871 protein-coding genes, 15 tRNA genes, 3 rRNA genes, 1 other RNA gene, 18 pseudogenes and 1 riboswitch (2 of these 909 cut by a window edge) are annotated in these 905,091 nt (G+C 59.4%); of the genes and pseudogenes, 597 read left to right on the plus strand and 311 right to left on the minus strand.

Translation table 11 applies throughout. The features are described 5' to 3' along the window. The 5 genes from xerD to CS390_RS25620 all read left to right on the plus strand — a co-directional run. Nucleotides 1-132: the 3' portion of a site-specific tyrosine recombinase XerD gene (gene xerD, locus CS390_RS05410; protein ID WP_065759960.1), read on the plus strand. It extends 765 nt beyond the left edge of the window; the window shows 132 of its 897 coding nt (coding positions 766-897); its start codon lies beyond the left edge, outside the window; it ends in the stop codon at nt 130-132. A 136-nt stretch (nt 133-268) separates the two neighbouring features. Further along, nucleotides 269-1,000, plus strand: a complete 732-nt coding sequence (locus tag CS390_RS05415; RefSeq protein WP_065759959.1) for a thioredoxin fold domain-containing protein — start codon at nt 269-271, stop codon at nt 998-1,000. A gap of 79 nt (nt 1,001-1,079) precedes the next feature. Next, nucleotides 1,080-2,384, plus strand: coding sequence for a homoserine dehydrogenase (locus tag CS390_RS05420; protein ID WP_065759958.1), 1,305 nt, complete (start codon nt 1,080-1,082; stop codon nt 2,382-2,384). Nucleotides 2,385-2,411: 27 nt separating this feature from the next. Then, a complete protein-coding gene (thrC, locus tag CS390_RS05425; protein ID WP_065759957.1) occupies nt 2,412-3,821 on the plus strand; it encodes a threonine synthase in 1,410 nt (469 codons plus the stop codon). Nucleotides 3,822-4,004: 183 nt separating this feature from the next. Continuing rightward, entirely contained in the window at nt 4,005-4,466 is a 462-nt protein-coding gene (locus CS390_RS25620; RefSeq protein WP_157767119.1) for a response regulator, read from the plus strand. Here CS390_RS25620 and CS390_RS05435 read toward each other — a convergent pair. Next, nucleotides 4,430-5,308, minus strand: a complete 879-nt coding sequence (locus tag CS390_RS05435; RefSeq protein WP_099773677.1) for a TIGR02285 family protein — start codon at nt 5,306-5,308, stop codon at nt 4,430-4,432. The genes CS390_RS25620 and CS390_RS05435 overlap by 37 nt on opposite strands. Before the next feature lie 20 nt (nt 5,309-5,328). After that, on the minus strand, nt 5,329-6,528 hold the full coding sequence (locus CS390_RS05440; protein WP_099773678.1) for a CaiB/BaiF CoA-transferase family protein: 1,200 nt from the start codon (nt 6,526-6,528) through the stop codon (nt 5,329-5,331). 143 nt (nt 6,529-6,671) lie between these two features. Between CS390_RS05440 and CS390_RS05445 the strand changes: the two genes are divergently transcribed. The 3 genes from CS390_RS05445 (at nt 6,672) to CS390_RS05455 (ending at nt 10,202) form a co-directional block, all read left to right on the plus strand. Next, nucleotides 6,672-7,214 carry a YaeQ family protein gene (locus tag CS390_RS05445; protein WP_065759953.1) on the plus strand — a complete coding sequence of 181 codons (543 nt, stop codon included), beginning with the start codon at nt 6,672-6,674 and terminating at the stop codon, nt 7,212-7,214. Between the two features lie 46 nt (nt 7,215-7,260). Continuing rightward, entirely contained in the window at nt 7,261-8,970 is a 1,710-nt protein-coding gene (recJ, locus tag CS390_RS05450; RefSeq protein ID WP_099773679.1) for a single-stranded-DNA-specific exonuclease RecJ, read from the plus strand. Between the two features lie 125 nt (nt 8,971-9,095). Beyond that, nucleotides 9,096-10,202: an NADH:flavin oxidoreductase/NADH oxidase gene (locus tag CS390_RS05455; protein ID WP_065759951.1), complete on the plus strand. Its 1,107-nt coding sequence runs from the start codon at nt 9,096-9,098 to the stop codon at nt 10,200-10,202. A gap of 83 nt (nt 10,203-10,285) precedes the next feature. On the opposite strand, the gene CS390_RS05460 is transcribed toward CS390_RS05455, so the two are convergent. From CS390_RS05460 to CS390_RS05490, 7 genes are all read right to left on the minus strand, one after another. Further along, nucleotides 10,286-11,710 (minus strand): gamma-aminobutyraldehyde dehydrogenase, encoded by a 1,425-nt coding sequence (locus tag CS390_RS05460; protein WP_065759950.1) that lies wholly within the window; start codon nt 11,708-11,710, stop codon nt 10,286-10,288. A gap of 18 nt (nt 11,711-11,728) precedes the next feature. Continuing rightward, a complete protein-coding gene (locus tag CS390_RS05465) occupies nt 11,729-12,535 on the minus strand; it encodes an ABC transporter permease (protein WP_065759949.1) in 807 nt (268 codons plus the stop codon). Beyond that, nucleotides 12,525-13,475: an ABC transporter permease gene (locus tag CS390_RS05470; RefSeq protein WP_099773680.1), complete on the minus strand. Its 951-nt coding sequence runs from the start codon at nt 13,473-13,475 to the stop codon at nt 12,525-12,527. Before CS390_RS05470 ends, CS390_RS05465 begins: the two co-directional genes overlap by 11 nt. 1 nt (nt 13,476) lies before the next feature. Next, nucleotides 13,477-14,517, minus strand: coding sequence for an ABC transporter ATP-binding protein (locus CS390_RS05475; RefSeq protein WP_065759947.1), 1,041 nt, complete (start codon nt 14,515-14,517; stop codon nt 13,477-13,479). Nucleotides 14,518-14,659: 142 nt separating this feature from the next. Continuing rightward, nucleotides 14,660-15,811 carry a putative ABC transporter substrate-binding protein YdcS gene (ydcS, locus tag CS390_RS05480; protein WP_065759946.1) on the minus strand — a complete coding sequence of 384 codons (1,152 nt, stop codon included), beginning with the start codon at nt 15,809-15,811 and terminating at the stop codon, nt 14,660-14,662. Nucleotides 15,812-15,900: 89 nt separating this feature from the next. Then, nucleotides 15,901-17,358: a gamma-aminobutyraldehyde dehydrogenase gene (locus tag CS390_RS05485; RefSeq protein ID WP_099773681.1), complete on the minus strand. Its 1,458-nt coding sequence runs from the start codon at nt 17,356-17,358 to the stop codon at nt 15,901-15,903. A 133-nt stretch (nt 17,359-17,491) separates the two neighbouring features. After that, nucleotides 17,492-18,403 carry a LysR family transcriptional regulator gene (locus tag CS390_RS05490; protein WP_065759944.1) on the minus strand — a complete coding sequence of 304 codons (912 nt, stop codon included), beginning with the start codon at nt 18,401-18,403 and terminating at the stop codon, nt 17,492-17,494. 168 nt (nt 18,404-18,571) lie between these two features. On the opposite strand from CS390_RS05490, the gene CS390_RS05495 reads away from it, so the two are divergent. The 15 genes from CS390_RS05495 (at nt 18,572) to CS390_RS05565 (ending at nt 34,539) form a co-directional block, all read left to right on the plus strand. After that, nucleotides 18,572-19,255, plus strand: a complete 684-nt coding sequence (locus tag CS390_RS05495) for a tellurite resistance TerB family protein (protein ID WP_065759943.1) — start codon at nt 18,572-18,574, stop codon at nt 19,253-19,255. 137 nt (nt 19,256-19,392) lie between these two features. Then, a complete protein-coding gene (locus CS390_RS05500; protein WP_099773682.1) occupies nt 19,393-21,015 on the plus strand; it encodes a methyl-accepting chemotaxis protein in 1,623 nt (540 codons plus the stop codon). Between the two features lie 7 nt (nt 21,016-21,022). Next, the gene (locus tag CS390_RS05505; RefSeq protein ID WP_065759941.1) at nt 21,023-21,553 is read left to right on the plus strand and encodes a chemotaxis protein CheW; all 531 of its coding nucleotides are present in this window, start codon (nt 21,023-21,025) and stop codon (nt 21,551-21,553) included. Continuing rightward, nucleotides 21,550-22,818: a protein-glutamate O-methyltransferase CheR gene (locus CS390_RS05510; RefSeq protein ID WP_065759940.1), complete on the plus strand. Its 1,269-nt coding sequence runs from the start codon at nt 21,550-21,552 to the stop codon at nt 22,816-22,818. The genes CS390_RS05505 and CS390_RS05510 overlap by 4 nt, the downstream gene beginning before the upstream one ends. After that, nucleotides 22,815-23,483, plus strand: coding sequence for a chemotaxis protein CheW (locus tag CS390_RS05515; RefSeq protein ID WP_065759939.1), 669 nt, complete (start codon nt 22,815-22,817; stop codon nt 23,481-23,483). Before CS390_RS05510 ends, CS390_RS05515 begins: the two co-directional genes overlap by 4 nt. Further along, on the plus strand, nt 23,480-25,801 hold the full coding sequence (locus CS390_RS05520) for a hybrid sensor histidine kinase/response regulator (RefSeq protein WP_099773683.1): 2,322 nt from the start codon (nt 23,480-23,482) through the stop codon (nt 25,799-25,801). The genes CS390_RS05515 and CS390_RS05520 overlap by 4 nt, the downstream gene beginning before the upstream one ends. Beyond that, a complete protein-coding gene (locus tag CS390_RS05525; protein WP_099773684.1) occupies nt 25,798-26,808 on the plus strand; it encodes a chemotaxis response regulator protein-glutamate methylesterase in 1,011 nt (336 codons plus the stop codon). Before CS390_RS05520 ends, CS390_RS05525 begins: the two co-directional genes overlap by 4 nt. Nucleotides 26,809-26,859: 51 nt before the next feature. After that, nucleotides 26,860-27,864, plus strand: coding sequence for a PleD family two-component system response regulator (locus CS390_RS05530; RefSeq protein WP_099773685.1), 1,005 nt, complete (start codon nt 26,860-26,862; stop codon nt 27,862-27,864). A gap of 102 nt (nt 27,865-27,966) precedes the next feature. Then, a protein-coding gene (gene prfB, locus CS390_RS05535) for a peptide chain release factor 2 (RefSeq protein WP_099773686.1) occupies nt 27,967-29,062 on the plus strand; the annotation gives its coding sequence in 2 pieces (ribosomal slippage) (nt 27,967-28,038 and nt 28,040-29,062; 1,095 coding nt in all). Nucleotides 29,063-29,136: 74 nt separating this feature from the next. Beyond that, entirely contained in the window at nt 29,137-30,639 is a 1,503-nt protein-coding gene (gene lysS, locus CS390_RS05540) for a lysine--tRNA ligase (protein ID WP_065761728.1), read from the plus strand. 102 nt (nt 30,640-30,741) lie between these two features. Next, a complete protein-coding gene (locus CS390_RS05545; protein WP_065761727.1) occupies nt 30,742-31,446 on the plus strand; it encodes a TetR/AcrR family transcriptional regulator in 705 nt (234 codons plus the stop codon). Nucleotides 31,447-31,473: 27 nt separating this feature from the next. After that, nucleotides 31,474-32,019 carry a hypothetical protein gene (locus CS390_RS05550; RefSeq protein ID WP_065761726.1) on the plus strand — a complete coding sequence of 182 codons (546 nt, stop codon included), beginning with the start codon at nt 31,474-31,476 and terminating at the stop codon, nt 32,017-32,019. Nucleotides 32,020-32,043: 24 nt separating this feature from the next. After that, on the plus strand, nt 32,044-33,321 hold the full coding sequence (locus CS390_RS05555) for a flavohemoglobin expression-modulating QEGLA motif protein (RefSeq protein ID WP_065761725.1): 1,278 nt from the start codon (nt 32,044-32,046) through the stop codon (nt 33,319-33,321). Beyond that, nucleotides 33,293-34,210 (plus strand): alpha/beta hydrolase, encoded by a 918-nt coding sequence (locus tag CS390_RS05560; protein WP_099773687.1) that lies wholly within the window; start codon nt 33,293-33,295, stop codon nt 34,208-34,210. The genes CS390_RS05555 and CS390_RS05560 overlap by 29 nt, the downstream gene beginning before the upstream one ends. Before the next feature lie 2 nt (nt 34,211-34,212). Next, nucleotides 34,213-34,539, plus strand: coding sequence for a hypothetical protein (locus CS390_RS05565; RefSeq protein ID WP_065761723.1), 327 nt, complete (start codon nt 34,213-34,215; stop codon nt 34,537-34,539). A 52-nt stretch (nt 34,540-34,591) separates the two neighbouring features. On the opposite strand, the gene CS390_RS05570 is transcribed toward CS390_RS05565, so the two are convergent. Beyond that, nucleotides 34,592-34,936, minus strand: a complete 345-nt coding sequence (locus CS390_RS05570; protein WP_099773688.1) for a pilin assembly protein — start codon at nt 34,934-34,936, stop codon at nt 34,592-34,594. Between the two features lie 132 nt (nt 34,937-35,068). On the opposite strand from CS390_RS05570, the gene ppc reads away from it, so the two are divergent. From ppc to CS390_RS05595, 5 genes are all read left to right on the plus strand, one after another. After that, entirely contained in the window at nt 35,069-37,696 is a 2,628-nt protein-coding gene (ppc, locus tag CS390_RS05575) for a phosphoenolpyruvate carboxylase (RefSeq protein WP_099773689.1), read from the plus strand. A gap of 209 nt (nt 37,697-37,905) precedes the next feature. Continuing rightward, a complete protein-coding gene (gene adk, locus CS390_RS05580; protein ID WP_099773690.1) occupies nt 37,906-38,553 on the plus strand; it encodes an adenylate kinase in 648 nt (215 codons plus the stop codon). An 88-nt stretch (nt 38,554-38,641) separates the two neighbouring features. Next, the gene (gene tsaB, locus CS390_RS05585; protein ID WP_099773691.1) at nt 38,642-39,316 is read left to right on the plus strand and encodes a tRNA (adenosine(37)-N6)-threonylcarbamoyltransferase complex dimerization subunit type 1 TsaB; all 675 of its coding nucleotides are present in this window, start codon (nt 38,642-38,644) and stop codon (nt 39,314-39,316) included. Between the two features lie 129 nt (nt 39,317-39,445). Next, nucleotides 39,446-39,739, plus strand: a complete 294-nt coding sequence (locus tag CS390_RS05590; RefSeq protein WP_099773692.1) for a hypothetical protein — start codon at nt 39,446-39,448, stop codon at nt 39,737-39,739. Between the two features lie 3 nt (nt 39,740-39,742). Further along, the gene (locus tag CS390_RS05595) at nt 39,743-40,612 is read left to right on the plus strand and encodes a DUF72 domain-containing protein (protein ID WP_099773693.1); all 870 of its coding nucleotides are present in this window, start codon (nt 39,743-39,745) and stop codon (nt 40,610-40,612) included. Nucleotides 40,613-40,634: 22 nt separating this feature from the next. Here the strand turns inward: CS390_RS05595 and CS390_RS05600 are convergent, their stop codons facing one another. After that, a complete protein-coding gene (locus CS390_RS05600; RefSeq protein ID WP_099773694.1) occupies nt 40,635-41,255 on the minus strand; it encodes an energy transducer TonB in 621 nt (206 codons plus the stop codon). Nucleotides 41,256-41,350: 95 nt separating this feature from the next. Here CS390_RS05600 and CS390_RS05605 point away from each other — a divergent pair, with 95 nt between their 5' ends. Then, complete coding sequence (locus CS390_RS05605) at nt 41,351-42,133, plus strand: class I SAM-dependent methyltransferase (protein WP_099773695.1); 783 nt, start codon at nt 41,351-41,353, stop codon at nt 42,131-42,133. Here the strand turns inward: CS390_RS05605 and CS390_RS05610 are convergent, their stop codons facing one another. Next, nucleotides 42,134-42,769, minus strand: coding sequence for a TetR/AcrR family transcriptional regulator (locus CS390_RS05610; RefSeq protein ID WP_099773696.1), 636 nt, complete (start codon nt 42,767-42,769; stop codon nt 42,134-42,136). A gap of 203 nt (nt 42,770-42,972) precedes the next feature. Between CS390_RS05610 and CS390_RS05615 the strand changes: the two genes are divergently transcribed. Both CS390_RS05615 and CS390_RS05620 read left to right on the plus strand, forming a co-directional pair. Further along, nucleotides 42,973-44,073: an efflux RND transporter periplasmic adaptor subunit gene (locus CS390_RS05615; RefSeq protein WP_099773697.1), complete on the plus strand. Its 1,101-nt coding sequence runs from the start codon at nt 42,973-42,975 to the stop codon at nt 44,071-44,073. Nucleotides 44,074-44,079: 6 nt separating this feature from the next. After that, the gene (locus tag CS390_RS05620) at nt 44,080-47,145 is read left to right on the plus strand and encodes an efflux RND transporter permease subunit (protein WP_099773698.1); all 3,066 of its coding nucleotides are present in this window, start codon (nt 44,080-44,082) and stop codon (nt 47,143-47,145) included. Between the two features lie 109 nt (nt 47,146-47,254). Here CS390_RS05620 and CS390_RS05625 read toward each other — a convergent pair whose 3' ends face one another. The 3 genes from CS390_RS05625 to plsB all read right to left on the minus strand — a co-directional run bounded on the left by CS390_RS05625 (nt 47,255) and on the right by plsB (nt 50,944). Then, the gene (locus tag CS390_RS05625) at nt 47,255-47,944 is read right to left on the minus strand and encodes a DUF4197 domain-containing protein (RefSeq protein ID WP_099773699.1); all 690 of its coding nucleotides are present in this window, start codon (nt 47,942-47,944) and stop codon (nt 47,255-47,257) included. A gap of 33 nt (nt 47,945-47,977) precedes the next feature. Then, nucleotides 47,978-48,376, minus strand: a complete 399-nt coding sequence (locus CS390_RS05630; RefSeq protein WP_099773700.1) for a YbaY family lipoprotein — start codon at nt 48,374-48,376, stop codon at nt 47,978-47,980. An 81-nt stretch (nt 48,377-48,457) separates the two neighbouring features. Then, nucleotides 48,458-50,944, minus strand: coding sequence for a glycerol-3-phosphate 1-O-acyltransferase PlsB (plsB, locus tag CS390_RS05635; RefSeq protein WP_099773701.1), 2,487 nt, complete (start codon nt 50,942-50,944; stop codon nt 48,458-48,460). 211 nt (nt 50,945-51,155) lie between these two features. On the opposite strand from plsB, the gene CS390_RS05640 reads away from it, so the two are divergent. Then, entirely contained in the window at nt 51,156-51,365 is a 210-nt protein-coding gene (locus CS390_RS05640; RefSeq protein WP_099773702.1) for a cold-shock protein, read from the plus strand. A gap of 59 nt (nt 51,366-51,424) precedes the next feature. Here CS390_RS05640 and CS390_RS05645 read toward each other — a convergent pair whose 3' ends face one another. The 4 genes from CS390_RS05645 to CS390_RS05660 form a co-directional block, all read right to left on the minus strand. After that, on the minus strand, nt 51,425-51,802 hold the full coding sequence (locus CS390_RS05645) for a hypothetical protein (RefSeq protein WP_099773703.1): 378 nt from the start codon (nt 51,800-51,802) through the stop codon (nt 51,425-51,427). A 22-nt stretch (nt 51,803-51,824) separates the two neighbouring features. Then, complete coding sequence (locus CS390_RS05650) at nt 51,825-52,637, minus strand: putative RNA methyltransferase (protein ID WP_099773704.1); 813 nt, start codon at nt 52,635-52,637, stop codon at nt 51,825-51,827. Continuing rightward, entirely contained in the window at nt 52,637-53,788 is a 1,152-nt protein-coding gene (gene dapE / locus CS390_RS05655) for a succinyl-diaminopimelate desuccinylase (RefSeq protein ID WP_099773705.1), read from the minus strand. Before dapE ends, CS390_RS05650 begins: the two co-directional genes overlap by 1 nt. 96 nt (nt 53,789-53,884) lie before the next feature. After that, complete coding sequence (locus CS390_RS05660; protein WP_099773706.1) at nt 53,885-56,476, minus strand: glycosyltransferase; 2,592 nt, start codon at nt 56,474-56,476, stop codon at nt 53,885-53,887. 282 nt (nt 56,477-56,758) lie between these two features. On the opposite strand from CS390_RS05660, the gene tcdA reads away from it, so the two are divergent. Next, nucleotides 56,759-57,583, plus strand: a complete 825-nt coding sequence (tcdA, locus tag CS390_RS05665) for a tRNA cyclic N6-threonylcarbamoyladenosine(37) synthase TcdA (RefSeq protein WP_099773707.1) — start codon at nt 56,759-56,761, stop codon at nt 57,581-57,583. Here the strand turns inward: tcdA and CS390_RS05670 are convergent. The 4 genes from CS390_RS05670 to CS390_RS05685 are packed head-to-tail and all read right to left on the minus strand — an operon-like array spanning nt 57,562 to nt 60,646. Continuing rightward, entirely contained in the window at nt 57,562-57,972 is a 411-nt protein-coding gene (locus tag CS390_RS05670; protein ID WP_099773708.1) for a SufE family protein, read from the minus strand. The genes tcdA and CS390_RS05670 overlap by 22 nt on opposite strands. Then, entirely contained in the window at nt 57,969-59,174 is a 1,206-nt protein-coding gene (locus CS390_RS05675; RefSeq protein ID WP_099776552.1) for an aminotransferase class V-fold PLP-dependent enzyme, read from the minus strand. Before CS390_RS05675 ends, CS390_RS05670 begins: the two co-directional genes overlap by 4 nt. 54 nt (nt 59,175-59,228) lie before the next feature. Continuing rightward, nucleotides 59,229-60,263 carry a 2,3,4,5-tetrahydropyridine-2,6-dicarboxylate N-succinyltransferase gene (gene dapD / locus CS390_RS05680; RefSeq protein WP_099773709.1) on the minus strand — a complete coding sequence of 345 codons (1,035 nt, stop codon included), beginning with the start codon at nt 60,261-60,263 and terminating at the stop codon, nt 59,229-59,231. 41 nt (nt 60,264-60,304) lie between these two features. Continuing rightward, a complete protein-coding gene (locus CS390_RS05685) occupies nt 60,305-60,646 on the minus strand; it encodes an ArsC family reductase (RefSeq protein WP_256587616.1) in 342 nt (113 codons plus the stop codon). Nucleotides 60,647-60,900: 254 nt separating this feature from the next. Between CS390_RS05685 and CS390_RS05690 the strand changes: the two genes are divergently transcribed. Then, entirely contained in the window at nt 60,901-62,559 is a 1,659-nt protein-coding gene (locus CS390_RS05690) for a Na+/H+ antiporter (protein WP_099776554.1), read from the plus strand. 98 nt (nt 62,560-62,657) lie between these two features. Here CS390_RS05690 and dapC read toward each other — a convergent pair whose 3' ends face one another. From dapC to map (CS390_RS05705), 3 genes are read right to left on the minus strand one after another with little or no spacing between them, the layout of a single operon-like run. Then, on the minus strand, nt 62,658-63,851 hold the full coding sequence (gene dapC / locus CS390_RS05695) for a succinyldiaminopimelate transaminase (RefSeq protein WP_099773711.1): 1,194 nt from the start codon (nt 63,849-63,851) through the stop codon (nt 62,658-62,660). A gap of 22 nt (nt 63,852-63,873) precedes the next feature. Beyond that, complete coding sequence (locus CS390_RS05700) at nt 63,874-66,573, minus strand: [protein-PII] uridylyltransferase (protein ID WP_099773712.1); 2,700 nt, start codon at nt 66,571-66,573, stop codon at nt 63,874-63,876. A gap of 28 nt (nt 66,574-66,601) precedes the next feature. Further along, nucleotides 66,602-67,384 (minus strand): type I methionyl aminopeptidase, encoded by a 783-nt coding sequence (gene map, locus CS390_RS05705; RefSeq protein ID WP_099773713.1) that lies wholly within the window; start codon nt 67,382-67,384, stop codon nt 66,602-66,604. Nucleotides 67,385-67,725: 341 nt separating this feature from the next. Between map (CS390_RS05705) and rpsB the strand changes: the two genes are divergently transcribed. The 23 genes from rpsB (at nt 67,726) to ispD (ending at nt 93,721) form a co-directional block, all read left to right on the plus strand. Further along, nucleotides 67,726-68,466, plus strand: a complete 741-nt coding sequence (rpsB, locus tag CS390_RS05710; protein WP_099773714.1) for a 30S ribosomal protein S2 — start codon at nt 67,726-67,728, stop codon at nt 68,464-68,466. A gap of 195 nt (nt 68,467-68,661) precedes the next feature. After that, on the plus strand, nt 68,662-69,525 hold the full coding sequence (gene tsf / locus CS390_RS05715) for a translation elongation factor Ts (RefSeq protein WP_099773715.1): 864 nt from the start codon (nt 68,662-68,664) through the stop codon (nt 69,523-69,525). Nucleotides 69,526-69,706: 181 nt separating this feature from the next. Next, nucleotides 69,707-70,450 carry a UMP kinase gene (pyrH, locus tag CS390_RS05720; RefSeq protein WP_099773716.1) on the plus strand — a complete coding sequence of 248 codons (744 nt, stop codon included), beginning with the start codon at nt 69,707-69,709 and terminating at the stop codon, nt 70,448-70,450. Beyond that, the gene (frr, locus tag CS390_RS05725) at nt 70,447-71,004 is read left to right on the plus strand and encodes a ribosome recycling factor (RefSeq protein ID WP_099773717.1); all 558 of its coding nucleotides are present in this window, start codon (nt 70,447-70,449) and stop codon (nt 71,002-71,004) included. The genes pyrH and frr overlap by 4 nt, the downstream gene beginning before the upstream one ends. A 15-nt stretch (nt 71,005-71,019) precedes the next feature. Next, nucleotides 71,020-71,775, plus strand: coding sequence for a polyprenyl diphosphate synthase (gene uppS, locus CS390_RS05730; protein WP_099773718.1), 756 nt, complete (start codon nt 71,020-71,022; stop codon nt 71,773-71,775). Next, nucleotides 71,775-72,590, plus strand: a complete 816-nt coding sequence (locus CS390_RS05735; RefSeq protein ID WP_099773719.1) for a phosphatidate cytidylyltransferase — start codon at nt 71,775-71,777, stop codon at nt 72,588-72,590. The genes uppS and CS390_RS05735 overlap by 1 nt, the downstream gene beginning before the upstream one ends. Continuing rightward, nucleotides 72,587-73,777, plus strand: coding sequence for a 1-deoxy-D-xylulose-5-phosphate reductoisomerase (gene ispC / locus CS390_RS05740; RefSeq protein WP_099773720.1), 1,191 nt, complete (start codon nt 72,587-72,589; stop codon nt 73,775-73,777). The genes CS390_RS05735 and ispC overlap by 4 nt, the downstream gene beginning before the upstream one ends. 57 nt (nt 73,778-73,834) lie before the next feature. Then, nucleotides 73,835-75,187 carry a sigma E protease regulator RseP gene (gene rseP, locus CS390_RS05745; RefSeq protein ID WP_099773721.1) on the plus strand — a complete coding sequence of 451 codons (1,353 nt, stop codon included), beginning with the start codon at nt 73,835-73,837 and terminating at the stop codon, nt 75,185-75,187. Nucleotides 75,188-75,261: 74 nt separating this feature from the next. After that, entirely contained in the window at nt 75,262-77,610 is a 2,349-nt protein-coding gene (gene bamA / locus CS390_RS05750) for an outer membrane protein assembly factor BamA (protein WP_099773722.1), read from the plus strand. Nucleotides 77,611-77,654: 44 nt separating this feature from the next. Next, nucleotides 77,655-78,158 carry an OmpH family outer membrane protein gene (locus CS390_RS05755; protein ID WP_099773723.1) on the plus strand — a complete coding sequence of 168 codons (504 nt, stop codon included), beginning with the start codon at nt 77,655-77,657 and terminating at the stop codon, nt 78,156-78,158. 1 nt (nt 78,159) lies between these two features. Then, nucleotides 78,160-79,215 carry a UDP-3-O-(3-hydroxymyristoyl)glucosamine N-acyltransferase gene (gene lpxD / locus CS390_RS05760; RefSeq protein WP_099773724.1) on the plus strand — a complete coding sequence of 352 codons (1,056 nt, stop codon included), beginning with the start codon at nt 78,160-78,162 and terminating at the stop codon, nt 79,213-79,215. Nucleotides 79,216-79,326: 111 nt separating this feature from the next. After that, the gene (fabZ, locus tag CS390_RS05765; protein WP_099773725.1) at nt 79,327-79,767 is read left to right on the plus strand and encodes a 3-hydroxyacyl-ACP dehydratase FabZ; all 441 of its coding nucleotides are present in this window, start codon (nt 79,327-79,329) and stop codon (nt 79,765-79,767) included. Continuing rightward, the gene (gene lpxA / locus CS390_RS05770; RefSeq protein WP_099773726.1) at nt 79,764-80,540 is read left to right on the plus strand and encodes an acyl-ACP--UDP-N-acetylglucosamine O-acyltransferase; all 777 of its coding nucleotides are present in this window, start codon (nt 79,764-79,766) and stop codon (nt 80,538-80,540) included. The genes fabZ and lpxA overlap by 4 nt, the downstream gene beginning before the upstream one ends. A 2-nt stretch (nt 80,541-80,542) precedes the next feature. After that, nucleotides 80,543-81,670 (plus strand): lipid-A-disaccharide synthase, encoded by a 1,128-nt coding sequence (lpxB, locus tag CS390_RS05775; protein WP_099773727.1) that lies wholly within the window; start codon nt 80,543-80,545, stop codon nt 81,668-81,670. After that, on the plus strand, nt 81,671-82,300 hold the full coding sequence (rnhB, locus tag CS390_RS05780) for a ribonuclease HII (RefSeq protein ID WP_099773728.1): 630 nt from the start codon (nt 81,671-81,673) through the stop codon (nt 82,298-82,300). It begins immediately after the preceding gene. A 104-nt stretch (nt 82,301-82,404) separates the two neighbouring features. Further along, entirely contained in the window at nt 82,405-85,926 is a 3,522-nt protein-coding gene (gene dnaE, locus CS390_RS05785) for a DNA polymerase III subunit alpha (protein ID WP_099773729.1), read from the plus strand. Nucleotides 85,927-86,024: 98 nt separating this feature from the next. Then, the gene (gene accA / locus CS390_RS05790) at nt 86,025-86,972 is read left to right on the plus strand and encodes an acetyl-CoA carboxylase carboxyl transferase subunit alpha (protein ID WP_099773730.1); all 948 of its coding nucleotides are present in this window, start codon (nt 86,025-86,027) and stop codon (nt 86,970-86,972) included. A gap of 100 nt (nt 86,973-87,072) precedes the next feature. Continuing rightward, nucleotides 87,073-88,380: a tRNA lysidine(34) synthetase TilS gene (gene tilS / locus CS390_RS05795; protein ID WP_099773731.1), complete on the plus strand. Its 1,308-nt coding sequence runs from the start codon at nt 87,073-87,075 to the stop codon at nt 88,378-88,380. Between the two features lie 271 nt (nt 88,381-88,651). Continuing rightward, nucleotides 88,652-90,280, plus strand: coding sequence for a CTP synthase (locus CS390_RS05800; RefSeq protein ID WP_099773732.1), 1,629 nt, complete (start codon nt 88,652-88,654; stop codon nt 90,278-90,280). A 3-nt stretch (nt 90,281-90,283) separates the two neighbouring features. Continuing rightward, nucleotides 90,284-91,129 carry a 3-deoxy-8-phosphooctulonate synthase gene (gene kdsA / locus CS390_RS05805; protein WP_099773733.1) on the plus strand — a complete coding sequence of 282 codons (846 nt, stop codon included), beginning with the start codon at nt 90,284-90,286 and terminating at the stop codon, nt 91,127-91,129. Between the two features lie 159 nt (nt 91,130-91,288). Beyond that, complete coding sequence (eno, locus tag CS390_RS05810; RefSeq protein ID WP_099773734.1) at nt 91,289-92,578, plus strand: phosphopyruvate hydratase; 1,290 nt, start codon at nt 91,289-91,291, stop codon at nt 92,576-92,578. A 160-nt stretch (nt 92,579-92,738) separates the two neighbouring features. After that, complete coding sequence (gene ftsB / locus CS390_RS05815; RefSeq protein ID WP_099773735.1) at nt 92,739-93,017, plus strand: cell division protein FtsB; 279 nt, start codon at nt 92,739-92,741, stop codon at nt 93,015-93,017. Then, entirely contained in the window at nt 93,014-93,721 is a 708-nt protein-coding gene (gene ispD, locus CS390_RS05820; protein ID WP_099773736.1) for a 2-C-methyl-D-erythritol 4-phosphate cytidylyltransferase, read from the plus strand. Before ftsB ends, ispD begins: the two co-directional genes overlap by 4 nt. A gap of 26 nt (nt 93,722-93,747) precedes the next feature. On the opposite strand, the gene CS390_RS05825 is transcribed toward ispD, so the two are convergent. Beyond that, complete coding sequence (locus CS390_RS05825; RefSeq protein WP_099773737.1) at nt 93,748-94,647, minus strand: LysR substrate-binding domain-containing protein; 900 nt, start codon at nt 94,645-94,647, stop codon at nt 93,748-93,750. Between the two features lie 108 nt (nt 94,648-94,755). On the opposite strand from CS390_RS05825, the gene CS390_RS05830 reads away from it, so the two are divergent. The 8 genes from CS390_RS05830 (at nt 94,756) to rpoS (ending at nt 101,886) form a co-directional block, all read left to right on the plus strand. Further along, entirely contained in the window at nt 94,756-95,868 is a 1,113-nt protein-coding gene (locus CS390_RS05830; protein ID WP_099773738.1) for an S-(hydroxymethyl)glutathione dehydrogenase/class III alcohol dehydrogenase, read from the plus strand. A gap of 8 nt (nt 95,869-95,876) precedes the next feature. Continuing rightward, nucleotides 95,877-96,719, plus strand: coding sequence for an S-formylglutathione hydrolase (gene fghA / locus CS390_RS05835; RefSeq protein WP_099773739.1), 843 nt, complete (start codon nt 95,877-95,879; stop codon nt 96,717-96,719). A gap of 76 nt (nt 96,720-96,795) precedes the next feature. Beyond that, nucleotides 96,796-97,269: a 2-C-methyl-D-erythritol 2,4-cyclodiphosphate synthase gene (gene ispF / locus CS390_RS05840; RefSeq protein WP_099773740.1), complete on the plus strand. Its 474-nt coding sequence runs from the start codon at nt 96,796-96,798 to the stop codon at nt 97,267-97,269. Beyond that, entirely contained in the window at nt 97,266-98,324 is a 1,059-nt protein-coding gene (truD, locus tag CS390_RS05845; RefSeq protein WP_099773741.1) for a tRNA pseudouridine(13) synthase TruD, read from the plus strand. The genes ispF and truD overlap by 4 nt, the downstream gene beginning before the upstream one ends. After that, the gene (gene surE / locus CS390_RS05850) at nt 98,312-99,061 is read left to right on the plus strand and encodes a 5'/3'-nucleotidase SurE (RefSeq protein WP_099773742.1); all 750 of its coding nucleotides are present in this window, start codon (nt 98,312-98,314) and stop codon (nt 99,059-99,061) included. The genes truD and surE overlap by 13 nt, the downstream gene beginning before the upstream one ends. Before the next feature lie 35 nt (nt 99,062-99,096). Then, complete coding sequence (locus tag CS390_RS05855) at nt 99,097-99,735, plus strand: protein-L-isoaspartate(D-aspartate) O-methyltransferase (RefSeq protein WP_177442435.1); 639 nt, start codon at nt 99,097-99,099, stop codon at nt 99,733-99,735. Between the two features lie 178 nt (nt 99,736-99,913). Then, nucleotides 99,914-100,771 (plus strand): peptidoglycan DD-metalloendopeptidase family protein, encoded by an 858-nt coding sequence (locus CS390_RS05860; RefSeq protein ID WP_099773744.1) that lies wholly within the window; start codon nt 99,914-99,916, stop codon nt 100,769-100,771. 107 nt (nt 100,772-100,878) lie between these two features. Continuing rightward, nucleotides 100,879-101,886 (plus strand): RNA polymerase sigma factor RpoS, encoded by a 1,008-nt coding sequence (gene rpoS / locus CS390_RS05865; protein ID WP_099773745.1) that lies wholly within the window; start codon nt 100,879-100,881, stop codon nt 101,884-101,886. A gap of 513 nt (nt 101,887-102,399) precedes the next feature. On the opposite strand, the gene fdxA is transcribed toward rpoS, so the two are convergent. Continuing rightward, nucleotides 102,400-102,723, minus strand: a complete 324-nt coding sequence (fdxA, locus tag CS390_RS05870) for a ferredoxin FdxA (protein WP_065760817.1) — start codon at nt 102,721-102,723, stop codon at nt 102,400-102,402. A gap of 139 nt (nt 102,724-102,862) precedes the next feature. Continuing rightward, nucleotides 102,863-105,433: a DNA mismatch repair protein MutS gene (mutS, locus tag CS390_RS05875; protein ID WP_177442436.1), complete on the minus strand. Its 2,571-nt coding sequence runs from the start codon at nt 105,431-105,433 to the stop codon at nt 102,863-102,865. Nucleotides 105,434-105,860: 427 nt separating this feature from the next. Here mutS and CS390_RS05880 point away from each other — a divergent pair, with 427 nt between their 5' ends. From CS390_RS05880 to CS390_RS05890, 3 genes are read left to right on the plus strand one after another with little or no spacing between them, the layout of a single operon-like run. After that, nucleotides 105,861-106,565: a TIGR04255 family protein gene (locus tag CS390_RS05880; protein ID WP_099773747.1), complete on the plus strand. Its 705-nt coding sequence runs from the start codon at nt 105,861-105,863 to the stop codon at nt 106,563-106,565. 58 nt (nt 106,566-106,623) lie between these two features. Next, a complete protein-coding gene (locus tag CS390_RS05885; RefSeq protein WP_157767120.1) occupies nt 106,624-106,908 on the plus strand; it encodes a hypothetical protein in 285 nt (94 codons plus the stop codon). Nucleotides 106,909-106,918: 10 nt separating this feature from the next. Further along, nucleotides 106,919-107,506 carry a hypothetical protein gene (locus CS390_RS05890; RefSeq protein ID WP_099773749.1) on the plus strand — a complete coding sequence of 196 codons (588 nt, stop codon included), beginning with the start codon at nt 106,919-106,921 and terminating at the stop codon, nt 107,504-107,506. On the opposite strand, the gene CS390_RS05895 is transcribed toward CS390_RS05890, so the two are convergent. The 11 genes from CS390_RS05895 to CS390_RS05945 form a co-directional block, all read right to left on the minus strand. After that, nucleotides 107,454-108,743: a site-specific integrase gene (locus tag CS390_RS05895; RefSeq protein WP_099773750.1), complete on the minus strand. Its 1,290-nt coding sequence runs from the start codon at nt 108,741-108,743 to the stop codon at nt 107,454-107,456. The genes CS390_RS05890 and CS390_RS05895 overlap by 53 nt on opposite strands. After that, nucleotides 108,710-108,907 carry an excisionase gene (locus tag CS390_RS05900; RefSeq protein WP_099773751.1) on the minus strand — a complete coding sequence of 66 codons (198 nt, stop codon included), beginning with the start codon at nt 108,905-108,907 and terminating at the stop codon, nt 108,710-108,712. Before CS390_RS05900 ends, CS390_RS05895 begins: the two co-directional genes overlap by 34 nt. A gap of 198 nt (nt 108,908-109,105) precedes the next feature. Next, nucleotides 109,106-109,642 (minus strand): hypothetical protein, encoded by a 537-nt coding sequence (locus tag CS390_RS05905; RefSeq protein ID WP_099773752.1) that lies wholly within the window; start codon nt 109,640-109,642, stop codon nt 109,106-109,108. Continuing rightward, complete coding sequence (locus CS390_RS24905; RefSeq protein ID WP_157767121.1) at nt 109,639-109,827, minus strand: hypothetical protein; 189 nt, start codon at nt 109,825-109,827, stop codon at nt 109,639-109,641. The genes CS390_RS05905 and CS390_RS24905 overlap by 4 nt, the downstream gene beginning before the upstream one ends. A gap of 192 nt (nt 109,828-110,019) precedes the next feature. Further along, nucleotides 110,020-110,316 carry a hypothetical protein gene (locus CS390_RS05910; RefSeq protein ID WP_256587572.1) on the minus strand — a complete coding sequence of 99 codons (297 nt, stop codon included), beginning with the start codon at nt 110,314-110,316 and terminating at the stop codon, nt 110,020-110,022. Beyond that, nucleotides 110,313-111,998, minus strand: a complete 1,686-nt coding sequence (locus CS390_RS05915) for a DNA cytosine methyltransferase (RefSeq protein WP_099773753.1) — start codon at nt 111,996-111,998, stop codon at nt 110,313-110,315. The genes CS390_RS05910 and CS390_RS05915 overlap by 4 nt, the downstream gene beginning before the upstream one ends. Continuing rightward, the gene (locus CS390_RS05920) at nt 111,995-112,492 is read right to left on the minus strand and encodes a hypothetical protein (protein ID WP_099773754.1); all 498 of its coding nucleotides are present in this window, start codon (nt 112,490-112,492) and stop codon (nt 111,995-111,997) included. The genes CS390_RS05915 and CS390_RS05920 overlap by 4 nt, the downstream gene beginning before the upstream one ends. Before the next feature lie 96 nt (nt 112,493-112,588). After that, nucleotides 112,589-112,828 carry a pyocin activator PrtN family protein gene (locus tag CS390_RS05925; RefSeq protein WP_099773755.1) on the minus strand — a complete coding sequence of 80 codons (240 nt, stop codon included), beginning with the start codon at nt 112,826-112,828 and terminating at the stop codon, nt 112,589-112,591. Beyond that, entirely contained in the window at nt 112,825-113,334 is a 510-nt protein-coding gene (locus CS390_RS05930) for a hypothetical protein (RefSeq protein WP_099773756.1), read from the minus strand. Before CS390_RS05930 ends, CS390_RS05925 begins: the two co-directional genes overlap by 4 nt. 247 nt (nt 113,335-113,581) lie before the next feature. Then, nucleotides 113,582-114,421 (minus strand): HIRAN domain-containing protein, encoded by an 840-nt coding sequence (locus CS390_RS05940; RefSeq protein ID WP_099773758.1) that lies wholly within the window; start codon nt 114,419-114,421, stop codon nt 113,582-113,584. Between the two features lie 14 nt (nt 114,422-114,435). After that, nucleotides 114,436-115,116, minus strand: a complete 681-nt coding sequence (locus tag CS390_RS05945; protein ID WP_099773759.1) for a LexA family transcriptional regulator — start codon at nt 115,114-115,116, stop codon at nt 114,436-114,438. A 104-nt stretch (nt 115,117-115,220) separates the two neighbouring features. Here CS390_RS05945 and CS390_RS05950 point away from each other — a divergent pair, with 104 nt between their 5' ends. The 38 genes and pseudogenes from CS390_RS05950 to recX all read left to right on the plus strand — a co-directional run bounded on the left by CS390_RS05950 (nt 115,221) and on the right by recX (nt 144,810). Continuing rightward, a complete protein-coding gene (locus CS390_RS05950) occupies nt 115,221-115,442 on the plus strand; it encodes a helix-turn-helix transcriptional regulator (RefSeq protein ID WP_099773760.1) in 222 nt (73 codons plus the stop codon). Nucleotides 115,443-115,671: 229 nt separating this feature from the next. After that, nucleotides 115,672-116,160: a phage regulatory CII family protein gene (locus CS390_RS05955; RefSeq protein ID WP_099773761.1), complete on the plus strand. Its 489-nt coding sequence runs from the start codon at nt 115,672-115,674 to the stop codon at nt 116,158-116,160. Beyond that, nucleotides 116,153-116,356, plus strand: a complete 204-nt coding sequence (locus CS390_RS05960) for a TraR/DksA C4-type zinc finger protein (protein WP_099773762.1) — start codon at nt 116,153-116,155, stop codon at nt 116,354-116,356. The genes CS390_RS05955 and CS390_RS05960 overlap by 8 nt, the downstream gene beginning before the upstream one ends. Beyond that, the gene (locus CS390_RS05965) at nt 116,353-119,124 is read left to right on the plus strand and encodes a DUF5906 domain-containing protein (protein WP_099773763.1); all 2,772 of its coding nucleotides are present in this window, start codon (nt 116,353-116,355) and stop codon (nt 119,122-119,124) included. Before CS390_RS05960 ends, CS390_RS05965 begins: the two co-directional genes overlap by 4 nt. Further along, nucleotides 119,121-119,456, plus strand: coding sequence for a hypothetical protein (locus CS390_RS25245; protein ID WP_256587573.1), 336 nt, complete (start codon nt 119,121-119,123; stop codon nt 119,454-119,456). Before CS390_RS05965 ends, CS390_RS25245 begins: the two co-directional genes overlap by 4 nt. Continuing rightward, the gene (locus CS390_RS05970; protein WP_256587574.1) at nt 119,453-119,929 is read left to right on the plus strand and encodes a hypothetical protein; all 477 of its coding nucleotides are present in this window, start codon (nt 119,453-119,455) and stop codon (nt 119,927-119,929) included. Before CS390_RS25245 ends, CS390_RS05970 begins: the two co-directional genes overlap by 4 nt. A gap of 189 nt (nt 119,930-120,118) precedes the next feature. Next, complete coding sequence (locus CS390_RS05975) at nt 120,119-120,451, plus strand: phage holin family protein (protein WP_099773764.1); 333 nt, start codon at nt 120,119-120,121, stop codon at nt 120,449-120,451. Then, nucleotides 120,448-120,816 carry an HNH endonuclease gene (locus CS390_RS05980; protein WP_099773765.1) on the plus strand — a complete coding sequence of 123 codons (369 nt, stop codon included), beginning with the start codon at nt 120,448-120,450 and terminating at the stop codon, nt 120,814-120,816. The genes CS390_RS05975 and CS390_RS05980 overlap by 4 nt, the downstream gene beginning before the upstream one ends. 164 nt (nt 120,817-120,980) lie before the next feature. Then, nucleotides 120,981-121,514 carry a phage terminase small subunit P27 family gene (locus CS390_RS05985; RefSeq protein WP_099773766.1) on the plus strand — a complete coding sequence of 178 codons (534 nt, stop codon included), beginning with the start codon at nt 120,981-120,983 and terminating at the stop codon, nt 121,512-121,514. After that, nucleotides 121,477-123,309: a terminase large subunit gene (locus CS390_RS05990; protein WP_099773767.1), complete on the plus strand. Its 1,833-nt coding sequence runs from the start codon at nt 121,477-121,479 to the stop codon at nt 123,307-123,309. The genes CS390_RS05985 and CS390_RS05990 overlap by 38 nt, the downstream gene beginning before the upstream one ends. Further along, entirely contained in the window at nt 123,306-123,482 is a 177-nt protein-coding gene (locus CS390_RS25060; protein ID WP_177442391.1) for a hypothetical protein, read from the plus strand. Before CS390_RS05990 ends, CS390_RS25060 begins: the two co-directional genes overlap by 4 nt. Nucleotides 123,483-123,484: 2 nt before the next feature. Beyond that, nucleotides 123,485-124,753, plus strand: coding sequence for a phage portal protein (locus CS390_RS05995; protein WP_099773768.1), 1,269 nt, complete (start codon nt 123,485-123,487; stop codon nt 124,751-124,753). Then, a complete protein-coding gene (locus CS390_RS06000) occupies nt 124,750-125,697 on the plus strand; it encodes a S49 family peptidase (RefSeq protein WP_218195294.1) in 948 nt (315 codons plus the stop codon). The genes CS390_RS05995 and CS390_RS06000 overlap by 4 nt, the downstream gene beginning before the upstream one ends. 67 nt (nt 125,698-125,764) lie before the next feature. Beyond that, nucleotides 125,765-127,087, plus strand: coding sequence for a phage major capsid protein (locus tag CS390_RS06005; RefSeq protein WP_099773769.1), 1,323 nt, complete (start codon nt 125,765-125,767; stop codon nt 127,085-127,087). Nucleotides 127,088-127,134: 47 nt separating this feature from the next. Then, on the plus strand, nt 127,135-127,404 hold the full coding sequence (locus CS390_RS06010) for a hypothetical protein (RefSeq protein ID WP_099773770.1): 270 nt from the start codon (nt 127,135-127,137) through the stop codon (nt 127,402-127,404). 2 nt (nt 127,405-127,406) lie between these two features. After that, nucleotides 127,407-127,958 carry a hypothetical protein gene (locus CS390_RS06015; protein WP_099773771.1) on the plus strand — a complete coding sequence of 184 codons (552 nt, stop codon included), beginning with the start codon at nt 127,407-127,409 and terminating at the stop codon, nt 127,956-127,958. A gap of 2 nt (nt 127,959-127,960) precedes the next feature. After that, nucleotides 127,961-128,344: a head-tail adaptor protein gene (locus CS390_RS06020; RefSeq protein ID WP_099773772.1), complete on the plus strand. Its 384-nt coding sequence runs from the start codon at nt 127,961-127,963 to the stop codon at nt 128,342-128,344. Continuing rightward, the gene (locus CS390_RS06025) at nt 128,322-128,846 is read left to right on the plus strand and encodes a hypothetical protein (RefSeq protein ID WP_099773773.1); all 525 of its coding nucleotides are present in this window, start codon (nt 128,322-128,324) and stop codon (nt 128,844-128,846) included. The genes CS390_RS06020 and CS390_RS06025 overlap by 23 nt, the downstream gene beginning before the upstream one ends. 72 nt (nt 128,847-128,918) lie before the next feature. Beyond that, the gene (locus tag CS390_RS06030) at nt 128,919-129,503 is read left to right on the plus strand and encodes a hypothetical protein (protein ID WP_256587575.1); all 585 of its coding nucleotides are present in this window, start codon (nt 128,919-128,921) and stop codon (nt 129,501-129,503) included. After that, nucleotides 129,500-129,673, plus strand: a complete 174-nt coding sequence (locus CS390_RS06035; RefSeq protein WP_099773775.1) for a DUF2635 domain-containing protein — start codon at nt 129,500-129,502, stop codon at nt 129,671-129,673. Before CS390_RS06030 ends, CS390_RS06035 begins: the two co-directional genes overlap by 4 nt. Further along, nucleotides 129,670-131,169, plus strand: coding sequence for a phage tail sheath subtilisin-like domain-containing protein (locus CS390_RS06040; protein ID WP_099773776.1), 1,500 nt, complete (start codon nt 129,670-129,672; stop codon nt 131,167-131,169). Before CS390_RS06035 ends, CS390_RS06040 begins: the two co-directional genes overlap by 4 nt. Nucleotides 131,170-131,226: 57 nt before the next feature. Further along, nucleotides 131,227-131,574, plus strand: a complete 348-nt coding sequence (locus CS390_RS06045) for a phage tail tube protein (protein ID WP_099773777.1) — start codon at nt 131,227-131,229, stop codon at nt 131,572-131,574. Further along, a complete protein-coding gene (locus CS390_RS06050; protein ID WP_099773778.1) occupies nt 131,574-131,888 on the plus strand; it encodes a phage tail assembly protein in 315 nt (104 codons plus the stop codon). Before CS390_RS06045 ends, CS390_RS06050 begins: the two co-directional genes overlap by 1 nt. 129 nt (nt 131,889-132,017) lie before the next feature. Then, the gene (locus CS390_RS06055) at nt 132,018-134,159 is read left to right on the plus strand and encodes a phage tail tape measure protein (RefSeq protein WP_218195295.1); all 2,142 of its coding nucleotides are present in this window, start codon (nt 132,018-132,020) and stop codon (nt 134,157-134,159) included. Then, nucleotides 134,156-135,526, plus strand: coding sequence for a DNA circularization protein (locus CS390_RS06060; RefSeq protein ID WP_099773779.1), 1,371 nt, complete (start codon nt 134,156-134,158; stop codon nt 135,524-135,526). The genes CS390_RS06055 and CS390_RS06060 overlap by 4 nt, the downstream gene beginning before the upstream one ends. A gap of 3 nt (nt 135,527-135,529) precedes the next feature. Next, nucleotides 135,530-136,642: a phage baseplate assembly protein gene (locus CS390_RS06065; RefSeq protein ID WP_099773780.1), complete on the plus strand. Its 1,113-nt coding sequence runs from the start codon at nt 135,530-135,532 to the stop codon at nt 136,640-136,642. After that, entirely contained in the window at nt 136,639-137,130 is a 492-nt protein-coding gene (locus CS390_RS06070; RefSeq protein ID WP_099773781.1) for a phage baseplate assembly protein V, read from the plus strand. The genes CS390_RS06065 and CS390_RS06070 overlap by 4 nt, the downstream gene beginning before the upstream one ends. Before the next feature lie 7 nt (nt 137,131-137,137). Then, nucleotides 137,138-137,533, plus strand: coding sequence for a phage GP46 family protein (locus CS390_RS06075; protein WP_371917257.1), 396 nt, complete (start codon nt 137,138-137,140; stop codon nt 137,531-137,533). Next, on the plus strand, nt 137,523-138,560 hold the full coding sequence (locus CS390_RS06080) for a baseplate J/gp47 family protein (protein ID WP_099773783.1): 1,038 nt from the start codon (nt 137,523-137,525) through the stop codon (nt 138,558-138,560). Before CS390_RS06075 ends, CS390_RS06080 begins: the two co-directional genes overlap by 11 nt. Beyond that, the gene (locus tag CS390_RS06085) at nt 138,551-139,153 is read left to right on the plus strand and encodes a YmfQ family protein (protein ID WP_099773784.1); all 603 of its coding nucleotides are present in this window, start codon (nt 138,551-138,553) and stop codon (nt 139,151-139,153) included. Before CS390_RS06080 ends, CS390_RS06085 begins: the two co-directional genes overlap by 10 nt. Then, a pseudogene (locus CS390_RS25625) lies at nt 139,154-139,822 on the plus strand (phage tail protein); the annotation flags it as partial. A gap of 658 nt (nt 139,823-140,480) precedes the next feature. After that, nucleotides 140,481-140,915: a phage tail assembly chaperone gene (locus tag CS390_RS06095; RefSeq protein WP_099773786.1), complete on the plus strand. Its 435-nt coding sequence runs from the start codon at nt 140,481-140,483 to the stop codon at nt 140,913-140,915. A 55-nt stretch (nt 140,916-140,970) separates the two neighbouring features. Further along, entirely contained in the window at nt 140,971-141,522 is a 552-nt protein-coding gene (locus CS390_RS06100; RefSeq protein ID WP_099773787.1) for a glycoside hydrolase family 19 protein, read from the plus strand. Continuing rightward, the gene (locus CS390_RS06105; RefSeq protein WP_099773788.1) at nt 141,519-142,040 is read left to right on the plus strand and encodes a lysis system i-spanin subunit Rz; all 522 of its coding nucleotides are present in this window, start codon (nt 141,519-141,521) and stop codon (nt 142,038-142,040) included. The genes CS390_RS06100 and CS390_RS06105 overlap by 4 nt, the downstream gene beginning before the upstream one ends. A gap of 42 nt (nt 142,041-142,082) precedes the next feature. Further along, nucleotides 142,083-142,166: pseudogene (locus tag CS390_RS06110) on the plus strand (DNA adenine methylase); the annotation flags it as partial. A 505-nt stretch (nt 142,167-142,671) separates the two neighbouring features. Beyond that, nucleotides 142,672-143,154: a CinA family protein gene (locus CS390_RS06115; protein WP_065760815.1), complete on the plus strand. Its 483-nt coding sequence runs from the start codon at nt 142,672-142,674 to the stop codon at nt 143,152-143,154. 103 nt (nt 143,155-143,257) lie between these two features. Beyond that, nucleotides 143,258-144,334: a recombinase RecA gene (recA, locus tag CS390_RS06120; protein WP_099773789.1), complete on the plus strand. Its 1,077-nt coding sequence runs from the start codon at nt 143,258-143,260 to the stop codon at nt 144,332-144,334. Between the two features lie 8 nt (nt 144,335-144,342). After that, nucleotides 144,343-144,810, plus strand: a complete 468-nt coding sequence (gene recX, locus CS390_RS06125) for a recombination regulator RecX (protein ID WP_065760813.1) — start codon at nt 144,343-144,345, stop codon at nt 144,808-144,810. A 32-nt stretch (nt 144,811-144,842) separates the two neighbouring features. Here recX and CS390_RS06130 read toward each other — a convergent pair whose 3' ends face one another. After that, the gene (locus CS390_RS06130; protein ID WP_099773790.1) at nt 144,843-145,961 is read right to left on the minus strand and encodes a TIGR00730 family Rossman fold protein; all 1,119 of its coding nucleotides are present in this window, start codon (nt 145,959-145,961) and stop codon (nt 144,843-144,845) included. 421 nt (nt 145,962-146,382) lie between these two features. Here CS390_RS06130 and CS390_RS06135 point away from each other — a divergent pair, with 421 nt between their 5' ends. Then, nucleotides 146,383-146,577, plus strand: coding sequence for a hypothetical protein (locus tag CS390_RS06135; RefSeq protein ID WP_065760811.1), 195 nt, complete (start codon nt 146,383-146,385; stop codon nt 146,575-146,577). Between the two features lie 5 nt (nt 146,578-146,582). On the opposite strand, the gene CS390_RS06140 is transcribed toward CS390_RS06135, so the two are convergent. After that, the gene (locus CS390_RS06140) at nt 146,583-147,002 is read right to left on the minus strand and encodes a quorum-sensing-regulated virulence factor family protein (RefSeq protein ID WP_065760810.1); all 420 of its coding nucleotides are present in this window, start codon (nt 147,000-147,002) and stop codon (nt 146,583-146,585) included. Nucleotides 147,003-147,206: 204 nt separating this feature from the next. Between CS390_RS06140 and CS390_RS06145 the strand changes: the two genes are divergently transcribed. The 3 genes from CS390_RS06145 to CS390_RS06155 all read left to right on the plus strand — a co-directional run bounded on the left by CS390_RS06145 (nt 147,207) and on the right by CS390_RS06155 (nt 149,250). Next, nucleotides 147,207-147,917 (plus strand): tRNA-uridine aminocarboxypropyltransferase, encoded by a 711-nt coding sequence (locus CS390_RS06145; protein WP_099773791.1) that lies wholly within the window; start codon nt 147,207-147,209, stop codon nt 147,915-147,917. 245 nt (nt 147,918-148,162) lie between these two features. Beyond that, on the plus strand, nt 148,163-148,813 hold the full coding sequence (gene erdR, locus CS390_RS06150) for a response regulator transcription factor ErdR (RefSeq protein WP_065760808.1): 651 nt from the start codon (nt 148,163-148,165) through the stop codon (nt 148,811-148,813). A 74-nt stretch (nt 148,814-148,887) separates the two neighbouring features. After that, nucleotides 148,888-149,250 (plus strand): diacylglycerol kinase, encoded by a 363-nt coding sequence (locus tag CS390_RS06155; RefSeq protein WP_065760807.1) that lies wholly within the window; start codon nt 148,888-148,890, stop codon nt 149,248-149,250. On the opposite strand, the gene CS390_RS06160 is transcribed toward CS390_RS06155, so the two are convergent. Continuing rightward, nucleotides 149,247-150,173 carry a LysR family transcriptional regulator gene (locus CS390_RS06160; protein ID WP_065760806.1) on the minus strand — a complete coding sequence of 309 codons (927 nt, stop codon included), beginning with the start codon at nt 150,171-150,173 and terminating at the stop codon, nt 149,247-149,249. The two genes, CS390_RS06155 and CS390_RS06160, sit on opposite strands and share 4 nt — an antisense overlap. Before the next feature lie 120 nt (nt 150,174-150,293). Here CS390_RS06160 and fpr point away from each other — a divergent pair, with 120 nt between their 5' ends. Next, on the plus strand, nt 150,294-151,073 hold the full coding sequence (gene fpr, locus CS390_RS06165) for a ferredoxin-NADP reductase (protein WP_065760805.1): 780 nt from the start codon (nt 150,294-150,296) through the stop codon (nt 151,071-151,073). Nucleotides 151,074-151,144: 71 nt separating this feature from the next. Here fpr and tsaA read toward each other — a convergent pair whose 3' ends face one another. From tsaA to rimO, 5 genes are all read right to left on the minus strand, one after another. Next, entirely contained in the window at nt 151,145-151,840 is a 696-nt protein-coding gene (tsaA, locus tag CS390_RS06170; protein WP_099773792.1) for a tRNA (N6-threonylcarbamoyladenosine(37)-N6)-methyltransferase TrmO, read from the minus strand. Nucleotides 151,841-151,847: 7 nt separating this feature from the next. Continuing rightward, nucleotides 151,848-152,309: a DUF1456 family protein gene (locus CS390_RS06175; RefSeq protein WP_065760803.1), complete on the minus strand. Its 462-nt coding sequence runs from the start codon at nt 152,307-152,309 to the stop codon at nt 151,848-151,850. Between the two features lie 49 nt (nt 152,310-152,358). Continuing rightward, entirely contained in the window at nt 152,359-153,069 is a 711-nt protein-coding gene (locus tag CS390_RS06180) for an rRNA pseudouridine synthase (protein WP_099776560.1), read from the minus strand. 118 nt (nt 153,070-153,187) lie between these two features. Continuing rightward, on the minus strand, nt 153,188-153,658 hold the full coding sequence (locus CS390_RS06185) for a GNAT family N-acetyltransferase (RefSeq protein WP_065760802.1): 471 nt from the start codon (nt 153,656-153,658) through the stop codon (nt 153,188-153,190). 86 nt (nt 153,659-153,744) lie between these two features. Then, nucleotides 153,745-155,082: a 30S ribosomal protein S12 methylthiotransferase RimO gene (gene rimO, locus CS390_RS06190; protein ID WP_065760801.1), complete on the minus strand. Its 1,338-nt coding sequence runs from the start codon at nt 155,080-155,082 to the stop codon at nt 153,745-153,747. Nucleotides 155,083-155,348: 266 nt separating this feature from the next. Here rimO and CS390_RS06200 point away from each other — a divergent pair, with 266 nt between their 5' ends. Further along, a complete protein-coding gene (locus CS390_RS06200; protein WP_065760799.1) occupies nt 155,349-157,247 on the plus strand; it encodes a potassium transporter Kup in 1,899 nt (632 codons plus the stop codon). 46 nt (nt 157,248-157,293) lie between these two features. On the opposite strand, the gene CS390_RS06205 is transcribed toward CS390_RS06200, so the two are convergent. From CS390_RS06205 to CS390_RS06220, 4 genes are all read right to left on the minus strand, one after another. Then, the gene (locus tag CS390_RS06205) at nt 157,294-158,589 is read right to left on the minus strand and encodes a virulence factor family protein (RefSeq protein ID WP_099773794.1); all 1,296 of its coding nucleotides are present in this window, start codon (nt 158,587-158,589) and stop codon (nt 157,294-157,296) included. Continuing rightward, nucleotides 158,589-161,231: a bifunctional lysylphosphatidylglycerol flippase/synthetase MprF gene (gene mprF, locus CS390_RS06210; protein WP_099773795.1), complete on the minus strand. Its 2,643-nt coding sequence runs from the start codon at nt 161,229-161,231 to the stop codon at nt 158,589-158,591. The genes CS390_RS06205 and mprF overlap by 1 nt, the downstream gene beginning before the upstream one ends. 224 nt (nt 161,232-161,455) lie before the next feature. After that, a tRNA-Met gene (locus CS390_RS06215) sits at nt 161,456-161,532 on the minus strand. A 130-nt stretch (nt 161,533-161,662) separates the two neighbouring features. Continuing rightward, nucleotides 161,663-161,739: transfer RNA gene (locus CS390_RS06220), tRNA-Met, on the minus strand. Between the two features lie 208 nt (nt 161,740-161,947). On the opposite strand from CS390_RS06220, the gene dinB reads away from it, so the two are divergent. After that, nucleotides 161,948-163,012, plus strand: coding sequence for a DNA polymerase IV (dinB, locus tag CS390_RS06225; protein ID WP_065760796.1), 1,065 nt, complete (start codon nt 161,948-161,950; stop codon nt 163,010-163,012). Between the two features lie 45 nt (nt 163,013-163,057). On the opposite strand, the gene CS390_RS06230 is transcribed toward dinB, so the two are convergent. From CS390_RS06230 to CS390_RS06240, 3 genes are all read right to left on the minus strand, one after another. Continuing rightward, the gene (locus CS390_RS06230; protein ID WP_099773796.1) at nt 163,058-164,011 is read right to left on the minus strand and encodes a hypothetical protein; all 954 of its coding nucleotides are present in this window, start codon (nt 164,009-164,011) and stop codon (nt 163,058-163,060) included. Nucleotides 164,012-164,031: 20 nt separating this feature from the next. Continuing rightward, complete coding sequence (locus CS390_RS06235; protein WP_099773797.1) at nt 164,032-165,747, minus strand: proline--tRNA ligase; 1,716 nt, start codon at nt 165,745-165,747, stop codon at nt 164,032-164,034. Nucleotides 165,748-165,912: 165 nt separating this feature from the next. Next, nucleotides 165,913-167,178 carry an OprD family porin gene (locus tag CS390_RS06240; protein ID WP_099773798.1) on the minus strand — a complete coding sequence of 422 codons (1,266 nt, stop codon included), beginning with the start codon at nt 167,176-167,178 and terminating at the stop codon, nt 165,913-165,915. Between the two features lie 797 nt (nt 167,179-167,975). Between CS390_RS06240 and CS390_RS06245 the strand changes: the two genes are divergently transcribed. Both CS390_RS06245 and CS390_RS06250 read left to right on the plus strand, forming a co-directional pair. Continuing rightward, a complete protein-coding gene (locus CS390_RS06245; RefSeq protein WP_065761592.1) occupies nt 167,976-168,401 on the plus strand; it encodes an HIT domain-containing protein in 426 nt (141 codons plus the stop codon). A 3-nt stretch (nt 168,402-168,404) separates the two neighbouring features. Continuing rightward, nucleotides 168,405-168,611, plus strand: coding sequence for a SlyX family protein (locus CS390_RS06250; RefSeq protein ID WP_065761591.1), 207 nt, complete (start codon nt 168,405-168,407; stop codon nt 168,609-168,611). Nucleotides 168,612-168,679: 68 nt separating this feature from the next. Here the strand turns inward: CS390_RS06250 and CS390_RS25500 are convergent, their stop codons facing one another. Beyond that, nucleotides 168,680-169,261, minus strand: a complete 582-nt coding sequence (locus CS390_RS25500) for a cold-shock protein (protein WP_099773799.1) — start codon at nt 169,259-169,261, stop codon at nt 168,680-168,682. A 327-nt stretch (nt 169,262-169,588) separates the two neighbouring features. Here CS390_RS25500 and CS390_RS06260 point away from each other — a divergent pair, with 327 nt between their 5' ends. The 26 genes from CS390_RS06260 to CS390_RS06385 all read left to right on the plus strand — a co-directional run bounded on the left by CS390_RS06260 (nt 169,589) and on the right by CS390_RS06385 (nt 192,858). Further along, a complete protein-coding gene (locus tag CS390_RS06260; protein ID WP_065761589.1) occupies nt 169,589-170,059 on the plus strand; it encodes a Dps family protein in 471 nt (156 codons plus the stop codon). Between the two features lie 263 nt (nt 170,060-170,322). Next, a complete protein-coding gene (locus tag CS390_RS06265) occupies nt 170,323-170,652 on the plus strand; it encodes a ribbon-helix-helix domain-containing protein (protein ID WP_065761588.1) in 330 nt (109 codons plus the stop codon). A 111-nt stretch (nt 170,653-170,763) separates the two neighbouring features. Further along, nucleotides 170,764-170,985 carry an FmdB family zinc ribbon protein gene (locus CS390_RS06270; RefSeq protein WP_065761587.1) on the plus strand — a complete coding sequence of 74 codons (222 nt, stop codon included), beginning with the start codon at nt 170,764-170,766 and terminating at the stop codon, nt 170,983-170,985. 94 nt (nt 170,986-171,079) lie between these two features. Continuing rightward, nucleotides 171,080-172,855 (plus strand): aspartate--tRNA ligase, encoded by a 1,776-nt coding sequence (gene aspS, locus CS390_RS06275; RefSeq protein WP_099776564.1) that lies wholly within the window; start codon nt 171,080-171,082, stop codon nt 172,853-172,855. A 103-nt stretch (nt 172,856-172,958) separates the two neighbouring features. After that, nucleotides 172,959-173,705, plus strand: a complete 747-nt coding sequence (locus tag CS390_RS06280; RefSeq protein ID WP_065761586.1) for a YebC/PmpR family DNA-binding transcriptional regulator — start codon at nt 172,959-172,961, stop codon at nt 173,703-173,705. Between the two features lie 116 nt (nt 173,706-173,821). Further along, nucleotides 173,822-174,346 carry a crossover junction endodeoxyribonuclease RuvC gene (gene ruvC, locus CS390_RS06285; protein ID WP_065761585.1) on the plus strand — a complete coding sequence of 175 codons (525 nt, stop codon included), beginning with the start codon at nt 173,822-173,824 and terminating at the stop codon, nt 174,344-174,346. A 106-nt stretch (nt 174,347-174,452) separates the two neighbouring features. Beyond that, nucleotides 174,453-175,061, plus strand: coding sequence for a Holliday junction branch migration protein RuvA (ruvA, locus tag CS390_RS06290; RefSeq protein WP_099773800.1), 609 nt, complete (start codon nt 174,453-174,455; stop codon nt 175,059-175,061). Continuing rightward, nucleotides 175,062-176,117 carry a Holliday junction branch migration DNA helicase RuvB gene (ruvB, locus tag CS390_RS06295; RefSeq protein WP_099773801.1) on the plus strand — a complete coding sequence of 352 codons (1,056 nt, stop codon included), beginning with the start codon at nt 175,062-175,064 and terminating at the stop codon, nt 176,115-176,117. It abuts the gene before it with no gap. Nucleotides 176,118-176,242: 125 nt separating this feature from the next. Continuing rightward, on the plus strand, nt 176,243-176,698 hold the full coding sequence (gene ybgC, locus CS390_RS06300; RefSeq protein ID WP_065761582.1) for a tol-pal system-associated acyl-CoA thioesterase: 456 nt from the start codon (nt 176,243-176,245) through the stop codon (nt 176,696-176,698). Nucleotides 176,699-176,700: 2 nt separating this feature from the next. Next, entirely contained in the window at nt 176,701-177,396 is a 696-nt protein-coding gene (tolQ, locus tag CS390_RS06305) for a protein TolQ (protein WP_065761581.1), read from the plus strand. Nucleotides 177,397-177,410: 14 nt separating this feature from the next. Further along, nucleotides 177,411-177,863: a protein TolR gene (tolR, locus tag CS390_RS06310; RefSeq protein WP_065761580.1), complete on the plus strand. Its 453-nt coding sequence runs from the start codon at nt 177,411-177,413 to the stop codon at nt 177,861-177,863. Continuing rightward, on the plus strand, nt 177,863-178,948 hold the full coding sequence (gene tolA / locus CS390_RS06315) for a cell envelope integrity protein TolA (protein ID WP_099773802.1): 1,086 nt from the start codon (nt 177,863-177,865) through the stop codon (nt 178,946-178,948). Before tolR ends, tolA begins: the two co-directional genes overlap by 1 nt. A gap of 47 nt (nt 178,949-178,995) precedes the next feature. Next, nucleotides 178,996-180,246, plus strand: coding sequence for a Tol-Pal system beta propeller repeat protein TolB (gene tolB / locus CS390_RS06320; protein ID WP_256587617.1), 1,251 nt, complete (start codon nt 178,996-178,998; stop codon nt 180,244-180,246). A gap of 52 nt (nt 180,247-180,298) precedes the next feature. Continuing rightward, a complete protein-coding gene (gene pal, locus CS390_RS06325) occupies nt 180,299-180,796 on the plus strand; it encodes a peptidoglycan-associated lipoprotein Pal (RefSeq protein WP_042121796.1) in 498 nt (165 codons plus the stop codon). Nucleotides 180,797-180,802: 6 nt separating this feature from the next. Next, nucleotides 180,803-181,618, plus strand: coding sequence for a tol-pal system protein YbgF (ybgF, locus tag CS390_RS06330; RefSeq protein ID WP_099773804.1), 816 nt, complete (start codon nt 180,803-180,805; stop codon nt 181,616-181,618). A gap of 158 nt (nt 181,619-181,776) precedes the next feature. Beyond that, on the plus strand, nt 181,777-182,424 hold the full coding sequence (queE, locus tag CS390_RS06335) for a 7-carboxy-7-deazaguanine synthase QueE (protein ID WP_065759640.1): 648 nt from the start codon (nt 181,777-181,779) through the stop codon (nt 182,422-182,424). Between the two features lie 15 nt (nt 182,425-182,439). Then, a complete protein-coding gene (gene queC, locus CS390_RS06340; protein WP_099773805.1) occupies nt 182,440-183,114 on the plus strand; it encodes a 7-cyano-7-deazaguanine synthase QueC in 675 nt (224 codons plus the stop codon). A 59-nt stretch (nt 183,115-183,173) separates the two neighbouring features. After that, nucleotides 183,174-183,249: transfer RNA gene (locus CS390_RS06345), tRNA-Lys, on the plus strand. 805 nt (nt 183,250-184,054) lie between these two features. Beyond that, entirely contained in the window at nt 184,055-185,203 is a 1,149-nt protein-coding gene (arnB, locus tag CS390_RS06350; RefSeq protein ID WP_099773806.1) for a UDP-4-amino-4-deoxy-L-arabinose aminotransferase, read from the plus strand. Further along, nucleotides 185,200-186,219: an undecaprenyl-phosphate 4-deoxy-4-formamido-L-arabinose transferase gene (gene arnC / locus CS390_RS06355; RefSeq protein ID WP_099773807.1), complete on the plus strand. Its 1,020-nt coding sequence runs from the start codon at nt 185,200-185,202 to the stop codon at nt 186,217-186,219. Before arnB ends, arnC begins: the two co-directional genes overlap by 4 nt. Continuing rightward, nucleotides 186,216-188,207: a bifunctional UDP-4-amino-4-deoxy-L-arabinose formyltransferase/UDP-glucuronic acid oxidase ArnA gene (arnA, locus tag CS390_RS06360; protein WP_099773808.1), complete on the plus strand. Its 1,992-nt coding sequence runs from the start codon at nt 186,216-186,218 to the stop codon at nt 188,205-188,207. The genes arnC and arnA overlap by 4 nt, the downstream gene beginning before the upstream one ends. Further along, nucleotides 188,207-189,091: a 4-deoxy-4-formamido-L-arabinose-phosphoundecaprenol deformylase gene (arnD, locus tag CS390_RS06365; protein WP_099773809.1), complete on the plus strand. Its 885-nt coding sequence runs from the start codon at nt 188,207-188,209 to the stop codon at nt 189,089-189,091. The genes arnA and arnD overlap by 1 nt, the downstream gene beginning before the upstream one ends. Then, on the plus strand, nt 189,088-190,737 hold the full coding sequence (gene arnT, locus CS390_RS06370) for a lipid IV(A) 4-amino-4-deoxy-L-arabinosyltransferase (protein ID WP_099773810.1): 1,650 nt from the start codon (nt 189,088-189,090) through the stop codon (nt 190,735-190,737). Before arnD ends, arnT begins: the two co-directional genes overlap by 4 nt. Then, nucleotides 190,734-191,078, plus strand: a complete 345-nt coding sequence (gene arnE, locus CS390_RS06375) for a 4-amino-4-deoxy-L-arabinose-phosphoundecaprenol flippase subunit ArnE (protein WP_065759633.1) — start codon at nt 190,734-190,736, stop codon at nt 191,076-191,078. Before arnT ends, arnE begins: the two co-directional genes overlap by 4 nt. Continuing rightward, nucleotides 191,075-191,482, plus strand: a complete 408-nt coding sequence (gene arnF, locus CS390_RS06380; protein WP_065759632.1) for a 4-amino-4-deoxy-L-arabinose-phosphoundecaprenol flippase subunit ArnF — start codon at nt 191,075-191,077, stop codon at nt 191,480-191,482. The genes arnE and arnF overlap by 4 nt, the downstream gene beginning before the upstream one ends. After that, nucleotides 191,479-192,858, plus strand: a complete 1,380-nt coding sequence (locus CS390_RS06385) for a UDP-glucose/GDP-mannose dehydrogenase family protein (protein ID WP_065759631.1) — start codon at nt 191,479-191,481, stop codon at nt 192,856-192,858. The genes arnF and CS390_RS06385 overlap by 4 nt, the downstream gene beginning before the upstream one ends. A gap of 47 nt (nt 192,859-192,905) precedes the next feature. On the opposite strand, the gene CS390_RS06390 is transcribed toward CS390_RS06385, so the two are convergent. The 4 genes from CS390_RS06390 to CS390_RS06405 are packed head-to-tail and all read right to left on the minus strand — an operon-like array spanning nt 192,906 to nt 197,615. Further along, nucleotides 192,906-194,201, minus strand: a complete 1,296-nt coding sequence (locus CS390_RS06390; protein ID WP_099773811.1) for an efflux RND transporter periplasmic adaptor subunit — start codon at nt 194,199-194,201, stop codon at nt 192,906-192,908. Beyond that, nucleotides 194,185-195,684 carry a TolC family protein gene (locus tag CS390_RS06395; protein ID WP_099773812.1) on the minus strand — a complete coding sequence of 500 codons (1,500 nt, stop codon included), beginning with the start codon at nt 195,682-195,684 and terminating at the stop codon, nt 194,185-194,187. Before CS390_RS06395 ends, CS390_RS06390 begins: the two co-directional genes overlap by 17 nt. Further along, nucleotides 195,677-196,885, minus strand: coding sequence for an ABC transporter permease (locus tag CS390_RS06400; protein ID WP_099773813.1), 1,209 nt, complete (start codon nt 196,883-196,885; stop codon nt 195,677-195,679). The genes CS390_RS06395 and CS390_RS06400 overlap by 8 nt, the downstream gene beginning before the upstream one ends. Next, entirely contained in the window at nt 196,878-197,615 is a 738-nt protein-coding gene (locus CS390_RS06405; protein ID WP_099776565.1) for an ABC transporter ATP-binding protein, read from the minus strand. Before CS390_RS06405 ends, CS390_RS06400 begins: the two co-directional genes overlap by 8 nt. A gap of 397 nt (nt 197,616-198,012) precedes the next feature. Between CS390_RS06405 and CS390_RS06410 the strand changes: the two genes are divergently transcribed. The 5 genes from CS390_RS06410 (at nt 198,013) to nadA (ending at nt 203,311) form a co-directional block, all read left to right on the plus strand. Beyond that, the gene (locus tag CS390_RS06410; RefSeq protein ID WP_256587576.1) at nt 198,013-198,897 is read left to right on the plus strand and encodes a hypothetical protein; all 885 of its coding nucleotides are present in this window, start codon (nt 198,013-198,015) and stop codon (nt 198,895-198,897) included. A gap of 133 nt (nt 198,898-199,030) precedes the next feature. Then, nucleotides 199,031-199,480: a hypothetical protein gene (locus tag CS390_RS06415; protein WP_099773814.1), complete on the plus strand. Its 450-nt coding sequence runs from the start codon at nt 199,031-199,033 to the stop codon at nt 199,478-199,480. Between the two features lie 75 nt (nt 199,481-199,555). Then, complete coding sequence (locus tag CS390_RS06420; RefSeq protein WP_099773815.1) at nt 199,556-200,353, plus strand: hypothetical protein; 798 nt, start codon at nt 199,556-199,558, stop codon at nt 200,351-200,353. 152 nt (nt 200,354-200,505) lie between these two features. Continuing rightward, nucleotides 200,506-202,005, plus strand: a complete 1,500-nt coding sequence (locus CS390_RS06425; RefSeq protein WP_065759623.1) for a YdgA family protein — start codon at nt 200,506-200,508, stop codon at nt 202,003-202,005. A gap of 247 nt (nt 202,006-202,252) precedes the next feature. Next, nucleotides 202,253-203,311, plus strand: coding sequence for a quinolinate synthase NadA (gene nadA, locus CS390_RS06430; RefSeq protein ID WP_065759622.1), 1,059 nt, complete (start codon nt 202,253-202,255; stop codon nt 203,309-203,311). A 64-nt stretch (nt 203,312-203,375) separates the two neighbouring features. On the opposite strand, the gene CS390_RS06435 is transcribed toward nadA, so the two are convergent. Next, nucleotides 203,376-204,809, minus strand: coding sequence for a M48 family metalloprotease (locus tag CS390_RS06435; RefSeq protein WP_065759621.1), 1,434 nt, complete (start codon nt 204,807-204,809; stop codon nt 203,376-203,378). Between the two features lie 125 nt (nt 204,810-204,934). Here CS390_RS06435 and CS390_RS06440 point away from each other — a divergent pair, with 125 nt between their 5' ends. Together CS390_RS06440 and CS390_RS06445 are read left to right on the plus strand one after the other, a co-directional pair. Further along, nucleotides 204,935-205,174 (plus strand): sulfurtransferase TusA family protein, encoded by a 240-nt coding sequence (locus tag CS390_RS06440; protein WP_065759620.1) that lies wholly within the window; start codon nt 204,935-204,937, stop codon nt 205,172-205,174. 27 nt (nt 205,175-205,201) lie between these two features. Continuing rightward, a complete protein-coding gene (locus tag CS390_RS06445) occupies nt 205,202-206,272 on the plus strand; it encodes an AI-2E family transporter (RefSeq protein ID WP_065759619.1) in 1,071 nt (356 codons plus the stop codon). 67 nt (nt 206,273-206,339) lie between these two features. Here the strand turns inward: CS390_RS06445 and CS390_RS06450 are convergent, their stop codons facing one another. Continuing rightward, complete coding sequence (locus CS390_RS06450) at nt 206,340-206,813, minus strand: peroxiredoxin (protein ID WP_099773816.1); 474 nt, start codon at nt 206,811-206,813, stop codon at nt 206,340-206,342. Nucleotides 206,814-206,823: 10 nt separating this feature from the next. Beyond that, nucleotides 206,824-207,384: a glycine cleavage system protein R gene (locus CS390_RS06455; protein WP_065759617.1), complete on the minus strand. Its 561-nt coding sequence runs from the start codon at nt 207,382-207,384 to the stop codon at nt 206,824-206,826. 261 nt (nt 207,385-207,645) lie between these two features. Here CS390_RS06455 and dapA point away from each other — a divergent pair, with 261 nt between their 5' ends. The 5 genes from dapA to CS390_RS06480 all read left to right on the plus strand — a co-directional run bounded on the left by dapA (nt 207,646) and on the right by CS390_RS06480 (nt 211,339). Continuing rightward, nucleotides 207,646-208,524 (plus strand): 4-hydroxy-tetrahydrodipicolinate synthase, encoded by an 879-nt coding sequence (gene dapA, locus CS390_RS06460; RefSeq protein WP_065759616.1) that lies wholly within the window; start codon nt 207,646-207,648, stop codon nt 208,522-208,524. Between the two features lie 17 nt (nt 208,525-208,541). Beyond that, nucleotides 208,542-209,657, plus strand: coding sequence for an outer membrane protein assembly factor BamC (gene bamC / locus CS390_RS06465; protein ID WP_099773817.1), 1,116 nt, complete (start codon nt 208,542-208,544; stop codon nt 209,655-209,657). After that, nucleotides 209,658-210,425 (plus strand): MBL fold metallo-hydrolase, encoded by a 768-nt coding sequence (locus tag CS390_RS06470; protein ID WP_099773818.1) that lies wholly within the window; start codon nt 209,658-209,660, stop codon nt 210,423-210,425. 20 nt (nt 210,426-210,445) lie between these two features. After that, nucleotides 210,446-211,156, plus strand: a complete 711-nt coding sequence (gene purC / locus CS390_RS06475) for a phosphoribosylaminoimidazolesuccinocarboxamide synthase (protein WP_009399599.1) — start codon at nt 210,446-210,448, stop codon at nt 211,154-211,156. A 93-nt stretch (nt 211,157-211,249) separates the two neighbouring features. Then, a tRNA-Ser gene (locus CS390_RS06480) sits at nt 211,250-211,339 on the plus strand. Nucleotides 211,340-211,444: 105 nt separating this feature from the next. Here CS390_RS06480 and CS390_RS06485 read toward each other — a convergent pair. After that, nucleotides 211,445-212,671 carry a DUF3422 domain-containing protein gene (locus tag CS390_RS06485; protein WP_099773819.1) on the minus strand — a complete coding sequence of 409 codons (1,227 nt, stop codon included), beginning with the start codon at nt 212,669-212,671 and terminating at the stop codon, nt 211,445-211,447. A 283-nt stretch (nt 212,672-212,954) separates the two neighbouring features. After that, nucleotides 212,955-213,854: a LysR substrate-binding domain-containing protein gene (locus CS390_RS06490; RefSeq protein ID WP_065759248.1), complete on the minus strand. Its 900-nt coding sequence runs from the start codon at nt 213,852-213,854 to the stop codon at nt 212,955-212,957. 151 nt (nt 213,855-214,005) lie between these two features. On the opposite strand from CS390_RS06490, the gene CS390_RS06495 reads away from it, so the two are divergent. After that, nucleotides 214,006-217,023: an FAD-binding and (Fe-S)-binding domain-containing protein gene (locus CS390_RS06495; protein ID WP_099773820.1), complete on the plus strand. Its 3,018-nt coding sequence runs from the start codon at nt 214,006-214,008 to the stop codon at nt 217,021-217,023. Between the two features lie 178 nt (nt 217,024-217,201). Here CS390_RS06495 and CS390_RS06500 read toward each other — a convergent pair whose 3' ends face one another. Further along, on the minus strand, nt 217,202-217,441 hold the full coding sequence (locus tag CS390_RS06500; RefSeq protein ID WP_065759250.1) for a YdcH family protein: 240 nt from the start codon (nt 217,439-217,441) through the stop codon (nt 217,202-217,204). Between the two features lie 288 nt (nt 217,442-217,729). Here CS390_RS06500 and CS390_RS06505 point away from each other — a divergent pair, with 288 nt between their 5' ends. The 4 genes from CS390_RS06505 (at nt 217,730) to CS390_RS06520 (ending at nt 221,869) form a co-directional block, all read left to right on the plus strand. Then, a complete protein-coding gene (locus tag CS390_RS06505; RefSeq protein WP_099773821.1) occupies nt 217,730-219,361 on the plus strand; it encodes a phosphoethanolamine transferase in 1,632 nt (543 codons plus the stop codon). A gap of 69 nt (nt 219,362-219,430) precedes the next feature. Beyond that, complete coding sequence (rnd, locus tag CS390_RS06510; RefSeq protein ID WP_099773822.1) at nt 219,431-220,564, plus strand: ribonuclease D; 1,134 nt, start codon at nt 219,431-219,433, stop codon at nt 220,562-220,564. Then, a complete protein-coding gene (locus CS390_RS06515; RefSeq protein WP_065759253.1) occupies nt 220,561-220,854 on the plus strand; it encodes a YcgL domain-containing protein in 294 nt (97 codons plus the stop codon). Before rnd ends, CS390_RS06515 begins: the two co-directional genes overlap by 4 nt. 82 nt (nt 220,855-220,936) lie before the next feature. Then, nucleotides 220,937-221,869, plus strand: coding sequence for a D-2-hydroxyacid dehydrogenase (locus CS390_RS06520; RefSeq protein ID WP_099773823.1), 933 nt, complete (start codon nt 220,937-220,939; stop codon nt 221,867-221,869). Between the two features lie 60 nt (nt 221,870-221,929). Here the strand turns inward: CS390_RS06520 and CS390_RS06525 are convergent, their stop codons facing one another. Next, a complete protein-coding gene (locus tag CS390_RS06525) occupies nt 221,930-222,523 on the minus strand; it encodes a nitroreductase family protein (RefSeq protein WP_099773824.1) in 594 nt (197 codons plus the stop codon). A gap of 152 nt (nt 222,524-222,675) precedes the next feature. On the opposite strand from CS390_RS06525, the gene CS390_RS06530 reads away from it, so the two are divergent. Beyond that, on the plus strand, nt 222,676-223,125 hold the full coding sequence (locus CS390_RS06530; RefSeq protein ID WP_065759256.1) for a YcgN family cysteine cluster protein: 450 nt from the start codon (nt 222,676-222,678) through the stop codon (nt 223,123-223,125). A 50-nt stretch (nt 223,126-223,175) separates the two neighbouring features. Continuing rightward, on the plus strand, nt 223,176-224,393 hold the full coding sequence (locus CS390_RS06535; RefSeq protein WP_099773825.1) for a hypothetical protein: 1,218 nt from the start codon (nt 223,176-223,178) through the stop codon (nt 224,391-224,393). A gap of 3 nt (nt 224,394-224,396) precedes the next feature. On the opposite strand, the gene CS390_RS06540 is transcribed toward CS390_RS06535, so the two are convergent. Both CS390_RS06540 and CS390_RS06545 read right to left on the minus strand, forming a co-directional pair. Beyond that, the gene (locus CS390_RS06540; RefSeq protein ID WP_065759258.1) at nt 224,397-224,867 is read right to left on the minus strand and encodes an RNA methyltransferase; all 471 of its coding nucleotides are present in this window, start codon (nt 224,865-224,867) and stop codon (nt 224,397-224,399) included. A 60-nt stretch (nt 224,868-224,927) separates the two neighbouring features. Beyond that, nucleotides 224,928-225,299 carry a YajD family HNH nuclease gene (locus tag CS390_RS06545; protein ID WP_065759259.1) on the minus strand — a complete coding sequence of 124 codons (372 nt, stop codon included), beginning with the start codon at nt 225,297-225,299 and terminating at the stop codon, nt 224,928-224,930. 128 nt (nt 225,300-225,427) lie between these two features. Here CS390_RS06545 and CS390_RS06550 point away from each other — a divergent pair, with 128 nt between their 5' ends. Then, a complete protein-coding gene (locus tag CS390_RS06550; RefSeq protein WP_065759260.1) occupies nt 225,428-225,706 on the plus strand; it encodes a hypothetical protein in 279 nt (92 codons plus the stop codon). A gap of 48 nt (nt 225,707-225,754) precedes the next feature. Here CS390_RS06550 and CS390_RS06555 read toward each other — a convergent pair whose 3' ends face one another. Further along, a complete protein-coding gene (locus CS390_RS06555) occupies nt 225,755-227,806 on the minus strand; it encodes a S9 family peptidase (protein WP_099773826.1) in 2,052 nt (683 codons plus the stop codon). Nucleotides 227,807-227,915: 109 nt separating this feature from the next. Here CS390_RS06555 and CS390_RS06560 point away from each other — a divergent pair, with 109 nt between their 5' ends. From CS390_RS06560 to CS390_RS06570, 3 genes are read left to right on the plus strand one after another with little or no spacing between them, the layout of a single operon-like run. Next, nucleotides 227,916-228,401: an MFS transporter gene (locus tag CS390_RS06560; RefSeq protein WP_099773827.1), complete on the plus strand. Its 486-nt coding sequence runs from the start codon at nt 227,916-227,918 to the stop codon at nt 228,399-228,401. 27 nt (nt 228,402-228,428) lie between these two features. Then, on the plus strand, nt 228,429-229,205 hold the full coding sequence (locus tag CS390_RS06565) for a class II glutamine amidotransferase (protein ID WP_065759263.1): 777 nt from the start codon (nt 228,429-228,431) through the stop codon (nt 229,203-229,205). An 8-nt stretch (nt 229,206-229,213) separates the two neighbouring features. Then, on the plus strand, nt 229,214-229,735 hold the full coding sequence (locus CS390_RS06570; RefSeq protein WP_065759264.1) for a DUF2937 family protein: 522 nt from the start codon (nt 229,214-229,216) through the stop codon (nt 229,733-229,735). Here CS390_RS06570 and CS390_RS06575 read toward each other — a convergent pair. Next, entirely contained in the window at nt 229,732-230,643 is a 912-nt protein-coding gene (locus CS390_RS06575) for a LysR family transcriptional regulator (protein WP_065759265.1), read from the minus strand. The genes CS390_RS06570 and CS390_RS06575 overlap by 4 nt on opposite strands. A gap of 153 nt (nt 230,644-230,796) precedes the next feature. Here CS390_RS06575 and CS390_RS06580 point away from each other — a divergent pair, with 153 nt between their 5' ends. From CS390_RS06580 to CS390_RS06595, 4 genes are read left to right on the plus strand one after another with little or no spacing between them, the layout of a single operon-like run. Further along, complete coding sequence (locus CS390_RS06580; RefSeq protein WP_099773828.1) at nt 230,797-232,083, plus strand: MFS transporter; 1,287 nt, start codon at nt 230,797-230,799, stop codon at nt 232,081-232,083. Nucleotides 232,084-232,100: 17 nt separating this feature from the next. After that, the gene (locus tag CS390_RS06585) at nt 232,101-232,874 is read left to right on the plus strand and encodes a 5-oxoprolinase subunit PxpA (protein ID WP_099773829.1); all 774 of its coding nucleotides are present in this window, start codon (nt 232,101-232,103) and stop codon (nt 232,872-232,874) included. Further along, nucleotides 232,871-233,575: a 5-oxoprolinase subunit PxpB gene (gene pxpB, locus CS390_RS06590; protein WP_099773830.1), complete on the plus strand. Its 705-nt coding sequence runs from the start codon at nt 232,871-232,873 to the stop codon at nt 233,573-233,575. The genes CS390_RS06585 and pxpB overlap by 4 nt, the downstream gene beginning before the upstream one ends. Then, nucleotides 233,572-234,489, plus strand: coding sequence for a biotin-dependent carboxyltransferase family protein (locus CS390_RS06595; protein ID WP_099773831.1), 918 nt, complete (start codon nt 233,572-233,574; stop codon nt 234,487-234,489). The genes pxpB and CS390_RS06595 overlap by 4 nt, the downstream gene beginning before the upstream one ends. A 37-nt stretch (nt 234,490-234,526) precedes the next feature. Here CS390_RS06595 and CS390_RS06600 read toward each other — a convergent pair whose 3' ends face one another. Beyond that, nucleotides 234,527-235,705 carry a VWA domain-containing protein gene (locus CS390_RS06600; protein WP_099773832.1) on the minus strand — a complete coding sequence of 393 codons (1,179 nt, stop codon included), beginning with the start codon at nt 235,703-235,705 and terminating at the stop codon, nt 234,527-234,529. Nucleotides 235,706-235,735: 30 nt separating this feature from the next. Beyond that, the gene (locus tag CS390_RS06605) at nt 235,736-236,581 is read right to left on the minus strand and encodes a MoxR family ATPase (RefSeq protein WP_065761662.1); all 846 of its coding nucleotides are present in this window, start codon (nt 236,579-236,581) and stop codon (nt 235,736-235,738) included. 242 nt (nt 236,582-236,823) lie between these two features. Here CS390_RS06605 and cysK point away from each other — a divergent pair, with 242 nt between their 5' ends. The 3 genes from cysK (at nt 236,824) to CS390_RS06620 (ending at nt 240,167) form a co-directional block, all read left to right on the plus strand. After that, entirely contained in the window at nt 236,824-237,798 is a 975-nt protein-coding gene (gene cysK / locus CS390_RS06610; protein ID WP_099773833.1) for a cysteine synthase A, read from the plus strand. A 173-nt stretch (nt 237,799-237,971) separates the two neighbouring features. Then, the gene (locus CS390_RS06615; protein ID WP_099773834.1) at nt 237,972-238,907 is read left to right on the plus strand and encodes an aspartyl/asparaginyl beta-hydroxylase domain-containing protein; all 936 of its coding nucleotides are present in this window, start codon (nt 237,972-237,974) and stop codon (nt 238,905-238,907) included. Nucleotides 238,908-239,270: 363 nt separating this feature from the next. Beyond that, complete coding sequence (locus CS390_RS06620) at nt 239,271-240,167, plus strand: DMT family transporter (protein WP_099773835.1); 897 nt, start codon at nt 239,271-239,273, stop codon at nt 240,165-240,167. Between the two features lie 81 nt (nt 240,168-240,248). On the opposite strand, the gene CS390_RS06625 is transcribed toward CS390_RS06620, so the two are convergent. Next, nucleotides 240,249-241,136 carry a DMT family transporter gene (locus tag CS390_RS06625; protein WP_099773836.1) on the minus strand — a complete coding sequence of 296 codons (888 nt, stop codon included), beginning with the start codon at nt 241,134-241,136 and terminating at the stop codon, nt 240,249-240,251. A gap of 283 nt (nt 241,137-241,419) precedes the next feature. Here CS390_RS06625 and aceK point away from each other — a divergent pair, with 283 nt between their 5' ends. Continuing rightward, nucleotides 241,420-243,141 (plus strand): bifunctional isocitrate dehydrogenase kinase/phosphatase, encoded by a 1,722-nt coding sequence (gene aceK, locus CS390_RS06630; protein WP_065761667.1) that lies wholly within the window; start codon nt 241,420-241,422, stop codon nt 243,139-243,141. 1 nt (nt 243,142) lies between these two features. Here the strand turns inward: aceK and CS390_RS06635 are convergent, their stop codons facing one another. Next, nucleotides 243,143-244,018 carry a DUF6279 family lipoprotein gene (locus CS390_RS06635; protein ID WP_099773837.1) on the minus strand — a complete coding sequence of 292 codons (876 nt, stop codon included), beginning with the start codon at nt 244,016-244,018 and terminating at the stop codon, nt 243,143-243,145. A gap of 156 nt (nt 244,019-244,174) precedes the next feature. On the opposite strand from CS390_RS06635, the gene CS390_RS06640 reads away from it, so the two are divergent. After that, nucleotides 244,175-245,011, plus strand: a complete 837-nt coding sequence (locus CS390_RS06640; RefSeq protein WP_099773838.1) for a S1 RNA-binding domain-containing protein — start codon at nt 244,175-244,177, stop codon at nt 245,009-245,011. Here the strand turns inward: CS390_RS06640 and CS390_RS06645 are convergent, their stop codons facing one another. Further along, the gene (locus CS390_RS06645; RefSeq protein ID WP_065761669.1) at nt 245,012-245,392 is read right to left on the minus strand and encodes a hypothetical protein; all 381 of its coding nucleotides are present in this window, start codon (nt 245,390-245,392) and stop codon (nt 245,012-245,014) included. 480 nt (nt 245,393-245,872) lie between these two features. Between CS390_RS06645 and CS390_RS06650 the strand changes: the two genes are divergently transcribed. From CS390_RS06650 to def, 8 genes and pseudogenes are all read left to right on the plus strand, one after another. Continuing rightward, nucleotides 245,873-246,391 carry an Hcp family type VI secretion system effector gene (locus CS390_RS06650; protein ID WP_099773839.1) on the plus strand — a complete coding sequence of 173 codons (519 nt, stop codon included), beginning with the start codon at nt 245,873-245,875 and terminating at the stop codon, nt 246,389-246,391. 91 nt (nt 246,392-246,482) lie between these two features. After that, nucleotides 246,483-247,247 (plus strand): annotated as a pseudogene (tssI, locus tag CS390_RS06655) (type VI secretion system tip protein TssI/VgrG); the annotation flags it as partial. A 107-nt stretch (nt 247,248-247,354) separates the two neighbouring features. Then, the gene (gene istA, locus CS390_RS06660) at nt 247,355-248,854 is read left to right on the plus strand and encodes an IS21-like element ISPst3 family transposase (protein WP_157767171.1); all 1,500 of its coding nucleotides are present in this window, start codon (nt 247,355-247,357) and stop codon (nt 248,852-248,854) included. Next, nucleotides 248,847-249,650 (plus strand): IS21-like element ISPst3 family helper ATPase IstB, encoded by an 804-nt coding sequence (gene istB / locus CS390_RS06665; protein ID WP_099773209.1) that lies wholly within the window; start codon nt 248,847-248,849, stop codon nt 249,648-249,650. The genes istA (CS390_RS06660) and istB (CS390_RS06665) overlap by 8 nt, the downstream gene beginning before the upstream one ends. 140 nt (nt 249,651-249,790) lie before the next feature. After that, nucleotides 249,791-250,570, plus strand: a pseudogene (gene tssI, locus CS390_RS06670) (type VI secretion system tip protein TssI/VgrG); the annotation flags it as partial. Nucleotides 250,571-251,036: 466 nt separating this feature from the next. Further along, a complete protein-coding gene (locus CS390_RS06675; RefSeq protein WP_145991800.1) occupies nt 251,037-251,522 on the plus strand; it encodes a hypothetical protein in 486 nt (161 codons plus the stop codon). 292 nt (nt 251,523-251,814) lie between these two features. Beyond that, the gene (locus tag CS390_RS06680) at nt 251,815-252,771 is read left to right on the plus strand and encodes a YihY/virulence factor BrkB family protein (RefSeq protein ID WP_065761767.1); all 957 of its coding nucleotides are present in this window, start codon (nt 251,815-251,817) and stop codon (nt 252,769-252,771) included. Between the two features lie 12 nt (nt 252,772-252,783). After that, nucleotides 252,784-253,320: a peptide deformylase gene (gene def / locus CS390_RS06685; RefSeq protein WP_099773844.1), complete on the plus strand. Its 537-nt coding sequence runs from the start codon at nt 252,784-252,786 to the stop codon at nt 253,318-253,320. Here def and CS390_RS06690 read toward each other — a convergent pair. Further along, nucleotides 253,308-253,724, minus strand: coding sequence for a GNAT family N-acetyltransferase (locus CS390_RS06690; RefSeq protein ID WP_065761765.1), 417 nt, complete (start codon nt 253,722-253,724; stop codon nt 253,308-253,310). The genes def and CS390_RS06690 overlap by 13 nt on opposite strands. A 283-nt stretch (nt 253,725-254,007) precedes the next feature. On the opposite strand from CS390_RS06690, the gene CS390_RS06695 reads away from it, so the two are divergent. Then, on the plus strand, nt 254,008-254,265 hold the full coding sequence (locus tag CS390_RS06695; RefSeq protein WP_065761764.1) for a DUF2790 domain-containing protein: 258 nt from the start codon (nt 254,008-254,010) through the stop codon (nt 254,263-254,265). 75 nt (nt 254,266-254,340) lie between these two features. Here the strand turns inward: CS390_RS06695 and CS390_RS06700 are convergent, their stop codons facing one another. Further along, the gene (locus CS390_RS06700) at nt 254,341-255,705 is read right to left on the minus strand and encodes a PLP-dependent aminotransferase family protein (protein ID WP_099773845.1); all 1,365 of its coding nucleotides are present in this window, start codon (nt 255,703-255,705) and stop codon (nt 254,341-254,343) included. A gap of 89 nt (nt 255,706-255,794) precedes the next feature. Between CS390_RS06700 and CS390_RS06705 the strand changes: the two genes are divergently transcribed. Continuing rightward, nucleotides 255,795-256,748: a threonine dehydratase gene (locus CS390_RS06705; RefSeq protein ID WP_065761762.1), complete on the plus strand. Its 954-nt coding sequence runs from the start codon at nt 255,795-255,797 to the stop codon at nt 256,746-256,748. Between the two features lie 105 nt (nt 256,749-256,853). Beyond that, nucleotides 256,854-257,507 (plus strand): LysE family translocator, encoded by a 654-nt coding sequence (locus tag CS390_RS06710; RefSeq protein WP_065761761.1) that lies wholly within the window; start codon nt 256,854-256,856, stop codon nt 257,505-257,507. Here the strand turns inward: CS390_RS06710 and CS390_RS06715 are convergent. Next, complete coding sequence (locus CS390_RS06715) at nt 257,465-258,286, minus strand: AraC family transcriptional regulator (protein WP_065761760.1); 822 nt, start codon at nt 258,284-258,286, stop codon at nt 257,465-257,467. The genes CS390_RS06710 and CS390_RS06715 overlap by 43 nt on opposite strands. 111 nt (nt 258,287-258,397) lie before the next feature. Between CS390_RS06715 and CS390_RS06720 the strand changes: the two genes are divergently transcribed. Together CS390_RS06720 and CS390_RS25255 are read left to right on the plus strand one after the other, a co-directional pair. Beyond that, complete coding sequence (locus tag CS390_RS06720; RefSeq protein WP_065761759.1) at nt 258,398-258,886, plus strand: GyrI-like domain-containing protein; 489 nt, start codon at nt 258,398-258,400, stop codon at nt 258,884-258,886. A gap of 133 nt (nt 258,887-259,019) precedes the next feature. Then, nucleotides 259,020-259,246, plus strand: a pseudogene (locus CS390_RS25255) (SRPBCC domain-containing protein); the annotation flags it as partial. A gap of 55 nt (nt 259,247-259,301) precedes the next feature. On the opposite strand, the gene CS390_RS06730 reads toward CS390_RS25255, so the two are convergent. Together CS390_RS06730 and CS390_RS06735 are read right to left on the minus strand one after the other, a co-directional pair. After that, complete coding sequence (locus tag CS390_RS06730; RefSeq protein ID WP_099773846.1) at nt 259,302-259,772, minus strand: MaoC family dehydratase; 471 nt, start codon at nt 259,770-259,772, stop codon at nt 259,302-259,304. Between the two features lie 36 nt (nt 259,773-259,808). Then, the gene (locus CS390_RS06735) at nt 259,809-260,753 is read right to left on the minus strand and encodes an alpha/beta hydrolase (RefSeq protein WP_099773847.1); all 945 of its coding nucleotides are present in this window, start codon (nt 260,751-260,753) and stop codon (nt 259,809-259,811) included. 222 nt (nt 260,754-260,975) lie between these two features. Here CS390_RS06735 and fadD2 point away from each other — a divergent pair. Together fadD2 and fadD1 are read left to right on the plus strand one after the other, a co-directional pair. Further along, a pseudogene (gene fadD2, locus CS390_RS06740) lies at nt 260,976-262,665 on the plus strand (long-chain-fatty-acid--CoA ligase FadD2). Nucleotides 262,666-262,953: 288 nt separating this feature from the next. Next, the gene (fadD1, locus tag CS390_RS06745; protein WP_065760698.1) at nt 262,954-264,651 is read left to right on the plus strand and encodes a long-chain-fatty-acid--CoA ligase FadD1; all 1,698 of its coding nucleotides are present in this window, start codon (nt 262,954-262,956) and stop codon (nt 264,649-264,651) included. A gap of 47 nt (nt 264,652-264,698) precedes the next feature. Here fadD1 and CS390_RS06750 read toward each other — a convergent pair whose 3' ends face one another. Next, entirely contained in the window at nt 264,699-266,006 is a 1,308-nt protein-coding gene (locus CS390_RS06750; protein WP_065760697.1) for an FAD-binding oxidoreductase, read from the minus strand. A 29-nt stretch (nt 266,007-266,035) separates the two neighbouring features. Next, entirely contained in the window at nt 266,036-267,400 is a 1,365-nt protein-coding gene (locus CS390_RS06755) for a glutamine synthetase family protein (RefSeq protein WP_065760696.1), read from the minus strand. A 436-nt stretch (nt 267,401-267,836) separates the two neighbouring features. Between CS390_RS06755 and hrpA the strand changes: the two genes are divergently transcribed. From hrpA to CS390_RS06775, 4 genes are all read left to right on the plus strand, one after another. Further along, complete coding sequence (hrpA, locus tag CS390_RS06760) at nt 267,837-271,748, plus strand: ATP-dependent RNA helicase HrpA (protein WP_065760695.1); 3,912 nt, start codon at nt 267,837-267,839, stop codon at nt 271,746-271,748. A gap of 203 nt (nt 271,749-271,951) precedes the next feature. Then, on the plus strand, nt 271,952-273,073 hold the full coding sequence (locus CS390_RS06765; protein WP_065760694.1) for a beta-ketoacyl-ACP synthase III: 1,122 nt from the start codon (nt 271,952-271,954) through the stop codon (nt 273,071-273,073). Between the two features lie 156 nt (nt 273,074-273,229). Beyond that, the gene (locus CS390_RS06770; RefSeq protein ID WP_065760693.1) at nt 273,230-273,841 is read left to right on the plus strand and encodes an RNA polymerase sigma factor; all 612 of its coding nucleotides are present in this window, start codon (nt 273,230-273,232) and stop codon (nt 273,839-273,841) included. Continuing rightward, nucleotides 273,835-274,074 (plus strand): anti-sigma factor, encoded by a 240-nt coding sequence (locus CS390_RS06775; RefSeq protein ID WP_065760692.1) that lies wholly within the window; start codon nt 273,835-273,837, stop codon nt 274,072-274,074. The genes CS390_RS06770 and CS390_RS06775 overlap by 7 nt, the downstream gene beginning before the upstream one ends. Before the next feature lie 118 nt (nt 274,075-274,192). On the opposite strand, the gene CS390_RS06780 is transcribed toward CS390_RS06775, so the two are convergent. Beyond that, nucleotides 274,193-275,440: a putative porin gene (locus CS390_RS06780; protein WP_065760691.1), complete on the minus strand. Its 1,248-nt coding sequence runs from the start codon at nt 275,438-275,440 to the stop codon at nt 274,193-274,195. A 241-nt stretch (nt 275,441-275,681) separates the two neighbouring features. On the opposite strand from CS390_RS06780, the gene CS390_RS06785 reads away from it, so the two are divergent. Continuing rightward, entirely contained in the window at nt 275,682-276,806 is a 1,125-nt protein-coding gene (locus tag CS390_RS06785; protein WP_099773848.1) for a GNAT family N-acetyltransferase, read from the plus strand. 12 nt (nt 276,807-276,818) lie between these two features. Here the strand turns inward: CS390_RS06785 and CS390_RS06790 are convergent, their stop codons facing one another. From CS390_RS06790 to CS390_RS06805, 4 genes are all read right to left on the minus strand, one after another. Next, entirely contained in the window at nt 276,819-278,651 is a 1,833-nt protein-coding gene (locus CS390_RS06790) for an ABC transporter ATP-binding protein (RefSeq protein WP_065760689.1), read from the minus strand. A gap of 64 nt (nt 278,652-278,715) precedes the next feature. Further along, nucleotides 278,716-279,276 carry a peptidylprolyl isomerase gene (locus CS390_RS06795; protein WP_099773849.1) on the minus strand — a complete coding sequence of 187 codons (561 nt, stop codon included), beginning with the start codon at nt 279,274-279,276 and terminating at the stop codon, nt 278,716-278,718. Continuing rightward, a complete protein-coding gene (locus tag CS390_RS06800; RefSeq protein WP_099773850.1) occupies nt 279,270-280,085 on the minus strand; it encodes an alpha/beta fold hydrolase in 816 nt (271 codons plus the stop codon). Before CS390_RS06800 ends, CS390_RS06795 begins: the two co-directional genes overlap by 7 nt. A gap of 14 nt (nt 280,086-280,099) precedes the next feature. Then, nucleotides 280,100-281,023 (minus strand): LysR family transcriptional regulator, encoded by a 924-nt coding sequence (locus tag CS390_RS06805; RefSeq protein ID WP_065760686.1) that lies wholly within the window; start codon nt 281,021-281,023, stop codon nt 280,100-280,102. 49 nt (nt 281,024-281,072) lie between these two features. On the opposite strand from CS390_RS06805, the gene CS390_RS06810 reads away from it, so the two are divergent. The 3 genes from CS390_RS06810 to CS390_RS06820 all read left to right on the plus strand — a co-directional run bounded on the left by CS390_RS06810 (nt 281,073) and on the right by CS390_RS06820 (nt 283,220). After that, nucleotides 281,073-281,387 carry a 3-phosphoglycerate kinase gene (locus CS390_RS06810; RefSeq protein ID WP_065760685.1) on the plus strand — a complete coding sequence of 105 codons (315 nt, stop codon included), beginning with the start codon at nt 281,073-281,075 and terminating at the stop codon, nt 281,385-281,387. 150 nt (nt 281,388-281,537) lie between these two features. Next, nucleotides 281,538-282,137 (plus strand): FMN-dependent NADH-azoreductase, encoded by a 600-nt coding sequence (locus tag CS390_RS06815; protein ID WP_099773851.1) that lies wholly within the window; start codon nt 281,538-281,540, stop codon nt 282,135-282,137. Between the two features lie 204 nt (nt 282,138-282,341). Next, on the plus strand, nt 282,342-283,220 hold the full coding sequence (locus CS390_RS06820; RefSeq protein ID WP_099773852.1) for a carboxylate/amino acid/amine transporter: 879 nt from the start codon (nt 282,342-282,344) through the stop codon (nt 283,218-283,220). On the opposite strand, the gene CS390_RS06825 is transcribed toward CS390_RS06820, so the two are convergent. Beyond that, entirely contained in the window at nt 283,161-284,462 is a 1,302-nt protein-coding gene (locus CS390_RS06825) for a mechanosensitive ion channel family protein (RefSeq protein ID WP_065760682.1), read from the minus strand. The genes CS390_RS06820 and CS390_RS06825 overlap by 60 nt on opposite strands. A gap of 139 nt (nt 284,463-284,601) precedes the next feature. Here CS390_RS06825 and CS390_RS06830 point away from each other — a divergent pair, with 139 nt between their 5' ends. Further along, entirely contained in the window at nt 284,602-285,927 is a 1,326-nt protein-coding gene (locus tag CS390_RS06830; protein ID WP_065760681.1) for a DEAD/DEAH box helicase, read from the plus strand. 208 nt (nt 285,928-286,135) lie between these two features. Beyond that, on the plus strand, nt 286,136-287,065 hold the full coding sequence (locus tag CS390_RS06835) for a DMT family transporter (RefSeq protein ID WP_099773853.1): 930 nt from the start codon (nt 286,136-286,138) through the stop codon (nt 287,063-287,065). On the opposite strand, the gene CS390_RS06840 is transcribed toward CS390_RS06835, so the two are convergent. Next, nucleotides 287,013-288,188: an MFS transporter gene (locus CS390_RS06840; protein ID WP_099773854.1), complete on the minus strand. Its 1,176-nt coding sequence runs from the start codon at nt 288,186-288,188 to the stop codon at nt 287,013-287,015. The genes CS390_RS06835 and CS390_RS06840 overlap by 53 nt on opposite strands. Nucleotides 288,189-288,292: 104 nt before the next feature. Here CS390_RS06840 and CS390_RS06845 point away from each other — a divergent pair, with 104 nt between their 5' ends. Both CS390_RS06845 and CS390_RS25260 read left to right on the plus strand, forming a co-directional pair. Continuing rightward, entirely contained in the window at nt 288,293-289,186 is an 894-nt protein-coding gene (locus CS390_RS06845; protein WP_099773855.1) for a LysR family transcriptional regulator, read from the plus strand. 124 nt (nt 289,187-289,310) lie between these two features. Then, complete coding sequence (locus CS390_RS25260) at nt 289,311-289,436, plus strand: PA1414 family protein (protein WP_256587577.1); 126 nt, start codon at nt 289,311-289,313, stop codon at nt 289,434-289,436. A 71-nt stretch (nt 289,437-289,507) separates the two neighbouring features. Here CS390_RS25260 and CS390_RS06850 read toward each other — a convergent pair whose 3' ends face one another. Continuing rightward, nucleotides 289,508-290,887: a sodium:solute symporter gene (locus CS390_RS06850; RefSeq protein ID WP_099773856.1), complete on the minus strand. Its 1,380-nt coding sequence runs from the start codon at nt 290,885-290,887 to the stop codon at nt 289,508-289,510. Between the two features lie 144 nt (nt 290,888-291,031). After that, a complete protein-coding gene (speB, locus tag CS390_RS06855) occupies nt 291,032-291,982 on the minus strand; it encodes an agmatinase (RefSeq protein WP_065760883.1) in 951 nt (316 codons plus the stop codon). Between the two features lie 221 nt (nt 291,983-292,203). On the opposite strand from speB, the gene CS390_RS06860 reads away from it, so the two are divergent. From CS390_RS06860 to CS390_RS06870, 4 genes and pseudogenes are all read left to right on the plus strand, one after another. Next, nucleotides 292,204-293,097: a LysR family transcriptional regulator gene (locus tag CS390_RS06860; protein ID WP_065760884.1), complete on the plus strand. Its 894-nt coding sequence runs from the start codon at nt 292,204-292,206 to the stop codon at nt 293,095-293,097. A 142-nt stretch (nt 293,098-293,239) separates the two neighbouring features. Beyond that, nucleotides 293,240-293,545: pseudogene (locus CS390_RS25630) on the plus strand (PAS domain-containing protein); the annotation flags it as partial. 279 nt (nt 293,546-293,824) lie between these two features. Then, nucleotides 293,825-294,799 (plus strand): annotated as a pseudogene (locus tag CS390_RS25635) (methyl-accepting chemotaxis protein); the annotation flags it as partial. A 74-nt stretch (nt 294,800-294,873) separates the two neighbouring features. After that, entirely contained in the window at nt 294,874-295,473 is a 600-nt protein-coding gene (locus CS390_RS06870) for a tRNA-uridine aminocarboxypropyltransferase (protein WP_099773858.1), read from the plus strand. A 44-nt stretch (nt 295,474-295,517) separates the two neighbouring features. Here the strand turns inward: CS390_RS06870 and CS390_RS06875 are convergent, their stop codons facing one another. Both CS390_RS06875 and CS390_RS06880 read right to left on the minus strand, forming a co-directional pair. Then, nucleotides 295,518-295,880 (minus strand): YbaN family protein, encoded by a 363-nt coding sequence (locus tag CS390_RS06875; protein ID WP_099773859.1) that lies wholly within the window; start codon nt 295,878-295,880, stop codon nt 295,518-295,520. 10 nt (nt 295,881-295,890) lie between these two features. Continuing rightward, entirely contained in the window at nt 295,891-296,478 is a 588-nt protein-coding gene (locus CS390_RS06880) for a YecA family protein (protein WP_065760888.1), read from the minus strand. A gap of 246 nt (nt 296,479-296,724) precedes the next feature. Between CS390_RS06880 and recQ the strand changes: the two genes are divergently transcribed. From recQ to CS390_RS06895, 3 genes are all read left to right on the plus strand, one after another. Then, nucleotides 296,725-298,857, plus strand: a complete 2,133-nt coding sequence (recQ, locus tag CS390_RS06885) for a DNA helicase RecQ (RefSeq protein WP_099773860.1) — start codon at nt 296,725-296,727, stop codon at nt 298,855-298,857. A gap of 120 nt (nt 298,858-298,977) precedes the next feature. Continuing rightward, a complete protein-coding gene (locus CS390_RS06890) occupies nt 298,978-299,412 on the plus strand; it encodes a MarR family transcriptional regulator (protein ID WP_099773861.1) in 435 nt (144 codons plus the stop codon). Between the two features lie 25 nt (nt 299,413-299,437). Further along, nucleotides 299,438-299,722, plus strand: a complete 285-nt coding sequence (locus CS390_RS06895; RefSeq protein WP_099773862.1) for a SelT/SelW/SelH family protein — start codon at nt 299,438-299,440, stop codon at nt 299,720-299,722. On the opposite strand, the gene CS390_RS06900 is transcribed toward CS390_RS06895, so the two are convergent. From CS390_RS06900 to CS390_RS06910, 3 genes are all read right to left on the minus strand, one after another. Then, nucleotides 299,723-300,610 (minus strand): DMT family transporter, encoded by an 888-nt coding sequence (locus CS390_RS06900; RefSeq protein WP_099773863.1) that lies wholly within the window; start codon nt 300,608-300,610, stop codon nt 299,723-299,725. A gap of 79 nt (nt 300,611-300,689) precedes the next feature. Further along, complete coding sequence (locus CS390_RS06905; protein WP_099773864.1) at nt 300,690-301,454, minus strand: AraC family transcriptional regulator; 765 nt, start codon at nt 301,452-301,454, stop codon at nt 300,690-300,692. Between the two features lie 93 nt (nt 301,455-301,547). After that, nucleotides 301,548-301,859, minus strand: a complete 312-nt coding sequence (locus tag CS390_RS06910) for a DUF962 domain-containing protein (RefSeq protein WP_065760893.1) — start codon at nt 301,857-301,859, stop codon at nt 301,548-301,550. 160 nt (nt 301,860-302,019) lie between these two features. On the opposite strand from CS390_RS06910, the gene CS390_RS06915 reads away from it, so the two are divergent. After that, complete coding sequence (locus CS390_RS06915) at nt 302,020-303,042, plus strand: AraC family transcriptional regulator (protein WP_099773865.1); 1,023 nt, start codon at nt 302,020-302,022, stop codon at nt 303,040-303,042. A 4-nt stretch (nt 303,043-303,046) separates the two neighbouring features. Here CS390_RS06915 and CS390_RS06920 read toward each other — a convergent pair whose 3' ends face one another. Continuing rightward, nucleotides 303,047-304,501 (minus strand): TrkH family potassium uptake protein, encoded by a 1,455-nt coding sequence (locus tag CS390_RS06920; RefSeq protein ID WP_099773866.1) that lies wholly within the window; start codon nt 304,499-304,501, stop codon nt 303,047-303,049. Between the two features lie 100 nt (nt 304,502-304,601). Here CS390_RS06920 and CS390_RS06925 point away from each other — a divergent pair, with 100 nt between their 5' ends. Further along, nucleotides 304,602-305,165 carry a nitroreductase family protein gene (locus CS390_RS06925; RefSeq protein ID WP_099773867.1) on the plus strand — a complete coding sequence of 188 codons (564 nt, stop codon included), beginning with the start codon at nt 304,602-304,604 and terminating at the stop codon, nt 305,163-305,165. A 31-nt stretch (nt 305,166-305,196) separates the two neighbouring features. On the opposite strand, the gene CS390_RS06930 is transcribed toward CS390_RS06925, so the two are convergent. From CS390_RS06930 to CS390_RS06955, 6 genes are all read right to left on the minus strand, one after another. Beyond that, complete coding sequence (locus CS390_RS06930) at nt 305,197-306,528, minus strand: HAMP domain-containing sensor histidine kinase (RefSeq protein ID WP_099773868.1); 1,332 nt, start codon at nt 306,526-306,528, stop codon at nt 305,197-305,199. Nucleotides 306,529-306,591: 63 nt separating this feature from the next. Next, on the minus strand, nt 306,592-307,005 hold the full coding sequence (locus CS390_RS06935) for a Spy/CpxP family protein refolding chaperone (RefSeq protein ID WP_065760898.1): 414 nt from the start codon (nt 307,003-307,005) through the stop codon (nt 306,592-306,594). A gap of 121 nt (nt 307,006-307,126) precedes the next feature. Beyond that, the gene (locus tag CS390_RS06940) at nt 307,127-307,804 is read right to left on the minus strand and encodes a response regulator transcription factor (protein WP_065760899.1); all 678 of its coding nucleotides are present in this window, start codon (nt 307,802-307,804) and stop codon (nt 307,127-307,129) included. Nucleotides 307,805-307,811: 7 nt separating this feature from the next. Next, nucleotides 307,812-308,213 (minus strand): translation initiation factor 2, encoded by a 402-nt coding sequence (locus CS390_RS06945; RefSeq protein WP_065760900.1) that lies wholly within the window; start codon nt 308,211-308,213, stop codon nt 307,812-307,814. A 123-nt stretch (nt 308,214-308,336) separates the two neighbouring features. After that, nucleotides 308,337-308,636, minus strand: a complete 300-nt coding sequence (locus CS390_RS06950; protein WP_099773869.1) for a YciI family protein — start codon at nt 308,634-308,636, stop codon at nt 308,337-308,339. A 1-nt stretch (nt 308,637) separates the two neighbouring features. Next, nucleotides 308,638-309,234, minus strand: coding sequence for a septation protein A (locus tag CS390_RS06955; protein WP_099773870.1), 597 nt, complete (start codon nt 309,232-309,234; stop codon nt 308,638-308,640). A 66-nt stretch (nt 309,235-309,300) separates the two neighbouring features. Here CS390_RS06955 and CS390_RS06960 point away from each other — a divergent pair, with 66 nt between their 5' ends. The 7 genes from CS390_RS06960 (at nt 309,301) to arfB (ending at nt 316,304) form a co-directional block, all read left to right on the plus strand. After that, the gene (locus CS390_RS06960; RefSeq protein WP_099773871.1) at nt 309,301-310,164 is read left to right on the plus strand and encodes a PHP domain-containing protein; all 864 of its coding nucleotides are present in this window, start codon (nt 309,301-309,303) and stop codon (nt 310,162-310,164) included. A 13-nt stretch (nt 310,165-310,177) separates the two neighbouring features. Beyond that, nucleotides 310,178-310,807: an L-threonylcarbamoyladenylate synthase gene (locus CS390_RS06965; RefSeq protein WP_099773872.1), complete on the plus strand. Its 630-nt coding sequence runs from the start codon at nt 310,178-310,180 to the stop codon at nt 310,805-310,807. Nucleotides 310,808-310,902: 95 nt separating this feature from the next. Beyond that, entirely contained in the window at nt 310,903-311,634 is a 732-nt protein-coding gene (locus CS390_RS06970; RefSeq protein WP_176717454.1) for a ScpA family protein, read from the plus strand. 24 nt (nt 311,635-311,658) lie between these two features. After that, nucleotides 311,659-312,426 (plus strand): SMC-Scp complex subunit ScpB, encoded by a 768-nt coding sequence (gene scpB, locus CS390_RS06975; protein WP_065760906.1) that lies wholly within the window; start codon nt 311,659-311,661, stop codon nt 312,424-312,426. A gap of 146 nt (nt 312,427-312,572) precedes the next feature. After that, a complete protein-coding gene (gene rluB / locus CS390_RS06980) occupies nt 312,573-313,622 on the plus strand; it encodes a 23S rRNA pseudouridine(2605) synthase RluB (protein ID WP_065760907.1) in 1,050 nt (349 codons plus the stop codon). Between the two features lie 755 nt (nt 313,623-314,377). Next, complete coding sequence (locus CS390_RS06985) at nt 314,378-315,799, plus strand: amino acid permease (RefSeq protein ID WP_099773873.1); 1,422 nt, start codon at nt 314,378-314,380, stop codon at nt 315,797-315,799. Nucleotides 315,800-315,890: 91 nt separating this feature from the next. Beyond that, nucleotides 315,891-316,304, plus strand: coding sequence for an alternative ribosome rescue aminoacyl-tRNA hydrolase ArfB (gene arfB, locus CS390_RS06990; protein WP_065760730.1), 414 nt, complete (start codon nt 315,891-315,893; stop codon nt 316,302-316,304). Nucleotides 316,305-316,374: 70 nt separating this feature from the next. Here arfB and CS390_RS25265 read toward each other — a convergent pair whose 3' ends face one another. The 4 genes from CS390_RS25265 to phhA form a co-directional block, all read right to left on the minus strand. Next, the gene (locus CS390_RS25265; protein ID WP_256587578.1) at nt 316,375-316,506 is read right to left on the minus strand and encodes a hypothetical protein; all 132 of its coding nucleotides are present in this window, start codon (nt 316,504-316,506) and stop codon (nt 316,375-316,377) included. Between the two features lie 218 nt (nt 316,507-316,724). Then, nucleotides 316,725-317,918, minus strand: a complete 1,194-nt coding sequence (locus CS390_RS06995) for an amino acid aminotransferase (RefSeq protein ID WP_099773874.1) — start codon at nt 317,916-317,918, stop codon at nt 316,725-316,727. Beyond that, a complete protein-coding gene (locus tag CS390_RS07000) occupies nt 317,918-318,274 on the minus strand; it encodes a 4a-hydroxytetrahydrobiopterin dehydratase (RefSeq protein WP_065760732.1) in 357 nt (118 codons plus the stop codon). Before CS390_RS07000 ends, CS390_RS06995 begins: the two co-directional genes overlap by 1 nt. 43 nt (nt 318,275-318,317) lie before the next feature. Next, nucleotides 318,318-319,106 carry a phenylalanine 4-monooxygenase gene (gene phhA, locus CS390_RS07005; protein ID WP_099773875.1) on the minus strand — a complete coding sequence of 263 codons (789 nt, stop codon included), beginning with the start codon at nt 319,104-319,106 and terminating at the stop codon, nt 318,318-318,320. A gap of 270 nt (nt 319,107-319,376) precedes the next feature. Here phhA and CS390_RS07010 point away from each other — a divergent pair, with 270 nt between their 5' ends. After that, nucleotides 319,377-320,948: a sigma-54-dependent transcriptional regulator gene (locus tag CS390_RS07010; protein WP_065760734.1), complete on the plus strand. Its 1,572-nt coding sequence runs from the start codon at nt 319,377-319,379 to the stop codon at nt 320,946-320,948. Between the two features lie 89 nt (nt 320,949-321,037). Here the strand turns inward: CS390_RS07010 and CS390_RS07015 are convergent, their stop codons facing one another. After that, nucleotides 321,038-321,298 (minus strand): DUF2790 domain-containing protein, encoded by a 261-nt coding sequence (locus CS390_RS07015; protein ID WP_065760735.1) that lies wholly within the window; start codon nt 321,296-321,298, stop codon nt 321,038-321,040. Between the two features lie 418 nt (nt 321,299-321,716). Here CS390_RS07015 and acs point away from each other — a divergent pair, with 418 nt between their 5' ends. The 13 genes from acs (at nt 321,717) to astE (ending at nt 336,386) form a co-directional block, all read left to right on the plus strand. After that, complete coding sequence (acs, locus tag CS390_RS07020) at nt 321,717-323,672, plus strand: acetate--CoA ligase (RefSeq protein ID WP_099773876.1); 1,956 nt, start codon at nt 321,717-321,719, stop codon at nt 323,670-323,672. 505 nt (nt 323,673-324,177) lie between these two features. Beyond that, complete coding sequence (locus tag CS390_RS07025) at nt 324,178-324,966, plus strand: ABC transporter substrate-binding protein (RefSeq protein WP_065760737.1); 789 nt, start codon at nt 324,178-324,180, stop codon at nt 324,964-324,966. Nucleotides 324,967-325,056: 90 nt separating this feature from the next. After that, nucleotides 325,057-325,746: an ABC transporter permease gene (locus tag CS390_RS07030; RefSeq protein WP_065760738.1), complete on the plus strand. Its 690-nt coding sequence runs from the start codon at nt 325,057-325,059 to the stop codon at nt 325,744-325,746. Beyond that, nucleotides 325,743-326,441, plus strand: coding sequence for an ABC transporter permease (locus CS390_RS07035; protein ID WP_065760739.1), 699 nt, complete (start codon nt 325,743-325,745; stop codon nt 326,439-326,441). Before CS390_RS07030 ends, CS390_RS07035 begins: the two co-directional genes overlap by 4 nt. Nucleotides 326,442-326,507: 66 nt before the next feature. Continuing rightward, the gene (locus CS390_RS07040; protein WP_099773877.1) at nt 326,508-327,272 is read left to right on the plus strand and encodes an ABC transporter ATP-binding protein; all 765 of its coding nucleotides are present in this window, start codon (nt 326,508-326,510) and stop codon (nt 327,270-327,272) included. 107 nt (nt 327,273-327,379) lie between these two features. After that, nucleotides 327,380-328,360 carry a transcriptional regulator ArgR gene (argR, locus tag CS390_RS07045; protein ID WP_099773878.1) on the plus strand — a complete coding sequence of 327 codons (981 nt, stop codon included), beginning with the start codon at nt 327,380-327,382 and terminating at the stop codon, nt 328,358-328,360. A 395-nt stretch (nt 328,361-328,755) separates the two neighbouring features. Next, the gene (locus CS390_RS07050) at nt 328,756-329,976 is read left to right on the plus strand and encodes an aspartate aminotransferase family protein (protein ID WP_099773879.1); all 1,221 of its coding nucleotides are present in this window, start codon (nt 328,756-328,758) and stop codon (nt 329,974-329,976) included. A gap of 125 nt (nt 329,977-330,101) precedes the next feature. Further along, nucleotides 330,102-331,121, plus strand: a complete 1,020-nt coding sequence (aruF, locus tag CS390_RS07055) for an arginine/ornithine succinyltransferase subunit alpha (protein WP_065760743.1) — start codon at nt 330,102-330,104, stop codon at nt 331,119-331,121. A gap of 74 nt (nt 331,122-331,195) precedes the next feature. Continuing rightward, complete coding sequence (gene astA / locus CS390_RS07060; protein WP_065760744.1) at nt 331,196-332,221, plus strand: arginine N-succinyltransferase; 1,026 nt, start codon at nt 331,196-331,198, stop codon at nt 332,219-332,221. Next, nucleotides 332,222-333,685, plus strand: coding sequence for a succinylglutamate-semialdehyde dehydrogenase (gene astD / locus CS390_RS07065; RefSeq protein ID WP_099773880.1), 1,464 nt, complete (start codon nt 332,222-332,224; stop codon nt 333,683-333,685). A gap of 24 nt (nt 333,686-333,709) precedes the next feature. Next, nucleotides 333,710-335,059 carry an N-succinylarginine dihydrolase gene (gene astB, locus CS390_RS07070; protein ID WP_099773881.1) on the plus strand — a complete coding sequence of 450 codons (1,350 nt, stop codon included), beginning with the start codon at nt 333,710-333,712 and terminating at the stop codon, nt 335,057-335,059. A gap of 14 nt (nt 335,060-335,073) precedes the next feature. After that, nucleotides 335,074-335,364 carry a topoisomerase II gene (locus CS390_RS07075; protein ID WP_065760747.1) on the plus strand — a complete coding sequence of 97 codons (291 nt, stop codon included), beginning with the start codon at nt 335,074-335,076 and terminating at the stop codon, nt 335,362-335,364. 11 nt (nt 335,365-335,375) lie between these two features. Beyond that, nucleotides 335,376-336,386, plus strand: a complete 1,011-nt coding sequence (astE, locus tag CS390_RS07080; RefSeq protein WP_065760748.1) for a succinylglutamate desuccinylase — start codon at nt 335,376-335,378, stop codon at nt 336,384-336,386. A gap of 84 nt (nt 336,387-336,470) precedes the next feature. On the opposite strand, the gene CS390_RS07085 is transcribed toward astE, so the two are convergent. Next, nucleotides 336,471-336,977 carry a 6,7-dimethyl-8-ribityllumazine synthase gene (locus CS390_RS07085; protein WP_065760749.1) on the minus strand — a complete coding sequence of 169 codons (507 nt, stop codon included), beginning with the start codon at nt 336,975-336,977 and terminating at the stop codon, nt 336,471-336,473. A 94-nt stretch (nt 336,978-337,071) separates the two neighbouring features. Beyond that, a riboswitch (FMN riboswitch) is annotated at nt 337,072-337,222 on the minus strand. A 360-nt stretch (nt 337,223-337,582) separates the two neighbouring features. Between CS390_RS07085 and alaS the strand changes: the two genes are divergently transcribed. The 8 genes from alaS to mgtE all read left to right on the plus strand — a co-directional run bounded on the left by alaS (nt 337,583) and on the right by mgtE (nt 344,381). Next, nucleotides 337,583-340,207, plus strand: a complete 2,625-nt coding sequence (alaS, locus tag CS390_RS07090) for an alanine--tRNA ligase (protein WP_099773882.1) — start codon at nt 337,583-337,585, stop codon at nt 340,205-340,207. Nucleotides 340,208-340,290: 83 nt separating this feature from the next. Beyond that, complete coding sequence (locus CS390_RS07095; RefSeq protein WP_065760751.1) at nt 340,291-341,526, plus strand: aspartate kinase; 1,236 nt, start codon at nt 340,291-340,293, stop codon at nt 341,524-341,526. Between the two features lie 186 nt (nt 341,527-341,712). Next, nucleotides 341,713-341,901 (plus strand): carbon storage regulator CsrA, encoded by a 189-nt coding sequence (gene csrA, locus CS390_RS07100; RefSeq protein ID WP_009399024.1) that lies wholly within the window; start codon nt 341,713-341,715, stop codon nt 341,899-341,901. Nucleotides 341,902-341,973: 72 nt separating this feature from the next. Beyond that, nucleotides 341,974-342,064 (plus strand) — tRNA-Ser (locus CS390_RS07105). A 109-nt stretch (nt 342,065-342,173) separates the two neighbouring features. Next, nucleotides 342,174-342,250 (plus strand) — tRNA-Arg (locus CS390_RS07110). A gap of 76 nt (nt 342,251-342,326) precedes the next feature. Beyond that, nucleotides 342,327-342,403: transfer RNA gene (locus CS390_RS07115), tRNA-Arg, on the plus strand. Nucleotides 342,404-342,480: 77 nt separating this feature from the next. Next, a tRNA-Arg gene (locus tag CS390_RS07120) sits at nt 342,481-342,557 on the plus strand. Nucleotides 342,558-342,938: 381 nt separating this feature from the next. Continuing rightward, the gene (gene mgtE, locus CS390_RS07125; RefSeq protein WP_099773883.1) at nt 342,939-344,381 is read left to right on the plus strand and encodes a magnesium transporter; all 1,443 of its coding nucleotides are present in this window, start codon (nt 342,939-342,941) and stop codon (nt 344,379-344,381) included. A 62-nt stretch (nt 344,382-344,443) separates the two neighbouring features. Here mgtE and CS390_RS07130 read toward each other — a convergent pair whose 3' ends face one another. Next, a complete protein-coding gene (locus CS390_RS07130; RefSeq protein ID WP_009681471.1) occupies nt 344,444-344,770 on the minus strand; it encodes an Arc family DNA-binding protein in 327 nt (108 codons plus the stop codon). A 345-nt stretch (nt 344,771-345,115) separates the two neighbouring features. On the opposite strand from CS390_RS07130, the gene phnN reads away from it, so the two are divergent. From phnN to CS390_RS07165, 6 genes are all read left to right on the plus strand, one after another. Then, nucleotides 345,116-345,727 carry a phosphonate metabolism protein/1,5-bisphosphokinase (PRPP-forming) PhnN gene (gene phnN / locus CS390_RS07135; protein WP_099773884.1) on the plus strand — a complete coding sequence of 204 codons (612 nt, stop codon included), beginning with the start codon at nt 345,116-345,118 and terminating at the stop codon, nt 345,725-345,727. Between the two features lie 106 nt (nt 345,728-345,833). Beyond that, nucleotides 345,834-345,910, plus strand: a tRNA-Arg gene (locus tag CS390_RS07140). A 415-nt stretch (nt 345,911-346,325) separates the two neighbouring features. Then, nucleotides 346,326-347,862 (plus strand): 16S ribosomal RNA (locus CS390_RS07150). Between the two features lie 329 nt (nt 347,863-348,191). Continuing rightward, a 23S ribosomal RNA gene (locus CS390_RS07155) occupies nt 348,192-351,081 on the plus strand. A gap of 137 nt (nt 351,082-351,218) precedes the next feature. Next, nucleotides 351,219-351,334, plus strand: a 5S ribosomal RNA gene (gene rrf, locus CS390_RS07160). Together the 16S, 23S and 5S rRNA genes with 1 tRNA gene alongside form the textbook arrangement of a ribosomal RNA operon. Before the next feature lie 164 nt (nt 351,335-351,498). After that, entirely contained in the window at nt 351,499-353,709 is a 2,211-nt protein-coding gene (locus CS390_RS07165) for an LTA synthase family protein (protein ID WP_099773885.1), read from the plus strand. Between the two features lie 88 nt (nt 353,710-353,797). On the opposite strand, the gene CS390_RS07170 is transcribed toward CS390_RS07165, so the two are convergent. Continuing rightward, nucleotides 353,798-354,865: a hypothetical protein gene (locus CS390_RS07170; RefSeq protein WP_256587579.1), complete on the minus strand. Its 1,068-nt coding sequence runs from the start codon at nt 354,863-354,865 to the stop codon at nt 353,798-353,800. Continuing rightward, nucleotides 354,865-356,280, minus strand: coding sequence for a DUF2252 domain-containing protein (locus CS390_RS07175; protein WP_099773886.1), 1,416 nt, complete (start codon nt 356,278-356,280; stop codon nt 354,865-354,867). The genes CS390_RS07170 and CS390_RS07175 overlap by 1 nt, the downstream gene beginning before the upstream one ends. A 305-nt stretch (nt 356,281-356,585) precedes the next feature. Between CS390_RS07175 and CS390_RS07180 the strand changes: the two genes are divergently transcribed. Beyond that, nucleotides 356,586-357,008, plus strand: a complete 423-nt coding sequence (locus CS390_RS07180; RefSeq protein WP_099773887.1) for a potassium channel family protein — start codon at nt 356,586-356,588, stop codon at nt 357,006-357,008. A 68-nt stretch (nt 357,009-357,076) separates the two neighbouring features. Next, nucleotides 357,077-358,087: a sensor domain-containing diguanylate cyclase gene (locus CS390_RS07185; protein WP_099773888.1), complete on the plus strand. Its 1,011-nt coding sequence runs from the start codon at nt 357,077-357,079 to the stop codon at nt 358,085-358,087. 70 nt (nt 358,088-358,157) lie between these two features. Here CS390_RS07185 and lpdA (CS390_RS07190) read toward each other — a convergent pair whose 3' ends face one another. From lpdA (CS390_RS07190) to CS390_RS07205, 4 genes are read right to left on the minus strand one after another with little or no spacing between them, the layout of a single operon-like run. Beyond that, nucleotides 358,158-359,549, minus strand: a complete 1,392-nt coding sequence (gene lpdA, locus CS390_RS07190) for a dihydrolipoyl dehydrogenase (protein ID WP_099773889.1) — start codon at nt 359,547-359,549, stop codon at nt 358,158-358,160. A gap of 2 nt (nt 359,550-359,551) precedes the next feature. Next, nucleotides 359,552-360,835 (minus strand): dihydrolipoamide acetyltransferase family protein, encoded by a 1,284-nt coding sequence (locus tag CS390_RS07195; RefSeq protein ID WP_099773890.1) that lies wholly within the window; start codon nt 360,833-360,835, stop codon nt 359,552-359,554. Further along, the gene (locus CS390_RS07200) at nt 360,836-361,894 is read right to left on the minus strand and encodes an alpha-ketoacid dehydrogenase subunit beta (RefSeq protein ID WP_065759703.1); all 1,059 of its coding nucleotides are present in this window, start codon (nt 361,892-361,894) and stop codon (nt 360,836-360,838) included. A 1-nt stretch (nt 361,895) separates the two neighbouring features. Then, the gene (locus tag CS390_RS07205) at nt 361,896-363,128 is read right to left on the minus strand and encodes a 3-methyl-2-oxobutanoate dehydrogenase (2-methylpropanoyl-transferring) subunit alpha (RefSeq protein ID WP_099773891.1); all 1,233 of its coding nucleotides are present in this window, start codon (nt 363,126-363,128) and stop codon (nt 361,896-361,898) included. Nucleotides 363,129-363,327: 199 nt separating this feature from the next. On the opposite strand from CS390_RS07205, the gene bkdR reads away from it, so the two are divergent. The 3 genes from bkdR (at nt 363,328) to CS390_RS07220 (ending at nt 366,829) form a co-directional block, all read left to right on the plus strand. After that, complete coding sequence (bkdR, locus tag CS390_RS07210; RefSeq protein WP_065759705.1) at nt 363,328-363,813, plus strand: Bkd operon transcriptional regulator BkdR; 486 nt, start codon at nt 363,328-363,330, stop codon at nt 363,811-363,813. A 267-nt stretch (nt 363,814-364,080) separates the two neighbouring features. Next, nucleotides 364,081-365,322, plus strand: a complete 1,242-nt coding sequence (locus CS390_RS07215; RefSeq protein WP_177442438.1) for a glutamine synthetase family protein — start codon at nt 364,081-364,083, stop codon at nt 365,320-365,322. Between the two features lie 175 nt (nt 365,323-365,497). Beyond that, nucleotides 365,498-366,829: an MFS transporter gene (locus CS390_RS07220; protein ID WP_065759707.1), complete on the plus strand. Its 1,332-nt coding sequence runs from the start codon at nt 365,498-365,500 to the stop codon at nt 366,827-366,829. A gap of 89 nt (nt 366,830-366,918) precedes the next feature. On the opposite strand, the gene CS390_RS07225 is transcribed toward CS390_RS07220, so the two are convergent. The 4 genes from CS390_RS07225 to flgA all read right to left on the minus strand — a co-directional run bounded on the left by CS390_RS07225 (nt 366,919) and on the right by flgA (nt 369,491). Further along, nucleotides 366,919-367,611, minus strand: a complete 693-nt coding sequence (locus CS390_RS07225) for a flagellar brake protein (protein WP_099776569.1) — start codon at nt 367,609-367,611, stop codon at nt 366,919-366,921. 131 nt (nt 367,612-367,742) lie between these two features. Then, a complete protein-coding gene (locus CS390_RS07230) occupies nt 367,743-368,210 on the minus strand; it encodes a flagella synthesis protein FlgN (protein WP_099773893.1) in 468 nt (155 codons plus the stop codon). Nucleotides 368,211-368,256: 46 nt separating this feature from the next. Next, nucleotides 368,257-368,571 (minus strand): flagellar biosynthesis anti-sigma factor FlgM, encoded by a 315-nt coding sequence (flgM, locus tag CS390_RS07235; RefSeq protein WP_065759710.1) that lies wholly within the window; start codon nt 368,569-368,571, stop codon nt 368,257-368,259. A 167-nt stretch (nt 368,572-368,738) separates the two neighbouring features. Then, a complete protein-coding gene (gene flgA / locus CS390_RS07240) occupies nt 368,739-369,491 on the minus strand; it encodes a flagellar basal body P-ring formation chaperone FlgA (RefSeq protein ID WP_099773894.1) in 753 nt (250 codons plus the stop codon). A 68-nt stretch (nt 369,492-369,559) separates the two neighbouring features. Here flgA and CS390_RS07245 point away from each other — a divergent pair, with 68 nt between their 5' ends. Further along, the gene (locus CS390_RS07245) at nt 369,560-370,489 is read left to right on the plus strand and encodes a chemotaxis protein CheV (RefSeq protein ID WP_065759712.1); all 930 of its coding nucleotides are present in this window, start codon (nt 369,560-369,562) and stop codon (nt 370,487-370,489) included. A 50-nt stretch (nt 370,490-370,539) separates the two neighbouring features. Further along, on the plus strand, nt 370,540-371,367 hold the full coding sequence (cheR, locus tag CS390_RS07250; protein ID WP_065759713.1) for a protein-glutamate O-methyltransferase CheR: 828 nt from the start codon (nt 370,540-370,542) through the stop codon (nt 371,365-371,367). Here the strand turns inward: cheR and CS390_RS24910 are convergent. Then, nucleotides 371,352-371,603, minus strand: a complete 252-nt coding sequence (locus CS390_RS24910; RefSeq protein ID WP_157767122.1) for a hypothetical protein — start codon at nt 371,601-371,603, stop codon at nt 371,352-371,354. The two genes, cheR and CS390_RS24910, sit on opposite strands and share 16 nt — an antisense overlap. Before the next feature lie 59 nt (nt 371,604-371,662). Here CS390_RS24910 and flgB point away from each other — a divergent pair, with 59 nt between their 5' ends. The 22 genes from flgB to CS390_RS07360 all read left to right on the plus strand — a co-directional run bounded on the left by flgB (nt 371,663) and on the right by CS390_RS07360 (nt 397,700). After that, nucleotides 371,663-372,070, plus strand: a complete 408-nt coding sequence (gene flgB, locus CS390_RS07255) for a flagellar basal body rod protein FlgB (RefSeq protein ID WP_065759714.1) — start codon at nt 371,663-371,665, stop codon at nt 372,068-372,070. 3 nt (nt 372,071-372,073) lie between these two features. Further along, nucleotides 372,074-372,517 (plus strand): flagellar basal body rod protein FlgC, encoded by a 444-nt coding sequence (flgC, locus tag CS390_RS07260; protein ID WP_065759715.1) that lies wholly within the window; start codon nt 372,074-372,076, stop codon nt 372,515-372,517. 15 nt (nt 372,518-372,532) lie between these two features. Next, nucleotides 372,533-373,267 carry a flagellar hook assembly protein FlgD gene (gene flgD / locus CS390_RS07265; protein ID WP_099773895.1) on the plus strand — a complete coding sequence of 245 codons (735 nt, stop codon included), beginning with the start codon at nt 372,533-372,535 and terminating at the stop codon, nt 373,265-373,267. A gap of 30 nt (nt 373,268-373,297) precedes the next feature. Next, the gene (gene flgE, locus CS390_RS07270; protein ID WP_099773896.1) at nt 373,298-374,611 is read left to right on the plus strand and encodes a flagellar hook protein FlgE; all 1,314 of its coding nucleotides are present in this window, start codon (nt 373,298-373,300) and stop codon (nt 374,609-374,611) included. A 76-nt stretch (nt 374,612-374,687) separates the two neighbouring features. Further along, nucleotides 374,688-374,885 carry a hypothetical protein gene (locus CS390_RS07275; protein ID WP_099773897.1) on the plus strand — a complete coding sequence of 66 codons (198 nt, stop codon included), beginning with the start codon at nt 374,688-374,690 and terminating at the stop codon, nt 374,883-374,885. Between the two features lie 239 nt (nt 374,886-375,124). After that, nucleotides 375,125-375,865: a flagellar basal body rod protein FlgF gene (locus tag CS390_RS07280; protein WP_099773898.1), complete on the plus strand. Its 741-nt coding sequence runs from the start codon at nt 375,125-375,127 to the stop codon at nt 375,863-375,865. Nucleotides 375,866-375,910: 45 nt separating this feature from the next. Next, nucleotides 375,911-376,696 carry a flagellar basal-body rod protein FlgG gene (gene flgG / locus CS390_RS07285; protein WP_065759720.1) on the plus strand — a complete coding sequence of 262 codons (786 nt, stop codon included), beginning with the start codon at nt 375,911-375,913 and terminating at the stop codon, nt 376,694-376,696. Nucleotides 376,697-376,750: 54 nt separating this feature from the next. Next, nucleotides 376,751-377,446 (plus strand): flagellar basal body L-ring protein FlgH, encoded by a 696-nt coding sequence (gene flgH / locus CS390_RS07290; protein ID WP_065759721.1) that lies wholly within the window; start codon nt 376,751-376,753, stop codon nt 377,444-377,446. Between the two features lie 12 nt (nt 377,447-377,458). Next, nucleotides 377,459-378,568: a flagellar basal body P-ring protein FlgI gene (locus tag CS390_RS07295; RefSeq protein ID WP_065759722.1), complete on the plus strand. Its 1,110-nt coding sequence runs from the start codon at nt 377,459-377,461 to the stop codon at nt 378,566-378,568. A 10-nt stretch (nt 378,569-378,578) separates the two neighbouring features. Next, nucleotides 378,579-379,784: a flagellar assembly peptidoglycan hydrolase FlgJ gene (gene flgJ / locus CS390_RS07300; protein ID WP_099773899.1), complete on the plus strand. Its 1,206-nt coding sequence runs from the start codon at nt 378,579-378,581 to the stop codon at nt 379,782-379,784. 10 nt (nt 379,785-379,794) lie between these two features. Then, on the plus strand, nt 379,795-381,840 hold the full coding sequence (gene flgK, locus CS390_RS07305) for a flagellar hook-associated protein FlgK (protein WP_099773900.1): 2,046 nt from the start codon (nt 379,795-379,797) through the stop codon (nt 381,838-381,840). A 13-nt stretch (nt 381,841-381,853) separates the two neighbouring features. Beyond that, on the plus strand, nt 381,854-383,422 hold the full coding sequence (locus CS390_RS07310) for a flagellar hook-associated protein 3 (RefSeq protein ID WP_099773901.1): 1,569 nt from the start codon (nt 381,854-381,856) through the stop codon (nt 383,420-383,422). A gap of 77 nt (nt 383,423-383,499) precedes the next feature. Beyond that, the gene (locus tag CS390_RS07315) at nt 383,500-387,060 is read left to right on the plus strand and encodes a glycosyltransferase (protein ID WP_099776570.1); all 3,561 of its coding nucleotides are present in this window, start codon (nt 383,500-383,502) and stop codon (nt 387,058-387,060) included. Nucleotides 387,061-387,184: 124 nt separating this feature from the next. After that, entirely contained in the window at nt 387,185-387,958 is a 774-nt protein-coding gene (rfbF, locus tag CS390_RS07320) for a glucose-1-phosphate cytidylyltransferase (protein ID WP_099773902.1), read from the plus strand. Beyond that, nucleotides 387,940-389,022 carry a CDP-glucose 4,6-dehydratase gene (gene rfbG, locus CS390_RS07325; RefSeq protein ID WP_099773903.1) on the plus strand — a complete coding sequence of 361 codons (1,083 nt, stop codon included), beginning with the start codon at nt 387,940-387,942 and terminating at the stop codon, nt 389,020-389,022. Before rfbF ends, rfbG begins: the two co-directional genes overlap by 19 nt. Continuing rightward, complete coding sequence (locus CS390_RS07330; protein WP_099773904.1) at nt 389,019-389,579, plus strand: dTDP-4-dehydrorhamnose 3,5-epimerase family protein; 561 nt, start codon at nt 389,019-389,021, stop codon at nt 389,577-389,579. Before rfbG ends, CS390_RS07330 begins: the two co-directional genes overlap by 4 nt. Next, nucleotides 389,576-390,802: a class I SAM-dependent methyltransferase gene (locus CS390_RS07335; RefSeq protein WP_099773905.1), complete on the plus strand. Its 1,227-nt coding sequence runs from the start codon at nt 389,576-389,578 to the stop codon at nt 390,800-390,802. Before CS390_RS07330 ends, CS390_RS07335 begins: the two co-directional genes overlap by 4 nt. Nucleotides 390,803-390,807: 5 nt before the next feature. Next, the gene (locus tag CS390_RS07340; RefSeq protein WP_099776572.1) at nt 390,808-391,665 is read left to right on the plus strand and encodes an NAD(P)-dependent oxidoreductase; all 858 of its coding nucleotides are present in this window, start codon (nt 390,808-390,810) and stop codon (nt 391,663-391,665) included. Then, on the plus strand, nt 391,655-392,722 hold the full coding sequence (locus CS390_RS07345; RefSeq protein WP_099773906.1) for a class I SAM-dependent methyltransferase: 1,068 nt from the start codon (nt 391,655-391,657) through the stop codon (nt 392,720-392,722). The genes CS390_RS07340 and CS390_RS07345 overlap by 11 nt, the downstream gene beginning before the upstream one ends. A gap of 18 nt (nt 392,723-392,740) precedes the next feature. Further along, nucleotides 392,741-393,478 carry a cephalosporin hydroxylase family protein gene (locus CS390_RS07350; RefSeq protein ID WP_099773907.1) on the plus strand — a complete coding sequence of 246 codons (738 nt, stop codon included), beginning with the start codon at nt 392,741-392,743 and terminating at the stop codon, nt 393,476-393,478. 49 nt (nt 393,479-393,527) lie between these two features. After that, a complete protein-coding gene (locus CS390_RS07355) occupies nt 393,528-396,458 on the plus strand; it encodes a TIGR00180 family glycosyltransferase (protein WP_099773908.1) in 2,931 nt (976 codons plus the stop codon). 312 nt (nt 396,459-396,770) lie between these two features. Further along, nucleotides 396,771-397,700, plus strand: coding sequence for a ketoacyl-ACP synthase III (locus tag CS390_RS07360; RefSeq protein WP_099773909.1), 930 nt, complete (start codon nt 396,771-396,773; stop codon nt 397,698-397,700). Between the two features lie 229 nt (nt 397,701-397,929). Here the strand turns inward: CS390_RS07360 and CS390_RS07365 are convergent, their stop codons facing one another. Then, entirely contained in the window at nt 397,930-398,652 is a 723-nt protein-coding gene (locus CS390_RS07365) for a TylF/MycF/NovP-related O-methyltransferase (protein ID WP_099773910.1), read from the minus strand. Next, entirely contained in the window at nt 398,652-399,515 is an 864-nt protein-coding gene (locus tag CS390_RS07370; protein ID WP_099773911.1) for a hypothetical protein, read from the minus strand. The genes CS390_RS07365 and CS390_RS07370 overlap by 1 nt, the downstream gene beginning before the upstream one ends. Nucleotides 399,516-400,042: 527 nt before the next feature. Here CS390_RS07370 and CS390_RS07375 point away from each other — a divergent pair. The 40 genes from CS390_RS07375 to CS390_RS07570 all read left to right on the plus strand — a co-directional run bounded on the left by CS390_RS07375 (nt 400,043) and on the right by CS390_RS07570 (nt 437,828). Further along, on the plus strand, nt 400,043-400,885 hold the full coding sequence (locus CS390_RS07375; RefSeq protein WP_099773912.1) for a flagellin domain-containing protein: 843 nt from the start codon (nt 400,043-400,045) through the stop codon (nt 400,883-400,885). Nucleotides 400,886-400,957: 72 nt separating this feature from the next. Continuing rightward, complete coding sequence (locus CS390_RS07380) at nt 400,958-401,305, plus strand: flagellar protein FlaG (RefSeq protein ID WP_099773913.1); 348 nt, start codon at nt 400,958-400,960, stop codon at nt 401,303-401,305. Nucleotides 401,306-401,375: 70 nt separating this feature from the next. Beyond that, nucleotides 401,376-402,788, plus strand: a complete 1,413-nt coding sequence (fliD, locus tag CS390_RS07385) for a flagellar filament capping protein FliD (RefSeq protein WP_099773914.1) — start codon at nt 401,376-401,378, stop codon at nt 402,786-402,788. A gap of 129 nt (nt 402,789-402,917) precedes the next feature. Then, on the plus strand, nt 402,918-403,298 hold the full coding sequence (gene fliS, locus CS390_RS07390) for a flagellar export chaperone FliS (RefSeq protein WP_099773915.1): 381 nt from the start codon (nt 402,918-402,920) through the stop codon (nt 403,296-403,298). A gap of 24 nt (nt 403,299-403,322) precedes the next feature. Further along, nucleotides 403,323-403,619 carry a flagellar protein FliT gene (locus tag CS390_RS07395; RefSeq protein ID WP_099773916.1) on the plus strand — a complete coding sequence of 99 codons (297 nt, stop codon included), beginning with the start codon at nt 403,323-403,325 and terminating at the stop codon, nt 403,617-403,619. A gap of 173 nt (nt 403,620-403,792) precedes the next feature. Next, entirely contained in the window at nt 403,793-405,268 is a 1,476-nt protein-coding gene (locus CS390_RS07400; protein ID WP_099773917.1) for a sigma-54 dependent transcriptional regulator, read from the plus strand. A gap of 204 nt (nt 405,269-405,472) precedes the next feature. Next, the gene (locus tag CS390_RS07405) at nt 405,473-406,681 is read left to right on the plus strand and encodes a PAS domain-containing sensor histidine kinase (RefSeq protein WP_099773918.1); all 1,209 of its coding nucleotides are present in this window, start codon (nt 405,473-405,475) and stop codon (nt 406,679-406,681) included. Further along, nucleotides 406,678-408,069, plus strand: coding sequence for a sigma-54 dependent transcriptional regulator (locus tag CS390_RS07410; protein ID WP_099773919.1), 1,392 nt, complete (start codon nt 406,678-406,680; stop codon nt 408,067-408,069). The genes CS390_RS07405 and CS390_RS07410 overlap by 4 nt, the downstream gene beginning before the upstream one ends. A gap of 120 nt (nt 408,070-408,189) precedes the next feature. Next, the gene (gene fliE / locus CS390_RS07415; RefSeq protein WP_065759985.1) at nt 408,190-408,519 is read left to right on the plus strand and encodes a flagellar hook-basal body complex protein FliE; all 330 of its coding nucleotides are present in this window, start codon (nt 408,190-408,192) and stop codon (nt 408,517-408,519) included. Between the two features lie 15 nt (nt 408,520-408,534). Next, nucleotides 408,535-410,313, plus strand: coding sequence for a flagellar basal-body MS-ring/collar protein FliF (gene fliF, locus CS390_RS07420; protein ID WP_099773920.1), 1,779 nt, complete (start codon nt 408,535-408,537; stop codon nt 410,311-410,313). Then, nucleotides 410,306-411,325, plus strand: coding sequence for a flagellar motor switch protein FliG (fliG, locus tag CS390_RS07425; protein WP_065759987.1), 1,020 nt, complete (start codon nt 410,306-410,308; stop codon nt 411,323-411,325). Before fliF ends, fliG begins: the two co-directional genes overlap by 8 nt. A 135-nt stretch (nt 411,326-411,460) precedes the next feature. Continuing rightward, nucleotides 411,461-412,222 (plus strand): flagellar assembly protein FliH, encoded by a 762-nt coding sequence (fliH, locus tag CS390_RS07430; RefSeq protein ID WP_099773921.1) that lies wholly within the window; start codon nt 411,461-411,463, stop codon nt 412,220-412,222. Then, complete coding sequence (fliI, locus tag CS390_RS07435; RefSeq protein ID WP_099773922.1) at nt 412,212-413,570, plus strand: flagellar protein export ATPase FliI; 1,359 nt, start codon at nt 412,212-412,214, stop codon at nt 413,568-413,570. Before fliH ends, fliI begins: the two co-directional genes overlap by 11 nt. A gap of 6 nt (nt 413,571-413,576) precedes the next feature. After that, nucleotides 413,577-414,029: a flagellar export protein FliJ gene (fliJ, locus tag CS390_RS07440; protein ID WP_099773923.1), complete on the plus strand. Its 453-nt coding sequence runs from the start codon at nt 413,577-413,579 to the stop codon at nt 414,027-414,029. 88 nt (nt 414,030-414,117) lie between these two features. Further along, the gene (locus CS390_RS07445) at nt 414,118-414,420 is read left to right on the plus strand and encodes an STAS domain-containing protein (RefSeq protein ID WP_099773924.1); all 303 of its coding nucleotides are present in this window, start codon (nt 414,118-414,120) and stop codon (nt 414,418-414,420) included. Between the two features lie 8 nt (nt 414,421-414,428). Next, nucleotides 414,429-416,132 (plus strand): fused response regulator/phosphatase, encoded by a 1,704-nt coding sequence (locus CS390_RS07450; RefSeq protein WP_099773925.1) that lies wholly within the window; start codon nt 414,429-414,431, stop codon nt 416,130-416,132. A gap of 25 nt (nt 416,133-416,157) precedes the next feature. Beyond that, nucleotides 416,158-416,505, plus strand: a complete 348-nt coding sequence (locus tag CS390_RS07455) for an Hpt domain-containing protein (protein WP_099773926.1) — start codon at nt 416,158-416,160, stop codon at nt 416,503-416,505. Nucleotides 416,506-416,602: 97 nt separating this feature from the next. Next, nucleotides 416,603-417,970 (plus strand): flagellar hook-length control protein FliK, encoded by a 1,368-nt coding sequence (locus CS390_RS07460; protein WP_099773927.1) that lies wholly within the window; start codon nt 416,603-416,605, stop codon nt 417,968-417,970. Between the two features lie 164 nt (nt 417,971-418,134). Then, nucleotides 418,135-418,632, plus strand: coding sequence for a flagellar basal body-associated protein FliL (fliL, locus tag CS390_RS07465; RefSeq protein WP_065759995.1), 498 nt, complete (start codon nt 418,135-418,137; stop codon nt 418,630-418,632). Nucleotides 418,633-418,641: 9 nt separating this feature from the next. Further along, entirely contained in the window at nt 418,642-419,610 is a 969-nt protein-coding gene (gene fliM / locus CS390_RS07470) for a flagellar motor switch protein FliM (RefSeq protein WP_065759996.1), read from the plus strand. A 48-nt stretch (nt 419,611-419,658) separates the two neighbouring features. Beyond that, nucleotides 419,659-420,123 (plus strand): flagellar motor switch protein FliN, encoded by a 465-nt coding sequence (fliN, locus tag CS390_RS07475; protein ID WP_099773928.1) that lies wholly within the window; start codon nt 419,659-419,661, stop codon nt 420,121-420,123. Then, a complete protein-coding gene (fliO, locus tag CS390_RS07480) occupies nt 420,124-420,573 on the plus strand; it encodes a flagellar biosynthetic protein FliO (RefSeq protein ID WP_099773929.1) in 450 nt (149 codons plus the stop codon). Continuing rightward, complete coding sequence (fliP, locus tag CS390_RS07485; RefSeq protein WP_099773930.1) at nt 420,573-421,328, plus strand: flagellar type III secretion system pore protein FliP; 756 nt, start codon at nt 420,573-420,575, stop codon at nt 421,326-421,328. The genes fliO and fliP overlap by 1 nt, the downstream gene beginning before the upstream one ends. Before the next feature lie 11 nt (nt 421,329-421,339). Next, on the plus strand, nt 421,340-421,609 hold the full coding sequence (gene fliQ / locus CS390_RS07490) for a flagellar biosynthesis protein FliQ (RefSeq protein ID WP_065760000.1): 270 nt from the start codon (nt 421,340-421,342) through the stop codon (nt 421,607-421,609). 7 nt (nt 421,610-421,616) lie between these two features. After that, on the plus strand, nt 421,617-422,393 hold the full coding sequence (gene fliR / locus CS390_RS07495) for a flagellar biosynthetic protein FliR (RefSeq protein ID WP_065760001.1): 777 nt from the start codon (nt 421,617-421,619) through the stop codon (nt 422,391-422,393). Nucleotides 422,394-422,395: 2 nt separating this feature from the next. After that, entirely contained in the window at nt 422,396-423,532 is a 1,137-nt protein-coding gene (gene flhB / locus CS390_RS07500; RefSeq protein ID WP_099773931.1) for a flagellar biosynthesis protein FlhB, read from the plus strand. 180 nt (nt 423,533-423,712) lie between these two features. After that, on the plus strand, nt 423,713-425,842 hold the full coding sequence (gene flhA / locus CS390_RS07505; protein ID WP_099773932.1) for a flagellar biosynthesis protein FlhA: 2,130 nt from the start codon (nt 423,713-423,715) through the stop codon (nt 425,840-425,842). Between the two features lie 11 nt (nt 425,843-425,853). Next, nucleotides 425,854-427,164 (plus strand): flagellar biosynthesis protein FlhF, encoded by a 1,311-nt coding sequence (gene flhF / locus CS390_RS07510; RefSeq protein ID WP_065760004.1) that lies wholly within the window; start codon nt 425,854-425,856, stop codon nt 427,162-427,164. 120 nt (nt 427,165-427,284) lie between these two features. After that, nucleotides 427,285-428,118 (plus strand): flagellar synthesis regulator FleN, encoded by an 834-nt coding sequence (gene fleN / locus CS390_RS07515; RefSeq protein WP_065760005.1) that lies wholly within the window; start codon nt 427,285-427,287, stop codon nt 428,116-428,118. Next, entirely contained in the window at nt 428,115-428,855 is a 741-nt protein-coding gene (gene fliA / locus CS390_RS07520; protein ID WP_065760006.1) for an RNA polymerase sigma factor FliA, read from the plus strand. The genes fleN and fliA overlap by 4 nt, the downstream gene beginning before the upstream one ends. A gap of 106 nt (nt 428,856-428,961) precedes the next feature. Further along, nucleotides 428,962-429,336 carry a chemotaxis response regulator CheY gene (locus CS390_RS07525; RefSeq protein WP_176717425.1) on the plus strand — a complete coding sequence of 125 codons (375 nt, stop codon included), beginning with the start codon at nt 428,962-428,964 and terminating at the stop codon, nt 429,334-429,336. Nucleotides 429,337-429,356: 20 nt separating this feature from the next. Further along, nucleotides 429,357-430,145 (plus strand): protein phosphatase CheZ, encoded by a 789-nt coding sequence (locus CS390_RS07530; protein ID WP_065760008.1) that lies wholly within the window; start codon nt 429,357-429,359, stop codon nt 430,143-430,145. Nucleotides 430,146-430,157: 12 nt separating this feature from the next. Beyond that, a complete protein-coding gene (locus CS390_RS07535) occupies nt 430,158-432,392 on the plus strand; it encodes a chemotaxis protein CheA (RefSeq protein WP_099773933.1) in 2,235 nt (744 codons plus the stop codon). Nucleotides 432,393-432,437: 45 nt separating this feature from the next. Further along, nucleotides 432,438-433,553, plus strand: coding sequence for a chemotaxis response regulator protein-glutamate methylesterase (locus tag CS390_RS07540; RefSeq protein ID WP_065760010.1), 1,116 nt, complete (start codon nt 432,438-432,440; stop codon nt 433,551-433,553). Next, nucleotides 433,553-434,293, plus strand: a complete 741-nt coding sequence (locus CS390_RS07545) for a flagellar motor protein (RefSeq protein ID WP_065760011.1) — start codon at nt 433,553-433,555, stop codon at nt 434,291-434,293. Before CS390_RS07540 ends, CS390_RS07545 begins: the two co-directional genes overlap by 1 nt. Before the next feature lie 3 nt (nt 434,294-434,296). Beyond that, nucleotides 434,297-435,184 (plus strand): flagellar motor protein MotD, encoded by an 888-nt coding sequence (gene motD, locus CS390_RS07550; protein WP_065760012.1) that lies wholly within the window; start codon nt 434,297-434,299, stop codon nt 435,182-435,184. Between the two features lie 45 nt (nt 435,185-435,229). Further along, a complete protein-coding gene (locus CS390_RS07555) occupies nt 435,230-436,018 on the plus strand; it encodes a ParA family protein (protein WP_065760013.1) in 789 nt (262 codons plus the stop codon). Then, nucleotides 436,018-436,887, plus strand: coding sequence for a CheW domain-containing protein (locus tag CS390_RS07560; protein ID WP_099773934.1), 870 nt, complete (start codon nt 436,018-436,020; stop codon nt 436,885-436,887). The genes CS390_RS07555 and CS390_RS07560 overlap by 1 nt, the downstream gene beginning before the upstream one ends. Nucleotides 436,888-436,954: 67 nt before the next feature. Continuing rightward, nucleotides 436,955-437,434, plus strand: a complete 480-nt coding sequence (locus CS390_RS07565) for a chemotaxis protein CheW (protein WP_065760015.1) — start codon at nt 436,955-436,957, stop codon at nt 437,432-437,434. 1 nt (nt 437,435) lies between these two features. After that, complete coding sequence (locus CS390_RS07570; protein WP_065760016.1) at nt 437,436-437,828, plus strand: DUF2802 domain-containing protein; 393 nt, start codon at nt 437,436-437,438, stop codon at nt 437,826-437,828. A 222-nt stretch (nt 437,829-438,050) separates the two neighbouring features. Here the strand turns inward: CS390_RS07570 and CS390_RS07575 are convergent, their stop codons facing one another. Then, on the minus strand, nt 438,051-438,386 hold the full coding sequence (locus CS390_RS07575) for an EscU/YscU/HrcU family type III secretion system export apparatus switch protein (RefSeq protein WP_099773935.1): 336 nt from the start codon (nt 438,384-438,386) through the stop codon (nt 438,051-438,053). Continuing rightward, nucleotides 438,383-439,954 (minus strand): flagellar hook-length control protein FliK, encoded by a 1,572-nt coding sequence (locus CS390_RS07580; protein WP_099773936.1) that lies wholly within the window; start codon nt 439,952-439,954, stop codon nt 438,383-438,385. Before CS390_RS07580 ends, CS390_RS07575 begins: the two co-directional genes overlap by 4 nt. Nucleotides 439,955-440,148: 194 nt before the next feature. Between CS390_RS07580 and ccmA the strand changes: the two genes are divergently transcribed. The 11 genes from ccmA to CS390_RS07635 are packed head-to-tail and all read left to right on the plus strand — an operon-like array spanning nt 440,149 to nt 448,507. Beyond that, the gene (gene ccmA, locus CS390_RS07585) at nt 440,149-440,781 is read left to right on the plus strand and encodes a cytochrome c biogenesis heme-transporting ATPase CcmA (RefSeq protein WP_099773937.1); all 633 of its coding nucleotides are present in this window, start codon (nt 440,149-440,151) and stop codon (nt 440,779-440,781) included. Beyond that, nucleotides 440,778-441,446, plus strand: coding sequence for a heme exporter protein CcmB (ccmB, locus tag CS390_RS07590; RefSeq protein ID WP_065759853.1), 669 nt, complete (start codon nt 440,778-440,780; stop codon nt 441,444-441,446). Before ccmA ends, ccmB begins: the two co-directional genes overlap by 4 nt. A gap of 45 nt (nt 441,447-441,491) precedes the next feature. Further along, the gene (locus CS390_RS07595; RefSeq protein ID WP_065759849.1) at nt 441,492-442,268 is read left to right on the plus strand and encodes a heme ABC transporter permease; all 777 of its coding nucleotides are present in this window, start codon (nt 441,492-441,494) and stop codon (nt 442,266-442,268) included. After that, nucleotides 442,265-442,441: a heme exporter protein CcmD gene (gene ccmD, locus CS390_RS07600; RefSeq protein ID WP_065759848.1), complete on the plus strand. Its 177-nt coding sequence runs from the start codon at nt 442,265-442,267 to the stop codon at nt 442,439-442,441. The genes CS390_RS07595 and ccmD overlap by 4 nt, the downstream gene beginning before the upstream one ends. Then, entirely contained in the window at nt 442,438-442,902 is a 465-nt protein-coding gene (gene ccmE / locus CS390_RS07605; protein WP_065759847.1) for a cytochrome c maturation protein CcmE, read from the plus strand. Before ccmD ends, ccmE begins: the two co-directional genes overlap by 4 nt. Beyond that, nucleotides 442,899-444,887: a heme lyase CcmF/NrfE family subunit gene (locus tag CS390_RS07610; RefSeq protein ID WP_099773938.1), complete on the plus strand. Its 1,989-nt coding sequence runs from the start codon at nt 442,899-442,901 to the stop codon at nt 444,885-444,887. The genes ccmE and CS390_RS07610 overlap by 4 nt, the downstream gene beginning before the upstream one ends. After that, nucleotides 444,884-445,420 (plus strand): DsbE family thiol:disulfide interchange protein, encoded by a 537-nt coding sequence (locus tag CS390_RS07615; RefSeq protein WP_065759845.1) that lies wholly within the window; start codon nt 444,884-444,886, stop codon nt 445,418-445,420. The genes CS390_RS07610 and CS390_RS07615 overlap by 4 nt, the downstream gene beginning before the upstream one ends. Then, nucleotides 445,417-445,893 carry a cytochrome c-type biogenesis protein gene (locus CS390_RS07620; RefSeq protein ID WP_065759844.1) on the plus strand — a complete coding sequence of 159 codons (477 nt, stop codon included), beginning with the start codon at nt 445,417-445,419 and terminating at the stop codon, nt 445,891-445,893. The genes CS390_RS07615 and CS390_RS07620 overlap by 4 nt, the downstream gene beginning before the upstream one ends. Further along, complete coding sequence (gene ccmI, locus CS390_RS07625; RefSeq protein ID WP_099773939.1) at nt 445,886-447,094, plus strand: c-type cytochrome biogenesis protein CcmI; 1,209 nt, start codon at nt 445,886-445,888, stop codon at nt 447,092-447,094. Before CS390_RS07620 ends, ccmI begins: the two co-directional genes overlap by 8 nt. A gap of 12 nt (nt 447,095-447,106) precedes the next feature. Beyond that, complete coding sequence (locus CS390_RS07630; RefSeq protein WP_065759842.1) at nt 447,107-447,520, plus strand: hypothetical protein; 414 nt, start codon at nt 447,107-447,109, stop codon at nt 447,518-447,520. A gap of 48 nt (nt 447,521-447,568) precedes the next feature. Beyond that, nucleotides 447,569-448,507 carry a 2-hydroxyacid dehydrogenase gene (locus CS390_RS07635; RefSeq protein WP_099773940.1) on the plus strand — a complete coding sequence of 313 codons (939 nt, stop codon included), beginning with the start codon at nt 447,569-447,571 and terminating at the stop codon, nt 448,505-448,507. Between the two features lie 30 nt (nt 448,508-448,537). On the opposite strand, the gene CS390_RS07640 is transcribed toward CS390_RS07635, so the two are convergent. Next, the gene (locus CS390_RS07640; protein WP_099773941.1) at nt 448,538-449,431 is read right to left on the minus strand and encodes a LysR substrate-binding domain-containing protein; all 894 of its coding nucleotides are present in this window, start codon (nt 449,429-449,431) and stop codon (nt 448,538-448,540) included. A gap of 158 nt (nt 449,432-449,589) precedes the next feature. Between CS390_RS07640 and CS390_RS07645 the strand changes: the two genes are divergently transcribed. From CS390_RS07645 to CS390_RS07690, 10 genes are all read left to right on the plus strand, one after another. Beyond that, entirely contained in the window at nt 449,590-450,522 is a 933-nt protein-coding gene (locus CS390_RS07645) for a DMT family transporter (protein ID WP_065759839.1), read from the plus strand. A 428-nt stretch (nt 450,523-450,950) separates the two neighbouring features. Beyond that, the gene (locus CS390_RS07650) at nt 450,951-451,292 is read left to right on the plus strand and encodes an FKBP-type peptidyl-prolyl cis-trans isomerase (protein WP_065759838.1); all 342 of its coding nucleotides are present in this window, start codon (nt 450,951-450,953) and stop codon (nt 451,290-451,292) included. Between the two features lie 232 nt (nt 451,293-451,524). Continuing rightward, nucleotides 451,525-453,618 carry a bifunctional diguanylate cyclase/phosphodiesterase gene (locus CS390_RS07655; protein WP_099773942.1) on the plus strand — a complete coding sequence of 698 codons (2,094 nt, stop codon included), beginning with the start codon at nt 451,525-451,527 and terminating at the stop codon, nt 453,616-453,618. Nucleotides 453,619-453,637: 19 nt separating this feature from the next. Next, nucleotides 453,638-454,048, plus strand: coding sequence for a hypothetical protein (locus tag CS390_RS07660; RefSeq protein WP_099773943.1), 411 nt, complete (start codon nt 453,638-453,640; stop codon nt 454,046-454,048). A gap of 206 nt (nt 454,049-454,254) precedes the next feature. Continuing rightward, on the plus strand, nt 454,255-454,881 hold the full coding sequence (locus CS390_RS07665) for a CDP-alcohol phosphatidyltransferase family protein (RefSeq protein ID WP_099773944.1): 627 nt from the start codon (nt 454,255-454,257) through the stop codon (nt 454,879-454,881). An 8-nt stretch (nt 454,882-454,889) separates the two neighbouring features. Next, a complete protein-coding gene (locus tag CS390_RS07670) occupies nt 454,890-456,644 on the plus strand; it encodes a bifunctional alpha/beta hydrolase/class I SAM-dependent methyltransferase (protein WP_099773945.1) in 1,755 nt (584 codons plus the stop codon). Further along, a complete protein-coding gene (locus CS390_RS07675) occupies nt 456,644-457,969 on the plus strand; it encodes a phosphatase PAP2/dual specificity phosphatase family protein (protein ID WP_177442392.1) in 1,326 nt (441 codons plus the stop codon). Before CS390_RS07670 ends, CS390_RS07675 begins: the two co-directional genes overlap by 1 nt. Next, a complete protein-coding gene (locus tag CS390_RS07680; RefSeq protein ID WP_099773946.1) occupies nt 457,959-458,414 on the plus strand; it encodes a hypothetical protein in 456 nt (151 codons plus the stop codon). The genes CS390_RS07675 and CS390_RS07680 overlap by 11 nt, the downstream gene beginning before the upstream one ends. A gap of 10 nt (nt 458,415-458,424) precedes the next feature. Next, the gene (locus CS390_RS07685) at nt 458,425-459,048 is read left to right on the plus strand and encodes a lysophospholipid acyltransferase family protein (RefSeq protein ID WP_099773947.1); all 624 of its coding nucleotides are present in this window, start codon (nt 458,425-458,427) and stop codon (nt 459,046-459,048) included. 1 nt (nt 459,049) lies between these two features. Then, nucleotides 459,050-459,979, plus strand: a complete 930-nt coding sequence (locus CS390_RS07690) for a phosphatidate cytidylyltransferase (protein WP_065759830.1) — start codon at nt 459,050-459,052, stop codon at nt 459,977-459,979. Between the two features lie 16 nt (nt 459,980-459,995). Here the strand turns inward: CS390_RS07690 and CS390_RS07695 are convergent, their stop codons facing one another. Next, nucleotides 459,996-460,433, minus strand: a complete 438-nt coding sequence (locus CS390_RS07695) for an Lrp/AsnC family transcriptional regulator (RefSeq protein WP_065759829.1) — start codon at nt 460,431-460,433, stop codon at nt 459,996-459,998. A 131-nt stretch (nt 460,434-460,564) separates the two neighbouring features. On the opposite strand from CS390_RS07695, the gene CS390_RS07700 reads away from it, so the two are divergent. Together CS390_RS07700 and CS390_RS07705 are read left to right on the plus strand one after the other, a co-directional pair. Then, nucleotides 460,565-461,473, plus strand: a complete 909-nt coding sequence (locus CS390_RS07700) for a DMT family transporter (RefSeq protein WP_099773948.1) — start codon at nt 460,565-460,567, stop codon at nt 461,471-461,473. 31 nt (nt 461,474-461,504) lie between these two features. Next, entirely contained in the window at nt 461,505-462,434 is a 930-nt protein-coding gene (locus CS390_RS07705) for a class I SAM-dependent methyltransferase (protein ID WP_099773949.1), read from the plus strand. On the opposite strand, the gene CS390_RS07710 is transcribed toward CS390_RS07705, so the two are convergent. The 9 genes from CS390_RS07710 to gcl all read right to left on the minus strand — a co-directional run bounded on the left by CS390_RS07710 (nt 462,431) and on the right by gcl (nt 473,324). Continuing rightward, nucleotides 462,431-462,757 carry a DUF3077 domain-containing protein gene (locus tag CS390_RS07710; protein ID WP_065759826.1) on the minus strand — a complete coding sequence of 109 codons (327 nt, stop codon included), beginning with the start codon at nt 462,755-462,757 and terminating at the stop codon, nt 462,431-462,433. The two genes, CS390_RS07705 and CS390_RS07710, sit on opposite strands and share 4 nt — an antisense overlap. A gap of 1,201 nt (nt 462,758-463,958) precedes the next feature. Continuing rightward, nucleotides 463,959-464,957, minus strand: a complete 999-nt coding sequence (locus CS390_RS07715) for a sulfate ABC transporter substrate-binding protein (protein WP_065759825.1) — start codon at nt 464,955-464,957, stop codon at nt 463,959-463,961. Between the two features lie 92 nt (nt 464,958-465,049). Continuing rightward, nucleotides 465,050-465,874, minus strand: coding sequence for an ion transporter (locus tag CS390_RS07720; protein ID WP_099773950.1), 825 nt, complete (start codon nt 465,872-465,874; stop codon nt 465,050-465,052). A gap of 45 nt (nt 465,875-465,919) precedes the next feature. Then, a complete protein-coding gene (locus CS390_RS07725; RefSeq protein ID WP_099773951.1) occupies nt 465,920-466,807 on the minus strand; it encodes an urea transporter in 888 nt (295 codons plus the stop codon). 111 nt (nt 466,808-466,918) lie between these two features. Continuing rightward, entirely contained in the window at nt 466,919-468,334 is a 1,416-nt protein-coding gene (gene pyk / locus CS390_RS07730; RefSeq protein ID WP_065759822.1) for a pyruvate kinase, read from the minus strand. Continuing rightward, nucleotides 468,324-469,604, minus strand: a complete 1,281-nt coding sequence (locus CS390_RS07735) for a glycerate kinase (protein ID WP_099773952.1) — start codon at nt 469,602-469,604, stop codon at nt 468,324-468,326. Before CS390_RS07735 ends, pyk begins: the two co-directional genes overlap by 11 nt. A 143-nt stretch (nt 469,605-469,747) precedes the next feature. Then, nucleotides 469,748-470,641 (minus strand): 2-hydroxy-3-oxopropionate reductase, encoded by an 894-nt coding sequence (locus CS390_RS07740; protein ID WP_099773953.1) that lies wholly within the window; start codon nt 470,639-470,641, stop codon nt 469,748-469,750. 66 nt (nt 470,642-470,707) lie between these two features. Further along, nucleotides 470,708-471,490 (minus strand): hydroxypyruvate isomerase, encoded by a 783-nt coding sequence (hyi, locus tag CS390_RS07745; protein WP_099773954.1) that lies wholly within the window; start codon nt 471,488-471,490, stop codon nt 470,708-470,710. Between the two features lie 58 nt (nt 471,491-471,548). Continuing rightward, nucleotides 471,549-473,324 (minus strand): glyoxylate carboligase, encoded by a 1,776-nt coding sequence (gene gcl / locus CS390_RS07750; RefSeq protein ID WP_065759818.1) that lies wholly within the window; start codon nt 473,322-473,324, stop codon nt 471,549-471,551. Nucleotides 473,325-473,581: 257 nt separating this feature from the next. Between gcl and CS390_RS07755 the strand changes: the two genes are divergently transcribed. Then, a complete protein-coding gene (locus tag CS390_RS07755; protein WP_065759817.1) occupies nt 473,582-474,022 on the plus strand; it encodes a heme-binding protein in 441 nt (146 codons plus the stop codon). A 57-nt stretch (nt 474,023-474,079) separates the two neighbouring features. On the opposite strand, the gene CS390_RS07760 is transcribed toward CS390_RS07755, so the two are convergent. Beyond that, nucleotides 474,080-474,700: a TetR/AcrR family transcriptional regulator gene (locus CS390_RS07760; protein ID WP_065759816.1), complete on the minus strand. Its 621-nt coding sequence runs from the start codon at nt 474,698-474,700 to the stop codon at nt 474,080-474,082. 154 nt (nt 474,701-474,854) lie between these two features. Between CS390_RS07760 and CS390_RS07765 the strand changes: the two genes are divergently transcribed. Then, on the plus strand, nt 474,855-475,763 hold the full coding sequence (locus CS390_RS07765; RefSeq protein WP_099773955.1) for a DUF808 domain-containing protein: 909 nt from the start codon (nt 474,855-474,857) through the stop codon (nt 475,761-475,763). 37 nt (nt 475,764-475,800) lie between these two features. Here the strand turns inward: CS390_RS07765 and CS390_RS07770 are convergent, their stop codons facing one another. The 9 genes from CS390_RS07770 to puuE form a co-directional block, all read right to left on the minus strand. After that, on the minus strand, nt 475,801-477,747 hold the full coding sequence (locus CS390_RS07770; protein ID WP_099773956.1) for an LTA synthase family protein: 1,947 nt from the start codon (nt 477,745-477,747) through the stop codon (nt 475,801-475,803). A gap of 289 nt (nt 477,748-478,036) precedes the next feature. Continuing rightward, nucleotides 478,037-478,822, minus strand: coding sequence for an outer membrane protein OmpK (locus CS390_RS07775; RefSeq protein ID WP_099773957.1), 786 nt, complete (start codon nt 478,820-478,822; stop codon nt 478,037-478,039). A 506-nt stretch (nt 478,823-479,328) separates the two neighbouring features. Next, nucleotides 479,329-480,114 carry an outer membrane protein OmpK gene (locus tag CS390_RS07780; RefSeq protein ID WP_099773958.1) on the minus strand — a complete coding sequence of 262 codons (786 nt, stop codon included), beginning with the start codon at nt 480,112-480,114 and terminating at the stop codon, nt 479,329-479,331. A 127-nt stretch (nt 480,115-480,241) separates the two neighbouring features. Then, on the minus strand, nt 480,242-481,597 hold the full coding sequence (locus tag CS390_RS07785) for a nucleobase:cation symporter-2 family protein (protein ID WP_099773959.1): 1,356 nt from the start codon (nt 481,595-481,597) through the stop codon (nt 480,242-480,244). An 88-nt stretch (nt 481,598-481,685) separates the two neighbouring features. Then, the gene (locus CS390_RS07790) at nt 481,686-482,996 is read right to left on the minus strand and encodes a urate hydroxylase PuuD (protein ID WP_099773960.1); all 1,311 of its coding nucleotides are present in this window, start codon (nt 482,994-482,996) and stop codon (nt 481,686-481,688) included. 47 nt (nt 482,997-483,043) lie between these two features. Further along, entirely contained in the window at nt 483,044-483,547 is a 504-nt protein-coding gene (locus CS390_RS07795; protein ID WP_099773961.1) for an ureidoglycolate lyase, read from the minus strand. Nucleotides 483,548-483,643: 96 nt separating this feature from the next. Next, nucleotides 483,644-484,639 (minus strand): allantoicase, encoded by a 996-nt coding sequence (gene alc, locus CS390_RS07800; RefSeq protein ID WP_065760394.1) that lies wholly within the window; start codon nt 484,637-484,639, stop codon nt 483,644-483,646. Nucleotides 484,640-484,729: 90 nt separating this feature from the next. Continuing rightward, nucleotides 484,730-485,245 (minus strand): 2-oxo-4-hydroxy-4-carboxy-5-ureidoimidazoline decarboxylase, encoded by a 516-nt coding sequence (gene uraD / locus CS390_RS07805; RefSeq protein WP_065760393.1) that lies wholly within the window; start codon nt 485,243-485,245, stop codon nt 484,730-484,732. Next, nucleotides 485,245-486,171: an allantoinase PuuE gene (puuE, locus tag CS390_RS07810; RefSeq protein ID WP_099773962.1), complete on the minus strand. Its 927-nt coding sequence runs from the start codon at nt 486,169-486,171 to the stop codon at nt 485,245-485,247. Before puuE ends, uraD begins: the two co-directional genes overlap by 1 nt. Nucleotides 486,172-486,557: 386 nt before the next feature. Here puuE and uraH point away from each other — a divergent pair, with 386 nt between their 5' ends. Beyond that, complete coding sequence (gene uraH, locus CS390_RS07815; RefSeq protein ID WP_065760391.1) at nt 486,558-486,911, plus strand: hydroxyisourate hydrolase; 354 nt, start codon at nt 486,558-486,560, stop codon at nt 486,909-486,911. Between the two features lie 172 nt (nt 486,912-487,083). Continuing rightward, the gene (locus CS390_RS07820) at nt 487,084-492,309 is read left to right on the plus strand and encodes a hypothetical protein (protein WP_099773963.1); all 5,226 of its coding nucleotides are present in this window, start codon (nt 487,084-487,086) and stop codon (nt 492,307-492,309) included. A 45-nt stretch (nt 492,310-492,354) separates the two neighbouring features. Here CS390_RS07820 and CS390_RS07825 read toward each other — a convergent pair whose 3' ends face one another. Continuing rightward, nucleotides 492,355-492,981: a LysE family translocator gene (locus CS390_RS07825; protein WP_099773964.1), complete on the minus strand. Its 627-nt coding sequence runs from the start codon at nt 492,979-492,981 to the stop codon at nt 492,355-492,357. 65 nt (nt 492,982-493,046) lie between these two features. Then, complete coding sequence (locus CS390_RS07830; RefSeq protein WP_065760388.1) at nt 493,047-494,396, minus strand: NCS2 family permease; 1,350 nt, start codon at nt 494,394-494,396, stop codon at nt 493,047-493,049. Between the two features lie 357 nt (nt 494,397-494,753). On the opposite strand from CS390_RS07830, the gene CS390_RS07835 reads away from it, so the two are divergent. Together CS390_RS07835 and CS390_RS24915 are read left to right on the plus strand one after the other, a co-directional pair. Then, nucleotides 494,754-495,521 carry a GntR family transcriptional regulator gene (locus tag CS390_RS07835; protein WP_065760387.1) on the plus strand — a complete coding sequence of 256 codons (768 nt, stop codon included), beginning with the start codon at nt 494,754-494,756 and terminating at the stop codon, nt 495,519-495,521. An 11-nt stretch (nt 495,522-495,532) separates the two neighbouring features. Next, a pseudogene (locus CS390_RS24915) lies at nt 495,533-495,631 on the plus strand (aquaporin); the annotation flags it as partial. 4 nt (nt 495,632-495,635) lie between these two features. Here the strand turns inward: CS390_RS24915 and guaD are convergent. The 4 genes from guaD to xdhA are packed head-to-tail and all read right to left on the minus strand — an operon-like array spanning nt 495,636 to nt 501,689. After that, complete coding sequence (gene guaD, locus CS390_RS07840) at nt 495,636-496,940, minus strand: guanine deaminase (RefSeq protein ID WP_065760386.1); 1,305 nt, start codon at nt 496,938-496,940, stop codon at nt 495,636-495,638. Nucleotides 496,941-496,950: 10 nt separating this feature from the next. Continuing rightward, a complete protein-coding gene (gene xdhC / locus CS390_RS07845) occupies nt 496,951-497,796 on the minus strand; it encodes a xanthine dehydrogenase accessory protein XdhC (RefSeq protein ID WP_099773965.1) in 846 nt (281 codons plus the stop codon). Between the two features lie 49 nt (nt 497,797-497,845). After that, on the minus strand, nt 497,846-500,242 hold the full coding sequence (gene xdhB, locus CS390_RS07850; RefSeq protein WP_099773966.1) for a xanthine dehydrogenase molybdopterin binding subunit: 2,397 nt from the start codon (nt 500,240-500,242) through the stop codon (nt 497,846-497,848). After that, complete coding sequence (gene xdhA / locus CS390_RS07855; RefSeq protein WP_065760383.1) at nt 500,235-501,689, minus strand: xanthine dehydrogenase small subunit; 1,455 nt, start codon at nt 501,687-501,689, stop codon at nt 500,235-500,237. Before xdhA ends, xdhB begins: the two co-directional genes overlap by 8 nt. A 239-nt stretch (nt 501,690-501,928) precedes the next feature. Here xdhA and CS390_RS07860 point away from each other — a divergent pair, with 239 nt between their 5' ends. The 15 genes from CS390_RS07860 to recR all read left to right on the plus strand — a co-directional run bounded on the left by CS390_RS07860 (nt 501,929) and on the right by recR (nt 521,724). Continuing rightward, nucleotides 501,929-502,588, plus strand: a complete 660-nt coding sequence (locus CS390_RS07860; protein WP_065760382.1) for a GntR family transcriptional regulator — start codon at nt 501,929-501,931, stop codon at nt 502,586-502,588. Between the two features lie 2 nt (nt 502,589-502,590). Next, a complete protein-coding gene (gene smc / locus CS390_RS07865) occupies nt 502,591-506,079 on the plus strand; it encodes a chromosome segregation protein SMC (RefSeq protein ID WP_099773967.1) in 3,489 nt (1,162 codons plus the stop codon). 204 nt (nt 506,080-506,283) lie between these two features. After that, a complete protein-coding gene (gene zipA / locus CS390_RS07870; RefSeq protein WP_065760380.1) occupies nt 506,284-507,162 on the plus strand; it encodes a cell division protein ZipA in 879 nt (292 codons plus the stop codon). 240 nt (nt 507,163-507,402) lie between these two features. After that, nucleotides 507,403-509,769 carry an NAD-dependent DNA ligase LigA gene (gene ligA / locus CS390_RS07875; RefSeq protein ID WP_099773968.1) on the plus strand — a complete coding sequence of 789 codons (2,367 nt, stop codon included), beginning with the start codon at nt 507,403-507,405 and terminating at the stop codon, nt 509,767-509,769. Nucleotides 509,770-509,880: 111 nt separating this feature from the next. Continuing rightward, nucleotides 509,881-509,977: signal recognition particle sRNA small type (gene ffs, locus CS390_RS07880), an RNA gene on the plus strand. A 197-nt stretch (nt 509,978-510,174) separates the two neighbouring features. Next, a complete protein-coding gene (gene dnaX / locus CS390_RS07885; RefSeq protein WP_099773969.1) occupies nt 510,175-512,244 on the plus strand; it encodes a DNA polymerase III subunit gamma/tau in 2,070 nt (689 codons plus the stop codon). A 70-nt stretch (nt 512,245-512,314) separates the two neighbouring features. Continuing rightward, the gene (locus CS390_RS07890) at nt 512,315-512,641 is read left to right on the plus strand and encodes a YbaB/EbfC family nucleoid-associated protein (protein ID WP_065760970.1); all 327 of its coding nucleotides are present in this window, start codon (nt 512,315-512,317) and stop codon (nt 512,639-512,641) included. 291 nt (nt 512,642-512,932) lie between these two features. Then, complete coding sequence (locus CS390_RS07895; RefSeq protein WP_065760957.1) at nt 512,933-513,400, plus strand: CS1 type fimbrial major subunit; 468 nt, start codon at nt 512,933-512,935, stop codon at nt 513,398-513,400. A 931-nt stretch (nt 513,401-514,331) separates the two neighbouring features. Further along, on the plus strand, nt 514,332-514,796 hold the full coding sequence (locus CS390_RS07900; RefSeq protein ID WP_099773970.1) for a CS1 type fimbrial major subunit: 465 nt from the start codon (nt 514,332-514,334) through the stop codon (nt 514,794-514,796). A 169-nt stretch (nt 514,797-514,965) separates the two neighbouring features. Further along, a complete protein-coding gene (locus tag CS390_RS07905) occupies nt 514,966-517,503 on the plus strand; it encodes a CS1-pili formation C-terminal domain-containing protein (protein WP_099773971.1) in 2,538 nt (845 codons plus the stop codon). A 31-nt stretch (nt 517,504-517,534) separates the two neighbouring features. Next, a complete protein-coding gene (locus CS390_RS24920; RefSeq protein ID WP_145991823.1) occupies nt 517,535-518,749 on the plus strand; it encodes a hypothetical protein in 1,215 nt (404 codons plus the stop codon). A gap of 39 nt (nt 518,750-518,788) precedes the next feature. Next, nucleotides 518,789-519,529 carry a molecular chaperone gene (locus tag CS390_RS07915; protein WP_256587581.1) on the plus strand — a complete coding sequence of 247 codons (741 nt, stop codon included), beginning with the start codon at nt 518,789-518,791 and terminating at the stop codon, nt 519,527-519,529. Between the two features lie 100 nt (nt 519,530-519,629). Continuing rightward, nucleotides 519,630-520,088 carry a CS1 type fimbrial major subunit gene (locus CS390_RS07920; protein WP_099773973.1) on the plus strand — a complete coding sequence of 153 codons (459 nt, stop codon included), beginning with the start codon at nt 519,630-519,632 and terminating at the stop codon, nt 520,086-520,088. Between the two features lie 206 nt (nt 520,089-520,294). Next, the gene (locus CS390_RS07925; protein WP_065760961.1) at nt 520,295-521,023 is read left to right on the plus strand and encodes a pilus assembly protein; all 729 of its coding nucleotides are present in this window, start codon (nt 520,295-520,297) and stop codon (nt 521,021-521,023) included. Nucleotides 521,024-521,121: 98 nt separating this feature from the next. Further along, nucleotides 521,122-521,724, plus strand: a complete 603-nt coding sequence (gene recR, locus CS390_RS07930; RefSeq protein WP_065760962.1) for a recombination mediator RecR — start codon at nt 521,122-521,124, stop codon at nt 521,722-521,724. Between the two features lie 3,120 nt (nt 521,725-524,844). Here recR and CS390_RS07935 read toward each other — a convergent pair. The 17 genes from CS390_RS07935 to ccoN (CS390_RS08015) all read right to left on the minus strand — a co-directional run bounded on the left by CS390_RS07935 (nt 524,845) and on the right by ccoN (CS390_RS08015) (nt 540,870). After that, a complete protein-coding gene (locus CS390_RS07935) occupies nt 524,845-525,300 on the minus strand; it encodes a transposase (RefSeq protein WP_099773974.1) in 456 nt (151 codons plus the stop codon). 57 nt (nt 525,301-525,357) lie between these two features. Further along, on the minus strand, nt 525,358-525,906 hold the full coding sequence (locus tag CS390_RS07940) for an adenine phosphoribosyltransferase (protein ID WP_099773975.1): 549 nt from the start codon (nt 525,904-525,906) through the stop codon (nt 525,358-525,360). A 56-nt stretch (nt 525,907-525,962) separates the two neighbouring features. Beyond that, entirely contained in the window at nt 525,963-526,697 is a 735-nt protein-coding gene (gene fnrA / locus CS390_RS07945; protein WP_065761555.1) for a Crp/Fnr family transcriptional regulator FnrA, read from the minus strand. Nucleotides 526,698-526,807: 110 nt separating this feature from the next. After that, nucleotides 526,808-528,190: an oxygen-independent coproporphyrinogen III oxidase gene (gene hemN, locus CS390_RS07950; protein ID WP_065761556.1), complete on the minus strand. Its 1,383-nt coding sequence runs from the start codon at nt 528,188-528,190 to the stop codon at nt 526,808-526,810. Between the two features lie 82 nt (nt 528,191-528,272). Next, nucleotides 528,273-528,956 (minus strand): sulfite exporter TauE/SafE family protein, encoded by a 684-nt coding sequence (locus tag CS390_RS07955; protein WP_065761557.1) that lies wholly within the window; start codon nt 528,954-528,956, stop codon nt 528,273-528,275. Beyond that, nucleotides 528,949-529,176: a cbb3-type cytochrome oxidase assembly protein CcoS gene (ccoS, locus tag CS390_RS07960; protein WP_099773976.1), complete on the minus strand. Its 228-nt coding sequence runs from the start codon at nt 529,174-529,176 to the stop codon at nt 528,949-528,951. Before ccoS ends, CS390_RS07955 begins: the two co-directional genes overlap by 8 nt. 13 nt (nt 529,177-529,189) lie before the next feature. Then, nucleotides 529,190-531,640: a heavy metal translocating P-type ATPase gene (locus CS390_RS07965; RefSeq protein WP_099773977.1), complete on the minus strand. Its 2,451-nt coding sequence runs from the start codon at nt 531,638-531,640 to the stop codon at nt 529,190-529,192. Between the two features lie 78 nt (nt 531,641-531,718). Continuing rightward, nucleotides 531,719-532,258, minus strand: coding sequence for a FixH family protein (locus CS390_RS07970; protein ID WP_099773978.1), 540 nt, complete (start codon nt 532,256-532,258; stop codon nt 531,719-531,721). 12 nt (nt 532,259-532,270) lie between these two features. Continuing rightward, complete coding sequence (ccoG, locus tag CS390_RS07975; RefSeq protein ID WP_099773979.1) at nt 532,271-533,686, minus strand: cytochrome c oxidase accessory protein CcoG; 1,416 nt, start codon at nt 533,684-533,686, stop codon at nt 532,271-532,273. Between the two features lie 274 nt (nt 533,687-533,960). After that, nucleotides 533,961-534,941, minus strand: coding sequence for a cytochrome-c oxidase, cbb3-type subunit III (gene ccoP, locus CS390_RS07980; protein ID WP_065761562.1), 981 nt, complete (start codon nt 534,939-534,941; stop codon nt 533,961-533,963). Then, on the minus strand, nt 534,938-535,135 hold the full coding sequence (locus CS390_RS07985; protein ID WP_065761563.1) for a CcoQ/FixQ family Cbb3-type cytochrome c oxidase assembly chaperone: 198 nt from the start codon (nt 535,133-535,135) through the stop codon (nt 534,938-534,940). Before CS390_RS07985 ends, ccoP (CS390_RS07980) begins: the two co-directional genes overlap by 4 nt. A gap of 5 nt (nt 535,136-535,140) precedes the next feature. Next, nucleotides 535,141-535,749 carry a cytochrome-c oxidase, cbb3-type subunit II gene (ccoO, locus tag CS390_RS07990; RefSeq protein WP_065761564.1) on the minus strand — a complete coding sequence of 203 codons (609 nt, stop codon included), beginning with the start codon at nt 535,747-535,749 and terminating at the stop codon, nt 535,141-535,143. Further along, a complete protein-coding gene (gene ccoN, locus CS390_RS07995) occupies nt 535,749-537,188 on the minus strand; it encodes a cytochrome-c oxidase, cbb3-type subunit I (protein WP_099773980.1) in 1,440 nt (479 codons plus the stop codon). The genes ccoO (CS390_RS07990) and ccoN (CS390_RS07995) overlap by 1 nt, the downstream gene beginning before the upstream one ends. Before the next feature lie 497 nt (nt 537,189-537,685). After that, nucleotides 537,686-538,621: a cytochrome-c oxidase, cbb3-type subunit III gene (gene ccoP, locus CS390_RS08000; protein WP_065761967.1), complete on the minus strand. Its 936-nt coding sequence runs from the start codon at nt 538,619-538,621 to the stop codon at nt 537,686-537,688. Then, nucleotides 538,618-538,815 (minus strand): cbb3-type cytochrome c oxidase subunit 3, encoded by a 198-nt coding sequence (locus CS390_RS08005; protein WP_065761968.1) that lies wholly within the window; start codon nt 538,813-538,815, stop codon nt 538,618-538,620. Before CS390_RS08005 ends, ccoP (CS390_RS08000) begins: the two co-directional genes overlap by 4 nt. Nucleotides 538,816-538,820: 5 nt before the next feature. After that, the gene (gene ccoO, locus CS390_RS08010; protein WP_065761969.1) at nt 538,821-539,429 is read right to left on the minus strand and encodes a cytochrome-c oxidase, cbb3-type subunit II; all 609 of its coding nucleotides are present in this window, start codon (nt 539,427-539,429) and stop codon (nt 538,821-538,823) included. 10 nt (nt 539,430-539,439) lie between these two features. After that, entirely contained in the window at nt 539,440-540,870 is a 1,431-nt protein-coding gene (ccoN, locus tag CS390_RS08015) for a cytochrome-c oxidase, cbb3-type subunit I (RefSeq protein WP_099773981.1), read from the minus strand. 49 nt (nt 540,871-540,919) lie between these two features. Here ccoN (CS390_RS08015) and CS390_RS08020 point away from each other — a divergent pair, with 49 nt between their 5' ends. Continuing rightward, nucleotides 540,920-541,651 carry an alpha/beta family hydrolase gene (locus CS390_RS08020; RefSeq protein WP_099773982.1) on the plus strand — a complete coding sequence of 244 codons (732 nt, stop codon included), beginning with the start codon at nt 540,920-540,922 and terminating at the stop codon, nt 541,649-541,651. Here CS390_RS08020 and CS390_RS08025 read toward each other — a convergent pair. Together CS390_RS08025 and CS390_RS08030 are read right to left on the minus strand one after the other, a co-directional pair. Next, nucleotides 541,648-541,932 (minus strand): pyrimidine/purine nucleoside phosphorylase, encoded by a 285-nt coding sequence (locus tag CS390_RS08025; protein WP_065761227.1) that lies wholly within the window; start codon nt 541,930-541,932, stop codon nt 541,648-541,650. The two genes, CS390_RS08020 and CS390_RS08025, sit on opposite strands and share 4 nt — an antisense overlap. A gap of 70 nt (nt 541,933-542,002) precedes the next feature. Continuing rightward, nucleotides 542,003-542,554: an exonuclease domain-containing protein gene (locus CS390_RS08030; protein ID WP_099776577.1), complete on the minus strand. Its 552-nt coding sequence runs from the start codon at nt 542,552-542,554 to the stop codon at nt 542,003-542,005. A 224-nt stretch (nt 542,555-542,778) separates the two neighbouring features. On the opposite strand from CS390_RS08030, the gene CS390_RS08035 reads away from it, so the two are divergent. Continuing rightward, the gene (locus tag CS390_RS08035) at nt 542,779-543,525 is read left to right on the plus strand and encodes an ABC transporter substrate-binding protein (protein WP_065761240.1); all 747 of its coding nucleotides are present in this window, start codon (nt 542,779-542,781) and stop codon (nt 543,523-543,525) included. Between the two features lie 41 nt (nt 543,526-543,566). On the opposite strand, the gene CS390_RS08040 is transcribed toward CS390_RS08035, so the two are convergent. Further along, nucleotides 543,567-545,522, minus strand: coding sequence for a methyl-accepting chemotaxis protein (locus CS390_RS08040; protein ID WP_099773983.1), 1,956 nt, complete (start codon nt 545,520-545,522; stop codon nt 543,567-543,569). Here CS390_RS08040 and CS390_RS24925 point away from each other — a divergent pair. The 10 genes and pseudogenes from CS390_RS24925 (at nt 545,506) to CS390_RS08090 (ending at nt 556,484) form a co-directional block, all read left to right on the plus strand. Beyond that, nucleotides 545,506-545,952, plus strand: a complete 447-nt coding sequence (locus CS390_RS24925; RefSeq protein ID WP_157767123.1) for a hypothetical protein — start codon at nt 545,506-545,508, stop codon at nt 545,950-545,952. The two genes, CS390_RS08040 and CS390_RS24925, sit on opposite strands and share 17 nt — an antisense overlap. Continuing rightward, on the plus strand, nt 545,952-547,079 hold the full coding sequence (locus CS390_RS08050) for an extracellular solute-binding protein (protein ID WP_099773984.1): 1,128 nt from the start codon (nt 545,952-545,954) through the stop codon (nt 547,077-547,079). The genes CS390_RS24925 and CS390_RS08050 overlap by 1 nt, the downstream gene beginning before the upstream one ends. Nucleotides 547,080-547,102: 23 nt before the next feature. Beyond that, a complete protein-coding gene (locus CS390_RS08055) occupies nt 547,103-548,020 on the plus strand; it encodes an ABC transporter permease (protein WP_099773985.1) in 918 nt (305 codons plus the stop codon). After that, nucleotides 548,017-548,814, plus strand: a complete 798-nt coding sequence (locus CS390_RS08060; protein WP_099773986.1) for an ABC transporter permease — start codon at nt 548,017-548,019, stop codon at nt 548,812-548,814. Before CS390_RS08055 ends, CS390_RS08060 begins: the two co-directional genes overlap by 4 nt. A gap of 40 nt (nt 548,815-548,854) precedes the next feature. Further along, a complete protein-coding gene (locus CS390_RS08065; protein ID WP_099773987.1) occupies nt 548,855-549,943 on the plus strand; it encodes an ABC transporter ATP-binding protein in 1,089 nt (362 codons plus the stop codon). A gap of 147 nt (nt 549,944-550,090) precedes the next feature. Further along, nucleotides 550,091-550,873: a creatininase gene (locus CS390_RS08070; RefSeq protein WP_065761234.1), complete on the plus strand. Its 783-nt coding sequence runs from the start codon at nt 550,091-550,093 to the stop codon at nt 550,871-550,873. Nucleotides 550,874-550,950: 77 nt separating this feature from the next. Continuing rightward, nucleotides 550,951-552,345 carry a GABA permease gene (gene gabP, locus CS390_RS08075; protein ID WP_065761235.1) on the plus strand — a complete coding sequence of 465 codons (1,395 nt, stop codon included), beginning with the start codon at nt 550,951-550,953 and terminating at the stop codon, nt 552,343-552,345. 265 nt (nt 552,346-552,610) lie between these two features. Continuing rightward, nucleotides 552,611-553,582: pseudogene (locus CS390_RS08080) on the plus strand (GlxA family transcriptional regulator); the annotation flags it as partial. A gap of 238 nt (nt 553,583-553,820) precedes the next feature. Beyond that, the gene (locus tag CS390_RS08085) at nt 553,821-555,032 is read left to right on the plus strand and encodes a M24 family metallopeptidase (protein ID WP_065761236.1); all 1,212 of its coding nucleotides are present in this window, start codon (nt 553,821-553,823) and stop codon (nt 555,030-555,032) included. A gap of 114 nt (nt 555,033-555,146) precedes the next feature. Further along, nucleotides 555,147-556,484, plus strand: coding sequence for an MFS transporter (locus CS390_RS08090; RefSeq protein ID WP_065761237.1), 1,338 nt, complete (start codon nt 555,147-555,149; stop codon nt 556,482-556,484). A 675-nt stretch (nt 556,485-557,159) separates the two neighbouring features. Here the strand turns inward: CS390_RS08090 and CS390_RS08095 are convergent. Beyond that, nucleotides 557,160-558,173 carry a GlxA family transcriptional regulator gene (locus CS390_RS08095; protein ID WP_099773988.1) on the minus strand — a complete coding sequence of 338 codons (1,014 nt, stop codon included), beginning with the start codon at nt 558,171-558,173 and terminating at the stop codon, nt 557,160-557,162. Nucleotides 558,174-558,431: 258 nt separating this feature from the next. Between CS390_RS08095 and glyA the strand changes: the two genes are divergently transcribed. From glyA to pssA, 6 genes are all read left to right on the plus strand, one after another. Beyond that, nucleotides 558,432-559,685, plus strand: coding sequence for a serine hydroxymethyltransferase (gene glyA, locus CS390_RS08100; RefSeq protein WP_099773989.1), 1,254 nt, complete (start codon nt 558,432-558,434; stop codon nt 559,683-559,685). 21 nt (nt 559,686-559,706) lie between these two features. Further along, nucleotides 559,707-560,957, plus strand: coding sequence for a sarcosine oxidase subunit beta family protein (locus tag CS390_RS08105; RefSeq protein ID WP_099773990.1), 1,251 nt, complete (start codon nt 559,707-559,709; stop codon nt 560,955-560,957). 15 nt (nt 560,958-560,972) lie between these two features. Next, nucleotides 560,973-561,302 carry a sarcosine oxidase subunit delta gene (locus CS390_RS08110; protein WP_099773991.1) on the plus strand — a complete coding sequence of 110 codons (330 nt, stop codon included), beginning with the start codon at nt 560,973-560,975 and terminating at the stop codon, nt 561,300-561,302. Then, complete coding sequence (locus CS390_RS08115) at nt 561,299-564,316, plus strand: sarcosine oxidase subunit alpha (protein WP_099773992.1); 3,018 nt, start codon at nt 561,299-561,301, stop codon at nt 564,314-564,316. The genes CS390_RS08110 and CS390_RS08115 overlap by 4 nt, the downstream gene beginning before the upstream one ends. A gap of 83 nt (nt 564,317-564,399) precedes the next feature. After that, a complete protein-coding gene (locus CS390_RS08120; RefSeq protein WP_099773993.1) occupies nt 564,400-565,032 on the plus strand; it encodes a sarcosine oxidase subunit gamma in 633 nt (210 codons plus the stop codon). Between the two features lie 107 nt (nt 565,033-565,139). Next, nucleotides 565,140-566,483 carry a CDP-diacylglycerol--serine O-phosphatidyltransferase gene (gene pssA, locus CS390_RS08125; RefSeq protein ID WP_099773994.1) on the plus strand — a complete coding sequence of 448 codons (1,344 nt, stop codon included), beginning with the start codon at nt 565,140-565,142 and terminating at the stop codon, nt 566,481-566,483. An 80-nt stretch (nt 566,484-566,563) separates the two neighbouring features. Here the strand turns inward: pssA and CS390_RS08130 are convergent, their stop codons facing one another. From CS390_RS08130 to dsbD, 4 genes are all read right to left on the minus strand, one after another. Beyond that, nucleotides 566,564-567,112, minus strand: a complete 549-nt coding sequence (locus CS390_RS08130) for a murein L,D-transpeptidase family protein (RefSeq protein WP_177442393.1) — start codon at nt 567,110-567,112, stop codon at nt 566,564-566,566. Nucleotides 567,113-567,277: 165 nt separating this feature from the next. After that, entirely contained in the window at nt 567,278-568,042 is a 765-nt protein-coding gene (dsbG, locus tag CS390_RS08135) for a thiol:disulfide interchange protein DsbG (protein ID WP_371918258.1), read from the minus strand. Nucleotides 568,043-568,044: 2 nt separating this feature from the next. Beyond that, on the minus strand, nt 568,045-568,887 hold the full coding sequence (locus tag CS390_RS08140; protein ID WP_099773996.1) for a TlpA disulfide reductase family protein: 843 nt from the start codon (nt 568,885-568,887) through the stop codon (nt 568,045-568,047). Next, on the minus strand, nt 568,887-570,599 hold the full coding sequence (dsbD, locus tag CS390_RS08145; RefSeq protein WP_099776581.1) for a protein-disulfide reductase DsbD: 1,713 nt from the start codon (nt 570,597-570,599) through the stop codon (nt 568,887-568,889). The genes CS390_RS08140 and dsbD overlap by 1 nt, the downstream gene beginning before the upstream one ends. 189 nt (nt 570,600-570,788) lie before the next feature. On the opposite strand from dsbD, the gene CS390_RS08150 reads away from it, so the two are divergent. From CS390_RS08150 to CS390_RS08210, 13 genes are all read left to right on the plus strand, one after another. Next, nucleotides 570,789-571,472, plus strand: a complete 684-nt coding sequence (locus CS390_RS08150) for a response regulator (RefSeq protein WP_099773997.1) — start codon at nt 570,789-570,791, stop codon at nt 571,470-571,472. Beyond that, on the plus strand, nt 571,469-572,791 hold the full coding sequence (locus CS390_RS08155) for an ATP-binding protein (RefSeq protein WP_099773998.1): 1,323 nt from the start codon (nt 571,469-571,471) through the stop codon (nt 572,789-572,791). Before CS390_RS08150 ends, CS390_RS08155 begins: the two co-directional genes overlap by 4 nt. Before the next feature lie 22 nt (nt 572,792-572,813). Continuing rightward, nucleotides 572,814-573,875, plus strand: coding sequence for an RNA methyltransferase (locus tag CS390_RS08160; protein ID WP_099773999.1), 1,062 nt, complete (start codon nt 572,814-572,816; stop codon nt 573,873-573,875). Between the two features lie 330 nt (nt 573,876-574,205). Next, nucleotides 574,206-574,433: a hypothetical protein gene (locus CS390_RS08165; RefSeq protein ID WP_065761686.1), complete on the plus strand. Its 228-nt coding sequence runs from the start codon at nt 574,206-574,208 to the stop codon at nt 574,431-574,433. Nucleotides 574,434-574,726: 293 nt separating this feature from the next. After that, nucleotides 574,727-576,763 (plus strand): type VI secretion system tip protein VgrG, encoded by a 2,037-nt coding sequence (locus tag CS390_RS08170; RefSeq protein WP_099774000.1) that lies wholly within the window; start codon nt 574,727-574,729, stop codon nt 576,761-576,763. After that, on the plus strand, nt 576,760-577,611 hold the full coding sequence (locus tag CS390_RS08175; RefSeq protein ID WP_157767124.1) for a DUF4123 domain-containing protein: 852 nt from the start codon (nt 576,760-576,762) through the stop codon (nt 577,609-577,611). The genes CS390_RS08170 and CS390_RS08175 overlap by 4 nt, the downstream gene beginning before the upstream one ends. Beyond that, nucleotides 577,608-580,937: a toxin VasX gene (locus CS390_RS08180; RefSeq protein WP_099774002.1), complete on the plus strand. Its 3,330-nt coding sequence runs from the start codon at nt 577,608-577,610 to the stop codon at nt 580,935-580,937. Before CS390_RS08175 ends, CS390_RS08180 begins: the two co-directional genes overlap by 4 nt. Then, the gene (locus CS390_RS08185) at nt 580,934-581,875 is read left to right on the plus strand and encodes a DUF6708 domain-containing protein (RefSeq protein ID WP_099776583.1); all 942 of its coding nucleotides are present in this window, start codon (nt 580,934-580,936) and stop codon (nt 581,873-581,875) included. Before CS390_RS08180 ends, CS390_RS08185 begins: the two co-directional genes overlap by 4 nt. Continuing rightward, the gene (locus CS390_RS08190) at nt 581,868-582,851 is read left to right on the plus strand and encodes a DUF6708 domain-containing protein (protein WP_099774003.1); all 984 of its coding nucleotides are present in this window, start codon (nt 581,868-581,870) and stop codon (nt 582,849-582,851) included. Before CS390_RS08185 ends, CS390_RS08190 begins: the two co-directional genes overlap by 8 nt. Next, nucleotides 582,844-583,773, plus strand: coding sequence for a hypothetical protein (locus tag CS390_RS08195; protein WP_099774004.1), 930 nt, complete (start codon nt 582,844-582,846; stop codon nt 583,771-583,773). The genes CS390_RS08190 and CS390_RS08195 overlap by 8 nt, the downstream gene beginning before the upstream one ends. A 519-nt stretch (nt 583,774-584,292) precedes the next feature. After that, nucleotides 584,293-585,159 (plus strand): hypothetical protein, encoded by an 867-nt coding sequence (locus CS390_RS08200; protein ID WP_145991816.1) that lies wholly within the window; start codon nt 584,293-584,295, stop codon nt 585,157-585,159. Between the two features lie 260 nt (nt 585,160-585,419). Further along, on the plus strand, nt 585,420-585,905 hold the full coding sequence (locus CS390_RS08205) for a histidine kinase (protein WP_099776585.1): 486 nt from the start codon (nt 585,420-585,422) through the stop codon (nt 585,903-585,905). A 77-nt stretch (nt 585,906-585,982) separates the two neighbouring features. Beyond that, nucleotides 585,983-587,293 (plus strand): MFS transporter, encoded by a 1,311-nt coding sequence (locus CS390_RS08210; protein ID WP_099774006.1) that lies wholly within the window; start codon nt 585,983-585,985, stop codon nt 587,291-587,293. Between the two features lie 65 nt (nt 587,294-587,358). Here the strand turns inward: CS390_RS08210 and CS390_RS08215 are convergent, their stop codons facing one another. Next, nucleotides 587,359-589,023: an electron transfer flavoprotein-ubiquinone oxidoreductase gene (locus CS390_RS08215; protein WP_065761841.1), complete on the minus strand. Its 1,665-nt coding sequence runs from the start codon at nt 589,021-589,023 to the stop codon at nt 587,359-587,361. 554 nt (nt 589,024-589,577) lie between these two features. On the opposite strand from CS390_RS08215, the gene CS390_RS08220 reads away from it, so the two are divergent. From CS390_RS08220 to CS390_RS08260, 9 genes are all read left to right on the plus strand, one after another. Further along, nucleotides 589,578-590,327 carry an electron transfer flavoprotein subunit beta/FixA family protein gene (locus CS390_RS08220; protein ID WP_099774007.1) on the plus strand — a complete coding sequence of 250 codons (750 nt, stop codon included), beginning with the start codon at nt 589,578-589,580 and terminating at the stop codon, nt 590,325-590,327. Beyond that, nucleotides 590,328-591,257, plus strand: a complete 930-nt coding sequence (locus tag CS390_RS08225) for an electron transfer flavoprotein subunit alpha/FixB family protein (protein WP_099774008.1) — start codon at nt 590,328-590,330, stop codon at nt 591,255-591,257. Between the two features lie 134 nt (nt 591,258-591,391). Continuing rightward, on the plus strand, nt 591,392-592,198 hold the full coding sequence (locus tag CS390_RS08230) for an ABC transporter substrate-binding protein (RefSeq protein ID WP_099776587.1): 807 nt from the start codon (nt 591,392-591,394) through the stop codon (nt 592,196-592,198). 9 nt (nt 592,199-592,207) lie between these two features. Beyond that, nucleotides 592,208-592,561 carry a DUF4398 domain-containing protein gene (locus CS390_RS08235; protein WP_099774009.1) on the plus strand — a complete coding sequence of 118 codons (354 nt, stop codon included), beginning with the start codon at nt 592,208-592,210 and terminating at the stop codon, nt 592,559-592,561. After that, entirely contained in the window at nt 592,558-593,367 is an 810-nt protein-coding gene (locus CS390_RS08240) for an OmpA family protein (RefSeq protein ID WP_065761904.1), read from the plus strand. Before CS390_RS08235 ends, CS390_RS08240 begins: the two co-directional genes overlap by 4 nt. Nucleotides 593,368-593,585: 218 nt before the next feature. After that, nucleotides 593,586-595,031: a PLP-dependent aminotransferase family protein gene (locus tag CS390_RS08245; RefSeq protein ID WP_065761905.1), complete on the plus strand. Its 1,446-nt coding sequence runs from the start codon at nt 593,586-593,588 to the stop codon at nt 595,029-595,031. A 66-nt stretch (nt 595,032-595,097) separates the two neighbouring features. Next, the gene (locus CS390_RS08250; protein WP_065761906.1) at nt 595,098-595,586 is read left to right on the plus strand and encodes a hypothetical protein; all 489 of its coding nucleotides are present in this window, start codon (nt 595,098-595,100) and stop codon (nt 595,584-595,586) included. Nucleotides 595,587-595,713: 127 nt separating this feature from the next. Further along, a complete protein-coding gene (locus CS390_RS08255; protein WP_065761907.1) occupies nt 595,714-595,968 on the plus strand; it encodes a YkgJ family cysteine cluster protein in 255 nt (84 codons plus the stop codon). Nucleotides 595,969-596,001: 33 nt separating this feature from the next. Next, entirely contained in the window at nt 596,002-596,607 is a 606-nt protein-coding gene (locus CS390_RS08260; RefSeq protein WP_099774010.1) for an START domain-containing protein, read from the plus strand. 66 nt (nt 596,608-596,673) lie between these two features. Here CS390_RS08260 and gltA read toward each other — a convergent pair whose 3' ends face one another. After that, nucleotides 596,674-597,963, minus strand: coding sequence for a citrate synthase (gene gltA / locus CS390_RS08265; RefSeq protein ID WP_065759455.1), 1,290 nt, complete (start codon nt 597,961-597,963; stop codon nt 596,674-596,676). Between the two features lie 350 nt (nt 597,964-598,313). Between gltA and sdhC the strand changes: the two genes are divergently transcribed. From sdhC to CS390_RS08320, 11 genes are all read left to right on the plus strand, one after another. Beyond that, entirely contained in the window at nt 598,314-598,700 is a 387-nt protein-coding gene (gene sdhC, locus CS390_RS08270) for a succinate dehydrogenase, cytochrome b556 subunit (protein WP_176717419.1), read from the plus strand. Further along, nucleotides 598,694-599,062 carry a succinate dehydrogenase, hydrophobic membrane anchor protein gene (gene sdhD / locus CS390_RS08275; protein WP_065759454.1) on the plus strand — a complete coding sequence of 123 codons (369 nt, stop codon included), beginning with the start codon at nt 598,694-598,696 and terminating at the stop codon, nt 599,060-599,062. The genes sdhC and sdhD overlap by 7 nt, the downstream gene beginning before the upstream one ends. Before the next feature lie 3 nt (nt 599,063-599,065). Further along, the gene (gene sdhA / locus CS390_RS08280; protein WP_099774011.1) at nt 599,066-600,838 is read left to right on the plus strand and encodes a succinate dehydrogenase flavoprotein subunit; all 1,773 of its coding nucleotides are present in this window, start codon (nt 599,066-599,068) and stop codon (nt 600,836-600,838) included. An 11-nt stretch (nt 600,839-600,849) separates the two neighbouring features. Further along, nucleotides 600,850-601,554 carry a succinate dehydrogenase iron-sulfur subunit gene (locus tag CS390_RS08285; RefSeq protein WP_065759452.1) on the plus strand — a complete coding sequence of 235 codons (705 nt, stop codon included), beginning with the start codon at nt 600,850-600,852 and terminating at the stop codon, nt 601,552-601,554. Between the two features lie 245 nt (nt 601,555-601,799). After that, complete coding sequence (locus CS390_RS08290; RefSeq protein ID WP_099774012.1) at nt 601,800-604,631, plus strand: 2-oxoglutarate dehydrogenase E1 component; 2,832 nt, start codon at nt 601,800-601,802, stop codon at nt 604,629-604,631. 42 nt (nt 604,632-604,673) lie between these two features. Next, nucleotides 604,674-605,894 carry a 2-oxoglutarate dehydrogenase complex dihydrolipoyllysine-residue succinyltransferase gene (gene odhB / locus CS390_RS08295; RefSeq protein ID WP_065759450.1) on the plus strand — a complete coding sequence of 407 codons (1,221 nt, stop codon included), beginning with the start codon at nt 604,674-604,676 and terminating at the stop codon, nt 605,892-605,894. 93 nt (nt 605,895-605,987) lie between these two features. Continuing rightward, nucleotides 605,988-607,424, plus strand: a complete 1,437-nt coding sequence (gene lpdA, locus CS390_RS08300; protein ID WP_065759449.1) for a dihydrolipoyl dehydrogenase — start codon at nt 605,988-605,990, stop codon at nt 607,422-607,424. Between the two features lie 176 nt (nt 607,425-607,600). After that, on the plus strand, nt 607,601-608,767 hold the full coding sequence (gene sucC / locus CS390_RS08305; protein WP_065759448.1) for an ADP-forming succinate--CoA ligase subunit beta: 1,167 nt from the start codon (nt 607,601-607,603) through the stop codon (nt 608,765-608,767). Then, nucleotides 608,767-609,648 carry a succinate--CoA ligase subunit alpha gene (gene sucD / locus CS390_RS08310; RefSeq protein ID WP_065759447.1) on the plus strand — a complete coding sequence of 294 codons (882 nt, stop codon included), beginning with the start codon at nt 608,767-608,769 and terminating at the stop codon, nt 609,646-609,648. Before sucC ends, sucD begins: the two co-directional genes overlap by 1 nt. Nucleotides 609,649-609,963: 315 nt before the next feature. Next, entirely contained in the window at nt 609,964-611,277 is a 1,314-nt protein-coding gene (gene brnQ / locus CS390_RS08315) for a branched-chain amino acid transport system II carrier protein (protein WP_099774013.1), read from the plus strand. A gap of 195 nt (nt 611,278-611,472) precedes the next feature. Beyond that, nucleotides 611,473-612,213 (plus strand): DUF599 domain-containing protein, encoded by a 741-nt coding sequence (locus CS390_RS08320; RefSeq protein WP_099774014.1) that lies wholly within the window; start codon nt 611,473-611,475, stop codon nt 612,211-612,213. A 126-nt stretch (nt 612,214-612,339) separates the two neighbouring features. Here the strand turns inward: CS390_RS08320 and CS390_RS08325 are convergent, their stop codons facing one another. Then, entirely contained in the window at nt 612,340-612,612 is a 273-nt protein-coding gene (locus CS390_RS08325) for a hypothetical protein (protein WP_099774015.1), read from the minus strand. A gap of 156 nt (nt 612,613-612,768) precedes the next feature. Here CS390_RS08325 and CS390_RS08330 point away from each other — a divergent pair, with 156 nt between their 5' ends. The 4 genes from CS390_RS08330 (at nt 612,769) to CS390_RS08345 (ending at nt 616,512) form a co-directional block, all read left to right on the plus strand. Beyond that, complete coding sequence (locus CS390_RS08330) at nt 612,769-613,245, plus strand: PaaI family thioesterase (protein ID WP_099774016.1); 477 nt, start codon at nt 612,769-612,771, stop codon at nt 613,243-613,245. After that, nucleotides 613,242-613,703, plus strand: coding sequence for a PaaI family thioesterase (locus CS390_RS08335; RefSeq protein ID WP_065759442.1), 462 nt, complete (start codon nt 613,242-613,244; stop codon nt 613,701-613,703). Before CS390_RS08330 ends, CS390_RS08335 begins: the two co-directional genes overlap by 4 nt. Nucleotides 613,704-613,812: 109 nt before the next feature. Then, on the plus strand, nt 613,813-615,717 hold the full coding sequence (gene htpG / locus CS390_RS08340) for a molecular chaperone HtpG (RefSeq protein WP_099774017.1): 1,905 nt from the start codon (nt 613,813-613,815) through the stop codon (nt 615,715-615,717). 69 nt (nt 615,718-615,786) lie between these two features. Beyond that, nucleotides 615,787-616,512: a dienelactone hydrolase family protein gene (locus CS390_RS08345; RefSeq protein WP_099774018.1), complete on the plus strand. Its 726-nt coding sequence runs from the start codon at nt 615,787-615,789 to the stop codon at nt 616,510-616,512. Between the two features lie 45 nt (nt 616,513-616,557). On the opposite strand, the gene CS390_RS08350 is transcribed toward CS390_RS08345, so the two are convergent. The 5 genes from CS390_RS08350 to CS390_RS08370 form a co-directional block, all read right to left on the minus strand. Then, complete coding sequence (locus CS390_RS08350; RefSeq protein WP_099774019.1) at nt 616,558-617,418, minus strand: pirin family protein; 861 nt, start codon at nt 617,416-617,418, stop codon at nt 616,558-616,560. A 154-nt stretch (nt 617,419-617,572) separates the two neighbouring features. Beyond that, a complete protein-coding gene (gene fabB, locus CS390_RS08355) occupies nt 617,573-618,793 on the minus strand; it encodes a beta-ketoacyl-ACP synthase I (RefSeq protein ID WP_065759438.1) in 1,221 nt (406 codons plus the stop codon). 11 nt (nt 618,794-618,804) lie between these two features. Continuing rightward, a complete protein-coding gene (fabA, locus tag CS390_RS08360) occupies nt 618,805-619,320 on the minus strand; it encodes a 3-hydroxyacyl-[acyl-carrier-protein] dehydratase FabA (RefSeq protein ID WP_065759437.1) in 516 nt (171 codons plus the stop codon). A 202-nt stretch (nt 619,321-619,522) separates the two neighbouring features. Next, nucleotides 619,523-621,454 (minus strand): response regulator, encoded by a 1,932-nt coding sequence (locus tag CS390_RS08365; protein ID WP_099774020.1) that lies wholly within the window; start codon nt 621,452-621,454, stop codon nt 619,523-619,525. Further along, the gene (locus tag CS390_RS08370) at nt 621,451-622,341 is read right to left on the minus strand and encodes an ABC transporter substrate-binding protein (RefSeq protein WP_099774021.1); all 891 of its coding nucleotides are present in this window, start codon (nt 622,339-622,341) and stop codon (nt 621,451-621,453) included. The genes CS390_RS08365 and CS390_RS08370 overlap by 4 nt, the downstream gene beginning before the upstream one ends. Nucleotides 622,342-622,649: 308 nt before the next feature. Between CS390_RS08370 and CS390_RS08375 the strand changes: the two genes are divergently transcribed. The 14 genes from CS390_RS08375 (at nt 622,650) to CS390_RS08440 (ending at nt 636,650) form a co-directional block, all read left to right on the plus strand. Then, a complete protein-coding gene (locus CS390_RS08375) occupies nt 622,650-623,675 on the plus strand; it encodes an NAD(P)H-dependent glycerol-3-phosphate dehydrogenase (protein ID WP_099774022.1) in 1,026 nt (341 codons plus the stop codon). Between the two features lie 16 nt (nt 623,676-623,691). Continuing rightward, a complete protein-coding gene (locus tag CS390_RS08380; RefSeq protein ID WP_065759433.1) occupies nt 623,692-624,039 on the plus strand; it encodes a DUF4389 domain-containing protein in 348 nt (115 codons plus the stop codon). Further along, complete coding sequence (gene sixA, locus CS390_RS08385; protein WP_099774023.1) at nt 624,036-624,491, plus strand: phosphohistidine phosphatase SixA; 456 nt, start codon at nt 624,036-624,038, stop codon at nt 624,489-624,491. The genes CS390_RS08380 and sixA overlap by 4 nt, the downstream gene beginning before the upstream one ends. 35 nt (nt 624,492-624,526) lie before the next feature. Beyond that, nucleotides 624,527-624,970 carry a hotdog fold thioesterase gene (locus CS390_RS08390; RefSeq protein WP_099774024.1) on the plus strand — a complete coding sequence of 148 codons (444 nt, stop codon included), beginning with the start codon at nt 624,527-624,529 and terminating at the stop codon, nt 624,968-624,970. 139 nt (nt 624,971-625,109) lie between these two features. Continuing rightward, nucleotides 625,110-625,904 carry an alpha/beta fold hydrolase gene (locus tag CS390_RS08395; protein WP_099774025.1) on the plus strand — a complete coding sequence of 265 codons (795 nt, stop codon included), beginning with the start codon at nt 625,110-625,112 and terminating at the stop codon, nt 625,902-625,904. Continuing rightward, nucleotides 625,901-626,755: an alpha/beta hydrolase gene (locus CS390_RS08400; RefSeq protein WP_099774026.1), complete on the plus strand. Its 855-nt coding sequence runs from the start codon at nt 625,901-625,903 to the stop codon at nt 626,753-626,755. The genes CS390_RS08395 and CS390_RS08400 overlap by 4 nt, the downstream gene beginning before the upstream one ends. 115 nt (nt 626,756-626,870) lie before the next feature. Further along, entirely contained in the window at nt 626,871-627,659 is a 789-nt protein-coding gene (locus CS390_RS08405; RefSeq protein WP_099776589.1) for a DUF4892 domain-containing protein, read from the plus strand. A gap of 12 nt (nt 627,660-627,671) precedes the next feature. After that, nucleotides 627,672-628,721, plus strand: a complete 1,050-nt coding sequence (locus CS390_RS08410) for an AI-2E family transporter (protein ID WP_099774027.1) — start codon at nt 627,672-627,674, stop codon at nt 628,719-628,721. A 130-nt stretch (nt 628,722-628,851) separates the two neighbouring features. Next, the gene (kdpF, locus tag CS390_RS08415) at nt 628,852-628,941 is read left to right on the plus strand and encodes a K(+)-transporting ATPase subunit F (RefSeq protein ID WP_065759426.1); all 90 of its coding nucleotides are present in this window, start codon (nt 628,852-628,854) and stop codon (nt 628,939-628,941) included. Between the two features lie 8 nt (nt 628,942-628,949). Next, nucleotides 628,950-630,644, plus strand: a complete 1,695-nt coding sequence (gene kdpA, locus CS390_RS08420) for a potassium-transporting ATPase subunit KdpA (protein ID WP_099774028.1) — start codon at nt 628,950-628,952, stop codon at nt 630,642-630,644. 10 nt (nt 630,645-630,654) lie between these two features. After that, the gene (gene kdpB, locus CS390_RS08425) at nt 630,655-632,709 is read left to right on the plus strand and encodes a potassium-transporting ATPase subunit KdpB (protein ID WP_099774029.1); all 2,055 of its coding nucleotides are present in this window, start codon (nt 630,655-630,657) and stop codon (nt 632,707-632,709) included. Nucleotides 632,710-632,724: 15 nt separating this feature from the next. Further along, the gene (gene kdpC, locus CS390_RS08430; protein ID WP_099774030.1) at nt 632,725-633,285 is read left to right on the plus strand and encodes a potassium-transporting ATPase subunit KdpC; all 561 of its coding nucleotides are present in this window, start codon (nt 632,725-632,727) and stop codon (nt 633,283-633,285) included. 15 nt (nt 633,286-633,300) lie between these two features. Further along, nucleotides 633,301-635,955 (plus strand): sensor histidine kinase KdpD, encoded by a 2,655-nt coding sequence (locus tag CS390_RS08435; RefSeq protein WP_099774031.1) that lies wholly within the window; start codon nt 633,301-633,303, stop codon nt 635,953-635,955. After that, a complete protein-coding gene (locus CS390_RS08440; RefSeq protein WP_065759421.1) occupies nt 635,952-636,650 on the plus strand; it encodes a response regulator in 699 nt (232 codons plus the stop codon). The genes CS390_RS08435 and CS390_RS08440 overlap by 4 nt, the downstream gene beginning before the upstream one ends. A gap of 30 nt (nt 636,651-636,680) precedes the next feature. Here the strand turns inward: CS390_RS08440 and CS390_RS08445 are convergent, their stop codons facing one another. Then, entirely contained in the window at nt 636,681-637,718 is a 1,038-nt protein-coding gene (locus CS390_RS08445; protein WP_065759420.1) for a patatin-like phospholipase family protein, read from the minus strand. A 162-nt stretch (nt 637,719-637,880) separates the two neighbouring features. Between CS390_RS08445 and CS390_RS08450 the strand changes: the two genes are divergently transcribed. Both CS390_RS08450 and CS390_RS08455 read left to right on the plus strand, forming a co-directional pair. After that, entirely contained in the window at nt 637,881-638,159 is a 279-nt protein-coding gene (locus tag CS390_RS08450; protein ID WP_099774032.1) for a hypothetical protein, read from the plus strand. 18 nt (nt 638,160-638,177) lie between these two features. Beyond that, the gene (locus CS390_RS08455) at nt 638,178-638,945 is read left to right on the plus strand and encodes a CHAD domain-containing protein (RefSeq protein WP_099774033.1); all 768 of its coding nucleotides are present in this window, start codon (nt 638,178-638,180) and stop codon (nt 638,943-638,945) included. A 29-nt stretch (nt 638,946-638,974) separates the two neighbouring features. On the opposite strand, the pseudogene CS390_RS08460 reads toward CS390_RS08455, so the two are convergent. The 3 genes and pseudogenes from CS390_RS08460 to CS390_RS08470 all read right to left on the minus strand — a co-directional run. After that, a pseudogene (locus CS390_RS08460) lies at nt 638,975-639,202 on the minus strand (terminase); the annotation flags it as partial. Nucleotides 639,203-639,285: 83 nt separating this feature from the next. Next, nucleotides 639,286-640,764 carry a methyl-accepting chemotaxis protein gene (locus tag CS390_RS08465; RefSeq protein WP_065759416.1) on the minus strand — a complete coding sequence of 493 codons (1,479 nt, stop codon included), beginning with the start codon at nt 640,762-640,764 and terminating at the stop codon, nt 639,286-639,288. Nucleotides 640,765-640,850: 86 nt separating this feature from the next. Next, entirely contained in the window at nt 640,851-641,657 is an 807-nt protein-coding gene (locus CS390_RS08470; protein WP_099774034.1) for a TatD family hydrolase, read from the minus strand. Nucleotides 641,658-642,027: 370 nt separating this feature from the next. Here CS390_RS08470 and CS390_RS08475 point away from each other — a divergent pair, with 370 nt between their 5' ends. Further along, nucleotides 642,028-642,336 (plus strand): hypothetical protein, encoded by a 309-nt coding sequence (locus CS390_RS08475; protein WP_099774035.1) that lies wholly within the window; start codon nt 642,028-642,030, stop codon nt 642,334-642,336. Between the two features lie 44 nt (nt 642,337-642,380). Here CS390_RS08475 and greB read toward each other — a convergent pair whose 3' ends face one another. From greB to CS390_RS08490, 3 genes are all read right to left on the minus strand, one after another. Continuing rightward, complete coding sequence (gene greB, locus CS390_RS08480; RefSeq protein ID WP_065759413.1) at nt 642,381-642,878, minus strand: transcription elongation factor GreB; 498 nt, start codon at nt 642,876-642,878, stop codon at nt 642,381-642,383. A 69-nt stretch (nt 642,879-642,947) separates the two neighbouring features. Further along, the gene (locus CS390_RS08485) at nt 642,948-645,455 is read right to left on the minus strand and encodes an ABC transporter permease (protein WP_099774036.1); all 2,508 of its coding nucleotides are present in this window, start codon (nt 645,453-645,455) and stop codon (nt 642,948-642,950) included. Continuing rightward, nucleotides 645,455-646,138, minus strand: a complete 684-nt coding sequence (locus CS390_RS08490; RefSeq protein ID WP_099774037.1) for an ABC transporter ATP-binding protein — start codon at nt 646,136-646,138, stop codon at nt 645,455-645,457. The genes CS390_RS08485 and CS390_RS08490 overlap by 1 nt, the downstream gene beginning before the upstream one ends. A 10-nt stretch (nt 646,139-646,148) precedes the next feature. Here CS390_RS08490 and CS390_RS08495 point away from each other — a divergent pair, with 10 nt between their 5' ends. The 4 genes from CS390_RS08495 to CS390_RS08515 all read left to right on the plus strand — a co-directional run bounded on the left by CS390_RS08495 (nt 646,149) and on the right by CS390_RS08515 (nt 650,766). Then, the gene (locus CS390_RS08495) at nt 646,149-646,754 is read left to right on the plus strand and encodes an arylesterase (RefSeq protein WP_099774038.1); all 606 of its coding nucleotides are present in this window, start codon (nt 646,149-646,151) and stop codon (nt 646,752-646,754) included. Between the two features lie 56 nt (nt 646,755-646,810). Then, complete coding sequence (locus CS390_RS08500; protein WP_065759409.1) at nt 646,811-647,092, plus strand: hypothetical protein; 282 nt, start codon at nt 646,811-646,813, stop codon at nt 647,090-647,092. Between the two features lie 115 nt (nt 647,093-647,207). Then, nucleotides 647,208-648,179: a L,D-transpeptidase family protein gene (locus CS390_RS08505; protein WP_099774039.1), complete on the plus strand. Its 972-nt coding sequence runs from the start codon at nt 647,208-647,210 to the stop codon at nt 648,177-648,179. Between the two features lie 439 nt (nt 648,180-648,618). Further along, nucleotides 648,619-650,766, plus strand: a complete 2,148-nt coding sequence (locus CS390_RS08515; protein WP_099774041.1) for a hypothetical protein — start codon at nt 648,619-648,621, stop codon at nt 650,764-650,766. Between the two features lie 143 nt (nt 650,767-650,909). Here CS390_RS08515 and oprI read toward each other — a convergent pair whose 3' ends face one another. Continuing rightward, nucleotides 650,910-651,161 (minus strand): outer membrane lipoprotei OprI, encoded by a 252-nt coding sequence (oprI, locus tag CS390_RS08520; RefSeq protein ID WP_037058464.1) that lies wholly within the window; start codon nt 651,159-651,161, stop codon nt 650,910-650,912. Between the two features lie 511 nt (nt 651,162-651,672). Between oprI and CS390_RS08525 the strand changes: the two genes are divergently transcribed. Then, nucleotides 651,673-651,954 carry a GNAT family N-acetyltransferase gene (locus tag CS390_RS08525; protein WP_065762041.1) on the plus strand — a complete coding sequence of 94 codons (282 nt, stop codon included), beginning with the start codon at nt 651,673-651,675 and terminating at the stop codon, nt 651,952-651,954. 69 nt (nt 651,955-652,023) lie between these two features. Here CS390_RS08525 and CS390_RS08530 read toward each other — a convergent pair whose 3' ends face one another. Together CS390_RS08530 and CS390_RS08535 are read right to left on the minus strand one after the other, a co-directional pair. Beyond that, nucleotides 652,024-653,100, minus strand: coding sequence for a 3-deoxy-7-phosphoheptulonate synthase (locus CS390_RS08530; protein WP_099774042.1), 1,077 nt, complete (start codon nt 653,098-653,100; stop codon nt 652,024-652,026). Nucleotides 653,101-653,270: 170 nt separating this feature from the next. Beyond that, the gene (locus tag CS390_RS08535) at nt 653,271-653,726 is read right to left on the minus strand and encodes a PilZ domain-containing protein (RefSeq protein ID WP_099774043.1); all 456 of its coding nucleotides are present in this window, start codon (nt 653,724-653,726) and stop codon (nt 653,271-653,273) included. Nucleotides 653,727-653,838: 112 nt separating this feature from the next. Between CS390_RS08535 and CS390_RS08540 the strand changes: the two genes are divergently transcribed. The 4 genes from CS390_RS08540 (at nt 653,839) to cysB (ending at nt 657,405) form a co-directional block, all read left to right on the plus strand. Beyond that, nucleotides 653,839-654,789: a putative 2-dehydropantoate 2-reductase gene (locus CS390_RS08540; RefSeq protein WP_099776591.1), complete on the plus strand. Its 951-nt coding sequence runs from the start codon at nt 653,839-653,841 to the stop codon at nt 654,787-654,789. A 19-nt stretch (nt 654,790-654,808) separates the two neighbouring features. After that, entirely contained in the window at nt 654,809-655,717 is a 909-nt protein-coding gene (locus CS390_RS08545) for a 5'-nucleotidase (RefSeq protein WP_099774044.1), read from the plus strand. A 92-nt stretch (nt 655,718-655,809) separates the two neighbouring features. Further along, on the plus strand, nt 655,810-656,307 hold the full coding sequence (locus tag CS390_RS08550; RefSeq protein ID WP_065759497.1) for a universal stress protein: 498 nt from the start codon (nt 655,810-655,812) through the stop codon (nt 656,305-656,307). Nucleotides 656,308-656,430: 123 nt separating this feature from the next. Next, the gene (gene cysB, locus CS390_RS08555; RefSeq protein ID WP_065759496.1) at nt 656,431-657,405 is read left to right on the plus strand and encodes an HTH-type transcriptional regulator CysB; all 975 of its coding nucleotides are present in this window, start codon (nt 656,431-656,433) and stop codon (nt 657,403-657,405) included. Between the two features lie 650 nt (nt 657,406-658,055). On the opposite strand, the gene CS390_RS08560 is transcribed toward cysB, so the two are convergent. The 5 genes from CS390_RS08560 to CS390_RS08580 form a co-directional block, all read right to left on the minus strand. Then, entirely contained in the window at nt 658,056-658,790 is a 735-nt protein-coding gene (locus tag CS390_RS08560) for a phosphoadenylyl-sulfate reductase (RefSeq protein WP_099774045.1), read from the minus strand. A 126-nt stretch (nt 658,791-658,916) separates the two neighbouring features. Next, entirely contained in the window at nt 658,917-660,263 is a 1,347-nt protein-coding gene (pabB, locus tag CS390_RS08565) for an aminodeoxychorismate synthase component I (RefSeq protein WP_099774046.1), read from the minus strand. A 131-nt stretch (nt 660,264-660,394) separates the two neighbouring features. Next, nucleotides 660,395-661,375, minus strand: a complete 981-nt coding sequence (locus CS390_RS08570) for an alpha-L-glutamate ligase-like protein (RefSeq protein WP_065759493.1) — start codon at nt 661,373-661,375, stop codon at nt 660,395-660,397. Then, a complete protein-coding gene (locus CS390_RS08575; RefSeq protein WP_099774047.1) occupies nt 661,375-662,904 on the minus strand; it encodes an inactive transglutaminase family protein in 1,530 nt (509 codons plus the stop codon). Before CS390_RS08575 ends, CS390_RS08570 begins: the two co-directional genes overlap by 1 nt. A gap of 5 nt (nt 662,905-662,909) precedes the next feature. Further along, entirely contained in the window at nt 662,910-663,446 is a 537-nt protein-coding gene (locus tag CS390_RS08580) for an ATP-dependent zinc protease (RefSeq protein WP_099776593.1), read from the minus strand. A gap of 287 nt (nt 663,447-663,733) precedes the next feature. Between CS390_RS08580 and CS390_RS08585 the strand changes: the two genes are divergently transcribed. The 5 genes from CS390_RS08585 (at nt 663,734) to prpF (ending at nt 670,532) form a co-directional block, all read left to right on the plus strand. Next, nucleotides 663,734-664,444, plus strand: a complete 711-nt coding sequence (locus CS390_RS08585) for a GntR family transcriptional regulator (RefSeq protein WP_065759490.1) — start codon at nt 663,734-663,736, stop codon at nt 664,442-664,444. Beyond that, nucleotides 664,441-665,331: a methylisocitrate lyase gene (gene prpB, locus CS390_RS08590; protein WP_065759489.1), complete on the plus strand. Its 891-nt coding sequence runs from the start codon at nt 664,441-664,443 to the stop codon at nt 665,329-665,331. Before CS390_RS08585 ends, prpB begins: the two co-directional genes overlap by 4 nt. A 64-nt stretch (nt 665,332-665,395) precedes the next feature. Continuing rightward, nucleotides 665,396-666,523: a 2-methylcitrate synthase gene (prpC, locus tag CS390_RS08595; RefSeq protein WP_065759488.1), complete on the plus strand. Its 1,128-nt coding sequence runs from the start codon at nt 665,396-665,398 to the stop codon at nt 666,521-666,523. 109 nt (nt 666,524-666,632) lie between these two features. Continuing rightward, nucleotides 666,633-669,224 (plus strand): Fe/S-dependent 2-methylisocitrate dehydratase AcnD, encoded by a 2,592-nt coding sequence (gene acnD, locus CS390_RS08600; RefSeq protein ID WP_065759487.1) that lies wholly within the window; start codon nt 666,633-666,635, stop codon nt 669,222-669,224. A gap of 117 nt (nt 669,225-669,341) precedes the next feature. Beyond that, nucleotides 669,342-670,532 carry a 2-methylaconitate cis-trans isomerase PrpF gene (gene prpF / locus CS390_RS08605; RefSeq protein ID WP_099774048.1) on the plus strand — a complete coding sequence of 397 codons (1,191 nt, stop codon included), beginning with the start codon at nt 669,342-669,344 and terminating at the stop codon, nt 670,530-670,532. A gap of 122 nt (nt 670,533-670,654) precedes the next feature. Here the strand turns inward: prpF and CS390_RS08610 are convergent, their stop codons facing one another. After that, nucleotides 670,655-671,164 (minus strand): hypothetical protein, encoded by a 510-nt coding sequence (locus CS390_RS08610; protein WP_099774049.1) that lies wholly within the window; start codon nt 671,162-671,164, stop codon nt 670,655-670,657. Between the two features lie 291 nt (nt 671,165-671,455). After that, complete coding sequence (acnB, locus tag CS390_RS08615) at nt 671,456-674,056, minus strand: bifunctional aconitate hydratase 2/2-methylisocitrate dehydratase (RefSeq protein WP_065759484.1); 2,601 nt, start codon at nt 674,054-674,056, stop codon at nt 671,456-671,458. A gap of 404 nt (nt 674,057-674,460) precedes the next feature. On the opposite strand from acnB, the gene CS390_RS08620 reads away from it, so the two are divergent. Next, on the plus strand, nt 674,461-674,928 hold the full coding sequence (locus CS390_RS08620) for a DUF1289 domain-containing protein (protein WP_065759483.1): 468 nt from the start codon (nt 674,461-674,463) through the stop codon (nt 674,926-674,928). A 40-nt stretch (nt 674,929-674,968) separates the two neighbouring features. Here CS390_RS08620 and CS390_RS08625 read toward each other — a convergent pair whose 3' ends face one another. Further along, entirely contained in the window at nt 674,969-675,832 is an 864-nt protein-coding gene (locus tag CS390_RS08625) for a universal stress protein (RefSeq protein WP_065759482.1), read from the minus strand. 153 nt (nt 675,833-675,985) lie between these two features. Here CS390_RS08625 and CS390_RS08630 point away from each other — a divergent pair, with 153 nt between their 5' ends. Continuing rightward, nucleotides 675,986-676,597 (plus strand): tRNA-(ms[2]io[6]A)-hydroxylase, encoded by a 612-nt coding sequence (locus CS390_RS08630; protein ID WP_065759504.1) that lies wholly within the window; start codon nt 675,986-675,988, stop codon nt 676,595-676,597. 95 nt (nt 676,598-676,692) lie between these two features. On the opposite strand, the gene CS390_RS08635 is transcribed toward CS390_RS08630, so the two are convergent. Next, nucleotides 676,693-677,415, minus strand: coding sequence for a UDP-2,3-diacylglucosamine diphosphatase (locus tag CS390_RS08635; protein WP_099774050.1), 723 nt, complete (start codon nt 677,413-677,415; stop codon nt 676,693-676,695). Further along, nucleotides 677,412-677,915, minus strand: coding sequence for a peptidylprolyl isomerase (locus CS390_RS08640; RefSeq protein ID WP_065759480.1), 504 nt, complete (start codon nt 677,913-677,915; stop codon nt 677,412-677,414). The genes CS390_RS08635 and CS390_RS08640 overlap by 4 nt, the downstream gene beginning before the upstream one ends. Before the next feature lie 235 nt (nt 677,916-678,150). On the opposite strand from CS390_RS08640, the gene CS390_RS08645 reads away from it, so the two are divergent. Both CS390_RS08645 and cysS read left to right on the plus strand, forming a co-directional pair. Beyond that, nucleotides 678,151-679,854, plus strand: a complete 1,704-nt coding sequence (locus CS390_RS08645; RefSeq protein WP_065759479.1) for a glutamine--tRNA ligase/YqeY domain fusion protein — start codon at nt 678,151-678,153, stop codon at nt 679,852-679,854. A 9-nt stretch (nt 679,855-679,863) separates the two neighbouring features. After that, the gene (gene cysS / locus CS390_RS08650) at nt 679,864-681,246 is read left to right on the plus strand and encodes a cysteine--tRNA ligase (RefSeq protein WP_065759478.1); all 1,383 of its coding nucleotides are present in this window, start codon (nt 679,864-679,866) and stop codon (nt 681,244-681,246) included. 206 nt (nt 681,247-681,452) lie between these two features. Here cysS and CS390_RS08655 read toward each other — a convergent pair whose 3' ends face one another. The 4 genes from CS390_RS08655 to arsA all read right to left on the minus strand — a co-directional run bounded on the left by CS390_RS08655 (nt 681,453) and on the right by arsA (nt 686,650). Continuing rightward, nucleotides 681,453-682,829 (minus strand): HAMP domain-containing sensor histidine kinase, encoded by a 1,377-nt coding sequence (locus tag CS390_RS08655; protein WP_099774051.1) that lies wholly within the window; start codon nt 682,827-682,829, stop codon nt 681,453-681,455. Beyond that, a complete protein-coding gene (locus CS390_RS08660) occupies nt 682,807-683,487 on the minus strand; it encodes a response regulator transcription factor (RefSeq protein WP_065759476.1) in 681 nt (226 codons plus the stop codon). The genes CS390_RS08655 and CS390_RS08660 overlap by 23 nt, the downstream gene beginning before the upstream one ends. Before the next feature lie 147 nt (nt 683,488-683,634). Next, nucleotides 683,635-684,654, minus strand: coding sequence for a branched-chain amino acid aminotransferase (locus CS390_RS08665; protein WP_065759475.1), 1,020 nt, complete (start codon nt 684,652-684,654; stop codon nt 683,635-683,637). A gap of 229 nt (nt 684,655-684,883) precedes the next feature. After that, on the minus strand, nt 684,884-686,650 hold the full coding sequence (gene arsA, locus CS390_RS08670; RefSeq protein WP_099774052.1) for an arsenical pump-driving ATPase: 1,767 nt from the start codon (nt 686,648-686,650) through the stop codon (nt 684,884-684,886). Nucleotides 686,651-686,958: 308 nt separating this feature from the next. Between arsA and CS390_RS08675 the strand changes: the two genes are divergently transcribed. From CS390_RS08675 to CS390_RS08690, 4 genes are read left to right on the plus strand one after another with little or no spacing between them, the layout of a single operon-like run. Further along, a complete protein-coding gene (locus CS390_RS08675; protein WP_099774053.1) occupies nt 686,959-687,528 on the plus strand; it encodes a chalcone isomerase family protein in 570 nt (189 codons plus the stop codon). 17 nt (nt 687,529-687,545) lie between these two features. Further along, entirely contained in the window at nt 687,546-688,079 is a 534-nt protein-coding gene (locus CS390_RS08680; protein WP_065759502.1) for a DUF3833 domain-containing protein, read from the plus strand. Continuing rightward, on the plus strand, nt 688,076-688,762 hold the full coding sequence (locus CS390_RS08685) for an SDR family NAD(P)-dependent oxidoreductase (protein ID WP_065759473.1): 687 nt from the start codon (nt 688,076-688,078) through the stop codon (nt 688,760-688,762). Before CS390_RS08680 ends, CS390_RS08685 begins: the two co-directional genes overlap by 4 nt. 49 nt (nt 688,763-688,811) lie before the next feature. Continuing rightward, a complete protein-coding gene (locus CS390_RS08690; protein ID WP_065759472.1) occupies nt 688,812-689,117 on the plus strand; it encodes a DUF6482 family protein in 306 nt (101 codons plus the stop codon). Between the two features lie 46 nt (nt 689,118-689,163). On the opposite strand, the gene CS390_RS08695 is transcribed toward CS390_RS08690, so the two are convergent. The 12 genes from CS390_RS08695 to CS390_RS08750 form a co-directional block, all read right to left on the minus strand. After that, nucleotides 689,164-689,658, minus strand: a complete 495-nt coding sequence (locus CS390_RS08695) for a DUF2878 domain-containing protein (protein WP_065759471.1) — start codon at nt 689,656-689,658, stop codon at nt 689,164-689,166. Nucleotides 689,659-689,660: 2 nt separating this feature from the next. Further along, nucleotides 689,661-690,929: a cyclopropane-fatty-acyl-phospholipid synthase family protein gene (locus CS390_RS08700; RefSeq protein ID WP_099774054.1), complete on the minus strand. Its 1,269-nt coding sequence runs from the start codon at nt 690,927-690,929 to the stop codon at nt 689,661-689,663. After that, complete coding sequence (locus tag CS390_RS08705) at nt 690,916-691,716, minus strand: DUF1365 domain-containing protein (protein ID WP_065759469.1); 801 nt, start codon at nt 691,714-691,716, stop codon at nt 690,916-690,918. Before CS390_RS08705 ends, CS390_RS08700 begins: the two co-directional genes overlap by 14 nt. After that, on the minus strand, nt 691,713-692,960 hold the full coding sequence (locus CS390_RS08710; RefSeq protein WP_099774055.1) for an NAD(P)/FAD-dependent oxidoreductase: 1,248 nt from the start codon (nt 692,958-692,960) through the stop codon (nt 691,713-691,715). Before CS390_RS08710 ends, CS390_RS08705 begins: the two co-directional genes overlap by 4 nt. A 4-nt stretch (nt 692,961-692,964) precedes the next feature. Continuing rightward, nucleotides 692,965-693,720 carry an SDR family oxidoreductase gene (locus CS390_RS08715; protein WP_099774056.1) on the minus strand — a complete coding sequence of 252 codons (756 nt, stop codon included), beginning with the start codon at nt 693,718-693,720 and terminating at the stop codon, nt 692,965-692,967. Further along, a complete protein-coding gene (locus CS390_RS08720; protein ID WP_065759466.1) occupies nt 693,717-694,139 on the minus strand; it encodes a nuclear transport factor 2 family protein in 423 nt (140 codons plus the stop codon). The genes CS390_RS08715 and CS390_RS08720 overlap by 4 nt, the downstream gene beginning before the upstream one ends. A gap of 109 nt (nt 694,140-694,248) precedes the next feature. Then, nucleotides 694,249-694,464 (minus strand): TIGR02450 family Trp-rich protein, encoded by a 216-nt coding sequence (locus CS390_RS08725; protein ID WP_065759465.1) that lies wholly within the window; start codon nt 694,462-694,464, stop codon nt 694,249-694,251. A gap of 94 nt (nt 694,465-694,558) precedes the next feature. Next, nucleotides 694,559-695,956: an MBL fold metallo-hydrolase RNA specificity domain-containing protein gene (locus CS390_RS08730; protein ID WP_177442394.1), complete on the minus strand. Its 1,398-nt coding sequence runs from the start codon at nt 695,954-695,956 to the stop codon at nt 694,559-694,561. 115 nt (nt 695,957-696,071) lie between these two features. Beyond that, complete coding sequence (locus CS390_RS08735) at nt 696,072-696,857, minus strand: helix-turn-helix domain-containing protein (RefSeq protein WP_083199787.1); 786 nt, start codon at nt 696,855-696,857, stop codon at nt 696,072-696,074. Nucleotides 696,858-696,930: 73 nt separating this feature from the next. Continuing rightward, complete coding sequence (locus tag CS390_RS08740) at nt 696,931-697,173, minus strand: hypothetical protein (RefSeq protein ID WP_065759463.1); 243 nt, start codon at nt 697,171-697,173, stop codon at nt 696,931-696,933. Between the two features lie 30 nt (nt 697,174-697,203). After that, nucleotides 697,204-697,566 carry an Hsp20/alpha crystallin family protein gene (locus CS390_RS08745; protein WP_065759462.1) on the minus strand — a complete coding sequence of 121 codons (363 nt, stop codon included), beginning with the start codon at nt 697,564-697,566 and terminating at the stop codon, nt 697,204-697,206. A gap of 84 nt (nt 697,567-697,650) precedes the next feature. Next, nucleotides 697,651-698,724 (minus strand): NAD(P)-dependent alcohol dehydrogenase, encoded by a 1,074-nt coding sequence (locus tag CS390_RS08750; protein WP_099774057.1) that lies wholly within the window; start codon nt 698,722-698,724, stop codon nt 697,651-697,653. Nucleotides 698,725-698,999: 275 nt separating this feature from the next. On the opposite strand from CS390_RS08750, the gene CS390_RS08755 reads away from it, so the two are divergent. After that, the gene (locus tag CS390_RS08755) at nt 699,000-699,926 is read left to right on the plus strand and encodes a universal stress protein (RefSeq protein ID WP_065759460.1); all 927 of its coding nucleotides are present in this window, start codon (nt 699,000-699,002) and stop codon (nt 699,924-699,926) included. 50 nt (nt 699,927-699,976) lie between these two features. On the opposite strand, the gene CS390_RS08760 is transcribed toward CS390_RS08755, so the two are convergent. Further along, complete coding sequence (locus CS390_RS08760; protein ID WP_099774058.1) at nt 699,977-700,549, minus strand: GNAT family N-acetyltransferase; 573 nt, start codon at nt 700,547-700,549, stop codon at nt 699,977-699,979. A gap of 88 nt (nt 700,550-700,637) precedes the next feature. Further along, nucleotides 700,638-701,249 carry a hypothetical protein gene (locus CS390_RS08765; protein WP_157767125.1) on the minus strand — a complete coding sequence of 204 codons (612 nt, stop codon included), beginning with the start codon at nt 701,247-701,249 and terminating at the stop codon, nt 700,638-700,640. A gap of 284 nt (nt 701,250-701,533) precedes the next feature. Here CS390_RS08765 and CS390_RS08770 point away from each other — a divergent pair, with 284 nt between their 5' ends. The 9 genes from CS390_RS08770 (at nt 701,534) to CS390_RS08810 (ending at nt 709,378) form a co-directional block, all read left to right on the plus strand. Next, a complete protein-coding gene (locus CS390_RS08770) occupies nt 701,534-702,367 on the plus strand; it encodes an urease accessory protein UreD (protein WP_099774059.1) in 834 nt (277 codons plus the stop codon). Nucleotides 702,368-702,378: 11 nt separating this feature from the next. Beyond that, nucleotides 702,379-702,681, plus strand: a complete 303-nt coding sequence (locus CS390_RS08775; RefSeq protein WP_099774060.1) for an urease subunit gamma — start codon at nt 702,379-702,381, stop codon at nt 702,679-702,681. A gap of 21 nt (nt 702,682-702,702) precedes the next feature. Further along, nucleotides 702,703-703,020, plus strand: a complete 318-nt coding sequence (locus CS390_RS08780) for an urease subunit beta (RefSeq protein WP_065761780.1) — start codon at nt 702,703-702,705, stop codon at nt 703,018-703,020. Beyond that, nucleotides 703,017-704,720, plus strand: a complete 1,704-nt coding sequence (ureC, locus tag CS390_RS08785; RefSeq protein WP_099774061.1) for an urease subunit alpha — start codon at nt 703,017-703,019, stop codon at nt 704,718-704,720. The genes CS390_RS08780 and ureC overlap by 4 nt, the downstream gene beginning before the upstream one ends. 10 nt (nt 704,721-704,730) lie before the next feature. Then, nucleotides 704,731-705,228 (plus strand): urease accessory protein UreE, encoded by a 498-nt coding sequence (ureE, locus tag CS390_RS08790; protein ID WP_099774062.1) that lies wholly within the window; start codon nt 704,731-704,733, stop codon nt 705,226-705,228. Nucleotides 705,229-705,249: 21 nt separating this feature from the next. After that, nucleotides 705,250-705,795, plus strand: coding sequence for a HupE/UreJ family protein (locus CS390_RS08795; protein WP_099774063.1), 546 nt, complete (start codon nt 705,250-705,252; stop codon nt 705,793-705,795). Next, nucleotides 705,795-706,469 (plus strand): urease accessory protein UreF, encoded by a 675-nt coding sequence (locus CS390_RS08800; protein ID WP_099774064.1) that lies wholly within the window; start codon nt 705,795-705,797, stop codon nt 706,467-706,469. The genes CS390_RS08795 and CS390_RS08800 overlap by 1 nt, the downstream gene beginning before the upstream one ends. 10 nt (nt 706,470-706,479) lie before the next feature. Continuing rightward, on the plus strand, nt 706,480-707,106 hold the full coding sequence (gene ureG / locus CS390_RS08805) for an urease accessory protein UreG (protein WP_065761775.1): 627 nt from the start codon (nt 706,480-706,482) through the stop codon (nt 707,104-707,106). Between the two features lie 217 nt (nt 707,107-707,323). Next, a complete protein-coding gene (locus CS390_RS08810) occupies nt 707,324-709,378 on the plus strand; it encodes a TonB-dependent siderophore receptor (RefSeq protein ID WP_177442440.1) in 2,055 nt (684 codons plus the stop codon). 1,671 nt (nt 709,379-711,049) lie between these two features. Here CS390_RS08810 and eutC read toward each other — a convergent pair. Genes eutC through eat form a run of 3 tightly spaced genes read right to left on the minus strand, consistent with a single transcriptional unit; the run spans nt 711,050 to nt 714,620 of the window. Next, nucleotides 711,050-711,850, minus strand: coding sequence for an ethanolamine ammonia-lyase subunit EutC (gene eutC / locus CS390_RS08815; RefSeq protein WP_065759551.1), 801 nt, complete (start codon nt 711,848-711,850; stop codon nt 711,050-711,052). Between the two features lie 8 nt (nt 711,851-711,858). Continuing rightward, nucleotides 711,859-713,250 carry an ethanolamine ammonia-lyase subunit EutB gene (locus CS390_RS08820; RefSeq protein WP_099774066.1) on the minus strand — a complete coding sequence of 464 codons (1,392 nt, stop codon included), beginning with the start codon at nt 713,248-713,250 and terminating at the stop codon, nt 711,859-711,861. Nucleotides 713,251-713,261: 11 nt separating this feature from the next. Then, nucleotides 713,262-714,620: an ethanolamine permease gene (gene eat, locus CS390_RS08825; RefSeq protein WP_065759549.1), complete on the minus strand. Its 1,359-nt coding sequence runs from the start codon at nt 714,618-714,620 to the stop codon at nt 713,262-713,264. A 369-nt stretch (nt 714,621-714,989) separates the two neighbouring features. Here eat and CS390_RS08830 point away from each other — a divergent pair, with 369 nt between their 5' ends. Next, on the plus strand, nt 714,990-716,039 hold the full coding sequence (locus CS390_RS08830) for an AraC family transcriptional regulator (RefSeq protein ID WP_065759548.1): 1,050 nt from the start codon (nt 714,990-714,992) through the stop codon (nt 716,037-716,039). A gap of 26 nt (nt 716,040-716,065) precedes the next feature. Here the strand turns inward: CS390_RS08830 and CS390_RS08835 are convergent, their stop codons facing one another. Then, nucleotides 716,066-716,950 carry a LysR family transcriptional regulator gene (locus CS390_RS08835; RefSeq protein ID WP_099774067.1) on the minus strand — a complete coding sequence of 295 codons (885 nt, stop codon included), beginning with the start codon at nt 716,948-716,950 and terminating at the stop codon, nt 716,066-716,068. Nucleotides 716,951-717,064: 114 nt separating this feature from the next. Here CS390_RS08835 and argC point away from each other — a divergent pair, with 114 nt between their 5' ends. After that, entirely contained in the window at nt 717,065-718,018 is a 954-nt protein-coding gene (gene argC, locus CS390_RS08840; protein ID WP_099774068.1) for an N-acetyl-gamma-glutamyl-phosphate reductase, read from the plus strand. Nucleotides 718,019-718,064: 46 nt separating this feature from the next. Here the strand turns inward: argC and katG are convergent, their stop codons facing one another. Further along, entirely contained in the window at nt 718,065-720,263 is a 2,199-nt protein-coding gene (gene katG, locus CS390_RS08845) for a catalase/peroxidase HPI (RefSeq protein WP_099774069.1), read from the minus strand. 434 nt (nt 720,264-720,697) lie between these two features. Here katG and CS390_RS08850 point away from each other — a divergent pair, with 434 nt between their 5' ends. From CS390_RS08850 to CS390_RS08870, 5 genes are all read left to right on the plus strand, one after another. Then, nucleotides 720,698-722,164 carry a sodium:solute symporter family protein gene (locus CS390_RS08850; RefSeq protein ID WP_099774070.1) on the plus strand — a complete coding sequence of 489 codons (1,467 nt, stop codon included), beginning with the start codon at nt 720,698-720,700 and terminating at the stop codon, nt 722,162-722,164. A 403-nt stretch (nt 722,165-722,567) separates the two neighbouring features. Then, nucleotides 722,568-724,136 carry a methyl-accepting chemotaxis protein gene (locus CS390_RS08855; RefSeq protein WP_099774071.1) on the plus strand — a complete coding sequence of 523 codons (1,569 nt, stop codon included), beginning with the start codon at nt 722,568-722,570 and terminating at the stop codon, nt 724,134-724,136. A 386-nt stretch (nt 724,137-724,522) separates the two neighbouring features. Further along, the gene (locus tag CS390_RS08860; RefSeq protein ID WP_065759542.1) at nt 724,523-725,761 is read left to right on the plus strand and encodes a type II and III secretion system protein family protein; all 1,239 of its coding nucleotides are present in this window, start codon (nt 724,523-724,525) and stop codon (nt 725,759-725,761) included. A 110-nt stretch (nt 725,762-725,871) separates the two neighbouring features. Further along, complete coding sequence (locus CS390_RS08865; RefSeq protein ID WP_065759541.1) at nt 725,872-726,579, plus strand: lipopolysaccharide assembly protein LapB; 708 nt, start codon at nt 725,872-725,874, stop codon at nt 726,577-726,579. Nucleotides 726,580-726,614: 35 nt separating this feature from the next. After that, a complete protein-coding gene (locus CS390_RS08870; RefSeq protein ID WP_099774072.1) occupies nt 726,615-726,881 on the plus strand; it encodes a DUF3613 domain-containing protein in 267 nt (88 codons plus the stop codon). 248 nt (nt 726,882-727,129) lie between these two features. Here CS390_RS08870 and CS390_RS08875 read toward each other — a convergent pair whose 3' ends face one another. Genes CS390_RS08875 through CS390_RS08925 form a run of 11 tightly spaced genes read right to left on the minus strand, consistent with a single transcriptional unit; the run spans nt 727,130 to nt 737,044 of the window. Then, complete coding sequence (locus tag CS390_RS08875; RefSeq protein WP_065759539.1) at nt 727,130-728,098, minus strand: type II secretion system F family protein; 969 nt, start codon at nt 728,096-728,098, stop codon at nt 727,130-727,132. Between the two features lie 27 nt (nt 728,099-728,125). Beyond that, on the minus strand, nt 728,126-729,112 hold the full coding sequence (locus CS390_RS08880) for a type II secretion system F family protein (protein ID WP_065759538.1): 987 nt from the start codon (nt 729,110-729,112) through the stop codon (nt 728,126-728,128). Beyond that, nucleotides 729,109-730,548 (minus strand): CpaF family protein, encoded by a 1,440-nt coding sequence (locus CS390_RS08885; RefSeq protein WP_099774073.1) that lies wholly within the window; start codon nt 730,546-730,548, stop codon nt 729,109-729,111. Before CS390_RS08885 ends, CS390_RS08880 begins: the two co-directional genes overlap by 4 nt. Before the next feature lie 3 nt (nt 730,549-730,551). Next, nucleotides 730,552-731,769 carry an AAA family ATPase gene (locus CS390_RS08890; RefSeq protein ID WP_099774074.1) on the minus strand — a complete coding sequence of 406 codons (1,218 nt, stop codon included), beginning with the start codon at nt 731,767-731,769 and terminating at the stop codon, nt 730,552-730,554. Further along, nucleotides 731,763-732,266, minus strand: a complete 504-nt coding sequence (locus CS390_RS08895; protein WP_065759553.1) for a TadE/TadG family type IV pilus assembly protein — start codon at nt 732,264-732,266, stop codon at nt 731,763-731,765. The genes CS390_RS08890 and CS390_RS08895 overlap by 7 nt, the downstream gene beginning before the upstream one ends. Then, entirely contained in the window at nt 732,266-732,736 is a 471-nt protein-coding gene (locus CS390_RS08900) for a TadE/TadG family type IV pilus assembly protein (RefSeq protein ID WP_099774075.1), read from the minus strand. Before CS390_RS08900 ends, CS390_RS08895 begins: the two co-directional genes overlap by 1 nt. 8 nt (nt 732,737-732,744) lie before the next feature. After that, nucleotides 732,745-734,085, minus strand: coding sequence for a TadE/TadG family type IV pilus assembly protein (locus CS390_RS08905; RefSeq protein WP_177442395.1), 1,341 nt, complete (start codon nt 734,083-734,085; stop codon nt 732,745-732,747). A gap of 37 nt (nt 734,086-734,122) precedes the next feature. Continuing rightward, nucleotides 734,123-734,932: a Flp pilus assembly protein CpaB gene (cpaB, locus tag CS390_RS08910; protein ID WP_099774076.1), complete on the minus strand. Its 810-nt coding sequence runs from the start codon at nt 734,930-734,932 to the stop codon at nt 734,123-734,125. Between the two features lie 12 nt (nt 734,933-734,944). Next, nucleotides 734,945-736,270 carry an AAA family ATPase gene (locus CS390_RS08915; protein ID WP_099774077.1) on the minus strand — a complete coding sequence of 442 codons (1,326 nt, stop codon included), beginning with the start codon at nt 736,268-736,270 and terminating at the stop codon, nt 734,945-734,947. Nucleotides 736,271-736,284: 14 nt separating this feature from the next. After that, nucleotides 736,285-736,803, minus strand: coding sequence for a prepilin peptidase (locus CS390_RS08920; protein WP_065759531.1), 519 nt, complete (start codon nt 736,801-736,803; stop codon nt 736,285-736,287). A 49-nt stretch (nt 736,804-736,852) separates the two neighbouring features. Further along, entirely contained in the window at nt 736,853-737,044 is a 192-nt protein-coding gene (locus CS390_RS08925) for a Flp family type IVb pilin (RefSeq protein ID WP_099774078.1), read from the minus strand. Between the two features lie 937 nt (nt 737,045-737,981). On the opposite strand from CS390_RS08925, the gene CS390_RS08930 reads away from it, so the two are divergent. Next, a complete protein-coding gene (locus CS390_RS08930) occupies nt 737,982-738,878 on the plus strand; it encodes a response regulator transcription factor (RefSeq protein ID WP_099774079.1) in 897 nt (298 codons plus the stop codon). Between the two features lie 68 nt (nt 738,879-738,946). Here the strand turns inward: CS390_RS08930 and ppnN are convergent, their stop codons facing one another. Then, nucleotides 738,947-740,320: a nucleotide 5'-monophosphate nucleosidase PpnN gene (gene ppnN / locus CS390_RS08935; protein WP_099774080.1), complete on the minus strand. Its 1,374-nt coding sequence runs from the start codon at nt 740,318-740,320 to the stop codon at nt 738,947-738,949. Between the two features lie 468 nt (nt 740,321-740,788). Between ppnN and CS390_RS08940 the strand changes: the two genes are divergently transcribed. After that, nucleotides 740,789-741,055 (plus strand): ParD-like family protein, encoded by a 267-nt coding sequence (locus CS390_RS08940; protein WP_065759527.1) that lies wholly within the window; start codon nt 740,789-740,791, stop codon nt 741,053-741,055. After that, the gene (map, locus tag CS390_RS08945; RefSeq protein WP_099774081.1) at nt 741,052-741,828 is read left to right on the plus strand and encodes a type I methionyl aminopeptidase; all 777 of its coding nucleotides are present in this window, start codon (nt 741,052-741,054) and stop codon (nt 741,826-741,828) included. Before CS390_RS08940 ends, map (CS390_RS08945) begins: the two co-directional genes overlap by 4 nt. A 35-nt stretch (nt 741,829-741,863) precedes the next feature. Here the strand turns inward: map (CS390_RS08945) and ftrA are convergent, their stop codons facing one another. Beyond that, nucleotides 741,864-742,847, minus strand: coding sequence for a transcriptional regulator FtrA (gene ftrA / locus CS390_RS08950; protein ID WP_099774082.1), 984 nt, complete (start codon nt 742,845-742,847; stop codon nt 741,864-741,866). Nucleotides 742,848-743,062: 215 nt separating this feature from the next. Between ftrA and CS390_RS08955 the strand changes: the two genes are divergently transcribed. Next, entirely contained in the window at nt 743,063-744,052 is a 990-nt protein-coding gene (locus CS390_RS08955; RefSeq protein WP_099774083.1) for an aspartate-semialdehyde dehydrogenase, read from the plus strand. Here CS390_RS08955 and CS390_RS08960 read toward each other — a convergent pair. Both CS390_RS08960 and CS390_RS08965 read right to left on the minus strand, forming a co-directional pair. Then, nucleotides 744,052-744,231, minus strand: a pseudogene (locus CS390_RS08960) (lysylphosphatidylglycerol synthase domain-containing protein); the annotation flags it as partial. The gene CS390_RS08955 and the pseudogene CS390_RS08960 overlap by 1 nt on opposite strands. Continuing rightward, entirely contained in the window at nt 744,213-744,512 is a 300-nt protein-coding gene (locus tag CS390_RS08965) for a hypothetical protein (RefSeq protein ID WP_099774085.1), read from the minus strand. The pseudogene CS390_RS08960 and the gene CS390_RS08965, both read right to left, overlap by 19 nt. Before the next feature lie 113 nt (nt 744,513-744,625). On the opposite strand from CS390_RS08965, the gene CS390_RS08970 reads away from it, so the two are divergent. Together CS390_RS08970 and CS390_RS08975 are read left to right on the plus strand one after the other, a co-directional pair. After that, a complete protein-coding gene (locus CS390_RS08970) occupies nt 744,626-745,027 on the plus strand; it encodes a hypothetical protein (protein WP_065759522.1) in 402 nt (133 codons plus the stop codon). 113 nt (nt 745,028-745,140) lie between these two features. Continuing rightward, the gene (locus CS390_RS08975) at nt 745,141-746,934 is read left to right on the plus strand and encodes a diguanylate cyclase (RefSeq protein ID WP_099774086.1); all 1,794 of its coding nucleotides are present in this window, start codon (nt 745,141-745,143) and stop codon (nt 746,932-746,934) included. Between the two features lie 35 nt (nt 746,935-746,969). On the opposite strand, the gene CS390_RS08980 is transcribed toward CS390_RS08975, so the two are convergent. Both CS390_RS08980 and CS390_RS08985 read right to left on the minus strand, forming a co-directional pair. Further along, complete coding sequence (locus CS390_RS08980; protein WP_099774087.1) at nt 746,970-747,740, minus strand: phytanoyl-CoA dioxygenase family protein; 771 nt, start codon at nt 747,738-747,740, stop codon at nt 746,970-746,972. Between the two features lie 134 nt (nt 747,741-747,874). Continuing rightward, nucleotides 747,875-748,765 (minus strand): helix-turn-helix domain-containing protein, encoded by an 891-nt coding sequence (locus CS390_RS08985; protein WP_099774088.1) that lies wholly within the window; start codon nt 748,763-748,765, stop codon nt 747,875-747,877. A gap of 299 nt (nt 748,766-749,064) precedes the next feature. On the opposite strand from CS390_RS08985, the gene CS390_RS08990 reads away from it, so the two are divergent. From CS390_RS08990 to CS390_RS09035, 10 genes are all read left to right on the plus strand, one after another. Next, on the plus strand, nt 749,065-749,898 hold the full coding sequence (locus CS390_RS08990) for an SDR family NAD(P)-dependent oxidoreductase (protein WP_099774089.1): 834 nt from the start codon (nt 749,065-749,067) through the stop codon (nt 749,896-749,898). Between the two features lie 80 nt (nt 749,899-749,978). After that, a complete protein-coding gene (locus CS390_RS08995) occupies nt 749,979-751,727 on the plus strand; it encodes an FAD-dependent oxidoreductase (protein ID WP_099774090.1) in 1,749 nt (582 codons plus the stop codon). Next, nucleotides 751,727-752,059, plus strand: a complete 333-nt coding sequence (locus tag CS390_RS09000; protein ID WP_099774091.1) for an NIPSNAP family protein — start codon at nt 751,727-751,729, stop codon at nt 752,057-752,059. The genes CS390_RS08995 and CS390_RS09000 overlap by 1 nt, the downstream gene beginning before the upstream one ends. 96 nt (nt 752,060-752,155) lie before the next feature. Next, nucleotides 752,156-753,514: an aromatic acid/H+ symport family MFS transporter gene (locus CS390_RS09005; protein WP_099776599.1), complete on the plus strand. Its 1,359-nt coding sequence runs from the start codon at nt 752,156-752,158 to the stop codon at nt 753,512-753,514. Nucleotides 753,515-753,621: 107 nt separating this feature from the next. Then, on the plus strand, nt 753,622-753,861 hold the full coding sequence (locus CS390_RS09010) for a Pathogenicity locus (RefSeq protein WP_065759514.1): 240 nt from the start codon (nt 753,622-753,624) through the stop codon (nt 753,859-753,861). Nucleotides 753,862-753,947: 86 nt separating this feature from the next. Next, nucleotides 753,948-754,499: a hydrolase gene (locus CS390_RS09015; protein ID WP_099774092.1), complete on the plus strand. Its 552-nt coding sequence runs from the start codon at nt 753,948-753,950 to the stop codon at nt 754,497-754,499. Nucleotides 754,500-754,562: 63 nt separating this feature from the next. Continuing rightward, nucleotides 754,563-755,057 carry a DUF1543 domain-containing protein gene (locus CS390_RS09020; protein WP_099774093.1) on the plus strand — a complete coding sequence of 165 codons (495 nt, stop codon included), beginning with the start codon at nt 754,563-754,565 and terminating at the stop codon, nt 755,055-755,057. 83 nt (nt 755,058-755,140) lie between these two features. Beyond that, nucleotides 755,141-755,815 (plus strand): hypothetical protein, encoded by a 675-nt coding sequence (locus CS390_RS09025; protein ID WP_099774094.1) that lies wholly within the window; start codon nt 755,141-755,143, stop codon nt 755,813-755,815. Between the two features lie 29 nt (nt 755,816-755,844). Next, entirely contained in the window at nt 755,845-756,927 is a 1,083-nt protein-coding gene (locus CS390_RS09030; protein WP_099774095.1) for a DUF1615 domain-containing protein, read from the plus strand. Between the two features lie 105 nt (nt 756,928-757,032). Beyond that, the gene (locus CS390_RS09035; protein ID WP_099774096.1) at nt 757,033-757,479 is read left to right on the plus strand and encodes a hypothetical protein; all 447 of its coding nucleotides are present in this window, start codon (nt 757,033-757,035) and stop codon (nt 757,477-757,479) included. A gap of 51 nt (nt 757,480-757,530) precedes the next feature. On the opposite strand, the gene pbpG is transcribed toward CS390_RS09035, so the two are convergent. Next, nucleotides 757,531-758,454: a D-alanyl-D-alanine endopeptidase gene (pbpG, locus tag CS390_RS09040; protein WP_099774097.1), complete on the minus strand. Its 924-nt coding sequence runs from the start codon at nt 758,452-758,454 to the stop codon at nt 757,531-757,533. Between the two features lie 329 nt (nt 758,455-758,783). Between pbpG and CS390_RS09045 the strand changes: the two genes are divergently transcribed. Continuing rightward, on the plus strand, nt 758,784-759,629 hold the full coding sequence (locus tag CS390_RS09045; RefSeq protein WP_371918244.1) for a shikimate 5-dehydrogenase: 846 nt from the start codon (nt 758,784-758,786) through the stop codon (nt 759,627-759,629). A 52-nt stretch (nt 759,630-759,681) separates the two neighbouring features. Here CS390_RS09045 and CS390_RS09050 read toward each other — a convergent pair whose 3' ends face one another. Together CS390_RS09050 and sstT are read right to left on the minus strand one after the other, a co-directional pair. Then, nucleotides 759,682-760,326, minus strand: coding sequence for a YceH family protein (locus CS390_RS09050; RefSeq protein ID WP_099774098.1), 645 nt, complete (start codon nt 760,324-760,326; stop codon nt 759,682-759,684). A 95-nt stretch (nt 760,327-760,421) separates the two neighbouring features. Further along, complete coding sequence (gene sstT, locus CS390_RS09055; RefSeq protein ID WP_099774099.1) at nt 760,422-761,639, minus strand: serine/threonine transporter SstT; 1,218 nt, start codon at nt 761,637-761,639, stop codon at nt 760,422-760,424. A 213-nt stretch (nt 761,640-761,852) separates the two neighbouring features. Here sstT and CS390_RS09060 point away from each other — a divergent pair, with 213 nt between their 5' ends. Beyond that, on the plus strand, nt 761,853-763,007 hold the full coding sequence (locus tag CS390_RS09060) for an MFS transporter (protein WP_065761919.1): 1,155 nt from the start codon (nt 761,853-761,855) through the stop codon (nt 763,005-763,007). On the opposite strand, the gene nhaR is transcribed toward CS390_RS09060, so the two are convergent. Beyond that, nucleotides 762,943-763,893: a transcriptional activator NhaR gene (gene nhaR / locus CS390_RS09065; RefSeq protein WP_099774100.1), complete on the minus strand. Its 951-nt coding sequence runs from the start codon at nt 763,891-763,893 to the stop codon at nt 762,943-762,945. The genes CS390_RS09060 and nhaR overlap by 65 nt on opposite strands. 132 nt (nt 763,894-764,025) lie before the next feature. Between nhaR and CS390_RS09070 the strand changes: the two genes are divergently transcribed. Together CS390_RS09070 and CS390_RS09075 are read left to right on the plus strand one after the other, a co-directional pair. Continuing rightward, nucleotides 764,026-764,268, plus strand: a complete 243-nt coding sequence (locus CS390_RS09070; protein ID WP_065761917.1) for a hypothetical protein — start codon at nt 764,026-764,028, stop codon at nt 764,266-764,268. A gap of 31 nt (nt 764,269-764,299) precedes the next feature. Next, nucleotides 764,300-765,049: a TerC family protein gene (locus CS390_RS09075; protein WP_099774101.1), complete on the plus strand. Its 750-nt coding sequence runs from the start codon at nt 764,300-764,302 to the stop codon at nt 765,047-765,049. 71 nt (nt 765,050-765,120) lie between these two features. Here CS390_RS09075 and CS390_RS25070 read toward each other — a convergent pair whose 3' ends face one another. Then, the gene (locus tag CS390_RS25070) at nt 765,121-765,294 is read right to left on the minus strand and encodes a hypothetical protein (protein WP_176717495.1); all 174 of its coding nucleotides are present in this window, start codon (nt 765,292-765,294) and stop codon (nt 765,121-765,123) included. Between the two features lie 209 nt (nt 765,295-765,503). On the opposite strand from CS390_RS25070, the gene CS390_RS09080 reads away from it, so the two are divergent. Then, a complete protein-coding gene (locus tag CS390_RS09080) occupies nt 765,504-766,175 on the plus strand; it encodes a hypothetical protein (RefSeq protein ID WP_065761994.1) in 672 nt (223 codons plus the stop codon). 18 nt (nt 766,176-766,193) lie between these two features. On the opposite strand, the gene CS390_RS09085 is transcribed toward CS390_RS09080, so the two are convergent. After that, on the minus strand, nt 766,194-767,477 hold the full coding sequence (locus CS390_RS09085; RefSeq protein ID WP_065761993.1) for an FAD-binding oxidoreductase: 1,284 nt from the start codon (nt 767,475-767,477) through the stop codon (nt 766,194-766,196). A gap of 187 nt (nt 767,478-767,664) precedes the next feature. Here CS390_RS09085 and CS390_RS09090 point away from each other — a divergent pair. Then, nucleotides 767,665-767,741, plus strand: a tRNA-Val gene (locus CS390_RS09090). A 166-nt stretch (nt 767,742-767,907) separates the two neighbouring features. After that, nucleotides 767,908-767,984, plus strand: a tRNA-Val gene (locus CS390_RS09095). Nucleotides 767,985-768,088: 104 nt separating this feature from the next. Here the strand turns inward: CS390_RS09095 and CS390_RS09100 are convergent. Continuing rightward, nucleotides 768,089-768,553, minus strand: a complete 465-nt coding sequence (locus CS390_RS09100) for an isochorismatase family protein (RefSeq protein ID WP_099774102.1) — start codon at nt 768,551-768,553, stop codon at nt 768,089-768,091. Between the two features lie 91 nt (nt 768,554-768,644). Here CS390_RS09100 and CS390_RS09105 point away from each other — a divergent pair, with 91 nt between their 5' ends. Next, nucleotides 768,645-769,214 (plus strand): SPOR domain-containing protein, encoded by a 570-nt coding sequence (locus CS390_RS09105; protein WP_099774103.1) that lies wholly within the window; start codon nt 768,645-768,647, stop codon nt 769,212-769,214. 63 nt (nt 769,215-769,277) lie between these two features. Here the strand turns inward: CS390_RS09105 and CS390_RS09110 are convergent, their stop codons facing one another. From CS390_RS09110 to CS390_RS09120, 3 genes are all read right to left on the minus strand, one after another. Beyond that, on the minus strand, nt 769,278-769,967 hold the full coding sequence (locus CS390_RS09110; protein ID WP_065762036.1) for an endonuclease: 690 nt from the start codon (nt 769,965-769,967) through the stop codon (nt 769,278-769,280). 6 nt (nt 769,968-769,973) lie between these two features. Next, complete coding sequence (locus tag CS390_RS09115; RefSeq protein WP_065762037.1) at nt 769,974-770,222, minus strand: DUF1654 domain-containing protein; 249 nt, start codon at nt 770,220-770,222, stop codon at nt 769,974-769,976. A 178-nt stretch (nt 770,223-770,400) separates the two neighbouring features. Further along, nucleotides 770,401-771,489 (minus strand): asparaginase, encoded by a 1,089-nt coding sequence (locus CS390_RS09120; RefSeq protein WP_099774104.1) that lies wholly within the window; start codon nt 771,487-771,489, stop codon nt 770,401-770,403. Nucleotides 771,490-771,815: 326 nt separating this feature from the next. Here CS390_RS09120 and CS390_RS09125 point away from each other — a divergent pair, with 326 nt between their 5' ends. The 5 genes from CS390_RS09125 to rbsK are packed head-to-tail and all read left to right on the plus strand — an operon-like array spanning nt 771,816 to nt 777,259. Then, on the plus strand, nt 771,816-772,775 hold the full coding sequence (locus CS390_RS09125; RefSeq protein WP_099774105.1) for a sugar ABC transporter substrate-binding protein: 960 nt from the start codon (nt 771,816-771,818) through the stop codon (nt 772,773-772,775). A gap of 25 nt (nt 772,776-772,800) precedes the next feature. Then, nucleotides 772,801-774,318: a sugar ABC transporter ATP-binding protein gene (locus tag CS390_RS09130; protein WP_099774106.1), complete on the plus strand. Its 1,518-nt coding sequence runs from the start codon at nt 772,801-772,803 to the stop codon at nt 774,316-774,318. Then, nucleotides 774,315-775,310, plus strand: coding sequence for an ABC transporter permease (locus CS390_RS09135; protein WP_099774107.1), 996 nt, complete (start codon nt 774,315-774,317; stop codon nt 775,308-775,310). The genes CS390_RS09130 and CS390_RS09135 overlap by 4 nt, the downstream gene beginning before the upstream one ends. A 2-nt stretch (nt 775,311-775,312) precedes the next feature. Then, entirely contained in the window at nt 775,313-776,329 is a 1,017-nt protein-coding gene (locus tag CS390_RS09140) for a LacI family DNA-binding transcriptional regulator (protein ID WP_099774108.1), read from the plus strand. Nucleotides 776,330-776,347: 18 nt separating this feature from the next. After that, nucleotides 776,348-777,259, plus strand: coding sequence for a ribokinase (gene rbsK, locus CS390_RS09145; RefSeq protein WP_099774109.1), 912 nt, complete (start codon nt 776,348-776,350; stop codon nt 777,257-777,259). A 9-nt stretch (nt 777,260-777,268) separates the two neighbouring features. Here the strand turns inward: rbsK and CS390_RS09150 are convergent, their stop codons facing one another. Continuing rightward, entirely contained in the window at nt 777,269-777,472 is a 204-nt protein-coding gene (locus CS390_RS09150; RefSeq protein WP_099774110.1) for a hypothetical protein, read from the minus strand. A 187-nt stretch (nt 777,473-777,659) separates the two neighbouring features. Between CS390_RS09150 and CS390_RS09155 the strand changes: the two genes are divergently transcribed. Beyond that, complete coding sequence (locus CS390_RS09155) at nt 777,660-777,962, plus strand: hypothetical protein (RefSeq protein WP_099774111.1); 303 nt, start codon at nt 777,660-777,662, stop codon at nt 777,960-777,962. Between the two features lie 128 nt (nt 777,963-778,090). Then, on the plus strand, nt 778,091-778,411 hold the full coding sequence (locus CS390_RS09160; RefSeq protein ID WP_065760831.1) for an I78 family peptidase inhibitor: 321 nt from the start codon (nt 778,091-778,093) through the stop codon (nt 778,409-778,411). 62 nt (nt 778,412-778,473) lie between these two features. Here CS390_RS09160 and CS390_RS09165 read toward each other — a convergent pair whose 3' ends face one another. Further along, complete coding sequence (locus CS390_RS09165; protein ID WP_003179963.1) at nt 778,474-778,686, minus strand: cold-shock protein; 213 nt, start codon at nt 778,684-778,686, stop codon at nt 778,474-778,476. Nucleotides 778,687-778,845: 159 nt separating this feature from the next. Beyond that, the gene (locus tag CS390_RS09170) at nt 778,846-779,154 is read right to left on the minus strand and encodes a hypothetical protein (RefSeq protein ID WP_099774112.1); all 309 of its coding nucleotides are present in this window, start codon (nt 779,152-779,154) and stop codon (nt 778,846-778,848) included. Between the two features lie 333 nt (nt 779,155-779,487). On the opposite strand from CS390_RS09170, the gene thrS reads away from it, so the two are divergent. The 9 genes from thrS to CS390_RS09215 all read left to right on the plus strand — a co-directional run bounded on the left by thrS (nt 779,488) and on the right by CS390_RS09215 (nt 786,957). Next, nucleotides 779,488-781,410, plus strand: a complete 1,923-nt coding sequence (gene thrS, locus CS390_RS09175) for a threonine--tRNA ligase (protein WP_065760829.1) — start codon at nt 779,488-779,490, stop codon at nt 781,408-781,410. Beyond that, a complete protein-coding gene (gene infC / locus CS390_RS09180; RefSeq protein ID WP_176717451.1) occupies nt 781,410-781,961 on the plus strand; it encodes a translation initiation factor IF-3 in 552 nt (183 codons plus the stop codon). The genes thrS and infC overlap by 1 nt, the downstream gene beginning before the upstream one ends. A gap of 60 nt (nt 781,962-782,021) precedes the next feature. Further along, the gene (gene rpmI / locus CS390_RS09185) at nt 782,022-782,216 is read left to right on the plus strand and encodes a 50S ribosomal protein L35 (RefSeq protein WP_009394045.1); all 195 of its coding nucleotides are present in this window, start codon (nt 782,022-782,024) and stop codon (nt 782,214-782,216) included. A 28-nt stretch (nt 782,217-782,244) separates the two neighbouring features. Continuing rightward, complete coding sequence (gene rplT / locus CS390_RS09190; RefSeq protein ID WP_009394046.1) at nt 782,245-782,601, plus strand: 50S ribosomal protein L20; 357 nt, start codon at nt 782,245-782,247, stop codon at nt 782,599-782,601. A 107-nt stretch (nt 782,602-782,708) separates the two neighbouring features. Then, nucleotides 782,709-783,725: a phenylalanine--tRNA ligase subunit alpha gene (gene pheS / locus CS390_RS09195; RefSeq protein WP_065760827.1), complete on the plus strand. Its 1,017-nt coding sequence runs from the start codon at nt 782,709-782,711 to the stop codon at nt 783,723-783,725. 36 nt (nt 783,726-783,761) lie between these two features. Then, nucleotides 783,762-786,137: a phenylalanine--tRNA ligase subunit beta gene (pheT, locus tag CS390_RS09200; RefSeq protein ID WP_099774113.1), complete on the plus strand. Its 2,376-nt coding sequence runs from the start codon at nt 783,762-783,764 to the stop codon at nt 786,135-786,137. 3 nt (nt 786,138-786,140) lie between these two features. Then, complete coding sequence (gene ihfA, locus CS390_RS09205; protein WP_002553164.1) at nt 786,141-786,443, plus strand: integration host factor subunit alpha; 303 nt, start codon at nt 786,141-786,143, stop codon at nt 786,441-786,443. Then, nucleotides 786,424-786,780, plus strand: a complete 357-nt coding sequence (locus CS390_RS09210) for a MerR family transcriptional regulator (RefSeq protein ID WP_010222411.1) — start codon at nt 786,424-786,426, stop codon at nt 786,778-786,780. Before ihfA ends, CS390_RS09210 begins: the two co-directional genes overlap by 20 nt. A gap of 100 nt (nt 786,781-786,880) precedes the next feature. Beyond that, nucleotides 786,881-786,957 (plus strand) — tRNA-Pro (locus tag CS390_RS09215). A 69-nt stretch (nt 786,958-787,026) separates the two neighbouring features. Here the strand turns inward: CS390_RS09215 and CS390_RS09220 are convergent. The 10 genes from CS390_RS09220 to CS390_RS09260 form a co-directional block, all read right to left on the minus strand. Continuing rightward, nucleotides 787,027-788,190, minus strand: a complete 1,164-nt coding sequence (locus CS390_RS09220) for a tyrosine-type recombinase/integrase (RefSeq protein ID WP_256587620.1) — start codon at nt 788,188-788,190, stop codon at nt 787,027-787,029. Continuing rightward, complete coding sequence (locus CS390_RS25270) at nt 788,076-788,477, minus strand: hypothetical protein (RefSeq protein ID WP_256587586.1); 402 nt, start codon at nt 788,475-788,477, stop codon at nt 788,076-788,078. The genes CS390_RS09220 and CS390_RS25270 overlap by 115 nt, the downstream gene beginning before the upstream one ends. A 39-nt stretch (nt 788,478-788,516) precedes the next feature. Then, nucleotides 788,517-789,251 (minus strand): metallophosphoesterase, encoded by a 735-nt coding sequence (locus tag CS390_RS09225; protein ID WP_099774115.1) that lies wholly within the window; start codon nt 789,249-789,251, stop codon nt 788,517-788,519. 34 nt (nt 789,252-789,285) lie between these two features. Next, nucleotides 789,286-789,615 (minus strand): hypothetical protein, encoded by a 330-nt coding sequence (locus CS390_RS09230; RefSeq protein WP_099774116.1) that lies wholly within the window; start codon nt 789,613-789,615, stop codon nt 789,286-789,288. Between the two features lie 53 nt (nt 789,616-789,668). Then, the gene (locus tag CS390_RS09235) at nt 789,669-790,148 is read right to left on the minus strand and encodes a class I SAM-dependent methyltransferase (protein ID WP_099774117.1); all 480 of its coding nucleotides are present in this window, start codon (nt 790,146-790,148) and stop codon (nt 789,669-789,671) included. Next, entirely contained in the window at nt 790,145-790,579 is a 435-nt protein-coding gene (locus CS390_RS09240; RefSeq protein WP_099774118.1) for a phage protein NinX family protein, read from the minus strand. Before CS390_RS09240 ends, CS390_RS09235 begins: the two co-directional genes overlap by 4 nt. Beyond that, nucleotides 790,576-790,935, minus strand: a complete 360-nt coding sequence (locus CS390_RS09245; protein ID WP_099774119.1) for a hypothetical protein — start codon at nt 790,933-790,935, stop codon at nt 790,576-790,578. The genes CS390_RS09240 and CS390_RS09245 overlap by 4 nt, the downstream gene beginning before the upstream one ends. Nucleotides 790,936-790,967: 32 nt before the next feature. Next, nucleotides 790,968-791,216 carry a hypothetical protein gene (locus CS390_RS09250; RefSeq protein ID WP_099774120.1) on the minus strand — a complete coding sequence of 83 codons (249 nt, stop codon included), beginning with the start codon at nt 791,214-791,216 and terminating at the stop codon, nt 790,968-790,970. Next, nucleotides 791,213-791,956: a hypothetical protein gene (locus CS390_RS25640; protein WP_371918245.1), complete on the minus strand. Its 744-nt coding sequence runs from the start codon at nt 791,954-791,956 to the stop codon at nt 791,213-791,215. Before CS390_RS25640 ends, CS390_RS09250 begins: the two co-directional genes overlap by 4 nt. Before the next feature lie 83 nt (nt 791,957-792,039). After that, entirely contained in the window at nt 792,040-792,561 is a 522-nt protein-coding gene (locus CS390_RS09260) for a hypothetical protein (RefSeq protein WP_099774121.1), read from the minus strand. A 49-nt stretch (nt 792,562-792,610) separates the two neighbouring features. Here CS390_RS09260 and CS390_RS09265 point away from each other — a divergent pair, with 49 nt between their 5' ends. Continuing rightward, nucleotides 792,611-793,171, plus strand: a complete 561-nt coding sequence (locus CS390_RS09265) for a hypothetical protein (RefSeq protein WP_157767126.1) — start codon at nt 792,611-792,613, stop codon at nt 793,169-793,171. Here CS390_RS09265 and CS390_RS09270 read toward each other — a convergent pair. After that, nucleotides 793,164-793,922 carry a hypothetical protein gene (locus CS390_RS09270; RefSeq protein ID WP_099774123.1) on the minus strand — a complete coding sequence of 253 codons (759 nt, stop codon included), beginning with the start codon at nt 793,920-793,922 and terminating at the stop codon, nt 793,164-793,166. The genes CS390_RS09265 and CS390_RS09270 overlap by 8 nt on opposite strands. Nucleotides 793,923-793,974: 52 nt before the next feature. Here CS390_RS09270 and CS390_RS09275 point away from each other — a divergent pair, with 52 nt between their 5' ends. After that, nucleotides 793,975-794,640 carry a hypothetical protein gene (locus CS390_RS09275; protein ID WP_099774124.1) on the plus strand — a complete coding sequence of 222 codons (666 nt, stop codon included), beginning with the start codon at nt 793,975-793,977 and terminating at the stop codon, nt 794,638-794,640. A 91-nt stretch (nt 794,641-794,731) separates the two neighbouring features. Continuing rightward, nucleotides 794,732-795,175, plus strand: coding sequence for a hypothetical protein (locus CS390_RS09280; protein ID WP_099774125.1), 444 nt, complete (start codon nt 794,732-794,734; stop codon nt 795,173-795,175). A gap of 17 nt (nt 795,176-795,192) precedes the next feature. Here the strand turns inward: CS390_RS09280 and CS390_RS09285 are convergent, their stop codons facing one another. Continuing rightward, a complete protein-coding gene (locus CS390_RS09285; protein ID WP_099774126.1) occupies nt 795,193-795,744 on the minus strand; it encodes a hypothetical protein in 552 nt (183 codons plus the stop codon). A gap of 111 nt (nt 795,745-795,855) precedes the next feature. Between CS390_RS09285 and CS390_RS09290 the strand changes: the two genes are divergently transcribed. Next, nucleotides 795,856-796,113: a hypothetical protein gene (locus tag CS390_RS09290; RefSeq protein WP_099774127.1), complete on the plus strand. Its 258-nt coding sequence runs from the start codon at nt 795,856-795,858 to the stop codon at nt 796,111-796,113. Here CS390_RS09290 and CS390_RS09295 read toward each other — a convergent pair. The 14 genes and pseudogenes from CS390_RS09295 to CS390_RS09365 form a co-directional block, all read right to left on the minus strand. Continuing rightward, nucleotides 796,103-796,624, minus strand: a complete 522-nt coding sequence (locus CS390_RS09295) for a hypothetical protein (protein ID WP_099774128.1) — start codon at nt 796,622-796,624, stop codon at nt 796,103-796,105. The genes CS390_RS09290 and CS390_RS09295 overlap by 11 nt on opposite strands. Nucleotides 796,625-796,868: 244 nt before the next feature. Further along, nucleotides 796,869-797,417 (minus strand): hypothetical protein, encoded by a 549-nt coding sequence (locus tag CS390_RS09305; RefSeq protein ID WP_099774130.1) that lies wholly within the window; start codon nt 797,415-797,417, stop codon nt 796,869-796,871. Continuing rightward, nucleotides 797,414-799,084 (minus strand): YqaJ viral recombinase family protein, encoded by a 1,671-nt coding sequence (locus tag CS390_RS09310; protein WP_099774131.1) that lies wholly within the window; start codon nt 799,082-799,084, stop codon nt 797,414-797,416. Before CS390_RS09310 ends, CS390_RS09305 begins: the two co-directional genes overlap by 4 nt. Then, entirely contained in the window at nt 799,081-799,968 is an 888-nt protein-coding gene (gene recT, locus CS390_RS09315; protein WP_099774132.1) for a recombinase RecT, read from the minus strand. Before recT ends, CS390_RS09310 begins: the two co-directional genes overlap by 4 nt. A 161-nt stretch (nt 799,969-800,129) precedes the next feature. After that, complete coding sequence (locus tag CS390_RS09320) at nt 800,130-800,576, minus strand: hypothetical protein (protein WP_099774133.1); 447 nt, start codon at nt 800,574-800,576, stop codon at nt 800,130-800,132. Further along, nucleotides 800,573-800,827: a hypothetical protein gene (locus CS390_RS09325; protein WP_099774134.1), complete on the minus strand. Its 255-nt coding sequence runs from the start codon at nt 800,825-800,827 to the stop codon at nt 800,573-800,575. Before CS390_RS09325 ends, CS390_RS09320 begins: the two co-directional genes overlap by 4 nt. A 23-nt stretch (nt 800,828-800,850) precedes the next feature. Continuing rightward, nucleotides 800,851-801,072: a DUF551 domain-containing protein gene (locus CS390_RS09330; RefSeq protein ID WP_099774135.1), complete on the minus strand. Its 222-nt coding sequence runs from the start codon at nt 801,070-801,072 to the stop codon at nt 800,851-800,853. Continuing rightward, nucleotides 801,069-801,320, minus strand: a complete 252-nt coding sequence (locus tag CS390_RS09335) for a hypothetical protein (protein ID WP_256587588.1) — start codon at nt 801,318-801,320, stop codon at nt 801,069-801,071. Before CS390_RS09335 ends, CS390_RS09330 begins: the two co-directional genes overlap by 4 nt. A gap of 106 nt (nt 801,321-801,426) precedes the next feature. Next, a pseudogene (locus CS390_RS09340) lies at nt 801,427-801,503 on the minus strand. Between the two features lie 188 nt (nt 801,504-801,691). Continuing rightward, nucleotides 801,692-801,964, minus strand: coding sequence for a hypothetical protein (locus tag CS390_RS09345; RefSeq protein WP_099774137.1), 273 nt, complete (start codon nt 801,962-801,964; stop codon nt 801,692-801,694). Nucleotides 801,965-802,021: 57 nt separating this feature from the next. Beyond that, nucleotides 802,022-802,540, minus strand: coding sequence for a hypothetical protein (locus CS390_RS09350; protein WP_099774138.1), 519 nt, complete (start codon nt 802,538-802,540; stop codon nt 802,022-802,024). Nucleotides 802,541-802,604: 64 nt separating this feature from the next. Further along, nucleotides 802,605-802,820: a hypothetical protein gene (locus CS390_RS09355; protein WP_099774139.1), complete on the minus strand. Its 216-nt coding sequence runs from the start codon at nt 802,818-802,820 to the stop codon at nt 802,605-802,607. Then, nucleotides 802,817-803,023 (minus strand): hypothetical protein, encoded by a 207-nt coding sequence (locus CS390_RS09360; RefSeq protein ID WP_099774140.1) that lies wholly within the window; start codon nt 803,021-803,023, stop codon nt 802,817-802,819. Before CS390_RS09360 ends, CS390_RS09355 begins: the two co-directional genes overlap by 4 nt. A gap of 106 nt (nt 803,024-803,129) precedes the next feature. Then, nucleotides 803,130-803,603 (minus strand): HNH endonuclease, encoded by a 474-nt coding sequence (locus CS390_RS09365; protein WP_177442396.1) that lies wholly within the window; start codon nt 803,601-803,603, stop codon nt 803,130-803,132. A gap of 556 nt (nt 803,604-804,159) precedes the next feature. Between CS390_RS09365 and CS390_RS09370 the strand changes: the two genes are divergently transcribed. Continuing rightward, nucleotides 804,160-804,477: a DUF1654 domain-containing protein gene (locus CS390_RS09370; protein WP_099774142.1), complete on the plus strand. Its 318-nt coding sequence runs from the start codon at nt 804,160-804,162 to the stop codon at nt 804,475-804,477. Between the two features lie 52 nt (nt 804,478-804,529). Here CS390_RS09370 and CS390_RS09375 read toward each other — a convergent pair whose 3' ends face one another. Next, complete coding sequence (locus tag CS390_RS09375) at nt 804,530-805,036, minus strand: hypothetical protein (RefSeq protein ID WP_099774143.1); 507 nt, start codon at nt 805,034-805,036, stop codon at nt 804,530-804,532. A gap of 166 nt (nt 805,037-805,202) precedes the next feature. Here CS390_RS09375 and CS390_RS09380 point away from each other — a divergent pair, with 166 nt between their 5' ends. Next, nucleotides 805,203-805,700, plus strand: a complete 498-nt coding sequence (locus tag CS390_RS09380; protein WP_218195296.1) for a hypothetical protein — start codon at nt 805,203-805,205, stop codon at nt 805,698-805,700. Nucleotides 805,701-806,063: 363 nt separating this feature from the next. On the opposite strand, the gene CS390_RS09390 is transcribed toward CS390_RS09380, so the two are convergent. The 3 genes from CS390_RS09390 to CS390_RS09400 all read right to left on the minus strand — a co-directional run bounded on the left by CS390_RS09390 (nt 806,064) and on the right by CS390_RS09400 (nt 807,683). Further along, complete coding sequence (locus tag CS390_RS09390; protein WP_099774144.1) at nt 806,064-806,318, minus strand: hypothetical protein; 255 nt, start codon at nt 806,316-806,318, stop codon at nt 806,064-806,066. Nucleotides 806,319-806,337: 19 nt separating this feature from the next. Further along, nucleotides 806,338-806,775, minus strand: coding sequence for an outer membrane protein assembly factor BamE (gene bamE / locus CS390_RS25275; RefSeq protein WP_099774145.1), 438 nt, complete (start codon nt 806,773-806,775; stop codon nt 806,338-806,340). Nucleotides 806,776-806,855: 80 nt separating this feature from the next. Further along, on the minus strand, nt 806,856-807,683 hold the full coding sequence (locus tag CS390_RS09400; RefSeq protein ID WP_099776605.1) for a S24 family peptidase: 828 nt from the start codon (nt 807,681-807,683) through the stop codon (nt 806,856-806,858). A gap of 113 nt (nt 807,684-807,796) precedes the next feature. On the opposite strand from CS390_RS09400, the gene CS390_RS09405 reads away from it, so the two are divergent. The 57 genes from CS390_RS09405 (at nt 807,797) to istB (CS390_RS09690) (ending at nt 848,879) form a co-directional block, all read left to right on the plus strand. After that, nucleotides 807,797-808,033, plus strand: coding sequence for a hypothetical protein (locus CS390_RS09405; RefSeq protein WP_099774146.1), 237 nt, complete (start codon nt 807,797-807,799; stop codon nt 808,031-808,033). 28 nt (nt 808,034-808,061) lie between these two features. Then, entirely contained in the window at nt 808,062-808,256 is a 195-nt protein-coding gene (locus CS390_RS09410; protein WP_028941800.1) for a hypothetical protein, read from the plus strand. 20 nt (nt 808,257-808,276) lie between these two features. Continuing rightward, nucleotides 808,277-808,513 (plus strand): hypothetical protein, encoded by a 237-nt coding sequence (locus CS390_RS09415; protein ID WP_099774147.1) that lies wholly within the window; start codon nt 808,277-808,279, stop codon nt 808,511-808,513. Nucleotides 808,514-808,677: 164 nt separating this feature from the next. Further along, the gene (locus tag CS390_RS09420) at nt 808,678-809,400 is read left to right on the plus strand and encodes a Rha family transcriptional regulator (RefSeq protein WP_099776607.1); all 723 of its coding nucleotides are present in this window, start codon (nt 808,678-808,680) and stop codon (nt 809,398-809,400) included. A gap of 1 nt (nt 809,401) precedes the next feature. Next, a complete protein-coding gene (locus CS390_RS09425; RefSeq protein ID WP_099774148.1) occupies nt 809,402-810,382 on the plus strand; it encodes a phage replication protein in 981 nt (326 codons plus the stop codon). Next, nucleotides 810,369-811,175, plus strand: coding sequence for a hypothetical protein (locus tag CS390_RS09430; RefSeq protein ID WP_099774149.1), 807 nt, complete (start codon nt 810,369-810,371; stop codon nt 811,173-811,175). The genes CS390_RS09425 and CS390_RS09430 overlap by 14 nt, the downstream gene beginning before the upstream one ends. Continuing rightward, entirely contained in the window at nt 811,175-811,354 is a 180-nt protein-coding gene (locus tag CS390_RS09435) for a hypothetical protein (RefSeq protein ID WP_099774150.1), read from the plus strand. The genes CS390_RS09430 and CS390_RS09435 overlap by 1 nt, the downstream gene beginning before the upstream one ends. Continuing rightward, nucleotides 811,354-811,659, plus strand: coding sequence for a hypothetical protein (locus CS390_RS09440; RefSeq protein ID WP_099774151.1), 306 nt, complete (start codon nt 811,354-811,356; stop codon nt 811,657-811,659). Before CS390_RS09435 ends, CS390_RS09440 begins: the two co-directional genes overlap by 1 nt. Then, a complete protein-coding gene (locus tag CS390_RS09445) occupies nt 811,656-812,234 on the plus strand; it encodes an ead/Ea22-like family protein (RefSeq protein WP_099774152.1) in 579 nt (192 codons plus the stop codon). The genes CS390_RS09440 and CS390_RS09445 overlap by 4 nt, the downstream gene beginning before the upstream one ends. Continuing rightward, entirely contained in the window at nt 812,227-812,730 is a 504-nt protein-coding gene (locus tag CS390_RS09450; protein WP_256587589.1) for a recombination protein NinB, read from the plus strand. Before CS390_RS09445 ends, CS390_RS09450 begins: the two co-directional genes overlap by 8 nt. Next, entirely contained in the window at nt 812,727-813,293 is a 567-nt protein-coding gene (locus CS390_RS09455; RefSeq protein ID WP_099774153.1) for an NUMOD4 motif-containing HNH endonuclease, read from the plus strand. The genes CS390_RS09450 and CS390_RS09455 overlap by 4 nt, the downstream gene beginning before the upstream one ends. Then, entirely contained in the window at nt 813,290-813,871 is a 582-nt protein-coding gene (locus tag CS390_RS09460; RefSeq protein ID WP_099774154.1) for a recombination protein NinG, read from the plus strand. The genes CS390_RS09455 and CS390_RS09460 overlap by 4 nt, the downstream gene beginning before the upstream one ends. Beyond that, nucleotides 813,862-814,452 (plus strand): hypothetical protein, encoded by a 591-nt coding sequence (locus tag CS390_RS09465; RefSeq protein ID WP_099774155.1) that lies wholly within the window; start codon nt 813,862-813,864, stop codon nt 814,450-814,452. The genes CS390_RS09460 and CS390_RS09465 overlap by 10 nt, the downstream gene beginning before the upstream one ends. A gap of 403 nt (nt 814,453-814,855) precedes the next feature. Continuing rightward, nucleotides 814,856-814,930: transfer RNA gene (locus CS390_RS09475), tRNA-Asn, on the plus strand. Between the two features lie 3 nt (nt 814,931-814,933). Beyond that, nucleotides 814,934-815,009: transfer RNA gene (locus CS390_RS24930), tRNA-Ile, on the plus strand. Nucleotides 815,010-815,208: 199 nt separating this feature from the next. Further along, nucleotides 815,209-815,284, plus strand: a tRNA-Thr gene (locus tag CS390_RS09480). 79 nt (nt 815,285-815,363) lie between these two features. Beyond that, nucleotides 815,364-815,687 carry a hypothetical protein gene (locus CS390_RS09485; protein ID WP_012273046.1) on the plus strand — a complete coding sequence of 108 codons (324 nt, stop codon included), beginning with the start codon at nt 815,364-815,366 and terminating at the stop codon, nt 815,685-815,687. Between the two features lies 1 nt (nt 815,688). Then, a complete protein-coding gene (locus CS390_RS09490) occupies nt 815,689-815,952 on the plus strand; it encodes a hypothetical protein (protein ID WP_031688028.1) in 264 nt (87 codons plus the stop codon). Between the two features lie 57 nt (nt 815,953-816,009). Further along, the gene (locus tag CS390_RS09495) at nt 816,010-816,240 is read left to right on the plus strand and encodes a hypothetical protein (RefSeq protein WP_015269843.1); all 231 of its coding nucleotides are present in this window, start codon (nt 816,010-816,012) and stop codon (nt 816,238-816,240) included. 46 nt (nt 816,241-816,286) lie between these two features. Continuing rightward, complete coding sequence (locus tag CS390_RS09500) at nt 816,287-816,538, plus strand: hypothetical protein (RefSeq protein ID WP_031688030.1); 252 nt, start codon at nt 816,287-816,289, stop codon at nt 816,536-816,538. 3 nt (nt 816,539-816,541) lie between these two features. Next, the gene (locus CS390_RS09505; RefSeq protein WP_078452196.1) at nt 816,542-816,754 is read left to right on the plus strand and encodes a hypothetical protein; all 213 of its coding nucleotides are present in this window, start codon (nt 816,542-816,544) and stop codon (nt 816,752-816,754) included. Next, nucleotides 816,751-817,203, plus strand: a complete 453-nt coding sequence (locus tag CS390_RS09510; RefSeq protein WP_099774156.1) for a proteasome subunit beta — start codon at nt 816,751-816,753, stop codon at nt 817,201-817,203. Before CS390_RS09505 ends, CS390_RS09510 begins: the two co-directional genes overlap by 4 nt. Continuing rightward, on the plus strand, nt 817,178-817,801 hold the full coding sequence (locus CS390_RS09515; RefSeq protein ID WP_099774157.1) for a putative metallopeptidase: 624 nt from the start codon (nt 817,178-817,180) through the stop codon (nt 817,799-817,801). The genes CS390_RS09510 and CS390_RS09515 overlap by 26 nt, the downstream gene beginning before the upstream one ends. A 31-nt stretch (nt 817,802-817,832) precedes the next feature. Beyond that, the gene (locus CS390_RS09520) at nt 817,833-818,309 is read left to right on the plus strand and encodes a DUF2280 domain-containing protein (protein WP_099774158.1); all 477 of its coding nucleotides are present in this window, start codon (nt 817,833-817,835) and stop codon (nt 818,307-818,309) included. Then, nucleotides 818,281-819,579 (plus strand): terminase large subunit domain-containing protein, encoded by a 1,299-nt coding sequence (locus CS390_RS09525; protein WP_099774159.1) that lies wholly within the window; start codon nt 818,281-818,283, stop codon nt 819,577-819,579. Before CS390_RS09520 ends, CS390_RS09525 begins: the two co-directional genes overlap by 29 nt. Nucleotides 819,580-819,581: 2 nt before the next feature. Continuing rightward, a complete protein-coding gene (locus CS390_RS09530) occupies nt 819,582-820,961 on the plus strand; it encodes a DUF4055 domain-containing protein (RefSeq protein WP_177442397.1) in 1,380 nt (459 codons plus the stop codon). Continuing rightward, the gene (locus tag CS390_RS09535; RefSeq protein ID WP_099774161.1) at nt 820,961-822,037 is read left to right on the plus strand and encodes a hypothetical protein; all 1,077 of its coding nucleotides are present in this window, start codon (nt 820,961-820,963) and stop codon (nt 822,035-822,037) included. The genes CS390_RS09530 and CS390_RS09535 overlap by 1 nt, the downstream gene beginning before the upstream one ends. 83 nt (nt 822,038-822,120) lie before the next feature. Then, nucleotides 822,121-822,831, plus strand: a complete 711-nt coding sequence (locus CS390_RS09540) for a GIY-YIG nuclease family protein (protein ID WP_099774162.1) — start codon at nt 822,121-822,123, stop codon at nt 822,829-822,831. Nucleotides 822,832-823,069: 238 nt separating this feature from the next. After that, on the plus strand, nt 823,070-823,816 hold the full coding sequence (locus tag CS390_RS09545) for a DUF6651 domain-containing protein (protein WP_099774163.1): 747 nt from the start codon (nt 823,070-823,072) through the stop codon (nt 823,814-823,816). A gap of 9 nt (nt 823,817-823,825) precedes the next feature. After that, the gene (locus CS390_RS09550) at nt 823,826-824,794 is read left to right on the plus strand and encodes a major capsid protein (RefSeq protein ID WP_099774164.1); all 969 of its coding nucleotides are present in this window, start codon (nt 823,826-823,828) and stop codon (nt 824,792-824,794) included. 42 nt (nt 824,795-824,836) lie between these two features. Beyond that, entirely contained in the window at nt 824,837-825,133 is a 297-nt protein-coding gene (locus tag CS390_RS09555) for a hypothetical protein (protein ID WP_099774165.1), read from the plus strand. Further along, a complete protein-coding gene (locus CS390_RS09560; protein ID WP_099774166.1) occupies nt 825,133-825,504 on the plus strand; it encodes a hypothetical protein in 372 nt (123 codons plus the stop codon). The genes CS390_RS09555 and CS390_RS09560 overlap by 1 nt, the downstream gene beginning before the upstream one ends. Before the next feature lies 1 nt (nt 825,505). Next, nucleotides 825,506-825,889, plus strand: a complete 384-nt coding sequence (locus CS390_RS09565; RefSeq protein WP_099774167.1) for a glutamate 5-kinase — start codon at nt 825,506-825,508, stop codon at nt 825,887-825,889. Nucleotides 825,890-825,891: 2 nt separating this feature from the next. Beyond that, complete coding sequence (locus tag CS390_RS09570) at nt 825,892-826,281, plus strand: hypothetical protein (protein ID WP_099774168.1); 390 nt, start codon at nt 825,892-825,894, stop codon at nt 826,279-826,281. After that, nucleotides 826,278-826,682 carry a phage tail terminator-like protein gene (locus CS390_RS09575; RefSeq protein WP_099774169.1) on the plus strand — a complete coding sequence of 135 codons (405 nt, stop codon included), beginning with the start codon at nt 826,278-826,280 and terminating at the stop codon, nt 826,680-826,682. The genes CS390_RS09570 and CS390_RS09575 overlap by 4 nt, the downstream gene beginning before the upstream one ends. 61 nt (nt 826,683-826,743) lie before the next feature. After that, nucleotides 826,744-827,913 carry a phage tail tube protein gene (locus tag CS390_RS09580; protein ID WP_099774170.1) on the plus strand — a complete coding sequence of 390 codons (1,170 nt, stop codon included), beginning with the start codon at nt 826,744-826,746 and terminating at the stop codon, nt 827,911-827,913. Nucleotides 827,914-827,970: 57 nt separating this feature from the next. Next, complete coding sequence (locus tag CS390_RS09585) at nt 827,971-828,414, plus strand: hypothetical protein (protein WP_099774171.1); 444 nt, start codon at nt 827,971-827,973, stop codon at nt 828,412-828,414. 80 nt (nt 828,415-828,494) lie between these two features. Continuing rightward, the gene (locus CS390_RS09590) at nt 828,495-828,761 is read left to right on the plus strand and encodes a hypothetical protein (protein WP_256587591.1); all 267 of its coding nucleotides are present in this window, start codon (nt 828,495-828,497) and stop codon (nt 828,759-828,761) included. A 39-nt stretch (nt 828,762-828,800) separates the two neighbouring features. Then, entirely contained in the window at nt 828,801-831,698 is a 2,898-nt protein-coding gene (locus tag CS390_RS09595; protein WP_099774172.1) for a phage tail length tape measure family protein, read from the plus strand. A gap of 8 nt (nt 831,699-831,706) precedes the next feature. Continuing rightward, complete coding sequence (locus CS390_RS09600; RefSeq protein WP_099774173.1) at nt 831,707-832,054, plus strand: phage tail protein; 348 nt, start codon at nt 831,707-831,709, stop codon at nt 832,052-832,054. Continuing rightward, nucleotides 832,051-832,758: a phage minor tail protein L gene (locus tag CS390_RS09605; RefSeq protein WP_099774174.1), complete on the plus strand. Its 708-nt coding sequence runs from the start codon at nt 832,051-832,053 to the stop codon at nt 832,756-832,758. The genes CS390_RS09600 and CS390_RS09605 overlap by 4 nt, the downstream gene beginning before the upstream one ends. Then, complete coding sequence (locus CS390_RS09610) at nt 832,758-833,477, plus strand: NlpC/P60 family protein (protein WP_099774175.1); 720 nt, start codon at nt 832,758-832,760, stop codon at nt 833,475-833,477. Before CS390_RS09605 ends, CS390_RS09610 begins: the two co-directional genes overlap by 1 nt. Beyond that, nucleotides 833,474-834,028: a tail assembly protein gene (locus CS390_RS09615; RefSeq protein ID WP_099774176.1), complete on the plus strand. Its 555-nt coding sequence runs from the start codon at nt 833,474-833,476 to the stop codon at nt 834,026-834,028. Before CS390_RS09610 ends, CS390_RS09615 begins: the two co-directional genes overlap by 4 nt. Continuing rightward, complete coding sequence (locus CS390_RS09620; RefSeq protein ID WP_099774177.1) at nt 834,028-837,246, plus strand: host specificity protein J; 3,219 nt, start codon at nt 834,028-834,030, stop codon at nt 837,244-837,246. The genes CS390_RS09615 and CS390_RS09620 overlap by 1 nt, the downstream gene beginning before the upstream one ends. 16 nt (nt 837,247-837,262) lie before the next feature. Further along, complete coding sequence (locus CS390_RS09625) at nt 837,263-838,108, plus strand: hypothetical protein (RefSeq protein WP_099774178.1); 846 nt, start codon at nt 837,263-837,265, stop codon at nt 838,106-838,108. A 1-nt stretch (nt 838,109) separates the two neighbouring features. Beyond that, nucleotides 838,110-838,544 carry a phage tail assembly chaperone gene (locus CS390_RS09630; protein WP_099774179.1) on the plus strand — a complete coding sequence of 145 codons (435 nt, stop codon included), beginning with the start codon at nt 838,110-838,112 and terminating at the stop codon, nt 838,542-838,544. 40 nt (nt 838,545-838,584) lie between these two features. After that, nucleotides 838,585-839,079 carry a glycoside hydrolase family 104 protein gene (locus CS390_RS09635; protein WP_099774180.1) on the plus strand — a complete coding sequence of 165 codons (495 nt, stop codon included), beginning with the start codon at nt 838,585-838,587 and terminating at the stop codon, nt 839,077-839,079. 86 nt (nt 839,080-839,165) lie between these two features. After that, nucleotides 839,166-839,627, plus strand: coding sequence for a lysis system i-spanin subunit Rz (locus CS390_RS09640; protein WP_256587621.1), 462 nt, complete (start codon nt 839,166-839,168; stop codon nt 839,625-839,627). Nucleotides 839,628-839,888: 261 nt separating this feature from the next. Next, on the plus strand, nt 839,889-840,125 hold the full coding sequence (locus tag CS390_RS09650) for a hypothetical protein (protein WP_099774183.1): 237 nt from the start codon (nt 839,889-839,891) through the stop codon (nt 840,123-840,125). Nucleotides 840,126-840,142: 17 nt separating this feature from the next. Next, complete coding sequence (locus tag CS390_RS09655; protein WP_099774184.1) at nt 840,143-840,346, plus strand: hypothetical protein; 204 nt, start codon at nt 840,143-840,145, stop codon at nt 840,344-840,346. Between the two features lie 677 nt (nt 840,347-841,023). After that, the gene (locus CS390_RS09660; RefSeq protein WP_099774185.1) at nt 841,024-843,906 is read left to right on the plus strand and encodes an SNF2-related protein; all 2,883 of its coding nucleotides are present in this window, start codon (nt 841,024-841,026) and stop codon (nt 843,904-843,906) included. Between the two features lie 63 nt (nt 843,907-843,969). Next, nucleotides 843,970-844,086, plus strand: a complete 117-nt coding sequence (locus CS390_RS09665; RefSeq protein ID WP_256587622.1) for a DUF4276 family protein — start codon at nt 843,970-843,972, stop codon at nt 844,084-844,086. A 263-nt stretch (nt 844,087-844,349) separates the two neighbouring features. Continuing rightward, nucleotides 844,350-844,667: a transposase gene (locus CS390_RS09670; protein WP_079761861.1), complete on the plus strand. Its 318-nt coding sequence runs from the start codon at nt 844,350-844,352 to the stop codon at nt 844,665-844,667. A gap of 5 nt (nt 844,668-844,672) precedes the next feature. Beyond that, a complete protein-coding gene (gene tnpB, locus CS390_RS25280; protein WP_145991801.1) occupies nt 844,673-844,999 on the plus strand; it encodes an IS66 family insertion sequence element accessory protein TnpB in 327 nt (108 codons plus the stop codon). A gap of 61 nt (nt 845,000-845,060) precedes the next feature. After that, a complete protein-coding gene (locus CS390_RS09680; RefSeq protein WP_099773211.1) occupies nt 845,061-846,596 on the plus strand; it encodes an IS66 family transposase in 1,536 nt (511 codons plus the stop codon). After that, nucleotides 846,596-848,086 carry an IS21 family transposase gene (gene istA, locus CS390_RS09685; RefSeq protein WP_099774186.1) on the plus strand — a complete coding sequence of 497 codons (1,491 nt, stop codon included), beginning with the start codon at nt 846,596-846,598 and terminating at the stop codon, nt 848,084-848,086. The genes CS390_RS09680 and istA (CS390_RS09685) overlap by 1 nt, the downstream gene beginning before the upstream one ends. After that, nucleotides 848,079-848,879, plus strand: a complete 801-nt coding sequence (gene istB, locus CS390_RS09690) for an IS21-like element helper ATPase IstB (RefSeq protein WP_099774187.1) — start codon at nt 848,079-848,081, stop codon at nt 848,877-848,879. Before istA (CS390_RS09685) ends, istB (CS390_RS09690) begins: the two co-directional genes overlap by 8 nt. 154 nt (nt 848,880-849,033) lie before the next feature. On the opposite strand, the pseudogene CS390_RS09695 reads toward istB (CS390_RS09690), so the two are convergent. From CS390_RS09695 to CS390_RS09730, 8 genes and pseudogenes are all read right to left on the minus strand, one after another. Beyond that, nucleotides 849,034-849,465: pseudogene (locus tag CS390_RS09695) on the minus strand (IS5 family transposase); the annotation flags it as partial. 108 nt (nt 849,466-849,573) lie between these two features. Beyond that, nucleotides 849,574-849,843 carry a hypothetical protein gene (locus tag CS390_RS09700; protein ID WP_099774188.1) on the minus strand — a complete coding sequence of 90 codons (270 nt, stop codon included), beginning with the start codon at nt 849,841-849,843 and terminating at the stop codon, nt 849,574-849,576. 249 nt (nt 849,844-850,092) lie between these two features. Next, nucleotides 850,093-851,784, minus strand: coding sequence for a bifunctional diguanylate cyclase/phosphodiesterase (locus tag CS390_RS09705; RefSeq protein ID WP_099774189.1), 1,692 nt, complete (start codon nt 851,782-851,784; stop codon nt 850,093-850,095). A 36-nt stretch (nt 851,785-851,820) separates the two neighbouring features. After that, a complete protein-coding gene (locus tag CS390_RS09710; RefSeq protein ID WP_371918259.1) occupies nt 851,821-852,939 on the minus strand; it encodes a methyl-accepting chemotaxis protein in 1,119 nt (372 codons plus the stop codon). Nucleotides 852,940-853,107: 168 nt separating this feature from the next. Beyond that, nucleotides 853,108-853,275, minus strand: a pseudogene (locus tag CS390_RS25645) (PAS domain-containing protein); the annotation flags it as partial. Between the two features lie 509 nt (nt 853,276-853,784). Then, on the minus strand, nt 853,785-854,588 hold the full coding sequence (locus CS390_RS09720; protein WP_041167218.1) for a sulfite exporter TauE/SafE family protein: 804 nt from the start codon (nt 854,586-854,588) through the stop codon (nt 853,785-853,787). Between the two features lie 27 nt (nt 854,589-854,615). Next, nucleotides 854,616-856,286 carry a bifunctional protein tyrosine phosphatase family protein/NAD(P)/FAD-dependent oxidoreductase gene (locus CS390_RS09725; protein WP_070087347.1) on the minus strand — a complete coding sequence of 557 codons (1,671 nt, stop codon included), beginning with the start codon at nt 856,284-856,286 and terminating at the stop codon, nt 854,616-854,618. 51 nt (nt 856,287-856,337) lie between these two features. Further along, entirely contained in the window at nt 856,338-857,216 is an 879-nt protein-coding gene (locus CS390_RS09730; protein WP_014753621.1) for an MBL fold metallo-hydrolase, read from the minus strand. Nucleotides 857,217-857,451: 235 nt separating this feature from the next. Here CS390_RS09730 and CS390_RS09735 point away from each other — a divergent pair, with 235 nt between their 5' ends. The 9 genes and pseudogenes from CS390_RS09735 to CS390_RS09780 all read left to right on the plus strand — a co-directional run. Further along, nucleotides 857,452-858,777: a sigma-54-dependent Fis family transcriptional regulator gene (locus CS390_RS09735; RefSeq protein ID WP_070087346.1), complete on the plus strand. Its 1,326-nt coding sequence runs from the start codon at nt 857,452-857,454 to the stop codon at nt 858,775-858,777. A 67-nt stretch (nt 858,778-858,844) separates the two neighbouring features. Beyond that, nucleotides 858,845-859,135 carry a cytochrome oxidase putative small subunit CydP gene (cydP, locus tag CS390_RS09740; RefSeq protein WP_070087345.1) on the plus strand — a complete coding sequence of 97 codons (291 nt, stop codon included), beginning with the start codon at nt 858,845-858,847 and terminating at the stop codon, nt 859,133-859,135. Next, on the plus strand, nt 859,132-860,703 hold the full coding sequence (locus tag CS390_RS09745; protein ID WP_014753617.1) for a cytochrome ubiquinol oxidase subunit I: 1,572 nt from the start codon (nt 859,132-859,134) through the stop codon (nt 860,701-860,703). Before cydP ends, CS390_RS09745 begins: the two co-directional genes overlap by 4 nt. Then, on the plus strand, nt 860,696-861,832 hold the full coding sequence (cydB, locus tag CS390_RS09750) for a cytochrome d ubiquinol oxidase subunit II (protein ID WP_070087344.1): 1,137 nt from the start codon (nt 860,696-860,698) through the stop codon (nt 861,830-861,832). Before CS390_RS09745 ends, cydB begins: the two co-directional genes overlap by 8 nt. Nucleotides 861,833-861,854: 22 nt before the next feature. Further along, complete coding sequence (cydX, locus tag CS390_RS09755) at nt 861,855-861,977, plus strand: cytochrome bd-I oxidase subunit CydX (RefSeq protein WP_014753615.1); 123 nt, start codon at nt 861,855-861,857, stop codon at nt 861,975-861,977. After that, nucleotides 861,974-862,261 carry a cyd operon YbgE family protein gene (locus CS390_RS09760; RefSeq protein ID WP_070087343.1) on the plus strand — a complete coding sequence of 96 codons (288 nt, stop codon included), beginning with the start codon at nt 861,974-861,976 and terminating at the stop codon, nt 862,259-862,261. Before cydX ends, CS390_RS09760 begins: the two co-directional genes overlap by 4 nt. Nucleotides 862,262-862,399: 138 nt before the next feature. Then, nucleotides 862,400-862,903 (plus strand): annotated as a pseudogene (locus CS390_RS09765) (IS5 family transposase); the annotation flags it as partial. Between the two features lie 521 nt (nt 862,904-863,424). Then, a pseudogene (gene ltrA / locus CS390_RS09775) lies at nt 863,425-864,692 on the plus strand (group II intron reverse transcriptase/maturase). Between the two features lie 59 nt (nt 864,693-864,751). Continuing rightward, a pseudogene (locus CS390_RS09780) lies at nt 864,752-865,222 on the plus strand (IS5 family transposase); the annotation flags it as partial. Between the two features lie 339 nt (nt 865,223-865,561). Here the strand turns inward: CS390_RS09780 and CS390_RS09785 are convergent. Next, nucleotides 865,562-866,509 carry an inovirus-type Gp2 protein gene (locus CS390_RS09785; protein ID WP_099774192.1) on the minus strand — a complete coding sequence of 316 codons (948 nt, stop codon included), beginning with the start codon at nt 866,507-866,509 and terminating at the stop codon, nt 865,562-865,564. 482 nt (nt 866,510-866,991) lie between these two features. On the opposite strand from CS390_RS09785, the gene tnpB (CS390_RS09790) reads away from it, so the two are divergent. Continuing rightward, a complete protein-coding gene (gene tnpB, locus CS390_RS09790; protein WP_070087263.1) occupies nt 866,992-867,300 on the plus strand; it encodes an IS66 family insertion sequence element accessory protein TnpB in 309 nt (102 codons plus the stop codon). 182 nt (nt 867,301-867,482) lie between these two features. Here the strand turns inward: tnpB (CS390_RS09790) and CS390_RS09795 are convergent, their stop codons facing one another. The 6 genes from CS390_RS09795 to CS390_RS09820 form a co-directional block, all read right to left on the minus strand. Next, on the minus strand, nt 867,483-869,042 hold the full coding sequence (locus tag CS390_RS09795) for a GGDEF domain-containing protein (protein WP_070087264.1): 1,560 nt from the start codon (nt 869,040-869,042) through the stop codon (nt 867,483-867,485). 310 nt (nt 869,043-869,352) lie between these two features. Beyond that, nucleotides 869,353-869,850 carry a DNA repair protein RadC gene (gene radC / locus CS390_RS09800; protein WP_099774193.1) on the minus strand — a complete coding sequence of 166 codons (498 nt, stop codon included), beginning with the start codon at nt 869,848-869,850 and terminating at the stop codon, nt 869,353-869,355. 49 nt (nt 869,851-869,899) lie between these two features. Next, a complete protein-coding gene (locus CS390_RS09805; RefSeq protein WP_099774194.1) occupies nt 869,900-870,814 on the minus strand; it encodes a hydrolase or metal-binding protein in 915 nt (304 codons plus the stop codon). 77 nt (nt 870,815-870,891) lie between these two features. Then, on the minus strand, nt 870,892-871,896 hold the full coding sequence (locus tag CS390_RS09810) for a YqaJ viral recombinase family protein (protein WP_099774195.1): 1,005 nt from the start codon (nt 871,894-871,896) through the stop codon (nt 870,892-870,894). A 76-nt stretch (nt 871,897-871,972) separates the two neighbouring features. After that, entirely contained in the window at nt 871,973-872,941 is a 969-nt protein-coding gene (locus CS390_RS09815; RefSeq protein ID WP_099774196.1) for a DUF932 domain-containing protein, read from the minus strand. 129 nt (nt 872,942-873,070) lie between these two features. Continuing rightward, the gene (locus CS390_RS09820) at nt 873,071-873,547 is read right to left on the minus strand and encodes a hypothetical protein (RefSeq protein WP_327192079.1); all 477 of its coding nucleotides are present in this window, start codon (nt 873,545-873,547) and stop codon (nt 873,071-873,073) included. 467 nt (nt 873,548-874,014) lie between these two features. Here CS390_RS09820 and CS390_RS09825 point away from each other — a divergent pair, with 467 nt between their 5' ends. The 3 genes from CS390_RS09825 to CS390_RS09835 all read left to right on the plus strand — a co-directional run bounded on the left by CS390_RS09825 (nt 874,015) and on the right by CS390_RS09835 (nt 876,279). After that, the gene (locus tag CS390_RS09825; protein WP_099774197.1) at nt 874,015-874,224 is read left to right on the plus strand and encodes a DNA-binding transcriptional regulator; all 210 of its coding nucleotides are present in this window, start codon (nt 874,015-874,017) and stop codon (nt 874,222-874,224) included. Nucleotides 874,225-874,540: 316 nt separating this feature from the next. Then, nucleotides 874,541-874,780, plus strand: a complete 240-nt coding sequence (locus CS390_RS09830) for an AlpA family transcriptional regulator (protein WP_004574260.1) — start codon at nt 874,541-874,543, stop codon at nt 874,778-874,780. A gap of 20 nt (nt 874,781-874,800) precedes the next feature. Beyond that, complete coding sequence (locus tag CS390_RS09835; protein WP_099774198.1) at nt 874,801-876,279, plus strand: YfjI family protein; 1,479 nt, start codon at nt 874,801-874,803, stop codon at nt 876,277-876,279. Nucleotides 876,280-876,471: 192 nt separating this feature from the next. Here CS390_RS09835 and CS390_RS09840 read toward each other — a convergent pair whose 3' ends face one another. The 3 genes from CS390_RS09840 to CS390_RS24935 all read right to left on the minus strand — a co-directional run bounded on the left by CS390_RS09840 (nt 876,472) and on the right by CS390_RS24935 (nt 879,568). Continuing rightward, on the minus strand, nt 876,472-877,491 hold the full coding sequence (locus CS390_RS09840; RefSeq protein WP_157767128.1) for a hypothetical protein: 1,020 nt from the start codon (nt 877,489-877,491) through the stop codon (nt 876,472-876,474). Between the two features lie 85 nt (nt 877,492-877,576). Continuing rightward, the gene (locus CS390_RS09845; RefSeq protein ID WP_099774200.1) at nt 877,577-878,989 is read right to left on the minus strand and encodes a site-specific integrase; all 1,413 of its coding nucleotides are present in this window, start codon (nt 878,987-878,989) and stop codon (nt 877,577-877,579) included. Nucleotides 878,990-879,424: 435 nt separating this feature from the next. Then, a complete protein-coding gene (locus CS390_RS24935; RefSeq protein WP_157767129.1) occupies nt 879,425-879,568 on the minus strand; it encodes a hypothetical protein in 144 nt (47 codons plus the stop codon). Between the two features lie 156 nt (nt 879,569-879,724). Between CS390_RS24935 and CS390_RS09850 the strand changes: the two genes are divergently transcribed. Then, nucleotides 879,725-880,303 carry a hypothetical protein gene (locus CS390_RS09850; RefSeq protein ID WP_099774201.1) on the plus strand — a complete coding sequence of 193 codons (579 nt, stop codon included), beginning with the start codon at nt 879,725-879,727 and terminating at the stop codon, nt 880,301-880,303. A gap of 66 nt (nt 880,304-880,369) precedes the next feature. Here the strand turns inward: CS390_RS09850 and CS390_RS09855 are convergent, their stop codons facing one another. Beyond that, nucleotides 880,370-881,632, minus strand: coding sequence for a sensor domain-containing diguanylate cyclase (locus tag CS390_RS09855; RefSeq protein ID WP_099774202.1), 1,263 nt, complete (start codon nt 881,630-881,632; stop codon nt 880,370-880,372). A gap of 373 nt (nt 881,633-882,005) precedes the next feature. Between CS390_RS09855 and CS390_RS09865 the strand changes: the two genes are divergently transcribed. Then, nucleotides 882,006-882,962: a sensor domain-containing diguanylate cyclase gene (locus CS390_RS09865; RefSeq protein ID WP_099774203.1), complete on the plus strand. Its 957-nt coding sequence runs from the start codon at nt 882,006-882,008 to the stop codon at nt 882,960-882,962. A 48-nt stretch (nt 882,963-883,010) separates the two neighbouring features. Here the strand turns inward: CS390_RS09865 and CS390_RS09870 are convergent, their stop codons facing one another. Both CS390_RS09870 and CS390_RS09875 read right to left on the minus strand, forming a co-directional pair. Continuing rightward, complete coding sequence (locus CS390_RS09870; protein ID WP_099774204.1) at nt 883,011-883,451, minus strand: GNAT family N-acetyltransferase; 441 nt, start codon at nt 883,449-883,451, stop codon at nt 883,011-883,013. Nucleotides 883,452-883,509: 58 nt separating this feature from the next. Then, nucleotides 883,510-884,961: a PLP-dependent aminotransferase family protein gene (locus CS390_RS09875; protein WP_099774205.1), complete on the minus strand. Its 1,452-nt coding sequence runs from the start codon at nt 884,959-884,961 to the stop codon at nt 883,510-883,512. A 460-nt stretch (nt 884,962-885,421) separates the two neighbouring features. Between CS390_RS09875 and CS390_RS09880 the strand changes: the two genes are divergently transcribed. The 11 genes from CS390_RS09880 to CS390_RS09930 all read left to right on the plus strand — a co-directional run bounded on the left by CS390_RS09880 (nt 885,422) and on the right by CS390_RS09930 (nt 904,346). After that, nucleotides 885,422-886,843, plus strand: coding sequence for an amino acid permease (locus tag CS390_RS09880; RefSeq protein ID WP_065760820.1), 1,422 nt, complete (start codon nt 885,422-885,424; stop codon nt 886,841-886,843). 704 nt (nt 886,844-887,547) lie between these two features. Then, complete coding sequence (locus tag CS390_RS09885) at nt 887,548-889,092, plus strand: BcsE family c-di-GMP-binding protein (protein ID WP_099774206.1); 1,545 nt, start codon at nt 887,548-887,550, stop codon at nt 889,090-889,092. Further along, nucleotides 889,089-889,289, plus strand: coding sequence for a cellulose biosynthesis protein BcsF (gene bcsF / locus CS390_RS09890; RefSeq protein ID WP_099774207.1), 201 nt, complete (start codon nt 889,089-889,091; stop codon nt 889,287-889,289). The genes CS390_RS09885 and bcsF overlap by 4 nt, the downstream gene beginning before the upstream one ends. Next, nucleotides 889,276-890,904, plus strand: coding sequence for a cellulose biosynthesis protein BcsG (gene bcsG / locus CS390_RS09895; RefSeq protein WP_099774208.1), 1,629 nt, complete (start codon nt 889,276-889,278; stop codon nt 890,902-890,904). The genes bcsF and bcsG overlap by 14 nt, the downstream gene beginning before the upstream one ends. Beyond that, nucleotides 890,874-891,113, plus strand: coding sequence for a cellulose biosynthesis protein BcsR (bcsR, locus tag CS390_RS09900; RefSeq protein WP_099774209.1), 240 nt, complete (start codon nt 890,874-890,876; stop codon nt 891,111-891,113). The genes bcsG and bcsR overlap by 31 nt, the downstream gene beginning before the upstream one ends. Continuing rightward, complete coding sequence (bcsQ, locus tag CS390_RS09905) at nt 891,110-891,832, plus strand: cellulose biosynthesis protein BcsQ (protein WP_065760020.1); 723 nt, start codon at nt 891,110-891,112, stop codon at nt 891,830-891,832. The genes bcsR and bcsQ overlap by 4 nt, the downstream gene beginning before the upstream one ends. Then, on the plus strand, nt 891,829-894,423 hold the full coding sequence (bcsA, locus tag CS390_RS09910; RefSeq protein ID WP_099774210.1) for a UDP-forming cellulose synthase catalytic subunit: 2,595 nt from the start codon (nt 891,829-891,831) through the stop codon (nt 894,421-894,423). Before bcsQ ends, bcsA begins: the two co-directional genes overlap by 4 nt. After that, entirely contained in the window at nt 894,420-896,720 is a 2,301-nt protein-coding gene (gene bcsB / locus CS390_RS09915) for a cellulose biosynthesis cyclic di-GMP-binding regulatory protein BcsB (protein WP_099774211.1), read from the plus strand. Before bcsA ends, bcsB begins: the two co-directional genes overlap by 4 nt. Before the next feature lie 14 nt (nt 896,721-896,734). Continuing rightward, entirely contained in the window at nt 896,735-897,835 is a 1,101-nt protein-coding gene (bcsZ, locus tag CS390_RS09920) for a cellulose synthase complex periplasmic endoglucanase BcsZ (RefSeq protein ID WP_099774212.1), read from the plus strand. Continuing rightward, on the plus strand, nt 897,823-901,260 hold the full coding sequence (bcsC, locus tag CS390_RS09925) for a cellulose synthase complex outer membrane protein BcsC (RefSeq protein WP_099774213.1): 3,438 nt from the start codon (nt 897,823-897,825) through the stop codon (nt 901,258-901,260). The genes bcsZ and bcsC overlap by 13 nt, the downstream gene beginning before the upstream one ends. A gap of 287 nt (nt 901,261-901,547) precedes the next feature. Beyond that, complete coding sequence (locus tag CS390_RS09930; protein WP_099774214.1) at nt 901,548-904,346, plus strand: ATP-binding protein; 2,799 nt, start codon at nt 901,548-901,550, stop codon at nt 904,344-904,346. Nucleotides 904,347-904,433: 87 nt separating this feature from the next. Here CS390_RS09930 and ftsH read toward each other — a convergent pair whose 3' ends face one another. Then, nucleotides 904,434-905,091, minus strand: the 3' portion of a protein-coding gene (ftsH, locus tag CS390_RS09935) for an ATP-dependent zinc metalloprotease FtsH (protein ID WP_099774215.1). 1,169 nt of this gene lie beyond the right edge of the window; 658 of the gene's 1,827 nt are visible here — the last part of the coding sequence; its start codon lies beyond the right edge, outside the window — the gene reads right to left on this strand; it ends in the stop codon at nt 904,434-904,436.

Raw genomic sequence — 905,091 nt, forward strand, 5'->3', positions numbered from 1 at the left:
AATCACGGTGCAGACCTGCGCGTAGTGCAGATGCTGTTGGGGCATAGCGACCTGTCGACCACGCAAATCTATACCCACGTGGCCAGGGCACGCTTGCAGGAACTGCATGCACAGCATCACCCGCGTGGGTGAGGGCATATGTCGTACACAGTCGGAGTGGCGCGGCTTCTGTGGTAGGCTTGGACGGTTTAGCTTTTCAGGCGATGGTCCCGCGTGTTTCCAGCACGGTCTGGCTGTCCAGAGCCCTTGTCCGCCTTCAGGAGTTCCCATGCGCGTGACCCAGATTTTTGCCGCCGCCGCACTGGCGTTGGTCAGTACCTTTGCCGCGGCTGCCGATGAGGCCGAGCAGACCATTCGCAAGACCCTGCAGTCGCTTGAGCTGGATGTGCCAGTGGAGAGCGTTGCGGCCAGCCCGCTCAATGGCCTGTATGAGGTCAAGCTCAAGGGCGGCCGTGTGCTCTATGCCAGTGCCGATGGCCAGTTTGTCATGCAGGGCTACCTGTTTCAGATCCAGGATGGCAAGCCGGTCAACCTGACCGAGAAAGCCGAGCGCCAGGCAATCGCCAAGACCATCAACGGCATTCCAGCCGGGGAAATGGTGGTTTATCCTGCGGTTGGCCAAGCCAAGTCGCACATTACCGTTTTTACCGACACCACCTGCCCGTACTGCCACAAGCTGCACGCTGAAGTGCCTGAGCTGAACAAGCGTGGCATTGAAGTGCGTTATGTTGCCTTCCCGCGTCAGGGCCTTGGCTCACCGGGCGATGAGCAGTTGCAGGCGGTCTGGTGTTCCAGCGACCGCAAGGGCGCACTGGACAAGATGATCGACGGCAAGGAAATCAAGGCGGCCAAGTGTGCCAACCCGGTCAGCAAGCAGTTCCAGCTGGGTCAGTCGATCGGCGTCAACGGTACACCAGCCATCGTGCTGGAGAACGGTCAGGTGATTCCAGGTTACCAACCAGCTGCGCAAGTAGCCAAGCTGGCGTTGGCCGACAAGTAATTCAATCGCGAGCCGCGACCTGAGGTCGTGGCTGTTTTCACGACCGGCCTCATGCCGGTCGTTTAATGGGGAGTTCACAGTGAAACCGGTCAAAGTAGGCATCTGTGGGTTGGGGACCGTCGGTGGCGGTACCTTCAATGTACTTCAGCGTAACGCCGAGGAGATTGCCCGCCGCGCCGGGCGTGGAATCGAAGTGGCACAAATTGCCATGCGTTCGCAAAACCCGAATTGCCAGATTACCGGTACCCCCATTACCGCTGACGTGTTCGAGGTCGCGAGCAACCCTGAGATTGATATCGTCATCGAGTTGATCGGCGGTTACACCATCGCCCGCGACCTGGTGCTCAAGGCCATTGAGAATGGCAAGCACGTGGTCACCGCGAACAAGGCGCTGATCGCAGTGCATGGCAACGAAATTTTCGCCAAGGCCCGCGAGAAGGGCGTTATCGTCGCCTTCGAAGCTGCCGTTGCAGGCGGCATTCCGGTGATCAAGGCGATTCGCGAAGGCCTCTCGGCCAACCGCATCAACTGGGTTGCCGGGATCATCAACGGCACCGGTAACTTCATCCTCACCGAAATGCGCGAGAAAGGCCGTGCATTCCCTGATGTGCTGGCCGAAGCCCAGGCATTGGGCTACGCCGAAGCCGATCCGACCTTCGACGTCGAAGGTATCGACGCGGCGCACAAGCTGACCATTCTGGCGTCCATCGCCTTTGGTATTCCGCTGCAGTTCGACAAGGCCTATACCGAAGGCATCACCAAGTTGACCACGGCTGACGTCAACTACGCCGAGGCACTGGGCTATCGCATCAAGCACCTGGGCGTGGCCCGCAGCACTGCCAATGGTATCGAGCTGCGCGTCCATCCGACCCTGATTCCGTCGGACCGCCTGATCGCCAATGTCAACGGCGTGATGAACGCTGTGATGGTCAATGGCGATGCGTCGGGTTCGACCTTGTTCTACGGCGCGGGTGCCGGCATGGAGCCGACCGCCTCCTCGGTTATTGCCGACCTGGTGGACGTGGTTCGTGCCATGACCTCGGACCCGGAAAACCGTGTGCCGCACCTGGCGTTCCAGCCAGACTCGCTGTCTGCTCACCCGATTCTGCCAATCGAAGCCTGCGAAAGTGCTTACTACTTGCGTATTCAGGCCAAGGATCATCCGGGCGTGCTGGCCCAGGTGGCGAGCATCCTTTCGGAGCGCGGTATCAATATCGAATCGATCATGCAGAAGGAAGTCGAGGAACACGACGGCCTGGTACCGATGATCCTGCTGACTCACCGAGTGCTCGAGCAGCGTATGAACGACGCCATCACCGCGCTGGAAGCCCTGCAGGATGTCGTGGGCAACGTGGTGCGTATTCGCGTCGAACAACTGAACTGAGCAGTCTTTGCGTTAGAGGAATAGGTCATGCGTTACATCAGTACCCGCGGCCAGGCACCGGCCCTGAATTTTGAAGACGTGTTGCTGGCAGGTCTCGCCAGCGATGGCGGCCTGTACGTGCCTGAGAACCTGCCACGCTTCACCCAGGAAGAGATCGCTTCCTGGGCTGGTCTGCCGTACCACGAACTGGCATTCCGAGTGATGCGCCCGTTCGTCACCGGCAGCATTGCCGATGCCGATTTCAAGAAGATTCTCGAAGAAACCTACGGTGAGTTCGCCCACGCAGCCGTTGCTCCACTGCGTCAGCTGAACAGCAACGAGTGGGTGCTTGAACTGTTCCACGGCCCGACCCTGGCATTCAAGGATTTCGCCCTGCAACTGCTGGGTCGCCTGCTTGACCATGTTCTGGTCAAGCGCGGCGAGCGCGTGGTGATTATTGGCGCTACCAGCGGCGACACCGGCTCGGCCGCTATCGAAGGTTGCCGCCGTTGCGACAACGTCGATATCTTCATCCTGCACCCGCACCAGCGTGTTTCCGAGGTTCAGCGCCGCCAGATGACAACCATCTTCGGTGAGAACATCCACAACATCGCCATCGAAGGCAACTTCGATGACTGCCAGGAAATGGTCAAGGCCAGCTTCGCTGACCAGGGCTTCCTCAAGGGCACGCGCCTGGTGGCCGTGAACTCGATCAACTGGGCGCGGATCATGGCCCAGATCGTCTACTACTTCCACGCTGCCCTGCAGTTGGGTGGCCCGGCGCGTTCGGTTGCCTTCTCGGTGCCAACCGGTAACTTCGGTGACATCTTCGCCGGCTACCTGGCACGTAACATGGGCCTGCCGATCAGCCAACTGATCGTCGCGACCAACCGCAACGACATCCTGCACCGCTTCATGAGCGGTAATCAGTACGTCAAGGAAACCCTGCACGCGACCCTGTCACCGTCGATGGACATCATGGTCTCGTCGAACTTCGAGCGTCTGCTGTTCGACCTGCATGGGCGTAACGGTGCGGCCATCGCTGAGTTGATGGACAACTTCAAGCAGGGCGGCGGTTTCAGCGTCGAGCAGGATCGCTGGACCGAAGCACGCAAGCTGTTCGACTCGTTGGCGGTCGACGACGCGCAAACCTGCGAGACCATCGCTGACGTCTTTGCCCAGACCGGTGAAGTGCTCGACCCGCACACCGCTATCGGCGTCAAAGCCGCTCGTGAGTGCCGTCGTAGCCTGGACACTCCGATGGTGGTGCTGGGCACAGCGCACCCGGTCAAGTTCCCGGAAGCGGTAGAGAAGGCGGGTGTTGGCAAGGCACTTGAGCTGCCCGCTCACCTGGCCGATCTGTTCAGCCGTGAAGAGAAATGCACGGTGTTGGCGAATGACCTGAAGGCTGTACAAGCTTTCGTCAGCCAGCATGGCAATCGCGGCAAGCCGCTGTAATCGGCTGATCCGAGAAGAGAAAAACCCGTCATTTGACGGGTTTTTTTTCGCTCGCGTTTATGGTGAGTTGATTGTGGACTTATCCCGGCAGTGTTTCGGAATTGTCCTATGGGATGTCTGTGAGGGGTTTTCTAGAGTGTACCCGCGTGTTCGACCGATCACGCCTGCAACAGGAAAACCGCCATGCAAACCCTTAATGTACTGGTGCTTCAAGAGCAGCCCTTTCAGCTGATGGCATTGCATCAAATGCTCAACGCCAATGGGGTGTTCAACGTGCTCACCGCTGATACCCTGGCATCAGCCATGGACGTACTGACGCGTTGCAAGCAGGTCGACCTGTTGATCTGCGATGACGCCATGTCTGAGCAGGCGAGTGAGGCATTGCTGGCGTACCTGCTCGATCACTCAGGCGTCAGGGCGCTGCTCGTTGTCGGTGAGGTAGATCCCACGTCACCCAACAGCCTCTGCAGCAGGGCGCGCGCGCAAGGGGTATGGGTGTTGGGTGGCCTGCCATGGCCTGTTACGGTGCCGGCGCTGGACCAGCAGTTGCGTCGCTACCGTGAAGGGTATTCATGTGGCAGCGCACGGCCCCAGTCGCTCATGTCGACTCAAGGCGTCTGCGCCGCAGCGTCTGCTGCCCGCTGATCGAAAAAGTGCCGGGCGTCATTCAGGTAGCTGTCGCGCAGCTCCGGATCCAGCCAGCGGGCATAGGCTGTTGGCATCAGGTCCTGACGCAGTGACTGCAGCAACTGATCAATGTGCTTGATGGCTTCGTTACCTTGCGGGGTATCTGAACAGCCGACGTGGGTGAACTGATAGCGTGGGAGGCCTTTGAGCGGGTATACCGTCAGGTGGTCCGCGTTCAGTTGCTGCTCTTTGCTCAGATAGCGGATTTCCGGCAGATAGCCCAGTAACAGGTGCAGGCGCCCTAGATGCTGCATCTGCAGCAGGTTGGTCACGGCATCGTTGCCATAGTGTCGGCTCAGGGTCTCCTGAGGCGCGGCTTTCAACATGTCATCGATGACCGGGCCGTAGCTGCGTTCGGCGACGATGCCGAGTTTGAGCAAGCGACTGGCAAGCAGCGCTTCCAGGTCGACCTTGCCATCCTTGAGAAACGGCGTGATCAGCGAGGCGTCCTGTTTGCGCACGACCAAGCCGTTACTCAATGCGCCGAGGTTCGGGATTGAATACGTCACATAGCGGTCGCGTTCAGGTGTCCAGATCAACGTCGGATCGCAGGTGAAGGTCGGCGCTTGCAGCATTTGTAGGGCACGTGCGCGGTTCACCCTGACGATACTGTGATCGTATTCGGGCATATTGGCGATCAGCTCTTTGAGTAACAGGTCGACCACACCCTGGCCTTTCTGCGGGCCTTCAAAGATTGTCAGTGGCGGAAGGTCGCGCAGCAGCCAAGTCAGCGTTTCCTTGGCCGAGGCGGAAGTCGGCAGGGCAATGCCGAGCAATATGCCCAGCACAGCGCCGAGCATGCTCCGTTTGCGCGCCCTGTTCAGACCGCGCCCTGCTCGCGCAGGCGGGCGACCGCCTGTGGGTCATAGCCCAGGTCCTTCAGCAGGGCATCGGTATGGGCGCCCAGCTCGGGCCCCACCCAATCGCTTGAGCCGGGCGTTTCGGACAGTTTGGGCACGATGCCAGGCATCTTGAAGGGCTTGCCATCGGGCAGCTTGGCCTGGAGGAACATCTCGCGAGCGAGGAATTGAGGGTCGCTTAACATGTCTTCGGCAGAGTAGATGCGGCTGGCAGGCACTTGTGCGTCGTTCAGCGTCTGCATCAGGGCGTCCAGTGGCAGGCTCTGGGCCCAGCGGTCGATCACCCCATAGAGTTCGTCGCGGCGCAGGTCGCGGCCATCGTTGCTGGCCAGTGCCGGATCGTCGGCCAGGTCGTCGCGCCCAATCGCGTGCATGAAGCGCTTGAAGATCGCATCGCCATTGGCGCCGATCTGCACGTGCTTGCCGTCGGCACTGGTATGGATCGATGACGGTGTGATGCCGGGCATGATGTTGCCGGTGCGTTCACGAATGAAACCGAACACGTCGAACTCCGGGACCATGCTTTCCATCATGGCAAAGATGGCTTCATACAGCGCAACGTCGACCACTTGGCCCTGGCCGCCATTGACTTCGCGATGACGCAGGGCCATCAGTGCGCCAATCACACCCCACAAGGCGGCGATGGAGTCGCCGATGGAGATGCCGGTGCGTACAGGCGGGCGGTCCTCGAAACCGGTGATGTAGCGCAGCCCGCCCATGGACTCGCCGACGGCACCGAAGCCGGGTTGGTCTTTCATCGGGCCGGTCTGACCGAAGCCGGAAAGCCGCACCATGACCAGTTTCGGGTTTAGTGCATGCAGGGTGTCCCAGCCCAGCCCGAGCTTTTCCAGTACGCCGGGGCGGAAGTTCTCGATCAGGATGTCTGCGTCGCTGAGCAACTGCTTGAGGATGCCCAGGCCTTCGGGGTGTTTCAGGTTCAGTGTCAGCGACTTCTTGTTGCGTGCCTGCACGAACCACCACAGCGAGGTTCCTTCATACAGCTTGCGCCATTTGCGTAACGGGTCGCCGCCATCCGGGGACTCGACCTTGATCACCTCGGCGCCGAACTCGGCGCAGATACGCGAGGCAAAGGGGCCGGCGATCAGGGTGCCAAGTTCGATGACTTTCAAGCCGGCGAGTGGTTTGCTGGGCGTAGACATTAGGCATCCGTTGCAACTGGGCAGAGCACTGTTTTTATCACAGCTGTGCGACGACAGATACTGCTCTGGCGCAGGTTTGTAAGGGACTGGGTGTCGAGATCGGTTAGACTGGGCGACTTTCTTTTTTCGCAAGAAGCCCGTTCATGGCCCAGCCGTCCACTACCTACAAGTTTGAACTGAATCTTACTGACCTCGATCGCGGTGTGTATGAAAGCGTCAAGCAGACCATCGCCCGCCATCCTTCGGAAACCGAAGAGCGCATGGCCGTACGCCTGCTGGCTTATGCCTTCTGGTACAACGAGCAGTTGGCGTTCGGCCGAGGTTTGTCGGACGTCGACGAGCCGGCACTCTGGGAAAAGAGCCTGGATGATCGCGTCCTGCACTGGATTGAAGTCGGCCAGCCAGATGCCGATCGCCTGACCTGGTGCTCGCGACGCACAGAGCGCACCAGCCTGTTGGCCTATGGCAGCTTGCGTGTCTGGCAAACCAAGGTCGTCGATGCGGTCAAGGGGCTGAAGAACGTCAACATCGCAGCGGTGCCCCAGGACGTGCTGGAGACGCTGGCCACGGACATGCCTCGTGCAATCAAGTGGGACGTGATGATCAGTGAAGGGACCATTTTCGTCACCGATGATCGCGGTCAGCATGAAGTTCAGTTGGAGTGGCTGCTCGGCGAGCGCGTCTGAGCCCACCCTTCGTTTTCCCGAATGCCAGAGAAGCCCTTTTAGCCCCATGCGTATCGAACCGCGGCCCTTGCCGACCACGTTGCCTTTCCTTGGCGATCTGCCACCCCTGTTGACCCGTTTGTACGCTGCGCGTGGCGTGCAGTCCGAGGCCGAGCTGGATAAAAGCCTGGCGCGCCTGCTGCCGTACCAGCAGATGAAGGGCATTGATGCGGCGGTCGACCTGCTGGTCGAAGCCCTGGAGCAGCGCCAGCGTATTCTGATTGTCGGTGACTTCGATGCCGACGGCGCGACCGCCAGCACGGTGGGCATGCTCGGTTTGCGTTTGCTGGGGGCGGCCCACGTCGATTACCTGGTGCCCAACCGTTTCGAGTTCGGTTACGGCCTGACCCCGGAAATCGTTGCAGTAGCCCTGGAGCGTCAGCCTCAGTTGCTGATTACCGTGGACAACGGCATCTCCAGTGTCGAGGGCGTGGCGGCAGCCAAGGCCGCCGGGCTCAAGGTATTGGTGACCGATCACCATTTGCCCGGCAACGAACTGCCGGCAGCGGATGCCATCGTCAACCCGAACCAGCCGGGCTGCACCTTCCCGAGCAAGGCATTGGCCGGGGTAGGGGTGATCTTCTATGTGCTGATGGCGCTGCGGGCGCGGCTGCGCAGCCTCGGGCATTACGCCAACCGGCCGCAGCCGAACATCGGCGAACTGCTTGATCTGGTGGCCCTGGGCAGCGTCGCCGACGTTGTGCCACTGGATGCGAACAACCGCATTCTGGTGCATCAGGGCCTGGAGCGCATCCGCGCCGGGCGGGCCCGGCCTGGGCTCAAGGCCATTCTGGAAGTGGCCCGACGCGACCATCGGCGTATTACCTCGACTGACCTTGGGTTCATTCTTGGGCCACGGCTCAATGCGGCCGGGCGTCTGGATGACATGAGCCTGGGCATTGAATGCCTGCTCAGCGAGGATGCGGGCCAGGCGCAGGAAATGGCGACCCAACTTGACGAGTTGAACCAGGACCGCAAATCCATCGAGCAGGGCATGCAGCGTGAGGCGCTGGCCCAGCTCAAGGACTTGCCACTGGAGTCGATGCCGTTCGGCCTGTGCTTGTTCGAGCCCGACTGGCACCAAGGCGTCATCGGTATTCTCGCCTCGCGACTGAAGGAGCGTTACCACCGCCCGACCATCGCCTTTGCCGATGCCGGGGAGGGGATGCTCAAGGGCTCGGCCCGCTCGGTGCCGGGGTTCCATATCCGCGATGCACTGGACGCGGTAGCTGCTCGCCATCCTCAGTTGATCAGCAAGTTCGGTGGCCACGCGATGGCGGCCGGTCTGTCATTACCGGCAGAACACTTTCCGGCGTTCGCTCAGGCCTTTGATGAGGAAGTGCGTCGGCAATTGCGTGAAGAAGACCTGACCGGTCGGTTGTTGTCCGACGGCAGCCTTTCGGCTGAGGAGTTTCACCTGGAACTGGCGCGGGCGTTGCGTCATGCCGGTCCATGGGGGCAACACTTCCCTGAACCGCTGTTTCACGGGGTGTTTCAACTGGTCGAGGAGCGGGTGGTGGGTGAGCGCCACCTGAAAGTGGTGCTCAAGAGTGAGTGTGGCTCGGTCAAGCTCGACGGTATTGCCTTTGGCATTGATCGGGATATCTGGCCCAACCCTACCGTGCGTTGGGTGGAACTGGCCTACAAACTCGACCTCAACGAGTTCCGAGGGCAGGAAACCGTGCAATTGATGATCGTCCATATGGAGCCGCGCTGATTGCAGGGAGCAAAGTGGTCTAGGCTCTAAAAAGGGTTGATCGGGTCGAAGAGCCTGCGGGGAAGATTCTGTGGTCGGCCGATCAATGCCTCTGGAGCCTTACCACTTAATTTGAGAGGTGCCCCATGAGCTTGCTGCTTGAGCCCTACACCCTGCGCCAACTGACCCTGCCCAACCGAATCGCCGTATCACCCATGTGCCAGTATTCGGCCGCGGATGGGCTGGCCAATGACTGGCATCTTGTACATCTGGGGAGCCGCGCGGTCGGTGGTGCCGGGTTGGTCTTTACTGAAGCGACTGCGATCACCGCCGAAGGCCGGATCACCGCTCAGGACCTTGGCCTGTGGAACGATGCACAAATCGCCCCATTGCAACGTATTACCCGGTTCATAACTGCCCAAGGCGCGGTACCCGGCATTCAGTTGGCGCATGCCGGGCGTAAGGCCAGCACCCATCGGCCCTGGCTTGGCAAGCGTGGCAGCGTCAAACCCGAAGACGGTGGCTGGGTACCGGTGGGGCCGTCGAAAATTGCCTTCGACCCTGAGCACACCGCCCCCAGTGAATTGAGCGTGGCGCAGATTCACGAGGTGATTCAGGCCTTCGTCAGTGCGGCCAAGCGTGCATTGACGGCCGGCTTCAAAGTGGTCGAGGTGCATGCCGCCCATGGTTATCTACTGCACCAGTTCCTGTCGCCCTTGAGTAATCAGCGCCGTGATGAGTACGGCAGCAGCTTTGAAAACCGAATTCGTTTGACGCTGCAGGTCACCGAAGCTGTCCGTGAGGTCTGGCCCCGTGATCTGCCCGTATTCGTACGGGTGTCGGCCACTGATTGGGTCGAGGATGGCTGGAACCCGGATGAAACCGTCGAATTGGCCAGACGCCTGAAAGCACTGGGGGTCGATTTGATCGATGTGTCCTCCGGCGGGACCTCCGTACATGCCGAAATCCCGATCGGGCCAGGCTACCAGACCCGATTTGCCGAGCGGGTACGCAAGGAGTCGGAAATCGCTACCGGCACAGTGGGCATGATCACCGAGCCGGCCCAGGCCGAACATATCCTGCGCACTGGTCAGGCCGACATTATCCTGCTGGCCCGAGAGCTGCTGCGCGATCCTTATTGGCCGCTGCATGCCGATGATGACCTGGGCGGCAACAAGGCGGTCTGGCCTGCTCAATACCAGCGAGCCACCAGCCGCGAGCAGCCGATTCACGAGTCGGATTTGCGTGATTGAAGGCGAGCCTTCATCGTCGACGCTCTGGAAAGCATCGCAGGCAAGCCCGCTGCTGCCATTTGGGCTTGCCTGCGCTTGGGCGGTCAGTGCTTGAACATTACATGGCGGATGCAGGTGTAGTCCTCTAGCCCGTACATCGACATGTCCTTGCCGTACCCGGACAGCTTTTGCCCGCCGTGCGGCATTTCACTGACTAGCATGAAGTGGGTGTTCACCCAAGTGCAGCCGTACTGAAGGCGTGCCGAGATACGGTGTGCACGGCCCACGTCGGCGGTCCAGATTGAGGAGGCCAAGCCGTAGTCGGAGTCGTTGGCCCAGGCCACTACTTGTGTTTCATCCTCGAAACGGGTCACGGAAACCACTGGGCCAAACACTTCACGGCGGACGATTTCATCGTCCTGCTGGGCGTCGGCCAGTACGGTTGGCTCGAAGAAGAAACCATGGCCCGGCACTGATTTGCCGCCCGTGATCAGACGGATATGTGGCTGGGCAATCGCGCGCTCGACGAAGCCGGCAACGCGCTCACGGTGCTGGGCGGTGATCAATGGGCCGAGTTCGGTACTGGGGTCGCCTTGCTTGCCGTACTTGATGGTGGACACCGCCTTGCCGAGTTTCTCGACAAAACGTTCATAGATACCGCTCTGGGCGTAGATGCGGCAGGCGGCAGTGCAGTCCTGGCCTGCGTTGTAGAAGCCGAACGTGCGGATGCCTTCGACGGCGGCATCGATGTCAGCGTCGTCAAAGATGATGACCGGTGCCTTGCCGCCCAGCTCCATGTGCATGCGTTTCACGCTGTCGGACGTGCTGGAAATGATGTTGGCGCCGGTGGCGATGGAGCCGGTCAGCGAGACCATGCGCACTTTCGGGTGAGTCACCAGCGGCGTGCCGACACTCGGGCCACAACCAAACAGGATGTTGAGGACCCCCGCCGGAAAGATCGGTGCGGCCAGTTCGGCCAGGCGCAGGGCCGTCAGAGGGGTCTGTTCCGAGGGCTTGAGCACCACGGTATTGCCGGCGGCCAGCGCGGGGGCAATCTTCCAGGCGACCATCATCAGTGGGTAGTTCCACGGAGCGATGGAGGCAACAACACCGATCGGGTCGCGACGGATCATCGACGTATGCCCCGGCAAATACTCGCCCGCCGCCGAGCCGCTCAGGCAACGGCTGGCACCGGCGAAGAAGCGGAATACATCAGCAATGGCCGGGATCTCGTCATTCAGGGCCGCGTGGTACGGTTTGCCGCAGTTGTCCGACTCCAGTTTTGCCAGCTCGCCACCATGCGCTTCGATGGCATCGGCCAGTTGCAGCAACAGGTGTGAGCGGTCTTTCGGCGTCGTCTGCGACCAGCTTTCAAAGGCCAGGTCTGCCGCGCGGACGGCGCTGTCGACTTGCGCTTCGCTGGCTTCATTGATTTCTACCAGCACGCTGCCCTGTGCCGGGTTGATCACTGGGTAGGCGCTACCTTCGCCGGCAACCAGTTGGCCGTTGATCAGCAGTTTGGTTTGCATGTTCGAGTCCTCCAGGAGTTATTTGCCGCTGCCGGCAACGCTTTCGCCGCCGCGGGTCAGGTAGTAGGCGCCAAGGATCGGCAGCATGGTCACCATCATCACCAGCATTGCAACGACGTTGGTGACAGGTACATCGCGTGGCCGGCTGAGCTGATTGAGCAGCCAGATCGGCAGGGTGCGCTCATGGCCGGCGGTAAAGGTGGTGACGATGATTTCATCGAACGACAGGGCAAAGGCCAGCATCCCGCCCGCCAACAGGGCTGAACCCAGGTTGGGCAGAACGATGAAGCGGAAAGTCTGCCAGCCATCGGCACCCAGGTCCATGGACGCCTCGATCAGGCTTTGCGAGGTTCGGCGCAGGCGAGCGATGACGTTGTTGTAGACGATCACCACGCAGAAGGTGGCGTGGCCAACCACGATGGTGAAAATACCCGGTTCGATGCCCAGGCGCTTGAACGCGGAGAGCAGGGCGATACCGGTGATGATGCCAGGCAGGGCAATCGGCAGGATCAGCATCAGCGAGATGCTTTCCTTGCCAAAGAAACTGCGCCGGTACAGGGCCGCCGAGGCCAGGGTTCCCAGTACCAGGGCAATCAGGGTGGCCATGCAGGCGACTTGCAACGAGAGCTTGATCGACTCCAGCACGTCAGGGCGCGAGAACGCCACGCTGATCCACTTCAGGGTGAAGCCCTGAGGCGGAAAACTGAAGGCGGCGTCTTCAGTGTTGAAGGCGTAGAGGAAGATGATCAGGATCGGGAAGTGCAGGAACACTAGCCCGCCCCAGGCAGCCAGGCGCAGGCCCAGGGACGCTTTTTCAGAGTGCATCGAAGGCCCCCAGTCGTTTGACGATGGACAAGTAGATGGCAATCAGCACGATCGGCACCAGGGTAAAGGCTGCGGCCATCGGCATGTTGCCGATAGCGCCTTGCTGGGCATACACCATGCTGCCGATGAAGTAGCCGGGCGGGCCGACCAGCTGCGGCACGATGAAATCGCCCAGGGTCAGCGAGAAGGTGAAGATCGAACCGGCGGCAATGCCCGGTATCGATAGCGGCAGGATGACCTGCATGAAGGTTTGCCGGGGTTTGGCGCCCAAGTCCGCCGAGGCTTGCAGCAATGAGGGCGGCAGGCGTTCCAGCGATGCCTGGATCGGCAGGATCATGAACGGCAGCCAGATGTAGACGAACACCAGAAAACGGCCCAGGTGCGAGGTCGACAGGGTGCTGCCGCCAACGCCGGGAATACCGAGGATGACATGCAGTACTGGCTCCAGATTCAGTTGCTGAATGAACCACTGGGCAACCCCGCCCTTGGCCAGCAGCAGGGTCCAGGCATAGGCCTTGACGATGTAGCTGGCCCACATGGGCATCATCACGGCAATGTAGAAAAAGGCCTTGGTCTTGCCGCTGGTATAGCGCGCCATGTAGTAGGCGATCGGGAATGCCACCACTGCACTGGCCAGGGAGACCGCGACGGCCAAGCCCAAGGTGCGCAGGATGATGTCGAAGTTTGACGGGTTGAACAGGGCGGTGAAGTTCGCCAGGGTCAGCTCGGGGGTGACCGCCATGGTGAAGTCGTCGAAGGTGTAGAACCCTTGCCAGAGCAACGTCAGCAGTGAACCCAGGTAAATCGCCCCGAACCAGATCAGTGGCGGCACCAGCAGCAAGGCCAGGTACAGGTTCGGCCGTCGGTAGAGCAGGTTGGAGAAGCGTCGCAGCGCAGACTCGTGCTGTGCGGGTGCCTGTTTATCCAGGGTCAGGCTCATCTTACTGTCCCTCGTGCAACGCGGTTTCCTGCAGGGCAGTCATGGCCTCGCGGGCCCAACGCGCGGTCAGGCGTTGGCCAGGCTGAAATACCGGCGACTGGGGTTGCCACTGGTTATTGGCCTGGCTCACTGCCAGGGTCTGGCCGCTGTCCAGCGTCAGTTCGTAGCGTGTGGCGCTGCCCTGATACTGAATGTCATGGAGCAGCCCGCTGACCTGTACCTCATGGCTGGCCAAGGGGCCTTCGCCGAAGCGGATATGTTCCGGGCGAATGGAGAACGGCAGGTTGCTGCCATTGAGCTGTTGGGCCAGCTCGCCGCGGACCACGTTGGAGGTGCCGACGAACTCGGCGACGAACGTGGTGGCCGGCTGCATGTAAAGATTGCGTGGGGTATCGACCTGTTCGATGCGCCCTCGGTTGAATACGGCTACGCGATCAGACATCGACAGCGCTTCGGTCTGATCGTGGGTGACGAAGATGAAGGTAATGCCCAACTGACGCTGGAGCTTCTTCAGCTCACTCTGCATCTGCTCGCGCAGCTTCAGGTCGAGGGCGCCCAAGGGTTCGTCTAGCAACAGTACGCGCGGCCGGTTGACCAGGGCGCGGGCCAGGGCCACGCGCTGGCGTTGACCGCCGGACAGTTGTGCCGGCTTGCGCGCGCCGTAGCCCCCCAGCGCGACCATGGCCAAGGCTTCTTCTGCGCTGGCGTGGCGTTCGTTTTTTGAGACGCCTTTGACCTTCAGGCCGTAGGCGACGTTATCGAGAACGTTCATGTGCGGGAACAGGGCATAGTCCTGAAACACCGTGTTGACGTCACGCTGATAGGGCGGCAGGCCGGCAGCCTCCACGCCGTGTATGCGAATCGAGCCGGCACTGGGTTGTTCGAAACCGGCGATCAGTCGCAAGCAGGTCGTCTTGCCTGAGCCGGACGGGCCCAGCATGGAGAAGAACTCGCCGTCCTGAATATCAATGGAAACCCGGTCTACGGCCTTCACTTCGCCGAACAGGCGGGAAACGTGGGTGAACTGGACTGCAAGCGTCATGGTGCGGTGCTCCGGATAGGCGTAAGGGCGCGCAGCGCGCCCAACGCCTGGACTGCTGAAATCGATGTAAGGTGTCTCTCAAGGCATTGACCTTGCCGGTGCAGGGTTGTCACTGCTTCGGCAAGGTCGGCACCTGAAGCTGTCAGCGACCGCCCATGATCGCGATGTAGTCTTGAGTCCAGCGGCTGTAAGGCACGAACTTGCCACCTTCGGCCTGTGGGGTCTTCCAGAAGGCGATCTTGTCGAACTGGTCGAAGCCGTTGGTTGCACAGCCTTCTGCGCCCAGCAGTTCACTGGCCTTGCAGGCCGCAGGGACGGCGGGCAGCGAGCCGAACCAGGCCGCTACATCGCCCTGGACCTTCGGTTGCAATGACCAGTCCATCCACTTGTACGCGCAGTTGGGGTGCTTGGCTTCGGCATGCAGCATGGTGGTGTCCGCCCAGCCAGTGGCGCCTTCCTTGGGAATGGTCGAGGACACAGGCTGTTGCTCGGCTTTCAGGCCGTTGACCATGTAGCCCCATGAGCTGGAGGCAACCACGCCTTCGTTTTTCACGTCGCTCATCTGGACGGTTGCGTCATGCCAATAGCGGTGAATCAGCGGTTGCTGCTGACGCAGCAGGTCAAGCACGGCCTTGTACTGGGTTTCGGTGAGTTCATAGGGGTTCTGAATGCCCAGTTCCGGTTTGGCCGATTTCAGGTAGAGCGCCGCGTCGGCAATGTAGATAGGGCCGTCGTAGGCCTGGACCCGGCCCTTGTTGGGTTTGCCGTCTGGCAGGTTCTGCGGTTCGAACACCACGCTCCAGCTGGTCGGGGCCTGCTTGAACACATTGGTGTTGTACATCAGCACGTTCGGGCCCCATTGGTACGGGGTACCATAGACTTGCTTGTTGACCACATACCATGCGCCATCTTTCAGGCGCGGATCGAGGTTCTTCCAGTTGGGGATCAGTGCGGTATTGATCGGCTGTACGCGTTTGCCAACGATCAGGCGCAGGGAGGCATCGCCCGAGGCGGTGACCAGATCGTAACCGCCTTTGGCCATCAGGCTGACCATCTCGTCGGAGGTCGCGGCGGTTTTCACGCTGACCTTGCACCCGGTCTCTTTCTCGAAACCGGTTACCCAGTCGTAGTTCTTGTCACTTTCGCCGCGTTCGATGTAGCCGGGCCAGGCGACGATATCCAGTTGGCCTTCACCCGCGCCAACAGCCTTGAGTGGTTCGGCCGCTTGCAGACTGGCACTGGCCAGCAGCGCGGTAGCCAGGGAGCTGAGCACTGCAGTCTTGTTCACGAACATGGTTATCCCTCTTCTTTAAATTATGGTCGGGGCAGTAGTGAAGGCGTTATCTGATCTACTTCTTATTAGCGTAGTGCGGTTCTGCGGGTCTAACCCCATGGTTCGCCTTGGCGGGCCATGATGTGCCGGACCACGCTGTAGTCCTGCAGTGAGTCGCTGGACAGGTCCTTGCCATACCCGGAGCGCTTGAGCCCGCCGTGAGGCATTTCGCTGACCAGCATGAAATGGCTGTTGATCCAGGTGCAGCCATACTGCAGTCGAGCCGCGACCTGCAGGGCTTTATCCAGGTTCTGCGTCCATACCGATGAGGCCAGGCCGTATTCGGAGTCGTTGGCCCAGTCCACGGCCTGGGACAGTTCGTCGAAGCGGGTGACGGTTACCACCGGGCCGAATACCTCACGCTGGACAATTTCGTCGGTCTGTTTGCAGCCAGCCAGCAGGGTCGGCTGGTAAAAGAAACCTGGCCCGGAATGCACCGCAGCCCCAGTGATGCGTTCAATGTGGGGCTGGCTCAGGGCGCGCTCGACGAAGCTTGCGACCCGGTCCCGCTGGCGGATACTGATCAGTGGGCCGATCTCGTTGTCGGCATCGTGCTTGCCGGCAAAGCGTACGCTGGAAACGGCGCTGCCGAGCTCGCTGACCAGCCGATCATGGATGCCGGCTTGGGCATAGATGCGACAGGCCGCGGTGCAGTCCTGGCCGGCGTTGTAGTAACCGTAGGTGCGTACAGCCTCGACGACGGCCTTGAGGTCGGCATCGTTGCAGACGATCACCGGTGCCTTGCCGCCCAGTTCCAGGTGTGTGCGCTTCAGGGTTTTGGCCGCGCTCTGGAGGATTTTCTGGCCGGTGACGATATCGCCGGTCAACGACACCATGCGTACCGCCGGGTGGCTGACCAAGTGGCTGCCAACCCCCTCGCCACCGCCACAGACAATATTCAGTACCCCGCGTGGCAGGCGTTCGGCCAGCGCCGGGGCCAGTGCCAGGATCGACAGTGGTGTGTGCTCGGAAGGTTTGAACACCACGGTGTTGCCGGCGGCCAGCGCAGGCGCGATCTTCCAGGCGGCCATCATGATCGGGTAGTTCCATGGCGCAATCGAGGCGACCACACCGAGTGGATCACGGCGCACCATGCTGGTGTAGCCGGGCAGGTACTCACCGGCCAGTTGACCGGTCTGGCAGCGCACGGCCCCGGCGAAGAACCGGAACACGTCGATGGCGGCTGTCAGGTCGTCCTGGCGTGCCAAATGCAGGGGTTTTCCGCAGTTCATGGCGTCAAGGCGTGCCAGCAGGTCTGCCTGCGCTTCGATGGCATCGGCAATCGAGAGCAGGGCGCTGGAGCGTTGCTGTGGTGTTGTGCGGGCCCAGCCAGCAAATGCCCGTTGAGCCGCCTGAATGGCCTGTTCGACCTGCTCGGTGCTGGCGTCGGCAACCTGGGTCAGCACCTCGCCGGTCGCAGGATTGAGGATCGCTTCGGCCCGACCGTGACCGGCCACCTGTTCGCCGTCAATCAGCAGATGGGTCAGCAGTGGGGGCGTGCCAGCCATAGTGCGAGTTCTCTCTTGTTCTGTCGGTGCCAAGTGCTTCGTCGGGAAGCCTGGGGCCTTGCGTGCTCGTCACAGAGAGACTAGTGGCCATGAGCTAGGTCTACAAATTCTAAATACTGAAGGCTGCGTTCGATTAAATAGATGGCTTGCGCCCGGAGGGTTGTTCGCGGGCCACGGTGAGAAAGGGGTCGACCAAGGCCGGCCTTGCCGTGCCTCGGCGCCAGGCCAGCCCGACGTCGAGGGTCTGGTTGAGGTCGGCCAGGGGGCGGGCCTCGATAATGTCGCCCTCCAGCGACCAGGGGCGGTAGGTCATGTCCGGTTGTATCGAAACCCCCAGGCCGGCCGCGACCAGGCTGCGCACCGCTTCGGTGGAGGCGGTGCGAAGGCTGATGTTGGCCTGCAGGCCGGCACCCGCCCAGATGCGCTGGGCATTACGCTCCATTTCATCGACGTTGAGCTGGATCAGCGGTTCGCGGGCAACGTCGGCCAGGCTGATGCTGTCGTGTTCGAGCAGGGGGTGACGCGCGGGCAGCCAGAGCCTGTGGGGTGAGTGGGTAAGGACTTCAGTCTGCAGGGCCAGGCGGTCTTCAAGGTTGGACAGGATCAGTACCCCGACATCAATTTCACCGTTGACCAACAGGTGCTCGATGTAGGGGCGTTCATCCTCGGTCACGCGGATATCGACATTCGGGTAGGCCCGCTGGAAGCGCGTCAGCAGGTCGGCCAGGTAGTAACCGGCGACCAGGCTGGTTACGCCAATGGTCAGTTGCCCGGCAACCTGATCGGTACTCTGCTGCAGGCTGCGCTTGGCATTGTCGACCGTGGCGAGGATCAGGTGGGCCTGACGCAGGAACTGATGGCCCTGATGGGTCAGGGTCATTCCCTTGGCGTGCCGGCTGAACAGGCTGACGCCGATGTCTTGCTCCAATTGCTGGATCGCCAGGGTCAGGGTTGATTGGGAAATGAACGCGGTTTGAGCGGCGGCGGAAATGGACCCGGTTTCAGCGACGGCGATGAAATGGCGGATCTGGCGCAAGGTCATCATGGCGTTGGCTTTTATGAGTTTTTATGGGATTGGTGAGTCTATATCGTTTTTATCAATAGGCGTGTTTTGCGTCGGGTGCAACATCCAGAAGCAAATACACCGGTATGCAAGAAAGCTGATCGGCTTAATCTGGACGGCAGTTTTTCGTCCCTCTCCTGGAGGTTGTGAATGGATACCCGTGGCTTGCTCGACCAACTACTCAAATCCGGCAAGGACCTGTTGCAGAATCAGGCTGGCAATGTGACTGCCGCAAAGGCTACCAAGAGCGGCGGGCTTGGCAGCTTGCTCTCGGGCGCCGGAGGCGGCGCGCTGGCTGCCGGAGCCATGGGTTTGTTGCTGGGTAACAAGAAGGCGCGCAAGTATGGTGGCAAGGCGTTGACCTATGGCGGTTTGGCCGCCCTGGGTGTGCTGGCCTACAAGGCGTATGGCAACTGGCAGGCCAGTCAGGCCTCGGCACCGAAGGGCGAGCCGCAGACCCTTGATCGCCTGCCTCCTGCGCAGGTCGAACAGCACAGCCAGGCGATCCTCAAGGCGCTGGTGGCGGCAGCCAAGGCCGATGGGCATGTCGATGAGCGCGAACGTGCACTGATCGAGGGTGAGTTCGTCAAACTGACGCCGGATCAGGCATTACGCCACTGGTTGCATGCCGAGCTGAACAAACCCCTGGATCCGGCGGATGTTGCCCGTGCAGCCAGTACGCCGGAAATGGCCGCTGAAATGTACATTGCCAGTGTCATGCTGGTGGATGAAGAGCATTTCATGGAGCGCGCCTACCTTGATGAGCTGGCCAGGCAACTGGGGCTCGACCCGGCATTGAAGCAGGCGCTGGAGGCACAGGTTCGCGAGGCCTGAGGTCAAAAAGTATGGGCTGATTGCCATTATTTATGGCTTTCGGCCAGTTCCATGCGCTATGTCAGCCGCAAAAGCGACGAGTGGCGGGCTATAATCCGCCCATTTTTCCGCTCGCGTAGAACACTTGAGGGCTGACTGTGAATAACTGGACACTGCGCCAACGGATCCTGGCGAGCTTCGCCGTGATCATCGCCATCATGTCGTTGATGGTGGTTGCTGCCTACTCACGCCTGGTGACGATCGAGTCCGGTGAGGAGGATGTGCGTGCCAACAGCATCCCGGGTGTCTACTACAGTTCGATGATTCGTGGCGCCTGGGTCGATAGCTATGTGACCACCCAACAGTTGGTTGGGTTGAGTGACAACCGTGAAATCACCAGTGCTGACATGGCGCTCTACAAAAGCTTCGACGAGCGCGTGAAGCAACACATGGCCAGCTACCAGGCAACCATCGAGGACGCAGAAGAAAAAACCAACTTCGAGGAGTTCGCGCGTCTTGAACAAGCGTACTTGGCTACCCTCGACAAAGTGCTTGAGGCCTATCGCAGCAAAAACTACCCAGAGGCACGGCGTCTGTTGGAGCAGGAGCTGACGCCTGCCTGGATAAATGGCCGTAAAAACCTGACTGCAGTGATCGAGCGTAGCCGTCATCTGGCCGAAGATGCGACCTCGTCGATCGTCAGCGCCGTGTCTACCGCCAAGGTCAGCATGATCATTTCGTTGTTGATGGCGATTGTGGCTGCCACTGTCTGCGGTCTGGTGCTGATGCGTGCGATCAGTACGCCGATGCAACTGATTGTTCGCGCTTTGGATGGGCTGCGCAGTGGTGACCTCAGTGTGCGCCTGGACCTCCACCGCAAGGATGAGTTCGGTGCGGTGGAAACCGGTTTCAACGACATGATGGTCGAGTTGACCAATCTGGTATCCCAGGCCCAGCGTTCTTCGGTGCAGGTGACCACCTCGGTCACTGAAATTGCCGCCACCTCCAAGCAGCAGCAGGCAACCGCTACGGAAACCGCAGCGACCACCACTGAAATTGGTGCTACCTCACGGGAAATTGCCGCCACCTCGCGCGACCTGGTGCGCACCATGACCGAGGTGACCAGCGCCGCCGATCAGGCCTCCATCCCGGCTGGTTCCGGGCAGCAGGGCCTGGCACGCATGGAAGAGACCATGCTTCAGGTCATGGGGGCTGCGGACCTGGTGAACAACAAGTTGTCGATCCTCAATGAGAAGGCCGGCAATATCAATCAGGTGGTCGTGACCATCGTCAAGGTGGCCGACCAGACCAACCTGCTGTCGCTCAATGCGGCGATTGAGGCCGAGAAGGCGGGCGAGTATGGTCGCGGCTTCTCGGTGGTGGCTACGGAAGTGCGCCGTCTGGCCGATCAGACCGCCGTGGCGACTTACGATATCGAGCAGATGGTGCGGGAGATTCAGTCGGCGGTTTCGGCAGGGGTCATGGGCATGGACAAGTTCTCCGAGGAAGTCCGCCGCGGCATGTTTGAGGTGCAGCAGGTCGGCGAGCAGCTCTCTCAGATCATTCAGCAGGTTCAAGCCCTTGCACCGCGTGTATTGATGGTCAATGAAGGCATGCAGGCCCAGGCCACAGGCGCCGAGCAGATCAATCATGCATTGGTTCAGTTGGGTGATGCCAGCAGCCAGACAGTGGAGTCGCTGCGTCAGGCCAGTTTTGCCATCGACGAGCTTAGCCAGGTCGCGAGCGGCCTGCGTGGCGGCGTTTCACGGTTCAAAGTCTGACACGCCGATGAACGACCTCCCGGCACACGGCAGCGCGGATGCGGCCAACAAGGGCAGACTCTTCCTGTTGTTTCGCATTGGTGATCAGCGTTTTGCCCTCGACACCCATGAAGTGGTTGAGGTGTTGCCACGTTTGCCACTCAAGCCTATTGCCCAGGCGCCACATTGGGTGGCCGGGGTGCTGGCCCACCGGGGCGCTCTGGTGCCGGTGATTGATGTTGGCGCGTTGAGCTTTGGCCAACCGGCACCTGTGCGTACCAGCACCCGACTGGTACTGGTGCATTACCGTGTCGATCCCGAACGGCCAGATTTGTTGCTGGGGCTGATTCTGGAGCAGGCCAGCAACACCTTGCGCTGTGATCCTGATGAATTTCGCCCCTACGGCCTGGATAACAGCCAGGCGCCTTACCTGGGGCCGGTGCGCGAAGATGCGCAAGGCCTGCTGCAGTGGATTGGGGTTCAGGCGCTGTTGAGCGATGAGGTGCGCCAGTTGCTGTTTCCGGCCTTAGCCGAAGCGGGCCAGGAGCAGCAGGCATGAGCAGCCAGCAACGCTTCTTTCGCTTTCTTCAGGAACGTATTGGCCTGGATGTCGCCTCGGTGGGTGAAGCAATGGTCGAGCGCGCCTTGCATCAGCGCTGCGCTGCGGTTTCGGCACGTGATCTGGACGACTATTGGCTGCAAATGCAGCAGTCGAGCCAAGAGCAGCAGGCGCTGATCGAGGCGGTCATTGTCCCTGAAACCTGGTTCTTTCGTTACCCGGAGTCGTTCGCGGCGTTGGCCAGCCTGGCCCTCAAGCGACTGGCCGTGATCGCGGGTAGCAGGCCATTGCGTATTCTCAGCCTGCCGTGTTCGACCGGCGAAGAGCCCTACTCGATAGCCATGGCCTTGCTGGATGCTGGCGTCCCAGCGCAAGCGTTTCGTGTGGATGGTATCGACATCAGTGGCGGCTCTATAGCCCGTGCGAAACAGGCTGTGTATGGCCGAAACTCGTTTCGTGGCCAGCAGCAGCATTTTCGCCAGACGCATTTCAGTGAGTGTGCCGAGGGGCATCGACTGGATGAACGCGTGCGGCAACAGGTCAACTTGCAGGTTGGTAATGTACTGGACCCGATGCTGCGCACGCGTGAAGGGACGTACGATTTCGTCTTCTGTCGCAATTTGCTGATCTATTTTGACGTGCCCACTCAGCAACGGGTCTTTGAAGTGCTGAAGAGCCTGACCCACGAAGAAGGGGTCTTGTTCATTGGCCCGGCCGAGGGCAGCCTGCTGGCGCGCCTGGGTATGCGTCCCTTGGGTATTCCCCAATCATTTGCCTATGTCCGTCAGGCGCCGGTGGAACTGCCGGCGGAGCTGCCGGTCAGCAAGCCTGTGCCGGTATTGAAACCGGCACCAGTGGTTGTACCCCGCCCGGTGCTGGAACCTGCGCGACGGCCATTTACCGCGCCTCAGCTCAAGCCGCAACCACAGCCACAGGCCAGCACTGAGACCGCTGTGCAATTGCTGGCACAGATTGCCCAGTTGGCCAATAGCGGCAGCAGTGCGCAAGCACGTGCCGTGTGCGAGCGTTACTTGCGCGAGCATGAGCCTTGCGCCCAGGTGTTCTATTGGCTGGGGCTGCTTGCCGATACTGCCGGTGACAGTGCTGACGCTGTGCGGTACTACCGCAAGGCCCTGTATCTGGAGCCGCAGCACCCTGAGGCGCTGGTTCATCTGGCCGCCTTGTTGGCCTCTCAGGGTGACCTGGTCGGTGCGCGTCGATTGCAGGAGCGAGCGGGACGCTTGGAACGGGAGTCTGAACGATGAACGAGCACAAAGCATGGAGTGTGATTGCCAGCGACCAGCCGAGTATCGACGACTGCTGGAATCGCATCGGTGTTCACGGCGACAAGCAGTGCGCGTTGTTGGTCGAGCATGTTCATTGTCGTAACTGCGCTGTTTATGCGGCTGCGGCAACCCTTTTGCTTGACCGTTATGCCCTGTCTCAGGATGCGCATCAGCAAGCGGAGAGTGTCCAGAACATTGGCCCTACACGGTCCTTGCTGTTGTTTCGATTAGGCGATGAGTGGCTGGCCTTGGCATCGCGCTGCCTGGTGGAAGTCGCGCCGCTGCAATCGGTGCACTCCTTGCCGCATCAGCGTTCCCGGGTACTGCAGGGGGTTGCCAATGTGCGGGGGGCGCTGGTGCCATGCCTGTCGTTGGGGTACCTGCTTGGGCTTGAGGAGGGCGCGTCAACCTCGACGGTGTCGCGTGTGGTACCACGGATGTTGATTCTGGCCGCCGAAGGTGGCTCTGTCGTGGCGCCAGTTGACGAAGTAGAGGGCATTCATGCCCTTGAGCTGTTCCGGCTGACTCAGGACAGCCCGCCCGAAGAGCGCTTTACCGAGGCTGTTTTGCAATGGCGTGGGCGCACGGTGCGGGTGCTGGATGAAAAACAATTGCTGTCTGCCGTGAGCCGGAGCCTGTCATGACCCCAGAGCAAATGCGTGATGCGTCGTTGCTCGAACTGTTCAGCCTTGAGGCCGAAGCGCAGACCCAGGTGCTGAGCGCCGGGTTGTTGGCCTTGGAGCGCAATCCGCGGCAGGCGGATCAACTGGAAGCCTGTATGCGTGCGGCGCACTCGCTCAAGGGCGCAGCGCGCATTGTCGGGGTTGACGCCGGGGTCAGCGTTGCCCACGTCATGGAAGATTGCCTGGTTGGTGCGCAGGAGGGGCGGTTGTTTCTGCGCCCGGAACATATCGACGCCCTGCTGCAGGGCACGGACCTGTTGATGCGCATCGCCACCCCTGGCGATGTTTCGATTGATGCGGCGGTCCAGGCGTTTCTGGTGCAGATGGCGGTGCTGCTGGATCCGGCGGCGACTGCTGCGGTCGTTCCCGAACCGCCCATCCCCAGCGCCCCAGTTGTCAGTCCGCCGGCACTCCTGTCCAGCGCGCCCGAGCACCTGTCGATGCCCGAGCCTGCGCCATTGGCGCCGCCAGACGAGCCCGTTGTTGCCGTGCCGGTAAGCGGGCGCCGTGGCAAGCGCAGCAGTGAGGGCTCGGAGCGCGTGTTGCGGGTGACCGCCGAGCGTTTGAACAGCCTGCTGGACCTCTCGAGCAAGTCGTTGGTCGAGACGCAGCGGCTCAAGCCTTACCTGGCCACCTTGCAGCGGCTCAAGCGCATGCAGAACCAGAGTATTCGAGCCCTTGATGGCCTGAAGCATCAATTGGAAGCAAGCGGTCAGAGCGCTGAAGTGCAGGAAGCGCTGGCGTTGGCACAGCGCCTATTGGGTGAAACGCAACAGATCCTTCTGCAACAGGCCGCGGACCTTGACGAGTTTGGCTGGCAGGCCAGCCAGCGCGCGCAACTGCTTTACGATACCGCGCTGGCCTGCCGGATGCGTCCCTTCGCCGATGTACTGACGGGACAGAGCCGCATGGTGCGCGACCTCGGTCGCTCGCTGAACAAGCAGGTGCGGCTGGAAATCGAAGGCGAAAAAACGCAGGTCGACCGCGATGTGCTTGAGCGGCTCGAAGCGCCTTTGACGCACCTGTTGCGCAACGCCGTTGATCACGGCATCGAAACGCCTGAGCAGCGCTTATTGGCGGGTAAGCCTCTGGAGGGTCGAATTCGTCTTCGCGCCTCGCATCAGGCGGGATTGTTGGTGTTGGAACTGCGCGATGACGGTGCCGGGGTTGATCTGGAGCACTTACGTCACGCCATTGTCGAGCGCCAGTTGTCCCCTGCGGAAACCGTGGCGCAGATGAGTGAGTCCGAACTGCTCACCTTCCTGTTCCTGCCCGGTTTCAGTTTGCGCGATACCGTGACTGAAGTCTCCGGCCGTGGTGTTGGGCTTGACGCTGTGCAGCACATGGTCCGCCAACTGCGTGGGTCAATCGAGTTGACCCAGGTCAGCGGTCAGGGCAGCTGTTTCCACCTTGAAGTTCCACTGACCTTGTCAGTGGTGCGCAGCCTGGTCGTTGAGGTGGGGGGAGAGGCCTATGCCTTCCCGCTGGCCCATATTGAACGCACGCTGGAGTTGCCGGCTGAGGCGGTCGTGCAGATCGACGGGCGTCAGCACTTCTGGCATGAAGGCCGGCATATCGGTCTGGTCGCGGCTAGCCAGCTATTGAACAGGCCGGCTAGCGCCTCTGATGGGCAAGGCATCAAGGTGGTGGTGATCCGTGAGCGCGAGACACTCTATGGGGTTGCGGTCGAGCGCCTGATCGGTGAGCGGGTACTGGTGGTGATGCCGCTCGACGCCCGTTTGGGCAAGGTCCAGGATATTTCTGCCGGTGCGTTGCTGGATGACGGTTCGGTGGTCCTGATCATTGATGTGGAGGACTTGCTGCGCTCGGTTGAAAAGCTGCTCAGTACCGGTAGCCTGGAGCGCATTGAGCGTGGTCGGGGCGTTGCCAGCAACAGCGTACGCAAGCGCATTCTGGTGGTCGATGACTCGCTGACCGTGCGTGAGCTGCAGCGCAAGCTGCTGAGCAATTGCGGTTATGACGTCGCGGTAGCGGTTGATGGGATGGATGGCTGGAATGCCCTGCGCAGCGAAGACTTTGATTTGCTCATCACCGATATCGACATGCCGCGCATGGACGGTATCGAACTGGTTACCCTGCTGCGTCGTGACAATCGATTGCAGTCGCTGCCGGTGATGGTGGTCTCCTATAAGGACCGTGAAGAGGATCGCCGACGTGGACTTGATGCCGGTGCCGACTACTATTTGGCAAAGGCCAGTTTTCACGATGATGCCTTGATCGATGCCGTGGTGGAACTGATCGGGGGAGCACAGGGATGAGAGTCGCCATTGTCAACGATATGCCCTTGGCGGTTGAGGCCTTGCGCCGAGCCTTGGCGTTTGAGCCCGCGCATCAGGTGGTCTGGGTCGCGAGCAACGGTGCCGAGGCGGTGCAGCGTTGCACCGAGTTGCTCCCGGACCTGATCCTGATGGACCTGATCATGCCGGTGATGGATGGTGTTGAGGCTACCCGGCGGATCATGGCCGAAACACCCTGCGCCATCGTCATCGTCACGGTCGACCGTAAACAGAATGTGCACCGGGTCTTTGAGGCCATGGGACATGGCGCCCTGGATGTGGTCGATACGCCCGCCTTGGGCGGCGGTGAGCCCAGAGAGGCGGCGGCCCCGCTGTTGCGCAAGATCCTCAACATCAGCTGGCTGATCGGCCAGCGCAATGCCGCGCTGCAGCCGTTGAACACACACTTGCGGGATGCGGCGCAGCGTCAGAGGCTGGTTGCCATTGGCTCTTCGGCGGGTGGTCCGGCCGCACTCGAAGTGTTACTCAAGGGCCTGCCGCGCAACTTTTCCGCCGCGATCGTTCTGGTTCAGCACGTCGATCAGGTGTTTGCCGCCGGCATGGCCGACTGGCTGGCGAGTGCTTCAGGCTTGAACGTACGCCTGGCCATTGAAGGCGAGCCGCCGCAGCCCGGCCAGGTGTTGCTGGCGGGAACCAATCACCACATTCGGTTGTTGAGTAATGGCACCCTTGGTTATACCGCTGAACCGGTGAACGAAATCTATCGTCCCTCGATCGATGTGTTTTTCGAGAGCGTGGCACGGTTCTGGCGTGGTGATGCGGTCGGTGTGTTGCTTACCGGTATGGGCCGTGATGGTGCCCAGGGGTTGAAGTTGATGCGCCAGCAGGGGTTTCTGACGATCGCCCAGGATCAGCAAAGTAGCGCCGTTTACGGTATGCCCAAGGCTGCTGCGGCCATTGATGCAGCGGTGGAGGTTCGTTCGCTGGAACGCATTGCCCCCCGACTGCTGGAAATTTTTTCAAAATGACAATATCTATTGAAGCGGGCCGTTTGGCCGGCAGAGGCCAGGTGACAGCGCATGAATGATTTACCGATCAGTGGCTTTCCGAGCACCAATGAGAATTCAGCGATGGTTCTGCTGGTAGATGATCAGGCCATGATCGGTGAAGCGGTGCGACGCGGCCTGGCCCTGGAAGAGAACATCGATTTTCATTTCTGTGCCGACCCTCATCAGGCAGTGGCCCAGGCTATCCGTATCAAGCCGACCGTGATCCTCCAGGATTTGATCATGCCCGGTCTTGATGGCCTGACGCTGGTACGCGAATACCGCAGCAATCCGGCCACCCAGGACATTCCAATCATCGTCCTTTCCACCAAGGAAGACCCTCTGGTCAAGAGCGCCGCGTTTGCTGCCGGTGCCAACGATTACCTGGTCAAGTTGCCGGACAACATCGAGTTGGTGGCGCGAATTCGTTACCACTCGCGCTCGTACCTGACCCTGCTGCAGCGTGACGAGGCCTACCGGGCCTTGCGGGTCAGCCAGCAACAGTTGCTCGACACCAACCTGGTGCTGCAGCGGTTGATGCACTCCGATGGCTTGACCGGGTTGTCCAATCGCCGCCACTTCGACGAGTACCTTGAGCTGGAATGGCGCCGTTCAATCCGCGAGCAGACACAGTTGTCGCTGCTGATGATTGATGTGGACTACTTCAAGGCGTTCAACGATACCTTTGGTCACCTGGCCGGCGATGAGGCCTTGCGCAAGGTCGCCGAGGCCATTCGCAGTTCCTGCAGCCGGCCCAGCGACTTGCCAGCGCGCTATGGCGGTGAGGAGTTCGCGCTGGTGCTGCCCAACACCTCTCCGGGCGGCGCCCGCCTGGTAGCCGAGAAATTGCGCCAGACCGTGGAAGCGCTGCAGATTGCGCACACCCTGCCAGAGGCCGGCTCAAGCCTGACGGTCAGTATTGGCCTGGCGACGCACATCCCAGCGGTTGGTAGCCATTGCCGGCAGCTGATTTCGGCGGCGGACAAAGGCTTGTACCTGGCCAAGAATGGCGGGCGCAACCAGGTCGGGGTGGCCTGAGGCGAGTTTTCTTGCGGCAGGCCGTCGGGCGGGCTGCCGCAGGCATTTGAGTGCGTTATACTCTCCGGCTTTTGACAGATTACGCACGAGAGCTGCCCGCCCATGGAAATCAACCCGATCCTGAACACCATCAAGGACCTGACCGAGCGCTCCGAGACTATTCGGGGGTATCTTTGACTACGATCAAAAGCATGAGCGCCTGATCGAAGTCAACCGCGAGCTTGAAGACCCGAACGTCTGGAACAAGCCCGAATACGCCCAGGAACTGGGCCGTGAGCGCGCCATGCTGGCGCAGATCGTCGAGACCCTGGACGAAATGTCCGGTGGCCTGGCCGATTGCCGTGACCTGCTGGACATGGCCGTTGAAGAAGACGACGAAGCCGCTGTCGAGGACGTCGTCAGTGAACTCGACCGCCTGCGCGTCGCGCTCGAGAAGCTCGAGTTCCGTCGCATGTTCAGCGGCGAGATGGACATGAACAACGCCTACCTGGACATCCAGGCCGGTTCCGGCGGTACCGAGGCTCAGGATTGGGCCAACATTCTGCTGCGCATGTACTTGCGCTGGGCCGACAAGCGCGGCTTCGATACCACGATCATGGAGCTGTCCGAAGGCGAAGTGGCCGGTATCAAGGGCGCCACCCTGCATATCAAGGGTGAGTATGCCTTCGGCTGGTTGCGCACCGAGATCGGTGTTCACCGCCTGGTGCGCAAGAGCCCGTTCGACTCCGGCAACCGCCGTCATACCTCGTTCTCGGCGGTGTTCGTCTCGCCCGAGATCGACGACAAGGTCGAAATCGATATCAACCCGTCCGACCTGCGAATCGATACCTATCGTTCGTCCGGTGCCGGTGGTCAGCACGTTAACACCACCGACTCGGCGGTGCGGATTACCCACGTCCCGACCAACACCGTGGTCAGCTGCCAGAACGAACGCTCCCAGCACGCCAACAAGGACACCGCCATGAAAATGCTGCGGGCCAAGTTGTACGAGCAGGAAATGCAGAAGCGTAACGCCGCCTCCCAGGCCCTTGAAGACAGCAAGTCCGATATTGGCTGGGGGCATCAGATCCGTTCCTACGTGCTTGATGCATCGCGGATCAAGGACCTGCGTACCGGCATCGAACGCAGCGACTGCGACAAGGTGCTCGACGGCGATCTCGACGAATACCTGGAGGCCAGTCTCAAGCAGGGGCTATAACCCCTCCGAGACCTGCCACAAGTCCCTCGCCCGACGGGCGAGGGCAACGAACCCGTGATGGAAAATGTGAAGACATGAGCGACCTACAACTCGATCCGCAAGACCTGCAACAGGAAGAAAACAACCTGATCGCCCTGCGCAAGGAAAAACTTGCCGCTGTGCGCGAACAGGGTCAGGCCTTCCCCAACGACTTCCGCCGTGACAGCTACTGCAACGACCTGCAGAAACAGTATGTCGACAAGACCAAGGAAGAGCTGGAAGCTGCAGCGATCCCGGTCAAGGTTGCCGGCCGTATCATGCTCAACCGTGGTTCGTTCATGGTGATTCAGGACATGACCGGTCGTATCCAGGTCTACGTCAACCGCAAGACCTTGCCGGAAGAAACCCTGGCTGCGGTCAAGACCTGGGACCTGGGCGACATCATCGCCGCTGAAGGCACCCTGGCGCGTTCAGGCAAGGGCGACCTGTACGTGGAAATGACCAACGTGCGCCTGCTGACCAAGTCGCTGCGCCCGCTGCCAGACAAGCACCACGGCCTGACCGATACCGAAACCCGCTACCGTCAGCGCTACGTTGACCTGATCGTCAACGAAGACACCCGCCAGACGTTCCGCGTTCGCTCGCAGGTCATCAGCCACATCCGCAGTTTCCTGGCCAAGCGCGACTTCCTCGAAGTCGAAACGCCGATGCTGCAGACCATCCCTGGCGGTGCCGCGGCCAAGCCGTTTGAAACCCACCACAACGCGCTGGACCTGCCAATGTTCCTGCGTATTGCCCCGGAGCTGTACCTCAAGCGCCTGGTGGTCGGTGGTTTCGAGCGTGTGTTCGAGATCAACCGCAACTTCCGTAACGAAGGTGTGTCGACTCGTCACAACCCTGAGTTCACCATGCTGGAGTTCTACCAGGCGTACGCCGATTACGAAGACAACATGGACCTCACCGAAGAACTGTTCCGCGAACTGGCGCAACTGGTTCTGGGCAGCACTGACGTGCCGTATCAGGGCAAGGTGTTCCATTTCGGCGAGCCGTTCCAGCGTATCTCTGTGTTCGATTCGATCCTCAAGTACAACCCGGAAATCACCGCTGCCGACTTGCAGGACATCGACAAGGCGCGCGCCCTGGCCAAGAAGGCCGGTGCCGACGTCAAAGGTTTCGAGGGCCTGGGCAAGCTGCAGACCATGATTTTCGAAGAACTGGTCGAGCATAAACTCGAGCAGCCGACCTTCATCACCGAATACCCGTTCGAAGTGTCACCATTGGCACGTCGCAACAACAAGAACCCGAACGTCACCGACCGTTTCGAGCTGTTCATCGGTGGCCGTGAAATCGCCAACGCCTACTCCGAGCTCAACGATGCCGAAGACCAGGCCGAACGCTTCATGGCGCAGGTGGCCGACAAGGATGCCGGTGACGACGAAGCCATGCACTACGATGCCGACTTCGTACGTGCCCTGGAGTACGGCATGCCGCCTACCGCCGGTGAAGGCATTGGTATCGACCGCCTGGTCATGCTGCTGACTGACTCGCCGTCGATCCGTGACGTGATCCTGTTCCCGCACATGCGCCCACAGGCCTGAGCGTACTGAACAAGCCGCCTTCCGGGGCGGCTTTTTCTTGCCCGCAATAAGTTGATCGAATCGACAGTAATTCATAGAGGTAGACCTGTAGTGACTCCTGCAATGGCTCAACAAGGTGCTGCTGGCGTGGCCACAGCGGTGGCGGAAAGTGTTCAGTACCAGGGGCGCAAGGCGAGCCGTCGTGGCAGTGAGCAGCGTCGTCAGGAGATTCTCGACGCGGCGATGCGCATCGTTGTCCGTGATGGCGTGCGGGGTGTGCGGCATCGTGCAGTAGCCGCCGAGGCCGGGGTACCCTTGTCGGCCACCACCTACTACTTCAAGGATATCGAAGACCTGCTGATCGACAGTTTTGCCCAGTACGTGGAGCGCAGCGCTGCGTACATGGCCAAGCTCTGGGAGCACACCGAAGTGGTGTTGCGTCAGTTGTTGTCTCAGGGCGACGGCAGTCCACAATCCCGAGCGCGCCTGGCCGACGAAGTGGCGAAGATGATGAGCGAGTATGTGCAACGCCAACTGCATAACCGCCGTAACTTCCTGATGGCCGAGCAGGCCTTTCGCCAGGAGGCGCTGCTGTGTCCGAAATTGGCCGAGCTGGTCAAGTCGCACGAGCAGATTTTGCTACGCGGCGCGGGCCAGATGCTTCAGGTCGTGGGGTCGCGTGAACCTCAGCAGGATGCCTTGGTGTTGACGGCGATAATCGAGCAGATGGAATATCAGGGCCTGCTCGATGCTGAACGACCGCACGCCGAAGCACAGATGCTCGCTATTCTTACGCGATACCTGCATCTGGTATTGGCTGCGGTCTAAGGCACGATCCATTTCAAGGAGAACCTGATGAAAGCCTGGCGTGTGCTGTTGGCCTTGTCGTTTTTACTGCTTGGCGGTTGTCTGGTTACCTTCAATGAACCCATTCCGGCGAATCAGCCGGCGCCCAAGGCGTTGCTCGGTAACTGGAGCAGCAAGGATGCCTGGGGCGAACCCTTGAAACTGCTGATCAGTCGCACGGGGGGCAATGCTTACAAGGCAGTGGCCACGGCCAAGGGCAAGCCACGCCAGGAATACACCTTCACGGTCTCGCGTCACGGTAATCGCTGGTATTTCTCGGCTGGTGTGCCGAAAAAGCTCGGCGGAAACTTCCTGATTGCTGGTTTTGACGTGATCGGTAGCAACGAGTTAGTGCTCTACAACCTTGATGTTGAACGGATCAACCAGGCGTTGGAGCAGAAGGCACTCAGTGGTCAACGTTACGAAGTGCCGGAAGATAATGGTGAGGGTGTCTTGATCGACAGCCCTGCACAACAGGTTTTCGCCTATCTGGATGACCCTGCCAACTCCGATCTGTTCATCGAAGTCGCGCGGTTCCAGCGCGCAGGCAAATAACCGATTCGAAGCAAGGAGTGTGGTGTGGACGAGTACCAGCAGACGATACGCGGCCTGTCTGATCGCATTGTTCAGGCACAGACGCCGATCCGCGTGCTCGATGCGGTGAAGTGGGACGATAGCATCCGCCAGGGGTTCCTCAAGGCCAAGGGTAAAGAGTTGCCGAAGGTGGACCGTGAGTACTATCAAGGTCGACCACTGTCCTTTGACTCCAGTGCGGTGAAGCTTGAGTTTCAGAACATCGAGCGTGACATTACGCGCCAGCTTGGCCAGTTCAACCCGGTCGGGCAGATCATGCGACGCATGTGCAAGGAGTACCGCATGGTGGTGCGCATGCTCGAAGCGCGCGGCACCGAGGATTTCGGGCTGATCTCCCAGGAGCTCTATGGCGCCGCATCCGATGCCTTTCATGCCGGTGACCCGACCCTGTCCGATCTGGGCCTGATGCTCTCCGACTACCTGAACAACATCGATTGCCTGGGTGACCTGAAGGACGAGCCGAAGAACCTTACCGCCAAGCAGGCCGTGGAAATACTCCAGCATCGCTTGAACAAGGTGTTCGGTGAGGCGGAAGAGACCATCCGTGTATTCGAGTCGGACGGTATCGTCGCCGACGCGGCGGCCGGTGCCGACTACATCAAGATCCGCGCTGACGCGATGTTCAACAACCGCGATGTCCGCGCGCTGGAGGTCCATGAGGGGCTGGTGCATGTCGGCACCACCCTCAACGGCCTGAACCAGCCAATCTGTACCTTCCTGTCCAAAGGCCCGCCTTCTTCCACGGTCACCCAGGAGGGGCTGGCGATCCTCATGGAGGTGATTGCTTTCGCCTCGTACCCCAGCCGGCTGCGCAAGCTGACCAACCGCACCCGTGCCATTCACATGGTCGAGGAGGGGGCCGATTTCCTCCAGGTGTTCGAGTTCTTTCGCGCTCAAGGGTTTGGCATGCAGGAGAGCTATGGCAATGCCAGCCGCGTGTTTCGTGGCTCGGTGCCCAATGGGTTGCCATTTACCAAGGACTTGTCATACCTCAAGGGCTTTATCATGGTTTACAACTATATTCAGTTGGCCGTGCGTAAAGGCAAGCTTGAGCAGATTCCTTTGCTGTTTTGCGGCAAGACGACGCTGGAAGATATGCGGACTCTTCGCCAATTGGTCGACGAAGGCCTGGTGGAGCCGCCCAAGTACCTGCCCGAGCAGTTCCGCGACTTGAACGCGCTGTCGGCCTGGATGTGCTTCTCCAACTTCCTCAATCACTTGAGCCTGGACCGTATTGAAGCCGACTACTCGAACATTCTCTGACGTCCTTGGCAGGCCGCTGTGCCTGCTTCTTGTGCTGTTGAGTCTGGCCGGCTGCAGTGCCTTGCTGTTTTACCCCGAGCCGGGCGAGCCCTTCACACCGAAGCGGGCCAAGCTTGAGTACCGTGACCTCACCCTGATCGCTGCAGACGGTACGCGCCTGCATGGTTGGTGGTTGCCGGCCAAGGAGGGTGTAGCGGTCAAGGGGACGGTGCTTCACCTGCATGGCAATGGTGGCAACCTGGCGTTGCACCTGGGCGGCAGTTGGTGGCTACCGGAGCATGGCTATCAGGTGTTGATGATCGACTACCGGGGCTATGGCTTGTCGGAAGGCACGCCGAGTTTGCCTGAAGTCTATGACGACATTGCCGCGGCGATGGACTGGCTGCAGCAGGCGCCTGAAGCGCAGGGCAAGCCGCTGGTGTTGCTGGGGCAAAGCCTGGGTGGCGCCCTGGCCATCCATTACCTGGCGCAACACCCTGAGCAATCACATCGGTTCAAGGCCATGGTCTTCGACGGAGTGCCGGCCAGTTACCGGGATGTCGGGCGTAGTGCCTTGAGTTCGACCTGGTTGACCTGGCCTTTGCAGGTTCCGCTGTCATGGCTGGTGCCGGATGGCGACAGCGCGGTGCGCTCGGTCGGGCAATTGTCCGGGGTTCCGAAGTTGATCTACCACAGCATCGACGACACCACCGTACCCATGGTCAATGGTATCCGTCTGTATCAGGCGGCCCCACCACCGCGCGTGCTGCAGTTGACCCGTGGTGGTCATGTGCAGACCTTCAACGACCCGATTTGGCGTAAGGTAATGCTGCGCTTTCTGGAAGACCCTGAACATTTCAATGGACTGCGACGTTTGGCCGAAGTCCCCAATTACCCTGACGAGAAGTAGTAATGAGTGAAGAACGCAACGCCATCCCGCTGATCATCACCGGTGTCTGCAGCATCATTGGCACTGTCGGTGCGCTTTGGTATTACGGCTACCTGCATTTTGCCAAGCCGGAGGATGCGCTGCTGCTGTCCGACTTCACCATGCTCAAGACTGTTCCCGGTGAAGACTACAAGGTTTCGCTCAGCCCGGCGCCACAGGTGGCGCAATGCATCGATGGCGTGTTGGTGCTGTTCGACACCCAGCAGAAGGGCCTGACCGGCGTACTGGTCGACAACAAGAAGCAGGCGGTGCGCTGCATGGGGCAGGAGACGCCGCAGCAGGTACAGTAATACCGTCAATTGGCGGCGTCCCTATCGCTGGCAAGCCCGGCACCTACCGGTTTCAGTCGTTGGACGCCTCTTTTTCCGCGCTTAAGGTCTGCAGGTAGTGTCGGGACAACGCTAGAAACCGGGGTGTTGGCCCGATGTCTTCATACAACGGATTGCCTTCTTCATCGGTTTCGATGACCTGTTGACCGCGGACATAAGGGAAGCTTGCCTCCAGCTCTTCGAGCGCGGCGCCGAGCAGTTCGCCGAGCAGTTCCTCGGGTTGACGCTTGGGGTACATCTCGGCCAGCGCCGCCAGACGCGCCGCGGCTTCGACATCCAGGTGCAACACATAACCGGTAGGGCTCATGCGCCCCGTGGCGGTCTGTTCCCAGTTCTGGGCAAGTTCGCGGATTTTCATGGTGACCTCGTTGAAGACGGATGGCCTTCTTTCAGCGTAGCTACTGGTCGCACTTTGGTCTGCCTTGAAGCACAGGCGGTACTGCGGCACTCTGATGTCATCGCTGTTTGCCCGCGTTGGAGATGAAGGCTGATGACTGGTATTGATGTGCGCTTGCGTGAAGACGTCCATCTGTTGGGCGAATTGTTGGGGGACACCGTACGCGAACAGTACGGCGAAGCTTTCCTGCAGAAAATCGAGGACATTCGTCGCAGCGCCAAGGCGGACCGCAGTGGCAGTGCCGAGCAACTGAGCTCCAGCCTCGACGGCTTGTCCGAGGACGAGTTGCTGCCGGTGGCCCGAGCGTTCAACCAGTTTCTCAACCTGGCCAACATCGCCGAACAGTACCAGTTGATCCGCCGCCGCGACGCGGATCAGCCCGAGCCGTTCGAGGCCAGGGTGCTTCCCGAATTGCTCGATCGCCTGAAAAAGGCGGGTCATAGCCCTGACGCATTGGCCCGCCAGCTCGGCAAACTGAGCATCGAACTGGTGCTTACTGCGCACCCGACCGAAGTCGCCCGCCGTACCTTGATTCACAAGTACGATGCCATCGCCGCGCAGTTGGCGGCTCAAGACCACCGCGACCTGACACCTGCCGAGCGTGCGCAGGTCCGCGAGCGCCTGCAGCGGTTGATTGCCGAGGCTTGGCATACCGAAGAAATCCGCCGTACTCGACCCACCCCGGTCGATGAAGCCAAATGGGGCTTTGCGGTCATTGAGAACTCGCTCTGGCAGGCTATCCCCAACCACCTGCGCAAGGCGGACAAGGCCTTGTTCGCGGCCACGGGTCTGCACCTGCCGCTAGAGGCTGCGCCGATTCGATTTGCCTCGTGGATGGGCGGTGACCGTGACGGTAACCCCAATGTCACCGCCACGGTCACACGCGAAGTGCTGTTGCTGGCCCGCTGGATGGCGGCAGACCTGTTCCTGCGAGACGTCGATTTTCTGGCCGCCGAGTTGTCCATGCAGCAGGCCAGCCCGGCGCTGCGGGCCAGGGTGGGCGAGCATGCCGAACCCTACCGGGCGTTGCTCAAGCAACTGCGCGAGCGCCTGCGGGCAACCCGAAGCTGGGCGCAGTCGTCACTGGCTGTTACGCAACCGGCATCCGCCGAGGTCTTGCACGACAATCACGACCTGATTGAGCCGTTGCGGCTCTGCTATGAGTCGTTGCATGAGTGCGGCATGGGCGTTATCGCTGATGGCCCGCTGCTCGACACCTTGCGTCGGGCGGTGACCTTTGGCCTGTTCCTGGTGCGCCTGGATGTGCGTCAGGACGCAGCACGGCACGCTTCGGCGTTGAGTGAGATCACCGATTATCTGGGGCTGGGGCGCTATGAGGATTGGGATGAAGAGGCGCGTATCGCCTTCCTGCAGACCGAACTGAACAACCGTCGTCCGTTGTTGCCACGGCATTTCCGGCCTCAGGCCGAGACGGCTGAAGTGCTTGCGACCTGCAGTGAAATCGCTGCCGCCCCGGCGGCATCGCTGGGGTCTTATGTGATCTCCATGGCCGGCGCGGCTTCAGACGTGCTGGCGGTACAGTTGCTGCTCAAGGAGGCGGGCGTTGCCCGTCCGATGCGGGTTGTGCCGTTGTTCGAAACACTGGCCGACCTGGACAATGCCGGGCCGGTCATGCAGCGTCTGCTGGGCCTGCCGGGCTATCGTGCGGGGTTGCACGGCCCTCAGGAAGTGATGATCGGCTACTCCGATTCGGCCAAGGATGCCGGTACCACGGCAGCGGCCTGGGCCCAGTACCGCGCCCAGGAAACCCTGGTGGAGATCTGTCGAGGGCAGAACGTCGAATTGCTGCTGTTCCACGGTCGTGGCGGTACTGTGGGCCGTGGCGGTGGCCCGGCCCATGCGGCGATCCTGTCGCAGCCACCGGGCTCGGTGGCCGGCAGGTTCCGCACCACCGAGCAGGGCGAAATGATCCGTTTCAAATTCGGCCTGCCGGACATCGCGGAGCAGAACCTCAACCTGTACCTGGCTGCGGTGCTCGAGGCGACCCTGTTGCCACCGCCACCCCCACAACCGGCCTGGCGCGGCTTGATGGACCAACTCGCGGCGGATGGTCTGAAGGCTTACCGCAGTGTGGTGCGTGACAACCCGGAGTTCGTTGAGTATTTCCGTCAGGCCACGCCGGAGCAGGAACTGGGCCGCTTGCCGTTGGGCAGTCGGCCGGCTAAACGCCGTGCTGGCGGTATTGAAAGCCTGCGGGCGATTCCGTGGATCTTCGGTTGGACCCAGACGCGGCTCATGCTGCCGGCCTGGTTGGGCTGGGAGGCGGCGTTGAGCAATGCACTGGCGCGCGGGCAAGGTGGGCTGCTGGCAGAAATGCGTGAGCAATGGCCGTTCTTCCGTACCCGTATCGACATGCTCGAAATGGTCCTGGCCAAGGCCGATGTTGAAATTGCGCGTTCCTATGATGAGCGTCTGGTGCAATCGCAACTGCGACCTTTGGGTGCACAACTGCGCGACCTATTGTCGCAGGCGTGCCAGGTTGTACTGGGGCTGACCGGGCAGCCGGTGCTACTTGCACACAGCCCCGATACCCTGGAGTTCATTCGTTTGCGCAATACCTATCTGGACCCGTTGCATCTGCTCCAGGCGGATCTCCTGGCCCGCTCGCGCACCCGTGATGCCGCTCTGGACAGCCCTTTGGAGCAGGCATTGCTGGTGACGGTGGCAGGTATCGCGGCAGGCTTGCGGAACACGGGTTGAGGCGTGCTTGCGCCGGGTTGCGCCCGGCGCAACCAGAGCATGACAGGGCCTTCGGCAGCAGGTTATTCCGACTTTGGGGCGCTTGTGTGGCCGAAAGCTGCTGTGTATCTTGAGCAGCCTTTTGACCGAATTGTGGTCATGACCTAATTCCGGGATTTTGCCCTAGCGGCGAATCCTTTGATTTGCTTATAAAAATTGAGGAGCACAAGATGCGTGTAATTCTGCTGGGAGCTCCCGGGGCCGGTAAAGGTACTCAGGCAAAGTTCATCACCGAAAAGTTTGGTATTCCACAGATCTCCACCGGTGACATGCTGCGTGCCGCCGTCAAGGCGGGTACTCCGCTGGGCCTCGAGGCCAAGGCGATCATGGATGCTGGCAAGCTGGTTTCCGACGAGTTGATCATCAACCTGGTCAAGGACCGTATCGCTCAGCCTGACTGCGCGAAGGGCTTCCTGTTCGACGGTTTCCCTCGCACCATTCCCCAGGCCGAAGCCCTGGTAACTGCCGGTGTTGAGCTGGATGCCGTTGTCGAGATCGCTGTGGCTGACGAAGAAATCGTCAAGCGTATTGCCGGCCGCCGTGTTCACGAGGCCTCGGGTCGTGTCTACCACGTGATCTACAACCCGCCAAAGGTTGAAGGCAAGGACGATGAGACCGGCGATTCGCTGGTTCAGCGTAAAGACGACACTGAAGAAACCGTACGTCACCGCCTGGCTGTCTACCACGACCAGACCAAACCGCTGGTGGACTTCTACCAGAAGCTGGCTGCCGCCAATGGCAAGCCGAAGTACAGCCACATTGAAGGCGTTGGCTCTGTTGAGGCCATCACTGCCAAGGTGCTGGAAGCGCTGAGCTGATTTATCGCTCCAGCCCTTGAACAACGGCCCGCTTGCGGGCCGTTGTTGTTTATAATGCCGCTCTTTTTTCTTTCGCCTGGAATCACCGATGACCACTTTGCTGGCCCTGGATACCGCCACTGAAGCCTGCTCCGTTGCCCTGCTGCATGACGGCAAGGTGTTGAGCCACTACGAGGTGATTCCGCGCCTGCATGCGCAGAAGCTGCTGCCAATGATCCAGACCCTGCTCGCCGAGGCTGGTATCGCGTTGTCGGCGCTTGATGCCATTGCCTTCGGTCGCGGCCCAGGCGCTTTCACCGGTGTCCGTATCGCTATTGGTGTGGTTCAGGGCCTGGCCTTCGCGCTGGAGCGTCCGGTGCTGCCGGTATCGAATCTGGCCGTGCTGGCGCAGCGGGCAATGCGTGAACAGGGTGTGCAGCAGGTCGCTGCTGCCATCGACGCCCGTATGGATGAAGTGTACTGGGGCTGCTACCAGTCGACGGCAGGTGAAATGCGCCTGCTGGGTGAAGAGGCTGTGCTGCCACCGGAGCAGGTAGCCTTGCCAGCAGGTGCTACCGGGGACTGGTTTGGTGCGGGTACGGGCTGGGGCTATGCCGAGCGCCTTGCGGTCAAGGTCAGTGCCCAGGACGCCAGCCTGCTGCCTCATGCCCAGGATCTGCTCAGCCTGGCAACGTTTGCCTGGCAGCGTGGCGAGGCAATCGCAGCTGATCTGGCGCAGCCGGTCTACCTGCGCGACAAGGTGGCCACGCCTAAGGCGCGCTGAGCGCCGCCGGTCAGTTAGCGCCAGCAACCCCGAATCTTTTGCCTGATCTGTGGTCCAGTTATCAGTCAGGCATTTGCGAAGGCTCTCGGGTGCCGCTAAATTGCCATCATTGCTCCTGAGTATTCCGCCATGCGTATCGACGGTTTTTCCTCGCAGTCTTATCCGGTCAAACGCTCCGCGCGTAAGGCGCCGCTGCGTGAAGAAGAGCTGGACGACGATATTCCGGGTGAATTTGAAACCCAGGCGCAGCCATCGGCGGCTGCAGGCGCCAGCCGTAGTGCGGGGCTTCCCGTGCGTCAGCAAGACATGATCTTTCCTCGGGCCAGCAACAAGCGCACTGCCAAGGCCCTGAGCAGCTACCTGACCACCGCTGGCTTTGTGGATTGGGAGATGGAAGTGCTCGGGCTGGACCTGTACATTTGACGGATGATTCCCTCATCCCTTCCTTATTTTCTGGGTTGCCCGTCCTGGAGTGAAAGCGCCTGGCGCGAGTACCTGTACCCCGCTGACGCGAAAACCACCGACTTCCTTGGGCTTTACTGCCAGGTGTTCAATGCCGTAGAAGGCAACACCACGTTCTATGCCCGCCCGGCTAGTGCCACGGTTCAGCGCTGGGCGCAGATCATGCCTGAGCACTTTCGTTTTACCGCCAAGTTTCCTGGCGACATCAGTCATGGCGGCGACCTGCGCGAGCAATTGAGTGCTGCCCAGGGCTTCATCGAGTTGCTGCGGCCTTTGGGGCAGCGGGTAGCCCCTTACTGGCTGCAATTGCCGGCCAGTTTCGGGCCTTCGCGGCTTGCGGAGTTGGTCGGGTTTCTGGACGAAGTCGGTGTGCCTGTCGCAGTAGAGGTTCGCCATGCGGACTTCTTTGCCAGGGGGGAGGAGGAGCGCCTGCTCAATCGCCTGCTAATGGAGCGGGGCGTGGAGCGTATTTGTCTGGACCCGCGTGCGTTGTTCAGTTGCACATCCCGCGAGGCCTCGGTGCTGCATGCCCAGGCCAAGAAGCCCAAGGTACCTCCACGGCCTGCCGCATTCACAGCGTGCCCGCAGGTGCGTTTTATCGGCCACCCCGAACTTGCTGCCAATGGGCCATTTTTGCGGCCTTGGCTGGATAAGGTAGCGGCCTGGATCGAAGAGGGGCGCACCCCCTACGTTTTCCTGCACACCGCCGACAATCGCCTGGCCGCTGCGCTGGCTCAGCGTTTTCATCAGGGCTTGATGGAGCGGCTGCCGGGTCTGGTGCCATTGCCGGAGTTGGAAAGGGCGCCACTCGCCGAGCAACTGGGCCTGCTCTAGTCGGTTAGTGGACGGCTTGCCGTCACGCGGCGAGGCGTACGTTGTTCAGGACGACCGGGCGAGCCCAGCGCAGGTCGAAGTCGAGGTGCTTCTGTTGTTCGATCAGCGTGTGCTCATCGAATGGTTCTGCAGCCTTGTCCAGCAGGTCCATCTCGAACTCGGCTATTGGCAGGTGCAGTGGGCGTGGTTGAGGGGCCGGGCCTGGCTCAGGTGTGGGCTGGCCGGCGCTGAGTACGATTGGCCGAACCCAGCTGTTGCTGATGTCCAGTTGGCGTTGTTGCTCGATCAACTCGGCGGCGCTGAAGGGCGGAGCCGGTTTTTCCAGCAGTTCCGGCTCGAACTCGGCGATCGGCAGAAACAGGGGCTCAGGTGGGATGATCTCGCTGTCCTGAACATCGCAGTCGCGCTGGCTATTGATCTGTGCCAGGGTCTGGCTGCCGCCTACGGGTTCGCCTGTGGTGGCATCTACCGGGGCGCTCGTCAGCGTTGTCGCGTCAGTGCCTTCAGCCTGTTGCTCCGCCAAGGCCTGGGCAAAGAAGTCTTGCCACAGGTGGCTTACGCCACCCAATGCCTGGGTGTTGTGGCGGCTGTAATCGCCAACGGGCGACAGGTAGCCTGAATTGAGCTGAAGAATGTCTGACATGGCAGTCGGAGGCTGTCCGGGTCTGGCAAAATACTGAGTACTTCCGTTATCGGCCACGGCCGCCGATCATTTAATTTTTTTTGGATGCACGAACTATGGTTGAGCAACTGGCGGACAGCCGTCTGCGGGTCGAGGCGTTGTCGCCCGAGTATCAGGGGCATGCCGAGCAATGGGCACAACGCCTGGGCTTGCCGCTGGATGACGACGCTGCTGGCTTCGCCGTTCAGGTTGGGAGTGAAGGGCTGCAGATCCAGCAGTTGGGCCCGCAGGCGCCCGGCCCTGTGCGGGTCGACTTCGTGGAAGGGCAAGCCGCTCACCGACGGCTGTTCGGCGGCGGAAGCGGGCAGATGATCGCCAAGGCCGTGGGCATCGCCCAAGGCGTGCGCCCGCGTGTACTGGATGCCACGGCGGGCTTGGGCAAGGATGCCTTTGTCTTGGCCAGCCTGGGTTGCGAGATGCAACTGATCGAGCGTCAGCCGCTGGTCGCCGCGTTGCTTGAGGACGGCTTGGCGCGAGGCCGGGGTGATGCCGAGGTCGGTCCAATCGTGGCACGTATGCACCTGCAGACCGGCAACGCGATTGACCTGATGCGCCATTGGCAGGGGGAGGCGCCGCAAGTGATCTACCTCGACCCGATGTTCCCGCACCGGGACAAGAGCGCACTGGTCAAGAAGGAAATGCGCGTGTTCCGCCCGTTGGTGGGTGACGATCTCGATGCCCCGGCGCTGCTTGAGGCCGCCTTGGCGCTGGCCACTCACCGGGTCGTGGTCAAGCGCCCGCGCAAGGCGCCGATCATCGAAGGCGCCAAGCCAAGCCATAGCCTGGAAGGCAAGTCGAGCCGCTACGACATCTATCCGAAAAAAGCCCTCAAGGCCTGATCAGGGCGCGAAGGCGCGCATGAACAGGCTGACCACATCCTGTACGTGCGCCTCGGCGCCCTCGGCATCCAGCGGTTCGCCGCAGCCGAGCAGCAAGCGGAAGTTGGGGGCGCCCTTGAGCAGGCAGAAAAAGTGCTCTGCAGCATTGCCCGGATGCTCGATCCGCAGCAGGCCGAGTTCGTCAGCCTTCTGCAGCAGTGCCTCCATTTCCCCTAGCAAGCGCATCGGGCCTGCCTCGAAGAAAATCTGGCAGAGCTTGGGATCCTGGCTGCCCAGCGCCATGATCAAGCGGTGCAGCTTGACCGACTCTTCGCCGTTGATCAGCCCCTGGAAGCCACGGCCAATGTTCAACAGCACCTGTTGCAGTGAGGCGCCGTCGGGCAGTTCGAAAATCAACTCGGGCAGTTGTGCCTTGCAGGTTGCCACCACTGCCGTGCAGAACAGTGTCTCTTTGTCGGTGAAGTGGCTGTAGACCGTCAGTTTCGAAACACCTGCCGCTGTCGCGACTGCATCCATGCTGGTGCTGGCATAGCCATGGGTCAGGAACAGTCGCTTGGCCGCTTCAAGAATGGCCTGGCGCTTGGCCAGGTCTTTCGGCCGGCCTGGACCGTTGGGTGCGGGGGTTTCGTTGAGCATGGTGTCCTTAGGCAGCGGTTAAAGGGCGTTCATGGTACATCGCGTGCTCCTTGTGCGAGCGGGAAATTCGACTGGCCGGTCAAGCGCGCTCAAAAAATTGTCGGACAAAAAAACGGGACTTTCGCTTCCCAGCGCTATGGGCTCTGATTAATATACCGATCAGTTCAAATATTAAAAGCGCCACTCGCGAAAGGGTTTTCCATATGTTGCGCCATTTCCTGCCCCTTGCTTTGCCCGTCAGTTTTGCCGTGTTACTGAGCGCGTGTGGCCAGGAAGGCCCGCAACAGGTAACCATTCGGCCGGCCATGGTGGTTCAGCCACAACCGGCCAGTGCGGCGGTCGCCAGTTATCCGGGGGAAGTGCGCGCGCGGTTTGAGCCAGAGTTGGCATTTCGCATTGCTGGCAAGGTCAGCCGGCGCTTGGTGGAGGAGGGGCAGCGGGTCAAGGCCAATCAGCCACTGGCCGAGCTTGACCCGCAGGACGTGCGCTTGCAGTTGGAGGCCGCGCGGGCCCAGGTTGCGGCCGCTGAGGCCAACCTGAGCCTGGTGCAGGCTGAGCGCGATCGCTACCAGAAGTTGCTGGAGCGGCAGATGGTCAGTCGCTCCCAGTATGACAACGCCGAGAACCTCTACCGTGCAGGCCAGGCTCGGCTCAAGCAGGTACGTGCCGAGTTCGATGTGGCGGGCAACCAGGCCGGCTATGCGGTGCTACGCGCGCCGCAGGATGGGGTGATCGCCAAACGCCAGGTCGAGGTCGGGCAGGTGGTGGCGGCAGGGCAGACGGTGTTCACCCTCGCGGCCGATGGCGAGCGTGAGGTGTTGATCAGCCTGCCAGAGCAGAATTTCTCCCGCTTCAAGGTGGGCCTGCCGGTGTCGGTGGAACTCTGGTCGCAGCCTCAAGAGCGGTTCGATGGGATCATCCGTGAGCTGTCGCCTGCTGCTGATCCACGCTCGCGTACGTTCGCCGCCCGTATTGCGTTCAATGTCGGCAAGGTTCACGCGGAACTCGGGCAAAGTGCGCGGGTGTTCATTCAGCACGTCGAGCAGGTACCGCTGGCGGTGCCGCTTTCGGCGTTGACTGCCGAGAATGGCAAGACCTACGTCTGGCGCGTGGACGCCAACAATACGCTCAAGCGAACGCCGGTACGTGTCGGTGCCTATGGCGAGACCAGCGTACCGGTGCTTGAGGGCTTGAGCCCCTCTGACTGGGTGGTTGCTGCGGGTGTGCATGTATTGCACGACGGCCAGCAGGTACGCCCGGTGGACCGTTCCAACCGTGTGGTCAATCTGGCGACTAAGGAGTAGTCCCCGATGGGTTTCAACCTTTCTGCCTGGGCGTTGCGTAATCGCCAGATCGTCCTGTTCCTGATGTTGTTGGTCGCCATGGTCGGTGCATTGTCGTACACAAAACTGGGCCAGAGTGAAGACCCGCCATTTACCTTCAAGGCCATGGTGGTTCGTACCCTTTGGCCTGGCGCGAGTGCCGAGGAAGTGTCGCGCCAGGTGACCGAACGTATTGAAAAAACGCTGATGGAAACCGGCGAGTACGAACGGATCGTGTCGTTCTCCCGCCCCGGCGAATCGCAAGTCACCTTCATGGCCCGGGACTCCATGCACTCGGACGAGATCCCTGAGTTGTGGTACCAGTTGCGCAAGAAAGTCGCGGACATCCGCCACACCTTGCCACCGGGCATTCAGGGGCCGTTTTTCAATGATGAATTCGGTACCACGTTCGGCAACATCTACGCCCTGACAGGCAAAGGCTTCGATTATGCCGTGCTCAAGGACTACGCCGACCGTGTGCAGATCCAGCTGCAACGGGTCAAGGATGTGGGCAAGGTCGAGCTGCTGGGGTTGCAGGACGAGAAGATCTGGATCGAACTGTCGAACGTCAAGCTGGCCACCCTTGGCTTGCCATTGGCGGCGGTGCAGCAAGCACTGGAAGAACAGAATACGGTCAGCACGGCGGGCTTCTTTGAAACGCCCACCGAGCGTTTGCAGTTGCGCGTCAGTGGTCAGTTCGAGACGGTTGAGCAGATCGAGCAGTTCCCCATTCGTGTCGATAACCGCACCTTCCGCATCGCCGATGTCGCCGACGTGCGTCGTGGTTTCAACGACCCGCCCGCGCCACGTATGCGTTTCATGGGTGAGGACGCCATCGGTCTGGCAGTGTCGATGAAGCCCGGTGGTGACATTCTGGTGTTGGGCAAGGCACTGGAAGCCGAGTTTTCGCGGATTACCCGCAACCTGCCTGCCGGCATGGAGCTGCGCAAGGTGTCTGACCAACCTGCGGCGGTGAAGACCGGTGTCGGTGAGTTCGTCAACGTACTGGTCGAAGCCTTGGCAGTGGTGTTGCTGGTGAGTTTCTTTTCCCTGGGCCTGCGCACCGGGCTGGTGGTCGCGTTGGCGATTCCTGTGGTATTGGCAATGACCTTTGCCACCATGTACTACCTGGGCATCGGTCTGCACAAGATCTCCCTGGGGGCGCTGGTGCTGGCGCTGGGGTTACTGGTGGACGATGCGATCATTGCGGTAGAGATGATGGCGATCAAGATGGAGCAGGGCTTTGACCGCTTCAAGGCCGCCAGCTTTGCCTGGACCAGTACGGCATTTCCGATGCTCACCGGCACGCTGATCACTGCGGCAGGCTTCCTGCCGATCGCAACAGCGCAGTCGGGTACTGGCGAGTACACCCGCTCGATCTTTCAGGTGGTGACGATTGCGTTGCTGGCGTCCTGGATAGTCGCGGTGGTGTTTGTGCCGTTCCTGGGCGAACGGCTGTTACCGGACCTGGCCAAGTTGCATGCGGCTAAACACGGTACGAACGGCAATGCACCTGACCCCTATGGCACGCCGTTCTATCAACGGGTTCGGCGAGTGGTGGCATGGTGTGTGCAGCGGCGTAAGACGGTCATTGTGCTCACCATCGGCATGTTCATCGCGAGCATCCTGTTGTTCCGTTTCGTCCCTCAGCAATTTTTCCCGGCTTCCGGGCGTCTGGAGTTGATGGTTGACCTGAAACTGGCTGAAGGCGCCTCGCTGAGCAATACCGCTGAGCAGGTCGAGCGGCTGGAGGCGATGCTCAAGGCGCGTCCTGATATTGAAAATTATGTGGCGTATGTCGGCACTGGTTCGCCACGCTTCTACCTGCCTCTGGATCAGCAACTGCCCGCAGCGAGTTTTGCCCAGTTCGTGGTGTTGGCCAAGACCATCGAAGACCGTGAGGCGCTGCGTAGCTGGTTGATCGAAAACCTGAACGAACAGTTCCCGCAACTGCGCTCGCGTGTCACTCGGCTGGAAAACGGGCCGCCGGTGGGCTATCCGGTGCAGTTCCGGGTCACGGGGGAGCACATTGAGGTCGTGCGAGCGTTGGCGCGCAAGGTTGCGGCCAAGGTCCACGAGAACCCCCATGTGGCTAACGTGCACCTGGACTGGGAGGAGCCAAGCAAGGTGGTTCACCTGATCATCGATCAGGACCGAGCACGTGCACTCGGCGTGAGCACGGCCAACCTCGCCCAATTCCTGCAAAGCACCCTGAGCGGTTCAGGGGTTAGCCAGTACCGGGAAGACAATGAGCTGATCGAGATACTGTTGCGTGGCACGCTACAGGAACGGCGTGAGCTTGCGAACCTGCCTAGCCTCGCGGTACCGACTGATAGCGGCCGCAGCGTTGCACTGTCGCAGATCGCGACCTTGGAATACGGTTTTGAGGAAGGGGTGATCTGGCACCGCAACCGCTTGCCGACGGTCACCGTGCGCGCCGATATTTACGGCAAGGAGCAGCCGGTGACCCTGGTTCAACAGATCCTGCCAACACTTGAGAGCGTGCGTGCGCAACTGCCGGATGGCTACTTGCTGGAAGTGGGCGGTACGGTCGAGGATTCCGCGCGAGGGCAAAACTCGGTGAAAGCCGGTTTCCCGTTGTTCATCGTGGTGGTGCTGACCTTGCTGATGCTGCAGTTACGCAGCTTCTCGCGCACGGTGATGGTGTTCCTGACGGCCCCGTTGGGCGTAATCGGCGTGACCTTGTTCCTGCTGGTGTTCCGACAGCCGTTCGGCTTCGTCGCGATGCTTGGCACCATTGCGTTGTCAGGGATGATCATGCGCAACTCGGTGATCCTTGTGGACCAGATCGAGCAGGACATCGCTGCAGGGCTTGACCGTTGGCAGGCAATCATCGAAGCCACGGTACGGCGTTTCCGGCCGATTGTGTTGACGGCGTTGGCGGCGGTGCTGGCCATGATTCCACTGTCGCGCAGCGTGTTTTTCGGGCCGATGGCGGTAGCGATCATGGGCGGCCTGATCGTCGCGACGGTGTTGACCCTGTTGTTCCTGCCGGCGCTGTATGCGGCCTGGTTCAGGGTCAAGAAACCCTAGAGACCGGCATCGCGGGCAAGCCCCCACAGTGTGCAGTTTTTGTGGGAGTGAACCTTACCCGCGATGCTATCTGTAGGGTGTCATGCCATATGTGGCGATCCCTGCCGTGTCAGAGCGCGCCAAACACCTTCTTCGCCAGGCTGGTGGCAGCACCGGCCGGGTTTTCACGAATGCTGGCTTCCTGCTTGCCGATCATCTCGAACAGGCCATTGAGCGCTTGCTCGGTCACGTAGTTCTCGACGTTGGCATTTTTCGAGTCCAGTACACCCAGGCTCGCAGCCTGGCCGGCGAAGCTGTTGTACTGCTGCGCCAGGCCAACCTGGTCGGTAGCCTGCTTGACGATTGGCAGGAACTTGGCGCGGATCTGTTCACGGCTGGTCTTGTTCAGGTACTGCGTCGCCGAGTCGTTGCCGCCGCTGAGAATGCTCTTGGCATCGGCCACGGTCATTTTCTTCACGGCATCCACCAGCAGTGCCTGAGCTTGCGGTACGGCCGCCTCGGCGGCTTTGTTCATGCTGGCTTCCAGTTGGTCAACCTCGGCGCCCATGCCGAACTTCCTCATCGTTTTGGCGGCCTTGCCAAGGTTGCCAGGCAGCTCGATGCGTACATCCGGGTTGTTGCTGAAACCACCTGGGGTACCCAGTTGCTTGACGGCAATCTGGGCACCTTGGGTCAAGGCATCCTTGAGGCCACCGCTGGCATCCTGTTGCGAGAGATCGCTCAACGACAGGGCCATGGCGCTGGCCGAGAGCAGCAGGCCTGCACACAGGCTGGTAAAGGTGAGAACGGGGCGAAACATGGCAGCATCCTTTTCTGGGAACGAAGGGGGAAATCAGCGAATCGCGTCGACCTTGATGCGCACGGGTTGCGGGTCGTGGCCATCAAGTTGCACGGCATGCTGTTCGGTGTTGATGAACATCAGTTTACCGTCCAGCTCGATACGTGCGCTGACGGCATAGCGGTGGCCGGGTTTGACCTGGCTCGGGTCGTAGGTGAGGTGGAACGGCAGCGGAACCTGACCGTTTACCGGGCCGCTCTGCCTGGCCAGCGTGACAGCTGGCGCGTCAGCCAGGGAGACATCTTGCAGGCTGACACTCAGGGTGGCGCTTGGAGGCAGGGCGATACGCTGAAGGTAGAACACTTCGCCGTCCAGGCTGGCCGTGGGGGTTGGGGGCGTACTGCTGCAGGCTGCCAGCAGGCTTCCGATCAGGGCCAGGGTCAATTTTTTCATCAGGATCTCCTTATCGAAGGCGCCGTGACGTCGGCGCCCACGTTGTTTCGTGGTCGTGCTCCGGGCAAGACCACGTAGGGTTCATGTCGTCGTTTCGGGGTTATCGTCATTGCGATGCAGGGCCACCTGACGGATTGACAGGCGCACCTCCGCCGAGAGCACACGCTTGGCCGCCCCCTCTGCCAACTCACTGAGTTTTTCGTGGTATCCCAGTTTGCCAGCGATATCGGGGCGCAGAACTCCCTGTTCGATCAGGGTTTGAATGAAGTGGCGGAACAGGCTTTTATCGAAGAACTCCGGGGCATTGAGCCCGTGCAGGATCGACAGCCGCTGGGCCATGACCACGCAGAGGTCTTCCAGTGCTTCGGCGCTGAGGCTGTGTTGGCCGCTATTGAGCAGCAGGGCGGTGGCCATGTAGAAGCGCTGCAGGGTCTGGGTAATGGCCCGGGCCAGCAGGGTCAGCAGCACGAATTGGCGCGAACTCGGGGCAGGGCGCAGGTAGACGCCATTTTCAAGGCGCAGCAGGCCTTGGTCGACAAACGCCTGCAGCCATTGGTCAACCACCGCGTCCAGTTCGTCCAACGACCAGCGGATAAACAACTCGGATTGCAGGTACGGGTACAGTGCCCGTACGTATTGCAGGATCAAGTCGCGGCTCATCCGCGAGCTGCTCTGGAAGAAGCTCGCCAGCAGGGCGGGCAGGGCAACAATGTGCAGGACGTTGTTGCGGTAGTAGGTCATCAGGATGGCGTTCTGCTCATCCAGATAGAGGATCTTGCCCAGCGCATCACGCTGTTCAGCAAGCATGTCCATATCCCTGACGTGGGCGATCAGCGCCAGGCCGTCACCCTCTGGCAGCGTCGTGTGCGGTGAGTAGGGCACTTGCCGCAGTAGTGTAAGGTACAGGTCCAGCACGCGTGCCAGGGCACGTTCGTCGAGGGCCAGCTTGCTGGTCGACAGCAGGGCCAGGGCCACCAGGTTGACCGGGTTGATTGCCGCCGCTTCGTTCAGGTGCCGGGCGACTGTCTCGCCCAGGCGTGAGGTGGTCTGGTTGAGCCAGGCCGGGCGGAACTGTGGTCCATGCTCCTGCTCGCGCCAGCCGGGCTGCTGCGCGTCGAGGAAGCTGGCCAGGCGAATGGGGGCGCCGAAGTTGACCGACACTTGGCCAAAGCGCTGTTTGAGGGCACCGAAGACCTTGAAGATATCGAAAATCGACTCTTTCTTCTTGCTCGCACCGCGCAGTTCACCGAGGTAGGTACGCCCCTCCAGGACGCGTTCGTAGCCGATGTACACCGGTACGAAGACAATAGGTGTGCGTGAGGAGCGCAGGAAGCTGCGCAGGGTAATTGCCAGCATCCCGGTTTTGGGTTGCAACATGCGCCCGGTTCGCGAGCGTCCGCCTTCGACGAAGTACTCCACGGGGAAGCCTTTGCTGAAGAGGGTGTGCAGGTATTCGTTGAACACGGCGGTGTACAGCGGGTTGCCCTTGAACGTACGGCGCATGAAGAATGCACCGCCTCGGCGTAGCAGGCTGCCAATGACGGGCATGTTCAGGTTGATGCCGGCGGCAACATGCGGCGGGGTCAGGCCATTGCGGAACAGCAGGTACGACAGCAGCAGGTAGTCGATGTGGCTGCGATGGCAGGGGACGTAGATCACCTCATGTCCTGGTGCGATACCTTGCACCTGCTCGATGTGGTTGACCTTGATGCCATCGTAGATCTTGTTCCAGAACCAACTGAGCACAACCTCAAGGAAGCGAATGGCGGTGTAGGTGTAGTCCGAGGCGATTTCGTTGCCATAGCGCAGTGCCTGGGCTTCGGCCTTGGCCAGCGGGATGTTCTCGCGTTCGGCTTCCTCGGCGATGGCCTGACGTACCAACGGGTCGTGGATCAGGCCCTTGACCAGGTTGCGCCGGTGAGAAATGTCCGGGCCGATGACGGCTGTCTTGAGGTTGCGAAAATGAACCCGTAGCAGGCGTTGGGCCATGCGTACCGTGCGCGCCTGCCCTTTTTCGTGTTGCACCAGTTCGCGCAGATGGATCGGTGCGGAGAACTGCACGCGGGTCTTGCGCCCCAGGATCAGAATGCTCAGCAGCTTGCGCAGGCGCCCGGTCACGGCCCAGCTGTCGGCGAACAGCAATTTCCACGGGCTCGATTCACTGGCCGGTGACTGGCCCCAGAACACACTGACCGGGATGATCTGTGCATCGTTTTCATCATGCAGGCTGACCGCGTTGACCAACCGAGCCAGCGTTGGTGGTGCGCCGCGTTTGTCATGTCGGCCGAGCCAGTCCGGGTCTGGGGTCAAATAGAAGAAAGCGGCCGGTTCTTCGAGGTTACCGAGTGAAACGGGTAACACGGGGCGTGGCAGCCCGGCTTTGGTGCATTCACTGTCCAGCACGGCCAGGTCGGCCAGCGACGGTGATTGCAGGGCATAGAACACCGGGCGACTGCGGTCCAGGTTCAGGGTGAAAGACGACTGGTTGATTGTCTCGGAGCGAACCCATAGGTACAGCAGGCGGCGCAGAGCACCAAAAATCAGGCGGTGCAAAGGTGAACGGGTCATACAGGCTCTGCTCTGGATATTGAATTCAAGCAGGTTAGTGTGCCGTATCTGCGCAAGTTCAGCAAAAAGCACTCAGGTCATAAAAATTCTTTGAAGGCTGCCTTATACTCGGTCCGCAGCTTGCAGGTTTTTTGTTGCAAGCTGCGTCGGTAGAGGGTGGTGACCCCTGCCTGCAAGGCGATTCCAAAATAAAAAAACCGGAGTAGTAAAGATGTCGTCTCGTGAGACTGGGAACGTGAAGTGGTTCAATGACGCCAAAGGTTATGGCTTCATTCAGCGTGAAGGCGGTGCCGATGTATTTGTTCATTACCGTGCGATTCGTGGCGAGGGGCATCGCACCCTGAGCGAGGGGCAGCGAGTGGAGTACGCATTGGTAGAGGGCCAGAAAGGCCTTCAGGCTGAAGACGTGGTTGGTCTCTAAGCCTTGAACGAAAAGGCCCGTCGCCGGACGACCGGGACGGGCCTTTTCGAGAGTGCAGGTTACTGCGTGCGCCAGGTGATTTCCTCTTCACCGTCGGCACTGATGCGAATCCAGCGATCGGCGTCTTCCTCGCCTTCTTCTTCTACCCAACTGCCCGGTGCGCAGCGTACCTCGACGTTCAGCACGGCAAATGCTGCACGCGCGCAGGCAATGTCGTCTTCCCACGGGGTCTGGTCGCTTTCCAGGTAAAGGCTGTTCCATTTGCCAACGGCTTTCGGCAGCCAGGTCACAGGCACGTTTCCAGCCTTGCATTTCCAGGTCTGGCCTTTCTGCACCCACTCAGTGCATGGCCCGAGGGCTTCGCTTAGCCAGGCAGCAATGGCTTTGTGGTCGACGTCCGCATCCTTGAGGTAAATCTCGATATCGGGTTGACGCATGGGGCAATCCTCCAGGTTCGGCTCAGCCTTGCCGTACAAAATAGTCGTAACGCATGGACACCGTCACCTCAAAGGGCTCGGCCTGGTCGATGACCGCGGTGCGTTTTTCTGCGCTGGCACGCCAGCCATGAGGGGTCATGGCCAGCAGGTCGGCACGGGCCTTTGGGGTGTCCAGGGTCAGGCGAAAGGTCAGGGTTTCGCTGTGATCGTGAACCATGCCCTCGGGGACCAGCGCCAGGTGCTTATCGTCGCTGTAGTCGCGTACTTCATCGTACAGACGCTGGCGCAGCTCCATCAGGTGCTCACGGGTCGGGCCGATACGCATCAGGCCACCCCCCGGCACCAGCAGGCGTTTCGCCTCTTGCCAGTCCAGCGGGCTGAAGACGCTGGCCAGAAAGCCGCAACTGGCATCGGCCAGCGGTATCCGGGCCATGCTCGCGACCAGCCAGGTGACTGCGGGGCTACGCCGGCAGGCACGCTTGACCGCTTCCCGGGAGATGTCCAGGGCATAGCCTTCTGCCGCAGGCAGGGCTTCGGCGATCTGCGCGGTGTAGTAGCCTTCGCCACAGCCGATGTCCAGCCAGCGTTGAGGCGCACGCTCAACGGCCAGTTCGGCCAGGCGGCGTGCAACCGGGGCGTAGTGGCCTGCGCTGAGAAAGTCACGACGCGCCTCGACCATGGCCTGGTTGTCGCCCGGGTCACGGCTGTTCTTGTGCTGAACTGGCAGCAGGTTCAGGTAGCCCTGGCGAGCACGGTCGAAACGATGGCCTGCGGGGCAGGCCACGCCATTATCGACGCTGGCCAGTGGCGCACTGCAAAGAGGGCAGATGAGCATCAGGCAAGCAGCCGGGTCAGGGTCTGGTAGTAGATCTCGGTCAGCACATCGAGATCGCTGGCCAGGATACGCTCGTTGACCTGGTGAATAGTGGCATTGACCGGGCCCAGTTCGACGACCTGAGTACCGAGGGTCGCGATGAAGCGGCCATCGGAGGTACCGCCGCTGGTCGACGGCTGGGTCTCGCGGCCAGTCACGGCCTTGATGCTCGCCGATACGGCATCGAGCAATTCACCTGGTTCGGTCAGGAACGGCAGGCCTGACAGCGCCCATTCCACATCCCAGTCCAACTGGTGCTTGTCGAGGATGGCCGCGACGCGCTGCTGCAGGCCTTCGACGGTCGACTCGGTGGAGAAGCGGAAGTTGAACAGGGCGGTCAGTTCGCCAGGTACGACGTTGGTGGCGCCGGTGCCGGAGTTGAGGTTGGAGATCTGGAAGCTGGTCGGCGGGAAGAAGGCGTTGCCTTCGTCCCAGTGCTCGGCGGCCAGTTCGGCCAATGCCGGGGCAGCCAGGTGGATCGGGTTCTTTGCCAGGTGCGGGTAGGCCACATGGCCTTGTTTGCCGCGTACGGTCAGCTTCGCACCGAGGGAGCCACGTCGACCGTTCTTGACCACATCACCCACCAGGGTGGTGCTCGACGGTTCGCCGACGATGCACCAGTCCAGGCGCTCCTGACGGGCGGCCAGGCGTTCGATCACCGCCTTGGTGCCATGGTGGGCCGGGCCTTCTTCGTCGCTGGTGATCAGGAACGCAACCTTGCCGCGATGGTTGGGGTAGTCGGCCACGAAACGCTCGGTGGCCACGACCATGGCGGCCAGGCTGCCCTTCATGTCGGCTGCGCCGCGGCCGCAGAGCATGCCGTTTTCGTCGATCAGCGCTTCAAACGGATCGTTCTGCCAGGCCTGTACCGGGCCGGTAGGCACTACGTCGGTATGACCGGCAAAGCACAATACCGGGCCGTCCTGAGTGCCGTGGGTGGCCCAGAAGTTGTCGACGTCTTCGATACGCATTGGCTCCAGCATGAAGCCGGCATCGCCCAGGCGCTGCATCATCTGTTTCTGGCAGTCGGCGTCGAGCGGGGTCACCGAGGGCCGACGGATCAGGTCGCAGGCCAGTTCAAGGGTAGGCGAGAGGTCGGCTGGGGCCGTCATGAAAGACTCCGGAAGCAAGGCAAGGCACAAAATTAGGGGCGTTATCTTATAGCAAAAACGGCGGCCCAAGGCCGCCGTTTAGAGGTTGTGCAGATTTTATCCGGCGGTGGCCGGCTGTACCTCATTCGACGGTTTCGGCAGCGACGACAGCATCGCCATGATCAGTGCGGCCAGGTAGGGCAGCGACTGCACCAACAGCATGGCCACCCAGAAACGCATGTCGGCGCTCGGCATGCCTTGAACCAGGTAGATACCGGCCGCGGCACCCCAGAGCAGGAGCATGATGAACAGCTCTTCGCGCGCCTCGGAAATTGCCACCAGCAGACCATGGCTGTCGGCGTTTTTCGGGGTGCGGAAGAACGGAATGCTGCTGGTGAAGAAGCCGTACAGCACCGCCTTGGCAATGGTGTGCGACAGGGCCAGGCCAGCCAGCGCCGCAGCGAAGGCATCCTTGAGGTTCACCCCGACCGCGCGGCGATAGAGGAACACGATCTTGCCGACCTTGAACACGAACAATGCCAGTGGCGGGATGGCGAAAATCATCAGCGGCGGGTCGACTCGCTGCGGCACGATGATCATCGCTGCCGACCAGAGCAGTGCCCCGACGGTGAAGAAAATGTTCATGCCATCGGCGATCCATGGCAGCCAGCCGGCCAGGAAGTGGTAGCGCTGGCCTCGTGTCAGCTCGGTGTCCTTGCCGCGCAACAGGCTTGCAGCGTGCCGCTTGATGATCTGAATCGCGCCATAGGCCCAACGGAAGCGCTGCTTCTTGAAGTCGATGAAGGTGTCGGGCATCAGGCCCTTGCCGTAGCTGTTGTGGGCATAAGCCGCCGAATAGCCTTTTTCGAACACGCGCAGGCCCAGCTCGGCATCCTCACAGATACACCAGTCGGCCCAGCCCAGTTCTTCGAGCACCGAGCGGCGGGTCATGGTCATGGTGCCATGCTGGATGATCGCGTCACGGTCGTTGCGGGTTACCATGCCGATATGGAAGAAGCCCTTGTACTCCGAGTAGCAGAGCTTCTTGAAGGTACTTTCATACTGGTCGCGGTAGTCCTGTGGCGATTGCACCACGGCGATTTTCGGGTCGGCGAAATGCGGCACCATGTGTTTGAGCCAGTTGCGGTCGACGCAGTAGTCCGAGTCGATCACTGCGATCACTTCGGCGTCCTTGGCCGTATGCGGGATGAGGTAGTTCAATGCCCCGCCCTTGAAACCGGCCAGTGGTGCGACGTGGAAGAACTTGAAGCGCTCGCCGAGCAGTTCGCAGTGGGCCTTGATCGGCTCCCAGACCGCCGGGTCCTTGGTGTTGTTGTCGATGATCAGGACTTCGTAGTCCGGATAATCCAGTGCGGCCAGCGCGTCGAGGGTCTGTTTGACCATTTCCGGCGGCTCGTTGTAGCAGGGCACATGGACCGAAACCTTGGGGCGGTAGGCGCTGTCGGCCTGTACCGGAAGGAACTCGCGACGCCGCTTGTGTATCCACACCGCTTCGGCCAGTTCATGAGCCTCGGTGAGCAGCACGATGAAGACGCCGAGTGCCCCGAGGGCAAGCAGGAAGCCCACCGTCAGGCTGAACCAGGTGCTGTACTGTTGGCTGTAGTCGTAGCCGATCCAGACCAGTACCGAACCGCACAGGAAGGCGATGAAGGTCAGGAAGGTACGGCCGCGCTGACGCAGGGCCGAGCCGTCGATCAGCAGCAGGGCCAGCGAGAGCATCGCCAGGACCACGGAACTGATGGCCAGCAAGCGCCATTGTGGGATCGCGACCACAGGGCCTTCAAAGTTGAACTTCTGTTGGCGAGCCGCGTTGAATACGCCCCAGTACGCGCCGACCGAACCTTCGTCACTGGCTTTCCAGGGTTGGTCGTAGGCTTCGATGACGAAGTAGTTGTAACCCTGGCGGTTCAGTTTGTTGACCAGTGTGCGCAGGTAGATAGCCTGATCGGCCTGGGTTGCTTCAGCACCACCACGCATACGGCCATTGCTCGGCCAGCCGACTTCCGAGAGCAGCAGTGGCTTTTTCGGGAACAGGCGCTTGAGGTCGCGGGCACGGTCGAGAACGAATTGGCCGGCGTCCTTCATCGGGATGAATTCCCAGTACGGCAGGATGTGCGCCGCCACCAGATCGACGTGCTTGGCCAGTTCGGGGTGTTCTTTCCAGATGTGCCATTGTTCAGAGGTTGTGACCGGTACCTTGACGGCGGCGCGCACCCGATCCAGGTATTGCATCAGCGCTTCGGGGGTGATCTCCTTGCGGAACAGGGCTTCGTTACCGACCATGACCCTCACTACGCTGCGTGAGCTGTTGGCCAGTTCGATGGCACGCTGGATTTCCCGTTCGTTACGCTCCTGATCAGGGCTGATCCATACCCCCAGCGTTACTCGCAGGCCAAACTCCTCGGCCAGTGCCGGAATCTGGTCCTGGGTGCCGTCCACGGTATAGATACGGATACTGTCGGTCAGTTTGCTCAACTGCTCCAGGTCCTGGCGCATCTCGTCAGTTGTTGGGTATTGCCCTTTCTGCGGGCTTTGCCCCAGGCGGAAAGGCGAGTAGGAGAAGCCGGAAATCTGCTCCGGCCAGTTGGGTGTGGAAACCGGGCGGTTGATCAGCGCCCAGAACCCGGTGAACAGCGCGGCGATTGCCACGACGATGACCAGGTTAAGACCAAATTTACGCGATGACATAGGTAGTTCGGGTTCCAAAGGGTGGAACGGGCAAGCGCCGTACAGCGCAAATCCTGATCGTTACCTGCCGTGCAATACAGGCAGGTATCAACTTGGATTTTCATTAGCAGCTTTAGTTCTGACGCCCGTGCAATTGTCGTCCAGGACTTGGGGTTACGCTGGACATTAAAGCAGCATTGCAACCGGTATGACCAATCGGCTGTCTTGGCTGTCGGTCAGGCACGGTATGGCATCGAACGCAGAGCAGCCTATAATGCGCGCCGGTTTTTTCGGGGTAGGGCCATGAGTACAGAAGATCCACGCTTTGCCGGTGTTGCCCGGTTGTACGGGCTGGAGGGGCTGCAGCGCCTGCGTGACGCCCATGTGGCGATCATCGGCATCGGTGGCGTCGGTTCATGGGTGGCAGAAGCCATTGCCCGCAGTGGGGTAGGTGAAATCTCGCTGTTCGACCTGGATGATGTGTGTGTCAGTAATACCAACCGTCAGTTGCATGCGCTGCAAGGCAATGTCGGCAAACCGAAGGTGGACGCCACAGCCGAACGCTTGAGGGCGATCAACCCGGCATGCACGGTACATGCGGTGGCGGACTTCGTGACCAAGGATACCCTCGCCCAGTACATCACCGAAGACCTGGATTTCGTCATCGACTGCATTGACGCCGTGCAGGCCAAGGCGGCACTGATTGCCTGGTGCAAACGTCGGAAGATCTCGATCATCACTACCGGTGGCGCGGGTGGGCAGATCGACCCTACCCAGGTTCAGGTCACCGACCTGAACCGTACCTATAACGACCCATTGGCTTCGCGTGTGCGTTCGACTCTGCGCCGCGATTATGGGTTCTCGCGTAATGTCAGCCGCAACTACAGCGTGCCGTGCGTGTTCTCCACCGAGCAGTTGCGCTACCCGAAGCCGGACGGCGGCGTTTGCCTGCAGAAAAGTTTTGTCGGTGATGGGGTCAAGCTGGACTGCTCCGGTGGCTTCGGCGCGGTCATGATGGTCACCGCGACCTTCGGCATGGTCGCGGCGAGCAAGGCACTGGACAAACTGGTGGCGGGTACCCGGCGCCCATCCGAGCGCAAGCCGGCTCAGGCGCCAGAGGCGAGCTGAGCCATACGTTGCAGCACGGCATTGAGGCCGTTGCTGCGCGAGGGCGATAGTTGTCGCCCCAGGCCCAACTGGTTGAACCAGCCGGGCAGATCCAGCTGTTGCAAGGCGCTGCTGGACAGGCCTTCGACCCGAATCAGCAGCAGGGCGAGCAAGCCACGGATCATCCGGGCATCGCTGCTGGCGCGAAAGTGCCAGTGCCCGGCGCGCTGTTCGGCTACCAGCCACACCTGGCTTTCACAGCCATGCACGCGGTTGGCGTCGCACTGTTCGTCACTGCTCAAGGCTGGAAGGCGCTCGCCCCATTGCATCAGCAAGCGGGCACGCTGCTCCCAGCCAGCGGCCTGTTCAAAGCTATCAAGTGCCTCTTGGGCAGCGATTGGCAGGGTCATCGCAGCAGCTCCAGGGACTGGTCCAGTGCTTCAAAGAAGCGTTGCAGGTCATCCGAATCGCTATACAGGGCCAGTGACACCCGTACCGCACCTGCAAGGCCGAGGCTTTTCAGCAGTGGCATGGCGCAGTGGTGGCCGGCACGTACGGCGACGCCCTGCTCGGTCAACAGGTGGGCCAGATCGGCGCTGTGTACACCGTGGATGACGAAGCTGGCCACTGCCACGTCGGGCGTACCGAGCACCCGCACACCTTCACGGTCGTTCAGGCCGCGCAGCAGCAGGCGGTGCAGGGTGGCCTCGTGTTCGTCAACGGCGGATGGGTCCAGGCTGGCCAGGTAATCAAGGCTGGCCCCCAGGCCGATGACGCCGGCTATCGGCGGTGTACCCGCTTCAAAACCCAACGGGGCGGGGCGGAATGTGGCCTCTTGATAGTCGGCCAACTGCACCATCTCGCCGCCGAACTGCCAGTGCTGCAGCAGGTTCAGTGCCTGGTGCCGACCGTAAAGCACGCCGACACCGTCCGGGCCATAGAGCTTGTGGCTGGAAAAGACATAGAAGTCACAGCCCAGTTGCTGGACATCATGCCGCCCATGGACCACGCCCTGGGCGCCATCGACCACACTCAGTGCTCCTTGAGCCCGGGCATGGGCCAGCAAGGGCGCGAGGGGTTGCCAGGTACCCAGTACATTCGACAGTTGACTGAGTGCGACAAGGCGTGTGCGCGGGCCAATCAACTGCAGCGCAGCCTCGACATCGATGAAGCCCTCAGGGGTGATGGGCAATATCACCAGCGTGAGGCCGCGTCGCCGGGCCAACTGCTGCCAGGGCAGCAGGTTGGCATGGTGTTCCAGGGCGCTGACCGCGATCTCATCGCCGGGATGAAAGCGCGCTTCCAGGCCGTAGGCCAGCAGGTTCAGTGCCGAAGTGGCGCCGTGGGTGAAGATGATCTCGTCGGTGCTGGCGGCATTCAGCCAGCCGGCAACCTTTTCCCGGGTGCGTTCAAAGGCTTGTGTCGCCAGCGCGCCGGGCAGGTGTTGGGCACGGTGAACATTGGCAGCACCGTGACTGTAATAGTGGCTCAGGGCATCGAGCAGGGCTTGAGGCTTCTGAGTGGTCGCAGCATTGTCCAGATAGGTCTGGTGCTGTCGTTGCAGGGCAGCGATGGCCGGAAAGTCAGCGCGCCATGGAGAAGGCAGGAACATGATGGTCGGGCTCTGGGCATCGGGCTTGGCAAGCGCCAAGCCCGATCGTACCACTTAGTTGTGAGCGTGCAGCGCTTCGTTCAGCTCGATAGCCGACTTGTGGGTCTTGCACTCCACTGCGCCGCTGACCGAGTTGCGACGGAACAGCAGGTCTGGCTGGCCAGCCAGATCGCGTGCCTTGACCACTTTGACCAGTTGGTTCTGCTCGTCAAGCAGGGCCACCTTGGTGCCAGCAGTGATGTACAGGCCTGCTTCAACGGTATTGCGGTCGCCCAGCGGAATACCGATACCGGCGTTGGCGCCGATCAGGCAGCCTTCACCGACCTTGATCACGATATTGCCGCCACCCGACAGGGTGCCCATGGTCGAGCAGCCGCCGCCCAGGTCCGAGCCCTTGCCGACGAATACGCCTGCCGAAACACGGCCTTCGATCATTCCCGGGCCTTCGGTGCCAGCGTTAAAGTTGACGAAGCCTTCGTGCATGATGGTGGTGCCTTCGCCGATGTAAGCACCCAGGCGTACCCGTGCGCTGTCGGCGATACGTACACCGCTCGGCACGACGTAGTCGGTCATTTTCGGGAACTTGTCTACCGAGAAGACTTCCAGCAGCTCGCCCTTCAGGCGTGCTTCCAGTTGCAGCTCGGCCAGCTCGGCCAGGTCGATGGCGCCCTGGCTGGTCCAGGCCACGTTCGGCAGCAGCGGGAAAATGCCGGCCAGGCTCACGCCATGCGGTTTGACCAAGCGGTGCGAGAGCAGGTGCAGCTTCAGGTACGCTTCTGGGGTGGAGGTCAGGGCACCGTCTTCGGCCAGCAGGGTAGCGACCAGCGGCTTGCTGCTTTCTGCCAGGCGAGTCAGCAGGGCGGCCTGTGCGGCGTCGACGTTTTTCAGCGCTTCGGCCAGTTGTGCGGCCTGGGTGGTGTTGAAGGCAATGGCCTGGTTGCCACCTTCGTAACCGAGGATCGGGGCAATGGCCGCGATCAGTTCGGCAGCCGGGTTGACCAGCGGTTGTGCGTAGAAGACTTCCAGCCAGGCGCCTTGGCGGTTCTGGGTGCCAACACCAAAGGCCAGGCTGAACAGGGTAGTGGACATGCGGTTACCTCTTGGGAAATTGAATGAAAGCGTGGCGCCGGTCAGGACAGGGCGGCCGCGTAAAGGTCGGGCTTGAAGCCGACCAGGGTTCGTTCACCCAGGTCGAGTACCGGGCGTTTGATCATTGAGGGCTGGGCGAGCATCAACGCGACGGCCTTGGCCTGATCAAGGTCGGCCTTCTGCGCGTCGTCGAGCTTGCGGAACGTCGTGCCTGCACGGTTGAGGACAACCTGCCAGCCATGCTCGTCACACCAGCGTTCGAGGCTTTCGCGGTCGATACCCTGGCTCTTGTAATCGTGAAAGTCGTAGGCAATGGCATTTTCTTCGAGCCAGGTACGGGCTTTCTTCATGGTGTCGCAGGCCTTGATTCCGTAAAGGCGCAGTGGCGTGTCGCTCGTAGTCAAGTCATGCCCCTCCTGGGAAAAAATGATGACGGATTATGCCACGACCTACACCGGGGAGTGGCCTTGGTCATGGTTCTTTGTAGCATTGTGTTACAGGTTGCGGCAGTGCTTGCGACTTTTGTGCAGCGGTGTGCGCGCAGCCTAAGCGGCTAATATGTCGCTTCAATGGCGTTTTCCGGCGCAGGATGCCTATCGCTATTGAACGCTTTGAAATCGAACAGGAATTACGCCGCATGCAGTCAGCCTATACCGTCTTAATTCTGCTGATGCTGGTCAGCGTTTCCAAGTTGGTCGGAAGGCTTGTTCCGCTGCCTTTGCCGTTGGTACAGATTGCCGCTGGAGCCTTGCTGGCCTGGCCAACCCTGGGGCTTCACGTTGCCCTCGACCCTGAGCTGTTCCTCTTTTTGTTCCTTCCGCCGCTATTGTTTTCCGATGGTTGGCGCATGCCCAAGCGTGAGTTGTGGCGCCTGCGAGGGCCAATCCTGACCCTGGCGGTCGGGCTGGTGCTGTTTACCGTCGTCGGTGCGGGCTACTTCATCCATTGGATTCTGCCAAGTATTCCGCTGCCGGTGGCCTTTGCCCTGGCGGCCGTGCTGTCGCCGACTGATGCCGTGGCCGTTTCGGCCATTACCCAGGACCGTTTGCCGACACCCTTGATGCGCATGCTTCAGGGCGAAGCCCTGATGAACGATGCCTCGGGCCTGGTGACGTTCAAGTTTGCCCTGGCAGCAGCCATTACCGGGGTGTTTTCCCTGGCCGAAGCAAGCCTGACCTTTGTTTTGGTTGCGGTAGGCGGGCTGGCTATCGGCGTAGCGTTGAGCTGGCTGGTCGGACGTTTGCGGGCCTGGATGATTGCACGAGGGTGGGATGATCCGGCCACCCACGTCGTATTTATGTTGTTACTGCCGTTTGCCGCCTACGTATTGGCCGAGCGTCTTGAGGCTTCGGGCATCCTGTCTGCCGTAGCGGCCGGCATGATGCAGAGCTGGCTTGATCTGTTGCCGCGTCAGACCAGTACTCGCCTGCTCAATCGCAGTGTCTGGTCGCTGCTGGAGTTCGCCTTCAATGGTCTGATCTTCTTACTGTTGGGCCTGCAGTTGCCGGATATCGTCAAGGCGGTGACCAGTCACGAGGCGTCACTGTGGCCAACCCTGCTGTGGCGTTGCCTGGATGTACTGGCGATTTTCCTGGTGTTGATCGCACTGCGTTTTGTATGGGTGCAGAGCATCTGGCGCCTGATCGGTGCGATTCGACGCTGGCGGGGTAAGGACGACCTGGTTCTGGTGCCCACCGCACGTTCCTGCTGGCTGTTGACCCTGGGCGGTGTGCGTGGTGCGGTGACCCTGGCGGGTGTCATGTCGGTGCCGCTGTTGATTAGCGCAGGTAAAGCGTTCCCGGAGCGAGACCTGCTGATCTTCATCGCCGCCGGGGTGATTTTGCTTTCGTTGATCTCGGCCTGCATTACCTTGCCAGTGCTGCTGCGCGGTGTGACCAAAAGCCCGGACGATACCTTGCGCCAAGAGGCCAAGGAGGCCTGGCGCCGCACGGCCGAAGCGGCCATTCATGCGCTGGAGGCCGAGGAGGTGGTGGAATCAAGCCTGCCTCAGGATGCTGCGCAGGATGCCAATCACGCGGCGTTGGCGATAGAACTCAAGGGGCGGTTGATGGCGGAGTATCGGCACCAACTCGATGCCTTCAATGACAGCGCCGAAGCACAGGCGTTGGCCGAGCAGATGGACCATTTGGAGCGGCGTCTGCGCTTGCGCGCCCTGCGTGCGCAGCGGCTGGAGCTTTACAACTTGCGTCGCAATCATGAAATTGGCGATGACGTACTGCGCCAGGTATTGGGCGAACTGGACATGAGTGAGGCCAACCTGGGGCCGGTCAAGTAGCCGGCTCAGGTGAAAAGCAGCGCCGACGGTCGCTCACGTGTGCCGACTCCCGTTTACTGTCTACGGGAGCCGGCTTGCCACAGTACTGGAGCCGCTGCTTAACCCTCGATGAACGCACGAATCCGCTGTGCGGCTTCAACGCACTCGGCCAGTGGTGCGACCAGTGCCAGGCGCACGCGGCTGGCGCCAGGGTTGACGCCATTGACCTCGCGAGACAGGTAAGAGCCCGGTACCACGGTCACGTGCTGCTGTTCGAACAGGTCGCGGCAGAAGGTGGCGTCATCCATCGGCACTTTCGGCCACAGGTAGAAGCCGCCGTCCGGTTTCTTCACATCCAGCACCGGGCCGAGGATTTCCAGCACAGCGTCGAATTTTTCGCGGTACAGGTCGCGGTTGGCGCGTACATGCGCTTCATCGTTCCACGCAGCAATGCTGGCCAGTTGGGTTTGTACCGGCATGGCGCAGCCGTGGTAGGTGCGATAGAGCAGGAAGCCCTTGAGTACATCGGCATCACCGGCGACGAAGCCTGAACGCAGGCCCGGCAGGTTGGAGCGTTTGGACAGGCTGTGGAACACCACGCAACGCTTGAAGTCGCTGCGACCCAGTTCGGCGCACGCACTCAGCAGGCCCGGTGGTGGGCTTTGCTCGTCGAAGTACAGTTCGCTGTAGCATTCGTCGGCGGCGATGATGAAATCGTACTGGTCAGCCAGGGCAATCAGTTTTTTCAGGGTATCGAGCGGAATCAGTGCGCCGGTCGGGTTGCCCGGGGAGCAGAGGAAGAGAATCTGGCAGCGTTGCCAGATTTCGGCTGGCACGGCGTCGAAGTCCGGGTTGAAGCCGTTCTGATCCAGGCATGGCAGGTAGTGTGGCTGTGCACCTGCCAGCAGGGCCGCACCTTCGTAGATCTGGTAGAAAGGGTTGGGGCTGACCACCAAGGCATCGTCGCTACGGTTGACGACGGCCTGGGTGAAGGAGAACAGCGCTTCACGGGTGCCGTTGACCGGCAGTACGTGGCGGGCCGGGTCGATCCAGCCGGCTGGCACGTTGAAACGGCGCTCGCACCAGTGCGCAATCGCCTCGCGCAGTGCCGGCAGGCCCAGGGTGGTGGGGTAAACAGCCATCTGATCCAGATTGTCGGCCAGTGCCTTGGCGACGAACGCCGGTGAGGTGTGCTTCGGCTCACCGATCGACAGGGCGATGGCGCGTTTGTCCGCGGCCGGTTGTACAGCGCCGAGCAGGGCGCGCAGTTTTTCAAACGGGTAAGGTTGAAGCTTTTGCAAGGCGTTGTTCATCGGCGCTGAATCTCGTCAAACGTTAAATGGTCAAGCGGGACATTTCGACACCGGCCTGGTCGGCCTGCAGCTGCTGCACGATCGCATCCTGCAGGCGGCTGCACAGCTGCGGGTCGGAGAGTGGCTGGTTGTTGGCATCGGTAATGAAGAACACATCTTCCACGCGTTCGCCCAAGGTGGCGATCTTGGCGTTCTGCAGCGACAGGTCGAACTGCAGGAAGATGAGGCCGATCCGCGCCAGCAGGCCAGGGCGGTCGGGGGCGTTCAGCTCAAGCACGGTGACCGGGCGCTGGGCATCGTTGTGGATGGTCACCTGCGGGGCAAAGTTGAAATGCTTGAGTTGGCGCGGTACTCGGCGCTGGATGATGGTCGGGTAGTCATCCGGGTTGCGCAGTGCTTCAGTCAGGCCGTCGCGGATTTGCTTGACCCGTTTTGGATTGTCGCCAATCGCACCGCCGTCGTTGTCGAGCACGATGTAGGTGTCGAGGGTGAATTGACTGCTGGAGGTGATGATCCGGGCGTCATGGATGTTCAGGTTGAGCTGGTCCATGGCCGCCACGGTCACGGCGAAGAAGTCATGCTGGTCGGGGGCATAGATGAAGATCTGGGTGCCGCCCTCGAACTCGCGTTGCGTGGTTTCCTTGATCAGCACCAGTGGCCCGCCATCCGCGGGTTGCTGCAGGATCGCATCGCTGTGCCAGGCCACATCGGCCGCGGTGTGGCGCAGGAAATAGTCGTCACCCAGTTGTGACCAGAGTTGCTCGACGTCATCCGGGTCTGTGCCCTCTCGCACCAGGATGTCCAATGCGGCGCTCTGGGTCTGGCGGATCTGTTCCTCGCGGTCCAGCGGGTTTTCAAGGCCACGACGCAGGGCACGCTTGGTCTCTGTGTAGAGTTGGCGTAGCAGGCTGGCTCGCCAGGAGTTCCACAGGCTCGGGTTGGTGGCATTGATGTCGGCCACGGTCAGTACATAGAGGTAGTCAAGGTGAACCTCGTCGCCGACCAACTGGGCGAAGTCGTAGATCACCTGCGGGTCAGAGAGGTCTTTTCGCTGGGCTGTGGTGGACATCACCAGGTGGTTCTGCACCAGCCAGACGATCAAGCGACTGTCCCAGACGGGCAACTGATGACGCTTGCAGAAGCTTGCGGCATCAATGGCGCCGATCTCGGAGTGGTCGCCTTTACGGCCTTTGCCGATATCGTGGTACAGCCCGGCCAGGTAGATCAGTTCAGGCTTGGGCAGGCGGCCCATGAGCTTGCTGGCCAGTGGGAATTTTTCCGATACAGGCGTGTACTGCAATTTTCGCAGGTGCTTGATCAGGTTCAGCGTGTGCGCATCGACCGTATAGATGTGGAACAGGTCGTGCTGCATCTGCCCAATGATCAGGCCGAACTCCGGCAGGTAGCGACCGAGGATGCCGTAACGGTTCATGCGGCGCAGGTTACGGTGAATACCGATCTCGCACTTGAACAGCTCGATGAACAGGCTGGTGTTGCGGATGTCGTGGCGAAATTCGCTGTCGATCAGGTGGCGATGCTGGCGCAGCAAGCGGATGGTGTCGGCGCGTACGCCCTTGATCTCCGGGTGCTGGGCCATCAGCACGAAGATTTCCAGCATGGCGAATGGTGTGCGCTTGAACACATTCGGGCGCACCGCTTCGATGTAGCCGTCGTGCAACTGGAAGCGCGGATTCAGCGGCTGAGTGCTGCTGCAGCTGTCATCGGCGAGGATCACTTCCTCGAAGTGCTGGATGATCAGATCGCTCAGCTCGGCGATGCTCATGACCACCCGGTAATACTGCTGCATGAACTGTTCGATGGCGCGCTTGGGGTTCTCGTCGGTGAAACCCAGCAGCGCGGCAATGCTGCGCTGGTGATCGAACAGCAGGCGGTCTTCGGCGCGCCCTGCAAGCATGTGCAAGGCATAGCGGACCTTCCACAGGAACTCCTGGGAAGAGGCCAGCAGCTCGTTTTCGCTTTCCAGCAGGAAGCCTTCATCTGCCAGGGCGTGCAGGTTGAGCGTGCCGTACTGGCGGCGCGCAACCCAAAGTACGGTCTGGATGTCGCGCAGGCCGCCAGGGGAGCCTTTGACATTGGGCTCCAGGTTGTACTCGGTGTCGTTGTACTTGTGGTGCCGAGCTTTCTGCTCGGCGCGCTTGGCCAGGAAGAATTCCCGGCTTGGCCACATGTGCGCCGTGCTGGTGACTTCGAGCATGCGCTGACGCAGGCGCTCGGGGCCGGCAATGGTGCGGCTTTCCATCAGGTTGGTAATCACCGTCAGGTCGGCGCGGGCCTGTTCGGCGCACTCGTCGACCGAGCGAACGCTCTGGCCGACTTCAAGTCCGATATCCCACAGCAGGGTCAGGAAGCGCTCAATCGAGTCGCGGAACACTTCATGGTCGGCGCTGTCGAGCAAAATCAGCAGGTCGATGTCCGAGTAGGGGTGCAGTTCGCCGCGACCATAGCCGCCGACCGCAACCAGGGCGATATCGGCCTCGTCACTCCACTCGAAGTGGTTCCAGGCCTGCTGCAGGATATTGTCGACGAACCAGGCGCGGTCTTCGATCAGTCGGCGGATCTCGCGGCCATCGCGAAAGCGCTGATCCAGCACCTCTCGAGCCTGGCGGATGGCCTTCTTGAAGGCGGCGATGGGGCTTGCCTTGAGAGCCAGTTCCGCCTGGAACTGGCCACGGTCGAACAGCTCGGGATCCACCTGGGGCATCGAATCAAGTTCCTACAGTAGGGCGGGTTCAGGCCGAAGTGCGGGGGATGGTGTCGTCTTTGCGCAGGGTGAAGATCTCATACCCGGTGGCCGTTACGACCAGGGTGTGTTCCCACTGCGCAGAGAGCTTGCGGTCCTTGGTGATGGCTGTCCAGCCGTCGCCCAGTACCTTGGTGTCGGCACGCCCCTGGTTGATCATCGGTTCAATGGTGAAGGTCATGCCTTCCTGAAGTTCCATGCCGGTGCCGGCACGTCCATAGTGCAGGATCTGTGGTTCTTCATGGAATACCTTGCCGATACCGTGGCCGCAGAATTCGCGAACCACCGAGAAACCGTTCTTCTCGGCATGCTTCTGGATCACTTCACCGATATCACCGAGGCGGCAGCCAGGCTTGACCAGCTCGATGGCCTTGTACATGCATTCCTGAGTGACCTTGGACAGCCGTTCGGCCCAGACCGGCACGGTGCCGACGTGGAACATGCGGCTGGTGTCGCCATGGTAGCCGTCCTTGATGACGGTGACGTCGATGTTCAGGGTGTCGCCATCTTTCAGCGGCTTCTCATTCGGTATGCCGTGGCAGACAACGTGGTTGATCGACGTGCAGATCGACTTCGGATAACCCTTGTAGTTGAGCGGTGCAGGGATGGCCTGCTGGACATTGACGATGTAGTCGTGGCAGATGCGGTCCAGCTCTTCAGTGGTCACGCCGGGTTTGACGTGCTCTTCGATCATCTCCAGAACGTCGGCGGCCAGGCGGCCGGCGATGCGCATCTTTTCGATGTCTTCGGCGGTTTTGATGGTGACGGTCATTGCAGGCTCTCTACAGCGCGGTGTCGCGCGAATAAACGGATAAAGGCAGGATTCTAACAGAGCGACGTAGCCAGCAGGCGCCAGCAGCGTGTTTGCTGCCACTATTAGGGCGCATAATGGCGTGATTGCGCAGGCGGTGCAAAAGTCGCCCGGTTGCGTTGGTATTTCGGGTTTCGCTGCGCGCGCTTCTGTGGTATAAAATGCGCCGCTTTCCGGGGATAGCCCCGAAAGCACTAACCCACACACGTGTCGACACGATGGCCTGGGTGCCTTCGATCTTAGGATCGCTGGTTGGTCATTGGGATGCGTGGAGGCCCAACCCGACTTATCAAGGAACTATCATGTCCCAAGTCAACATGCGCGATATGCTGAAGGCCGGTGTGCACTTCGGTCACCAAACCCGTTACTGGAACCCGAAAATGGGCAAGTACATTTTCGGCGCGCGCAACAAGATTCACATCATCAACCTTGAAAAAACCCTGCCAATGTTCAACGAAGCACTGACTTTCGTTGAGCGCCTGGCTCAGGGCAAAAACAAGATTCTGTTCGTCGGCACCAAGCGTTCCGCTGGCAAGATCGTTGCTGAACAAGCAGCTCGTTGCGGCTCGCCGTACGTCGATCACCGCTGGTTGGGCGGCATGCTGACCAACTACAAGACCATCCGTGCTTCCATCAAGCGCCTGCGCGAGCTGGAAACTCAGGCTGAAGACGGCACTTTCACCAAGCTGACCAAGAAAGAAGCCCTGATGCGCTCCCGTGATCTGGAAAAACTGGATCGCAGCCTGGGCGGTATCAAGGACATGGGCGGCCTGCCTGATGCACTGTTCGTCATCGACGTTGATCACGAGCGCATCGCGATCACCGAAGCCAACAAGCTGGGCATCCCTGTTATCGGCGTTGTCGATACCAACAGCAGCCCAGAAGGTGTTGACTACATCATCCCAGGTAACGACGACGCCATCCGCGCCATCGAACTGTACATGGCTTCCATGGCAGACGCCGTTATCCGTGGCCGCAACAACGTCGCTGGCGGTACCGAAGAGTACGTCCAAGACGCTCCAGCTGCTTCGGTAGAGGGCTGAGTCGGTAACGCTTTGCGTTGACTCAGTGCGCAAAAAGGGGGCTAGGCCCCCTTTTTGCCACCTTGAAATCCGCTTGTCAGCATTGTCGTTGCATCATCTTTGTCTGTGTGTGCAGTTGGCAGTGGATTTCCACAGAATTGAACGCCCGTTCCGATCGGGTGGAATGGTTGAAAACCTATCCAAGAGGATTTTGAAATGGCAGCAATTACTGCAGCGCTGGTAAAAGAACTGCGCGAGCGTACTGGCGAAGGCATGATGGACTGCAAGAAAGCCTTGGAAAAGGCTGGCGGCGACATCGAAAAAGCCATTGATGACATGCGTGCTTCGGGCGCCATCAAGGCTGCCAAGAAGGCTGGCAACGTTGCCGCCGAAGGCGCCATCGCCATCAAGGCTGACGACAAGTCCGCCGTCCTGCTGGAAGTGAACTCGCAGACCGACTTCCTGGCTCTGCAAGATGACTTCAAAAACTTCGTTGCCGAAAGCGTTGAACAGGCTTTCGCTGAAAAGCTGACCGATGCCGCTCCGCTGATCGCTTCGCGTGAAGCTGCTCGTGAAGCCCTGGTTGCCAAGTGCGGCGAAAACGTCAACATCCGTCGCCTGGTGCGCGTTGAGGGTGACGTTGTCGGTACCTACCTGCACGGTAACAAGATCGGTGTTGCTGTTGTCCTGAAGGGCGGCGACGTCCAGCTGGCCAAAGAAATCGCCATGCACGTTGCTGCCAGCAACCCTGAGTTCCTGCTGCCATCGCAGGTTTCTCCTGAGGCCATCGAGCGTGAGAAGAACGTCTTCATGACCCTCAACGAAGACAAGATGAAGGGCAAGCCAGCTGAAATCGTCGAGAAGATGATTGCTGGTCGTATCACCAAGTTCCTGGCTGAAGCCAGCCTGGTCGAGCAAGCCTTCGTGATGAACCCAGAAGTCACCGTTGGTGCTCTGGCCAAGAAAGCTGGCGCTGAAATCGTTTCCTTCACCTACTTCAAGGTCGGCGAAGGCATCGAGAAGCCAGTTGACAACTTCGCTGAAGAAGTTGCCGCTCAGCTGGCTGCTGCCAAGCAATAAGACGGATTCATCTGTCTGCCCCAAAGAGGCTGCCCGCTCACGCGCGCAGCCTCTTTGTCAAAGCGGGGGTGGTTTACGAGACCTGTTCCCGCAGGCGCTGTAGCAGCGCCACGCTAGAGTTAGAGCCGGCTGAAAACAGCCCGCCAAGAATTTTATACAAACGCCGCAGGAGAGATTCGCAATGGCTCAGCAGGTGAGTGGTCGTCAACCTCGCTATAAACGCATTTTGCTCAAACTTAGCGGCGAGGCCCTGATGGGCTCGGAAGAGTTCGGCATCGACCCGAAAGTCCTGGATCGCATGGCCCTTGAAGTCGGTCAGCTGGTTGGCATCGGTGTTCAGGTTGGCCTGGTCATTGGTGGCGGTAACCTGTTCCGCGGCGCCGCCCTGAGTGCTGCGGGCATGGATCGCGTTACTGGCGACCACATGGGGATGCTGGCTACCGTGATGAACGCCCTGGCCATGCGTGATGCGCTTGAGCGCTCGAACATCCCGGCAATCGTCATGTCGGCTATCTCCATGGTCGGTGTGACTGATCACTACGACCGCCGCAAAGGTGTGCGTCATCTCAATTCCGGCGATGTGGTGATCTTTGCCGCCGGTACCGGTAACCCGTTCTTTACCACCGATTCGGCCGCGTGCCTGCGCGCCATCGAAATCGATGCCGATGTGGTATTGAAGGCGACCAAGGTCGATGGCGTGTACACTGCCGATCCATTCAAGGATCCGCATGCTGAGAAGTTTGACCGTCTGACGTACGATGAAGTGTTGGATCGCAAACTCGGCGTGATGGACCTCACCGCAATCTGCCTGTGCCGTGATCACAAGATGCCATTGCGGGTATTTAACATGAACAAGCCTGGCGCTCTGCTGAATATCGTAGTGGGCGGCGCTGAAGGAACTCTGATCGAGGAAGGCGAAGAATGATCAACGAAATCAAGAAAGACGCTGAAAGCCGCATGGGCAAGTCCCTGGAATCGCTGGCTCGCAACCTGGCCTCCATTCGTACTGGCCGTGCGCACCCAAGCATTCTCGATAGCGTCAAGGTGCCGGCCTATGGCAGCGACATGCCATTGAATCAGGTCGCCGGTATCAGCGTGGAAGATGCGCGTACCCTGAAAATCGTTGCGCACGACAAGACGCTGATCGCTGCCATTGAAAAGGCGATCATGACCTCTGATCTGGGCCTGAACCCAAGCAGTGCCGGCACCACCATCCGTGTGCCAATGCCTGCCCTGACGGAAGAAACCCGTAAGGGTTACACCAAGCAGGCGCGTGGCGTTGCCGAAGATGCCAAGGTCGCCGTGCGTAACGTGCGTCGTGATGCCCTGGCAGACCTGAAGAAGCTGTCCAAGGACAAAGAGATCAGCGAAGACGAAGAACGTCGTGCGGCCGATGAGTTGCAGAAGCTGACCGACAAGTTCGTCGCGGAAGTCGACAAGGCGCTGGAAGCCAAGGAAAAGGATCTGATGGCTGTTTGAGGCCGGGACTTTTTCATGGAAAAGAGCAAGCAGGGTGTGTCCCCGTCGGTGCCGCGCCATGTCGCGATCATCATGGACGGAAACAATCGCTGGGCGAAGAAACGTCTGCTGCCCGGCGTTGCCGGGCACAAGGCTGGTGTTGATGCCGTCCGTGCGGTGATCGAGGTGTGCGCCGAAGCCAAGGTCGAGGTACTGACCCTGTTCGCGTTCTCCAGTGAGAACTGGCAGCGGCCGGCTGATGAGGTCGGTGCGTTGATGGAGCTGTTCTTCTCGGCCTTGCGCCGCGAAGCCAAGCGCCTGAACGAGAACAACATCAGCCTTCGGATCATTGGCGATCGGTCGCGCTTTCATCCGGAGCTGCAGGCTGCCATGCGTGAGGCTGAAGCGCTGACTGCGGGCAGTGGTCGCTTTATCCTGCAAATCGCTGCCAACTACGGTGGCCAGTGGGATATCGCCCAGGCTGCCCAGCGCTTGGCGCGGGAAGTTCAGGCGGGGCATTTGCGCCCGGAAGACATCACGCCGGAGCTGCTGCAACCCTGCCTGGCTACCGGTGATCTGCCGTTGCCTGATCTGTGTATTCGCACAGGGGGGGAGCACCGTATCAGCAACTTCCTGCTTTGGCAGTTGGCCTATTCCGAGTTGTATTTCTCCGACCTGTTCTGGCCGGACTTCAAACACGAAGCCATGCGCAAGGCGCTGGCCGATTTTGCTTCGCGTCAGCGCCGCTTTGGTAGAACCAGCGAGCAGGTCGAAGCAGGAGCCCGTGCTTAATGCTTAAACAACGCATCATCACTGCGCTGATCCTGTTGCCGATCGCTCTGGGTGGTTTCTTTCTGCTCGAAGGTGGCGATTTCGCCTTGTTCATTGGTGGAGTTGTGACCCTGGGCGCTTGGGAATGGGCGCGTTTGTCGGGGCTGGTCGCCCAGGCATTGCGTATCGCTTACGCCGCCGTGGTAGCCGGTTTGCTGATGCTGCTGCACCTGATGCCGGATCTGGCCCCTTGGGTGCTCGGTGCGTCGGTGTTGTGGTGGGGGGTGGCAACCTGGCTGGTCTTGACCTATCCCGCGAGTAGCGAGTTGTGGGCCAGTGCCGCCTGCAAGCTGCTGATCGGTTTATTGATCCTTCTGCCGGCATGGCAGGGGCTTATCCTGCTCAAGCATTGGCCGCTCGGTAACGGGTTGATCATGTCGGTCATGGTGCTGGTGTGGGCTGCCGATATTGGGGCCTATTTCTCCGGTAAGGCCTTTGGCAAGCGTAAGCTGGCACCGCAGGTCAGCCCAGGCAAGAGCTGGGAAGGCGTTTATGGTGGTGTAGCGCTGAGCCTGGCGATTACCGTGGCGGTCGGCGTGAATCGTGGCTGGTCGGCCACTGAGTTGCTGTTGGGGGTGCTTGGCGCGGCATTGGTTGTTGCTGTTTCGGTCGTGGGTGACCTGACCGAGAGCATGTTCAAGCGCCGTGCAGGCATCAAGGACAGCAGCAATCTGCTGCCAGGTCATGGCGGTGTGCTGGATCGTATCGACAGCCTGACGGCTGCCATTCCGCTATTTGCTGTGCTGCTTTGGGCAGCTAACTGGGGCGCGATGTGAGCGGTCTGCAACGTATTACCGTGCTTGGGGCCACTGGCTCCATCGGCCTCAGCACGCTTGATGTAATTGCTCGTCATCCCGAGCGATACCAGGTGTTCGCATTGACCGGTTACTCGCGCTTGAGCGAGTTGCTCGCACTTTGCATTCGCCATGCCCCGTCCTATGCCGTGGTGCCAAGCGTCGAAGCCGCGCAGCAGTTGCGTGCTGACCTGCGCGCAGCCGGCTCGGCTACCGAAGTGCTGGTTGGCGAAGCGGGTTTGTGCCAGGTTGCGGCTGCCTCTGAAGTGGATACCGTCATGGCGGCCATTGTCGGTGCGGCGGGTTTGCGTCCTACCCTGGCAGCTGTCGAAGCTGGCAAGAAAGTGTTGTTGGCCAACAAGGAGGCGCTGGTCATGTCCGGCGCACTCTTCATGCAGGCTGTGCGTCAGAGTGGCGCAGTGTTGTTGCCGATCGACAGCGAGCATAATGCGATATTCCAGTGCCTGCCGGGCGATTTCTCCCGCGGCTTGCCTCAGGTTGGCGTACGGCGAATCCTGTTGACTGCGTCAGGTGGCCCGTTCCGGCAAACCCCGCAAAGCGAACTGGCTGACGTGACGCCAGAGCAGGCGTGTGCGCATCCGAACTGGTCGATGGGGCGGAAAATCTCTGTCGACTCGGCAAGCATGATGAACAAGGGGCTGGAATTGATCGAGGCCTGTTGGCTGTTCGATGCCCGGCCGGCCCAGATTGAGGTGGTCGTTCACCCACAAAGCGTAATCCACTCTCTGGTCGATTATGTGGATGGCTCTGTGCTGGCGCAGTTGGGCAATCCCGATATGCGTACACCGATTGCCAATGCGCTGGCCTGGCCTGAGCGGATTGACTCAGGGGTTGCACCACTGGATCTGTTTGCGATTGCCCGGTTGGATTTTCAGGCGCCGGATGAGCAGCGTTTCCCTTGCCTGCGCCTGTCGCGTCAGGCTGCTGACGCTGGGGGTAGTGCCCCGGCGCTGCTCAACGCAGCCAATGAGGTGGCGGTGGCTGCATTTCTTGAGCGGCGCATCCGCTTCCCGGAGATCGCGAGTATGATCGAAGATGTACTCGATCATGAGTCGGTGGTAGCGGTCGATACGCTTGAAGCCGTGTTTGCGGCTGATCACCAGGCGCGCCTTTTGGCCGGTCAGTGGTTGAGCCGTCACGGACGCTGATGCGCCGCGCTTCATGGCGCAGCGTCAGCGTCCGATGAACGTCATTCGGAGAGAGACATGAGTGCGCTCTATATGATTATCGGCACCCTGGTTGCATTGGGTGTGCTGGTCACCTTTCACGAGTTCGGTCACTTCTGGGTGGCGCGCCGCTGCGGCGTCAAGGTTTTGCGTTTTTCAGTGGGTTTCGGTCTGCCACTGTTTCGCTGGCATGATCGGCATGGCACTGAGTTTGTGGTCGCGGCGATCCCGTTGGGTGGCTACGTCAAGATGCTCGATGAGCGAGAGGGTGAGGTGTCGCCCGATCAGCTGGATCAGTCGTTCAATCGAAAGTCGGTGCGCCAGCGCATCGCTATCGTCGCAGCCGGCCCAATTGCCAACTTTTTGCTCGCCATTCTGTTTTTCTGGGTGCTGGCCATGTTGGGCAGCCAGCAGGTGCGCCCGGTCATTGGTGCAGTCGAGGCCGATAGTATTGCTGCGGCTGCCGGTCTGGGCGCCGGTCAGGAAGTCATTGCCGTAGACGGCGAGTCGATCAACGGTTGGGCTGCGGTTAATCTTCAGTTGATCCGTCGCCTTGGCGAGACCGGTTCGCTGCAGGTGACGGTCAGGGAGGAGGGGAGCAGTGCTGAGAGCACCCACGTGCTCAAGCTCGATAAGTGGCTAAAGGGTGCTGATGAGCCGGACCCGATCAATTCCCTGGGGATTCGTCCGTGGCGTCCTGCGTTGCCGCCAGTGTTGGCCGAGCTCGACCCTAAAGGCCCCGCTCAGGCTGCTGGCCTGAAACCCGGTGATCGTCTGCTGGCACTCGATGGTCAGGCGGTGAATGAGTGGCAGCAGGTGGTCGACAAGGTGCGCAGTCGTGCCGGCGGTCGCGTAACGCTGAGCGTTGAGCGCGATGGTGCCACGCTGGAGTTGCCGGTGAACCTGGCCACGCGTGGCGAAGGCAAGGCTGCCAGTGGTTATCTTGGTGCTGGGGTGAAGGCAGTCGAATGGCCGCCAAGCATGCTGCGCGAGGTGCGTTACGGGCCGCTTGCAGCGGTTGGCGAAGGGCTCTCTCGCACGTGGAACATGAGTGTTCTGACCCTGGATTCGCTCAAGAAAATGCTGTTCGGCGAGCTCTCGGTAAAAAACTTGAGCGGACCGATAACCATTGCTAAAGTGGCGGGCGCTTCGGCCCAGTCCGGTGTAGGTGATTTCCTTAATTTCCTCGCCTATCTGAGCATTAGCCTGGGGGTTCTGAATTTGCTGCCTATTCCAGTGTTGGATGGGGGGCATTTGCTGTTTTACCTGATCGAGTGGGCGCGTGGTCGCCCGCTCTCTGATCGGGTGCAAGGTTGGGGAATCCAGATCGGTATCAGTTTGGTAGTCGGGGTGATGTTGCTCGCCCTGATCAACGATTTGGGTCGTCTGTAACGCTTCGCTCAATTGCGAACCCGCCGTCTTTCGCGGAGGGTCGTTTATTGCCAGTTGGAATAAGAAAGGACTTCATGAAACGTCTGCTGCTAACTGCGGTTCTCGCCGTACTGATGATCGCTGAAGTTCACGCCGAGTCCTTCACCATCTCCGATATCCGTGTCAATGGCCTGCAGCGGGTTTCCGCTGGCAGCGTGTTTGGCGCATTGCCGTTGAACGTCGGTGACGACGCCGATGACCGCCGCCTGGTGGAGTCCACCCGTGCGTTGTTCAAAACCGGCTTCTTTCAGGACATCCAACTGGGGCGTGAAGGCAACGTTTTGATCATCAACGTGGTCGAGCGTCCTTCGGTTTCGAGTATCGAGATCGATGGTAACAAGGCCATCAGTACCGAGGACCTGCTCAAGGGCTTGAAACAGTCCGGGCTGTCCGAAGGTGAAATCTTCCAGCGCGCAACCCTCGAAGGTGTGCGTAACGAGTTGCAGCGTCAGTATGTTGCCCAGGGTCGTTATTCGGCTGAGGTTGACACTGAGGTTGTACCGCAGCCGCGTAACCGCGTAGCACTGAAGATCAAGATCAACGAAGGCACCGTTGCGGCGATTCAGCACATCAACGTGGTTGGTAATACCGTCTTCTCCGATGAAGAGCTGGCCAGCCTGTTCGAGCTCAAGACCACCAACTGGCTGTCGTTCTTCAAGAACGATGACAAGTACGCTCGCGAAAAGCTCTCGGGTGACCTGGAGCGTCTGCGCTCCTACTACCTGGACCGCGGCTATATCAACATGGATATCGCCTCCACCCAGGTATCCATCACCCCAGACAAGAAACATGTCTATATCACGGTGAACGTCAACGAAGGCGAGAAGTACACCGTGCGTGACGTCAAGCTGTCCGGTGACCTGAAGGTGCCGGAAGACCAGGTCAAGGCACTGCTGCTGGTGCAACCAGGGCAGGTGTTCTCGCGCAAGGTGATGACCACCACCTCCGAGCTGATCACCCGTCGTCTGGGTAACGAAGGCTACACCTTCGCCAACGTTAACGGCGTACCCCAGCCGCACGATGATGGCAAGACTGTCGACATCACCTTTGTAGTCGACCCGGGCAAGCGTGCTTACGTCAACCGCATCAACTTCCGTGGTAATACCAAGTCCGAGGATGAGGTACTGCGTCGTGAAATGCGTCAGATGGAAGGCGGTTGGGCATCGACCTACCTGATTGATCAATCCAAGACGCGTCTGGAGCGTTTGGGCTTTTTCAAGGAAGTGAACGTTGAAACCCCGGCAGTTCCGGGTACCGATGACCAGGTAGACGTCAACTACAGTGTAGAAGAGCAGGCTTCCGGTTCGATTACCGCCAGCGTTGGTTTCGCTCAGAGTGCCGGCCTGATCCTTGGCGGTTCGATCAGCCAGAACAACTTCCTCGGCACCGGTAACAAGGTTTCCATTGGCCTGACCCGTAGTGAGTACCAGAGTCGTTACAACTTCAGCTTTGTAGACCCTTACTGGACTGCCGATGGCGTCAGCCTGGGCTACAACGCGTTCTATCGCACCACTGACTACCAGGATCTGGATGTCGACGTTGCCAGCTATGCCGTGGACAGTCTCGGCGCCGGTGTCAGCGTTGGCTACCCGATCAGTGAAACTTCGCGTTTGACCTTCGGCCTGACTGCGCAGCAGGATGAGATCAAGACTGGTCGTTACACCGTTGACGAGATCTTCGATTTCGTCAAACAGGAGGGCGACAAGTACCTGAACTTCAAGGCATCCGCAGGTTGGTCCGAATCGACCCTGAACAAGGGCGTGCTGGCTACCCGTGGCCACTCACAAAGCCTGGTGCTCGAGGCGACCACGCCAGGTAGCGACCTGTCGTTCTTCAAGCTGGACTACCGTGGCCAGATGTTCAAGCCGATCACCAACGACTACACACTGCGGCTGCATACCGAGCTCGGCTACGGAGACGGTTTCGGTTCTACCGAGGGCCTGCCGTTCTACGAGAACTACTATGCAGGTGGCTTCAACTCGGTTCGTGGCTTCAAGGACAGCAGTCTTGGCCCGCGCAGTACGCCAAGTACCGGCAAGAACCCAGGCACGATTGCTGACCCGGATCAGGATCCCTTGCCGTTCGGTGGTAACGTCCTTGTACAGGGTGGTGTCGAGTTGCTGTTCCCTCTACCGTTCGTCAAGGATCAGCGCTCCCTGCGCACCTCGGTTTTCTGGGATGTGGGTAACGTGTTCGACACGCAATGCGGTTCTCAACCGGACTGTGAAAAGGTTGGCCTTTCCGGGCTGGCCAGTTCCGTTGGTTTGGGCGTGACCTGGATCACGGCGCTTGGCCCGCTGAGCTTCAGTCTGGCGATGCCGGTCAAAGAGCCGGACAGCGCCGATACCCAGGTGTTCCAATTCTCTCTGGGCCAGACCTTCTAAGGGTCTGATCCTTGTAACGACAACGGATTCTGTAGGAGTGCATCGTGCGTAAGTTGACTCAACTGGCTGTTCTGGCCGCAGCCCTGGTTGCGACCCCGGCGTTCGCCGAAATGAAAATCGCCGTGCTGAACTATCAGATGGCATTGCTGGAGTCGGATGCGGCGAAGAAGTACGCCGTTGATGCCGAGAAGAAATTCGGCCCTCAGTTGACCAAGCTGAAAAATCTGGAGAGCAGCGCCAAGGGCATCCAGGACCGCCTGGTCAAGGGTGGCGACAAGATGCCTCAGGGTGAGCGTGAGCGCCTGGAGCTTGAGTTCAAGCAGAAAGCACGTGACTTCCAGTTCCAGTCCAAGGAGTTGAACGAAGCCAAGGCTGTCGCTGATCGTGACATGCTCAAACAACTGAAACCTAAGCTGGATGGTGCTGTTGAGGAAGTCATCAAGAAAGGTGCTTTCGACCTGGTGCTTGAGCGCGGCGCGGTAATCGATGTCAAACCTCAATACGACATCACCCGCCAAGTCATCGAGCGCATGAACCAGTCCCGCTGATATGGCATTCAGTATGAAGCTGGGGCAACTGGCAGAGTTTCTCGGGGCGACGCTCAGTGGCCCCGCTGAGCTTGAAATCGTCGGTCTGGCAACCTTGCAGGATGCCGGTCCGGGGCAGTTGAGCTTCCTGGCCAACCCTCAGTACCGCAAGTACCTGGGTGAGAGCAATGCCGCCGCGGTGTTGCTCAAGGCAAGCGATGCTGAAGGTTTTGCCGGTCATGCGCTGATCGTGCCCGACCCTTATCTTGCGTATGCGCGCATTTCCCACCTGTTTGATCCCAAACCAAAGGCTGTGGCGGGAGTTCATCCCAGCGCCGTGGTGGCTGCGGACGCTCAGGTGGATGCTAGCGCCAGTATTGGAGCCTTCGTTGTTATCGAAAGCGGTGCGCAGATCGGCCCGGGTGTGACCGTTGGCGCGCAGTGTTATATCGGTGCACGTTGCGTGATTGGCGAGGGTGGTTGGCTCGCGCCCAAGGTGACCCTGTATCATGACGTGCGCATTGGCAAGCGTGTCGTGATTCAGTCGGGTGCCGTGTTGGGTGGCGAAGGTTTCGGCTTTGCCAACGAGAAGGGTGTCTGGCAGAAAATCGCGCAGATTGGCGGTGTGACGATCGGCGATGATGTCGAGATTGGTGTCAACACCGCTATTGATCGTGGTGCCTTGGCCGATACCTGTATTGGCAATGGCGTCAAACTCGACAACCAGATCCAGATTGCGCACAACGTTCAGATCGGCGATCACACGGCCATGGCGGCTTGTGTCGGCATTTCCGGCAGTACCAAGATCGGCAAGCATTGCACTATCGCAGGCGGTGTCGGCATGGTCGGTCATATCGATGTCTGCGATGGTGTGTTCGTTTCCGGCATGACGATGGTCACCCGCTCAATCACTGAGCCGGGCGCCTACTCCTCCGGTACGGCCATGCAGCCGTTGGCAGAGTGGCGCAAGAGCGCGGCGCGAATTCGCCAGTTGGATGAGATGGCAAAACGCCTCGTCCAGGTGGAAAAGCGCGTCGACACCGTGACCTCGGACGGCAAAGCTTCATCAGAAGGCTGATACCATTTCCTGATCAGGCGTGCTCAGCTGCTGGATAGCCGCCTTGATTTGCAAAAGGAGCGTTAAACCAAGGTTTACGCTCCCTATCTTTACTACAGGCTTCCCCCCGAAATGATGGACATCAACGAGATTCGCGAATACCTGCCTCACCGTTACCCGTTCCTGTTGGTGGACCGGGTAGTGGACTTGGACGTAGAGGCTCAGCGCATTCGTGCCTACAAGAATGTCAGCATCAACGAGCCTTTCTTCAATGGTCACTTCCCGGCGCACCCGATCATGCCGGGCGTATTGATCATCGAGGCCATGGCCCAGGCAGCCGGTATCCTCGGCTTCAAGATGCTCGACGTCAAACCTGCGGACGGCACCCTGTATTACTTCGTGGGCTCCGACAAGCTGCGCTTCCGTCAGCCGGTTCTGCCGGGCGATCAGCTGATTCTTGAAGCCAAGTTCATCAGTTGCAAGCGCCAGATCTGGAAGTTCGATTGCCAGGCTTCGGTGGACGGCAAGCCTGTCTGCTCGGCTGAGATCATCTGCGCGGAACGTAAACTATGAGTTTGATTGACCCTCGGGCAATCATCGACCCTTCGGCCAAGCTGGCCGAAGGCGTTGAGGTCGGCCCCTGGTCGATTATCGGCGCAAATGTCGAGATCGGGGAGGGGACCGTTGTCGGTCCGCATGTGATTATCAAAGGGCCAACCCGTATTGGTCGGCATAATCGCATCTATCAGTTTTCCTCTGTTGGCGAAGACACCCCTGATCTGAAATACAAGGGCGAACCTACCCGTCTGGTCATTGGCGATCACAATGTGATTCGCGAGGGTGTGACGATCCATCGTGGTACCGTACAAGACCGTTCGGAGACCACCCTGGGTGATCACAACCTGATCATGGCCTATGCTCACATCGGTCACGACAGCGTAATTGGCAACCATTGCATTCTGGTTAACAACACTGCATTGGCCGGCCATGTGCATGTCGATGATTGGGCGATACTCTCCGGCTTCACGCTGGTTCACCAGTTCTGCCATATCGGTGCTCACAGCTTCTCCGGTATGGGTACGGCAATTGGCAAGGATGTACCGGCTTTTGTGACGGTGTTCGGCAACCCTGCTGAAGCACGCAGCATGAACTTCGAGGGCATGCGCCGTCGTGGTTTCAGTGACGACGCCATCCATGCGCTACGCCGCGCTTACAAGGTGGTCTATCGCCAAGGACTGACGGTCGAGCAGGCCATCGTCGAGCTCACCGAGTCGGCCAGTCAATTCCCTGAAGTCGACCTGTTCCTCACGTCGATCAAGAACTCCACTCGCGGCATCACCCGCTGACCATGGCGCAGCTTTGTGTAGCGCTGGTGGCAGGTGAGGCCAGTGGCGATATTCTGGGTGCGGGCCTGATGCGCGCATTGAAGACCCGTCACCCGGATATCCGCTTCATCGGCGTAGGCGGCCCATTGATGCAGGCCGAGGGCCTGGATTCGTACTTCCCGATGGAACGCTTGGCTGTCATGGGCCTGGTTGAGGTGCTTGGGCGCCTGCGCGAACTGCTCAAGCGGCGCAAGGCGCTGATCCAGACACTGATCGCCGAAAAGCCCGATGTGTTCATCGGTATCGATGCCCCGGACTTTACGCTCAATATCGAACTGAAGCTGCGCCAGGTCGGAATCAAGACGGTGCATTACGTCAGCCCGTCCGTTTGGGCCTGGCGTCAGAAGCGTGTGTTGAAGATTCGCGAAGGTTGCGACCTTATGCTCACCCTGTTGCCCTTCGAGGCTAGGTTCTACGAAGAGCATGGCGTGCCGGTGCGTTTCGTCGGTCATCCGTTGGCCGATACTATCGATCTTGAGTGCGACCGCAGTGCTGCTCGCGCTCAGTTGGGGTTGCCGGATGGGCCGCTGGTGGCCTTGATGCCGGGTAGCCGTGGTGGTGAGGTAGGCCGTCTGGGCGCGTTGTTCCTGGATGCCGCGCAACGTCTGAGGGAGCGTGTCCCGGATGTGCGCTTCGTCTCCCCTTGCGCCAACGCGCTGCGTCGTGAACAGCTCGAGCAAATGCTGGTTGGTCGTGATCTGCCGGTAACCCTGCTCGACGGTCAGTCGCATCAGGCCTTGGCGGCCTGTGATGCCGTGTTGATTGCTTCCGGTACTGCCACCCTTGAAGCGCTACTGTTCAAGCGGCCAATGGTGGTTGCCTATCGCCTGGCGCCGTTGACCTACTGGATTCTCAAGCGTCTGGTGAAAAGCCCGTACGTCTCGCTGCCTAACTTGCTGGCCCAGCGCCTGTTGGTGCCGGAGCTGTTGCAGGATGCAGCGACGCCCGAGGCGCTGGCAGAGACGTTGCTGCCGTTGCTTGCCGATGGCCGTGGACAGACCGACAGCTTTGATCAGATTCACCGTACGCTGCGCCGTGACGCCTCCAATCAGGCGGCTGAAGCGGTGCTGGCCTTGCTGGAAAAACGATAAATGCAAATGGGACTGGACTTCAATCTGGTCGAGGACCTTGTCGCCGGTGTTGACGAGGTCGGTCGTGGGCCTCTGTGTGGCGCGGTGGTCACCGCTGCGGTGATCCTGGACCCGAAGCGGCCGATTCTTGGCCTGAATGACTCGAAAAAGCTCACCGAAGCTCGTCGTGAAAAGCTCTTCGACGAAATCTGTGAAAAGGCGCTCAGCTTTTGCATTGCCCGGGCCGAGGTCGAAGAGATTGATCAACTGAACATCCTGCATGCCACCATGTTGGCCATGCAGCGTGCGGTAGAGGGGTTGCATATCACCCCGAAACTGGCGTTGATCGACGGTAACCGCTGCCCCAAGCTCGATGTACCGGCGGCGCCGGTGGTCAAGGGTGATAGCCAGGTGCCTGCAATTGCGGCGGCCTCGATCCTGGCCAAGGTCACGCGCGACCGCGAGATGGCAGCCTTCGAGAAAGTCTACCCCGGCTACGGCATTGGCGGGCATAAGGGCTACCCGACACCTGTGCATCTTGAAGCACTAGCCCGGCTGGGCCCGACCCCCATTCATCGGCGCTCATTCGCGCCGGTGCGTGCCGCCTTCGAGGCCCGCGAGATACAGGCTGGCGGTTTCCCGGATATCTGACCGCTTGACCATTCATTTTTGGCCAGTGTTCTGCACTGGCTGATGTTTCGCTCAAGGCCCGGTACAATCCGGGCCTTGTTGTTTTGCGCTGCTATAGGATCATCATGTCGGCTTCCTTCGTTCATCTTCGCCTGCACACCGAATACTCGCTGGTCGATGGCCTGGTGCGCATCAAGCCGCTGGTCAAGGCGTTGGCCGGGATGAACATGCCGGCAGTCGCGGTCACTGACCAGAGCAACATGTGTTCGCTGGTCAAGTTCTACAAGGCAGCCATGGGCGCGGGCGTCAAGCCGATCTGTGGCGCCGACCTGTGGCTGGCAAGCGCGGACCCGGATGCGCCTCTGGCACGCATCTGCTTTCTGGCGATGGATGCCCAGGGTTATCGCAACCTCACCGAGTTGATTTCCCGCGGTTGGATGGACGGGCAGCGCAATGGTCTGGTTATCATCGAGCGTGACTGGATTGCCCAGGCCAGCGAAGGTCTGATTGCCCTCTCTGCGGCCCGCGAGGGCGATATCGGCATGGCATTGCTCGCGGGTAATCCCGACGAGGCAGAACGCCTGCTGCGTGACTGGATGGCAATGTTCCCGGAGCGCTTTTATGTGGAAGTGCAACGCACTAACCGCACGGGCGACGAAGAGTACCTGCACGCTGCGGTGGCCCTGGCTGACAAGCTCGGCGCGCCTCTGGTGGCGACCAACGATGTACGGTTCATCAAACAGTCGGACTTCGATGCGCATGAAACGCGCGTCTGCATCGGCGAAGGTCGGGCGCTGGATGACCCGCGCCGCTCGCGTAACTACAGTGATCAGCAATACCTGAAAAGCCCGGCGGAAATGGCCGAGCTGTTCAGTGATCTGCCTGAGGCGCTGGAGAACACGGTTGAAATTGCCAAGCGCTGCAATATCCAGGTGCAGTTGGGGAAATACTTCCTGCCGGACTTCCCGACGCCTAATGGCATGTCCATCGACGACTACCTGCGTCTTGTATCACATGAGGGCCTGGAGGAACGTCTGGCGGTGTTGTGGCCCAAAGAGACCACGCCCGACTATGAGGCGAAGCGCCAGACCTACCTGGACCGGCTGAAGTTCGAACTCGACATCATCATCCAGATGGGGTTCCCGGGTTACTTCCTGATCGTTATGGACTTCATCAAGTGGGCCAAGAACAACGGCGTGCCGGTAGGCCCTGGTCGTGGGTCGGGTGCGGGCTCACTGGTGGCTTACGTTCTGAAGATCACCGACCTCGATCCGCTGGCTTACGACTTGCTGTTTGAGCGGTTCCTCAACCCTGAACGGATCTCCATGCCCGACTTCGACGTCGACTTCTGCATGGACGGTCGTGACCGGGTGATTGACTATGTGGCTGAAGCCTATGGGCGCAATGCGGTAAGTCAGATCATTACCTTTGGCACCATGGCGGCAAAGGCGGTAGTGCGAGACGTGGCACGGGTGCAGGGCAAGTCTTACGGGCTTGCCGACCGGTTGTCGAAGATGATCCCGTTCGAAGTCGGCATGACCCTGGAAAAGGCCTACGAGCAGGAGGAGATGCTGCGCGACTTCCTCAAGAGCGATGAGGAAGCCCAGGAGATCTGGGACATGGCCCTGAAGCTTGAAGGGGTTACGCGCGGCACGGGCAAGCACGCCGGTGGTGTGGTGATCGCCCCGACCAAGCTGACCGACTTCTCGCCGATTGCCTGTGACGAAGAGGGCGGCGGCCTGGTAACCCAGTTCGACAAGGACGATGTCGAGGCGGCGGGCCTGGTGAAGTTCGACTTCCTCGGCTTGCGTACCCTGACCATCATCAAATGGGCGATGGAGACGATCAACCGTGAGCAGGCCAAGAACGGCCTGGACGATCTGAACATCGATTTCATCCCGCTTGACGACAGAAAGACCTTCGAACTGCTGCAAAAAGCCGAAACGACGGCAGTGTTCCAGCTTGAATCGCGGGGTATGAAAGAGCTGATCAAAAAGCTCAAGCCCGACTGCCTGGAAGACCTCATTGCACTGGTTGCGCTGTTCCGTCCCGGCCCGCTGCAGTCGGGCATGGTGGACGACTTCATCAACCGTAAGCACGGCCGCGCCGAGCTGGCCTATCCGCACCCGGACTACCAGTACGAAGGCCTGAAGCCGGTACTGGCGCCTACCTACGGCATCATCCTGTATCAGGAACAGGTGATGCAGATCGCTCAGGTCATGGCGGGTTACACCTTGGGTGGCGCGGACATGCTCCGTCGGGCCATGGGCAAGAAAAAGCCCGAGGAGATGGCCAAGCAGCGCGGCGGTTTCATCGAAGGGTGTGCGAACAACAATATTGATGCCGAGCTTGCCGGTAACATCTTTGACCTGGTAGAGAAGTTCGCCGGTTACGGCTTCAACAAGTCTCACTCGGCGGCCTATGGCCTGGTGTCGTACCAGACCGCCTGGCTCAAGACCCACTACCCGGCACCGTTCATGGCGGCGGTGCTCTCGGCGGATATGCACAACACCGACAAGGTGGTCACGCTGATCGAGGAAGTGCGCAGCATGAAGCTGCGTCTGGACGCTCCGGACGTTAACACCTCGGACTTCAAGTTCACGGTCAACGACGACGGTCGGATTGTCTATGGCCTGGGCGCGATCAAGGGTGTTGGTGAAGGGCCGGTAGAAGCCATTGTCGAGGCTCGCGCCGACGGTCCGTTCAAGGATCTGTTCGATTTCTGCGAGCGCGTGGACCTCAAGCGCATCAACAAGCGCACCCTCGATGCACTGGTTCGTAGCGGTGCGCTGGATCGCCTGGGGCCTTATTTTCACGACGAGCTCAAAGCCTACCAGGCCAACATCGACCGCAACCGTGCGGTACTGCTGGCGGCCATGGAGGAGGCAATCAAGTCGGCGGAGCAGACTGCGCGCACCCATGACAGCGGTCACGCCGATCTGTTTGGGGGGCTGTTCGTCGAGGAAGATGCCGACGTTTATGCCAATCACCGCAAGGCCCGGGAACTCACCCTCAAGGAGCGCTTGCGGGGCGAGAAAGATACCCTCGGCCTCTACCTGACCGGGCACCCGATCGATGAGTATGAAGGTGAGATTCGTCGTTTCGCGCGCCAGCGGATCATTGATCTGAAGCCAGCACGTGACACCCAGACCGTCGCGGGCATGATCATCGCCCTGCGGGTGATGAAGAACAAGAAAGGCGACAAGATGGGCTTTGTGACCCTTGACGACCGTTCCGGACGGATCGAGGCGTCCTTGTTCGCCGATGCATTCCATTCTGCTCAGGCATTGTTACAGACCGACGCAATGGTCGTGGTTGAAGGGGAGGTCAGTAACGATGACTTCTCTGGTGGCTTGCGCCTGCGGGTCAAACGCGTCATGAGCATGGAAGATGCGCGTACCAACCTGGCCGAAAGCCTGCGCCTGAAGGTGCGTAGTGATGCGCTCAAAGGTGATCGGTTGACCTGGTTGGGTGAGCTGTTCAAGCGTCATCGTGGCGCCTGCCCGATCACATTGGAGTACACCGGAACCGATGCCAAGGCCTTGCTGCAGTTCGGCGAGGGCTGGCGTATCGATCCGGCCGATGGCTTGATCCAGGCACTGCGTGACCAGTTCGGACGTGAGAACGTCTTTTTGCAATATCGATGAATTTTTAATCTCGACCTGAATGCGCCCGATCCCTTAAGGTAGGGCGCCAAACGGATCAACCGGCCGGCCGCCTGGCCGTCGACCCAAGACGGAAGCCTATGAACCCGAATTTTCTGGATTTCGAACAGCCGATTGCTGACCTGCAAGCCAAGATCGAAGAGCTGCGCCTGGTTGGTAACGACAACTCGCTGAACATTGGCGAAGAAATTTCGCGCCTGCAGGACAAGAGCAGCGCCCTGACTGCCAGCATCTTCAACAATCTGACCAGTTGGCAGATTGCACGAATGGCTCGTCATCCGCGCCGTCCTTACACCCTGGACTACATCGAGCACATCTTCACCGAGTTCGACGAACTGCACGGTGACCGTCACTTCTCCGACGATGCCGCCATTGTTGGTGGTGTCGCCCGCCTGGACGGTCGGCCAGTCATGGTCATCGGTCATCAGAAAGGCCGCGAAGTGCGCGAGAAAGTTCGCCGCAACTTCGGTATGCCGCGCCCTGAAGGCTACCGCAAGGCGTGCCGCCTGATGGAAATGGCCGAGCGGTTCAAGATGCCGATCCTCACCTTCATCGACACGCCAGGTGCTTACCCGGGTATCGACGCTGAAGAGCGCAACCAAAGCGAAGCCATTGCCTGGAACCTGCGCGTCATGGCACGTCTTAAAACCCCGATCATCGCCACCGTTATCGGTGAAGGTGGTTCCGGTGGTGCGCTGGCCATTGGTGTCTGCGACCAACTGAACATGCTGCAATACTCCACCTATTCGGTGATCTCGCCAGAAGGCTGCGCGTCGATTCTCTGGAAAACCTCCGAGAAGGCCGCTGATGCTGCCGAGGCCATGGGCATTACCGCCGAGCGCCTGAAAGGCCTGGGTATTGTCGACAAGGTCATTGCCGAGCCACTGGGTGGTGCTCACCGTGATCCAGCGGCGGCGGCGGCTTCGATCCGTGGCGAGTTGCTTGAGCAACTGGACATGCTGAAGAAGTTCGATAACGACGCGCTGCTCAAGCGTCGTTACGATCGTCTGATGAGCTACGGGCTCTGATCTGAAGGCATCGGTGCCCCGCTTGCAGGTATGCCAGGCTTCTTTCAGGGGCTGGCATGCCGGTGAACGCGTGCAGAACGCTCGCTGACGAGGTGCCCCGATGACTGATCTCCCTACCAGGCTGCTTGCCAGCCTGGCACCCTGGCGCAACGCACCGTCCTGGTGTGTTGCGCTATCCGGTGGGCTGGACTCCAGTGTCCTGCTTCATCTGCTGGCGCTGTTGTCCCGCCAGCATGCCTTGCCCCCTCTACGTGCCATCCACATCCATCACGGCCTTCAGGCCGCTGCTGACGCGTGGCCGCAGCTTTGCCAGCAACGCTGCGACGCGCTTGGTATTGAGCTTCAGGTCATTCATGTCACGGTAGCGCCGGGTGCGAGCCTGGAGCAGGGCGCAAGGGATGCACGCTACCGGGCGTTTGCTGAAGCATTGCGCCCTGCTGAGGTGTTGTTGACGGCTCAACACCGTGAGGATCAGGCTGAAACCGTACTGTTTCGGTTGCTGCGTGGCGCTGGTGTGCGAGGGTTGGCGGCGATGCCGGTGCAGCGCCCATTGGGTGCGGGGCGCTTGGTGCGTCCACTTTTGGCGGTTGGGCGCGAAGAACTGGAGCGTTATGCGGCGCAGCAGGGGCTGGAGTGGATCGACGATCCCTCCAACACCGATTGTCGCTTCTCACGTAATTACTTGCGCCATGACGTGTTTCCGGTGTTGACCCGGCGCTGGCCTCAGGCGGCGCAGAGCCTTGCACGCAGCGCTGCTCACCTCGAGGAAGCCCGCGTATTGCTTGAGGAACTGGCGCAGCAGGATCTGCTACAGGCCCGAACGGCTAGTGGTTTTGAATGGCTGGCATTGCCTTCGTTGGATTTGCCGACACTCCGGGCGCTTTCCCCGGCGCGCCAGCGCAACGCGTTGCAGTCCTGGCTGGCTGAGTACACTCGTTTACCCGACAGCCGGCACTGGGCTGGGTGGGAGAGCGTGCGGGATGCGGCCGACGGCAGTCGTGCCCTTTGGCGTCTCACCGATGGTGAGTTGCACCGTTGCGGCGATCGGATCTGGTGGTTGGCAGGTGACTGGCTTAAACCGCAGCCACCGACTCAGCCCTGGCGTGATCCTGGTCGACCACTGGCGTTGATCGATAACGGCTGTGTCCGTATAAGTGGTGGAGTGCCGCAGGGCTTAGTGCAGATTCGCTATCGTCAGGGCGGTGAAATGCTTCAGGTGCCAGGCCGAGGCCAGCGCGATCTCAAGCGTTTGCTCAACGAGCAGCATTTGCCGCTGTTCGTGCGCGCTCGGCTACCCTTACTGTTCGAGGGTGAGCGTCTGTTGGCAGTAGCGAACCTGCCTTCGCTGGCGCAGGACCAGTGGCAATTGCACTGGTCAGCACCGACGAACGCGCAAGGTTTGAGATGAAGGGCAGTTTCGGGTAGACTACGCTCCCTTCTTGATACAGCTTCTGTGACTTCATCGAAATCACGGGAGTTGCCGATTACCAAGCAGTTTTTTGCTGGGCGATTCTAAAAATGTTTAGCGAGCTCCTTACCGGGTTTTTTACCCCCGGTCTGTCCAGACGCGGCAGTTTTTTAAGATGCACTGTGATTGACGCAGGTGATCGGGGGCTTCGGCCTTCCTTCGCTTTCCCCGGCGGCGCAGACCGCTTTAACGCAGACTTCTAGGGTTTTTCATGACGCGCTACATATTCGTCACGGGCGGTGTTGTTTCTTCATTGGGGAAAGGCATTGCCTCGGCTTCATTGGCGGCCATCCTGGAGGCGCGGGGGCTCAAGGTCACCATGCTCAAGCTGGACCCGTACATCAACGTCGACCCGGGCACCATGAGCCCGTTCCAGCACGGTGAGGTGTTCGTCACCCACGACGGCGCCGAGACCGACCTGGACCTGGGCCACTATGAGCGGTTCATCCGCACGACCATGACCCAGAACAACAACTTCACCACCGGGCGTGTCTACGAGCACGTGCTGCGCAAGGAGCGCCGTGGTGATTATCTGGGCGCGACCATCCAGGTCATTCCGCACATCACCGACGAGATCAAGCGTCGCATCATCAAGGGCGCCGGCGATGCCGACGTGGCCCTGGTGGAAATCGGCGGTACTGTGGGTGACATTGAGTCGCAACCGTTCCTCGAAGCGATCCGTCAGCTGCGTGTTGAAGTAGGCTCCAAGCGCGCCATGCTGATGCACCTGACGCTGGTTCCGTACATTGCCACTGCCGGTGAGACCAAAACCAAGCCGACTCAGCATTCGGTCAAGGAGCTGCGCTCCATTGGTCTGCAGCCAGACGTACTGATTTGCCGCTCCGACCACCCGGTCGATGTGTCTTCTCGTCGCAAGATTGCCCTGTTCACCAACGTTGAAGAGCGTGCGGTGATCTCCCTGGAAGACGTCGACACCATCTACAAGATCCCGGCCGTACTGCACGCCCAGGGTCTGGATGATTTCGTCGTCGAGCGTTTCGGCCTGCAATGCAACGGTGCCGACCTGTCCGAGTGGGAAAAGGTTGTCGACGCCAAGCTCAACCCAGAGCATGAAGTCACCATCGCCATGGTCGGTAAGTACATGGAGCTGCTGGACGCGTACAAGTCGCTGATCGAAGCGATGAGCCACGCCGGCATCCAGAACCGCACCAAGGTCAACCTGCGCTACATCGACTCCGAAGACATCGAGAACCAGGGCACAGGCCTGCTCGAAGGTGCTGACGCCATCCTGGTACCCGGTGGTTTCGGTCTGCGCGGTGTCGAAGGCAAGATCACTGCCGTTCAGTACGCCCGTGAGAACAAGGTGCCTTACCTGGGCATCTGCCTGGGCATGCAGGTTGCCGTGATCGAATTCGCGCGTAACGTCATGGGCTGGAAAGACGCCAACTCCACCGAGTTCGATCGCAACAGCGGTCACCCGGTTGTCGGTTTGATCACCGAGTGGGCTGACGCTACCGGCGCCGTCGAAACCCGTACCGAAACTTCCGACCTGGGCGGCACCATGCGCCTTGGCGCTCAAGAGTGCCAGTTGGAGGGCGGTTCCAAGGTTCATGACTGCTATGGCAAGGACGTCATTGTCGAGCGTCATCGCCACCGCTATGAAGTGAACAACAACCTGTTGCCGCAGTTGATCGAAGCTGGCCTGAAAGTGTCCGGTCGTTCCGGCGACGGCGCACTGGTTGAAGTTGTCGAGGCCAAGGATCATCCATGGTTCGTCGCTTGCCAGTTCCACCCGGAGTTCACCTCCACGCCACGTGATGGCCACCCACTGTTCAGTGGTTTCGTGAAGGCGGCACTGGCACAACGGAACAAAGGCTGATCCATGACCCAGAAGATCATTCGCGTCGGTAACATCGAGATCGCCAACGACAAGCCAATGGTGCTGTTCGGCGGTATGAACGTGCTGGAAAGTCGTGACCTGGCACTCAAGGTCTGCGAAGAGTACGTGCGGGTGACCGAGAAGCTCGGTATCCCTTACGTGTTCAAGGCCAGCTTCGACAAGGCCAACCGTTCTTCGATCAATTCGTATCGTGGGCCGGGCCTGGAAGAGGGCATGCGGATTTTCGAGGACGTGAAGAAAGCGTTCGGCGTGCCCGTTATCACTGACGTGCATGAGCCGGACCAGGCTGCCACGGTGGCCAAGGTCTGCGACATCATCCAGTTGCCGGCCTTTCTGTCGCGTCAGACCGATCTGGTCGTGGCCATGGCCAAGACCGGCGCTGTGATCAATATCAAGAAAGCCCAGTTCCTCGCACCGCAGGAGATGAAGCACATCCTGACCAAGTGCGAGGAGGCCGGTAACGATCAGTTGATCCTCTGCGAGCGTGGTTCCAGCTTCGGCTATAACAACCTGGTGGTGGACATGCTGGGCTTCGGTATCATGAAGCAGTTTGAATACCCGGTGTTCTTCGACGTCACCCACGCCCTGCAAATGCCGGGCGGCCGCGCCGATTCGGCCGGTGGTCGTCGTGCTCAGGTCACCGACCTCGCCAAGGCTGGCATCAGCCAAGGCCTGGCAGGTCTGTTCCTGGAGGCCCATCCGGATCCGGACAACGCCAAGTGCGATGGTCCATGCGCCCTGCGCCTGGACAAACTGGAGCCATTCCTGGCCCAGCTTAAGCAACTGGATGATCTGGTTAAGAGTTTTCCGACGGTAGAAACCGCGTAATCCTCATTTCTCCGGTAAAGTACCGCACGCTCAACCCCTGACCAACCGGTCAGGGTTCTCTCCCCGCCAGGCTTGCCTTGCCTGTTTTTCCTTGTCTGGCGGCGGGCAAAGATTTTTCTCAGCTGCGTTGTTTTCGTCAATTTTGGAGTGCTTACAACAATGGCAAAGATCGTCGACATCAAAGGTCGTGAAGTTCTCGATTCGCGTGGTAACCCCACCGTCGAAGCGGACGTACTGCTCGACAACGGCATCATCGGCAGTGCCTGTGCGCCGTCCGGTGCTTCCACTGGCTCGCGTGAAGCGCTCGAGCTGCGTGATGGCGACAAGAGCCGTTACATGGGCAAGGGCGTGCTGAAAGCCGTTGCCAACATCAATGGCCCGATCCGCGACCTGCTGCTGGGCAAAGACCCAAGCGACCAGAAAGCCCTCGACCACGCGATGATCGAGCTGGACGGTACCGAGAACAAGGCCAAGCTGGGCGCGAACGCCATCCTGGCTGTCTCCCTGGCTGCCGCCAAGGCCGCTGCTCAGGACCAGGATCTGCCGCTGTACGCGCACATCGCCAACCTGAACGGTACCCCAGGCCAGTACTCCATGCCTGTGCCAATGATGAACATCATCAACGGTGGCGAGCACGCGGATAACAACGTCGACATCCAGGAGTTCATGGTTCAGCCGGTTGGCGCCAAGACCTTCTCCGACGCACTGCGCATGGGCACCGAGATCTTCCACCACCTCAAAGCCGTGCTGAAGGCCCGTGGCCTGAACACTGCGGTAGGTGACGAAGGCGGTTTCGCACCAAACCTGGCGTCCAACGAAGATGCACTGTCGGCTATCGCCGAAGCTGTGGCCAATGCAGGCTACAAACTGGGCACCGACGTGACCCTGGCACTGGACTGCGCTTCCAGCGAATTCTTCGAAGACGGCAAGTACAACCTGTCGGGTGAAGGCAAGTCGTTCGACGCCAACGGTTTCGCCGACTACCTGAAAGGCCTGACCGAGCGCTTCCCGATCATCTCCATCGAAGACGGCATGGACGAGTCCGACTGGGCTGGCTGGAAAGCCCTGACCGACAAGATTGGTGAGAAGGTACAACTGGTCGGTGACGATCTGTTCGTTACCAACACCAAGATCCTGAAGGAAGGCATCGACAAGAAGATCGCCAACTCCATCCTGATCAAGTTCAACCAGATCGGCACGCTGACCGAGACCCTGGAAGCCATCCAGATGGCCAAGGCTGCAGGCTACACCGCCGTGATTTCGCACCGCTCCGGTGAAACTGAAGACTCGACCATTGCCGACCTGGCTGTGGGTACTGCTGCGGGTCAGATCAAGACCGGTTCGCTGTGCCGTTCCGATCGCGTCTCCAAGTACAACCAACTGCTGCGTATCGAAGAGCAACTGGGCGCCAAAGCGGTATACCGCGGCCGTGCCGAGTTTCGTGGCTAAGCAAGAAATGGTAAAAAGACAGCAGTGTGCCGCCGATCGGTCATACTGATCGACAGCAACATGCTTGTTGCAGGCAATTGCCCACAAAGCCTGGCTTCGGCCAGGCTTCGTGCCATCAGCAACCTGCATTAAGCAGCGGTCTTTTCCACTGGATACCTCGATGCGCAGTCCCTATTGGTTGTTCCTCGTTCTGCTCTTGTTGCTTGCCGGCCTGCAGTATCGTCTGTGGGTGGGTAATGGCAGCCTGGCGCAGGTCACTGAGCTCAAGCAGCAGATCGCTGATCAGCACGCCGAGAATGAACGGTTGCTGGAGCGTAATCGCGTGCTCGATGCTGAAGTGCTGGAGTTGAAAAAAGGTATGGAGACCGTCGAAGAACGGGCGCGCCACGAACTGGGTATGGTCAAAGAGGGCGAAACCCTCTACCAGTTACCGCAATGAGCCAGTCCCTGCCTGCCTTCTGGGCAGTGATACCTGCTGCGGGCGTTGGTGCCCGAATGGCAGCCGATCGCCCCAAGCAGTACTTGCAGTTGGGCGGCCGGACAATCCTCGAGCATAGCCTTGACTGTTTTCTAGACCACCCCTGCCTCAAGGGCGTGGTTGTCAGCCTCGCCGCTGACGATCCTTATTGGCCAGGTCTTCGCTGCGCCGTTGATGCTCGTATCCAGCGTGCAGCCGGTGGTCGTGAGCGGGCCGACTCGGTGCTCAATGCGTTGCTGTTGTTGCATGCTCAGGGGGCTGACGACGCCGACTGGGTGCTGGTGCATGACGCTGCGCGACCGAACCTGGCACGTACCGACCTGGATCGGCTACTGGCCGAACTTGCCGATGATCCTGTGGGTGGATTGCTGGCCGTACCTGCGCGAGACACGCTTAAGCGTGCAGATGCTCAGGGCCGGGTGGCCGCAACCATCGACCGCAGTACGGTCTGGCAGGCCTATACACCGCAGATGTTTCGCCTGGGTGCCCTGCACCGTGCGCTGGCCGACAGCCTGGTGGCGGACGTGGCGATCACTGATGAAGCCTCTGCTATCGAATGGTCGGGGCAGGCACCGCGACTGATCGAAGGACGTAGTGACAATATCAAGGTCACTCGCCCAGAAGACCTTGAGTGGCTGCGTCAGCGCTGGGCGCTGCGCGGCTGACTGCCAACCGCCAACCAGGCTGGCTTCTACGGGGTGCGGTACTCCGGCAGATTTGCCAATCCTTCTCGTAAGTAATCCACCAATTGACGCACCTTGGGCGACAGATGCCGTTGCTGTGGATACAGCGCCCACACGGCGGTGTTGGGGGGTTGGTGCGCTTCAAGCAGCGAAACCAGCGCACCGCTGCGCAGGTGCTCTTGCACGTAGTAGTCCGGTAGTTGGCACAAGCCTACGCCTTGCAGTGCTGCATCGAGCACCGCCTGGCCGCTGTTGCAGCGCCAGTTGCCCTGTACGCGCTGTGCGATTTCACGCCCATCCTGCTGCAAAGGCCAGCTGTCCGTACTGCCGATCAAGCAGTTGTGTCGCGCCAGTTCCGAAAGGCTGTGCGGGCGACCATAGCGCTCCAGATACGCGGGCGAGGCGCAGAGGTACATGCGCCGGGGCGCCAGGCGGCTGGCCACCAGTCGCGAGTCCTGCAGGCGCCCCAGTCGAATGGCCATGTCCATGCCTTCATGCAGCAGGTCCAGTGTACGGTTGGTCAGTTCGATATCCACCCGCAATTGCGGGTAAAGGGCCATGAAGCGGGTCACCAGCGGCACAATGAAACGCTCGCCATAGGCCACTGCGCAGGTCATGCGCAGCAGCCCCTTGGGTTCGCTGCCAAGGTCGCCCATGGCTCGCAGCGCTTCGTCCCGGCCATCTTGCAAACGCTGGCAATGTTGCAGGAACGTCTGTCCTGCCTCCGTCAGGCTGACCCTTCGGGTGCTGCGATATAGCAGGCGGGTCTGCAGGCGTTCTTCGAGGCGGGCAATTTGGCGGCTGATATGGGAAGACGAAACCCCAAGGCGCTCTGCTGCTGCGGTGAACTGCCCTGATTCGGCGACGGCGACGAACTCATCGAAGCCTTCCCAGTGACTGCTTGCCATCGATTATCCCTGCTCAGCATTAATGTTTTGCGTTTGCCTGGATTATTCATCAAATGTTGATGAATTACACTTCAAGGCTGGAAACCGAACCTTTGCTGGAGAAGATTCATGATCAAGTCCCGTGCCGCCGTTGCCTTCGAGGCCAAGAAACCACTGGAGATCGTTGAGGTCGATGTGGCCATGCCCAAGGCGGGCGAAGTGCTGCTACGCGTAGTGGCGAGTGGTGTCTGCCACACGGATGCCTACACCCTGTCCGGCGCCGATCCGGAAGGTATCTTCCCCTCGATTCTTGGCCATGAAGGCGGTGCTATCGTCGAAGCCATCGGTGAGGGTGTCACCTCGGTCGCTGTAGGTGACCACGTGATCCCGCTGTACACCCCGGAGTGTGGCAAGTGCAAATTCTGCCTCTCTGGCAAGACCAACCTGTGCCAGGCCATTCGTGCCACTCAGGGCAAGGGCCTGATGCCTGACGGCACCACGCGCTTCTCCTACAAGGGCCAGCAACTGTTCCACTACATGGGCACCTCGACGTTCTCCGAGTACACCGTACTGCCGGAAATCTCCGTGGCCAAAATCCAGAAGGAAGCACCGCTGGAAAAAGTCTGCCTGCTGGGCTGCGGTGTCACTACTGGTATTGGTGCAGTGCTCAACACTGCCAAGGTCAAGCCAGGCGACACCGTCGCGGTTTTCGGCCTCGGTGGCATCGGCCTGTCGGCGATCATTGGTGCAGTCAAGGCCAAGGCTTCGCGCATCATTGCAGTGGACATCAACCCGGCCAAGTTCGAGATCGCCCGTCAGTTGGGCGCGACCGATTGCGTCAACCCGAAAGACTATGACCGCCCGATTCAGGAGGTCATCGTTGACCTGACAGATGGTGGTGTGGACTTCTCCTTCGAGTGTGTTGGCAACGTGCAACTGATGCGTGCAGCGCTGGAGTGTTGCCACAAGGGTTGGGGCGAATCCGTGATCATCGGTGTGGCCGGTGCAGGTCAGGAAATCTCGACGCGTCCGTTCCAACTGGTCACCGGTCGCGTGTGGCGCGGCTCAGCCTTCGGTGGTGTGCGTGGCCGTAGCGAACTGCCAAGCTATGTCGAGATGGCTGAAAAGGGCGAAATCCCGCTCGATACCTTCATCACCCATACCATGGGGCTTGAAGACATCAACAAGGCTTTCGACCTGATGCATGAAGGCAAGAGCATTCGCAGCGTCATCCATTTCTGAGGTCAGCCATGAGCCTGGAAAACCTATCCTGCCAAAAGAGCTTTGGTGGCTGGCACAAGCGTTATCGGCACCGCTCTGAGGTGCTGGGGTGTGACATGGTCTTTGCGGTCTACCTGCCGCCACAAGCGGAGCAGGGCGGCAAGCTGCCAGTGTTGTACTGGCTGAGCGGCTTGACCTGCACGGACGAGAATTTCATGCAGAAAGCCGGTGCGCACAAGCTGGCTGCGGAACTAGGGCTGATTATCGTTGCCCCAGACACCAGCCCGCGAGGGCCGAAGGTACCGGGTGATCCGGACGGCGCCTGGGACTTCGGTCTTGGCGCGGGCTTCTACCTCAACGCCACCGAGCAGCCGTGGGCGGAGCACTACCGCATGCACGACTATGTGGTCGAGGAGCTGCCCGCACTGGTCGAAGCGCATTTTCCCGCCTCCGACAAGCGCGGTGTCAGCGGTCACTCCATGGGCGGGCACGGGGCATTGGTTTGCGCCTTGCGCAATCCGGGTCGTTATCGCTCGGTCTCGGCGTTTGCCCCGATCAGCAACCCGATGGATTGCCCTTGGGGGCAGAAGGCGTTTTCCCGTTACCTGGGAGAGGAGCGCGCGCGTTGGCGTGAGTGGGATGCCAGCGTCCTGATTGCCGAGGCGAGCGAGCGGCTGCCATTGCTGGTCGATCAGGGTGATCGTGACGATTTCCTGGTCACTCAGCTCAAGCCGGAAGTCTTGGCCCAGGCTGCGCGTGCTGCGGATCATCCCCTGACGTTGCGCCTGCAGCCGGGGTATGACCACAGCTACTACTTCATCGCCAGCTTCATCGATGACCATCTGCGTCATCATGCCGCTGCGTTGCGCTAGGGGCTGCGGACAAATCAAGCCCAAGCCCGGGTAAAGCAGGTAGAATCACGTCCTGACTCAATCAGGGCGTTTTTCTATGCGTATTGGCCACGGCTACGATGTACATCGCTTCGCACAGGGCGATTTTATTACCTTGGGCGGTGTGCGCATTGCCCACTCTTCCGGGCTGTTGGCTCACTCCGACGGCGACGTGCTGCTGCATGCCCTGAGCGACGCCTTGCTTGGTGCGGCAGCATTGGGCGATATCGGCCGGCACTTTCCCGATACGGACCCGCAGTTCAAGGGCGCAGACAGCCGCGTGCTGTTGCGTCATGTGCTGGCCAAGGTCCAGGCCAAGGGGTGGAAAGTCGGGAATGTCGACGCAACCATCGTTGCCCAGGCTCCGAAAATGGCGCCCCATATCGAAACCATGCGCGCCCTGATTGCTGAAGACCTGCAGGTCGATATCGACCAGGTCAACGTCAAGGCCACCACCACCGAGAAGCTCGGTTTCACCGGGCGTGAAGAAGGCATTGCCGTTCACGCTGTTGCCTTGTTGCTGTCAGCATGACCGAACTTGAATTGCTTGGCCCGTGCGCATCGGGTCCATCCTTGGGGCATGCCGTGCTCAAGGCGACCGCGGAAGATTTTCAGGTCGACGAAGTACTCGATATCCCGCTCTCCGGTGACGGCGAGCACCTGTGGCTGTGGGTCGAGAAACGCGACCTCAACACCGAGGAAGCTGCCCGCCGTCTGGCTCGTGCAGCCGGCGTGCCGGTGCGTAACATCAGTTATGCCGGCCTCAAGGATCGTCAGGCCCTGACGCGCCAATGGTTCAGTCTGCACCTGCCGGGCAAGGCCGATCCGGACCTGTCTGGCGCAGAAAACGAAACCCTGCGAATCCTCAAGCGTGCCCGGCATAAGCGCAAACTGCAGCGCGGTGCGCACTCTGCCAACGGCTTCACCTTGCGCCTGACTCAACTGTCTGCAGACCCCGCTGCTCTCCAGGCTCGCCTGGAGCAGTTGCGCAGTGAGGGTGTTCCCAACTACTTCGGCACGCAGCGCTTCGGTCATAACGGCGGGAACATTGTTGATGCCCGTGACTGGGCGGCCCGCCAGGCCTTGCCGGAGCAACGCAATGTGCGGTCGCGGCTGCTTTCGGCTGCGCGCAGCTACCTGTTCAACCGGGTGCTGGCGGCCCGCGTTGCCAATGGCACCTGGAACCAGGCGCAGGTCGGTGACTTGCTGGCCTTCACCGACAGCCGCAGTTTTTTCCCGGCAGGGGAGGCTGAGTGCCAAGATCCTCGTCTTTCGATACTTGACCTGCATCCAACCGGTCCACTGTGGGGTGAGGGGCACTCTGCCACAGGTGGTGCTGTTGCTGAGTTGGAGCAGCGCATCGGCGAAGAAGAGGCGGCGTTGTGCCAATGGTTGAGCGAGGCCGGCATGAGTCACGAGCGACGCATTCTGCGGCTGCCCATTGGCGGTCTGACGTGGCATTATCCCGAGCCTGATATCCTGCAACTGGAATTCGTCCTTCCGGCCGGATGCTTCGCCACCGTTGTGGTGCGTGAACTCATCGACCTGGCGCCGGCAGGGCAGACGGACAGCCCATGCGTATTCTGATTTCAAACGATGATGGGGTTACTGCCCCCGGACTTGCCGCACTGCACGCTGCGTTGGCGGATTATGCCGAGTGTGTGGTGATTGCCCCGGATCAAGACAAAAGCGGCGCGAGCAGCTCGCTGACCCTTGACCGGCCGCTGCACCCGCAGACCCTGGCCAACGGTTACATCAGCCTCAATGGCACACCCACCGACTGCGTGCACCTGGGCCTTAATGGTCTGTTGCCGTATACCCCCGACATGGTGGTTTCGGGCATCAACCTGGGCGCCAACCTGGGCGATGATGTGTTGTATTCGGGTACGGTCGCTGCCGCACTGGAAGGGCGCTTCCTCGGTGGAACCTCGTTTGCGTTTTCGCTGTTGTCGCGTCTTCCCGACAATCTGCCAGCGGCTGCCTATATTGCCCGCAGGCTGGTCGAGGCGCAGAGCCGCCTGACATTGCCCCCACGCACAGTGCTTAACGTCAATATTCCGAACCTCCCGCTGGAGCACATCCGTGGTATCCAGCTGACGCGTCTCGGTCACCGTGCGCGTGCAGCTGCGCCGACCAAGGTGGTTAACCCGCGCGGTAAGGAAGGCTATTGGATCGCGGTGGCTGGCGATGCTGAGGACGGCGGCCCGGGCACCGATTTTCACGCGGTGATGCAGGGCTATGTATCGATTACCCCGCTGCAGCTCGATCGCACCTTCAATGAGGCGTTTGAACAACTCGATGGTTGGTTGGAGGGTGTGCTCTGATGCGTGAGGACGATCTGGTGCGCCGCGGTATTGGCATGACCTCTCAGCGGACCCGTGAGCGACTGATCCAGCGGTTGTGTGAAGAGGGGATCTCCAATCCGCAGGTGTTGGAGGTCATTCGCCGCACGCCACGCCATCTGTTCGTCGACGAAGCGCTGGCGCACCGCGCCTACGAGGATACAGCGCTGCCGATTGGTAACAACCAGACCATCTCCCAGCCCTTTATTGTGGCGCACATGAGTGAGTTGTTGCTCGAAGCGGGTCCGTTGGACAAAGTGCTGGAGATTGGCACGGGTTCTGGTTACCAGACCGCGATTCTGTCGCAGTTGGTTGAGCGAGTGTTTTCGGTTGAACGCATCAAGGTGCTGCAAGACCGGGCCAAGGAGCGTTTGCTCGAACTCAATCTGCGTAACGTGGTGTTCCGTTGGGGCGATGGCTGTGAAGGTTGGCCAGCCCTGGCCCCTTACAATGGGATCATCGTCACTGCGGTTGCTCCCGAGGTTCCGCAAGCCTTGCTTGATCAGCTTGCGCCCGGTGGGCGCATGGTCATTCCGGTGGGCGCTACAGGAGAGTTGCAGCAGTTGATGTTGATCGTTCGTGAGGAGAACGGTTTCTCCCAGCGTGCGATGGGGGCGGTGCGTTTTGTGCCATTGCTCAACGGCCCGGTGGCTTGAGCCAGGCTTTTTTCTGCGTGAGCGAATTCTGCTGCAGGCTGCAGGTCTATTTGCCAGGCCTGAGCAAACATCCTGAGTAAATTTGTGCTGCGTGAGCCCGCCGCAATAGGCGCACGCTCAGTTATAATTGCAACATTATTTCATTTTCCTTATCGGTCACCATTAGAGGGAGCGGCGGGTGAGTCACACAGTCATTCGGCAGCGTATGGGTCTATCGAGCTTCAGGCTTCTGGTGATTGCACTTGCCTTTGGTACGCTGGTTACGGGTTGTTCCAGCACTTCTTCGAGCAGCGTTGGCGTGGTGGACCGCAATAATGCGGCGCCCAAGCGTCCTGCCGTGACCACAGGGCAGTACGTCGTACGTCCAGGTGATACCCTGTTCTCCATCGCTTTCCGATACGGTTGGGACTACAAGGCGTTGGCTGCGCGCAACAATATTGCGCCGCCCTATACCATTCGTCCTGGGCAGGCTATTCGTTTCGATGGCCGTTCCGGTGGTGCGTCGGGTACTCCCTCCCAGACCGTGGTCAGCAGCTCCTCGTCGTCAAGTAAAACTACGGTTACCCGGCGCCCGGTGGGTACCCCAGCGCCTTCCACAAGCACCTCGTCGAGTGCCGCCAGCAGCGCGCCTGCGCCCGTTCAGGTGCCGGCATCGGAGCGTGCAGTGGGGGGCTGGGCGTGGCCTGCGAGTGGTGTGTTAATTGGTAAATTTGCTTCAAACGGTAGTTTGAATAAAGGCATTGATATCGCCGGTGATTTGGGACAGCCTGTTTTTGCTGCGTCTGATGGTTCAGTGGTGTACGCCGGAAGTGGCTTGCGGGGCTACGGCGAGTTGGTAATTATCAAGCACAGCGACACCTACGTCAGTGCTTACGGTCATAACCGTAGGCTGTTGGTTCGGGAGGGGCAGCAGGTCAAGGCAGGGCAGACAATTGCCGAGATGGGGTCCACGGGTACTGACCGGGTGAAGCTTCATTTTGAGATTCGCCGTCAGGGGAAACCCGTAGATCCGTTGCAATTCCTGCCGCGTCGTTGACCGCTTGTGCCTTGCCTGTTCCTTCGCGTAGTGGGGACAGGCTCCAGCGCTACCAAGGATCAGGTGACGCTCGAGTCTGAGTTCGAACTCAGCAAAGGACTATAACAATGGCTCTCAGTAAAGAAGTGCCGGAGTTTGACATCGACGATGAGGTTCTCCTGATGGAGACCGGTATCGTTTTGGAAACGGATGTGGTGTCAGACGAACCTGCTGTATCTTCGGTTCGGACCAAAGCCAAACACGGCTCGTCACTCAAACAGCACAAGTACATCGACTACACCCGAGCACTTGATGCTACTCAGCTTTACCTGAATGAAATCGGATTCTCACCCCTGCTTTCGCCTGAGGAAGAAGTTCATTTTGCGCGGCTGTCGCAAAGTGGTGATCCTGCTGGGCGTAAGCGCATGATCGAGAGCAACTTGCGTCTGGTGGTAAAAATTGCCCGGCGCTATGTGAATCGGGGGCTTTCGCTGCTTGACCTCATCGAGGAAGGCAACCTGGGGTTGATCCGTGCTGTCGAGAAGTTCGATCCTGAACGTGGTTTCCGTTTCTCTACCTATGCCACCTGGTGGATCCGGCAGACCATCGAACGGGCGATCATGAACCAGACCCGTACCATCCGCTTGCCGATCCATGTGGTCAAGGAGCTGAACGTTTACCTGCGTGCTGCTCGGGAACTGACCCAGAAGCTCGATCACGAACCGTCGCCGGAAGAGATTGCCAGCTTGCTGGAGAAGCCTGTTGGTGAGGTCAAGCGCATGCTGGGCCTTAACGAGCGCGTGTCTTCAGTCGATGTTTCGCTGGGGCCTGATTCTGACAAGACCCTGCTTGATACCCTCACTGACGATCGACCGACTGACCCCTGCGAGTTGCTTCAGGACGATGATCTGTCCCAGAGCATCGACCAGTGGCTCAGTGAGTTGACTGACAAGCAACGTGAGGTGGTGATTCGCCGTTTTGGCTTGCGCGGCCACGAGAGCAGTACCCTTGAGGATGTTGGCCTGGAGATCGGTCTGACCCGGGAGCGGGTTCGCCAGATCCAGGTTGAGGGGCTAAAGCGCCTGCGCGAGATTCTGGAGAAGAACGGTCTGTCCAGCGAGTCGCTGTTCCAGTAACGCCGATGCAGTGAAAAACACCCCGACTGGTTCGGGGTGTTTTTGTTTGTGTTGAGCTAGCGCCGGGTCGCCCGGGGCTGAAACATGTTGGTATGAGCCAAAGACTACTCGTGTGTTGTTACTGTGCATGCTGTTGTAAGTGATCACTTACAGCGTGCGTAAGCCAAAGCTGTAGGCGCGAGTAAATCGTTGCCGCTTTCACAGTCGGTATTTGTTTATCTGTTTGATAAATAAGGATTTTTATTTTTGCTTGGGTAACCCTCAGGTCTTTTTTTGAGAGGTTTTGCCAGTTGCTCCAGGCGCTCCAGCGATTACTATCTGCCCTGTGTCCACGGATTTGGACACAGGCCTTCAAGGATGAGGGTCAAGGACATCGCAGGATGCGATTCATCAGGATGATGAAAGGGAATAAAGGGACTACGGAAAAAATGTGGGCGGGTCAAACCGCCCCTTTTTTTTGTCCGCAAAAAAGAAAAGGCCCCTGTAGGGGCCTTTTGCGTAGAACGAGAGCGTTTAGCGCTCCAGATCCTTGATCTTGCCTTTGACACCGTCGAATTCCTCGGCATCGGGCAGTGCATCTTTCTTCTCGGTGATGTTTGGCCAGATCTCAGCCAGCTCAACGTTCAGCTGGATGAACTCCTGCATATCCTCAGGCACTTCGTCCTCAGAGAAAATGGCTTGTGCCGGGCATTCAGGCTCGCACAGCGCACAGTCGATGCACTCATCCGGGTGAATGACCAGGAAGTTCGGGCCTTCGTAGAAGCAGTCCACCGGACAGACTTCTACGCAGTCGGTGTACTTGCACTTGATGCAGTTGTCGGTGACGACGAAGGTCATTTCTAATTTTCTCCTCAGGCGACGGCAGCACAGCCCTTCCAGACAGGGCCGCGGGGTTTGGTAGATGGCTGCAGACCAGGCTAGTAATCTGCAGTGTCGCCAAACCGCGCGGGATTCTATCAGCTTGTGGGACGGTGCGTTAGATCAGAGTCTTTAGTGTATAGAGCATTTCGAGCGCCTGACGAGGTGTCAGGTTATCAATATCGGTTTTGCTGATTTCCTCCAGCACCGGGTGCGGCAGGCTGGCGAACAGATCGCTCTGGTGCGGCACCGCTGGCGCGCCTCTGTCGGCTACAGGCGCTGCGTCATGCGGCAGGCTCGCGGTTTCCAGGCGGCTCAGGTGTTCGCGGGCACGCTGAATAACCGGGCCAGGTACGCCGGCCAGTTGGGCAACCGCGAGGCCGTAGCTCTGGCTGGCCGGGCCAGGCAGTACATGGTGCAGGAACACGATACGTTCGTTGTGTTCGGTGGCATTGAGGTGCACGTTGGCTACCAGCGGTTCGCTCTCGGGTAGTACGGTCAACTCGAAGTAGTGCGTGGCGAACAGCGTATAGGCGCGCAGTTGCGCCAAGCGCTCGGCTGCGGCCCAGGCCAGCGACAGGCCGTCAAAGGTACTGGTGCCGCGCCCCACTTCATCCATCAGCACCAGGCTGCGTTCGGTAGCGTTATGCAGGATGTTGGCGGTTTCGCTCATCTCGACCATGAAGGTCGAGCGGCCGCCGGCCAGGTCATCGCTGGAGCCGATCCGGGTGAAGATGCGGTCAACCAGCGACAGCTCGCAACTGGCCGCCGGTACGAAGCTGCCGATGTGTGCCATGAGCACGATCAATGCGGTCTGGCGCATGTAGGTGGATTTACCGCCCATGTTCGGACCGGTTATCACCAGCATGCGGGTGTTGTCATCGAGTGCCAGGTCGTTGGCCACGAACGGGGTGGTCAGTACCTGCTCGACCACCGGGTGGCGCCCCTGGCTGATCCGCATGCACGGCTCGTCGACGAACGTTGGGCAGTTCAGATCGAGGTTCAGCGCGCGCTCTGCCAGGTTGCTCAGGACGTCCAGCTCTGCCAGTGCCGCGGCAGTGTCCTGCAAGGGCGGCAGATGGCTGATCAGGTTTTCCAGCAGCGCTTCATAGAGCATTTTCTCCCGCGCCAATGCGCGGCTTTTAGCCGACAGCGCCTTGTCTTCGAAGGTTTTCAGCTCAGGCGTGATAAAGCGCTCGGCACCTTTGAGGGTCTGGCGACGGATGTAGTCGGCAGGTGCCTGTTCAGCCTGCTTGCTGGGCAGTTCGATAAAGTAGCCGTGGACACGGTTGTAGCCGACCTTGAGGTTGGCCAGGCCGGTACGAGCTTTCTCGCGAGCCTCCAGGTCAATCAGGAACTGGCCGGCGTTTTCGCTCATCGACAGCAGCTCGTCCAGCTCGCTGTCATAGCCCGTCTTGAGGACGCCGCCGTCGCGGATCACCGCAGGCGGATTGTCGATGATCGCTTTTTGCAGCAGGTCAGCCAGTTCCGGGTAGGTGCCGGCGATAGCCGCCAGGCGTGCCAGGTGCGGTGCCTCCAGCTCGGCCATTGCGTTTTGCAGCTCAGGCAATGCACCCAGTGCATCGCGCAGGCGAGCCAGGTCGCGAGGGCGGGCATTACGCAGGCCAATCCGGGCCAGGATCCGTTCGATGTCGCCAATTTCCTTCAGCTGTGGCTGCAGCTTTTCAAAGCGGTAGCCATCGAGGAGGCAGCGAATGGAGCTCTGGCGTGCCAGCAGCACCTTCAGGTCGCGCAGGGGGCGGTTCAGCCAACGGGTCAGCAAACGGCTGCCCATGGCGGTCTGGCAGCGGTCGATGACCGATTGCAGGGTATTGTCGCGACCGCCTGCGAGGTTGACGTCCAGCTCAAGGTTGCGGCGGCTGGCACCGTCGAGTACGACAGTATCGTCAAGCCGTTCGTGTTTGAGGCTGCGAAGATGGGGCAGGGCGGTACGCTGGGTTTCCTTGGCGTAGCCCAGCAGGCAACCGGCAGCACCGATGGCCAGGGTCAGCTTCTCGCAGCCAAAACCTTTAAGGTCTTGGGTTGCGAACTGCTGGCACAGGCTCTTGCGGGCTGAGTCACGGTCGAAGTCCCAGGGTGCCCGGCGTCTGGCGCCACGACGCTTCTCGGCTGGCAAGCCTTGTGGCCAATCATCCGGGATCAGCAGTTCCACCGGGTTGATTCGCTCCAGCTCGGCCAGCAGGTTCTCCCAGCCCTTGAGCTCCTGAACGGTGAAGTTGCCGCTGGTGATGTCCAGTACTGCAAGGCCAAAGAGGCGTTCATCGCCCAGTACGGCAGCGATCAGGTTGTCACGGCGTTCATCAAGCAACGCCTCATCGCTGACCGTGCCTGGGGTGATAATACGTACGACCTGGCGCTCGACCGGCCCTTTGCTGGTTGCCGGATCGCCGATCTGCTCGCAGATCACCACCGACTCTCCCAGTTTCACCAGCTTGGCCAGGTAGCCTTCAGCTGCATGGAAGGGGATACCGCACATGGGGATCGACTGGCCCGCGGACTGCCCACGGGCAGTCAGGGTAATGTCCAGGAGTTTTGCGGCTTTCTTCGCATCTTCGTAGAAGATTTCGTAGAAATCGCCCATGCGGTAGAACATCAGCTGATCTGGGTGCTGGTTCTTCAGCTTCCAGTATTGCTGCATCATCGGAGTGTGTGCGGAAAAATCGGAAATTGCTTTATTCATCAAGGCGTTAGAACGATCTTAGAAAAGGCTTGGGGCATTTCTGGGGCATTTAGAGCGTTTACTTGCTTAGCGAAGCCGTGAGGGGCGCCGAAGCCAGACCAATTGTTTGCAAGGGTATCACGGCATATGGGGTTCCGGGCGCCCCGCGCATACAAAGTAGAACTTGAGCTACCACGCGTGCAATTAAGGACGCAAATCCGCATGGATTTCGCACACGGCATCCCCTACACTCCGCGCAAGGTGTAATGGTATTTTACGTTAACGATAATTATTTGCATTTTTGCATACAGGCCGCATGTGAGTCGAATCGGCTGGGCGGCTGTCAATATCGTCGAGAACGGTGAGGTTAGGAGTGGGTCAGGTGGCAGGATCTGGGACAGGTAAAATTCTTCCGTCGAAGCTGGGTAGGGAGCCAATGATCGAAGCTGTCTTCGAGATGCGCTTCGAAAGCTCCGCCCCAGTGGCTGCGATGCTGCCTGGCATTTTATACAGCAAGCTGAGCGGCTCCCTGTCCATGGAGCAGTTGCCTCCGCATTCGATGCCCAAAGAGATACGGGACGCGGATCCTAACTTTCAGCATCTGCCGCTGACGAAGTGCAGCTGGGGAAATTACTGGATCCTTATTGGTGACCGTATTTTCGCCGTGGCATCTAAGCTTCCCTATGCTGGATGGGCGGATTTTCTTCAGAAGATCGAGGAGGCCTTTGGCGTCGCTCTCGAAACGGGGTTGATCACGACCGTAAATCGCTGCTCTATCAAGTACGTTGATATCCTTGATTCCATCCCTATCCCGGCGTCCGAGTGCTTCAATATGAACCTCGCTGTCGGCAGTATTGATGGCAAGGACAATTTTCATATTAAGGTCAGTGCAGTTCAGGATGGCGTAATCCAGACGGTTCAGCTCATCTCCAGTGCTATGACGCAGCTTTTCGATGGCCGCCCGCTGCAAGGTCCGTTAATCGACGTAGATTCGGTCATGGATATACCTGCAGAAGACTCAGGTGCGTTTGCAAGTAGGTTGGTTGAGCGAGCTACTGCTCTGCATGATGCAAACAAAAAGACAGTTTTTGACGCTATCTCTGAATTGGCCTTGAAGCATTTGGAGCCAAGCTATGAGTAACTATAGGGTTGTAACTGCTCCGGCTACTGTTGGTCTCGTAGCGGCGGGTGTCATTCTGATGAGCACCTCCTTCGTAGACTTGAATGGTCAGGATGAATCCATGGATAGGATGCGGCAGATATCTACCTCCAATCTTTCAAACGTATCTGTATACGCTGAAAGCATCAATAGTCCGACCCTTGGGCTTGGATTGACCTATCAGATCGCTGCTATTTCAGCGGACCAGGTATTGCAGAACGCATCTATCGGCTTTGCCACTTCTATCGCAAGCGGCCTTGAAACATTGGGCTCCGAATACCTCGAAGTGATCGAAGATAATTTTTGGGACTTGGTTCTTAGGTAGTAATCGGTAGATGGATATTGCAGGGTTTGACTATAAGGACTTTCTTCCCTATTACCTGACCGACGACCAAAAGCGTGGTCTGGCGAGCGCTATGAAAGACTTTTCAGGGCGCTCAAACATTTTTACTCAGGAGTTTCAGGCAGAGGTTTTCCAGGGGGATTGCTGGGAAGGAATACCTCACATTACCTTGTCAGGACGTAAGGAAAATATCCAGGCGATTATTTTGTCAAATACCTGTGATATTGATAAAACTAATGTTAGGCATACACCAGTTCATGTTACCTATGCGCCTCTTATTGGTCTGGCTGCCTATGAGAAGTTGCTTCTTGCCGCACTTCCAGAAAAGGATGTTAAAGGCAAGATTGCTGCGATCAAGGCTCAGCACATGACTAATTTAATTTATCTTCCGGCTTCGGTAGAGGGGACTTTGGAAAGCGTGGCCATGTTGGATATGGTGTCGTCTATTCCGTATAAGGCTTTTGAAGCCCAAGCCGAAAAGCGCAAAGTTAGGTCGCTGAATCAGCTTGGCTTCTACCTGTTGTCCTTTAAGCTTTCAATTCATTTCTGCCGGATGCATGAGGCGGTCTATCGCGGTTGAAAGTCCTCGATAGTTCTAACCAGATCCTCTTTAGTTCATCGGGCGACTCATCATCCATCCATTTCGCATAGACTTCAACTAGCATGGTGAAGTCTTTGTGGCCCATTTGTTTTGCAATAAATGCCAGGTTGCCACGAGCTGTTAGACACCAGCACGCATAGGTGTGTCGCGTTTGGTATGGCCGGCGCGGTCGGATTCCGGCTCGTCGCTGGATCGCGGCCCACTTAGTGTTCCATGCCGTCGACACAAACCAGTGGTTGATGAGTTTCTTCCTAGCCTGGGTTGTTGGTGATAGTAGAGGTGTGACCAGCTCGTCTCGGCTCTCATGCCGGTTGTGGTAGACCTTGATCTGCTGTTTCGGGTGATCAGCCACCAGCCCCAACAGAGTGCGGCATGCTTCCAACGCCGGGGGCATCAGCAAGATTGAGCGTGGTTTACCGGTCTTGGGTACTTTGAAGGTTTTGTCGGCGGTGATTGCGCGGGAGATGTGGATCTGCCCGGTGGCAAGGTCGACATCTTCTGCTGCTAGTGCGCACATTTCTCCGGGTCGAATCCCGGTGTAAACGGCTAGGGTGACTGCTGCAACATCCTGTGGGTGTAGGCACCCCTTACTGATCAGCTGTTCAAACTCATCCTGTGTCAGCGGATCTGGATCTTTGTCGCTCATTGCGAAACGAGTACAGGCAGCGGCTAGGCCTGCTTTGCAGTAGCGGTTGCTCTCGCACCAGGCGAGGAACCCGGCGAAAGTTGCGAGGTAGTGGTTGCTCGTTGACGGTGCGCGGTCAGCGATCAGCTTTGTTCGCAGCAGTTGGATGTCCTCAGGTAGCAGTACTCCGGCGAGGCGGTCTGCGCCGATCAGGTCCACGCAGATGTCCAGTGCATAGCCGTACTTTTCTTCTGTCATGGGTGTGATATCCACAGCTTTCAGCGGCTTGTATCGCGCCATGAGTGCGGATAGGCGTTCATCCTTGGCAGTGCTGTAGTTGTTGGCGTGCTTGGAGTTTGGGAAGTGTCGGCCATAGTCGAACGTCCCTATTTTGATTTCATGAAGAATCGCCGCCCTGAGTAGGGCGGCATGCTTGATGTTGGCTTTGGTGATAGGGAGTCCTAAGGACTCCCGGCAACGAATGCGGCGCCACATAAACACGACGCGTAAATTGCCGCCGTGTATCTCGATGCCCTTGTGCTTTGCCAGCTCTATCTCTAAGCCGCTTCCTGCGGTGCGCTCTCGGCCCACTTGTCGTACTCCGTCATGTTGATTGCAATGCGTCCATCGGGGGCTTTTCGCCAGATCCGGCCCTGTGCCCAGGTGCCGTCCTTGACCTTGTGCCTGATGGCATCCTCGCTGTACCCGGTGAGTTCGGCTGCTCGTTTGATCATTACCCAGCGCGGAAGGCTCATGCGCGTCTCCCCAATGCTTGTTTCGCGGCCGCGTTGGCCATGTAGGATTTCCATTCAGCGCTTTTTCGGTGTTGGCGGATCTTGCTGCACTTGGCGTGCTGACGGGTGGACCTGCCCTTGCCGCACACATCACAGATCGCAGGCAGATCAAGGCTGTGCGTGGCCATGCGTGGTCTGGGTGCCGTTGTATTCATGGTGCTATTCGTCATAGCTCACTGCCTCGCTGCCATTGTCCAGAGCGGCCAGGGCGGCGTCGTCAAACAACTGATGCATTGGGTTTGTGCCCTGCTCGTCCTCGCGCTGCAGCTCGTGGATGATTTCCTGTATCAGCAGCGGCCCGTTGTTGATGCTGATCGGCGAGCCGGCTTCGTTGGCTGGCCACTGCGAGGAGCATGTGACGGCGTGCAGCAGGCACTCGGTGGTGATGCGGATCACCAGTTGGTCGCCCTCGACCGCCACTACCGGCAGGATGTTGTTGTCGGGCGTACCGCCCTCTGCTTCGTCCAGGTTGTGTCCGGTCGCAACTGCGGCGCAGGACATGCCGACGGGCATGATGCTGATCTCGGGCTTGCAGCCCTCGGCGTTTACCTGGCGGTGGCGCTCGATTTCTGCGATCAACTCCAAAGTCACCGCTGGCGGCATCGCCGTGCCGTAGTCGTTGAGTGCTACGTAGTCGTACCAATCGCGTTTCGCCGCTGTGGCGAGCGCCTTCAGCTTTAGGATATCGACGCTCATGCCTTGGTCTCCCGCTTGATGATGAAGCCCGCCGCCTGGCGGATCTTGGAGCATTTGTCGTGGCCGCCCTTGCGAGTCCGTGCTTTGCCGCACACGTCGCAGATGATGGACATGGCTGGTCGGATCAGCGGCTGCATTCCCTTTACTGTTCGGACTGCCGGTTGATAGGTCGTCGTGGTGTTCACAGCGAATACCTCTCATGAGGGCGGCGGGCAGCGGGACTCAACACAAGAGTCGGTGCGTCACTGAGGCTGTTAACAGTCGGTAACGTGCCGGTGGTGTGATGGCTAGTTGCTATGTGCTGATGAATGGCAATGAGAGCGGCGGCTAGCGCAACAGCCAAAAGCAGGCTGATCGCTTGCCAGATGCGTGCTGATTTAGGCATCACGGCGGCCCTCAGTGATCTGCATGAGGACGAGGGCACGCGCATATACAAACAGTTGCTCCGCAGATACGGGCTCTATGCGTTGCTCACCGTTCTGCACGGCTTCCAGGCGAGTGCGGTAAAGCCCGGTCGGGCCGAGCCAAGCGGCTGCGTTGTGCTCGGCGTCGGACACTGGGCAGTCGTGGGCTTCGGGTCGGTCGCCTTGGGCACTGCGGTCGCACTTCCTGCAGTGATGCAGGCCGCCGTCGTAACCCTCGGACGTGTACCAGCGGTGCCGATATGTGCTCATGCTGCCTCCTGCTGGTACAGATCGATCAGGTCTTTCGCGTTGGCGGCGATCAGGTCCTCTGCTTCGTCGGGGCAGACGCTGTTGCCGATCAATCGGATCTGGTCGGTGTTCTTGATGGGGAGCCACTCCAGCTGGCCGGTTTCAGGGTTCTCGAACAGGCCGCGATCAAGGATGTAGTCGGGGCTGAAGCCCTGGGCGAGCTTAAGTTCGGGTGCCTTGAGCATGCGCAGGGTGAAGTCGACCAGGGCGTGTTCCCCCAGCAGCACCACGTCGACCGGCTCGGGGAAGTGTTCCGGTAGGTACTTGTGCAGGAAGCGAGCAGACTTGCGGGCTTTTTCCAGCAGCTCGGGCGGTAGGATCGCGGCGTGCACCTGGACGGTGGTGACCAGTGCCATGCGTTCCTTGGTCGGCAGGGTGTGCATCGGTTCGCCCATGCCCTGCCACTGTCCGCCAGTGCCGTAGTACTTCACCAAGTATGCAGTGGCCAGCCGCTGATTGGTGCCGCGTCCGAGAATGGTGCTCAGTGGCATCTCTGCTGCTCGCCCGTCACCCTTGTAGAACCCGCCGTTGGCTTGCTCAACGTGGCTCGATGCGACAGCGTGGTTCGTGCCGCCGCCGATTGAGCCCTTTCGTAGGGTGATCATTGAGGCGGTCATCAGGGCAAAGTGGCCGCCTTTGATCTGCGCTACCTGCGTGCGCAGCGGCTCGTCAGCGCTGAATGTCCGTTGCGTGCTCGCGTTTGCGAACTCGGTAAGGCTCGCGGCCGCCAACTGCTGCTCGTTGAGCTGGAGCACGAAGGGATGCTCTGCCATCACAGTGTGGCGCCAGAAGCCCTTTGCCACACGTCGGCAAGTGTTGTCGACCAGGGGGCGCTTTCTGGCGAAGAGGCTCTTTCCGAGGTCGGAGAAGTCGATGCACTCGGCTGCGGTTCGCCATGGCAGCTGACCAGGTTGTGGCTTCTCGTGACGCTTCGGTTTCGTCCAGACGATTGGGCGGCCGTCCGTGCGGCCTATGAGGAACAGGCGCTTACGGATAGTTGGCGACCCGGCGTTCGAGGCGCGGCGCTCGCGCCACTGCACGTCACAACCTAGGCCGCGCACCAAGGCGTCCATTGGCACCCATTGACCGATACACTCCATGATCTCGCCCATGTCCGGGTGATCTGCTGCCAGGCCAGTGGTGAGGCATGCAACGAATGCCTTGAAGGTGCGGCCCATCTCGGATTTGATCGGTTTGCCGTGTTCGTCCAGTGGTCCCCATGCCTGGAACTCTTCGACATTCTCCATCAAGAATAGGCGTGGGCGTGTCGCGTAGACCCAGCGCACCACGACCCAGGGCAGCGACCGCACGCTCTTGCTGCGTGGGGCGCCGCCTTTCGCCTTGCTGAAATGGCGGCAGTCTGGCGAGGCCCATAGGATGCCCACGGGCTGCCCGCCGGTCGCCTCCAGTGGGTCGACCTCGTAGATGTCGCTGATGTAGTGGCGGGTGTTGCGGTGGTTTGCCCGGTGGACCGCGATAGCGACGGGGTTGTGGTTGATGGCCACGTCGGGATCGCGGTAGACGCGGGCTCCGCCGCTGCTGGCACCGCCGGCGCCAGCGAACAAGTCGACGTATAGTTCGTGCTGGAAGGGCAGAATGTGCTGTTGCGCACCTTGGGTGTTGATCTGAAGGGCGGCAGTCATGCGGCTTCCCCCGCTGTAGCGGCCGTTGCAGGGGTGGCGCGCAATTGGGCGTGGACGCGCATGGCGAGCGCTAGGATGTCCTGACGCTGCTGAGTCGCCCGTTTACGCCACGGCTCGGTGCCCGGGGCGACTTTCCACGTTTTCTCGGCCAGTGCCAGCGTCTCGGCTGCATCGGTCAAGAGGTTGTAATCGGCCCTGGTCACGGCCAGCCCGGTGTAAGACATGATCCGGGCTTCCAGCTCGGCGATCACATCGCGGCGGGCGTTCATGGCCTGGGTGAAATTCTTCTTCGCGTCCTCAAGCTCGGTGACTTTGTCGGCCAAGGTCTTTTCTAGCGTTTTGATGTGGTGGTTATTCACTGCTTGCCCTGAGGCCTTTCCAGCTGTCAGGCCATTCTCGAAAGCGCGGCGTCGGGCGACGCTGAACAGGAACGGCAGGATAGCCAGCGTGAAGAGCCACAGGGTGGCCAGTGCGAGGATGTAATGCTGTTGCATGTGCTGTGCTCCAAAGGTTGCCCGCCGCCGGCGTGGGTACCGTGGTGAGAGGTTGGCGGCGGGTTGTTGTTGCCCCTGTTGGCCGGGGTCGCCTTGTTACGCTGCGTTTTCGGCTTGCTCGTCCAGATAGGCAGCAAGGTCGTGCAGGTAGACCACGGGCTTTGCCCGGTTGGAACCGTGCAGCTTGGTCAGCTTGAGTCCAATGCGGCCTTTCCTGATTTCTTTTCGCAAATGCTCGTCTGTGCGAATGTGTGGAAAGTAGTGCTCTCGGACTGCGGTGAGAGTTGGGCAAGGGGTCGCCCATTGCCGACGAAGTTGTGCAAGCGTTTCGCTCATAGATGCTCCCCGTGCCCCTCTGGGTGGGGCCGCAGCTTCAGGCGAACCAGTTCGGCCAGCGATTCTTTGGTTTTCCCTTGTGCTGCTGCGCAGATTTGTCCCTCTACGTCAGTGACCACTGCGCCAAGTGGAAACTCGGTTGATGTGGTAGGTGTGACGTAGGCAACCTGGCCCTCATGAATCACCTGCGCCACGCTGTCGAATGCTTCCATCAAGGCAATGGCTTGATCGGTTGGCCGTGCGGACTCAATGCGTCCGTTGGCGACGTCTTGAATGAAGTCCCGCAGGTGCAGGTGGTTGGCCCGGTCGCGGCGTTTGAGGGTCAGCGATCCGGTTAGGTCGCCGAGAGCGATTTTGATATGGGTTGACTCGTCGCAGAGCTCAACGTCGATATCCGCGTTGATGGACGTTTCGGGACGGTAGAGCGGGCAGGTTGCGCTGCCGCCTACTTGGAGGATGTGATGCAGCAGTTCTTGTTTGGCGAACGGAACGGAGTACTGGCTCATGCTACGGCGCCTCCGAACGGGTTCGACAAGGCGCTAGCAGGTACGGCCTGTGCGTGGCCTTTCGGATTGGTGATGACCAGCAGTCCGGTACGGCGTTGGATTGCGTCAACCGCGGAACGGCTGCTGCAGATCGATGGATGCAAATAGATTTTGCAGTGTGTGTGCTGTGCGTGTGGCATGTCTCGTTCTCTGTGGTGAGAGGAAGGCGAGACAAATAAAACGCATTGTTGTTTTTATGTCAACACGTTTAGTTGTTTGCGATGATGACCATCAAAACGAAAAGTGTGATTACTATGCCTGCAACGATGCGCCAGCCTGGCTTTCCGGGCTGCCCTGCAGGTGTTTTGGCCGCTTCAGTTGGAAGGATTTGTAATTTGGCGCGTGGGTCGTATAGGCGTGCAACGACAACGGGCACAGGCCCTGAGCTGTACTCGAGAACTTTCTTTACGCTCGCGGTTTGTGATGCGCCTTGATCTAGTATTGGTGCAAGGTCTCTTGCGTAATCTTCGGGGACGTGGCCAATGCATTCCCCACTTTCTGTCATAACAGCAATTGCAAAGCGGCTGTGGCGGTTATCTCTTTCCCGCTTGAGCGTTACGATGGACCCAGCTCTAATCTCGATATCAATGATTTCGTCTCGGCCATTATGCCGGGTACCGGCTACCATGAAGTCGGCAGTGGCAAGCGGGCGATTTAGCTTCTTGAGTTCGCGAGCTTCTTGTTTGGAGCTTTCCTCAGCTTCACGCCTCAATTGCTGAGCTTGAATCTCAGCTTGTCTGCGAACCGATACCGCAAGCTTACGCTCTGATAGCGGTAGCACAGCCTCGATAGACTTAGCGATTTCTTGCCGTTCGTCTTCGGTGACGATTTGGTCTTCAAGCGCACGGGATAGAACTTCTGACAGGAATTGAGCTGCTGGAAGGTCCGTGTGGCTATTTTGTGCAAGCCATTTATGGATCGCTTGAATCTCTTCGTTGGCGATCCTGCCGTCTGCCGTAATTGACTGACAGATGTTCAGCAGCTCAAGGCCGGCCTCTGTCTCAAGTTGTTTCTTTGTGAGGGAGGTTCTTCGTTTTGGGGCTTCCATGCTTTGCTCCGCTTCTAGAGGGCGCCGCCATGCCAGACTATCCTGCCTATGATCTGCAGGTTATCGATGTCTGTTTCGCTAATCGGCTGATCGGGGAAGTTGCGTTTGTCGTCGTTGTCGCTACGGATAATCCAGCCACCTGTAACGCCCTGAATTAGGCGCTTGATGATCAGCTCACCGCCGTGGCGGCGTATAAGGTAGATGCGCCCGTCGCGTGGCTCAATTTGACTTTGATCCAGCAGCACTACATCGCCATCACTGATCGTCGGCTCCATGCTGTGGCCTTGGGCATATATGACGTGCAGATTTTTCTCTCTAAGCGCCATTCTGCTCAGCCAGGCGCGCTTGAAGACAAGCCCCCCTTTGACTTCGACATGATCGTTGAGTCGGCCATTGCCGGCAGCGCCGAGGGCACTGTATTGGGGAATCAGCGCGTAATCTTCTTTGGAGGGACTGCTGGCGTCGCATTCCAGAGAGTTTTGACGGTCTTCGCTGCCCTCAATCAGTTCCATCAGTGAGACGCCCAGCGCATTAGCAAGCATTCGCAGGTCAGTGATATTCGGTTCGCGAAGATCTCTTTCGTAATTGCCTATGCGTGCTTGTCCCTTCTCCCAGCCGCACTTATCAGCCAGGGCGCCTTGGGATAGTTGATTCTGTCGCCGTAAGCGGGCGATGCGCTGTCCGAGAGATTCCATTCTCAAAAATTATCACGCTCCGTTTACATCAGCTCAAACTAAACGTGTTGTGAAAACAACGAAACGTTGTTATTTTGTTGGTGCTTGGTCATTTGGAGTTTCTCATGAACCGCATATCGCAGCTTCGCGCCGAGGGGGGAGTCTCACAGGTTGCCCTGGCTGAAGCGCTCGGCTGGTCGCAGGGGCGTCTCAGTAACTATGAATCAGGCCGACGAGTTCCTGGGCTGGCGGATAGCAGGGCTATCGTGACAGCGCTCAACTCGTTGGGAGTGATATGCAGCTTGGATGATGTATTCCCGCCTGATGGAGGCGCAGCTGCAGCATAAGGAATGCCGGGCTGGGGAGCTCTCACCACAAGAATTACCCCCAGCCCAGCGATGACGGCGCATAGCGCCGCCACAACCCGCCATCTGGATCCTCTCACCACAAGATACGTCCAGATGGCTCGAACGACGAACAGTGCCGCACAGCACGTTTAGCAAGGCCATCGGTCGTGGTCGTAGGATAGGTCTTGCCTGCTCCTATGGCTACACCGTAAACGGGGGTTTTACGGTTATGAGTCGCACAGATCTGCTGCCGGGCGCTGGTCCGGTCCTTTCTTTACGCCAAGCGCTTTATCGCGCCGGGCGTGACTATTCGGGCGGTATCACTCGCCTTGCCTTTGAAATGGTGCTCGACAACGACGCCTTGCAGAAGAAGCTGAAGCTTGATGAAGAGCGTCGCTGGCTAACTCCAGACGAGTTGGAGGAGGTCATTCGGCTGACGGCTGATCCGCGTTTGTTGGATGCCCTGGTACGTCCTGCGGGCGCGGTTTGGTACAAGCCGACGCCGGTGCCTGCAACCCATGAGGCGCTAAAGGCTGTAGGCAAGCTGTTGAATGAGGCGAGCGAGTTCGTCACCAAAATGCACGACGGTGTAGCCGACAAGAAGTGGGAGCAGCATGAAGTTCTCGATCTTGAAAAGCACGGTATGGACGTTATCCGTGAGGTGCTGGGCATCATGGCCGGCGCCCGGCAAGCGATGGAGGACCGCAACGATGGCTGATCAGATCGATATGGCCAACGAGCAGGCCGAGTATCACCTGCAGGTTGCCCTACAGCGTCGTGCGCATCAGGTATTCAAGCCTAGCGCCGAGTTTTGCGTTGATTGCGATGACGCCATTCCGCTACAACGGCAACAAGCGGTTGTGGGTTGCCAGACCTGCATTAGTTGCCAAGATCTGCGGGAGCGGCGCGGATGATTGAGCGCAACGGAGTGCCGATTGCCGCATGGGCGCGGCGTTACATTGAGACGTTTGGCCTCGCCTTGGTGCCGATTGAGCCAGGAGAGAAGGGGCCGAAGGGCTTGGGCTGGAATAAGCCCGGCGGTTACTTCATTGAGGCTGATGCCGCTGACGACTTCTGGCAGAAAAACCCATCGCATAACCTCGGCGTGGTTCTTGGCCCGAGTCGGATCTGTTCATTGGACGTCGACGATCTTGAATGGACCCGGTTCGTGCTGCGCGAGAAGCTTGGCATGGATCTGGACGCGTTATCCGAAGCTCATCCTACTGTGGTGGGCAATCCAGCGCGCTGCCGTATTCTATTTCGTGTGCCTGATGGCGTAGAGCTGAGCCGACATTCATTGGTCTGGCCCAACCAGAACGACCCCGACGGTTCGATCTTCAAGGCGTTGATGGGGCAGGCCAATGCCGCGAAAGAGGCGGGCGACCTTGATCGGGAAGGCGCTATGCGGATGGCTGCTGAGCCGTTTAAGAAAATTACGGTGTTGGAGCTGCGTGGGGGGCTTGTGCAAGACGTTTTGCCGCCGTCCATTCACCCCGATACCGGCATGCCGTATACCTGGCGCAACCCGCCCAAAGTTGATGGTCTACCGGATCTGCCGCCTGAGCTACTGGCAATCTGGCAGGGATGGGATGAGTTCAAGCGCGGTGCGGAGGCGATTTGCCCGTGGCAGCCCAAGTCGGCACCATTGGCGAAGCCTGTCCAAATAGCGCCTCGTCGGCCTGCGACTCAAAACTCTCGAGATTTGCCCGAGGTGATCCCAGAGTTCAATCGCTGTCATGACCTCGCCACACTGATTGAGGCGCACGGATACAAGCGGATCGGCAACAAGTGGCTGTGCCCCCAGAGCAGTAGTGGTCTGCCAGGGGTGACAATCACAGATGACAAGCTCTATTCCCATCACAGTTCCGACCCGCTGAACAACGGACATCAGAATGATGCGTTCGATGTGTTCTGCATTCTGGAGCATGGTGGGGATGTCCGGGCTGCCACGAGAGAGGCAGCCCGCATGCTCAGGATCGATGCGAAGTCTCGCCCTCCGTCGCCGCCACCGCTGGGCGAGCTTCCCCGCGCCCCCTCAATGGAGGGCGAGTCGCGACAACTAGAGCCAGCTGCGCCAGATGAGCAAACCGTGGATCTTCCCCATACCCCATCGGAAGGTAGCGCGCCTAGTGAGGTCAGCTCCTCCGACACCGGGGGTGCGGGGGGCGGCGAAGGCATCGATATCGGTGGCGTTTTCCGGCGTTTCGCCCTAATCGAAGGCACCACGCACGTGTGGGATCTCGATAAGGCCAAGACCATGAAAAAGTCTGGGTTTGAAGCATTGGTCGGCAAAGCTTTGGCGAAAGAATGGATGGAGCTCGCCGACAAGAAGCTGACCTCGGCGGAGCAAGTGCAGGAGATCGAGCAGGCCCGGCGCATGTCGTCCAAGAAAGGCGGTGCCCTACAGTTGTCGCCCATCGAGCGCTACGTCTATATCGACGGCACCAAGGACGTATGGGACCGAGAGAAGAAGCGGCGCATTGCTGAGGGCGCCGTCAAGATGGCCCTTGGTGATGCCTACGCACTTTGGCTCAATAGCCCCAGCAGGCGAGTGGTAGATGTTGATCACATCGTGTTCGACCCGACCATGACCAAGGATCCGAGTCTGTACATCAATACGTTTGAAGGCTTGCCTCTTGAACCGGTGCGTGATGATGCTGCCTGCGAGAACCTGCGCTGGTTGATTTCCTTCCTGTGCAACCATGATGAAAAAGCGCTGGACTGGCTGACCAAGTGGCTGGCTTACCCCTTGCAGCACTTGGGCGCCAAGATGGATACCGCTGTACTGATGCACTCGATCATGGAGGGCTCGGGCAAGAGCCTGTTGTTCGCCGATGTGTTCGGTGCTCTTTACGGGCAGTACGCGGCCACGGTGGGGCAGACTCAGTTGGAGGGTAGTTTCAATGCTTGGCAGAGCCGCAAGCTTTGGGCCGTATTTGAAGAGGTTGTAAGCCGCGATCAGCGCTACAACCAAGTCGGCAAGATCAAGCACATGATCACCGGGAAGACGGTTCGGATGGAGTCGAAGTTCATCAACGGGTGGGAGGAATCCAACCACATGAACGCCGTGTTCCTGAGCAACGAGATCCTGCCCTGGCCGATCAGCGACAGTGACCGCCGGATGCTGGTGATGTGGCCCACGGAGACGCTACCCGTCGAGCGGCAGAAAGCAATCGGGTACGAACTGGCGAATGGCGGCGTGGCAGCGCTTTATGGGTGGTTGTTGGGTATCGATATCGGGGACTTCGACCAGCGCACTCGACCGCCCAAGACAGAGGCGCGGGAGCGTCTCGTTGCACTGAGTCGGGCCGCGTGGCAGACCTTCTTGCACCTCTGGCGCTGTGGCGACCTTGGGTCTGGCTTATGGGGTTGTTGCCAGTCTTCGGACTTGTACGCGCTGTTTCTGGAATGGTGCCACCGTAATAAGGAGCACGCTATGAGCCAGACGAAGTTCTCTTTGTTCATCAGCTCGGTAGTGGAGAAGACCCGCCCGATACCCTGGACAGACGGGAACACGCGGCGGTTTGCGGCGTTTTTCTTCCCCGATGATCCCGAGGCTTCCCTGCCCCCATCATTGAAAGCGGCCGAACTGGGCGAGGCGGTCGTTAAGTGGCGCGCCAAGGCAAGACTGGCTGGGTGGAATGTCGACGGCTGGGACCATGTTAAGGGGCTGGCAGCATGATCATGACTGCGTGTGTGGCGGGTGTGTTGGGTTTGTGTTGGGTGGATTTTCTATGGTCAACACAGGCCAAGTCCGCATTTTATGCGGGTTGCCGGGGTGGTGTTGTGGGTGTGTTGGGTTTGTCGTCGCGCACGCGCATGCGCGTTCTTTTTGAGCGCAATAAACAGGTGAAAAAGAATCCCCATGCGATCCAAGAAAAACCCAACAAACCCAACACAGTAAACACACTGGCTCTAAAGATATTGAATTTATTGGGTTTTATGTGTGTTGGGTTTGTGTTGGGTATCGCTGTTTTGTGTTGGGTGCGTGATTTTCGGGGGATTCAGGGATGATTGATGACATCGAGAGCCTTATGCGGCATTGGGGTGAGCAGCAAGCCCGGTTCGGCCATGAGGCCAGCTTGGGCAGCCAGATGGGCACCATCATGGAGTGGAAGGGCAGTGCGCCTCGTGGCACGCCTGGTACCCGGCTTCCCGCCGGGGCAGGTGCAGGGATGGATTACGCTGCTGCTGAGGTTGATGCGGCCATTGCGGAGCTGGAGCGCCGCAATGATCGGGGCCAAGCGCTGGCGAAGCTGGCCCGGTTCAGATACCACTACGGTGTGCCGGTGCGCGAGCAGATGCGTGAGGTTGGCCTGGCTGAAGGGGCTGATCGTACTTACCGCAATTGGGTGCAGGCGCTGCATCTGCAGGTAATGACAATCCTGATGGCGCGCATGGGCGCCGTTCATGGCTATACCGTTCGTCGGGGCAAAGTGTGTCAAAGCGGTGCCAAAGTGGTGTCAAAGTCGGGTCGAAGCGGATAACCGAAAACTGCCTCTTTTCGGTTTTTCCGGTCGGGGGTAAAACGTTGCCACGATATGCAAATTGCGCTTAGGCGCTCCCCAAAGCACTGTGCTGTGCAAGCCCGCTCCGAGTCGTCGGCGCATTGAGAACCCTGCCATCTGGCGGGGTTTTCTTTTTCCGGCGCCGTGCATTCGACCTATGAGGCTCTCATGACCAATGAGCAACAAGCGTTAATCGAAATGCCGCTGTGGCTGGTAATCGTTCTGTCCTTGGTGGGCGGCGTGTCCGGCGAGATGTGGAGGGCGGATAAGGCAGGCGCTCGTGGTTGGGGGTTGGCGCGGCGCATTGTGCTGCGTTCAGGTGCCTGCATCGTGTGCGGGTTGTCGACCAACATGCTGCTTTACTCCATGGGCGTTTCGGTCTGGGCGTCGGCTGCGTTCGGTTGCCTCACCGCGATGGCGGGTGCAGACGTTGCGATTGGCTTGTACGAGCGGTGGGCGGCAAAGCGCCTGGGTGTCTGTGATGTGCCCGACCAGCAATGAGTAAGCTCAATGACCGTCGCGGCAGCAGTGCATCCCGTGGTTATGGCCACCGCTGGCGGCAATCTCGGGATGCGTTCCTGGCGCTGAGTCCGTTCTGCTCGATGTGCTCTACCGGTCACCGCCCTGTTGCGGCGTCGGTGGTTGACCACAAGATCCCGCCCCGTCTGAAAGACGCCAAGGAATCGGGCGACCCTGAGCGGATCAAGGCTGCGTGGAAGTTGTTCTGGGATCAGGGCAACTGGCAGGCGCTGTGCAAGCTCTGCCATGACTCGGCCAAGCAACGGCTTGAACGAAGTGGGCGTGTAGCGGGCTGCACGGCAACAGGCATTCCGCTCGACCCGAATCACCACTGGCACCGGCGCTGATCGCTGCGCGCAGGCCAGTGGGCGCCCCGGCCCAGCCGGGCAGGCTGGCAGGGGTAGGGGGGGTAAAAGACATTTTCCCCCTTTGTTCCTTGACCGCATGCCCCCCTCTGCGTGCAAAACCGGGAAAAATGAGGGAGGGGGGGTATCAGAATTGGAGGTTTCCCATGGCTGGAAACGGTAACTCCGGGCGGCCTAGTCTGCCCGCGTCGGTGCATCTGCTCAGCGGCAACCGCAGTAAGCGTTCGCCGGCTGATCTGTTGAACGAAATCAAAGATCCGGCAGTGCCGGCTGCTGTGCCGCCTATGCCTGATTTCCTTGACGGTGACGCAGCAGCCGAGTGGACCCGGATCACTGAGGCGCTGCTGGCACTGGGTTGGGTGTCGCGTCTCGACCAGATGGCGCTCGCCACATACTGCCAGGCTTATGGCGACTGGTTGCGCTTCCAGCGCTTGATCGCTGAGCGCAACGCTCAGTCGGTAGATGGCCTGGGCGGCGAAGTTCAGACCTTCAAGACCGGCGCGCAGCAGACCCACGTACTGCGGCAGTTGGCCAACGACGCCGAGAAGCGTGCCAACGCCGCCGGCGCTCAGTTCGGGTTGTCTCCTTTGGCGCGCCGGAATATGAGAGCCGCACCGGCGGCACAAGGAGATTTGTTCCCCAATGAAGGACGAGACGCTGCCGCAAAGTATTTCAACTGACTGCCGGGTAAAGCGCTTCGCTGACTGTGTGCTGGCTGGCTCGATCATCGCTGGCCCAGACGTTCGCAACGCTGCACGGCGTCATTTGCTGGATCTGGAAAAAGGACATGAGCGCGGGCTGATCTGGAATGCTGAAGCGGCGCTGCGCGCCATCGGCTTTTTTGAGGACGTGCTGTGTCTGAACGGCGGTGACTTCGAGGGTCTGCCATTCCGCCTTGCCCCTTGGCAGGCATTCATTATCGGTAGCCTGTTCGGCTGGTACACCGATGATGGCTATCGTCGGTTTCGCCAGGCGTATATCGAGACAGCCAAGGGCTCGGGCAAGTCGCCCCTGGTCGGTGGGATCGGGCTGTATGGGCTGGTCGCTGACGGTGAGCAACGGGCTGAGATCTACGCTGCCGCAACGAAAAAAGACCAGGCGCAGATCCTGTTCCGCGATGCGGTCAGCATGGTGAACATGGCGCCACACCTCTCGGCGCGCCTGGTGCAATCGGGTCGCGATGAGAAGGTCTGGAACCTGTTCTATCCCGGCACCCATAGTTTTTTCCGCCCGATCAGCTCCGACGAAGGCCAGTCCGGCCCTCGGCCTCACATCGCGCTGATCGATGAACTGCATGAGCACAAGACGGCCAGCGCGGTGAACATGATGCGGGCCGGTACCAAGTTCCGGCGCCGCGCCTTGATTGTGATGATTACTAACAGCGGCTCCGACAAGGGCTCGGTGTGCGGTCAGTATCACGACCTGGGCGTGCGAATCTGCGAGGGCAAAGAGGACAACGATGCGTTCTTTGCTTTCATCTGTTCGCTGGATAAGGGTGATGACCCGTTCAAGGACGAGTCATGCTGGCCGAAGGTGAACCCCTCGCTGGACTTCATTCTGGAGGGCCAGACCGACGGCATCCCAGGCCGCAAATACTTGCGGGAGCAGGTGGCCGAAGCGAAGGGACTCCCAGCGAAAGAGGCCGTTGTCAGGCGTTTGAACTTCTGCGAGTGGACCCAGGCTACATCGCCTTGGCTGTCCTGGGAGATCTGGCGCGGTGCTGCTGAACGGGTGCCGATGCGCGTCTTGCGCAACCGACCATGCGTTGGTGGGCTGGACCTTTCCAGTACCACGGACCTGACCGCATTCGTGCTGATGTTCAGCCCGATGCCGCACGATCCGCACTGGCGCTCGCTGTCGTACTTCTGGATCCCCGACGACGATCTTTCTGGCCGGGAGAAGCGCGACCGCGTGCCGTATCTGCAATGGATCAAGGAGCGCCATCTGGAGACCACACCAGGGAGGGCTATCAGCAAGCTGCATGTGCTGCGGCGCCTGCAAACTATCTGCGATTACTTCGACGTGCGGCGGATCGCTTACGACCGGTGGCGGATCGAGGACTTGCTGTCATTGATGAACGACAACGGTATCACGTTGCCCGAGCTCAAGCCGTTCGGCCAAGGCTTCAAGGATATGGGGCCGGCCGTCGATGAGTTCGAGCGGCGCCTGTTGGGTCGCAAAGCAGAGCCGTCGGCGGTGATTGAGCTGGACCTGGAGGACTATGAGGTTGTGTCTGAAGTCGACTCATCCACTGAGGTAGTCGAGACCCTCCTGCACGATGACAACCCGGTGATGACTTGGAACGCGGGCAACGCGGTGATCGTGTTCGATCCGGCCAACAACCGGAAGGTCGACAAATCCAAAGCCACAGGCCGCATCGACGGCATCGTTGCTGCCGTGATGGCGGTTGGCATCAGCAGTGATATTTCCGAAGCATCAGGCACGTCGGTTTACGACGAAGGGGTAGGTATATGAGGTTGCAAATTTTGTCTTGGCTGGCGGGCCTGCTGGGGTTTGCACTGCTGGTTGGGGGCATCTGGATGCTGTACCAGCCAGCTGCATTTATCGTCGCCGGAGTCGGGCTGTTGGCCTGGGCAAGGCTGGCTGATCAGGCAGCGGCGCGCCAGGTGGCTGGGGGAGGGGGCTGAGCATGTTCTTTTCAGGCTTGCGCGCCTCGGGCGCGGGCACACTGACAAACCCGGAAAGCAGTTTCTGGCGTGGCTTGATCGGTCGAGGTCGAAGCTCTGCAGGTGTGACGGTAACCCCGGATACTGCGCTGGCCCTGCCGATCCTGCAGAACTGCTTGACCTTGCTGGCTGAGACGGTGGCCCAGTTACCGCTGGAGCTTTACCAGCGTAAGGAGAAAGGGCAGCGGGAATCGGCTATCAACCATCCTCTGTACGACGTGCTGCGCTATCAGCCGAACCCTTTCCAGACTCCGTGCGAGTATCTGGAGCGGCATCAGGGGGCGGCCAGCCTACGGGGCAACGCCTACAGCTTCATCGACCGGCGTGAGGACGGCAACGTCACCGCGCTGTGGTCGCTCAAGAACGATCAGGTGCAGGTGCTCAAGGGCGCTGACCTGTTGCCGTATTACCGGATCGGCAGTGGCGAGGCGCTGCCGATGCGTATGGTTCACCACGTCCGTTGGTTCGGAACCAATCCCTACATCGGCATGTCGCCCATCGAGTTGCACGCTGACGCGATTGGCTTGGCCCAGGCTGTTCGCCAATACACGGGCAAGAGTTTCGCCAACGGCGTGGCGGTGTCCGGCGTGATCGAGCGGCCCCGCGAGGCTCCCGCGATCAAGGATCAGGGAATCATCGACAAGATCGTTGACCAGTGGGGCCAGAAGTTCGGTGGCATGGACAATGCCAAGAAGGTCGCCCTGCTGCAGGAAGGGATGACCTTCAAGCCAGTGTCGATGACCAACGTCGACGCCGAGATCGTCGGCATCATGAAGCTGACCGGGCTGGACATTGCGCGGATCTACAAGATCCCGCTGCCCATGGTGAACGACCTGGATAAGTCCAATTACAACACCCTTGAGCAACTGATGATTCAGTTCGTGGTGTTCGCCCTGTTGCCGTGGGTGAAGCGTCATGAACAGGCAATGATGCGCGATTTCCTACTGCCGAAGGATCGGCGGGATTACTTCATCGAGTTCAACTTGTCCGGCCTGCTGCGCGGCGACCAGAAAAGCCGCTATGAGGCCTACGCCATTGGTCGACAGTGGGGCTGGTTGAGTGTCAACGACATTCGGCGCCTGGAGAACATGCCACCGGTGCAAGGCGGCGAGATCTACCTGCAGCCCCTAAACATGGTCGACGCTGGTAAACAGCCCGACCTGAGCAACCCCACCGTGCGTGCCCAGTTGGAAATGCAGCATGCCGAGATCGGGAGGATTCTTGCCCAATGAGTAAATCTTACCTGCGGGCGTCCAGCCTGCTATTCAATCAACCCCTGTTGGTTACGCCCGATATGCTCGACCTGGGTGTGCGCTGGGCCAACCAGACCATGAGCCTGAACATCGTCAATCTCGGTACCGGCGCAGCGCAGCTGTGGAAGGATGACGATCCCATCGACCGTGTGGCATTCGCAGACGAACAACGGCGTAATGCCATTGCCCAGAGTGGCATTGAGGTCATCCCGGTCAGCGGTGTGTTGGTCAGCCGTGGAAGTCACCTCAATGCCTGCGAGACGATGACCAGCTATGAAACGCTGCGCTCCCAGCTGCAGCGTGCTGTGGGTGATCCGATGGTCGAGCACATCGTGCTGGATATCGACAGCCCCGGTGGCTCGGCCGTAGGTGCCTTCGAACTGGCCGACGATATTCGGGCGATGACCGCGCAAAAGCCGATCACCGGCCTGGTCAACTTCATGGCCTACAGCGGCGGCTACCTGATCGGATCGGCCTGCAGTGAGCTGGTGGTCAGTCGCACCAGTGGGGTCGGCTCCATTGGTGTTATTGCCAGCCACATGGACCGCTCGAAGATGGAAGAGGGGATGGGCGTCAAGGTGACCACAGTGTTTGCTGGGGCGCACAAGAACGACCTGTCGCCGCATGAGCCTATCACGCAGCAGTCACTGGCCTTTCTCGACGAGCTGGTGCAGGAGAGCTACCAGATGTTTGTGAATGCTGTCGCCGAGTATCGCGGCTTGCCGGTCGCCAAGGTGATCGCCACCGAGGCCGCGCTGTATCGCGGTCAGAATGCAATCAATGCAGGGTTGGCTGACCGCATGCAGAACCCTCAGCACACCGTTGATGAATTGTCGCGTGCTGTTGCGCAGAACCGCGCAACGCGCCAATCAAGCCGCATCAGCGTGCGTGCAGCAGCGTTGGCGATGCAATCGCTCGCTTGACCCTATCAACCGTAACAACTGAATCCAGACCCGCTTAGTGCGGGTTTTTTTATGCCCAGGAGGCAGCATGTCCCTTGTACTTCAAATGCGTAACGAACGCGCCGGTCTGGTTGCCCAGGTGCAGGCGCTGGCCCAGATCGAGGCGGGTGGTGGGAGCTTGAGCGCCGAGCAGTTGCAGCAGTTCACCAGCCTGGAATCGCAGATCAACGATCTGACCGCCAAGATCAGTCGTGCAGAGTCGGCTGAGCGGATGGCGGCTGCGAGCGCGGTGCCGGTCAGCGAGTCGGCCCAAGGCGCTACCAGCCCACCTCAAGGCAGCATTTCCGGCCCGTTCAGCGAAAAGGCCAAGCCCGGCACTGGTATGGCGCAGATGGCGCGCCTGCTGGCTGCTGCGCAGGGCAACCAGCAGACTGCTGCTCAGATGGCCAAAGACGGCGGTTTCCCTGCTGATGTTCACATGGCTCTGAGCGCCGTTACTCCAGGAGCTGGCGGAGTTCTGGTGCCGCAGAACTTCGCGACGGACATCATTGAGTCGCTTCGGCCTGTGTCCATTGTTCGCAAGATGGGGGTGACCAGCTTGCCGCTGAACAACGGCAACCTGACCCAACCACGTATCACCGGCAACACTGTGGTGACTTACATCGGTAGCGATACCGATATCCCGATCACCGGCATGACGTTCGCTGACACCAAGCTGTCGGCGAAGAAAGCAGCGGCCATCGTGCCGATCTCCAACGATCTGCTGGCCATGAGCGGGGTTAACCCTCGCGTCGATGGGCTGGTGCTGAACGATCTGACTGTCAGCATGGGGCTGTCGGAGGATCTGCACTTCATCCGTGCTGACGGTTCCGGTTCGTTGCCCAAGGGTATGCGTCATTGGGCGCTGCCGTTCAACATCCTGCCTGCGCCCGTGGTGGATGGCTTGACCCTGGAGAAGATCGATCTGTTCCTGGGCGGGATGATGCTGCGCCTGGAAACGGCGAACGTGATGATGAAGTCGTGCGGCTGGTTGATGGCGCCGCGTGTGTTGCGTTGGTTGCAGTCGTTGCGAGACGGCAACGGCAACAAGGCCTACCCGGAGATCGATGCTGGCATGCTCAAGGGCTACCCAGTCGGCCTGAGCAACCAGATCCCAGTGAACCTGGGTGCTGACGGCAACGAAACCGAGATCTACTTCGTCAACTTCGCTGACTGCATGATCGGTGAAGACATGGACCTGACCCTCAGCTTCAGCAACGAGGCTTCCTACAAGGACGCCCAAGGCGAACTGGTCAGCGCCTTCCAGCGTGACCAGACCTTGCTTCGTGTGATCGCGAAGCACGACTTCGGCCCGCGCCATGTCGAGAGCATCGTGGTCGCGGTCGCTGTGAAGTGGGGCGCTGGCATGTAATCCCTGGCCCCGGATGAGCCGGGGCCGCTCAACTGGATGGAGTGTTTATGGCAAAGGCAATTGTTATGTTCACCGGCGCCTGGCGTGGCTACGGCAAGGGCGAGGTAGCGGGTTTCGAGGAAGATGTAGCGCAGTCGCTGATCGATGGCGGCCGTGCTGAGTTGTACGAAGGCAAGAAAGCTGGCAAGTCCGGTAGCGGTAAGGGCAAGCCGGCCCCGGCTGCGAAAGTGCCAGCGCAGTCCGGCCCATCGACGGAGCCACCACCGAATGAAGATCCGGACACAACTGATCCGGAAGACGACGAAGACAAGCCCTGATCATGGCGCGCCGCATTGCCTACACGGGGGCGCCCGTGCTGACGTTGGAGCAGGTCGCGTATCAGTGTCAGGCTGAACCGGAAGATCTTCAGCCCGAGCTGATCAACCTGATCATCATCCCCGGAGTGACGAGCCAAGGCGAATCGAAGACGGGAGCGGCAATCCGTGAAGCGATCTACGAGGAGGACTGGCCGGCGGCGTATCCGTCGGGGCATTCGCTGGATGTTGGCCAGGTGGTTGCCGTCGAGTCCGTGGTAGTGCTGGGAGACGCCGGGCAGGTAAGTCCGTTTACCGGCGAGGTGGAACTTAGCCAAGGAGGGAGGGAGAGCTACCTGCACTTTCCAAGAGGCCGACCCGATGGCCGACTGCGAATCCGTTACCGGGCTGGTGTGGACTTGGAGGCCTACCCCGGTGTGTTGAGTTGGTTGCTGATGGCGGCGGAAACGGTATTCACCCACCGGGGGCTTTTGGTCGTCGGGCAATCCCTGGCTGAAGTCCCGTCGAGCTTCGTTGACCACCTGTTGTCGGATATCACCGTGCCGCCGAGGTTCTAGCCATGGCGATCAGAGAGCCTTCCTCGGGCGAGCTTCGCGCTCGCATGGCTGTTCGAGTTCGTGTCGACAAACCAGCAGGTGCCGGCCTGGCGCCTGAGTTCACCCACGTTTGCAACCGCTGGGTAAAGGTTGAGCCGCTGGGAACGGCGACCTATGCCAATGCTCAACAAACCGGCAACAAGATCACTCACCGCCTTTGCTGCCGCCACATTCCGGGCTTGGACTCGGCGCATGAACTCGTTTGGCATGATCGGGTGTTTCGCGTCCGCCGGCCAACCGATCTGGCAGGGCGCATGGTGTGGTCGGTGATCGAAGTTGAGGAGCTGGGGCCAGATGGTCCGCCTACCAGCGAAGGGGGAAGCGATGAGCAATTCGGTTTCCGTTGACGGCTACCTGCATATCGAAGGCTTTGAAAAGTTCGACTTTGAAGCCTTCAACAAGCGCAAGGTTCGGGCAGGCATGCGTAAGGTTGGTGCCTTGGTTACTGGCCGTGCGCAGATGAACCTGGCGCTTGGCGGTGGGCAGGCAGGCTACCCGGAGAATCGAACCGGCGCGACGGTCGACTCGATCAGCTACAAGGTGTCGCGCTCTGGCTTTCTGGTCCGTATTGCGCCGACCAAGACCGAAAGCATGGAAGAGTTCTATCCCGCGTATCTGCACTATGGGGTGCGGCTTGGGGCCAGGCCTCGGGCGTTAGCCCCGGGCAAGGGGCGTGGAAAGAGTAATCGCCGTGCCAGTGGCCAGCGGCAGGCGTTGGTGGCTGCCCGGCAGGGAAACGGGTGGCGTATCACGCCGCGAGACAACTACATGACCGATGCCTTGGCGGACACCAAGGCGGACGTCCAGCGCATCCTGCGGCAGACCTTTGCCGATGCGCTGTTGAACTGACGCCACAGGCGCCGCTCAGGCCCCGTAATGGGGCTTTTTTGTGCCCGCGAGGAAAGCATGCGAATCACCCCAGTGATCGAGCAACTGAAACAGCGCTGCCCGTCTTTTGAAAACCGGGTGGCGGGTGGTCTGGATTGGGACCCGGTAAAGGGCAGTGCGCTGATGAAGCTGCCTGCAGCGTATGTGATCCCCACCGGCGACGGGGCCGATGAGCCGGATCAGCAGAACGTCATTGTTCAGCAGGTCAGGGACGCCATTGATGTGTGCGTCGTGCTGAAGAACTACGACGAGCGCGGGCAGCAGGTTGCCGACCAGTTGCATTTGGTTCGGGCCAGTCTCTGGCGCGCTCTGGTTGGGTTTGAGCCTGATAAGGATTACGGGCAGCTGCTGTATGACGGCGGTTCTTTGCTGCTAATCGACCGTGATCGGGTGGTTTACCGGTTCCGGTTCTTCGCTGACTTCCAGCTGGGCAACTTAACCATTGGGTCTGGTACCAGCCCGGAAACATGGCAGGAATGCACGCTGCTGGGCCTGCCTGCGCTGGAGGGGGTCGACACGTCGTTCGACTTTATCGACCCCGTGGTCGACCGGAATGTCGCCCCCGAGGGGCCTGACGGGCGTATCGAAATCAAAACCCGAGAGGACTTATCTCAATGACTCAGATTTACCTGAAGCCGGTAGCGGGGCGTGACAACCCGATGCCGGAGAAGGGCGGCGAACTGCTGCCCGAAGAGGGCGCCTATGTGCCCCGCAACGCGTACTGGGTGCGCCGCCTGAATGTGGGTGACGTGGTAGAAACCAAGCCCAAGAAAGAGGTCAAGGTATGAGCGTCGGTTTCAGCAGTATTTCGTCTGATATTCGTGTCCCGCTGTTCTACGCCGAGGTTGATAACTCGATGGCGAACAGCGGCGCCGGTGCCGGACTTCGCCGCCTGATCATTGGCCAGGTCAACGACAACGCCGATGCCGCCGAAATCGGTAGCCTGGTGCTGGTGTCGCGGACCTCTGAAGCCATTGCCATCGGCGGCGCCGGCTCGATGCTGGCCGCAATGCACCAAAAGCACCGCGCTATCGACATTGCCGGTGAGGTCTGGTGCCTGCCGTTGAAGGTCGATACCGGCGTGGCAGCGACCTGCAGCGTTACCGTAACGGGCAGCGTGACAGCGGCGGGCTTGATCAACCTCTACGTAGCTGGCCAACGTGTACGCTCTGCCGTGGTTGCCTCGGCGTCGGCTGAGGCGGTGGCCACCGGCTTGGCGACCAGCATCAACGCGGCTACTGACCTGCCTGTTACTGCTCAGGCTGCAGGCGCTGTCGTGACGCTGACGGCAAAGTTCAAGGGTGACCTCGGCAACGACATTCAAGTCGAGCTGAATCGCCTGGGCCGCGTCAATGGCGAGGTAACGCCGGCAGGCCTGGTGCTGGCAGTCACTGCCATGACTGGCGGTGTCGGTTCGCCTGACATGGCCATGGCGCTGGCAGCGCTGGGCGATGAAGAGTTTGAGTTCATCACCCAGCCCTGGACCGACAGCGCTACGCTCGATGACTGGAAAGACGTCATGGATGACAGCGCCGGTCGCTGGTCGTGGGCCAAGCAGCTCTATGGCCATGTGTACAGCGCCAAGCGCGGCACGCTCGGCCAACTGGTGGCGGCGGGACGCTTGCGCAATGACCCGCACATGACGATTCACGGCTTTGAACCTGGCGTGCCCCAGCCCGTCTGGGAGGTCGCGGCGCAGTGGGGGGCACGCACGGCGGTGTTCATCAGCGCGGATCCGGCTCGGCCCACGCAGACCGGTGTGTTGGGGGCTATTGCTCCCGCTGCTGCGAGCGACCGTTTCATGCTGTCCGAGGCGGATTCCCTGCTGAAAAGCGGCATTGCTACGGCATCGAGCAGTGGCGGCGAGTACCGCATTCAGCGCGCCGTGACGACCTACCAGCGTAACGCCTTCGGCCAGCCGGATGACTCCTATCTGGACAGCGAAACGCTGCACCAGTCGGCGCACGTTATCCGCTACCTGCGCAGTCGGATTACCAGCAAGTACGGGCGCTGCAAGCTGGCCAACGATGGCACCAACTTCGGCGCTGGCCAGGCAATCGTCACGCCGCTGGTGATCCGTGGCGAACTGATCGCGGCGTATCGTGAGCTGGAGCGCGCCGGGATCGTTGAGAACACCGAGCTGTTCAAGGCGCAGCTGATTGTCGAGCGCGACGCGAGCAACCCGAACCGCCTGAACGTGTTGTTCCCGCCGGATCTGGTCAATCAGTTGCGCGTGTTTGCGCTGCTCTATCAGTTCCGCCTGCAGTACGAAGACGCGGCGTAACCCTTCCACATCCACCCCGGCCCGCCTTGTGCGGGCTTTTTTATGGGAGATCCCTTTATGGGTCAGAAAGTCGCGGGCACCTGTTACATCAAGGTCGACGGCGAGCAGTTGACGATTACCGGCGGCGTTGAGGTGCCGTTGTCCAAGTTCAAGCGCGAGACGATTACCACGGGGGTGTTCAAGGAAGAAGACCTGACGCCCTATGTGTCGGTCGATGCGGTCAAAACCCCGGGTTTCCCTCAGGCGAAGCTGGAAAACGGCACCAACATGACGGTCACCGCCGAGTTCAAGGACGGCAGTTGTTACGTGCTGTCCGGTGCGTATGTGGTGGACGAAATGAAAATGTCTGCCGATGACGCAAAGGTTGCGATCAAGTTCGATGGTATTTCTGGAGACTGGCAATAATGAGCACTACTACCCATAAGTTGGCCGTACCGATTCAGGCTCACGGTGATCAACTGACCGAACTGACCCTGCGTCGCCCAACCCCTCAGGAAATTCGCAACATCAAAGTGTTTCCCTACGTCTTGGGCGAAGACAATCGACCAGTTGCCGAAACTGAAGCTGCATCGAAGTACATTGCTGTGTGTGCCGGCATTCCCCCCAGCTCGGTTAACCAACTGGACATTTTCGACCTGAACACACTGGTGTGGATGGTCATTGGTTTTTTCCTGAAGCCGGCGACGAAAGCCCCCGATTCCGAAGCCCCGAGCAACTGACCGAGTTGGTCTATGACCTCGCCTGGTTCTGGAAAGTGAACCCGAACGAGGTCATGAACTGGCCGTTAGACCAGTTGTTTGAGAGTGAAGAAAACGCGTGGCGAATCCAGGCGATGTTAGGGGGCGGCAATGGCGGATAAGTTCCAGCTAAAGGCGCTCATCACTGGCGTCGACAAGTTGTCGCCGGTGTTGAGTGGGGTGCGCAAGAACGCAGCCGTTCTGCGCAAGCAGTTGAATAGCTCAGGCCTCGGCAAAATCACCTTCATGGATGCGATTCAAGGGGGTGCCATTGCGACCCCTTTTGTCATGGGGGTTCAGGCTGCCATCGGCTTTGAAAGCGCGATGGCCGACGTCAAGAAGGTCGTCAACTTTGAGACGCCGGCCCAGTTCAAGGAAATGAGTGAGGACGTGCTGAGCATGTCCGAGCGGTTGCCGATGGCTGCCGAAGGCATCGCGCAGATTGTCGCGGCGGGTGGTCAGTCGGGTATCGCCCGGGAAGACCTGAAGCAGTTTGCTGAAGACGCGGTGAAAATGGGTGTCGCCTTCGACCAGACGGCTGACGAATCCGGCAAGATGATGGCAACGTGGCGCACGGCGTTCCGCTTGACCCAAGATGGCGTGGTAGAGCTGGCAGACCAGATCAACTACCTGGGGAACTCTGGGCCAGTCAATACCAAGCAGCTGTCCTCGATCGTGACCGAAGTGGGGGCGCTGGGTGAGGTAGCGGGCTTTTCCTCGGCGCAGATCGCAGCGATTGGCGCCACGATGGTCGGCGTGAAGCAGGATGTTGCGGCTACGGGCATCAAGAATTTCATGCTGGCCATGACAAAGGGGACGGCTGCGACCAAGTCACAAGCCGAGGCCTTCAAGTCGTTGCGCCTGGACTCCAAGAAAGTCGCGGAGGGCATGCAGAAGGATTCGCAGGGCACCATGCTAGACCTGCTCAAGCGGATTTCCGAAGTGGACGCGGCCAAGCGTCCGGCGCTGCTGACCAACCTGTTCGGCAGTGAGTCAGTGGCGGCAATTACCCCGCTCTTGACCAACTTGCAGCTGTTGAAAAGCAATCTGGCCAGTGTTGGGGATTCGACGAAATACGCCGGTTCCATGCAGGGAGAGTACACGTCTCGGGCGGCTACGACGGCAAACGCTCTGCAGCAGTTGAAGAACCGCGTGACCCGGCTGGGCATTACGGTCGGTTCTGTACTACTGCCGCCGCTTAACGACTTCATGGCGACGGTCGGGCCGATCATCACCGGCGTGACCCAGTTGGCCGGCGCGCACCCGTGGCTGATCAAGAGCATCATCGGCGCAGCGGTCGGCTTCACCGTGTTGCGCTTGGCCACGGCGGGGGCTACTGCAGCACTCGTGCTGATGGATGGCGTGGCAAAAATGAGCGTTATCGGCCTAGTTGTGCGTGGTGTTGCGATTGCAGCGGGTGTGCTGATTGCGAACTGGTCGACTGTGGCGCCTTTTTTTTCGGCGCTATGGGAGCTTATCAAGGCATATACAGTGCCCGCCTGGGATGTCTTCAAGGCGTTCGCTTCCTGGACGCCGCTAGGCATGATCATCGAAAACTGGGAGCCGGTATCCAAGTTCTTCAAAGATCTGTGGGATACGGTCAGTAAGTACATCGAACCCATTATGAAATTCATGGGGATGGATGACGGCGGCGAGGGCATCACGGCCAAAGTTCAGCGCGCCGCTTATGCCAAAAACCAACTAAACGGCGAGGTCTTGGGGCAGGGGGATGGCGCCTTGTTGGTGGCCAACGCAGGCGCCCAGGCCGCCGCTAATCAACAGGCCATGGCCGCTCGGTTCAGCATTCCATCTACTGGTGATTTGCTAAAAGCGCCAGTGCCTGGAAGCCTGAATGAGCCGATTGCTCAAGCCCCTGAGTTGATGCCAGAGGCCACGAGGGTGGCCAGCCTGATGCGTAACCCTGCCAATCAGCCGTTGCCCGGCATGGCGCCATTGGCGTTGGTTAGTGTGGTACCGGGTACTCAGGTTGCTCAGGCTTCGGGTACTGGTCGACCAAGTCTAAGCGCGGGTGGCTCGGCCTTGCCTGCAGGAAGCCTGCCGCAAAGCCGTGGCTCGTTGGTTCAGGCTGCTGCTGCGACAGCCGCGGCTCGCACCGAACTGGAGGGGTCAATGGTGGTGCGCTTTGAAAATGCACCGCCGGGCATGCGTGTTGATCCTGCGAAGACCAATCAACCTGGGCTGTCGGTAAGCCCGTCAGTCGGTTATCGCTCATTGGGTAGGGAGGCAGGATGACGACGTGGCGCGATCAACTGCACCCGGCTTCGTTTCGCGGCGTGGCGTTTCTGGTCGACAGTGACGCTACGCCAGTCGGGCGGCGGGTGCAGGTCCACGAATACCCCCAGCGGGACAAGCCGCTGGTGGAGGACATGGGCAGCAAGACCCGCGAAATCAAACTGACGGCCTTTATCGGCGGTGACGATTGCCTGGATCGGCGGGACGATCTGCTCAATGCCCTGGATAAACCCGGGGCGGGCGAGCTGGTACATCCGTGGTTCGGGCGCTTGCTGGTCACCGCCGGGGATGGCTGCCAAGTTTCGCATGAGCGCCGCGAGGGCGGCATCGTGCGGTTTGAGCTGGTGTTTATCGAAGCCGGGGAAAAGGGCTACCCGGTCGGGGTGCCCAAGGCTTCGCGGCAGGTAGAGGCGTCCAGCGAGAGCTTTCTGGAGTCCGCGCTGGCCCGCTACAAAGCCGCGATGGCGGTGGTCAACCGGGCGCGCATGGCGGTAACGGCGCTGCAGAACAGTATCGCCGGGATTCAGATGGCGATTCAGCGGGAGTTTAGCCAGGTGCTTGGCCTTGTCAGTTCGGCTGAGGCGCTGGCTGACATGCTGATCAATGCCCCGGGTAATTTCTCGGCCATGATCCGGGCGCAGTTTTCCAGCGTGGGCGGCAGCACTCGGTCGTCGGGTTACAGCTGGTCGCCGTCGTCCAGCAGCTCTGCCACGGTGGCGGCTGACCCAGAGTTTGCCAATACCGTGGCGCGCCTGGCGAGCACCGAAGAGGTCTTTTCGGGGTTCGTGGACTCGGGTCGTGGCATCACGTCACAGCTTGAACTGGCCCGGCAGTTGATGGCCGAACAGCAGTTCGATGACCTGATGACCAACCCACCGGGCGGGCTGGCGACAGCCGCTGCCGTCAAGGCGGCACGGGAGTTGATGCGTGATGCCTTGATCGTCAAGGCCGTACGGGCAGCCGCGCTGATGCCGGTGGTGTCAGCGCCTGCCGAGCTGCCCGGTGTTCCAGCCTTGGCGCAGCAGGTGGCGTCACCCCTGGAGCGGCCAGAAGTCCCGGCAGCAGATGACGTGATTAGCCTGCGTGATGGGCTTAGCGCGGCGCTGTGGGAGGCCGGGCTGTCGGCATCGCATGAACACTTTGAGGTGATCGAGGCGGTGCGCAAGCACGTTAAAGGGCACCTCTCCGAGGTGGCCCGTTCGGGCGTTCGCCTGGTTGAGATTGAGCCGAAGGAAAGCCTGCCCGCATTGGTGCTGGCCTATCAGTGCTTTGGCGACGCATCCCGCGCCGCTGAAATCGTTACGCGTAACAAAGTGCCGCACCCGGGGTTCTTGCCTGTCGGGGTGCTGCACATCGCCCAGGAGTAACCCATGAACCCGTTAAACGCTGTCACGCTGCGCGTGAACGGCCTGGATTATCGCGGCTGGAAGAAAGCCAGCATCAGTGCCGGCATCGAGCGACAGACCCGAGATTTTTCGCTGGATGTGACGTGGCGCTGGCCGGATCAGGCTGAGGAAATTCCGGTAAGGCAGGGCGACTTCTGCGAGGTGTTGATTGGTGATGACCTGGTGCTGACTGGGTGGGTCTTCGCTACTCCGGTGAACTACGACAGCAAGACGGTGAACCGGGCGATTAGCGGGCGTTCGCTGACGGCCGATCTGGTCGACTGCTCGGCGATCAATCAGCCCGGGCAGTGGCGTGGCCAGAGTGTGCAGCAGATCGTTCAGAGCCTGGCCGAGCCCTACGGGGTCAAGGTGCTGAGCCAGGTGGCCGAGACTACCAAATTGGCTGAGCACAGCATTGAGCCCGGGGAGACGGTGTTTGAGTCGATAGACCGGCTGCTAACGCTGTCCCGGCTGCTGTCCACCGACGATTCACGGGGGCGTCTGGTGATCGTCAACCCGGGCAGCGCGGGGCGGGCGGTTGACCGGCTGGAACTGGGCCAGAACATCCTGACCGGCTCGGCGTCGCTCGACTTTTCCGGGGTGTTCTCCGACTACAAGGTTGTTGGCCAGCGTTCGGGCACGGATGACGAACACGGCGCCAAGGCCTCCGAGGTGCAGGCTGAAGTCACGGACCCGCGTGCGGCGCGTAAGCGGGTACTGATGATTCACGAAAGCGGCCAGATGACCCCCGGCCTTGCCGAGGCGCGGGCGAACTGGGAACGCGGCAGCCGCATGGGTAAGGCGCTGACCCTGCAGTACAAGGTTCAGGGTTGGCGGCAGTCGAATGGGGCGCTGTGGCTGCACAACATGATTGTGCGGGTTGTCGACCCTTGGGTCGGTATCGACCGCGACATGCTCATCAGTGAAATCCAGTACAGCCTGGATGAGAGCGGCACCGTGGCCAACATCACGGTGGCCCCGCCGGACAGCTTCGACCCTGAACCGAAAGACCCGCACAACAGCCGCAAGCTCAAGAAAGGCGGCAAGGCGGACAACTTTGAATACCTGATCCCAGCAGATTGGAAGCCCGAGCAATGAGCGGACTAAAACAGATTTTGGCCCGGGGTGTGGTCACGATGGTCAAGGCGACGAGCAAGTTGCAAAGCCTGCAGATGCGCCTGTTGGCCGGTGAAGTGAAAGACGGCCTGGAGCACTTTGAGCCCTATGGCTTCACCTCAAACGCGCACCCGGGCGCCGAGGGGATCGCACTCTTTGTGGGGGGCGACCGTTCGCATGGCGTGGTGGTGTGTGTCGCTGATCGACAGTTTCGCCTGCAGGGGCTGAAAAGTGGCGAGGTGGCGTTGTACACCGACGAGGGCGACTACCTGCACTTCAAGCGCGGGCGGGTGATCGAGGTCGAGACGCTGACGCTTAAGGTCAAGGCTGACGACGCCGTGGAGTTTGACACGCCTGTGATTCGCACCACGGGCCGTATCGAGTCAGCGGGCGATCAGGTTGCCGGTGGTGTGAGCCAGATGCAGCACGTTCATGAAGGCTCGGACAAAAAGCCAGTGGCAGGAGGGTGATATGCCGCTGATTGAAAGCGACGACACCGACCGGGCTTGGCGTCGGGCGACAGAGATCAGTCTTTTGACCTGGCGCCGTGCAAGCCCTGATGACCCGCTCGATGACGCCCAGCGCTTTGGCTGGTGGGGCGACAGTTTCCCCACGCAGGCCAACGACCGTATCGGCTCTCGCCTGTGGCTGTTGCGCCGGCGGACGCTGACGGCGGACACCGAGCGGGATGCTCAAGCCTTCGCCCGCGAGGCCTTGGCCTGGATGCTGGAAGACGGGCGCGTTACGGCCGTGGGCGTAACGACGACACGCGGTGTTGACCGGCTGGCAATGCGGGTGGTGTTGACCTTGCGCGATGGCCGAACCATCGACGTTCCATTTGAGAATTTATGGGTGGTGATCAATGCCGTTTGAAACCCCAAGTTTGCCCGCGCTGATCAGCCGGGCGCAGTCTGACCTGGGCGGCTCGGCCCTGCTGCGATCCGACGCCGAGGTGCTGGCTCGGGTGCAGGCGGCGGCTTCCTTCGGGCGCTACGGGCATCAGGAATACATCGCCGCGCAGATCCTGCCGGATACAGCGGATGAAGACACCTTGCGGCGAATGGCCCGGGTGCGGCTCAAGCATGACCGCTTGGAGGCGGTGGTTTCCAGTGGTGCCGCGACCTTTACCGGTGCTGCCTCGGCGCTGCTCGATGCAGGCGTGCTGCTGCAGCGTGATGACGGTGTGCGCTTTCGCGTGACGGCCAGCGTTGTCTTGGCCGGTCAGAGCGGCACGGTCAAGCTGGAAGCCTTGGAGGCCGGCCAGTTGGGTAATACCCCAGCCGGTACGCTCCTGCGCTTAATCTCCCCGGTGCTGGGCATCAATGACACGGTGACCGTTGATGCACCTGGCCTGCAGGGCGGTACCGAACAAGAGAGCATTGAGGCGCTGCGCGCCCGGGTGATTCGCTCCTATCAGGTGATCCCTCACGGCGGCAACCAAGATGACTATGTGACCTGGGCGTTGGAAGTCCCGGGCGTTACCCGTGCCTGGCTTGTGCGGCACTGGATGGGGCCGGGCACGGTGGGTTTGTTCTTCGTCCGTGACGGCGATCTAGACCCCATCCCCAGCGCAGCAGCCTGCGAAGAGGTGCGGGCGTACATCGAGAAACAGCGCCCGGTCACCGCCGAGTTGTATGTACTGCCGCCGCTGGAAAAGCCGGTTCAGTACGAACTGAAGATTATCCCCGACAGCGGCGCAGTACGCCGGGCAGTGGAGGCTGCCCTGGTCGATCTGCACAACCGCGAGTCGGACCTTGGCGCCGGCCTGCTTTGGACGCACATCGGCGAGGCCATCAGTGGTGCGCTAGGTGAGCGTGATCATCAGCTGATCAGCCCGGCTGCCGACGTGGTAGCGGCGCGCAACGAGATGCTGACCTATGGGGGTGTGCTGTGGCGATAAGGACCGCCTCCGACTACTACGCGCAGTTACGGGCGCTGCTGCCGCCCGGTCCCGCGTGGGACAAAGAGCTGAACCCCGAAGTGGACCAACTGCTGCAGGCTGCCGCCCAAGAGCTGGCCCGGGAGGATCTGCGCGCCGCCGACTTGCTGGAGGAAAGCTTTCCCGAAACCGTTCGTGAGCTGGTCCCCGACTGGGAGCGGGTCATGCGGTTGCCCGACCCTTGCCTGGGGGATTCGCCCAAGTTTGAGGATCGCCAGTTGGCGGTGCGCCGTCGTCTGGTCGGGGTTGGCGGTCAGTCACCGGCGTACTTCGTTGAGCTAGCCATCAGTCATGGCTACCCCGAGGCCCGCGTAATTGAGCACCGAGCCCCGCGCTTCGGGCGCTCACGCTTCGGTGCGGCGCACTTCGGTACGTGGGTCGCGCAGTTCATGTGGACGCTTGAAACCGGGCCTCGGCGCCGCCTTGGTCGCCGTTTCGGCGTGAGCTACTTCGGTGAGCAATTCGGCGGCAACCCAAGCGGCGCCCTGGAGTGTGTGCTGCGCCGTAGCGCGCCGGCGCATACGGTTGAATTTATTAAGTATGGTGAGGACTGAATGGATTACCCAAAGAGCGTGCCTAATGTCGGCCTGGTGGATGGCCAGTTTGCCGACGAGAATCCCACAACCGGTCAGGCCGGTTCCCTGATCCCGTCTGCCTGGGGTAACGCGGTCACCCAGGAGCTGCTGAATGTGATCAAGGCGGCAGGCTTTGCACCTGCCGAGGGGCAGACCAACCAGTTGCTCAAGGCCATTCAGGGGTTGGTGTCTCAGGGCATTAAAAACTCTGTCCGGGTTGCAACCACGGGCGCCATTGCACTGAGTGGCGTCCAGACAATCGACGCCATTGTGCTGGTCGCCGGTGACCGGGTGCTGGTGAAGAATCAGGCCAGCGGCGCACAGAACGGCATTTATGTCGTGGCTGCTGGGGCATGGGTGCGTGCGCTCGATGCTGACGAGAGCGTCGAGGTGAAGCCCGGCATGCTGGTCGGTGTGGATGCAGGCACGGTCAACGGCGGCTCTGTCTGGCGCCTGTCCAACGCTACGCCGCCAACGCTGGGTACCACTGCACTGACCTTTGAACAGGTCTTCGGCAAGACCGGCGTGGTTGCGGGTAGTTATAAAAGTGTCACGGTGGGTGCCGATGGCCGGGTTACGGGGGGCACGAACCCCACTACCTTGGCCGGATTTGGCATCACCGACGCTTTTACCAGGGCTGAAAGTAATGCGGCTATGCAGGCGGCTATTGATGCGTTGGTGGGTTCTGCTCCGTCGTCATTGGACGTCCTCAGCGAGCTGGCAGCTGCTTTGGGCAATGACCCTAACTTTGCGACCACGATGCTCAATCTGCTTGCGGGTAAAGCTAACAAGGCGACGACCTTGGCGGGTTATGGCATTACGGATGGCCTCAAGTCTGACTTCGCCACTCAGGTTGAGGCTGAGACTGGCACTAATGAAACCAAGCCAGTTAATGCCCTAAGGGTCTTCCAGGCCATCACCAAGCGAATCGCCAGCCTGTTACAGGTCAATGACGGCGCGGATGACACCACGATTGTCACGCCTAAAAAACTGAAAACAGGTGTTGCTTACTCGCTTGGTACTTCCGGGTACATCGGTCTGCCGTCCTGGCTTGGCGGATTCATGGTGCAGTGGGGTCGAGTGAGTGGGGCAGCTGGGGCGGTCGTTCAAGCGTTTCCCACGTCGTTCTCCAGCAACTGCTACGGGGTGGTGGGTGTCCCTATCTTGGGAAGCCTTAACCGTGTGGAAAGCCTAAACGTCAGTGCGTTGGCCGCTATGAACTTTACCTGCAGCCGTTCTTACTCTGCCGGTGGTACCGCAGCAGGTTCCAGTACCGAACACTTTTTCTTCGCGTGGGGGGTATGACATGAAGTATGCCGTTTTTGATCCTGTTACTTCGGTTTTGATTGGCCGGTTCGACAGCCGGCGTTGTGATGTGCCCGAGGACGCCATTGAAATCAGCGAAGAGACGTTCCTGCGCTCGATCAATGAGCGTGATGGTCAGTGGATTAAAAGTAGCGATGGGGAAGTTATTAAAGTCCCGTTCCCGGCGCGCACAGCTGAGCAACTGGCTGATGATGAGCGCGCTTGGCGAAATGGTGAAATAAATGCCACGCAGTGGCTTTCCGCTCGGCACCGCGACCAGCAGGAAATAGGGGCCGGTACCTCGCTGACGGCTGAGCAGTTCCAAGGGCTGCTGGTTTACATGCAGGCGCTCCGCGACTGGCCCCAGTCGGAGCAGTTCCCTGTGATCGAGTACCGACCCGTGGCGCCGCCCTGGATCGCCGAACAACACCAATAGAGCCCCGCACTGTCGGGGCTTTTTCTTACCTACCGTTTACTCAGGGATACACTCGATGGCTATCACCGAGCAGCAGCTGCTGCAGATTCTTCCAAGCGCCGGCCAGAAAGCCGGCGTTTTTGTTCCCGCCCTCAATGCCGCTATGGGCAAGTATGGGATTGTCACCCGACTGCGTACTGCCGCGTTCATCGCCCAGATCGGCCATGAGTCCGGCCAGCTTCGCTACGTCCGGGAGTTAGGCGGTGACGCTTATCTGGCCAAGTACGATACGGGCACTTTGGCTCAGCGTCTGGGTAATACGCCAGAGCCAGATGGTGACGGTCAGAAGTACCGGGGCAGGGGGCTGATTCAGATCACAGGCCGGGACAACTATGAAGCCTGCAGCGAGGCACTGTTTTGCGACAGTCGTTTGCTCAACACGCCTGAGCTGCTTGAGCACCCGGTCTATGCATGTCTGTCTGCTGGGTGGTTCTGGCATCGAGCAGGGCTCAATACGCTGGCTGACAAAGGGGCTTTTGTACTGATCACCAAACGCATCAATGGCGGTATCAATGGTCTGGCAGACCGTGAAGTGCTGTATGAGCGTGCTCTGAAGGTGTTGCCATGAAAGGCATGGATTTTCGTCTGGCCTTCTTGGGGTTGCTGCTAGGGCTCGCCCTAGGCGGTCGGGTGGTGTGGTTGTGGCAGGCTAACAGCTACGGCCAGCAACTGGCCGTGCAGGTCGAAGCATTCCAGAGAGCGAGTGAGCAGGCTGCCGTAGCCGTGATTGATTGGCAGGAAGAAGAGCAAGGGCGGCGCCGCGAACTGGAAGACCGCCTGCAGGCCAGTGATGAGGCCCACTACAAGGAATTGACCGATGAACAGAATGACCAGGCTCGCCTGCGTGACCGTCTTGCTACTGCTGAATTGCGGCTGTCAGTCCTACTCGCCGGCCCCACCACCGTCCCGAGTGGTAGCAGTGGGGTGCGAGAAGCCTCCGGCTCCAGCAGCGTGGTTCATGGAGGCACGCGAGCCCAACTTGACCCAGCGCATGCTCAACGAATTGTCGGCATCACCAGTGACGGCGACGAAGGATTGATCGCGTTGAAGGCCTGTCAGGCCTACGTGCGCAGCATCGCGCAATGAAATGAAAGGAGCGAGCCGAGTGGATGCGTCAACATCAACACGAACCAGCGGCAGGGCAGGGCCGATGTTACCGGTGAGCTGGTAATCATGAACTGGGTGCCTGCAGCTTTGGGTGGCCTATTTTGATGCGGTGCTGTTGCGTTTGGTGGGGCAAAAATGGGGCAATCTGTACGCCAACCTATGCCATTTAATGCTGATTAGACGTTCTCAAGACTTGTAAAGAAAAGCCCGGAAGCCCTTTGTTAATGGGGCTTCCGGGCTTTTTTCGTCAATACCTGAGCACAATCGGAGTGTGTGCGGAAAGATCAGACATTCAAGGCCTTACAGCGAGCAGTCTTTTGGACAATTGCGAATCGTCTAATACTACAGGGATTTTTTCTGCATTGCTGGCGCTTGGGTAATGTCAATTGCATGCTGGGTCAGTGACTTGGACGCTCTTTATGCTCATGCATTTTAAGTTCGTTCGGCTGCATTCATTGCTTAGCGCAGTCGGCCGTGGATGTCTTTGAAACTGCTGCGCGCTGCGACACTCGATACCGCAAGGGCGGAGCAGTAGTCGCGCGACCTGCCGCGAGCGTTTCTGCCAAACGATGCTTGGTGTAGGGTAGTGCAGACTTTCAAGGAGCTTGCCATGGACCCGATTACCGTTCTTGCTGCCCGGCTGGGCGAGCATCTGCGTCGCTTCAAAGCTCATGTGACCACCGCCGAGTCCTGCACGGGGGGCGGCATTGCCGAGGCGATTACCCGAATTCCTGGCAGCTCTGCCTGGTTCGAGGCCGGTTATGTGACCTATTCCAATGCACAGAAGACCCGCCAACTCGGGGTTCCTGCGGCGTTGTTCGGCCAGGTTGGTGCAGTCAGTCAGGAGGTTGTCGAGGCCATGGTGCGAGGTGCGCAGGCCGCCAGCGGGGCACGTTTTGCCGTGGCAGTCAGTGGTGTGGCCGGCCCGGAGGGTGGTTCTGCTGCCAAGCCGGTGGGCACTGTATGGCTGGCGTGGGCCGACGGCGAGCAGGTGACGGCCGAGCGCAGGCACTTCGAGGGTGACCGCGAGGCGGTTCGCCGACAAGCGGTAATCGCCGCGCTAGACGGCTTGTTACAGCTTGGGGCGGAGTAAATCGCTATTCGGGGGTAGGCGGAAACAAAACCCTGTGAAATAATACTGGCTACTTATACAGGTGTTCTGGCCGTCAGGGCCTATCGATTACGTGAGGACTTCAATGGACGACAACAAGAAGCGTGCCTTGGCTGCGGCCCTGGGTCAAATCGAACGTCAATTCGGTAAAGGCGCGGTCATGCGCATGGGTGACCATGAGCGCCAGGCGATCCCGGCCATCTCCACTGGCTCGCTGGGGCTGGACATTGCCCTGGGTATTGGCGGTCTGCCAAAAGGCCGTATTGTCGAGATCTACGGTCCTGAGTCGTCCGGTAAAACCACGCTGACCCTTTCGGTGATCGCTCAGGCCCAGAAAATGGGTGCTACTTGCGCTTTCGTCGACGCCGAACACGCACTCGACCCGGAATACGCTGGCAAGCTGGGCGTCAATGTCGACGACCTGCTGGTTTCGCAGCCTGACACGGGTGAGCAGGCACTGGAAATCACCGACATGCTGGTGCGTTCCAATGCAGTTGACGTGATCATCGTCGACTCCGTTGCCGCATTGGTGCCAAAGGCCGAAATCGAAGGTGAAATGGGCGACATGCACGTGGGCCTCCAGGCTCGCCTCATGTCCCAGGCACTGCGTAAGATTACCGGCAACATCAAGAACGCCAACTGCCTGGTGATCTTCATCAACCAGATCCGCATGAAGATCGGTGTGATGTTCGGTAGCCCGGAAACCACCACCGGTGGTAACGCGCTGAAATTCTACGCCTCGGTTCGTCTGGACATCCGCCGTACCGGCGCGGTCAAGGAAGGCGACGAAGTGGTCGGTAGCGAAACCCGCGTCAAGATCGTCAAGAACAAGGTGGCCCCGCCATTCCGCCAGGCCGAGTTCCAGATCCTCTATGGTAAGGGCATCTACCTCAACGGCGAGATCATTGACCTGGGTGTGCAGCACGGTCTGCTGGAAAAATCGGGCGCCTGGTACAGCTATCAGGGCAGCAAGATTGGTCAAGGCAAGGCCAACTCGGCCAAGTTCCTGCAGGATAACCCGGAGATCGCTGCCACCCTTGAGAAGCAGATCCGCGACAAGCTCCTGAACCCGGGTGCGGTAGAGGCTGCTGGCAAGGCTGCGGTCGCCGATGCCGCTCCTGAAGACGATCTGGTCGACGCTGACGCTGACGCTGACTTCTGATCCCGCCCATGTCCGTCGTACTCGATACCCCCGTCGCCGTAAGGCGGACAGCCATGGACCTGCTCGCGCGCCGCGAGCATGGTCGTGTCGAGCTGACGCGCAAGTTGCGTCAGCGCGGCGCATCTCCCGAGATGATCGAACAGGAACTTGACCGTTTGACGGACGAGGGGCTGCTCAGTGAGGCTCGCTACCTGGAAAGCTTCATCAGTTACCGCTCTCGCTCCGGCTATGGCCCTGCTCGCATACGAGAGGAGTTGAGCCAGCGCGGTTTGCAGCGCTCGGATATCGAGCAGGCCCTGCGTGAGTCAGGGGTAGACTGGCAGGCGCAATTGCTCGATGTCTGGCAGCGCAAGTTCGCAGGGCAATTGCCTAGCGATCCTCGCGGTCGCGCCCAGCAAACCCGCTTTCTGGTTTACCGGGGCTTCCCCATGGACTTGGTCGGCCGCTTGCTGAGCGGCCGAGGTCTGGATGACTAACGTTCCGGGTACTCAGCCTCGATCACATAGCTTCACGTGACCTTCAGCGCTTCCCGTGCATGCTGTGTGGTGTGCATGGGTTGGGGTTTGGCCCAGTTTTCCGGATGGTTGATGAAGTCCACCAGTTCGCGCAGGCGACCGTAATCGCGTCCATTGAAGGCGAAAGCCAACCGATGCAGGTGGCTGAATTGCGGGTCGTCAAGCTCCACGCAGCTGTGGGCGTGTTGATGGAAATGACCATGCTGGCGTAGATCTGCAAACACTTCTGCAATATCGAGCATCGCTGCGTCGCTGAGGCGATGATGCATGCGAATGATGAACTGGGTCTTCATCCAGCGACTGGAGTGGTAGTTACTGTAGAACTGGTTGATCTCTTCGACCGCTTCCTCTGTGCTGTGCACCAGGCGCAGCAACTTCATGTCGCTTGGCAGGATGTAGCGGTTTTCCTCCAGCTGATGGGTAATGAATTTCAGGGCGTCCTGCCAGAATGAGCCGCCAGGGGCATCCAGCAGTACCACGGGTACCAACGGGCTTTTGCCCGTCTGGATAAGGGTCAGGACCTCCAGTGCTTCATCCAGCGTGCCAAAGCCACCAGGGCATAGCACCAGCGCATCGGCCTCTTTCACGAAGAAGAGTTTGCGGATGAAGAAGAAGTGGAACGGCAGCAGCTTGTCTGTGCCTTCGACTGTTGCGTTGGCGTGTTGCTCGAATGGCAGGGTGATATTGAAACCCAGGCTATGTTCCACGCCAGCGCCTTCATGGGCGGCAGCCATGATGCCACCACCAGCACCTGTGATGACCATCATGTCCGAGCGCGCCAGGGTGGCGCCCAGTTCTTTTGCCAGGCCATACATGGGGTGTTCGATCGGGGTTCGGGCCGAGCCGAAGACCGTTACCTTGCGCTGGCCTTTGTACTGTTCCAGCACGCGGAAGGCATGATCCAGTTCGCGCAGGGCCTGGAGGGTGATCTTCGCATTCCAGCGGTTGCTGTCGTCATGCGCCATCCGCAGGACGGTCAGCATCATGTCCCGGTAGAGCGACAAGTTGGGGCTGTTGGGGGCGACCAGCTTCAGTTGTTCGTCGACGTTGTCGAGGTTGATTCCGTTGTTCTTGAAGTAGTTCGCAAGAAGCTCATTCGGTTTGTTAGGCATTCAACTTCTCCTTTTGCAGCAAAACTGCTGGCCAGAACGCGTATTTCGATCTGGCTGCAACACTCATGTGTTGCTGGCTGCTTCAGTCCGATTTGCGAGGTCGGCATCTCGATAGGCTCTCTGGGCCTACTGGCAGCACTGATTATCGGTATGGCTATTGTTGCCGCCAGAGGCAGTAGTGTACCGGGTGTGGATACGCCTCTTTGTTGTGCCCGAAATAAAAGTGGTGGTTGGTTATTAATCTAGACCCTGTCGGGTGTTCATGCTGTCGTGATGACCTGTTCTTCATAGCATAACGATCATGGATTCATGTCGTTTCAGGTGCAGATGTCGACCGCTCATCTGATCGGATCCAATTAGCAGAGCAATCTGATTAACTTCAAGGACGATCACAGTGTTTGAGTGCAGGGAGGCATAACCTATGCGTCGGTTGATTCTGGATGTGGATACACAGTTATATGCGTCGCTGCAAATTGCAGCGCAGGCCGGTGACCTGAGCCTTGAGGAGGAGTGCCTGCGACGTCTCGAAGGGGGAGAGTGTCGTTCGCGTTACATCCAGGCACTCGTGTCCGAGTTGCGTGCCGATGAAGAGCAGCGGCGCGCCAGTGAGGGGTAACCAGATTATTTCTTTTTCTGGCTCAGGCCGCAGTCGGAGGCGTTGAAGCGCTGTACGGCTATTGGGCGATTGGTTTTGTACTCGGTAAATTCGTAGCGTAGAACCGCGCCGCGCGCCAGTAGCTGACGGTAGCCCGTGTTACGACAGACGCTGGCGCCCAATTGTCCACGAACCATATCCGGGTTCGCTCGCATTTGCTGCGCATGGCTTTCTCGTACGCTCAAATGGTTGATCAGTTCCTTGCCATCAACGGTGTAACCTTGGTCGAGAATGTCCTCGTTGATCGCCCGAGGTGTGCCAACACTGCTTTCCTTGGCAACCTTGTCCAGCATTTTGCCAAGCTCATAGTCCTGCAGCGAAGCAGCATTTGCCGCCAGAGGCAGAGCCAGCAACAGGCCGAGGGTTGGGGCGATAAAGCGCAGCATGAATTTCTCCTGGTTCGGTAACTGGCGGTTGGACCTGCGCTCTTGCGTTGCGTTCCACCATCGGCAGGCCTGTTTGCGCCAGCGCGCATCGATAGGCTGGCGATTATAGGGGAGCACAGAGCCCGGCTCCATGGCAAAAACACTCGGTGGCTGACGGCCTCTGGTAAACTGCGTCAATTGTCTCCTGCCTTCGTTGTGCCATCCATGACCCATGCTGTCTCCCGTCTGCGAGCCGATCGCCTGGCCCGCAGCGTCAAACCTTTTGTTGCACGTGGTTCGCGTGCGCCTCGTTGCCCAGGCTGTCGAGTCATTGACAGCCATTGCCTGTGTGCGTGGAAGCCACGGGTTGCCGCCGAGTCGGCCATGTGCCTGTTGATGCATGATACCGAGCCACTGAAACCGACCAATACGGGATGGCTGATTGCCGACATCATTGCCGACACGACGGCTTTTGGCTGGCAGCGCACCTCAGTGGATGAGCAGTTGCTGGCACTGCTGGAACAGCCTCACTGGCAGCCTTACATTGTGTTCCCGGGGGAGTTTGTCGAGCCGCAACGGGTGGTGACCGAGGTTGTTCGTGAACCTGGCAAGCGGCCGCTATTCATCTTGCTGGATGCGACCTGGACCGAGGCGCGAAAAATGTTTCGCAAGAGCCCGTACCTGGACCGCTTCCCTGTACTGAGCCTGCAACCTGAGCAACTGTCACGCTATCGTCTGCGTCGGTCCAAGCGCGATGATCATTTTTGTACCGCCGAAGTGGCTGCCATGTGTCTGGAGTTGGCCGCCGATCAGCGAGCTGCCGAGGCGCTTGATGCCTATCTGGATGTCTTCAGTGCGCACTACCTGGGCGCCAAGTTCCACCGTCCTGTCGATGAACAGGATGAAGTGCATCAACGGCTGCAGCCCTTCCTATAGTACAAGGGCGTCCACAGTGTGTTCGGTTCATAATGAGCACGCAGGCAGCGCCGCAAGGTGCCGAACTTGACCACCCGGTCTGAGCTCGGCATCCTTGGCGCCGATTCAGTTGTGACGAAGCTTGAAACACTTTTATCGCCTCGTTACGCCATTTTGGCATGTGGTACTGCCTCCCAAGCCTTGAGTTGCTCCCCGCCAGGCGTCCGGTCTTTAGCGCGCCTGCATAGAACAGGATCATTAGATCGATGGCCACGTACGAAATCCTGATTGCCGATGACCACCCACTTTTTCGCAGTGCGATGCGCCAGGCCGTGACGTTGGGCCTTGGCCCGGACGTGCGGCTGGTGGAAGTGGCGAGCATCGCCGAACTGGAAACCCGATTGACTGAAAAGGCCGACTGGGATCTGGTGTTGCTGGACCTCAATATGCCAGGCGCCTACGGATTCTCCGGTTTGGTCCTGCTACGCGGGCAGTACCCGCAGATTCCTGTGGTGATGGTTTCCGCTCAGGAAGAGGCATCGGTGGTAGTGAAGTCTCGTGAATTCGGTGCTAGCGGCTTTATTCCGAAGTCGAGCCCGCTGGAGACGATTCAGGACGCCGTGCGCAAGGTTCTGGATGGTGATGTCTGGTGGCCGCCTCAGGCGTTCGAGAAAGTTGATGTTTCAGCTGAAGCCAAGGCTGCCAGTGAAGGGCTTGCCAGTTTGACACCACAGCAATTCCGGGTGCTGACCATGGTCTGCGAAGGTTTGCTGAACAAGCAGATCGCCTATGAATTGAGTGTTTCCGAGGCGACCATCAAAGCGCACGTCACGGCGATTTTCCGCAAGTTGGGTGTGCGTACTCGTACTCAGGCGGCCTTGCTGCTGCAACAACTTGAGTCTGTTTCGGGTAGCTAAAGCCGTCTGCCTTCACGCTTTTTTGACCCGAGCTGAACTAGCCTTCAGCGTTTTTAAGGATGAAGTGGTTTTTTATGTCGCCATTCAAGGGCCAAACCGGCCTCAAGCGTATTTTCAATGCTGCTGGTTACTCGTTCGATGGCTTGCGTGCTGCCTTCACCGGCGAAGCAGCCTTTCGCCAGTTGGTATTGCTCAATGTCGTGTTGATCCCGTTGGCGTTCTGGCTTCAGGTCAGCCGTGCCGAGCGGGCGATTCTGATCGCTGTCTGCCTGCTCGGCCTGATCGTCGAGTTGCTGAACTCGGCAGTGGAAGCAGCAATCGACCGTATCTCGCTTGAGCGCCACCCACTGTCGAAGAACGCCAAGGACATGGGCAGTGCTGCACAGTTGGTAGCCTTGAGCATGGTCGGCCTGGTCTGGGCGGTAATCCTGCTTTAAGGAATGCGGGGTAGCACGATTTCGTCGCTGCGCTGCACCCCGGCCGTGAAGGTTCTGCATAGCTCCAGGAATTCGCGCATCGCCGAGGTCTGGTACTTCTGTTTATGCCAGATGAAGTAGAACTGTCGGGCGAGGTCAAGCTCGGGGGTTTCCAAGGCTACCAGGCTGCCTCGGCGAAAGGCGTCTCGCAGGGCCAGGCGGGAAATGCAGCCGATGCCCAGCCCTGATTCCACTGCACGTTTGATTGCTTCGGTGTGTTCCAGTTCAAGGCGGATATTAAGTGCCGAGCGGTGGTGGCGCATCGCTTGATCGAAGGTCAGGCGAGTGCCTGAGCCTTGCTCGCGCAGAATCCATGCCTCCCGTGTCAGCTCGTCAAGGCTGGCCTGGCCGCGCTGCGCCAAGGGGTGCTGGGGGGCGCAGAACACTACCAGTTCGTCCTCGACCCAAGGCTGAACTTCCAGGTCCGGGTGGTTGCAGTCGCCTTCGATTAGACCCAGGTCAATTTCGTAGTGCGCTACCTGATGCACGATATGCGCCGTGTTCTGCACGTGCAGTTTGACCTGGCTTTCAGGGTGAACCTGCATGAAGCTGCCGATCAGCAGCGTAGCGAGGTAGTTTCCGATCGTCAGCGTAGCGCCGACAGCCAAGGAGCCAAACCCGGACTTACCATTGAGCAGGTCCTCAATTTCCTTGGCCTGGTCGAGCAGTGCGACGGCCTGAGGCAGCAGTTGCTGACCCAGTGCGTTGAGGCTGAGGCGCTTGCCGGCACGGTCGAAGAGCTGGCAACTGGATTGACGTTCAAGCTCTGTGATTGATGTGCTGGCGGCGGATTGCGACAACGCCAGTATGCCAGCGGCGCGTGAGACGCTCTGGTACTGGGCTACGGCGACGAAGACTTGAAGCTGACGAAGCGTAAATCGCATATCTATATAACCGATAAGACATATCTTGATAATTCATTTAACAGATATTGTCGCTGCCACTAAACTATTGCGCAATCGCGCTCACGGTTAGCGCCGCGTTTTTCTTCAGGAGCCCTATACATGAGCAACATGAACCACGAACGTGTTCTCAGTGTCCATCACTGGAACGACACCCTGTTCAGCTTCAAGTGCACCCGTGATCCGGGCCTGCGCTTCGAGAACGGTCAGTTCGTGATGATCGGCCTGCAACAACCTAATGGCCGTCCGCTCATGCGCGCCTATTCTATTGCCAGCCCAAACTGGGAAGAGCATCTGGAGTTCTTCAGCATCAAGGTGCCGGACGGCCCGCTGACCTCGCAGTTGCAGCACCTCAAGGAAGGCGATGAGATCATCATCAGCAAGAAGCCTACCGGCACGCTGGTCCTTGACGACCTGAAGCCGGGCAAGCACTTGTACCTGCTGAGCACGGGTACCGGCCTGGCGCCGTTCATGAGCGTCATCCAGGACCCGGAAACCTACGAGCGCTTCGAGAAAGTCATTCTGGTTCATGGCGTGCGCTATGTGAACGAAGTCGCCTACCGCGAGTTCATCACCGAGCACCTGCCACAGAATGAGTTCTTCGGCGAGGCGCTGCGTGACAAGCTGATCTACTACCCAACCGTAACCCGTGAGCCATTCGAGAACCAGGGGCGTCTGACTGACCTGATGCGCAGCGGCAAGCTGTTCAGCGACATTGGTCTGCCGCCGATCAACCCGGAAGATGACCGCGCGATGATCTGCGGTAGCCCGAGCATGCTGGATGAAACCAGTGAAGTGCTCGACAGCTTCGGTCTGAAGGTCTCGCCGCGTATGCGCGAGCCGGGCGACTATCTGATCGAGCGGGCATTCGTCGAGAAGTAATCTCGCGGTTTGAACGAAAAAAAGCAGGCTTAGGCCTGCTTTTTTCGTTTTTACACCTTGCTGGTTCGGGACTATGGCTCGCGCACGACTTCCAGCACCCGGATCATGTCCGGGTGGGGATAGTGCCAGCGCACCTGCACATCCCAGAACTTTACGCCGTAGATTCGCTCGGCGGGGGGAACCTGGTACGCCGGGCGCGGGTCTTGCGTCAGGCATTGCTCGATCAGCTCTGCCAGCGGCTCGCTGAGACGCAAGGCGTGCTCTTGTGCCTGATGCAATGCCTGGTCGCTCCACTCCACCTGGATCGGTGCGGGCGGGGCGCTGGCCATCGTATTCACCGCATCGCCAATGCTGTCGGCATAGGGAACGTACGGCTTGATATCCAGCACGGGGGTGCCGTCCAGCAGGTCGATACCGGAGAGGAACAACCGACCCGGTTCAACCTTCTCCAGCCTGACAACGGACTGACCTATGCCGTTAGGGCGGTGGGTGGCGCGCGTTGCGAACACCCCCATGGACTTGTTGCCTCCCAGGCGTGGCGGACGCACCTTCAGCCGAGGTTTGTCCTCCAATGCCTGATGGAACAGGAACAGCAGCCAGATGTGGCTGACCTGCTCAAGACCGGCGACTGCATCGCCCTGATCGAACGGCGGTAGCAGTTCGAGCACCCCGCGCGCGGCTGGCGCCAGTTGGGGTTGACGCGGGATGGCAAACTTTTCCTTGAAACAGGAGTGCAGGATGCCGACGGGGGCGACACTGTGGTTCATCGGCGCCTCAACCACGTACCCGCAGGGTCAGGCCCTTGAGGAAGTTGCGCAGCAACTGGTCGCCACAGGGGCGGTAGTTACTGTGCCCGACCTTGCGGAACAGTGCGCTGAGCTCTGGCTTGGAAACCGGGAAGTCGACGGCCTTGAGAATCGCGTGCAGGTCTTCTTCCTTGAGCTCAAAGGCGACACGCAATTTCTTCATGACAATGTTATTGGTCACCGGAAGCTCGATCGGCAGGGCCGGGCGGCTCTCGTCCTTGCCGCGCTTGAAGTACACCAGACCGTCAAGGCAATGCGCCAGGACTTCATCCGGGCAGCGGACGAAGCCTTCTTCATCCTCTTTTTTCAGGTAGGTGGCGATGTCGGCCTTGCTGACGTCCAACCCACCCAGCTTGATGAGTTCAATCAGCTTGGCGTCGTTGATTTCCAGCAGGTAGCGCAGGCTGCGCAGTACATCGTTGTGAATCATGAGAACAATCCTGATCGGGGGCGCCACCCGAGTGGTAGCGCCTGTGGTGCTAGAACTTTTCCTGAGCCGCCAGATAGCGCCATTGGCCCAGAGGCAACTTGCCCATGGCTACGCCGCCGAGGCGAAGCCTGCGCATGCTGACAACGCTCAGGCCGACACTTTTGCACAACTGCACGATGACGCCGGGTGCCGGGTTTTTCAGTGCGATGCGCAGGCGCGTTTCGTTCTGCCAGCTGGCCTTGACCGGCGGCAGTGTATTGCCTTGCCAGATCACCCCGCGGTTCAGTCGTTCAAGGCCGTGGGCGATGATCTCGCCACTTACTTCGACGACATACTCCTGCTCAAGCTTGGCAATGTCCTGGGTGAGCTTGCGCAATACCCGCCAGTCCTGGCTGAACACCTGCAACCCGCTGGCACCTTCCTGGAGCAGGGCGGCACTCGTCAGGCGGCTGAAATGGCCCTTGAGTGGGCGCTTACCGTAACGGTGCAGTTCGGACAGGCTGAGCGCATTGATACTGGCCAACGCGCTGTCGAGGGTGTCTTCGGGTTGTTGATTGAGCAACAGGGTGACCGGTTCCAGTGCTTCGGCCTTGGCGCCGGGCAACAGTTCGACCTGCTCGCTGCTGACCTTGTGCTGTGGTTCGTCGACGATCTGGCCGTCCACTGTGACCCAGCCACCCTCAATGAACAGCTCTGCCTCGCGCCGGGAGCAGCCGACAACTTCGATAAGGCGTTTGGAAAGACGAATGGGTTCAGACATGACGACAGCCGTGGCACAGGGAAAGGCCACCATTGTACCCGGCTGGTCCCGGTTAATCCCGGCAACATTCGTCGATAGCGCGGTTTTGCCCTATTTCGGAGTAGTACTACGTTGGCTGTCAGCCTGAAGTTAAAGACAGTGTATGAACAAGCCTTAAGTGGAGTAGGGGGTAAGGTTGTCCCATGCCGTCGGTTTCTGATCGGCCGATGATTTCAAAGCCTTGTTTGAGATAGAAGCCTAGCGCCTGTGGGTTTTGTTCATTGACATCCAGTTGCTCTGCATTCAGGTGCTCGATGGCGTAGCGCAATAGTTGTTTGCCTACGCCCTGGCCGCGGTAGTCCGGATCAACGAAGAGCATTTCCACGCGTCCGGCGGCAACCCCGGCAAAACCGCTGATACGCTGCTGGCGGTCTTTGCAGCAGATCAGTATGACGGCGTCGAGATACTGTTTGCGCATCTGCTCGCGCAGCAGGCAGATATAGTCGTTCGGCAGAAAGTCGTGGGTGGCGCGCACCGAGGCTTCCCAGACGCGGATCAGTTCTGGGTAGTCGTTGAAGCTGGGGGTTTGAACCCGATGAAGCTGGGGCATTTCAAGGGTCTCCTCTGTGGGATGAGGAAACCATAGCCGTAAAAAAGCCCCGCCATCGCTGGCAGGGCTTTTTCAGACGCGGTTGATCAGAGGGTTTCGGCCCACAGATCGTATTCGTCGGCTTCGGTTACGCGGCACTGCACCTTGTCACCTGGCTTGAGGTCGCGGTCGCTTTCGACATAGACCACACCATCGATCTCTGGCGCATCGAAGAAACTGCGGCCAATGGCGCCTTGCTCGTCGACTTCATCGATGAGCACTTCGATTTCCTTGCCAACTCGCAATTGCAGGCGTGCGGCACTGATTTGCTGTTGATGGGCCATGAAGCGGTCCCAGCGATCCTGCTTGACGTCGTCTGGTACGACTTCAAGGCCCAGGTCATTGGCCGGTGCGCCTTCGACGGGCGAGTACTGGAAGCAGCCGACACGGTCAAGCTGGGCCTCGCTGAGCCAGTCGAGCAGGTACTGGAAGTCTTCCTCGGTTTCACCCGGGAAGCCAACGATGAAGGTCGAGCGGATAATCAGCTCTGGGCACTGCTCGCGCCATTTCTTGATGCGTGCCAGGGTCTTGTCTTCGAAGGCCGGCCGCTTCATCGATTTGAGCACTTTCGGGCTGGCGTGCTGGAACGGAATGTCCAGGTACGGCAGGATTTTGCCCTCGGCCATCAGTGGGATCACGTCGTCGACGTTTGGATACGGGTAGACGTAGTGCAAGCGCACCCAGACCCCAAGGCTACTCAGTGCTTCGCACAGTTCGAGCATGCGGGTCTTGACCGGGCGACCGTTCCAGAAATCGGTTTTGTACTTGACGTCGACGCCGTAGGCGCTGGTGTCCTGAGAGATCACCAGCAGCTCCTTGACGCCGGCCTTGACCAGGCGCTCTGCCTCGCTCAGCACTTCGCCCACCGGGCGGCTGACCAGCTTGCCACGCATCGACGGGATGATGCAGAAGCTGCAGCTGTGGTTGCAGCCTTCGGAAATCTTCAGGTAGGCGTAGTGGCGGGGCGTCAGTTTGATGCCTTGTGGTGGCACCAGGTCGATCAACGGGTTGTGGTCCTGCTTGGGCGGAATCACTTCGTGGACGGCGTTGACCACTTGTTCATATTGTTGCGGACCGGTCACGGCCAGTACGCTTGGGTGTACGTCGCGAATGGCGCCTTCTTCGACACCCATGCAGCCGGTGACGATCACCTTGCCGTTTTCGGCAATGGCTTCACCGATCACTTCCAGCGACTCGGCCTTGGCCGAATCGATGAAACCACAGGTGTTGACCACTACCACATCGGCATCCTGATAGGTGGGCACGACTTCGTAGCCTTCCATGCGCAGTTGGGTCAGGATGCGCTCGGAATCAACCAGGGCCTTGGGGCAACCCAGGGAAACAAAGCCAACCTTGGGCGTGGTGGGCGTAGGGGTGGTGGACATGACTAACCTCGGTGTTGAAGAGGTTGCCAGGCCGAATGGCACGACAACCTTGGCGGGCGTTTGGGCGCCTCTGATCAAAAAGTGCGCAATTCTAGCGAGCGTAATCCTACTTGACCAGCAGAAATACGACGAACGCTGCGCTATGCTTCGCGGCGTTGTGCCAGCGTTGATGTCAGTTGCTGCGGGTCACCGTTCGCGGATTGCATAAATGCTAGCATCTGGCGCGAATTTCTCAGGCTTCAGGGGCTTGGTTGCGGGAGTGGTTGATGGTTCAGGCAAGCAGTCATGCCGATACCGGGCAGTCGGCGGCAAAACCGCTAAGCCTGCTGGTGGCAGCGGTCGGGGTGGTTTACGGTGATATCGGGACCAGCCCTTTGTACACCCTCAAGGAAGTCTTTTCCGGCGGCTATGGGGTACCGGTCAACCATGATGGAGTACTGGGTATTCTGTCATTGATCTTCTGGTCGCTGATTTGGGTTGTGTCCATCAAGTACGTGCTGTTCATCCTGAGGGCTGATAACCAGGGTGAAGGCGGGATCATGGCGCTGACGGCGCTGGCCCGACGAGCAGCGTCTCCGTATCCGAAACTGCGCACGTTACTGGTGGTATTCGGTTTGTTCGGTGCGGCGCTGTTCTACGGCGACAGCATGATCACCCCAGCAATCTCGGTACTGTCGGCTGTCGAGGGGATGGAGTTGGCCTTCGAGGGCATTGGCCATTGGGTCATTCCGGTGGCGCTGGTCATTCTGGTGGGGCTTTTCCTTATCCAGCGTCATGGCACGGCTCGAATCGGCATTTTGTTCGGTCCGGTGATGGTTGCCTGGTTTCTGGTACTGGCTTCGCTTGGCGTGCATGGCATTGTTCAGCGGCCTGAAGTGCTTCAGGCGCTCAATCCCCTGTGGGCGGTACGCTTCTTCATTGTGCATCCCGGTATGGGCGTAGCGATTCTTGGGGCGGTGGTGTTGGCGTTGACGGGTGCTGAAGCACTGTATGCCGACATGGGGCATTTTGGTCGCAAGCCCATTGCACGGGCCTGGTTTGCCCTGGTGTTGCCAGCGCTGGTGCTCAATTACTTTGGTCAGGGTGCCTTGATCCTGGAGACGCCGGATGCCGCACGCAATCCGTTCTACCTGTTGGCACCGGACTGGGCGCTGATACCTCTGGTCGGTTTGGCGACGCTGGCGACGGTCATTGCCTCCCAGGCGGTGATTTCCGGGGCCTTTTCCCTGACTCGCCAGGCGATCCAGCTTGGCTATGTGCCGCGTATGCACATCCAGCACACCTCCAGTGACGAGCAAGGGCAAATCTATATCGGCGCCGTGAACTGGTCGCTGATGGTCGGGGTGATTTTGCTGGTGCTCGGTTTCGAGTCCTCGGGTGCGCTGGCCTCCGCTTACGGTGTAGCCGTGACCGGGACCATGCTGATCACGACCTTGCTGGTTTCTGCTGTCATGTTGCTGTTGTGGAAGTGGCCACCGGTTCTGGCTGTACCGGTATTGGTAGGCTTTCTCTTGGTCGACGGGCTGTTCTTTGCCGCCAACGTGCCGAAAATTTTCCAGGGTGGCGCGTTTCCGGTCTTGGCGGGTGTTGTCCTGTTCATGTTGATGACCACGTGGAAGCGCGGTAAACAGATTCTGGTTGAACGGTTGGATGAAGGAAGCCTGCCGCTGCCGATCTTTATCAGCAGTATCCGCGTGCAGCCGCCCCATCGGGTTGAAGGTACTGCAGTGTTCCTCACTGCACGGGCGGATGCCGTGCCCCATGCGCTGCTGCACAATATGTTGCACAACCAGGTGTTGCATAAACAGGTCGTGCTGCTGACTGTAGTCAACGAGGATGCGCCGCGCGTGCCTGCCCAGCAGCGCTTTGAGGTCGAGGCCTACGGTGAGGGCTTCTACCGGGTCATTCTGCACTTCGGCTTCATGGACGAGCCAGATGTGCCTGCAGCACTGAAGTTGTGTCATCTCGAGGAACTGGACTTCAGCCCAATGCGCACCACCTACTTCCTCAGCCGGGAGACCGTGATCGCTTCGCGTCTTGTGGGGATGGCGCGGTGGCGTGCGACGGTGTTCGCGTTCCTGCTGAAGAATGCCAACAGTAACTTGCGCTTCTTCAACCTGCCGCTTAACCGCGTGATTGAACTGGGAACCCAGGTCGAAATGTAACGGGCAAAAAAACGGGCTCCGCTGGGAGCCCGTTTGCACAGTCGACTTACTGTTGTTCGGCGACGTTGGTTTTACCTTGACGGTTTTCGATGCCGTCGATCAGGCGTTTAGCCAGGGCCGGGTAGTTCTCGTCGAAGTGATGGCCGCCCGGCAGCTTGAGCCGCTCGCCGACGGCCGTACTTTCGGTACAGCCACTTTCGTCGGTTTCCTCCATGCCATAGACACAAAGCACCTTGGCAGCGGGCAGTTTGGCCATTTCCGGGCCGGTTGGCGCCTCTTTGCCAGCATTGCCCAGCCAGCCTTCGACTTCGATTTCAAAGCTGCCACTGCGGGCAAAGGCCAGCAAAATCACTGCGTCAATGCGCTTTTGATCTTCGCTGGGTAAGCGGTTGTAGATTGCCGGCAGCACGTCGGCGCCGAAGGAGTAGCCCGTGAGTACGAAGCGCTTGGTGCCCCATTTCTGGCGATAGTGTTGCATCAACTCGGACAGGTCGACGGCGCTTTGCTCTGGAGTTTTGTGCTGCCAGTAGTAACGCAGGGTATCGATACCTACCACCGGGTACCCCAGTTTGGCCATTTCACCCGCGACGTCCCGGTCCAGGTCGCGCCAGCCGCCGTCACCGGAGAGGAACAGCGTTACGGTGTCAGCCGTCTGCCCGGCAGGTACTTCAACAACCGGGATGCTCATGGCGTTGCCGTCCTGACCAATCAGTGCCTGGGTCAGTTGAGCCTTGAGTACTTGAGGCAAGTGGACGTCGTAGTCGCTGATGCTGGTTTCTGCATTTTGCTGATCACGGACGAAGGCCGCACTGGCGTCATCCGGATTGTCGTTCCAGGCCACGCTCCAGTGGCCGTGCGCGGCTGACTTCGGCAGAGGGGCAGGGCAGCCTGCCTGCTCAAGGGTGAAATCGACCGAAATCGCCTGAGCCTTGTCGTTTGTCTGTTCGGACAGCCAGCGCCATGCCTGTGCGGCGCCAGGGCCGATGCCCGCAACCAGAGTGGCGTCGCCCTGAAGTTGCTTGAGCGCCTCCTGCACAACCTGCTGCTGTTTAGCGCAGTCGGTGACCGGCAGGATCACTTGAACGAGTTGGGCGCTGCCACTCTGGCTCAAGTCGAGCAGTTGTTTATCACTCAGGGTTTGATCCTGAGGGACGGCTACGAGCACGCGGGCCTTGGCTTGGGTGCCAGGCGTTGTACGGGTCACGGGGCTACCGTCTTGCAGTGACAGGTGTTCCAGTTGTGCCTGTGGTGCTGGTCGTGTCCAGAGCCAGAAGCCCAAGGCGACGGCAATCAGGGCTGCCACCAAGGTTGTCAGTGCGTACAGCCAATAGCGTCGAATCATTAGCGTTTCACCAATCCAGTCAGGCCGCCGGCGATCAGGGCGGCAGTGTCGGCCAGCGCTACCAGCGGATCAAGTCCTGCGGGTACGGCCATGTAACGGGGTTCCCAGTCGGGCTGGAACTTGTCTTTGAAGCGGCGCAGGCCCTGAAAGTTGTAGAGTTGTTCGCCGCGCTGAAAAACCAATGAGCCCAATCGTTGAGTCAGTGGTGCGCCACGCCGTGGTTGTAGCCCGGACAAGGGCACCATGCCCAGGCTGAAACGAGCGTAGTCATGTTTTTTATAGTGTTGGATCAGACCGATCATCATGAATTCCATGGTCAGCTTCGGTGCTTCTGGGTGCGCGCGCATCAGGTCAAGGCTGGCCAGTTCATGGCTGTGGGTTTCCAGCAGGTTGGCGAACGCCACCGGACGGCCTTCGAACCGGATCAAGGCAATGCGAAAGTGCTGCAGGTAATCGGCGCTGAAGCGGCCCAGTGAGAAGCCTTTCTCACGTACGTTCTTACCGGTCAGCCACGCATCGGATATGACCTTCAGTTCTTCCAGCGGTGCTTCTCCTGGTTCATGAATTTCCAGGGTCAGCCCGTCCCGACCGCCGCGGTTCCAGGTGTAGCGCAGATCCTTCATTTCCTTGCCCTTGGCTTCAAGGTCGAAGCGCTTGAGGTCGACGCGTGCTTCTTCGCCCAGCTTGAGTGCGGTCAGGCCGATGTCCATATAGAACGGCAGGTTCTCCGCGCGTACCTGATAGAACACCGGGCGGGCGTGGTGAACATCGCAGAGGTCGCGGAACTGCCAGATCATCTCGGCACGTTGTTGAGCAGGGCCGATGGGGTCATACAAGGCGACCAGGCTGCGACCGCGACGTGCGTACATCAGGAAGGCATTGTCATCGGGGTGAAACAGCAGGGCCTTGTCGCCGGTCAGGGCCAGGCCACCGTCGGGCTGGTCCGAGGCGAGCAGGATGTGCTTGGCGCGCTGCAGTTCGTCGTCGTTTGGCAGGTGAATGACAGGCTTGGCGGTGCGCAGTAGCCACGTGAGTGCAACGATCACCAGCAGTACTGCGCTGCCCAGCGTCGAGCGCAGGCCGCGCGGTGCGTCAGCATCCAGGGTGAATTGCCACCACAGTTGATGGCTGTAAGGAACGTCCTGATAGGCGAATAGCAGAAGCCAGATCGAGGCACCCAGTACGCAGGCGCTGGCGACGACGTAGACAGGTGAAAACGGTAACTCCAGAAGGCGGCTGGGGCGATAGAACGAGCGACGAAACAGCGCCAGCAGGCATGCGGTGAGGATCAGAATGCTGGCCTCTTCCCAGTCGAAACCCTTGAGCAAGGACAGCAAAGCGCCCACCAGCAGCAGGATGGTGGTTAGCATCCAGGCTGCCGAAAGGCGCCGACGCAACCCTTGGGCCAGCAGTAGGCAGAGTACGCCAACCAAACTGGCGCCGAAGTGAGATGCGTCGATTAACCGATGGGGTACCAGGAAGCCCATGTGTTCCAGGCGGGTGTCAATCTCAGGGGTAGCACCCGAAAACAGCAGGACCACACCGGAAAGGAACACCAGAACCGCCAGTACTGGCGCGGCAAGGCCGGAGGCCGCCCGCATGGCTTGACGGGCAAAAAGAAAGCGTCTCGCCTCGGTGGCCAGCAGCGCTACGCAAGCCAGCAGCAGAGGAAGCACTACATAGATCAGTCGGTAAATCAGCAGTGCGGCAGCCAGTGGGGCAGCACCCAATTGGTTGGCGAAGGCTGCCAGCAGAATGGCCTCAAATACACCAACGCCGCCGGGAACATGACTCAATACACCAGCAGCCAGTGCGATGAGGTAAACCAGCAGGAAGGCCCCAAAGGGCGGTGCTTCTGGCAGGAGCAGATAAAGCACTGTGGCTGCAGCGGCGACATCCAGTGCAGTAATGACCAGTTGCAGTGCGGTCAGTCGAACGCCTGGCAGGCGCAAGGTGCGTCGACCAATCTGAACCAGCAGGTTATCGGCAATGGGTTGTTCGGGCAGGCGTCGACGGTAAAGGCCAAACGCAAGGAGCGCGCTTAGCGCGAGAACCAGTACCGCAAGGCTCGCCAGCAGGCTCGCTGGCAGGCGCAGCGCCGTAGACGCAGCGTGCAGGTCGCTAAGGGTCGCGAGCGCCGCCAGTGGCGGTAGCGCGCAACCCAGGGAGAGGCTGGCGAACAGGGTCATGCGCGCCACCTCGGAAGCCCCCAGGCCATGCCGCGCATAGAGGCGATAGCGCACGGAGCCACCAGACAGCAGGGACAGGCCAATGGCGTTGCCAATGGCAAAAGCAGTAAAGCCACCCAGTACCAGGGTTTGGGGGGCAAGCTTCACATTGGCATAGCGGCTGGCCGACCACTCATAACCGAGCAGGATGATAAAACCGATCAGGGTAGCCAGCAGTGCACCACCAAGTGATGGCAATGGAACACTCAGCAGTGAGTCGTGCAGCGCATAGATATCCAGCTCGTTGAGCATGTGCCGGCAAGCCACCAGCGCAATGCCGAACAGCAACAAGGTTACAGTCAGGCCAATGGGCTGGCGGTACTTGCTGACGCGCTCAAGCCAGCGCAAGCGCTGCGGCGCAATTGGCTGTGCTGCCGTTACGGAAGTCTCGATGTCAGTGGTGTGAGTGCGCATCAATCACCTATCGGATTGTGCGCGACAGGATGGAAGTACCCAGTCAAGTTACCAATCCCTGTGGAAAAGATTTACAGAATATTACCCTGTCATGATGCTTATGCGATGCACCGGGTTGGTTAAAGAAGTTTCATGCTGCCCTGGAGTAGGGCGGAGAGGGGGGGGGCGTATGACGAGCGCAAAAAAAAAGGCCACTTTTTTCAAAGTGGCCTTTTTCAGACGTTTGGTTGCGGGAGCCGGATTTGAACCGACGACCTTCGGGTTATGAGCCCGACGAGCTACCAGGCTGCTCCATCCCGCGTCTGTGGGGCGCATTCTACAGCGTTGGCTATTGCTGTCAATGCTTAATTATTGAATTTCAATGGAAAACCCTGTGGGCTTTTTTCGGCGCAAAGAAAAAGGCCACTCTTTCGAGTGGCCTTTTCTTAATCTGGTTGCGGGAGCCGGATTTGAACCGACGACCTTCGGGTTATGAGCCCGACGAGCTACCAGGCTGCTCCATCCCGCGCCTGTGGAACGAGATTCTACAGTTTTGCGCGATGCTGTCAATAGCGATGTGGAAAAAAACCTTTTCGTTCAAATATTTAGCCAGCCTGTAATGCCCTGCGAGGCAGGCGGGCCATGGCTTGTGCCGGGTTTTGCATCCTGTCGGGTGCACGGCTCGGCAACAGGGTGAGATACTGCGAGCACTCTTTTTACGGGTTGCTTGGCCAATCATGCCTCAACGCAAGATCATCCATATCGACTGCGATTGCTTTTATGCCGCCATCGAAATGCGCGATGACCCCCGCTTGGCGGGTCGGCCTATGGCGGTCGGCGGCGCTGCCGAGCGGCGAGGGGTCATTGCGACCTGTAACTATGAGGCCCGGGCCTTCGGTGTGCGCTCTGCCATGTCATCACGGCATGCGCTAAAGCTGTGTCCAGACTTGTTGATCGTCAAGCCGCGCATGGATGCTTATAAAGAAGCATCGCGTGAGATACAAAACATCTTCCGCGACTACACCGATCTCATCGAGCCCCTGTCTCTGGATGAGGCTTACCTGGATGTGTCAGACAGCCCGCACTTTTCCGGTAGCGCCACGCGCATTGCCGAAGATATCCGTCGGCGGGTTTCCCAGCGTTTGCACATCACGGTCTCGGCGGGAGTGGCGCCCAACAAGTTTTTGGCCAAGATCGCCAGTGACTGGCGCAAACCCAACGGCTTGTTTGTGATTACGCCTGCGCAGGTTGAGGAATTTGTCGCGGTGTTGCCGGTGAGCAAGCTGCATGGTGTCGGCAAGGTAACGGCGGACAAGCTCGGTCGGCTGGGCGTTGTCAATTGCCTGGAGTTGCGCGATTGGAGTCGCTTGGCGCTGGTGCGCGAGTTTGGCAGTTTTGGCGAGCGACTTTTCAATTTGGCGCGGGGCATTGATGAGCGCGCCGTGCAGAATGATTGTCGGCGTCAGTCGGTCAGTGTTGAGAACACCTATGATGCCGACTTGCCCGATCTGGCAAGTTGTCTGGATAAATTACCCGCATTGCTGGATGCACTGGCAGGTCGCATGGCGCGTATCGATAGCAGTTATCGGCCAGGTAAACCGTTCGTCAAGGTCAAGTTCCATGACTTCACCCAGACCACGCTGGAGCAGGCGGGGGCAAGCCGCGACTTGGAGAGCTATCAGCATCTGATGAGCCAGGCATTTGCCCGTGGCGGCAAGCCTGTGAGGCTACTTGGGATTGGGGTGCGCTTGCAGGATTTGCGCGGGGCCCATGAGCAACTAGAGCTGTTTTCGCTCGATTGAGGTGGGGCACGTCAGGCACGTACCCACTACTCATCGGTCAGGTAATCAGTGAGCGCCAGGATCGGCAACCAGACGGCCGGCTTCTGTGGTCAGTGACTTGAGGAACTCCTGCTGCAGTTCTGGATCATTGCGGGTCAGCTCGATCAGGCTCTGCTCCAGTTCGCTCGCCTCTTCTTCCATGCCCAGTTCTGAAAGACGCTTGACGCGATGAACCCATTGGCTGACTTCATCGTCTTCCAGGTCGTCGAAAATCAGGTCGTGGGCTTCTACCAATTTGCCACGCAGCGTACTGCTGAGCAGCAGGCTGGCATCGGCACGGACGTTGTTTTCCTCATCGGTTACTTGCAGATGCAAGGTGCCGACATGGCTGAGGTTTTGGTCGGTGAAGGGGTCGTCAAGCAGGTTCAGGCGCAGAATACCGTTACGGTCGGTAGTCAGCTCATGTGTCAGCTTGCCTGCCTTGATCTCCACGGGGCGTTCGCTCCAGGGCAGGCTGGTTTTTTCCTGGCGCTTGTCCTTCTGAACCTCATCGATAGCGGCCAGGTTCTGCTGGGCGCGACCGTTGGATTGTGTGTTCATGAATGGGTTCAGGCCAGCGAAGCCATAGCTGAGCCAGTCGTGAGTAACGCTGTCTGGCAGATTGCCCAGTGTGAAGACGTTGACGATGTTAGCGCCTGCACCGGCTACCACCGCGACCGCACCCAGCGGGATCTCATAGATTTCCCGCCAGGGCTGATAGGGGGTGTAGCGATCGTAACGACGCGTCACTTCAAACTCGGTGACTTCGAAGTTTTTCTGCTCTTGAATGCGCACGCGGCGTTGTGGCAGCTCAAGCACCTTGGGCTCCCCGACATCGATCTGCAGGCTATGCTCGAGCAATTTGCGCTCGATGCGCTCCTCGTGCTCGCTGCGCTGGGACATCTGATTGGCGCAGCCGCTGAGGAGCAGGGCACCGCACAGTGCGGTGCCCCCCAAGGTAAAGGTACTTCGCTTGAACATGATTACTCTTGCGTTGGCTGTCAGCGACGGATGCGAGCTTGCAGGAACGACAGGGCATCGGCCAGCGCCAGAGGCTGAGCGTCGCGTTCGGTGCGGTGCTTGTACTCCAGGTTGCCTTCGGCCAGGCCGCGATCACTGATTACGATCCGGTGTGGGATGCCGATGAGTTCCATGTCGGCGAACTTGATGCCAGGGCTGGTCTTCTTGTCACGATCGTCCAGCAGAACCTCGAAGCCGGCAGCGGTCAGGTCGGCATACAGTTTGTCGGTCGCTTCACGAACCTGCTCAGTCTCATAGCGCAGCGGTACCAGTGCGATCTGGAACGGTGCCAGGGTATCGCTCCAGATAATGCCGTTTTCGTCATAGTTCTGCTCGATTGCAGCCGCAACGACACGGGATACGCCAATACCGTAGCAGCCCATTGTCAGGGTTACAGGCTTGCCGTTCTCGCCCAGTACCTGGCACTTCAGGGCTTCGCTGTACTTGGTGCCGAGCTGGAAGATATGCCCGACCTCGATGCCGCGCTTGATGACCAGAGTGCCTTTGCCGTCAGGGCTTGGGTCGCCTTCCACGACGTTGCGCAGGTCAGCGATCTGCGGAACCGGCAGATCGCGCTCCCAGTTCACGCCGAAGTAGTGCTTGTCGTCGATGTTGGCGCCGATGGCAAAATCGCTCATCAGGGCTACGGAGCGGTCGATAATGCACTCCAGTGGCAGGTTCAGCGGGCCCAGGGAGCCGGCGCCAGCACCAATGGCGTCGCGCAGTTCGGCGTCGCTGGCCATGACCAGCGGGTCAGCGACCTGCTCAAGTTTGGCGGCCTTGATTTCGTTCAGTTCGTGGTCGCCACGTACAACCAGGGCAACCAGCTTGCCTTCTTCGGCGCCATGAACGATCAGGGTCTTGATGGTGCGCTCAATCGGCAGGCCGTGGCCTTCGACCAGTTGGGCGATGGTCTTGGTATCTGGCGTATCGACCAGGCGCAGTTCCTCGGTAGGGGCAGGGCGAGCCGTTTCCCGTGGAGTCGCTTCGGCTTTTTCGATGTTCGCTGCGTAGTCGGAGCTGTCGCTGAAGATCACATCGTCTTCACCTGACTCGGCCAGTACGTGGAACTCGTGGGAGTAGGAGCCGCCGATGGAGCCGGTATCGGCTTCTACCGGACGGAAGTTCAGGCCCAGGCGAGTAAAGATATTGCAGTAGGCCTGGTGCATGCGGTCGTAGGTCTGCTGCAGGGAAGCCTGGTCGGTATGGAAGGAGTAGGCATCCTTCATGATGAACTCGCGGCCACGCATCAGGCCGAAGCGTGGGCGGATCTCATCACGGAATTTGGTCTGGATCTGGTACAGGTTAAGTGGCAGCTGTTTATAGCTGTTCAGCTCGTTGCGGGCCAGATCGGTGATGACTTCTTCGTGGGTTGGGCCGACGCAGAACTCACGGTTGTGTCGATCCTTCAGGCGAAGTAGCTCTGGGCCGTACTGCTCCCAGCGGCCAGACTCCTGCCACAATTCGGCAGGCTGGATGCTTGGCATCAGCACTTCCAGGGCTCCGGCAGCGTTCATTTCCTCGCGCACCACGGCTTCGACCTTGCGCATTACCCGCAGGCCCATCGGCAGCCAGGTATAAAGGCCGGATGCCAGCTTGCGGATCATGCCTGCACGCAGCATCAGTTGGTGGCTGATGACGACTGCATCGGAAGGGGTTTCTTTCTGGGTGGCGAGCAAATATTGACTGGTGCGCATGGTAGGCCGTTGTCGGTTGCTTAACTGAAATGACCCGCATTGTACGGGCGGGATTCGGTGACGTACAGGATGGTGGCGGCTGAAACTGCTGCTATCTGTTTGCAACAAAAGAAAAAGCCCGGCAATGCCGGGCTTTTTCGTACTGATTACCGGTAGCCGAAGGGCTTACAGGATGCTCAGCGGGTACTCGACGATCACACGTACTTCGTCGATGGATGGCGAACCGTAGTAAACGCCGTCTGCGGAGCGGTAGGTCGCCTGGCGAACACGGAAGCTCAGGTCTTTTGCTGGGCCTTCCTGCAGGACGTACTTCGCTTCGATGTTACGCTCCCACTCTTTGCCGTTGTTAGTACCTTCTACGTTAGCATCGGTACCACGGATATAGCGGGTCATGAAGCTCAGGCCTGGAACGCCGTAGGTGGCCATGTTCAGGTCGTAGCGAGCTTGCCAGGATTTTTCGTCTTCAGCGTTGAAGTCGGAGCGTTGTACCGAGTTGGCCAGGAAAATGGTACCGCCACCATCAACGCCATAAGCGTAGTCACCGTCACCGGTTACACGCTGATGGGCAAGGGTGAATGTATGAGCGCCAATGTTGTATGCAGCCGAAAGGCTGAACGCACGGTTGTCAAGTTTTTGACCGTCATACGCAGTGACGTTGTTAGCGCCTTCGCCTTTGGTGTCATAGATGTTGAAGTCGAATACCAAGCCTTGCGCGTCGCTGATTGGCAGGCTCCAGTTCACGTTGGCGTAGTACTTGCGCCAGTAATCTTCTACTTTCGAGTAGTACAGGCTGGTGCTCAGGGTGTCGGTGATTGCGTAGGTGCCACCGAGAACATCAGCTTGTTTCAGGTGCAGGCTGTCACGGTCGGTTTGATCTTGGGCGTTGATGCCAGTGAAGTGACCGGCGTGCAGGGTCAGGCCTTTGATTTCGTTGCTGGTGATCAGGGCGCCCTCTGCAACTTCAGGCAGCAAACGGCTGTCGTCGGTAGCGAGAACCGGCAGCGCGGTGAATTGGTCGCCGACTTTCAGAACGGTGTCAGAGATGCGGAGTTTGACTGCGCCACCACCCTCGGAGTAGTCGTCTTGCGAGCGACCATCAGAGCCCGTCGGGAACAAGCCGGTGCCTGCACGGCCTTTGCCGCTGTCCAGTTTCAGACCCAGCAAGCCAATGGCGTCTACACCAAAACCAACGGTGCCTTGGGTGAAGCCCGATTCAAAGGTACCGATGAAGCCTTGGCCCCACTCTTCGCGGCGGCTCTGGCCGCTGTCGTTATTGCGGAAGTCACGGCTGAAATACAGGTTGCGAAGTTTGACGTTCAGCGCGCTGTCTTCAACAAAACCCTTGGATTCATCCTGGGAAGATGCCATTGCCAGTTGTGAGGTGCCCGCGGCTACGGCCAGGGCGATAATGCTCCACTTCATCACGCGCATCGTGACTTGCTCCTTTGGTTTTTAGGAAGAGTTGCTGCCAGCCCAACTGGTTTTTTTATGCGGGCGGCTCTTTCTTTTTTTGCGTCGGCGGAATGTATATCACGCTGACGCATGTTGGCGATACTTGCGAAATGAACCTTTCGGTAACTTTACGGTCATGTCGCAAACAGTGTTGTCCCTGTCGCAAATCACGTCCCGGTTTTACGGGGCGTAGAACTCCAGCGCTGTTTTGGGCGGCTTAAGGATAGGTAAAAATAATCTAACCCTCGGCGCCAGCAACTCCCTGGTTACCCATGCAGCTGTTGTTATCTGTCGCACTCACCGTGTTCAGGCTGGTGCTGTGTCGACTATGGTCAGCAATGAATGCAACAAGCGTGCACAAAGCAGTGTCGGTCTCACAAATTTTTCACCTTTTTTTACGAAAACGCCTGCAAATGCCGAAAACGCGGGGGGCTAAGATCGCTTGGTTTGATCGGTTCTGTACTAATGACATAAGGCTTTTTTCGGGTTTTCACGTGGGCGTTACTGTCGGTGCAACGGGTGTTGGGTAGATTTTGGATACTCGCTGCATTCGGCTGGAGCGGGTGGCGTCATTTTGGTGCGAAAAGTAGCGCTTCTGTTACCGTTAGATTGTTAGCTACGTAACTAAGGGGCTTTTGTTTCAATAAATTGGCGCTGCTGGTGCGTGTGGCCTTGATCGGTCGTGCTCTGTCGGATGAACAGCGGTATTCTGCGTGTAGTGGTCTGCTTGGTGTCAATGCAAGTGAGACGGGTTATCGACTGTCGGGAGATGTGCCGTGTTTGTTCTGGATCCGCGCCTTGAACAGGATACGTATGTGCTGGGTGATTTTCCGCTCTGCCGTCTGTTACTGAGTAAGGATGCGAACTACCCTTGGTTTATTCTGGTGCCTCGCCGTGCTGAAGTCAGTGAGTTGTTTCAGCTTGATGGGGGTGATCAGCAGCAGCTCTGGAAGGAAACGACTGAGCTGGCTGAAACCCTCAAAGACAGCTTTGCCGCAGACAAGATGAATGTGGCAACGCTGGGGAATGTGGTCAGTCAGTTACACATGCACGTCATTGTTCGGCGTCGGAGTGATCTGGCCTGGCCTTCGCCGGTGTGGGGGCATTCGCCTGCCAGTGAGTACACGGCAGAGCAGCTTGCCGAAATTCGCCAGCGCCTGAAGATGGCGCTGGATAATGATTTTCAAGTCGTGGAGGGTTGAGCCATGTCCCTTGAGTTAAGAATCATGGAACTGGAGAGCCGCCTGGCATTTCAGGACGACACCGTTCAGGCATTGAATGATGTGCTGGTCGAGCAGCAACGTGTGGTTGAGCGCCTGCAGTTGCAAATGTCGGCGTTGCTCAAGCGCTATGAGGAGATGGTAGGTCAGTACCAGAGCGCTGAAGAGGAAGCGCCGCCTCCGCATTATTGAGAGTACCGTTCAGCGGGTACAAAAAAACCGCGATCAGCCAGGCTGTCGCGGTTTTTTATTGTGTGCAATCAGCGGCGTGGTGCGGCAATCACGTCCTCTGCCTGGAGGCCCTTGTCGCGGTTCATGACCGAGAACTCAACACGCTGGCCTTCGACCAGTACTCGGTGGCCTTCCCCGCGAATGGCGCGAAAGTGAACGAAGATGTCATCGCCAGAGTCGCGGGAAATGAAGCCGAAGCCTTTGGAGGTGTTGAACCACTTCACGGTGCCTGTATCACGATTGCTCATGTCGTAGTTGGGGGCTTGATTGTGAAGGGGGCGGGTTTTTACCAGGTTTGCGATCAGGTGGGTAATGACCGCAAGCACTGCGCAGATCAGGGCGGGCAGGCTTCCCATGTCCTGGCGGGCAAGCAGGGTGATGGTTTGCAGAACCACTGCCAGTACCAGCAGTGCGCTTGCCAGTTGTTGCAGGTGCTGACGAGGACGCGGCAGTGTTGCCACTGGAGCCAGGGTCAGGTTGAGCAGGCCGAAGAGTGCCAGGTAGACGGCGTCCGGTTGCTGCAGGAAAGGTGCCGCATCGGCTCTCAGGCTGGGTATTAAGGACAGCAGCAAAGCGGCTGCGCCCGTCAGGATGTGGACGATCTTGAACATGGTGGTTGGCTCACATTGTATAAGGAGGATCACAGGAAGAGCTGGCTCCATGGCGCGCAGGTGCACATTAGGGCGCAAAAACATGGAGGAGCAGCCTATGCGTCATGGCCTGGATGATTGGTAATGACAACACGCTACCTATTTAACAGCAAAGCTTGGGGGTTCTCAAATCGGCGGTCGGCGGCGGCTCATATGGCATGAGGTTTGGCTGATTCTGCCGCTGCAATCTGTCGCAGGGCTGCCGGGAAGGCTGCAGGGGTAGGCGAGTCTTGGTAGAGTGGCAAACATACCTGCTTGATGAGCAGGCACCATAGGAAGGGGAATGACATGGCAATTGATATCGGTATCAGTGAAGAAGACCGCAAATCTATCGTGGAAGGTTTGTCCCGTCTGTTGTCGGATACGTATGTCTTGTATCTGAAAACGCATAACTTTCATTGGAATGTCAGTGGTCCAATGTTTCGTACGCTACACCTGATGTTTGAAGAGCAGTATAACGAATTGGCCTTGGCCGTGGACTTAATTGCCGAGCGTATTCGTGCGTTGGGCTTTCCTGCGCCGGGAACTTATTCCACCTATGCGCGCCTTTCTTCCATCAAGGAAGAGGAAGGCGTGCCGTCGGCTGAAGAAATGATTCGTCAGCTGGTGGAGGGCCAGGAGGCGGTCGTGCGGACCGCGCGCGGCCTCTTTCCGCTGCTCGACAAGGTCAGTGATGAGCCGACCGCCGACCTGCTGACTCAGCGTATGCAGGTGCATGAAAAGACCGCCTGGATGTTGCGCGTGTTGTTGGATAAGTAATGTTTGGGTGTTAATCAGGCAATATTTCCTTGTCTGATTAAAAAGCCTGGCCCTTTAGGGGTCAGGCTTTTTTATTTATAACGCTGTTGTCGGCGCGCAGGGAAGTGTTTCGTCGGTAGAATTTTTATCTCGTGTCTGGCGGATTGCTCCTACGGCAATAGCGTTTTGTTCTTCTAGAATGAAAATTATGTTGGGCGCTTTATAAGAGGGCGTGCGGCGTTAGTCGCTTATTTGTTCTCTTATTTATAAAGCGTGGTACTGATATGTCTCGAATGTTGAGTCGCGATGCTCGAGGAGCACTTGGCTTTCACGGCGTGACCGTTGATCCGTTCGAAGCGGATTTCAATATGAGCCTGGCACAACCGCTGTCGCGCTCGGTGCGCTTGAATGGCTTTGCGACCTGCCTGCGACTGGAGGAGGTCTACTGGAAGATTCTTGAGCGTATTGCGGTTGCCAATGGTTGCACGGTCAATTGCGTGCTCTCTTATGTGGACCGGGAGGTGCACCTGCGCCATGGTGGCGTGAAAAATTTCAGCGGTCTGGTGCGGGTCATTTGCGTGGTCTACCTGCTTGGCAGGGCTGCCGAGGCCTAGAATCATTCGCCCAGTGGGATGCTGGCGGGCTGCACAGCCTTCCTTAACCATATATAATCGCGCTTTTTACTGCGAGGCGTAGGCCCGCAGCGTAGTTAGCGAGACGTCCTCATGCCCCTGTACGACTATCAATGTGCTTCCTGCAATCATCAGATGGAAGTGCTTCAGAAGATCAGCGCTGCCCCACTGACCGACTGTCCGGCCTGTCAGGCGCCAGCGCTGAAAAAGCTGCTGTCCGTGCCAGGCTTTCGCCTGAGCGGTACCGGTTGGTACGAAACCGATTTCAAGACCGGCGCGAAAAAGAATCTTGCAGGCGGCGACAAGGCTGACTGAGTTGAACTGCACCGGCAGGGTCTTGCACTATTAGCCCCTTGTGGCGCCAAGACCTCCACTGAATTTTCGAATGACGAGAAGCGAAACCACCATCATGATGCGCAGCCATTATTGCGGCCAACTGAACGAGAGCCTGGAAGGTCAGGAAATTACCCTTTGCGGCTGGGTCCATCGTCGCCGCGACCACGGCGGGGTGATTTTCCTCGATATCCGTGATCGCGAAGGCATGGCCCAGGTCGTGTTCGACCCGGATCGCGCAGACAGCTTTGCTGCCGCCGATCGCGTGCGCAGCGAGTACGTGGTGCAGATTACCGGCAAGGTACGTCCGCGCCCGGCCGGAGCGGTCAACCCAAACATGGCCTCCGGTGCCATCGAAGTACTGGGTTACGAACTGACCGTGCTGAACGAAGCGGAAACCCCGCCGTTCCCGCTCAACGAGTATTCCGATGTTGGTGAAGAGACGCGCCTGCGTTATCGCTTTATCGACCTACGTCGTCCGGAAATGGCCGACAAGCTGCGTCTGCGTTCGCGCATCACGTCCAGCATCCGCCGTTTCCTTGATGAAAACGGTTTCCTTGACGTCGAAACGCCAATCCTGACCCGTGCCACCCCTGAGGGTGCGCGCGATTACCTGGTGCCAAGCCGTACGCATGCAGGCAGCTTCTTTGCCCTGCCGCAATCGCCACAACTGTTCAAGCAACTGCTGATGGTGGCGGGTTTCGACCGCTACTACCAGATCGCCAAGTGCTTCCGTGACGAAGACCTGCGTGCCGACCGTCAGCCGGAATTCACCCAGATCGACATCGAGACCAGCTTCCTCGATGAGTCCGAGATCATGGGCCTGACCGAGAGCATGATCCGCAAGCTGTTCAAGGAAGTGCTGGACCTGGAATTCGGTGAGTTCCCGCACATGACCTTCGAAGAGGCCATGCGTCGTTACGGTTCGGACAAGCCAGACCTGCGTATTCCCCTGGAGCTGGTCGATGTCGCCGACCAACTCAAGGAAGTCGATTTCAAGGTATTCAGTGGCCCGGCCAACGATCCGAAGAGCCGCGTTGCCGCGCTGCGTGTCCCGGGTGGCGCGAGCATGCCGCGTAGCCGCATCGACGAGTACACCAAGTTCGTCGGTATCTACGGCGCCAAGGGCCTGGCCTACATCAAGGTCAACGAGCGCGCCAAGGGTGTCGAGGGCCTGCAGTCGCCGATCGTCAAGAACATCCCGGAAGCCAACCTGAACGTGATCCTCGATCGCGTCGGTGCGGTCGATGGCGATATCGTCTTCTTCGGTGCGGACAAGGCCAAGGTGGTCAGTGAAGCGCTGGGTGCCCTGCGTATCCGCGTCGGTAACGATTTCAACCTGCACACCTGCGAGTGGGCTCCTATGTGGGTTGTCGATTTCCCGATGTTCGAGGAAAACGAAGACGGTAGCTTCAGCGCGCTGCACCACCCGTTCACCGCGCCTAAATGCACCCCTGAGGAGCTTGAGGCGAACCCGGCGACTGCGCTGTCGCGTGCCTACGACATGGTCCTGAACGGTACCGAGCTGGGCGGTGGTTCGATTCGTATCCACCGCAAGGAAATGCAACAGGCGGTCTTCCGTCTGCTGGGTATCGAGGCGGCGGAACAGGAAGAGAAGTTTGGCTTCCTGCTTGATGCACTGAAGTTCGGTGCACCGCCACACGGCGGCCTGGCCTTCGGCCTGGACCGTCTGGTGATGCTGATGACCGGCGCCCAGTCGATTCGTGAAGTGATCGCCTTCCCGAAAACGCAGAGTGCGGCCTGCGTCATGACCCAGGCGCCTGGCCTGGTCGATGCCAAGGCCCTGCGTGAACTGCACATCCGACTGCGCGAACAGCAGAAGGCTGAGTAAGGCGAAAACAGGGCGCATCTTCGGATGCGCCCTTGCGTTTCGGTAGTAACAAAGCTGCTGGGCATGCCCGGTAAGTGTTTCAAGCAGAATTCGGAGTTGCGTTATGGCAGGTCATTCCAAGTGGGCGAACATCAAGCACCGCAAAGAGCGCCAGGATGCCAAGAGAGGCAAGATTTTCACCAAGTGGATTCGTGAGCTGACGGTTGCTGCCAAACAAGGCGGTGGCGATCCGGGGTCCAACCCGCGTTTGCGTCTGGCACTGGACAAGGCGCTCGGTGCCAACATGAGCCGTGACATCATCGACCGCGCCATTGCGCGGGGTGCCGGTGCCACTGAGGCCGACAACGTTGAAGAGCTCAGTTACGAAGGCTACGGTCCGGGTGGCGTGGCGATCATGGTCGAGGCCATGACCGATAACCGTAACCGTACGGCTGCAGCAGTGCGTCATGCCTTCAGCAAGTGTGGCGGCAACTTGGGCACTGATGGTTCTGTGGCGTACCTGTTTGAGCGCAAAGGGCAGATATCCTTCGCTGCCGGTGTCGATGAAGACGCGCTGATGGAGGCGGCCATGGAGGCCGACGCCGATGATGTGGTCGACAACGGCGATGGTTCCTTCGATGTCTTTACCTCCTTCGCCAGCTTCTATGCTGTGCGCAGTGCGCTTGAAGCGGCGGGCTTCAAGGCCGCAGATGCGGAAATCGTGATGCAGCCGACTACCAGTGCCGAGCTGGATCTGGATGGCGCGCAGAAGGTGTTGAAGCTGATTGATATGCTGGAAGACCTGGATGACGTGCAGAACGTCTATTCCAATGCGGAAATTCCTGACGAGATCATGGAACAGCTCGCCTGAGTCTTTTGTTACGAGCTTTGTTCGAAGCCGGACCGCAGCCATTGCCTTGCACTGGCTGCGGTCCGGCTTCTGTCTTTTGACCGGCGCATCAAGGCGTCATTGTGCATGCGGGCGTTATGACTCTGATTCTTGGTATCGACCCAGGTTCGCGGATTACCGGCTACGGTGTGGTGAGACATACCGGGCGTGGCTGTGAGTATGTCGCCTCGGGTTGCATTCGCACTGGCAATGGAGAGCTGCATGAGCGCTTGCACATCGTTTATCGCGGCGTTCGCGAGATTATCCAGGCGCATGGGCCGGTAACGATGGGTATTGAGCGCGTATTCATGGCACGCAATGCCGACTCGGCGCTAAAGCTTGGCCAGGCGCGTGGCGCGGCCATTGTCGCCGCCGCCGAGGAGGGGCTGGAGATTGCCGAGTACACGGCGACTCAGGTCAAGCAGGCGGTTGCCGGTACGGGCGGGGCGAACAAGGAACAGGTGCAGATGATGGTCATGCACCTGCTCAAACTGACCCAAAAGCCACAGATCGATGCCTCCGACGCCTTGGCAATTGCACTGTGCCATGCGCACACCCGATCCAGTCTGGTGCCGCATGGGTTGGGTAGCGCCCGCAGCCGCAGCGGGCGTCTGAGGCTCTGAACGCCACATGGGTTCAGGTAGATTTTGCCGGTGCGTTGTCCCGTGCTGCTGTCTGTGCTGTTAAGGTGAGCGGCGTGTTGCTGTCACCCTTGGAAAGGATCGAAACGTGATTGGACGTTTGCGCGGGACGTTGGCTGAAAAGCAGCCTCCGCACTTGATTATTGACGTCAACGGCCTTGGCTATGAGCTGGAAGTGCCGATGACGACCTTGTATCGCCTGCCCAAGGTGGGTGAGGCGGTGACCTTGCACACCCATCTGGTGGTGCGAGAGGACGCTCATCTGCTCTATGGGTTCCATGAGAAGCGTGAGCGCGAGTTGTTTCGCGAACTTATCCGGCTCAATGGTGTGGGGCCCAAGTTGGCGCTGGCACTGATGTCAGGGCTGGACGTCGATGAACTGGTACGCTGTGTTCAGGCGCAGGATGCTTCAGCGCTGGTCAAGGTTCCGGGGGTTGGCAAGAAGACGGCCGAGCGATTGCTGGTTGAGCTCAAGGATCGCTTCAAGGCCTGGGAGACCGCGCCGAGCCTGTTCGCCTTGGTGCCCAATGGCCCGCTGCCGGTTGCGCCAGTCTCCAGCGCCGAGTCGGATGCTGTCAGTGCGCTGATTTCCTTGGGTTACAAGCCGCAGGAGGCCAGTCGGGCGGTGGCCGCTGTGGACGCCAAGGGACTGAGCAGTGAAGAACTGATCCGCCGCAGCCTGAAGGGAATGATCTAAGTGATCGAAGCAGACCGTTTGATTGCAGCCACCGGGCGTGATCGAGAAGAAGTTCAGGATCGGGCTATCCGTCCATTGCGCCTGGCCGAGTACATCGGTCAGCCGGTTGTGCGCGAGCAAATGAGCCTGTTCATTCAAGCTGCTCGTGGGCGCAATGAGTCGTTGGACCATACCCTGATATTCGGCCCGCCAGGGCTGGGTAAAACCACATTGGCCAATATCATTGCCCAGGAAATGGGGGTTTCGATCAAAAGCACCTCGGGCCCGATTCTGGAGCGCCCCGGCGACCTCGCGGCGCTGCTGACCAACCTTGAGCCGCATGATGTGCTGTTTATCGATGAGATTCATCGGTTGTCGCCGATCGTGGAGGAGGTGTTGTATCCGGCAATGGAAGACTTCCAGCTGGATATCATGATCGGTGAGGGGCCGGCTGCTCGCTCGATCAAGCTCGATCTGCCGCCGTTTACGTTGGTTGGCGCTACCACGCGTGCGGGGATGTTGACCAACCCGTTGCGTGATCGTTTCGGTATTGTGCAGCGCCTGGAGTTTTACAGCACGGAGGACCTGGCGACGATCGTCAGCCGCTCCGGTGGCATTCTGGGTTTGCCAATCGAGGACGAAGGCGCATTCGAAATCGCTCGGCGCGCGCGTGGTACCCCGCGGATTGCCAACAGGCTGTTGCGTCGGGTGCGTGACTATGCCGAAGTACGTGGCAAGGGGCATATCACCAAGCCTGTCGCGGATATGGCCTTGAACCTGCTGGATGTCGACGAACGTGGCTTTGATCATCAAGACCGTCGTCTACTGCTGACCATGATCGAAAAGTTTGATGGTGGGCCAGTCGGTGTCGACAGCCTTGCCGCGGCGATCAGTGAAGAGCGGCATACTATCGAAGATGTCCTGGAGCCATATCTGATTCAGCAGGGCTATATCATGCGGACGCCGCGTGGGCGGGTGGTGACCCGGCATGCTTACTTGCACTTTGGCCTCAACATTCCGGCTCGTGCGGGTGAGGCGGGTCGTGACGACGGTTTCGCCGTTCCGGCTGACGAGTGACAGATTTATCTCGCGTTTTCGTGGTCCTATTGCCAGGCATGGAAGGGTTGAGCTGGCAATACGACATATTCGATGAAAAACAGTTGCCGGCGCGGATTGGCAAGTTCAGGAGTAAGCACTAGAGTATGCGCGCGCAAAATGGGGTTGAGCCATTCGCACATCGCTGTCGCGTCTATTACGAGGACACCGATGCGGGTGGCGTAGTGTATTACGTCAACTATCTGAAGTTCATGGAGCGCGCCCGCACTGAGCGGTTGCGTGACCTGGGGTTTGCCCAGTCGGAGTTGGCGACACAGAACATGTTGTTTGTCGTGCATTCCAGCGAGGCGCGTTATCACGCGCCAGCGCGTCTGGACGATGAATTGCGGGTGACGGCGCAGGTGCTCGAGCTGAATCGAGCCAGCTTGCGCTTCGTGCAGCAAGTCTGGCGCGAAAACGATAATACGCTGCTCTGCGAAGGGCAGTTTCTGGTGGCCTGTGTGCGCGCCGATACGTTCAAACCCAGGGCCATTCCCTCCGAGCTGCGAGCGGCATTTGTCGAAGCGGGCGGCCCGGGTACACATTCAAATGCAGGAGATTAAGCGTGGAAGCTAACGTCGTCGACCATACCTCCATGTGGAGCCTGGTCAGCAATGCCAGCATCGTTGTACAGCTGGTCATGCTGGCTTTGGTGGCCGCATCGGTAACCTCATGGATCATGATTTTTCAACGCAGCACCATGCTGCGTGCCGGTCGCCGTGCGCTGGAAAACTTCGAGGAGCGCTTCTGGTCAGGTATCGACCTGTCCAAGCTGTACCGCCAGGCTGGTAGCAACCCGGATCCGGACTCCGGCGTAGAGCAGGTTTTCCGTGCCGGCTTCAAGGAATTCTCGCGTCTGCGTCAGCAGCCGGGTGTCGATCCTGATGCGGTCATGGAAGGTGTGGGTCGTGCCATGCGCGTCGCCATCTCCCGTGAAGAGGAAAAGCTCGAGCAAAGCCTGCCGTTCCTTGCAACCGTGGGTTCCACCAGCCCTTACGTCGGCCTGTTTGGTACGGTCTGGGGGATCATGAACTCCTTCCGCGGTCTGGCTTCCGCTCAGCAAGCCACACTGGCAACCGTTGCGCCAGGTATCGCCGAAGCACTGATCGCAACCGCGATCGGCCTGTTTGCTGCGATCCCGGCGGTTATCGCCTACAACCGTTTCGCTGCGCGCAGCGAAGTGTTGATCGGTCGTTACTACACATTTGCCGACGAGTTCCAGGCCATCCTGCACCGTAAAGTGCATACCAGCGAAGAGTGATCAGGTAAAAACCAATGGCCCGAGTTCGTCATAAACGCAAGCCGGTCGCCGAGATGAACGTGGTGCCATACATCGACGTGATGTTGGTACTGCTGGTCATCTTCATGGTCACCGCACCGATGCTCAACCAGGGCGTGAAGGTCGATCTGCCCAAGGTTTCCAGTGAAGCCTTGCCGCAGGACAACAATGTCCAGGTCCTGACCATATCGATCAAGGCTGACAAGACCTATTACTGGAACCTTGGCAGTGAAGTCGACACCGACAAGCAGATGGACAAGGCAATGACCTTGCCGCAAATGACCGACGCGGTGACCAAGATCATCGCTGCCGGACGTGACCAGGGGAAACAGACCCAGGTCTTCATCCGTGGCGACAAGTCCGTCGATTACGGCGCGGTCATGGGCGCCATGGGCGGGTTGCAGAAAGCGGGTGTCGGTAACGTTGGCCTGATTACCGAGGCGCCCTGATGCAACAGCGAGAGCCATCCGCCTCGGAAAGCTATTTCTGGCCCAGTGTATGGGCCATCGCGCTGCACGTTCTGGTGTTCGGCATGCTGTTTGTCAGTTTTGCCATGACCCCGGAGCTGCCGCCGGCCAAGCCTATCGTCCAGGCAACCCTGTACCAGCTCAAGTCCAAGAGTCAGGCGACCACCCAGACCAATCAGAAGATTGCCGGGGAAGCGAAGAAAACCGCTTCGCGCCAGACCGAAGTCGAGCAGATGGAGCAGAAAAAGGTCGAGCAGCAAAAGCAGGAAGCGGTGAAGGCTGCGGAACAAAAGAAAGAAGAAGCTGCTCAGAAGGCTGAAGCGGCCCGTGAAGCGGCTGAGGCGAAGAAAGCCGAGGAAGCTGCGAAGGCGGCCGAGTCAAAGAAAGCCGATGAGGCCAAGAAGGCCGCCGAGGCGAAGAAAGCCGAAGAAAAGCAGTTGGCTGATGTCGCCAAGAAAAAAGCCGAAGAAGAAGCCAAGAAAAAGGCTGAAGAAGAGGCGAAGAAACAGGCGGCTGAAGAAGCCAAGAAAAAAGCGGCTGAGGACGCCAAGAAAAAGGCAGCCGAAGACGCCAAGAAAGCCGCTGCCGCCGAAGAGGCGAAGAAAAAGGCAGTTGAAGAGGCCAAAAAGAAAGCCGCAGCTGATGCGGCCAAGAAGAAAGCAGTGGAAGCAGCTCGCAAGGCGGCAGAAGACAAGAAGGCTCAGGCGTTGGCCGAGCTGTTGTCCGATACCACCGAGCGGCAGCAGGCGCTGGCCGATGAGCAGGGTGACCAGGTAGCCGGTAGCTTCGATGACCTGATCCGTGCCCGTGCGGCCGAGGGATGGGCGCGTCCGCCTTCTGCTCGCAAGAACATGACGGTGGTCCTGCAGATCGGCATGTTGCCGGACGGTACCATTACCTCTGTGAGTGTTTCTCGTTCCAGTGGTGATGCACCTTTCGACAACTCGGCTGTGGCGGCGGTCAAGAACATTGGTCGCTTAACCGAAATGCAGGGCTTGAAACCGAGCGAATTCAATCCCTATCGTTCATTCAAGATGACATTCACACCTGAGGATCTAGCCTTGTGATTAACCTTCTTAGAGGACTGCTGGTCGTTCTCTGCTGTGCGGCGGGAATGGCCGTTGCAGAGGAAAAGAACATCATGGTCACCAGTGGCAGCGACCGTGCCACGCCAATCGCCGTCGTACCGTTCGGTCTGCAGGGCGGCAATGTGCTGCCCGAGGACATGGCCGACATCATTGGCAACGACCTGCGCAACTCCGGCTACTACTCGCCGATTCCACGTCAGAACATGATCAGCCTGCCGACCCAGGCCGGTGAAGTGATCTACCGTGACTGGAAAGCGCTGGGTGCCCAGTACATCATGGTCGGCAGCATCGTGCCGTCCGGTGGTCGTCTGCAGGTACAGTACGCGCTGTTCAACGTCGCCACCGAGCAGCAAGTGCTGACCGGCAGCGTTTCGGGCAGCGTCGACCAGTTGCGTGACATGTCGCACTACATCGCCGATCAGTCGTTCGAGAAACTCACCGGTATCAAGGGTGCCTTCTCGACGCGCATGCTCTACGTGACGGCCGAACGCTTCTCGACCAACAACACCCGCTACACCCTGCAGCGTTCGGACTATGACGGTGCCCGCGCGGTGACCCTGTTGCAATCGCGTGAGCCGATTCTGTCGCCGCGTTTCGCGCCAGATGGCAAGCGCATTGCTTATGTGTCGTTCGAACAGAAGCGTCCGCGCATCTTCGTTCAGCACATCGACACTGGTCGTCGTGAGCAGATCACCAACTTCGAAGGCCTCAACGGTGCGCCAGCCTGGTCGCCCGATGGCTCTCGCCTGGCCTTCGTGCTGTCCCGTGACGGCAACCCGGAGATCTATGTGATGAACCTGGGTTCGCGTCAGATGACCCGCGTGACCAACAGCCCGGCCATCGATACCGAACCTTTCTTCGGTAAAGACGGTTCGACCCTGTACTTCACCTCCGATCGTGGCGGCAAGCCACAGATCTATAAAACCACTATCGGCAGCGGTGGCGCCGAGCGTGTGACATTCATCGGTAACTACAACGCCAACCCTAAGTTGTCGGCTGATGAAAAGACATTGGTGATGATTCATCGTCAAGATGGTTTCACCAATTTCAAGGTGGCGGCTCAGGATTTGCAGCGCGGTAGCGTAAAAATCCTCTCAGAGACCAGTCTTGATGAGTCTCCTACTGTTGCGCCTAACGGCACCATGCTAATCTACGCCACCCGCCAGCAGGGCCGGGGAGTCTTGATGCTCGTGTCGCTAAATGGCCGCGTGAGGCTCCCGCTTCCTACCGCTCAAGGCGAAGTTAGAGAACCGTCCTGGTCCCCTTACCTGAACTGACGCGGCGCTTTACGTTGTACTTAACACATTGGGGTTCATTAGGAGTTTCACGATGGAAATGTTGAAGTTTGGTAAGTTTGCTGCGCTGGCTCTGGCCATGGCCGTAGCTGTAGGTTGCTCCTCGAAAGGCGGCGACAACGCTGGCGAAGGCGCTGTCGATCCAAACGCTGGCTACGGTGCCAACACTGGTGCTGTTGACGGCAGCCTGAGCGAAGAAGCTGCTCTGCGCGCAATCACCACCTTCTACTTCGAATACGACAGCTCGGACCTGAAGCCAGAAGCCATGCGCGCTCTGGATGTTCACGCCAAAGACCTGAAAGGCAACGGCGCTCGCGTCGTTCTGGAAGGCAACACCGACGAGCGTGGTACTCGCGAATACAACATGGCTCTGGGCGAGCGTCGTGCGAAAGCCGTTCAGCGCTACCTGGTACTGCAAGGCGTTTCCCCAGCCCAACTGGAACTGGTTTCCTACGGCGAAGAGCGTCCAGTTGCTACCGGCAACGACGAGCAGTCCTGGGCTCAAAACCGTCGCGTCGAACTGCGTAAGTAATTCGATATGCGTACGTGCCGTCGTGCTGTAACCGTCCTGGCTCTCTCCCTGCCTTTGCTGGCCTGGGGTGAGGTTCCTGTTGTTGATGACAACGCTGGCTATAACAGCGCAAGCAGTTATCCGCCCGCGGGTTATGGTACGAACGGCGCCTATGCCGGGGGAGGGGTTTCGGCCCCTGCCTCGGCACAGGGTCAGCTCTTCATGCAACTGCAGCAGATGCAGGAGCAGATAGAGCGTCAGCAGAACAGTATCGAGATTCTGCAAAACGAAGTAGCGCGTCTGAAACAGGAAGGCCTGGAGCGTTACCAGGACCTGGATCGACGCATTGGAAGCGGTGCTGCACCTGCCGCGACTCCTGAGAATTCTGCTGCCGGTGGCGCCAGTGCCGCCGTCGACAATAGCGCAGCGCCGGCTTCTCAGCCTGCTGCCAGCTCCGAGCCGGGTGATCCCGCCAAAGAGAAGCTGTACTACGACGCTGCCTTCGACCTTATCAAGGCCAAGGACTTCGACAAGGCCAGCCAGGCATTCAATGCCTTCCTGCGCAAATACCCGAATAGTCAGTATGCCGGCAATGCCCAGTACTGGTTGGGTGAAGTCAACCTTGCCAAGGGCGACCTGCAAGGTGCAGGTCAGGCCTTTGCAAAGGTCAGCCAGCTGTATCCGAAGCACAACAAGGTGCCGGATTCACTGTATAAACTGGCCGACGTAGAGCGTCGACTGGGGCATACCGATCGCGTCAAGGGCATTCTGCAGCAAGTGGTCAATCAATACCCTGGTACCTCGGCCGCACAACTGGCCCAGCGTGACCTGCAGAAGCTCTAAGTCAACGGCTTAAAAGAAAACCCGCGCTTGTCGCGGGTTTTTTCGTTAGAATTTGCGCCCTTTATTTGAATACGCTGCTGCGAACTACGCGATGACGGGTTCGTAGCGGTGCCTGACGGAGGCGGACAGCCTGTTTAGCTGTTACGCCCGTGGCGACTATGCAAGACACACTACGTATTACCGAAGTTTTTTACTCGTTGCAGGGTGAAACGCGTACCGCTGGCCTGCCCACGGTGTTTGTTCGTCTCACTGGCTGCCCTTTGCGCTGCCAATACTGTGACAGTGCCTATGCTTTCAGTGGCGGCACGTTGCGTACCCTGGACTCCATTCTCGAGCAGGTTGCCGGCTTTCGTCCGCGCTATGTCTGCGTTACTGGCGGTGAGCCTTTAGCGCAACCGAATGCCATCCCGTTGCTACAAAAACTCTGCGATGCCGGCTACGAGGTCTCCCTGGAGACCAGTGGTGCACTGGACATTTCAGCCGTCGACCCGCGTGTTAGTCGCGTCCTTGACCTGAAAACCCCCGGCTCCATGGAAGTGGCGCGCAACCGCTACGAGAACATCGAACTGTTGACGGCCAACGATCAGGTCAAGTTCGTGATCTGTTCGCGCGAAGACTACGACTGGGCCGTTTCCAAGCTCATTCAGTACGGTCTTGATCAGCGGGCGGGGGAGGTGCTGTTTTCGCCAAGCCATCATCAGGTGCGGGCAACTGATCTGGCCGACTGGATCGTGGCTGACAATCTGCCGGTACGTCTCCAGTTGCAGCTGCACAAACTGCTCTGGAATGACGAGCCCGGACGCTGACAGGGGAGTAATGCAATGACTGAGAAACGTGCGGTAATTCTATTGTCCGGCGGCCTTGATTCTGCCACGGTGGTCGCGATGGCCAAGGCAGAAGGCTACAGCTGTTACACCATGAGTTTCGACTACGGTCAGCGCCATCGCGCCGAGCTTGATGCGGCGGCACGGGTTGCCCGTGATCTGGGAGTGGTCGAGCACAAGGTGATCGGCCTGAACCTCAACGGTATTGGGGGCTCGGCCCTGACCGACAGCAGCATCGACGTACCTGAGGCGCCGAGTGAAGGTATCCCGGTGACCTATGTGCCGGCGCGCAATACCGTATTCTTGTCGCTTGCACTGGGCTGGGCCGAGGTGCTGGAGGCGCGGGATATCTTCATTGGCGTCAACGCGGTGGATTACTCTGGCTACCCGGATTGCCGGCCCGAGTTTATTGAGGCGTTCGAGCGCATAGCCAACCTGGCGACCAAGGCCGGTGTTGAAGGTCAGGGCTTTAGAATTCAAGCGCCGCTGCAGAACTTGAGCAAGGCGCAGATCGTCCAGGCCGGTATTGCCCGGGGTGTCGACTACAGCCTTACCGTTTCTTGCTATCAAGCCGATGAGCAGGGGCGTGCCTGTGGAAAATGTGACAGCTGCCGCCTGCGCGCCGAAGGCTTCAAGGCTGCCGGTGTAGCAGACCCAACGCATTATTTTTGATTTTTTTACATGAGGTGTTGATTTCTCGTTAGAAATCAGTATTATACGCCTCATCCAACGGGTCGTTAGCTCAGTTGGTAGAGCAGTTGGCTTTTAACCAATTGGTCGTAGGTTCGAATCCTACACGACCCACCACATACAGTCTGATATGTTAAATCCAATTATTGGTTTAACTGGTCAGGCACGAAAAGCCCGCTTCCTTAAAAGGAGCGGGCTTTTTCGTTTCAGGATCTCAGTAGCCTTTTGCATATGCAGGAGCGATCTGCCTGCCAGAGCGCCACGGTTTCTCGTCGCGTATTTACCTTCCCCCTCCGATGTTGATGTTATCGCTGGCGCCCAGCTCGCCTTGAGGCGTTCATCTGGCAACGTTCTTCTGCACATGACGTGCGTTGAGAGGCATCGGGAGTGCACGGTGGCCTGAGCAAGTTCACCCAGGAAAAATCCCTTTCAGTTTTGCCTAGGTCGTCCGGTGTAACTCACCAGGCCTATGAGATTTTTTAAGATTTGTTTAATCAAAGTGGCTCTGCAGATCAGTCTTCAATTGAAGTTTGATTGAATGCGGCGCGATTAAACAAGGCCGTGTGCGTGAAGGACTTTCAGCGTACATGCAGGATCTATTTGAGCGTTCCTGTGCCGCAGTTCCAACATGAATACTTGCTTTGAGCTGGAACCCTGACGTTTCCAACACTGGCTTTTCATCTCTCTTTCATATTTTCGTGCTTACGCTTCACTCGGCTTGCATTGAGTCGCTGAACTATTCCCACCCGTCGGTCCCGTCTACTAACGTCAATGAATGAGTTTTTCTATTGCCGCTGGCTAAGCGGTTGATAGGGTTTTCATTTCTTGAACTACGCTGTCATGGATGATGCATCGCTGGTGCAGTTGTCGTGTTGATTCGAGGGGGGTGACAGCTGCTGTTGTTTACTGACCCGAGGTACACATGAATCAGGCTTTTCTCCCGTTCTCGCGTCCCAGCATTGGCGACGAAGAGGTTGCTGCTGTAGAGCAAGTACTGCGCTCTGGCTGGATTACTACCGGACCGAAAAACCAGGAGTTGGAGCAGCAGTTCGCCGCCTATGTGGGTTGCAAGCATGCCGTAGCGCTGTCTTCGGCTACCGGCGGTATGCACATCACGCTACTGGCACTGGGTATTGGCCCGGGTGATGAAGTGATCACACCCTCCCAGACGTGGGTTTCCACCGCCAACATGATCTGCCTGCTAGGGGCCACGCCGGTATTCGTTGATGTCGACCGCGACACCCTGATGACCGACGCTGTGGCGATTGAAGCCGCCATCACCCCGCGCACCAAAGCAATCATCCCGGTACATTATGCCGGCGCCGCGTTTGACCTTGATCCGCTGTATGCCCTGGCCGACAAGCACGGCATTGCCGTTATCGAAGACGCCGCCCACTCCGCTGGCACCCGTTATCGGGGGCGAGCCATCGGAGCCCAGGGCACGGCGATCTTCTCGTTCCACGCGATCAAGAACATGACCTGTGCTGAAGGTGCGATGTTCGTCACCGACGACCAGAAACTGGCGGACCGGGTACGCATGCTCAAGTTCCATGGCTTGGGTGTCGACGCCTACGACCGCCTGACTGGTGGCCGCAAGCCTCAGGCCCAAGTGATCGAGCCTGGTTTCAAGTACAACCTGGCCGACATCAATGCCGCCATTGCCCTGGTGCAACTGCAGCGCCTGGACGCAATCAATGCCAAACGCACTGAATTGGCCCAGGCCTACCTGCAACGCCTGGAAGGCCTGCCGGTGCAGCCGCTGAGCATGCCGACCTACCCGCAACAGCACGCCTGGCACCTGTTTATCCTGCGTATCGATCCCGAGCGCTGCGGCATGGACCGCGAGGCATTCATGAAAGCCGTGCAGGAGCAGAACATCGGCACGGGCATTCATTTTATTGCCACGCACCTGCATACCTATTACCGCCAACGCTTCCCGGGCGTCCACTTGCCAAATACCGAGTGGAACTCGGCGCGCCTGTGTTCGATACCGCTGTTCCCTGACATGACCCCCGATGACGTCGAGCGCGTTGTCGGTGCCATTGCAACTAGCCTGGCCCTAGTCCATTGAAGCCCTATCCAATTAATTGCGTGTCGGTCGTCATACCGGTCTACAACGAAGAAGAAAGCCTGCCTGAATTACTGCGTCGTACCGAAGCGGCCTGCAAGCAGCTCAAGCAGGCGTATGAAATCGTCTTGGTGGACGACGGGAGTCGTGACAGTTCGGCCGAGCAACTTGAAGACGCGGCACAGCGCGAGGGCAGCCAAATCGTTGCGGTCATCCTTAACCGCAACTATGGCCAGCACGCGGCGATCATGGCCGGCTTCGAGCAATGCAGGGGCGACCTGGTGATTACGCTCGATGCCGATCTGCAGAACCCGCCGGAAGAAATTCCGCGGCTGGTAGAACAGGCTGAACTGGGCTACGACGTGGTCGCCACCGTGCGCAACAATCGCCAGGACTCCGCCCTGCGTCGCTACCCGTCGAAGCTGATCAACCTGGCCGTGAAGCGTTCCACCGGCGTGGCGATGAGCGACTACGGCTGCATGTTGCGGGCGTATCGCCGCACGGTGGTCGACGCGATGCTGGCTTGCCGCGAGCGCAGTACCTTCATCCCGATTCTGGCCAATAGCTTCGCACGCCATACCACCGAGATCCTGGTACAGCACGCCGAGCGCGAGCACGGTGACTCGAAATACAGCCCGATGCGCCTGATCAACCTGATGTTTGACTTGATCACCTGCATGACCACTACCCCGTTGCGCCTGCTGAGCATCATCGGCTTTGGCATGGCGGTACTGGGCATGTTGTTCGCCGTGCTGCTGATCATCCTGCGTCTGGCCTTTGGTGCGCAGTGGGCCGGCGGCGGGACCTTTGTGTTGTTTGCGGTGCTGTTCGTGTTCACCGGTGGCCAGTTCATCGGTATGGGCCTGCTAGGCGAGTACCTGGGGCGTATGTACGGCGACGTCAGGGCCCGTCCACGGTTTTTCATCGAAAAAGTCTTACGTAACCAACCCGCATCGCCTGCTCCTGTCGCAACTGTCGATGGACTGACTCCCACTCCTACTGACCAGGTTTCGTCATGAGTTCAAATGCCGTTGTCTTCGCTTATCACGATATTGGCTGTGCAGGCATCGAAGCACTGCTTGATGCGGGTATTGAGATTGCTGCCGTGTTTACTCATGCCGACGATCCGAAGGAAAACATCTTCTACGGCTCGGTCGCTCAACTCTGCGCCCGTAAAGGCATTGCGGTGCATGCACCGGAAGACGTCAATCACCCGTTGTGGATCGAGCGTATCGCCAAGCTTAACTCCGACTATCTGTTCTCGTTCTACTACCGCAACCTGCTGGCTGAACCGCTGCTGGCCGTGGCCCGTAAAGGTGCGTTCAACCTGCACGGTTCGCTGCTGCCGACTTACCGGGGGCGTGCTCCGGCCAACTGGGTGCTGGTCAACGGTGAGAAAGAAACCGGTGTGACCCTGCATCGCATGGTCAAGCGTGCCGATGCCGGTGCCATCGTCGCCCAGCAACGCGTGGCCATCGAGCGTTCCGATACTGCGCTTACCCTGCACGGCAAGCTGCGCGAGGCCGCTTCCAGTCTGCTGCGCGACACACTACCGCAACTTATCCAGGGCAAGATCAACGAGACCGCCCAGGACGAGTCCAAGGCCACCGTCTTTGGTCGTCGCACTGCCGCCGATGGCAAGCTGCTTTGGGACAAACCGGCGGAAACGCTGTTCAACCTGGTTCGCGCCGTGACCCAGCCCTACCCAGGAGCCTTCTGTGCAGTGGGGGAGCACAAGCTGATCGTCTGGAGCGCAGAGGTAGTCAAGGGCAATGAGGGCCAGGCCCCTGGCCGCGTGATCAGTATCGATCCGTTGCGCATTGCCTGTGGCGAAGACTCGCTGGTGATCACCTCGGGCCAGCGCAACGATAACGGTCTGTTTCTCAGCGGCGCGCAACTGGCTGCCGAACTGGGCCTGGTCGACGGCTCGGTACTGCGTGGTGCCGAATCGGGCCGCGCACCACGTCGTACCCGTGTGCTGATCCTGGGGGTCAACGGCTTCATCGGCAATCACCTGTCCGAACGCCTGCTGCGCGACGGCAAGTACGACGTCTATGGCCTGGACATCGGCTCCGACGCCATTGAGCGTCTGCGCAGCCACCCGAACTTCCACTACGTCGAAGGCGATATCAGCATCCACTCCGAGTGGATCGAGTACCACATCAAGAAATGCGATGTGGTCTTGCCACTGGTGGCCATTGCCACGCCAATCGAATACACCCGTAACCCGCTTCGCGTGTTCGAGTTGGACTTCGAAGAGAACCTGAAACTGGTTCGCTACTGCGTCAAGTACAACAAACGTGTGATCTTCCCGTCGACCTCCGAAGTCTATGGTATGTGCCAGGATCGGAACTTCGACGAAGACACCTCCAATCTGGTCGTCGGCCCGATCAACAAGCAACGCTGGATCTACTCGATTTCCAAGCAACTGCTGGACCGCGTGATCTGGGCCTACGGCGCCAAGGGCCTGAATTTCACCCTGTTCCGTCCGTTCAACTGGATCGGGCCGCGTCTGGACCGCCTGGGCTCGGCACGTATCGGCAGTTCGCGAGCCATTACCCAACTGATTCTCAACCTGGTGGAAGGCACGCCGATCCGCCTGTTTGATGGGGGGGAACAGAAGCGCTGCTTCACCGACATCGCCGACGGTGTCGAAGCCTTGGCACGCATCGTCGACAACGAAAACGACGTCTGCAACGGCCAGATCATCAACATCGGCAACCCGGACAACGAAGCCAGCATCCGTCAGTTGGGCGAAGAACTGCTGCGTCAGTTCGAAGCTCATCCGTTGCGCGCCAACTTCCCTCCGTTCGCCGGTTTCCGCGATGTAGAGAGCAAGGCCTTCTATGGTGCCGGCTACCAGGACGTGGAGCACCGCAAGCCAAGCATCCAGAACGCCAAGCGCCTGCTGAACTGGGAACCAACCGTTGAAATGAGCGAGACGATCGGCAACACGCTGGACTTCTTCCTGCGCGAAGCCATGCTCGAAATTGCGGATAAGCGCTGATGCAGGCAGCTCTTCGAATCGATGTAGACACGTATCGAGGCACCCGTGAGGGGGTGCCTCGGCTGTTGGATATACTCGATGAAGCACAGGTCAAAGCGACGTTTTTCTTCAGCGTTGGCCCAGACAACATGGGGCGACATGTGTGGCGCCTGATCCGCCCTCAATTTCTCTGGAAAATGCTCCGTTCCAACGCTCCAGGCTTGTACGGGTGGGACATTTTGCTGGCCGGTACCGCTTGGCCGGGCAAGCCGATTGGCCGTGACCTGGGGCACTTGATGCGTCAGGCCGCAGCGGCTGGCCATGAAGTCGGCTTGCACGCGTGGGATCACTATGGCTGGCAGGCCAATGCCGGACGCTGGAGCGATGCCCAATTGACCGAGCAGATTCGCCGCGGCGTAGACACCCTCAGCGATATTCTCGGCCAGCCCGTCAACTGTTCGGCGTCTGCTGGATGGCGGGCGTACGAGCGCGTCATTGAGGTCAAGGAGCGCTTCGGCTTTCGTTACAACAGCGACTGCCGTGGGCAAAGCCTGTTTCGGCCACGGCTGACAGATGGCAAACCCGGCACGCCGCAAATTCCGGTCGACTTGCCAACCTACGATGAGGTGGTAGGGCTGGTCGTCTCTGCCGAGGCTTTCAACGCCTTCATTCTTGGTCGGTTCAGCCCCTCGGCGCTGAACGTCTACACCATCCATGCTGAAGTCGAAGGTATTCTGATGGCCGACCATTTCCGTCAACTGCTGATTGCTGCACGCTCGCATGAGATCCGGTTCCAGCCCCTGGGTAACCTGCTGCCCGTCGACCCGAGCAGCCTGTCTCAGGGCCGTGTGCTGCGCGGAACCCTTGAGGGGCGTGAAGGCTGGCTGGGGGTGCAAGGGGCATGAGCAAACGTTGGGCCCTGCCCCTATTGTTGATTGCATTCGTCTTGGCCTACCTGGTGCCGCTGGGCACCCATGGCCTATGGATCCCGGATGAAACCCGTTACGCCCAGATCAGTCAGGAAATGCTCCTGAGCGGTAACTGGGTGTCGCCGCATTTCTTGGGGCTGCGCTATTTCGAGAAGCCGATTGCCGGCTACTGGATGATCGCCATCGGCCAGGTGGTGTTCGGTGACAACTTGTTCGGTGTGCGCATTGCCTCAGCCCTCACCACAGGCCTGAGCGTTGTCCTGACTTACATCATTGCCCGCCGATTGTGGAACGACCCGCGCAAGAGCGTTGCCAGTGCTCTGCTCTACATGAGCTTTGTGGTGGTGGCGGGGCAAGGTGGCTATGCCAACCTCGATCCGCAATTCACCTTCTGGGTCAACCTGAGCCTGGTGGCCCTGTGGTTTGCCCTCGACACGGCATCCCGTGGTTCACGCTTGATTGGCTGGGCCGTGCTAGGGCTGGCCTGCGGCATGGGCTTCATGACGAAGGGGTTTCTTGCCTGGTTGCTGCCGGTGCTGATCGCGCTGCCCTACATGATCTGGCAGAAGCGCTGGCGCGAGCTGTTGGTCTACGGGCCGATAGCCATCGCTGTAGCGATTGTTGTCAGTTTGCCGTGGGCGCTGGCAGTGCATGGTCAAGAGCCGGACTATTGGCGGTTCTTCTTCTGGAATGAGCACATTCGTCGTTTCTCTGCCGATGACGCCCAGCACGCCTCGCCGTGGTGGTTCTATCTACCGTTGCTGGTGGCCTTCAGCTTGCCATGGGTGGCGTTCCTGCCAGCCTCGCTCCAGCAGGCCTGGAGCACCCGGCGTCAGGCAGGCACCGGTTTCCTGTTGCTATGGTTGGTCCTGCCGTTGGCTTTCTTCAGCCTGAGCAAGGGCAAGCTGCCGACCTATATCTTGCCGTGCCTGTTGCCACTGGCACTGTTGATGGCCAACACGCTGGTGGACCGTCTGAAACAGGGGCAAAGCCGCCTGTTCAAGGTCAATGGCGTGCTGAATCTGGCCATCGGCCTGCTGACGTTGTTGGCGATTGTCTACCTGCAACTGAAAAAGCCGGTGTACGTCGATGAGATGAACAACCTGGTCCTGGTGTTCATTGTGATTCTGGCCTGGGTCCTGGCCAACCTGATGCAAATCGTCCGACCTTTGAGCACCTGGGCTGCGCCGGCCATTGGCAGCCTTTTGCTGGTGGCTATCTTGCCGGCCGCGTTACCGCACTCAGTGGTCTACAGTAAGACGCCAGACCAGTTCGTCCTGGAACACCTCGAAGAGTTGAGCCAGACCAAGCATCTGTTGAGCAACGATCTGGGGGCGGCTTCGGCCCTGGCTTGGCGTCTACAACGCCCGGACGTTGCGTTGTACAACACCATCGGCGAAGTGAAGTATGGCCTGCAGTACCCGGATGCTGCCACACGTCGGGTCGACGTCGACCAAGTACAACAGTGGATGAGCGAGGCTCGCAAGATCGGCCCGGTGGGTGTGGTGATGCGGGTCAAGGGTGAGGACGAAGTGCGTGAAGCCGAATTGCTGCCTAAAGAGGGCAAGCGTTACGAGCGCGGCAGCATCATCATTTTGATAATCCCGCAGAGTGCGCCATGACCTGGGCCTTGCTGTTGGGGGCATGCCTGCTGACCTGCATGGGCCAGATCGCCCAGAAATATGCGGTGGAAAGCTGGCGCGGCGTCGAGTCGGGCCTGGGCGCGAAACTGCTCTCGCCCTGGTTATGGCTGGCGCTGGCCTGCCTGGGTGCTGGCTTGCTGGTGTGGCTGCTGGTGTTGCAGCGTCTGGAAGTCGGTATCGCTTATCCGATGCTCAGTCTCAACTTTGTACTGATTACCTTGGCCGCCCGTTTCGTGTTTCACGAGACTATCGATCGTCGTCATGGGATCGGTATGGTACTGGTGATTGCCGGCGTCGTGTTGCTGGGGCAGCACGCATGAGTCAGGGGCGTGGAATCGCTTTTGCCATGGGCAGCGTGTTGCTGGTCAGTGGCGCCCAGTTGGGCATGCGTTGGGGCATGAGTCACCTGCCGCAACCGGATCAATGGTTGATGGCGTTGGGCAATGGTGCGGTGGATGGGCTGGCACTGGGCGTGGTCATGTTGTCGATCTTCGCCTACGCGCTGTCGATGCTGTGCTGGCTGGCGGCCCTGCGGGACTTGCCTTTGGCCCGAGCCTATTCGCTGTTGAGCATCAGCTACGCGCTGGTGTACCTGCTGGCAGCCAGCTTGCCGTTGTTCAACGAACAGTTCAGTTTGTTCAAAACCCTGGGTGTGGCATTCGTCATGCTGGGGGTCATTACCATTAACTCGTCACGTGTAACTCGTCCTCGAGACTCCGTATGAAAATCAGCGTAATTGGTAGTGGTTATGTAGGCCTGGTTCAAGCAACTGTCCTGGCTGAAGTGGGTCACGATGTTGTGTGCATGGACGTCGATAAGCACAAGATCAAGATGCTGCAAAAGGGCCATGTCACGATCTTCGAGCCCGGTCTTGAGAGCATGGTGCGGGACAACCTGGACAGCGGTCGCCTGCAGTTCACCAGTGATCAGAAAATGGCTATCCAGCATGGTCAGGTGCTGTTCATTGCTGTCGGGACGCCGTCGGATGAAGACGGTTCGGCTGACCTCAAGTACGTATTGTCGGTGGGCGATGCAGTGGCCCGCTACCGGGTCGAGCCATTGATCCTGGTGGAGAAGTCCACCGTGCCGGTTGGCACCGGCGACACCTTGCGCGCCCACATCGAAGAGGCCTTGGGCAAGGCCGGACGCGGCCTTGAGTTCGACATTGTTTCCAACCCCGAATTCCTCAAGGAGGGCTCGGCCGTCAGCGACTGCCGTCGTCCAGACCGCATTGTGATCGGTTGCGACCGTGAAGAAGTGCGCGAGGTCATGCGTGAACTTTATGCGCCATTCAACCGCAACCACGACCGCACCATTTTCATGGACCTGCGCAGCGCCGAACTGACCAAGTACGCCGCCAACTGCATGCTGGCCACCAAGATCAGTTTCATCAACCAGATCGCCGAGCTGGCCGAACATCTGGGCGCCGACATTGAAGCCGTGCGTATGGGCATTGGTGCCGATCCGCGCATTGGTTACCACTTCATCTACCCAGGCTGTGGCTATGGCGGTTCGTGCTTCCCCAAGGACATGCGCGCGCTGATCCACAGTGCCCAGTTGGCCAACTGCTCCAGTGACCTGTTGCAAGCGGTCGAGGCCATCAACCAGCGGCAGAAGCACAAGCTGTTCGAGCGTATCAATGCGTTCTACAAGGGCGACCTGCGCGGCAAGACCTTTGCCCTGTGGGGGCTGGCCTTCAAACCTAACACCGATGACATGCGCTATGCACCAAGCCGGGTGCTGATGGAAGCCCTGTGGGCGGCCGGTGCACAGGTGCGGGCCTTCGACCCTGAAGCCATGCAGGAAACCCAGCGCCTGTATCCGGACCAGCCTAACCTGTCGCTGATGGGGACCCCGGAGTCAGCCCTGGCCGGTGCCGACGCCCTGATCGTGTGCACCGAATGGCAACAGTTCAAGGCTCCTGACTTCAATGCCATCAAATCGCGTCTGAAGGCACCGGTGATTTTTGACGGTCGCAACCTCTACGACATTGAGCGCATGGCACGTGCAGGCTTCACCTACTTCCCGATGGGCCGTGGTGAGTCGCACAATTTGCCGGTTCCTCAGCAGCAGGTTCCGGCTCCAACCACTGTCGCCTAGGAGGCTGGGTATACCCCTCTTCACCGGCAAGGGCCCGTCAGCTAGCGTTACGGAGGGACGCTGTTCCGGCTTATTGGCATTTCGATGTAGCCCGGTGTGAGGCCAAAGACTTCGACACCTTGAGGAACAGCGCGTCCGGTTGTGACAAAGACCTTCTGCGGTATCTGTTCACGATGCGGTTGGTGGCGTACGAACGTCCGCCCTTCATGATCACGTCTAAGTGCGGCCACCGGTATCGCGATCGCGTTTTCAGCGTGATAGGTGACGATTGCCAGGCGCGCACTCATTCCCAGGCGCACGCGTTGCTGTTGGGCTTGAGTCAGTGGGTCGAGGGTCGCGACCACCCCGTAGCTGGCGCCGGCTCCATACGTTTCTGACGGTAGGCGCTGTGCACTGATGGCTGAGATCTTGCCTGTCAGCGTCATGCCGAGAAAGCCATCACCGGTGATCCGCACACGCATGCCTTCGCTCAACTGGTGCAGGTCGGCTTCTTCAACTCGGGTCACGGCGTTGATTTGTTCGAGGCTGACCAACTCGAACAAGGGCATACCCTGAGTGGCGCGGATGCCTTGCTGGATAGCGGTGGTGGTGTTTTCGTCCTGTTTGCGTGGGCGCAGGATGATCCCCGCGAACGGTGCGCGTAGCTCGCGTTGAGCATGCAGCGCAACCAGTGCCTGGTAGCGTGATTGGGCGTTGGCACACTCCATTTCGGCGATCTGTCGATGTTCGCCTTTGCCCTTTTCGAGTGTGGCGCTCAGTTCGGCCTGTGAAGCGGCCAGGTCGAGTGTTTGCATGCGGGCTTGTTGCTCAAGGGCTTCGACTTCCATTCGGGCCACGATGCCGCGATCGAACAGGCGCCGGGTGTCGGTGAGCTTGTTGCGCGTATCGCTCAGGCTCAGTTGGGCGTTGGTCACGGATCGACGGGCGCGGGCCACATCGGCGCTTTGCGGCCAGTTCTGCATTTCTTCCAGGGCGCGCTGAGCGTTGAGTTGCACGGCCAGTGCCTCGCGTAACTGAATCTCCAGTTGCGAGCTGTCGAGCGTCAGCAGGAGCTGGCCTAGCTCGACGCGCTGGCCTTCGGTAACGGAAACGCTGTGTACTAACCCTTCAAAGGGCGCAGCAAGGGTCAACCGTGTCGCGGCTTCCAAACGCCCGATGAGGCCCAACTGGTTTTCTAGTATTTGCGGTTTTACTTGCAGCCAGTCGCTTCCAGGCGGTGAGCCTGGTGGCCTTGCGTGGTACACGAGTGTGATTGCCAGCAACATCAGGCTCAGTGCGCCCGCCAGCCAGTATCGCGCCTGACGTGTGCGTGGAAACAAGTAGCGCTTAGTCGTTGAGGTCAATGTCCCAGCTCTCCAGCGTTGTGCCCAGTGTCTGGTCCAGTTGGGCTTGTGTGTTGAGATAGGCAATCAGTGCATTGAGGCGTGTGCTTTCCGCTGTTCGCAAATCGGCTTCAAAACTCAGTACCTGAAAGTTGCTGGAGCGACCGGCTTGCAGTTTCTCGCGTTCGATATCGAGTTTTCGGCGTGACAGCTCGCGCGCACGTTGTGCGATTTCATACTGGCGCCAGCGGGTGCCGAGGTTGCGCACAGCATCGCCGACATCGCGTTCGAGCAACTGGCGCGTTTCGCTTAGGCGAATGTCCTGGGTTTCGACGTTGACTCGGGCGCGCACTTCAGCTTGGCGTCGGCTCAGGTCGCCAATGGGGATCTCGACCTGTAGGCCGGCATAACCCTCCCAGGTGTGGTCGGATGCGTAGCCGCGTTCACCCGGGTAGCGGCTACGGGCCTGGGTGGCAGCACCAATGAGCGATAGGTCCCATAGTCGTTCATTGCGGGCCACCGTGAGGTTGACAGCGGCTTGCTCGATTGCGATCAACTGGGTGAGGTAGGTGGGTTGCTGGTTTTGTGCAACCGCTAGAGCCTCGGCCAGCCCGAAGTCTGTGCGTGTCACGTCAAGGCGTTCAATGGCCTGTACCGGTGTTTGCAGATCGAGCGCCAGCAGGTGCAGTAACTCGAGCCGGCTAGCGTCGAGTTGGTTGGAGGCTTCTTCGACAGCGAGTTCCTGTGTCGCCACGTCCGCTTCGGTCTGCACGAGTTCGAACTCGGCCATGCGCCCAGAGGCGATCATGACCTTGTTGGCATCCAGTAGCTGGCGTGAGCGCGCCAGTGCTTCGCGGGTGATGCGCAACTGTTCTTGTGCACGCAGCAGTTCGCGGTAAGCAGTGATGATCTGGGTGACGGTGCTTGAGACGGTTGCTTTCAGGTTGAGGCGATTGACCTGCTCGGCAAGTTCGGCCAAGCGTATGGGCGCGGTTGCCACCTCGCGCCCTGCGCCGCGGAGCAGGGGCTGGATGACGCTGAACGTTGCGCCATCGTTGTGTGTGCGACCAGCGTGGTTCGCCTGGGTAAGGTGATGACGCCATGACAGGCTGAACTGTGTTCCATATTCGCCAAGCAGCGTGGTTGAAGGGGCGACTTCGTTTTGCCGGTAGTGGTCATCCTGGTTGCGCGTAGCCAGGTGGCGGCTGCTTAGCACCAGTTTTGGCGTGAAGCGGTCTTTTTCCACACGTAGGTCGAATTTCTGCACGATGCGTTCGAAGTACGCACTACGGATCGCGTGATTGTTACGCAGACCTAGCAGTACCGCTTCGTTCAAGGCCAGCGCTATCGTTTGTTCATTCGCGGAAAGGCTCTTGTCGGGGTGGCTGGCTTGCGTGGGTGACAAACGTTCGGCGCACGCGTTTGTCGTAAACAGCAGCAGGTGGACCACACCAGCCAACAGGTAACGGGTCGCAGTGCTGGGACGTGCGCACGTGTCAGTCATCACGCAGCGCCGTCACGGGTTGCAGGGCGGCCGCACGCTGTGCCGGATGGAGGCCGAAGACCAGTGTACTCAGTAGCGAGCTGGCGATGCCCAGTGGCAGCGAGGTCATTGATAGTGAAAATGACCACCCCGATAGCGTCACAAACATCCAGGCAGCGGCCACGCCGAACAAGGCGCCAGCCAACGCGCCGACCACGGCCAATGCCATGGCCTCCAGCAGGAAGAGGCTGGCGATATCGCGTGGTCGGGCACCGATTGCCATGCGTATGCCGATTTCTTGCCGCCGTTCGGACACGTTCATGACCATCACGTTCATGATGCCCACACCACCGACCAGCAGTGAAATACCAGCCAGCCCGAGGAGCAGGTAGGAAAAGGTTCGGGCCTGTCGTTCCAGCCCATCCAGCAACTGCTGGGGAATTTGCACCTGTACGGTGTGGCCTGGCGCCTTGGGGGCCAGGTAATCACGCAGCGCGTTGGCATCTTCAGCCAGGCGCTCACTCTGCAGCCCCTTGGCGATGATGCTGTTGATCTCGGGGGTGGGTGTTATCCGTCTCATCCCCTCGATAGGCAGGAGGATCGCCTCGTCCACGGGAATGGGTATGAGTGGGTTGTGCCCATGCTCGGCCAGGATGCCGATGATCTCAAACAGGTAGCCCTCAATCGCCACGGGATCCTGATTGTTCAGCGTGCTTACGTTCAGCGCTCTGGCTGCTTGTGCACCCAGCACCGCGTAGGTGCTCTGCTGATCGTAAGGGGAGAGGAATCTACCGTGACTGAGCTGCAGGCCCAATACACCTTCCAGTTCGTGGGAGGTGCCGATGACACTCAAGGGATAGGCTTGGCCGCCGATGTGGACGGTCGTCGAATAGAGTATGGCCGGCGCGATTTCACGAAGACCTGGGACGGCGTGTTTCACAAGCTGGGTGTCCAGTGCCGCAGGTGCGGGGCGCGTTACCGTGTCGGGCGTGGCGGTGAAGCTGCCTACCATTACATCGCTACCCAGGCCCTTGAATGTGCGGATGGCTTCGTGGGCCGCGTTGTGGCCTATGTTCAGCAGTGCGACCACCGAGGCGCAACCTGCGGCGATCCCTAGCAGGGCCAGCAGTGCGCGGCGCCCAAGCAGGCGCAGGCTGCTCAGGGGTTCGCTCAGTGTTTGGCGCAAGGATGGCCCGTAGCTGTTTGGCCGTGCGTCAGGCATGTGCTGGGTTCGGATACTGTTCAAGCAGATGCCCGTCTTTGACCAGCAGGCAGCGCTGCAGTGTCTGGGCCAGTGATTCGTCGTGGGTGACGATCACGAGGGTGACGCCCTGTTCTCGATTCAAGGCCTGTAACAGCGCTAGCACTTCCCCAGCGGTGGCGCTGTCGAGGTTGCCGGTGGGTTCGTCGGCCAGAATCAGGTCGGGGCGGCCGACCAGGGCCCGAGCAATGGCTATGCGCTGGCGTTGTCCGCCGGACAGCTCTGCCGGGCGATGATGGGCGCGATTGGCCAGCCCGACACGCGTGACTTCCTGTAAGGCGAGGCGCTGTGCCTCTGCGTGCCCGTACCCTCGATAGCGCAGGGGCAGTGCCACGTTTTCCAGTGCGCTAAGGCGAGGGAGCAGGTTGAAGCTCTGGAATACGAACCCGATGCGCTGGTTGCGTGTTTGGGCACGTATGTGCGCCTTGGCGCGGGTCATGTCGTGCCCGTCAAGTAACAGGCGACCGGATGTGGGCTGGTCAAGCAGGCCAATGATATTGAGCAGCGTGCTTTTCCCTGAACCGGAAGCGCCGACGATTGCGCAGCTTTGTCCTCGCATGATGGACAGCGACACGTTGTGAAGTGTTGGCCGAAGCCCGGCCGCTGTTGAGTAGGTGTGGCCGATACTTTCCAGCTGTAGAAGGTTTTCGCCTGGCAAGGCGGTTGTGTGGTTGTTTCCGTTGTTTGGCACGGCCTGCTCCAAAGTATTTATCTAGTTTTCTATGGTTTTTGTGAGTCAGGCAATAAACAAGGTGTTGATGAGTGGTGGGTCGAGTTATTCAAAAGGTTAGCGAAGGTTTAATTGATGATGTGTGCTGTCTTGGTTTTGCTGGGTGTTAGGTGTTTATTTTATGCCTGGTTGTTTGTATGAATATTCTGATGTTCGAGAATTTTCTTTGGGTATGAAAAGGTATTGTTCGTGAAAAGGGTTGACGTTATTTGTTGTGCCGACTAAGAATTGCAGCCGGTTACAGCGATAGCAGCAGTTGTGGCAACGTTCTTTACGGTTGTAAATAGCGTGATGAGGTCAGGCTGCAATGTGGTCGGCTTATTTCAAGGGCGCATTGCAAGTGTGATAAGCCGAAGGCATGTCTGTGTCGCTGGAACGCTTCGCGTTAAATAAATACGCAGGGAGGGCCGCCATGGTTGGCGTTACAGGCTATACATCTTTTTCCGGTACCAGTGCGCTGACCCGGGCCAGCCCAAGCTTGCCCGTTAGCACCGACGACACAGCGTGCTCCGCTGCAGTCATCCCGCCAGCGAGTGATGCAAGTACGGTGTCTACGCTGGCTCGGCAGCTCAGCGAGGCGGCTGCTCGCGCCGAGGCGCGCGATGCTGGGCTTGATTACAAGGCGTTGGGTGAGGCGGCAAAAGTGCTGTTGAATCAAATATCGGGTGATAGCTATACACTCAACAAGGCTCGGCACGACGCGGAGCTGCCGAACAGTGATGACCCAGAACTGCTGGAGCGGGCCAGGCAGGCAACCGATTTCGTCAACAGTCGTTACCCAGGCTCCAACATCGTCGGCAAGAATCCTTTTGCGGGCATGTCACGAGATCAACTGGCTTTGATTGCCTATGACGATAGCGGTGCTTTCACGGTCAATGAGCGGCGCGCAGCCTTTTACGAGGCGCATGAGCAGGAGGAAGCTTGGCGTCGGATGGTGCTGGCAAAAGGTGACGCTGAATACAACAGTACCGGCAAGCTCACCAGCTTTTTCACCGAGGTGCTTGAGCATTATGAAAGTCTGCCGGCTATCGAGCAGGCACAGTACCCTGGCAATTATGTGAGCCAGTTGCAGGGATGGATTGACAGCGGTTTCAACTACATCACTCACCAGTCTGAGGGCAACGCTACGACCTTGGTCGGGTTACTCGAAGAGTGGATGGCTTCAGCGTCGTCCCAACAAAATGATGCAACGGATTACCTGCCCGCTAGAACAGGTGATGGGGCTGCGAACAAACGCAGTTGAGTGAACGGCGCAATCAGGCGCAGTCAGTTAGGTTTATCGAGAAATCATCAGTTCGGCATTGCTTTTTGAGGGTGTCCAAGAGGTGTTGCTGTAATTTAATAATGCCTGTTCAATCACATGGAAGACATAAAGCATGAATGTACATAAGGTGGTGCTTGCGCTGTTTTCGGCCGTTACTTTGTTTGCTGCAGGTGCGGCGCATGCTGGGCCTAGGGTCATGGTGACCTTCAAAAATAACGCGACTGCCAATGCCTCATACACTATCGAGACCGCAAATGAAGCCAGTACCAATGTAAATGCATCACCAAGACCGATAGCTATAGTGCCTGCCGGAGGGACTAGCAGCTATGCGGTTCAAAGCAATGTCTCTCCTGATACAAATTTCGCTGCTGTCCGCTACAAGGTTGGCGGCAAAACCTGTGCATTTACCACGACGTATGTGAATACATACAACTCAAGCGGTATCAAGGTGCCGTCCTGGAACAAGACGTCTACCCCCAGTGGCGGTGCTACGTGTACCGCGACTATCACATCGACCAATTACACGAGTCACGAGTGGTCGGTAGAGTTTGCAATGAAGTAATTATCCCTATGGCCGGTGCTGTATTAGCCGGCCTTTTTTTTGCAATACCTATTCGTCAGTCAAAGGAGGGCCGCTATGGTCGGCGTTACAGGGTATACATCCTTTTCCGGTACCAGTGTGCTGACCCGGGCCAGCCCAAGCGTGCCCGTTAGCCCAGACGACACAGCGTGCTCCGCTGCGGTCATCCCGGCAGCGAGTGAGGCAAGTACGGTGTCTACTCTGGCGCGGCAGCTCAGCGAGGCGGCTGCGCGTGCCGAGGCACGGGATGCCGGGCTTGATCGCAAGGCGCTGGGTGACGTCGCGAAAGCACGGTTGAATGAAATTTTGGGTGACAGTTATTTCTTTAACAAGGCGAAGCATGATGCCGAGCTGCCAAACAGTGATGACCCGGAGCTGTTGGCACGGGCCAAAGACGCGACGGACTTCGTCAATGGCCGTATATATGGCTCCCGTTCCGGGACCAATCCTTTTGCGGGCATGTCACGAGATCAATTGGCCTTGATTGCCTATGACGATAGTGGTGCTTTCACGGTCAATGAGCGGCTTGCCGCATTTTACGAGGCTCATGAGCAGGAGGAAGCTTGGCGCCGGATGGTGCTGGCAAAGTCGGATATTGAATACAACAGCACCGGCAAGCTCACGGGCTTTTTCATGGAAGTGCTTGAGCATTATGAGGGGCTACCTGCCATTGAGCAGGCGCAGTACCCCGATACCTATGTGAGCCAATTACAGGGATGGATTGACAGCGGTTTCAACTACATTACTCATCAGGCCGAGGGCAATGGCATGAACCTGAGCGGGTTGCTCGAGAAGTGGCTTGTGGAAAGCCCGGATGGCCGCAAGGGCGTGTTGAACAGTATCGACCCCGCATAGTGTGAAGCGCCTCATGATCCTGGTGAAGTACTGGGGGAAAGGGCGGGCAAAGTGATATTCTTCGCGCCTTCGGTCAACCCGTGTCGTCGCGGCATGCCGGTTTGGCTGAACAGTCATACTTCCCCCATTATGGATATCGTTCGGGTCAGTTCATGAAGAAATCAGTAGGCGTACTTTCCGGTCTTGCGGTACTCGCGGCCTTGACGAGTGCAGGTACCTGGTACACCGGCAAGCAGTTGCCTGACGCCTTGAAGGCCTCTATTGCGCAAAGTAACGAGCAGGCCCAGAAGGCATTGCTTGGCACGGGCGCCAGTGCCAGCGTCGAGTTGGTTTCGCTGGAGCAGCACTTCTACACCAGTACCGCCCATTACCGTGTGAAGGTTGCAAACCTGGATGCCGGTGACGAGTCGGTGAGCCTCGAGTTGAACTTCGTTGATCGCATCGAGCACGGCCCGCTGCCATGGTCGCGCTTGAAGGCGTTCAAGCTGATGCCGGTCATGGCAACCAGCAACTATGCGCTGGAGAAGACTGAAGGTACGGCCAAGTGGTTTGCCGCGGCCAAGGAAGTTGCGCCGCTGCAGGGTCAGGTCAGCCTGGGTTATGACCGTTCGGTACAGGGCAGCATGAAACTGTTGCCGCTGGACGTTACCGGTGACGACGGCTCGGTGGTGAAATTCTCCGGCTTCAACCTGGATGTCGACAGCAGTGCCGATGCCGAGAAGGTCAAGGTCAATGGCACCATGGGCAGCCTCGCCATGTCGCTGGTGTCGCCTGACACTGCGCCGGTCAAGATCGACCTCAATGGCATGAATATTACGGGTGACCTGACCAAGACCACCTATGGCTTCTATGTGGGGCAGGTTGACTTCGGGTTGGCCAGCAGCCAGTTCGTGTTCGGTGATCAGCAGTCGACGTTGCTGCTCAAGGCGCTTGAGCAGCGCAACGATTACCGCGCTGAGGGCGACAAAATGTCGGGCCGCCTGACCTACAAGGTCGGCGACATCAGCTACGAGGGCAAGTCGGTCGGCAGTGCGCAGATGGTCATGAGCGTGAAGAGCCTGGACATTCCGGCGCTCCAGTCGTTGATGAGCTGGTATGAAAGCCATCTGCCCGAGATTCAGCAGGCCGCCGCCGAAGGGCGGTCCATGCCGCAGTTGGCGATGAGCCCTGAAGAAGAGGCGAAGGTACGCGAGGATATCCTGAAGATGCTCGCGGCCAAGCCGCAGGTCGCGCTGGAAGATTTGTCCTTCAAGACCGCCAACGGTGAAAGCCGTTTCAGCCTGGCGGTTGAGCTGAACAAGCCGACCTCGTTGGAACTGCCACCGGATCAGTTGGGTCGCCAATTGATCTCCCAGCTCAAGAGCAACCTGACGCTGTCCAAGCCGATGATCGTTGATCTGGCGGTTCTGCAGGCTGCCTTCCAGGGTGAAACCGACACCCAGGCGATTGCCCAGCAGGCGTCCATGACCAGTGAAATGGTCGGGCAGATGGCGCTGCAGACGCAGTTGGCCAAGCTGCAGGGCAGTGATGTCGTTGCCAACTTGAACTATGTCGATGGCCAGGTGGAGTTCAATGGGCAGAAAATGACCCTTGAAGAGTTCGCCGGGCTGGTCATGGCCAACCTCGGTGCCATGGGTCAAATCGGCGGTTGATGTGATGCAAGGGGCGGGCAGCCGAGGCTATGGCTGCCTGCCCTTGGCCGTTTCAGGCCAAAAAAGCCTTTAGAATTCATCTGATTATCTGTAGCCTTCGGCCTCCTATGAAGCCGAGGCCGCAGAGGCTTTACGGTCCAGCCGCAATTGCCGTTCGGGCACTTGCCGACGGAACCTGTAGCCGATTTGCCGGGGCTCGGTGATACACTCGACTTACGCGTATCAGCGCCTGCAGGTCTTGCCGAACATGACGCATATCTCCGAACGCCTTCTGGTTCAAGCTCACTTGGATGCCAAGCAACCCAAGCCACTGACACCGGAAGAAGAAGCCCATTACCGTGCCGCCATCGCTGCTGAGCTCAAGGCGCAGGATGCGGTCCTGGTGGCGCACTATTACTGTGACCCGGTTATTCAGGCACTTGCCGAGGAGACGGGCGGCTGCGTGTCTGACTCGCTGGAAATGGCTCGCTTTGGCAACAAGCACCCGGCCAAGACGGTCGTAGTTGCCGGTGTTCGCTTCATGGGCGAAACCGCCAAGATCCTCAACCCTGAGAAGCGTGTGCTGATGCCAACGCTTGAAGCGACCTGCTCGCTCGACCTGGGTTGCCCGGTGGACGAGTTCTCGGCGTTCTGCGACAAGCACCCTGAGCGTACCGTAGTGGTTTATGCCAATACGTCGGCAGCAGTCAAGGCGCGGGCCGACTGGGTGGTAACCTCCAGTTGTGCGCTGGAAATCGTTGAAAGCCTCATGGATAACGGCGAGACCATTATCTGGGGGCCGGACCAGCATCTGGGGCGTTATATCCAGAAACAGACCGGCGCCGACATGCTGCTCTGGGACGGCGCGTGCATTGTTCACGAAGAGTTCAAGTCGCGACAATTGGCGGACATGAAAGCGCTGTACCCCGATGCGGCGATTCTGGTTCACCCTGAATCCCCTGAGGCAGTGATCGAGCTGGCCGATGCGGTGGGTTCCACCAGCCAGTTGATTGCCGCTGCGCAAAGCATGCCGAACAAAACCTTTATCGTCGCCACCGATCGCGGCATTTTCTACAAGATGCAGCAGCTGTGCCCGGACAAAGTCTTCGTCGAAGCGCCTACCGCAGGTAACGGTGCCGCATGCCGCAGTTGCGCCCATTGCCCATGGATGGCCATGAACACGCTGGAGCGCACCCTGCAGTGCCTGCGTGAGGGCAGTAACGAGATTTTTGTGGACGCTGCGTTGATTCCGCAGGCCATTCGCCCGCTCAAACGCATGCTGGATTTCACTCATGCCGCGCGGATGAAATTGTCCGGTAACGCCTGATTCACGCCGAATCCTGCGACGGCAGGGCAGCCCCATGTGCTTTGGGGCTGCTGCCGTACGTGGGTTAGCGCATCATTTCCTTGACCATGCGTTGCTGCTCAAGCATTTCCCGTTGCCGTGCATCGAGGCGCGACGCCAACTGGAAGTTGTTGCCGGCACGGCGCTTGGCGTAATCAAGCTGCTGAATTGCCTGGTCGTAGTCGCCGACCAGGGCAAAGTACTCTGCGCGAGCCTGGTGCAGGCCTATCGTGTTGCCTGACAGGCCGCGTGCCTCGGCCACTTCATACCAGACATCCGGATCGTCTGGACGGTTCTTCAGCAAACCGTCCAGCGCCTTTTCCGCTTCGGCGGGGCGATTCAGTTTCAGCAATACATCGGCCCGGGCCTGCTGCAGTGGGTAGCTGCCGGGGTAGAGGGTGAGCATCTTCGTCACCCGTTGTTCGGCGTCGGCCAGTCGATTATTGGTAATGTCCAGGTCGATTTGCGCCAGGTTGTAGGTGATGTCGTTCGGTGCCTTGGCCAGCAAAGGCTTGAGGTTTTCGCGGGCTTCGTTCAGTTGGCCGCCCTTGGTCTGGGCGATGGCCAGGCCATAGCGTGCGGCATCGAGTGTGGGGTTTTCCTCGAGCATGGCGCGGAAGCGTTTGGCCGCAAGGCCGGGGGTGCCCTCGTAGGTCAATTGCACCCGAGAACGCATCAACTGATAACGCAGGCTGTCTTCGGTGCCGCCGGCAGGTGCCTGTTCGGCACGGTTGCGGGTGTCGGCAATACGCGACTCGGTCACCGGGTGAGTCAGCAGGAATTCTGGCGGCTTGGCGTCGAAACGGTACTGGCGCATCAAACGCTCGAACATGCTGGGCATGTTCCGTGGGTCGTAGCCAGCCTTTTCCAGGTTGATGATGCCGATACGGTCGGCTTCCTGCTCGTTCTGTCGGGAGAAGCGCCGTTGTTCCTGGATCGCGGCAGCCTGGGAGCCGGCGATGGCGGCAATACCGGCATCCCCGGCACCGGAAGCCGCAACCACTATCCCCGCCAGCAGTGCCGCCATCATCGGCAGTTGCATGCGTTGCTGGGCTTCAACCCCACGGGCAAAGTGGCGCTGCGACAAGTGCGCCAGTTCGTGGGCGAGTACCGAGGCATATTCGCCTTCGTTCTGGGCGTTGAGGAACAGCCCTCCGTTGACCCCGACAATGCCGCCGGGCGCAGCAAAGGCGTTCAGCTCTTTGCTGTCGATCAGGATGAACTCCAGGCGCCGGTCCTGCAGTTGGCTGGTTTCGGCAAGCCGGTAGACACTGGTCTCGACATAATCCTTGAGCTGGGGGTCGGACAGTTGGCCGACATTGCCCCGCAATAGGCTGAGCCAGGCACGGCCCAGTTGGTGCTCCTGTTGCGGCGAGACAATGGCCGAGCTGGCGTCGCCGAGTGACGGAAGGTCGTCGGCATGGCTCGGTAGCGCCAACAGGCAGGCCAGCGTCAGCAAGGTAGGGCGCAAAAAATTCATGCACGAAGCTCTGGTCGACAAAGACCTTACTGTAGCCCGCTCGCACGTCTGCGACCAGAGGCGGTATTCTACCGGGCTTGCTTTGTATCAATGCCCTTGACCGGGCGCCTGCCAGGAGAGAACCGATGACCGATAGCCTGCCCTGTGACGCCGAGCTCGATGCCAGTGGCCTGAATTGCCCGCTGCCTCTGCTCAAGGCCAAGCTGGAGCTCAATCGGCTTGCCAGTGGCGCGGTGCTCAAGGTGATCGCCACCGACGCGGGTTCGCAACGTGATTTTCGCACTTTTGCTCAATTGGCAGGTCACACGCTGCTACTCGAAAAGGCCGAGGCCGGGGTTTTCAGCTACTGGCTGAAGAAAGCCTGAGTCTTCCCCCGTATTTAAGGATTGTTGATGTTCAAAGTGCTTCGCGACTGGATGCAGCGCTATTTCTCCGATGAGGAGGCAGTGGTGCTGGCGGTGCTGCTGTTCCTGGCGTTTGCCGCGATATTGACCCTTGGCGGGATGCTCGCGCCCGTGTTGGCAGGCATGGTCCTGGCGTTTCTCATGCAAGGCCTGGTCAATGCCCTGGAGCGTTTCAAGGTTCCTAGCAAGATTGCCGTGGCACTGGTGTTCACACTGTTCATGGGGGCGCTGGCGGTGTTCCTGTTGGTGCTGGTGCCGTTGCTGTGGCATCAGTTGATCACCCTGTTCAACGAACTGCCTGGCATGCTTGGCAAATGGCAGTCGCTGTTGTTGCTGCTGCCGGAGCGTTATCCGCACCTGGTCTCGGACGAACAGGTCTTGCAGGCCATTGAAGTGATGCGTGGCGAGATCGGCAAGTTCGGCCAGTGGGCGCTGACCTTCTCGTTGTCCAGCCTGCCACTGTTGGTCAACGTCATGATCTACCTGGTGCTGGTACCGATCCTGGTGTTCTTTTTCCTCAAGGACCGTGAACTGATCGCACGTTGGGTCAGTGGATACCTTCCGCGTGAGCGGGCCTTGATGACTCGTGTGGCCGAGGACATGAACCGGCAGATCGCCAACTACATTCGCGGTAAAGGTATCGAGATCCTGATTTGCGGGGTCGCGACCTACATCGCCTTTGTCGCCCTCGGGCTGAACTACGCGGCGCTGCTGGCACTGCTGGTCGGTCTGTCGGTGGTAGTGCCCTATGTCGGGGCGGTGGTGGTGACCGTGCCGGTGACATTGATCGCCTTGTTCCAGTGGGGCTGGGGAGACCAGTTCATTTACCTGATGGCGGTGTACGCGATCATTCAGGCACTGGACGGCAACGTGTTGGTGCCGTTGTTGTTCTCCGAAGCCGTCAGCCTGCACCCGGTCGCAATCATCTGCGCCGTGCTGTTGTTCGGCGGGCTGTGGGGGTTCTGGGGGATCTTCTTTGCGATTCCGTTGGCGACCCTGTTCAAGGCGGTACTGGATGCCTGGCCTCGCCGGGAACCGCCTGTGGCGCCATTGTTGTAACGCCAGGTGGGGTTGATAACCGGCAAGGCCAGCTCCAGCAGGAGCCGGCCTTGCCGACGATAGCGCTTCAGGCCTTGTTCAGCGCCTGCGCTTGGGCCAGCACGGCTTCAACGTGGCCCGGTACTTTCACGCCACGCCACTCCTGGCGCAGTACACCTTCCTTGTCGATCAGGAAGGTGCTGCGGTCTACGCCCAGGTATTCCTTGCCATAGAGCTTCTTCAGCTTGATCACGTCGAACAACTGGCACAACGCCTCGTCTTTGTCGCTGATCAGCTCAAACGGGAACGCCTGCTTGCACTTGAAGTTCTCGTGCGATTTGAGGCTGTCGCGGGAAACGCCGAACACCTCGGTGTCGGCTGCCTGGAAGGCCGCATAGTGATCCCGAAAACCCTGGCCTTCGGTGGTGCAGCCCGGGGTGCTGTCCTTGGGGTAGAAGTACAGCACGACCTGACGGCCTTTCAGGGCTTCCAGGTTGATCTGCTTGCCGCTGGTGGCCTCGGCCTGGAAAGCGGGTACCGATTGATCGAGTTCAACAGCCATGGTGCATTCCTTACATGGGGTTTTGTGGGCGCCAGGGTTCGATCAGCGCATCCAGGTTGAGTGCGTCGGCGAAGTCCAGGAACTGGTCGCGCAGCCAGCTGATCTGTGTGCCCGCAGGCAGCGTCACGGTGAACGTGGCGTTGAGCATGGTGCCGCCGGTTTGCGGTGCCTGATAGGTATCGCAGGTCAGGTTCTCCAGCTCTACCCGGTGGTCGAGGAAGAACTGGCACAGCTCATTGATGATATCGGGCCGATAGGCGGCGCTGATGTAGGCGACGTACGGCAAGGACAGTGGGCGAACCTCCAGGCCTGCGCTGCGCACGACATTGACCGTGAAACTGTGCTTCTTGGCCAGGCTTGGGAGTGCAGCCTCGAGCCGCGCCAGTGCGTCCCAGCTGCCCGATACCTGGAGCACCAGTGCGCTGCATTCCCCGTGGCGTGTCAGGCGCGAGGTTACGACAGAGCAACGGTTGTCGTTGCTGGTGCGGCACAGGATGTTGGTCAGCTCCATGGGATTGGGGCCCAGGGCGCTGATGACAAGGAATTGTTCGCGAACGGTGGGGGTGGACATGCAGCATTCCTAAAGCGATGAGCGGTCGGTACGTGACGTGGCAAGAGGCTGTGCTTTATACCGTTCCGCCGCTCAGAATCGAGGGTCAGGGCGCAGCCGAGGTGCATCATCAGCAAGCCAGGGGGCTGCTGCGTACCGATCAAAGAGGGAAGGGTAGCGAAAACTGCTGCCGAGGGGAATGCTCCGGCCACCTGCTTCGCTTGTGCAAGCCCGATGGCGCCAGTACCATTACCGCTCTCTTTTTCCGGCAGGAGCAGTTTCATGATTGCGGGCAGTATGGTGGCATTGGTCACACCCATGGATGCACAAGGGCGTCTTGACTGGGACAGCCTCAGCAAACTCGTGGACTTTCACCTGAAAAACGGTACTCATGCCATCGTTGCCGTCGGTACGACCGGCGAGTCTGCGACCCTTGATGTCGAAGAACACATCAAAGTCATCGAGGCTGTAGTCAAACAGGTCAACGGGCGTATCCCGGTGATCGCTGGCACCGGCGCCAACTCCACGCGTGAAGCGGTCGAGCTGACCCGCAACGCCAAGAACGCCGGGGCTGATGCCTGCCTGCTGGTGGTGCCGTACTACAACAAGCCTACCCAGGAAGGCTTGTACCAGCACTTCAAGCATATCGCTGAAGCCGTAGACATCCCGCAGATTCTCTACAACGTGCCCGGCCGTACTTCCTGCGACATGCAGGCAGAGACCGTCATTCGTCTGTCGACCGTACCGAACATCATCGGTATCAAGGAAGCCACAGGCGACCTGAAGCGCGCCAAGGCCATCCTGGATGGCGTCAGCAAGGACTTCATCGTCCTGTCCGGCGACGATCCAACCGCCGTTGAGCTGATCCTGATGGGCGGCAAGGGCAATATCTCGGTAACCGCCAACGTTGCGCCACGCGAAATGGCCGACCTGTGTGAAGCCGCCCTCAAGGGCGATGCCGAAACGGCCCGTGCCATCAACGAAAAACTGATGCCGCTGCACAGGGACCTGTTCATCGAAGCCAACCCGATCCCGGTGAAGTGGGCGTTGGTGGAAATGGGCCTGATGCACAAAGGCATTCGCCTGCCGCTGACCTGGCTGAGCGAACCTTGTCATGAAACGCTGCGGCAGGCCATGCGCCAGTCCGGCGTACTGGTTTAACTGAGGAAGTACACCGCATGAAGCGATTGGCTGGTCTTTCCGCCCTTGCCTTGATTATCTCCAGCACCAGCGGGTGCGGCTGGCTGTGGGGTGAAGACGGTTACTTCCGTGACCGTGGCAGCGACTATCTGGAGGCTACCCAGAAGCCGCCGATGCAACTGCCACCGGATGTCAGTAGTGCCAAGCGTCTCGACCCGCTGCTGCCGATCCCGCGTAACGTCGCGGACAGCAGTACCAAGGGCGAGTTCGACGTGCCGCGTCCGCTGCCGTTGTCGGCGGCGGGTGAAGCCAGCGACTTCAGCCTGCAGAAGAGTGGTAACTCGCGTTGGGTACTGGCCCAGCGTGCACCGGCTGAAGTCTGGCCAGTGGCTCGTCAGTTCTTTGAAGACAACGGTTTCCGTATTGCCGAAGAGCGTCCGCAAACCGGTGAGTTCACGACCACCTGGCAGCGTTCCGACGAGCTGTCGGCCGCCATGGCAAAACGCTTGGCAAGCACCGCCACCAGCGGTGACAGTGAAATGCGTGCGCGTGTACGCATCGAGCCAGGTGTACAGCGGGGCACCAGTGAAGTCTATGTGGTGACTGCTGAGCGTCCGGCCGGCAGCACCGCCGAGGTTGATTTCCAGGCGCGTTCCGTCAATACCGCCGCTGATGCCCTGCTGGTCGATGAAATGCTCGCCAGCATGACCCGTAGCGCCGAGAAGGGCGGTTCCGTCTCGCTGCTTGCTGCTCGTGATTTCGATGCCCCTAGCCGTGTCAGCCTGAGCGAAGACGGCAGCGGCAACCCGGTATTGAACCTGGGCGCCGACCTTGATCGTGCCTGGTCCAGTGTGGGTCGCGCCTTGGAACACGGTGAGTGGCGTGTCGAGGACATCAACCGCAGCCTGGGCCTTTACTACATCAACCTGGCCGAGAAAGCCGAGAAGCACGACCAGGAGCCTGGTTTCTTCGGCAAGCTGTTGGGTAGCGAGCCGAGCAAGGAAGAGCGTGAAGCCCGTGCCGAGCGTTATCAGGTTCGCCTGAGCAAGGTGGGTGACAGCGTCCAGGTTACGGTCGAGAAAAACATCAACACCGTCGCGCCAGCTGATGTCGCTCGTCGTGTGTTGAGTGTCATTCAGGACAACCTGGGTTAAGTGCGCTTCGCCGTACTAGGAAGCGGTAGCCAGGGCAATGGTACGCTGATCGCCAGTGACGACACCTGTGTGCTGGTCGATTGTGGCTTTTCCCTGCGGGAAACCGAGCGGCGCCTGGCGCTGCTCGGCGTAGCGCCAGATCAATTGAATGCCATCGTCGTTACCCATGAACATGCCGACCATGTTCATGGCGTTGGTTTGCTGGCGCGGCGCTACAATCTACCGGTCTACCTCAGCCGTGGGACGCTGCGCGGGATGCGCAAGCCCGTCGAGGTCGCAGGCTTCCTGGTCGGTGACGAGCGGTTGCAGGTGGGAAGCTTGAGTATTACCGCTGTTGCTGTGGCGCACGATGCGCTGGAGCCACTGCAGTATGTGTTCAGTGACGGTCATCGGCGATTGGGTGTGCTGACCGACCTGGGTTCGTATGATGATCGGCTGTTGACTCACTATCAGGATCTGGACGCCTTGTTGATCGAGGCCAATCACTGCCGTGATCTGCTGGCCAGAGGGCATTACCCCTATTTCCTCAAGCAGCGGGTGGGTGGTGATCTAGGACATTTGAACAACCATCAGGCCGCGCGCCTGGTGGCCGAGTTGGGTTGGCACAAGCTGCAGCATCTGGTGCTGGCCCACCTCAGTAGCAAGAACAACCAGCCACAGCTGGCCCGGCAGTGTTTTGTCGACGCCTTGGGGTGTGACCCGGGCTGGCTACAGGTGGCCAATCAGGATTCAGGGCTCGACTGGCGCGAAATCGCCCGGCCCATCTAACTTAGCAAGCGGAGCCCATCATGGAAAAACGTGAAGAACTCTACCGCGGCAAAGCCAAGTCGGTTTACAAGACCGATGACGCTGACCGCTTGATCCTGCTGTTTCGCAACGACACTTCGGCGTTCGACGGCAAGCGTATCGAACAGCTCGACCGCAAAGGTATGGTGAACAACAAGTTCAATGCCTTCATCATGCAGAAACTCGAAGAAGCGGGTATCCCGACTCAGTTCGACAAACTGCTGGGTGACAACGAGTGCCTGGTCAAAAAACTCGACATGATTCCGGTCGAGTGCGTCGTGCGTAACTATGCTGCTGGCAGCCTGGTCAAGCGCCTGGGTGTTGAGGAAGGCATCAAGCTGGAGCCTTCGACCTTCGAACTGTTCCTGAAGAACGACGAAAAGGGTGATCCGTTCATCAACGAATCCCACGTTGTTGCGTTTGGTTGGGGCACTGCCGAGCAACTGGCGAAAATGAAAGCGCTGTCGCTGAAGGTCAATGAAGTACTGACCAAGCTGTTCGACGACGCTGGCCTGCTGCTGGTGGACTTCAAGCTGGAGTTCGGCGTATTCCACGGCGAAATCGTGCTGGGTGACGAGTTCAGTCCGGACGGCTGCCGCCTGTGGGACAAGGAAACCCGCAAGAAGATGGACAAGGACCGCTTCCGTCAGGGCCTCGGTGACGTCATCGAAGCGTACGAAGAAGTGGCCAAGCGCCTGGGCGTGCCGCTGTAAGCTGGCGTTTTAACGCAAGCGCCTGATACCACGCGAATTTTTTTCGCAAGGCGCTTTGCCTTTTGGCAAACTGCTGGTATCATGCGCGCCACTGGAGAGATGCCGGAGTGGCCGAACGGGACGGATTCGAAATCCGTTGTACTGGCAACAGTACCTAGGGTTCAAATCCCTATCTCTCCGCCATACATGAAGTACACGAAACCCCTGAAAGCGTTAACGCTTTCAGGGGTTTTGTGCTTTTGGGTGTCGGTTTTTCAGGCCACTGCGGTGCAACGGCCCTCCGCGGGTTCAATGCTCGCTCTTCGCTCTTTTTATCCGGATCAGGATGAGCAGGAGAATGCTGATGGCCAGTGGGCTCATGGTCAGCATGGCTTCTTTTGGGGACATCTCCAGCCCCAGGGTGTGTGCGCCCGAGTAGAGCAGCTTGAGCAGACTCAGCAGGTAGTAGGTGATGGCGATGATCGACAGGCCTTCTACCGCGCGTTGGATCTTTATTTGAGTATCCGCGCGATTGCTCAGGCTCTTGAGGATTTCCGCGTTCTGCTCTTCCATTTCGACTTGTACGCGCGCCTGCAGCAGGTCGCCGAGGTTGGCGACGCTTTTGGCCAGTTGATCCAGGCGTTGTTCGGTGACGGCGCAGTATCTGACGGTGGGCTTGAATCGTCTTTCGATGAAGATACCGAGCCGCTGGCAGTCTCCGACATGGCTTTCCCGTAGTTCGCTCAAGCGCTCAAATACCAGTTGGGCATAGGCTTGTGTGGCGCTGAAGCGGTGCCGGGTTTTCGCGGTACTGCTGACCACTTGTGCCGACAGGTTGGCGATGTCGGCCAGCAGCGCCTTGGCATCGCCAGTCTCGGCGCCGGCGTTGCGCTCTGAGAGGTTGACCAGCGTTCTGTCGAAGGTATTGAGTTGAGTGCTCAGGTTTTTCGCGGTGGTGAGTGAAAGCGAGGCCATCATGCGGTAGGTCTCGATTTCCAGCAGGCGTCGGATCATGCGCCCTTGACGGTACGCATTCAGGCGTTTGTTCACGAACAGAAAGCGATTGGTGCCATCTTCGCTCAAGCGGAAGTCGCTCCACACCACCGCATCGCCGCCACCTATGCAAGAGCCGCAGGGGTCTTTGAAGCCGAAGCTGGAAAGGTCACCGTTAAAGGACGTATCGGCGCGTACCACAATTTGTACGGCGTTGATCATGTGCTGCAAGTAAGGCGCAACCCGGTCCATGAGGGCCTTTGGCGGCGGGCTCCAGCCAGGCTCGGGGTCGGACGAGGTGACCACCACTGTCAGGGTCAGAAACTCGGCGTGCCGCTCCCATTTCAATGCGTGACCTTCTAGCTGGGTGATGCCCTGAACAGTATCGGGATCGATGGGGTCGCGGCAGAAGCTGCTCAGGAGGGTGTCGCACGGCACCTCGTGGGTGAGGAATGCCAGGTGGTAGACGTTCGCGGGCTCGTCGAAATACAGGGACGGACGGGCGTGCAACTCATTGTGCAGGGGCTTTCTTTGCGGGTGCATGTCGTTCAAGCCATCTTGGAATTGTTCTTGGCGCTTTCGATGATGCCAATGACGAAGGTGGTCGGTGTTTGTGTCAGGTTCTGCTCACGCACCTGCACTTCGCGCCCTTGGCGTCATCGCTCGTTAGCAATGATCGGGCTGAGGATGGATGCGTAGCTGCTTTCAGCGCATCAATCTGCTGCTGTTCTTGGGACAGGTTGATGTACGCCCGAGTCACCCGTTGCAGGCGATGAGTTTCCAAAACTGAAGCTGACAACGGCCAGGGTGGCGGGTTGCCCGCGATCTATTGAAGCTGCATGTCGGCGTTATCCAGCAGCCAGTCCCTGAACGCCTGTAGCGCGGGCAGGGCCTTGTTGCGCGGCGGGTACACCAGGTAATAGCTGCGCGAGCTGGCGTAGGGCAGTGCCGGGCTGCTCAGCTCGCCACGGGCCAGTTCGTCGGTAATCAGGATCCTGGGTACCAGGCCGATACCGATGTCGGCGCGCACGGCCTGGATAAGGTGCGAGGTCAGTTCGAAGCTCGGCCCCAGGCGCATGGCCTGATGCGTCAGGCCATGGTGGATGAACCACTCGCCCCAGGCGTTGAGGTTGTTTGCAACGCTGAGCAGCACCTGTTTGCTGATGTCTTCGGGTGTCCAGCAGGGCCGTGTGGCGGCCAGGGTTGGCGAAAGGATCACCATCAGTTCTTCGGCATGCAAACGGTGGCAGATCAGCCCCGGCAGGTCGCTGGCCGCCACTACGATGGCAGCGTCGATGCCGCTGGTCGCAAAGTCGATGGGTTCGATCCGCGAATTGATATGCACCAGTACCTCGGGGTGGCTGCGGTAGAACTCATGCAGGCGCGGAAGCAGCCATTTGGAGCCAAAGGTTGGCAGGGTCGCCAGGCGCAGGCTGCCGCCGCCGGCTTGATGGGCAATCGCGTGCAGAGTGGCGCTGCGCACACGGCCCAGTGCTTCGCTGATTTCTCGCTGGTACAGGCGCCCGACATCGGTGAGCTGGACGGCGCGGCCTTCACGACGGAACAGTGTCACCCCCAATTGGCGTTCCAGGATCTGGACCTGGCGGCTGACGGCGCTCTGGGTCAGCGACAGTTCTGCGGCTGCGCGGGTGTAGCTCTCGTGGCGGGCAGCGGCCTCAAAGGCCAGCAGCAGGGACATGGATGGGGTGAGGTTGCGGTAATTCATTCGTAAAAGTCATCGAAGGCTGCGTGAGTATCCGTTTGTGTCTGGCTTGAAGCTCCGGGATCATGGTCATCATCCCCTACCTGATGGTGTGCCAGCCATACCGTTTTAGCAGGTATTCATGATTAAACCGATATAAAAGAGGCCATCCCCAATGATCGCCCGATTGACTGGTGTCACGCCGGCCACCCTGTATGCCGATTTCCTTGATGCGTTGCGCGCTGCCGGCTTCCGTGGCCAGATCAGTGCCGACTACGCCACCCGTACGGTACTGGCAACCGACAACTCGATCTATCAGCGTTTACCTCAGGCGGCGGTATTCCCGCAGGATGCCGAGGACGTGGCGCGTGTCGCCGCGTTGATGGCCGAGCCGCGCTTTCGGCAGGTCAAGCTGACGCCACGTGGCGGCGGCACCGGCACCAACGGCCAGTCGTTGACCGATGGCATCGTTGTCGACTTGTCGCGGCACATGAACAACATTCTCGAAATCAATGTCGAGCAACGCTGGGTGCGGGTTCAGGCGGGGGTGGTCAAGGACCAGCTCAACGCCGCCCTCAAGCCCCATGGGCTGTTTTTTGCGCCAGAGCTGTCCACCTCCAACCGTGCGACCGTGGGCGGCATGATCAATACGGATGCCAGCGGGCAGGGCAGTTGCACCTACGGCAAGACTCGCGATCACGTACTTGAACTGCATAGCGTGCTGTTGGGTGGCGAGCTATTGCACACCAGGCCCATCGATGATGAGGCGTTGGACCAGGCCTGCGCACAGGCCGGGCGCAGCGGTGAGGTTTACCGTATGGCCCGACAGATCCATGAAACCCAGGCTGAATTGATCGAGTCGACCTTCCCCAAGCTCAACCGTTGCCTGACAGGCTACGACCTGGCACACCTGCGCGACGAGCAGGGACGCTTCAACCTCAATAGCGTGCTCTGCGGCGCCGAAGGTTCCTTGGGCTACGTGGTAGAGGCCAAGTTGAACGTGTTGCCGATTCCCAAGTATTCGGTGCTGGTCAACGTGCGTTACAGCAGCTTCATGGACGCCTTGCGCGATGCAAACGCGTTGCTGAGCCACAAGCCGTTGTCCATCGAGACGGTTGACTCGAAGGTGTTGCTGTTGGCCATGAAGGATATTGTCTGGCACAGCGTTGCCGAGTACTTTCCTGCCGACCCAGAGCGCCCGACACTGGGGATCAACCTGGTGGAGTTCAGTGGTGATGAACCGGGCGAAGTGAACGCCAGGGTGCAGGCGTTCGTCAAACACCTGCAGGCTGACACCAGTATCGAGCGTTTGGGCCATACCCTGGCCGAAGGTGCCGAGGCGGTGACCCGTGTCTATACCATGCGCAAGCGCTCGGTGGGTTTGCTTGGCAACGTTGAAGGCGAAGTGCGCCCGCAGCCGTTTGTCGAAGACACCGCCGTGCCGCCTGAGCAGTTGGCCGATTACATCGCCGAGTTCCGCGCCTTGCTGGACAGCTATGGCCTTGCCTATGGCATGTTCGGGCATGTCGATGCTGGCGTGCTGCACGTTCGACCGGCGCTGGACATGAAAGACCCTGCCCAGGCGGCACTGGTCAAGCCGATTTCCGATGCCGTGGCGGCGCTGACCCAGCGTTATGGTGGCCTGCTCTGGGGTGAGCACGGCAAGGGCTTGCGTTCGGAGTACGTACCGAGCTTTTTTGGCGAGCTGTACCCGGCGCTTCAGGCGCTCAAGGGCGCATTTGACCCGTACAACCAACTCAACCCCGGCAAGATCTGTACGCCGGACAGCAGCGAGAGCCTGCTCAAGGTTGATGAGGTGACACTGCGCGGTGACCTAGACCGGCAGATTGACGAGCGGGTCTGGCAGAGCTTCGACAGCGCCATGCATTGCAACGGCAATGGCGCCTGTTACAACTTTGACCCCAACGACGCCATGTGCCCGTCCTGGAAAGCTACCCGCGAGCGTCAGCACTCACCTAAAGGCCGCGCTTCGCTGATTCGTGAGTGGTTGCGCCTGCAGGGGGCGGCCAACATCGATGTGCTTGCGGCAGCGAAAAAGAAAACTTCCTGGCTCAAGACGTTGCCCGCCCGGCTGCGCAACAACCGGGCGCGCCAGCGGGGTGAGGCGGACTTCTCTCATGAGGTCTACGACGCCATGGCTGGCTGCCTGGCGTGCAAGTCCTGCGCGGGGCAGTGCCCGATCAAGGTCAATGTGCCGGAGTTTCGCTCGCGCTTCCTCGAGCTCTACCATGGTCGCTATCAGCGGCCACTGCGCGATTACCTGATTGGTTCGCTGGAGTTCACGATCCCGTACATGGCCTATGCGCCAGGGCTGTACAACTGGGTGATGGGTTCGCAGTGGGTCAGCCGACTGCTGGAGCGTCATGTCGGCATGCTCGACAGCCCGCTGATCAGTCGCTACAACCTGCAGGCGACGCTGACCCGTTGCAATGTCCGACCGGCCAGCGTTCCGGCCCTGCGCGAACTGACGCCGGCGCAGCGCGAGCGCAGTATCGTGCTGGTGCAGGATGCCTTCACCCGCTACTTTGAAACACCGTTGCTGGCGTCTTTCATTGAGTTGGCTCATCGGTTGGGCTATCGGGTATTCCTGGCGCCCTACAGTGCCAATGGCAAGCCATTGCACGTTCAGGGTTTTCTCGGCGCGTTCGCCAAGGCGGCGATTCGCAATGCCAGCCAACTCAAGGTTCTGGCCGATTGCGGTGTACCTTTGATCGGCCTGGACCCGGCCATGACGCTGGTCTACCGGCAGGAATATCAGAAGGTCCCGGGCTTGAGTGAGTGCCCGAAGGTTGCGCTGCCACAGGAATGGTTGATTGACGCGCTACCTGAGCGGGCGGTTTCCAACCCGGAGACCTTCCGCTTGCTGGCTCACTGCACTGAGAAGACCAACGTTCCGGCCAGTACCCGGCAGTGGGAGCAGGTGTTTGCTCGTCTGGGGCTGAAACTGGTCACCGAGGCGACCGGCTGCTGCGGCATGTCGGGTACATACGGCCACGAAGCGCGTAACCAGGAAACCTCGCGGACGATCTTTGAGCAGTCCTGGGCCGGTAAACTGGACAAGCAGGGTGAGGCGTTGGCAACAGGCTACTCATGCCGCAGCCAGGTCAAACGCATGGCCGACCGCACGTTACGGCATCCTCTGGAGGTGGTGTTGCAGCACCTCTGTCGTTAAGAGCGAGTAGAGAGCCCCTCTTGTTGCTCCACCCTGCATCAGGAGGGGCTGCAGAAGAATGTCTATTGAGGTCGCCAGCATGGCGACCTCAATCGTATCGAGAGCGACTCACCTCAAGCCGCTCCATCAGAGAGCGGGTGTCAGTCGACGTTGAACAATGGCTTTCCCTCCTGCGTACTCAGTTGGGTTTGCCTTTTTGCACGTGAGCAACAATGTCATCCTTGAGTTTCAGTCGCTCCTTGCGAAGCTGGGTGACCCGGTCATCCGAGGCGCCATTGCCCTCTGCCACGACGACTTCGGCATCCTTGGCATTGTACCTTTCGTGCAGTCGGTCGAGTTGTGGGTCGGTTTTCCTGAGGGCATCGAACGCTTCCTTGGTCAGATTAAGGTCTGCGAGCAAATCGTGCTTAACCGGCATGTCTCCACCTCTGCGGGCTACTGAGTAAGGGCTTGAGTTATGAGGATAGCCGTCTTTGCCAGGTTCTGTGGCAGGGCTGGTCTGTAGCCGTATTTCTCAATCCTGATGCGCTGCAATGCCTTGTCCTGGCAGGAAGTGCAGCGTGTATGAGGCTGGCTGGCAAAAAGGCATCAAACCCTTTGTTGCCATCTTTTTCACGAAAGTTTTATGAGGCGGCGCCTAGAGTTTCGGCAGTTTTAAAGCCGTGCCAACGCGCACTCTCTCGAATTACTTTTCAAGCGAAGTCTCATGTTCAAGGTAAAGCCGCTGCGTCCAGAATGGGTCACACTGATCGCTAGTTTGTATCTGCTGTTCGGATTCAACTTCACGCTTTGGCAGCATCTGTTCACGATTATTCAGGGAGACGGGCAAGGCATGCTGCTGCGCATGGCCTTCGCATTGATGCTGCTGTGCGCCTTCAATCTGATCCTGACGTTTCTGGCCTTCAAAGCTGTGCTGAAGCCTGTACTGATTGTGCTATTCATGATCAGTGCCAGCGTTGCTTACTTCATGAATCAGTATGGCGTGCTGATCGATGTGGGCATGTTGCGCAACGCTGTTGAGACCAATGCGACAGAAGTACGTGACCTGCTGTCTCTGAAGTGGCTTGCATACGTCTTGCTGTTGGGCGGTGTGCCGTCATTCCTGCTGATCAAGACCCCGATTCAGTACCGTGCCTGGCACCGTGAGTTGCTCAGCAAGCTGGTCGTCAGCGTGGGCTGTGTTGCGGCGCTCGGTGGTGTTGCGTTGCTCAATTATCAGGGCCTTTCTTCGCTGTTTCGCAATCACCATGAACTGCGCCTGATGATTGTGCCCAGCAACTATGTAGGGGCGTCTGTCGGTTTGTTGAGGGAGCGCGCAGGTTCTGCGGTCAAGTCATTCCACAAGTATGGTGAAGATGCGCATTTGGCATCATCCTGGCAGCAGCATCCACGCAAGTCGTTGACCGTGCTGGTTGTTGGCGAAAGCGCTCGTGCGGAAGATTTTGGCCTGCTGGGTTATGGGCGTGACACCACCCCGCAGTTGAGCCATGAGGCCGGCCTGATTGCATTCAACAATGTAACCTCGTGTGGTACCGAGACTGCGGTGTCGGTGCCTTGTATGTTCTCGGGAATGACCCGCAAGGATTACTCGGCCAGTGAGGCCAAGAGCCGTGAAGGGCTGCTGGATGTGCTTCAGCGTGCCGGGCTTGCCGTGCGCTGGCGTGACAACCAGTCAGGGTGTAAAGGTGCCTGTGATCGGGTGATGTTCGAGGATGTCAGCAACCTGAAGGACCCGGCGTTGTGCGCCGACAGCGAGTGCCATGACGATATCCTGCTCAAGGGGCTGGAAGCTTCCCTCGACAATCTGCAACAGGACACCGTACTGGTGCTGCACCAGATGGGCAGCCACGGGCCTGAATACTACAAGCGTTATCCCAAGGCCTATGAGCGATTTACGCCGGTGTGCCAGAGCAACGCACTGAACACCTGTAGCCGTGAAAGCATCACCAATGCCTATGACAACACCTTGGTCTATACCGACCATGTCCTGGCATCGCTGATCGATATCCTGCGCAGCAAGTCAGACAAAGTGGATACCGCAATGATTTACCTGTCCGATCATGGTGAATCGCTGGGTGAATACAACCTGTTCCTGCATGGCACCCCCTATATGCTGGCACCGGAGCAACAGAAGCATGTGCCGATGCTGGCGTGGTTCTCCGAGGGTTATCAGCACAGTTTCGCTGTCGACACGGCCTGCCTTGCCAAGAGCAGCAGCCAGCCGCTTAGCCAGGACAACCTGTTCCATTCGATGCTCGGTTTGCTGCAGGTCCAAAGTGGCGTGTACAAGCCGGATCTTGATCTGTTTGCCGGTTGCCGCCAGGTGACGAGCCGCTGACGGTCGTACCGTTTCCCGACGGTGGCCCGCGTTGTATATACTGCGGGCCATTGTTTGTGGGAGAGCCTTGTGGCCATCGATATTCACTGGATTTGCGACGACCGCAGCCTGGCCGAGCACTGCCTGCAGTGGCAGCAACTGCCCTTCGTGGCGCTCGATACCGAGTTTATGCGGGTTGATACCTTTTATCCCAAAGCCGGTTTGATCCAGGTTGGTGATGGGGCACGGGCTTTCTTGATCGATCCCCTACAGATTGGTGACTGGCAGCCGCTCGCGCGCCTGCTCGAGGATCAGCAGGTGACCAAGGTGCTGCATGCCTGCAGCGAAGACCTTGAAGTGTTGATGCGCTTGACTGGTAGCTTGCCTGCGCCTTTGTTCGACACGCAGTTGGCCGCGGGTTACCTCAACCTGGGGTTTTCCATGGGCTACTCGCGGCTGGTTCAGGAAGTGTTAGGCATTGACCTGCCCAAGGGTGAAACCCGCTCCGACTGGTTGCAGCGTCCATTGTCGGAAACCCAGGTCAGCTATGCTGCCGAAGATGCCGTGCACCTCGCTGAGCTTTACGAGCGCCTGCGTCCGCGGTTGTCGGATGACAAGTACGCCTGGGTACTGGACGACGGTGCGGAGCTGGTTGCGCAGATGCGCCGCGAAACCGACCCGTACGAGTTGTACCGCGAAGCCAAGCTGGCCTGGAAGCTGTCTCGCCAGCAACTGGCGGTCATGCGTGAGCTGTGTGCCTGGCGTGAGCGAGAGGCGCGCGCGCGTGATCTGCCACGCAACCGGATTCTGCGTGAGCCATCCTTGTGGCCGCTTGCCCGGACCCAGCCTGACAACCTCTCGGCGTTGGCGAAAATCGAGGATATGCATCCCCGGACCATTCGCCAGGATGGTGAGTTCCTGCTCGCTCTGATCAAACAGGCCGCGAGTGTTGCGCCCGCCGAATGGCCACCGGCCTTGCCCGAGCCGTTGCCAATCGAGGCCTCGGGGGTGCTCAAGCAACTGCGTGCCATCGGTCAGGCTGAAGCCGAGCGCCTGGGCATTGCCCCAGAGCTGATGCTGCGCAAGAAAACCCTGGAAGCCCTGCTCAAGAGCGGTTTTCCCAATGGCCCTTATCAACTGCCCGACTCCCTGCGCGGCTGGCGCCGCGAGCGGATGGGCCAGGCGCTGCTTGACTGCCTCGCCGGTGCCGGAGAACAACGATGAAACGAATCTGTTCGATCTACAAAAGCCCACGCAAGAACGAAATGTACCTCTACGTACTCAAGGCTGATGGCCTGGAGCGCGTGCCTGAAGGCTTGCTGCCGTTTTTTGGAACCCCTTTGCATGCCTTCGACCTGGTGCTGACACCCGAGCGCAAGCTGGCCCGTGAGGACATCGCCAAGGTGTTGGAAAACCTCGATCAGCAGGGCTATCACCTGCAGATGCCGCCCGCAGAAGATGAGTACATCGAGCACTTGCCCGAAGAGTTGCTGCGTCGCAACGACCCCGTCTGATTACTGCCCTGAACATCCCCTGAATGCGGCCCATGCCATCGTGCATGGCCGCATTCAGCGCTTCTGCAAGGTTGTATAAAATATGCGTGTTCTGATCGCCGAACAGGATCATGCCCTTTACGCTCGTCTGTTGCGTGAGAGGGCTCCGGACCTGGAGGTTCTGACCAGTGGTGACTCCGCCGAGCTGGCGCGTCAGGCTGCAGACTGCCCCGTGTGGCTAGGGCAACCTGATCTGTTGGCGAGCCTGTTGCGCCAAGGGCACCAGCCTCAATGGCTGCAGTCGACCTGGGCGGGTATTACGCCACTGCTCGCCAATGAACTGCCTCGCCATTACCGCCTGACGCGGGCAGTAGGGATTTTTGGCCAGGTCATGGCTGAGTATGTGCTGACCTACATGCTGGTCCATGAACGTGAGGTGCTGGCCCGGCTGGTCAGCCAGGTAGAACGTAAATGGGATGGTCGCCCCGGACGTACGCTGGAAGGTCGGCGCGTATTGATTGTCGGCACCGGTGACATTGGTCAGCGGGTTGCGGAGTTTCTGTTGCCCTTTGGCGTCAAGCTGTATGGCGTTGCCAGCCAGGCGCGTGAGCAGGCACCGTTCATCGAGGTGGCGGGGTTGAACGACCTCGGCCGGCTGGTTGGTGAGGCTGACTATGTGATCAACCTGTTGCCAGATACGCCGGCTACCCATGATCTCTACAACGCAGCATTGTTTGCCCGGTTCAATCCGGATGCATTGTTCATCAATGCCGGGCGTGGTGTGGCGGTGGTGGATGCCGATCTGGTCAAGGCGTTGGAGAAGGGGCATTTGGCGGGCGCGGTCATCGACGTTTGTCGCCAGGAGCCTCTGCCGCAGCGCCATCCGTTCTGGACAGCCTTGGGGTTGTTGCTGACGGGTCACAGTTCGGCACCGACCTCGCCAGAGGCGATGGTGCAGTTGTTCGTTGAGAACCTGAAGGCTTACCGAGCCGGTGAGGCGCTGCGCGGCGAAGTGGATTTCAATCGCGGCTACTGACGGATCGCGTCCTGCAGGTGTTGGGCAGCAAGGTTGCCCAACACCTGGCAAGCGCCGTGTTTACAGGCTGAAGTCGCCTTCGGCGGCCAACTCGCTCAGCGGGCGGCGTGGGCTGGGGACTTCGCGGGCTTGCAGGCCTTCAGCAAGGCTGGCCTTGTCGCCCAGCTTGCCGATGGCCACGGCGGCATGCAGGTCATAGCCTTCAGGGATCTTGAGCTCTTTGCGGGTCAGGGCCTGGTCGAAACCGGCCATGCCATGGGTGTACCAGCCGCTCAAGCTGGCTTGCAGGGCCAGGTGGCCCCAGGCCGAGCCGGTGTCGAAGGTATGCCACAGTGCCGGGGTTTCTTCGCTGGCGCCAGGGGCGGTGAAGGTGGTCTTGGAGGCAATAATCACCAAGGCCGACGCGTGTTGTGCCCAACTGCGGTTGAATTCGTTGAGCAGGCCCAGGTAGCGCTCCCAGTTTGGCGTGTCACGGCGCGCGTAAAGGAACCGCCAGGGTTGTGAGTTGTAGGCCGACGGCGCCCAGCGGGCTGCTTCCAGGAAGCTCAGCAGGGTTTCTTCGCTGATCGGCTCGGCAGTGAAGGCACGTGGCGACCAGCGCTGGATGAACTGATCGTTGATGGCATAGTCGGCAACACGGGGATTGGCGCTCATGTAGGCGTTCCTGACGGGATTGAGAAATGGCAAGTAGGCTCAAGCTACTGTGCCGAGTCAGCGCTGACAAGCGGTCTGGCAATGAGTGATGACACGACCTAGACTGGCGCCGCCGCGCCGCTGCACATGAATTGAAACAGGAATCTGACACGATGGCTGTTAACGCCGCCCCCTTCTGGATGCGCAAAACCCTCGAGCAACTTGACCGCCAGGAGTGGGAGTCGCTATGCGATGGGTGTGGTCTGTGTTGCCTGCAAAAGCTCGAAGATGAAGACGACAACAGCGTCTACTACACGCGTATTGCGTGCAAACTGCTGGACCTGAAGAGCTGCCAGTGCCGCGACTACCCGAATCGCTTTGAGCAGGTGCCTGACTGCATCCAACTCACGCCGGGAACGGCCGATCAGTTCAAATGGCTACCGCCAACCTGTGCGTATCGCCTGGTCAGCGAGGGGCAGGACTTGCCGCAGTGGCACTACCTGGTGTGTGGTGATCGCGAACAGGTGCATAAACAGCGTATTTCCCAGTCTGGCCGAATGCTCAGCGAGACGACGGTGGCTGAGGATGATTGGGAAGACTATCTGATCTTTCGCGCCAGTTGAGGCGTACAAGCGCGCTGGGGCGCGGCATGGTGTCGTTGCAAGGAGTCGTTATGCGTGTGCGTTACCTGTGGGTGCTGGCCCTGCTGCTGTCGAGTGCGCCCGCCTGGGCCAAGAAAGTCGATCTGGATTATCACGTCCAATTATTGCCGCAGACGGGTCTGGCGCTGGTCAGCCTGACCCTGGCCGATGGGGCCGTAGTGCGCAGCCTGGATTTCGATCTGGGTACCCTGGGCAACTACAGCGAATTCAAGGGTGAAGGCCAGTGGCAACTCAAGGATAACGGTCGGCGTGGCCTGTGGCAGCCGGCGGCGGGCCAGTCCAGCCTGACCTACAAGGTGCAGTTGGATCACCGGCTCAAGGGCGGCATGTACGACAGTCGAATCACCCCGAACTGGGCGCTGTTTCGTGGCGATGACCTGGTACCGCCCGCACGTCTGGATCAACAGGACGGTACCGAATTGGTGGCCCGTCTGACCTTTGAGCTGCCTAGCGGCTGGAAGAGTGTCGAAACTGCGTGGCCACGCATCGGCAAGAATCGCTTCCGCATCGACCAGGTCTCCAGGTTGTTTGACCGTCCGACGGGGTGGATGTTGGCGGGCGACATCGGTAGCCGTCGCAGCCGACTCGGAGATACCGAGGTCACGGTAGCCGCCCCGAAAGGGCAGGGTATGCGCCGTCTTGATACCCTGACGCTGCTGACGTTCGTATGGCCGCAGTTGCAAGCCGTGTTTCCGCGCAATCCGCCCAAACTGCTGATCGTCGGAGGCCATGATCAACTCTGGCGCGGTACGCGCGCGGCAAACAACTCGATCTACTCACACAGCAGCCGGCCGTTGGTGAGCGAGAACGGCAGCAGCCCCTTGTTGCGTGAGCTGGTGCGGGCCTTCGCCGGGGTCAACGACATCCAGCACAGTGACTGGATAGGTGAGGGGCTGGCCGAGTACTACAGTATTGAATTGCTGCGCCGCTCCGGTGGGCTGGCCGATGACCGTTATCAAGTGCTGCAGGACAGCCTGACCAAGGCCTCAGCCAAGGTCACCAGCCTGCGCGGTGCCCAGGTCGATGGGCCGACCATTGCACGCGCCGTGCTGCTGTTACAGGCACTGGACCGGGAAATCCGTTTGCAGACCCACAACCAGCGTTCATTGGATGACGTGAGCCGGGCCATGATGCGCCTGAACAGCGTCAGCACCCAGGAGTTCGTTCAGCTCAGCGAGAGTGTGCTGGGTGGTTCGTCGAAGGTGCTGCAAACCAAATTGCTGGACTAGTCGTTACTTGAATTTCGGCCCGGACCGGGTGTTGTTGCCTTTGGCCATGCGGTCGTAGAGCACCACGTTCACAGTGGCTGCCAGGTTCATGCAGCCCTCGGTCGGTATGTAGATGGTTTCTTCGCACCAGTCGCGCACGCTCTGGTCGAGGGAGCCGTCTTCAGGGCCGAAAATGTAGATGGCCCGGTCCGGGTGGGTGTAGGTCGGCAGCGGGCGGGCGCCCTCGACCAACTCCACCGCAACGGGCGTGCAGCCCAAGGGAATGATTTTCTGCAGATCGTCGATGCCGATCAGTGGGATGTCGTAATGTACGCGCTTGGTATCGGTGACGAAGTCGCGGGCGCGTTCATAGCGTTTTCCCGTGTAAAACACCGAGTTGACGCCATAGCAGCCTGCCGCACGCATGACCGAGCCTACGTTTTCTGCAGATTTGGGGTTGAACAGTCCTATGCAGCTGTACCGTTTGTTCGCCACGTGCCGGGGCCCTTGAGAAAAAACACGATTATACGGGCTTGCCGGCACAGGCGGGGACGATCAGTCTTTTTTCAGCAGGCTCGCCAGCCCGGCGAACGGGTTATGGGTTGCCTTGGCGATCGTCGGGCTGCTGGTCGACCCTTCGCTGAAGTACTGCTGGTCGGTATAGCGTGCGTGTTCGTTGTCGTGGCAGAACAGGCACAGCAGCTCCCAGTTCGAGCCGTCCTGGGGGTTGTTATCGTGGTTGTGGTCGCGGTGATGCACGGTCAGCTCGCTCAGGCGCTTGCCGGAGAACTCACGGGCACAGCGTCCACAGACATGCGGGTACATCTTCAGGGCCTTGTCGCGATAGCCCATTTCACGGTCGCGTTTGGCATCGGCGAGGATGCGGTCCAGACGTGCGGTGGCGGAGGAGGGTGTTGCCGAGCTCATGGAGGTACCTTTTTATCGGGCTTGTTACGGTTATGCCCTTGAGTTTAGCTGTTTGCCAAGGGAATCGGGCAGGCGCATTTGCTGTCTTAGGCGTAGCCTTTAGACAAACGGCCCGAAGGAGCACTGGTATGCGCTATCTGATTGCAGCAGTAATGGTCCTGACTACCCTGGGGGCTGCTTCAGCCCAGGACCTGCAACCACGGCCTATCGCGCCCGTTCCGGGAGCGCCGGGAACGCCAACGCCGACCCCATACCCGCAGGTGGCACCACCAAGTATCCCCAAGGCTGGCGATAGCCGCAGCGGTTCGCCGTTGTTGCCACCGATGCCGCTGCCGAACCCGCCGAAAGATCAGCCACTACCGGGGCTGACCCCCGCGCCAGACGTCGACAAGCCGACCAAGGACTAGGTCGATGGGCGGCTTTGCTCAGGCGTGGTGCGGCAGTCAAAAACGGCGTTACGCCAGGCCCAGCACCTTGAAGACAAAACCGTACTCCAGCGCTACATCGCGCAGCCCCTGGTAGCGACCGCTCATACCGCCATGGCCTGCGCCCAGGTCGGTCTTGAGCAGCAGCAGGTTGTCGTCGGTCTTGGTTGCCCGCAGCTTCGCCACCCATTTGGCGGCTTCCCAATACTGCACGCGGCTGTCGTTGTAGCCTGCAATCACCAGCAGTGCGGGGTACGCCTGAGCCTTGACGTTCTCATACGGTGCGTAGGCCTTGATCCGCTCATGGACGGCTGGCTCTTCAGGGTTGCCCCACTCGTCGTACTCGGTAACGGTCAATGGCAGATCCGGGTCGAGCATGGTGTTGAGTACGTCGACGAAAGGCACCTCGGCGATGGCAGCCTTGAACAGTTCCGGGCGCTGGTTGAGTACCGCCCCGATCAGCAGGCCGCCAGCACTGCCACCACTGATGACCAACTGCTCGGCATGGGTGACGTTGCTGGCAATCAAGTGCTCGGCACAGGCGATGAAATCGCTGAACGTATTGCCTTTGTGCTCCTGCTTGCCTGCACGGTACCAGGCTTCGCCCAACTCGCCGCCGCCACGTACATGGGCGATGGCAAAGGCCACGCCGCGTTCAAGCAGGCTCAGGCGAGCGTGAGAGAACCAGGGGTCGAGGCTTTCGCCGTAGGCGCCGTAACCATACAGGTACAGCGGAACGGGCTTGCCGACGTCCTGGCGACGTTGAACCAGGCTGATCGGCACGCGTGTACCGTCGGCGGCGGTAGCCCACAGGCGCTGGCTGACATAGTCGTCAGCATCGAACGGGCCCAGTACGGGGGTCTGCTTGAGGACCTGTTGCGCACCGTTTGCCAGCTCCAGCTGCCTGACCTGTGCCGGGCGATTGAGTGCCTCGTAGCGCAGGCGGACTCGTGTGCTGGTGAACTCCAGGCTGTCCTGCACGTAGAGGCTGTAGGCGGCATCGGGCAGTTCGACGCGGTAGGCAGCACGACCTTGAGGCTGCACTTCGATGATCGGCAGGCCGCCTTCACGCAGGCTCAGGGTCAGGGCGCTGGCATTAAGGCTGAAACCTTCGAGCATCACCTGCTCGCGATGGGGTACCAGCACCTGCCACTGGTCGCGTGTCGGGATGCTGTCGGCCACTGCGTGGAACAGCGCAAAATTGATGCCGTGCTGGTTGCTGCGGATAAACCAATGCCATTCACCGTCAAGTTGGCCGTGGTCAGGGTAGTACTCATGGTCTTCGACGCGTGGCGCCAGGCACGTGAAGTTCGCTTGCGGGTGATCGGCATCCAGCACCCAGGCTTCGCTGGTGGTCTTGCTGTTGAGCAGCAGGACCAGTTGACGTTCGGAGCTTGAACGGTAGCAGTTCAGAAAGAAACGTCCGTCAGCCTCCTCGAACACCGTTTCGGCCTGAGTGCTGCCCAGGCGATGACGCAGCAGCTTGTAGGGGCGGTGGGTGTCGTCCAGTTCGGCAAAGAACAGTGTCTGGCTGTCGTTGGCCCAGGTCATGCTGCCGTCGCAGTCGTCGAACGGCAGTGCCTGGACGGCGCCGTTGCTCAGTTCTTTGACGTACAGGGTGTAAACCTCATCGCCGCTGGTATCCAGGCTGTAGGCCAGGCGCTGGTGGTCGGGGCTGACATTGAACGCGCCCAGCGACAGGAAGCCGCCATTGGCCAGGCTGTTGGGATCGAGCAGCAGTTCTTCGCGGCTTTCGTCTACGGTCGGCGAGTCGTCAGCCGGGCGTGGGCAGCGGTAGTGGCGAGGGTACTCGTCGCCGGCGGTGGTGCGGGTGTAGTAAAGGTACGGTCCCCATGGCGAGGCCAGCGACAGATCGGTTTCCTTGATCCGGCCCTTGATCTCCTGGAACAGCTGTTCGCGCAGCTCGGCCTGGTCAGCGAGCTGCGCCTGTTGATAGGCATTCTCGGCTTCCAGGTAGGCCATGACCTCAGGCGTGTCACGTTCCTGCAGCCAGGCATAAGGGTCGCTGCCGGCAGCTTTGTGGGCCACGGGGGCGTTGGAAACGGGGGAAACGGTGGGCATTGGAAGTTCTCTTGGCAGATCGGCGGCGAGGCCGTCTCAGACAGGGGGCGCCGGCACGCGGAAAAATCGTTATCATAAGCGTCTATTTGCCTAGCTTGCCACGGACGTCATGACCGAGAACGATTATCTGCTCGCCTGGGGCCTTTATGCCTTCGCAGCCTTGGGCTGCCTGTTGGTTTGGTTTCGCCTGACTCGCTGGATGTGGCGCTGGCTGCGCGAGCCACTGCGGGTGGCCGTCGCGGTGTTGCTGTTCACCCCGACCATTGTCGATCCTGGCCGTGACCTGTTCGCACCGGCCATTGCCATCAGTGCCCTGGACCTGGCCTTCAAGGTGGGTAGTAATGTGCTGCGCGCCGCGTCTGACCTGGCCATGTACGGCATGTTTGCCTTTGTCGCCTATCTGCTGTTCGTACTGGTGCGCTGGCCGCTGGAGCGCAACGCCCGTGCTCGCCGTGAAGCTGCCGAAGCGGCTGCCCAGCAGCGTGCCAACGCGCTTGAAGAGCAGGACCAACCGTTCACCAGCTCCGACCCTGGCCGCTACCGCAACGACCCACCTGCCAGCAGTGGTTCGCTACGGGTTGAACCACGCCTCTAACGCCTGCCTCAGAAGCGAGAACCGAGCATGTGTGAATTGTTGGGCATGAGCGCCAATGTGCCGACTGATATCGTTTTCAGCTTCACTGGGCTGATGCAGCGCGGTGGCCGCACTGGTCCTCACCGCGATGGCTGGGGTATCGGTTTTTACGAGGGCCGCGGCCTGCGCCTGTTTCAGGACCCTGCGGCAAGTTGTGAGTCGGAAGTGGCCAACCTCGTACAGCGCTACCCGATCAAGAGTGAAGTGGTCATCGGGCATATTCGCCAGGCCAACGTCGGCAAGGTTTGCCTGTCCAATACCCACCCGTTCGTTCGTGAGCTGTGGGGGCGCAACTGGTGCTTTGCCCACAACGGCCAGTTGGCGGGCTTCCAGGCCTTGAGGACCTTCTACCGTCCGGTGGGTGATACCGACAGCGAGGCGGCGTTTTGCGACCTGCTTAACCGCGTGCGCGAGGCGTTCCCGGAGCCGGTCGATGTCGAGCAACTGCTGCCGGTGCTGGTTGCTGCGTGCGATGAGTATCGCAGCAAGGGCGTGTTCAATGGCTTGCTCAGCGATGGTGACTGGCTGTTCTGCTATTGCTCGACCAAACTGGTGCATATCACCCGGCGCGCGCCTTTCGGCCCGGCTCGATTGAAAGATGTCGACATGATCGTCGACTTTCAGGCTGAAACAACACCCAATGACGTTGTCACGGTCATCGCCACCGAAGCGCTGACCGAGAACGAAACCTGGCACCGTTATGAGCCCGGGCAGTGGGGGCTTTGGCGGCGCGGGGAATGTATCGCTCAAGGCCGGACGGAATAAGGATCATCATGCTCAGGAGCTACTTGCGGCTGTTGTTGTTCACCTGCGGTTTGCTGTTGGGTGTGCAGGTGCCCGGTTTGATCAATGACTACAGCCAGAGGGTGCAGGCCCATCTGTTGGAGTCGCGTGAAGGGCTAAAGGGCTTTGAGCAGACGGCTCAACGTTTCTTCAACGGTGATCTGCAGGCCTTGGTGCGGCATTACCGGGCCAGTGACGACCCGGTGTTCCGCAGTGATGCAGACAGTATCGATAGCCTGCTCGGCCGCAACCGCCTGCTTGAGGGCGAATGGCAGATCCTGCAGGGGCCGTGGCTGGCCCGTACCTGGCATGTGCTGGTGGCTGCCGATGCTCAGTTACGCGACGAAACACTGAAGGGCTACAGCTATCAGGTCTTGCTGGTTCCCGAGGCGATTGCCTGGGGCCTGGGGTGCGCATTGTTACCGGCATTGCTGCTGGAGAGCTTACTGTTGTTGATCGGCTGGGTATTGCTGGGCGGGCGGCGCAAGCCGGTGCAGCCGAGCTGGCGTTAAACCAGCACGATGTGCTGCGCTCCGGCATGGCTGGCATAACGCTCGAGCACGTTACGGCACAGGGCGACGACCTCGTCCGTCCATTGCACCCCGGTTTGCCAGGCTACCACCAGTTCAAGGCTTGGCGGTTGTCGCTCAAGGTGCAGTTGGCTGAGTTCGCCCCGTGCCAGTTCTTCGCTGACCAGTGCCGGCGGTAAGGCGCCGATGCCGAACCCGTCGCGCAGCAGGCGTGTGATGGCGGCCACGGAGTTCACGCAGTTCAGCCGAGGCGTACTGACGCCTTCCGCCTGCAACAGGCTCAAGACTTCCTGGTGGGGGCGCGAGTTCTTTGAGAAGGTGACGATGCGCTCACGGGCCAAGTCAGCCAGTGAGGTGTACGCCCGGTTGTAGATCGATTGACTGGCGACGATCCAGCCCATGGGATACCGCGCCAGGTCGAGGCTGCGGATTGAGGCTTCGCGGAGCAGGTCGGTCTGCAGGATGACATCGAGGAAGCCCTTCTGCAGTTGTTCACGCAGGTTGAGTGCCGTATCGGCGACCAGCTCGATTTCGACCTGCGGGTAATGCTCCATCAACTCCGACACCAGGGTACTCATCCAGGTGTGAATGACCGTGTCCATCACCCCCAGGCGTATGCGTCCGACCTTGGCTCGGTCGCTGTCCAGCGATTGCCTCAGGGCCTTGGCGGTGCCCAGCATCTGTTCGGCATATTCCAGCACCTTACTGCCTTCGGGCGTCAGGCTGACGCCGCGTGAGTCACGTAGCAGCAGCCGCACCCCGAGGTCTGCTTCCAGTGCAGCAATACGGCTGGAGATCGAGGCCTGCGTGGTGAAGAGTTTTTCGGCCGTCAGGCGAAAGCTCTTCAGGCGGGCCACCCAGACGAAGGTTTCGAGGAATTTGAGATTCATTGCAGGCTCGCTCAAGCAGGGCAATCAAATTTTTCTTATGCCAGACCGCAGCTTTTTCTCGTTGGACGGGCACCTGCCTGACGTCAAAAAATGTTCGCCAGGCTGCGACACAGAGCGTCGCCTTAAAAACAATACCAACAAGCTGAGGCAAGCATGAACCCATCTGGCGTGCAGCAACAGGTCAAATGCAGTGATGTGGCCGGGCCATTTGCCTGGTACCGCAACATCAACAAGCAAGAGCGTCGAACATTCTGGAGCTGCAAGATCGGCTATGGCCTTGATGGCATGGATACCCAGATGCTCAGCTTCGTGATCCCGACATTGATCGCGCTGTGGGGGATCACCACTGCCGAGGCGGGCCTGATTCATACCTCTACCCTGATCGCGTCAGCGTTGGGCGGCTGGATTGCCGGGATTCTTTCTGACCGTATTGGCCGGGTCCGTACCTTGCAGTTGACGGTGCTCTGGTTTGCGTTCTTCACCTTTCTATGTGGCTTTGCCCAGAACTACGAGCAATTGCTGATCGCTCGGACCTTGATGGGCTTCGGCTTCGGCGGCGAGTGGACTGCTGGGGCGGTGCTGATCGGTGAGGTCATCCGTGCCCAGGATCGGGGCAAGGCCGTAGGCATGGTGCAATCCGGTTGGGCCATTGGTTGGGGGCTGACAGCAATCCTCTACGCTGTGCTGTTCTCGTTGCTGCCAGCCGAAGATGCCTGGCGCGCATTGTTCCTGCTGGGGCTGGTTCCAGCGGTGTTTGTGATTTTCGTTCGTCGCCTGGTCAAGGACCCTGAGGTCTACCGTGCAGCCAAGGCGGTTGAATCAGCAGAAGCACCGTCGCACTTCTACGAAATTTTTGCTCCGGGCATGCGCTCGATTACCTTGCGGGCATCGCTGCTGACCACCGGTGCGCTGGGCGGTTATTACGCCATCACGTCGTGGTTGCCAACGTTCCTCAAGAACGAACGCGGCCTGAGCGTGCTGGGAACGGGTGGCTACCTGGCCATGGTGATTTTTGGCTCTTACGTCGGCTATGTGATCAGCGCGTACCTCACTGATCTGTTGGGGCGTAAAAAGAACTTCATTCTCTTTGCCGTCGGCTCGTTCGTGATCGTGCTGTTGTACACCCAGATTCCGGTCAGTGATGGTGTGATGCTCTGGCTGGGTTTTCCACTGGGTTTCTTCGCTTCAGGTATCTTCAGCGGTATGGGAGCGTTTTTGACCGAACTCTTTCCGACGCGCATTCGTGGTTCGGGGCAGGGGTTCTGTTACAACATCGGTCGGGCGCTGGCGGCATTCTTTCCGTTGCTGATCGGCCTGCTTAGCCAGAAAGTCCCGTTGAGCTTTGGAATTGGTGGTTTTGCCGCCGTGTCGTATGGCGTAGTGATCCTGGCAGCATTGAGCTTGCCAGAAACGCGCGGCAAAGAACTTGAAGCGCGTTAAGGTAGGGGGCAGAAGAGATGGACGAAGGAGCAACGCGTGTGAGCCGCCTGTTACTCAATTGCGACATGGGTGAGAGCTTTGGTAGCTGGACCATGGGCCTGGATGCCGAGGTCATGCCCTTTATCGACTGCGCCAACATCGCCTGTGGCTTTCATGCCGGCGACCCAGGAATCATGCGCAAGACTGTGGCCTTGGCCGTTGCCCATGGCGTGACCATTGGCGCCCACCCGGCGTATCCAGACCTGGTGGGGTTTGGTCGCCGTTCCATGGCCTGTAGCGCCGAGGAAGTTCGCGACCTGCTGCTCTACCAGATGGGCGCGCTGGAGGGGATTTGCCGCGCGCAAGGCACCCGGGTGGCCTACATCAAGCCCCATGGGGCGCTCTATAACGACATGATGGCCGATCCGCGAACGTTGCGCGCGGTGCTGGAAGCCGTCGTTGCCTACGATCAGCAATTGCCCTTGATGCTGATGGCCACTGCCGATGATGGCGAGGCAGTGGCGTTGGGCCGCGAGTATGGTGTGACGTTGTGGTTCGAGGCATTTGCGGATCGGGCTTACGACCCAAACGGTCGGCTGGTGTCGCGGCGGTTGCCGGGGGCTGTGCATCATGACCCCGCGCGGATTGTCGAGCAGGCGCTGCGCCTGGCGCGCGGCGAGGCGCTAACGGCCAGTGATGGCAGCCCGGTGCTGCTCAAGGCCCAGACGCTTTGCGTGCATGGCGATAACGACAGCTCGGTGGCGGCTGTACGGCAGATCCGTCAGGCCCTCGATGCGCTGGTGACGTCATGAAGCTGCGGATCGAAGTGGTCGCTGTCGACAGCCTGATGGTGCGGTTGTTCGATGTCATTGATGAAGCCAACATGCCCTGGATGCTGGCGGCACGTCAGCGGTTGCAGGCCGCCTTTGGCGGGCGTCTTGTGGACCTAGTGCCGTCCTACACCACGTTGATGGTGCAGTTCGACCTGCTGCAGATGTCCCCCACTGAGGCGCGCAGCTGCATTGAACAGGCGCTGGCGCATGTGCAGCCTGACCCTGGCAGTGCTGGTCGGCGTCATGAAATACCGGTGTGGTATGACCCCAGTGTCGGTCCGGAACTGACAGTGCTGGCTCAGCGCATTGGCAAGTCGCCGGCTGAGGTGATTCGATTGCACAGTGAGCGCGAGTATCAGGTGTTCGCGCTGGGCTTTGCGCCGGGTTTTGCCTTTATGGGGTTGGTTGATGAGTGCCTGGCGAGCCCGCGTCTGGCAACCCCGCGCAAGCGCGTGGCAGCCGGCAGCGTGGGGATCGCCGAGCGCCAGACCGCGGCCTACCCGGCCGTATCGCCAGGGGGCTGGAACCTGATCGGGCGTACGCCAAGCGCGCTGTTTGACCGTGATCGCGAGGGCTACAGCCTGTTGCAGCCTGGTGATCGGGTGCGTTTTGTGTCCGTCGATCATGCGACGTTCATGCGCCTGGGTGGTGACGATACGCCATTGGAGGTGCAGGCATGAGCCGACTGCTGATTGAGGCCAGCACGCCATTGTGTCTCTTGCAGGATGCCGGGCGTTTTGGTGTGCGCCATTTGGGTGTTACTCAGGGCGGAGCGCTGGATTGGGTCTCGATGCGCTGGGCCAACTGGCTATTGGGTAATGCCTTTGATGCCCCGGTGGTTGAAATTACCTTGGGTGGGTTCAGCCTGATTGCAGAACAGGACGCTTGCCTGGCGCTGGCGGGTGCCGACCTGGATGCGCGGCTCGACGGGCAAGCGCTGGCGCCATGGCGCAGCTTCACCATGAGAAAAGGCCAACGCTTACGCTTCAACCAGCCGTTGTCGGGGGCGCGGGCTTACCTGGCAGCGCCAGCAGGCTTTGTCGCGCCGTTGGTGTTGGGAAGCTGTGCTTGCGTGGTACGTGAAGGTTTGGGTGGCCTGGACGGTTTTGGGGCTTCCTTGGCCGAGGGCGAGTACCTGACCTACACGGGCGTGGCGTCAGGCCTGCGGGAAGTCCCTGTTCAGCAGCGCCCCGACCTGCGCAGCAATGCGCCGCTGGATATGGTGCTGGGCGCACAGATTGGCGACTTCAGTGGCCAGAGCTTGTTCGATGCGTTCAACTCAGCGTGGGCACTTGATCGTCGCGCCGATCGGATGGGTATTCGCTTGCTTGGCCCAGCCTTGCAGTACCAGGGAGAACCGATGATTTCCGAGGGCATTCCCTTGGGCGCGGTGCAGGTACCACCGGACGGTCAGCCCATTGTGCTGCTCAACGATCGGCAGACCATTGGCGGCTACCCGCGCCTTGGCGCACTGACGCCGTTGGCGTTGGCACGACTGGCACAGTGCCTGCCTGAAAACGTCGTCACCTTCAGGCCGGTGCTGCAGGTACAGGCATACGAGCAGCAGCTGGCGTTTCTGCGTCAGTTTGAGTGAACGCCCATCGCCAGGTGTGGTTCCGGGCGTTGTTCTCTTACTTGGACAGAGACCGCATCCCTTCCTCGAGCCCACGCAGGGTCAGTGGAAACATACGGTCTTCGATCAACTCGCGGACAATGTTGGTCGAGGCCGTATACCCCCAGGTGTTCTTGGGGTATGGGTTGATCCAGATGAGCTTCTTGTACTTCTCCATGAAGCGTTGCATCCAGACGTAGCCCGCCTCTTCGTTCCAGTGCTCGACGCTGCCACCGGGCTGGGTGATCTCGTAGGGCGCCATGGCCGCATCACCAACGAACACCACTTTGTAGTCGGCACCGTACTTGTGCAGCAGGTCCATGGTGGACGTGCGCTCGGAGGTACGACGCAGGTTGTTCTTCCACACCGATTCGTAGATGAAATTGTGGAAGTAGTAGTACTCAAGGTGCTTGAACTCGGTCTTGCAGGCCGAGAACAGTTCCTCGCAGATTTTCACATGGGCGTCCATGGAGCCGCCGATATCGAACAGCAACAGCAGTTTTACGCTGTTGCGTCGTTCTGGGCGCATCTGGATATTCAGCAAGCCGGCATCACGGGCGGTATGGTCGATGGTGCCGTCGATGTCCAGTTCGTCGGCCGCCCCCTGGCGGGCGAACTTGCGCAGCCGGCGCAGGGCCAGCTTGATATTGCGCGTGCCCAGTTCAACCTGGTCGTCGAGGTTACGGTATTCGCGCTGATCCCAGACCTTGACTGCTTTGCCCTGACGTTTGCCTGCATCGCCGATGCGGATGCCTTCGGGGTTGAAACCGCCGGAGCCGAAGGGGCTGGTACCGCCCGTGCCAATCCATTTGTTGCCGCCGGCGTGGCGTTCCTTCTGTTCTTCCAGGCGCTTCTTGAACTCCTCGATCAGCTTGTCCAGCCCGCCAAGGGACTGGATCTGTGCGCGTTCTTCGTCGCTGAGCGAGCGCTCGAATTCCTTGCGCAGCCAGTCTTCTGGAATCAGCGCCTCCAGGTGTTGATCGAGGTTTTCCAGGCCTTTGAAGTAGGCCGAGAAGGCGCGGTCGAACTTGTCGAAGTGGCGTTCATCCTTGACCAGAATCGCCCGTGACAGGAAGTAGAACTCGTCCATGTCGGCAAAGGTCACGCCCTGCTTGAGTGCGTTGAGCAAATCAAGCAGCTCGCGTACCGACACCGGTACCTTTGCCGCGCGCATTTCATTGAACAGGTTGAGCAGCATGGCAGTCGCCCCTGATTGGTCTGTGGCAGATCAGCGATTGCCGCGACGGCTCATGAACGCCAGGCGCTCCAGCAGTTGTACGTCCTGCTCGTTCTTGACCAGGGCGCCAGCCAGCGGCGGAATGGCCTTGGTTGGATCGCGCTCGCGCAGCACGGCTTCACCGATGTTGTCGGCCATCAGCAGCTTGAGCCAGTCGACCAGTTCAGAGGTAGAGGGTTTTTTCTTCAGGCCCGGTACCTTGCGCACGTCGAAAAATACATCGAGTGCTTCGCTGACCAGGTCCTTCTTGATGTTGGGGTAGTGCACATCGACGATCTGCTGCAGGGTGTCGCGGTCAGGGAAGGCGATGTAGTGGAAGAAGCAGCGACGCAGGAAGGCATCAGGCAGCTCCTTTTCGTTGTTCGAGGTAATGATGATGATCGGACGCTGCTTGGCCTTGATCGTCTCGTCGGTCTCGTAAACGTAGAACTCCATCTTGTCGAGTTCCTGCAACAGGTCGTTGGGGAACTCGATGTCAGCCTTGTCGATTTCGTCGATCAGTAGAATGACGCGCTCTTCGGACTCGAACGCCTCCCAGAGCTTGCCCTTCTTCAGGTAGTTGCGCACGTCGTGCACCTTGTCCACACCCAGTTGCGAGTCGCGCAGGCGGCTGACCGCATCATACTCATACAGCCCCTGATGGGCCTTGGTGGTGGACTTGATGTGCCAGGTGATCAGTTTGGCGCCAAAGGATTGGGCCAGTTGTTCGGCGAGCATGGTCTTGCCGGTGCCGGGCTCACCCTTTACCAGCAACGGGCGTTCCAGGGTAATCGCCGCGTTGACCGCCAGTTTCAGGTCGTCTGTGGCGACATAAGCGCTGGTGCCTTCGAACTTCATGTAGCGATCCTCTAACGTAGCCCCAAGGGTACGTGGCCCCTGGTGGAAAAATGGTTATCCCCGACTATAACGCGCTGCCCGCTTGGCTGGGAACGCAGACGGAGCATTCAGTCTCTGAATGCTCCGTCACCTGGTGACCGGTGTAAGAGGATTTGTCTTGCACAGGGCGTGCGTGGGGCTGGACGCACTTCAGGGGCAGGCTTACCCTTGAAGTTTTCGCACGGTGCCAAAAGGACCCCGCCATGAGCCGCATTTTTGCTGACAACGCGCATTCCATCGGTAATACACCGCTGGTGCAGATCAACCGTATCGCCCCGCGCGGAGTGACCGTTCTGGCCAAGATCGAAGGGCGTAACCCTGGCTATTCGGTCAAATGCCGAATTGGCGCAAACATGATTTGGGATGCTGAAGGCAGCGGAAAGCTCAAGCCTGGCATGACCATCGTAGAGCCGACCTCGGGTAACACCGGTATTGGCCTGGCGTTTGTCGCGGCGGCCCGTGGCTACAAGTTGGTGCTGACCATGCCGGCGTCGATGAGTATCGAGCGTCGCAAGGTGCTCAAGGCATTGGGTGCTGAGCTGGTGTTGACCGAACCTGCCAAGGGGATGAAAGGCGCCATTGAGAAGGCCAACGAAATTGTTGCCAGCGACCCTGCCCAGTACTTCATGCCACAGCAGTTCGATAACCCGGCAAACCCGGCGATTCATGAAAAAACCACAGGGCCCGAAATCTGGAACGATACCGATGGTGCGGTGGATGTGCTGGTAGCGGGTGTTGGTACGGGCGGCACGATCACCGGCATTTCGCGTTACATCAAGAAGACCAAGGGCAAGGCGATTCTGTCGGTGGCGGTGGAACCCATGGTATCGCCGGTCATCACCCAGGCACTGGCCGGTGAAGAGATCAAGCCCAGCCCGCACAAAATCCAGGGTATTGGCGCAGGCTTCGTGCCGAAGAACCTTGACCTGTCGATGGTCGACCAGGTCGAGTTGGTCAGCGATGAAGAGTCCAAGGCCATGGCCCGGCGTTTGATGCAGGAGGAGGGCATCCTCTGTGGCATTTCCTGTGGTGCCGCGATGGCGGCGGCGATACGCCTGGCCGAAAAACCGGAAATGCAGGGCAAGACTATCGTGGTCATCCTGCCCGACTCCGGTGAACGTTACCTGTCGAGCATGTTGTTCAGTGACCTGTTCACCGACCAGGAAAACCAGCAGTAATACCGCTGCCTGTGCCGGTTTGCCTGATCCGCGGCAATATTCGCTGCCGCGCTTTGTTGCACAATCCTTAACAGTGATTGTCCGGCTCTGGTTGTTTTTACCAGAGCCGGATCGGTTTATCATGGCCGATTAATCGGCAGCGATGGCCTGATCGAAATTCCAAGGAGTGTTGCATGACCTTTTCCTTTGTCGCCAAGGCGGGTGTACTGCTGCTGTTTTTCGGCAGCACGCTCTATGTACATTTGCGCGGCAAGGCGCGTTTGCCGCTGTTGCGCCAGTTCGTCAACCATTCGGCATTGTTCGCCCCTTACAACGCCTTGATGTACCTGTTTTCCGGGGTGCCGTCCAAGCCCTACCTGGACCGCAACCGGTTCCCGGAGCTGGATGTGCTCAAGGACAACTGGGAAGTGATCCGCGAGGAGGCCATGCACCTCTTCGACGAGGGGTACATTCGTGCTGCCGAGAAAGACAACGACGCCGGTTTCGGCTCGTTCTTCAAGAAGGGCTGGAAGCGTTTCTACCTGAAGTGGTACGACAAGCCGCTGCCGTCGGCCAACGCACTGTGCCCGAAGACCGTTGAACTGGTCAGCAGCATCCCCAACGTCAAGGGCGCCATGTTTGCCCTGCTGCCTGGTGGTAGCCACCTGAACCCGCACCGTGACCCCTTTGCCGGTTCCCTGCGTTATCACCTGGGCCTGTCGACGCCCAACTCGGACGACTGCCGGATCTACGTCGATGGTCAGGCCTATGCCTGGCGCGACGGTGAAGATGTGATGTTCGATGAGACCTACGTGCATTGGGTGAAAAACGAAACCGACACGACGCGCGTGATCCTGTTCTGTGATATCGAACGGCCGCTCAGCAGCCCGCTGATGACACGCATCAACCGCAGTGTCAGTGCGTTCCTTGGCCGTGCGACGGCACCGCAGAACACCGATGACGAGCGTGTTGGCGGTATCAACCAGGCGTATGCCTGGAGCAAGCGTTTCAGTAACGTCATCAGTAGCAAGGTCAAGCAGTTCAAGCGGGCCAACCCAAAAGCCTATCGGATCATGCGCCCGGTGCTGGCCGTGCTTGTTGCCTACCTGTTGTACCGCTGGTTGTTCTGACCCCTTGCGCTGTTACCGGGTGCTGACTATAGTCAGGCCCGGTAGGCCATGTGCCTTTCGTTATTCCCTCTATTGAAGAACTGATCATGCCCGCATTCTGTCCAGTCACTGCATACGCTGCCGCGCCCGACGCGGTAGTTGTCGTGCGTGGCGCGCAGCAGCCGGCCATGATCAGCCATTACCCACCACCTGTCAGTGGCGTTCCAGGGTGTGTCGTAGCACCCCCAGGCGTGGTTGTCGTAGTGGGCTGAGCAGCTGGTGCTGCGACATCCCCCGATTACGCCTGAACACTACTGAAAGCGGTTGACTGTCCTTTTGCGGCAGCACCGTTCGGCTTACTTGCCCGAATACAGGTGGCATTTCATGTCTGTTATTTCGAAAGAATCCGTGGCCGCGGCGGCCACGACCAGCCTGTTCGTCCTGCTCTGGAGCAGTGGCGCAATTGTTTCCAAGTGGGGGCTGGCCCACGCAAGTCCCTTTGCCTTTCTGCTGATCCGTTTTGTCATCGCCCTGGCAGCGTTACTGCTGCTTGGCCCCTTGTTGAAATTGCGTTGGCCGCAAGGCCGGCGCGCGTGGCTGCAGGCGATTTCAACAGGGTGCGTGCTGCTTGGTGCTTATCAGATTTTCTACCTGTTGGCCCTGGATGGTCACGTCACCCCCGGGGTAATGGCCACCGTGATGGGGGTGCAGCCGATTCTCACCATCGTGCTGATGGAGCGTCAGCGCTCCTGGAACCGGCTGTTCGGCTTGTGCCTGGGCCTGGCCGGGCTGGTAATGGTGGTTTATCAGGGCATAGGCTTGGGAGGCGTATCGTTTGCCGGCATGTGTTTCGCGTTGCTAGCGCTGGTGAGCATGACCCTGGGCACGATCATGCAAAAACGTATTACCACTAATCCATTGGGTACCTTGCCGTTGCAGTACCTGGCGGGGTTGCTGCTGTGTGGGGTATTCGCGCCCTTTCAGCCGCTGCATATCGATCCGGGCAGTGACGTGCTGCTGTCGGTGCTATGGATGGGATTAGTGGTTTCGGTGTTCGCCACCTTGCTGCTCTACCGGTTGATTGCCGGGGGCAATCTGGTGAATGTCACCAGTTTGTTCTACCTGGTACCGGCGGTGACCGCCATCATGGACTACCTGATCTTTGGCAACCGACTGGCATTGCTGAGTGTACTGGGCATGGGGCTGATCGTTATCGGCTTGCTGTTCGTCTTCCGCAAGCCGGCCTACGCGCCTCAGTCAGGCAGGGTTGAAGAGGCCTAGCGGTAACTGAGCCTGGCACGGCGTACAGGCAGCCAGCCGTACGCCGCGCCTGGTAATGCGCTCAACGACGGGTACAGGTCTTTACCTGATCACGCTGGGCTTGAGCACCAGCCACAAGGCCAGCGCAATCAATGCTCCACCGTACAGGTGGGCAGCAGACAACGGTTCGTCCAGTAACCAGGCTCCCCAGAGTACGCCAAACGCGGGAATCATGAAGGTCACGGTTGACGACTTGACCGGGCCGATCTCGCTGAGCAGGCGGAAGTACAGGATGTAGGCAAAGGCGGTGCAGACCAGCCCCAGGCCCAGCAGCGATAACCAGACCTCCCAACCACCCCAACTGGCCGGTGGCTGGGTCATGACGCTGTAGCCGAACAGGGGCAACAGCAGCAGAGTGGCGCCGAGCATGCTGCCCAGCGCTGAAAGGCGGCTGTCCAACCCGCCCTGGTGGTCGAGCCAGCGTCGGGCAAGAAAACCCGCGAAGCCATAGCAGGTGGTTGCCGCCAGGCAGGACAGGGCGCCTTGCAGCAGGTTCAGGTCGAAGGCTACCGGCCCGGCGCCACTGAGAATGCCGACGCCGAGCAGGCCGAGAAAAATGCCGGCGAGTTTGCTCAGGGTCATGGGTTCGCGAAAGAACAGCGCACCGATCAATACGCCCATCAAGGGCGTGGTGGCATTGAAAATGGCCGAGTAGCCGGCTGGCAGCACTTGCGCCGCGACGGAGTACAGGGTTGCCGGAATGCCTGAGTTCACCATGCCCAGCACAAGGCACGCCTTGAGTTTGCCGTGAAAATTCCACTCCACTCGCAGCAGTGCAAGGATCATCAGCAGCCCAGCACAGGCAATCGAAACACGGAAGAACGCCGTGGGCACAGTGCCCAGTACCGGCGCAATAATGCGCATGAACAGAAAGCTGGCCCCCCACACGGCAGCGAGGGTCAGCAGGCGGGTCAGGGCGATAGGGCTCACGAGGGTCTCCGGTCCTTGGTGCGGGCCGCGAGTTTACGGTAAATGCTTGATCGCCTCGCTCTGTTTCTTGCGCTGGTTTCCTGAGTAAGGATCATGCCGTTCGCGCGGGCCGGTTGCAGTAGCGTTGTCCGTCCTCCAGTAATTCCAGGGATGGGCAGTACACCGGCGCGCTGAATTAGGTCTGTTTGCTACCTTTTGGCCGAAGTATCGGTGCGAGGAGTCTTTTCGTCCTGTGGGAGACTGACCTAAGCTCAGGCTTTATCCACGACACCGAGGTCCCTGTATGCCCCAGCCATGGCCGGCCGCTGATATTGCCCGGATGATCCTCGAAGGTTTCGACGACTACCGTGAGCATTTCCGCTGTATTACCGACGGTGCCCGTAGTCGCTTTGAGCAGGCCCAGTGGCAGCAAACGCAGAGCGCCTCGGCGGCACGGATCAACCTTTACGAAGACAAGGTCAGCGAGGTCAGCCAGCGCCTGCACCAGGCGTTTACCGATGAGGTGCTGCTGGATGTCGCCTATTGGCCATTGGTCAAGAGTGCCTATATCGACCTGATTGATCCACGACTGGACGATGAGCTCTCCGAAACCTGGTACAACTCGATTTTCTGCAGTCTGTTCAGCCATGACCTGATCAGCGACGGCTGCATGTTCATTCACACCACCCGGCCTTCGCTGCGTAGTCACGAGCGAGCCGCGCAAACGCGCATTTACCGTCCTGACGGGCGCTTGGCGGATATGCTCGCGCAGATCTTTGCAGATTATTCGTTTGATGTGCCCTATGCCGATTTGCAGGGCGATCTGGCGCGACTTGAAGTGCAACTTCGAGAAAGCCTGCCGGACTGGGTGTGCAAGGACCCCCAACTGCAGGTCGAGTTGTTTTCCTCGGTGCTCTACCGCAACAAGGGTGCCTATCTGGTCGGGCGGATTTTTACCCAGGACGAGCAATGGCCTTTGGTAATCCCGCTACTGCACCGCGAAGGGCACGGTATCGAGATCGATGCACTGATTACCGACGAGGCGGACGTCTCTATCATCTTCTCGTTTACCCGTTCCTATTTCATGGTGGATGTACCGGTACCCGCCGAGTTCGTTGGCTTTCTCAAGCGTATTCTTCCGGGCAAGCACATCGCTGAGTTGTACACCTCGATTGGCTTTTACAAGCATGGCAAGTCGGAGTTCTACCGGGCACTGATCAACCATCTGGCCAGCACCGATGACCGCTTTATCATGGCGCCCGGGGTGCGTGGCATGGTCATGAGCGTGTTTACCCTGCCGGGCTTCAATACAGTGTTCAAAATCATCAAGGACCGTTTTTCACCCTCCAAGAGTGTCGATCGGGCCACGGTGATCGAAAAGTACCGCCTGGTGAAGAGTGTCGATCGCGTCGGGCGCATGGCCGACACCCAGGAATTTGCCGACTTTCGTTTTCCGCTGAGCAAGTTCGACCCTGAGTGCCTGGCCGAACTGCTGGAGGTGGCACCGTCTACCGTCGAGGTGCATGGTGATACCGTACTGATTCGCCACTGCTGGACTGAGCGACGCATGACCCCGCTCAACCTCTACCTGGAAAATGCCAACGATGCCCAGGTGCGTGACGCGCTGGAGGATTACGGCTTGGCCATCAAGCAGTTGGCGGCGGCGAACATTTTTCCAGGTGACATGTTGCTGAAAAACTTTGGCGTGACGCGCCATGGTCGGGTGGTGTTCTACGACTACGATGAAATCTGCTTTCTGACCGAGGTCAATTTCCGCTACATCCCGCCGCCGCGCTTCCCGGAGGATGAGATGGCCTCGGAGCCCTGGTATTCCATCGGCCCGCTGGATGTATTCCCTGAAGAGTTTCCGCCGTTCCTGTTTGCCGACAGCGCCCAGCGTCGCCTGTTCAGCCAACTGCATGGCGAACTCTATGATGCCGATTACTGGAAAGGCCTGCAGGAAGCGATCCGTGCGGGCAAGGTGATCGACGTCTTCCCGTACCGGCGCAAATGCCGCGAAGCGTGAGTCAGACGCCCGCCTTCAGGCATTTGAGCTGGCTGAAATCCTGGTGCACCTGTGCCAGCTTTTTCTCCAGGTGTTGCCGCTGATAGGGGCTGCTTTGAGCCATCAGGTCGACCAACAGGCTGCGGGTAGCGGCTTCGTTCTGTTGGTAGGCCTGGCGGTACGCAGGGGTCCAGAGACGTTCCCGGTCGATCAGCAAACGCTCCAGGCGCTCTGGAAAGTCTGCAGACTGCCGTTGCTCCACGGCGGCACTGAACTGCGCCTGCCATTCTGCCCGGTTGGTGATCCAGACATTACCCTGAGCGCCCAGTGAGTGTGCCCACTGGGTGATCCGCAACTGCTGTTGCGCGCTGAGCTCACCCAGCCAGGGTGTCAGACGCTTTTCCATGCGTCGGGTACGCTGGGCGATCTGTTTATCGAAGGGTGTATTGGCGTAAATTTCCTGCTTTTCGCGGGTATCTTCGGTAAACGCCTGACGCATGGCGCGTACCTGATCATCATCCAGGGCGCGTAACAGTTCTACCGCCGAAGGCGTGATCTGCCTGGCTACGTTGTCGATCGCGTGCTTGATTTCGTTGGTGCGCGCCTGCAATTGCGCCTCGGACACCTGATTGCTGGCCACCATCGACTTCACCCGATCGAGCCATTCAAGGTAACCCGGCAGTTGGGTGCGGCAGTGCCAGCTCAAATGTGTCGTGAGGCGCTGTTTAAGCCAGGTTTTCTGTTCGCGGTTCATGTCCAGGTAGTCGTTCAGCGACCAGGGCACGAGGATGTCGAGGTTGCGGTAGGCCAGATCAATCCGGTTGCAGGCTATCAGTGCGGCACTACAGAGAACCGCTAGCAGGAGAGGGCGCAGGTACTTGGACAGGCGGCTGTACATGAGCGGATCCTTGCATGGGCATGCCCTTTCTTTATAGAACAGGCAGGCTCTCTTGCCGACCCCACAGGTACGAACGGTTGAAAGAGACCTTCAGTGACCGGGCGGTGCCTTCGGTTCAGGTGTAGAATACCGGCCTCGCAACGAGGATTTTCGGACATGGCTTTAGTTGGGCGTTACAACAGTTTGCAAGTGGTAAAACATACGGACTTCGGTCTGTACCTGGACGGTGGAGCAGACGGCGAGATCCTCTTGCCCAACCGCTACATCCCCAAGGACACGCCCACTGAAGTTGAAGATTGGCTCAACGTCTTCGTCTACCTGGACAGTGAAGACAAGCTGATCGCCACCACCGAGAAGCCCAAGGTGCAGGTTGGCGAGTTTGCCAGCCTGAAGGTGGTCGAGATCAACAGCATTGGCATTTTCCTCGACTGGGACCTGCCCAAGGACCTGTTGATGCCGTACTCCGAGGAAAAGCATCCACTGCGTGCGGGCGACTACTGCGTGGTGCATGTCTACCTGGACAAACGCACCCGCCGCATTACGGCGACTTCACGTCTGGACCGTTACCTGGACAAGGTGCCGGCCAACTACAAGGTGGGGCAGCAGGTCGATCTGCTGGTCGCCGGCGAGACGCCCATGGGCTTCAAAGCGATCATCGACAACAAGCACTGGGGCCTTATCCACAAGAACGAAGTGTTCAAGTTCCTGCGTTCCGGCAAGCAGGAGAAGGGCTATATCAAGGAACTGCGCAGCGACGGCAAGATCGCCCTCAGCCTGCAGCCAATTGGCCAGCAGGCCGTTAACAGCCTGCACGACCTGATCCTCGACAAGCTCAAGGCGGCCAACGGCGTGTTGCCGGTCAGCGACAAGAGCGACCCGCAACTGATCAGCGACCTGTTCGGGGTCAGCAAGGGCAACTTCAAGAAGGCCATTGGCGCCTTGTACAAGGACGGCCTGATCGTGATCCACGCCGACCGTATCGAACGGGTCTGATCAGCTCTGCAGGAACCGGGCGAAACTGACATTGTTGCCGCCCGGACGCTGATCCTGCAGCCACGCATCGCGGTCGGCGCTCAGCGCCAGGCTGATGGTGGTACGGCGCTTGTGCGCATTACGCACCTCCATTTCCTCCAGGCGTGTGCGCAGGAAGCTGGTCGGCACCTTCAAGTGCTGCAACTGGTCGTTCTCCGGAGTGTGCAACAGCAGGTTGATCCAGTCACCCAGGCCGGTGTGCAGGCGCTTCACCGGTACATCAAACCACCAGATATTGCGCTTGTGATCGAGCGCGGCGAACAGGCAGTTGTCGGCGCTCAGCACCGGTGTGCCCAATTGCTGGTTGCGGCGGGCAATAGCGGTGGCTTTGTCGATTTTCATTGCGGGTTCCTACGGGTGACGCTTTGGCACGGTGTCAAAGATGCCGGGCATTTTACGCGTTCTGTGCGTGGCTGGGGTTAATTCCTGAGCCCTGATTGCTGCACTCTGGATGCCCATCGAACGATGATTTTCTCGGGCAAAAAACAGCCTGTTAATCACATTTTTTTGCATGATGGCTTTAGGCTATTGTGCGCAAGAAGTTGCGCACTGAAATGTGGATAACCCTGTGTATAGATTTGCGTAGGCCATATATTTCGGTGTGTACAGACGAGTGCGCAAGAAGTTGCGCAGCACTGCGCAACTTCTTGCGCACTTTTTCCTGATTATTTGTGCAAAAAACGACCAGTTCTGTTTGGTTTGTTTTTAAGCTTATGATTTTAAAGCATTTTAAAAAGTTGGCACGATCCTTGGCATTAGTCATTTCGTCGTGGGGCGTATTTCGCCCACGGTTTTAATGACTTTTTAGCAAGGAAAATACCAATGGCTACTCCTGCATACATGTCCGTCGAGGGCACCAAACAAGGCCTGATCACTGCCGATGCCTTCACCGCGGATTCCGTGGGCAATACCTATCAGGAAGGTCATGAAGACCAAGTCATGGTCCAAGGCTTCCAGCACGAAGTGATCATTCCCCGTGACCCGCAGTCTGGCCAGCCAACAGGCCAGCGTGTGCACAAGCCCATGGTCATCACCAAGGTATTCGATAAGGCTTCGCCGCTGCTACTGGCGGCGCTGACGTCGGGTGAGCTTCTGACCGAAGTCATAATCCAGTGGTACCGCACCTCGGCGGCCGGCACTCAGGAGCATTACTACACCACCACCCTGAAAGATGCGGTCATCGTCGACATCAGAGACTACATGCACAACTGCCAGGACCCAAGCAACGCGCATTTCACGCATCTGCAAGACGTGCATTTCACCTACCGCAAGATCATCTGGACGCATGAGGTCTCGGGTACCTCCGGCTCTGATGACTGGCGCGCGCCGGTTGCCGGCTAAGGCTGATTGATCTTACTGCGCAGCGGTCGGCCTTCGTGTCGCCCGCTGCGCACTGCCTGGCGCTGCCGATACCCTGACGGAGGAACATTGGATGTTCGCACCGGCCAATCAACCGCATTTCCGCCTGACCATAGAAGGTCTGGAACATGACCTTCAGGTGCTGTCCTTCAACGGGCAGGAGGCGATCAGCCGGCCGTTTCACTTCGAGCTCGAACTGGTCAGTGAACGACCCTCGCTCGATCTGGAGGGCCTGTTGCACAAGCTTGCTTTTTTGCAGTTTTCGCCCAATGGGCATGGCATACATGGGCAGATCTACCGCGTTGCCGTGGGCGATGCCGGTAAGCGCCTGACGCGCTATCGGATCACGCTGCGACCGCGTCTGTCCTATTTGGCGCACCGCAGTAACCAACGCATTTTTCAGCACCTGACGGTGCCGCAAATCATTGCTCGTGTGCTTGAAGAGCACGGCATCTTCAGCAACACCTATCGGTTTCACCTGAGTGGGGTCTATCCCGAGCGCGAGTACTGCGTTCAATACGCCGAGTCTGACCTGCATTTCATCCAGCGTCTGAGTGAAGAGGTCGGTTTGCACTATCACTTTCAGCACAGCGTCGAAGCGCACACGCTGGTGTTCGGTGATGATCAGACGGTGTTTCCGGTTCTTGCTCCTGTGCGTTATCAGCCTGACTCGGGCATGGTCGCTGAAGTACCCGTGATCAAGCACTTTGGCCTGCGGGTAGAGACGCGTACCAGCCGCGTCACTCGGCGTGACTACGACTTCAAGACACCGCGCCTCGAACGGGAGGGCAAGGCCGAAAGCGAGGCCAGGCCAGACCTTGAGGACTACGTGTTGCCGCTGACCGAAAACTGACCCAGTAGAGGCTGTTCTGCCGACTGAAAACTGACCCAGGTGTTCAACTGCTTCTGCTCAATTTTTGAGCAGGAGAACACAGGGTGATCAGTATGGAAATGATGGGCAAAATTCGGCGGATGTATTTCCGCGACAAGCTGTCGCTGCATGAGATAGCCAAGCGCACCGGGCTGGCGCGCAACACGATTCGCAAGTGGGTCAGAGCACCTGAGGCCAAGCAGCCGGTGTACCAACGCCGCGCGATCTTTAACAAACTCAGCCCTTTTCACGTCACGCTAGAGCAGGCGCTAAAAGCCGATTCGCTGCGCCCCAAGCAACAGCGGCGCAGTGCCAAGGCGCTGTTGGCGCAAATCAAAGCCGATGGTTATGACGGTGGCTACAGCCAGCTCACCGCGTTTATCCGTGCCTGGCGAGGGGGACAGGGCAAGGCGTCGCAGGCCTTTGTGCCGCTGACCTTTGCTCTTGGCGAGGCGTTTCAGTTTGACTGGAGCGAGGAAGGCTTGCTGGTCGGCGGCATTTACCGGCGTATGCAGGTGGCACATCTGAAGCTGTGTGCCAGCCGTGCGTTCTGGCTTGTGGCGTATCCGAGCCAGGGCCATGAGATGTTATTTGACGCCCATACACGCTCGTTCGGCGCCTTGGGCGGCGTGCCGCGCCGGGGCATCTACGACAACATGAAGACCGCCGTCGACAAGGTCAATAAGGGCAAAGGCCGGGCGGTGAATGCACGCTTTGCGGTGATGTGCGCGCATTACCTGTTCGATCCGGACTTCTGCAACGTCGCCGCTGGTTGGGAAAAGGGCATCGTTGAAAAGAACGTGCAAGACAGCCGCAGGCGTATCTGGCTAGACGCCCAGGACTGCCAGTTTCACTCCTTCGAGGAACTCAATGCCTGGCTGGGCCAGCGCTGCCGCGCGCTTTGGAACGAGCTGACGCACCCTCAATACAGCGGTCTGAGTGTGGCCGAAGTGCTGGAGTTGGAGCGCGCTGAACTGATGCCTGTGCCAGCGCCATTCGACGGTTACGTCGAGCGGCCTGCGCGGGTCTCCAGCACCTGCCTGGTCAGCGTCGGGCGCAACCGCTACTCGGTGCCGTGTGAGTACGCGGGTAAGTGGGTCAGCAGCCGTTTGTATCCGACGCGAATCGAGGTGGTGGCTGACGACGCGCTGATCGCCAGCCATGTCCGCTTGCTGGATCGCGACCAGGTCAGCTATGACTGGCAGCACTACCTCCCGCTGATCGAACGCAAGCCCGGTGCGCTGCGCAACGGCGCGCCCTTTGCTGATCTGCCGGCGCCGCTGCGTCAGCTTAAGCACGGTCTGGGGCGTCATGCCGGCGGTGACCGGATCATGGCGCAAGTTCTGGCTGCCGTACCGGTCGCCGGGCTCGATGCCGTGCTGGTAGCCGTTGAGCTGGTACTGGAGAGTGGCAGCCTGAGCGCCGAACACATCCTCAATGTCGTGGCACGGCTGACAGCATCCGAACCACCACCCAGCGTCGAAACCCACTTGTCGCTCAAGGAAGCCCCCGTCGCTAACACGGCGCGCTACGACCGCCTGCGTGGCCAGGTCGAGGAGGTCGGTCATGCGTGATTTGATGGCGGAACTCAAGGAGCTGCGCCTGCACGGCATGGCCACGGCCTGGGCGGAGTTAACTGCACAGGGTGAGTCGAACACAGCCTCGTCCAAGTGGCTGCTCGAACACCTGCTGGAACAAGAGCACACAGATCGCGCCATGCGCTCGGTGAGCCACCAGATGAACATGGCCAAGCTGCCGATGCACCGCGATCTGGCCAGCTTCGATTTCAACGCCTCTAGCGCCGACGCACGCCTGATCAGCGAGCTGGCCAGCCTGGCCTTTACCGACACCGCGCAGAACGTGGTGCTGATCGGTGGGCCAGGCACCGGTAAAACCCACCTAGCCACCGCGCTGGCCGTGTCCGGCATCACCCGGCATGGCAAGCGCGTGCGCTTCTACTCCACGGTCGATCTGGTCAATCTGCTGGAGCGCGAAAAACACGACGGCAAAGCCGGGCGGATCGCCCAGGCACTGCTGCGCATGGATCTGGTCATCCTCGACGAACTGGGTTATCTGCCGTTCAGCCAGGCTGGCGGTGCGTTGCTGTTTCACCTGCTGTCCAAGCTGTACGAACACACCAGCGTGGTGATCACCACCAACCTGAGCTTCGCCGAATGGTCGAGCGTGTTCGGCGACGCCAAGATGACCACCGCCCTGCTGGATCGGCTGACCCACCACTGCCACATCGTCGAAACCGGTAACGAGTCCTATCGCCTGCAACACAGTAGCTTGGCGGCCCAGGCCAAGATCAAATCACGGGAGCGAAAGCGTAAGGACGGCCAGGAACCGGAGGACGATGAGTCGTTCTGATTTCATGGTGACGACGGCCTGCTGCATGGCTGCATGTGGCAGGTCTTCAACAGCTGAACTGGGACAGCGAGGGAGTGGGTTCAAAAGCAGCTGCGCTGGTAGACTTATCCACAGTTGCTGGTAACAAAATCAGCAATCCGCCCTGGGTCAAATTTCAATCGGCAGGGTGGGTCAATTTTCCATCAGCGCCAACAGACTACGGCTACCCTGGACATTTCAATCAGGACAAGCAGGGTGCTCTGCTGGCCAAGCGAGCGTTGGAGCGCCATCGCAGCGATTACCAGCAAGCACACGGCGACAGTGATCAGCCCTTGTTGGTCAGCGGGCACTTCCTGCGCCTGGCCGAGCATGGCAACCCTGCCTGGAACGACCTGTGGCTGTTGACCGAAATCACCCATGAAGGCCGACAGCCTCAGGTGCTTGAAGAAGCCATCGTCAGTGATTTCGAGGCTGACCTCGACGGTTTTCATCAGGGCTACCGTAATCACTTCGTCGCCACGCCTTGGGATACCCCATTCCGTCCACCGCTTGAGCACCCCAAACCGAGGTTGTTCGGCACGCAGAGCGCAGTTGTCACCGGTCCCGAAGGCGAAGAGATCTATTGCGATGCCTATGGGCGGGTGAAGGTGCAGTTTTTCTGGGACCGTGAAGGCCAGGCCGACGAGCGCACCAGCTGCTGGATGCGTGTGGCCTCCAACTGGGCCAGTCAGGGTTTCGGGGCTATCTCGTTGCCGCGTATTGGCATGGAAGTATTGATCAGCTTCCAGGAGGGGGATCCTGACAGGCCGTTAGTCACCGGTTGCCTGTTTCATGGCGTTCATCTTCCGCCTTACCGGCTACCTGACTTCAAGACCGTCGCGACGGTCAAGAGCAAGGAGCACAAGGGTAGCCGCAGCAACGAGCTGCGCATTGACGACACCAATCAACGCACAGACGCCCGTGGCTACATGTTCCGTGTGGCCTTGCGCGACTCTTTACGTGAGGCCGAGCGCCAAAATACGCTGTTCACGGACATGCTGCCTGAAGAGCAGAAGCTGGAGAAACACAGTCTCTACGGGCTGAATCTTCAGGTGCCAGAGGGGATGGCGAAATGAAGGTTTTAGACGGGTTGTCTAGTGTGAAGTCTCTGCTGAGCCACTGGGTCAGGCCACGAGAACTGCCGCCTCAGCTGACGTGGAAATATGCACATGAGTCTGAACTGCTGGGCTGGAGGATAAAAGCGCGAAACTATAATACCGTTATTGCTAATGGGTTGTTTGTTTTCTGGCTGGTGGTTGCTGTTTGGTTTGGGTTTTCTGTGCACTCAAATTTTGAAAGGTACGATGAGCCTACGCGCTCATTGTGCGCTCTTTTGTTTTTTCTGTATTGATGGTAGCTGTGTTGAGCATGACCCATCAGCGCATGAACTTCGCCTACCGTTTTACAGCATCTGGTGCTGAATTTTGTGAGTGGAAAAATTTTCCAGAGTGGGCACTGAAATTCTTGACGTGTCTCGCGATTATTTCGGCGATTCTCTTTGCCTGTATGGCAAGCCTCTATCGCGACGCTAGCTTTCTAATCTATGCCGTGATCGCGCCCGCGAAGATGATGCTTTTGCGCGCGTCAATGAACTCAAAAAATTATCGTGGGGTACACACGATATTTCATCTGAGAACCTTTGAGTGGTCTGAGTTTACAGAGGTTGTTATTGATAAAAAGCAGGGGTTAGTGGGTTTGGAGTTTGCTTGGTATGACAATTATATGAAGGAGAATGCCCTTAGTGTCGCACCGTTGTTTGCCAAATGCTGCGAGCTTGATCATCTACTGGCCTTTTTCGAGGCGCGACTTCCACATCTTCCGCGTGTCGCCCGTCCCATAGACCGGGCTGCTTGAAGAGGGGCAAGCTGGCCGCTTCCAAGGCTTTAGGCGATTGCCAAGGATGCAGGCACCAGTGTACTCACTGGCATCTGCGCTGAAGCCATCGCAGGCAAGCCTGCGTCCCACAGAGAGCGCACGGCAAGAAAAATGGAACGTTGAGGGCGCAGTGTGGGTCAATGGGGCGATTGATCTCTTTGCAGTTGCGTTGTGCTGCCTGCCCGTTGCTCATTTAAACTAACGTGAGTTGATCACTGTTACCGCGCACATGGAACCTGCCGATGACTGTCGAGCAGTGACAGGAGACACCATGATATTTCCCGACTTGCGCGGCTTGCCGCTTCACCGTGTGCTGGTGAGAACGGTCCGCGAGTTTCTCAATGATGAGATGTCCACCTATGCGTCGGCACTGGCTTACCAGATGCTGTTTTCGCTGTTCCCCTTCCTGCTGTTCCTGATTGCATTGATCGGGTTCCTGCACCTGCCGGACTTTTTCTCCTGGTTGCGCTTGCAGTCTGAGCTGGTGCTGCCGCCGCAGGCACTGGAGCAGGTCAACCCGGTGATTGACCAGTTGCAGCAGTCCAAGGGTGGGTTGCTCTCGATTGGTATTGTTGTTGCGTTGTGGACGGCATCGGCGGGCGTACGGTTGATGATGAGTGCGATGAACGCGGCCTATGATGTGGTCGAGCAACGGCCTATCTGGAAGCGTTTTCCGCTGTCGATCATCTACACCGTGGGCATTGCCGGTATGTTGCTGGCTGCCGCTGCCTTCATGGTGCTCGGGCCGCAGGTGATGGCCTGGGTCGCGTCGCAGGTGGGGATGGAGGACTTCATCGTTACGCTCTGGATGGTGCTGCGCTGGCCGGCCATTGTCATTTTGTTGATGGTGGCGGTGGCATTGATCTATTACGTGATGCCAGATGTGAAGCAGAGATTCCGTCTGATCACACCGGGTTCGGTGTTGGCGGTAGTGGTATGGATCATTGCGTCTCTGGGCTTTGGTTATTACGTCAAGACCTTTGCCGATTACAACGCCATGTACGGCAGTATCGGTGCGATCATTGTGCTGTTGCTGTACTTCTATATCTCGGCGGCGGTGTTGCTGTTGGGCGCAGAGATGAACGCGGTGATCGACCATATGTGCGAGGAGATCAGCACCCTCGGCAAAAAGGCGTTTACCGATGACGATCATAGCCATGATAAAAAGCATGTTTCCGGACTTGGTCGCGATCATTCGCTCCAGCCTGAATCCGATCCCGAACGTTGAGTCGAATGCCCCATGATTCGTGAAATCCTGAAAATGGGCGATGAGCGCCTGTTGCGCATCGCACCACCGGTGCCAGCCTATCTGTATGGCAGCCTCGAGTTGGAGCAGTTGATTGCTGACATGTTCGAGACCATGCGCCATGTTGGCGGGGTCGGGCTGGCTGCACCTCAAATCGGTGTTGACCTGCAGTTGGTCATCTTTGGTTTCGAGCGCAGCGAGCGTTACCCGGATGCCGAGGCCGTGCCGCAGACCATCCTGCTCAACCCGGTGATCACACCGTTAGGCACTGAAGTCGAGGACGGTTGGGAAGGGTGCCTGTCGGTGCCGGGCCTGCGTGGTGTAGTACCGCGCTATACCCGTATTCGTTATGAAGGCGTTGACCCTCAGGGCATGCCGATTCAGCGAGTGGCTGAAGGCTTCCATGCCCGCGTGGTGCAGCATGAATGCGACCACCTGATCGGTCGGCTGTACCCTTCGCGCATTCACGACTTCGCCAAGTTCGGTTACACCGAAGTGTTGTTTCCAGGCTTGGTCGATCAGGACGATTGAGGCCGAACCATCGCCAGCAGGGCTTTGCTGCGTTGATAGCGCACCAGGCGGTCCGCCAGTGGGGCGGGCAACGTGTGGGCTGATGCAAAGCCCAGCCGAGCGTAGAACGCCTGCAGATCAGGATGACAGAACAACCAGACGCTGCCTTCCTCTTGGCGCGTTGCTGTTTCTATCAGGCCCCGGGCAATGCCCTGCGCACGCCATTCTGTGCCCACCAGTAATCCGGTCAACCAACTGCCACCGGGCACCGCCGTAAGGTTCAGCGCGGCGATGAGCTGTGGTGCGCGTGCAACCCAGTGTTGCCCGCCGGGAGCCGCACGCATCGATGAACCCTGGCTTTTGTAGAATTTATTCAGCAGTGGCTGCTCAAGGGCAGGCAGCAGGCAGTAGTGGATCTGAGGCACGATGGGTTTCCACGCAAGGCTCTATCTCGCGGTTTTACACCAGGGGGTGTCGGCCCGTCGAGCCCTGTGCAAGGTGGTTATTGTTACGGAATCGGTAATAGTGAATGTACGGCTTCGGGATTTAACGACGGAAGTTGCGCTGTAAACTAAGCACATCCCAAACAGAATAGTTAATTGGGGTCGGTACTTCGTGTTACATCAACCTGTGATGTAACAACTTCTCCCCGCCCATCCGGCGCATGAAGTGAATTTGTTTGTTTGATTGCTTTGCAGGCCAACTAACATGAAAAAATTACTTGCATTCGCCTTGATCGGTTTTTCTACATTTGCGCTGGCAGATGAAGTTGAAACGGCAGCCGCTCAACCTGTTGCCGAGCAGTATGATTACTCGCAAAACCTCGATATTGCCAAGGTAATCAGCCTGTCGACCCTGCCAAATGTGTGTGAAGTCGTGCCAGCAACCATGACTTATGAAGACCATCAGGGCCAGCGTCATACCATTGAATACCGCGCCATGGGTGACGGTTGCAGCAACGGTTAATAGGCATTGCCAGATGTTCTCAAGCCCCCGCAGCAGCGGGGGTTTTATTGTTAAGGGTATAAATAACTGCGTTGGTTATGTTGTGCAGGGTTCTTTAATCGGTTTTTGATTGAGCACATGTGCAATACGTTCCAGTGCCTGTTTGAGTACTGCCCGGTCGGTGGCCGCCGAAAGGCTCACCCGAATCGCGGGCAGATCCCCTTGTTTGACGGCAAAGACTTCTGCCGGCACCACATCCACGCCCTCGGCCCGACAGGCCGCCGCCATCACGGCACCAGGTCGCTGCCCGGTGAGCCAGAGATGGGGGGAGGGGGTGCTGTCATCCTGCAGTGCCGCGCCGAGGACCTTGCGCGCCAGGCGCCAACGCTGTGCGATTTCCTCGCGCTGCCAGGCCAGGCGCCGCTCGGCTGTACCGTCGGATAGCCAGCGGTTGGCAATCTGCACGCTGAGCGGCGATACAGGCCAATGGGTCGCCTGGGTATGTGGATCGATCCGTTGCAGCAGCTCAGTGTCGGCCGCAATCCAGCCCAGGCGCAGCCCAGCGCCGACGGTTTTCGACAGGCTGGTCACCAATACACCCTGTCGACCCAGCAAAGGGAAAAGCGGCGGGCTGTCGGTGAGTGCACCGTAGACATCATCTTCAATCAGCAACAATCCATGCTGCCTGACCACGGCGGCGATCTCGCGTTGCCGCTGCGGTGATGGACAACTGCCGGTCGGGTTATGCAGGGTGGGTGTCAGCACCACTACGCGGGCACCGGTGGCGCGGGCCATGCGTTCCAGGTCATCGGGGCGGATGCCGTGCTGATCCAGCGCAACGCCGTGCAAGGGCAGGCGCAACTGACGGCAGGCGGCCTTGATGCCGGGGGCGGTGAGGGCTTCGACCAGTACCGGGTCGCCCGCCTGACACAGCGACAACAGCAGACTGAACAGGCCTTGTTGGGCCCCCGCGCAGAGCAGCACCTGTTGCGGCGAAAGGCTCAGGCCACGGTTACGCAGCCAGGTGGCGCCAAGTGCGCGCCCCAGTAGAAGCTCATCGGCGGTCAGGTAGTGTTCCAGGCGCTGGGTCTGGTTGTTGTCTATCAACGTCTGTAGTGCGCGCTCGACGTCGTCGTTGTGTTGATTGACGGCCGGTACGTTGGTCGACAGGTCGATGCGGGCCGCTTTGCCCTGTTTCAGGCAGAACAGCGTGGCCTCCTTGCTTCCCGCCAGCACGTAGGTGCCCCGGCCAACTTCGCCACTGACCAGATGGCGGGCGGCGGCCTCGCGGTACGCCTGTTGGGTGGTGCTGGGGTTGAGGCCCAGTGCCCAGGCCAGGCGCCGTTGTGGCGGCAGACGATCACCTACCTTGAGTTCACCACACTCGATAGCCTCGGCAATGGCCTCGACCAAGGCCAGGTAGCGTGGCTGGGGGGGGTTGGGCAGGAGCGGTATCCACATGTATTGTCGGCCATGCAATATAAGGTTTTACCCATACAATGCGTGATGACTAAGATCGGGTCAAACCCTGACCCGAGAAGGTGATTGCCATGTTTGATTTACCTGCGCTGCGCGATGCTGTTCGTTTGATCCGCCCCAGCATTCCTGCCACGCCTCAGTATGCCTGGCCGCGTCTGGCCGAGCGCTTGGGTTGTGAGGTGTGGGTCAAGCATGAAAACCATGCCCCTACCGGTGCATTCAAGGTTCGGGGCGGCCTGCTTTATGTTCAGGCGCTGTTGGCGACTTCACCCGGTGTTCGGGGGCTGGTCACCGCCACGCGCGGTAACCATGGGCAGAGCCTGGCGCTGGCGGCACGTAATGCCGGGTTGCCGATCATTATTGTCGTCCCCGTGGGCAACTCGCGGGAAAAGAACGCAGCAATGCGGGCCCTGGGCGCCCAGTTGATCGAGTTCGGCCAGGATTTCGATCAGGCGCGCAGTGAGGCGGCCCGGTTGGCACGGGAACTGGGCTATGAGCTGGTACCGGCGTTTCATCCGGAACTGATCCGCGGCGTCGCCACCTATGCGTTGGAGCTGTTCGAGGGCGTTGACCAGCTGGATTGTATCTACGTGCCCATCGGTATGGGGTCGGGGATTTGTGGCCTGATTCGCACCCGTGATCTGCTGGGCTTGCGCACCGAGATCGTCGGTGTGGTGTCAACGCAGGCCGATGCCTTTGCTCAAAGCCTTGAGCAGGGTTGTATCGTCACCACCGAGAGCGCCGATACCTTTGCCGATGGCATGGCTTGCCGTATGCCGCAGCCTGAAGCGTTTGAAATTGTGCGTGCGGGGGCTGCACGGATTGTGCGGGTCAGCGACGAGGAAATCGCCGAGGCGATGCGGGTTTTTCATGAGGACACGCACAATACTGCGGAAGGCGCTGGAGCTGCAGGCCTTGCGGCGTTGGTGCAGGAGCGTGAGCGGCAGCAGGGGCGCAAGGTTGCCGTGATTCTCAGTGGGGCGAATGTCGACCGTGAACGCTATGCCCAGGTGCTGGCGGGTTGAGTTGCCGTCTCTGAAGCGCTTGTGACCAGGCAATTTTTTCCAATACGCAGCGGATGCAACAGGGTTTAATGAGCGCCTGTTTGCAATACCTGTAATGGACGGTTCATGCCTTTTTCCAATGGATTTCTTCTGAGTTTGTCACTGTGTCTGGATATCGGTGTGGCCAACATCGCCATGATCACTCTGGCCATGCGTCGCGGTTTTTTTCAGGGCTTCTGGCTGGGTTTGGGAACCTGTATCGGCGATCTGCTTTATGCCGTGGCCGCGCTGGCGGGAATGACGGTACTGTTGCAGTACACGGCAGTACGTTGGGTGTTGTGGGTGGGGGGATCGCTGCTGCTGGTGTGGTTCGCTGTAAGGATGCTGGTCACTGCCTTACGGGGGGATGCGCACTTGAACACCAGTGATGAGGTGGTCGTGGAGTCACCGTGGCGTGAGTTCATGCGCGGTGTTTTCCTGGCCATGTCCTCACCTAGCGCGATTCTCTGGTTCGCTGCGGTAGGCGGTGTACTCATCTCGCGCTCTGGCGGCGGCAGCCTGCTGGAGGCTGGCGTGTTCCTGGCCGGCTTCTTCGCTGCCGGGGTGCTCTGGAGCCTCTCGTTGTGCCTGGTCGCCAGCCACGGCGGGCGTTTGCTTGGCGACCGTTTACTGACCTGGTCGTACCTGGCGTCGGCAGGGATCTTCTGCTATTTCGCGGTGTACGTGATCGTTTCCGGTTACCGCGAGTTTATCCTGGCGGTGCCCGCAACCGCCCTGTGAGCCATCCAGTAAGTGTGGGGTGTCAGGCCTTGCGTCCGGCGAAAGGCGTTGATGAAGTGGCTTTGATCATAGAAACCCAAGGTTGCCGCCACCTCTTGTGGATGCAGGCCGCCGCGTAGATGCCGACGTGCCTCGCTCAGGCGCAGTTGCATGTGATACTGCAGTGGTGCCAGCCCGGTGGCCTTTTTGAAGCAGCGTACAAAATGGTACTTGCTCAAGCGAGCTATGCGGGCCAGTTCATTCAGCTCCAGGCGTCGCCACAGGTGTTCACGCATGAACTGTACGGTGTGCAGGACTGCACTGCGTTGTTCGCCGGGTGTGCTCGAAGGCTGTTCAAGCAATTGGTTTAGCAGGTTGATCAGCGCCTCTTCGTCCTCCTCTGGTGATTGCGCACGTACGCGCGCGAAGTCGACGATGGCCTGGAACAGCCCAGGGTGTTGCAGTACCCCTTGGTCGAAGCTCGGGCAGCCGTTGGGGTGATCAAGGTTGTTCTCGGCAATGACGCGCGCCAGGGCTTGGGGCGACAGGTGCAGGCTGATGTACTCGACCCCGCTTGGGCCGAACGCCGAACCCTGGACGGCCAGCGGGTTGTACACCGTCACTTGGCCGGGATTGACGTCCAGGCTACGACCATCTAGCCAGATGTGCTCATCGCCTTGAAGGTTGGCGCTCAGCACATACTCATCGTGGGTATGTCGTGGAAAACTGGCCGCCTGGGCCTTGACCCAAGAGGCCTCGACCAGGCCGCAGGCATGCAGGTGTTCGGTGATCAGGGCCATGGCTGGTTTCCCGGAACGGACAATGCGGCTACGCTAGCCCAGAGGCATGGCCCGGTGCAATGAGGGCAGTGGCCATGACGTGCAATGCTCAACCTGTATGGAGGCACAGCTATGTCGACCCTGAAGGACGCCGGGTTTGCACCGGCGCGTTATGAAAATGGCCGTGCGTTCACCATTGCCGGGCTTGGCGAGCGTTACACCCAGCAGACCCTGCAGGGCATTCCGGTACTCTGGCAACGCTTTGCCCACCATATCGGCAAGGTGCCGGGGCAGGTCGGTCACGACACCTATGGCCTATGCTGCAATCCTGATGGTCAGGGTGGTTTCGAGTACATCGCCGGGGTCGAAGTGACGAGTACCGAGGCGCTGGCGCAGACGTTCCGCTGGTACGCCTTGGCGCCACAGCACTATGCCGTATTTGAGCACCGGGGGGCGATATCCGCTATTGGCCAGACGTTCGAGCGGATCTGGAAGGAGTGGTTGCCAGGTTCGGGTGAGCAGGCCGCCGATGCGCCGGAGTTCGAGCGTTACAGTGCTGATTACGATCCGGGCAGCGATAACAATGTGGTTGAAATCTGGCTGCCACTGAAAGCCCGGTAGTCGAAGCGTTCTGGGAGGCATTTTCGCTGCATGGGCTGCGTGTACATCAGCCTGTTCAGTGCGTGAGTTTCAACCTTGGTCGCTGAGGAGAACAACACGATGAGCCCTCTAACGCCTGATCCGGGCAGAGTGGCTTTGGCTTACCGATGCCTTCGGGCCGGGGTGGGTGCCATCGACCAAGGCCTTCATGACGACCGTGGTGAAGTTCGAGGAATTCCACGGCAAGACGCTCTATACCGCCCGTGCCTGGCACTGGAATGCTGCAGATTGCCAGGCCCATGATGACATGGGTTTTCATCGCGGCTGGGGGAAAGTGTCGAGCGCTTGGTGGCGCTTGTTACCGATCAGATGCCGGATTGACACCAACTGCCTGGACGGCGCTTTTGCGTGCGCCGTCCAGGCCAGTAGTCTGGGCTTAGCCGATGGTGATCGGTGGTGGGCTCACCAGGTCTACGGTCTGCTGTTTGCGTGGCGCGAGGATTTCGGCTACGCCGTCTACCACCAGTTCATCGTTCTGGTTGAACACGCGGGTGGCGATGCGCACCTTGAACTTCGGCAGCTTCTCGAGAATTTCCAGGCGAACGGTCAAGGTATCGCCGAATTTCACGGGCTTCTGGAAGGTCATTTGCTGACCCAGGTAGATCGTGCCCGGGCCAGGCAGCTCGCAGGCGACGGCGGCGCTGATCAGTGCGCCACTGAACATGCCGTGGGCGATACGCTCTTTGAACATGCTCTTGGCGGCGAACTCTGCATCCAGATGCACCGGGTTGTGGTCGCCGGACATGGCGGCGAACAGCTGGATATCACGTTCTTCGACGGTCTTGCTGAAGCTGGCGGTCTGGCCGACTTCGAGGGCTTCGTAAGGCGTGTTGGTGACCTGGGTCATTGAGGTGGAGTCCTTCAGGTTCGACGAGGCAGGGGGTTATTCACAGCGAGGGGGGCGGCCAAGGGCCAGGGCCCGCTCGAGCCAGTCAATAACTGTAGCCGTAACTTCGTCGCGGTTGGTTTCGTTGAACAGCTCATGCCGGGCTTGCGGATACAGTTGCAGCTGCACGTGCTGGTTGCCGGCCAGACGCAATGCACCAGCCAGATCCTTGAGACGCTTGCCGGCACTGACCGGATCACATTCGCCGCCAATGATCAGGATTGGCAGGTTCGGATCGATCTGTGCGAGGTTGTTCGGCTGGCTGATCTGCTCCAGCCCCATGAGCAGATCGATCCACAGGCGATTGCTGCAGCGAAAGCCGCACAAGGGGTCGGAGAGGTACTTGTCGACCTCTACAGGGTCGCGGCTAAGCCAGTCGAACGCCGTGCGGTTAGGTCTGAAGGCTTTGTTGAAGGTACCGAATGACAGCCACTCGATCAGTGCGCTGCGGCCCACGGGCCCCTGGCGCCAGGCTTCGAACCGAGCGATCAGGCAGGCCGCTCGGTACAGCGCCGGTGGCTGGAAGTTGGAACCGCTGAGAATCGCCCCTTGCAGGCTCGCACTGTGGTGCAGCAGATAGGCTTGGGCAATGTAGCTGCCCATGCTGTGGCCGAGCAGAAACACCGGTGTACCGGGGTATTGTTGGCCAATGTATTGATTGAGCAGCCCCAGGTCATTGACCACCTTGCTCCAGCCCTCATGTTGTGAGAACAGGCCTCGCGTACCCAGCTCCGCCGTTCGACCGTGACCGCGTTGGTCATGGGCGTAAAGGGCGTAGCCAGCGGCACTCAGCGCTTCGCCCAGTCGCTGGTAGCGGCCTGCATGCTCGGCCATGCCATGGGCCAGCAGTACTACGGCCTTGACCGGGCCGGTTGGCAGCCACTGATAGACATAGAGGCTGCAATGATCGCTGGCCGGCAGCCAGAAGGCGTCATGGTGCATGGCGGCTCCTTTTGCGCATATCGCGTGATCTGCTCAGTGTATATCCCAGTCAGGAGGGGGACTGGCCACTGGCAACAGGATTCACATCCTTAGTTACAGAGCTTGTCAGATATGCCGTCTTTGGCGTGTTTGCCGTCCGAGGCATACCTGCTAACGTCGGCAAAGCACCGTTGTCTGGAGACGAGACGGTCCGGAACGGCTCAGGTATGAGGACAAGAATAAATGCAAGCTGATTTCTGGAATGATAAACGCCCTGCGGGGGTTCCCTCGCAGATTGACCTGAGCGCCTACAGGTCGGTCATTGAAGTGTTCGACCGCTCATGCAAGCGATTTGCCGACCGCCCGGCATTCAGCAACCTTGGGGTGACGTTGACCTACGCCGAGCTTGATCGTCACTCGGCAGCCTTTGCTGCCTACTTGCAACAGCATACCGACCTGGTCCCCGGTGATCGCATCGCGGTGCAGATGCCCAACGTACTGCAGTATCCCATTGCAGTATTTGGTGCCCTGCGTGCGGGGCTGATCGTGGTCAATACCAATCCGCTGTATACCGCCCGCGAAATGCGTCATCAGTTCAAGGACTCGGGTGCCCGTGCCTTGGTCTACCTGAACATGTTCGGCAAATTGGTTCAGGAGGTTCTGCCCGATACAGCGATCGAATACTTGATCGAAGCGAAGATGGGCGACCTCTTGCCAACGGTCAAAGGCTGGCTGGTCAACACGGTCGTCGCCACGGTCAAGAAAAATGGTTCCAAACTACCACTTGCCACAAGCGGTGCCCTTCAAGCGCGCGTTGAAGCTGGGGCAGGGGCATACCTTGAGGCCTGTGTCGTTGGGCCTGGACGACGTCGCGGTGCTGCAATACACCGGTGGTACCACGGGCCTGGCCAAGGGCGCGATGCTGACCCATGGCAACCTGGTGGCGAACATGCTGCAGGTGCTGGCGTGTTTTTCCCAGCTTGGCCCGGACGGCCAGAAGATGATCAAGGATGGCCAGGAAGTGATGATCGCGCCGTTGCCGCTCTATCACATCTATGCGTTTACCGCGAATTGCATGTGCATGATGGTGACGGGCAACCACAACGTATTGATCACCAATCCGCGAGATATTGGCGGTTTTATCAACGAGCTGAAGAAGTGGCGTTTCACCGGTCTGCTGGGGCTTAACACGTTGTTCGTTGCACTGATGGAGCACCCGGCCTTCAAGACGCTCGATTTTTCTGCATTGAAGGTCACCAACTCGGGCGGTACGGCCCTGGTCAAGGCCACGGCGGAGCGCTGGGAGAGCCTGACGGGCTGCCGTATCGTCGAAGGCTACGGCTTGACCGAAACCTCTCCGGTGGCCAGCACCAACCCGTATGGTCAGCAGGCCCGCCTGGGGACGGTGGGCATTCCGGTGCCGGGTACGGCCTTCAAGGTTATCGACGACGAAGGGCATGAAATGCCCTTGGGTGAGCGTGGCGAGCTGTGTATCAAGGGGCCGCAGGTCATGAAAGGCTATTGGCAGCGTCCAGAGGCTACTGCCGAGACGCTGGATGCCGAAGGGTGGTTGAAGACGGGTGATATCGCGGTCATTGATCCGGATGGCTTCACCCGGATTGTCGATCGCAAGAAAGACATGATCATTGTCTCGGGATTCAATGTGTACCCGAATGAAATCGAAGATGTGGTCATGGCGCACCCGAAGGTGGCCAACTGCGCAGCCATTGGTGTGCCGGACGAGCGCTCTGGCGAAGCGGTGAAGCTGTTCGTGGTGCCACGTGAACAGGGCATCAGCCTGGAAGAGCTCAAGGCCTACTGCAAGGCCAACTTCACCGGTTATAAAGTGCCCAAGCACATCGTGCTGCGCGAATCGTTGCCCATGACGGCGGTGGGCAAGATCCTGCGCCGCGAGCTGCGTGACATCGCGTGACGTGATGCGCATCGTCGGCAATGCAGCCTCTTGCAGGAGATGCGCTGCCGGCGATGTGACGGGAACAAAACCGCACTCGTAGACTAATTACTCTAAAAGTGACTATTGATAGTCTATAAGTCATTTTTGTGACTGTTTAGGCTGCTTTAGCCCTAGGCGGGCCTTGGCAAAGCTGCTACTCTCGGCGCGCTTCTGAGCATTCGGTTTGCAATAAACCGGAACTTAATATCAATAATAATCGCATCGACTGCGGTGAAGAATTCGCTGGTGCTGGAGGAGTGGGCTTCCATGATCGAGAACTTTTGGAAGGATAAGTACCCAACCGGGATTGCCGCGCAGATCAATCCGGATGAGTACCCGAATATCCAGGCGGTATTGAAGCAGTCCTGCCAACGTTTCGCTGATAAACCGGCCTTTAGCAACCTGGGCAAAACCTTGACCTACGGAGAGTTGTACGAACTTTCCGGGGCATTTGCCGCCTGGTTGCAACAGCACACTGACTTGCAGCCCGGCGATCGTATCGCGGTGCAGTTGCCAAACGTATTGCAGTACCCCGTTGCAGTGTTCGGTGCCATGCGGGCCGGCCTGATCGTGGTCAATACCAACCCGTTGTATACCGCACGGGAAATGGAACATCAGTTCAATGATTCCGGCGCCAAGGCGCTGGTCTGTTTGGCCAACATGGCACACCTGGCGGAAAAGGTTGTGCCCAAGACCCAAGTCAAACACGTCATTGTCACCGAAGTTGCCGATCTGTTGCCACCGCTCAAGCGTTTGTTGATCAACAGCGTCATCAAGTACGTGAAAAAGATGGTGCCGGCGTATCACCTGCCCAAGGCGGTCAAGTTCAATGATGTCTTGAACAAGGGCCGTGGTCAGCCGATCAAGGAAGCCAATCCGGCCAGTTCCGATGTGGCGGTATTGCAGTACACCGGCGGCACCACCGGGGTGGCCAAAGGGGCAATGCTCACCCACCGCAACCTGGTGGCCAACATGCTGCAGTGCAGGGCGCTGATGGGCTCCAACCTCAATGAAGGCTGCGAAATCCTGATTACGCCGCTGCCGCTTTATCACATCTATGCCTTCACCTTCCATTGCATGGCGATGATGCTGATTGGCAGCCACAACATCCTGATCAGCAACCCGCGTGACTTGCCGGCCATGGTCAAGGAACTGTCGAAGTGGAAGTTCAGCGGCTTTGTCGGCTTGAACACCCTGTTCGTGGCCCTGTGCAACAACGCCGATTTCCGCAAGCTGGACTTCTCGGCGCTGAAGATCACCCTGTCGGGAGGCATGGCGTTGCAGATGTCGGTTGCCGAGCGCTGGAGAGACGTCACAGGCTGTGCCATTTGTGAAGGCTACGGCATGACCGAAACCAGCCCGGTAGCCGCCGTCAACCCGGCCGAACGCAACCATATCGGCACCATTGGCATTCCGGTGCCCTCGACACTCTGCAAGGTGATCGATGATGACGGGCGTGAACTGGCACTGGGCGAAGTGGGTGAGTTGTGCATCAAAGGCCCGCAAGTGATGAAGGGCTACTGGCAGCGCGAGGATGCGACGGCCGAGATCCTTGATGCCGATGGCTGGCTCAAGACCGGCGACATTGCCGTGATTCAGGCAGACGGTTACATGCGCATCGTCGACCGCAAGAAGGACATGATTCTGGTGTCTGGCTTCAACGTCTATCCGAACGAACTTGAGGATGTGCTGGCTGCGCTGCCGGGTGTATTGCAGTGCGCGGCAATCGGCGTGCCGGATGAGAAATCTGGTGAAGTGATCAAGCTCTTCATCGTTGCCCGCCCCGGCGTCACGCTGACCAAGGAGCAGGTGATGGAGCACATGCGCGCCAACGTCACAGGTTACAAGGTGCCGCGCTTCATTGAGTTTCGTGATGCACTGCCGACCACCAACGTTGGCAAGATACTGCGCCGCGAACTGCGCGATGAAGAACTGAAGAAACTGGGTCTGAAGAAGATTGCCTGAGGCACTTGCGCCGGCTCCATGGGAGCCGGCCTTGGCCCGCAATGGGTTTAGCGCAGTTTCTCAAGCATCTGGTAATACCACATGCCGGCCGCCAACAACGGATTGCCCAGCACATCGCCCATTGGCACCTTGATGTGCTTGCACCCGGCAAAGGTATCGAATTTTTCCAGCGTCCCGGTCATGGCCTCAGCCATGATCTCGCCCATGATATGGCTGGTGGCGATGCCATGGCCGGAGTAGCCCTGGCAGTACCAGACGTGCTCCGACAGCTTGCCCAATTGCGGGATGCGGTTGACCACGATACCCATGGCACAACTCCATTGAAACTCGATCGGTATGCCCTTGAGTGCCGGAAAAGTGCGCTCGATGCATGGGCGCAGTTCACCGGCAATATCCCGTGAATCACGTCCGGAGTAGTTGGCGCCACCGCCGAACAGCAGGCGACCATCGGCGGTCATGCGGTAGTAGTCGAGTACGAAGCGACAGTCGTAGACCGCCAGGTCCTGTGGGTTGATCTGGTGCGCCAGCTCGCCCAGCGGGGCGGTCGTGACGATGCCGCCCATGGCGGGAAAGATCTTGCCTTTGAGCTGGCGTTTTTCCAGTTTGTGGTACACGTCGCCTGCCAGCAGCACCTGACGTGCGTCGATCCGGCCATGGGCAGTGACCACGGCCGGGCGAGGGCCATGGATGATGTCCAGCACTTCGGAGTTCTCGAAGATCAGCGCGCCCAGTTGCTGGGCAGCACGGGCTTCACCCAGGCACAGGTTGAGTGGGTGCACATGCAGGTTGCGGCGGTTTTTCAGTGCCCCGATGTACAAGGGGCTGTCCAGGTGTTCGCGTACACCCTGGCGGTCCAACAACTCGACCTGATCGCCCATGCCGCGGGTTAGCGCTTCATCATAGGACGCCTGAAGCTCGTCCAGATGCGACGCTTTCATCGCCGCATGCAGGTGGCCTCGCTTGAGGTCACAGGCAATGTTGTAGCGCGCTACCCGCTGTTCGATGATCTGGTGACCGCGCCAGCGCAGGTGCCAGATGAAATCGTCGACCTCATCGCCGAGGCGCGCACGCATCTGCTTGCGCATCGCTTCATCGCCCGACAGGCTGCCGGTGACCTGGCCGCCATTGCGCCCGCTGGCCCCCCAGCCGATCCGATGGGTTTCGACGATGGCGACTTTCAGGCCGCGTTCGGCCAGCTCCACGGCGCTGGCGACACCGGTGAAGCCGCCCCCGATGATCACCACGTCGACGCTCACGTTGCCGTTCAGGCGTGGGTACTCGGTGAAGTCATTGAGGCTGGCGCTGTAATAGGAGGCGCTACGCGGGGCGGGGCCGTGGTTAAGTGCTGCGTTCATGGGGTAATCCTTACTAAAAGAGTGAGCGGTCAGGCTTGGGTCAGGTACCAGCGCCAGTCCTGTTCGCCGACTTCGGCCATGAACTGTCGGTATTCGGCGCGTTTGACCGCCATGTAGACACCGAGGAACGCCCCGCCGAAGGCTTCGTGCGCCCAAGACGAACCTTGCAGGGCATTGAGTGACGTCAGCCAGTCGGTTGGCAGCAGTGTCTTGGCCTGGGCATAGCCGTTACCTTCAACCGGTGCGCCCGGGTCGAGTTGCTGGCGAATGCCGTGATGCAGGCCGGCCAGAATGGCAGCTGCAGCCAGATAAGGGTTGGCGTCGGCGCCGCAAATGCGGTGCTCGATATGCCGGGTGTGGGCTGGGCCGCCTGGCACACGCAGGCTCACCGTGCGATTGTCCACGCCCCAGGTCGGCGCCAGCGGTGCATAGCTGTTGGCCTGGAAGCGCCGGTAGGAGTTGGCGTTGGGGCAGAACATCAGCAGCGAGTCGAGCAGCACATCGAGCATGCCGGCGACCGATTGGCGCAGCAGGGGTGTGCCCGCCTTGTCTTCGCTGGCATAGAGGTTGTTGCCCGCGCGGTCGGCGAGGCTGACGTGCATGTGCATGCCGGTACCGGCCAGGTGATCGAACGGTTTGGCCATGAAGCAGGCTTGCATGCCGTGCTTGTGCGCGACGCCTTTGACCAGGCGCTTGTAACGCACCGCCTGGTCCATGGCTTCGAGCGCATCGCCGTGCTCCAGGGTGATTTCCACCTGCCCAGGGGCGTACTCGGAAATCGCCGTGCGTGCGGGAATACCCTGGGCCTTGCACGCCGCATACAGGTCCGCCAGGAAGGGTTCGATCTGTTCGAGTTCACGCAGACCGTAGACCTGGGTGCCTCGCGGTCGTCCGCCATCGGCGTCACGCGCCGGTTGTGGGCGGCCCGCCGCGTCGCGTTGCTGGTCGAGCAGGTAGAACTCCAGCTCACAGGCCATGACCGGGTAGTAGCCGTCGGCTTTGAGCGCGTCGATCACGTTGATCAGCACGTGCCGAGGGTCGGCGATGGCGGCCGGTTGCCCTTCAGTCGGGTGCATGCTGACCTGTACTGCGGCAGTAGGGATCTGTCGCCATGGCAGGCGCACCAGGCTGCCTTCAAGCGGGTAGGCGCGGCAGTCGATATCGCCGACGTCCCAGACCAGCCCGGAGTTTTCGACGTCTTCGCCGTTAAGGGTCAGGCCCAGAATAGTGCTGGGCAGCGGGCGACCGCTCTCATAAACCGCCAGCAGTTCCTCGCGGTGCAGCAGCTTGCCGCGCGGCACGCCGTTGGCGTCGAGGATGAACAGCTCGATCATTTCGATATCGGGGTTGGCGGCCAGGAATGCCTGGGCCTGCTCGGGGTGAGCAAAGTGCATGAGTGTCTCGCTTGCGCCCATAGGCGCACAGTGCCGACTGCAGGGCAGGTCAGCCAGTGATTGACGATGTAGGGAGTCAGATCAATGCGAGGGTGTCTGGTGGGCGAGCATGGCGGCAATGCCACAAGGCCCAGAAGGCGAGAATGATGTGAAACAGCGGATTTTCACCGGAACGCGCCCTGACCTTCGAGCACGAAGGCGGCGATACAGGGCAGGACGAGCGCACGGGTGAAGTCATGCACCGATACTCCCATGGTCGATAAGGTTCATTAAATCAGTGTTTATATACCTTCAGGTATGTATCGACTAAACAAAGCCGTGAGACCCTGTATCCGTGCCGAGCGGGGGTAAATCTGCGACAATCGCAGCCCTTACCTATGCCGATCATATGCCGATCATGCGACAGCAGGCTCACCTGCATGACTAAAAAGACTCCATGACTGACCAGAATCCCGCTATCGATCAACTGTTGAGAAACCTTGATCACGCCATGATCGCCGAGCGTCATCGACTGCGTCGGCAATTGCACGAACTGCGCAAGCACCCTGATGAAGCCAAACTCGCCCAGTGGGTCGAGAAGGTGCAGGCGTCCTTTGCCCGGGTGACGGCTCGCAAGCAAAGCGTGCCGTTGATTCGCTACGACGACAGCCTGCCGATTGCCGCCAAGCGCGATGAGATCAAGAAGGTCCTGGCCGAGCATCAGGTACTGATCATTGCCGGTGAGACGGGGTCGGGCAAGACCACCCAATTGCCGAAGATCTGCCTGGAGCTGGGCCGCGGCCAGCATGGCCTGATCGCCCACACCCAGCCACGGCGGATTGCCGCCCGCAGTGTTGCGACGCGGGTTGCCGAAGAGCTGGGTACGCCACTGGGAGCGCTGGTGGGCTATCAGGTGCGCTTCGAAGACCAGAGCGATGCCAACACCCTGGTCAAGCTGATGACGGACGGTATCCTGCTGGCCGAAACCCAGCACGACCGTTTTCTCGAACGCTATGACACGATCATTGTCGACGAAGCGCACGAGCGCAGCCTGAACATCGACTTCCTGCTCGGTTACCTCAAGACCCTGCTGCCTCGGCGCCCGGACCTGAAGCTGATCATCACTTCGGCGACCATCGACCTGGAGCGCTTCTCCAAGCACTTCAATGATGCGCCGATCATCGAAGTCTCGGGCCGTACCTACCCGGTGGAGACCTGGTATCGACCGCTGACCAGCGAGCAGGATGAAGAGGGCAATCGGGTTGAAGATGACCTGACCGTGGATCAGGCGATTCTCGCCACCCTCGACGAGATCGCCGCCCATGAGCGCAGCGAAGGCAAGCACCCGGGTGATGTGCTGGTGTTCCTGCCCGGTGAGCGGGAAATCCGCGATGCGGCTGAAATGCTGCGCAAGGCCCAGCTCAAGCACACCGAGATCCTGCCGTTGTACGCCAGGCTTTCACCGGCCGAACAGCAGCGAATCTTCCAGTCCCACCCCGGGCGGCGCGTGGTGCTGGCAACCAACGTTGCTGAAACTTCGCTGACGGTGCCGGGCATTCGCTACGTGATCGACAGTGGTACGGCGCGGATCAGCCGTTACAGTTACCGGGCCAAGGTGCAGCGGCTGCCGATCGAGGCCGTATCCCAGGCCAGCGCCAACCAGCGTAAAGGTCGCTGCGGTCGGGTCGAGCCAGGTATTTGCGTGCGTCTGTACAGTGAAGAGGATTTCAACGCCCGCCCTGCGTTTACCGATCCTGAGATCCTGCGCACCAACCTTGCCGCGGTGATCCTGCAGATGCTGCATTTGCGCCTGGGCGCGATTGACGCATTCCCGTTCATCGAGCCGCCTGATGGCAAGGCCATCAGCGACGGCTTCAACCTGCTGCAAGAGCTCTCTGCGGTGAACCGCGAGAACCAGCTGACGCCGCTTGGCCGGCAACTGGCGCGGCTCCCAGTCGACCCGCGGCTGGGCCGCATGCTGCTTGAAGGCGCGAAGCAGGGGAGCCTGCAGGAAGTGCTGATTGTTGCCAGTGCACTGTCTGTGCAGGACCCGCGCGAGCGTCCTCCGGAGCGTCAGCAGGCTGCCGATCAGGCTCATGCCCAGTGGAAGGATGTCGACTCCGATTTCGCGGCCCTGGTCAATCTCTGGCGCGGTTTCGAGGAGCAGCGCCAGGCGCTGACCGCCAGCCCATTGCGCAACTGGTGCCGGAAGAACTTCCTCAATTACCTGCGCTTGCGTGAGTGGCGCGATGCGCACCGGCAGTTGGGGCTGATTTGCCGTGACCTGCAGTTGAGCATCAACAAGGAGCCCGCCGACTACCCGAAACTGCACAAGGCGGTGCTCTCCGGGCTACTCAGTCAGATCGGGCAGAAAACCGAAGACGGCGACTACCTCGGCGCTCGCCAGCGGCGCTTCTGGGTACACCCGTCTTCGGGCCTGGGCAAGAAGCGCCCGCAATGGCTGATGACTGCCGAACTGGTCGAAACCACCAAGCTCTATGCGCGGATGGTCGCCAAGATCGAACCAGACTGGATCGAACCGCTGGCCGGGCACCTGGTCAAGAAGAACCACTTCGAACCGCACTGGGAAAAGAAGCGCGGCCAGGTGGTGGCCTATGAGCAGATCACCCTGTATGGGTTGATTATCGTCGGTCGACGCCCGGTGCATTTCGGCCCGATCGACCCTCTGATGTCACGCGAACTGTTCATCCGTGAAGCGCTGGTGGGCGGTGAGATACAGTCACGGGCCAAGTGCCTGACGGCCAACACGCGCTTGCTTGAGCAACTCGACGAGCTGGAAGCCAAGGCACGTCGACGCGACATTCTTGCCGATGAAGAAACCCTTTACGCCTTCTATGAGGCGCGGCTGCCCGCGGAGATTCATCAGACCGCAACGTTCGACAGCTGGTACCGGGTCAACAGCCAGAAAGACCCGCAGTTGTTGATCATGCGCGAGGAAGATGTGCTGGCCCGTGAGGCCAGTGAAGTGACCGCTGCCCAGTACCCCGATACCCTGCGCTTGGGTGACCTGAGCCTGGCATTGAGTTATCACTTCGAGCCTAATCACCCGCGTGATGGTGTCACCCTGCGCGTACCGGCGCCGCTGTTGCCGAACCTGCCGGGCGAGCGCCTGGAGTGGCTGGTGCCCGGGTTGCTGGAAGCCAAGTGCATTGCGCTGGTGCGCAACCTGCCCAAGGCAACCCGCAAGAACTTCGTGCCCGTACCGGACTTCGTCAAGGCTGCCTTGCAGCGGATGAGTTTTGGTGTCGGCTCGTTGCCCCACGCATTGGGCGCGGAGCTGTTGCGCATGACCGGTGCGCGGGTCAGCGATGAGGCCTGGAGTGAAGCTGCCGAGCAAGTGGACAGCCACTTGAAAATGAACCTGGAGGTGGTTGATGCCCAGGGCAAGTTCCTGGGCGAAGGCCGCGACCTGGCAGAGCTGACCTCGCGTTTCGTCGCTGCAAGCCAGGCGGCACTGGCCGTACCGCAAACGGCACAGAGCCAGCAGCCGGTGGAGGCCAAGGGCTTTGCCAAGGTTGCGCAAAGTGCCCAGCAGAAGATCGCCGGCCTGTCCTTGACGGTGTACCCGGCGTTGGTGGAAGAGGGCGGGACGGTCAAGGAGGGGCGGTTCTCGACAGCCGCCGAAGCCGAATACCAGCACCGTCGCGGTTTGCAGCGGCTGTTGCTGCAACAGTTGGCCGAGCCGGCCAAGTACCTGCGCGGCAAGTTGCCGGGGCTGACCGAGCTGGGGCTGCTGTACCGCGAATTGGGACGGATTGAGGCGCTGGTCGAGGACATTCTGCTGGCCAGTCTCGACAGCTGCATCCTTGAGGGTGAGGCCAGCCTGCCGCGTGACGGTGCTGCACTGGCGTCACTGGCCGAGCGCAAGCGTGGCCAGTGGGCCGAGCATGCCGAACGTCTGGCGCGTCTGACGCTGGACATCCTCAAGCTCTGGCATGGCTTGCAGAAGCGCTTCAAGGGCAAGATTGATCTGGCCCAGGCTGTGGCGTTGAACGACATCAAGCAGCAAACGGCCAATCTGGTGTACCCGGGGTTTGTTCGGGAAACACCGTCGCTCTGGCTCAAGGAACTGCCGCGCTACCTCAAGGCGATTGAACTGCGCCTGGAAAAACTGCCCGCGCAGGTACAGAAGGATCGTGTCTGGAGCGGTGAGCTCAGCAACCTCTGGGCACAGTTCAAGGCCCGCGCCGACAAGCATGCCCAGGAAGGCAAGCGTGACGAGCAGTTGGTCTTGTACCGCTGGTGGATCGAAGAGTACCGGGTTTCACTGTTTGCCCAACAACTGGGCACCAAGGTGCCGATTTCCGATAAGCGATTGAGCAAGCAGTGGGGGCAAGTGGAAGCCTAACGGCTTGGAAATGTGGCACACTTCGTCGACGTACGCCGCTGATGTGACCGGCCCTCGGTGACATCAGCGGCGCCAGATTGCATGACCACGCAGTGCTCCCGCCAACCGGGGGTATTGCGTGCATTAATTGGTACCTTCGTGCCAGGAATACTGACTAACAGGCCGTTGCCCTGCCGGCACCGGCCCCGAACAGAGGAACGACCGTGCATAACGTCGTGATCAGCGGCACCGGCCTGTACACCCCGGCCAACAGCATTTCCAACGAGGAACTGGTGGCGGCGTTCAACGCCTACGTCAGCCAGTTCAATGCCGATAATGCTCAGGCCATCGAGCGTGGCGAGGTTCAGGCCCTGGCTGAATCCAGCGCTGCGTTCATTGAGAAGGCGTCGGGTATCAAGAGCCGCTTTGTCATGGACAAGGATGGCATCCTCGATCCTCAGCGCATGGCGCCGCGTTTGCCTGAGCGCAGCAACGATGAACCGTCGATTCTCTGCCAGATGGCCGTAGCCGCCGCTGAACAGGCGCTTGCACGTGCAGGTCGCACAGCGGCCGATGTCGATGCGGTGATCGTCGCCTGTTCCAACCTGCAGCGACCTTATCCGGCCATTGCCATCGAAGTGCAGCAAGCCTTGGGCATCAACGGTTTTGGCTTCGACATGAACGTGGCCTGTTCGTCGGCCACCTTTGGTATCCAGACGGCCTGCAACAGCGTTCAGGTCGGCCAGGCCCGTGCCGTGCTGGTGATCAGCCCTGAGGTGTGTACCGGCCATTTGAACTTCCGTGACCGTGATAGCCATTTCATTTTTGGCGATGCGGCCACGGCAGTGTTGGTTGAGCGTGCCGATCTCGCCACCTCGGCCCATCAGTTCGATATCGTCAGCACTAAACTGCTGACGCAGTTCTCCAACAACATCCGCAACAACTTTGGTTTCCTCAACCGTGCGGCGGAAGAGGGCATCGGCGCGCCGGACAAACTGTTCGTGCAAGAGGGGCGCAAGGTTTTCCGTGAGGTGTGCCCGATGGTCGCCGAACTGATCGGCCAGCATTTGGCAGAAAACGACATCAATGTCAGCGACATCAAGCGTTTCTGGTTGCACCAGGCCAACCTGAGCATGAACCACTTGATCGTCAAGAAACTGCTGGGCCGTGATGCCACTGTCGATGAAGCACCGGTGATCCTGGATCGCTATGCCAATACCAGCTCGGCAGGCTCGGTGATTGCCTTGCATACGCACCAGGATGATTTGCCCAAGGGCGCACTGGGTGTGCTCAGTTCCTTTGGCGCGGGCTACTCTATTGGCTGTGTGATTCTGCGCAAACGCTAAGCGCCTCGGGGTGTATCTGGGGGCTGTCTTGGTTGATAAGGCAGCCCGTCCTGCAACCCGAACGCATGCCTTGGGTGCGTCAGGTTGTGTTGTGCGTTGTTGCTGTAACAAATTCCCGCTATCGAAGTCCATACCCGACTTCCAGGGAAAACCACCATGATCGGCACGAATGAAACCGAGTTTCTGGAGCGCTTGCTTGCCGGAGAGCAGCAAGCGTTCAAAGAACTGGTCGACACCTATCAAAGCGCCATGCGAGCGGTCGCCTACGCCATTGTGGGTAACCGCCAGGCCGACGAGGCCGTGCAGGATGCCTGGCTGGCAGTTGTCCGCAGCCTGCCCGGATTTCAGCGCCGCTCCAGCCTCAAGACCTGGTTACTGACCATCACCGCCAACGCGGCAAAAAATCGCTACAGGCAAAATCGTCGTGAGGTGCTGCTCGACGACCTGCCGTCGCCGCATGGCAGCATTGGCGATGATCGCTTCGCGGCTGATGGGCATTGGCGCGTTGCGCCGTTCGCCTGGCATGAAGACACCCCCGAGGCGCTGCTCAGCGAGGATGAGTTGCGCCAGTGCCTGGAGCACACACTGTTGAGCCTGCCGCAGTTGCAAAGCAGCGTGCTGATACTGCGCGAGCGCCAAGGCCTGGCATTGGAAGAGATCTGTAATTTGCTCGAGATATCCCTCTCCAATGTGCGTGTGCTGTTGCACCGGGCACGGCTCAAGGTATTCGCGACCCTGGAGCATTTCGAGGAGACAGGACAATGTTGACCTGCAAGGAAATGGTGGCGCGTAGCAGCGACTACCTGGATGGTGAGCTCACGTTGGGGGAGCGTTTGCTGGTACGTCAGCACCTGCTGTTTTGCCGTAACTGCAGGCGTTTCATCAAACAGATGCGCCTGGCGCAGGCAACGGTACGTGCACTGCCAGAGGCCCCGATGGCGGATGCCGATGTGCTGGCCAGGAAACTGGCGGCGCAGCGCAGGGCTCAAGATAAACCCTGAGTGGTGTGAATCGACTTTGCCAGCCTGAGCTTGTCAGCAGTTCGGCGCTGAAATGAAAAAGGCGGAAAATGCTGGATGGGGTCAGCATTTTCCGCCTTTGAAACTCAGTGCAAGGCGATTAGAACTTGGCTTCCAGGTCTACTTGCAGAGTGTCTACGTCAGCATCGCTGTTCGGCAGTTGGGACAGGTCGGTCTTGGCCATCAGGTAGGTTGTGCCCACCGAGAAGTTCTTGTCGATCTCATAGCCGACCTTGAACTTGTGGCCGCGCGAACCGGTGAAGCCGGCACCGAAGTCGGAGTCGGTGAACAAGCTGACCACAGCGTTACGCTGTATATCACGGTAGTTGTAGTCGAGGCTCCATGCGCCCAGTTTGGTTTTCACACCAGCCAGCCAGGCCTTGTCTTCGCCGTCGGTGCTTTCGGTGTTCTTGACGAACTGACCGTAGGTCGACAGTGGGATGGCGAAGCCTGTGAAGTCGATTTGGCCGAAACCTTCCACGAGGTTGAACTCGTTGGTGGTGTTGCCAAAGGACTGCAGTACGCTGGACGCCTTGTCGTTGTCATAGCCATAGATGCTGCCGCCCACGGTAACCTTGACGGTATCCGCAGCAGCAAAGCGTGTACCCAACTGGCCGTGGTACAACTGTGCGTCGTGCTTGAACTGCACGCCATCACCGTCGACGTTGTCCTTGAGCGTGTAATGACCGGCGCTGCCGAACAGCTCAGCGCCACCCAAATTGGTTTTGTAGGTAACGGCCAGGCCTTCTGGATTGATGTCGCTATCCCAGATGATGTCCCCCATGCTCACCCATGGCTGGTTCATCTTGCCGCCGATCAGGTGCAGGTTCGGAACAGCGGTCGGGTGCCAGTCGAGGTAGGCCTGGTCGACCCACAGCGATTTTTTCTCGAAATATTTGTCCAGGCTCTGGTTGGTGGAGCGGGCATCGGCGCTGCTGCCGGTAGCCACGCGCACGCCGGCGTCGACTTGCGGATTGATCTCACTGTAGAAGCCGACGCGGGCACGGACACGCTCGCGGTCCTGGTTGCCGCTGCTTGCGTTGGGGTTGTCGACGTTGACGTCTTCGTAACGCAGGCGCACATCGCCCTTGATCTGGGTCTTGGCGGCCCATGCCACTTTTTGTTCAAAGGAACTCATGCGTTCGGACTGAGCCTTCTGGGCGGCTTTTTCCTTGGTCTCGGTGGCCAGGTCCGATTGCAGTTCGTTGTACTGCGCTTGGTTGATCGAGCCGTTAGCCTTGAGCATTTCGAGCAGCTTGGCGTCGACTGCAGCACTGGCCGGAGCACTCAGAGCCAGCATCATGCCTGTGCAAAGGCTCGCTCCGGTTAGTGTAGAAACAAGACGCATAAGGTTCTCCCTATTTGAAAAAAATGGGGAGGCAGCTGCCCACCCCGTATTGGCATGTCCTCGGAAAGCGCCTGGCTAGACAGCGTCTTGGGTTCCGAAAAACAGGCGCAAGTATTGCGAGCGCCAATTACAGAATGATGTCTCTTTGATTTCGCTCATGTGACGTGATGGCCTGGAGCTGGATGTGCAGGCGTGCAGTTTTCTGGAACACTAGGGTTTCATTTGCCCTGAGTCGTTTGTCATGACCTTCCAGATCATTGCCAGCCTGCGAGACATTGCATCGGATGCATGGGATGCGCTGGTACCCGAAGGTCAGCCCTTTCTGAGGCATGCGTTCCTGAGTGCGCTGGAAGACAGCGGCAGCGTGGGGCCTGGTACGGGCTGGTCCAGCGAACACCTGGTGTTGATGCAGAATGGGCAATGCCGTGCGGCGTTGCCGGCCTACCGCAAGTGGCACTCCTTTGGGGAGTACGTTTTCGATCACGGTTGGGCGGATGCCTGTCAGCGCGCCGGTATTGATTACTACCCCAAGCTGTTGGCCGCGGTACCGTTCAGCCCGGTGGCCGGGACGCGCTTGTTGGCTGCCTCTGAAGCTGATGGCCTGACGTTGCTGCAGGCCATTCCCGGCTACCTGTCCAGTGAAGTGCTGTCAGGTGCGCATGTGAACTTCACCGATACGGCTCTGGATAGGCACATGGGCACGCTACCCGGCTGGCTCGAGCGCCTGGGCTGCCAGTTTCACTGGCATAACCGTGGCTACCGTGACTTCCAGGATTTCCTCGATACGCTGAGTTCACGCAAGCGCAAGCAGATGCGCAAGGAGCGGGAGCAGGTCGCCGGGCAGGGCATCGATTTTCACTGGTTTGGTGGCGAACAGCTGAGCGAGGCGCAGTGGGATTTTATCTATGCCTGCTATGCCAATACCTACCTTGTACGCCGACGTTCGCCGTATTTGACCCGCGAGTTTTTCAGCCTGCTGGCCGAGCGCATGCCTTCGGCGATCCGTGTGGTCATGGCGCGCCAGTCCGGGCGCGATGTGGCAATGGCCTTTAGCCTGGTCGGTGGCGATAGCCTCTACGGTCGCTACTGGGGATGCCTGGCTGAGTTTGATCGATTGCACTTCGAAACCTGTTTCTACCAGGGCATGGACTTCGCTATTGCCCAGGGGCTGCAACGGTTTGATGCGGGGGCGCAGGGCGAACACAAACTGATTCGCGGGTTTGAGCCGGTGCTTACCCGCTCCTGGCATTACTTGCTGCACCCAGGGTTGCGGGCAGCGGTCAGTGAGTTTCTTGAGCAGGAGCGTTCAGGCGTACGTGCTTATGCCGAGGAGGCCAAAACGGCCTTGCCGTATCGTCAAGTGTAAGCGGGTCGCGTTTTAATCGATCCCGACAAAGCCACCGGTCTGGTGCTGCCATAACCGTGCATACAGGCCTTGGTGCGCAAGCAGCTCGGCATGGCTGCCCATTTCGGCGATACGACCTTTTTCCAGCACCACCAGGCGATCCATCCGGGCAATGGTCGACAGGCGATGGGCAATGGCGATGACGGTCTTGCCCCGCATCAGGGTTTCCAGGCTGTCCTGAATGGCGGCTTCGACCTCCGAGTCCAGCGCAGATGTTGCTTCATCCATGATCAGGATCGGCGCGTTTTTCAGCAGTACGCGGGCAATGGCGATGCGCTGACGCTGGCCACCGGACAGTTTTACGCCGCGCTCGCCGACGTGCGCATCGAAGCCGGTGCGGCCCTGGGCATCGGAAAGCTGCGGGATAAATTCATCAGCCCGGGCGCGGCGTACCGCCTCCCATAGCTCGTCGTCGGTAGCGTCCGGCTTGCCATACAGCAGGTTGTCGCGGATTGAGCGGTGCAGCAATGAGGTGTCCTGGGTAATCATGCCGATCTGTGCGCGCAGGCTCTCCTGGGTGATCGTGGCAATGTCCTGACCATCGATCAGGATGCGTCCGCCTTCCAGGTCATAGAGCCGCAGCAGCAGGTTCACCAAGGTCGACTTGCCTGCCCCGGACGGGCCGATCAGGCCGATTTTCTCGCCCGGACGGATCTCCAGATTCAGGTCTTCGATGATTCGGCTGCCCTTGCCATAGTGGAAATCGACATGCTCGAAACGCACCGCGCCGTGGCTCACGTTCAATGCCGGTGCGTTAGGCTGGTCGGTGACGCTCACCGGCTGGGCGATGGTTTGCAGGCCATCCTGCACCATGCCGATGTTTTCGAAGATGCCATTGACCACCCACATGATCCAGCCCGACATGTTGACGATACGGATCACCAGGCCAGTGGCCAGGGCAATGGCCCCGACACTGATCAGCGATTGCGTCCATAACCACAAGGCCAGCGCCGTGGTGGTGACAATCAGCAGGCCGTTCAGGCTGGTGATGACCACATCCATGCTGGTAATGACACGGCTGGCCAGTTGGGTTTTCTCGGTCTGCTCGCGAATGGCTTCCCGGGCATATTGCTGTTCAAAGTCGGTGTGGGCAAAGAGCTTCAAGGTTGCGATGTTGGTGTAGCCGTCGACAATCCTGCCCATGAGCTTGGAGCGGGCATCGGAGGAAATCACGGCTCGGGCCTTTACCCGCGGCACGAAGTAGAAGAGCGCACCGACGTAGCAGGTAATCCAGGTAATCAACGGCAGCATCAAGCGCCAATCCGCCTCGGCGAACAGCACCAGGGAGCTGAGGGCATAGATCAGTACATGCCACAACGCATCGACGGCTTGCACGGCGGAATCGCGCAGCGAATTGCCGGTTTGCATGATGCGTTGGGCAATGCGTCCGGCGAAATCGTTCTGGAAGAAATTCAGGCTCTGCTTGAGCACGTAGGCGTGGTTTTGCCAGCGGATCATGCTGGTCATGCCGGGGCTGATGGTCTGGTGCACCAGCAGGTCGTGCAGGCCGACGAAGATCGGCCGCAAAATCAAGGCTACCACCAGCATCCAGATCAGCTCGCTGGCGTGTTCACTGAAGAAGTTTACATTGGGTGTGCCCTGAGCCAGATCGATGATCCGGCTCAGGTAGCTGAACAGTGCCACTTCGATCAGCGCACCGATCAGCCCCACCACCAACAGTACGGCGAAACTCGGCCAGACCTGACGCAGGTAGTAGAGGTAAAACGGCAGGACCTTGCCAGGCGGTGCCGCCGTCGGCGCATCACGGAAGATATCGATCAACTGCTCGAAACGGCGGTACAGCATGAAAGGGGCAACTCCTGTTGTTTCGGCCCGGCTGAGCGCAGGTCACGTCCTTGTGAACCCGATTTCAGTCGAGGCGTTTAGCCTTGATGATCATCACCGGATCTGCCGGGACATCGCCCATGCCTGCTTTGGTGGTGGTTTTCACATTGGCGATCTGGTCGACCACATCCATGCCCTTGACCACTTTGCCGAACACCGCATAGCCGAAATCACGGCCGCCATGGTCAAGGAAGTTGTTGTCCTTGTGGTTGATGAAGAACTGGCTGGTGGCCGAGTTCACCGCCGCCGTACGGGCCATGGCCAGGGTGCCACGCGTGTTACGCAGGCCGTTGTCCGCTTCGTTCTTGATCGGCTCCTTGGTCTCTTTCAGCCCCATGTCCTTGGTGAAGCCACCGCCTTGAACCATGAAGCCCGGGATCACCCGGTGGAAAATGGTGTTGTTGTAGAAACCGCTGTCGACATAACCCAGAAAGTTCTGGGTGCTGATCGGCGCCTTTTCTGCGTCCAGTTCAACTTCGATATCGCCGAAGCTGGTAGTCAGCAGCACGTGGGGTTGTTTGTCGGCAGCCATCAGGCTGGTGGCGAACACGGTAGCGCAGGCGGCCAGGAGGATTTTTTTCAGCATGGACTCAATGATCCTTGAGCGGTAGTTGAAGCAGCAGCGAGAAACTGCAGCAGGGTCTGGTTGAACAGATGTGGTTGATCCAGTGGTGTAGCGTGCCGTGAATCGGCGATGACCGCCAGTCGTGCCTGAGGGATCAGCTCAACGTAGCGTTCTTTCAATGCGACCGGGGTGTAGTCCTGGTCGGCACTGATCACCAGCGTAGGACAGCGTATTTGCCCCAGGCGTTCCTGCACGCCCCAGCCGACGATGGCGTCAAAGCTGCTCAGGTAGGCGCGCTTGTCGTTGCGTGCCCAGCGCAGCGCCATCGTGCGCCGCAGGTGGGCGTGTTCCGGCTTTGGAAACAGTTTGGCCGCAAGGCCTTTACCGACGGCCTCCGTGCTGAGCAGGCGGGCCAGGCTCCAACGCTTGAACCACCATAGCCAGTCTGCTCGACTGCGCACTTTGACCTCGGGTGCACTGTTGACGATGCACAGGCTGCGCAGCCATTGCGGGTGATCGACAGCGAACTGGAAGCCGATCATGCCGCCCATCGACAACCCGACCAGGTGCACCGGGCCGGGTTGCAGGTGTTCGAGCAATGCCAGCAGGTCGGCACTGAACCCGGCGATGCTGTAGCGTTCACGCGGTTTGTCCGAGCGACCATGGCCGCGGATGTCCATCAGGATAACCCGGTAGTGACGGGCCAGTTCAGGCACTTGAAACTCCCAGTCTTCGCAGCTGGAACCCAAGCCGTGCAACAACACCAAGGGTTCGCCCTGGCCATAGACCTCGTAGTGCAGTGAGCAACCTTCATGTTCGAAGTAGGCCATGGGCGTGATTCCTGTCAGGCTTGGGCGGGGGCGGCGAAGGGCACGTCCAGCGGTGCGGTGTCGAAGTTGCGCAACAGCTCGATGAGGATCTGTGTGGCTGGGCCCAGTGGTTTGTCCTTGTTCGAGTAAAGGTAGAACAGCGGGTGGCGACTGCCACCCTGGTCCAGAGGTAACGGCTTGAGCAGGCCTTCGCGCAATTCGCGTTCGATCAGGTGTCGCGGTAGCCAGGCAAAGCCCAGGCCACTGCAGACGAAGCTTGAAGCGGTGGCCAGGCTGCCGACGGTCCAGCGTTGTTCTGCGCCCAGCCAGCCGACATCGCGCGGTTGCGAGCGCCCCGAATCGCGAATCACCACTTGCAGTTGGCTTTCCAGGTCCTGGAAGCTTAGCGCGCGCTGCAGGCGATGCAGAGCATGCTCGGGATGGGCTACGGCAATGAACTCTACGGCGCTCAATTCGGTGCCCAGGTAACCGGGGATGTTGAAGCCGCTGATGGCAAGGTCGGCGATACCTTCGTGCAGGACTTCCTCGACCCCGGACAACACCTCTTCACGCAGCCGTACCCGGCAGCCGCGGCTCTGCGGCATGAAGGCGCTCAATGCCCGAACCAGGCGTGCGTTGGGGTAGGCGGCATCCACTACCAGCCGTACCTCGGCTTCCCAGCCCTGTTCCATATGGTGGGCGAGGTCTTCCAGTTGACTGGCCTGTTTGACCAGTTGTCGCGAGCGTCTCAGCAGCACGCCGCCGGCTTCGGTCAGCACCGCCTTGCGCCCATCGATTCTCAGGAGTGGTACGCCCAACTGTTCCTGCATGCGCGCCACGGTGTAACTGACAGAAGATTGTGAGCGGTGCAGGGCATCGGCGGCCTGGGCGAAGCCGCCGTGGTCGACGACGGCCTGCAGGGTTCGCCACTGATCCAGGGTAACGCGCGGCGCTTTCATCAAGGGCTCCTGTTGTCCTAAGCTGGCGCACTGTCATGGAGAGCGCCGAATGAAAAAATGTTGTGCTGCATTGCTGGCCCTGCTGCCGCTCACGGCCCTGGCCTATCCCATCGATGTGGAAAAGGAGCTGGAGGGCGTCAAGCTTGACTACACCACCTACGACACGGACTACGACATGGGCGCGATCACCCTGAACAACTACGGTGAGGTGGCGGCCCAGTGCAAGGTGACCTTCCGCAATGGCCCGGAAGCCCCCCGTGTACGCCGTGTGCAGGTACCTGCCAAGCAAAGCGTGGACGTCAACGCCAAGTTCAACCGCAAGATCATCAAGTTGCGCATAGCCCTTAGCTGCAAGCCTCAGTAGAACCAGATGCTTTACCTGTCAGGGTAGAGCATTGGTCAAATAAAACAAATTATTCGATGGGTTGCACCAGATTTTTGCGCTTTTTAATCGATAAGATGCTGTTTAATCTTGCCTCCATCGACTTAGCGACCTTGCCGATTGGAGGCAACCATGTCCCGTGTACTGATCATCGAAAGCAGCGCCCGCCAAAACGATTCGATCTCGCGTCAATTGACCCGCGACTTCATCGCGCAGTGGCAGTCAGCCCATCCGACTGACGCGATCACCGTACGTGACCTGGCTGCCAACCCGGTGCCGCATCTGGACGAAACCCTGCTCGGTGGCTGGATGAAGCCTCAAGAGCAGCGCAGTGCCGAAGAACTGAAGGCACTGCAACGCTCAAACGAATTGACCGATGAACTGCTGGCCGCCGATGTGCTGGTAATGGCTGCGCCGATGTACAACTTCACTATCCCGAGCACGCTGAAGGCCTGGCTGGACCATGTACTGCGTGCAGGGATTACCTTCAAGTACACCGAAACCGGCCCGCAGGGGTTGCTGACAGGCAAGCGTGCCTATGTGCTGACCGCTCGCGGTGGTATCCATGCCGGCGGCGCCAGCGACCACCAGGAACCCTACCTGCGTCAGGTGATGGCCTTCATCGGTATCCACGATGTGACCTTCATCCACGCCGAGGGCTTGAACATGGGCGGTGATTTCCACGACAAGGGCCTGAATCAGGCCAAGGCAAAACTGGCTGCGGTGGCCTGAGCTTCAATCGACTTTCCCGCCTGACACCTGTTGCTCCTTTGGGTGTACCTGCCCGATCAATGCCCTGTGCTTGATCGGGTTTTTTGTGGGCGGCTCGTTCAGGCTCGCGACTATCCCTGGCGACAAGGCCCCACGCGTGCCTGAGCGTATTGATCGCCTGGCGGCGAACCGCTAAGGTCGCGGGCTGCACTGCACGGGGTAAACATGGGCTATCTATTAATTGTCGCGCTGATCCAGGCGTTTTCCTTCAGCTTGATCGGCGAGTACCTCGCCGGGCATGTCGACAGCTATTTCGCCGTATTGGCGCGGGTGTTACTGGCGTTGCTGGTGTTTTTGCCGTTGACCCGCTGGCGTCAGGTCGAGCCGCGCTTCATGGGCGCAATGCTCGGCATCGGCGCGCTGCAGTTCGGCATTACCTACGTGTGCCTTTACCTGAGCTTTCGGGTGCTGACGGTACCGGAAGTGTTGCTGTTCACCATCCTCACCCCCTTGCATGTGACGCTGATCGAGGATGCCCTGAACCGGCGTTTCAACCCGTGGGCGCTGCTGGCGGCATTGGTGGCAGTTGGCGGTGCGGCGGTGATTCGTTTTGACCGGATCAACCCGGACTTCTTCATGGGCTTCCTGCTGCTGCAAGTGGCCAACTTTACCTATGCCGCCGGGCAAGTCCTGTACAAGCACCTTGTGGCGCGTTACCCCAGCGATTTGCCGCACTACCGGCGCTTCGGCTATTTCTATCTCGGCGCCTTGATCGTGGTGTTGCCAGCGTTCTTGCTGTTCGGCAACGCGCAGCACCTGCCGAGCACCGAGGTGCAATGGCTGGTGCTGCTGTTTCTCGGGGTGTGCCCGACTGCGCTGGGCCTGTACTGGTGGAACAAGGGCGCCTGCCTGGTTTCCGGCGGTACCCTGGCGGTGATGAACAACCTGCATGTACCCGTGGGGCTCTTGCTCAACCTGTTGATCTGGAACCAGCATGAGCCACTGGGGCGATTGTTCCTTGGTGGTGCGGTGATACTTGCCTCGCTATGGCTTAGCCGCATCGGCGTTCAACGACCGTTGCTCGCCAGCCAGGGACGAGGGTAACAACCCGGCCCGCAGGTCGTTGCCGCTTGGCTGCTGGTACAGGCTCAGGCCAAACTCCGGCAGTACCGCCAGCAGGTAGTCGAAGATATCGCCCTGGATACGCTCGTAGTCGGCCCACGCCGTGGTACGGGTGAAACAATAGATTTCCAGTGGCACGCCCTGCGCAGTGGTCTGCATCTGCCGGACCATGCAGGTCATGTTTGGCTGAATGTCCGGGTGGCTCTTCAGGTAAGCCAGGGCAAATGCACGAAAGGTACCGATGTTGGTCAGGCGCCTGCGGTTGGCCGACAGTTCGGCAACCGGGCCTTGTGCCTCATTCCAGCTGTGCAGTTCATGACGCTTGTGTGCGATGTAGTCGGAGAGTAGGCGAATATCGGCCAGGCGCTGTTCTTCATGGGGCTGCAGGAAGCGCACGCCCCCGGCGTCGATGAACAGGCTGCGTTTGATCCGCCGCCCCCCGGCCTGCTGCATGCCGCGCCAGTTCTTGAAGGATTCGGACATCAAGCGCCAGGTCGGGATCGAGACAATGGTCTTGTCGAAGTTCTGAACTTTTACCGTGTGCAGTGTGATATCGACCACGTCGCCATCGGCGCCCACTTGCGGCATTTCGATCCAGTCACCGACCCGCAACATGTCGTTGCTGGTGAGCTGGACGCTGGCGACGAACGACAGCAGGGTGTCCTTGTAGACCAACAGGATCACCGCCGACATCGCACCCAGGCCGGACAGCAGCAACAGCGGTGAGCGGTCGATCAGGGTGGCGACGATAATGATCGCGCCGAATACGAACAGCACCATCTTGGCCAACTGTATGTAGCCTTTGATCGAGCGGGTACGGGCGTGTTCGGTGCGCGCGTAGATAGCCAGCAGGGCGTCGAGCAGGGCACTGACGGCCAGGGTAACAAACAGGATGGTGAAGGCCAGCGCCAGGTTGCCGAGGAAATGCTGGGTGGTGGCGCTCAGTTCCGGCACCAGCTTGAGGCCGAACTGCACCAGCAGTGACGGGGTGGTTTGGGCCAGGCGTTGGAATACCTTGTTTCGCAGCAGGTCGTTGAGCCAGTGCAAGGCCGGTTGGCGGCCCAGCAGCTTGACCGCGTGCAGGATCAGAAAGCGCGCCACCCGGCCGAGGGCCAGTGCAAGGGCCAGCAGCACGCTCAGGCCAAGGCCGGCATGCAACAGCGGGTGTTGATCCAGCGTGCCCCAGAGGTCCAGGGCGTTTTGCCACAATGTGGAGATATCCATACCGTTTGAAAGGTTCTGTAAATGAAAGACGGGCCATTAGAGCCCGTATTTCTCGTTCAGTGCCAAAAGAAATTCGGCTCCAGCCGTGGAAAACGTTACCCTATGCAACTGAATTTCTGCACTTGCCCGAGGTACACCCGTGTTTTCCCAATTCGCCCTGCACGAACGCCTGCTTAAAGCTGTGGCCGAGCTGAACTTTGTCGAGCCGACGCCGGTGCAGGCAGCGGCCATTCCCCTGGCGCTGCAAGGGCGTGACCTGCGGGTGACGGCACAAACCGGCAGCGGCAAGACAGCAGCCTTTGTTCTGCCTGTGCTCAACCGCCTGGTCGATCTGAAACAGAAGCGTGTCGAGATCCGTGCCCTGATCCTGTTGCCAACCCGTGAGCTGGCCCAGCAAACCCTCAAGGAAATCGAGCGTTTCGCTCAGTTCACCTTCATCAAGGCCGGCATGATCACCGGTGGTGAGGACTTCAAGGAGCAGGCCGCCATGCTGCGCAAGGTGCCTGATATTCTGGTTGGCACCCCAGGGCGCATGCTCGAACAGCTCAATGCCGGCAACCTGAAGCTGGAGCACGTGCAGGTTGTTGTGCTTGATGAAGCCGACCGCATGCTCGACATGGGCTTTTCCGAAGACGTCGAGCGGCTGTGCAACGAGTGCCCTAACCGTGAACAGACCCTGCTGTTCTCCGCCACCACCGGCGGCGCGGGCCTGCGTGAAATGATCGGCAAAGTGCTGAAGACCCCTGAACACTTGATGCTCAACAACGTCAGCCAGCTCAGCGAAGGTACTCGCCAGCAGATCATTACGGCCGACCACAACCAGCACAAGGAAGAGATCGTTCAGTGGCTGCTGGCCAACGAGACCTACCAGAAGGCCATCATCTTCACCAACACCCGGGTCATGGCTGACCGTATCTACGGGCACCTGGTCGCCAAGGACTTCAAAGCCTTCGTGCTGCACGGCGACAAGGACCAGAAAGACCGCAAACTGGCCATCGAACGCCTCAAGCAGGGCGGGGCCAAGGTGCTGGTTGCCACTGACGTCGCGGCCCGTGGCCTGGACGTTGATGGCCTGGACCTGGTGATCAACTTCGACATGCCGCGCAGTGGTGACGAGTACGTTCACCGCATCGGCCGTACCGGTCGTGCCGGCAATGAAGGCCTGGCCATCTCGCTGATCTGCCATGGCGACTGGAACCTGATGTCCAGCATCGAGCGCTACCTGAAGCAGAGCTTCGAGCGCCGGGTCATCAAGGAGGTCAAGGGCACCTACAGCGGTCCGAAGAAGGTCAAGGCATCGGGCAAGGCGGTAGGGGTCAAGAAGAAAAAGACTGACAAGAAAGGTGACAAGAAAGCCGTCGCCAAGAAAAAGCCTGCCAACCGGCCAAAAGCCAGCGCACCGCTGGTAAGCCAGGATGGCCTGGCCCCCCTGAAGCGTCGCAAGCCAGCCCCAGCTGCCGAGTAATTCGGCACCTTGTCACCGGCAAGGCCTGCTTCTGAAAACACATTGTGTTGAAGCAGGGCTTGCCCGTGATCCTCTCATAGGCAAGCCCCTGCACCGTTCAAATGTGGAGCGGTAGCTGGTAATGCACCTCACTACCCGTTGATAATCGGCACTGAATTCATTGTTGCCGAGAGTTTCCCATGCTGTTTTTGCTGACGGGGTGCCTGTCATGAGCACCACCCGCCGCGCGACCGACGCGTTTGCCCTGCAAATCATGCTGGGGTTGTGCCTGATCTGGGGCATGCAGCAGGTCATGATCAAATGGGCAGCGGCCGACATCGTGCCGGTGATGCAGGCCGCCGGTCGCTCGGGTATTGCGGCGGTGCTGGTCGGGTTGCTGATCTGCTGGCGTGGTGGCTGGGAGCATGTCAGCAGTACCTGGCGCGGCGGTCTGTTGGCCGGTGCACTGTTTGGCCTGGAATTTCTGTTCATTGCCGAAGGCCTGCAACTGACTTCGGCAGCTCATATGTCGGTGTTTCTCTATACCGCGCCGGTGTTTACCGCGCTGGGCTTGCATTGGCTGCTGCCCAGCGAACGGCTGCGGCCATTGCAATGGTTGGGTATTGCGCTGGCTTTTGGCGGTATTGCGGTGGCATTTGCCGGTGGTGTATCGCTGGAGCATCTGGACGGGCGCATGCTGCTCGGGGATGCCTTTGGTGTGCTGGCCGGCATGGCGTGGGGCGCAACGACCGTCGTGGTGCGCGGTTCGCGGTTGTCCAAGGCCCCGGCGACACTGACGCTGTTCTACCAGTTGTTGGTGGGGTTTGTCGGGCTGCTGATGATCGCCGCGGTCAGTGGCCAGATCGGCCAGGTTACATTTACCCCGATATCGGTTGGCAGCCTGTTGTTCCAAGGCCTGGTGGTGTCGTTCTTCAGTTACTTGACCTGGTTCTGGTTGTTGCGCCGTTACCTGGCATCGAACCTGGCAGTGTTTTCCTTCATCACCCCGTTGTTCGGGGTGACGTTTGGGGTACTGCTGCTTGGCGAGCCGCTCAGTCTGAACTTCATTCTTGGGGCCGTCTGCGTGCTGCTCGGGGTCACGATGGTCAGCGCAGAGCAGTGGGTACGTCGACGTTTGCGCAGCCTGCTCGGCCAGTAACGGGGGCCAGCAACAGGGTGCCCGCCAGCAACAGGCCGGCGCCTGCGACTATCAACGCGGGCTCAAGGCTGGCGGCAAACTGGGTGCTCAGGGCGGCCAGCAAAGGGCCGCTCAGTTGACCAAGGGCAAAACAGGCGGTCAGCAGGCCCGCGTTGCGTTGTGTGGCGTGTGGTGCCAGTTCCCGAGAGCGCTGCATCACCAACTGCATACAGGCCAGGAACGGCGTACCGCAGAGCACCACGCCCAGCGCCAGGCCGGGGCCGTTCCCCAGCAGGCAAGCAAATACCCCGGCGGCCTGCAGCCATAGCGTTACCATCAACCAGCGTGACGTGCTGCCTTGTCCGGGGCGACGCCGACTGACCATCACCACACCCAGCGTTGCCGCCAGGCCAAAGCCGGGCCAGAACAGGTCGGCCAGCCACTGGCCGTGGAAGTGTGTATTGGCCATTTGCGACATGAAGGTCGCCGGAATGATGTAGCCGGTGCCGTACAGCGCATAGATAACGCTCAGGCGGGCAATTCCCGGTGTGCTGCCGCCCAGGCTGATCGCTGCGTTTGTAGCGGTTGCGGGTTGCGGCAGCAGCGGCAGAATGGCCAGTAGCATCAGCAGGGCGGTTGCGGCATAGATCAACCACAGCGGTGCAGAACCGAGCCCCTGTAGGTTGGAATACAGGGCGAGCAAACCGGTCAGGCAGATGCCCATGCCTGGGCCTGCAAAGACCAAGGCGCCCAACTGCGGGCGGTTGCTTTGCGCGGCCAACTGCTGGCTTAAGCTGGTGATCATCACCAGCACCCAGGCACTGGCCACACCGGTACCAAAGCGCAGCAGCATATGCGCCCAGAACCCGTTCGCCCAGAACGACGCCAGGGTCAGCAGTACACACAGCCACAGTCCGGCCAGCAAGCGCAGCCGGACCTGCCCGGGCCGGCGCGCAAACATGCCGTCCAGCGCGCCCACGAAGTAACCCAGGTAGTTGGCTGCCGCCACCACCCCGGCAGCACTGAGGCCCAACTGACCTTCGCTGATCAGGTGTGGCAGTTGTGGGGTCAGGGCAAAACGGCCAATGCCCATCGCCATCATCAAGGCGACGAAGCTGGCGAGCAGGCGCAGAGTCGGGGACATGACGGGTCTCCAATGCAAGGTTCGATGACCGTCAGGCTAGTGCGCATTGACTTTCAATAAAATTGAATAATTATGATGAACCTGTTCTTTTTTAGAGAATGACCATGGAGCTTAGTCAGCTGAGAATCTTTCAGGCGGTTGCCGAGACGGGTTCGGTTACCCGGGCTGCCGAGCAGTTGCATCGGGTGCCGTCCAACCTGTCGACGCGCCTGCGCCAACTTGAGGAGCAATTGGGCGTAGAGCTGTTTCGTCGCGAACGACAGCGTCTGCAGTTGTCACCGGCAGGAAAGGTGTTGCTGGATTACGCCGGACGCCTGCTGGCCTTGCACGATGAGGCCTTTGCCGCAGTGCAGGGCGGCCAACCGGCAGGGAATTTTGTGCTCGGCACCATGTACAGCACGGCTGCCATCCATTTACCTGCCTTGCTGGCGCGTTATCATCGGGCCTACCCAGCGGTCAATTTGCAGGTGCAGGCGGCGCCCAGTGGTGAACTGCTTGAGGGTTTGCTCAGTGGGCGCCTGGATGCTGCATTGGTCGATGGTCCGTTGAGCCTGGCGGGCCTGGATGGTGTGCCGCTTTGCGATGAAACCCTGGTGTTGATCACCGAGGCCGATCATCCCCCGGTGCGCAGTGCCCGCGACGTGGCAGGGCGTGCGGTATTCACCTTTCGTCAGGGCTGTTCGTACCGGATGCGTCTTGAAGCCTGGTATGCCCATGACCATGCGGCCATGGGCCGGGTGATGGAAATTGAGTCCTACCCCAGTATGTTGGCTTGCGTTATTGGCGGCGCCGGTGTCGCACTGATGTCGCAATCCATGCTGGAGAGCCTGCCGGGGCGTGAAAGCGTGGCGGTTCACCGTTTGCAGTCACCGTTCGACGAGGCCACCACCTGGTTGATGTGGCGCAAGGGCATGCTGGGGGCGAACCTCAGTGCCTGGGTGGCGTTGCAGCAGGAAGACCGGCTTGAGCCCGCGCAATGTCGTATGGTCAGCGCTTGATCGAGGTCAAGCCGTGTTTTCTTTGTCAGATTCAGCGGTGCGCGGTGAAGGACATCGGGCTATGATCTCTATGAAGCGCCGCAGGACTTCTTTGCCGCGCCAGATAGCCCGTAAGGGGGATGTCATGAAAAATGCGCTGTATAACTGGCTACATGACCTGGCTGTTGCGCTTGGCCTGATCCCGCCACCGCTGCAACCGGTTCCGATTCCCAGTGATGAGGAGCAACGCAAACGCCAGCCGCGCAAGTAAACTGGCGCAGTATCGGCCTGAAAACCGTCGCATCATGGCGAATGCGACGGTATGTTCAGGTTAGGTTCAGCTCAGGCCAATTCTGCTGCTTTTACGGGTTGGCGTGACATCAGGCTGACTGCGATGAAGCTGATCAGGCCAATTGCCAGGCTGTAGTAGATCGGCGTGTTGGCTTCCAGGCCATCCTTGAACATGAATACCAGTGCGGTACCAAAACCCAGCACCATGCTGGTGATTGCGCCTGCAGTGGTCGCGCGCTTCCAGTAGATCGCGCCGATCAGCGGAATCAGCATGCCACCGACCAGCAGGTTGTAAGCCAGGGTCAGCGCGCTGATCACGTCGTTCACCACCAGTGCAATGCCCAGCACAACGATACCGGTCAGGCAGGTAAACAGACGGTTCACTCCCAGGCTCGACTGCTTGCCGCCGCGCAGCCGTGGCAGCAGGTCTTCGGTCAGCGTGGTGGAGGCTGCCAGCAGGCCAGCACTGGCGGTGGACATCATGGCAGCCAGGGCAGCAGCCATCAGCAGCCCGCGGATACCATCGGGCAGGGTGCCCTTGATCACTGCGGCGAAGGCGTTGTTGGGGTTGCTCAGGTCAGGCATCAGTACATGTGCTGCCATACCGATCAGGGCGCAGGCCAGACCATAGATCACACAGTAGACACCCGCGGTCGTACCGGCATATTGAGCCACCTTTTCGTCGCGCGCGGTGAACACCCGTTGCCAGATGTCCTGACCGATCAGGATGCCGAAGAAGTAGATCAGGAAGTAGGTGATGATGGTGTCCCAGCCGATGGTGGTGAGGCTGAAACTGGCTTCTGGCAGTTTGTTCACCAACTCATCCCAGCCCCCGACCTTGTACAGGCACACCGGTAGCAGGATGAACATCAGGCCGACGGTCTTGATCACGAACTGGACGATGTCTGTCAGGGTCAGTGACCACATGCCGCCGATGGTTGAGTAGGTCACGACCACGCCACCGCCGAGCACAATGGCCAGCCAGAACGGCAGGTCGAGCAGCACTTCCAGAACGGTGCCGATGGCCAGTACAGAGGTCACCCCGATCATCAGTGCATAAGCCAGCATGATTGCGGCACTGGCTTGACGGGCCATGGGGTTGTAACGGCGCTCAAGTACCTGGGTCACGGTGAAAATACGCAGGCGCAACAGCGGTTTGGCCAGGAACAGGTTCAGGGCGATGATGCCCATGCCCAAGGCGGCGCAAAGCCAGAAACCCGAGATGCCATGGACATAGCCAAGGCGTACGGAGCCAACGGTAGAAGCACCGCCCAATACGGTTGTGGCCATGGTGCCCATGTACAGGGTCGGGCCGAGGTTGCGGCCAGCGACAAGGTAGTCTTCGTGGGTCTTGGCTCGGCGCATTCCATACCAGCCGAGCGTGAGCATGCCGGCGGCGTAAATCAGTACAACGAAAATATCCAGGGCCATGGGGTGTCTCCGATTGTCTTTATTATGGCGAGATCGACCTCGCGGGCGGCCATGGCCGCCCGGGGCATTCTTCAGTACAGCGGGCCGGTCAGCGGCCGCGCTGTCATGGCTTCCTGCCGTGGCGGTTGTCCTGGAGGTGTTGCTTTAGCGGCGTGCCACGCCCGGCAATACGCACAGCATTTCGTAGAGCAGGTTGGCGCCGAGCAACGAGGTGTTGCCGGTCGTGTCATAAGGCGGGGACACTTCCACCAGGTCGCAACCGATCAGGTCCAGGCCCTGGCAGCCACGAATGATCTCCATGGCCTGTATGGTGGTCAGGCCACCGATTTCTGGCGTGCCGGTACCAGGCGCCCAGGCCGGGTCTATGCCGTCGATGTCAAAGCTAAGGTAGACCGGGCCGCCACCGACTTTTTCACGCACCTCAGCCATCAGCGGCTCTAGCGACTTGTGCCAGCACTCCTCGGCTTGAACCACCCTGAAGCCCTGCTTTCGGCTCCAGTTGAAGTCTTCTGCGGTGTAGCCTTGGGCGCGCAAACCAATCTGTACCACCCGGTCGCAGTCCAGCAGGCCTTCTTCGACTGCACGGCGGAAGGTGGTGCCGTGGGCGATTTTCTCGCCGAACATGTGGTCATTGACGTCGGCGTGGGCATCGATATGCACCAGCCCGACCTTGCCGTGTTTTTTATGGAGGGCACGCAGGATCGGCAGGGTGACGGTGTGGTCGCCGCCCATGGTCAGTGGAATCACATCGTGTGCCAAGATCTGATCGTAGGCCTCTTCAATGATCCGCACCGCGTCGAGCAGATTGAACGTGTTGATTGCCACATCGCCGATGTCAGCCACTGACAGCGAGTCGAAGGGGGCGGCACCGGTTGCCATGTTGTAAGGGCGGATCATCACCGACTCAGCACGTATCTCCCGTGGGCCGAAGCGAGTCCCCGAGCGTAGCGAGGTGCCGATGTCCAACGGAATACCGACAAACGCGGCATCCAGGCCGGCTGCGCTTTGCAGGTGGGGGAGACGGAGCATGGTGGCGATACCGCCGAAGCGCGGCATTTCGTTGCCGCCCAGCGGTTGATGAAGAATCTTGTCCACGGTCTGGCCTCATCGATTCGATAGTTTTAGTGGTTGAAACCTGTCGGGCTGAAGCGGGAAAGCAACTGAAATACCGCGCACAGGCCGGGTTGTGGCGGAGTCTGCAAAACGTAGTGGTTGAAAAGAATCGCTACAGCTAAATACTTACTTCAGATTTTTATGAACTATGCGCCCGGTGCTGGTTAGACTTTGCAGACCATCCCCCCACGGATTAATCGAACATGGCCAACGCATTGCCTGACCTGAAACTGCTGCGCATCTTCGTCAGCGTCGTGCGTCATCAAGGGTTCGCCAATGCCCAGCAAGAGTTGAACCTGTCGACCTCGGCCATCAGCACCTACATGAGCCAGTTGGAATCTGCGTTAGGGATCGTGCTGTGCCATCGGGGGCGTGGTGGCTTCAGCCTGACCAGCAAGGGTGAACTGTTCCATCAGGAAACGTTGCGCTTGCTGGCGGAAATGGAAGGTTTCGAGCAGTACGCTGCAGCGCTCAAAGGCGAGTTGCGTGGCACGCTTAACCTGGGCGTGATCGATTCCACGGTAGGTGACCGGGCGTTGCCGCTGGCCGAGGCCATTGGTGCATACAGTCAGGAGCACCCGGCGGTGCATTTGCACTTGTCGGTGTCCAGCCCTTACGAGTTGCAGTTGGGCGTGCAGGACAACCGCCTGGACCTGGCGATTGGCGCGTTTTCCACACGCATGAGTGGCTTGCTGTATCAGCCGCTGTACCGCGAGCAACACTGGCTGTACTGCAGCAATCGCCATCCGCTCTACCTGCAACGGCGTATTCCCGAGCAAGTGATTACCCAGCAGCGCATGGTCGGGCGTGGTTACTGGAGCCAGGCGGAACTTGCCCGGCATGGTTTCAAGCACAGCGCGGCAACGGTGGAGAGCATGGAGGCACAGCTGATCCTGGTGTTGTCCGGTGCCTACATTGGTTATTTGCCCGAGCACTATGCACAGGCCTGGGTGGATAAGGGCGATTTGCGGGTACTGTCCCCGGCGACTTTCGGCTACCAAGCGCCATTTTCCATGATCATCCGCCGCGGGCGCAGCCGCGAACCGTTGATCCAGACCTTTCGTGATTTGCTCAAGGCACAGCTCATGCCAGCCTGAACGGTATGTCTGGAAAATATTTTTCGAAAATCGGGAAATTTCTGGGTTTTTTCGCCATCACGCCCGTAAAGGCTCTGCTAAACCTTCCTTTGCTTGATGATTTTCTATCATTTTCCTCCAAGCAGGGAACGCCCAGATGCGCATGAATTTGCCCGTAACTGAGCATGAAAGAACCTTTCCCAATGAACAGCGGCTAATCTCCACCACCGACCTGAACAGCCGCATTACCTACTGCAACGATGCCTTTATCTCGATCAGTGGTTTTACCAATGAGGAACTGGTAGGTCAGACGCACAACCTGGTACGTCATCCGGACATGCCGCCTGCGGTGTTTGCTCATATGTGGGAGACCATCAAACAGGGAAAGCCCTGGATGGGCGTGGTCAAGAACAGGGCCAAGAACGGCGATTTTTACTGGGTAAGTGCCTACGTTACGGCGATTTATGAAAATGGCCGGATCAGCGGTTATGAGTCAGTACGTTCAGTGCCGAGCCGTGAGCAGATTCGCCGGGCTTCTGCATTGTATGCGCGCTTGCGCCAAGGGCGTTCGGCGCTACCGGTCGCTGCACGGCTGGGCACCCAGTTGGCTCATGGCTGGCCATTGCTGGTTGCAGGAGGCGTGTCGGCAGCAGGGTACCTGTGGTTGCCGCAATACGCGGCGCTGGGTGTGTTGGCGGCGAGCCTGCTTGCGGCCTGGTACCTGACCGAATCGCGACAGAACCGCGCCATCAAGCGCACTTTGGCTGAGCACCCCAAAGCCTTCACCAGCCCGCTGGTTGCACTGACCTACAGTGACAATGCGGGGTTGCTGGGGCAGTTGGAGCTGGCCATTATCAGTGAGGAGGCCCGGCTGCAGACCGCACTGACCCGGTTGGTTGACGCGGGCGTCGGGGTCAAGGCGCGGGCGGCGCAATCTTCCGATTTGTCGGGCTCCCAGGCGCAGATGCTCGATCGTCAACGCAATGAGACCGACCAGTCCGCCACGGCCATCGCGCAAATGGCCGCGACGATTCAGGAGGTGACCCACAATGTGCAGAACACGGCCATTGCCGCTTCCGATGCTGACAAGCTGACTCAGCAGGGCAGTGATCTGGCTCAGCAGAGTTTGCAAGCGATGAGCAGTATGAGCGAAGCGGTCAACAACATTGGCGTGGCAGTGCATGCCTTGGCTGACCAGACCCAGTCGATTGGCAGCGTCGTGGATGTGATCACCTCGATTGCCGAGCAGACCAACCTGCTGGCGCTGAACGCGGCCATTGAGGCCGCCAGGGCGGGGGAGCAGGGGCGGGGCTTTGCGGTCGTGGCCGATGAGGTTCGCTCGCTGGCCCAGCGTACCCGTACGTCCACCGAGGAAATCCACCAGATCATTGCCTCGCTGCGTTCCGGTGCCGAGCGCGCCGTGAGCACCGCGACCAAGGGCGAGCAGATTTCCCGTGACAGTGTGCAGCGCGTTGAGGCCGTGCAATCAGCATTGGTCGGTATTAGCCAGGCCGTGAGCCGCATTACGGGCATGAGCCAACAAATGGCCACGGCTTCCGAGCAACAAAGCCATGTGGCCGAGGACATCAATCAGCAGATTACCCGTATCGCCCAGCTCTGCGACCACAGCGCCGATCAGGCCAAGCAGGGAGCAGAGATCAGTCAGGACCTCGAACACATGGCTGATTACCTGTACAGCCTGGCAGAACGCTTCAACCGCTAGCCCCGGCTACCCACAGGGATGTGGGTAAGCTTTTCGAGCCTGTTGTGGCACACTTGTGCACTCAGGAGAAATCGATGTCCAGAATCAACTGCGAGCGCTGCCTGCGACCGCAAAACCACTGCCTTTGCCCCTTGATCCCCAGCCTTGAGAGCCGTACACGCGTCGTGCTTTTGCAGCACCCGAGTGAAGTCCGCCATGCTCTGAACACTGCTCGCCTGGCTGGCTTGGGCCTGCGCAATGCCGAGTTGCGGGTGGGCGAGGTGTTTGATGATCTGCCCGATCTGATCGCGACCCCCGGTTACCGGGTTGCCGTGCTGTTCCCTGGCGATGAAGCGCAAGCGCTTGGCCCCTACAGTAACGACCAGGACTCGCGTCCCTGGTTGCTGGTAGTGCCTGACGGAACCTGGCGCAAGGCACGCAAGTTGTTGCACCTGAACCCGTTGCTGGCGGGCCTGCCGAGGGTCAGCCTGGCAACCGTTCAGCCGTCGCGTTACCGGTTGCGCAAGGCGCCGGAACCAGGCGCGTTATCGACGCTGGAGGCGGTGGTGCAGGCATTGAACGTGCTCGAGGCGCCGGACGTGTTTGACGGGTTGCTAAAGCCATTCGACGCACTGATCGAAGGGCAGATTTCGGCAATGGGCAGTGAGACCTACGCGCGTAACCATGTGCGCTGAGTGCCTGTGCACAGTGCTGCAGCTCCCGCCAATGGCATAGGCTGTCAACGTTTAACCAGGGTTTTCTGACGCAGGATGTAGACGCTGACCAACACCGCACTGGTCAGCATGAAACCACGTGCCCATGGGAAGGGTACGAAGTAGCAGGACAGGCTGATACTTGCCCACATCAGGCCGATGGCATAGACCTTGCCTTTGAGGGGGATGCCTTCGCCGTTGAGGTAGTCACGAATCCACGGGCCCAGTTGGGCGTGGTTGATCAGCCAGTCGTGAAAACGGGGCGAGCTGCGCGCAAAGCAGGCTGCTGCCAGCAGCAGAAACGGGGTGGTCGGCAGTACCGGCAGGAAGATGCCGATCACCCCCAGCGCAACGCTGAGCCAGCCGATGGCCAGCAGCAGGTAACGCATCGGTAAAAACTCAGTGGTGGCGGGGTTTGAGCAGCGCTGGCTTCTCGTCTGGCGCATGGCAGAGCAGATACAGCGCAGTCAGCGCCTCAGGGATCTGCACGATCATGTCGTCCATCAGGTTGGCATCGCTGGCGATGTCGGCAAATTCAGGCTGTTCGTCGAACAGGCCGGAGCCGACCATGATCGGCAGCAGCATTTCGCTGACTTCTTCTTCCGCGGTCTCGAACCAGGCTTCTTCACGCAGGAATACGCCTTCCATGAAACCGATGCACCAGCCGCGCAGCTCGGAGTCGTCCGGCTCGTCGCCAAGGTCCAGGTCGCATGGCAGCTCGAACTCCTCGTCGCTGGCCAGTTGGCGCGCGATGTGTTCCTTGAGCTTGATCAGCGTCGTTTCGATCTCTGTGCGCTGGGCGTCGTCCTTGTAATGCGGCTCTTCGGAGAACAGGGCGTCGATCCATTCACGCTCGGGCACGGCTTCGGCGCAGATCGACAGCGCGGTCAGGTAGCCGTGAGCGGCAACGTAGTCCAGCGCTTCCTCATGCAACTCGTCGGCGTCGAGGAAGGCTTGCAGGCGGTTCAATTGCTCAGCGAAGGACATTACAGGGCTACCTTGGGAATAAACGATAATGAATTCTAGCACCTTGCGGTGCAAACGATGCAAAGGAAGACGCTCTATCGTAGAGGCACCTGCGCGGGCAGGCGCTCGGGTATAATGCCCGGCTTTTGTGTCGGGAGCCCTGCGTGGCGGTCCCGGGGTAAAAGCCGCTTACGCATTTTCGGATGAGGCGGATCGGTTTTTCATCCAGCCTGTGGCGAGGATGGTTCTGCGATTTTTGGAGTTTCTATGCTCGAACAGGCTCAGCGCGTCCTCAAGGATATCTTCGGCTACGACAGTTTCCGTGGTCGCCAGGGTGCGATCATCGAATGTGTGGCCAAGGGCGGGGACGCCTTGGTGCTGATGCCTACCGGTGGTGGCAAGTCGCTCTGCTATCAGGTGCCGGGGTTGTTGCGCAATGGTCTGGCGGTGATTGTCTCGCCCCTGATTGCCCTGATGGAAGACCAGGTTGCAACCCTCGATGAGTTGGGGGTGGCAGCTGCCTCGCTGAACTCGACCCTGAGTGCCGAGCAGCAGCGCGAGCTGGCCGGGAAGATCCGGCGCGGCGAAATCAAGATGCTCTACCTGGCGCCTGAGCGTCTGGTTCAGCCGCGTATGCTGGATTTCCTGCGCGGCCTGGAGATTGCGCTGTTCGCGATTGACGAGGCGCACTGCGTTTCGCAATGGGGCCACGATTTCCGTCCGGAGTACCTGCAGTTGGGGCAGTTGGCCGAACTGTTTCCGCACGTGCCGCGTATTGCCCTGACGGCCACGGCCGACATGCGTACCCGCGAGGAAATCGTTACCCGTCTGCATTTGCAGAACGCCGAGCGCTTTCTGTCGAGTTTCGATCGGCCGAACATTTTCTATCGCATAGTGCCCAAGGAGCAGCCACGCAAGCAGTTGATGGCGTTCCTTGGCGAGCGCCGTGGCAACGCCGGTATTGTCTACTGCCTGTCGCGAAAGAAAGTCGACGATGTTGCAGCCTTCCTCTGTGATCAAGGCTTCCCGGCCTTGCCCTACCATGCCGGTCTTCCCGCTGAAACCCGTGCCAGCAACCAGCGGCGCTTCCTCAACGAGGAGGGCCTGATCATGGTCGCGACCATTGCGTTCGGCATGGGTATCGACAAGCCCAACGTGCGTTTTGTCGCTCACCTCGACTTGCCCAAGTCACTGGAGGCCTACTATCAGGAAACCGGTCGTGCCGGCCGTGACGGGCTGCCCGCCGATGCCTGGATGGCCTACGGCCTGCAGGACATGGTGATGCTCAAGCAGATGCTGCAAAACTCCGAGGGTGATGAGCGCCACAAGCGCATCGAGCAGCACAAGCTCGACGCCATGCTGGCCTTGTGCGAGGAAACCCGCTGTCGGCGTCAGATATTGCTGAACTACTTCGACGAAGAACTTCAGCAGCCGTGTGGTCATTGTGACAACTGCGTTGACAGCGTACAGACCTGGGACGCGACCGAACCGGCACGCCAGGCCCTTTCGGCCATCTACCGTACGGGGCAGCGCTATGGTGTTGGCCATTTGATCGACGTATTGCTCGGTCGTGATAACGAAAAAGTGCGTAGTTTTGGCCATCAACAGTTGTCGGTGTTTGGCGTCGGCAAGGCGCGCCAGGAAGGGGAGTGGCGCTCGCTGTTCCGTCAACTGGTTGCCCGAGGCCTGGCTGATATTGACCTTGAAGGGTATGGTGGCCTGCGCCTCTCCGACAGTTGCCGCCCGTTACTGCGTGGCGAGGTCAACCTGGAGCTGCGTCGAGATCTCAAACCGCAGACCAGCAAAGGCACTGGCAGCTCCGGCAGCCCGGCGAGCCAGTTGGTGCGTGGTGAAGAGCGCGAGCAATGGGAGGCCCTGCGTGCGCTGCGGCGCAAGTTGGCCGAGGAGCATGGCGTGCCGCCTTACGTGATCTTCCCCGACTCGACGTTGCTCGAAATGCTGCGCAGCCAACCGAGCAGCCTGAGCGAAATGGCCCGGGTCAGTGGTGTCGGTGCGCGTAAGCTGGAGCGCTACGGTCAGGCCTTCCTTGAGGTGCTTGGTGGCGAGGCTGAAACGCCCAAGGTTGTGGTCGATCTGCGTCACGAGTTGGTGACCCTGGCCCGTGCCGGCATGACACCGATCCAGATCGCCGGCCAACTGCAATGCAGCGAAAAAAACGTCTACAGCCTGCTGGCCGAAGCCATCGGTCGTCAGGAGTTGTCATTGGAGCAGGCGCTGGATTTGCCGGAAGACCTGTTGCTTGAGCTTCAGGACGCGTTCCTTGATGGCGAGGGTGAGTTGCCGCCAGTCTCGGCGATTGCCGGGCAGTTCGGGGCACGAGTACCAGAAGGGGTGTTGTACTGCGTTCGGGCTGCCCTGGCCGCAGAATTTGAGATGTAAAACACCGCTAATGTCATCATTTATAACGATTGTTGGACAAAATGCCTGGTGTCAGAGCCTTGCCTAAGGGGCTCGACCATGGTTAGCTGACTAATAATTGTTTTTGATGATGAGTGTGTTATGCCGTTGACCGATCACCACCGCTTTGGGATGCAGCTGGCGCAGATGTCCCGTGGCTGGCGCGCCGAACTGGATCGCCGCCTGGCCGGATTGAACCTTTCACAAGCGCGTTGGCTGGTGCTGTTGCACCTGGCCCGTTTCGAAGATGCGCCAACTCAACGCGAGCTTGCGCAGAGTGTTGGCGTCGAGGGGCCGACCCTGGCCCGTTTGCTTGATAGCCTGGAGGCCCAGGGCCTGGTGCGTCGTCAGGCCGTCCTGGAAGATCGCCGGGCGAAGAAAATTCTGCTTTGCCCTCCAGCCAAGCCTCTGATCGAACAGATCGAAACCATCGCCAATGCCTTGCGTGCCGAGCTGTTCACGGGTGTCGATGAGGAGGAGTTGAACATCTGCATGCGTGTGCATGCGCGCATTCTGGCAAACCTGGAGAAGTCCTAGTCACCGGTCAGGAGACAGTACCCGCATGACCCTGCACAAGCCTGAGATCGTCATCACCTATTGCACTCAGTGCCAGTGGCTGCTTCGGGCTGCCTGGCTGGCTCAGGAGCTGCTCAGTACCTTCAGCGATGACCTGTCGCGGGTGGCGCTTGAGCCGGCCACGGGAGGCGCCTTTCGCATCACCTGCGACGGTGTGCAGATCTGGGAGCGCAAGGCCGATGGCGGTTTCCCTGAGGCCAAAGTGCTCAAGCAGCGTGTACGCGACCAGATCGATCCGCAGCGCGACCTGGGTCACAACGACCGGCCTTGATCAGGCGCTCTCGGCGGCCTTGAGCTTCTTGCCTTCGCGGCCTGTGGCCATGCGACTGGATACGACAATAGCGAGAATGATCAGCACACCGCCCATGAGCATGCGCGGTGTGGGCGTCTCTGCGAAAATCATCCAGGCCATGGCAATGCCGTAGACCGGCTCCATGGCAAAGACCACCGCCGCAGTGCGAGCCTTGATGACCGCGAGGCTGGCGACGAACAGGCTGTGGGCAACGCCTGTGCAGAACACCCCGAGCAGGCCAATCCACAGCCAGTCCAGTGCAGGTACCGCGCTGATCTCCGGCGCCGCCATGGGCAGCAGGCACAGGGCGACCACGGCGTTTTGGCAGAGGGCAGCCTGGACTGCCGGGACGCGTCCGGAATTGGCGCGGTTGATCAGCGACAGCAATGAAAACAGCAGCCCGGAAAGTAACGCCCACAGCAGGCCGCCGGTGGCTTCGCTGGCGAGGTTGAAGTCGGGGGTGACCAGAATCAGGCCAAGGCTGACCAGCGCTACCAAAAGTACCTCGTTGCCACGGATGCGTTCGCGAAACAGCAGGCCTTCAAGGATGATGGTAAAGGCCGGAAAGCTGGCAAAGCCCAAGGTGGCGATCGCGACGCCCGCGACCTTTACGGCAATGAAGAAGCTGACCCAGTGTCCCGCCAGCAGTACTCCGCCGAGCGTGAGGCGTTGCCAGTCCTGATTCCGCAAGCGGATCCAGCCTTGCCCGGCGAGGGCTGCGAACGCAGCCAGTGCCGCTACCGCGAACACCGCTCGACCAAAGACGATGATCGACGGTGCGGCGCTGGCAAGCTTGCCAAACACGCCAGTCAGGCCGAAAAACAGCGCGCCAATATGCAAGGCGCCCAGGGCGGTGCGGTGATTCATGGAGGTCCTTGTTGTTTGAGTGAGGCAGCCTGCTCAGTGTAAAAGTCGGTTGTGCTGCCTGTCTGTCGCGATCCTCGCGTCAGTTGTCGCCGGGCTCTCGGCGCAATGCGCCAGGCGTGCAACCAAATACCTTGAGTACGGCGGCAGCGAATGCGCTTTGCGAACTGTAACCAACGCGACAGGCAATCTCACCGATAGGCAGCGTTGTGCTTCTCAGTAGATGGCGAGCCTTTATCAGGCGGCGCTGGCGAATATAGTCCATCGGGGTCATGGCGCACTCGGCCATGAATCGTGCGTGCAGTCGCGCACTGGACAACCCGGCGAGCCTTGCCAAGTCGGCTACCTGAAGCGGGTAGGCAGCATACTGCTCAATGTGGGCATCGAAGGCTGCGTAGGGCAGCAGGCGCTCAGGCACATGCGTTGTTGCGGCGTCACTGAGACTGGCCAATAGCAAGACAGCACCCTGCTGGGCAATCACCGGGTCGTTCACCGGGCTTGCTGCCAGCCAGTCGACCAGTTGCTGCTGGCGGTTGTTCAGGTTGATTGCGCCGGGGTGATCCAGCAGGCGTTGGCTAGCTTCGGCGTGCTCGCCAAGGCGTTTCCCCAGCCATTGACCCACCGGTACATCCAGTACAAGGCAGTGACTGCCCTGGGGGCTGCCACAGGTGTGATGTGCGCCAGAGGGCACCACCATTAACCCCTGACGCTCGATTTGCCCTGCGTGTCCCTCGACTTCGAAGTCCAGGCGGCCGCGCAGACCGAACACCAGTTGTGGGTGCTCATGGCTGTGGGCAATCAGGTCATGACTGTAGTGACGCAGCGTAAATATCGAGCCGGCGCTCATCGATGCTTCCTCGAAGTGCAGCAGCGCAGTTTACATCTCTTGGTGGCTGGCACGCTTTTCAGCAGCACAATCGAGTTTGCCGGGAACACCGGGCTAGAAAGTGATCTTGCCACGCAGCATGTCGCGGTACATCGCGAAATCGCCAATCAAGCTGTAGAGCGGGTGGCTGAACGTGGCTGGACGGTTTTTTTCAAAAAAGAAATGCCCGACCCAGGCGAATCCGTAGCCTGCAACAGGTAGCGTCAGCAGCAGCGCCCAGTTGCCAGTGGCCACCGTGTAGGCTGCCAGCGCGATGACCAGGCTGGTGCCGACAAAGTGCAGGCGGCGACAGACAGTGTTGCTATGCTCCCCCAGATAGTAGGGGTAGAACTCGGCAAAACTGCTGAAATGCTGAGGGCTGTTCACGATAACGCTTCCTTGGTTTATCGGATATGGCCACGGTACACGACGTGGAGCCTGAATTGAGTCTAGAGTCATTAGCTACATCAGCCAGTGACAATAGGCGCCGTTTTAGTATCCTTCTGGTTCACCGCATCGCGGTATGTGAACTTAAAAGAAGCCAGCCATGAGCGTAAGAACCACTTCAGCAAGCTGGGCAACGGGAATCGTCAAGGCACTTGAGTTGGAAGGGCTCGATTGTCGTGCCATGTTTGCCCAGCTTGGTCTGGATTTTGCGGCGTTGGATGACCCCGACGCGCGCTTTCCACAGGACTCCATGACCCGCCTTTGGCAGTTGGCAGTGGAGCTGTCCGGCAATCAGGCGATTGGCCTGAACCTGGCCCGTGTGGTGCGCCCGGCTTCCTTTCACGTCGTCGGCTATGCGTTGATGTCCAGTCGAACCCTGGCGGAGGGGTTCGAGCGTCTGGTGCGTTATCAACGAATCATTGCTGAAAGCTCCGATCTGGCGTTTCGCCTGGAGCCTGAGGGTTATGCATTGGTGCTGACGGTGCATGGCGATCACCTGCCGCCGACCCGGCATAGCGCCGAAGCCTCGTTGGCGTGTGCGTTGTCGCTGTCCAGTTGGCTCAGCGGTCGTCCTATCCAGTTACGGCGGGTGTTGATCCATGGGCCCGAGCCTGTCGATCAGGAGCCCTATCGCCAGGCCTTCCAGGCCCCGCTGGTGTTTGGTGCCGAGCACAATGCGTTGATTTTCGAGCGCAAAGACATGGAAGCGCCATTGCCCACCGCCAACGAGGCCATGGCTGCCTTGCATGATCGTTTCGCGGGTGAGTACCTGGCGCGGTTTTCCGAGAGCCGCGTAACGCATCGGGCCCGTCAGGTGCTATGCCGGATGTTGCCTCAGGGCGAGCCGAAACGGGAGATGGTTGCCCAGGCGCTTCACCTGTCCCAGCGCACCTTGCAGCGACGATTGCAGGAAGAAGGCACCAGCTTCCAGGCCTTGCTCGATGACACCCGCCGTGAGTTGGCTGAGCAGTACCTCGCCCAGCCGGGCATGACGTTGCTAGAGGCGGCCTATCTGCTGGGGTTTGCTGACCCGAGCAACTTTTTTCGGGCTTTCCGCCGCTGGTTTGATGAGACGCCCGGAGAGTACCGGGCCCGCCTGAGTGGGTGTGTGCCGAGCGCTTAGCGGGTCAATGACGCCAGAACGCTGGCATGCACAGCACCAGCACCGTGATGATTTCCAGACGGCCGAGCAGCATGCCGCCCGCCAGAATCCATTTCGCCGCATCCGGCAGGCTGGAGAAGTTGCCGGAAGGGCCGATGGTCTCGCCCAGTCCCGGCCCAACGCCTGAAACGGTGGCTGCTGCACCGGTCAGAGCGGTCATCCACTCTACGCCCAGCAACGACAAGGCCAAGGCAATGACACAGATCGTGGTGGCGAAGAAGAACGAAAAGGTCAGAATCGAGCGCACGATCTCTTCGTCGAGACGATGCCCGTTGTACTTCTGTTTTATCACCGCGCGGGGGTGGATCAGTTGATTCAGGTTGGCCTTGAGCAGGGTATAGGCGACCTGAAAGCGGAAGATCTTGATCCCGCCAGCGGTCGAACCTGAGCAGCCGCCGATAAAACCGAGGTAGAAAAACAGCATCAGCGAGAAGTTGCCCCAGAGGCTGTAGTCGCCCAAGGCAAAACCGGTGGTGGTCACCACGGATGTCACGTTCAGCGCTACGTGGCGCAGGGCGTCGAGCCAGTGGAGGCTGGTCGTGGCCCAGTACCAGATGCCGAGCACTGCCCAGGTGACCAGCAACAAGCCGAGCAACCCGCGAACCTGATGATCTCTGAACAGTGCTTTGCGGTTGCCGCGCAGCGTTGCGACATACAGGGTGAAGGGCAGGCTGCCGAGGATCATCACCACCACGGCAACCCAATGCACGGCGGGTATGTCCCACTTGGCAAGAGACTGGTCGGAGGTGGAGAAACCTCCGGTGGAAATGGCCGACATGGCGTGGTTGATGGCGTCGAACGGGTTCATGCCGGCGAGCCAGAACGCCAGGGCGCCAAGGGTGGTGAAACCGACGTAAACCATGACAATCGACTTGGCGACCATGTGTGAGCGCGGCATGACCTTTTCCGAGCGGTCCGACGACTCGGTCTGGAACAGGCGCATACCACCGATACGCAGCAACGGGAGAATCGCCACAGCCATTGCGATGAAGCCGATACCGCCAAGCCAGTGCAGCAGCGAGCGCCAGATCAAAATGCCTGGCGACATGGTGTCCAGGCCGCTGAGTACGGTGGCACCGGTGGCAGTGATGCCTGACATGCTTTCGAAAAAAGCGTCGGTGTAGCTGATGTGCTGGGTCAGCAGGAAGGGCAATGCAGCAAAGATACACACCACCAGCCAACTGCTGACGGTAAGCAGGTACATGTCCCGTGGGCGCAGTTGCACGTGCTCCGGACGTCCGGGAACGACCAGTGCCAGGCCGGCCAGAAAGGTGATCAGGCTGGCCCAGAGGAATGAGGTCAGGTCGCCGGTGCGCTCGAAAAGCACCAGGGTGGCCATGGGCACGACCATGCTGATTGCCAGGGTAATCAGGAAGATGCCGATAATGAAACCAATGATCCTTAAGGTCGGCAACGCCATGTGATCTGCTCTGACTCGATGCGGAAAGGCGCCATTCTACCTATGGACCTTTTTATGTAAACGCTAGAATAGCCTCACATTTAATTACAGGGGGTAGCCGATGGAGGCTCTCGACGCATTGCTCAACCGTGTTTCCGTTCCACGCCTGGTGGAGCCGGCACCGAATGCTGCACAGCGTGAGGCGCTGTTTCAGGCAGCCTTGCGTGCCCCCGATCACGGTCAACTGCGGCCATGGCGATTTCTCACCGTCGAAGGCGCAGCTCGCGAACAACTGGGGCAGCTGTTGGTCGAGGCGACCGAGCTCAAGGGTGATGCGACCCAGGCGACGCTGGACAAAGCCCGTGCCATGCCCTTGCGGGCGCCACTGTTGATCGTGGTCATTGCCCGTTTGCAGGACCACTTCAAGGTGCCCAAGTCGGAGCAACGCCTGGCCGCAGGATGCGCGGCGCACGGTATTCTGTTGGCGGCTTATGCCCAGGGGATTGGCGCGGTGTGGCGTACCGGTGATCTGTCCTACAGTGCCCATGTGGCCAAGGGGCTGGGTTTGGCCGAAGGCGAGGAGGTTATTGGCTTCCTGTACCTGGGCACGCCTCAGAACGAACCCCGTACAGCGCCGATACTGGCCACCGAGGACTTTGTCAGCGCCTGGTCGATGCAGGGCTAAGTCGTTCTGTGCTGCCAGTAACCCGATGAGGTTACTGTGCAGCACCTTGCGACGGTAACGTCAGGGTTGCTACAAAGCCGCCTTGCGGATGATTGCCCAGTGTGAGGCTGCCGCCATGACGTTCCACTGCTCGCCGTGCAATGGCCAGCCCCAGGCCATGACCTGCAGCGCTTTGCCCAGGGGCTCGGAAGAATGGTTTACCCAGTTGCTCGAGATGTTCGCCGGCTACACCAGGGCCATGGTCACGCACGCTGATAACTATCCGTTCACTGTCACCAGTGGCCTTGAGCTCAATGGGCTGTCCTGGTGGGTTGAAGCGTTGGGCATTGCGCAACAGATTGTCCAGCGCACGCTCCAGCAGTGTCGGCCAGCCTTGAAGTGCCAGCCCGGGCTCACTGTCCAGGTGTATGTCCTGCTCTGGCGCATTGAGCAGAGCATCCTTCTGTATGTTCAGCAGCAGCGCCGAGAGGTCAATCGGCTCGGCTTTGGCCTGTTCGGCATCGACACGGGCCAATGCCAGGATTTCACTGATCAGGGCTTCCAGGCGGTCACATTCACGGGTCAGTCGCGGCCATAGCGCTTCGCGTTGTTCCGGCCCGGCGCGCTCTGCAAGGGCCAGAGCGATGCGCAGGCGTGCCAGTGGCGAGCGCAGTTCGTGCGACACATCACGCAGTAGTTGGCGCTGGCTGCCTATCAGGCTTTGCAGACGTGCGCCCATACGGTTGAAGTCGTTGGCCAGTACGCCAAACTCGTCACGTCGGCTGGCCAGTCGAGCCAGGCTGTTCTGTTGGTAGGTGGTTTGCCCCAGGTCATGTACTGCGCCGCGCAGCCTGCCCAGTGGGCGAGTGATCGACAGGGTCACCAGCAGGCTGAACAGGGTCAGCACGACCAGTGCAATGCCCAATGCGCTCAATGGCCAGAGCAGGCTTTCGCGGTGCCAGGCGTCGAGCTCAGGGTGGGGGATTCGGTAGATCAGCAGGTAGGTGTCGCCCGTGTCGGGGCTGGTGTACTCCTCTGTGAGGCGACGCCAGGGGAGTTGCCGTTCATCATTGTGGCGGCGAGCCTCAAAGGCGGCGGCGCGGCGCGGGAAGGTCCCGGGGACGACAGCATCTCCACCGTCGTTCAGCACCTGGACGTCGATGTGATATTGCCGTTTTCGCTGTTCCAGCAGGTCCTGAGCGACTTCCGGGCCGTCCCGCTCATAGCGTTCGGTCCAGTTTTTGGCCAGTGTGTTCAGCCCAGGATGACGACTGAGAATCCAGGCGTCCTGGTTCAGCATGTGGCCCAACAGGATCGACAGGCCGGCAACCAGCGTGATGGCTAGCCAAAAACTGGCAAGGATGCGCCAGAACAATGAACGCAAAGGAGGCACCTCTAACGGAAAATGCCCGGTGTGCGGTGGCAGACCGGGCAGTTGTGGCACAGCTTACTGGGCCTTGGTGGCTTTTTCAGCTTTCCAGGCTTTGAACTCGTTCCACTCGGCGCGGCGCTCAGCCTCTTTCTTCTTCATTTCGTCGAACTGCTTTTGCTGGTCGGGTTTGAGCAGTGCACGAATGTCAGCCTGGGTTTTGTCTTCCTTGGCCTTCAACTCGTCTTTCATGGCTTTTTGATCGGCTGCCGGGAGTTTCTCCAGGTAGCGCTGGGTGATTTCGTGACGCTCTTTCATTTGTTCGCCCATCAGCTTGCGGACCTGTTGGCGTTGCTCGTGGGTTAGGTCCAGTTGGGCAAAGGGCGCGCCGCCGCGGTGGTGTTCGCCTTGGTGCGGGCCGCCCTCGGGCATGGCCATGGCGACCGTTGGCAGGGTCGCAGCGAGCATCAGGGCGATCAGGGTCTTGCGCATGGTGAGTCTCCTTGTCTGAAGCCGGTAGTGGCCGGATGTGCTCAGTGTAGGGAGATCAAGGTCAGCGGCGGTCAGGCAAGCGTAAAGCTTGGGTAAAGAGTCGTTGGCTTCGGCCTGACAATTAGAGGCTGTAGTAATAGCCACGGCTACGCAGCGCGACAATTCGCGGGCGGCCATCCGGGTGTGGGCCCAGTTTTTTGCGCAGGTTGCTGACGTGCATGTCCAGGCTGCGGTCGTAGAGCGTAAGTTTTCGTCCGAGGGCGATCTGTGCAAGCTCCTGTTTTTCAAGCGGCTCGCCGGGCTGACGCAGCAGGGCTTCGAGAATGCGGCTTTCGGAGAGGGTCAGGGTTTGCTCATGTTCGTCGATGCTGATGACACCGCGGGCCGGGCTGAAGCTCAGGTCACCGATTTCCAGTTGGCTGGGTGGCGCTGCCGGGTGGCTGCGCCGCAGCACCGCGCGCAGGCGCGCAGTCAGTTCTCGAGGGTCACAGGGTTTGGCGAGGTAGTCGTCGGCGCCCAGTTCCAGGCCGAGAATGCGGTCGAGTGGCTCGCCGCGAGCTGACAGCATCACCACAGGCAGCTCGGCATGCTCGCTGCGCAGTTGCTTGAGCACTTCAAGGCCACTGCCGTCGGGCAGCATCACGTCCAGCACCACTGCGGCTGGCGCGTACTCGGCCAAGGCCTTGCGCGCACTCTGGCCATCGTGGCAGGCACGCACCTGAAAACCTTCCTGGGTCAGCCAGCTGCTCAGCAGCTCGCAGAGTTCCTCGTCATCGTCGATCAGTAACAGCTCGCTCATGTCTCACTCAATTCAACCATTGCCGGCGCCGTCTGTAGCTGCCGCTGGCAAAGATACCGCAGAGTGCTGCCAAGAGGGCAACTCCACCGCCAATCACGAACCATTGCTGTTGATCGGTCAACAGTTTTATCGGGCTGTTGGTTTGCAGCGCCTTGACCTGAGCCTTCAAGCGCTGGTTTTCCTGGCGAAGTTCACTCAGCTGAGTGCTTTCGCGTGTGTTATCGAGTGTTTGCAGTTGTTGGGTCAGCGCCTGGCGCTGTGCTTCGCTTTCCTTCAAACGCTGTTGCAGCTCGGTGATCTGGCTGCCGGCACTGAGTGACAGCGGGGTGCTGGCAACGGCCTCTTCGGCCTGAGCAAGCGGGCTCAACAGCAACAGGGACAGCAGCAGGGACAACGGACCTTGACGCATCGGAACTCCTGATTCCACTTGAGTGTTCCAGAGGTTGTCGGCCGTTTAACGAGAATGATGAGCGATTGGCGCTAGAAAGGCATGCTGGCAGGCGGTGCGCTGTTGTGCGCACCGCCTCTGGCATTACGGCAGGACTTGCTTGAACGGCTTGACGATAACCTTGTCATAAACCCCGGCGGCAACGTACGGGTCGGCGTCAGCCCAGGCTTGAGCGGCGCTCAGCGACTCGAACTCAGCGACGATCAGGCTGCCGCTGAAACCCGCTGCACCAGGATCGTTGCTGTCGATGGCCGGGTGCGGGCCTGCCAGTACGATGCGGCCTTCAGCCTTGAGTTGCTGCAGGCGCTCCAGGTGGTCAGGGCGCGCAGCCAGGCGGATTTCCAGCGAGTTGGCAACGTCACTGGCGATGATGGCGTAGAGCATGTCAGTCCTCGGTTTTCGATGTGGTGGTGTCACTGTCGTGCAGGTGGCGGGACAGGTACACGCCCTGGCCGACCAGGAAGAGTACGGTCATGCCCAGGCTGCCAAACACCTTGAAGTCGACCCAGAAGCTCTGGAACGTGAATGCGACGAAGAGGTTGGCGGCGCCACAGAACAGGAAGAAGAAGATCCAGGCGACGTTCAGGCGGTTCCAGATCGGGGCCGGCAGCGTCAGGGCGTGCCCCATGATACGTTTGATCAGCACGCGATCGCCGACGAAGTGGCTACCGGCAAAGGCCAGCGCAAACAGCCAGTTCACCACCGGCGCTTTCCATTTCAGGAAGGTCTCGCTATGGAAGGCCAGTGTCAGGCCGCCAAATACCAGGCAGGCGACCAGGGTCAGCCATTGGCCTTTTTCCAGCTTGCGCTGGCGGATGAGCAACGCGCCATAGACCACCAGTGAGCTGATGATCAGCATCGCTGTAGCACTATAGATACCGCCCAGCTCGAAGGCGTGGCCGGCAATTTCGACGGCACGGGGTTCAAGTTTGTAGACGATGAAGAACAGGATCAGCGGGATGAAATCGATGAATTGTTTCACAGTGGCAGCCAGAAGCAGGATGTGACGGCATAATAACAAACATCAATGACAGCGAAAGCGCCACCTATGAATGTTGATCTGCACTGCCACAGTACGGCCTCCGATGGCGCCTTGTCGCCCACGGCTCTGGTCGCCCGGGCTCATGAACACGGCGTGCGGACATTGGCCCTGACCGACCACGACACCCTTGAAGGGCAAATTGAAGCGCGTACCGCCACGCGTGCGCTGGGCATGCAGTGGGTCAGTGGCGTAGAGCTGTCCTGTACCTGGGGCGGTGCCACCATTCATGTGCTGGGCTATGGGTTTCCACTCGATGCCGCACCGCTGAATGCCGCAGTTGAAGCGTTGCATCAGGGGCGCTGGTTGCGTGCCGAGGAAATCGACCGACGGTTGGCGGCGAAAGGCATGACCGGGGCGCTTGACGGTGCCCGGGACATTCAGAAAGAGCTCGGCGACAGCGGCAATGCCCCGGCCCGACCGCATTTTGCCGAATTTCTGGTGCGTGCCGGTTACGTCAAGGATCGTGGAGAGGCGTTTCGCAAATGGCTCGGGGCTGGCAAGCTGGGCGACGTCAAGCAGCACTGGCCGAGCCTGGAGGACACCGTTGAAACCTTGCGTCAGTCGGACGCCTGGGTGAGTTTGGCGCACCCGCTGCACTATGAATTTACGCGCAGCAAGCGCCGTCGGCTGATTGCCGACTATATTCAAGCAGGCGGGCAAGCGCTGGAAGTGGTGAATGGGATGATGCCAGCTGAACAGGTCGGCACTATGTCCATCCTGGCCCGTGAATTCGGTCTGCTGGCCAGTGCCGGCAGTGATTTCCATGGTCCGGGCGCCTGGTCGGAGATCGGTGTCTACCGGCCATTGCCCGAGGATCTGCCGCCTCTATGGCGCCGATTCAAGCATGAGCAGCCTAACGACGCGGTCTGAACAGGTAGAAAATGTGAGTCAATTTTTCCAGATTCATCCGGAGAATCCGCAGCCGCGCCTGATCAAGCAGGCCGTGGAGATTATCCGAAAGGGGGGGGTGGTGATCTACCCCACCGATTCGGCCTATGCAATGGGTTGCCAGATCGGCGACAAAAATGCCATTGAACGGGTTCGGCATTTGCGCAAGCTGGACAAAAACCACAACTTCACACTGCTGTGTTGTGACATGTCGCAGTTGGGGCTGTATGCCAAGATCGATACCGGTACCTTTCGCTTGCTCAAGGCCCATGTGCCGGGGCCATACACCTTTATCCTCAATGCTACCCGTGAAGTGCCACGGTTATTGATGCATGAAAAGCGCCGTACCATCGGCCTCAGGGTGCCGGATCATCCGATCATGCTGGCGCTGCTTGAAGAGTTGGGTGAGCCCTTGATGAGCGTGAGTCTGATCTTGCCGGGTGATGACGAACCCATGACTGACCCATATGAAATGCGCCAGCGCCTGGAGCACCATGTCGACCTGATCATCGACGGTGGTTTTGGCGGCCTCAAGGCGTCCACAGTCATCAATCTGGCTGAGGGCGAGCCGGAAGTGGTGCGCGTGGGCTGCGGCGACCCTGCCCCTTTTCTGGTCGAAGCGTGAGCCAGGCCGTCATCACCGAGTCGCTGGTCGATCCACAGGCAGGGGCGCAGCAAGAGTTGCCGCTGGTGCTGGTCTATGGCCAGGCCCTGACCGAAATGCCGGTGGACCTGTACATCCCGCCGGACGCGCTTGAGGTCTTTCTTGAAGCCTTTGAAGGGCCTCTGGACCTGTTGCTCTATCTGATTCGCAAGCAGAACATCGACATTCTCGACATCCCTGTGGCCGAAATTACACGCCAGTACATGGGGTACGTCGAGTTGATGAAGAGCGTGCGCCTGGAGTTGGCTGCCGAGTACCTGGTCATGGCGGCGATGCTGGCCGAGATCAAGTCGCGCATGCTGCTACCGCGCTCGGCGGAGATCGAGGCCGAGGAAGACGACCCGCGCGCCGAGTTGATTCGCCGCTTGCAGGAGTACGAACGCTTCAAGGCCGCCGCCGAAGGTATTGACGCGCTCAGTCGCGTGGGGCGTGATGTGATCGTGCCCAGGCTTGAGGCGCCTCAAGCCAAGGTGCGCAAGTTGCTGCCTGATGTCAGCCTTGAAGAGCTGCTGGTCTCCATGGCCGAGGTCCTGCGCCGTGGCGATCTGTTCGAGAGCCACCAGGTCAGTCGCGAGGCGCTGTCCACTCGGGAACGCATGAGCGAGGTGCTTGAACGTCTCAAGGGCGGCGGTTTCGTGCCATTTGTCGAGCTGTTTACGGCAGAAGAAGGCAAGCTGGGCGTTGTAGTGACCTTTATGGCGATCCTTGAGCTGGTCAAGGAATCCTTGATCGAACTGGTGCAAAATGAGCCCTTTGCCGCGATCCATGTCCGGGCGCGTGCCGAGTAACCCCTACAAGCAACGAGCATGGCAATGAACCTGAACGACCCGCGGGACCTGGCGCCCCTGCTTGAGGCCTTTCTGTTGGCGTCGGGCAAGCCGCAATCGCTGGAGCGGCTCTTTGAGCTGTTCGAGGAAGCCGAGCGCCCGGAGCCTGCGGTCTTCAAAAAGGCTTTGGAAGTGCTGCGCAAGTCCTGCAATGGCCGTGCGTTCGAACTCAAGGAGGTGGCCTCCGGCTACCGTCTGCAGATTCGCGAAGACTATGCCCCCTGGGTTGGGCGGCTTTGGGAAGAGCGTCCGCAGCGCTATTCACGTGCGCTGCTGGAGACCATGGCCCTGATCGCCTATCGCCAGCCCATCACTCGTGGCGAGATCGAAGACGTGCGCGGTGTGGCGGTCAACAGCAACATCACCAAGACCTTGTTGGAGCGCGAGTGGATTCGTGTCGTTGGCTACCGGGAAGTGCCGGGTAGGCCCGCAATGTTCGCTACCACCAAGGCCTTTCTCGATCATTTCAACCTCAAGAGCCTCGACCAGCTTCCGCCACTGGCCGAACTGAGGGAAATGGAACCCGAGCCGCTGCTTGATCCGGACGATGCTCCCGTACCTGCTCATCTGCAGGCGCTGGCGGATGCCAGTGCCGAGCCCGAAGCCGAGCGCGAGGAAACCAGTTTTCACAGCCTGCTGGTTGAGCTCGACTCGATGGAGGAGGGGCTCAAGACCGACTTCGAGGACCTGCTCGATGAACCCTCGCCGCCAGCTGAAGAAGCGGAATCTGTCGAAGATTTGCCTCGCGACTGAGCTCACCTTCGAGCGGAAAATGCCCGTTGGCCGGCGATTTTCAATGCGTCTGTGATGCGCCGCGTCTGCGTTCGGCGTATCATTCTCGCCCGTTTGGGCATCAGTGTGCCCACACCATGATTTTCAGTACACCGGGAGGTGCCCAGATGAGTGAACAAGACCTGCAAGAACCCCAACCCCGTCCAGCCGGCGAGAAACTGCAAAAAGTGCTCGCACGTATTGGCGTGGGCTCGCGTCGTGATGTGGAAGCCTGGATCGGTGAAGGTCGCATCAAGGTCAATGGCGTTGCAGCCACCCTTGGCCAGCGCGTCGACCTGCACGACGCCATCTCGGTCGATGGCCGCCTGATCAAGCGAGAAGAGGCGTCCGAAACCGTGCGCCGCGTGATCATGTACAACAAGCCTGATGGTGAGATCTGCACCCGTGACGACCCGGAAGGCCGTCCGACCGTGTTTGACCGCCTGCCTCGCCCGAAGGAAGGCCGCTGGATCAACATCGGTCGTCTCGACATCAACACCACGGGTCTGTTGATGTTCACCACTGACGGTGAACTGGCCAACCGCCTGATGCACCCGTCCTACGAAATGGACCGCGAGTATGCGGTGCGTGTGCGTGGTGAGGTCGACGAAGACATGCTGACCCGTTTGAAAAACGGCGTCATGCTTGAAGACGGCCCGGCTCGTTTCACCGACATCCAGGAAGCGCCTGGCGGTGAAGGCTTCAACCATTGGTACCACTGCGTGGTGATGGAAGGGCGCAACCGTGAGGTTCGTCGCCTGTGGGAATCCCAGGGGCTGGTGGTCAGCCGTCTGAAGCGCGTGCGTTTCGGCCCGGTGTTCCTCAACTCCGATCTGCCGATGGGCCGCTGGCGCGAAATGAGCCAGGGCGAAGTGGATATCCTGGCTGCCGAAGTGGGCCTGACCCCAGTCGCCATGCCGGCCATGAAAGCCAAGGTCAAGGACAAGCTTGAGCGGATGCAGCGTAAATCGTCCAAGCCAGTTGGCCGTGGTGAACGTGTGCGTACACTGCGTCCAGCCAAAGACGGTGCGACCGAGCGTCCAGCACGTCAGCCACGCGAGGAGGCGCCACGCAAGGGGCGTTCTACTGTCGCTGAGCGTCCCAGCGAGATGAACAAGCGCAAGCCTGCGCCGAAGCGTCCAGGCAGCAGCCGTGGCAAGCCGCCACGCGCTGAGTAAGCGTTACCACAGCCACCTTCGGGTTGGCTCAGGCTGCTGACAAACCCCCGCTTTTTAGCGGGGGTTTGTTTTTTAAGGCAAAGGCCTCGCGCACAGGCTTACACCTCGCTGACTCTGTCGCTGTAGGAGCGGGTCTTGCCCGCGATACAGCCCCCGCGCACTGGCTGACACCCCGCTGACCCTATCGCAGGCAAGCCTGCCCTCCACAGTGCGGAAAGTTTTTGAACCGTCTTGTAAGAAAATATTTACAAGAATGCCGTTTTTTCCCCGTCAAATCGGCCATCGCCTGCAGCTGTAACAAAACCTTGCCGAAAATCCCCTCTCGTTGCGCTTTCCGTTAGCGTCAATGGCTTGCTCGCGTCTGCCGGGCGCGGTGATATGTGCGCCATTGCCGTGTGCAAAGCCGGGCCGAAGAGCCTGGGCTGCTAATAAGAACAATCGGAGGCGCCATGCACGCCAGACACACTTCCAGGCTTCACCTCTCCCACAGGACCGGTGCGTTTTGTCAGCAGACATTAACGCAACGTGTTGACCCCTGCCCGACTGCAGGGGTATACAATGCGCCGCGTTTTAACTGTGACCCCAATGCGTACCGCGCAATCTTGCTGACACCAGGCTAATTCGTCCGGGCTGCCGCCCGTATGACCGACCCCGTCCAAGAACCCTCAAGGTCTACCACCTTGTTAATTCCGCTGCGCCACGAGTGCGGTGGGTCCGATTCCGTCACAGATAAAAACAAACAGGTGACTCCGTTCATGAGTGGACAAAACTCGCATTCAGGTGAGCTCAAGCGCGGCCTGAAAAATCGCCACATCCAGTTGATCGCCCTGGGCGGTGCAATTGGCACCGGGCTGTTTCTCGGCTCGGCAGGCGTGCTGAAGTCGGCGGGCCCGTCGATGATTCTTGGTTACGCGATCTGTGGCTTCATCGCGTTCATGATCATGCGTCAACTCGGCGAGATGATCGTCGAGGAACCGGTTGCCGGTTCGTTCAGCCATTTCGCCCACAAATACTGGGGTGGTTTCGCCGGTTTCCTCTCTGGCTGGAACTGCTGGGTACTGTACATCCTGGTGGGCATGTCGGAGCTGACGGCAGTCGGCAAGTATGTCCACTACTGGTGGCCGGAGATCCCGACCTGGGTTTCGGCAGCCGTTTTCTTCGTGATGATCAACGCGATCAACCTGGCCAACGTCAAAGTCTTTGGTGAGGCTGAATTCTGGTTCGCGATCATCAAGGTGCTGGCGATCGTCGGCATGATCGCCCTGGGCAGCTACATGCTGGTCAGTGGTAGTGGTGGTCCGCAAGCTTCGGTCAGCAACCTGTGGGATCACGGTGGTTTCTTCCCGAATGGTGTCAGTGGCCTGGTCATGGCGCTGGCGATCATCATGTTCTCCTTTGGCGGCCTGGAAATGCTCGGTTTCACTGCGGCCGAAGCCGACAAGCCGAAAACCGTGATTCCCAAGGCGATCAACCAGGTCATCTACCGTATCCTGATTTTCTACATCGGCGCCTTGGTCGTACTGTTGTCGCTGACTCCATGGGATAGCTTGTTGACCAGTCTGAACAGCTCTGGTGACGCGTACAGTGGCAGCCCATTCGTGCAGGTGTTCTCCCTGCTCGGTAGCAACACCGCCGCGCATATTCTCAACTTCGTGGTACTGACGGCGGCACTGTCGGTCTACAACAGCGGCACCTACTGCAATGCCCGTATGCTCTACGGTATGGCTGAGCAGGGCGATGCTCCTGCAGGCCTGGCGAAAATCGACAAGCGTGGTGTGCCGGTGCGCTCGATTCTGGCCTCGGCCGGTGTGACCTTGGTTGCTGTTCTGCTCAACTATTTCATCCCGCAGCATGCGCTGGAGTTGCTGATGTCGCTGGTGGTTGCAGCCCTGGTGATCAACTGGGCGATGATCAGCTACTCGCACCTCAAGTTCCGCCAGCACATGGACCGTACCGGTCAGACTTCGCTGTTCAAGGCGCTGTGGTACCCCTATGGCAACTATATCTGCCTGGCTTTCGTGCTCTTCATCCTTGGCATCATGCTGCTGATCCCGGGCATCCAGGTATCGGTTTACGCCATCCCTGTGTGGGTGGTGGTAATGTGGGGTTGCTACGTGCTAAAGAACAAGCGTAGCGCCCAGGCATCCGTTGCCGCTGTGAGCGCCACAGCCAAGTAACACGCTGCGACGCTGTTCGAAAGCCCGGCCTTGTGCCGGGCTTTTGGTTTTTATGGGGTATGCTGAAGGCTGTTCTCTTCAAGCCAGACCCATGCTGATCATATCCAATGCTGTGCATATTCCTGACGACGAAATCGAACTGAGCGCGATCCGTGCCCAAGGTGCTGGTGGGCAAAACGTCAACAAAGTGTCCAGTGCCGTGCACCTGCGTTTCGATACGCAGGCCTCGTCATTGCCGACGTTCTACAAGGAGCGTTTGCTGGCGCTGCGTGATCACCGTATCACCCGCGAGGGCGTGATCATCATCAAGGCTCAGCAGTACCGTACGCAGGAGCAGAACCGCGCCGACGCCTTGGAGCGCCTGCTCGAGTTGATCAAGGCAGCGGTCAAGGTTGAGAAGGTGCGCAGGCCGACGCGCCCAACGCTGGGCTCCAAGACCCGCAGGCTGGAGAGCAAGAGCAAGCGTGGAACGGTAAAGGCTGGGCGGGGCAAGGTGGATTACTGAGGGGGCTTGGTGGTGTGAAAACCGCGGGCTGGGTTGCCCCGATACTGGTTTTCACACCCTCTGTGCGCGGTTATTCCTGGTCGGCGCTCGGGAGTTCTTCGCCGTTGGTGTCAGCAGCATTGGCTGATTCGGCGCTATGAAGAGCAGGTTCCTGCTCGGCGGGGTTCAGGCTTGGGAAGGGAAGATTCGGGATTTCATGCATCTCGTCGTTCCTCGCAAGTGTGAGTGGAAAGGCTGCGCAATACACGCATGGCTTTGCAAAAAGCCTCGGCAGGATACAGGAGTCTGCGTGACAGTATGAGTTTTACTGCCAATCGGCAGCTCATACTTTGGGCGTGGTCGGCGTGGCTGGTGGGTGCTAGTGCGTGGGGGTGTTTCGTCAGCGAGGCCGTTCCCTTGCGGAGAACGGCCTGCTTGGGGTTAGCGACAGACGTCGGCAATGGCTGCTGCCAGTGCGTCCAGTCGTGCAGCATCTGCGCCGGCGATGTTCGCCCGGCCTGTGCTGACCAGATAGACGCTGTGTCGCTCACGCAGTTGCGTGACCTGTTCCGCAGACAAGCCCGTGTAGGAGAACATGCCCCGTTGCTGAGCAATGTGGGCAAAACGCTCCCCCAGGCCGTGTGGTGCCAGTGCCTCGACCAGGCCTGTGCGCAGTTGGGCGATGCGCTGGCGCATGGCGTCCACTTCTTCTACCCACAGGTGTTTCAATCCCGGATCGCCAAGAATCTGCGCAACCACGGCGGCGCCATGGTCGGGTGGCGTTGACCAGAGGTTGCGGGCCAGCAGGGCCAATTGGCTGCGTACATCCAACAGCTTCTGGGCGTCGCCACTGCAGACCAGCAGGGCACCCGTGCGCTCCCGGTACAGGCCGAAGTTCTTCGAGCAGGAGCTGGTGATCAGTAGCTCAGGCAGTTCAGCAGCGAACCGCCGTACCATCCAGGCGTCTTCCTCAAGCCCATCGCCAAAGCCTTGGTAGGCGAAGTCGATCAGTGGCAGTAGTTCTCGACGGCGAACGACCTCCAGCACGGCCAGCCAGTCCTGTTGTGACAGGTCAAAACCGGTCGGATTGTGGCAGCAGGCGTGCAGCAGTACCACGTCGCCCTTGGGGGCAGACTCCAGTGCCGCCAACATGGCCGGGACGTTCAGGCGGTTGTCTGCGCCCACATAGGGGTAGTGATGAACCGCAAGGCCGGCACTGGCAAAGAGGGTCTCATGGATGGGCCAGGTCGGATCGCTCAGCCAGATGCCGCGGCCCGGCAGGCAGTGCTTGATGAACTCCGCAGACAAGCGCAAAGCACCTGTGCCTCCTGGTGTCTGGGTGGCACCGACGCGTTGCGCTGGTAGCAGCGGCGACTCGTCCCCCAGCACCAGTTCACAGATCAGGCGACCGAAAGCAGCGTCGCCATGACCTCCGACGTAGCTCTTGCTGGCCTGGTTGTCGAGCAGGCGTTGCTCGGCAACTTTCACCGCAACAGGGACCGGTGTCAGCCCCTGAGCATCCTTGAACACGCCGACGCCAAGGTCGAACTTGTTCGGGTTGCTGTCTTTGGCATAGGCCTCCATCAGCCCCAGGATTGGGTCGCCCGGTACGCGCGCGATGGCGTCGAAGTGCATTACTTGCGACCTTCGGCGGTCTGGGCGACTTCGTCGGTGCGGGCGGCCATGATGAAATCGTTGCGGTGCAAGCCTTTGATCGAGTGGCTCCACCAGGTCACGGTGACTTTGCCCCACTCGGTCAGCAGGCCTGGGTGATGACCTTCGGCTTCGGAGATTGCCCCGACCGCATTGGTGAAGGCCAGTGCGTGGGCGAAGTTCTTGAACAGGAAAACTTTTTCCAGCTGCATGATGCCGTCGCGAACTTCGATGTTCCAATCCGGAATCTGTTTGATCAGTACCGGCAATTCTTCGTCGCTGACCTGTGGGGCATCGGCACGGCAGGCTTCGCAGTGGGCTTGGTTCAAGGCGTTCATAGGTATTTCCGCAAGTGGTTTGTTATGGGTATGAATGGGCAGCTCAGGCGGCTACCTTCGGTGGAAATTTCGGTGCGTGAAGGCCTAGCTGCATAGCAGTCTGGACCATGCCCATGATGTCTTCGTGGGCGAGGTCGAACAGGCGCTTCAGGTCCGGCAGCACAAAATACAGGGGCTGCAGGATGTCGATACGGTAGGGCGTGCGCATGGCTTCGAGCGGGTCGAAGGCCTGGTGCTCAGGCTCGCTGGACAGGCTGTAGACCGTTTCCTTCGGTGAGGAAAGGATGCCGCCGCCATAGATCTTGCGGCCTTGCGGCGTTTCCACCAGGCCAAATTCAATGGTCATCCAGTACAGGCGAGCCAGGTAGACGCGCTGTTCCTTGGTGGCGTTCAAGCCGAGTTTGCCGTAGGTGTGGGTGAATTCGGCGAACCAGGGGTTGGTCAGCAGCGGGCAGTGGCCGAAAATCTCATGGAAAATGTCCGGTTCTTGCAGGTAGTCGAGTTCTTCACGGGTACGAATGAAGGTGGCGACCGGGAAGCGCTTGCTGGCGAGCAGTTCAAAGAAGGTCTGGAAGGGGATCAGCGCAGGCACGCGGGCAACCTGCCAACCCGTGGTTTCGCCCAGTACCTTGTTGATCTCGCCCAGTTGCGGGATGCGGTCATGAGGCAGGCCCAACTGATCAATGCCATCCAGGTACTCTTGGCACGCACGGCCTTCGATGACCTTCAGTTGGCGGGTAATCAGGGTATTCCACACCGCATGTTCTTCCTGCGGGTAGTCAATGAACCCCTGCGCATCGGGCTCGCGAGCCACGTATTGCGTCTGTTTCATGCTGCTCTCCTGCTGAGGGCCTTTATTGTTATGGGTCAAGCCATGGCCCTAGAGATAGCCTTTCGCGGATGCGTTTGCACCTGGGGCAGGGCGGAGCATCTACTCGAAAGGACGGGTTTTCTGTAACGATAACTTTACGATTCTCCACTGCTTCGGTAATCAAAGGCTCGTATGCCATTGAGGTTGGGTTGATTTGTCACGTATTCTTTACAGTAATTCTAGCGCTTGTGTGAATAGTTGCCGAGCGAAGCCTTACTTGTAGGACATTTCATGCGTATCAAAGTGCATTGCCAAAACCGCATTGGCATCCTGCGTGACATCCTCAACCTGCTGGTGGATTACGGTATCAACGTTGCTCGTGGCGAGGTGGGTGGGGAGCATGGCAATGCGATCTACCTGCATTGTCCGAACCTGATCAATCTGCAGTTCCAGGCCCTGCGGCCAAAATTCGAGTCGATTGCCGGTGTGTTCGGTGTGAAGCGCGTCGGGCTCATGCCCAGTGAGCGTCGTCACATGGAGCTCAATGCGCTGCTTGGTGCCCTGGATTTCCCGGTGTTGTCCATCGACATGGGGGGCTCGATCGTTGCCGCCAACCGTGCCGCGGCGCAATTGCTGGGGGTGCGGGTCGATGAGGTGCCGGGTATTCCCTTGTCCCGCTATGCCGAGGATTTCGACTTGCCGGAGTTGGTGCGGGCGAACAAGTCACGCATCAATGGCTTGCGGGTCAAGGTCAAAGGCGATGTCTTTTTGGCAGACATCGCGCCCTTGCAGTCTGAGCATGATGACAGTGAAGCGCTGGCGGGCGCGGTACTGACTTTGCACCGTGCCGATCGCATTGGTGAGCGGATCTACAATGTGCGCAAACAGGAGTTGCGAGGCTTCGACAGCATTTTCCAAAGTTCGAAAGTCATGGCTGCCGTGGTGCGTGAGGCGCGCAGGATGGCACCTCTGGATGCGCCCTTGCTGATCGAGGGTGAGACCGGTACAGGCAAAGAGCTACTGGCTCGCGCTTGTCATTTGGCCAGTCCGCGCGGGCAGGCGCCGCTTATGGCGCTTAACTGTGCCGGGCTGCCTGAGTCGATGGCTGAGACCGAGTTGTTCGGCTATGGCCCGGGCGCCTTTGAGGGCGCTCGCGCCGAGGGCAAATTGGGGCTGCTGGAGCTGACGGCGGGAGGGACGCTGTTTCTCGATGGTGTTGGCGAGATGAGCCCGCGCTTGCAGGTCAAATTGCTGCGCTTCCTGCAGGATGGCTGTTTCCGTCGGGTGGGCAGTGATGAGGAGGTGTATCTGGATGTGCGGGTCATCTGCGCTACTCAGGTTGACCTGTCCGAGTTGTGCGCACGCGGTGAGTTTCGCCAGGATCTCTATCACCGCCTGAATGTGCTCTCGCTGCATATTCCGCCACTGCGCGAATGCCTCGATGGATTGCCGCCACTGGTCGAGCATTTTCTGGATCAGGCCAGTCGGCAGATTGGTTGTGCGTTACCGAAGTTGGCGCCTGCGGCGATGGAGCGTCTGAGTCAGTACCAATGGCCTGGTAATGTTCGTCAATTGGAGAATGTTTTATTTCAGGCGGTTTCACTGTGTGATGGAGGCATTGTGAAACCTGAACATATTCGCTTGCCGGACTACGGTGCGCGTCAACCCTTGGGTGAGTTTTCCCTGGAGGGCGATCTTGCGCAAATAGTGGGGCGTTTTGAAAAAGCGGTATTGGAGCGCTTGTTGGATGAGTATCCAAGCAGTCGCGCTTTGGGAAAGCGGCTGGGTGTTTCACATACCACGATTGCCAACAAGTTGCGTGAGCACGCGGTTGGAAAGTCAGGGGCGGGTGGCGCTGAGTAAAGTGTGCCAGCAGTTGCTTGCGTTTCAGGAGGGGCGCAGCGCGCCTCGTTCTTCGGGAAGCGAGGCGCTGCGGTCAGTGGCTCCGGCGATCAGCCGTTGGAGCAACCGTTACCCATTACTCGGTATTCGAGAATGTGTTTTTGGCCCTGCGAGTCTTCATAGGTCATGCGTGCTGGGACGACTTCACACACATTTGGAATTTCGCTCATGGAAATAACTTTGGCGATGTCCAAGTGTTGCGAGTAACTGTACTGTTCAACCGGAATTTGCTCGGCCGCATTATTTGCAACTTCATCAGCCATGGCGGATGCGCAAACAGTGCCGAGTGCCAATACCAGTAAAGCTTTCATGTTCATTTTACCTGTCTAGGTCTTAAGGGGCACGTAGCCCTTGTGGAGCTACGTGTGCAACAACAGAGTTAATGCTCAAAATTAATGCGTGATTAACGGGCCTTCGTGGGGGCTGTAACAAGTTGTTAATCGCGTTGCCGTTGCTGGCGAGGTGAATTTTAGGGCGGGGTCGTGGTGGTAAACAGATGCACTTTTGATAAACACTATTGACGGAAACTGTAACAATCGACTGGTAATCTTGGTCGTCGCCTGCAAATCTAAGTGGTGCATCTCTCTGTAAGGCTTGATTTAGAGCCATTTCTGTCAAATATTGACTGAAAAGACTGCTTTGTTACTACCAATGTCGAATGGTCTGTGCGGCTCTGGTACAGTTACATCGGGGTCATACAAAAACAACTATTACACCGAGGTAAAAAAGATGAGTGCGGCTTCCCTGTATCCCGTTCGTCCCGAGGTTGCAGCCACCACGTTGACCGACGAGGCAACCTACAAGGCCATGTACCAACAGTCGGTGATCAACCCGGACGGCTTCTGGCGCGAGCAGGCTCAACGCATCGACTGGATCAGGCCCTTCACCAAGGTCAAGCAGACCTCTTTCGACGATCACCATGTCGATATCAAATGGTTCGCCGACGGCACTCTGAACGTTTCCTACAATTGCCTGGACCGCCACCTGGCGGAGCGCGGAGACCAGGTCGCCATTATCTGGGAGGGTGATGACCCTTCTGAAAGCCGCAACATCACCTACCGCGAGCTGCATGAGCAGGTCTGCAAGTTTGCCAACGCCCTGCGCGGTCAGGATGTTCACCGTGGTGATGTCGTCACTATCTATATGCCCATGATTCCCGAGGCTGTGGTTGCCATGCTGGCATGTGCCCGCATCGGTGCCATTCATTCGGTCGTATTCGGTGGTTTCTCGCCCGAGGCGTTGGCCGGTCGTATCATTGACTGTAAATCCAAGATCGTAATCACGGCGGATGAGGGGTTGCGTGGTGGGCGTCGTACGCCGCTGAAGGGCAATGTCGACCTGGCACTGACCAATCCCGAAACCAGCAGCGTGCAGAAAATCATCGTCTGCAAGCGCACCGGGGGAGAGATCGCTTGGCACCAGCATCGTGACATCTGGTACGAAGACCTGATGAAGGTTGCCTCCAGCCATTGCGCGCCGAAGGAAATGGGTGCGGAAGAGTCGCTGTTCATCCTCTATACCTCGGGCTCCACCGGTAAGCCAAAGGGTGTCATGCATACTACGGGTGGTTATCTGGTGTATGCCGCGCTGACCCATGAGCGGGTCTTTGACTACCGCCCGGGCGAGGTCTACTGGTGCACTGCCGACGTCGGCTGGATCACCGGCCACAGCTACATCGTTTATGGCCCGCTGGCCAATGGTGCGACCACCTTGCTGTTTGAAGGTGTGCCGAACTATCCGGACATCACGCGTGTATCGAAGATTATCGACAAGCACAAAGTGAATATTCTTTACACGGCGCCGACGGCTATTCGCGCGATGATGGCTGAGGGGCAGGCCGCAGTTGCTGGCGCCGACGGCTCCAGCTTGCGTCTTCTGGGTTCTGTGGGTGAGCCGATCAACCCCGAAGCCTGGAACTGGTACTACCAGACCGTCGGTAAAGAGCGCTGCCCAATCGTCGATACGTGGTGGCAGACCGAGACCGGTGGCGTGCTGATCAGCCCGCTGCCGGGTGCTACCGCGCTCAAGCCCGGTTCGGCAACGCGTCCGTTCTTCGGTGTGGTGCCTGCGTTGGTGGACAACCTTGGCAACCTGATCGATGGTCCTGCCGAGGGTAACCTGGTGATTCTCGATTCCTGGCCAGGCCAGGCGCGTTCGCTGTTTGGTGATCACGATCGCTTCGTCGACACCTACTTCAAGACGTTCCGGGGTATGTACTTCACGGGTGATGGCGCCCGTCGCGACGAGGATGGCTACTACTGGATCACCGGGCGTGTGGATGACGTGCTCAACGTTTCCGGCCACCGTATGGGGACTGCCGAAATCGAAAGCGCCATGGTTGCCCATCCTAAAGTCGCTGAAGCGGCTGTTGTGGGCGTACCGCACGACATCAAGGGTCAGGGCATTTATGTCTATGTCACCCTTAATGGAGGGGTGGAGCCGACCGATGCGTTGCGTCAGGAACTGAAAAACTGGGTGCGCAAAGAGATTGGTCCGATCGCTTCGCCGGACGTTATCCAGTGGGCGCCGGGTTTGCCGAAGACGCGGTCGGGCAAGATCATGCGGCGCATCCTGCGCAAGATCGCGACGGCTGAGTACGATGGCCTGGGTGATATCTCGACCCTTGCCGATCCAGGCGTCGTGCAACATCTGATCGATACCCACAAGGCCATGACCGCCGCCTGACGGTTACGGTGTTGCACAAGCCCCGCCCGGCACACGTCAGGCGGGGCTTTCTAGTCTTTGTGGGTAATAAGCTGTTACTTCGACATTCATCGGTAACCAATTCTGTCACCGGTCCTGCGCAGAAGCGGGGCAAAGAGAAACGTGAGTGCCTGTTTTTGGGGTTTTTCTTTCGGGTGAAACAGTATGTCGTCACGCTGCGCTTGCCGGATTAGAAGGCTTTGCCAATAATGGGCCCGGTTATTGCTTGGTTGATAGGTTATTTGTCTTTCGCTTTTGCATACTATGTGAAGGCTGTCAATATCTCGGGCTGGTGCTTCTGGTGCTTCTGTAACTAGTTGTCGCATTGAAGAAATATCGGCTTCGGGGCTGTCGCTAAAATGCCAATCACTTGCTCGTGTTGCTTCGACTGTCCGTCGAGCACCGCGCGGCTTCTGCGTTGTACCCATTCGCATATTGGGCAGTCGTTCCCCTGCCTCATATTGCCCTGTACCGATGGAGTTCTCAGATGAAGAAACTCGCACTGCTTGGCGCACTGGCGCTGTCTGTGTTTTCCCTGGCATCGCTGGCTGATGAGAAGCCGTTGAAAATTGGTATCGAGGCCGCCTACCCACCCTTCGCCTCGAAAGCGCCGGACGGCAAAATCGTTGGCTTTGACTACGACATCGGCAACGCCTTGTGCGAAGAGATGAAGGTCAAGTGTGTATGGGTCGAACAGGAGTTCGATGGTCTGATCCCAGCGTTGAAAGTGCGCAAGATCGACGCGATTCTTTCGTCCATGTCGATTACTGAAGATCGCAAGAAGTCGGTTGATTTCAGCGACAAGTACTACTTGACGCCAGCGCGCCTGGTGATGAAGTCGGGTGCTCAGGTCAGTGAAAGCCTGGATGAGTTGAAGGGCAAGAAGATTGGCGTTCAGCGTGGTTCGATTCACGACCGCTTTGCCAAGGAAGTCTTTGCACCGAAAGGCGCAGAAATTGTCCCTTACGGTACCCAGAACGAAATCTACCTGGACGTCGCTGCCGGTCGTCTCGATGGCACCGTGGCCGATGCTACGCTGTTGGAGGACGGTTTCCTGAAGACTGATGCAGGCAAGGGCTTCAGCTTTGTCGGCCCGGCCTTCACGGATGTGAAGTACTTTGGTGACGGCGTTGGTATTGCCGTACGCAAAGGCGACAAGGCTAATCTGGATCGCATCAATGCGGCCATCGCGGCTATTCGTGCCAATGGCACGTACAAGCAGATCCAGGACAAGTACTTCAACTTCGACATCTACGGTCCTGAGACCGCGAAGTAAATCGTCGAAGTTTCACCTGTGTAATGGTGCAAGCAGCAGAGGCTCTGAGGTTTGCACCATTTTTTCATCCCTAAGGTCGAGGACCTCATCATGTTGAAAGGCTACGGGGCAGTCATACTCGACGGAGCATGGCTGACGCTACAGCTTGCCCTGTCGTCAATGGCCCTGGCCATTGTACTCGGCCTGATTGGCGTGGCATTGCGGCTATCGCCGGTACGCTGGTTGGCGTGGTTGGGTGATCTGTATGCCACGGTGATTCGCGGTATCCCCGATCTGGTGCTGATCCTGCTGATTTTTTACGGTGGCCAGGACCTGCTCAATCGGATCGCGCCACTGCTGGGTTACGACGATTACATTGACCTGAATCCCCTGATCGCGGGTGTCGGTACCTTGGGCTTCATTTTTGGTGCCTACCTCTCGGAAACGTTTCGCGGTGCGTTCATGGCGATTCCCAAGGGGCAGGCTGAGGCCGGCATGGCCTATGGCATGAGCAGTGTGCAGATTTTCTTCCGGGTGATGGTGCCGCAGATGATTCGGCTGGCCATTCCGGGCTTCACCAACAACTGGTTGGTACTGACCAAGGCTACGGCGTTGATTTCCGTAGTCGGTTTGCAGGACATGATGTTCAAGGCCAAGCAGGCGGCCGACGCCACCCGTGAACCCTTCACCTTCTTCCTGGCGGTGGCAGCGCTGTACCTGGTGATTACCAGTGTCTCGCTGTTGGCGCTGCGTCATCTGGAAAAACGCTACTCGGTTGGCGTAAAGGCGGCTGAACTATGATCTTCGACTACAACGTCATTTGGGATGCTTTGCCACTGTACATGAGTGGTTTGCTGACCACGCTCAAGTTGCTTGCCTTGTCGCTGTTTTTTGGTCTGCTGGTATCTATCCCATTGGGTTTGATGCGGGTCTCGAAGCAGCCTGTGGTCAACCTGCTGGCCTGGCTGTACACCTATGTGATTCGTGGCACGCCGATGCTGGTGCAGCTGTTCCTGATTTACTACGGCTTGGCCCAGTTTGAGGCGGTGCGTGAAAGCTTCCTCTGGCCGTGGCTGTCCAGTGCAACCTTCTGTGCGTGCCTGGCCTTCGCCATCAACACCAGTGCCTACACTGCGGAGATCATTGCAGGCAGCTTGAAGGCTACCCCTCATGGGGAGATCGAGGCGGCCAAGGCTGTCGGTATGTCGCGGGTCAAGATGTACCGGCGGATCCTCCTGCCGTCGGCACTGCGTCGTGCACTGCCGCAATACAGCAACGAGGTGATCATGATGCTGCAGACCACCAGTCTGGCATCCATTGTCACGTTGATTGATATCACCGGCGCCGCCCGGACCGTCAATGCCCAGTTTTACCTGCCGTTCGAAGCCTATATCACCGCCGGCGTGTTCTATCTGTGCATGACCTTCATCCTGGTCCGCCTGTTCAAGATGGCCGAGCGCCGCTGGCTTGGCTACCTGGCGCCGCGCAAGGGCTGAGGCCTGCGGCATTTTTTTCGCCCCGGGCATTTGCTCATGACAGACCGTTTTTTGAGAACCGACAGCATGTACAAACTCGAAGTCCAAGATCTGCATAAACGTTACGGCAGTCACGAAGTGCTCAAGGGCGTATCGCTTGCTGCCAAGGCAGGCGATGTAATCAGTATCATTGGTTCCAGTGGCTCGGGCAAAAGTACGTTCCTGCGCTGCATCAACCTGCTGGAGCAGCCGCACGCCGGTAAAATCCTGCTGAACAATGAAGAGCTCAAGCTGGTGCCGAACAAGGAGGGTGCGCTCAAGGCCGCCGATCCCAAGCAGCTGCAGCGCATGCGTTCTCGCCTGTCGATGGTGTTTCAGCACTTCAACCTGTGGTCGCACATGACCGCGCTGGAGAACATCATCGAGGCGCCCGTCCATGTATTGGGCATGTCCAAGAAGGATGCGCTGGAGAAGGCAGAGCATTACCTGGCCAAGGTGGGTGTTGCGCATCGCAAGGACGCCTATCCTGGGCATATGTCCGGTGGCGAGCAGCAGCGCGTGGCCATTGCCCGTGCGCTGGCGATGGAGCCAGAAGTGATGCTGTTCGACGAGCCTACCTCGGCGCTTGACCCGGAGCTGGTGGGTGATGTGTTGAAGGTGATGCAGTCGTTGGCTCAGGAAGGCCGGACCATGGTCGTGGTGACGCATGAAATGGGCTTTGCCCGTGAGGTGTCGAATCAGTTGGTGTTCCTGCACAAGGGCTTGGTGGAAGAATGTGGCAACCCGCGTGAAGTGCTGGTCAAACCGCAATCCGAGCGTTTGCAGCAGTTCTTGGCAGGTAGCCTGAAATAATCTGCCATTGAGGCTCAGCAGGGCTGCCGCTTTGCACCAAAACAGGTCATGCTGCGTGTCGGTTGCAGTTTGACCTTTGTCTCATCCACGGTTTCGGATCGTCCTTTATGACCACCCAGCGCATTGCTTTTCTCATTTGGCCCAGCACCAAGGCCCTGACCCTGGCGCTGGCCGAGGAGGTCTTGCAGGTTGCCCAGAAAGTGCATCCTGAGGTGGTTTATGAGTTGCGTTTCCTGCAGGCGGAGGCGCCTGTCGAAGGCGCTTGGCGTTTGCCGGGCGAGCCTTGGGCGGGGCGTCTGGAAGGCTGTCACAAGCTCTTTCTGCTGGCGGATGAGCCGCCTCAGGCTATCAACTCGGCGCTGGGCAGCGCGCTCAAGCAACTGGTGCGCGCAGGTTGTGTGATTGGTGGCTTGTCTGCCGGTATCTACCCGTTGGCCATGCTGGGCTTGCTCGATGGTTACCGCGCAGCTGTCCATTGGCGCTGGCAGGATGATTTCAACGAGCGCTTCCCCAAGGCCATTGCGACCAGTCACCTGTTCGACTGGGACCGTGACCGCCTGACGGCCTGCGGCGGCATGTCTGTCGTGGATCTGCTGCTGGCGGTGCTTGCGCGTGATCACGGTGCGGAGTTGGCCGGCGCAGTCTCCGAAGAGCTGGTGGTTGAGCGTATCCGTGAGGGCGGTGAGCGCCAGCGTATCCCGCTTCAGAATCGTTTGGGCTCAAGCCATCCCAAGCTGACCCAGGCGGTGCTGTTGATGGAGGCCAACATTGAAGAGCCGCTGACCACTGACGAAATTGCGCAGCATGTATGCGTATCTCGTCGGCAGCTAGAGCGTATCTTCAAGCAATACCTGAACCGTGTTCCTAGCCAGTACTACCTGGAGTTGCGGCTGAACAAGGCGCGGCAGATGCTCATGCAGACCAGCAAATCGATCATTCAGATTGGTCTGTCGTGCGGCTTCTCCTCTGGGCCGCACTTTTCCAGCGCCTATCGCAATTTTTTCGGTGCAACGCCGCGTGAAGATCGCAACCAGCGCCGCAGCAGCAGCCCCTTCGAACTCTCTTCTGTGCCCGCCGAACGCGGTTGATTCCCCAGTGTTGCCTCGGCAGTAAGCCACTCCCCTTATAGCGATCTCTCGGTAAATGTGCGGCGACAGCATCGGTTCGGTTGTCGTCGGGTCGAGTGCGCGTAATGTCTGGGCCGTTGGCGTGGGGCCGCTCCCGTGAAACAGGTTGTCGTGCTGATGCGCACGCCCGGAAATTTCTCCATCTGCCCTTGAAGCGGAATCTCCCCGTCGACAGCTCGCACCGTTTAAACTGCGCCTTTGCGACCCTATTTGTCGCATTGCCGAAAGCCTTGTTAAAACAGGGTTTGGCGCTATAAGAAGTTGTCGCTTGGCGGCAAGGACAGGCGCCAATCTCTCCTTACAATCCCCCCATCGCTCGCCAGTTTCAGGCAGGCGTTCCTCTTCAGGAGACTCCGATGTCCGTTGAGCAAGCTCCGGTGCAACGCGCCGATTTCGACCAGGTAATGGTTCCCAACTACGCACCGGCGGGTTTCATTCCCGTGCGCGGCGCGGGCTCCCGAGTCTGGGACCAGGCGGGCCGCGAGCTGATCGACTTCGCGGGTGGTATTGCCGTGAACGTCCTGGGGCATGCCCACCCCGCACTGGTTGCTGCGTTGACCGAGCAAGCACAAAAGCTGTGGCACGTTTCCAACGTCTTTACCAACGAGCCGGCGCTGCGCCTGGCGCGCAAGCTGGTCGATGCTACCTTTGCTGACCGTGCGTTCTTCTGCAACTCTGGCGCTGAAGCCAACGAAGCAGCCTTCAAGCTGGCGCGCCGCGTTGCTCATGATCGTTTCGGCCCTGAAAAGAACGAAATCATCGCGACCGTCAACAGCTTCCATGGCCGTACCCTGTTTACCGTGAGTGTGGGTGGCCAACCGAAGTATTCCGATGGTTTCGGGCCGAAGATCACGGGTATCAGCCATGTGCCGTACAACGATCTGGAAGCACTGAAAGCGCAAATTTCCGACAAGACCTGCGCTGTCGTCATCGAGCCCGTGCAGGGCGAGGGCGGTGTGTTGCCGGCCGACAAGGCGTACCTGCAAGGTGCCCGTGAGCTGTGCGACAAGTACAACGCACTGCTGGTATTCGATGAAGTGCAGACCGGTATGGGTCGCTCCGGCGAGCTGTTTGCCTATATGCACTACGGCGTCACCCCGGACATCCTTTCCAGCGCCAAGAGCCTGGGCGGTGGTTTCCCGATCGGTGCCATGCTGACCACCGAAGAACTGGCCAAGCACCTGGCCGTCGGCACCCATGGCACTACCTACGGCGGTAACCCGCTGGCCTGTGCGGTCGGTAATGCCGTCATCGATATCATCAACACCCCTGAAGTGCTGGGCGGCGTGAAAGCCAAGTCTGATCGCTTCAAGGTGCGCCTGGAGAAGATCGGCCAGCAGTACGGCATCTTCAGTGAAGTCCGTGGGCTGGGCCTGCTGCTCGGTTGCGTGTTGTCCGATGCCTGGAAAGGCAAGGCCAAGGACGTGTTCAACGCGGCCGAAAAAGAAGACCTGATGATTCTGCAAGCTGGTCCCGATGTGGTGCGCTTCGCGCCAAGCCTGGTGATCGAGGATGCCGATATCGATGCTGGCCTCGACCGCTTTGAGCGGGCTGTTGCCAAGCTGACCCAGGGCTGATTGCTCTCTGTTCGCTGGCCCTTGCGGGCCAGCGAAACTGATTTCCGCGGCCTGTGCACCTCGCACGCGCTGCTTTTTTCGTGCCGACGGCTGTCGGCCTGTTTTCCCCGAAAAGGAGTGGCACCATGCTGGTGATGCGCCCCGCGCAAATGGCTGATCTAGGCGAAGTACAGCGTCTGGCTGCCGACAGTCCCATTGGTGTCACGTCCCTGCCGGACGATGCCGCACGTTTGAGCGACAAGATTGCCGCCTCTGAGACCTCCTTTGCTGCTGAAGTCAGCTTCAATGGCGAAGAGAGCTACTTTTTTGTGCTGGAGGACACCGCCACCGGCAAGTTGGCCGGTTGTTCGGCAATTGTGGCATCGGCGGGCTATTCAGAGCCGTTCTACAGCTTTCGTAACGAGACCTTTGTCCACGCCTCGCGTGAACTGAAGATCCACAACAAGATTCACGTGCTATCGCAGTGTCATGACCTGACCGGCAACAGCCTGCTGACCAGCTTTTATGTGCTGCCGGAGTTGGTGGGAACGGGATGGTCCGAGCTTAACTCTCGCGGACGTCTGTTGTTCATGGCTTCTCACCCTGAGCGTTTTGCTGATTCGGTGGTTACCGAGATCGTCGGCTACAGCGATGAACAGGGCGACTCCCCGTTCTGGGATGCCATTGGACGTAACTTCTTTGACCTCAATTATGCCGAGGCCGAGCGCCTGTGCGGCTTGAAGAGCCGGACGTTCCTGGCCGAGCTGATGCCGCATTACCCGATCTATGTGCCGCTGTTGCCGGATGCCGCGCAAGAGGCCATGGGCCAGGTTCACCCGCGTGCGCAAATCACCTTCGACATCCTGATGCGCGAAGGTTTTGAAACGGATCACTACATCGACATTTTCGACGGTGGCCCAACCTTGCATGCGCGGGTTTCGGGTATCCGTTCGATTGCCCAAAGCCGCGTGGTGCCTGTGCGTATCGAGGAGCAGGTGGCCAAGGGTGGGCGCCCGTATCTGGTTTCCAACGGCCAGTTGCAGGACTACCGCGCCGTATTGCTGGAGCTGGACTGGGTGCCTGGCAAGCCAGTCAGCCTGACGTTTGAAGCGGCCGATGCCCTGGGTGTTGGCGAGGGCGCCAGCGTGCGCCTGGTTGCGGTTTGATGCCTGCGGTTTGATAACCGAGTATCCAGGTCGAGTTTTGCGGCGGGCCATAGGCCGCCGCCCGAGGAGATAGCATGATCGTTCGTCCCGTACGCAGCAGCGATTTACCTGCGCTGATTGAACTTGCGCGCAGCACCGGTACCACTGGCCTGACGACCTTGCCGGCCAATGAAGAGCGATTGTCACACCGGGTAGGTTGGGCTGAAAAAACCTTCCGTGGTGAAGCCGAGCGGGGCGACGCGGACTACCTGTTCGTGTTGGAGAACGATGCGGGCGAGGTGGTCGGCATTTCGGCTGTCGCCGGCGCAGTTGGCTTGCGCGAACCTTGGTACAACTACCGGGTCGGTCTGACCGTCAGTGCTTCCCAGGAGCTGAACATCTATCGGGAGATTCCGACGTTGTTCCTGGCCAACGACCTGACCGGCAACTCTGAACTGTGCTCGCTGTTTTTGCGCAGCGACTACCGTACCGGTCTGAATGGTCGTCTGCTGTCCAAGGCGCGCATGTTGTTCATCGCCGAGTTCCCAGAGCTGTTCGGTAACAAGATCATTGCCGAAATGCGTGGGATGTCCGATGCCAATGGCCGCTCGCCATTCTGGGAGAGCCTGGGTCGACATTTCTTCAAAATGGAGTTCAGTCAGGCGGATTACCTGACCGGTGTAGGCAACAAGGCTTTCATCGCCGAGCTGATGCCCAAGTTTCCGCTCTACACCTGCTTCCTTTCGGAGGCAGCGCGCAACGTCATTGGTCGTGTGCACACCGACACCGAGCCGGCGCTGGCCATGCTCAAGAGCGAAGGTTTCAGCTACCAGGGCTATGTCGACATCTTTGACGCGGGCCCGGCCATTGAATGTGAAACCCGCAAGATTCGTGCTGTGCATGACAGCCAGGCGCTGGTGCTGGCAATCGGCACGCCGGGTGACGACGCCACCCCATACATTATCCACAACCGCAAGCGTGAAGACTGCCGCATTGCCGCAGCGCCTGCTCGTCTGGCTGCCGGCACCCTGGTGGTCGATCCACAAACCGCGAAGCGCTTGCGCTTGAACGCTGGCGATCAGGTCCGCGCCGTACCCTTGTCCGCCCGGGAGGCCCAATAAATGACTACCCATTACATTGCTGGCGCGTGGTTGGCAGGTCAGGGCGAGGCCCTGGAGTCGCATAATCCGGTCACCCAGCACGTGATCTGGAAGGGGCAGGGCGCTACCGCCGAGCAAGTGGGCGAGGCCGTCAAGGCGGCGCGCCAGGCGTTTCCCGACTGGGCCCGGCAATCGCTGGACGCCCGTATTGCGGTACTTGAGGCCTTTGCTGCGCGCTTGAAGGCCAATGCCGACGAATTGGCTCGCTGCATCGGCGAGGAAACCGGCAAACCGCTTTGGGAGGCGGCTACCGAAGTGACCAGTATGGTCAACAAGGTTGCCATCTCGGTGCAGAGCTACCGTGAGCGCACGGGCGAAAAAAGTGGCCCGCTGGCCGATGCCACCGCCGTACTGCGACACAAGCCCCATGGCGTGGTGGCGGTATTTGGCCCCTACAACTTCCCGGGCCACCTGCCGAATGGACACATCGTGCCAGCGCTGTTGGCAGGCAATACCGTGGTGTTCAAGCCCAGCGAGCTAACCCCGAAAGTGGCCGAGCTGACCGTCAAGTGCTGGGTCGAAGCCGGCTTGCCTGTGGGTGTGTTGAACCTGGTTCAAGGTGCTCGGGAAACCGGTGTCGCACTGGCGGCCAATCCGGGTATCGATGGTTTGTTCTTCACCGGCTCCAGTCGAACCGGCAATCTTCTGCATCAACAGTTTGCCGGTCGCCCGGACAAGATTCTTGCTCTGGAGATGGGCGGGAACAACCCGCTGGTGGTCGATCAGGTACAAGACCTGGACGCCGCGGTTTACACCATTATCCAGTCTGCGTTCATCTCTGCTGGCCAGCGCTGCACGTGTGCCCGGCGCTTGCTGGTGCCGCAAGGTGCGTGGGGTGATGCGTTGCTGAAACGCCTGGTGGCGGTTTGCAAAACCATTTCGGTGGGGGCTTTCGACCAGCAACCAGCACCGTTCATGGGTTCGGTGATTTCCCTGGGCGCGGCCAAGGCGCTGCTTGATGCACAAGCTCAACTGCTGGCTAACGGCGCGGTGTCGCTGCTGGAAATGATTCAGCCACAGCCCAATGCGGCCTTATTGACGCCAGGAATCGTCGATGTGACGTCGGTAGCCAATCGTCCTGACGAGGAGTTCTTTGGTCCGCTACTGCAAGTGATTCGCTATGCCGATTTCGATGCAGCCATCGCCGAAGCCAACAATACCCAGTATGGGTTGGCTGCCGGCTTGCTGTCGGACTCCGAGACGCGCTACCAGCAATTCTGGCTGGAAAGCCGTGCGGGTATCGTGAACTGGAACAAGCAACTGACCGGCGCCGCCAGCAGCGCACCGTTTGGTGGAGTGGGTGCCAGCGGCAACCACCGTGCCAGTGCCTATTACGCGGCCGACTATTGTGCTTACCCGGTGGCTTCGCTGGAGACCGCCAGCCTGAGCCTGCCTGCAACCCTGACGCCCGGCGTCTCCCTATAACAACAGGTCCATGGAGTCTTGCCGATGAAATCCTTTGAAGTGAATTTTGATGGTCTGGTAGGCCCGACGCACAACTATGGCGGTCTGTCTTACGGCAACGTCGCGTCGCAGAGCAACAGCCAGCAGGCCTCCAACCCCCGCGAAGCGGCCCGTCAGGGTTTGGCGAAGATGAAAGCCCTGATGGAAATGGGCTTTACGCAGGGTGTATTGGCACCGCAGGAGCGCCCGGATGTGGCAGCGCTGCGTCAGTTGGGCTTTGTTGGAACCGATGCCCAGGTGATCGCGCGGGCGGCCAAAGAAGCCATGCCGTTGCTGGTGGCATCCTGCTCCGCTTCGAGCATGTGGGTCGCCAACGCCGCAACCGTGAGCCCAAGTGCCGACACCGCCGATGGTCGTGTGCATTTCACCGCAGCGAACCTCAACTGCAAGTATCACCGCAGTATTGAGCACCCCACTACCAGTCGGGTGTTAAGCGCCATGTTTGCGGATCAGCGGCACTTCGCGCATCACGCTGCGTTGCCGGCTGTCAGCCAGTTCGGCGATGAAGGCGCAGCTAACCACACTCGTTTTTGCCGTAGCTACGGTGAGCCTGGTGTCGAGTTCTTCGTGTTCGGTCGCAGTGCCTTTGATACCCGCTACCCCGCACCGCAGAAGTACCCGGCACGTCAAACCCTGGAGGCCTCGCAAGCGGTCGCTCGTCTGCATGGCCTGAGTGAAGAGGGTGTGGTCTACGCTCAGCAGAATCCCGCTGTAATCGATCAGGGTGTGTTCCACAACGACGTGATCGCGGTGGGTAATGGTGAGGTGTTGTTCTATCACGAGGATGCCTTTCTGGGCACCGATGCGATGCTCGCCGAACTGCAAGCTAAACTGGCTAAACGAGGCGGCAACTTCAAAAGTATCTGTGTGCCGCGTGCTCAGGTGTCTGTAGAGGATGCAGTGCGCTCGTACTTGTTCAACAGTCAGTTGTTGTCGCGTGCCGATGGCTCGATGCTGCTGATCGTGCCTGAAGAGTGCCGCAACAACGAGCGCGTCTGGGCGTACCTGTCGGCGCTGACCAGCCAGGGAGGCCCGGTGACAGAGGTCAAGGTATTCGACCTCAAGCAGAGTATGCAGAACGGAGGTGGCCCGGCCTGCCTGCGGTTGCGTGTCGCGCTCAATGAAACGGAACTGGCGGCGGTCAATCCAGGCGTTATCATGACGGCGCCGCTGTATGAAACGCTGACCCAGTGGGTTGACAAGCATTACCGCGATCGCCTGAGCGAAAGCGATCTGGCCGACCCGCAGTTGCTGGTGGAGTGCCGTACGGCGCTGGATGAGCTGACCCAGATTCTGAAGCTGGGCTCGGTCTATCCATTCCAACTTGAACCTTGAGAGAGAATTCGACTATGTCCGACGCCCTGCAGCTGATCCTCGAAGACGATGACGGCACTCAGCTGGAAACCTCCTGCACCCGCTTTGCGGTGGTCTGGCAAGGCAAGGAGGTATGGATTCAGCAGGATGGCCGCGGTCAGTTGCTGATCGGCGTCGACGTCGAAGAAGACGACGCCGAGTACGCCAACCTGCTGCTGCGCCCGCTGGCCACCAACCTGGTCAGCCTGCAGCTGGAAATGGAACCGGCCGATGCCGGTGAAGACGACGATCACGTCCACGGCCCAGACTGCGGACACCATCACTAAGGACACGGCCCATGCTCGCCCTCGGCAAACTGCTTGACCTGACCCTGGCCGGTCGTGAACCGGCGGAGAAGACTCAGACGACTGTCGAGGGCGTGCGTATGCGCTGGCTCGGCGAAGGTGCACTGGAAGTGTGTCCTCCCAAGGCTCGCGACAATGGCATGGACCTGCTGCTTTCAGCGGGTATCCACGGCAATGAAACAGCCCCCATCGAGTTGCTCGATGAGTTGCTGCATGGCATTGCCCGCGGTGATATCAAGCCGCGCGTACGGATGCTGTTTCTGTTTGGTAACCCCGAAGCCATTCGTCGCGGCGAGCGTTATATCGAGCAGGACGTCAATCGCCTGTTCAATGGGCGCCATGAGTTATCCAGTGGTACAGAAGCCCTGCGTGCCGGCGAGCTCGAGCGCTTGGCTGCGACATTCTTTAGCGTGCCGGGACGTATGCGTTTGCATTACGACCTGCATACCGCGATCCGAGGTTCGAAGATCGAGCAGTTTGCGCTGTATCCCTTCAAGGAGGGCCGCCAGCACTCGCGTCGTGAGCTGGCGCGCTTGCGTGCTGCGGGTATGGAGGCGGTATTGTTGCAAAGCAAGGCCTCCGTTACGTTCACGGCCTATACCTACGAGCAACTGGATGCTGAGGCATTTACGTTGGAGCTGGGCAAGGCGCGACCGTTTGGTCAGAACCAGCAGGTGAACCTGCAGCTGTTGGAAAAGCGTCTTAAGCAAATTATCGAAGGTGACGAGCCGAGCGCAGAAGGTGAGCTGCTCGATGGCTTGCAGTTGTTCAGCGTTGCTCGCGAAATCATCAAGCACAGCGACAACTTCCACCTGCACCTGCCTGCCGATATCGAAAACTTCTCCGAACTCTCCAAGGGCTACCTGCTGGCCGAGGATCTGGCCGAGACGCGCTGGATTGTGGAGGAAGAGGGGGCTCGTATCATTTTCCCGAATCCCAAGGTCAAGAATGGCCTGCGTGCCGGCATTCTGGTTGTGCCAACCACGCCGGATCAACTGGGCTGAGCGAGCGTCGCCAGTATCGGGTTCGTGCTGTTGCCGGTGGCGTCGGCCCCGCAGAAGGGGCCGGCGTTCGGGTTGGCGTGTGGATTATACGGCGCGTTTTTGCGGTACTTCGTTGCGGCGAAGCGCGCGCAGCTTCTGCAGGGTGTCGGCACAGGTCTTCGCGGCCTCGGCACCCTTCACCAGGAAGTGCTCGAAGTAGAAGGTCTGGTGTTCGTCGCCCGCGTGGAAGTGGTGCGGCGTCAGTACCACCGAGAACACCGGTACTTCGGTTTCCAGTTGAACCTGCATCAAGCCGCTGATCACCGACTGTGCCACGAATTCATGCCGGTACAGGCCACCATCGACCACCAGGCCCGCGGCCACAATGCCGGCATAGCGGCCTGTGCGTGCCAGCAGCTTGGCGTGCAGCGGGATTTCAAATGCGCCGCCGACTTCGAAGAAATCGATGTCGCCAGGTTGATAGCCGTGATTGCCCATCTCTTCGACAAAGGCCTTGCGTGCCTGGTCGACAATATCCTTGTGCCAGCAGGCCTGAATGAACGCGATACGTTCCTGAGGATGGCTCTTGCTATCGATTGCAGTGGGTTGCATTGAAATGGACTCCTGTTTGTATGAGAAACAGGGCATCTGGATCGAAAGGGATAGTCGGCATGCAGGTAGGCAGCCGTAGGCACGCAGGTACCTATCCCGTTCTCTCTTTATCCGGACTATGACCGTCGGCCCCGGAATCACACCGGGTCTGCTGACCTTGCAGTGGTGCTGCAAGCGCTCGCGGGCTATGCGCATTCTGCGCAATTACCGCCGGTGGGGAATTGCGCCCCGCCCTGAGAACGTCGCCGTCAGCGGCTGACGGCAGGGGATTATTAGCACAGTTTTCCGGGAAACGTATAGCCTGCTAATGATATTGACGTCTATGAAAGACATTTCATCCGAGAACCCTTGCCAATTGGCGGGGCGATCCTCCGTAATGCCTTGTCAGTAGGGGAAATCAGGCTTTAGCATCCCGGGCATGCTTGGCGGAGGTAATTTTGCCGCTTTTGTTAGTCATTGCCGTTACAGGTTGTCCAATTGACGGCTTCTATCGCATAAACACACTGTACCCAGGCCTCAGGCCCGATATAATGCGGCCCTTTGCCGTCGTTTCGTCAATTTGACGCAAGCATTTGCCTCTGGCCGCCGTTTCCGTGGAAGAACCTATGAAAAGCGCAGAAATCCGTGAAGCCTTCCTTCGCTTCTTCGAAGAGCAGGGACATACCCGTGTCGCGTCCAGCTCTTTGATTCCGGGCAACGACCCGACCCTGCTGTTTACCAACGCCGGGATGAACCAGTTCAAGGACTGTTTCCTGGGCCAGGAAAAACGTGCCTATACCCGAGCTGTGAGTAGCCAGAAGTGCGTACGCGCCGGCGGCAAGCACAACGACCTGGAAAACGTCGGCTATACCGCACGCCACCACACGTTCTTTGAAATGCTGGGTAACTTCAGCTTTGGTGACTATTTCAAGCGCGATGCAATCACCTTTGCCTGGAACTTCCTGACCTCGGAAAAATGGTTGAACCTGCCCAAGGAAAAACTGTGGGTAACGGTCTACGCCAGCGACGACGAAGCGTATGACATCTGGACCAAAGAGGTCGGTGTTCCGGCTGAGCGCATGGTTCGCATCGGTGACAACAAGGGAGCGCCATACGCGTCCGACAACTTCTGGACCATGGGCGATACCGGCCCGTGTGGTCCTTGCACCGAGATCTTCTACGATCACGGCCCGGAGATCTGGGGCGGCCCACCTGGCTCGCCGGAAGAAGATGGTGACCGTTACATCGAGATCTGGAACAACGTGTTCATGCAGTTCAACCGTACTGCTGACGGCGTCCTGCACCCGCTGCCTGCGCCGTCTGTCGATACCGGTATGGGCCTGGAGCGGATCAGTGCGGTCATGCAGCACGTTCACTCCAACTACGAGATCGACCTGTTCCAGAGCCTGCTTGCCGCATCGGCCAAGGCGATCGGTTGCAGCAACGACGCCCAGCCTTCACTCAAGGTTGTGGCCGACCATATTCGCTCCTGCGGGTTCCTGATCGCCGACGGTGTGTTGCCGTCCAACGAAGGTCGTGGCTATGTATTGCGGCGTATCATTCGTCGCGCCTGCCGTCACGGCAACAAGCTGGGCGCCAAGGGCAGTTTCTTCTACCAGATCGTGGCTGCGCTGGTGGCCGAGATGGGCGAGGCCTTCCCTGAGCTGAAGGCGCAGCAGGCGCATATCGAGCGCGTCCTCAAGGCGGAAGAAGAGCAGTTCGCCAAGACGCTCGAGCAGGGCTTGAAAATTCTCGAGCAGGACCTGGCTGAACTCAAAGGCAGCGTGGTACCTGGCGACGTGGTATTCAAACTCTACGACACCTACGGGTTCCCGATGGACCTGACGGGCGACATCGCTCGTGAGCGTAACCTGACCCTGGATGAGGCTGGCTTCGAGCGTGAGATGGATGCTCAGCGTGAGCGTGCGCGTTCTGCAAGCGCCTTTGGTCTGGACTACAACAGCCTGGTCAAGGTTGATGTAGCCACTGAGTTTACCGGTTACACCACTACCGAAGGCAATGCCACTGTCGTAGCCCTCTATAAAGATGGCCAGGCGGTTGAGCAGTTGGCTGAGGGCGAGCAGGGCGTTGTGATTCTGGATACAACCCCGTTCTATGCCGAGTCCGGTGGCCAGGTGGGTGACACCGGTTACCTGCTGGCCGGCGGTGCACGGTTTGATGTGCGTGATACCACCAAGACCGGTGGTGCGTTCCTGCATCATGGTCAGGTTGCCAGCGGCAGCCTGAAGGTTGGGGAGCAGGTTCAGGCTCAGGTCGATGCCGATGTGCAGCATGCTACCTCGTTGAACCACTCCGCCACGCACTTGCTGCATGCAGCGCTGCGTCAGGTGCTCGGTGATCACGTACAACAGAAAGGCTCGCTGGTTGATAGCCAGCGCCTGCGTTTCGACTTCAGCCACTTCGAGGCGCTCAAACCTGAGCAGCTCAAGGCGTTGGAAGACATCGTCAACCGCGAAGTGCGCAACAACTCCGAGGTGCAAACCGAAGAGACCGATATCGACACCGCCAAGAAGAAGGGCGCCATGGCGCTGTTCGGCGAGAAGTATGGCGACAGCGTGCGGGTGCTGAGCATGGGCGGCGATTTCTCCGTCGAACTGTGCGGCGGTATCCACGCCAAGCGTACCGGCGATATCGGCCTGCTCAAGATCATTAGCGAAGGTGGCGTAGCCTCCGGTGTGCGTCGTATCGAGGCGGTCACCGGTGCTGCTGCGCTGGCGTACCTGAACGCCGCCGAAGAGCAGCTCAAGGAAGCCGCGCAACTGGTCAAGGGCAGTCGTGACAACCTGATCGACAAGCTCTCGGCTGTGCTTGAGCGAAACCGTCAGTTGGAAAAGCAACTGGAGCAGTTGCAGGCCAAGGCCGCCAGTGCTGCGGGCGACGACCTGTCGAGCGCGGCCGTCGACGTCAAGGGCGTCAAGGTGCTGGCTGCGCGCCTTGACGGCCAGGATGGCAAGGCGCTGCTGGCGCTGGTCGATCAGTTGAAGAACAAACTCGGCCGCGCAGTGATCCTGCTCGGCAGTGTGTATGAGGACAAGGTCGTACTGGTAGCGGGTGTGACCAAGGACCTGACTGGCCAACTCAAAGCCGGTGATTTGATGAAGCAAGCCGCTGCGGCGGTGGGCGGCAAAGGGGGTGGGCGTCCGGACATGGCGCAAGGCGGCGGTGTCGACGCTGCTGCGCTGGACGGCGCACTGGCCCTGACCGTGCCATTCGTAGAGCAGGGCGTCTAAGACGCGAAGCTGCCCGTCGTCTAGTGGCGGGCTGTTGATTGATTGTTTATTGGGTGCCCTTCACGGGCTGAGGCGGCTTTGAAATGGCGTTGATCGTACAGAAATTTGGCGGTACCTCGGTCGGCACAGTCGAGCGAATCGAGCAGGTTGCCGAGAAGGTCAAGAAATTCCGCGAAGCCGGCGATGATCTGGTGGTTGTACTGTCGGCGATGAGCGGCGAAACCAATCGCCTGATCGATCTGGCCAAGCAGATCAGCGATCAGCCGGTTCCACGTGAACTGGATGTGATCGTCTCCACGGGTGAGCAGGTGACCATTGCCTTGCTGGCCATGGCACTGATGAAGCGCGGCATTCCTGCCGTGTCTTACACCGGTAACCAGGTGCGGATCCTCACTGACAGCGCGCATAACAAGGCGCGCATCCTGCAAATCGATGATCAGAAGATTCGTGCCGACCTCAAGGCTGGCCGTGTCGTTGTGGTTGCTGGTTTCCAGGGTGTCGATGAGCACGGCAACATCACCACCCTCGGGCGTGGTGGTTCCGATACCACTGGCGTGGCCCTGGCGGCTGCACTGAAGGCTGATGAGTGCCAGATCTACACCGACGTCGATGGTGTCTACACCACTGACCCGCGTGTGGTGTCCCAGGCTCAGCGGCTGGACAAGATCACCTTCGAAGAGATGCTGGAAATGGCCAGTCTCGGTTCCAAGGTGCTGCAGATCCGTGCCGTCGAGTTCGCCGGCAAGTACAACGTCCCGCTGCGCGTGCTGCACAGCTTTCAGGAGGGTCCGGGTACCCTCATTACTATTGATGAAGAGGAATCCATGGAACAGCCGATCATTTCCGGCATCGCCTTCAATCGCGATGAAGCCAAGCTGACCATTCGCGGCGTACCTGATACCCCAGGCGTTGCTTTCAAGATCCTCGGTCCTATCAGTGCGGCGAACATTGAAGTCGACATGATCGTGCAGAACGTCTCGCACGATAACACCACCGACTTTACCTTTACCGTGCACCGTAATGACTATGCCAAGGCGCAGCAGGTGCTGGAAAACACGGCCCGTGAAATCGGCGCCCGTGAGGTAGTCGGTGATACCAAGATCGCCAAGGTGTCCATCGTCGGTGTCGGTATGCGTTCGCACGCCGGTGTTGCGAGCCGCATGTTCGAAGCGCTGGCAAAGGAGAGCATCAACATTCAGATGATCTCCACTTCCGAGATCAAGGTCTCTGTAGTTATTGAAGAGAAGTACCTGGAACTGGCTGTGCGTGCACTGCACACGGCCTTCGAGCTGGACGCGCCCGCCCGCCAGGGTGAGTAAGGCTCCTGCCTAAAAAGGGCGCGGCATGGCCGCGCCCTTCGTTTTTTTGACTGGCGTGAGAAACCTGTCCTTTTACTTGCGCTGGTCAATACTGAGGCGTAGGTCGGCAGCCCGTCCCGGTTGTAGGCTGAAGCCCTCTTTTTTGCAGACTGTTATCCCTGAACTGAAATGCGTGAGGAGAAAGGTATGTTGATTCTGACTCGTCGGTGCGCCGAGAGCCTGATCATTGGCGATGGCGAAATCACCGTGACCGTGCTCGGCGTCAAAGGAAATCAAGTGCGAATCGGTGTGAATGCCCCCAAGGAAGTGGCCGTTCACCGTGAGGAAATCTACCTTCGGATCAAGAAAGAGAAGGACGAAGAACCAACCCTTTAATTTTTCTCAGTTTTTTTTCAAAAAAGAGTTTGCAAACGGGGAAGGGTCTGGTTATTATACGCCCCGTGTTGCGGAGAGGTGGCCGAGTGGCCGAAGGCGCTCCCCTGCTAAGGGAGTATACCTCACAAGGGTATCGGGGGTTCGAATCCCCCCTTCTCCGCCATTATTCAAGTAGGGCGCTGTAATCTGGATGAATCGCTAAGTCGTTGAATTTAAACGAAAAAGTGGTTGTCAAAATGATTCTGCGAACTATAATGCGCTGCAAGAATACTGCACTCATAGCTCAGCTGGATAGAGTACTCGGCTACGAACCGAGCGGTCGGAGGTTCGAATCCTCCTGAGTGCACCATGTTCCGAAGTCGCTTTAATTTTTTGAAGTGGTTTCAGAATAAGCCAGTGGTAATCTGGTCTAAAAATACCAACCTGCACTCATAGCTCAGCTGGATAGAGTACTCGGCTACGAACCGAGCGGTCGGAGGTTCGAATCCTCCTGAGTGCACCATATTCAGAAATCGACTTCGGTCAATGAAGCGGTTTCGGTCTAAAGCCAGTGGTGATCTGGTCTAAAAATACCAACCCGCACTCATAGCTCAGCTGGATAGAGTACTCGGCTACGAACCGAGCGGTCGGAGGTTCGAATCCTCCTGAGTGCACCATATATCAGAAAGCCCGCATTTTATGCGGGCTTTTTGTTTTCCGCGAAATTAATTTTCTCGTAAAGCGCAATGGCTAGATTGTCAGTTAGTGCGCCATCTTCTTGTGCTGATATCTCAGGCGATGTGCTTTTCTCTGTGGCAGTGCCGTCGTATTAGTGTATCTGGATGCGGTCGAGCTTTATGTTGCAAGCGACTGTTCTAGTCAAGATTTTAAGCGCTTCGATTGTTCAAGCAGTGTATGATTGCGCCCGTCAGCCCCGCCGGGGCTTGTGGAATACCACCATGGACTTACCCAGTAGTTACTCAATAGCTGATTTTGCCAATCACGATCTGACTGATTGATCCTCCCGGCGTGCTCCCTGCTGGGAGTGGAGTTCGCCTATGACTGAAATCGAAGTAAAAAAGACCCAAGATAGCCTGCAGGATCGCCTGGCCCAGGTGGTTGAGCTGTTGCAGCGCCAGCGTGTTGTTGAAGACCTCACGCATCGCCAGGAAGGTCATCATCATGACCTGGTTGAAAACCTGGTTCATCGACAGAATCTGGTCGAGCTGCAGCGCAAGCTCGACGATCTGCACTCTGCCGACGTCGCCTATATTCTCGAAGCGTTACCGCTCGATGACCGATTGACCGTTTGGCAGTTGGTCAAGGCTGAACGTGACGGCGACATCCTGCTCGAAGTGTCTGACTCGGTTCGAGAAACCCTGATCGCCGACATGGACGATCATGAGCTCCTGGCTGCGGCCAAGGAGATGGATGCTGACGAACTGGCAGACCTTGCCCCAGAGTTGCCGCGCGACGTCGTTCACGAGCTCATGGAGAGCCTGGATGCTCAGCAGCGTGAGCGTGTGCGTTCTGCCCTGAGCTATGACGAGGACCAGGTCGGTGCGCTGATGGACTTCGAGATGGTGACCATTCGTGAGGATGTCAGCCTTGAAGTGGTGTTGCGTTACCTGCGTCGTCTGAAAGAGTTGCCGGGGCATACCGACAAGCTTTTCGTGGTCGATTATGACGGCATCCTCAAAGGCGTCTTGCCGATCAAGCGTCTGTTGGTCAATGACCCGGAGAAAAAGGTTTCCGAGGTAATGGCGAGCGATCCGGTGGCCTTCCACCCTGAGGAAGACGCTTACGATGCGGCGCTGGCATTTGAACGCTATGACTTGATCTCTGGCCCGGTCGTTGACAAAAACGACCGCCTGATTGGTCGTCTGACCATTGATGAAATGGTTGACCTCATTCGGGAGGAAAGCGAAAGCGAAGTCCTGAGCATGGCGGGTCTGCGCGAAGAGGAAGATATCTTTGCTTCGGTTTGGCGCTCGCTGCGTAACCGTTGGGCCTGGTTGGCCATCAACCTGATTACTGCATTCGTGGCCTCTCGTGTGATTGGCCTGTTTGAGGGGTCGATCGAAAAACTGGTGGCGTTGGCCGCCTTGATGCCGATCGTGGCGGGTATTGGTGGTAACTCTGGTAACCAGACAATCACCATGATTGTTCGCGCCATGGCGCTCGATCAGGTGAGTCCGGGGAATACGTCGCGGCTAATGCGCAAGGAACTGGCGGTTGCCCTGATCAACGGCCTTATCTGGGGTGGTGTGATAGGTATCGTGGCGTTCCTGCTTTACCACAGCTGGTCTCTGGGTGTGGTGATGACTGCTGCAATGACCCTTAACCTGTTGCTTGCTGCGCTGATGGGTGTGCTGATTCCGATGACTCTGGTGCGTATGGGGCGTGATCCGGCAATGGGCTCCAGCGTGATGATCACGGCTGTAACTGATAGCGGTGGCTTCTTCATCTTTCTGGGGCTTGCCACGATCTTTCTGCTGTAAGTGTGCTTGGCTCAGGTACAAAAAAGCCCGCAATGATGCGGGCTTTTTTGTGTGTGCGTGATTCAGGAGGCATCAGCTGCCATTTCTGCATCATGGGCGATCAGCGCGACCAGTGCATTCTGTTGGCGGTGGGAGAGCTGGCGAAAGCGTTGCAGCAGTTCGCGTTCGTGCAGGGACAGCTCAGGACTGTCCAGGCGCATGCTTAGCTCATCGCCCAGAGCTCCTTCCTGGATCAGACTTTGCTCCAGGCGAGCGATGATTTCAGAGTTCATGCTGCGATGGTGGTTGCGCGCAACCTCAGCAATGCGCTCACGCATTCCGTCGGGCAGGCGGACGACGAATTTGTCTGCGGTGCGGCTTGAGTAGATAGCCTGTTTCATTGGGCGCATATAATTGACCGGTTTTAGTTCAGGGGAAGCGGTTCTTGAAATTGGCCGCACGGTGACGTTACGACCACTGTTGGGGCCAAATGTTCAACCTGAATTGCGAATGAGGCGCTTATGATGCCTCACAATCGCCGGTTCCTTGGCGTCAATTCTGTGACAAATAATGAGCTGGATAAAGGCTATTTGCCAGTACCAATTATCAGAAATGCGTACTGGTTTTGAAAGTTTTCATTTTTTCGCTTATCCGTTTGAGTGGTAGCTTTCTCCTCGCGCCGGCAAATGGCAAGAATGGCGCGGTAGAAAACTCTAAAATTTGCGTGGTTTCCTTAACTTAAGAGCATAGTGGCTATGCAGCATGACGCAAGTGACGATTGCTTGACAGTCCAGACGATCCAGGCCGGTCGATTGATCTACCTCATGGGGCCTTCCGGGGCTGGCAAGGACAGCCTGATCGAAGCGGCTCGTCCCGTTCTTCACAGGCAGGGCGTAATCATCGCGCGGCGTGTGATTACCCGGGCGGCGGAGGCCAAGGGGGAGGATGCTCATGGGGTTACCTGGCAGCAGTTTGAGTTGCTCTGTGATCAGAAGGCGTTTGCGCTGCATTGGCAGGCTAATGGCTTGTCCTACGGTATTCCGGCGCAGATCGATGCCTGGCTGGAAGAGGGGCGGCATGTGCTGGTCAATGGTTCCCGGGCCCACTTGGTTGAGGCCCGCAGGCGCTACCCGAGCTTGTTGCCAATCTTGCTGACCGTTGATGCCAGAGTGCTGCGTGCGCGTTTGCTTGGGCGCGCGCGCGAAAGTCTTGATGACATCGAGCGTCGTCTGGAGCGTGCCCGTGCCTTGGCTTGTGTCGAGGATCGCTCGGTGCGTGTTCTGGATAACTCCGGTGAGTTGCTTGATACCGTTTCGCGCTTGTTGATACTGCTGGGCGAGGAGGGGGTGTTGGCTGCGAAGGCGTAAATAAAGCCTACAGCTAAAAACCCCTACGGATGACATGACAAATGTCGGTGTGCTGGGTAACATGCTCGCCGACTTGCGCTGCGCAGCATTCGCTGCCGGTTTCTGCGTCTCAGTAGCTCAATTGGATAGAGCATCCCCCTCCTAAGGGGAAGGTTGGCAGTTCGAACCTGCCCTGGGACACCATATGCCTCAACGTAGCCTGGAATGATCACGACCGTCTCTGGCAGGTGCCCTGCAGGGAGGCTGTATGGAGAGGCATGTTTCGGTCGGTTTGTTGATGTGAGCTGCTGCTTATATATGGCTAGGGTGAGCAGGGCTTGTTAAGCATTTGAAGCCTAAAGAGAAAATCTGAAAAAACTCGAAATAATTGCTTGACGGGTGCTTCGAAAAGCGTAGAATGCGCGCCATCGGTTGAGACGAAAAGCTCTTAACCAACCGCTCTTTAACAATCGAATCAAGCAATTCGTGTGGGTGCTTGTGAAATCAGACTGATAGTCAAAAAGATTATCAGCATCACAGGTGACTACACGAGAAATCGAAATAGTCATTTGAGATTGCTGAGCCAAGTTTAGGGTTTTCTCAAAACCCAAGCAGTATTGAACTGAAGAGTTTGATCATGGCTCAGATTGAACGCTGGCGGCAGGCCTAACACATGCAAGTCGAGCGGATGACGGGAGCTTGCTCCTTGATTCAGCGGCGGACGGGTGAGTAATACCTAGGAATCTGCCTGATAGTGGGGGACAACGTTTCGAAAGGAACGCTAATACCGCATATGTCCTACGGGAGAAAGCAGGGGACCTTCGGGCCTTGCGCTATCAGATGAGCCTAGGTCGGATTAGCTAGTTGGTGAGGTAATGGCTCACCAAGGCGACGATCCGTAACTGGTCTGAGAGGATGATCAGTCACACTGGAACTGAGACACGGTCCAGACTCCTACGGGAGGCAGCAGTGGGGAATATTGGACAATGGGCGAAAGCCTGATCCAGCCATGCCGCGTGTGTGAAGAAGGTCTTCGGATTGTAAAGCACTTTAAGTTGGGAGGAAGGGCAGTAAGCTAATACCTTGCTGTTTTGACGTTACCGACAGAATAAGCACCGGCTAACTCTGTGCCAGCAGCCGCGGTAATACAGAGGGTGCAAGCGTTAATCGGAATTACTGGGCGTAAAGCGCGCGTAGGTGGTTCGTTAAGTTGGATGTGAAATCCCCGGGCTCAACCTGGGAACTGCATCCAAAACTGGCGAGCTAGAGTAGGGCAGAGGGTGGTGGAATTTCCTGTGTAGCGGTGAAATGCGTAGATATAGGAAGGAACACCAGTGGCGAAGGCGACCACCTGGGCTCATACTGACACTGAGGTGCGAAAGCGTGGGGAGCAAACAGGATTAGATACCCTGGTAGTCCACGCCGTAAACGATGTCAACTAGCCGTTGGAATCCTTGAGATTTTAGTGGCGCAGCTAACGCATTAAGTTGACCGCCTGGGGAGTACGGCCGCAAGGTTAAAACTCAAATGAATTGACGGGGGCCCGCACAAGCGGTGGAGCATGTGGTTTAATTCGAAGCAACGCGAAGAACCTTACCAGGCCTTGACATCCAATGAACTTTCCAGAGATGGATTGGTGCCTTCGGGAACATTGAGACAGGTGCTGCATGGCTGTCGTCAGCTCGTGTCGTGAGATGTTGGGTTAAGTCCCGTAACGAGCGCAACCCTTGTCCTTAGTTACCAGCACGTTATGGTGGGCACTCTAAGGAGACTGCCGGTGACAAACCGGAGGAAGGTGGGGATGACGTCAAGTCATCATGGCCCTTACGGCCTGGGCTACACACGTGCTACAATGGTCGGTACAGAGGGTTGCCAAGCCGCGAGGTGGAGCTAATCTCACAAAACCGATCGTAGTCCGGATCGCAGTCTGCAACTCGACTGCGTGAAGTCGGAATCGCTAGTAATCGCGAATCAGAATGTCGCGGTGAATACGTTCCCGGGCCTTGTACACACCGCCCGTCACACCATGGGAGTGGGTTGCACCAGAAGTAGCTAGTCTAACCTTCGGGGGGACGGTTACCACGGTGTGATTCATGACTGGGGTGAAGTCGTAACAAGGTAGCCGTAGGGGAACCTGCGGCTGGATCACCTCCTTAATCGACGACATCAGCTGCTTTATAAGCTCCCACACGAATTGCTTGATTCATTGAAGAAGACGAGAAGGCCGGTTTCCTGATTAGGAAACGCGGTTACCTAGTCTGTCAAAGCTTAGAAATGAATATTCGCGTCGAATATTGATTTCTGAACTTTTTCAGAATCGTTCTTTAAAAATTTGGGTATGTGATAGAAATAGACTGAATAGCACTTTCACTGGTGTTTATTCAGGCTAAGGTAAAATTTGTGAGTGTCTCTTAAGTCTTAAGAGTATTGCGAATTTTCGGCGAATGTCGTCTTCACAGTATAACCAGATTGCTTGGGGTTATATGGTCAAGTGAAGAAGCGCATACGGTGGATGCCTTGGCAGTCAGAGGCGATGAAAGACGTGGTAGCCTGCGATAAGCTTCGGGGAGTCGGCAAACAGACTTTGATCCGGAGATCTCTGAATGGGGGAACCCACCTAGGATAACCTAGGTATCTTGTACTGAATACATAGGTGCAAGAGGCGAACCAGGGGAACTGAAACATCTAAGTACCCTGAGGAAAAGAAATCAACCGAGATTCCCTTAGTAGTGGCGAGCGAACGGGGACTAGCCCTTAAGTTGATTTGAGATTAGCGGAACGCTCTGGAAAGTGCGGCCATAGTGGGTGATAGCCCTGTACGCGAAAATCTCTTATCAATGAAATCGAGTAGGACGGAGCACGAGAAACTTTGTCTGAATATGGGGGGACCATCCTCCAAGGCTAAATACTACTGACTGACCGATAGTGAACTAGTACCGTGAGGGAAAGGCGAAAAGAACCCCGGAGAGGGGAGTGAAATAGATCCTGAAACCGTATGCGTACAAGCAGTGGGAGCCTACTTGTTAGGTGACTGCGTACCTTTTGTATAATGGGTCAGCGACTTATATTCAGTGGCGAGCTTAACCGAATAGGGGAGGCGTAGCGAAAGCGAGTCTTAATAGGGCGTTTAGTCGCTGGGTATAGACCCGAAACCGGGCGATCTATCCATGGGCAGGTTGAAGGTTAGGTAACACTGACTGGAGGACCGAACCGACTACCGTTGAAAAGTTAGCGGATGACCTGTGGATCGGAGTGAAAGGCTAATCAAGCTCGGAGATAGCTGGTTCTCCTCGAAAGCTATTTAGGTAGCGCCTCATGTATCACTGTAGGGGGTAGAGCACTGTTTCGGCTAGGGGGTCATCCCGACTTACCAAACCGATGCAAACTCCGAATACCTACAAGTGCCGAGCATGGGAGACACACGGCGGGTGCTAACGTCCGTCGTGAAAAGGGAAACAACCCAGACCGTCAGCTAAGGTCCCAAAGTCATGGTTAAGTGGGAAACGATGTGGGAAGGCTTAGACAGCTAGGAGGTTGGCTTAGAAGCAGCCACCCTTTAAAGAAAGCGTAATAGCTCACTAGTCGAGTCGGCCTGCGCGGAAGATGTAACGGGGCTCAAACCATGCACCGAAGCTACGGGTGTCACTTAGGTGACGCGGTAGAGGAGCGTTCTGTAAGCCTGTGAAGGTGAGTTGAGAAGCTTGCTGGAGGTATCAGAAGTGCGAATGCTGACATGAGTAACGACAATGGGAGTGAAAAACTCCCACGCCGAAAGACCAAGGTTTCCTGCGCAACGTTAATCGACGCAGGGTTAGTCGGTCCCTAAGGCGAGGCTGAAAAGCGTAGTCGATGGAAAACAGGTTAATATTCCTGTACTTCTGGTTATTGCGATGGAGGGACGGAGAAGGCTAGGCCAGCTTGGCGTTGGTTGTCCAAGTTTAAGGTGGTAGGCTGAGATCTTAGGTAAATCCGGGATCTTAAGGCCGAGAGCTGATGACGAGTGCTCTTTAGAGCGCGAAGTGGTTGATGCCATGCTTCCAAGAAAAGCTTCTAAGCTTCAGATAACCAGGAACCGTACCCCAAACCGACACAGGTGGTTGGGTAGAGAATACCAAGGCGCTTGAGAGAACTCGGGTGAAGGAACTAGGCAAAATGGCACCGTAACTTCGGGAGAAGGTGCGCCGGTGAGGGTGAAGGACTTGCTCCGTAAGCCCATGCCGGTCGAAGATACCAGGCCGCTGCGACTGTTTATTAAAAACACAGCACTCTGCAAACACGAAAGTGGACGTATAGGGTGTGACGCCTGCCCGGTGCCGGAAGGTTAATTGATGGGGTTAGCTAACGCGAAGCTCTTGATCGAAGCCCCGGTAAACGGCGGCCGTAACTATAACGGTCCTAAGGTAGCGAAATTCCTTGTCGGGTAAGTTCCGACCTGCACGAATGGCGTAACGATGGCGGCGCTGTCTCCACCCGAGACTCAGTGAAATTGAAATCGCTGTGAAGATGCAGTGTATCCGCGGCTAGACGGAAAGACCCCGTGAACCTTTACTATAGCTTTGCACTGGACTTTGAATTTGCTTGTGTAGGATAGGTGGGAGGCTTTGAAGCGTGGACGCCAGTTCGCGTGGAGCCATCCTTGAAATACCACCCTGGCAACTTTGAGGTTCTAACTCAGGTCCGTCATCCGGATCGAGGACAGTGTATGGTGGGTAGTTTGACTGGGGCGGTCTCCTCCTAAAGAGTAACGGAGGAGTACGAAGGTGCGCTCAGACCGGTCGGAAATCGGTCGTAGAGTATAAAGGCAAAAGCGCGCTTGACTGCGAGACAGACACGTCGAGCAGGTACGAAAGTAGGTCTTAGTGATCCGGTGGTTCTGTATGGAAGGGCCATCGCTCAACGGATAAAAGGTACTCCGGGGATAACAGGCTGATACCGCCCAAGAGTTCATATCGACGGCGGTGTTTGGCACCTCGATGTCGGCTCATCACATCCTGGGGCTGAAGCCGGTCCCAAGGGTATGGCTGTTCGCCATTTAAAGTGGTACGCGAGCTGGGTTTAGAACGTCGTGAGACAGTTCGGTCCCTATCTGCCGTGGACGTTTGAGATTTGAGAGGGGCTGCTCCTAGTACGAGAGGACCGGAGTGGACGAACCTCTGGTGTTCCGGTTGTCACGCCAGTGGCATTGCCGGGTAGCTATGTTCGGAAGAGATAACCGCTGAAAGCATCTAAGCGGGAAACTTGCCTCAAGATGAGATCTCACTGGAGCCTTGAGCTCCCTGAAGGGCCGTCGAAGACTACGACGTTGATAGGTTGGGTGTGTAAGTGCTGTGAGGCATTGAGCTAACCAATACTAATTGCCCGTGAGGCTTGACCATATAACACCCAAGCAATTTGCGTCGAAACGACCAGATTGCGGTGTTGTGAAGACGAAACGAACCGAAAGTTTGCGACTCACAACTATCACATACCCGATTTGCTGGAGCGTCGAAAGACGGTCTGGTACACAGAATTTCTTGACGACCATAGAGCATTGGAACCACCTGATCCCATCCCGAACTCAGCAGTGAAACGATGCATCGCCGATGGTAGTGTGGGGTTTCCCCATGTGAGAGTAGGTCATCGTCAAGATTAAATTCCGAAACCCCTATCTGCACATGCAGGTAGGGGTTTTGTCTTTCTGGCCTGGAAACGTCGCCAGTGATGCCGCCTCCTGTAGTTGCTCCCCCTTTCTTGCCTTTCGCTTGGTACCATTCAGCACATGTTTATGACGCTTTGATGGCTGGAAGGTTTTTGTGAATGTTATACGTCGCTGGCTACAGCACCCGCATGCTCGTCTAACTGCTCTGGTCGGACTGGTGCTGCTCATTCCGTTGTGCCTGCGTGCAGCGTTAGGTTGGTCTGATGTATTTGGATACCTGTCCGACATGGCCATCGGCAGTCTACTCATTGTGTTACTGCATCAACGGCCGTGGTGGTTGGCGCTTCCGGTGTTGCTGGTGTGGAGCCTGTTGACACTGGCTGCTGCCGAGCTGGTCAGTGCAGTGGGGCGGCTGCCGAACATTACAGACGTGCACTACCTGGTCGATCCTCAGTTCCTGGAGAATTCTACTGGAGGCGGTTTCGCTCAACCCTGGCTTGCTGCCGCGTTGTTGATCGGCCTTACGGTATGGCTCATCACCCAATGGACAGCCCCTTCGGCGTTGTCCCCTCGTTGGTCTGGCAAAGCCTGGGCTGCACCAATATTGTTATTGATTGCCCATTGGGGGGGGCAGCACCTGCATGCCTCCGATGCAGACCAATGGCATCAGTTCAATCTGCCGCATCAGCTTTTGGCTGCCAGTGTTGGCGATCTTCAGACGCGAGCGCAAGAGTGGTGGGAGGGCGACGTTACCGAGGTTGCTCCCCAGATGGCAGGGCTTACGCAGCTGGATCTGAATGGCGAAAGGTTGCTGCCAGCCGCGGGGCGCGCACGCAACGTGCTGATTATCGCGCTGGAAGGTATTCCTGGCGCCTATGTTGGGGTCAATCGTCAGGCGTTGCACAGCCGCTATCAAGAAAACCTGATGCCTAATTTGACGCGCTGGTCAGAGCGCGGCATGAATACGCCGGACTATGTGCTGCACAGCCACCAGACGATTCGGGGGCTGTACGCCATGCTGTGCGGTGATTACGACAAGCTCGACAATGGTACGCCGAAGGGAGTCGAGATGCTGACCCAGAGCGAGCGTAACCAGGCGTGCCTGCCTGCTCAGCTACGTAAGCACGGGTTTGCCACGCACTACCTGCAAGGTGCAGGTCTGCGTTTCATGGCTAAAGACAAGATCATGCCGCACATCGGCTTCGAGACTACGCTGGGCCTCGATTGGTTTACCAATGCCTCGTATCTGCATTTTCCGTGGGGCAAGGATGACAAGGCGTTTTTCGAGGGGGCAATGGATTACGTTGGGCAGTTACAGAAACAGCCGAAGCCCTGGATGCTCACCCTGCTGACCGTTGGAACACACCAACCGTACTCCGCGCCGGAGGACTACCTGCAGCGTTATGACACGCCCAAGCAGGCCGCCGTGGGTTATCTGGATGATGCGCTTGGGCAATTCCTTGCGGGCCTTGAGCGCCAGGGTATCTTGAAAGACACACTGGTGGTTATCACCTCGGACGAATCCCACGGTATCGATGGGGTTCGGCTGGCTTCATCCTGGGGGTTCAACCTGATGCTGGCTCCTGAACAGGAGCAGTTGCCCAAGGTGAAGACCGGCGTTTATGGGCATGTCGACCTGAGTGCCTCGATACTCGACTATTTTGCGTTGCCTGTACCGCAGGCCCTGAGTGGTCGCTCGCTGTTTCGAAACTATGAAACGGGTCGCGAGATCATGTCATTCACCAATGGCAAGCTTCGTTATCACGATGGCCAGGGGACGTTGACCGAGTGCGATTTTCAACAACGCTGCCGATACTACGCCAGTCCAGGCTTCATTGAGGACCGGGTGACCTTGCTTGGACAGTATGGCGGTAAGCGCGCTCGACAGATTGCGGCACGGGCTGCTGCCCTGGATCAGACGCTGCTGCGCACACCATTGAACCAGCACTATCAATTTGGCAGTGCCGCCATCATCCCACTCAAAGCGCAGATCGACGATGACTGGGCAGATAACCTGATCGGTGCCCAGTATCTGGAAATGCCCAAGGGGTCACATACGCGTGTGCGCCTGACTGTGCGCTCTGCGGACCCACAGCACAACGCCTACATCCTGCTCAAGGCCAAGCAGTTGGAGCAGGATGTGCCTCTGGCGCTGCCTGCAGAAATGCTTGTTACACCGGATCAACCGCTGGAGATGGATTTCAGTTTCTATAACCCGGAACCGCGCAAGGCATTTTCCTTCCATCTTCTGGGTTATGGGCAGGGGGCTGTTGAGGTGAGCGACTTCAGTGTTGTCACTGAGTCAACGGCGCAGCAGGAGGGGCTGGATGAGGTTTCGGAGGAGAGCATTGCTCAATCCAGCTAGACCTTGCCACCTACAGACAGCAGGTTTGCTTACCTTGTATCGCAACCCTATCAGTTAGCCGGCACGGTTATGACTGGCGCCTGTGGTGCTACTCCTGTCTCGGCCAACGAGAACAGGACGAGGATAAACAGGAACTCTGATTTGGAACGCATGTCTCGGTCGTCGATCCAGAACCAATAGCCGCGATAGGGTACGGCGGCATAGGCATCTGCGGGGCGGGTCGCACTTGAATGGATACTACCAGTGGCTGGTCCCACAGGCTATTCGGGTCTGGCTCGGGAGGCGCCGGGTTCGCCCGGCCCTCCTGCAAATGAATCGGCGGTACTTCGGCTGTTGCGGCGAGCTCCACGAATATTTCCGACATGGAGCGGGTGAGCAACGCTACCTCGGTGTCGTTGCGTTGCACCATGCCGAAGGTCAGTGCCAGCTCAGTCGCATCGGGACGCAAATTCAGGATTTCCCGTACGGCACGACTGTCGTTGCTGACTGCTTCGGGGACGCCACGGTTGACAATGATCAGCGTATTTTCTTTGTCGCCAGGCTGGTTGATTCGCATCCCCAAGGCTTCTGAACGTTGTATTCGCCTGAGGGTTTCAAGCATCTGATAAAAGCGTGGATCTGCTGCGCGTGCGCGGACGGTGGAGGCCGACCGGTTGTATACACCGTTGACCGCTCGTGTGGTCAGTTGCAATACCCGATCAATGGGGTAGCCCGCCTGGATCAGAGAAAATACTGCGGCAGGGGAAAGGGGTTGCAACAGGTAGCGGGAGAACTTCTCCCCTGAGATGGGTGTGTAGCTGATGGTTGGGCGATCGGTATAACGGCCATAGGCACCGATTGCCTGGCTGTTTCCGTCATTGGGCCATCCGGAAAACCAATTGGCTCCCAGGCTGACCTGGCTCTCCATGGCGCTGGAACTGATCACGGATGACACATCCAGATAGACCGGAGCATCGCCATAGCGCAGCTTGACGATGTTGAGCAGCGTCTGCTCCTTCCAGGTCGTGGCCAGTGCACCGCCATAGTCGGTTCGATCACGTTGCACCGAGGCCGGCCCCAGGGTGGTGCACCCCGCGATGTAGAACGCTGCGGCGAGCAGCGTAGCGATACGGGTGGGGCTCAGTAAGCACTTGATCTTCGGTACAGAGGGGGGCATTACTCCTCCTCGATCAGCGCTTTGATCCGCCCGGATCTTTCTGCCGCCACCAGCGCGGCATGGTCTTTGGCGTTTTGATTGGCATAGGCCATGGCAAATTTGCCGATGGCTTTGTCGAATTCATCCGATTTGCCCAGATAGCCGCTGATCATTGCGGCATCACCCGATTTGGCATGTGATCGAGCCAGTGTCATACCGCACATCTCTGCGTACATCTTCAGCTGTGCTGCCGTCGCGCGTTCAATAGGTGCCGACATTTTCATGTCCCGCAACTGCCGAACAAAAAAGTGGCGACCATTTTTGCCTTGAGTCCACCCCAGAAAAATATCGCTGGAAGACTGCATCAAGCGCTGCCCGGTAACCACGCGCTGACCGTTGTTTGCGTAGGTGCTCTTGCCCGCATAAGGTTCAAGGACGGAAGGGCTCGCTTCCTTGAACTGCAGGAGCAGTGGGTGGTTCTCCGCAGAAAAGAACAGGCTGACAAAACAGTAGGTACCGACACTGCCGATACCAACGGCCTTGACCGCAATATCTTCCATGCGGTAGCGATCGAAAAGCACCCGGCGTTCATGGGGTAGAGAAATCCTGTAATCCTCCAGTGCTATTTTGACGTTCTGCTCAAAGTCCTTTTCATACACGTGAAACAGTATGGGCGGTTGATCGATCAGGCGTCGCCGCCCGCCGACCTCGCCGCTGATGGTCGGATAGAGGTAGTCACCGACACGGGTCTTGGCTTTTGCAATCAACTCTTCCCGATTCCTTCTGGTTTTTGAGTTGGGTGACATCTCAAGAATCGTTTGGGCATCGAGACGGTCATACCAGACTTCCAGCGGGCTCATTTTTGAACATCCACGCAGGCGCTCGCGGTAAGCACGAACACATTCGACTGCGCAGGCTTCAGCTTCCTTGGCGCTGAACTGGTTATCGCGTGCCGCTACCGCAAAGCTGATCGCCAGACGTTTGACATCCCACTCCCATGGCGCAGGAAGTGTTTCGTCGAAGTCGTTGATGTCGAAAATCAGGTTGCGCTCGGGGGTCGCAAATAGTCCGAAGTTCAATAGATGACAATCGCCGCAAGCCTGGACGTGGATGCCGGTACTCGGGGTCATGGCCAGGTCATGGGCCATCAGGCCGTCCGAACCTCGTAGGAAAGTAAACGCGCTGCGTAGCATGCGCCCATAGCGAATGGGTACCAGGCTGGCAAGTCGGTAGCGGTTGGAGGCTTCGAGAATGTCGATCGGGTTGCGGTGCTTGCGTGGTGGCTTCCATACCGCATGGCTGGACAGCGGTACTTTCTCACGCAGGCTTTCGCCCTGGTGAAGGCGTTCTTTACGTGAGCGGAAGCTGGGCTCCAATACATGGGTTGCCGATTTTTTCGCTGCGCGTTTGGTCGATGATTTCTTGTTGGAAGGCATTTTTACTCCTGTGCGCAACACTCTTGAACTCACCTGTCAGCCTGGCTTGTTACCCCTGAATCAACCTTCCAGTATGGTAAATGCGGCATCGCGAGGAGCCGTTTGGGGGGCCTCACTCAAGCGTAGCAGCTTGGATCGGGTGCGTAGGATGCGCATCGGGGCGTGTGCACTGCACCTGTTTTCCATGTTGCCCTGCTGTCACCGTGTTCGTGCAGAACCTGTTTGAAAAGCTAAAATCACGGTGCCATGCGGTTGTATGGATCAGTTGCAAGGGGCAGCAGGTTTGCCATTCTTGGGGCATCACTATGTTGCACAACATGCTGACAGGCTTACCGGTAATGCTGTTGTGCCTGATTCTGCAGGCGCTGTTTGTTGTGCTCACGCTACGTCTTTACCTGCGCCTGCGGCCGCAGAGTGGCAAAATCGGCCCTGTGACCAGCATCATGTTGTTGTCGCTGGTGATGTCGCTGATGCTGTTTGGCAACTTCATCCAGATGGCCCTGTGGGCCGTGCTGTATCTGCTGCTAGGCGAGTTCACCGACTTTTCTACAGCGGTTTATTTCTCTGGCGTAACCTTTTCCACGGTCGGTTATGGCGATGTGGTGTTGTCAGAACATTGGCGCCTGCTCAGCCCGCTGGAGGCTGGTAACGGCATTCTGATGTTCGGTGTCTCGACGGCAATGATGACCGCCACACTGGCAGACATTATCAAGCGCCATAACCGTTGATCCCGTACCAGCGTCGGTACTGTGCTTTAGTCTATTCAGTTCAGTGGAACAAGCGGTAAACAGGGGGAATGGCGGTGAGTCATGAATCCACACACACGAAGGTAGTGCCTGGCGAATTTGCTGAAGAGCAACTGAACACGCTGCTGGATCTGATCAGCGATGGTATCTGGGACTGGAATGCCAACACAGGTCATGTCTACCGCAACCCGGGTTGGTACCGGATGCTTGGCCATGCCAGCCATTCGCTGGACAACACGGTGTTCACCTGGGAACGTCTCATTCACCCGGAGGACTATCCACGGGTGATGGCGCATTTTGAGGCCTACCTGAACCAGCAGGTCGATGAGTACCGCATTGAGTACCGTTGTCGTCGTCGGGATGGCAGTTACCTGTGGGTCGAAGACCGCGGCCGTGTGATCGCACGTAACGCTGACGGTTCGGTTGCGCGGATGCTTGGCGCCCATCGCGATATCGACGATCGCAAGCGCCTGGTGCAGCAACTCGAGCAGAAGAATCACTCACTGGAAGCCCTGGTTGCTGCGCGAACCCGCGAGTTGTCCTGGGTCAATGAGCAACTGCAGCGCCAGCTCGAAGATAATCGCGTTCTGGCCGAGCGCGACGCGCTGACGCTGGTTGCCAACCGTTATCGCCTGGAAAAGGTGCTGCGCCAAGAGTGTGAGCGCTCTCGACGGTTTCGCCAGCCGCTTTCATTGGTCGTCATCGATCTGGATGATTTCAAGCTGATCAATGACCGATATGGTCATGTCCGAGGCGACCGGGTACTCCTTCAGGTGGTCGAGTGCATCAAGACCTGTTTGCGCTCACAGGACCTGCTCGCGCGTTGGGGCGGCGATGAGTTCATGATTGTCATGCCCCACAGCACGCAAGCGCTTGCCCGTGAGCGGGCTGGGTGCATCCTGCAGCAATTGAGTCTGCTTCCCGCTGTGGGGGAGTATCGATTGACTGCCAGTTTCGGTGTGGCTGAATGGGCGAATGAAGAACTGCCAGAGCAATTGGTCAACCGCGCCGATCAAGCGTTGTACAGTGCCAAAGCTGCAGGTAAGAACCGGGTCGGTTGAGCTCGTCGGTATCTGGAACGCAAAACGCCCACCTTGCGGTGGGCGCTAACGCGTGTGGCGCAGTGCTGGGTTACAAATGCAGAGCGTGCCCCAATGCGCGCAATGCTGCTTCCTGTACGGCTTCACCCAAGGTCGGGTGCGCGTGAATGGTGCCAGCGACATCTTCAAGGCAGGCGCCCATCTCCAGTGACTGCGCGAAGGCTGTGGACAGCTCCGAAACGCCCACGCCCACCGCTTGCCAGCCAAGAATCAGGTGGTTGTCGCGGCGCGCAACCACGCGTACGAAGCCACTTTTCGATTCCAGGGTCATCGCGCGACCGTTGGCCGCGAAGGGGAATTGCGCAACGATGCAGTCCAGACCTTCCTGCTGCACGTTCTCCGGCGTTTTGCCGACCACTACCAGCTCCGGATCGGTAAAACACACGGCGGCAATGGCTACCGGCTCGAAGCGGCGTTGCTTGCCTGCAATCAGTTCGGCAACCATTTCACCTTGTGCCATTGCGCGGTGCGCGAGCATCGGCTCACCGCTCAGGTCGCCGATCGCCCAGACATTGCGCATGCTGGTTTGGCAATGTGCATCGATGGTAATGGCGCTGCCGTTCATTTTCAGGTCGAGGGACTCCAGATTGAAGCCCTGCGTCCGTGGACGGCGACCAACAGCCACCAGTACCTGATCGGTAGCCAATGACAGTGGCTCACCGGCCGGGTCGCGCACATTCAGGCTCTGCGTGGCAGCATCAAAGCCTTCGACGCTGTGCTTGAGGTACAGGGTAATACCGAGTTTTTTCAGCGACTCGGCTACCGGTTGTGTGAGCTCGCTGTCGTAGGTTGGCAGGATCCGCTCACGGGCTTCGATCACGCTGACCTCGACGCCCAGTTTGCGGTAAGCAATACCCAGCTCAAGGCCAATGTAGCCGGCCCCGACGACAGTCAGGCGCTTGGGCAGATGAGTGGGCGCCAAGGCTTCGGTGGACGAAACAATCGGGCCGCCCAACGGCAGCATGGGCAGTTCGACGCTGCTGGAACCGGTGGCGAGCAGCAGGTGCTCGCACTGGACGCGCAGGTTCTGGCCATCAACCTCGACCGTTTTGCCGTCAAGGATGCGCGCCCAGCCGTGGATCACCTTCACGCCGTGCTTTTTCAGCAGGGCCGCGACCCCGCTGGTCAGGCGATCGACGATACCGTCTTTCCAGGCAACGCTTTGCGTAATGTCCAGAGTCGGCGGTGCGACATGGATACCCAGTGCTGAGTGCTGGCTGTGGGCGTGGGTCTGGTGGAACTGCTCGGCGACATGGATCAGCGCCTTGGACGGAATGCAGCCGATGTTCAGGCAGGTTCCGCCCAGTGCCTGACCTTCGATCAGTACGGTCGGGATGCCCAGCTGGCCGGCACGAATCGCCGCCACATAGCCGCCGGGGCCGCCACCAATGATCAGCAGGGTGGTGTTCAGGGTCTGTTGCATGATCACTCCACAAACAGGCTGGCGGGTTGTTCGAGCAGGCCTCGAATGGCCTGAATGAAGAGCGCTGCGTCCATGCCATCGACCACCCGGTGATCGAACGAGCTGGAGAGGTTCATCATTTTGCGCACAACAATTTGGCCTTTGACGACCATGGGGCGTTCGACAATGCGGTTGACACCGACAATGGCCACCTCTGGGGTGTTGACCACTGGTGTGCTGACAATCCCGCCTAATGCGCCGAGGCTGGTCAGGGTGATGGTTGAGCCGGAAAGCTCCTCACGGCTGGCCTTGTTGGTGCGCGCAGCGGTAGCCAGCCGAACGATTTCGCTGGCATTGGTCCACAGGCTGCCGGCTTCTGCGTGGCGTAACACCGGCACCATCAGGCCGTTGTCGCCCTGGGTCGCGATGCCAACATGCACGGCGCCGTGGCGGGTAATGACCTGTGCCTCATCGTCGTAGTGCGCATTGATTTGCGGGAAATCACGCAAGGCCACGACCATGGCGCGGACCAGGAACGGCAACAGAGTCAGTTTGCCGCGGCTGTGGCCCCATTTTTCATTGAGATGGACGCGCAGTTCTTCCAGCGCTGTGACGTCGATTTCCTCGACGTAGCTGAAGTGTGCTACCCGACGCTTGGCATCCTGCATGCGCTGGGCGATCTTGCGGCGCAGGCCGATCACCGGAATTTGTTCGGCATCGGTGCGCTTGGCGTAGCCGCCAGGTACGGAGGTGGACGTTGTGGTCGGCTGCGCCAAAAACGCATCCAGGTCTTCATGCAGGATACGTCCGGCAGGGCCACTGCCCTGCACGTAGCGCAGCTCGATACCGGCATCCAGCGCGCGTTTGCGTACGGCGGGTGATGCGAGTGGCCGCTCGTTGGCCTCACGCGCAACAAACGGCGCCGGTTCGTACGATGCCGCTGTAGCAGTCGGGGCTTTGGGAGCTGTAGCTGCTGCTTCAGGGGCAGGGGCTGGCACAGCCGGGGCCACGGTTGCCTGGGGCGCCGCAGCAGGTGCCGAAGTGGCTTCTTGCAGGTTGCCGGCACCCTCGACTTCGATGCGTATCAGCTCGCTGCCCACGGCCATGACTTCACCGGGCTGACCGCCAAGGGCCAGCACCTTGCCGCTGACAGGAGAGGGAATCTCCACTGTCGCCTTGTCGGTCATGACGTCAGCGACGACCTGATCTTCGGTGATGGTGTCGCCGACTTTGACGAACCACTCCACCAGCTCAACTTGTGCGATGCCTTCGCCGATGTCCGGCATCTTGATGACGTGCGTGCCCATTCAGACCTCCATGACCCGTTTCAATGCCGCGCCCACTCGTGATGGGCCGGGGAAGTACGCCCACTCCTGTGCGTGCGGGTAGGGGGTGTCCCAACCGGTGACGCGTTCGATCGGCGCTTCAAGGTAATGGAAGCAATGCTCCTGGATCAGGGCGACCAGCTCGGCGCCAAAACCACAGGTGCGGGTGGCTTCATGCACGACTACGCAGCGACCGGTCTTCTTCACGGAGTTGACGATAGTTTCCAGGTCCAGCGGCCATAGGCTGCGTAGGTCGATGACCTCGGCGTCGATCCCCACTTCTTCGGCGGCCACCTGGGACACATACACCGTGGTGCCATAGGTCAGTACGGTAACGGCTTTGCCTGGGCGGGTGATGGCGGCCTTGTCCAGCGGCACGGTGTAGTAACCGTCCGGCACGGCGCTGGCCGGGTGTTTTGACCACGGGGTTACCGGACGGTCGTGATGGCCGTCGAACGGGCCGTTGTACAGACGCTTGGGCTCGAGGAAAATCACCGGGTCATCGTTCTCGATCGAGGCGATCAACAGGCCCTTGGCGTCGTAAGGGTTGGATGGCATGACGGTGCGCAGGCCACACACCTGAGTGAACATCGCCTCAGGGCTCTGACTGTGGGTCTGGCCGCCATAGATACCGCCACCACAGGGCATGCGCAGGGTCAGTGGGGCGATGAACTCGCCGGCTGACCGGTAGCGCAGGCGGGCCATTTCCGACACGATCTGGTCGGAGGCGGGGTAGAAGTAGTCGGCGAACTGAATCTCCACGACCGGGCGCAGGCCATAGGCACCCATGCCCACGGCGGTACCGACGATGCCGCTCTCGGAGATCGGCGCATCAAAAACGCGGGATTTGCCGTACTTGTTCTGCAGGCCTTCGGTACAGCGGAACACGCCGCCGAAGTAGCCGACGTCCTGGCCGTAGATCACCACGTTGTCATCGCGCTCTAGCATGATGTCCATGGCCGAGCGCAGGGCCTGGATCATGGTCATTGTGGTCGTCGCCATGGCCGTTTCCAACTGGATATTGTTGTTGTGATCGTTCATGTCAGATCCCCAGTTCCTGGCGTTGCCGACGCAGGTGCTCAGGCATTTCCTTATAGACGTCCTCGAAGATGGACGCCGGGCTTGGCATCTGGCCGCCCGCAAGGGTGCCATACTGCTCAGCCTCTTTCTGCGCGGCGATGATCTCGGCTTCCAGTTCGGCGCTGACTTCCTGATGCTCTTTCTCGGACCATTGGCCGATGGCAATCAGGTGTTGTTTCAGGCGCATGATCGGGTCGCCCAGCGGGAAGTGGCTCCAGTCGTCGGCCGGGCGGTACTTGGAGGGATCGTCCGACGTCGAGTGCGGGCCGGCACGGTAGGTCACCCATTCGATCAGGCTCGGTCCCATGCCGCGCCGCGCACGTTCTGCGGCCCATTGCGAGGCCGCGTAGACAGCAATGAAGTCGTTACCGTCGACCCGCAGTGAGGCAATCCCGCAACCCACGCCGCGGCCGGCGAAAGTGGTGGATTCGCCCCCGGCGATGGCCTGGAAGGTCGAGATAGCCCACTGATTGTTCACCACGTTGAGGATCACGGGTGTACGGTAGACGTGGGCAAACGTCAAGGCCGTGTGGAAATCCGACTCGGCGGTAGCCCCGTCGCCGATCCAGGCGGATGCGATTTTGGTGTCGCCCTTGATGGCCGACGCCATGGCCCAGCCTACGGCCTGCACGAACTGGGTCGCGAGGTTGCCGCTGATGCTGAAGAAGCCGGCGTCACGCACCGAGTACATGATCGGCAGTTGACGGCCCTTGAGCGGGTCGCGCTCGTTGGACAGCAGCTGGCAGATCATGTCTACCAGCGATACATCACGCGCCATCAGGATGCTTTGTTGACGGTAGGTCGGAAAGCACATGTCGGTGCGGTTCAAGGCCAGGGCCTGAGCGCTGCCGATGGCTTCCTCGCCAAGGCTCTGCATATAAAAGGACATTTTCTTCTGGCGTTGGGCAACCACCATGCGGTTGTCGAACAACCGCGTCTTGAGCATGGTCCGCATGCCTTGGCGCAAGACCTGCGGCTCAATGCCTTCGGCCCATGGGCCGAGCGCGTTACCTTGGTCGTCGAGCACGCGGATCAGGCTATACGCCAGGTCTGCAGTGTCAGCGGCTTCAACATCGATAGGGGGTTTGCGAACCTTTCCGGCGTCGTTCAGGCGCAGGTAGGAAAAGTCGGTCTGGCAGCCTGGCCGGCCTGTAGGCTCGGGCACATGCAAACGCAGGGGGGCGTACTCGTTCATGCTTTTTTACGCTCGCTCTGTCTTGTGTTTTTGTGAGCTTTGAAGCGGTCGCTACTGACGTTGGCTTGTGACCAGGCAGTCAGTCTTGTCCTACATCATATTCCCGAGCCTGAAGAATATTTTTCTGATGTTCATTGCCTTTACGATAGCTTGCGGATAAATATTCTTTATAAAGATAAAAAACAGGTGAGTTTTTCTCATGCGTAAACTGGATCGCACCGATATCGGCATTCTCAACAGCCTCCAGGAAAATGCTCGTATCACCAACGCCGAGCTTGCCCGCTCGGTGAATCTCTCCCCGACACCCTGCTTCAACCGGGTCAAGGCGATGGAAGAGTTGGGGGTGATTCGCCAGCAGGTGACCTTGCTGGCGCCCGAGGTGTTGGGGCTGGATGTCAATGTGTTCATCCACGTCAGCCTGGAGAAGCAGGTGGAGCAGGCGCTGCATCGCTTTGAAGAGGAGATCGCCGAGCGCCCGGAGGTCATGGAGTGCTACTTGATGACTGGCGATCCTGACTATCTATTGCGGGTGTTGTTGCCCAGCATCCAGGCGCTGGAGCGCTTTCTCGATTACCTGACGCGCCTGCCGGGTGTGGCCAACATTCGCTCCAGCTTTGCCCTCAAGCAGGTGCGCTACAAGACCGCCTTGCCATTGCCTGCCAACGGCCTGACCCTGCGCGGGTAGGTGTAGCGTAATAATTGACACTACGTCGATTTGATCAAAGGCAATACCGCTTTTTATAGCTATTGCTTAAGGCAGCTGCGCTTAAGTGCTTGATATTTTGAACGGCTGGTGCTTATTTTGTACACGTCGCCGTTCGCGGCTTGCTAAAACAATAAGGATCAAGTCATGACGAGCAATGGCCAACGTTCACTCGCCGAGCGATTGACGGGCATTGATGAAATCGAATGCGTCACTCCGGACCTGAACGGTGTGCCTCGCGGGAAGGTAATGACCGCCGAAGGTTTCCTTGAGGGGCGGCGCTTGCAGATGGCTCGCGGGGTGTTGTTGCAGTGCATCATGGGGGGATACCCACCAACCCGTTTCTACGGCAGCGATGATGGTGACCTGGCACTTGTTCCTGATCCTCAGCAGATTCATCGCTTGCCGTGGAGCGATACACCGCGTGCCTTGGCCATTTGTGATGCGGATGACTTGAGCGGCGAAGGCTGCAGATTGTCTACCCGGGCACAACTCAAGGCGGTGATTGCACGTTATGCGGCGCATGGCTTGAAACCCGTGGTTGCGACCGAGCTTGAGTTTTTCGTCTTTGCACCGAGCAGCGACCCGACTCAACCCTTCCAGCCGCCTGTTGGCCTGGATGGTCGACGCGAAGATGGCGCTTCAGCCTTCAGCATCAGCTCCAACAATGGTTTGCGTCCGTTCTTCAATGAGGTCTATCGCTGCATGGAAGCCCTTGGGCTACCGCGCGATACCTTCATGCATGAAATGGGTGTCAGTCAGTTCGAGATCAACCTGTTGCACGGTGACCCGCTGCTGTTAGCCGACCAGACCTTCCTCTTCAAGCACCTGCTCAAGGAAATCGCACTCAAACATGGCCTGACGGTCGTTTGCATGGCCAAGCCACTGGCCAAAACCCCAGGCAGTTCCATGCATATCCACCAAAGCCTGGTGGACATCGACAGTGGGCGTAACGTGTTCAGTGACGCCGAGGGTCAAGCGACAGACACCTTCTATCATTTCATTGGCGGCTTGCAGGCATGCATGGCCGACTTTACGGCGCTGTTCGCGCCTAATGTGAACTCCTACCAACGCCTATGCCATCCGTACGCCTCACCGAACAATGCGTGTTGGTCCGAAGACAACCGTGCTGCTGGCTTGCGTATTCCGGCGAGCGGTCCGGCTGCTCGGCGGGTCGAGAACCGTTTGCCGGGGGCAGATACCAACCCTTACCTGGCACTGGCGGCCAGCCTGGCGGCGGGCCTGCACGGTATCGAGCAACGGTTGGCGCCCGCCCCGGCGATTCAGGGTGAATTTGAGGTGCCGGACAACCTGTCGTTGCCGTGTACCTTGCATGCGGCGCTGGAGCGCCTGAAGCGCAGTGCGCTGGCTCGCGAGCTGTTTGGCAAGGAGTTCATCGAGGGCTATATCGCCTCCAAGACCCTGGAGCTGACCAGCTTCTTCGATGAAATTACCCCGTGGGAGCGCCGAGTGCTGGCAGCCCAGGCGTAAATGGCGCCTTTTAAGGCGCTTGGGGAATAGCAGGTGGCGAAACAATGTTTGACGATTTGTCGGCGGTGTTTCCCACCTGTTTTTGTGTCTACTGTTGTTGCTGCGCCGTCGGTGCTTTTTCACTTATGCTTTCAGCCAGTTTTTCCACCTGCTAAAGGAGCCAACCGGGACGCCGATGCGACAGATCTGGAAGTCTTTCCGCGCGCTGTATTTTGCCGCTCTGATGATGTTGATTGGTTCGGGCCTGTTAAGTACCTACCTGGCCCTGCGCCTGGCGGCCGATCAGGTTGACAGCCTGTGGGTCGGTGCCTTGATGGCGGCGAACTATTTCGGTCTTGCCCTGGGCGGCAAGATCGGTCACCGGCTGATTGCCCGCGTCGGGCATATTCGGGCCTACGCCACGTGCGCCGGTATTGTGGGGGCGGCGGTGCTGGGCCATGGCCTGGTCAGTTGGCTGCCAGCCTGGCTCCTTCTGCGGGTCATCGTCGGTTTGGGCATGATGTGCCAGTACATGGTCATCGAAAGCTGGCTCAATGAGCAGGCCGATGCCAAGCAGCGGGGCGCCGTATTCAGCGGTTACATGATCGCGTCGTACCTGGGGCTGGTGCTGGGGCAACTGATTCTGGTCGCTCATCCGCAGTTGGGGCTGGAGCTCCTGATGCTGGTGGCGATGTGCTTTGCTCTGTGCCTGGTGCCGGTGGCACTGACCCGTCGTATTCACCCGGCGCCGCTGCGTCCGGCGCCGCTGGACCCGCGCTTTTTCATCAAGCGCGTACCGCAGTCGCTCAGTACTGTGCTGGGGTCAGGCCTGATCGTTGGCTCGTTCTACGGTTTGGCGCCTTTGTATGCGGCCAAGCAGGGCTTGAGTACCGAGCAGGTTGGTATCTTCATGGGGTGCTGTATTTTTGCCGGGTTGCTCGTGCAATGGCCGCTGGGCTGGTTGTCCGATCGTTATGACCGCGCCGTGCTGATTCGTGGTGTGGCAATCGGTTTGGCGGTAGCAGCGTTGCCGTTGGCGATTTGGCCGAGTGTGCCGATGGTGGTGCTGTTTGCTGCCGGTTTCCTGGTGTCGCTGCTGCAGTTTTGCCTGTACCCACTGGCAGTGGCATTCTCCAATGACCATGTCGAGAGTGAGCGGCGTGTTTCATTGACCGCGATGCTGTTGGTGACCTATGGCGTCGGCGCCAGTATCGGTCCGCTGGTCGCGGGCGTGCTGATGCAGCAGTTGGGCGATCAGATGCTCTACGCCTTCTTTACATTCTTCTCGCTAGTACTGGTTTGGCGGATTCGGCCTCAGGCCGTCACCAACTTGCATCAGGTCGATGACGCGCCATTGCTGCACGTAGCGATGCCTGCAGCCAGCTCACCCTTGGCCGCGGCACTTGACCCGCGGGTGACTGAGCAGGACGTCCAGGATCAAATGCAGGCGCCTGTAGCGGCAGAAGACACCGAAGCTGAAGAGCAGCAGGCGGAGGAGGGAAGAGGGGAGCCGGCAAAGCCTGTGTAGGTGCCAGTGTTGCGCGATCCGGGTGTCGAGTATTGAGCTCGCACCCGGTCAATGCCGTTGCCGGTAGCACCGGCTCTTGCAACTGCTACTCAGTAGTCGTCTTTATCGAAACGACGTGCTTCACGCTGCAACTGGTAAACAAAGCTCTCTACCTTGCGTTGCATTTGCCCATTCAGGTTGTGGAAGCGTACGCCTGCAAATGTGGTGTTGAAGCGTTCTTCAAAGTGCAGGTGACGCAGTTCAACCGCCGTTGTGGTGGTGCCAAACAATTGGCTGGCGCTGAACTTTTCGTACACTTGGCCGAGTTGCAGGCGCTCTTCGACATTGCCTTCGAAGCGCAGTTTGCAGCCCGTCGCCGAGATGTCCAAAAGCTTGCCCTTGAGAGCACCTTCACCCTTGAGCTTGTCACCGCTCAGCAATACATCCACCAACTGCGATAGCTTCAGCGCCGCGCGGAAGGCATTGCGACGCTGGTGGTAGGTGACTTCCAACGGCAGGGCGCCGTGATAGCTACGGTGGCCATCAGTTTCCTGGATAGTCAGCGGCGTGCTGGATTCCCAGGCAATACGTACACCGTCATGAAAACCTTCGACACGAAACGGCTCGCCATTTTGCAAAAAGCGTTCGCCGTCACGCGGGATCATTTCGTCCAGCGCCAGTTTATTGGTCTCCCGGTCGACTTCTACCACGTAGCTCTGGAAGCGCTGGCTACGCTCATGAAAAGTAATGATCAGCGGATCATGGCTCTCTTGCAGCTGCCGCAGGTTGGCGGCGATTTCCATTGGGGTGGTCAACACCTTGGGTGGCTGCGGAGCATCTACTTCATTCAACACGGTTGATCAATCTCCAGACTAAAACACACACGCAAGCGCAGGCATTCTGCCAGCATGCTTCGCACCTTGGTATAGGTTAATCACACTTGGCTGAGTGTGCGAGGTTTTGCGAGGGGCGAGGTGGATCCGCGGCTGTCATACAGTGACGGTGACTCGCCACCATTGAGAATTCTAATCTGGTTGGCCGTGGTCGCTTGCTGAATCTGGATGGAGCGACCATTGATCTCGTTGGCAGCCTGGCACTGGGCCATGATCTTTGCCAACTCTTCGAGTTTTTCCAACATCTGCTTGCCGAGCGGCGACTGACTGGCAAGGGTCTCGAAACCGCTGCGGTCAGGGCTCAGGCCAAGGTTGGCGAGGGCCTGGCTGCGCCGACGCCCCTGCTGATCAAGTAGCACCACCAGCGATTGCTTGCGGGCCAGGATGTTCTCCAGCAGCGACATATCGCGGCCGTGCAAGGCTATCAGCTCGGTTTGCAGTAACTCGAGCAGTTCTTGCGCTGGAGCAATATCATCTTCGATCAGTTGCAGCAGAGTAATGTCGTGCATGGCTGGCTCTTGGTATTCAGCGTCCTGAAGTCAGCGCGCCAGAGGGCTAGCGCTGTGCTTCGAAATTAAGCAGTTTGCTGGCGATACGGTTGCTGTCGATCTTATAGCTGCCGTCGGCAATCGCCTGCTTCAACTCGGCCACTCGGCCGCTGTTGACAACGGGTTGCTCGCGCAGCTTTTCGCTGATCTTCTGCAACTGCTGTGCCTCTTGGCTCAGGTGTACGGTTTCCCCGCTCTGGGTGCTGGCGGCAGGAGCAGTGCTGGCAGATGCAGCGCTTGAACTGTTTTCCTGGCTGCTGCCGGTGCGCGCACCGCCCGTCACGGACGGGGAATTATTCAAACGACTGAAGTCGATGACCATGATTGAAAAACCTCTGGGTATTGGACGCTTGCCTTGTTTTCGGCCAACCCGAAAAAAACTTTAGGCGCAAATGCACTGCGGCATGCGCGGCAAGTCCTTGGCCCTGACAGAGGACAGTTTAGGAAAAGCGCTGTTTGATCGCCAGCGTTGATCTTGCCTCGGCTTCCTTACATGGCGACTTCCACCTGCCCGGGCCCGGTTACCCGGGCTTTTACCACGCGTTTGGAGTTCAGGTTGCGTACCCTGATCTGCTCACTGAGGCTGCCCTTGCTCAGGGCTTCACCTGGCATGCGTACACTGAGCGTGCCGCTACGTGCGGTAATCACGACATTGTCACCTTTACGTACGACTTCGGCCTGTTCAAGGTGTGCGGGGGTGAGCACCTGGTCGATGACCGCTGGTCGGATAACCTTTTGCCCCACGGCCTGGTCCAGTGAGCTGAGAAAGCCTTGGCTCAGCAAGCCTACATCGCGTTCGCGCAGGGCCACGTCCTCTTCTGAAACGATGCCTTCGCGCTTGAGCGGGCGGGTGGCGGTGACCACGTTGCGAAACAGGCGTACCTGGGCGGGCACGAACACCGTCCACGGTGAGCTGCCGTCACAGCGCACGCGCACGGTCACACGTCCCAGGGGTTGAGCCGGGCTTTCCAGTGTGGCGTTCAGCTGCTGGTCGCATACGGGCATGCGCAGTCTAGGGTCCAGGTTGTTGACCTGGATCTCGTAGCGGCCTTCGGTCTGGCTGGTTGCCAGATAATCTTCCACAGAGAATTCAAGAAAGCCTTGGGTGACACCGATAAGCTGTTCAGGCAAGGTAAAGTTGTCAGCCAGAGGTCGAACGCCAGGGGCCAGTAGGCACAGCACAGCAAGGATGCGGGGCAGGCGGTGGGGCAGGCGTCGGAAAAATGTCGTTTTCGTGTTCATACAGTTAAAAAAAGCAAGGCGCGTGCCGACTAGGTACGAAGCCCCAAGCTTTGGTGAAGGAGTCTGGTATGGCTGGTGTAATGGATTCGGTGAACCAGCGTACTCAACTGGTGGGGCAGAATCGCCTCGAGCTGCTGTTGTTTCGTCTTAATGGCGAGCAGTTGTATGGGATCAACGTGTTCAAGGTGCGGGAAGTGTTGCAATGCCCGAACCTGACCCTGTTGCCCAAATCCAGCCCGGTAGTACGTGGTGTTGCGAATATTCGTGGGGCAACCATCCCGATTCTTGATTTGGCGATGGCGACCGGCTTGCCCGGTCAGAATGACGACATGAGCAACCGTTTCGTGATCATCACGGAGTACAACACCAAGACCCAAGGGTTCCTGGTGCATTCGGTCGAGCGCATCGTCAACATGAACTGGGAAGAGATTCATCCGCCACCCAAGGGGACCGGTCGTGATCACTACCTGACGGCCGTCACTCGGGTCGACAACAAGCTGGTGGAGATCATCGACGTAGAGAAGATCCTGGCTGAGGTCGCGCCGACGTCCGAGGCGATTTCCGAAGGTGTTGTCGATGCCGATGTGCAGGACAAGGCGGTCATGCTGCGGGTGCTGACGGTGGATGACTCTTCGGTGGCTCGAAAGCAGGTCAGTCGTTGCCTGCAGACGGTCGGTGTCGAAGTGGTGGCGCTTAATGATGGTCGTCAGGCGCTCGACTACCTGCGCAAGCTGGTGGACGAAGGCAAGCGTCCGGAAGAAGAGTTCCTGATGATGATTTCCGATATCGAGATGCCGGAAATGGATGGCTATACGCTGACGGCGGAGATTCGTAGCGACCCGCGCATGCAAAAATTGCACATCATCCTGCATACTTCACTTTCTGGCGTATTCAACCAGGCCATGGTGAAGAAAGTGGGCGCCGACGATTTTCTTGCCAAGTTCAGGCCGGATGACCTGGCTCAGCGGGTTGTCGACCGGATCAAGGCTACGCATTAACGGCCAGGGGCTTTCCCTGGCAGTACACACGATTATAAGAGGCGGCATCATTGTCTACGGGTAATTTGGATTTCGAACAATTCCGGGTCTTCCTGGAAAAAGCCTGTGGCATCCTGCTCGGCGAAAATAAGCAGTACCTGGTTTCCAGCCGTCTCAACAAGCTGATGGAGCAGCAAGGTATCAAGAGCCTGGGGGAGCTGGTGCAGCGCATTCAGACTCAACCGCGCAGCGGTTTGCGCGAGCAGGTGGTGGATGCGATGACCACCAACGAGACCCTCTGGTTTCGTGATACCTATCCATTCGAGGTGTTGAAAAACAAAGTACTGCCTGAGCAGATCAAGGCAAACCCTGGTCAGCGTCTGCGTATCTGGTCGGCAGCCTGTTCGTCCGGGCAGGAGCCTTACTCGATTTCAATGGCGATCGACGAGTTCGAGCGTAGCAATATTGGCCAATTGAAAATGGGCGCGCAGATCGTTGCGACCGACTTGTCGGGCTCCATGCTGGCCAACTGCAAGACCGGTGAGTACGACAGCCTGGCTATCGCGCGCGGTCTTTCCCAAGAGCGTCTGCAGCGTTACTTCGACCCGAAAGGGGCGGGGCGTTGGGCGATCAAGGCGCCGATTCGTAGCCGTGTCGAGTTCCGTGCGTTCAACCTGCTGGACAGTTATGCAAGCCTGGGCAAGTTCGATATCGTGTTTTGCCGTAACGTGCTGATCTACTTCTCGGCGCAGGTCAAAAAAGACATCCTGATGCGTATTCATGGCACGCTCAAGCCGGGCGGCTACCTGTTCCTGGGGGCTTCCGAGGCGCTCAACGGTCTGCCGGATCACTACCAGATGGTTCAGTGCAGCCCGGGTATCATTTACCAGGCCAAGTAAGCACCAGGCCAGTCAAGCAACACGCCCAGCCAGCGGCGACAAAAAACAGGCAAGTTCGGTATCACCTGCGGTGCAGGGGTTCCGGCCTTGCCTGTTTTCGTTTTTGCCGCGTGCGTTCTCCCGCCGCATTGCCGCTTTGCTGGCGCCAAGCGGAAATCCTTTGCCGCTTTTCTGGCATTGCCGCTGCCGGCAATAGGCTGATGTGCCCGGTTTTGTTGGGTTTTGTTTTTTGGCATGAGACTTGCTGTAGCTCAGACAACGAACAATCCGGTCAACCTTTGAAGGTTTCCCCGACATGAGCATCAGTTTCGATAAAGCGCTCGGCATTCACGAAAAGGCATTGGGCTTTCGCGCTCAGCGTGCCGAAGTGCTGGCCAACAACATCACCAACGCCGATACCCCAAACTACAAGGCGCGTGATCTGGACTTCTCCGAGGTGTTGGCGGCGCAGGCCGACAAGGCTAAAAACGGCACCTTTTCGTTGGAGCGGACCAACAGTCGCCATATCGATGCTGAAGGTTTGAGCATGGGTGAAGAGGCGCTGAAGTACCGCACCCCAATGCAGCCGTCGGTTGACCAGAACACCGTTGATGCGCAACTGGAACAATCCAGTTACGCCGAGAACGCGGTGGGTTTCCAGGCCAGCTTCACGCTGCTCAACAGTAAATTCAAGGGGCTGGTATCGGCCCTGCGCGGAGAGTAATCCATGTCCCTTGCCAGTGTATTCAATATCGCCGGTAGCGGCATGAGTGCCCAGACCACTCGGCTCAACACCGTCGCCAGTAACATTGCCAACGCCGAGACCGTCTCGTCGAGCATCGACCAGACCTATCGCGCACGCCATCCGGTGTTTGCCACCACGTTCCAGCAGGCGCAGAGCGGTGTCGGGCAGTCGCTGTTCCAGGATCAGGATGCTGCAGGTCAGGGCGTGCAGGTGTTGGGTGTGGTTGAAGACCAGAGCAATCTGGAGGCGCGCTACGAGCCGAATCATCCTGCGGCAAACAAGGACGGCTACGTCTACTACCCGAACGTCAATGTGGTCGAGGAAATGGCTGACATGATTTCCGCCAGCCGTTCGTTCCAGACCAACGCTGAGCTGATGAACACTGCCAAAACCATGATGCAGAAGGTCCTGACCCTGGGTCAGTGATAAAGGACTAAATCAATGGCCAGCATTAACGATACGACCACCGGCGTGAATCTGAACGACGTTCTGAAAGCCTCCGGTACCAGCTCGACGAGCACCAGCAGCAGTAGCGGTATTACTGCGGCTACCAGCAGCAAGACTGGCTCTGGCCAGGCGCTCGGCAAGGATGCGTTCCTGCAGTTGCTGGTGACGCAGATGCAGCACCAGAATCCGCTTGAGCCGCAGGGCAACAGCGAGTTTGTTGCGCAGTTGGCGCAGTTCTCCAGCCTTGAGGGTATTACCTCGCTGAACGAGTCGGTGACGGCGATCTCCGGCACCTTCAAATCGTCTCAGGCGTTGCAGGCCTCTTCGCTGGTGGGGCGCTCGGTTATCGTCCAGACCGACAAGTCGGTGGTCGATACCACCAAGAGCTTCACTGGTAGCGTCAGTGTCCCGCAGTCGGTCAGCAACCTGTCGATCAAGATCACCGACAAAGACGGCAAGACCATCAAGACCATCGAGTTGGGCGAGCAGTCGGCGGGCAAGGCCGACTTCGTCTGGGATGGCAAGAATGATGCGGGTGACGTGGTTGATCCGGGTACCTACACCTTTGCTGCCAGCAGCAAGATCGACGGTACCGCTACCGCCCTTACGACTTACCTGCCGGCCACGGTCAGCAGTGTCACCTTGAGCCAGACTGGCGGCGAGATGATGCTCAACCTGGCAGGCCTGGGCACCATTGCGCTGTCCAAAGTCCAAACTATCGGTATATAGAGCCGGCGTACACGGCACAAGGAGTGAAAGATGTCATTCAATATCGGCCTTAGCGGTCTCTATGCAGCCAACAAACAACTGGACGTAACGGGCAACAACATCGCCAACGTTGCGACCACTGGCTTCAAATCCTCGCGCGCAGAGTTTTCTGACGTGTACTCGGCAAGCAAGCTGGGCGTGGGTAGCAAGACCGTGGGTAATGGTGTGCGCCTGGCGGCGGTATCTCAGCAGTTCGGTCAAGGCGACATCAACAATACCGGCAACGTGCTGGACATGGGTATTCAGGGGCAGGGCTTCTTCGTACTGAGCGATAACGGCTCGCTGAGCTACACCCGTGCCGGCGCCTTCCAGACCAACAAGGACAACTATGTCGTAACGTCCGATGGCATTCGTTTGCAGGGTTATGCCGCTGATGCCAATGGCAAGATTGTCAATGGTGTACTGACTGACCTGAAAATCGACACTTCGGCCCTGGCGCCCAAGTCCACTAGCCTGATTGATCAGGGTATCAACCTGAACTCCTCGGCGGACGACATTACGGCTACGTTCGATCCGGCTGATACCAGCACCTACACCAAGACCTTTGCCACCAAGATCTACGACAGCCAGGGTAATGAGCATGTCATGGATCAGTACTACGTGAAGACGGGGCAGAACTCGTGGTCTGCATACACCTTGATCGATGGGCGTAACCCGCAAGATCCGACCTCTACAGATCCGCTCTCGGGCACTATCACGTTCAATCCTGATGGCAGTGTCAAGGCCATGACGGGTAGTGAAAGTTACCCGACGCCAGACACCAGCTTTGAAGTGACCAACAACGTCTTTGTTCTCAAGGGCTGGGTGCCGGCTGCCAAGGACGCCTCGGGTGCCTGGGTGTCGAACGGTTCCGAGGGGAATGCGACGGGTATTCGCCTCGACATGACCTCGACCACTTCGTACAACACCGAGACAACCCGTCTGTCGCAATCTCAGGATGGTTATGCAACCGGTATCCTGTCCAGCCTGAGCATCGACTCGACGGGTGTCATGTTCGCCAGCTTCAGCAACCAGCAGTCCCGTGCAATTGGTCAGGTGGCAATCGCCAGTTTCGCCAACGAGCAGGGTCTGGAGCAGATGGGTGGCACGCGTTGGAAAGAAACCTTCTCGTCGGGTATCCCGGGTATTGATGCGCCGAAGACCGGTACCCTGGGGGCCATCACCTCCAACGCGCTGGAGGCCTCCAACGTCAACCTGACCCAGGAGTTGGTCGAGTTGATCAAGGCGCAGAGTAACTACCAGGCCAACGCCAAGACCATCTCGACTCAAAGCACCATCATGCAGACCATCATTCAAATGACCTGATGGGCGCATGAGGCAGTGATGCAAAGCCAGGCCCCTTTCTCATGGAAGGGGTTTGTCGTTTTTGAGGTGCTGAACGATGTTGAAACGATGGGTGGGGGTGGGCGTTTTGCTGGGGGGGCTGCTGCTTGCAGCGCAGTCCTGGGCCGGTATGGCGGCCTGGTACTGGTGGGAAAGCCAGGCTACTGGCCGACTGGTGTGCGCGCAGGTCTCGCCCGGTGAGGGCTGGCGGCTGTTTTCCGGGCCCTACAACAACGGTGCCTGTCGCGATAACTGATCCGGGACGCTGCCTGGATTCTCCTGTTGCCGTCAGGCAATGAGGCGAGGTTTTGCCGCTGCCGGCAGAATGCCGCCGAGAATTTGTCTTCTGTTTTCTTTCTGCTGGCCATGAGGTGGGGAAAGGCCCCGTAAATGCAGCACTTTTGATAGTCTGCGGGGACTTGGTTCGATAATTGCTTCTAGCAGCGCAGAGCAGCGGTGAACGGCAAATGTTCGCCAGCGCAGCGGAGGATGACTGTGGACAAGATGCTTTACGTGGCCATGACCGGCGCCAGCCAGAACGCGCTGGCGCAGAAGGCCCATGCCAACAACCTGGCCAACATTTCCACCAGCGGTTTTCAGCGTGACCTGGAGCAGGCGCGTTCGATGCCGGTGTTCGGCGACAGCTTTCCGGCGCGAGCCTATGCCATGAGCGAGCGTCCGGCGACGGATTTCACGCCGGGTGCCTTGCAGGAAACCGGGCGTGACCTGGATGTTGCCGTCGGCGGCAACGGCTGGATTGCGGTGCAGGCGCCGGATGGCAGCGAAGCCTACGTGCGCACCGCCAGCATGAACATCGATGCGCTGGGCGTACTGCGGGCCGGTAATGGCATGCCGATCATGGGCAATGGCGGGCCGATTGCCGTGCCGCCCGAGCAAAAGGTCGAGATCGGCCAGGACGGTACCGTCAGTATCCGCGCCATGGGCGAGGGGCCGCGAGTCATGGCTGAGGTCGACCGGATCAAGCTGGTCAACCCTGACCTGAAGAACATGACCAAGGGCCTGGACGGCATGATCCACACCAAGAGTGGTCAGCCCGCCGATGCCGATGGCTCGGTTCAACTGGTGTCGGGTTTCCTTGAGGCCAGTAACGTCAATGCGGTCGAGGAAATGACCTCGGTGTTGGCACTGTCCCGTCAATTCGAACTGCACGTCAAAATGATGACCACGGCCAAGGAAGGCGATGAAGCCATGGCGCGTGTTTTGCAAATCGGCTAATTACACAGGCGTAGCGCCGTAAAACAGGCGCTTCAGGAGAACAGCATGCTTCCGGCTCTTTGGGTCAGTAAAACAGGTCTGGCCGCTCAGGACATGAACCTGACGACCATTTCCAACAACCTGGCCAACGTTTCGACCACAGGCTTCAAGCGCGACCGCGCCGAGTTCCAGGACCTGCTCTATCAAACCCGTCGCCAAGCGGGCGCTCAGTCCACTCAGGACAGCGAACTGCCGTCGGGTCTGCAACTGGGTACGGGTGTGCGTATTGTCGGCACCCAGAAGAACTTCAATGCCGGTAGCCTGCAGACCACCGAGCAGCCGCTGGACATGGCGGTCAATGGCCGTGGTTTCTTCCAGATCCTGCAGCCTGATGGCACTGTTTCCTATACCCGTGACGGTACGTTCCACCTGAACTCCGATGGTCAGATCGTCACCGCCAATGGCTTCGCCCTTGAGCCGGCGATTGTCGTGCCGCCTGATGCGCAGACCTTCACCGTCGGCATTGACGGTACCGTCTCCATCACCACCGCAGGCAACCCGGCTGCACAGGTGATCGGCAACATCCAGACCGCCGACTTCATCAACCCGGCCGGCTTGCAGGCCGTGGGTAACAACCTGTTCCTGGAAACCGCTGCCAGTGGCGCGCCACAGGTGGGTACCCCAGGTCTGAACGGCTTCGGTACCACGCTGCAGAACACCCTGGAAAACTCCAACGTCAGCACCGTGGAAGAGCTGGTGAACATGATCACCACACAGCGTGCTTATGAAATGAACTCCAAGGTCATTTCCACTGCCGACCAGATGCTGTCGTTCGTTACCCAGAACCTGTAAGTGATGTTCACTGGGGCGCTGGTACAGTGCCTGTTACACCGTGAGGTTAGAGTCATGAGTCGTTTGTTTTCCGTACTTGCCCTGGGTGGGGTAGTGTTGTTGGCCGGTTGCGTCGCGCCGACGCCCAAGCCCAACGACCCGTACTACGCGCCGGTATTGCCGCGCACACCATTGCCAGCAGCGGCTAACAACGGCTCGATCTACCAGGCCGGTTTCGAGCAGAACCTGTATAGCGACCGCAAGGCGTTCCGGGTCGGTGACATCATCACCATCACCCTGAATGAGAAAACCCAGGCGAGCAAGAACGCCAACTCGCAGATCGCCAAGAACAGCAAGGCCGACATCGGCCTGACATCCCTGTTCGGGACTGTGCCCAATACCAATAATCCATTGGGTTCTGGCGACCTGTCCCTTGAGGCGGGCTACAGTGGTGACCGCACCACCAAGGGTGACAGCAAGGCCGGGCAGGGCAACAGCTTGACCGGCTCCATTACCGTGACCGTGGCTGATGTACTGCCTAACGGCATCATCGCTGTGCGCGGCGAAAAATGGATGACGCTGAACACCGGTGACGAGTTGGTGCGTATTGCCGGCATGGTCCGTGCCGACGATATCGCGACTGACAACACGGTGCCTTCGACTCGCGTCGCCGACGCCCGCATCACCTACTCGGGTACCGGTTCGTTTGCCGATGCGAGTCAGCCAGGGTGGCTCGACCGCTTCTTTATCAGCCCGCTTTGGCCTTTCTAGGTTCGGATAACCATGCTCAAGTTCAGTCGGCTGATTGCCGCGACGATCCTGCTGTCCACGGCGTTTGCTGTTCAGGCCGAACGCCTGAAGGACATCGCCAGTATTTCCGGGGTGCGGACCAACCAGTTGATTGGTTATGGCCTGGTGGTGGGGCTCAATGGTACGGGTGACCAGACCACCCAGACACCGTTCACCCTGCAGACCTTCAACAACATGCTGTCGCAGTTCGGCATCAAGGTGCCTGCCGGGTCGGGTAACGTCCAGTTGAAGAACGTGGCTGCGGTGTCGATTCACGCCGACCTGCCACCGTTCGCCAAGCCGGGCCAGTCGGTGGACGTTACCGTTTCCTCGATTGGTAACTCGAAAAGCCTGCGTGGCGGTAGCCTGTTGATGACCCCGCTCAAGGGTATTGACGGTAACGTCTATGCCATTGCCCAGGGCAATCTTGTGGTCGGTGGTTTTGATGCCGAAGGCCGTGATGGTTCCAAAATTACCGTCAACGTTCCGTCGGCAGGTCGTATTCCTGGCGGGGCTACGGTTGAACGTGCAGTACCGAGCGGTTTCAACCAGGGCAACAGCCTGACCCTTAACCTCAATCGTCCGGACTTCACCACCGCCAAGCGCATTGTCGACAAGGTCAACGAGTTGCTGGGGCCGGGTGTGGCACAAGCGCTGGACGGCGGCTCTGTGCGGGTGACCGCGCCAATGGACCCTAGCCAGCGGGTCGATTACCTGTCGATTCTGGAAAACCTGGAGATTGATCCAGGCCAGGCGGTGGCCAAGGTCATCATCAACTCGCGTACGGGTACGATCGTCATCGGTCAGAACGTCAAGGTATCGCCCGCGGCGGTTACCCACGGTAGCCTGACGGTCACCATTACCGAAGACCCGGTGGTCAGCCAGCCAGGGCCATTTTCCAATGGCCAGACAGCGGTCGTGCCGCGTTCGCGTGTGAACGCCGACCAGGAAGCCAAGCCGATGTTCAAGTTCGGCCCGGGCACCACGCTGGATGAGATTGTACGTGCGGTCAATCAGGTGGGCGCAGCCCCAAGTGACCTGATGGCGATTCTTGAAGCCCTGAAACAGGCCGGCGCGTTGCAGGCCGACCTGATTGTGATCTAAGGCGCTGGCTATGGATATGCCCAAGGGTGGAGTTTCCGCAGGCGCCGATACCGGGGCCTACACTGACCTCAATCGACTTAACTCGTTGAAGGTCGGCGACCGTGACAGTGACGCCAACCTGCGCAAGGTGGCCCAGGAATTCGAGTCGCTGTTTCTCAACGAGATGCTCAAGTCCATGCGGTCGGCCAACGACGTGCTGGCCAAGGACAACCCGCTCAACACTGAGACCACCAAGCAGTACCAGCAGATGTACGACCAGCAACTGTCGGTCAGCTTGTCTCGGGAGGGCGGTGGTATCGGTCTGCAGGATGTGCTGATGCGTCAGCTGTCGAAAACGAAATCCACGGCTGCGGCGCACGCAGGCAGCAGCCCGTTCCCGCATGTGGAAGGGCAGCAACGCGCACTGTGGGCCGCACGCGTGGCGGAACCTGTGCGCTCAGAGCAAACGGCTTCGCGTAACGACATGGCGTTGCTCAATCAGCGCCGGTTGAATCTGCCCAGCAAACTCACTGATCGCCTGCTGGCCGGGATCGTGCCGTCGGCGGGTGCAGCACCGGCTGCGACGCCGGGCAACACGCTGGCCAATCGCTCGGGTGCCGTTGGTGATGCGGTGATCAAGGGTGACTGGGAGCCGGCACAATCCTTCGGTGCGCCAGGCAGCATGCGTATTTATGGTCGGGCCATGGCGCAGCCACCTCTGGCACCGGCCAAGCGTGCCTTCGGTTCGTCCGATGAATTTGTCGCGACCATGCTGCCAATGGCCGAGCAAGCTGCAGCGCGTATTGGTATCGACCCGCGTTACCTGGTGGCGCAGGCGGCGCTGGAAACCGGTTGGGGCAAGTCGATCATGCGCCAGCCGGATGGCAGCAGCAGTCACAACCTGTTTGGCATCAAGGCGACGGGTAATTGGCAGGGTGGTCAGGCGCGAGCGATCACCAGCGAGTTTCGCAATGGGCAGATGGTCAAGGAGACCGCTGCGTTCCGTTCCTATGACTCGTTCCAGGACAGCTTCCATGACCTGGTGAGCCTGTTGCAAAACAATTCGCGCTATCAAGAAGCGATCAAGTCTGCCGATAAACCAGAACAGTTTGTGCGAGAGCTGCAGAAGGCCGGTTATGCAACCGATCCTGATTACGCCAGCAAGATCTCGCAGATCGCGAAACAAATGAAGTCGTACGAAAGCTTTGCTGCGATTGACACTTCCACGAAATTATAAGGTTTGAACTATGGCGAGCTTGATCAACATCGGCGTATCGGGGCTTGGAGCCTCGCAGTCGGGCCTGTTTACCACGGGTAACAACATTGCCAACGCCGACGTTGCCGGCTACTCACGCCAGCAGAACGTACAAAGCGCCAAGAGTTCAATCCAGAGCGGTAATGTGTTCATCGGCACTGGCACGACGCTGTCCGATGTTCGTCGGGTGTACAACGCGTTCCTTGAAAACCAGCTGAGAACCACCACTTCGCTGAACAGCGACGCATCCGCGTACCTGAATCAGGTTTCACCGATCGACAACCTGTTGTCCGATGCTGATACCGGTATCACCGGAGCGTTGAAGAGCTTCTTCACGGCGCTGCAGAGTGCATCGGCCAAACCGACCGAAGACGCCTCGCGGCAGTTGCTGTTGACCAGTGCCCAGTCGCTGAGCAAGCGCTTCAATACCATTTCCGCGCAGCTCAACGAGCAGAACAGCAACATCAACGGCAACCTGGCGTCGATGGCTGACCAAGTCAACAAGCTGTCAGCCACCATTGCCCAGTACAACGATCAGATCTCTCGTGTTTCGGCCGTGCAAGGCAGCCCCAACGACCTGCTCGACCAGCGTAACGAAGCCGTGCGCCAGCTCAACGAGTTGGTCGGTGCTCAGGTGGTCGAGCGTGAGGGTAACTTCGACGTTTACCTGGCCAATGGTCAGCCGCTGGTGCTGGGCAAGACCATCAATACCCTGGAAACCGTGCCGAGCAAGACCGACCCTACCCGGATGAGCCTTCAGCTCAACCGTGGCAGTACCAGCATGGACATCACCTCCAGCATTACCGGCGGTGAAATGGGTGGCCTGCTGCGCTACCGCAGCGAGGTGCTGGATCCGTCGATGAACGAACTGGGGCGTATCGCCCTGGTGGTTGCCGACAGCATCAACCAGCAGCTGGCCCAAGGCATCGACAAGAACGGTGAGTTCGGCGCAGCATTGTTTGGCGATATCAACAGTGCAGCCTTGATCAGCCAGCGCAGCATTGCCCAGGCCGGCAACAGCGCAGGCTCTGGCAATCTGGATGTGACCATCAGCGACACCGGCAAGCTGAGCACGTCCGATTACCAGGTGACCTTCAGCAGTGCGACCCAATATACGGTCAAAAAGCTGCCAGACGGCGATGCCCAAGGGCCTTACGACATCACGGCAACCCCCCTGCAGGAGATTGATGGCTTCAAGCTTGCCCTCAATGGCGGGGCGCCCAGCGCCGGTGACAGCTTCAAGATCACCCCGACCCGCAACGCAGCAGCCAAGCTCGACACGGTGTTGACCGATCCCAAGCGTATTGCCCTTGCGGCGCCCTTGTCGGCGGTCAGCGGCTCCGGCAATCAGGGTACCGGTGTTATCACCCAGCCCGAACTGACCTCGAAGCTGGATATCTATGATTCGACCCAGCGCATTGATCTGCAGAACGGCCTGAAGTATTCCACGCCGGTGAAGTTGGTTTTTGGCGACGAAACAACCAACCCGCAATCCTACAAGCTGTTCGATGCCAAAGGCACCGAATTGTCCTCCGGGACCATTATTCCGGGCGAGAGCAACACGCTGCAATTAAGCGTGCCGATGGTCGATGCCAGTGGCAACCCGATCATGGATGGCGTTACTCAGAAAACCTTCAATTTCGAAATGACTGTCGCCGGGTCACCGAAAGAGGGCGATAACTACACCGTGTCGCTGACCGGTGCAGGCTCTGCCGACAACCGCAATGGCCAGGCGGTGATTGACCTGCAAACCAAGGCCACGGTTGAAGTCGGGGCTAACGGTAAGGGCATCAGCCTGACCGATGCCTACGGCAAGCTGGTTGAAAACGTGGGTGGCAAGACCGCGCAAGCGCAAATGGACAGCAATGCGACGAATGCCCTGCAGACCTCGGCCAAGGCAGGCCGTGATTCGCTTTCTGGTGTCCAGCTCGATGAAGAGGCCAGCAACCTGATCAAGTATCAGCAGTACTACACGGCCTCGTCGCAAATCATCAAGGCTGCCCAGGAAATCTTTACCACGCTGATCAACAGCCTTTAAGGAGTCGTAGACCGTGCGTATTTCTACTTCCCAGTATTACGAAAGCAGCACTTCAACCTATCAGCGCAACTTCGCCAATGCGGTGAAGTCGGGTGAGCAGGCCAGTGACAACTTGCGTATACGTACCGCAGCGGATGACCCGGTCGGCGCAGCGCGGCTGTTGCAGCTGGAGCAGCAAAGCAACCTGTTGGGCCAGTACGGCGATAATACGACCAACGTGCGTAACTCGCTGGGCGCCTCTGAGGGTGTTCTCAATGGCATCAGCGCCATTTTGCAGCGGGTCAATGAGCTGGCTATCAGCTCGGGTAACGCCAGTTTCACCGATGCGGATCGCAAGGCCAATGCCCAGGAGTTGGGGCAGCTTGAAGACCAGCTCTATTCGCTGATGAACAGCCGTGATGAGAACGGTAAATACCTGTTCTCCGGCTCGCGTGGTGATACCCAGCCGTATGTGCGCAACTCGGATGGCACCTACACCTATCAAGGTGACCAGGGCACCTTGAACTTGCAGGTGGGCGACATGCTGTCGATGGCGACCAATGAAAGTGGTTATGCCGTGTTCGAACAGGCGCTCAATACCAGCCGTAGCGAGACGAACCTGATTTCGCCTGCTGTTGATGATGGCCGGGTTCAGTTGTCCGATGGTCAGGTGTCCGGCAGCACCACCTATAATGACCGCTTCCGCAGCGGTGAGCCGTATACCATCACGTTCCTCAGCAGCACGCAGTTCAAGATCACCGACGCGTCCAACAACGACGTCACGTTGGAGGCCACTCAAGGCGGTACATTCGACCCGGCCTCCAGCAACAAGATGATCAGCTTCCGTGGTGTTGATATGCGTCTGGCTATCAACTTCCAGCCGGGCGACAGCGCCAACCCTGATGCGGCGATTGCGGGACACACTTTCACGTTGGCAGCCAAGCCCGATTCTATTTCGGGCTCACGCAGCCCAGGCAACAGCTCTGCGGCGCAAGTCACCAATGCCTCCATCACCGATGCAACGGCTTACAACAGTGCCTTTCCGGGTGGCGGCGCCATTCTGAAGTTCACCAGCGCCACCGACTTTGAGCTGTATGCTCAGCCGCTCACCGCTAACAGCAAGCCGGTGTCGACCGGTACGCTCAGCGGTACCACCGCCACGGCAGCAGGGGTGACCTTTGACCTGGCCGGTGCGCCCGCAACAGGTGATCAGTTCTCCATTCAAGTCGATACTCATCAGACCCAGAACGTCCTTGATACTATTGGTCAGTTGCGTAAGGCATTGGCTCTGCCAGTGGATCAAGACCCATTGGTCAAGCAGCAGTTCCAGGCGGCGCTGGATTCGGCTATTGGCAACATTGCCAGCGGCTCAAACCAGATTGCCTCAGCGATCAGTGATATTGGTGCGCGTGGTGCGGCATTGGATGTTCAGGCTGAAACCAATGAAAGCCTGAAGATTGCCAACACCAAGACGCAAAGCTCGATACGTGATGCAGACCCGGCTGAAGTGCTGATTCGCCTGAACTTGCAGCAGACCATGCTGCAGGCCTCTCAGCTCGCGTTCAGCAAAATTTCGTCGTTGAGCCTGTTCAATCAGCTTTAATGCCCTTCCTAGCGTTAACGGTTCGTGCGTCTACCCAGATAGCCTAGGCACACGAACCTTCTTCAAGGTTCTCCATGGTGCACGAACAGTATCTCGTTAGTATTGTTATTCCCGCGTTCAATCCTCGCTTTTTCGCCATGGCCTTGCAGAGTGCCTTGGGGCAGACACAGGAATATTTGGAAGTACTGGTCTGCGATGATAGCGAGGGGGATGAAATCGAGGCGATTGTGCGGTCTGCGCAAGGGCGCGTGCCTGTACGTTATGTGCGCAACCCGAAGCGGCTCGGCTTTGTGGCTAACCTGATTCAAGCTGTGGAGCTAGCCTCAGGCGAATTGGTCAAGGTGTTGTGTGATGATGATCGCCTGCTCCCGCTGTGTGTCGAGCGGCAAGCGAAAGTACTGCAGGACCATGCTGATGTCAGCCTAGTGCTGGCTCAGCGAATGTTTGCAGATGCTGACAACTATGTTTTGCCGATGCGCCTTGCAAATACGCGTTTCGCCAGCATCGACAGCCTGTTCAAGGGTGATGATATCCTTTCAGTGCTCGATGGGCGTCCGATCAACTTCTTGGGGAATTTCTCCTCAGCGCTGATGCGTCGCGAACAGGCGCTACAGTTGCTACGGGCGTTGACACGGGAAGAGCCAGGTTTTGTTGCCCTGCTGGATCAGGCATTGTTCATTTGTCTGATGCGGCGTGGCAACCTGGTGATGCTCAGTGATGTGTCTGCAATCGAGCGTTTGCACCCAGGGCGCTTGAGTAAACAGGTTTCGGTGGCCCAAGCTTTTAAGGAAGAGTGGAATTGGCTGCAGCAGATGGTGGCTCAGCGAGCAGGGGAGGCGGCTCCGGCTAGTGGCTGGGTGCGTTATGTTCCACTGGACCAAGCTCAGCAGGTACCCCGACACTGGCGAGAGCTGAGCCTAGTGCAGTTGTTGAGCAACTGGCAGACCTGCATGCTTGGGCGAATTGGCAGTGGCTGTGAAAGTTACGGTGAACTATTTCAGCAGTGGCTGGGAGAGCGTCGACTCAGTGCTGTGCAGCGGCGCTTGTTGCCGCAAACGCTTGCAGCCTGGCCGCGCCAGCCACGTATCGTGCCGTTGGTGCTGGATCTTGAGGGAGATGCCGAGGGATTAAGCCAGACGCTGTACAGTATCGAATCACAGCTCTATCCAGCTCAGCAGTGCGTAGTGTTATCCACCGGAAACAGGGCTACTTCTCTTTCAGTTAGGCAGGTAGCCCTTGAGGTGGATTGGCCGGCTCAGGTCAATCGTTTGTTGGATACGTTGCCCGAGGCCGATTGGATCTATCTGTTACGCGCCGGGGATCGGCTCAGTGAGTCGGCATTGCTGGTGCTCTCCGAACGTATAGCGGTGCTGCCCGGCCTCGCTTGTGTTTACAGCGACGAGGCTGCGTCGGTCGATAGTGAGCCTAGTGAGCCTGTATTCAAGCCAGATTTCAATATTGACCTGATGCGCAGCTACCCCTACGTTGGGCGTGCTTTAGCCTTTGATCGCAATGCGGTAAAGGAACTCGGTGGGTTTGATGGGGCATTTGGTGAGCTTGCTCCCCATGACTTGATCTGGCGGTTGGTCGAGTTGCGCGGCCCGCAGGTAATCGAGCACATTGCCGAGATTCAGTTGGAGTCTGCATTCCGTTTCGCACAATGGTTGTCTCTTGATACAGTAATCGAGCAGAGCGAGCGGATTCTGCGGGCGCACTTGAACCGTTTGGGTCTAGCTCATCATGTTCATCATGACGAGCTGCCTGTGCTTAATCGGGTTGAGTATATCCATGATGCCCAGCCATTGGTTTCGATTATTGTGGTTTGCGGTGAAGACCTTGAAGCGTTACAGCGCTGCGTGCTAAGTGTTTTTGAGCATACTACCTATTCTCAATATGAGCTGCTGATTGTTGCCGGTGCCGATGTCGATCCAGTGATGGCTGGTTGGGTTGAGGCGATGTCGGGTTTGGAGGGCGCAACGCTGCGTGTATTGCAGGTGCCAGCTGTTTGCGATACGGCCGAACTGATCAACGCTGCTGCTGACCAGGCTCGGGGTGACTACCTATTGATGTTGTCAGCAGCCCTGCAGGTGTTTGAAACACAGTGGTTGCATGAGTTGCTGATACACGCCCAGCGACCGGAAGTAGCGGTGGTCGGAGGTAAGGTCCTAGATGAGCTTGGCAAGATTGTTCATGCAGGCATGGTGTTGGGGGTAGGCAGTGCTGCTGGTCCGGTCTGTGCTGGGGAGGACGGCGAGGGGCGTGGCTACTTGCAACGTTTGCAGGTGGTGCAGAACTGGAGTGTTGTGTCAGGGGAATGCCTGATGGTGCGCAAGACGGTGTTCGAGAGTCTTGGGGGGCTTAATGCGCCGCAGTTTGGCTGGGGGCTTAGTGAGCTTGACCTGTGCCTGAGGGCAAAGGAAAGCGGTTATCTGGTGGTATGGACGCCTTACTCACGCTTGCGCACTGCTTTGCGTCGATCGGTGTCGGCGATCTCGGAGCAATACCATGAGCAAGAGCAGTCTTTTTGCGAGCGCTGGTTGCCTATTGTCGTCCGTGATCCGGCCTACAACCCCAACTTGGGCTTGATAACAGCCAACTTTAGTCTGGAGCCTAGCCAGCATGGTAGTTGGAATCCATTGTGCGCTAGGGCGCTGCCTTCGGTGCTAGCATTGCCGATCAATGCCTCGGCAGTAGGCCACTATCGAGTCACGCAGCCTTTTCGTGAGCTAGAAGCTAAAGGGCTGGTGGTGGGGCGTATCGCCTATGAGGCGCCTAGCATCGTGCAACTGGCACGGATGGCCCCGGATGTCATCATCGTCCAACTGCGCCATAACGACGAGTCGGTGCGTGACATTGAGCGCATGGCAAGATTTTCCAATGCTCGACGCATTTTCGAAATTGACGACTATGTGCTGAGTGCACCTAAGAAAAATACCCATGCACGCAACAAACCTGCCGATATCGAGCATCATCTGCGTAGGGGGATTGGCCTGTGCGACCGTGTTGTGGTGACCACGCAGGCGTTGGCTGATGCCTTGTCTGATATGCACCGGGATATTCGTGTTGTGCCAAATATGCTGGCTCCGCATCTCTGGCTGGGCTTACAAAGTCGTCGGGGAACTTCCAGCAAGCCGCGTGTGGGATGGGGAGGGGGCACTAGTCACAGTGGTGACCTAGAAATCATCGTTGATGTGGTGCGCGAGTTGGCGGATGAAGTGGAGTGGGTATTTTTTGGCATGTGCCCCGATGAACTCAGGCCTTACGTCCACGAGTTTCATCCTGTAATTGGCCTGCAGGCCTATCCTGCCAAGCTGGCCAGCCTGAACCTCGACTTAGCGCTAGCTCCTTTGGAGTTTCATGTTTTCAATGACTGCAAGAGCAATCTGCGTCTACTGGAGTACGGTGCTTGCGGCTATCCGGTGATCTGTACCGACACTGAGGCCTACCGCGGCTACCTGCCATGTACACGGATCCGCAGCAATACTACCAGGGAGTGGCTTGAGGCTATTCGCATGCACCTTAATGATCCAGTTGCGAGCTACCGCATGGGTGATGAGCTTCGCGAGGTAGTGCTGCGCGACTATGTGCTGCGTGATAGTAATTTGCAGCAATGGGTCTGGGGTTGGTTAGCAGACTAAGCCAGAGTGGCTGCCTTGGCGGGGTTCTCAGTGTACTTGGCGCAGTTCCTGCAGGAGTAGGGGTAATCGTCATAAATCCTTTACCCCAGCTCCATGTGGGCGCGGAAAGAACACAAGGAAACCGATGAAGGCAGTCATTTTGGCGGGTGGTCTCGGCACGCGGATCAGCGAAGAGTCGCACCTCAAACCCAAACCGATGATCGAGATCGGTGGCAAGCCAATTCTTTGGCACATCATGAAGCAGTACTCTGCGCACGGTATTCACGATTTTGTGATTTGCCTGGGCTACAAGGGTTATGCGATCAAGGATTTTTTCGCCAACTACTTTCTGCACACCTCTGATGTCACCTTCGACATGCGCAACAACCGCATGGACGTTCATCAGAACTACAGCGAGCCGTGGCGCGTGACGCTGGTGGATACCGGCGAGGAGACAATGACAGGTGGCCGTTTGCGTCGTGCCGGGCGTTACCTTGAGGGCGAAAAAGCCTTCTGCTTTACCTACGGCGATGGTGTTTCTGACCTGAACATCGGTGCGCTGGTCGATTTCCACCTATCCCATGGCAAGTCGGCAACCGTGACGGCCGTGCAGCCGCCTGGTCGTTATGGCGCTTTGCAGTGCGATGGTAATCAAGTGTTGGGTTTTACCGAGAAGCCGCGGGGCGATGGTGGTTGGATCAATGGCGGCTTTTTTGTCTTGTCGCCAACGGTGCTATCGTACATCGCCAGTGACTCGACGTCCTGGGAGGCCGAACCACTGACCCGTCTGGCCAATGAAGGTCAGTTGCAGGCGTTTCAGCATGATGGCTTCTGGCACCCGATGGACACCCTGCGTGACAAGAATCATCTGGAGCACCTCTGGCAGAGCGGGGAGGCCCCATGGAAACAATGGGACTGAGTTCGGCATTCTGGAGCGGCAAGCGCGTTCTGGTGACCGGTCACACCGGATTCAAGGGCAGTTGGTTGGCGCTGTGGTTGCAGAGCATGGGCGCGCGGGTCACCGGGTTTGCACTGGACCCCGCCACTGAGCCGAGCCTGTTCGTGCAGGCGCGTGTGGCTGAGGGGATCGACGACCGCCGTGGCGATATTCGAGACCTGGGTGTGCTGCTAGACCTTGTCGCCGATGTACAGCCCGAAATTGTCTTGCATCTGGCTGCGCAACCCTTGGTGCGTGAAAGTTATCGCGACCCGCTGGGAACCTATTCAAGCAACGTGATGGGTACCCTGAATCTGCTTGAGGCAATTCGTCAGGTGGGCGGGGTTCGCGCTTGTGTGCTGGTGACCACCGACAAGGTGTACGCCAATCAAGAATGGGTGTGGCCGTACCGAGAGAATGAAGCCCTCGGTGGGCATGACCCCTACAGCAGCAGCAAAGCCTGCTGCGAGATTCTGGCGCAGTCTTATGCAGCGTCGTTTTTCCCTGTCGAGCAGTACGCTGAACATGGGCTGGCCCTGGCGACGGCGCGGGCCGGTAATGTATTGGGCGGTGGAGATTTTTCGCCGGAGCGCTTGATTCCCGATGTGCTCAAGGCGTGGTCCGGCGGTGAGCCGGTGACCTTGCGGTATCCTCAGGCCGTACGGCCCTGGCAGCATGTCCTTGAGCCGCTGGCGGGTTACCTGCAACTGGCCGCGGCGTTGTACGAGAAAGGCCCCGATTATGCAGGCGCGTGGAACTTCGGTCCAGGCGAGGCGGACATGTGCAGCGTCGGCGAGGTGGTTGCTACACTTGCCAGTCAGTGGCCACACGCACCGGGTGTTCAGGTCGAGAAGAGTGACTTGCACGAGGCGGGGTTGTTGCGCTTGGACAGCAGTCGCGCGCGCAAGCTATTGAACTGGCAGCCACGCTGGTCGCTGCAAGAGTGCCTTGAGCAGACGTTGGGTTGGCATCTGGCCATGCGCCGTGGCACGGACATGCGTGGGGTCACCTTGACTCAACTCAGCCTGTATCAGGAGTCGCTGTGAGTCAGTACGCTCTTCATCCACTGCCTCTGGGTGGCCTGTTCCGTGTCGAGCACCGGCGCCATGAGGACGAGCGTGGTGCGTTTGCGCGGCTGTTTTGCGAAGGCAGCTTGCAGGCCTTCGGGCAGCCGTTTCACATTCGTCAGATCAACCACTCATGTACCGTCGGGCGCGGTAGCGTACGGGGTCTGCATTATCAAAACGCCGAGCAGCCTGAAGCCAAGTACATCACCTGTTTGCGCGGTGAGGTCTGGGATGTGGTGGTGGACTTGCGCCCAGCGTCGCCGACGTTTCTGCAATGGCATGCCGAGCACCTGTGCGCAGGTGATGGTCGCAGCCTGTTGATCCCGGCCGGATTTGCACATGGTTTCCAGGTGTTGAGTGAGGGGGCCGAGTTGCTTTACCTGCACAGTGCGGACTATGCCCCACAGCATGAGGGCGGCTTGTCGGTACACGACCCGCGGTTATCCATTGCCTGGCCGTTGCCTGTCAAAAACCTGTCTACCCGAGATGCTGGTCATCTCTGGCTTGATGATCGTTTTGCTGGAGTGTCTGTATGAAGTGCCGAGGTTGCGGCAGCGCCCTGAGTCTGCCCTTGATCGATCTGGGCACCGCGCCGCCCTCCAATGCGTACCTGCGTGCCGAGCAATTGGCTCAGGCTGAACAGTGGGTGCCGCTCAAGGTTGGGGTCTGCGAGCAGTGCTGGCTGGTCCAGACGGAGGACTACACACGTGCCGAGCAGTTGTTCGATGCTGAGTATGCCTATTTCAGCTCCTACTCCAGTACCTGGTTGGCACACGCCGAGACCTACGTTGCGCAGATGGTCGAGCGTTTCGGGCTGTGTGCTTCCAGTCGGGTGGTGGAAATTGCCGCCAATGATGGGTACCTGCTGCAGTATGTGGATCATCGTGGCATTCCGTGTCTCGGGGTAGAGCCTACACACAGTACGGCGCAGGCGGCTCGGGCCAAGGGGCTGGAGATCCGTGAAGTATTCTTCGGCCGTGAGACGGCATTGCAACTGGTTGCCGAGGGCTGGTCGGCAGACCTGATGGCGGCTAACAACGTCCTGGCCCATGTGCCCGATATCAACGACTTCCTGAGTGGGTTCACGGCCCTGCTCAAGTCCGCCGGTGTGGCGACCTTCGAGTTTCCACACCTGCTGTCGCTCATGGCTGAGCATCAATTCGACACCCTGTACCACGAGCATTACTCCTACTTGTCGCTTACCGCGGTAGCGACCTTGTGCCAGCGTAATGGGCTGGACATCTTTGATGTCAGTGAGCTTGCTACCCATGGCGGCTCTTTGCGGGTGTTTGTCCAGCGTGTCGATGGCCAGCGTCGCGAGCGACAGGCGGCGGTGCAGCGCCTGCTGGACCTCGAAGCATCCGTGGGGGTGTGTACTCCAGACTTTTACGCGACCCTCGCGCCCGCTGCGCAGCGTATCAAGCATCAACTATTGCGTTTTCTGCTTCAGGCCAAGGCCGAGGGCAAGCGTGTGGTGGGCTACGGCGCTGCCGCGAAGGGTAATACCTTGCTCAATTATGCCGGCGTGAAACCGGACCTCTTGGCGTGGGTGGCTGATGCCAATCCGCATAAACAGGGCAAGCTCCTCCCGGGTAGCCGGATCCCGGTCGTTGCGCCTGAGCAGTTACGGCATGAGCAACCGGACTATGTGCTGGTATTGCCTTGGAATCTCCTGGCTGAGGTCAGCGAGCAACAGGCTCATGTGCGTGAATGGGGCGCTCGTTTCGTGATTGCAGTACCGGAGTTGAAGGTCCTGTGAGTGCGCTGAATGTATTGGTAACCGGCGCTACCGGTTTTGTCGGGCGCCACCTGGTGGCTGCGTTGTTGGCGCGCGGGCATCGTGTACGGGCATTGGCGCGTGATGCCAGCAAAGCTGCCGACATGCCGTGGATCGACGATGTCGAATTCATTGCGGCCGATATCCATGGCCCGCACGCTACTGTTGCGACCTGGGTCGAAGGTATTGATGTCCTGCTTCACCTGGCCTGGCCCGGCTTGCCAAATTATCGAGCGCTGTTCCACTTCGAGCATAACCTGATGGCGGACTATGCCTTCATCAAGCAAGCCGTTGTAGCGGGTGTGCCGCAGGTGCTGGTGACTGGCACCTGTTTTGAATATGGCATGCAGAGCGGGCCGCTTGATGAGCGGTGTGAGCCTCGGCCGGCCAACCCCTATGGTGTGGCCAAAAATACGCTGCGGGTCTTTCTCGAGGCGCTGCAGGGTGAGCATCCCTTTACCCTGCAGTGGGCGCGTCTGTTCTATCTCCATGGTTCCGGGCAGAACCCAAACAGTTTGCTGGCGGCACTGGACCGCGCCATTGATGCTGGCGATCCGAGTTTTCCAATGTCGGGCGGCGAGCAGTTGCGGGACTACCTGGCCATTGAAGTCGCAGCCCGGCACCTCGCTCAGCTCATGGAGTACAGGCAGTTTTCTGGTGTTATCAACTGTTGTAGTGGCAAGCCTGTGTCGGTTCGGGCCTTGGTCGAGCAGCGAGTTCGCGAGCGTCATTCGGATATTACGTTGAACTTGGGGCATTACCCCTATTCGAGTCATGAGCCAATGGCATTCTGGGGTTCGACTGAGCGTTTACGAGACCTGACAGGAGAGCGGGATGACACATGAGCTGTACCGGGCGCAAGGCTTGCCCGTTTTGCAGAACCGTACTTTTGCGACTGCCGAAGAGGCGCGCGCCAGTGGATGCGCGGACATCGTGCTGGTACAGGATGCGCAGAGCGGTCTGGTCTTCAATCAGGCGTTTGATGCCGAGAAGCTTGTCTACGACGCGAACTACCAGAACGAGCAGGCGCATTCGACGCAGTTTCAGCGGCACTTGAGGGATGTCGAACAGATTCTTGCTCGTCACTTCAGTGGGCAGCGCTTGATTGAAGTCGGTTGCGGGAAAGGTTACTTCCTGGAGATGCTGCGTGAGCGGGGCTACACCATCACTGGCGTTGACCCTTCCTATGAAGGTGATAATCCTGATGTGATCAAGGCACCTTTCACGCGTCAGTTGGGATTGTCCGCCGAGGGTATTGTCTTGCGCCATGTTCTGGAGCACATGGCTGATCCGCAGGCATTCCTGAGTGAAATTGCCGCCGCCAACCAGGGTGGAAAAATCTACATCGAAGTACCGTGCTTTGACTGGATTGTCGAGCACCATGCATGGTTCGACGTGTTCTACGAGCACGTCAATTACTTCCGGCTTGACGATCTGCGACGGCTCTTTGGCACGGTTCACGAAGCCGGCCATCTGTTTGGCGGGCAGTACCTTTATGTCGTTGCCGACCTTGCCAGTTTGCGCGCGCCGCGTACGGGCTCATCCCTGCTGCAAATGCCGACGGGCTTCACCGCAAGCCTCGACCGGGCGGTACAGATCATCAAAGACGCTCCCGATCAGCGCGCAGCGATCTGGGGCGCGTCGTCCAAGGGGGTTATCTATTCACTGTTCCTGCAGCGCGCTGGCGTTGCCTTGGACCATGTGGTCGACATCAATCCGGCCAAGCAGGGGCGTTACCTGCCGCTCAGTGGTTTGCGCGTGTCATCGCCGCAAGAGGCGCTGGATAGCCTGCCGGACGGCGCAAACCTGTTTGTAATGAACTCGAACTACCTCGAAGAAATCAAGCGCATGACCGATGAGCGCTATGTCTACCACGCCGTAGACAGCGCCTCGTTTCAATGACAATCAGTGAGACCTCACATGACCAACAATAACGTACATCAGGCTTTTGAAGCTGAGTGCAAGGCAGAGATTGAAGCTCAGGGCCAGAACGAAACGCTAAAAGGCCTGGCGCGTGACTTTTTTAATGAATCGGCCCGGCATAAGTACAGTTATCACTTCTCGTGGATGGGGCGTCCCATCATTCAATTGCCTCAGGACATGATGGCAATGCAGGAGCTGATCTGGAACATCAAGCCGGACCTGGTGATCGAGTGTGGTATTGCCCATGGCGGCTCGATTATCTACTACGCCTCGCTGCTGGAGCTGCAAGGGCACGGTGAGGTGCTCGGTATCGACAGGGATATTCGCCCACACAACCGCCAGGCTATCGAAAGCCATCCGATGTTCAAGCGTATCCGCATGATCGAAGGGTCCAGCGTTGATTTGGCAGTCGTCGAACAGGTTCGTGCGTTGGCGGTGGGCAAGAAGGTTATCTTGGTACTCGATTCCAACCATACCCATAAGCATGTGCTTGAGGAGCTGCGGCTGTATGCACCACTGGTTTCGCTGGGCAGCTACTGCGTAGTGATGGACACGGTGGTTGAAGACATGCCGGCCGATGCTTTTCCTGATCGTCCCTGGGGGCCAGGTGACAACCCGAAGACTGCGGTCTGGGCCTATCTGGAGGAGAACGGCGACTTTGAAATCGATCGGCAAATGAACGACAAGCTGTTGATTAGTGTGGCGCCGGACGGCTATCTGCGTCGGGTTCGTTGAATTCTCTGGTCTAAAGCGCACAGGCCCCAGTGGCTGGCAGGAAAGTGATATGCACGTTGAACACATTGCACAAGAAGGCGCGGCGCTGAAAGAGCGTTTCACGCTGGTCATTATCAGTCACGAGCGGTCGGCTTTCTTGCGTCGTACGCTGCAGTACTACCAAGGCTTTGGCGGTAAAGTGCTGGTACTGGACTCTTCGCGCGAGGCGGCAGACGCGCTTGCCCGGGATTATCCTGAAGTGGATTATCGCCACCTGCCAGCGTTCAGCTACAAGGGCCTTCAGGACAAGCTGGTCTATGGCGTGGCACAGGTCAACACGCCTTACATGGCCTTTGCTGCCGACGACGATTTCCTCCTGCACGATGCGTTGGCTGAATCCGTAGCCTTCCTTGAGGCAAATCCCGAGTATGGGTTATGCCACGGTTACGGCATGATGTACCTTGCGCGTGGCACCGAGGTGAACTTCTATCGCCGAGATAAGCGGGTTTGCGAAGACTATAGCTCCGACGATGCTGAGGAGCGGGTCATTCAGTTCCTGGAGCAGTTCCTACCACCATTCTATGCAGTAACCCGTACTGACCTATTGCAACAATGGTACATGCTGCTGCCGCCAGGTACTGGCTTTGAATGGCAGGAGATTGGTCACAGTTTCTACTTGTTGGCGTGTTCCAAGGCTCGGATTCTTCCGATTCCTTACGTCGTGCGTGAGGTCAACTATGAGCGATCTGAGCACCAGTCTAACGTGCTTACTGTGCTCGCGCTTCAGGATCCGAAATCGGTCGCGGGGCGTGATGAATTCGCCGAGTTTCTCGCGTCGATTCCTACCGGTTTGAGCGGGAAGGGGACTGCCCAGGCCAAGCAGATTGCGCTCAAGAGCTTCGCAGCCATGGCTGAAGGCCTGCTGGGTGGTCGCTCGCTTGAGGGCTGCATGATCGTGCGCTCCAGCTGGAGTAAACCTGATCCTGAGCCTGTACGGTTTTTTGGAGAGCGACAGTTCGTCGAGATGCCTTTCTACAACAAGCCAATGTTTGATCTGCTGGCCGAGTTCGAGTTTCTCATTCATGCGATGCCGGCAGGGCGCCTTCAGCTCAAGGAGCTTGAGCCTATCTTGCTGCGTCAGTGGGAACTTATGCAGGTGCATGCCAACGACGACGACCGCACGATCCGCGGCCGCCTGTGGGAAGCACTGGGCTTGAGCCCATTCAACCGCACCGTTGTGCAGCGTTTGCTGCAGTCGTTTTTGGCGACTGGTGAGGAGGCGGACGCAGCACCATTGCAGGCATGGCTTGAGCGCCTGGACGGTGTACCGATTTACGACAGCCAGGCGTTGCTCGACAGCCTTCCTTCAGGGCGACTGCTCAACTGGTTGGAAGCGCGCAATCCAACGCCAGCCCAAGTCAGCCAGGCTCGTCAGCGTCTGGCTCATCATGCCGGTGGTCCGACCTTTGGCATTCTGCTGTTGGACCTGGAAGCCGACATGTTCAAGCTGCAGGCGACCTTCGACAGCTTGATGGCGGGCCATTGCAAGGCTTTCAAGGTTGTGGTAATGACCACGGGCGATTTGCCTGCCAACACGACACCGGATCAGACCGTACACTTTGTCAAGGTCACGGCTGGGGATCATATCAACAAACTCAACCGGGCGATCAACACGCTTGGCACCGATTGGGTGATCCTTGCCGAGGCTGGCGACCGTTTCACCGCTGGCGGCCTGCTGCGCGCCAGTCTGGAGTTGCTGGAGGCCGACGGCTGCCGTGCAGTGGCAATGGACGAGGTCATGCGTCAGGCCGACGGAACCTTGGTGGAGGTGTTGCGCCCTGGCGCCAGTCTCGACATGCTGCAGAGTGTGCCGGGGCTTATGGCGCGGCATTGGCTGGTGCGCCGCGAGTTGCTACTTGAGGCGGGCGGTTATGGCGCCGAGTTCGCTCAGGCGCTGGAATTCGACCTGTTGCTCCGTCTGATTGGGCAGGACGGCTTGGCCGGGCTGGCGCACCTGGCAGAGCCGCTGCTGATCAGCCAGGCGCGAGATGTTGACGCCAGTGAGCACGAGCGTGCAAGCCTGGCGCGCCAACTGGCGCAGCGTGGTTATGCCGCGCAGGTCAGTTCTGCGAAACCTGGCACTTACCAGATCGACTACCGTCATGAAACACGGCCGCTGGTATCGATCGTCCTTCACTGCCAGGACAATATGGAGCAATTGCAGACCTGTCTGGTCAGTGTGCTGCAGCGTACCCGTTACCGTAGTCACGAGATTGTCATCGCCGACAACAACAGCCAGTCGCCAGAGTTGCTGGCGTGGTTGGCGAGCCTGAGTGCGGGTGGTGATCGTATTCGCGTGGTGCGCAGCGAGCGCACCATCAGCCCGTCGGCAATGACCAATCTGGCCTGTCAGCAAGCTGCTGGCGAGTACCTGGTGTTGCTGGCCAGCGATGGTGAGGTGGTCAATGCCAATTGGCTGGAAAGCCTGCTTAACCAGGCGCAGCGCCCAGAGGTTGGTATCGTGGGTGGCAAGTTGCTCGACGCTGCCGGCACGGTCACTCAGGCTGGCCTGGTGCTGGGCTTTGGGCCTGGGGTTGCGCCGGCTCTGGCAGGTGAAGGCAAGGAGGCGCCAGGCTACATGCGACGCCTACAGGTCGAACATAACGTTTCGGCTGTATCCGCTGCGTGCCTGATGATCCGCAAGGAACTTTATCTGACGCTGGAAGGCCTGGATGAAGCTGCGTTCATGGCGCATTACGCCGATGTCGATCTGTGCCTCAAGTCCGCTCAGGCGGGTTACCTGACGGTATGGACGCCACAGGTGCAAGTGATTCATCACGGCACGGTCATGCATGAGGAAGCGGCTCTGCAGGCGTTGCGTGAGAAGTGGCCGGGTTATCTGGAAAACGATCCGGCCTATAACGCGAGCCATGCGCGCACGGGCAAAACCTTTGGCCTGGGTGCTCCAACGGCTGTGGAGTGGGAGGTGCTGGTCGGTTAACCGCCCAGTACGCCACTGATCAAAAGCCACGAACGCCTGGGTGCGTTCGTGGCTTTTTTTGTTGTAATCCATTGGTCTGGGTGTTGTTGGCTTGTCAGCAATTCGGCAAATTAAGCGTGACCTGCGAGTCATATCGCGCATCTTCACTGTATATTGTCAGGACCGGGAATCGCCCTGCCATCCGGTATGTGCCTGCCAGGCATGCCTGGCAGCCTGCTTCGCCGCGTTTTTTGGTGGCAAACATCCCTGATTGTCGGTGCCTCTCCACTGTGCGAGCGGCGGGTATTCAGTTGTTAATTAATGGGAAGCCATATGATTGGCATTAAAAGCATCGCCAGTTACGTGCCGGCCGCTGGCGTGGACAACTACGCTCAAGGCGCAAAATTCGAAAAAGATGAAGCTTTCATCCTGGGCAAGATCGGTTCCGCTTTCCTGCCACGCAAAGACGTCGCTCAGGAAACCTCGGACCTCTGTGTAGAAGCTGCCAATGCCTTGTTTGCGGCCAACCCGCAGCTTTCGCGTGAATCCATCGATGCATTGATTGTCGTCACTCAGAATGGTGACGAAGAAGGCTTGCCGCATACCGCTGCCATCGTTCAGGACAAACTGGGCCTGCCGACTCATGTGGCTGCGTTTGATATCTCGCTGGGCTGCTCGGGCTACGTCTATGGTATCTACGCGCTCAAGGGCTTCATGGAAGCCACAGGCCTGAAGAACGGCCTGCTGATCACGGCTGACCCTTATTCGAAGATCGTCGATCCGGAAGACCGCAATACCACCATGCTGTTTGGTGATGCGGCCACTGCTACCTGGATGGGCGAAGATGCACCGTGGCAGTTGGGTAAAGCCAAGTTCGGTACCGACGGTTCTGGTGCGGCACACCTGAAGGTCACTGATGGTGTGTTTTTCATGAACGGGCGTCAGGTGTTCAACTTTGCCTTGCTCAAGGTCCCGGCCCACCTGCATGAGTTGCTGGGTGAAAGCGGCCTGCAGCCTGCAGATATCGATGCGTTCTGTATTCATCAGGGCAGCGCGGCCATCGTCGATGCGGTTGCGCGACGTTTCGAGGACGACCCGGGGAAGTTCATCAAAGACATGGTCGAGACGGGTAATACCGTGTCGTCGAGCATTCCGCTGTTGCTGGAAAAGCACGTGCTTGAGTCGGGTTTCAAACGTGTTGCATTGAGTGGTTTTGGTGTTGGTCTGTCCTGGGGGTCGGCGATCCTCCAGCGTGCGGACTAGGCATCTGCCGGTGAGGTAAGTACTTTCTGCTGAAAATGAAAACGCCCGATGCACTGCATCGGGCGTTTTCATTGTCAACTGCGGCTAGTTGCGCAGCGCCCCGTCTCGGAGGTTTTGCGATCCTGCTGCTTGGCAGCGGTAAGTATTGCCCGTGTGCACGTTTGTTGGGCGGAAGGGGCGGGTCTGCAGTCCATTGCCTGAAGAGCAGCACGTCCAATTGAATTATGCGTTAGACGTGGAAGTAACCTACGCAAGAATCGAACGGTAGGCGCTTGAGTTCGATTTTGTTAAGGTCGAAGACTTCGCGTAGTGCTTTGGTTTCGCCCGGGAAGTTGCGATAGGCGACTTCGTCCAGCACCACTATCGCGCCTTTTGGCATGTAAGGCAGGAAGGTTTCCAATGCGACCTTGGTCGACTCATACAGGTCTGTGTCCAGGATCAGCATTGCTACGACCAGATCCGGGCGGGTCTTTACCCACTCTGGCGCGGTCTTGCAGATATCGCCCTTGACCAGTTCGCAGCGCGGTATGCGGTTGACCGGACGCAGCAGGTCGTTAGCATTGATCATGTCCTGAATCAGTGACTGGTCGGTGTCAGAGAACATGGTCTCGTTGACGTCGGCCGGGTCTTCGTCCTTGTTGATACTCTGGAAGCCCTCGAACGTGTCGAAGCCAATGATCGAGCGGTTTATCGCATAAGGCTCCAGAATCATCGACAGGTGCATGTAGAGCATCAACGAGTTGCCCTTGTACACGCCGCACTCGATGATCGCGCCTGGAATTTCTGCGACCTTCTTGAATAGCTCCATGCGCGACAACGCGGCGGTCACGCCGATGCGGTTGGCGAACACGAAGGGGGCGTCGGCCACGTACTCTGCGTTTACGCGCTTGAGGATGCCTGAGCGGGTTTCGTTATATTGTGCCTCGGCAGGCGTAATGCGACGCTTGGTCATTATTGGATTCCTTGGAAGTTCGAGAAGTCGTGGGCGTGAAAATAGTCTTTGAAGCCGGCACCGACATCTGGGCACGCGCTGTCTACGTTGATCGCGCCGCGTTTGTGTTTCAGGTCGTCGATGTGCATCAAGCGGAAATCCACGCTGAAGCGGGTGTTGTCGGTGTGGTTGGGAACAGTGCCATGCAGGTGTGAGCCGGAAAAAATCAGCATTTCACCGGTGTTGGCGGCGATGCGTACTTCCGAAGCGCTATTGATCTCTTCCTGAGGAACGGGGTGTACCCGCCGCTCTTCGGTGAGGTTGTCCTTGGCGAGATAGCGCTGGGTGTTGATCCACTCAGACAGGCTCCAGTCGGCCGAGGTGTTGTTCAACGGCACCTCGAAGTACGCCGGGTTGATCATCATGGTCTGCTCGGGTTCGATGGTGTAGACCGGCATCCAGGTGTTGATCTGGCAGTCGACGCTGCCGTACCAGGTGTCTCGGTGTGGCTTGTAGGCGTAGCTGACGCCAGCGTGCAGGTAATTGTAGTTGGGCACAACGCGAACGCGCGGTACATCGAAAATGTAGTCCTTAGGGTCAACGCCGATTTCCAGGGTGAACGCGCGGATAAGCTCCTTGGCGCGCTGGCTGTTGGTGAATTGGCCCTTCAGGCGGGTCACCCGCGCAACGAACGCTTCGACTGGCATCATGCGGTGCAGTGCCTGGTGATTGGTCTCGCCGTCAAACGCGCTGGTAATGCTCTCTTGGGCAAAGGCGCACAGCTCTTTGGCCGAAGCGAGTTGGGTATTGAGGAAAATGTCACCTGCGTAAATGGATTCTTTGAAGTCAGCTTTCTTCTGAAGCTGATTGATGTACAGATTCACGGTTCCCCCTCCTGCGTTCATTGAGTCTCATATAGGTCGGCATGAGGCTAACAAACTGAAGTCCAATTGTACTGAATCAGTTTTGCTCAAAGGCGGCCGTTCTCGATGTGAGTTGGGCATAGTGATTGCTGACGCCCCCCCGCTTTTTAGCAAGGGTTTGTATATCCGGTCATTCTCTTCCGGGGCTCAGGTTTACTGATGCTGGGCTTGGCAGAAAAGGAATCAACGCTAGGGGCGTGAACTGAAAGGGCTTCCTGTTGTTGGCTTGCTAGCGATGCAGGTGCCGCATGCATGCGAGCGCTTCATGGGGGCGTTGTGTGGCGTGAGGGTGGAGGGTGGAGGGTGGCGCTCTTTTTATGGCGTCAAACCCTTGATTTTATTGGGCTGGCACGATGCCAGTAAAAATTTTCAAAAAATCCCTAAAGCAACGTGCCTTGACGACGATAACTATTACGAAGGTTCTCTAGGCCAAACCCGGCGGTTGCCAAGGCCGGAAGCCGCAGTATCCCACAAACGAGGAATTCGTCATGGCATTAACCGTAAACACCAACGTCACTTCGCTGGGCGTTCAGAAGAACCTGAACCGTGCTTCCGACGCGCTGAGCACCTCGATGACTCGTCTGTCTTCCGGCCTGAAAATCAATAGCGCCAAAGACGACGCTGCTGGCCTGCAGATCGCTACCCGTATGACCTCGCAGATTCGCGGTCAGACCATGGCTATCAAAAACGCCAACGATGGTATCTCCATCGCCCAGACTGCTGAAGGCGCGATGCAAGAGCAGACCAATATTCTGCAGCGTATGCGTGAACTGGCTGTTCAGTCGCGTAACTCCTCTAACAGCACTCAAGATCGCGCTGCGCTGAACAAAGAGTTCGGGCAGATGTCTGATGAGCTGACTCGTATTGCTAACAGCACGCAACTCAACGGCAAGAACTTGCTGAATACTACGGCGACAATGACCTTTCAGGTTGGTTCCAATACCGGTACTGAAAACCAGATTTCCATCACCCTGGCTGATCTGACTGCCGCCACTCTGTCTGTTGGTACTGGCGCAATTGCAATTTCCGGTGCTGACTCCGATATCGCTGCTAACTTCAGTGCTGCTGTCGACAAGATTGATGCTGCTTTGCAAACAATCAACACCACTCGTGCTGACTTGGGTGCTGCGCAAAACCGTCTGACTAGCACCATCAACAACCTGCAAAACATCAACGAAAACGCCGAAGCTGCTCGTGGTCGTGTACAGGACACAGACTTCGCTGCCGAAACTGCCCAGCTGACTAAGCAGCAAACTCTGCAACAAGCGTCGACTTCGATCCTGGCTCAAGCCAACCAGCTGCCATCTGCCGTACTGAAGCTGCTTCAGTAATCGCCTGATGGTTATCGGCGGGGGAGTGCGTTTTTGGCGCTCCCCCGCCTTTTGCATTAAGAGGTGACAGACATGGATATGAGCGTGAAGCTGAACCAGTCTTACCCGGCGGTGCGACCCACCGAGCAGGTCGCCGAAAAAGCCACGGCAAAACAGAGTGAGCCGTCGCGGGATACAGCCGACAAGGGTGTGCCCGATACCGATAAGGTGAAGAGCGCTGTCAAGGAAATCGAAAAATTCCTGGCCTCAAACCGACGAAATCTCGAGTTCTCCACGGACGAAGAATCCGGCAAGATTGTGGTCAAAGTCATCGCTAGCGAGACAGGTGAACTGGTTCGCCAGATTCCCTCGGAAGAAGTCTTGAAGATTGCTAATAGCCTCAGCGATGTAAATAGCCTGCTGTTCAACGCGAAGGCCTGAACTGGCAGACTTACCATGTGTTCGCTAGTCTCGCTGGGCTAGGGAAGCGCGAAACCTAGAGGGATTAAGAATGGCAAGTCCAATTACCTCCACTGCAGGCATCGGCTCGGGGCTGAATATCAGTTCGATCGTCGAGGCGCTGGTCAACTCCGACACGGCCGCCAAGCAGGCCCAGATTACCCGGCAGACGACCAACAACAAGGCCTATATCTCCGGTGTAGGTGCGCTCAAGAGTGCGCTGGCAGCTTATCAGGCTTCCATGAAGAAGCTGAATGACAGCACAGCGCCTGCATTCAATGCCTATGCTGCCACGTCTGCCAATGAGAGTGTTCTCAAGGCTACGGCAAGCAACACTGCAGTTCCCGGTACCTATGAAGTCAATGTCTCCCAATTGGCGACGGGCTCCAAGGTGGCCAGCAGGTTGTATACGACGGCCGAAGGTGGTGCTGCGACCCCGATTCCGAAGGGCGACCTGACCATTGAGCAGAACGGCAAGACCTATACGGTAAGCATCGGTGATGGCGCCACGCTGCAGAGCGTGCGTGACTCGATCAACGACGCCCTTGCAGTGAACGGCATCAGTGCGAACATCATCAATGAGGCGGGTGGTTCGCGCCTAGTGTTGGGCTCGACGACTACCGGTGCTGGTTCAGATATCAAGGTGACGGGGGGGGCTACTGGCATTAGTATCGATGGTACCAAGCCCATGGCTACCAATGGTTCCGGTTACATTAGTGCGCTTGCTCAGGACGCGAAACTGACCATTGACGGTCTGGCTGTCACGAGCAAATCCAATACCGTCGAGAATGCTATCAGTGGTATTACGCTTGATCTCGTTGCAGTGAGCTCGGGCGCGGCTACCACTAAGGTAACAGTCGGTGCCAACAATGACGGGCTGAAAGCTTCGGTGCAGCAGTTCGTCGATGCTTACAATACGATGGTCAAGGCGGTCAATGCGCTGACGGCGACCAGTACAGATGCCGATGGCAATACGGTGCTCGGTTCGCTCACCGGTGACCCTACCACTCGTTCACTATTGGCGGATATTCGTAGTGAGTTGGCGACCATTGGTTCAGGTGATCGCCTCACATCGCTAAGTCAGTTGGGTATTAATACGCAAAAAGACGGTACGCTTGAGTTCAATGGCACCAAATTCACCGCTGCCATGAATGACAAGAAGCTGGGCAGTGAGGTGCAGGAGCTGTTCACGGGTACCAATGGTGTCTTTGAGCGGATGAACAAAGCGATTGATCCCTACATCAAGACTGATGGTGTTCTGACTTCGCGTACCAATAATCTGAATGCGCTGCAGAAGCGGCTTGATCAGCAGCAAGAAGACCTTGATCGTCGTGTCGAACTGCTCACAGCTTCGCTGACCAAGAAGTACATCGCCATGGATACCGTGGTGGGCAAGCTCAAGGCGCAAGCCAACAGCATCACCTCGATCTTTGATGCGATCACTGCGCAGCAGAAAAACTCCTGATCGATTGGCGGTGCCAAAAGCCCGGCGTCACCCTTGGGGTGTGCCGGGCTTTTTGCGTTGTGGCTAAAGTTTTTTGACACGCTGTCGATATAGCCGGTATACGAACCCTTTTGTGTGACGAGGTAGAACATGAACCCTATGTTGGCCCTTCGGCAGTACCAGAAAGTTAACGGCCAGGCGCAAACCTCCGAGGCTAGCCCGCACCGTTTGGTACAAATGTTGATGCAGGGCGGCCTGGACCGTATTGCTCAGGCCAAGGGCGCCATGGCGCGCAATGATATTGCCCAGAAAGGCATCCTGATCGGCAAGGTCATCGGTATTATCGGTGGCTTGCGCGAAGGCTTGGATCTGGAAAATCATGCCGATTCACTGGCGGACCTGGACAGCCTGTATGCTTACATGAGCAAGCGTCTGGTCGAGGCCAATGTGCAGAACGATCCGGAAATTCTCAACGAGGTCGCTCGTTTGCTGATTACCGTCAAGGAAGGCTGGGACGCAATTGGCGAATAATTCGCTTGCGCCGAGGAGGTTGTGATGAGCGCCGTGCTCGAGCGTATTGAACAAACCCGCGATGCATTGCTGGGTGCATTGGCCAACCGTGATTGGGATGCGATTAGTGATCTGGATGTGAATTGCCGTCTTTGCGTCGATGATGTGCTGGGCGAGCCAGAGCTGGATGAAGCTGTGCTGCGCATCAAACTTGAGGAGTTGCTCGGTGTCTACCGGCAATTAATTGAGGTTGCAAGTGGTGAGCGTCAAACAATAGTCGATGAACTGGCACAGATCCGACAAGCCAAAAACGCGGCAAAGGTATACCATCTCTTCACTTGACGCTGGCCGATTCGAGAAAGAAGTGCGCCATAAATTTGACTGTGTGCGGCTTTTTGACTTAACTAGTGGCTGTTTTCTAAATGTTGACGTCCAAGCACTGACAGTTCAGTCGGAATGATGTCGAGCAAGCCCTGTACGTGGGGCGCTGAGTTGACTAGGGAAGTTGCTATTGCATGTGGCGTGAAACCAAAATTCTCCTGATCGATGACGACAGTGTTCGCCGCCGCGATTTGGCGGTGGTCCTGAATTTTCTCGGCGAAGACAATCTGTCCTGCTCAAGCCAGGACTGGCAGCAGGTCGTCGAGTCGTTGTCATCCAGTCGTGAAGTACTTTGCGTCCTGATTGGTGCTGTGAATGCTCCGGCAAGTCTTTCGGGCTTGCTTAAGACAGTGGCGGCCTGGGATGAGTTCCTTCCCGTGTTGCTATTGGGCGAAATTTCTTCGGCCGACCTGCCCGAAGAGTTGCGCCGCCGCGTGCTGTCCAGTCTTGAAATGCCGCCCAGCTACAGCAAATTGCTGGACTCGTTGCACCGTGCCCAGGTGTATCGCGAGATGTACGATGCCGCCCGTGAGCGTGGCCGACAGCGTGAACCGAACCTGTTTCGCAGCCTGGTCGGCACCAGCCGTGCAATCCAGCATGTGCGGCAAATGATGCAGCAGGTGGCCGATACCGACGCCAGTGTGTTGATCCTGGGCGAGTCGGGCACCGGTAAGGAAGTGGTGGCACGCAACCTTCATTACCATTCCAAGCGTCGCGAAGCGCCGTTTGTGCCGGTCAACTGCGGGGCGATCCCGGCAGAGCTGCTGGAAAGCGAATTGTTCGGCCATGAGAAGGGCGCCTTTACCGGTGCAATCACCAGCCGTGCCGGGCGTTTCGAATTGGCCAATGGCGGCACCCTGTTCCTTGATGAAATTGGCGACATGCCGCTGCCGATGCAGGTCAAGTTGCTGCGGGTGTTGCAGGAGCGAACCTTCGAGCGCGTGGGTAGCAACAAGACCCAGAGCATCGACGTGCGAATCATTGCGGCTACTCACAAGAACCTCGAGAGCATGATCGAGGTGGGCTCTTTCCGCGAAGACCTGTACTACCGGCTTAACGTTTTCCCGATCGAGATGGCTCCCCTGCGAGAGCGTGTCGAAGACATCCCGTTGTTGATGAACGAGTTGATCTCGCGCATGGAGCACGAAAAGCGTGGCTCTATCCGCTTCAACTCGGCGGCGATCATGTCGCTGTGCCGCCACGGTTGGCCGGGCAACGTCCGCGAGCTGGCCAACCTGGTCGAACGCATGGCGATCATGCACCCTTATGGGGTGATCGGGGTTTCCGAACTGCCCAAGAAGTTCCGTTATGTCGATGATGAAGACGAGCATCTGGTTGACAGTTTGCGCTCCGATCTTGAGGAGCGCGTGGCAATCAATGGGCACACGCCGAGCTTCTCCCATCACGCCATGCTGCCGCCTGAGGGGTTGGACCTCAAGGATTACCTCGGCAGCCTCGAGCAGGGCTTGATTCAGCAGGCGCTGGACGATGCCAGTGGTGTAGTGGCACGTGCTGCGGAGCGTTTGCGTATTCGGCGTACCACCCTGGTCGAAAAAATGCGCAAGTACGGCCTGAGTCGACGTGAGGGTGACGAGCAGGCAGAAGATTGACGCCTGGCGGGTGGCGACACGGGCAGAACACCTGCTGTCGCCACCAATGCCCCCATTTTTTGCAGGGCTGTAGAGCCCGTCACCCTTGGCTCCTGCCGCTCCTTCAAGGGTTCGTGGTCTTGTCTTGAAAGTTATCCGGCACGGCTATTGCTATACCGCTGGCAACATACCGTTTTATGACGGTCAGCCACGCGAGAGTGCACGATGCCCCACGCCGCTACCATCTCCAGTCTCCCTGAGGTGAAGGGAGCGAACACCTCTGAGCAGGACAGTCGTAATGGTCTTGAGCAGGCCTTTGCCCTGTTCGACCAGATGTCTACGCAGCTCAGTCAATCCTACAACCTGCTTGAGGCGCGCGTCACCGAGCTCAAGGGTGAGTTGGCGGTGGTCAGTGCCCAGCGAATGGCAGAGCTGGCCGAGAAAGAGCGTTTGGCCAACCGCCTGCAGAATCTCCTGGATTTGCTGCCGGGTGGCGTCATTGTAATCGATGGGGCGGGGCGGGTGCGTGAAGCCAACCCGGCCGCACGTGAACTGCTGGGCGAGCCGTTGGATGGTGAGCTATGGCGTCACGTGATCGCTCGCAGCTTTGCGCCGCGTGAAGATGACGGTCATGAAGTGTCGTTGCGTGATGGTCGACGTCTGTCGATTGCTACCCGCTCGCTGGATGCCGAGCCGGGTCAGTTGGTGCTGCTCAACGACCTGACTGAAACCCGTCACCTTCAGGATCAGCTTGCACGTCATCAGCGTCTGTCGTCGCTGGGGCGCATGGTCGCTTCGCTCGCTCATCAGATTCGTACCCCGTTGTCGGCGGCCCTGCTGTACGCCAGTCACTTGGCGGATCAGACCCTGCCTGCGCACACTCAGCAGCGCTTCGCCAGTACGCTGAAGGAGCGTTTGCACGAGCTGGAGCATCAGGTGCGCGACATGTTGGTGTTCGCGCGGGGCGAGCTGCCGTTAACTGATCGCCTGACACCCAAGGCACTGTTTCAGGTCTTGCAGCAGGCGGCGCAGCCCCAGGTTCAGGGGCATCTCGTGCGCTGGCAGTGCGACAGCCATCTGGGCGATCTGTTGTGCAACCGCGATACGTTGGTGGGGGCGTTGCTCAACCTGATTGAAAACGCTGTGCAGGCCAGTGCGGGCCAGGCCCGTTTGAAAATTCACCTGTACCGCCGAGAGCAGCTTTTGCATGTGTGCGTGAGTGATGCTGGGTCTGGTATCGATGCGGGGTTGCTCGCGCGCTTGGGTGAGCCGTTTCTGACCACCAAGGCGACCGGCACCGGTTTGGGCTTGGCGGTAGTCAAGGCGGTGGCGCGTGCGCACCAGGGTGAGTTGCAGTTGCGCTCGCGTCCCGGGCGAGGCACCTGTGCCCGTGTCAGCTTGCCGTTGATCGGTGCGCAGGAGGGTATGGCGTGACGGCAATCAAGGTGTTGCTGGTCGAGGATGATCGGGTGCTGCGCCAAGCGCTTGGCGATACCCTGATGCTCGGTGGTTTCGACTATCTGGCGGTGGGCTCGGCAGAGGAAGCGCTGGCGGTGGTTGCTGAACAGGCCTTCAGCCTGGTGGTCAGTGATGTGAACATGCCGGGCATGGATGGTCATCAGTTGCTGGAGCTGTTGCGGGCGCGCCATCCGCAGTTGCCCGTACTGTTGATGACCGCCCATGCCGCCGTTGAACGTGCGGTGCAGGCCATGCGCCAAGGGGCTGTCGATTACCTGGTCAAGCCATTCGAACCTCGCGCCTTGCTGGATCTGGTAGGGCGCCATGCCGTGGGCGCGTTCGACAAGGCAGAGGGCGATGGGCCGGTGGCGCGTGAGCCTGCCAGTGCGCAACTGCTGGAGTTGGCGGCGAAGGTTGCGCGCAGTGATTCTACGGTGCTGATTTCTGGTGAATCCGGTACCGGCAAAGAGGTGTTGGCGCGCTACATTCATCAGCAGTCGCCGCGGGCCAGTCAGCCGTTTGTGGCGATCAACTGTGCGGCGATTCCCGACAACATGCTTGAAGCAACCTTGTTCGGGCATGAGAAGGGATCATTTACCGGGGCCATTGCTGCTCAGGCGGGGAAGTTCGAGCAGGCGAATGGCGGTACCTTGCTGCTCGATGAGATTTCCGAGATGCCGCTTGGCCTGCAGGCCAAGCTTTTGCGTGTGCTGCAGGAGCGCGAGGTGGAGCGGGTTGGCGGGCGTAAGCCGATTGCGCTGGATATTCGCGTAGTTGCAACCACCAACCGTGATTTGGCCGGTGAAGTGGCGGCTGGACGGTTCCGCGAAGACCTCTACTATCGCTTGTCGGTGTTTCCCCTGGCCTGGCGCCCCTTACGTGAGCGCAGTGCCGATATTCTGCCGCTGGCCGAGCGCTTGCTGGCGCGCCACGTCAATAAAATGAAACACGCTCCGGTGGTGTTGTCGCCCCGTGCGCAAGCGTGCCTGCAAGCGTATCCGTGGCCTGGCAACGTGCGGGAGCTGGACAATGCTATTCAGCGTGCGCTGATTCTGCAGCAGGGTGGCGTGATTGAGGCTGAGGATTTTTGCCTGGCCGGCGCTTTGCCCACACTGACGCCAACTGCAGTCGAGCCACAGTCGAGTGCGCCGTCGCTGAGCGCGCCCGAAGCCACTGGGTTGGGTGATGACTTGCGTCGGCATGAGTTCCAGATGATCATCGACACCCTTCGCGCCGAGCGCGGTCGCCGCAAAGAGGCCGCCGAGCGATTGGGCATCAGCCCGCGAACCCTGCGTTACAAGCTTGCGCAAATGCGTGATGCGGGGATGGATGTCGAAGCCAGCCTGTACGCCTCGGGCGGGTAACGCCGCGTTTATTTAGAGTTTTTATTCGGCTCGCACACGTAGCTGGCACTCTTGTTGCTGAGTCCAGCGTATCCGCTGCGTGAGTGTCAAAAAAATGCGGGCCGTCGGAGAGAGAAGTCCATGAGCCAAGGTGTTGAATTTAATCGATTGATGTTGGACATGCGCGCCATGCAAATGGACGCGATGTCCATGCCCAAGGCTGCGGCGCCAGCGTCTGAGCTTGGCTCCAGCAATTTTGCCGACATGCTCGGCCAGGCGATCAACAAGGTCAGCGACACCCAGAACGCGTCTACGCAACTGGCCAACGCGTTTGAAGTCGGCAAGAGCGGCGTCGACCTCACCGACGTCATGATCGCTTCGCAGAAAGCCAGTGTTTCCTTTCAAGCCTTGACCCAGGTGCGCAACAAGCTGGTGCAGGCCTATCAAGACATCATGCAGATGCCGGTTTAAGGGCGAGATTGAGTCATGGCCGAAGCAGTCGTCGATAACGTGCCAGCCAACAGCAGGCCACCAGCACCCAAGCCACCCCTGTTCGGCTTGTCGTTTCTGGAAAATATTTCGCAGATGCCGGTATTGCGTCAGGTCGGCTTGCTGGTCGGCCTTGCCGCGAGCGTTGCGATTGGCTTTGCCGTGGTGCTCTGGTCGCAACAGCCCGACTACCGTCCGCTGTATGGCAGCCTCACCGGCATGGACACCAAGCAGGTCATGGAAACACTGGCCGCTGCTGACATTCCGTACAACGTCGAGCCCAATTCGGGCGCATTGCTGGTCAAGGCCGAAGACATTTCCCGTGCCCGGATGAAACTGGCCGCTGCGGGTGTAGCGCCGAGCGATGGCAATGTCGGTTTCGAAATCCTCGACAAGGAACAGGGGCTGGGGACCAGCCAGTTCATGGAAGCGACCCGCTACCGTCGCGGCCTGGAAGGTGAGTTGGCACGGACCATTTCCAGCCTGAGCAACGTCAAGGGTGCGCGGGTCCATCTGGCCATCCCGAAAAGCTCGGTGTTCGTGCGCGATGAGCGCAAGCCCAGTGCCTCGATTCTGGTTGATTTGTACCCAGGGCGTGGCCTGGAGCCTGGCCAGGTGATGGCCATTATCAACCTGGTAGCAACCAGCGTACCGGAGCTGGAAAAGTCTCAGGTCACCGTGGTTGACCAGAAGGGCAACCTGCTCTCCGATCAGGTGCAGAACTCTGAACTGACCATGGCCGGCAAGCAGTTCGATTACAGCCGCCGCATGGAAAGCATGCTGACCCAGCGCGTACACAACATCCTGAACCCAGTACTGGGCAATGACCGCTACAAGGCTGAAGTGTCCACCGACGTCGACTTCAGTGCTGTCGAGTCGACCTCTGAGCAGTTCAACCCGGACCAGCCTGCCCTTCGCAGCGAGCAGTCGGTCAACGAACAGCGCTCGAGCAGCATGGGCCCGCAAGGTGTGCCTGGGGCGCTGAGCAACCAGCCGCCCGGCCCAGCTTCTGCGCCACAGCAGACCGGCCAGGCACAGGCCGCCGCTGGCATGATTCAGCCAGGGCAGCCGCTGCTTGACGCCAACGGTCAACAGGTCATGGACCCGGCAACCGGCCAGCCGATGCTCGCACCGTACCCGGCAGACAAGCGTCAGCAGTCGACCAAGAACTTTGAGCTGGACCGCTCCATCAGCCATACCCGTCAGCAGCAGGGGCGTCTGACGCGCCTGTCGGTAGCGGTGGTGGTCGATGATCAGGTCAAGCTCGATCCTGCGACCGGCGAAGCCACGCGTACGCCTTGGGGCGCCGAAGATTTGGCGCGCTTTACCCGACTGGTCCAGGATGCGGTGGGCTTTGATGCCAGTCGTGGTGACAGCGTCAGTGTGATCAACGTGCCGTTCGCTGCCGACCGTGGTGAAGAAGTCGTCGATATTTCGTTTTACTCACAGCCCTGGTTCTGGGACATCGTCAAGCAAGTGCTCGGCGTGCTCTTTATCCTGGTGCTGGTATTTGGTGTGTTGCGCCCTGTGCTCAACAACATCACCGGTAATGGCAAGCAAGCTGCTGGCGATAGTGACATGGAACTGGGCGGTATGATCGGTCTGGATGGCGAGTTGGCCAATGACCGGGTAACCCTTGGCGGTCCGCAAAGCATTCTCTTGCCGAGCCCGAGCGAGGGCTATGATGCTCAGCTCAATGCAATCAAGAGCCTGGTGGCCGAAGACCCGGGTCGCGTGGCCCAGGTCGTGAAAGAGTGGATCAACGCCGATGAGTGATAACAGAGCGGTTACCGCCAAACTGACCCGTGTCGACAAGGCCGCTATTCTGCTGTTGTCGTTGGGTGAGACTGACGCAGCACAAGTGTTGCGACACATGGGCCCCAAAGAGGTCCAGCGGGTCGGTGTGGCCATGGCGCAAATGGGCAACGTGCATCGCGAGCAAGTCGAGCAGGTGATGAGCGAGTTCGTCGAGATCGTCGGCGACCAGACCAGCCTCGGCGTCGGCTCCGACGGCTACATCCGCAAGATGCTCACCCAGGCGTTGGGCGAAGACAAGGCCAACGGCCTGATCGACCGCATTCTGCTGGGCGGCAACACCAGTGGCCTGGACAGCCTGAAGTGGATGGAGCCGCGTGCTGTAGCCGATGTGATCCGTTACGAGCACCCGCAGATTCAAGCCATTGTCGTGGCCTACCTCGATCCGGATCAGGCTGGCGAGGTGCTGAGCAACTTCGACCACAAGGTGCGCCTGGACATCATCTTGCGGGTATCGTCACTGAATACGGTTCAGCCAGCGGCGCTCAAGGAACTGAACCAGATCCTCGAGAAGCAGTTCTCGGGCAACTCCAATGCTGCCCGGACAACGCTGGGTGGTATCAAGCGTGCTGCGGACATCATGAACTTCCTCGACAGCTCCGTCGAAGGCCAGCTCATGGACGCGATCCGCGATGTGGATGGCGACCTGTCCGAGCAGATCGAAGACCTCATGTTCGTCTTCAACAACCTTGCCGACGTCGACGACCGTGGCATCCAGGCGCTGTTGCGCGAAGTGTCCTCCGACGTGCTGGTTGTTTCGCTCAAAGGTGCTGATGAGCGGGTCAAGGACAAGGTCTTCAAGAACATGTCCAAACGTGCCTCGGAGCTGCTGCGTGACGACCTTGAGGCCAAGGGGCCGGTTCGCGTCAGCGATGTCGAAGCGGCACAGAAGGAAATCCTCACCATTGCCCGACGCATGGCCGAAGCCGGAGAGATCGTGCTTGGCGGCAAAGGCGCCGAGGAAATGATCTAACGACCCGCACGCCGGTGTCGGCCTTTTTCGGGCCGGCGCCAGCGGTGGGATCAATGCGATGCCGGTAGGTGCGCGGTGTCTGCATCGCTGGCACGCCAGTGCCGATACGGTGCTTTATTTTGAGCGCGTGGAATCATGTCGACCAACGAGCATTTAACTGAACTGATTCGCGCTGGCGACCTGGAAGCATTCGATCGCTGGGCTTTACCTTCGTTCGACCCGGAGCCAGAACCCGAGCCCGAGCCGGAACCCGAGATCGTCGAAGACGAGATCGAGGAAGTGCCGCTGGAGGAGGTCCAGCCGCTGACCCTGGAGGAGTTGGAGAGTATCCGTCAGGAGGCTTACAACGAGGGGTTCGCTACCGGTGAGCGTGAAGGTTTTCACAGTACCCAGCTCAAGGTTCGGCAAGAAGCCGAAGTGGCCCTGGCCGCGAAGCTGGCCAGTCTTGAACAACTGATGAGCAACTTGCTTGAGCCGATTGCCGAGCAGGACGTCCAGATCGAAAAGTCCCTGGTGCACCTGGTTGCGCACATCACTCGGCAGGTCGTTGGTCGCGAACTGCGCACCGACTCCAGTCAAATTACCCATGTATTGCGCGAAGTCCTGAAGCTGCTGCCGATGGGGGCGGAGAACATTCGTATTCACGTCAATCCGCAGGATTTCGAATTGGCCAAGGCGCTGCGCGAGCGCCACGAAGAAAATTGGCGCCTGCTTGAAGATGAAGCGCTGCTGCCGGGTGGTTGCCGCATCGAGACCGCCCAGAGCCGCATTGACGCGACCATGGAAACCCGTATCGAGAAGGCCTTGGCACAACTGTTCGATCAGTTGCACGATCAGAGCCTGCACCCGGCAGCGCCAGACCTGACCATCGAGTTGGACACCCCCGATGCGCCTTGACCGTACCAGCTTCGGCAAGCGCCTTGGCACCTATGCCGAGGCAATTGCCTTGCCGTCACAGCCGGTTGTCGAAGGGCGCTTGTTGCGCATGGTTGGCCTTACGCTGGAGGCCGAGGGCCTGCGTGCTGCCGTCGGCAGCCGGTGTGTGGTCATCAATGACGACAGCTATCACCCGGTGCAGGTTGAGGCCGAGGTCATGGGCTTTTCCGGCGGCAAGGTGTTTCTGATGCCGGTCGGCAGCGTGGCGGGTATTGCGCCAGGCGCGCGGGTAGTGCCGCTGGCTGAGAGCAGTCGCCTGCCGATGGGTATGAGCATGCTCGGGCGGGTGCTTGATGGTGCCGGTCGTGCGCTGGACGGCAAGGGCGGCATGCGGGCTGAGGATTGGGTGCCGATGGACGGCCCGACGATCAACCCGCTCAACCGCGACCCGATCAGCCAGCCTCTGGATGTCGGCATCCGCAGTATCAATGGCCTGCTCACGGTGGGTCGTGGCCAGCGTCTCGGGCTGTTCGCCGGTACCGGCGTGGGCAAGAGTGTGCTGCTGGGCATGATGACCCGCTTTACCGAAGCCGACATCATCGTTGTGGGGCTGATTGGTGAGCGGGGGCGTGAGGTCAAGGAGTTCATTGAGCACATCCTGGGTACTGAGGGGCTGAAGCGCTCTGTCGTCGTGGCCTCGCCTGCCGATGATGCACCGCTGATGCGCTTGCGGGCTGCCATGTACTGTACGCGTATCGCCGAGTATTTCCGCGACAAGGGCAAGAATGTCCTGTTGCTGATGGATTCGCTGACACGTTTTGCCCAGGCGCAGCGGGAAATTGCCCTGGCCATTGGCGAGCCTCCGGCGACCAAGGGTTATCCGCCCTCGGTGTTTGCCAAACTGCCTAAGTTGGTGGAGCGCGCCGGTAATGGCGAGGCTGGTGGTGGCTCGATTACTGCGTTCTATACCGTGTTGTCCGAAGGTGACGATCAGCAAGACCCGATTGCGGATTCGGCGCGGGGTGTACTCGACGGCCACATCGTGCTGTCGCGGCGGCTGGCTGAAGAAGGGCATTACCCGGCCATTGATATCGAGGCCTCCATCAGTCGTGTGATGCCGCAGGTGGTCAGTCCTGAGCACATGGGGCAGGCCCAGCAGTTCAAGCAGTTATGGTCACGCCTTTCGCAAAGCCGCGACCTGATCAGTGTCGGCGCCTACGTTGCCGGGGGCGACCGCGAGACCGACCTGGCGATTTCGCTGCAACCGAAGTTGGTGCACTTCCTGCGCCAGGGGTTGAACGACAACGTCAGCCTCGCTGCGAGCGGCGAACAGTTGGCCAGTGTGTTCGCGCCTGTCGCGCCGGGCTGATAGATCATGGCCCAGCCCAGTCGAGCGGCGCGTCTTGCGCCCGTGGTGGAAATGGCCGAGAACAATGAGCGGCAAGCGGCTCAGCGACTCGGTCAGTTTCAGCAGCAGGTGAACATGGCACAGGCCAAGCTGGCCGAACTCGATCGTTTTCGCGAAGAGTATCAGCAGCAGTGGCTGCAGCGCGGCGGGCAGGGGGTCACGGGTAACTGGTTGATGGGTTACCAGCGTTTTCTTAGTCAGCTGGACACGGCCATGGCCCAGCAGCATCAGAGCCTCACCTGGCACAAAAGCAACCTGAACAACGCCCGCGCTACCTGGCAGCAGGCCTATGCGCGGGTTGAAGGGTTGCGCAAGCTGGTGCAGCGCTACATAGACGAAGCGCGGATGGTTGAGGACAAACGCGAGCAGAAATTGCTCGACGAATTGTCCCAGCGCCTGCCTCGACATGATCGTTACTGATCTTTGACCGCGGTTCGGGTTGCCGTTGTGGGGGGAGGCTGCTACACCTTCTTGTGTCTGCAATTGCCATCATCGAAGGAATCGCAAAATGGCTGTGGAATCCGAGCTCTCCCAGGACGGGAAATTGACCATTCGCGTTAAAGGTCGGTTTGACTTCGGCAGGCATAGGGAATTTCGAGAGGCATACGAGCACCTAAACTCCGCTCCGCGCACTGTCGTGGTCGACCTCAAGGAGGCGACCTATCTCGACAGTTCTGCGCTGGGGATGTTGTTGCTGCTGCGCGACCATGTGGGTGGGGACGAATCCCGGGTCAGCATGGTCAATACCAGTTCGGATGTGCGCAAGATCCTGGCGATTTCCAACTTTGACAAGCTGTTCGACATCAGTTGAGCGTTAGTATGCCAAGCCAGGATATCTTGACGGTGCTGATCGCCGAAGACAGTGCGACTGATCGGTTGCTGCTGGCCACTATTGTTCGCAAGCAAGGGCATCAGGTATTGATGGCCGAAGACGGCGAGCAGGCGGTGGCTGTGTTTGCTGCGCAGCGACCGCACCTGGTACTGCTCGACGCGTTGATGCCGGTCATGGATGGTTTTGAGGCGGCGCGCAGGATCAAGCTTCTGGCCGGCGAAACCTTGGTACCTATCATTTTCCTGACCTCGCTAAGTGAAGAACAGGCGCTGGTGCGTTGCCTGGAGGCGGGTGGGGATGACTTTCTGGCCAAGCCGTATAGCCAGGTGATTCTGGCGGCCAAGATCAAAGCCATGGAGCGCACGCGTCGTTTGCAGGAAACGGTGCTTGAGCAGCGAGACCAGCTTGCCCATCATCACCGTCACTTGCTCAATGAGCAGCGGGTAGCGAAGGCCGTATTCGATAAGGTGGCGCATGCCGGCTGCCTTGGCTCGCCGAACATCCGTTTCCTGCAATCCCCTTATGCGCTGTTCAATGGCGACTTGATGCTGGCTGCCTTTACGCCGTCTGGGGATATGCATGTGCTGCTGGGCGATTTCACGGGCCATGGCTTGCCTGCCGCCGTAGGCGCCATGCCCTTGGCGGAAGTGTTCTACGGCATGACGGCCAAGGGGTACGGCCTGGCGGAAACCTTGCGTGAGATGAATGCCAAGCTCAAGCGCATCTTGCCGGTGGACATGTTCTGCTGTGCCGTGCTGCTCAATATGAGTTTTCAGCGGCGTACGGTGGAGGTCTGGAACGGCGGGATGCCTGATGCCTACCTGCTGCGGGTCGGTGGCGGTGAGCCGTTGCCGCTGGTGTCGCATTTTCTGCCGCTGGGTGTTCTTCCGCCTGAGCAGTTCGATGAGCATACGCAGGTACTGCCCATGACGGTGGGTGATCGCCTGTTTCTACTCAGTGATGGGGTTGTTGATACCCGTGATGACAATGAGCAGTTGTTCGGTGTCGAGCGCTTGCGTGAGGTGCTCATTGCCAATCGGGTGCCGGAGCAGTTGTTTGACGATATTCAGATGGCGTTGGCACGTTTTGGTGGGCATCCACGTGATGACGTCAGCATGATGGACCTGTGCATGGTCGAGCATCACGCGCTGTCGCTGCCGCCGCTGGCGTACACCGACAGCGGGCAGTCCAGCCCGTTGGACTGGTCGCTCAATCTCGAATTTCGTGCCGAAAGCCTCAAGCGCTTCAACCCGCTGCCTTTCCTGTTGCACCTGCTGCAGGAAATTCACGGTTTGCGCGCCCAGAGTAGCGAACTGCACAGTGTGCTCAGCGAGTTGTACTCCAATGCGCTGGAGCACGGCGTGCTGGCGCTTGATTCAAGGCTCAAGCGAGATGCCTGTGGGTTTACCGAGTACTACCGCGAGCGAAACAGACGTCTACAGGCCTTGCAGGAAGGCTGCATCCGGCTGCGTCTGCAGGTGGAGCCGGCCGCCTCGGGCGGGCGGCTGACCATCGAGGTCGAAGACAGCGGTGCGGGCTTCGATGTCGAGCGCGTCCTTGGCTGTTCGCAGGGCGGGCATGGGTTTTATGGCCGGGGCCTGAGCTTGATACGTGGTTTGAGCCAGCAAGCGCAATGGTTTGATGGCGGGCGTCGTGCGTGCGTAGTGTTCGCTTGGGTGTCTGAGGCATAATCAAGCTTGATCAAGGAGTGAGCAAGTGTCTGACAATCATATTGATCGCAAGGTACTGAGCGATTTGCAGGAAGTCATGGAAGATGGCTACTTGTACTTGCTCGAGACTTTTCTCTCGGACTCCGAGACGCGCCTCAGCCAGCTCCATGAGGCCAAGAACGCCGAGGAGTTGGGGATGGCTGCCCATAGCTTCAAAGGCAGTACCAGCAATATGGGGGCAGTGGCGCTGGCCGAGCTGTGCCGGCAGCTTGAAGAACGGGTCAAGCAACGTCCGCTCTACGGCATCGAGGACCTCATCAATCGTATTGATCGTGAGTATGCCGCGGTTCGTCAGCTGTATTGCGCGGAGCGTCAACGGGTTCAGATAGGGTGATGTGTGTGGCTGGCGTGGAGTGTTGCTGCGTCCTGGCGTGACTTTTGCAGCGTCTTTTCCATTCCTGTATCAGACACGCTGCCGCGGAGACTCTTTCATGCCTGTCGCCACAAACCCATTGCTGCAATCGGGCTCCGTCGCCAATTCATCGCGCGCATCAGGTGCGTCATCGGACAAGTCGCAGCAGGCGCTTGGCGACAAGGCTTCAGGCTTCTCCCAAGTGCTTTCGCAATCCAAGGACAAGGTCGCGGGCGGGCCTTCCTTTGACAAGCCGTTCGCGCCAGCCAACACCGCCAGCAGTGGCAATTCCAAGGTGGACGGGCAGCAGAAAGTTGCCGGTAGCGGCAAAAGCTTGCCTGCCGATAACGCGAGTAAAAAAGAGCTTCAGGGCCAGGATGACGCACAGGTTGCCGACACGGCGCCGGCGCAAGATGCTGTAGCTACAGAGGATTCAGCCGATCAGGCCGACCCGCAGTTGCTTGATCCGAGCCTGGTTGCCGGCCAGGTCACCGATGCCCAGCCAGGGGCGCAATTGATTCAGGCTCAGGCCGAGGCGGTGGCGCCTGTGGTGCAGGCTGCGCAGCTTCAGGCGCAGGTGCAGGCGCCCGCCAGCGATAGCGCTCCACAAGAGCCGCCTTTCGATCCGGATGTCGATCCGCTTGCCGATTTGCCAACGCTGCGCCTTGCGCTGGAGCAGAGTGCTCAGGCCCAGGGAACCACATCGGTGAATGCCGCGCCAACGGGCAAGTCTGCTCAGCCACAGCCAGAAGCGACGCCGGGGCAGTCTGCCGTCAATACACTGGCGGCCATCGTCGACAAGCCGGGTGCTGAGGCGGAGCAGGGCGAGCCGGGCGAGAAAGCCTTTGGCGCGCTGATGGATGATGGCCTGAAAGATCTCAAGGGGGCTGCCAGTGACACGCGTGTCGATAACTTTGCCGAGCGCTTGAGTGCCTTGACCCAGGCGGTAACCGCCAAGACCGCCAATGCCGTGCCGGTTCCGGCCGCGCCCCTTAATCAGCCGCTGGCGATGAACCAGAGCGGCTGGACTGAAGGGTTGGTCAACCGCGTCATGTACCTGTCCAGCCAGAATCTGAAGTCGGCCGATATTCAGCTTCAGCCTGCTGAACTGGGGCGCCTCGATATTCGCGTCAACCTGGCGGCGGACCAGCCAGCCCAGATCACCTTCGTCAGTGGTCATGTGGTGGTTCGTGATGCGCTGGAAGGGCAGGTTCATCGTCTGCGTGAGTTGTTTGCCCAGCAAGGCCTGGCGCAACCGGATGTCAACGTTTCCGATCAGTCGCGCGGCCAGCAGCAGGGTGCTCAAGAAGGCCCGCGCCTGAGCGGCGTTGCCGGGCGACGCGGTGAGGCGGGTGATGCCGCAGAGCAGGCGGAGGCTGATGCTGGCGTCAAGGCTGTCGAGCGCCAGGTAGTGATCGGTTCCAGTGCAGTAGATTATTACGCTTGATGTGAGCCGCGGCGCCTCGCGTAAAGCCCCTGCAGGCGCCGGCCCTCCAAGGGCGATCTTGCCAGCGCGCCATGGATTCCATCGCCTGTTCCGGGAAACTGGCATAACACTTGCTGAACCCTCGCCATCTGAGTGAAATCTCGTGTGAGTGACGGATTATTGGCATGGCGAAGAACGACGCAGTGAAAGACCCCGCCTCGAAAGGCAAACTCAAACTGATCCTGTTGTTGGTGCTGGCATTGCTCCTGGCGATTGGTCTGTCCGTGGGGGCAACCTGGTTCTTCCTGCACAAGGCCGACAGCAAGCCTGAGGCAAGCCCTGCGCAGGCGACCAACGTCAAGCCGGCAGCGATCTACGAACCCCTGTCTCCTGCATTCGTAGTCAACTTCAACCAGAACGGTCGTCAGCGTTTCATGCAGGTGAGCATCACCATGCAGGGCCGTGACCAGGCTGCGCTGGATGCACTGAAAGTGCACATGCCGGTGATCCGCAACAACCTGGTCATGCTGTTCTCGGGCCAGGGCTTCGATACCCTGGCAACCCCGGTCGGTCAGGAAATGTTGCGCCAGAAGGCCACTGCCAGTGTTCAGGAAGTGGCGCAGAAGGAAGTTGGCAAACTGGTTGTTGACCAGTTGCTGTTCACCAATTTCGTATTGCAGTAGGAGCCCAAGATGGCCGTGCAGGACCTGCTGTCCCAGGATGAAATCGATGCCCTGTTACACGGTGTCGACGATGGTCTGGTGCAAACCGAAAGCGCCGCTGAGCCCGGTAGCGTCAAAAGTTATGACCTGACCAGCCAGGATCGGATCGTCCGCGGACGCATGCCGACCCTGGAAATGATCAACGAGCGTTTCGCCCGTTATACCCGTATCAGCATGTTCAACCTGTTGCGTCGCTCTGCCGACGTGGCGGTAGGCGGGGTTCAGGTGATGAAGTTCGGTGAGTACGTGCATTCGTTGTACGTGCCGACCAGCTTGAACCTGGTGAAGATCAAGCCGTTGCGCGGCACGTCACTGTTCATTCTTGATGCCAAGCTGGTATTCAAGCTGGTGGACAATTTCTTTGGTGGTGACGGCCGTCACGCCAAGATCGAAGGCCGTGAATTCACCCCGACCGAGCTGCGCGTGGTGCGCATGGTGCTGGACCAGGCCTTCGTCGACCTCAAGGAAGCCTGGCAGGCGATCATGCCGGTCAACTTCGAGTACATCAACTCGGAGGTCAACCCGGCCATGGCCAACATTGTCGGTCCGAGTGAGGCGGTGGTGGTCTCGACCTTCCACATTGAACTCGATGGCGGCGGTGGCGACCTGCATGTGACCATGCCGTACTCGATGATCGAGCCGGTGCGCGAGATGCTGGATGCCGGCTTCCAGTCTGACCTGGATGACCAGGATGAGCGTTGGGTCAAGGCCTTGCGCGAAGACGTACTGGACGTCAGCGTGCCGTTGAGCGCGACGGTAGCCCGGCGTCAGTTGCGCCTGCGCGACATCCTGCACATGCAGCCCGGTGACGTGATCCCTATCGAATTACCCGAAGAGCTGATTCTGCGGGCTAACGGCGTGCCGTCGTTCAAGGCCAAGCTGGGCTCGCACAAGGGCACCCTGGCCCTGCAGATAACCGATCCGATCGAGCGTCGCTAAGCGGCGCTGCTGGTTTACCCCCCGAATTGATTGCCCGTCGAGGACAAAATGGCTGACGAAAACGATATCACCTCCATGGAAGATCAGGCGCTGGCCGATGAGTGGGCCGCTGCCTTGAGTGAAACTGGCGAGGGCGGTCAGGCCGACATCGATGCCCTGATGTCCGGCGGTAGCTCCACGCCTGCTTCGGGCCGCCTGCCGATGGAGGAGTTTCCTTCCTCGCCACGCAGCAATGAACAGGTCAGCCTTGAAGGCCCGAACCTGGATGTGATCCTGGATATTCCGGTGAGCATTTCCATGGAAGTCGGCAGTACTGAAATCAACATCCGTAACCTGCTGCAACTCAACCAGGGTTCGGTGATCGAGCTTGATCGCCTGGCCGGAGAGCCGCTGGATGTGCTGGTTAACGGTACGCTGATTGCGCACGGTGAAGTGGTTGTGGTCAACGAGAAGTTCGGTATTCGTCTGACTGACGTGATCAGCCCGAGCGAACGTATCAAGAAGCTGCGCTAAGTGAAAAACACTCTGCTCAAGGGCCTGGCTGCGGCCGGCCTGTTCTGCGTCGACGTGGCCCTCGCGGCGCAGCCGGCGGTGACGGCGTCCGCGCCGGCTGCGCCGGGAAGTGTCGGTGGGCAGTTGGCGCAGTTGGTGCTGGGCTTGCTGTTGGTGGTGGGGTTGATCTTCTTTCTGGCCTGGCTGCTGCGCAGGGTGCAGCAGGCTGCGCCGCGAGGCGATCAGGTCATTGAGATCATCGGTACGCGGGCCTTGGGGCCGCGCGACCGCCTGCTGCTGGTCAAGGTAGGCAATGAGCAGATTTTGCTGGGGCACTCGCCTGGCACGATCGAAGCGTTGCATGTGTTGCGTGAGCCGGTCGAAGTGCCGTCGGGTGCGCGACAGGCTACACCGGAATTCGCTCAGCGCCTGATGGAGTTGCTGGGCAAGGATCAGAAGGACAAGACGTAATGGGCGCATTGCGCATGATGTTGACGCTGCTGCTGCTGATGCTGGCGGCGCCGTTGGCCTTGGCTGCCGATCCGCTGTCGATCCCGGCCATTACCTTGTCCAATGGGGCGAATGGGCAGCAGGAATACTCCGTCAGCCTGCAGATCCTGTTGATCATGACGGCGCTGAGTTTCATCCCGGCGTTCGTCATCCTGATGACCAGTTTCACCCGGATCATCATCGTCTTCTCGATTTTGCGCCAGGCCCTGGGCTTGCAGCAGACTCCGTCGAACCAGATCCTCACCGGCATGGCGCTGTTCCTGACCATGTTCATCATGGCCCCGGTGTTCGACCGGGTGAATCGCGATGCGCTACAGCCTTACCTGAACGAGACGCTTACCGCGCAAGATGCGATTGCCAAGGCCGAAGTGCCGCTGAAGGATTTCATGCTGGCGCAAACCCGGCAGAGCGACCTTGATCTGTTTATGCGGCTGTCCAAGCGTACCGACATCGCAACGCCCGACCAGGCGCCGTTGACGATCTTGGTGCCCGCCTTTGTGACATCTGAACTGAAGACGGCGTTTCAAATCGGCTTCATGATCTTTATTCCGTTTCTGATCATCGACCTGGTGGTCGCCAGCGTACTGATGGCCATGGGTATGATGATGCTCTCGCCGTTGATCATCTCGTTGCCGTTCAAGATCATGCTCTTCGTGCTGGTGGACGGCTGGGCGCTTATCATTGGTACCCTGGCCGGCAGTTTCGGCGGCGTCTAGGAGAATCGCGCATGACCCCGGAAGTCGCTGTCGACCTGTTTCGCGATGCGCTGTGGCTGACCACGATGATGGTGGCGGTGCTGGTAGTGCCGAGCCTGCTGGTCGGCCTGGTGGTCGCGATGTTTCAGGCGGCCACCCAGATCAACGAGCAGACCCTGAGCTTCTTGCCGCGGCTGTTGGTGATGTTGGTGACCCTGATCGTGGTAGGGCCGTGGTTGGTTCGCACGTTCATGGAGTACATCCTGTCGCTGTACGGCAGTATTCCGCAGCTGATCGGTTGAGTACGGCATGCTCGAGTTGACCGATGCGCAGATCAGCACGTGGGTGGCGTCGTTCATCCTGCCGCTGTTTCGTGTCGCTGCCGTACTGATGACCATGCCGATATTCGGTACCACCTTGTTGCCAGCCCGCATCCGGCTGTATTTCGCGGTGGCTATTACGGTGGTCATCGTGCCTGGCTTGCCGCCTCTGCCTGAGGTCAATCCCTTGAGCCTCAGTGGGCTGCTGCTGATTGCCGAGCAGGTGATCATCGGTGCCTTGTTCGGTATGGCGCTGCAGCTGTTCTTCCAGGCCTTTGTGATTGCCGGGCAGATTGTTGCGATTCAGATGGGGATGGCGTTTGCCTCGATGGTCGATCCGGCCAACGGCGTCAATGTCGCGGTGGTCAGTCAGTTCCTGACGATGCTGGTGACCCTGTTGTTTCTGTCGATGAATGGCCATCTGGTGGTTTTCGAGGTGCTCACCGAGAGTTTCACCACCTTGCCGATTGGCAGCGGTCTGCTGGTCAATCATTTCTGGGACATGGCCGGGCGCCTGGGCTGGGTATTGGGCGCAGCACTGCTGCTGGTACTGCCGGCGATTACCGCACTGCTGGTGGTCAACATTGCCTTTGGCGTGATGACCCGCGCCGCGCCGCAGTTGAACATTTTTTCCATCGGTTTTCCCTTGACCCTGGTATTGGGGCTCGGGATTTTCTGGGTCGGTCTGGCCGACATTCTGTCCCATTACCAGTCATTGGCCTCCGAGGCGCTGCAATGGCTGCGTGAACTGGCGAGGGCGCGCTGAGCATGGCTGAGAGCGAGAGCGGTCAGGATAAAACAGAAGACCCCACCGACAAGCGCAAGAAGGACGCTCGTGAGAAGGGCGAGATTGCGCGCTCCAAAGAACTCAATACGGTTGCCGTGACCCTGGCGGGCGCGGGCGGGTTGCTGGTCTTCGGCGGTGCGTTGGCGGAAACGCTGATGGAGCTGATGCGGATCAATTTCACCTTGTCCCGCGAGGTGCTCATCGACGAGCGCTCCATGGGGATCTTTCTGTTGGCCTCGGGCAAGATGGCCATACTCGCCACTCAGCCGGTGTTGCTGGTGCTGCTGCTGGCAGCGATCATCGGGCCTATTTCCCTGAACGGTTTTTTGTTTGCCGGCAGTAGCCTGGCGCCGAAGTTCAGCCGAATGAACCCGATGTCGGGGATCAAGCGGATGTTCTCCATGCATGCGCTGACCGAGTTGCTCAAGGCGCTGGCCAAGTTCTTTGTGATCTTGCTGGTGGCCTTGGTGGTGCTGTCTTCAGATCGCGACGACCTGATTGCCATCGCGCACGAGCCGCTTGATCAGGCAGTCATCCATAGCGTTCAGGTGGTGGGCTGGAGTGCCTTGTGGATGGCGGCGGGTTTGCTGCTGATCGCCGCCGTGGACGCGCCATTGCAGCTATGGCAGGCACACAAGAAGCTGTTGATGACCAAGCAGGAAGTGCGTGACGAGTACAAGGACAGTGAAGGTCGCCCCGAGGTCAAGCAGCGCATTCGACAGACCCAGCGTGAGATGTCGCAGCGTCGAATGATGGCGGCGATTCCCGAAGCCGATGTGGTCATCACCAACCCGACGCACTATGCCGTGGCACTCAAGTACGACCCTGATAAGGGCGGTGCGCCATTGCTGCTGGCCAAGGGTACTGACTTCATTGCGCTGAAGATTCGTGAAATCGCGGGTGAGCACAAGATCCAGATTCTTGAGTCGGCGGCGTTGGCGCGTTCGATCTACTACTCCACCGAGCTTGAGGAAGAAATCCCGGCGGGCCTGTACCTGGCGGTGGCCCAGGTGCTGGCCTATGTCTTCCAGGTCCGCCAGTACCGTGCTGGCAAAGGCAAGGCGCCTGACCCCCTCAAGGACGTACCGATTCCGCCGGATTTGCGTCGGGACTCCTGATCCTACCCTGATGTGGTGGCGTCCTGTGGCCAGCCGGCTTGCCTGCGATTACCGCACCGCATACGTTCTGATTCCCCTGAAAGCCTCTTATTGCGTGACAGACGCAAAGTTGGAAGGCTTCTTGCAGAGGCAGCGCCACGCGCCTTCGTGGCGTCAAAAGTTTGCTTGAGAGGAATACCGGTGGATCGCACTCAGTTAATCAACAGCGCCCGTAGCAACCTGGCCGGCCTTGGCCGAGGAAACCTGGGTGTGCCGCTGTTGCTGCTGGTGTTGCTGGCAATGATGATGTTGCCGATCCCGCCGTTTCTGCTCGACGTGTTCTTCACGTTCAACATTGCCCTGTCGATTGTGGTCCTGCTGGTGTGTGTCTACGCACTGCGACCACTGGATTTTGCTGTTTTCCCGACCATTTTGCTGGTGGCGACGCTGCTGCGACTGGCGTTGAACGTAGCGTCGACGCGGGTGGTCATGCTCCATGGTCATGATGGTCACGCTGCGGCCGGTAAGGTGATTCAGGCCTTTGGTGAGGTGGTGATCGGCGGTAACTACGTGGTCGGTATCGTGGTCTTCGCCATCCTGATGATCATCAACTTCGTCGTGGTTACCAAGGGTGCAGGGCGTATCTCCGAAGTGAGCGCGCGGTTTACCCTCGACGCGATGCCGGGCAAGCAAATGGCAATCGACGCCGACCTCAACGCCGGCCTGATCGATCAGGCCCAGGCCAAGGCGCGCCGCTCCGAGGTGGCTCAGGAGGCTGAGTTCTATGGTTCCATGGACGGTGCCAGCAAGTTTGTGCGCGGTGACGCCATCGCCGGCCTGCTGATTCTGTTCATCAACCTGATCGGCGGTATGGCCGTCGGTATGTTCCAGCACAACATGACCTTCGCCGATGCGGGCAAGGTGTACGCCTTGTTGACCATTGGTGACGGTTTGGTGGCGCAGTTGCCATCGCTGCTGTTGTCCACCGCTGCGGCGATCATGGTGACGCGTGCCTCGGGTTCCGAGGACATGGGCAAGCAGATCAACCGGCAGATGTTCGAGTCGCCGAAGGCCCTGGCGGTTTCGGCCGGGATCATGCTGGTCATGGGCCTGGTGCCGGGCATGCCGCACATTGCCTTTATCGGCTTGGCGGCGCTGGCCGGTGGTGCCGCCTACATGGTGTGGCGCAAGCAGAATCAGGCCAAGCTCAAGGCGCAGGAAATGGCTCAGATGCAGCAAGACCTGCTGCCGTCTCCACAGCGAGCCATGGAAACCAAAGAGCTGGGTTGGGATGACGTCACGCCGATTGACATGATCGGCCTGGAAGTGGGCTATCGCCTGATTCCGTTGGTCGACCGCAATCAGGGTGGGCAGTTGTTGGCGCGGATCAAGGGCGTGCGCAAAAAGCTCTCCCAGGACCTCGGTTTCCTGATGCCGACGGTGCACATCCGCGATAACCTCGACCTTGCGCCAAGTGTCTACCGCCTGACGCTCATGGGGGTCATCCTGGCTGAGGCGGAAATCTATCCTGACCGGGAACTCGCGATTAACCCGGGGCAGGTCTTTGGTACGCTCAATGGCATTGCCGCCAAGGACCCGGCCTTCGGCCTGGAGGCCGTGTGGATCGACGTGGGTCAGCGCAGCCAGGCCCAGTCGCTGGGTTATACCGTGGTCGATGCCAGCACCGTGGTTGCTACGCACTTGAACCAGATCCTGCACAAGCATTGCCATGAGCTGATCGGTCACGAAGAGGTTCAGCAGTTGCTGCAGGTATTGGCCAAGGGCTCGCCGAAACTGGCCGAGGAGTTGGTACCGGGCATCATGTCGCTGTCGGGGTTGCTCAAGGTGTTGCAGGCGCTGTTGTCCGAGCAGGTGCCCGTGCGCGATATCCGCAGCATTGCCGAAGCCATCGCGAACAACGCCGGGAAGAGTCAAGATACCGCCGCTTTGGTGGCTGCGGTGCGCGTCGGATTGTGTCGCGCCATCGTGCAAAGCATTGTCGGCACTGAGTCTGAGCTGCCAGTCATCACGCTTGAGCCAAGGTTGGAACAGATTTTGCTCAATAGTTTACAAAGGGCCGGGCAAGGTCAAGAAGAGGGCGTTCTTCTTGAGCCAAGCATGGCTGAAAAGCTTCAGCGTTCGTTAATCGAGGCTGCCCAGCGTCAAGAAATGCAAGGGCAACCAGCGATCTTGTTGGTCGCAGGGCCGATACGGGCAATGTTGTCGCGTTTTGGTCGCCTGGCAGTACCGAATTTGCATGTTTTGGCGTATCAGGAAATACCTGACAACAAGCAAGTCACCATCGTTGCCACAGTAGGCCCCAACGGCTGAGGTAGTGGGTTATGCAAGTTAAGCGTTTTTTCGCAGCCGATATGCGTCAGGCCATGAAGTTGGTTCGTGATGAACTGGGGGCTGAGGCCGCCATCATCGGCAACCGACGGATTGCTGGCGGTGTCGAGCTGACGGCTGCGCTGGACTACAAGTTGTCTGCCTTGTCGCCACGTGTTCCCAATGTCGAGCTTGAGGACGAACTGCGCAAGACTCAGTCGCGCATCGTCACTGCCCAAGCCGAATTGAGCAGCCGCGTCGAGGGTGACGAGACGGCGAATCGCCAGTTGTTCGCCGGCCTGCCATTGACTGCATCGGAGCCGCTGATCGAGCCGCATGTCGATGAGCCGGAGCGCCCTCGGGTCGCGCCAGCGCCTGCGGTAGATCAGCGCCTGTTTGACTCGATGCGTAACGAGCTGTCTGGTTTGCGTGAGTTGCTGGAAGTGCAGCTGGGTTCGCTGGCGTGGACTCAACTGCAAGGCAGTAAACCGCAGCAAGCGAGCCTCTGGCGCCGCCTGCAGCGTATTGGCTTGTCGGGACCGCTGTCGCGCGAGCTGCTTGACCTGACCGCCGAAATTGAAGAGCCACGCCATGCCTGGCGGATGTTGCTGGCCCACCTGGCGCGGATGATCAGCGTGCCGGAAGTCGATCCGATCGAAGAGGGTGGGGTGATCGCCATGGTCGGCCCGGCGGGTATGGGCAAGACCACTACGCTGGCGAAGTTGGCAGCCCGCTACGTGCTCAAGTACGGCGCGCAGAACCTGGCTCTGGTGAGCATGGACAGTTTCCGCATCGGTGCCCAGGAACAACTGAAGACGCTCGGGCGTATCCTCAATGTTTCGGTCACCCATGTCGATCCGGGGCAGTCCTTGGGGCAGGCGTTGGAGCCCTTGCTGCGCAAGCGCGTGGTACTGATCGATACCGCAGGTTTGCAGGCCAGTGATCCGGCCCTGCGCATGCAGTTGGAGACGCTGGCCGGTCGCGGTATCCAGGCGAAGAACTACCTGGTGTTGGCGACGACCAGCCAGAAACAGGTGCTGACGGCGGCCTACCACAGCTACAAACGCTGCGGGCTGGCCGGTTGCATCCTGACTAAACTTGATGAAACCGCCAGCCTCGGTGAGGTGTTGAGCCTGGCGATCAGTCATGAATTGCCGGTGGCCTATCTGACCGATGGGCCGCGCATTCCGGATGACTTGCACTTGCCGCGCCGCCACCAGTTGGTCAGCCGCGCGGTCAGTGTGCAAATGCAGGACGAGCCCAGCGAGGAGGCCATGGCCGATATGTTCGCTGATCTCTATCACGGCCCTAAGCGTGTTGGCTGAGGTGTCGGTGAAGACGTTGCAAAGTATCTACATCAATGGTCTGCCAGGCATTTTTCAGGTGTTTGAAAGTGCAGCCAGTCATGTGGCCTCGGTCTAAGCAAGACAAGGTAAAGAACAAACATGGGTAGCATGCATCCCGTACAGGTGATCGCCGTGACCGGCGGCAAAGGTGGCGTTGGCAAGACTAACGTGTCAGTGAACTTGTCACTGGCGTTGGCCGAGCTCGGCCGTCGCGTCATGCTGTTGGACGCCGACCTGGGCCTGGCTAACGTCGACGTGTTGCTGGGCCTCACGCCCAAGCGAACCCTGGCCGACGTTATCGAAGGGCACTGCGAGCTGCGCGACGTGCTGCTGCAGGGGCCGGGTGGTGTGCGCATCGTGCCAGCCGCTTCGGGTACGCAAAGCATGGTTCACCTGGCGCCCGCTCAGCATGCCGGCCTGATTCAGGCGTTCAGTGATATCGGCGACAACCTCGATGTGCTGGTGATCGACACCGCTGCGGGTATTGGTGACTCGGTGGTCAGCTTCGTTCGAGCGGCCCAGGAAGTGTTGCTGGTGGTCTGTGACGAGCCCACCTCGATTACCGACGCCTATGCGTTGATCAAGCTGCTTAACCGTGATTACGGCATGAACCGCTTCCGCGTGCTGGCGAACATGGCGCAAAGCCCTCAGGAAGGGCGCAATCTGTTCGCTAAGTTGACCAAGGTCACGGATCGCTTCCTCGATGTCGCCCTACAATACGTCGGTGCAGTGCCGTATGACGAGTGCGTGCGTAAAGCCGTGCAGAAGCAGCGAGCGGTCTATGAAGCCTTTCCGCGTTCCAAGTGCGCGTTGGCGTTCAAGGCCATCGCCCAGAAGGTCGATAGCTGGCCGCTGCCAGCCAACCCACGCGGCCATCTGGAGTTTTTCGTCGAGCGTCTGGTGCAGCCGACCAGTGTGGGGCCTGCTCTATGAGTGCCAGCGGTTTCCGGATGTACAGCAAGGCTTCGCGTGACGCGCAGTATGAGTTGGTCGAACGCTACGCGCCGCTGGTCAAGCGCATCGCTTACCACCTGTTGGCGCGTTTGCCCGCCAGTGTTCAGGTTGAAGACCTGATTCAGGCCGGCATGATCGGTTTGCTTGAGGTGGCGAACAAGTATGACTCAAGCAAAGGTGCCAGTTTTGAGACCTATGCCGGTATTCGCATCCGCGGTGCGATGCTGGATGAGGTGCGCAAGGGGGATTGGGCGCCGCGTTCGGTTCATCGCAATACCCGCATGGTCAGTGATGCAATTCGCGCTGTTGAAGCAAAAACAGGTCGTGACGCTAAAGATCATGAGGTTGCTGCCGAACTTCAATTGAGTCTCGATGATTATTACGGGATTTTGAATGACACCTTGGGCAGTCGCCTGTTCAGCTTCGACGACCTGTTGCAGGACGGCGAGCATGAAGGGCTGCACGAGGACGGCGCCAGCGCCCAGGTCGAGCCTTCGCGCGATCTGGAAGACGAGCGCTTTCAGGCAGCGTTGGCAGATGCGATTGCCAACTTGCCTGAGCGTGAGCGGCTGGTGCTGGCGCTGTATTACGACGAAGAGCTGAACCTCAAGGAAATCGGCGAGGTGCTTGGGGTCAGTGAGTCGCGGGTCAGCCAGTTGCACAGCCAGTGTGCTGCACGCTTGCGTGGGCGGCTGGGAGAATGGCGCGCGCGTTGATTGCTGGGTTTCATGCAGTCGTGAAAATGTTGTGCCGGATTTGATTGAGTGCGCGTTCAGCGCTGAGCGCGTTAAAGACTGCTTGGAGGTCTAATTGGACAAGAACATGAAAATCCTCATCGTTGACGATTTTTCGACGATGCGGCGGATCATCAAGAACCTGTTGCGTGACCTGGGCTTCACCAATACCCAGGAAGCGGACGACGGCGTCACTGCACTGCCAATGCTGCACAGCGGTAACTTTGATTTTCTGGTAACGGACTGGAACATGCCTGGCATGTCCGGCATCGACCTGCTGCGTACGGTGCGCGCTGACGAACGCCTGAAGCACCTGCCGGTGCTGATGGTAACGGCAGAGGCCAAGCGTGATCAGATCATTGAGGCGGCTCAGGCTGGCGTTAATGGTTACGTGGTAAAACCATTCACGGCTCAGGTGTTGAAAGAAAAGATCGAGAAGATCTTCGAGCGCGTCAATAGCTGAGGTACGCCACGGGGGCGCTTATGGAGCATAAACAATCGTCGTTGGGCGACTTCGAGTCGACACTGAAGAAACATGCCAACGAGCTTGTCGATAGCCTTGAACGAGGTAAATTCGGCGACGCGGTACAACTGATCCATCAGCTGAACCAGACCCGTGATCGTGGCCTGTATCAGGAAGTCGGCAAGCTCACCCGCGAGTTGCATAGTGCGATCGTCAGTTTTCATATTGACCCGCAGATGCCGCAGGCTGAGGAAGTGTCGCAGATCACCGACGCCACCGAGCGCTTGTCCTATGTGGTCAAGCTCACCGAGGGCGCGGCTAACCGGACCATGGACCTGGTCGAGCAAAGTACACCGGTGCTTCAAGAATTGAGTGCCGAGGCAAGTACCTTGAGTGCCGACTGGCAGCGTTTCATGCGTCGAGAAGTGGCTGCGCCGGAGTTTCGCGAGCTGGCGCGTCGCGTTGACAGTTTTCTGACGCGCAGCGAGGCAGGCACCCGTGAAGTGGCAGGCCATCTCAATGACATTCTGTTGGCTCAGGACTACCAAGACCTGACCGGCCAGGTGATCAAGCGCGTCACGCAACTGGTTACCGAAGTAGAAAGCAATCTGCTCAAGCTCGTATTGATGGCCAGTCAGGTCGACCGCTTTGCCGGTATTGAACATGACCACCAGCAGCTACGTGCTGAAAAAGATCAAGAAAAACATCCGACTCGGGGTGAAGGTCCGCAGATTCATGCCGATAAGCGTGAAGACGTCGTGTCCGGTCAGGACGATGTCGACGATCTGTTGTCTAGCCTGGGTTTTTAGGGAGCACGTTTAATGAGCTTCGGCGCCGATGAAGAAATCCTCCAGGATTTCCTGGTAGAAGCCGGCGAAATTCTTGAGCAACTGTCCGAGCAATTGGTCGAGCTGGAAAGCCGGCCTGATGATGCGGATCTGCTCAATGCAATCTTTCGCGGCTTTCACACTGTAAAAGGGGGCGCCGGCTTCCTCCAGCTCAATGAGCTGGTGGAGTGCTGCCATATTGCCGAGAACGTGTTCGACATTCTGCGCAAGGGTGAGCGTCGCGTTGACTCCGAGCTGATGGACGTGGTCCTGGAAGCCCTGGACACGGTCAACAGCATGTTCGGCCAGGTCCGCGAGCGCAGCGATGTGACGCCGGCCACGCCAGAGCTGCTGGCTGCGCTGGCACGTCTGGCTGAGCCGGCTTCGGCCCAGCAGGCCGCCGCACCCGAGCCTGAGCCAGAACCGGTTGCCGAGGCGCCCGCTGAGCAAGCGTCTGGCGACATTACCGATACGGAGTTCGAGCAACTGCTCGACTCGCTCAACGCCGTCAAGGCCGAGGCCGAGGCGCCTGCCGCTCCGGCAGCAGCGGCGGGTGATGAAATCACCGATGCCGAATTTGAGTCATTGCTCGACCAACTGCACGGCAAAGGCCAGTTTGCTGCCGACAGCCTTCCCACACCTGCTGCGCCTGCGTCGGCAGCGGTTGTCGAGGCAGGCACTGAAGCCAGCAACGAAATTACCGACGACGAGTTCGAAGCGCTGCTGGACCAGCTTCATGGCAAGGGTACCTTTGCTGTGGATGCACTGCCGGCCGCGGCTGTCGAGCCCGCTGCTACCGAAGCGTCGAGCGACCATATTTCCGAGCACGAGTTCGAAGCGTTGCTCGATCAGATCCACGGCAAAGGTAAATTTGCCGAGGGCGCAGCAGCAACGGCCTCGGTCGCAGAAGCAGCAGTAGCCAAGCCTGAGGCCAAACCTGCGGCCAAGCCCGCGCCCGCTGCAGCACCTGCACCTGCTCCCGTCGCCAAGCCAGCTGCCGCTGCAGCACCTGCGCGTCAGGCCTCTCCGGCGTCAGCCGACAAGCATGCCGCCAGCGAAGCCGAAACCACGGTGCGCGTCGATACTGCCCGCCTCGATGAGATCATGAACATGGTCGGCGAGCTGGTTCTGGTGCGTAACCGTCTGGTTCGCCTGGGCTTGAACAGCGGCGATGAGGCCATGTCCAAGGCGGTGTCGAACCTTGACGTGGTCACCGCTGACCTGCAGACCGCGGTCATGAAGACCCGCATGCAGCCGATCAAGAAGGTCTTCGGGCGCTTCCCGCGCTTGGTTCGTGACCTGGCGCGCCAGTTGAAGAAAGAGATCAACCTGGAGCTGGTGGGCGAAGAGACCGACCTGGACAAAAACCTGGTCGAGGCCTTGGCCGACCCGCTGGTTCACTTGGTGCGCAACGCCGTCGACCACGGTGTCGAAACACCGGAAGAGCGCGAAGCCGCGGGCAAGTCGCGTGGTGGCAAGGTCGTATTGTCGGCTGAGCAGGAAGGCGACCACATCCTCTTGTCGATCTCTGACGACGGCAAGGGCATGGACCCCAACGTGCTGCGCGCCAAGGCAGTGGAAAAGGGCCTGATGGACAAGGATGCAGCCGATCGCCTGAGCGAGTCGGACTGCTACAACCTGATCTTCGCCCCGGGCTTTTCCACCAAGACCGAGATTTCCGATGTGTCTGGCCGTGGTGTCGGCATGGACGTGGTGAAAACCAAGATCTCCCAGCTCAACGGCTCGATCAACATCTACTCGGCCAAGGGCCAGGGTTCGAAGATCGTGATCAAGGTGCCGTTGACCCTGGCGATCATGCCGACGCTGATGGTCATGCTGGGCAATCAGGCCTTCGCGTTCCCGCTGGTCAACGTCAACGAAATTTTCCACCTCGACCTGTCGCGTACCAACGTGGTTGACGGCCAGGAAGTGGTGATCGTACGCGACAAGGCGTTGCCACTGTTTTACCTCAAGCGCTGGTTGGTCAGCTCTGCCGCTCATGAAGAGCAGCACGAAGGCCATGTGGTGATTCTCTCGGTGGGCACTCAGCGGATCGGCTTCGTCGTCGATCAGTTGGTCGGCCAGGAAGAGGTGGTCATCAAGCCGCTGGGCAAGATGCTGCAAGGCACCCCTGGGATGTCGGGCGCCACCATTACCGGTGACGGGCGCATTGCGCTGATCCTCGACGTTCCGAGCATGCTCAAGCGTTACGCTGCCCGGCGTATTTGATCCCGGTGGCGCGGTCTTTCGACCGCGCCCCGTAATGGAGTGTTTATGGCAGTCAAGGTCCTGGTGGTGGATGATTCCGGTTTCTTCCGCCGCCGTGTCTCGGAAATTCTTTCAGCGGACCCGACTATCCAGGTCGTGGGCACCGCGACCAACGGCAAGGAAGCGATCGACCAAGCACTGTCGCTCAAGCCTGATGTCATCACCATGGACTATGAAATGCCCATGATGGATGGCATCACTGCCGTTCGGCACATCATGCAGCGTTGCCCGACGCCGGTGTTGATGTTCTCCTCGCTGACCCATGAAGGTGCTCGCGTTACCCTTGATGCACTGGATGCCGGTGCGGTGGATTACCTGCCGAAGAACTTCGAGGACATCTCGCGCAACCCGGAAAAGGTCAAGCAACTGCTGTGCGAAAAGGTTCATACCATTTCCCGCAGTAACCGCCGCTTCAGCAGTTTCGCCACGCCAGCTCCGGCTCCAGCGCCCAGCGCCCAGCACAGTGTCAGCAGCATGGCGTCGCCAGGCCTCTCGCGCCCAGCGCCTGCTAGCGCGCCAGCACGTGCGGCCGCACCCAGCTCGCCTGCACCCAAGCGCAAGTCCTACAAGCTGTTGGCCATCGGCACGTCGACGGGCGGCCCGGTTGCCCTGCAGCGCGTACTGACCCAGCTGCCGGCAAACTTCCCGGCGCCGATCGTATTGATCCAGCACATGCCGGCGGCGTTCACCAAGGCGTTTGCCGAACGCCTGGACAAGCTCTGCAAGATCAGTGTCAAGGAAGCCGAGGACGGTGACGTGTTGCGTCCTGGCCTGGCGTTGCTGGCTCCTGGTGGCAAGCAGATGATGGTCGATGCGCGGGGCACGGTGAAAATCCTCCCGGGCGACGAGCGCCTGAACTACAAACCGTGCGTGGACATTACCTTTGGTTCTGCCGCGAAGTCCTACGGTGACAAGGTATTGGCCGTGGTGTTGACCGGCATGGGCGCTGATGGCCGCGAAGGTGCTCGCCTGCTCAAGCAGGGCGGCAGCCAGGTCTGGGCTCAGGATGAAGCCAGCTGCGTGATCTATGGCATGCCCATGGCGATCGTCAAGGCCAATCTGGCGGACGCGGTGTACGGCCTGGATGACATCGGTCGGCATCTGGTCGAGGCGTGCGTCTAATGGATGTCTTGAGCCTCATCGGGATCATCCTGGCCTTTGTTGCCATCATCGGTGGCAACTACCTGGAAGGCGGCCACCTGTCTGCGTTGATCAACGGCCCTGCGGCGCTGATCGTGCTCGGCGGCACGTTGGCGGCTTCGCTGCTGCAGTCGCCGATGAGCGCTTTCAAGCGCGCGATGCAGATTGTCATCTGGATCCTGTTCCCGCCACGGGTTGACCTGGCCGGTGGTATTGATCGGGTAGTCAACTGGAGCCTGACGGCGCGTAAAGAGGGCCTGCTGGGCCTGGAAGGGGTGGCTGACGCCGAGCCCGATCCCTATGCGCGCAAGGGCTTGCAACTGCTGGTCGATGGTGCGGAGCCGGAAGCGATTCGCAGCATTCTCGAGGTTGATTTCTACACCCAGGAAAGCCGTGATATCCAGGCTGCAAAAGTGTTCGAGAGCATGGGCGGCTATGCGCCAACCATCGGCATCATCGGTGCGGTAATGGGTTTGATCCATGTGATGGGCAATCTGGCCGACCCGTCCCAGCTGGGCAATGGCATTGCCGTTGCGTTCGTGGCGACGATCTATGGTGTTGCCAGTGCCAACCTGATCCTGCTGCCGGTCGCCAACAAGCTCAAGGCGCTGGCCCTGCGTCAGTCGCGTTACCGGGAAATGCTCCTGGAAGGCCTGTTGTCGATTGCAGAAGGTGAAAACCCGCGTTCGATCGAGTTGAAGCTTCAGGGCTTCATGGAGTAATACATGGCTCGTCGTCGCGCCCCCGAGGAACATGAGAACCACGAACGCTGGCTGGTGTCGTACGCCGACTTCATTACCTTGTTGTTCGCCTTCTTCGTGGTCATGTACTCGATCTCCTCGATCAACGAGGGCAAGTACAAAATAATTTCCCAGGCCCTGCTCGGGGTTTTCAATGACCCCGAACGGAGCATGCGGCCGATTCCGATTGGCGATGAGCAGCCGCTCAGCGTCAAGCCAGCCGAACCGCTGATCCGCGATAGCGAACAGGTCGATGCCGGGCTTGCTCAAACCAACAGCGATCCACTCAAGACCATCACCAACGATGTTCGGGACGCCTTCGGTGATTTGATCAAATCCGATCAGATGACGGTGCGCGGCAACGAGTTGTGGGTGGAGATCGAGTTGAACTCTTCGCTGCTGTTTGGCAGTGGCGACGCCATGCCCAGCGACGCGGCCTTCAATATCATCGAAAAAGTGGCGCGGATCCTGAAGCCTTTCGCCAACCCGGTGCATGTCGAAGGGTTCACCGACGATTTGCCGATTCGCACGGCGCAGTACCCGACCAACTGGGAGCTGTCGTCGGCGCGTGCGGCCAGCATTGTGCGCCTGTTGGCGATGGAAGGCGTTAACCCCGCACGTATGGCGTCGGTGGGCTATGGCGAGTTCCAGCCGATTGCCAGCAATACCACGGCAGAAGGGCGTGCGCGCAATCGTCGGGTGGTGCTGGTGATCTCGCGTAACCTGGAGGTGCGCCGCAGCCTGACCGGTACGGGCAGTGCCAATGCCACGCCAGATGCAGCAATGAAGCGAGCTGGCACACAAACTGCACCGCGAGTGGTATCACCGACGGTCGGGGCCAGCCCCGTCAATTCCCCGTCACCGACCTTATAACCGATCCCGGTAGGGCAGGTTGCCGTAGCGGGAGGAAGCAGCGCAATGAGAGTCTGGGCAGTAGCCAATCAAAAAGGTGGCGTCGGCAAGACCACCACGTCCATCGCCTTGGCCGGTTTGCTGGCTGATGCGGGCAAGCGCGTGGTCGTGGTTGACCTCGACCCTCACGGGTCCATGACCAGCTACTTCGGGCACAATCCCGATACCCTGGAGCACAGCAGCTTCGACTTGTTCCTGCACAAGGGCACTGTCCCCGAAGGCTTGCCGGGGCAGCTGCTGCTGCCGACCAGTCACGACAATATCTCGTTGTTGCCATCGAGTACCGCCCTCGCCACCCTGGAGCGTCAGTCTCCCGGGCAAAGCGGCCTGGGCCTGGTGATCGCCAAGAGTCTGGCGCAGCTGTGGCAGGATTTCGACTACGCCATCATCGACAGCCCACCGTTACTCGGCGTGTTGATGGTCAACGCCCTGGCTGCCAGCCAGCAACTGGTGATTCCAGTGCAAACCGAATACCTGGCGGTCAAAGGCCTGGAGCGCATGGTCAGCACGCTTGCGATGGTGAACCGCTCACGCAAGCAGGCGTTGCCGTTCCATATCGTGCCGACGTTGTTCGATCGGCGTACCCAGGCTTCCATGGGCACGCTGCGGGTGCTGCGTGACAGTTACCCGGAACATATCTGGCAGGGCTACATCCCGGTTGATACGCGCCTGCGTGATGCCAGCCGGGCCGGTTTGACGCCTTCGCAATTCGATGGCAAAAGCCGTGGCGTAACCGCTTACAGGGCGCTGCTCAAGCAGTTGCTTACCCACAACGCCGCAGCGCAGGTGGCTTGATGACTCGCCCCGCGCTGATCGCCACCCGGCCACAAATGGCCCTGCAATCCTACCTGGATGGCTTGTTGCAGGAAGCGACCGAAGAGCTGGAGCCGCCGCGTGTTGAAACGGTTCGCCCGCCTGTCGAAGTGCCAGCGGAACTGGACGAATTTCAGGCTGCCGTGCTTGAAGAGCAGGTGCGTGATGCCAAGCGCCAGCCGTCTGTATCGGTAGAAGTCACCACAACGGTCTTTGCCGAGCCGAGCCGGCTGGTAATGCCTGTTATCGCGCCGCCGCTGGAGGTCACAGTAGCACCAGCGGCTCCGGTGGTTGAGGCGCCAGTGCCGGTTGAACCCTTGGTTGAGGTTCATCTGCCGCCTGCGCTCAATCCGCCAGTGCCTCCGGCTACCACAGACGGTCGCCCAGCCTGGGCTGCCGAACCGTTTGAATGCCTGTTGTTCGATGTCGCCGGGCTGACGCTGGCCGTTCCGCTGGTCTGCCTGGGCTCGATCTACTCGCTCGCGGGTCAGGAACTGACACCGTTGTTCGGCCAGCCTGACTGGTTTCTTGGCATTCTGCCGAGCCAGGCCGGCAACCTGAAAGTGCTGGACACTGCCCGTTGGGTCATGCCGGACCGCTACCGCGATGATTTCCGTCAGGGGCTGCAGTATGTGATTTCGGTGCAAGGCTACGAGTGGGGGCTGGCGGTGCATCAGGTCAGCCGTTCGCTGCGCCTGGACCCAAGCGAAATCAAATGGCGTAGCCAACGTGGCCAGCGGCCATGGCTGGCCGGTACCGTGATTGAGCATATGTGCGCGTTGCTGGATGTCGCCGAATTGGCTGAGCTGATTGCCAGCGGCGCGGTCAAGCAGATGCACAAACAACCATAAATGATGGCCGCACCGCGTGCGGTCACACTGAGCACACCGCCAACGGCGGATTTTGAGGGTTAGGGGAATGAAAAAGACATCTGCACAAGGTTCCGAAGATCCGATTCTGCAGTGGGTGACCTTCCGCCTGGACAACGAGTCCTACGGCATCAATGTGATGCAAGTGCAGGAAGTGCTTCGCTACACTGAGATTGCGCCTGTGCCGGGTGCGCCGAGCTACGTGCTGGGCATCATCAACCTGCGCGGTAACGTCGTCACCGTGATCGATACGCGTCAGCGCTTTGGCCTGGCACCGACCGATGTCAGCGACAACACCCGTATCGTCATCATCGAAGCGGACAAGCAAGTCGTTGGTATTCTGGTCGACAGCGTTGCCGAAGTGGTTTACCTGCGCCAATCGGAAGTTGAAACCGCGCCGAATGTGGGCAACGAGGAATCGGCCAAGTTCATTCAAGGCGTATGCAACAAGAACGGCGAGCTGCTGATTCTGGTTGAGTTGGACAAGATGATGACCGAGGAAGAGTGGTCAGAGCTGGAGAACATCTGATTTGATTTTCGAGGTTGCAGTCATTTTTCTGGCGCTGCTCTGGGCGGTGAGCCTGTGGCTGTTTCTGGGGTATAGCAAGCGCCAGCGTGAGCTGGCCTCGCAACAGGCCCAGGGGGATGCGCTGCGCGATCAGCGCATCAAGGACTTGGCCAAGCGCCTGGACGACTACCAGAATGGCACCGTGCGAATGGGCGAAGCCCTGCATGAGTTGCGTGCGGTCGTGGCACCGTTACCTGACAAGCTGATGCAGTTGGAGCAGCGCGACCCCAACAGCCTGTCGTTTGCCCAGGCCGAGCGCTTGGTCGGCATGGGTGCCAGCGTCGACGAACTGACCCAGTCCTGCGGCCTGACCCAGGCCGAGGCAGAGCTGATGAGTAAGCTGCACCGCGGCTAAGCATCCAATCAGCTGCATCAAGGCCAAGATAAACCGCCGTTTACCTTCACGGATAAGCGGCGAGGTCCTGCGTGGGCTTTGTTTGTCAGTGCGCGAAGTGGCAGGCGCTGCAGGGTGTCCCTTCAGTAGGCTGAGTGGAGCCATCGCGGCCACAGACACGCATCCCCCTGATGAAAGCAGGCATATCCATTCGCGATGTCGGGCCTGATACCCCGTTTCCCTTTACAGCGGTGCCTTCAGGCCCAGTGCCTGTGGCGTTACATCCCGTTCCTGCGGTCCCTCATCTACAAAATCCACCGGCACCTTGCCTTTGAGTTGCCAGGCGAAGGCGATGATTTCGGCGATGGTCAAGTACAGCGCTTCGGGTATACGGTCGCCCAGTTCCATCCGTGCCAGCAGTTTCACCAGGTCGGCGTTTTCATAGATGGGCACTTCGTGCTCGCGCGCCAGGGCCAGGATCGCCTCGGCCAGTGCGTCATCGCCTTTGGCCGTGAGGGTGGGCGCTTGTTGGCCGTCGTAGCTCAGGGCAATGGCCTGGCGGGGTGTTTGCTCAGTCATGCGTTTTCATCTACCCAACGTTGTTCCAGGCGTGTACGCGGCCCTTGCGGCGGCGTGCCGTGATGACAGTTCAGCTCGCCGACGCTCAGCCCCCGTGCTAGTAAACGAGTGCGCAGCTCGCTCAGCTGGCTTTCGATCAGGCGCACTGTGCTGGGCAGCTCGGCCCACAGCTGGCTCGACAGGCAGCCCTGGGCAAGCTGCGCCTGCACTTGCAACGGCCCCAGCGGGCTGAGGTCGAACGACAGCTCAATCTTCCAGAGCATTTCCAGAGGGTCGCGCTTTTCACGTTCCGGGTCGGCCTGTTGTTCAGGCGTTTCTTCGCGCTGCAGCTTGACCTGCAAGGGCATGAAGTCCTGGCCAGTGCGCAGCGGAATTTCCAGTTGCCAGGTGGTCTGCAGGGTGCCGTCGGCGGTACTGCCGGTTTGCTCCAGGCTAGCCAGTTGATGGCTTTGCAGTCGAGAGACGGCCGCCGCCGCGAGGCGCAGCACGTGCTCAAGGTCGCCTTCGCCCTCCAGGCTTTGTAGCAGTCGCGAGGGCAGGGGGAAGCTGGAAGGGGTGATCCGTGCACCCACCTGGCCGAGCATACCCAATGCGTTGCGCAGCATGCCCGGCATGGCCTGGGACAGGGTGGTCGCTGCGGTGGCGGGGTTGAATGGGGTGCTGGTGGGCAGCCCCGGCAGTATCTGTGCGATCAGGCGTACTACCTGGGCCTTGAGGTCCGGTGCAAGGCCGCTTGGCAGGCCGTTGAGCAACTTGGCTTCCAGAAACAGGCCGCTGTTGTTCATGGCGTGGGCCAGGCCCTTCGCATCGCTGAGCTGGCGTACATCCGGCAGGCTGGCAAGCAGCGTGTCGATACGGGCACGCAATGGGGCAGGTTGTTGATCATCGCTGGCGATCCGTTGCAAGGCCGCCAGCAGACCTGGTAATGATGCCTGGCGGGTTTGCTGGCTGCTCAGGTGTTGGGCTATTGCCAACTGGTCCTGGCGACCACTCAGCGGCATGAACGACAGCTGTTGTTCACTGCGTACGACGGCGCTGAGCAAGCTGCCCAGCGGCAGCGGGCGCGGGCTGTCCACGGCCAGCGTGGCGCCTGCCTGGACAGTATTGAGCAGGCTCACCAGTGAGCGGAACACGCTGGCCTGGCCGTTGGCCTGGGGCAGGGCCTGGCTGGTCAGTACCTTGCCTTGCAGCAGGGTGCCGACCGGCAACTGGCGGGTGTCGATCTGGGTCAACGTGGTGACAGTACTGGCCTTGGCCTGTTGCACGCCAATAGCCAGGGCCGAGGCGCTGGGCTGGCTGACGGTAAGCTGGGTGCCTTGGGCCAGCGGCTGGCTGCTGTTGGCTTGTACATTGGTTTGTCGCCCGCTGTCCTGGGTCAACTTGATCAATAGTTGGAAGTCTTGACCATTCTGCTTCAGCGAGAGAACTTCGGCGTCTGCCGTTTCGCCGGGGGCCAGCAGGCCCTGCTGAGGCTGCAAAAGCCTGAGCAGTTCGCCGGTCATGGCGGCACCGCGCGCCTGTGGATTGGCCAGTGCCTGCGTGCCGACGCTGTTGATTTCGCCTGTCATCAAGTTACAACCTGTCGAAATAGCCCTCTTTGCAGTAGGACATGGCATGTATAATGCGGCCCGAACTTTCGGGGAGCCTTGAGCTCGCGGTCTGGTGCTCTTTTGAACAGACCAGTCGGCCGCGTCACCGTTCCAGTATAACGGCCGCGCCGGGACCGACTTGAGACAGTCATCCGAACCAATAAGGCAAACCTGTGACCCCTCAACTCGAAGCGGTGGATCTGGCCTGCGAGCGCGACTGGCGAATGCTCTTCGAGCATCTCGATCTGCAGTTGGCCGCCGGCGACATGCTCCAGATCAGCGGCCCCAACGGCAGCGGTAAAACCAGCCTGTTGCGGTTGCTGGCCGGTTTGATGCGCCCGACCAGTGGCCAGATCCTGGTTCAAGGCAAGCCCTTGGCTGAGCAACGCGGCGAACTGGCCCGGCTGCTGCTGTGGATCGGCCATGCGGCGGGGATCAAGGACCTGCTGACGCCAGAGGAGAACCTTGCCTGGTTGTGTGCCTTGCACCGCCCGGCCGGGCGCGAGGCGATCTGGCAGGCACTGGCGGCGGTTGGCCTGCGTGGCTTCGAGGACGTGCCTTGTCATACCCTGTCGGCCGGTCAGCAGCGTCGCGTAGCCCTGGCCCGGTTGTACCTGGACAGCCCGCCGTTGTGGATTCTCGACGAACCGTTCACCGCACTCGACAAGCAGGGGGTGGCCCAGCTCGAAGCGCATCTGGCACACCACTGTGAAACGGGTGGCATGGTGATCCTCACCACGCACCACACGCTGGAGCGCAAACCCTCCGGTTACTGTGAACTGAACCTGGGGCAGTGGGCCGCATGAGTGTATTTGTCCTGTTGCTGAGCCGCGAAGCGCGGCTGCTGTGCCGTCGTCCGGCCGAGCTGGCCAACCCCTTGGTGTTCTTCGCCATCGTCATTGCACTGTTTCCTTTGGCGGTCGGTCCTGAGACACAATTGTTGCAAACCTTGTCACCTGGGTTGGTGTGGGTGGCTGCACTTTTGTCCGTCCTGCTCTCGCTGGACGGGCTTTTTCGCAGTGATTTCGAGGATGGATCACTGGAACAGTGGGTCCTTTCGTCGCACCCCCTGCCTCTTCTGGTTTTGGCCAAGGTGCTGGCACACTGGGCCTTTTCCGGCCTGGCACTGGTATTGTTGGCACCGCTGCTGGCCTTGATGCTCGGCTTGCCAAGTGCCAGCCTGCCCGTGCTGCTGGCATCACTTTTGCTCGGCACCCCGGTGTTGAGCCTGTTGGGCGCTGTGGGTGCAGCCCTGACAGTCGGCTTGAAACGTGGTGGCCTGCTACTGGCGCTGCTGATTCTGCCGTTGTATATCCCGGTGTTGATTTTGGGCAGTGGCGCGTTGCAGGCGTCGCTGCAAGCGATGCCGGCGACCGGTTATCTGCTCTGGCTTGGTAGCCTGACCGCCCTGGCAGTAACGTTGGCACCCTTTGCAATAGCGGCTGGCCTGAAGATCAGCGTCGGCGAATAATGAGGTCTGGGCTCGCTGCCCAGCAAAGACCCTGGATGTACCGTGATGAAAAGCAGCGCAATCAGCTGGACGTGGTTTCATAAACTGGGTTCGCCCAAGTGGTTCTATTCCATCAGTGGGCGGATGCTGCCGTGGCTGGCGATCGCCGCCGTGCTGCTGTTGACGGTCGGTGTGGTCTGGGGCCTGGCCTTTGCCCCTCAGGATTACCAACAGGGCAACAGTTTTCGCATCATCTACATCCATGTGCCTGCCGCCATGCTGGCACAGTCCTGCTATGTGATGCTGGCAGTGGCCGGCGTGGTCGGCCTGGTCTGGAAAATGAAGATCGCCGACATTGCATTGCAGTGCGCTGCTCCCATTGGCGCCTGGATGACCGCCGTGGCGCTGGTTACCGGCGCCATCTGGGGTAAGCCGACCTGGGGCAGCTGGTGGGTCTGGGATGCCCGACTGACGTCGATGCTTATCCTCCTGTTTCTGTACTTCGGTCTGATTGCCCTGGGGCAGGCGATCAGCAATCGTGAGAGCGCGGCCAAGGCCTGTGCAGTGCTGGCGATTGTCGGGGTGATCAATATCCCGATCATCAAGTATTCGGTGGAGTGGTGGAACACCCTGCACCAGGGCGCAACCTTTACCTTGACCGAAAAACCGGCGATGCCGGCGGAAATGTGGTTGCCGTTGCTGCTCACGGCACTGGGTTTCTACTGCTTCTTCGGCGCGGTACTGCTGATGCGCATGCGCCTTGAAGTACTCAAGCGCGAAGCCCGCAGCAGTTGGGTGAAAAGTGAAGTCATGAATACCCTGGGTCGGGAGCTGGCACGATGAGTTTCACCTCCTTCAGCGATTTTCTCGCCATGGGCCACCACGGCCTGTATGTCTGGTCGGCCTACGGCATTAGCCTGTTAGTGCTGGCGATCAACGTCGCGGTGCCAATCCTGGCCCGTCGCCGTTACCTGCAAGAAGAGGCGCGCCGTCTGCGCCGGGAGAGCAATCAGTGAATCCGCAACGCAAGAAGCGCCTGTTCATCATTCTCGGCCTGCTCGCCGGCCTCGGCGTTGCCGTGGCACTGGCATTGAGTGCCTTGCAGCAGAACATCAACCTGTTCTACACCCCAACCCAGATCGCCAATGGCGAGGCGCCCCTGGATACCCGTATCCGTGCGGGTGGCATGGTTGAAAAAGGTTCCCTGCAACGTTCCGGTGATTCGCTGGACGTGCGTTTCGTGGTCACCGACTTCAACAAGTCCGTGCCCATTACCTACCGCGGCATTCTTCCGGATCTGTTTCGCGAAGGGCAGGGCATTGTCGCACTCGGCAAACTGAATGCCGAAGGTGTGGTAGTGGCGGACGAAGTGCTGGCCAAGCACGATGAAAAGTACATGCCGCCAGAAGTGACCAAAGCCCTGAAGGAAAGCGGTCAGGCTGCGACTGACGCTGGCCAGGCCGGAGGCAAACCATGAACGCCGCGTTGGTAATCCCCGAACTGGGCCAATTGGCCATGATCCTGGCGCTGTGCTTTGCCTGCGTCCAGGCCAGTGTGCCATTGCTGGGTGCCTGGCGCGGTGACAGCCTGTGGATGAGCCTGGCACGGCCTGCGGCCTGGGGCCAGTTCGCATTCCTGGCCTTCGCCTTCGCCTGCCTGACCCACGCCTTCATGACCGATAACTTCTCGGTTGCCTATGTCGCCAGCAACTCCAACAGCGCCCTGCCTTGGTACTTCAAGTTCAGCGCGGTGTGGGGCGCTCACGAAGGGTCGTTGCTGCTCTGGGCGCTGATCCTCGGCGGCTGGACCTTTGCCGTGTCGATCTTCTCCCGGCAGTTGCCACAGGTGTTGCTCGCCCGCGTGCTGGCGGTCATGGGCATGATCAGCGTGGGCTTCATGTCGTTCCTGATCGTCACCTCCAACCCGTTCCAGCGGTTGTTGCCGCAGGTGCCGGCCGACGGTCGTGACCTCAACCCGCTGTTGCAGGATGTGGGCCTGATCGTTCACCCACCCATGCTCTACATGGGCTATGTCGGTTTCTCGGTCGCGTTTGCCTTCGCCATCGCCGCGTTGCTCGGCGGTCGTCTTGATGCGGCCTGGGCGCGCTGGTCGCGGCCCTGGACCATCATCGCCTGGGCCTTTCTCGGCATTGGTATCACCCTGGGCTCCTGGTGGGCCTACTACGAGTTGGGTTGGGGCGGCTGGTGGTTCTGGGACCCGGTAGAGAACGCCTCTTTCATGCCGTGGCTGGTCGGCACTGCCCTGATCCACTCCCTGGCCGTGACTGAAAAACGCGGCGTGTTCAAGAGTTGGACGGTACTGCTGGCCATTGCCGCATTCTCGTTGAGCTTGCTGGGTACCTTCCTGGTTCGCTCGGGCGTGTTGACCTCGGTGCATGCCTTCGCTTCCGACCCGGAGCGCGGTGTGTTCATCCTGATGTTCCTGCTGTGCGTGGTCGGCGGCTCGCTGACCCTGTTCGCGCTGCGTGCGCCAGTCGTCAAGAGCCAGGTTGGCTTTGCCCTGTGGTCGCGTGAAACCCTGCTGCTGGCCAACAACCTGATACTGGTGGTCGCGGCCTCGATGATCCTGCTCGGCACGCTGTATCCGCTGGTGCTCGACGCGTTGACCGGGGCGAAGCTGTCCGTCGGCCCACCGTACTTCGATGCGCTGTTCCTGCCGCTGATGGCCCTGTTGATGGTGGTGTTGGCCATAGGCGTTCTCGTGCGCTGGAAAGACACCCCCGGCAAATGGCTGCTGGGCATGCTCACCCCGGTACTGGTCGGCAGCGCCATTCTGGCGCCGATCGGCGGGCTGATCGTGGATGACTTCGATTGGCCAGTACTGACCACCTTTGCCCTGGCGGCCTGGATCGTGCTTGCCGGCGTGCGTGACCTTCTCGACAAGACCCGCCACAAGGGTGTGTTCAAGGGCATGCGAAGCCTCACCCGCAGCTACTGGGGGATGCACGTCGCTCACTTCGGCCTGGCGGTTTGCGCGCTGGGTGTGGTGCTGTCGAGCAACAACAGTGCCGAGCGCGACCTGCGCCTGGCGCCGGGCGAGTCAGTGGAACTGGCGGGCTACCACTTCATTTTCGAGGGCGCCAAGCATTTCGAGGGGCCGAACTTCACCTCCGACAAGGGCACGGTTCGGGTGGTCAAGGATGGGCGTGAGATCAGCGTCCTGCACCCGGAGAAACGCCTCTACACCGTGCAGCAATCGGTGATGACCGAAGCGGGCATCGATGCCGGCTTCACTCGCGACCTCTATGTCGCCCTAGGTGAGCCGCTGGACAACGGCGCCTGGGCCGTACGGGTTCATGTCAAACCGTTCGTGCGCTGGATCTGGCTGGGCGGTCTGCTGACGGGCCTGGGTGGCCTGCTGGCCGCATTGGATGGACGTTATCGGGTCAAGGTGAAAAGCCGTGTACGTGAAGTACTGGGCATGTCTGGAGCAACTGCATGAAGCGTTGGATCATGGTGCTGCCGCTGGCGGTGTTTCTGCTGGTGGCGGTCTTCCTCTATCGCGGGTTGTACCTGGACCCGGCTGAACTGCCTTCGGCAATGATCGGCAAGCCGTTCCCGCATTTCTCCCTGCCAGCCGTGGAGGGCGAGAGCACCCTGACCCAGGCCGACCTGCTGGGCAAGCCGGCACTGGTCAACGTCTGGGGTACCTGGTGCGTGTCCTGCCGGGTCGAGCACCCGGTGCTGAACAAGCTGGCCGAACAGGGCGTGCGGATCTACGGGGTCAATTACAAAGACGACAATGCGGCGGCGCTGAAGTGGCTGAAGGACTTCCACAACCCGTATCAGCTCAATATCCGCGATGAGCAGGGCACCCTGGGCCTGGACCTGGGTGTATACGGCGCGCCGGAAACCTTCCTGATCGATGCCAAGGGCATCATCCGTCACAAGTTCGTGGGTGTCGTCGACGAGACTGTCTGGCGCGAGCAACTGGCGCCGTTGTACCAAGGCCTTGTCGACGAGGGCCGGCAATGAAGCGCTGGCTAGCAGCGGCCTTACTGGGCCTGAGCCTGGCCGGCGTGGCCCAGGCGGCAATTGATACCTATCAGTTTGCCGATGATGCTGAACGTGAGCGTTATCGCGACCTGACCAAGGAACTGCGTTGCCCCAAATGCCAGAACCAGGACATCGCAGACTCCAACGCACCCATTGCCGCCGACCTGCGTCGGGAAATTTTCCGGATGCTGGGCGAGGGCAAGAGTAACCAGCAGATCATCGACTTCATGGTTGACCGTTACGGTGATTTCGTCCGTTACAAACCGGCTCTGACTGCGCGTACCTGGTTGCTGTGGTTCGGCCCCGGTGCACTGCTGCTGGGCGGCGTCGTGGTGCTTGCGGTGATCGTGCGCAAGCGCCGCGCCCCGGTTGTGAACGGCACCGCCGACCTTTCTCCCGAGGAGCGTGAGCGCCTCGCCAAACTGTTGGAAAAAGAACAGACCCATGACTGATTTCTGGCTTGCTGCAGGCCTGCTGTTACTGGTAGCCCTGAGCTTTTTGCTGATCCCGGTGCTGCGCGGACGTCGTGCGCAACTGGAAGAAGACCGTACCGCACTGAACGTTGCCCTGTATCAGGAGCGCGTCGCCGAGTTGCAGGCGCAACAGGCTGCCGGTGTACTTAGCGCCGAACAACTGGCGAGTGGGCGTGACGAAGCGGCCCGCGAGCTGCTCGACGATACCGAAAATGCCGAGCCTGCACGGCTGGCTCGCCTTGGCAAACCGCTGCCACTGCTGGCTGCGGTATTGGTGCCATTGATGGCCCTGGGCCTGTACCTGCATTTTGGCGCCAGTGACAAAGTGGCCCTGACCCAGGAATTTGCCCAGGCACCGCAGTCGCTGGAAGAAATGACCGCACGCCTGGAGCGCGCCGTTGCTGCCCAGCCTGATTCGGCCGAGGGCCTGTACTTCCTTGGTCGTGCCTACATGGCGCAAGAGCGTTCCGCCGATGCCGCCAAGACCTTCGAGCGTGCCGTGGGCCTGGCCGGGCGCCAGCCCGAGCTGCTCGGGCAGTGGGCGCAGGCGCTTTACTTTGCCAACGGCAAGCAGTGGACCCCGCAGCTGCAGGGGCTGACCGACGAAGCCCTCAAGGCTGATCCGCAGGAAGTCACCAGCCTTGGGCTCTTGGGTATTGCCGCGTTCGAAGGTCAGCGCTATCAACAGGCCATTGATTACTGGAACCGCCTGTTGGCGCAACTGCCTGCCGGTGATGCCTCCCGTGCGGCGCTGGAAGGCGGTGTGGCACGTGCTGCCGACAGGCTCAAGGCCAGCGGTGTTGAGCCCGTAACAACCCCTGCCGTCAGCGACAAGGCACCGGCGCGGCTCAAGGTACGGGTCGAACTGGCGGCAGCGCTGAAGGACAAGGTTCAGCCAGGTGACAGCGTGTTTATCTTTGCCCGTGCGAGCGAAGGCCCGCCCATGCCGTTGGCAGTGAAGCGGGTGACGGTGGCCCAGTTGCCCATCGAGGTCGAATTGGCGGATAGCGACGCAATGATGCCGAGCATGAAACTGTCGAACTTTCCTGAAGTCCAACTGGTTGCGCGCGTCTCTCGCGCAGGCCAGCCGACCAAGGGTGAGTGGATCGGCCGCAGTTCGCCGCTGGCCAGCAGTACCGAGGCGCAGCAGCACCTGACCATCGACAGCCCGGAGCCTTAAGCGAGTAGCCTCATGAACAGCACCGTACGCCTCACCCTGATTACCCTGTTTCTGGGCCTGAGTGCGTGTACGGTGCAGCAGCCTTCGACTTACCCTGAACCGCCCATAGGGCGTCAACCACCAGGGCCGGTGATCAAGCCGACGCCGCGCCCGGGCACAGTGCCGAGCAAGCCAACCGTTACCCCTTCGCAGAAACCGATGCCGCGCACCTCGGCCAGCTTCGCACCGCCACCCGGCGGTGCCAGCCACTGGGACCCGCGCCTCGGGGTTTACGTCCTCGAAGGCCAGACCAACACCTTCTACCGACAGCGCACCTACTACCGCTGGAATAACGGCTGGAGCTGGTCGACCAGCCTCCAGGGGCCTTGGCAGGAAACCGACAGCAGCGGTGTTCCGGGTGGTCTGGGACGGGCCTTTTCCAACTAGTCCGTGCTGGCGCACAATGCGCCCTCGCGGACAGTTCTGGAGCAAGGCATGACAAAGACGGTACTGGTGCTGGTAGAAACGGTCGACGACTACCTGCACCTGCTGCGCAACAACGGTTTCAACCTGATTCTTGCGCAGACGCCAGCGCTACGGCGCGAGGCCATTGCTCGCCATGGCAGTGAAATCGATGTGGTGCTTACGCGCGGGCCGCTGGGCCTGCATGCCGATGAAATGGCGGCATTGCCACACCTGAAAATCATCTGCGTGATTGGTGCCGGCTATGAGCAGGTTGACCTTGCGGCAGCGGCAGGACGCGGCATCACCGTCACCAATGGGGCGGGCGCCAATGCATCGACGGTGGCTGACCATGCCATGGCCCTGCTGTGTGCGGTGGTTCGTGATATCCCCCGTGCCGATGCTTCAACCCGTCGTGGCGAGTGGAACCGGGTAATCAGCCCATCGCTGGCCGGCAAGCGTCTGGGCATTCTCGGCTTGGGGGCAATTGGCCAGGCCATCGCCAAGCGTGGCGCTCTTGGTTTCGACATGCAGGTCAGTTATCACAGCCGCCAGCCACGTAGCGGCCTGTCCTACACCTATTGCGACAGTGTGCTGGCGTTGGCACAGGCCTCGGATTTTCTGGTGGTTGCCACGCCGGGTGGTGCCAGTACCCGGCACCTGATCGACGCCACGGTGCTGGAGGCATTGGGTGAAGCGGGCTTCCTGGTGAACATCGCCCGGGCCAGCGTGGTCTGTACCGCCGACCTGGTCGATGCGTTGCAGCGAAAGCGTATCGCCGGTGCTGCGCTGGACGTTTTCGATGAAGAACCTGCGGTACCTGAAGCGCTCAAGGCACTGCCGAATGTGGTGTTGACCCCGCACGTTGCCGGGCAGTCGCCGGAAGCGGCGGGTGACACGGTGCGTCTGGTGCTGCAGAACCTGCAGGCGTTCTTTTCCGGTAAGCCTGTTCTGACCCCGGTCACCGCCTGATACGCACCACGCAGTAACACGCGGGCGTGGTCAACCGTTCGCCATCAGCCAGTCCGCAAAGACCTTCGCCGCAGGCGAAGGCATCACCTGTTTGTCGTGCACCAGGTAGTCAGCCTGCCCGGTATGCACGACAAAGTCCGAAACCGCGCGGATCTGCCCACTGTCGATCCGCTCGCGCGCCATGAACTCCCAGCCCAATCCCACACCCATGCCCTGCATCACTGCATCGAACACCAGGTTGACCTGGTTGAATGTCACCGCGTCGGCCGGTGCTTTGTAGCGCACGCCCTGATGGTTGAACCAGTCGTGCCAGTCCAGGCAGTTCCAGGCTGAGGCGTCCAGTTGAATCAGGGGCAAGGCCTGCAGCTCACTGAGTGAGTGCACCGCTGGCAGTGGGCGTTGGGCACTGACAATCGGATAGATGCATTCGTCAAACAGCTTGTTGGCCTGCAGCGAGCGCCAGCGGCCATGACCGTAGAGGATGCCGAAGTCGTAGTCGGCGATCACGCTCTCGCTGATCTCGTTGCTGGCGTGAATGTTCACCGTCAGTTCGGGGTGTTGTTCGTTGAAGCGCAACAGGCGCGGGAACAGCCAGTACTGCGCCACAGCGTGTGTACAGATAACGCTGACATTGCGGCTGCCATGACCGCTCTTGAGCCGCAGCACATTAGCCAGCAGGCTCTCCAGCAGGGGTTCGACGATGGCATTGAAGGCGGTACCGGCCTGGGTCAGGGCAATACCGCGTGCGCGCCGCTCGAACAACGGCGCCGACAAGTGATCCTCCAGCACCTTTATTTGCTTGCTGACTGCGCTTTGCGTCAGGCATAGCTCGCTGGCAGCGCGGGTAAAGCTGCCAGTGCGGGCGACCGCTTCAAAGGCAATCAAGGTGTCGAGAGGCGGCAAGTGTCGGTTGAAGCGGCTCATGTTCCAGGCCTGCGTTTACGGAATGCCCTGATCATAAGATCGAAGGCTGACGGGGGAAAGGTATTCCATATGGGAATGGCTGCATGCCGAATGATCTTTTGTCGAGGGGCGTGTGAGCGGCTAGCCTGCGCGCATCAATCCATCAAGAGGTGTGTGCGGTGAAACGGGGTGTGGCCTATGCCGGCGTGGCCGGAGCGATGTGGGGAATGGTACTGATGGTGCCGCAGTTGTTGCCGGAGTTCAGCCCGGTGCTGCTCAGCTGCGCACGCTTCGTACTGTTCGGGGTGATTTCGCTGGTGCTTGCCATTCCCCTGCGTCAGGCCTTGCGCAAATTGACCCTGAGCGACCTGTGGATGCTCACGCGGCTATCAGTGATCGGCAACCTGATCTACTTCATTTGCCTGGTGGCCGCGATTCAGCGCCTGGGCGTGGCGCCAGCTTCGCTGATTGTCGGGGTACTGCCCTTGACCATCACCCTGTACGGTCGCCATGACAGCGGCGCAATTGCCTTGTCGCGGCTGGCCGGCCCATTAGGTTTGATCCTCGCCGGCATGCTCTGTATCAACCTGCAAACCTTCGCCGTAGAGCCGGGCGCCATGGCTGACAAGTTTATCGGTGTGCTGTACGCCTTGGGTGCGCTGCTGAGCTGGACCTGGTACGCCGTCCACAACAGCCGCTACCTGAAGCAGTCCGGGCATTTCGACAGCCACCAGTGGTCGGTGTTCTGTGGTGTGGCCACGGGCCTGTTCAGCTTGCTGCTGGTCGCTGCGATCTGGCTGTGGCAACCGGCTCAGTTGCACGTCGAGGCGCCGGCTGGCCGCTGGAGCCTGTTCTGGCTTTACAGCCTGGGCAGCGCCTTGTTTGGCTCGTGGTTGGCCGCCTTGCTGTGGAACGCCGCGTCCAAGCGGATGCCGTTGACTATGAGCGGCCAGTTGATCGTATTCGAAACGCTGTTTGCCCTGCTGTATGCCTTCATCTGGCGGCACAGCGGCCCGAGCGTGCTGGAAGCCGCCGCGATTGTGCTGGTGATTGGCGGCGTGTGCTGGTCGATGCGTCAGCATGAACCCCAGCGGGCGGTAAGCGTTGCCTGAACTGAGGGTGTTGCCCGGGTTTATAGATTGCCGAGATCGGCTGGGGCAAGGGTCTGATGGTGGCACTCGTGCAGAGCGTCGATTTCCTGCGTGGGCTTTGTTTTTCAGTGCGCGAAGTAGCAAGTGCTGATGGGCCATGTATGGCGCGCCCACACGGGAGCGATGGCGTAAGGAAGGAACCCGAAGCGCAGCGCAGGGCCGGATGTAGGGACGAGGGTTTTGCCCACTTTTGTGCCGTTCAAAAGTGGGTCGCCGTAAAAGGCGAAACCAGCCGGTGGTGTCACTGCAGGGAATGGATATGTTCGCGAGACAGGTGCCACAAATTACAAACCTGTATCGCCGCTGGTTTTTGTCGGTGCTTGCCAAACGTGCGCATTCCTGAGAAAAGGCTGCGGCAATAGCGTACGTACGTTTCAACGAGGACAAGCATGAGCAGCGAACTGCAAATTACCGATATCCAGGTGGGCGAAGGCAAGGCCGTGGTCAAGGGGGCCTTGATCACCACCCAGTACCGCGGCTTTCTCGAAGACGGCACACCGTTCGATTCTTCCTATGAGCGGGGCAAGCCGTTCCAGTGTGTTATCGGCACCGGGCGCGTGATCAAGGGCTGGGACCAGGGCCTGATGGGCATGAAGGTTGGCGGCAAGCGCAAGCTGTTCGTGCCATCGCACCTGGCCTATGGCGCACGCAAGATGGGCCCGGTGATCAAGCCTCACTCGAACCTGGTCTTCGAGATCGAATTGCTGGAAGTACTGACCCGCGACGATTGACCGCGGCCCCAGGCTGGCACGGCCATTACCCACCCGGCTGTGCCAGTGCGTGCCCACTCTACCAGCCATCTGTTTTTAGGTTTCTTGCCCCTCCTTTGAGCTGATTTTTTGTCTGTCTGTAGGACAAGATTGGTAGCATAGTGCTATCGACTTGGTCTCGTTGCTCGCGTCTTCGGACACTGGGTTCTTGCTCGGTCGACGTGTTAATGGACGATTGGCGGCAATGAGTGCAATGACCCTAGATAATTCAGATGTGATGTACAGGTTGCTGGTGCAGGGTGTGGTCGATTATGCGATCTACATGCTAAGCCCAGAGGGTACCGTGGCGAACTGGAACGCCGGTGCCGAACGCGCCAAGGGGTATCGGCAAGAGGAAATAGTCGGTCGGAATTTCGCGTGCTTTTACTCCCCGGAGGAACAGGCCGCAGGTGTGCCTCAGCGAGGGCTTGAGATCGCACGTCGTACGGGCCGCTTCGAGGCCCAGGGTTGGCGTTTTCGCAAAGACGGAAGCGCGTTCTGGGCGAACGTGGTCATCGACGCCATTTACGATGAACAGGGCGCGTTCATCGGCTTCGCCAAGGTCACCCGTGATATCACGGAGTTGCGTAACCGAGAGCAGCAACTGCTCGAGGCCAAGGAGCTGGCTGAACGTTACAGTGAACAGATGGCATCAATGTCGATGTTCCTGGATACCGTGATTGCCAATATCCCCTCCAGCGTTGTGGTTCAAGATGCCGTGACGCGGCAGATCCTGTTGGCCAACCGACAGGCTGAAACACTGTTCGATTGCCCGCACGCGGACATGGTCGGTAAACGCAGTGAGGAATGCCTGGCCCCGCAGATAAGCGAATATTTTGAGCAGCTAGCGGACATAGCCCTGCTTACCGAGGTTGCACACCGTTCTGAGGACCAGCTTGAGACACCGCGAGGTACTCGCACGCTGCGCTCACGAGCACTGAGCATTCATGGCCATGAGTCAGGCAAGCGCTACTTGATGTTGATTGCCGATGACATTACCGAAGAGAACGCGGCCAATGAAAAGATTCGCTTTCTGGCGCATCACGACATCCTGACGGGCTTGCCCAACCGCGTGCAACTGCGCCAGCGGCTGCATGACGCGTTGCTCCTCGATAACCTGATGTCATGTGTGACAGCAACCCTTTGTCTGGACCTGGACAACTTCAAGAACGTCAATGATGCCCTCGGGCATCAATACGGCGATGAACTGCTGCGCCAGCTTGCCGAGCGATTGCGCAAGGTCTTGCGCGGCCACGACACCCTGGCCCGTCTGGGTGGGGATGAGTTTGCGGTAATTCTTCCGGGCCTTTCAAAACCTGCTGATGCAGCGGAAGCGGCTCAACGGCTGATCGAGGCGGTAGAGCCGGAGTTCCTGATCGATGGGCATCGCGTATCGGTGGGGATCAGTGTGGGGATCGCCTTGGCTCCGGGTGATCACACCACCCCGGAAAAGCTGCTGCGTTATGCCGACATGGCGTTGTATGAAGCCAAGCGCAATGGGCGTAACTGCCATGCGTTTTTCCGGTTGGATATGGATGAGGCGGCGCGTAACCGGCGCACCATCGAACTGGAGCTGCGCGATGCGATTGCCAACGAACAGTTGCAGTTGTACTACCAGCCGATCACGGATCAGGACCACACCGAGGTGGTGGGATACGAAGCGTTGATGCGTTGGCGTCATCCTGTCAACGGTCTGGTCGGGCCCCTGGATTTCATACCGATTGCCGAAGAGTCCGGCCTGATTCACGAAGTGGGAGCATTGGCGCTGAAGGAGGCATGTCGTGAAGCCGCCAGTTGGCCGGGCCAGCAGACGGTGGCGGTAAACCTGTCACCCATGCAGTTCAGAAACAGCCAGTTCGTTGCGCTGGTTGAACATGCGCTGAAGAGCTCGGGCCTTGAACCTCATCGGCTGGAACTGGAAATCACCGAATCCGTGTTGTTGGAAAATTCGCTGGGCAACATTGAAGCCCTGCGGCAGATCAAAGCCTTGGGCGTACGTATTGCCCTGGATGATTTTGGTACGGGTTATTCGTCATTGGGCTATCTGCGCTCGTTTCCGTTTGACAGAATCAAGATCGACAAAACCTTTACTCAGGATATGGAGCGCAGCCGTGAGGCGCTGGCCATTGTCAGTGCAATCACCGGTATTGGCAGAAGCCTCGACATCCAGACCACCGCTGAAGGTGTCGAAATCCGTACCCAGTTCAAGGGCCTCGTGGAGCAAGGCTGTTCTCACTTCCAGGGTTATCTGTTTGGCCGGCCTGAGCCTGCCGAACGGCGCCTGGAGAGCATTTCCTCACTGATCTGACGCAATGGAGACGTATCGCATGGATGCTGTTGTACAGCAGGAACCTACCGGATGCGGCATTGCCGCCTGTGCTGCCCTGGCACAGATTGATTATGGCCAGGCGCGGCAGGTGGCCAATGCGCTGGGTATCGTTGCCGAGGACCGCGCGCTGTGGTCGGACACTCACTATGTTCGCCGTCTGCTCGGCGAACTGGGTATCGTTGCGGCCCCTGAGCAGCACCCCTTTGACGGCTGGGAGGCGTTGCCCGACCGCGCCCTGTTGGCGATCAAGTGGCGGCTGGTGGCTGGCCGGCCTTTTTGGCATTGGGTTGTCTTCGTGCGCGATGCAGAGGGCTGTTTTGTGCTGGACTCAAAAAAAGCCCTCAAGCACAACCGGCGCCAGGATTTCGGGCGCATGAAGCCCAAGTGGTACATCGCGGTGCCTCGTTGAGGTTGATGGCCCTTTGCCTGTTCTGTGACCGTTAGTGTGTCAGGAATGTCGAATGGGGGAATTGTTTCCCTTGTTGGCGATCTCGCCAGGTTACTCGGGGCGTGACACAACACCTTGTGCGGCATTACGGGCAGTTGCCATGAGGGCAGCGTACGGCCGAGGCAGGGTTCCAGGGTCGTTTTGCATCAGTTAAAGGATGAGTGTTGATGCTTTCGATTTACCACCTCAAACCGCGCTTCCAGCGCGTACTGCGTCCGTTCGTCACCCGCTTGCACCAGCGCGGCGTGACGGCCAATCAGGTCACCGTGACGGCGGCAGTTGTTTCCTTGCTCATTGGGTTGCTGGTGGCACTGTTTGCCAGCCGGGCCTGGCTGTTTGCCCTGATACCGGTGTGGATGTTCCTGCGCATGGCCCTCAATGCCGTGGATGGCATGCTGGCCCGTGAGTTCGGTCAGCAGTCCAGGCTGGGGGCTTACCTCAATGAGCTGTGCGATGTGATCGCCGACAGTGCCTTGTACCTGCCGTTTGCCCTGCTGGTCGGGGTGTCGCCATTGCTGGTGGTGTTGGTGGTGGTGTTGGCCGTGATCAGTGAATACGCCGGGGTACTGGGCCTGATGGTCGGGGCTGAGCGCCGTTACGACGGGCCAATGGGCAAGAGTGACCGTGCCTTTGTTTTTGGCGTGCTGGGCGCAGGTGTCGCCAGCGGCCTGTTGAGCAGCGTCTGGATCAACGGCCTGTTGGCCCTGGTATTGGCCCTGCTCGTGTACACCATCGTCAACCGTGTCCGCCAGGGGCTGGCACATCCTTGCACCTCCATCAATCCAACGGAATGAATCAATTGATGCGCGAAGCCCAGCAGCAGTCCTTCAGTACCCATGACAACGTCAGCCTGTTTTACCGCCACTGGCCGGCGGTTCAGCGCGATGAGGCCACGCCACGCCGGGCGCTGGTGCTGTTCCACCGAGGGCATGAACACGGTGGGCGCATGGCTCACCTGGCCGACGAGCTGGACCTGCCGGGCTTCGATGTCTTTGCCTGGGATGCACGCGGTCATGGCGAGTCGCCGGGCGCGCGGGGCGACAGCCCTGGCTTTGCCACCAGCGTGCGCGATGTACAGACCTTCATCGAGCATATCCGTGACCAGTACGGTATTGCGGTTGACCACATGGCGGTGGTTGCGCAAAGCGTCGGTGCGGTATTGATCGCGACCTGGGTTCACGACTATGCGCCGCCAATACGTGCACTGGTTCTGGCTTCGCCGGCCTTCAAGGTCAAGCTGTATGTACCGTTTGCCCGTACGGGCCTGAAGCTGATGCGCGCCTGGCGCGGCAACTTCTTCGTCAACAGCTACGTCAAGGCCAAGTTCCTCAGCCATGACCCGCAACGCATTGCCTCTTACGAGAGCGATCCCCTGATTACCCGGCCGATTTCGGTCAACATGCTGCTGGGGCTGTATGACGCCGCCGAGCGGGTGGTGGCTGATGCGCAGTCGATCCAGACACCGACTCAACTGCTGATCTCCGGTGCCGACTTTGTCGTGCACCGCAAACCGCAGGAGCAGTTCTTCGACCGGCTGGGCAGCGTGTGCAAGGAAAAACACATCCTGCCAGGCTTTTTCCACGACACCCTGGGGGAGCTCGAGCGCGCACAGGCTACCCAGCGTATGCGCCGTTTCATTTTGCGCAACTTCGCCGAGCCTATCGTCAGGCCGTCATTGCTCGACGCCGACCAGATCGGCTGGAGCTGCGCCGAGTCCGAAGCCCTGGCCGCACCCTTGCCGCTGAACTCGCCGCGTGAACTGTATTGGCGGGCGACTCGTGCCGGGCTGAAACTGGGGGCTACGCTCAGTGCCGGGGTCAAGCTGGGTTTCGACACTGGCTTCGATTCGGGCAGTACCCTGGACTACGTCTACCGTAACCAGCCCACCGGCAACTCGCCGCTGGGCCGCCTGATCGACCGCAACTACCTGAACGCTATTGGCTGGCGCGGTATCCGCCAGCGCAAGGTGCACGTCGAGGAGCTGTTGCGCCAGGCGATGGCATCGTTGCGTGAACAGCAGCGCCCCGTGCATATCGTCGACATTGCTGCCGGGCATGGTCGCTATATCCTCGAATCGTTGGAGCAGGGCGCGCAACGGCCTGAGTCGATCCTGCTGCGCGACTACAGCGACCTGAACGTACGTGATGGTTCGGCCCTGATCGAGCAGAAAGGGCTGGGTGATATCGCCCGCTTCGTCAAAGGCGATGCCTTCGACCGCGAGGACCTGGCCGCGCTGGAACCCAAGACCCTGGCCGTGGTTTCCGGGCTCTATGAGCTGTTCGCCAGCAATGCCATGGTGAGTGATTCGCTGGACGGTCTGGCCGCTGCAGTGGAAGCGGGGGGTTACCTGGTGTACACCGGGCAGCCTTGGCACCCGCAACTGGAATTCATTGCCCGCGCCTTGACCAGCCACCGTGAAGGGCAGGCCTGGGTTATGCGTCGGCGCAGCCAGGTTGAAATGGACCAACTGGTTGAGCGTGCCGGTTTCCGCAAGGTGACCCAGCGTGTGGACGAGTGGGGTATCTTCACCGTGTCTCTGGCTCAACGGGTGTCGTGATGGCGCCTGTTGAGGCAAGGGAGGCCGGGCTGTGGAAGCGCGGTGTGCTCTGGCTATTACTGCTCGGGCCACTGTTTTTCGCCAGTTACGGCTTCGCCAACCGGTTTACCGGCCAGCGTGATGATGTTGGTAACCTGGTCTTTGCCTGGGAACAACACCTGCCGTTATGGCCCTGGACAATCGTGCCTTACTGGTCGATTGACCTGCTGTACGGTTTGTCATTCCTGCTACCGGCCAGTCGCCGCGAAATGGACCGGCATGGTCTGCGGCTGCTCAGCGCGCAGGTGATCTGCATTGCCTGTTTTCTTCTCTGGCCCCTGCGTTTCACCTTCGAGCGCCCACCACTTGAAGGGACGTTTGGGCTGATGTTCGACCTGCTGATGGGCTTCGATAAACCCTTCAATCAGGCGCCTTCGCTGCACATCACCTTACTGGTCGTGCTCTGGGCCTGCTTTGCCCGGTATGCCCGTGGCGTCTGGCGCGTTCTGTTGCACGGTTGGTTCGTGCTGATTGGTCTGTCGGTCCTGACTACCTGGCAACACCATTTCATTGATGTGCCGACCGGTGTGGCCGCGGGCTTGTTCTGCCTGTGGCTCTGGCCCAGCGAGGGGCAAAGCCCCTTGCGTACGCTGCAACTGGCGACCGACCCGAAACGCCGGCTGTTGGCTGTGCGCTACGGTCTGGGCAGCGCGGTGCTGGTGGCGCTGGCCTTGACCCTGAAAGGCAGCGCACTGTGGCTACTGTGGCCGGCGCTGTCGTTGCTGTTGGTGGCGCTGAACTACGCCCTGTTCGGTGCCGAAGGCTTTCAGAAGCGTGCGGACGGGCGCCTGTCAGCCGCTGCGCAAGGGTTACTGGCGCCTTACCTGCTGGCTGCCTGGGTCAACTCCCGGGTATGGACGCGGCAGCACCCACATCCCGTTCAGGTCGCTGACAACGTCTGGCTTGGGCGAATTCCAGCCGCCGGGCAGGCCCAGCCGTTTGCCGCGATCGTAGACCTGTGTGCGGAGTTGCCGGTCGACAGCCGTGGCAAGGCCTATCGCAGCTTCCCGGTGCTCGACCTGACGGCGCCAAGCGCAGCCCGCTGCGAGGCGGCGGCGCAGGCCATCGAGGCCTTGCGCCAGCAGGGGCCGGTACTGGTGTGCTGTGCGCTGGGTTACTCGCGCAGCGCAACGGCGGTGGCGGCCTGGTTGTTGTACACCCGCCGTTGCCGCGACATCGACAGCGCCCTGGCCTGTGTGCGCAAGGCACGACCGCAGGTGGTGCTGGCCCAGGCTCAGCGCCAGGCCCTTATGCCTCTTGCAACGGTGGTGTCCGATGGCTACTGAGATGCACCTGAAGCTGGTCGTCAACCTGCTGCGCCGGGGGCGTGACCTGGACCGGTTTTCCACGGTGCTGACGGGGGTGGCGTTGCTTGTCGGGTTGGCGCCGTTGTTTGGGGTTGCACCTTCGTTGTTTGCTGCGCTGCTGGCCTCAGCCTTGCTGTTCTGTGGGTTGGTACAAAAGTACTTCGCCCTGCGGGTTGCCTTGGATGCCGACCTGTTTACCTGCTTGGCACAGCCACCACAGGCCTTTGACCTGAAGGCCGAGGCCCTTGATAGCGCATTGCACGAGCTGGGCTTGCAGCCTGCGGCAACGGGTTCCAGAAGCCTGTTTGAACGTAGCCGGGGCGCATTGCGCTTGCTTCGGTTCCAGGCGTTCTGGGTGTGTGCGCAATGCCTGATCGTGCTCCTGGCGTGCCTGTGCATGCCGTGGCTTTCCCTCATCGCGTAAGGAATTCTCGATGCTTGTTTCTCTGGTTGCCTTCGCCATAACCTCCGGTGCGCGGCTGCTGACCGGCGCACGTGCACTCTGGCTGGGGTGTAGCCCTGAGCCGGTGCAACGTATCTATTTTGCCAACCACAGCAGCCACGGTGACTTCGTGCTGTTCTGGGCCTCGCTGCCCGCCCATTTGCGTCAGCGTACCCGCCCTGTGGCCGGTGCCGATTACTGGCTAACCGGGCGGTTGCGGCGTTTCCTGATCCAGCGGGTGTTCAACGGCGTGCTGATCGACCGCCAGCATGCGCTTCCAGACAGCCAGCCGTTGCAGGCGATGCTCGATGCGCTGGAGCAGGGTGACTCACTGATCCTGTTCCCTGAGGGCACGCGCAACCTCAGCGATGAAACCTTGCTGCCGTTCAAAAGTGGCCTGTACCACCTGGCGCGGCAACGGCCAGACATCGAGATCATTCCGGTGTGGATCGCCAACCTCAACCGTGTGATGCCCAAAGGCCGGGTGTTGCCGTTGCCACTGTTATGCACCTTGAACTTCGGCGAACCGATCTCGCTGGCGGCGGATGAGAGCAAGGCCATGTTCCTTGAACGATCACGGGACGCCTTGTTGGCCCTGGCAAAGGAGGGGGGCTGAAATGGACAGCACAACACTGCAACTGTTTGCCGGTATTGGCGGCATTCTGGTCCTGGCCACGGTCGTCGGCCAGCTCCTCAAATGGCGCGCCTCGGCACCGAACCCGGTGATCGACAACCTTAATGCCCGCATCAATGCCTGGTGGGTGATGGTCGCGGTGATCGGCATCGCCTTCATGATCGGTCAGGTCGGCGTGATCCTGCTGTTCTATGGCGTGTCGTTCTATGCCCTGCGCGAGTTCATGACCCTGACACCTACCCGGCGTAGCGACTATCCGGCGCTGGTGGCCGCGTTCTACTTTGCCTTGCCGGTGCAGTACCTGTTGATCGGGATGGACTGGTACGGGCTGTTCTCGATCTTCATCCCGGTCTACCTGTTCCTGCTGATGCCGATCCTGTCGTCACTGGGCGGCGACACCACGCACTTTCTGGAGCGCACCTCGAAAGTCCAATGGGGCCTGACGATTGCGGTCTACTGCGTGTCCGCCGTGCCCGCGTTGCTGACCCTGGATATTCCAGGCTATGAAGGGCGCAACCTGTTGCTGATCGCCTGGCTGATCCTGGTGGTGCAGCTGTCGGACGTGTTGCAGTACGTCTGCGGCAAGCTGTGGGGCAAGCACAAGATTGCGCCTAACCTGTCGCCGTCGAAAACCACCGAGGGCTTCTTCGGCGGCATCGCGCTGGCGACCCTGATCGGTGCGGCGCTTTACTGGATTACCCCGTTTGCGCCCTGGCAGGCCGCGCTGCTTGCGTTGGTGGTGTGCCTGCTGGGCTTTGCCGGTGGCTTGGTGATGTCGGCCATCAAGCGTGATCGTGGCGTCAAGGACTGGGGGCACATGATCGAAGGCCACGGCGGCATGCTCGACCGGCTGGATTCCGTCTGTTTTGCCGCCCCAGTGTTTTTCCACCTGGTGCGCTACGGCTGGAGTTGAACCGGCCATTGGCCATTCAATTCATCGGCGGTAAACGGCGCTTGACCGGGGTCTTCTTGACGATGGCGGTGTTGGTCTCGGCATGGCTGTTGAGGCGGTCGAGCAGGGTGTCGAGCTGTTCCATCGAGCGCACATGCAGGCGGGCAATGAAGCAGTCGTCACCCGTGACCTTGTCGCATTCAGTGAACTCGGGGATGGCCTGGATCTGCCGTTCGACCTCCTGCAACTGGCCCGGCAGGGGGCGGATACGCACGATGGCCTGCAACTGGTAGCCAAAACTGCGTGGGTCGACGTCCACCGTATAGCCCTTCAGTACGCCGCGCTCTTCCAGGCGGCGCAGGCGCTCACTGACACTCGGCGCCGACAGCCCGCTGAGCTGGGCCAGGGCCTTGAGCGAGCGTCGAGAGTCTTCCATTAGGGCGTTGATCAGCAGTTGGTCGATGTCGTCAGTCATATCCGCCTCGTTAGGCAAAAAGGAAAAAGTGCCTTGATAAAAAAGGTTAACGCCAAGTTTAGCCTGCTTTTTCCGCTGGAATGGCCACCTCGGCGCTCGTCATACTTTGTCCATCGTATCGGAGGTGAGTGATGGACAGTTCAATACGTCGTGGGTCGCTGGAGATGGTCGCCGCCATGTTGATTTCGGGGACCATCGGTTGGTTTGTGCTGGTGTCCGGGCAACCGGTGCTGGATGTCGTGTTCTGGCGTTGCGTGTTCGGTGCCGGCACCTTGCTGGTGATTTGCGCGCTGTTCGGTTTCCTGCGCCCGGGTATCCTCAGCCGGGCTACCTTCGCCTTGGCGGTGCTCAGTGGCGTGGCCATCGTCGGCAACTGGGTGTTGCTGTTCGCCTCCTATTCAAGGGCGTCGATTGCCATTGGTACAGCGGTGTACAACGTCCAGCCGTTCATGCTGGTGGCACTGGCCGCAGTGTTTCTCGGCGAGAAAATTACCCTGCCGAAAGTGTTCTGGTTGAGCATTGCCTTTGCCGGCATGCTGGCGATTGTCAGCGCTCATGGTGCTCAGCAAGGTTCGGGGGATGACTACCTGGCGGGGATTGGCCTGGCCTTGGGGGCAGCATTCTTGTATGCCGTTGCCGCGTTGATCATCAAGCGTCTGAGCGGCACGCCACCGCACCTGATCGCGTTGATTCAGGTCGGCACCGGCGTGTTGCTGCTGGCGCCCTGGGCCAACACCAGCGGGTTGCCGCACGACGCGAGCGAGCTGGCCAGCCTGGTGACATTGGGTATGGTTCATACCGGGCTGATGTACGTGCTGCTGTACGGCGCTATTCAAAAACTGCCGACCGCCCTGACCGGTGCCTTGTCGTTCATCTACCCGATTGCGGCGATCTTCGTCGACTGGCTGGCCTTTGACCATCGCCTGAGCCTGCTGCAGTGGCTGGGTGTCGCCGCGATCTTGCTGGCGGCGGCCGGTATGCAGCAGGGCTGGTGGTTCAAGCCGGCAAGGCCAGCGCCCGGGGTGGGGGAGTCGGGTTAGAATAGGCCGCTTTACAGCCTCGATCCTTGCCATGACTTCTGTTATCGACACCCTGCGCGAACACCTGCTCGACGCCCTCAACCCCGCTCCGGCGGAAACCCGGCGCCTGTTCCATGGCCGCGGTCGCTGCTGGCCGGGGCTTGAGCAGATCACCGTCGACTGGTTGCAGGGCGTGTTGTTGGTGTCATTGTTTCGCGAACCGCCTGAGGGCCAGTTGCCGGCCCTCGAGCAGATGCTGCTGGCGCTGGCGGCAGGCCCGCAGTGGCCCGGGCAGGCGATTCTTATTCAACACCGCTATCTGCCGGACAGCCCGGGGCATTGGTTGTTGGGTACACCTAGCGAGCATTGGCTGATCGACGAAGACGGCCTGCGCTACAAGCTCGACCTGGGCCTGAAGCAGAACACCGGGCTGTTTCTCGACATGCGCCATGGCCGTCGCTGGGTACGTGAACAGGCGGCGGGCAAGCGCGTATTGAACCTGTTTGCCTACACCTGCGGTTTTTCCGTGGCGGCGATTGCCGGTGGCGCCGAACAGGTGGTCAACCTCGACATGGCCAAGGCCGCCTTGAGCCGTGGGCGCGATAACCACCGGTTGAATGAGCATGAACTGGCGCGGGTAAGCTTCCTCGGCCACGAGTTGTTCAAGTCCTGGGGCAAGGTGCGCAAGGGCGGCCCCTATGATCTGATCATCATCGACCCGCCGACCTTCCAGCGTGGCAGCTTTGTCCTGACCCACGACTACAGCAAGATCCTGCGCCGCTTGCCGGAACTGCTGACGGAGCAGGGCGTGGTGCTGGCGTGCGTCAACGACCCTGCCATTGGCCCTGAGTTTCTCATCGAAGGCATGGCCGCCGAAGCGCCACAACTGCATTTCGTCGAGCGCCTGAGCAACCCGCCGGAGTTTCCTGACAACGATCCGGCGGGCGGCCTCAAGGCACTGGTGTTTACCCGAGGCGTCTAGTGGTTTTGCGCGTCACGGTGCGCGTTCAGGTTGTGGCTTTCGATGCCGTCGAGCACGGCATCGACCAGCCCTTTGGCCATTTGCACGGAATGCAGCGTGCTCCAGGCAAAGCCACGGCCCGTTTCATCGGTGTACTGCACGGCCTGAGGGCACGTATCGATGGCGCACTTGAGGAAAAGCGCCGCATGGACCAGTGCGTCTTCAGCACTGATGCCCGGTCGCACGGTAAACAACGGCGGGTGGCCTTCGCACTCGCCAAAGGTGGTTTCGGCTGTTTTGGCAAAAAGAAACGCGGGGGGATCGGGGACGATTTTTTTCACGATGAACTCCTGTATTGAACTGGAGCTACCACCTGAATCGTCGCCAAACGAAAGGGTGGCAGCTGTACGCAGGTTGGCGAACCGGTCAACACAGGAAATCCGGCAGGGCCGAAGCCCTCCCGCGCACAGCCACCATAAAAACGACGCAGACGTCTAACACGCCAACCATCGAAATCGGGGCATCTCTGCATATATTCCCGGGTCGCCAAACCCGATCGCTGAAACGTCAGCGACCGTTCGAGACTACGTGCGAAGCGCTTCCCCGTGCAATCATTCGAGGTGGACAGAGGTTGTAGGATAATTCCTATGGCTGGGTTCAGCCAATAAGGTGAGAGGGCAGATACGCACCCTGTTGGAGTTGGCTTGCCAACGATGCCGACACCGCGCACTCGTTGGCACCCCGCCAAAGCCATCGCAGGCAAGCCTGCTCCCACCGAAAATGCAATGTTCTTGGCGTTGTAATGGAGCTGCCACATGCTCGTCGCCAAACGAAATGGGTGGCAGCCGTGTGCAGGTTGGCGAACCGGGACGACACCAGGATAACCCGGCAGGGCCGAAGCCCTCCCACACACGGCCACCATAAAAAATGCACTTATGCCTGCTGGCATCTGCGCGCTCTAATGGTTGCTCGTTGGTATCGTTTCCCAGGTCGCCAAACCCGATCGCTGAAACGTCAGCGACCGTTCGAGACTACGTGCGAAGCGCTTCCCCGTGCAATCGCTCGAGGCGGACAGAGGTTGTGGGATAATTCCTATGGCTGGGTTCAGCCAATAAGGTGAGAGGGTATATGCGCACCCTGTTGGAGTTGGCTTGCCAAAGCCATCGCAGGCAAGCCAGCTCCAACAGAGATTGTAGGAGCCGGGCTTGCCCGCGATGCAGGCGCCGCGTACTCATTGGCACCCCACCGAAACCATCGCAGGCAAGCCAGCTCCAACAGGGATTGTAGGAGCCGGGCTTGCCCGCGATGCAGGCGCCGCGTACTCATTGGCACCCCACCGACGCCATCGCAGGCAAGCCAGCTCCAACAGGGATTGTAGGAACCGGGCTTGCCCGCGATGCAGGCGCCGCGAACTCGTTGGCACCCCACCGAAACCATCGCAGGCAAGCCAGCTCCAACAGGGATTGTAGGAGCGGGTCTTGCCCGCGATGCAGGCGCCGCGTACTTGCAGGCAAGCCTGCTCACACAGAATGCAGTGTTCTTAGCTTACTGCCCGGTGTAGATCTGGTCGAAGACGCCGCCGTCATTGAAGTGGGTCTTTTGTACGGTACGCCAGTCGCCGAAGGTCTTCTCTACCGAGAGGAAGTCGACTTTCGGGAAGCGGTCGGTGTATTTGGCCAGTACGGCAGGGTCGCGTGGACGCAGGTAGTTGTTGGCGGCGATTTCCTGGGCCTCGGGCGACCACAGGTACTTCAGGTACTCTTCGGCGGCGGCACGGCTGCCTTTCTTGTCGACCACTTTGTCGACCACGCTCACCGGTGGCTCGGCTTCGGCGGAAACGCTCGGGTAGATCACTTCAAACTGATCGCGCCCAAACTCACGGGCAATCATCTCGGCTTCGTTCTCGAAGGTCACCAGCACGTCGCCAATCTGGTTGGTCATGAAGGTGGTGGTGGCGGCACGGCCGCCGGTGTCGAGCACTGGCGCCTGTTTGAACAGTTTGCCGACAAAGGCCTTGGCCTTGTTCTCGTCGCCACCGTTCTTCAGCACATAGCCCCAGGCCGACAGGTAGGTGTAGCGGCCGTTGCCCGAGGTTTTCGGGTTAGGCACGATGACCTGTACGCCATCCTTGAGCAGGTCTGGCCAGTCTTTCAGGGCTTTCGGGTTGCCCTTGCGGACGATGAACACGGTGGCCGAGGTAAAGGGGGCACTGTTGTTCGGCAGGCGGGTCACCCAGTTGTCCGGGACCAGTTTGCCGTTGTCGGCCAAGGCGTTGATGTCGGTGGCCATGTTCATGGTGATGACATCGGCAGGCAGGCCGTCGATCACCGAGCGTGCTTGTTTGCTCGAGCCGCCGAAGGACATCTGTACGGCGATTTTTTCTTTGTGCTCGGCTTCCCAGTGCTTCTGGAAGGCGCTGTTGTAGTCCTTGTAGAAGTCGCGCATCACGTCATAGGAGACGTTGAGCAGGGGTGGCGCGGCCTGGGCCAGGTTGCCCAAGGCCAGGCCTGCGGCGAGAAGCGAGGCACTGAAGAGTTTTTTCACTGCGCATTCCTTGTTCTAGTGGGGTTAGCGGCATTATGCCTGCGACTATAGCGGTTCGGCCTTAGTCGATAAAAGATTAAAAAGTGATCTGTTTATTCGTTTTTCTTGAACAGTGCGTTGCCGCAGCGTGAGCAGAATGCGGCGTCTTGTTCGTGGTTGTCTTTTTGGCAGACCGGGCAGCGGTGTTGCAGCTTTTCACCGCGCATGGCGTTGGCCAGTTCGGCGGTGAAGATGCCGGTGGGGACGGCAATGATCGAGTAGCCGGTGATCATCACCAACGTTGAAAGTACCTGGCCCAATGGCGTCCTGGGCACAATGTCGCCGAAACCTACCGTGGTCAGGGTGACGACGGCCCAGTAGATGCTGGTGGGAATGCTGGTAAAACCATGTGCCGGGCCTTCGACCACATACATCAATGTGCCGAAGACGGTCACCAGGGTTGAAACGCTGAGCAGAAATACAATGATCTTCTGCCGGCTGCCTTCCAATGCCGCGAGCAGGTAGTTGGCTTGCTTCAGGTACGGGCTCAGCTTGAGTACACGAAAGATGCGCAGCATGCGAATGATACGGATGATCAGCAGGTACTGCGCATCGCTGTAGTACAGGGCCATGATCCCCGGCAGTATCGCCAACAGGTCGACCAGGCCATAGAAGCTGACTGCATAACGCAGCGGTCTCGGCGAGCAGTAAAGGCGCACCACGTACTCGATCAGGAAGATGGCCGTGAAGCCCCACTCGATACCCGCCAGTAGCCCCGCGTAGTCACGGTGGATTGCGTCGATGCTGTCCAGTATAACCGTCACCAGGCTGGCGAGGATGACCAGCAGCAGGATGCTGTCGAAGCGTCGCCCAGCGGCAGTATCGGTTTTAAAAACGATGATGAAGAGCTGTTCGCGCCAGCGCGTAGGGGTATCCATAGGCTCTATCCAGTGAAGTATGGAGCAGAGCCTAGGAGCTGGTACTTAGCTGTGCAAGCGACGTGAGCCGTGGGCAAGCGGTTGGCGCACTGCACGAATACCGATATGCAGCAGCCAGCACGCCAGCACGAACGGTGCAGTCAGGCCCGGTACAGCGAGGTGGGTGAAGCCCGGTTGCAGCAGAATCGCCAGGGCGATGGCCAGCAGTGGGCGCCAGGGCTGGCTTCGGGTCTGGCTGAAGGCGAGCGCGGCGAGTGCGGCGTTGAAGCCATAGAGGCCATTGAAGGCCGCATGGGGTTCACCGCCAGCAAGCAGTGCCACGCTGCCGCCGAGGGCTGAGCCGAGCAGGGCCCAGGCTGCGGCGTAACGGTTGGCGATCAGCAGGCCGAGGGCAATCAGCAGGCCGGCCAGAGGCTGGTCGAGCAGGAAGATCTGGCCCATGCCACGGGCGAGGGCGAACAACGGGTTGCTATCGACGGCTGTGTTGTTCACGGCCGGCTCGCTAAGCGCCAGTGTGGCCCAGCCGAGCAGTACGAACGGTGCGGTATAGGCCGGCAGCCAGCTGTTGGGGCCCGCGCGCTTGAGCCACTGGTGGACGAGTATGCTGCTCATGCCGCTTGCGGCAATGATCAGGGGCGGCAGGATTGCCGTCCAGGGCAACGCGTGGCTGAGCAGCAGGCCAATCAGGACGCCGTTGTAGCTGTACAGGCCCGCTTGGCGGTCGCTGCGGGTGTAGCCACGGCGCTGGGCAGTGAGCAGCCCGGCCAGCGCTCCCAGCAGGGCGCCGCCGATCAGGTCGGGGGCCGTCAGCAGGATGGCCAGCAGGCAGAACAGGCCGCACAGCGGGTTGCGCTGCAGCAGTACCTGGCTGAAGCCGTTGAGCAAGGCCGTGGCCCAGTCGGGGCACGGGTTCACGAAATTCTTGGTGTACATGGCAGTCGGTCTGGGGTGAAACGTATTTTGGGGTTGCTCTATCGCAGACAAGCCTCGCAGGCAAGCCAGCGCCAACACACAGGTAGGCGCTGGCTTGCCTGCGATTTGTTGTCAGATCAGTGTTTCGATCCGCAGTGAGTTAGTTGATCCTGGCTTGCCGAAAGGCACACCGGCGGTAATCAACAGGGTGTCGCCACGCTCGGCCATGCCCTGCGCCTGGGCAATTTCCAATGCGGTGGAGCAGACTTCGTCAACCTGACGCAAGCGGTCGTTGACCACCGAATGCACGCCCCAGGCAACGGTCAGGCGGCGTGCGGTGTTCAGGTTCGGGGTCAGGTTGAGGATCGGTGAGCGTGGCCGCTCGCGGGCCGTGCGCAGGGTCGAGTTGCCCGACTCGCTGTAGTTCACCAGGACGGCAATCGGCAGGATGCTGCTGATGCGCCGGATTGCGCAGCTGATGGCGTCGGACACGGTCGCCTCGGCCTGGGGCCGGCCAACATCAAGCTGGGCCTGGTAGTCCGGGCCGCTTTCCACCTGGCGGATGATCTTGCTCATCATCTGCACGGCTTCGAGTGGGTAGTCGCCCGATGCGGTCTCGGCGGAGAGCATCACCGCATCGGCGCCTTCGGCTACCGCATTGGCAACGTCGGTGACTTCTGCACGGGTCGGTGCCGGAGAGAAGCGCATCGACTCGAGCATCTGCGTGGCCACAACCACGGGTTTGCCCAGTTGTCGGCAGGTGCCGATGATGCGTTTCTGGATGTGCGGCACGCTTTCGGCGGGCACTTCTACACCCAGGTCTCCCCGGGCAACCATGATCGCGTCACTCAGTTCGGCGATGGCCTGCAGTTGGGTGACTGCCGAGGGCTTTTCGATCTTGGCCATCAGGTAGGCGCGGTCGCCGATCAGTTCGCGGGCTTCGCGGATGTCCTCGGGACGCTGTACGAACGACAGGGCCACCCAGTCCACACCCAGGTCGAGGCCGAAGGCCAAGTCGCGACGGTCTTTGGCGGTCAGCGGGCTCAGGTCCAGCACGGCCTGTGGCACGTTGACGCCTTTACGGTCGGACAACTCGCCACCGTTGAGCACTTGGGTTTCGATGGCGTCGGCGTGCTTGGCGGTTACTTGCAGACGCAATCTGCCGTCGTCGACCAGCAGGTCCATGCCCGGTTCCAGCGCGGCGATGATTTCCGGGTGTGGAAGGTTGACCCGGCGTTGATCGCCCGGGGTTGGGTCCAGATCCAGGCGCAGGGCCTGGCCGCGTTGCAGCTGGACCTTGCCTTCGGCAAAGCGGCCAACACGCAGCTTGGGGCCCTGCAGGTCCATGAGGATGCCCAGCGGGTAGTTCAGTTGTTGCTCGACTTCGCGGATCCACTGGTAGCGTTGGGCGTGGTCGGCATGTTCACCGTGGCTGAAGTTGAGACGGAAGATATTCACCCCGGCCTCGACCAGTTGACGAATGTCGTCGATGCCATTGGTCGCAGGGCCGAGGGTGGCGAGGATTTTGACTTTTTTGTCAGGCGTCATGTTGGGCAGTCTCAAGAATCAGGATGGCGCGGAAGTCGTTGACGTTGGTCCGGGTCGGTTCGGTAACGATCAAGGCATCGAGCGCTGCGAAGTAGCCGTAGCCGTTGTTGTTGTCCAGCTCGTCGGCAGCCGACAGGCCCAGGGCTTCGGCGCGGGCATAGCTGTCGGGGGTCATAAAGGCCCCGGCGTTGTCTTCCGAGCCGTCGATGCCGTCGGTGTCGCCCGCCAAGGCGTAGACGCCAGGCAAGCCCTTCAGGCTTTCGGTCAGGCTCAGGAGGAATTCGGCATTGCGCCCGCCACGGCCATTGCCGCGCACGGTCACGGTGGTTTCACCGCCAGAGAGGATCACGCACGGTGCCGGCAATGGCTGACCATGCTGGACGATCTGCCGGGCGATACCGGCGTGAACCTTGGCCACTTCCCGCGACTCGCCTTCAAGGTCGCCTAGGATCAGTGGGTTGAAACCGGCCTGGCGGGCTTTGACCGCGGCCGCTTCCAGCGACTGCTGGGGGCGCGCGATCAACTGGAAGTGGCTGCGGGCCAGGGCGGGGTCACCGGCTTTGACGGTTTCCGAGGCGGGGTTGTTCAGCCAGTCGATGACCGCGGCCGGTGCCTGGATGTTGTAGCGCTTGAGAATCGCCAGCGCTTCTGCCGAGGTGCTGGGGTCGGCCACGGTGGGGCCGGAGGCGATGACCGTGGCCAGATCGCCCGGTACATCGGAAATCGCATAGGTGTACACCGTGGCCGGCCAGCAGGCCTTGGCCAGGCGGCCACCCTTGATCGCCGAGAGGTGCTTGCGCACGCAGTTCATCTCGCCAATGGTGGCGCCGGATTTGAGCAGGGCCTTGTTGATCTGTTGCTTGTCGGCCAGGGTCAGGCCGTCTGCTGGCAGTGCGAGCAGGGCCGAACCACCGCCAGACAGGAGGAATATCACCCGGTCGTCGGCACTCAGGTCACTGACCATCGCCAGCACACGCTTGGCCACTGCCAGGCCGGCTGCATCAGGTACCGGGTGGGCGGCTTCGACTACTTCGATTTTCGAGCAGTTGGCGCCGTGGCCGTAACGGGTGACGACCAGGCCTGAGACGTCGCCTTGCCAGTTTTTTTCGACCACTTCGGCCATGGCGGCGGCGGCTTTGCCAGCGCCGATGACGATGACGCGACCGCTGCGATCGCTGGGCAGGTGGGGCTCAAGGACATGGCGCGGGTGGGCGGCTTCGATGGCCGTGGCGAACAGTTCGCGCAGAAAGTGTTGCGGATCGACCGACATGGCAGGCTCCCAATCGTGTTGTTCTGTGTCTGTCTGAGAGGGCGGTGTCGTCTGCAATCGCCGCCAGGGCTGGCGCAGGTAGGGCGGCCTTGGCGGCGGTGAGGGCCGTAGTGACGACACCTCATCTCACGGTAGAGCAGGTCTTACTTGTCGCCACGGATCGAGAAGTTGGCCATGTGCTCCAGGCCTTTGATCAGTGCCGAATGGTCCCAGTTTGCACCACCGATGGCGGCACAGGTGCTGAACACCTGTTGGGCGTTGGCAGTGTTGGGCAGGTTGATCGACAGCTCTTTGGCGCCTTGCAGGGCCAGGTTCAGGTCTTTCTGGTGCAGGCTGATGCGGAAGCCTGGATCGAAGGTGCCCTTGATCATGCGCTCGCCATGCACTTCGAGGATCTTCGAGGAAGCAAAACCGCCCATCAGGGCTTCACGCACCTTGGCAGGGTCTGCGCCGTTCTTGGCGGCGAACAGCAGCGCTTCGGCAACGGCCTGGATGTTCAGGGCGACGATGATCTGGTTGGCAACCTTGGCGGTCTGGCCGTCACCATTGCCGCCGACGCGGGTGATGTTCTTGCCCATGGCCTGGAACAGTGGCAGTGCGCGCTCGAAGGCATTCGGGCAACCGCCGACCATGATGCTCAGGGTCGCGGCTTTGGCACCGACTTCGCCGCCGGAGACCGGTGCGTCGAGGTAGGTGGCGCCGGTGGCCTTGATTTTTTCTGCGAAGACTTTGGTTGCAGTCGGCGAGATCGAGCTCATGTCGATGACGACTTTGTTCGGGCCAACACCCTGAGCCACGCCGTTTTCACCGAACAGGACGGCTTCGACCTGCGGGGTGTCCGGCACCATGACGATGATGAATTCAGCTTCCTGAGCCACTTCTTTCGGGTTGGCCAGGGCGACGGCGCCAGCGGCGAGCAGTTCAGCCGGGGCTACGTCGTGGTGGGTGGAGACGAACAGGCTGTGGCCCGCTTTCTGAAGGTTCTGAGCCATTGGCAGGCCCATGATACCTGTGCCGATAAATCCGATTTTAGCCATGAAAAATGCCTCTTGTAGTTGTATGCATACGGCCGGCGCGCAACGCCTCTGGGGCGTGAGTGCGCGTTAGAGTGCGTTGTGGGTCTTCAGCCAGACCAGGCCTGCTTCAGTGGTGGTCAGTGGCTTGTACTCAGCGCCGACCCAGCCCTGGTAGCCAATACGGTCCAGGTGCTCGAACAGGAAGCGGTAGTTGATTTCACCGGTACCCGGTTCGTGACGGCCCGGGTTATCGGCCAACTGGATGTGGTTGATGCGCGACAGGTGGGTTTCCATCGTGCGCGCCAGGTCACCTTCCATGATCTGCATGTGGTAGATGTCGTACTGCAGGAACAGGTTGCTGCTGCCCACGGCGTCCTGGATTTCCAGCGCCTGTTGGGTGGTGTTCAGGTAGAAGCCGGGGATGTCGCGGGTATTGATCATCTCCATCACCAGCTTGATGCCCTCGGCCTGGAGCTTGTCGGCCGCGTACTTCAGGTTGTCGATGAAGGTTTTCTTCACCGTGGCGCAATCCGGGCCTTGTGGGCGAATGCCGGCCAGGCAGTTGACCTGGGTGTTGCCCAGTACCTTGGCGTAAGCGATGGCCAGGTCGACACCGGCACGGAATTCTTCAACACGGGCCGGGTCGCAGGCGATTCCGCGGTCACCCTTGGCCCAGTCGCCGGCCGGCAGGTTGAACAGCACTTGGGTCAGGCCGTTGGCGTCCAGTTGCTGCTTGATTTCAGCCGAGCTGTAATCGTACGGGAACAGGTATTCGACCCCGGTGAACCCGGCATCGGCGGCCGCTTTGAAGCGGTCGAGGAAGTCCTGTTCGGTGAACAGCATGGACAGGTTGGCGGCGAAACGTGGCATGGTTGTCTCCTTGCAAAGTAAGGGCCCGCTGCCGCGAGGGCAGGGGCCGCTTGTGCGATCAGTCGAGCAGCGAAATCGCAGTCGGTGCATCGTTGCCGACCAGCGCCAGGTCTTCGAATTCGTTGACGGCGTTGATTTCGGTACCCATGGAAATATTGGTCACACGCTCGAGAATCACCTCGACCACAACCGGTACCCGGAACTCTTCGGCCATCTTCTGGGCCTTGAGCAGGGCCGGCGCGATCTCGCCCGGCTCAAAGACGCGGATCGCCTTGCAACCCAGGCCTTGAACCACGGCAACGTGGTCAACACCGTAGCCGTTGAGCTCCGGCGCGTTGAGGTTCTCGAACGCCAGCTGTACACAGTAATCCATCTCGAAGCCACGTTGGGCCTGACGGATCAGTCCCAGGTAGGAGTTGTTCACCAGTACGTGGACGTAAGGCAGATTGAACTGCGCGCCGACGGCCAGTTCTTCGATCATGAACTGGAAGTCATAGTCGCCGGACAGTGCGACCACCTTGCGGGTCGGATCAGCCTTGACCACACCCAGCGCGGCCGGAATGGTCCAGCCCAGTGGGCCGGCCTGGCCACAGTTGATCCAGTGACGTGGCTTGTAGACGTGAAGGAACTGGGCGCCGGCGATCTGCGACAGACCGATGGTGCTGACGTAGCAGGTGTCTTTGCCGAACACCTGGTTCATTTCCTCGTATACGCGCTGTGGCTTGACCGGCACGTTGTCGAAGTGGGTCTTGCGGTGCAGGCTGGCTTTGCGCTGTTGGCAGTCTTTCAACCACTCGCCACGGCACTTGAGCTTGCCGGCGGCTTTCCACTCGCGGGCCACTTCCAGGAACATGTCCAGCGCGGCGCCCGCGTCCGAGACGATACCCAGGTCCGGGTTGAACACGCGGCCGATCTGGGTGGGTTCGATGTCGACGTGGATGAAGCGACGACCTTCGGTGTAGACGTCCACGGAACCGGTGTGGCGGTTGGCCCAGCGGTTACCGATACCCAGCACCATGTCGGATTTCAGCAGGGTGGCGTTGCCGTAGCGGTGCGAGGTCTGCAAGCCGACCATGCCGACCATCTGTGGGTGATCGTCAGGGATGATGCCCCAGCCCATCAGGGTTGGAATCACGGGAATGCCGGTCAGTTCAGCGAACTCGACCAGTTTCTCGCTGGCGTCGGCGTTGATGATGCCGCCACCGGCGACCAGCAGTGGGCGCTCTGCGCTGTCGAGCATGGCCAGGGCCTTCTCGATCTGCACGCGGTTGGCCGCAGGCTTGTGCACGGGCAGTGGCTGGTAGGCCTCGATGTCGAATTCGATTTCGGCCATCTGCACGTCGAACGGCAAGTCGATCAGTACCGGGCCTGGGCGACCGGAACGCATTTCATAGAAGGCTTTCTGGAAGGCGTAAGGCACTTGGCCGGGTTCCAGAACGGTGGTCGCCCACTTGGTTACCGGCTTGACGATGTTGGTGATGTCGACGGCCTGGAAGTCTTCCTTGTGCAGACGAGCGCGAGGTGCCTGGCCGGTGATGCAGAGGATCGGGATCGAGTCTGCCGAGGCGCTGTACAGGCCGGTGACCATGTCGGTACCGGCTGGGCCGGAGGTGCCGATGCACACGCCGATGTTGCCGGCCTTGGTACGGGTGTAGCCCTCGGCCATGTGCGAGGCGCCTTCAACGTGGCGAGCGAGGACGTGATCGATACCGCCGACTTTTTTCAACGCCGAGTACAGCGGGTTGATCGCTGCGCCCGGGATGCCAAAAGCGGTTTCAACACCTTCGCGGCGCATCACCAGAACGGCTGCATCAATTGCTCTCATTTTGCTCATGGTTTTGTGACTCATTGGTTTTGTAATTGTATACAAATGGCTTTGCGTCAGAGTGTATTCACGGTATGTGGCTCTGGTCAATCCATTTTCATCGGCTGCCAGTGCTTTGCTCGTCGTGCCGATAGAAAAGGCATTTTGTCCGATTGTGATCATCTGGCGAAAATTATTGTATACAAAAATATTCTCCATTGTGTTCTATTTGTCGTATTGGATTTTCACTTGCCCCTCTGGGCTTCTAACAACAAGAGGACCTGTCCATGAACGCTCTGACCTTGAAAGTCGCTGTCAGCCTGGTAAACGGCGCCATTGCCGCCGGGCGCAAGATCTCGGCTGCACCTTTGACCATTGCGGTGCTCGACAGCGGTGGTCATCTGCTGGCCCTGCAACGTGAAGACGGTGCCAGCCTGCTGCGTCCGCAGGTGGCAATGGGTAAAGCCTGGGGCGCCATTGCCCTGGGCAAGGGCTCGCGCTTGCTGGCGCTGGACGCGCAGCAGCGCCCGGCGTTTTTCGCGGCGCTCAATGGCCTGGGCCAGGGCGCCGTGGTTCCGGCGCCGGGTGGGGTGCTGATCCGTGATCAGAGGGGTGTGGTGCTGGGAGCGATCGGTATCAGTGGTGATACCTCGGACATCGACGAACAGTGCGCGATCAGTGCGATCGAGGAGGTAGGGCTGACCGCGGATGCGGGCGTGGCAGCCTGAGGGTAGCGGCGGGTTGTCAGCGCGTGCGCGGCGCTCGTCTGGTGAACTGCTCCCAGATCAACCGGTGGTATGGGCGTCGGGGGCGCAGCCCTTGAGTACCAGGCGAATGATGGTCTGTGCCGCGGCCTCATAGTCGGCATCGTCCAGCTTGGCTTTGCCGGTGACGACGGAGATCTGCCAGTCGAAATCGGCGTAGGTCTGGGTTGCGGCCCAGATGCTGAACATCAGGTGGTGTGGGTCGAGCGGGGCGATCTGGCCGCGGTCGATCCAGCGCTGAATGCACGCGATGTTGTGCCGGGCCTGCAGGTTGAGTTGTTCAACCTGTGTCGGGCTCAGGTGCGGCGCACCGTGCATGATTTCACTGGCGAAGACCTTGGAGGCAAAGGGCAGGTCGCGTGATATGCGGATTTTTGAGCGAATGTAGGCGCTCAGCACCTCCTCAGGCTCACCCTCGGCATTGAACGGGGTGGAGGCCTGCATGATCGGCTCGATGATGCTTTCCAGCACCTCGCGGTAGAGGTTTTCCTTGGACTTGAAGTAGTAGTAGACGTTGGGCTTGGGTAGCCCGGCCTTGGCCGCGATGTCGCTGGTCTTGGTGGCGGCGAAGCCCTTTTCGGCGAATTCTTCGCTGGCTGCGCGCAGGATCAGCTCTTTGTTGCGCTCGCGAATGCTGCTCATGATTGGCGCTGTTCCTTGTGTCGGGCCGCAGGCGGCCCAGGCCTGGGCAGGCGGTGGCGCATGGTAGCACCGGGTTTGCGCGAGGCTCAAGGCTGCCACTTTCACGCACAGTCACGCTATGCTTTGGGCCTTTCAACTCTCTGGATACGCAAGCATGGCAGGAAGCAGTCTACTGGTGCTGATCGACGATATCGCCACCGTATTGGACGATGTCTCAGTGATGACCAAGGTAGCGGCGAAAAAGACCGCCGGGGTTTTGGGTGACGATCTGGCGCTCAATGCTCAGCAGGTCAGTGGCGTACGCGCCGACCGGGAGTTGCCCGTGGTATGGGCCGTGGCCAAGGGCTCGCTACTGAACAAGGTGATTCTGGTGCCTGCGGCGTTGGCAATCAGCGCCTTCATCCCGTGGGCGGTGACCCCATTGTTGATGGTCGGTGGCGCCTACTTGTGTTTTGAGGGGTTCGAGAAGCTGGCGCATAAATTTCTTCACAGTGCAGCCGAGGACGATGCCGGCCATGCCGCCCTGAGTGAAGCGGTGGCCGACCCGTCAGTCGACCTGGTGGCCTATGAGAAGGACAAGATCAAAGGTGCCGTGCGTACCGACTTCATCCTGTCGGCGGAAATCATCGCCATCACCCTGGGTGCGGTCGCTGGCGCGCCGTTGACACAGCAAATCGTCGTGTTGTCGGGTATTGCCTTTGTCATGACCGTAGGGGTGTACGGCCTGGTTGGCGGTATCGTCAAGCTGGATGACTTTGGCCTATGGCTCACGCACAAAACCGGGCGGGCCGCCCAGACGATCGGCAAGGGCATTCTGCAGGCCGCACCGTACTTGATGAAGGGGCTGTCGGTCGTTGGCACGGCGGCGATGTTTCTGGTCGGGGGCGGGATTCTGGTGCATGGCGTTGCGCCGCTGCATCATGCCGTCGAAGCCTTCAGTGACGGGCGGGGCGGGGTACTGACCTCAAGCCTGCTCAATGCGGGCATCGGTATTCTTGCTGGTGCCGCCGTACTGGCCGTGGTATCGCTGGCCAGCAAGCTCTGGCGGGCTGCAAGAGGCTAAGGGCGGCGCCCTGTTCATGGGCGCCGCGTCAGCTCAGTCAGTTTTTACCGGCTGTCTTTTCGCTGTCTTCAGGCACCCACTCGAGCAGGTGGTGCTTGAAGCCATAGCTGGCTGCCTGGTAGTAGGTAATGGCGCGCTTGATCAGCGGGTTGTTGCTGTCCCCCACCACCTCACGGCTTTCGCCCAGGGCCTGCTCATGAAGGCGCAGGCCGTCGCGAGGGCTGAGGATGGCCAGGTCCTGGCCATCGAACAGGCCCAGGTGCTGGTAGTTACCAATCAGTACGCGCGGTGGCAGTGTGTCTTCAAGCATCAGGTTGCGGCCGAAGAACGTCGAGGTGTAGCTCATGTTCAACAGGCCAAGCAGGGTAGGCGCCAGGTCGATCTGGCTGGCCAGTTTCGATTCCTCACGCGCTTCGATCAACTTCGGCCCGTAGATGAATAGCGGGATCTGGTAGTTGCGCACCGGCAGGTCCTCTTTACCTGCGCTGCCAGCGGTATGGTCGGCAACGAAGATGAACAGGGTGTTGTCGAACCACGGCTTGCTGCGGGCCTGCTCAAGGAAACGACCGATGGCGTAGTCGGTGTATTTCACCGCACCTTCACGGCCATCGCCAGACGGGATATCGATACGGCCGTCAGGGTAGGTGTACGGGCGGTGGTTGGAGGTCGTCATCAGTTGCAGGAAGAACGGCACCTGATTGGCGAAATCGGCGTCTGCCAGCTGCATGGCCTGGTTGTAGAGGTCTTCGTCGGACATGCCCCAGGCGTTCTTGAAGCTGATGTCGCTTTCTTTCACGCTGCTCTGGTCAACAACCCGATAGCCGTTGCCACTGAAGAACGCGTTCATGTTGTCGAAGTAGCCACGGCCACCGTAGACGAACACGCTGTCGTAGCCGGCTTCACTCATGTGTTGGCCGAGGCTGGCGAAACCGCTTTCACGACCCACGCGCTTGACGATCGAGCGGCCAGGGGTTGGCGGAATCGACAGAGTAATGGCCTCCAGGCCACGGTCGGTCCGGGTGCCGGTGGCATAGAAGTTGTTGAAGTACAGGCTCTGTTTGCGCAGGGCATCCAGGTTTGGGGTCAGGTTGCGGTTATCGCCGTTGCTGCCCATGTACTTGGCGCTGAAGCTTTCAATGGTCACCAGGACCACGTTGGGTGTACGCGCCGGTGCGTTGCTGGTGATGGTGCGGCGAATATCCAGGGGTTCCTTGCCGACGAAACTCGCATCGGGTTGGCGCAGCTCGCTCTGGATCTGCGCGTTCACATCCTGCTCAGGCAGGCTGCTATAGAACTGCGGGTAATCGAGTTCGTTGTTGCGGAACGCTGCGAAGAACTGGTAAGGGCCGTTGCTGGCCAATTCATGTTGGTAGGCATTGCCGCCTTGGCCACGCGGGCGGTCCTGGTCGATCACCTGCACGCACAGCCCTGCCAGCACGGCCAGTACGGCAAAGCTCATCAGGCGCTGGCGAAAAGCGGGCACCGGTGCATTCAGGGCCCGCTTGAGCGGTGCGCGCAGTGCCAGGCTCAGGGCAATGGCGATAACGGCCAGGATGCTCAGCAGCAGGCCGATCGGGTAGGACTCGAGGATGTTGTTCAACACTTCATCGGAATAGACCAGATAGTCGACAGCAATAAAGTTGAAGCGCACGCCGAACTCGTCCCAGAACAGCCATTCGGCGACAGCAGTGAACAGCATCACGAACACGCTCAGCACCATGATGCCCTGCAGGAACCCCTGATGTGCTCGCGAGCGCCACAGCCGCGCAGGGCACAGCAGCAGGTAAAGGCCCAGTGGCAGTGCGGCATAGAGCAGGAAGCTCAGGTCGTACAGCAGCCCGATACCGAAGATCGAGAAGACATTGCTCCCGGCCTCGTTCAAGTGGCTGAAAAACAGCACGCCTCGGGTGAGCAGAAAAATCGCCAGCCATACTGAGGTCAGTAGCAAGAGGTAGCGTTGGGGCGCTGATTGTGGAGCGCGCATATGAATTCCTTTTGTCTCTCTTCATGCCTGGCCACTACAGGCACAGCAGTGGTGCACCCGCTGTAAATACATTGTGGTGTCGAGTGTTTGTGGTCGCGGCGAAAAGTAGCGACTGCGAAGAGAAAAAAACGTCAAAGCAATGCTAGGCGCGTGTGAAAAGCTGAACGACGACGCGTTAGGCGTAACAAGCACACATCGCTTGCACGCTCTGTTTGTATAGCAGTGACATCGATACGTGCCAGGGCTGCGGTGTTAAACGCTTTGGCCCTGGCTGTCGCGGCTCAACCGATCAGAAGTGCACTTTGACCAGCAGGCTGGTGGTGTTCTGGTTGGTGTCGAAGGCCGGGGTGTCTTCGATACCGTACTTGTCTTTCCAGTAGTCGTATTCGACACCCACGTACAACTGCTTCTCACCCAGGCTCAAGGCCTTGCCCAGATCGTATTTGATCTGTGGGTTGAAGTGCAGGTTGGCGTGGTAGGTGCCACGGTTGCGGGTTTCGTCGTTGTCCACGACCCAGTCCATGTAACCATCGATCAGAACGTCGGATTTGCCCATCGGGATGGTGTAGGACCATACCGGAGTAATTTGCCAGACGTTATCGCCTGCGCGGCTGCCTTCGGTGTTGCGCTGGTAGAAGTTCAACTGGAAGTAGTCGAAGCCTGGAATCGCCAGGTCGAAGCCCGGGCCGATCAGGTACGACTCGTTGTCGCCTTCACCGAACTCGTAGGTCATGGCCAGCAGCACATCCTTCACTGGGCCGAACTCAAGTTTCTGGTCGAAGATCTTGCCGAACGACAGGCGAGGGGTGAATTCGCCGTAGTAGGTGTTAGGGCCGGCGTTCGAGTCTTTCTTGCCGTTGTAGAAGATCTTGTCGATGAACAGGAAGTTGTCGCCGTACTTCCAGGCGTCCGCATGTTCGAAGGTATAGGTTTGCTGGATCTCCGGGTTAACGGTGAAATCCTTGCCGTACAGGTAGGTCAGGCTGTTGTTCTGCCATTGCAGCAGGTCGCCGGCCATGGCGCTGCTGGCAGCCAGCAGGCCACCGGCGAGGATCAGGCTATTACGGGTACGCATGGTGTGCTCCAAAGGTTGATTTCTCGTTGTTCTGTTGTCGGCATTCTCGAGTGATGCCGTTTGTTGACTTAATGGTCGGTTTTTCGGTTCGGCGCAGCGATACAGCAAGGGTTGCGCCAACCTTTCGGGGCGCGCGCAATCAGCGTGTTCGACCGTGCTGTGAACCGATGGAAAAGAGGCGCTTCAAGCGGGCGAGGCGTCTGTCGAGCGCCTGTATTCGTTGACGGGTGGGTCAGCAAACCCGGGCGCATGCCGTCTTGCCCTGTATAAAAGGGCGCGCAGATTACTGGCTGGGCGGATAGCTGTCCACGCTGAAGTGATGGATGCCGCGAGGGGGAGGTGCGCAGAGGCGCCGACTGACGGCGATATTGACTGATCCGTCAGCAAACGAGGGCAGGATGCGGCCTGCCCTCGATCGAAGGGCGCGCAGCGTGGGGCTGGCGCGCCGGCCCTTGAGTGCCCTGTTCAGGGGCACAAGGGGTTGATACTGTGCACTCAGTCAGCTTTTAGAAGTGCATTTTCACCAGGAAGCTGGTGACGCTTTCATTGGTGTCAAAGCGCTGAGTGTCCTCGATGCCGTACTTGTCTTTCCAATAGCTGTACTCCACGCCCACGTAAAGCTGCTTGGCGCCCAGGTTCAAGGCTTTGCCCAGGTCGTATTTGACCTGTGGGTTAAGGTGCAGGTTGGCGTGGTAGGTGCCACGGCGAGTGCTGTCGTTGTCAACGACCCAGTCCATGTAGCCGTCGACGAGGATGTCGGACTTGCCTGCGGGGATGGTGTAGGAGAACGTCGGTGTGATCTGCCATACGCGATCGCCCGGGCGGCTGCCCTCGGTGTTGCGCTGATAGAAGTTCAAGGTGAAGTAGTTGAAGCCGGGAACTGCCAGGTCAAAGCCTGGGCCGATCAGGTAGGCCTCGTTATCACCTTCGCCAGACTCATAGGTCATGGCCAGCAACACGTCCTTGATTGGGCCGAACTCGAATTTGCGGTCGAAGATCTTGCCAAACGACAGGCGAGGGCTGAATTCGCCATAGTAGGTGTTGTTGCCTTTGTTACGGTCGGTTGCGCCGTTGTAGAAGGTCTTGTCGACGAACAGGAAGTTGTCGCCGTATTTCCATTTGTCGGCGTGCTCGAAGGTCACCGTTTGCTGGATGGCGGGGTTGACGGTGAAGTCTTTGCCGTAGAGGTAGCTGATGCTGTTGGTTTGCCAGAGCAGCATGTCTCCCGCGACTGCAGGCAAGGCTGCCAGCAGTCCGCCGCCCAGCAGGAGAGATGAAGTGATCCGTTTCATGGTGTGATTCCCGGCTGTTGTTATTGTTTGTTTGCGGTTTTTTGGCGCAAAGCGCCCCGATCGACCCGCTTCTACGGGTCGACGGTCGTGCTCGAGGTATGCCGGGCGGCGAGCGCCGCCCGCCGGTTCAATGCTGGTGGGCAGTTTCGTTATGGGCTGCGCGCTCGACACCACCGAGGATGTTGAACAGCAGGTTCAGGATCAGCGCACTCACGGTGGCCATGGCGATTCCGCTGTGGGTGATGGGCTCCATCCACTGTGGCATTTGTGCAAAAAACTCCGGACGTACCACCGGGATCAAGCCCATGCCGACGCTGACGGCCACCAGCAACTGGTTGCGGCGGTCGCCGATGTCGGCTTCCTGAAGAATCTTGATACCCGTGGCGGCTACCATGCCGAACATGGCAATGGAGGCCCCCCCCAGAACGGCGGGCGGAATCGAGGCGATCAGGAATGCAGCTTTGGGCAGCAGGCTGAGCATGATCAGGAAGGCGCCTGCAACGATGGTGACGTACCGGCAGCGCACACCGGTCATTTGCACCAGGCCGATGTTCTGGGCAAACGAGGAGTGGGTGAAGGTGTTGAAGAAACCCGCGATGAAGGACGCACCAGCATCACACAACAGGCCGCGACGGAGCATGCCCGGGGTGACTTCACGGTCGGTGACCTTGCCCAGTGCGAGGAACATGCCGGTGGACTCAACGAAAATGATCACCACCACCAGGCACATGGACAGGATTGGCGCCAGGCTGAATGTCGGCATGCCAAAGTGCAGGGGCGTCACCACCTGCAGCCACGGCGCTTGGTCCAGCCCGGAAAGGTCGACCATGCCGATGGAGCCGGCCAGCATGTAGCCAACGCCCATGCCGATCAGCACTGACACATTGACCCAGAAACCACGCATGAAACGGTTGATGAGCAGGATGATTGCCAGCACCAGGCCAGCAACCATCAGGTAGACCGGTGAGCCGAAGGGTGCGGCACTGGCGCCGCCACCGGCCCAGTTCACCGCGACCGGGAACAGCGACAGGCCGATGGAGGTGATCACGGTACCGGTTACCAGAGGCGGGAAGAACCGCACCACCTTGGACATGAACGGCGCGATCAGCATGCCGAAGAAGCCGGCAGCGATGGTCGCACCGAATATTCCCTGCAGGCCTACACCGGGCATTCCGGCCATGGCGACCATGCTGCCGACGGCGGCGAAGCTGGCGCCCATCATGACCGGCATGCGGATACCCACGGCACCAATGCCGAACGACTGAATGACGGTAGCGACACCGGCAACCAACAGATCGGCATTGATCAGAAAGGCGACTTCTTCACGGGTCAGGCCACAGGCCTGGCCAATGATCAGCGGCACCGCGATGGCGCCCCCATACATCAGTAATACGTGTTGCAGACCCACCAGGATGAGTTGCGGCAGTGGCAGTGGCTGTCGTGGGGGCGCAACGGGTATGGACGCCTTGCGTGACTTTGACATGCAACACCTCGGTTTTGTTTTTATTGTTCATTGTTCTGCGACGCCGAGCAGGACGCCGGTGGGCGGCTCTTGCGAGCCGCCCGGTGCATCAGTTGGTTGGAGCGCCCTTGGCGATCCAGGCGCCGATCAGTTCACGTTCTTGCTGGGTCATCTGAGTGATGTTACCCAACGGCATGATCTGGCTGGCGACGGCCTGGGCCTGGATGCGCGGTGCCAGTTGCTGGATTTGTTGCGGGGTGTCGAGCATCACGCCCGCAGGCGCAGTGCTGAACAGTGGGCTGGTCGGCTTGGCCGAGTGGCACACGGTGCAGCGTTCCTGAATGACATTGTGGATCTTGTCGAAGTTCGAGGTTTCTACCGAGGCGGTGGCAGGCTTGGCCGCTTCCTCGGCTTTGGCCGGAGCCGGCTCGGCGGCTTTCTCAGCAGCAGTCTTGCCGCCCAGTGCGGTTTCCGGCAGCGGTTGGTACTCGATTTTCGCTGCAGCCTGCTCAGGCGCTTTCGGCATCGGCGAAGGGCCGGTGACATAGGCCAGGCAGATCATTGCCAGGGCGCCGACAGGCAGGGTCCAGGCGAACTTGTTGCTGTCGTGACGGGTGTTGAAGTAGTGACGTACCAACACCGCAGCCACCGCGATACCCGCCAGGATCAACCAGTTGTACTGGCTGCCGTAGGTGCTCGGGAAGTGGTTGCTGATCATGATGAACAGCACCGGCAGGGTGAAGTAGTTGTTGTGACGCGAGCGCAACAGACCCTTGGCCGGCAGCACTGGATCGGGGGTGCGGTTCTGCTCGATGGCCGCGACCAGCGCACGCTGGGCCGGCATGATGATGCGGAACACGTTACCGACCATGATGGTGCCGATGATCGCACCGGTGTGCAGGTACGCACCACGGCCGCTGAACACCTGGCTGAAGCCGAAGCAGGCCGCGATAACCAGCACGAACAGTACCAGGCCCAGCAGGGCAGGGCGTTTGCCCAGTGGTGAGTCGCAGAGGAAGTCGTAGATGAACCAGCTGGCGATCAACGAGCCGACACCAATGGCCACGCCTTCTGCGCCACTCAGGCCGCTGCCCGGTGCCAGCAGGTACAGGGTCGGGTTGGAGTAGAACACCACGCACAGCAGGGCCACGCCCGACAGCCAGGTGAAATACGCTTCCCATTTGAACCAGTGCAGGTTCTCCGGCATTTTCGGTGGAGCCAGCTTGTATTTCTCCAGGTGGTAGATACCACCGCCGTGGATGGCCCAAAGGTCACCCGACAGGCCCTCGCGCGGGTTGGCGCGGTTAAGGTTGTTTTCCAGCCAGACGAAGTAGAACGATGCACCGATCCAGGCGATACCGGTGATCATGTGAACCCAGCGCACGCTCAGGTTTAGCCACTCGAACAGATGTGCTTCCACAGTATGTACCTCTTTCCGATCACCGATTTCCGATGACCAGTCTTCTCTTATTGGTGGGGGTTGAGGATCAGCAGCTCATCCTCATTGAAGAAATGTTCGTCGCAGTTGTTGCCGGAACCACTGCGATCAACCACCAGGAAGTCATCCCGCTTTTCGATCGTCAGCACCGGGTGGTGCCAGACGCCGCGATGGTAATTAATGCCCTGCCTGCCATTACTGGCAAAGGCACGGACCAAGCCCGATACAGGTGCATCGCCAAGAGGCGCGACCACGATCAGAAAGGGATTGCCGAGCAGCGGAATGAACGCTTGGCTGCCCAGCGGATGGCGCTCCAGCATGCGGACGGTCAGGGGCATGTCCAGCGCGTCGGCGCGGAAGATGCTGATGATCGCCTTGTCGTCGGGCTGGGCGGTTTCTACCGTGGCCAGACGATGGAAGCGCATGGTCGAGCCGTTGTTGATCATGAAGTGGTCGCTGCCGTCGGTTTCGATCACGTCACCGAAGGGGGCGAAGGCTTCTTTGGTCAAGGGCTCAATCACTAAAGTGCGCATGCGGATCTGTCTCTAATTCTATGTTGTTGGGGCTGTCGCTCTTGCCCACAACGCCGGCTCTCGGGAGCCGGCGTTGTGGGTGATCAGGGGCAGCGCTTACTTCGCGACTTTGCCCAGTACGCGCAGACGGCTGATACCGCCATCCGGGAACACGTTGATCCGGATGTGGGTGATCGGCCCCAGGTCATTGATCTGCTCCTGGAAGCTGTGCTCGGCGTGCATCTGCAGCTTCTGGCTTGGCAGCAGTTCGCGCCAGAACAGGCTCTGGGTTTCGATCTGGCTGTCGGTACCGCCCTTGACGAATGCGCCCTGGATCGAGCAGCTGTCGGGGTAGTTGCCTTTGAAGTGCAGGGTGTCGACGACAACCTGCTCGACCACGCCAGCATGGCCCAGGGCAACGATGACCCAGTCATTGCCTGGGGTGCGGCGGCGCGCGGTTTCCCAGCCGTCGCCCATGTTGATGCCACGGCCCGGGTTGAGGATGTTGCTCATGCGGCCGAAGTGTTCGTCGGAGCAGGCCAGGGCACGACCACCGTTCAACGCTGCTGCCAGGTCGACTTGCTCGTTGTCGCCTACTGCCGACCAGTCACGGAATGGCACGCCGTACACACGCAGACGGGCAACACCGCCGTCCGGGTAGATGTTGAAGCGCAGGTGGCTGAAGGCCTGGTCGTTGTTGATTTCGTGGTAGTGGTGGCTGTTGCCTTGCAGCTCGACGGCCGACAGCACTTCAACCCACTGGGTTTGTTCGGTCGGGTCGCCTTCAGCGACGAAGCAGCCTTCCAGGGACGCCGAAGGTGGGAAGTTGCCGGTGAAGAACGAGGTGTCGATGTCGACGCCCTTGATGGTGCCGGGAACGCCCAGGCGGATCACCGCGCTGTCGAAGCCTTCGAAACGCTTGCGGCGCGTTTCCCAGCCGTCCATCCACTTGCCGTTGTCGTCGAACACACCCTCCTTCCACACGGCCGGTGTCGGCTGGAACAGGCGCTCGGCAGCGGCGAACCACTCATCGGTGACCGAAACGATCTTGGTGCCCAGGCGCGCGTCGGCCAGGTTGACGAATTTCTCGAAGGGTACGGCGTATGCTTTCATTTTTTCTTGTCTGCCTTGAATGGGTGGCTGGGGATGCTTGCAAGGCCCTGGGTACGCGCTGCGTTCATGAGCGCACTCGGGCCACGCTCACTAAAGCTGCAGTAATCGGAACAGGGCGATCAGGTTGATCTGCGCCAGCGCTTCCTTGAACTCGGCCTCGACCGAGTTATGGATGCGCGTTTCGAACGCGGCGAGGATCTGATGCCGGTTGCTGCCTTTTACCGCCATGATGAAGGGAAACTTGAACTTGGCTTTGTAGGCGTCGTTCAGCTCGGTGAAGCGTTGGAACTCTTCGGCCGTGCATTGGTGAATACCGGCGCCAGCCTGTTCGTGAGTGCTGGCTTCGGTCAGTTGGCCCTGGACGGCCGCTTTGCCGGCCAGGTCCGGGTGAGCGTTGACCAGTGCCAGCTGGCTGGCAGGGTCGGCGCTCAACAGGATATCGCTCATGCGTTGGTGCAGATTTTCGATCTGGTCCAGCTCCTGGCGCTGGCCCAGGTCGAATGCCTTCTCGGCAACCCATGGCGAATGTTCGTAGATATCGGCGAAAGCTTCGACGAACGCGGTGCGGTCGAGGGTCGAAGGCTTCAGCGTCTTGAAGTCGGTCATTATGCGTTCTCGGCGTTGAAAGGGTGGGTGGCATGCCAGTGGCGGGCGATGTCCACGCGCCGGGCAAACCAGACCTGCTCATGGCTTTGTGCGTATTCGACAAAGCGCTTGAGGGCTGCCAACCGGGCAGGGCGGCCGACCAGGCGGCAGTGCAGGCCGATGGAGAGCATCTTCGGTGCCTCGGCACCTTCGGCATACAGCACGTCGAACGCGTCCTTGAGGTACTGGAAGAACTGCTCGCCACAGTTGAAACCCTGAACCTGGGTGAAGCGCATGTCATTGGTGTCCAGGGTGTAGGGGATCACCAGGTGTGGCTTGCCGGTCGGGTTGTTGGGTTCCCAATAGGGCAGGTCGTCGTCATAGGTGTCGCTGTCATAGAGGAAGCCACCTTCCTCCATCACCAGGCGGCGGGTGTTTGGCCCGGTGCGGCCGGTGTACCAGCCCAATGGGCGCTCGCCGGTCAGTTCGGTGAGGATGCGGATCGCTTCGAGCATGTGCTCACGCTCCTGAGCCTCGTCCATGTACTGGTAGTCGATCCAGCGGTAGCCGTGACTGCAGATCTCATGGCCGGCTTCAACCATGGCACGGATCACGTCCGGGTGGCGCTGGGCGGCCATGGCCACGGCAAACACGGTCAGCGGAATGCCGGTGTCCTTGAACAGTTTGAGCAGGCGCCAGACGCCTGCGCGGCTGCCGTACTCGTAGAGCGATTCCATGCTCATGTTGCGTGCGCCCTGCAGCGGCTGGGCGGCAACCATTTCAGACAGAAATGCTTCCGACTCTTTATCACCGTGGAGGATGTTGCGTTCGCCACCTTCTTCGTAATTGAGCACGAAAGACAAAGCGATGCGGGCGTTCCCCGGCCAGCGCGGATGGGGTGGAGTATTGCCGTAACCGATCAGGTCGCGAGGATAATCAGCGCTCACTGCAGTCTTCCTTCTTGTACGTGAAAACGGGGGTAGAGTGGCCTGTGTGGTGTATCGACCACGCTGATGGAGTGATTGTATACAACTTTATTGTCAGTTTGTAAGCCTGTTTTTTCGCATTTCTTTCCTGGCCCGCCACCCCATGCCCCTGCAATAAATCTGCCGGAATGGTCAGATAATGACGTGCTCGTCATTGTTCTGCTTGGGTTTGCGACTGATGGCCTGTTTGCTGGGCGAGGTGGCTAAGCTAACAAAGAAGTCGGAATTATTGTGTACAATTTTCAATAAAAATGTCTTAATAATCCAACAGCCGTACGCTGCCGTGCTTGCATGCGGTGCGATACGGGTATTTTTTGCCCACAGATCAAGAAGAGGCGAGCAACCTTATGGGACGTTTGACCACGCATGTACTGGACGCCGCGCATGGCTGCCCTGGCAGCTCGATCAAGGTCGAGCTCTACCGCGTCGAAGGCCAGCAGCTAGAGCTGGTGACCACTGCCCTGACCAACAGCGACGGTCGTTGCGACGCACCGTTGCTGCAGGGTGACGATTACCGCAGCGGTGTCTACCAGCTGCAGTTCAGTGCCGGTGACTACTACCGTGCACGCGGCGTGAAGTTGCCTGAGCCTGCGTTCCTCGATGTGGTCGTTCTGCGTTTTGGCATCAGTGCCGAGCAGGATCATTACCACGTTCCATTGCTGATTTCGCCTTATAGCTACTCGACCTACCGCGGAAGCTAGCAGGTCAGCCAACAGAATCTTCGTAGGTCCTTGCCCGCTCACACTGCGGGCTTTTTTTTGCCTGAAGGAAAAGCATTATTTATCTCACATGGTTTGAGCGGCTGTTTTGAAATGTCGGCTGGGTCGCTTGCGCAGGGTGTGCAGGCGCCATTCGATAGCAGGGACACAGACCATGGATGTAGCAATTCCTCCTCACTTGCTCAGCAACACTGAGGCGTTGGCAGCGTTGGAAAAGGCTGCGGCGCTCTGGACACAACAGGGCAGCGCGCTGCCGGACATTGTGCCGCTGCTCGCAACGGCCTTTGATGATGAGCTCAAGCGTCAATACCCGCAGCTTGAACTGGATGCGCGAAACACCTGGGTAAAAACCTTTTCGCTCACGGATAACCCGGAGCACTGCACCTTGCAGACGAACAAGACCCTCGAGCAGGTAATGCGCGAGCGCCTGGTGGGTGCCGCAACGGTGTATGACGAGGGCTTGTCAGGGATTTACGCCGATGGTCGCGAGGATGATCAACCCGGAACGCGCATGGCCGGCACGCGCGGGCTGGAGGGGGCCATCGACACGTTGACGCTCAAGCTGGGTTATCTGTATCGGGATGCAGTCACTGCCTACTGGAACGCCGCGACAGCGGAGCACACCTCACGCGACCAGCAACTGGCTGATGCCCTGGCGCAGGCGTTGCACCTCGACGCGGCACGGCGCTTGAGTAAGGACGAGCAGGCGTTGTTGAGCAGCGCGCTGTCGACCCCGGCGGACAGCCGCAGGGCTTTTTTTGCCTACAGCCTTAGCCTGTTGTTCGAGGGGGCAGAGGCCGCGCACCTGGCCGGTGCATTCATTCTTCGCAGGCAACCGGTGGCCGATGCGTCGCAGGCGGACGCTGTTCCGACGCTGCTGTACCTGCCGGGTGACGGGCTTTCCAGCCATGGCTCATTGGGCGAACTGTTCGATGCACTCTTGCCGCGCCGTGAACAATGGTCGGGCTTGCTGAGCTTGAGCCATCAACGCGCACTGGATGGCCAGCGTCGTATCGAATGGCAGTGCCGGGAGATCGTCGGCCACCTGCTGACTGACGTTGTACAGGCCCAACTGAAGTGTCAGCAGACAGATATCATCGACATTCTGCAAACCCGCCGCACGACCTTCGCGTCGTATCAGGTGCTGTTCGAAGGGCTGGCAGCGGCTACCCAGCGGATCATCGTCAACGGCCCACCCGGCATGGCCGTGGTGTGGCACGCAGAACACGCGGCCTATGAGGCCTACCGGCAGTTACCGTATTGGATGAAACTGTGCAGTACCGAAGAGCGGCAGCGCTACGTCGACAAATTGCAGGCCTATCAATACGCTCAGGAGGATCTGTGTCAGGCGCTGGGCAAGGCCGAGTCGCCAGAGCAATTTGCCCGTGTCACGGTGGCGTTGCGCCTGCGCGAAGCGCTGGGCGTTGACCTGGACCCCGATCAGCTGTGGGTCACCACCGAGCGTCGTTTGCCGGTAACCCGTGAGGTCTATACCGAGCAGGCATCGGTGAGCAGCCTGGCCCTGTACGGGCTGCACCCTGGGGATGAAGCCCAGGCTTCTGATTTCATCACGGGCAGCACCTTGCAGTATCAAGGCCTGCCGGTTGAGCAGGTGTTCGAAGGGTTGACCCCTGCAACGCTTGCCCCAGTGCTTGCCCCGCTGCAACTGAGGAGCACATTTTCTCGACAGTGGCGTGAAGCGATCACGCCAGGTGTTCTCCAGCGCATGCAGGTCGTGATGTCGCTACGGCTACAGGCCTCGCTCTGCGCTGCGGGTTTTCAAGGCATCCTGGCCGAGGATCAGGTTCAGGCAGTCGGGGTGTTGCACACACCGTTTGTCGAGCAGACGGCGCTTCGTGCGACGGCTTACCTGTTAAAGATCAACGGCGCCGAGTTGGCGGATGTCATGGTCTTTTGCTTGACCCAGGCCGATGGCGAAGCTGCCGGCCTATTGCTTTATGCCCCAGATGTGCCTGGCCGCGAGCCGTGGCTGAAGGTGCTGGATGAGCGCCGCTTGTTGCACGAAATTGTCGGTTGGACCGCTGTGCCGGCACTGCGCGACTACCTGTTGGCACGCGTTCCGCAAGCCGCGCGTAACGCCTTGGACAACGTGTTGAGTGCCCTGGCGCAGAAGCCGGCTGCCGAGGCCGATTTTCTTACGCTCTCGCCTCAGGTCGACTATCCGACTGCCTTGCAACGCCTAGTCGCGCTAGATGTCGAGCTCACCCAGGCGCGCTTTGACGCCCACACGCCGGCCTGGTACCGCGATGCGCCGCTGGCTGAGCGGCAGCAGTTGCATGCACTGGAGACGCAGGTCGCCGCTGCCTCGCAACGGTTTACCGAGCAGTCCTTGCTGCAGGTTCCGGATTTTGAAAGCTTCGTCAAAGCCCAGGCCACGGAAAAAATCAATCAGCTGCTGGGTACACCCGCGGGCACGGTCGACCCGGACACGATCATTATCACCTCGCCCCGGGAGCGGGCTACGTTCACCCACTTGTTGCGCAATGGCTATGACGACTCGATCAGCCTGACGCAAGCCACGCTGGACACTTCTGCGACGTTTGAAGGCCCGGAAGGTGTTGACCTCTCGCCCCTGCGGCCGGAGAACGTCTCGGGCGCTATTCGCGGCCAATGGGTGGCGGACCGCTACATTCAAGTGCTGCGCGATACGCTGCTGAACCCTGAGCACGAGGGCTATGCCACCCGCCGACAGGCCAGTGTCACGCTGACACAGTTGCAGATGTCGGTTGCAGCCCTGCGCAGCAAGCTGATGGGGCAGATCACTAGCGAGCAGTACGCCTGGTTGAGTCAAACGTTGAGTTCTTTTCAGCGCGAGGATGCGCCGACACGCCTGGCGCATCCGGTGCATCTGCTGAACTTCAATCTTGAAGCGGTATTCAATACCGCTGAGTACCCCTGGCTGGCGTACCTGGGCCATCTGTCGTGGATGAACGAGCACTTGGGGACGGTGGAAACCGTCGAAGGCAACTACGTCATGCTGGCGCCGGAGAACACCGGTCAGCCCGCCTTGTTGTACACCCCCGATGCGCCGGATGGCCTGGCATTCCGTGAGTTCCAGTCATTCGAGGCGTCCCTGGCCCATGCCGGCATGGGGGATTATTACAAGGACCGCATGCGCCACAAGCTGGGTCGCTGGATGTCCTATAGGCTGCACGCCGTCAGGCGTGGTGCTGCTGCGGGGCCGGTGCTGTCGAGTGCGCCAATCATGAGCCTGCAGAAGGCCTTCCACGACCAGCGAATCGAACGCAAGATGACCGATGTGGCGGACCTGGAGCTCGGTCGGGCCGACATGATCAGCCGTATTACCTGGACTGGGGTCGAGTTGGTTGCCACGGCAGTCACACTGCCATTTCCACCGGCCAGCTTTGCGGTGGGTGCGTTTTTTGCCCTCAAGGAGTCGGCCTCGGCGATCAAGGCACTGGCCGATGGTGATCGCGCCAAGGCCGTGCAGCACGCACTGTCGTCGGCCTTCAATACCTTGGGGGCCTTGGGCGACATGAAGCACGGGTTCAAGGGGCTGGGCAAGCTCTGGAAAATGCTGCCTCATGCCTCTGACGTCAGCACCACGCGGATCGCCTTGGCGGGTAACGATGCGCTGCACGGTGTTGCGCCGCCGTTGTCGAACAGGGTCATTGATCGCTCGTTTGCGCTCAAGCAGCGGCCTAAAGACCTGACCTTGCGCACCGATGGCGATTTTAACGGCGTGTATGAGGGAGAGGTTGGCGCGGACGGCTTCCCGCACTACTACATTACCGATACGCGGGGCCGCTACTATCAGGTCCAGTACAAGGGTGGCGTGGCCCTTGAACCCTGGCGCATCGTCGAAACGCGACGCCGTGGCTACGGTCCTGCGGTGCGGCGCAATATCTTGGGACACTGGGAAGTGTCGTTTGACGTGGGGTTGCGCGGCGGTGCACCGCAAACCCCGGCTGAAGTTATCCAGCAAGGTTTGCAGACGGTGACGCGCGAAGACGTGCAAGTGCTTGCAAACCAGCTCGGGCTGCCATCGCAATGGACGCTGGAGGCGATCCTGGAGGTTTTCCGTCGCTTTACCCTTGATGAGGCCGCGCAGGTCTTGCGGCGTTTCAGCCTGCCGGCCGATGATCCCGACCTAGCACGTTTGCTGGCCGATCAGTTTGTTCAGCACAAACGCTTTCCTGAGTGGGCCTTGCAGTTCCTGCCAGGTCGCATACCGGACCCGGCCTGGAAGATGATTCAGCGCGCGGAGCCCGGGCAATCGCAGGCAGCAGCCGAGGCGTTCCTGCGTCGTTTCAATTTCACCGAGGGCGAGCGAGCCGCAAAGGAGTGGGCGCTTGCGCTGCACTTCGAAAGCCGAGGCTACTTGCCATTCTGGAGCATCGAGCATCTGCCGCCAGCGACAGGCGCGACAGTACCCGTCATTGCACCCCTTCACGGGGTTTCCAGGGTTCAACAGATGTTCGACTGGCGCAGTTGGAGCACCCCGGTTGATGGCCCGCTGATTGAAACTGCCAGCAACTCGGGCATTTTCGTTAGCGCTCAAAACACGGCGCGGCGTGTGATCCAGGTGGATAATGCGTACTACGAGGTGCTCGACGACGGGGTTGAGCTCGTGGCCGATTGTGCGGTACTCAAGCCGCCTCCGAGCCTGGACGGCGTTCTGCCGCGTTATCATCGGATGCAGCGCGTCAATGGCGTCTGGTCGCTCGGTTCAGGGCTTCGCGTTGATCACATGATGTACACCATCAAGCGCCGTTTCCCGCAATTGACCGATCAGAGCACCAAGCAGTTCTCTCGGCGCCTGATGGAGTCGGCCAGCATAAACGGCAAGCTGACCGCTGCCGGCGTCCTCAAGCTGGACCTGTTGTTGGGTGTGCTGGATAACCCGCTGACTAAAAATGGCGCGTCCGTCGTCGACCCGTTCGGGTGGCTGCGCGGTCGTCCGGAGGTGGCAGCAGGGGCAGGGTTCAGTTTGCACAGTGAAACGGCCCGGTTTACCGCGGTGGAGTTTGTGGTTTCAGAGGAACAGTTTGCACGGGCCCCGCTGCATGCGGTTGTCCGGGATGTGCTGACGGCAAACTATTACACTGTGGGCCAGGTCTTCAGTGATCAGGCCTTCGGGCCGGGGCAACTGCTGGTGCGTTGCAACGGCTCAGACCGGCTCTACCTGGTGATCGTCAGGCCAACGCACGCGTCGCATGTGTACCCGCTCTCGTCCAGCACGCTGAAACGACTGATGGCGTCGATGGATGCCGAGACGCGCCAGGCGCTGCGTCAGGCCCGGGCGGCGAAAGAGCTGGTTGTGCTGATGGCGGGCAAGCGCGTCAGTGCTTCTGGCAGGGATGAAGGGTTGGTCTTTATCAGGCCGCAGTTCGCCTGAGGTTCTGCCCCGTTGCCGCCAGGCGGCAGCGGGGCAGGCAGTGGTTTAGCGGCTCAGCAGTGCGGCGACGCCCGCGCCGCCGAACAGCCCGGCGCTGATCCGGTTGAATCCACTCTGCCCCTTGCCGGAGCGCAGGTAGCGGGCGGCACCTTGCGCACCCAGGCCGTAGGCCAGCTTGCAACCCAGGTCGAGCAACGTCCAGGTGGCGATCAAGACCAGCAATTGACTGAGCAATGGCTGCTCTGCACTGAGAAATTGCGGCAGGAAGGCGGCGAAGAACAGGATATCTTTCGGGTTGCTCGCGCCCAGCGCAAAGGCGCGCAGGAACAGGCCGCGAAAGCCTGGCGTCGGCATGGCCTCAGGCACATTGGCGCCCTGCGAGGGTTGGCGCGATTGCTGCCAGCTTTGCCAGGCGAGGTAAAACAGGTAAAGGCCGCCGACAATCTTCAAGACGCTGAACAGCTGCTCCGAAGCCATCAACAGCGCCCCCAGCCCCAGTGCCGAGGCGCTGAGCAGGCAGATCGACGCAATGACACCGCCGAGAAACGCAGGGTAGGAGCGACGCAGGCCATAGTTCAGGCTGTTGCTGATCATCAGCAAGGACAACGGGCCGGGGATCGCAATGACGATCAGTGCCGCGCCACAGAACAACAGCCAGGTTTCCACACTCATTTATTTTCTCCTTATGTGCGAAGGCCTCACCCGAAGGCGAGGCCGTTTTTACTGCGGTACAACCGTTACAAAAACATGAACTTGGCGATGAAAATGGCGCACAGCACCCACAGGCTCGCCGAGATTTCCCTGTATCGCCCGGTGCCGGCCTTGAGGGCGACATAGGTGATGAAGCCCAAGGCAATGCCGTCGGCAACCGAAAAGGTCAGGGGCATCATGATTGCGGTGACGATCGCCGGGATGCTGTCGGTGGCTTCATCCCAGTTGATGTGGGCCATGCTGCCCATCATCAGCATGGCCACGTAGATCAGGGCACCAGCGGTGGCATAGGCCGGGATCATGCCCGCCAGAGGGGCGAAGAACATGGCCGTGATGAACAGCAGGCCAACGACCACGGCCGTCAGGCCGGTGCGCCCGCCTGCGGCCACCCCGGCCGCGCTCTCCACGTAGCTGGTCACCGGTGGCACACCCACCACCGCGCCGAAGACGCTGGAGGCGCTGTCGGCTTTCAGTGCGCGGGAAAGGTTTTCGATGCGGCCCTCGGCGTTCACCAGGTTGGCGCGCTGCGCGACGCCCATCAGGGTGCCGGCGGTGTCGAACATGTGCACGAACAGAAACGCCAGGACCACGCTGATCATGCTGACGTTGAACACCCCGGCCACATCCATGGCCATCCAGGTGGGGGCGAGGCTGGGAGGCAACGAGAAGACGCCGCCGTATTCGACCAGCCCCAGGCCCCAGCCGGCCAGCGTGACAGTGATGATGCTGATCAGGATGGCGCCGAACACCCGCCGATAGCTGAGTATCGCGATCATCAGGAAGCACACTGCGGCCAGCAGGGGGGCGGGTTCGTGCAGCGAGCCGAGCTTGATCAGGGTGGCAGGGCTGTCGACGACAATGCCGGCGGTTTTCAGGCCGATCAACCCGAGAAACAGCCCGACCCCGGCACCCATGGCGTGGCGCAGGCTGACCGGGATACTGTTGAGCAGCCACTCGCGCACGCGTGACAAGGTCAGCAGCATGAACAGCACGCCGGAAACGAACACCGCCCCCAAGGCCGCTTCCCAGGTGTAACCCATGGTGCCGACGACCGTGTAGGTAAAGAATGCATTGAGGCCCATGCCCGGTGCCAGGCCGACCGGCCAGTTGGCGTACAGGCCCATCAACAGGCAGCCCAGGGCGGCGGCGATGCAGGTGGCAACGAACGCCGCACCATGGTTGATCCCGGCATCGGCCATGATGTTCGGGTTGACGAAAATGATGTACGCCATGGTGATGAAGGTGGTCATGCCGGCAATCAGCTCGGTCTTGACGGTGGTGCCATGCAGCTTGAGTTTGAAAATCCGCTCCAGCCAGCTCGTTTCGAGCGGTGGGGCAAGATCCAGCGTAGGGGCTTCGGATTTGCGGCTTTCCACAGCATGTACTCCTCAAGTCTTTTCTTGTTTTGCAGAGCCAGGCCTGCGCACGCACTGGGGGGCTCTGTGAGAGGGTAGGGTGGCAGGCGACCGGACTGCTTTATTGACCTTGAAGTCAGGAAGTTGCACGCTGCGATTATGCTTTTGTATACAAATAAATCAAATAATGTTTTATGTGGTGTGTGCATATTATTTGGCAATACAGCTATAAAGGCTATCGCTACCTGCAGAATTGCTGCTGGCTGTGTACAATGTGGCAGTACCGATTCCCTTAAATTTTCTATTCACGGCTTGCCAACGACCTACTGTGCGGTATTACAGTTCGGATCCAATTGCCGGTTATCTGCCCGAGAATCCATGAACGAACAGCTGCAACCCCTCAAGAAACCCGCGCGTGTTGGCAAGGCCGGCCGCAGCGGCACCCAGGACGACATCGTTTACGCACATATTTTCGAGGCTATCCTCGAGCAGCGTCTGGCGCCGGGTACCAAGTTGAGCGAGGAAGCCCTGGGCGAGATTTTCGGTGTCAGCCGCACCATCATTCGCCGCGCGCTGTCGCGTCTGGCCCATGAAAGCGTGGTGCTGCTACGGCCCAACCGAGGTGCCGTGGTTGCCAGCCCCACGGTAGAAGAAGCCCGCCAGGTGTTCTTTTCCCGGCGTCTGGTCGAGCGGGCGATCACCGAGCTTGCGGTTCAACACGCTACCGTCGAGCAGTTGAACGAACTGCGGCAAATGGTGCGCGATGAGCGCGACAGCTTTTCCCGGGGCGACCGCGGCGCCGGTATTCGCCTGTCTGGCGAGTTTCACCTCAAGCTGGCCGAGGCTGCTGGCAATGCCCCGCTGATCAGCTTCCAGCGCAGCCTGGTGTCGCAGACCTCGCTGATCATTGCCCAGTATGAAAGCGGCAACCGCTCGCACTGCTCCTATGACGAGCACATGCAGTTGATCGACGCCATCGAAGCCCGTGATGCGACGCTTGCGGTCAACCTGATGATGCACCACATGGACCATATCGACAGCAAGCTCAACCTCGATGAGGACAGCGCGTCCGATGACCTGCATGCGGTGTTCTCGCACCTGTTGCAGACCAAGAAACGTGGCAGCGCGGCCTCGACCAAAGGCTGATACGTCTGCCAGGGTTGGCACTCCAGCAGCTCTGGCTGTTCTGGGTGGCGCCGCTGATCGGTGCAGTGATCGGCGGCGCACTGTATCGCGGCCTGGCGCGCGAGCCTTAGCGGCTCAGCGTTGATGCACGCTGCGACCGGCCGCAAAGGTTTCGCGGACGGTGCGATCGTCGCCCAGGGTCATCAGCACGAACAGTGTCTCCTCGATGCTGTTCGACTGCTGCAGGCGGTAGGACAGCAGCGGTGTCGCGTTGTAGTCGAGCACCACGAAGTCGGCATCACGGCCCGGCGTGAGGTTGCCTATGCGCTCCTCCAGGCACAGGGCCCTGGCGCCGCCCAGGGTAGCCAGGTACAACGATTTGAACGGGTTGAGCCGTGCGCCCTGAAGCTGCATGACCTTGTAGGCTTCGTTGAGGGTGTTGAGCAGCGAGAAACTGGTGCCGGCGCCCACGTCAGTGCCCAGGCCGACCTTCACCTTGTGCTGTTCGGCTTGCGGCAAGTTGAACAAGCCACTGCCGAGAAACAGGTTGGAGGTCGGGCAGAAGGCCACGGCGGAGCCGGTTTGCGCCAGGCGCTTGCACTCGTCGTCGCACAGGTGCACGCCATGGGCAAAGACGGAGCGCTCGCCCAGCAACTGGAAGTGATCGTAGACATCCAGATAGCCCTTGCGCTCCGGGAACAGTGCCTTGACCCATTCGATTTCCTTGAGGTTTTCGCTCAGGTGGGTGTGCAGGTACAGGTCGGGATACTCGCCCAGCAGTTGCCCGGCCAAGGCCAGTTGTTCTGGCGTGCTGGTCGGGGCGAAGCGCGGGGTAACCGCATAGTGCAGTCGACCCTTGCCGTGCCAGCGCTCGATCAGGGCCTTGCTGTCCAGGTAGCTGGACTCGGCGGTATCGGTCAGGTAATCCGGTGCATTGCGGTCCATCATCACCTTGCCGGCGATCATCCGCAGGTCCAGGCGCTGCGCCTCTTCGAAGAAGGCATCCACCGATTCGGGGTGGACACTGCCGAACACCAGCGCGGTGGTGGTGCCGTTACGCAGCAGTTCCTTGATGAAACGCTTCGCGACCTGCTCGGCATGGGCCTTGTCGGCGAACTGCCGTTCGCAGGGGAAGGTGTAGGTATTGAGCCAGTCCAGTAGCTGCTCGCCGTAGGAGCCGATCATGCCGGTCTGCGGGAAATGGATATGGGTGTCGATAAAGCCCGGGGTGATCAGGGCATTCTCGTAGTGCACCACGTTCAGGTCGGCCGGCAGTGTAGGCAGCAATTCACTGGCGTGGCCAATGGCGCTGATCTTGCCATCTTCGACCACCAGCAGGCCGTCTTCAAAGTACTGGTAGGACGCGCCCACACCGACTTCGGCGGGGTCGTCGAGGCTGTGCAGGATGGCGGCACGGTAGGCGTTGGGTTTTGCGCTCATGAGGCTCTCGTCATTGGGCTTGGCTGCGCCGCGAGGGCGGCAGCAGTTGGGCAATGGGGCCAGCATTGGCGGCAGCGTTGTGCTGGCCAAAGCTGGCGTTGTAGGTGGCAATGATTTCGGCGGCGATGGACACGGCGATCTCGATCGGCAGCTTGCCCTTCACCTCGGCAATCCCCATCGGGCAGCGCATCCGCTGCAGCCGCTCCGGGGTGAAACCACGTTCATGCAGGCGGTGCTCGAACTTGGCCCGTTTGGTTTTCGAGCCAATCAGCCCGAACCAGGTGAAGTCATTGCGTTTAAGGATGGCCGCCGTCAGCTCCAGGTCCAGTTGATGATTGTGGGTCATGACGATGCAGTAACTGCCGACCGGCAGGTCGTCGACTTCATCGACCGGGTCTTCGCTGACGATTTTGCTGACCCCTGCAGGGATCGCCTCGGGGAACTCCTGCTCGCGTGAGTCGATCCAGCGAACCCGGCACGGCAAGGCGGCCAGCAAGGGTACCAGCGCCCGACCGACGTGGCCTGCACCAAATACCGCGATCTGCGCCTGAACCCGGCCCATCGGTTCGAACAGCAACACCGTGGCGCCGCCACAGCATTGGCCGAGGCTGGCGCCGAGGCTGAAGCGCTCCAGATGGGGCGCCTGGCGCCCCTCGGCGAGCATCTGCCGAGCGATGTGCAGGGCTTTGTATTCCAGGTGGCCGCCACCGATGGTGTCGAACAACTGCTCGGCACTGACCACCATTTTGGAACCGGCGTTGCGCGGTGTCGAGCCGCGCTCCTCGATGATGGTGACCAGTACGCAGGGTTCACCGCGTGCCTGCAGGTCGGCGAGGGCGTTGATCCAGGTGTGCATGTTCAGTGACCTCCTGGGTGACCGTAAGGCTGTGCGGGCGATAGGGCGGTCATGGTGCTGCTGTCTCGGCTTCGGTGCGCGGGTGCGCCGCCATCGCCTTGCGCATTTGCTCGCAGCCCCAGAGCACGCGCTCCGGTGTGGCCGGGGCGTCGATCAGCGGTTGCTCACGGTAATCGGCCAGGCTGGCCACGGCATCCTTGATGGCACACCAGACGGCGATACCGAGCATGAACGGCGGCTCGCCTACGGCCTTGGAATGGAACACCGTGTCTTCCGGGTTCTTGCGGTTCTCGACCAGGCGCACCCGCAGGTCGATCGGCATGTCGGCCACGGCCGGAATCTTGTAGCTGGCCGGGCCGCTGGTCATCAGTTTGCCCTTGGCGTTCCACACCAGCTCTTCGGTGGTCAGCCAGCCCATGCCCTGGACGAAACCGCCTTCCACCTGACCGATGTCGATGGCCGGGTTCAGTGACGCGCCGACGTCATGCAGGATGTCGGTGCGCAGTACCTTGTACTCGCCGGTCAGGGTGTCGACGATCACCTCGGCGCAGGCCGCGCCAAAGGCGTAGTAGTAAAAGGGGCGGCCACGGGCCTGGCTGCGGTCGTAGTAGATTTTCGGGGTCTTGTAGAAGCCGGTGCTCGACAGTGAAACCTGAGCGAAGTAGGCCTGCTGCACCAAGGCGTCAAAGGTCAGGATCTCATCGCGCACACGCACATGGCCATTGTGAAACACGACGTCTTCCGCGCTGACCTTGTACTGCCGCGCGGCAAATTCGATCAGGCGTTGCTTCAGGGTTTCAGCCGCGTTCTGCGCAGCCTTGCCGTTCAGGTCGGCGCCGCTGGACGCCGCAGTCGGCGAAGTGTTGGGCACCTTGTCGGTGTTGGTCGCGGTGATCTGGATACGCGAGATATCGACCTGGAATACTTCGGCCACCACTTGGGCAACCTTGGTGTTGAGGCCCTGGCCCATCTCGGTGCCACCGTGGTTCAGGTGGATGCTGCCGTCGGTATAGAGGTGTATCAGCGCACCGGCCTGGTTAAGGAAGCTGGCGGTAAAGGAAATACCGAATTTTACCGGTGTCAGGGCCAGGCCTTTCTTCAGTATCGGGCTGTTGGCGTTGTAGCGGCGAATCGACTCGCGGCGCTCGGCGTAGTCGCTGCTGGCTTCCAGTTCTGCGGTGATCTCTTCGAGCATGTTGTGCTCGACGGTCTGGTGGTAGTGGGTGACGTTGCGCTCGGTCTTGCCGTAATAGTTGGCCTTGCGCACCGCCAGCGGGTCGAGCACCAGATGGCGGGCAATACGGTCCATCACTTCCTCGATGGCGACCATCCCCTGTGGGCCGCCGAAGCCCCGGTAGGCGGTGTTTGAGGCGGTGTTGGTCTTGCAGCGGTGGCCGTTGACCGTGGCGTCGCCCAGGTAATAGGCGTTGTCGGCGTGGAACATGGCGCGGTCGACGATGGACGCCGACAGGTCGGGCGAGCAGCCGCAGTTACCGGCCAGTTCGAAATTGATGCCCTGCAGGCGTCCACGGTCATCGAAACCGACATCGTATTCGACGTAGAAGGGGTGACGCTTGCCGGTCATGACCATGTCTTCCATGCGAGGCAGGCGCATCTTGGTCGGCTGGCCGGTCAGGTGCGCGATCACCGCGCAAAGGCAGGCCGGGCTCGCCGCCTGGGTTTCCTTGCCGCCAAAGCCACCGCCCATCCGGCGCATGTCGACCACCACCTTGTTCATCGGTACATCGAGCACTTCGGCGACCAGATTCTGCACCTCGGTGGGGTTCTGGGTCGAGCAGTAGACGATCATGCCGCCGTCTTCGGTAGGCATCACCGAAGAGATCTGGGTTTCCAGGTAGAAATGCTCCTGGCCGCCGATATGCAGGGTGCCCTGCAAGCGATGGGGTGCATCGCGCAATGCGCTGGCCGAGTCCCCGCGCCGGTGGGTGTGGCTGTCGAGGACAAAGTGCTTTTTGCGCAGCGCTTCGACCACATCGAGCACCGGCTCCAGGTCTTCGTAGGTGATGATCGCTGCCAGCGCGGCGCGGCGCGCGGTGTCGAGGTCGCGTGCGGCCACAGCCACCACCGGCTGGCCGACGAACTGCACGGTGTCGATGGCCAGCAAGGGGTCACCCGGCAGCAGCGGGCCGATGTCTTTCAAGCCCGGTATGTCTTCGTGAGTAATGGCAATGCGCACGCCCTCGAAGGCGTAGCAGGGCGCGGTGTCGATACTGACAATGCGCGCATGGGCACGGTCGGACAACCGGGCATACACATGCAACTGGTTCGGGAACTCCAGGCGGTCATCGATATACACCGCTTCGCCGGACACATGCTTGTCGGCGCTGTCGTGCTTGACGCTGCGGCCTACACCGCTGGTCATGTCCTGGCTGAACAGGTCGGCCAGCTCTGCCTGGCTCTTGGCGACGTGAGGATGGTTAGACATAAGCGGTCACCCGAGTCTCGATGTGCGGTGTTTGCAGTTCGATGAAGTATTTGCGCAGCAGGTTCTGCGCACTGAGCAACCGGTACTCCTTGCTCGCGCGAAAATCCGACAGCGGCGTGAAGTCTTCGCTCAAGGCCTGGCAGGCCTGTTCAATCAGTGCCTGGCTCCAGGGCTTGCCTGTCAGCAGCGTTTCACAGGCCTGGGCGCGTTTCGGGATGGCCGCCATGCCGCCGAAGGCGATGCGTGCCTCGTGGATGACGCCGCCTTCGATGCGCAGGTTGATTGCCGCGCAGACCGCCGAGATATCGTCGTCCAGGCGCTTGGACAACTTGTAGGCGCGGAACGCCCAGCCGGGCGAAGCCTTCGGCACGATGATCTTCTCGATGAACTCGCTCTCCTGGCGGGCGGTGATGCGGTAATCGATGAAGTAGTCTTCCAGGGCCAGGGTGCGCTGGCTGTCGCCTTTGCGCAGGACGATCTGGGCGCCCAGGGCGATCAGCAGGGGCGGGGCGTCGCCAATCGGTGATGCGTTGCCAATATTGCCGCCCAAGGTGCCCTGGTTGCGGATTTGCAGCGAGGCGAAGCGGTGCAGCAGCTCGCCAAAGTCGGGGTACTCGGCGCTCAGCGCGCCATAGCAGTCGGTCAACGGCGTGGCGGCACCAATCTCGATATGCGCGTCGACGTGCTCGATGCGCTTCATCTCGGCGACGTTACCGACGTAGATCATCACCGGCAGGGTCTTGTGGAACTGCGTCACCTCAAGTGCCAGGTCGGTACCTCCGGCCAGCAGGCGCGCTTCCGGGTGCGAGCCATAGAGCTCGGCCAGGTCGGCCACGGTCAGTGGAACCAGGCAGCGTTTATCGCCGCTGTTGAGCTCGCCGGTTTCTTTGGGCGCAATCGCCTTGAGCCGGGCGATGGTTTGCGCCTCGGCGGCATCGAACGGGTCGGCTGGCGGCTGGCAGCAGGCCTGTTCTGCGGCTGCCAGAATCGGCCGGTAACCGGTGCAGCGGCAGAGGTTGCCGGCCAGCGCCTCCTGGGCCTTGTGCAGGTCCGGGGCGTCGCTGTTCTTCTGCAGGGCGAACAGCGACATCACCACGCCGGGCGTGCAGAAGCCGCATTGTGAACCGTGGCAGTCGACCATTGCCTGTTGAACGCTGTGCAACTGCCCTTGGTGTTTGAGCCCTTCAACACTGATCAGTTGTTTGCCATGCAGCGCCGACACAAAGGTCAGGCACGCATTCAGGCTGCGATAGCGCAGGCGTTCGAGGCCGTCCTGATCCGCATGGCGCTCAGCGACCACGACAGTGCAAGCGCCGCAGTCGCCGCTGGCGCAGCCTTCCTTGGTGCCGGGTTTGCCCAGGTGTTCACGCAGGTATTCAAGCACTGTCAGATTGGGGTCCAGGGCGTGCTCACTGCGCAGCTCCTGATTAAAGAGAAACTGGATCACGGAAGGCCTCACAAGCGAATTATTGTTGTTGAGCGGGGTTGTGCTGACTCTAAGCAGGCCTGACTTTTCGGTCAACATCTTTCTGACTTGTGGGTCAGGAAAATGATCGAAATGGCGCCTGGTACGCTCTACACCTGACTTTTTAAGCATAGAACGGGCCGAGAGGCCCTGCGCGAGTGGGGGGCAAGTGCGCTACAATCCCGCCCTTGTGCACCGTTCAAAGAGTTTGAAGGAAAACCATGACGTTCAAGGCGCCGGACAGCCTCTCCGAGCAAATTGCCCATTACCTGGCCGAGCGGATCATTCGCGGCGAGCTCAAACCCGCCGAGCGTATCCAGGAGCTGAAGGTCACCCAGGCGCTGAATGTCAGCCGCGGCTCCGTGCGTGAGGCGCTGCTGATTCTCGAACGCCGGCATCTGGTCACGATCCTGCCGCGTCGCGGCGCGCACGTTACCGAGCTAAACGAGCACAATGTACGCAGCCTCTGCACGCTGATGAGCGAGCTGTACATCCTGTTGGGCAATGCCGTTGCCACGCACCTGCGCAGCGACACCGAGCTTGCTCCGTTTCTGGTCATTCAGCAGCGTTTGCGCGCTGCCTGCGAGCGCAAGGACATCAAGGCATTCGTTGAAGACAGCTTCGCGGTAATGCGCGCGGCCTATCCGTTTGCCAACAACCCTTACCTGCAGGAAACCGTCGAAAACCTGCAGCCGGCCATGAGTCGCACGTATTACCTGGCGCTGGATCAGCGCAAGGCCGAAATGGATGACTTCCTGGTGCTGTTCGCGCAATTGCTCGAGGCCGTGGTTGCACGTGACCTGCCGCGCATCCGCAGTGTGCTGGTCGAGTATTGTCAGCGCAGTTGCGACCTTGTGCTGACGGCGCTGGTACCTGCCTGAGCATGCGCCTCAAGTGCATTCGCCTGGCCGGGTTCAAGTCCTTCGTCGACCCGACCACCGTCAACTTCCCCAGCAACATGGCGGCCGTTGTCGGGCCCAATGGCTGTGGCAAGTCCAACATCATCGACGCGGTGCGTTGGGTGATGGGCGAAAGCTCGGCCAAGAACCTGCGTGGCGAGTCGATGACCGATGTCATCTTCAATGGTTCGACCAGCCGCAAGCCGGTCAGCCAGGCGAGTATCGAGCTGGTCTTCGACAACAGCGACAACACCTTGGTCGGCGAGTACGCCGCCTATGCGGAGATCTCCATTCGCCGCAAGGTCACCCGAGACGCCCAGAACACCTATTTCCTCAATGGCACCAAATGCCGGCGCCGTGACATTACCGATATCTTTCTCGGCACCGGCCTGGGGCCACGCAGCTACTCGATCATCGAGCAGGGCATGATCTCCAAGCTGATCGAAGCCAAGCCCGAAGAGCTGCGCAACTTCATCGAAGAAGCCGCCGGTATCTCCAAGTACAAAGAGCGCCGCCGCGAAACCGAGAACCGCATTCGCCGTACCCATGAAAACCTCGAGCGCCTGACCGACCTGCGCGAAGAGCTTGAGCGCCAGCTTGAGCGCTTGCACCGCCAGGCCCAGGCTGCCGAGAAGTACAAGGAATACAAGGCCGAGGAGCGCCAGCTCAAGGCGCAACTGGCGGCACTGCGCTGGCGCGCACTGAACGATCAGGTGGGCCAGCGTGAAGCGATCATCGGCGATCAGGAAGTGGCCTTCGAGGCATTGGTCGCGGAACAGCGCAATGCCGATGCCAGTATTGAGCGCCTGCGTGACGGTCACCATGAGCTGTCTGAACGGTTCAACCTGGTTCAGGGGCGCTTCTATTCGGTGGGCGGTGATATCGCCCGGGTCGAGCAGAGCATCCAGCATGGCCAGCAGCGCTTGCGCCAATTGCAGGACGACCTCAAGGAGGCCGAGCGTTCGCGTCAGGAAACCGAGTCGCACCTGGGGCATGACCGCACGTTGCTGGCAACCCTGGCTGAAGAGCTGGAAATGCTCGAGCCCGAGCAGGAAATGACCCTGGCTGCTGCCGAAGAGTCTGCCGCGACGCTGGAAGAAGCCGAAGGCACCATGCATGGCTGGCAGGAGCAGTGGGACAGCTTCAATACCCGTTCGGCCGAGCCGCGCCGTCAGGCCGAAGTGCAGCAGTCGCGCATTCAACAGTTGGAACACAGCCTGGAGCGTCTGGCCGAGCGTCAGCGCAAACTGGGCGAGGAGCGTGACCAGCTCAGTGCCGACCCTGAAGACGCGGCGATACTGGAGCTGGGCGAGCAATTGGCCAGCAGTGAACTGCTCCTTGAAGACCTGCAACTGGAAGAGCAGCAGGCCGTCGAGCGGCTTGAGGCGCTGCGCGAACAGTTGCAGCAGGTTGGCAGCGCTCAGCAGCAAACCCAGGGCGAGTTGCAGCGCCTGGGTGGTCGTCTGGCCTCGCTGGAAGCCTTGCAGCAGGCCGCGCTGGACCCGGGCAGCGGCACCGCTCGCTGGTTGCAGGCGCAGGGCCTGGCGCAGCGTCCGCGACTGGCCGAGGGCTTGCGCGTCGAGCCGGGCTGGGAACTGGCGGTCGAGACCGTGCTGGGCGCTGACCTGCAGGCCGTGCTGGTCGATGCGTTCACCGGCCTGGACCTGGCCAGCTTCGATCAAGGCGCATTGCGCCTGCTCGATGTACGCGGCACTGCGACGAGCCTGCCGGGCAGTTTGCTCGACAAGGTTCAAGGCCGTGTCGACCTGGCCCCGTGGCTGGGGCAGGTACGCCCGGTGGAAGATCTCGATGCGGCGTTGGCGCTGCGTGGCCAACTGGCCGAAGGGCAGAGCCTGGTCAGCCGTGACGGTTATTGGGTTGGGCGGCACTTCTTGCGGGTGTCGCGTGCCAGTGATGCCGAGGGCGGGGTGCTCGCCCGAGGGCAGGAGCTTGAGCAACTGCGCCTTGAGCACGAAGCCTTGCAGACCGAACTGGAGCTTCTGGACGAGCAACTGCTCACGCTGCGCGAGCAACAGCGCAGCCTGGAGGACGGTCGCGAGCAGATCCGTCGCCGGGCACAGGACGAAGCGCGCCAGCAGGGCGAGCTCAAGGCGCAGTTGTCGGCGGGCAAGGCGCGTGCCGAGCAGCTGGCGCTGCGCCGTCGCCGTCTTGACGAGGAATTGAGCGAGCTGCTTGAGCAGCGTGCCATCGAGCACGAAAGCCTCGGTGAATCGCGCTTGCAACTGCAGGAAGCGCTTGACCTGATGGCCCAGGACACCGAGCAGCGTGAGCTGTTGCTGGCCCAGCGCGACAACCTGCGCGAGCGGCTTGACCGGGTGCGTCAGGAGGCGCGGCAGCACAAGGACCACGCCCACCAGTTGGCGGTGCGTTTGGGCTCGCTGCGTGCCCAGCACGACTCCACGCGTCAGGCGCTGGAGCGCCTCGAGTTGCAGTCCGAGCGGCTGACGGAAAAGCGTGAGCAGTTGACGCTGAACCTGGAAGAGGGCGAGGCGCCGCTGGAAGAGCTGCGGCTCAAGCTCGAAGAGTTGCTGGAAAAACGCATGAGCGTCGATGACGAAATGCGTCAGGCGCGCCTGCACATGGACGAAGCCGACCGCGAGTTGCGCGAGGCCGAGAAACGTCGCAGCCAGGCGGAGCAGCAGTCCCAGTTGCTGCGCGGCCAGCTTGAGCAGCACCGTATGGAATGGCAAGGGCTGAGCGTTCAGCGCAAGGCCCTGCAGGAACAACTGCACACCGATGGCTATGACCTGCACGGCGTGCTCGAAACCCTGACCGAGCAGGCCAGCGAGCAGGAAGCGGCGCTTGAACTGGAGCGTATCGACGGGCGTATCCAGCGCCTGGGCGCTATCAACCTGGCGGCCATCGATGAGTACCAGCAGCAGTCCGAGCGCAAGCGCTACCTGGACGCGCAGAACGACGACCTGGTCGAGGCGCTGGAGACGCTGGAAAACGTCATCCGCAAGATCGACAAGGAAACCCGTAATCGCTTCAAGGATACCTTTGATCAGATAAATGCCGGTTTACAGGCACTTTTCCCAAAAGTTTTCGGTGGCGGCAGCGCTTACCTGGAACTGACGGGCGAAGATTTACTCGATACAGGGGTGACGATCATGGCGCGCCCGCCTGGGAAGAAAAACAGCACCATCCACCTGTTGTCCGGTGGGGAGAAGGCGTTGACTGCCCTGGCGTTGGTGTTCGCGATCTTCAAGTTGAACCCGGCACCGTTCTGTATGCTCGACGAAGTCGATGCACCACTGGACGATGCCAACGTGGGGCGTTATGCCCGGCTGGTAAAAGAAATGAGCCAGACCGTGCAATTCATCTATATCACCCACAACAAGATCGCCATGGAAATGGCCGATCAATTGATGGGGGTGACCATGCACGAGCCCGGTTGCTCGCGCCTGGTGGCGGTTGATGTGGAGGAGGCGATGGCCATGGTCGACGCCTGATCGGGTGCCATAAAGCGTGAACCTGCGCTTAATGGACCTGTCAGTTGCGACAGACGGTGTAAAGTTATCTTTGGTCGTGCTAGCTTAATGGCAATTTTTATTACGCGTGGGCAAAACGCCTGTCAGAACATAGAGTTGGCGCCACGTTTTAAAGGGCTTTAAGCCCTTTATTTATCAGCATTTTTTACAGAGGCACGGGATTACATGGAAATCGGTCTGCGCGAGTGGCTGATCGTCATCGGCATTATTGTCATCGCCGGTATTCTTTTTGACGGCTGGCGTCGTATGCGTGGTGGCAAGGGTAAGCTGAAATTCCGTCTGGATCGCAGTTTCTCCAACCTGCCTGACGAGGAGAGCAGCCCTGATGTGCTGGGGCCTTCCCGTGTGCTGGACAATCACAAGGAGCCGGAGCTGGATGAGCATGACCTGCCGTCCATGAGTGCGCCGCTGCGTGAACGTGAGCGTGAGAGCAAGCCGAAGTCTTCCAAGCGCAACAAACGTAACAGCGAGCCGCAGCAGGGCGACCTGAACCTGGCCGCTGAGCCACGTGAGCCGGACCTGTTCGTCGATGCGTCCGATGACTTCCCGGACGAAACACGCACCAAAAGCACCGGCTTTGGCGCTGCCAATGCAGGCAAAGAGTTGCCACCGGTAGAAGAAGTGTTGGTGATCAGCGTGATTTCCCGTGACGAGGGCGGCTTCAAGGGCCCGGCGCTGCTGCAGAACATTCTTGAAAGCGGTTTGCGTTTTGGTGAAATGGACATTTTCCACCGTCATGAAAGCATGGCCGGTAACGGCGAAGTGCTGTTCTCCATGGCCAACGCAGTCAAGCCAGGTGTATTTGACCTGGACGACATCGACCACTTCAGCACGCGTGCAGTGAGCTTCTTCCTGGGCCTGCCGGGCCCGCGTCATCCGAAGCAGGCATTCGACGTGATGGTGGCGGCTGCACGCAAACTGGCCCACGAGCTCAATGGTGAGCTCAAAGATGACCAGCGTAGCGTCATGACCGCGCAGACCATCGAGCACTACCGCCAGCGCATCGTCGAGTTCGAGCGTCGGGCACTGACCCAGAAGCGTTGATCCCAAGCACCCTAAACACTCAAGGAGCAGCCACGGCTGCTCAGGTTGCTGACAGCCCCCCTGTGTGATCTTCGTGGGAGCAGGCGTGCCTGCGAAGCGATCGATGGGGTGCCCGTGAATTCGCGGCGCCTGCATCGCAGGCACGCCTGCTCCCACCGTGAGAAAACCGCTGAAAAGCGGGGATGTGTCAGCAGCCTGGGCAGCCAGGGTTGCTCTTTTGCATGGCAAGAGAACACGAACATGACCGTCGAAACCCGAATCCTCGCACTGCGTGCCGAACTCCAGCTGCACAACCGGCGCTACTACGAGCAGGATGCCCCGAGCATTCCGGATGTCGAGTATGACCGCCTGTTCCGCGAACTGCAGGCCCTGGAAGCAGAACACCCCGAACTGGTGACAGCCGACTCGCCCACCCAGCGTGTCGGTGGCGCAGCGCTGTCGGCCTTCAGCCAGGTGCGCCATGAAGTACCGATGCTGAGCCTGGGTAACGCTTTCGAGGAAGGCGACCTGCGTGACTTCGATCGACGGGTGGTCGAAGGGCTGGAGCTGCCAGCGGGCGACCTGTTCGGGGACGGCGCGGCCGTGGAGTACAGCTGCGAGCCGAAGCTCGATGGCCTGGCGGTCAGCCTGCTCTATCGCGATGGCCTGCTGGTGCAAGGCGCAACCCGTGGCGATGGCACCACCGGCGAAGACATCAGTGTCAACGTGCGTACCGTGCGCAACATTCCGCTCAAGCTAGAGGGGGCAGGGTGGCCGGCCGTTTTGGAGGTGCGCGGTGAAGTGTTCATGTCCAAGGCGGGCTTCGATCGGTTGAACGCCTGCCAGATCGAAAACGGCGGCAAAACCTTCGCCAACCCGCGTAACGCCGCCGCAGGCAGCCTGCGTCAGCTCGACTCGAAAGTCACCGCGAGCCGGCCGCTGGAGTTCTGCTGCTATGGCCTGGGGCAGGTCTCGGCAGACATTGCCGACACCCATGTCGGCATTTTGCAGCAACTCAAGGCCTGGGGCTTGCCGATCAGCCACGAACTGAAACTGGCCGTGGGCGTGGCGCAATGCCTGGACTACTACCGCGACATCGGCCGTCGCCGCAATGACCTGCCCTATGAAATCGACGGCGTGGTGTTCAAGGTCAACAGCCTTGCCTATCAGCGCGAGTTGGGTTTTCGCGCGCGTGAGCCGCGTTGGGCGATTGCCCACAAGTTTCCGGCCATGGAAGAGCTGACCGAAGTACTCGACGTGGAATTTCAGGTGGGCCGTACCGGCGCGGTGACGCCAGTGGCGCGCCTGAAGCCGGTGAAGGTCGCCGGGGTCACGGTAGCCAACGCGACCTTGCACAACATGGACGAAGTCGACCGGCTGGGCTTGCGGATCGGTGACACGGTGATCATCCGCCGTGCTGGCGACGTGATCCCTCAGGTCATGCAGGTGGTGCTGGAACGGCGCCCGGCAGATGCACGCCCGGTTCATATTCCGCACACCTGCCCGGTGTGTGGTTCGCACGTCGAGCGTACCCAGCTGGTCAAGCGCAGCAAGGGCAAGGAAACCGTCAGCGAGGGCGCCGTCTACCGCTGTGTCGGGCGCCTGGCGTGTGCCGCGCAGGTCAAGCAGGCGATCATCCATTACGTCTCGCGCCGCGCCATGGACATCGACGGGCTGGGTGAGAAAAGCGTCGAGCAACTGGTCGACGAAGGCCTGATCCGTTCGCCTGCCGATCTCTACAGCCTGACCTTCGAACAGATCGTCGACCTGGAAGGCTTTGCTGAGTTGTCCAGCAAGAACCTGCTGGCGGCCATCGAGCAGAGCAAACAGCCAGCGTTGGCGCGGTTCATTTATGCCTTGGGTATTCCTGATGTCGGCGAAGAAACCGCCAAGGTGCTGGCGCGCTCCCTGGGTTCGCTGGCGCGGGTGAGGGTGGCGTTGCCTCAAGTGCTGACCTACCTGCCGGACATCGGCCTGGAAGTGGCCCATGAGATCCACAGTTTCTTTGGCGACGCCCACAACCAGGCGGTCATCAACCAATTGCTCGGCGCCGGCATCGCCTTGCAGGATGAAGGCGAGGTGCATGCCGAATTCGCTGCCAGCACCACCCTGGCAGGCCTCATCGAAAAACTGAACATCCCGGGCATTGCCGCGACCGGCGCCAGGAACCTGGCCGAAAAAGCCGGCAGCCTCGAGCAGGTGATTGCGCTGAGCCGCGACTGGCTCGAACTGAGCGTCATGAAAGGCCTTAACGAAAAGGCCAAGCAGGGCTTGCGTGAATTTTTCGCTGTACCGGACAACGTAGCCCAGGCGCTTGCCATCGAGGCGCAATTGTCTGAGTTCGGCATGCACTGGGCCAGTGAGAAAAAAGTCGCCGAAGGCTTGCCGCTGGCCGGCCAGACCTGGGTGCTCACCGGTACCCTGGAGCGCATGAGCCGCGACGTGGCCAAGGTCAAGCTGGAAGGGCTGGGCGCCAAGGTTGCCGGCTCGGTCTCGGCCAAGACCCACTGCGTGGTCGCCGGCCCCGGCGCAGGTTCCAAGCTGGCCAAGGCCAATGAACTGGGCCTTCAGGTGATGGATGAGGACGCCTTTGTCGTCTTTCTCGCCAGCCACGGCATCGAGGCATGAAGCCAAGTCCTTGAGAAACGTTGGTTTTTTCTTGAGGCAGAGGTTGTAACTTGGCGCAAGACCGGTACAATGGCGCGGCTCGTCGCTTGATGAGCTGCGTAGTGGTGGCCCCATCGGTCCCCCCGCAACGATTACCCGTCAACCTGGTCAGGCCCGGAAGGGAGCAGCCATAGCGGGAACATCGTGTGCCGGGGTGTGGCTGGTGGGGTCGCCTCCATTTAGAAAGTCCCCCCTCCTTATATTTCCTCTCTCAGACAGCGCTTTTGCTGTGTGAGCGGTCTGCTTTTCGACGATTGAGCCGCCTGCTGCCTGTCCTCTTGCACAGCGTAGACGACACCGGATGCAATTTTGCCCCCGCTCCGCTAGCATTAGCCCTCTTCAGCTTCTGGATCGCGACGGTTTTCGATGAGTTATCAGGTTCTTGCACGTAAATGGCGTCCGCGCTCGTTCCGCGAAATGGTCGGCCAGACCCATGTGCTCAAGGCCCTCATCAACGCGCTGGACAACCAGCGCCTGCACCACGCCTACCTGTTTACCGGTACCCGGGGTGTGGGCAAGACCACCATCGCGCGCATTATTGCCAAATGCGTTAACTGCGAAACCGGCATCACCTCGACCCCGTGCGGCACCTGTTCAGTCTGCCGGGAGATCGACGAAGGGCGTTTTGTCGACCTGATCGAAATCGACGCCGCCAGCCGGACCAAGGTCGAGGACACCCGCGAGCTGCTCGACAACGTGCAGTACGCCCCTAGCCGTGGGCGCTTCAAGGTCTACCTGATCGACGAAGTCCACATGCTCTCCAGCCACTCGTTCAACGCCTTGCTCAAGACGCTGGAAGAGCCGCCGCCTTACGTCAAGTTCATCCTCGCCACCACCGATCCGCAGAAACTGCCGGCCACGATCCTGTCGCGCTGCCTGCAGTTCTCGCTGAAAAACATGACCCCGGAGCGCGTCGTCGAACACCTGAGCCATGTGCTGGGTGTCGAGAACGTACCGTTTGAAGACGATGCGCTGTGGCTGCTCGGTCGCGCCGCCGACGGTTCGATGCGCGACGCCATGAGCCTGACCGACCAGGCCATCGCCTTTGGTGAAGGCAAGGTGTTGGCCGCCGATGTCCGGGCGATGCTCGGTACCCTTGACCACGGTCAGGTCTACGGAGTGCTCCAGGCACTGCTTGAGGGCGATGCCAGGGCATTGCTCGAGGCGGTTCGGCAATTGGCCGAACAGGGCCCGGACTGGAGCGGTGTGCTTGCTGAAATGCTCAATGTGCTGCACCGCGTGGCCATTGCCCAGGCCTTGCCCGAGGCGGTCGATAACGGCCAGGGTGACCGCGAACGCGTGCTGGCACTGGCGCAGGCACTGCCTGCCGAAGATGTGCAGTTTTACTACCAGATGGGCCTGATTGGCCGCCGTGACCTGCCGCTGGCACCCGACCCGCGCAGTGGTTTCGAGATGGTGCTGTTGCGGATGCTGGCCTTCCGTCCGGCCGATACCCCGGACGCACCTAGGCCAACGCTAAAGCCACTGGGGATCAGCCAGGCCACAGCTGATTCCACGGTAGCAGTGGCTGCGGCCACCGCTATGCCGCCGGTACAGGCGCCCGTGGCCGTGGTCGAGTCACCAGCCCCTGTGCCGGTCTTGCCGGTCTTGCCGGCTGAGCCTGAGCCTGAGCCGGTTGCAGAACCCGCTCCCGTTGTGTCGGCACCGGCTGAGGCCGAGATCGATCTGCCGTGGAACGACCCGCCCATGGCGCAGCCTGCTGTAGAGCCAGAGCCAGAGCCAGAGCCAGAGCCAGAGCCAGAGCCAGTCGCTGAAGCGGACGTGGTCGAGGCGGCACAGCCTGTTGTTTCAGTAGCCGCGCCGGTGCGGGAAGCGCCACCACCGCATGATGATGCCAGCTACAGCCCGGCGGGCATGGAGCGTGACGACGAGCCGCCGCTGGACGAGGATTACTACGAACCTGAGCTGGACCCAATGGGCTACAGCTACCTGGACGAACTGGCCAGCGAAATGGTGCCCGCCGTTGCCGAGCCTGAACCGGTAGTCTTGCCGGCAGCCCAGCCGGCCACCGGGCTTGCGCTGCAATGGTTGGAAATGTTCCCTGCGTTGCCGGTTTCCGGCATGACCGGCAATATCGCCGCCAACTGCACCCTGATGGCCGCCGAGGGCGACAATTGGCTGCTGCATCTGGACCCAGGGCAGGGCGCGTTGTTCAACGCCACCCAGCAACGTCGCCTTAACGACGCGCTGAACCAGCACCTGGGGCGCAACATCAACCTGGTCATTGAACTGATCCAGCCCCAGCAGGAAACCCCGGCCCAGGCCGCTGCGCGTCGCCGTGCCGAGCGCCAGCGTGATGCTGAAGCGTCAATTCATGCTGATCCGTTCATCCAGCAGATGATCCAGCAGTTCGGTGCCGTGGTGCGTGAGGATACTATTGAACCTGTGGACGCTTTGGTTGGCCAAAGCGAGTAACTGAATGACACTGACGGCCTGGAGCGTGCTCCTGGCCGTATTCCGTAATGTGATACTTGAGGTGATCCCCATGATGAAAGGTGGCATGGCCGGCCTGATGAAGCAGGCACAGCAGATGCAGGAAAAAATGGCCAAGATGCAGGAAGAACTGGCCAATGCTGAAGTGACCGGTCAATCCGGTGCAGGCCTGGTCAGCGTGGTGATGACCGGGCGTCACGACGTCAAGCGCATCAGCATCGACGACAGCCTGATGCAGGAAGACAAGGAAGTCCTCGAAGACCTGATCGCTGCCGCCGTCAACGACGCGGTACGCAAGGTCGAGCAGAACAGCCAGGACAAAATGGGCAGCATGACCGCCGGCATGCAACTGCCGCCGGGCTTCAAAATGCCGTTCTAAGGCATCAGTCGTAAAAAATGCCAGGCCTATGCCTGGCATTTTTTTGTCTGAACATTAGAGATTGCTTGTAGGTAAATGATGCGAAATTGAAAATCATGAGGAAAATTCCTACGTCCTTCGAGCTCTGCGCCTACATAAGCAGGGCGGAAGGATGTCGATAATGTGCGCATTGGTTGGCAGCGACTGCGATCTGAATGATAGCGCTGCAGGCCATGAACAGGGGGCGCCGGTTGGCGTTTCTGTTAAGCCTTACTAACCGCTTGAATTCGTACATTATCAAAGGTGCATATCATGAAATACTGGATCATCCCGTTCGCCATGCTCGCTGCCGGTAGCGTTTTTGCCAGTAACACCGTTCGCAAGCAAGTCGAAGTCATTGCCCATATTCCGGCCGCTGCGTTTTATGTTGTGGCTGAAAACGGCTGGGATACTCGGGTGCAAGAGTTGAGCTACAACGTGGTAACCGAAACGCTGAGGCCCGTCGTTCAGCGCCTGATTGCCAAGAGCACCACCGGGGCCATTGAGGCCCGGCTTGAAGGCCCGGCCCAGATGAATAGTGGCGCCGATGCAATCAACCTTAATGTCAGCATCAATGGGGTTGATCTGGACAATACCGCCAAGATTGTGGTGCCTGAGAGTCAAAGGGGCAACCAGGTGTTCATTCCGATCGAAATCTCTGCCCAGGCGGGCCCTTATGCGCCGGGTAGTTACTCGGGCATGGTCAACATGACCTTTGAAACACCGCTTGTTTCGCGCTGATTGCGCAGCATATAGCGCTTCTGACAAACCTGGGGTTCGCACTTGATGCAGTGCGAACCCCAGGTTTTTTCGTTTAGGTCTACGGCACCCCACCGAAGCCATCGCAGGCAAGCCTGCATCCTGTAGGAGCGGGTCTTGCCCGCGATGCAAACGCCGCGCACTCACTGACACCCCGCCGACGCTATCGCAGGCAAGCCAGCTCCAACAGGCCCCGCGCCAGCTGTAGGAGCGGGTCTTGCCCGCGATGCAAACGCCGCGCACTCACTGAAACCCCACCGAAGCCATCGCAGGCAAGCCAGCTCCAACAGAGCCCGCGCCAGCCTGTAGGAGCCGGGCTTGCCCGCGATGCAGGCACCACGAACTCACTGGCACCCCACCGAAGCCATCGCAGGCAAGCCAGCTCCAACAGGCCCCGCGCCAGCCTGTAGGAGCCGGGCTTGCCCGCGATGCAAACGCCGCGAACTCGCTGGCACCCCACCGAAGCCATCGCAGGCAAGCCAGCTCCAACAGAGCCCGCGCTAGCCTGTAGGAGCCGGGCTTGCCCGCGATGCAAGCGCCGCGTACTCGCTGAGACCCCACCGAAGCCATCGCAGGCAAGCCTTGCTCCTACAGAGTGACCGTGTTGCCAACAAGTGTGGCAGGCGCTGCGTGCGTGCTGATACCCCACTGATCCTATCGTAGGCAAGGCCTGCTCCTACAAAGGTGTAGTCACGGCTTATGCGCTTATCGCGGGCTTTAGTAAGAATATTCCTACATTTTCTGAGCTTAGTACCTACATCTTGCGTGTAAAGCAATCGCCATACTGTGCGCATTGGTTAGCAGTGATGAATGTCTGACAGATAGCGCTGTAAGCCATAGACAGAAACTTGCTTATGTAAGGCTGTCGATTGCATCAAACCCATTGTTTCTCGAAATTCCCTGTGGAGTTCATATGAAGAAGTTCCTGGTTGTTCCTTTCGCCATGCTCGTTGCTGGCAGCGCCTTTGCTGTTGATACGAAAAGCAAGACGGTTGATATCACTGCTAATATTCCAACCGATGCATTCTATGTTGAGGCCGACACGGGTTGGGATACTGCCCCTCAAGCATTGCCTTATAACGCAGTTACGCAAACTTTGACGCCAGTCCAGCAGCGTTATGTTGCCAAGAGCACCACGGGTGCCATTAGCGCCAAACTCGACGGTGTGCCGCAAATCAACAGCGGCGCAGACGCCATTCTCCTTGATGTTGAGTTTAACGGCATCAGACTGACTACTACCAGTGCGGAAGTTATCCCGGCTACCGCTGCCGCTACAGAATCGATCGTGGGGTTCAAAGTTGCTGCCCAGCCCGGTCCATATCAGCCTGGTAACTACAGCGGCACTATCAATATGACGTTTGAAACTCCGGATCCTTGATGTTCTAGCTGTAACCGCTACACCGTCTCTAGTTTGAATGCCTGGGGGTATTGTGTTCCCCTTCGTGCCCCCAGGCTGCTGTTGCGCTTTTCCCGTTTAAACCTCCCCATCTTTAATTGTTCGCGCTTGTTTTTGCGCGAGCCGGGGACTTATTGCCCGAGAGATGATCATGACAACTTTTCCGTACGCCAAAAGTTTGTTAGCGCTTGCACTTGCCGGTGCATTGAGCATTGGGCTGGGTACGGCTCAGGCCAACCAGCAGCCCTCGAGCGCAATCTCGCTGCTGACCCAGGCCCAGGGCCTGCCGGCGGAGTTTCGTGATCATTTCTTTGATGTACCCCTGGCCGTACGGGTCGACCTCGACGGCCGTTTCATGGCAGAAGCCATGCTGGTACTCAGCCGTGACGAGAAGGTTCAACTGCTTGAGTACACCGATACCCACGAGTCGGAGGTTTCGGCGCAGGTGTTACAACAGTGGTTGGCCACTTTGAACGAACCGCAGCCGTTGGGCGATTGCACCAAAAAATGCGCCAATGGCCTTTTGGCCCTGCATTACAGCCTGGCCAACTCGCAGCTGTCGATTCTGACCCAGGCCGCCGAGCGTGATGCCAGCCTGGCGCGTTTTCATGCCTTGCCCGAGCAGGGCAGCCACGGCGTGCTGCTGCGTAACCAGTTGAACCTTTCCGGCGGTGAGCGCGACGTGCATGGCACCTACACCCTGGAAGGTGTAGGCAGTGTAGGGCAGTGGACCACCACGGCCCGTGGCCAGGTGGACCGCAGTTCGGGCACCGGCGGCCAGATGCAACGCTACCGGGTCAGTGACCTGCACGCCGACCGCCTGGTCGATGACCGGTTCTACCGTTTGGGCTACTTTGCCCCGAGCGCTCAAGGGCTTACCCGTCAGCCGAACACCCTGGGCAGTCGCCCGGAGGGCATCGTAGGGTTCATGTTCGGCTCGAACGACAGCCTGGTGATCAATGACGGCCAGGCCAGCACCACCCCGATCTACGTCACGCCCAACCGCCCGGCCACGGTCGAGGTGTACCGTGATGGCTCGTTGATTTACACCCAGGCCGTGCAACCAGGCCTGCAAACCCTCGACACGCGCAGCCTGCCGGGGGGGATCTATGAAGTGGAAGTGCGCCTGATTGAAGATGGCGAGATCACCTCGCGTAGCGAAGAGTTCGTGTACAAGCCGCGCAACTGGTCGAACCCGGACCAGCGCTGGCGCTACAACGCCTACCTGGGGCAAAGCCAGGACCTGTTGAGCAATTGGCAGGATGACCGGGCCAAAAGCCTTGGCGCCGGGGTGATGGCCAACTACCTGCTGCACCCACGTGCCGTGCTGGGGCTTTCTACCGAGCGCGTCAACGACGCCATGCAGTACGGCACCTCGCTGGATTGGGACATCAAAGACAACGTCAAGCTGTACGGTAACCTGCATCACACCGAAAACCAGGGCAATGGCTACGACCTGCAAAGCATCTATGCCCACAAAGGCGGCAGCGTGGTCCTCAGCCACAGCCGTTCCTGGATAGAGACCACCACCGGTAACTCGGTAGACCGCCTGAACAGCCGTGCCAAGCGTGAAGTGCGTGAAACGCAACAGAATTCGCTCAGCCTGCAGCAGCGCCTGGACGACAAGAACAGCGCCAACCTGCGGGTTAACCACAGCACGGGTGCCAACTCGGGTGTGGGTGTCGACTTGTCCTGGGTGCGCCGTGGCATGGTCATGGGTTCGGATGCGACCTGGCGTTTCTCGGTGTTCGACCGCCCCGGCAGTGCCAGCAGCGGTGGGGCGCGTAACCGCGGCGTCGATGTCAGCCTGACCATGAGCCTGGGCAGCGATGGCAGCCGTGCCTATGGCAGCCTTGGCAGCCGCACTGGCCGTGACGGCAGCCGCGAGCACAACGCCTCGCTCAGCTATCAGCAGCAACTCGACCACGGCGTGCTGCGCAGCGTGACCGGTACCCTCAACGCCGACAGCTTCGGCGTGGGCGTTGGTTCCAGTGCAGAGCTGCAGGGCCGTGCGATGTCCGGTTCTGCCCACCTGCAAACCTCATCGTTCAACAACGAACTGAGTGGCGGCCTGAACCTGCAAAGCACCGTGGGCATTGGCGGCGGCGCTGTGGCCATGACCGGCGACACCGGCCTGATGCAGTCGGCGATGGTGGTGGATGTCGAGTCCGACTTCACCGACCTGGAAATGCAGGCTTACGACCAACAGGGCTTGGCCAGCACCCTCAAGCCGGGGCGCAACCTGGTCCCGGTGTCGGCGTACAAATCCGGCAACCTGCAGTTCGACTTCAACGGCGATGCGGCGCCTGCGGCGGTAATCCAGCCGGCCTCGGCCAGCTACCACCTGAACAAGGGCGGTGTGGCGTACCAGAAAGTGCGGATCATGCGCACCGTGACTGTGATCGGTCGGTTGCTCGACAAGAGCGGCGAGCCGCTGCGTGGCGCGATGGTGATCAACCATGCCAGCCGCAGTGTCAGTGAGGCCGATGGGTTCTTCTCGGTGGAAATGAGCGAATCCACGCCTACGCTGGAAGTGCGGCACAAAGGTGGCCAGCAGTGCTTCCTGCGCCTGGACAAAGACCGCTACGAGCGTGAGCACGATGTGTTGCTGGTCGGCGACCAGACCTGCACGCCCGAGCGGCTGGCAGCGGCAGAGCCCGCCAAGGCGCCAAGCGCCAAGCGTGGCTAACCTTGACGACAACGACGATGGAGAGGTCGGTATGAAACCGATGAAAACAATGCGCCTGGCGGCGCTTTCGCTGGCCTTGCTGGGGGGCGCCGAGGCCGCGTTGGCATCCGAGGTGACGATTACGGCGGAGTATCGGCCTTCTACTACGAATACGCGGTTTAAGAATACGACACCTATTAGTGGATTTTGTAATGCTTGGCCGCACAGGCCTGAGTGTTCGGCCGATAATTATTCGGTAGGGCTGGGTATTGATTATGTTAAGAAAAATTTCAGGCTTGCGCCTGATATGTTAGATCAATTCTATGTTTCTCTGCCTGGGGCAGTAGACTTTCAAGTTAGAAATACTGCTTCCAGTGAAACGCATGCGTTGAATTTCTCAGTAACTAATTTTAGTGCCCGTGTCGATGGAGGTACTGCTGAGCTTCCTTCGCCAGTCTACACTCCCTATATATCTGGGGGGTGTACTTATATTGTTGTGAACGGTAATGCTGCTTGGGGGCGCTTGCTTTGGCGTGTAAATAATCCTGAGAATCCGACGCCATGCCACTCAACATCTGATTGGGGGCCTGCGGGAGGGGAAGTAAACTCGCCGGTTACTGAGTTTTCTATCGGCTATACGCTGACGACACCCAACCCCCTTGCCATGGGTGCCGGTATCTATGAGGGGCAAATTCAATTCAGTGTTGGCAGCAACGGGCAGCCAGGGGATATTGGCCTGGGTAATGGCGTCTCGGGCAACCCGCCTTCTACCGTGACACTTAACTTTGTACTCGATGTACAACACGCCTTCGAACTGCAGTTCCCGGCCAACTCCGACAAGGTGATCCTCGAGCCGCCAGGTGGCTGGATGCGCTGGCTGAATGGCGGGCCTGCGCCCGAGAAGTTGGTGCGCGACCTGCCGTTCCGGATTACCAAAACCGGGCCGATGTCTGTTTTTATGGAATGTGAGTACCCAGTCGGCCTCTTATGTGGTGTTCGAAACCCCCGCAATAATCACATTGCTGCGTTGGATATAAAAATGTCGCTGCCCGGGGGGCTTCAGCTCCATAACGGCCAGGCGGTAGAGCGCCACCCGATCCCGACCGGGCGCACGATGCCGCTGCGTGTCGAGACGGTGACGCCGGTGTTCAACCAGCCCGGGGCGCTACATTTTGCGACGGCCCCTGGTGAAGCGGCAGCGATGGTGCAACACCCGGGAGACACGTACCGTGGGAATGTCACGGTGGTGTTCGATGCCTTGCTCTAGCACCTGGGGTGCGAGGTGAGGCGGCTCAAGAGGAGCGTAATGGCAATGATCAAACGTCAGTTGTGGGCAGCGCTGCTGCTTGGCCAGGCCTGTGTGGCGCAGGCCATGCCCGAGCTTTACGTCGGCACGTTGTATGACTACCTGGGCGCAGAGCGCAGCACGATGCAAAAGCGCTTGAACAACATCGGCAGCTCAACGGCCTTTGTCAGCGTGTCGGTGGCCGAGATGCATTTCGACCACGACGATAAGGTCAAGGAAACCCCGCTGGATGGCCAGGACAGCGGGCAACGGGCGCTGGTGGCAACGCCTTCGCGGTTGATCATTCCGGCCCAGGGCATGCAGAACGTACGCCTGCTGTTTCGCGGTGACCGGACGGTGGAGCGCTACTTTCGCCTGCGCTTCAAGCCGGTGTTGCCCAAAGGCGAGGATGAGTTTGCCCTGAGCAAGGAAGAAGCCGCCCAGTACCAGAAAACCCTTGCGGCGGACGTCAGTGTGCTCAAGGGCTTTGGCACGGTACTGCTGGTGGCACCGCGTAACGTCCGCTATGCCACGGTGCTGGATGACCAGCCGCGTATGTTCCGGGTGCGTAACAACGGTACGGCGTCGGTGGTGTTGGAGTCGTTCAAGGACTGTGACAGCAAGGGCGAGCAGTGTACTGCCCCGTATACCTACCATGTGCGGCCCGGGAAGGTGCGTGAGTTCACCAAGCAGGCCGGGCGCACGTACCAGTTCGAACTGCGCGAAGGCGAGGCCCTTAAACCCTACGCGCTTAAAGGCTGAGTGTGTGTTGTTGGCAGGCTATGCGGCGGCCTTGGGCAGGTAAGCCCAGGTGCGTTGGCATTGTCGGGCCTGTATCTGAGAATTTTTTAGCGAGCCTAATATGAAAAAGTACTTGGCTATCCCGTTAGCATTGCTCGTCGCGGGCAGTGCAATGGCAGTGGATATTCGGAAACAGGTTGAGGTCATTGTTCAGGTTCCGTCGCAGGAGTTTTATGTCCAGGCCGAAGGCGGTTGGGACCAGCGCAGCCAGGCGCTGAGCTATAACGTGATGCAGCAGCGCCTGCGGCCGTTGACCAAGCGCTATATCGCCAAGAGCGTTTCGGGGGGCATCCAGGCCAGGCTGGTCCAGCAGCCGGTGATTACCAGTGGTTCGGATTCAATCCCACTCACTGTGAAGGTGAACGGCAGAGAGCTGAACCTGATCGCTCAAGAGGTGCTTTCGGCCGCCGACAGCAGCGTGCAGGCGTACATGCCGGTGCAGATCTCTGCCGCTGACGGGCCCTATGCGCCCGGGCATTATCAGGGGTTTGTCAATCTGATCTTTGAAACACCCTTGTGAGTGATGTGGCGCCGGGCGCTGAGCTTGGGATGTGTGGTTTGGCAGTGTCTTTGGTAGTGCCCTTGGTAGGAATAGTCCTACACCTCTAGCGGAATAGCCCGGTATGTCCGCGGCTGTTTGTTTGGAAGAATCTGCCTCGCCGGTTAGGGATCATTGCATGCCGGTTAGTTGGTTGTTTCCAAATACCATTAACAAGGGTTTATGCCATGAAAAAACTACTGATCATTGCCGCTGCACTGTTATTGCAACCCTGGGCTGCCCAGGCGATGCCACGCCTGAACATCGGCGCCCTGAACGATTATCTCGATGCCTCCAAGACCACTCAGGTCAAGCGCATCTACAATGGCGGCACCTCCACGGCGTTCGTCAAGGTCAGCGTCTGGGAGCTGGTGCGTGGGCCGGACGGCAAGTTCCGTGAAGTGTCCCTCGATGGCCAGGACAGTGCCAGCCGCTCACTGGTGGTAAGCCCCGCTCGGTTGATTATCCCTGCCTCTGGCATGCAGTCGGTGCGTTTGCTGTACCGGGGTGAGCGCGACCGCGAGCGTTACTACCGCCTGCGCTTCAACCCCGTGGTGCCTGAGGTTGGTGATGGCTTTGAGGTGAATGCCGACGGTGCCAAGGACTACAAGGACAGCCTGGAAGCCGGTGTGCAGGTCATGGCGGGTTTCGGTTCGCTGTTCTACGTACGCCCAACGAACACCCAGTTCAAGGTCGATATAGATGAGCGCCAGGGCAAGCTGGTGGTGCGTAACAATGGTAACGCAACCGTGGAACTGGACCGTTTCCGTGCCTGTGAAAGCAAGGGCAAGAACTGCGCCTCTGCCGTTGTACACCGTTTGCTGCCAGGGGCTGTGCTTGAGTTCGATAAAACCGGCGGGCGCAGCTATGCCTTCGACCTGATCGAAGGCGAGAAAAAGACCGAAATCGAACGCTAGGTAACCCTTGGGCAGGGTGGCGGGGGCGTTGCCGTGGATTTGACGCCACCCCGGCAGCCGGGTATAAACCGCGTTTAGTCGCGTTCAGGCCTTTTCCCATGAGCTTCAGCCCACTCATCCGACAGTTGATCGACGCCTTGCGTACCTTGCCGGGTGTCGGCCAGAAAACGGCGCAGCGTATGGCGCTGCACTTGCTGGAGCGTGACCGCAGTGGCGGTGCGCGCTTGGCGCTGGCACTAAGCCAGGCCATGGATGGGGTTGGGCATTGCCGCCAATGCCGAACCCTGACCGAGCAAGAGCTCTGCCCTCAATGTGCCGACCCGCGTCGTGACGACAGCCTGCTGTGTGTGGTTGAAGGGCCGATGGACGTGTATGCGGTGGAGCAGACCGGTTATCGGGGGCGTTACTTTGTGCTCAAGGGGCACTTGTCGCCGCTCGACGGTTTGGGCCCTGAGGCTATCGGCATCCCGCAGTTGATGGCCCGCATTGCCGAGCAGAGCAGCGTGCGTGAAGTGATCCTGGCCACCAACCCGACGGTGGAAGGGGAGGCGACTGCGCATTACATCGCCCAGTTGCTGGCTGACAAAGGCGTCGTCGCATCGCGCATTGCCCATGGCGTGCCGCTGGGTGGAGAGCTGGAACTGGTCGACGGCGGTACCTTGGCGCATTCGTTCGCCGGGCGTAAACCAATCTCGCTTTAGTTGCTGCACGAAAAGCATCGCACTCACAGACACCGCGCCGAGGCCATCGCAGGCAAGCCAGCTCCAACAGGGCCCGCGCAACCTGTAGGAGCCGGGCTTGCCCGCGATACGGACGCCGCGCACTCACTGGTACCTCACCGACGCCATCGCAGGCAAGCCTGCTCCAACAGAGCCCGCGCCAGCTGTGGGATTGGGTCTTGCCCGCGATACAGACGCCGCGAACTCGCTGGCACCCCACCGAGGCCATCGCAGGTAAGCCAGCTCCAACACGGCTCGCGCTGTAGGAGCGGGTCTTGCCCGCGATGCAAACGCCGCGAACTCGCGGACACCGCGCCGACGCCATCGCAGGCAAGCCAGCTCCAACAAAGCCCGCGCAACCTGTAGGAGCGGGTCTTGCCCGCGATGCAAACGCCGCGAACTCGCGGACACCGCGCCGACGCCATCGCAGGCAAGCCAGCTCCAACGGAGCCCGCGCAACCTGTAGGAGCGGGTCTTGCCCGCGATGCATACGCCGCGAACTCGCGGACACCCCACCGACGCCATCGCAGGCAAGCCAGCTCCAACAGGCCCCGCGCCAGCTGTAGGAGCCGGGCTTGCCCGCGATGCAAACGCCGCGCACTCGCTGGCACCCCACCGACGCCATCGCAGGCAAGCCAGCTCCAACAGAGCCCGCGCCAGCCTGTAGGAGCCGGGCTTGCCCGCGATGCAGGCACCACGCACTCACTGGCACCCCGCCGAGGCCATCGCAGGCAAGCCAGCTCCAACAGGCCCCGCGCCAGCTGTAGGAGCCGGGCTTGCCCGCGATACAGACGCCGCGTACTCGCGGACACCCCGCCGAGGCCATCGCAGGCAAGCCAGTTCCAACAGGCCCCGCGCCAGCTGTAGGAGCGGGCCTTGCCCGCGATACAGGCGCCGCGCACTCACTGACACCCAACCGAGGCCATCGCAGGCAAGCCAGCTCCAACAGGGCCTGCGCCAGCTGTAGGAGCCGGGCTTGCCCGCGATGCAAACGCCGCGAACTCGCTGGCACCCCACCGAAGCCATCGCAGGCAAGCCAGCTCCAACAGAGCCCGCGCTAGCCTGTAGGAGCCGGGCTTGCCCGCGATGCAAGCGCCGCGTACTCGCTGAGACCCCACCGACGCCATCGCAGGCAAGCCAGCTCCAACAGAGCCCGCGCTAGCCTGTAGGAGCCGGGCTTGCCCGCGATGCAAACGCCGCGCACTCGCTGGCACCCCACCGACGCCATCGCAGGCAAGCCAGCTCCAACAGAGCCCGCGCTAGCCTGTAGGAGCCGGGCTTGCCCGCGATGCAAACGCCGCGCACTCGCTGGCACCCCACCGACGCCATCGCAGGCAAGCCAGCTCCAACAGAGCCCGCGCCAGCCTGTAGGAGCCGGGCTTGCCCGCGATGCAGGCACCACGCACTCACTGGCACCCCGCCGAGGCCATCGCAGGCAAGCCAGCTCCAACAGAGCCCGCGCTAGCCTGTAGGAGCCGGGCTTGCCCGCGATGCAAACGCCGCGAACTCGCTGGCACCCCACCGAAGCCATCGCAGGCAAGCCAGCTCCAACAGATCCCACGCCAGCCTGTAGGAGCCGGGCTTGCCCGCGATACAGACGCCGCGCACTCACTGACACCGCGCCGAGGCCATCGCAGGCAAGCCAGCTCCAACAGAAAGTGCAACCTGTAGGAGCCGGGCTTGCCCGCGATGCAAACGCCGCGCACTCGCTGGCACCCCACCGAAGCCATCGCAGGCAAGCCAGCTCCAACAGGCCTGCGCAACCTGTAGGAGCGGGTCTTGCCCGCGATGCATACGCCGCGAACTCGCGGACACCCCACCGAAGCCATCGCAGGCAAGCCAGCTCCAACAGGCCCCGCGCCAGCTGTGGGAGCCGGGCTTGCCCGCGATACAGACGCCGCGAACTCGCGGATACCCCACCGACGCCATCGCAGGCAAGCCAGCTCCAACAGGCCCCGCGCCAGCTGTAGGAGCCGGGCTTGCCCGCGATACAGACGCCGCGTACTCGCGGACACCCCGCCGAGGCCATCGCAGGCAAGCCAGCTCCAACAGGCCCCGCGCCAGCTGTAGGAGCCGGGCTTGCCCGCGATACAGGCGCCGCGCACTCACTGGCACCGCGCCGACGTTATCGCAGGCAAGCCAGCTCCAACAGAAAGTGCAACCTGTAGGAGCCGGGCTTGCCCGCGATACAGACGCCGCGCACTCACTGGCGCCGCGCCGAGGCCATCGCAGGCAAGCCAGCTCCAACAGAAAGTGCAACCTGTAGGAGCCGGGCTTGCCCGCGATGCAGACGCCGCGTACTCGCGGATACTCCACCGACGCCATCGCAGGCAAGCCAGCTCCAACAGGCCCCGCGCCAGCTGTGGGAGCCGGGCTTGCCCGCGATGCAAACGCCGCGAACTCACTGGCACCCCACCGAGGCCATCGCAGGCAAGCCAGCTCCAACAGGCCCCGCGCCAGCTGTAGGAGCGGGTCTTGCCCGCGATACGGACGCCGCGCACTCGCGGACACCCCACCGACGTCATCGCAGGCAAGCCAGCTCCAACAGGCCCCGCGCCAGCTGTAGGAGCGGGCCTTGCCCGCGATACAGGCGCCGCGCACTCACTGACACCCAACCGAGGCCATCGCAGGCAAGCCTGCTCCAACAGAGCCCCGCGCCAGCTGTAGGAGCGGGTCTTGCCCGCGATGCAGATACCGCGCACTCACTGGCACCCCACCGACGCTATCGCAGGCAAGCCAGCTCCAACAGAGCTCGCGCAACCTGTAGGAGCGGGGCTTGCCCGCGATGCAGACGCCGCGCACTCACTGGCACCGCGCCGAGGCCATCGCAGGCAAGCCAGCTCCAACAGATCCCACGCCAGCCTGTAGGAGCCGGGCTTGCCCGCGATACAGACGCCGCGCACTCGCTGACACCGCACCGACGCCATCGCAGGCAAGCCAGCTCCAACAAAGCCCGCACCAGCTGTAGGAGCCGGTCTTGCCCGCGATACAGACGCCGCGCACTCACGGACACCCCACCGACGCTATCGCAGGCAAGCCAGCTCCAACAGGAACCGGGCTTGCCCGCGATGCAGTCACTAGCCATCACAGGCACTCAGTGGTTCAGAGCCAGACGGCATCCCAGTGAGGGTAGTCGCCAATTTTTTGAACCAGCCCGGCGCGCAGTGGGTTGGCGATGATATAGCGGGCAATGGCCCGAACATCTTCTTCGTGGCGTAACGCGCGGTCGTGGAAGCCTGCTTGCCATAGCCGGCCCGAACGTAGGCAGGCCTTGTTTATTGCGCAGGTGCTTCGCGATTTGAGCTGCCGCATCACACTGCTCAAGGTTGTCTGTTGCAGTTCCATCAGCCAATGGAAGTGATCGGGCATTACCACCCAGGCGAGTGATCGCGCAGTGCTTGCCTGTTGTGCATGGCGGAACTCAGCGACCAACAGTCGTGCGAGCCTCAGGTCTGTGAAGATAGGTGTTCGATGCGCTGTGACGCTGGTCAACAGATACAGCCTGCCAGGTTCGGAAAACCTGCCCCGACGAAGGCGGTGGGAGTTTGGACGGTCCATGTCTATCTCCTTTTAAGTCCTACCATACAAGCAGGCTTGCCTGCGAGGGTGCCTGGGCTACTGTTCACTCAGGGAGAAGGTGGTCAGGCAGAACGTCGGAATGCCCGCCGCCTGCAGGCGCTGTGAGCCGCCCAGTTCGGGCAGGTCAATGATCGCTGCGGCTTCAAACACCTGGGCGCCGGTGCGGCGTATCAGGTTGGCCGCGGCCAGCAGCGTGCCACCCGTGGCGATCAGGTCGTCGAAGATCAGTACCGAGTCACCTTCGCACAGGCTGTCGGCATGCACTTCCAGAAAGGCTTCGCCGTATTCGGTCTGGTAGCCTTCGGTCAGCACGTTCGCAGGCAGTTTGCCTTGCTTGCGGAACAGGATCAGCGGTTTGTTCAACTGGTGGGCAATGATCGCGCCGATCAGAAAGCCACGCGCATCCATGGCGCCGATATGGCTGAACTCAGCTTCGACGTAGCGTTCGATAAAGGCGTCGGCGACATGGCGCAGGCCTCGGGGCGATTGAAACAGCGGGGTGATGTCGCGAAACACGACGCCGGGCTTGGGGAAGTCCATTACCGGGCGGATCAAGGCCTTGAGGTTGAAAGTGTCGCTGGGCATGGTGCGGGTATCCTGAGGAACAAATGCCCATCAGTATACCCGCTTATACGCGGTGTTCAGCCTTCCAGGGCGCCGCCCGCCAGGGCACACAGCTGGATTGGGTCCACGATGCGCACTTCCTTGCCTTCGGCTTCGATCAGGCCGTTCTGCTGGAAGCGGGTAAACACCCGGGACACGGTTTCCACCGCCAGGCCCAGGTAGTTGCCGATTTCGTTGCGCGACATGCTCAGGCGGAACTGGTTGGCCGAGTAGCCGCGAGCACGGAAGCGCGCCGACAGGTTGACCAGGAAGGTGGCAATACGCTCGTCGGCGGTTTTCTTCGACAGCAGCAGCATCATTTGCTGGTCGTCACGGATTTCCCGGCTCATGACGCGCATCAACTGGCGACGCAATTGCGGCAGTTGTACCGAGAGTTCGTCCAGGCGCTCAAAGGGAATCTCACATACCGATGTGGTTTCCTGGGCCTGGGCCGATACCGGATAGGCCTCGGTGTCCATGCCGGAAAGCCCGACCAGCTCACTGGGGAGGTGGAAGCCGGTGATCTGTTCTTCGCCGCTGTCGCTCAGGCTGAAGGTCTTCAGTGCGCCTGAGCGTACGGCATAGACCGAGCCGAAGTTTTCGCCCTGTCGAAACAGAAACTCGCCTTTCTTCAACGGACGCCCGCGTTTGACGATGTCGTCCAGTGCGTCCATGTCTTCCAGGTTGAGTGACAGGGGGAGACACAGGGGCGCCAGGCTGCAATCCTTGCAATGGGCTTGGTTGTGAGCGCGTTGTTTAACTGGCTCAGACATTTCATCAGTCCTTGTGGTAAAGCACACATAAGCCATAAGGGTAACTCAGCAAATTCCCTGAAGCCAGTGCGCTATACAAGCTGTTGATCGGTGTCTGTGCCCCCTCATCGTCAAATGACCCGCGAGAAACGCTGGCGGTTGTGCAGGTCCAGGTAGGCGTCGAAGACCATGCACACCGAGCGCACCAGCAAGCGGCCCGCTGGCAGTACCGTGATGCCTTCGGCGTCGAGGCTGATCAGGCCGTCCTTGGCCATGCCTTCCAGTGCCGGCCATTGGTCCTTGAAGTAGCCGCGAAAGTCGAGGGTGAATGCTTGTTCGATGGTCTCGAACTTCAGCTCGAAATGGCAGATCAACTGCTGGATCACGGCGCGGCGCACGCGGTCATCCTGATTGCAGATCAGCCCGCGGCTGGTGGCCAGTTGTGACAGGGTCAGGCTGTTCTGGTATTCGTTCAGGTCGCTGCTGTTCTGGCAGTACAGGTCGCCGATCTGGCTGATCGCCGAAACACCCAGACCAATCAGGTCGCAGTGCCCGTGGGTGGTGTAACCCTGGAAATTGCGCTGCAAGGTCGACTCTTCCTGGGCGATGGCCAGTTCGTCGTCCGGCAGGGCGAAGTGGTCCATGCCAATGTAGCGGTAGCCGGCAGCGGTGAGCTGTTCGATGGTGTTGTGCAGCATCTCGAGTTTGGCCGCAGGGGCGGGGAGGTCGTTGGCGTCGATCCGCCGTTGCGGCATGAAACGCTCGGGCAGGTGCGCGTAGTTGAACACCGAGAGCCGGTCTGGTTGCAGTTTGATCACTTCCTCGACCGTGCGGGCAAAACCTTCCGGGGTCTGCTTGGGCAGGCCGTAGATCAGGTCGAGGTTGACTGAACGGAACTGCAGGGTGCGCGCTGCCTCCATGATCGCACGGGTTTGCTCCAGGCTTTGCAGGCGGTTGATGGCCCGCTGTACTTGCGGGTCGAGGTCTTGTACGCCAAGGCTGACGCGGTTGAAGCCCAGTTCGCGCAGCAGGCCCATGGTCGACCAGTCGGCTTCGCGCGGGTCGATTTCGATGCCGTAGTCGCCGGAGTCGTCGTCCAGCAAGTTGAAGTGCTTGCGCAGGTGAGCCATGAGCTGGCGCAGTTCTTCGTGGCTGAGGAAGGTGGGAGTACCGCCCCCCAGGTGCAACTGCTCGACCTGTTGGTTAGGGTCGAGGTGGCAGGCAATCAGCTGGATTTCCTGCTCCAGGCGCTGCAGGTAGGGCTGGGCGCGACCACGGTCTTTGGTGATGACTTTGTTGCAGGCGCAGTAGTAGCAAATATTGGCGCAGAAGGGCACATGCACATACAGCGACAGTGGGCGCACCGCTCGACGGCTGTCACGCAGGGCGTGCAGCAGGTCGAAGGCGCCCACCTGGCTGTGCAGTTGCACGGCAGTTGGGTAGGAGGTGTAGCGTGGGCCTGCCAGATCGTAACGGCGAATCAGGTCAGAGTCCCAACGAAGTACGTCGAGCATGGAGGCAGTCCCTAGAGATGCGGCAATGTTTGAAGTCTAGGGAGCGATTCGCAACGGGGTGTTGATTTGCATCAACGCCGCTTCAGTGGCCCATCAGCCAATGCTGGTGCGGGCCGGGCAGGGTCCAGAGGCCGAAGAGGATCACCAGCAGGCCGCCCGCGATGCGCACGCCCCGTTTACGCAGTACCGCGCGGGTGCGTTCGGCAGCAAGGCCGGTGGCAAGCAGGACCGGCCAGGTGCCGAGGCCGAAGGCGAGCATCAGCAAGGCGCTGTCGAGGGCATTGCCCTGGCTGGCGGCCCACAGCAGGGTGCTGTAGACCAGGCCGCACGGCAACCAGCCCCAAAGTGCGCCGAGCAGCAGGGCGCGTGGCGCGCTGGACACCGGCAGCAGGCGGTTGGCAATCGGCTGGATATGCCGCCACAGGCCACGGCCAAGGCCTTCGATACGGGTGAGGCCGCTCCACCAGCCTGCCAGGTACAAGCCCATGGCAATCAGCAGCAGTGCCGCCACGACGCGCATGCCGGTGGCGAGCGGGCTATTGCCCAGTGCCCAGCCTGCCAGGCCGAGCAGCAGGCCGGCGGTGGCATAACTGAGGATGCGGCCCAGGTTGTAGGCCAGTAGCAGGCGCAGGCGACGGCTGCGTTGCTCCTGCGGGATCGCCAGGGTCAGGGCGCCCATCAGGCCGCCGCACATGCCCAGGCAATGGCCGCCGCCGAGCAAACCCAGAATCAGCGCCGAACTCAGCAGGGGCAGCAGGTCAGCCACGGGGTGGGGCGCCTTCGTCTTTGGCGCTGGCGGTTTTTTCAGCCGCTTGCGTGGTGTCTACGGCCGCCTGGTGTTTTGGGTCCTGGTCGTCGAACAGGATGCTGTGGGCCGGGCCTTCGAGGTCGTCATACTGGCCGCTGTCGACCGCCCAGAAAAAAATGTACACGGCGATGGCAACGATCAGCAGCGCAGCAGGAATCATGACATAGAGCGCGGGCATGGAAATCTCCTGGTCAGGCCGTCGCGGGGCGAGAGGTGGCAGGCGCGGCCTGGGCCGAATCACCGGCGACGCGGGTCAGGCGCAGTGCGTTGAGCACCACGATCAATGAGCTGATCGACATGCCGACCGCCGCCCAGACCGGTGTGATCCAGCCCAGTGCCGCGAACGGCAGCATCAGGCCATTGTACAGGCTTGCCCAGAGCAGGTTCTCGATAATAATGCGGCGGGTGCGCCGGGCCAGGGCGAAGGCATGCACCAGTGCGTCCAGCCGATTGGACAGCAACACGGCATCGGCGCTGGTCTTGGCCAGGTCGGTGGCGGAGCCCATGGCAATGCTGATGTCGGCGGCTGCTAGTACCGGCACGTCGTTGACGCCGTCGCCGAGCATCAGCACCTTGTGCCCCTCGCGTTGCAATGCCTTGAGTTTCTCCAGTTTGTCGTCCGGGCGCAGGCCGCCGATGGCCAGGTCGATGTTCAGTTCTGCCGCGACGCTGGCGACCATGGGGGAGCTGTCCCCGGAGAGCAGCAGGGTTTTCCAGCCGCGGGCCTTGCACGCCGCCACCAGGTCGCTGGCGTCATGGCGCAGACGGTCGTCCAGGCCAAACCAGGCCAGCGGGCCTTCGGTGTCGCCGAGCAGTAGCCATTGCCCGGCCTCATTGGGCATCGGCGGCACGGTACTGCCGCTGAGGGCACAAACAAAGGCGGGCTGACCGATACGCAGCCACTGCCCGTCAACCTGGCCCTCAAGGCCGAGGCCGGGTGAGGCCTGGACTTCGTCAGCGACGTGTTGGACGCGACCGAAGGCGCGGGCAATCGGGTGCTCGGAGCGGTTTTCGAGGGCAGCGGCCAGTTTCAGGCAGTGATCGGCGTCGGCGTTGCCGAGTGGGCGAATACTGCGCAGGGTCAGGCGGCCTTCGGTCAGGGTGCCGGTCTTGTCGAAGATCACCGTGTCGATCTGGTTCAGGCCTTCCAGCACATGGCCGCGGGTGAGCAGCAGGCCCAGCTTGTGCAGGGTGCCGGTGGCGGCGGTGAGTGCCGTGGGGGTGGCCAGCGACAGGGCGCACGGGCAGGTGGCAACCAGCATGGCCAGCACGATCCAGAAGGCCCGGTCGGCATCCAGTTGCCACCAGAGCAGGCCGATTGCAACCGAAGCGATCAGGGTGAACAGCAGGAACCACTGTGAGGCGCGGTCGGCGATCACCGCCAGCCGGGGCTTTTCCGACTGTGCCCGCTCCAGCAGGCGGACAATGGCAGACAGCCGGGTGTCATGGCCCAGTGCCTGTACTTCGACGGTGAGCACGCTTTCCACGTTCAGGGTGCCGGCGGTCACGGCATCGCCGGGCTGGCGCGGTTGTGGCAGGTACTCGCCGGTGAGCAGCGATTCATCGACGCTGGACTGGCCGTCAAGGATGCGCCCATCGGCGGGCAGCACGGCGCCCGGGTGGACCAGCACGCGGTCACCCACGTGCAGTTCGCTGAGCAGGATGCGTTCGCTGTTGCCCTGTGCGTCCAGGCGCAGGCAGGAAGCCGGGAGCAGGTTGACCAGTTGCGCGGTAGCCGCTGCGGTTCGTTCGCGGGCCCGTCGCTCCAGGTAGCGGCCGGCCAGCAGGAACAGGGCGAACATGCCGACCGCGTCGAAGTACAGCTCGCCACTGCCGGTGATGGCCGTCCAGATACCGGCACCGTAGGCCAGGCCAATGGCCAGTGACACCGAGACGTCCATGGTCAGGTGGCGGGTACGCAGGTCGCGGGCGGCGCCGCGGAAGAACGGCGCACAGCTGTAGAAGACAATCGGGGTGGTCAGGAACATCGCCACCCAACGCAGGATGGTGTGCAGTTCCGGGCTGAGGTCAATGTTGAACTCCGGCCAGGTGGCCATGGTTGCCATCATTGCCTGGAACCACAGCAGCCCGGCAACGCCCAGTTGGCGCAGGGCTGTACGGTTTTCGTTGGCCAGTTGCTCGGCGGCGCGGTCGGCCTGGTAGGGGTGCGCGGCGTAGCCGATCTGGCGCAGTTCGGCGAGCAGTTTTGACAGCGGGAGTTGGCTGTCGCTCCAGTGTAGTTGCAGGCGGTGGTTCGACAGGTTCAGTCGGGCCTCGGCCACGCCGGGCAGGTTGCGCAGGTGCTTTTCGATCAGCCAGCCACAGGCGGCGCAACTGATGCCCTCGATCAGCAGGGTGGTTTCGGCCTGTTCGCCGATGTGGCGCACGAATGGTTTCTGGACGTCGGGACGGTCGTACAGGGCCAGTTCATCGACCAGTTGCAGGGGCAGTGCATCAGGGTTGGCGCTGGCTTCGCTGCGGTGCTGGTAGTAGCTTTCCAGGTTTCCGGCGACGATGGCTTCGGCGACTGCCTGGCAGCCCGGGCAGCAGAACTGGCGCGGTTCACCCAGTACCACAGCGGTGAAGTGGCTGCCGCCAGGGACGGGCAGGGCGCAGTGGTAGCAGGGGGTGGGGCTGGTCATGGTGTCTATCGCAGGCAGTTCAGGACGGGCACGGCCGGCCCCCGCAGGGGCCGAGCGTGCCAGCGATGATGGCGAAACTCATTGTTCCAGGTGTTCGGCGCCCTGAAGGGCTTCATCGCCCAATACCAGGGTTTTGTCGTGGCCGACCTGTTCTTCCTCGAACAGGCGCCAGACGTGCTCGTCCTGGCTGCCCAGCAACTCCACGAAACGCCGACCTTCTACCTTGTCATTGAGCTGGCCAAGGTAGCGGCCGGGTTCGCTTTCACTGCGTACCAGTTCAATTTTGCGGTCTTTCTCGGGCTGCGTTGGCGAGATCAGGTTCAACTGCAGGCGTTGCGGCTGGCTGTCGCCCTGCAGGCGCAGGTCCACTTCGCCGGTGAGCTCGTCCAGGTGCACGCTGGCCTTGAGCTTGAGCGTCTGCGCCAGCAACTCGCGGTCGAGTGAGCGGTTGATGCCTTTGCCGGCCTCGTAGTAGTTGTCGTTGACCAGGTTGTCCGGGTTGTTTACCGCGATGCCAACCATGGTCAGGCTGAGGGTCACCGATGTGGCCAGAATGCCAATGATGATCCAAGGCCAGAGGTGCTTGTACCAGGGGCTTGCGGCAGTTGCTGAACGCATTGGCAGACTCTCTTATCGAATTTGCGGGCCGATGAATCGGCTCTTGGCTTCAACCTGGACGTTGCTGTCATCGGCGTCGCGCAGGATGAAGGTGACTTCGTTGGTGGTCGAGGGCAGTTGTTCCGGTGCCATCGACAGTTGCACGGGCAGGCTGACGATATCGCCGGCAGCGACGCTGACTTCACGCACGGCTTCAAGCTTGAGGCCTGGCAGGCCGGCGGCATCGAGCACGTACACGTGATCGCGCTGGTCCTTGTTCATGACTTTCAGGCTGTAGACGTTTTCGATCCGGCCCTGGGCGTTTTCACGGTACAGGACGCGGTCTTTGCTGACGTCGAAGCCAACCAGCGAACGCATGACGAAGGCGCTGGTCAGCAGGCCGATCATGGTCAACAGCACGATGGCGTAGCCGATCAGGCGTGGGCGCACCATGTGGGTTTTCTGCCCCGACAGGTTGTGCTCGGTGGTGTAGCTGATCAGCCCGCGAGGGTAGTTCATCTTGTCCATGATGGTGTCGCAGGCGTCGATACAGGCGGCGCAGCCGATGCACTCGATCTGCAGGCCGTCACGGATATCAATGCCGGTCGGGCACACTTGAACGCACATGGTGCAGTCGATGCAGTCACCCAGGCCTTTGGCCTTGTAGTCGATATCCTTTTTACGCGGGCCACGGGTTTCACCCCGGCGCGGGTCGTAGGAGACGATCAGGGTGTCCTTGTCGAACATGACGCTCTGGAAGCGGGCGTACGGGCACATGTAGATGCACACCTGCTCGCGCAGCCAGCCGGCGTTGCCGTAGGTGGCCAGGGTGAAGAAACCCACCCAGAAGTAGGCCCAGCCATCGGCCTGGCCGGTGAAGAACTCTACCGCCAGCTCGCGGATCGGCGAGAAGTAGCCGACGAAGGTCATCCCGGTGACAAAGCCGATCAGCAGCCACAGGCTGTGTTTGGCCAGTTTGCGCAGGAATTTGTTGCCGCTCATCGGTGCCTTGTCGAGTTTCATGCGCTGGTTGCGGTCGCCTTCGGTGACCTTTTCGCACCACATGAAGACCCAGGTCCAGACGCTTTGCGGGCAGGTGTAGCCACACCACACCCGGCCGGCGAAGACGGTGATGAAGAACAGGCCGAAGGCCGCCACGATCAACAGGCCAGAGAGCAGGATGAAATCCTGCGGCCAGATGGTCGCGCCAAAGATGTAGAACTTGCGCTCGGGCAGGTTCCACCAGACGGCCTGGTGGTTGCCCCAGTTCAGCCAGACGGTGCCGAAATAGAGCACGAACAGTACTGCGCCGCCAACCATCCGCAGGTTGCGGAACAGGCCGGTGAAAGCGCGGGTATAGATTTTGTCACGAGAGGCATAGAGGTCGACGCTGTTGTCGGCTTTCTTGGCAGGCGGTGTGACGTCGTGTACCGGAATCTGGTTGCTCATCATTGAGTCCCACGGCAGTGGAAAAGTGCCACGACCCGTACCTGCGGGCCGCAGTCAAAAGCTTGATGCTCTAGGGCGCATGATACGCCTGTACTGGCATTACGGGGGAGGGGTGCGACTTTTGGCCGCGTTGGGTAAAGCTTTGCGATAGTGTAATGGCATGTGTCAATTGACGCAGGTCACGAAGCCGGTGATCGCGCAATCCGTCACGGCCTAATGGGTGTAAAAAAGCCCCGTCAGCGCAGGCTGGCGGGGCTTCTTTCAGCCGATCGAATTACTTCGCGTCGGTCGCCTTGTCGGCTTGGTGCGACAGGCTGTAGACGTAGGCGGCCAGCAGGTGAACCTTGTCGTTACCCTGCAGGTCCTGCTGGGCAGGCATCTGGCCCTGACGGCCATAACGGATGGTCTGCTGCAGTTGAGCAAAGCTCGAACCGTAGATGAACGCCTGTGGGTGAGTCAGGTTCGGTGCGCCCATGGCCGGGGTACCTTTACCTTCAGGCCCGTGGCACGCCACGCAGTTGGCAGCGAAGAGCTTCTGACCGTTGGCCGGATCGGCTTTCGCGCCTTCTGGCAGGGTGCGGCCATCGAGGTTGGTCAGGACAAAGGCCGCCACGTCGGCTACGCCTTGCTCGCCAATCACTTCAGCCCAGGCCGGCATCACACCATGACGACCGGCCATGATGGTGGTCTTGATGGTTTCCGGCTCGCCGCCCCAGCGCCAGTCGTTGTCGGTCAGGTTCGGGAAACCGTAGGAGCCCTTGGCGTCGGAACCGTGGCACACCGAGCAGTTGGAGGCGAACAGGCGGCCACCCATTTTCAGTGCTTGCGGATCCTTGGCGACTTCCTCAATCGGCATGGCAGCAAATTTGGCGAAGATCGGCCCAAACTTGGCATCCGAACGCGCCATTTCCTTTTCCCACTCGTGAACGCCGGTCCAGCCAGGCTGGCCGTTGGCGAACTCGGTTTTCTTGTCGTTATCCAGGTACTGATAACCTGGCAACATACCTTTCCAGTTGCCCAGGCCGGGGTACAGCACCAGGTAGCCCAGGGCAAAGATGATGGTGCCGACGAACAGCATGAACCACCATTTCGGCAGTGGGTTGTCGTACTCCTCGATACCATCGAAGGAGTGGCCCACGGTTTCATCGGTGGCTTCGCTGCGCTGGCCCTTGCGGGTGGACAGCAGCAGCCAGGTCAGGGCGAAGATGGTGCCCAGACTCAAAACGGTGACGTACAGACTCCAGAAGGTAGTCATTCGTTGTTACTCCTAGAAGCTCTCGCTTGCGCTTGCTCGACGTGCTTGATGGCCTCGGGATCATCCGCGAAAGGCAGCAAGGTCGCTTCGTCGAACTCAGACTTGCGTCGAGAACTGAATACCCACAACGCCAGGCCAATGAAGGCCACCATCACCACGACGGTGCCCAGGCCACGAATCATCCCGATATCCATCAAGGTCACCGTTTGCTTTTGATGATGGTGCCCAGCCCTTGCAGGTAGGCAACCAGGGCGTCCATTTCAGTCTTGCCCTTGACCGCGTCGCGGGCACCGGCGATGTCTTCGTCGGTGTACGGCACGCCCAGGGTGCGCAGGACTTCCATCTTCTTGGCGGTTTCCTTGCCGTCGAGCTTGTTCTCTACCAGCCATGGGTAGGAAGGCATCTTCGACTCAGGCACGACGTTGCGCGGGTTGTACAGGTGCGCACGGTGCCAGTCGTCGGAGTAGCGACCGCCGACACGGGCCAGGTCCGGGCCGGTACGCTTGGAGCCCCACAGGAACGGGTGGTCCCAGACGCTTTCACCGGCAACCGAGTAGTGGCCGTAGCGCTCGGTTTCAGCACGGAACGGGCGGATCATCTGCGAGTGGCAGCCGACGCAGCCGTTGGCGATGTATACATCACGGCCTTCCAGTTCCAGTGCGGTGCGCGGCTTCATGCCTTCGACCGGCTTGTTGGTGACGTCCTGGAAGAACAGCGGGACGATCTGGGTCAGGCCGCCGATACTGACGGCGATGACCATGAAGAAGGCCAGCAGGCCGATATTCTTCTCGACTACTTCGTGCTTCATCAGTGAGCTCCAACTACGATCTGAGCGGCGGCTTCAGCTTCTGCCGGCTTCGAGGCGCGTACGGTACGGTAGACGTTGTACGCCATCAGCAGCATGCCGGAGGCGAAGAACGCACCGCCCAGTGCACGGACGATGAAGCCTGGGTGGCTGGCTTGCAGCGCTTCGACGAAGGAGTAGGTGAGGGTGCCGTCATCGTTGATTGCACGCCACATCAGGCCCTGGGTGATACCGTTGACCCACATCGAGGCGATGTACAGCACGGTACCGATAGTGGCCAGCCAGAAGTGGGCGTTGATCAGGCCGATGCTGTGCATCTGCTCGCGACCGTAGACCTTCGGAATCAGGTGGTACAGGGCGCCGATGGAGATCATCGCTACCCAGCCCAGAGCGCCGGCGTGTACGTGGCCGATGGTCCAGTCGGTGTAGTGCGACAGCGAGTTGACGGTCTTGATGGCCATCATCGGGCCTTCGAAGGTCGACATGCCGTAGAACGCCAGCGATACCACCAGGAAGCGCAGGATCGGGTCGGTGCGCAGCTTATGCCAGGCGCCCGACAGGGTCATCATGCCGTTGATCATGCCGCCCCAGCTTGGTGCCAGCAGGATGATCGACATCGCCATGCCCAGCGACTGGGCCCAGTCTGGCAGGGCGGTGTAGTGCAGGTGGTGCGGGCCGGCCCAGATGTACAGGGTGATCAGTGCCCAGAAGTGCACGATCGACAGGCGATAGGAGTAGATCGGACGCTCGGCCTGCTTGGGTACGAAGTAGTACATCATGCCCAGGAAGCCGGTGGTCAGGAAGAAGCCCACGGCGTTGTGGCCGTACCACCACTGGATCATTGCATCGGTGGCGCCGGAGTAAGCCGAGTAGGACTTGAACAGGCTGACCGGCAACGACATGTGGTTGACGATGTGCAGCATCGCGGTAACCACGATGAAGGCGCCGTAGAACCAGTTACCGACATAGATGTGCTTGGTCTTGCGCTTGACGATGGTGCCAAAGAACACAATACCGTAGGTCACCCAGACAATGGCCAGCAGAATGGCGATCGGCCACTCCAGCTCTGCGTATTCCTTGGTCGTGGTGTAGCCCATCGGCAAGGTGATGAGTGCACCGACGATCACGGCTTGCCAACCCCAGAAGGTGAAGGCCGCAAGGCTGTCAGAGATCAGTCGCGTCTGGCAGGTACGCTGCACGACGTAATAGGAGGTGGCAAACAGCGCACATCCACCAAAGGCGAAAATCACCAGGTTGGTGTGCAGCGGGCGAAGGCGTCCAAAGGTCGTCCAGGGCAGGTCCAGGTTCAGCTGGGGCCATACCAATTGCGAGGCAATGAAGACACCAAGCCCCATGCCAAGGATCCCCCAGACCACCGTCATGATGGCGAACTGGCGGACTACCTTATAGTTATAAGCAGTCGGACTGATTGCTGTGCTCATTCTAAGGTTCCACGGTTTGGGTGTTTTTTTAGGGTAAAAATCGGCGCAAGTATGTATAAACCGTGTGGTTATTGCAACGCGATGGCATCCGCGCCGATCCTTGCCAGAGCGTGTGTTGCGGCCCTTTCGAGCTTTTCTGGCGCGAAAATTGTACACAGTTAATTTACTTTTATGTGTACGATTTTTCGGTTTTTATTACCGGACAATCGCGCGGATGCACCGTTTGTCGAAACGGCTGTCGGGTCGAGGATGGCTGACATGAGCCGCCCTATCAGCCTTTGCGCCGAATCGTTGGCGGTGAGTGCCCCAGAAAAGTGCAGCAGGACCGCTCATTCCACCCACTGTGGCAACAAGCTTAGTTCCAATTGATGGCGGTGCAAGGCGAGGGTGTGCCTGGCTGCGACACTTGGTCGCAAGGCGGGGGGAAGGAGGGGGGATAAGCCGCCGCACCCCTGAAGGTGCGGCGTTTTTAGTCAAGCCTCAGTTACAAAATCATTTCACTTGGCAGAGGCCTGTTCGTTCCCCTTGGACAGGCTGTAGACGTAGGCGGCCAGCAGGTGAACCTTGTCGTTACCCTGGATTTCCTGCTGGGCAGGCATCTGGCCCTGGCGGCCGTAACGGATGGTCTGCTGCAGTTGGGCAAAGCTCGAGCCGTAGATGAACGCCTGTGGGTGAGTCAGGTTCGGTGCGCCCATGGCCGGGGTACCTTTGCCTTCAGGACCGTGGCAGGCCACGCAGTTGGTTGCGAAGAGCTTCTGGCCATTGGCCGGATCGGCTTTCGTGCCTTCTGGCAGGGTGCGGCCATCGAGGTTGGTCAGGACAAAGGCCGCCACGTCGGCTACACCTTGTTCGCCAATCACTTCAGCCCAGGCCGGCATGATGCCGTGACGGCCATTGAGGATCGAGGCCTTGATGGTCTCCGGCTCGCCACCCCAGCGCCAGTCATTGTCGGTCAGGTTAGGGAAGCCATAGGCGCCCTTGGCGTCGGAGCCGTGGCACACCGAGCAGTTGGAGGCGAACAGGCGGCCACCCATTTTCAGGGCTTGTGGGTCCTTGGCCACTTCCTCCACTGGCATGGCGGCGAATTTGGCGAAGATCGGTCCGAACTTGGCGTCTGCCTTGTCCATCTCTTTCTGCCATTCGTTAACGCCGGTCCAGCCGTCCTTGTAGCCAGGCAGCATGCCTTTCCAGTTACCCAGGCCAGGGTAGAGGATCAGGTAGCCGACCGAGAACATCAGGGTGCCAACGAACAGCCAGAACCACCACTTGGGCAGCGGGTTGTCGTATTCCTCGATGCCGTCGAAGCTGTGGCCCATGGTCTGGTCGGTGGAACCTTTGCTTTCGCCTTTGCGTGTGGCCAGTAGCAGCCAGGTCAGGCCAACCAGGCTACCGATTGTCAGTACGCAGATATACGTACTCCAGAAGGTGGTCATTGCCGGGTACTCCTCAAGGCGGATTCATTGGCGGTAGGGGGCAGGCGATCATCGGCGAACGGCAGCAGGCGTGCCTCGGCAAAGTCACGGTCGCGGCGGGCGTTGAACACCCAGAAGGCCAGGCCGATGAAGGCAATCATCACCAGCAGTGTGCCCAGGCCGCGTAGCTGGCCGATATCCAGTGTGAAGTCCATGGGGCTTACCTCTTGTTCTTGATCGCGGTGCCGAGCACCTGCAGGTAGGCGACCAGGGCATCCATTTCGGTCTTGCCCTTGACCGCGTCGCGGGCACCGGCGATGTCGGCATCGCTGTACGGCACGCCGAGGGTGCGCATGGTGCGCAGCTTGGCCTCGGTGTGCGTGCTGTCGACCTGGTTGGCCACCAGCCATGGGTAGGCGGGCATCTTCGACTCAGGCACGACGTTGCGCGGGTTGTACAGGTGCGCACGGTGCCAGTCGTCGGAGTAGCGAGCGCCGACACGGGCCAGGTCCGGGCCGGTACGCTTGGAGCCCCACAGGAACGGGTGGTCCCAGACGCTCTCACCGGCAACCGAGTAGTGGCCGTAGCGCTCGGTTTCAGCACGGAACGGGCGGATCATCTGCGAGTGGCAGCCGACGCAGCCTTCGCGGATGTAGATGTCACGGCCTTCCAGTTGCAGTGCGGTGTAGGGCTTCATGCCCTCGACCGGCTTGTTGGTGACGTCCTGGAAAAACAGCGGGACGATCTGGGTCAGGCCACCGATGCTCACGGCGACCACCATCAGCAGCACCAGCAGGAAAACGTTCTTCTCAATAGTTTCGTGTTTCATTTCGCTTTCCTCAGGCCAGCTGGGTGGCGGCGTCGGCTTCGGTTTTGGCCGGAGCGGCGACGGTCACGGTGCGCCAGGTGTTCCAGGCCATCAGCAACATGCCAGTCAGGAAGATGGCACCGCCGACGAAGCGCACGATGAAGCCAGGGTGGCTGGCGACCAGGGTCTCGACGAAGGAGTAGGTCAGGGTGCCGTCGGCGTTGACCGCGCGCCACATCAGGCCTTGGGCGATACCGTTGACCCACATCGAGGCGATGTAGAGCACGGTGCCGATGGTGGCCAGCCAGAAGTGGGCGTTGATCAGGCCGATGCTGTGCATCTGCTCACGACCGAAGACTTTCGGGATCATGTGGTACAGCGCGCCGATGGAGATCATCGCGACCCAGCCCAGGGCGCCCGCATGTACGTGGCCGATGGTCCAGTCGGTGTAGTGGGACAGCGCGTTGACGGTCTTGATGGCCATCATCGGGCCTTCGAAGGTCGACATGCCGTAGAACGCCAGCGATACCACCAGGAAGCGCAGGATCGGGTCGCTGCGCAGCTTATGCCAGGCGCCCGAGAGGGTCATCATGCCGTTGATCATGCCACCCCAGCTTGGGGCCAGCAGGATCAGCGACATGACCATGCCCAGCGACTGAGCCCAGTCTGGCAGGGCGGTATAGTGCAGGTGGTGCGGGCCGGCCCAGATGTACAGGGTGATCAGTGCCCAGAAGTGCACGATCGACAGGCGATAGGAGTACACCGGACGTTCGGCTTGCTTGGGCACGAAGTAGTACATCATGCCGAGGAAGCCTGCGGTCAGGAAGAAGCCTACGGCGTTATGGCCGTACCACCACTGGACCATGGCGTCAGTGGCGCCACTGTACAGTGAGTAGGACTTGGTCAGGCTGACCGGCACTTCCAGGTTGTTGACGATGTGCAAGATGGCCACGGTAATGATGAATGCACCGAAGAACCAGTTGCCCACGTAGATGTGCTTGGTGGTGCGTTTCATCAGCGTGCCGAAGAACACTACGGCGTAAGCGACCCATACGATGGTGATCAGCAGGTCGATTGGCCATTCCAGCTCAGCGTATTCCTTGGAGCTGGTGAAGCCCAGCGGCAGGGATACGGCAGCCAGGACGATGACCAGTTGCCAGGCCCAGAAGGTGAACGCGGCCAGACGCGGCGAAAACAGCGTGGTCTGGCAGGTGCGTTGCACCGAGTAGTAGGAGCTGGCGAACAATGCACAACCACCGAAGGCGAAGATCACCGCGTTGGTGTGCAGCGGGCGCAGGCGCCCGAAGCTGGTCCAGGGGAGGTCGAAGTTGAGTGAAGGCCAGACGAGTTGCGCGGCAAGAAAAACGCCGAGTCCCATCCCGACTATCCCCCACACCACCGTCATAATGGCGAATTGGCGGACCACCTTGTAGTTGTAGGCGGTACTGCTGGTTGTGTTCATGTATGGGTTCCCATCCACGGTTATAGGCAGACTTATTAGCGAGGCAAGCATGAGTAATGGGCAATTGGCCGGTATTGACGGGGATCAATGGGCGCAACGGGTTGCGGCGCGTGGCTGGCGCTGGAATGCCCCGCAAAATCAGGGGGATAAACCCTGTCGCGACGTGTTGATTCTGGCCCACGGCGCAGGCGCCCCCATGGACAGCGCGTTCATGGAAGACATGGCGCAAAGGCTTGCGGGGCAAGGGTTGGGGGTGTTGCGCTTTGAGTTTCCCTACATGGCTCAGCGGCGGCTGGATGGCGGCAAAAGGCCGCCGAATCCGCAGGCGGTACTGCTCGAATACTGGCGCGAGGTGTACTGTCAAGTGCGACCATCGGTCGCTGGGGTGCTGGCCATCGGTGGCAAGTCCATGGGCGGGCGCATGGCGAGCTTGTTGGCCGATGAACTGGGCGCCGATGCACTGGTTTGCCTGGGGTATCCGTTCTATGCGACGGGCAAGCCAGAAAAACCTCGGGTAGCGCATCTGGCAGCACTGAAGACGCCGACCCTGATCATTCAGGGCGAACGTGACGCGCTGGGCAATCGCCAAACGGTGGAGGGGTATGCGTTGTCGTCAGCCATCGAGCTGTGCTGGCTGCACGCCGCTGACCATGACTTGAAGCCACTCAAGGCGTCGGGGTTCAGTCATGCCGATCATTTACAGACGGCGGCAGACCGGGTTGTGCGCTTCATTGATGAAGTGAGTGCCGGGGTCAGGGCAACCCCGGCGACGATTGCTTAACCGCGGTACTCGCAAAGGTAGGCGGTGTCGACGGCGACTTTCAGTTGGAACTTGCTGTTGGCCGGTACATTGAACTGGCTGCCAGCGCTGAAGGTTTCCCAGTTGTCGCTGTCTGGCAGCTTGACGGTCAGGGCGCCGGAGACCACATGCATGATTTCGCGCTGGCTGGTACCGAACTCGTATTCGCCCGGAGCCATCACGCCAATCGTGGCTGGACCTTCGGCGGTGCCAAATGCGATGGATTTGACCGTGCCATCAAAGTACTCGTTGACTTTAAACATGGGCGACTCCTGAAAAGGGGGGAAAAAGGTTGGCCAGTATGCCCAAGCGCCCGGTTGCCGTCATCCGCTTTCAAATGCCGCTGGCAGGCAGGGTCAACGGTAGCAGGCGCGCCGTGTTGCGGGCATCTTCCAGGGCGCGGTGCTGCTGCCCGCAAAACTGCAGGCCGGCCAGTTGCAGCGCGCCATTCAGGCCGAGTGGACGTTGCAGGTGTCGGGCCTTGGCGAAGCGCTGTTTCAGGTTGATATGGGGAATGTTGGCCAATAGGCTGTCGACCTCATGCTGTTGCCATTCCTGCAGCAACTGCTTGCGGTCGTAGTCCCCCCAACTGACCCAACCCTCAAGGTGCGGCTGATGGTGGCTGAGCCAGCGCTCGAATTGTGCCCAGACCTCCATGAACGAGGCTGCCGTATCGACATTGGTCTGGCTGATATGGGTCAGCTCGCGGCAGAACGTGGTCAGTTGGGGGCGACGCCGTGGCCGTATAAACCGCTGGAAGTGGTCCACCTCCCGGCCGTCGCGGTTGACCAGGCTGGCACCGATTTCAATGATTTCCATTTCCGCGACTGGCCAGCCACCGTCGTCAGTGGTGGCTTCCAGGTCGATTACCAGCCAATGCCCCATCATTCGCTTCCCATCCAATATGCTGGCTAGAGCGTAGCCAATGCGCGGCGTTTAGGATATCCCCTGTTTTGGCAGCGGTGGCGCCCTTGCTGGCCTACTCTTTGGTTGTGCAAACGTGGTAAAACGCCTAGCTTAAAGGGCGTCCACGTCCCGTCCGTCGAGAGTGTGTAGCCTTGAAGTCCGTGCCATTGCCGCCGCTATTGTCCGCTCTGCTGCTGTTTGCCATGGCGTGGCTCGCTCCGTCGGCAAGTGCCTTCGAGGATGTTGAGGTCCGGGTGGGCGCCGCGCATTTCCCTCCTTACACGGTACGCCCCGAGCAAGGCGCTGATACAGGCTTGTTGCCGCAACTGATCGATGCCCTCAACCAACTGCAGCAGCAGTACCGCTTCGTTCTGGTGCCCACGTCGATCCCGCGACGCTTTCGCGACTTCCAGCACGGTCGCATCGATATGGCGATCTTCGAGAACCCTGAATGGGGCTGGCAACAGATTCCTCATGCCAGCGTCGACATGGGGCTTGAGGATGCCGAGGTGTTCGTTACCCATCGCCTGCCTGGCCGTGATCAAGCGTATTTTGCCGACCTTCAGGGCAAGCGGCTGGCACTGTTCAGTGGCTATCACTACGCCTTTGCCAAGTTCAACTCAAACCCACGCGACCTGGCTGAGCTTTACAACGCCACGCTGACCTATTCCCACGACAGCAACCTGTTGATGGTTCAGCGCGACCGGGCGGATATTGCCTTGGTTACCCGTTCGTACCTGTCGGATTACCTGGCGCGTAATCCTGGCAGCGCTGAACAGCTGTTGGCCTCCGAACGAGTGGATCAGGTTTACCATCACTTCGCCCTGTTGCGCCCCGGTGCACCGATCAGCGGCGAAGCGTTCCAGGGGCTGCTGCAGCAACTGCGCGACAATGGAAAACTGGCGGGTATTTTCAAGCCGTATCAAATCCACGTCGCGAAGTCGCGTTGACGCCGTTGCAGGCCTAGCCTGCCAACACACCTGTACAGCACTCAATCGGTGCGGAAGCGCCCCACCAAGGTGTTCAACTCGCTTGAGATCTGGGTCAGCGAGCGCGTGGTGGTCCTGGACACACTGGATACTTCACTGATACGACTGGCATCGCTGTGAATGTCGGCGATATGGCGGTTGATGTCTTCGGCCACGGCATGTTGTTCTTCGGCGGCGGTGGCAATCTGGGTATTCATATCCTTGATCGTCGTCACGGCCTCATGCACACCGGCAAATGCTGCCTCCACCTGAGCCGTAAATTCGACCGATTCGTTTGACTGCACCAGGCTGTGATGCATTTCCATCGCCACGCTCTGGCTGCTGCTGACCAGTTTGCCGAGCAAGCCGTTGATCTGTTCGGTTGAATCGGAGGTGCGCTTGGCCAATGCCCGCACTTCGTCGGCCACTACCGCAAAACCACGTCCCTGATCGCCTGCGCGTGCGGCCTCGATGGCGGCATTGAGCGCCAACAGGTTGGTCTGCTCAGCGATACCGCGGATGGTGTCGAGAATGGCGGTGATACCCTGGGTATTGTGCTCCAGTTGGCTGATCGACTCCGCGGCCTGACGAATACGGTCCCCCAGGCTGCCGACCTGGCTGACCATGAGCCCGATAACCTGCTGGCCTTTGTGCGCCTGGTCCTGGCCGTGCTGTGCGGCTTCAGCGGCGCGATTGCAGTTGATCGCCACTTCATTGGCGGTGGCGACCATTTCATGGAACGCAGTAGACACCATGTCCACCGCCGTCGACTGACGTTGTGCCGTATCGTCGAGCTGGCTGGCCTGGACACCGATAGCCGCAGCGCCTTGTTCGACCTGCGCGCTGGACGCGCGAATATCCTTGATCAAGTTCTGGATACTGTCGACAAAGCCATTGAAGCCCTTGGCCATTTGCGCGGTTTCATCGTTGCCCTTGATCTGTAAACGGCGCGTCAGGTCGGCCTCGCCGCTGGCAATATCGCGCAAGCCCGCTGAGGTTGTGTTGATCGGTGCAATCAGCACGTGGGACAGTGCTACGCCGCACAGCCCGAAGATCATCACCAGGACAGCGCCCAGCAATGTGATCACCCACACCAGGTGCCAGCCGCCAGCGTTGATTTCGCTGCTCTCGATCAGGGCAATGTAGGTCCAGCCCAAGGTTTGCGACTTGTACACGCTGGCGTTGTAGTCTTTGCCATCCAGTTGCACGGTGTAGAAACCTGCTGGTTGGTTGGCAAGAAAGGCATACCCGTCACCCAGGCTCGCCAGGGCTTTGAAATTGTTGGTGGGGTGCATTGGGTCGGCCAGCACGTTGCCATCACTCTCCACTAACAACAGATAGCCGTTGTTACCAAAACGGATCTTTCCGGCCACTTCGGTCAACTTGTTCAGCGAAACGTCCAGCGACACGACACCCGTTCCGCCATCGGCATCGATAAAGGTCTGTGCCGTGGAAACAATAACGGCGTTATCCTCGGCAAACGTATAAGCCTGCGTGCGAACAGGCTTGCCATTGCCCGTAAGGGCGGCCTTGAACCAAGGCCGTTCACGTGGGTCGTAGTGGGCGCGGATATCTGACTCTGGCCATTGCAGATAATGCCCCTGGCTCGTGGCCGCATAGACGTAGGCGTAACTGGGGTGCGATTTGCCCATCTGTGCGAACAGCTCATAGATCGCAGCGCCCACCCCGCTATCAGGGGCGTGCATCTTCGTCACGTGTGATGTTTCGATATAACGCTGAAGGGTATTGTCGGCGGACTTCAATACCTGCGTCTGACTCAATAGCGTGACGTTTTCTGCGACACTTTCAAGGAAGAAAGAAAAGGCATTATCCACTTCATGAATTTGTTTAATGCTGCTCTGGTTGAACTGTTCGCGTTCCCTGTTCATCGCCTGGTTGGCGACAAACAACGTAATCATCAATACGGGAATCAACGTGACGCCAATAAAGGCGGCTATGAGTTTGAAGCGAATCGTCATACAACCCTCTACTTTTTATTATTTGTGTTGTCCGGGTGAATTAGCTGTTTCAGAAAAACGTGGCGGCCCATTGAAAGAACAACCTGGGGATGCCGTCCTTGAAGTACGCAAAAATCGCCAATCGAGCGGTGTACGTCAGCAGTTTGGCACGCCTGAGCCCAATAAAATCGGCGAGGGCGGATCTGATCAATTTCAGGTCGGACACGTACAAAAACGGCGTGTGGGTATCTGCTGCAATGCTTCTCGGGAATCCGTCAATGCATGCGTTGCATGGGCGCATTCAATTCAATGTTTATGTTGCAGCGGCGGGGCTGAGAGGAAGAGGGGCGTTGACGGTATTCCTCCTCTGTTCGCGTACCCAAACAGAAAAAAGCAAGAGGCGAGGCCAGAAGGACAGAAGCAACTTTCCATCACCGAGGAGAGACAATAATGAAAAAAAGCATCGACCTTTCACGCCGTACGTTCATCAAAACCAGCAGTATCCTGGCGGGTACCGCCGCACTTTCCAGTTTCCTTCCGATGAGAAGTTTCGCGGCAGCGGAAAAAGAGCTGGTTATCCTGGCATGGGCCGGGCACGCCGAACCGGATATCGTTGCCGATTTCGAGCGCCAGTATGGGGTCAAGGTCCGGGCCAAGTACTATACTGGCGGGGATAACATGCTCGGGTTGATATCGCAGTCCCCGCCCGGCACCTTCGACCTGATCCTGTCTGATGCCGAGTACGTGCAGCAACTCAATGCCGCTGAATACATTGAGCGGCTCGATCCCGCCGACTACCCCTTCGACGATTTCTACCCCGAATTCCAGCACTTCCCCGGGCACTGGAAAGGCGATGAACTGTACTCGGTCTTGATTCGCTTCGGCTTTCTCGGCATCGCCTACAACACTTTGCTTGTTCCTGAAGCCAAGGTGCGCAGCTACAGCGTGTTCTGGGACGACAGCCTCAAGGGCAAGGTCGGGCACTTCGATTGGCACTTGCCCAACCTGGGGCAGATCAGTTTGGCCAATGCCAATGCGCGGCCCTACGACATCGATCCCGCGCACTGGCAAAGCGTCAAGCAGAAGATGATGACCCTGCGTCCGCAGATCGGCGGGTTCTTCGATTATGGCGGAACCTTCTCGTCGCTCAAGAACGGTCAGATCCATGCGATGTGCGGCATCGGCGACTGGATCACAGGTGTGTTGCAGCGCTCCGGCGCGCCGCTGAAAACCGTGGTGCCGGAGGAGGGAGGGTTGCAATGGACGGAGTCCTACTGCATTGCCAAGAACGCGCACAGCCCGGAGCTGGCGAAGAAGTTCATCCAATACATCACCTCGCCGGAAGGCCAGGTCAAGTCGGCGAAAATGGCCGCCTATCCCGCACTCATCCCCAACAAGCGGGGGTGGGAGCTGCTGAACAAGACCGATCCCGCCGAAGCCAAGCGTCAAGGCATGGTGCTCGGTCAGCACAACGTCATGGATGACATCCGTGCAGGTCGCATCAAGTACCGCGAGCTTCCGGTCCAGCAGAGCCTGGAGGACTGGAACGACTTCTGGTCCGAATACAAGGGTGCTTGACGAAGCGTGCGGAGGTGGTCGCAATGATGTCAAACAAGTTAAAGATTTCGCCGCCTGTGGTTACCAACGGCAGCACGGTGCAGCCGCGTGGCGGCAGAAGGGGCTTGCGCTTGCCCGGGTACGGCCTCAGCTTCTCGATGCCGATACTGATCTGGCAGTCGGTCTTCTTCGTATTCCCGCTGGCGTTTCTGGTGGCGATCAGTTTTTGGGTCGTACGCAACTTCCGGATGGTGCCGACGTTCGAGTGGCTGAACTGGAGCTACATGCTCAGCCGCGGGTTCTTCTGGGACGCCTATGCCCATACCCTGGCGATGGCTGCGGGGGCGGCAGTGCTGATCAGTGTGGTGGCGTTGCCCTGCGCCTACACCATCGCGTTCAAGTTCCGTGAGTCGGTAAAACAGTTGATCGTGCTGTTGCTGATCACACCGTTCTTCACCAGCTATCTGGTGCGCACCTATTCATGGCAGGTGTTCCTCAGTGATAACGGCATCCTCAATGCCGCGCTGGGCCAGTTCGGGCTGGAACCCCTGACAATGCTGAATACTGCGTTTGCAACCTATGTCGGTTACTTCACGCTGTGCTTGCCGCTGGTGGTTTTGCTGCAATTGTTCAGCCTGATGTACATCGATCGTTCGCTGATAGAGGCCGCGCACAATCTGGGTTGCGGGCGGATACGCACGGTGTTTCTGGTGGTGGTGCCGTCGGCACGAATCGGTATCGTCGTCGCGGCGCTGTTCTGCTTCATCCTGACGTTCGGTGACTTCGTCAGCCCGCTCTATCTGGGCGGTGGCCAGCCGCCGACCTTGAGCACGCTGATCACTGATACCACCAAGTCCGGCCAGCAATGGCCACGTGCGGCGGTGATTGCAACGATGATGATCGTTACGTTGTTGATCACGGCTTTCGCAGCGGTTCGCTTCGCTTATCGGAGGCGTGCATGAACGAGCATCGTCTGATCAACCTGGTGCTGCGCAGTTACGTGGTGCTGGTGTTTGTCTTCATCTTCACGCCGATTGCCGGCAGCGTCGTGTTCTCATTCAACATCGACCGTTTCCCGTCCTTGCCATTGGGTGGTTTCAGCCTGCACTGGTACGAGACCATCGCCGCCGACCCAGCGGTGTGGCAGGCATTCAAGAACAGCCTGATGGTGGGTGTGGTGGTGTCCCTGGTGTCGACCGTGCTGGGCTTCACCGCGGCCTATACCGACTACCGCTATCAGTTCTTTGGCAAGTCGATCTACATGGCGCTGGCGTTGCTGCCGCCGACCATTCCGGTGGTGATCATGGGGTTGGCCATGCTGGCTTTCCTGTCGCGGGTCGGGCTTTCCGGCGAGATCTACGCGGTGATGATCAGTCACGTGGTGATGTGTGCACCGTTCGCGATGGCGGTGATCCGGATGCGCCTTGCGCAGATGGATCCGAACATCGAGGCGGCGGCTTGGAACCTCGGTGCCAATCAATGGAAGGCCATGCGCTTTGTAATCCTGCCGTTCACCGCCCCAAGCATCTTCGCTGCGCTGTTCGTGACCATGGCTGTTTCTTTCGATGAGTTCGCCGTCGCCTGGTTCGTGTCCGGGCTCAACGAAACGGTTCCGGTACGCATCCTGAATACGTTGCAGGGGCAGGTGAGCCCGACCATCAATGCGATCGGCACGATTGTCTTCATCACGACGATGACGTTGGTGATCCTCGCACAACTGCTGCTGATGCGGCGAAACAAGCCTGCAACGGTTTGATGTCACCCTGGTACATAACTGGACCCGAAGGATTTCAGCCATGACTCAACCGCTGGTGGTATTCGATAACGTGGTCAAGAATTTCGGCAGTTACCATGCTGTCGAGCGCATGAACCTTGAAATTTACAAGGGCGAGTTTGTTGCGATCATGGGCTCGAGCGGCTGCGGCAAGACCACGACGCTGCGCATGCTCGCCGGGCTCGACAAGCCGACTGAAGGCGAGATACGTCTCAACGACGAACGGATCAACGACCTGTATTCCTGGGAGCGGGAGACGCCGCTGGTTTGGCAGAACCTGGCGCTGTTCCCGTTCCTCAATGTGGTCGAGAACGTCGAGTTTGGCCTGCGGATGCGCGGCATGGCGAAGGCCGAGCGACGCAAGAAGGCGCTGCAATGGCTTGAGCGGCTTGGCTTGGAAGAGTTTGCCATGCGTGACATCAGCCTGCTCTCCGGCGGCCAGCGTCAGCGTGTGGCGCTGGCACGCTCGCTGGTCACCGAGCCATCAATCCTGTTGCTCGATGAACCGCTGAGCGCACTCGATGCTCATTTGAGCGTGCGCATGCAGGGCGTGCTGACCGGGCTGCAGAAGGACCTTGGCATTACCTTCGTCTACGTCACGCACAGTCAGTCCGAAGCCTTCGCCATGGCCGACCGTGTGGTGATCATGAGTCGGGGCAGGGTAGAGCAGATAGGCTCGCCGAAGGACGTTTTCCTGGAGCCGCACAACCGCTTCGTCGCCGAGTTCATTGGTGGCAAGAATATCCTCTGCGGCACGGTCACAGGTTTCGACGAGAGGGGGCTGGTTCGTGTCGGCTCGCAGCACGGTGAGTTTCTTGCGCGGCGACCGGAGGGCAAGGCGATCGCTGCTGGCGAGCAGGTCACTGTCTGCCTGAGCGCCGAGCATATCAACCTGACCCTGCACCCCAGCCGGTCCAACCGCCTGGCCTGTACCGTGGTCGGTGAAGAGTTCATTGGCTCGATGGTGAATATCTACCTTGATGCCGGCGATGGGCTTGAACTGCAGGTGCAGAAACCGCATGCCGATTACAACCGACTTGGCCTGCGCAATGGACAAGACATCGTTGCCGAATGGGACGGCGCGTGTGCGTTGATCCTGCGCGGCGATTGAGCATCGGGGCACGCACGGCGTGCATGTTCCCCAACGGGGCAGTGCACAAAACAAGGCTACCGCTGTACCACGGCAGTAACTATAGTGGCGCGCGGTTCGGCGCTTGAAAAACATGAAGATAATAAGACACTTACAGAGGGTGTGTGCATGAACAACAGCGTAGTGATCGGCGAACTCACCTGGCCAGAATATGCGCAGAAGGTGGCCGACGGTTGCCCGATATTCCTGCCCGTCGGCGCATTGGAGCAGCATGGCCATCACATGTGCATGGAGGTCGATGTCCTGTTGCCGACAGCGGTCTGCAAGGCGGTAGCGTTCAATGTCGATGGCCTGGTTTTGCCCGCGCTGGCCTATGGGTACAAGTCTCAGCAAAAATCGGGGGGTGGCAACCACTTTCCCGGAACGACGAGCCTTGATGGCGCCACGCTGACCCATACCGTTCAGGACATCATTCGAGAGCTGGCACGTCATGGTGCGCGCAAGCTGGTGTTGATGAATGGGCATTACGAAAACTCGATGTTCATTGTCGAAGGTATTGACCTTGCCCTTCGCGAACTCCGTTATGGCGGCATCAACGATTTCAAAGTGGTGGTGCTGTCCTACTGGGACTTCATTAACGACCCGGCCGTGATTGAACAGCTTTATCCCGAAGGTTTCCTCGGTTGGGATATCGAACATGGCGGTGTCTTCGAGACGTCGCTGATGCTGGCCCTGCACCCCGACAAGGTCGATCTGAGCCGTGCTGTCGACCATCCCCCGGCCACCTTCCCGCCGTATGACGTCTTTCCCATCATCCCAGAGCGCACGCCGGCATGTGGAACCCTGTCTTCCCCTAAAGGCTCCAGCCGCGAGAAAGGCGAACTGATCCTGAGTGTCTGTGTCTCCGGTATCAGCGCCGCAGTGCGGGAGGCGTTTGATCTGACAACATAAGAGCACCCGTGAGCGCCGAAACAACAACCTGCAGCTGATTCTTCACCCTCCTAAATAGAATAAAAAGGGTAAATATCATGTCCAACAGCTCCACTCTGGCCCCAGGCCTCAAGCAGCGTCATGTCACCATGCTCTCTATCGCCGGTGCCATTGGTGCCGGCCTGTTCATCGGCTCAGGGCATGCCATCGCGTCTGCCGGCCCCGCGGCGATTCTGGCTTACATTTTTTCCGGCACGCTGGTCGTTCTGGTCATGCGTATGCTGGGCGAAATGGCAGTAGCCTCACCGGATACCGGATCATTCTCCACCTATGCCGAGCGGGCGATGGGACGTAGCGCAGGCTTTACCATCGGCTGGTTGTACTGGTGGTTCTGGGTGTTGGTGATTCCAATCGAAGCCATTGCCGCCGCTGCTATTCTGCACGCCTGGTTCCCTGCGGTGCAGACGTGGGAGTTTGCAATTGCGGTTACCGCGCTGCTGACGGTAACCAACCTGTTCAGCGTGGCGCGTTATGGCGAGTTCGAGTTCTGGTTCGCCATGCTCAAAGTCATTGCGGTATTGGGCTTCATCGCCATTGGTGGGCTGGCCCTGGCAGGCGCATTGCCCGGTAGAGAGGTGAGTGGCGTCATGGAGCTGAGCAAGACGTTTGGTGGCTTCATGCCTAATGGCATGACCGCTGTCATCGGCGCGATGCTTACCACCGTATTCAGTTTCATGGGCACGGAAATCGTCACGATTGCAGCGGCTGAATCCCAGAACCCGGCCAAGCAGATTACCCGCGCGACAAACTCGGTCGTCTGGCGCATGGGTATTTTCTACATTGTCTCGGTCTTCCTCATCATCTCCATTGTTCCCTGGAATGACCCCATGCTTCGGGAGGTGGGTTCTTATCAGCGAGCGCTTGAGCTGATGAACGTTCCGCAGGCGAAGATGATTGTCGATATTGTGGTACTGATAGCGGTGGCCAGCTGCCTCAACTCAGCCATCTATACGGCCTCGCGCATGGTCTACTCCCTGAGCAAGCGTGGAGATGGCCCGCAAGTGCTGCAGAAAACTACATCGTCGGGTGTGCCCTATGTGGCGGTACTGACGAGCACCGCCGTCGGCTTTCTGACGACCGCGCTCAATTACTTCGCGCCCGATGAAGTGTTCTCGTTCCTGCTTGCCAGTTCGGGCGCTGTCGCACTGCTGGTGTACCTCGTGATTGCGGTTTCTCAGCTCAAACTTCGCAAGAAATTGAATGAGTCGGGGCAGCACATTGCATTCAAGATGTGGTTTTACCCATGGCTCAGCTACCTGGTCATTTTCTGTATCTTGAGCATCCTGACCGTTATGTTGATGTTGCCAGAGCATCGTATGGAAGTGATTGCTACCGGTGCGCTCACGCTGTGCATCGTCTGCATGGGCTCAATCTTCAACGCCAGGAAGACTGCTGTGCAAACCATTAAGGTCGCTTCGACAGAAAGCGTTTGACGCCAGACCTCGCTGGCGCCCTCTATCACTGACCTGTATACGGCCTGCTCTCAGAGCAGGCCGGCTTTTTCCTTCCCCCGCCGCCAGTGCTTCTGGCGCGCCTGCTTCCCCTTCGAAACGACATGGACCCACGCCAGGTGGGCGCCGAATGTAAACAATCGAGGGTCGAATTCAGACAATGTCGGCGGTGTTGTAGATCTGATAATCCACCCAAGCGCGCTTAATTCTTGCGCAGAGGTGGCAGGTTTTGATGACAAATACCACTATGGCAATCGACGATAAACAGCACGGTCCGCATGAGCGCGTACTTGAGTCGGTGGGCTTTTTGCTGGTCAACAACTTCTCCCTGATGGCCATGTCTTGCGCCGTTGAGCCGCTACGCCTGGCCAATCAGTTGTCGGGGCAGGAGCTCTATCGTTGGCACACCTTGACCCTGGATGGTCGCCCGGTATGGGCCAGCAATGGCCTGCAGATATCTCCCAACGCGGCTGCCAGTAATGCACCAGCAATGGACGCACTGTTTGTGTGTGGCGGCAAAGGCATTGAGCGCAGTTGTACTGCTGAACAGGCGTCCTGGCTCAAGTCACAGTCCGAACAGGGGCTGCACTTGGGCGGTGTGTGCTCTGGGAGCTGGGCCTTGGCCGCAGCCGGCCTGCTTGATGGTTACGATTGCAGTGTCGACTGGCCCTACCTGATGGACATGCAGGAGGGTTTTCCTGGGGTCACCCTAAGCGCGCAATTGTTTGTGATTGACCGCGATCGTTATACGGCCTCAGGCGGTACCGCTTCCCTGGACATGATGTTGCGGTTGATTGGCGCGGGGCATGGGTCAGAACTGGTGGCGCAGATCTGTGAGACCCTGGCCTTTGATCACCGGCGCAACGAACAGGGCCATCAGCGCTTGCCACTCAAGCACATGCTGGGGCATGCGCAGCCGAAACTGCAGGAAGTCGTGGCGTTGATGGAAAGCAACCTGCGCGAACCGCTTAGCCTCGATGAACTGGCCAGCTACCTGAGTGTTTCCAGGCGGCAGTTGGAGCGGTTGTTTCTGAAGTATCTCTACAGTACCCCCATGCGCTATTACCAGAAGTTGAGGTTGATGCGGGCACGGCAGCTGCTCCGGCAGACGGCGCTGCCGGTGATGCAGGTCGCGACTGAGTGCGGCTTCATTTCAACCCAGCATTTCTCCAAGCGCTACCGTGAACACTATGGCGTTCCCCCCAAGGATGAGCGCGTGCATCGTCGTCGCATGAGTTCCCCGCCGCTGCATTGAGGGCATTACTGGCGCGACACCTGTCCGGCCCCGAGATTTCTCGGGGCCGGTTTTTTTTGGCCGTGGTGTCCACGATTCGGATCTAACCAATTTCGGGTCGGGCACGTACAAAAGATGCCCCTGGGTATCTGCTGCAATGCTCCTCACGGACCCGGCCAAAAGCGGTGTACCGAATCGCTAACAATGACAAGGAACACAGACGATGCAAATGCCAAAAACAATCCAGATCCGCAACGGCGATAAAGTCCAATCGACCTTTTCCGAGCAGGAATATGCCGATCGCCAGGCCAAGCTGCGTGCTTATATGGCGGCCCAGGATATCGATGCGGCGGTGTTCACTTCCTACCACAACGTCAACTACTACAGCGATTTCATTTACTGCTCCTTCGGCCGCCCTTACGCGTTGGTCGTGACCCAGGACAAGGTGGTGTCGATCAGCGCCAACATTGACGGTGGTCAGCCATGGCGTCGTACCGTGGGCACCGACAACATCGTCTACACCGACTGGCAGCGTGACAACTTCTTCGTCGCCATCGAACAAGCGCTTCCCAAAGCGGGCCGCATCGGTATCGAGTTCGACCATCTGAACCTGCAGAACCATGCGAAGCTCGCTGCGCGTTATCCGCAGGCGCAATTGGTCGACATCGCCGCACCCTGCATGCGTATGCGCATGATCAAGTCCGCAGAAGAACACGTCATGATTCGTCATGGCGCGCGCATCGCCGACATCGGCGGTGCGGCGGTAGTCGAAGCATTGCGTGACCAGGTACCTGAATACGAAGTGGCATTGCACGCTACTCAGGCGATGGTGCGCGAGATCGCCCGCAGCTTCCCTGAAGGCGAGCTGATGGACACCTGGACCTGGTTTCAGTCGGGCATCAACACCGACGGCGCCCATAACCCAGTGACCAGTCGCAAGGTCAACAAAGGGGATATTCTGAGCCTCAACTGCTTCCCGATGATCGCCGGTTATTACACCGCCCTTGAGCGCACCCTGTTCCTCGATCACTGCTCCGACGAGCACCTGCGCTTGTGGAACGTCAACGTCCAGGTCCATGAAGCGGGCCTGAAGCTGATCAAGCCTGGCATGCGTTGCAGCGACATCGCTCGAGAGCTGAACGAGATCTACCTTCAGCACGACCTGTTGCAGTACCGTACCTTCGGTTACGGGCATTCATTCGGCACCCTCAGCCACTACTACGGCCGCGAGGCGGGCCTGGAGTTGCGCGAGGATATCGATACAGTACTCGAGCCAGGCATGGTGGTGTCGATCGAGCCGATGATCATGCTGCCTGAAGGCATGCCGGGTGCTGGTGGCTATCGCGAACACGACATCCTGATCGTCAACGAGCAGGGTTCGGAGAACATCACCAAGTTCCCTTACGGGCCAGAGAAGAACATCATCAAGAAGTAAACGTGATACGCCGCACAGGGATGTGCGGCTTTTTTTTCCCTGGTCAACGTTGCCAGGGGAGAAGCGAGCCAGCCCTACATTTCGCCGGAAATAACAATAAAAAGGGTACTTGTCATGTCTACCACCTCCACGCTGACGTCAGCCCGGTTTCATTCACGCGAGCAAGATGCTGAACGGCAGGCACTGCGCAAGGCAGCGCGTGCCAGTTTCATGGGTAACTTCGTCGAATGGTTCGATTACGCCGCCTACGGCTATCTGGCCACAGTCATCGCCGCCACCTTTTTCCCGCAAACCGATAAAGCCACGGGTTTGCTTGCAACCTTTGCCGTATTCGCTTTGTCCTTTATCGTTCGCCCTCTGGGCGGATTGGTATGGGGGCACTTCGGTGACAAGTATGGGCGTCGAAATGCGTTGTCCTATTCCATCCTGATCATGTCCATTTCGACGTTTTGCATCGGTGTCCTGCCCACCTATGGGCACATCGGCTTGTGGGCACCGGCGTTGCTATTGCTTATCCGACTGGTCCAGGGTTTTTCTGCTTCCGGTGAGTACGCCGGTGCTTCGGCATTTCTTGCTGAGTATGCGCCACAAGGCAAGCGAGGGCTGTACACCAGCATCGTGCCGGCGAGTACTGCCGCAGGGTTGCTGTTCGGCGCGGCCTTCGTTGCGGGCCTGCATGGCCTGTTGAGCAGCGAAGACATGCAAAGCTGGGGTTGGCGCGTGCCGTTCTTGTTGGCAGCACCTTTTGGCCTGGTCGGCCGTTACATCCGCATGAGCCTGCAGGACACCCCCAAGTTCCTGGAAATGGAGCAGCGCCTGGAAAACAAGGAATGTGCAACAGCAGCGCCGATCCGCGAATTGCTGACCGTGCATCGTCGCAGCGTCATCATCGGTATCGGCGTCACCTGCCTCAACGCTGTGGCCTTTTACCTGTTGCTCAGTTACATGCCGACCTACCTGTCGACGGAAATGGGGATGAGTGAGAGCGACTCCTTCATTGCCTCGACCGTCTCACTGGCGACCTACATCGGCCTGATTTTCCTCATGGGCAAACTGTCCGACTTCTTCGGTCGCAAGACCATGCTGGTCATGGCGTCGGTGTTGTTCCTGTTACTGACGTTCCCATTGTTCGGCATGCTGGATCATCAGCCATTGGTGGTCATTCTGATGATCCAGATCATCTTCGGCGCCATGCTGGCCATGAACGACGGTACCTTGCCGAGTTTTCTCGCAGAGATTTTCCCGACCCGGGTGCGCTTCAGCGGCTTTGCCTTCAGCTTCAACATCGCCAACGCCTTGTTTGGTGGTACTGCGCCGTTTATCGCCACGTGGTTGATCCAACTGACGGGCAACAAGATGGCGCCTGCCTGGTACTTGTTGGCGGCAGCCTTGGTCGCGCTGGTGGCGATGCTGTCGGTGCGGGAAACAGCGCATGCAGCGCTGCGGGATTGATTGATTCGCCAGGCAGGCCTGCGATGCAAACACCGCGAAGGTACTGGCACCGCGCCGATGCCATCGCGGGCAAGCCCGGCTCCTACAGCTGGCGCGGGCTCTGTTGGAGCAGGCTTGCCTGTGATGCAAGCACTGCGAAGGCACTGGCACCACAGCGATACGATCGCGGGCAAGCCCGGCTCCTACAGGCGGCTCGGTCTTCGTTGGAGCAGGCTTGCCTGCGATGCAAGCACCGCCAAGGCACTGGCACCACAGCGATGCCATCGCGGGCAAGCCCGGCTCCTACAGGCGGCTCGGTTTTCGTTGGAGCAGGCTTGCCTGCGATGCAAGCACCGCGAAGGCACTGGCACCACAGCGATGCCATCGCGGGCAAGCCCGGCTCCTACAGGCGGCTCGGTTTTCGTTGGAGCAGGCTTGCCTGCGATGCAAGCACCGCGAAGGCACTGGCACCACAGCGATACCATCGCGGGCAAGCCCGGCTCCTACAGGCGGCTCGTCTTCGTTGGAGCAGGCTTGCCTGCGATGCAAGCACCGCGAAGGTACTGGCACCCCACCGATGCCATCGCGGGCAAGCCCGGCTCCTACAGCTGGCGCGGGCTCTGTTGGAGCAGGCTTGCCTGCGATGCAAGCACTGCGAAGGATGCCATTGCAGTTCAAGACTGCGTTCCAAAGACGTTACTGCAATGCGCCTTTTTTGCGCTCGCCCATGGGGGACAGGCCAAAGAATCGGCTGTAACACTTGGAGAAGTGCGCAGGCGAGGCGAAACCGCAGGCCAGGGCGATATCGCGTACCTGGGACTCACTGCGCAGCAGCAACTGACGCGCCCTCGACAAGCGCAATTCCAGGTAGTACTGGCTCGGGGTACGTTGCAGGTACTTGTTAAACAAACGCTCCAGTTGCCGCACCGACACATCGTTCAAGGCGGCCAGTTCATCCAGCCCTACTGGCTCCTCAAGATTGGCTTCCATGATGGCCACCACCTGGCTGAGCTTGGGTTGAGACGTGCCCAGCTTGCTGCGCAACGGTACCCGTTGCTGCTCGCGCGCGCCGCGCACCCGGTCACACAACAGCAGCTCGGCAGCCCGCGCGGCGATCTCTGAGCCGTTGGGTTCGCGGGCGACCAGTTGCAGGATCATGTCCATGGCGGCGACGCCGCCTGAACAGGTGTAACGGTCGCGGTCCAGTTCGAACAACTGATTGGAAATGATGATCCCGGGGAAACGATCCTTGAGTGCTTCGATGTCTTCCCAGTGAATGGTGCAACGGTAGCCTTTGAGCAGGTCAGCGCGGGCCAGCAGGTGGCTTCCGGTACAGATCCCTCCCAATGGGATGTGTTGATGGGCCAGCTTGCGCAGCCAATTGAGCAGTGGTCGGCTGCTGTGGTCGGAAACGATAGGGTTGGCGCCTACGACGAAAAGAATGTCGAGGTCGGGTGCGTCTTCGATGGCGTAGTCTGGCAGCACGCGCATGCCGTTACTGGCGGTCACCGGGTCGTGATTGGCAGCAATGATGACGGTCCGGTACAAGATTTGATGCGCGGCCATGTTGGCGATGCGCAGGGTTTCCACGGCCGACGCGAAACCGATGGTAGTGAAGTTCGGCAGCACCAGAAAACCGATGGTCTTGACCGGCTTTTGCGCCTTGGTCAAATGATCCGCAGCGGCTGTGCCCTTCAATGTCTGGGCCATGTTCTTTCCTCTTATGCATCGGTAATGCGTTCTCCGGCATTAGCATCGAGACATCGCAGTACGGGTTATTTTTCTTGTTGTCCCTGCCTGCTTCCAGGCGTTCGGATAGTACACCTTGTGGGGGCGTGGTGCCTGACCCTTGGAGGGATTGCCGGGCATTTGGATGTCGATATCAGACAAACATGACACCTGTCGTTTTTGCACAATCGGCTCAACAAAAAAAACAGCGACGGAAGGTCTCCGTCATGAGGAGAGAGCATGTTCAGTAAAAACGATCAACTCCAGGGTTATGACGATGCACTGCTGGCGGCGATGAATGCCGAAGAGCAGCGTCAGGAAGATCACATCGAACTGATCGCCTCGGAGAACTACACCAGCAAGCGCGTGATGCAGGCCCAGGGCAGCGGCCTGACCAACAAGTACGCCGAAGGCTATCCGGGCAAGCGTTACTACGGCGGTTGTGAGCACGTGGACAAGGTCGAGCAACTGGCGATTGACCGTGCCAAGCAACTGTTCGGTGCCGACTACGCCAACGTTCAGCCGCACTCCGGCAGCCAGGCCAACGCGGCGGTGTTCCTCGCCCTGCTGCAGGCCGGTGACACGGTGCTGGGCATGAGCCTGGCCCACGGCGGCCACCTGACCCACGGCGCCAAGGTCAGTTTCTCCGGCAAGCTCTACAACGCGGTGCAATACGGCATCGATACTGCCACCGGCCTGATCGACTACGACGAAGTCGAGCGCCTGGCGTTGGAGCACAAGCCGAAAATGATCATCGCTGGTTTTTCGGCCTACTCGAAAACCCTCGATTTCCCACGCTTCCGTCAGATCGCTTACAAAGTGGGCGCGTACCTGTTCGTCGACATGGCGCACGTGGCCGGTCTGGTCGCGGCCGGGCTGTACCCGAACCCGCTGCCGTACGCCGACGTGGTCACCACCACCACCCACAAGACCCTGCGCGGCCCACGTGGCGGCCTGATTCTGGCCAAGGCCAACGAAGAGCTGGAGAAGAAACTCAACGCGGCGGTGTTCCCCGGCGGCCAGGGCGGGCCCCTGATGCACGTCATCGCGGCCAAGGCCGTGTGCTTCAAGGAAGCCCTGGAACCCAGCTTCAAGGCGTATCAGCAGCAAGTGATCGACAACGCCCAGGCCATGGCTGGCGTGTTCATCGACCGCGGCTACGATGTAGTGTCCGGCGGCACCGATAACCACCTGTTCCTGGTCAGCCTGATCCGTCAGGGCCTGACCGGCAAAGAGGCCGATGCTGCCCTGGGTCGTGCCCATATTACGGTGAACAAGAACGCCGTACCGAATGACCCACAGTCGCCGTTCGTCACGTCCGGCCTGCGCATTGGCACCCCGGCGGTGACCACGCGCGGCTTCAAGGTCAGCCAGTGCACCGCACTGGCCGGCTGGATCTGCGACATTCTCGACAACCTTGGCGATGCCGATGTCGAGGCCGATGTGGCGAAAAACGTGTCGGCACTGTGTGCAGACTTTCCGGTTTACCGCTGAGTGGTTGAGGAGTAACTGACTATGCAACGCTACTCGGGCTTCGGCCTTTTCAAGCACTCGCTGAGCCACCATGAAAACTGGCAGCGCATGTGGCGCACGCCGACCCCGAAAAAGGTCTACGACGTGGTGATCGTCGGCGGCGGCGGGCATGGCCTGGCCACGGCCTACTACCTGGCCAAAGAACACGGCATCACCAACGTTGCGGTGGTCGAGAAGGGCTGGTTGGGCGGTGGCAACACCGCCCGTAACACCACCATCGTGCGTTCCAACTACCTGTGGGACGAGTCGGCGCACCTCTACGAACACGCCATGAAACTCTGGGAAGGCCTGTCGCAAGACATCAACTACAACGTGATGTTCTCCCAGCGCGGCGTCTACAACCTGTGCCACACCCTGCAGGACATGCGCGATTCGGAGCGTCGGGTCAGTGCCAACCGGCTCAACGGTGTGGACGGCGAACTGCTCAACGCCCAGCAAGTGGCCGACGAGATTCCGTACCTGGACTGCTCGAAGAACACCCGCTACCCGATCATCGGTGCCACCGTGCAGCGCCGCGGCGGTGTTGCCCGTCACGACGCCGTGGCCTGGGGCTTTGCCCGCGCTGCCGATGCCTTGGGCGTGGACCTGATTCAGCAAACCGAAGTCACCGGTTTCCGCAAGGAAAATGGCGTGGTCATCGGGGTTGAAACCAGCAAGGGCTTCATTGGCGCCAAGCGGGTCGGTGTGGTCACCGCCGGTAACTCCGGGCACATGGCCAAGCTCGCCGGCTTCCGCCTGCCGCTGGAGTCGCACCCGCTGCAAGCACTGGTGTCCGAGCCGATCAAACCGATCATCGACAGTGTGATCATGTCCAACGCCGTGCACGGCTACATCAGCCAGTCGGACAAGGGCGACCTGGTGATCGGTGCCGGTATCGACGGTTGGGTTGGCTACGGCCAGCGCGGCTCGTACCCGGTGATCGAACACACCCTGCAGGCCATCGTCGAGATGTTCCCGATCCTGTCCCGTGTGCGCATGAACCGGCAGTGGGGCGGCATCGTCGATACCTCGCCGGATGCCTGCCCGATCATTTCCAAGACCCCGGTCAAGAACCTGTTCTTCAACTGCGGTTGGGGCACCGGTGGCTTCAAGGCCACGCCGGGTTCAGGCAACGTCTTTGCCGCCAGCCTGGCCAAGGGTGAAATGCACCCGCTGGCTGCGCCTTTTTCCATCGACCGTTTCTACAACGGCGCACTGATCGACGAACACGGCGCTGCCGCTGTCGCCCACTAACAGGAGAACCTGACCATGTTGCACATCTTCTGTCCCCACTGTGGCGAGCTGCGCTCCGAAGAGGAATTCCACGCCGCTGGCCAGGCGCACATCCCGCGCCCGCTCGACCCGGATGCCTGCACCGATGAGGAATGGGGCACCTACATGTTCTTCCGCGACAACCCACGCGGCCTGCACCACGAACTGTGGATTCACGCCGCCGGTTGCCGCCAGTACTTCAATGCCACCCGTGACACGGTGACCTACGAAATTCTGGAAACCTATCCAATTGGCGCCAAGCCACAAGTGACCGGCAAAAACACCAGCCCGCAGTTGGCAGTCAGTGGTCAGGGAGAAAAGGTATGAGCCAGGTCAATCGCCTGTCCAACGGCGGTCGTATCGACCGCAGCAAAGTCTTGAACTTCACCTTCAACGGCCAGAGCTATCAGGGCTATGCCGGTGACACCCTGGCGGCCGCGTTGCTGGCCAACGGCGTGGACATCGTCGGGCGCAGCTTCAAGTACTCGCGCCCTCGCGGGATCATCGCCGCCGGTGCCGAAGAGCCGAACGCGATTCTGCAGATCGGTGCCACCGAAGCCACCCAGGTGCCGAACGTGCGCGCTACCCAGCAGGCACTGTATGCCGGCCTGGTGGCCACCAGCACCAATGGCTGGCCGAGCGTGAACAACGACGTGATGGGGATCCTGGGCAAGGTCGGCGGCAAGCTGATGCCACCGGGCTTCTACTACAAGACCTTCATGTACCCGCAGTCGTTCTGGATGACCTACGAGAAGTACATCCGCAAAGCGGCCGGCCTGGGCCGTTCGCCGCTGGAAAACGACCCGGACACCTACGATTACATGAACCAGCACTGTGACGTGCTGGTGGTTGGCGGCGGCCCGGCTGGCCTGGCAGCGGCCTTGGCGGCTGGCCGCAGCGGCGCCCGGGTGATCCTTGCCGATGAGCAGGAAGAGTTTGGCGGCAGCCTGCTCGACACCCGTGAAAGCCTCGACGGCAAGCCTGCCGCGGAGTGGGTGGCGGCCGCCGTGGCCGAACTCAAGGGCATGCGCGAAGTGACCTTGCTGCCACGGGCCACCGTGAACGGCTACCACGACCACAACTTCCTGACCATCCACGAGCGCCTGACCGACCACCTGGGCGATCGCGCACCACTGGGGCAGGTGCGTCAGCGTATCCACCGCGTGCGTGCACGGCAGGTGGTGCTGGCCACTGGCGCCCACGAGCGTCCGCTGGTGTATGGCAACAACGATGTGCCGGGCAACATGCTGGCTGGCGCCGTGTCGACTTACGTACGCCGCTACGGCGTGGCACCGGGCAAGAAACTGGTGCTTTCGACCAACAACGACCACGCTTACCGCGTTGCGCTGGATTGGCTTGATGCCGGGCTGACCGTCGTGGCGGTGGCCGATGCCCGTCATACACCGCGCGGTGCGCTGGTAGAGGAGGTGAGGGCACGGGGGGTTCGTATCCTGACGTCCAGTGCCGTCATAGAGACGCGAGGCAGCAAACGGGTCACCTCGGCGCGTGTTGCGGCCATTAATGCGAGAGCCTTTAGCGTGACCAGCCCAGGCGAGTGGCTGGAGTGCGACCTGGTGGCCAGTTCGGGCGGCTACAGCCCGGTGGTTCACCTGGCTTCGCACCTGGGTGGCAAGCCGGTCTGGCGTGAAGACATCCTCGGCTTCGTGCCGGGCGATGCCCCGCAGAGACGCGTCTGCGTCGGCGGCGTGAACGGTGTCTACAGCCTCGGCGATACCCTGGCCGATGGTTTTGAAGGCGGTGTACGGGCTGCAACCGAAGCCGGTTTCAAGGCGGTCACCGGCGTACTGCCCAAGGTGCTGGCGCGCCATGAAGAAGCTACTGTGCCGCTGTTCCAGGTGCCGCATGACAAACCCACGGCACGGGCACCGAAGCAGTTCGTCGACCAACAGAACGACGTGACGGCCGCGGCTATCGAGTTGGCCACCCGCGAAGGTTTTGAGTCGGTCGAGCACGTTAAACGCTATACCGCGCTGGGCTTTGGTACCGACCAGGGCAAGCTCGGCAACATCAACGGCCTGGCCATCGCCGCCCGTTCGCTGGGTATTGGTGTGGCGCAAATGGGCACCACCATGTTCCGTCCGAACTACACGCCGATCACCTTCGGTGCGGTGGCGGGCCGGCATTGCGGTCACCTGTTCGAGCCGGTGCGCTTCACCGCGCTGCATGCCTGGCACGTGAAAAACGGTGCCGAGTTTGAAGACGTCGGCCAGTGGAAACGGCCGTGGTACTTCCCGCGCAAAGGCGAAGATATCCATGCCGCCGTTGCCCGTGAGTGCAAGGCGGTGCGTGACAGCGTCGGCCTGCTCGACGCCTCGACCCTGGGCAAGATCGATATTCAGGGCCCGGATGCCCGTGAGTTCCTCAACCGCATCTACACCAACGCCTGGACCAAGCTGGACGTGGGCAAGGCCCGTTACGGCCTGATGTGCAAAGAAGACGGCATGGTCTTCGACGATGGTGTCACGGCGTGCCTGGGTGAGAACCACTTCCTGATGACCACCACCACCGGCGGCGCGGCACGCGTACTGCAGTGGCTGGAGATCTATCAGCAAACCGAATGGCCAGACCTGAAGGTGTACTTCACCTCGGTCACCGACCACTGGGCGACCCTGACCCTGTCCGGGCCGAACAGCCGCAAACTGCTGTCGCAGGTCACCGATATCGACCTGGACAAAGACGCCTTCCCGTTCATGAGCTGGAAGGAAGGCAAGGTGGGCGGGGTGCCGGCGCGGGTCTTCCGGATCTCCTTTACCGGTGAGCTGTCGTACGAAATCAACATCCAGGCCAACTACGCCATGGGCGTGCTGGAGCAGATCGTCGAAGCGGGCAAGCCCTACAACCTGACCCCGTACGGCACCGAAACCATGCACGTACTGCGGGCCGAGAAGGGCTTCATCATTGTCGGCCAGGACACGGACGGCTCGATGACCCCGGACGACCTGAACATGGGTTGGTGCGTCGGGCGGACCAAGCCGTTCTCCTGGATCGGCCGTCGTGGCATGAACCGTGCGGACTGCGTACGGGAAAACCGTAAACAGCTGGTCGGCCTCAAGCCGGTCAATCCGACCCAGTGGCTGCCTGAGGGGGCGCAACTGGTGTTCGATCCGAAGCAACCGATCCCGATGGACATGGTCGGTCACGTGACCTCCAGCTACGCCGCCAACTCGCTGGGCTATTCGTTCGCGATGGGTGTGGTCAAAGGTGGCCTCAAGCGCATGGGCGAGCGCGTGTTCTCGCCGCAGGCCGATGGCAGCGTGATCGAAGCGGAGATCTGTTCAGCGGTGTTCTTCGACCCGCAAGGCGAACGGCAGAACGTTTAAGGATTGACGCGCACGTGTGGCGCCGGCGCGGCCGGCCCCACACGGATCGCCCTACAGCATTTGATATTTCAGGCAGGTTTGAAATGAGCGCAATCAACGTTTACCAGCAACACCCAGGCAACGCCGCCAAGGCGCAATCGCCGCTGGCCCACGCCGACTTGCCGAGCCTGGTTGGCAAGGGACGCAAGAACGCCGGTGTCACCCTGCGCGAGAAGAAGTTGCTGGGCCACCTGACTATTCGTGGCAACGGCCACGACCCGGCCTTTGCCGGTGGTGTGTTCAAGGCCATCGGCCTTGAGCTGCCCGTGGCCCTGACCGTGGTCGCCAACGGCGACATGTCGCTGCAGTGGCTCGGCCCGGATGAGTGGCTGTTGATCGTCCCCGGTGGCCAGGAGTTCGCCGTCGAGCAGAAACTGCGCGACGCCCTCAAGGACCAGCACATTCAGGTGGTCAACGTCAGCGGTGGCCAGACCCTGCTGGAACTGAGCGGCCCGAACGTGCGCGAAGTGCTGATGAAGTCCACCAGCTACGACGTGCACCCGAACAATTTTCCGGTCGGCAAAGCGGTCAGTACGGTGTTTGCCAAGTCGCAACTGGTCATCCGTCGCAGCAGCGAAGACACCTGGGAACTGCTGATTCGTCGCAGCTTCTCCGACTACTGGTGGCTGTGGTTGCAGGATGCAGCGAACGAGTTCGGTCTAAACGTTATAGAGTGATGGTTTCGTGGATTAACGTCGCTCCTGCAGGGCATTTCAAAATCCCTGCAGGAGGGCGTTTATCTGAAAAAGCTACACCATCGTAGTACTTCGATCTTGAGAGGCTTATGCGGTTCTACTCTCCAAAAACTGGGCTTGCAGCGCTACGTGGTTTTGATCTATCGGCCGACGCGATCACGATACTGCCAACGGCTGCCGACTATCGACGTTGTCTGCTTGAACATATTGCCTCTGCTCAGCAACGCATCTACATCACCGCCTTGTACCTGCAGCAGGACGAGTCCGGTCAGGAAATCATCGACGCCCTCTATCAAGCCAAGGCGGCCCGTCCAACGCTGGATATCGTTGTGGTGGTCGACTGGTTTCGCGCGCAGCGGGGTTTGCTCGGGGCAGGCAAGCAACCAGGCAACGCGGCCTGGTACCGCGCCGAACGAATGCGTCGCGAGGTGGACGTGCCGGTCTATGGCGTGCCCATACAAACCCGAGAACTCTTCGGTGTGCTGCATTTGAAAGGCAGCATCATCGATGACTGCGTGATCTACAGCGGTGCCAGCATCAGTAACGTCTACTTGCACAAGTTCGACAAGTACCGCCTGGACCGCTATCACGTACTCCGCAACAAACCGCTGGCCGACTCAGTGCAGACGTTGATTCAAAACGCCTTGCTGGGCTCCAGAGCGACGCATCGACTGGATGTGCCCGCGCCACCCAGATCACGCACTTTGCACCGGGCCATCAGGGCATTTCGGAGTCGCCTCAAGCGTGCCGCCTATGATACGTCGGCAGGGAGCAGCGAGCATGGTGGGCTGCGGGTGATTCCGCTGCTGGGTGTTGGCAGGAACAACCCCCTGAACCGAGCCCTGTGCCAATTGGTGGCCACCAGCCAAAAGCGCCTCACACTCTGTACGCCCTATTTCAACCTTGCGCCGGTGCTGACGCGCGAAATCGAACGTGCGCTCAAGCGTGGTGTCACCATTGACATCATCATCGGCGACAAGACCGCCAATGATTTTTTTGTCCCACCCGAAGAGCCGTTCACGTTGAGCGCTGCGCTGCCTTACTTTTATGAAAGCAAACTGCGTGGTTTCGCCCGCAAGCATCATGAGGCCATTGCCCGTCATCAGTTGAATCTGCAATTGTGGAAAGACGGCAATCACAGTTTTCACTTGAAAGGGGTGTGGGTAGACCAACGCTATACCCTCTTGACCGGCAATAACCTGAACCCCCGTGGGTTCCGGCTGGACCTGGAAAATGCCTTGCTTATCGACGACCCCAAGGCTGAATGGGCAATGCAGCGTGATGAAGAGCTTGCACAGCTCTCACGCCATACCACACGGGTTGATAGCTACTCGGCATTGGACTCCCTCACCGATTATCCGCCGAAGGTGCGTACGTTGTTGCGGCGAGTCAGGTATGCCCGGATTGGACGGTTGTTGTATGGCATGCTTTGAACGTCGGCCCCAACCCATCGGTTCGCACATGTACAGCCACATCGCGTGCCCTTGATGTGGCTGTAGCATGTCCGCCTGGGTTATGGCGCGATCACAATCGGCGTGCCATTCGGTACCCGTGACCAGATCTCCCGCACTTCTTCGTTGGTGACGGCGATGCAGCCGTTGGTCCAGTCCCAGCGTCGATGCCACTCGCCGATCCCGCCCCAGCCATTGAGCAGGCCGTGGATCATGATGTTGCCACCCGGCTCGACATTGGCCGCGGCAGCCCGTTGCTTGTCTTCGGCATTCGGATAGGAAATGTGCAGGCTCAGGTGGGCAATCGATTGTTCGTTGCGCCAGTCGATGGTGTAGCGGCCTTCAGGGGTGCGCTCGTCGCCTTCGGCCTGCTTGTGGCCGACCGGGTTCTTGCCCAGGGAAATGTTGTATTCCTTGAGCACCACGCCGTCTTTGAGCAACTGCATGCGCTTTTGCGCCTTGTAGACCATCAGGGTGTCGGCCTGCTCGCTTGCTGTCGCCATGTCAGGCGCAGTGCCGGAGCCATAGCGCATGGCGTAGCGCGTGTAACCGTAGGCCGCCATCGCCAGCACACTGACAACGACAAGGCTTTTCAACAGCAGGGAACGCATAGGGTAAACACTCCGTGTGAAGCATCCTGAGATGCTGGCTCCATGGGCCACGGGTGTTGCACAGGTACCCTGGCCCTGACCGGTTGATTCCGGCCGGGGCGCATTCTGCCGAGGGTTGGGCCGTGACGCAAACCTGTGGCCGCTGCACGGCCCCCGGCTTGCGACTCAGCGCTTGCCGAAGATCTTGCCGAGCATCTCGGGCGCTGGTGCACCTTGTTGTTGCTGCAGTTGCTGATTGTCGTCGAGGTAGAAAATCGCCGGGGTGGCTGACAGCCCCAGTTCATCCATCAGGGCCATGTTGGCGTCGAGCTTGGCCTGTACCTCGGCCGGGATGCTCGGTAGCCCTTTGAGGGTGCTGGCCTTGCCGGCCTTTTCATGTTGTTGCAGGGCGCTTTGTGGGTCGTTGCTGGCCAGCAGTGCCGCCGATTTCGCCGGGCTGTCTTCGCGGATGATGCCGACCATGATGTGCCGCAACTGCACCTTGCCGGATTCGACCCACGGCCGCGCCTGCTGCCAGAACAGGTTGCAGTAGGGGCAGTTGGGGTCGCTGAACATGTAGACAATACGCGGGGCATCGGCCTTGCCATCGGCGATCCAGCTGGCTTTGTCCAGTTTTGCCCAGATCGCTTTGGCCATCGGTGCGTAGACCAGCTTTTCCAGCGGCTCCAGGCTCAGGTCCTTGCCTTGCTCATCGAACAGGCTACCGACCAGCACGTGCTTGCCGTCGGGCGTCAGGTACAGAGCCATACCGCGGTTCTGGTACTCGGCGGCGAAACCCCGCATGCCATTGGGCGCGTCGAATTCACCTTTGATGGTTGCGCCTTTGGCCTCGATCTTCTGAATGGCCATGGGCAGTGTTTCGGCATGCACGGCATACGTCGGCAGCAAGCCGAGCCCCAGGGCCAGGCTGAAGGCGAGTGTGGCAGGCATTTTCATGGTGTGTTCCTTGTTGAAACAGTGGAGGCGGCGTTGGCGCGCTCAAAGGATTCCAGGGCGTGGCTCAGGCTGGCCCTGGACAGTTCGCCCAGGTGGCTACCGTGCAGGCGGCCGTCGGCGGTGTAGAACAACGTGGTGGGCAGCGCCATGGAGCCCACTTGCTGGCCCAACTGACCGCCTGAATCGAACAGTACATGGGACAGGTTCAGGCCAGTGGTTGCCAGAAAGTTACTCACGGTTTGTGGCGACTCCCCTTGGTTGACGAACAGAAACAGTACGTCCTGACGTTCTTGCTGGGCGTGTTGCAACACCGGCATTTCCCGTCGGCAGGGCGGACACCAGGTGGCCCAGAGGTTGATCACCAGCGGCTGCCCACGGTAATCGTTCAGCGCCACCGCACGGCCTTGCGCATCGCGCAGGCTGATGGGCGGTAATTGCGTGTTCTGTTCATACAGGTGGCTGGCGAGGCTTGTCAGTGCCCAGAACAATCCACCACTCAACAGCCCCCAAGCCAGTGGCGTGCGCAGCCGTGGCTTTCGCCAGCCCTGCCAGAGCGCGCCCAGCAGCACCGCGACAATCGCTGGCCAGAGCAGAAAGCCGCCATCGCGAATATCGACGATTTGCAGTGGGTCTTCCTGGTAGATCGACCAGTAGTGAATGACAAATGCCAAGCGTGCTACCAGTACACCCAGCAAAAACAGGTTGAACAGCGTTGACTCGGGGTTGTCGCCGTTGCGTCGTGCCACCCGCCAGCCGACCAGGGTGGCGATGGCCAGTGCGCCGAACAGCAGCAGGTGCTCGAGGCCAACAGCCAGTGGCCCGATATTCACAGTCAGCATCAGCCTTGGCTCCGGGTTTCAGACCAGTGTTGCAGGAAGTTCAGCGCATCGATTTCACCGGTGATGCGCCGTGCCCGGCGTTCGTCGCCCTCGGGGCCGATCCAGATCAGGCTGGGTGGGCCAGGTACCGCATAGCGCTTGAGCAGTTCACGGCTGGGCGGGGCGTCGGCGGTAACGTCCAGGCGCAGCAAGCGTACGCCGTTCAGCGCTGCCAGCACATCGTCGCGTGCGAACACCTGTTTCTCCATGACCTTGCACGACACGCACCAGTCAGCGTAGTAGTCCAGCAGCACCCATTGCCCTTGTGCGGTGGCGGCGTCCAGCTCTCGCTGCAGGCTCGCCGGGTCGCTGACGGTGGTGAAGGCATCGGCGCGGGTTGCCTGGGCTTCAGCGTTGCTGGCACCGGTATAAGGCTCCAGTGGTCGCCAGGGATCGCTGCCACCGGCTGCTGCACCGACCACCATAAGGCTGCCCCACAGCCCGAACAGCAGTGCCAATGCCTGTAGCGGGCGTTGGGCCTGCAAGGTTGTCCAGGCGGCCCAGCCCAGGGCGATCAGCCAGGCACCGGCCAGGCCCAGCCACAGCGTCGGGTCCAGCACGGCCCGCAGGGTGTAGAGCGCCATGGCCAGGAACACAAAGCCGAAGAACCCCTTCACCCGCTCCATCCAGGCGCCTGGTCGCGGCAGGTAGCGGTTACCCAGGGTGACCAGCAACAGCAAGGGCAGGCCCATGCCAAGGCCGAGGGCAAACAGCACCAGTGCGCCCTGCACGGCATTGCCGCTTTGCGCGATGTAGAGCAATGCGCCGGCCAGCGGTGCGGTCATGCACGGCCCCATCAACAGGCCCGACAGGGCGCCCAGCAACGCAGCACCATAGAGGTTGCCGCCACGGGTGTTATGCCCGGCCCGTTCAAGGCGATCACGCAGCCAGGCGGGTAACTGCAACTCGAAGGCGCCAAACATTGGCAAGGCCAGTACCACGAACAGGGCTGCCAGGCTGCCGAGCAGCCAGGGTTGTTGCAGCCATGCCTGAAGGTTGGCGCCCAGCAGGGCAGCAATCACACCCAGGCCGGCGTACACCAGGGCCATGCTCAGTACATACACCGCCGCCAATGCCCAGCCACGGCGAGCGCTGGCGCCGTTACCCAGCACCAATCCGGCGAGGATCGGCAGCATGGGCAGGGAGCAGGGGGTAAACGCCAGCAGTACGCCCAAGCCAAGAAAGGCCAGCAGGCTCCAGAACAGCGTACCGTGTTGCAGGTCGCCGGCCAGGGCCTGGTCGCTTGCCTGTTCGCGCCCTCGGTCAACGGCATCGGCAGGGGTGAGGGCCACCGTAGAGGTTTGCGGTGGGTAGCACAGGCCGGCGTCGGCGCAGCCTTGCCAGCCGACGCGCAGTTGGCCACTGGCATGGGCTGGCAAGATCAGTTCAAGTTCACCTCGGTACACCGGGCTTTCACCGAAGAACTCGTCTGTGTGGGTTTGTGCCGCGGGCAGCGCGGGGTGTTGTTCAGTGGGCAAGCCATCGAATTTCAGGCGCTTTTGATACAGGTAATAACCGTCGGTGATCTGCCAGTGCAGGCGCGTCTGGCCAGAGTCGAGCCGTTCGCTGCTGAACACGAAGGCTTTGTCGACCGCCAGGAAGTCCGGTTGAGCAAACGGCTTGGCGAAAGGTTGGGCCAGGCTCAGGTTGCTGAACAGTACCAACAGGGTCATCAGAAAAACGCGCATATCAGGTCCTTGTCAGCGCTATCACTCATTCAGCTTGCCGCCGGGTGATTAACCCAAAGTTAACCGGCTGCAGAAACGGCCGTCGCCCGATGCGCGACGGTTCGAGGCTGACGCGGCATAATCCTCGGTTAATCCGCCTGCCCTTCAATAGGCCTTTTATGATCGAGACTGACCATGCACGTATTGCTTTGCGAGGATGATGACCTGATCGCCAGCGGTATCGTCGCCGGGCTTGGCGCTCAAGGCCTGACGGTCGACCGCGTAGCCAGCGCGGCTGCGGCCCAGGCCATGCTCCAGGCCGCCAGCTTCGATGTCATGGTCCTCGATCTGGGCCTGCCCGATGAAGATGGGTTGAAACTACTGCGCCGTCTGCGTCAGCAGGGTGAGACCTTGCCGGTGTTGATCCTCACCGCACGGGACGCGGTCAGCGACCGGGTCGATGGTCTGCAGGCCGGCTCCGACGACTACCTGCTCAAACCCTTCGACCTGCGTGAGCTTGCCGCACGCCTGCATACGTTGATGCGGCGGATGGCGGGGCGTGCGGTGAACATCATCGAGCACGGCCCCTTGAGTTACGACCCGAGCAGCCGCGAAGCCCGCCTGGGCGGGCAGCCGGTGGACCTGTCCCGGCGTGAGCAGGCCTTGCTCCATGCCCTGTTGCATAACCGTGGCCGTGTCTTGTCCAGCGAACAACTCAAGGACAGCGTCTACGGGTTCGGCGATGAAGTCGAGAGCAATGCGTTGAACGTGCATATCCACCACCTGCGGCGAAAACTGGGCAGCGGCATTGTCGAAACCGTACGTGGGCTGGGCTATCGCCTGGGGCCCGCCCAACTGCCTGAAGAGGCGGCGCGATGAGCCTGCGTTTACGCCTTAGCCTGATTCTCGGCACGGCATTTGTCGTGATCTGGGCGTTTGCTGCTGCCTGGATGCTGCGCGACCTGCGCCAGCAAATGATGTTTTCCCTTGATCAGCGGCTAGTCGCTTCGGCGCGAATGGTGGCCGGCCTGATCGACCAGTTGCCGCAACCGTTGACCAGCAAGGGCGAGGGCACGCAGCTGAGCGCGGACCAGCTGAGTATCCCCGATGGCATGGCCTGTCAGGTCAGTTCCCTGCGTGGTGAGATCCTGGCGCGCAACCACAGCCACGGCGAGCAACCTCTGGATGACGACCGGGTCGGCTTTCATGATCAGATGATCGACGGCGCATCCTGGCGCAGCTTTACCTTTGCCCGTGGCGATGTACGTATTACCACCGCGGACCGTCATCAAGAGCGTGAAGCCTTGAATCGCTCGATCCTGCTGGCCGCGTCGGCACCGGTGCTGGTGGCCTTGTTCGGCACCCTGGGCCTGCTCTGGCTGGGCTTGGGCAGGGGCCTGGCGCCGCTGAACCGCATGCGTGATGCCTTGCGTAAACGCAGCCCCGATTCACTTGAGCCGCTGCAGCTACGGGCCATGCCCAGTGAGCTGCAACCGTTGCTGGAAACCCAGAACCAGCTGTTTCTGCGCATTGGCCAGACCCTCGAACGCGAGCGCAGGCTGACCGACGATGCCGCCCATGAACTGCGCAGCCCGCTGACAGCGATCAAGACCCACTTGCAGGTCGCGCGGATGACCGATGGTGCGGTCCGTGAACAGGCGCTGGAGCACGCCGAGCAGGGCGCCGATCGCATGCACCGTACCCTGGAGCAATTGCTGCTGCTGGCGCGGGTAGAGGGCAGTCTGTCGTTCGACGATGGCGTGCAATGCAACGCCGAACATGTCGCACGGCAGGCGATTCAGGACATCGGCCAGGAGGGCGCCAGGCGTATTGCGCTGCACCTGGCCCCAGGAGCGGGCGAGTTATACCTGGACATGCCATCGCCCCTGGCGGTCGCGGCATTGCGCAACCTGCTGGAAAATGCGCTGCGCCACACCGTTGGCAGTGCGCCGGTGGAGTTGCAGGTGCAAGTGGACGGTGAGCGTGTCGGTTTCAGGGTGCGGGACCACGGGCCGGGTATTCCGGCACAGCACCTGGAGTACCTGACCCAGCGCTTCTGGCGCACTGGCCAGAGCGATGGTTGTGGCTTGGGCCTGGCGATTGTTCAGGCGATTGTCCAGCGTTGTGCCGGCTCGCTGGATTTCGACAGTCGCAGTGATGGTTTGCGGGTGTTGTTGCAGATTCCCCGCCGCGTGTAAGCGGTGATAGCATGCGCGCCCCATGACTATCCAAGACTTCCACCAGCGGCTCGCCGCCCTAGGCGCCAAGCCCGTGCATATCGGGCGTATCACCCGTGCCTGGCTGCGCGGCGTGCCGCTCGACACGGGCACCCGTCGCCAGAAAACCGAAGACTTCCTGCCCTTGAGCGTGCGGCAGGCACTGCCACAGCTGAGCGCCGAGCTCGATGGCCTGGCGCGGCTCAGTGCCGAGCACCCCGGTGGCGATGGTTCGGCGCGCCTGCTGGTGGAGCTGGCCGACCGACAGCAGGTGGAAAGCGTATTACTGCCACGCGGTGGTTTGTGCGTGTCCAGCCAGGTGGGCTGCGCGGTGGGTTGCGTATTTTGCATGACCGGTAAAAGCGGCCTGCTGCGGCAACTGAGCACCGCCGAGATCCTGGCGCAGGTGGCACTCGCCCGGCGTTACCGTGCAGTCAAGAAAGTGGTTTTCATGGGTATGGGCGAACCCGCTCATAACCTCGACAACGTGCTGCAGGCTATCGACCTGCTGGGAACTGAAGGCGGCATCGGCCAGCGTAACCTGGTGTTTTCCACCGTGGGCGACCTGCGCGTGTTTGAGCGCCTGCCGCAACAGCAGGTCAAGCCGGCGTTGGCGTTGTCGCTGCACACCACCAATGCGGCGCTGCGCCAGCAGTTACTGCCCCGCGCGCCGCGGATCGACCCAGAAGAACTGGTCGAGTTGGGCGAAGCCTATGCGCGGCAAATCGATTACCCGATTCAGTACCAGTGGACGTTGCTCAAAGGCATCAACGACAGCCAGGAAGAAATGGACGGGATTCTGCGCTTGCTCAAAGGCAAGTACGCGATCATGAACGTGATCCCCTACAACAGCCTGGAAGCCGATGAGTTCCAGCGGCCTGACGCGGACCGCATCGAGCAGATCATGCGCTACCTGCACAGCAATGGCGTGTTGACCAAAGTACGCAACTCGGCGGGGCAGGACATTGACGGTGGTTGCGGCCAGTTGCGGGCATGGGCGGCAGACCTGATGCAGCGCAAGCGTGCGCATGCATCACCGTCGCTGCTGCTTGCTGGTGAGCGATAGTGAAAATTCGCTGTTTCAAGTAGGACATTTCCCAAGCATACTTTTCCGGCGTTCTTGCCGTTGTGCCTGTCATTGGTGCGGACTAGTCTTGCCGAGTCGTTGCCCATTCAACGACCGGATTTAGCAGTCCGAACATGAAGTCAGGCGCAACACGCCTCCATAGTCATTGCAACGCTTACGTCTGCGATGCTGCTCTATGGCGGCTGTGCGTGGGGCACCCTCGGGTGCGCCGGGTACCTGACTTCCCGGTCTGCTAACCCGCGTACAGCTGCCACCTAACTCGTTTAGCAGCGATTCGTGGCAGCTCCACTGAAAGTCAGGAGTTGCGCCATGATCAAGCTCACGCCCGATCCCCCCGTATTGCGTGTTCGTCAGGACCTTCCTTCAGAGGTCGCCTTGCTGCATGCCTACAAACACCTTGCATGTGCGGTTGCGGCCACGCGACAAGCCCTTGAGCACAGTGGCTCGCGGGCCGAGGTATTGATTCAAGGCGTCTTCCACCAGGTTGAAGTGGCTAAAGAACTGGTTGAGGTTTCGCTGAAAAACCTTCGGCATTAGCGTAAGGCTGTCAGCAGCCCGCGATCTGCGGGCTTGCCCATAAATCCCCCAAGGGTTGGATTTGTGTCCAACTTCTTGGGGGCAGTCCAAGGGGTAGGAGCGGGCTTGCCCGCGATGGCATCAACACGGTGCCAGTGAGTCCGCGGCGCCCGCATCGCAGGCGAGCCTGCTTCTCACAAAATCCTCGAGTGCTTTTTACGGCCCTTTCGATCAATTTCGGAAGCGTCCTACATCCATCCCGTGGCTTGATTTGTTAGCGTCCGTGCCTCGCAGCAGCCACCGGGGGACCAGGGATGTTCTCAGCCGCCAATCACGCGCACTTCAGCCTGACGATCGATGACCTTCAGCACGACCTTCAGGTGCTGTCATTCACCGGCACGGAAGCCATCAGCACACCCTATGCCTTTGACGTGGCCTTGGTCAGCGAGCGCGCAGACCTTGAGCTTGAAACCTTGCTGCACAAGCAGGCTTTCCTGGCGTTCAACGCGCAGGGCGCTGGCATTCACGGGCAGGTTTATCGCGTGTCGCAGGGCGATGCGGGCAAGCGCCTGACCCGCTACAGCCTGAGGCTGGTGCCGCAACTGGCCTACCTCGGGCTGCGCCGCAACCACCGGATTTTCCAGCAGCGCACGCTGGCGCAGATCATCGCCCAGGTGCTTGAGGAACACGGCATCCTCAGCGATGCCTACCAACTGCACCTGGAAAAGACCAGTACCCCACGGGAGTACTGCGTGCAGTACGGCGAGTCCGACCTGCACTTTCTGCAGCGTCTGTGCTTCGAGGAGGGCGTGAGCTATACCTTCCGGCACAGCCGCGCCGGGCACACGGTGGTGTTCAGTGACCACCAGACCTTTTTCCCCAAACTCGGCCAGCCCACCCCCTACCAACAGGACAGTGGCCTGGTGGCCGACGAGCCGGTAATCAGCCGTTTCAACCTGCGCGTGGAAGCGCGCACCCGGCGCACGTTCTGGCGCGACTACGACTTCGAGAAATCCAGCTTCGTGCTCGAGGCCGAGCGTCAGGCTGATACGACCTACCCAGAGCCGAACCCGGAGGATTACACCTACCCCGGTGGTTTTCTGCAGGGCGAGGAGGGCAAGCGACTCAGCCAGCGCGCCCTGGAACGCCACCGGGCCGAGCACCGGGTCGCCGAGGGCCGAAGCGACCAGCCGAGCCTGGTGACGGGCCATCTGCTGGAGCTGTCCGGCCACCCGTGCCAGGCCTGGAACGACCTGTGGCTGCTGACTGAAATTCAGCATGAAGGCAAGCAACCGCAAGTGCTGGAGGAGAGCATGACTGCCGACTGCGCGGCGGCGGATGACGGCTTCTCGCAGGGCTATCGCAACCACTTTAGCGCCACCCCCTGGGACGTGTTCTACCGTCCGCAGCAGGCGTACCACAAGCCCCGTGTACTGGGCAGCCAGACGGCCCGGGTCACCGGCCCGAAAGGCGAAGAGGTCTATTGCGACGCCTATGGCCGGGTCAAGGTGCAGTTCCACTGGGACCGTGAGGGCCAGCACAACGACCAGAGCAGTTGCTGGCTGCGGGTCGCCTCGGGCTGGGCCGGCAATGGCCATGGCAGCGTCAGCATTCCGCGGGTGGGCATGGAGGTATTGGTGGTCTTTCTGGAGGGCGACCCGGACCGTCCGCTGGTCAGCGGTTGCCTACCCAATAGCCTCAACCCGGTGCCCCATGCCTTGCCGGCGAACAAGACCCGCAGCGTGTTTCGCAGCCGCAGCACACCGGGTGGTGGTGGCTACAACGAACTGCATGTGGAGGACCGCAAAGGCCACGAACTGATCTACCTGCGCGCCCAGCGAGATCTGGAACAGAAGGTCGAGCGTGACAGCCGGCTGGAGGTGGGCGGTGAGTACGCGGCCCGGGTCGCGGGCAACAGCATCACGGTACTGGAGGCGGAGGAGCACCACACGGTCAAGGCGGATCGCAAGGTGCAGCTCAAGGCCAATGAGTACCTGGAGGTGGAGGCCAGCAGCCACACTCGGGTTGGGCAGACGCTGGCGACAGAGGCAGGGCAGGAGGTGCACCTCAAGGCGGGCGCGAGGATGGTCCTCGACGCAGGGGTAAGCCTCACGCTGAAAGCCGGTGGCCAGCACATCGTGATTGGCGCGGGCGGCATCTTCAGCAGCAGCGAGATTCAAGTGGGCGGCGCGCCAGTAACGGGCACGGCAGTGGCCTCGGCACAGGCAGAGCAGGTAGAGGCATTGGTGGCCATGGCACTGGATTCACAGCAGCAGGCGCTGCAGCGAGCGGCGCAAAAAACGGCGGGTGTCTGTGCCATATGCCAGAAGCTGGCGGCGCTCAAAGCATGAGCGGCGCTTACCTGTTGCTCGACAGCCTGCAGATTCAGCACCTGCCTACACGCCTCGCACAGCTGGCACCTGATGCCCCGATGCACCTGTTGTACCTGAACACGGCGTATGCCGACCTGATCGACTGCAGCCCGATACTGATCCCGGTTGTGCCGGACAGCGACCTGGCGCGCACCTTTGCCATGACCTGGCGAGCCAGTGCCGGCCTCTGGCTGGAAACCGACGTGGATGAGTATGAACTGCTCGAACACCTGCGCAGCCTGGTACACGTGCGGCTCGATGGCGGGTGCAGCGCGTTCTTCCGTTACGTCGACCCGCGTATCGCTCGCTTGTGGCTAACGGGCCTGACGCCTGCCGCCCGTGATCGGGTAATGGGGCCGATCCGCTGTGTTCAACTGCCTGAGGCCGATGGCAGCGAATTACGGATTACCCAGCACAACCCCGAACAACCCAGTGCCCGTTACGCCAGCACACCCTGGCTTCACCTGAGCAGCGAGCAACTGGCACATATCGTTCAAGCCCAGCGGGAGGGCTTCGATCATCGGCTTGTCGAGCACGGCCTGCGCCATTTCCCCGACTGCTTCGAGGGCCTGGATGAGCCAGCTCGGCGTCAGTGGGCAATGGCCTGCCGCCGCAGTGCCGAGCGCCAGGGGTTCAGCGCGGAAGACGAGGTGATGTGCTGGGTCGCGCTTTACGCCCGGTTTGGCGAGGCATTTCCCGATGGCCCGGAGCACGGTGTGTACCGAAAGCGCCTGAAGGAGCCAGGCCTGCTGCCTGAACAGCGCTTGAGCAACCTGCTGACTGAATTGTCCCAACACCCCCTCCACCATAAGGAGCGCATGGAATGAGCGCCGAAAAGAAAGCCTATGTCTGCCAGCTGGCCAATGCTGAGCGGGACGCCAGGGCTCATCCCCATGTCGACATCAACAGCCCGGTCGAGCTTTGCCAAGCCTCGCAGCCCGAGATCTTTGTCGTTCCGGTGCGCTACGCCCTGGCCGAGGAGTGGGCCAGCCACCCATGCTGCGACCCTGGGGTTGTGCCGCAAAGCCATGCCATGGCGGCGCGCCGCCTGCGTTGCGGTTACCTCTACCTGTGGCACCAAGAAGGCCCGCTCAAGCGCTATGCGGTGGCCGACAACGGCCTGTTGCTGGAGCAGTCGCTCCACGACGCGCCTGGCCGTGTGTCCAGCGGCACCCTTGTCGGCCTGGCGCTGGATAAACACCACGACGCCTGGATGAGCTTTACCGAACACCCCATCGGGCCTGAACAGTGTGCCCGGCTGAGTGAACGCAAAGTGCGCGACCGGCACATGCGCCACCTGGATCTGCGGCAAGTGGCCGACACCCTGCAGGCGCCGCATTGCCCGCCCTGGGAACACGCCGACCAGGTGCTCGCCGAGCTACTGCCCGAGAGTTATCTGCGGGCACTGGCCATTGAATATCAGCGCACGGAGTACGCGCAGCACGCCGAAATCCTCGGCGATCAGATGATCGCGGCACCCACACCAGCCAGCATCAAGGCCTACACCGATGCCATGTACCACAACCAGGAGCGGGCCAAGGCGGCGGAGCAGTACGCCGAAGTGAGCGCCGACACCCCGCCCACCGGTGAATGGAGCGCCGAGCGCTGGGACGCCCTGCAGGTCAAGGACTGGCTGGCGACCATCCACGCCCAGGCCAAGGCCCTGTACCGCGTGTTCGCCTGCCTGGACGATGAGCTGGGCGTGCTGCGCGACATCAACCATGAGCAGGAGCAGGTGCAAACCCGCCATGAGCAGTGGACCCAGGACAACACCCTGCGCCTGAGTGTGGGGGGCTTTGTTCGCAGCCTGATCACCGAGGATGCCGCGGAAGTGGCGGGCCGGCTGCGTTACGTTTACCACAAGAGCAACGACAGCGGCCCGGGCCGGGAAATCGAGTTCAGCACCGAGCAGGGCGACATTCTGCTCAAGGCTCACCGGCGCCTCGACGAGTTGCTCAAGGAAGAACAACTGATCGAACAACAACGCGGGCACACCTACAGCTCCCGGCAGGCGGATGAAAAACTCTGGGCGCTGCGCGAGCAAATCGCCGAGGCCACCGCCCCGGTTCGTGCTTTCATTCCGATTGACCTGTACAACGAAGTCGAAACCCTGGTTAGCCAGTACCGCGCTGAAAAAGTCACCCACCTCACGGAGCGGGCGGGCGCCCGGGTCGAGGAATACATCGACCTGCCGGCCCTGAACACCTGGCTCGACCACACCGCACCGGCCCACTACGCGCAGATCAACGAGCGCCATACGCTGCTGTATGCCGACCGCGACCTGTATTTAAAGCGTCACCACCGTGCGACCTGGTGGGTCGATTATGACGACAGCGGCACCCGTGCCTGGCTCGACCGCCTGGCCACCGCCTGCCTCAGCGCCCAGTGCCTGCACGACAAAGGCGCCGAACAATACGCCGACTATGTCCGCAGCCCCGACCCCGGCGTGCTGCGCCAGTTGTTCTTCGCCTGGAGCCCAACCCTGGAAGCGGCGCTGAACAGCGCCACGCGCCACAGCGAGATCCTCGGCGCCCTGGCCCAGGAAAACCGCAGCAACGCCTATGAAGCGCTGGCCAAGGCCCTGGCGCCGCTGAGCCGGGCGGTCCTGGACGATATCGGCGCGCGGGCCAGTAACCCCCATGGCGAGTGGAACACCCTGGTCAAACGCCTCGGCGCGGCCTTGCTGCGGCTCAGGGGCAAGGAAGCCATGGCCCTGAGCCCGACCTGGAACAGCCTGCTGGTGGCGATCAAGCTGGGCACGGGGGCCGGGGCGCGCTGGGGCATGGAAGCTGGCAAACCGGTACTGCGCCTGTTTGGTGACTCGGCCGAGGAACTGTGGCGCTGGGCCCAGTCGACCGGGCGGGCCATTGGCCTGGGGCAACCGGCGGGCATCTTCAACAGCAAGGTGGTGCAAAACAGCGGCGGCTTGATCGCCCTGATGGTGCTCCTGCTCAACAGCTGGAATGCCAATAGCTACCTGAGCCAGGCCAGTGCGCTGGAGGGGATGGACAAGCAGCGGATCAACGACACGATTTCCGCGACGCTGTATGCCGGGGCGGCGTTGACGGCGGTGGTGGATATGCAGATTCGGAAGGGGTTGGGGGTTAAGGAGTTTGGTAGGGGGAGATCGATGGCTCCAGTCCTAACGCTGTTTGGTGGTGTTATTGGTGGGTTGTCATTTTATGCAGCATTTAAAGAATTCAGCTCACTACAAACGCAACTGGAAAACTCCCACAACTCTATAGATCCGTGGCTGGACATGCGCCACTCCGTCGTTGGCGCTCAAGTGGCGGTTTTCGGCACCCAAGCATTACTCGGTGTAGCCTATACCGCCAGGGCTATCGCCGGTGTCATGACCGTCGATGCCGCAATTGCGGGTTTTTCACTCTGGATGGGACCTGTCACGATCCTGATCGCCGGGCTGGGTGTGCTGTACCTGATCGCCTGGTTTTTCCAGCAAAAGCCCTTGCAGGCCTTTCTCGCCAACTGCTGCTGGTCCAAACGGCGGGCGCGCGACCTGGGGCCCGTTTCGCCCGAAGCGCAGCAGCAGGAGTTCGCCCAGCTGTACTGCCTCCTGTATGCGCCGAAGGTCAGTGTTGAGGTGCTCAACACGCTGACCTATTCAGCCCATCCCTACATTAAACGCAGCCTCTCGGTCATCAGCAGCCTGACTCTTGACCTGCCGGGTGCGGAGCCCCACAGCACCTACCTGGCGCTGGCCATGATCGGTGACCCGATCGATCGTGATACCTGGGATATGCAACTGGAGATGAACCCACTCAGCACCGTGGCACCGCCGCGCTTATGGTGCGATGTCGGTAAGTACTGGCTGGCGGAAAGCCGCTGCAGTTGGATACCCCACCAAGAGGGGCATGGCCTGCGTTTGCACGGTGAGTTTCGCCTGTCGAACAACCTCAGTTCAAACCCCGCCAGTGTTTCGCTGCGCGTGTACTACCGGACACCACTGATCTCGCTGCTCGGCGAGGGCGCCTTTGTCGGCGGCGAACGGGGCGTGGCCTTTACCATCACCCATCAAGATGGCGTCGTCGCCCTGCGTGACGATCCTACTCCCGGTTTGGACAGTGCCCGGCATTACCTGTTGAGTGACCAGCAGCAATGCTCGCGCTACCTGCAGCCGACGTGGCGAAAATGAGTAGACCGGCAGCCGGTACAACCCAAAAACGCTTGTTCTCACAACGTGATTACCTGGCACCCCTGCCGATCCCGACCGGTGAACCGCCGGCGGATGTACTCAACACCATCTGGCGCAAGAATGAGGTGTTTCTCGATATTGGGAGCTACAGCATTGGATCAGGGGTGATGGTCATATGGCCCCTTGCGATGATGTTTCTGATTATGGGGTATTACTCTTGGGATGATGACCTCTGGTACATCTTCGCTATCGGAGCAGGACTCATCGTTGGTGTTCCATCATTTATTTTGATCCAAAGCCTGTTCCGTCCTGTCCCCTTGCCGTTGCGCTTCAATCGCCAACGCCGCGAGGTCTGCGTTCCCCGCGAAGACGGCGAATACTGGATTGTGCCGTGGGAATCGGTGACCGCAGCAGCCGTCCAGCATTCGACCGTCAGCCAAGGGGGCCGAATGGAAATGGGGCTGTTATTCATCGGCTTTGACAACCCCGATCCAAATGCACAGGAAGGCAACCAGCATTTCAGTCTGGGTTTCAACTGTGGCGGCGGTACTACGGCGATGGCCTTGTGGGAGTGCATGCGCAGTTACATGGAAGTCGGGCCGCAGGCAGTTCCTGATAGTCGGGTTGGGGAAATACCTTATGAAAAGACGCAAATAGGCTCAATCGTCACCAGCTTGCGTAAAGGTGATGTGTTTGATGTGTTGCACGGGATATTTTTCATCACCGTCTTTGGAACCTGGTTGGCAGAAAAAGCACAGAACCTGAAATTGTCTGCACCACCGGACCTGCCGTACCCCGAAATCAGCGAATGGTCAAAACCCTTGCCACCCGAACAGTGGGCCAAGCGCTCACCTGAACTGGAAGCGGCCATTGCTGAGCGTGAGGCGGAGCTGGCGGCAAAGTTGGTGCCTGCCTCGTACCGGGAAAATGATGAGTAGACCCGCAGCCGGTACGACCAAAAAGCGCCTGTTCTCACAACGTGACTACCTGGCCCCCCTGCCGATCCCGACCTGTGAACAGCCGGCGGATGTGCTCAACACCATCTGGCGCAAGAATGAGGTGTTTCTCGATATTGGGAGCTACAGCATAGGGGCGGGGGTGATGGTTTTGTGGCCCATGATAATGCTGTATCTAGGCTTGACGCTTGGGTTTAGAAATATTGCGCCAGACTTCAGTTTAATCATGTTGATTGGTGGAGGCATTATTACGGGTATCCCCGCACTGATCATGATCCACGGCCTGTTCCGTCCAGTTCCCCTGCCATTGCGTTTCAATCGCCAGCGTCGCGAGGTCTGCGTCCCTCGCGAAGACGGTGAGTACTGGATTGTGCCGTGGGAATCGGTGACCGCAGCAGCCGTGCAGCATTCGACCGTCAGCCAAGGGGGCCGAATGGAAATGGGGCTGTTATTCATCGGCTTCGACAACCCCGATCCCGATGCACAGGAAGGCAACCAGCATTTCAGCCTGGGTTTCAACTGTGGCGGCGGTACCACGGCGATGGCCTTGTGGGAGTGCATGCGCAGTTACATGGAGGTTGGGCCGCAGGCGCTACCTGAAGCCAACGACTTTGCAGGTGCCCGCGCAAGGCTTAAAGGGCGAAACGTCTTCTGGGGCGAATGTTGCAATTACATGGATGGCATTCGCGAGTATGCCGTCACTGGGCGCATGCACAAGGCACTATGGCTGGTGTTTGCCCTGTTCGTGTTCGGCGCGCCGTTGGCCTTCATGCTGCAAACCTGGAAGCTCTCACCCCCACCGGACCTGCCGTACCCCGAAATCAGCGAATGGTCAAAACCCTTGCCACCCGAACAGTGGGCCAAGCGCTCACCTGAACTCGAAGCAGCCATTGCTGAGCGTGAGGCGGAGCTGGTGGCGAAGTTGGCATCTGCGTCGAGCCGGGAACGGCATGAGTAGATCCGCAGCCGGTACGACCAAAAAGCGCCTGTTCTCACAACGTGACTACCTGGCACCCCTGCCTATCCCGACCGGTGAACCGCCGGCGGATGTACTCAACACTATCTGGCGCAAGAATGAGGTTTTTCTGGATATTGGGAGCTACAGCATTGGATCAGGGGTGATGGTCATATGGCCCCTTGCGATGATGTTTCTGATTATGGGGTATTACTCTTGGGATGATGACCTCTGGTACATCTTCGCTATCGGAGCAGGACTCATCGTTGGTGTTCCATCATTTATTTTGATCCAAAGCCTATTCCGCCCAGTCCCCTTGCCATTGCGTTTCAATCGCCAGCGTCGCGAAGTCTGCGTCCCTCGCGAAGACGGTGAGTACTGGATTGTGCCGTGGGAATCGGTGACCGCAGCGGCCGTCCAGCACTCGACTGTCAGCCAAGGGGGGCGAATGGAAATGGGGCTGTTATTCATCGGCTTTGATAGCCCCGATCCCGATGCACAGGAAGGTAACCAGCATTTCAGCTTGGGTTTCAACTGTGGCGGCGGTACCACGGCGATGGCCTTGTGGGAGTGCATGCGCAGTTATATGGAAGTCGGGCCACATGCAGTTGTTGACCGTACCGCTCGGTTTCATCGCCCCAAGGGCATCCTGGCAACATATATCGACGACTGTTTTGAGGCCGCAAAGCGTAAGGGCTGGTTTTTGACGCTGCTGTGGGAAGGTTTTTTCGGCCTGTTTATTTTCAACACACTGCTGATTGATGTGTTGGAACGCTGGAAGCTCTCACCCCCACCGGACCTGCCGTACCCCGAGATCAGCGAATGGTCAAAACCCCTGCCACCCGAACAGTGGGCCAAGCGCTCGCCTGAGCTGGAAGCGGCTATCGCTGAGCGTGAAGCGGAGCTGGCGGCAGCGGCCTTGTAACAACTTTCGGAAGCGTCCTACATCCCTCCAGAAGGCCATCTGCTAGCGTTCGAACCCTTCGTATTCGAGGCGCTACGGCAGGCGCGAGCATGCCGTTTACTGCTACTGCAAAAAGGACAGGGACTGTTTGCAACCACCCATCACGTGCGATGCGGTCAGGCCTTCAGTCGCCTGGGCACGGCTCTCAGGTGTTGACCTTTAGCGACAGTCGGGGTGCAAAAAATACGGGCGTGAGTGAAGCACGGCCAGAAAAGCCAGGTGAGGGATCAAGTGTTTTTTGCCGGAGGGATTGCTTTGGATGATGGGGTCAAGCACAGCGCAGCCGAGTGGGATGACAACCCATTGCTTCAGCGCTTGCCACGCCTTCGTGCGGCGATGGTGCGGTTGGGGCTTGTGTGTCTTGATCGCGAGTGGCGAGGCCAGGAGGCCGCGTATCGGTTCCGGTGCAGTCGCAACCACGTGTTCAGCAGGGCGCTTCTGGTCATTTCGAGCCCGCGGTCAGGAGGGTGTCGGGTGTGTGTGGCACAGGATCGTGATCGGCGCTTGTTTGCCCGGGCCGAATGCGCGGGTGTGACCTGCCTGGAGTCGGCGTGGCTGGGCATTGATGCAATGCACCGCTTTCGTTGCCCGCAGGGGCATGAATGGCGCCGCAAGGGATCTCACGTGCTGCGCAGTGCCAATTGCCCGACCTGCGGGCACGAGAAACACAGCCAGCGCATGCGCCGCAAGGATGGTCTGCTCAGGTTGCAGCAGGTAGCTGCTTCGCACGGTGGAGTCTGCCTGGCCGAGGTCTACGCGGGTGGGCATCAGGCCTACGCGTTCCGCTGCGCCCAGGGGCATGTGTGGGCGTCGGTGGGTAATGAAGTGTTGAGGCGCACCTGGTGTCCGGAATGTGCCCGGCTGCGCAAGGTGGTCGAGTATCGTCTACGGGATGGCCTGGCGCGGTTGCAGCGCAAGGCGGCAGAGCGGGGCGGCGTTTGCCTGGCCGATCGCTACGAGGGGTCCGCTGCCCGCTACCTCATGCGTTGCGCAAAGGGGCACGAGTGGCGTGCGACGGGTAAGCGGCTTCTTCGCGGAACCTGGTGCACTGTGTGCGTCCATGATGCCAAGCGCTTGAGCATTCGTGATGCTCAGCGGGAGGCGCAGGCGCGTGGCGGGCAATGCTTGTCCACGACGTACGTCAACAACAGTACCAAGCTTCATTGGCTGTGTGATCGCGGGCATAGCTGGCATGCCCCGCTGGCAACCATCAGGGCCAGGCACTGGTGCCCGGAGTGTGCATGCATGTCGAGGATCAGCAGTCGCAAATCCAAGGCTCGATCACGCTATGTCGAGGCGTCGGCGTCCGTTGCCGATGAGTGGCTATTTGCCGCGTCTCAGGAGTAGCGCCCGATCTTCGCTGCTTTCATGTCCAGGCAGTCTTCAGGCCGTAATCGTCTAACGCAGTATCGGTTGTCGCTTGTCCAACGGGGTGGAGGATGCCTCGACTGGGTATCGGGCGGTGTCGACTTGATTTCCTCGGGTTTCCCGACTTCTATCAATACAGACCCATCATTTGGCGATGTGCTCGCCATAGCCAGCCATTGAATACCGGCGCTGTAATGGTCAAGGAGTTGTCACTCAGTCCTCAACCTTGGTCGTTGATGATGCCAAACAAAGCACTGCGAATCCTGATTGCCGATGAACACCCCACGCAACTTCTGCAATTGGAGAAGATGCTCAATGGCATGGGCTATTACCGGATCGCGCCAGTGCGCACCTTCGAAGAGTTGCAGCACCTGGTGCAGAATGCGTTGCAGCCCTTCAATCTGTTGATCGGCAATATAGACCTGGCCAGCCATGCGGGGGTCGATCTGGAGCGCTTTTGCCGTGTTCATGCGCAGATCCAGCACGCCTTGCTCTATGAATCGCAGCATTTGAAAATTCCCGCTGTGCCCGCCGGGAAGCGCCAGGCGGTGAGCGTGAGGCTGCCGAGGGTGCCAGACAACGAGTCGCTGGAGGCGTTCATGGCGATCATCGACGCCCCGATGGTGATCGCACGTCTGCCGGGCCCTGGAGGCAGTGCCAGCGTGCCCAAGCATACCGGGCGCGGCTCCAGCCTGGGACCGACGGTCTTTTCCCGGCAATCCTGAAACTGTTTTTGCTATCCTCTTGCGCCTGCCCCGCGCGCCAGGATGCGCGTCGACTGTTTCTCGACCACGGACCTGCCATGACTGCCTCCCACCCTGTGAGCCCGCTGCGGCTGTCGCGTAGCGACCACAAGACCCTCAGCCTGGCCGCCCTTGGCGGCGCGCTGGAGATCTACGATTTCATCATTTTCGTGTTCTTCACCCTGACCCTGAGCCAGCTGTTTTTCCCGCCGCAGATGCCAGAGTGGCTACGCCTGCTGCAAAGTTTCGGCATCTTTGTCACTGGTTATCTGGCTCGTCCATTGGGCGGCATTCTGATGGCGCACTTTGCCGACCACCTGGGGCGCAAGAAGGTGTTCAGCCTGAGCATCTTGATGATGGCGCTGCCCTGCCTGCTCATCGGTGTGATGCCTACCTATGCCGAGATTGGCTACTTCGCGCCCCTGCTACTGTTGGCCTTGCGCATTTTCCAGGGGGCTGCGGTCGGCGGTGAGGTGCCCAGTGCCTGGGTGTTCGTCGCTGAGCATGCGCCCCCTGGGCGTCGTGGCTATGCCCTCGGCTTTTTGCAGGCGGGGTTGACCTTTGGCTACCTGCTGGGCGCTCTGACCGCAACGGCGCTGGCGCAGCTGTTCAGCCCTCAGGAGATACTCGATTACGCCTGGCGACTGCCGTTCCTGCTTGGTGGTGTGTTTGGGGTGATTGGCGTTTGGCTGCGTCGTTGGCTGAGTGAAACGCCGGTGTTCCTGGCCCTGCGCGAGCGCCGTGAACAGCCAGTGGCGTTCCCCTTGCGTACGGTATTGCGTGAGCATCGCCAGGCGCTGGTTCCGGCGGTGCTGCTCACCTGCGTGCTGACCTCGGCGGTGGTGGTGCTGGTGGTCATCACCCCAACGGTGATGCAGCAACGGTTTGGCATGACGGCCGGCCATACGTTTGCCCTGAGCAGCATCGGGATTGTCTTTCTGAATATTGGCTGTGTACTGGCTGGCCTTTTGGTTGATCGGATCGGTGCCTGGCGCGCCTTGACGATCTACAGCCTGTTACTGCCGCTAGGTATCGCCAGCTTGTATGCCAGCCTGATCGGTGGCTGGGGCTGGCCTGGGTTAGCCTACGCCTTGGCGGGCTTGAGCTGTGGCGTGGTCGGCGTCGTGCCTTCGGTGATGGTCAGCTTGTTCCCGGCTCAGATTCGTGTGTCGGGCATTTCCTTCACCTACAACATCGCCTATGCCCTGTGGGCCAGTGTCACGCCGCTGATGTTGATCGCCTTGATGCCTTGGAGCCCTTGGGTCTGTGTCGGTTTTGCTTTGGTCATGGGAACGGTCGGTGCCGCCGCGGCGGTGTATTTTGGCGCCAGAAACGATGGGGTGTTTGCCGACGAGGCGTTGCAGTGTTAAGCGGGCAATGAGCAACAAAAAGCCCCCTCGACCTGAACGGTGAGCGGGCTTTTTAGGCGCGCGGCTTACATGTTCGGGTAAGTCGGCCCGCCAGCACCTTCCGGTGCGACCCAGGTAATGTTCTGCGAAGGGTCCTTGATGTCACAGGTCTTGCAGTGTACGCAGTTCTGGGCGTTGATCTGGAAGCGCTTGTTGCCGTCTTCCTGGGTGACCACCTCGTAAACGCCGGCAGGGCAGTAGCGTTGAGCGGGCTCATCGTACAGCGGCAGGTTGGTCTTGATCGGGATGTTCGCGTCCGCCAGTTTCAGGTGGCACGGTTGCTCTTCTTCATGGTTGGTGCTGGAGAGGAACACCGAACTCAGTTTGTCGAAGCTGAGTTTGCCGTCTGGTTTCGGGTAGTCGATCCTGGTCGAGTCGGCGGCCAGCTTGAGGCAGGCGTAGTCCGGCTTGGTGTCGTGCAGGGTGAACGGCAGCTTGCCGCCGAACCAGTTCTGGTCGACATAGTTGAAGGCGGCGCCCAGCAGCGGGCCGAACTTGTGCATGGCCGGGCCGAAGTTGCGGCTGGCGAACAGTTCTTCATAGAGCCAGCTGGCCTTGAACGCATCGACGTAGGAGGTCAGCTCATCGCCGCCTTCCTTGCCAGCCAGCAGTGCTTCGGCCACGGCGTCGGCGGCGAGCATGCCGGACTTCATCGCGGTGTGGCTGCCCTTGATCTTGGCAACGTTCATGGTGCCCAGGTCGCAGCCGATCAGTGCGCCACCCTTGAAAACCATTTTCGGCAGCGAGTTCAAGCCGCCCTTGGCCAGGGCGCGGGCGCCGTAGCTGATGCGCTTGCCGCCTTCAAGGTACTGCTTGAGTACCGGGTGATGTTTCAGGCGCTGGAACTCGTCGAACGGCGACAGGTAGGCGTTGCCATAGGACAGGTCGACGATCAGACCGACCACCACCTGATTGTTTTCCAGGTGATAGAGGAAGGAGCCGCCGGTGTTTTCGGTCGCCATGATGTCCAGCGGCCAGCCAGCGGTGTGAACCACCAGGCCTTGTTGGTGCTTGGCCGGGTCGATTTCCCAGATTTCCTTCAGGCCGATGCCGTAGTGCTGCACGTCGGCTTCGCTGTCCAGGTTGAAACGCTTGATCAGTTGTTTGCCGATATGGCCACGGCAGCCTTCGGCGAACAGGGTGTATTTGCCGCGCAGCTCCATGCCTGGGGTGTACAGGCCTTCTTTCGGGTTGCCTTCGCGGTCGACGCCCAGGTCGCCGGTGATGATGCCGCGAACCACGCCATTTTCGTCGAATAGCGCTTCCTGGGCGGCAAAGCCCGGGTAGATTTCCACGCCCAGGTTCTCGGCCTGCTGCGCCAGCCAGCGGCACAGGTTGCCCAGCGAGATAATGTAGTTGCCTTCGTTGTGCATGGTTTTCGGCACAAACAGGTCAGGTACCTTGACCGCGCTGTCGGCGTTCTTCAGCACGTAGATGTCGTCGCGCTTGACCGGCGTATTCAGTGGGGCGCCCAGTTCTTTCCAGTCTGGGAACAGCTCGTTCAGTGCGCGCGGTTCGAATACGGCGCCGGAGAGGATGTGTGCGCCGACCTCGGAGCCTTTCTCGACCACGCAGACGCTGATTTCGCTACCGGCTTCGGCGGCCTTCTGCTTCAGTCGGCAGGCGGCGGACAGGCCTGCCGGGCCAGCGCCGACGATGACCACGTCGAATTCCATGTATTCGCGTTCCACAGGTTCTCTCCTACTCAAGGCTCATCGTTTTTTCTTTATTGGCGGGTGCCAGGCGGTCACCGATCAGGCGTAAGGGGCGATGCCTTCGCTGTAGCTCGGGCGATGACGGACTACACCGCTTTCTCTTGGCCGCGCATTATATCTACACCACTTGCGTGGTCCAATACAAACGTTTGTTTGAATTTGCCGCAGGCCAGTAAAATCAAAGAGGCGCGGCTTGAAGCTGGCCGGTTTGCCGTATTGACCGGATTGGGTGTTACGGTCAAGATACGAGCGGTTTTACGCTCGCCGTAGGCTGATCGTAGGATGCAGGAGCACCCCTAAAACCTGGCAAAAAGCAGGGCAGTTAAGCCAAAACCTGCTTTGTAGTGGAGTTTACACGCCACGACACAGAATGACCCACGGGTTTTGCTAATAAAAGGTCAAAAAAGGACTGATCAGTCAGTTCCGCTTGGCCTGCCCGAAATTGTTTTTAGAGGTGCCCTTGTACCCACGCGCAATCGCCGGGCCCGCCCCAGGCGACATTCTTTTCACCGGAGAGTAACGAGGAATCCATGAAGGTTCTTGTAGCTGTCAAACGAGTGGTCGACTATAACGTCAAGGTTCGCGTCAAGGCGGACAACTCCGGCGTCGACCTTGCTAACGTCAAGATGTCCATGAACCCCTTCTGCGAGATCGCTGTGGAAGAGGCCGTACGCCTGAAGGAAAAAGGCGTGGCGACCGAGATCGTCGTCGTTACCATCGGTCCGAGCACTGCTCAGGAACAACTGCGTACGGCGCTGGCGCTGGGCGCCGACCGTGCCATCCTGGTCGAGTCCGCTGAAGAGCTCAATTCCCTGGCCGTGGCCAAACTGCTCAAGGCGGTTGTCGACAAGGAGCAGCCACAGCTGGTGATCCTTGGCAAACAGGCCATCGACAGTGACAACAACCAGACCGGCCAGATGCTGGCAGCGTTGAGCGGTTTCGCTCAGGGCACCTTCGCTTCCAAGGTTGAAGTTGCCGGTGACAAGGTCAACGTCACCCGTGAAGTCGACGGCGGCCTGCAGACCGTTGCGCTGAACCTGCCAGCCATCGTTACCACCGACCTGCGCCTGAACGAGCCACGCTACGCTTCCTTGCCCAATATCATGAAGGCCAAGAAGAAGCCGCTGGAAACCGTTACCCCGGACGCCCTGGGCGTTTCCACCGCTTCCACCACCAAGACCCTGAAAGTCGAAGCGCCTGCTGCACGCAGCGCGGGTATCAAGGTCAAGTCGGTTGCTGAACTGGTCGAGAAACTGAAGAACGAGGCGAAGGTAATCTAAATGACTATCCTGGTTATCGCTGAACACGAAAACGGTGCCGTTGCCCCGGCTACCCTGAACACTGTTGCCGCTGCTGCGAAAATCGGTGGTGATATTCACGTACTGGTTGCTGGCCAGGGCGTTGGCGCCGTAGCGCAGGCCGCTGCGAACATCGCTGGCGTCAGCAAGGTGCTGGTCGCCGACAACGCTGCCTACGCGCACCAGTTGCCAGAAAACGTTGCGCCGCTGGTTGCCGAGATCGGCAAGGCCTACAGCCACGTGCTGGCACCTGCGACCTCCAACGGCAAGAACATCCTGCCGCGGGTTGCCGCACTGCTGGACGTTGACCAGATCTCCGAGATCATCTCGGTTGAGTCGGCCGACACCTTCAAGCGTCCGATCTACGCGGGCAACGCCATTGCCACCGTGCAATCGAGCGCTGCGGTCAAGGTCATCACCGTGCGTGCTACCGGCTTTGACGCCGTTGCTGCAGAAGGCGGTTCGGCGGCTGTGGAAGCGGTTGCCGCTGCCCACGACGCCGGCAAGTCGGCGTTTGTCGGTGAAGAGCTGGCCAAGTCCGATCGTCCTGAGCTGACCGCTGCCAAGATCGTCGTTTCCGGCGGCCGTGGCATGCAGAACGGCGACAACTTCAAGCACCTGTATGCGCTGGCCGACAAGCTGGGCGCTGCGGTCGGTGCTTCCCGTGCCGCCGTCGACGCCGGTTTCGTACCCAACGACATGCAGGTCGGCCAGACCGGCAAGATCGTTGCGCCGCAGCTGTATATCGCTGTTGGTATCTCCGGTGCCATCCAGCACCTGGCGGGTATGAAAGATTCCAAGGTGATCGTTGCGATCAACAAGGATGAGGAAGCGCCGATCTTCCAAGTGGCCGACTATGGCCTGGTGGCGGATTTGTTCGAAGCCATCCCAGAGCTGGAGAAGCTGGTTTAATCCAGCGGCTTCACTTATAAAGAGCCCGGTTGTTGCGGGCTGGACAGGTTATCCTGCCCAGCCCGCGATAACCGGGCTTTTCATTTTTCGGCGGGTGCAGTCAAGGAGAGGGTGGCATGGGGTGGTTTGGCCGGATGAGTGCAGTCACTGCGTTGAGTGTTGCGTTGATGCCGACATGGGCGCTCGCAGTCGGCAAGTGTGAACGCCTGGTTGCCACCGGTAGCCCGGATGCACCTCCGTACCTGTGGCAAGACCCACAAGACCCACGGCACCTGATCGGTGCCAGTGCCGATCTGCTCAAGCAGGTGGCGGATGAGCTGGGCCTGAAGATCGAGATTTTGAGTGCCGGCAAGCGCAGTCAGGCGCTTGAGGAAGTGCGTAGCGGCCGGATGGATATCCTCGTGGATGCGCCGCTGACGGTCGCCGAGCTCACCTCGATGGACTTTATCCATCCTCCGTTGCTGCAAAACGAATACCTGGTCTGGACGCGCCATGATGCGTCGTTGGCTTATGAAAGCCTGGCAGATTTGGCGCTGCACCCTGGAGCGATTTCGCAGAAGGCGCGCCTGACCCCAACCTTTGAGGCGTTTACCAAGACACACTTGAAGCTGGAGGTTGTGGAAAATCTGACGCATGCGTTTCAAAAACTCTTGCTGGGTCAGGTGGACTACGTGCTTGCAGGGCGTTATGCCGGCATGGCCATGGCGCAGACATTGGGCATGGGCAAGGACCTGACGGCGCGTGATGTGCCGGTCGACCGCCCCGGGCTCTATTTGGCTGTATCGCATAACTCAGCGTGTAACGATGCCTGGTTGCGCGGACAGCTGGCAAAAAAACTGACAGAATTGCCGGTTTCTGGTGTAACCCAGGCTGTACTGCAACGCAATGTCGAGCGCTGGAAAGCGCAATTGCAGCAACCGCTCGATGCCCCCAAACCGTAGGAAAATTGTGTGAGAACTCGACCGCTATTCGCGGCCTTGGCCATCATGGCCCTGGCCGGTTGCGCCGCCGACCCGGCACCCCATGAGCAACTTCGTTTGTCCGAGCAGGCGCTGGAGCAGGCCAAGGCCATTGGCGCCACTGACGAGGTGGCAGAACTCAAGCTTGCCGAAGCCAAGCTGGCACGGGCGCGGGTCAATATGTCCAACGAGTCCTTTCGTGACGCTCGTGTTCGTGCAGAGCAGGCCGAGCTTGATGCGCGTTTGGCTGAAGCACGCGTGTTGACTGCCAAGAGTGAAGAACAGCTCAAGGTGCTGCAGTCGCGTGTTGATCGTCTACGTAAACAGTTGGGGGAGCAGCAGTGAGTTCGATCAAGCCTTTGGTGGCGCTGCTGGTGTTGGGAGCCGTTGGCCTGCAGGGGTGCGCCAGTCAGCGCAGTGAAGCGTCGCTTGAGCAGGCTGCAGCCAGCTTTCAACAGGTCAAGAATGACTCCAGCGTGCTGCGCAGTGCGCCGCGTGATGTGATTCGTGCCGGTGAGTCGCTGGGGCGCGCAGAGCGTCTGTCGAGTTATTGGGGGAGCGGCGCGGACGTGCGCCATTACGCTTACCTGAGCCAGCGTTACAGTGAAATCGCGCGTGAGCACACGAACCTGGTGCTCAATCAGGAGCGTCAGGCCAAGCTGGAACTGGAGCGCCAGCGTTTGCAACTGGCCTTGCGCGAGGCCAAATTGGCCAGTGTTCAGCAGCAAGGTAAATGGCTGGAGGCGCAGATTGTCAGCCTGGCGACCATGCAGAGCGATCGTGGCTTGGTAATGACGCTGGGGGATGTGCTGTTCGATACCGGGCGCGCCGACCTGAAGAACTCCGCCAATCGTACGGTGCTCAAACTGGTGCAGTTCCTTCAGCTCAACCCCAAGCGTACGGTACGTATCGAGGGTTATACCGACAGCACGGGCACCCCTGAGGACAACCTGAAGCTGTCGCGAGATCGCGCTCAGTCGGTTGCCGACATGCTGATTGATTTGGGTGTGGACGAAAAGCGCATTCAGGTCGAGGGTTATGGCGACCAGTACCCGGTTGAGGCTAACGCCTCGGAGCGCGGCAGGGCGCAGAATCGACGGGTCGAGATCGTGTTTTCCGATGAGCAGGGGCGTCTCGGCGCTGAGCGCTGAAGCTGAGCGCTATGCACAAAGCCCGGTGGCGATTAAGTCATCGGGTTTTTTTTCGGCCGCGGTTGATGGGTTAGGGCGCACGTTACGGGTGCTGTCACGCAACTGTATTGTTGACTATTCTGTAATCTGTGCCAGTACACTTCGCAACTGTTACGGTATTCTATTACCGGAGAGTTCGCCTAAAAATAACGAGATCGTCCGCGTGCCGAGAGTTCACCATGACCAACCTGTTGCTCTACCAGCGTATTGCCCAGCAACTGGCGGAGGATATCCGTCGGGGTGTCTATCAGCCGGGTGAGCGGGTGCCGTCGGTGCGCAAGATGAGCGCGCAGCTCAATGTCAGTCATGCGACGGTGCTTCAGGCGTATGCCAATCTTGAAGACCAGGGTTTGATCCGGGCGCGTCCGCAGTCAGGTTATTACGTTCACCAGACGCCGGCGCTGACGGCGCCGACACCGGATATCGCCAGGGTCGAGCGGCCGGGTTTGGTTACCCGTAGCAGCATTATTCAGCAGGTTCTGGTAGAGGCGCGCCGTGATGGTGTATTTCCGCTTGGTGCGGCAGTGCCCCATGTCGACTACCTGCCGGTGAGGGCATTGCACCAGCAGTTGGCCAAGGTTACCCGCTTCCATAGCCCGCGGGCCTTTAGCTACATGTTCAGCCCGGGGTTTGAGCCACTGCGCAGGCAGATCGCCATTCGCATGCGCGATGCGGGTGTGGTGGTCGACCCCTCCGAAGTCGTTGTCACGCATGGCTGTGTCGATGCCTTGCAGATGAGTCTGCGGGTGTTGACCCGTCCTGGTGATCTGATCGCTGCCGAGTCGCCTACTTACTATGGGTTGCTGCAGTTGGCTGATCTGTTGGGGCTGAAGGTCATCGAGATTCCCAGTGACCCATCTACCGGTATCAGTCTGGAGGCGCTGCAGTTGGCCGCCAACCAGTGGTCGATCAAGGCGCTGGTGCTGACTGCGCGTTTGAGCAATCCATTGGGTGGGACCATTCCTGAGGACCGTCAGAAACAATTGCTGCGGCTATCCTCGGACTTCGATATACAGATCATCGAAGATGACATTTATGGCGAACTGATGTTCGAGCAGGGGCGTACCAAGGCACTCAAGGCGTTTGATCGACTGGGGCGGGTTATCTACTGTTCGAGCTTTTCCAAGACGCTGTCGCCCGGTGTGCGGATTGGCTGGATGATTGCCGGCAAGTACCAGGACGAGATCCAGCGCCTGCAAACCTTCACTACCCATTCAGCTTGCAGCGTGACGCAGATGGGTGTTGCTGCGTATCTGGAAAATGGCGGGTATGATCGGCACTTGCGTTTTATCCGTCATGAGTATCGCAAGAACCTCAGTGCCTATCAGTTGGCCGTGCAGCAGTACTTTCCCGAAGGTACCCAGATGACGCGGCCTACCGGTGGCTTCATCCTCTGGGTCAGCCTGCCGGGGCGGGTCAATACCCAGGAGCTGCATGTGCGGGCGCTTCAGCAGGGCATCAGTATTGCGCCAGGGCTGATTTTCAGTAATACCGAGCAGTTCAACCATTGCATTCGTTTGAACTGCGGGATTCCCTGGAATCGTGAGTCGGAGCGGGCGCTGATGACCCTGGGGATGCTGGCCACTCAGCTTTGCCAGGAGTCGGGTAGCAGTAGTTTCTTCTAGGGATGGGTTTGTCAGTTTTCAGGGAACGCAGAGCATTATCCTTTTTACGAGTGTCCGTTGTTGCCTATGAAAGCCTTGTGTTGTGCCGGTTTGTTGTTGATGTCGATGGCCGGTTCTCTGGTTCCGATGCATGCCTGGGCGAGGGCGGACGCTGTCGCGGAATCGTCGCATCCGACGGGCACCGCCAAGGTGGCGAGCAAACCTGTCGCAAAAGAGGCTGTGCCGCATGCCAAGGCGGGCTCTGCGTCCACTCAGAAATCTTCGGGCAAGACCACCAGGCGCAAGCATGCGGATGCCATTGCGGCGCCATTGCCCACGCCTCGATTGGACCTTAGCCTGCCTTTGAGTATGGTTGGCGGGCTGCAACCGGGCAGCGCAAGCGAAGCTCAGTTGCATCGCCCGCTCTTGCCGGCCATGTTTGGTGAGAAACCCAAGGAAGAAAGCCCGTTTCAGCTCAATGGTCGTCTGCTCAGCAACGAAATGCAGCTGCAACTGCGCAACGACAGCCGTCAGGATGTCGAAGGTGCGGCCATCGAATTCGAGTTCAAACAGTAAGCTCGGGCCTGACTGATTGGTCTGTTTTCGTCCTGTGATATTTCATCCCGCCGGTAATTTCAAACGACCGTTTTAGCGGTTACTATCCCGACGTGTTCATCCATTTTGATTCCGAGGTACTGCCGTCATGAAGTGTCGTGAAGGCTGTGGCGCCTGCTGCATTGCTCCGTCCATCAGTTCGCCGATACCAGGAATGCCCAATGGCAAGCCTGCTGGCGAACGCTGTATCCATTTGTCTGTCGTCAACCTGTGCGGATTGTTCGGTAAGCCCGAGCGCCCAGCTGTGTGCTCGGCGTTCATGGCGGATGTGGAGGTGTGTGGCGGTGATCGCGATGAGGCGATCAGGATCCTGGGGTGGCTGGAGCAGATGACAGCAGCTTGAATACGTAGATCTTCGACAATAAGGAACAAGAGCATGGGATCGTTTAAGCGGATGGCGTTGGTGTGTGCTGTAGGTGCGTTGCTGGCGCCTCTGGCGCAAGCGGAAAGTTGGCAGGTGGCAAAGGATGAGCAGGGCATCAAGGTGTCCCTGAGTGAGGTGGAGGGGTCCAAATACAAGGCTTACCGTGGGGTGACCTTGATCAAGGCCAATGTCGCCAAGCTGCGTGCGTTGCACGAAGATGTGGTCGGGGCCTGCGCCTGGATACATGAATGCAAGGTGCAGAAGTTGCTCAAGCGTGAGGGTAACCAGACCTGGACCTACACCCAGTTCAATACGCCTTGGCCGGTGACGCCGCGTGATTCAATTCTCAAGGTAACCACCGAAGATGCGGTGGATGGCAGTGTTGTGCGCAAGCTGGAAGGGTTGCCCAGCTATTTGCCTGAAGAAAAAGGTTTTGTGCGGGTGGCTCAGGTCGAGGGCTTCTGGAAGTTCGAGCCTAAGGGTGACGGCACCGAAGTCACCTATCAGGTGCACACCGAGCCGGGTGGTAGCGTGCCGTCCTGGTTGGCGAACAGTTTTGTCGTAGAGGCGCCGTTCAACACGCTGAAGGCATTGAAAGAGAAGGCCGAGAAGCCCTGACTTCACGGCGAACAAAAAAGGCTGCCCGAGGGCAGCCTTTTTGTGTTCAGCGCTGCAGGGCAGGGCTTACTTGCGGTCGGACAGCTTGACGATGTCGCGTGCTTCGTAGCCGGTGTACAGCTGGCGCGGACGGCCAATCTTGTACGGGCTGGAGAGCATTTCTTTCCAGTGCGAGATCCAGCCGACGGTACGTGCCAGGGCGAAGATCACGGTGAACATGCTGGTTGGAATGCCGATCGCCTTGAGGATGATCCCCGAGTAGAAGTCGACGTTCGGGTACAGCGAGCGCTCGATGAAGTAAGGATCGGTCAGGGCGATCTCTTCCAGGCGCATGGCCAGTTCCAGCTGCGGATCGTTGGTGATGCCCAGCTCGCGCAGGACTTCATCGCAGGTCTTTTTCATCACGGTGGCGCGCGGGTCGCGGTTTTTGTAAACGCGGTGACCGAAGCCCATCAGTTTGAACGGATCGTTCTTGTCCTTGGCCTTGGCGATGAACTTGTCGATGTTCGAGACATCGCCAATTTCATCGAGCATGGTCAGTACGGCCTCGTTGGCGCCGCCGTGGGCAGGGCCCCACAGTGCAGCGATACCGGCGGCAATACAGGCGAACGGGTTGGCACCCGAGGAGCCTGCCAGGCGCACGGTGGAGGTCGAAGCGTTCTGCTCGTGGTCGGCATGGAGGATGAAGATCCGGTCCATTGCCTTGGCCAGTACCGGGCTGATCGGTTTGATCTCGCACGGGGTGTTGAACATCATGTGCAGGAAGTTTTCCGCATACGACAGGTCGTTGCGGGGGTACATCATGGGTTGACCCATGGAGTACTTGTAAACCATCGCCGCCAGGGTCGGCATTTTCGCGACCAGGCGTACCGCGGAGATTTCGCGGTGCTGCGGGTTATTGATGTCCAGCGAGTCATGATAGAACGCCGACAGGGCGCCAACCACGCCGCACATGACCGCCATAGGGTGCGCGTCGCGACGGAAGCCGTTGAAGAACGACTTCAGTTGCTCGTGAACCATGGTGTGGTTTTTCACGGTGCTGACAAACTGAGCCTTCTGCTCGGCGTTCGGCAGTTCGCCGTTCAGCAGCAGGTAGCAGGTTTCCAGGTAGTCGGATTGCTCGGCGAGCTGTTCGATAGGGTAGCCGCGATGCAGCAGGATGCCCTTGTCGCCATCAATATAGGTGATCTTCGACTCGCAGGATGCGGTCGCCATGAAACCGGGGTCGAAAGTGAAGTGACCCGTGGCCCCCAACCCTCTAACGTCGATAACATCGGGACCAACGGTGCCGGTTAAAATGGGCAGCTCGACGGGGGCTGCGCCCTCGATGACCAACTGCGCTTTTTTGTCAGCCATGTGGCCTCCTATTAATGCTTGAAATCATCAGACAGACCCCCCACGCAGGGCCCGCACCACTATAGTGAGATAAATTCGAATGTCAATTTGCCTAAAGCACGGTTGTAAAGGGCTCTGGGCGCTGTTTTTCCTCGAAATTGCTGCCCGTTTACGCCTTTTGTCGGGTAAAGGCAATGAGCTATTTGGGCTAGGCCTTTTCGTTGTCATTAGTAGCCTAACTGTCTATACTCGGCACCCGACCGCCAGGGGCTTTGAAGCCTGTGTTGCTGGGGTCGTCACTCCCTGGGTGGTGGGTACCTGACCAGTACACTTACCAACAACTTTGCCCTGCTTGCTAGGGGCTCTTCAGTGTGAAAAAAGCCGTGAAAAGCCAACGACCTGTAAACCTCGACCTAAGGACCATCAAACTCCCTGTCACTGCTTACACGTCCATTCTTCACCGCATCTCCGGTGTCATCCTTTTCCTGGGCCTGGCCATCATGCTTTATGCATTGGGCAAATCCCTGGGTTCCGAGGAAGGCTTCGGTGAGGTGAAAGCGTGTTTGACCAGCCCGCTGGCCAAGCTTGTGATTTGGGGTCTTCTGTCCGCCTTGCTGTATCACTTGGTTGCCGGTGTGCGCCACTTGATCATGGATATGGGCATCGGTGAAACGCTGGAAGGCGGCAAACTGGGCTCGAAAATTGTCATCGCCGTCTCCGTGGTGGTGATTGTTCTGGCAGGAGTGTGGATATGGTAACCAACGTCACGAACCTCTCGCGTTCGGGCCTCTATGACTGGATGGCGCAGCGCGTTTCTGCGGTCGTTCTCGCGGCTTACTTCATTTTTCTGATTGGCTACCTGGTCGCGCACCCGGGAATGGACTACGCCCAGTGGCACGGTCTGTTCTCCAACAATGCGATGCGTATTTTCAGTCTGCTGGCACTGGTGGCTCTGGGCGCTCACGCCTGGGTCGGCATGTGGACCATCGCGACGGACTACCTGACGCCAATGGCGTTCGGCAAGTCGGCGACTGCAATACGTTTCCTGTTCCAGGCTGTATGCGGTGTTGCGATGTTCGCGTACTTCGTCTGGGGTGTGCAGATTCTCTGGGGTATCTGATTCATGGCTAACATTCCTACGATTTCTTTCGACGCCATCATCATTGGTGGTGGCGGTGCCGGCATGCGCGCTGCGCTGCAGCTGGCTCAAGGTGGTCACAAGACTGCTGTAATCACCAAGGTCTTCCCGACCCGCTCGCACACTGTATCGGCCCAGGGTGGTATCACCTGTGCAATCGCTTCGGCTGACCCGAACGACGATTGGCGCTGGCACATGTACGATACTGTCAAGGGTTCCGACTACATCGGTGACCAGGACGCTATCGAATACATGTGTCAGGAAGGCCCGGCTGCGGTCTTCGAGCTGGATCACATGGGCCTGCCGTTCTCCCGTACTGAAACCGGTCGTATCTACCAGCGTCCGTTCGGTGGTCAGTCCAAGGACTTCGGTAAAGGTGGTCAGGCTGCACGTACCTGTGCCGCTTCCGACCGTACCGGCCACGCACTGCTGCACACCCTGTATCAGGGCAACCTGAAGGCAGGCACCACCTTCCTGAACGAGTGGTATGCCGTTGATCTGGTCAAGAACCAGGATGGCGCATTCGTCGGTGTGATCGCGATCTGCATCGAAACCGGTGAAACCGTTTACATCCGTGCCAAGGCTACCGTACTGGCCACTGGTGGCGCGGGTCGTATCTATGCATCGACCACCAACGCCCTGATCAACACCGGTGACGGCGTTGGCATGGCGCTGCGTGCCGGCGTGCCGGTGCAGGACATTGAAATGTGGCAGTTCCACCCGACTGGTATTGCCGGCGCTGGTGTACTGGTTACCGAAGGTTGCCGTGGTGAAGGTGGTTACCTCATCAACAAGCACGGCGAGCGTTTCATGGAGCGTTATGCGCCGAACGCCAAAGACCTTGCCGGTCGTGACGTTGTGGCCCGTTCCATGGTTAAAGAGATCATCGCTGGCAACGGCTGTGGCCCGAACGGCGACCACGTGATGCTCAAGCTCGATCACCTGGGTGAGGAAGTGCTGCACAGCCGCCTGCCAGGTATCTGTGAGCTGTCCAAGACCTTCGCCCACGTCGACCCAGTGGTCGCGCCGGTACCGGTCGTTCCAACCTGCCACTACATGATGGGCGGCGTTGCCACCAACATTCATGGCCAGGCCATCACCATGAACGCTGACGGTGCAGACACCATTATCCCGGGCCTGTTCGCGGTCGGTGAAGTGGCGTGCGTATCGGTTCACGGTGCAAACCGTCTGGGCGGTAACTCGCTGCTCGACCTGGTGGTATTCGGTCGCGCTGCTGGCCTGCACCTGGAAAAAGCCCTGAGCGACGGTATCGAATACCGTGACGCCAGCGATACCGACGTCGACGTCGCGCTGAACCGTCTGCGCAAGCTCAATGAGCGCAACACCGGTGAAGACGTTGCTACCCTGCGTCGTGAGCTGCAAAGCTGCATGCAGAACTATTTCGGTGTATTCCGTACTGGCGAATACATGCAGAAAGGTATCAAGCAGTTGGCCGATCTGCGTGAGCGTATCGCTAACGTCAAGATCAACGACAAGTCCCAGGCCTTCAACACCGCGCGTATCGAAGCGCTGGAGCTGCAGAACCTGCTGGAAGTTGCCGAAGCGACTGCTATCGCTGCTGAAACTCGTAAAGAGTCTCGCGGTGCTCATGCCCGTGAAGACTTCGAAGATCGCGACGACGAAAACTGGCTGTGCCACACCCTGTACTTCCCGGGTGAGAAACGTGTTGCCAAGCGTGCAGTCAACTTCGCGCCGAAAACCGTGCCTGCTTTCGAGCCTAAAGTCCGGACTTACTAAGGGTGGCCGCCATGTTGCAAGTCGAAGTTTATCGTTACAACCCGGATACCGACTCTGCGCCTAAAACTCAGGTGTTCCAGGTCGATACCGGTGGCAAGGATCTGATGGTGCTGGACGTATTGGCACTGATCAAGGAGCAGGACGAAGGTTTCTCGTATCGTCGCTCCTGCCGCGAGGGCGTTTGCGGCTCCGACGGCATGAACATCAACGGCAAGAACGGCCTGGCGTGCATTACGCCGCTGTCGTCGGTGGTCAAGGGCAACAAGCTGGTGATTCGCCCGCTGCCTGGCCTGCCAGTCATTCGTGACCTGGTCGTCGATATGAGCATCTTCTACAAGCAGTACGAGAAGGTGAAGCCTTACCTGCAGAACGACACGCCGGCTCCGGCCATCGAGCGTCTGCAGTCGCCAGAAGAGCGTGAGAAGCTGGACGGTCTGTACGAGTGCATCCTGTGCGCTTGCTGCTCGACTTCCTGCCCTTCGTTCTGGTGGAACCCAGACAAGTTCCTCGGTCCAGCTGCACTGCTGCAAGCCTATCGTTTCCTGGCTGACAGCCGTGACACCAAGACCCAAGAGCGTCTGGCGTCCCTGGATGACCCGTTCAGCGTGTTCCGTTGCCGTGGAATCATGAACTGCGTAAACGTTTGCCCGAAAGGTCTGAACCCGACCAAGGCAATCGGTCACGTACGTAACATGCTGCTGCAAAGCGGTACCTGATTTTAAAATGTTGTACCCGTAGTACGCCGAGGTGCGGGCCATTGCCCGCACCAAGGTGAAACCCGAGCGAAGGCCCAAAAAGCCCTAGCTTTTACCTATGAAGATATGAGACCAGCAGGGGCTTCCGGGCTGGTACCCGGAAAATCTGTAGGATCCTCGGTGGCTTGGTTCGGTCGCTGTACTCGGACTTTTCCAGGCTTTCTGTGGCTCTTGCCGATCTGTCCCCTAACCGAGGGTGACCAAGCATGCAAGAAAGCGTGATGCAGCGCATGTGGGATAGCGCCCACCTTTCAGGTGGTAACGCTGCATATGTGGAAGAGCTCTACGAACTCTACCTGCACGACCCTAACGCTGTGCCAGAAGAGTGGCGCACTTACTTTCAGAAGTTGCCCGCCGAAGGCAGCACTGCTACCGATGTATCGCACTCTACAATCCGCGACCATTTCGTTCTGCTGGCAAAGAACCAGCGCCGCGCTCAACCGGTTTCTGCCGGCAGCGTGAGCAGCGAGCACGAGAAGAAGCAGGTTGAAGTACTGCGACTGATCCAAGCCTACCGTATGCGCGGCCACCAAGCTGCCAAGCTCGACCCTCTGGGGTTGTGGCAGCGCCCTGCGCCTGTAGACTTGTCGATCAATCATTACGGCTTGACCAATGCCGATCTTGATACGACTTTCCGTGCCGGCGACCTGTTTATCGGCAAAGAGGAAGCGAGCCTACGCGAAATCTTCGACGCTTTGCAGCAGACATATTGCCGCACCATTGGCGCCGAGTTCACTCACATCGTCGACTCCGAGCAGCGCAGCTGGTTCCAGCAGCGTCTGGAGAGCGTACGTGGTCGCCCAGCTTTTTCTGCAGACGTTCAGAGCCACCTGCTCGAGCGCGTCACTGCAGCTGAAGGTCTGGAAAAATACCTGGGCACCAAGTACCCAGGCACCAAGCGTTTCGGCCTGGAAGGCGGCGAGAGCCTGATTCCGATGCTGGACGAGCTGATCCAGCGCTCCGGTTCCTATGGCACCAAGGAAGTCGTGATCGGCATGGCCCACCGTGGCCGCTTGAACGTTCTGGTCAACACCTTCGGTAAAAACCCGCGCGACCTGTTCGACGAGTTCGAAGGCAAGAAGAAGGTCGAACTGGGTTCCGGTGACGTGAAGTATCACCAGGGCTTCTCCTCCAACGTAATGACCGCCGGCGGTGAAGTTCACCTGGCCATGGCGTTCAACCCATCCCACCTGGAAATCGTCTCGCCAGTAGTGGAAGGTTCGGTGCGCGCCCGTCAGGATCGCCGTAACGACAGCGTTGGTGACAAGGTTCTGCCAATTTCCATCCACGGTGACGCGGCATTCGCCGGTCAGGGCGTGGTCATGGAAACCTTCCAGATGTCGCAGACCCGCGGTTTCAAAACCGGCGGTACTGTTCACATCGTGATCAACAACCAGGTTGGTTTCACCATCAGCAACCCGCTGGACTCGCGTTCCACCGAGTACTGCACCGACGTCGCCAAGATGATTCAGGCGCCGATCCTGCACGTTAACGGTGACGATCCGGAAGCGGTCCTGTTCGTGACTCAGCTGGCTGTCGACTACCGTATGCAGTTCAAGCGTGACGTGGTCATCGACCTGGTCTGCTACCGCCGCCGTGGTCACAACGAAGCTGACGAACCAAACGGCACTCAGCCGTTGATGTACCAGCAGATCGCCAAGCAACGCACGACGCGCGAACTGTATGCCGAGAGCCTGATTCAGGCCGGTCGTCTGGACGTCGAGCGCGTACAGGCCAAGGTTGACGAGTACCGCAATGCGCTGGATAACGGCCTGCATGTGGTCAAGAGCCTGGTCAAAGAGCCGAACAAGGAACTGTTCGTTGACTGGCGTCCGTACCTGGGCCATGCCTGGACTGCGCGTCACGACACTCGCTTTGACTTGAAGACCCTGCAGGAACTGTCGGCCAAGTTGCTGGACCTGCCGGAAGGCTTTGTGGTTCAGCGTCAGGTTTCGAAGATCTACGAAGACCGTCAGAAGATGCAGGCCGGTGGCTTGCCAATCAACTGGGGCTACGCCGAAACCATGGCCTACGCGACCTTGCTGTTCGAAGGTCACCCAGTGCGTATCACTGGTCAGGACGTTGGTCGCGGCACCTTCTCGCACCGCCATGCGGCGCTGCACAACCAGAAGGACGCCAGCACCTATCTGCCACTGCAGAACCTGTATGCCGGTCAGCCGAAGTTTGACCTGTACGACTCCTTCCTCTCGGAAGAAGCGGTACTGGCCTTCGAATACGGTTACTCGACCACCACGCCTAACGCGCTGGTGATCTGGGAAGCCCAGTTCGGTGACTTCGCCAACGGTGCCCAGGTCGTTGTCGACCAGTTCATCACCAGCGGTGAGCACAAGTGGGGCCGTCTGTGCGGTCTGACCATGCTGCTGCCTCACGGTTATGAAGGGCAGGGGCCTGAGCACTCCTCGGCACGTCTGGAGCGTTACCTGCAGCTGTGCGCCGAGCACAACGTTCAGGTTTGCGTACCGACCACCCCGGCTCAGATCTACCACCTGCTGCGTCGCCAGGTCATTCGTCCGCTGCGTAAGCCGCTGATCGTCCTGACGCCGAAGTCGCTGCTGCGCCACAAGCTGGCCATCTCGACGCTGGAAGAACTGGCCGAAGGCTCGTTCCAGACTGTAATCCCGGAAATCGATACCCTCGATCCGAAAAAGGTTACCCGCCTGGTTCTGTGCAGCGGCAAGGTCTACTACGATCTGCTGGAAAAACGTCGTGCCGAAGGTCGTGAAGACATCGCCATCGTGCGTATCGAGCAACTGTATCCGTTCCCTGAGGACGATCTGGTCGAAATCCTCGCGCCTTACACCAACCTGAAGGATGTGGTGTGGTGCCAGGAAGAGCCGATGAACCAGGGCGCTTGGTACAGCAGTCAGCACCACATGCGTCGCATCCTGACCCGTCACAACAAGGACCTGGTCCTTGAGTACGCTGGTCGTGACGCGTCGGCAGCACCTGCCTGTGGTTACGCTTCGATGCACGCCGAGCAGCAGGAAAAACTGCTGCAAGATGCTTTCACTGTTTAATGCCACCGCGCACAAGAAACCGAATTTAAGGAACCATTGATAATGGCTATCGAGATCAAAGCCCCTACTTTCCCGGAATCGGTTGCCGATGGCACCGTAGCCACCTGGCACAAGAAACCGGGCGACGCCGTCAAGCGTGACGAGCTGATCGTTGACATCGAGACCGACAAGGTCGTTCTGGAAGTGCTGGCCACTGCCGACGGCGTGCTGGGCGCGATCGTCAAGAACGAAGGCGACACCGTTCTGTCTGACGAAGTACTGGGTTCCATCACTGAAGGTGCTGCTGCCGCTGCTGCTCCGGCCGCTGCTGCCGCGCCTGCCCAGGCCGCTGCTGCTGTTGAAGCCGGTGAAGAAGACCCGATTGCTGCGCCTGCCGCACGCAAGCTGGCCGAAGAAAACGGCATCGATCTGGCCAGCGTTGCTGGTACTGGCAAAGGTGGTCGCGTTACCAAGGAAGACGTTGTTGCTGCCGTTGCTGCCAAGAAAGCCGCTCCGGCCGCTGCTCCAGCTGCCAAGGCTGCTGCCCCAGCCGCTGCCGTACCGGTCATGGCCACTGGTGACCGCACCGAGAAGCGCGTACCGATGACCCGCCTGCGTGCCAAGGTTGCCGAGCGTCTGGTTGAAGCTCAGTCCAACATGGCGATGCTGACCACCTTCAACGAAGTCGACATGACCGAAGTCATGGCACTGCGTTCGAAGTACAAGGACCTGTTCGAGAAGTCCCACAACGGCGTTCGCCTGGGCTTCATGTCGTTCTTCGTCAAGGCTGCTACCGAAGCGCTGAAGCGTTTCCCAGCGGTCAACGCCTCGATCGACGGTAGCGATATCGTTTACCACGGCTACGCCGACATCGGTGTTGCCGTGTCCAGCGACCGTGGTCTGGTGGTACCGGTTCTGCGTAACGCCGAACTGATGAGCCTGGCTGAAATCGAAGGCGGCATCGCCACGTTCGGCAAGAAAGCCCGTGACGGTAAGCTGTCGATCGAAGAAATGACCGGCGGTACCTTCACGATCACCAACGGTGGTACATTCGGTTCGATGATGTCGACCCCGATCGTTAACCCGCCACAGGCGGCGATTCTGGGCATGCACAACATCATTCAGCGCCCAATGGCAATCAACGGTCAGGTCGTGATCCGTCCGATGATGTACCTGGCGCTGTCCTACGATCACCGTTTGATCGACGGTAAAGAAGCCGTGACCTTCCTGGTGACTATCAAGAACCTGCTGGAAGATCCGGCTCGTCTGCTGCTCGATATCTAAAAACAGCTGCACGTTGCAAGGGGCCAGCTTCCTTACGGAAGCGGGCCTTCTTGCAGCCTGAAGCTTGTGGCTTGTAGCTAAAAGGAATCCTTTATGACCCAGAAATTCGACGTAGTAGTTATCGGTGCGGGCCCTGGCGGCTATGTAGCCGCCATCAAGGCCGCACAACTTGGTCTGAAGACTGCCTGTATCGAGAAGTACACCGACGGCGAAGGCAAGCTGGCCCTGGGCGGTACCTGCCTGAACGTTGGCTGCATTCCTTCCAAGGCGCTGCTGGACAGCTCCTGGAAATACCACGAAGCCAAGGACGCATTCGGCGTTCACGGTATCACCACTGGTGAAGTGAAGATGGACGTTCCTGCGATGGTTGGCCGCAAGGCGAACATCGTCAAGAACCTGACCGGCGGCGTTGCTACCCTGTTCAAGGCTAACGGCGTTACTTCGATCCAGGGCCACGGCAAACTGCTGGCTGGCAAGAAAGTCGAAGTCACCAAGGCTGACGGCACCGTTGAAGTCATCGAAGCCGAGAACGTGATCCTGGCTTCCGGCTCGCGTCCGATCGACATTCCACCGGCTCCGGTTGATCAGAAAGTCATCGTCGACTCCACTGGCGCCCTGGAATTCCAGGCAGTGCCTAAGCGTCTGGGTGTTATCGGTGCTGGCGTTATCGGTCTGGAACTGGGCTCTGTCTGGTCGCGCCTGGGCGCTCAGGTTACCGTTCTGGAAGCGCTGGACACCTTCCTGATGGCTGCCGACACCGCCGTCTCCAAGGAAGCCCTGAAGACCCTGACCAAGCAAGGTCTGGACGTCAAGCTGGGTGCGCGTGTGACTGGCTCCAAGGTCAACGGCGAAGAAGTCGAAGTGACCTACACCGACGCCAACGGCGAACAGAAAATCACCTTCGACAAGCTGATCGTTGCGGTCGGCCGTCGTCCAGTGACCACTGACCTGCTGGCAGCTGACAGCGGCGTGACCATCGACGAGCGTGGTTTCATCTTCGTCGACGACTACTGCGCTACCAGCGTACCGGGCGTCTACGCCATTGGTGACGTGGTTCGCGGCATGATGCTGGCGCACAAGGCGTCGGAAGAGGGCATCATGGTTGTCGAGCGCATCAAGGGTCACAAGGCCCAGATGAACTATGACCTGATTCCTTCGGTTATCTACACCCACCCGGAAATCGCGTGGGTCGGCAAGACCGAACAAGCCTTGAAGGCTGAAGGCGTTGAGGTTAACGTGGGCACCTTCCCGTTCGCGGCCAGTGGTCGTGCGATGGCTGCCAACGATACCGGTGGTTTCGTCAAGGTTATTGCCGACGCCAAGACCGACCGCGTACTGGGTGTACATGTGATTGGCCCAAGCGCCGCCGAACTGGTGCAGCAGGGTGCAATCGCGATGGAATTCGGCACCAGCGCCGAAGACCTGGGCATGATGGTTTTCTCCCATCCGACCCTGTCCGAAGCGCTGCATGAAGCCGCGCTGGCTGTGAATGGCGGTGCCATTCACGTAGCGAACCGTAAAAAGCGTTAAATAATAAGAAACCACGGCGGACGGCCCGTCGTGAGTCTTGCTTGCATGACTCACCGCGGAAAGTTCGCCGGACTCGAGTCTGGTGAGGCAACTTTCCAGGCAAGCAGTCACAGGTGGCGCGGCACCCGAAAGGGCGCAGCGCCGAAGCGCAGTACCTAACGAAGACGGTAAAAAGAATGAATCTTCACGAGTATCAGGGTAAGCAGCTGTTCGCTGAATACGGCCTGCCAGTTTCCAAGGGTTTCGCAGTCGATACCCCTGAAGCTGCAGCAGAAGCTTGCGAAAAGATCGGCGGTACCGAATGGGTTGTAAAAGCCCAGGTTCACGCTGGCGGTCGCGGTAAAGCGGGTGGCGTTAAGCTGGTTCGCAGCAAAGAAGACGCAAAAGCGTTCGCTGCACAATGGTTGGGCAAGCGTCTGGTGACCTACCAGACTGACGCCAACGGTCAACCAGTCACCAAGATCCTGGTCGAATCCTGCACTGACATCGCCAAGGAACTGTACCTGGGCGCTGTAGTCGATCGTTCGAGCCGTCGCATCGTGTTCATGGCGTCCACCGAAGGTGGCGTGGACATCGAGAAAATTGCTCACGATACCCCTGAAAAAATCCTCAAGGCTACTATCGATCCACTGGTTGGCGCTCAGCCATTCCAGGGTCGTGAACTGGCGTTCCAGCTGGGTCTGGAAGGCAAGCAGGTTGCTCAGTTCGCCAAGATTTTCACCGGTCTGGCCAAGCTGTTCAAAGACCATGACCTGGCACTGCTGGAAGTGAACCCGCTGGTGATCAAGGCTGACGGCGATCTGCATTGCCTCGATGCCAAGATCAACATCGACGCCAACGCCATGTACCGTCAGCCTAAGCTGAAGACCTTCCACGACCCGTCGCAAGACGACGCGCGTGAAGCCCATGCTGCCCAGTTCGAACTGAACTACGTGGCACTGGAAGGTAACATCGGCTGCATGGTCAACGGTGCTGGCCTGGCCATGGGTACCATGGACATCGTCAACCTGCACGGCGGCAAGCCAGCCAACTTCCTCGACGTAGGTGGCGGCGCAACCAAAGAGCGCGTAACCGAAGCGTTCAAGATCATCCTGTCCGACAGCAATGTCGCTGCAGTATTGGTCAACATCTTCGGCGGTATCGTTCGTTGCGACATGATTGCCGAAGGCATCATCGGCGCAGTGAAAGAAGTCGGCGTCAAAGTGCCGGTCGTTGTTCGTCTGGAAGGCAACAACGCCGAACTGGGCGCTAAAGTACTGGCAGAAAGCGGTTTGAACATCATCGCGGCAACCAGCCTGACCGACGCTGCTCAACAAGTTGTCAAAGCTGCGGAGGGCAAGTAATGAGCGTCCTGATCAATAAAGATACCAAAGTCATCTGCCAGGGCTTCACTGGCTCGCAGGGTACTTTCCACTCCGAACAAGCCATCGCCTACGGCACCAAGATGGTCGGCGGCGTGACCCCAGGCAAGGGTGGTACTACCCACCTGAACCTGCCGGTGTTCAACACCGTCAAGGAAGCCGTTGCTGCCACTGGCGCCGACGCTTCGGTCATCTACGTTCCAGCGCCTTTCTGCAAGGACTCGATCCTGGAAGCGGCGTTCGGCGGTATCAAGCTGATCGTCTGCATCACCGAAGGCATTCCAACCCTGGACATGCTGGACGCGAAGGTCAAGTGTGACGAGCTGGGTGTTACCCTGATCGGCCCTAACTGCCCAGGCGTTATCACACCGGGCGAGTGCAAGATCGGCATCATGCCAGGTCACATTCACTTGCCAGGCAAAGTCGGTATCGTTTCCCGTTCCGGCACCCTGACCTATGAAGCCGTCAAGCAGACTACTGACGCCGGTTTCGGTCAGTCCACCTGCGTTGGTATCGGTGGTGACCCGATCCCAGGCTCCAACTTCATCGACATCCTGAAACTGTTCCAGGAAGACCCGAAGACCGAAGCGATCGTCATGATCGGTGAGATCGGCGGTTCCGCTGAAGAAGAAGCTGCTGCCTACATCAAGGCTCACGTGACCAAGCCAGTGGTTTCCTACATTGCTGGTGTGACTGCTCCTCCGGGCAAGCGCATGGGCCATGCTGGTGCAATCATCTCCGGCGGTAAAGGCACTGCAGACGAGAAATTCGCTGCCCTGCAAGACGCTGGCGTGAAAACTGTCCGTTCGTTGGCGGACATCGGCAAGGCCCTGGCCGAGCTGACCGGTTGGGCTGTCAAGTAAGCTTCGGCTGACTGACTGCTTCAACCACAAAGGCCACCTTCGGGTGGCCTTTGTGTGTTCTGGGTGATGCGCTAGCGGCGGGGGGTATCAATCCCGGCATTTCCAGACGACCTGCACATTCGCACATCGGACAGGCGCCCCTGCAGCCGTGCGTTTCCGGCGTAAATTCGTTAACCTATGCACTCATTTTGTGCCCGCTCCTCAAAAGGGAACGACACGCTAAACGGGTCTGGCTAATCCGGTCAGACAGCATTTCCCTCACCCAAGGGGAAATCCCTCTCTAAATCCCGATTTCAGTAGTGTGGTATTTCCTTAATGAAAGTGTTGAAAGGCCAGGACATCCTGGCGCTTGGCTTTATGACGTTCGCGTTGTTCGTCGGAGCTGGCAATATTATTTTCCCGCCTATCGTTGGTTTGCAGTCCGGCCCTCATGTCTGGATGGCAGCGCTGGGTTTCCTGGTTACCGCGGTTGGTTTGCCGGTGATCACCGTGGTTGCACTGGCCAAGGTTGGCGGCGGTATGGACGCCCTGAGCAGCCCGATCGGCAAGGTCGCAGGTGGTCTGTTGGCGGCGGTCTGCTACCTGGCTGTTGGCCCGCTGTTCGCGACCCCGCGTACGGCTACCGTATCGTTTGAAGTGGGTATCGCGCCATTGGTGGGTGAAAACCCGGTTGCGCTGTTCCTGTATAGCCTGGTGTATTTCCTGGTCGTGCTGGCTGTGTCGATGTACCCCGGCAAATTGCTGGACACCGTAGGCCGCTTTCTTGCGCCGCTGAAGATTATCGCCCTGGCAGCGCTTGGCATCGCGGCATTCATGCTGCCTGCCGGCACGATTGGCGAGGCTCAACCCGCTTATGTGGCCGCACCGTTTTCCCAGGGCTTCATCAATGGTTACCTGACCATGGATACCCTGGGTGCGTTGGTGTTCGGTATCGTCATCGTCAACGCCATCCGCTCGCGGGGTGTCGAGTCGCCGCAGCTGATTACCCGTTACGCCATTATCGCCGGCCTGATTGCCGGCGTTGGCCTGGCGCTGGTGTATGTCAGCCTGTTCCGTCTTGGCGCAGGCAGCCACGACATCGCCATGGGGGCCACCAACGGCGCCGCCGTACTGCATGCCTATGTGCAGCATACGTTCGGCTCGCTCGGTAGCACGTTCCTGGCCGTTTTGATTGCGCTGGCCTGTCTGGTGACTGCGGTTGGCCTGACGTGCGCATGTGCTGAGTACTTCAGCCAGGTGCTGCCTCTGTCCTATCGTACTCTGGTGGTCATTCTGGCAGTGTTCTCGCTGGTGGTGTCGAACCTGGGGCTGACCAAGTTGATCCTGTTCTCGATTCCGTTGCTGACGGCCATCTACCCGCCGTGCATCGTGCTGGTCGGCCTGAGCTTCTGCAAAGAGCTGTGGCATTCGTCGGCGCGTATTCTGGCACCTGTGATGCTGGTCTCGCTGCTGTTTGGCCTGGTCGATGCCATCAAGGGCACGTCGCTGGCAAGCTGGTTGCCTGAGTCACTGGCGAACCTGCCGCTGAGCGAGCAGGGCCTGGCCTGGTTGGTACCGAGTGTGGCGACCCTGGTCGTGGCGGTGGTCTGCGACCGCCTGCTCGGCAAGCCGCGCGAAGCCCTGGCCTGAGCCGATAGCGTTCGCCCAAGGTTGACGCCGGCCACAAGCCATCGTGCGTCAGCTTAGGCAGATGCCCAACCCCACATCCGATAAAGATGTGGGGTTTTTCGTTTATGGGGTGTGACGTGTCTTTTTTTGTGATAAAGCGTCGAAAGGCCATCGACGCACTTTACTGTGCGCGAAACCTCTCGATCGGGACCGTCCATGAGCTTCATTCAAAGCAATCTGATTAATCTGCTGGCTGTTTGCTGGTTCGTTGTCTGCTGGGGTGGCTACACCCGTTATGCCACCTGGAAAGGCCGTGATACGGCGTGCCTGGCCAGTGTTCTGCACCTGTACCGCGAAGATTGGATGCGCCGCATGTTGTTGCGCGACAACCGGATTGCCGATGCCAGTGTGATCGGTAACCTGGAGCGTAACGCCTCGTTTTTCGCTTCCAGTACGCTGATTATCCTCGCTGGCATCCTGACGGTGCTCGGTGCATCGGACCGGGCGCTGTCGTTGCTGGCTGATTTGCCGTTGGTGCAGCAAGCGTCGCAGAGCATGTCCGAGATCAAGTTGCTGTGCCTGGCAATGGTCTTTATCTATGCCTTCTTTACCTTCAGTTGGTGCATGCGCCAGTACAACTTTGCGGCCGTATTGGTGGGGTCTGCGCCGATGATTGGCGAGCGCCATGTCAGTGAGCAGGAACGTAAAGCGTTTGCCTCGCGTGCGGCACGGGTTGTTTCCCTGGCGGCCAACCAGTTCAACTTCGGGTTGCGCTCTTACTACTTTGGCCTGGCCTTACTCAGTTGGTTCATCAACCCCTGGTTATTCATGGCGACGAGTGCAGGTGTTGTGTTGGTACTTTACCGTCGGGAATTCCATTCCGATGTGCTCGAAGTTATGGTGTTTACCCCGACAGAAGCACCCATGCCTGAGGTCAATAAGGAACCTCTGGTTTGAACCGCTAGTGTGTTGTGCATTGTTATTGATGTTCAGGTCGACGTTACATGGGTTTTGACAGGCACAGGTTTTGAAAGGCATAAAAAAACCCGACAGTGTCGGGTTTTTTTTTTGCCGGGCGGCTGCTTAGTTAGCAGGCTTGGCTGGCGTTGCTTCTGGTGCTGGGGCAGCAGGCGCAGCAGCTTCAGCTTGGTCTTTGGCAGCTTCGACGGTTTCTTTAGCAGCATCGACAGTTTCTTTCGCCGCTTCGTTCACTTTATTCTGAGCTTCTTCGACTTTCTGTGCAGCTTGCTCAGCAGCCTTAGGTGCTTCTGGTGCTTTGGTTTCTGCAGCTTTGTCACAAGCAGCCAGACCCAGGGTAGCGGCCAGCATCAGGGCATAAGCAAAAGGTTTACGCATGGGGTGTTTCTCCTGGTGGAATACAGTTACTTGAACCCTTTGAGTTCAAGGCTGAGGAATAAGTTCCGCATACGATACAGATATATAACTGTTGGATCCATATAGACTTTTTTCTAGGCTTGTGCATCGGCGCAGATAACGACGGGGCTGAAGAAGATGAGTGAGACACCATTAATGGCGCAGGCTCAGCGCTTTCTTTCTGCACTGCGTCATTGTCAGTTACTGGACATGCGTGTCGAGCGTGCCGATGCTGACGGTATGACACTGGTTCTGCCCTACGCACAGAAAATTGTCGGTAATCCACAGACCGGTGCGATTCATGGCGGCGCCTTGACCACCCTGATGGATACCACCTGCGGCATGGCCACGCTGTGCGTGTTGCCGGTGTTCGAGGTGTGCCCGACCCTTGATCTGCGTATTGACTACATGCATCCCTCGGAAGCGGGGAAGGATATCTACGGCTACGCACAGTGCTATCGCGTCACCCGGGACGTGATCTTCACCCGAGGCATGGCGTACCAGGATGATCCGCAGCGACCGATTGCGCAGGTGGTGGGTACCTTTATGCGCTTGGGTAAAGGCGTCAAGGGCGGGCAGGGGTTCGCCAGCCAACTCAAGGACGGTCTGCTGTGATTCCGCGTGAGGTTCATCAGCAGCTGCGCGCGGCCCATGCCGAGGGCAACTATGCGCAACTTCTGGATCTGATCCCCTATGCCGGGTTGATCGGTATCGAGTGCAGCCGTCAGGGTGAAGACTTGTTGTTTCGTCTGCCTGCCAACCCCGACAACATCGGCAATCCCTTGTTGCCCGCCATTCATGGGGGCGTGATTGCCGGGTTCATGGAGCTTTCTGCCGCCCTCTATCTGCTGATTTTCAGTGAAAGCGCGGCCATACCCAAAATCATCGACTTCTCGGTCGACTACCTCCGGGCCGGCTACTTCCGTGATACCTATGCCCAGTGTCAGCTCTGGCGTCAGGGGCGACGAGTGACCAATGTCGCGATTACCGCCTGGCAGGGCAGTCAGGCCGAACCCATCGCCACTGCTCGCGCGCATTTCAAGATCGAAGAATTATTGCCGCCCTTGAAATAGTGCGCAGTGCCCCCATCTGTTGTTCATCCCGCTGCAACGACCAGGCGAGGGTGCCTATCGCGCTTGCCTGGTCAGTGGCCACTGTCAATAGATTGGAGTTTTGAAGACCATGAGTGTGGAAACTCAAAAAGAAACCCTGGGCTTCCAGACCGAGGTGAAGCAGCTGTTGCACCTCATGATCCATTCGCTGTATTCGAACAAGGAAATTTTCCTTCGCGAATTGATTTCCAACGCCTCCGATGCAGTGGACAAGCTACGTTTCGAAGCCCTGTCCAAGCCTGAGCTGCTTGAAGGCGGCGCCGAGCTGAAAATCCGTGTGAGCTTCGACAAGGAAGCAGGCACCGTTACCCTCGAGGACAACGGTATCGGCATGAGCCGCGAGGATGTGATCACGCACCTGGGCACCATTGCCAAGTCTGGCACAGCCGATTTCATGAAAAACCTCACCGGTGACCAGAAGAAAGATTCGCACCTGATCGGTCAGTTCGGTGTGGGCTTCTACTCCGCATTCATCGTCGCCGACAAGGTTGATGTGTTCAGCCGTCGTGCCGGCCTGTCCGCTGCCGAGGGTGTTCACTGGTCCTCCAAAGGTGAAGGCGAATTCGAAGTCGCCACTGTCGAAAAGGCCGAGCGTGGTACCCGTATCGTCCTGCACCTGAAAAAGGACGAGACCGAGTTCGCCGATGGCTGGCGCCTGCGCAACGTCATCAAGAAGTACTCCGACCATATCGCCTTGCCGATCGAGCTGCCCAAGCAGGTCGAGGTTGCCGAAGGTGAGGAGAAGCCGGCCGAAGCATGGGAAACCGTCAACCGCGCCAGCGCCCTGTGGACCCGTCCGCGTACTGAAATCAAGGACGAGGAGTACCAGGAGTTCTACAAGCACATTGGTCATGACTTTGAAAACCCGCTGGCCTGGAGCCACAACAAGGTCGAGGGCAAGCTTGAGTACAATTCGCTGCTGTACGTACCGGCCCGTGCGCCGTTCGATCTGTACCAGCGTGAAGCACCGCGTGGCCTGAAGCTGTATGTGCAGCGTGTGTTCATCATGGACCAGGCGGAGTCGTTCCTGCCGTTGTACCTGCGCTTCATCAAGGGCGTGGTCGATTCCAATGACCTGTCGCTGAACGTGTCGCGGGAAATCCTGCAGAAAGACCCGATCATCGACTCGATGAAGTCGGCACTGACCAAGCGCGTTCTGGATATGCTGGAGAAGCTGGCGAAGAACGAGCCTGAGCAGTACAAAGGCTTCTGGAAGAATTTCGGTCAGGTCATGAAAGAAGGCCCGGCTGAAGACTTCGCCAACAAGGAAAAAATCGCCGGTCTCCTGCGTTTCGCTTCCACCCAGGACGACAGTGGCGAGCAAAGCGTTTCCCTGGCCGACTACCTGGCACGCGCCAAGGAAGGTCAGGACAAGATTTACTTCCTCACCGGCGAGTCGTACGCGCAGGTCAAGAACAGCCCGCACCTGGAAGTCTTCCGCAAGAAAGGCATCGAAGTGCTGCTGCTGACCGATCGTATTGACGAGTGGCTGATGAGCTACCTCAGTGATTTCGACGGCAAGCAGTTTGTCGATGTTGCGCGCGGTGATCTGGACCTGGGCAAGCTGGACTCCGAAGAGGACAAGAAGGCTCAGGAAGAAATCGCCAAGGAAAAAGAGGGCCTGGTCGAGCGCCTGAAAGGTGCGCTGGGCGATGCTGTCAGCGAAGTACGGGTTTCCCATCGTTTGACCGACTCGCCAGCCATCCTGGCTATCGGTGAGCAGGACCTGGGCCTGCAGATGCGTCAGATCCTCGAGGCCAGTGGTCAGAAGGTTCCGGACTCCAAGCCGATCTTCGAGTTCAACCCTAGCCATCCGCTGATCGAAAAACTGGACAACGAGCAGAGCGAAGACCGTTTCGCCGACTTCTCGCATATCCTCTTCGATCAGGCTGCACTGGCCGCGGGTGATAGCTTGAAGGACCCGGCGGCGTATGTACGCCGTTTGAACAAGCTGTTGGTTGAGCTGTCGGCTTAATCCGATGTAAGAGAAAACCCGCTTCGGCGGGTTTTTTCATGGGCGTCCTATGCAATTTCGGAGGTCGTGATGAACGCAGTCGTTATCGAATCGCTGGTGTATCAGCTTGATGGCAAACCCTATGAGAGCCGTTTGCTGTACGCGCCAGGTAGTGGCGCACAACCGGGGTTGATAATGGCCCCGAACTGGATGGGTGTCGGGGCTGGCGCTGAAGCTATTGCCCGTGCAGTTGCGGCGCGCGGTTATGTGGTGTTGATTGCTGACCTGTACGGGCAGGCGGTACGCCCCGGCAATGCCGAGCAGGCCGGTGCGGCGATGATGCCGCTGAAGAATGACCGGCTCGAACTGCGCAAGCGTATGCAGGCGGCGCTGGCGCAGTTGCGTGAACAGACGCGCGCTGCGCTGCTGCCTGGGCAGTTGGCGGCGTTCGGCTTTTGTTTCGGCGGTTGCTGTGCGTTGGAATTGGCCCGTGATGGCGCTCCACTGAAGGCGGCGATTTCCTTCCATGGCACACTGGACACTCCGCGCCCGGCTGATGCAGCCAACATCAAGGGCGCGGTGCTGGTCTTGCATGGCGCGGACGATCCGTTGGTGCCCAGGGAGCAGTTGCCGGCATTCGAGGCTGAAATGAATGCGGCAAAGGTCGACTGGCAGTTGCTCAGCTATGGTGGAGCGGTGCACTCGTTCACCGATCCGGCAGCGAATACCCCAGGCATGATGATGTATGACGCCAGGACCGCCACGCGGGCGTTCCAGGCCATGCATAACCTGCTCGACGAGGTGTTCCAGGCGTAAGCGCTGGAAACGCGCCAGGCAACAGTCTGCTGCTTGGCGCGCGCTTTACGGCAGCGCAATGCGCTCGTGCTCTCCGGGTACGGTCGGCCAGTCGCCGGCTGCCCAGCGTGCTCGGGCCTGCTCGATCAGCGCCGGGTCGCTGGCAACGAAGTTCCAGTTCATCCGTCTCGGCCCATCCAGCGGTGCGCCGCCAATCAGCACCAGATGGCATTCGCCTTCGGCGCACAGCGTCATTTCCTCGCCTTCCGGCAGAACCAGCAGGCTGCAGGGCTCTATCGGTTCGCCATTCAGGCTCGCTTCGCCTTCAAGCAGGTATACCGCACGTTGCTCATGTTCCGTCGGCAGGGGCAGTGTGGTCGCCGCCTGCATGCGCACATCGGCATAGAGGGTGGGCGAGAGCACCGGAACCGGAGATTCCAGGCAAAAGCCTTTGCCGGCGATCAGGCGGATGCTGACCCCCAGGGTGTCATGCGTTGGCAGGCTGGCGGCGGTGTAGTGGCTGTAATGCGCTGGGCCCTGTTCGGCATGTTTCGGTGATGCCAGCCAGACTTGCAGGCCGTGCAGGCGTGAGCCGCTGGCGAGCAGGTCCGCAGGCGTACGCTCGATATGGGCTACGGCGCTGCCTGCCGTCATCCAGCTGACCTCGCCAGGTTTGACCCGTTGCTCTGAGCCAAGGCTGTCCTTGTGCAGGATCTCGCCTTCAAACAGGTAGGTGAGGGTGGACAGGCCGATGTGCGGGTGTTGGCGGATGTTCATGCCGCTGCCAGGGGCGTAGTCGGTCTTGAGCATATGGTCGAAAAACACGAACGGCCCGACGCTGCGGCACCTGGCCGATGGCAGTGGGCGCAAGATGGGCTGGCCTTCGACGTCTTCGGCCTTGGGGCGAATGATAAGGGGAGTGCTCACGGTGTACTCCATGGCTGTCGGATAGCCTAGGCAGCATAGCGTGTCTGCAGGCGTGTCCGTTGGCAGCGTTAAAGCGGATGCAACATGGCTATCGGGGTAGCAGAAACAAAAACGCCCCGAACCAGTCGGGGCGTTTTGCGTAAGGTGTTAAGCCTTACTTGCCTTGCCAGCGCTTGAGCACCAGGGTGGCGTTGGTGCCACCAAAGCCGAAGCTGTTGCTCATGACGGTGTCGATCTTCGCGTTTTCGCGGGTTTCGCGCAGGATCGGCATGTCAGCCACTTCTGGGTCCAGCTCCTCGATGTTGGCGGAGCCGGCCATGAAATTGCCTTCCATCATCAGCATGCAGTAGATCGCTTCGTGAACGCCTGCGGCGCCCAGGGAGTGACCCGACAGGCTCTTGGTCGAACTGATGGCAGGTGCCTTGTCGCCGAAGACTGCACGAACGCCCTTGATTTCTGCGACGTCGCCGACAGGTGTCGAGGTGCCGTGGGTGTTCAGGTAGTCGATCGGGGTGTCGACAGTGGACAGTGCCTGCTGCATGCAGCGAATGGCGCCTTCACCACTAGGCGCAACCATGTCGTAACCGTCGGAGGTCGCGCCGTAGCCAACGATTTCCGCGTAGATTTTTGCGCCACGGGCCAGAGCGTGTTCCAGCTCTTCGACCACGACCATGCCGCCACCACCGGCGATGACGAAACCGTCACGCTTGGCGTCGTAGGCACGGGAGGCTTTCTCCGGGGTTTCGTTGTACTGGCTGGACAGGGCGCCCATGGCGTCGAACAGGAACGACTGGCTCCAGTGTTCTTCTTCACCACCACCGGCGAAGACGACGTCCTGCTTGCCCATCTGGATCTGCTCCATGGCAGCGCCGATGCAGTGTGCGCTGGTAGCGCAGGCCGACGCGATGGAGTAGTTCAGACCCTTGATCTTGAACGGTGTTGCCAGGCACGCAGAAACGGTGCTGCTCATGGTGCGGGTTACACGGTACGGGCCAACACGCTTGACGCCTTTTTCGCGCAGGATGTCCAGTGCTTCCATCTGGTTCAGGGTCGAGGCGCCGCCGGAGCCTGCGATCAGGCCGGTGCGCGGGTTCGAGACCTGGTCTTCGGACAGGCCGGAGTCCTTGATCGCTTCCTGCATCGCCAGGTAGGCGTAGGCAGCGGCGTGGCCGACGAAGCGGTAAACCTTGCGGTCGATCAGTTCTTCGAGGTTGAGGTCAATGGAGCCGGAAACCTGGCTGCGCAGCCCCATTTCCTTGTATTCCGGGTTGAAACGAATGCCCGGGCGGCTTGCACGCAGGTTGGCGGAGACGGTCTCTTTGTCATTGCCCAGGCACGAAACGATGCCCAGACCAGTGATAACGACGCGGCGCATGCGAATAACCCTTAGAAATTGTCAGTGGAGGTGAATACGCCGACCCGAAGGCCTTCGGCGGTGTAAATCTCGCGGCCATCGACTGCCACCGAACCATCGGCAATGGCCATGTTCAGCTTGCCCTTCAGGACGCGCTTGATGTGGATGTTGTAGGTGACTTTCTTGGCGGTCGGCAGTACCTGGCCAAAGAACTTGACCTCACCCGAGCCCAGGGCGCGGCCGCGACCTGGCAGGCCTTGCCAGCCCAGGAAGAAGCCAACCAGTTGCCACATGGCGTCAAGGCCCAGGCAGCCAGGCATCACCGGGTCACCTTCAAAGTGGCAGGCGAAGAACCACAGGTCCGGGGTGATATCCAGCTCGGCGACCAATTCACCTTTGCCGTACTTGCCACCCTCTTCGCTGATATGGGTGATGCGATCCACCATCAGCATGTTCGGGGCGGGCAGTTGCGCGTTACCTGGGCCGAACAGCTCACCGCGACTGCAGCGCAGCAGGTCTTCCCGAGTAAAGGCGTTTTGTTTGGTCATGCGAGCTCCTCAATAATCCGGTGCGGCAGGGGCGAATCTTCCCGGCCGACCCAAGGCGTTTGGGCCTGGGGCGGCAGCCTACACATAGACTATTGCGTTGTAGTGAAAGTCACAGCACAGGGACGAAGATGTACACTTGTGCACTGAAATTTTTTTTCAAGACCTCAATCGGCCTTGATTCAGTCTCTAAGACTGCCGCAATTTAGCATTTATCGCCAGTCGCCGCTGCGTCAGCGGGTAACCAACGTTGCAGAATTTGCTGTAAATCTGTGCGTTTGAAGGGTTTGGTCAGGTAATCGTTCATTCCGGCGGCCAGGCAACGTTCGCGATCACCCAGCAGCGCATTGGCGGTCAAGGCAATGATCGGCAAGGCTTTGTCCTTGGGTTGCTGGCGAATTCGACGGGTGGCTTCGTAGCCATCGATCACCGGTAGACGGCAATCCATCAGCACGGCGGCAAAGCGCTGGCGAGCGATCTGGGTCACGGCCTGAGCACCGTCGACGGCCACGCACACTTCATAGCCCAGGCTGCGCAGCATGGCTTCGATGACCGTCTGGTTGACCGGGTTGTCCTCCACCAGCAGGATTCGCCGGCCCTGGCCGTTGTCCTCATCGACCTGCACGCTGGGTGACAGTGTGGGTTGCGGTTTTACCGCGAGGGCCAAGGGAATCTCAAGGGTGAAGGTTGAGCCCTGGCCTTCGCGGCTTTCGGCGCGCAGGTTGCCGCCCATGCGCTCTGCCAGGGTTCGGGCAATCGACAGCCCCAGGCCCGTACCGCCATAACGCCGGGAAATCGAGCTGTCCGCCTGCTGGAAGGCGACGAACATCATTTCCAGGTGTTGGCTGTCGATGCCGATACCAGTGTCGCGTACTGCGCAACTGAACCAGATCAGTTGGCGGTCGAGCACTTGCCAGCGCGGTTCGATTTGCACCGTGCCACGTTCAGTGAACTTCAAGGCATTGCCAATCAGGTTGACCAGTACCTGGCGGATGCGCGTCGGGTCGCCGACCACCTGCAATTGCTCGATGCCGGGTGGCATACGCAGTTGAAGCTCCAGGGCGCGCTGCTGGGCCGTGTGCAGGAACGCCTGGGTGCAACTGCCAATCAGTTCGGCCAGGTTGAAGGTAATGTGTTCAAGTTCAAGCGTAGTGCTCTCGATCCGCGAGAAATCAAGAATGTCGTTGATGACCTTGAGCAAATGGCCGGTTGACTCCGTCGCCACGGCCGCATAGTCGGCCTGTTCTTCGCTCAGTGGGGTGGTTTCCAGTAACTGCAGCATGCCCAGCACGCCGTTCATCGGTGTGCGCAGCTCATGGCTCATCATTGCCAGGAAGTCCGATTTGGCCTTGTTCGCCTGTTCGGCTTCTTCGCGGGCCTGAACCAGTTGCGCGATGGCCTGTTGCTGTTCGTGGCTGGCCTTGGCCATGGCGCAGGCCAGATTGTTGATGTGCCGGGAGAGGTTGCCCAGTTCGGTGTCATCCAGCACCGGCAGTGGTGAGGTGAAGTCGCCTTGCTGGATCGCCTTGACGGCCTGGCTCATGTCGCTGATGGGTTTGGCCAGGCTGAGGGCAAGGCGGCGGGCCAGCAGGAAGGTGAAGATCAGGGCGAACAGGGCGAGTATCGCCGCCTTGATCACGATTTCCTGTTGCCGTTGGCTGAAGGCGTTGTTGGACATACCGACGATGACCCGGCCCAGGTAGTCGTCCCCTGGGGCCGAGGCAGGCAGGCTGCTGTTATGCAGGAAGTCGTTGTCCAGGGGGATCTGTTGCAAGCGTATTGGCGCCTGGAACACTTCAACCGGTTGTGTGGGTTTGTCGTTTTCGTCGGGTTGCTCGACATGCACCAGAATATGGTTGGCGCTGTCCTGAACCTCCAGAAAACGCACGTGGGGGATGCTCAAGGTGGCCCGCATCAGGCTTTCGAGCACGTCCTCGTTACCCGCGATCACGCCGTACTCCGATGCGGGAGCCAACTGGTTGGCGATCAACTGGCCGGTGTGGTTGAGTTCCTGGCGCAAGTCCTGGATCCGCACGAAGGTAAAGAAACCGATCAGCAGCAAGGTCAGCAGCAGGGCGGGGCCAAGGCTGATGATCTGCGTGCGGGTATGAATGTCCCGGCTCAGGCGCAGGTTCATGGTGTGGGCTCTCCTTCGGCGACGACCTTGGTTGCCGCAGCCGGTTCAATCGGCTCAATCCCCAGGGCGCGGGCCACTTGAGGGTTGCCGATGACGCCAAAACGCTCAGGGTAGTGGGTGCGCGGCCATTTGGTCGGTGCCTGGTCGAGCAGGCGGTCCAGCACCCGCAGCCAGTCGTGCTTGTTGCTGAAGGTGCTGGCCAGGCCGCCGGCCTTGACGAACCCGGCCGTGGGGCCGATCAGGGGCATCTGTCGGGCGTAGCTGCTGAGCAGGAGGTTCTTGACGGTACGCGGGTTGTACAGGCCTGGATCGTCCATGCCGAGCACGACGTCACTGCCCTGCAGCAGCGCTTGCAAAGGGCGATTGTCGCGAGGATCCGGCCAGGCTTGGGCGTTGATGTGCAGGCCCAACTGCTGTGCGCTCTGGTTCAGCTCATCGAGCAGGAAACGGCTTTGCTCGCTATAGAGCACGCCGACCCGTCGAGCATGTGGCAGCAGATAGCGAATCAGGCGCAGTTGGCGTGCAGGCGACGGGTCGCTCCACAGCAGGCTCAGGTAGTGTGGGGGCACACGCCCAAACCGTTGGTTGGCCTGCACTCGGCTGATGCGCATCACCAGTGCCGGTGGTCCGGTGGTTTCACCGAGGCGCCAGTCGAGGGCGGCGGTGTCGAGCAGAATCAGCCGGGTTGTCGGCTTTATGCGTCCCGGCGCAGGCAACTCGGCCACCGGCAGGAAACGTACCTGGTCAGCACTGCGCCGTTGTTCCAGCGAGTGGACAAAGGCGCGCACGCCCGGGCTTTCTGTCGCGGCCGTCAGCAGGATGTCGTGTGCCGCTGCCGTCAGCGGCCACAGCCAGGCCAGCAGCAGTGCGCTCAGAAGCCTGCGCATCAGCGCGCGAGCTCCGCGTCGACAGGGTGATCCTGAGCTGTTACCTGGTTGCCCAGAGGGCGTTTTTCAGGCAGGGGCTGACCGCTCACCGCGAGGGTCGGCAGCATAAGAGCGCATGAAGGAAGAGGGCCAAGTGACACGGCGCGGCCTTATTACGGATATAAATCGGGCATGTTAACCGAGTAGCCGGCATTTTCCAGTTGTCTGAGGGCAACCCCGGCCATGATTCGCATATCTGGCGCTGGCTCTGGCACTATCGCGCCGTATAATGCGGACGTCGCCACATTTTTGGCATTAACGGATTGAATATGACTGAACAGCAACCGGTTGCAGTTCTGGGTGGCGGTAGTTTCGGCACCGCGGTGGCGAATCTGCTGGCCGAAAATGGTGTCCGGGTACGCCAGTGGATGCGCGATCCCGAACAGGCCGAGGCCATGCGTTGCAATCGAGAGAATCCGCGTTACCTCAAGGGCATCAAACTTCACCCGGGGGTAGAGCCGGTTACCGACCTGTTGGCGACCCTGCAGGGGAGCGAGCTGATCTTTGTCGCGCTGCCTTCCAGTGCATTGCGCTCAGTGCTGGCCCCCCATGCCGGGCTGCTTAGCGGCAAGATGCTGGTCAGTCTGACCAAAGGTATCGAGGCCCAGAGCTTCAAGCTCATGAGCCAGATCCTCGAGGAAATCGCCCCGCAGGCGCGTATTGGCGTACTGTCCGGGCCGAACCTTGCGCGCGAAGTAGCCGAGCATGCGCTCACTGCGACGGTGGTTGCCAGCGAAGATGAAGCGCTCTGTCGCAGCGTTCAGGCCGTGCTCCATGGTCGAACCTTTCGTGTCTACGCCAGTAGCGACCGCTTCGGTGTCGAGCTGGGCGGGGCCTTGAAGAACGTCTATGCCATTATTGCCGGCATGGCTGTGGCCCTGGGTATGGGCGAGAACACCAAGAGCATGCTGATCACCCGTGCACTTGCGGAAATGACCCGCTTCGCCGTCAGCCAGGGCGCCAACCCGATGACCTTCCTTGGCCTTGCTGGGGTGGGGGATCTGATCGTCACCTGCTCCTCGCCCAAGAGCCGCAACTATCAGGTGGGGTACGCACTGGGCCAGGGCTTGAGCCTGGAGCAGGCAGTCAGCCAACTGGGTGAAGTGGCCGAGGGCGTCAATACCCTCAAGGTGCTCAAGGTCAAGGCCCAGGAGTTGCAGGTCTACATGCCGCTGGTGGCAGGGCTTCATGCGATCCTGTTCGAGGGGCGTACCCTCAATCAGGTCATCGAGTTGTTGATGCGGGGCGAGCCGAAGACTGATGTCGACTTCATTTCCACCAGCGGTTTCAACTGAACGACAGGAGCAGTAGATGAACGAATCCCCGAAACAGGCCCAGTGCGAATCGATCGGTCTGCGTATCCTTTGGATGCTGGTGTTCCTGATTGTGTGGCAATTGGCCGAGCTGCTGCTGGGTGGCCTGATACTGGTGCAGTTGGTCTATCGACTGATCTACGGTGCGCCAAGTGCCAGCCTGATGAATTTTGGCGACAGCCTCAGCCAGTACCTTGCGCAAATCGGTCGTTTCGGCAGCTTCCACAGTGACCAGAAGCCGTGGCCATTTGCTGACTGGCCAAGCCCGCGTGCGCCGGAAGGTGAAGCACCCCACAGCGTACCTGCGGCTGCGCATCCGGTGCGTGATGAGGAGCCGAAGCTATGAAGCTCTGGGTGCTGCGTCATGGTGAGGCCGAGGCGCGGGCCCATAGCGATGCCGAACGCCGCTTGACCGCGCATGGTCGTGAGCAGGTGTTGCGCAGTGCCGCGCAGTTGCTCGGGCAGCCGTTGCAGGCTGTCCTGGCCAGCCCTTATGTGCGCGCGCAGCAGACAGCCCAGCTGGTCTGTGACGCGTTGTCCTTCGACAAGCCCTTGATCACCGTACCGTGGTTGACCCCAGAGAGCGAAGCCGACCAGGTGATCACCGAGCTGGACAAGCTGGGCCTGGAGCATGTGCTGTTGGTCAGCCATCAGCCCTTGGTCGGCACGCTGGTGGGGATGCTTGAACAGGGTCATCGACGCGATCCGCAGCCGATGAGCACTGCCTCGCTCGCCGAGCTTGAAGGTGACTGGCCGTTGGCTGGGTTGATGACCTTGCGTAGCCTGAGTCATCCTTGAGCACGGCTCAACCCAGAATAATAAAGGACTCGCCCATGAGCATCTGGTACACCCAGCCTGATATCGACCAGCTTAATCACCAGCAAAAGAACACCATTGGCGAGGTACTGGACATCCGCTTCGAGTCGTTCAGCGACGATTCGCTGACGGCCAGCATGGTGGTCGATCACCGTACCCGCCAACCGTTCGGCTTGCTTCATGGTGGTGCTTCTGTGGTGCTGGCCGAAACCGTCGGCTCCATGGCCAGCTATTTGTGTATCGATCCGCAGAAGTTCTACTGCGTGGGCCTGGAAGTCAACGCCAACCACCTGCGTGGCTTGCGCAGTGGTCGGGTCACGGCAACGGCGCGGCCGGTGCATATCGGACGCAGCACCCACGTCTGGGACATTCGATTGAGTGCCGAAGAGGGCAAGACCAGTTGCATTTCACGGCTGACGATAGCCGTCATCGCGCTGGGCGAGGCTGCCCCCAGCCGTTGAAGGTACGGGTGATTCAGGCTGTTGCACCGGTATCACTGTTCTATTGACCTGATTGCCGTCTCTGATGGCTTTTCCGGACATTGCCCCGCGCCGAGTCGGCGCGGACAATGACGCCATTACTCCTCTCGGACAGGCGGCCATGTCGCAGCAGATCTTCTTCGCTCATGCCAATGGTTTCCCCTCGGCCACCTACGGCAAGCTATTCGCTGCGCTGGCGCCGGACTATCAGGTCAGCCACCTGCCTCAGCATGCCCACGACCCGCGCTTCCCGGTCAACGATAACTGGCAGAGCCTGGTCGACGAGTTGATCCACCATCTGCAACAACAGCCTGCGCCGGTCTGGGGTGTCGGGCACTCCCTGGGCGGGGTTCTGCACCTGCATGCGGCAATGCGCTGCCCACAGTTCTACCGCGGCGTGGTGATGCTGGACTCACCGGTGCTGACGCGCGCTGATGAGTGGCTGATTCGCACGGCCAAGCGCTTTGGTTTTATTGATCGCCTTACCCCGGCCGGGCGTACGCTGGGCCGACGTGAGGCGTTTCCGGATCGAGAAACCGCACGGGCCTACTTCACAGGCAAGAGCCTGTTTCGCAACTTCGACCCCGACTGCCTCGACGCCTATGTGCAACATGGCCTGCAGGAGGCGGACGACGCGTTGCGCCTGCGCTTCGATCCGGCCACCGAAATCAGCATCTACCGTAGCTTGCCCCATATCAGCCCAGGGCAAGTCCGCCAGGTTTCGATCCCGCTGGCAATGGTGCGGGGCAGTCATAGCCGAGTGATCAAGCGTCATCATGCCTATGCGGTTCGTCGCATGCCGCGCGGCGAGTTTCACAGTGTGCCGGGCGGGCACATGTTTCCACTGGAGCGACCGACCGACACCGCCAGCCTGCTCAAGGGGCTGTTCGACCGCTGGCAGGAGCACAGCGTATGACCGGCCCAATCGAACAGGTGCGTCTGAACCTGGGGCATGTCGAGTTGGCGGCGCAGCTGTTTGGCCCGGCCGATGGACGCCCGGTGATTGCGTTGCATGGCTGGTTGGATAATTCCAACAGCTTTGTACGGCTGGCACCGAAGCTGACTGGGGTGCGTATCGTTGCGCTGGACCTGGCCGGGCACGGTTTGTCCGGGCACCGCCCGCCAGGGGCCAGCTATGCCTTGTGGGACTATGCCTTCGATGTGTTGAAGGTCGCCGAACATTTGGGCTGGGAGCGCTTTTCCCTGATGGGGCACTCCTTGGGGGCGATTGTCTCAGTGGTGCTGGCGGGGGCCGTGCCTGAACGTATCGCTCGTCTGGCCCTGATTGATGGCGTTGTCCCGCCGACCGCAGGGGTTGAAGACACTGCCGAGCGCATGGGCATGGCCCTGCAGGCGCAACTGCGCCACGGCAAGAAGCCAAAACCGGTGTATGCGGCACTGGAGCAGGCCGTTGAGGCGCGCATGAAGGGCGTGGTGGCGGTGAGTCGCGAAGCGGCAGGGCTGCTCGCCCAGCGAGGGTTGGAGGCCGTCCCGGGTGGTTTTACCTGGCGCAGCGACAGTCGCCTGACGTTACCTTCAGCGCTACGCTTGAGCGATGAGCAAGCGCAGAGCTTTGTGCGCCGCATCGCTTGCCCTGCACAATTGATCGTGGCCGCCGACGGTATGTTGGTGCGGCACACTGCCTTGCTTGAGCAGCTACCCTTTGAACAGAAACAACTGCCGGGTGGCCACCACCTGCACCTGAACGATGAGGCGGGTGCGTCCCTTGTCGCAGACTGTTTCAATCGCTTCTTTGCCATTCCTTGACTTGTAGCAGGCAACTGTCGAGGCTTGGCGGGTTGAACAGGGAGACAACCATGACCACGTGTGACACTGCCTCACCTCGCGGCGCCCTTCAGGGCGTGGCGTGCCGATGAATATGATGACGAGCCTGAAATCTGCTGTTTCCGCTCTGGCCTTGCTCGTTGCCTGGCCGCTGGTTGCCGCTGAGCTGCCGGTGCCAACGGATGCCAAAGCCGTTGATCAACACGCAGCAACGGAACTGGAACGCGTCTACCCGCTGGGCGCCCTGCGCAAGATCAGCGGCCAATTGCGCATGGAGAACAAGATTGAGGGCCGAGGCCAACTCAGCTCGGTGACCTGGCAGCTGCCCGTCGAGCGGACCGCCAGCGAGGCGTTCACTCAAGCGCGAGAAGCCTTGCAGGCAGAGGGCGGCTATGCGCTGTTCTGGTGTGAGGCGCGTGACTGCGGTGAGAGCAACCTGTGGGCCAATGAGGTGTTCGGTAATGCGCGGCTCTATGGCTCCGACGAGCAGCAAGCCTTTGTGCTCCTGCGTCTGGCTGCGCCAGCTCAGGATACCTTGATCGCCTTGTACGGCATCACACGTGGAAACAAGCGGGCCTACCTGCATGCCGAGCAGTTTGTTGCCAATGCGCCCCTGGCGGACGTTTTACCAACCCCGGCAACGGTGCTACGTGAACTGCGCAGTACCGGCAAGCTGGACTATCCCGACCTTGGAGGGGAGCCGCCAGCAGACTGGGTTGTACTGCTTGGGCGAAGTTTCAACCTGGACAGCACCCTGCGTGTCACACTGGCTGGCGCCCAGGCTGAAGCCTGGCGCGAACAGTTGATCAAGACCGGTGTGCGCGCGGCGCGGCTGGAAGTTGGTCAGGGCAGCGCAAGCGGCCTGCACGTTGAATTGATTCGCTGATCAGGGAACATCATGCTGAGTAACGACCGCCTGCTGGTACAGATCCTCCTGCTCGGATTGCTTGGGGCTGGCCTGTGGGTCATGGCGCCATTTTTCTCTGCGTTGCTCTGGGGGGCGATCCTGGCGTATGCCAGCTGGCCGTTGATGCGCCTGTTGACGCGGCTGCTGGGCGACCGAGAGACCCTGGCGGCGGCGTTCCTGACCTCGCTGTGGATTTTACTGGTGGCCTTGCCGCTGGTCTGGCTGGGGTTCAACCTGGTGGACCACGTTCGCGATGCTACGGCGTTCATTCGAGACGTACAGGTTGACGGCCTGCCTGATGCGCCGAGCTGGTTGGGCAGTATTCCATTGATCGGCGGACGCCTGGTGGGTATCTGGGTCGCTGTCGACCAGCAGGGTGTGGCCATGCTGGCCAATCTCAAACCGTACTTCGGTCAGGTCGGGAACTGGCTGCTGGCGCGCAGTGCCCAGATTGGCAGCGGTATGCTCGAAATTGCCCTGAGCCTGGTGTTCGTGTTCTTTTTCTACCGTGACGGGCCGCGTCTTGCGGCGTTTGTCCTGAGCCTGCTGGGCCGCCTGATCGGTGAGCGTGCCGGCTACTACCTCGACCTGATTGCCGGCACCGTGCAGCGTGTGGTCAATGGTGTGATCGGCACGGCGGCGGCCCAGGCGTTGCTGGCATTGATCGGATTCTTGATTGCAGGCATACCGGGTGCGCTGGTGTTGGGCATCATTACCTTCATGCTCAGCCTTATCCCCATGGGTCCACCACTGGCCTGGATACCCGCCACCGCGTGGCTGGTCTGGAAGGGGGAATACGGTATGGCGGTGTTCCTGGGCATGTGGGGCACGTTCATCATCAGTGGCGTCGACAACGTGCTCAAACCCTACCTGATCAGCCGTGGCGGTGACCTGCCGCTGGTGATTGTCCTGCTCGGTGTGTTTGGCGGTTTGTTGGCGTTCGGTTTCATCGGCCTGTTCATTGGCCCAACCCTGCTTGCGGTGGCCTACAGCCTGCTGCTGGACTGGGTGCACAGCAAGCCGGACCAGCCGCGCGCCTGACCCGCTGTAGCACCGTCAGTGATCTTTACGCACTCTTTATGCCTTCATCGGGCACTCGCTCTCGTTCCTTTACAGCCTCTCTTCCGACAATGACCGTCAGCGGCACTGTGCTGCGAGACGGAGAGTTGTGATGAGCATTCTGGACGGGGTGTCACTGCTGCTGGCAGTGGCGTTGTGGGTTTATCTGATGGCCGCGCTGTTGCGCGCGGACAGGGGCTAGGAGTGGCCATGCACAGTTACGATTACGCGTTGCTGTTGGCATTTTTCGCCATCGTCTTGTTGCCGGCACCTTGGCTGGGCCGTTTCTATTACAAGGTGATGGAAGGGCAGCGTACCTGGATGACGCCGATTCTGGGGCCAGTGGAGCGGGGTTGTTATCGCATCGCAGGTGTCGATCCGGGCCGCGAGCAGAGCTGGCAGAAGTACGCGCTGGCCTTGCTGGCGTTCAACCTGGCTGGTTTCCTGATGGTGTTCGGCGTACTGCTGCTGCAAGGTTACCTGCCGCTCAACCCGCAGCATTTGCCGGGACAAGAGTGGTCGTTGGCATTCAACACTGCAGTCAGTTTCATGACCAACACCAACTGGCAGTCCTACAGCGGTGAGGCGTCAGTCAGCTACCTGAGCCAGATGCTTGGCATGACCGTGCAGAACTTTGTCAGTGCCGCGACGGGCCTTGCCGTGCTGGTCGCGCTGTGCCGTGGCATTGCCCGACGCTCGGCGAGCACGGTGGGTAATTTTTGGGTCGACATGACCCGCGCAACCCTCTATGGCTTGCTGCCGCTGTGCCTGGTACTGGCGTTGTTGCTGGTTTGGCAGGGCGTGCCGCAAACCTTCAGTGACTACGTCAAAGCGCTCACCCTGCAAGGCGTCGACCAGCTTATTCCGCTGGGGCCGGCCGCCAGCCAGATCGCAATCAAGCAACTGGGTACCAACGGCGGCGGCTTCTTCGGAGTCAACTCGGCGCATCCATTCGAGAACCCGAGTGCCTGGAGCAACCTCTTCGAGGTGTCTTCAATCATCCTCATCCCGGTGGCCCTGGTGTTCACCTTTGGCCATTACGTCAAAGACCTGCGCCAAAGCCGGGCGATCATCGCCTGCATGCTGGCGCTGTTCCTGATCGGTGGGTCGACTGCGCTGTGGTCCGAGTACCAGGCCAACCCGGCATTGAACAACCCTCAGGTCGAACAGACGGCACCGCTTGAAGGCAAGGAAAGCCGCTTTGGCACCACCGGTAGCGTGCTGTGGACGGTCACCACGACAGCGGCGTCCAATGGCTCAGTGAACAACATGCACGACAGCCTCAACCCGATCAGCGGCATGGTGGCGATGGTCAACATGATGGTGGGCGAGGTGATTTTTGGCGGTGTGGGTGCCGGGCTCTACGGCATGCTGCTGAACGTGTTGATCGCTGTGTTTCTGGCGGGCCTGATGATTGGCCGCACACCTGAGTACCTGGGCAAGAAACTGCAGGCGCGTGAAGTGCAATTGCTGGTAGCAACCTTGCTGGTGATGCCACTCGGGGTACTGGTGCTGGGTGCGCTGGCAACCAGCTTGCCTGGCCCTGCAGGCGCGGTGAGCAACCCGGGTGCTCATGGGTTCAGCCAACTGCTGTATGCCTACACCTCGGCCAGTGCCAACAACGGTTCGGCCTTCGCCGGGCTGGGTGCGAATACCACGTTCCACAACGTGATGCTCGGCCTGGGCATGCTGATTGGCCGCTTTGGCTACATTCTCCCGGTACTGGCCCTGGCCGGCAGCCTGGCGCTCAAGAAAACCGCGCCGGTAGGGCAGAACAGCTTTCCGACCCATGGTCCGCTGTTTGTCACCTTGCTGTTGGTCACCATCCTGTTGATCGGTGGCCTGACCTTCCTGCCGGCCCTGGCCTTGGGCCCGGTCGCTGAACACCTGAGCCTGGGCTTCTAAGGAGCGAATCATGAACATGCCGATTCCTGATGTGAATGCGGTGCCGGCCGAACAGGCCCGGACGACTTTTGCTGCGCTGTGGCGGCCAGCCTTGGTGCAGGCGTTCGTCAAACTTGATCCGCGCCAGTTGAAACGTGCGCCGGTGATGCTGGTGGTCGAGCTGACGGCGGTTTTCACCACCGTGCTCTGCCTGTTGCCCGACAGCGCTGTGCCGACCCATGTGGCGCTGCAAATCGCCCTGTGGCTGTGGTTCACCGTGCTTTTCGCCAACTTTGCCGAAGCGTTGGCCGAGGGGCGTGGCAAAGCGCGCGCCGACAGCCTCAAGGCGGGTAGCCAGGGCCTCAGTTGCCGGCGTCGTAACGCCGCTGGCAGCTATGAAGTGGTACCGGCGACGGCGCTGCGAAAAGGTGATGTGGTCAAGGTGCTGGCCGGTGAGATGATCCCTGGTGACGGCGAGGTGCTTGAAGGTATCGCCGCTGTCAACGAAGCAGCCATTACCGGTGAGTCTGCGCCGGTGATTCGTGAGTCGGGCGGCGACCGCTCGGCAGTTACCGGCAACACCCGGCTGGTCTCTGACTGGTTGTTGATCAAGATCACCAGCAACCCCGGTGAGTCGACCCTGGACCGAATGATTGCCTTGGTCGAAGGTGCTAAACGGCAGAAAACGCCCAACGAGATCGCGCTGGACATCCTGCTGATCGGCTTGACCCTGATCTTCCTGGTGGTCGTGGTGACCCTGCAGCCATTCGTCTATTTTGCCGGCGGTGCGATTCCGCTGGTGTTCCTGGTGGCGCTGCTGGTGACCTTGATTCCGACCACCATTGGCGGCTTGCTCTCGGCCATCGGTATCGCCGGCATGGATCGCCTGGTGCGGCTGAACGTGATTGCCCGCTCCGGGCGTGCAGTGGAGGCCGCCGGTGATGTGCATGTGTTGATGCTCGACAAGACCGGCACCATCACCTTCGGCAACCGTCGTTGCAGTGCCCTGCATGCCGCGCCAGGGGTGAGCGCTCGTGAACTGGGCGAAGGCGCCTTGCTCGCTTCGTTGGCCGATGACACCGCTGAAGGCAAATCGATCGTCGAATACCTGCGGCAGTTGCACGACTTCAGCGAGCCGCAAGCCAATGCGATGACGGTGGTGCCGTTCAGCGCCGAGACACGCTTGTCGGGGGTTGATTACCAGCAACGCCGTTACCGCAAGGGTGCAGTGGACTCGGTGCTGGCGTTCGTCGGTATGCAGCGCCTGGAAATGCCTGTTGCGCTGTCCAAGGAAGTCGACAAGATCGCCCAGAGCGGCGGCACGCCGCTGCTGGTTTGCATGGACAAGCGTCTGCTCGGCGTCATCCACCTCAAGGATGTGGTGAAGCCAGGTATTCGTGAGCGTTTCGCCGAGCTGCGCCAGTTGGGCATCCGCACGGTGATGGTCACGGGCGATAACCCCCTGACCGCTGCAGCAATCGCTGCTGAAGCCGGGGTGGATGATGTACTGGCTGAGGCCACGCCAGAGAAAAAGCTGGCGCGCATTCGTCAGGAGCAGAATGACGGGCGCCTGGTCGCCATGTGTGGCGACGGTGCCAACGACGCACCGGCACTGGCACAGGCAGATGTTGGCATGGCCATGAATGACGGCACCCAGGCCGCGCGCGAAGCCGCCAACATGGTCGACCTGGACAGTGACCCGACCAAGCTGCTGGATGTGGTGCAGGTGGGCAAGGAGCTGCTGGTCACCCGTGGGGCGTTGACCACCTTCTCGATTGCCAACGATGTGGCCAAGTACTTCGCCATTCTTCCGGCCCTGTTTGCTGCCATCTATCCGCAGTTGGGGGTGCTGAACCTGATGCAACTGGCCAGCCCACAGAGCGCAATCCTGTCGGCGATTGTCTTCAACGCCTTGATCATTGTCGTGCTGATTCCGCTGGCCCTGCGAGGGGTGCGGGTGAAGGCTGCCAGTGCCGCTCACTTGTTGCGTCGCAACCTGCTGATTTATGGGCTGGGCGGACTGATCGTGCCGTTTGCCGGGATCAAGTTGATCGACCTGCTGCTCAATGCGTTGCAACTGGTCTGAACCGAGGAATTGAACATGACTACGCTAGTACGTCCGGCCTTGAGCCTGATGCTGTTGATGACGCTGATCACCGGCGCGGTTTACCCACTGGTGGTCACCGGTGTCGCCCAGGTGGTTTTCCCCGAGCAGGCCAATGGCAGTTTGCTGCGCGACGATCAGGGGCAGGTGCGCGGTTCATTGCAGATTGCCCAGGCGTTCCAGGGTGATGCCTGGTTCCAGTCACGGCCTTCGGCGGCGGATTACGCCACCGTGGCCAGTGGCGCCAGCAACCTGGCGCCGAGCAACCCGGCACTGGCTACCCGTGTGAGCGAGGCGGCTGCACGTGTCTTCACGGCACAGCAGGGGCCCGTGCCCCTGGCATTGCTGACCACCTCCGGTAGCGGCCTGGACCCGCACCTGCCACCGGCGGCAGTGGCTTATCAAGTGCCTAAGGTGGCAGCGGCGCGGCAGGTTTCGGTGCAGGCCTTGCAAGGTCTGGTCGAGCAGTTCACCCTGCAGCCGCTGGTTGGCCCGCCGGTGGTCAATATTCTGGCCCTCAATATGGCGCTGGACCGACTGGCACCTGCGTCGAAATAAGGACAAGCCGTAACCATGAGTGATTCCGAACGCGCCGATGCGTTGTTGGCCGAACTGCCGCGTGACGGTCGTGGCCGACTGAAGGTGTTCCTGGGGGCTGCACCCGGGGTGGGTAAGACCTATGCAATGTTGCAAGCCGCACACGCCCAGCTGCGTCATGGGGTCAAGGTGGTGGCGGCGGTGGTCGAAACCCATGGTCGTGCCGAAACTGAAGCGTTGCTTGGCGGGTTGCCCCAGCAGCCGCGTGTGCGCTCGGAATACCGTGGTGTAGTGCTTGAGGAAATGGACCTGGACGGCCTGCTCAAGGCCGCTCCGCAACTGGTGCTGGTGGATGAGCTGGCCCACAGCAATGCGCCGGGCAGCCGTCACGCCAAGCGCTGGCAGGATGTGCAGGAGCTGTTGGCGGCTGGCATCGACGTCTACACCACGGTCAACGTGCAGCATCTGGAAAGCTTGAATGACCACGTGCGTGGCATCACCGGTGTGCAGGTGCGCGAGACGCTGCCGGACTGGGTGCTGCAGGAAGCCTTTGAGCTGGTATTGATCGACCTGCCGCCGCGTGAGCTGCTGGAGCGCTTGCGCGAGGGCAAGGTGTATGTGCCGGAGCAGGCCCGCGCGGCCATCGATGCCTTCTTCACCCAGACCAACCTTACCGCGTTGCGCGAGCTGGCCATGCAGACGGCTGCCGCCCAGGTCGATGCCGATCTGGCACACGGTTACCGCAAACTGGGGCAGGATGCACCAGCGTTGCGTGGGCGGTTGTTGGTCGGCGTCGACGGTGATGCGCAGGCTGAGCGGCTGGTGCGTCATGCCAGTCGCGTTGCGCAGCGTCGGCATCTGCCCTGGAGCCTGGTGCATGTCGACAATGGCCGCTTGCGCGATGAAACAGCCCGTCAGCGTCTGCAGGCTGCTCAGCGGTTGGCCGAGCGCCTGGGGGGCGAGGTGGTGGTGCTGCGCGCCGGCGAGGTGGCCAATGCCTTGATCCAGCATGCGGCCGAGCGCCGGGCCAGCCTGGTGCTGGTCGGGCAGTCGCGTGATCGGCTGCGCCGTCGCCTGTTTGGTGCCGGGGTGGCTGCACGGCTGTTGCGCGAAGCCCATGGCCTGGAAGTCAACGTGCTCAACCGCGATACCCAGCCCGAACCTGTGCGGTTGCCTGTGCAGGGGGAGTGGGTCTGGCGGCATTACCTGTTGGCGCTACTGGCCACGGTGTTGGCGAGTGGCCTGGCCTGGGCGGTTGCCAGTGTATTGGCGTTGCCGAACATCTCGTTGGTGTTTCTTGCTGCCGTGCTGCTGGTGGCAGTACGCAGCAGCCTGGGGCCTGCGCTGGCCTGCGCCGTGCTGTCGTTTCTGAGCTATGACTTCTTGTTCATCCCGCCGACATTCTCCTTCAGCATCCAACGTGAAGAGGATGTCCTGACCTCATTGTTTTTCCTGTTGATGGCGGCCTTGACCGGCAACCTGGCTGCCCGTCAGCGTCGGCAGCTACAGGCGCTGCGTGAGACCCAGGAACAGACCAACCAGTTGCTCGGCCTGTCGCGTAAATTGACGGCAGCGACTGATCGCCAGGCGGTGTTCACTGCTGCCGGTCAGTACCTGGACAGCCCGCACGATTTGCAGGTGTGCCTGCTCGATCGTGATGCCGAAGGCGCCCTGCGGGTGGCCAGCGGAGGTGCATTGCAGTTCAGCGACAATGAACGTGCCGCTGCCGATTGGGCCTGGCAGCACGATCAGGCTGCCGGGCTTGGCAGCGACACCTTGCCCAATGGGCGTTGGTGGTGGTGGCCGTTGTCTGCAGAGGAGGGGCCGTTGGCCTTGCTCGGCGTACGTCCACGTGAGGGGTATACGCTGACGCCGCAGCGACGACGTATGCTCAAGGCCCTGAGCCAGCCACTGGCGCAGGCGCTGGCGCGTGCTCGCTTGGCCGATGAGCTGGAAGCGGCGCGTCTGCACGGTGAGACCGAGCAGCTGCGCAGCGCCTTGCTTGCCTCGGTCTCCCACGACCTGCGTACCCCGCTCACCGCCATGCGAGGCAGCATCGACAGCTTGCTGGCACTGGGCGAGGCCATCCCTCTGGAAGATCGTCGTGAGTTGCTTGAAGGCACCCGCGACGAAGCCGAGCGGCTGGACCGTTACATCCAGAACCTGTTGGACATGACCCGGCTGGGCCACGGCGGGCTGACGCTGGCCCGCGATTGGGTCGCTCCGGCAGACATCGTCGGCAGTGCCTTGAACCGCCTGCGTGTGGTGCTGGCGCCGTTTCAGTTGCGTGCTGAAGTTCCGCCGGACCTGCCCTTGTTGTACGTTCATGCGGCACTGATCGAACAGGCGCTGATCAACGTACTGGAAAACGCCGCACGCTTTTCACCCCCTCACGGGCGACTCGAACTGTGTGTAACGGTCGAGGAAAAGATGCTGTGTTTTGCTGTCAGCGACCAAGGCCCCGGTATTCCACCGAATGAACGTGAACGGATTTTCGACATGTTCTATACCGCCGCCCGGGGGGATCGTGGCGGGCAGGGCACCGGCCTTGGCCTGGCGATCTGCCAGGGCATGATCGGCGCCCACGGTGGGCATATAAGGGTTGCCGAGGGCATTGATGGCCAGGGCACCTGTATCACTCTATGCTTGCCGCTCCCGGCCCAACCTGAACTGGACAGCGACACGCCATGACCCAGACCGCGACCTTGCTGGTCATCGACGACGAACCACAGATTCGTAAATTTCTGCGCATCAGTCTCAGCTCCCAAGGCTACAAGGTAGTGGAGGCTGCGACGGGTAGCGAAGGGCTGAGCCAGGCGGCATTGACCCGCCCGGACCTGGTGGTACTTGACCTCGGGCTCCCGGACATGGATGGGCAGCACGTGCTGCGCGAGTTGCGCGAATGGAGCCAGGTGCCGGTGCTGGTGTTGTCGGTACGGGCCAGCGAAGTGCAGAAGGTCGAGGCGCTGGATGCGGGTGCCAATGACTATGTCACCAAACCCTTTGGTATCCAGGAGTTCCTGGCGCGGGTTCGCGCGCTGCTGCGTCAGGTGCCACGGTCGGTAGCCCAGGAATCGGCGCCTTGTTTCGGGCCGTTGACCGTTGACCTCGCGTTTCGTCGGGTGACCCTCGACGGTGTAGAAGTGGCATTGACGCGTAAGGAGTATGCGCTGTTGGCGCAGTTGGCCAGCCATCCGGGGCGGGTGATTACCCAGCAGCAACTGCTCAAGGACATCTGGGGACCAACCCACGTCGATGACAGCCACTACCTGCGGATCGTGGTTGCTCATGTACGGCAGAAGCTGGGTGACGACCCCACCTCGCCGCGGTTTATCGTGACAGAGCCCGGCGTGGGCTATCGATTGATTGGTCCAGACGGGATATGAGCGCCTGGGTTTTGTAGGTGCCAGCCGCGCTTAGCGCCGCTCCCCTTCATAGTTGTCCAGGGTATCGCTGGCGATCTGCCGTCCCAGCGCAATCAGCTCCGGTGCCTTGTAGAACTCGAAGAAGCGGCAGACCCGTTTCGGAACGTTGATCAGTACATCCGGCGGGTAACCGGCGATTTTGTATTGCGCCAACGACGTCTGCATCACCTCGAAGCTCTGGTTGATCAGGTCCAGCAGCGATGCGGGCCCAACGTTATCGATGATGAAGGAGCCGCTGGCGGATTTCGGTGCGCCATCGATTTCTGGAGCGGCTGCCGGTTGCTGCGCTTCAGGGTCGGCGGCTTCGCTGAGCCAAGGGTTGGGGGCTGGTGTGATCGGGCTGATTTCCTGATCCAGTTGCATCAGGTGCTCGGCCTGTTTACGCCGAAATGGCAGGTGCGAACCCAGCGAACTGATCAGGTGGTCAAAGCGCATTTTGAAGGCAGGGGGGCGCTCAATGATCGGTAACTGGTAGTGTTTCTGGTTGGTTGCATTGAGGTTGACCGCTATGATCAGGTCGCAGTGGCTCGACACCACGGGTATGATCGGCAACGGATTGAGGATGCCGCCGTCGACCAGCATGCGGTTGCCTTGCACGACAGGTGTGAACAAACTGGGAATTGCCGCCGAAGCACGCATCGCCTGGTGCAGGCAGCCTTCCTGAAACCAGATTTCCTGCTGGTTGGTCAGGTCAGCAGCGACGGCGGTGTAGGGGATCCGCAATTCTTCGATGTTGATCTCTCCGACGATCTTGCGGATTTGGCCGAACACCTTTTCGCCCCGAATCGCCCCGAGACGGAAGCTCACATCCACCAGACGCAGCACATCCAGGTAGTCCAGGCTTTCAATCCAGTTACGGTATTCATCGAGCTTGCCCGCTGCATAGATGCCGCCAACCACCGCGCCCATGGAGCAGCCGGCAATGCAGGCGATATCGTAACCGCGACGCTCGATTTCCTCGATGACGCCGATATGTGCATAACCTCGAGCACCACCCGACCCTAACACCAGTGCTACACGTTTACTCATGGTTGCTCCTGGGCGGCATTCGACCGTCAATGGTCTAACAATGCACCTAATCGTAGCTGTGCTTCAATCGATAGATGCGCTGCGATAGGCTGAGCGCGGCACTTTTGCACAGCTGTGCCGTCGAAGTCTCCAACTTGATTTCTTTTTGTTGAGGTATTGCTGATGAAAGCTTGGATTACCCTGCCGCTGATTGCCCTGGCCCTGAGCGGTTGTGCCGGTAAAACGGCCTATCGCGACAGTTGTGCCACCCAGCTCGACGCAGCCTGGAAAGAGCTCGACCTGGCCAAGGCCGAAGGCTTTGCCGGCACGGTAAGCTACTCTAAGGCTTTGTCACTGTTGACCGGTGCCAAGACCCAGCAACAGTTCGAGGCATTTGACGGCTGTACCAACAAAGCCGAGAAAGCCCGCTTCTATATCCGTGAATCCCGCGCTGGACGTTGACCCCCTCAGGAGTAGGACATGGCGGCAATGCTTGATCATGTAATCGTCCAGATGCTGAGCCTGCAGGTTCGCTTGATGGCCTGTCAGGCGCGCCTTGAGGCCAATACCGACAGCGAGGCGTTGCATGATTTGCGCATCAGTGTACGGCGTCTGCGTAGCCTGCTAAGGCCCTTGCGGGGCTTGCCCGGGGTTGATCAGCTGGAGCATGCCGCTGGCAAACTGGGCGAGCTGACAACCCCGTTGCGCGACCGCGAGGTACTGGCCGCTCAACTGCTGGAGCGTGGTCAGTATGCTGCTGCCCAGCGGCGCCTGGAGAAAGAGGGCGAGGTGTTCGCACAGGTAGCTGTCAGTGCTGATCTGCAGCGTGTGCAGGCGATCATTGATGCGTTTCCGATGTTTTTACGTGCCGCGCAGCGTCAGAAGCTGATTCGCCGCTTGAGCCAGCGCATCGACAAGCGTTTGCGGGGGCAATGGAAAGACGTGCATAAGGCGCTCAACGACCCTGACCATGATCGTCATCGCTTGCGCTTGTTGATCAAGCGGGTGCGCTATGGTGCCGAGGCCTATCCGCAGCTGGAGTGCCTGAGTGATCGGCTTCAGCGGCAACTCAAGGGCGTACAGGGCGATCTGGGCGACTGGCACGACCTGGTACAGTGGTTGTCACAGGCCGAACAGCAAGGCGACCTGGCACCCTGCGTCACGCACTGGCAGAACCAGTTACGTGATGCAGAGATCCGCGCCGACCAGAGCCTGGCGAAACTGCTGGCTGACATGGAACGTCGCTAAGCCGATCAATTGCCATGGCCTGAGTCGTTTTGCCTGGCGTCAGTGGCGGTGCCCTGGCGTTGCAAGGCAAGCGCGGCGAGGAGGGCGATCACCCCCACGGCCAGTACGCCCAGGTCCACATTGAACAGGCCGGCCAGCACCATCAACGTGCCAAGGATGAACAGTGGCACGGCAATCAGGTGGAGCGCCAGTTTGGTTGGATGGTGGTGGTAGTGTCGCCATTGCCAGGCGTGCACGTTGGGTAGGCGTTTGCTCATCGCAAGGCTCCTCAGGCAGTTACGTCATACCTGAAGAATAGTTTGGCCCCCGAAGGGGGGCCAATGCGACCTCTCTATTGAGGTTATAGCTTGAGCTGGCCGATGGCTTTGCTCAATTCGCCGGCCAGGGTCGCCAGTTCGCTACTGGTGGTGGCCGAATCGACGGTCTGCTGCACGGTTTCTTCGGTCACGTCGCGAATACTGACCACCGCGCGGTTCATTTCTTCGGCCACCTGGCTTTGCTGTTCAGCCGCGACAGCAATCTGGGTGTTGCTTTCACGCATCTGTGCCACGGCACTGGTGATTTCGGCCAGGGCTTCACCGGCTTCTTGCGCTTGCTTGACGCAATCGTCGGCCTTGTACGAGCTTTCCTGCATGAAATCCACGGCATCGCGGGTGCCGGCCTGCAAGGCGGCGACCATGGTGGTGATCTCGTCGGTGGAGGTTTGTACGCGCTTGGCCAGATTGCGCACTTCGTCGGCGACCACCGCGAAGCCACGGCCCAGGTCGCCAGCACGTGCGGCCTCAATGGCCGCGTTGAGGGCCAGCAGGTTGGTTTGTTCGGCGATGCTATGGATCACGCTCACCACACCGTTGATCTTCTGGCTGTCTTCGGCAAGCTGGTGGATCATCTCAGCGGTCTGCTGCACGCCACTGGACAGCCCGGCGATCGAGGTTTGTACCCGGCTGACCACTTCCTGGCCGCTGCCTGCGAGGGTGTCGGCGGTCTGCGACAGGTCGCGTGTGGCGCCGGCATGCTGAGCGATGTGGTACACGGTGGCGGACATCTCGTTGATCGCTGTCGCGGCCTGGTCGGTTTCACTTTGCTGGCCGAGCATGCCGTGGCGTACCTCGCTCATGCTCGTGGCCAGGCGTGCGGCGCCGGAGTCAAGCTGCGCTGCCGTGCGGGCGACGGTGTTGACGACACGGTGGTAGGTGGTCTGCATGGCGTTGAATGCCGAAGCCATCTGCCCGACCTCGTCACCGCAGGCCAGGGGTACCCGGGCCGAAAGATCACCGGTTTTCTCCACGTGGAGCATCACGTCCTTGAGTGTGTTGAGCTGGCTTAGCAGGAACCGGATCAGCAGTTGCGAGGCGCAGAGCATGGCCAGCATCAGGATCAGTACGCACACGGCATAGTTGGCGAAGCGGTCGCTGAACACTTGAATCAGACTCGGGGCCTGGGCCAGCACGGCGACCTGTTGACCGTCGCGGCTGATGACCTGGGCGCCAATCAGTGGGTTGTCACCCAGCACTGGGAAACGGTTCAGCTCGACCCAGCCTTGTGCAGCGCTCAGGGCGGGTAGGGCTTCACCATTGAAGCTCGGGGTTTGCCCGGCACTGATGCTCAGATAACGATGGTCCTGAGGCAAAGGCTGACCGGCAGGCCAGGTGGCCAGCAGGCGAGCCTCCACCTGAGCCTTGTTCTGGGCTTCCTCGGCCCGGGCCTGTTGTTCCAGATGCACGGCATACAGCACCAGAAACAATGTTGTGACGAAGGCGACAGCGTTGACGGCCCAGAATTTGTACTTCAGGGAGATATTGCTAAGCCAGGCACCCATGGTAGGTCTTCTCTGATTGAGCGGAAATATTTTTGGCAAGGTGCCATCATTTTGCCTTCGCTTTTACGGGTAAGTCTTGATATGCGTCAAGCAATCTCTGGCAGGTTGAAGAAGGCCCGGGCGCAGTCGGTGGTATGGGCGGCCAATTGCTCCGGGGTTTCGCCGCGATGACGCGCCACTTCATTGAGCACTTCGGGCAGAAAGGCCGGCTCGTTGCGACCGCTCTTCGGCTTGGGCCGCAGGCTGCGCGGTAGCAGGTACGGGGCATCGCTTTCCAGCATCAGTCGCCCGCGGGGAATGCTGCTCATCAGTGGATGGAGGTGGGTGCCTCGGCGCTCGTCACAGATCCAGCCGGTGATCCCGATATGCAGGTCCAGGTCAAGGTAGCCGAACAGCGCGGTGCGCTCACCGGTGAAGCAATGCACCACGGCGGCAGGCAGGCGATCGCGGAAATCCTTGAGGATCTGCAGCAGACGCTCGCTGGCATCGCGTTCGTGCAGGAACACGGGCATCTGTAGCTCAACTGCCAGGCTCAGGTGTTCCTCCAGGACTTTTTCCTGTTGTGGGCGCGGAGAGAAGTCGCGGTTGAAGTCCAGCCCGCATTCACCCACGGCACGTACCCGTGGTTGCTCCAGCAGTGCGCGCAGTTGCCGTGCACTGTCTGTTGTCCAACTGCTGGCGTCGTGTGGGTGGATACCGGCGGTACTGAACAAGCGCAGGCCCGGTTCATCAAGTTGCTGGCACAGCTCCAGTGCCTGTTCGCTACCCGCCAGGCTGGTACCTGTCACCAGCATCTGACATACACCGGCGGCTTGGGCACGCTCAAGCAATGCCGCCTGCTGGCCGGCAAAGCTCGGGTTGGTCAGGTTGACGCCGATGTCGATGAGTTGCATGGTCCTACCTCGGGGTATTGGCTTTATATGCCTGAAAAATGCTGAAAAATAACAACAAATCAAAGATTTTCAACAATGCCTGATCGTGTTCTGCGCGGATCCCTGTTGGCTTGCCGACGATGCAGCTGTCTTGAACGCCTTGGCACCCCGCCGATGCCACAGCAGGCATGCCTGCTTCATAGGTTTTTTGTTTCTGAGTGTGTTGACAGCCCGCCCGCCGCTTCTCTAGGATGCTGACTTGCGCCGATTTAAACAGCTACTTGCGGGGCGCAGGACACTCCCTGATGGGTGACCGAATACCGCTAAAACGCTGGTTCGGTGACGCCTCCCACCGCAGCCCAGCGGGATCTGCGAGGCGGAGAAATACTCCATGAGTTGCCCACGTACCAGTGTTTGCCTAAGCCCTCTTCCTGCCAGCCAAGCGGCGCGTACGCCACGTATTCTGCTGGGTGGCCAGCATCAACCGACACTCCTGCGTTACCTCGATGGCTGGCCACGCCGCAAAGGCCGCGCTACGGCCTTCCTGATCCAGTTTGCCGCCCACAACGTTGCACTGAGCGGCTTCGCTAATGACCGTTTCGATTTGGCAGTGGTGCAGTCGCCCTCGGCTGAAGAGGCCGCAGAGGTCATCGGCCATTTGACCCGTATTGCTCGCCAAGGCCTGATTACCCGCGCCTGACCCGCCTTTGTCCGCGCCGTGACCTCAAGGTGCGGCGCTGGTGTTCAGGGGTAGTCGATTTCGACGATGTAAACGAGTTGCTCACCAGTGGGTGTCTGCACCCGTACTTCGGCGTCCAGCGCCTTGCCGATCAGGGCTCGGGCCAGCGGTGAGTCGATGCTGATCAGGCCCAGTTTCAGGTCCAGTTCGTCCGGGCCGACGATACGGTATCGTGACTGCTCCCCGTCCTCGTTCTCGATGGTGACCCAGGCGCCGAAATACACTTTGTTCGGGTCGCTGGGGCGCTCACTGACAACCTTCAGGTTCTCCAACCGTTTGCTCAGGAAGCGGACACGGCTGTCAATTTCGCGCAGCATTTTCTTGCCGTAGGTGTACTCCGCGTTTTCCGAACGGTCGCCTTGCGCTGCCGCCTCGCTCACGGACTGGGTGACCTGGGGGCGGCGCACGTGCCACAGTTCATGTAGCTCAGCGCGCATGCGTGCTTCGCCTTCAGGCGTGATCAGAGCGGTGCCGGCAGTGCGCGGTGGGCGATAACGACTCATGGGGCAGGGTGTCTCTTGGTGATTGCCTGGTATAGGTGGCGGTCTGTTGATATGAGCATCGCGAGTCTATCAGCCCTCGCGCAGCACGGTCAGTGGGCTGGCATTCAGCGCACGGCGCGTGCCGTATACCCCGGCGCTACCAATCAGCAAAGCGCCCAGTACCGGTAGTACCAGCAGCCAGGGATGCGGGCTCCATTTCAAGTCAAAGGCATAGTGGTACAGCAGCAGGCTGATCAGTTCAGTGCCGAGTGCGGCAAGCAGGCCGCTGGCAGCACCGAGCAAGCCGAACTCGATACGTCGGGTCTTGGTCAGCAAGCGGCGACCGGCCCCCAGTGCCCGCAGCAGTGCACCTTGGTGAATGCGTTCGTCGAGTGTCGCCTGCAGGCCAGCGAACAGCACTGCCAACCCCGCAGCCAGAACAAACAACAGCACGTACTCCACCGCCAGGGTCACCTGGCCAAGGATGCTGCGCAGTTGATTGAGCAAGGCGTCGACCTGAAGGATGGTCACCGCCGGAAAGGCGCGGGACAGGGCCACGAGTTGCGCGTCATTGCCAGGCGCCAGGTAGAAGCTGGTCAGGTAGGTGGTCGGCAGGTTTTGCAGGGTGCCGGGCTGGAAGATCATGTAGAAGTTGGGCTGGAAGCTGTCCCAGTTGACGGTGCGCAGGCTGCTGACCAGCGCCTCGCGTTCCATGCCGCCAATGCTGAACGTCAGGTGGTCACCGAGCTTGAGCTTAAGGCTGGTGGCCAGATCGGCTTCAACTGAGACACCGGGCAGGGCGTCTGCCGGGGGCGTGGCCTGCCACCACTGACCGGAAACGAGGGCGTTGCCCTGTGGCAGATCGGCTGCCCAGGTCAGGCTCAGGTCACGCTGGATGGCGCGATCGCCGGTAGAGTCCTTGCTGACGATTTGCTGCACCGCTTGGCCGTTGATGTGTGTCAGGCGGCCGGGAATCACCGGGTACAGCGGTGCTGCTTGGGCGGAGAACTCGCTCAGGCGGTGGGCGAAGTCAGCTTTGTCATCCGGCAGGATGTTCAAGGCAAAGTAGTTCGGCGCGTCTTTGGGCAACTGGTTTTGCCAGGTGTCGAGCAGTTCGCCGCGCAGCAGTGCGATCAGCGCCATGGCCAGGAGGATCAGGCCGAAGGCCAGTGACTGGCCCGCCGCGCCCAGCGGATGGCGCAGCAGTTGACCGAGGCCCAGGCGCCAGGCTAGCGGTGCGTTGGCCAGCAGGCGACGCAGGCTGCGCAAGCCAAGCAGCAACAGGCCGCCGAGCAGCAGGGCAGCGATCAGGCCGCCGCCCAGCAGGGCAAAGGTCAGTAACAGGTCCAGGCTCAGCCGCCACATGATCAGGCCCAGGGCGAACAGCGCTGCGCCATACACCAGCCAACTGCTTGGTGGGACGGGCAGCAGGTCGCGGCGCAACACGCGCAACGGCGGAACCCGGCCCAGGGCGGCAAGGGGAGGCAAGGCGAAGCCCGCCAGCGCCACCAGCCCGGTGGCAATGCCGGCCAGTGCCGGGGCAATACCGCCTGGTGGAATCTCGTTGGGCAGCAAGCCTTTGAGCAGCTGGAACAGGCCAAACTGGGCGAGCCAGCCCAGCAATGCGCCGCTGAGGGCCGCAGCGCCGCCAAGTATTGCCAGTTGCAGGCAGAACAATGAGAGTGCCTGGCGCCGCGAAAGGCCCAGGCAGCGCAGCAGGGCGCTGGCATCGAAGCGCCGGCTGGCGAAACGGCTGGCCGACAGGGCCACGGCCACGCCTGCCAGGAGCACGGCCACCAGGCTGGCCATGTTCAGGTAGCGTTCGGCCTTGCCCAGCGCACCGCCGATCTGGCGGTTGCCGTCACGTGAGTTCAGCAGTTGCTGGTGGGCGGCCAGCGCCGGTTTGATAGCCTGCTGATAAGCGCTCAGCGCGGCCGGTACGCCGCGCCACAGGTCGCGGTAGGTGACCCGGCTGCCGGGCTGAACCACGCCGGTAGCGTCAAGGTCGGCCAGGTTGATCAGTACCCTGGGGGTCAGGCTGTAGAAGTTGCCGGCGCGGTCCGGTTCGTAGGTCAGCACCCGGCTCATGCGCAGGCTCTTCATGCCGACGTCAATGCTGTCGCCGATTTTCAGGTTCAGCGCTGCCAGCAGGCGTGACTCAACCCAGGCCTCCCCCGGTGCCGGACCTGTGCCGGGTGTTTCTGCGGCATAGGGCTCTGCCGCGCTGCGCAGTTCGCCGCGTAGCGGGTAGTTGTTGTCCACGGCCTTGACGCTGGAGAGCTGGATACCGCTGTCGGCAGCGATAACACTGGAAAACTCAACGACACGGGCATGTTCGAGACCTTGGTCGATACCGGCGTTGATTTGCGCTGTACTCGCCGGTGCGCTGCCTTGCAGCACCAGGTCGGCCCCCAGGAACTCGGTGGCGCGTAGCAACATGGCACCGTTCAGGCGTGCGCCGAAGTAGCCGATGGCGGTGCTGGCGGTCACCGCAATGACCAGGGCAAAGAACAGCACGCGCAGCTCGCCTGCACGGGCATCACGCAGTAACTGACGAAACGCCAGGCTCAGCAGACGGAAAAACGACAGATGTGCCATCAGGGCTCCAGGGGGGTGACCAGGTGACCGGCATCCAGGTGGATCAGGCGACGGCAGCGTTTGGCCAGGCGTTCGTCGTGGGTGACCAGTACCAGCGTAGTGCCACGTTCCTTGTTCAGTTCAAACAACAGGTCGCTAATGCGTTCGCCGGTGTGGCTATCGAGGTTGCCTGTCGGTTCATCGGCAAACAGCACGGCAGGGTCTGCGGCAAAGGCCCGGGCGATGGCCACTCGCTGCTGCTCACCCCCGGAAAGCTGGCGTGGCGAATGGCTCAGGCGCTGGCCCAGGCCAACCCGTTCCAGCAGGCTGCGAGCGTGTTCGCGGGCGTCGCGACGGCCGTCGAGCTCCAGGGGCAGCATGACGTTCTCCAGTGCACTCAGGCTGTCCAGCAACTGGAACGACTGGAAAACAAAACCGACATGTTCGGCACGCACCTGGGCGCGCCGGTCTTCGTCCAGGCTGCCAAGATCATGCCCGGCCAGGGTGACAGAGCCGGCGCTGGGCAGGTCCAGGCCGGCAAGCAGGCCGAGCAGGGTCGACTTGCCTGAACCCGAGGCGCCAACGATGGCCAGGCTGTCGCCCTGTTTCAGGTCCAGCGACAGTTCATGCAGGATAGTCAGATCGCCTTCCGCGCTGGGAACCACTTTGCTAAGGTTCTGCGCAATGAGAATGCTGGGGCCCATGGAGAATCCGATGCGAGTGTGGATATTGAGTGCCGGTCTGGCCTTGCTGTGCATGGCACAGCTTGCCACGGCGGGTACCGTGTTGATCGTCGGGGATAGTATCAGCGCGGGTTTCGGCCTGGATACCCGTCAAGGGTGGGTGTCGTTGCTGCAGGCGCGCCTGAAAACCGAGGGATTCGACAGCCAGGTGGTTAACGCGTCAATCAGTGGCGATACCAGTGCAGGGGGCCAGGCGCGCCTGCCAGCGCTGCTTGCAGAGCACAAGCCCGCGCTGGTGGTGCTTGAGTTGGGCGGCAACGATGGCCTGCGCGGGCAGTTGCCGGCGCAATTGCAACAAAACCTTGCTGCGATGATCGACAGCTCCCGCGCTGCGGGCGCCAAGGTGGTTCTGCTGGGCATGCGCTTGCCACCCAATTATGGCGTTCGCTACACCGAAGCGTTTGCCAGGGTTTATGACAATCTGGCCAAGGATAAACAGGTCCCTCTGGTGCCGTTTTTTCTCGAGGGTGTGGGCGGCGTGCCCGAGCTGATGCAGGCCGATGGGCTGCATCCGGCACAGGGAGCACAGCAGCGGCTGCTGGATAATGCCTGGCCGGTGATAAAACCGCTGCTTTGACGCTTTTCTAGTGATCGGCTTTCGGCTAATGTTGCGCCCCCGATTTGGAGCCCTCAATGCCGCGTCCCGCCTGGTCCCTGTATGCCTATCAATTGATCGAGCCCGACGAACAGCTTGATCTGTTCGCCTGCCAGGAGATCCGCGTTCATCTGGTGGCCCGTCAACTTGAGCTGGGGTGTTCGGCAGACCGTACCTTGTGCGGTACGTTGTTGCCTGCTCAGCCGCGGTGGTCCGGGGTAGAGCGTTCGATCTACCGTGACCGGCGTCTGTGTCCGCTATGTCGGGCGATTCTCGATGCCCAGCGGCGTGGCACACGGCCGGTGTGGCCGCAACTCTGACAGTATTTGCCTGTCATATGCGCACGTAACCGTTCACCCCGATGTCTCCCGGTCAGGCGGGGGCGGGTGTACAATCGCTGTCTTGCCCCTATTGAATTAGCGAAGGATTTTCCGGATGTTGTCGCGCTTTCCCGCCGTCACCCGTTGCCTGTCTATTGCCGCCGTGCTGGCGACAGGTTCCGCCACTGCCCTGGAGCTGCCTCTGCCGCCGCCCGGAGAAGACGTCGTTGGCCAGGTCCAGGTTATCAAGGCCAAGTACGAAGACACCTTCGCCGACATCGGCACTGCCAATGACCTGGGTTACCTGGAGATGGTTGCTGCCAACCCCGGTGTCGACCCATGGCTGCCGGGTGTGGGTACCGAGATTGTTCTGCCAACCCGTTACGTCCTGCCGCCAGGTCCGCGGGAGGGTATCGTGATCAACCTGGCTGAGTACCGTATGTACTACTTCCCGAAAGGGCAGAATGTGGTGCATACCTTCCCGCTGGGTATTGGTCGCGAAGGTTGGGGTTCGCCAATTGCACAGACCAAGATCACTGCCAAGACGCCAAACCCGACCTGGACGCCACCGGCTTCGATTCGGGCCGAGCACGCGGCCGATGGTGATCCTCTACCGGGCATTGTACCGGCCGGGCCGGACAACCCACTGGGGCCGTTCAAGTTCACCTTGGGCGTACCGGGTTACCTGATTCACGGTTCCAACAAGAAGTTCGGTATTGGCATGCGTACCAGTCACGGGTGTTTCCGCATGTTCAACAACAACGTGCTGGCCCTGTCGAAGATGGTGCCGGTCGGCACCCCGGTGCGCATCATCAATGAGCCTTACAAGTTCGGCATCAGTGCGGGCAAGGTTTATCTTGAGGCGCATACGCCGCTGGATGACAAGGGCAATCCCTCGGTGGTCGACAAGCACACTGCGGTTATCAATGCCTTGCTCAAGCGTCAGGATCTGGCCAATAACCTGCGCATGAACTGGGACATGGTGCGCGATGTTGTTGCTGCTGAAGACGGCATGCCAGTGGAGATCGCTGTGCCGGGCGCAGCCCCCGCGTCGATGGTTTCCAGCGTGCCGCTCGAGATCCAGTAATACGCCAGGGTGCTGCAAGGGCCTGCCATTGTGCAGGCCTTTTTTTTTGCGCGTGTATCTCACTGACTCATCAATAGCCTGGGGGAGTCGCCCCACCGTTTCTATCGTTCACAGCCGATTCTGCATCCTGGCGCTGCCACTGATGGGGCGTCTGCTACCCAAGGCGTTGGTGGAGCAGATCCTGAGCAGGCGGTGTGGCCTGAGCGTAAAGCTGTAAAACGGCTCTGTGGGCGCGTGCATCCAGCATGTAAAGACGCTCGCTGCTCTTGCGAATCGTCTTAGATGCAGCGAGCCTGAACCCTCCAAAAACCAGATCGAAAAGTAACCCTGTAATCAGCCAACCTCTTACAGACAGCTCCTGCATTCCACACCACCATTCCTTGCGCTTCAAAGGATGAAGCGACAGCACCTGGTGCTGCTAACCGTCAAGGAATGACCTATGGATGATTTGCCACTGTACGAACAAAACCTGATCAGCTACGACCCGGAAAATGGCCTGCCGATACCGCGTTGGCTTGATCCTTCTGTGAGCAGCGAAGATCTGGCGGCCCGCGAACTGGCTGAGTTGCTCGGGTTTTGCATGAAGCCGGAACTGCTGGATCCTGCCAGGTACATCAATACTGAAATAGAACGAATGATCGAGGCCTCGAGCGCATCGCAGGCGACCAAAGAAAGGCTGAACATTCTCAGCCCCATCAAGGTGACTTTCCGTGAGCGAGCGCCTTCAGGAGGCGGGTTGGTCGGCACCATCGCCCCCTCTCCCTTACACACCCAGGCCTTCGAGTTGAAACAGATCGTCACGGGCCAGCATTACGTCACGCTTAAAGACAAGGTGATGATCAAAGTCATCTGGCCGAAAGACTTTCCATCGGATCTGATCTCCGCTCTGGAGTCTGTAGACCTGCAGTCCGATTACAAGAACCGGGTGATCGAGCATTACACTCACCCGGACATGGAGTACATGTACAAGATGCTCAGCGAGCAGGTGCTGAAACGTCACCTTCAGCATCATGCGGGCCTCCCCACGACGTCAGTCAGCAGCCAAAACCTGATCAAGGCGTATCAAAACAGTCAGATCCAGCCAAAACGTGTTTACTTTCGGGACAAGTACGTCGTCACTCAAGCCGTCTGCCTAGAAGCTCGCGGATCCATGGCCGGCGTTGAGCCTCATGCGGCCCTTCTGGTTTTTTGCGGCGAGCCGGACGATCAGGCGGTCTTCGAGCTTCCCGGCGATGGGCTGAAGAGAAGGGAAGTCATTGAAGCATCAGAGCTAATGGAAAAATACGTGCTCAAACGCCTTTCGATCTACGACGGTCTCAGGTTCAAGAAGTTTGACTTGAAGTATCAGGGCATCGAGAAGCGCAGCAATGATTACCTGCGGGACGCATCCCTGACGTTTCATGACAGCGACGACATTATTTCGCATCTGTCCTTCACCAATCTGGAGAGACTGGTCTCTGATATCGATACGCTGGTCTTCACATACACCGAGCGTCTGGTCGATCAAGGGCTTGAGCTCTTCGGCGCAGTATTGAACATCGTATCCGGGGGCGCGGCCGCGCCGACAATTGGCGCAGGGCTGGCTGGCCGAATGCTGTTGGCTTCCTTGCTAGGATTGTGTTCAGCGGGTATCGAGGCGACCAGAGGTATGTTGGCAGATCGTCCGGAGGACGCTGACAAGCACTACAAAGCGGCGATGATCGCGGCGATCTTGGAAATCGTGACCGTCATGATCCCCAAGACAGCCTCGATAGGGCTTACCAACACCAGCAAGAATGCGATATCCGGGAACGTCCTCAAACGCATGAGGTTCGAAGGCGTGACGCCACCTCTTTATCACGACATCCGGCTCATCAACCGGAACGTAATTCCCTCGGAGTTAGGCGCCATGCACCTGAAGCGGCGCCTGCTCGAACGTCTGAGCCAAGGCCCAACTGCGGCCCAGGACATGATTTATGAATACGCACGGTGCATGAAAAAGACAGTGGAGAATCACAAACTCATCATTTACCGGGGCCAGGTATTTCGTGGCGATATGCGCACCCCCGAGGTCATTTTCAGAGACGGCTTCCAGCTTCGCACGCCAGTCTCGGAGATCAAGAAAGACATTCATCAAATCACGGGCGTTCGGGGAGGCTTCGGCGGAGGCCGCAATGCACTGGATCCTGACGGGAAAGGCATCTCTACTTCGGTGTTCTATTACAAGGAACACACGGGGGCTTTTGTCTACGGCGGGAAACGCGGGGGCTATACGTACGTCGTCGACACCATCGACATGGATGGCTACCACCTCTACGCCAATCACCACATGGCCAAATACCCTAACTCACGGCAGATCAACTTGAGCCCAACGGAAATCAACTTCGGAGACAACATTGCCGGTGACATGATTTTGGGCGCCTACGACCAATCAGGCCGATTTATCCCCAACGACTTCGGCCTGGAGATGTTCGCACGACGCAGAGCCAGCGAAATAGAAAAGCAGCTGATGGAGGCCGCCACCCGAGCAGTGGGTAAAGCTCAATCACATGTTGCCGCCCAAGCCCTGAAAGATGACTCGAAGTCTGATGCGAGAAACCGGGATTGAGAGCTGTCAACGTCGTTCGTATGACGCGGCATCTGGCAGAAGCGGTCATTCAAGCTTGCGAGCGCCTTTTCCGGTAGTCCGTGATGAACCAAAAAAAAGCCGGCCCACAAGTGGGCCGGCTTCATAACAATCCCGAAAGATTATTATTTGCGGCTGGCTTTTTCCAGCATGCGCAGAGCGCGCTCGTTAGCTTCATCAGCAGTCTGTTGAGCTTTTTGAGCTGCAGCCAGAGCGTCGTCAGCTTTACGATAGGCTTCATCAGCACGAGCTTGTGCACGAGCTGCTGCGTCTTCGGTAGCAGTCAGACGAGCTTCGGTTTCTTTGGATACGCTGCTGCAACCGGTAGCCAGAACTGCGGCCAGAGCCAGAGCAGAGAATTTCAGAACGTTGTTCATCGTGTTCCCCTTCAAGGACTTTCTATTAAAGAGCCATCTCTCAACAAAGAGAAACTGGCCGGCGTACATACTACCCATTACTTGTAGTAAGTAAACTGACACAGCGCAAGAACTGGAAAAAAATTACGCTTCTGTCGAAACCGACACAGTCGCTGTATGAAAAGCATTCAGCTTTAGACGGTCCAGGTTGCAGTATCTAGTGTAAGGCGTTGTTTTTTGTTGAACTAAAGGTGACTTTAACGGTCATCCTTCGTCACAGGACTAGAACATCCGGTAACTGTCAGTGCCATTGAAGGGTGCGACGTTGGCGTGCTGCTAGTGCGCGATTTTTACGATCAAGCGCCTTGAGCATCTGTACCCAGGGCGCCTACTATTTGTGACGTGCTCAGCTGCCAGAGAACGACCAGGCTCTTCTCCTTGTCCAACTGGGGCACGGGGTGGCGTAGAGGTTCCTTCGCCGGACAAACATCGGTAAGGTAGGGGTCAAATACAAGACCCGCGAGGAGTAGTGATGAGCGAGGCGTTGTCCATCCACCATGACCAGGCTGGTCATCAGTTCGAGACCAATGTGGACGGTCATCGTGCGTACCTGACCTACATGGATCTGGGGAAGCAGACCCTGGATATCTACCGTACATTCGTGCCCAATGCGTTGCGCGGTCGCGGCATTGCGGCTGCACTTACCGAGAAGGCGCTTGAGTACGCCGATACCATGGGCTACACGGTCATTCCATCCTGTTCCTATGTCGAACGCTATATGGAACGGCATCAACGGCAGTCGTCGAAAGCCTGAATACCTGCCAGCAACCGCGGCAAACACAAAAACGCCGGGCATTTGCCCGGCGTTTTTGTGTGCGTGCTACTAGCCCCGTTGACGCTTTGGCAATACATCCTTGAGCTTGGCGTGCATGCTGCGCAGCGTGTTCGCCGTGGTGTCCCAGTCGATGCAGGCATCGGTGATCGAGACGCCGTACTGCAGTTCGGAAAGGTTTTTCGGAATCGCCTGGCAACCCCAGTTCAGGTGGCTCTCGACCATCAAGCCAATGATCGACTGATTGCCTTCGAGGATCTGGTTGGCCACGTTCTCCATGACCAGTGGCTGCAGTGCCGGGTCCTTGTTGGAGTTGGCATGGCTGCAGTCGACCATGATGTTCGGCTTGATCTTGGCCTTGGTCAGTGCCTGTTCGCAGAGTGCCACGCTGACCGAATCGTAGTTTGGCTTGCCGTTACCGCCGCGCAGTACCACGTGGCCGTAGGCGTTGCCTTTGGTGGTGACGATGGAGACGCCACCTTCCTGGTTGATACCCAGGAAGCGGTGAGGGCTGGAGACCGATTGCAGGGCGTTGATCGCTACGGTCAGGCCACCGTCGGTACCGTTCTTGAAGCCGACGGCCGAGGACAGGCCCGAAGCCATTTCACGGTGGGTTTGCGATTCAGTGGTGCGCGCACCAATGGCCGACCAGCTGATCAGGTCCTGCAGGTATTGTGGCGAAATCGGGTCGAGTGCTTCAGTTGCGGTTGGCAGGCCCATTTCCGCCAGGTCCAGCAGCAGTTGGCGGCCGATGTGCAGGCCGTCCTGGATTTTGAACGAGTCATCCAGGTACGGGTCGTTGATCAGACCTTTCCAGCCCACGGTGGTACGCGGCTTTTCAAAATACACGCGCATGACCAGGTACAGGGTGTCGGACACCTCTGCGGCCAGTACTTTCAAGCGTTCGGCGTACTCGTGGGCGGCCTTGATGTCGTGAATCGAGCAAGGGCCGACGACCACGAACAGGCGGTGGTCCTTGCCGTCGAGGATATTGCGCACCACTTCGCGGCCCGCAGTCACGGTTTTCAGCGCGGTGGCACTGAGAGGTATTTCCTTCTTGAGCTGATCGGGGGTGATCAAGGTCTCGTTGGAGGCAACGTTAAGGTCATCGATCGGTAAATCAGCCATCGTGTTACTCGTCAGGTCACGGATGCCGGCCGCCAGCGATCCCCGTGCGGCGGAGCAGCATGATTTAACGCAGCGGGGGAGCCGAACCTTAGCGCGTTACACCGTGGCTCGACAATGGGCAAGGCCCGCTTTCCTGTGTGGGAACGCGCATAAAGACCGGTCGAGTGCGACTAAAGTGGCAGCGGGCGTGGTTGCAGCACCCGGTTCGCCTCCAGGCTGGCTTCCGAGAACTCGGTGGCGTGCCGGGCTATCCACTCCTGAGCCAGGACTTGCAGGTCGATGTCTTGAGCTTCATCGCCGGCGTGTTGTTGGCAATAGTGCTGGATCTGGCAGACCTGTTCGCTCATTCGTGCACCGAACAGCGCTTGCTCATCAACAAAGGCAATGCCGACCCGGTAGCCTTGTGCCTGCTTCTGGCACCAGGCGACGTAACCCGGGTAGCGGGCATCTTCGCCGAGGGAAGGGATGATCATTTCAACCGCCATGCCGCGGCGGTAGGCCCGTGGATGGTTGCAGGCTACGCCGCCCAGGCTGATAGTGTGGAGTCGCTGGCGGAACAGGCTGGGTGACGAGCGCAAGGTCAATTCGACCGGAACGTCATCGGGGTGAGGCAGGAATCCACGCATATCGACTCCGTGTCGATTATTTGACCTTGTTTGGCTGAGTATAGTGAAGGAAAGTGAAGCGGTTGATTTACGTATGAAAGCTGATCAAAAAACAATCAGTCCAGGGGTGGTGATGGAAAGGGCGCAACAACGCATCGGTATTATTGGTACCGGCGCCATCGGTGGTTTTTATGGTGTGATGCTGGCTCGTGCCGGGTTCGACGTGCATTTTCTGTTGCGCAGTGAGTTTGCGGCGGTCAGTGAACAGGGGCTGCAAATCGACAGTGATGTTCACGGGGTGTTACGCCTGCCGTCGGTGCAGGCCTATAGCGATGCTGCTGAAATGCCACCCTGCGACTGGCTGCTGGTCGGTGCCAAGACCACCAGCAACCCGGCCCTGGCACCCTTGATCGCTCGGGCGTGCAAAGCGGGTGGCAGCGTCGTGCTGCTGCAGAACGGGTTGGGTGTCGAAGAGGCGTTGCGGCCTCTGTTGCCCGCTAACCTGCACCTGCTCGGAGGCTTGTGTTTTGTCTGCCTCAATCGCACGGCGCCGGGGGTGGTTCGGCATCAGGCGTTGGGTGCGGTGAACCTTGGCTATCACAGTGGCCCGGCGCAGGATGTATTGGCACGTCAGGCGCGAGTGGAGTCAGCTGTGGCGCTGTTTCATGCGGCGGGTATCGAGTCCCGTGGCATGCTCAACCTGGCTCAGGCGCGTTGGCAGAAGTTGGTGTGGAACGTGCCGTACAACGGCCTTTCGGTGTTGCTCAAGGCCAGCACCAGCGCGCTGATGGCGGATGCGTCCAGCCGAGCACTGATTCAGGCGTTGATGTGCGAGGTGGTGGACGGGGCGCGTGCCTGTGGCCATGTCCTGCCAGAGGGGTACGCTGAGGATCTGTTTGCCATCACTGAGAACATGCCGGATTACTGGCCGAGCATGTACCACGACTACGCTCAGGGGCGGCCGCTGGAGTTGGCTGCCATCTATGCTGAACCACTGGCGCAGGCGCGTCAGGCCGGTTGCCAGCTGCCGCGAATCGAAGCGCTGCATCAGGCGCTGGCATTTATTGATCGGCATAACCATTGATACCCCCCAGGAGTGCAGCATGAGTAAAGGTCTGGTCGACAAGCTGGTGGTGGCCATTTCCTCGCGGGCGTTGTTCGACCTGAGTGAAAGCCATCAGGTGTTTCTGGCGCAGGGTGTGGAAGCCTACCGGCAGTACCAGATCGACCATGAGGATGAGCTGCTGGAGCCGGGCGATGCGCTCCCGCTGGTGCAGAAACTGCTGGGTTTGAATGACAGTCTCGGTCAGCAGCGGGTGGAGGTGGTGCTGGTGTCGCGTAACAGTGCCGACACCGGCTTGCGTGTGTTCAGTGCCATCGAACATCACGGCCTGGGCATTTCACGCGCCGCCTTTGTCGGCGGCCGCAGCCCTTATCCGTATCTGGCGGCATTTGGTTGCCACCTGTTCCTGTCGACTGATGCCGAGGACGTGCGCCGTGCGCTGGAGGCCGGTTTTGCCGCCGCGACCATTCTGTCTGGCGGTGCCCGGCGAGCGGCCAGCGATGAACTGCGTATCGCGTTTGATGGCGACGCGGTGTTGTTTTCCGATGAGTCGGAGCGCGTCTACCAGCAAGGAGGGCTAGAAGCCTTCCAGGCCAACGAACGCCAGGCGGCTCGCCAGCCGTTGGGTGGCGGCCCGTTCAAGCCGTTCCTGGCCGCGTTGCATGTGCTGCAGAAAGAGTTTCCGCAAGGCGCCTGCCCGATTCGTACGGCACTGGTTACCGCGCGTTCTGCACCCGCCCATGAGCGGGTGATCCGTACCTTGCGCGATTGGGACATCCGTCTGGACGAGTCGCTGTTTCTCGGCGGCCTGGACAAGTCGGCTTTTCTTGAAGCGTTCGCCGCCGACGTGTTCTTCGATGATCAGGCTGGGCATTGCGAGCGCGCCCGAGGTGTGGTCGCGACGGGGCATGTGCCTCATGGTGTCAGCAACGAGCACGCGCCCGGTTGAGCCCGGCGGCGCTCGCCGGACGGGGGCTGCGCATCACCTTGACGCTGCTAAGCTGAAGCGTGCGCTGCCGATTCGGCAGTCGAGGAGGGCAAATGATCCATTCGATGCTGTATGCCACAGACCTCGGTGTGTACGCGCCTTATGTCTTGCAGCATGCGCTGGCGTTGGCGCGAACCTTCAACGCGGAATTGTATGTGATTCATGCGGTTGAGCCGATGGGGCAGTTCGCTGAATCACTGCTGCAGAGCTACCTGGACGAACAGACCCTGGATGAACTGCATAGCCAGGGTGTGAACACGGTGATGGCCAATATCGAACAGCGGGTGCTGGATACGTTTCGTGATGAATTGGGTGGGCATGAGGACCTGGCCCTGATCCGTGCCGTGCGGGTGCGTCAGGGGGATCCTGCTCAGGTCATTCTGGAGCAGGCTCAGCGGCTGAGTGTCGATTTGCTGATTGTTGGCAGCCATTCCCGTGGCGCAGGGGTGTCGATTCCGCTGGGTCGGACCGCGGCGCGTGTGTTGCAGCTTTCGCCAGTGCCGGTGTACATGGTCCCATTGGCCCAGCATCTGGGCCGGCGCAAGGGGTGAGCGGTAAGTGAGCGAGGCTGTAGGAAAACCGGTGAAATAGTTCTAGATTTATTCTTCAAACCACTAATATAGTTATAACCCGTCGCTGCTGCCGGTGACGCCCAGCTGATTTGAGGGATACCTATGAAGCTTCAACAATTGCGCTACATCTGGGAAGTGGCGCACCACGACCTCAACGTCTCCGCGACAGCACAGAGCCTGTATACCTCCCAACCTGGTATCAGCAAGCAGATCCGTCTGTTGGAAGATGAGCTGGGTGTTGAGGTTTTCGCTCGTAGCGGCAAGCACTTGACGCGCGTCACGCCGGCGGGTGAGCGGATTATTACCACGGCTGGGGAAATTCTGCGCAAGGTCGAGAGCATCAAGCAAATCGCCCAGGAATTCTCCAATGAGAAAAAGGGCACCCTTTCGATCGCAACGACGCACACCCAGGCGCGTTACGCGTTGCCGCCGGTGATCAGTAACTTCATCAAGCAATACCCGGAAGTAGCGCTGCACATGCACCAGGGTTCGCCGATGCAGATTGCCGAGATGGCGGCTGATGGTACCGTCGATTTCGCCATTGCCACCGAGGCCCTGGAGCTGTTCGGCGACCTGGTGATGATGCCGTGCTATCGCTGGAACCGTTGTGTGGTCGTGCCGCAGGGGCATCCGTTGACCAAGCTGCCCAAGCTGACGCTGGAAGTGCTGGCGGAATATCCGATCGTGACCTACGTCTTTGGCTTTACCGGCCGCTCAAAGCTCGACGAAGCGTTCAGTCACCGTGGCCTGACCCCGAAAGTGGTCTTTACCGCTGCCGATGCTGACGTGATCAAGACCTATGTTCGCCTTGGCCTGGGTGTTGGTATTGTCGCCAAGATGGCTGTTGATCCCAAGCTCGACAGCGATCTGGTGGTGCTCGATGCCAGCGAGTTGTTCGAGTCCAGTGTGACCAAGATCGGTTTCCGCCGCGGCACGTTCCTGCGTGGGTTCATGTGCGACTTCATCGAGAAGTTCGCCCCGCACCTGACGCGTGAAGTAATGGCCAAGGCCATTCAGTGCCACAACAAGCAGGAACTGGAAGAGCTCTTTGAAGGTGTTGAGCTGCCGGTCCACTGACCACAACGTGGTGCCACAAAAAAACCGGCCATGGGTGCCGGTTTCAGTGCTGAGAAAGCCAGCCGCGCAGAGCATGTGATTTTTGTGTCAGGCTCGCCTGCGGTGGTATCGGCGGGGTGTCAGTAAGCGCGCGGCGCCTGCATCGCGGGCAAGCCCGGCTCCTACAGCGGGCGCGGGCTCTGTTGGAACTGGCTTGCCTGCGATGGCCTCGGTGCGGTGTCCGTAAGCGCGCGACGTCTGCATCGCGGGCAAGCCCGGCTCCTACAGCTGGCGCGGTCTTTGTTGGAGCTGGCTTGCCTGCGATGGCCTCGGTGCGGTGCCCGTGAGTTCACGGCGTCTGCATCGCGGGCAAGCCCGGCTCCTACAGCTGGCGCGGGGCTCTGTTGGAGCTGGCTTGCCTGCGATGGCGTCGGTGGGGTATCCGCGAGTTCGCGGCGTCTGCATCGCGGGCAAGCCCGGCTCCTACAGCTGGCGCGGGGCTCTGTTGGAGCTGGCTTGCCTGCGATGGCGTCGGCGGGGTGTCCGTGAGTTCGCGGCGTCTGCATCGCGGGCAAGCCCGGCTCCTACAGGCTGGCGCAGGCTCTGTTGGAGCTGGCTTGCCTGCGATGGTGTCGGCATCGCGGGCAAGTCCACAAGGGGTACCCTTCAGATCAGCCCTTGCTGATCAGGTTGCCTGCATGCAGGCCGCATTCTTTCTGGGTTGACTCTTCCCACCACCAGCGGCCTTCGCGCTCATGCTGGTTCGGCAGCACCGGGCGGGTGCAGGGCTCGCAGCCGATGCTGATAAAGCCGCGTTCATGCAGGCTGTTGTAGGGCAGCTCCAGCATGCGGATATAGCCCCAGACTTCTTCGCTGGTCATCTGTGCCAGTGGGTTGAACTTGTACAGCGTGTGCTCTGCTGTGGAGAAGGCACCGTCGATTTCCAGCGCGGCTACCTGGCTGCGGGTGCCCGGGCTTTGATCGCGACGCTGGCCGGTGGCCCAGGCGCTTACCGTGGCCAGTTTGCGGCGCAGTGGTTCGATCTTGCGGATACCGCAGCATTCGCCGTGACCGTCTTTGTAGAAGCTGAACAGGCCCTTTTCCTTGACGAAGGGCTCGAGCTTGCTGTGGTCGGGAGAGAGGATTTCGATCGGCAGCGAGTAGTGCTCGCGGACCTGATCAATGAAACGGTAGGTTTCCGGGTGCAGGCGACCGGTGTCGAGGCTGAATACCTTGACCTGCTTGTTCAGTTTCCAGGCCATGTCCACCAGCACCACGTCTTCGGCGCCGCTGAAGGAGATCCACAGGTCGTCACCGAAGTGCTCGAAGGCAAGTTTGAGGATGTCTTGCGGTGACTTGCTGGCGTAGGTCGCGGCCAGGGCGGCGACGTCGAAGGGTTGGCTCATCAGGCGGCTTCCGGTCTGTGAATGGCGCTTTGCGCTCGTTTAGGCTGATCTTAACAAAAAATGTCTGGCTAGACGGTTTGCATTGAATGACTGGCCGGGCTGTCGTCAGAAGAAGGCAGATGTGCTTCAGAGTTGCCCCAAGGTATCGAGCAGTACCTTTACCTTGGTGATCGACTCTTGGTACTCGGCTTGCCAATCCGAATCGGCGACCACTGCGCCGCCGCCCCAGCAGCAGGCCTGGCCGTCCTTGATCAGCAGGCTGCGGATCGCAATGGAACTGTCCATTTCGCCGCGCACGTCGATGTAAATCAATGAGCCGCAGTACAGTGCTCGTCGGCTGGGTTCCAGTTCGTCGATGATCTGCATGGCGCGGATTTTCGGCGCGCCGGTGATCGAGCCGCCGGGGAAGCTGCCGGCGATCAGGTCCAGCGCGTCCTTGTCGGCTGCGAGTTGCCCGGTGACGACGCTGACCATGTGGTGGACGTTGGGATAGCTTTCCAGGCTGAACAGTTCCGGGACTTTAACCGTACCGATTTCACAGCTGCGGCCCAGGTCGTTGCGCAGCAGGTCGACGATCATCAGGTTTTCTGCACGGTCTTTGCTGCTGGCCAGCAATTGGGCGGCATTCTCGGCGTCTTCGACAGTGTCCTGGCTGCGCGGTCGGGTGCCCTTGATCGGGCGTGTTTCTACCTGGCCGGCGTGTACCTGGATGAACCGCTCGGGCGAGAAGCTCAGCAGGGCGCTGCCGTCTGCCAGTGCCCGGAACCCGGAGAACGGCGTAGGGCAGGCGCTGCGCAGGGCGCGATAGGCGTGCCAGGGATCGCCCTGGCACGGTGCTCGGAAGCGCTGGGTGAGGTTGATCTGGTAGCAGTCGCCCGCATGGATGTAGTGCTGCACGCGCTCGAACGCCTGGCGGTACTGCTCGGGGGAAAGATCGCCGCGCATTGGCGCCTTCAGCGTGAAATCGGCCTTGTCGTCGGTGACAGCTGGTGCGTGGAACAGGCGCAGCAGGCGCTGTGCTTCGTCAGGTGCCAGGCTTGGGTGAAACACCAACTGGGTGGTGCTGCGCTGATGGTCGCTGATCAGTGCCCAGGCATACAGCCCCAGGCCGGCATCCGGCAGGTCCAGGTCATCCACTGCCAGCGCTGGCAGTGTTTCAAGGCGTCGCCCGAAGTCATAGCTGAGGTAGCCTATGAGGCCCCCGGCGAAGGGCAGTTGCAGATCATCGGGCAGGTCTGCAGTACCGAGGCGCTTCAGGCTGTCGCGCAGGCGCTGGAGATAGTCAATGCCGGTTTCGCCATCGTGGGGTGACAACTGCTCTACTGGCCAGGCGCTCAGCAGGTCATAACGCCCTCGGCTGGCGTTCGGGCGGGCGCTGTCGAGCAGGATGGCGCCAGGTGCCTGGCGGACACGGGCAAAGTAGTCGGCAGGGTCGGCCTGGTAGGGCAGGGGATGAACGGTGCAGGTGGGCATTCGCATCAAGAGCTGTCAGGGCGGGGAACGGATTGTAGTCCTCCGCAGGCGTCGCTCCTAGAGGTGTGCGCGCAATTGAGGCACCCGATGTCGCCCTGAGGGTAGGTTTGTACCCCCCTCAGGGCGTTGCATCAGTTGTTCGGCACGTGGCCAAACAGCTCCTGGGTGAAGCGAACCCGCTCTTCCACGGTTTCCTTCACGCCGTTCTTCGCCAGGGCTTCCAGGTGGGCCTCGATGGCGTGGGTGCGCTGCGTCAGGCCGCAATCGTTGGCGATCTGGATGTTCAGGCCGGGGCGGGCGTTGAGCTCAAGGATCAGCGGGCCCTTGTCCTGGTCCAGCACCATGTCGACACCGATGTAACCCAGGCCGCACAGCTCATAACAACCGGCGGCCAGCTTCATGAAGCCGTCCCAGTTTGGCAGTTGCACGCCGTCTACCGCGTTGGTGGTGTCCGGGTGCTTGCTGATGATGTTGTTCAGCCAGGTGCCGCGCAGGGTGAGCCCGGTGGCGAGGTCGACCCCGACCCCGATGGCGCCCTGGTGCAGGTTGGCCTTGCCGCCAGACTGGCGCGTCGGCAAGCGCAGCATGGCCATGACCGGGTAGCCCATCAGCACGATGATTCGGATGTCCGGTACGCCTTCGTAGCTGATGCTCTTGAAGATCTGGTCGGGGGTGACCCGGTACTCGATCAGTGCCCGGTCGCGGTGCCCGCCCAGGGAGTAGAGGCCGGTCAGGATGCTGGAGATCTGGTGCTCGATTTCCTCGTGGCTGATGATCTTGCCCGAGACGGTCCGGTAGCGGTTCTCGAAACGGTCGGCGATGACCAGAATGCCGTCGCCACCAGCGCCTTGGGCCGGCTTGATCACGAAATCACTGCGCCCGCCGATGATCTCGTCGAGCTTTTCGATCTCTTTCTCGGTGGAGATGATACCGTACATTTCCGGCACATGAATGCCGGCCTTGATCGCACGCTCCTTGGTGATGATCTTGTCATCGACGATCGGGTACAGGTGGCGCTTGTTGTACTTGAGGACATAGTCCGCATTGCGCCGGTTGATACCCATGATGCCCCGGGCCTCCAGGGCTTTCCAGGTTTTCCAGAGACCGAACATCAGGCGTCCTTCACAAAGGCTTTGAAACGGACCAGCTCCGTCAGGCGGTAGCCGCGATAACGGCCCATTGCCAGCATGAAGCCCACCAGAATCAGCAGTACCGCCGGGAAGGTGAAGACGAAGTACACCAGTTCCGGCACGCTCATCAGCAGGTGCGCTAGCGAGGCTGCGAACAGGGTGCCGACGGCTACTTTCATCGCATGGCCACCGCCGCGCTCCTCCCAGGTGATCGACAGGCGTTCGATGGTCATGGTCAGGATCACCATCGGGAACAGTGCGACCGACAGGCCGCGCTCCAGGCCCAGCTTGTGGCTGAACAGGCTGATGGCGGCAATCAGTACCACGACGAAGGTCAGCACCACCGACAGGCGTGGCAGCATCTGCAGCTTCAGGTGCTCAAGGTAGGAGCGTAGCGACAGGCCCAGCGCGGTAATGATGGTAAACAGGACGATGCCGAAGCCCAGTTGGGTTTCGCGGAAGGCCAGGGCGATCAGTACCGGGGTAAAGGTGCCGAGGGTCTGCAGGCCGATCAGGTTGCGCAGGACCAGGATCACCAGTACGCCAATCGGGATCATGACCATGATCATGAACGTCTGCTGGGTCTGCAGGGGCAGGCCGTACAGTGAGTACTCCAGGAAGTCGGCGTCGGTATTCTCGTCGGTCAGCTTGGCCAGGCGGATGGCGTTCATCTCGCTGTTGTTCAGGCTGAAGCTGACGTTGGCTTTCTTGCCGCCATCGACGGTGATCAGGTTGTCATCGCCCGTCCACCACAGCAGGCGGTCGCTCGGCAGGCCCTGTTCGCCGGTGTCCGGGTTGAAGTACAGCCAGTCGGTGCCGTTGAAGCTGCGCAGCCACAGTTCAGGGGTTTGTGGTTGGTCGGCCAGCAGGCGGATGGTATGGACTTTTTCAATCGGTACGTGGGCAATCGACAGCAGCAGGTCGATGATCTTGGCCTTGTGCAGGCTTGAGGTATCGCCGGCCAGCAGCAGCTTGACGTTGTCATCGTTGACGTTGTTGACGCGCTTGATGGTCTCGCTGACAAAGGTCTCGACGTCTGCCGAATGCTGGCGGATAGGAGCCATCAGCGCTTCGGCGGCGATCTTCTCCGGGCCTTCGACGGGCAGGCTGTCACGGAAGGTGGGACCTTTGGCCTTGGGTTTTTCGGCGCTGTAGCGCTTTGTCAGTACCAGGCGGTAGTAGAGGGTCTGGTTGCCGCTGGCGCGGCGTGCCGACCAGGTCACCTTGCGGTTGCCATCGACGCGGTTGACGCTGACGCCGTAGTTGTTGGAAATGAAGCTCTCGTTGAGGCTGACGTAGTCACTGCTCAGCGGTGGCACGAACATCTGGACCTTGACCGGGTCTTTGGCGCTGGCGACGAACTCGACCTTGGCGTCGATGTTCCACAGGTCGTCCGTCTCGTCTTCGGTGACCGGAATGCCGAGGAAGAAGATCTGGTAGGCCGTGACCAATACGCCCAGCAACACCAGAACGGTGATCAGGACTTTGAGGTGGAGGGTAAGAGAGCGCATCGGTTTTACTCTGCGGTGTGAGCGGCGGTGGCGCAGGCGGGTTTGCCGGCAGCGTATTTAAGGCTTGGGTCGACCAGGGCATCGAAGTGTTTCAGGGCTTCGGAACCGATCAGCAGCGGGTATTGGAACGCACTGCGGTCAGTGAGGTTCACTTCAATGGTGCGCAAGGCGTTCCCCATGCAGATATTCAGGGCAATGACGGGGCGGGCGGTGTACGCCTTGCCTTCATCCGGGTTGTAGTCGCCGGCCCGTCGCTTGATTTTGCTGACGCGGGCCAGTGGACGTTCTATCGGATGCGAATGCGCCGCATCGATGGCCAGGTAGAAGCGCACCCAGGATTCGCCATTGCGCTTGAAGCGCTTGATGTCGCGAGCGCTGAGCGAGGCGGTCTTGGCGCCGGTGTCGAGCTTGGCGGCAACCTCAAGGTCGATGTCGGCAAGGCGGGCGTATTCGTTAAGGCCGTAGACCGTCTTGTCATTGGCTTGGCTCAGCGCCGGCAATAAAGAAAGGCTGAGCAACAGTAGAAGGGGCGTGAGTCTCATAAATCCTGGCGCGGTGCTGTGCGATGTTCGGGTCAAGGCGACTGGCAGTACTGCGCAACCTTCCTCGTTCATCTGCCATAAAAAGATGACAGACACACTATCCATGCCCCAAAGGAGGCGGCGGCATTCTATCACGCTGGTGTGCATGTGCCAGCGGCTGGCATAAGACAACATGGAAGACCTCCATGTTCGTTATTAGACGATTGTCGACAATGTTTATTTTGTCTTTGACTGGCGAGCGTTATTTGGCTAGTTTTGGCTCTATTGATTTTGAAGGTGTCGACAATATGCTGGACGCAAGCCAAGCACCCGGCGTTACGCAGGATGACTCGGAAACCCTTTCCGAAAACGTTTTCCGGCGCATTCAGGCGGCCATCGTCAAGGGCGAGATCGCCCCAGGCAGTAAAATTTCCGAGCCTGAGCTGGCGCGCACCTACGGTATCAGCCGTGGGCCATTGCGTGAGGCGATTCACCGCCTGGAGGGCCAGCGCCTGCTGGTGCGGGTTCCCCATGTCGGTGCACGGGTGGTTTCGCTCAGCCATGCCGAGTTGATCGAGCTGTACGAAATTCGCGAATCCCTGGAAGGCATGGCCTGTCGCCTGGCTGCCGAGCGAATGAGCGTAGCCGATATCGACGAACTGCGCCGGGTGCTTGATACCCACGAGCGCGACGCTACCTTCCAGGCCGGGCTGGGTTACTACCAGCAAGAAGGCGATTTCGACTTCCATTACCGAATCATCCAGGGCAGTGGCAACCGCACCCTGGTGCAGATGCTCTGTGGCGAGCTGTATCAGCTGGTGCGCATGTACCGCATTCAGTTCTCTGCAACGCCCAATCGGCCACGCCAGGCGTTCGCCGAGCACCACCGTATTCTCGATGCCATCGCCGACCGTGACGGTGAACTGGCCGAGCTCCTGATGCGCCGCCATATCGGCGCCTCCAAACGCAATATCGAGCGTCATTACCTGGACGCCAACAGCCCACGAGGTGAGTCATGAGTCAGAAAAGCAGTCCCGGCCAGCGCTTTCGCGACGCGGTCGCTACCGAGCATCCTCTGCAAGTGGTAGGGGCGATCAACGCCAACCATGCTCTCTTGGCCAAGCGTGCCGGTTTCAAGGCGATCTACCTGTCCGGTGGCGGTGTTGCGGCCGGCTCCCTCGGCCTGCCTGACCTGGGTATTACCGGCCTGGACGACGTGCTGACCGACGTACGCCGTATTACCGATGTGTGCGACCTGCCGCTGTTGGTGGATGTCGACACCGGTTTTGGCTCTTCGGCGTTCAACGTGGCGCGTACCGTCAAGTCGATGATCAAGTTCGGCGCGGCCGCGATTCACATCGAGGATCAGGTGGGTGCCAAGCGCTGTGGTCACCGCCCTAACAAGGAGATCGTCTCTCAGCAGGAGATGGTTGACCGCATCAAGGCCGCTGTTGACGCACGTACCGATGACAGCTTCGTGATCATGGCGCGTACCGACGCGCTGGCCGTAGAAGGCCTGGAGTCTGCCCTGGACCGCGCAGCGGCCTGCATCGAAGCGGGTGCTGACATGATCTTCCCAGAGGCGATCACTGAGCTTGAGATGTACCGTACCTTCGCTGCCCGGGTGAAAGCGCCGATTCTGGCCAACATCACCGAGTTCGGCGCGACCCCGCTGTACACCACCGAAGAGTTGGCCTCTGCCGATGTTTCGCTGGCGCTGTACCCGCTGTCGGCGTTCCGTGCCATGAACAAGGCCGCTGAAAACGTCTACAACGCACTGCGTCGCGACGGCACCCAGAAGAATGTTGTCGACACCATGCAAACCCGCATGGAGCTGTACGACGCCATTGATTACCACGTGTTCGAGCAGAAGCTCGATGCCCTGTTCGCTCAGAAAAAGAGCTGAATGAAGGCTTGAACCTGTAATCAGCTTACGTTTCCCATAACAAATTCAAGATTGGAGAAAAGCAATGGCCGAAGCAAAAGTACTCAGCGGTGCCGGCCTGCGCGGTCAAGTTGCCGGGCAAACCGCACTGTCTACCGTAGGCCAGGCCGGTGCCGGCCTGACCTACCGCGGCTATGATGTGCGCGAGCTTGCCGAGCACGCTTTGTTCGAAGAAGTTGCCTACCTGCTGCTCTACGGAGAGCTGCCGACCAAGGCGCAACTGGCTGCCTATCAGAGCAAGCTTAAGACCCTGCGTGACCTGCCGCAGGCGTTGAAGGAAGTGCTGGAGCGCATTCCTGCCGCCGCCCACCCTATGGATGTCATGCGTACCGGCTGCTCGGTACTGGGCACCCTGGAGCCTGAGCTGACGTTCGAGCAGCAACGTGAAAAGACCGATCGCCTGCTGGCGGTGTTCCCGGCCATCATGTGCTACTGGTACCGCTTCACTCACGACGGCGTACGCATCAATTGCGTCAGTGACGAAGAGACTCTGGGTGGTCACTTCCTGCACCTGCTGCATGACAAGAAGCCGAGCGACCTGCACGTCAAGGTGATGAACGTTTCGCTGATTCTTTATGCAGAGCACGAGTTCAACGCCTCGACGTTCACCGCCCGTGTCTGTGCCTCGACGCTTTCGGACCTGTATTCCTGCATCACTGCAGCCATTGGTTCGCTGCGTGGCCCGCTGCATGGCGGTGCCAACGAAGCAGCCATGGAAATGATCGAGCGCTTCTCTACGCCTGAGGACGCCATCAGCGGCACCTTGGCCATGCTGGAGCGCAAAGACAAGATCATGGGCTTCGGTCATGCGATCTACAAAGAGTCCGATCCGCGTAACGAAGTGATCAAGGGTTGGGCAAAGCAGTTGGCCGATGAAATGGGCGATACCGTGCTGTACCCGGTATCCGAAGCCATCGACAAGACCATGTGGGAGCAGAAGCGCCTGTTCCCGAACGCCGACTTCTACCATGCCTCGGCTTACCACTTCATGGGTATTCCGACCAAGCTGTTCACGCCGATCTTCGTGTGTTCGCGCCTGACCGGCTGGGCTGCTCACGTCTTCGAGCAGCGCGGCAACAACCGCATCATTCGTCCAAGCGCCGAGTACACCGGCGTTGAACAGCGTAAGTTCGTGCCAATCGAGCAACGCTGAGAAGGGTGAAGCTGAACAGGATGTGCTTGCAGGCCCCGGCAAGGCCGGCTCCTGCAGGCGCTGTTCAGCGTTACCTACCGCTGACCTTTCCGTGATTGAGTCCCGTGCCATGAACACAGCATTTCGCAAGAATCTGCCCGGCACCCGCCTGGATTACTTTGACGCCCGTGCGGCTGTCGATGCAATTCAGCCCGGCGCCTACGACAAGCTGCCCTACACCTCCCGCGTGCTGGCAGAAAACCTGGTTCGCCGTTGCGACCCGGCCACCCTGAACGCTTCGTTGAGCCAGTTGATCGAGCGCAAGCGCGACCTCGACTTCCCCTGGTTCCCGGCGCGGGTGGTGTGCCATGACATTCTCGGCCAAACCGCGCTGGTCGACCTGGCGGGTCTGCGTGACGCCATCGCCGATATGGGCGGTGACCCGGCCAAGGTCAACCCGGTAGTACCGGTACAACTGATCGTCGACCACTCGTTGGCCGTGGAGTGTGGTGGTTTCGATCCGGACGCCTTCGCCAAGAACCGCGCCATCGAAGACCGTCGCAACGAAGACCGTTTTCACTTCATCAACTGGACCAAGCAGGCGTTCAAGAACGTCGATGTGATCCCGCCAGGCAATGGCATCATGCACCAGATCAACCTGGAGCGGATGTCGCCGGTGATCCACAGCACAGACGGTGTGGCCTTCCCGGATACGCTGGTCGGTACTGACAGCCACACCCCGCATGTCGACGCACTGGGCGTAATCGCCATTGGTGTTGGCGGCCTTGAGGCCGAGAACGTGATGCTCGGTCGTGCGTCCTGGATGCGCCTGCCGGATATCATCGGCGTCGAGCTGTCGGGCAAGCCACAGCCAGGCATTACTGCCACTGACGTGGTGCTGGCGCTGACCGAATTCCTGCGTAAGGAAAAGGTCGTGGGTGCCTACCTTGAGTTCTATGGCGAGGGCGCGCGTGCACTGACCCTGGGTGACCGTGCAACCATCTCCAACATGGCCCCGGAGTATGGCGCCACGGCGGCGATGTTCTCCATTGACCAGCAAACCATCGACTACCTGAAGCTCACCGGTCGTGAAGACGAACAAGTGAAGCTGGTCGAGACTTATGCAAAGGTCGCGGGCTTGTGGTCCGACAGCCTGGCGCATGCCGAGTACGAGCGTGTGCTGCGTTTTGACCTGTCCAGCGTCGTGCGCAACATGGCCGGCCCGTCCAACCCGCACGCTCGTGTGGCAACCAGCGACCTGGCCGCCAAAGGCATTGCCGGTCAGTGGGAAGAAGTCCCTGGCCAGATGCCCGATGGCGCTGTGATTATCGCTGCCATCACCAGCTGCACCAACACCAGCAACCCGCGCAACGTTATTGCTGCCGGCCTGCTGGCGCGTAACGCGAACAAGCTGGGCCTGACCCGTAAGCCGTGGGTGAAGTCCTCGCTGGCGCCAGGCTCCAAAGCGGTAGCCCTGTACCTGGATGAAGCCGGCCTGACGTCCGAGCTGGAACAGATGGGCTTCGGCATCGTGGCGTTCGCCTGCACCACCTGCAACGGCATGTCCGGTGCGCTGGACCCTAAAATCCAGCAGGAAATCATTGACCGCGACCTGTACGCCACGGCAGTGCTTTCGGGTAACCGCAACTTCGATGGTCGTATTCACCCGTATGCCAAGCAGGCCTTCCTGGCATCGCCGCCGCTGGTGGTTGCTTACGCCATTGCCGGTACTATCCGTTTCGATATCGAAAAAGATGTGCTGGGCGTGGTCGATGGCAAGGAAATCCGCCTGAAAGACATCTGGCCGACTGACGAAGAAATCGATGCCGTGGTCAAGGCATCGGTGAAGCCAGAGCAGTTCCGCAAGGTCTACATTCCGATGTTCGCCATCCACGAAGACACTGGCCCGAAAGTCGAGCCACTGTATGACTGGCGCCCAATGAGCACCTACATTCGTCGTCCGCCATACTGGGAAGGCGCGTTGGCGGGCGAGCGCACCCTCAAGGGCATGCGCCCGCTGGCGGTGCTGCCGGACAACATCACCACGGATCACCTGTCGCCATCCAACGCCATCATGCTGGACAGCGCTGCGGGCGAATACCTGGCCAAGATGGGCTTGCCTGAAGAGGACTTCAACTCTTATGCGACCCACCGTGGCGACCACCTGACCGCCCAGCGTGCGACCTTCGCCAACCCGAAACTGTTCAACGAAATGGTTCAGGAAAACGGCAAGGTCAAGCAAGGTTCGCTGGCGCGGATCGAGCCGGAAGGCAAGGTCACTCGCATGTGGGAAGCCATCGAGACCTACATGGAGCGCAAGCAGCCGCTGATCATCGTCGCCGGTGCCGACTACGGTCAGGGTTCGTCCCGTGACTGGGCAGCGAAGGGCGTACGCCTGGCCGGTGTCGAAGCCATCGTTGCCGAAGGTTTCGAGCGTATTCACCGTACCAACCTGGTGGGCATGGGTGTCTTGCCTCTGGAGTTCAAGCCGGGCGTCAACCGCAAGACCCTGGGTATCGACGGCACTGAGACCTTTGATGTGGTGGGTTCGCGTACCCCGCGTGCCACGCTGACGCTGGTGATCAACCGCAAGAACGGCGAGCGGGTCGAAGTGCCGGTCACTTGCCGTCTCGATACCGGCGAAGAAGTGTCGATCTACGAAGCGGGCGGTGTATTGCAGCGCTTTGCCCAGGACTTCCTCGAGTCGGCTGGCGCCAAGTGATGTAGGCGCCTGCAGGGGCGGCAGTGTTTGCCCCTTCAGGCACACCGCTGATTATGTGGGGGGCGGCCATGCCGTCCCCTGCGACGGGCGAGCAGTATCCAACAGGACAAGATTCCCATGGCTCACGTACCGCAGATCAAGATTCCCGCTACCTACATCCGTGGCGGCACCAGCAAAGGCGTGTTCTTCCGCCTTCAGGATTTACCCGAGAGCGCCCAGATCCCGGGCGCAGAGCGTGACGCGCTGTTGCTTCGCGTGATTGGCAGCCCGGACCCGTATGGCAAGCAGATCGATGGCATGGGTGGAGCAACCTCCAGCACCAGCAAGACGGTCATCCTTTCGCGCAGTATCAAGCCGGATCATGATGTCGATTACCTGTTCGGTCAGGTCTCCATCGACAAGCCATTTGTCGACTGGAGCGGCAACTGTGGCAACCTGTCGGCAGCGGTCGGCTCGTTTGCCATCAGCAGTGGCCTGGTCGATGCCAGCCGCGTGCCGCAGAACGGCATCGCGACCGTGCGCATCTGGCAGGTCAATATCGGCAAGACCATCATCGCCCATGTACCGATCACCGAGGGTGAGGTTCAGGAGACCGGTGACTTTGAGCTCGACGGTGTGACCTTCCCGGCTGCCGAAGTACAGCTTGAGTTCCTCGACCCGGCTGCCGAGGAAGAGGGCGCTGGTGGTTCGATGTTCCCAACCGGCAATCTGGTTGACGACCTCGAGGTGCCGGGTGTCGGCGTGCTCAAGGCGACCCTGATCAACGCCGGTATCCCGACCATTTTCGTTCAGGCCGAAGCCGTAGGCTGCACGGGCACCGAGCTTCAGGACGCAATCAACGGCGACCCAGAAGCATTGGCCAAGTTCGAGACCATTCGTGCTTACGGTGCGCTGCGTATGGGGCTCATCAAGCACCTGGACGAAGCTGCCACGCGTCAGCACACGCCGAAGGTTGCGTTTGTTGCGGCGCCTGCTGACTACATCGCTTCCAGTGGCAAGCCGGTCGCGGCGAAAGACGTCGACCTGCTGGTTCGTGCGCTGTCCATGGGTAAGCTGCACCACGCCATGATGGGCACAGCGGCGGTTGCCATCGGTACCGCTGCAGCCATTCCGGGTACGCTGGTGAACCTGGCAGCCGGTGGTGGTGCGCGCAGCGCTGTGCGTTTCGGTCACCCTTCGGGTACCTTGCGGGTAGGCGCTGAAGCTGTTCAGGAAAACGGCGAGTGGACAGTGACCAAGGCCATCATGAGTCGCAGTGCGCGTGTATTGATGGAAGGTTGGGTGCGTGTGCCCGGCGACGCCTTCTAAAAGCGTCTAGCGTGCTTTTACTGTCGCCGACAAGGCGTGCTTCCCAGCGGGAGCAAGGCTTGTCGGCGATGCTGTTTTCAGTGCGAGCGTAACCGCGGCGCCCGGCATAACCTCAAATGGGGTTACAGGTATTTGAGAATGCGCCCTTGAAAATGCACAGTGTCCCCTGTTTCCGTGTTCAGGAAGAGCGTTTGTGCAGATCGGGCTGCTGGGGTAAACGAGCTCCAGAAGCCGCCTCTTGGTTCACTCACTGCTGAGACGCGGTAACCGCGCTGATCGCGCAGCACGAACTCGAACGTTGCGGGGTTGTCGTTGTCGCCCTCAAGCTCGACTTTCCAGAAGTCGCAAACCTCGGCCACTTGATAGAACCCCAGATAGCCATTGCGGCTCACGCCGACCTTTGCGCCACTGTAGGCGCCGTCGGGTGCTGCGCTGATGTTGTAATGGATGCGATCTTCAATGTGTTCGATGAAATCGAAACGAAAGGCCACATTGGGTTCGTCCTGCTCACTCTGTATAAGCCAGCCATCCCCCGCAACAGAGTTATCCTTCAGATACCCAACCGGGTAGAGGTACTCTCCTGTTGTGCTCACCAGTGTGGCAATAAATGATTTTCCGCTGATGTCGGCCATGTCAGGCTTCCTGTGCTGGTTGTGGTGTTAAGCGCGTCCTTGGCGCTGGGCCAACATAAGCCAGTGGAAGAGCCGTATTCAGTCGGAAACACACCCTGAGCGCTTTTATGCGCGGGGTGTCAGTGAGTACGCGGCGCTTGCATCGCGGGCAAGCCCGGCTCCTACAGGGTTGTGTGGCAGGCTTGCCAGCCCTGTGGGGCTCAGAAAAACAAATGCCCCGACAGGTCGGGGCATTTGTTTTGTAGCTGCTGCAAGCTGCGTTTTCACGCAGCCTGCAATGGCTAAGTCAGCTTAGGCTTGAACGACCGGGATGTTGGCGTTCGCAGCGGCTTCACGGAACTCAGCGATCTGGTCGAAGCTCAGGTAGCGGTAAACGTCGGCAGCCATGCTGTCGATGTTCTTCGCGTACGCCATGTACTCCTCGACGGTCGGCAGTTTGCCCAGGATGGACGCGACTGCAGCCAGTTCGGCGGAGGCCAGGTATACGTTGGCACCATCACCCAGACGGTTCGGGAAGTTACGGGTCGAAGTCGACACAACGGTCGAGTTCGCAGCAACGCGAGCCTGGTTACCCATGCACAGCGAGCAGCCCGGCATTTCCATGCGCGCGCCAGCCTTGCCGTAGATGCCGTAGTAGCCTTCTTCGGTCAGCTGGTGAGCGTCCATCTTGGTTGGCGGCGACAGCCACAGGCGAGTTGGGATCGAGCCTTTGACCTTCTCCAGCAGCTTGCCGGCAGCGCGGAAGTGACCGATGTTGGTCATGCACGAACCGATGAACACTTCGTCGATTTTTTCGCCCTGTACGGTCGAGAGCAGACGGGCGTCGTCCGGGTCGTTCGGGGCGCAGAGCACAGGCTCTTTGACGTCGGCCAGATCGATTTCGATGATCTCGGCGTATTCGGCGTCCTTGTCGGCTTCCAGCAGAACTGGGTTGGCCAGCCAGGCTTCCATCGCTTGGGCGCGACGTTCCATGGTGCGTGCATCGCCGTAGCCTTCGCTGATCATCCAGCGCAGCAGGGTGATGTTCGACTTCAGGTACTCGGCGATCGCTTTTTCTGGCAGCTTGATGGTGCAACCTGCAGCGGAACGCTCAGCCGAGGCGTCAGACAGTTCGAACGCTTGCTCGACAGTCAGTTCGTCCAGGCCTTCGATTTCCAGGATGCGGCCGGAGAAGGCGTTGATCTTGCCTTTCTTCTCGACGGTCAGCAGGCCTTTCTGGATGGCGTAGTAAGGGATGGCATGAACCAGGTCACGCAGGGTGATGCCAGGTTGCAGTTTGCCCTTGAAGCGCACCAGGATCGACTCTGGCATGTCCAGCGGCATGACGCCGGTGGCAGCAGCGAAGGCGACCAGGCCGGAACCGGCCGGGAAGGAGATGCCGATCGGGAAGCGGGTGTGCGAGTCGCCGCCGGTGCCGACGGTGTCAGGCAGCAGCATGCGGTTCAGCCAGCTGTGGATGATGCCGTCGCCTGGACGCAGGGACACGCCGCCACGGGTGCGGATGAAATCCGGCAGGGTGTGGTGGGTGGTGACGTCGATTGGCTTTGGATAGGCCGCGGTGTGGCAGAACGACTGCATGACCAGGTCAGCGGAGAAGCCCAGGCACGCCAGGTCTTTCAGCTCGTCGCGGGTCATTGGGCCAGTGGTGTCCTGGGAGCCCACGGTGGTCATCTTGGGCTCGCAGTAGGTGCCTGGACGAACGCCAGTCACGCCGCAGGCCTTGCCGACCATTTTCTGTGCCAGGGTGTAGCCTTTGCCGGTGTCGACAGGCTGCTCTGGTTTCTGGAACAGGTCGGAAACCGGCAGACCCAGCTCGGTACGAGCCTTGTCAGTCAGGCCGCGGCCTACGATCAGAGGGATACGGCCGCCAGCGCGGACTTCGTCGAGCAGCACCGGGGTCTTCAGTTCGAAGGTGGTGATGACTTCGTCGGTGCCGTGCTTGCAGACTTTACCGGCGTGTGGGTACACGTCGATCACGTCGCCCATGTTCAGGTTCGATACGTCGAACTCGATTGGCAGTGCGCCAGCATCTTCCATGGTGTTGTAGAAGATCGGAGCGATTTTCGAGCCGAAGCAGAAACCGCCAGCACGCTTGTTCGGAACGTACGGAATGTCGTCGCCGAAGAACCACAGAACCGAGTTGGTTGCGGACTTACGGGACGAGCCGGTGCCAACCACGTCGCCGACATAGGCAACCGGGAAGCCCTTGGCTTTGACTTCTTCGATTTGCTTGAGCGGGCCGATTGCGCCTTGTTGCTCAGGCACGATGCCGTCACGCGCCATTTTCAGCATGGCCAGGGCGTGCAGCGGGATGTCAGGGCGCGACCAGGCGTCCGGGGCAGGGGACAGGTCGTCGGTGTTGGTTTCGCCAGGTACCTTGAAGACAGTCAGGCTGTACTTCTCGGCGATGGCAGGCTTGCTGGTGAACCACTCACCGGCGGCCCAGGATTCCAGAACGGCCTTGGCGTGAACATTGCCGGCCTTGGCTTTTTCAGCCACGTCGTGGAAGGCATCGAACATCAGCAGGGTGTGCTTGAGCTGTTCGGCAGCAACAGCCGCCAGTTCGGCGTTGTCCAGCAGTTCAACCAGAGTGGCGATGTTGTAGCCACCTTGCATGGTGCCCAGCAGTTCGACGGCGCGTTTCTTGTCGATCAGTGGGGACTTGGCTTCGCCCTTGGCGACGGCAGACAGGAAGCCGGCCTTGACGTAGGCGGCTTCATCCACTCCTGGTGGAACGCGGTTGGTGATCAAGTCGACGAGGACGGCTTCTTCGCCAGCAGGGGGATTCTTCAGCAGCTCGACCAGGCCTGCGGTTTGTTCGGCGTTAAGCGGCTGGGGCACGATACCCTGGGCGGCACGCTCTTCGATGTGTTTGCGGTAGGCTTCAAGCACAGTTATTACCCTCATCAGTGGTCCCAAATGGGTGTCCGGGACGCTCATCCAGAAATTCCGGTACCCATGCGCAATACGGCTTTTTGGGCCGCGTAGCCAGGGTTACAGGAAATCCTTACAGAAGCTGCTTTCAAAGTTTTACGCCTGTAGAACGGAGGCTGATGAGGGCTGGCGCGGGCATTCGACTGTCGAATCTCCCGCACCAACGCCGTTCTACCGGATGAACTGTGCTCGTGACGCTTTGAAAACAGCTTCTAACGGACATTGGCGCCTTTAAAAGGCCGGATGATTCTACGGTAAAAAGTCGACAAAGGTAAGGCGAGTGCAATGACTTTGCGGGGTGACCACCGTTAGACAAAGGGCTAACATGGCGGCCTGTCCTGTCGCCTCGCTGTTGATCCCCCATGCCCAATCATTCCATCAAGACGCCTTGCGTCGGCCTTTGCTCCACTGTCTACGGCGACCTGGTGTGCCGCGGCTGCAAGCGTTTTCATCATGAAGTGATCCAGTGGAACGGTTACAGCGAAGAGGAAAAACGTGCGGTCTGGATGCGCCTGGAGCAACTGTTGGTGCAGGTGATGACGGCCAAGCTGGAAGTCTTCGATAGTGCGCGCCTGCGCCAGCAACTGGAGCAGCGACAGATTCGCTTCGTGCCGCAGCAGTCGGAGTATTGCTGGGCGTATCAACTGATTGCCCGAGGGGCGCGGGTGATCCGCGATGTGGAAGCCTACGGCATGGTTCTGCTGCCGGAGTTTCGCGAGTGGGAGTTGCCGCAGTTGCGCGATGCGATTGATCGCGAATTCTTCCTGCTGTCCGAGGCCCACTACCAGCGCTATATCGCACCGGGCTTTTTGAAGAACGGGCTGGGCTGATACAGCGGGTCGGAGCCGGCGATGCCGGCTCCGACGGTGGCTAGCCTTTGGCCAGTTCTGCCAGGTGGTCGGCAGCTTCTTCGCTTTTGAGCACCAGTACATCGCTTTCCAGTGCGTCGAGTACCACCTCGGCAGTATTGCCGATCAGGGCGCCGGTGATGCCTGTGCGGGCCACCGTGCCGATCACGGTGAGCACGGCGTCCAGTTCTTTCACGTAGTGAGGAATCAGTACATCGGCCGGGCCTTCGGCGACATGCAGGCGTTCGTCGCTGATATCAAACTCCGCCTGGAACGCCTTGCACTCTTCGCGGTAGCGGGCCTCGATGGTCTCCTTGAGCTGATAGATCGGGTCGGCTGCCGAGAGCATGGGCGAGGGGTGGGCGCTGACGACATGCAGTTGGCCTTTGGCCAGGGTGGCGATTTCATAGCTGTGGTCGACGATGCGTTTGTGCAGGCGGCGATGGTGTTCATCATGGTTGCCCACATCCACAGCCGCCAGAATGACGCCGTTGGTCCAGGGCCTTTCGTGCTTGACCATCAGGACGGCACACGGGCACAGACGCAAAAGCTTCCAGTCCGATGGCGTGAGCAGGGCTTTTTTCAGCGGGTTGTCCGGGCGATGCTCCTTGATCACCAGTTCGCAGCCCTCGGCCTGCTGCACGTCGATGATCGACTCGTGCAGGGTGTCGTGCCAGGTCTGCTCGTAGGTGACATTGTTGTAGCCATCGTCGTGAAGCTGGCTGCACAGCAGGCTGAGCAGGGCGCTGTGGTCTTGTTTCTTGTCGCACATCAACAGGTGCAAGCGGGCACCTGTGGCGCCGGCGATGAGTTTTGCCCGGGTCAGAGCCCGGCTGTGGGCGTGCGTCGGGTCAAGTACCACCAGGATGCTGCGGACGGCTTGCATGAGCATGAACTCCCTTCTTCAATAGCGACCAATGACTGACTATAGTCGGCGCTCGATGGATCGGGTGTTGATACACATCAAGCATAGCCGGTGGTGATCGTCGCCTGCGTGCGTATAATTGCCGGCTTTGTCGTCGTCCTGTCCGTGAGCACCATGCACCTTATTCCCGAAATCGATGCGTTCCTGGCCTGCCGTACCCCTGATGCCTGGGTGGAGGCTGCGTTGGCCGATCAGGAGACGATGCTGATCGACCACAAGAATTGTGAGTTCAAGGCTGCCAGTACCGCCATGAGCCTGATGGCCAAATACAATACGCACATTGACCTGATCAACATGATGTCGCGCCTGGCCCGCGAAGAATTGGTCCACCATGAGCAGGTGTTACGCCTGATGAAGCGGCGCAAAATCGCCTTGCGGCCGGTCTCGGCAGGTCGCTATGCGTCGGGCTTGCGGGCGGTGGTGCGTAACCATGAACCAGTAAAGCTGGTCGACACCCTGGTGGTCGGTGCCTTTATCGAGGCGCGCAGTTGTGAGCGTTTCGCTGCCGTAGTGCCGCACCTGGACGAGGAACTGGGCAAGTTTTATCACGGCTTGCTCAAGAGTGAGGCTCGGCATTTCCAGGGCTACCTGAAACTGGCCTATCAGTACGGTGAAGAAGCTGATGTTGACCGTGCGGTTGAGAAGGTTCGGGCGGCCGAAGCGGAGCTGATCACCGCGCCGGACAACGAGTTCCGCTTCCATAGCGGCGTTCCCAGCTGGCAGTAACGGCCCGCACGCGAAAAGGGGCATGGCCCCGGCCTTGTTGGTGATGGTGTCACCGGCATGCCTCTGCCCGAGCAGGGCGTGCCGACGACAGGTGTTCAGCGGAAAGCGAACGGTGCCAGTTGAAAGCCTTGCTCATCCACCTGCAAAGCCCAGCCCTGACGGTCCCAGTCCCCCAGTACGATACGCCGTGCTGGCGTATTGCCCAGCGCCAGTTTGTGAATCGCCGGGCGATGGGTGTGCCCGTGCACCAGGGTGCGCACGCCATGCTGCTGCATGACCCGTGGCACTTCCTCGGGCGTCACATCGACAATGTCGTTGGCCTTCATGCGGGTTTGCGTACGGCTTTCGCTGCGTAGCTTGCGCGCCAGTTTCTGGCGTGTACTCAGCGGCAAATGCCGCAGAACCCACAGGCTGAGCGGGTTGCGCAGGTAGCGGCGCAGCTTCATGTAGGCCAGGTCACGGGTACACAGGCTGTCGCCGTGCATCAGTAACACCGGTTCACCACCCATTTCGACCACGCAGGGATCGTTCAGCAAGGTGCAGCCCGCCGCCTTGCAGAACGCCTGGCCGATCAGGAAGTCGCGGTTGCCATGCATCAGGAAAATCTGCGTGCCACTGTCGCTCAAGGCGCGCAGGGCCTGACAGATGGATGCCTGGTAAGGCGTCATGGCGTCGTCGCCGATCCAGGCTTCGAAAAAATCGCCAAGAATGTACAGCGCCTGGGCCTGTCGGGCGCGGCCCTCAAGCAGATCAAGAAACGCCCGGGTAATGTCCGGGCGTTCTTCTTGCAGGTGCAGATCGGAGATCAGCAGTATCACTCAATGATCTCGGCTTTCTCGATGATCACGTCGTCTTTCGGTACGTCCTGATGGCCAGCCTTGGAGCCGGTAGGGACGGCCTTGATCTTGTCGACGACGTCCTGGCCTTCGATCACTTCACCGAACACGGCGTAGCCCCAGCCTTGCACGTTCTTGCCGCTGTGGTTGAGGAAATCGTTGTTGGCAACGTTGATGAAGAACTGCGCCGAGGCCGAATGCGGCTCCATGGTACGGGCCATGGCGATGGTGTACTTGGCGTTGCTCAGGCCGTTGTCCGCTTCGTTCTGGATGCTTGGACGCTTGTCTTTCTTTTCTTTCATGCCAGGCTCGAAACCGCCGCCCTGGATCATGAAGTTGCCGATGACGCGGTGGAAAATGGTGTTCGAGTAGTGGCCGGCGTTGACGTACTCGATGAAGTTGGCCACGGTGATCGGGGCCTTTTCGGCGTTCAGTTGCAGGACGATGTCGCCGTGGTTGGTGCTCAGTTTGACTTTGGACATGCTGAAATTCGCTCTTTTCAAGGCAATTGAAATACGTTGCGCAGGATCGCGTAATAACCCTGACGCTCAGTCTACAGGCGGCGATACGCGGTTCGCGGCTGTTTTTTTGCAATGGCGGTCAATATTCGCGCCTGTTTGTCGGTGCTGACCTGTCGGCAGCTTGACTGCTTCGGCTATGATAAGCGCTTTGATTTAGTCGGCCTACCCTGGTCGTGTACCCGTATTCAAGGATCCTATGAGCAAGCCCACTGCTGACACCGCTCCCAACGCCGCTGCCAAAGGCGCTCCCGCTGTCCCTGCGAACTTCTTGCGACCGATCGTGCAGGCTGACCTGGACTCGGGCAAGCACAGCAGCATCGTCACCCGTTTCCCGCCAGAGCCCAATGGTTACCTGCACATCGGCCACGCCAAGTCGATCTGTGTGAACTTTGGCCTGGCCGAGGAGTTCGGTGGTGCCTGTCACCTGCGTTTCGATGACACCAACCCGGCCAAAGAGGACCAGGAGTACATCGATGCGATCCAGAGCGACGTCAAGTGGCTGGGCTTTCAGTGGACCGGTCCGGTGCGTTATGCCTCCGACTACTTCGGCCAGCTCCATGCGTGGGCCGTCGAGCTGATCAAGGCCGGCAAGGCCTATGTCTGCGACCTGACCCCGGAGCAGGCCCGCGAGTACCGTGGCAACCTGACCGAGCCAGGCAAGAACAGCCCGTTCCGTGAGCGTTCGGTCGAGGAAAACCTGGACCTGTTCGCCCGCATGAAGGCTGGCGAGTTCAAGGACGGCGAGCGTGTACTGCGGGCCAAGATCGACATGGCTTCGCCGAACATGAACATGCGCGACCCGATCCTCTATCGTATTCGTCACGCCCATCACCACCAGACCGGTGACACGTGGTGCATCTACCCGAACTATGACTTCACTCATGGCCAGTCCGACGCCATCGAAGGCATTACCCATTCGATCTGCACCCTCGAATTCGAAGGCCACCGCCCGTTGTACGAGTGGTTCCTGGACAACCTGCCGGTGCCGGCCAAGCCGCGCCAGTACGAGTTCAGCCGCCTGAACCTGAACTACACCATTACCAGCAAGCGCAAGCTCAAGCAGTTGGTCGACGAGCAGCACGTCAACGGCTGGGATGACCCGCGCATGTCGACGCTGTCCGGTTTCCGTCGTCGTGGCTACACCCCGGCTTCGATCCGCAACTTCTGCGACATGATCGGTACCAACCGTTCCGACGGTGTCGTCGACATGGCCATGCTCGAATTCAGCATCCGTGATGACCTCGATCGTACCGCACCACGTGCGATGTGCGTGCTGCGCCCGTTGAAAGTGGTCATTACCAACTACCCGGAAGGCCAGGTCGAGCAGCTCGAACTGCCATGCCATCCGAAGGAAGACATGGGCGTTCGTGTCCTGCCGTTCGCTCGCGAGCTATACATCGACCGCGACGATTTCATGGAAGAGCCGCCAAAAGGTTACAAGCGCCTGGAGCCTGCCGGTGAAGTGCGCCTGCGTGGCAGCTACGTGATTCGTGCCGACGAGGCCATCAAGGACGCCGACGGCAACATCGTCGAGCTGCGTTGCTCGTACGACCCGGACACCCTCGGCAAGAACCCGGAAGGCCGCAAGGTCAAAGGCGTCATCCACTGGGTGCCGGCGGCTGAGAGCGTCGAGTGTGAAGTACGCCTTTACGATCGTCTGTTCCGCTCCGCCAACCCGGAGAAAACCGAGGAGGGCGGCAGCTTCCTGGACAACATCAATCCCGATTCGCTGCAGGTGCTGAGTGGTTGTCGGGCGGAACCTTCTCTGGGCAAGGCCCAGGCTGAAGACCGCTTCCAGTTCGAGCGCGAAGGTTACTTCTGCGTCGACATGAAAGACTCCCAACCGGGCCGCCCGGTGTTCAACCGCACCGTGACCCTGCGCGATTCGTGGGGCAGCTAAGGAATCCTCGTGCTTACCATCTACAACACCCTGACCAAGAGCAAGGAAGTCTTCACCCCGCTGGAAGGCAACAAGGTACGGATGTACGTCTGCGGCATGACCGTGTACGACTTCTGCCACCTGGGCCATGGTCGCAGCATGGTCGCGTTCGATCTGGTCACCCGCTGGCTGCGTTATAGCGGCTACGACCTGACCTACGTGCGCAACATCACCGACATCGACGACAAGATCATCAACCGTGCCAACGAGAACGGCGAGTCGTTCGACGCCTTGACCGCACGCATGATCGACGCGATGCATGAAGACGAGCGCCGGCTGAACATCCTGCCTCCAGATCAGGAGCCGCGTGCCACCGATCACATCGCCGGCATGCACGCGATGATCCAGACCCTGATCGACAAGGGCTATGCCTACGCGCCGGGTAATGGTGACGTGTACTACCGGGTCGGCAAGTTTGTCGGCTACGGCAAGCTGTCGCGCAAGAAGATCGAAGACCTGCGTATCGGCGCACGGATCGAGGTTGACGAAGCCAAGCAGGACCCGCTGGACTTCGTCCTCTGGAAAGGCGTCAAGCCGGGTGAGCCGAGCTGGCCGTCGCCATGGGGCCCAGGGCGTCCAGGCTGGCATATCGAGTGCTCGGTGATGTCCACCTGCTGCCTGGGCGAGAGCTTCGACATTCATGGTGGCGGCAACGACCTGGAGTTCCCGCACCACGAGAACGAAATCGCCCAGAGCGAAGCGGCAACCGGCAAGCCATACGCCAAGGCCTGGATGCACTGCGGGATGATTCGCATCAATGGCGAGAAGATGTCCAAGTCCTTGAACAACTTCTTCACCATTCGCGATGTGCTTGAGAAGTATCACCCGGAAGTGGTCCGTTACCTGCTGGTATCGAGCCACTACCGCAGCTCGATCAACTACTCCGAAGACAGCCTGCGTGAGTCCAAGGGTGCGCTGGAGCGCTTCTATCATGCACTGCGTGGCCTGCCGCTGGTTCCGGCGCAGGGTGGCGAAGAGTATGTCGAGCGCTTCAAGGTCGCGATGAACGACGACTTTGGCACGCCTGAAGCCTGTGCGGTGCTGTTCGACCTGGTACGCGAGATCAACCGTGTGCGTGAAGCTGAGCCGCAGATCGCTGCCGGTCTTGCTGCTCGCCTGCGCGAGCTGGCGGGGCTGCTGGGTGTGTTGCAGCTGGATGCCGATGACTTCCTGCGTGCGGGCGCCGAGGGTCGTGTCGATGCCGCCGAGGTTGAAGCACTGATCCAGGCGCGTCTGCAGGCGCGGACCAACAAGGATTGGGCCGAGTCCGACCGTATCCGTGATCAGCTGACCGCCATGGGCGTGGTGCTTGAAGACAGCAAGGGCGGCACTACCTGGCGCCTGGCTGACTGACCAGCTGCGCCCTCGCAGGCAAGCCTGCTCCCACTGTGGGAGCGGGTCTTGCCCGCGATGCAAATGCCGCGCACTCATGGACACCGCTCCGACGCCATCGCAGGCAAGCCAGCTCCAACAGAGCCCGCGCTAGCTGTGGGAGCGGGTCTTGCCCGCGATGCAGGCGCCGCAAACTCATGGGCACCCCACCGATGCCCTCGCCAGTGCTACCGGCGACAATGCAGCACGAGCTTGGCGCCACCCAGCGCGCTTTCTCCTATCTCCAGATCGAACCCATGCAGGTCGACGATCGCTGCAACGATCGACAGGCCCAGGCCAAACCCTGGGTGCCGATGACCTTCCTCGCTGCGATAAAACCGTTTTAACACCGCCTGGCGCTCGTCTTCCGGAATGCCGGGGCCGCTGTCCTGTACCTCGATATGCACGCCCTGTGCATCGCTGTGGGCGCTCAGTGCGACCTGGCCGTGGGCCGGGGTGAACTTGATCGCATTGCTCAGAAGGTTGGCCAGTGCCTCGAACAGCAATTCGCGGTCGCCGTGCAGGCTGGGCAGTTGGTTGGGTAGCTGCAGGCTCAGGTTGATTTCGCCGTCTTCAGCCAATGGAAGGTAGAAGTCGTACAGCTCCAGCAGCAGTGCATGCGGGTCCAGTTCGACGAACCCGGCACGGCGTTGACGGTCTTCCAGTTCGCTGATGCGCAGCAGGCCGCGAAAGCGCGCCATCAGCGTGTCGGTTTCCGCGATGGCGTGGTCCAGTTGCTGGGTTTGTGCGGAGTCGTCGCCCGCCTGTTGGCGAATGCGGTACAGCTGGGCGCGCAGGCGAGTGAGGGGGGTACGCAGGTCGTGGGCAATGTTGTCGCAGACACCCTTGACCTCGTGCATCAACCGTTCGATACGGTCGAGCATGGCGTTGACGATGGCCGCCAGCATGTCCAGCTCGTCACGCCGCGAGGACAGTGGCAGGCGGTGTGTCAGGTCGCCGGCGACGATCTGTTCGGCGCTGGCCTGGATCGCCCGGATGCGTTTGAGCGGGCGACGGCGCAGCAGGTACCAACCTGCGATGCCTGGAATGATCGTCAGTGAAAGCCCCCAGAGCAGGGCATGCAGAATGATCCGGGTGACTACGAATAGCGAGCCATTGTCACGTACCAGAACCAGCCAGCGGCCGTCAGGGACCCTCAAGGCCACGGCATCGCAACTGTCCTTGGGCAAGTGGGGCGCATCTTCATCCAGGCAGCGGCCAAGCTCATGGATTCTGCCATCCAGGCCCAGCTCCGGGGGAATCTTGCGAATCTCGCCACTGAGTGGGTTGAAGGCTGCATCGAACAGGCCGTAGGCATCGAAGCTGCGCTCCTCGAAGGCCTGGCTGGCAATCAGCGCATCATCCAGTTGTTTGCCGCTCATGTGTGCAAACAGGTGCTGGCGTTGTTGCAGCGAGTGCCGGGTGAGTTTGTTCAGGTAGCCGGACACCTCAAAGTACAACACCCCCATGAGGATGCTGCTCCAGGCCACGAAAAGGAAGCTGTACAGCGCCAGCAGGCGACTTGTGGATGAGCTCCAGCCCTTAGACGGGTTCGGCAATGGCATAGCCGGAGCCCCGCACAGTGCGAATCAGCGGCACTTGGCCCGGGGCGTCGATTTTCTTGCGCAGGCGACCGATATGCACGTCGATCAGGTTGGTGCCGGGATCAAAGTGGTAGCCCCAGACTTCCTCGAAAATCATCATGCGGGTGATGACCTGGCCGGCATGGCGCATGAGGAACTCCAGCAGCTTGTACTCGGTCGGTAACAGGTTGAGTGCCAGTTCGCCGCGTCGGGCTTCGTGGCTGATCAGGTCCAGTTCCAGGTCGGCGACCTGCAGGCGAGTCTGTGTGATGCCGGTGTTGTTTCGGCGCAGCAGCACTTCGACCCTGGCGGCCATCTCATCGGACGCAAATGGCTTGGTCAGGTAGTCGTCGCCGCCGGCGCGCAGGCCACGTACCCGCTCATCGACATCGGAGAGGGCGCTGATCATCAGGATCGGCGTGGTGATCTTCAGGTTGCGCAGCGTGGTGACGATCGTCAGGCCGTCGAGCTCAGGCAGCATGCGGTCCAGCGTGATGAGGTCATAGCTACCGGCGATGGCCTTGGCCAGGCCTTCACGGCCGTTGTTGGCCCAGTCAACCTCCAGGCCATGGCTGGAAAGTTCGGCGACGATCTCCTGGGCGGTGACAGCGTCGTCTTCGATAGTCAGTACGCGAGGCATGCTTTTACCTGGGCGGCGAGTGGAAGCTCGATTGTGCCAAAGAATAGGCGGTGCTCGGGTTAAAGAAAAATTCATCTAGCCGATTGCCGGTACGGCCGAGCGCTTCAGGCCAGAAAAAGAAACCCCGCCGGGAGGCGGGGTTCGGAATCAGGCGACCTTGACGATCCAGCCTTCCGGCGCTTCGACATCGCCACTCTGGATGCCGGTCAGCTCGTTGTAGAGCTTCTGGGTTACCGGGCCGACATCGGTCTCGCTGTAGAACACGTGCAGCTTGCCGTTGTACTCGATGCCACCAATCGGGGTGATCACCGCAGCGGTGCCGCAGGCGCCTGCTTCGGTAAAGCGGTCGAGCTCGTCGATCAGTACGTCGCCTTCGATCACGTTCAGGCCCAGGCGCGATTTCGCCAGTTCGATCAGCGACAGGCGGGTGATGCCAGGCAGCACCGAGGCGGACTTCGGCGTGACGAATTCGTTGTTCTTGGTAATGCCAAAGAAGTTGGCCGAGCCGACTTCCTCGATCTTCTTGTGGGTCAGTGGGTCAAGGTAGATGCAGTCGGCGAAGTGGGCTTTCTTGGCTTCGGCACCTGGCATCAGGCTGGCGGCGTAGTTACCACCGACCTTGGCTGCACCGGTGCCTTGTGGCGCGGCGCGGTCATAACTGGAGATCAGGAAGTTGTGCGGCTTCATGCCGCCCTTGAAGTACGAGCCAACCGGGATCGCGAAGATCGAGAAGATGAACTCGGGCGCGGTACGCACGCCGATGTTGTCGCCTACACCAATGACGAACGGGCGCAGGTACAGCGCACCCTTGCCGTAGGGCGGAATGAAGCGCTCGTTGGCCTTGACCACTTGCTTGCAGGCTTCGATGAAGGCTTCGGTCGGTACCTGCGGCATCAGCAGGCGCGCGCAGCTGCGCTGCATGCGCTGGGCGTTCTGGTCAGGGCGGAACAGGTTGATCGAACCGTCCTTGCAGCGGTAGGCCTTCAGGCCTTCGAAACACTGCTGGCCGTAATGCAGCGCGGTGGAGCCTTCGCTGATGTGCAGGGTGTTGTCTTCGGTCAGGGTGCCCTGGTCCCACTCACCGTTGCGCCAGTGTGACAGGTAGCGCTTGTCGGTCTTGATGTAGTCGAAGCCCAGCTTGTCCCAGTTAATGCTTTCGTTACTCATGGCACCCTCGATCGGTTGGCAAATGCCTGGTTGGTCAGGCGACGCATCTTGCGCAGGCAGCCACGATAATACATCCCGTGCAGATCGGAAACGCCTAGACGTGCATATTGGACGTGCATAGGTGTCTCTTGCTGCACGGTCTCGGCAATCCGCGCCCGGTGTTCGACTAAGGTCGTGGGGCTGATGCGCCGATCATGTCCCAGGCTCATCAGCCATGCACCAATTGCCCTTACCAGTCTCGGGGTTGTTTCTTGCTCAGTTTGAGCAGGCGTTCTACCCCGATGGGCTCCTCGGCCATCAGGGGGATCACTGCATAGCGTCTGGCGTGCTCACTGGCCACGTGCTCGATTTCCCTGAGCTCATTCTTTGCCCGTCTACGAAGCAGGGGCGATTGGGTTGTGGTGGCCGCGATGCTGTTGTTGATCACCCATGCCCAAGGCTCAATGCCAGCACGCCGCAGGTCGGCCTGCAGGTTGGCCGCTTCAAGTACCGGTGTCGTTTCAGCCAGTGTTACCAGCAATACCTTGGTTTTCTTCGGGTCTTGCAACTGCATCATCGGGGTACTGAAGTGCATGTTGCTGCCTTCCATTTGTCGGGCGATATCGCGGTGGTAGGCGCCCGTGGCATCCAGCAACAACAGGGTGTGCCCGGTGGGGGCTGTGTCCATGACCACAAACCGCCTGCCGGCCTCCCGAATGACTCTGGAAAACGCCTGGAAGACGGCGATCTCTTCAGTGCAGGGCGAGCGCAGGTCTTCGGCCAAAAGGGCTTTTCCCTGTTCATCCAGGGCCGCGCCTTTGGTGGCCATCACGTGATCGCGATACCGTTGGGTTTCAACCTTGGGATCAATGCGGCTGAGGGTCAGGTTGCTCATTGAACCGCTCAGGGTGTCGGCCAGATGCGCTGCCGGGTCCGAGGTGGTGAGGTGAACCGGCAAGCCCCGGTGGGCCAGTTCCACGGCCACCGCCGCCGCCAGGGTGGTTTTACCTACGCCACCTTTGCCCATGATCATGACCAGCCCGTGGCCATCCGCGGCGATGTCATCGACGAGGTCGCTCAGGCTTGGCGCATCAATGCGAACGGCGGGGGGCTGAAGGCCTTCAGCGTCACCCTTATCACGCAACAACTGTTTCAAGGCTTCAATGCCGACCAGGTCGAAGGCTTTCAGCGGCAGTTGATCCAGCGGAAGTGGCTTGAGTACGTCAGGCATTTGGGCAAGCGCCGACTGCTCCCGTGCATACACCGCTGCAGCCAGTGGGTCTTTTTCGGCTTCGCTGCCGGGCAGCACGCCGTTGACCACCAGGTACTGCTCGCGAAGGCCGAGGGCGGCGAGTTCTTCATGGGTGTGGGCCGCCTCGCGTAGCGCGGCATTTTGTGCCCGAGCGACCAGTACCAGCCGCGTGCGTGCCCGGTCGCAGAGCGCCTCAACGGCCTTGCGGTATTGGTCATGCTGTTTGTCGAGGCCCGCCAGCGGTCCAAGGCAGGAGGCGTCGCCCTTGCCAGCATCAAGAAAGCCACTCCAGGCACCAGGGAGCTGCAGCAGGCGAATGGTATGCCCGGTGGGGGCGGTGTCAAAGATGATGTGTTCATAGGTGTCGGTTTGTCGGGAGCCGACCAGTAGTGCTGTGAACTCGTCGAAGGCCGCAATTTCTGTGGTGCAGGCGCCAGACAATTGCTCTTCCATGTTCTTCACGACACTGGCCTCAAGCACGCCTCGGGCAGGGCCGACAATGCGGTCTCGATAGGCCTGCGCTGCAGCCTGTGGGTCAATTTCGAGCGCTGACAAATTGGCCACCGAGGGCACCGGGGTGATGTGGTTGCCAATGCTGATGCCAAACACTTGTCCAACGTTAGACGCCGGGTCGGTACTCACCAGCAGTACGCGTCGACCTTGTGCGGTGAGCTGCAATGCCGTGGCGCAGGCAATCGAGGTTTTACCCACACCGCCTTTGCCAGTGAAAAACAGAAAGCGCGGAGCATTTTCAAGAAACTGCATGAGGTGTTCCCTGTCGACGGTTCGGCAATCGCCAAAACCTGTGTTTGGAAATAAACGTGCGCATCAGTCTAGTGCCTGTCAGGGCAAGGCAATCACAGGGTGCCAAGGTTTCTTGCTGCGGGACCTGCTCCGGGCTTGATTCGTCCTGACCTTTTGACAATAAGTTGTACAAAAAAGCGTCGCGGCGTCGCATTAAACTGTACAAAATCATTTTTATGTACAACTATTTTGAAATGCCGCTGTGCATGCAGTACCGAATGCCAGAGAAACCAACATTTCGGCGTTGTCAGAAAAGGTAGAGCCATGCCATGGACAGACCATCATTGCCCTTGCTGCGTCAGTATCTGACGCACGTGGTCGAACGCAGGACGTTGGGCTTGTTGTTCAGCGCCCTGTTGCTGTGCAGCCCCGGTGCTTTCGCCAGTTGGCAGGCGCTGCTGCCCGGTGGTCGTTTGATCGGTAGCGCCGAGTTTCGGCTCTATGGTTTTCGTGTGTACAACGCGAGCCTGTGGGGCGCTTCGGCCCAGGTGGACTATCAGCAACCCTTTGCGCTTGAGCTGACCTATCACCGGTCGATTACCCGTGCCCAACTGGTAGACGTCAGCGTTGATGAAATACGTCGACTACGGGGCGGGTCGGTCGATGAAGCGCAACTCAAGCTGTGGCAGGCACAGATGGCGCGGGCCTTTGTCGATGTCGAACCGGGGCAGCGGATCATCGGGGTGTTCTTGCCCGGTGCCGGTGCGCGGTTCTACGTGGATGATCGTTTGCATTACGAGGTCGCAGACCCTGCGTTTTCGCGGGCGTTCTTTGATATCTGGTTTGACCCGCGTACACGTAACCCCGAGTTACGCCAGCGCTTGCTGGGCGGGCAATGACGATGAGGGTAAGCATGATGTGGAAGTCCTGTCTGCTGGCGTGCTGCTTGCTGTTGAGCAGTTGCGGCAACGTCGAAGTCGATCATTACCGCAACGAGTCGCCCGCTTTGGACTTGCCACGGTTCTTTTCGGTGCCGGTCCAGGCCTGGGGCATGTTCCAGAAGCGTTCGGGCGAGGTGGTCAAGCGTTTCCACGTGACCATTGAAGGGCGGATGGAAGGGCGCGTGCTGATCCTCGATGAGCGCTTCGTTTACAGCGATGGCACCCGTCAGCAACGCGTTTGGCGCCTGACGCCGAAGGGGCCGGGGCGCTGGAGCGGTACGGCGGGCGACGTGATCGGCGAAGCTGAAGGTCAGGTGGCCGGTAATGCACTGCGTTGGCGTTACACCCTCAACCTGGAGGTGGACGGCGCGTTTTATCCGGTGCAGTTCGATGACTGGATGTACCTGATGGATGACAACACACTGATCAATCGCTCGTTCATGTCTAAGTTTGGCCTGGAGTTGGGGCAGGTGACCCTGTTCTTCCGGCGCGGCGGGGGTGAACCATGAACAGCCTGCCGGAGGGCTATCGGGCATTGGTGATCGGTGCGAGTGGGGCGATCGGTGGTGCTTTCGTTGATACGCTGCGTGAGGATCCCCGGTGTGCCGCCGTGCATGGCCTGGGGCGTGGAACACACCCGGTACTGGATTTGACCGACCCTCAGAGCATCGCCATGGCCGCACAGTTTTATGAAGGCCAGCCACCGTTTGATCTGATCGTCTTGGCTGCCGGTGTTCTGTACGGTGAGGGCTTCATGCCGGAGAAGGCGCTGGAGTCACTGAACCAGGCGCAACTGTTGGCAACGTTTCAGATCAATGCCATTGGCCCTGCACTGGTGTTGCGGCACTTTCTGCCCTTGCTCGGGAGTAACGGGCTGCTGGCGGTACTGTCGGCCAAGGTCGGTAGCATCGCGGACAATCACCTGGGTGGCTGGTACAGCTACCGGGCCTCGAAGGCGGCGTTGAACATGCTCCTTAAAACGGCAGCGATCGAAGCTGCGCGGCGTTGGCCCGGCAAGCGCCTGGTTGCGCTGCATCCTGGCACTGTTGCTTCAGCCTTGTCGCGACCTTTTCGTCCGGAAGCGCGGGCTCCGCGTGACGCCGTGGCGGACATGCTGGCCGTGCTTGACGGAGTCACCGCCGCCGACAGCGGCAGTTTTTTCAGCTACCAGGGCGAACGTTTGCCCTGGTAGTTCCACTGTGGCACCTCTAGACGGGGCTATGCCCCTGGGAGCGTCAAGCATGAACCTTCAGCAACTGTCAGGCTTTGCCGATGCCGGGCGCATTGACGAGCTCAATCTGGTTTCTCTTGAAGGCGGTATCTATGTCTTGCAGGCACTGATGGAGGGAAAGCTGCACCCGTTGCTTGACGAGCAGGGACACAACCTCTGCCTGCGCTCGACGACTCACGCTCGAGAGGTGTTGCAGCATTTACCTGAAATCCCCTGCCTGCTGGTGCAGAAGGTGGTGCATGACGAAATGTGCGGGCTGGGTAACAGTGCTGATGCGCCGCTGAAACTGCCGTTCTCCATACGCTCTACCTGGTAGTTGCAAGGAAGCGGCGCGTGGCCCGAAGCGGTGCCCTTGGCACCGCTTATGTCGTGCTTCTAGCCACGCGGTGCAAGGCGGGTAACAACAGCGCCCAGAGTAGCGCCAGCAGGGTCAAGGATGGCCAAAGCCCATAGGGTAGGCCGACGTCTGCCAGGCGTGCACCGGCATAGTAAGACAACGGCCCGCCCAAGGCGCCGACAAGTGCCGCCAGCCAGAGGCGGGATGCCGTCCAGGCCAGGCTTTGGCGCAAGGTGCTGGCGAACAGCAGCCAGAGCATCGCCAGCCAGCCCGGCAGTACCCAGCGCGGCTCACCGAAATCGAACACGCCCAGGTTCAGTAACAGGCTATCCAGCGTCCAGCCACAGGCAGCGATTTTCAGCAGTTGGCGACATTCGCGTATCCGTACCGGAGCCCACGCCACGTGCAAGGCCAGGCATCCCAGTGCCAGCAATAGCCAGGCCGGGTGCCGTGCGCCAAAGATACAGGCTGCCCAGCCGATCTGGAACAGCACGGCATTGCCAATCAGGCGTCGGTTCATCCTCAGGCTTCCAGTGCCTCCAGCAGCGGCGCGGGACGGGCATCAGGTTTGGCCAGGACCAATTGGGCCACGCCGATACCGCGTTCCAGGAAGCCACCCTCGCAGTAGCAGAAGTAGAACTCCCACATACGTTGAAAGGTTTCGTCGTAGCCCAACAGCTGCAATGCATGGCGCCCACGGCAGAGGTTTTCGTGCCAGTGGCGCAGGGTCCGCGCGTAATGCAGGCCGAAGTCTTCCAGGTGATGGACGTTCAGGTCAGTGTTACGGCTGGCAACCTCCAGCATGCGGCTCAGCGAGGGTAGGGCACCACCGGGGAAAATGTAGCGCTGGATGAAGTCCACCGAGCGTCTGGCCTGTTCATAGCGCTGGTCACGGATGGTAATGGCTTGCAACAGCATCAGACCATCGTCCTTGAGCAGGCGTGCGCACTGTTGGAAGTAGTTGGGCAGGAAACGGTGGCCCACCGCTTCGATCATTTCGATCGAAACCAGCTTGTCGTAGCGCCCCTCAAGGTCACGGTAGTCCTTGCGCAGCACGGTAATGCGCGCTTGCAGGCCTTGCTCGGCAACACGCTTGCAGGTGTAGGCGTACTGCTCTTCGGACAATGTCGTGGTGGTCACACGGCAGCCGTAATGAATGGCGGCGTAGAGCGCCATGCTGCCCCAGCCGGTGCCGATTTCCAGCAAATGATCGCTGGCTTGCAGGTCAAGCTTGCGACAGATGCGCTCCAGTTTGTTCAACTGTGCCTGTTCGAGGCTGTCTTCTGAGCTGCGGAACATTGCCGCCGAGTACATCATGGTCGGGTCCAGCAGGTGCTCGAACAGTTCATTGCCCAGGTCGTAGTGTGCGGCAATGTTGCGCTTTGAGCCCCTTCGGGTATTTCGGTTCAGCCAATGCAGGCCTTGAACCAAGGGGCGACCAAGGCGCGCCAGGCCGCCTTCCATGGCGTCGAGTACGTCAAGGTTGGCGACGAACAGGCGAACCACTGCGGTCAGGTCAGGGCTGGTCCAATGACCATGTACGTAAGCTTCCCCGGCGCCGATCGAACCGTTGGTGGCGATCAGCCCCCACAGTGCATCATCCAGCACCTGAAGCTCGGCCATCAGGCTGGCATGGGGGTCGCCGAACATCAGGCGCTGGCCGTCTACCACGACGGTCAGTTGGCCTTTGCGCAGTTGCGCCAGTTGGCGCAGCACCAGGCGCTTGAGCAAGCCTGTGCTACCGGCGGCGAGGGCTCCGCTTTTGGCAACGGCCAGGTTAGGGCTCTTCATGGTCAACGTCCTCGCTACGGTTACGGGCGACACGTAAATGTCGCTGGGTGTTGTAATGGGAAAAGATCGGCGTGCGCTTGAGCAGCAGGCGCAGGGCTTGCCAATAGATGGCAGTAACGGTTTTCGCCGACATCCAGGGGAAGGTGAGCATTTGGCGGTGCAGGGTGCTGCGGGTCAGTGCTATGCGGTTCAGACCAAGACCGGCTTCAAACACCTTCTGTGGCCCATGCCAGTCCTGCATGGTGATGTTTAGGTGTTGCCCGGGCGCGGTGAAGCGCATGCGGTACTCCAGGTCGGGTGGCAAAAATGGCGAGACGTGAAAGGCTTTGGCGACGCTGAACTGCTGCACGCCGTGTTCATTGCACGGCAGCACATAGTGGAAGCGCTCGCGCCAGGGCGTATTGGTGACTTCGCACAGAATCGCCGCGAGCGTGTCATGCTCGTCGAAACAGAAGAAGAAACTCACCGGGTTGAAGGCCAATCCCCAGTTCCGCGCCTGGGTCAACAGGCGTATGGCGCCACCCGGGGCGTAACCCAGGGCCTCCATGAGCAGCAGATTGACCGCATCGGCAAGCGCCATGCCGTTGCGTGTGTAGCGTGGCAAGTAATCCTGTTCGCGGAAGCTGAACGCCGAAAACCGCTCGCGCCCGGCAAACGGGCTTAATGCAAACAATGCATCCTGCTCGGCCAGGTCCAGGTACAACATGCTCATGCGGTAGCGAAAGGCATGCGCGCGCGGAGACAGTCGCCGGTGGCTGACCCAGCCTTCATACAAGGCGCTGTTCATAATCGTTCACCGAAGTGCTGAGCCACCTTCAGTGCACTGACCACGCCATCCTCATGGAAGCCGTTGGCCCAGTAGGCGCCGCAGTAATAGCTGTGCTGCAGGCCCATCAGTTCAGCGTGACGAGCCTGGGCCGCAAGGGCTTCGAGGCTGTACTGGGGGTGCGCGTAGCGATAGCGACCGAGCACCTGTGCCGGGTCAATGGCGTCACTCTGGTTGAGGCTTACGCAGAGGGTGCGTGGTGCGTCCAGGCCTTGCAGGATGTTCATGTTGTAGGTCACGGCCGCTGGGCTGTGCTCGGGGCCACCCAGGCGGTAGTTCCAGCTCGCCCAGGCCAGGCGACGGTCGGGGAGCAGGCGCGTGTCGGTATGCAGCACGACATCGTTTTGCGCATAACGGATGGCGCCGAGTATCTGTTGTTCCTGTTCAGTAGGCGTTTCCAGCAACGCCAGTGCCTGGTCGCTGTGACAGGCAAATACCACCTTGTCGAAGCGCTCGGTGCCGACAGCGCTTGTGATGCTGACGCCCTCGGTGTCACGGCGTACGCGTTGCACCGGGCAGTTCAGGCGGATGTGCTTGGCGAAGCTGGCTGTCAGCGGCTTGATGTAGGCACTGGAGCCGCCCTGGATAACTCGCCATTGCGGGCGGTTGGTGACGGAGAGCAGGCCATGGTTGCGAAAAAAACGTACGAAGAACGCCAAGGGAAAGCCGAGCATGTCGGCCAGTGACATCGACCAGATCGCCGCCCCCATCGGCACGATGTAGTGTTCGATGAAGCGATTGCCGTAGCCACGCTGTTGCAGGTAGCTGCCGAGGGTCGTGCTGGCGTCGATGTGCTGGCGGTCGAGGTCCAGTGGTGCTTCGCGGTTGAAGCGCAGAATGTCCCGCAGCATTCCCCAGAACGCCGGTGAAATCAGGTTGCTGCGTTGAGCGAAGAGGCTGTTGAGGTTATTGCCGTTGTACTCCAGGCCGGTCTTTGGCTCATGTACCGAAAAGCTCATCTCGGTGGGGCGTGAGGTCACGCCCAGATGGTCCATCAGGGCGATGAAATTCGGGTAGGTCCAGTTGTTGAAGACGATGAAGCCGGTGTCGACCGCATAGTTCTGCTCGTTCAATTGAACGTTTACGGTATGGGTATGGCCGCCTACTCGCCCTTCGGCCTCGAATACGGTGATGTCGTGGTTACGCTGCAGCAGGTAGGCTGCCGTCAGGCCGGCAATTCCGCTGCCGACGATTGCAATACGCATGGGGTCAGGACTCCTGGCCAGGCCGTGCAAGCCGCTTGCCCAGTGCCAGTTGCCAGTGTTTTGGCAGGTGGCCGAGCAGCTTCAGGCAGGCGATAAACAGTGCTGGAAACGCCACTTCATAAGGACGGCGCTCCAGTTTTCGGGCGATGTGGCGAGCGGCTTTTTCCGCCGACCAGCGCAACGGCATGGGGAAGTCGTTGCGTCGTGTCAGGGGCGTGTCGACAAAACCCGGGCTGACCAGCGTGACCGCGATGCCTTGGGCATCCAGGTCGATCCGCAGTGAATCGATCAGGTAGCGCAGGGCCGCTTTGGAGGCACCGTAGGCACCTGCTCGCGGGAGGGGCAGAAAGGTCACTGAACTGCCTATGGCCACCAGGTGCGGCTCATGGCCGCGTTGCAGCAGGGGCAGTGCGGTCTCGATGGTCAGGCTGGCGGTAAACAGGTTGGCTTGAACCACGCGCATCACCAGCGCGGCCTCGAAGTGGTCGGGCGTCAGATATTCGCAGGTACCGGCATTGGCGATGACTTGATCCAGCGCGCCCCAGTGTTGAGTGATGCGCTCGCCAATTTGCCTGACCTGATTGCTGTCGAGCAGGTCGCCTGGCACGAGCAGAACCTGCCCGGGGAAGCGTGTCGCGAGTTGTTGCAGTGGGGCCGTGCTGCGTGCGGTCAGTGCAAGCTGATGGCCTTGCTCAAGCAGCACTTCGGCCAAGGCTGCGCCAATCCCGCTGCTGGCGCCGGTAAGCCAGATCCGCTTCATGCCAGCCTCCGCTTGAGCCCGCGGATCACGCTACCCAGCAACGGCAGGTGTTCGTAGAGCAGTGCGCCGGCATCGAAGTAGTCGCGGTGATAGTAGACCTTGTCTGCCCACCGCACATGGGAGCACCCGGTAACGCTGACAGGCGCTCCACCGCGCAGGCGGGGGTGACGGTAGGTCATGGTCCAGCGCAGGTAGCCTGAACCTTCGGCGACGGTGTCATGGCCGTGGAACTGGAAGCTCAAGTCCTCGACATTGGCATACAGCTCGGAAAAATAACGCTGCAGGGCGTTCAGCCCATTGATCTGATGCAGCGGGTCGATAAAGCACACGTCAGTGCTGTAGAGGCTTGAAAGGTGCTCCAGGTGGTCGCGATCCAGGGCGGCGAATCGCTCGGCGAACTGCTGCAGGAAGGTCGACATCCATAGGCCTCTAACTTGTACATCTGTAGGAATTTGTACAAGTTAAGGCTAAGGCAATATCTGTACAAGTCAATTTTTTTGTATAGATATTTTTTGTATCAATTTGGAGTCATTGCCAGCCTGTCCTCCAGCGCTCGCTGTCGCGAAGCTCGCGCCAGTCCAGCCATTCGCTACGACCGCTGTAGATGGCTTGGAGCTCGATCTTCAGCAATGTGCCTTGTTCGTCATGCAGCAGATCGGTTACCAGAAAGTGTTTCTCTCGATTGAGTGGTGTGCAGGCTGTCCATTTGGACAAGGCCAGCTTTCGTGGATTGAAGCGGTTCATGGGAGCTCCTGCCGGTAACGCGTTCGTGTTCAGGGAGGGCGTCGGCGCAATGGTTGTCGAGTTATATTGTACAAATATATTTTCATGTACAAGCCTATTTTGCGTTGGGTGCTGTGGCGGTGTTGGGGCTTGCAGCCGCTATCTCGGCCTGTTCCAGATGTTCCGGTACCGAGACGGACCAGCCGAGCTCAAGGCTGATGCGGCGGCGCAGGGTATCGGCTGCCGCCGGTTCACCATGCACTACATAGGTGTGTTTTGGCGGGCGCTTGAAGCCACGCAGCCATTGCATGATTTCATCGGCGTCGGCATGTGCCGACAGGCTCTCCAGGGACACCACTTCGGCTCGCACCGGAACATCTTCGCCGTGCAGTCGAACGGAGGGCGCACCGGCGATGATCTGTGCACCCCGGGTGCCGCCTGCCTGATAGCCGGAAAACAACAGGGTGTTATGCGGGTTGGGCGCCAAGGTCTTGAGGTGGAACAGCACTCGTCCACCAGTGGCCATTCCGCTGGCGGCGATAATCACGGCTGGGCCACGCTGTTGGTCCAGGCGTTTGGATTCTTCAACGGTGCGCACGATGTGGGTGACGCGACACATCGACTCGCATTCGCGTGGGGACAGCCGGTGTTCACTGCAAAATCGCTGATACAGCACCGTCGCATCTGTCGCCATGGGGCTGTTCAAATAGATCGGCAGGTCAGGAATCGCGCCGCTCTGTTTAAGGCGCGAGAGGTGATACATCAGCAGTTGGGCACGGCCCACGGCAAAGGACGGAACCAGAGTAATGCCATGGCGCAGGGCTGTGCGGGTGATGACGTCAGCCAATTGCTTTTCGGTTTCTTCGGGTGGGTGCAGGCGATCACCGTAGGTGGATTCAACGAACAGGTAGTCGGCCTCTTCGATGAGCTCCGGGGCGAGCATGATCGGGTCGTTGAAACGGCCCAGATCACCGGAAAATACCCAGGTAGAACCGTCGGCGATGATCTCCACGGTTGCCGCCCCAAGGATGTGACCGGCAGACCTCAGGTGTATCCGGACGTCGGCGAGAATGTCTTGTGGATGGTGCAGGGCAATGGGGCGAAAGTGCTTGAGGGCGCGCTTGGCGTCGTCCTCGGTGTACAGCGGCAGCGCCGGATGGTGTTTGGAGAAGCCTCGTCGATTGGCGTATTCGGCCTGTTCCTCTTGCAGGCGACCGCTGTCGAGCAACAGGATCCTGGCCAGTTCACAGGTGGCCTCTGTGGCGTAGATGGGCCCGCGGTAACCGTCCCTCACCAGTGCCGGGATGTAGCCGCTGTGGTCCAGGTGAGCGTGGGTCAGGACGATGGCGTCCAGGCTGCGCGGTGGTATGGGGAACGGGGCCCAGTTGCGTACCCGCAAATGTTTGTAGCCCTGAAACAGCCCGCAGTCGACCAGTACGCGCTGACCGTTATGTTCCAGTAGGTACTTGCTGCCGGTAACCGTACCGGCGGCGCCGAGAAACGTGACGTGCATGGCGTGTCTCCTCAACAACCCTGCCAACAGGCTGATACCACGCGCTGTGGCCAGGCTGGTTGTTCCCGCGTGCCCGCCCGGCAGTTCGTTGTCGGGCCTTGGCATGGGCGACGCGTCACGTACTCCAGTGATGCTCCATCGCCATGAGTGCGGGCATGTCCAGAATTTCCACCTCGCGCCCCGCAAAGCGAACGATCTGCAAATCGCGCAGGCGTGCCATGCACCGGCAGATGGTTTCGAGCCTCAAACCCAGGTATGAGGCAATGTCTTCGCGGGTCATACGCAAAACAAAACCCAGTGCCGAATAGCCACGCATGGCATAGCGTTGGGATAACTGTAGAAGAAAAGCGGCGAAGCGCTCATCGGCGTTCATGTTGCACATCATCAGCAGCCGCTCATTGTCCCGGACGATCTGCCGGCTCATCAGGCGGTTCAGGGCTTGTTGCAGAGCGGGGCAGTTGCGGGCCAGTTGCTCGATCTGGTGATAGGGGATCGGGCACACTTCGCTGTCTTCCAGCGCCAATGCGCTGCAGGCATAGCGCGAGGTGCTGATGGCATCAAGCCCCATCACTTCACCGGCCATCATGAAGTCGGCAACCATGCCGCGGCCGTGGGCGTCGATCAAGGAAATCTTGAAACAGCCCATGCGTACGGCGTAGAGGTAGGTTAGCGGATCATTGGAATGGTAAAGGGCAGCGCCTTTCTTGATGCGCATGCGCTGTGAGATCAATGAATTGAAGGTGTCGCGCTCGGCATGTGAGCAGCCACCCGGCAAACAAAAGGCGCGTACTGCGCATTGAGCACAGGAAGCGCCTAACGAGAACAGCCTGGTGCGTGAAACGGTGGGCGTTGTTTGCAGTTCTGCGTGTTCTAGAGCGACTGCGTTATTGTTAGGTTGCATAGCGTCTTGCTCCATGGGGACGCGGTGAACTTCTGAAGGAGAGACCACTTGGCACTAAGACCTTGCAGTGGAGTCATCGCTGGAAGTCGACGTGCAGTGGGTGAGTGATGCGCTGCCTGGGAGCAGGGCTGGAGGATGTGCCGTGCCAACGGGTGGGCGGCGCGCAAGGTGGCAGTACGTGTGGTGCTTTGATTCGGTCTTCCAGACGCTGCACGAAACAGGTGGCTTCTGCTTCGCTCCGAAAGGCCACGACCCATGTGTCCAGATGAACCAGCCAGCGGCTGGTTGGTGTGTCCTTTTCGAGTTCGATCAGCATGACGACTCTCCTGTCGACGGATGTCGACGGTTACAAGGCGTGTTTCAAATGTCCTTTTTTCAAGAGCCTGAGTGTAAAAAGGCCTTCGTTGAAGGTGAGGCTGAAGTTGTTCAGCGATACCGAGGCAGGAAGGCGGTGTGAGGAGCGAAACGGCCCGGCGCACAGTGATGCGTCGGCACGCCGTTGAACGGCCCAGCCACTGAGCACCAGGTGTTTAGGGCTCAGGTCCAGGTGCAGGTCTTCAATATTCAAACCCTGCAGGTGGGCGTAAATCGTAAAGTTCGTCCTGCTGTTGGCGGCCGCCAATTCCGGGTTGCAGGGCAGCTCCACTTCGCGGCGTCGCAAGGCCGCCATGTCCGGTAATCGTGGCTTGCTCATCAGGGTTGAAAACATTTCGCATGCTCCCGGTCACTGTAGGGGGAACAGCCTCCATGCCTGAAACTATACGGTTTGGTGCTCTATGCGTTTAGCTACTGCTCAAGGCGTAATGGCGACTTTCATGACCCCGTCACGTTGGTGGGCGAACAGGTCATAAGCGGCTTCGATATCGTCAAGTTTGAAATGATGGGTGACCAGCGGCTTGAGGTCGACGCGACCACTGGCGACAACGTTCATCAGGCGGCGCATCCGTTCCTTGCCGCCAGGGCACAGGGTGGTAACGATACGGTAGTCGCCAAGGCCGGCAGCGAATGCATCGACCGGTATGCGCAAGTCGCTCGAGTACACGCCCAGGCTTGAAAGCACGCCACCGGGGCGCAGAACCCGCAGTGCCGACTCAAAGGTGGCCTGCGTACCCAGTGCCTCGATGGCGACATCGACACCGCGTCCATCGGTGAGCGCCATGATCTGATCGACTACATTGCCGACCTTGAAGTCGACGGTGTGGGTAACGCCCAGCTGTTTAGCGACCTGCAGCCGTGCAGCAACGGTGTCAACGCCGATGACGGTGGTGGCTCCCATCAGCCGGGCACCGGCCGCCGCGCATAATCCAATCGGGCCCAGGGCGAACACCGCAACGGTATCACCGATTTGCACGCCGCCACGCTCCGCACCGGAAAAGCCGGTGGACATGATGTCGGGGCACATCAGCACCTGCTCATCGGTGAGGGTATCGGGTATCGGGGAGAGGTTGACCATGGCGTCCGGTACCCGCACATACTCGGCCTGGCAACCATCGATGATGTTGCCGAACTTCCAGCCTCCCGTAGCACGGAAGCCATGCCGTGTGCCGGGGCCATCCTGGGATGCGCAGCCGCACAGGCAGGCGTAGCTATGGCCACTGGGCGTGATTGCGCCAGCGATCACCCGCTGTCCTTCGCTGAACCCCAAGACTTGTGAGCCGAGTTTCTCGATGATCCCGACGGGTTCGTGACCAATGGTCAGCCCTTTGGCGACCGGGTATTCACCGCGCAGGATGTGGACATCGGTGCCGCAGATCGTGGTGGTGGTAATGCGCAGCAGTGCATCCAGCGGTCCAATCTCTGGAATTGGCTTTTCATCCAGAACAATACGGCCTTTTTCAACGAAGATTGCCGCTTTCATTTTCGCCATGGCTGTGTCTCCTGAGCGCAGCGCATCGGTTCTGATCACTCTCAACAGGCTGCTCCTGGTGAGGGGCTGAAAGGTTGATCTGGATCAATGAGTATGGCCCTGAAATCGTGGATCCGCGACCGTGTGTCGTTTTGCCGGTAAAAGAAATACGGACTCTGACCCACATCAAGCCGCAGGGGGCGGGTGGCCGCAGGATAGGGCGTGAATTGCCTTTGGGCAGCACGCTTCCTGCTTGAAGGGCTGCAGGCCAACTTCCGTCTAATGAGAGGTGCGTCATGACCATGCAAAAACATCTTATGTTGGTGTCCTCGCCGTTGATGAAAGCCGGCCCGGCCTTTGACAGAGCCTCAGCCTTGGCAAAGGCACGGGATGAACCGCTGCATATTGTCGCCTTCGACTATGTGGAGGGGCTCGCAACAGCGGGACTGGTCAATGCTGAGGCGCTGCAGCAGATGCGCGAGGGTTATGTGGAGCGGCACCATGCCTGGCTTGAGGACCAGGCCCGGCCAATGCGCAAGTTGGGTATCGAGGTCACGACCGAAGTGGTGTGGGCCGAGCAGGTATTGCCGGAAATTCTGGCGCACCTGCGTGAGGAGCCGATTGATCTGGTGATCAAGGAGGTCGAGCACGAGTCACGCCTCATGCGCGCGATGTTCACTACCCTGGATGTTCATTTGCTACGCGAGTGCAAGGCGCCATTGCACTTTGTGTGCAAAACCCGCAATGCGTTGCCGCGCAGGATTGTGGCTGCTGTTGATCCCTTCCACCCAGACGACCAGTACAAGGGTTTCAATGACCGGATCATTTATGAGGCGCTGAAACTGGCGATGCAGTGCAAGGCTGAAGTGCATCTGGTGTATGCCCATGACCTTTCGTCGATGGGAACGGGAGAATACGGTTTTTCCACTGGTTCGATGCTGTTTTCCTCAAGCCTGGCGCAGAAGGTTTACGATATTCAGGGGGAAAGCTTCAATGAGCTGGCCGAACGCAATGGTATCCCCCCTGAAAATCGGCACATGATTGTCGGTAACCCGGCAAAGGTCTTGTCCAGCTTTTCCGAAACCCGCGATATCGATGTCATTGTCATGGGGCGTGTGCATCGGCGAGGGGTGAGCAAAGGCTTCGGCAGTACGGTGGAAGATGTCTTGTACCGGATGCCCAGCAGTGTGCTGGTGGTCACCCCTGAGGACTTCGATGGTTAATGGTCACCCGGTTTGGCGCGCCCCGGTGAGCCGGGGCGTGTGCGGGACGGTTAGCGGCTCAGGTCGAGTTCATGGGTCAGTTCGCTGAACTGGCCGTTGTCATAGCGACTGGTAAACCCCAGCTTTTTCGCCAACCGATGCATGCCGTAGTTACTGGCCAGATCCAGTGAGATCATCTGCTTGAACCCATTGCGGCGGGCAGCCTCGATCAGGTGCTGCATCAATAGTGTGCCCAAACCCCGGCGTTGCCAGTCGTCGGCAACCGCTACGGCGCATTCGCAGTGTTTCTCCCCTGGTATGGCCGCATAGCGGCTCACACCGACTTCGTGCAACTCGCCGTCGACATGCGCCAGCGCGACGTAGGCGACACGGTCGTGGCCATCCAGGTCCATCAACTGGTCGAGCAGGGTGAGGTCTTCTCGGTTGAATCCGCCCATGAAACGAGCGCGACGGGCTTCGGCCGACAAGTGCCTGACAAACTGGAATTCGCGCAGGCGATCACGCTCCTGTAACGAACGAATCAGCACATGGGTGCCGTCATTCAAGGCTTCTATCCAATGCTCTTCGGTTTCACCCTGGCATAGCGCGGACAGGGCTTTGTGCTGGCTTGGATCAGTCGACATAGTGATGCTCCCAGATGGCAAGGAGGGTGGAGGCCTGTTGGAAGGTGTACGACGATCAGCCGCGTTGCGTCTGATTTACATCAAGTCTTCAGTCCTTCGTGCGGTTGGGCTGCAGGCTGTGAGTGGGTGGCGGGGCGCGGTTCAGAAATCGTTCCATGCAGGCCATTTGCTCAGCGTCGGTCACTGCTGAATAGGTGGCAATGTTGAACCACTGGCTGTGTAGCAGGGCGAGGCGGACAACCCCGTTTTTCTCCATAAAGCGTTGGGAGATGCACTGGCATACCGGGCCCACCAGGTAGGCCAGTGCCTGTTCCTGCTCGTTGGCGACCAAGGTGCTGGTTAATTGGGTAACGCAGGTGGCGACAATTGCTGCGCCAGCGCGCGCTGCCAGATAGGCCGTTGCGGTGTATCCGCCGACGAACAGCAGCATGATAAGCGTGAGCAGGATCAGCTCGTGAGGTCGTCGACGGCGCACAGGGACGGCTCTCTCCGGCGCTTTGGGTGATGTATCGGCTGGTGTACTGGACGCTCGCGCGCAAGCCAGGCCGACCAGCCAGCAGGCCGTGGTAAAGATCAAAATCACTACCAGCAGCGCCAGCCACAGCCTGTTGAACACGTCGAACCCAGTGATGATCGCCAGCACGCTGACGAAACCCAGACCACCGATGACAAAGCCGAGCCGTGCCAATGCGTCGATCAATCGGGCTTGTCGTTTGTCGACCTTCATGGCATCGCCCTCGTGCGCCTACCCACCTCAAGGGTAGTTCGCCGCGCAGCCTGTGTTTGGTGCATGGCTTGCTGCGCCACAACCACGCACGTCGGTAATTGGCCCACAACCTGCATTGGCCCCTGCATCGATAGCTGATCGATTGGTCAAGCACGTTGTGCGCTGTTGTCGTGCATGAGGTGAGGGTTGTTTAACTGTACCTGTGGCCTGCTCGCCCTTTGGGCACGCAGTGCCCAGTGTTCACCGGGGCGGAATGCATGTCTGTTGCTGAACCACTCGACGCCGCTTGCATTCCTGCAGGCTGGAGCGCCGAGCTCACGCTGCGTTTTGTTCGTTGTGACACGAAGACCTGTATTGGTGCGCGGCGTCACTTCGGACCTCTTTTGGTGCAACGTCCGTTCTACCCGGAGGGCGCGCCGTGTCACGTGTATGTGCTGCACCCGCCGGGCGGCGTGGTGGGGGGAGACCGCCTGGCGCTGGATATCCACCTGGAGCCAGGCAGCCACGCGCTGATGACCATGCCCGGCGCTACCAAGTTCTACCGCAGTGCCGGCCCGACTTCGATCCTCAAGCAGCATTTTCACCTGGCAGAAGACAGCATCCTGGAGTGGCTACCTCAGGACAGCATCTGCTTTCCTGGCGCCCGTGTGTTGTTGCAGACCCACTTTAGCCTGGCCCCCGGTGCCCGTCTGCTGGCGTGGGAAACCCTGTGCCTTGGGCGTCCGGTGATGGGCGAGATCTTTAGCCATGGTGCGCTGGACAGCTGCTTGCACATCGACATGCCTGATGACCCAGGCCTGCATGAACGCTTGCGCCTCGAGGGCGGGCGCCTGGGCAAACTCGGCGGCTACCCGCTGCTGGCGACGTTCTGCGCCGCTCCGGCTGACCCGGAGCTGTTGGAACAGGTCCGCGCCCTGATCGACGACCTTGCCGCTCCCGCCGGGGCAACCCTGCTGGGGCAACTGCTGGTGGTCCGCCTGCTGGACCACGACAACCAACGCCTGCAATCCACCCTGCAACGGCTGTGGCACGCCTTGCGACCTGCTGTTGTCGGCCTGCCGCCGTGCCCGCCACGCATCTGGGCTACCTGAGAAAACACACCATGGAACTGACGCCAAGAGAAAAAGACAAGTTGCTGCTGTTCACCGCGGCGTTGCTCGCCGAGCGGCGCCGCGACCGAGGGCTGAAACTCAACTACCCCGAGGCCGTGGCGCTGATCAGCGCCGCCGTAATGGAGGGTGCCCGGGATGGCCGTACGGTCGCCGAGCTGATGAGCCTGGGCCGTGAAGTCGTGGGTCGTGAGCAGGTGATGGAAGGGGTCGCAGAAATGATCCACGACGTGCAGGTGGAAGCGACCTTCCCCGATGGGACCAAGCTGGTCACCGTCCATGACCCGATCGTCTGACTGTCGCTGCTGGAGAACGCCATGATCCCCGGAGAAGTACTGGTCGCCGACGGCGACCTCGAACTCAATACAGGCCGCGAAGCGCTGCGTGTCAGCGTCGCGAACCACGGCGACCGGCCAATTCAGGTCGGGTCGCACTACCACTTTTATGAGGTCAACAACGCCTTGGTATTCGACCGTGAAGCCACCCGCGGTTTCCGCCTGGACATCGCCGCCGGTACAGCCGTGCGCTTTGAGCCCGGCCAGTCGCGTACCGTCAACCTGGTGGCATATGCCGGCAAACGGGAGGTCTACGGTTTTCAGGGGCGGGTGATGGGCAAGCTGGAGACAGGCGCATGAGCCGAATTTCTCGTCAGGCCTACGCCGACATGTTTGGCCCCACCGTCGGCGACCGCGTGCGTCTGGCCGACACTGACCTGTGGGTGGAAGTCGAGAAGGACTTCACAATCTACGGTGAAGAGGTGAAGTTTGGCGGTGGCAAGGTGATCCGCGATGGCATGGGCCAGGGCCAGATGCTCGCAGCAGACGCAATGGACCTGGTGTTGACCAATGCGCTGATCATCGACCACTGGGGCATCGTCAAGGCCGACATCGGCGTCAAGCACGGTCGCATCGCGCGCATCGGCAAGGCGGGCAACCCCGACGTGCAGCCGGGGGTAACCGTGCCGGTAGGGCCTGGCACCGAAGTCATCGCGGCCGAGGGCAAGATTGTCACGGCCGGTGGCATCGATTCGCACATTCACTTTATCTGCCCGCAGCAGGTCGAGGAGGCGCTGACCTCTGGCGTCACCACCTTCATTGGTGGCGGCACGGGGCCGGCCACGGGCACCAATGCCACCACCTGCACGCCGGGCCCTTGGTACCTGTCGCGCATGTTGCAGGCCGCTGATGCGTTGCCGATCAATATCGGCCTGTTGGGCAAGGGCAACGCTTCGCGGCCCGAAGCCCTGCGCGAACAGATCGAGGCCGGTGCCGTGGGTCTCAAGTTGCACGAAGACTGGGGCTCGACGCCTGCAGCCATCGATTGCTGCCTGAACGTGGCTGAAGAAACTGACGTGCAGGTGGCGATCCACAGTGACACCCTCAACGAATCCGGTTGCGTCGAGGACACCCTGGCGGCCATCGGTGATCGCACCATCCATACCTTTCATACCGAAGGGGCGGGCGGTGGACATGCACCGGACATCATCCGTGCCGCTGCCTTCGGCAACGTGCTGCCATCCTCGACCAACCCGACCTTGCCGTACACCGTCAACACGGTGGATGAGCACCTCGACATGCTGATGGTCTGCCACCACCTTGACCCGAGTATTCCCGAGGATGTGGCCTTCGCCGAATCACGGATTCGCCGCGAGACCATCGCTGCCGAAGACATCCTGCACGACATGGGCGCTTTCTCCATGACGTCGTCCGACTCCCAGGCCATGGGCCGCGTCGGTGAAGTGGTGTTGCGTACCTGGCAGGTCGCCCACCAGATGAAACGGCGGCGCGGCCCTCTGGCACCCGACACCGCCCGCAACGACAACTTCCGGGTCAAGCGCTACATCGCCAAGTACACCATCAACCCGGCACTCACCCATGGCATTGCCCATGAGGTGGGCTCGGTCGAGGCTGGCAAGCTTGCCGACCTGGTGCTCTGGTCGCCGGCGTTCTTTGGCGTCAAGCCGTCGCTGGTAATCAAGGGCGGGATGATTGCCATGGCGCCGATGGGGGACATCAACGGTTCGATCCCGACCCCGCAACCGGTTCACTACCGACCGATGTTTGGCGCCCTGGGGGCTGCCCGACATGCCACGCGCATGACCTTTTTGTCCCAGGCGGCGGTAAGCCGTGGCGTGGATCAGGCGTTGGGCCTGCGCAGCCTGATTGGCGTGGTGAGCGGCTGTCGTCGTGTGCGCAAGGGCGACATGGTGCACAACGGCCTGCAGCCAACGATCGAGGTGGACTCACAGACCTACGAAGTACGCGCCGACGGCGAATTGCTGGTGTGTGAACCGGCCAGTGTGTTGCCCATGGCGCAGCGTTACTTCCTGTTTTGAAGGAGCAAGCATGATTGTCTTAACCCACCGGGTAGCGGATGCGCCGCGAGTCAGCGGCACCGTCACCCTCGCTCTCGACACCCGCATCAAGAGCCGCGTGCGCATCACCCTGGACGATGGCCGAGAGGCTGGCCTGATGCTGGAGCGTGGCCAACTGATTCGCGGTGGCGAGCTGCTGGCAAACGAGCAGGGCACAGAAGTGATTCGGGTACAGGCGGCCGCCGAGCAGGTGTCAACGGTGCGTAGCGACGACCCGTTGCTGTTGGCGCGTGCGGCCTATCACCTGGGCAACCGCCATGTGCCATTGCAGATCGAAGCCGGTTTGTTGCGCTACCAGCACGACCATGTGCTGGACGACATGGTGCGAGGTCTGGGCTTGCAGGTTGCCCAGGAGCAGGCGCCGTTCGAGCCAGAGGCGGGCGCTTACCAGAGCGCACCGCATAGCCATGACCATAGCCATGCCCACGACCACCCCTTCGTGCGTGTGCCCGGCCACGCCCACCCCTGAATTCGACCTGGAGACACCCCCATGAAAAAGACCCTGGCCCTTGTACTGTTGCTGACTGCGCTACCGGCCTTCGCCCATCCGGGGCATGACACCTACCCGCTGCAGGACGGCCTGCTGCACCCGCTGACCGGCCTTGACCACTTGCTGATGTTGCTGGGTACCGGTGTCTTGGCCGCATTGACCGGCCGCACCCTGGCACTGCCGTTGCTGACCCTGAGCGCCATGTTGGGTGGCGCCGTGCTGGGCCATCTACTGGGTGGTGTGCCGGGTATGGAAAGCATGATCATTGGCTCGTTGCTGGTTGCAGCTGGCGCACTGCTGTTGCCGAGCCGTCAGGGCTTGCTGGCACTGGCCATGCCACAGTTTGCCCTGTTCCACGGCTGGGCCCACGGGGTCGAGGCCAGCCCTGGTGCCTTCTGGGTATTCAGTGCCGGTTTCGTGGCCGTCAGCGCCATGCTGTTGTGGGTGGGCTTCGTCGGCGGTTGCCTGCTGCGTCGCCATAGTCGCCTGCAACACCTCTTCGGTGGAGGCTTGCTGGCGGGTGCAGCACTGGTGCTGGCCGGCTGATGAGTACTGATCTCAAGCTGCTGCGCCTGCTGCAGTTGGCCAGCCCCAACCTGCCGGTAGGTGGCTTCACCTACTCGCAAGGCCTGGAGTGGGCGGTGGAGGCGGGCTGGGTATGCGGTGCCGAAGGCTTTCGCGCCTGGCAGCGTGAGCAGCTCGAAGACACCCTTGGCCACCTCGACTGGCCACTGCTGGCGCGCCTGTATCAGGCCTGCTGTGACGATGACGCCTCGGCGTTCGCCCATTGGAGCCAGTTCCTGCTGGCCAACCGCGAAACCGCCGAGCTGCGCCTGGAAGAGCGCCAGCGTGGCATGGCTCTGGCCCGGTTGCTGGATGGCTGGCAACTGTGTCAGGCGCCGGCATGGCGCCCGAGCCTGGAACTGACCCAACTGGGCGGCATGGCCTGGCTGGCCGCGCACTGGGGCATCCCGTTACGTGACCTTGCCCTCGGCCACGGCTTCGCCTGGCTGGAAGGCGCGGTAATGGCGGGGGTCAAGCTGGTGCCCTTCGGTCAACAGGCTGCCCAGAGCCTGCTACGCGACCTGTGCGGCGAGCTGCCTGGCGTGCTGGACACGGCCCTGACACTCCCTGACGCGCAACTCGGGGGTGGCCTGCCGTTGCTGGCCATCGCCTCGGCTCGTCACGAAACCCAATACACCCGATTATTCCGCTCCTGAGGAAACTGCCATGCAAAGCTACAAGCAACCCCTGCGCGTTGGTGTCGGCGGTCCGGTCGGCTCCGGCAAGACCGCATTGCTCGAAGCCCTGTGCAAAGCGATGCGCGACCATTACGAGATCGCCGTGGTGACCAACGACATCTACACCAAGGAAGACCAGCGCATCCTTACCGAAGCGGGCGCCCTGGCCCCCGAACGTATTGTTGGTGTGGAAACCGGTGGCTGTCCGCATACCGCCATCCGCGAAGATGCTTCGATGAACCTTGCCGCAGTGGAAGAGCTGGCGCGTAAGTTTGGCAACCTGGAAGTGATCTTCGTCGAGAGTGGTGGCGATAACCTCAGTGCCACTTTCAGCCCGGAACTGGCCGACCTTACGGTGTACGTGATCGACGTGGCCGAGGGCGAAAAAATCCCGCGCAAGGGTGGCCCGGGTATCACCAAATCGGACTTTCTGGTGATCAACAAGATCGACCTGGCGCCCTACGTGGGGGCTTCACTGGAAGTGATGGAGCGTGATACCCAGCGCATGCGCCCTGCGCGACCCTGGGCGTTCACTAACCTCAAGACCGGGCATGGGCTGCATACCGTGATCGACTTCATCGTCGAGAAAGGCATGCTGGATGCCGCTCGCGCCTGAGGGCACGTACTGCCGAGCCTGGTTTCTACCCTGTTGTAGGGGCCGGGTTTGCTGTCGATGAACACATTGAATCATTTGCAATATTTACATGAGAATCATTACCAAATTAAAATCGATGCCATTCACACCCCTTTGAGCATCGCCTTTGAACGCCGTATCCAACCTGTTTTCTCGTTCACCTTCCGCTCCCTTCCTGCTCTGTGCGCTGACCAGCGCCATGCTGTCTGTTCCGGCTGCTGCCGAACCTGCACAGACCACACTGCCTGCGACGCAGATCGCCGCCGAGGCTTCCGACACGGCAGAAGGTTACCGTGCCAGCAGTGCCAGTACGGCGAGCAAAAGTGACGTTCCACTCAAGGACGAGGCACAGTCGGTCAACGTGGTGACACCGCAGACCATTGCCGACTACAACGTTCGCTCGCTGGACGATGCCATGAAGTTCGTCAGTGGTGTCAGCCAGGGCAATACCCTGGGCAACACCAAGGACTCGCTGGTCAAGCGCGGGTTTGGCACCAACGACGACGGCTCCATCCTGCGTGACGGGGTACGCTCGGTGGTCTCGCACAACTTCAGCGCCACCACCGAGCGCGTCGAAGTCCTCAAGGGGCCGGCCTCGCTGCTGTATGGCGCTATGGAGCCTGGCGGCGTGATCAATGTGATCAGCAAACAACCCCAATACGTGCGCAGCACCACGCTCAGTGGCTCAGCCTTCAGTGAAGGTGGTGGCAGCTTTGGGGTGGACACCACCGGCCCTCTGGGTGATACCGGCCTGGCCTATCGCCTGGTAGCCGAGCGGCAGAGTGAGGACTACTGGCGTAACTACGGGGTCGACCAGCATACCCTCATTGCGCCATCGCTCAGTTGGACCGGTGAGCGCGCCAGCCTCACACTGGCCTACGAATACAACGATTACACGAGCCCGTTTGACCGTGGCACCGTGTTTGTCGATGGGCATCCCGCCAGCGTCGACTATGACAAGCGGCTGGATGAGCATTGGGCAAAAACCGAGGGGATCAGCGAAACTGCCACGGCGCGGTTTGAGTACCAACTGAGCGATGCCTGGAAGACCCGCCTGACCTACGGCTGGAATAACGACCGCTACAGCCTGGCGATTGCCCAACCCTCGGCACTGTCTGCCAGCGGTGTACTGCAGCGCCGGGCCAATGGTGGGCTCTACGATTACGAAACCCGCTATGCCAGCCTGGACTTCATTGGCCAGCAGGTATTTCTGGGGCAACAGCACGACCTGCTGATCGGTGCCGAGCAGGAAGACTCTGACAAGTTCCGCGGCAAGACCTACCGCAATGCCGTGGACAAAGACTTCAATATCTATTTGCCGGTTTACGGTGGCATGGATAAGCCAAGCCTCATCAGCCAGGCCGACAGCAACCTGAGCAATCAGCTGACCTCCACGTCGCTCTACCTGAAAGACAATTGGCACCTGAACGATCAGTGGATTCTGGTCTTGGGTGGCCGTTATCAGCATTACGACCAGTTCAGCGAACAGGGGCTGGGCAGCAAGCGGAAGTTGAACCGTGACAGCAATGGCGCCACCTTCCTGCCGATGCTGGGGGTGGTTTTCAAGGTCAATGACGACCTGTCGCTTTACGGTAACTACAGCCGTTCATTCGTGCCCAATGACGATGTGGACGACAATGGCAATACCTTTGATCCTGAAGAGGGGCGTAGTTACGAAGTCGGTGCCAAGTATGACCTCGCGCCTGGCCTCAACCTGAACCTGGCGCTGTTCGACATCGAGAAGAAAAACGTTGTGACCCCTTCGGCAGTAACCGGTATCAACGAGGCGGCGGGCAAGGTGGGTTCCCGTGGTCTGGAGCTGGATGTAACCGGGCGCATTGCCGAGCGCTGGGACATGATCGGTACCTATGCCTACACCCGAACCGAGATTCTTGACGACCCGCAAAATGAAGGTAATCGTCTGGGTCAGGCGCCTGAACACGTCGCCAGCCTCTACCTGAGCCACCACTTGCAGGTGCCTGCGGGGCTGGGTGACTGGCATGCGGGCGGCGGTGCTCGCTATGTCGGTGACCGCGCCGGAAACAACGAAAACACGTTCTACATGAGCAGCTACACGGTGGCGGATGCGTTCTTGCGCTGGGACGTACCGATGGCGGGGTACAAGACGCGCCTGCAACTGAACGTCGACAACCTCTTTGACAAACACTACTACCCATCGAGCACCGGCAGTGCGTTGCAGGTCAATGTGGGCGAACCCCGTACGGCCAGGCTCAGCGCCAGCGTCACCTTCTAGCGTAATCGCTGTGTGAGTTGGCTTGCCAACGATGCAGACGCCATCGCAGGCAAGCCAGCTCCAACAGAGCCCGCGCCAGCCTGTAGGAGCCGGGCTTGCCCGCGATACAGACGCCGCGAACGCACTGACACCCCTCCGACGCCATCGCAGGCAAGCCAGCTCCAACAGAGCCCGCGCCAGCTGTAGGAGCCGGGCTTGCCCGCGATACAGACGCCGCGAACTCACGGATACCCCACCGAGGCCATCGCAGGCAAGCCAGCTCCAACAGAGCCCGCGCCAGCCTGTAGGAGCCGGGCTTGCCCGCGATGCAGACACCGCGAACCCACTGACACCCCACCGACGCCATCGCAAGCCAGCCAGCTCCAACAGAGCCCGCGCAACCTGTAGGAGCCGGGCTTGCCCGCGATGCAAACGCCGCGAACCCACTGACACCCCACCGAAGCCATCGCAGGCAAGCCAGCTCCAACAGAGCCCACGCAGCCTGTAGGAGCCGGGCTTGCCCGCGATACAGACGCCGCGAACTCACGGACACCCCTCCGACGCCATCGCAGGCAAGCCAGCTCCAACAGAGCCCGCGCAACCTGTAGGAGCCGGGCTTGCCCGCGATGCAGACGCCGCGAATTCGCGGACACCCCACCGACGCCATCGCAGGCAAGCCAGCTCCAACAGAGCCCGCGCCAGCCTGTAGGAGCCGGGCTTGCCCGCGATACAGACGCCGCGAACGCACTGACACCCCACCGACGCCATCGCAGGCAAGCCAGCTCCAACAGAGCCCGCGCCAGCCTGTAGGAGCCGGGCTTGCCCGCGATGCAAACGCCGCGAACGCACTGACACCCCACCGACGCCATCGCAGGCAAGCCAGCTCCAACAGAGCCCGCGCCAGCTGTAGGAGCCGGGCTTGCCCGCGATGCAGGCGCCGCGAACTCACGGGCCCCCCACCGAGGCCATCGCAGGCAAGCCAGCTCCAACTGAGCCCGCGCCAGCCTGTAGGAGCCGGGCTTGCCCGCGATGCAAACGCCGCGAATTCGCGATCACCCCACCGACGTCATCGCAGGCAAGCCAGCTCCAACAGAGCCCGCGCCAGCCTGTAGGAGCCGGGCTTGCCCGCGATGCAAACGCCGCGAATTCGCGATCACTCCACCGACGTCATCGCAGGCAAGCCAGCTCCAACAGAGCCTGCGCCAGTCTGTAGGAGCCGGGCTTGCCCGCGATGCAGACGCCGCGAACTAGTGATCACCCCACCGACGCCATCGCAGGCAAGCCAGCTCCAACAGAGCCCGCGCCAGCCTGTAGGAGCCGGGCTTGCCCGCGATGCAGACGCCGCGAACTCGCGGATACGCCACCGACGCTATCGCAGGCAAGCCAGCTCCAACAGCGCCCGCGCCAGCCTGTAGGAGCCGGGCTTGCCCGCGATACAGACGCCGCGAACTCACGGACACCCCACCGACGCCATCGCAGGCAAGCCAGCTCCAACAGAGCCCACGCAGCCTGTAGGAGTCGGGCTTGCCCGCGATGCAGACGCCGCGAACTAGCGGATACGCCACCGACGCTATCGCAGGCAAGCCAGCTCCAACAGAGCCCGCGCAGCCTGTAGGAGCGGGTCTTGCCCGCGATGCAGGCGCCGCGTATTCAGTGGGCCAGGCACCACAGATCCAGCGCTCGGACGGTTACCTAAACAAGAAAATTCCCCGGTCGAACCTCACCAGTGCCTTCCAGCACCGGTATCTGCGCCTCGTCCTTCAGGTTCACTCCCGACAACTGCCGCCGCCAGGCCTCGCGCATCAGGTAACCCAGTTTGTGGGTGGCCATGGCGTAACTCAGCCCCTCCAGCCGCACATTGGAGATGCAATTACGCGATGCGTCGTTCAAACCCACCCGTGGGGCATAGGTGAAATACAGCCCGAGGCTGTCCGGCGAGCTGAGCCCGGGCCGTTCACCAATCAGAATCACTACCATGCGTGCGCCGAGCCGTTCAGCCACTTCATCGGCAACGGCCACGCGGCCTTGTTCGACCAGGCAAATCGGCGCAACGTTCCAGCCTTCATCCTTGGCCAGTGCTTCGATACGCTGGAGCATCGGTAGGGCATGACGGTGTACCGCCAGCGCAGACAGCCCGTCTGCCACCACCAGGGCCAGGTCGACCCCTTCCGGTTGAGCCTTGGCGTAGTCGCGCAGTTGCGCCACCGACGCTTCGTTCAAGCGCCGGCCCAGGTCGGGGCGTTGCAGGTAGGTGTGCCGGTCTGGCGCGGCGCTGTGCAGGGCCAGGCTCTGCCCGCAGCCTGCTGCCAAACCGGCCAGGTCAAAACGCAGGTGCACCGCGTCACGGGCCTGGGCATGGGCGTACTGGAAGTCGAGTTGTGCGGCCGTGGGCAAGCTGGTGCCTGCACGGCCCAGGGCAATCCGTGCCGGGGTCAGGTTGCGCAGCTGTTGCCAGGGGTCGGGCTGGGCTGGGCTTTTGGCGTTATCGTCCATCGTTACCTCTACTTCAACTGTGCCAGGGCGTTGCGAAACAGCGGTGGTACGCCGCTGCCCAGGCGTACCTGGCCGTCGCGTTGTTGCAGGATGTCCATGCGGGCCAGCCACGCCTCAAACTCCGGTGCCGGTCGCAGGCCCAGAGCCTTGCGCGCATACAGGGCATCGTGGAATGAGGTGGTCTGGTAGTTGAGCATGACGTCATCGGAACCTGGAATGCCCATGATGAAGTTGATCCCCGCCACACCCAACAAGGTCAGCAGCATGTCCATGTCGTCCTGATCGGCTTCGGCATGGTTGGTGTAGCAGATATCGCAGCCCATGGGGACGCCGAGCAGTTTGCCGCAGAAATGATCCTCCAGCCCGGCACGGATGATCTGCTTGCCGTTGTACAGGTATTCCGGGCCGATGAAACCGACCACGGTGTTCACCAGGAACGGGTTGAAATGCCGGGCCACGGCATACGCGCGAGCTTCGCAGGTCTGCTGGTCGACACCATGGTGAGCGTTGGCCGAAAGGGCGCTGCCCTGTCCGGTTTCAAAGTACATCAGGTTGTTACCCAGGGTGCCGCGTTTCAGGCTCAGGCCCGCCTCGTAGCCTTCCTGGAGAATGCCAAGGCTGATGCCGAAACTGCTGTTGGCCGCTTGGGTGCCGGCGATGGATTGAAACACCAGGTCCAGTGGCACGCCTCGTTCAATTGCGGCCACTGAGGAGGTGACATGGGTCAGCACGCAGGATTGCGTTGGAATGTCGTAATGCTGGATGACCCCATCGAGCATCTTCAGCAATTCGCTGATGGCACTGAGGCTGTCGGTGGCCGGGTTGATACCGATCATGGCGTCGCCATTACCGTACAGCAGGCCGTCGAGCAGGCTGGCGGCGATGCCAGCAGGATCATCGGTCGGGTGGTTGGGTTGCAGCCGCGTGGACATCCGCCCACGCAGCCCCACGGTATTGCGAAAACGCGTGACCACGCGGATTTTCTGCGCGACCAGCACCAGGTCCTGAACGCGCATGATCTTTGAAACAGCGGCCGCCATCTCTGGGGTCAAGCCGGGCGCCAGTGCCTTGAGGCTGGCTTCGTCGGCTTCGTCACCCAGCAGCCAGTCACGAAAGCCACCAACCGTCAGGTGGCTGACCGGTGCGAAGGCCGCAGGGTCGTGGCTGTCGATGATCAGGCGTGTAACTTCATCCTCTTCATAGGGGATCAGGGCTTCGCTGAGAAAGCGCTTCAAGGGCACATCGGCCAAGGCCATTTGTGCCGCTGCACGTTCCGCGTCACTGGTGGCAGCGATCTCTGCAAGACAGTCGCCAGAGCGCGCCGGGCTGGCCTTGGCCATCAATTGCTTTAGGCTTTCAAAACGCCAGGTCGTGCCGGCGACTGTATGCACGAAGCTCATGGTGTGTCTCCTTACTCGCTGGCCAGTGCCACGGTGCCTGCGTTCTGGCTACGTACCGCGACGCAGAACAGCATGCCAATCGCCATCAGGCCAATGAAGATCCCGCAGATCAAGGTGTTGAACCAGACCATCGCCACCAGGCAGACCACCGCCAGCAACAGCGCAATGGCCGGTACCACCGGGTAACCCGGGGCACGGAAGGTGCGCTCGAGGTCGGGCTCGCTGCGACGCAGTTTGAACAGGCTGAGCATACTGACAATGTACATCACGATAGCGCCGAACACCGACATGGTGATCATCGCCGCAGTCAGGGTCATGCCCTGCAGGTTGATCAGGCCGTCGCTCAGGATGGCTGCGATACCGACTACGCCGCCGGCCAGAATCGCCCGGTGCGGGGTGTGGAAGCGCGACAGCTTGGCCAGCCCTTTGGGCAGGAAACCGGCGCGGGCAAGGGCGAAGAATTGCCGCGAGTAACCCAGAATGATGCCGTGAAAGCTTGCCACCAGGCCGAACAGGCCGATCCACACCAGCATGTGCATCCAGGTCGAATCGTTGCCCACGACCGACTTCATGGCCATCGGCAACGGGTCGTTGATGTTGGCCAGTGTGCGCCAGTCACCCACGCCACCAGCGAAGATCATGACGCTGATGGCCAGGCTTACCAGGGTCAGGATGCCGGCGATGTAGGCACGCGGAATGGTGCGTTTCGGGTCTTTCGCTTCCTCGGCGGCCATGGCGGCGCCTTCGATGGCCAGGAAGAACCAGATGGCGAAGGGGATCGCGGCGAAGATGCCACTCAGCGCGCCCAGGCTGAAGGTGTCGGCGCCAGCCCAGCCACCCAGGGCAAAGCTGCTGAAGCTGAACGCGGGTGCAACCACGCCCATGAACACCAGCAGTTCCAGCACCGCGAGGATGGTGACCACCAGCTCGAACGTAGCGGCAATGCTCACCCCGACAATGTTGAGGGTCATGAAGACAAAGTAGGCGCCCACCGCGGCTACCTTCGGATCAAGGTTGGGGTACTGCACATTCAGGTAGGCGCCAATCGCCATGGCGATCGCAGGCGGTGCAAAGACAAATTCGATCAGCGTCGCCATCCCGGCGATCATCCCCCCGGTCACACCAAAGGCGCGCAGGCTATAGGCAAAGGGGCCGCCGGCATGAGGGATGGCGGTGGTCAACTCGGTGAAGCTGAAGATGAAGCAGGTGTACATCACTGCGACCAGCAGGGTGGTCACCAGGAAGCCCAGCGTACCGGCGGTGCCCCAGCCATAACTCCAGCCGAAGTATTCGCCGGAGATCACCAGCCCGACCGCGATACCCCAGAGGTGCAGGGTGCCTAATGTTGGTTTTAGTTGTGATACGGCCATGGTATGTCCCCTTGAAGGTGTACCCGAAAAAATGCCTGGCTGGGAGCATAACCACAGGCCTGCGCTCAAGACTTGACCGACCGGCACGGCCATAATTGCATTCGGTCAACTTTCGCCAAAGGCGCACGGATGGCGCGGACGGCACCGATCATGCCCTCACTTGGGGCAGGCCGGAATCACCCTGCTCAGTGTCACCGAGCGGCAACGGGTGCAGGCGCCACGGCCTACACACTGCCCATTGCACCGAGTATTCGGGTAGCAGTTTGGGGTGTTGGCACACCGGCAACATCCTGTGCTAAAGCGTTTATGCACAAAGGTACGGTATTTGCTTGAAGGGGTGATCGCATTCTTTACACGGTAACAGTTGCCATGTTCCAGTCATCCCTTGCCCAGGCTCCCCTGAATGCCCCTCGTGCGAACAATCGAGGTGTGCTCTCGGCGGCTGCCACTGGTATGGATGCCTTTATCGTCAACCATGGCGGTGACCTGGACCGGGTGTTCGGCCATGCCGGTATCGACCCGGAACAACTCCAGCATCCGACCTTGAGCCTGGCCTTGCCGAACTACTGTCAGGTACTGGAAGAGGCGGCGCAGCAGACCGGGTGCGATAATTTCGGCCTGCGTTACGGCGAGCAGTTCCAACCTCAGGCGCTTGGCCTGCTGGGGTATGTGGGGCTCTGTTCGGCCACCCTGGAGGACGCGCTGATCAACTTCGCGCAGGCCTTTCCCTATCACCAGCACAGTACCTTGATCCGCCTGGTTGATCAGGGCGAGTGCTACAGCTTCGATTACCAGATCCACCACAGCGCTATCCGCCAGCGGCGTCAGGACGCCGAGCTGACCATGGGCATGGCGATGAACCTGGTGCGTCATGTACTTGGGCCGAAATGGGCACCGCGTGAAGTCGCCTTTGAACACGCCCGGCCACAAGACTGGCATGAGCACCGTGAGGTCTTCGACGCACCGGTGTATTTCGAGCGCTCCTGTAACTCCATTTTGATTCCCAAGCGCGAAATCGCCGGCAAGGCCATGCCTGGCCATGACCCGGTATTGCTCACGCTGGTCAAGGATGCGATTCGGCAACTGGGCGAAACCAACGCCGGTCCGGATCTGTTGGAGCAGGCGTGCCAGGCCATCATCACGCTGCTGCCACAGGGTGATCCGAGCCTGGACAGCGTTGCCGATCAACTGCAACTGCCGCACTGGTTGCTGCAGCGTAAATTGCGTGAGCAGGGCCTGAGCTTTACCCAGTTGCTGGATCAGATCCGCCAGGACCTGGCCTTGCAGCATCTGGGGCAGCAAAACCTGAACATCTCCGAACTGGCACCACTGCTGGGTTACTCGGAAACCAGCGCATTTTCCCGCGCCTTCCGCCGCTGGTTCGGCGTCAGCCCGCGCCAATGGCGCAGCGAGCACTAGGCCCGCACAACCCTGCACGCGTTACGCTAGCCTGCCCTCAATGCCCACAGCACGTCCAGTACGTGTTGCGTAGGTCGCTCAACGTCGCCGGTACGGTGGGCAATGCCCAGTTGGCGCCACAACAAGGGCTGTAGTGGCCGCATGACCACCCGTGTATCGGGCAATGGCGTGTCGGCTTCATGGGGCAGCAGTGTTGCGCCATAACCGGCCGCGACCAGGCTTTTGATGGCGTCGTTGTAGTTCAGTTGAATGCGTGGTGTCGGCTGGTGGCCGTCGTTGGCGAACCACTCGGACGTCAAGCGTGAAAGCCGTGTGCTGTTGTCATTCAGGATCAAGGGCTGGGTGGCCAGCCAATCGGGGGTGACGACCTCCGGGCACGCCCAGCGCGCAGGCAGGAACGCCATGACCGGGTCGCGTCGCCAGGGTTCGATTCGCACGCCCTTCGTTGCCGTTTGCGGGAGCGCGATCAGGCCAATGTCCAGCGTGCCTTCGACCAGTTTCTTCAGCGTCTCTTGCGAGGTCAGCACGGCGACCTGGACGTCGATCTCCGGGTGCTGCTGGCTCAGGGTTTCCAGTGCCTGCGGCATCAACTGGGCGATGGCTCCGGTCGAGGCACCCAGCCGTACGCGGCCAGCCAGCCCCTGCACCTGACGCTGCACCTCCTCAAGGGCTTGCTCGGCATCGGCCAACAAACGCCGTGCACGCTCCACCAGTGTTTCGCCAATCGCCGATGGCTGAACGCGCCCCCGTGTACGCGACAACAGCCGGGCGCCAACCCGTGATTCCAGATCGGCGATATGCAAGCTGATCGTGGGTGGCGCAAGGTTCAGCACCCGAGCGGCCTCGGCAAATGAGCCCAGGTCGGCAATCGCCACCAGCGTGCGCAGGCGGTCCAGGCTGATTTCACGCATGGCGAGTTCCTTGGTCAGAAAAACTGAATGTGATCGTTTGGAAATTCAACTTTTCCTATCTTAAGCCAGCATCGAAGATTAGGCCTGCTGATTTCTGACGTTCGAGAGCACTTCATGACCACTCCTCTTGTATTCATCGATGGCGACCAAGGCACCACCGGCTTGCAGATCCACCAGCGCTTGCGCGGTCGGACCGACCTGCGGTTGCTCACGCTCAGTGCTGAGCACCGCAAGGATGCAGCTCATCGCGCCGAAGCCATCAATGCCTGTGACATTGCGATCCTGTGCCTGCCCGACGACGCTGCACGTGACGCGGTAGCGAGTATCGAAAACCCCGCGGTACGGGTGATTGATGCCAGTTCGGCGCACCGCACCCACCCGGACTGGACCTATGGCTTCGCGGAAATGAGCCCGGAGCAGGCGCAGCGCATTGCGACGGCGCGGCGTGTCAGCAACCCCGGTTGCTACCCTACGGGGGCGATAGGCTTGTTGCGCCCACTGCTAGAGGCGGGGCTGGTGGGCGCGGACTACCCGGTCAGCGTGCATGCCGTATCGGGTTACTCCGGGAGAGGGCGCGCGGGGGTGGAGGCGCATGAGGGGCAGGGCGCGTCGCTCGCACCGGCATTCCAGGTGTATGGGTTGGCGCTGGCGCACAAGCATGTACCGGAAATTCAACAGCACAGCGGCCTGAGTGAGCGGCCGATGTTTGTGCCTGCCTATGGGGCGTTTCGGCAAGGCATTGTGTTGACCATCCCCTTGCAGGTTCGGTTGTTGGCTCCGGGCACGGATGCGCGGCAGTTACACGCGTGCCTGCAGCAGCATTATGCCGGTGCGCGGTACGTGCAGGTCATGTCGATGCATGAGGCCAAGGCACTCACACACCTGGATCCGCAGGCACTCAATGGTACCGATCAATTGCGCTTGATCGTCCTGGAAAACGAACCTGCGGGGCAGGTGCTGTTGGCGGCCGTGTTCGATAACCTGGGCAAGGGCGCGGCGGGCGCTGCCGTGCAAAATCTGGATTTGATGCTGGTAGGCGCAGGCCACCCTTTACCGTCACGCCGGTAAGGGTGGCCTGCTCACGCCGTGGCGACCATGAGCTGCCTTGCCGCAATCAGGCAAGGTCGAATCGGTCAAGGTTCATCACCTTGTTCCAGGCTGCCACGAAGTGACGCACGAACAGCGGCTGTGCATCGCGGCTGGCGTAGACCTCGGCAATGGCCCGCAGCTGTGCGTTTGAACCGAACACCAGGTCAACGACAGTGCCTGTCCATTTGAGGGCACCCGTCGACCGATCACGCCCCTCCAGTACACCTTCAGTTACAGCGGATCTCTGCCAGGTCGTGTTCATGTCGAGGAGGTTCACGAAGACATCATTGGTCAGTGTTTCAGGCCGCTGAGTGAACACGCCGTGCGCAACCTGCCCGACGTTGCAGTTCAGGGCGCGCAGGCCACCGATCAGCACCGTCATCTCGGGTGCGCTGAGCGTCAGTTGGTTCGCCCGGTCCAGCAGCAGCTCGGCTGCCGATTCTTCAAGCCCGCTGCGCAGGTAGTTACGGAAACCGTCGGCGCTGGGCTCCAACACGGCAAAGGACGCCACATCGGTCTGCTCCTGCGACGCGTCGGTACGGCCGGGTGAGAACGGCACGGTCACCTCATGGCCAGCCCGTTTCGCCGCAGCTTCTATGGCTGCGCAGCCGCCCAGCACGATCAGGTCGGCCAGCGAGACGTTCTTGCCACCGGCCTGGGCGTTATTGAAGTCCTGCTGGATCGCCGTCAGTGTGTGTAGCACCTTCGCCAATTCAGCAGGTTGGTTGACCGCCCAGTCTTTCTGCGGCGCCAGGCGAATGCGCGCCCCATTGGCACCACCACGCTTGTCACTACCGCGGAAGGTGGCGGCCGATGCCCATGCCGTCGTAACCAGTTGCGCGATCGAAAGGCCGGATGCCAGAAGCCGGGCTTTCAGGGTTGCAATGTCCTGCTCCCCGATCAGTGGGTGATCCACCGCTGGAACAGGGTCTTGCCAGAGCAGGGGCTCCTGGGGAACGAGCGGGCCCAGGTAGCGAGAAACAGGCCCCATGTCCCGGTGGGTCAGCTTGAACCAGGCTTTGGCGAAAGCCTCGGCCAGCGCCTGAGGGTCTGCGTGGAAGCGTTTTGAAATCGGCGCGTACACCGGGTCCATGATCAGTGCAAGGTCGGTGGTGAACATGATCGGTGCGTGGGTTTTCGTCGGGTCATGTGCGTCCGGTACGGTACCGGCGGCAGAGGCCTCCTTGGGCGTCCACTGGTGGGCACCGGCAGGGCTCTTGGTGAGCGTCCACTCGTAGCCGAACAGGTTCTCGAAGTAGTTGTTGTCCCATTTCACCGGGTTGGTGGTCCAGGCACCTTCCAGCCCACTGGTAATGGTGTTGGCGCCGTTGCCGCTGCCAAAGGTATTTTTCCAGCCCAGGCCTTGTTCTTCGAGCGTCGCGGCTTCCGGCTCGGGGCCTACATACTGGCTTGGATCGGCGGCGCCGTGGGCTTTGCCGAAAGTGTGGCCGCCGGCGATCAGGGCGACGGTCTCTTCGTCATTCATGGCCATGCGGGCGAACGTCTCACGAATGTCCCGTGCTGCCGCGAGCGGGTCCGGGTTGCCATTCGGGCCTTCCGGGTTCACGTAGATCAGGCCCATCTGAACCGCACCGAGCGGGTTTTCGAGCTCGCGATCACCGCTGTAGCGCTCGTCTGCCAGCCACTTGCCTTCCGGCCCCCAATAGATGTCGTCTTCGGGCTCCCAGATATCGACACGTCCACCGCCGAAACCGAAAGTCTTCAGGCCCATCGAGTCCAGGGCGACGTTACCCGCGAGCACCATCAGGTCAGCCCAGGAGAGACTGTTGCCGTACTTCTGCTTGATCGGCCAGAGCAACCGCCGTGCCTTGTCGAGGTTGCCGTTGTCCGGCCAGCTATTGAGCGGCGCAAAGCGTTGCGCACCACCTCCCGCGCCACCGCGCCCGTCAGCGATACGGTAGGTGCCTGCGCTGTGCCAGGCCATGCGGATGAACAGCGGACCATAGTGGCCGTAATCGGCGGGCCACCACGCCTGCGAATCTCTCATCAGGGCATGCAGGTCTTTGATCACCGCATCCAGGTCGAGGCTTTTGAACGCCTCGGCATAGTTGAAGGCTTCGCCCAGGGGATTGGCCTGGGGGGCGTGCGAGTGGAGGATTTTCAGGTTGAGTTGATCAGGCCACCAGTCGGCATTCGAGGGTGCACCGGCTGTGGTGTGTTTGCGAGCGCCGCCCGCGAACGGGCAGGTTGCTTCGTTAGACATGATGCTCTCCTGTGATGTCCGGTTATCCGTCAACTCAGCGTGGAACCTGACGGTGGCGCCAGCCAATAGGTTTTCAGTATGGGATTCATAGTAGACAGGGAAGGTGAACAGTCTGGCGCTTTCGGATGTTTAAAATAATCGACTGGTGGCGGTGGGGAAGGTGTCTTTTAAGCCACCAAAATCCGCTTTACCCAAAAAAACGTCGCATTTCGTCTTTTTTTATCCAAATTCCAGCGGTAATTGTTTGACATATTTAACGGCTTTGGCAGACTGCAAAGCCGTTGTCATAAGCGGTTACGATTTCCTCGTGCTGGTTACAGATGAGCCGTCGTGCCGCCTGCGATACGCAAACAAAAACAACATAGTCAGTCGCGCTGCCCCTGCACGAGCCATGCTCGTCAGCCCGGTGTCGGACGAGCCAACGGAAAGTACAAATGCTGATTTGGTTTGTTGCGCTTTATCTGCTGCTCACGGTAGGTGTCGGTTTCTACGCGTCCACTCGCGTGAAAAACTCCAGGGATTTCGCTGCCGGTGGTCGCAGCATGTCCTTCCCGCTGGTCGCCGCGATGGTATTCGCCACCTGGTTCGGCTCTGAGGCCGTATTGGGGATACCTGCTACCTTCATTCAGGAAGGTTTCGCCGGCATTGTCGAGGACCCGTTCGGTTCCTTCGGCTGCCTGATGTTGGTCGGCCTGATTTTCGCCCGGCCCCTCTACCGCATGAACCTGCTGACGCTCGGTGACTTCTTCCGCAAGCGCTTTGGCCCGAACGTGGAAATGATTACCAGTATTGTGATCATCCTCTCCTACCTTGGCTGGATTGCCGCACAGTTCACCGCACTGGGCGTGGTGTTCAACGTGCTCTCTGACGGCGCCATCAGCACCACCCAGGGCATGTTGATCGGCGCGGTGATCGTGCTGCTTTACACCTTGTTCGGCGGTATGTGGTCGGTTGCGCTGACAGACTTCATGCAGATGCTGATCATTGTCGCCGGCCTGGTTTATCTGACCTGGCTGATCGGTGACATGGCGGGCGGGCCTGCCGCGGTCATTTCCCATGCGGCCAACGAAGGCAAGTTCAGTTTCATGCACAGCTTCGAGCCGAAGGACTTCGTTGCCTTCATCGGTGCTGCGGTGACCATGATGTTCGGCTCGATTCCGCAGCAGGACGTTTATGCGCGGGTCATGTCGGCCAAGACCGAAAACATCGCAGCGCGCGCATCGATGGCAGGCGCCTGTTTCTACCTGGCCTTCTGCATGCTGCCGATTTTCCTGACCTACGCGGCCTCGATGATTGATCCGGCGATGGTTCAGCAATGGCTGGCTGAAGATGCCCAGATGATCCTGCCGCACCTTATCCTGGAGCGGACCCCATTGTTCGCCCAGATCATGTTCTTCGGTGCGCTGCTTTCGGCGATCATGTCCACGGCCTCTGGCACACTCCTGGCGCCGTCGGTGACCTTTACCGAGAACGTGCTCAAGCGCTTTTTGCCCGACATGAACGACAAGCAGTTCCTGCTGGCCATGCGCCTGACCATCCTGGTGTGCGCCATGGTCACGTGCCTGTTTTCGCTGTTCTCCAATGCCAGCATCTACGAGATGGTGGGCAATGCCTACAAAGTGACCTTGGTCGCTGCTGCGGTGCCGTTGTTTGCCGGGCTGTTCTGGAAGCGCGCCACCACTCAGGGGGCTCTGGTCTCGATGGGCTTGGGTATGACGTCCTGGCTGTGGTTGGAATACACCCACACCGATGCTGACTTCTGGCCACCGCAACTGGCCGGGCTGCTGTTCGGCTGGCTGGGCATGCTGCTGGGGTCGCTGTTGCCGCAGATCTCGACTGCCCGCGCCCCGGTTCGCGAGCGCGTGGTGGACAACGCCTCAGGTGCTGTTACTGTCGAGTAAGCCTTGCGATAACGAGCCGATTGGCTGACGGTACGAATGAACGGGCAGTGCGCAAGCGCTGCCCGTTTTTTTACGCGCAAACCAGACACGCCTGCCCGTGAGAATTTCAAACACGGCGAAAACTTCTGTGAACACATTTCTGCAGTCGATGTCGCAACGCCGGGCAAATGGGTCATTTCTGCGAGAAGTAGTGAGTAAAACGCACGAAAACAACGGAAATTCAGCGCCAAAATAGTGGCACATTAATTGCTGACGGGGCCTCGTATGGTTCGACAACTATAAGAGGGTCCAATTGCTATGCCCATCACTTGCGTTGCTTTCCAGTCTGTCGAGGTATCCTCGATTGCCTGCCAATGGCGCTTCACACGCCTCATGTCCTCAGCGTATGAAGAGAGCCAATGCTATGTTTTTTAAGTATTCCTTGCGCACGCAAATGCTGACGCTGTTGGGCGTCGGCCTGATGCTGGTGTTGTGTTCAGCATTGGTGTGTTTCAGCCTTTTCGCTAACAGCCTCACGACCTACAACGCGTTGCTGACGCGCTCTGCTCAGGCATCGAAGTATGTCAATGAAGCCAGCCTTGCATTCAAACGCCAATCTCAGGCGTTCAGTAGCGCAGAGCGTGGCCTGGCGGTGTTTGAAGCTGAAGAACGCAAGGTCAGGGAGTGCTTGGCCAACGTGCTGGCGCTGGATATGGATCTGTCGCTAAAGGCCAAGGTCAATGACCTGCTCAGCGCACATCAGGTATTCGGCGATCAGTACCGTGAGCGTCACGACGCCGTTGCGACCACCGGTGTGGACAACGGTACGGATCGGCCCGTCAGTGAGCAGATGAATGCCTTGGTGGAGCAGCTCTATCAAGACACCCAGACCCAACTTGGGCAGGTCGATGCCCATGCCGAGCGTATTGGCTGGGTCGGTACCCTGGCGCTGATGATGGTCAGTGTGCTGACGTGGCTGTTGGGCATGTGGTTGATCAACCGCAACCTGATCACACCACTGCGTGGTCTGATGGCGTCTATCGTCCAGCTCAGCCAAGGTCATTTTGGTCAGCGGATCAACAGTCAACGGGGCGATGAGCTGGGGCGTCTGGCGAAGGCGACCGACGCGCTGCATGACGTGCTCTCGGACACCTTCGCCGGCCTGAAACACGGCACCCGGCAACTGGACACCGCCAGCGACGAACTGAAGACCATTGCCAGCCAATTGGGGCAGGGCGTTGAAAATCAGGGGTTGCGTACCGATCAGGTGGCGACTGCGATGCAAGAAATGGCCTCTGCGGCCCAGGAGGTCGCCAGCCATACCGCACAGGCAGCCCGTGCCGCTGACGATGCCGAGAACGCCACTCAGCAGGGCGAGAAGGCCATGCTCGGCATGGTCAAGAGCATCAATGACATTCGCGATGAAATTACCGGTACGGCCAGCGTTATCCATCGCCTGGAAGCCGACAGTGGGCGCATCGGCGAAGTGCTGGCGGTAATCCACAGTATTGCGGAGCAGACCAACCTGCTTGCGCTCAACGCGGCTATCGAAGCCGCCCGAGCCGGCGAACAAGGCCGAGGTTTTGCCGTCGTGGCCGATGAGGTGCGTAATCTGGCGCAGCGTACTGCGCAGTCAACGGCAGAAATCAATACCATTATTGATGCCGTGCAAAAAGGCGCGGAGCGTGCGGTGCAAGCGATCGAAAGTGGTAAGCGCAGCAGCGAGAATGGCGTCGAGCAAGTGCGGCAGGCCGGCGAAATTCTCAGTGGCGTTACTGGCGCGGTGCAGACCATCCGCGATATGAGTCAGCAGATCGCCACCGCCGCTGAAGAGCAAACGCTGGTCACGGAAGATATTTCGCGCAACCTGTGCGAGCTGGTGGCGATTGCCGCGAGCAATCAGGAAAGCGTGCGTCGTACTGAAGGGGCCAGCAAGAATCTGCACCATGTGTCCAGCACCTTGGCTGAGCTGACCGGGCGACACCACGCCTGATTCGGCAGTGACTCATTTTTTTTACAGTCTGATAGCAATTTGACCTTTCTGAGCTAACTTCAAATAGCGAAACAGTTATTTGTGCTCAGCCGGGGGGTTGGCCTCGCTTCAGGATGGTTAGGCAGTTCGCAGACCCGACGGATGGCTCGTTATGACTGGTCGTTTCAGCTGAACCACATAAGGGGGGGTGTTTGGCACGACGATCACTGGAGGGCTCTAGCAGCGGTGGCGAGTGTGTCCACGCTGTGCCAGCCCACTGTGGATTTTCCAGACGTCACGGCGTGCGCGGATCGCGTGTCGTGGCGGCAGGGGACCGGCAGTGGTCATGCAAGTCGTGTTGAACCGATCTTCTAGCAAACTGCCCTGACCGGACAAGGAAGCAGAGAATGACCAATAATTACGCGCAAGTACTCAAACGAGTGGCTTGGACGTTGATTGTTGCTGGTTTACCCGCTGGGACGACGTTGGCCGCGGGGAAAAACTGCGCAGATCTGGCGGCACTGCCAGCCGTGGTCGAGGTGGGTGAAGGCATGCAGACTGCCATGCGCTCCCCTGAGGCCATTACCCGATTGGCCATAGGCGATCCGAAAATCGCTGATGTGCACCTCAATGGCAATGATGCATACCTGCTTACCGGTATTGCTCCCGGAACCACCAGCCTGATGGTCTGGACGGCATGCTCCAGTGCGCCTCGCCAGAGCATGGTGTTCGTCAAGGGCAAGGCTACGTCCTCCTTGGGTAGCGCAGTCTTTCCTGAAGGCAACGAGGTGCTGACCAGCCAGGTTCAGACCGATATTCGGTTTGTCGAAGTCAGCCGCACCAAGTTGAAAGAGGCCAGTACGTCGATCTTCGGCAAAGGCGGCAGTTTTCTGTTCGGCTCACCGGGCACTGTGCCTGGCGTGACGGTGACGCCCGGGCAGATTGGTAGCCTGGCACCCAACATCCCTCTGGATAACGGCAGTTTCAACATCGGGATCGGTGGCGGCAACGTACTGGGGTTGATCAATGCGCTGGAAGGCAGTGGCTTTGCCTATACCCTGGCCCGCCCCAGCCTGGTGGCGCTGAGTGGGCAGAGCGCGAGCTTCCTGGCCGGTGGTGAAGTGCCCATCCCGGTACCGAGCACTGGCAGCGACAGTATTTCAATCGAGTACAAGGAATTCGGTATTCGTCTGACGCTGACACCAACGGTGGTTGGGCCGGGCCGTATCAACCTGAAGGTGGCACCGGAGGTCAGTGAGCTCGATTTCAACAACGGTGTGTCCATTTCCGGCACGGTTGTACCGGCACTGGTTGTTCGTCGTACGGACACCAGTATTTCCCTGGCGGACGGTGAGAGCTTCGTGGTCAGCGGCTTGATCAGCACGACCAACACCTCTGCTGTGAACAAGTTGCCTGGCCTCGGAAACATTCCGATCCTGGGTGCCTTTTTCCGTGACTCTACGATCAAGCGTGAAGAGAAAGAACTGCTGATGATCGTCACCCCGCATCTGGTGCAACCGCTGGCGGTCAATGCCCAGCTTCCTACACTGCCCGGCGAGCAGATGCGTAATTACGATCCGAACTGGTTCCGCATGTACTTCCTGGAAGACGGTGACTTCGACCACCGCAGTGGGTTATCACAATGAGCCAGCCCATTGCAGCCTCTTTGTTGACGAACACATCCCACGACACCGTGCTGGGCGGGGTTGGCCTTACGGCCATCGCCCGCTCGTTGTGCGTTTCCCGGGAGCGAAAAATGAAGGTGATCATTGCAACGTTGGGCCTGGTGATGCTGAGCGGCTGTGCCACGGGCGGTGGCTCCGATTGGTCGTCACTCAGTGCCCCGGAAAGCTGTGCCAAGGTCAGCTCCGATCAGGAGCTGTCGCTTAGCCTGGCCGATGACATGATCCGTGAGGGCAAGCTGCATGCGGGCCTGGCCAACTTGCAGCGGCTGCCGCAGGACCTTCCCGCCGTGCGTTTGCGCAAGGCCAAGATCTACCGTGTATTGGGAGAGGCCGAGGCCGAACCGTTGTTTCGCAGTTTACTCAGTACCTGCCTGGCGGCTGAAGGCGAACACGGCCTGGGGCAACTGGCGGTGGCGCGCAATGATAGCGAGAAGGCCTTGGCTCACCTGCAACGGGCGGTACGCATGTCGCCCACTGACGAAAAAATCCGTAACGACCTAGGCGTGATCTACCTTAACCAAGGGCGCCTTAAGCAAGCCCGCTTCGAGTTCATCACGGCCATGGAGTTGAAGCAGTCCGATCAATTGGCGGCCGTTAACCTGGTGACCTTGATGATTTACCAGGGGAACTGGAAGCAGGCCTCGGAGTTGGTCAGCCGTGTCGGCCTGAGCCCGGCACAAGTCACTGAAGCCCAGGCGCGAGCAGAAAAACTCAAGAGTAGGAAGAAGGCCACCGCAGCGCCTGCCGATCAGGTAGCAGCGGTCAATGATCCGGCATAACCGAGTGCCAACTCGCCACCAATGCAGAGGTAGTGATGAAACAGACTATGCTCATCTGCCTGGGAGCCGCGTTGCTCCCCCTTGCAGCCCAGGCCATCGAACCTGGCCCATCTTCCCCACAACAGCAGGTCACCGAAACCTGGCTGCAGTTGCAGCGTAGTAACCAGATGGCTTCGCCGAATCTGCAAACCGTGAAACCCGCTGAGCGTGAACTGAGTCTGCAGCGCCTGTTGGACAGCTACAAGCACCCCATACCCGAGTTTTACAAAGAGTATGGTCTCTCGTCATCCAAGGGGAAGTAGGCTGCAACGGCGCAGGATGCGCCAGTGTTCGGGGTTGAAAGAGCAGGGTGACAGGGTGCAGGTTGGGTGATTCAGGTGGGTAGACATCACATCATGGCGGCGGCGGGGTAGCGTAAACAGGCTCCCGCCGCCGTTTTGCTTTGTGCGCATGGTGATCAGCGTTTCGCAGCCTCCCTATTGAGTCATTCAAAAGGCTGCGGCATGCAAAAGGCCTCGGCATTGCTGCCGAGGCCTTTTTCTACTCGTTGTTAAAGCTTTCCGAATACCTTGAACACGCCGATGATTGCAGGGCCTATGGCCACCAGGAAAAAACTTGGCCACAAGCACAGGATCAGTGGGAACACCAGTTTTGTCCCGATTTTCGCGGCTTTCTCTTCGGCCAGTTGCGTGCGACGGTCACGAAATTCCTCAGCATAGATGCGCAGGGTGGTACCCACGCTGGTACCGAAGCGAATGCTCTGTGCCAGCAGGCTCACCAGCCCGCGAATGTCCTCCAGCCCGGTACGTTCGGCAAGGTTTTTCAAGGCCTCGGTGCTGGGGATGCCCGCGCGGATTTCGGCGTTGACCAAGGCCAGTTCCATGGCCAGGTCAGGCTGGCTCACCGCCATTTCTTCAGACACCCGCTCGATGGCCTGGGGCAGGGCCAGGCCCGACTCCACGCACACCACCATGAGGTCCAGGGCATCAGGAAAGGCAATCAGCAAACGGTTCATTCGCGACTGCGCGCGATGCTCGACATAGAGTGCTGGCGCCAGCCATCCTACACCTAGCGCTAGTAGCAGCAGGCCGACACCGAGCATCAGCGACAGCTTCGGAATAAGCGGTAATGCCAAGGCTACAAGGCCCATCAAGGTCAGGGGCAACAGCAGGCGAAGCGCCCAGTAGGTCTGTACGGCCGACTGAGCGCGATAACCTGCGTGTGTCAGCAGTACCCGTGTCGCCGAGGCTTGCCCTTGCTCACCGGTGTTGAAGCGCTGCCCCACCTGTTCCAGCATCAATTGCAGGTTGCTTGGTGGCCGTTGCCCGGCAATTTCTGCACTTTGGCCGCGCTTGATCAGCATCAGTCGGCGTTTGACCGGGTCTTGCAGCCCCAGAACCAGCAAGGTCATGGTCGTTATGGCAAAGACCACACTCAGGCCGATGGCTGCCGCAAACAACAGGCGCGTCAGTTGTTCGTTGCCCACCCAATGATTGATCAGACTCAGTAGATACTCCATGGTCTTACTCCCTAGGTCTATCGGTACTCAAACCTGAATCCGGATGATCTTGCGTATCCAGTAGATCCCGATCAGCATGGCAACAAAGGCGCCGAGGACCAGTTTTCGACCCAGAGGCTCGTTGATCAGCAGGGGCAGATAGGTCGGGCTCGACAGCACGATCGCTGCGGCGAGCACAAAGGGCATCGACACCAGTATCCAACCTGACATACGCCCTTCGGCGGACAGGGTCTTGACCTTGCGTTGAAAGCGAAAGCGCCCGCGAATCAGGCTGCTCAGGCGATCCAGTACTTCGGTCAGATTGCCACCTGTTTCACGGTGGATCAGCACTGTGGTCACCAGCATCATGACCGTCATGCTGGGTACGCGTTCCAGCAGGCCGAGCATGGCCCGGCGTACATCGTTGCCATAGTTGATGTCGGCGAAGGTCAGGCCGAACTCATGGGCGACCGGCCCTTTGTGCTCATCGGCGACCAGTTGCAGGGTCTCGTTGAACGGATGGCCGGCGCGCAGCGCCCGGCACATGGCATCGAGCGCATCTGGCAGCCCCTCTTCGAAGCGGGCAAAGCGCTTGATGCGGTCATTGGAGATCTTCAGTATCGGTAGCCAGAACACCACCATCGCAGCAGGTACTGCCACCCACCAGGTGCGCGTGATCAACCACAGTACAATGCCGCTTGCCAGTGCCAGCGTCAGCCCAAGCAGCAGTACCCGATAGGCACGGTATTCATGCCCGGCCTGTTCGATCATCTGGGCCAGGGCCTCCATCGCTGGCAGTTGCTCTAACCACGCTTCCAGTGGCGACAGGCGCCGCAAGTATTTTTGCCGTAACACCGACTGCATGTTCGGCAGGTCATTGGCGCGCTCCAGCATGTTCAGGCGACTGCGGATGCGCTTGCGCACCTTGCCCGCTTCGCCAAACACCGGAACGGTCAGGCCCTGGCTGAGGAGGAAGATCGCCGTGAACACCATGCCAAGGAAGGCCAGGACGAACTCGCTGGGGATCTGGTTCATGATTTTTCCTCCATCCATTCCTGCCGGAACAGGCTGAGCGGCAGCTCGATACTCCGCTTGGCCAGCGTTTCGCGGAATGCCGGGACCATGCCGGTGGGGCGAAACTCACCCAGTACCTCGCCTTTTTCGCCGATGCCATTGCGTACGAACGAGAAAATCTCGGTCATGGTGATGATGTCGCCCTCCATGCCGTTGATCTCTTGCACGCTGACCAGCCGCCGGGTGCCATCCTCCTGACGCTCCAACTGGATGACCACATCGATGGCCGAGGCGATCTGCTGGCGCAGCGCCTTGATCGGGAAGGTTGCACCGCTCATCGACACCATGTTCTCGATTCGGCCCAAGGCGTCACGTGCGGTGTTGGCGTGAATGGTGGTCAGTGAGCCGTCGTGACCGGTGTTCATCGCCGTCAACATGTCCAGTGCCTCGGCGCCGCGCACCTCGCCAATGACGATGCGGTCCGGGCGCATCCGCAGGCTGTTGCGCACCAGTTCACGCTGATTGACTTCGCCGCGCCCTTCGATGTTCGAAGGGCGGGTTTCCAGCCGTACCACATGAGGCTGTTGCAACTGCAACTCGGCCGAGTCTTCGATGGTGACGATTCGCTCGTTGTGCGGGATGAAGCTGGACAGGACGTTGAGCATGGTGGTCTTGCCGCTGCCGGTACCGCCGGAAATCAGCACGTTCATGCGCCCGCGAACGATAGCCTTGAGCATCAGTGCGATGGCCGCCGTCAGGGTGCCCGTCTGCACCAGGTTTTCGGTATTGAGCAAGTCCACGGCGAACCGGCGAATCGACATGCTGGGGCCGTCGATCGCCAGGGGAGGGATGATGGCGTTGACCCGCGAGCCGTCCTTCAGGCGTGCGTCCACCAACGGCGAAGATTCATCAATGCGCCGGCCCAGGTTGGACACAATGCGGTCGATGATGTTCAGCAGGTGTTGATCATCGCGAAAACGCACGTCGGTTCTTTGCAGCTTGCCAAACCGCTCGACGTACACCGAGGCGTGGCCGTTCACCAGGATGTCGGAAACACTCGGGTCGGCCAGCAGTGGCTCAAGCGGGCCAAGGCCCAGCACCTCGTCGGTGATCTGCTTGATGATCAACTGGCGACCACTGGCGCTGACCGGTGCCGAGTTCTCGTCAAGCAAGCGCTGACTGATCTCTTTGATCTGCCGACCGGCTTCGGCGGCCTCCAGCGTGTCCAGCAAGGACAGGTCCATGACCTTGAGCAGCTGCTGGTAGGTCTTTTCCTTCCATTCGCTCTCCACCGGGTTGAGCTTGCTCCGGGTCTCGTAGAGGATCTCCGGTGCAATGTTCTCCCAGGCCATCAGTACCTGAGTGCAGTCCTGGCTGTTGGCCGGTGCTGCCGTTTTGTCTGCCGTGGCCTGGTTGTTGGCCTGCTGACGCAAGCGATTACGAAAGTCGCTGAGCATGGCTTACCCTCCAAACAAACGGCCAAAGGTACGTTTAAGCAAGCTCTGTTCGCAGGCCTCGATCCCGATCAGGTTCTGGCTCAGTTCGCGCAGGGCAAGGTTGATGGCTGACCGTGGTGCATGCCGTTCCAGCGGCACCCCGGTGTTCAGGCTTTCGCTGACCACCGCAAAGTCATTTGGGAGCTTGTGCACCTCCGTGCAGCGCAACGCCTCGGTCACATCCTTGAGGGTGACGGGGGACGTCTTGTTGTAGCGGTTGACCACCACCTGCAGTCGACTGCTCGACACGCCCAGGTCGTCGCGCAGGATGCGGGTCAAGCGCGTGCCGTCTTTCAGGTGGCTCAGGCTTTGCTGCAACACAATGTAGATGCGGTCAGCCTGCTCCAGGCTGATGCCGGTGAGGTGGTCGATTTGCCGCGGCAAGTCCACCACCACCCAGTCGTAGCTACTGCGGGCCAGGCGCAACAGATTCTCCAGTTGCTCCAGGCGCACGTCCTGCTGCAGGCACAGTTCATCGGTACGCCCGCCCAGCACATGCAAGGTCGGGCTGTAGTGGCTGCAAAAGCCGCGCAAGGCGATGCTGTCCAGGGTATCGGCCTGCTGAAGCACCTCCATCGGGCTGTGTGTCGATTGCACATCCAGGCTGTGGCCGACGCTGCCGAACTGCAGGTCCAGGTCCAGCAGCAGGGTTCTGCCACCCTGGTTACTGAGCTGATGGGCCAGGTTGCAGGCCAGCATGCTGGCCCCCGAGCCGCCCTTGGCATTCATGACCGCAATCAGTTTGCCTTCGTTTCCTCGCTCTGCCCGCGCCTCCATCTGCATGCGCCCAAGGGCCGCCTGCAGCTCTTCGGGTTTCACCGGCTCGGGAAGAAAGTCACGGGCGCCGGCCTGCATTGCCAGGCGCATGCCCTCGCGTTCATCCAGGGGGCCGCACACCAACAGCGGCGGGCGCTCCTTGAGTGGATGCAGCAGCAGGGCGGCCAACTCTTCGCGCCACAAATGGCTGACGTGCAGCAGCAACAGGTCCGGCATGTGGTCCAGCCCATACAGCGGGTCGGTATGGCCGTTGCTTACCAAACGGGTGCTGACCTGCAGGTTGGGCAGGCTCTGGCTGATGGTTTTCATCTGGTTCAAGGCTGTCGCATCGCGGCCACTGATCAGCAGGCGCAGGCCTTGCCGGTCAGTCGCGGTGACGACGGGGGCTTCACGTGTGCTTAACATGGCGTGATCTCCGGTACTACGTTTGCATCGGGTTGCCTGCCGAGGCTCTCGCGCGGCATGGTTGACCTGAACACCGGCAGCACGAAGGCGCCGTTGAATCCAGGAATCAGCAAGTTGAAACTGAAGTTCGTCACCTGCAGTTGCACATAACGGATGGCGAGAAAACCGTTGGCGCTGGTGAGGTCGTCAGGGTTGGCGATCACGGCACCGTCCTTGTCCAGGTAGATCAGGTTCAGGTTGGCACTGGTCAGGTTGCCAATCAGGCTGCTCGCGCCGCTGTTGTCGGCGGCATTGAACATTGCGCGGCGCAGAATGGTCGGGTCTTTGATGTTGCACACCGCGGCCAGGCGCGCCCCCCGGCGCACCGTTTCATTCAGCGCATTGACGGTGAAGTACAACCGGCCTATTTCCAGCACGCCGAACAGCAAGGTGAACAGCACCAAGCCGGTGATGGCGAACTCGACGACATACACGCCGCGCATGCGTTTGCGGTTCATCATAAGGCCCTCATCACAACGGTGGAGGTCAACGTCAGGCCCAGTGGTGTACTGCTGCCATAGAGGGCCGGCAGTGCGCTACCGATCACAGGCACAAAGGTATAGTTAATGCTCACCTGCACGTGCTCGGTACCTGCTGCAGCCACCGTGACATTTCCAGGCGTCAGCCCGGGCACGACCGAGGGGTAACCATTCGGGTTGGCAGGTACGCCGTACACCGCGACGTTTTTGGTTTTGGACAACAGTGCATCGCTCAGCTCGAGTTTGCCCTGATTGGCGTCCCACGCCTGGCTGGCGACAAAGCGCCCGGCGTCACGGCTGGCCTGCATCAGGCTGTTGTACTGGAACAGCATGCGGCCGAACTCGCCGAAGGCCAGCATCAGCAGCGCCAACAACGGCAGGGTAATCACCAGCTCAACCATTGCCAGGCCACGCTGGGCCTTTGAGGCGTTGAATCCACCGCGTCTCATAGAGCCCCCTACGAATCGGTACTGGGTGTCTGTTGGTTATCGATGTAGGTCTTGTACAACTGGATGATCTGCGGGCCGACATCATCAGTCGGCGTGGGGCCTGGCACGCCGTCGCCCTCGCACTGGCTAATGAATTGGCCGAAGATCTGCGACTCGTTGCCCTTTTGGGCTTCCGGCTGCATCACGAAGAAACAGCCAAAACCGAGCACCGGTATCGATGACGCACCGTCGTTCTTGCCCGAGCAGTCACCGATGACGATCTTCAGTACCCGCCGTTCATGCACGCCATTGGATAGGCAGCCACTCCCAGTGCCAGCGGTGCAGTTGGCCGAGTCCTGTTTCCAGTCGTTGTAGTCGTACAGGGGGCCACCGGTCGTAGACAGGTTGCCGTTGGCGGCAGTGACCGGCTGGTTGTTGTATTCGATCCTATTCAACGTATCGTTGTAGGTCAGGGACTTGGGGTTGACCGTAACGACCAGGTCAGGTGGATAGTCAGCGGCACTGAGGCCTCCCTTGTACTCGTTGAAGCGCGTATTGAGGCCCTGAGCGGACGGCCCGACGGTGTTGCCCGGCTTGGTCGTCACGTTCGATCCGATGCTGTTGCACTGATTGATGCCGCCGGCCAGGCCGTCCCGCACTGTGTTGCCGCCCGAACCGAAATCGAGCAGTTGAAAGTTCCCTGGGCCGATCGCCGAACTGTTGTTCGCAGCGGTTTTCAATACCTGCAGATCGCCGAAGCTGTACCCCCAGAACATTCCGCCGCTGGGGTTGTTCTGTGTGGGGTTGCCGCACACCATCAGCGGGGTAAGCTCACAGGGGCTGGTTGGGCTTGGCCCGGCAGTGGCGATGGCGGCGACACTCTTGGTCTTGTCTGCGCCATTGCCCAATGTTTGGAAAGCCCCCCAGAAAAAACCGGTCAACGGGTAGTTTGCCACCGTGACTCGCACGTAGCTGGCATTGGCCGGGCCGGGAAAGGAGAACGGCCCGTAGACACTGGATGCCAGTTCCACCTTGGCGAAGTTCGCGACATTGTTGCCAACCGCCTTGGCCAGCTCCTGGTTGCCCGTCGCGTTGGCATTGCGGCTTAGGGTGTCCAACGCGGCGGTTTGCGCCAGGCTGGCGGCGCCGGTTGCGCCAAGCACTGCGTTGAGTGTCTTGGCCCCGCTCAGCGCTGCCGCATCCACCGCATTTTGCAGGCGTGTCTTGTTCACCAGCATATGGCTGCCGTCCAGCGCCAGGGCGGCCATCAACAGCACCGCGGCCATGGCAATCACCACCATCACAATGATCGTGCCGCGCTGACGCTGCGCAAACGCAGTGCGAGGCTGTTTGATTCGCGCGTTCATCATCACGCCCTCCCGTCTGGCCGATGTGGAACAGGATCACTTACAGCTTGGCTCTCACTTCATTGACTTCGATGCCACGAATCACGGTGACAGCGCTGCTGTTGCCAGTGCCTTGACGGCGTACTACCGGCCGGACAACCGGGGCTGGAGCCGGTGGCTGGGCCATTGCAACCGGTTGGGTGACGGCCGGGCGTGGCTGATTGTCCAAGGGGTTGCGCAGGGCCAGTTGCAGCTTGCCGGCAGCCATGCCCTTGACCAGCACTTCCGCTTCCTGTGGCGTCATTTCCAGGGTGACGGCACGGACAACCACGGGCTGCGTCTTGTCGGTGCTGGCTGTTTGGTCCACTGCCAACACCCGCAAGTCTTCCAGAATGGTTTTGGACTCGGCATCGCCACTGTTGCCGGTCTGCCGGGTTGCCAATACGTCGACCCGGTTACCTGGTAGCAAGAACCCGCCGACACCGACTACGTCGTCTACTCGTACCGAGATGGCGCGCTTGTTGGGTTCGATCAGCGATGCCAGGGTGCTGCCGCCGAGGTGCTCGGCCAGGCGCGCAGCCCGCAGGATATCGCCGCGCAGCATGGAGAAGGTGGCGATCTTGCCCACCACTTTGTCAGGGGCGTCGAAGGCATCCTCGGGTACAGCATCCTTTGGCATGCGCACCACGGCCACTTGTTGGGCTTCGACCATCTGGCCGAAGGCAATCTCTGTGGTGGCGACCACCACGCTCTGCTGGTTATCGTCTTCCTTGGCATTGAGTTTCGCGCTCAGCCAGTTGTTGGCCATCCAGGCCGCACCCAAGCCCAGGACCAGGGACAAGGCAATCAGGGGAAACGTACGAGAGCTCATGTTGGTAACTCCTTAGCCAATGAAGTCGAGCTGAACGAAGTAGTTGTGCCAGGCCCACTCCAACTCCGCTGTTGATAGCGGCCCGGCATTGCCCAGATAACGCTGACGGTCGATTGCCATGCTCAGGAGGTCACGGGGATGGCACGGTACCAGCGGCATGTTTTCCGCTTCGTAGAGTTCCTCCAGGGCATAGCGCAGCAGCTTTGGGTCATGAGGGATACCCAAGCGTTCTGTTTCCTGGATCCAGATGCGTTCGTACTCGCTGGCTTGCGGGTAGCCGAATTGAAGCTTGTAGCCAATTCGGCGCAGAAACGCCTCGTCGGCCAACTCCAGCGGGTTGAGGTTGGTGGAGAACACCAGCACCAGGTCAAAGGGCAATTCGCAGTGCCGCCCGCCACCCAGGTTGAGGAAGTCGCGCTTTTCCTCCATGGGGACAATCCAGCGGTTCAGCAACTCGGCCGGGGCCATGCGCTGGCGGCCCATGTCATCGATGATGAGCATTCCGTTGCTGGCCTTGAGTTGCAATGGCGCCTGGTACTGACGCGAGTCGGGGTCGTAGCGCACATCCAACTGCTCCATCGTCAACTCGCCGCCGGTGATGACCAGGGGGCGCTCACAGCACAGCAGGCGACGGTCGATGCCTTCGTTGAGCAGCAAGGTGTTCTGCTGTTCGTCATCATCCTGCAGGCGACGGTGTACCTGAGGGTCGAAGATTTCGATCACGGCATCGTTGATGGCGATGGCATGGGGTACCCAGATGCATTCGCTGAACAGGCGGATCAGCCGGCTGCTGATGTAGGTCTTACCGGTACCGGCCGGCCCATAGATCATTATGGCGCGCCCGGAGTTCAAGGCCACGCCCAGTTGGTCAAGCATGCTCGGGGCCAGTATTACCGAGCTAAACGAGCGACGCATGTCGTTTGCGCCGATGCGGCCATGGTGAATGGTCTGAACCTTGAGCAGCGAACGGTAAGTACTGACCGGAAAGGGGGCTGCGCCGATATAGCCACTGCGCGCCAGGGCATCACGTGCCGCGCTGCGGCCGCGCTCAGTCAGGCCATAGCGCAAGGCCTGGTTGCCGGCCTGCCCGAGGACTTCGACGCGTCCATCCTTGCGCAAGAACATCAGGATCTCTTCCAGTACCGCACCGGTGAGCGCCAGGCGCTCTACCAGCCGCGACATGTCCAGTACACCTGCATCGTGCAGGTGCTTGCAGACCAGATCGCCCAGCAGGTTCTCCGGCAACCCGGTTTCAAGCACCGTACGGGGTTGCGGAGCCAACCGCTGGATTGCGCTGCGTTCCTGGGGCGAAATACGGCTGTTGCTGATGGCGTACATAGGGTTCTCCTGAACTACTGGCCCAAAGGTAGCCAGAAGATGCTGGCCAAGGTGCCGAGCAATACGGCGACCGAATACGGGAAAGGCTTGCCTGCCACTTCATCGGATGCAGGCGCAAAATAGGCCCTGGCTCGCAGCATCAGCCAGTAACGGCCGAAGGTTTGCTGCACCTGGCCACGCACGAAGATAATCAATACCGCGCACACGCCCCCGGCAACCAGGCTCAGTGCCGCCACCCAGAGTGCGTTTTGCGGGCTGAGAAAAGAGCCGACCATGGCCATTAGTTTGACGTCGCCGGCCGCCATGCCGCCCAACGCGTAGAGCGGCAGGAAAACGGCGAAGCCGACCAGCAGGCCCAGCACGCCATAACCTGCCCCCATTGCACCCGAGGCATACGCCTGGCTGCCCACCCCCAGGATCAAGCCCAACAACACCAAGAGGTTAGGAATGCGGTGGCGGCGAATATCGCTCGCCACCGCTATCCCGAGCAGCCCAAGCAAGAGTGCGACAGCGACTAACTGCTCTTTGCCCATGACTGCAACCCTCTAATTAGATTTAGGTGTCAGGAGGTCTCTGTATCAATCAGCACGGGGTGCCTGTCACTGCGCAACCAAGGCTTGTGATGGCGTCGTTTACGTTCTCACCCAAGGTAACGAACGCCGTCACAGCGCCCAGCGTTATCAGTCCACCGGCCACTGCATACTCCACAATGGTCAGGCCATCTTCGTCTTTGATGAACTTCAGTACCGAAGTTTTGATGGATTGCAGGTTCATGGTATTCACCTCGCTCAAGTGCTTTGGTAGTAAGAGCAGTGCGCTTTGACTGCCTGGTTGAACAGTAGTCAGGGGGCGCAGAAAGGGGTTAGGAGATTTTTGCAGACTGTTAGGATTTTATTGCTGTCACAGCGCCATTATTGGCGAGTGGCGGGTTCAGAAGAGAAACAAATAGGGTAGAACATGGAGTGGAATCGATATGAGAATGGTTTCTGCTGCCGCTGGCGTAAATAGAGCAAACACTTTAAAAGTGTTGTAGCACTCAGGTCAAAAAACAGCCCGTTCTTGGTGGTGCAGATCAAGGTGGTACGTAATGGTCTAAGCAGTGGCGTTGATATCAGGACTTGATCTGCTCATTGGCGTAACGCTGACGATACTATTCAAGAAGGAAAAAGCATTTCGCCAAGGCCTGAAAGCAGCAAAAGGGTGCATGGAGTGTTGTTTTTTGACGTTTTGCTCTTGGTGCGGGCTATTTTCGCCATTTTGTTGACGTCAAGCGTTGGTGGTTCGTTCAGGCGGAGACCCTGACGGGCTATTGGCCAGGGCACAATGACGTGTTGTTTGGGAACAGTTTTAGTTGCGAAGTTCCAATGGGTTACCTGATGGAACAGGTGTCGGGAATACTGTTGGAAGTCCGCATTGATTATCGATGAATCAGGATATTTTTCTGTTGTTGCTACTGCTGGAGTGCTAATAATGGCACCGGGCTACTCAAGGAAGGGAAGGGTTCAAGATGTGCAATGGAGCCGATGTGAAAGTGCTGAGGGCATGGCAACGGGTATATGTGAAAGACGAGCGAAATTTTTGTAATAACAATTCTAACGGTATAGAGCGCGATGATGAGTCTTTATCAGAATTGGATCCATCATACTTCTGGCCTGATGGCTAAATGGCTTGGGGCGAAAGAGTGGGTTAGTCCTATGGGCAGGCTAACGCCATGAGTGTCGAGGCGGCGAGAAAGCCGTACCTTTTATGGTTCGATCTCACCCACGATCATTCGACTGAAGCGCTGATGATGCAGTTTCAGCCAGCCTGTGAGTGTCGTCTGGCAGCCGGTAATTCCTTTTCCGAAAAGGACTACGAACCACAGCCGGACATGATCTGCATGCATTACGACCGTCCCGACATGCCAGGGCTCAACCTGCTGTTGGAGATCAAGCGCAAGGCGCCGTCCATACCGATCACCATGTTCACCGTGCAGCACTCTGAAGAGCTCGCGGTCTGGGCCATGCGCTCGCGGGTCTGGGAATACATGGTGCTTGCCCTCTCAAGCACCGAGATCAATCGTTTTCTGCATGCGTTGAGGCAACTGTGCGACGTACGTCGCCAGGCCGGGGCGAGCAACAAGGTATTGCAGATCGAGCACGGCCCATCGCTGCCGGACAGTATCCGCTTGACGGCGGAGCACCAGAAGCACCATGCCTTGCATGACGTGCAGTTGTACATTGACCAGCATTTTCGCGACAGCATCGACCAGAAAGTCCTGGCCAAGCGTTGCGGCATGACCACCTTTCGCTTCAGCCGCGTATTCAAGGAAGTGAATGGCCTGGGTTTCATGGAGTACATCCTTAGCAAGCGCATGGACTGCGCCAAGGAGCTGCTCCACAACAGCCAGATGCCCATTACCAGCATTGGCTACGAGGTTGGCTTCAAAGACCCATCCTACTTCGCCCGCGCCTTCAAGCAGTGCGCAGGGTGTACGCCTAGTGAATACCGCCAGGCGTCTCAAAGCGGCCTGAAACCAGCGCCTGTACAAGAGCCGGAAGTGAAACAGGAACCGTACGACGAGCTGTCGGACGTCATCGGTAGCCTGTCGCTGAGTGCTGAGTGCTGAGTGCTGAGTGCTGAGTGCTGAGTGCTGAGTAGCGTTATCGCCGGCATTGCCGGCGATAACGCTGATGGTCAGGTCACAACCCGGTAGCACGGCTCATACGCCGCTCCGCCCGGCAGTTTCATCCTGTGCTGCTCGACGAAGGCCTTCAGCAGGCGGTCCAGCGGCTGCATGATTGCCGCGTCACCGTGGATTTCATACGGGCCGTGTTCTTCGATCAGACGAATGCCTTTGTCCTTCACGTTACCCGCGACGATGCCGGAGAAGGCGCGGCGCAGGTTGGCCGCCAGTTCGTGCGGCGGTATGTCACGGCTCAGTTTCAGGTCGGCCATGTTGGCGTGGGTTGGGTCGAACGGGCGTTGGAAGCCTTCGTCGATCTGCAGCAGCCAGTTGAAGTGGAAGGCGTCGTTGCGTTCGCGGCGGAACTGTTTGACGGTCTTCAAGCCTTCGGTCATTTGCCTCGCCACTTGGGCCGGGTCGTCGATGATGATCTGGTAGTGACGCTGTGCCGCTTCACCCAGGGTGGCGCCGACGAACGCATGCAGTTGGTGCAGGTAGGCTTCGGCGCTCTTTGGCCCGGTGAGGATGACCGGGAATGGCAGGTCCTGGTTGTCCGGGTGCATGAGGATGCCGAGCAGGTAGAGGAACTCTTCGGCCGTGCCGGCGCCGCCCGGGAAAATGATGATGCCGTGGCCGACGCGGACGAAGGCCTCAAGGCGCTTCTCGATATCCGGCAGGATCACCAGTTCGTTGACGATCGGGTTGGGGGCTTCCGCAGCGATGATGCCCGGCTCGGTCAGGCCCAGGTAGCGTCCGCTGTTCATGCGCTGCTTGGCATGGGCAATGGTGGCGCCTTTCATCGGGCCTTTCATCACGCCGGGGCCGCAGCCGGTGCAGATGTCCAGTTTACGCAGGCCCAGTTCGTGGCCGACCTTCTTGGTGTACTGGTATTCCTCGGTGCTGATCGAGTGGCCGCCCCAGCACACGACCATTTTCGGTTCGAGCCCAGGGCGCAGAGTGCGGGCGTTGCGCAGCAGGTGGAAGACGTAGTCGGTGATGCCTTGGGAGTTGCTCAAGTCGATGCGCAGGCTGTCCAGCTCGTTTTCGGTGTAGACGATGTCGCGCAGGGCGCTGAAGAGCATTTCGCGGGTGCTGGCAATCATTTCGCCGTCGACGAACGCGCCGGCGGGTGCGTTGATCAGCTCCAGGCGCACGCCACGGTCCTGCTGGTGGATACGAACTTCGAAATCCTGGAAGGCGTCGAGAATGGTCTTGGCGTTATCGACGTGGGCGCCGGTGTTGAGGATGGCCAGTGTGCACTGGCGGAACAGTTGGTAGATGCTGCCCGAGCCGGCTTCGCTCAATTGCTGAACTTCGCGCTGGGACAGCGTTTCCAGGCTTCCTTTGGGACTTACCGACGCGTTGATTACATTTCTTGGGATCATTGTGTAATTCCTTTAAACGATGCCAACCTGCCTGGGGTGGCCTGTGGCATTCGGAGGGTTGACACCGAACGTCGCCGCACAGGGCAGGTACTTTTCAAGCGCTCGGGCGATAACGCAAACACGGCTCTCTGGTCCTCCGTCAAATGTGCGTTCAGGTTATGGCTGATACCTCGTCGGGCTGTTGCCAGTAACCTGAAAGCACTGTGTGTTCAGGCGGTTACATTACTAATGCCACATTTCGCTGGGGCCTGTCTTTGAAAAAATACGTGAAAGGTGTGTCCTGGTACGCCCGTGCCGGGTACTGCCCTTGACGCTGGGGCAGGAGGCAGGTTGCGTTTGTGCTGTGCAGCCGGGCTGAGGGGGAGGGGCGTCGATTTGAGCATAGGCCGTGGAGTGAGGAACATTGCAGAAATTGCCGTGCCTTTGTTAGTGTATGAAACGTATACGTTGCATATATGGAGCCTCATCGTGGGTATCGTCAAGATTTCAGAACAGATGCATGAAGACCTGCGTCTTGCCAGCAATGCACTGAGCCGCTCGATCAATGCGCAAGCCGAGCACTGGATGCGCATTGGCATGTTGGCCGAGCTGCACCCGGAACTGGATCACAGCGCAATCTGCCGCCTGCTGATTCGTGCCGAACAGGCGGGTGGCCTGCATTTGGGCCAGCTTTCTGCACTGGCCGCTGCTGCATCTGGCGCCCGCGTCAAAACCGCCGTGGAGGCTGGACAATGAGCAAGAAAATTACCCTCAAGACACCTGCCGAGATTGCCATGGCGCGTGTGGCCGGAACACTGGCTGCCGAGGTATTGGCGATGATTGCGCCGCACGTCAAACCGGGCGTGTCGACCAATGAGCTGGACCGCCTGTGCCATGACTACATTGTCAACGTACAGAAGGCCATACCGGCCAACGTCGGTTACCACGGCTTTCCGAAAACCATCTGTGCGTCGGTCAACCATGTGGTCTGCCACGGCATTCCCTCGGACAAGCCGCTGGAAGATGGCGATATCGTCAACATCGACATTGCAGTCATCAAGGACGGTTGGTTCGGTGATACCAGCCGCATGTATTTCGTCGGCAAGCCCCGGCCTGAAGCCGAACGTCTGGTCAGCACCACCTATGACGCAATGTACGCCGGCATTCGCGCCGTGCGCCCGGGCGCTACGCTGGGCGATGTCGGCCATGCCATCCAGCGCGTGGCCGAGCAGGCCGGCTACAGTGTCGTACGCGAGTACTGCGGGCACGGTATCGGCAAGGTCTATCACGACGAACCACAGGTACTGCACTACGGTACGCCGGGGCAGGGGCTGACGCTCAAGCCTGGCATGGTGTTTACCATCGAGCCGATGCTCAATGCTGGTAAACGGCATGTGCGCACCCTCGGCGATGGCTGGACGGTCATCACCACCGACCGCTCGCTGTCGGCGCAGTGGGAGCACATGGTTGCGGTGACCGAGAACGGCGTTGAGGTGCTGACGCCCTGGCCGGAGGGTGCGCTGAGCTGACCGATCGTGCTCAGCTTCGCCCAGCATTGTGTTTGTCAGTGCGGCTGTTCTGTCTGCGCCCGAGGGTTGCCAAAGCGCTTGCGGTAGGTCGAGGGTGAAACACCCACGACGGTGCGGAACGCCACACGAAAGCTTTCTACCGAAGCAAAACCACAGGCCTCGCTGATGCTGGCGATGTTTTGGCTCGTGCTCTCCAGCAGATCCCGGGCACGGGAGATGCGTTGCTGTTGTAACCAGGCTTTTGGCGCAAGGCCTGTGGTTTCCCTGAAGCGGCGCAGGAATGTGCGCTCGCTCATGGCTACCCGGCTTGCCATCTGACAGATGCTGATGGGCTCTTGCAGATGTTCCCGTGCCCACTGCAGCACACGGGTCAGTTCGTTGCGTGGCAGTGTGCTGACCGGTGTGTGAATGAACTGGGCTTGGCCGCCTGTACGCTGCGGCGCCATCACCAGGCGTCGGACGACCGAGTTGGCTACATGGGTGCCGTGATCGCGAGCCACCAGGTGCAGGCAGGCGTCGATGCCTGCGGCACTGCCGGCTGAGGTGATCAGTTGCCCCGCATCTACGTAAAGCACATTCGGATCGACTTCAATCTTCGGAAAACGATGCGCCAGTTCATCGGCGAACTGCCAGTGGGTGGTTGCGCGTTTGCCGTCCAGCAAGCCAGTGGCGGCCAGCACGAACACGCCCGAGCAGATCGACAGCAGCCGTGCCCCGCGTCCGTGAGCCTGGCGCAAGGCTTCCAGTAGTGGCGCTGGTGGTAGGTCGTGACGGCTGCGCCAGCCTGGAACAATGATGGTTCGCGCACTGTCGAGCATCTCCAGACCTGCGTCAGCAATGATGCGAATGCCACCCATGGCATGCATGGGTCCGTCATCTACCGCGACAACCTGGTGTCGATACCATGGGATGTTCAGTTCCGGACGGGACAGCCCAAAAATCTCCACCGCGATACCGAACTCGAAGGTACACAGCCCTTCATACGCCAGGATGGCGACAATGCCAGGTGGAGAATGCATTTGGCGAAAAGTTTCCGGTTGTTGTCGGTTTCCGCACTGTAGCCGAGTCCGTTGCCTCCCTACAATCCGTGCCCTGGAACATGCTCCGTAGCGTTGATCACCAGGGGCTTTGAGTAACGGAATTGCGTTGCATCAGGTCATCAGTTGCGCGCGGTATGACGTCTTTTTCCAGGCGTCGCTCGTTGGTGCCTGGTCCTTTCATTCAAGGAGTCGACATGAAAAGAATTGCCGTGGTTGGCTGTACCGGCGCTGTGGGCATGACGATGCTTGAATTGCTGCAAAACACCGCTTTTGAGGTGGTGTGCATGGCGTCGTCACGCTCGGTGGGCAAGCCTCTGCAGGTTGGCCAGCAGCAGTACCGAATCGAGCCGTTTTCTGTAGCCGCCTGTGCTGCTTGTGACATTGTCTTTCTTTGTGTCTCAGGAGCGTTTGCCCTTGAGCACGGGCCGACGCTGGCCAAGGCGTCCATTGTCATCGACAACTCTTCTGCGTTTCGCTATCACGCTGAGGTCCCCTTGCTGGTGCCGCCAATCAATGGTGGGCGTTATGCCGGTGAGCGTTTGATCGCCAATCCCAATTGCTCCTCGGCCATTGCCCTGATGGTGCTTGGGCCTTTGCACCAGGCTTTTGGCTTGGAGAGCGCAATCATTTCGACCTACCAGGCGGCCAGCGGCGCAGGCCAGCCGGCGATGCTCGAGTTGCGCGAGCGGGCGCGTCGCTTCAGTGATTACGGACAAGACAACAGCAGCGAGAACTTTGCCCATAACCTGGCATTCAACGTCATACCGCAGGTCGACGTTTTTGAAGAAAACGGTTACACCCGTGAAGAGATGAAGGTGGTATGGGAGCTGCGCAAGGTGCTCAACGAACCGCAGTTAGCTATTAGCACCACGGCAGTACGAGTACCGACACTGCGCTCGCATGCCGAAAGCCTGAGCCTGAAGTTTCGCCAGCCGATCCGCTCGCTCAGTGATGTGAGGAAAATGCTGGCTGAGGCTTCCGGGGTCGAGGTGGTGGACGACCCTCTGCAAGGGCGTTACCCGATGCCGATGACGTCTACCTACAAGCACGCTGTAGAAGTGGGGCGTATTCGTTACAACCTGATCTATGGCGAATACGGCCTGGACCTGTTTATCAGTGGCGATCAGTTGTTACGTGGCGCCGCGCTGAACGCATTTGAAATCATGCAGCAGGTGATGGATTAGCGCAGCGCGCTACGCGATACCAGTATGCCCGGCAGCATCGGCGCCCAGAAACTCAGGCCGCGAAACAGCAGCGTCGCGGAGAGTGCCACCGGCAGTGCAATGCCCGCCCAATGCAGGGCACTGACCGCGCCGCCTTCAAATACGCCCAGCCCGCCGGGCGTTATACCGATACTGCGCAACGCAGGCCTTCCTGTTCCAACGCGTGATACTGGGCATGAATCGCTAGCCGGTCGGCCTCGCTCATGGGGCGGGCCTGGGCATCGGGGCCGCTTTCATAGTGGCTGTTGAAGTACGCCAGCATCAACGGGCGGTCGCTAGGCTGGCCCAGTGGGTCGACATGCCGCTCCAGGTGGCTGACCGCTTCGGTCAAGGTGCCGGCCTTGTCGATGCACAGGACGTCCTTCGAACCCAGGTCCTGGATCGCCGAGAGGCGTATGACGATCATGTTCTTGCTCGCCATGTCAGCGCCCCTGTCATGAACCAGGTCGCAGTCAGTGTAGTTCGCGTGAACAGGGTGGCGTCCGATCAGGTGTCATAGGCAAAGGAAGCTGCGCATGGCTATGATTGAACGCCATGACAGCCTCTTTTCCGATCCGCCAACCCTGTCCACCCGGTGCCTGCGACTGTGACCGCGAACAGTTGCTGGACAGCCCTGGTGCCGATCAGCGCATCCTGCTCCTGACCCGCCAGGAGGAGAAGCGCCTGCTCGAGCGCCTGGAAAACCTTGAAAGCCTCGCTGACCTTGAGCGAATGAAGCGGCGCATGCATGAACAACTGGGCATCCGTCTGGATATTGCCCCGGGCTTCAATGAAGTGCGTACCATGCGCGGCATCGGTATTCATATCGGTGCGCAAACCGGGTTGTGCCGTAAGACTCGTCAATCGATTCCTGCCGCTATCCGCCGGGCATTGGAGCGTCGACCCGAGATTGCCTATGAGTTGCTCAATGCCCACGACCTTCTGCGTGATGCTTGAGGTGCCCGTGGGTCACTGAATTGGCTCGGCAAGACGTGCAAGCAAAAAGCCATTCCTTTGGATATGCGGTATAAATTGTGCTCGCCGTTTCGGCAGTATCGACAGAGCTGAACATGCTGAGTCATCTGAAATCCCAAGCGCTTGGCCTGTGCAGACCCGCAAATGCGCCAGGTACGTTGCCGGACAAGCGTTTTGACAGTCTTCTACGTATTGCCCGCGGCCATTTTGGGGTTGTCGATGCCTTGTTCCTGCCTGAAGCGGTAAGCGAGTTGTGGGCGGATACGCATGAGGGCAGGGCGCTGTCAGGGCTGCCTGATGTGTTTTCCTTGGGTCGATACTTTTCCGCGCATGATGAGGTGTTGGTCATCCCCGATACCGTTGCAGACGGGCGTTTTCGCAGGCCATTGCACGACACCTGCAACCGGCCGGTGCGTTTTCTGGCCGGCTGCCGGGTCATCACCCCTGCGGCAGAGTCGGTTGGTTTTTTTTGCCTGCTTGATGATGCCCCTCGGGACATGACTGAAGAGGACCAGGCATTTCTGCGCGACCTGGCCCGTTTGGCTGCCGAGATCATCGAACGTGATGGCACACAGGCCCGCCTGGAGGAAGAGGTCAACACCCTGCGTGAAGGCGAGCGCCGCATGACGCTGGCGATCGCCGGTAGCGGAACCGGTATTTGGGATCGTGACATTCAGGCCGGTGAAATCTATTACTCCGCGGGCTGGAAGGCCATTCTGGGCTATACCGATGCCGAGATTTCCAATCGTATTGAAGACAGTTACACGCGTATCCACCCGGATGACGTCGATTACGTAAGGGCTGCCATTCGCGCGCACTTTGACCAACAGACAGCAAACTACGAAGTCGAACACCGTATTCGCTGCAAGGATGGCCGCTACAAATGGATTTCCAGTCGGGGCCGGGTGGTCAGCCGCGACGCGGACGGTACACCGCTACGAATGATCGGAACCACCACTGACATTTCAGCCATCCGTGGCATGTCGGAGCGGTTGCAGCAGACGGTCGACCTGCTCACCAACCTGACCAATGAAGTGCCCGGGCTGGTCTTCCAGTACCAACGCACGCCCGCAGGCGACTCGTCGTTCTCTTATGCCAGTGCCGGTATTCAGGACATGTATGAGCTGACGCCGGAGCAGGTCGCCACCAACGATGCGCCCGTCAATCGGCTCATTCATCCCGATGACCTTCCGGGTTACCGGATGTCGTTTGATGTGTCGGCAGCAAGCCTGACACCGTGGCATTTCGAGTACCGCGTCTGGTTGCCCCGGCAAGGCTTGCGCTGGCGCCAAGGTGATGCCCGGCCTGTTCGGCTAGCGGATGGCAGCACCCTCTGGCATGGATTCATCACCGATATTACCGAGCGTAAGCGGATCGAGGCAGAACTTCATGAGTTCGCCACCGTGGACTTTCTGATCCAACTGCCCAACCGCCGGCATTTCATGATGCAGATCGAGGCTGAGTTGATGAAGGTGCAGCGTGCCCTTGACCGTCGCTCGGCCGTGTTGATGTGTGACCTTGATCATTTCAAATTGATCAACGATCAATGGGGGCATGCTGTCGGCGATCAGGCGCTCAGGCATTTTGCAGCCATCGTGCGGGATCAGCTCAGCGAATGGGACCTGGTGGGCCGCGTGGGGGGTGAGGAATTCGCCGTTGTGCTGAGTGGCAAGGACATCGCACAGGCAAGCGCTTTTGCTCAGCAATTGCAGCAGCGTATTACCGAGGTCCCATTGCGGGTTGGCGACCAGCGCATCCCTCTGACCGTCAGCGTGGGGGTTTCGGCCATCATGGCCAGTGACACCAGTGCCGATGCCGCGCTGTCACGGAGCGATGAGGCGTTGTACCGGGCGAAGAAAAACGGCCGCAATCGTATCGAGTGCTATTGACCGGTGCGCGGGTTGCGCAGGTAAACGCCAGCGGCTCAGTCGTACTCGGCTTCTTCATGTTCGCCCAGCAGGCGCCGTTGCCGTGGTGTGGCCGCGTCCACGACTGCAGGGTTGAAGCGCCAGTACAGGTAGGGTGAAAACTTCTGGGCCACCATGCGTCGGCCATAATGCACCTGCAGCAGGTAGCGGGTGCGGTCGAGCGTGCGGTTGTCGCTGCCCGCGTGCCACAGCTCGCTGCGAAACATCAGCACGTCCCCGGCCTCGCACAGCACCGGCTGTGCCGGTTGGCCTTGCCACTCATTTTCACCTGCCGCCGGTGGTCGCCCGGCGCGGTGGCTTCCCGGTATTACACGCGTGGGGCTGAGGTCGGCATCGATCGTGTCCAGGTACAGATGTGCGGTACAGATCTGCATTGGCAACTCGAATGCAGGGTCGGCCAGCAGGCTTTGCGGCAGGGCCATGGCCAGGTAGTCCAGGTGCAGTGCAGCGCCGATGAAGCCAGGGTGGCAGCGCCAGGCGGTCTGGCCAATGATGTGACAGTCCTCGCCCAAGGCTGCTTCGGCCAGTTCGATAACCCCGCTCAGGTCGAGAAACGGCAACCACAGTGGGTCGCGGTTGAACACGCATTTGTAATGTTCAAGCAGGCCGCTGTAATCCCAGTGTTGGGGCTTGAGATTATCGATTGCAGCACGCAGGGTGGCGATTTGCGCAGCGTTCAGCACGCCGGGCAGCAGGACGAGGCCGTCTCGGTGCAAGGCTGCCAGGCGGCTGGCGGTCTGTGTCGGCAAGCGATCGGTGGTGGCCATGGCGCGTCCCCGTGTAGCGCGGAAAGCACCCCTTCATACTGGCACCCTGTACGGTGCTGCGCCAGGCGCATCCACACTACACTGAGAGGACCGTTGATTCAGAACGATAGGCGCTGTGAGCGTGGCAGGTGGCATCAAGGCCCTGTCGGTGTTTGCGCCTGGCTGCGGAACTCTCTGGGGCTGGACTGGACGTGTTTGCGGAAGAACCTGCTGAAGTAGCCGACATCGGTGAAGCCCAGGCCGTGTGCGATCTGCTTCACGCTCTGACTGGAATGGGCCAGCTCGCGTTTGGCTTCGAGCACCAACCGAGCATTGATTACGGTCATTGGTGTCATCCCCAGTTGCTCCTGGCACAGTCGACCGAGGGTAGCCGCGGTGACGCCGAGTTCATCGGCGTAATCGTTGAGCGAGCGATGCTGGCGAAAGTGCACGTCTACCAGCTCACGAAAGCTGGTCACTTGCTGGCTGCGACGGGTGTTAGCGGTTGCGGGTGAAGGATCGCCTACCGCGCTGAAACGCATGAACTGGATCACCAGGGCCAGCAGCAGCGACATGCTGCAGGCGACATGCTCGCGGGCGCGATTATGGTACTCCTCGTACAAGGCCAGGCACAGCGGGAGGAGTGGGTCTTGCGCTGGTGACCAGTGCGGGATGGCTATCACCTGTGGTTTGAGCAGTTGCGGTAACAGCGTCGGGCATAGCATGCGGGTGATGCTCTCCAACGGGTGTTGCACGGCCGTTATAACATGCCCCTCGACCGCCCCGGCCCAAGAGAAACCATGCACGATCTGCGTGGGGATGAACAGTATGCAGGGGGCCTGGACGCTGACTTTGACATTGTCCAGCAGGACTTCACCGGCGCCGCTCTGCAGGTAGAGGATCTGCAGCAGACCCTCGTGGCGATGCGCTGAGATTTCCCAGTCGTGGGCGCCGGAGCGCTTGGAAATCGACTCCACATGCAAGGATTCATGCCATGCCGGCTGAGGTGATTCACCGTAGAGGGCGTAGTTGGGGATCTTGTTCATTGTTGTTATGAGTACTCTCGACCGTCAGGTCCTCGGTACTTTTACCCTAACCAACCTTCAGGGCATCAGGCAACTCTGTCTGCCAGGTGCAGCATCAGGCCGGGTGCGGGTGCGCAATTGTCGAAAAAGTCTGGTTGGTTGTGGGTTTTGTCCATTCTGACCAAGCACCTGATGCCCCTATGCTCTGGCTCACGTGAAGGAGCTGCCTGGCTTCCCTTTCGCGTCAGTCGCGGCCCGGTGCCGCGTAACGATGGCGGCTTGCTGCGCCGCCGCGCCTTCGAGACATGCTGGAGAGCGTCATGAATAACAATAATCAAGCGAGCAACTGGTTGGGCCTGAAGTCCGCCGTCTGTGTGATCACCGGCGCTGCCGGCGGCATAGGTGCGGCCATCGCCAGTGCGTTGGTGGAGCAACAGGCCCAGGTGGTGTTGCTCGATCGCGATGCCGACGGCTGCCAGGCTCTGGCGGCCTCGTTGTCCGAAACGTCTGCCACTGAGGTGGAGGCTCTGAACTGCGATATCGCCGACTCGCAGAGTGTGCAGCGTGCCGCCGACTGGGTCAGCGAGCGCTTTGGGAGTTGTGACGTGCTGATCAACAATGCCAGTGTGCTGCAACCCGGCAGCCTTGCAGACATCAGCCTGGCGAGCTGGAATCGGTTGCTGGAGGTCAACCTCACCGGTTACCTGTTGTGCTCCCAGGCGTTCGGGCGGCTGATGCTGGCCAATCAGGCGGGCAGCCTCGTTCATATCTCCTCGATCGCCGCTCATTTTCCGCAGACCCACAGTGGAGCCTACAGTGCAGCGAAGGCCGGGGTGAGTATGCTTTCACGGCAGCTTGCCGCCGAGTGGGGGCCGCAGGGTATTCGCAGTAATGCGATCTGCCCTGGGCTGATTCACACGCCGCTGTCTGCAGCGTTCTACGCCGATCCCAAGGTCGAGCAGCAGCGTAAGGCGATGACGGCCAATCAGCGTATTGGCCAGCCCAGCGATATTGCCAATGCCGCGCTGTTTCTCGCCAGCCCACGGGCCAACTATGTCAATGCTACCGAGCTGACCGTCGACGGCGGCCTTGAAAGCATGTTGATGGCGTTGATTCCGCGTCCCGGTTACGAATCCCCGGCCACCCGCCGCTAGCCCAGTCGAGCCTGCAACGTTGCGCACCTCAGTGCGCGGCGGGCGCTTGCCTGCGGGACATGAACACGGAGATAACGACAATGACACGAATGAGTTCGACGGCGACACAGACCTGCGATGTGCTGGTGATCGGCGCGGGTGCGGGTGGCCTGGCCACTGCGATTGTCGCCAAGAAACAGGGCCTGGATGTGATCGTAGTGGAGAAGGAGGCCTTCTTCGGCGGCACCACGGCGTTTTCCGGTGGTGTGTTGTGGGTACCCTGTAACCCGCAGGCCAGTGCCAGTGGTATCCAGGATAGCCGCGAAGCTGCGCGGACTTACCTGCGCAATGAAACCGGCGATTATTTTGACGCCGAGGCGGTTGACGCCTTCCTCGACAATGCAACGGCCATGGTGTCGTTTTTCGAGCGTGAGACGGCCGTCAAATTCGTGCCGACGCTGTACCCAGACTATCACCCTGACGTGGCTGGAGGGGTCGATATCGGTCGTTCGATCCTGGCCGCGCCTTTTGATATCCGTCAGCTTGGGGCCGACATGGCCAGATTGCGTCCGCCGCTGAAGACCATCACGTTCATTGGCATGATGTTCAATTCCTCGAACGCCGACCTGAAGCATTTTTTCAATGCCACCAAGTCGCTGACCTCGTTCATCTATGTGGCCAGGCGTCTGGCAACGCACATCAAAGAGCTGCTGTTGTACCGTCGCGGCATCAACGTCACCAGCGGCAACGCCCTGGCGGCGCGTCTGGCCAAGTCCGCGCTGGACTTGGGTATACCCATCCATACACAGACTGCTGCGCGCCAACTGTTGCAGGAGCGGGGGCGGGTGAGTGGCGCGCTGCTTAACAGCGTGCACGGTGAGTGGCGTATTGATGCGCGGTGTGGAGTAGTGCTGGCCGGCGGTGGCTTTTCACATGACCTGCAGCGCCTCAAGCAGGCCTACCCTCACGTCAAACGTGGCAGCGAGCACTTTTCGCCAGTGCCAAGTGGCAACACTGGCGATGGTGCGCGCATGGCCGAAGCGGTCGGTGGCCAGCTTGAGATTCGCTTCAAGGATGCCGCCGCCTGGATGCCCGTGTCCAAGGTACCTATGGGCGATGGCAGGTTCACCGCGTTCCCGCACCTGCTCGATCGCTACAAGCCTGGGGTCATCGGTGTGCTGCGCAACGGTCAGCGCTTTACCAACGAGTCCAATTCCTACCATGACGTCGGCGCGGCGCTCATACGCGCCTGTGCGGATGAGCGTGAAACGGCCATGTGGTTGGTCTGTGATGCTCACGCCATGGCCAAGTATGGCCTCGGTTATGCCAAACCTGCGCCGATGCCACTTGGCTCTCTACTGCGCAATGGCTACCTGCTCAAGGGGGACAGCCTGGCTGAATTGGCCCGCCAGGCGGGTATCGAAGCTGCTGGGCTGGAGCAGACGGTGAGGCAGTACAACCTCGGCGCGGAACAGGGCGAAGACCGCGAGTTCGGCCGCGGCAGCACCTGCTTCAACCGCTACCTGGCGGACCCACAGCATCAGCCGAATCCGTGCGTGGCGCCGATCGGTAAAGGTCCGTACTACGCGGTGAAGGTCATCATGGGTGACCTGGGTACGTTTGACGGGATCAAGACCAGCGTTGTGGGTGAAGTGCTCAACGAGACAGGCGCAGCCATTCCCGGGCTGTATGCCGTCGGCAATGACCGCGCGAGCATCATGGGCGGCAACTACCCGGGCGCAGGCATTACCTTGGGGCCGATCATGACCTTTGGCTACATCACCGCTCAGCACCTGGCGCAGAGCTTCAGGCCGCAGGCGGACAAACCCTCACAACAGGAGGTTGCATGATGAACCACAAAGCCATCGTCGATCACCGCATCTACACCATCAAGCCTCGCGGTATGGCCGAGTTCATCGAGGTATTCGAACGTCTGGCCATGCCTGTTCTGCTCAAACACCTGGGGGCACCTCTGGCGTTCTACAGCAGTTGCATCGGGCCGCTTAATCAAGTGGTGCATCTATGGGGTTATGACAGCCTGGATGACTTCGAGAAACGTAGTGCGGCGCGTGACCGTGACGAGACGTTCGCGGCTTATCTACAGGCATCGGCGCACCTGATCGTGGCTCAGGAGACACGCATCATCAAGCCCGTGCATTTCCAGAGCCTCAACCTGTTGTAACCAGGCCAACAATGCCGTGCGAATCGCTTCAACAATAAAAAAGCGGGTGCCGCAGCATGGCTGTCGAGCACCCCTACAAAAATAGAGGTGAACGTGGTGGATAAAGTTCAAGCAATAGACGTGCGTGAATTGATCAACAACCGGCCCGTCGGGGCTTATCAAAAGTGGGTGGTTTTTCTTGGCTTCCTGATCATCGCCCTGGATGGCTTTGATGTGGCGATCATGGGGTTTATCGCCCCACAATTGAAAATGGACTGGGGCCTCAGTCATCAGGACCTGGGCCCGGTACTGAGTGCCGCGCTGATTGGTCTGGCATTGGGGGCGCTGGTGGCCGGGCCTTTGGCTGATCGCTATGGGCGCAAGATTGTGCTGGTGGTGAGCGTGTTCTTCTTCGGTCTATGGACACTGGCCACGGCCTTTTCCCCTGACCTGACCAGCATGGTGATCCTGCGCTTTCTGACGGGGCTCGGGTTGGGTGCAGCGATGCCCAATGCCTGTACGCTGGTTTCCGAGTTTGCCCCGGATCGCAAGCGCTCGTTCATGATTACCCTGGCGTTCTGCGGCTTCTCCTTTGGCGCTGCCGCAGGCGGCTTTGTCTCTGCCTGGATGATTCCCAACTTCGGCTGGCAAAGCATGCTTGTACTCGGCGGTGTCGCGCCGTTGCTGGTGGCACCGCTGCTGTTCTTCAAGCTGCCAGAATCGGTGACGTTCCTGGTGATCAAGCAGGCACCACAGGCGCACATTCGTCGCATTGTCGACAAACTGGCGCCTGGCGTAGCCAGCGCCAGCTCAACCTTCTGCCTGCCGAAGGCTGCGATCGTGAATGCCAGTGCTCCACAGATCGTACTGTCGGCACAGTACCGCTTCAGTACCCTGATGTTATGGAGCGGTTACTTTCTCGGTCTGTTTCTGGTCTACCTGTTCAGCAGTTGGTTGCCGACGCTGGTCAAGGAGGGTGGCGGTTACAGCGTGGCCGACGCAGCCATCGTTACGGCGATGTTCCAGATCGGCGGCCCCGTGGGTTCCCTTGTGCTGGGTTGGGCGATGGACCGCTGGAGCAAATACGGGGTGTTGATCTTCAACTATCTGGCCGGCGGCCTGGTGATTTTCGCCATCGGTCAGACCATGCAGCACTTTGCGTTGATGTGCGCCGCAGCGTGGATGGCGGGGTTCTGCTTCAACGGCGGCAGTGTTGGCCAGAACGCCCTGGCCGCGTCGATCTACCCGACTGAAGCGCGCGCAACCGGCGCCAGCTGGATGAGTGGTGTGGGTCGCTTTGGTGCCATCCTCAGTGCCTTTGCCGGGGCGCAGATGCTTAGCCTGGGCTGGTCGTTCGCGCAGGTGTTCAGCGTACTGGCGATTCCGGCGTTGCTGACGGCCTTGACTACCTATGCTCAGGGGCGGCGCGCAGCGGCTCTGGCCCGGCCCGGGGCTGTGCGACTGTCGCCCCTCTGAAACGATGCTGCTACTGGCTGTTCAGCCACTGGTGCAGGCCCCGCAGAGACGCTTAGACTTGTGCTTTACCGCGCAGCCATCGGCTGCGCACTCACAGGGAGGTGAATATGGCGTTTCCACACGATGAGCGCGCTGCGCTGCTGGATGTAAAGGGCGTTGGCCCCACCGTGGTCGACCGGTTGGAGCAGTTGGGTTTTAACTCGCTGGCTCAGCTGAGCGAGGCCAACGCGCTGGATATCGTTACCCAGGCGGCGGCATTGGTGGGTTCCAGTTGCTGGAAGAACAGCCCGCAGGCGCGAGCGGCGATCGCAGCGGCGATTGCCCGGGCGAAGGCAGTGCAGGGCTGAGCGGTTTGCGCTGCTTGCGGGCAGGCATTGACGACGCAACGCACCTGCGCGAGGCTTGCGGCCATATTGGACAGAGGGTTCACACGATGTTGATCGACGCCACCCAGGCCACGCTGCTGGTCATTGATGTTCAGGAAAAACTCATCGGCGCGGTGACTGACCCGGCGGGCACCGTGGCCCGTACCCGCTGGTTGCTGGCTGCCACCGGTGAACTTGGCTTGCCGGTGGTGTTCTCCGAGCAGTACCCCAAAGGCCTGGGCTCGACGCTGGCGGCACTCAAAGAGGCGGCACGCAATGCCGAGGTGGTCGAGAAACTGCATTTTTCCTGCGTGGCCGCCAACTGCCTGCCGGCCAGCCTGCTCGCCCGTGATCAGGTCATTGTCTGCGGTATGGAGACCCATATCTGCGTACTGCAAACCGTCCTGCACCTGTGCGAGGCGGGTAAGCAGGTGTTTGTCGTCGAGGATGCCTGCGACTGCCGTAGCCCACTAAGCCAGGCTGCCGGTGTGCAGCGTATGCGTGATGCCGGGGCGCAGATCGTCACCCGTGAAATGGTGCTGTTCGAGTTGCTGGGCAGCGCCGGCCACGAGCAGTTCCGGCACATCAGTAAAACCTACCTGGTGGGCGAGCAGCCCTGAAACCGAGGCCCTTGCGTTGCAGGTGTCGTCTATAGCACCTGCCATTCTCGAGTAGGGAACGCCATGTTGTTTGTTGTCATGCTGGGGGGCAAGCACCCCGGCGCCAAGATCGAAGTCCACGATGTGGTTTTCGCTGTTGCCCCAAGCCTGGAGGCGGCTTATCCGCAATTGCGCGAGCAGTGGTTCGGCAGCCCCAAGGGCTTGCATATCGACTCCTGGCTTGAGGTTGATGGGGCTGAGGGGTATGTGTTGCACTGGTCCGACCTGCAGCCAGCTGCGGGTGATCCACGCTTGTACTTCATCAACCTTGGGGGTTATGAGCCGGGCAGTTTTGGCGAGGCTCATCGCTACCTGCTGGTGGTCGCGTGCAGTCCGGCGGAGGCCAGGCTCAAAGGCAAATTGCAGATGGCCCGAGACTGGCTCAAGCCGCATACCGATGCCGTGCTGGATGTCGATGACTGTATCGCGATTGATCAGGTGGGTGGACGCTACGTGCAATTGGTCGCGGGCGAACATGCACCCATTGCGCAGTTCAGCGATTACATCATTCTCTCCTGACGTGCCTGTGAGGTATGGCTGTGGCCTATTGATCTGAATTAGAGTGCGCGTTTTTCCACCCTCGATTTCTACAGGATGTTCCGATGAACACGCGTGCCCTCGTTTCCTTTTGCTCGACCCTGGCGTTGAGCAGCGTTGCGCTGTTGGCCCAGGCACAGGCCCAGGCAACGGTGGCTCAGGTCTTCAATGGCGAGATGCTGGGCAGCAGCCTGGGCTATTTTGAATCGGTTGCAGGTGTTGCCCAGGCTTCGGATGGCGATACCCACAGCTACCGCGTGCAAGGGTGCGAGGTTACCGCAACGGCAGCGGGCGGGAAGGTCAGTGCATTGCGCCTGGCGTTGTCGCCTACCTGCAAGGCTGACTTGAGCAGCTTTATCGGTACTTTTGCTCCGCCGGGCAATGAACCGTTGACGTTCGGTGCGCTTAACCGCTCTACAGGTGGCCCGATGGCGTTTTATGCAGACTGCCTGGACCTGTGTGGTAACGCCTATGATCCGTCGGTCTATGCCCTTTGGGAGGGGCCACATGCGGTCAACTTCACGCAAGTGATGCTGGAAGTGGTATTGGCGGGTGATCAGGCGGTCAACGCGGCCTACAACTGGCGTGACGCGATCAGCAAGGCCAAGGGGGACGACTTCGTGGTCGATACCCGCTTCAACTGCGAGCGTACGTTCGACCCGGCGGCGATGCATCATTTCCAGGGTGTGGAGGTGACGGCCGTGACCATTGGTAGTGGGCTGAGCACGCCCGGCTGCTGAAACCACGGCGGTATCCTTGCGGGTGGTCCATGACTTCACTTCGATTGCTGTTGTGCCTTGCTGTGTTGCTCGTGCTGGCCGGTTGCGCCTCACCGCGCACCACCCAGCCTGCCAGCCCTGCCGAGTTGCGGGCTCAGATCGCTCGCCTGTTGCCGGCCAACCTCGCCGATCGCCAGGGTTGGGCGAAGGATATTCAAGTTGCCTTTACCCACCAGGGCATTGCCGCAACCCGCGACAACCTGTGTGCTGCGCTGGCGGTCACTGAACAGGAGTCCACCTTCCAGGCCGACCCCAGCGTGCCAGGTCTGGGGCGCATCGCCCGTGAAGAAATCGACCGTCGTGCCGCCAGGCTGCATGTCCCGCAGTTTCTGGTCAATGCGGCGCTCAATACCCGTTCACCGAGTGGCAAGAGCTACAGCGAGCGCCTGGAAACGGTGCGCAGCGAGCGGCAGTTGAGTGCAATCTTCGATGACCTGATCAGCACCGTGCCCATGGGGCGCACACTGCTTGGCGGTCTCAATCCGGTGCGCACCGGCGGGCCGATGCAGGTGAGCATCGCCTTTGCCGAACGCCATGCCAAGGGTTACCCCTACACGTACACCGGCACGATCCGACAGGAAGTGTTCAGTCGCCGTGGTGGGCTGTATTTCGGGATTGCTCATTTGCTCGCTTATCCGGCGAACTATGATCGGCAACTGTACCGTTTCGCTGATTTCAATGCCGGTTGGTACGCCAGCCGTAATGCGGCGTTTCAGCATGCCGTCAGCCGGGCATCAGGTGTCAGTCTGGCGCTCGATGGCGACCTGATCGCCCCGGGTGCGATTCTGCCGGGAGCGACAGAGCGGGCCGTGAGGCAGTTGGGTGATGCGCTGGACATGCGCAACCCAGCGATCCGCAGTCAGTTGGAGGAAGGCGACAGCCTGGCATTTGAAAGCACTCGCCTGTATCGACGCGTGTATGCCCTTGCCGAGCAGCACGAGGGCAAGCCACTACCCCGTGCGCTGCTCCCGGGGATTGTGCTGGAAAGCCCGAAGATTACCCGCACGCTGACCACCGCCTGGTTTGCCAACCGGGTCGAAGCGCGTTACCAGCGTTGCATGCAGCGTGGTTAGGGGGACCACCGCCAGTGTCGGTACGGGCAAAGCCAGGCGGGCTAAAGGTTTGACCCGTGCGGTCGATAGGCTGACTAACGTAAATACCATCAGGACGATAAGCACATGGTCGGAATCAATACGCTGGCGGCCGGCATCAGCATCAACGGCAGCCCAAGTGCAACCAATGTCAATGGCGTCAGTATCAATGGCGCGGCGCCTGCCGAGGCGACAGCTACAAGCGGCGTCAAGGCCGACCTTTCCCAGGTGCGGGAGAATGGCGAGGCCAAGGCCAGTGGTGCCAGCACAAGCGACAGTGAGCCAGCACACATCAAGCAGTTGCGTGAGCAGATAGAGCGGCTACAAAAGCAGTTGGCCGAACAGCAGAAGCAATTGCAGAAAGCGATGGCCAGTAAGCAGGAGGAGACAGCCAAGGCGGCTGCGGTGATGGCCGCCCAAAGCGCCGTTTCAAGCACCATGGCCGCTATTCAGGTCGCGACCAGTGCCTTGCTCGAAGCCCTGACCACCAGCGGAGGCAGCAGTTCGGGTTCGCTGGTCAGTACCAGCGCCTGATACTGGCCTTGGGGCCTGCCATGTACAACACCAGGCAGGCCCTGTAACCCTTCAGTCGGCGACTGGCCGGTTCTGGGTCCGCTCTGACTTGTAGCGCATCGCCACGGCTGGCGCTGCGCTTGCCTTGCCGGTTTCCATCCACTGGCGCAGGCGGCTGGCGTCGGCAAAGTGGGTGTATTTGCCAAAGGCGTCGAGAATGACCATGGCCACTTGCCGGTCAGCCATGCGCGTCAGCAGCACCAGGCAATGTCCCGCCTCATTGGTGAAGCCGGTCTTGGTCAGCTTGATGTCCCAATCACTCTTGTTGACCAAGTGGTCGGTGTTACGAAAGCCCAAGGTGTATTTGGGTTTGCGGAACGCCACGGTCTTCTCGCGTGTGGTGCTCAACTCGCTCAGCATCGGGTAGTTGCGCGCGGCCAGCAGCAGCTTGCTCAGGTCGCGGGCGGTCGATACGTTGTACATCGACAAACCGGTCGGTTCGACATACCGCGTGTGGGTCATGCCCAGTGCGCGGGCCTTGCTGTTCATGGCCTTGATGAACGCATCGTAGCCGCCGGGGTAGTGGTGCGCCAAGGTTGCCGCCGCGCGGTTTTCCGAGGACATCAGGGTAATGAGCAGCATCTCTCGACGGTTCAGCTCACTGCCGAGTTTGACCCTGGAAAAGACGCCCTTCATTTCCTTGGTCTGCGCAATCGTGACGGGGATCACCTCGTCCATGCGCTGCTTGGCGTCGAGGACTACCATCGCGGTCATCAACTTGGTGACCGATGCGATCGGTCGCACGACGTCGGCCTTGTTGGCGTACAGCACCTGGTTGGTCTGCACGTCGATCAACAGAGCACTGCCGGATGCCAGGCGCAGCTTGGAAGGGTCACGTTGAACTTGCGCGGGTGGTTGGGCAACAGCATTCGACGAGACTGCGGCGGTACCTGTGAGCAATAGCAGCAGACTTAAAATCGAAAGAGAGGTTTTCACGTTGGCGCTCACTAAATGTTGGTATGTCGTTGGCTGTGCAAAGGTTTTCGGTAAAAAACCGTTACATTTTAGGAGTATGGCTCAGGGGCTGTCGATTGCCCCGGAATCATTAGGCCAAAAATGAAACAAATTTAACCTTGTCCCATGCGTGTACCTATCAGCCGCGTCTCCAGCTTCCCGACTTCCGACCAACCTGCTGATGAGCTGAGTCAGCGTGCGTAGGTAGAGCGTAGTACGGAGGCAGTCGATCTGAAGGGTTTGGCGACATGAGGCACGTTGCCTGTTCACGCTTGGCATACTGTGCCTTCAGCGCATTTCAGGAGATCCGCATGACCCCCAGTAAAGACACCGTCTTGTGCATGTCTCTGGCAGGCCGTCCTGGCACCTTTGGCGTACGTTTTCACAACCACCTGTATCAGCAGTTGGGGCTGGATTATTACTACAAGGCCATGACCACCACCGATCTGCCCGCAGCCATCGGCGGGATCCGTGCCCTGGGCATTCGCGGTTGCGGTGTGTCGATGCCCTACAAGGAGGCCTGTATTGCCTTGATCGACGAGCTGGACCCATCGGCTGCGGCCATTGACTCAGTCAACACCCTGGTCAATACGGCTGGGCACTTGAAAGGCTACAACACCGACTATCTGGCAGTACGCCAACTGCTGGCGCGCCATCGTCTGGATCCGGACATGAGCTTTGCCTTGCGTGGCAGTGGGGGCATGGCCAAGGCCGTGGCCTGCGCATTGCGTGATGCCGGCTTCGCCAATGGCACCCTGGTCGCGCGCAACGAAGCAGCGGGGCGGCGACTGGCGCAGGTGTGCGGGTATGGCTGGCAAACCGAGCTTGGTAACCTGCGTGTACAGTTGCTGATCAATGTGACACCGATTGGCATGGCCGGTGGCGATGAGGCGGATCAGTTGGCGTTCGCGCCCGAGGCGATAGCGGCTGCACAGTGGGTGTTCGATGTGGTGGCGATGCCGGAGCAGACACCGTTGATCGTGCAGGCACAGGCGCTGGGCAAGCCGGTGATCACTGGTCTGGACGTGATTGCGCTGCAAGCGCTGGAACAGTTCGTGCTGTACACCGGGGTAAGGCCAACGGACGAGCAGGTCGCCGCGGCAGTGGCGTACGCACGAATGCCATCGCCAATGTTGGCGGCGCCTGCAGCGTTGTAGGCGTATTGTCGGGCGCCTGCCGTTGTCGGCCCGGCCACCCAGGCCGTGTGTGTTACTCCAGCTGCGCCAGGCGCTCTTCCAGCGCGGTAATACGGGCTTCCAGCGCTTCGATACGTTCCAGCGACACCGCGCTGGCGGTCGAGCGTTCCGGCCCTTGCTGCCGTGCTGCGAGGATGGCTTCGATGTCTTCCGGATCGCCGAATGCATGGGTGTACCGGTCTTCCCGCTGGCCGGCCTGGCGCGGCAGGTGCAGCGCAAAACCGCGTGCAATCAGGCGTTCAAGTTGATGCACGACCTGCTCGGCATCGTCAAAGTCGTGCATGCGGTTGCTGCGGGTCAGCAGCTCGTTGACGGTCTGCGGGCCGCGCAGAAACATCAGGCCAAGCAACGTCACTTGTGCCGGAACCAGCTCCAGGGCCTTGTCGATACGGTGTTCCCAGCGGTCGGCGCGGCTGCCCATCTGCAGGCGGGTCATGCCTTGGCTTTCCAGGGCGCGCAGGCTCTGGCCGACTTGGCCTTGACTCAGGTTCATCACCGGCTCACGGCTGGTTTTCTGGTTGCAGGCCAGCACCAGGGCGTTGAGGGTCAGTGGGTAGGTTTCGGGGTTGGTGGCCTGTTTCTCGATCAGCGAGCCGAGAATACGGACTTCGGTGCTGGTGAAGCGGGCAGGGGAAGCGGTTTCGTGTTCGGCGGACATGGCCCTGTCTCTATTCGAGGAAAGGCTCTAGCCTAGGTGCGGTTGACGGTAAAACACAAGCAGCCGGTGCCCGGGCACCGGCTGCAGGGTGATGGTCAGGCGCGAGCGGCTTGACGCTCTTTGGCCTGGCAGGCAGCGGCGGTGAAGAGTACGTCGGTGGAGGAGTTCAGCGCAGTTTCTGCCGAATCCTGTAGTACTCCGATGATGAAACCAACTGCTACCACTTGCATGGCGATTTCGCTGGGGATGCCGAACAGGCTGCAGGCCAGAGGAATCAGCAGCAGCGAGCCGCCAGCCACGCCGGAGGCGCCGCAGGCGCACACCGCCGCCACCAGGCTGAGCAGTACGGCGGTCGGCAGGTCTACGGTGATGCCCAAGGTATTTACCGCTGCCAGGGTCAGGACGGTAATGGTGATGGCGGCACCGGCCATGTTGATGGTTGCACCCAGAGGGATCGATACCGAGTAGGTGTCTTCATGCAGGCCCAGCTTGTTGCTCAACGCCAGGTTCACCGGGATGTTGGCGGCCGAGCTACGGGTGAAGAAGGCGGTGATGCCGCTTTCACGCAGGCACATGAACACCAGTGGGAACGGGTTGCGACGGATTTTCCAGAACACGATCAGCGGGTTGACCACCAGCGCGACAAACAGCATGCAGCCGATCAGGACGGTCAGCAGGTGCAGGTAGCCGATCAGGGCATCAAGGCCGGACTCTGCCAGGGTCGAGGCGACCAGGCCAAAGATACCCAGCGGCGCAAAACGAATGACGACTCGTACGATCACGGTCACGCCGTTGGACAGGTCTTCCAGCACGGTTCGGGTCGTCTGGCCAGCATGGCGGATGGCAATGCCAAGGCCGATGGCCCACGCCAGGATACCGATGAAGTTAGCGTTCATCAGGGCTTTGACCGGGTTGTCTACGGCGCTCAGCACCAGGCTCTGCAGGACCTCACCAATGCCACCCGGAGCACTCAGCGAGGCCTCGGAGGTGCTCAGTGCCAGGTGGGAAGGGAAGGCCATGCTGGCAGCTACCGCAACCACCGCAGCCGCAAAGGTGCCCAGCACGTACAGCACCAGAATCGGACGGATATGGGTTTCCTGACCATGACGATGGTTGGCGACAGACGCCATGACCAGAATGAACACCAGAATGGGGGCGACAGCCTTCAGCGCGGAGACGAAGACCTTGCCAACAAAGGACAGGTTTGCTGCGGTTTCGGGTGAGATCAACGCGAGGGCGATACCAGCAATCAGGCCAACCAGGATCTGTAGCACCAGGCTGGTTCTATTCAACAGGTTTAGAACGGGGGTCATGGCAGGTGTTTCTCTGTCTTGTTCAAGGTTTTCGGCAGTGCCGAAACGTGGCGCATTGACGGCGTCTGGATGGCAGGGCCGCGAAAAAGGGCGCGACTTTAGCACAGTGTGCAGCCGAGGGTCGCTGCACGGTGTCGGAGCGTGGTGCGGGCGTGTAGTATGCCCGCCCTTTTGGCGCGGCTGTGGCCGCGTGCTTTCTGTGTTGGAGTGTGGATGTTACTGCCTATCCTGTTGCTGGCTGCGGCCGGCTTCACTGTATTGACCACGGAGTTCATTATCGTCGGGTTGCTGCCGGGCATTGCACGAGACCTGCAGGTCAGTGTTTCCCAGGCGGGGCTGCTGGTGACCTTGTTCGCATTCACCGTGGCCTGTTGCGGGCCGTTTCTCACCGCGTGGTGCGCGCGCTTCGATCGAAAACGACTGTTTGTCGGAATTTTGTTGGTGTTCGCGGCCTCCAATGCGCTGGCGGCGGTGGCTTCGAACATCTATGTCATGGGCTTGGCGCGGTTGATCCCGGCGCTCGGGTTGCCGGTGTTCTGGGCATTGGCCAGTGAAACGGCGGTGGACATCGTCGGCCCGGCTTACGCTGGACGTGCCATTGCCAAGATCAGCTTTGGTGTGGTGTGTGCGACGGTGTTTGGTATTCCGGTCGGCACCTTGATTGGTGATGCCCTGGGGTGGCGGGCTGCTTTTGCGGTGCTGGCCGTGCTGGCGCTGGCCAAGGCGTTGTTGTTGTACGGCTACCTGCCACGCACCCCACGTCAGACGCCGGCCTCGTCACTACTCGGGCAATTTGGCATCCTGCGCAGCCGTTTGTTGCAGGGGCATGTGCTGTTGTCGGTGCTGGTGTTCAGCGGCATGTTCACGGCGTATACCTACCTGGCCGATATGCTTGAGCGTTTGGCCGGCTTCGATGGCAGCAGGGTGGGGTGGTACCTGATGGGGTTTGGTGCGGTCGGTTTGGTCGGCAACAGTCTGGGCGGCCGTGCCGTGGATCGTCATCCTCTGCTGGCGTCCAGTGGCTTCTGCGCCGTGATGGTCATAGGCTTGGTTGCGGTGGTGCCGAGCATGCAGTCCACGGTGGGCCTGATGTTGGCGTTGGCCATTTGGGGGGCGACCCAGGCCGCGCTGTTTCTGGTTTCCCACGTGCGCCTGATCAAGGCCGCCCCCAAGGCGCCGGCGTTTGCGGCTTCTCTCAATATTGCCGGGGCCAATCTTGGCATCGGCCTGGGGGCGATCATTGGCGGTTGGGTCATCGATACCCTGGGCTTGGCCCGCCTGGGGTTGTCTGCCGCGGTGTTGATCACGTCGTCGGTGATCCTGGGGCTGTGGTTGATGAGCGCGCGGTTCCAGCCAGAGGCCAGTTGAACAGCTCGCGTCGGGCGCCTTCGGTGATGGCAAGAATGCCGGGGTGCTTGACCTTGCGTTCCACCGAGATGGCATAGAACGACTCGATCACGGCATCCGTCTGGCCGATCAGCTCGACGCCGTACTGTCGACAGACCTCGTCGGCGATGACGCTGGGGGCGATGAATATTCCGCTGCCTGACTGCCCGAAGGCTTGCATCAAGGCGCTGTCATCGAAGTCACCGATGATCCGTGGTTGCACATTCTGTTCGGCAAACCAGCGCAGCAAGCGGCTGCGTACCACGGTTTCCTGCCCGGGTATCAGCAGTGGCGCATGTTGTAACCCTTGAGGAAAGTTGGCCCCGTAGCGCGCGGCCAACGTGGCGGTGGCAAAGAAGCTGATGCCGCATTCTCCCAGTTTCTGGCTGTAGCCTTTGATGTCCAGGTGGCTGGGCATTGGGCTGTCGGAGATGACCAGGTCCAGGCGCTGAATCGCCAGGTCGGCAAGCAGGCGCTCCAGCTTGTCTTCACGGCAACTGATGCGCAGTGGGTCGCTCATTTCCATGGTGGGGGCAATCAGCCGGTAAACGATGGACTTCGGCACCACATCCGCAACGCCAACCCGAAACAGGATCTGCTTTTCTTCTGGCTGCGTACGCAGCAGGGCCTCAAGTTCTCCGCCGATCTGGAACATGGGCTCGGCATAGCTCAGGGCCTGGCGACCGGTTTCGGTCAGTTCCAGTTGACGGCCTACCCGGCGAAACAGCTCTACCCCATAGGTTTGTTCCAGCAGGCTGATCTGTCCGCTGATGGTTTGCGGGGTCAGGTTCAGTTGCTCGCAGGCGCGCACAATGCTGCCGGTTTTGGCCACGACCCAGAAGTAGTGCAGCTGCCTGTAGTTGAGCATGAGGGCTCTCACTTCGTAAAAACCGAAGTATAACCCTTAAAAAAACGAATTTTCCTGATGTATCTCGGTCTTTAGAATGCATTGCTATCTAAAGCGCCGGCTTCAGGGCTGGCCGTTACAAGAGGAAAAAACATGCTTCACTTCAAATCGATTGGTACGCCGTTGGTGCTGGTGCTGGCGTTGTTTGCCATCAGCGGCTGTGAACAGGCAGAAAAGTCCGCCCAGCAGGTGCTCAATCAGGCCGCACAGTCGGCCAAGGAAGCCATCGACAAGACCAACGAAGCGGCTCAACAAGCCTTGAGCGAAGCCACAGGTTCGCAGGCAGAGAAGAAGCCTTCTGACACCGAGCGCGATGACAGCACTCAAGACATCTGATTCAACCAATCCCCCCGTTCAGGACTGATTCATGGAATACCTGTTAGAACTTGCTGCAAGCCCTACCGCCTGGGTCGCCCTGGCCACCTTGGTGGCCATGGAGATTGTCCTGGGTATCGATAACCTGATCTTCATTTCCATCCTGACCAACAAACTGCCTGAACAGTACCGCTCCAAGGCGCGGCGCGTGGGTATCAGCATGGCGCTGGTGATGCGTCTGGCGCTGCTCAGTACCGTTGCCTGGATCGTCCAGTTGACTGAACCGGTGGTTGACGTGTTTGGCCAGAGTTTCTCCTGGAAGGACATGATTCTGATCGCGGGTGGCCTGTTCCTGTTGTGGAAAGCAACCACTGAAATTCACCACAGTGTTGATCCCGTGGCACAGGAAGACGCCAAGGCCTCGTCGACCATTACCCTTGGCTTTGCTGCTGCGATTGGCCAGATCCTGTTGCTGGATATCGTCTTCTCGATCGACAGCATCATTACCGCTGTGGGCATGACCGAGCACTTGCCGATCATGATCATCGCCGTTATCAGTGCCGTGGTGGTGATGATGGTGGCCGCTGATCCACTGGCGCGCTTCATCAACGACAACCCGACTGTCGTGATGCTGGCCCTGGGCTTCCTGATCATGATCGGTATGACCCTGATCGCTGAAGGCTTCGGTGTCCACGTGCCAAAAGGTTACGTTTACGCGGCCATGGCGTTCTCGACGGCGATCGAAGTGCTTAACATTCTGTCGCGACGTGCTCGCACGAAGCGTGAAGAAATCTCGGCCTGATTACTGATTCAGGCGTGACGGCCGGCGCCGGGTTAACCCGGGCCGGCCGTTGTCGTTTCTGTGGGGCTGAGTCAGTGTGCGTGGGCGTGTCGGCGCTGGCGATGAGGCACGCCTGCCGTCATATCCCGGGGTTGCAGGTGAGGGTGATGGTGGCGACGCGTGATGCGCAGTACGCCCCAGAGCATTGCGGCCGCGACGCTCAGCCAAGCGCCGATCAACATGAAAATCGCCAGTGTCAGGCTCATGTGTGCCTCCTTTTAAGCCGGGCAGGCTCTTGCGCTTGCCCCATGCAACAGTCTAGCTGTTGTTACATGGCAAGCCATTGACCTATGGTCTAGCTCCTTGGTCTGCTTTGTTCTAAGCCGTACGCGGGCTATACCGCGAAGCGCTGCCGGCCTATGATCGCAGCCGAGGCCGGGCGCTGCCTGCCTGGCGCCAGAACAAGCGAGAGTCCATGCCTGTATTTCCCATCGCATCCCGTCGTCTGTTTGCGGCTGTGGCCGTAACCCTTAGCCTGGCTGGTTGTGCCAGCCCCTTCTCGTCTCAGCTCAATGGCATGGCGCAGCGGGTTGAGTTGAGCGGCGTGCCGTATTTCCGTGGCAATGCGAACCAGAGTGCCTCAATGGCCTTGGCGGCGATATTGTCTCAACAGGGTGTGAGGATCACGCCAGGTTTGCTTGATGGCCCGCTGCATTTGCCGCAAGACGTCGACAAGCTGCCGGAGTCAATACCGGCTGTAGCGCGTGAGTACGGGATGATGGTTTACCCACTGGACCGTCAGTTGCCGGCGCTGCTAACGCAGGTTGCTGCAGGTAATCCGGTATTGCTGCGTTACAGTGAGGGGACAGCGCTGTGGGGCGAGCCGCGGTATGCCTTGCTGGTCGGTTACGACCGCTACAAGGAACGCGTGCTGCTGCGTTCGGGCAATAATCGGCGCTTGCTGATGGGCTTCGACAGCTTCAATGCTGCCTGGCAGAAGGAGGGCGCCTGGGCTGTGCTGGTACAGCAACCTGGGCAGTTGCCGGCGCAGGTAGACCGGCAGCGCTGGCTCAAGGCAGCCAATGATCTGGCCCAGGCAGGCCAGGAACAGGCTGCCCGCCAAGCCGTCAAGGCCATTGGCCCGTGACGGCTTGAGCGGTAGGCGTTAAACGCCGAGGCGGTCGCGCAGGCTGTAGTACCAGGCACCGATGGCGCTGAACGGTACACGCAGCAATTGCCCGCCTGGGAACGGATAGTGCGGCAGCTCGGCAAACGCATCAAAGCGTTCTGCCTGGCCGCGCAGCGCTTCGGCCAGCACCTTGCCTGCCAGATGGGTGTAGGTCACACCGTGACCACTGCAGCCCTGCGAATAGTAGATGTTGTCGCCAAGACGGCCGACCTGAGGCAGGCGCGACAGGGTCAGCAGGAAGTTGCCGGTCCAGGCGTAGTCGATCTTCACGTCCTTGAGCTGCGGGAAAGCCTTGAGCATTTTCGGGCGAATGATCGCTTCGATATTGGCCGGGTCGCGTGCGCCGTACACCACGCCACCGCCGAAGATCAGACGCTTGTCAGAGGTCAGGCGGTAGTAGTCGAGCAGGTAGTTGCAGTCTTCAACGCAGTAGTCCTGTGGCAGCAGCGAATGTGCCAGGTCGGCATCCAGCGGCTCGGTGGTGATCACCTGGGTGCCGCATGGCATCGATTTGGCAGCCAGCTCCGGCACCAGGTTACCCAGGTAGGCATTGCCGGCGACAATCACGAACTTGGTGCGGACTTTACCCTGAGGGGTGTGTACCACGGGGTTGGCACCGCGTTCGATGCGCACGGCAGGCGACTGTTCATAGATCTTGCCGCCGAGGGATTCAACCGCTGCAGCTTCGCCCAGCGCCAGGTTCAGCGGATGGATGTGCCCGCCGCTCATGTCGAGCATGCCGCCGATGTAGCTGTCGCAACCGACGACTTCACGGATGCGGCGCTGGTCCATCAGTTCCAGCTGATTATGGCCAAAACGTTCCCACAGGCGTTTCTGTGATTCCAGGTGGCCCATTTGCTTGGAGGTCAGGGCGGCGAACACGCCACCGTCTTTCAGATCGCACTGAATGTTGTATTTGGCGACGCGCTCACGAATGATCCGGCCGCCTTCAAACGCCATCTGCCCTAGCAGTTGTGCCTGTTTGGGGCCGACAGTGCGTTCAATGACGTCGATGTCGCGGCTGTAGCTGTTGACGATTTGCCCGCCGTTGCGGCCAGAGGCACCGTAGCCGACTTTGGCAGCTTCCAGGACAGCAACCTTGAAACCGTTTTCAAGCAGGAACAGTGCGCTGGACAGACCGGTGTAGCCGGCGCCGATCACGCAGACATCGACATCAATTTCTTCCTGCAAAGCTGGGCGCTGCGGAACAGGATTGGCCGATGCGGCGTAGTAGGACTGAGGGTAGGGGGTGTGCGCCATGGGGGTGGACCTCTGTTTTATATTTTTTACGTATGAGCTGATCCTATCAACAATAATTAACACCCGCTAGCGGGGTGTTTAAAATTCTGAAAACGACCAACCCACAAATATTTTTAATATTCAGTGAGTTAGCGCGAAAAAAAGAGTTGACACCATTCGTCAATTCCGTAGAATGCCGCCTCACAGCAGGCACATAGCTCAGTTGGTTAGAGCACCACCTTGACATGGTGGGGGTCGTTGGTTCGAGTCCAATTGTGCCTACCAAATCAGGCCGCTCCTGTTGGCGGCAGCAAAAAAAGGCGATCCGAAAGGGTCGCCTTTTTTGTTTGGGGCGATTTTTTGCGTGTTCAGGGCATGCAGCAAAAGTTTGATTTATTTGCATATTTCTATTTACGGGTTGTAAAAACCTGAGTAGAATGCGCCCCACAGCAGGCACATAGCTCAGTTGGTTAGAGCACCACCTTGACATGGTGGGGGTCGTTGGTTCGAGTCCAATTGTGCCTACCAAATTAAATCCACTTTAGTGTGGTAGCAAAAAGGGCGATCCGAAAGGGTCGCCCTTTTTGTTTGTCCGGGGAAATAGATTTGAAAGCCGTGCGGTGTGGGTAGGGCTATTTCAGTTCGGCCGTCGTCACCGTGTGCTTGAAGTGATGTCGCCACAGGTTTATTCCCAGTGCCCCTGAGCGATCCAGGGATGAGCCTCGGGTCAGGTCGGTAATCAATGTCGGTTGCAGCCCCGCATCGAATAGCACAAAGCCCGCCGCCAGCACGCAGGTGTCCGTCTGGATGCCGCATACCAGGACACGGTCCGGTTTCAATTGCTTGAGGTGGTTGAGGGTCTCGCTGGAGAGGCAATAACCGTACTTGGCGAACACCCTGTCGGCCGCGATCAGGCAGCGCTCGTTTTTGGCAGGATGCCAGCCAAGTTGGCGTTGGAACGGGGTGTGGTGCTCGTCGTGACGCTCTACTGTGGCGACTGACGGCATGCGCCCGAGGAGTGTGTTGATGCCTTCGACCAGCCACTGGGGTGGGTTGAAGGAAGGTTGTACGTCAATGATCAACAGTACCTGGTGCATAGCCGTCCTCTCGATGGGAATGCTGGTCGATTGTAACTGCCGTTGCCTTGCAGGTGCTAAAATCCGCCGCTGGCATTCAGGAGATAGGCGCGTGCGCAAAGTGGCGGTGGTAATGGCGATGCTGGCGTTGGCTGGCTGTGAGAATGATGTAGAGCGCGCTCACAACAAGGTCGCCGAGCATTTGCAAAGCCCGAAAACGGCCAAGTTCGCCAATGTTCGTATTAATGAGCAAGGGGATATTTGCGGTCAGGTTCGCGGCAAGGATGCGGCGGGCGTGGTGGAAGCCTATCGCAGCTACGTGGCGATCAAGCAGGGTGCCGAGTACGAAGTGATCATCGATCAGGACGGTAACAACCTGCGCCTGCGCGAGATCTGCGGCGGCGCCGACCTGCAGCGCAAGGCTGAAGCGCTGGCCGACCAGCCGGCTGCTCAGGGCTGGGATGTCGAAATCATTCAGGGGGCGAACATGGGTGCGCTGACGGATATGACCGCGCGGCTGATCGAGCGTGGCATCCCGTCGTCGGTGGTTTACCGCGAGGGTAAGCCGGTGGTGCTGCTGGGCCCCTACGCCGACAAGGCGGCAGCGCTGGCGCAGAAAGCCGATGTCATGGCGCGCCTGGGTATCGACTCGGTGGTGATCCAGCACGACGCACCGCGATAGTCGCGCCGCGCCGGTTGCGGGTGAATGCCGGGCAGCGCCTGCTGGCAAGCGCTGCCCGGCGCGTCAACCGCAGGCCTTCATGTTGACCGGCCCGACAAACTCGTTGCCGTGGCCCATGACGCACGCCACCCGCTGGTTGCGCTGAAGCTCCCAGGCTTGAGGTGGGTAGGTCTTGTTCCAGGCTTCGTACAACTGGCGATCCTGTTTTGACAGGCGCAGGTTGTATTGCTTGCTCATATAGAAGTAGGTGCGTGCGATCATTCCGCGGATGGATGGGCGCGGCATCACCTTCTTTGCCTTGAAGTCGATCTGGGTCAGGCAGGAACCGTATTGTCCGTGTTGCTCGGGCAGCCAGCCAAAGCTGAAGTTGCTGCGGTCACCGTTGACCTCGCCGATGCTCGGTACCAGGTTGTGCAGATCGGCTTCTGCGCGCTGATAGACCTGATCATTGCGCGAGCAGTTCTTGCGCCCGCCGTCCTGCCAGCACTGGCGCTGATGGCCGATCTGCCAGGCCGGCACAATATGTTCCCATTCTATTCGCGCGGCGCGGTTGGCGTTCTTGCGTGGCACATAGCCGCAGGCTTCGAGGTCGACACGGTTGCCGTTGTACTTGCAGCCACAATAGAACTCGGTCGATTGCGGGGCGTACAGTTTCCAGGCGACTTTCTTGGCTTCGCTGAAGGTGCGTGGGGCGTCGGCGTGGGCGGCGAAACTGAACAGCAGGCAGGATACTGCAAAAATCTTGAATCTCATGCGTGCTCAGTCTTCCTTCGGTACAACCCAGAAAATCTGAACGCCGCCATCATCGCGATGCGCGAGGGTGACGTTATCGTTCTCGGCGATTTCTTCGAGCAGGGTTTCCCAGTCGTCGGGAGATTCATGTTCCAGGCGAAAGATCAGTGCTGACCGTGCTTTCTGTGCGGTCGGCGAATTGATGATTTTCTGGATGCGCAGGCCGAGTTGCTCGTAACTGCTGGCGGGGGTCGATGCAGAGGAAGTGGTTGCCACGGAGCGTTCCTTGTTTTTGCTGTATGTGCATACAGTATTTTACTGTAGGCCATTTCGCAACACCTTGTGGGTGTAGGAGCGCTTCAGACAATGCATGCAGCGATTTGCTGCATGCCTTTGAAACTATTTTTACGCGGTGATGCCCGCCGTAGAGCGGCGGGCGGCCGGCAGGCGGGGATCAGTACTCCCAGAAGATCCGCTGCAGCTCTTTGCTGTCCTGGGTCTTGGTCAAGGCAACCATTGCCAGAATGCGGGCTTTTTGTGGGTTCAGGTCATGAGCGACAACCCAGTCGTTCTTATCGTCCGGTTGCTCGGCGTTACGCAGCACGAACCCGCCGGCATTGACGTGGGACGAACGAATGATCTGTACGCCATTCTTGCGCAACTCCTGCAAGGCAGGGACTACGCGGGAGGAGACAGAGCCGTTACCCGTGCCGGCGTGGATCAGTGCCTTGGCGCCGTTCTGTGCCAGTGCTTTGTAGGCAGTGTCCGTCACGTTGCCGTAGCCGTAGGCGATATCCACTTGGGGCAGGCTGCTGATCTGCTTGATGTCGAATTCCGAATCTTGAGTGTGGCGCTTGGCCGGAAGGCGGAACCAGTAGGATTTGCCTTCAACCACCATGCCCATCGGGCCCCAGGCGCTCTTGAAGGCCTCGGTCTTGATGTTGACCGACTTGCTCACGTCACGACCGGACTGAATTTCGTCGTTCATGGTGACCAGCACGCCTTTGCCGCGGGACTGCTTGTCACTGGCCACGGCCACGGCGTTATAGAGGTTGAGCATGCCGTCAGCGGACATGGCCGTGCCTGGGCGCATCGAGCCGACTACCACGATAGGCTTGTCGGTCTTCTCGACCAGGTTCAGGAAGTAGGCGGTTTCTTCGAGGGTGTCGGTGCCGTGGGTGATGACGATGCCATCGACATCCTTGCTGTCGGCCAGTTCGGCGACGCGCTTGCCCAGTTGCAGCAGGTTTTCATTGGTGATGCTTTCTGATGCGATCTGCATGACCTGCTCGCCACGGACGTTGGCCAGGTTGGCCAGCTCCGGTACGCCTGCGATCAGCTTGTCGACGCCCACTTTAGCGGCCTGATACGTCGCACTGTTGGCAGCGCCGGCGCCTGCACCGGCGATGGTCCCGCCTGTGGCCAGGATGACCACGTTGGCCAGTTTCTGTTGATTCTCGACGTCCTTGGCATTGGCGCCTGCAGGCAGGAGCAGCAGCAGGGCCAAGGCACTCGGTACAAAGGAGTGGAACGCAGCTTTCATTTTTGTTCTCGCTTATTGATTGAAGTGCGGTGTTGCCAGGCAAAGAACAGCAGAAAGCGTACCAGTTCACTTGTCTGGATTTAACGTATTGTTTTTATTGGAGATTATGGGTGCCTTAAGCGTATCTTCTGGTGTTTTAGGGATCGGCTTCCCGAATTTATCTGTATTTGGCTGTTCGGTTTTCCGATCTGTTTAAAGGATAATTTCCCTGCTTGGCCTCGCCGTCAGGTGATGGCGGGGGTATTTGACAAAGGTGGCGGGCATTTCCATAGTGAAGTAATGCAAACGTTTGCTACTTGATAACAATAATGTACCGGAGTGATTTCATGACGTTGCCCTTCACCGGACGCCTGCTCGGGGCTGTTGTGTTGAGCGCTCTCAGCGCTTTTATTCCCGTTGCCCACGCGGTCGAACAGGCTGCTGTGAAGCCCAGGGTTGCCTTGGTCATGAAGTCCTTGGCCAACGAGTTCTTCCTGACGATGGAAGGCGGTGCCAAGGCCTACCAGAAAAGCCACGCAGGTGAGTTCGACCTGGTGTCCAACGGTATCAAGGATGAGTCCGATACCAGTAACCAGATCCGTATTGTCGAGCAAATGATCGTTTCCCAGGTTGATGCGCTGGTGATTGCACCTGCCGATTCCAAGGCGCTGGTGCCGGTGATCAAAAAGGCCATTGATGCCGGTATCACGGTGGTCAACATCGACAACCGCCTTGACCCGGGCGTGCTCAAAAGCAAGCACCTGAGCGTGCCATTCGTAGGGCCAGACAACCGCAAGGGCGCTCGTCTGGTGGGTGACTACCTCGCTGCAAGGCTCACGGCCGGTGATCAGGTTGGCATCATCGAGGGCATATCGACGACCACCAATGCGCAGCAGCGTACGGCCGGCTTCAAGGACGCGATGGACGCGGCGCAGATGAAGATTGTCTCGGTGCAATCGGGCAGTTGGGAGATTGACAAGGGGCGCGCCGTAGCGTCGGCCATGCTCAACGAATACCCCGATCTCAAGGCCTTGCTGGCCGGCAACGACAGCATGGCGCTGGGTGCGGTCTCTGCGGTGCGGGCGGCGGGCAGGACGGGTACGGTGCAGGTGGTGGGTTACGACAACATCTCGGCAATCAAACCGATGCTCAGCGATGGTCGGGTGTTGGCCAGTGCTGATCAGTTCGCTGCCAGGCAGGCTGTGTTCGGTATTGAGGTGGCGCTGAAGATGCTCAAGGGGGAGTTGCCGCAGGTGGATGCTGACAATGTCATCCAGACGCCGGTTGAGTTGGTCAAGGCGCCGTAGCCTTCATTTCCAGTGAGTACCCTGTATGCCTGCGACTGAGGATATCGTGCTGTCAGTCAGCGCTGTGGGCAAAGCCTATGCGCAGCCTGTACTAAGCAATATTGACCTGGCCCTGCGCCGCGGCGAGGTCTTGGCCCTGGCGGGGGAGAACGGTGCCGGTAAAAGCACCCTGTCCAGGATCATTGCAGGCCTGGAGCCGCCCACGGCCGGCCGGATGCAGTTCAATGGCAAGCCTTACCTGCCTGGCAGTCGCGCGGCAGCCGAGCGGTTGGGCGTGCGTATGGTCATGCAGGAACTGAACCTGTTGCCGACACTCTCGGTGGCTGAAAACCTGTTTCTCGGCAACCTGCCCAGTCGCGCCGGTTGGATCGACCGCAAGCGTTTGCGCGTACTGGCCCGGGCGGCTATGGCACAGGTCGGTCTTGAAGCGGTCGACCCGGATACGCGGGTGAGTGAGCTAGGCATCGGTCATCAGCAAATGGTCGAAATTGCTCGCAGCCTGATCGGTGACTGTCATGTACTGATTCTGGATGAACCGACCGCCATGCTGACGGCGCGCGAAGTGACATTGTTGTTTGCTCAGATCGAGCGCTTGCAGCGCCAAGGAGTGGCGATTGTCTATATTTCCCATCGACTGGAGGAGCTCAGGCATCTTGCTCAGCGAGTCGCCGTGCTGCGTGACGGTCAGTTGATATGCGTTGAGCCGATGCAGCGTTACAGCAGCGAGCAATTAGTCAGCCTGATGGTGGGGCGCGCGTTGGGTGAGGCGATTGACCTTGGCGAGCGTCGTATTGGCGAGCCGATTCTCACGGTCGATGGGTTGGGGCGGGGAGAGATGGTGTCTGATGTGTCCTTCGAAGTGCGCAGTGGCGAACTTTTCGGGCTCTACGGATTGGTCGGTGCCGGGCGTACGGAGCTGCTGCGATTGATTTTCGGCGCCGACTCGGCCGACCAAGGGCGTGTCGCTTTAGGTAACCCGCCCAGGTCGGTACACCTTGCGTCCCCGGCTGAGGCCGTGCGCGAGGGTATTGCGCTGATCAGCGAAGACCGCAAGGGCGAGGGCTTGCTGCTGTCTCAATCCATTACGGCGAACATTGCCTTGGGCAACCTGTCGGCGGTATCTCGAGCGGGTGTTGTCGACCGTGATGCGGAGCAGGCCTTGGCGCGACGGCAGATCGAAGCGATGCAAATACGTTGTACGGGTGCGGATCAGGTTGTGAGTGAGCTCTCTGGCGGGAATCAGCAGAAGGTTGTGATGGCGCGTTGGCTGGCGCGCGACTGCTCGGTGTTGCTGTTTGACGAGCCGACCCGTGGTATTGATGTGGGGGCCAAGTTCGATATTTATGGTTTGCTCGCCGAGCTCGCTCGTCAGGGCCGGGCGTTGGTCGTGGTTTCCAGCGATCTGCGCGAGTTGATGTTGATCTGTGACCGTATCGGTGTGCTCTCCAGAGGGCGCTTGATCGACACATTTGAGCGTGACACATGGCGTCAGGATCAGCTGCTGGCGGCGGCCTTCGCCGGTTATCAAGGGAGCGCTGCATGAGTACCTCGCCAGTTCAAGCCTCGGCTGCTGTTGCAGGCACGCGCGGCGGGCGTTATCAGGGTGTGGGTGCTTACTTGGGCCTGGCGGGTGCGCTGCTGATATTGATCGTGCTTTTTTCGCTGTTGAGCAGCCACTTTCTTTCCTACGCTACCTTCAGCATCCTGGCTAATCAAATTCCCGACCTGATGGTGCTGGCGGTCGGGATGACCTTTGTATTGATTGTCGGCGGCATCGATTTGTCGGTTGGTTCGGTGCTGGCGCTCGCGGGTTCCATCGTCAGTGTCGCCATCCTCGGCTGGGGCTGGAGTGCGCTGCCAGCGGCGTTGCTCGGCATGGCCTGTGCGGCACTGGTCGGGACCGTTACCGGCTCGATTGCTGTCGCTTGGCGAATTCCCTCCTTCATCGTTTCGCTGGGTGTATTGGAGGTTGCGCGTGGCGTGGCCTACCAGATGACCGATTCGCGCACGGCCTATATCGGTGATGCCTTTGCCTGGCTGTCTGAGCCCTTGGTATTCGGTATTTCGCCCGCCTTCGTGATTGCCTTGCTGGTGATCGTGGTTGCTCAGTGGGCGCTTGTGCGCACGGTGTTCGGTCGCTACCTGATCGGCATTGGCACAAACGAAGAGGCTGTGCGCCTGGCGGGCATCAATCCGCGCCCTTACAAAGTGCTGGTGTTCTCGTTGATGGGGCTGCTTGCCGGGTTGGCCGCACTGTTTCAGATTTCCCGGCTGGAAGCGGCCGACCCCAATGCGGGCTCTGGGCTGGAGCTGCAGGTAATCGCCGCTGTGGTGATCGGCGGTACCAGCCTCATGGGTGGGCGCGGCTCAGTCATCAGCACCTTTTTCGGCGTTCTGATCATTTCCGTGCTGGCTGCAGGGCTGGCACAGATTGGCGTCTCGGAGCCAAGCAAACGCATTATTACTGGCGCGGTGATTGTTATCGCTGTGATCCTCGACACCTATCGCAGCCAGCGTACACGCAGGCGGAACTAAAAATGGCAACGATTAAAGATGTAGCGGCCTTGGCGGGGATTTCCTACACCACGGTGTCCCATGTGCTGAACAAGACCCGGCCGGTCAGTGAGCAGGTTCGACTGAAAGTCGAGGCCGCGATTGCTGAGCTCGACTATGTGCCCAGCGCAGTGGCGCGCTCGCTCAAGGCGCGCAGCACTGCCACGATTGGCTTGCTGGTGCCCAACAGTGTCAACCCTTACTTCGCCGAGCTGGCCCGGGGTATTGAGGATGCCTGTGAGCGCAACGGCTACTGCGTCATCCTGTGCAACTCCGATGACAACCCGAAGAAGCAGCGCAGTTACCTGCGGGTGTTGCTGGAAAAGCGAATCGACGGTTTGATTGTCGCGTCGGTAGGGGAGGATGGCGACCTGTTGGAAAGCTTGCAGACGGTGCGCGCGCCGATGGTGATTGTCGACCGTGCCCTTGATGGGGTGGAGGCCGACCTGGTGCGTATCGACCATGAGCAAGGGGCATACATGGCTACGCGTCACCTGCTTGAATTGGGGCATCGAGACATTGCCTGTATCAATGGGCCTGCCAGTACCAGTGTTGCGCGGATGCGCCTGGCGGGTTTCACGCGTGCGCTGGCTGAAGCGGGCATTACAGTGGTTGAGGGCAGGGTGCTTGACAGTGACTTTTCCGGCCTTGGTGGGTATGGCGCTGCGGCAAAGCTGTTGGGGCAGAACCGGCCAAGCGCAATTTTTGCAGCCAATGACATGATCGGTATCGGTGTGTTGCGAGCGGCTGCCGAGCGCAATATCTGTGTGCCCAGTGAACTGTCGGTGATCGGTTTCGATGATATCCAGCTGAGCCAGTACGTTTATCCCGCGTTGACCACGGTCGGCCAGTCGATCCGTGAGTTGGGCGAAATCGCGGTTGAGCGGTTGCTGCACCGTATTGCTGAGCCGGCCGGTAGCGCTGTTGAGCAGCGCATTGTGACGCCGAGTATCGTGCTGCGTGAGTCGACGGCACCGCGTCCGGACACGTTTACTGATTAGCGCAGAGGGCGCGGAGCCATGCAGGCGAGCATCGTGGTGGTTGGCAGCCTCAATATGGACCTGGTCGTGCGAGCTGAGCGCTTGCCCAAGGCGGGTGAAACCCTGGCGGGTGAGTCTTTCACCACTGTGCCCGGTGGCAAGGGCGCGAATCAGGCGGTGGCCGCTGCGCGGCTTGGTGCGCAGGTTGCGATGATTGGTTGTGTGGGGGATGACGCCTACGGCGTGCAGCTGCGTCAGTCGCTGGCCGCTGAAGGTATTGATTGTCAGGCAGTCAGTATCAGTGCCGAGACCTCCAGTGGTGTCGCGCTGATAGTGGTAGGCGCGGCAAGCCAGAACGCTATCGTGGTTGTTGCGGGTAGTAATGGGCAACTGCTGCCTGAGTCGGTACAGCGTTTCGATACGTTGCTACAGGCCGCCGAACTGATCATTTGTCAGCTGGAGGTGCCCGCCCTGACGGTACTGCATACATTGGAGCGTGGTCATGCATTGGGCAAGGTGGTGATTCTCAATCCTGCTCCGGTGGCAGGGCCACTGCCATCGAATTGGCTGGCGTTGGCCGATTACCTGATTCCCAACGAAAGCGAGGCGGCAGCGCTGACGGGGCTGCCGGTGACGTCCCGCGAGACTGCCGAGGGCGCTGCGCTGAAGCTGCTGGCGCTGGGTGCGGGCAAGGTGATCATTACCCTGGGTGGCGAAGGTGCTGTGTTCGCCGATGTTCAGGGCGTTGAGCATTTTCCTGCGCCGAACGTGCAGCCTGTCGACACCACGGCGGCAGGAGATACCTTTGTGGGTGGTTTCGCTGCGGCCCTGCTGGCTGGGCGCGGTGAGCGTGAGGCGATAGCCTTCGGTCAGCGTGCTGCTGCGTTATCGGTAACGCGAGCGGGTGCGCAGCCCTCCATTCCGCGTCTTGGTGAGCTGGAGTCGGTATGAGCGATGATGTCAGGTCCTGAGTGTGTCGCCATGCTCGGGCGCGTAACGTCCGAGTATCTGCTCGATGAAGGCGCGAGCGGCATCGCTGCCCAGTTCCTTGACGAGCAGGTCGATGGCAATAAGGGTTAACTCTTCGGGGGTGCCCGGGCTGTAGGCGCTTTGACCGTCGGGCCATTTGACCTTTATGTCGGCGTCTATGTAGTGGCTTGCCATGGAAGTCTCGAAACGCGTGTGCAGGTGATGAGGATTCGAATGCCGCACCCTGGCGTTCGAAGGGGAGGTTCGATTGCCCTCCGCCAGTGCTGGCAGTAAATCATGCGCCTGATTCGATCGCACTGCGACTTAGGAATAAGAACCGCTACGTGGCAAACTATTGGTGTTTTGATTCCCAGGTGATCCCGTGCAGATTGATCTGAACAACCCCGAGCAATTTACCCTTGAAGCCGTTCGCGAGCTGCTCGCGTCCGGGGATGGCCGTATTCACAATCAGTTGCGGGTGAATCGGGCAGGGCAGGCCTGGCTGTCGCCAGTGGTGGGTGGTCGTGAGCTCGAGGGGTTGGCCTTTCGTCTGGAAACCTGGGCTGCCGGTTCCGGCTGTGTAGGGGCGCAGGCTGCCGTTGATGAGCGTTGGGTGCGGCAGGTGTTCAAGGTGCTGCAGGACAACTGGCCGACGCCTTCATCCGACTACATCGACCTTTATTAAGCGTGCAAAATCCGGTCACGATTGCAAGTTTCCCGTCGAGGGTGGCTCAGGCAGACTGTGCATGCTTTGAAACAAAAAGTGATGAAAGCTGCCTGCTCGGGCAGATTCTAGTTTTAAAAGGAGAGTTCATGTTCCGCATTCGTGCATCTTTGGCCGGTATGTTGGCGGCTGTCGTTCTGGCAGGTTGCAGTGCCACCGGTTCTTCAACGAAGGCGCCTGAAGTGTCCGCGCCAGTGAACAGCGATGGTCGTTGCCAGGCCAGTGCCGCTGAATTCGCCGTCGGCAAGCAGGCGTCCGCTCAACTGCTGGAGCAGGCGCGCAAGGCCAGTGGTTCGCAGTTGGCACGTGTGCTCTCGCCGCACGACATCATGACCCTGGAGTACCGTTCCGAGCGGTTGAATCTCAATACCGATGAACGCGGCGTCGTTATCCGCGTCAACTGCGGCTGACACGTTCGAATTTCAGGCACAAAAAAACCCGTCACCAGGACGGGTTTTTTAATTCGTACTGATTACTCAGGGCGAACTTGTGCAGCCTGCATGCCCTTCTGGCCTTTCTCGGCAACGAAGGAAACGGTCTGGCCTTCTTTCAGGCTCTTGAAGCCGTCAGATTCGATGGCCTTGAAATGAACGAACAGGTCGTCGCCGCCACCTTGAGGAGTGATGAAGCCGAAGCCTTTCTCATCGTTGAACCACTTTACGGTGCCGGTTTGGCGATTGGACATGGGTGTATCTCCAGGAAACATGATTTTCAATAGTGCGGTGTTGCCGAGGCCAACAGGGTGCACGGGGGTATCATAGTCTAAATATGCGTCCGTGGCGGCTTTTACCTTTGCATAATGCTGATCTGAGGCAAGTTTATTGTCGGATTCTCTGTTTTGAGCCTATTTTTTGGGGGCGCAGGCGGCTCTGACCGCATCCTGGGCTCGCTTCACGAGGGCTGCATCCACACCGGTTCTGCTGTCCAGTTGCTCGATTTCCTGGGTGGTGAAGTTTTTCTCGATGGCGTTTGCACCGCAATCACAGTGTATTTTTGCCGTGGTCATGGTCATGCCGGGTTGCGCGGCGGCGGCGGTAATGCACTGATCCAGGTAATCGCCTTTCTTGCCGGCAGGCCAGGCGCCCGCCTGGACGCTCAGGGGCAACAGCAACACGCCTGCGGTGGTCAGGGCCAGTAGGGACTGAATTCGCATGCCGGACACTCCTATTCGATCGGGTCATTCAAGAGTAGGACGCTTCTTTAGGCTCTGAGAGGAAAAATCCGCTCTGGTTCACCACTTCTGAAAAAAAACAGAATTATTTCTGCGTGTTGTGGCGTGTGAGCCGCGATCCGTAAAACGCTTTGTGTTAGCATCGGCGGCTTATAGATTTTTACCTCCAGTCACTCTGGTTCGTTCCCTGGCAGGCCGTTGGCTTCTGTCACTGTGAGACAGGCTTTCTTTTTGAAAGACAGGGGCGGATCGCGTACTGGCTCATCCCAACCCACGTGACCTTTGGTAGGGGTCACCACTAGGAGAGGAGGCGCCATGCCCATTATTACTCTTCCCGATGGCAGTCAACGCTCGTTCGACCAGGCGGTTACCGTCGCCCAGGTCGCAGCATCCATTGGTGCAGGTCTGGCCAAAGCCACCGTCGCCGGCAAGGTCGACGGCAAGCTGGTCGATGCGTGCGATCTGATCGAGAACGACGCCCGCCTGCAGATCATTACCCCCAAGGACGAAGAGGGGCTGGAGATCATCCGTCACTCGTGCGCTCACCTGGTCGGTCACGCCGTCAAGCAGCTGTACCCGACCGCCAAGATGGTGATCGGTCCGGTCATTGACGAAGGCTTCTATTACGATATCGCCTATGAACGTCCGTTCACCCCTGATGACATGGCTGCGATCGAGCAGCGCATGCAGCAGCTGATCGACACCGACTACGACGTCATCAAGAAGGTTACCCCGCGCGCCGAGGTCATCGAGGTGTTCAAGGCCCGTGGCGAAGACTACAAGCTGCGCCTGGTCGAAGACATGCCGAACGAGCAGGCCATGGGTCTGTACTATCACGAAGAATACGTTGACATGTGTCGCGGCCCGCACGTGCCGAACACCCGTTTCCTCAAGTCGTTCAAGCTGACCAAACTGTCCGGTGCCTACTGGCGCGGCGATGCCAAGAACGAGCAGCTGCAGCGTGTCTACGGCACTGCCTGGGCAGACAAGAAGCAGCTGGCTGCGTATATCCAGCGCATCGAAGAAGCTGAAAAGCGCGACCATCGCAAGCTTGGCAAACGCCTGGGCCTGTTCCATACCCAGGAAGAAGCCCCGGGCATGGTGTTCTGGCACCCGAATGGCTGGACCCTGTATCAGGTGCTTGAGCAGTACATGCGCAAGGTGCAGCGTGACAACGGCTACCTGGAGATCAAGACCCCGCAAGTGGTCGATCGTACCCTGTGGGAGAAATCCGGGCACTGGGCCAACTACGCCGAAAACATGTTTACCACCGAGTCGGAAAGTCGCGATTACGCGATCAAGCCGATGAACTGCCCATGCCACGTGCAGGTGTTCAATCAAGGCCTGAAGAGCTACCGTGAGCTGCCGCTGCGTCTGGCCGAGTTCGGTGCTTGCCACCGTAACGAGCCGTCCGGTGCGCTGCATGGCATCATGCGTGTGCGCGCCTTCACCCAGGACGACGCCCACATCTTCTGCACCGAAGAGCAGATGCAGGCCGAAGCCGCTGCGTTCATCAAGCTGACCCTGGACGTTTACGCCGATTTCGGCTTCAAGGACATCGAGCTCAAGCTCTCCACGCGTCCTGAAAAGCGTGTTGGCTCCGATGAATTGTGGGATCGCGCCGAAGGTGCACTGGCCTCTGCATTGGACAGCGCTGGTCTGGCCTACGACCTGCAGCCAGGTGAAGGCGCCTTCTACGGGCCGAAGATCGAGTTCTCGTTGAAAGACTGTCTCGGTCGTGTCTGGCAGTGTGGTACCCTGCAGCTCGACTTCAACTTGCCGATCCGTCTTGGCGCTGAGTACGTGTCCGAAGATAACGGTCGCAAGCATCCTGTCATGCTGCACCGTGCCATTCTGGGCTCCTTCGAGCGTTTCGTCGGCATTCTGATCGAGCACTATGAGGGTGCATTCCCTGCCTGGCTGGCGCCAATGCAGGCGGTGGTCATGAATATCACCGACAAACAGGCAGAATTTGCGCTGGATGTTGAAAAAACCCTCAATGAAAGCGGATTCCGTGCCAAGTCCGACTTGAGAAATGAGAAGATCGGCTTTAAAATCCGCGAGCATACGTTGCTCAAGGTTCCCTACCTTTTGGTTATTGGGGACCGGGAAGTCGAAACACAAACCGTCGCTGTGCGTACACGTGAAGGTGCTGACCTGGGCTCGATGCCTGTCGCGCAATTCGCTGAATTCCTCGCACAAGCGGTTTCCCGGCGTGGTCGCCAAGAATCGGAGTAATCATTATTAAGCGTGATATGAGACAAGATAAACGAACTGCACCGAAGGCCCCGATCAACGAGAATATCTCGGCACGCGAGGTTCGGTTAATTGGCGCTGACGGCGAGCAGATTGGCATCGTCTCGATTGATGAAGCGCTTCGTATCGCTGAAGAAGCGAAGCTGGATCTGGTAGAAATTTCTGCCGACGCAGTCCCGCCTGTCTGCCGAGTCATGGACTACGGCAAGAGCCTTTTCGAGAAGAAAAAGCAGCAGGCTGCAGCGAAGAAAAACCAGAAGATCATCCAGATTAAAGAAATTAAGTTTCGTCCAGGGACGGAGGAAGGGGATTACCAGGTAAAACTACGCAACCTGGTACGTTTCCTTACTGATGGGGACAAGACCAAAATCTCTCTGAGATTCCGTGGTCGTGAGATGGCTCACCAGGAGCTGGGTATGGAACTGTTGAAGCGGATCGAAGCTGATCTCGCGGAATACGGAACCGTCGAACAGCATCCTAAGATGGAAGGACGCCAACTTTTGATGGTCATCGCCCCCAAGAAAAAGAAATAACCACCAGGGCACGGCAGGCCTTGCGGTTATGTTTATCCACTGAATGCGGAGTATCCGAACATGCCAAAAATGAAAACCAAAAGCGGTGCCGCGAAGCGTTTCCTGAAAACCGCTTCCGGTTTCAAGCACAAGCACGCTTTTAAGAGCCACATCCTGACCAAAATGTCGACCAAGCGTAAGCGTCAACTGCGTGGTAGCAGCCTGCTGCACCCGTCTGACGTTGCAAAAGTCGAGCGCATGCTGCGCGTACGTTAATTTCGGTCAAAGATAGAGGAAGTTACTCATGGCTCGTGTAAAGCGTGGCGTCATCGCTCGTAAGCGTCACAAGAAAATCCTGAAACTGGCTAAAGGCTACTACGGCGCTCGCTCGCGCGTATTCCGTGTTGCCAAGCAAGCGGTCATCAAGGCAGGCCAATACGCCTACCGCGACCGTCGTCAGAAGAAGCGTCAGTTCCGCGCTCTGTGGATCGCTCGTATCAACGCTGGTGCTCGTAACAACGGTCTGTCTTACAGCCGTTTGATCGCTGGTCTGAAAAAAGCGTCCATCGAGATCGACCGTAAGGTTCTGGCTGATCTGGCAGTGAACGAAAAAGCGGCGTTTGCTGCGATTGTCGAGAAGGCTAAAGCCGTTCTGGCTTAAGTACCCACGACAATCATTCGCCGTCGACATTGGCGGCGAATGTTAAACGTCATAAATAGGGGAAGAGCCTGTAAGCTCTTCCCCTATTTCGTATCTGGAGTCTGTACATGGAAAACCTGGATGCGCTGGTCTCCCAAGCCCTGGATGCTGTGGAGCGCGCTGAAGACATCAATGCCCTGGAGCAGATCCGGGTTCAATTCCTTGGCAAGAAGGGCGAGCTGACTCAGGTGATGAAGACCCTGGGCAACCTGCCAGCCGAAGAGCGCCCGAAAGTCGGCGCGCTGATCAACGACGCCAAGGAACGTGTTACCGAGGTGCTCAATGCCCGCAAGGCCGCCTTCGAAGAGGCTGAGCTCAGTGCTCGTCTGGCTGCCGAATGCATTGACGTGACCCTGCCGGGCCGTGGCCAGACTTCCGGTGGTTTGCACCCGATCACCCGTACCTTGGAGCGGATCGAGCAGTTCTTCACCCATATCGGTTACGGCATCGCCGAAGGCCCAGAGGTCGAAGACGACTACCACAACTTTGAAGCGCTCAACATTCCTGGCCACCACCCGGCGCGGGCAATGCATGACACCTTCTATTTCAATGCGAACATGCTGCTGCGTACCCACACCTCGCCGGTGCAGGTGCGGACCATGGAGTCCACTCAGCCGCCTATCCGCATTGTCTGCCCTGGTCGCGTCTACCGTTGCGACTCGGACCTGACCCACTCGCCGATGTTCCACCAGGTCGAAGGCCTGCTGGTTGATCGCGGGATCAATTTCGCCGATCTCAAAGGCACCATCGAAGAATTCCTGCGCGTGTTCTTCGAGAAAGAGCTGGCGGTACGTTTCCGTCCATCGTTCTTCCCCTTCACCGAACCGTCGGCTGAAGTCGATATTCAGTGTGTGATGTGCAGCGGCAAAGGCTGCCGTGTCTGCAAGCAGACCGGCTGGCTGGAAGTCATGGGCTGCGGCATGGTTCATCCGAACGTCCTGCGCATGTCTGGCATCGACCCTGAAGAGTACCAGGGCTTCGCCTTCGGCATGGGTGCCGAGCGCTTGGCCATGCTCCGTTACGGCGTCAACGATTTGCGTCTGTTCTTCGACAACGATTTGCGGTTCCTTGCGCAATTTCGCTAGGTCGCGCACCCGTAACGAATCTTTCAGGAGAGCAGAATGAAATTCAGTGAAAAGTGGCTGCGCGGTTGGGTCAACCCGCAGGTATCCCGTGACGAGCTGGTTGCTCGTCTGTCCATGGCTGGCCTTGAGGTCGACAGCGTCACCCCGGCAGCCGGCCAGTTCAGTGGCATCGTCGTAGGCGAGGTGCTGAGCACCGAACAACACCCGGATGCCGACAAGCTGCGTGTCTGCCAGGTCAGCAACGGTAGCGAGACCTTCCAGGTCGTGTGTGGCGCACCCAACGTTCGCCCAGGCCTGAAAATCCCGTTTGCCATGATCGGTGCCGAACTGCCGGGCGACTTCAAGATCAAGAAAGCCAAGCTGCGTGGCGTTGAGTCCAACGGCATGCTGTGCTCGGCTGCCGAGCTGCAGATCAGTGAAGAAAACGACGGTCTGCTGGAGCTGGCTGCCGATGCACCGGTTGGCCAGGACATCCGTGAGTACCTGGACCTGGACGACGCCAGCATCGAGGTCGACCTGACCCCGAACCGTGGCGACTGCCTGTCCCTGGCTGGCCTGGCCCGTGAAGTCGGCGCCCTGTATGACGCGCCAGTTACTCGTCCGGCTGTGCCTGCCGTTGCTCCGACCCATGATGACGTTCGCTCGGTCGAGGTGCTGGCCCCGGCTGCCTGCCCGCGTTACCTGGGGCGCGTTATCCGTAACGTCGACCTGTCGCGTCCGACCCCATTGTGGATGGTTGAGCGCCTGCGCCGGGCCGAAGTTCGCAGTATCGACGCTGCCGTCGACATCACCAACTACGTGATGCTTGAACTGGGCCAGCCGTTGCACGCATTCGATCTCGCTGAAATCAACGGCGGTATCCGTGTGCGCATGGCCGAAGAGGGCGAGAAGCTGGTCCTGCTGGATGGTCAGGAAGTTGCGCTGCGTAGCGACACCCTGGTCATCGCCGACCATGAGCGCGCTCTGGCCATTGCGGGTGTAATGGGTGGCGAACACAGCGGTGTTTCCGCGACTACCCGTGACATCTTCCTGGAAAGCGCCTTTTTCGAGCCGATTTCGGTGGCTGGCAAGGCCCGTTCCTACGGCCTGCATACCGACGCCTCGCACCGCTACGAGCGCGGTGTCGATTCGCAACTGGCCAAGGAAGCCATTGAGCGCGCTACTGGCCTGCTGCTGGAGATCGTCGGCGGTGAAGCCGGCCCGGTCATCGAGGCGGTCAGCGAGCAGCATCTGCCAAACGTTGCGCCGATCACCCTGCGTGCCGACCGCATCAATCAGATGCTGGGCATGGAAATGGACAGCGCCGAAGTCGAGCGCCTGCTCAATGCTCTGGGTCTGAAAACTTCAGGTGGAGCAGGGCAATGGCAGGTCGAGGTGCCAAGCCATCGTTTCGACATCAGCCTGGAAGTCGACCTGATCGAAGAGCTGGCCCGTCTGTACGGCTACAACCGTCTGCCGGTTCGTTACCCGCAAGCACGCCTGGCGCCGCAAGCCCGTGCCGAGTCGCGTGGCGAGCTGCCAGCACTGCGTCGTCTGCTGGTTGCTCGTGGCTATCAGGAAGCGATCACCTACAGCTTTATCGACCCTAAACTGTTTGAGCTGTTCAGCCCAGGCGTCGAGCCGCTGCTGCTGGCCAACCCGATCTCCAGCGACATGGCGGCCATGCGTGCCTCCCTGTGGCCAGGTCTGGTCAAGGCCCTGCAGCACAACCTGAACCGCCAACAGGATCGTGTGCGCCTGTTCGAAAGCGGCCAGCGTTTCGTTGGTCAACTGGACGGTCTGCAGCAGCAACCCATGCTTGCCGGCGTGGTCTGCGGTAGCCGTATGCCTGAAGGTTGGGCCAATGGCCGCGACAGCATCGATTTCTTCGATGTGAAGGCAGACGTTGAAGCACTGTTGGGCTTCTCTGGTTCGCTGGGCGATTTCACCTTTGCCGCTGGCAAGCACCCGGCACTGCACCCAGGCCAGACCGCACGCATCGAGCGTGATGGTCGCGAAGTAGGCTACCTGGGCGCCATCCACCCAGAGCTTGCGAAAACCCTGGGTCTGGATCGTCCGGTGTTTGTTTTCGAACTGGTCTTGGGTGATGTGGTTGAAGGCCGCCTGCCGAAGTTCCACGAGCTGTCGAAATTCCCGGAAGTACGTCGTGACCTGGCTTTAATTGCAGGACGTGATGTAGCTTCGAGCGCAGTGCTTGAGGTAATCCGTGAAAATGCAGGCGAGTGGCTTACAGACCTCAGGCTGTTTGACGTCTATCAGGGTAAAGGCATTGATCCCGATAGAAAAAGCCTGGCTGTTGGCTTGACCTGGCAGCATCCATCGCGCACTCTTAATGACGATGAGGTGAACGCTGCGACTCAAGACATCCTCACCTCGCTCGAACAAAGGTTGAACACCACGTTAAGGAAATAGCGTATGGGTGCTCTGACGAAAGCTGAAATGGCCGAACGGCTGTACGAGGAGCTGGGCCTGAATAAACGTGAAGCCAAGGAATTGGTCGAACTGTTTTTCGAGGAAATCAGGCACGCTCTTGAAGACAACGAGCAGGTCAAATTGTCCGGTTTCGGCAATTTCGACCTGCGTGACAAGCGCCAGCGGCCGGGCCGCAACCCGAAAACGGGTGAAGAGATCCCGATCACGGCACGTCGCGTCGTCACCTTTCGTCCAGGGCAGAAATTGAAAGCCCGAGTTGAGGCTTATGCTGGAACCAAGTCATAACGACGAGCTTCCGCCGATTCCTGGCAAACGCTACTTCACCATTGGTGAAGTCAGCGAGCTATGCGCGGTAAAACCGCACGTGCTTCGTTATTGGGAGCAGGAATTTCCTCAACTCAACCCGGTCAAGCGCCGCGGAAACCGCCGGTATTATCAGCGCCAAGACGTGCTGATGATCCGGCAGATCCGCGCCTTGCTATACGACCAGGGTTTCACCATCGGCGGCGCGCGGCTGCGCCTGTCGGGTGATGAGGCCAAGGATGACACCACCCAGTACAAACAACTGATTCGGCAAATGATTGTCGAACTGGAAGATGTACTGGTGGTTCTGAAGAAATAACCCGGCAAAGGATCAGGAAAATAATACTTCCAAAATTCAAAAGCTTAAGGTACATTCTTCAACGTTCTCAGCAACATCGAGAGCGGGTTTAGAGCCCAGTCGGGGCGTAGCGCAGCCCGGTAGCGCACTTGCATGGGGTGCAAGGGGTCGAGTGTTCGAATCACTCCGTCCCGACCATATAATTCAATGACTTAGCCCAACCTTCACAGGTTGGGCTTTTTCATGCGTGGGGACTTTTTCGGGACATCATCCGATTTTCCTCTTCAAGATCGTTAACACCGGCCCACGCGAGTCGGTTGTTGATACCATGTTCGCAGCCTCAATCAGCTTGCCCAGCTCAGCGCCGGAGTAGTGGCTGGTGATGCTGCCGTTCTTATGCCCGAGCAGTGACTTCCGATCTTCTTCAGTAACTCCTGCGGCACGCAGTCGGCGTCCGAAGGTGTGTTTAAGATCGTGGATCCTGATCGAGGCGTACCCAGGGTGAGCGGGGCGAAGGTTTTCCTCCTGCCAGAGTTTCGCCGCTCTCACCCGCGCCTTCTTCCAGGCTGAGTCGTTCATGCGGTGCATTGCGGTGCCGTTGTATGGGAAAACCCACTCACGGCTGATTCCGCGCTGCTTCTCAATGATCGACTTGGCCACGCTGTTCAATACCACCAGGCGTTCATCGCCATTCTTTACGCCCGACCGGGCGTGCCTCCCGCCGAAGTCAGCTGGTATCAGGAAAACACTGGTACCCAGTTCCGGTACCGATATCTCCCAATCCCACCTCAGTTTGCATACCTCCTGCTCCCGACACCCAGTGTTCACCTTGAACAGGGCCATCGTCTGCAGGTGGCCTGGAAGTTCACCAAATAGAATCGACTGCTCTTCCCATGACATTGGGTAGGGCTTTCGGCTCGACTTCTTCTCCTCCAGCTTTTTCAGCATTGGCACGCTATCCAGCCACGGCCGGCGATCATCATCCCGCCACTTTCGAGCACACAGGGTCAACACCCTGACTGCTCGCTCGATCGCGATGTTGATCGTCCGGTTGCTCACTGGCTTCTGCACGCGCCCATCATCCAAGACCTTCGCCGTCTGCCGATCCTTGATGAACGGTTCAAGTGCTTGGTCATCGATATGGGTGAGCGGCAGATGCCCGATGAATGGGTGAAGCTGTTTCATGCACAGCGCTGTCAGGTGAATGGATGGCTGGTCCTTTGATTCCAGGAGGTAGCGAGTAGCCGCTTCCTCCCAGGTCCTGACCTGACGAACCCCATAAACCTTCTGCTGCCGAAGCTGCTCCAGCTTGTGAATCAGGTATTGCTCTGCTTCTTCCCGGTCACCAGTGCCAGTGCTCTCTCGAATTCGCTCCCCCCTGTAGACTTTGTCGATTTGCCAGACACCGCCTTTCTCGTAGAGACCGGTGATCGTTTTTCGCGCCATATGGTGTCTCCTCGGCGCTCGCTGCGGGGCCGATTGTTGTCCTGAACCGATGCTTTTTCAATCGACTTTGCCTGCACATAGGCGTCTGCCCACTCGTCCAGCTCTAACCGGTCGAAGGCAACGCCCTGTTTTCCAATTGGAAACTCCTGTACGTGGGGTCTTACTGTTTTGTTGAATTCATCTCGGCACATGCCGAGGTAGCCAGGGGCTTCGCCGAACCGGATGAATCGCGGGGCGATGGCTGAAACCCTGGCTGCAGTTGCGTTTGCCATGAGGGCAAGTCTCCACGCCGCGCATGGCGGCAGAGGTGGTTATTCCCAGTCGTGACTGAGCTTTGGATTGATTGGTGGAGTGCACTGCAGCGTTGCGAGCTCGAGCAGGGTGAAGTGGCCGTCCATCCAGCCCGCCGTGTCGATGTGGTACACGTTCCCAAGCGCTACTGGCTGCCTAAGCGGTGTGTGCCCGACCACAAGGGCGCGCAGCCCATTGACTCCATTCGTTGCGCCATCCTGAATTCGCGTCCGTGACCACATGCAGCTGTTCTGTACCAGCTTGAGCCGCTTGGCACTTTCCGGCGCCTCCAGCTGCTGGCGAAGCTCGTCCCATGACTGGAACGGACAGTCGGCGTGAACGATTCCGATCAAGCCTTCAGTCGTCTCGACCTCGATGGCGATTGGCAACTCACGAAACTGGGCGGCAAACTCGCGCTGCTCATCCCAGGCCAGGCCAGCGAACCAGCTGCCGCCGTTGTAGACCCAGTTCTCCACGTCGCAGGTATCGAACCGGCAGACGTAGTCGTCATGGTTGCCGCGTACAGGGTGGAACCAGGGCTTGCCCAGCCACTCGAGTACGTCGCGACACTCAGGCCCACGGTCGACCAGGTCGCCAACGCTGAATAGCCGGTCAATCTCAGGGTCAAACGCTACGGTATCCAGCGCAGCCTGCAGCCGGGTGAAATGCCCATGAATGTCGCCCACCGCGAAATCGCGGCCAGCCGTATTTGCGGCGAAGCGCTTGATGCGCATCACCTCGATGGTTTCGAGCATGAAGCCTCCGGGATGGCGGCAGAGGTGGGGAGGGTTAGTAGTCGGTGCTGGAGCTTGAGTTGCTATCGCTCGAACTGGATGAGCTGCAGCTGTCGCTCGACGAGTAGTTGCTGCCGCTGTCATACCCGCCAGAGCTGTGGCTTGAGCAACTGCTATGGGATCGGGACGGCTCGTAGCTGTCGACCTGGTTGACCGGGTTCAAGGGGCTGAACGGGCTCAGGGGGTTGAGCGGGTCAAGCATCGGGTCTGGTCTTCCGGCAGCCGGGCTACGGCCAGCGGTGTAGCCGGTTGATGGCTGTGCAGAGGGTGCCTGGCGCTGCGGCTTTGCCTTGCGGCGAAACAGGCGGGTCAGGAAATTGGGCATGACTTCGTCCTCGCCTGCCTACCGGCAGGCTTGAGTTGTTGTAGGGGGAGGGGTTAGGCGCGGCGCTTCATGAAGGTGATCCAGTGCGTTTTCTCGCGCTTACCGGACTTGTGGCCAAACAGCGGCTTTTCATCGGTCAGAGCGAGCAGCTCGCTTACCAGCACCTGTGTTTCATTCCACTTGAAGATCAGAATTCCTTCCGGCTCCAGCACCCTGAAGCACTCGGCAAAGCCTTGGCGGATGTCTTCGCGCCAATCGGATGTGAGCACTCCGTACTTGGCGCGCATCCAGCTATCGACACCGGCGCGGGTTAGGTGAGGCGGGTCGAACACTACCAGGCGGAACGTCGAGGACTCGAACGGCAAATGCCGGAAGTCCATCAGCACATCGGGCTCCACCTTCAATACTCGGCCGTCGCATAGCAGGTGCTCTTCATCACGGATGTCGCCGAACAGTGCGCGCTGGTCCTGCTTGTCGAACCACATCATGCGGCTGGCGCTGCAGGGGTCGAGGACTCTGGCTGCCGCACTCATTGCAGCAGCTCCTTCGGCACCTGGACGGTATCACCGAGCTCGAACTGGACGATTGCACGCATGGCTACGATCAACGGACTGTCGGGATGCTGGAACGCTGTTCGGCGATGCTTGCGCTCCTTGCCGAATATGGTCGACCCCCAATGCCCGCTCTCGTACCATCCATTGCGCTTGTCGAACGATCCGAAGTTGCGGTGCACCATGTCCGTCGGTGGTGTGAGTAGTACCTTGTACTTCTCGATCAGCGGGCCACCTATTGCCCAATCTGTTGACGGCGAGTACTTCCCGCCAAAGTCAGGCTTGTAGACCCGCCAGTCGGTTCCATAGTGGGGAGCAGCGATAGCAACGGGTACTACTTCAACTTGGGCGACCACCCAGTCCAGCGCCGCCCCAGTCAGGTCGGTTGTTTTCACTTCGATCAGGTCTGTCATGTTCGACCCTCCTTTCGGCGCTCCACGTCGATCTGGTCGTACAGGGCATCCACTCGCTTCTGTTTGCGGTTGATCGCCTCTGAACGCTTCAGGTGTTCCGATATTGCCTTGCTGTACGGCTCGATCTTCTCGATGAGCCGCAGCCGTTCATGGGGGCAAGTCGACTCATTGAACTTCCGGGCCAGACGGTCGCGCTCACCGAAATCGATGTGGTCGAGGGCGCGATTTTCTTTTTCCATTTCGGCCAATACATCCGCCGACTGCCGTTTCCAGCGAAGGTAAAGAACGTCGCTTTTCTTCGGCTTGAGGAAAAAATGTTGGGACCTGATCCAGTCCAGCAGGTCATCCTTGGTCATTTCGTCGAGCACATCCTTTCGAGAACTATTGCTCACAGCGAATACCTCTCTTCATTCCAGAGCGCAGGCGCCTGTGTAGGGGTAGGGGTGTCTTGTTCGTGCGGGGAAAACTGGCGCTCGTTGCCGGCCTGTAGCTGGCTGTCGGGGATGCAGCTAATGCCGACCCCATTCAGCAGGTAGCAGGTCACACCGCGCTGGCTGTCGTGCTGCACATCGATGACGTTCTCGGTTGCGCTGGCGCCGGTGGCCAGCAGCAGGAGGCAGAGGGCGAGGCGGGTCATAGCAGCGCTCCACTGGCCTTGGCCAGGCGTACGTCTTCCTCGGTAACGGTGTGCAGGGCCATTTTCTCGATGGTGAAGAAATTCGGCTGGCAGAACTTGCGGGCCCAGGCCTCAAGTGGCTCCAGCGCCTGCTCAAGAGCAGCTTTCGCCTCGTCGTCGATGTCCGGGTAGTTGTCGACCCATTCGCCTGCATCGCTTCCGGCGGCTTCTTCAAACATGTGGTCGAGCAACTCTTCGGCGTCAGGCAGGAACCCGACAGGGTCTGCTTTGCAGACGATGCCGGTGTGCACGATGTCGCCTACCTTGAAGCCGCTACCAAGTCCCTCGCCGAAGCTTGTGTGGTCTTCCGCGCGGCCGTAGTTGTCCCGGAGCAGTTCGGCAAGGCTCGGATAATCCCATGTCCCGTCGTCGCCACTCACCGACCAGGCTTCCTCTGCTTTGCGGCGCGCCCAGCTCACGCACGGGCCGTCTTCGGTGTCGAAGATCCCGAGCAAGAACCACTCGGGGCCTGGGGATTCTGGCTCCCACCCGAGGCAATGGCACGCGCCGTCGTCGTAGGGGTGGTGATCGGAGATGTCCGCTTCCATGTGCCACTGCTTCAGCTCCAGACCCTGCTGCACGAGCCAGGCTTTGAAGGCGGCCAGATCCTCGTCGAAGTCCGGCTCATCGGGGTGGCTCCACCAGCCGTCCTGATCGCGCTCGACGGCTACACGTTGGATCAGCTTGATTTCTTCAGACATGACTTCGTCCTTGCCGCCATATCGCGGCTGTTCAATAGAGGGGAGGGGGTATTTTTGCGAAAGAGTACAAATGTACTCTTTGGTCAATTTGGCTTGGTGTCGGCGTTCAGGGAGTCATGGAAAGCAATCACTGCTCGATTGTATGCAGCTGAACCCTGCACGCTCATGCCGATGATTCGCAGCAGCTCTCGCGCTGAGTGCTCCTGCTCGGCTAGCTGGGCGCGTAGCCTGTCTCGCTCTGATTCCACGGATTTAAGTTTGGTCTGAAGGCTCAGCGCAATCTGACTTGGCCGCTCAACCTCGATAGGATCGGCGTGGGTGTAGAGCTGGATAACTTCCGTACCGAAATAGCCAGCCCCGTACCCTGGGTGTTTGTGCTCAACGCAGTCGTCAAGAAGCAAAGCATCCACCGGCTCGCCCTGGTGCTGCTCGGCTGGCTGGGCTGCTTCGTACCCAGCGAGGAACGTCAGGTAGTCGCTGTGGGTGCGCTGGTCGGTGAAGCCAGTTCTGTCCTTGGCCAGTTCCTTTTCGCCCAGGCCGAGTGGGTTGTCGCGGATGAACAGGTCGCGCGGGTCGGTGTTGCTCGATCGGTTTTCTGTGGGCATGGGGATACCTCGCGGCTATAGTGCTGCCAATTTATTAGGGAGGGTGATGATGTCGAGTGAGGAAATCTGCATTGAAGCGCTGCGTCGCTCGGACGAAAGAACAATGTTGCGACGGGCGGAACGTATGGTCGCTATTTCTCGTGTTATTGAGGGAGTTAGCTATTGCGGTGTCGATGAGCCGATTGCGATGATGAGAGATGCTGGCGCCAGCTACATAAACGGATGTTTCGTGACCTCGATGATTTCCGCAATGAGCAGTATCGAGCACATGCTTCTGTTAGAACTCCATGATCGCGGGTTTACTACTCATAACAAAAAAAATGTAGACTCTATGTCTAAAGGTATTTCCTGTATGCGCGATGTTACCACTGGTAATGAGGCGCTACTTGATACTTTGGATGAGCTAAATAAATTACGTAATGCCTATGTGCATCCTCAGAAAGAAAACTTCCATCGTCGAAGAACTAATCGAGCGAAAAAAGCCGGCACCTCAGTAGATGAAATTTCGCAGCAGGATGCATTCTGCGCTATTGAGGCCATGTATCAAGTTTTTAACCTGACTTTAAAGAATCTGTCATGCGCTGAGTGGGTGAAGTTTGTACCTACTTAATAATATCAGCCTCTGCCAATTCACAAAAGAAAGAGCAGGCTGGAATCTTCTCGTTACGCCGCACTGGGCCATCGCCGAGGTCTCGTAGGGAGAACCTCACGCTGGTGGTGCGGTTGCGGAACAAGTATGAGCCTTCGCCCAGGTCGTCCTGAATGACGCACAGCGCCTCGAACTGTTCGGGAAAGTCCTGCCGTATGGCTCGGAAATAGCCTTCGCCGCCCTTCACGCAGCCAATGCAGTTGGCGTTGTCATAGCCCATCCGGTACATCAGCGGCAGTTCAATACCGGCGCGCAGCAGGATCGCCTTGCAGTCGTCTTTGCCCAGGCCTCGATCGATCAGTGGGGCAATCACGGGGCGGTCAGGGTTTCGTTCTCGGAAGTCCTCCAGACGTCCCACTTCTTCTGCTGTGTATCCGAACACCATCACGTCGCCGGGCTGTTTCCAGGTATCGAGCAGACGCCGCTTGAGGATCTTGGTGCATGGTGCGCCGGTGCGACCCTTCATGTACCGCTCGCGGCGAAACACCTCGTGGGCGTCGGCGCCGTACTTCTCATCACGGAGCACGGTGATGGCCTGGCCGAACCAGGCTTCGCAGTCGGCTGCAAAGCGGCGGTTGTCTTCATGCTCGTTTGCGAGGAAGGCGTTGACGATCTGAACGTCGTGGCTCGCGCCGTACTCGGCAAGGGCCAGCTTGGTGGCCACCGCAGAAGCTGCTCCGCAACTGAACTGGCATACGATTCGATTGAGCATGGTGGCTCCTGGCCCGTATATTGGTAAATCCCATCGGATAGGGTGACAATGAATGAGTTTTAGAACAGCATTGGCTTTGATTTTTACAGTTCTCTATGTATGCGGTTTTGGCTTCATCGCTATTTGTCGTCAAGACGAGTTAGTCGGCCTCTCTCTAAATGAGTTGGGGGATTTTCTTGCTGGGGCTTTTGGGCCGCTAGCGCTTTCGTGGTTGGTATTTGGGTACTTCCAGCAAGGAGATGAATTGAAGCAGGGCACTGAGGCGCTTCTTCTCCAAGCTCAGGAGCTTAAGGAGTCGGTTCAGCAACAGTCGGAAATGGCGGCAGCAACGAGATTGTCATTGAGAAACAATGAGAAGGCATTGGAGCCCATACTCCATTTGAATTTCATGTCCTCGGCTCCCGCCTTCACTTCAGAAGGTCACGTATATAAAGATCAGTTTTCATTAAGTAACTCTGGAGCGTACTGTGAGGACTTGGTTGTCCGTGCCTCCCTAAATAGCGTGGAGGTCGCAGTGAAGTCGTCTCAGGGGCTTGCGGTGGGGAGAACTTTTAGTTTTGATTTTATTGATATCCTGGATGATGATGTTTACTACGATTTTGATGTGTCCTACCGAAAGTCAAATGGAACTACTGGGCGTCAGAGCTTCGAAGTGTCGAAGAGATATTCGAATGGGGAGCTGCAGTTGGTTGTTGAAAAGCAGTATTTAGAGGTGTGACGTCCATTGCCGCCCTCGCCGGGGTGGCGTGATTCGTTGAAGTGGGGTATTGGTGGTTGAACCAAAATCTTGGTCGAGGCGGGAGGCCCCATTGAGGATTTACAGAGGCGTTAGCGTTTCCCGAGATGCGGAAAACGGTGGAAAGCTTGCAAGCAGAGGCGCGAGCGACGAGTTAGAGGCCGAGTGCGGGGATGACAACGTGCAGTTTGGGACAACTGCTTTGGAGTTCGGGCGCTCCCCATCCAATGCTAGGTACTTCCACAATGTTTGCAGTTCGACCTATAGAACCTCTTACCTTTCATTCACTTCTGATGAAAAGGTAGCGAGGTGGTTCGCCACGTACGAGAATTCGGAAGAGGGCTGGATCTACGTTACCGACACTGAGTTGCTTGCGGAGTGTGGTGTAGAGTTTTTTGATAACCCAGGAGAGGTTATGAATGCAGAAGAATCGGAGATCTTAGTGAATCTTCGCGACCTAGCTGAATTGCCGCCCCGTCTGATTATCGACAAATACAAGGTCGCCCCGAGCGCCTAGCCCCACAGAGCTTGCATTCAGGCGGCCTTTCGAAGCGAAAGCACCTGCTGACGCGCGGCTTCGTATTCGCTGGCCAGTATCTCGATAAGGCCGTCGACTTCGCCTGCCTCCGCCTTGCAGCCAAGGTTCAGGTACACGACACCTTCGTGATCAAAGCAGACGCCACCAGTCATCCAGATTCTGCCGGTGTTAACGCCAATGACCTGCCACATTTCGTCCCGGTCGATCGCGTCCGGGCAGTGCTCCTTCCAGAGATCTAGCAGGCGCTGGTGCTCCAGCTTCTCGGCTGTCCTCACCTCCTTGCCGCTGCCTTTTACGTGCTTCGCAGCGCGGCGCAGGGCGCGATAGCCGTATTCGTCCGGCCGACACCAGTGCACATCTAGCGTCGTGCTGGCGCTGAGCTTGATGCCGCCGACGTAGTTGCGGGAGCCGCTGTACATCGGCGATGCTGCGCCACCAAAGACCCGGCCCAGTTTCTCGCGGCGTGCATTCCAGGTGGCTTTCTTCTCGTCCCAGGCTCGCACTGCAGCCAGGACTTTCGGTGATTCGGTTTTGTAGAAGTAGCTCATGGCTTTCTCCAGGCATGCGCCGCCCTCCGTGCTGGTGGCGGCATGGTGGCAATTTGATTTTGGATGGGGTATTACGGATGACCGGCACGGGGCCGGCGAAAAGGAGCTTCTATGTCATTGCTGCTGGACAGGTATTACAGTCATGAAATTGCCCTTGAAGAAGGGTTGACCGCCTACGTGCATTGCGACTGGATCAATAGTGAGCCGGGGCATGTTGCAAGCGAGGCTCGCATCGTCGTTCGCCAAGGCGATACGGAGAATCAGATAGGCCGTATCAAGGGTCCAATCCAACGCGATGACGCAAATGAACAAGGCACAAAAATAGCCGAAGCGTGGTACGCCAAGCAGAAAGGCCTGACTACCGAATAAAGTCTGGGCCGATGACCTCGTCACCTGGATCCTGCTGAATCATCAGCATGCTCTTCCGGTCGAAGGCCAGTGCCAGCCTTGGCGAGATTCTGATCTCGTGCCGCGGCGGGGTGAGAAACTTCGCCGCGTGCAGCCTGCCCAGAGCATGGATGCCGTGAATCAGCGCCTCGATCATCTGGCTGTAGGTGGTATCAGCCCAGGCGCAGATGGCGCGCAGGTGCTGGCCGGTTCGCTTCCTGGCTGACAGCCGCAGCGGCTCAATCCGCGCCACAGAACGGTGAGATTCGATTTCGTGGCGCGCGATCCGGAATAGCGCGTGATGCCCGAGCGCTTCGATGTGATGAATCATCAGCGTCATCGCCTCGCCCTGTTCCTCGATCCCGGCCCACTCCATCAGTTCCAGCAGGGCCTGTTTAGTCCCTGGTCGAACCTTCAAGCGCAGGTCTTCTTCCTGAAGCTTGGCGGCCTTCAAGCGGCGGCGCTCGTCGCGCTGTGTTTGCGTCATCGCCATTCGGTACCCCCTTCAATCCGCTAGGCGGCAAGTGAACCTGTGCCCGGCGCTGGTGGCGCTGCAGGGCCATTCGTTTGAGTTTCATGGGATAGTTCCATATCAGTGTCGTGCCAACCCGCGAGCCACCACCCACCGTCTACAGTCATGTTGCCGTAGGGCTGGGAGAGGCGGCACTTCCCATCTTGGCGGCAGGCCCGGCCCTGGTAATAGGCCGTGGGATAGATGAGGCGAAGCCGTCGAGCCTTCATGATGATTCTCGACTGGAGGCTTCACGTCGTTCACCCCGCTTCGGGAAATCGATGTCGAACGCTTTGAGGATTCGAACCAGTGTCCCGTTGCCGATCCCGATCTTCTTCTCCACCTGGTGGCGAGTCAGGCCGACATCCCGAAGGGCGGTGATTCGTTCTGCCAGCTTCGCGTCTGCCGCCGCGTCGGTGTATGGCGTCTTCCGCTTACCCTGGCAGCCCGGGGCAAACGTGAAGTCTTCCCGCTGCGACATCGTCCACAGGGTGTTCTGCGGGATGCCTAGCTTCTGGGAGACTTCCCGGCAGGTCATCTTTTTTGCCATTTCGGCGATCAAGGCTGCACGCTCTTTTGAGCGCTGTTGCCGGGCGCCGTACTGAACGCCTTTCGGGATCTTCTGGGCTGGCTCTGGGTGCCGCCGGAAGGGAAGCGGCTTGTAGGTGAATCCAGCCAGCTCGACTGCCTGACCTCCAGATGCGAAGAAGGCAGCTTTCGCTGCCTCCAGTTGCGCCTGGTGCTGGGCGCCGATGAGGATTTGGTTGTCGGTCATGCCGCCACCTGAGTCAGGGTTACCCCCGCCATGTTGAAGTTTGAACCCTTGGCAGCGACGATCGCGTCGAGTGCCTGCCAGTTGACGGTAAGCACATCGATTGGCACCTCGCCCTTGGCCACGGCCTTCACCAAGGCTTCGAAGTCTTTGACCTCGGCCTGATAGGCGAGCGGCTTTGAGGCGGTTGGTGCTGCCGTCTTCGCTGCTGGCTTGGGTTGCGTCGGTACCGATGTAACTGAATTGGAGGCTTGCCCTGTTGCCGACGCGGCAGCAGGCGCCTCAGTTGCTTTGGCTTCCGCCTCAAGGCGTGCTGCCTCGGCGCGCTGTTCTTGCTCCAGGCGCTCGCGCTCTTCCCGGCGGATTTTCTCGCGCTGGGCTTCGGCCTTCTGCTCCTCGGCCTGCTGATGCTCGCTGATGCGCACCTTGATCAGCGCGACCAGGTCTTCGTTATCCTTGAGCACCAATTGCTGGGCATCGTTGAACAGGAAAGCGTGGTCCTTCGCCAAAGTGCGCAGGCTCTCCAGGTTGGCGCGGATACCGTCGCCGATCTGGCTGGCTTCGATCTTGGCCCGGGCCAGTTCAGAGTCGGCAGCATCGCGCAGACTGGTGATGGTCTTCTTGCCCTTGATGGCGCCTGAAAGATCAACTGGTACAGCCGGCAAGCGAACCTTGCCTCCAAACGATTCGTTGATCTTGTCGATGTGAGCCTGCAGCGCTTTGGCAGCGGTGATCACGATCTCATCTCGAATGGCGACCTTGCGCGCCTTGACCAGCTTATCCAGCTCCAGGCGCTTCAGTCGCACCTGAGCGCTGATGTCTTCGATGGTCTTGAACAAGACGTCGATGCTTTCGGTTTGGCTCAGAGCGTGCTGCTTGGCAGCTTCAAGGCGGTTTTCTACGTCGCCGCACCACTTGACCGTTTTCTCGGCGTCAGCAAAGTGCTGATCGGTTTGCAGATCAGTGTTGATGCCTTCAATGACGGCCAGCGAGTGAGCTTTGAACTGCTCCAAGTTGCTGGCAGTAACCATGCCGGTGACTTCGATGCGCAGCGCTGGCAGCGTTTCAGGGGTATTGCCAACGACCTCGGCCACCGCCGCGACTGGCTCAAAAGAGGCGAGGTCGGCTTCAAACTGCTTCCAGCCCTCGACCAACTGCGCGGCCCGGCCAGCAACCGGGAAGTACTCCAGTGAAACGAAGTTGGCTTCAGTGCCGTCGGAGCAAACGAAGATCGCTTTCTCGGCACCGCTGACCAACAGTTGCTGTTCGAGCTGCCAGTAGTAATGCGGCTCCAATTCACCGGCGCGTACCTGGGCAACCAAGGACTCGTTCCAAAGCTTATGCTCGAACAGGGTCTCGCCAAGCATGGTCATGCCGTCCATGGAGGCGAGCAAGTTTCCTTCAGTACCGACCACCGGGAACAGATCCTCGCCGATCATGCGCTCGACAATTGGCCGTGCCAGTGCCTCTGTCTCGTGGCCTTTGTCGAAAATGCGCTGCTGAGAAGGCGTCACCTCCGGGGCGATGCCGGTCTTCTTCAGCTTCAGCAGATCAGTGCGGGTCTGGTACTTCGAGGCACCCATCATGGCCGGCGCTTCTGAGGCGGTGAAGTGCTGGGTGCGCAGCGAATGCCACTCTGGTGAGCCCTGGGTTACGTTGTGAATTTTCATACCTGCTCTCCTTCGATGGGCGCGAGACTTTTGATCGTCTCGACCTGTTCTTCGCTTAAGGTGTATTTGCTGGTGATCGTGGCGATGATCTTGTCTGGCGACGACTTGCCGGAGTCGACAGCGCTGCGCCATTTCGGGAGGTTCTCGGCAAGCTTGTCGTCGGGGTAGGGTGGAAGTTCGTCCTGGGCAGCCTCCCTGCGAGGGGAAACGTCACGAACGACCGGTGCGCTTTCTTCCAGCTCATCCGGGCTGTATACGCCGAGGATCACGTCAGGGCAGTACAGGCGCGACCAGCGCTTGGTGGCCAGATATGCCAGTTGCTGACGAGGGTCGTCTGCCCAAAGAGTGCTGTTACGGGTGCGGGCTTGAGCCAGCAGCAGCTCCAGAACACGCGGCTCGTCCTCTCCGCGGAAGGTTGCCCAGACTCGGACGCCCAGGCCTTCTTCATCCCCAAGCTTCCAGCCAGGGACACGGTACTCGCCCTTGTCCCCATTCTTGATGGTGAACTTGCCAATCACCTTCGACCAATCGCCGAACCACTCGTAGTGCAGTCGGTCGATCACCGGTGCGCAGGTGGTAATCACGGCGTTCACCAGTTGAGCCTCATAGCCAAGTACGCCATTCACCAGGTGAGTTTTCTGGGCGACCGCGAAGGGGTTCATCTTCCACTGCATGGACTGCATGACGACAGCCAGGCAGTCCGCGGAGTTTCCGTTGAAGTGCTTGGGCAGGGTTGCGCGACCCAAGGCCATGACCTCTGCCAGGCGCATCATCTTGTCGAGGCTGTCGCCGTCGAGAACCAGTGCGCTGGTGCTGGTTGCTGCGTGAGGAAGGACGTGAAGGGTTTGTTCGTGCGCCACCGGCGCGATGTTTTGTGCGGACATGACGATACCTCGCGCTCCTTGCGGGGCGCTGATTTTTAATGGGCGGGATTACTGAGTGATGGCGCTGGCCAGAGTGCTCAGCAGCATCCAGCCAGTGAAGAAGGAGAGGGCGAGGAAGCTTCCGCGCCAGTGGGCGATGCGGCGGGCGCGCTGTTCGGTGGTCACGCCGCGTCGTCCTCTCGCTGCGCAAAGCGATCCAATGCAGAATCGGCTGCAAGCTCTTCGGCGCGGGCCCGTCCGTACTCATTTGCCCAAGGTCGAATCAGGGCCTCCGCAACATCGTGCAGAGCTGTAGGGTGCCCACCTTTTGACTGGCCAAGCGCTTCGCACGCGAGATCGTAGGCTTTGCCGTGGACGCGGCGACCATCGGCGATGATTTCGCAAATCATCTGCTCAATCGGGTACTCGCGGTTGTCTGTGAGCAGCGGAGCAATATGCTCTTGAGCACCAAGGTGTTCGGCCAGCGCCTCCCACAGCGATTGTGGGGTAACAAGAGCAACCGACTTACCGAGTGGGCGCGGCGCTGTAACGTTCTGGCCGCAGATCAGCATGTTGATTGCATCGTGGAGCCAGTTCGGCCCCTCGGAGGTTTCCAGAAATTCAGTCATGGTCGCTTCTCCGCTTCAAGTCGACGCGCCAGTGCGCAGGCTTCGTTGTGGTCGCGGCGGAAGCCGATAACCTTTCCGGTCTGGCTATCCACCACATGGAAGAAATCGCGGCCTGCAGGCTTTACCTGGAGGCGGAACTTGATGACCGGCATAGCTCGGCCAACCTTCTTGTAGAACTCGGCAGTTGCGAGCACGGAGCGCTCATGAAGAGCGGCAATGATCTCGCGGCGAGCTTGAATGCGTTGATGCATGGTCGCCTCCAGATGGTGGTGGGTTACTCGGTGGGTGGCGCCAAGAAAGGCTGCCAGTGCGTTACCCGGTGCTCGTATCGAGAACCGTCCATGTAGCGCCAATCAATGCCGTTCCAGCACAGGAAGTTCGATCCATTGGCGAAGGGCTGGGCGCGGCGTGCCGGCGTGTAAGTCATCACGCGTGCCTTGCCGCCACCCTTGGGCAGTTCAGGCATGCGTTCAGAGCACTTGATCCAGCCGCTCATGGCTCTTCTCCACGGCGCCGACGCTCGCTTGCCATTTCCATATCCAAATCATGTCGCTCCTCACTGATCAGTTCAGCTACGGCATTTTCGATATTGGTCATGGCCTGCTGCTCGTCAGTGGCGCGGCGAATCATCACGCGCAGCAACTGAATGGCCGCATCAAGGCGTGTCGGGTAGACATAGGCCGAAAATCCGCTGCATGAAGGTTCTTGAATCATGATCTGGCCGGAAACGTTCATTCCGCTCATTGGGTGATCCTCATGACCGCATTGGCCAGGAGCCAGGCACGGGTGACCAAACCCAGCCGAGAGACTGGCCTGGCGCCTGCCAATGCGGTCGATGGTTATGGGGAAGTGGAGCGCACGGCAGGATTCGAACCTGCATCCTTCCGCCCGTTGGCGGGGGCTCTATCCAGTTGAGATTACGCACGCTTCAGGGATGCGGGATGCATCGGTGATTTGATCTGGCGGGTCCGTCTCATCTGCACCGGGTGCGATCCAGTGCTTTGCAACCACGTTGCCGCGCTTAGATGCTTCGTCGCAGATCAAATCCCGATTCACCCTGCGATGGGGAGCAGGGCATCGGGCAGTTAACGTCAGGCTGACGTGGCGCTGGTTGTTCAGTCGTCTTCGCCTTGGGCCAACATCTTCTCGATGTCGTCGGCGGCTGGTTTCTTCCAGTTCTTGATCTGGCCCGTTTCCAGGTCGATGTTCAGAATCAGGTAATCGCCGTAGTGCTCGCCCGGAAAGAAGTCGGGCACGTAACCTTCGTAGCTACCGACTTCATCGCCCTGAGCGTCTTGCAAGCCTGCAGCGAAGCCGTTGCGCACCTTGATGTGAAGCCGAATCTCGGTCACGTCGACCTGAACCGTTTTCTGCTGGTTGATCTGCATGCTGCATCCCTCTGTTGATTTCCCGTCTGGCCCTGTCGCCAAGGCCAGCCAGTGAAATCAGTGGAAAACGACAGCACCGCCGTCAGACGCAACCTCGAATGCAACCTTCCACTCTTGATACTTTTCCCAGAAGTAGCCTCCAACAGCCTCGGCTTTCTCAGCTAAATCCGCGTAGTCCTTTGCAAGCTTGGCGCTGACGACTGGTCCGATGGTGCCGTCGCAGTCTGAGAACAGGATCTGCTCATAAAACGGGCCTTCGCCCGCTCGGTTGGCGCCACCAAAATGAGGGAAGCGTTTCTCGTATTCGTCGCTCGGGCTTGCGTCCGGCGTGTAACCGGCAAGCTTCGCCAGTTCATCGCGCCATGCGCTGTAACGACCGTAGCCGGTGCTCAAGCCTGAGCCTTCCTCGCCGAGCTTGTAGGTCATGCCCTCTTTCAGGCCCTCGGCACGACCCGGAAAGTCCTTGTTGAAGTAGAAGTCGCGGTAGTTGTCGTAGTCGACCAGGTCGCCGTGCTCGTCGCGCTCGGCGTCAGGCGCCTCTACCAGTTTGCTGAATGCAGAAACGTCCAAGCCCATTGCTCATTCCTCCAGTGGATTCCCCCTGATGCGCCCCGCTTGAGGCGCACCGGGGAATCGTCTGTCATGCCGAATACTCGTACCAACTATTCAGCTCCTGTGTTCCATTGCTGTTGTTGAACCTCCAGATGAGTCGGTCAACTACCGCGCCGTCGCGGAAAATGCAGATGTTTTCCTCGACCTTCTCGCACCATCCGATGAACTCACCGGCAGGTCTGGTCATGTGCTTTGCGCTTGCGAAGACGCGGCAGCCGCGCATTGGCTTGAAGAACCGCATCATGCGTACATCCTCACCGTCACGTAGCCGATGCTGGCCACGACGTGCTCCCAGCGGTTGAAGTAAACGATGCCGCCGAACTTTGTGATCGCGGCCTGTTTGACCTGCTGCACGACCGATTCAACACGCTCGCCCTGGTCGGGAAGAGCAAGCCATTCCAAGCGTTTGCCGTTACTGAGGTGATTGTCGATGTAGAACTGAGCCATTTCGTCTTCCCCCAGTGGATTCCCAAAGCACCCGGTCGCCCAGGTGCTTCAGTGAATCTGTTGGTGTTTCTCCGCACCCGCTTACCAGGTCATTCACTCAGTTCGGTCAACACCGAAAGTGCTGGCGAGCCTTTTGGTATGCCTCGTGCGCAGCTTCCGGCGTTTTGTGCCGGCCAAGAAAAATCGTTTTCCCGCTCACCTTGATTGATGCCATCCAGAGTTCTCGTCGCCGGTCGAAGGCGACACCCTTGAAACCTGACCGGTTGTTGGAGTGAACGCCGCGATTTACTGAGTTCTCAGTTCTATTGCAGTCGCGCAAATTCACTGCCCGGTTGTCGTCCCGGTTGCGATTAAGGTGATCAATCTCGCCTTCCGGCCAGCGCCTGTTATGCATGGCGAACGCTATCCGGTGGCAGCGATAGAACACCCCTTCGATACAAACCACTCGGTAGCCTGAAGGCTTCAGTGATCCGGCTATGGACCCTGCGATGGCTCTCGAAGAGGTTGATATTCGCCAGATCAGGTTTCCCGTATCCGGCTCGTATGTGAAAAGCCTGTCCAGCTCTTCGAGCTGAATCATGTTCGTCTTCATGGTTGTCCTCGCATTGAAAGCGAGCTCGTCGAGAACGCTTTCGATGTAGCCCTGATTTGCGCCAGGGCTATGAGCGCTGCATGCAGCTATGCGGGTCGTTCGCACAGTTCAGCTATCGCTTCGTCCGCCGTCGGGGTTGTTCCCCGCGTTGGTTGCCTTTCGGGGCAATCGGATCGCCGGTCGCCGCAGGAAGCTGCATGGTCTGTTTGTTCATCGGTTTACTGACCTCCCACCGATGGAGCCGGGAGTGACCTAACCGGCTGGGCCGGGTAGTCGTTCATGGCGCTGACTGTTAAAGAGCGGTTGGCCTTGAGGGCCTGCGCGGTCCCTGTTGGGTGACTGCGATGGAGTGAAATTTAGCCTCAAGCTAAACTTGCGTCAATAGCTCAAAGCTAAATTATTTTCGCTGGGCGACAAAGTGCCCGCCGCGTAGAAGGATCGCCGCTCAGCTTATTTTTTTGGCTGGATGGTCTTTACCGGAGATTTAGCACTGAGCTATGATTTGCTTCGACCTGTACGGATATACAGTAATCGAGGTATTGCAATGAGCAAGAAGAAAAAGGACACGACGCAGCAAGAGCGCCAGGAACTGACCGGAGTTGAGCGCCTTGGATTGCGTGTATCAGCGATGATCAATTCGCCTATGGCGCAGCTTGGGAGGAGGGTGCTGATTCACCGTCTGGATACTGACAGCGACGAAGCGTGGGATGCGGTGATGGAGTTGCTGGCCGAGACCGACGGCATTGAGATGACTTTCAACGATGACGGATCAGTGATTCTGCAATGGGAAAAGCAGAGCGAGGAGGATCAGGTGATTGAACAGTACGATGCCGAGGTTGCAGATGAGGCGGCGCCGTTCTGAAGGCACAAAAAAGCCCGCTCAATGGCGGGCTATGGGAAAAGGTAGGACGAAACTATTTGGAGAACTTGACCTCAGTAGCCAGGGCCTGCTTCGCAGCCTGATAGTCCGACTTCGCTCGATGGTCTGGCAGGCGATATGGACTCATTGATGAAATATAGGCGGACCACTTGGCGTACAGATCCTTGCTCAGCTCAAGTTGCTTGGCAGGCACCTTCGCCGCTTTCAGTCTGGTCACGGCCTCATTGCCTTGGGTGTGAGCGAACTTAACGCATTCCATGAAGGAGTTGCTGTACTCGGCCTGCAGATCTCGCAGGCCGTACCGAACTGCATCGCGCCCGAGCATGGCTTCTAGGTCGCACTGAAACGCCGGCATGTCGAGCTGGCTGGCGAAGTTGGTCGCCTCAGGCGAATCCTTATCGTAGGTGTACGGTCGCGGCTTGAAGACGTGCGGCTCATTCTTGGCAGGAGCTGCGGTGTATTCAGAGGATGGCGACTGAACAGGTGCGCAGCCGGCGAGAACGGAGGCAGAAATCAGAAAGGCAGATAGGGTGGTGCGCATAACTCTCTCCTTGAGGAAATTCCCCATCCTACCATCCAGGCCATGCACCATCATCTTGGCTGTAGCCCGCATGCATTGGTGTCTAATTGATATCATTCCTATACAATCACCGACGGCCGGTACTCGGCTAAACCAATGACGGCAAAATAAATAATGAGTGCTCGCAATGAAGATTCGGATGATGCTAGGGAGTGCCGCAATCGTGGCAATGGTGGGTCTTCAGGGGTGTGCGAGCATCCTCGGTGAGTCGAGGTACCCGGTAGCAGTTTCAAGCGCACCGGTCGGAGCTTCATTTGAGATCACTGACAAAAATGGCCAGCTTGTGCATTCGGGGAATACGCCAAGTACCGTGACGCTGAAGTCCGGGGAAAGCTACTTCTCAGGCCAAACCTATACCTTGCGCTTCAAGAAGGAAGGCTATCCAGATAAGACGATGGAGCTGGATTCAAGCGTAAGTGGCTGGTACTGGGGGAACATACTCTTTGGCGGCCTGATAGGTATGCTGATTGTTGATCCCAATACTGGCGCAATGTACAAGCTGCCTGAGTTCGTCTCCGCAGATATGGGCAAGCCAGTTGCGAGTGCGCATCCTACCGATCTGAGCATTGCATCTATCGATGCATTGACTCCCGCTCAACGTGAAATGTTGATTCCGCTCAACTGATTAATCATGTCTTTCCGGGCGGTTGAAGCAGAGCCGCCCACGCCATCACCAAGACAACAAAAAGCCCGCACTTGGCGGGCTATCTGCGAGGGAACACTGATCTTTCAGCTGGCCTGAGTGTAGTCGGATTGCCGAGGATTGCGAGACCGTTTCAGTCTTCAGGTTCAGCCGGTTCTTCAGGTTTCCACCTGGCAATCAGGTCAGCCATCAGCTCGGCAATGGTGTCGGCATTGTCTGCCAGTACTTCAAGATGCTCACTGGCTCGTTAATACGTTTCCGTAGAGCCGCGCTGATCGATCCAGGTGTTGATTTCTTCTATGGCGCAGCCGAGAGCCTCCCCAGGCTGTATTACGTCGCAGATCTTCATTCCGGCACGGAGACAGGTGTCTTCGTGCGAACAATCAGTCCCAGGTGCACTTCCTCTGCATATCCAGTAAGCCTTTCCTCGCCATCCTGAAAGATGCGGCACATTCTCAGAACGGCTTGGGCATCAGCATCATTCCCGGCCAGGCTTAGTCGCTCGGCGATCCTTAGCAGCTCAACCGCTGACCACTTCAGGTCAGATGCAAGGCCTTGGAGGTCGCGGCGTAGATCTTGGTTGGGTTTGGTGAGGGGCATGGCCAAAACCTCCGGCGCACTACTGCGCCATGATTTCCTTGTACCGTTTTTGGTACTCGTCATAGGGTAGGTTCTGGTCGGTGAGCTTCTGTAACTGAACCTTCTTGTATTCTTCTTTAGAGAGCGGCTGCTGTGCAGGCTCGGTCGTTGGAGTTGCGATTACCTGGCCAGATCCGCCCTGCGCTGGGAACGCTCCCGGGATGTGTGGCACGGTTATGACTTTGCCGTCTTTCAGCTCAAAAGAAACCACCTGGGATCCGCCAAAGGCGCTGGCATGGCTCCAGATCCACATCTGTGAGTCACCCTTGGATACGACGGAGTAAGGGCGGCCCATCAAATCCATAACCTGCTGCTCGGTCATTCCGACCTTTACCTGTCGGGCTTCATCGAAGGTGAAAGGGGTTCCTGCGCAGGCGGCCAGAAGAACTGATGCTGCGATGATTAAGCCAAATCTCATACGTTCATCCTTGTAGTAAAGATCCTGTGGGGCTCAAAGATCCCCGCTGCGCCAGACTGATGATCCGGTTGCCGTTTGACTCAAACCAGGTGCGCGTTCCACACCAGCAGCACTCTGGCCTGGATGTAGGTCTCTTCCCTGCGAATCATCCGATCCTTGTGCTTAGGGTTGTCAGAGATCATCTCAAAATGATCCTCATCAGCGATCTGCAGCCGCTTGATGTAGTCGTGACCACCCCAAGAGAAGTAGTAGATCCCATCGCCAACGAACTCTCGGATGCTCACGTCAACGATCAAGGGGTCACGATTCTTGATCGTAGGCGCCATCGACTGACCCCACCCGGTAACCAGCTTGAGGTGGTAATGCTCGGTGAATTCAACGCCGAGCTCTCGCAGGTGCTTGGGGCTTACTCGCACATCCTGCAGCATCTCTGGATAGTCGTGGGCTAGCTGCCCGTCACCCATCGAGCCGCGAACATCGTAATGAGCGATCCACACCTCATCACCAACCAAACCAGGTCGGGAAAAGTCAGCTTTGGTAACGCCGGTATCGGCAGGCTCTTCCGCTGCGGCCAGCAATCGCTGCCGGGTCTCCTCGGGTATGCCTTTCCCGCTTTTGGCGAGCATTTGCTTTACCAGATCGGCAGCCGATAGCTTGCCGTCGCCGGCTTCGGCGCGAGGCTTCCCCGCTTCATCGCCGGTTGGTATCGAGTCAAACCAGCCTCTCGGCAAGCCCTCAATTCCCTCGATTCTCCGGGCCACATCGTCGCCCAGGTTCTTCGCTGTCTTGTCGGAAAGTATCTGGCTCAGATGCGCAGGAGCCATCCCCCAGCGCTCGGCGCAGGAGCCTTTCCTCTGGCTGCCGATCAGCTTCACCAGGTTGTGTTTGCGAATTTCGTAGATATCCATGGCGACAAGAATGCCAGCGTTTAGCTTACTGCTAAATGTGCGCACAGCTAAATTATCCTTGCTCATAAATTAGCCATGAGCTAAATTTCGCTTTATGTGTAAGGAGAACCCTCATGAATGATCACCTCCGTGAATGGTTGGGTGGAGCCACAAACGAGCGCCGGCAGGAAGTAGCAGCCGCTGCCAAGACCACTGTCGGACACCTATGGCAGCTCGCAGGTGGTCATCGCAAAGCATCTGTCGAACTGGCCGAGCGCCTTCAGGACGCCTCGAGCGGTGAAATCACAATCGCCGGCCTTCGTCCCGACCTAATTTCGTTTGCCCGTAAAGCGCTCAAGGGCGCTGCCTAACCCTTTCAATAGCAAGGAGCAATACCGCATGGCATATCACGACCAAAGTCACCTGAAAGACCGGGAGATTAAGTCGCGTTACGACGAGGAAACCTACGAGGCGCTGAAGGCCGTGGCGCGACTCCACAAGCTGCAGCTGGCTGTATTCGTGCGCATGTGCGTCGAGGAGAAGCTGGAAAGCATCATCGAGAGCGATGTTACCGACAAAAGCCAGATGGCCTGAAGGCCCGGAAGGAGGCCTACGTGCCCGAAACCACGATCTGCCACGGGATCGATGGACGCCTCTACGAGAAGCTTGAGCGGTTGGCAAATAAGGCGGGCGTCTCGCCTGAACAGTACGCCGCACAGCTTGGAGCAGAGCGTTTTTTCGAGAAGACCAGGCCAAAAGGTGCCGGAAAAATCCGGAATCTACCGGTGCCAAAGCGAGGTTCGGACTCAATAGTCCCTGAAAAAGGCGGGACTGATGAAGACCTCAACTAAATCACCAAATCGCAGGCACAAAAAAACCGACGGGCAAGGTCGGCTTTTTCAACTGCATTCGTTACAACACTGTGAGGTCGATTATGCACACCCATCACAATGATGTACAGACCCTCAAATATCCCGCGCCACGAAATGCGAACTACGAAAACGTGGCGCGCACGATGTCGTCGCGTGAAATTGCAAGCGTCACGGGTAAGCGTCACGACAACGTGAAGCGCGACATCCTGGCAATGCTCAAAGACCTGAAAGCCGATGTACTCAGCTTTGAGGACATCTATCTGGACGGTCGCAACCGCGAGCAAGTCCAGTACCTTCTCGACCGCGAGCACACTGACTGCCTCCTGACCGGCTACAGCGCCGGGCTGCGCATGAAGGTGATTCGTCGCTGGCGCGAACTGGAAGGGCAGTCCGAGGCGCGCCAGGCCGTCATGGCCAATGGCACCAAAGTCATCGGCGAGATCGCCATCATGGAGTGCTTTACGCGCCTCCTGAAGCCCGCCGCGTCATGCCAGATGCAGATGCTGGCCAAGATCGCTGAGAACAACGGCCTCGATCCGAAGTTCCTGCCCAGCTATGCCGTGGACGCGCCGCCGGATGCAGCAGGCGGGGGATCGCTGCCGACCAAGGCGCTGACCTCCTTGCTGAAGGACAACGGCATCCGCATGTCGACAGCTTCCTTCAACAAGGCCCTACAGCAAGCTGGTCTGATCAAGGTCATGCAGCGCAAGAACTCCAAGCAAGAGATGGTCACCTTCTGGTCGATCACCGAAAAGGGCCTGCGCTACGGGAAGAACCTAACCAGTCCCCAATCCCCACGCGAAACACAGCCTCACTGGTATGTGGAGCGCTTCGCTGAGCTCGCCTCTCTGATCGGGAAGGCCTGACATGCAATTCACCGTGACGATCAACCAGGCAAAAGCGCTTGAGTGGGGTTTGAACTCCCAGCAGGCGCTGCTGTTCGCGTTCGTCTACGGCTGCCCAAGCTGGGCCAAAGCGCTCAAGACTGATGACGGGATCTTCTTTGCTCTGAGCAAGGCCAAGATCGTGGAAGAGCTGCCTCTGCTGACTGACAAACCTGACACGGCTTATCGGATGCTGAAAGCCCTGGAGGAGGCGGGTCTGATTGAGCTTTCCAGCACTTCAAACATCACTCTTTTCCGCCTGACCAAGAAGGCTGCCGAGTGGAACAAGAAGCAGGATGGGTCGGAAAAATATCCGACCCCACCAGATACTAAAGGTCGGAAAAAAATCCGATCTACCTCGGAAAAATCTCCGAGCAAGGTCGGAAAAAAATCCGAGCAAGGGTCGGAAAAATATCCGACAAATCAGGATACCAATAATCAGGATACCAATCAGGGTACCAATCACAGTTCGCAGGAAGGTTCGGACGAGCCGAACCAACCTGCCGGGAAAGTGGTTGCACTGATCCCTGTTGGGGGCGAAGAGCCGCGCTGCGAAATCCCGGCGGACATGCCAGGCCCGAAGGACCAGTCCTGCAAAACCTTCAAGGCCTGGGCCAACTACGCCATGGCCTACCGCAAGCGCTACCACACCTGGCCGGTTTGGAATGCGAAGGCAGGCGGGCAGATGGGCCAGCTGATTGACCGCCTGGGGATTGAGGTTGCCCATCACGTAGCCGCGTTCTACCTGCGCATCAACGACGCCAAGTTGATCAACGGCTGCCACAACCTGGGCGACCTGCTGGCCAAGGCCGAGGCCTACCACACCCAGTGGGTCACCAACCGCCAGATGAACTCCACCACTGCCCGCCAGCAGGAGCAGACCCAGGCGAATATCAATGCGGCCCAGGAAGCGGCTGACGCGATCCGCAACGGCCAAGGGGGTAAGCGCAATGCTTTCCTCTGACGAACAAGCCGAACTCGCCGTGGCCATCTGCGCCACTGCCGAGGCAATGGGGCAGGCAATCAGCGCTGGAGGCGCTCAGCTCATCGCTGAGGACCTTTCGGCCTATGAGCCTGGCGTGATCATTGGCGCACTGCGCGCGTGCCGTAGAGAGCCTGCTGGGCGCCTTTCGCTCGGCATGGTCCTCAAGCACATCCACGCGGCCGACACCCGACCCGGCAAGGATGAGGCGTGGTCGATCGCCCTGGCGGCGAGTGATGAGCACGAAACCGTGGTGCTCACCACCGAAATCCGCCAGGCCATGATCGCCTCCGAGCCAATCCTTGAAGCTGGCGACAAGGTCGGCGCCCGGATGGCGTTCATGAGCGCGTACGAGCGCCTGGTCAGCTTCGCCCGCGCCGAGGATCAGCCGGCCAAGTGGGAGGTGTCGCTGGGTTACGACGCTGGGCGCCGGGTGACGGCCATCGAATCCGCCGTCCGCGCCCAGCTCATCACCCACGACACCGGGGCCAAGTACCTGGCCGACCTGCGCATCGCTCCGATCACCGATGACGGCCAGGCCATTGCCGGCCTGCTCACCGGCGAGGTGCGCCCGCAGGCCAGCGCCAAGACCCGCGAAAAGCTTGCCGAGGTGCGCTGCATCCTCAAGGCGGCCAAGGCAAAGAAAGACCGCGAGCGCGCCAAGGAAGATCAGCGCCGCCGCATCGAAACCTACCTGCGCAAGCGGCAGACACGCGCCGCAGTCGCTCAGTTGAACATCAAGCGCGCCGGGCAGCCGGCCGGGGAGGGGGTGTGATGGCAGACGCAATCATGATCTACGGGTGGATTCACACCACCTTCTTCGGTTTTTTGGTCGGCCTAGCGGCTGAAAACGCAAAGGGCTGGCAGCACTACCTGTTCCTGTGGGTTCTGTCACTTGGATGGCCCGTCATTGTTGCCTGGAAACTGCTATGCAAGCGCAAGGAGAAGCACTGATGGACACCAACAAGATTACTGCGCTCAAAGCGCGCGACATTGCCCGCGCCAAAGACCCAGCTTTCGCCGTGGATACCATCCTGGCCGGTGTCGCCAAGGCCGCCGAGGCTGGCAAGTATGAATACACGATTCGCGACTACGGGTTCGGCACCAGCTGCTACTGCAACGAGAAGGACTACCCGGAGCTGTGCAAGGCAATCCTCAAGGAACTGCGTGGGCTGGGCTATCGCTGCACCGTGCGGGCCGTAGAGCGCCAGTTCGTGGATATGTGGCTTGAGGTTCGCTGGGATGAGGTGGCGCCATGACCATCGACAAAGCACAACTCAAGGCGCTGGCCGAGGCTGCAACACCCGGCCCTTGGCATGCAGAAAACGATCGGCACGAAGGCTCTATCAACGCGGATTATCGTCACATTGGGATGGTGAGCATGTTCTGCCGGGTTCGCGAAGACGTAGAGCGCAACTTTGCAAACCAGCGCTTCATCGCCGCCGCAAACCCCGCCACTACCCTGGCACTGCTTGCAGAGATAGAGCGTCTTGAGCTGATAGGCCGCATCTCCTGCAACTTTGACGGCTACAAAGCTGTGCTGGACGAGCTCGACCAACTCAAGGCCGAGAAGAGTCTTGCTGAGGAAGCACGAGACCTCTATGCCGCCGACAAGAAGAGCCTGGCATTTGCGCTGAATGATGCGAGGGCAGAGGCTGAAGCGCTGCGCAAGGCGCTTGCTGACTGCGCCGTCTCGCTCAAAGGCGAGATGCTCCAGAAATTTGGTGATCGGCAGCCCGAGGAAATGCATCCAGTCACTCGCCGAGAATACGACCGCGATATGGCCGAGGTGGCCGGATTCCAGGCCATGGTCAAGGAGGCATCCCATGGCTGACCGTATCAGCGTCAACAGCACCACCAAGCTCTCTGAGGCGGTGTCCAAGCCTCGCCACTTCTGGTCATCCGGCCCATCTCGCGTGCGAGAGGTGTGCCGATTGGCCTACCTCTTCGCTACAGAGCTTTCCGTGGCAGGGGCCATCGAGATAATCGTCCGGCCGGTCAAGTCCCGACGCACCCTTGAGCAGAACGCGAAGCTCTGGGCCATGTTGGCCGACATCTCCCGTCAGGTGGAATGGCCCGTCAACGGCGTAATGCAGAAGCTCGATAGTGAGGACTGGAAGGCGCTCATGACCGCTGCGGCCCGCCAGGAGGTGCGCATGGCATCTGGCATCAACGGTGGCGTCGTGATGCTGGGTGTTAGCACCCGGCGGATGACCGTGGCCGAGCTGGGTGACGTCATCGAGTGCATGTATGTGTTCGGTTCTGAGCGCGGCGTGCGCTGGAGCGAGCCCAAAGGAGAGATGCCAGAGCAGTGGGAGGCGGCGGCATGAGCGAGATTTGGATTGAGAGCAAAACCTTGGCAGGGCGCTACATGGTGTCCTCGCTAGGACGAATTAAACGGATGGCTCATGTTTCCACCACCCTCTCCGGCATCACCAAGAGCTATCCAGAGCGCTTGATTCAGCGTGCCAAGTCCAAGGACTACCCGAGGATCATTCTCAAAGTTGACGGCAAGGCAAAGGCATACCTGGTTCATCGCCTTGTTGCCGAGATGTTCGTGCCAAACCCGAATGACTTGCCGTGCATCAATCACAAGGATGGCGACAAGAGCAATCCGCATCCTGAAAACCTCGAATGGTGCACCCATCAGGAGAACATGGCGCATGCAGCAGCCACAGGCCTTAGCGACTGCGCTGTGCCAGTTCAGTCAGCAAAGCACGGGCTGGGCATGTGGTTCCCCTCGCTGGAGTCGGCGGTGCGCCATACCGGCGTGAGCAAGCCGTGCATTTGTGCGGCGGCGAAGAAGAGACAGAAGACTGCGGGCGGCATGGTGTGGGACTACGCCGCGTCAGGCATGTTCTTCGGTGATCTGCTGGGGGAGGAGGCCGCGTGAGGACAGCTCTCAAGGAAGTGAAGCAGAAGACCTGCAAGGCCTGCGGCTCTAAGTTCCGCCCATCGCTATCGACGCAGAAGGCGTGCAGCGTGAAGTGCGCCCTGGAGCTTGCGCCGGTGAACCAGGACAAAGCCCGCAAGGCCATCGCCCAGCGCGAGCGCCGTGAGATCAAGGTGCGGAAGGAGAGGGTGAAGTCTCGTGCCGACCATGTGCGCGAGACACAGGCCGTATTCAACGAGTGGATTCGCTTGCGTGATGCCGCGCTGCCGTGTGTGAGCTGCGGTCGTCACCACGAAGGCCAGTACCACGCTGGCCACTACCGAACCGTAGGGGCAAACCCAGAGCTGCGCTTCGAGCCGCTGAACGTCTGGAAGCAGTGCGCACCCTGCAATAACCACAAGTCTGGCGACATCGTGAACTACCGGATTGAGCTGGTGAGGCGGATCGGCGCCGACCGAGTCGAGTGGTTAGAAGGCCCTCATGAGGCCCAGCGCTACACCATCGAAGACCTGAAGGCCATCAAGGCCGAGTACCGGGCAAAGATCAAGGAACTGAAGGAGCAGGCAGTATGCAACTGAACAGCGCACGCCAAGCCTGGCACGACTGCACCTATACCGCCTGGGACAGCCAGGGCGCATTCATCGAACAACTGGGTTTGCTGGGAGCGATGGTGCAAACCACTGACAAGCAGCGCAGTGCGAGTCATGCAGTTCACCAGGCGCTCGCCGGGAGGGTGCAGTCTGCGATCGGCAAGCTGCATGGTCAGGTCCGCGCCTTCGGCGACTTCATGTACAGCCCGCGGATGGATGACGACACCCGCGAGACTGCCGAGGAGGTTATCTTTAACCTGGTGCAGAGCAAGTCACCGCGCATGACCGCCGCCAAGCGCGAAAAGCTCGAGTACGTGGTGAAGGGGGTTATGACCCGGTACCGCTACATGCACCAGGGCGGGCAATCGGCCAACGCTGACCCGCTGGAGTCGCCGGAGAGCTTTCGTGCCTGGCTGAATGCCCACTACGGGATCAAGCTGGAATCGGTCCGTTGGGAGCGTGAGTGGGGCGGATATGTACGTCTGGTCTTCGACTGCTGCGAGGACGTAGACAAGATGGCGCTCGGGCCGGTGGCGGCTGTAATTTACGAAATGAAGGAGGCCGCTTGAGGGCCTATTGCGTTCCCGCTCGGCTGATGGCATGATTTCGCCATCGTGATAATTTCGCCTTTGGCGAAGATCACAAAAAGAACCCGGCCGCCGCGCCGGGTTTTTTATTGCCTGCAGAAAAGTTCACTGCAGCCAGGGCAGCCTCCGGGAAGGCCTGGACACTGATTAGCCGGTAGTGCAGTGCTACGGAAAAACACCGGCAGCCCGCGCACCCTGACCTCATATGCTTCTAGGGTGGCGCGAGATCGTATCGACGAGACTGGTGCAATGGGGTGCCAGCGCTGGGATGGTCTTCGGCGGACAGGTGGGGAAAGACCCACACAAGCGGGCAAGCAGAAGGTTTGCCGCCAGCCTTCCAAGCTGAGCAGAGAAGGGTTCGATTCCCTCTGTCCGCTCCAAACATTGGCAAGTAGCACAGCGGTAGTGCTCCCGGCTGTTAACCGGGCGGTCGTAGGTTCGAATCCTGCCTTGCCAGCCAAATTGTCCTGAAGCATTGGCGGTTGATGCGGTCGACTCATAATCGACTGAAGGGGGTTCAACTCCCCACGGGACAACCATGCATGGCGCGTCGAGCGTCTGCGCCTGCCGCAATGGGCGAGCACGTATGTGCGGCCTTGCGGAGGCAAAAAGACTCGACCGAACTGGGGGAGGAGCCCGGTGCCAAAGGAATGTGGCGCTCATAGGTGGGCAAGCGGTCTTGAAAACCGTGCTACTGGTAGCGGTAAGGGTTCGACTCCTTCACTTTCCGCCAAACTCGCCGTCATAGCTCAGTTGGTAGAGCGTCCGCCTTGTAAGCGGAGGGTCCAGGGTTCGAGTCCTTGTGTCGGCACCAATTCGTTATGTGCTGCTCCGCACGCTTGCCCGGTCCCTCAATAGGGTCCCGCCGGGCCTTTTATTCCAAGGACACCCCTATGGCCGAACCAACAAGCGCCGCTGCCAGCGTAGTGCTGGGCAAGTACGGGTTGGTGATGGCTGCATTCATCGGCTCGATCCTCTCACTGGGATTCCTGAAGGACCTAACCCGGTTCCAGGCCGCCACTGCGGTCGCCACCGGATTCGGCTTCTCGGTCTACCTGACCCAGCCCGTCACCGCCTGGCTTGCCCCAAAGCTTGAGCTTGCGGTCACCGATGATCTGCTGTGCGGGGTTGCCTTCGTGCTTGGCCTCACAGCCATGAACATCATCCCCGCGATCAAGGCTGCCATGGGGTCGTTCGTCACGGCGCGAGGTGCCTGATATGAACAACATCCTGGTTTCAGCGATGACGGCTCTGGACGTGTTCCTGTGCGTCATGGTCGTGCTCGCTGCATGCGACTACCTACGCAAGGTCCGCCCCGTGGATCAGCCGCTGCTGAGTGTCGCCTTCTACCTGGTGGCCATTGGCGGGTTCGGTGCATTCGTCACCGCTCTGCAAGGCCACTGGGTCAATCCATTTGGCGTGGTGCTTCACGCTGGGGTGGTGGCCTATGCCTGGGCAAGGCGCGGCCACGTCTTCAGCTGATCCGCGCCACAAATTCGACATGCGCCGTTTTGTGGCGCGACCACCAGAGGATCCACCATGGACAACCAGCACAAGAAAATCACCGGCTACCGCGACCTCACCCAAAGCGAGATCGACGGCATGAACTCGATCAAGGCCTTGGAGGCCGATGCTGGCGAGCTGTTCAAGCAGATCGGCCAGATCGAAGGCGTGGATCAGCGCACCTTGGCCCTGGCCAAGACCAACCTGCAGCAGGGCTTCATGTGGTTTGTGCGCTCGATCGCCAAGCCGGCTGACCCGTTCGCCTGACTCACCTCTCGCCACACTCAGTCTGTGCGCAGACCGGAGATATCCAATGAAGACCGAATACCAAGTTCGCCCAGTTACTCGATACATCGTTACCCGCTATGCCCTTGACGGCGCAAGCGAGGGCGGCGCCCAAGGCGCCTCATCCGTAGCGGTGGGGGAGTTCGATAACGGCCAACAGGCAGATCTGGTGGCTGATGCTCTGGTCGCCAAGGATCAGGCTGATGGGATCGAGTCCAACCGAACCTGTCACGGGCTGAGTCTGGGCGAGGTTATCTCTGGTCGACGTATTGGGGTCTGACCTATGCCTGCGCCATCCAGCTTCCATCGCCACGCTGACGGACGCGGCCCGCGCCGGGTATTCGTCAACGGTCACAAGGTCGAGAACGTTCTCTGGTGCGATACCGCTGCCGGAGTGTGCGTTTATGCGCCTCGGCCGGTAAAGGTCAAGCGCCCGGGTCGGGAAGAGATCTACACCCGCCAGCTACGCGGGATCGTCACTGTGGAGGCTGCATGACCACCATCGCCTACAAGGATGGCGTGATCGCCTATGACTCCCGCCAGACCCGCAGCGGCTCCATCGTTTCCGATGACTGCCAAAAGCTCACCGTCGTGGATGGCGTCAGCTTCTTCCTGTCTGGTGCCGTGTGCGACGAGAAGGCCCTGATTGCGGCCTACTTCGGTACGCCTTCGCATGTTCCGGTTGAGTGCTCGGGCTATGTGGTGGATGGCGGCAGGCTGCAGATGGTCGGCCATGACGACAAGACTGGCGTATGGCGGCAGGATCTCGACCCGGCCAATCCCGACGCCATCGGCAGCGGCTCGGCCTATGCCCTGGCAGCAATGGACATGGGCGCAAGTGCCGAAGAAGCGGTGCGCGCCGCGATGAAGCGTGACATCTACACCGGCGGGAAGGTTCGGACTATGAGGATTGACCAGCATGGAAAGGCCAGTTCCTCCGGCTGATCTCCTTGATCTGACCGAGCTTTCTATGCTCGGTACCCGGATTCAGCCGGCCCCCGAGGTTGGCGAATGGGTTCAGGCTGCGATCCTCAGTGAGGGTGGCGAGCTGCACAACCCTGACCATGCCCACCTGATCGACGCGCCGCTTCGCTTCCTGTGGGCTTCAGCCTGCTTCGAGAAACAAGGTCGGACGGTAGTTGGCCAGGCCGAGGCGGTGATGTTCCGCGCCGGCGGATGGCAGAAGGCCCGACAAGAGCAACAGATGATCGATTGGTTCGGTGAGGTGCCGGGCTTCGTTATCACCCTGGCTGCTGATTACTGCTCCCAGTGCTCCGACACCGAGTTCTGCGCCTTGGTTGAGCATGAGCTCTACCACATCGCTCAGGCGACCGATCAGTACGGCGCACCCAAGTTCACCCAGGAAGGTCTCCCCAAGCTACAGATGCGCGGACACGACGTTGAAGAGTTCGTGGGTGTGGTTCGCCGCTATGGAGCAGGAGAAGACGTACAGCAGCTGATCGAAGCTGCAAGCCGGCCGCCTGAGGTGGCCAAGATCAACATTTCGAGGGCCTGCGGAACCTGTCTGCTCAAGTCTGCCTGACCTTTGACAGACCTAAGACGGAATTGAACCTATGGCGGCCCTGAGCAACGAGGTGAAAGCCTTTATCGTTCAGGCCCTGGCCTGTTTCGATACCCCCGCACAGGTGGCGGCCTCTGTCCGAGAAGAATTCGGCATCGAGGTGAGCCGCCAGCAGTGCGAATCGCATGACCCGACCAAGAGCGCAGGTCGAGATCTGGCAAAGCGCTGGCGGACCCTGTTCGACGACACGCGCAAGCGGTTCCGTGAAGAGACATCCGAGATCCCTATCGCCAACCGGGCATTCCGGCTCCGTGCGCTGGGAAGGATGGCCGAGAAAGCCGAGTCCATGAAGAACATGGCGCTGACTGCCCAGCTATTGGAGCAGGCGGCCAAGGAAGTAGGCGACGTCTATGTGAATCGCCAGACCAAGAACGAGAATCCCCACGACAACGTGCCGCCCACGCGGGTGCAGGTAGACGTAGTGGATGCGAGGAAGCCTGATGCCGTCGTTGAACGTTCCCCAGGCTAATTTCCTCCGGATGGAGAACAAGTTCCGCGGTTTCGTTGCTGGGTTTGGCTCGGGCAAGACCTGGGTAGGCTGTGCCGCGCTATGCAAGCACGTGTGGGAATGGCCCCGGATCGACTCCGGCTACTTCGCCCCGACTTACCCGCAAATCCGCGACATCTTCTTCCCGACCATTGAGGAGGTCGCTTTCGACTGGGGCCTGAAGGTCAAGACGAAGGAGAGCGACAAGGAGGTCGAGTTCTACAGTGGCGGCCAGTACCGCAGCACGACGATCTGCCGCTCGATGGAGAAGCCCCAGACCATTGTTGGCTTCAAGATCGGGCATGCCCTGGTCGACGAGCTCGATGTTCTGCCCGCGCTGAAGGCTGAGCACGCCTGGCGCAAGATCATTGCCCGGATGCGTTATAACGTGCCTGGGCTGAAGAACGGCGTGGACGTGACCACGACCCCTGAGGGGTTCAAGTTCGTCTACCAGCAGTTCGTGAAGCAACTGCGCGAGAAGCCAGCCCTGCAGGGCATGTATGGCCTGGTGCAGGCCAGCACCTTCGACAACGAGCTGAACCTGCCGCCGGATTACATCCCATCGCTGATGGAGTCGTACCCGGCGCAACTGATCCTGGCCTACCTGAACGGCCAGTTCGTCAACCTCAACGCGGGGTCGATCTACCACGCCTACGACCGGAAGCTGAACTCCTGCTTCGACACCGTAGAGCCTGGAGAGCCTCTGTTCATTGGCATGGACTTCAACGTCGGCAAGATGGCTGCGATCACACATGTGAAGCGGCCAGACGGCAAGCCAAGGGCGGTGGATGAGCTGATCGACGGCTTCGATACCCCGGACATGATCCGGCGCATCAAAGAGCGCTACTGGCGACACAGCGGCCGGGACTACGAAAAGACCTGCGAGATCAGGATCTACCCGGACGCCTCGGGCGGGTCGCGGAAGTCAGTGAATGCCAGTGAAACGGACATCGCCATCCTGCGCCAGGCAGGCTTCAGTGTCATCGCTCCCGACGCCAACCCGCCGGTGAAAGACCGCATCAACGCCATGAACGCGATGTTCTGCAACGCGAATGGCGAACGCCGCTACCTGATTAACCCGCTGCGCTGCCCGACCTATGCAGACGGCCTGGAGCAGCAGGTGTGGGCGCCCAATGGTGAGCCAGATAAGAAATCAGGCGTCGACCACGCGAACGACGCCGGCGGCTACTTCATCCATCACGACTATCCGATTGAGCGACCGGTCTTCACGACCCAGCCTTTGAGAATGTGAACATGAGCGATAACCCGAGCTTCACCCTGCCAGCTGTCGACGAGATGCGCCGATACTGGGCGGTGATCTCTCCGCTCATGGGCGGGACCATGGCCATGCGCGCTGCTGGCCAGGCGCTGCTGCCGAAATACCCAGCAGAAGACGATGAGATCTACAAGTCTCGCCTTGCCCAGTCCACCTTGCTGCCCGCGTACTCTGAGACGGTCGGCAACATGACCTCTCGGGTGTTTGCGGAGCCGCTGCAGCTGGGCGACGACGTTCCGGCCGAGATTGCGGAGATGGCAACGGACATCGACCTGGCCGGAAACGACCTGAACAACTGGTCGGTGGAGTTCTTCCGGAATGGCTTGAGCCACGGCCTGTGCCACGCGTTCGTTGATCATCCAGCCTCTGAAGCCGGCCGCACCATGGCGGAAGAGAAAGCCGCGGGCGTCCGCCCATATGCTGTCATGGTCAAGCCTGAGCAGGTTCTCGGGTGGAAGGCAAAGGGCGGCGTGCTGACCCACATTCGCTACATTGAGGCGATCGAGGAAGAGGATGGCGAGTTCGGCGTTGATGTCGTCTTGCAGATCCGCGTACTTGAGCCAGGCTTGTGGAGAATCTACCGAGCCCCAAGCAAGGGTGGCACCTGGGCAGTTCATGACGAGGGTGTCACCAGCCTGACGTACATCCCATGGGTGACGTTCTACACCGGTCGCACCGGTTTCATGACTGCCAAGCCACCGCTGCTTGAGCTGGCCCACCTGAACGTGAAGCACTGGCAGAGCCAGAGCGACCAGGACAACATCCTGCATGTCATTCGCGTGCCGATTCTGGTGCGTATCGGCATTCAGGCCCAGTACGACAATCAGGGCAAGGTCATCCCGCCAGAGTTCAAGGTTGGCACCGGCTCACTTACCGATCTGCCGAAGGATGGCGACCTCAAGTATGTGGAGCACACGGGCAAGGCTGTAGAGGCCGGGCGCACCGCGCTACAGGACTTGCTGGATGAGATGCGGATGGCAGGTGCCAAGCTGCTGACCCCGGACAAGTCTGCGACCAAGACCGCGACACAGGCCGAGGAAGAGGCTGCTCAGGAGCTTTCGCCGCTGGCCCGCATGGCTCACCAGTTCGGTGATTGCCTGGGGCAACTGCTCCAGTTCATGGCTGATTACCGTGGCCAGGGTGATGGCGGCACCGTCGAGATGCACGGCAACTTCGACGTTGACTACATGCCTGAGGTTTCGCTTCCGACTCTGGTGTCCATGGCCAACGCCGGCATGCTTTCGAAAGAGACGCTGTTCGCTGAGATGCAGCGCCGCGGCGTGATCAGCGACGAATACGACTGGGAGAAAGAGCTGGCCAAGATTGAATCCCAAGGCCCAGCCCTCGGGGCGATCTGATGAAAACAGCAAACCAGCAGCTGATTGACGAGCTGATTGGGCATGAGGTCGACCTGTCCAGGTTGAGCAATGCCCAAGTCGTCGCGGTCATCAAGATCCTGAACGGTAACGACACTGAGCTGCGTGCCGCGTTGGTGGCTGCTATCGAGGCGCTGGGTACAGACCTGAGTGCTTCGGCCGTGGATGCCGCGCTGTTCCGGGTCAACCAGCTGAACAGCGACACCTTCGCCCAGGTTCGCCAGGCTATGACTACGCTGACTGATGGCGTGGCCACCTACGAGATCGCGTTCCAGCTGAACCTGTTCGAATCGATCGTGCCAGCCCTGGTGCAGGCCAAGTTCCCGATCCAGGTTGCACAGTTCAGCCAGGTGAGGGCGCAGGCCGCAGCCAGGCCGTTCCAGGGGCGATTGCTTTCCGAATGGATGGACGGCATCGAGTCGGACCGAAAGGCGCTCATACGCAACGCTGTGCGCGCTGGCGTGGTAAACGGACAGACCACAGCTGAGATCGTGCGAACGATCATGGGCACCCGGGCCGAGAAGTACGCGGACGGCCTCTTGCAGCGCCCGCGCCGGGAAGTGGAGTCGGTAGTAAGGTCCGCTGTGTCGCACACCGCAGAGACTGCCAGCGACAAGGCATTCGAGGCCAATAGCGACATCATCAGCCATGTTGAGTGGCTGAGCACGCTGGACAATCGGACATCGACAACCTGCCGAATCCGAGACCGCTTGCCGTACACGCTGGGCTCCTACCGGCCCATTGGGCACAAGGTGCCTTGGCTGGCAGGGCCTGGGCGGATCCACTTCTGCTGCCGCTCGACCAAGCTGCCGATCCTCAAGAGCGCCTTGGCGCTGGGGATCAGCGACGCTGCTACCCGGGCGAGCATGGATGGCCAGGTACCGCAGCAGACCACCTACGCGGAATGGCTTGCCCGCCAGCCTGCCGCGCGCCAAGACGAGATTCTCGGGCCGGAGCGCGGGAAGCTGCTGCGGCAGGACAAGCTAAAGCTGCAGGACTTCTACAACGACCGTGGAAAATTTTTGTCTTTGGAAGAGCTGAGGGCGAGGCTGCTGTAGGCGGGGTATAATGAGCGAGCCGGCAAGTGCTACCAACACAAGCCGGCTCTAACCAATACCTGATCAAGAGAGGATCAAGGCGAATGGCTGAAGGTATTCTACGGGACCATACGGTTTATGGTCTACGCGACTCCAGAGATGGAGAGATCAGATACGTTGGGCAAACCTCTACCTCATTGAGGAAAAGGCTTCGCTGTCATTTAAGCGAGGCCAGACTAGGGGCGGACCCCAAAAGCCAGTGGATACGATCCGTGCTCGCAGAAGGCGGGTCGGTTGAGATTTTTCCCCTAGTTGAGAGGGCGGAAAAGGACGTTGATGAAGTCAATCAGATCATGCTTCACGAGGCAGCTGGTCGAGATCTTTTGAACCTCACCGGCGGCGGTTCTGGGCTGATGAATTGCCGGGAGTCAACGCGACTCAAGATCGCAGAGGCTACTGTCCTGAGGTTCAGCGATCCGGCGGAGCGAGAGAAAACGTCAGTCTCAACAAAGGCCGGGATGGCAAAACAAGGGGTTGTTGAGGCTCTATCAACTGCCGGAAAAGTGAGATGGTCAGACCCTGAGGAAAGGGCCAGGCAGTCTGCTAGAACGAAGGCAGTGTATTCAGACCCCGCTATGAGAGCTGCCCAGTCCGCAAGGCGAGCAAAGATGACTGATGCACAAGTGATCGAAGCCAGGACGATGCGCAAGAACGGAGCAAGCCTGGCGGAATTGTGCAAGCGTTTTGGATTGGCAATCGGTCCGATGAGCATGCTGTGCAACGGGAAAACATTTAAGCATCTGCCGATTCCGTAACGGAACCCTCGAATACAAATCAGCCTCGCTATATGCGGGGCTTTTTCGTTCCTGACACTCGATGAGCTCCGGGAGCGCCTGTTGTAGCCCGCGCCACAAAACACCAAAGCGCCATTTCGTGGCGCGCAATTGCAAAGCCTCGCCCAGTGCGGGGCTTTTTCATGCCTGCGGTTCGGATGGACGGGGCGACCTGGGGCCGGATGGCTCACCAACAGGCCGGATGGCCAAGAGAGACGAGATGAAACTCAAAACCGTTGAAGTGGATGGCAAGCAGTACGCCGAGATCCAGGATGGCAAGCCGGTGTACGTCGAGGACGACGGCAAAGAGGTCGCCTTCGACGCTGTAGGCACCCGCAACACCATCACCCGGCTGAACGCCGAGGCCAAGTCCCACCGTGAGCGTGCCGACGGCTTCGAGAAGACCGCGAAGGCCTTCGAAGGCATCGAGGATGCCGCTGCGGCACGCAAAGCCCTGGAGATCGTCGCCAACCTCGACGCCAAGAAGCTGGTGGATGCCGGCGAGATCGAGAAGGTGAAGGGCGAAATCAGCAAAGCCTTCCAGACTCAGCTGGACGAAGCCAACACCAAGGCACAGACCTTCGAGCAGCAGCTGTATGCCGAGAAGATCGGCGGCAGCTTCGCACGCTCCCAGTTCATCGCCGAGAAGATGGCTGTTCCTGCTGACATGGTTCAAGCCGCGTTCGGAAGCAACTTCAAGATCGAGGAAGGCAAGGTCGTCGCTTATGACGCCCAAGGCCAGAAGGTCTTCAGTCGCTCCCGCCCGGGCGAACTGGCCGACTTCAACGAAGCGCTCGAAACCCTCGTCTCGCAGTACCCGCACCGCGATCACATCCTCAAGGGCACTGGTGCTCAAGGCACAGGCGCCCACACGACCAATGGTCAAAAGCCCCAAACCAAGGGAAGCCTCGGCGGTGACAAGGCAGCACGCCTGGAAGCCATCAAGGCCATGACTGCAGACGCTTAAGGAGCCAACATGGCACTTTCGAACATGAAGGTATTCAACGAATACCTCAAGCAAACCACCATCGAGACCCTGCAGCAGGACGTTGAGAAGTTCAACGCCGCGTCTGCCGGCTCGATCCGTCTTACCACCCAAGGTATCGACGGTGACTTCCTGCAAGAATCGTTCTGGGCTGGCCTGCATAGCGCTCAGCGCCGTGTTGACCGCTATGCCGCGAACGGCGCCCAGTCCTCGACCCCGCTGGCTCAGAAGCAGTATGACGCGGTGAAGATCGCCGGCGGCTTCGGCCCGATCATCTGGGAGCCCGCGCAGTTGTCTTGGGTTCAGAAGAACCCGGAGGAAGCGCTGGAGGTCATCAGCCGCAACCTGTCCGAGTCGATCATGTCGGACCAGCTGAACACCGCCATCGCAGCCCTGGTCGCGGCCATCGGTAACCAGTCGGCAGCGGTGAACGACGTATCTGCCACCGCCGGCATCACCTACGTTGGCATCAACAACGCCCACGCTCTGTTCGGTGACGCATCCCAGCGCCTGGTGGCTCAGGTCATGACCGGTGCCATGTATCACAAGCTGATGGGGCAGAACCTGGCCAACGCTGAGCGCCTGTTCACCTTCTCGGGCGTCCAGGTGGTCGACATCCTCGGCAAGGCGGTCATCGTCACTGACGCTGCTGCGCTGTACGAGGCTGGCACCCCGAACAAGGAGAAGGTGCTGAGCCTGGCCGATGGCGCAGCGGTGGTGATGGACGGCTCCGACCTGATCACCAACATCGAGACCTCCAACGGCAAGGAGCGTATCGAGACCACCATGCAGGCCGACTACACCTTCGGCCTGGGCCTCAAGGGCTTTACGTGGGATGTGGCAAATGGCGGCAAGTCGCCGACCAACGCCGAGTTGTCGACCGGCACTAACTGGGACCTGGTGGCTAACAGCATCAAGGCCTCGGCTGGCGTGATCACTATCGGTGACGCCACCAAGTAATCGGTACTGCGCCCTTTGGGGCGCATTCCCCAGGAGATCGTCATGAGCGAGAAAGTGATTTACGAGAAGCACCCGGTCAGCCCCGAGCGCAAGGCCGAACTGCGCCAGAAGGGCTACAAGATCATCGACGCCCGGTTCGCGCCGGATGGCTATGAGCATCCCGAGCCGACCAAGGAGGCCAAAGGCTCCAAGGCTGGCAAAGCGACCGCCGAGAAAAAGGCCGCAGAAGAAGCCGAGCTGAAGGCAAAGCTGCAGGCCGCCCTGACCGAAAAGGGTGTGCAGTTCAGCCCTGACGCCGGCCTGGAAGACCTGCAAAAGCTGCTGGATGAGGCCAAGTAATGACCACCTACATCACCGTCGAGCAGGTAGACGCCCTGCTTGGGGCAGGCTGGGCGCCCACCGACCAGAAGGCCCGGGCGGTGCTGATGGCCAACACCTGGCTCACCAATCTGAGCCTGCCTGAGTTCGATCCGATCCCGGAAGACGTGGTTCAGGCTGGCGCGGAGATCGCCAAGGAGGCTGCGGCTGGCAAAATCTACGGCAGCAAGGAAACCGGAGTGCTCAGCAAGTCGGTCAACGCTGACGGGGTGTCCAGCAGCAAAACCTACTCGGAATCATCCCGCGCCATCAGCGCTGGCGAGTCGTTCGCGCTGGCGCTGCTGGCGCATTACCTGAACAGCAGCGGCCAGACAAAAATCGTGAGGGGCTGACATGGGACTTCGCGACGAGTTACAGGCCGACCTGGCCGAGGCCTTTGATACGGACTTGGCTGATGCGGTCGTGGACTTCACGGGCGAATACATGGGGCCTGGTGTAGTCGATCCAGTCACCGAGGAGAACACCGCACAGCCGGTTCTCTACTCAGGCCGTGGCGTGCTCTCGCGCTACGAAGACAGACGGATCGACAACATCAACATCCTTGTTGGCGACCTGCGCCTGACCACGCTGGCCAACGAGGTCACGGATATCCCCGATGTCGGGCATACGATCACCGCTCCTGACCTCATGGATCGGACACAGCAGGTGGTCTACCTGGTGAAGACTGTTCGCGCCGACCCGGCATCGGCCACTTACCGACTGCAATTGAGGAAGTAGCCATGGCCAAGAGCAGGGGATGGAGCACGCCGCCCAACCTGTTCGCTGGTGTGGTCGAGGAGCAGCTTGCCCTCAGGGTCAGGACGATCTCCGCCGAGGTGCTCCAGCTCATCCTGTTGGCGTCACCGGTCGATACCGGGCGTTTCCGAGGCAACAACATCGTGAGCATAGGAGCGCCTGTCTACACAGCTTCAGCCGAGGCCGATCCCAAGAGTGACGAAACCTTTGCCCGAGGCTTGTCAGTCATGACTGGCCTGGAGCCTTACACGCAAGTGTTCATCCAAAACAACCTTGTGTATGCCGTCCCGCTTGAAGATGGCCATTCGAAGCAGGCTCCCGCCGGTATCTACGGCGTTTCCTTCAACAGCGTCGCGCAGAAGTACAGCTCATGACCTTTGAACAGATCCGCAGCATTGTCATCACGCGCATGACGCAGTGGACCGGAATACCCGCTGCAAACGTCGACTACCCGAACAACTCGCAGCCATTCGATCCGGCAGGTAAAGCCATCTGGGCGAGGCTGAGTGATATCCCGGGCCTTTCCTCGGCCCCTGAGGTTGGCATTGGCCCATGCATGCGCCGCACTGGGTTGATCGTGATTCAGCTGTTCGTGCCGACCTACAAAGGCACGCTGGCAATCACGCGGGCAGCAGACACTCTGGTCCAGCACTTCCAGTTCTACAGCGACCCTTCCGGCCCGTTCGACTGCTTCGCGGTTTCGGCCAACGTCATCGGCGACGACGGCAACGGCTGGTACCAGGTCAACTTGCAGATCCCTTACCGGGCCTACTGAGTCCCGACCATCCACCGCCACATGGCGGTTTTTTTACGCCTATTGATAGGAGAAACACCCCATGTCCAGTGGTGCCAAGGTCTCTACCGCGTGGAAGCGCGAAATTACACCCGGAATCACCCCGCCAGGCGACTGGAATGTGCTGACCCGCGTCAGCTTCGGCCTTGTGCCGACGTACAACACTGAAGGGAACAACGAAATCGGCGCAGACCGCATGGCCCAGGGCACTGCCCAGACCACCGTGGATGTTGGTGGTGATATCGAAACCAAGCTCCGCTACGGCGCGCTGGACGAGTTCATGGCTTCCTGCTTCGGTAAGGACTGGGTCGGCAACGTGCTGACCATGGGTAACGACCGCATTTCGTTCTCCATCGGCTCCTACGCCAGCGACATCGGTGTTGCCGCTATCGCCCGTGGCGCCCAAGTCGCGACCATGAATTTCGAGGTACCAAACGACAACGAAATCACGGTCACCACTACCTTTGCGGCCATCGCCTGGGATGACAAGGCTGACAACACGTCGTTCATCCTCAACCCGATTGCCGAGGCCCACCAGCGCCGCTATGGCTTCAAGGACGTCACCGGCCTGAAGATCAACGGCGTTCAGCTGGGCGAGGACAATGCCTGCGTTGACAGCTTCAGCCTGCAGTTCGACAACGCAGTCCAGACCCAGCGTTGCATCGGTAACGGCAACCCGTTCCCGGGCAACATCATCCCGACCACGTTCACCCCGTCGGGCAGCATCACCCTGAGCTGGTCGAAAACCGCCTACCAGTACTGGAAGGCCCAGCAGACCGGCGACGCACTGAGTTTTGAGTTCACCCTGAACAATGGCGACGGTGGCTACACCTTCTTCATTCCTGAGATGGAAGTGAGCGGCGACTGGCCGGACGGCGGGTCGACCGACATCATTCAGGTGGAACTGAGCTACACCGGCCGCCGCGTGCCGCCAACCATCACCCGTCTGCCTGCGCCCATCACTATTGCTGCAGCAACAGTCACCCCGGCGACCGCCAGCGTTGCAGTAGGCGAGACCGTGGACCTCGAGGCCGTGGTGACCCCGGTCGGCGCCAGCCAGTTGGTTACCTGGACCAGCTCAGACGAAACCAAGGCGAGCGTCAGCGCCACTGGCCTGGTCACCGGCATTGCAGCCGGTACCGCCACCATCACTGCGACCAGTGCAGCAGACGGCACTAAGACCGATACCGCTGTAATCACTGTTACCGCTTAACCCTTTGCCCGGCGTGCCCTGCGGTGTGCGTCGGGCCTTTTACCGCAGAGGAATACCATGGGCATCACGATTGCGAACAAGCCAGAGCTCGACATCAACGGTACTCGTTGGGTGGAAATCGCACCTGGCGCGAAGATCCTGGTCGGCTCGACAGCGAGCCCTTTGTACAAGTCGAACTACGCACTGATTCAGCGGCACCTGGCATCCATCGACATGCAAACCCGTGTCGGCACCAAAGACTTCAGCATCGCTGATGCCGCCCCAGTTGTGTTTGAGCAGGAAGACGAAATGCTCGTCGATCTTGTCTCTACGCACCTGATCAAGGCCTGGGAAGGAATCGACGAGGTAGATAATCCTGGTGTTCCTGCCCCTTACTCGCCCGCGCTCTGCAAGGCGTTGATCCGGCAAATGCCTAATGTGTATTTCCTGGCCATCAAGACTGGCAGTGACATCGCTCGCCGCATTGAGGAAAAGGCCCAGGTCACTGCGGAAAAGCAGTAGCGGCATACCTGTGGGGGCGGGAGTGGGCTGGCAAGGCAAACGAAAAGAAGCGCTGGCGGCATGAAAAACTGGTCGGCAAAGTGCCGAACGCGCCAGAGATCGACGGCGTTACAGCTGAGATCCTTGAGGCCTACGGCTCGATTAGCCGAACCCGGCAGTACGTCGGCATGGTCGGCGCACCGGCGCCAATCTCACCTTCAGCCATCACCGACTACCTGAACCGCTACCCATCAGCGATATGCCGCGAAGAGTTCGACGCCGCCATCTTCGCCCTTGACGACGAATTCCGCAGGCATTGGGAAGAGGAGCAGGAAAAGAGCAGGCCGAAGACACCGCCGAAGAAATGACAGCCCGCCCAGCGGGTTTTTTTACGCCTGGAGAATGCTATGGCGCAGGAATCCCGCCTTGCGGTAACGATTGATTCGCGCGGTGCCAAGCGCAATGCGGACGATCTGACGGACTCCCTTAAGGGCATGGAGCGCGCCGGCGAGGGAGCTACTTCAAGCACTGAAGGTCTGTCTTCGAGCCTTGACGAACAGCGCAAAGAGCTATCGCAACTGCTCGGCCAGATCAATCCAACGGTCTCCGCACTCGGTCGCCTGGACGACATGCAGGAGAAGCTGGCCAAGTTCAAAAAGGCTGGCATCGTCGAGAGCGATACGTTCGTCGAGTACTCCGACCGCATCAACGTGATGCGCAATGCCCTAGGCGAAACAGCCGACGGCATGAACGCCACGGGCATGTCGGCAAAGCAGATGCAGAACAACCTGCGCATGCTGCCTGCACAGTTCACTGACATCGCTGTCAGCCTGCAGAGTGGTCAGGCTCCATTGACAGTGCTGCTGCAACAGGGCGGCCAGCTTAAGGACATGTTCGGCGGCATTGGCCCTGCCGCCCGCGCAATGGGTGGCTACATTGCCGGCTTGGTCAATCCATTCACGCTTGCAGCAGCGGTTGCAGGCGCGCTGGCCGTAGCCTATTACCAGGGTTCGGAGGAGTCTGAGCGATTCGCCAATGCCCTGATTGAGAACGGAAACGCGGCCGGCACCAGCGCAAACCAACTGGCCGACTTGGCAAATCAGGTCGCCAGTACCGGAACCACCGTTGGCGCTGCGTCTGGCGTGCTCACGCAGTTGGCTGCTGCCGGTAACCCGCTGACCTCGATGTACGCTGAAATCACCCAGGCATCCCTAGCGTGGTCGAAGCAGACGGGGCGCGACGTGACCGAGGTTGTGAAGTCGTTCAACGACATCGCGAAAAACCCGGTGGAGGCGATCAAGAAGCTCGACGGCGAGCTGAACATCCTGACCGCATCGCAGTACGCCAATATCGTTTCCCTGCAGGAGCAGGGCAAGACGATGGATGCAGCCCGTATGGCGGCTGCCCTCTACTTGGAAGAGATCAACGGAAGATCTGCCAAGATCAAAGAAAACCTAGGTGATATCGAAAACCTTTGGAACGGCATTGCTGGCGCCGCAGCCAAAGCATGGGACTCCATGCTTGCCGTTGGCAGGGATCAGACTCTAGAAGATCAGATCGCCAATACCGAGAAGATTCTTGCAGGCCGTAAACAAGGCTTCCTGTCGTCTTTGTTCAGTGAGGATGACGCTTCCACCAAGTTCCTCGAAACCAAGCTGACGCAGCTTCAAAATGCTCTGGCAGCAAACACAGCCAAGGCTGCTGCCGACGCCAACAACAAGGCTATTCAGGACGCGGGAAAGAAGGCCTCCGACACGATCAATGCCACCTACAAGGCCGGACAGTCGCAAACGGAAAAGCTTCAGTCCCAGCTGAAAGACCTTGATAAGGCTAGAGCTGCATCACTCGCTGCTGGTAGCTTCAGCGCCGAGCAGGAGGTGAAGTACGCTGGCGCACGGAAGAACATCGAGCAACAAATCGCTGACATCAAGGAGCGTGAGGCGAAGAAGAGCAAGCCCAAGGCAGCCAAGGAAAACAACCGAGGCGTATCTGAGGCAGAGAACACCTTCGCCAAGCTCTACAACCAATACGATCCTGCTGCTCAGGCTGCTCGAGCACTGACCAAGGAGCAGGGCCAGCTTCAGTTGGTGCTCGACAAGGGCAAGATCAGCCAGGAGGAGTACGGAAAGGCTCTCGCCCAGTCCTCCATCAACTACGCCGCCGCCATTAAGGGAGCTAGTGGTCTGACTGCTGCCGAGCAGTATCGAGCCCAGGTGCAGAAGCGCCTGGCGAACGAGCAGGAAGGCTACAGGGTAGAGGCTGCCTCGGTTGGAATGGGCGACCTACAGGCTGATCGATACCGGCAGCGCGTTCAGCTCGAGAGGCAGATGAACGATGAAATCATCGGTCTGCAGGACAACCTTAGGCTGGCCGAGAACGCCTCACAGCGCGCCGCCATACAAGAGCAGATAAAGATCCTCGAAGAGACCAACCCGGCTAGGCTTGAGGCCCTGCAAAAGGGCTGGGCGCAGATGGATCAGGCCATGCTCAACCCTATCAATGGGTGGACGGCTGCAGTCCAGAACTTTGGCAACCAGGCAAGAGACATTGCCGGTCAGACGCAATCGATCTTCTCCAGCGCCTTCAACACCATATCTACCGATATCACCAGCGCGATCATGGATGGCACTTTGTCGTTCAGTACGCTGGGCGACATCGGTAAGGCGGTGCTACAGCAGATTTTGGCCGGGTTCATCAAGATGGGCGTGCAGATGGCCATGAACGCCGCGCTCAGCGCAACGATTGGCGCATCGACTACTACGGCAAACATAGCCCTGGCAGGAACCACTGCTTCGGCATGGGCTCCAGCTGCGGCGATGGTGTCTCTTGCAACGCTTGGTACTAACGCCGCTCCAGCGAACGCTGCGCTGATATCGACAACAGGGGTTGCGTCTGGGCTTGCTGTAGTTCCTGGCTTTGCAACTGGCGGCTACATCTCAGGCCCAGGCTCAGGAACGTCCGACAGCATCCCGGCCCGCCTCAGCAATGGTGAGTTCGTGGTGAATGCTCAGGCCACCAAACGCAACAGGTCGCTCTTGGAGGCGATCAACTCGAACGAGCGTGTTTCGGTGCGTGGTGATGGCGGAAGCCTCACGGTTCAGTCTGGCGGCACCTCTGACTCAGGCCGGCAGTCTGGCGGGAGTGGCGGCGGTCTCAGCATCCCAATTCAGGTGACGGTTCAAGCGCAGCCAGGAATGAGTGACGCTGAAGCGCGGCGCCAAGGCCAGCTGGCTGGCGAAGGTGTTCGTGACATCGTTCGGCAGGTCATACAGGACGAGCAGCGCCCCGGCGGCATGCTCTCATAGGAAAACCCATGGAAACGCTACCTGATGTTGGCCGCAGTCCAGATTACGGCCTGACCGCCGGAGGCACCTTTTCGCGGGATGTGACGAATTTTGGTGACGGATACGAACTTCGGCGTTCGGCTGGTCTTCAACCGTTTCGCCGGGAGTGGGGGGTGAGGTGGTCGTTGCTGACTGAAGATCAACGCAACACCCTGCGCGACTTTCTGAACGCCAGGCTCGGCGTGGAAGCCTTCCAGTGCACTGTGCCGGGTGAGGGCGTTTTGCGGGTCATCTGTCAGGACCCGCCGTCATCCAGTCACGACACCTATGGCCGCTTCACGTTGAACGCCACCTTCACCGAGGACCTGAACCCATGACCCCTGCAATTATTGCCACGGACATGCAGCGCCTGGAGCAGGACGCCATTGTCGTCATGTTCGAGATGGACGCCACGCAGTACGGCGGTGAGATCATGCGGTTCGCCCCGTCATTGGTGGATGGGCAGCCGATCATGTTCGGTGGCCAGCAGTACCTGCCATTTCCGATCACCGCTGAAGGCTTTGAGTGGAACGGGAAGGGCACGCTTCCCCGGCCAACGCTGACTGCTGCTGCAATGGATGTGGCGTTCTTATCGCTGGTGATTTCGGCGCAGGATCTGGTCGGTGCTCCAGTGCGCCGCCTGCGCACCTACCGCAAGCACCTGGATGACGGTACCGATCCTGATCCCGAGGCGCTGTTCCCGGTCGACTACTACGTCATCGAGCGCAAGACCAGTCAGAGCCGCCGGCAGATCCAGTTCGAGCTGTCGGTACAGATGGACCAGGAGGGCCGAATGATCCCGGCCCGTCAGGTGTTGCGCGACTCCTGCACCCACCGCTACCGCTGGTGGGATGGTACGCAGTACCGGTACGAAGGGGTGACCTGTCCGTATGCCGGGAGTGGCGAGTGGGCCGAGAGTGGATCTGTCGCCGCTGACGGTGGCGATCGCTGCGGCAAGCGCCTGTCCGACTGCAAGCTGCGCTTCGGTCAATATGGCGAGCTGCCGTTTTACGGCTTCCCTGGTGTCGGGAGATACAAGTGATGTTTGAGCAGTATCGCGAGCAACTGCAGCGTGAGGCTATTGCTGCCTATCCGGAAGAGGCCGTATGGCTCATCACCCCGGGCAAGTGTCGGCGAGTGAAGAACATCGCTGATGAGCCGACCAAGACGTTTCGCGTCTCCAAGCAATCAATGGCGGCCGCCGTGGCGCGTGGCCTGCTGGCTGTCGTACACAGCCACCCGGATTACCCGGCCTGCCCGAGTGCCGCCGACATGCGCGGCCAGCAGGCGGCCGGGGTGCCATGGGGCATCGTAGCCACTGACGGTGAGCGCGCAACCGATCCAGTCTGGTTTGGTGATTCGGTCGAACGCTTGCCGCTGATCGGTCGCGGTTTCCGGCATGGCGTCACCGACTGTTATGCGCTGATCCGCGACTACTACCGCCTGGAACTGGGGATCGACTTGATCGAGTTCCCGCGTGACTGGGAATGGTGGCTCAACGGCGGCGACCTGTATCAGGACGGCATTGCGCCGGCCGGGTTCCGGCGTATCGAGCAGGCCGAGGCCCAGCCGGGGGATATGTGGATCGCACAGGTGCGGTCACCGGTACCGAACCACGGCGGAATCCTGCTCGAGCACGGCCTGGCCCTGCATCACCCCAGCGCCCACGAACCGGTTGACCCCGCGCAGCTCTCTCGGCGCGAGCCGATTGGCCGCTGGCTGCCCCATATCACGATCTGGCTCAGGCACAACTCACGATGAAGACCATCCACTTGCACGGCGCACTGGGCTCCCAATTCGGGGGCCCTTTTTGTTTGGATGTGCGCGACCCGGCCGAGGCCGTTCACGCGCTCTCGGTCCAGATCGCAGGCTTCCGGCAGGCCATCGAGAAAGGTCACTGGCACGTTATTCGCGGGCCACTGGATGGCGGCGAAGTACTGAGCGAGGAAGGCCTGTCGGTGTCTCTCGGCAACGCCACCGAGGTGCACATCCTGCCAGCTACCGAGGGTGCTGGCGGGGTATGGAATGCCGTCGTTGGCGTGACCATGGTCGCGCTCGGTGTTGCCACCGGTAACTACAAGATGGTGAAGAAGGGCTTCAACAAAACCTCTGATGGCATCACTGGGTTTTTCTCCCAGTCGATCAAGAGCGGCAGCTATGCAGGACGTGAGTCTGCTGATGAGCGCCCATCGTTCCTGTTCGACGGCCCGACCAACACCAGCACCCAGGGGCTTCCGGTCCCGATCATCTATGGGCGAATCAAGACAGGATCGGTCGTTATCAGTGCTGGGCTGACCAGTGAGGAGGCCTAATGATTGGGCAGATTTATGGCGCCAAGGGCGGCGGGAAGGGTGGTGGTGGATCATCGAGAACCCCGGTGGAGGCGGCTAATACCCTGCGCTCTGCGTCGACGGCGCGGATTATCGACCTGCTCGGTGAGGGGCCGATTGTCGGCCTGGCTGATGGGTTTAAGTCGATTTTTCTGGACGATACCTCGCTGCAGAACGCTGATGGCAGTTACAACTTTCAGGGCGTCACGGTCAACAGGCGAACCGGAGAGGCGAATCAGTCGCGCATCCCCGGCTTCCCGAGCATCGAAACCGAGGTTGATGTCTCCACCCAGATAAAGTTCGGTGTTCCGCTGGTCAGGACGGTATCCAACCTTGCCGCAGATGCGGTGCGGATCAAGATTCGAGTCCCCGCATTGACCTCTCAAAGCGCTGTTACCGGCGACATCAAGGGCTCTAAGGTCGAGGTGGCCGTTGATGTACAGCCTGGCACTGGTGGCTGGGAACAGAAAGCTGTCATCCGCATTTCAGGCAAGACCACGTCCCCATACGAGCGTCAAACCCGGGTCGCCCTGACTGGCCAGGGGCCTTGGAATATCCGGGTGCGCCGGATCACCGCCGATAGCACCGGTGTAAACGTGCAGAACGAAAGCCACTGGGCGGGATACACCGAAATCATTGATGCGCGCCTGACTTACCCGGACAGCGCGCTGATCGGCCTTGAGGTGGATGCCCGGCAGTTCGGCTCTGACATCCCCTCGCGCTCATATGACGTGAAGGGCCGCATCATTCGGGTGCCGAGCAACTATGACCCGTTGACGCGCAAGTACACCGGGCTTTGGAACGGCTCGTTCAAGCTAGCCTGGACCGATAACCCGGCCTGGATTTATCTCGACCTCGCGACGCACCCGCGTTACGGCGCCGGCCTGCAGAACGTGGACAAGTGGTCGCTGTACCAGATCGCCCAGTACTGCGATGAGCTGGTGCCGGATGGTTACACGGGTATGGAGCCGCGCTTTACCGTCAACACTGTACTGGCAGATCAGGTTGAAGCCATCAACGCGTTAAACCAGCTGGCCAGCGTCTTTCGGGGCATGACCTACTGGGGCAGCAATACTGCTGTGGCCGTGGCGGACATGCCGAGCGATCCAGTCAAACTGGTTTCTCCGGCCAACGTGATCGATGGCGAGTTTGAGTACAGCGGTACCGGTCTGCGCGCTCGGCACTCGGTTGTCCTTGTTACCTGGAACGACCCGGAAGACGGGTACAAAAAACAGGTCGAGATCGTCGAGGATGCCGACGCGATCCGGCTGTTCGGCTGGCGGCAGATTGACGTTACCGCTTTTGGCTGCACCTCTCGCGGACAGGCGCACCGGATGGGGCGCTGGCTGCTTTATAGCGAGCGCGCTGAAACCGAGACGATTGAATATACGGCTGGTACAGACCATGCCGACCTTCGCCCAGGCGACATCATCGCAGTCTCTGACCCGTCTATTGCCGGCGCTCGCCTTGGTGGCCGTGTGCGTGTGCCTGGGTGGGCGAGCCTGACCCTGGACAAGGTGCCGGAAGAGGTTACGGGCAGCGACTGGTATCTGGATGTGATGCTGCCGAACGGTGTCATTGAGCGCCGTCAGGTCTCCACATTTACCGGGGATACGGTCAACTTGGCCGCGCCGCTAAGTGCCGTGCCGATAACTGCGGCCATGTGGGTACTGTCGAGCCTGTCGGTCGAGCCGCGGCTGTTTCGCGTGGTCGGTGTCTCGGAGAGTGAAGGCGCGCGCTACAAAGTGATGGCTGCTGAACACGACCCGGACAAGTATGCCCGCGTTGAACTGGGCCTTAACCTTCCGGATCGCGACACTTCACTGATACCGACAGGGGCGTTGCCATCGCCGCCCAGCATCAGCGTGGAGGAGTACCTTTACCGTGCCGGGGTTTCGGTTCTTTCGGGGGCATACGTCTCGGTGACAGCCCCGGGCGATCCGCGTATCAGCCTGTATGAGTTTCAGGTCATGTGGCCGGGTGATGAGGACTTCTCGCCACTGATCACTCAGCCTGGCGTTACGGCTGACCTGCAAGGAACGATGGCAGGCGAGTACCAATTCCGTGTCCGCTCCCTGAGCGTGACCGGTCTGCGCTCACCCTGGCGCAGCCTGACTGTTGCGCTCCAAGGGCTATTGCGTCCGCCTGCGGATATCACCGATCTTCGTTTGACGGTGAATGCCGGACAGATATCGCTGTGGTGGCCACCGGTGCCCGATCTGGACCTCAGCCACTATGAGATTCGTTACAGCCCGGCGCTGTCCGGTGTTACCTGGGCCAGCGCGCAGACCGTTCTGGATCGGGTAGCTGCTGGTGTCAACAGCGCAATGCTGCCGGCTCGGCGTGGCACCTACCTGGTGCGGGCGTTCGATACCAGCGGTATCTCCAGCCTGAACGCAATATCCAGCACCTCGGAGATTGCTGATCTCGATAGCTACAACGCCGTCGAGGTCGTCGAAGAGGGGCCAATGTGGTCGGGTGAGCACGTCAATGTCAGCACCTCGGGTGACCAGCTACAGCTCGACAGCCGCGACCCAATTGCGTCATGGGCCAGGCTATCGGACGTTATCAGCATGGCATACGGTACGTCTGGCTTGGCTGAAGAGGGCTGGTATCACGCCAATGAGATTGTCGACCTCGGTCATGTGTACACGTCCAGGCTTACCAGTGAGGTGCTGGCCTTCGGTTTCGACATTCTTGGGACTATTGCGTCTTGGGTTTCTCTGGCGGAAATCGACCGCTTGGCCAATGCCGATCCTGGCCAGTGGGGGCTGACCCTTGAGGTGTCGCAGAGCAGTACGCCTCAGCCAGCACCGCCGAGCGACTGGACGCCGTGGGCTCCACTGACCATTGGCGAGCATACCGCCCGGGCATTCCGATTCCGCCTGCATCTGCGCAGTTTTGCACCGGCGGTCACCCCAAGCGTGAGCCAGATGCGCATCACCATCGATATGCCAGACCGGGTAGCCGGTGGGCAGGATCTGCTGTGCCCGGTTGGCGGCCTGCGCGTCACCTTCGATCCCGCTTTCATGGTGCGGCCATCGCTGGCGGTAGATGCGCAGGGGCTTGATGTAGGGGATCGCAAGAGCATCACCGGCATTGATGACAAGGGGTTTGATGTCCAGTTCTTCGACAGCGCCGGCAACAGCGTAGCGCGCACTTTCGACTATCTCGCCAAGGGCTATGGCCGGCGCGTGTAATCAATCAGGAGACACCATGAGTCAATTCGATTTCGGCACTATTGATCCGAACTCAAAATCTGGCCCGCAGCTGGCGCTGGACTTGAACAAATTCCGCGATGCGCTGAATAGCTCCCATCGTGGAAGTGCGCGCCCTGCCTATGCTCAAGCCGGTATGTTGTGGGTGAGAGAGACTTCGAGCACGCAGTGGGATTTGATGCTTTTTGATGGTGATGCTGACTTTGTTCTGCGTAGCATTAATCCAGAAACAAACACCTTGATTCTGATCCCTCAGGAGTCTGTTCAAGGGCTAACGGCTCTGGCTCAAGGCTTTGCAGATATAGGTCAGGCCTCTGAAGCAAAAATTGGCCTTGCTAAAGTTGCAACGCAACAACAAGCTGATGCTGGCACGGATGACCTAAGTTTTATTACCTCGAAAAAGCTCGCGGCGAGGATAGCTAACTTTACGAGAACGGCTTCTGAGACTGTTTCTGGATTCGCTAAGATTGCTACTCAAACACTGGTTAATGCGGGTGCAGATGATTCAGCTTATGTAACTCCTAAAAAACTTAAAGCTGGTTTTGTATTTTCGTTCGGTACATCAGGATATATCGGACTGCCATCTTGGCTTGGCGGATTCATGGTGCAGTGGGGGCGTGTCAGTGGGGCTGTAGGATCGGTCGTTCAAGCGTTTCCAACATCGTTCTCCAGTAACTGCTATGGGGTCGTGGGTGGTCCGATTTTGAATTCTCTAAGCCGTGTTGAAAGCCTGAACGTCAGTGCTTTGGCTGCCATGAACTTTACGTGCAGTCGCACCTATGTTGCTGGCGGTACGGCGGCCAGCTCAAGCACGGATCACTTTTTCTTCGCGTGGGGGGTATGACATGAAGTACGCCATTTTTGATCCTGTTACTTCGGTTCTGATTGGTCGTTTCGACAGCGAGCGCTGCGATGTGCCAGAGGGTGCCATTGAAATCAGCGAAGAGACGTTTTTGCGCTCGATCAATGAGCGTGATGGTCAGTGGGTTCTAAGCACAGGCGGCGAGGTGATCAAGGCCTCGTTCCCCGCTCGCACGGCAGAGCAACTGGCTGATGACGAACGCATCTGGCGAAATGGAGAAATAAATGCCACGCAGTGGCTTTCCGCTCGGCACCGCGACCAGCAGGAAATAGGGCGCGGTACTTCGCTGACGGCTGAGCAGTTCCAAGAGCTGCTGGTTTACATGCAGGCGCTACGCGACTGGCCACAGTCAGAGCAGTTCCCTGTGATCGAGCACCGACCCGTGGCGCCGCCCTGGATCGCCGAACAACACCAATAAAGCCCCGCACTGTCGGGGCTTTTTTTCGCCTGGAGAAACCATGGCCAAGATTTCTGACTCTCTGGCGGGTAGCAAGAATGCGCTCGCCTTCCTCGACATGCTTGCCTGGTCGGAGGGCACCTCGACCAGCAAGTACACCCACAACGATGGCTATGACGTGATTGTTGGCGGCCTCAATAGCCCGAACACGTTCACCGGCTATGCCGACCATCCAGGCGTTCTGGTGACCGTGAACACGAAAGGGTTGAAGTCGACCGCTGCAGGGCGATATCAGCAACTCCAGCGCTACTGGCCGCACTACCGTGATTTGCTGAAGCTGCCGGACTTCGGCCCGGTCAGCCAAGACAAGCTGGCTTTGCAGCTGATCAAGGAGCGCGGCGCGCTGGCGGATGTGCATGCCGGCCGTATTGAGGCCGCGATTTCAAAGTGCCGGAACATTTGGGCCAGCTTGCCAGGAGCGGGCTACGGGCAACATGAGCGCAAGCTGGACGACCTGATCGCTCACTACATTGCCGCTGGCGGGAGGCTGGCATGACCTGGTTGAGAGCGCTTGGCGCGCTGGCAGTGTTGGCGCTGGTGGCACTGGCCTTCTGGTCCACTTACCAGCACGGCCGCTCAACCATGGATGCTGAGTGGCGGGCAACGAGTGCCGAACAGGCCGAAGCATTCCAGCGAGAGCGCAACCAAGCCTCTGTTGCCGTCCTCGACTGGCAGGAGGACGAACAGGAAAAGCGCCGAGCGCTTGAAGACCGCCTGCAGGTAAATGACGAAACCCACTACAAGGAACTGCTCGATGCCAAAAAACTTCAGGATCGCTTGCGCGACCGCCTTGCTACTGCTGATTTGCGGCTGTCAGTCTTACTCGCCGGCCCCACCACCGCCACGAGTGGTAGCGGTGGGGTGCGAGAAGCCTCCGGCTCCAGCGGCATGGTTCATGGAGGCGCGCGAGCCGAACTTGACCCAGCGCATGCTCAACGAATTGTCGCCATCACCAGTGACGGTGATGAAGGATTGATCGCTCTGCGGGCATGCCAGGCATACGTGCGTGACCTACGCTATAAATATGATTCTGTACCGCCTTGAGCCTATGCTTTGGAGACTGTCGTGCATCGATCAGATGAAGAAGTCGAAACGGCCGTCGTATTGATGCGTAGAGCAATGGAGGCTATCAAGCGTTATCACTTGGCCGGGGAAGCTTGTACGCCCTCGGAGATAGAGCGGCTCCGGATGGAAGCGGATTTACTGATTAAATCTGCACAGGAGTACCAGCTTCGCATGTTTGAGGGGTATCCCTCCTAGGCCCACTGAGATGGCGTTCTTTCCTATATAAAGGCGGGGGTTTTGATGGTGCTTGATGAGGGGATCAAAGTCAGTGAGCCGCTACTGCAACAGGCTCAGGAGGCGCTTCGCCGCTACCGGGAAGCGCTAGGCTCGGCACCCCCAGAAGAGGTCGAACGCCTTGGTCTTGAGGCTGTATCGCTGATGCAGACAGTACAGGCGTACCAGCAGCGGGACTGGGAGCTTGGCTTTAAAGGACGTACGGTTGCCAGCCAAGTCTCCGACTACACTCAAGTCGATTAAATGAGAGGGGCACAGTCATGGATGACTTGGAAGAGAAGATGAAAGCCGGTGAGCCGTTATGGCAGCAGGTAGTGGATGTAATGCGCCGACACACCGAAGCCAAAGGCGTTCTCCCCCAGGAAGAGGTTGAGCGGCTTCGCCTTGAAGTCGAGTCGCTGATGCAGGCCGTGATTGAGTACCAGCAGCGGGTACTGGGTGGCTTGGTAAGTACGTTGCACTGAGGTGGTGTGTACGGTTGGAAGGATGCCGAACTGGTAGCCGCCGAAGTCTCGGTCTGCGCTATCCATTGAATCGAAAGAATAGTTTCGTTTTCTCCTCTGAAGGATAGCTGTCGCATAAAAACGAAGGTTTGCTTTCGTTTGGCAACTCGCAACCCAGAGGCTGAGCAGGCCTGATCAATCTCGGGTGATGCTCGGTAAGAGTGGGTGGTGTTCGTTCGGCAGGACGCCGGAGAGGGGGCGGAAACCCGTGGGGACTTTTTCGGGGATCCGTTACATCAGGTAAAGCACAGTGCGGCACCGTTTGCAGCGAGCGGCCACACAAGAGCTTGTTTTTAAAGGGTTTCCATGACCAATGCACGCATGGGGTGCAAGGGGTAGAGTGTTCGAATCACTCCGTCCCGACCAAAAATCCCTAGAAAATCCAAGCACTTACGGGTGCTTGGATTTTTTTATTTCTGCCATTTTTGATGGCTGATCTAACAATGACCGATCTGGTTGCCAATTGGTTGCCAATTGAGATTGGCTTTTCTGTATTGTGCCTATATGTATCCATGCCTCCGTTGTGTTGGACGTCCATTTGCGTCTGTCTCAACGGACAGGCAACACCAGGCACCCGCCCCCCATTTCTGAGGTGCGAGTTTATTTCGCCAGTTACCTAAGCTCATCAAGGGTTTGCGATGGCACCAATGCTTCTTACCGAGTATCAACGCCTTTATATTGCCTGGCTGCTCACTCGGCGTGCGGCTGGTGATTCGGTTGAGTCACTTGCCTCGACCCTTGTCGACTCACAGGTTGATCTTAATCCCCATCAGGTCGATGCAGCGCTTTTTGCCTGCCGCAATCCCCTGTCACGCGGGGTGATCCTAGCTGACGAGGTGGGCTTGGGCAAAACCATCGAGGCCGGACTGGTGATCTCGCAGCGCTGGGCCGAACGGAGACGGCGCATCTTGATCATTGCTCCCGCTAATCTGCGTAAGCAGTGGCACCAAGAGTTGCAGGACAAGTTCAATCTGCAAGGTCTGATTCTGGAAGCCAAGAGCTACAACGCGCTTCGCAAGCAAGGCGTTGGAAACCCTTTCGTGTTCGCCAATGGCCCGGTGCTCTGCTCTTATCAGTTCGCCAAAGCCAAGGCGAAGGACGTCAAGGCCATTGCCTGGGATCTGGTGGTGCTGGATGAAGCGCACCGTCTGCGCAACGTCTACAAGAGCAACAACGTCATTGGCAAGACACTGAAGGATGCATTAGCTCATGTGCATTCCAAGGTGCTACTGACTGCAACTCCACTGCAGAACTCGTTGCTCGAACTGTACGGGCTGGTGAGTATGATCGATGACCGGGTTTTCGGTGATGTCGACAGCTTCCGCGCCCAGTTCGTCAATACCGACAGGGCGCAGGCCTTTGGCGGTTTGCGGCAGCGCCTGGGCAGCATCTGCAAGCGCACTCTACGTCGTCAAGTGCAGCAGTATGTTCCCTACACAGCAAGACGGGCGATTGTTCAGGAGTTCGCCCCCAGTCAAGAGGAGCGCGAGTTGTCTGGTTTGGTGGCCGACTATCTGCGCCGCCCGAACCTCAACGCCCTACCCGAAGGTCAGCGGCAACTGATTTCCCTGGTGCTCTGGAAACTGTTGGCGTCTTCGACTCACGCGATCGCCGGTGCGCTGGATACCATGGCCAGACGCCTGCAGGGTAATCTCGATAAGGCGGCTGAAGTCATCGACCTTACGCAAACGCTGGACGAAGACTACGAATGCCTCGATGAGCTGGCCGACGAGAGCGAAAAAGAGCTGGATAACGATGAGGCAGTGGTCCTTTCGGCTAGTGAGCGGGACGCCATCGCGGCTGAAATCGCTGAGCTGCAGCATTTCAAGAGCCTGGCCACCAGCATCCGCGAGAACGCCAAGGGCAAGGCGCTGCTGGTCGCGCTAGAGCGTGCCTTTGCCGAACTCGACCGCCTTGGAGCAGCCCGCAAGGCTATCATCTTTACCGAGTCGCGGCGCACTCAGGATTACCTGCTGTCGTTGCTGGTCGATACGCCCTACGGCGATGGCATCGTGCTGTTCAATGGCACCAACACAGATACTACGGCCCAGCGCATCTACAAGGACTGGCTGCAGCGCCACGCGGGCGGTGATCGCATTACTGGCTCCAAGACAGCCGATACCCGCGCAGCGCTGGTGGAGCATTTCAAGGAGCGTGGTACCGTCATGATCGCCACCGAGGCGGGTGCCGAAGGTATCAACCTGCAGTTCTGCTCGCTGGTGATCAACTACGACCTACCCTGGAACCCACAGCGCATCGAGCAGCGCATTGGACGCTGCCATCGCTACGGCCAGAAGCATGACGTGGTGGTAGTGAACTTCGTCGACCGCAGTAACGAAGCGGATGCGCGAGTCTACGAGCTGCTGGCCGAAAAATTCCAACTCTTCGAGGGCGTATTCGGCGCAAGCGATGAGGTGCTGGGGTCCATTGGTTCCGGTGTCGACTTTGAACGCCGCATTGCCGACATCTACCAGAATTGCCGTGAGCCCGAAGAGATCAAGCGCAGCTTCGAGCAGCTGCAGCTGCAACTGTCCGGGGAAATCAGCGAGGCGATGGTCAAGACCCGCCAGGTATTGCTGGAGAACTTCGACGAAGAGGTGCAGGACAAGCTGCGTATCCGGGCGGAGGACAGCAGCGCTACCCGCAATCGCTACGAGCGCCTGCTGCTAGACCTGACCCGCGCCGAACTGGATGATTATGCCCATTTCGGGGGTGACAGCTTCGAGCTGCATAAGCTACCGGCAGGCAGCGCTGCTGGCATTGCCCTGGGGCGTTACGAACTGCCGCGCCGTACCGGCGAGTCGCATCTGTACCGTCTCGGCCACCCTCTAGCCGCTTGGGTGATCAAAAAGGCCAAGAGTCGTCAGCTCGATCAGCAACCCGCAGCCAGACTGGTGTTCGATTATGCCGCCAATGGCAGTCGGATTAGCGCTCTGGAGCCGTTACGTGGCCTGCGTGGCTGGCTAACTTTGAAACTGTTCTCAGTTGAGGCGCTGGGCAACCTGGAGCAACACCTAGTGGTGTCTGCGGTGACAGCGGATGGACAGGCGCTTCCCGAAGATGATCCGGAAAAGCTGTTGCGCCTGCCGGCACGCCTGGAACAGGGCGAGCGTGGTGCTGCAGCGGCACTGCTGGCCGGGGATCTGGAAGAGCGCAAGAGCCACCTGTTACGCGAGATCAACCAGCGCAACATGGGCTACTTCGAGCAGGAGGTCGCCAAGCTTGACGCCTGGGCTGACGATCTCAAGCTGGGGCTGGAGCAGGAAATCAAGACGATTGATGGTGAAATCAAGGAGTTGCGCCGTATCGCAGCAACTGCGGCGACTCTGGAGGAGAAGCTCGGCTACCAGAAGCAGCAGCGCGAGCTGGAAGGCAAGCGCAGCAAGCTGCGCCGCGAGCTATATGCGCGACAGGATGAGATCGAAGAAGATCGCAATGCGCTGATCGATCAGTTGGAGCTGCAGCTACAGCAGCAGGTACAGGAAGAAACTTTGTTCAGTGTAGAGTGGGAGGTGAAATGACTGACCGAGACGACCGCGCCGGAAGACATCAACGATAGTCCGCAGACTGCGCCTTCCAAGCGTATCGTTGCCGCCATGCAGGGCTACCAGAAGACCTTACATGGGCCGCTGATCGCCGGTGATATCGGACTGGATGAGAACGGGCGGGGTTTCCGCACTTTTCGCTGTGGCTGGAAATAATTGAATCGCTTGTATTGTTGCCGCTGACCGAAAACTGACCCAGTTTCGCCCATTGTGCTGACTGAAAACTGACCCAGGTGTTCCACTGTACCTGCTCAATTTTTGAGCAGGAGAACACAGGGTGATCAGCATGGAGATGATGGGCAAAATTCGGCGGATGTATGTAAGCGTCCAGCCAAGTCACCTTCCGCAATCCCGCATTAAGGGCGATGGTGTCCGCGTATTTTTAAGCGGACGCGATAGCCCTTATCGCCGGGATTTCCATGCGCCAACGAAGCTCTTACCCCAAACCGTTCAAGGCCCAGGTTGTTCAGGAGTGCCTGCAACCTGGTGCGACCGTCTCCAGCGTGGCCATACGCCATGGCATCAACGCCAACGTCATTCGCAAGTGGCTACCGCTTTATCGGGATCAACTGCCAGCGGCGTTGCCGGCGTTCGTTCCTGCGAGGGTTACGCCCAAACGACCAGCTGAAGCAGCGGTGATTATCGAGCTACCGCTGGGCGCGCAATCGGTCACGGTGAAATGGCCAGCCTCCGATCCTGAAGGTTGCGCCCGCTTTGTCCGTGGGCTCGCCCAGTGATCCGCGTGGATAGTATCTGGCTCGCCACCGAGCCGATGGATATGCGTGCGGGTACTGAAACCGCGTTGGCCCGCGTGGTGGCGGTGTTCGGTGCGGCGAAGCCGCACTGCGCCTATCTGTTCGCCAATCGCCGCGCCAACCGCATGAAAGTTCTGGTGCATGACGGCGTGGGTATCTGGCTCGCCGCGCGGCGCTTGCACCAGGGCAAGTTTCATTGGCCAGGCATCCGGCACGGCTCGGAAGTCGAACTCGACACCGAGCAACTTCAGGCTTTGGTACTGGGGTTGCCCTGGCAGCGAGTCGGCGCAGCCGGCGCGATCACAGTGCTGTAGCACCTGCCATTAGCCCATCGGTTTATCTCCGCTGACCGCCTGCTCTGGCACAATCAGCGGCATGACTTCCTCGCCCAATCTCGACCAACTGACACCTGACCAGCTGCGCGCACTGGCCGCGCAGTTGCTCACGCAAGTCGATGCGATGGGCAAAAAGATCCACCGCGATCAAACAGTCATCGAGCAGCTCACCCACGAAATCGCATGGTTCAAACGGCACAAGTTCGCCAAGCGCAGCGAGCAGCTAAGCCCTGATCAGGGCAGCCTGCTTGATGACCTGCTCGACACCGACATCGCCGCCATCGAGGCCGAGCTGAAAGCCGTCAATCCTCCGGTTACCCCAGCCGAACCACGCCAACAACCCAAGCGCACACCGCTGCCACCGCAATTTCCGCGCACCGTGATCCGTCACGAGCCGGAGAACACCCAGTGCGCCTGCGGTTGCCAGCTTCAGCGCGTCGGCGAAGACGTCAGCGAAAAGCTCGACTACACGCCGGGCGTGTTCACCGTCGAACAGCACGTGCGTGGGAAATGGGCCTGCCGCCAATGCGAAACGCTGATCCAGGCGCCCGTGCCGGCCCAGGTGATCAACAAGGGGATCCCTACCGCCGGCCTGCTGGCTCACGTGATGGTGGCCAAGTTCGCCGACCACCTACCGCTGTACCGGCAGGAGAAGATCTTTGGCCGTGCCGGCCTGGCCATCGCTCGTTCGACACTGGCACAGTGGGTCGGGCAAACCGGCGTGCAGCTCCAGCCCCTAGTCGATGCGCTGCGCGAAGCGGTGCTTGCCCAGCGCGTGATCCATGCCGACGAAACCCCGGTTTCGATGCTCGCGCCCGGCGAGAAGAAGACCCACCGTGCCTACGTCTGGGCCTACAGCACCACGCCCTTCGCCGATCTGAAGGCCGTGGTCTACGACTTCAGCCCCAGCCGTGCCGGCGAGCATGCGCGCAATTTTCTTGGCCAGTGGAATGGCAAGCTGGTCTGCGACGACTTCGCTGGCTACAAGGCCAGCTTCGAGCAAGGCATCACCGAAATCGGTTGCATGGCTCACGCCCGCCGCAAGTTCTTCGATCTGCACGCGGCGAACAAAAGCCAACTGGCCGAACAGGCGCTGCACTCTATCGCTGGGCTGTACGAAGTCGAACGCCAAGTGCGCGACATGAGCAATGAAGAACGCTGGCGAATACGGCAGGAAAAGGCTTCACCGCTCCTCGACGCACTACATGACTGGATGCTGGCCCAGCGTGATCTTGTGCCCAACGGCTCAGCCACGGCGAAAGCTTTGGATTACAGCCTCAAACGCTGGGTAGCGCTGACGCGCTACCTGGACGATGGCGCTGTGCCCATCGACAACAACCAAGTCGAGAACCAGATCCGCCCGTGGGCTCTAGGTCGCTCCAATTGGCTGTTTGCCGGGTCGCTACGCAGCGGCAAACGGGCGGCGGCAATCATGAGCCTGATCCAGTCGGCGCGGATGAATGGGCATGATCCGTATGCCTATCTCAAGGATGTGCTAACGCGACTGCCGACGCAGAAGGCCAGCGCTCTGGCCGAGCTGCTGCCGCACAGCTGGGTATCCGTCGGCAAGGTGTAATGCCCGTTCGCTTACGGATGTATTTCCGCGACAAGCTGTCGTTGCATGAGATAGCCAAGCGCACCGGCCTGTCGCGCAACACCATCCGAAAATGGGTCAGAGCGTCGGAGTCCAAGCAGCCGGTTTATCAGCGTCGAGCCGTGTTCAACAAGCTCAGTCCCTTTCACGAGATGTTGGAGCAGGCGCTGCGGGCTGATGCCTTGAGGGCCAAGCAACATCGTCGCAGTGCCAAGGCGCTGCTGGCCATGATCCGCGCTGAAGGCTATGACGGCGGCTACAGCCAGCTCACTGCCTTCGTTCGTCATTGGCGCGGAGAGCAAGGCAAGGCGGTACGGGCATTTGTGCCGTTGGCGTTCGCATTGGGCGAGGCCTTCCAGTTCGATTGGAGCGAGGAAGGCCTGCTGATTGGCGGTGTTTTCCGACGTGTCCAGGTCGCGCACATGAAGCTATGTGCCAGCCGAGCCTTCTGGCTAGTGGCCTATCCCAGCCAAGGGCATGAAATGCTGTTCGATGCCCATACCCGCTCATTCGCCGCCATGGGCGGCGTGCCGCGTCGCGGCATCTACGACAACATGAAAACGGCGGTCGACAAGGTCTCCAAGGGTAAAGGCCGCACGGTCAACGCTCGCTTCATGGTGATGTGCTCGCACTACCTGTTCGACCCGGACTTCTGCAACGTAGCGTCCGGCTGGGAAAAAGGTATCGTCGAAAAGAATGTCCAAGATAGTCGGCGCCGCATCTGGCTGTCTGCCTGCGACAATACCTTCCATAGCTTCGAAGAGTTGAATGCCTGGCTTGCCCAGCGCTGTCGGGCTCTGTGGCACGAGCTGATCCATCCGCAGTACAACGGCCTCACCGTTGCAGAAGTCTTAGAACTGGAGCGCGTCGAAATGATGCCGATGCCGACGCCTTTCGACGGTTATGTAGAGCGCACGGTTCGCGTTTCCAGCACCTGTCTGATCAACGTGGCCCGCAACCGCTATTCAGTACCCTGTGAGCGTGTTGGCCAGTGGGTCAGCAGTCGGCTCTATCCCTCGCGAATCGTCGTGATTGCCGATGATGGTGTGATTGCCAGCCACGAGCGCCTGTTTGATCGCGATCAGGTCAGCTACGACTGGCAACACTATATCCCCCTCATTGAGCGTAAACCGGGAGCCCTACGCAATGGTGCCCCGTTTGCCGACCTACCCAAGCCACTACGCCTGCTCAGGCGCGAGCTGCGGCGGCATCTACAGGGTGATCGGGTCATGACCCAGGTCTTGGCCGCCGTGCCCGTCGCTGGCCTGGATGCTGTCCTCGTAGCGGTTGAGCTGGTTTTGGAATCTGGCAGCCTGAGCGCTGACCACATCCTCAATATCGTGGCCCGTCTGACCGCCCGTGAAGCACCACCCTCGGTCGAAACCAACCTGCAACTGAAAGTTACCCCTATCGCCAATACCGCGCGCTATGACCGGTTGCGCAGCACAGATGAGGAGGTGCGCAATGCGTGATCTTACAGAGGAACTCAAAGACTTACGCCTGCACGGCATGGCCACTGCCTGGGCAGATCTGGCCGCACAAGGTGAATCCACCACCGCCTCATCGAAATGGCTGATCGAGCATCTCCTCGATCAGGAACACGCCGACCGGGCAGTGCGCTCGGTACATCATCAGATGAATATGGCGAAACTGCCCATGCGCCGCGATCTTGCTGGCTTCGACTTCGGTGTATCCAGCGCTGATGCCCGGCTGATCAAGGAACTGTCCACTCTGACCTTCACCGACACAGCTCAAAATGTGGTGTTCATCGGCGGCCCTGGCACCGGTAAAACGCACCTCGCCACCGCCCTGGCGGTGGCCAGCATCACCCAACACAACAAGCGTGTACGCTTCCACTCCACGGTCGATCTGGTCAACCTGCTGGAGCGTGAGAAGCACGAGGGTAAGACAGGGCGTATCGCCCGAGGACTACTGCGTGCAGATCTGGTAATCCTTGATGAGCTTGGCTACCTACCTTTCAGCCAGAGCGGCGGGGCCTTGCTGTTCCACTTGCTCTCTAAGCTTTACGAGCACACCAGTGTGATCATCACCACCAACCTCAGCTTCGCCGAATGGTCGAGCGTATTTGGCGACGCCAAGATGACCACGGCCTTGCTCGACCAATTGACCCACCACTGCCACATCGTCGAGACGGGGAATGAATCGTACCGCCTGCAAAACAGCACCTTAGTGGCCAAGACCAAGATCCAGGCGAGGGAGCGCAGGCGACAGGATATCGAGGAGGCGGAGGACGACCCGTTTTGACCTCTTTGGGCTGGCCTTGCTGAGTGCAGGGTCAGCACTTTTACGACGCTGTCGACTGCTAGGCTTATCCACAATTGCCGGGGTCTAAATCGGCAAGCAGCCCTGGGTCATTTTTCAATCGGCAGGGTGGGTCAATTTTCAATCAGCGCCGACAGGTGGCATCGACGATGGTGCCCTGGCGCAACGACAGGCCCTTGTCGCGCAGGTAATTGTTGATGGTTTCCAGAATCCCCGAGGCCAGTTCGTGCTTCTCCAGCAGGTGCCGGAAATTCATGATTGTCGTGTCTTCGGGGATCGGAGCACTGAGCGTCAGACGAGCGAACTGGCGCATCGAAGTGATCTCGTACAGCGCCTCTTCCATGGCGGGATCGCTCAAAGAGAACCAATTCTGCAGCAGGTGAATGCGCAGCATGGTTTCCAGAGGATAAGGCTTGCGGCCACCGCCAGCCTTTGGGTAGTGAGGCTCGATCAACGCCACCAGTCCACTCCACGGTACCACCTGTTCCATCTCGGCCAGGAAACGCTCGCGACGGGTTTGCTTGCGCTTGCCGGCGTACTCGAAATCGGAAAAGCTCATCTGACTCATGGGATGGCGGACTTGTAGAAGGCAGTTGGACGGAGGGCTATTTCAGCACAGGTCAGATGGCCTGTGCTGACTTGATCGGAGAATCCCTAATTCGCCCAGTCTAGGGGGCTATAGATCGCCAGTCATCAGTAGCTCTCTCAGTATGCTGAGATTTTTCCTGATTTCAGCTTCTACCTTTCCAGAATAATCAAGTGCCTCAAGCGTATTCTTTGTTTGGTTCATTGCCTCTGCTATTATATCAATGGCAGTTTTTCTTGATGCTGCCATATTTTCTAGAGTCTGTTCCCCTGCATTTAGCATTGTTACGATATCTTGTTTGCTTAACTTATCATAATTCACGCTACGGAGTTGCTCTAGTATTAACTCTTGATCCGACATATATGATCCTCTTTATTATTATCGATTTGTTGTTTATGATAATATTAATTATTTCATTAATCCAGAAAAAACAGCTGGGATAGTGTATCATAAAAAATATATTTCGAGCGAATGGGGAAAGTCGGTCGAGCCATGCGCATAACCAATCCATGGCATTGGACGCACAGTATATCGTTACCGGTGGATAAATGAATTAACCGCTCAATCCACTAGGTTGCGACGACGCAATCAGTTCGTGGACGGTGCGGTTTATCTATTACCCCCTCTAGATAAATGAGCAGGGACAAACTTCGCCACCCAAGATGGCACTTTTTCTACCGGCATGGGTTTCGCAATACCATAGCCTTGCGCTACATCACAACCTAGGTTCATCAGCAACACTTCGTGCTCAACCGTTTCCACCCCTTCAGCAATAACCTCGCGGTTAAACGATTTCGCTAGGCCGATGATCGCCTTAGTCAGCCCCAAGCTGTCTTTATCGATGAGTATGTCGCGTATAAAAGATTTGTCTATCTTGATTGACTGCGTGGGCAGTTGTTTAAGGTAGCTCAGCGATGAATACCCGGTTCCAAAGTCGTCCAACGAAAATGTCACACCCAGATCCTGGCAAGCAATGAGGCACTGAGTGACATGTGATAAGTGTTCTATCACCACTGATTCGGTAATCTCAATATCCAACATCTGCGGCAAAACATTTGGGTGGCTGTCCAGCAAAAACTTTAGGGACTTTACAAAGTTTTCTTTTTTGAAATGTATTGCTGCAATGTTTACACTCACAGACCACGAATGACCCAAGTCCGCCCATTGTTCTATTTGACTGAGCGCCTGATCTATGACCCACTCGCCGATCTCCACGATCAGATCGCTCTGCTCAATCAACGGTATAAAATACTGCGGTAATATAAGTCCATCTCGCGGATGCTGCCAACGCAATAGTGCTTCAAAACCAATCACTGCCCCACTGCTCAAACTTATTTTTGGTTGATAATGCAAGCATAACTCACCATCATGTAACGCTTGGCGAACCCGTATTACGGTATCAAAAGCTGATTTATCCATCTTATCTTTTGATACATCAAACAAATGGAAACAGTTACGGCCACTTTGTTTGGCCTTATACATAGCCTGATCGGCATGACGTAGCAGTGTATCGGCATTCTCATTATCGTTTGGATAGAGCGTCACACCGATACTGGCGGAAATATTAATGCCTATGCCATCGATGATGTAGACGGCGGAAAGGGCAGCTAAAAGCCTCTGCAGGGCGCTTTCCAACACCTTGGGATCCCGCACACCCAAAATCAGCACGAACTCATCGCCTCCCAAACGGGCTACGGTATCTTCGATACGCATACTATGTTTCAGGCGATCAGCCACCGCCACTAACAGACGATCACCTATCTCGTGGCCATAGCGGTCGTTAATCTGCTTAAACCCATCGAGATCAAGCATGCCCACGGCAACCGTGCTGCGCTGGCTCTTTGCTTTGACAATAGCCTGATCAAGCGCTTTGGACAGCAAAAAACGATTTGGAAGACCCGTCAGCTCGTCGTGCTCAGCCTGCCATTGCAAGGTTTCCAGAAACTTCCGCTTTTCGGTCACATCGAAACGAATGGAAACGTATTTCTGCACCCGCTGGCTGGCATCATCGTACATGGGTACAATGGTGCTCGCTACCCAATACAGGCTGCCATCCTTTTTACGGTTGCAAATTTCACCTTTCCATACCTGCCCACGTGAAACTTTTTTCCACATATCAATAAAGAACTCAGGGGGATGCTGCCCTGAGTTTAGTATGCGGTGGTTTTGCCCAATCAACTCCTGTGCGCTATAGCCAGAAATATCACAGAACTGTTCATTGACATAGGTGATTATTCCGGATTTATCGGTTTCCGAGAAAATAGCTGCCGCATCCACCGCTGCACGGTATCTTGCACTCATATATAAACCTAATTCACCAAAATAGTCATAAGGTCACTACCTGTTGAACCGTTCAACCAACGAGTTTAAACCACGGGATGTACTTTCAAGTTCGCGGCCACGAATCACGGCGGAGTTAGCATTCTTCGCTGTTCTCTCAACCGTTCCCGCTACGTTATTAATCTGCCGAGCAATATCTTCAGCGACACTAGCCTGCTCTTCTGAAGCGGCTGCCATTTGCTGGCTCATACCACTGATCCGTTCAACAGCATCGCGAATGCCTTGGAGAGCACACTGCGCCTCTATAACTTGCTGTACACCGTGGTCGGCCTCGCGAATACCGAGTTTGGCAATGCTCACAGCCTCATCTGCGCCTTTTTTAAGGGTTTCAATGACGCTTTGAATTTGTTGAGTCGATACGCGGGTTTTAGCGGCCAAGGCCCGGACTTCATCAGCTACTACCGCAAAACCACGACCCTGCTCACCAGCCCTAGCCGCTTCAATTGCAGCGTTGAGAGCGAGTAGGTTGGTTTGATCAGCAATGGCTTGAATCACCCCCGCAGCAGCCATAATTTGCTGGGTTTCATTGGCAAGGTAATCCACAGCAGTGCTGATATTCGTGACGGTACTGGCCAGCAACTGAATGGCCTCACGGGAAGTACCGGCGACTTTATCACCTTGTTCAGCCAGTTCATTTGCTGCTTGCGCTTCCATGGCGGTTTTTTGAACATGCCCTGCCACTTCGTTGATTGAGGCCGCCATCTCCGTCATGGCGGCTGCCGTCATGTCCGTTTCCGCTCGCTGCTCCAGCAAGGCATTTTCAGTTTGGTTCGAGAGTAAGGAGGAATGCGCAGCGGCTTCAGCCACTTGGCTGGCCAGATCGCTTAGCCGAGTCAGTGCGGTTTTAAGGCGTGCATCCTCACTAATCAATATCATTTCCAACTGCGCTGAAGGGCCATACGTATCGCTGTAAGTGATGGCGCTAATCGGATCTGAAAAAGCGTCAGGGGCGCATTTCATGATATGACTCAACTGATGTTCCAGCCGCGTATAGGACCACCATCCTGTAACGAGAAAGAGCACGGCAGTTACCGCTTGTGCTGCCAGGCTTGGCAGCACGCTAGCCGCACCTATTGCCAACGCAGCCGCAGTTGCAGGTAAGACCATCCTCCTCATGAATGCCGCATAATGACGATTTTGGGGAATGGAATTTTTACCTGCACGCAACCGGTCATACAGCTTTTGTGCGCGATCAATTTGCTCCCGAGTCGGCTTGACTCTAACGGACTCGTAGCCTGTTAAGCGGCCATCTTCGAGAATAGGTGTCACATACGCACTGACCCAATAGAAGTCACCATTCTTGCAGCGATTCTTGATGATACCCATCCAGCTTTTGCCAGCCTTCAGATAGCCCCACATCAGCCCGAAAACAGCTGGAGGCATGTCGGGATGACGAACCAAATTGTGCGGACTGCCCAACAACTCTTCACGAGAATAGCCACTTATTCTCATAAACTCGTCATTCACATAGGAAATATTCCCATTCGTATCCGTGGCAGAGATCAATCGCTGCTGGACTGGAAATATTTGTTCAACGGTTGTGACAGGCAGGTTCGAGCGCAAGATGAGTCTCCATGAGTAATAATGGTATTATGCCATAAGGCGTGACTAAGGAAACTCCGAACAAGTTGCTCATCAGTCGGAAATGGGCGGCTTAGGGATGCCGAAAAGCCCGATTTCAGACGCTGATTATTGGATAACCAAGGCAAAGCCTTGGTTATCCGGACTCACGGGCGCACCTCTCCCGCACCAGACAATAATTGGCGGCGTGCCATCCACAGAGTCGACATTTGACGCCAGGTTCAATCCAGCTCCGCAGCAGCGGATCAGGAAGCGGATCAACGGTGCGGCCAAGATAAATACCAGCAGAAGCACCATCGCAGCCGGATCTGGCAATCATGGATTAGCTGAAGGCGTTCAGGACAGCCGGCACAGGCGGGTAAGTCGTCTGCCCACTTGATCTACCGAATAGCTTTTACCAGCAAGGCCACCGCAACCACTGCAGATACGATGGCAAACCCTTTTTGTAAGTTTGGCCCCGACAGCTTGGCAGCGACCAAGCGCCCGCAGATCATGCCGGCTAATGCTCCAATGGAAAATGGGATGGCAACTGCCCACTGCAAATGCCCAGTTGCCGAGCTTGCAGCAACGCCGGAAATTGAAACCAGCGCAATAACGGCTAGAGACGTTGCAAGCACTGACTGTGCTGTCAAATTGGTGTATCGCTGGAGCGCCGGCACCATCACAAAGCCGCCGCCCACGCCGAGCAAGCCAGAGAGCCCACCCGCGACAATGCCGGAAACGGTGAGAGCCCATGCACAAGGCCTCGTCCAGTTAAGCTTTCCTCGGTTCACGTCCAACTGACAAGGCGGTGGTTTGGATGTGACGGGGGGCTTCGACTCCGAGGAGCATGCGAGCGATCGTTGATAGACCCGGAACGCAACGTACATCAGCACGATGGCAAACATGATCGTCAACGGACGGTTAGGCGTGCGCTGCGCCAGCCAGAGACCAAGTGGAGAACAGACGATCCCCGCACCTGCAATTAAAAGCGCCGCTTTATAGCGGACGGTGCCATTTTTGAGTCCCATCACGGCACCCAGGGTCGCGGCTAAACCGACAGCCAGTAAACCAATTGGCCCAGCCTCCGCCATGCTCAACCCCACTCCAAACACCAGCAATGGAACAGCCAGTATTCCTCCGCCAGCGCCGGTCAGCGCCAGAATAACGCCAACAGTAAGCCCGAGCAGTAAGACGATGATCATCTCAGTCTCCTTGCTTTCAGATCTGATTCACAGGTCAGCCAACTCGGGTTTCGCCATCCACTCACGGCCCTTGAGCATTCCCTTCCAGTACAGGGGAGGAAGAAGTCGCTCCTTGAGCAGCCACGCCAGCCTCGTTGGCCGGGTACCGTCAATCAGCCAGGACGGGAAGCTGGGAGCGACCTTTCCACCATAGGTGAACTCAGCCAATACGATCTTGCCGCGCTCAACCGTCAGCGGGCAGGAGCCATAACCGTCGTAATGGGCGCCACCTTTCGCTTTGCCCATTGCAGCCAACACATTGTGGGCAACGACTGGCGCCTGCTTGCGGGCTGCTGCAGCGGTTTTTGCGTTGCTGGAGTTGGCGGCGTCTCCCAGCGCGTGAATATTTACCCAGGTTTTATGGCGCAGAGTGGCGGGGTCGACATCAATCCAACCAGCTGCGTCAGCTAGAGGGCTGACCCGAACGAAATCCGGCGCAATCTGCGGTGGCACTACATGAAGCAGATCGAAGTCTCGAGTAACAAGATGGGCGCTGCCATCCGGGTTGACGCAGTTGAACGTCGCAGTCCGCGCAGGCCCATTCACGCTGGTGAGGGTGTTGCCGAAATTCAGGTCGATACCATAGGCCTTGATGTATTCCATCAGTGCGGGCACGTAGTCGGGAACGCCGAACAGCACCGCGCCGGCGCTGCAAAACTCGATCTCGACTTTGTCCAATACACCGGTACGTTTCCAGTGATCAGCAGAGAGGTACATGGCTTTTTGCGGAGCCCCGGCACATTTGATCGGCATGGGCGGTTGCGTGAAAATGCCTCGGCCACCCCGCAGTTGCTGCACCAGTTCCCACGTATAGGGGGCAAGCTGATACAGGTAGTTTGAAGTCACGCCGTTGCGGCCAAGGGTGTCCGACAAACCTTCGATTGCATGCCAATTGAGCTTGAGGCCAGGGCACACGATCAGTTGCTCGTATTTGACGACCCTGCACCCTTCAAGAACGACGGCATTTCTCTCGGGTTCGAAAGCGGCGACCGCCGACTTGATCCAATGCACACCGCGAGGGATGGTCGAGGCCATCGTGCGGGCAGTTTGTGGCGCATCGAAGACACCACCGCCGACAAGTGTCCAGCCAGGCTGGTAGTAGTGCACATCGGCCGGGTCGATGATGGCAACGTCGAGTCCAGGTTCTCGTGCAAGCAAACTGGAAGCAGCCGCGATACCTGCCGCACCGCCTCCGATGATGACCACGGCATGCTGCGCCTCGGCCAGTTCGACCGGCGTGCGCCCCTGATTCGCGATCCGGCGAATGACGCCTTTCATATCGAACCCGGCTTTTTTGGCCGTCTCAACGATGTATGGCAGGGGTTGTCGACCCGCTTGTGACAGTGCCCACATCGTTGTCGAGCGCATACCGGAACGGCAATAGGCCAATACCGGTTTTGGAAGCGTTTCAAAGAGCTTGCCGAAGGCAATACCTTGCTCATCGGTCACTTTGCCTGATTCAGCAGGAAGGTAGTGCGCCTCAATACCGATCGCTTGGGCCGAACGTTTGATTTCGGCAAACAAGGGCTGATCGCTGCCTTCACCATCGGGCCGGTTACATATAATGGCGCGAAAACCAGCTTCTTTCAGTCCAGCCAATTGGTCGGGAAAAATTTGCTCTGATACAGACAGTCCAGGCACAAGGCAACGAATGTCCATGAGGGTCTCCGTTATAGGTATGTTTCTTATCGGTTGTTCGGGGATGCAACGTCAGGCGACGTTGAGCGGGATTTTCAGGTAACGCGTCCCGTTCGATTCGGGCTCAGGAAAGTGCCCGGCTCGCATGTTTACCTGAACCGATGGCAGGATCAGAGTAGGCATGTCCATCGAGGCATCTCGCTTAGTGCGCATCGCCACAAACTCCTCCTCACTGATCCCGTTACGCACATGAACGTTGTGCGCGCGTTGGTCTGCAACGGTGCTGACGAATTGCACCTCGCGGCCCCCTGGCTGATAGTCGTGGCACATATAGAGCAACGTATTGGCCGGCAGGCTCAGCACCTTGTTGATTGACTGGAACAGCGTGCGCGCGTTTCCACCGGGAAAGTCACAGCGTGCAGTACCGTAGTCGGGCATAAACAAGGTATCGCCAACAAATGCGGCCGTTTCGGTGCCGTCGCTGATCACATAAGTCATACAGGCCGGCGTATGGCCGGGTGTATGGAGAGCCTGGCATTGCAGCGTGCCGATGGTGAACGGTTCGTCATTGACGAACAGGTGATCGAACTGACTTCCGTCACGGGGCATCTCGCCAGCGGTATTGAACAGCGTGCCGAACACCTCCTGCACCGTCGAAATCTGGCTGCCGATCCCTATTTTCCCGCCAAGTTTCTCCTTCAGGTATGGTGCTGCCGTCAGGTGGTCTGCGTGGACGTGAGTCTCGAGAATCCAGTCGACTCTCGCACTGAGTTCTTTCACCCTTGCAATCAATTTGTCGGCAGAGGTTGTGCCGGTATGGCCGGACTTAGGGTCGTAGTCCAGTACGCTATCGATCAACGCGCAGTGGCGGGTCGCCTCATCCAACACAAGATAACTGACGGTATTGGTAGCAGGATCGAAGAATCCTTCGACGTGAAGTTTTACACTCATTGGCCTGTCTCCTTAGGGGCTTTTACCAAGCCGCTCACACTGAGGACTGACATAGCAATAAGCCTGCCAGACTCAAACGGAGCCAAGATATGGTCATATCTACTTGATTTTATTGATTTTATTTTTCAGTACGGTTTTGTTTTTTCTGTATTCACCTGGATTCACTGCCATTGGCAGTGCCTGTTGACAGAGGTGGCAGTGCCAGAACAGGATGAATGGACTGTCAGGAGCCACGATGAAGACTTACTTGCCCACCCCGACCCACCTACTCCCGCACTCGGATCAAGTGCAATCATTGGTTTCGTTCCTTGAGCACGAACCACAGCCGATGATCGTGCTTGATCCGAACTACAACATCCTGGCTGCCAACACGGCCTATCAGCGGCAGTTTGGCAGCGCTGACAAGCCCTTTATCGGCCATAAGTGCTATCAAATCTCACACCACTACGACGTTCCTTGTGATCAGGCGGGCGAGAACTGCCCGATGAAAAAAGCGCAGGAAATGCGCGGACCGGATCGTGTCCTGCACATTCACCACACGCCTCGCGGCCCGGAGCACGTCGACGTCGAACTACGCCCGATTCTGGACGACCACGGTGTTATCACTGCCTATGTGGAGCGTCTCACGCAGGTTCGCAGCGCCTCAGCGCGCCCCAGCAACGAAGGCCTGGTTGGCCGCTCGCCGGCCTTTAACCTTGCCCTGTCGGAACTGCAGCGGGTGGCCCCATCCATGCTGCCGGTACTGCTACTGGGCGAGTCCGGTACGGGCAAAGAGCTGTTCGCCCGCGCCGTACATGAAAACAGCGATCGAGCCACGGGGCCCTTCGTCGTCGTCGATTGCTCGGGATTGCCCGAAACGCTGTTTGAGAGCGAACTATTCGGCCATGAAAAAGGGGCATTCACCGGGGCCACCACGCGCAAGCCCGGACTGGTTGAAACGGCCCAGGGCGGCACCTTGTTTCTCGATGAGATTGGTGACGTTCCACTCGCCATGCAGGTGAAACTGCTGCGCCTGATCGAATCGGGCACCTATCGCCGTGTCGGCAGTGTCGAGACCCTTCACGCCAACTTCAGGTTAATTGCCGCGACCCACAAACCCCTTGAAAAGATGATGGAGAACGGAGAATTCAGGCAGGACCTGTACTACCGCATCAGCGCCTTCCCCATTCAGTTGCCCCCCTTGCGCAACCGGGTTGAAGACATTGGTTTGCTTGCGAATTCATTTCTACAACGTGCCAGTACCGGCAAGCGCCGGCTGACAATAGAGGCGGAGGCTCTGACACAACTACAGCGGCACTCCTGGCCCGGCAATATCCGCGAATTACGCAATGTGCTGGAAAGAGCCAGTCTGTTCGCTGACGATGGAGTGATCCGCTCCACACATTTGCCCCAGGCATCGGTGGCGATATCGCCTCAGCCCCCCGCCTCAACGCCTTTCGACGGCAGCTCGCTGGCGCAGATACTGGCCACCTTCAAAGGTACCCGCAGTGAACTGGCCAGGCACATGGGTGTTAGCGAACGCACGTTGTACAGACGACTGAAAGAGCAAGGTTTGGCCTGATCAATCGCCCTCACGCCCCACGACTGCCAACGACTGCCAATCGCTGCCACCCTGGCAGGTTGGCAGCGTGCTCACCCGGCAAGGCCTGCCGCACCTGCCAGAAATCACCGCTAAGCCACTGTTTTTAAAAGATAAAAAAGTAAAACAACCCCTTGGCATGCCGTGTGCATATTGGCAAGTCATGACCATTTTCGACAAACGACTTCGACGCCATCTGCTCACGGCAGTAGTGATCAAACTACTGGTGCTGACAGTGCTGTGGTGGCTGTTCATCCGGGATTCGCACGTCAGTGTCGACCCGAACATTATCGGCAACCGTTTCGGAGTACCCACCTTGACTCAAGGGGCAAGCAAGTGATTTCAGAACACCTGGTAGATTTGTCTCGGCTGCAATTCGCAGCCACTGCGCTTTACCACTTTCTTTTCGTACCGCTCACGGTTGGCATGGTGTGGCTGTTGGTCATCATGGAAAGCGTCTATGTGATGACCGGCAACGTCATTTGGAAAGACATGACGCGTTTTTGGGGCAAGCTGTTCGGCATCAACTTCGCCCTGGGGGTGACAACCGGTATCACCCTGGAATTTCAGTTCGGTACCAACTGGGCGTATTACTCGCACTACGTGGGCGATATCTTCGGTGCGCCGCTGGCCATTGAAGGCCTGATGGCGTTCTTCCTTGAGTCGACCATGATCGGTCTGTTCTTCTTTGGCTGGGATCGCCTGAAGAAAGAGCACCACTTGCTTGTCACGCTGCTGATGGCCATCGGTACCAACCTGTCGGCACTGTGGATTCTGATCGCCAATGGCTGGATGCAGAACCCGGTGGGTTCAGAGTTCAGTTACATCACCATGCGCATGGAGATGGTCGATTTCTGGGCAGTGGTGTTCAACCCGGTGGCCCAGGCCAAGTTTGTGCACACGGTGTCCGCCGGTTATGTCACCGGTTCGATGTTCGTGTTGTCAATTTCCAGCTGGTACCTGCTCAAGCGTCGTGATGTCGAGTTCGCCAAGCGCAGTTTTCGGGTGGCGGCGGCTTTCGGCCTGGCCTCGGTGCTCAGCGTCATCGTGCTTGGGGATGAGTCGGGGTACACGGTGGGTGAGGCGCAGCAAACCAAGCTGGCGGCCATGGAAGCCATGTGGGAAACCAAACCCGCACCGGCAGGCTTAACCTTGCTGGCCAGCATAAATGAAGCCGAGTCCAGAAATAACTGGGAAGTCGACGTGCCATGGGTAATGGGCTTGATCGGCACGCGCTCGGTCAGCAAGCAGATCCCGGGCATTCATGACATCAAAGAGAAAAACCGCGAGCGCATTCTGCGTGGCATTACTGCCGTCAATGCGCTTGAAGCCCTGCGGGCCGATCGCACCGACAAGGCGGCGTTCGACACCTTCGAAGCCTACAAGACGGACCTGGGCTTTGGCCTGCTGCTGAAAAAGTACGTCGAGGATGTCAACCAGGCCACACCGGCGATTATCGACAAGGCAGTGAACGATACCGTACCGCGCGTGACGCCGATGTTCTGGGGATTCCGGATCATGGTCGCCCTTGGTTTTGCCATGCTCCTGCTGTTCGGGGTGGCCTTCTGGAGCACCTTGCAATCGGCCTGTACACGCCGCCGCTGGCTGCTGCGCTGGGCACTCTGCATGCTGCCTGCGCCCTGGATTGCCTGCGAGCTGGGCTGGTTCGTCGCTGAATACGGCCGTCAACCCTGGACCATCTATGGCGTACTGCCCACCCACATGAGCGTCTCCACCCTGAGCATCAATAACCTCTATGGCTCGCTGGCTGGATTCGTGGCTTTCTACACCGTGCTGCTGGTGGTTGAAATGTTCCTGATGGTCAAGTTCGCCCGTCAAGGGCCCGGCAGCCTCAGAACCGGCCGTTATGCTCACGATGCCAACCTGAAGGAACTCCACCATGCTTGATTACGTCACCCTGAAAATTATCTGGTGGGCACTGGTCGGCGTACTGCTGATCGGCTTCGCCATCATGGACGGTCATGACATGGGGGTCGGCACCTTGCTGCCCTTTGTAGGCCGCTCGGACCTGGAACGACGCGTAGCGATCAACACCGTAGGGCCGCACTGGGACGGCAACCAAGTGTGGTTCATCACTGCCGGCGGCGCACTGTTCGCGGCGTGGCCGGTGGTGTATGCCACCGCGTTCAGCGGGTTTTACTGGGCGATGATTCTGGTCCTGTGGGCCTTGTTCTTCCGCCCGGTGGGCTTCGACTATCGCAGCAAGATCCACAATGCCAAATGGCGCAGCATCTGGGATTGGGGCCTGTTCGTCGGCGGGGCCGTGCCGCCACTGGTGTTCGGGATCGCCTTCGGCAACCTGCTGCAAGGCGTACCGTTCCACTTCAATGACATGCTGGTATCGACGTACACCGGGAGTTTCTGGCAATTGCTGAACCCCTTCGCACTGCTGACCGGTGTGGTGAGCAGTGCAATGATCACCTTGCAAGGCAGTACCTACCTGGCGCACCGCACTGAAGGCGTTATCCAGGCCCGCGCCATCAAGGGCGGGGTCGGCGCAGCGCTGGTGCTGCTGTGCACATTCATCATTGCTGGCGTGTGGTTGCAGTCGATCGAAGGCTATCGCATTACCTCGGTAGTGGACATCGCCGGGCTGCCGGACATTCTCAACAAGACCGTGGTACGCGACGCCGGGGCCTGGATGGCCAACTATGACCATTATCCAGCGTTGTGGCTGCTGCCCGCGCTGGGCATGGCCGGCGCCGTCGGTGCCACGCTTTTGCTGCTGATGCGCCGTACACTCGCCGCGTTTGTCGCCTCGTCGCTGGCGGTGGTCGGGGTGATCAGCACCGCCGGTGTGTCCATGTTCCCGTTCGTCATGCCGTCATCAACCGTGCCGGCGGCCAGCCTGACCGTGTGGGACAGCGTGTCCAGCCATCTAAGCCTGGCAATCATGTTCTGGGCAACGTTGATTTTCATGCCGCTGATCGTGATCTACACCTCGTGGGCCTATCGCGTCATGCGCGGCAAGGTCACCGTGGCACAGATCAAAGCCAACGAACATTCTGCCTACTAAGGCCCTCAGAGGAGCAAGGACCATGTGGTATTTCGCCTGGATGCTGGGAGTCGGTTTTGCCTTACTGCTGGCCATATTGAATGCGATGTGGGGCGAGACCGAAGCCGGTCGTGCCCAGAGTGACCGTGACGAGGCACAGCCATGATGACGCGGGTCGCCGACGCCTCGGCGTCCTCACGCCTCCACCCGCTGAGCCTGCTTATCGCGATCGCGATCATGCTCGTGTGTACGCTCTATCCGCCGCTGATGGCGGCCCCGGACGGGAAAGCTGATCACGGGCTGGCAACGGCCATGTTCGTGGCGATGAGTGTGGCCTTTGTCAGGGGCGTGGGCTTCGTGCCGCGAGCGTGCGTTTGGCGCTGGCTGTTCTCGGGCTGGACCTGCTGTGTTGCGCTGGCACTGGCTTGCTGGGTAAAGTTTGCAAATTGAGGGCTGATGACTGAACTCTTGAGTTCTCAACATAAAGACAGTAGCACTACCTATTTCCAGTTAGGGAAATCCTGAAGAAGACTTCCCGATTTTGCCAAAATGCCTGGACTCCACCTGCCGAGTTTTCCGATGTAGTAACTGACCTTCGCCCATGCCGAATACGCCGGCAAGAGTAAGCAGACCCGCAAAGAGCTGTTTCTGATCGAGATGGTTCAGGTGGTGCCGTGGAAGGGTTTGATTCCGTTGATCGGGCCGCATTACCCGAAGGGCGAAGGTGGTCGTCCGGCGTATCCGCTGATGGCGATGCTGCGCGTACATTTGATGCAGAACTGGTTTGGCTACAGCGACTCGGCGATGGAGGAAGCGCTGTACGAGACGACCATCCTGCGCCAGTTTGCCGGACTGAGCCTGGAGCGCATTCCGGATGAAACCACCATCCTCAACTTCCGCCGCCTGCTGGAGAAACACGAACTGGCTGCCGGCATCCTGGCTGTGATCAATGGCTACCTGGGAGACCGAGGTTTGTCGTTGCGCCAAGGCACTATCGTCGATGCCACGCTGATCAATGCGCCAAGTTCGACCAAGAACAAGGACGGCAAGCGTGACCCGGAAATGCACCAGACCAAGAAGGGTAACCAGTACTGTGTGTCACGAACACAGGTCGTATGACCTGTGATGCTGTACCGAAGATGGAAGTAGGCCTTCCGAAGTCGGCTTGCAGGAGCAGGCTTCAAACCACCCGGTGCTGCTGCATCCAAAAGGTGCGGTGGTGAGCGACCGAGGAAAAGTCATCCCATGATGATGGCAGGTGAGTATGGAGAAGATGAGCGAGAGCAAACCGTCCGATGACGCATCGTTATTCCCTAAAGTGCTGTCGAAACTGAGGTTGAGTATTGGCTTCAGGACGAGTTGGGGCGTTACCTGCTTACGGCCCCAGTGGCAGCCGGTGTAAAGGCGGCATGATCTTCATACAGGCTTGGGTACGGAACGTGAGAACCTTGTTCCAGATGCAAAGGAAAATGACAAATGGCTAAAACCATGAGGAAGAATACCAATGCTGGAATAAGGGGCGGAGCCTCCTGTAGTAGTGATGAAGGCTTTGTAATGAAGCTGGAGCGAAGGGGAGGCGTTATCCTGTCAACGAACGCCGCCAACCTCAGGGGATGAGCGGTGTGAGTTCGAACAAACCTTACAACATAGCGAAGCGCGTGATATGGGAGGCCTATCAGCAGGTCAGAACCAACCGGGGAGCTGCTGGAATCGACGATGAGACCATTGCCGATTTTGAGCGGAACCTGCCGAAGAATCTTTACAAGCTATGGAATCGAATGTCGTCGGGGTCTTATTTCCCGCCGCCGGTCAAGGCTGTTGAGATACCGAAGGCATCGGGGGGTATACGCAGGTTGGGAGTGCCGACGGTCAGCGACCGTATCGCACAAACTGTAGTCAAACTCCTCATCGAGCCAAAGCTGGATGCGCTTTTCCATCCGGACTCATATGGATACCGACCAGGACGTTCAGCCAAACAGGCCATAGCGATCACACGCGAACGCTGCTGGCGATACGACTGGGTGGTGGAGTTTGATATCAAGGCGGCTTTCGATCACATTGATCATGAACTGCTGATGAAAGCGGTGCGAACCCATATCAAAGAGGATTGGATACTGCTGTACATCGAACGATGGCTGGTTGCTCCATTCGAGGCAGCAGATGGCGTTCGCATTCAACGCGAACGTGGCACCCCGCAAGGCGGCGTGATCAGTCCCATGTTGATGAATCTGTTCATGCATTACGCCTTTGACGCATGGATGCAACGAAATAGCCCAAACTGTCCTTTTGCCCGGTATGCCGATGATGCGGTAGTGCATTGTCGTAGCCAGAGGCAAGCAGAACACGTGATGCGTTCAATCGCTTCACGTCTAGCGGTTTGTGGCCTCACGATGCATCCCGAGAAATCGAAAATCGTGTACTGCAAGGACAGCAATCGACGCGCAGGGTATCCGCATGTGAGCTTTACCTTCCTTGGTTTCACTTTTAGACCTAGGAAGGCAATCGGCCAGCAGAACAAGCTTTTCACCAGCTTCCTTCCGGGAGTCAGTGCGCAAGCGTTGAAGCGGATGCGGCGAGCAGTGCGCGAGTGGCGGGTCAGCCGCCAAACTCATGTGACGCTGGCTGCTGTGGCTCGGCTTTACAACCCAGTGATACAAGGTTGGTGGCAGTACTATGGCGCGTTCTATCGGACGGCCATGCTTGGTATCTTTCGACATATCGATAGCGCGCTCAAGCGTTGGGCCGGTCGTAAGTACAAAATACTTCACGGGCGCAAGCGGCGTATATCTGAATGGTTGGACACGGTGCATAAGGCTGCCCCTCGACTGTTTTATCACTGGCAAGTAACCGAGCAACAGGTTGGATAACGGGAGCCGTATGACGCGAGAGTGTCACGTACGGTTCTGCGAGCGGCTACGGGGGCAGTTCCTGTGGCCGACTCACCACTTCGGCATGAAGGCCCACATCGGTGTGGATGACGAGTCGGGGCTGGTGCATAGCGTGGTTGGCACGGCGGCCAACGTGGCGGACGTCACCCAGGTCGACAAACTGCTGCATGGCGTGGAGAACGTCGTCTGCGCCGATGCCGGTTACACCGGGGTCGAAAAGCGCTCAGAACATGCGGGCCGCGAAGTGATCTGGCAGGTCGCGGCGCGTCGCAGCACATACAGAAAACTCGGCAAGAACAGCCCGCTCTACAAAGCCAAGCGCAAGATCGAAAAGGCCAAGGCGCAGGTGCGGGCCAAGGTCGAGCACCCATTCCGGGTGATCAAGCGCCAGTTCGGTTACGTGAAGGTACGCTTCCGCGGCCTGGCCAAGAACACCGCGCAGCTGATGACACTGTTCGCACTGTCGAACCTGTGGATGGCACGTCGACATTTGATTGCCACCGCAGGAGAGGTGCGCCTGTAATATGGGAAATGGCCATTGCGAGATGCTCGCGACGGCCAAAAAAGGAGGATTGAGTGGGCTATCTGTCCGGTTTTTGATCGATTGTCCGCTTTCAAAATCGGCAAGGGCTGAAGTTGGCGCGAAATATCCGGCTACTTCAGACCTTCCCTCGGTGATATTGGTTCTGCTTTTAACGATATGCCATTGTCGTGCCCGGTAGAAGGTAATTAGGGATTAAGCTGTACGATGGTGTGAGTATTCGGCGGTCACCCAGCCGAATACTTGATTATGTACGTGCCCTACAGCCTACGGAAGGCTGTTCTCTTATGTTGATCTTATTTGATGGATGCTTGAATATCGTCAGTACGGGAAGTGTCCCATGCCGAAGGTTCGTGCTCTGGTTGGCTTTATACGCAGATATTGCTCCTCCTTGGCTAGATAGCGCATTGTGTTTATGACGTTTTCGCAAGCCTGCGTATCGGCTCGCTTAATGGTGCCGATTCCGAGTTTTGTATATTTTTGTTTGTCTGCGTTGCAGTTGAAAAAGTAACCCCGTCCACCCGTTATTTTCTCCCAGAGAGCGCCTATCTCCTGCGCCTTGTGCCAGTCACTATAAACGTGCGCGCTGTTAAAGAAGAAGGCAGTATGGATGTGGAAGCCTTTGTTCTTGCCTTGCTCTACAGACCAAATATAGCCAGTTTCATATTCGAAGATCGGATTGCGTTCGCGAGATCTAATCAGAGTTGCTAAGTCTTTGAATAGATCTTCGATACGTAGTAAAGGGTCAACTATTTCCAAATAATGAAGGTCTACTCGAACGACGACAGTACGTGAGTAGCGGTTAAGTACTGCGCGGGTGTAGGTTTCCACGTCCGCTTCGCGCTGTCGTGCTTGGTAACTACGGTCACTCGCTTTGCGCCTGTATCCAGGCTCGCGCGTTAGCTGCCTGACTCTGTTTACTAACTTGTTCATAGAACTGTGAAAGCTGAGGTAATAAAGGCCCGTAGGGTCTAGGCATACGGGACCAACTGGGCTGCGCTCAAGACCGACTTCACTACAAGCTCTCCAAAATAATTTGAGGTGCTCACTATATTCGTAGTGGTCCGTGTGGATGCTGAGCAGATGCTGAATGTTGAAGAAAAGCCCAGACAGGCTGCTGAGCTCTATGTGCTCATAACCAGTGGTGCTCTCGGTAATATGAAAGGCTGGTTCGCTAGTGTTCTCAATCATCTTGACGATATTTTCGATCTGAATCGAAGCTCGTGATTGCGAAGTGTTGAATGGTGCTTTTGGGGTTTTGTTGTTCATGAAAGTTACTGATAAGTTGTGAAGACCATATCAGTAACTTGTTGTGTGGGATTTTACTGGCTCCAGTGCTTTGCATGTGAGTGCGTGCTATTTTTTAAGTTATTGTTTCTTCTGGTAAGCTGTATTGTTAGATTGATGTGGATCAAAAGCTGGCCCAATATAAATAAAACCAAGTTACATTTTATTTTTTTATCGTGATGTTGGGGTGTCGGCCTGTGAGTTTGTCGTGTTTCTTTGGGGGATTACAAGTTTATTTGTGTGGGAGTTATCTGAGATCGCGATCGACAATCAGAGGTGACAAAAAATCGTGGAGGAGCCAGTATCGACAGCCGTTGATCTGTCCAAGCAGGGATATACTAATCGGCACCAACCAGAGCCAAAGGGCGTACCTCCAACCGTAAGCGCGCCATGAACCCCACATTCAAGACGCTTGGCTGATCCCGGATGCTGTGCTCCCGATTTCTTTCTGGAGCCCGCCCGCCATGATGCGCCCCGACGCCAAAGTGGAAAAAGTCTACCTCTACCCCAAGCCCGTAGACTTTCGAAAATCCATCGACGGCTTGGCCGCCCTGGTCGAACTGGACATCAAGGTGGCCGTGTTCGACCCTGTGCTCTTCGTCTTTCTGAATCGCCACCGTAATCGAGTGAAAATACTTTATTGGGGTGTGTCACGAACGCTGGCGTCAGCCAGCGATGCTGTATCAAAGATGGGAGTAGGTCTCCCGAAGTCTGCTTGCAGGAGCTGGCTTCAAACCACCCGGTGCTGCTGCGTCCAAAAGGCGTGGTGGTGAGCGACCGTTGGAAAAGGCGCCAATGAAGGCGTCAGGTACGTATTGAGAACCCGAAGCCATTTCGGTGGCACAAGAAGGCCGAGGACATCCTTGCCTCAGTCGCTCGCGCGGCGCGAGCGCTGGGCAAATGATTTTCAGTGGTATTTCTGAAACACCACACTAGCATCACAGCCAATGGCAGTCTATTGGACATTGTTAGTGCTCAAGGCAATCCCTTCCCGCCCCAGTTGTTTGACGCTGTACATGGCCTGGTCCGCCGCCTTGAGCAACGTATCGAGGCTCTGGCCATGGATCGGGCATAGCGAGACTCCGATACTGCAGGAGACGAACAGTTCTCCTGCGGTTGTCACGATAGGCTTCCCGATAGCCTCCAGCATCCTCTCCGCCATGATCGCCGCATCCTTGGGGCTGGCAAGATCCGTCATCAGAACAACCAATTCATCCCCCCCGTAGCGCGCTACGGTGTCACACGAACGTACTTCCTGAAGCATGCGATCAGCCACAGCACGGAGAACCTGGTCGCCGAGCTCATGGCCGTACTTGTCGTTGATTTCCTTGAAATGATCCAGGTCGATCACCATCACGGCAAACGAAACCCCATGTCTTTTCCAACGCGAGAATGCCTGATCGAAGCGATCGGCAAAAAGGTAGCGGTTGGGCAGTTGGGTGAGCACATCGTGGGTTGCGAGATAGGCCGAGCGCTCGTGCTCACGCTCGGCAATTTTAATAGCCTTGAAATGCCGAATCAGTACAATCGGCATGAGAACGAGGGCCACGGCTAAAGCCGCCAAGATCATCAGCGTTTCCTTAGTAAGGACATCCGTTAGACGCAACTGGCGCTCAAACAACAAGGTCATGGGTTGCGAAGCACTCCTGATCTCGACTCGGTCGTTCAGACTCGGTAGGAATAGACGGTCCAAGAAGTCAACCTGCTCGGTCTCCGTTGAAAACACATTGTTTTCAGAACCGGCAGCGGTCTTCAGGACGGCACTGATGCCAACCAAGGGGTCTACATTCGCATGATTCACGGCCTCCAGTAACGAGCCCGTCTTGATTAATAGCAACGCCACCATGGTACTGCCGAAAAAATTGGGCCGAGAATGCTCTCGCGCCTGTTCCGGTCGACTGACTGATTGCATCAGAATGTAGGCGTTCCCGCCTTCATACATCGAGAACACCGGCGATACGACAGGCTTCAGATTATTCTGGGTCTGGGCCAGCGCGTAGGACAGATAGCCGACGGTTTCCAGTTTTACGCCGTATATCGCATTGGCTTCCGAGCGTACCGGATACATGAACAGCACAGGCCAAGTCTTGCCGAGATATACCTGGCGCTGGGCAGGTTGGTGGGTAAGACTCGGGAAATCCTTAAACTCAAAGTCCGGTCGCCAGGTGCGGCGCAACAGCGCTGCAAAGGCCGTCTGCTCGGACATGGGCATCCCCCGTGCTACCTCAAGCATGTAAATATGAGGGTACGCGGCCAAAACGGTTGCGGCATAGTGGGCCGCAGCATCCGCGTCACTCTGATCGACAGCCTGGAGAAATGCTGAGAAGCCCGCCAAGACAGCTTCATTGCTATCCAGTTGATTGCGCACGTCACTGGAAATATTCTGCACGTATTCGGAGAAGCGCGTTTCCCAGCGGTGAATCTCGGATTTCAACAGCAACTGGGCCGAGAAACCAATGAGGCCGACGGCCAAGATGATCAATCCCACGAGAGAACGCCGGTGATTAGTCAGCATCATTCCTATCCCACAACGCGTAAATGGCACATCGTGCCTTGGCCAGTTTCTATCAAGTCTATTGGAACTGAGACTGGATGCCTCGGATGCTGGTGATTGCTTGGGAGCATTGGGCTCACCGAAAAATTAAGTCGGCAGAACCTCTGCTTCTGGTTGATTGAAGCCATCTCATTACTCATTGCCAAGATGCATGTGGGTATCCAGTCGTTAGCTGGACTTAACGCAAAAAAATAAAGTGCCTCGTCAGCCGCCTCGGTGGCGGCCTTTGGACTCAGCCAAAGGCAACCATAGAGGCGGTTAGCCATTTTTTTTACAAATATCCTCGTTCGGCCAACGACACGCAACCTTCATGGCCAACCACCACATGATCCAATAGGCAGGTGCCGACCATGTTCAGAGCGTTCTTGAGGGTGATGGTCAGGGTCCGATCGGCTTGGCTGGGTTCTGGGTCACCGGAGGGATGATTGTGAACCATAATGACGGCCGCAGCATTGTGCTCCAAGGCGATCTTGACCACCTCTCTCGGGTATACGCTCGCGCCATCCAGAGTGCCTCTGAACAGTTCTCTAAAGCTTATGACCCGATGTTTTGAGTCGAGCAGCAGCAGGGCAAAGACTTCATACTCGTGGTACTGCAGCAGGGTTTGTAGGTGACTGAACACCTGCTTCGGCTCAGTCAATGCCCGGCCTTTAGACAGACGACTCATGGCCAGTTGTTGCGCCATCTGCAGGATGTCGGCCTCGGTGACGGGTGATTCCATGACGTAGGTGCCACTCGCTTCTCCGACTTTGAGCTTGTGATATTTCATGACGGTATTCCTGTAAGAATGGGGAAGGCTGGGGAGGTTGAGCAGAGCGTTACTGGACGGAAGGCCTAGTGCTGTGCTCGATAGCCTGAGCCTCCAGCTTCTGAGCCAGTGAGGGCTTTGACGGCGCTGCCGGTTGGGCCTCTGCCTTGCTGGGTGGGGTTTCAGCAGTGGGAAAGAACTCCTCGACAATGGCGCCACTGTCCTCCTCGCTGTCTTCAAAAGCGCCATTGTTAAAACCTTGCCGGGCTGCGTGATCCAAGGCGCTCTGGTCAAAGCCCGAGGCTTGCCTGGTTTCCTCCAGTTGCTTGGCGGCCAATAGGGCGTCTTCTAAACTCAGTCCACTGCGCACCGTGATATCGACGTAGAAGATCGGCGTGCCGTGGCTCTGACGGGTGGATTTGCCACGCAGACGCAGCTCCAATGGCAGGCAGGCCAGGCGATTGCCAGAGATGGCTTGCAGGTAATGCAGGCGCGCTGCCAAGGTGCGGATGCTATTGAATCCAGTGGTGCGGAAGACAAAGCTGCCCAGTGGGTCGTCATCACCAATCACCACGTTTAGCCGACCGTAAGGCTTGCAGGCATTGCCTTGGGCCAGTGGGCAGCCATCGGGTGAAGGGCAGGGCAGCGACTGGATACCGTCCTTGGTCAAACGCTTGCAAGTTTCACCATTGCCGACGCACAACGGCCTGCCGGTAGTACGGTCGAACAGGCTGTAGTCCGCGCGGAAGTTGAGGTCCGGTTCGTTGAACAGCAAACGAATCGGAATGCTGCGCAGCTTGCCGTCCTGGCCATTGCGCAGTTCCTCATTGAGTGGGTGCAGCAGCCAGCCGTCTCGGCTTTGGACTTGCGAGGTGATGGTGAACTGATCGTCCTTCTCCGGCAGGCGCTTGCCGTTTTTCTCGACGACTTTGCCGATGGAAATGCGACCGAGCACCGGCGGGGTGATGGCAAAACCTTTGAGCATGGCGGTTATCCTTGATCTGAAAATAAAAAAGCCACCGGGACATGAGCGGTCCGGGTGGCTAGGGTGAGCAGGTTGTTTCAGGCGATCAGGAAGCGACGAGTGCCTGCTTTGGCCTTGGGGTAGCGAGCCTGCAGGTAGGGCTTGTCTTTGAGCATCTGTTCGACATCCAGACCAATGCTGTCCTTGGATTTCTTCCAGCTGATGTAGCCCTCGGCAAACTCTGCACGGGTGGCTTCCCCCATGGCCTGCTGCAGAACCTGCTTGAGCTGCGCCTCACGCGTTTCCTGCTGAGCAATGTGCTGACGAACAGACTTGAGCTCCAGGAAGGTGCTGGTCAGTTCCGTGTGCTGGCTGAAGTCCAGAGTCTTTCCGTTATCCTCGGGGTAGAGGCAGCGCAATGCCGCTTCCGCAGACGCTGTGCCATCGGCCGGTGGAGGGGTGTCGCTGACGACGTAATCCCAGAACAGCCGTTCCAGATCAATCAGCCGAGCAATCAGTGCCTCGTCGCGGGTGATGCGATGGATTTCCAGATGCTGACCACCGAGCAGGACCGCCACATCAGCGGCCTGCTTGCCAGTGACGGCGAGCTGGTGCATGACTTGCAATTGCACATACTCGGGCACGCCCTCTTTCCAGAGGCGTGCCCCGTTTATGCCGGCAGTCTTGCACTCTAGGATCTGCACATCGTCGGTACCGATCACCTCGCGGTCGATATTGGCGAGCATCCAGGGCAGCGCCGGATCGGGATGCTGCAGCACCGCGTTGATCCGTCGGACCTTGTGCTGGCTGCGCTTGCTGTAATGCCAGGCCACGATAGGCTCCAGCACATTGCCCCAGTACAGCGGGCTTTCCTCATCGTGAGGATCGACCTTGGGCATGCTGGCATCGCGACCGGTCTTCTCCAACCACAGCTCAAGCTGCGACTTGTAGGGATTCAGACCCACCGCAGCGGCAGCATCCGAACTGCCGATGCCTTGCTTGCGGATCTGCAACCAGTCCTCGCGGGGCAGCTCCTTGGTGCTGACCAGGCGCAGGGCGGGGCGTTTCTGGCGGGTGCTGCTATTCAATGACGTTGCTTTCATCGTCTTTACCTGCTGGTATAAAAAACGCCCGACCAGCACATGGCTGACCGGGCGCAAGGGGTGAGGTAAGTAAGGGTTAGGCGGCGAGTTGCAGAGCGGCATCCAGGGCGCGTTGTTTGATCTGTGCTCCCTGACCGAACCATGCCGAGTCCAGGCGGTACTCGTTACTGCGGGCACGGCGCTCGTGGTCGACGTACTCGGTCACGGCATTGAGCAGGCCCCAGGCAGTGCCGCGTGCTGAGTCCAGTTGGCTGCCACGACCACGGCCCTCGTACAGTTCCTGGACCTTGCGTAGGGCGCGCTCGTTGGGCAGTTGCTCCGGCAGAGCGCCGGTCGGGCTGGTCTCACACATCACGGTCATGAAGTAACCCAATGCTTCATGCCATTGCACTTTGCGTTCGGCCAGTGCTCGCATGCGGTACATGAAGTCGTCCCATTGCGAAACGGCGATACCGAGTTGCTTCTTCACTATCTTCGGATCGAAGCGGGTGTTGTGTGGCACCTTGATCGCCCGGCTGCTGCCATCGAGGGCGATGGTCAGGGTGTTATTGCAGACTACCCGCACGGTGGTTGGTGTTGCCGTGGTGGCCAGGGTGCCATCGCAGGAGGTCGCCAACAGCAGATAGCCATTCACCTGATCGTTACCCCTGAGTTCTGTGCCTTGCCCGGTACGTGCCAGCGCCCAGAACTTGCGCCCACCCTTGAGTACGCCGGCCGTTTCCAGCTCGTATCCGGAGGCCTCGGTCAAGTCGCGATAAAACTCCAACACTTCACGCGGCTGTACGGTGTGATAGCGCTGGGAGACCACCGAGAGCGGAGCTTTGGTGTCGGAACGGTAGAGCACTTTCTGTTCGGGGAAGGAGTGGATAGTGCCAAGGTGACCGACAGTATCCGACTTGAAGTGCACTGGGCTTTCCTGGATCTGCCAGTCCATGCCAGCTTCACGTTGCCAGACCTCGATGGGCTGCTTCTGGGGGAGTTGATTGCCCAGGCCATGCCACGGGGTAGCGCCAGCGTAGGCCATGGTTTCTATGAGATGTGCCATTAGAGAGCTCCTTGTCGGAACGCGCAGCATTCAGCATAGCGCCCGGCCCTTGTGGGATGGGTGCTAAGCCATGCGGCTATGTGATAAGGGGAGGGGATCGGATGATGCGATTAGGTGAGGTGTGCAGGATCAGTGCTCGGCTTGGGAGAATGCCTGGCCGCAGTTAAGGCATTCGTAGTTGTCGAGAACTCGGGCATCAATCTCTTCGCCCATTTTGGCTCCGGCCAAGCCACCAGCGGTACCGCCTGCTAAGCCACCGAGAATCGCACCCGCCAAGCCACCGAGAGTCATTCCTATCGGACCAGCAATAGCTCCCAGTGCAGCGCCAGATTGTGCGCCAGTCATGGCGCCTGCAACACCGCTTGCAGTGCCTCCGACCGTACCGGCGATGCCGCCGAGCTTACGAGCATGGTTGCGAGCGAAAACGCGCAGAGAACCACATGAAGGGCAGCAAATAGGCATAATTCGGACTCCTGTAAAACTTAAAATTAAATAGAAGGCGCAAGCGCTAATTGCTTGCTCTCCATTGCGTAATACAGGTTTGAAATTATTTTGATTAAGATTTTTATGATTGCAGCTACGGCAGAGTCGTAGCTGTGTGATCAAGGCCTTGAATATGCCTGGTTTTTACGGCGCTGCCGTATAAATCAAATTGTAACTTTCCTATTCTATTTTTCTGGGTTTGCTTTTATTGGTCTCATAGTCCGGCTGGTGGTGAAGGATAGCTGACGGCGGTTTTCGCAATCTATTGATTAGATGCTTTTAAGTCCGGGTTCCATTGCAATGGTATGGTACGGCGTTGCCGTGCCTCATTTCAACAGCATGGGGTTAGTTAAATGAGCTATAGCGATTATTGGCGTCGTAAATTTCTCGCCGAACATCCTGAGTATGAGCAACAGTCTGAGGAGCTTCGGTATGAGTCGATGGAGTCATCTCTATCTGTACGGGCTGCTCCGCTCCCATGGCATGCGAGGGTAAATACAGCGCCGGAGACAAATTGCACATTACCTTTACCTGGAGCTGCTTCGTCTAATTTCGAGGTCTCGGAGATCTTCCTGCATAAACGGCCAAAGATGTGTCACGGCGTCACGCTAGACTCAAGCATCATCAGGCTTGCATGTTGCTTGCGCCAACGCTTGAAGCTAACCCAGCAAGAGCTCGCTGCGCATTTGGGGGTCAGCGCTCGCACGCTGCAGGACTGGGAGCAGGGGCGACGTCGGCCCACTGGGCCTGGAAAAGCCTTACTGCAGTTGTGGATCGACCGCCAATCAGTGGCCCCCTGAGTCGTTCTGACTGAGAGTCAACGTTTTTCCTGGCTATGGGGCGACTGGTTTCCAAAGGACGGAAGGGATCTGAACGGCAAGCAAGGCTGCTATTCCTGCTATTAGTAGCAGGAATAGCAACTGCAATGGTGGTCCCGGCTAAATCCGGTGGGGCGGGGACAAGCTGCTAGGATGAGAATTTCCAAATCACAGAAATCATAAGATGTCAATACATCTGCTTGGTGTTGGAAAACCCATTTAGCACCCCTGACGACTCCGAGTGGCACTGACTGTAGAGTCCTTCCCTATTGAGTTCGCAACTGAAGAGGGCGTGGTGATGGGCAACGAAAGTAGTGGTAAATCAACGTTAAGAATTTTACGCATTCGGCAGTTGCGAGAGTGCATTGGGCTGAGTAGATCTACAATTTATGACCGGCTAAATCCAATGTCGCCTAGATACGACAGTACATTCCCAAGACCAATTAAACTAGGAAAGTTTGCGGTGGGTTGGGTTGAGGAAGATATATATCGGTGGATTGAATCTAGGATCGAAGAGGCCAGAAAGATTTTATCGTGATCTCTGAAGGTGTTTAATTTATGAGTTTCTCTAGCTTTGGGTCTTGGGGGGCCTCTGCTTTGGAGGAAGGCTTTCCAAGGTATATGTCTTTACCGGTGATAGTGAGTGCAGTGGATGAGGCGGAAGGGCATATAAAGGCCCCGAGGGCACTCGTTTTTTCATCTGCTCTGACGGCGATCGCTACAGCTTCTCAAGGTTTGATTGATGTTTGTAAGCCGAATGGGCAAATAGTTCCAGCATCGCTGATGCTGCTGACGATTGCGAACTCTGGAGAGAGGAAGTCTACGGCGGAGAATATATTTCTTAGAGGAGTTCGCCATTTTCAGGATGAAAAGGATTTGATTTATCTTAAGGAGCTTTCTGATTGGAATGCGAAGTGGTCAGTCTGGGAGGCTCGCCGGAAGGCCATGTTGAAGGAAATACTTCATTCAGCTGATGAAGAGGAAAGTGAGGAATATCGGATATTTATGGCGCATATGGGTAGTGAGCCGGTCAAGCCTAGACGTTTTAAGTTGATTTACGAAGATGCTACTTCAGAGGCTTTGTTTTTTGGGTTATACCAGAATATTCCTGCAGCAGGGCTAATTTCTAGTGAGGGTGGGGGAGTGTTGACTGGCAAGGCATTTAATGATTTGTCGAAGCAGAATGCCTTGTGGAGTGGGGATGCAATAACTGTTGATCGAATAACGTCTGAAAGCTACGAGCTAAGAGCTCGTCTGACGGTATCGATAATGGTTCAAGAAAAAACTTTCTTGAGTTATATGGCGAAGAACGGAGAGATATCACGGGGATCTGGTTTGTGGGCTAGGTTTTTGGTTTGTAATCCAAGATCGACCCAGGGAACTAGGTTGATTGGTGGAGGGGTGGCCACTTGGAGTTGTTGCGAGAAATTCTCTGAGCGCATTGGGGAGATACTTAAAGAAAGTGTTGGATTTTTGATGGATCCTGCTAGGTCAAGGTTAGTGATTAGGTTTTCTCAGGAGGCGGCTCAAAAATGGATTGAAATTTTCAATGCGGTTGAGTCGGCTATTGGGCCGGGAGGAAGGTTTTTTGGCATGGGTGATCATGCGTCAAAGTTGGCAGACAATATTGCAAGGGTGGCTGCATTGTTTCATTTCTTTGAGAGAAGGAGTGGTGATATAGCTCTAGAGACCTTGGATGCTGCTGCCGATGTGTGCTTTTGGTACTCTGGCGAGTTTCTGCGTTTGTTTTCATCGCCGCCTCAGGAAGAGATCGACGCACAAGAATTGGATGACTGGTTGCAAGTATGGCGTGAGGCGGGTGAGCGATTTGTAGCAAAGAATATTATACTGCAAAAGGGGCCCTGGAAGTTGCGAAAAGTAAAGCGTTTAGATTCTGCTATTGAAGTGCTCACTGCGCAGGGTAAGGTTTCTCGGTCAAAATTTGGAAAAATCACATATCTCGATATTTTTCCTGAGTATTCGATAAGTAATTTTTCTTCTAGAACTATTATCTCTCCTTACAAGTCTTCAATTTAGGGGTATAGTTCCTGCGTGATGTTGTGTCGAGATCAGGGTAGGTGTCGATGTGTAAATTTGTTTTGATTATTTCGATTATGATAAATAGCCTGAAAGTCTCAGTCTCTTGCTGGTGTGTTGTAAGTTTTGCCGTTTCTTGTAAGTCGAGAGCGCCACCCGTTAGGATGGCGTTTCATTATAGGTTAAAATCGTTCACTGGAGGTTCTGGATGACGTCATCCACCGATCGGACCTCCACTAGCTGCTCTGCGTAAGTTTGCAGTTGATCCATGTCGTTTGAAGCTTCCAGCTTTTCAATTGCTGATGTCGGCAAATCCCCAAAGCGCTGCTTAAGTTGCAGAATTAATGTGGCTCGTACGCCTTCAATACGTCCCAGGGTGCGTGCGGCGTCTAGATCCATCTGGCGTGACTCTTCCGTATCCTGCTTGGGGAACGAATGGCGCAGGGAGTGTCCTAGCTGTAAGCGGTCTCCATTCAGCCGGCTGCGTTCTTGCACACCCCTTTTTTTGGAGATTTCGAACAGGACGTTACGCACTAGATGCTTCAAGTCATCAGGATTGGCGATATCTAGTATCTCGTATTCGCTATTGACTTTGAAGATGCGTGTTGCCATCTTGTCAGCTGCAGTGGTTTTGTCTAGTTTTTGGAAGTTAGGGTTTCTATAAAGCATGCCCTTAACCATGGCGTGAACAAGTTGCGTGGTAACATTGTTGGAGGGTCTTTGATTTTTAGTATTTCCTCCCTTTGCTGCCTTTACTCCATAATGCTTGCCCTCAAGGTTTTTGAGTGCTTCGAACATCGCCAAGTGACGATTGGCCACTGTCAAGGCTGTGATCATGTCCTCTACGCGAAGCTCGCATGTGGCGGTAGCTCCTGGCGTGCATTGTAGTAGCACGTAATTGTCGTGGAGAAACGTTACATAAACCGCTTGCTGTAGGGCAGCATTGGCATGCTTACCCAATTGATCTGCAATCGCGACCTTGCCCTGGCGGATGGTCAGGTCGACGTCCTTTTCTTTTTGCGGTTGGATCTCAAAGCTTTCTATCATTTCATAAAGTCTTTGCAGCTCTTGCGTGCGCAAAGATGGGGCTTTTTTCTGTAAGTCAAACACACGCTGAGCCAACTTTATAGCTTCGGTGCGTAATAGTGTCGCCGTACGCATGTATGGCATGTCTGGTTTCGATTCACGTTCATTCCGGAATGACATGTTCATGCTCCTCTTGTTCGTAGTGGCGTGGCTCAGCTTGAGGTAAGTTTCAGTAGCTCAGTCGACGTCCAATGAGATCAAGCGTTTGTTGCTAGAGGTCTCTTGTGGTTTCTGCGGGCGATAAAGGTGCAACAAGATCTACTCTGGAAGTGGGGTGGTGAAGGTCTGAGGTTATTTGGTGCAAATGTAATCCAAGCTTGTGCCAAGCGTCAGCCATTTCGTTTGTATAGCTGTGACGCTGATAGGTGCGTTTAACCTTGTTTTCTTCTGTGTGATTCAGACAGCGCTCTGCTACTTCAGGAAGTACTCCCAATGCAGTCATGATGGTGGCGCCGGTGCGCCTCAGATCATGTGGGGTCCATTTTCCTCCACTCAATAGGAGAGCTTGTGCTTTGGCGCTACGATTACTCATCACTCCCTGATCAGGCTGGCGCTGCCTGTCGCCAAGTTGCTTGGTTACGGTCTTGGAACAAACTGGGCCGCTATCTTCCGTGTTGGGGTAGCACCAAGCAGAGCGACTGTTGAGTGCTCTGGTTTTTTCGAATTGCTGAATAGCAAATGAAGAGAGCGTGACACTGTGCGCTTTACCGTTTTTGCTGTTTTCTGCCGGTATAAACCAAATGCCTTTGGTGAGATCGACGTGCTCCCAGCGTGCGTTGAGCAGTTCACCAATGCGACAGCAGGTGGAGAGGGCAATCCAAATTGCAGCTTCGGTGGACGGAAGTAGGCCGGCTTCAGGAGTGAGCTGGGCCAGGGCGCGGATCTCATCATCGCTCAGCACGCGGTCGCGTTCGACATCCTTGCCACCAATCTTGGCCTTGCGGATGCTGGCAGTCGGATCGTGCTCAATCAGATCTCGATCCACTGCGAACCGGAACATTTGTCGCATCAGGCTAAAGATCAGTTTGGCCATACGGTTGACGCCACGAGCGAGGAGGGCATCGGTCACTTCGGTGACGTGCCCTTTTTTTACGTCAGCCACGGCTATTTTGCCTAACAATGGCAAAACGTCCTTTTCAAACATACGGCGAACTTCGGCTCCACCATCCTTGCGGTTGATCAGGTCGACTGTGGCCCAGTGTTCGAATAGTTCGGAGACGCTTTTTCTTGCGGCCTGTCGGGCTTGTTCCGCTTCTGCGGCTGCTTTTTCTGCTGCTAGGCGAGCGAACTCGGCGTCCCGGGTGGCCACGCGCGCCGCCTCTTCAGCTTCAAAATGCTCCCGGATATCCCGAATTCCTGCCTTGTGCAGGCCGGCAAGTTCCTTCGCACGTTGGCCAGCTTCGGCCAGGGTCATGGTTCCCTCAAGCCCCTCACGGCTGTAGGTGCCGATGGGATAGGTGATACGTTCACCGATGCTGTTCGCGTAACGGAAATAAAAGAGGCGTTCTCCGCTGGTGGTGATGCGAGCAACCAGGCTGCCATGCCCCCAGATGGCAACTTCACTGAGCCACTTGTCACTGGCGCCGGGTTTGGCTGTCATTTGTCGATCTGTAATCTTGGCCATCTGGTTAGTTTTCCCGTTGCCAATTGGTTGCCAATTGAGATTCTCTGGTTGCCAATTCGTTGCCAATTGAGATCGGCTTTCCTCGAATCTCTTTGGGCTATTTTGGACGGGAAAATGGATAAATGCCAGTAAAACCAAGGGGTTGAGAATTCTGTTTCGGATCAGGCTGAATCAGATAGGATGGGGATTTACCTTTATGGGGTGCAAGGGGTAGAGTGTTCGAATCACTCCGTCCCGACCATTAAATTCAATGACTTAGCCCAGTTCGGAAACGACTGGGCTTTTTCATGTGCGTGACTTTTCGGGTGACTCGGCCTTTTTTTCACGCAGTCCCGTTTTTCTTCCGCTCAGGTCGCCTATGTATCACGCGCCGCGACCAACTGCCGCTGCAACAGCTTGCTAGCACTTTATTGAACTTACGGGGGACCTTGATCTTCAGCGGGCCTGCATCGAGTGCCTTCTGCGTTTGTGCTGCGCCACATAACCACGCTGGAGCCAGATCCAGAGGTTGGTGTAGCGCCCGCCGCTTTTGGCCCACTGGTAAGCCCTGAGGGCCAGGCACGGCTCGCGCAGCGGCATTCTCGAGACATCCTGGAGCGTTCGGCTGCCCGTCATCACTCACGCTGTGATCAGGCACATTGGCAATCAATGACTATGCTATGGCGTACCCACAAAGCGCTGTGCCTTGGTATCCGTCGTGTTGTTCTCTCAGCCATCACATGGAAGAGTAAGTCTATGAAGCCAATCCGTTCCCTTGCCTGCACTGTTGTTCTTGCTTCCATCATGTCCGCTACCAGCTTTACGGCCCTTGCCGCCGATGTGCCGTTGGGCGGTAGTGCGATAGAAGGCCATGTCGTTACGCATGTGCTGGCCGTTGATGCGGCGAATTATCAGGTCACTATTGAAGGCGCCGACAAAAAGCCGGTGACTATCCAGCTAACGGATCAAGCCAAGGCTTTGCACAATTTGAAGGTCGGCGACAACGTTGACATAACTGTTGTTCGCTCAATCGCCTACGTGCTCGACACCAATGTTGGGGGGGCGCCTGGTGTCAGCAATGAATCAATGACCACCCGCGCCGCCAAGGACAATCCTCATCCGGGTGGTGAGGCGGTTCGCCGGGTCAAGGTGACGTCGAAGATCACTCACATTGACTTGAAAAAACATGAAGTGACCTTGCTGCCTCCTGAAGGAAAAGTGACAGTCCTCAAGGTTGAGGATCCCGAACTCCAGGCTCGAATGAAGAACCTCAAGGTCGGTCAGACGGTCAATGTCATTTACACCGAAGTACTGAAGGTTAAAACCTCACGCTAGCCGTGCAGGCTGACAGGCAGAAGCCTGAACGCAGCAGTATGTGCGTGCCCGTACCGGACGAGGTACTCACCGGCGTGATACCTGCGTCTGGTTACGGCCTGAGTTTTTGGCAATGTAAAGCGCTTTGTCGACTCGCTCGATCAGATCCGGTAATGCTTCGTCAGGCTGGAGCTCACCCAATCCAATCGACAAGGTAATACAGCCCGCGTGTTCATGTTGGTTGTGCTGAATGGCCTTTCGGCAGCGTTCGGCCAGCGGCAGTGATTGGTCCAGGTCGCAGCCACTGAAAATAAGCAGGAACTCCTCGCCACCCCAGCGTATGACACTGTCGTTAGCCCTTAGTGCACCAATCATGCTGCGCGACACCGCTTTTAGGACAGTGTCGCCGGCAGTGTGTCCCCAGGTGTCGTTGACGTGTTTGAAGTGGTCAATGTCGGCCAGTGCGATCGACATGGGCAGCTTGCTACCACGAGATTGCATGTAGGCCTTTTCCAGTGCCAACTCTCCAGCTGCTCGGGTTAGTGCGCCGGTCAGTCCGTCGAAGCGCACCATTTCACGAAACATCTGCTCTTCGAGTATACGAGTGGTCAGGTCGCGAAAAATGCTCACGTAATGGGTGATGTTGTCTGCCTGGTCAGTGAGTGGGGTTATTGTCTCGTCACAGTAAATCAGTTCGTTGTTCTTGCTGCGATTAACAAAGGTGCCTTTGTAGGAGCGGCCCTTTTTCAGGGTCTCCCACATGTCTTTATAGAGTTCAGGATCTTGTTCTCCAGACTTGAGCATGTTCGGATTGCGGCCGAGCACCTCCGTAAGCCCGTATCCTGTGATCTTTTCGAAGCCTTTGTTGACGAATTCGATGGTGCCACTGGCGTCCGTGATAACGACGCCATCATCGGTTGCATTAAGTACGTGGGCGAACAGCTGGGTCGTATTTTGGGCGGCCATCAGGCTGCTGATGTCCTGCTGTATCGAAATGAAATGCGTGATTTCGCCGGCCGTGTTGTGTACTGGGGAAATATTCCACTCAACGGTGTAAGGGCGTCCATTCTTGCGGTAGTTGATTGTCGAGCCTTGAAAATGGGTGCCATCCCGCAGGCACTGGCGCAGCCGATCAATCACCTCGGGATTGGTCGCCGGCCCTTGGAGTATACGAGCGTTACGTCCCAGTAACTCATCTTCGCGATAGCCAGTCATTCGCAGGAAAGCTTGATTAGCGTAGAGAATACGATGCTCGCCTTCGTCAGCGTCTGTCAGTAAAACGGCATTGAATGACTGATCAAGTGCAAGTGCAATCACGCTCGGATCGATGTGACTGGCAATGGTTTTCATATGCGGGGAACACTCCCTGTCTGAGCCGGAGCTCGATGGTGGCAGGTTGTTGGTGCTGATGCAAAATGACGCAGTCGGCTGGGCGCGTTCGATGGTTATGGGCTGATAGGCCATCGCGCTCCGGTAATGAGCTGGATAATCGTTTTTTCACCTCAACATCTGCTCCAGAATGGTCTGTACCGGCCCGCGGGAGTCAGTTGCTGATACCATGCTCGCAGCTTCAATCGGGTGCCCGAGCTCAGGCTGCATCAAACGCTGGTGAGGTAGTCTTGGATGAATCTCTTGCTCAGTCGTTGAAGCTAATCGGCACCGCCCAGCAGCTCTCTAATCCGGGTGCGGCGTCTGTTGTCTGGTATTTTCCTTGGGGCATGTCATGAATGATTTTGAAAGTGCGTCCATAAGAGCGCTGGCCTTTCTGCGTCGCACGCTAGGCTTCCAGCTGTGCATGGTGACCCGAACCGAGGGCAACGACTGGACGGTATTGCACAGTGACGACCGGGGTTATGGTGTCGTTCCTGGCGACGTCTTCAATTGGGACGACTCCTTCTGCAGTGAGATGGTCAAGGGGCTTGGGCCAAACATTGCCTCGGACTCAAGCCAGGTCCCTGCTTATGCCGCTGCCGAAATAGGCCGGAAAATACCAATTGGAGCCTACATTGGCGTGCCGCTTCTGCTTGCGGATGGACGCTTGTTTGGGACGTTGTGCGGCATCGATCCTCAGTCCAAGCCCGATAGCATTTCCGAGCATCAGGGACTGATTGAGCTGGTGGGCGAAATGCTCAGCACGATTCTGCAGATGGAGCTCAGGGTCGACGAAGAAGAGAGGCGGGCTGAGCGTTATCAGGCTCAAGCGCTCACAGATGCGTTGACGGGGGTCTACAACCGTGCGGGATGGGTTCAGCTTCTTGCCAAGGAAGAAGCGCGCTACCAGCGTTATCGCCAGTCTTCTGTTGTGATCGTCGTCGATCTGGATGAGTTGAAGGCCATTAACGACCGCGATGGTCATGCCGCTGGCGATGTGTTGATCAAGCGTGCAGCGTTTGCATTGCAGAAGGCGTCCAGGGCTGAGGATATTGTCGCAAGGCTGGGGGGCGATGAGTTCGGCATCATTGGCGTCAACTGTGACTGGGGTGGTGGTCTGGCGCTGTGCGAGAGGATCAAGGAAACGCTTGAAGAGGAAGGCATCAAGGCGTCCTATGGACTTGCCGTGACCAACAAGACTGTCCGTATCTCCGAGGCGCTGACGATTGCAGACCGTGCAATGTATGAGCAAAAGCGCCAGCGCAAGTCTGCTGATGCCGAACGGCTTCAGGGTATGCACGGCGTGTAACAGCCTTATCCTGGAGCGTGCGCGCGCTAGGCGGGCACGCTCGGTGCGTTAGCTCAAACGCTTCAGGAAGTGATGGCAGGCAATCTGATAGTGGCGCTGCATGTAGAGCCGATGAGCCGCGCCCCGGTCAGTTCCAACACCGGAGTCAAGGTGAACGGCTGAACAGCCCAAGCGTTCTGCTTCTGCCTCTACCCAGGCAAGCAGCGCTGAACCGAAACCGTTTCCGCGCCATTGCGGGAGTGTTGCAATGTCGACGACGTAAAGCGACTTTCCTAACCAGAGGGAGTGCTGGATTCGATAACCCAATGCACAGACTGCATTGGGCGACTCATCGGTCCAAAGTCCGATCAGGTTGTAGCCATTCGGACGAAGAAACGCATCAACCTGAGTAACAATTTCAGTCGCAGAGTATCGCGGCCATAACTCGCATAGGGCCGCCGCAGCCATCGCTGTTTCACCGGCACTTACGGTTTTGATTGTGAAGGACATGAGTGTCTCCGTGGCTGTCCATGCAAATTTGACGGTTATTTCCCAGGCGGCCTGATTGCTAACACTTGTAGTTTGCTTCAATCAGTCTCCCCTTGGTGGCGTGAACATGCTTGATCAGCAACTTCTCCAGTTGCTCCCACAGTGCCGGTTCAGTACTGAATGCCACGTTGAAGCGCATCCAGCCTGTGGCTTGTGAGTCGACCATGAACAACTGCCCGGGGCCGAGCATGATGCCGTGTTTGAGGGCTTCGTCAACCAGCGCGGCACTGTCGGGAATGGCCGGGTGACGGGTCCAGATGTACATGCCTTCATCTGAATCGACAAACAATTCGAAGCCCAGCCGGGTGAGCTGGCGGCTGACTTCCTGTTGCGCTTCCGACAGGCGTTGGCGCATGCGCTTGAGGTGTTTGCGCCATCGGCCATCGGTGATAGCCGCATACACCACGCGTTCCATGACCTGTGAGGTGGTCAGGCCCGAACGCATCTTCAGGTGCAGCAATTGCTGCATCAGCGAGGGGTTGGCCAGCATGTAGCCGACGCGCACGTTGGGGGAGATGCTTTTGGAATAGCTGCCGACGTACACCACCTGTTGCAGATGATCGAGGCTGGTCAGGCAGGGCAGGGGCTCGGCGATCATGTCGGCGTAGAGGTTGTTTTCCACAATGCGAAAGCCGTGCTGCGAGGCGAGTTGCAGCAGGCGGTGCAATTGCACGAGGGGCGTGCGCGAGCAGGTCGGGCTGTGCAGGTGCGGCTGGGTGAAAAACACCGTCGGGCGGTGGTGCGCGAGTAGCCGTTCGAGGTGGTCCAGGTCATAGCCGGCCGGGGTGCGCGGTACACCGATCAAGGTGGCCCCCTGAAAGCGCAGGATGCTCATCAGGTTGGGGTAGCCGGGGTCGTCCACCAGCACCACGTCGCCCGGTTGTACCAGCGTGCGCACAGCCAGGTCCAGCGCCTGGCTGCCGCCATGGGTGAGCATCAACTGGGTAGGCGGCACGACGATGCGCAGGTCCTGCTGCAAGTTCTGGGCGGTGAGCGTGCGCAACTCCAGCAGCCCCATGGGGTCGCCATAGCCACTGAGCTCCATCACGCTGCTGGCAACCTGACGCAAGCCTCGACGCAGTCCGTCTTCGAACATCCAGTCGTTTGGCAGCCAGCCGCAGCCGGGTTTGAAGGCCAGTTGCCGGCTTTCAAAAATCTGCTGCAAGTACCACTCGGAGTTAAACGTGGGTTTGACCGGGCGCGGTTTGCTGGCTTGTGCGTTGATCCGCTCGTTTGCCGAGCGGTTGACGAAGAAGCCCGCATTGCCCCGACTGATCAGCAGGCCTTGGGCGACCAGACGGTCGTAGGCTTCGACTACGGTAAACGTGCTGACCGAATAGGTGGCGGCGAAGGCGCGAATCGACGGTACTTTTGCGCCGGGTTTGAGGGTGTTGTTCTCGATCAACTCACGCAGCCCATTGATGATCTGGTTGACCAATGGGGGCGATGCGTCGGGTCGTAATTCAAACATGGGGAAGCTGTGCCTTCAAATGAGCGTACCACCAAGCACCTGCAGGAAAACGGAGTGTGCTGCATCGGCGACCTGTACAGTGCAGTGACGATTTGTGCGCGCTGTGCATGGCTCTTGGCGTCAGACATTTTTACATTAGGTGTCAGTTATCGCCAGACCAAAGCCGTTGAAGCTTCATGAACAATCACAATCTATCCGATGCTTTTCCGACGGAGAGTGCTCCGTTCACGTCTTTTCCGCTGATGTCGTCGCCTATTGGTGCCGTTCATCCGTCCCTTGCACCACACCTCAGGCCCACCGGACGAGCCTGAGCACGATAGAAACCCTGCCCAACGCGGCCGTTTGTCGGCTCGGGCACACCATCGTGCACACAATCAGACAGCTGATGCAGAGGTGAACGCGACGACCGTCGTGCTTTCACGAGTTTCCTTAGATAAAAAGAACACGAGGTAGACTACTGATGGACGCAACATCCACATCCACTTCCACAGCGAAGGCGGAGCATGAGAGCAAGCTCAGTGCTTCGCTCAAATCGCGCCACCTGACCATGATGTCGATTGCCGGGGTCATCGGCGGCGCATTGTTCGTCGGCTCTGGCAGTGTGATCCACAGCGCTGGCCCGGCTGCCGTACTCGCCTATCTGGCCGGTGGCATCCTGGTGGTGCTGATCATGCGCATGCTTGGCGAAATGGCCACGTCATCGCCTGATACGGGTTCGTTTTCCACCTATGCCGAACGCGCTATTGGCCGTTGGGCCGGTTTCACCATCGGTTGGCTGTATTGGTGGTTCTGGGTCATCTTGATGGCGTGGGAAGCCTACGTCGCAGGCAAGATTCTGCACGGCTGGTTCCCTTCGGTGAGCATCAATACCTTCACGTTGATCGCTACCCTGACGCTGATTGGCGTCAACTTCTTCAACGTCAAGCACTACGGTGAGTTCGAGTTCTGGTTCGCCCTGATCAAGGTGGTGGCCATTGTCTGCTTCCTTGTGGTCTGTGGCATGGCCGTGGTCAATTTGTGGCCGACCGGCGAAGTGCATGGCATCAGCAACCTGACGGCGGTGGAAGGCTTCATGCCCAATGGCATTGAGTCAGTCGTTGTGGCCATGCTTGGGGTGATGTTCGCGTTCCTCGGTGCTGAAATCGTTACCATCGCTGCGGCCGAATCGAAAAACCCTTCCGAGCAGATCGTCAAGGCGACCAACTCGGTGGTTTGGCGTGTATGCCTGTTCTACGTGGGTTCGATCTTCCTGATCGTAGCGCTGGTGCCGTGGAACGATCCGCTGCTGGGCCAGTCTGGCTATGGTTCTTACCGTCGTACGCTGGAGCTGTTGGGCATCCCTGGTGCTGAAATGGTGATGAACTTCGTGGTTCTGACCTCGGTGAGCAGCTGCATGATTTCGGCGCACTACACGGCCTCGCGCATGCTGTTCTCCCTGGCGACCCGTGGCGATGCGCCGGCGATCTTCAAGATGACCCGCGCCGGCAGCGGCGTACCGGTATTCTCGATTCTCGGTTCATGCTCGGTAGCGGTGTTTGTTGCCCTGATCAACTTCAGCGACACTCTGCGGCCCAAGGATGTACTGGACGTACTGATGAACACCACCGGCATGATTGCCATGCTGGTTTATCTGGTGATCGCATTCTCGCAACTGAAAATGCGTCGCAAGCTGGAAGCCGAAGGTAAGCAGATTCGTCTGAAGATGTGGCTGTTCCCTTGGCTGACCTACCTGGTGATTGCGTTCATCATCGCGTGCCTTGTGACCATGGCTTTCGTTGATGAGTACCAGGTGCTGGTGATCTCTACCGGTATCGCGTCCATCGTCGTGGCGCTCATGGGTGTAGTGGTTCACCGTCGTGCTCTGAAAAACAAGGCTGCCTGAAGCAGCCTCCCTTCCTGGGCGACTTCGGTTCGCCCGGATCCGCGCCTGGCGTCAGCCAGGCGCTGCGCGTAACCGGTGCCTGTCAGCTATTCAGGCGCCGGTAAACGTCGATTTCGCGCTTTTCTCAAGGCCCTACCGGTAAAGACGCCGGACACTGGCCCAGCTAACCGCCCAAAATACTGTTCACAGATGATGATCTGTACTGCTTGTTTGCAGTGCGCTGGTCATGCTGGAAGGTGGCTGTACTGTAACGTTAATAGTTGACCAACTTAGGGGGGCTAACAGGCATTGGCGAGATATTGATTTGAAATAGTCGTCTGCCTGGTTAATTTCAAGAACGTATACGCCACCTGTGGCTACTTGGGGGTATGAATGAGTCTGTCAAGAATGTGACGACATGACGCTATATGTTATTGGATCCAATGAAGATGATTGATTATCAAGGGGAATGAGATTTATTGCTATCACGGTTGTTGCGGCGCTTGCATGCCGTGGGCATAGACTAAAATGTGAGCCCAGCAATTCATGGGTTGTGTTTAAACATCATGACAATGAGTTGCCGTTGGTCGGGTGCCGTTAAAAGAGAGACCTCCAGAAACTCAGCGCTACTATATTGATATCAGGCTTGGTGTTTCTTTTTACTGAGAAAATGCTTGGTATATAGGGGTTTCTATCCCTTGCGTTTGCAAGGGAGGGGGAATGAAGTGGAGCCGGTCACTCTAGCTATTCGACATCTGCGCGATGAGCAAATGCTGCTGCGGCAAGGGGGGCTTTACTGGCTGTCCATTGACCATGTGAGCGACGCCAAAATATTGGCATTTCAGTTTCTGGAAGGGCTAGGGCACATTCAAGCGGCCACTTTGGTGTGCTTCAACCAGGACCCCCAAGAGGTTGTTGCCCCGTTGGGACGGCACGCAGGCCCCGCCACGTTGAGGCTGTTTGAAGTGCCTGAGGCTTCAATCAGATCGGCGCTCGAATCGTTGAACCATGAATTGAGCCGAGCCGCGGTCAAAAAGGGCAGCCCAATCGTTTTGATGCTGCCTGCAGCCACTTGGCAGGGGTTCGGCAGCCAGAATTTGCAACGCTGGTGTGAGAGCCTGGCAACCTGGTTGGATAGGCACGGCTGCACATTGCTGGTGCTGTGTCATGGCCAGGCTCCGAAGCTTCATGCACATTTGATAAGCCTGAATGAGCGGCTTTCCGGGCTGGCGCGGCTCTATCGTCGTGACGGTGTTAGCCGTTATCAACTGAGTTATTGGCACAGTCCGCTGGGCGTGTGCAGTGAGCAGGAGTTTGAACTGGAGGCACATCCTGAGGGATTCGCTCTGGCCTTGTTCGAACGTACCAATCCGCAACCCGCACAGAGCGAAGACCAACGGCTCTACCTGGCGCTGCGCTCGGTGCTGGAAGGCATATCACCCTTGTCTCATCAGTGGAGGCAGTTCGATAACTATGACGACCTTTTTCTTCAGGCAAGCCGGGCAAAAGCTGCAAGCGTCATAGTGGGGGTGACGAACAATCTGCAAGTCGAGGAACTCGCCCAGCGATTGTATGAGTTGCGCGAGAGCTGCGGCATTTCGCTGAAAATCATCGTACGGGAATTGGCCGCTTGCTTACGCTATCGGGATGAGCGTCTGTTGGTGTCCTGTGGGGCGAATATCATCGTGCCCTATGGGGTTTCGCCAGCCTGTTTCTTCAGTTTGGTTGACAGTGTTCAGGGGCAGGTTTGGCGGCATAGCCTGAATATCAAGTTAAACGAGTTGTTTGAGCGGCTCCGGCCTCCGACGGTGTGTGGTGTGGTCTCACCGCACCAATTCATCTCGATACTGGACCCGATCTATGAGCGTGACGCCGGGGAAGTCAGCCATCAATTGTTGAGGTTGCAGCCGCGCAATGACATGGCGGCTGAGCAATACCTCGACCAGATCGATCTACGTCGTCTTGGCGATATTGCATGTGTGCTCGACGGTGTGTTGTACCTGTTTCTGTTTGCGTGCAGGGCCGATGGCGTGGCCAGTGCACTGGCGCGGATTTTCCGATTGCCTTGGTACGACCTGTTCAGTGAGTGCCAGTTTTTGTTTGGTATTGAAGGTTTACCACGCAAAGCCTTGTTGGATACAGCGGTTCCCCAGGTGAGCGCCCGGCTGGCTTCGGTTGATGCCGATACAGGGGCGGTAGTGGATACGCAGCGCAGTAATACCTACACGCCGCGGCCTATGGTCTTGCCCGTCACGGAGTATCGCCCATGAGCACCTCCGATCTACTGCAGGTCATTGCGCTCAGCAGTGTACTGACATTGGCACTGGTTGTTTTTTTCAGGAGTTTCTGGCGTTCGCTTACGACGCTGTTGCGAAGTTGCTTGCGGCCCCGTTACCTGAAGTCAAAAGGCCTGCGTCGTCGCGTGGCGGCCACCGCGGTAAAGGGTGAATCCGATGAGCCAGCTTAAAGTCATTCCGTCTCAGCCTGTACGACGCAACACCGGTTTGGGGGTGTGGAACGTTTATTTTCTGATCAAGTTCGTCATGCTCTGGATGGGGTACCTCAACCTGCAGATACTGCCCAATCTGGTCTTTGCCGCTTTTTTGTTGGTGCCTCTGAATAATCGAAAACTGGAGATCCTGCGTGCCCTGATCGCGCTGCCAGTGGGGGTGATGCTGTTCTATCAGGACACCTGGTTACCGCCTTTGGCTAACGTGTTGAATCACCCGGGGCTGATGTCCTTCTCCACAGCGTATTTTCTCGAACTGGCGGGACGCTTTATCAATTGGAGTCTCTGTGGCTGGTTGCTCCTGGTGATGGTGCTGTACCGTCTTGTGCATCAGTGGTTACGGGTAACAACGTTTACCCTGATCGGTTTGGCCTGGTTGGGTGCTACAAGCTTGCTGGCCTTGCAGGCCCCCTCTGAGCAAGCCGTTGCGATGGTTGCCTCGCCAGGGGTTGCTACCAAGAAAGTAATGGTTGCCGATCCCGACAATGAAACCCTTAACCGCTACTTGCAGGATTTCTATACCACCGAAGCAACACGTCGTGTCGAGTTCAAACCGCCGATTACAGACTCACCGCCGTTCGACCTGCTGTTGATTAACGTGTGTTCGTTGGCCTGGGATGATATCGACACGGTGGGCCTGCGTGACAACCCGCTGTTCCAGCAGATGGATGTGGTATTCGACAACTTCAACTCGGTCACGTCTTACAGCGGGCCGGCAGCCATTCGCTTGTTGCGTGCCAGTTGCGGCCAAGCAAGCCATACCGCCTTGTACAAGACACCGCCAGAACAGTGCCTGTTGTTCGACGAGCTGAGCAAGTTGGGTTTTGCCAGTGAAGTGTTGCTTAACCACTCCGGTGAGTTCGAAGGTTTCATTGACAGGGTCCGCACTCAGGGTTCACTCCCGGCGCCTGCCGTGGATATCCATATGCTGAAGAACCCGATAGTCAGTTTTGAAGGCTCGCCTATCTGGCGTGATGGCGAGGTCCTGGATAAGTGGTGGCAGCACCGTGAAAGCGAGAGCCAGTCGCGTGTGGCGCTTTTTTACAACACCATTACCTTGCATGACGGTAACCGCATGCTCGCCGCCGACGGAAGCTCAAAGAGCGCCGACTATAAAGTGCGTGCGCAGATGCTGCTCAGTGACTTGAGCGGCTTCATCAAGCAGTTGGAGCAAAGTGGCCGGCGCGTGGTGGTGGTGATTGTGCCTGAGCATGGTGCCGCCCTGCACGGTGACCGCATGCAGATTCCTGGCATGCGCGAAATTCCAAGCCCATCAATCACCCATGTACCCGTCGGTATCAAGCTGGTAGGGATGGGCGCCAGTCCACGCACCGGCCCCTTGCATATCAGTGAACCGAGCAGCTTTCTGGCCCTCTCGGAAATCATCAGCCGTCTCTATGTCGCGCAGGCCCAACCGCAGGGCCTTGACTTGACTACCTTGCTGACTGGCCTTCCGCAAACACCGGTGGTTTCAGAGAACGCTGGGACCGTAGTGCTTGAGTATGCCGGCCGACCTTATGTTCGAATCAAGGAGAATGGCGCATGGCTGCCTTACCCGCAGAAACTCAATTGAATTCGAAGGTGTTGTTGCGCTACGAGCACACTACCGACATTGCTCAGCTCAAGGTTTGCCTGCAATTACCTGATCTGGAGTATGTCGATGTTTCCGCTCAGCTTGAACTCAAGGGTGCATTGCAACGTTGGCCGTTGCTGGCGGCTGTCAGCGAGGTAGCGCAGCACGAGGAACGGGTGTTGCCGCTCGAACGCCAGGAGGCGAAATGATTTCCTTGAGCGTACGCGGCGTACGCGGCGGGGTTGGCAACAGCTCGCTGCTGGCTGCCCTTGGCCATGCATTGCACCACCTCGGCCAGTCCGTCTTGTTGGTGGATATGTGTCCTGAGAATCTCCTGGGCTTGCATTTCAACCTGTCAGTTGGCGAGCGCGGTGGTTGGGCGCGTGCGCTGCTCGATGAGCAGAACTGGGAGGATCAGGCCTGGACGCTGCAACCGCAATTGTGCCTGCTGCCTTATGGACAGTTGGATCATCCAGAGCAACAGCAGGTTGAGCATCGTTTGTCTAAGGACCCTGACGTTTGGGCACGACGCCAGGCGGCCTTGGCCAAACATTTTGACTGGATGCTGTTCGACTTGCCTCAGCGTTTGCCCGGGCATGCGGAGGTCGGTAGTTGTGCATTACAGATTCAGGTCGCCGAAGCTGACGCGGCGTGCCACGTGCTGTTGCATCGCGCTGAAGCACTGGATGGCTATTTGTTGGTTAATCGATTCGAGCCCGCCAGTTTGCTTCAACGCGACCTGCTACTGATTTGGCGAAGGCTTTTTGGCGCACGAATGCTGCCATTGGCGGTCCACAATGATGAAGCCATGCGCGAGGCATTGGCGCTCCAGAAGCCGCTTGGGCAACATTCGCCTGCCAGCCTTGCGGCTCAGGATGTGCTCAGCCTTGCCACCTGGTGCCTGGCTCAACGCCAGGAACGACCATGATCACCCGTTGGTTTCCCTACGCTCATCTGCGCCAACGGCATGGTTGCAACCCGTTGGTGGCATTTCTGTTGGCGACAATGAACGCACTGGCCTGGCTGGTGCTGCCGCTTGAGTCGCCCGCCTGGCGAAGCGTGCTTGATCAGCCTATGCGCTGGTATCCGCACCTGGCCCGCAAGACGCCGAGCCTGGGTGACCCGATACGCTACACCATACAAAGCCTCTGGCTGCTACTGATTCGTCCGTTAGGGCGGGCGCCCCGTAAAGCCCGTGAGCCGGGGTTGCTGCAACGCCTGGCCGGGCTCTGCCGGCAGGGATGGGCGCGTGTCGTCGAGGTTCTGGAGCAGTTGCCCGAGCGTGTTGTACAGCGCACGCACCTGCATCAGGGGACACATTGGTGGGGCGGGCTAGGGCGCCCTGTTCGATACCTGCTTGATGGCGTGATTGCCGTGATAGCGCTTGGCTTGGCGCTGCTGTGCATCACCGAACCGTTTGGCCTGCTCAATCAGACGATTTTCGTCATTCTGCTCTGGGGATTGGCCATGCTGATTCGGCGAATCCCGGGGCGCCTCCCTACATTGATGCTGATCATGTTGTCGGTCATCGTCTCCTGTCGTTACCTGTGGTGGCGCTACACCGCGACGCTGAACTGGGATAAACCATTCGACCTGGGCTGTGGTGTACTGCTACTGATGGCTGAAACCTACTCGTGGGTAGTGTTGATCCTGGGCTATATCCAGACCAGTTGGCCGCTTGAGCGCAAGCCGGTACAACTGCCCAGCGATGTGCGCTTGTGGCCGACAGTTGACCTGCTGATTCCCACCTACAACGAAGACCTTGCCGTGGTTCGAGGCACCGTTTACGCAGCACTGGGCATCGACTGGCCACGTGACAAACTCAAGATCTATATCCTGGATGATGGCCGGCGCGAGGTGTTTCGACAGTTCGCCGAGGAAGTGGGTGTCGGTTACATCGTTCGTGACGATAATACCCATGCCAAGGCTGGTAATCTCAATAATGCGTTGGGTCATATAAACGGCGAGCTGGTAACGATCTTCGACTGCGATCATTTGCCGGTGCGCTCATTTTTGCAGCTGACCGTGGGGTGGTTCCTGCGTGACCCGAAGCTGGCGTTGGTACAAACCCCGCATCACTTTCTTTCGCCCGATCCATTTGAACGCAACCTGAACCTGTTCCGCCGCAGCCCAAATGAAGGCGAGCTTTTTTATGGGCTGGTCCAGGATGGCAATGACCTGTGGAATGCTGCATTTTTCTGCGGTTCGTGTGCCGTGCTACGGCGCTCTGCACTGGATGAAATTGGCGGTTTTGCCGTGGAGACGGTAACCGAAGATGCCCACACGTCGCTGCGTCTGCATCGTCATGGCTGGAACTCCGCTTACATACGTGTACCGCAAGCGGCCGGTCTGGCCACGGAAAGCCTGTCGGCGCATATTGGCCAGCGTATTCGCTGGGCGAGGGGCATGGCGCAGATTTTCCGCACCGACAACCCGTTGCTCGGGAAAGGCCTGACGCTCCTTCAGCGTATTTGTTACGCCAACGCAATGCTGCACTTCCTGGCCGGTCTGCCACGGTTGATTTTCCTCACTGCGCCACTGGCGTTCCTGCTCCTGCATGCCTACATCATTTATGCGCCGGCGTTGATGATCCTGTTGTACGTATTGCCGCACATGGTTCACGCCAGCTTGACCACCTCCAGGATGCAAGGGGCCTATCGTCGGACATTCTGGGGCGAAGTCTACGAAACGGTGTTGTCGTGGTACATCGCCCGCCCGACCACCGTGGCACTGTTCAGCCCCAAGAAGGGCAAATTCAATGTCACGGCCAAGGGTGGCCTGATGGAAAACAATCAGTTTGACTGGCGCATTGCCAAACCGTACCTGATCCTTGCACTGCTCAACCTGGCAGGCCTGGTTTTCGCGGTCTGGCGTTTCATCTATGGCCCGGCAAACGAGTACAGCACGGTACTGATCAGTGGCACCTGGGTGGTCTATAACTTGCTCATTATTGGCGTGGCGGTCGCTGTGGCCGCCGAAGTGCGTCAGGTGCGCAGTACCCATCGGGTCCAGTCGAAACTGCCTGCGGCGGTGCGCCTGGACAGCGGTCATTGCTATCCGGGGATCCTGCATGACTACTCCGATGGCGGGGCATGCATCAACGTCAATGCCGACCTTTCCCTGTCGCCAGGCGCGCGTATCTCGGTGCTGATGCAGCGTGGTGTTCGAGAGTTCCTGTTTCCCGGCACCGTGACGCGTAGCCAGAAAGGCACCATCAGTATCCGTTTTGCCGAGATGTCGGTGCAGCAGAAAATTGACTTCGTGCAGTGCACATTCGCCCGCGCCGATGCCTGGTTGGGCTGGCGCGAGGCGTTCAAACCCGAGCAACCGTTGTACAGCTTTATCGGGATTCTAAAAATGGGTGGGCGCGGCTACAGGCGGCTGTTCAGCTATTTGCCTTCGTGGGCCTCGCGCTTGATCAATCCGGTCTTGCGTGTGTTGCGCTGGCTGGCAAGCTATCTGCCGCGCGTGCCGACCCATTCCCCCAGCACTTCTAGCGAACCGGTGACCACGCAATGAGCCGAACTCTCAGGACATTCTGCTTTACCAGCTTTCTGCTCCCGGCCCTCGGCTTCTGCCTGGCGCAGGCTGAACCTCTGACGCCACAGGCCTCGACACCGAATGAGGTGAGGTCATCACTGAACGGGCTTCCAAGTTGGAGCAAAACGCTCAGCTTCGAAAAGTTGGGGCGAAGTTCCGACAGCTTGTTGCTGGGTATTCACAACAGCGATCAGATTGTGTTCAGCATGCGTCATGACCGGATCGCCAGTGATGTTCGCTTGCAATTGGAGTACACGCCTTCACCGGCGCTGCTACCACTGGTCTCACACCTTCGGGTTTACCTCAATGATGTCCTGATGAGTGTGGTCCCCATCGCGAAAGACCAGCTAGGGCACAAGACAACTCAAGAGCTCATCCTTGATCCTCGCCTGGTCAGCGACTTCAATCGGGTGCGCCTGGAGTTCGTCGGGCACTATTCAGAGCTTTGCGAAGATCCCGCAAACAGTGCGTTATGGCTGAACGTCAGCCGTACCAGTCACTTGCTCATCCAGGAGCAGGCGCTGTCGCTGCAGAACGATCTGGCCTATTTTCCGATGCCGTTCTTTGATACGCGAGGGCAGGACCAGGCGATGGTAAACATGGTGTTCGCTGAGTCACCCACGTTGGGTGAACAGCGTGCAGCGGGCATATTGGCGTCTTACTTCGGTAGTTTGGCCGGTTGGCGTGGCACACAGTTTCCGGTGTTGTTTGACCAGTTACCGGCGGTGGGCGAGCACAACAGGGCAATGCCCTCGATCGTCTTTGCCAGCAACGAACATCGGCCAAAAATGCTGGCAGACCTGCAAAAGTTCCCGCTGGTCCAGGCGCCATCCATTCAGATAATTGATAATCCCGCTGACGCTTACAGCAAGGTGCTGCTTGTGCTGGGGCGTAACGAAGACGACCTGGTCACTGCCGCGCAGACCCTCGCACTAGGGGGGGGATTGTTGAGTGGTTCGCAGATGACCTTGGACACGGTCCGGGACATACCGCGACGCCAGCCTTATGACGCGCCGAACTGGATGCGCACAGATCGCCCCGTGCGTTTCGCCGAACTGATCAAGTACCCCGAGCAACTGCAAGCCAGTGGCTTGCGGCCGCAGCCGATCAGCCTTGAAATGAAACTCCCGCCGGATCTTTTTTTCTGGCTCAATCGAGGCGTACCACTGGAAACGCGGTATCGCTACACCGTGCCATCAACCAATGATGCATCGCAGCTCAATATCAGCCTGAACAATCAGTTCATCAGCAGTTTGCCGCTGGGTAAGAACAGCGGGGATGTGATCAAAGGCTTGAGCGCGATGGTGCTGTCCAGCGACTCGATCGACGCCAGCCACAAACTGTTGGTGCCGTCGTTAAAAATCGAAGACCGCAACACCCTGCGTTTTGACTTTAACTTTGCCAGTACCTTGAGCAGTGCCCAGAAGGGCCATTGCCAGACGTCCTTGCCGTCGACCAATCAGGTGCTGATCGACCAAGAGTCGACGATTGATCTTTCCGGCTACCATCACTACCTCCGGATGCCGGACCTGGGTGCCTTCGCCCGCAGCGGTTTCCCATTCAGCCGAATGGCCGACCTCTCGGAAACCATGGTGATGGTGCCCGCTCGCAGCGATGCCACGCAGATCAGTACCTTGCTTGAAACCCTCGCATGGATTTCTGCGCAGTCTGGCCTGCCGGCCTTCGGGTTACGATTGTCAGACGACTGGAAAGCGGTCGCTAACATCGACGCGGATCTGCTGGTGATGAGCCAGATGCCCCAGAACCTGCGCAAGAGCCAAGACCTTACTCAACTGCTCGACCATACGCGATCATCGATTCTGAATGCCTCACGCCAGCAGGCAGGTGGCGCGGGCATTGCGTATGCCGGTGAGTCTGTAGGTGAAGGCATCCCGGCATCTTCGATCGCCAATGCACCGCTGGCTGCGGTTATCGGGTTGCAGTCGCCATTCAATGCCCAGCGCAGCATTGTTGCGTTCCTGGCCAACAGTGATGAGGACCACCAACTGTTGCGTGATGTGCTCAACGACACTGGAAAACTGGACGCGATGACCGGCTCTGTGGTGTTGATTCGTAGCAGTGGCGTTAGCGGCCAGCAGGTGGGGGACCAATATTTCGTCGGGCATCTGCCATGGTGGATGTTGGTGTGGTACCGACTTTTCGATCAACCTGCCGTACTCGCAGCTGTAACGAGTATGAGCATGCTGTTGGGGGCTTTCCTGCTGTGGCGCGTCTTGCAGTGGGTCGCACGTCGGCGTCTGGCGAACAAACCGTGAGGTTGCTCAAGGACATGGGGGCGCTTGCACTGGCGTTGAGCGTTGTGGTGCCGGTCAGCGCCAGCGAATGCCTGTGGCCCGCCTGGGAGGGTTACAAACACGCGCTGTTGAGTCATGACGGGCGTGTCATTGATCGTTCCTCGAAGCAACAAATTACGACCTCAGAGGGGCAGGGGTATGGGATGTTCTTTGCCCTGCTGGCCAATGATCGGGACAGCTTTGCTCAGTTGTTGCGCTGGATCCAGAACAACCTTGCCGAGGGTGATCTGAGCCGACACTTGCCGGCCTGGAAATGGGGCAAGGATCAGCACGGTCATTGGTCGGTGCTCGATACCAACAATGCCAGTGATGCCGACCTGTGGATCGCTTACAGCCTGCTTGAGGCCGGGCGCCTGTGGGGGCGGGAGGACTATGTGACGCTGGGGCGCAATATGCTCTGGCGCAGCGCCGCGCAAAGCCTGCGTAAACTGCCAGGTCTGGGTTTGATGCTATTACCTGGCGACACAGGTTTCGAGACTGCAGAGGGCTGGCGCCTGAACCCCAGTTACTTGCCGTTGCCGTTGCTCGCCCGGTTTTCCCTGGAGTCGCCGATTTGGGCTGAGCTGGCAGACAACACACGACGGATGTTGCTTGAGGGAACGCCCAAGGGCTTTGCCCCTGACTGGCTTCTCTGGCGCGAGGGGCAGGGCTGGAAGGTGGATGCTGTTAAAGGCAGTGAGGGTAGTTACGATGCGATCCGGGTGTACTTGTGGCTCGGTATGCTGGCGCCGGATGCCCCCGGACGAACCGATTTGCTCAAGCACTTCCTGCCAATGGTCGAGGTAAGCACTCGTGACGGCTTCCCTCCAGCGTCTGTCGACAGTGCAACCGGGGCTCACACCGGTATTGGCCCTGTTGGCTTTTCGGCAGCGCTGTTACCCTTGCTGGCCAGTGATCCGACGTCCGTCGCGGCGTTGCAGGCGCAGCGTCAGCGCCTGCATCAGGAGCCGCCTCAGGCCAATGCGTATTACAACCAGTCGCTGACAATGTTTGGTCAGGGGTGGGATGACCATCGTTATCGATTCAACAAGGAGGGCCGGCTTGTGCCGAGCTGGGTTGATTCATGCAAAGAATAAGAACGTGGGGACTGTTGTTTAGCTGTCTATCGGGTGCAGCGCTGGCCCAACCAATGAGTAGCAATGATCAGCAGCAGTGGTTATTGGAGCAAGTCCGTATTGGCGAGGCGTCTTACCGTGAAGACCTGGTGCGTGACTCCTTGGCACGTCTGGAGTTGATCGCGCCCAACGACCCTGAAGTGCTGCTGGCCAAGGTGCGTCAGGCGTTGCAGCAAAAAAATCCAGCGCTGGCAGAGGCGCGCGTGGCGCAGTTACGCAGCCAGGCGCCAGGTTCCCCGCAACTGCAGCATGCTGAGGACCTGCTGATGCTGCAAACGCCGGAAGGGCAGAAGCGCTTGCAGGAAGCACGCTTGCTGGCGGCGGCGGGGCGCGCTGAAGAGTCGGCCAAACTCTATGAGCAACTGTTCGACAAGGGCCCGCCCGATTTCATTACAACCATGGAATTCTGGAGTGTTCGCAGCAATATCCCAGCCCAGCGCGATATGGCTATTGAGCACTTGTATGAACTGGATCAGCAGTACCCAGGCAATGTCGAATTGCAAAAGCTGATGGGCAGGCTGCTGACTGCGCAAAAACGTGATGCGGAACGCGAGTACAAAGCGCTGTTGGATATGCCGATGGGCAGTGAAAGTGCGCAGGCCTGGCAAGGCTTCATCGAGCACTACCGTCATTTGCCGATCAAGGAAGATGCCCGAAACCAACTGCAGCGCCAGCAGCAACTGCTGGGCGATCCTGCCTGGCGTGCTGGTATAACCGGCAAGAAGCTGGTTGATGAGGGGAAAAACGCCAATGCCGAAGCGGACTTGCGTCGTGCCTTGATCAAGTATCCCGAGGACCCCAGCCTGCATGGGGCCCTGGGTATTGCCCTGATGCGTCAGAAAAAGTACGAAGGCGCATATGACGCATTTTCCAGTGCGTTGAGCAAAGAGCAGGATTCCCGTTGGATCAGCAAGTGGGCCGATCTCAAGACAGCCAACTATCAATGGATGCTGTTACAGAAAGGGGATGCCGCATTAGAGCGAAAGGAGTACAGCGCCGCTCAGGGCTTTTACCAACGTGCCCATGATGCCAAGCCCGGCGATGCCGATGCCCTGGTCGGGCTGGCTGCTGTCGCCCGTGCGCAACAGCGTGATACGCAAGCTGAAACGCTGCTGCTCAAGGCACGTAAACTCGAGCCTGGCAATGGCAGTGTCGTGCGTGCACTGGTGAGGCTTTACCAATCACAATCGCCGGGCAAGGCAGAAGCCTTTCTCGACAGCCTGTCGCCGTCCGAACAGCGAGAGTTTGCCGCCTTGCGCGATAGCTTGGCGCTGGATCGGCTCAAGGCGCAGGCTGATGCGGCGGCACAGCGTGCCGACTGGGCACAGGTGGCTGCTTCATTGAGCAAGGCCAGGGTATTGGCGCCAGACGATCCGTGGTTGACCTATCGTTTGGCCAACAGTCAGCGTGAGTTGGGGCAACGCGCAGCTGCCGATGACAGTTTCCGTCAATTGTTGCAGCGCAAGGGGCAGGACAGCGAAACCCGCTACGCCCATGCCCTCTACCTGGCCAGTGATTTGCGCGATGCCGAGGCTCAGGATTCGCTCTCGAAAATACCCGTATCGGCATGGACCGATAACATGCACGAACTGGCCAACCGGTTGCGTCGTCGCCAGCTGCAAGCCCAGGTCTCGGCGCTGCGTGAGGGCGGTCGGGAAGATCAGGCTGAGGCTTTGTTGCTGCGTTCAGCCACGGTTGACGACTACGCGACGCTGGCTGACTGGTCATTGCAGCGGGGCGAGTATGCCAAGGCTCAACGTTACTATCGGACTGTTCTGGAGAAGGAACCACAGAACGCCGACGCTCAGCTGGGGATGATCGAAACCCTGATCGCCAGTGGCCAAAAGGCATCGGCGCGTCAAGCACTGCAATCACTCAAGCCTTCCCAGGACGCGGCGTATCAGCGTCGGCTGGCCAATGCCTGGGCTGCGGTGGGCGAGCGTGACAAGGCCAATGCGGTGTTCGCCCAGTTGATGAAGACACCACAGACCGACCCCGTGATATACCGTGATGCGGCTCGTTCGATAGCCAAGGATAACCCTCAGCAGGCGCTGGACTATTACGCACGGGGCATGGCGGCAGCTGGCATGCTGACCCCCGAACAAACCGTACCAAGGGATGATCGAGCCCTGACCTTGGCGAGCCGCGAGCAAGACGGCGATGATTGGTTGGCAAGCAGCTTGCGCAGTGATGTCGACAAGCTGTACCAACAGACGAGCCCGACGATCACCCTTTACCACGACTACCTCTGGCGTACCGACAACTCAGCGTCAGGTATCTCCGATCTGGTGACCCAGACCAGCATCGTGCGGGTTGATACGCCGCTGCTTGAAGGGCACGGCTTCCTGCAGGCGGAAAACATTGACCTGAATGCCGACAGCTTCAAGACCAACGCCGATGGACGTACCACGACGGACTTTGGCACCTGTTCGGCACAGTTGCGTAGACAGAGTACGGGAGCCGTGTTGCCCAAGGGGTGCGTGAACGAATCGCAAAGTGTCAGTGGCCCTGCCATGGCACTGGGCTGGAACAACGCTCAATGGTCTTTCGACCTTGGCCGTACGCCGGACACGTTTGAAATTCCCAATTGGCTGGGGGGCGTCAGCTACGGCAGTGATTGGCACACACTCGGCTGGCGGTTGACTGCCTCGCGGCGGCCCGTTTCCAACTCCGTGGTGTCGTATTCCGGCGCTGTCGACCCTAATACCGGGATTCGTTGGGGGGGCGTTACATCCAATGGGTTGACCCTGAGCCTGAGCCACGACCAGGGAGGGGTTGACGGTATATGGGCCAGCCTTGGTAGCTACTGGCTACGTGGTAAAAATGTCGAGAACAACCAGAAGCGCTCGGCGATGGCAGGTTACTATTACCGGCTGATCGATCGCGCCGATGAGCGCCTGCGTACCGGGTTGACCCTGATGTACTGGGGTTACGATAACAACCAGGACGAATACACTCTGGGTAACGGTGGGTACTACAGCCCGCAGAAGTACTACTCAGTGAGCGTTCCGCTGAACTATAACTGGCGCAACAGCGACTGGTCGGTGCGTCTTGAAAGCTCGGTGGGCTGGTCTTACGCCAATACTGATGCCAGCTCCAGTTCCAAGCTTCAGAGCTTGGTACGCAACGCAGGTTATGACGTGCTGAACGGCAGCAGCCTGACGTCGAGCTCGGGTAGCAGCAGCGGCTCCAGCATCCGCCTCCAGGGCTTGTTCGAGCGTCGGCTCACGGATCACATGGTCCTCGGGTCGGGCATTACCTGGCAGCACAGCGACGCTTACGCGCCCAGTACGGTCGTTCTCTACCTGCGCTACAGCTTCGATGTCTGGCAAGGTAACCTGCCGTTACCGATAGAGCCGGTGACACCTTACGCTGACTTCCGTTAGTCGTCGCGCGAACAGCCGTTCTGCCCCTTGTGATCTGCGACGCTAGTCGCAGATCATTCATCTGCATTTTTAAACGCTTCTAGACTGCTGGTTTGCGCCAAGTCACCTGTTGCCACAGGTGATAAAGCGCTCGCGTCCCATAAGGAAAATTTCCTGGAGGCAGGTTAATATCGAGCTAAATCAAATTAATAACATCCGCTAATGCAACTTGCCATCATCTACAGGGAAGCCAAGTGAGTAAACGTCCTACCAGGACAGGATTGCGTCAATGGATATGGCGAGCATTTGTGCAAAGCGCGTTGATTCCGCTGGTGTTGGTGGAAACGATACTGATCGCTTGCTATATGTTCAGTAACCAAGCCGTTCGCGAATCCCAACTCGAGTACCTGGAGCACAATGCAGTCGACAGCCTCAGCGCTACCGCCGAGCAAAATGCACGTATTGTTCAAGACCAGCTCGGGCATATTGCCGGCATCACGGGCATGTTCGCGCAAATGACAGCCAACGCATTGCGTACCCCTGCTCAGGGAGCAATGGAAAGCCTGGAACGCACGTCGGGCGGGGCGCTCTTCAGCCCGCACGACCTAGGTGGAGCGGCGTCCTTCTACTCGTCTGTAACGCCCCCTTCGCGCCAGGACCTGAACAAGGTCAGGCGACTGGCTCAACTTGATCCGTTGATGCGTGAAATCAAGCGTCACGAGCCGCTGGTGGCGAGCCTTTACTTCAATAGTTGGGACAGCTACAACCGCATCTACCCCTGGATTCGCGCTGACCAGCAGTACCCACATGATATGCAGATTCCAAGGTACAACTTTTACTACCTTGCCGATGCCGCACGTAATCCGCAGCGCGCTACTCGCTGGACCGATGTCTACCTTGACCCGGCAGGGCATGGTTGGATGATGTCGGCGATCCAGCCGGTCTACGCAGGAGACTTCCTCGAAGGCGTTGTGGGCCTGGATATTACGGTGGGCGGCATCCTCGATGAGATCGGCAAGCTCAAGGTGCCGTGGGGCGGCTACCTGATGCTGGTCAGCGGCGACATGAAGATCATGGCGCTGCCGCCTGATGCAGAGCATGAATTCGCGTTGCGTGAGGCCCCCTCGCAGGACACGCTGAAAGCACTGCAAGGCGATCACTTGAGGTCTGACGATTTCAGCCTGACGCAGCGAGCGGATTTCAATGACCTTGTGGGGGCGCTCACCCGGCAGAGCAGCGGCAATACCGAGGTGACGCTGAGCGGCCGGCCGCACTTGGTCGCCTGGAGTGAAATACATCCAGCCGGCTGGCGTTTGCTGGCGATTGCCGACAAGCGGGAGGTCATGGCCGCGACCAACAATCTGGCCAGCCACTACCGCAACATCGGCTATTTGATGATTGTCGGGTTGGTGGTGTTCTATCTCGGGTTCTTCACGTTCATGTGGGTTCGTGCCCGCACGCTCAGCGAACGGCTGCGCCGTCCCATCGGTGACATTGGTGAGATGTTGCGGCAGATCGGTCGCGGCGTATGGCATCCACAACGTGCCGCGTCGGATATTCAAGAGTTGGACGACATGGCCGGTGATGTGCTGTCCATGGGCAAGCAACTTGCTGCCAGCGAGGCACAACGTAACACGGCCCAGCAGCACCTGAACCTGGTCGTGGAGAGCATAACCGCAGGTCTGTGGGAGTATCGTCTTGAGGACGACGTTCTGTTGCTGCACGGTGAGCTCTGCCAACGCTTCAACCTTGCGGGCTCAGCGCTGACGCGAGCGGCCTTCCATCGTCACGTCTATGCTGAGGATATCCCGGCCCTGGATAAGGCGTTGGATGCACTTAGCCAGGGGCACACGTCGCGAGTCGATCTGGAACTGCGCCTGTTGCGGGCGGATGGAACGCCGCTCTGGTTGCTTTGCCGGGGCCGTCTGATTGATGAGAATGGCGCTGAGGCACGTGTTGCAGCAGGAACCTTCGTCGACATCGATACCCTCAAACAGGTGGAAGAGGATCTGCGTCGCCGCACATTGGAGGCGCAGGCCGCAAGCCAGGCCAAGTCGCGCTTCATCTCCAGCATGAGCCATGAGCTGCGTACACCGCTCAATGCCATTTACGGTTTCGCCCAGTTACTCCGCATGCAGGCGGATGAACAACAGGCCGAGGCGCAGCCACTGAACGAAATCCTTGGGGCCAGCGAGCACCTCACGCATCTGGTCAACGACTTGTTGGACTGGTCTAGCCTTCAGGCCGAGACACCGCGCCTGCAACTGCAGGCCGTTGAGGTGACTGGCCTGATGCGCGAGTGTGCCGAAATGGTCCGCTCCCAGGCCGAGGCTGCCGGGTTGCACCTGGTGCTACAGCCGACGCAAGGTTCACTGAGTGTGCTGGCTGATGCCCGACGTTTGCGTCAGGTCCTGCTTAATCTGCTGTCCAACGCGATCAAGTACAACCGCCCTGAAGGGCGCCTGCTAATGGGCGTGGAAACCTGTGGTGATCGGGTTCGGTTGTTTGTCGAGGACGGCGGGTACGGTATTGCCCCGGAGTTGCAGCATGCGCTGTACGAGCCCTTTCAGCGGCTTGGAAAGGAAAACACGACCATTCAGGGCACAGGTATTGGCCTGGCGTTATGTCGCGAGCTTGCTGAACTGATGGGCGCACGTATGGGGCTGTGCAGTGAGCCAGGTGTTGGCAGCCGCTTCTGGATCGATTTGGCCCATGCCAATGCCCGCCCGGCACCTGCGCCGCGGTTGTACTACGTGGGTGACGACGATATCACCCGCCACCGCATTGACACTGCGCTTCAGGGAATGGTGACGCTGGATGCCGGGAGCATCGCCGAGTGCTTGTCACAGGTTCGAGCCCAGGGGGCTCCGGCCATACTGCTGGTCGATTGCGACCGGCAGGGCAGCGAGCTCGGCGAAGCACTGCAACAACTGCGATGTTTGCCCGGTGGCGATGGGATGCTTGTGATTCTGCTGGGTTCTTGCCCCAGGTCATTGGCGATGCTGGGGTGTGAGTTTCAGGCGGCACTCAAGCAACCTCTCGCGTCGGATGAGCTGCGAGTGTTGGTCAGCACACTGCTGCAACAGGAGCGTCTGGATGTTCACTGATGTGCCCACGGATACTCGCATTGTCATTATCGACGACGTCGCGGTTAACCTGCGCTTGCTTGAGTCCTGAGGCACGAGCGGCACCGTTCAGTTGCAAAAGTTTTGCACTGTGCTCACGGACACCAATGCCGGGAATTCCTCAGGGGTCAGGGTTTCTTTCTCCAATAGCAGTCTTGCGCCGGTATCCAGATCGGTCCGGCGCTGTTCAAGCAACGCCTTGGCTCGACTGTAGGCATCCTCAAGCAGCGCTCTGATCGCCAGGTCGATCTCGCGCGCGGTATGTTCCGAATAGTCCTTGTCGCGTGCGGCCAGCAGGTTTTCTCCCAGGTAACTTGCGGTGTGCCGCTCCAGCACGGCCTGGCCGAGGGTTTCACTCATGCCAAAACGGGTAACCAACTGCCGGGCGATGTCGGTGGCCTTGGCGAGGTCGTCGGCGGCCCCGGTGGAGATTTGGCCATAGACGATGAATTCGGCAGCACGCCCGGCCATGAGCACGACCATACGATCTTTCAGCGTTTGGCAACTGACCAGGAAGTGATCGGCGTTTGGACGTTGCAGGGTGTAGCCCAGGGCGCCGACCGCACGGGGTACGATGGAGACCTTATGCACCGGGTCCATGCCAGGCAGCGTTGCTGCGGCCAAGGCGTGGCCCATTTCGTGATAGGCAACCACCTGGCGCTCCTGCGGCAGCAGCAAGCTGCTTTTGCGCTCCACGCCGGCAACGATTCGTTCCACTGCGGCAGTG

Source organism: Pseudomonas sp. HLS-6 (genome assembly GCF_002753995.1).
Taxonomy (GTDB): Bacteria; Pseudomonadota; Gammaproteobacteria; order Pseudomonadales; family Pseudomonadaceae; genus Aquipseudomonas; species Aquipseudomonas defluvii.

What these genes read in the sequence shown, in the direction of transcription:
- CS390_RS05415 (WP_065759959.1), top strand. Translation starts at nt 269, where the DNA reads ATGCGCGTGACCCAGATTTTTGCCGCCGCCGCACTGGCGTTGGTCAGT.
- thrC (WP_065759957.1), top strand. Translation starts at nt 2,412, where the DNA reads ATGCGTTACATCAGTACCCGCGGCCAGGCACCGGCCCTGAATTTTGAA.
- CS390_RS25620 (WP_157767119.1), top strand. Translation starts at nt 4,005, where the DNA reads ATGCAAACCCTTAATGTACTGGTGCTTCAAGAGCAGCCCTTTCAGCTG.
- CS390_RS05435 (WP_099773677.1), bottom strand. Translation starts at nt 5,308, where the DNA reads ATGCTCGGCGCTGTGCTGGGCATATTGCTCGGCATTGCCCTGCCGACT.
- CS390_RS05440 (WP_099773678.1), bottom strand. Translation starts at nt 6,528, where the DNA reads ATGTCTACGCCCAGCAAACCACTCGCCGGCTTGAAAGTCATCGAACTT.
- CS390_RS05445 (WP_065759953.1), top strand. Translation starts at nt 6,672, where the DNA reads ATGGCCCAGCCGTCCACTACCTACAAGTTTGAACTGAATCTTACTGAC.
- recJ (WP_099773679.1), top strand. Translation starts at nt 7,261, where the DNA reads ATGCGTATCGAACCGCGGCCCTTGCCGACCACGTTGCCTTTCCTTGGC.
- CS390_RS05455 (WP_065759951.1), top strand. Translation starts at nt 9,096, where the DNA reads ATGAGCTTGCTGCTTGAGCCCTACACCCTGCGCCAACTGACCCTGCCC.
- CS390_RS05460 (WP_065759950.1), bottom strand. Translation starts at nt 11,710, where the DNA reads ATGCAAACCAAACTGCTGATCAACGGCCAACTGGTTGCCGGCGAAGGT.
- CS390_RS05465 (WP_065759949.1), bottom strand. Translation starts at nt 12,535, where the DNA reads ATGCACTCTGAAAAAGCGTCCCTGGGCCTGCGCCTGGCTGCCTGGGGC.
- CS390_RS05470 (WP_099773680.1), bottom strand. Translation starts at nt 13,475, where the DNA reads ATGAGCCTGACCCTGGATAAACAGGCACCCGCACAGCACGAGTCTGCG.
- CS390_RS05475 (WP_065759947.1), bottom strand. Translation starts at nt 14,517, where the DNA reads ATGACGCTTGCAGTCCAGTTCACCCACGTTTCCCGCCTGTTCGGCGAA.
- ydcS (WP_065759946.1), bottom strand. Translation starts at nt 15,811, where the DNA reads ATGTTCGTGAACAAGACTGCAGTGCTCAGCTCCCTGGCTACCGCGCTG.
- CS390_RS05485 (WP_099773681.1), bottom strand. Translation starts at nt 17,358, where the DNA reads ATGGCTGGCACGCCCCCACTGCTGACCCATCTGCTGATTGACGGCGAA.
- CS390_RS05490 (WP_065759944.1), bottom strand. Translation starts at nt 18,403, where the DNA reads ATGATGACCTTGCGCCAGATCCGCCATTTCATCGCCGTCGCTGAAACC.
- CS390_RS05495 (WP_065759943.1), top strand. Translation starts at nt 18,572, where the DNA reads ATGGATACCCGTGGCTTGCTCGACCAACTACTCAAATCCGGCAAGGAC.
- CS390_RS05505 (WP_065759941.1), top strand. Translation starts at nt 21,023, where the DNA reads ATGAACGACCTCCCGGCACACGGCAGCGCGGATGCGGCCAACAAGGGC.
- CS390_RS05510 (WP_065759940.1), top strand. Translation starts at nt 21,550, where the DNA reads ATGAGCAGCCAGCAACGCTTCTTTCGCTTTCTTCAGGAACGTATTGGC.
- CS390_RS05515 (WP_065759939.1), top strand. Translation starts at nt 22,815, where the DNA reads ATGAACGAGCACAAAGCATGGAGTGTGATTGCCAGCGACCAGCCGAGT.
- CS390_RS05520 (WP_099773683.1), top strand. Translation starts at nt 23,480, where the DNA reads ATGACCCCAGAGCAAATGCGTGATGCGTCGTTGCTCGAACTGTTCAGC.
- CS390_RS05525 (WP_099773684.1), top strand. Translation starts at nt 25,798, where the DNA reads ATGAGAGTCGCCATTGTCAACGATATGCCCTTGGCGGTTGAGGCCTTG.
- CS390_RS05530 (WP_099773685.1), top strand. Translation starts at nt 26,860, where the DNA reads ATGAATGATTTACCGATCAGTGGCTTTCCGAGCACCAATGAGAATTCA.
- lysS (WP_065761728.1), top strand. Translation starts at nt 29,137, where the DNA reads ATGAGCGACCTACAACTCGATCCGCAAGACCTGCAACAGGAAGAAAAC.
- CS390_RS05545 (WP_065761727.1), top strand. Translation starts at nt 30,742, where the DNA reads ATGGCTCAACAAGGTGCTGCTGGCGTGGCCACAGCGGTGGCGGAAAGT.
- CS390_RS05550 (WP_065761726.1), top strand. Translation starts at nt 31,474, where the DNA reads ATGAAAGCCTGGCGTGTGCTGTTGGCCTTGTCGTTTTTACTGCTTGGC.
- CS390_RS05565 (WP_065761723.1), top strand. Translation starts at nt 34,213, where the DNA reads ATGAGTGAAGAACGCAACGCCATCCCGCTGATCATCACCGGTGTCTGC.
- CS390_RS05570 (WP_099773688.1), bottom strand. Translation starts at nt 34,936, where the DNA reads ATGAAAATCCGCGAACTTGCCCAGAACTGGGAACAGACCGCCACGGGG.
- ppc (WP_099773689.1), top strand. Translation starts at nt 35,069, where the DNA reads ATGACTGGTATTGATGTGCGCTTGCGTGAAGACGTCCATCTGTTGGGC.
- adk (WP_099773690.1), top strand. Translation starts at nt 37,906, where the DNA reads ATGCGTGTAATTCTGCTGGGAGCTCCCGGGGCCGGTAAAGGTACTCAG.
- tsaB (WP_099773691.1), top strand. Translation starts at nt 38,642, where the DNA reads ATGACCACTTTGCTGGCCCTGGATACCGCCACTGAAGCCTGCTCCGTT.
- CS390_RS05590 (WP_099773692.1), top strand. Translation starts at nt 39,446, where the DNA reads ATGCGTATCGACGGTTTTTCCTCGCAGTCTTATCCGGTCAAACGCTCC.
- CS390_RS05595 (WP_099773693.1), top strand. Translation starts at nt 39,743, where the DNA reads ATGATTCCCTCATCCCTTCCTTATTTTCTGGGTTGCCCGTCCTGGAGT.
- CS390_RS05600 (WP_099773694.1), bottom strand. Translation starts at nt 41,255, where the DNA reads ATGTCAGACATTCTTCAGCTCAATTCAGGCTACCTGTCGCCCGTTGGC.
- CS390_RS05605 (WP_099773695.1), top strand. Translation starts at nt 41,351, where the DNA reads ATGGTTGAGCAACTGGCGGACAGCCGTCTGCGGGTCGAGGCGTTGTCG.
- CS390_RS05610 (WP_099773696.1), bottom strand. Translation starts at nt 42,769, where the DNA reads ATGCTCAACGAAACCCCCGCACCCAACGGTCCAGGCCGGCCGAAAGAC.
- CS390_RS05615 (WP_099773697.1), top strand. Translation starts at nt 42,973, where the DNA reads ATGTTGCGCCATTTCCTGCCCCTTGCTTTGCCCGTCAGTTTTGCCGTG.
- CS390_RS05620 (WP_099773698.1), top strand. Translation starts at nt 44,080, where the DNA reads ATGGGTTTCAACCTTTCTGCCTGGGCGTTGCGTAATCGCCAGATCGTC.
- CS390_RS05625 (WP_099773699.1), bottom strand. Translation starts at nt 47,944, where the DNA reads ATGTTTCGCCCCGTTCTCACCTTTACCAGCCTGTGTGCAGGCCTGCTG.
- CS390_RS05630 (WP_099773700.1), bottom strand. Translation starts at nt 48,376, where the DNA reads ATGAAAAAATTGACCCTGGCCCTGATCGGAAGCCTGCTGGCAGCCTGC.
- plsB (WP_099773701.1), bottom strand. Translation starts at nt 50,944, where the DNA reads ATGACCCGTTCACCTTTGCACCGCCTGATTTTTGGTGCTCTGCGCCGC.
- CS390_RS05640 (WP_099773702.1), top strand. Translation starts at nt 51,156, where the DNA reads ATGTCGTCTCGTGAGACTGGGAACGTGAAGTGGTTCAATGACGCCAAA.
- CS390_RS05645 (WP_099773703.1), bottom strand. Translation starts at nt 51,802, where the DNA reads ATGCGTCAACCCGATATCGAGATTTACCTCAAGGATGCGGACGTCGAC.
- CS390_RS05650 (WP_099773704.1), bottom strand. Translation starts at nt 52,637, where the DNA reads ATGCTCATCTGCCCTCTTTGCAGTGCGCCACTGGCCAGCGTCGATAAT.
- dapE (WP_099773705.1), bottom strand. Translation starts at nt 53,788, where the DNA reads ATGACGGCCCCAGCCGACCTCTCGCCTACCCTTGAACTGGCCTGCGAC.
- CS390_RS05660 (WP_099773706.1), bottom strand. Translation starts at nt 56,476, where the DNA reads ATGTCATCGCGTAAATTTGGTCTTAACCTGGTCATCGTCGTGGCAATC.
- tcdA (WP_099773707.1), top strand. Translation starts at nt 56,759, where the DNA reads ATGAGTACAGAAGATCCACGCTTTGCCGGTGTTGCCCGGTTGTACGGG.
- CS390_RS05670 (WP_099773708.1), bottom strand. Translation starts at nt 57,972, where the DNA reads ATGACCCTGCCAATCGCTGCCCAAGAGGCACTTGATAGCTTTGAACAG.
- CS390_RS05675 (WP_099776552.1), bottom strand. Translation starts at nt 59,174, where the DNA reads ATGTTCCTGCCTTCTCCATGGCGCGCTGACTTTCCGGCCATCGCTGCC.
- dapD (WP_099773709.1), bottom strand. Translation starts at nt 60,263, where the DNA reads ATGTCCACTACCCTGTTCAGCCTGGCCTTTGGTGTTGGCACCCAGAAC.
- CS390_RS05690 (WP_099776554.1), top strand. Translation starts at nt 60,901, where the DNA reads ATGCAGTCAGCCTATACCGTCTTAATTCTGCTGATGCTGGTCAGCGTT.
- dapC (WP_099773711.1), bottom strand. Translation starts at nt 63,851, where the DNA reads ATGAACAACGCCTTGCAAAAGCTTCAACCTTACCCGTTTGAAAAACTG.
- CS390_RS05700 (WP_099773712.1), bottom strand. Translation starts at nt 66,573, where the DNA reads ATGCCCCAGGTGGATCCCGAGCTGTTCGACCGTGGCCAGTTCCAGGCG.
- map (WP_099773713.1), bottom strand. Translation starts at nt 67,384, where the DNA reads ATGACCGTCACCATCAAAACCGCCGAAGACATCGAAAAGATGCGCATC.
- rpsB (WP_099773714.1), top strand. Translation starts at nt 67,726, where the DNA reads ATGTCCCAAGTCAACATGCGCGATATGCTGAAGGCCGGTGTGCACTTC.
- tsf (WP_099773715.1), top strand. Translation starts at nt 68,662, where the DNA reads ATGGCAGCAATTACTGCAGCGCTGGTAAAAGAACTGCGCGAGCGTACT.
- pyrH (WP_099773716.1), top strand. Translation starts at nt 69,707, where the DNA reads ATGGCTCAGCAGGTGAGTGGTCGTCAACCTCGCTATAAACGCATTTTG.
- frr (WP_099773717.1), top strand. Translation starts at nt 70,447, where the DNA reads ATGATCAACGAAATCAAGAAAGACGCTGAAAGCCGCATGGGCAAGTCC.
- uppS (WP_099773718.1), top strand. Translation starts at nt 71,020, where the DNA reads ATGGAAAAGAGCAAGCAGGGTGTGTCCCCGTCGGTGCCGCGCCATGTC.
- CS390_RS05735 (WP_099773719.1), top strand. Translation starts at nt 71,775, where the DNA reads ATGCTTAAACAACGCATCATCACTGCGCTGATCCTGTTGCCGATCGCT.
- rseP (WP_099773721.1), top strand. Translation starts at nt 73,835, where the DNA reads ATGAGTGCGCTCTATATGATTATCGGCACCCTGGTTGCATTGGGTGTG.
- bamA (WP_099773722.1), top strand. Translation starts at nt 75,262, where the DNA reads ATGAAACGTCTGCTGCTAACTGCGGTTCTCGCCGTACTGATGATCGCT.
- lpxD (WP_099773724.1), top strand. Translation starts at nt 78,160, where the DNA reads ATGGCATTCAGTATGAAGCTGGGGCAACTGGCAGAGTTTCTCGGGGCG.
- fabZ (WP_099773725.1), top strand. Translation starts at nt 79,327, where the DNA reads ATGATGGACATCAACGAGATTCGCGAATACCTGCCTCACCGTTACCCG.
- lpxA (WP_099773726.1), top strand. Translation starts at nt 79,764, where the DNA reads ATGAGTTTGATTGACCCTCGGGCAATCATCGACCCTTCGGCCAAGCTG.
- lpxB (WP_099773727.1), top strand. Translation starts at nt 80,543, where the DNA reads ATGGCGCAGCTTTGTGTAGCGCTGGTGGCAGGTGAGGCCAGTGGCGAT.
- rnhB (WP_099773728.1), top strand. Translation starts at nt 81,671, where the DNA reads ATGCAAATGGGACTGGACTTCAATCTGGTCGAGGACCTTGTCGCCGGT.
- dnaE (WP_099773729.1), top strand. Translation starts at nt 82,405, where the DNA reads ATGTCGGCTTCCTTCGTTCATCTTCGCCTGCACACCGAATACTCGCTG.
- accA (WP_099773730.1), top strand. Translation starts at nt 86,025, where the DNA reads ATGAACCCGAATTTTCTGGATTTCGAACAGCCGATTGCTGACCTGCAA.
- tilS (WP_099773731.1), top strand. Translation starts at nt 87,073, where the DNA reads ATGACTGATCTCCCTACCAGGCTGCTTGCCAGCCTGGCACCCTGGCGC.
- CS390_RS05800 (WP_099773732.1), top strand. Translation starts at nt 88,652, where the DNA reads ATGACGCGCTACATATTCGTCACGGGCGGTGTTGTTTCTTCATTGGGG.
- kdsA (WP_099773733.1), top strand. Translation starts at nt 90,284, where the DNA reads ATGACCCAGAAGATCATTCGCGTCGGTAACATCGAGATCGCCAACGAC.
- eno (WP_099773734.1), top strand. Translation starts at nt 91,289, where the DNA reads ATGGCAAAGATCGTCGACATCAAAGGTCGTGAAGTTCTCGATTCGCGT.
- ftsB (WP_099773735.1), top strand. Translation starts at nt 92,739, where the DNA reads ATGCGCAGTCCCTATTGGTTGTTCCTCGTTCTGCTCTTGTTGCTTGCC.
- ispD (WP_099773736.1), top strand. Translation starts at nt 93,014, where the DNA reads ATGAGCCAGTCCCTGCCTGCCTTCTGGGCAGTGATACCTGCTGCGGGC.
- CS390_RS05825 (WP_099773737.1), bottom strand. Translation starts at nt 94,647, where the DNA reads ATGGCAAGCAGTCACTGGGAAGGCTTCGATGAGTTCGTCGCCGTCGCC.
- CS390_RS05830 (WP_099773738.1), top strand. Translation starts at nt 94,756, where the DNA reads ATGATCAAGTCCCGTGCCGCCGTTGCCTTCGAGGCCAAGAAACCACTG.
- fghA (WP_099773739.1), top strand. Translation starts at nt 95,877, where the DNA reads ATGAGCCTGGAAAACCTATCCTGCCAAAAGAGCTTTGGTGGCTGGCAC.
- ispF (WP_099773740.1), top strand. Translation starts at nt 96,796, where the DNA reads ATGCGTATTGGCCACGGCTACGATGTACATCGCTTCGCACAGGGCGAT.
- truD (WP_099773741.1), top strand. Translation starts at nt 97,266, where the DNA reads ATGACCGAACTTGAATTGCTTGGCCCGTGCGCATCGGGTCCATCCTTG.
- surE (WP_099773742.1), top strand. Translation starts at nt 98,312, where the DNA reads ATGCGTATTCTGATTTCAAACGATGATGGGGTTACTGCCCCCGGACTT.
- CS390_RS05855 (WP_177442435.1), top strand. Translation starts at nt 99,097, where the DNA reads ATGACCTCTCAGCGGACCCGTGAGCGACTGATCCAGCGGTTGTGTGAA.
- rpoS (WP_099773745.1), top strand. Translation starts at nt 100,879, where the DNA reads ATGGCTCTCAGTAAAGAAGTGCCGGAGTTTGACATCGACGATGAGGTT.
- fdxA (WP_065760817.1), bottom strand. Translation starts at nt 102,723, where the DNA reads ATGACCTTCGTCGTCACCGACAACTGCATCAAGTGCAAGTACACCGAC.
- CS390_RS05880 (WP_099773747.1), top strand. Translation starts at nt 105,861, where the DNA reads ATGATCGAAGCTGTCTTCGAGATGCGCTTCGAAAGCTCCGCCCCAGTG.
- CS390_RS05885 (WP_157767120.1), top strand. Translation starts at nt 106,624, where the DNA reads ATGAGCACCTCCTTCGTAGACTTGAATGGTCAGGATGAATCCATGGAT.
- CS390_RS05890 (WP_099773749.1), top strand. Translation starts at nt 106,919, where the DNA reads ATGGATATTGCAGGGTTTGACTATAAGGACTTTCTTCCCTATTACCTG.
- CS390_RS05900 (WP_099773751.1), bottom strand. Translation starts at nt 108,907, where the DNA reads ATGAGCCTTCCGCGCTGGGTAATGATCAAACGAGCAGCCGAACTCACC.
- CS390_RS05905 (WP_099773752.1), bottom strand. Translation starts at nt 109,642, where the DNA reads ATGAGCGTCGATATCCTAAAGCTGAAGGCGCTCGCCACAGCGGCGAAA.
- CS390_RS05910 (WP_256587572.1), bottom strand. Translation starts at nt 110,316, where the DNA reads ATGAGCACATATCGGCACCGCTGGTACACGTCCGAGGGTTACGACGGC.
- CS390_RS05915 (WP_099773753.1), bottom strand. Translation starts at nt 111,998, where the DNA reads ATGACTGCCGCCCTTCAGATCAACACCCAAGGTGCGCAACAGCACATT.
- CS390_RS05920 (WP_099773754.1), bottom strand. Translation starts at nt 112,492, where the DNA reads ATGCAACAGCATTACATCCTCGCACTGGCCACCCTGTGGCTCTTCACG.
- CS390_RS05925 (WP_099773755.1), bottom strand. Translation starts at nt 112,828, where the DNA reads ATGAGCGAAACGCTTGCACAACTTCGTCGGCAATGGGCGACCCCTTGC.
- CS390_RS05930 (WP_099773756.1), bottom strand. Translation starts at nt 113,334, where the DNA reads ATGAGCCAGTACTCCGTTCCGTTCGCCAAACAAGAACTGCTGCATCAC.
- CS390_RS05940 (WP_099773758.1), bottom strand. Translation starts at nt 114,421, where the DNA reads ATGGAAGCCCCAAAACGAAGAACCTCCCTCACAAAGAAACAACTTGAG.
- CS390_RS05945 (WP_099773759.1), bottom strand. Translation starts at nt 115,116, where the DNA reads ATGGAATCTCTCGGACAGCGCATCGCCCGCTTACGGCGACAGAATCAA.
- CS390_RS05950 (WP_099773760.1), top strand. Translation starts at nt 115,221, where the DNA reads ATGAACCGCATATCGCAGCTTCGCGCCGAGGGGGGAGTCTCACAGGTT.
- CS390_RS05955 (WP_099773761.1), top strand. Translation starts at nt 115,672, where the DNA reads ATGAGTCGCACAGATCTGCTGCCGGGCGCTGGTCCGGTCCTTTCTTTA.
- CS390_RS05960 (WP_099773762.1), top strand. Translation starts at nt 116,153, where the DNA reads ATGGCTGATCAGATCGATATGGCCAACGAGCAGGCCGAGTATCACCTG.
- CS390_RS05965 (WP_099773763.1), top strand. Translation starts at nt 116,353, where the DNA reads ATGATTGAGCGCAACGGAGTGCCGATTGCCGCATGGGCGCGGCGTTAC.
- CS390_RS25245 (WP_256587573.1), top strand. Translation starts at nt 119,121, where the DNA reads ATGATCATGACTGCGTGTGTGGCGGGTGTGTTGGGTTTGTGTTGGGTG.
- CS390_RS05970 (WP_256587574.1), top strand. Translation starts at nt 119,453, where the DNA reads ATGATTGATGACATCGAGAGCCTTATGCGGCATTGGGGTGAGCAGCAA.
- CS390_RS05975 (WP_099773764.1), top strand. Translation starts at nt 120,119, where the DNA reads ATGACCAATGAGCAACAAGCGTTAATCGAAATGCCGCTGTGGCTGGTA.
- CS390_RS05980 (WP_099773765.1), top strand. Translation starts at nt 120,448, where the DNA reads ATGAGTAAGCTCAATGACCGTCGCGGCAGCAGTGCATCCCGTGGTTAT.
- CS390_RS05985 (WP_099773766.1), top strand. Translation starts at nt 120,981, where the DNA reads ATGGCTGGAAACGGTAACTCCGGGCGGCCTAGTCTGCCCGCGTCGGTG.
- CS390_RS05990 (WP_099773767.1), top strand. Translation starts at nt 121,477, where the DNA reads ATGAAGGACGAGACGCTGCCGCAAAGTATTTCAACTGACTGCCGGGTA.
- CS390_RS25060 (WP_177442391.1), top strand. Translation starts at nt 123,306, where the DNA reads ATGAGGTTGCAAATTTTGTCTTGGCTGGCGGGCCTGCTGGGGTTTGCA.
- CS390_RS05995 (WP_099773768.1), top strand. Translation starts at nt 123,485, where the DNA reads ATGTTCTTTTCAGGCTTGCGCGCCTCGGGCGCGGGCACACTGACAAAC.
- CS390_RS06000 (WP_218195294.1), top strand. Translation starts at nt 124,750, where the DNA reads ATGAGTAAATCTTACCTGCGGGCGTCCAGCCTGCTATTCAATCAACCC.
- CS390_RS06005 (WP_099773769.1), top strand. Translation starts at nt 125,765, where the DNA reads ATGTCCCTTGTACTTCAAATGCGTAACGAACGCGCCGGTCTGGTTGCC.
- CS390_RS06010 (WP_099773770.1), top strand. Translation starts at nt 127,135, where the DNA reads ATGGCAAAGGCAATTGTTATGTTCACCGGCGCCTGGCGTGGCTACGGC.
- CS390_RS06015 (WP_099773771.1), top strand. Translation starts at nt 127,407, where the DNA reads ATGGCGCGCCGCATTGCCTACACGGGGGCGCCCGTGCTGACGTTGGAG.
- CS390_RS06020 (WP_099773772.1), top strand. Translation starts at nt 127,961, where the DNA reads ATGGCGATCAGAGAGCCTTCCTCGGGCGAGCTTCGCGCTCGCATGGCT.
- CS390_RS06025 (WP_099773773.1), top strand. Translation starts at nt 128,322, where the DNA reads ATGAGCAATTCGGTTTCCGTTGACGGCTACCTGCATATCGAAGGCTTT.
- CS390_RS06035 (WP_099773775.1), top strand. Translation starts at nt 129,500, where the DNA reads ATGACTCAGATTTACCTGAAGCCGGTAGCGGGGCGTGACAACCCGATG.
- CS390_RS06040 (WP_099773776.1), top strand. Translation starts at nt 129,670, where the DNA reads ATGAGCGTCGGTTTCAGCAGTATTTCGTCTGATATTCGTGTCCCGCTG.
- CS390_RS06045 (WP_099773777.1), top strand. Translation starts at nt 131,227, where the DNA reads ATGGGTCAGAAAGTCGCGGGCACCTGTTACATCAAGGTCGACGGCGAG.
- CS390_RS06050 (WP_099773778.1), top strand. Translation starts at nt 131,574, where the DNA reads ATGAGCACTACTACCCATAAGTTGGCCGTACCGATTCAGGCTCACGGT.
- CS390_RS06055 (WP_218195295.1), top strand. Translation starts at nt 132,018, where the DNA reads ATGGCGGATAAGTTCCAGCTAAAGGCGCTCATCACTGGCGTCGACAAG.
- CS390_RS06060 (WP_099773779.1), top strand. Translation starts at nt 134,156, where the DNA reads ATGACGACGTGGCGCGATCAACTGCACCCGGCTTCGTTTCGCGGCGTG.
- CS390_RS06065 (WP_099773780.1), top strand. Translation starts at nt 135,530, where the DNA reads ATGAACCCGTTAAACGCTGTCACGCTGCGCGTGAACGGCCTGGATTAT.
- CS390_RS06070 (WP_099773781.1), top strand. Translation starts at nt 136,639, where the DNA reads ATGAGCGGACTAAAACAGATTTTGGCCCGGGGTGTGGTCACGATGGTC.
- CS390_RS06080 (WP_099773783.1), top strand. Translation starts at nt 137,523, where the DNA reads ATGCCGTTTGAAACCCCAAGTTTGCCCGCGCTGATCAGCCGGGCGCAG.
- CS390_RS06095 (WP_099773786.1), top strand. Translation starts at nt 140,481, where the DNA reads ATGAAGTATGCCGTTTTTGATCCTGTTACTTCGGTTTTGATTGGCCGG.
- CS390_RS06100 (WP_099773787.1), top strand. Translation starts at nt 140,971, where the DNA reads ATGGCTATCACCGAGCAGCAGCTGCTGCAGATTCTTCCAAGCGCCGGC.
- CS390_RS06105 (WP_099773788.1), top strand. Translation starts at nt 141,519, where the DNA reads ATGAAAGGCATGGATTTTCGTCTGGCCTTCTTGGGGTTGCTGCTAGGG.
- CS390_RS06115 (WP_065760815.1), top strand. Translation starts at nt 142,672, where the DNA reads ATGGACCCGATTACCGTTCTTGCTGCCCGGCTGGGCGAGCATCTGCGT.
- recA (WP_099773789.1), top strand. Translation starts at nt 143,258, where the DNA reads ATGGACGACAACAAGAAGCGTGCCTTGGCTGCGGCCCTGGGTCAAATC.
- recX (WP_065760813.1), top strand. Translation starts at nt 144,343, where the DNA reads ATGTCCGTCGTACTCGATACCCCCGTCGCCGTAAGGCGGACAGCCATG.
- CS390_RS06130 (WP_099773790.1), bottom strand. Translation starts at nt 145,961, where the DNA reads ATGCCTAACAAACCGAATGAGCTTCTTGCGAACTACTTCAAGAACAAC.
- CS390_RS06135 (WP_065760811.1), top strand. Translation starts at nt 146,383, where the DNA reads ATGCGTCGGTTGATTCTGGATGTGGATACACAGTTATATGCGTCGCTG.
- CS390_RS06140 (WP_065760810.1), bottom strand. Translation starts at nt 147,002, where the DNA reads ATGCTGCGCTTTATCGCCCCAACCCTCGGCCTGTTGCTGGCTCTGCCT.
- CS390_RS06145 (WP_099773791.1), top strand. Translation starts at nt 147,207, where the DNA reads ATGACCCATGCTGTCTCCCGTCTGCGAGCCGATCGCCTGGCCCGCAGC.
- erdR (WP_065760808.1), top strand. Translation starts at nt 148,163, where the DNA reads ATGGCCACGTACGAAATCCTGATTGCCGATGACCACCCACTTTTTCGC.
- CS390_RS06155 (WP_065760807.1), top strand. Translation starts at nt 148,888, where the DNA reads ATGTCGCCATTCAAGGGCCAAACCGGCCTCAAGCGTATTTTCAATGCT.
- CS390_RS06160 (WP_065760806.1), bottom strand. Translation starts at nt 150,173, where the DNA reads ATGCGATTTACGCTTCGTCAGCTTCAAGTCTTCGTCGCCGTAGCCCAG.
- fpr (WP_065760805.1), top strand. Translation starts at nt 150,294, where the DNA reads ATGAGCAACATGAACCACGAACGTGTTCTCAGTGTCCATCACTGGAAC.
- tsaA (WP_099773792.1), bottom strand. Translation starts at nt 151,840, where the DNA reads ATGAACCACAGTGTCGCCCCCGTCGGCATCCTGCACTCCTGTTTCAAG.
- CS390_RS06175 (WP_065760803.1), bottom strand. Translation starts at nt 152,309, where the DNA reads ATGATTCACAACGATGTACTGCGCAGCCTGCGCTACCTGCTGGAAATC.
- CS390_RS06180 (WP_099776560.1), bottom strand. Translation starts at nt 153,069, where the DNA reads ATGTCTGAACCCATTCGTCTTTCCAAACGCCTTATCGAAGTTGTCGGC.
- CS390_RS06185 (WP_065760802.1), bottom strand. Translation starts at nt 153,658, where the DNA reads ATGCCCCAGCTTCATCGGGTTCAAACCCCCAGCTTCAACGACTACCCA.
- rimO (WP_065760801.1), bottom strand. Translation starts at nt 155,082, where the DNA reads ATGTCCACCACCCCTACGCCCACCACGCCCAAGGTTGGCTTTGTTTCC.
- CS390_RS06200 (WP_065760799.1), top strand. Translation starts at nt 155,349, where the DNA reads ATGGTTCAGGCAAGCAGTCATGCCGATACCGGGCAGTCGGCGGCAAAA.
- CS390_RS06205 (WP_099773794.1), bottom strand. Translation starts at nt 158,589, where the DNA reads ATGATTCGACGCTATTGGCTGTACGCACTGACAACCTTGGTGGCAGCC.
- mprF (WP_099773795.1), bottom strand. Translation starts at nt 161,231, where the DNA reads ATGCGCACTCACACCACTGACATCGAGACTTCCGTAACGGCAGCACAG.
- dinB (WP_065760796.1), top strand. Translation starts at nt 161,948, where the DNA reads ATGCCTCAACGCAAGATCATCCATATCGACTGCGATTGCTTTTATGCC.
- CS390_RS06230 (WP_099773796.1), bottom strand. Translation starts at nt 164,011, where the DNA reads ATGTTCAAGCGAAGTACCTTTACCTTGGGGGGCACCGCACTGTGCGGT.
- CS390_RS06235 (WP_099773797.1), bottom strand. Translation starts at nt 165,747, where the DNA reads ATGCGCACCAGTCAATATTTGCTCGCCACCCAGAAAGAAACCCCTTCC.
- CS390_RS06240 (WP_099773798.1), bottom strand. Translation starts at nt 167,178, where the DNA reads ATGCGCGTGATGAAGTGGAGCATTATCGCCCTGGCCGTAGCCGCGGGC.
- CS390_RS06250 (WP_065761591.1), top strand. Translation starts at nt 168,405, where the DNA reads ATGTCCCTTGAGTTAAGAATCATGGAACTGGAGAGCCGCCTGGCATTT.
- CS390_RS25500 (WP_099773799.1), bottom strand. Translation starts at nt 169,261, where the DNA reads ATGTTCAAGATCGTCCACATCCTGACGGGCGCAGCCGCTTTGCTGCTG.
- CS390_RS06260 (WP_065761589.1), top strand. Translation starts at nt 169,589, where the DNA reads ATGGCAATTGATATCGGTATCAGTGAAGAAGACCGCAAATCTATCGTG.
- CS390_RS06265 (WP_065761588.1), top strand. Translation starts at nt 170,323, where the DNA reads ATGTCTCGAATGTTGAGTCGCGATGCTCGAGGAGCACTTGGCTTTCAC.
- CS390_RS06270 (WP_065761587.1), top strand. Translation starts at nt 170,764, where the DNA reads ATGCCCCTGTACGACTATCAATGTGCTTCCTGCAATCATCAGATGGAA.
- aspS (WP_099776564.1), top strand. Translation starts at nt 171,080, where the DNA reads ATGATGCGCAGCCATTATTGCGGCCAACTGAACGAGAGCCTGGAAGGT.
- CS390_RS06280 (WP_065761586.1), top strand. Translation starts at nt 172,959, where the DNA reads ATGGCAGGTCATTCCAAGTGGGCGAACATCAAGCACCGCAAAGAGCGC.
- ruvC (WP_065761585.1), top strand. Translation starts at nt 173,822, where the DNA reads ATGACTCTGATTCTTGGTATCGACCCAGGTTCGCGGATTACCGGCTAC.
- ybgC (WP_065761582.1), top strand. Translation starts at nt 176,243, where the DNA reads ATGCGCGCGCAAAATGGGGTTGAGCCATTCGCACATCGCTGTCGCGTC.
- tolR (WP_065761580.1), top strand. Translation starts at nt 177,411, where the DNA reads ATGGCCCGAGTTCGTCATAAACGCAAGCCGGTCGCCGAGATGAACGTG.
- tolA (WP_099773802.1), top strand. Translation starts at nt 177,863, where the DNA reads ATGCAACAGCGAGAGCCATCCGCCTCGGAAAGCTATTTCTGGCCCAGT.
- tolB (WP_256587617.1), top strand. Translation starts at nt 178,996, where the DNA reads ATGGCCGTTGCAGAGGAAAAGAACATCATGGTCACCAGTGGCAGCGAC.
- pal (WP_042121796.1), top strand. Translation starts at nt 180,299, where the DNA reads ATGGAAATGTTGAAGTTTGGTAAGTTTGCTGCGCTGGCTCTGGCCATG.
- ybgF (WP_099773804.1), top strand. Translation starts at nt 180,803, where the DNA reads ATGCGTACGTGCCGTCGTGCTGTAACCGTCCTGGCTCTCTCCCTGCCT.
- queE (WP_065759640.1), top strand. Translation starts at nt 181,777, where the DNA reads ATGCAAGACACACTACGTATTACCGAAGTTTTTTACTCGTTGCAGGGT.
- queC (WP_099773805.1), top strand. Translation starts at nt 182,440, where the DNA reads ATGACTGAGAAACGTGCGGTAATTCTATTGTCCGGCGGCCTTGATTCT.
- arnB (WP_099773806.1), top strand. Translation starts at nt 184,055, where the DNA reads ATGAATCAGGCTTTTCTCCCGTTCTCGCGTCCCAGCATTGGCGACGAA.
- arnA (WP_099773808.1), top strand. Translation starts at nt 186,216, where the DNA reads ATGAGTTCAAATGCCGTTGTCTTCGCTTATCACGATATTGGCTGTGCA.
- arnD (WP_099773809.1), top strand. Translation starts at nt 188,207, where the DNA reads ATGCAGGCAGCTCTTCGAATCGATGTAGACACGTATCGAGGCACCCGT.
- arnT (WP_099773810.1), top strand. Translation starts at nt 189,088, where the DNA reads ATGAGCAAACGTTGGGCCCTGCCCCTATTGTTGATTGCATTCGTCTTG.
- arnE (WP_065759633.1), top strand. Translation starts at nt 190,734, where the DNA reads ATGACCTGGGCCTTGCTGTTGGGGGCATGCCTGCTGACCTGCATGGGC.
- arnF (WP_065759632.1), top strand. Translation starts at nt 191,075, where the DNA reads ATGAGTCAGGGGCGTGGAATCGCTTTTGCCATGGGCAGCGTGTTGCTG.
- CS390_RS06385 (WP_065759631.1), top strand. Translation starts at nt 191,479, where the DNA reads ATGAAAATCAGCGTAATTGGTAGTGGTTATGTAGGCCTGGTTCAAGCA.
- CS390_RS06395 (WP_099773812.1), bottom strand. Translation starts at nt 195,684, where the DNA reads ATGACTGACACGTGCGCACGTCCCAGCACTGCGACCCGTTACCTGTTG.
- CS390_RS06400 (WP_099773813.1), bottom strand. Translation starts at nt 196,885, where the DNA reads ATGCCTGACGCACGGCCAAACAGCTACGGGCCATCCTTGCGCCAAACA.
- CS390_RS06410 (WP_256587576.1), top strand. Translation starts at nt 198,013, where the DNA reads ATGTCTGTGTCGCTGGAACGCTTCGCGTTAAATAAATACGCAGGGAGG.
- CS390_RS06415 (WP_099773814.1), top strand. Translation starts at nt 199,031, where the DNA reads ATGAATGTACATAAGGTGGTGCTTGCGCTGTTTTCGGCCGTTACTTTG.
- CS390_RS06420 (WP_099773815.1), top strand. Translation starts at nt 199,556, where the DNA reads ATGGTCGGCGTTACAGGGTATACATCCTTTTCCGGTACCAGTGTGCTG.
- CS390_RS06425 (WP_065759623.1), top strand. Translation starts at nt 200,506, where the DNA reads ATGAAGAAATCAGTAGGCGTACTTTCCGGTCTTGCGGTACTCGCGGCC.
- nadA (WP_065759622.1), top strand. Translation starts at nt 202,253, where the DNA reads ATGACGCATATCTCCGAACGCCTTCTGGTTCAAGCTCACTTGGATGCC.
- CS390_RS06435 (WP_065759621.1), bottom strand. Translation starts at nt 204,809, where the DNA reads ATGAATTTTTTGCGCCCTACCTTGCTGACGCTGGCCTGCCTGTTGGCG.
- CS390_RS06440 (WP_065759620.1), top strand. Translation starts at nt 204,935, where the DNA reads ATGACCGATAGCCTGCCCTGTGACGCCGAGCTCGATGCCAGTGGCCTG.
- CS390_RS06445 (WP_065759619.1), top strand. Translation starts at nt 205,202, where the DNA reads ATGTTCAAAGTGCTTCGCGACTGGATGCAGCGCTATTTCTCCGATGAG.
- CS390_RS06450 (WP_099773816.1), bottom strand. Translation starts at nt 206,813, where the DNA reads ATGGCTGTTGAACTCGATCAATCGGTACCCGCTTTCCAGGCCGAGGCC.
- CS390_RS06455 (WP_065759617.1), bottom strand. Translation starts at nt 207,384, where the DNA reads ATGTCCACCCCCACCGTTCGCGAACAATTCCTTGTCATCAGCGCCCTG.
- dapA (WP_065759616.1), top strand. Translation starts at nt 207,646, where the DNA reads ATGATTGCGGGCAGTATGGTGGCATTGGTCACACCCATGGATGCACAA.
- bamC (WP_099773817.1), top strand. Translation starts at nt 208,542, where the DNA reads ATGAAGCGATTGGCTGGTCTTTCCGCCCTTGCCTTGATTATCTCCAGC.
- purC (WP_009399599.1), top strand. Translation starts at nt 210,446, where the DNA reads ATGGAAAAACGTGAAGAACTCTACCGCGGCAAAGCCAAGTCGGTTTAC.
- CS390_RS06485 (WP_099773819.1), bottom strand. Translation starts at nt 212,671, where the DNA reads ATGCACCCGCAAAGAAAGCCCCTGCACAATGAGTTGCACGCCCGTCCG.
- CS390_RS06490 (WP_065759248.1), bottom strand. Translation starts at nt 213,854, where the DNA reads ATGAATTACCGCAACCTCACCCCATCCATGTCCCTGCTGCTGGCCTTT.
- CS390_RS06495 (WP_099773820.1), top strand. Translation starts at nt 214,006, where the DNA reads ATGATCGCCCGATTGACTGGTGTCACGCCGGCCACCCTGTATGCCGAT.
- CS390_RS06500 (WP_065759250.1), bottom strand. Translation starts at nt 217,441, where the DNA reads ATGCCGGTTAAGCACGATTTGCTCGCAGACCTTAATCTGACCAAGGAA.
- CS390_RS06505 (WP_099773821.1), top strand. Translation starts at nt 217,730, where the DNA reads ATGTTCAAGGTAAAGCCGCTGCGTCCAGAATGGGTCACACTGATCGCT.
- CS390_RS06515 (WP_065759253.1), top strand. Translation starts at nt 220,561, where the DNA reads ATGAAACGAATCTGTTCGATCTACAAAAGCCCACGCAAGAACGAAATG.
- CS390_RS06520 (WP_099773823.1), top strand. Translation starts at nt 220,937, where the DNA reads ATGCGTGTTCTGATCGCCGAACAGGATCATGCCCTTTACGCTCGTCTG.
- CS390_RS06525 (WP_099773824.1), bottom strand. Translation starts at nt 222,523, where the DNA reads ATGAGCGCCAATCCCCGTGTTGCCGACTATGCCATCAACGATCAGTTC.
- CS390_RS06530 (WP_065759256.1), top strand. Translation starts at nt 222,676, where the DNA reads ATGGCTGTTAACGCCGCCCCCTTCTGGATGCGCAAAACCCTCGAGCAA.
- CS390_RS06535 (WP_099773825.1), top strand. Translation starts at nt 223,176, where the DNA reads ATGCGTGTGCGTTACCTGTGGGTGCTGGCCCTGCTGCTGTCGAGTGCG.
- CS390_RS06545 (WP_065759259.1), bottom strand. Translation starts at nt 225,299, where the DNA reads ATGAGCTCGGCAACACCCTCCTCCGCCACCGCACGTCTGGACCGCATC.
- CS390_RS06550 (WP_065759260.1), top strand. Translation starts at nt 225,428, where the DNA reads ATGCGCTATCTGATTGCAGCAGTAATGGTCCTGACTACCCTGGGGGCT.
- CS390_RS06555 (WP_099773826.1), bottom strand. Translation starts at nt 227,806, where the DNA reads ATGCCCACCGTTTCCCCCGTTTCCAACGCCCCCGTGGCCCACAAAGCT.
- CS390_RS06560 (WP_099773827.1), top strand. Translation starts at nt 227,916, where the DNA reads ATGACCGAGAACGATTATCTGCTCGCCTGGGGCCTTTATGCCTTCGCA.
- CS390_RS06565 (WP_065759263.1), top strand. Translation starts at nt 228,429, where the DNA reads ATGTGTGAATTGTTGGGCATGAGCGCCAATGTGCCGACTGATATCGTT.
- CS390_RS06570 (WP_065759264.1), top strand. Translation starts at nt 229,214, where the DNA reads ATGCTCAGGAGCTACTTGCGGCTGTTGTTGTTCACCTGCGGTTTGCTG.
- CS390_RS06575 (WP_065759265.1), bottom strand. Translation starts at nt 230,643, where the DNA reads ATGAATCTCAAATTCCTCGAAACCTTCGTCTGGGTGGCCCGCCTGAAG.
- CS390_RS06580 (WP_099773828.1), top strand. Translation starts at nt 230,797, where the DNA reads ATGAACCCATCTGGCGTGCAGCAACAGGTCAAATGCAGTGATGTGGCC.
- CS390_RS06585 (WP_099773829.1), top strand. Translation starts at nt 232,101, where the DNA reads ATGGACGAAGGAGCAACGCGTGTGAGCCGCCTGTTACTCAATTGCGAC.
- pxpB (WP_099773830.1), top strand. Translation starts at nt 232,871, where the DNA reads ATGAAGCTGCGGATCGAAGTGGTCGCTGTCGACAGCCTGATGGTGCGG.
- CS390_RS06595 (WP_099773831.1), top strand. Translation starts at nt 233,572, where the DNA reads ATGAGCCGACTGCTGATTGAGGCCAGCACGCCATTGTGTCTCTTGCAG.
- CS390_RS06600 (WP_099773832.1), bottom strand. Translation starts at nt 235,705, where the DNA reads ATGCTGCTCAACCTGTTCAATGAAATGCGCGCGGCAAAGGTACCGGTG.
- CS390_RS06605 (WP_065761662.1), bottom strand. Translation starts at nt 236,581, where the DNA reads ATGAAGTTCGAAGGCACCAGCGCTTATGTCGCCACAGACGACCTGAAA.
- cysK (WP_099773833.1), top strand. Translation starts at nt 236,824, where the DNA reads ATGAGCCGCATTTTTGCTGACAACGCGCATTCCATCGGTAATACACCG.
- CS390_RS06615 (WP_099773834.1), top strand. Translation starts at nt 237,972, where the DNA reads ATGACCTTTTCCTTTGTCGCCAAGGCGGGTGTACTGCTGCTGTTTTTC.
- CS390_RS06620 (WP_099773835.1), top strand. Translation starts at nt 239,271, where the DNA reads ATGTCTGTTATTTCGAAAGAATCCGTGGCCGCGGCGGCCACGACCAGC.
- aceK (WP_065761667.1), top strand. Translation starts at nt 241,420, where the DNA reads ATGCCCCAGCCATGGCCGGCCGCTGATATTGCCCGGATGATCCTCGAA.
- CS390_RS06635 (WP_099773837.1), bottom strand. Translation starts at nt 244,018, where the DNA reads ATGTACAGCCGCCTGTCCAAGTACCTGCGCCCTCTCCTGCTAGCGGTT.
- CS390_RS06640 (WP_099773838.1), top strand. Translation starts at nt 244,175, where the DNA reads ATGGCTTTAGTTGGGCGTTACAACAGTTTGCAAGTGGTAAAACATACG.
- CS390_RS06645 (WP_065761669.1), bottom strand. Translation starts at nt 245,392, where the DNA reads ATGAAAATCGACAAAGCCACCGCTATTGCCCGCCGCAACCAGCAATTG.
- CS390_RS06650 (WP_099773839.1), top strand. Translation starts at nt 245,873, where the DNA reads ATGGCTACTCCTGCATACATGTCCGTCGAGGGCACCAAACAAGGCCTG.
- istA (WP_157767171.1), top strand. Translation starts at nt 247,355, where the DNA reads ATGGAAATGATGGGCAAAATTCGGCGGATGTATTTCCGCGACAAGCTG.
- istB (WP_099773209.1), top strand. Translation starts at nt 248,847, where the DNA reads ATGCGTGATTTGATGGCGGAACTCAAGGAGCTGCGCCTGCACGGCATG.
- CS390_RS06675 (WP_145991800.1), top strand. Translation starts at nt 251,037, where the DNA reads ATGACCCATCAGCGCATGAACTTCGCCTACCGTTTTACAGCATCTGGT.
- CS390_RS06680 (WP_065761767.1), top strand. Translation starts at nt 251,815, where the DNA reads ATGATATTTCCCGACTTGCGCGGCTTGCCGCTTCACCGTGTGCTGGTG.
- def (WP_099773844.1), top strand. Translation starts at nt 252,784, where the DNA reads ATGATTCGTGAAATCCTGAAAATGGGCGATGAGCGCCTGTTGCGCATC.
- CS390_RS06695 (WP_065761764.1), top strand. Translation starts at nt 254,008, where the DNA reads ATGAAAAAATTACTTGCATTCGCCTTGATCGGTTTTTCTACATTTGCG.
- CS390_RS06700 (WP_099773845.1), bottom strand. Translation starts at nt 255,705, where the DNA reads ATGTGGATACCGCTCCTGCCCAACCCCCCCCAGCCACGCTACCTGGCC.
- CS390_RS06705 (WP_065761762.1), top strand. Translation starts at nt 255,795, where the DNA reads ATGTTTGATTTACCTGCGCTGCGCGATGCTGTTCGTTTGATCCGCCCC.
- CS390_RS06710 (WP_065761761.1), top strand. Translation starts at nt 256,854, where the DNA reads ATGCCTTTTTCCAATGGATTTCTTCTGAGTTTGTCACTGTGTCTGGAT.
- CS390_RS06715 (WP_065761760.1), bottom strand. Translation starts at nt 258,286, where the DNA reads ATGGCCCTGATCACCGAACACCTGCATGCCTGCGGCCTGGTCGAGGCC.
- CS390_RS06720 (WP_065761759.1), top strand. Translation starts at nt 258,398, where the DNA reads ATGTCGACCCTGAAGGACGCCGGGTTTGCACCGGCGCGTTATGAAAAT.
- CS390_RS06730 (WP_099773846.1), bottom strand. Translation starts at nt 259,772, where the DNA reads ATGACCCAGGTCACCAACACGCCTTACGAAGCCCTCGAAGTCGGCCAG.
- CS390_RS06735 (WP_099773847.1), bottom strand. Translation starts at nt 260,753, where the DNA reads ATGCACCATGACGCCTTCTGGCTGCCGGCCAGCGATCATTGCAGCCTC.
- fadD1 (WP_065760698.1), top strand. Translation starts at nt 262,954, where the DNA reads ATGATCGAGAACTTTTGGAAGGATAAGTACCCAACCGGGATTGCCGCG.
- CS390_RS06750 (WP_065760697.1), bottom strand. Translation starts at nt 266,006, where the DNA reads ATGAACGCAGCACTTAACCACGGCCCCGCCCCGCGTAGCGCCTCCTAT.
- CS390_RS06755 (WP_065760696.1), bottom strand. Translation starts at nt 267,400, where the DNA reads ATGCACTTTGCTCACCCCGAGCAGGCCCAGGCATTCCTGGCCGCCAAC.
- hrpA (WP_065760695.1), top strand. Translation starts at nt 267,837, where the DNA reads ATGACTGACCAGAATCCCGCTATCGATCAACTGTTGAGAAACCTTGAT.
- CS390_RS06770 (WP_065760693.1), top strand. Translation starts at nt 273,230, where the DNA reads ATGATCGGCACGAATGAAACCGAGTTTCTGGAGCGCTTGCTTGCCGGA.
- CS390_RS06775 (WP_065760692.1), top strand. Translation starts at nt 273,835, where the DNA reads ATGTTGACCTGCAAGGAAATGGTGGCGCGTAGCAGCGACTACCTGGAT.
- CS390_RS06780 (WP_065760691.1), bottom strand. Translation starts at nt 275,440, where the DNA reads ATGCGTCTTGTTTCTACACTAACCGGAGCGAGCCTTTGCACAGGCATG.
- CS390_RS06785 (WP_099773848.1), top strand. Translation starts at nt 275,682, where the DNA reads ATGACCTTCCAGATCATTGCCAGCCTGCGAGACATTGCATCGGATGCA.
- CS390_RS06790 (WP_065760689.1), bottom strand. Translation starts at nt 278,651, where the DNA reads ATGCTGTACCGCCGTTTCGAGCAGTTGATCGATATCTTCCGTGATGCG.
- CS390_RS06795 (WP_099773849.1), bottom strand. Translation starts at nt 279,276, where the DNA reads ATGCTGAAAAAAATCCTCCTGGCCGCCTGCGCTACCGTGTTCGCCACC.
- CS390_RS06800 (WP_099773850.1), bottom strand. Translation starts at nt 280,085, where the DNA reads ATGGCCTACTTCGAACATGAAGGTTGCTCACTGCACTACGAGGTCTAT.
- CS390_RS06805 (WP_065760686.1), bottom strand. Translation starts at nt 281,023, where the DNA reads ATGAAAGCGCCGCGCGTTACCCTGGATCAGTGGCGAACCCTGCAGGCC.
- CS390_RS06810 (WP_065760685.1), top strand. Translation starts at nt 281,073, where the DNA reads ATGAAAAAATGTTGTGCTGCATTGCTGGCCCTGCTGCCGCTCACGGCC.
- CS390_RS06815 (WP_099773851.1), top strand. Translation starts at nt 281,538, where the DNA reads ATGTCCCGTGTACTGATCATCGAAAGCAGCGCCCGCCAAAACGATTCG.
- CS390_RS06820 (WP_099773852.1), top strand. Translation starts at nt 282,342, where the DNA reads ATGGGCTATCTATTAATTGTCGCGCTGATCCAGGCGTTTTCCTTCAGC.
- CS390_RS06825 (WP_065760682.1), bottom strand. Translation starts at nt 284,462, where the DNA reads ATGGATATCTCCACATTGTGGCAAAACGCCCTGGACCTCTGGGGCACG.
- CS390_RS06835 (WP_099773853.1), top strand. Translation starts at nt 286,136, where the DNA reads ATGAGCACCACCCGCCGCGCGACCGACGCGTTTGCCCTGCAAATCATG.
- CS390_RS06840 (WP_099773854.1), bottom strand. Translation starts at nt 288,188, where the DNA reads ATGTCCCCGACTCTGCGCCTGCTCGCCAGCTTCGTCGCCTTGATGATG.
- CS390_RS06845 (WP_099773855.1), top strand. Translation starts at nt 288,293, where the DNA reads ATGGAGCTTAGTCAGCTGAGAATCTTTCAGGCGGTTGCCGAGACGGGT.
- CS390_RS25260 (WP_256587577.1), top strand. Translation starts at nt 289,311, where the DNA reads ATGAAAAATGCGCTGTATAACTGGCTACATGACCTGGCTGTTGCGCTT.
- CS390_RS06850 (WP_099773856.1), bottom strand. Translation starts at nt 290,887, where the DNA reads ATGGCCCTGGATATTTTCGTTGTACTGATTTACGCCGCCGGCATGCTC.
- CS390_RS06860 (WP_065760884.1), top strand. Translation starts at nt 292,204, where the DNA reads ATGGCCAACGCATTGCCTGACCTGAAACTGCTGCGCATCTTCGTCAGC.
- CS390_RS06870 (WP_099773858.1), top strand. Translation starts at nt 294,874, where the DNA reads ATGTCCAGAATCAACTGCGAGCGCTGCCTGCGACCGCAAAACCACTGC.
- CS390_RS06875 (WP_099773859.1), bottom strand. Translation starts at nt 295,880, where the DNA reads ATGCGTTACCTGCTGCTGGCCATCGGCTGGCTCAGCGTTGCGCTGGGG.
- CS390_RS06880 (WP_065760888.1), bottom strand. Translation starts at nt 296,478, where the DNA reads ATGTCCTTCGCTGAGCAATTGAACCGCCTGCAAGCCTTCCTCGACGCC.
- recQ (WP_099773860.1), top strand. Translation starts at nt 296,725, where the DNA reads ATGCTCGAACAGGCTCAGCGCGTCCTCAAGGATATCTTCGGCTACGAC.
- CS390_RS06890 (WP_099773861.1), top strand. Translation starts at nt 298,978, where the DNA reads ATGCCGTTGACCGATCACCACCGCTTTGGGATGCAGCTGGCGCAGATG.
- CS390_RS06895 (WP_099773862.1), top strand. Translation starts at nt 299,438, where the DNA reads ATGACCCTGCACAAGCCTGAGATCGTCATCACCTATTGCACTCAGTGC.
- CS390_RS06900 (WP_099773863.1), bottom strand. Translation starts at nt 300,610, where the DNA reads ATGAATCACCGCACCGCCCTGGGCGCCTTGCATATTGGCGCGCTGTTT.
- CS390_RS06905 (WP_099773864.1), bottom strand. Translation starts at nt 301,454, where the DNA reads ATGAGCGCCGGCTCGATATTTACGCTGCGTCACTACAGTCATGACCTG.
- CS390_RS06915 (WP_099773865.1), top strand. Translation starts at nt 302,020, where the DNA reads ATGAGCGTAAGAACCACTTCAGCAAGCTGGGCAACGGGAATCGTCAAG.
- CS390_RS06920 (WP_099773866.1), bottom strand. Translation starts at nt 304,501, where the DNA reads ATGGCGTTGCCGACCTTAAGGATCATTGGTTTCATTATCGGCATCTTC.
- CS390_RS06925 (WP_099773867.1), top strand. Translation starts at nt 304,602, where the DNA reads ATGGAGGCTCTCGACGCATTGCTCAACCGTGTTTCCGTTCCACGCCTG.
- CS390_RS06935 (WP_065760898.1), bottom strand. Translation starts at nt 307,005, where the DNA reads ATGCGCAAGACCCTGATCGCCCTGATGCTCGCTGCGACCCTGCCAACG.
- CS390_RS06940 (WP_065760899.1), bottom strand. Translation starts at nt 307,804, where the DNA reads ATGAGCGAGCTGTTACTGATCGACGATGACGAGGAACTCTGCGAGCTG.
- CS390_RS06945 (WP_065760900.1), bottom strand. Translation starts at nt 308,213, where the DNA reads ATGCGTCAAGGTCCGTTGTCCCTGCTGCTGTCCCTGTTGCTGTTGAGC.
- CS390_RS06950 (WP_099773869.1), bottom strand. Translation starts at nt 308,636, where the DNA reads ATGCTCTACGCCATCATCGCCAGTGACGTTGCCAACTCGCTGGAAATC.
- CS390_RS06960 (WP_099773871.1), top strand. Translation starts at nt 309,301, where the DNA reads ATGAATGTTGATCTGCACTGCCACAGTACGGCCTCCGATGGCGCCTTG.
- CS390_RS06970 (WP_176717454.1), top strand. Translation starts at nt 310,903, where the DNA reads ATGCCGGTGGACCTGTACATCCCGCCGGACGCGCTTGAGGTCTTTCTT.
- scpB (WP_065760906.1), top strand. Translation starts at nt 311,659, where the DNA reads ATGAACCTGAACGACCCGCGGGACCTGGCGCCCCTGCTTGAGGCCTTT.
- rluB (WP_065760907.1), top strand. Translation starts at nt 312,573, where the DNA reads ATGAGTGAACAAGACCTGCAAGAACCCCAACCCCGTCCAGCCGGCGAG.
- CS390_RS06985 (WP_099773873.1), top strand. Translation starts at nt 314,378, where the DNA reads ATGAGTGGACAAAACTCGCATTCAGGTGAGCTCAAGCGCGGCCTGAAA.
- arfB (WP_065760730.1), top strand. Translation starts at nt 315,891, where the DNA reads ATGCTGATCATATCCAATGCTGTGCATATTCCTGACGACGAAATCGAA.
- CS390_RS25265 (WP_256587578.1), bottom strand. Translation starts at nt 316,506, where the DNA reads ATGCATGAAATCCCGAATCTTCCCTTCCCAAGCCTGAACCCCGCCGAG.
- CS390_RS06995 (WP_099773874.1), bottom strand. Translation starts at nt 317,918, where the DNA reads ATGCACTTCGACGCCATCGCGCGCGTACCGGGCGACCCAATCCTGGGG.
- CS390_RS07000 (WP_065760732.1), bottom strand. Translation starts at nt 318,274, where the DNA reads ATGAACGCCTTGAACCAAGCCCACTGCGAAGCCTGCCGTGCCGATGCC.
- phhA (WP_099773875.1), bottom strand. Translation starts at nt 319,106, where the DNA reads ATGAAACAGACGCAATACGTGGCTCGCGAGCCCGATGCGCAGGGGTTC.
- CS390_RS07010 (WP_065760734.1), top strand. Translation starts at nt 319,377, where the DNA reads ATGCGTATCAAAGTGCATTGCCAAAACCGCATTGGCATCCTGCGTGAC.
- CS390_RS07015 (WP_065760735.1), bottom strand. Translation starts at nt 321,298, where the DNA reads ATGAAAGCTTTACTGGTATTGGCACTCGGCACTGTTTGCGCATCCGCC.
- acs (WP_099773876.1), top strand. Translation starts at nt 321,717, where the DNA reads ATGAGTGCGGCTTCCCTGTATCCCGTTCGTCCCGAGGTTGCAGCCACC.
- CS390_RS07025 (WP_065760737.1), top strand. Translation starts at nt 324,178, where the DNA reads ATGAAGAAACTCGCACTGCTTGGCGCACTGGCGCTGTCTGTGTTTTCC.
- CS390_RS07030 (WP_065760738.1), top strand. Translation starts at nt 325,057, where the DNA reads ATGTTGAAAGGCTACGGGGCAGTCATACTCGACGGAGCATGGCTGACG.
- CS390_RS07035 (WP_065760739.1), top strand. Translation starts at nt 325,743, where the DNA reads ATGATCTTCGACTACAACGTCATTTGGGATGCTTTGCCACTGTACATG.
- CS390_RS07040 (WP_099773877.1), top strand. Translation starts at nt 326,508, where the DNA reads ATGTACAAACTCGAAGTCCAAGATCTGCATAAACGTTACGGCAGTCAC.
- argR (WP_099773878.1), top strand. Translation starts at nt 327,380, where the DNA reads ATGACCACCCAGCGCATTGCTTTTCTCATTTGGCCCAGCACCAAGGCC.
- CS390_RS07050 (WP_099773879.1), top strand. Translation starts at nt 328,756, where the DNA reads ATGTCCGTTGAGCAAGCTCCGGTGCAACGCGCCGATTTCGACCAGGTA.
- aruF (WP_065760743.1), top strand. Translation starts at nt 330,102, where the DNA reads ATGCTGGTGATGCGCCCCGCGCAAATGGCTGATCTAGGCGAAGTACAG.
- astA (WP_065760744.1), top strand. Translation starts at nt 331,196, where the DNA reads ATGATCGTTCGTCCCGTACGCAGCAGCGATTTACCTGCGCTGATTGAA.
- astD (WP_099773880.1), top strand. Translation starts at nt 332,222, where the DNA reads ATGACTACCCATTACATTGCTGGCGCGTGGTTGGCAGGTCAGGGCGAG.
- astB (WP_099773881.1), top strand. Translation starts at nt 333,710, where the DNA reads ATGAAATCCTTTGAAGTGAATTTTGATGGTCTGGTAGGCCCGACGCAC.
- CS390_RS07075 (WP_065760747.1), top strand. Translation starts at nt 335,074, where the DNA reads ATGTCCGACGCCCTGCAGCTGATCCTCGAAGACGATGACGGCACTCAG.
- astE (WP_065760748.1), top strand. Translation starts at nt 335,376, where the DNA reads ATGCTCGCCCTCGGCAAACTGCTTGACCTGACCCTGGCCGGTCGTGAA.
- CS390_RS07085 (WP_065760749.1), bottom strand. Translation starts at nt 336,977, where the DNA reads ATGCAACCCACTGCAATCGATAGCAAGAGCCATCCTCAGGAACGTATC.
- alaS (WP_099773882.1), top strand. Translation starts at nt 337,583, where the DNA reads ATGAAAAGCGCAGAAATCCGTGAAGCCTTCCTTCGCTTCTTCGAAGAG.
- CS390_RS07095 (WP_065760751.1), top strand. Translation starts at nt 340,291, where the DNA reads ATGGCGTTGATCGTACAGAAATTTGGCGGTACCTCGGTCGGCACAGTC.
- csrA (WP_009399024.1), top strand. Translation starts at nt 341,713, where the DNA reads ATGTTGATTCTGACTCGTCGGTGCGCCGAGAGCCTGATCATTGGCGAT.
- mgtE (WP_099773883.1), top strand. Translation starts at nt 342,939, where the DNA reads ATGACTGAAATCGAAGTAAAAAAGACCCAAGATAGCCTGCAGGATCGC.
- CS390_RS07130 (WP_009681471.1), bottom strand. Translation starts at nt 344,770, where the DNA reads ATGCGCCCAATGAAACAGGCTATCTACTCAAGCCGCACCGCAGACAAA.
- phnN (WP_099773884.1), top strand. Translation starts at nt 345,116, where the DNA reads ATGCAGCATGACGCAAGTGACGATTGCTTGACAGTCCAGACGATCCAG.
- CS390_RS07170 (WP_256587579.1), bottom strand. Translation starts at nt 354,865, where the DNA reads ATGCCCCCCTCTGTACCGAAGATCAAGTGCTTACTGAGCCCCACCCGT.
- CS390_RS07175 (WP_099773886.1), bottom strand. Translation starts at nt 356,280, where the DNA reads ATGCCTTCCAACAAGAAATCATCGACCAAACGCGCAGCGAAAAAATCG.
- CS390_RS07180 (WP_099773887.1), top strand. Translation starts at nt 356,586, where the DNA reads ATGTTGCACAACATGCTGACAGGCTTACCGGTAATGCTGTTGTGCCTG.
- CS390_RS07185 (WP_099773888.1), top strand. Translation starts at nt 357,077, where the DNA reads ATGGCGGTGAGTCATGAATCCACACACACGAAGGTAGTGCCTGGCGAA.
- lpdA (WP_099773889.1), bottom strand. Translation starts at nt 359,549, where the DNA reads ATGCAACAGACCCTGAACACCACCCTGCTGATCATTGGTGGCGGCCCC.
- CS390_RS07195 (WP_099773890.1), bottom strand. Translation starts at nt 360,835, where the DNA reads ATGGGCACGCACGTCATCAAGATGCCGGACATCGGCGAAGGCATCGCA.
- CS390_RS07200 (WP_065759703.1), bottom strand. Translation starts at nt 361,894, where the DNA reads ATGAACGATCACAACAACAATATCCAGTTGGAAACGGCCATGGCGACG.
- CS390_RS07205 (WP_099773891.1), bottom strand. Translation starts at nt 363,128, where the DNA reads ATGAACGAGTACGCCCCCCTGCGTTTGCATGTGCCCGAGCCTACAGGC.
- bkdR (WP_065759705.1), top strand. Translation starts at nt 363,328, where the DNA reads ATGCGTAAACTGGATCGCACCGATATCGGCATTCTCAACAGCCTCCAG.
- CS390_RS07215 (WP_177442438.1), top strand. Translation starts at nt 364,081, where the DNA reads ATGACCGCCGAAGGTTTCCTTGAGGGGCGGCGCTTGCAGATGGCTCGC.
- CS390_RS07220 (WP_065759707.1), top strand. Translation starts at nt 365,498, where the DNA reads ATGCGACAGATCTGGAAGTCTTTCCGCGCGCTGTATTTTGCCGCTCTG.
- CS390_RS07225 (WP_099776569.1), bottom strand. Translation starts at nt 367,611, where the DNA reads ATGGAAATCGCCGCCAACCTGCGGCAGCTGCAAGAGAGCCATGATCCG.
- CS390_RS07230 (WP_099773893.1), bottom strand. Translation starts at nt 368,210, where the DNA reads ATGCACGACATTACTCTGCTGCAACTGATCGAAGATGATATTGCTCCA.
- flgM (WP_065759710.1), bottom strand. Translation starts at nt 368,571, where the DNA reads ATGGTCATCGACTTCAGTCGTTTGAATAATTCCCCGTCCGTGACGGGC.
- flgA (WP_099773894.1), bottom strand. Translation starts at nt 369,491, where the DNA reads ATGAACACGAAAACGACATTTTTCCGACGCCTGCCCCACCGCCTGCCC.
- CS390_RS07245 (WP_065759712.1), top strand. Translation starts at nt 369,560, where the DNA reads ATGGCTGGTGTAATGGATTCGGTGAACCAGCGTACTCAACTGGTGGGG.
- CS390_RS24910 (WP_157767122.1), bottom strand. Translation starts at nt 371,603, where the DNA reads ATGCCAAAAAACAAAACCCAACAAAACCGGGCACATCAGCCTATTGCC.
- flgB (WP_065759714.1), top strand. Translation starts at nt 371,663, where the DNA reads ATGAGCATCAGTTTCGATAAAGCGCTCGGCATTCACGAAAAGGCATTG.
- flgC (WP_065759715.1), top strand. Translation starts at nt 372,074, where the DNA reads ATGTCCCTTGCCAGTGTATTCAATATCGCCGGTAGCGGCATGAGTGCC.
- flgD (WP_099773895.1), top strand. Translation starts at nt 372,533, where the DNA reads ATGGCCAGCATTAACGATACGACCACCGGCGTGAATCTGAACGACGTT.
- flgE (WP_099773896.1), top strand. Translation starts at nt 373,298, where the DNA reads ATGTCATTCAATATCGGCCTTAGCGGTCTCTATGCAGCCAACAAACAA.
- CS390_RS07275 (WP_099773897.1), top strand. Translation starts at nt 374,688, where the DNA reads ATGTTGAAACGATGGGTGGGGGTGGGCGTTTTGCTGGGGGGGCTGCTG.
- flgG (WP_065759720.1), top strand. Translation starts at nt 375,911, where the DNA reads ATGCTTCCGGCTCTTTGGGTCAGTAAAACAGGTCTGGCCGCTCAGGAC.
- flgH (WP_065759721.1), top strand. Translation starts at nt 376,751, where the DNA reads ATGAGTCGTTTGTTTTCCGTACTTGCCCTGGGTGGGGTAGTGTTGTTG.
- CS390_RS07295 (WP_065759722.1), top strand. Translation starts at nt 377,459, where the DNA reads ATGCTCAAGTTCAGTCGGCTGATTGCCGCGACGATCCTGCTGTCCACG.
- flgJ (WP_099773899.1), top strand. Translation starts at nt 378,579, where the DNA reads ATGGATATGCCCAAGGGTGGAGTTTCCGCAGGCGCCGATACCGGGGCC.
- flgK (WP_099773900.1), top strand. Translation starts at nt 379,795, where the DNA reads ATGGCGAGCTTGATCAACATCGGCGTATCGGGGCTTGGAGCCTCGCAG.
- rfbF (WP_099773902.1), top strand. Translation starts at nt 387,185, where the DNA reads ATGAAGGCAGTCATTTTGGCGGGTGGTCTCGGCACGCGGATCAGCGAA.
- rfbG (WP_099773903.1), top strand. Translation starts at nt 387,940, where the DNA reads ATGGAAACAATGGGACTGAGTTCGGCATTCTGGAGCGGCAAGCGCGTT.
- CS390_RS07335 (WP_099773905.1), top strand. Translation starts at nt 389,576, where the DNA reads ATGAAGTGCCGAGGTTGCGGCAGCGCCCTGAGTCTGCCCTTGATCGAT.
- CS390_RS07345 (WP_099773906.1), top strand. Translation starts at nt 391,655, where the DNA reads ATGACACATGAGCTGTACCGGGCGCAAGGCTTGCCCGTTTTGCAGAAC.
- CS390_RS07350 (WP_099773907.1), top strand. Translation starts at nt 392,741, where the DNA reads ATGACCAACAATAACGTACATCAGGCTTTTGAAGCTGAGTGCAAGGCA.
- CS390_RS07355 (WP_099773908.1), top strand. Translation starts at nt 393,528, where the DNA reads ATGCACGTTGAACACATTGCACAAGAAGGCGCGGCGCTGAAAGAGCGT.
- CS390_RS07360 (WP_099773909.1), top strand. Translation starts at nt 396,771, where the DNA reads ATGATTGGCATTAAAAGCATCGCCAGTTACGTGCCGGCCGCTGGCGTG.
- CS390_RS07365 (WP_099773910.1), bottom strand. Translation starts at nt 398,652, where the DNA reads ATGACCAAGCGTCGCATTACGCCTGCCGAGGCACAATATAACGAAACC.
- CS390_RS07375 (WP_099773912.1), top strand. Translation starts at nt 400,043, where the DNA reads ATGGCATTAACCGTAAACACCAACGTCACTTCGCTGGGCGTTCAGAAG.
- CS390_RS07380 (WP_099773913.1), top strand. Translation starts at nt 400,958, where the DNA reads ATGGATATGAGCGTGAAGCTGAACCAGTCTTACCCGGCGGTGCGACCC.
- fliD (WP_099773914.1), top strand. Translation starts at nt 401,376, where the DNA reads ATGGCAAGTCCAATTACCTCCACTGCAGGCATCGGCTCGGGGCTGAAT.
- fliS (WP_099773915.1), top strand. Translation starts at nt 402,918, where the DNA reads ATGAACCCTATGTTGGCCCTTCGGCAGTACCAGAAAGTTAACGGCCAG.
- CS390_RS07395 (WP_099773916.1), top strand. Translation starts at nt 403,323, where the DNA reads ATGAGCGCCGTGCTCGAGCGTATTGAACAAACCCGCGATGCATTGCTG.
- CS390_RS07400 (WP_099773917.1), top strand. Translation starts at nt 403,793, where the DNA reads ATGTGGCGTGAAACCAAAATTCTCCTGATCGATGACGACAGTGTTCGC.
- CS390_RS07405 (WP_099773918.1), top strand. Translation starts at nt 405,473, where the DNA reads ATGCCCCACGCCGCTACCATCTCCAGTCTCCCTGAGGTGAAGGGAGCG.
- fliE (WP_065759985.1), top strand. Translation starts at nt 408,190, where the DNA reads ATGAGCCAAGGTGTTGAATTTAATCGATTGATGTTGGACATGCGCGCC.
- fliF (WP_099773920.1), top strand. Translation starts at nt 408,535, where the DNA reads ATGGCCGAAGCAGTCGTCGATAACGTGCCAGCCAACAGCAGGCCACCA.
- fliG (WP_065759987.1), top strand. Translation starts at nt 410,306, where the DNA reads ATGAGTGATAACAGAGCGGTTACCGCCAAACTGACCCGTGTCGACAAG.
- fliH (WP_099773921.1), top strand. Translation starts at nt 411,461, where the DNA reads ATGTCGACCAACGAGCATTTAACTGAACTGATTCGCGCTGGCGACCTG.
- fliI (WP_099773922.1), top strand. Translation starts at nt 412,212, where the DNA reads ATGCGCCTTGACCGTACCAGCTTCGGCAAGCGCCTTGGCACCTATGCC.
- fliJ (WP_099773923.1), top strand. Translation starts at nt 413,577, where the DNA reads ATGGCCCAGCCCAGTCGAGCGGCGCGTCTTGCGCCCGTGGTGGAAATG.
- CS390_RS07445 (WP_099773924.1), top strand. Translation starts at nt 414,118, where the DNA reads ATGGCTGTGGAATCCGAGCTCTCCCAGGACGGGAAATTGACCATTCGC.
- CS390_RS07450 (WP_099773925.1), top strand. Translation starts at nt 414,429, where the DNA reads ATGCCAAGCCAGGATATCTTGACGGTGCTGATCGCCGAAGACAGTGCG.
- CS390_RS07460 (WP_099773927.1), top strand. Translation starts at nt 416,603, where the DNA reads ATGCCTGTCGCCACAAACCCATTGCTGCAATCGGGCTCCGTCGCCAAT.
- fliL (WP_065759995.1), top strand. Translation starts at nt 418,135, where the DNA reads ATGGCGAAGAACGACGCAGTGAAAGACCCCGCCTCGAAAGGCAAACTC.
- fliM (WP_065759996.1), top strand. Translation starts at nt 418,642, where the DNA reads ATGGCCGTGCAGGACCTGCTGTCCCAGGATGAAATCGATGCCCTGTTA.
- fliN (WP_099773928.1), top strand. Translation starts at nt 419,659, where the DNA reads ATGGCTGACGAAAACGATATCACCTCCATGGAAGATCAGGCGCTGGCC.
- fliP (WP_099773930.1), top strand. Translation starts at nt 420,573, where the DNA reads ATGGGCGCATTGCGCATGATGTTGACGCTGCTGCTGCTGATGCTGGCG.
- fliQ (WP_065760000.1), top strand. Translation starts at nt 421,340, where the DNA reads ATGACCCCGGAAGTCGCTGTCGACCTGTTTCGCGATGCGCTGTGGCTG.
- fliR (WP_065760001.1), top strand. Translation starts at nt 421,617, where the DNA reads ATGCTCGAGTTGACCGATGCGCAGATCAGCACGTGGGTGGCGTCGTTC.
- flhB (WP_099773931.1), top strand. Translation starts at nt 422,396, where the DNA reads ATGGCTGAGAGCGAGAGCGGTCAGGATAAAACAGAAGACCCCACCGAC.
- flhF (WP_065760004.1), top strand. Translation starts at nt 425,854, where the DNA reads ATGCAAGTTAAGCGTTTTTTCGCAGCCGATATGCGTCAGGCCATGAAG.
- fleN (WP_065760005.1), top strand. Translation starts at nt 427,285, where the DNA reads ATGGGTAGCATGCATCCCGTACAGGTGATCGCCGTGACCGGCGGCAAA.
- fliA (WP_065760006.1), top strand. Translation starts at nt 428,115, where the DNA reads ATGAGTGCCAGCGGTTTCCGGATGTACAGCAAGGCTTCGCGTGACGCG.
- CS390_RS07525 (WP_176717425.1), top strand. Translation starts at nt 428,962, where the DNA reads ATGAAAATCCTCATCGTTGACGATTTTTCGACGATGCGGCGGATCATC.
- CS390_RS07530 (WP_065760008.1), top strand. Translation starts at nt 429,357, where the DNA reads ATGGAGCATAAACAATCGTCGTTGGGCGACTTCGAGTCGACACTGAAG.
- CS390_RS07535 (WP_099773933.1), top strand. Translation starts at nt 430,158, where the DNA reads ATGAGCTTCGGCGCCGATGAAGAAATCCTCCAGGATTTCCTGGTAGAA.
- CS390_RS07540 (WP_065760010.1), top strand. Translation starts at nt 432,438, where the DNA reads ATGGCAGTCAAGGTCCTGGTGGTGGATGATTCCGGTTTCTTCCGCCGC.
- CS390_RS07545 (WP_065760011.1), top strand. Translation starts at nt 433,553, where the DNA reads ATGGATGTCTTGAGCCTCATCGGGATCATCCTGGCCTTTGTTGCCATC.
- motD (WP_065760012.1), top strand. Translation starts at nt 434,297, where the DNA reads ATGGCTCGTCGTCGCGCCCCCGAGGAACATGAGAACCACGAACGCTGG.
- CS390_RS07555 (WP_065760013.1), top strand. Translation starts at nt 435,230, where the DNA reads ATGAGAGTCTGGGCAGTAGCCAATCAAAAAGGTGGCGTCGGCAAGACC.
- CS390_RS07560 (WP_099773934.1), top strand. Translation starts at nt 436,018, where the DNA reads ATGACTCGCCCCGCGCTGATCGCCACCCGGCCACAAATGGCCCTGCAA.
- CS390_RS07565 (WP_065760015.1), top strand. Translation starts at nt 436,955, where the DNA reads ATGAAAAAGACATCTGCACAAGGTTCCGAAGATCCGATTCTGCAGTGG.
- CS390_RS07575 (WP_099773935.1), bottom strand. Translation starts at nt 438,386, where the DNA reads ATGACTGAGCAAACACCCCGCCAGGCCATTGCCCTGAGCTACGACGGC.
- CS390_RS07580 (WP_099773936.1), bottom strand. Translation starts at nt 439,954, where the DNA reads ATGACAGGCGAAATCAACAGCGTCGGCACGCAGGCACTGGCCAATCCA.
- ccmB (WP_065759853.1), top strand. Translation starts at nt 440,778, where the DNA reads ATGAGTGTATTTGTCCTGTTGCTGAGCCGCGAAGCGCGGCTGCTGTGC.
- CS390_RS07595 (WP_065759849.1), top strand. Translation starts at nt 441,492, where the DNA reads ATGAAAAGCAGCGCAATCAGCTGGACGTGGTTTCATAAACTGGGTTCG.
- ccmD (WP_065759848.1), top strand. Translation starts at nt 442,265, where the DNA reads ATGAGTTTCACCTCCTTCAGCGATTTTCTCGCCATGGGCCACCACGGC.
- CS390_RS07610 (WP_099773938.1), top strand. Translation starts at nt 442,899, where the DNA reads ATGAACGCCGCGTTGGTAATCCCCGAACTGGGCCAATTGGCCATGATC.
- CS390_RS07615 (WP_065759845.1), top strand. Translation starts at nt 444,884, where the DNA reads ATGAAGCGTTGGATCATGGTGCTGCCGCTGGCGGTGTTTCTGCTGGTG.
- CS390_RS07620 (WP_065759844.1), top strand. Translation starts at nt 445,417, where the DNA reads ATGAAGCGCTGGCTAGCAGCGGCCTTACTGGGCCTGAGCCTGGCCGGC.
- ccmI (WP_099773939.1), top strand. Translation starts at nt 445,886, where the DNA reads ATGACTGATTTCTGGCTTGCTGCAGGCCTGCTGTTACTGGTAGCCCTG.
- CS390_RS07630 (WP_065759842.1), top strand. Translation starts at nt 447,107, where the DNA reads ATGAACAGCACCGTACGCCTCACCCTGATTACCCTGTTTCTGGGCCTG.
- CS390_RS07635 (WP_099773940.1), top strand. Translation starts at nt 447,569, where the DNA reads ATGACAAAGACGGTACTGGTGCTGGTAGAAACGGTCGACGACTACCTG.
- CS390_RS07640 (WP_099773941.1), bottom strand. Translation starts at nt 449,431, where the DNA reads ATGAGCCGCTTCAACCGACACTTGCCGCCTCTCGACACCTTGATTGCC.
- CS390_RS07650 (WP_065759838.1), top strand. Translation starts at nt 450,951, where the DNA reads ATGAGCAGCGAACTGCAAATTACCGATATCCAGGTGGGCGAAGGCAAG.
- CS390_RS07655 (WP_099773942.1), top strand. Translation starts at nt 451,525, where the DNA reads ATGACCCTAGATAATTCAGATGTGATGTACAGGTTGCTGGTGCAGGGT.
- CS390_RS07660 (WP_099773943.1), top strand. Translation starts at nt 453,638, where the DNA reads ATGGATGCTGTTGTACAGCAGGAACCTACCGGATGCGGCATTGCCGCC.
- CS390_RS07665 (WP_099773944.1), top strand. Translation starts at nt 454,255, where the DNA reads ATGCTTTCGATTTACCACCTCAAACCGCGCTTCCAGCGCGTACTGCGT.
- CS390_RS07670 (WP_099773945.1), top strand. Translation starts at nt 454,890, where the DNA reads ATGCGCGAAGCCCAGCAGCAGTCCTTCAGTACCCATGACAACGTCAGC.
- CS390_RS07675 (WP_177442392.1), top strand. Translation starts at nt 456,644, where the DNA reads ATGGCGCCTGTTGAGGCAAGGGAGGCCGGGCTGTGGAAGCGCGGTGTG.
- CS390_RS07680 (WP_099773946.1), top strand. Translation starts at nt 457,959, where the DNA reads ATGGCTACTGAGATGCACCTGAAGCTGGTCGTCAACCTGCTGCGCCGG.
- CS390_RS07685 (WP_099773947.1), top strand. Translation starts at nt 458,425, where the DNA reads ATGCTTGTTTCTCTGGTTGCCTTCGCCATAACCTCCGGTGCGCGGCTG.
- CS390_RS07690 (WP_065759830.1), top strand. Translation starts at nt 459,050, where the DNA reads ATGGACAGCACAACACTGCAACTGTTTGCCGGTATTGGCGGCATTCTG.
- CS390_RS07695 (WP_065759829.1), bottom strand. Translation starts at nt 460,433, where the DNA reads ATGACTGACGACATCGACCAACTGCTGATCAACGCCCTAATGGAAGAC.
- CS390_RS07700 (WP_099773948.1), top strand. Translation starts at nt 460,565, where the DNA reads ATGGACAGTTCAATACGTCGTGGGTCGCTGGAGATGGTCGCCGCCATG.
- CS390_RS07705 (WP_099773949.1), top strand. Translation starts at nt 461,505, where the DNA reads ATGACTTCTGTTATCGACACCCTGCGCGAACACCTGCTCGACGCCCTC.
- CS390_RS07720 (WP_099773950.1), bottom strand. Translation starts at nt 465,874, where the DNA reads ATGGATACCCCTACGCGCTGGCGCGAACAGCTCTTCATCATCGTTTTT.
- CS390_RS07725 (WP_099773951.1), bottom strand. Translation starts at nt 466,807, where the DNA reads ATGTACACCAAGAATTTCGTGAACCCGTGCCCCGACTGGGCCACGGCC.
- pyk (WP_065759822.1), bottom strand. Translation starts at nt 468,334, where the DNA reads ATGACGCCTGACAAAAAAGTCAAAATCCTCGCCACCCTCGGCCCTGCG.
- CS390_RS07735 (WP_099773952.1), bottom strand. Translation starts at nt 469,604, where the DNA reads ATGTCGGTCGATCCGCAACACTTTCTGCGCGAACTGTTCGCCACGGCC.
- CS390_RS07740 (WP_099773953.1), bottom strand. Translation starts at nt 470,641, where the DNA reads ATGGCTAAAATCGGATTTATCGGCACAGGTATCATGGGCCTGCCAATG.
- hyi (WP_099773954.1), bottom strand. Translation starts at nt 471,490, where the DNA reads ATGCCACGTTTCGCCGCCAACCTGTCCATGCTGTTCACCGAACAGGAC.
- gcl (WP_065759818.1), bottom strand. Translation starts at nt 473,324, where the DNA reads ATGAGCAAAATGAGAGCAATTGATGCAGCCGTTCTGGTGATGCGCCGC.
- CS390_RS07755 (WP_065759817.1), top strand. Translation starts at nt 473,582, where the DNA reads ATGAACGCTCTGACCTTGAAAGTCGCTGTCAGCCTGGTAAACGGCGCC.
- CS390_RS07760 (WP_065759816.1), bottom strand. Translation starts at nt 474,700, where the DNA reads ATGAGCAGCATTCGCGAGCGCAACAAAGAGCTGATCCTGCGCGCAGCC.
- CS390_RS07765 (WP_099773955.1), top strand. Translation starts at nt 474,855, where the DNA reads ATGGCAGGAAGCAGTCTACTGGTGCTGATCGACGATATCGCCACCGTA.
- CS390_RS07770 (WP_099773956.1), bottom strand. Translation starts at nt 477,747, where the DNA reads ATGCGCGCTCCACAATCAGCGCCCCAACGCTACCTCTTGCTACTGACC.
- CS390_RS07775 (WP_099773957.1), bottom strand. Translation starts at nt 478,822, where the DNA reads ATGCGTACCCGTAATAGCCTGATCCTCGCCGGTGGCCTGCTGGCTGCC.
- CS390_RS07780 (WP_099773958.1), bottom strand. Translation starts at nt 480,114, where the DNA reads ATGAAACGGATCACTTCATCTCTCCTGCTGGGCGGCGGACTGCTGGCA.
- CS390_RS07785 (WP_099773959.1), bottom strand. Translation starts at nt 481,597, where the DNA reads ATGTCAAAGTCACGCAAGGCGTCCATACCCGTTGCGCCCCCACGACAG.
- CS390_RS07795 (WP_099773961.1), bottom strand. Translation starts at nt 483,547, where the DNA reads ATGCGCACTTTAGTGATTGAGCCCTTGACCAAAGAAGCCTTCGCCCCC.
- alc (WP_065760394.1), bottom strand. Translation starts at nt 484,639, where the DNA reads ATGAAAGCATACGCCGTACCCTTCGAGAAATTCGTCAACCTGGCCGAC.
- uraD (WP_065760393.1), bottom strand. Translation starts at nt 485,245, where the DNA reads ATGACCGACTTCAAGACGCTGAAGCCTTCGACCCTCGACCGCACCGCG.
- uraH (WP_065760391.1), top strand. Translation starts at nt 486,558, where the DNA reads ATGGGACGTTTGACCACGCATGTACTGGACGCCGCGCATGGCTGCCCT.
- CS390_RS07820 (WP_099773963.1), top strand. Translation starts at nt 487,084, where the DNA reads ATGGATGTAGCAATTCCTCCTCACTTGCTCAGCAACACTGAGGCGTTG.
- CS390_RS07825 (WP_099773964.1), bottom strand. Translation starts at nt 492,981, where the DNA reads ATGAGTGTGGAAACCTGGCTGTTGTTCTGTGGCGCGGCACTGATCGTC.
- CS390_RS07835 (WP_065760387.1), top strand. Translation starts at nt 494,754, where the DNA reads ATGAACGAACAGCTGCAACCCCTCAAGAAACCCGCGCGTGTTGGCAAG.
- guaD (WP_065760386.1), bottom strand. Translation starts at nt 496,940, where the DNA reads ATGAGCGCAAAACCCAACGCCTACCGTGCCGCCATCCTGCACAGCCTC.
- xdhC (WP_099773965.1), bottom strand. Translation starts at nt 497,796, where the DNA reads ATGCACACCTGGATCAACGCCCTCGCCGACCTGCAGGCACGCGGTGAA.
- xdhB (WP_099773966.1), bottom strand. Translation starts at nt 500,242, where the DNA reads ATGTCTAACCATCCTCACGTCGCCAAGAGCCAGGCAGAGCTGGCCGAC.
- CS390_RS07860 (WP_065760382.1), top strand. Translation starts at nt 501,929, where the DNA reads ATGACGTTCAAGGCGCCGGACAGCCTCTCCGAGCAAATTGCCCATTAC.
- smc (WP_099773967.1), top strand. Translation starts at nt 502,591, where the DNA reads ATGCGCCTCAAGTGCATTCGCCTGGCCGGGTTCAAGTCCTTCGTCGAC.
- zipA (WP_065760380.1), top strand. Translation starts at nt 506,284, where the DNA reads ATGGAAATCGGTCTGCGCGAGTGGCTGATCGTCATCGGCATTATTGTC.
- ligA (WP_099773968.1), top strand. Translation starts at nt 507,403, where the DNA reads ATGACCGTCGAAACCCGAATCCTCGCACTGCGTGCCGAACTCCAGCTG.
- dnaX (WP_099773969.1), top strand. Translation starts at nt 510,175, where the DNA reads ATGAGTTATCAGGTTCTTGCACGTAAATGGCGTCCGCGCTCGTTCCGC.
- CS390_RS07890 (WP_065760970.1), top strand. Translation starts at nt 512,315, where the DNA reads ATGATGAAAGGTGGCATGGCCGGCCTGATGAAGCAGGCACAGCAGATG.
- CS390_RS07895 (WP_065760957.1), top strand. Translation starts at nt 512,933, where the DNA reads ATGAAATACTGGATCATCCCGTTCGCCATGCTCGCTGCCGGTAGCGTT.
- CS390_RS07900 (WP_099773970.1), top strand. Translation starts at nt 514,332, where the DNA reads ATGAAGAAGTTCCTGGTTGTTCCTTTCGCCATGCTCGTTGCTGGCAGC.
- CS390_RS07905 (WP_099773971.1), top strand. Translation starts at nt 514,966, where the DNA reads ATGACAACTTTTCCGTACGCCAAAAGTTTGTTAGCGCTTGCACTTGCC.
- CS390_RS24920 (WP_145991823.1), top strand. Translation starts at nt 517,535, where the DNA reads ATGAAACCGATGAAAACAATGCGCCTGGCGGCGCTTTCGCTGGCCTTG.
- CS390_RS07915 (WP_256587581.1), top strand. Translation starts at nt 518,789, where the DNA reads ATGGCAATGATCAAACGTCAGTTGTGGGCAGCGCTGCTGCTTGGCCAG.
- CS390_RS07920 (WP_099773973.1), top strand. Translation starts at nt 519,630, where the DNA reads ATGAAAAAGTACTTGGCTATCCCGTTAGCATTGCTCGTCGCGGGCAGT.
- CS390_RS07925 (WP_065760961.1), top strand. Translation starts at nt 520,295, where the DNA reads ATGAAAAAACTACTGATCATTGCCGCTGCACTGTTATTGCAACCCTGG.
- recR (WP_065760962.1), top strand. Translation starts at nt 521,122, where the DNA reads ATGAGCTTCAGCCCACTCATCCGACAGTTGATCGACGCCTTGCGTACC.
- CS390_RS07935 (WP_099773974.1), bottom strand. Translation starts at nt 525,300, where the DNA reads ATGGACCGTCCAAACTCCCACCGCCTTCGTCGGGGCAGGTTTTCCGAA.
- CS390_RS07940 (WP_099773975.1), bottom strand. Translation starts at nt 525,906, where the DNA reads ATGCCCAGCGACACTTTCAACCTCAAGGCCTTGATCCGCCCGGTAATG.
- fnrA (WP_065761555.1), bottom strand. Translation starts at nt 526,697, where the DNA reads ATGTCTGAGCCAGTTAAACAACGCGCTCACAACCAAGCCCATTGCAAG.
- hemN (WP_065761556.1), bottom strand. Translation starts at nt 528,190, where the DNA reads ATGCTCGACGTACTTCGTTGGGACTCTGACCTGATTCGCCGTTACGAT.
- ccoS (WP_099773976.1), bottom strand. Translation starts at nt 529,176, where the DNA reads ATGCCCGCGCTCTATGTCATGATTCCTGCTGCGCTGCTGATCGTTGCC.
- CS390_RS07965 (WP_099773977.1), bottom strand. Translation starts at nt 531,640, where the DNA reads ATGACCAGCCCCACCCCCTGCTACCACTGCGCCCTGCCCGTCCCTGGC.
- CS390_RS07970 (WP_099773978.1), bottom strand. Translation starts at nt 532,258, where the DNA reads ATGCGTTCAGCAACTGCCGCAAGCCCCTGGTACAAGCACCTCTGGCCT.
- ccoG (WP_099773979.1), bottom strand. Translation starts at nt 533,686, where the DNA reads ATGAGCAACCAGATTCCGGTACACGACGTCACACCGCCTGCCAAGAAA.
- ccoP (WP_065761562.1), bottom strand. Translation starts at nt 534,941, where the DNA reads ATGACTACCTTCTGGAGTCTGTACGTCACCGTTTTGAGTCTGGGCACC.
- CS390_RS07985 (WP_065761563.1), bottom strand. Translation starts at nt 535,135, where the DNA reads ATGGATATCGGGATGATTCGTGGCCTGGGCACCGTCGTGGTGATGGTG.
- ccoO (WP_065761564.1), bottom strand. Translation starts at nt 535,749, where the DNA reads ATGAAGCACGAAGTAGTCGAGAAGAATATCGGCCTGCTGGCCTTCTTC.
- ccoN (WP_099773980.1), bottom strand. Translation starts at nt 537,188, where the DNA reads ATGAGCACAGCAATCAGTCCGACTGCTTATAACTATAAGGTAGTCCGC.
- ccoP (WP_065761967.1), bottom strand. Translation starts at nt 538,621, where the DNA reads ATGACCACCTTCTGGAGTACGTATATCTGCGTACTGACAATCGGTAGC.
- CS390_RS08005 (WP_065761968.1), bottom strand. Translation starts at nt 538,815, where the DNA reads ATGGACTTCACACTGGATATCGGCCAGCTACGCGGCCTGGGCACACTG.
- ccoO (WP_065761969.1), bottom strand. Translation starts at nt 539,429, where the DNA reads ATGAAACACGAAACTATTGAGAAGAACGTTTTCCTGCTGGTGCTGCTG.
- ccoN (WP_099773981.1), bottom strand. Translation starts at nt 540,870, where the DNA reads ATGAACACAACCAGCAGTACCGCCTACAACTACAAGGTGGTCCGCCAA.
- CS390_RS08020 (WP_099773982.1), top strand. Translation starts at nt 540,920, where the DNA reads ATGAGTAATGGGCAATTGGCCGGTATTGACGGGGATCAATGGGCGCAA.
- CS390_RS08025 (WP_065761227.1), bottom strand. Translation starts at nt 541,932, where the DNA reads ATGTTTAAAGTCAACGAGTACTTTGATGGCACGGTCAAATCCATCGCA.
- CS390_RS08030 (WP_099776577.1), bottom strand. Translation starts at nt 542,554, where the DNA reads ATGGGGCATTGGCTGGTAATCGACCTGGAAGCCACCACTGACGACGGT.
- CS390_RS08035 (WP_065761240.1), top strand. Translation starts at nt 542,779, where the DNA reads ATGGCGTGGCTCGCTCCGTCGGCAAGTGCCTTCGAGGATGTTGAGGTC.
- CS390_RS08040 (WP_099773983.1), bottom strand. Translation starts at nt 545,522, where the DNA reads ATGACGATTCGCTTCAAACTCATAGCCGCCTTTATTGGCGTCACGTTG.
- CS390_RS08050 (WP_099773984.1), top strand. Translation starts at nt 545,952, where the DNA reads ATGAAAAAAAGCATCGACCTTTCACGCCGTACGTTCATCAAAACCAGC.
- CS390_RS08055 (WP_099773985.1), top strand. Translation starts at nt 547,103, where the DNA reads ATGATGTCAAACAAGTTAAAGATTTCGCCGCCTGTGGTTACCAACGGC.
- CS390_RS08060 (WP_099773986.1), top strand. Translation starts at nt 548,017, where the DNA reads ATGAACGAGCATCGTCTGATCAACCTGGTGCTGCGCAGTTACGTGGTG.
- CS390_RS08065 (WP_099773987.1), top strand. Translation starts at nt 548,855, where the DNA reads ATGACTCAACCGCTGGTGGTATTCGATAACGTGGTCAAGAATTTCGGC.
- CS390_RS08070 (WP_065761234.1), top strand. Translation starts at nt 550,091, where the DNA reads ATGAACAACAGCGTAGTGATCGGCGAACTCACCTGGCCAGAATATGCG.
- gabP (WP_065761235.1), top strand. Translation starts at nt 550,951, where the DNA reads ATGTCCAACAGCTCCACTCTGGCCCCAGGCCTCAAGCAGCGTCATGTC.
- CS390_RS08085 (WP_065761236.1), top strand. Translation starts at nt 553,821, where the DNA reads ATGCAAATGCCAAAAACAATCCAGATCCGCAACGGCGATAAAGTCCAA.
- CS390_RS08090 (WP_065761237.1), top strand. Translation starts at nt 555,147, where the DNA reads ATGTCTACCACCTCCACGCTGACGTCAGCCCGGTTTCATTCACGCGAG.
- CS390_RS08095 (WP_099773988.1), bottom strand. Translation starts at nt 558,173, where the DNA reads ATGGCCCAGACATTGAAGGGCACAGCCGCTGCGGATCATTTGACCAAG.
- glyA (WP_099773989.1), top strand. Translation starts at nt 558,432, where the DNA reads ATGTTCAGTAAAAACGATCAACTCCAGGGTTATGACGATGCACTGCTG.
- CS390_RS08105 (WP_099773990.1), top strand. Translation starts at nt 559,707, where the DNA reads ATGCAACGCTACTCGGGCTTCGGCCTTTTCAAGCACTCGCTGAGCCAC.
- CS390_RS08110 (WP_099773991.1), top strand. Translation starts at nt 560,973, where the DNA reads ATGTTGCACATCTTCTGTCCCCACTGTGGCGAGCTGCGCTCCGAAGAG.
- CS390_RS08115 (WP_099773992.1), top strand. Translation starts at nt 561,299, where the DNA reads ATGAGCCAGGTCAATCGCCTGTCCAACGGCGGTCGTATCGACCGCAGC.
- CS390_RS08120 (WP_099773993.1), top strand. Translation starts at nt 564,400, where the DNA reads ATGAGCGCAATCAACGTTTACCAGCAACACCCAGGCAACGCCGCCAAG.
- pssA (WP_099773994.1), top strand. Translation starts at nt 565,140, where the DNA reads ATGCGGTTCTACTCTCCAAAAACTGGGCTTGCAGCGCTACGTGGTTTT.
- CS390_RS08130 (WP_177442393.1), bottom strand. Translation starts at nt 567,112, where the DNA reads ATGCGTTCCCTGCTGTTGAAAAGCCTTGTCGTTGTCAGTGTGCTGGCG.
- dsbG (WP_371918258.1), bottom strand. Translation starts at nt 568,042, where the DNA reads ATGCCTGCCACACTCGCCTTCAGCCTGGCCCTGGGGCTCGGCTTGCTG.
- CS390_RS08140 (WP_099773996.1), bottom strand. Translation starts at nt 568,887, where the DNA reads ATGCTGACTGTGAATATCGGGCCACTGGCTGTTGGCCTCGAGCACCTG.
- dsbD (WP_099776581.1), bottom strand. Translation starts at nt 570,599, where the DNA reads ATGACCCTGTTGGTACTGTTCAGCAACCTGAGCCTGGCCCAACCTTTC.
- CS390_RS08150 (WP_099773997.1), top strand. Translation starts at nt 570,789, where the DNA reads ATGCACGTATTGCTTTGCGAGGATGATGACCTGATCGCCAGCGGTATC.
- CS390_RS08155 (WP_099773998.1), top strand. Translation starts at nt 571,469, where the DNA reads ATGAGCCTGCGTTTACGCCTTAGCCTGATTCTCGGCACGGCATTTGTC.
- CS390_RS08160 (WP_099773999.1), top strand. Translation starts at nt 572,814, where the DNA reads ATGACTATCCAAGACTTCCACCAGCGGCTCGCCGCCCTAGGCGCCAAG.
- CS390_RS08165 (WP_065761686.1), top strand. Translation starts at nt 574,206, where the DNA reads ATGATCAAGCTCACGCCCGATCCCCCCGTATTGCGTGTTCGTCAGGAC.
- CS390_RS08170 (WP_099774000.1), top strand. Translation starts at nt 574,727, where the DNA reads ATGTTCTCAGCCGCCAATCACGCGCACTTCAGCCTGACGATCGATGAC.
- CS390_RS08175 (WP_157767124.1), top strand. Translation starts at nt 576,760, where the DNA reads ATGAGCGGCGCTTACCTGTTGCTCGACAGCCTGCAGATTCAGCACCTG.
- CS390_RS08180 (WP_099774002.1), top strand. Translation starts at nt 577,608, where the DNA reads ATGAGCGCCGAAAAGAAAGCCTATGTCTGCCAGCTGGCCAATGCTGAG.
- CS390_RS08185 (WP_099776583.1), top strand. Translation starts at nt 580,934, where the DNA reads ATGAGTAGACCGGCAGCCGGTACAACCCAAAAACGCTTGTTCTCACAA.
- CS390_RS08190 (WP_099774003.1), top strand. Translation starts at nt 581,868, where the DNA reads ATGAGTAGACCCGCAGCCGGTACGACCAAAAAGCGCCTGTTCTCACAA.
- CS390_RS08195 (WP_099774004.1), top strand. Translation starts at nt 582,844, where the DNA reads ATGAGTAGATCCGCAGCCGGTACGACCAAAAAGCGCCTGTTCTCACAA.
- CS390_RS08205 (WP_099776585.1), top strand. Translation starts at nt 585,420, where the DNA reads ATGCCAAACAAAGCACTGCGAATCCTGATTGCCGATGAACACCCCACG.
- CS390_RS08210 (WP_099774006.1), top strand. Translation starts at nt 585,983, where the DNA reads ATGACTGCCTCCCACCCTGTGAGCCCGCTGCGGCTGTCGCGTAGCGAC.
- CS390_RS08220 (WP_099774007.1), top strand. Translation starts at nt 589,578, where the DNA reads ATGAAGGTTCTTGTAGCTGTCAAACGAGTGGTCGACTATAACGTCAAG.
- CS390_RS08225 (WP_099774008.1), top strand. Translation starts at nt 590,328, where the DNA reads ATGACTATCCTGGTTATCGCTGAACACGAAAACGGTGCCGTTGCCCCG.
- CS390_RS08230 (WP_099776587.1), top strand. Translation starts at nt 591,392, where the DNA reads ATGAGTGCAGTCACTGCGTTGAGTGTTGCGTTGATGCCGACATGGGCG.
- CS390_RS08245 (WP_065761905.1), top strand. Translation starts at nt 593,586, where the DNA reads ATGACCAACCTGTTGCTCTACCAGCGTATTGCCCAGCAACTGGCGGAG.
- CS390_RS08250 (WP_065761906.1), top strand. Translation starts at nt 595,098, where the DNA reads ATGAAAGCCTTGTGTTGTGCCGGTTTGTTGTTGATGTCGATGGCCGGT.
- CS390_RS08255 (WP_065761907.1), top strand. Translation starts at nt 595,714, where the DNA reads ATGAAGTGTCGTGAAGGCTGTGGCGCCTGCTGCATTGCTCCGTCCATC.
- CS390_RS08260 (WP_099774010.1), top strand. Translation starts at nt 596,002, where the DNA reads ATGGGATCGTTTAAGCGGATGGCGTTGGTGTGTGCTGTAGGTGCGTTG.
- gltA (WP_065759455.1), bottom strand. Translation starts at nt 597,963, where the DNA reads ATGGCTGACAAAAAAGCGCAGTTGGTCATCGAGGGCGCAGCCCCCGTC.
- sdhD (WP_065759454.1), top strand. Translation starts at nt 598,694, where the DNA reads ATGGTAACCAACGTCACGAACCTCTCGCGTTCGGGCCTCTATGACTGG.
- sdhA (WP_099774011.1), top strand. Translation starts at nt 599,066, where the DNA reads ATGGCTAACATTCCTACGATTTCTTTCGACGCCATCATCATTGGTGGT.
- CS390_RS08285 (WP_065759452.1), top strand. Translation starts at nt 600,850, where the DNA reads ATGTTGCAAGTCGAAGTTTATCGTTACAACCCGGATACCGACTCTGCG.
- CS390_RS08290 (WP_099774012.1), top strand. Translation starts at nt 601,800, where the DNA reads ATGCAAGAAAGCGTGATGCAGCGCATGTGGGATAGCGCCCACCTTTCA.
- odhB (WP_065759450.1), top strand. Translation starts at nt 604,674, where the DNA reads ATGGCTATCGAGATCAAAGCCCCTACTTTCCCGGAATCGGTTGCCGAT.
- lpdA (WP_065759449.1), top strand. Translation starts at nt 605,988, where the DNA reads ATGACCCAGAAATTCGACGTAGTAGTTATCGGTGCGGGCCCTGGCGGC.
- sucC (WP_065759448.1), top strand. Translation starts at nt 607,601, where the DNA reads ATGAATCTTCACGAGTATCAGGGTAAGCAGCTGTTCGCTGAATACGGC.
- sucD (WP_065759447.1), top strand. Translation starts at nt 608,767, where the DNA reads ATGAGCGTCCTGATCAATAAAGATACCAAAGTCATCTGCCAGGGCTTC.
- brnQ (WP_099774013.1), top strand. Translation starts at nt 609,964, where the DNA reads ATGAAAGTGTTGAAAGGCCAGGACATCCTGGCGCTTGGCTTTATGACG.
- CS390_RS08320 (WP_099774014.1), top strand. Translation starts at nt 611,473, where the DNA reads ATGAGCTTCATTCAAAGCAATCTGATTAATCTGCTGGCTGTTTGCTGG.
- CS390_RS08325 (WP_099774015.1), bottom strand. Translation starts at nt 612,612, where the DNA reads ATGCGTAAACCTTTTGCTTATGCCCTGATGCTGGCCGCTACCCTGGGT.
- CS390_RS08330 (WP_099774016.1), top strand. Translation starts at nt 612,769, where the DNA reads ATGAGTGAGACACCATTAATGGCGCAGGCTCAGCGCTTTCTTTCTGCA.
- htpG (WP_099774017.1), top strand. Translation starts at nt 613,813, where the DNA reads ATGAGTGTGGAAACTCAAAAAGAAACCCTGGGCTTCCAGACCGAGGTG.
- CS390_RS08345 (WP_099774018.1), top strand. Translation starts at nt 615,787, where the DNA reads ATGAACGCAGTCGTTATCGAATCGCTGGTGTATCAGCTTGATGGCAAA.
- fabB (WP_065759438.1), bottom strand. Translation starts at nt 618,793, where the DNA reads ATGCGCCGCGTCGTTATCACTGGTCTGGGCATCGTTTCGTGCCTGGGC.
- fabA (WP_065759437.1), bottom strand. Translation starts at nt 619,320, where the DNA reads ATGACCAAACAAAACGCCTTTACTCGGGAAGACCTGCTGCGCTGCAGT.
- CS390_RS08365 (WP_099774020.1), bottom strand. Translation starts at nt 621,454, where the DNA reads ATGAACCTGCGCCTGAGCCGGGACATTCATACCCGCACGCAGATCATC.
- CS390_RS08370 (WP_099774021.1), bottom strand. Translation starts at nt 622,341, where the DNA reads ATGCGCAGGCTTCTGAGCGCACTGCTGCTGGCCTGGCTGTGGCCGCTG.
- CS390_RS08375 (WP_099774022.1), top strand. Translation starts at nt 622,650, where the DNA reads ATGACTGAACAGCAACCGGTTGCAGTTCTGGGTGGCGGTAGTTTCGGC.
- CS390_RS08380 (WP_065759433.1), top strand. Translation starts at nt 623,692, where the DNA reads ATGAACGAATCCCCGAAACAGGCCCAGTGCGAATCGATCGGTCTGCGT.
- sixA (WP_099774023.1), top strand. Translation starts at nt 624,036, where the DNA reads ATGAAGCTCTGGGTGCTGCGTCATGGTGAGGCCGAGGCGCGGGCCCAT.
- CS390_RS08390 (WP_099774024.1), top strand. Translation starts at nt 624,527, where the DNA reads ATGAGCATCTGGTACACCCAGCCTGATATCGACCAGCTTAATCACCAG.
- CS390_RS08395 (WP_099774025.1), top strand. Translation starts at nt 625,110, where the DNA reads ATGTCGCAGCAGATCTTCTTCGCTCATGCCAATGGTTTCCCCTCGGCC.
- CS390_RS08400 (WP_099774026.1), top strand. Translation starts at nt 625,901, where the DNA reads ATGACCGGCCCAATCGAACAGGTGCGTCTGAACCTGGGGCATGTCGAG.
- CS390_RS08405 (WP_099776589.1), top strand. Translation starts at nt 626,871, where the DNA reads ATGACGAGCCTGAAATCTGCTGTTTCCGCTCTGGCCTTGCTCGTTGCC.
- CS390_RS08410 (WP_099774027.1), top strand. Translation starts at nt 627,672, where the DNA reads ATGCTGAGTAACGACCGCCTGCTGGTACAGATCCTCCTGCTCGGATTG.
- kdpF (WP_065759426.1), top strand. Translation starts at nt 628,852, where the DNA reads ATGAGCATTCTGGACGGGGTGTCACTGCTGCTGGCAGTGGCGTTGTGG.
- kdpA (WP_099774028.1), top strand. Translation starts at nt 628,950, where the DNA reads ATGCACAGTTACGATTACGCGTTGCTGTTGGCATTTTTCGCCATCGTC.
- kdpB (WP_099774029.1), top strand. Translation starts at nt 630,655, where the DNA reads ATGAACATGCCGATTCCTGATGTGAATGCGGTGCCGGCCGAACAGGCC.
- kdpC (WP_099774030.1), top strand. Translation starts at nt 632,725, where the DNA reads ATGACTACGCTAGTACGTCCGGCCTTGAGCCTGATGCTGTTGATGACG.
- CS390_RS08435 (WP_099774031.1), top strand. Translation starts at nt 633,301, where the DNA reads ATGAGTGATTCCGAACGCGCCGATGCGTTGTTGGCCGAACTGCCGCGT.
- CS390_RS08440 (WP_065759421.1), top strand. Translation starts at nt 635,952, where the DNA reads ATGACCCAGACCGCGACCTTGCTGGTCATCGACGACGAACCACAGATT.
- CS390_RS08445 (WP_065759420.1), bottom strand. Translation starts at nt 637,718, where the DNA reads ATGAGTAAACGTGTAGCACTGGTGTTAGGGTCGGGTGGTGCTCGAGGT.
- CS390_RS08450 (WP_099774032.1), top strand. Translation starts at nt 637,881, where the DNA reads ATGAAAGCTTGGATTACCCTGCCGCTGATTGCCCTGGCCCTGAGCGGT.
- CS390_RS08455 (WP_099774033.1), top strand. Translation starts at nt 638,178, where the DNA reads ATGGCGGCAATGCTTGATCATGTAATCGTCCAGATGCTGAGCCTGCAG.
- CS390_RS08465 (WP_065759416.1), bottom strand. Translation starts at nt 640,764, where the DNA reads ATGGGTGCCTGGCTTAGCAATATCTCCCTGAAGTACAAATTCTGGGCC.
- CS390_RS08470 (WP_099774034.1), bottom strand. Translation starts at nt 641,657, where the DNA reads ATGCAACTCATCGACATCGGCGTCAACCTGACCAACCCGAGCTTTGCC.
- CS390_RS08475 (WP_099774035.1), top strand. Translation starts at nt 642,028, where the DNA reads ATGAGTTGCCCACGTACCAGTGTTTGCCTAAGCCCTCTTCCTGCCAGC.
- greB (WP_065759413.1), bottom strand. Translation starts at nt 642,878, where the DNA reads ATGAGTCGTTATCGCCCACCGCGCACTGCCGGCACCGCTCTGATCACG.
- CS390_RS08485 (WP_099774036.1), bottom strand. Translation starts at nt 645,455, where the DNA reads ATGGCACATCTGTCGTTTTTCCGTCTGCTGAGCCTGGCGTTTCGTCAG.
- CS390_RS08490 (WP_099774037.1), bottom strand. Translation starts at nt 646,138, where the DNA reads ATGGGCCCCAGCATTCTCATTGCGCAGAACCTTAGCAAAGTGGTTCCC.
- CS390_RS08495 (WP_099774038.1), top strand. Translation starts at nt 646,149, where the DNA reads ATGCGAGTGTGGATATTGAGTGCCGGTCTGGCCTTGCTGTGCATGGCA.
- CS390_RS08500 (WP_065759409.1), top strand. Translation starts at nt 646,811, where the DNA reads ATGCCGCGTCCCGCCTGGTCCCTGTATGCCTATCAATTGATCGAGCCC.
- CS390_RS08505 (WP_099774039.1), top strand. Translation starts at nt 647,208, where the DNA reads ATGTTGTCGCGCTTTCCCGCCGTCACCCGTTGCCTGTCTATTGCCGCC.
- CS390_RS08515 (WP_099774041.1), top strand. Translation starts at nt 648,619, where the DNA reads ATGGATGATTTGCCACTGTACGAACAAAACCTGATCAGCTACGACCCG.
- oprI (WP_037058464.1), bottom strand. Translation starts at nt 651,161, where the DNA reads ATGAACAACGTTCTGAAATTCTCTGCTCTGGCTCTGGCCGCAGTTCTG.
- CS390_RS08525 (WP_065762041.1), top strand. Translation starts at nt 651,673, where the DNA reads ATGAGCGAGGCGTTGTCCATCCACCATGACCAGGCTGGTCATCAGTTC.
- CS390_RS08530 (WP_099774042.1), bottom strand. Translation starts at nt 653,100, where the DNA reads ATGGCTGATTTACCGATCGATGACCTTAACGTTGCCTCCAACGAGACC.
- CS390_RS08535 (WP_099774043.1), bottom strand. Translation starts at nt 653,726, where the DNA reads ATGCGTGGATTCCTGCCTCACCCCGATGACGTTCCGGTCGAATTGACC.
- CS390_RS08540 (WP_099776591.1), top strand. Translation starts at nt 653,839, where the DNA reads ATGGAAAGGGCGCAACAACGCATCGGTATTATTGGTACCGGCGCCATC.
- CS390_RS08545 (WP_099774044.1), top strand. Translation starts at nt 654,809, where the DNA reads ATGAGTAAAGGTCTGGTCGACAAGCTGGTGGTGGCCATTTCCTCGCGG.
- CS390_RS08550 (WP_065759497.1), top strand. Translation starts at nt 655,810, where the DNA reads ATGATCCATTCGATGCTGTATGCCACAGACCTCGGTGTGTACGCGCCT.
- cysB (WP_065759496.1), top strand. Translation starts at nt 656,431, where the DNA reads ATGAAGCTTCAACAATTGCGCTACATCTGGGAAGTGGCGCACCACGAC.
- CS390_RS08560 (WP_099774045.1), bottom strand. Translation starts at nt 658,790, where the DNA reads ATGAGCCAACCCTTCGACGTCGCCGCCCTGGCCGCGACCTACGCCAGC.
- pabB (WP_099774046.1), bottom strand. Translation starts at nt 660,263, where the DNA reads ATGCCCACCTGCACCGTTCATCCCCTGCCCTACCAGGCCGACCCTGCC.
- CS390_RS08570 (WP_065759493.1), bottom strand. Translation starts at nt 661,375, where the DNA reads ATGTTCGGTCTCTGGAAAACCTGGAAAGCCCTGGAGGCCCGGGGCATC.
- CS390_RS08575 (WP_099774047.1), bottom strand. Translation starts at nt 662,904, where the DNA reads ATGCGCTCTCTTACCCTCCACCTCAAAGTCCTGATCACCGTTCTGGTG.
- CS390_RS08580 (WP_099776593.1), bottom strand. Translation starts at nt 663,446, where the DNA reads ATGAGACTCACGCCCCTTCTACTGTTGCTCAGCCTTTCTTTATTGCCG.
- CS390_RS08585 (WP_065759490.1), top strand. Translation starts at nt 663,734, where the DNA reads ATGCTGGACGCAAGCCAAGCACCCGGCGTTACGCAGGATGACTCGGAA.
- prpB (WP_065759489.1), top strand. Translation starts at nt 664,441, where the DNA reads ATGAGTCAGAAAAGCAGTCCCGGCCAGCGCTTTCGCGACGCGGTCGCT.
- prpC (WP_065759488.1), top strand. Translation starts at nt 665,396, where the DNA reads ATGGCCGAAGCAAAAGTACTCAGCGGTGCCGGCCTGCGCGGTCAAGTT.
- acnD (WP_065759487.1), top strand. Translation starts at nt 666,633, where the DNA reads ATGAACACAGCATTTCGCAAGAATCTGCCCGGCACCCGCCTGGATTAC.
- prpF (WP_099774048.1), top strand. Translation starts at nt 669,342, where the DNA reads ATGGCTCACGTACCGCAGATCAAGATTCCCGCTACCTACATCCGTGGC.
- CS390_RS08610 (WP_099774049.1), bottom strand. Translation starts at nt 671,164, where the DNA reads ATGGCCGACATCAGCGGAAAATCATTTATTGCCACACTGGTGAGCACA.
- CS390_RS08620 (WP_065759483.1), top strand. Translation starts at nt 674,461, where the DNA reads ATGCCCAATCATTCCATCAAGACGCCTTGCGTCGGCCTTTGCTCCACT.
- CS390_RS08625 (WP_065759482.1), bottom strand. Translation starts at nt 675,832, where the DNA reads ATGCAAGCCGTCCGCAGCATCCTGGTGGTACTTGACCCGACGCACGCC.
- CS390_RS08630 (WP_065759504.1), top strand. Translation starts at nt 675,986, where the DNA reads ATGCACCTTATTCCCGAAATCGATGCGTTCCTGGCCTGCCGTACCCCT.
- CS390_RS08640 (WP_065759480.1), bottom strand. Translation starts at nt 677,915, where the DNA reads ATGTCCAAAGTCAAACTGAGCACCAACCACGGCGACATCGTCCTGCAA.
- CS390_RS08645 (WP_065759479.1), top strand. Translation starts at nt 678,151, where the DNA reads ATGAGCAAGCCCACTGCTGACACCGCTCCCAACGCCGCTGCCAAAGGC.
- CS390_RS08655 (WP_099774051.1), bottom strand. Translation starts at nt 682,829, where the DNA reads ATGCCATTGCCGAACCCGTCTAAGGGCTGGAGCTCATCCACAAGTCGC.
- CS390_RS08660 (WP_065759476.1), bottom strand. Translation starts at nt 683,487, where the DNA reads ATGCCTCGCGTACTGACTATCGAAGACGACGCTGTCACCGCCCAGGAG.
- CS390_RS08665 (WP_065759475.1), bottom strand. Translation starts at nt 684,654, where the DNA reads ATGAGTAACGAAAGCATTAACTGGGACAAGCTGGGCTTCGACTACATC.
- arsA (WP_099774052.1), bottom strand. Translation starts at nt 686,650, where the DNA reads ATGCAGTTTCTTGAAAATGCTCCGCGCTTTCTGTTTTTCACTGGCAAA.
- CS390_RS08675 (WP_099774053.1), top strand. Translation starts at nt 686,959, where the DNA reads ATGGACAGACCATCATTGCCCTTGCTGCGTCAGTATCTGACGCACGTG.
- CS390_RS08680 (WP_065759502.1), top strand. Translation starts at nt 687,546, where the DNA reads ATGTGGAAGTCCTGTCTGCTGGCGTGCTGCTTGCTGTTGAGCAGTTGC.
- CS390_RS08685 (WP_065759473.1), top strand. Translation starts at nt 688,076, where the DNA reads ATGAACAGCCTGCCGGAGGGCTATCGGGCATTGGTGATCGGTGCGAGT.
- CS390_RS08690 (WP_065759472.1), top strand. Translation starts at nt 688,812, where the DNA reads ATGAACCTTCAGCAACTGTCAGGCTTTGCCGATGCCGGGCGCATTGAC.
- CS390_RS08695 (WP_065759471.1), bottom strand. Translation starts at nt 689,658, where the DNA reads ATGAACCGACGCCTGATTGGCAATGCCGTGCTGTTCCAGATCGGCTGG.
- CS390_RS08700 (WP_099774054.1), bottom strand. Translation starts at nt 690,929, where the DNA reads ATGAAGAGCCCTAACCTGGCCGTTGCCAAAAGCGGAGCCCTCGCCGCC.
- CS390_RS08705 (WP_065759469.1), bottom strand. Translation starts at nt 691,716, where the DNA reads ATGAACAGCGCCTTGTATGAAGGCTGGGTCAGCCACCGGCGACTGTCT.
- CS390_RS08710 (WP_099774055.1), bottom strand. Translation starts at nt 692,960, where the DNA reads ATGCGTATTGCAATCGTCGGCAGCGGAATTGCCGGCCTGACGGCAGCC.
- CS390_RS08715 (WP_099774056.1), bottom strand. Translation starts at nt 693,720, where the DNA reads ATGAAGCGGATCTGGCTTACCGGCGCCAGCAGCGGGATTGGCGCAGCC.
- CS390_RS08720 (WP_065759466.1), bottom strand. Translation starts at nt 694,139, where the DNA reads ATGTCGACCTTCCTGCAGCAGTTCGCCGAGCGATTCGCCGCCCTGGAT.
- CS390_RS08725 (WP_065759465.1), bottom strand. Translation starts at nt 694,464, where the DNA reads ATGAACCGCTTCAATCCACGAAAGCTGGCCTTGTCCAAATGGACAGCC.
- CS390_RS08730 (WP_177442394.1), bottom strand. Translation starts at nt 695,956, where the DNA reads ATGCACGTCACGTTTCTCGGCGCCGCCGGTACGGTTACCGGCAGCAAG.
- CS390_RS08735 (WP_083199787.1), bottom strand. Translation starts at nt 696,857, where the DNA reads ATGCAACCTAACAATAACGCAGTCGCTCTAGAACACGCAGAACTGCAA.
- CS390_RS08740 (WP_065759463.1), bottom strand. Translation starts at nt 697,173, where the DNA reads ATGCTGATCGAACTCGAAAAGGACACACCAACCAGCCGCTGGCTGGTT.
- CS390_RS08745 (WP_065759462.1), bottom strand. Translation starts at nt 697,566, where the DNA reads ATGTTTTCAACCCTGATGAGCAAGCCACGATTACCGGACATGGCGGCC.
- CS390_RS08750 (WP_099774057.1), bottom strand. Translation starts at nt 698,724, where the DNA reads ATGGCGAAAATGAAAGCGGCAATCTTCGTTGAAAAAGGCCGTATTGTT.
- CS390_RS08755 (WP_065759460.1), top strand. Translation starts at nt 699,000, where the DNA reads ATGACCATGCAAAAACATCTTATGTTGGTGTCCTCGCCGTTGATGAAA.
- CS390_RS08760 (WP_099774058.1), bottom strand. Translation starts at nt 700,549, where the DNA reads ATGTCGACTGATCCAAGCCAGCACAAAGCCCTGTCCGCGCTATGCCAG.
- CS390_RS08770 (WP_099774059.1), top strand. Translation starts at nt 701,534, where the DNA reads ATGTCTGTTGCTGAACCACTCGACGCCGCTTGCATTCCTGCAGGCTGG.
- CS390_RS08775 (WP_099774060.1), top strand. Translation starts at nt 702,379, where the DNA reads ATGGAACTGACGCCAAGAGAAAAAGACAAGTTGCTGCTGTTCACCGCG.
- CS390_RS08780 (WP_065761780.1), top strand. Translation starts at nt 702,703, where the DNA reads ATGATCCCCGGAGAAGTACTGGTCGCCGACGGCGACCTCGAACTCAAT.
- ureC (WP_099774061.1), top strand. Translation starts at nt 703,017, where the DNA reads ATGAGCCGAATTTCTCGTCAGGCCTACGCCGACATGTTTGGCCCCACC.
- ureE (WP_099774062.1), top strand. Translation starts at nt 704,731, where the DNA reads ATGATTGTCTTAACCCACCGGGTAGCGGATGCGCCGCGAGTCAGCGGC.
- CS390_RS08795 (WP_099774063.1), top strand. Translation starts at nt 705,250, where the DNA reads ATGAAAAAGACCCTGGCCCTTGTACTGTTGCTGACTGCGCTACCGGCC.
- CS390_RS08800 (WP_099774064.1), top strand. Translation starts at nt 705,795, where the DNA reads ATGAGTACTGATCTCAAGCTGCTGCGCCTGCTGCAGTTGGCCAGCCCC.
- ureG (WP_065761775.1), top strand. Translation starts at nt 706,480, where the DNA reads ATGCAAAGCTACAAGCAACCCCTGCGCGTTGGTGTCGGCGGTCCGGTC.
- CS390_RS08810 (WP_177442440.1), top strand. Translation starts at nt 707,324, where the DNA reads ATGCTGTCTGTTCCGGCTGCTGCCGAACCTGCACAGACCACACTGCCT.
- eutC (WP_065759551.1), bottom strand. Translation starts at nt 711,850, where the DNA reads ATGGACGATAACGCCAAAAGCCCAGCCCAGCCCGACCCCTGGCAACAG.
- CS390_RS08820 (WP_099774066.1), bottom strand. Translation starts at nt 713,250, where the DNA reads ATGAGCTTCGTGCATACAGTCGCCGGCACGACCTGGCGTTTTGAAAGC.
- eat (WP_065759549.1), bottom strand. Translation starts at nt 714,620, where the DNA reads ATGGCCGTATCACAACTAAAACCAACATTAGGCACCCTGCACCTCTGG.
- CS390_RS08830 (WP_065759548.1), top strand. Translation starts at nt 714,990, where the DNA reads ATGTTCCAGTCATCCCTTGCCCAGGCTCCCCTGAATGCCCCTCGTGCG.
- CS390_RS08835 (WP_099774067.1), bottom strand. Translation starts at nt 716,950, where the DNA reads ATGCGTGAAATCAGCCTGGACCGCCTGCGCACGCTGGTGGCGATTGCC.
- argC (WP_099774068.1), top strand. Translation starts at nt 717,065, where the DNA reads ATGACCACTCCTCTTGTATTCATCGATGGCGACCAAGGCACCACCGGC.
- katG (WP_099774069.1), bottom strand. Translation starts at nt 720,263, where the DNA reads ATGTCTAACGAAGCAACCTGCCCGTTCGCGGGCGGCGCTCGCAAACAC.
- CS390_RS08850 (WP_099774070.1), top strand. Translation starts at nt 720,698, where the DNA reads ATGCTGATTTGGTTTGTTGCGCTTTATCTGCTGCTCACGGTAGGTGTC.
- CS390_RS08855 (WP_099774071.1), top strand. Translation starts at nt 722,568, where the DNA reads ATGTTTTTTAAGTATTCCTTGCGCACGCAAATGCTGACGCTGTTGGGC.
- CS390_RS08860 (WP_065759542.1), top strand. Translation starts at nt 724,523, where the DNA reads ATGACCAATAATTACGCGCAAGTACTCAAACGAGTGGCTTGGACGTTG.
- CS390_RS08865 (WP_065759541.1), top strand. Translation starts at nt 725,872, where the DNA reads ATGAAGGTGATCATTGCAACGTTGGGCCTGGTGATGCTGAGCGGCTGT.
- CS390_RS08870 (WP_099774072.1), top strand. Translation starts at nt 726,615, where the DNA reads ATGAAACAGACTATGCTCATCTGCCTGGGAGCCGCGTTGCTCCCCCTT.
- CS390_RS08875 (WP_065759539.1), bottom strand. Translation starts at nt 728,098, where the DNA reads ATGGAGTATCTACTGAGTCTGATCAATCATTGGGTGGGCAACGAACAA.
- CS390_RS08880 (WP_065759538.1), bottom strand. Translation starts at nt 729,112, where the DNA reads ATGAACCAGATCCCCAGCGAGTTCGTCCTGGCCTTCCTTGGCATGGTG.
- CS390_RS08885 (WP_099774073.1), bottom strand. Translation starts at nt 730,548, where the DNA reads ATGCTCAGCGACTTTCGTAATCGCTTGCGTCAGCAGGCCAACAACCAG.
- CS390_RS08890 (WP_099774074.1), bottom strand. Translation starts at nt 731,769, where the DNA reads ATGTTAAGCACACGTGAAGCCCCCGTCGTCACCGCGACTGACCGGCAA.
- CS390_RS08895 (WP_065759553.1), bottom strand. Translation starts at nt 732,266, where the DNA reads ATGAACCGCAAACGCATGCGCGGCGTGTATGTCGTCGAGTTCGCCATC.
- CS390_RS08900 (WP_099774075.1), bottom strand. Translation starts at nt 732,736, where the DNA reads ATGAGACGCGGTGGATTCAACGCCTCAAAGGCCCAGCGTGGCCTGGCA.
- CS390_RS08905 (WP_177442395.1), bottom strand. Translation starts at nt 734,085, where the DNA reads ATGATGAACGCGCGAATCAAACAGCCTCGCACTGCGTTTGCGCAGCGT.
- cpaB (WP_099774076.1), bottom strand. Translation starts at nt 734,932, where the DNA reads ATGAGCTCTCGTACGTTTCCCCTGATTGCCTTGTCCCTGGTCCTGGGC.
- CS390_RS08915 (WP_099774077.1), bottom strand. Translation starts at nt 736,270, where the DNA reads ATGTACGCCATCAGCAACAGCCGTATTTCGCCCCAGGAACGCAGCGCA.
- CS390_RS08920 (WP_065759531.1), bottom strand. Translation starts at nt 736,803, where the DNA reads ATGGGCAAAGAGCAGTTAGTCGCTGTCGCACTCTTGCTTGGGCTGCTC.
- CS390_RS08925 (WP_099774078.1), bottom strand. Translation starts at nt 737,044, where the DNA reads ATGAACCTGCAATCCATCAAAACTTCGGTACTGAAGTTCATCAAAGAC.
- CS390_RS08930 (WP_099774079.1), top strand. Translation starts at nt 737,982, where the DNA reads ATGAGTGTCGAGGCGGCGAGAAAGCCGTACCTTTTATGGTTCGATCTC.
- ppnN (WP_099774080.1), bottom strand. Translation starts at nt 740,320, where the DNA reads ATGATCCCAAGAAATGTAATCAACGCGTCGGTAAGTCCCAAAGGAAGC.
- map (WP_099774081.1), top strand. Translation starts at nt 741,052, where the DNA reads ATGAGCAAGAAAATTACCCTCAAGACACCTGCCGAGATTGCCATGGCG.
- ftrA (WP_099774082.1), bottom strand. Translation starts at nt 742,847, where the DNA reads ATGCATTCTCCACCTGGCATTGTCGCCATCCTGGCGTATGAAGGGCTG.
- CS390_RS08955 (WP_099774083.1), top strand. Translation starts at nt 743,063, where the DNA reads ATGAAAAGAATTGCCGTGGTTGGCTGTACCGGCGCTGTGGGCATGACG.
- CS390_RS08965 (WP_099774085.1), bottom strand. Translation starts at nt 744,512, where the DNA reads ATGGCGAGCAAGAACATGATCGTCATACGCCTCTCGGCGATCCAGGAC.
- CS390_RS08970 (WP_065759522.1), top strand. Translation starts at nt 744,626, where the DNA reads ATGACAGCCTCTTTTCCGATCCGCCAACCCTGTCCACCCGGTGCCTGC.
- CS390_RS08975 (WP_099774086.1), top strand. Translation starts at nt 745,141, where the DNA reads ATGCTGAGTCATCTGAAATCCCAAGCGCTTGGCCTGTGCAGACCCGCA.
- CS390_RS08980 (WP_099774087.1), bottom strand. Translation starts at nt 747,740, where the DNA reads ATGGCCACCACCGATCGCTTGCCGACACAGACCGCCAGCCGCCTGGCA.
- CS390_RS08985 (WP_099774088.1), bottom strand. Translation starts at nt 748,765, where the DNA reads ATGAACAAGATCCCCAACTACGCCCTCTACGGTGAATCACCTCAGCCG.
- CS390_RS08990 (WP_099774089.1), top strand. Translation starts at nt 749,065, where the DNA reads ATGAATAACAATAATCAAGCGAGCAACTGGTTGGGCCTGAAGTCCGCC.
- CS390_RS08995 (WP_099774090.1), top strand. Translation starts at nt 749,979, where the DNA reads ATGACACGAATGAGTTCGACGGCGACACAGACCTGCGATGTGCTGGTG.
- CS390_RS09000 (WP_099774091.1), top strand. Translation starts at nt 751,727, where the DNA reads ATGAACCACAAAGCCATCGTCGATCACCGCATCTACACCATCAAGCCT.
- CS390_RS09010 (WP_065759514.1), top strand. Translation starts at nt 753,622, where the DNA reads ATGGCGTTTCCACACGATGAGCGCGCTGCGCTGCTGGATGTAAAGGGC.
- CS390_RS09015 (WP_099774092.1), top strand. Translation starts at nt 753,948, where the DNA reads ATGTTGATCGACGCCACCCAGGCCACGCTGCTGGTCATTGATGTTCAG.
- CS390_RS09020 (WP_099774093.1), top strand. Translation starts at nt 754,563, where the DNA reads ATGTTGTTTGTTGTCATGCTGGGGGGCAAGCACCCCGGCGCCAAGATC.
- CS390_RS09025 (WP_099774094.1), top strand. Translation starts at nt 755,141, where the DNA reads ATGAACACGCGTGCCCTCGTTTCCTTTTGCTCGACCCTGGCGTTGAGC.
- CS390_RS09030 (WP_099774095.1), top strand. Translation starts at nt 755,845, where the DNA reads ATGACTTCACTTCGATTGCTGTTGTGCCTTGCTGTGTTGCTCGTGCTG.
- CS390_RS09035 (WP_099774096.1), top strand. Translation starts at nt 757,033, where the DNA reads ATGGTCGGAATCAATACGCTGGCGGCCGGCATCAGCATCAACGGCAGC.
- CS390_RS09045 (WP_371918244.1), top strand. Translation starts at nt 758,784, where the DNA reads ATGACCCCCAGTAAAGACACCGTCTTGTGCATGTCTCTGGCAGGCCGT.
- CS390_RS09050 (WP_099774098.1), bottom strand. Translation starts at nt 760,326, where the DNA reads ATGTCCGCCGAACACGAAACCGCTTCCCCTGCCCGCTTCACCAGCACC.
- sstT (WP_099774099.1), bottom strand. Translation starts at nt 761,639, where the DNA reads ATGACCCCCGTTCTAAACCTGTTGAATAGAACCAGCCTGGTGCTACAG.
- CS390_RS09060 (WP_065761919.1), top strand. Translation starts at nt 761,853, where the DNA reads ATGTTACTGCCTATCCTGTTGCTGGCTGCGGCCGGCTTCACTGTATTG.
- nhaR (WP_099774100.1), bottom strand. Translation starts at nt 763,893, where the DNA reads ATGCTCAACTACAGGCAGCTGCACTACTTCTGGGTCGTGGCCAAAACC.
- CS390_RS09070 (WP_065761917.1), top strand. Translation starts at nt 764,026, where the DNA reads ATGCTTCACTTCAAATCGATTGGTACGCCGTTGGTGCTGGTGCTGGCG.
- CS390_RS09075 (WP_099774101.1), top strand. Translation starts at nt 764,300, where the DNA reads ATGGAATACCTGTTAGAACTTGCTGCAAGCCCTACCGCCTGGGTCGCC.
- CS390_RS25070 (WP_176717495.1), bottom strand. Translation starts at nt 765,294, where the DNA reads ATGAGCCTGACACTGGCGATTTTCATGTTGATCGGCGCTTGGCTGAGC.
- CS390_RS09080 (WP_065761994.1), top strand. Translation starts at nt 765,504, where the DNA reads ATGCCTGTATTTCCCATCGCATCCCGTCGTCTGTTTGCGGCTGTGGCC.
- CS390_RS09085 (WP_065761993.1), bottom strand. Translation starts at nt 767,477, where the DNA reads ATGGCGCACACCCCCTACCCTCAGTCCTACTACGCCGCATCGGCCAAT.
- CS390_RS09100 (WP_099774102.1), bottom strand. Translation starts at nt 768,553, where the DNA reads ATGCACCAGGTACTGTTGATCATTGACGTACAACCTTCCTTCAACCCA.
- CS390_RS09110 (WP_065762036.1), bottom strand. Translation starts at nt 769,967, where the DNA reads ATGAGATTCAAGATTTTTGCAGTATCCTGCCTGCTGTTCAGTTTCGCC.
- CS390_RS09120 (WP_099774104.1), bottom strand. Translation starts at nt 771,489, where the DNA reads ATGAAAGCTGCGTTCCACTCCTTTGTACCGAGTGCCTTGGCCCTGCTG.
- CS390_RS09125 (WP_099774105.1), top strand. Translation starts at nt 771,816, where the DNA reads ATGACGTTGCCCTTCACCGGACGCCTGCTCGGGGCTGTTGTGTTGAGC.
- CS390_RS09130 (WP_099774106.1), top strand. Translation starts at nt 772,801, where the DNA reads ATGCCTGCGACTGAGGATATCGTGCTGTCAGTCAGCGCTGTGGGCAAA.
- CS390_RS09135 (WP_099774107.1), top strand. Translation starts at nt 774,315, where the DNA reads ATGAGTACCTCGCCAGTTCAAGCCTCGGCTGCTGTTGCAGGCACGCGC.
- CS390_RS09140 (WP_099774108.1), top strand. Translation starts at nt 775,313, where the DNA reads ATGGCAACGATTAAAGATGTAGCGGCCTTGGCGGGGATTTCCTACACC.
- rbsK (WP_099774109.1), top strand. Translation starts at nt 776,348, where the DNA reads ATGCAGGCGAGCATCGTGGTGGTTGGCAGCCTCAATATGGACCTGGTC.
- CS390_RS09150 (WP_099774110.1), bottom strand. Translation starts at nt 777,472, where the DNA reads ATGGCAAGCCACTACATAGACGCCGACATAAAGGTCAAATGGCCCGAC.
- CS390_RS09160 (WP_065760831.1), top strand. Translation starts at nt 778,091, where the DNA reads ATGTTCCGCATTCGTGCATCTTTGGCCGGTATGTTGGCGGCTGTCGTT.
- CS390_RS09165 (WP_003179963.1), bottom strand. Translation starts at nt 778,686, where the DNA reads ATGTCCAATCGCCAAACCGGCACCGTAAAGTGGTTCAACGATGAGAAA.
- CS390_RS09170 (WP_099774112.1), bottom strand. Translation starts at nt 779,154, where the DNA reads ATGCGAATTCAGTCCCTACTGGCCCTGACCACCGCAGGCGTGTTGCTG.
- thrS (WP_065760829.1), top strand. Translation starts at nt 779,488, where the DNA reads ATGCCCATTATTACTCTTCCCGATGGCAGTCAACGCTCGTTCGACCAG.
- rpmI (WP_009394045.1), top strand. Translation starts at nt 782,022, where the DNA reads ATGCCAAAAATGAAAACCAAAAGCGGTGCCGCGAAGCGTTTCCTGAAA.
- rplT (WP_009394046.1), top strand. Translation starts at nt 782,245, where the DNA reads ATGGCTCGTGTAAAGCGTGGCGTCATCGCTCGTAAGCGTCACAAGAAA.
- pheS (WP_065760827.1), top strand. Translation starts at nt 782,709, where the DNA reads ATGGAAAACCTGGATGCGCTGGTCTCCCAAGCCCTGGATGCTGTGGAG.
- pheT (WP_099774113.1), top strand. Translation starts at nt 783,762, where the DNA reads ATGAAATTCAGTGAAAAGTGGCTGCGCGGTTGGGTCAACCCGCAGGTA.
- ihfA (WP_002553164.1), top strand. Translation starts at nt 786,141, where the DNA reads ATGGGTGCTCTGACGAAAGCTGAAATGGCCGAACGGCTGTACGAGGAG.
- CS390_RS09210 (WP_010222411.1), top strand. Translation starts at nt 786,424, where the DNA reads ATGCTGGAACCAAGTCATAACGACGAGCTTCCGCCGATTCCTGGCAAA.
- CS390_RS25270 (WP_256587586.1), bottom strand. Translation starts at nt 788,477, where the DNA reads ATGGCAAACGCAACTGCAGCCAGGGTTTCAGCCATCGCCCCGCGATTC.
- CS390_RS09225 (WP_099774115.1), bottom strand. Translation starts at nt 789,251, where the DNA reads ATGCTCGAAACCATCGAGGTGATGCGCATCAAGCGCTTCGCCGCAAAT.
- CS390_RS09230 (WP_099774116.1), bottom strand. Translation starts at nt 789,615, where the DNA reads ATGCCCAATTTCCTGACCCGCCTGTTTCGCCGCAAGGCAAAGCCGCAG.
- CS390_RS09235 (WP_099774117.1), bottom strand. Translation starts at nt 790,148, where the DNA reads ATGAGTGCGGCAGCCAGAGTCCTCGACCCCTGCAGCGCCAGCCGCATG.
- CS390_RS09240 (WP_099774118.1), bottom strand. Translation starts at nt 790,579, where the DNA reads ATGACAGACCTGATCGAAGTGAAAACAACCGACCTGACTGGGGCGGCG.
- CS390_RS09245 (WP_099774119.1), bottom strand. Translation starts at nt 790,935, where the DNA reads ATGACCAAGGATGACCTGCTGGACTGGATCAGGTCCCAACATTTTTTC.
- CS390_RS09250 (WP_099774120.1), bottom strand. Translation starts at nt 791,216, where the DNA reads ATGACCCGCCTCGCCCTCTGCCTCCTGCTGCTGGCCACCGGCGCCAGC.
- CS390_RS25640 (WP_371918245.1), bottom strand. Translation starts at nt 791,956, where the DNA reads ATGTCTGAAGAAATCAAGCTGATCCAACGTGTAGCCGTCGAGCGCGAT.
- CS390_RS09260 (WP_099774121.1), bottom strand. Translation starts at nt 792,561, where the DNA reads ATGCCCACAGAAAACCGATCGAGCAACACCGACCCGCGCGACCTGTTC.
- CS390_RS09265 (WP_157767126.1), top strand. Translation starts at nt 792,611, where the DNA reads ATGTCGAGTGAGGAAATCTGCATTGAAGCGCTGCGTCGCTCGGACGAA.
- CS390_RS09270 (WP_099774123.1), bottom strand. Translation starts at nt 793,922, where the DNA reads ATGCTCAATCGAATCGTATGCCAGTTCAGTTGCGGAGCAGCTTCTGCG.
- CS390_RS09275 (WP_099774124.1), top strand. Translation starts at nt 793,975, where the DNA reads ATGAGTTTTAGAACAGCATTGGCTTTGATTTTTACAGTTCTCTATGTA.
- CS390_RS09285 (WP_099774126.1), bottom strand. Translation starts at nt 795,744, where the DNA reads ATGAGCTACTTCTACAAAACCGAATCACCGAAAGTCCTGGCTGCAGTG.
- CS390_RS09290 (WP_099774127.1), top strand. Translation starts at nt 795,856, where the DNA reads ATGTCATTGCTGCTGGACAGGTATTACAGTCATGAAATTGCCCTTGAA.
- CS390_RS09295 (WP_099774128.1), bottom strand. Translation starts at nt 796,624, where the DNA reads ATGGCGATGACGCAAACACAGCGCGACGAGCGCCGCCGCTTGAAGGCC.
- CS390_RS09305 (WP_099774130.1), bottom strand. Translation starts at nt 797,417, where the DNA reads ATGACCGACAACCAAATCCTCATCGGCGCCCAGCACCAGGCGCAACTG.
- CS390_RS09310 (WP_099774131.1), bottom strand. Translation starts at nt 799,084, where the DNA reads ATGAAAATTCACAACGTAACCCAGGGCTCACCAGAGTGGCATTCGCTG.
- recT (WP_099774132.1), bottom strand. Translation starts at nt 799,968, where the DNA reads ATGTCCGCACAAAACATCGCGCCGGTGGCGCACGAACAAACCCTTCAC.
- CS390_RS09320 (WP_099774133.1), bottom strand. Translation starts at nt 800,576, where the DNA reads ATGACTGAATTTCTGGAAACCTCCGAGGGGCCGAACTGGCTCCACGAT.
- CS390_RS09325 (WP_099774134.1), bottom strand. Translation starts at nt 800,827, where the DNA reads ATGCATCAACGCATTCAAGCTCGCCGCGAGATCATTGCCGCTCTTCAT.
- CS390_RS09330 (WP_099774135.1), bottom strand. Translation starts at nt 801,072, where the DNA reads ATGAGCGGCTGGATCAAGTGCTCTGAACGCATGCCTGAACTGCCCAAG.
- CS390_RS09335 (WP_256587588.1), bottom strand. Translation starts at nt 801,320, where the DNA reads ATGAGCGGAATGAACGTTTCCGGCCAGATCATGATTCAAGAACCTTCA.
- CS390_RS09345 (WP_099774137.1), bottom strand. Translation starts at nt 801,964, where the DNA reads ATGCAGATCAACCAGCAGAAAACGGTTCAGGTCGACGTGACCGAGATT.
- CS390_RS09350 (WP_099774138.1), bottom strand. Translation starts at nt 802,540, where the DNA reads ATGGGCTTGGACGTTTCTGCATTCAGCAAACTGGTAGAGGCGCCTGAC.
- CS390_RS09355 (WP_099774139.1), bottom strand. Translation starts at nt 802,820, where the DNA reads ATGATGCGGTTCTTCAAGCCAATGCGCGGCTGCCGCGTCTTCGCAAGC.
- CS390_RS09360 (WP_099774140.1), bottom strand. Translation starts at nt 803,023, where the DNA reads ATGGCTCAGTTCTACATCGACAATCACCTCAGTAACGGCAAACGCTTG.
- CS390_RS09365 (WP_177442396.1), bottom strand. Translation starts at nt 803,603, where the DNA reads ATGATTCAGCTCGAAGAGCTGGACAGGCTTTTCACATACGAGCCGGAT.
- CS390_RS09370 (WP_099774142.1), top strand. Translation starts at nt 804,160, where the DNA reads ATGAGCAAGAAGAAAAAGGACACGACGCAGCAAGAGCGCCAGGAACTG.
- CS390_RS09375 (WP_099774143.1), bottom strand. Translation starts at nt 805,036, where the DNA reads ATGCGCACCACCCTATCTGCCTTTCTGATTTCTGCCTCCGTTCTCGCC.
- CS390_RS09380 (WP_218195296.1), top strand. Translation starts at nt 805,203, where the DNA reads ATGAAGATTCGGATGATGCTAGGGAGTGCCGCAATCGTGGCAATGGTG.
- CS390_RS09390 (WP_099774144.1), bottom strand. Translation starts at nt 806,318, where the DNA reads ATGCCCCTCACCAAACCCAACCAAGATCTACGCCGCGACCTCCAAGGC.
- bamE (WP_099774145.1), bottom strand. Translation starts at nt 806,775, where the DNA reads ATGAGATTTGGCTTAATCATCGCAGCATCAGTTCTTCTGGCCGCCTGC.
- CS390_RS09400 (WP_099776605.1), bottom strand. Translation starts at nt 807,683, where the DNA reads ATGGATATCTACGAAATTCGCAAACACAACCTGGTGAAGCTGATCGGC.
- CS390_RS09405 (WP_099774146.1), top strand. Translation starts at nt 807,797, where the DNA reads ATGAATGATCACCTCCGTGAATGGTTGGGTGGAGCCACAAACGAGCGC.
- CS390_RS09410 (WP_028941800.1), top strand. Translation starts at nt 808,062, where the DNA reads ATGGCATATCACGACCAAAGTCACCTGAAAGACCGGGAGATTAAGTCG.
- CS390_RS09420 (WP_099776607.1), top strand. Translation starts at nt 808,678, where the DNA reads ATGTCGTCGCGTGAAATTGCAAGCGTCACGGGTAAGCGTCACGACAAC.
- CS390_RS09425 (WP_099774148.1), top strand. Translation starts at nt 809,402, where the DNA reads ATGCAATTCACCGTGACGATCAACCAGGCAAAAGCGCTTGAGTGGGGT.
- CS390_RS09430 (WP_099774149.1), top strand. Translation starts at nt 810,369, where the DNA reads ATGCTTTCCTCTGACGAACAAGCCGAACTCGCCGTGGCCATCTGCGCC.
- CS390_RS09435 (WP_099774150.1), top strand. Translation starts at nt 811,175, where the DNA reads ATGGCAGACGCAATCATGATCTACGGGTGGATTCACACCACCTTCTTC.
- CS390_RS09440 (WP_099774151.1), top strand. Translation starts at nt 811,354, where the DNA reads ATGGACACCAACAAGATTACTGCGCTCAAAGCGCGCGACATTGCCCGC.
- CS390_RS09445 (WP_099774152.1), top strand. Translation starts at nt 811,656, where the DNA reads ATGACCATCGACAAAGCACAACTCAAGGCGCTGGCCGAGGCTGCAACA.
- CS390_RS09450 (WP_256587589.1), top strand. Translation starts at nt 812,227, where the DNA reads ATGGCTGACCGTATCAGCGTCAACAGCACCACCAAGCTCTCTGAGGCG.
- CS390_RS09455 (WP_099774153.1), top strand. Translation starts at nt 812,727, where the DNA reads ATGAGCGAGATTTGGATTGAGAGCAAAACCTTGGCAGGGCGCTACATG.
- CS390_RS09465 (WP_099774155.1), top strand. Translation starts at nt 813,862, where the DNA reads ATGCAACTGAACAGCGCACGCCAAGCCTGGCACGACTGCACCTATACC.
- CS390_RS09485 (WP_012273046.1), top strand. Translation starts at nt 815,364, where the DNA reads ATGGCCGAACCAACAAGCGCCGCTGCCAGCGTAGTGCTGGGCAAGTAC.
- CS390_RS09490 (WP_031688028.1), top strand. Translation starts at nt 815,689, where the DNA reads ATGAACAACATCCTGGTTTCAGCGATGACGGCTCTGGACGTGTTCCTG.
- CS390_RS09495 (WP_015269843.1), top strand. Translation starts at nt 816,010, where the DNA reads ATGGACAACCAGCACAAGAAAATCACCGGCTACCGCGACCTCACCCAA.
- CS390_RS09500 (WP_031688030.1), top strand. Translation starts at nt 816,287, where the DNA reads ATGAAGACCGAATACCAAGTTCGCCCAGTTACTCGATACATCGTTACC.
- CS390_RS09505 (WP_078452196.1), top strand. Translation starts at nt 816,542, where the DNA reads ATGCCTGCGCCATCCAGCTTCCATCGCCACGCTGACGGACGCGGCCCG.
- CS390_RS09510 (WP_099774156.1), top strand. Translation starts at nt 816,751, where the DNA reads ATGACCACCATCGCCTACAAGGATGGCGTGATCGCCTATGACTCCCGC.
- CS390_RS09515 (WP_099774157.1), top strand. Translation starts at nt 817,178, where the DNA reads ATGGAAAGGCCAGTTCCTCCGGCTGATCTCCTTGATCTGACCGAGCTT.
- CS390_RS09520 (WP_099774158.1), top strand. Translation starts at nt 817,833, where the DNA reads ATGGCGGCCCTGAGCAACGAGGTGAAAGCCTTTATCGTTCAGGCCCTG.
- CS390_RS09525 (WP_099774159.1), top strand. Translation starts at nt 818,281, where the DNA reads ATGCCGTCGTTGAACGTTCCCCAGGCTAATTTCCTCCGGATGGAGAAC.
- CS390_RS09530 (WP_177442397.1), top strand. Translation starts at nt 819,582, where the DNA reads ATGAGCGATAACCCGAGCTTCACCCTGCCAGCTGTCGACGAGATGCGC.
- CS390_RS09535 (WP_099774161.1), top strand. Translation starts at nt 820,961, where the DNA reads ATGAAAACAGCAAACCAGCAGCTGATTGACGAGCTGATTGGGCATGAG.
- CS390_RS09540 (WP_099774162.1), top strand. Translation starts at nt 822,121, where the DNA reads ATGGCTGAAGGTATTCTACGGGACCATACGGTTTATGGTCTACGCGAC.
- CS390_RS09545 (WP_099774163.1), top strand. Translation starts at nt 823,070, where the DNA reads ATGAAACTCAAAACCGTTGAAGTGGATGGCAAGCAGTACGCCGAGATC.
- CS390_RS09550 (WP_099774164.1), top strand. Translation starts at nt 823,826, where the DNA reads ATGGCACTTTCGAACATGAAGGTATTCAACGAATACCTCAAGCAAACC.
- CS390_RS09555 (WP_099774165.1), top strand. Translation starts at nt 824,837, where the DNA reads ATGAGCGAGAAAGTGATTTACGAGAAGCACCCGGTCAGCCCCGAGCGC.
- CS390_RS09560 (WP_099774166.1), top strand. Translation starts at nt 825,133, where the DNA reads ATGACCACCTACATCACCGTCGAGCAGGTAGACGCCCTGCTTGGGGCA.
- CS390_RS09565 (WP_099774167.1), top strand. Translation starts at nt 825,506, where the DNA reads ATGGGACTTCGCGACGAGTTACAGGCCGACCTGGCCGAGGCCTTTGAT.
- CS390_RS09570 (WP_099774168.1), top strand. Translation starts at nt 825,892, where the DNA reads ATGGCCAAGAGCAGGGGATGGAGCACGCCGCCCAACCTGTTCGCTGGT.
- CS390_RS09575 (WP_099774169.1), top strand. Translation starts at nt 826,278, where the DNA reads ATGACCTTTGAACAGATCCGCAGCATTGTCATCACGCGCATGACGCAG.
- CS390_RS09580 (WP_099774170.1), top strand. Translation starts at nt 826,744, where the DNA reads ATGTCCAGTGGTGCCAAGGTCTCTACCGCGTGGAAGCGCGAAATTACA.
- CS390_RS09585 (WP_099774171.1), top strand. Translation starts at nt 827,971, where the DNA reads ATGGGCATCACGATTGCGAACAAGCCAGAGCTCGACATCAACGGTACT.
- CS390_RS09595 (WP_099774172.1), top strand. Translation starts at nt 828,801, where the DNA reads ATGGCGCAGGAATCCCGCCTTGCGGTAACGATTGATTCGCGCGGTGCC.
- CS390_RS09600 (WP_099774173.1), top strand. Translation starts at nt 831,707, where the DNA reads ATGGAAACGCTACCTGATGTTGGCCGCAGTCCAGATTACGGCCTGACC.
- CS390_RS09605 (WP_099774174.1), top strand. Translation starts at nt 832,051, where the DNA reads ATGACCCCTGCAATTATTGCCACGGACATGCAGCGCCTGGAGCAGGAC.
- CS390_RS09610 (WP_099774175.1), top strand. Translation starts at nt 832,758, where the DNA reads ATGTTTGAGCAGTATCGCGAGCAACTGCAGCGTGAGGCTATTGCTGCC.
- CS390_RS09615 (WP_099774176.1), top strand. Translation starts at nt 833,474, where the DNA reads ATGAAGACCATCCACTTGCACGGCGCACTGGGCTCCCAATTCGGGGGC.
- CS390_RS09620 (WP_099774177.1), top strand. Translation starts at nt 834,028, where the DNA reads ATGATTGGGCAGATTTATGGCGCCAAGGGCGGCGGGAAGGGTGGTGGT.
- CS390_RS09625 (WP_099774178.1), top strand. Translation starts at nt 837,263, where the DNA reads ATGAGTCAATTCGATTTCGGCACTATTGATCCGAACTCAAAATCTGGC.
- CS390_RS09630 (WP_099774179.1), top strand. Translation starts at nt 838,110, where the DNA reads ATGAAGTACGCCATTTTTGATCCTGTTACTTCGGTTCTGATTGGTCGT.
- CS390_RS09635 (WP_099774180.1), top strand. Translation starts at nt 838,585, where the DNA reads ATGGCCAAGATTTCTGACTCTCTGGCGGGTAGCAAGAATGCGCTCGCC.
- CS390_RS09640 (WP_256587621.1), top strand. Translation starts at nt 839,166, where the DNA reads ATGGATGCTGAGTGGCGGGCAACGAGTGCCGAACAGGCCGAAGCATTC.
- CS390_RS09650 (WP_099774183.1), top strand. Translation starts at nt 839,889, where the DNA reads ATGGTGCTTGATGAGGGGATCAAAGTCAGTGAGCCGCTACTGCAACAG.
- CS390_RS09655 (WP_099774184.1), top strand. Translation starts at nt 840,143, where the DNA reads ATGGATGACTTGGAAGAGAAGATGAAAGCCGGTGAGCCGTTATGGCAG.
- CS390_RS09660 (WP_099774185.1), top strand. Translation starts at nt 841,024, where the DNA reads ATGGCACCAATGCTTCTTACCGAGTATCAACGCCTTTATATTGCCTGG.
- CS390_RS09670 (WP_079761861.1), top strand. Translation starts at nt 844,350, where the DNA reads ATGCGCCAACGAAGCTCTTACCCCAAACCGTTCAAGGCCCAGGTTGTT.
- CS390_RS09680 (WP_099773211.1), top strand. Translation starts at nt 845,061, where the DNA reads ATGACTTCCTCGCCCAATCTCGACCAACTGACACCTGACCAGCTGCGC.
- istA (WP_099774186.1), top strand. Translation starts at nt 846,596, where the DNA reads ATGCCCGTTCGCTTACGGATGTATTTCCGCGACAAGCTGTCGTTGCAT.
- istB (WP_099774187.1), top strand. Translation starts at nt 848,079, where the DNA reads ATGCGTGATCTTACAGAGGAACTCAAAGACTTACGCCTGCACGGCATG.
- CS390_RS09700 (WP_099774188.1), bottom strand. Translation starts at nt 849,843, where the DNA reads ATGTCGGATCAAGAGTTAATACTAGAGCAACTCCGTAGCGTGAATTAT.
- CS390_RS09705 (WP_099774189.1), bottom strand. Translation starts at nt 851,784, where the DNA reads ATGAGTGCAAGATACCGTGCAGCGGTGGATGCGGCAGCTATTTTCTCG.
- CS390_RS09710 (WP_371918259.1), bottom strand. Translation starts at nt 852,939, where the DNA reads ATGAGGAGGATGGTCTTACCTGCAACTGCGGCTGCGTTGGCAATAGGT.
- CS390_RS09720 (WP_041167218.1), bottom strand. Translation starts at nt 854,588, where the DNA reads ATGATCATCGTCTTACTGCTCGGGCTTACTGTTGGCGTTATTCTGGCG.
- CS390_RS09725 (WP_070087347.1), bottom strand. Translation starts at nt 856,286, where the DNA reads ATGGACATTCGTTGCCTTGTGCCTGGACTGTCTGTATCAGAGCAAATT.
- CS390_RS09730 (WP_014753621.1), bottom strand. Translation starts at nt 857,216, where the DNA reads ATGAGTGTAAAACTTCACGTCGAAGGATTCTTCGATCCTGCTACCAAT.
- CS390_RS09735 (WP_070087346.1), top strand. Translation starts at nt 857,452, where the DNA reads ATGAAGACTTACTTGCCCACCCCGACCCACCTACTCCCGCACTCGGAT.
- cydB (WP_070087344.1), top strand. Translation starts at nt 860,696, where the DNA reads ATGCTTGATTACGTCACCCTGAAAATTATCTGGTGGGCACTGGTCGGC.
- cydX (WP_014753615.1), top strand. Translation starts at nt 861,855, where the DNA reads ATGTGGTATTTCGCCTGGATGCTGGGAGTCGGTTTTGCCTTACTGCTG.
- CS390_RS09760 (WP_070087343.1), top strand. Translation starts at nt 861,974, where the DNA reads ATGATGACGCGGGTCGCCGACGCCTCGGCGTCCTCACGCCTCCACCCG.
- CS390_RS09785 (WP_099774192.1), bottom strand. Translation starts at nt 866,509, where the DNA reads ATGAACAACAAAACCCCAAAAGCACCATTCAACACTTCGCAATCACGA.
- tnpB (WP_070087263.1), top strand. Translation starts at nt 866,992, where the DNA reads ATGATGCGCCCCGACGCCAAAGTGGAAAAAGTCTACCTCTACCCCAAG.
- CS390_RS09795 (WP_070087264.1), bottom strand. Translation starts at nt 869,042, where the DNA reads ATGCTGACTAATCACCGGCGTTCTCTCGTGGGATTGATCATCTTGGCC.
- radC (WP_099774193.1), bottom strand. Translation starts at nt 869,850, where the DNA reads ATGAAATATCACAAGCTCAAAGTCGGAGAAGCGAGTGGCACCTACGTC.
- CS390_RS09805 (WP_099774194.1), bottom strand. Translation starts at nt 870,814, where the DNA reads ATGCTCAAAGGTTTTGCCATCACCCCGCCGGTGCTCGGTCGCATTTCC.
- CS390_RS09810 (WP_099774195.1), bottom strand. Translation starts at nt 871,896, where the DNA reads ATGAAAGCAACGTCATTGAATAGCAGCACCCGCCAGAAACGCCCCGCC.
- CS390_RS09815 (WP_099774196.1), bottom strand. Translation starts at nt 872,941, where the DNA reads ATGGCACATCTCATAGAAACCATGGCCTACGCTGGCGCTACCCCGTGG.
- CS390_RS09825 (WP_099774197.1), top strand. Translation starts at nt 874,015, where the DNA reads ATGTGTCACGGCGTCACGCTAGACTCAAGCATCATCAGGCTTGCATGT.
- CS390_RS09830 (WP_004574260.1), top strand. Translation starts at nt 874,541, where the DNA reads ATGGGCAACGAAAGTAGTGGTAAATCAACGTTAAGAATTTTACGCATT.
- CS390_RS09835 (WP_099774198.1), top strand. Translation starts at nt 874,801, where the DNA reads ATGAGTTTCTCTAGCTTTGGGTCTTGGGGGGCCTCTGCTTTGGAGGAA.
- CS390_RS09840 (WP_157767128.1), bottom strand. Translation starts at nt 877,491, where the DNA reads ATGAACATGTCATTCCGGAATGAACGTGAATCGAAACCAGACATGCCA.
- CS390_RS09845 (WP_099774200.1), bottom strand. Translation starts at nt 878,989, where the DNA reads ATGGCCAAGATTACAGATCGACAAATGACAGCCAAACCCGGCGCCAGT.
- CS390_RS24935 (WP_157767129.1), bottom strand. Translation starts at nt 879,568, where the DNA reads ATGCCGCTGCGCGAGCCGTGCCTGGCCCTCAGGGCTTACCAGTGGGCC.
- CS390_RS09850 (WP_099774201.1), top strand. Translation starts at nt 879,725, where the DNA reads ATGAAGCCAATCCGTTCCCTTGCCTGCACTGTTGTTCTTGCTTCCATC.
- CS390_RS09855 (WP_099774202.1), bottom strand. Translation starts at nt 881,632, where the DNA reads ATGAAAACCATTGCCAGTCACATCGATCCGAGCGTGATTGCACTTGCA.
- CS390_RS09865 (WP_099774203.1), top strand. Translation starts at nt 882,006, where the DNA reads ATGAATGATTTTGAAAGTGCGTCCATAAGAGCGCTGGCCTTTCTGCGT.
- CS390_RS09870 (WP_099774204.1), bottom strand. Translation starts at nt 883,451, where the DNA reads ATGTCCTTCACAATCAAAACCGTAAGTGCCGGTGAAACAGCGATGGCT.
- CS390_RS09875 (WP_099774205.1), bottom strand. Translation starts at nt 884,961, where the DNA reads ATGTTTGAATTACGACCCGACGCATCGCCCCCATTGGTCAACCAGATC.
- CS390_RS09880 (WP_065760820.1), top strand. Translation starts at nt 885,422, where the DNA reads ATGGACGCAACATCCACATCCACTTCCACAGCGAAGGCGGAGCATGAG.
- bcsF (WP_099774207.1), top strand. Translation starts at nt 889,089, where the DNA reads ATGAGCACCTCCGATCTACTGCAGGTCATTGCGCTCAGCAGTGTACTG.
- bcsG (WP_099774208.1), top strand. Translation starts at nt 889,276, where the DNA reads ATGAGCCAGCTTAAAGTCATTCCGTCTCAGCCTGTACGACGCAACACC.
- bcsR (WP_099774209.1), top strand. Translation starts at nt 890,874, where the DNA reads ATGGCTGCCTTACCCGCAGAAACTCAATTGAATTCGAAGGTGTTGTTG.
- bcsQ (WP_065760020.1), top strand. Translation starts at nt 891,110, where the DNA reads ATGATTTCCTTGAGCGTACGCGGCGTACGCGGCGGGGTTGGCAACAGC.
- bcsA (WP_099774210.1), top strand. Translation starts at nt 891,829, where the DNA reads ATGATCACCCGTTGGTTTCCCTACGCTCATCTGCGCCAACGGCATGGT.
- bcsB (WP_099774211.1), top strand. Translation starts at nt 894,420, where the DNA reads ATGAGCCGAACTCTCAGGACATTCTGCTTTACCAGCTTTCTGCTCCCG.
- bcsZ (WP_099774212.1), top strand. Translation starts at nt 896,735, where the DNA reads ATGGGGGCGCTTGCACTGGCGTTGAGCGTTGTGGTGCCGGTCAGCGCC.
- bcsC (WP_099774213.1), top strand. Translation starts at nt 897,823, where the DNA reads ATGCAAAGAATAAGAACGTGGGGACTGTTGTTTAGCTGTCTATCGGGT.